Source organism: Dyadobacter sp. CY343 (assembly GCF_021390335.1).
GTDB lineage: Bacteria > Bacteroidota > Bacteroidia > Cytophagales > Spirosomataceae > Dyadobacter.
In genome coordinates this window covers 519,045-1,336,896 of record NZ_JAJUXK010000004.1, presented here as the reverse complement: position 1 = coordinate 1,336,896, position 817,852 = coordinate 519,045, and the positions used below count along the sequence as shown (strand labels likewise).

Genomic DNA, 817,852 nt, shown 5'->3' with positions numbered 1-817,852 from the left:
AACCTGGTATAATAGAAAAAGGCTCCACTCGGCCTTAGGATATGTTTCACCAAAAGAGTTTGAGGAGCTTTTACACAAACAAAAAATTGCGGCTTAATATCTTGTCCGCTTTATTGTTGCAATTCCAAAACCTTCTTCAGTGAGAATAAAAAATTATAAGCCAAGGTTGAAGTATATTTTTGTTATTATTGCCAACATGTGACGCATACTTCCATGACCTTATCCATCTCTTTAACCGCAGAAGATGAATGATTGCCTGTGATTGTCAGACGGAAGATTGTTCATAAAGCTTGTTAATGTCTTATTGCCAATTTGAAGCCTGTGAATGTTTATTTTTGAGAGCCTTCACACTTATAAATGGTTAAAAAAAGAAACTTTTAGCTAGATAGTGTAATTGCACACTGGGTATTATTTGAAAATTATATGTTAACCTACAATGAACAGAGAGGATAAGGCAAAACTACTAGATATGATCCTAGGCAGGATCAATGGAATGTCGGTTGGTTATAGTCGTGATATATATTTTATGGTTGCTAGGGACTTCAGGGATGCCCAACAAAGTATTTCTTCTTCAAAATTTATAGGGTTAAGTTTTGCTTACTTTTCTTTTTTGATTGAGGAGTTGGGGGGGCAAGGATTGATTAGCTTGTCGCCAGTCAATGGCCCTAATCTTCACTTTGAGGACGAAGTGCCTGACTTGCAGGAGTATACTGTTCACGTGACTACTAGGGGTGTTAGTTTTTTAGGAATTGAAGGTGGTTTTAAATCGCGCTACGAGGCCGAGATCAGACAAGAGAGAAAGGAAAAAAGAAAGGAATTGTGGCTTATTGTTAACTCCATTGCTGTTGTAATCACAGCCTTGTTACCGCTCTTGTATGACATTTGGAAGGATGTAGATGACAAAAGAGATGTTATAAAGCATGAAATGACGTCTGCTGATCTGGAAAAATTGAAAATTGTACTTGACAAACTATACTTAGATAGTACAAAATCCCAGATCCCCTCATTGTCGATCAGCACAGGAAAAAAATAAACTATCCAAAATAAGAGTACGGCTAATGTTAGTCTGAGGTACCTCCAACCAAGAAAGCTGAGTGATTTAATGTTGATCACTTACAGATAGTATAGCTAGAAAATGTGACAGGAGAAATACATAAACTCTAGCATTGTTGATTGAAGCTTCTTATCTCAACAGAAAAAATCATCAATGATCCTTGCGGCCCTCTTAAACTCGTATTTTTTAAGAAGCGTTATTAAATCTTCTCGATCGTAGCTAACACCCAATACACTAGATTGAAGTTTACCACTTCCAATATGCTTCAAAAATTCGCGTCCATCCTTCCAAAATGTTCCTGATGTCAGAAATGCAGCCCTAATGTTGTAGTCGAATAGAGAGTTTTTCTTGAAATATTTCTGAGCAAGGGGTACCGATCCTCGGAAAAAATATCCAAGAGTGTCCTTCGTCTCATGGTCGCCGACTGGAATCGCAGCCGATGCCGAATAGCCCTTTAATTCTATTAGGACGATTTCAACAGGATTTGAAGCTTTAATAATGTAGTCGAATTCACGCGTTTTGCCGTCTACTGTTAATTTCTTGTTTGGTTCAATGATGGAGTTTGGATACAATGTTTTTAGGAGTGGAAATAATAGCGCCTCAAATAAAAGCCCCTTCAAAGTTCTGAGACTATCTTCTTGTCCAGAATCTTTGATAATTGATAGCAAATTCTCAACGGTTTTATCAACATTTTCCATCAATTGAACATTTTTCACTTTTTTGAGAGTTTTTAGAACTTGATAAATTTTAGTCCCGAAAATCGATCCAATGTCATATGATATGAAGCCGAGTTTTCTGATCCTACCTTGTACTGCCTCAGAACATTCACTGTATATAATGACTGGCATTACCTTCCTTGTGCCTTGTTTGGTTGAATTAAGTACGATTTGGATTCTATTGTAAAAGCCATCTAAATATGCTTCAAGGTATTCGCTGGAAAGGACAACATCTAGCACAACAAGTGTTTGCTTTTCCTTACTATCTGCCTTTGATCCAACAATTGGATTAATACCAGTAGCCCTGGTGAAACTCGTAGCGTCCCAAACGAGATTATTCAACTTGGCGCCAATTGACGGTGAATTTCGATTTCTATATGGACTCTGGGTGGTAGTTATCATATTGCACTTTGCAAGCCATCGCAAAATATCTGGCAGCATGCTGCTGTCGATATACATCTTTGAGCGGTGGTCAGTAATAAGGGCGCTCTCATGATCATCGGTATGTTGATTACCTTCCTTAAGATAAAGTAGATATTTTACTTCATCGACTGTTCTGATATAGATAATGTCAAGCTTCCTTAACAGATTAGTTATATCATCCAAATTTGAAACCTTTGTTGTGCTCGGCTCGAGGGGCGAGGCAGTTATTTTCAAGGCTTCATAGTATGATATAATCCCATTGTTTTCATCTAATGCTTTCAATAACCGGAATATTGGAGGCCTATTATCCTTACAAATACTTTTTACCTTTTCGACATCCAGGTCTTTATCTGCTAGTAAATAGATGAATTGCCCCTTCCCGAATGTAAAGGGATCAGAAGATTTTATGAGCTTTGAATTTGATGCTCTGCTAATTACTTTACGTGCATTGTCGGGCGTTATGTTGAATTGACTTGTTAAAAGATCTTTTAAGACGCTGCCAGATTCACATAGTCTTTCAGCAAGTATGGACACTAAAAATTTATTATATGCGTCAGAAACTAACGATGTCACACTGCCCTTAATAACTTTATTCTTCACAGTATAAATGGCGGAAAATTTTTTTTTAAAATGATTTTTCTTTTTGGTATAATGGTCTGGTTATTAAGCAATTATAGTTATGGCTCGCTACGTTTTAAATTCTGGTTGGATGTCACAAAAAACAGCGAGATATGAAATGATTAAGAACTTTCAGTTGTCTTAACTATTACTAGAATTTTATCGTGACTTAATGGATACTTAATCTAATATCATATATTTCCTTGAAATATTAATGAACCGCCTCCCCTGATAGCACTATGTATCTCAAGATTTTTAAAATTAGACGTTTTCGGGCCATTAAGAACCTAGAAATCACATTCAACCAGGGATTAAATGTGATTATTGGGGAAAACAGCTCAGGCAAAACAGCGATTATTGACGCATTAAGAATTTGTTTAGGCTATGGAAGCCAGTGGAGGCAAATCGGCGTCCGAAATGATGAAGATTTCTTTATAGATACGAACAATATTGACTGCGTTCCTGAGCCGATTGAGTTTGACCTACATTTTTGCATTCAAGATGATGAAGAACCTCATTTGTTTAATAGTATGCTCTGGCAAGATCCAGCGGATCCTACTAAACAGGAGTTACAAATGCATTTTCGGTATATTTTAGAACAAACACCGACGGGGGCAACCAAAATGCGGTGGAATGTTTGGGGTGGAGATTTACCTGGGCAGTTAATTAATCCAAACGAAGCCGAGCTCATATATTTCAACTACTTAGCACCATTAAGAAACGCAGAACAGGAATTGCGTCCTTATGCCAGAGACAATAAGATCACTTCTTTATTTAAAGATCTTACCAGTTATTCTGTGGTTGACGATCAAGGTAATAGTACAACACATTCATTGGATAGAGCTAAAAAGGACGCGTTAGCTTCACAAATAGAGCAGGTTACCCAGGATGTTGATTGGAAAAACTTGATAGCAACAGGTACGGCACGTGTAAATGAGCACCTTGAAAAGGCTGATATTCGATCTAAAAGCTCAAAAATCCATCTGCGGCTGCTAGAATATCGCTATGAAAATATCATAAAGGGTATAATTACCCGAAAGCCAGTGTTTGCGCCCAATTTGTTGCCCGTAGGACAAGAACATAAACAAAGATTCTTCGATGTAAGTCAAAATGGTCTGGGCGAGAATAATCTAATATTTGCTTCGGCTGTACTCGGTGACTTAAAAAATCGAAGAGCTGAAAAGAAGGAGCACTACTATTCACTGTTAATTGAGGAACCAGAAGCTCATCTCCATCCACAAAGACAAAACACGTTCTTCAATTATTTAAATGAATTGAAAGAGCATTCGCTTCAAGTTTTTATGACTTCTCATTCGCCAACTTTGACAGCAAAATCGGACCTTGACCATTTGATTGTCATACAAAAGAATGAGTTCTTAGTACCTTTTACCGTTAAAAACTCGGATTTGACAGATGAGAATAAGCGGCATCTGCGAAAATTTTTAGATGTTACGAAATCACAATTATTTTTTTCAAGTGGCACTATTCTCGTGGAGGGCATCTCCGAGGCGCTACTGTTACCGGTTTTGGCTGAGATCATTGATATGAAGTACAATCTTGATAAGAGCGGGATAGAGATTGTTAATATTAGTGGCATCGCGTTTGAGCCCTTTGCAAGATTGTATAATTCGCCCGATCCGCTTAGGCGCCTGCCATCTAGATGTTCCATTTTAACTGATGACGATCGCGGCAACCTAGCAGCAACTCACTTCATTAGTGAAGCAGAAGGCATCAACAAGGAGGTTGCCAATAAGATTTATTCTCATCTAATTGTTGACGGAGTAGTCGATAGCAGTAATCGGATAATTGCCGGTGCGTATAACTTTGATCATGCTGCACTGAATCATTATTCTGCTTATGTCAATCATATCATTGACAATAGAAGAAGTGCTATCTCCGGCAGAGCGAGTAACGCAACAGGATTACGTAGAGGCAATTTAAAGGTGGAACTGGCGGCTTACACGTTTGAATATGAGTTAATGATTGCAAGCGAACTTAATTATCGATTGATGATGTGGATTTATAGGAAGATGCATCCACGAACAACCTTTCTTAGCATTGCGGAATTACTCTCATCCAGAGCTCTGGACTTTGTGGCAAAGTTGGACGCGAATAAGGACAAATCTGTGTTTGCCGAACATTTAAGCCAGGCTTTGGTTGGAAAGGTTTTGAGGAGAAGATTCGTAGTTCCTGACTATATTACTCGATCGATTACTTGGGTTGTTGATGGAAACTAACACTTTTACTTTCGTGATTTCCGAACAGCAGAAGGCAATTGTCGAGTATGATGCCGGGTGTGTTGTTGCACGAGCTTGTCCGGGAAGCGGTAAGACTTTTTCAGTTGCAGCCAGAATAGCACGACTTCTGAGGGAAAAGGACTTTTCAAAATTTGGGATAGCGGCGATGTCTTTTACGAACGTTGCTGGCGAAGAAATATCTCACAAGCTAAGTCGATCATTTGGCATTCACACTCCGTTGGGTTTTCCTCACTTCATCGGCACGATTGATAGTTTCATAAATACTTATGTGTTCTTGCCTTTCGGGCACCTTATTATGGGTTGCAATAGCCGTCCACAACTTGTTGGGCAACCACATAGATCATGGACTAAGGGAAAAGGTGACAAAAAGTTTGTCCGAGTCAAAGGTCAGCAAAAATGTGTATCGGCAAATCCTGATTGTTATTTCGATTGCACTTCATTTGACATTAACGATCTGCTTTATCCCATCGTAGCTGCTCAGGAAATACATTTTTCTTTGAAGCCTGATAAATATTACAACGCAAATGGTAGAGTCAATAAGAGGGTCCAGGACGTAATCGATTCCAAGTTTAAGAATTATCGAATGGGGTATGCGAACCAAGCGGATGCGAATTACATCTCAATGAAGGTCTTAGCAAAATATCCTTTGATTGCCAGAGCGATAGCAAATAAATTTCAATACTTTATAATTGATGAAGCGCAGGATACAGACGCTATTCAAATGCGAATAATCGAAATCTTAAATGTAGCTGGCGCAAAAAATATTATGCTAATAGGTGATCGAGATCAGGCAATTTATGAATGGAATAATGCAGATCCGTCCTTATTCGACAGCAAGTATGCACAATGGAATAAGATCGAACTCACTGAAAATTGGCGAAGTTCTCAACGAATTTGCGATTTCACACTGCCACTGTCTTCCTTTCCCCGTGTGCGCGCCGCACGAGACGAAGTTAGCAATTTTGATTACCAGCCAGTTGTCAAGGGTTATGTAAAGAATGATACTGCTTCCATGATTCCCATTCTTCAAGAATTTTTCGCTACATGCGAGCAAAATATAGTGCCAGTGAATTTATCCAATGTAGCAGTGCTATTCCGGGGGAAAACAATGCGGAAGTACTTGGGATCGAACTTAACAGGTATTGAATTTGGAATCGTTCCCTGGCTAAAAAATCAGTATCACGTAAGAGACATTTTATTCGGGAAAGTTCTTTTTGAGCGTGGAGATGCCAGAAAGGGATATCAATTGGTAGAAAAGGGGTACTATGATGCGGCGTTTAAGCTCAGCGATCCACATTATCACTGCAGCGCCACATTAGTCCAAAAGTATGTTGATGAGAAGGGATTTATGGTCCAGCGGACAGAAGTGACTGCATTCCTCAAATTATTGCCTTCAACAAAGGGGCAGAGAATTGGCTCATGGATCCAGGAAGTTAACCTAAGAATCACAGCAACAAGCTTAAAATTCCGTCTCGCAATCGATCACAAACACCGAAACTTATTAGTTAGCGAGATATTCTCGAGAGAAGCCGACGATCTGGACAAGCTGCCATTTTATAATGGAACAGTACATTCGGTTAAAGGCAGGACATTCGAGGCAGTTTTGCTGATGCTCGATAAAAAGGCTGGAACACATTCTAACTACATTAGTATTCTTCGTAATGGCCCAAGGGTCGGAGAGGAGGAAGAGTTAAGAACAGTTTACGTTGGGCTGACTAGGCCAACCAAAATTCTGATGCTGGCCGTGCCAAAGGAGGATGTTGGCCAATGGATTGTGAAACTTAGTTAAGATATTTTATTGTCGCGGAATGATGTTCCAAAGGTTAAACTACTTGATACTAGATAACGATATAACAAACTAGGAAAATCAGATGTTTTTATTATAGAGCGCGATATGTTTCGTGACAAGCTAATAATATTGGCTAGCTGAAATACTAAAGCTTCTGCCTTGACAGGGCTTCTAGTACATTCGTAATGGAGCAAGCCATATCCCTGTTGAGATGACGCTTGCTCCACAGAGTCTATCACATCCCCTTTAACCGCTCCCGCAACCCCTTCATATCCTCACTAATCTTCACATCCAAAATCTTAGCATAAATCATAGTCTGCTTCAAAGACCGATGCCCTAGCATTTTGGAAACCGTCTCAATCGGCACCTTATTACTCAGCGTCACCGTAGTAGCAAACGTATGCCGGGCAATATGAAAAGTCAGCGTCTTCGAGATCCCGCACAGGGTAGCAATCTCCTTCAAGTAAGCATTCATCTTCTGATTACTCAGAACCGGCAGCACGACACCCGCGGCACAGCACTGCGGATGATCCTTATACTTCTCAACAATTTCCAGCGCCGTATCCAGCAACGGAATGCGTGTAGGCGCATCCGTTTTCTGGCGGGTTGTATCAATCCACGGCTCCCCGTCCATGCCGACAACAATATCCGTAGGCTTCAACTGCTTCACATCTACATAGGCAAGTCCCGTGTAGCAGCAGAATAGAAAGATATCCCGCACCTGGCTGATCCTTTCCACTTCGAATACTTTTTCAGTGAGTCTTTTTAATTCTTCCCTCGACAATGGATGCTTCACAACTTCCTTCTTTGTCAGCTTGAAGCCCTGAAACGGATCCTTCTTCAACCACTTGTTATTAACACAGATCAGCACCACCTTTTTTAGATTGCTCATGTACTTGATCGCCGAGTTATGATTGCAGCCTCTTGCGCTACGGAGCCAAAAGTTGAATTCAGTAATGAACTCATAATTCAGGTCTTTGATCGCCATGTCATCCTTCTTGTATTTCCACTTGATGAAGGAGGCAGTATGTTCCTTGGCGGTTTTATAACGTTTCAAAGTGAGCGGTGCGAACTCTTGCCCTATGAGTGCTTCCATTTGCTCATTGTGGTGCTGGAAGACTTCCAGAATGGTGCGGGTTTCATTGCTCTTTCCGAGCAAAATGTTTTTCAACCCTTCCGCAGAAATTTCTTTGTCATCCTCGGTAAGAATTTTCTTGGCCTGGTAAACTTTGGCAGTGAGCATGTCCAAGTACGCATTAAGCGTCTTGGCATCTTCCTTATTTCCGGCAGGCCGTCCGACAGATGAATTCCATCTTTCGGTATTCCATAACTTCTTAGTAGATAGCTCGGCGACCTTTCCGTCGACCGTAATTCGCAAATAAATGTAGCGAACAGTTCCTTTTTGATTCTTGGCGGGCTTTAAATAGAAAAGCAGGCCGAATGTTTTCTCCAACATAACACAAGCGTTTAAAAGTGGTTAAATATCGAATTACCACGCTTGCCAATCAAGATGTTTACGGCGTAAACATCTTGTCTATCAATTTGTTATGCCGTTTCCAGTGAGTCTTTTTCTCAAAGTGAGTGAACTACACGAAAGACTCACTGGAAACATGGGAATTTTTGCATTTTTTGATATAATCTGAAAAACAAAAATGCCCGCAAATCATTGATTTACAGGCATTTTGTTTGACTTTGAACTTATTTCAAGGGAGGGAGACGGGTCTCGAACCCGCGACCTCTAGAACCACAATCTAGCGCTCTAACCGACTGAGCTACAACCTCCGTTTAACTAGTCTCGATTCAGGGAAATATTGATACTAACCCCGTTTCAAGGACACAAAAGTAGCAAAAGGTTTACAGCTTGCAAGAATTTTTATCTAAAAATTTCGCGGCTATAAACCTTTTGACATTAGTCAAATATTAGCTCGCAGAAGTGTAAAGTGCGTCAGCAGCTTTCCAATCCACTACATTCCAATATGCGTCGATGTAGTCAGGACGCTTGTTTTGGTATTTCAGGTAGTATGCGTGCTCCCAAACGTCCAGACCGATAATCGGTGTTCCTTTGGTTTCAGCAATGTCCATCAATGGGTTATCCTGGTTTGGAGTCGATGTGATCGCAACGCCGTCGCCCGATTTGATCAACCAAGCCCAGCCTGAACCGAAACGGCCTGTTGCTGCTTTTTTGAACTCGTCTTTAAATGCTGCGAACGAACCGAATTTAGCTGTGATCGCTTCACCTAATTTACCGGTTGGCTCACCGCCGCCGCTTGCAGAAAGTGATTTCCAGAAAAACGCGTGGTTCCAGTGACCGCCGCCATTGTTGCGTACCGGTGCTGGTGCCTTGCTGATATTCGCGATAATTTCTTCTATGCTTTTGCCTTCCAGTTCAGTGCCTGCTACCGCTGCATTCAAATTGGTAACATAAGCCTGGTGGTGACGATCGTGGTGAATTTCCATGGTCAATGCATCGAAATGTGGTTCCAATGCATTATTTGCGTAAGGTAAGGGATCAAGTGTAAAAGCCATTTTCAGTGTAGTTTAATGATTAATATATTAATGTGGCACTAGAAGGCTAACAGCAGATGAACGCTTTATGTTCTGAGTTGTCTAAAAAATTTGAGCAGTAGCTCCTGAGATTCGTCTGCCAAAATCCCATTTACCAGTTGTGTTTTGGGGTGTAAAACGGGTTTGCCGAGCTTCGTAAATCCGCGTTTTTCATCTTTTGCGCCAATAACCACCCGCTTCATTTGTGTCCAGTACAATGCGCCTGCGCACATCACACAAGGTTCCAAAGTCACGTACAGTGTGCAGTCGGTTAAGTACTTAGAACCGAGGTTGTCGGCAGCGGCCGTTATCGCGATCATCTCTGCGTGAGCAGTTACATCATTCAGTCGCTCGGTCTGATTATATCCTTTTCCGATAACGCGTTCGCCGATCACGACTATTGCACCAACAGGTATCTCTCCTTCATCATAAGCCTGCTCCGCCAGCCTGAGCGCTTCTGCCATGAAATAATTGTCCAGTATATCAGCTTGTATATTCATTTGACTAAAATTGCTGATTACAAAAAAGGGACATTCATCTCGAAATGAATGCCCCTTTTTTTAAAAACTTTTATAAAACTATGGTTTCATCACACGTTGAACGGTGCTCAGATTGCCATTTTGAATGCGGATCAGATACAAACCGGAAGGGTAGTTGCTGAAATCCACTTCGGTTGTTTTTTGCTGTATAGATTTCACTCCGATCGATCTTCCGTTCAAGTCGATCACTTCAACACTTGCCTGTTTTGGTTTGATATTGCCGGTTACTTCCAAAGTACAAACCGACTGTACAAGTGTAGGATAAACTTTCACCCAATCCGCAGGCTGCTGAGGCTCAACACCCAAAATCGGATCAACCTGAACCCTCGCAGAACCCGCTCCTCTGCCGGTACCGCAAGTATTGGTCACCTTTGAAATCGTGTAAGTAACCGTAGCAAGAGGCGCGATCTGGAATGTGTACGGACTAACCGAAGCCGTGATCAGCGTATCTTTTGTACCATTGCTCAGGGTGAAAGTCCACGGCGCTTTTCCAGTTGTTTCAACTTTTAGCGTCGCTTTTTCGCCTACAAGGATCGTTTGCGCCCCTGATAATGTAGCAACTGGCAACGGACTCGCAGAAATAGTGATGGAGCTTACACTTCCTTTTACCAGAAACTCAGGATTGTCGCCCGAGCTGATCACGCGCAGATAGTAGTTACCACCTTTGGTTGTGTCCGGGAAAGTGGCAGTTATTGAATTTCTCGTTGCAACAGAAGGGATCGTGAAGAACTTGCTATCCTGGTTCTCAGTGGCGATCTGTACCTTGAAAGTATTTTCAGCCGGGAAATCGCCGGACTGCTGGAATGGAACCACAAAACTTTTGCCAGCGCAAGCTTCTGCCGTCGACGGATTGCCTGAATTGATCGTCGGGATCTTTACGGTTACCAGCGCTTGTCCGCCCGGAATACCTTTTCCACAAGCGTTCGAAACTTCTGTTAATAAGTAGGAAGTGGTTGTGCTTGGTTTCACAGGCACCTGGTGGTTGGCCTGATCGGTTGTATCCGTTGTTCCATCCGATAAGATATAAATCCACGGCCCATCACCTGTAAACTTTATATTAATATTGGCGGTCTCTCCCAGATCAATAGTTGAGTTACCCGAGATAGATGCAGAGGGAAGTGATTTGATATGAATTTTGATCTCTTCTTTCGGGCTCTCACAGCCATTTACAGTGCCGGTCTGAGTTACATAAAACGAGTAATCCTGCACCTTATCAGTGAACGGCGTGTAAGGGAATCCCTGCCATTCCGTGGTATTCGCGTCGCGGTACCATTTCAATATTGTTCCTGTTGCATCAAGTATCGGAGCCTTTTCGCCCTGGCAATATTCCAGGTAGTTTGTCGTAGCCGGTGTTGGAGTGGTATTGATTTTTACGTCAATTTTTGCACGGTCACCCAGGCAGCCTTCCAAAGTCTGACCAACATAGTAGGAGGTAGTACCGCCCTCGGCTGTGGATGGGGTAGGAGGGGTATCGCTCGAAGTTCCGCCGCTTGCGTCTGTCCCAAACCAGTTGAGCGTAGCTTTCGCCATTGGTGTCGCTTCCAACGGTGTAGCAGGCAAAAACTGGCAATATTCGATCAATGGTTTTTCAATACCTGGCAAAGTCGGAAGTGGCTTAATGCGAACTTTTTGAACAACTCTTGTCGCGCTTTCGCAATTCTTACCGCTCAACTGAGTCACGTAAAAAGTCTTTTCACCAGGCGTATTCAACTTGGCAGTAGGAGTGGTTGTGGTAGCGGTTCCGCCGGTTGCGACAGTATACCATTGCAGTGTATTTCCGTCTGCTGCTTTTGTTGGGAAAGTATACGTTTTATCCTCACGATCCTGGCAAAATACATCGGACAATGTCGGTAAAGCTGCCGGAGTAGGATTCACGACAACATCTTTCTTGGCACGCGGACTTTCACAAGACAATGTACCGTAGGTATTGGATTGTGTTAAATAATAGGAAGTCGTTCCCGCGGCAGTAGTGGTTGGGGTTGGTCCGGCAGCAAGCGGATTTCCTCCTGTCGCTACTGTATACCACTTATAAACTCCGCCAGTCGGCGTAAGTGCCACCGCTTTTTCGCCTACACAGTAATTCGTGGCAGTTACTGTTGGAGCTACGGGGGTATCTTTAATAACTACGTCAATCTTCGCACGCGGCCCTTCGCAGCGGCCAGCTGTTGTTTGGCTTACGTAATAGCTGGTTGTGCCCGTGGTTGTAGTCAAAGGAACTGGCGCAGACGCCAACGCAGTACCGCCTGTCGCAGCGGTGTACCAGGTAAGATTCGTTCCGGTGGCTGTTAATGCAGTTGCAGTAGAATTTTGGCAGAGATTAAGCACTGCTACAACCGTGGGCGCAAGTGAGAAACTTTTAACAGTTACCACGATTTCAACCCGCTCACTTTCACACTTTGCATTCGGCGCTTTTTGACTTACAAAATAGCTAAATGTGCCAGCCACATTTGTTTTTGGAACTGGTGCGGTAGTAGAACTAGTTCCGCCAGATTGAGCTGTATACCAGAGAATGGTATTTCCAGTTGCACCTTTTGCAGTAAGTGCAGTTGGTGATTCGTTTAAGCAATAATTAACATCAGCAACAGTTGGTGCGCCAGGTGGAACGCAGGCAGAAACGGTAACAACAATTTCCGCTCTGGCGCTTTCGCAGCCATTCACTGTTCTTGAAACGTAATAATTTGTTGTGCCGGCAGCTAGTGTCGAAGGAGTAGGAGCAGTTGTAACACCTGTTCCGCCAGTTGCGACGGTATACCAAAGCAGACCGGTTGTCGGAGTAGCAGCAAGCTGAGTTGCCTTGTCGCCGATTGTATAATTAAAGCTTTCTTCTGTCGGTTTAGGAGCGTCAGGGGGTGTACAAGCAGTAATAGTTACAACAATTTCAGCCCGCTCGCTTTCGCAGCCGCTTGCATTCGTTTGTGAAACGAAATAGCTCGTTTTTCCGATTGTTTTCGTGGAAGGTTTTGGTGCACCGGACAAAGGAGAGCCGCCGGTTTTTGCAGCGTACCATTTCAGGCCGGTACCGGTCGCAGTCAATGCTTTTTCATCATCGCCAACTTGCTGATTTACATTAGCGACAACCGGTGCATCAGGCGGTGCACATGCAGAAACTGTAACTACAATCTCAGCCCGCTCGCTTTCGCATTTGTCGACTGTCTGAGATACAAAATAGCTTGTTGTGCTTACTTTATCAGTAGCAGTTTTTGGAGCGGCAGGCAATGGTGATCCGCCCGTTTTGGTAGTATACCATTTAAGTCCACTACCTTTTGCTGTTAGGACTTTTTCGTCATCACCAACCTGCTGATTTACATTTGCAACGGTTGGGGCGGCAGGTGCCACACATGCAATAACAGTCACCACAATCTCAGCCCGCTCACTTTCGCAGGTACCAACGGTTTGAGAAACAAAATAGCTTTTCTTGCCAGGGGTTTCTGTATCTGGTACCGGCTTGGTAGCAGTACCATTTCCACCTGTTGAAGCAGCATACCAAAGCATACCGGTTCCAGTTGCAGTAAGAGTTGCCGGTTCGAACTGGCCAATAATAACTTCGGCAGTGACAACAGGTGCATCCGGTATTGCATTCACTTTTAATGCAGCACTTTCAGTTCCTTCGGTTTTGATCACCGCAGCAAGTATCGAAACTACCCTGATTTTATAAGCAGCCCCCGGCGCGGTGGCAGCAGGGATAGTAGCAGTGATCGGGCTGGTAGCTGAGGAGCCCACTACGGTCGGGGCGGCCCCGAAATCTCCGGCGTCATCCGAAAGCTGGGCCTGATATGTCGTAAGTGCTGGTATTGTGCCTGTTGCAGTGAATGGAACTTCGACCTCGCCGCCCTGGCAAACGGTGTTCGGAGCCAGTACTCCGGTGGTGATGGTTGTCTGTCCGAAAGAAGTTGCCGCGTAGAAAAATGCAGCGAGGAATGTGATTAAAGCACTGTTTCGGGTAAATGGTTTTTTCATGTATTGGTCTGAATATCTTTCCGCTAACCTATTGTCTGGTAAAGTTAGAGATATTTTTCAAATACACTTAAACCACATTAAGGAAGCTGACTTTTCCTTTCTTGCAATGAACTGTACACAACATCCTGTATTCTTTTACGGGTCCGGTGCGTAGTAATTCCCGTATTTTCAGCGTCCGGATTGACCCTGTTGGAGAGAAAAACGAAAAGCAGATCTTCCTCCGGATCCACCCAAACCATCGTGCCGGTGAAGCCGGTGTGGCCAAACGAATTGACCGACGCCTGTGCAGATACGTACGAACTGTTTCCGTCAAGCGGAGCCTTGTCCCAGCCCAGCCCGCGGTGATGCGATTCGTCGTAAATCCTTGAAAAGAATGGAACGGTCGCCTGCTCGAAATACCGTTTTCCGGCGTAATTACCTTTCCATAAATTCATCTGGAACAAAACAGCAAGGTCTCTTGCAGTACCAAATAATCCCGCGTGACCGGCCACGCCACCCACAATTGCGGCCATTTGATCGTGAACTGTACCTTGCAAAAGCTGGCCTCTAAACCTGTAATCCTGTTCCGTAGGCGCAATCTGTTTTTCAGGAAAGCGGCTCAGCGGATTGAAACCCAAGTAAGTCAGCCCCAGCGGCTCGTAAATATTGGCGGAAACGAATACATCCAGCGTTTGTCCCGTTATTCTCTCCACAATTTTTTGTAGTGTTAAAAAGCCAAGGTCGCTGTACAGATAACCGTAGCTGCCCGATCGCTGGCGGCTGTTGTTCATCGGCGACTGGATCACCCATTTCCACACAGAATCGCGCAATGCAGGTTTTGCATACAGCTTCGGCGCCACACGCAGGTAATAGGTAGTATCAGATTTTGAACTGTAATAGTCGGGTAACAAGCCTCCACCACTCGTTTTGGTGCGGTCCCAGAGCGGCGGGTAAAACGATACCATTCCCGAACGGTGCATCAGTAAGTCTCTAACCGTGAAGTTCTGCTTGTTTGTGCCTGTGAGTTCGGGCAGATAGGTAGCGGCTTTTGCGTCAAGGTCGATTTGTTTGCGATCGTAAAGCAGCATGATCGCCTGTAAAGTCGCCGATACTTTTGTTATTGAGGCCAAGTCATAAATCGTCTCCGAAGTGACCCGCTCCGGCGTGCGGTAATTAAGCCCGCCGAATTGTTTGTCATAAACGATCTTTCCTTTCCTCGCTACCAATACCTCGCAACCCGGGAATACGCGGTCATTCAATGCAGCGGTCGCAATTTCATCAATGCGTTTGAGCGAAGCAGCATCCATACCCACACTTTCGGGTGTCCCAAATGCAATCCGGTTGATAGTGGTCGTACTTACCCCGGTGCCCGATTTGAATGATAACACAGATACTGGAAGTTGCCCCTGCGAGCCCAAAGCACCGAAAATGATCTGCGGCACGATCTCCTGCTGGTCTGTCCCATCCTGATTGGCGCAGATCAATACATCCGTTTCAGGGAAATAACCAATACTGTAAGGTGTCCCGAAAAGGCAGAGGATCACCTTTTTATTCTGTTGTTTCAACTGACTCACAAAGTCTGTCATCCCTTTCGTAACCCCGTAATTCCTGGCTGGATTGGAAGATATTCCATGAATATCGACAATCACCGTATTATATGGATTGAGGTAATTCAGCATCTCGGCGATCTGCTCCTGCGACGACGGACCTTCGTAAAAAGAGTACAAGCGCATTGGTTTATAGACTGAAAGCATTTTTTGAAACGAAACATTACTTCCCTCGCCAATGCTCACAGACGCCATATTGTTATCCATCACCGAGCCGATCGGAATTAGGTTATTGTCGTTTTTAACAACAGTAACAGAAGCTTCACACAATGCGCGGTACAGTTCCTTGCTGCTTTCCTTGTTCAGGTCCGCGTATAAGTTGTTGGTATCAACCGGCTTATATTCATTCAAGCCCGACCAGTACTTCGCCTGCAACACGCGTTTTACTTTATCATCAATAATTTTTTCACTGATAATTTTCTGGTCGATTGCATTCTTGATCTTCGCAACGGTCTCAGCAATATTTTCAGGATAAAGCAGGATATCGTTTCCGGCAACCAATGCTTTCAGATTTACATCCGCGGGTTTCCCCGTTTTTGACACACCCTTCATGTTCATCGCGTCGGTAAATACCAGTCCGCGGAACCCAAGTTCTTTTCTCAAAAGCTGCGTTACTACCTTTTCGGAAAGCGAACTTGCCTGCTGAGAGTTATTGTCCAGTGCGGGAATATTCAGGTGGCCGCTCAAAACGCCCATCAAACTATCGGCGATCATGGCGCGGTAGGGGTAGAGATCCGTTTCCTGAAGTTGTTCGATGGAGTGGTTCAGTACGGGCAATGTAAAATGCGAGTCTGCGTCGGTATCCCCGTGGCCCGGGAAATGCTTGGCGGTCGCAATCACCTTATTGTGTTGCAGCCCCTTCATATAAGCAATCGCTTTTCTGGTCACATTATCACGGTCCTCGCCGAAAGAGCGGATTCCTATAACGGGGTTTGCAGGGTTGTTATTAATATCCGAAACAGGCGCAAAATTGATATGAATACCCATTCTCCGGCATTGTTTCGCAATATCACGGCCCATGAGGTAAATCAGCTCGTCGTTTTGAATAGAGCCCAATACCATTTGTTTGGGGAAAGAAATTGTACTGTCAAGCCGCATCCCCAATCCCCATTCTCCGTCAATACCTATAAAAAGCGGGATGTTCGAATGTGACTGGTACCGGTTGGTAAGCGACGCCTGGGCCACGGGGCCGCCCTGGAAAAAGATCAGGCCGCCAATATGATAGTCGTTGACCAGCTTGTCAATATAGCTGTAATGTGATTCGTCGCGGTTGGAATAGGTAGCAACCATCAGCAGCTGACCAATTTTCTGGTCAATGCTCAGTGTATTCAGGGTGCTGTCGACCCATTGATTTTCGGGAAGTACCAGAACAGGATCGGCTTTCCGTTTGGGAGCTTTTGCCTTCTCCTTTGCGGCAGCCTTGTTCGCGGGCAGAATAGCTGGTTTTGACGTACCCATGAATTTCCAGGCAACGGAAACCATTGTACTCAAAACTACAAGCAGAATAATGCTTAACGCTACACGAAATCGGCTAAAAAACCATTTCTTCATATTCGGAATCACTGACTTTAACGAGGGAATGTTAGGTTGTGCTGCTTCGAAATATTCATCTCGGATTTTTCGATAGTTACAATAATAACAAAAATTAATCTCATTAAATGCAACAGAAGTTCTGTTTTAATGCAATTCTAATAATTGCCTTTCCGATAATAGTTTTAACAACTATCCCCTGATCGTCAGCCTATTGCGTAAGGATCCGGAACGTTTCTTCCAAAGATCTGCCCGATTGCCGTAAGTCTTCCAGCGAGCTGTCATTTACGACTTTGCCTTTGTTGATGATGATCACCCTGTCGCACAATGCTTCCACTTCCTGCATAATATGCGTGGAAAAAAGTACAGTTTTATCTTGTCCGGCTGTGCGGATCACTTCTCTTATTTCCTGCAACTGATTAGGGTCGAGGCCGGTAGTGGGTTCGTCGAGAATAAGTACCTGCGGGTCGTGCAGAAAAGACTGGGCAAGTCCCACGCGCTGCCGGTAACCTTTGGAAAGCTGCCCGATTTTTTTGCGTTTTTCGGGTCCGAGCCCGCACATCTCGATCACTTCTTCCACCCGGGCATTCAAAGAGGCGCCACTCATTCCGTACAATTTCCCTGAAAACATAAGAAACTCAGTCACATACATATCCAGGTAAAGCGGATTGTGTTCGGGCAGGTAGCCGATGGACCTTCTCGCGGGCATTGGCTGACTGACTACGTCAAAATCAGAAACCCGCGCAGCTCCATCAGTCGGCTTCAGATAGCCCGTCAAAATCTTCATTGTCGTAGACTTCCCCGCCCCGTTCGGCCCCAGAAAACCGACGATCTCCCCCTTCTTCAAAGAAAAAGAAATCCCATCAATCGCCCGCTGGGAACCGTATAGTTTGGTAAGGTTGGTTGCTTCGATCATTTTAATGAGTGAATGAGTGAATTAGTGAATGAGTGAATGGGCCGCCGTGGATTGGGGAATGATTGAATGACTGAATGATTGAATATTTAGTTTTTCTCCCTTCCTCCTTTCCTCCTTCCTCCCCTTCCTTATACTTTCAAAAACAACTTATTCCGAAATAACAAGTACATAAATGCCCATTGAACTGCTATGAATGCGATTACTTCTCCAACTGCTTCTACCGAATGCGGGAAGTAGCTTAGTATCCCGCCGAAAAGTGCATTGGCTGTGTAGCCGAATGAAATGAAGCTCCCTACCATGTAGATCACGATTGAATTCATCCCTATTACTACGAAAAATAATGTCCATTTGCGATAGTTCAAAACATCGACCAGCCAATAGAACAATGCAAGCAGCAATACACTGAACCCGCCAGCACAAAGCACAAACGAGCTCGTCCATAAATTCTTATTGATCGGGAAGAAGAAGTCCCACACCAAACATACCAGCAAACTGATAATGCCGGCGAAAACGAGATAAGTCACTTTGTTGTTTTTTGAAATTACTTCCTCGCTCGTCCGCAAAAGTTCGCCCGCAAATATTCCCATTAACCCGGTCGCTATTGCCGGAATGGTAGAGACCAAACCTTCGGGATCGTGGATCGTGAGGTGAAGGCGGCCGGGGATGAGCATTCTGTCGAAGAAGCTGGCGGGATTACATTCCATTGTTAGCATACCTGCGCCACAGCCTGGGACAGGATAAAAAGTCATGAACAGGTAATAGCCTATTAACAAGCCGCCAAACCAGATCCAGCGTGTTTTTTTATTAGAATATAAATAAATGATCTGGGCAAACATACCTGCGAGCCCTATTCGTGCGAGCACACTCGGGTAGCGCATATTGTGCCACTCGGTCTGGAATATACCGTTGTTGTAAATGATTCCAAGGAATACCAGCAGCAAACCCCGCTGAACCACTTTTCTGAGGAGTTCGGTTTGCGGTACCCCTTTTTCAAGGCGACTTCCAAGCGAAAAAGGAGTGGAAACGCCCGCCATAAACAGGAATGTAGGGAAAATGAGGTCGTAGGCGCGGAAACCGTTCCAGTCTGGATGTGTGAATTGGTGTGCGAGTACGATTGCCCAGGACCAGCCGGTCACTTTTGCCAGCACGTGAAAAATCTCTTCGCCACCTGAAATCCAAAACATATCAAAGCCACGCAATGTGTCCAGGGACAATAACCTTTGCGGAGGAGTACTTTCTTTCATTTGATTAAAATAGGGAAGGGAAATAAAATTTGGTCAAAGGGAGACAAGTTGAAATAAAACTAATAAGGTTTACTGTAAAGATGTTAAATAATACCACCAATACCCGCGTTATATGCATCGATATTTAATCTACCCAATTTAATATGAAAAAAGTAACGTTGTTTTTCCTGTTTGCAGTGACTTTGTGGATCTCAGGTTCTGTCACTTCGGTCAATGCCCAGCGCGCCGAAAGGAGGGACAGTTTCGATACCGAAGAGGCAGCCACTAATCCCAAACTTAATAACCGCAGGCTTGAAAAGAACATGGACCGGTTCGCTACGGAGCTGGAACTAAGCAAACGTCAGCAGAAACAACTGAAAAAAATTGACCGCAGATACGCCCGTTTTGAAAGAAAGCTGGAAAGGAAAGACGGTACCAAGCGCCGCGACCGGAGAATGCTGGCCGAACAAAAACGTGCTGAAATCATCGAGATCCTGACGCCGGAACAGCAGCAGCAACTGCAAGCATTATCGAAAAAAGGCAGATTCAGTTTAGATCAGTTTTTCGGCAAATAGGAAATATCAGTGATTTAACCCTCTCAGCCACGCCTCAATCGTCGGGCCCGTCATATTAAACAGAATGCCGGGCAATATTCCAAGTAATACAGTAAGGATCGCGAGGGGAATAAGCAAGGTTTTTTCGCGAACTGTAAGATCGGTCAATACCGACGAATCGCCGTTTTTATACCAGAAAGAACCGAAAAACATGCGCTGGTAAGTCCAGAGGAAATAGGCTGCTGCCAGGACGATTCCGAGTGTTGATAATGCAGGAATCCACGCAGGAAGTGCGTCGGACTGAAAAGCGCCCATCAGCGTGAAAATTTCACCCACAAACCCTGAAAATCCGGGCAGACCCAGCGAAGCAAAAAAAGCGATTCCGGTAATGATCGTGTACTGCGGCATCACGCTGATCAGCCCGCGGTAATGGTCGATATTACGATCGTGCGTACGATCGTAAACTACGCCGGCAAGTAAAAATAGCATTGCCGAAAGTATCCCGTGGCTGACCATTTGATAAATAGCTCCGTTTAAACCCTCCGCCGTGAATGCGGCTATCCCGAGCAGCACAAATCCCATGTGCGAGACAGAAGAATAGGCGATCATTTTTTTCAGGTCCGTCTGTCCGAGTGCATTAAATCCACCGTAAACGATCGAGATCATACCCAGAATCGCAAGTGGAATGGCGCTATGCTGCGCTTCGAGCGGGAAAAAACCGTCGACGATCCGGATAAAACCGTAACCTCCGATTTTTAACAAAATACCGGCAAGTACTACCGAAATAGGAGTAGGCGCCTCAACGTGCGCATCGGGCAGCCAGGTATGAACCGGGAAAACGGGCAATTTGACCGCAAAACCAATAAACAGAAACCAGAAAGCAAGTAAGCGCAGCGGAATATCCCCGACAAAATATTGCGAAGCCAAATGCAATAGTGAGCCCGGCAGATAGTTGCCCGGATCGGCCAGGTATTGAAAACGGAATGTGTGCACGATCTGCTCCGGAGCGATTTTCCCATCGATCAACCACTGCTGGATTTGCGGGATCAGGTCAGGATGAATAGCGTCTTCCATTCCCATAATTCCTACAACTCTGGCTGTTTCGAGCGGATCTATAACGGACAAATAAAGCCCGATCATGACGATCAGGATCAGCAGGGAGCCGAAAAATGTGTAGATAAAGAATTTCAATGCAGCATATTCCCTCCTTGGGCCGCCCCAGAGACCGATCAGGAAATACATGGGCAGAAGCATAAATTCGAAAAACAAATAGAAAAGGAAGAAATCCTGCGCCAGAAAACAACCGATCACGCTGCCCGTAAGCAAAAGGTACAGCGAAAAATAAGCGCGGGTTTTCTGCGAGATTTCCCAGGAACTTACCACACCAGCTAGTAACACGATCACCGCGAGTAATACCAATGGAAAACTGATCCCATCGACTGCAAGCGCATAATCGATAGAAACAATACCCAGCGAGCCGATCGGTAATGTGATCCAATCGGTAGTTTCAGCCATTTGGTGGGCGAAGTCCTGATTATCGAAATTCAGGAATAGAAAAACGGCGAGTAACGCTTCGATAAGGAGGGTAACGAGCGCAACGATCCTGAAATGGCCGGCCTGTTTGGAAGGCCACAAAGCCACCGCAGCCGCGCCCAGCATCGGTATTGCAATCAGTAAGGAAAGTATATGATCAATCATCAAATGTTGTTTTAGAATGGCATTTGCCTAAATCAGGCAAAGAATAGCCAGAGTACCAGTAAAAAAACGCCCGTTATCGTGACAAGGTAATAGGACTGGATCTTTCCATTTTGCAGACCGCGTGCGGCATTTCCGGCAGAACGAATTGTGTAGACAGTCAGATTCACGCCGCCATCGACCACATTTCGGTCGACCCAGCTGATAACGTGAGCAGTGACAACACTGCCTTTTGCAACGAATTCGACCAAAGAATCAATCGCGCGGGCTTCCAGTTTTTTGAAATATCCGGCTATCGCCGCAAATGGTACAATGAAGTAGCGGTCCTGCGAGTAATCCCGAAGCCAGTTGATATTTATTTTTTCCAAAAAATTTACTTTCGTTTCTGCCGATCCGATGCCAAATGGATTTGGGCCGCTGATCTGACGGTAAGCCAGGAAAATGAACAGGATAGTAGTTCCGGTTGCGAGAATTGGTACCCAGAAAAGGTGAGCAGATTCTGTCGGATCGAGGAAATGTAGAAACCAGCCGGACGCATTGAACGGATTAAAGGAAAACCAGATAAACAGCGAAAGTGCAGCAAGCAGTACCATAGGAATCCACATGGTAGCAGGGGATTCGTGCGGGTGCACAGACTGCGTTCCCGAATATCTTTTCTCACCAAAAAACACCAGCCAAACCTGACGCGTCATATAATAGGCAGTAAGTCCGGCTGAAAACACGACTATTAGCAGGAAGATATAGGCAAGCGGCCCCACTTCTTCGGCCCAAAGAAAACCTTCGGTAATGATCGCATCTTTGGACAAAAATCCTGAAAAGAAAGGCAGCCCGGCCAATGCAGCCGCGCAGATTGAAAAGCAAAGAAAAGTAATAGGAAGGCTTTTTTTTAAACCACCCATTGAGCGCATATTCTGCGGGTCGAATGCAGTATTCTCTTCCGAAGGAGTTACTGCGTGAATGACCGAGCCGGCAGAAAGGAAAAGCCCGGCTTTGAAAAACGCGTGGGTCGCAAGGTGGAACATAGCAGTTTGCCAGCTTCCGAAACCGACAGCTACGACCATCAAACCCAGCTGTGACATGGTACTGTAAGCCAGCACCCGTTTAATATCCCATTCATTGATCGCTTTTACAGCACCGGTCAGCATGGTGATTGTACCTATTGCCAGGATCACCAGTCTCGCTTCAAAAGTTAGCATAAACGAAATGCGAGCTAGCAGAAAAATACCTGCCGCTACCATTGTAGCTGCGTGAATTAACGCGGAAACCGGGGTAGGGCCTTCCATCGCGTCGGGGAGCCAGCCTGATAATGGAAACTGGGCTGATTTTCCCATACAACCTCCAAACAGACACAGCCCGATGGCGGTGACAAGGCCCGGCGAGAGTTCCCAGAGCTTGCCCGGGATCACTTCAAAATCGGTAGAGCCAGTATAGTAAAACAACATTAAAATGCCCGTCAGGAAAGCTGCATCGCCGATCCTGTTCAGTACAAATGCCTTTTGCGCAGCCCAGACAGTCCTTTTTTTGAAATACCAGAAACCGATGAGCAAGTAGGAGGAAAGCCCAACAAGCTCCCAGAACATGTACATCACCAGCAAGCTGCCGGCGACTACAATGCCGACCATCGAGAATAAGAACAGTTGCAGAAACGCGTAATAGCGATGCACGTTCTTGTCGCCGTGCATGTAAGAAACGGAGTATATCTGGACCAGTGCGGCTACAAAGTGCACGATGGCGAGCATAATGCACGTGAGGCGGTCGAACCGGAAAGATAGCTCGATCACTTTGTTACCGATGACGAGCCAGTTGAATTTAACGATGTGTAAAGTGGCGGGATCGGCGTACCAGAAGCTGATGAGCAAACCGGATATTGTGGCTGCGGTGCCGAGGTAGCCCGCTGCGGTGTTCAAACTTTTACCTCCAAGCCACAAGAAAAAGAATGTCAGAAACGGTATTCCCAGCAACAGGGCGGCCGGCAAAAAATACGCAGAATCTGGCATAAGGCTTGAATTCGTTTGATTTCGGCAAATATCCTGAATTCGTGACCGAATTCAAACAGTGCTAGATTTCTTTCTCGATATCTTCAATTTTACCGGGACCGTGGATCGCTTCAAGCACTTCTTTCAGGTCGTAAGTAGAGCGATTGTAGGAATTACCGAGCACAATAATGACCGCCTCGTCGTCCGGACAAACCCATAACATGGTGTTATAACCTTTCCACCACCCGCCGTGATAAATGAAGCGGGGCGAATTGTCTTTATTGATGTGCATCCGAAATCCATACCCATAATTACGGATACCTGCGCGCTCGAAACTGCGGGGTTTGAATGCTTCGTCGAGTAATTTTTTGTCAAGAAGCAGGCCTTTAGTCAGCCCGTTGTAAAATCGATAAATATCGCCTGTGGTGGAATACAAGCCTTTGTCGCCGACTACATCATCGTAATAATCCTTTTCAAGCCTGCGCCCGAACTGGTGTCCGACGGTCCTGTCTTTGACAGCCGCAGAGGATGTGTCAGTTACCAAAAAGGTATTCAGCATACCCAGCGGCGCGAAAATCTGATCATTGAGGTATTTGCCGAACGTATCTCCGGTCACTTTTTCGACGATCGCTGCGAGTACGCAGTAGTTGGTATTGCAGTAATTAAACGATCTTCCCGGTTTGTTATAAGGTGTCGGAGTCGGTACTACTTTGGCGTACCAGTCCATAATATCCAGATTATCAGGATATTTCTTGCCGTGACGAATGCTGTCGGTAAATGAGTAAATGTAATTTGGCAGTCCGCTCCGGTGGCTCAGAAGCATATCTACTTTGACACCGTGATAGGGGAAATCGGGGAAAAAACGCTGAACCGAATCGTCGAGAGTTACGCGGCCTTCCTGGATCAGTTTCAGCATAGCAATAGCCGTAAAAGGCTTTGAAAGCGAAGCCAGCTGAAAACGTGACGAGCTCGTTAGAGTATCCTTTTCTTTAATATGGGCAAAACCGAAAGAGTTCTCATACAGGATCTCACCTTTTTGCACGATCAACACATTACCATTGAAGCCAGCGCGTTTTTTACGCCTGAAAATGTCTTCGATCTTGGCGATCTTGGCCGCTGTCGCTGCATTCGGAGACCTAATAGCAACCGGATCGAGGCTCGCCATTACTTTGGCGCGCACAGCCACTTCCTCAGTTTCCGATTTGTTTTTTCTAACTAATCCCCAGGAAACCAGCAGAACTACCACAACAGCTAGGGCTGTCCACCACACTTTTGGCTGCACTTTTCTCAACATAGGCTTGGGGCCTTTTAATTTTTCGGAACGTAGATTATGAAACGATGGTCGACCGCCATCTTTTATGCTTATTATACACAAATTAAGCATAGATTATTTTAGCGAACTAGTATTTTAACATGTTCTTTCCCAATATTTCTTGGGGAAGTCAGGATATATATTCCGGGTTGAAGCGCGTGTATTGGCAACAAAATCACGGAGTTGGCGCCGTTTTTTATACATTTAAAAGCGATTGCCTGACCCTCGGAGGAGGTCAATGAAAGCACTTTCGGATTTATATTTTTACCAGAGATTATAATTTTTTCGGGAGAGGCGGGATTGGGCTCCACTTGCAGGCCGCGCCCGGTTTCCAGGGTAGTAATATCGATTGTTTTTGAAAAGGAATAGGATTGGTCCTGATCGACAAGCCGCAAACGGTAATAACCCGCTCCTGACAGCGGCAGGTTGTCGGCGAAATGGTAATCCTTCCGGCTGCTGGTTTCCCCGGCCGCATCGACTGAACCAATTTCTTCAAAATTCACGAGATCCGAACTTCGTTCGACCAGAAACTCGGCGGTGTTCTTCTCCCAGGCCGTTTCCCAAAGCAACCTGACCGCTCGCTCACCCACTTCGCCCTTGAAATAAGTCAGTTCCAGCGGCAAGACAATCGGCAGCACAATTCCGTTGATCGTAATTTCATCAAACCACAAAACCCCGTGAATACTCGGGGCATTATGTGCGTAAATGCGAATGGAAAAAGTGTTTTCGGAAAGATTGGCGAAGTGAACGGGTATACTGTAAGAATTGAAAACGTTGGAATTGGTGATGTTTGTAGCACTAATATCAGTATTGAAACCGTCCATTGATGATCGCAGGCGGATCATATCCGGGCCGGTAGGCGACCTTCGGAGGCGAAATGAAATGGACGAAATGTTATACTTAAAAGAGTTGGCAGCGAATGTAAATTCCATGTACCTGCTTTTGGAAGACGCCAGCGACCACGGACGGATAATATAGCCAGCCCCGATCGACCCGCCCGGACTGTAAACCGTCGGCAATGTGAAATCATTGGTACCGCCCGCCAGAACAGCATTCGTGGGCGTAAAGTTAGCATCGCTGGACACTCCTGCCTGGGTATAATCCATGGTCCACTTAACCTGAAAAGGCTGAGCAATGCATTTAAAACTAAAAAAGACAAGAAGAAGACCGACCCAAGGGATCCGCATTAAACTTTCCATGTGCGTGTACGATTAAGTGAGATTTACACTATTTACTTTACTTAGACGGTAAAGCACTGGAAAGGTAACGGTGGTAGGAAGGTTGTTTTTTTGAGAGGTATTAAAACACAAAATCCCGGCGACTGGCCGGGATTTGGAACTTAAAATTCTGCGCTTTTCGGATACCTCGGGAAAGGTATTACATCGCGGATATTGCTCATACCGGTTACAAACAGAACGAGACGCTCGAAGCCGAGACCGAAGCCTGAGTGCGGCGCGGTTCCAAATTTCCGCGTTTCGAGGTACCACCATAGGTTTTGCGGGTCGATACCTACTTCATGCACGCGGCCGAGCAGCTTTTCATAGTTTTCTTCCCGCTGACTTCCACCGATAATTTCGCCGATCCCTGGGAAAAGTACATCCATCGCGCGTACTGTCTTTCCATCCTCATCGAGCTTCATATAAAATGACTTGATCTCTTTCGGATAGTTGGTCAGAATTACCGGTTTTTTGAAATGCTTTTCGACCAAATAACGCTCATGCTCGCTGGAAAGGTCGATTCCCCAGCCCACGGGATATTGGAATTTTTTTTCCTTATGTGGTTTTGATTTGAGTAAAATCTCAATCGCTTCCGTATAGGTCAGCCGCTCGAATGGATTGTCGACCACAAAGCTCAGTTTTTCAAGAAGCGGAATAGAGCGCTCGTTTTGCGGCTTGTTCTTATCTTCTTCTGCGAGGCGGTTTTGAAGGAAATTCAAATCATCCTTGCAGTTTTCCAGCGCGGATGCAATTACGGTTTTGACAAAATCTTCCGCCGCATCCATATTGTCTTCCAGCTCGAAAAACGCCATTTCTGGCTCGATCATCCAGAATTCGGCCAGGTGGCGAGTAGTATTGGAGTTTTCAGCGCGGAAAGTAGGGCCGAAAGTATATATCTTGGACAATGCCATCGCACCAAGCTCGCCTTCCAGCTGCCCCGAAACGGTCAGGTTCGCCTCTCTTCCGAAGAAATCTTCTTTAAAGTTAATAGCACCCTCCTCAGTTCTTGGGATTTTGTTTAAATCCAGCGTAGTAACCCGGAACATTTCGCCGGCACCTTCCGCGTCAGAAGCCGTGATTACGGGGGTGTGCAGATAGAAAAATCCTCTGTCGTTGAAATACTGATGCACAGCGAAAGCCAGTGCGTGGCGGATACGCAAAATGGCGCCGAAAGTATTGGTGCGGGGGCGCAAATGTGCGATTTCGCGAAGGAATTCGAGTGAATGCTTTTTTGGTTGAAGCGGATAAACGTCAGGATCAGCAGCTCCATAAACCTCGATCGACTCGACTTTCACCTCAACGGCCTGACCCGATCCCTGTGATTCAACGAGTTGACCAGTGATTTTCAAACATGCTCCGGTAGTGACAATCTGGATCAGTTCGTCGGGGAACTGGCCCGGCTGTGCAACCGCCTGTATATTGTGGATTGTTGAGCCGTCATTTAAAGCAATGAATATCGCGTTTTTACTTTCTCTTTTAGTCCGAACCCAGCCTTTTAGTGTAACGGGTTGATTTTCAGGAGTAGCCTGTAATATTTCCTTGATTTGCAGCGGTCCCATTTTTGCAATCGTTGTTTTGGTAAAAACTATGAATTTTGGCGCAAATATAGGATCAATCTGACTCCTAACGATTTTAGAAAGCAATATTTAAAATATCGAAGCGGCTCGATAATTCTCAGCAGCAGGTTATAGGGTAAACCAGGTCGGCTGGTAACCTACATTCCTAAATGGTAAGATATCCGCAATCTTATCAGGCGGATTCTATAAATTGCTTAACAAATTGAAACCCCAGGGTGTATGACAAATACTACTCCCAACATTAAGATCCACGAAGGCCGGAATTTGAACGCTTCCGCGAGATGCTGGGAATCAAGCAGGATTTTCTTGCGTTCGAGCTCGGCGAAGACTGGAACCAGCAAAAGATCTCTTTGCTTGAACAAAGAGAAAAGATCGATTCTGATATTTTAGAACAAGTTTCGGCGATTCTTAAAATCCCTGCTGAGGCGATTCGGAATTTTGATGAACAACAAGCTGTGAATATTATCTCAAACACTTTCGATAGAGTTGAAAACTCCTTCAACTTTGGCACCTTCAATCTACATCCGATGGAAAAGATTATTCAACTCATGAAGAGAAGATTGCGCTTTATGAGCGGATGTTGAAAGAGAAGGATGAGATGATGGGGCGGTTGGAGAGAGTGATTGGGGGGAGGTGAGGTTGTCTTCTCTAAGTCCATATTTGTATTACTTTTGCACTCATTATACACATACCACCTGCCACAGCTATGGAAAGATTTAGAACTGAGAAAGCACTTCAAGCTCTTGTGCACTTTGGCAATCTAGGAGGCGGCAGCCTGAACAAAATGAAAGCGCTGAAACTGATCTGGCTCTCCGATCGATATCATTTAAGGCAATATGGCCGAACAATCACAGGAGACCAATATTTTGCCATGAAAAATGGCCCAGTAGCTTCCTGCACATTTGATTTATTGAAAGGCTCCGGCATCTCCTTTGACAGAGGAGAAACGCAAAACATAGCTAAGTATTTAACATCCAGCCAATATGACTACTCAGTTCACGCGGAGCCGGACATGGATGTTTTTTCTGAAACAGATATAGAGGTATTGGATCTGATTTGGGAAAAGTACAAGCACTATGACCATTTCGCTTTGTCAGAGCTCTCTCATAACTTTCCCGAATGGATCCGCTACAAAGCAAATTTTGAAATCGCTGAAAAAGGCAGGTATGAAATCATCATGGATGATTTCTTCGTGAATGTGAGCGATAAGATTGGCTTGTTCAACGACAGTGAAGAATTCCTAAATGAATCCAGAGAAATCTTCCTGGAATACTCCGCTTAATTGGCCCGATGGAAGTTAGTTTTGAGGCCTTCTATCAGGTACTTAAGGAAAAAAGCATCCTTTATTTTTCGCTTAACTATCAAGGCAATCCCGATCCGCACTATTATGTATTGCTTGATAAAGGCACAGAAATCCTATTGTTTTCGGTATGCACTTCCAAGCTTGATACAATACTAAATTTTGTCAAAAAGCGTAACCTCGATTATGATACAATTGTCTTTATCGAAAGTGAGCCGGATAATCCTTTTAGCAAGAATACTTACATTAATTGCAATAGCCCTGTTTCAATTCCGTATGATGAGTTTAAAAAGATGTTTGAGGAAGGGAAAGTAAAGTATAAGGATCAATTGGACGATGAGCATTTTGACCAAATTATTAATGGGATTTTGAAAAGTCGATTGGTGGAACGGAGGATCAAGAAACTTTTTTTGTAAATGGAAAATCCCTCGTCAGTACTGTAAAGGTATGAGAGAAGGAGGAAATGATGAGGTGATTGGAGGTATGGAAATAGTAATGGAATCCAAAAAAAATTGGATTTCATAATGATTCAAGAGCTAAACGTTCTTTTAATTTATGCCAAATCACTCAGGCATCAAAAAATTTGGCGTGCCATTAGTTTGGATAACATAGTCGAAATAAACACTGTCCCATGTTAGCGGGTGAGTAGCAGCGTCGATATGCCTTAGTTTAATGGCAGCATAAAATCCACTTTTATTTTGATATATAGCAACATGACCTGAATAAAAAAGCCTCGTCTTTGATGATGTATCATATCTTGACGCATCAGAGATTTTACTAATTTCAGTCTTTTGTTTTATCTGCGAGAGTGAATATATACTTGGTCCATTAGAGGTCATATGAATGGCACCTGTTCCCGCTCTTGTAAAGTGGCATTCAAACATTAGCTCACCTACTCCAATAGCATAAAAGCCGTCATTGTTAGAATAATCAAACTCTATTGATCCCGAGGTCGCCGGAGATATATATTTTTCACTTCTAGGTAGAAATTTTTGCACTGTAAAAATAGGAATGTTCTTAAACGGATTTTTTCCAACTGGTCGAGCTGGATAAACGGGCTCATCCAATAAGTCTCTAAGCAATGTTTCATAGTTGCTTTCATACAATCGCTCCTCTTCAAAACTAAGGTAAAGCCTATTAGCAAGAACAACAGGCATTTTCTGTATCCCACAATTGTTTCTGATTATGGGAATAACCCATGAACTGTTTTGGTCGCTCATCATTGCCGCAGATATTATGTTTTTCTCATATCCGACGCCGCCTAGACTGTTGTCTGCCTTTGCAACATAATTTTCCGAACAAATGCAAATCACCCTGTTAGCTTTTGTTAGCCCCTGCTCCATGAAAATCGCCAAATTTGAACCTAGTCGTAAATTTATCTGGTCGATAAGAACGTTGACTCCGTTGTCGCGTAAACGTACTGCTAGCCTCAAAACCCATGCCTTATGTTCATTGTCATCATGAGAATACGAGATGAATACAGTCGGAATAAATTCGGTCACTGGTTCAAGATCATTGTTCATGATTTCTTAAAGTTTTCAACAGTTTAAGCTTTTCCTTACTAACCCTGATCATTACGAATATCTACTGCCGATGTCACAATAGCAGCTTGCGATCAAAGATTTTAAATACCTCTCATCCGGAGTATGTCCTGTCTGAAAATACGAAGGTGCAACAAAAAAGCGCCAATCTTGCGAAAGGCGCCTTAGTTGTGGTCACGTAGGGATTCGAACCCCAAACCTCCTGATCCGTAGTCAGGTGCTCTATCCAATTGAGCTACGCAACCAATTCCCGAACGGGACTGCAAAGATAGGAAACTGGCTGTTTTTAACAAATACTGAATTGCAAAAATTTGTTTCGAAAATCTATTTCCCCTGAAAGTCAGGCTTTCTCTTTTGTAAAAAAGCCGAAATACCTTCGCGAGCATCGTGGCTTTCATACAAAATCTGCTGATTTACCCTTTCCAGTTCCTGCATTCTAGCCAGATCGGAGTGCGAAGATTCGTTCAAAACCTTTTTCATTGCTCCGATTGCAAGGGTAGGAGCGGCCAGATAGTAGGAAGCCAGTTTGTTAACTTCTGAATCGAGTTCTTCCGCGGGTACAGCTTTGTTGATCAGGCCGATCTGTTCGGCTTCTTTTGCGAAAATTTTGCGGCCCGTCGACGCCAGTTCGAATGTTCTCGCCATTCCAATCAAGCGCGGCAAAAAGTAAGTAGCGCCCGCGTCGGGCATCAAGCCTATTTGTACAAAAAGTAAACTCAGATAGGCTTCCTCAGTGGCCACAATGATATCACAAGCCAATGCAAGCGAACATCCGGCGCCGACAGCCAATCCATTTAACCGGCAAATAACTGGTTTCGGAAGTTCGCGAATGCTTCGGATCATTGGCTCATAATACGCTTTGAGCATTTGCTCGGCGCTTTCGCCACCTTCCAGCGTTTGCTTTAAATCTGCGCCGGAGCAGAAAGCTTTGTCGCCCTCGCCGGTGATGATCAATACGCGGATCTGATCGTCGCCGGCAGCTTCGGCAATCGCTGCGGTGATTTCCTGCATCAGCGCGGCGCTCAGTGCGTGATATACCTGCGGCCGGTTCAGTGTGATTTTTGCAATTCCGTTTGTCCTGCTAAAAAGAATGTTCTCGTACATAGGAATGCGTTTTTGTCCGACAATATAACCTCAGAAGTAAAAGTAAATAGTCATACTACTCACAAGCACGCCGCAAACAAAGCCGACGAAAATCTGTGCCAGACTGTGTGCATTCAGTTGCAAGCGGGCGCTCAGCAGCAATCCGGCTATCAGTATGGCGATAATTAGCGGGTATAGCAATGCATATTCTTCAAACCGCATCATCAAGCCGGAAAGTATTGCTATCATCCCACCGATTCCCGTCGCATGCGCGCTGATTTTCCAGAAAAAACTGACAGCGGTTACAATTACGAGGGACAATGTGACACTGGCCAGGATCACGGAAATTTGCGGGGCCATTTGCGCTATCGGTTGAAGTTGCCAGCCAAATAGGTAAGTCGCCAGCCCGTAAATGAAGACCGTCGCCAGATAGGGAACTCGCCGCTCGGAAACATCATCAATATAGAGATTTTTGATCATCCCCATTTTCATAAAATAGTAAGTTACAACGGCGGGTGCGATGAAGGTATTCAGGAACAAAAGCGTCAACAAACTGCCCAACGCCGGAAGCTCAAATGCACTTACGCCGACAAGATCGGGAGAGAGCAGGAACAGCAATGCGAATAGGTAGGTAGTGAGGATCAGTGGGTGAAAAAGTACTGATAATATGATGGCCAGTCGATTGTTCAAAACGCGAAGCTTGGATCAGAGTGAAACGGTAAAATTAACCTGAAAACCAGATTGTACAAAAACCAGCCCAGCACGGGTTGTAGTATTTTAAATTGTAACCTAATATTACTTATTTTGTCTGATAAGAATAACCTTCCGCACCAGCCTGTTATGAGATTTTGCCTGCTGATTTTTCTGACTATCCTGGTAGCAAATATCTGTGCGTTCGCGCAAACTTCTCCGTCCAGCTATTTTACCCTTACACCAAACTCAGCTTGCTCGGTTAGTACCTATTTTGAGGCTATGTACACCGGAAGCCTGCTACCACAAAAAGGGTTTACTTCCGAGAGAGATCTTGGGAGTATGTATGTGGCTGTGAGTGATGATTTTATATTCGAATGGGAATGGGTTGACGGAATGATGGTTGCGGGTTCGGGTCTTGGGCCGTTTAAAGTATATTGGCTGTCGACCGGGGTTAAAACAGTTATTCTCACGATCACGAATGTGAAGCTGCCGGAGAATAAGATTGTGATCAAGAAAACGGTGACGATCGCACAGGCGGAAGTTACGGCCAGATGGGAACATGCGACTTGTACCAATGATAAAGGTAAAATTACGGTCGTCGGGGAAGGTGGTACTGCGCCTTACCTGTATTCGATCGATTCCGTTCATTTTCAGACTGATTCGGTTTTTATAGTCGCGCCAGGTTATCATCAGCTTGCTGTAAAAGAGTCAGGAGGTTGTATATCAACGGTTAAGCCGCTGCGGATCGATCCCGTGGATGAGGTTATATTGAATATTCCTGATGATAATGTGACGATCTGCGCCGGGCAAGGGATTAAGTTGGCCACTACCAGTAATGCCATTTCTCATACCTGGTCGCCGGCTGCTGGCCTTGATGATCTCACGGCAAAAGAACCTTTCGCGACCCCATCGCAAACCACTACGTATACCGTTACGGGGACATTGGATTGTAAAACGGTGCAGCGGACAGTCACTGTTGAAGTGATTCCCGGCATCACTGTGAATGTGACCGGAGATACGCGGGTCGACCCAAATACACCCGTTCAGCTGAATGCATTTGTGTCTGAACAGGGTTTAGGAAATATCAGCTATGCCTGGAAGCCGGAAGTCGGGTTAAATAATGCCGCAATTCCTGACCCGATCGCCTCGATTAACCAAGAGACGACTTATCAGGTTACGGCTACGTCGGCTGAGGGCTGCACTGCCTCGGCGAGTACCATACTTTCGCTCAAAAAAGCATCGGCGATATTTATGCCTGGAATATTCTCTCCAAACGGCGACGGAAAGAATGAGACTTTCAGCCCGCAGAATGGGGAAGATATTACTTTCAATAAGTTCATCATTTACAGCCGCTCTGGCGAGGTAGTGTACTTTTCTGATAAAAAAGATTGTACATGGGACGGCAGTTACCGCGGTCAGCAAGCCGGTAGCGGTGACTATTTTTACAAAATTGAAGGGGTTACCAGCAAAGGTGTGGCTGTTTCGAAAGAAGGGTCGGTGCTGCTCGTGAGGTGATGGTTTTGGGATTATCGATTTAAGAAATACTCTTTAAAAGCAGCCATTTCCGAGCGTTCAGTTTCGAGATATTTATCAAATATTTTGTCTCCTACCTGTTCTCTGAGAGCAGAAATACCTACGTCGATCAGCCTCAAACCCGTTTCGGTTAGCAGGATATTATCGTAATATAAGCCGCCGATCCCGGAAGGGCGTCTGAGATCCCGGTGAACAAACCCATTTTGATGTAACTGCGTAAGTTCGTCTTCAAATACATCGAGCCACAATTCTCTGGTACCTACTTCATACGCGCGAAAATCAATGGGTTTCAGCCGCTCCATCACGAGCATTTCTGCTTGAAATTCTTCATGATAATCTAGTCGCAAAAATTTGACAATGAGATCATTAACCTGATTCGCGTATTTCATTTTCTCCGCCTCAGAGCCGATATCGGAACGTGTATCGTCCATGAAAAGCTTGGCGACCTCCGTTTCAGAAAGCGCGATAACGAGGTTATTGGCACCGGAAGAAAGTCGATTCGGGTATTTCATTTGTGTCATATTGGTTGCTTGGGCAATTTAATAAAGTCTGACTATCTAACTTAAAATCATCAATTTCTTCTTCAATATCCCCCGGCATGAAAATTTAAACTTTTCTCAAAACTTCATCACAAATGGCAAAGGCTAAGAAAAAGAAAGGCCCGAAAAAGTCGGCTAATACTAAAAAGAACAAGCTGGGTGTAAAAAATTCGCTTGTCAATAATATTAACGCCAAGAAAAAGAAAGGTACTTCCAAGCCCAAGAGCAAAAAGACGGTTAGTAAAAAGTCTTATTCAGCTATGAAAAATAATTGGGGTAAAAAGAAGAAGAAAAGCGGGAGAAAGAAAAAGAAAAAATAAGCTAGAATACCACGTTAATCGCGTTGCCTTTTATAAAAGCGAAGAGATTTTCGGATGCTAGTTGCATTAACCTTTTTCGCGCTTCGAAAGTTGCCCAGGCAATGTGAGGTGTAATCACGCAGTTCGGTGCAGATAAGAGTGGGTTGTCCGCTTTTGGAGGCTCCGCAGAAAGTACATCCAGCCCAGCGCCCGCGATTACGCCGTTTCTTAATGCTTCTGCCAGATCCGCTTCGTGAATGAGCGGGCCGCGACCTGTGTTAAGCACGATCGCTGTCGATTTCATTTTTGCCAGATTATCCTTATTGATGATCTCTTTTGTCTCGTCAGTGAGCGGACAGTGCAGACTGACTACGTCACTTTGCCTGAAAATTTGGTCCAGCGTAACCATTTCAATGCCCTCAACCGGTTTTGGATGTTTCCGGTAGGCGATCACTTTCATTCCAAATGCAATTGCGATCTGCGCAACCTGCGAACCAATATCTCCCAGCCCGATCAGCCCGATCGTTTTGCCCGCCAGCTCGGTAAGCGGCGATTTCCAGTAACAGAAATCGGCCGAAGCCGCCCATCCTCCCGCGAATACGCTCTGACTATGCATTTCGGCACGATTCACCAGAGACAGCAGCAATGCAAAAGTTTGCTGCGCTACGGAAGCCGAGCTGTAAGCCCGCACATTTGTGACGATAATACCCCGTTTTTTCGCTGCTTCAATATCTACGTTATTAAAACCAGTGGCAGTCACACCAATATATTTCAGCTCCGGAAGCTGGTCCAGAATAGCTTCCGACAATACCACTTTGTTCACAAAAACTACTTCTGCCCCGGCTGCCCGTTCCACAATTTCCTCCGGCTTCGACCGGTCATAAATTTCAACTTCACCCAGCATTTTAATAGGCGCCCAGTCCAGATCTCCCGGGTTCAAAGTATATCCGTCAAGAATTACGATCTTCATTATTCAGGGTTTTTTGTATTAAAACACGCTTGCCTTGTAAGCCAATTTTGAAATTACATAACTTCTATTTTGAAATTACATAGAATCAATTTTGAAATTGCATAAAAAAATCCGCTCTGGCGATGTGCCGGAGCGGATTTTATGGTTTCGGTAATTTCCTAGTTCTTCGGATCTGTGCTTACTTTTCCGGCGCCGGCTCCCTGCATTTGCATTGGGTTTGGCGCTTTCCTGGTTTGCTGCTTGAAGATCTGGAAGCGGGTTGGTTTCGCTACACGTGGAAAGGAATTGTTTTCTGTGTCGATATCAGCGATCTGCTGGTAAGGATCCAGTTCCCACTGTACTACTTTCTTTTTGGTTGAGATAACTTTGTTGATCTGCTGGTCGTTGAAGCGCCAGATCTCCGCCGGAAATACAGCCACAGAGTCGGTACCATCTTCAAAACCCATTTTAACGATCACCGGCATCGGAAGTCCGCCTTTGTTTTTAATGGATAAGGTGTAAAAATTCGTGTTTTCACGGATCAGCTCGCGCTCGGTTTCCGAAAGTGAAGACAGGTACTGCTCGTATTTCTGCTTATCTGCCTCCGTTACCTTAAATGGATCGTAGCGGTTGTAGAAATCCGCCATTGTGGAATCCTGCGCCACTACCGTTTCGCCCTTCGTTTTGGCATCCTGGATTTTGCTCATGGTATTCAGCCTCTCCGCCGCAGCTTTGCGTGCGAGTTCCTTCTCAATATCCGGATTCTGGGTATCGATATTAAACCAATCCACACTTAACAGATCCTGGTCCACAGCTTCTGTACCATAAAACCAGCCTTTCCAGAACCAGTCAAGATCCACCCCCGATGCATCTTCCATCGTCCGGAAGAAATCTGCCGGAGTTGGGCTTTTGAAGCGCCAGCGGTTTGCATATTCTTTGAATGCATGGTCAAAAAGCTCGCGGCCCATCACAGTTTCGCGCAGGATATTCAAGGCAGTCGCAGGTTTCGCATACGCATTTGGTCCCAAGCCGATCACGTTCTCAGCCGAAGCCATAATTGGTGTCAATACCGATTTGTCGGAAGACATATAATCGGTGATCTGGTTGGGTTCGCCGCGACGGGTAGGGAAGTTGTAATCCCATTCTTTTTCGGCAAGATATTGGCAGAAAGTGTTTAAACCTTCGTCCATCCACGCCCATTGCCGCTCGTCGGAGTTGACGATCATCGGGAAAAAGTTGTGACCTACTTCGTGAATAATTACGCCGATCATTCCGTATTTAACTGCCTCACTGTAAGTGCCATCTTCCTCTGGGCGGCCTCCATTGAAGCTGATCATCGGATATTCCATTCCGCCACCAGCTACGCCGTGACAGGAAATTGCAACGGGATAAGGATATTCAAACGTGCGGTCGCCGTACGATTTCAAAGTATGCGCCACTGCGCGGGTCGAATATTGTTCCCACAGCGGGTTACCTTCTTTTGGGTAAATAGACATGCACCAGATCTTGCGGCCGCTTTTGTAAACGTCGGTTTGCATCGCATCCCAGATAAATTTCCGGCTGCTTGCAAATGCAAAGTCACGCACATTATCCGCTTTGTAAATCCACGTTTTCTTACCCGGGTTCTTGTTTTCACGCTTTTCAGCTTTGATAGCTTCATCCTGCGTCACGATCAGAACCGGCGTTTTTGAAGTTTCCGCTTTTTTCAGGCGCTGCTTTTGCGTGGCAGTTAAAACCTGGGCGTAGTTCTGGCATTCACCGCTGGCTGCTACCACGTGATCAGCGGGCACAGTGATAGCCACTTTGTAATTTCCAAAGATCAATGCAAATTCTCCCTGACCTAAAAACTGCTTGTGGTTCCAGCCATTTACATCGTCATAAGGTGCAAGGCGGGGAAACCAGTGTGCGATAAAGTAGTTTGCGTTTCCGTCTTTCGGAAAAAATTCATAGCCGCTGCGGCCGTAGTATTCCGTGATATTGTAATTCCAGTCTACCCCGAAAACAATGCTTGTACCTGGTTTCATGGCCGCGGGCAGGTCAATGCGCATCATCGTACCGTTGATCTTGTAGGGAAGAGGCTTGCCGGCTTTGTCTTTCACGGCTGTGATATTGTAGCCATATTCGGTTTTAGGATCGAGCGAGGAGCCTCTGCCGTTATTCAGGTTGGCAAGCTGCGCGGTTGTCATTCCTTTGTCGCTGATCGCGCCGGTCCGGGACATAGCGCCGATCCCGTCTTTTTTGAAAAGGTTCTGGTCAAGCTGCATCCAGATGTATTTCAGATCATCGGGAGAGTTATTGAAAAAAGTGATCGTTTCTGATCCGATAATGCGGCGGTTTTCGTCGTCAAGTTCTGCTTTAATGTCGTAATCAGCGCGCTGCTGCCAGTATTCACGGCCGGGAGCGCCGGAAGCGGCCCGCGTGGAATTGGGAGTAGGCAGCATCGGGCCCAGTTGTTCAAACCGGTCGTTGTACTGATAGGTCGCCGAAGGCGGAAGCTGCTGGGCGAAGGTTGCGACCGACACCAGCAATAGAAATAAAGGGAGTAGCAGGTTTTTCATTTGGTTATTCAGTAATATAGTAATTGGTGCTAGTCAGCGGAGCCGCCGGTAATGCTTTGAAAAAGTTCGTTGTTTAAAATTAGGGAAAAAGCCATTCCGACAATAATGCCCGACAAAATATGGATCCAGCTCAGTCGCTGCACGCGCAGGATCTCGATAAGCAAGAAGGCGATTGAGAGGATAATGAATACGATAATAAGCTGGCCAAGTTCCAAACCCACATTGAAACCTAACAAAGGATTAAATATCCCGGCCTCTTTCCCAAGCAATGCGCGCAGGTAGTTCGAAAAGCCCAGTCCGTGGATCAGACCAAAGAAAAGCGCCAGTCCGTACCTGAGCATCGTATTATCATCCCTTTTAGCATAAGAACCTTTTGGTACTGTATAAAAGAAATTGAGACAAGCCGTAATTACGATCGTGATTGGTATCAGCAGCTCGATCCAGTCGGGATCTATGCTGACCAGGCCCAGTGTAGCAAGTGCCAAAGTGATCGAATGCCCGATCGTGAATGCAGTAACCAGTACAATTACCTTTTTCCAGTCAATCAGGGTATATATTGTACAAAGCGCCATGATAAATAAAATATGGTCATAGCCATTGGAATCGGTGATGTGTTCAAAACCTAATTGTAGGTACGCCTGAAACTCGGACATTAAGCTGGGATTAGATGAAAAATTCCGACAAAGTAATTGTCAAGACAAAGTAAATGAATTCGAATATATTGCATTCACAGGACGAAACCAATTTATCAATCTGAAAGAGCAGGTTTAAGGCAATGTTTGGGAGCTAATCAGGTAGGTTAGCCAAATATAGTGATCATTATCACCGAGTTACGGTTTTTGAGTGTTAACAATTAGATAACATTAGAGAAATCTGGGAGTAATGTAGCCAACCTAGTTTTGTGCCGGAAATTATTCTGACACAACATGAAATCAAGATTTTTATCATTCATCCTCCTGCTTATCAGCACGTCTGCTGCATTCGCGCAGACAGGTTCCATCAAAGGAACGATCGTTGATGCCCAATCCAAAGAACCGGTAATCGGTGCAAGTGTAGTACTTAAAGGCAGTACCCCGCCAGTCGGCGCTTCGTCCGACATCGAAGGTAAATTTGATCTGCCTGGTATTCCAACCGGAAAACAAACTGTGATCGTCACTTACGTTTCTTACAAGGCGAAAGAAATCGAAGTTACAGTTTACCCAAATCAGACCGTTTTAATCAACACTACATTAGAAGAAGATGTAGCCAACCTGACGGAAGTAAAGATCGTAGGCCAGCGCCAGACTTTTACAGACGTTTCGGTCATCACCGAGATCAAGCAGGCAGAACAGATCGCGGTCGGTATCTCAGCCCAGCAGATCCAGCGCTCGCAGGACAGGGACGCTTCACAGGTAATCCGCCGCGTTCCGGGGGTTTCTATTCAGGATGACAGATTTGTCATTATCCGCGGTTTGAACGAGCGTTACAATACTGTAATGCTCAATGACGCGATCACGCCTTCGACAGAAGTGGATGTAAAATCCTTCTCATTTGACCTGATACCGAGCACAGCGATCGACAGAATGCTGATATTCAAATCGGGCGCACCTGAGCTTCCGGGTGAGTTTGCAGGTGGGGTTATTAAAATTTACACCAAAACAATCCCTGACGCGAACGGTTTTACTGTAGCTATCTCTCCGGGTTTCAGGGCCGGTACCACTTTCAGTAATGTACTCGATTATCGCGGATCTTCGATGGACTGGCTGGGCTTCGGCGCAGGCGACCGCAAGCTTCCTTCTACATTTCCAACTGCGAGACAAACCAATGCAAGCCAGCCTACGGAAGCGACGTTCAATGCATTCCGTAATCTGCCTAAGTTCGTTGATACGTATACAAAAACCGTGACGCCGGATTTGCGCGTGTCGCTGGGATATAACAATAGCATGGATCTGGGAAGGCTGCGTTTGACGACCTTTAACAACCTGAGCTATACCAGTGCCAATCAGGTAACACCTACCAATCAGTTCCGTTACCTCGCATTCAACAACAGTACACAGGATTCTCAGATCGAGACGAGCTATAATGATCAGTTTTATGGTCACAATGTGCGATTGGGCGTAATGTCCAACTGGGGATTGATCTTTAACCCGCAGCACAAAATTGAATTCAGGAACCTTTTCAACCAGCTGAGCAGCAAGGAAACTACGTTTCGCCAGGGTTACAGCCTTGATAATGATCGCGATGTACAGAATTATGCATTCCGGTACGAATCTAAAAGCATTTATACGGGTCAGCTGAGCGGAACGCACGAAATGTCGGAAGCTACTACTTTGAAATGGACGGGTGCATTTGGATATACCAACCGCGACGAGCCTGATTTCAGACGTTTTGTAACGAGCCGGAACATTGGAACAAATGATCCGTTTACTGTGGAAGTAGTACCGGGCAGCAATGCAAGTTTGACCCGCGGCGCGCGCTTTTACTCTTCTTTGAAAGAACTAGCATCTTCGTTCCGCGTTGACGGCGAGCACCGTATCGAGCGCAACGGATATGAAGGAGAAGAAAAAATGCAGATCAAGCTTCGTGCGGGCTTGTTTGGAGAATATAAAGACAGAGATTTTGCAGCACGCTGGTTTAACGTAAACAATCCTGGCGGAGTACCCGAGGAAATCCTCACATTGCCGGCAGCACAATTGTTCAGTGATGAAAATATAGCTGCGAACAGGCTGCATTACGGAGAGAGAACGAATACGGATGATCAGTATGCGGCTCAAAACACACTTCTGGCTGCTTATATTGGCTCTTACATTCCTTTTACGCCCAGGTTCAATGGTTCGTTTGGTGTGCGTGCAGAACATAACCGCCAGCAATTGCAAAGCCGCCAGCGTGGTGGAGGCGATCGCGTGGATGTGAACAACCCTATTCTGCGGTTCCTGCCTTCGGTTAACCTTGCTTACAATTTCACCGAAAAATCATTGCTGCGCGTCGCTTATACCATGTCGCTTAACCGGCCTGAGTTCCGCGAGCTGGCACCTTTCACCTATTATGACTTTGCTTTCGACGTGTCAAGGGTTGGTAATGAGAACCTGAAAACACCTAGCATTCAGAATGTGGATTTGCGGTACGAATTCTATCCGAATGAAGGTGAAGTGATCTCGGTTGCAGGTTTTTACAAACACTTCAAAAACCCGATCGAAACCAGGGTCCGGTACGCAGGATCGGGGGTAACTTTCTCGGTTGATAATGCCGAAGAAGCTTATGCAATCGGTGGGGAAGTGGAAGTAAGAAAATCTCTAAAAAACCTCACTACCTCTTCACTCGTTGATAATCTGACACTCGTATTGAATGCGTCGGTGATCAAAAGTGATGTACTGACCGGCTTTGCGGGCCAGGAAGAAAACCGCCAGTTGCAGGGACAATCTCCTTATCTGATCAATACAGGTCTTTATTATAATGATGTGAACAGAGGCTGGCAGGTCAACCTGCTTTATAATGTGGTGGGAAAAAGGATTTTCCTGGTGGGCGACAAGGAAGTGCAGCCTACCGTTTATGAACTTCCCCGCAACGTACTCGACTTCAATATCATCAAAGCACTTGGGCCCCACCTCGAATTCAAAGCGGGTATCCAGGATATTCTTAATCAAAAATTCAGGTTGGTACAAGACAGTAACCTGGATGGAAAGATCACTGGCGTAGACGAATCTTACCAGTCTTTCCGCCGCGGATCTTACACCACAGTAGGTATTTCTTACAAATTCTAATCACCAAGCAACAAGTTTAAGTCAATCCAAATCAATCATTTTTATGAAAAAGTTCAGTAAATTATTTAACCTCCTCATGGCAGCGTTGTTGCTCACAGGATTTGCAGCCTGCAAGGACGACAACACAGAGCCGGAACCAGAAGAGCCGGTAGCGACTGAAATGGTGACCGTAAAAGGAAGCATCGCGGCCAACACAACATGGACAGCTGACAAGCAATATCTGATCACAGGATTTGTATATGTGGAAGATGGTGCAACACTTACTATTCAGCCAGGAACGATCATTAAAGGTGATAAAGATTCAAAAGGAGCACTTTTCGTTAAAAGAGGAGCGAAGATCATGGCGGTTGGAACTGCAACGCAGCCTATCGTTTTTACTTCCAATGAAGCAGCTGGTTCAAGAAGAGCCGGTGACTGGGGAGGTTTGGTAATCCTTGGAAAAGCACCTGTGAACAAGACTCCTGCCGTAATTGAAGGCGAAGGAAGAACTGAATACGGTGGTACTGAGGCTGCTGACAACTCTGGCGAGCTGAAATATGTGCGCATCGAATTCGCTGGTATTGCTTACGCTACGGATCAGGAAATCAACAGCCTTACAATGGGTGGTGTTGGTTCAGGAACCAAGATCGAATATGTACAATGCTCTTTCGGAGGCGATGATGCATTTGAATGGTTCGGTGGAACTGTGAATGCAAAACACCTTGTCTCTTTCCGTGGCCTTGATGATGATTTTGATACAGACAACGGTTTCAGCGGATTGGTACAATATGGTTTGATCATCCGTGATCCAGCGGTTGCTGACCAGGCTGGTGACTCTAACGGATTTGAATCTGATAACGATGGTGACGGAACAAACAAAACGCCGCAAACTGCTGCGAAATTTGCCAACATCACGGTAGCAATGGGCGACGGAACTCCGAACGGAAAATTCGCGTCAGCAGCCAGAATTCGTCGTAACTCGTCTATCTCGATTTACAACAGCGTATTTACAGGTGCATGGCCACGTTCAGGTGTTCGTATCGAAGCGCCTTCTTTGCCAAACTTTACAAACGGTACTTTGAAACTGGAAGGTGTTCACGTGGCTTTGTCAGGAACACAAGCGCAAGGCGCGATCGAAGGAATTACTGCTGCGCAATTTGCTGCGGGTGCTAAAAACAGTGTTGCAACTGTTGCAAGCCTGTTATTCCCAGCTGGTTTCAATTCGATTTCTGCAAAGCCAGCGGTATTGCCACAAGCAACTTCTCCACTTTTGACTGGCGGTACTACATTGCCAGCAGGATTTGAAGCAACTACTTACGCTGGTGCATTCAGCACAACAGACTGGACTGCGGGCTGGGCTAATTTTGATCCCCAGAACACAGATTACTCTTTGAAAAAATAATAGTTCTTATATAATTGGTGTCAGAATTTAAAAAGGCCGGAAACGTATGTCTCCGGTCTTTTTTGTTGTATCAAAATGCCGTTTTACTCCACAATACCCTGTCCTTTTTCCGCAGTGAAATTGTCCAGATCGTGTACAAATCCATTGATCACGGCATATTTTACTTTGCCTCCTTTTTTGAGAATGAAGGTTGCAGTATTACCCAGCCCAGGTACGCCCGAAGGTGCGGGTTGGCCGCTTCTTAATATATGTAGTGGGGTTGTGGTAAAATAAAGTCCAAGTGCACGCGTGTTGGCATCGGCTGCAAGCCTTACATACGTGTAGCCTTCTCTCAGGAGGTTTAATGCATTGAGCTTACTGATCTCGCTCACATTCTTGTAGGTAGTAGGGTAAACTTTTCCTTTTTCAATAGTATACCCTTGCGCATCAATCTCCTGACTTCCGTACTGCGGGTGCAGGTCGCCGAAATCTTCTATTTTACTGTAATAAAAGAACTTCGTCGCGTTGGAGTAGCTTACTTCATTCCGATTAATTCCAAGGTCGGTTGTAAAAGATTTTCCCGCTTGCCTTACCGTCGCATTCCTTACTACCAGATCATAAACCCAGCGACCGTTTTCGGGTATGTCGTAATAATCGTCACGTTTTTCTTTCGTCAGCGAGTTGTCGGCAATCTTGCCTAATGCAGACAGTATCGCCATAAAATTGAGCTGCCGGATATATTGCTTTTCCGGATCGCCTACATAGCCTCCCGATTCGATCAGTACCAGTGTAGTTCCCCATTTTTGAACATTATCTCCAAACCCGCGCGGCTCGTGATCGTCGGAATACCTTGCTACCTGGCCGGGAATGTACTTTTGCAGTATCTTATTCATACCCACAATGAGCTGCATGGAACGCTGGCGCACGTCGTTGATCGACAGCTCGTAATCATAAGAAGTCGCCAGAAATGAGATAGTCGCCACTTTTGGGCTCCTGCCCGCCGAGTAGCGCGGACTCTGGTCGTGGAGATTGAAACCGTAGTCTGGTTTTAGTTTATCCACCAAACCTTTCAGTATTACCGCCTCGGGCGTTTGTCGGGCTGCGGCGTCGCGGTTCATATCAATGCCCTGCATTGTGCGGCGCTGGTAGCGTTCTGCGCCGTCCGGATTGAGCATTGGGACGAAGTATAACGTGGTTTTTTCTAATAATTCCTTGCGAAAGCTGTCGAAGCCGTCGTTTTTGCCTTCCAGGAAGTTGAACATGTCAAAACTGGCCATGGTTGCGGTCGGCTCGTCGCCGTGCATTTGCGTCCAGAGCAGCACTTTTTTCTTGCCGGTACCTACTTTCAGCATCTGGATTGTACGTCCTTCGAAGGATTCACCCACCTTTTCAATGGTGTACATCGGGTTGCCCAGCCGCTTGGAAATCAATGGAAGAATGTCCTTTTGCTTGAAGCGCCTTTGTGTGAGTGTGGCTTCCTTAAATGTGGAATGTGCTTTAAAAAGCTTCTGCGCCAGCTCGTCGGACTGCGCCATGGATTGAGAAGTAACCAATGTGATCAGGAAAAAGAAAAGACGTGAAAAGAATAGTTTCATGATGGTAAAAGGCCATTTTGCAGATGCAATGTACAAGAAATCTCTAAGCAAATTTTAATGCAATTTTTACTTGACGGCTGCCGGTGTTCACTTTTTTTGCTTACATTTGTGGTATGATAATCGCTGAAACATATCATCATTTTCATCATAGCCGTCAGGCTTTCGGTCGTCTTGGGTGATATGTTTTTGCAAGTAGTGTTGTAATAAGGTTGAATACATAGTATCCCCCAGAAGCCCGATTTTTTAATCGGGCTTTTTTTGTTCTTTTCTCAATATCGAAACCGGATGAAAACCGTAATCATCAAATACAATGCAGGAAATGTGCAGTCGGTCATGTACGCGCTCGACAGGCTGGGCGCTGGGTACCTGTACACCGACGACGTAGCCGAGATCACTTCTGCCGATAAGGTCATTTTTCCCGGCGTGGGCGAAGCGAGCACGACCATGAGCTACCTGCGCAAAACGGGTCTTGACAAAATTATCCCTGAATTGAAACAGCCGGTATTCGGGACCTGCGTGGGCATGCAGCTGATGTGCCGGCATTCGGAAGAGAACAATACGGATTGTATGGGGATATTCGATGTGGACGTAAAACGGTTTCCGGCCGACTCGGGCATGAAAGTGCCGCACATGGGCTGGAACAATATAATTGACTACAAAACCCCGCTTACTGATAACATTCCGCAAAGTGCATTTATGTATTTCGTACATAGTTATGCGGCTCCCGTTTGCGAATATACTGTCGCCACCTGTGATTACGCATTCCCGTTCAGTGCGATGCTGCACCGGGATAATTTCTACGCGGCGCAATTTCACTGTGAGATCAGCGGCGACGCGGGCCAGCAGATCATTGAGAACTTTTTGAACTTGAAATCCTAAATACCCGACCATAAATGATCGAAATAATACCCGCTATTGATCTGATCGAAGGAAAATGCGTGCGCCTTACACAAGGCGATTACGGACAAAAGAAAATATATAATGAGCATCCGCTGGAAGTAGCCATGCAGTTCGAAGACGCAGGTCTGAAAAGGCTGCATTTGGTAGACCTGGATGGAGCAAAAGCCAGGAAGGTCGTCAACTGGAAGGTACTGGAAAGCATTGCTTCAAAAACCTCGCTGCATATTGATTTCGGCGGCGGCGTTCAGTCAGACGATGATCTGCGCGTGGTATTTGAAAGTGGCGCCAAGCAGGTTACCGGTGGTAGTATTGCGGTTAAAAATCCGGAGTTATTTACCCACTGGCTGCAAACTTACGGCGGCGACAAGATTATCCTCGGAGCTGACGCGAAAAACGAAAAGATCGCTGTGAGCGGCTGGGAAGAGGGTACGACATTATGGGTTTATGATTTTGTAGAAGAATATGTGGAAAAAGGCGTGAAATATACGATCAGTACCGACGTGGCGAAAGACGGTTTGCTGCAAGGACCTTCATTTGATCTTTATAAAAATCTTCAGGATAAATGTCCCGACCTGAATATCATAGCCAGCGGCGGGATTAGCGGAATTGGGGATGTGGAGAAATTAGCGGAAATGAACATTTGCGGTGTGATTATCGGAAAAGCCATTTATGAAAACAGGATCAGCTTACCCGAACTAATGCGTTTTTCATCCTGATATTATGCTGACAAAAAGAATAATTCCCTGTCTGGACGTAAAAGACGGGCGCACTGTAAAAGGGGTTAATTTCGTGAACCTGCGCGATGCAGGCGATGCAGTGGAGCTCGGCGCACTTTACGCAGCGCAGGGAGCGGACGAGCTTGTTTATCTCGATATCACCGCCACGATCGACGGCCGCTCGACATTTATCGAATTGGTAAAACGGGTAGCGCAGACTATCAATATCCCTTTTACTGTCGGCGGCGGGATTTCCTCGGTGGCGGATGTTTCGGCATTGCTGCACGCGGGAGCCGACAAGGTTTCTATAAATTCAGCAGCTGTCCGCAACCCGGATTTGATCAATGAGCTAGCTCTTGAATTTGGCAGTCAATGCATTGTAGTGGCTATTGATACGCGTTATATAGATACGGAGCACGGGAAAGAGCACATTGTGCACACGCACGGGGGCCGCAAGCCTACCAAACTACGCACGATTCCCTGGGCCAAAGAAGTGGAGGATCGGGGCGCCGGCGAGTTGTTGCTGACGTCGATGGACACCGACGGTACCAAGAACGGTTTCGCGCTCGAACTGACGGCGACAATCTCCGATAACGGTAATATACCCGTGATCGCCTCAGGTGGAGCGGGTAGTATGTCACATTTTTATGATGTTTTCACAACAGGAAAAGCTGATGCAGGTTTGGCGGCAAGCATTTTTCACTTTAGGGAAATCGATATTCCCGACTTGAAGGATTATTTGAGCGACAAACAACTTCCTATCAGACTGACCAGATAAATAATACAAGATGAGCGACACTTTTTCTACAATTGATTTTGCAAAATCGGCCGACGGGCTGGTACCGGCAGTTATCCAGGATTTTCACACTGACAAAGTGCTGATGCTCGGTTACATGAATTCCGAAGCTTTGGAAAAGACCAGGCTGGAAGGAACAGTTACGTTTTTCAGCCGGAGCAAGCAGCGGCTTTGGACGAAGGGTGAAACCTCGGGTAATTTCCTTTTTATTAACGAAATCATTGCCGATTGTGATGGTGACACTTTGCTGATAAAGGCCACTCCGGCCGGTCCAACATGCCACACAGGGGCTGATACCTGTTTTGGGGAAAAAAATAGTCAGGATGCCCGAATCGGGGAGGCTTTTTTTCTCAATTATCTTCAGAAAAAAGTAATCAGGGAAAGAAAATTAAACCCGACCGAGGAATCGTATACAAGCAGCCTTTTTAAAAGGGGAATCAACAAGATCGCGCAGAAAGTAGGCGAGGAAGCGGTCGAGGTTGTGATCGAAGCGAAGGATAATGATACTGAGCTTTTCAAGAACGAAGTGTCCGATTTGCTGTTCCATCTTTTGGTGCTTTTGGAAGAAAAAAACATTGACTTAGATGAGGTAATTGACGTACTTCGTAGCCGTCACCAATAAACACATCGTGCATGAAATTACTCCTACGACTTGTAATCAGTACTTTGGCTGTACTGGTAGGTGCTCATTTAATTCCCGGAGTTTCAGTCGAAAGTTTTACGACTGCAATCATTGTGGCCATCGTGCTGGGAATCCTGAATACATTTTTAAAACCGGTCCTGCAAATTCTTGCACTCCCCATTACGATTCTTACGCTGGGACTGTTCTATTTTGTCGTTAACGTATTTATCATTTACCTGGCTAGCTTTCTGGTAGATGGATTTTATATCAGTAACTTCTTTTCGGCTCTGCTCTTCGGTCTGGTCGTTTCTGTTGTTTCTGCTTTACTTGGTATGTTTTTGGACTAGTGTACGCGAGACCCGGAAAAAAGGGTTGGAAACGGATACACATGACTTGATAACTACCTGATTATGCTTAGCCAAATAGAGGAAATCAAAGACACGCTTTTTAAATATTTCGAGACTCGGATCGATTTATTTAAGATTGAGACCAGGGACAAGATTGAGCGCGCTGTTGTCATGGCGATTTACGGGGCCCTGGTGTTATGTATAGCGCTCACAGTACTGATATTAGTAGTTATACTACTCGGAACCTTCCTGAATAAATGGTTGGACAGCGATTACCTGGGATACCTGATCCTGCTTGGTGTATTTGTTATCAAGCTGATAATCTGGATCGTATGGAAAGAAAAGTTTATCCAGATGATACGCTCAGTGATCGTTCGTTTTATGAAGGATAAAGAGGAATAAAGCTTTGCTGGTCTATTTTAAGAAATAAATTAGCCCGAATTACTATTTTTGGATTCCTTTTGAATTCTTAGGGCACCATTAAACAGAAATGAAATGAGTACTCCAATAGATTCGTCGGTAAAAATTACCAAGCCTTTTTCGTCTGATACAGACAGAGATAAGCAGGACCTGCTACTAGATGCTGATATTTATCGTGACAAGCTAGAGAACCAGTGGACTGATCTGAAAACAGACGCTACTGCCTACGGAAAACAGGCTTTGATAATAGGAGGTGTAGTTGCCACTACATTTGTAGTAATGAATGCATTCCTTCCTAAAACGAAAAAGGACAAGCAGCGGGAAGAAGCTAAGAAAAGGGAGGAGGAGGCGGAGGAAAATCAGCTGCACCTGGTGACTAACAAGAAGCTTGACAAGGTGAAAAAAGAGTCGCAGGTTGCAGCGGCTGTTCAAAGCCTGGCCTGGACGTTAGCCGTGGGCTGGGCCCGCAAAAAGCTTAAGCATTTAATTGAAGACGAACGAAAAACTGAATGAAAACAGCGAATCATCAAATCGCAGACCTCCTTTTGAAGCGTAAAATAGAAAAAAGGAAATCGTTTGCCGTTCTCTTAGATCCAGATAAAGTAAATCTCTCCACTTTTCCGAAATTCCTAGAATATGCGGCTGGTTATGGCGTTGACTTCTTTTTTGTAGGAGGAAGCCTCATTACTAATTACGCGATTGATAAATTAATAGCTGCAATTCACGAGCATACTGATATTCCTGCCATTCTTTTTCCAGGAAGCAGTCTCCATATTGATCCCTCAGCGGACGCAATTCTTTTATTATCCTTAATCTCCGGCCGGAATGCGGAGCTGTTGATCGGACAGCACGTCATTGCGGCTCCTTTGCTTAAGCGCAGCGGCATTGAGGTACTACCAACCGGCTATATGCTGGTAGAAAGCGGGAAACTGACTACGGTATCTTATATCAGTGCCACCACGCCACTTCCACGTGACAAACCCGGTATCGTTGCATGCACTGCACTGGCAGGCGAATACCTCGGCCTGAAACACATGTTCCTGGATGCAGGCAGCGGAGCTCAGTTCCCGGTTCCCGGCGAAATTATCGCCGCAGTTCGGCAAGCTGTGGACACGCCTATTATTGTCGGTGGCGGAATCAATTCCTTTGAGAAAGCTGATATCGCGTTGAGTGCCGGCGCAGATGTGATAGTAGTTGGAAATGGAATTGAACAAAACCCAGAATTACTTCCGGAAATCGCCCAATGCGTAAACAGCTACAACCGGAAACTGCAAAGTGTGTGATAGATTCGCGAGAAATTCTTGGATTTAATCAAGGGATTTAAGTTTTTTCTAAGGAAATTTTAAGTTCTTGGAAAAATACAATCTCAAAATTTAGGAATATTGCTTTCAATCATATTACATTTGTATCGAACCTTAATTACACCCAAGAAATGAAAAAATTCTTTGCATTTGCGTTTGTTGCCGGGATGGTAGCTTTCGCTTCTTGTACTAGCAAACCAGCTGACGAATCTGCTGACACAACTGCTGTAACTGTTGAAACTCCTATGGTTGATACTACTGCTGTTGACACAATGGTAACTGATTCTGCTTCTGCTGATTCTATCAAGTAATCAGACGTACAAGTCGAAAACATTGGAAAAGCTCTATGAAAATAGGGCTTTTCTTTTTTTATTTAAGGGATGAAAAATATCTCCTTTGGCCTGCATGTTCCTTCGGCAGCCAGCGCCTATTGTGCAGCGCTTTTTAACAATCACAACTTTGCATTTTCATTGTCCCGCCCCCGCCGGACGCGCCTGGGTGACTTTACGGTAAAGCCCGGATTAATCCCAAAAATTACGGTCAACGCCAACCTGAATCCCTACAATTTCCTCGTTACTTACCTGCACGAAGTAGCACATTGTGTGGTTCACTATAAATATAGAAGGACATTAAGAAAACGTGTCGCGCCGCACGGTGCCGAATGGAAATATGAATTTGGCGTGCTTTTACAGCCGGTACTAAATGAAAATGTTTTTCCGGAGGACATTCTTGTACATTTAATTCGTTATTCCCATAATCCTTCTGCTTCGACCGGAGGCGATCAGTTGCTCTTTAATGCGCTCAGGCAATATGATGATCAGGCAATAAGCTCTGGCAGAGTTGCATTGGTTCAGCTGCATGAAGGTTCAAACTTCGTTTTTCAGAACAGGACTTTTACCCGCGGGATTTTGAGAAGAACCCGCATATTATGTACAGACAAGGCTTCAAAACGCCTTTATACAATACCTGCCCATGCATTGGTGGAAGCGTGCTGACTTTTTCAGACATTTATTGCTCCCTGTTTTAATCTATCTGGGCACTTCTTCCTTTTACCAACTTCCTGCACAATCTGTACTCGCTACCGGTGATTGGTTCAAGATCGCTGTTACGCAAACAGGTGTTCATAAAATTGACCATGCATTCCTGCGTGAGATGGGCGTAAATGTGTCGGGCCTTGACCCAACTACCTTACGAATCTTCGGTACCGGGGGGCAAATGTTGCCTCAATCCAATTCAGCGAAAACAAATGGCGAATTGCTCGAAAACGCTATTCTCGTCCAGGGCGAAGGCGATGGAAAATTCGATACAGGCGACGCGATCTACTTTTTCGCAGAATCACCACACGTAATCCTTTACGATACTGCCAAAGCGCAACTTTATCATCAACTCAACTACTACTCCGATACAAGCTACTATTATCTGTCTTTTGGTCAAAAAGCGGGGCTCAGGATTAAGAACGCAGAACAAACTGCGACTGCGGGGAGAGTAGTTACGCAATTTGACGATTACTGGTACCACGAACTGGAAGCCAGCAATTTGCTTAAATCAGGCCGGGAATGGTGGGGTGAATATTTGGCAAATACGGAATTTCAAATCGGAGCAGAAATTCCGAATGTAGTACCTGGTTCCCCGCTTATATTCCGGGGCTCTGCGATTGGCGCTGCCCAGGTTCCCACCCGTTTTTCCTGGCAATTAAATGGTGAAAATTTAGGTGAAACTTCAATTGGAACTGTGGGTTCGGGGACTTACGATGTGAAAGCATTAAGATCAGACTTCACGGCAATTACCACAGCTCCCGCCGCGCCGCCTGCTACTTTCAGGGCTGGTGTACTTCATAATAAAGGCGGGCAAAATTCGGCACAGGGATATCTCAATTTTCTTTCACTACAATTTAAAAGAGAGCTGCGCTTTTTTGATAAACAGCAGATATACTATTTTATAAATCAACCCTCCGAAATTGTTACTTATCGGTTTCCTGAGGCGGCTGGCAGCTGGCTTTGGGATGTAAGCAACGCTGCAGAGCCCCGGTCGATCGTGAATCAGGGAAACTCGGGTAGCTTTTCGTTTAATAGGCAAGTTCCTGAGAAACAGGTCAGATATGTGGGATTTAAAACCGATCAGGCATTTATTCCGGCAAATTGGCAGCCTGTTCAAAGCCAGGATATCATATCGCTGGAAACACCTGAACTCCTGATCGTGACACCCGCAACCTGGGAATCGGAAGCAAAGCGGCTTGCTGCTTTTCGATCGGGAAAAAATGGGGTGAAAACAACAGTGGTCACTACGCAGCAGATATATAATGAATTTGGCTCAGGAAAACCGGATGTGAGTGCTATTAGAAACTACGTGAGGCATTTATACCAAAAAACACCTGGAAAACTTAAGTACCTGCTGCTGTTCGGTGATGCGACATTTGACTATCGAAATTTGGCCAAAAATCAGTCGCAGGCACAAAGAAACAACTGGGTGCCTGTGTACGAGAGCCGGGAATCTTTGAATCCGGTATATACCTATTCGTCAGACGATTATTTTGGTTTTTTGGAGCCAAATGAAGGTGAATGGACAGAATCTTCGGCAGGAGATCACACGCTGGATATTGGAATAGGACGGTTGCCAGCCAAGACGATTGGTGAGGCTAAAACGATTGTAAACAAGCTAATCCGCTACGAAACGCTGCGATCGGAAGGTAGCTGGAAGAATAAAGTACAGTTTATTGCCGATGACGGCGACGGGAATATTCATCAGCGCCACGCCGGCCAGCTGGCCGGTCTGATCCAGGGCGAGCTTTTTCCAGAGCGCATATTTATTGACGAATATCCGCAGGTCACAACAAACGAAGGTCAGAAGTCGCCGGCGGTCAATGCGAAAATCAGGAAAGGTATTGACGACGGTACGCTGATCATCAACTATACCGGGCACGGCGGGGTGGGCGGTTGGGCGGAAGAGCAGGTGCTTACATTAGCCGATATGCTGAGCGCTCGCGGGATGGATAATCTGCCTTTGCTTTTTACTGCTACCTGTGACTTCGGGAGATACGATGATCCCGGCGCTGTGTCGGGTGCGGAAACAATGGTATTAAGTCCAAAAGGCGCTGCGATAGGTGCAATAAGTACGACCAGACCTGTTTTTTCAAGTACCAATTTTACATTGAGCAAAGCATTTTACGAGGCGCTCATACAAAAAGGGGAGAAGAGATTGATGGGAGACTATTTCAGGGAAACCAAAAATAAGGCGCTCGTCGGTAGTCTAAACCGTAATTTTACATTGCTGGGCGATCCTTCGATGCGGCTCGCGATGGGCAGGAAATCAATCCGCTGGTCACCGGTTCCCGACACATTGCGGGCTTTACAAAAAGTAATATTGAAGGGAGAAATCCTTAATATCGGGTCTAATGAAGCGGACAGGAGCTTTCAGGGAAAAGCAAGGATCACCATCTATGATAAACCGGTTCAATTCGAAACGCTCGGCAGTGAAGCAGCGTCGGAAAAGTATTCGGAGTTTCGCAGCAAGTTGTTCGACGGCAGCGTATCGGTAAAAGATGGCAGGTTTACCTGCGAGTTTATTGTTCCAAAAGACATTGATTACAGAACAGGTTTGGGCAGGGCCAGCATTTATGCAGCCAGTGCGGATAGCTCGGCCGATGCGTCGGGGCAACTTTCGCTTTTTGTAGGTGGAAGTGCGCCGGTTTCGACCGATAAAACGCCTCCGCAAGTGGCTGGGTACATGAATAACGAATTATTTCGGGACGGGGACAATGTGGGTACATCTCCCGTATTTTTTGCAAAGGTAAGCGACGAAAGTGGTATCAGCGTTTCCAGTGCAGGAATAGGGCATCACATCTCGCTTATTGTTAATGATACGCTTACTATTTTATTGAACGATTACTTCACTGCGGACCTCGATAATTACAAATCTGGCACGATCAGGTTTCCGATGAATAATTTGCCTGCCGGTAAATATAATGTTCGGTTAAAAGTATGGGATACGTATACTAACTTTTCCGAAATAGCGTTCGGATTTCAAGTGGTTGAACCCGGGGGTATCAAACTCAATACCCTGAAAGTATTTCCTAATCCGTTTGAAACAGATCTTTCATTTGAACTTAATCATAGTCGCGCAAATGAGGACATAGAATTAATCTTGAATATTTTACTTAGTAACGGAAAACGTTTGGGGACTTTCAAGTGGCAATATTATAACAGTGAAGCAACCATTTTGCAGACACTTGATTCCGGGCAGCTGAGCAACCGAATTCCTACCAATCTCCCGCTTGTTTATCAGTTGTTGATACGATCATTAAAAGATAGTACCTTCGACCAAAAGTCGGGTAGTATAATACGCTCCCGATAATGTAATAAAACTTAGCAGTTTTTTAGTAATAACTATCTTTCATTGTATTTTTGACCCTTTAAAAGAAGCTGATACAAAGCACTTCCTATCGCAAATCCAATTTCTATGAAACTTTTTTTTGGTACTTTTTCCCTTTTATCCATTCTCACACTAGGCTCAGTTTCTGCACAACTTGACTCAGCCAGAGTTCCCGCTTCACCACTAACTTTTTTAACATTTGCACCTGACGCAAGAAGTGCCGCGATGGGAGAAGCCGGAGTAGCACTAAGTCCCGATGCAAATTCGACTTACTGGAATGCTGCAAAGCTTCCTTACAATACCAAAGATTTTGGAATTTCTGCTTCTTACACGCCCTGGCTGAGGAATTTGGTAGATGATATGTGGCTGGGATATCTGTCAGCTTACAAAAAATTAGGGGATAACCAGGCTGTGGCTTTGTCTGTCAACTATTTCAACAACGGCGAACTTGATCTTCGTGACGCGGTAGGTACACAAATGGGATACTTCAATTCAAGGGAGCTGGCGATTAACGGTACCTATTCACGTCAGTTGGGTAGAAACTTTTCAATGGGTTTGACTTTGAAATATATTTCCTCTAACCTGGCTGGTGTCGCTGTGATCAACGGAGCGTCAATCAGCCCCGCACGTTCGGCGGCGGGTGATATCAGTGCTTATTATAGAAAGCAAATTAAGAATGAAGATAGCGGCAGCGATCTTACTTGGTCTTTGGGAGCTGTACTTTCTAATCTGGGAGGTAAGATTAATTACGGCGCAGGGACTGATACTGAGAACTTTATTCCCACCAACCTTCGGGTAGGTGCAGGATTGTCCTTCACCGGCGACGGAAGGAACAGGTTCAACTTCATAGTTGACGCCTACAAATTGATGGTACCAACACCAGACGGAACAGACTACAATGCAAGACCATTACTGAAAGGTGTATTTGGCTCATTCTCTGATGCGCCAGACGGATTCAAGGAAGAAATGCAGGAAATTGCAATTTCGGCAGGAGCTGAATACTGGTACAACGATATCTTCGCTTTAAGAGCTGGTTACCATGGCGAAAACAAATATAAAAATGGAAACAAGTTCTTTACTGCCGGTGCAGGTCTGCGCTTTATGGACAGATATGCAGTTGATTTCGCTTACCTTTTCCCGGTAACTCAGGGAAGCCCGTTAGCAAATACACTTCGTATTACCCTTTCTCTGGCACTGAATAAGGCAGAGAGACTGGACGTAAACGACACCGAGAACTAAGAGTTATTATATTTAATTATTTCGAAACGAATGGCGTTATTGCAACGTCATTCGTTTTTTTATTTCATCCCGCTGCAATGCATCTCGATCGCTCCATCGCCCCAGATTTCAAATTAATCAGTTCAATTAACCTACCGGAAGCTCAGACGCACACGCTTGGAAATGGTATTCTTCTGCGTGTGATCAATATCGGAGAGCAACCTGTAATTCGCATTGAATGTATTTTCGAAGCTGGAAATTGGTATGAGAAGCAAATCGGAGCATCGTATTTCGCTATTAAAATGCTTTCCGAAGGTACGAGCCGGCTCAATTCGGGTGAGATAAGTGAGGCTTTCGATCGCCTGGGCGCATTCACAGAAATGATGCATACGTCTGATCGTATAGGAATCGTCGTCTATTGCCTTTCCAGGTTTTTGCCGGAAGTGTTGCCGCTCGTCAGCCAGCTGATTCAGCAAGCCACGATCCCGGAAAAAGAACTCGAAGAACTCAGGAATATTACCCTGCAGAATCTGAAAGTCAACAAGGAAAAGAACGCTTATCTGGCCACTACTGAATTCCGGGCGCGCCTTTTCGGCACCGAGCATCCGTACGGACAAAGTCAGGATGAAGATAATATCGAGCAGCTTTCACTAGACGCGATCCGCCAGCATTATAATGAGTTTATCAAAAATGGAAGGTTTACAGTAGTATTAGCCGGCCAGGTTGAGGAGGCCGATATTACGCTGATCAATGATACACTGGGTAAAAGCCAGATCGGACCGCACCAGGCCAAGCCTGCATTCATTGTGAAGTCTGCCTACCAGGGACAGGAAGCGGTGATTGAGAAACCCGAAGCTGTGCAGTCATCGATCCGAATGGGTAGGGTATTGTTTAACCGGCATCATGAAGATTACTTCAAAATGCTGGTTACAAACGAAATCCTGGGAGGCTATTTTGGTTCGAGGCTGATGAAGAATATCCGTGAGGAAAAAGGACTTACCTATGGGATTTCCTCTCACGTTGCCACATTGCGCAATGCAGGTTACTTCATGATCGGAACAGACGTGAAGAAGGAATTTACCGAACTCACTATTGAAGAAATAAAGAAAGAGATCACAAAGCTCCAAACAGAACGTATTGGGGAAGAGGAACTTACTACTGTGAAGAATTTCATGGCAGGAGAATTTGCAGGTTCCCTGAATACTGCGTTTGAAGTAGCTGATCGTCAGAAAGTATTACTTCTGGACAGTTTGCCCGCAGACTTTTTTAACCATTATATTGATAAGATACAAGCTGTTACCAGCGACGATGTGCTGGCGATGGCCAATCTGTATTTGAAGCCGGAGGATATGATCGTTGTGATTGCGGGCGGAAAATAAGCGGCTCACTTGTCCAATGCCTCTTTGTAGGCTTTCAGGCAACGCTCCCGCGCCATTTTATGGTCAACCATTGGTTCAGGATATGCGTCAGTCCCGATCTCAGGTACCCAGCGTTTAATATATTCACCTTTCGGGTCAAATTTATCTGCCTGCGCGGTTGGATTAAATATCCTAAAATAAGGCGCCGCATCCGTACCCGAGCCGACCGCCCATTGCCAGCCGCCGTTATTGGCAGCGAGGTCGTAGTCTAACAGTTTCTTAGCAAAATATTCCTCGCCCAGTCGCCAGTTAATAAGTAAGTGCTTGGCCAAAAAACTCGCTGTGACCATTCTGACGCGGTTATGCATAAACCCGATCGTATTCAGCTGGCGCATTCCCGCGTCAACTAGCGGGTATCCTGTTTTTCCTTCGCACCATTTCTTAAATTCCTCATTATCGTAGCGCCATTTAATATCGTCGTAAGCACTTTTAAATGCTTTTCCTCGCCCGACATCGGGGAAGTTGGACAGGATCTGCTGATAGAATTCTCGCCATATCAGCTCATTCAAATAAACATTACTGTGTTCACTGGCTTTCCGTACCAGCTGCCGAATGCTGACAGTCCCGAAACGCAAATGAATACCAATGCGGCTTGTTGCGTCCATCCCCGGAAAATCGCGCGCTTTGGCATATTCCTCCAATAAAGTTTCACTTACTTCATGCGAAGGAAAATCGTAATCCGAAGTTTCGAAGCCCATCTCCTCTATGGATGGAATTGCGGTGCCGCTCCATTTCAGCAGATTTTTAAAGTATCTTTTGGTAGGATAGGAAGAGAGGTAAAAATCGTTGGCCTTCTCCCTCCACGCACGGCTGTAAGGTGTGAATACCGTGTAAGACGAACCTTTACCTGAAAGTATTTCCTGTTTTTCAAAAATAACCTGGTCTTTACACGTTTTGAAAACAGTACCTTTTTGTTTTATAATATTGAATACTTCCCTGTCCCGCTCGGTGGCGTAAGGTTCATAATCGGTATTGGTGTACACCTCGGCAATATCGTACTGGTCGCTGAGCCGCTTCCATACTTCCAAAGGAAATCCATATTCGACTAATATGTCGGCGTCGTTCTCACGCAGCTCTTTACGTATTCTCTCGATCGCCTGATATATAAAGGTTATGCGCGGATCCTGTTTGTTGTTGAGATCGTCGAGGATATTTTTGTCAAAAATAAACAGCGGTACAACCGGGTGATCAGATTTCAATGCGTAATAAAGCCCCGCGTTGTCGTGTAGCCGCAAATCGCGTCGAAGCCAGAATATCGTTATTTTCTCTTTTTTAGGCAGGCTCATGAAATCTGAAAAATGTAATCAATGGGCTGGATTATGAATAAACATGAAGTAACTATATTTACCCGGCAAAGCCACCGGAAATCTATGCTAAAAAATCCGGCCAATACATTAATTATAAACCTGTATACCCAACATGAAATTACAATTGACAATGCTTTTCAGCCTGCTCTGGCTCTCGGTATCCGCACAAAAGCCGGCGGATAAAGAAGAATGGAAGCAACTTTTTAACGGAAAGAATCTCGATGGATGGGATATTAAAATTCGGGGTTATGATTTAAATGATAACTACAAAAACACTTTCCGCGTTGAGGACGGGAAAATGGTGGTACGCTATGATCAATACGACGATTTCAAACAAAAATATGGTCACATCTTTTACAAAGGCGATTTTTCCTATTACCGGATAGCAGTGGAATATCGTTTTGTGGGCGGGCAGGCGCCAAAAGGCGAAGGTTGGGCGTGGCGCAATAGCGGGATAATGGTACACGGACAGCCCGCGGCTACTATGGGAAAAGATCAAGATTTTCCAGCGTCAATAGAAGTTCAATTACTCGGTGGAAACGACAAAGTGCGTACTACCTGTAACTTGTGTACGCCGGGAACCAATGTAGTAATGAACGGAAAGCTGATCACGCAGCATTGCATCAATTCTACATCAAAAACCTACAATGGTGATCAGTGGGTAAAAGCCGAGGTACTCGTTCTGGGCGATTCATTGATTCAGCATTTCATCAATGGCGAAAAAGTGCTGGAATATAACAAGCCGCAGCTGGGAGGAGGAAATGTGAGTGGAAATGATCCTTCGCTAATGATTGAAGGCAAATTGCTCGACCACGGTTCCATATCGCTTCAAAGTGAGAGTCACCCGGTAGAATTCAGAAAAGTAGAAGTGCTGGAACTCGCCGGTTGCATGGACCCGAAAGCGACCAATTACAAATCGTATTATGTGAAGGCGGAAAATGGGAAGTGTAGTTATGGGAAGAAGAAGTAGGTAGCTTTTTGGCTGGTGGCTTTTAGTAGTTAGCTTTTAGCAGTTAGCAGTTAGCAGTTAGCAGTTAGCAGTTAGCAGTTAGCTAAAAGCTAAAAGCTAACTGCTAACACCTAACTACAACCTCACAATTTCAGCGCCGATCGCGTTCAGCCTTGTATCGATATGTTGATATCCGCGGTCGATCTGCTCGATGTTGTCAATAATACTTATACCTTTTGCCGACATCGCAGCGATCAACAATGCTACTCCGGCGCGAATATCCGGTGAAGTCATTCTGATTCCTCTTAATTGCGTTTCACGATTGTGGCCGATCACAGTGGCTCTGTGCGGGTCGCAAAGAATGATCTGAGCGCCCATTTCAATGAGTTTATCCACAAAGAATAGGCGGCTTTCGAACATTTTCTGGTGAATCAATACCGTTCCCTGCGCTTGCGTGGCGGTTACCAATATAATACTCAGCAAATCGGGTGTAAAACCTGGCCAGGGAGCGTCAGCGACGGATAATGTGGATCCGTCGAGGTAATTTTCTATACGGTAATTTTCCTGTGCAGGAATAAAAATATCATCGCCGCGAAACTCCATTTGAATACCCAAACGCTGAAAAACGTCGGGGATAATGCCCAATTGAGGGATCTGGCAATTTTTAATAGCGATCTCCGATTTCGTCATCGCAGCCAAACCGATAAAACTGCCAATTTCGATCATATCCGGCAGCATGGTATGTTCCGTTCCTTTCAGTTCGGTCACTCCTTCCACGACCAGTAAATTCGAGGCGATACCCGAAATTTTCGCGCCCATTCTGTTCAGCATTTTACAAAGTTGCTGCAAATAGGGTTCACAGGCCGCATTGTAGATCGTAGTGGTACCTTCCGCCATTACTGCGGCCATTAGTACGTTGGCAGTTCCGGTTACAGACGCTTCATCCAAAAGCATATAAGTACCTTTCAAATTAGCCGCATCGACTTTATAAAATCCGCCGTCTTCTTCATCGTAGCTGAATTGCGCGCCCAGCTTTTCAAACCCTAAAAAGTGAGTATCCAACCTTCTGCGGCCAATTTTATCCCCACCCGGACGTGGAATACGACCTTTCCTGAAACGTGCGAGCATTGGGCCCAGGAGCATCACCGAGCCGCGAAGTGCGGCAGCTTTCTGGCGAAATGAATCTGATTCCAGATAGTCGAGATTGATATCATCCGCCTCAAACCGGATCGAGCTTTCGCTCAGCCGTGTACATTTTACGCCCAGGTCGCCCAGTAGGTTGATCAGCTGATTTACGTCCCGGATATTCGGGATGTTATGAATAGTAACAGGTTCTTTGGTGAGCAGTACGGCACAAATTATTTGAAGCGCTTCGTTCTTGGCGCCCTGAGGTACAATCTCTCCCTTGAGACGTCTGTCTCCGGTTATTTTAAATGAAGCCATGATTGGTATTGGCAGTTGAAGAATACATAATAATCCGGAAATCAGATTCCGGATTTCTTGCGGTTATTACGGTTGTTGTTACCGTTGCGGCCGGAGAATTTACTTGGTCGGTTACGATTTGGGTTATTGCCCTGGTTGTTACCTCCCTGTCTCTCAGGATTGTGGTTGGCTTGTGCTTTAAAGCTGCCGCCCTGATGATTGCCGCGATTTCTTTCCTGGCCGCCTCCATTGTTATTGCGGTCTTTTGGTGCGGCATCCACCGGACCATTTTGCCTGATATATTCAATTTCCTCCACCAGCGAACCTTTGCTCAGCTGTTCGAGTTGGCCCAGCAATACACTGTCTTCGGGATTATCTTTATTCCATGCGTTAAAAAATGAGCGCATTAGTCTGAAAATATACGAGACGAATGCCAGCTTATCTTCTTTGTTTTCAGTTTGAATGGCTTTTTCAAGCAGCAGTTCTATATTTTTTCCGTAGTGACGGTACGTGAGGTTTTGCTGATTATAGCCCACTTTGAGCGGCTTTTTGCCAAGCGCTTCTGCGGAAGGTGGCGGAAATGGGCTGTCTACGTCAAGTTCAAAACCGGAAATAATGTACAGATCGTCCCACAACTTGTTGGTGTAATCCTGATTATCCCGCATGTTCGGGTGTATCTGCCGCATTAATTCGATCAGGATGTGCGCGTATAGATTGCGTTTTGCCTTATCCTCCATCTTAACGATGTGGTCGGCAAGCTTTTGTACGTTACTACCGTATTCTTTCAAGACAATGAATCATTTATGTAAAGGACAAAAATAAGAAGTTTTTGGCGAAAGAAATCTTTATGGAAACCATAATAATCGTCCACTCTCCCAGCCAGCTGCCTCCGGCGAAAATGGAAGTGGCGGCCCGGATAAAGAAATTTTGTAAATGTAGATTCCGGCGGGCAGCTTTTCCGGCAGCCAAATTAGTTCGTTCAGTCCCACATGCGGCTTTGAAAGAATGGAATGCACTGTTTTGCCCGCGACGTCAGATACGGTAAGTTCCAAATGTGCAGGGGCAGCTGCACCTTCCACTACTATACGAAAACTGAATGCGTGGAAAGAAGGGTTTGGAAATACTGCAAAAGAATTAATGCGGGTTTGGTTGCTAATTGAAAAATAAATCTGGTAGTCAGGCGCATAAATGCCCTGCTCATCCCGCGCGCGGACTGTCAGCATATATTTTCCGGGTATTAAATCTTCCGGCAAATTCATTTCGAGGTAAAAGTGGGAGTTCCCTTCATTGTACAACCGGGCGGTTTTCAGGAATAACCGGCGCTCAACGCACCCAGGGCAAACGGGTTTGAGCCAGATGACAAATCCGGCAGTATCTGTGCGCATATTTCCTGCATCGGCATCAAAAAGCTGGATTTTCACCAAAGCCCCCGGATTAATTACTTCACCGGCAGTGAGCTGGCGACCGGCAATATGTACGATCAGCAGGGGCGGGACCTGATCTGGGAAAGAGGTATTTGCAATTTTGCTGTATTGAATAATCAGCCGATTATTAGACTCATTTTCCTCCGAAGCCAGACTATCTTCGTCAACAGTAAATTCAAACAGATCTTGCTCTGAAAAGGAAGGTTTGGCTGGAAGGTAGCATTGAAAAGTATCAGCAATAGCCACTGCGGCAAAGTTGATAGTGCGGTTGTAAATCAACTTATTCTCACTATTTAACCTTCTGATAGATAATGTGTTTGGCTGATTTAAATGTCTGCCATTATTTTTAATTACGACATTTACAAGCAAGCTGTCCGCTGCTTTTGCCGGGCGGGTAATTGTTACAGAAGAAGAATCCAGTGCATAATCAGGCAGCCGGGCGGGAAATATGCGGATCGCCGGGTCGCCGTGCAGCGTCATTTGCTGTATGGTAGTACTATTATAAATATCCGGCGCACGATCCATATTTCGCTTAATCGCTTCTTGTTGAATTGCGCCAAATGGCAGACTCGTAAACGCGGAATCAGCCAGCACTTCGTAAAAAATGTCCGTATACTTTTTCAAAGCCGAGGATACTCCGTTGAAAGTATGCGCTAGGAAAAGCACAGCTCCCTTACCCCGCGAGAATAGCCAGTCGCTACTGAGTGTTTTGTCCGAATAAAAGATACTTCCCGCCGCGCAACCATTGATGATCACCGCCGGATAAGTTGGGTGATTGTTGTAATTGTTCTTGTCGTCACTCGCATAGCCAATATCAATATCCGTCACATCAGGCGCCGAATGTCCGAAAAGCGTGACCAGCGCCGCACCCTCGTTCACTGACTTGTAGAGTGGAATATGCTCCACCGGATCATCGGATTCCTTAGAGATAGTCTGAACCTTCGCGCCGAGCGTGGAGCCTGCCAGTTTCTGTTCAAAACCTTTGACATAATCCTTGAAAACAGTCAACTCCTGCCGCGACCGGCCTCCGCTCAAATGAATGATATTTTTTCTCCATTCAGCGGAAACAGGCTGCGCTTCGAGCGACTTTACCTTGTGCAAATAATCCCAAACCTGCCGCGAATGCACGGCGCTGATTCTGCCAACAGGGACTGTTAAGCCTGGAAAGGAGGATTTTGCATTCATTGCGAGCGCCACATCAGAGCCGGGCCAGCCTGCATTTGGGACCATATCAATCTGAGCCGCATTACCAAGCTTCCGGGCTTTTTGCGGGTCAATGGATTTACCTATTAACAGCACAAACTTCAACTTACCTTTCAAACGAAGCCACGCGATGAGATTTTTGATACCCTGCGGTCCGCGCTGACCATAATTGAATTGATCGAAAACGCTATTTATATGCAGGATCGCAGGCTTGAAACCACCGCCTTTTGTAGAAGCCCGGTATTCGGCATATGCATTTACAGGATCCTTACCTTGAACAGGAATGCGCATTAATAGGTGGGTAATGATCAGGTAATCCGCGTTATTCAAGTCGATATTTTGAAAATCAACTCTTGAAATGATCGGAGCAGAAAAGTATTTCCTGACACCAATCACATTGCTTGCCACATTAACCTCGATCAGGTCATTTTGAGTAAAGAGCTGTTTGATCTGGTCAGGATTCGTCCAATCGTAAAACGTAGCATGCTCAGCTCCGGCGCATTTCCAGCTTCTTTTTTTTGTATTAACATAAAATAGCCTTTGGTCTTCTCCGGCTTCCAAGCGGCTATTTTGCAGGTAATTGAGCTTTACATAAGAAACAGAAATGTGACCGCCTGCACCCACCGGCACGATCGAGATCCTGAGCGTTTTGTCCTGATCCAGATCCGATCGCGCTATCGACGAATTCACTTTGTGCGGACTGTAATTTTCAAATTTTACGTCCGATAGTTTCTTTGGCTGTTTATTGTTTTGGTTTAGATAAATTTTGAACAAATGCTGCCCGCTTGTCCAGCCAGCCAGCATTATTTCCAGCTCGATTTCGGGATCATTTGTTAGATTCTCAACAGAGACTGAAATCTTGTGCGTTACGTGCTCTTTGATCTCCGGTCCCGTCCAGCCTTCGCCGAAATCGTAGTCTGATAATGCAGTACCATCAAAATGAGTTCCTTCCGGATAAAACCGACCCGGTAAGTAGTGAGAATGATATAGTTGGAGCGTTTCTGCACGGTGAAATGCAATAGTATCGCTTGTAATCCTGGCCTGTGATTTTGCAATTCTGCTACCCGCAGTTCCGTCCGTTTTCCAGGTTAAAAAGTAAGTAGTAGTGTCCGAATAGAGGCTATAATAGCTGTGCGGCATTGCCTCCGACGATATATAAAGCGAAGTATCCCGCTTACCATCGTTCTTCTGTCCGAAAAAGCGGATATAGCCATTTTCAACCAGTGGGGCAGTTTCCGGACCTGAAACTTCAATCGCTATTTCTTTTCCATCCCGGAAAACCTGATACGCATTTGCCGGAATATCCTGCACCGGAAGTCCGGCGCTTTGCATCTGCTGTGCGGTGATCTGGTAAAATCCCGTTACTGCGATCGGGATCCTGAAATACTGTTGCTGATAGTTAATCCATTCATTTCCAAACAGTCGCTGCGCTTGCAGCGGGAAACAGGAGCACAATAACAGCAGGATAGTGTGTACGCATTTATGCATTGAATTACGGAAAACGAGCTGTTAGTCAGCCATTTTCCGTTCGTATACATTCATCGAAAAGGAGTACTTATGTTTATCGTCGATCCCGTGATAGTCGGACGTGACTAGCTCCCATTCGTTTTGATTGATTACCGGAAAATAAGCATCTCCTTCCAACTCAGCGTGAACAATCGTCAGATATAGCTTCTGGACAAGCGGGAGCATCTGCTCAAAAACAGCAGCTCCTCCCAATACAAATACTTCCGTTTCGCCAGAAAGTAACGCCAATGCACCAGGAATATCTTTGACATACGCAACATCCGACTTTTCCTCACTCGCCGCTCTGGAAGAAAGCACCACGTTCCGATAGGAAGAATGCAATGCATCCGGCGCTTCAAAACTCGTTCTGCCCATTAAAAAGGGCTTTCCGTCGGTAATCTTTTTGAAATTTTTCCACTCGTCAGGCAAATGCCAGGGCAGGTGGTTTTGATTACCGATCACCCGGTTTTCACTCATTGCAGCAATGATATACAGTTGCGGCTGCCGATTGCTTTCGTTTGCTGAGGTGGGTTTGTTTTCCATGATCATGTTTTTTTACCGGTTATCAAATAAAATAACCATTCCTCACAGTCAGCCAATCTTTTTAACATGGTACCTTGCATCGCAAAGTACCTGTGTATACCTTTGTTCTGTTAGAAACAGATATTCTAATCTATTAGCCATGAACTTATTCATTTAATTAACACATGAAACCTCATGAATATTGAAAATGCCCAAGTGCAGATGCGGAAGGGAATTTTGGAATTCTGCATTCTGCACATCATATCGCGGGGCGAAGTGTATGCCTCCGATATGCTGGATGAACTAACGTCTGCTCACATCATGGTGGTTGAAGGCACACTATACCCTCTTTTAACCCGATTGAAAAACTCAGGCTGGCTGGACTACAAATGGGTGGAATCTTCCTCAGGCCCACCAAGGAAATATTACGTGTTGACGGATGAGGGGAAGGTATTTCTGGAAGCTATGCAAGCCACGTGGTTCGAACTGGCCGCATCGGTGCAAACCGTGATCAAGAGAACAGAAGATCTGAGTAAAGCAGATCCCGGCAATCTTCCTGACCCTAACTGACCATTTAGAGACATTCGATTATTTCAATCATGAAAAAGACAATCAGCATAAATATAGGTGGTATCATTTTCCATATAGAGGAAGACGGGTACGAGAAATTGAAGAGCTACCTGGCTTCCATCCAAAAATATTTCTCTTCGTTTGCGGACAGTAAAGAAATCGTTTCGGATATCGAAGGCCGTATCGCCGAGAGGTTTACCAATAAACAAAAAACTGAAAATAAGCAGGTTATCTCGCTTACGGATGTAGAGGAGCTGATCGCCGCAATGGGAACGGTCGCCGATTTTGAGGCCATCGAGCAGGCAGAAGATATTCTGGCCGATCCGCTTGAAACAGCTACGGCGACGCAGACAAATATCCCGAAAGTGGAGGTGCCTCCATTTGTTCCTCCTAAAACAGAACCTGAAAAACCGGCCGGCCCTAAAAAGCTTTACCGGGACCTTCGCCGCAAATTGCTCGGCGGGGTTGCAGCTGGTCTGGCGCATTATTTCACCGTTGATCCGATCTGGGTCAGACTTGCATTTCTGTTCGCGGTAGTTGGTCTGCCGGCCGGTTCGGGGATGATGAACCTGAATATGGAAGATGAATTCGGGCCGTTTTCGGGCTTTATGGTGCTGGTTTATATTGCAATGTGGGTCGCTTTCCCCGGAAATTCGACATTGGAAGAGGATACCAAGATCAAGAAATTCTTTCGTGATCCGGACAGAAAAGTAGTTGGTGGGGTAGCTGCCGGGGTAGCTTCTTATTTTGGGGTCGATTTAGGTGTTGTAAGATTTCTCTGGGTGCTTTCCATTCTGTTCTTCGGTACCGGGATCATCATCTATATCGTACTGTGGGTAATTTCTCCGGTAGCCAATACGCTGACTGAAAAAATGGAAATGCAGGGCGAGCCTATTACGCTTTCCAATATCGAGTCGAATATCAAACAGGGTTTGAATTTTGATGAAAAAACCGGTGAGGAGCATATTCTGACAAAAGTCCTACTGTTTCCTTTCCGCGCTATCGCTTTGGTGATCACAGCTTTGGGGAAGTTATTAAAGGGCTTAGGTCCGATTATCCGGATCCTGATCGGCGCATTGCTGATCGCCATGTCCGTAATGGGTTTGCTGACATTGGTGATAGGAGGCGGCGTGGCGCTGGGACTTACTAATATCGAACATTTTGACGATCTGCCGATTCCTTTTCTGATATTCAAAGAGTTACCTGAAATATTGATCTTGTCCGGGATCCTGGTAGCTGCTATTCCGCTGGTAACTTTTCTGATACTTGGGCTGACTTTGCTGTCGAACAAAAAGATCGTGACCGGAACCGTTTGGCTTACTATGCTTGGACTGTGGATCGTAGGGATCATCGGCAGCACGATCGGTGGCGTTTCTTACCAGCGCAATTTCGCAAAACGTGGCGAGGTGGTACAGTCTGCTTTTTACCCGATACCTGCGGGTACAATAACCCTCGATTATAATTACACGCACGACGAAGAAAACGTAGACGTAGATGTAAGGCTGGCAGGATTGAATGCGACAGATAGTATTGAGATCATAAAAACGCTGCACGCCCGGGGCAGAACACGCGAAGATGCGGAGCACAATGCAGAAATGCTGGTTTACAATGTGGAAATTAAAGATTCTGTATTTCTTTTTACCGAAGGACCAACTCTCGCAAATAACGGCCGCTTCCGTGACCAGCGAATCGACCTGACGCTGAATCTGCCTTATAATAAGCCTTTCATCATGACCCACGATTTTTACTATTCTTTAAATCAATGGGAGCCGGGAATGCAAATCATGGAACGGTATGAGCTAAATAACAATGAGGTGAAATGGGATAACCTGATCTGGGAAATGCGCCGCGATTCCGGCATGATCTGTACCAATATGCCCGCCAAATTCCTCAAAAGCGAAGAAGATAATAATGAAGACGCTGACTATTCTTTTGAAAACGATTACAGCACTGATCTTGAACTGGGAGAAAGAGGTACTTATATAAAACAGTTTCCGGTTAGTGATTTTAACAAAATCGATATCGGGGGAGCATATGCTATCGTGGTACGCCAGGGTGCAGAGTTCAATGTAACCGCCGATGCGCAAGACCAGGGTGATATCGATGATCTGAAAATTTTTGTAGAAGGCAATACATTAAAAGTAAAGCGTACCGCAGAATTCAACCTTTTCAGCAACGACTGGAAAAGAATAGGGTTGGTGATCACGATGCCGACCATTGAAGCTGTGAATTTGTCGGGAGCGAATAAAACGCTGGTATCCGGTTTCAAAGGCTTGCCTAAATTGACTGTTGATATTTCCGGTGCGTCAAAATCGGAGGTGAATGTGGAAGCCGACCAGCTGACAGTAGGAGTGAGCGGTGCTTCAAAAGTTACATTGAGAGGTTCAGCCAAGACCGCCTCGCTTGACGCCCACGGCGCCTGCAAGGTAACTGCCACAGAGATGGCGATTCAGACTGCCGATGTTGACGCTTCGGGCGCTTCGAAAGTCGACCTGGGGCGGATCCCTAACCTGGAACGTCGTGCAAGCGGGGCTAGTAAAATTAATGTTGAGCAGTAAATGATACGCGTGCAACTTTAAGTAAAAAGCAATCATCTTTTGGCAAACCAATTAATTTGAACTTATGAAAAAGGCATTCATTTTCCATATCGCCGCCGTCCTGCTGGTCGCTATGACAATTTCGGCCCAGGCACAGGAATCCAAAAAGTTCTCTGTATCGAATTTCAACAGGCTGTCGATGGGCAGCGCATTTAAAGTGGAGGTGAAGCAGGGAAGTACTTTTGATGTAACAGCAACCGGCCGCAGCGAAGATCTGAATGACCTGGAAGCGCGCGTTTCGGGAGGTGAACTGAAACTGTATTACAGGGGAAATGGCTGGTCCAAAAACCGCAAAACTGTGAAGGTAAGCATTACAATGCCGAACCTGCAAGGGATCGACTTCTCTGGCGCAAGTACCGCGAATGTTGCTGGTTTCTCAGGTGTAAAAACCATGGAAATTGAAGTGAGCGGCGCATCAAAAGTGAATATGGACCTGAAAGCGACGAAGGTAACAATGGAACTATCGGGCGCGTCTTCGCTGGTACTGAACGGAAGCTGCGATACGCTGGACGGAGAAGTTTCAGGAGCCTCTTCTTTTAAAGGAAGTGATTTTCAAACCAAAGAGGTTAATATAGACGCATCGGGCGCAAGCAGTGCGGCTGTTTACGCGAGCAATGCAGTACATGCAGAAGCTTCCGGCGCCAGCAGCGTGCGCTACTCCGGCGGTGCGAAAGACATTCATTCCAGCACATCGGGCGCAAGTTCCGTGAAGCGGGGCAACTAGGATTTTCAATTCACCATGATAAAAGGAAGGAGCCGGCACTGTCCGGCTTTTTTGTTGTGCCCCCAACCGACAAGTCAACTTATTTAGGCAAGAGTAATATATTTGGCACTATTATAAATCGGTGGAATAAAGCTTTGTTGAGATATTACCAATTTACCTCGGGGATGAGAAGCAACGCTATTAAACTGGCCCACATTATTGCAGCCGCACTTTTCCTGATCTTATCTAATCCCTGCATCGACGCGAATGCGCAGGGCAGGTCGAAGTTCGGGAACCGATATGTAAACCCATTTGGGAATCTAAGCATTACGGCAGGAGCGGGCGTTGCCTATTACATGGGCGACTTGCAGGATGGTGTCAATATGAAGCATCTGGGACTCGGTCCATCGATTTCGGTGGGCGCATTATACCGGCTCACAGAGCATTTCAGCGCACGCGGGGAGCTACGATTTTACAAGGTTTCCGCAGATCAGCAGTATTCAAAAAATTTCCAGAATAACCTCTCTTTTAAAACATTCAATCCGGATATCAATCTGGGTATCAAAGCAGACCTGTTCTCTTTCAATCGCCGGGCTCCTGTTAATCCTTATCTGATCGGCGGAATTGGTTTTACTTTATTGAATCCAAAAGCGGAAATCGACGGAGTCTGGCACAAGCTGGCCCCATTGACGACCGAGGGTGTTAAGTATAACAGGCTCCCGCTCGTTTTTACCGCAGGAATCGGCGTATCTTTCAAAACTACTGATCGGTTAAGCCTGGGGGTGGAGCTCTGCAATAACTTTATGAATTCAGATTACCTGGACGATGTGAGCACCGTATATCCTAATCCTGATCAGCTGTCGAGCGACCTCGCGCGCCGACTTTCTGACCGGGCCCCGGAAATAGGGGAGCCGGCGCGGCAGCCGGGATTCAGCCGGGGAAGTGCCAAAAGCAAGGACAGCTATTTGTTTTTACAAGTGCGCGCCGCCTATTTGATCGGAAACCGCACGGAGGCGAAGGAGCGGAAGAAGACGCGCTGTCCCAAATTTTAGATTTATCCAAAACAACATGTTGGAACCAAAGCACCCGCACCAATCGGAAGTGACCATGACCGAAATGGTCCTTCCCAACGATACCAATACTTTAAACAATCTGATGGGCGGGAGACTGCTGCATTGGATGGATATCTGTGCGGCAATTTCGGCTCAGAAGCATTCAAATCGCATTGTAGTGACTGCTTCTGTTGATAACGTTTCCTTCACCGAGCCGATCCGGCTGGGCAATATCGTGACCATGCGCGCGAAAGTCACCCGGGCATTCAGTTCGTCGATGGAAGTGTTTCTGGAAGTGTGGGCTGAGGATATTCCCGCTGGTGAGCGCGTCAGTACGAATCGCGCCTTTTATACTTTCGTGGCTGTGGACCAGAACGGCCGGCCTATTGAAGTACCGGCGCTGGAACCGGAAACTGACGAGGAAAAAGACTTGCACCTGAGCGCACTCCGCCGCCGCCAGCTCCGTCTGGTACTGGCCGGCAGGCTCAACGCCGCCGATGCGACCGAGCTTAAAGCGCTTTTTCAGGTTAGTTAAAGCTGTTGCGTGCCATTATTTGGTAATTTCGCAGCATCAACTCTTTATTACTTATGGCAAAAGAAATTATATTCTCAGATAAAGCACCGGCTCCGATCGGTCCGTACAGCCAGGCTGTAAAAGTGAATGGTACCCTGTATGTTTCTGGACAAATTGCTGCTGAACTGGCGCAATCCGGCGATATCAAGGCAGAAACCGGTGTAGTAATGCAAAACATCGGGCACATTCTGGGCGCTGCAAAAATGGGCTTTCAGCACGTAGTAAAAGCGAGCATATTCTTGAAAGATATGAATGATTTTGCCGCTGTAAACGAGATCTACGGCAGTTTTTTCACCCAAAACCCACCAGCCCGCGAAACCATACAAGTAGCCAAATTGCCAAAAGACGTGAACGTGGAAATTTCGGTGGTTGCGGTGGAGGGATAGCGTTAGTTGCGTGTAGTTAACGTAAGGCACTTGTTGTCATTTATGGTCAAGGGTAGTCATTTATTGTTAGTAACCATTAAGAACAACAAGCGACCATAAGTGATGACAAATGACAATGGATGTCATTCATGGTCTAGGGTAGTCATTTATTGTTAGTAACCATTAAGAATAACAAAGACCATAAGTGATAACAAATGACAATGGATGTCATTCATGGTCAAGGGTAGTCATTTATTGTTAGTAACCATTAAGAACAACAAATGACCATAAATGACAACAAATGACAACGAATGTCCCAGAATAAAGTCAAAAATCTTAGAATTGAATAAATGAACAATCAACCCGTTCGAGTGCGATTTGCCCCTAGCCCTACTGGTCCGCTGCATGCGGGCGGAGTGCGAACTGCTTTGTATAACTATCTTTTTGCCAGGCAGCAGGGAGGGCAGATGTTGCTCCGTATTGAAGATACTGATCAGAACCGCTTTGTGCCCGGCGCCGAGGCTTACATATTGGAGGCGCTTTCTTGGCTGGGAATAGAAATAGACGAAGGCCCGCAGCAGGGCGGCCCGCACGCTCCTTACAAGCAATCTGAAAGAAAAGATATTTACCGCGAATATGCTGAAAGGCTGGTTCTGGAAGGGAAAGCTTATTATGCATTCGATACCCCCGAACAGCTGGACGAAATGCGTAAGCGGCTCGAAGCGGCGAAGGTAGCAGCGGCACAATACAATGCGATTACCCGCATGGAAATGACCAATTCGCTGACTTTGCCTCTTGGTGAAACTAAAACCAGAATCGAAAGCGGAGATCCTTATGTGATCCGCATGAAGATCAGTCCAAAGGAGGAGATCAGGTTCAATGACATGATCCGTGGCTGGGTAGTGGTGCATTCATCGCAGATTGATGATAAGGTATTGCTGAAATCGGACGGAATGCCGACTTACCATTTGGCCAATATCGTCGACGACCATTTAATGGGCATTACTCACGTGATCCGGGGAGAAGAATGGCTTCCTTCGGCTCCGTTGCACGTTTTATTATACCGTTACCTGGGCTGGGAAAGCACAATGCCGCAGTTCGCGCATTTACCTCTTTTGCTGAAACCCGACGGAAACGGAAAGCTTTCGAAACGCGATGCAGACTTGGGCGGTTTCCCGATATTCCCGCTGGAATGGACGGATCCTAATACAGGTGACAAGGCGAAAGGTTTCCGTGAAGAAGGCTATTTGCCCGAAGCTACTGCCAACTTTCTTGCATTGTTAGGCTGGAATGCGGGTACCGAGCAGGAAATGTTCAGTATGGAAGAACTGATCAGGCTATTCAGTCTGGAAAGGGTGCACAAGGCGGGGGCGCGGTTTGATATTCAGAAAGCGAACTGGTTCAATCAGCAGTATCTCAAACTACTGAGTGAAGAGTCGATCATATCCGAATTACGAGCGCTCTATCTTGCCAAAGGTCTGGCTGTTTCGGATAGTCAGCTTACCCAGATCGTACATTTGTTGAAAGATCGCGTGCATTTTGTGCGGGAGATTGTGAGCGAGTCGCTCTTTTTATTTATAGCTCCTGAAACGTACGATCAGGAAGTTGCTTTGAAAAAATGGAATGAAGAAGCTGTACAGGCGATTTCAGGATTGAGGGATGCATTAGCAGATTATTCGGGAGAATTTACTGCTCACGAGATCAAAGAACTGATCGCTGCAACGCTGGAAACGATGGGCGTGAAAATGGGTAAGGTAATGCAGGCACTGCGCCTGGCTATTACCGGCGCAGGAGCTGGCCCGGACCTGATGATCATCATGGAAATCTTAGGTAAAAATGAAGTTGTAAAACGCCTGGACGATGCTTTGAACCGTTTGTCAGCGCAAATCAGGCTGGCATAGAAGTTATATCACCGTACAATCAATTTGTATTGATAGCGGGTTATTAGGTATTATTTTCGTAAAAATTGAAATCCAGATTACGCGAGTATCTGTTGCTTTTTAAACAAAATGGCTAAAAAGAAACAAAACGATCCTTCCAAACCGGTCCCGGAAAAACCGAGGGTGCACAAAGACCTCGATGGTTTTGATATTCAGATCAATTCCTTCGGTGAGATTACCACAAGCTTTGACATGGACAAGATTAACGAGTTCCTGAACAAGAATGTGGATGATAAAAAGCTGCGCGACCGGGAGGATATTCCGGGAAGAAAAACGCGTAAGACGAAGAAGAAAACTTCCGAAGAGGAGGAAGAAGAGGAGTAGGGGATTTTAATATTTGACTGAAATTTACCAGATAACCTTTACGAAAAATGATCTCACACGAAATCGACTACAAAATCATTGGCGACGATATCCAGGTCGTTGAAATTGAGCTTGACCCGAATGAAACCGTGATCGCGGAAGCCGGCGCCATGCTTTTTATGGAAGACGGTATCCAGTTTGAAACCAAAATGGGCGACGGTTCTGAGGCTAACCAAAGCATTATGGGCAAGATATTCCAGGCAGGTACGCGCTTGATCACGGGTGAATCGCTGTTTATGACGCATTTTACTAACCGCGGAGTTGGGAAGAAGAAAGTCGCATTCGCAGCGCCTTACCCGGGTACTGTAATGCCGATTGACCTTTCCAAAATTTACAGCAATGAGCTGATCGTGCAGAAAGACGGATTTTTGTGCGCGGCAATGGGTACAAGTATGAAAATCCATTTCAACCAGCGTTTCGGATCGGGCTTATTTGGCGGGGAAGGATTTATTTTGCAAAAGATCAAAGGCGACGGAATGGCATTCGTGCACGCGGGCGGCGTAGTAATGGAGCGCCAGCTGAACAATGAAACATTGCGTGTAGATACCGGCTGCGTAGTTGCATTTGAGCAGTCGCTCAGCTTTGACATTCAACGTTCGGGCGGCTTGAAATCGATGGTATTTGGCGGCGAAGGAATGTTTCTTGCTACGCTCAGAGGAACCGGCCGATGCTGGATCCAGTCGATGCCGATCTCAAAACTGATCCAAAGACTTTCCGCAGCAGGACCGAATGCAAGAAAAGAAAGCGGTTCGGTGATCGGAGGTTTGGGAAATTTATTTGAATAGAGTTAGCTAGCTATAAAGCATATACAAAGGCAGGGATTAGGTTCTCTGCCTTTTTTCATTTCACCAATACCCTCCTCGAAACTACCCCGCGTTCAGAAGTAACTTTCAAAATATAGCTTCCTGCGGGCAGCATATGAATTGGTTTAATGGTGATCAGACCAATCACTTCCCGGTCTGAACAGTTGATTGGATGCTCGCGGCCGGCCATGTCGAACAATGCGTAATCTGCTTTGTTGCCAGTTGCTTTCAGGTAGAATTCACCTCCACTTACAGGGTTTGGGAAAATTGTGAAATCAGGCGGGCCGCCGTTTCGGAAGTAAGTAATAATCCTCGAAAACGCTTCGCTCCCGTTTTGATAAGACAGTTTCAGGCGGTAAAAATTAGCCTCGGAATTCGGATCAATGTCGCGATATCCGAAGACCTGCGATTGATTTGGTGACACGTCAAAAGTTTGCAGATCGCTGTAAGTGATCCCGTCCGGGGTTTTTTGTAATACCACCTGCCGGAGCTGCGGATCAACCGCAAGCAGCCAGGAAACGTAAATAGCGTTCCCGGTTGGGCGGACTGACAGTTTGTTTACAAAATCAACCTGCGAATAGCTGTTATCCACATAAAAAGAATCGGAAACACTGCCGGGCAGAGTTGGGCTTGTACCGGTTAATCGAATGCGGTAATAGCCGTTTCCCAGTTCGCGCGGCAGACTTATCTGTATTGGATTTGCATTATTTGTTGCCAAAGTATCTACAAAATTTCCTGCATTGTCGAGCAGCTCGGCCTGGATATTCTGGTTGGAAACAGCATTTCCATCGATTGTATACGGAATTGAGAATGCAGCACCGGGAAATGCGAGTGCCGGGACTACGCCGGTATGAATGCTGTATTTCGGAAGAATAGGAGCTAGCTTTTCGACAAGGGAATCGGCCAGACTACGGTTCCAGGCTTCGGCAGCGAGCGTGAGGCCAGCTACACCGCCAGGCAGACTTTCAAAATGTCCCGACACTGGTCTCGGAATCTGAATTGTATCCAGATAGGGCCCTTTGAATGCATTAAACCCGGCAATTTCAGTCAATCTGTTTTGAGCATTCAGTACTGGTAAATATGGGTTTGGAAGCAGGTTACTGACCGAGTTTCTTGCCAGAACCCAGGAAACATTGTACCCTGCATTAATGCGGCTGTTTGCGATCAAAGTGCGGATGTGATTGAAATAATTTGTTTCGTTAAAACCCAGCTGCGCGTCGTTCTCTCCATGTGAAAAAAGCACCGCTCTTACGCCGGTTGAAGCAGTGAGATATTTGAGTGTGTTCACGATATTGCTGTAAGGCTGGCGATTCGGCCAGAATTTCCCTACATACAGATTGTAAGCATCTTTTCCCGTCGCCGCGTCGCGGTAATTCTCGGAATTCGCGGCTGCCCAGGCGGTGTTGAAAAACAATACCGGGCAATTCCACCGGGCAGAGAGCCTGTCGCCCAGCTCGCCCCAATACCAGGAAGTTTCACCGTTCGGAAAAACGAAATTTTCTTTTCGCAATACCTCAAATGTCGGTGCGGGCAAAGGCTGGTTCGGCGCTACCGTGATGTTTTCGCGGTTGAGTATTTTATTGGTTTTATTAAAAGAGATTACATCAGAGGAAGCATCTTTCGCTCCCAGGCCCGGCAGGCCCATCGCATTGGAATTGCCGGCTACCATAAATACCTCTCCCACGCCGACACGCGCAATAACTGTGGAATCTGTAAATCCCTCCTCCGTTGTTCCGATCAATTTGAGCTGGTACCAGCCGCTTTCAGCCTGAAACGTAAAGCTCACAAATCCCTGCGCGATATGATCGGGCGTTGCATTCATTTCCCTCCCTGAATGTAAATTACCTTCAATAGGAGTTAGTACTGCTTTAATATTGGAATAAGGAAAATAGGAATAAGCAGTAACCGGGATATTGGCAAAACCTGCTGTGTCGCGCTGCATTACCTGGTTATTTACCGGCGAGAAAATGCTTAACTGAGCATAGGAAGCATTAAATGCAAAGAGAAATAAAAGCCAGACAGTAAACTTCCAATTTTTCATACAATAAACATCTTCCCCCAAATCCCTATAACGCTTGAATTTAGCGTAAAATTGATCGTGCCAATATAACTTAAAAACAAAAAGAGCCGGCCCCATAAATGGACCGGCTCCTGTATTGAAATGCTAAACTTAATAACCCGGGTTCTGAGGTGTCAGGTTAGGGTTGTTTCTCAATTCCGGAATTGGAATAGGGAACAATAGATGTTTTTCCAGCAACGGAGCACCACCGCTTACATTCAGGTTACGGTGACCTACGAAGTTATCAAAGCCTCCGGTCGTTTCGTTGAACACTTTACGCAGACGAACCATGTCAAACCATGTAATTCCTTCGTATGCGAATTCGTGCCAGCGCTCACGCCACACAGCTTCCGCAAATGTTGCTTTGGTGAAAGTTCCCATTGCAGGAGTCGTCAGTTTCGCACGGTCTCTGATCGCTTTGAGAGCTGCATAAGCTTCTGCATTCGGTCCGCCAACTTCGTTCTGCGCTTCTGCATAGATCAAAAGCACTTCTGCATAACGGATCAGGTTCACATTCAGGTTGTTAAGCCTGGTTGGTGTAATACCAGGGCCACCCAATGCAGCAATGTTGAAATACTTGAACACATAAGGCTGACCAAGCTCAAATTTAGCACCTGTACCATTTTCATAGTAAGACGTGTAGAACCAACCCTCCTGATCTTTGGCACGAAGATCGCCTTTTTCGTAAGAATTGTAGAAAGAAAGCGTAGGTACCGTACTTCCCGTTCCGCTAGGACCTGCATAGGTTACCGCTTTGAAGTTCGGGAAATAGTCATTCAACGGGAAAGGTTCCACTACTGTGTTATACTGGATCTGGAAAATGTGTTCCAGCCTGTTTTTCAGGTTTTCCTGGTGCAGTTCTCTGTAAGTCGGGAACAGGTTCAGGGTGGAAGGATTCGCTTTGGAGTAAGTAATTACTTCCAGCGCTTTATCCGCAGCCAGCTTGTAGTGAGAAGCACCTTTGCTCAATGGGAACCCTGCCATAGTAAGGTATACCTTCGACAAAAGTGACTTAACCGCTATTTTAGAAGCACGTCCGTTTGTATTGAAATCAGCAAATCCGGCAGCTTCGGCAGCAGTTAGATCTTCCACGATCAGGTTGTAGATTTCCTCCTGAGGTGTTCTGGTAGGATTAAAATCTTCTGAGCTGGCAGTCTGAGGCAGTGTGATCAAAGGTGCATCGCCCCAAAGTCTTACCACATAGAAATATGCCCAGGCACGCAAGAACCTCGCTTCACCGATCAAACGCGTTTTCTGAGCTTCGTTAGCAGCAGGGAACTGGATTCCCGGAATCTTTTCAATAGCCAGGTTCGCATTCGCGATCACGCGGTACAATCCGTTCCAGAAGTTCGCAATGTGACCTGTATTGCCATCGTGGATCAATGCATACAAGTTGTTCAGATCTGAGTTCTGACCAGTTTCTGTTGTAGCTGTACCCGTTACAGCTTCCAGCATTTGCCAGTTAGCAGAGAAAATACCAGCACCCTGTCCGTAGAAACGCATCTCAGCATAAGTAGCCGCAACAGCCGCTTCTGCGTGATCAGGAATGGTGTAAAATGTATCCGGTTGAAGGTTCGACGGGTCTTGCTCGTCCAGGAAGTCGGAGCAGCTTGTCGGGCCCAGCAGGATTGCCCCGCAAAGCAGGAGCTTGGAAATGTTTTTATTATATAGTTTCATACTGAATTTCATTTTTGATAATCCTGATAATCTGGTTGTTAGAATGTTACCTGAATACCTCCCATGTAAGTGGTCGGTCTTGGATAGCTGTGCCAGATCATCCCTTGCGAGAATACGTTGTCTGCGTCTCCACCACGGATCGGCGTTTGTTCCGGATCGCCGTGAGGATATTTGCTAAGTATGAAGAAGTTTTGAGCAGATACATAAAGTCTCAGTTTGCTCATTTTCAACTTGCTTGTAAGTTCAGACGGGAAGTTATAACCAAGCAACAGGTTACGTCCGCGCAGGAACGAGCCGTCGAAGATCCAGCGGGTATCTACGTTTGTCACGTAACCAGCTTTTGTATCACGGATCTGGGCTACCATCGTGTTCTGGTTTTCCGGAGTCCATGCATCTAGTACAGTTGCGTAGCTGTTAGCAAGTGCTTGACGGTCTTCGCTTGCGTGCAGGTTCATGTCCATCAGGTCATTTCCGTACGAGAATTGAAGGTCAAGTGTCATATCGAAGTTTCCGAAACGCAGGGAGTTAGAAAGTGTTCCCCATCCTTTTGGACTACCGTTTCCGATAATCGCGCGGTCAGCATCGGTGATCTTGTAATCTCCGTTCAAATCTTTGTACTTCACGTCACCCGGCAGCATTTGCAGGTTACCACGGTAGCTGGTGAATTTAGCAGCTTCGTCTCTCTCCTGTTCGCTCCATGTACCAAGACGGGTAAGTCCCCAGAATGCACCAACAGGCTCTCCGATACGCAGGATGCTGGTTTGGTTGGTGATAGAAGGACCGCCCACTCCGAAGATATCTGCCGGTGTAGCCAGCGACAACACTTTGTTTCTGTTGAATGAGATATTGAAGTTGGTATTCCAGGAGAAATTAGCTCTCTCGAAGTTAACCGTGTTCAAAGCAAACTCGAAACCTTTGTTTTCCATAGAACCGATGTTCTTCCTGATCACAGCATAACCGCTTGTACGTGGAACGGGTGCATCCAGAAGCATGTCGGTTGTTTTACGATAGTAGTAGTCAGCTTCGAAAGAGATTCTGCCTTTCAGGAAACTGATTTCAAGACCACCGTCGGTTTGTGCAGTTTTTTCCCATCTCAAATCATTGTTTGCCAGCCTGTTGATACCGGTTCCACCGATACGGGTGTCGCCATAAACAGTTGCATAGTTAGATCTCAGCAAAGGAAGTGACGAGTAAGGAGGAATCTCCGAGTTACCTGTCAAACCATAGCTGGTACGAAGTTTCAAGCTTGAAATCAGCGTGTTACCTTTCAGGAATTCTTCGTCAGATACTTTCCATGCGAATGCAGCAGATGGGAAGAATGCAAACTTGTGGTTATCCCCGAATTTGGAAGAACCATCCGCACGGCCTGTTACTGTGAAAAGATATTTTTCAAGCAACGTATAGTTAGCACGCCCGAAGTACGAGTTAAACGCAAAACGGGAAGCTCCTGAAAGGTACGGGTTAGAAGATGGAAGAACTGCACCTGCGCCTAGGTTATCGAAACCAAAGTAATCGGTTGCGAAGTTCTGCGAACCAATAGCGGTTGTTGAGATATTGGTTTCCTGCCATGAAATACCTCCAAGCAGATTAATGGAGTGGATTCCAAACGTTTTGTTGTAGGTAAGCAAATTTTCCCACGACCAGAAAATCTCTTTTCTGTTCTCTTTTCTTGCTGTTCCCAATTCATTAGGCGTCAATGTACGCGTCTGAGACTGGTTTACTTCCTGGCCGATGATATTAACACCCAATACAGAGCGGAATTCAAGACCTTTTGCAAGTGTAACGTTTCCGTAAAGGCTACCTAACGTAGTTTGCGTATTCAGGTTGTACCTACGTCCGTTCAAACGGTGAACCGAGCTGAATGCACCTTCCGCACCAGGATAATCGCGGTTGTTAGCGAATGTTCCGTCAGGGTATTTAACAGGAAGGAAAGGAAAATCCTCCACCATCTGGCGTGGAACCGCATCGTTAATGTCTACAAGGTTTTCAGCCTGGTTGTTATAGCTCAGGGTACCACCAATGCGAAGCCATTTTTTTACCTGATCATCAAGGCTGAAACGGGTTGAATAACGTTTCAGGTAAGATGTTTTGATCAAACCCTGGTCATCACGGTAGTTAAGTGACAGCGAGTAGGTAGTTCTTTCATTACCGCCGCTGAAACCCAGCTGATGGTTTTGAGAAACACGGTGTTGTGTTGATTCTTCAAACCAGTCAGTGTCATAGTTTGGAGAAAATGTTCCGTCTGCATTCTTTGTGAAAACGTCCGGGTGAGCAGTAGCCAGCTGTGCGCGGCGCACAAGCGGATCGTGGGTTTTGTATTTACCTGCATCCCAACCAGCTTTGTCAAATTTCTCCATGTTTTTGTATGCAAGGTCTTCCACAGCCATGTATTCTTTGGCATTCAGAACCTTCGCTCTTTTTGGTCCGGCTGTTGGTACGCTCAGGTCAAGACCGTAGCTGATTACGCCTTCGCCGGATTTACCTCTTCTGGTGGTGATCATGATCACACCATTCGCGCCTCTTGCTCCGTAAATCGCAGTAGAAGATGCATCTTTCAAAACCTCAACAGATACGATATCGTTAGGGTTAATAAAGTCGATCGCCTGGCTCTGCTGATTTTGGTTACCCTGCGGCAACATCACTCCATCCACCACATATAATGGGTTATTGGAAGAGTTAATAGAGCTAAAACCGCGGATACGTACGTTGGAGCGACCGCCCGGGCGACCCGAGTTTACGTTCACCTGTACACCCGAGATCTTACCTTGCAGCGCCTGGTTCAATGAAGGTGCTGGTCTTTCTCTCAATTGTTCTTCTTTTACAGAACCTACTGATCCTGTCAAATCCGACTTTTTAGCAGTACCATAACCGATTACGACAACTTCGCTCAATGCTTTTGAGTCGGATTCCATCGCAAGGTCGATTGTAGTGCGGTTGCCTATCTCAACTTCCTGACCCACGTATCCGACAAAGCTGAAAACCAGTGTGCCGCCGTTATCAGGCACCTGAAGAGTATAATTACCGGTTCCATCGCTGGTAGTACCTGTGCTGGTACCTTTTATTACCACGTTTACGCCCGGAAGACCTTCGCCATTTTCTTTATCAGTAATTTTTCCTTTGATCGTCTTATCAATCCGGATCACGGTTGACGCGCTCGCGTCGGCTGCTACCCCTGCAAAGGCAACTACGGAACACGAAAGCGCCGGCAGAAGTACTAGTGAATTTCGGAAACCCCGCATACGGAGCATCCATTGATTAGTATCGGTATTTTTCATTTAAAGGTTAGTTAAACGTTTCTCATAAGTGATTGGTCGTAGTTTGCATTATTCTTTAATCATAGTTGACTGGTTAGGTTGAAGTTTACGGTGAGATTATAATTATATCAAATATTTAATTTATTACATTTTTTTTCGGGAAAGGTTTTCGTGGTTCTTCATTTAATCTGTTTAGATCTTCTTGACTGCCGCGTTCAAATATGTTATTGTGATACGGGCATTGGTACTCAATTTTTACCGAAGGTGATGAACGATGGGGATATTAAAAATCTTCCGCTTGATCGTCCTGTGAAATTGTGGTGCCAGTAGGGTATTTTTATAAAGTCTTAAAAATGCGTTGCAATATTATAATATTTAGCAATAAACTTCCTAGAAAACGGGCTTTTAAAACATAAATATTTGTGCAAACGTTTGCATAATTTTAGCTTAAAACTTTTGTAACTATGCTTGAATTCAATAAGTTATGTAACCTCTAACTACTAAAAAGGCCACTTCGCTTGTATTAAGCAAAGTGGCCTTTTGATTTATTTTAAGTCAGTTTCTGCTAAAAAAGTATTAATCCCGAAATGCAGAATCAGCAGGATATTTTTTACACAAGGTCTACGGTCCGGCCCGTCCGTACCGATTCGTCACAGGCAAAAGCAATCTGCAGACTTCTTACAGCGTCTTCCAGATGGTCTGTCAGATCCAGGTTTTCCGTGATCGCTTTCAGGAAATAACGCTGCTCGCGGTTGCAAAGCTCCTGGTGATCCGGCTCGTCTTCCAGGTTGATCCAGGTATCTTCTCTTGCAAATTCATCCTTATCATTCAGCTCGGCATGGTGAATGCGGATCGATTCGGTTTTGGTATGCGCTTCCACCGAAGACGATTTCCCACTTCCACCCGCGTCTTTGGCAACGATTGAAGCAGATCCTTTCGGCCCGATCACATCTTTTACAAAGAATGCAGTTTCACTGATCATCGGTCCCCAGCCAGCTTCGTACCAGCCTACCGAACCATCTTCAAACCAGATCTGTAGCTGGCCATAGTTGTAGTTTCCGGCAGGAATATCTTCCGTCATTCTCGCCCCGATCGCATTCACGCGAAGCGGCGTCGAGCGCGTCATCTGGCACATTACATCTATATAATGTACGCCGCAATCCACGATCGGGCTCAGGCTTTTCATCAGGTTACGATGGACGCCCCACATATAGCCGTGGCTCTGCTGGTTCAGGTTCATACGCATTACCAGCGGTTTGCCCAGGTTTTGCGCTTCTGCGACAAAGCGTTCCCACGACGGGTGAACGCGGAGAATATAACCTACTACTACTTTTTTGCCGGCAGCCTTCGCAGCTTCCACAACCCGCTTAGCACCTTCTACGCTATCTGCAAGTGGTTTTTCAATAAATACGTGCGCGCCGGCATTCAAAGCCTTGATCGCAAAATCTTCGTGGGTATCAGGGTAAGTGGAGATACAAACAGCGTCCGGTTTTGTTTCCGCAAGTGCTGCATCATAATCGCTGAACAGGCTGTAACCGCCGCCCAGTTTTTCATTTAATACTTCTTTGCTTTTTCCGGTTGAAACAATACCGCAGATCTCGAATCCGTCCAGCAGCTGATAAGCAAATGCATGCGAGGCGCCCATATTACCGCAACCGACAACGAGTACGCGGATAGAGCTCTTGTTTTCAAAAGATGACATAGTAAATGATAATGTTAAGTCTTCGGGTAAGAAGGAATATAGAAATAGTACATCAGGTCAACAACGTATACCTGCTTTCTGTGCCAAAAATAAGTATTAAAATCTGTTTTCGCCCGAGCTCGGTTCGGAATGCAGGAAAATCCCGAGTAGGTGTTGGATTAATTATAAATGCAGCGTCTGTTGATATTCTAAGTTAAAATTGGTAAATAATTGATTAAAAGATGCGAAAGCCGGGTCGTGGCATTCCTTTACCTTTGAAATAAATTCATCCTTCGAATTTCAACCTGATTAACGATATGAACAAAGAATCCTGGTATGGCATTTTTCCTGCGCTGGTAACTCCATTCAAAGCAGATGACACAATTGATTTCGAACTTTTTGGTAAAAACCTGGAAGCTCAGGTAGAAGCGGGCATACACGGAGTGATCGTGTCGGGCTCGCTGGGTGAAGCCAGCACGCTGACCAGAGCAGAGAAAATGGAACTGGTGAAATATGCCAAGAAAGTAGCTCCGGACGGAATGCCGATCGTGCTTTGTATTGCGGAACAGTCAACAGCAGAAGCAGTTAGCTTTGCCAAAGAAGCAGAAACGGTAGGTGCAGACGGATTGATGGTATTGCCTCCGATGCGGTATAAGGCAGATGATGACGAAACTGTTGCCTACTTCACGACAATTGCGCAGAGTACGAGCTTGCCGATGATGGTTTATAACAATCCGGTGGACTACAAGATCGAAGTAACGCTTGCGATGTTCGAAGAACTGGCCAAAGTACCTAATATAGTTGCGATCAAAGAATCGACCAGGGATGTTAGCAATGTTACGCGTCTGTTCAACCGTTTCGGCGACCGTTTCCGCATTTTCTGTGGCGTGGATACGCTGATCATGGAAGAGGTTATGCTTGGTGCTGACGGCGTTGTGGGTGGATTGGTTGATGCGTTTCCAAAAGAAACCGTAGCGATTTTTAATCTGGTAAAAGCAGGATATTATAAGGAAGCACTGGCGATCTACCGCTGGTACCTGCCACTTTTGGAACTGGATATTCATCCAAAACTGGTACAAAATATTAAACTCGCTGCCGAAAGAGCCGGTATCGGGTCGGAATATGTGCGCGCTCCGCGTCTGGCATTGAAAGGTGCCGAGAGAGAAAGGGTACTTGCAATCATCGATAAAGCCATCGAAACGCAACCTGTATTGCCGGATTACCTAAACCTGACTACAGAGTCGTATTTGGCGTAGTCGGGATGTTAGGGGTTGCATGTTCATCGATGTTAGGTGGCTCCTCTGGAGCCTGATATCTAACTTGAAACGGGTTTCTAGAAACAAAAAGCTCCTCCGGAGCGACTTGACAACGTGTATTGTTCAACCGGCCGCAGCGCGGCCCCCTGTTTCTAGAATGTACAGTATTTATAGTAAATTGAGACTCCGGAGGAGTCACCTGATGCACAATGTCCCGCATCATTAACATGAAATTATGAGCATATTTAAGGAGAAATTAGAAAGCACTTTGCAAAATGCCCACGAAGCTTTTGTCACCATAAATACATCTTCAATTCAAAGCCGCGTCGCTTTGATGCGGACCATCGCCGATGAGATCGAAGCCCTGGGGCCGGAGCTGATCGACACTGCCCGCGCAGAATCCAACCTGCCCGAAGCCCGGCTTACCGGTGAAAAGGGGCGGACCATTTTTCAATGGAGAAGCTATGCGGATGCAGTTGAAAAAGGGTACAGTTTCGACGCAAGTATTGATACAGCCAATCCCGACAGAACGCCGCCGAAACCGGATATCCGCAAAACCAATGTTGCATTGGGCCCGGTGGCCGTTTTTGGCGCAAGCAATTTTCCTTTTGCATTCTCAACCGCCGGCGGAGATACTGCCAGCGCGATCGCGGCAGGCTGCCCGGTCGTAGTGAAAGCGCATCCCGGACATCCAAAAACGTCTCAACTCATGGCCGACGCGATCAGTCGGGGTGTGGAGAAAAGCGGATTTCCAAAGGGTACATTCTCGCACATTTTCTGTGAAACCAATGAAGAAGCCCAGGCGCTGGTAAGTCACCCGGTGATCAAAGCAGTTGGTTTTACAGGTTCAAATCGCGCTGGATTAGCTTTGGTGGATATTGCCAGTAAGCGACCTGAGCCTATTCCGGTTTTCGCAGAAATGGGCAGTATCAATCCGGTTTTTCTTTTACCAGAAAAAATAGAAACAGCCGCTGCTGAGCTGGCTAAGCAATATGCAGGCTCGCTGACACTTGGCGTGGGACAGTTTTGTACCAATCCCGGGCTGGTAATAGGCGTGGAAAGTTCCGCTTTGGAGGAATTTGAAAATGCATTAAATGAAGAAATAGCAAAAGCACTGCCCGCGCCCATGCTGAATGCAGGTATTGCAAAAGGCTACCAGACCAATCGCGAAAAGGTGATCGGTTTGTCGGGTGTGACGGTACTTTCAGTAGCCACTGCTGAGGCCGCAGAAGGACAAGGTGCTGCTACGGTTGCTACCGTTTCCGGGGTTGATTTTCTGATCAATGAAGATTTACAGACTGAGGTTTTCGGTCCGTTTGCATTGATTGTAAAATGCAAATCTGCTGATGAAATGTTCGCAGTAACTGAAAAGTTGCACGGACAATTAACCGCTACGCTACTAGCTACGGCGGGAGATCTGGGAGCAAATGCCGAGTTGGTGGCATTGATCCAGAACAAATGCGGAAGGATCATTTTCAATAACTTCCCGACCGGCGTGGAAGTGTGCAAATCCATGCACCACGGCGGACCATTCCCGTCTTCCAGCAATAGTCAATACACCTCAGTAGGCTCCGACGCAATCAAACGCTTCACCCGTCCGCTCAGTTTTCAGAACTGGCCCGACGAATTTTTACCGGAAGAACTAAAAAACGCGAACCCGCTGGGAATTTGGAGATCGGTAAATAATGAAGTGGTTAATGGAGCTGTTGGTGATTAGCTGTTAGCCTTTAGCTATTAGCTTTTGGGAGGATGGAGGAAGGGAGGAAAGGGAGGATGGTTTTTTTGCGGTGATAGCCGATTTTTCAGGACAATATATAATTGCTAATAGCCAACAGCTAATAGCTAAAAGCAAGCTACAACCAATGCGTAAGACTTTTTTCTGTATCGATGCCCACACTTGCGGGAACCCGGTTCGGGTGGTCGCTGGGGGCGGACCTTTGCTGAATGGGAACAGCATGATGGAGCGCAGGCTTCATTTTTTGAAGGAATTTGACTGGATCCGGAAGGGACTGATGTTTGAGCCGCGCGGTCATGACATGATGAGCGGGAGCATTCTGTACCCGCCGGTTGATCCTGCTAATGACATTGGCGTACTCTATATCGAGACGAGCGGCTGCCTGCCCATGTGCGGTCATGGCACAATCGGGACAGTGACTATCGCAATCCAGGAAGGTTTGGTAACCCCCAAAGTGCCAGGCAAACTTCGTCTGGAAACGCCAGCCGGATTGGTTTTGGTTGAATACAAGCAGGAAGGCAAGCGGGTAACTTCTGTCAAACTAGTCAATATCAAATCGTTTTTAGCAGCTGAGAATCTCACCGTCGAATGCCCTGACCTGGGTACTTTGACCATTGATGTTTCCTATGGAGGTAATTTCTACGGAATTATCGATCCGCAGGAAAATTTCAAAGGTTTGGAAAACTACACCGCCGATCAACTGATCAGCTGGTCGCGTGTTTTGCGCAAGCGACTGAACGAGCAGTACAAGTTTGTTCACCCGGAAAATGAGCATATCAACGGTCTGAGCCACATATTGTGGGCAGGTGCAGTGATTGATGCGACATCAACTGCCAGAAACGCCGTTTTTTACGGAGACAAAGCAATCGACCGCTCGCCCTGCGGCACAGGTACCTCCGCCAGAATGGCCCAGTGGCACGCGCAAGGCAAACTCAAAAAGGGTGACAAATTCATTCACGAAAGCATCATCGGCTCCAAATTTACAGGTACCGTCGAGGACGAAGTGACAATAGGAGACAAGCCCGCCATTATCCCAGGCATAGAAGGCTGGGCCGTAGTAACAGGCTACAATAACATTTTCATCGACGACGAGGAAGACCCGTACGCGTATGGGTTTCAGGTTATTTGAGGAGCTGTTAGCTTTTGGCCGTTAGCTGTTAGCTATTTGTCTCGGGTTCAGTTAAACAAATTATTAATTTATAAACCAAAAGCTAAGAGCTAATCGCTAACAGCTAATAGCAAATGACAACAACCAAAGGAACCGTCACCATCATTGGCGGGGGAATTATGGGGTTGGCTTCGGCTTACTATTTGCTGAAAAGCGGATGGAAAGTGACGGTGCTCGACAAAGGCGATCTGAGCGATAATTGCTCGCAAGGAAATGCGGGGATGATCGTTCCCAGCCACTTTATTCCGCTTGCTGCGCCCGGAATGGTGGCGAAGGGGATTAAATGGATGTTCGACAGCCGCAGCCCTTTTTACGTAAAGCCTTCCCTGGATTTTTCACTGATATCCTGGGGATTGAAATTTATGAAAGCCGCCTCTCCGGCCAATGTAGAACGTGCCGCGCCTTTTTTGAGAGATTATCACTTGCTCAGCAAACAGTTGTATGAGGATATTGCCAATGAAGAAGGACTAAATTTTGGTCTGGAAAAGAAGGGTATTCTCATGCTTTATAAATCTGCAAAAGCGGGGGAGGAAGAAATCCATGTAGGAAAAGACGCACAGAAGCTGGGACTGGACGTGGAAATGCTCTCCAAAGAGCAGGTGCAGGCCATTGAACCTGATATCAAACTGGACGTAGCCGGGGCGGTACATTACCATTGCGACGCGCATTTGTACCCGACTGCATTGTTTAACCAGCTATTAAAGAATATCAAGGAAAAAGGCGCTACCGTCGTAACCAATGCAGAAGTGACTGGTTACGAGATCTCAAGCGGTGAGGTGAAATCAGTCAATACGACACAGGGCAAATACGAAAGTGACTTGGTGATCATGACCGGCGGTACCTGGCTGCCTCAGCTTGCCAAGCTGGCCGGACTTTCTATCCCGGTGATGCCGGGCAAGGGATATTCCTTCATGGAGCCTAATACCGATCACCCGATCGTCCATCCTGCCTTATTGATAGAAGCACGCGTGGCGGTGACGCCGATGAATGGAAAAGTTCGTTTTGGCGGCACCATGGAACTAGCAGCGGTAAATGACAAGATCAATATGAACCGGGTAGAGGGGATCGTGAATGCAATCCCGCAATATTACCCCGAACTGAATGTGGCTATTCCAGCCAAAGAAAATATCTGGTATGGTTTCCGCCCGTGCTCGCCCGATGGTCTGCCTTATCTGGGTTATAGCAAGAAATTGAAAAACCTGATCGTTGCAGGGGGGCACGGCATGATGGGTATCAGCCTGGGTCCGGCAACCGGGAAAGTGGTGGCGGAATTAGCAGATCGCACCGCTACGGCCATTGACATCAAACTTTACGATCCGGAGCGATATAATTGAGCGCCGGGCCGCCGGGCGGTTGACGGGTAAGGAGCATTGTGCACTTCGCTTCGACTGCGCTCAGCGTGACAAGGGGACGTTACTGTCAGGCTGAGCGTAGTCGAAGTCAGTGCACGTCGCTTCGGCTGCGCTCAGCGTGACAGAGCTCTATACCAGGATAGCGCCTTGTCAAGCTGAGCGAAGTCGAAGCTAGGCACCCACGAAGCATTACAGCTTACACAAATTCCTAACCTTAACCCATCACTCCCATTGAGAAAGCGCTCCTACTGCCTTCTTTTTAATCTGGCGTTTGCCTGCATTGTCAGCAACAAATCTTTTTCCCAAAATTCCAAATTCAATCTCTACGAACAAACCAGCGAAACTGCCGGGCTGGTAATGCATTATAATGAAGATATTCAGGCAGTTCGCTCGTTTTATTCTCCTATGCTGGTTCGCGGACGTGGCTTTGCGGCGCCTTCATTTGTGCTTAACTCCCCCGAGCAGCGGAAGCGGTTGATAGAAGTGGATAAAAGTTACCTTGAAAAGCTGGCTGCGGTTGATTTCGACGCAATGAGCATTTATGGCAAAGTGGATTATATTTTAATGAAAAGAAATATAGACGATCACTTGCTGAGCCTTTCGCAGGAAGAAAAAGAATATGACCAGATCACAAAATACATTCCGTTTGCTGAGAAAATTTACACGCTCGAAAAGCAGCGCCGCCGCGGAAATACTTTGGATGCGCAGAAAGTAGCAGCAGATTTGAATGATGTTTTGAAAGAATTAAAAGCTTCTTCGGAATCAATTAAAAAGGTAGAAGACATAGATATGCCGCTTGCCAACCGCGCTGAAGAAGCTGTAAAAGGTTTGGATGAACGCTTGAAAGGTGTATATGAATTTTACAACGGTTACGATCCGAAGTTTACCTGGTGGGTGCCGAAGACTTACGAGGCACTCGACAGCGCGCTGACAGCCTATGCCAAAGTTTTGAAAGGAAAAGGTAAAATCAACACCACACAAAAAGAAGACAAAAGCGGGATCAAAGGCGTGCCGATCGGTCGTGACGAGCTGATCCGGCAGTTGCGGGTGGAAATGATCAGTTACACGCCTGACGAGTTGATCGAGCTGGCCAACAAGGAATTTGCGTGGTGCGACAAGGAATTGCTGAAAGCTTCGCAGGAAATGGGTTTCGGGAATGAATGGAAAAAGGCGCAGGAGAAGGTGAAAAACAGCTTCGTGCCGGAAGGCGAGCAGCCGGCACTGATCATGAAGCTTTATAATGATGCGAAGGATTTTATCACTAAAAATAACCTTTACGAATATCCCGAAATAGCCGACGAAACGTGGGGAATGCAAATGATGTCGCCCGAGCGGCAGTTGATCAATCCGTTCTTTCTGGGCGGCAGGGATATTATCATTTCTTATCCGACCAATACCATGAACCACGAGGATAAGTTGATGAGTATGAGGGGGAACAATCCGTATTTCTCGCGCGCGACAGTTTACCACGAACTCGTTCCGGGGCACCATTTACAACACTATATGCGCAGCCGCTACAAGCCTTATCGCCGAGAATTCGGTACGCCGTTCTGGACCGAGGGCTGGTCGCTGTACTGGGAGCTGCTGCTGTACGACAAAGGTTTTGCCAAAACCCCTGAAGAGGGGATCGGGATGCTTTTCTGGCGGATGCACCGTTGCGCACGCATTATCTTCTCGCTGAATTATCATTTGGGTAAATGGACGCCACAGGAATGTATTGATTTTCTGGTAGATAGGGTAGGACACGAGCGAGCAAATGCGGAAGGGGAAGTGCGCCGCTCTTTTCAGGGAAATTACAGTCCGCTGTACCAGGTGGCATATCTGATCGGTGGTTTGCAGATTCTGAGCCTTAAAAACGAGCTTGTCGACAGTGGTAAAATGAGCTACCAGCAGTTCCACGACGCGATCATGAAGGAGAATAATATGCCGATCGAAATGGTCCGGGCGACGCTGACCAATCAGGCATTGAAGCGCGATTTCAAAACACAGTGGAAGTTTTATAGTTTCAAATAATATTGTAGCTTACATTCTTCAAAAGTCCGTAAAAACCTAACCTGTTATGTCGTTGGAAAGTACAGCCGAATCTGCTGAGGAAAAAAAGTCATTTAAACCATCGCTCGGTCTGATGGACGCGACCATGCTCGTCGCCGGAAGTATGATCGGGTCGGGTATCTTCATTGTGAGTGCGGACATTACCCGGAATACCGGCAGCGTGGGATGGCTGATGTTCGTGTGGCTGATCACAGGCTTTATGACACTCACCGCCGCATTAAGTTACGGTGAACTGAGCGCGATGTTCCCCAAAGCGGGCGGGCAATATGTTTATCTCAAAGAAGCATATAACTCGCTGATCGGCTTTCTGTACGGTTGGAGCTTTTTTACAGTGATCCAAACTGCTACGATCGCTGCTGTGGCAGTGGCTTTTGCCAAATTCACGGCTTATTTGCTGCCGATGTTCAGCGAAGATCTGGTAGCGGTCGACCTGGGTTTTATCAAAATTTCCCCGGCCCAACTGCTCTCGCTGGTGCTTATTGTTTTACTGACGTTTATTAATACACGTGGTGTAAATGGCGGGAAAATTATCCAGACCACATTCACATTAACCAAACTGCTGAGTTTACTCGGACTGATCGTTTTCGGATTGCTTTTCATGAAACCGGAGATCTGGGCGGCAAACTGGGATTCTGCAACGATGTGGGACCTGCACAAACTGAATATTGACGGCAGTATCGAATCCTACACCACCATAGCCGCATTCGGTGCGATCGCGGCATCGATGGTTGGTTCTATTTTTAGTAGTGATTCGTGGAATAATGTAACTTTCATCGCGGGTGAAATTAAAAATCCCCAGCGAAATATCGGGCTTAGTCTTGCATTGGGTACCATTATCGTAACAGTCATTTACCTGATGACCAACGTAATGTACACGGGCGTACTGTCTTTGCAGGATATTGCTTCTTCTGATAAAGACCGCGTCGCGGTGACAGCTTCTAATGTGATCTTTGGAAATGCGGGGACGATGATTATCGCGATTATGATCATGATTTCGACTTTTGGTTGCAACAACGGTCTGATCATGTCGGGCGCACGGGTGTATTATTCGATGGCGAAAGACGGTATGTTTTTCAAGAAAGTGGGGACTTTGAACAAAAATTCGGTGCCAGAATTCGGACTCTGGATTCAATGTGTGATCGCCTGTTTGTGGAGTTTGAGTGGGAAATACGGGAATTTGCTGGATATGATCTCCTTTGTAGTAGTCGTATTCTATATGCTCACCATTGTCGGAATATTTATATTAAGAAAGAAAATGCCTGACGTTCCCCGTCCGTACAAAGCTTTTGGCTATCCATTCCTGCCTATTATCTACATTATCATGGGTGTTGCATTCTGCGTATTACTGATCATCTATAAACCTGAATACACCTGGCCGGGACTGATCATTGTCTTGCTGGGAATTCCGGTGTATTATTTTATTGGTAAGAAGAATATAGACGATGCGAATAATTTAGGCGAAGCTTCGTGAAATCAGTTCCGTGATAGCCAAGATTAGCAGAAGTAAAACGCTTAGGTAACTGTCGTCCAATCCTCCAACTGAATACCGGTAATTCTTTTAAAATGACTTGTATTGTTTGTGACCATAATTAGTTGATGAGTCACGGATGTGACGCCAATTAGCAAGTCAAAATCATCTAGCGGAATTCCTGCTTTTTGAAGACGCGCTTTCTCTTTTGCATAAAGATCTAGTGAATGAAAGATGGGGAGAATTCTTACTCCAGTTAGAAACTGTTCCAAAACCTCCCTGTTCTTTTCAGGTCTTTCACTTTTCTCTATTCCAAATTTCAGCTCCGCAAGCGTTATCTCAGAAATGTAGCAATGCTCCTCTGTTAATTCGTCGAACTTTGCTTCGAGACTGAACTTGCCTTTCATATAGTAGATGGCAATGTTCGTATCAATGAGATACTTGTTCAAAACGATTCAATTTCCCTGGTGGAAACTCTGCTGCTCTTGATTTCTTCGATGATTTTGTCAGCACTTTTCTTGGAATCAAATGCACCAAAAGCTTTTTTGAATGCGGTTTTTTTGTCCACAATATTCTGTTTTGCAGAGGCGCTCAATTTTGAAATAAGGTCGAGTTTTTCTTCAAGACTCAGATTATCCAGAAGTCCGATGTAGCCATTTACCAGTGTGCTGTTCATATCTTATGTTTTATTTTTTACTTAAATTTAGCTAAATGTATTGAATTTTAGTTGTTTAAGATACATGCGATTTCACCGCAGCGCCTCCACTTCTGCCAATTCCTTCGGTAAATGCTTACCCAAAATCCTGTTGCCAGTTTCAGTAATCAGGACATTATCCTCAATGCGAATTCCGGTAAAATCCCGTAGCATTTCGAGCTTGTTGTAATCCACAAAATCCGCCAGTTTGTTCTCGGCTTTCCAGCGGTCTATCAGGGTTGGGATCAGGTAGAGGCCGGGTTCTACGGTTACCACAAAGCCGGGTTCCAGCGCGCGGCCTAGGCGGAGGGATTTCCAGCCGAATGTGGTTCCTTTCACCAAGTCTTCGGTATAACCTACATATTGTTCACCGAGGTTTTCCATATCATGTACATCCAGCCCGATCATGTGGCCGAGCCCGCATTGGAAGAACAACGTATGTACATCATTTTCGACTGCTTCTTCCGGGTCACCTTTGACTACACCCAGCAATTTCAGTCCTTCCAGCAATTTAGTCGCCGCAAGTTTGTGTACATCTTTAAACAAAATACCAGGCTTGCAAGCTTCAATAGCCGCATTTTGCGCATTCAGCACGATCTGGTACATATCCCTTTGCAAAGGAGAAAATTGTTTTCCCATCGGAATTGTTCGGGTAAGGTCGCCGCAGTAGCGCATTGCGGTTTCGGCACCCGCGTCGCACAAGCCCATTTGTCCCTCCTGCATCACCAGATCACGCGTGTGTGTGTGCAGGATCTCGCCATTTACGGTCAGTATAATAGGATAAGAAATGTCGCCGCCCGCACCTATTGCGATACTTTGCAGCTTTCCGGCTACTTCTTTTTCCGTCATACCCGGGCGCGCATTCTGCATAAAATCCAGGTGCATATCCACAGAGGTATCCACCGCCTTCTCCATTTCAGCGATTTCCTCGGCCGTTTTATAGTTACGCATGGAAACGATCGCCTTGATCAAAGTCACCGAAGCTTTTTGCGAAGCCTCAGCAGGTGATACCTGCAACCATTCCTGCAATTTCAAAGTATGTTCAGCCCGGTAGGGTGGCAGGAAATGTATCTGCTGCTTTTTATCTAAAATCCCTCTTAAAAAACCGCTAATCGCCGAAAGTGGCTTAACCAGAGAAATTCCAACCTTCGCAGCTTTATCCACCAGCGCCTCCTTCGGCCCCGTCCAAACGATATCGTCGATCGTCAGCTCGTTTCCGAATATAATTTCCTGGTCCTTGTCAATATCGATCACCGCGTGAATGGAAGGAATATCCAATCCGAAATAATACAAAAAAGAGCTGTCCTGGCGGAATGGGTACACATTATCGCGGTAGTTCATGCCCGAATCTTCATTGCCGAGAAAGAGGATCAGCCCGCTGCCGACTTTCGTTTTCAGTTGTGCGCGTCTTTGAATATAGGTTTCTTTGGAGAACATGGCTTGTGGTGTTTAATGCAATCGCACTCTGACAATGCGTTTTTTGCAAATTAAAGTTTCTGGCTAAATGAAAAAAATCTTGCTCTTAAACATCAACTGTCTTCGAGCAAGATTAAAACTACTAACCTAATCAGAATGTATTATCAGTAACCCGGATTTTGTTTCAGGTTGGTATTTTTGTCCAACTCGCTTTGCGGTATCGGGAACAAAGCGCGTTGTGTAGCCTGCGGACGGTGGTTAAACCATTTTTTTGTACCAAAAACACCAAACCGGATCATATCCTGGCGACGGTGCGCCTCCGCGGCAAACTCCCATCCAAGCTCATCAAAAAAGCGGCCGAATTTCACATCTTCGCCGCCCTGGCGCTCGATAATGCTTCCGTCAACAGCCTGGTAACCATAGTTATATTTGCTACCCTTTGCCAGATCCGCGCCGGTAACCGTCGCTTTGGCCGGGTTATTTTTGAATGCGCGTTTACGTACTTCCGTCACTATCGCCGCAGCTTCTTCGGCTTTTCCAGTCCGTAAAAGAGCCTCCGCTTTGATCATCAGCACATCAGCATAGCGCAGAAATGGGAAATCGTTGTCCATACTGCCGGTCACATTTGGTTTGATTTTGTATTTCCCAATGCGATAACCGTCCGAAGAAGCCGTTTTTTCCATGGTCGGAACCGCTTTGCCGTAAGTGATCACCACGGCTCCGGTAGTCGCGTTTTTCTGCGGACCCATGATCCAGGTATCTGCCAGGCGGCTGTCGTCAGCGTCATAAGTGTCGATAAATTGTGGCACGGCGCAGTTTCCGCCCCACGGACCGGCATTCATCGGATAAACCGTGCGGCTCAGCGGGTCGAGCGTTTTCATGTGGATTATGTTTCCTACGCCGTAAATCTCATCGTAAGGAATAGCAAAAATGATCTCTTTGGAATTGAAATTGGTCCAGGTGAAAATGTCCGAATAATTGGCATCCAGCACATATTTGCCGCTTTTGATCACCTCATCTGCCTGCGTGATCGCCTGCGCCCATTGCGGCGTGCCGGTGTATATTTCCGCATTAAGATAAATTTTGGCAAGCAAAGCCTTCGCGCCCCACCTGTTAAGCTGACCATAAGTAGTAGCCGCATTCTCGCTCAGGCTCGGGATTGCATCATTCAATTCTTTGATAATGAAGTCATAAACTTCCTTCCGCGTGCTCTGCTTCGGCAGACTGATATCTTTGAAATCAGTGACAATGGGCACGTTTCCGTGGTTATCCATCAGCAGGTAATATGCCAGCGCGCGCACTGCTTTCAATTCGGCAATCGTATTTTCCTTTCCGGCAGTAATCGGTATCTCGCCGCTTTCTATCTGAGAAATAACCCTGTTCGCGGTAGTAATGCTGCTGAAAGAGCTGAACCAGGTATTGGCCGGCTGGTCCTGCAACGAGGTCCAGGTGTGGTAATGCATTCGTTTATAGGTACCTGCATCATCCCAGCCATTTGGGCGGGAGGGCGTGATAATGGCATCGGCCGCTTCTTCCTGCAAATCAAAATAGCCTTGCCAGCCGGCCATCAGGCTTCTTAACGAAGAGTAAACGGGGGCTACGATCGCTGGCAGATCCTTCTCAGTAGGCTGGTAGCTGCTCGCAAGTACCTCAGAATAAACCTGTTCTTTAAGATCAGTGCAGGAGTACAGGGTCGCTGCACTCAGTACCGATGTCAGTAATATATATTTGGCGTTCCTGTTTTTCATCTTGTAAAAAGTTTGTTGTGGATCAGAATGTTACACTAAGTCCGGCAGTGAATGTGCGGGTTGTAGGATATTTGTCGCGTTGATCGCTTCCGGGGAAAAAGCCGGTCATCGTCATGCCTTCCGGATCCACGCCGGTGTAACCCGTAATAGTGGCCAGATTAAGTCCCGAAACAAAAACGCGCGCATTTTTCATACCTTTTATCAGGTTCTGAGGCAGCGTATAACCCAATGTCACATTGTCGATTTTCCAGTAATTCCCGTTTTCAATGTAGTGCGAAACGTATACAAGGTCGTTGTTCAGCACTTTTCCGTCGATCGGATCGTAAGCGGTATTCAGCATATTATATGCCTTGTTTTTCGGGTTGTTATAAAACATACTTTGAAAATTCAGAACATCATATCCGAATGCGCCGCGCATATTCAATGCAAGGTCGAAGCTCTTGAACCGCACCGAATTGTTCCAGCCTACATTGTGCTTTGGAATACCATTTCCATAGTATTGGCGGTCTTCGGGTTTAGCCTCGGCAACCGGAATGACCTCGCCATCTTTGTTCTCTACCAGCCAGCCGCCTTTTTCGTCTACACCTACACTTTTCCACACAAAAAACCGTCCGATAGGTTCGCCGACTTTAACTCGGTGCGTACTGATCTGGATCGGCTCGCCCGTGTATCCTGCATCGAAAAAGTCATTGGAAGCCTGGAATTGGTCGTTTGAAAGACTTACCAGCTTGTTTCGGTTGGTAGAATATGTAAATCCTGAGTTCCACTGCAAGTTGGCTGTCTGTATCGGAACCAGGTTCAGAAGGACTTCAAGACCTTCATTCTTCATGGTACCTGCATTGATAAACATCGAGCCGGTCAGGTACGGTGGTACAGGCACAGGGAAATCGTAAAGCAGGTCTTTCACTTTTCTGCTATACACATCAATAGAGCCGCTGATGCGATTTTTTACAAAACCAAAATCAACCCCTGCATTCACCTCCTCCTTCTTCTCCCAACGCAGGTTTGGGTTGAAGTTACGCGCGGGAACAAAGCCTGGCACCCATTTTCCACCAATGAATGCACCTTGGTCGCGGCTGAAATTATAGCTGATCTGGGACAGATAAGGCGAGTTCGCGATCGTACCCGTGACACCCACACCGGCGCGTAGCTTGATCTCGGAAACGCCCGTCAGACCTTCCATAAACCGTTCCTTGCTGATCCGCCAGCCCACAGAAGCCGCTGGGAATGTACCCCATTGGTTATTGATCCCAAACCGCGAAGAACCCTCGCGGCGCACACTCGCCATAAACAGGTATTTTTCATCCAAACTGTAAGTTAACCGGCCAAAGAAGCCAGCCAGCTGCCATTTGTTTTTAGTACTTCCCATTGCAGCCTGGCCTTTTTGCAAAGCACCGCCCGCGCCGAGGTTGTTCCAGTCGTAAGCGTCGGTTGGGAAATCCCAGTTGCTCGCGCTGAAAGATTCGTAAGTTGCATCCTGCCAGCTGTATCCGCCAAGCAATGTAAAACGGTGTTTGCCGAAAGATTTGGCATAATTACCAGTGAATTCCAGCAGGTTTTCATTGTTTGCGTAAGTGCTGCGATATGCTGTACTATTCTGGTTGCTCAATCGCGTTGCAGTATGGTTGAATGTCGTCGAGCCCCCTTCCAGGTTGCTGTTTTGCACATTGGAAACCAATAATTTAAAGTTCAGGTCCTCGATAGGCGCATAGTCCAGACTTCCGCTCATTCGCATTTCCTTAAACTTGGCATCGTAGTTTGACTCGTTAATGAGGGAAACGGGGTTTTCATAGAAATAACCATCACGCTCCTGCCACGCGCCTGTTTCCGTTCTCACGCGATCTGTCGGGTTACGGATTATTGCCTGGCGGTAAATGTACCCGTAAGCTGCATCATTGTCGACAGGACTTACCGCGCCGTTCGTGCTGGTAATGCGGTTGATAATCTGAATGTTTGTTTTCAGTTTATTGTCAAACATCGCGTGGTTCAGGTCGGCGCGGCCTGTAAACCTGTTTTGTCCCGATCTCAAAAAGATTCCTTCCCAGTTTCGGTAATTCACAGATCCTGTAAAGTTGGTGGTACTGTTTCCGCCAAAAAATGTCAGGTTATGGTTGTGGCTGACAGGCTTTTGCATAATCTCGTCGAGCCAGTCTGTGTTTCCTCCGTAATCGGTGTAGTCAATGCCTTCACTGATTTTTCTGCGGTAATCGTCGCCGGTAAACAGTTCGGGTCTGCGCGCGATCGTCTGAATATTTACATAATTGGAATACTCCACAGTCGCCCGCGAGGTGCCCCGGTTTTTTCGTGTCGTGATCAAAATTACCCCGCCGGTAGCGCGCGTTCCGTAAATCGCAGCTGCCGATCCATCTTTCAAAACGTCCACAGACTCAATATCTTCAGGCGCAACCGTATTCAATCCCCCCGGAATACCGTCGATCAAAACGAGCGGGTCAGAGTTTCCATTGATCGAGTTAATACCCCTCAAATTGATCTGTGTGTTGGAAGAAGGCGAGCCGCTGGGCGTGGTAATACGCAAACCCGCTACTTTTCCCTGCACCAGCTGCGCCGCGTCTCGAACTGTTCCTTTGATAAAATCCTCCCTTTTAATACTCGCAACCGAACTCGTCACATCACCTTTTTTCTGAGTTCCGTAACCGATTACTACCACTTCGGAAAGCTGTTTCTGGTCGGGCGCCATTTCAATGGTCAGCGCGCTCATGCTGCCTACCACCACTTCCTGACTGATATAGCCGATATAACTCAAAATCAAAGTCGCTTCATCGGGTACGGTCAGTTTGAATTTTCCTTCAGTATCCGTCGCAGTTCCTATTGAATTATTTCCTTTTACGATAATCGTCACACCCGGCAGCGGGTTTTTATCCTCGGTGGATACGATCGTGCCCGAAATCTCGCGCTCGGCAGCGAGCAGCTGACCGGATAATAGGCATACCAGTGCGAGACCTAAAAGCAGCCGGCGCGGTATTTCCTGGATTAAATTAGATAGTAGTCTATTCATGTTTTCTGAGTTAGTTGGTGGTAGAATTTTAGGGAAGATCTTCTTTTTCATAGGCTATGGTTTTGACATACGCACGGTGCAGAATCAATAATAATCAAAGGAAAGAATTTGAACGAAGTATTATATACGTCAATCATTAAGTGCAGGCGACCTGTCACCCTGAGTGCAGGCGACTTGTCACCCTGAGCGCAGCCGAAGGGGACAAGTCGCTACTGCGTTACCGCCAGCCTATTCCGTCTCGGTGGCTCCACTTCAAGCAACTTCTTGACAAAAAAATCGCGTTTCTTACGTCTTCCGTAATTTCCACCGTCGCTGTGGCCCATTCCTGGAATTGTCAGCAATTCAAAATCCTTGTTTGCTTTGATCAATGCGTCCGCAACCCGGTAGGTCGATTCCGGCGGGACGTTGGTATCCGCCTCTCCGACGATCAGGAGCAGATCTCCCTGTAATTTAGCAGCATTGGTCACGTTCGATTGTTCGTCGTAATGCTTGCCTACCGGATAGCCCATCCACTGTTCGTTCCACCACTGTTTGTCCACGCGATTGTCATGGCAGCCGCAGGCGGAAACTGCTGCGTCGTAAAACCCGGGATGAAATAGGAGTGCGCCCAGTGAGTTTTGCCCGCCGGCGGAGGTGCCGTAAACGCCCACTTTGGTAGAGTCGATGTAGGGATACTTAGCCGCCAGCGACTTCATCCACGCAATGCGATCGGGAAAACCAGCATCGGCCAGATTTTTCCAGCACACATCGTGAAATGCTTTCGAACGGTTCGCAGTGCCCATTCCATCCATTTGAACTACGATAAAACCCAGCTCGGCCATACTCTGCATTTCACCGTAGTGCCTGAATGCTTTGGGAACAAACGAATCCTGCGGACCGGCGTAGATATTCTCGATAATAGGGTACTTTTTGTTCGGGTCAAACTGGCTTGGGCGGTACACGATGCCCCAGATATCCGTTATCCCGTCGCGCCCTTTTGCCGTAAAAATCTCAGGTAGTTTGAAACCCAGCGATAAGTATTTTGAAATATCAGCCTCTTCCAATTGCATGATCAGCGACGCGTCAGCAGTCTTGCGTAGCTCCATTACCGGCGGGCTGGTCATCGTGGAATAGGTATCAATATAGTAGCTGCGGTCGGGTGAAAATGCGAGTAAATGGTTCGCTTTCGCGTGATCAGTCAATTTTACCAAACCTGTTCCATCAAACTTAATCCGGTAATAATGAATGTGGTACGGATCTTCATCGCGGTTCATTCCATTGGCCCTGAACCAAACCTCGCGCTTTTGTGTGTCGATACTATCAATATCCCGCACCACCCAGTCGCCTTTCGTAATCTGATTTTTGATCTTGCCTGACTTTTCATCCACGAGGTACAAATGTCGCCAGCCATCTTTTTCCGAAGACCAGATAATTTCGTGCTGCCTGGGCAGGTAATGCGTGTAAATAAGGTTTTGGTAAATGAAAGTGGTGGTCTTTTCGTCAATGATATTTTTCGTATCACCGTTCCCGGCATTGACCTCGATCACCCGGAAACGCTGGTGGCCGCGGTCTACTTTTTCGTATGTAAAATACTGCGGATCACCTTCGCGCCACCGAATCACCGGCGCATTGAAGAAGTCTATTTTTTCAGACTTAACTTTTACCAGCTCCTTGGTTTTTACGTTGACCAAAAACATTTCGTAGCTCGTAAATTCATCGCCCGGCTGTGCATAACCCCTCGTTTTTACTTCGCCGCGTGTTGTATTCGGAAGCGAGGAAAGAATGTAGCTTACCTCTCTTTCTTCCTGTTTATCAATGCGATAGCAAACGATATACTGTCCATCCGGCGACCAGCTCAACTCGCCGAAAGGGCGAAGCGGGTTGCCTTCGTGCGTCAGCTGTTTTGCGTCTTTTCCGACAGGAGAACCCAGGTAAATGTTGCCGTTCCTGACAAACGCTTTCTGCTTTTTATCGGGAGAAATACTATCCGCCCGAAACGGCCGCCACCGGCTCGCTTGCCTTGTCCAGCCTGTTCCTTTTGGTTCTTCAATAGCGGGCTTTTCAATCTTTCTGGCGGTATTGTCTTTGGTATTGTAAGCATACCATTTGCTGTCGGTTTGCATGTAAATCGTACTTTTCGCACTGTCAAACCGTAAGCCCTGCAACATTAATCTAGGGGCTGAAAACGTCGAATCTGCTACTTGCGACAGTGCTTTGGCTACTTTTTCATTGTCAAATGCCTTTGCTTTTTTACCCTTTACCGGATCGATAAATATGTATTCTGTCAGACTGTCTTGAAGGATATTTTTGTACCAGAATGATTTGCCGTCCGCCTGCCACCCGGCCTGGATGCTGGCTTTGAGCACAGTGCCTTTTGTGACAGAATCCATCAATTCCATGCGCTTGTAAGCATTCGAAATTTCCTCTTTGGAAGGTTGATAGGCAGGTAGTTGGGCAAGTGTAATATGCGACAGCAACGACAGTGCCCCCCACATTCTGATCCTTCTTATATCTATTGTAAAGGCTCGCATTAACAGCATTTTGTAAAGTTCAGGAAAGTGTAGACAATAGGAGATCTGTCTGCCAAAGTGGGGCAGGATCAGGATTGAAAAATCTCAAAACTCGAAATACTCTAATTGTCTATATGTAAAATTAGACCTAACCCCGAAGATAAACTTGGTAGAAATTAGCGGCTTTTTTACCGATATTAACTTAAATCAGCTCGAGCTTTGGTATTCGGAGCAATTTGGAGGATTTTATTTGGTGCTTTACGGGATGTGGAAAATTAAAGGGAAGTAAAATAAGAAGAGCAAGCTGCATATATGCGGCTTGCTCGTTTTATAAGATCAGCTAAGTTCACTTACTCCTCATAAAATCCGGAAGACCTACCCGCCGAATAAACTCATTATCCCTGTCAAACTTTTCTCTGAACAGGTCAAGATGCGCATACTTGCCATCCAATGAAGGATCTAATGTCCAACCCTTTGGAAGTGCCTTCTCTTTGCTATGTGCTTTTATTTTCATGATAATCAAATTTACGATTTTCTTTTAACTAGAAAAAGGTCATAGTCTGTGCCCCTGACGAATTTTTGCCAGTCGTCGTTAAGGTAGCCCCAGAGGTTAAAATCTTTCTCGATAGCTTCAAGATTGTTGCTAATGCCGATACGATAGAGGCGCGTTCTCGCCCTCGTACTTCCGGACGCAAGTACAAAAGCGTCAGGATAGTTGTCTGTAAATGTGTAGAGTGTTGAAGTAACTGTGCGAAGGACTTTCTCGCTGTCGCCATTATTTGTAACATTCAAATCACTCTCGCTGCCTGTGACCGGGTCAGCATCTCCAAATCCCAGGTTATAGTAGCCACCTCTTGAATATTCCTGATAACGAACAATTTTTCGGATTGCCCCATTTGGTCCAATACTTCTGAATTCATAAGTCAAAAAATTGTCGAAGATCGTGACGGGATATACATTATCGAGCATTATTGATGCGAAATTGTGCAAAAGAAAAACGCCAGCGTTTGCTGACGTCAGAAAGTATTTTGCAAAGTTAGTCTTCGTTTCGGGAGAGAAGTGATGGTGGTTTTGTTGCTGGATAAATGTGGTTACCGGCAGATAAATGATTTACCCCAACCGCTCCAAGAACTCCCGTTGATACTCTCTCGGTGATAACCCGATTGTCTTCTTAAAAACCCTATTAAAATTAGTCACATTGTCAAATCCAGTCTGATAGCTCACATCCGAAAACCCGTCAAACTTGCCGGAAACGATGATTTTGCAGGCTTCGTTGATGCGGACTTCGTTGAGGAAGCTGACGAAAGTTTTGTCGGTGTGTTTTTTGAAATAACGGCAAAAAGCCTGCGGAGTAAGGTTAGCGATTTCTGAAATTTCGGCCAGGGAAATGTGGCTTTTGTAGTGACCTACGAGATACTGGAATATTTTGTCCATTCTGATCCCCTCTACTTCCGAAATCCGGTGCTCGCTGTTGCTCGTGGCCAGCGGTTTTAATTCTTTGGTGGTCGAGAAATGGTGTAAAAGCGAAATGAATGCAGCCACGCGCTGACTTTCCTTGTGCTGCATTACTTCCTTAATCGTGGCTTTGATCATCTCATTATCACTTTCCCGAAGCTGAAATCCATTGTGCAAGCCACTGACAAACTTGCGTATCCCTGTCATTTCGGGCAGACTTAATATATTTTGTGAAAGGTGGATCGGGTCGAAAAAGATCGAAACGGAATGCACCTGTTTCGGCTCAGCGGCATTGAAGTACGATTCGTCGCTCTTGAAAATGTGGGATTGATTGGCACCAATAATATACACTTCCCCCGACTCAAAACGCTGCATATAATTGCCCGCAATCAAAATCCCCGATCCTTCCACGACCCACTCGATCTGCACTTCACGGTGGCGGTGGAGGTGGTTGTAATAATGCGGTAAAATGTTATCCTGCACCACAATGGTACTTTCTTTCGGGACCGGTATGGTGAATTGGACGACTTTCATGGTGGCTGAGAATGCGATTCTTTAAGTCTTTTAATCAAAAAATCCGTCAGCTTGATATTAGCATGACGGATTTTTTGACTTGTAATCAATTGCTATCAGAGACTTTTTTCGTCTTTAACAACTTTCATGACTCCCTTCATTAACCGCCAGTGGCCCGGGAATGTACAAACGAATGGATAGTCGCCTACTTCGTTTGGAACCTGGAATTTCAGACGGTAAGTCTGTCCCGGGTTAACAAGCGGAGTTGCCGCAAGTACCTGCGGGATATTCGGTACATAGTTTTTCTCTGCACCATCCTTTGCCGTGATCATTTTATCAGCCGCGGTTCCGATGATTTCCAATGATTTTGGCTTTCCAATTACCACATTATGCTGCATTGCATCCGGGTTTTCAAATACCAGCTCCACTGTTTTACCGGCAACTGCTTTGAACTCAGTCAATGTAAATTTCATCTCCTCGCGGATCGCCTTGATCTGTACAATCTGTACATTCGGGTCGGTCGTGGTTTCTTCCTTGATTCCATAAGATTCCAGGAACGGAGTCAGTTTGCTGCTCAGATCGTCCGTAACCTCAGATTTCAGAGAAGCCAACATTTTCTTGCTCTCGTCATTTGCAGTCTCTTTGCGTTTCGGGTTCCAGGAGCCTAGTACCCCTTTGAAAACCGCATTGCGACCTTGTGGATCCAGTGTTTGGGCTGTTTTCAACAAATCCAAAACTTCATTTCCACTCGCATAAGAAGTATAACCACGCGTCGCGCGTTCCAATGCAAAGTCCGACAAACGGTCCAGTCTACGTACCTCGAAGCTTTTGCTCATGGTATTGTTCTTGTTCTCGTCTTTTTCCAGAACCACATTGTCCACGTCGACAGTAGCTGTGATCGTTACCTTGCCAGCTTCGTCAGAAGTAAATCCAAAACCCGAGCGCCAAGGACCATTATTTCCTTCGGTCAGTTTCACAGTTTCACCCGGAGCTATGCCATTTGTCAGCTGGCGGCTCACGTAGTTACTATTGAGTGAGCGGCTTCTTACACCTACATTCACAACCGGTACCAACTCTTTAGGAACTGCCACGCTGCCTTGGTTTGTAATTTCAATCACTACCCGCGCATATTCACGAACATAAGGCTTGCCTGGTTCGATTGTGATATTTGTGATCGCCAGTTCAGCCGAACCTTGTATCGTAACTTTGCTTGCGCCGTGGTTATCGTGGTTCATTGTTGAATGATCCATCGGCTTGGCAGCTTCTGCCTTTTGAGCAGTGGCAGTTGCAGAGCCAGCTTTTCCTGCGCGTTGTGCCAGGTATTTTTTACGCAATGCACCGTCGTGTGAGTTCAGTACTGCCGCAAATGCATCTGGCATCCAGCGATCGTCGGCTTGTGCGTAAGTATCAAGCAATGTCAATACCGCAGTTTCCACTTCTGGTGTCAAAGGAATATCTGCAAAACGAAGCAATGAATTCATGGCAACCAATGCATCTTTATCATGCAAAGCGTCTGCCGCTAGTAAAGTTTGGGCAGTAGCAGGCGTCGAAGGCAGAACCTGGGCAGCCGTTTTGCGCACATCCGCAGCAGGGTGTTTCAATGCTTCATTCACCGCCGCCAAAACCTGCGGATCTTCAATTGCGTTCAACCCGTGCAAAGTCCACAATGCGTGGATAGCAGCTGTATTTAAGCCAATTTCGTCCACTGATTTGTCTTTAACCAGCTCCACCAATTTGCCCACAACATCTTTGTTATTGCGTTCAACCAGCAAACGTTGCGCGTGTCGGCGCCAGAGCATATTGGTGTTTTTTAAAGTAGCAACCAGTTCGTCAGGACGGGATTTGCTTAGGGAGATCGGCGTATATTTCGGCGCATTTTTCCATGCAATTCTATACAAACGACCGTGGGTAAAATCGCGCAAATCAGTCTCGTAAGCATTTCCTTTACCGTTTTCTGATCCTTTCGGAGTTGGGTTATGCTGGATAATGTAGCTGTACCAATCGGCTACCCAAACAGCTCCGTCGGGCCCAACTTCTGCAAAAACCGGAGATACCCATTCATCCGCGCCAGCCAGCAAATTGAAGCCCAATTGATCTTCAAAATCGGTACCTTTTTTAGCCATGAAATTCTGGTGCAAAATGTGTCCCGTAGGTTCGGAAACGAATGCAACTTTGTTCCAATACTGTTTCGGATAAGCGCGGGCTGTGTAAAAATTATGTCCCGCAGCAGCTGTGAATCCGCCAAATACATCTACCTGACGCACTTTCGGTGTGATCGGCTGCATGTCTTTATGCGTATCCGTGCTTCGGCCACCATTGTCTACTTTACTTTCACCGAAATAACGGTTCGGGATTGCTGAGTACCAGCCGTGGGAATTGTTCGCAGTTGAACCAAACAGGTCGCCGCTCTCATTGAAACCCAATCCCCAGGTATTGTTAGAAGTTTTGGTCACGATTTCCATGTCAGAACCATCGGGTTTGAACCGGAAAAGTGCTTGTCCGAAATTCAGTGAATCGCTTTGTCCTACTTTGCCTTTAAATCCTGAATAACCAACTGAACCGTAAACCCAGTTATCAAAACCGTAATGCAGGTTGGAAGGTCCCGCGTGGGTATCTCCTGTTCCAAAACCTGAGAAAAGGATTTTCTTCACGTCCGCTTTGTCATCGCCATCGGTATCCTGCAAAAACAACATGTGCGGAGCCTGCGAAACTACCAGACCACCGTTTGCGAATGCAAGTCCGGTCGGGATACTCAGATCATCGGAAAACTTCGTGAATTTGTCTGCTTTACCGTCTTTGTTCGTATCCTCGCAAATCAGGATATAGTCACTCCCGCCGGTATCTTTTCTTTCGTTAGGATAATCTTTGGTGATCAAAACAAACAACCTGCCACGCTCGTCCCACGTCATCGCGATCGGGTGCATTACGTCAGGTTCGTGCGCAAAAACGTCCAATGTAAAGTCAACAGGAATCTGAATGTGCTTCACCGATTCTTCCGGCGAAAGTGGCAGCTGCTGCATTTGCGGACCAGGGCGCTGCTCATAGTTTGGCAACTTGGCTTCGCGGTATTCAAAAGGTTTTGGTGCCAATGCAGCCAATGCTTTTCTTGCATCATCATTTACCGCCCACAGAATCCCTTTTTCAATCAAATCCTGAAAACCAGGAACTGCCCAAGTACGCTCGTCGTGACCGTAAGCCGTGTAAAAAATCCGGCCTTTCCCGTGCGTTCTCACCCAGGTATAAGGTTCTTTCTGAACGCCAGGCTTGTCTTTTTCCTGATCTTTTTGAATGGTACGTTCTGTCAAAACGATGTTGTCAGGCTGCAACTGGTTGTGCAGATAAGTTTCATCAATCGTTTTAAAAGGCTTCACACCTGCAATCGCAGGGTGCTCAGGATTTGTCCAAACCGGCTGAATGGTGTCAAAAGTGTGGCGCCAGAACTGTCCGCCGATCAGCTTTACAACTTCCGGATTGTTGCGGAAACAGTAGGAAGCGCAGTGAATAGGGATAAATCCTTTTCCACTCGCTACATAATCCAGCAACGCTTTTGCCTGCTGCGGCGCGATCGAATCGTGGTTCGCATACAGCATGAGCGCGTCATATTTGTTGAGCGTCTCGGCATTCAGGTCGTTCAGATTGTCCGTATAAGTGAAGTTGAAACCTTTCGGTCCCAATGCCGCCATGATCTGCGGCACGCGTTCGGCAGGCTTGTGGTGCCCGTTGTCGCCCAGGAACAAGATTTCCAGACGCCGCGCCTTGGAAGCCTCGCCTTTGGAAGACGCACTTTTAACCGACGCGTTCTGCGAAGAAGGCTGAGAGGCACAGCCCAGCAGGACTATACCAAGGAAAAAGGATAACGCTTTGGTTTTCATTTGGTTATTGTTGTCTAAATTTTCTTTTTCCTTTTTAAAGGATGCTATTGTTTCTGTGCGCTGCAACTTTTTGTCAGCCTGAGCGCAGTCGAAGGCATTGTGCACGATGCCTTCGACTGCGCTCAGGCTGACAAGCTCCGTGTCGAAGGGCAATGCACGACGCTATTTTTATACACTTTTAAAATCCGGCAACTGAATCAACGCGCCGCCTTGCAATGCTGATTCGTGGGCTAAAATTCCCACGCTCGTCCAGTTGGCCGATTGCCATGCATTCGGGAAAGGATCGCGGTCTTCGATCAATGCGCTGATGAATTCGTGCGCCAAATGCGGGTGTGAGCCACCGTGGCCGCCGCCTTGTACAAAAGACAAATGCGCGTTTTCATCCAGGTTATAAACTCCCTTGCCTGTGAAATGCTGGATTTCCTCTGGCAGGTAATGTGCATAATCCGGGGTCGGCACTTTCTCGGCAATTTCGTGTTCCGGCTTTTTCGCAGTGTGGATCACGGGATCTTCGCCTTCGATCAGCGGCCATTCGAATGATTTTTTGCTTCCGTAAACCTCAAAACTCTCGCGATACTGGCGCGCCACGTCAAACAACGAACGATATACATAAGCTGATAAATCGCTGTCCTTAAATTTAATATGCGCCGATTCAACTGCAAAAGGTGAGTTGTGGATCTTCGCCAAATCTTCACTGATCGTTCCGGAACCGAAGCACGAAACGTACTCAGCTTCCAGTTTCAACAAACCCGCAACCGGGCCCACGCAGTGTGTTGCGTAATGCATCGGAGGCAGCCCTGGCCAGTAGTCAGGCCAGCCTTCCATATCCTGCTGGTGACTTGCTTTCAGGAATTGAACTTTACCAAGCTCGCCTTTCTCATATAATTCTTTCACAAACAGAAATTCACGTGCGTAAACCACCGTTTCCATCATCATATACTTCTTGCCAGACTCTTTCGTCGCTTTCACGATCTCGATGCAATCTTCCACGCTTGTTGCCATCGGAACGGTACATGCAACGTGTTTTCCGGCACGAAGTGCTTTCAAAGTCTGCTCTGCGTGGTTCGGGATCGGTGAGTTAATGTGTACCGCGTCTACATTCGGGTCGGCGAGCAGGTCGTCGTAGCTTGTGTAGCGGACATCGATTCCATATTGGTCACCAACTGCATTTAATTTAGATTCTGTACGTTGACAAATCGCGTACATATTTGCATTGGGATGTTGCTGATAAATAGGGATAAATTCGGCTCCAAAGCCCAGCCCGACGATTGCAACATTAATTTTCTGAGACATACTAAATGAGAAATTGGTTAATTGTTCAGTTTTATCGGTATTCAAAATAAAGATCAGTTACGCATTGCCTCTCAAATGGAAGCGGGTAAGTGTGTGATTTACAATAAAATGAAGGGATGTTCGACAATACAATTTTAAAGTAAAATAATGCTAAAAACTTTACGTCTTTTGATTAGTACTGACTGTATTTTGACTACTATTCGGTTGAAATAAAATATTAGAGCAAAAATTGGTGTAAAATGAATGAGGATATGATGGAGTTAAATACTAAAATCAGGGCGGCTGTACCCGAAGATGCCAATGCAGTGGCCCCGCTACTGATACTTGCAATGGGCCACATTGCAGGAATATTTGCCAGATCAGAAAACCATTCTGACGCAATTCCATTCTTCCGGCACTTTTTTGAAACCAACCAGAACCAATATAGCTACGAAAATACGCTCGTTTTCGAAGATGAAAATGGAGTTATCGGGGCAGTTACCGGCTACGATGGCGCGCTTTTACACCAACTCAGAAAACCTGTCCTCGACCTGATCCGTGAAACGCAACCAGATTTCAATCCCTCTGACGAAACCGGACCAGGCGAATATTACATTGATTGCGTGAATGTGCATCCGGCGCACCAGGGAAAAGGTATTGGTAAAAAGCTGATCAAAGCTTTTTGTGAAAAAGCGGCTTCGCTGGGATATCAAAGAGTGGGGTTGATTGTCGATCAGGTAAATCCGGCAGCAAAGCGATTGTATGAAAATCTAGGTTTTAAAATTGTCGGAGAAAAAAATTTCCTGGGACACCAATACCATCACATGGTTCTGGAAGTAGCTTCTAAGTGACAGTTTTTTACCTAAATTGCTTCTTTAAAATATTTTAAAAACTCCAACCTATATCCATACCCAATGTTGCAAAGGAGAACCTTTATAAAAGCAGGTGCTTTGGCTGTCGCCGGCGCTTATATCCCGAAATGGTCTTTTGCCAAGAATGCAGTCGCAGATTTTCCGGTGGTCAGGATAGCGGCTGATAAACGCAGTTTTACCAGTCCGGCCGTGGAAGCTACGATCACACGCATGAAAAAAGTGATCAAAGACCCCGAGCTCGCGTGGCTTTTTGAAAACTGTTTTCCGAACACGATCGACACGACGGTACATTTTAAAACAGAAAACGGCAAGCCGGACACATTCGTGATCACGGGCGATATCGACGCGATGTGGCTGCGTGACAGCACGGCGCAGGTTTGGCCTTATCTGGCTCTTTTGAAAGAGGATAATAAACTGAAAGATATGGTAGCCGGACTGATCAACCGGCAGACCAAATGCATTATCATCGATCCTTACGCGAATGCATTTTACGATCGTCCGAAAGAAAGTGAATGGACGAAAGACCATACCGAAATGAAGCCGATGCTCCACGAACGCAAGTGGGAGCTCGATTCGCTTTGCTACACGATCCGCCTGGCTTATAATTACTGGAAAGTAACAGGAGACACCACGCCGTTTGACGCGGATTGGATAAAAGCGGCCGGCCTGATCCTTAAAACCTGCAAAGAGCAGCAACGTAAAGACGGGCCGGGGCCTTACAAATTTGGCCGGACAACGGCCTGGTCAACGGATACCGTTCCGGGTAATGGTTATGGAAATCCGATCAAGCCCAATGGATTGATCGCAAGTACTTTCCGGCCTTCCGACGACGCGGCTATGTATCCGTTTTTTGTTCCTTCCAATTTCTTCGCCGTCGTTTCTTTCCGTGAAATCGCGGAAATTCTGGAAAAACTGGGCGGCTCAAATGCAAAGCTGGCCGCTGATTTCAAAGCATTGGCAACCGAAGTGGAGACTGCATTGAAGAAGTTCGCAATATACCCGCACCCGGAATTCGGCAAGATCTACGCATTCGAAGTTGACGGATTTGGTAACTACTTATTAATGGACGACGCCGGTATCCCTGGGTTGATCAGTATGCCTTACCTGGGCGCAATGTCGGTGAAAGATCCTGTTTATATTAATACCAGAAAGTTCGTTCTGAGCGATTCCAATCCCTATTTCTTCAAAGGGAAAGCGGGGGAGGGGCTAGGCAGTCCGCATACTTTGGTGAACCAGATCTGGCCCATGGGCATCATCGCCCGCGCGATTACTTCCACCGACGAAAAAGAAATCGAAGCCCAGTTAAAACTGCTGAAAACCACGCATAATAACACCGGCTTCATGCACGAATCTTTCGACAAAGACGACGCTGCGAAGTTTACGCGGAAGTGGTTTGCCTGGGTTAATACGTTGTTTGGGGAGTTGATTTTGAAGTTGGAAAAGGAGCGGCCGCATTTGTTGGGGAAGGTTTATTGAGGCTCTTCGGCTGCGCTCAGCGTGACAAATTTTTTGATAGTCAAATACTTACCATTTTGTCAGCCTGAGCGCACCGGGCCGCCGGGCGGTCGAAGGCACGTGCACGATGCGTTGTGCCTGCACTTCGACTGCGCTCAGTGTGACAAGCGGGAGGCATTTGCATAATGCCTACACTTCGACTGCGCTCAGTGTGACAAGCTCACCTGCAAATGGTTTATAACAACCTTCCGCTAATTCCTTTCTTGTTTTCTGATTGATCGTTTGAAGCTTGGGATAATCACCAAACTTTTGTTCAAATGACTATCAGGAATATAATAACTCTTTTTCTTTTTGCTCCAAGCTTCTGCTTTGCTCAGAAAGATTATGTTCGTATTTCAGGCAAGATTGAAAATCGGAATAGCGATACTTTGATGATTTTCTCAAATGTCAAAGTTCTCAAGACAATCCTTGTCGACAAAAATGGAAGCTTTTCAGATACGCTTAACGTGCAGGAGGGACTCTACGCCTTATCTGACAATGTTGAAATGACTACCGTTTTTCTGAAAAATGGACGTGATTTTCAAATGAATGTTGATGCAAAGAAGTTCGATGAAACGCTTCACTATGAAGGCATTGGCGGAAAGGAGAACAACTATCTGGCAAAACATCTTTTATTAGACGAGCAGTTCGATGAAAAAACTGAAATGTTGGAAGATGAATCGGGGTTTGCGGCTCTTTTGAAAACCAAAGAAGGTGAACAAATGCAGGAACTGACAAACGGCGGATTTGATCCTGATTTTGTGAAAGCCGAGAAGGAAATGCTAATGCGTAATGCCCAAGGAGCCAAAGCTAGTTTCGCAAAGAAAGTAGCAATTAAGCGACTGAAAAATTCTCAATCTCCTCTGTTCTCTTATGAAAATGTAGATGGTGGCGTAACAAAGCTGGAAGATTTTAAAGGTAAGTTCGTCTTTATCGACATTTGGGCGACTTGGTGTGCGCCTTGCATTGCGGAGATTCCACATTTGAAGAAGGCAGAAGAAAGATATAAAGAGAAGCAGATCGTGTTTTTGAGTCTCTCTGTTGATTATCAGAAGAATAAGGATAAATGGAAGAAATTCATAGCCGACAAGAACCTAACAGGTGTGCAAGTACTGGCCGATCAGGCTTGGCAATCTCAGTTCATAAAGGACTATGCAGTCACCTCTATCCCAAGATTTATTATCATTGATCCGGAAGGGAAGGTTGTAGATGCTGATGCAGCCCGTCCATCTTCTCCGAACTTCATTGAAAATTTGGATAAACTACTAAACTAGAAAAGTGTAAACAAAACGAGGATCGAAACTAAAATCGATCCTCGTTTTGTTTATCGGCTCAGGCAATGAAGCTTTTTGACTTAAAAGTTGCTCTTTCCAATTTAGCAATCGGCGTAGTAACCCGCAATTAATTCACAATATGTACCCGCATTTCAGGGGTAACCCGCACAAGGTTTTCGCTGAATAGAAAACTCTCTACCATTGTGTTCAATGATTCGATCATTTCGCTGCCACTGTCTGTTTGAAAAAATTCTTTGACGATCTGATGTTGTCTCAACAATGCATTTTTCTGACCGTTAAAATCAGTTTTTGTACCGGTAGCTTCTTGGGATTTTGATTCTGGCAGTGTGTTCATAGCTTTGTTTTAGGTTTAATTGTGACTTGTTTGAACTTAGCCCGGAGGTTTAGTATGCAGCTTTCTCCGGGCTATTTTTTGCAGTTGGCTTGGTGGGAAATATCCACACCTGTTAGGTAAATTTTTTTATTTCAACTTATAGGTGATAATAGTCTTCTCATTAATGTCTCCAAAGTCGGATAATACCTCTTTCATGCGTTTTTGCGAAATTCCTTTTTTAAATGTGAAGTCGCGCCATGCATTTCGGTATTTACCTTCCTTTGTTTCTGCTGGAAGCGTCGGATAGATGTTTTTAAGCCACCACTCAAACGTCTCCTCAACAGAGGAAAATGTTTGCATGAACAAATATAGTAATTGGTGGGTAAATCCCACATAATCTTAAAGCTAAAAAATTATCTAACTATGCGCTTCGACGCACCAGAAACGCTCCTTGCCTTGGACCTTTGCGCCTTTGGCTGAGTATCTTCTTCGGCTCGCATTATATCCTCAACTGACTCAAACTGAATAACCGGCGCCTTTCCAACCAATAAAGCCAGCTCGACAAGCTTAGAAATTGTGAAATTGAAATTCCCATTTAGAATCTGCGAGATATAGGATGGCGACACTTTCAGTTTTTCAGCTACTTGCCTTTGTGTGAGATTATTTTCCTCCATATAAGTATTCAGCAGATTGAATACCTCTATCTGTATGTTGGTAAGCCAGTAGGAAGGGCTGTTAAGCAAATCTTTTCTCGTAACCATAGAATTAGTATTTACTGGTTGAAACCGTATAAGTGAATCTCCTGAGCAAGTCGCGCCAGGTATTTTAAGTCCGTCTTCTGATTGCTTTTTTTACCAGCTAGAATTATCACCTTTCCAGTCTTTTCAATTTTAATCAGATAATATCTCAAACCAGCGCTTTTCGCTTCATAAATCCGATGTGGCATATTTGGCAAATTCAATACGCGATACAGAGTTTTAGGTAATGTTGAAAGGTTGCAGGCGGCATTGATGATCGAATAAATCTTACCAATATCCTTTCCGAATGTCCCTTCTTGCAAAATCAGCTTTTCGAATTCTTCGATCTGGTATTGATTATCAATACCAAGTTTGTAAAGAGCAATTCGTGTACTACCAACTGCTGCCGATCGTTTTATACTAAACCTGGACATAAAGTTAAGTTATAACTTAATAATATCCGAACAGTCCGGACATTTATTCCAGTAAAGGTTAATGGATTAGCTCAGCCGTACTCTGCATCCTTGGAAGCAATTATTCAAGGGTGGTTTTTACAGAATAAACGGTATCACGCTGGATATTCGCAAACAAAAACCGGAAAAATATGGAACCTGATTCCATATTTTTCTAACTCATACCACCACCCGCCGCCTCACCAACCCATCTTCATTCTCCTCCGCCACCTTCATTCCGCGCACCTTCTTCTTCCCCTTCACCTTCTTCCCAAGCCAGATAATCACCCCTGTAACAGGCAGGCTCGCGGCAATAAGCGCAACTACAAATGCGATGATCTTAGTGGGTAAACCCCAGATGTTGCCAGTGTGGATCGGGTAAACCAGCCTGCGTGCTTTCATGCCGCGGGATTCGTTTTCGTAGAGTCGCTTTGAAACGAGGTTTCCATTATTTTTATCGAAATAAAGAAAGCTTACAATGTTACTTACAGCGGCGTTGTCGTCGACTTTTGAAACTGTGATAGACAAGCTGTCTGTCTTAGGCATTGTAAAAAGAATTCGGCCCGGGTTGGGTAACTGACTGTTGGTTTCGGCTAATATCTTTTCAAGCAAATAATCGTTTTCTGCTCCATTCAGCGAGATATTGGCGGGCGCTTCGCGAATTACCTGCGGCTTTCCGTCGAATGCGAGGTAGATTAGATTGTTCACCCATTTGTAACTCCAAACCAGCCCCGTCGCTGCAATCAGGAAAATGAAGGGGAGTACGTAAAAGCCAAAAACTGCGTGCAGGTCCCAGTTCAGCCGCTTGAACTTCGCGTCCCATTTAATGCGAAAACGCTGCTTCTGGTTCTTTCTGTTTGGCCACCAAAGTACGAGTCCGGTAATCATAATCACTAGAAACATGACGCAGGAAATGCCTGTGATCACTTTGCCGGTATCTTCCAGACAAAGGTACCGGTGCAGCCGGAGTACTACACCAAAAAACGCTTCGTGTTCGTCTCGAACAGCTGTTATCCGACCGGTAAAAGGATCGATTGCAGCCGATAATCCTTCTTTTTCCTTCGTTTTGAGATTGAAAATAATTGTCCGCTCATGATCCGGCTCGATGGTGATGCGCTGGATTTTGTTCTTCGGGAATTTGTAGGCGATAATGCTTTTTAGATGATCCAGAGGTAACCTTCTCTCGCCTGCATTCGCCTTTACCACATGAAAGTCGGGGTAAAGAACCGGTTCCAGCTCATCCTCAAAAACGAGAATGCAGCCTGTCAGAGCCACTACAAAAACCACAAGGCCGGAGATAATCCCCAGCCATAAATGCAGTTGCGACGCAATTTTCTTGAAAGCTTTTTTCACGCTTTTGGTTCAGATAAGTAGCTTACATTAAAAGGTATATGCAATAGTCGCCAGGAAATTACGTGGCGAGCCCGGGAACAACCGGAGGTAATCGTAGCCGCCCACCCAATACGTTTTGTTGGTTACATTGTTGAGATTAACCTGGAACTGAAATTTGTCGATTTTGTAATAAATCGCAGCATTCAAAAGCGTGTAAGCAGGTACAGTCTGCGCATTGTTGATCGACAAATTACGCTCGCCCACATAGTTGCTGCCCAAGCCAAGCCCCAGTCCATTGAGACCGGCATTTACAAAAGTATATTTCGTCCAGATACTGCCCTGATTTTTAGGCGCATTCGGTTTTTGCAAATTCACCACTGCCTGATCAGCCGCCCGCGAACCAGCGTCGGTAATCTTGGCATCATTGTAACTGTAAGCAACGATGATATTCCAGTTTGGCAAAATATTCCCCGTCACGTCAAATTCAACTCCTTTTGCCTTTTCCTCGCCAATCTGCGTTTGAAGGTTTGGGTTTTCAGCGGCATTCGCCGAATAAAGCGTATTGGTTTGCACGATCTGGTAAAAGGATGCATTCGCAGTCAAGCGACCATCGAGCCACTCGGTTTTCAAACCGGCTTCGGCCAGACTGCTACGGATCGGGTCAAAAGGTCCGCCGGAAAGCGGATCACTTTGTACCACCGCATCCTGCGGGTTATAACCTTTGGTATAAGTACCGTAAATGTTCACATTGTTGGTCAACGTATACACAGCCCCGATGCGCGGCAAAAGTGCGTGCTGGGTTACATTGGTTTCGTCGTTTTTGGTATAGTTCTTCTTGTCAATGTAAGTATCGTAGCGCAGTCCCAGCAGAATCTGCAACCTGTTGATCTTCAATTGTTCCTGCAAATACAAACCGTGCAGCTGGTACATTACCGGCGTGGTAGATGCATTAGTGACCACATTATAAGTGTACTTGGTAGGATCTTCCAGATTGTTGTTTTGGAGTGTCAGATCATAGTGTGAAATGTTGGGCTTCGGAATGCTGCGGGTAACCCCATTCTCAGTATAGTTATAAAAGACAAACCGCTCTGGCTGTTTTGCATTGTAAGCCGCCGCGCCACCCGCTTTCAGCAAATATCCATTTGCAGTCTGCTGTCCTGACCCTTTTGGGGTAGAAGATTGGATGTAATCGTAACCCGCAACCAGCTTGTGCTCAGCGATTCCGGTATAGAAGTTATGGTTAAAAAACAGCGAAACATTGTCCATAAACGACTTCGTCTTACGTACAAATACCTGGCGCGCAACCAGATTTTCGATTGCATTACCAGCTGAATCCACCGCATTCACATTACTGCTCCGGTGTTCGAGCAGATCTTCCGTGTAGCCTGTACGCAGGTAGGCAACGTTAAAGGAAGTATTTTGGGTAAACTGGTGGTTCAGAGAAGTTGTGATCAGGTAAGTTTCCTCATTCAGATAATCATTGACCGCATTGAGCGAAGTTTTAATCGAGCTCGAATACAGGTCATTTCCCTTCACCGACTGTCCGCGATCCAGCCGGCTGTTAGACCGGTTGTACACCATATCGAAATTAATCCGCGTCTTCTCAGTAGGCAGGAAAGAAACCGACGGAGCTACGATGATATTTTTGTCAAATTGCAGGTTCCGAAAGTTCTGTGCATTGTTATAACCGACATTGAGCCTATAAAGCAAAGTCTTTTTCTCATTCATCGGACCCGTAAAATCCGCCAGCATTCTTAACGTATTAAAGCTACCGGTGGTAAATGAAAGTGACTTCTGCGGTGTATCAAGTGGCTTTTTAGTCACCCTATTGATGGTGCCGCCGGGAGAGGTATTCCCGTACAGAGCCGAAGCTGCACCTTTGATTACTTCCACTCTTTCCAGGTAGTTCACGGGAGGTTGTTTCCAAAAACCTGAAAAAGTTCTCAGTCCATTTACGAGCTGGGTAGTACTTCCTCCATTCATCCGGAAACCCCTGATTGTAAGGTCGTCATAAAACGTAAACTGATTTACCCCACTCATATTCTTCACCGCGTCGCCCATTAGAAAAGTGCCCTGATCCCGCATTACTTCCTTGGTAATGTAGCTGATCGCCTGCGGCACTTCCTTGATCGGAGTACCTGTTTTACTGCCGATAAAAGAGAGATCATTTTTGTAAGTAGTCTCCTTGTTACCTAATATTTCAACAGTTTGAAGTTCTTGAGCAGCTTCTGAAATATTCAGTTCAAGACTAATTGTTTCGCCGGATTTTACTGAAACGGTGTGGTCTATTCGTTTGTAGCCAACTCCTGTTCCAACTAGCTGATATGTGCCCGCAGGCAGCTCATTAAATTCGAATTCGCCGGTAGAAGTGGTGACAGTGCCTTTGCCGGTACCTTTTAAAATGATATTAATGTACTCAGCAGGCACGCCCGCGGCCGTTTTGATCTGACCTTTTATGGTACCAGTCTGCGCTTTCGCGACGAAGCCGGTCAATATAATGAAGAATAGTAAAGAAGGTATTCGCATAGTTGAGGTTAAATGAGATACTTAAATCGAGGATAAAAGTATACTTATTTAGACTAATACGAAATAATGAAACAGCAGATTTGGTTAAATATGTGTTTGGCCAGAGAAATTTGTTTAATAAATTCTAATTTTTCTGATCAAACACATATTGCAATCGCTACATATTGGCCTTTATAAAAGAAAGCCCGTCGCGCATGAGCTGTTCTTCGGAATCGAACATTTTGCGCCAGATATTGGCTACCGGCAATTTTGGACTGAATGCTTCAATGCTCAGCCACCCGTCGTAATTAATGTCTTTGATCGATTTGAAAACACCCTCCCAATCCACATTCCCTTTCCCGGGGGTAGAGCGGTCGTTTTCGGATAATTGTATAAATGAAATGCGGTTACCTGCTTTCCTGATCGTGTCGCCAATGTTCTTCTCTTCAATATTGGCGTGGAAAGTATCGAACATAATCGTGCAGTTCGGGTGGTTTACTTCATTCACAAACCGGATCAGCTCATCGCCGCAGCTGGTGAGGTACATTTCAAAACGGTTCAGGTATTCCAGTCCCAATGTAATATCAAGTGATTCGGCATAGTCAGCCACTTCGCGAATTCCTTCAATGCCCCACTGCCACTCTTCCTGCGTAGCGGGCTGACCGGTAAAAACGCCCAATGCAGAGTGGTAAGGCCCCATTAACTTGGTGGCGCCCAGTACCAGGGAGCAATCGAGTACACTTTTCAAATGGTCAATCGTGTGCCGCCGCATGGCAGGATCGGCGCTGATCAGGTTTTCGGACGGGCCGCAAATGGTATCCGTTTCACATGCAAGACCGAGTGAATCCAGCTTTTTACGGAAGCTAAACCAGTGTTCAGGATTGGTATTAAAAATGGGAACTTCAACGCCGTCAAAACCAATTTCTTTGATCAGTTCCAGGGTTGGAAAAAGGCTTTCATCAATTTGATTTCCCCAAAGGAGAAGGTTCATGCTAAATTTCATCAAAATTCCATTTTGCGGTAATGTATACGACAATCTTACGATAAACCAGCCCCGAACCTGTTCCGTGATTTGACGAGTTTTGGTCGGTTATTGATATATCCGGTGGTAAAATAGGAATAATGATGAGAAGCGCGCATAAAAAAAGCAACCTTAGTTTGACCAAGATTGCTTTCTGCTCTTAAAATATCGCTGTTATTGTGCTCTTGCGAAGATCAGTGCACTATTGTTATCGTAATACAAAACCAGCTTGTTTGGTTTCAAATCATACATATTCACACTTGGTAATGCATTCACGAACAAATTTCCCCACGAAGTTTCAGTCCGTTCTGTGCCTCCTCCGCCAAGTTGAATCGTATTTTGCTGCGCGGTTTCGTAAAATCCTGTCAGGTAATTGGTCGATGAAGTTCCTTCCAGTTCGCCTTTTTCTTTAAAGTTGAGACTTACTTCAAACGCGCCTTTTTGTAGCGCTGGTTTCTTGATCGTATCGTTTTCCTGCACAATACTTTCCAGCTGCCACTTGCCGGTCAATTCCATATTACTATTGATTGTGGTCGTTTTTCCACAACTGGTTAAGAGAGAAACGGACAGTACGAATACTGCCAATTGTAGCGCTTTTTTCATAGAGGTAACGAATCTTCAAAATTGTTATTAAGGGACATATTCACGGTGAAATCAGTTGGAAACTTTCGTTTCGGCTACCAGAGTATGAAAAAATTATGCCAGCCACGCGGGTCCAGACTTACTGATATTTAACGTAAATATGAGCGAGTTCTTTTACCATTTACTAAATGAAATGAATTGAGTAAAAATGAGAACTAATCATATTTTGATATTAATTTCGCTTATACTTTAATATTGATGTAAAAATTAAGGCATAGCATTGAAGGCACCAATCCATAAAAACATCGAAAGTCAGGTTCATACCGTCACTGTGCAGGAGTTAAAAGCGCCGCATTTTGATCCGAACTGGCATTTCCACCCGCATTACCAGCTCTTCACGGTACTGGAAGGAACAGGCAAGCGATTGATCGGCGATTCCATTCAAACTTTCGGTCCCGGCGACACCGTTTTCCTCGGTCCCGACGTGCCGCACCTCTGGCGCAGCGACCCTGCGTACTTCGAAACAGGCTCCGATTTGATCACGCACGGTGTGGTACTATACTTCCAGGAAGATTTTTTGGGAAAAGATTTTTTAGAAAAACCCGAAATGCTCGGTCTGCGACAATTATTACTGGATTCAAAAAGAGGGATCGAATACAAAGGCGCACTCCGCGATCACATCCGCGAAGAACTTCTGACGCAAACTAACACAGAAGGTTTCAAAAGCATTTTAAAGCTACTGACCCTGCTCGACAAGCTCGCACACGAACCAGGCGGCTCGCCGATTTCGAGTTACGGATACGTCAATACCTACAAAGTTTCGGAAACGGAGCGAATGCAGAAAGTACACGATTACGTATTGCAGCACTTTTTCCAGGAGATCAGGCTCGGCGACGTAGCGTCGCTTGCCGGTATGACGGAGGCTGCATTTTGCCGGTATTTCAAAGCGCGCGCCAACAAAACTTTCATCGATTTCGTCAATGAAATTCGCATCGGCCACGCCTGTAAATTGCTCTTAGAAGACAAATGGACCATCGCCCAAATCGCCTACGACAGCGGCTTCGACTCCTTATCCAATTTTAATAGAAATTTCAAAAAATACATCGGGCATACGCCGCGGGAGTATAAAGGGAATTACTGAGTCAAATGATCAGCAGAGCCGCAGATGATGGTTGTCGATTTTAATATTAAAAAAGACCTCAGCCTGCATTGCTTTAAACACCCTAACCAGCGTCTCGAGAGTGGCGCTATTAGCACTGCTTTCCAGTTTGGATATCTGGGCTTTTTGGACCCCCACCAACTCTCCAAGCTGGGCTTGCGTCAACTTTCGCTCCTTCCTGACCTCTTTTATCATCCGACCCATTAATTCCATTTTTAATTCATACTCGAACTGATCGCGCTCGGGCGTTCCGCTTTCTCCTATGTATTTGTCCTTGATTTCTTCCAGCGTATAAGTCTTTAATTTCTTTGTCATAACATCGTCAATCGTCTAGTTGAGCAAAGTATTGTTTTCTGATTGTAAGTGCTCTTTTTATCTCTTTCCCCGGAACCTTATCGACTTTCTTTACAAATCCGTGAGTCGCTACTACCAGCGTTTTTTGTTTGTTGGTCTTATCCCAAAAGGCCAGCAGTCTGATTTGCTGCCCCTGATATCTTGTCCGGAATTCCCAGATTTCATCAGTCAGTTTTTTTAGCAGTCTGGGATCATTTGTACTCTGGGCAAGCGAGATGTTGAAAACAATTTTCGCAGCAGCTTCCCTGGTTAGTGTAGCCAGAAATTCTTCCGCATCTTCCAGCAGTAGTATTTGAAAACTTTTCAATAAATAGTGTGTTAAAAGAAACGGACTAAGTTTCCAAATTTAGAAACTTAACCCGTCCAAAACCAGTATTTCTATTTCCGGCTTTCGCTAATTATCCATCGGTATCAAACAGGCTCCCCAAAACGGAAAGCCTGCAAAAAAAAATCCAAAATCCATTCTCCCTTCCTCCATCCTCCCTACGCGGGCCGCCCTTTCCTCCAAACTTCAACCCTTCACATAATTCGTCCCAAAAGGCGCCCGTTGCGGTCTCGAAAGCATCGCATTCGCCTCCTTATCACCAATAAATTGCTCCTTTTTCGGATCCCATTTCAGTTTGCGCTGCAACTTCATCGCAGTATGCGCGAGGAGGCAGGCGGAGCAAGAGCGGTGGGCGATTTCAGCGTGACTGATCGTTTGCTTGCCACTTTGAATGCTCTCGATCCAGTTCTGGTGCTGCTCCGGACTTTCGTATAAATGGATTTCATTTGCCTGAATTACAGAACCCAGGATTTTAGGATCACTGGCGTAAAAAGCCTTGTTTTCTTTGGCGGCAGCCGCCGCACCCGGGTCTGAGGCTGTAACCCCAACATTCCCGCGGGAAACGAATATCCAGCCTTCGGTACCTTCGAATTTCACCCCGTTTGGATTAGTACCTCCAATTTCCATTTCAACGCCATTGGCATATTTGGCATTTACCATAAAATCGCCGTGCACATCCCACAAACCCGATCCCTGCGCCGGGAAAGTAGCTTTTCCTTCGACTTCGATTGGTCCAGTCAATTCGGTATCCATTCCCCAATGGGCAATATCGAGGTGGTGAGAGCCCCAGCCGGTGATCATACCCGCGCCAAATTGCTCCAAACGCAGCCAGCCCGGCCGGTCGTTAATATCCGTTTGTGAATGCACGCGGTCGAGGGTGTAAAAAACCTCCGGCGTCGAGCCGAGCCACATGTTGTAGTTCAGATTTGCCGGTACCTCCATTTTGGCAGTACTTCCACCGGAAGGATCACCTGGCAAACCAACATATACTTTCTTCAATTTTCCAATGCGCCCATTGCGGACCAGCTCGCAAGTGCGCTTAAATTGCGGCCACGGAGAAATCGATCGCTGCTGACTTCCCAGCTGAAAGATCACGCCCTTTTTCTTGATCATATCTGCCATTTGCCGGCCTTCCTTGATCGTGAGGGAAGTTGGTTTTTGCATGTAAATGTGCTTCCCGGCCACAGCCGCCTCCATCGCAGGCTGCGCGTGCCAGTGGTCGGGCGTACTGATAATTACCGCGTCAATATCCTTTCTGGCGAGCAATTCGTGGTAATCGTCATAGGTTTTTACTTCGAGATAATTCTCCTTACCTGTCCGCTCCGCGTATTTTTTCTCGATCCAAACTTTCCCTTTTGCAAGGCGATTTTTATCCAGATCTGCCACTGCGATCACGTGCGCAGCTTCATTTTTGATCACTTCCGGCAAATCGTGCGAAGAGCCGATCCGGCCAAAACCGATCTGTCCGATGTTGATCTTATTGCTCGGCGCACTTTTACCAAAAACACTTGAAGGAACAATGGTCGGGAACATGGAAGCGGCGATAATGCCCGCTGTACCTTTTGCAGTCGTTTTTAGAAATGATCGCCTGTCTTGGTTGCTTTCTGAATGCTTGTCTTTCATTGCCTTTCAAGGTTAGGATGAATGTTTTTATATTATTTCCTGCGCACTTCATCTTGCGGACTGGTTGCGTAAGCTTTACTGTAATTCCTAGGTTTCTGCGGCCCAATCGCCCATTCAATCGCGCCAAGAAGGTGTTTTCTCAAATCTTCCTTTTCATAGTCTGTTTTTTCGTGACCAATGGAAGTATAAAATGCGCGGCCGCCATCGTACTCATGCCACCACACCGAAGGGAAGACGGTACCAAACGTGTCCAGCGCCTTTCCGGCGGGTTTTTGAATGGTAGTATGGTCATTGACAGCCAGTACGTTCAGGTTGACAGCCATTTCTTTGACGAAATAGAACTCATCTTTTTCCCGGTTCCAGGTCGCAGGTAGGTGCGCCAGCGATGGATTTTTAGGATCAAGGATTTTTACTGAAAAACTCTGTCCCGGCTCGTGCCAGAAGAAGGTACCGCCGAGCATATCTTTAAACCACCGCCATTTCCGCTCTGTACCCGAAGCCGAGTGAATCCCCAGAAAATTTCCGCCTGCCTGAATGTACCGCATCAGTGCAACACGCTGTGCGTCAGTATCGAATACATCATTATTGGTATTTGAAAAAATCAATAAATCGTACTGTTTAAGGTTATCCTCCGTGAACTTGGAAGCATCAGAAGAAGAATCAACCGCAAATCCATTCTGCTTCCCCAGCGCCTGAATTGCCGCCACCGAAGCTGCGATGTTATCATGCACATAACCCTTTCCATTGCGGGTATAAACCAACACTTTGACTTTATTCCATTTGATTTTCTGGGCGAAAGTTTCAAATAAAAAGCTGGTTAAGCAGATCATGCAGACAGCCAGCGAAAGTGCTTTTAGGTAGTTTCTTTGTTTCATTTTAATGGGTTTGGGTTGTCAATTTTTATCATAGGATGAAGTCTGATTAAGAAAGCTCTTTGGGATCGTCAGATCTAAAAAGCACTTTTGAGTTAGACTTGGTTACGATCTTTTTTCCTGTTTTCGCTTCAATCTCTTTTCTCGTATTTCCTGCAATGCTACCTCCGTCATTTGCCACAATTCTGTTTTCTTCAAAGGTTACAGGTTGTTTTTCCTGAGAAATTTCTTTCGTTGTTGCTTCTGCTAACATGTTCAGAACAAGTTCAAGATTGGACATATGATCCCTCAGGTTTTCTTTTTTGAGGTTCTTAAATTCTTTGTACTCACGAACCGTTTTCTCGCTCCAGGCTTTGGTGATAATATCTGTTAAAATCGCGAATTCCTTCCCGGCTTTCACGCCGCGGTTTTCCCATTCATCTGTTAGCTCTTTCCTGACTTCAATGCTTTTCAAGCGCTGATTAATCCATTCTTTGCTATATCCTTTTTGTAAATAGGTCTTCATTGCCCTGTCAATCGTCAGTTCAGGATTTTCATTTTCATCGATCCTTTCACTCCCAATTTTCGCCAGCCAGAGTTTAAAAGGTTCAGCTTTTGGAGAGGGTATAGATTGAATCAAACGCAGCATCTGTTCTGTGTCAGCAACGTCAGTCACCCTCATCTTGCCATCAGGTGCTCGCATTTTCAAACCGTTACAATTTGTAACGGTTTCATTTCCCTCTGCGGCTAATCTCTTTTTAAGAACTCTCCAATATACCTGTGGATTAGCGCTTTCGGATAAAACCGCGACAATATCAACAATTGCAAAAAACCATTTTTCCTGCTCTTCGTCCCAGTGACTACGAATTTGTTGTTGGTTAAAAACATTGATTTTGCTCTGCATAGTAGTGTATAGTTTTAATTGATTGTTAATTTCTGCTTAGTCTAAAACCCAATCGAATTCCCGCCATCAACCGGCAGTGAAACCCCGGTAATAAACTTCGCCGCCTCCGAGGCCAGGAACACCGCTGCCCAGCCGATATCGTCGGGTTTTCCCCAGGTTCCCATTGGCGTGCGGCCCATTGCTTTGTCGCGGCGGGAAGGGTCGCCGTTCATGGCGGTGAGCATCATTGGCGTTTCAATAAACCCGGGCGCGATTGCATTGACGCGCACATTGTAAGGTGAGAATTCGGTTGTCAACGCCTTCACCATTCCTCCGATTGCTGATTTGGATGCAGTGTAAGCTACTACCCGGTCGATTCCGTATAATGCAGCCATTGAAGTGATCATGATAATAGATCCCCTTTTCCGCTCGATCATTCTTTTTCCGCACTCGCGGGTTACCGAAAATACCGCGTGGAGGTTGGTTTGTATAATACGGTCAAAATCTTCATCGGTCACTTCCACCGCGTGCTTTTTCATATTAATACCTGCATTATTGATCAGGATATCAATCTCGCCGACATTCGTTTCGATATCCTCAATCAATGCCGGGATCGATTTCAGATCGGTAATGTCATTGACAAAATAGGAAGCATTTTTCGCACCGAGCTTTTCGACTGCCTCTTGTAAAACAGACTCTCTACGACCGGTTAATATCACTTTCGCTCCCGCAGAAATCATGCATTGCGCGATGTAAAACCCTATTCCGCTGCCTCCGCCCGTGATCAGGGCACGCTTTCCTTCCAGCGAAAATATCGCCTGTGCCGTTTTTAATGCTAATTCTTCTGGCATATACAAGCCTTTGTAAATATGGATTATTGTTAAAACTGTGGGATCGACCGTAAAATACTCATTTCCAGTCCACGTAATTCTGCCAACGCCTTCAACCGGCCGATCGCAGAGTAGCCGGGATAGGTTCTTTTATTGAGATCATCCAGCATTTGAAATCCGTGATCGGGGCGCATTGGGAGCTGATTATCAGTGTATTGTTGTTCTTTTCGCCTTTTCTCTTCTTCCACCAACGCTTTTACCACTTCATACATATCCACATCACCTTCCAAATGTGGTGCTTCGTGAAAGTTCAATGGATTATCACTGTCGCGTTTTGTAGTTCTCAGATGCACAAAATGAATGCGGTCGCCAAATTTTCTGACCATTTCCGGCAGGTTATTATCAGCACGAACGCCCAGCGAGCCCGTGCAAAATGTAATTCCATTAGCCCGCACATCGCAGGATTGTAGGAGTTGCGCAAGATCGGATTCGGTACTTACTACGCGGGGAAGTCCGAGCAGTGATTTCGGCGGATCGTCGGGGTGAATGCAAAGGTTAATGCCCAATTCCTGCGCAAGCGGCGCAATTTGACCAATAAAATAGTATAGATTTTCTCGTAACTCTTTGTCTCCGATTTCCGCGTACGCATTTAGCAGACTTTGAAATTGAGTGAGTTCAAAAGCCTCTTCCGACCCAGGCAAGCCCAGTAAAACGGTATTCGTCAATGCACCGATTTCCTCCTGCGACATTGCATTCAGCCTAGCCAGCGCCGATTGTTGTACTTCTGGTTCGTAATCTTCGAAAGCACCTGGCCTTTGCAAAATATACAAATCAAAAAGTGCGAAATCCTCCCAAACAAAGCGCAACGTTTTCTGGCCGTCCGGCAAGGTATAATCAAGCTTTGTGCGCGACCAGTCTAAAACTGGCATGAAGTTGTAGCAAACCGTTTTGATCCCGCAAGCCGCCAGATTTCGAAGTGACTCCTTATAATTATGGATATAATGCTCCCGCGAAGGAAGTCCTTTTTTAATATCCTCATGAACTGGCAGACTTTCCACTACAATCCAGTTGAGCGGAGTAAACTGCTCATTTCCAGCCTCGATCAGCCTTTTCCTCTCTTCAATTGCCTCAATAGACCAAATTTCGCCAACCGGAATCTGGTGCAATGCACTTACTACCCCGCTGCATCCAGCCTGCCGGATATCCATCAAAGACACCGGATCATTCGGCCCAAACCAGCGCATTGTTTGAATCATTTTTTGAATGGGTTTTGGGGTGAATAAATGTGCTGACTTGCCCAACGCCGAAGCCAGAAAACACATTTGCAATGTTCCTAACAGACGCGAATCCTTACAATATTCCCTTACAAAATAGAAAAAGCCGATGAGTACAGTCAGCGGCTTTTTAGATATAAATGAAAAGTGTTTGATCAATGCATTTCCAAAACAAACACCTGCCGGCTCCCGACACCCGTATTCAAATCCTCAACCAACCTATTAAAAGCCAGCACCTTCCCATCATGCGACCAGACCAGGTTAGCAGGAGTATGTTCCGAAGGCTTTGTCAATACTTGAATACGCTCAGCAAAATCTGCATTACCCACTTTGCAGCTCACAATGCTTCCTTTCCAAACATAAGTAACTGCTTCGCCGCCAGGATGCCAGCGCAGGTTTCCGGTTACGTCCGAATCGTGAAAGGTAAGTTGCTGAGGTGCTCCGCCGAGTGGCGAAATGGTGAAAATCTGGTTGATTCCACTTTTGTCTTTTGCTATAAATGCAAGCTGCGAGCCGTCTGGTGACGATCTGACAATTCCGCTGCAACCTGGAAATGGTGAATTAGCGGTGAATGTGAGTCGCTTTTGAACGGTACCTGCTGGTGGCATTGGAAAATCATTATCTGTACCTTCCAACGGGCCAAACTCTCCCGGCTTTGTAATATCATCGGGAATATCAACCACGAAAACTTCCGGTACCTCATTCCCTTCATTATCGACTACGGTACCCAGGAAAGCTCTTGCTATTTGGCAATTACCGTCAGGTTTCTGATACCCGTTTTTGCCAATCCAGCTATCGTTTGCTGCGTGACTGATCTCGTCGCTTCCGGGGATAGGGTTTGGTACCACGCTCACTACCAGCACACTAAACCATCTGCCGGAAATATTCTCAGCATTTTCATTGACAGGTACCGGACTGATGTTCTTCGATACACCAATAGTGCGCAAGTTGCGCTTTGTACCGGTAATATCTTCAAGCGTTTGCAGAATTGCATCATTATAAGTAAATCCAATCCATTGTCCGTCGCCGCTCCATTCGTGCCGGTGGGTGCCGCCACGTAATGCGCCTGGTGTAAATGGTGGATTAATATTCCGGGCATCTATAAAAATTGGCTTTCCAGGTTCACTATCACGGACAATTACGCCTGTTCGCCGCCATTGCTGATACGGGTTTTCAGGCGTGCAGCCGGGCAATCCGTGAATAAAAACAACCGCATCCTCCACCGGGCTGTAACTTACCGCACCAGCCCCGGGTCCCCAGCTTCCGTTGTTTTTTATTTGGTAAACTGTCTTGATTTCTCCCGTTTCAATGCAAACTTTCTCGATCCTCGCCGATTCCGGAATGCCACCTTCGTCGGTTCGGGTATCATACACCAGCCATTTTCCATCTGGTGAAAAGTTATCATTGTTGTCCAGATCGTGGTGGTAACTCAGATCGTGCGTAAGCTGCTTTTCTTCCAAAACTTTAAACATAACGCTACTTTTGAGGAGCACTGATTACACCTAAATATCTTCCCAACCAATAGGGTAGCAGCCAGATATCACCCGCACTGTGCTCAGAAGCGCCATTTCCGCCATTTCTATCCAAGCTAAACATATTCGCATTGTGCCGCTGAATGGGACGCTCGTCTGGTGGTAGCACTTCTTTGGTGGTTTGCTTCCGGAAATTGGGCTCCAACATTTCAATATCCTTACGGTGACTGTTCTTGATTACCCAGTCAATCATATCAAGCGGATGTTCCCGTAAATACCAGGCCGCCTCGTTCAGGTCAAATTCCTTTGTGCCTGTCAAAGCTGTAAAAATATTCCACGCTCCTTCTTTTTCCGGCCGCTCGGCTTCCCAGTGATCAAGGATCGATTCTCTGTATTTGGCTTTCAAAGTATCATTAAATGCATATCTGTACAAACCCCAATACCCTACAAAATACATTTCATCATCAGAGTGGTTCCAGCCGTCGGACATATGTTTGGCGTGCTCATCCGCATCCGCAGGCGCTTTTCCGATCTCGTTCATCGAACGCATCATATTTTCGAGGTAACCATATTTCGTCATCAGCTCGAATGCTTTTGCTTTGTATTTTTCCTTTTTGGTAAAATAATAAGCTGTCTGCAGCATTGAAACGATATTCGACGAATTCAGTTTTCGGTCACCTACATTGGTTGGAAACGAGTTGACATATTCCGGGTTCCACTTGCCCCACATCGTCGGCTTACCATCAAAATCGATGAGGTACATATTGTTTTTAACAATGTGCGACATGACAGTATCGATCAGCATTACCGCCTGTTTTTTTATCGCAGCATCGTCGATCAGTTCCGCCGCCGCGCCGAATGCAAATATGTGGCCGATCACTTCGTCGCTGCTGGTAGTCGATTTCCAGTCCCATTCCTTTTCAGGTGAATGCTGCCACCTTTCCTGATCGTGCAGCTCCTTACTATGGCCAGAGCGTTCAAACGACCGCGCAGGGAAACCTGGGACAGGGTTAACCGTGTACAACCTTTCCATCGCGTCCATCGATTCCCGGCAATTCTGCAATGCCTCCGGATCTTTGGTAACCGCATACCTGAATATCTCACCGCCCAGATACATTGAAGTCCAAAGCCCGTCATTGTCCGAGTCCTCCATATGCCCGGTCGCGAGGTTACCGCGTTCCATTCCTACCAGCGTGGCATTGAAACCGTTTCGGATATGCCGTTTTCTTACCTGTTCACCAAAAAACGCAGCCTTTTCTTCCAGTGTCATCATTTTAAAATGAATCTGGCCTAAGCCTTTGGTAGTCAAGATTAGTACTGAGTTTTTCGGCCCCGGTTCAATGTCTTTAACGATATTTCCCGGCAGCCAGCGCTCACCGAAATAGTAATCATATTTACCGTCTTCCCGGAGCGCAAATGCCCCCGCATCAGACCCAAACCACAATTTTCCATTGATCTCTTTTACAGTATTAATCTTGGTAGCAGGCAGCTTTTTCATAATTGTACCTGCCTGTTTTCCTGTTTTTATATCGAAAGAAAGATAACCATCGCTGGTGCCGACTACCAAATTACTTTCTTTATTTGCCAGCGTAAAACAGGTGAAATTTGCTCCTTCCAGCGCTTTCGTCAACTTTTTATCAGCAACTGTAAAGGAGTACATTGATTTTTTACCCAAAATCCAGAACACGTTTTTTGTAGGCTGGTAAGTAATGTCGATCGCATTATCGTCTGGCAGCTTGCCGCTCCATAATGTTTTCGAATCTTTGATCAATTGAAGCGACGGACCGTCGGAAACCAGGAAAGTAAAATCACTTCCGCCAGCAAAAGTCTTTGCCGCCGGCAATGTATGTTTCGAGAACAAAGTCCCGGCCCAGGCATTGCTGAGTACCACCGACTGCGCGAGGTACACAAACTGATTATCGTAAGACAGCAGCGCGCTGATCTTTTTATCCTTCATGAACCGGTAACTATTATTCGGTTTTACAGCGCCCGGATGCAAAAATTGACCGTCCTGAATATGCTGCAAGCCTTCTTTTGCTAAAATTTCAATATTACCATTGCGATCAGCTGCTACCTGAAGTAAGTGGCTTTTGGTGGTGTCAGCGTAGTATTTGACACTGTAATCCTGCAAAAAAGGTTTGTCCTGATAAACGGATTGCGCCTGGCTCCCGAAGTGCGGTAGCAGGGTAACAAGAGCAAGTGCCAGGAGTTGGGTAAAGGTAGGTCGTTGCATTAAAATGGAATTTAAGGTAAGCGTGCCGGGTCAACGACAACATATTTAACAGACTTTTTTCCTTTTTCGGGATGGTGCGAATACGTCATGTGCAGCATTCCATCCGGCGTTTGTATCAGGGAAGGGTAGGAGTAGCCGCCCCGTTTGGTTTCGTCTTTTTCTATCCAGCCACGTTTCCACGATTTGCCTTCGTCGGGAGAAATTCTCAGGGTAAGTTCATAACGTCCATGATCAATATCATTGCCCAGAAATGCCCAGCGGCCGTCTTTCATTACAATAAGCTCGACGCTTGCTGTGTTGGGAATATCTGTTTTTTCTGTTGCCTTCCAGCTTTCACCTTTATCGGTACTCTCGCTAATATGCACCCGCGTAGGCTCGTCGCCGCTGTCGCGCATGAATGCAAGCAGATTACCATTTTTCTTTTTAATAATCGCCGGCTGGATCGGGCCTCTTCCAACAATAGGCAACCCCGGCCGCCAGGTAGCACCGTCGTCTTGGGATATGGCAGTGATTGAAAAGTTGAAACCGTCGGAGTAGAGGGGGAGGATAATTTTTCCGTCCTCCAAAATCAAAGGCTTGATTCTGGTCATCCAGCCAATGCTCCGTTTTGGTGCATCTTTGGCGGCTGCGATGATCATTTCATCATATGTCGGCGCATATCCGGCCCAGCCTGCGGTCAGTCGCGGCAGGTTTTTGAAGTTCTTCTCCACTTCCTCCGCGAAACGATTATCGGGTTTTAGCAAAATATTATCCTGCCATTCCCAAACCGGCGCGCCCGCATTTGAAAAGTTGGTCGACGTTTTAAACCGCAAAATTGATTGCTCCCAAAGATTCGCCTGCACCGCGATCCATACCAGAAATAATTTGCCTTTTGCATTCAGGAAAAGAACCGGGTTGCAATCCGGAATATTCGGGGTGTCGGCCATTAAAAAAGGCTCACTCCATTTGCTTTCGCCCTTTTTCAACCTCGCGCCCATGATCCGCACATCGTCGGCAGTGCGTTCGCCGCTGCCCTGGAACCACGTTACCAGGAAATCGCCGTTGGGCAGATTCACAATGCTGCTTCCGTGAACATGCTTTTCCTGGTGCGGGAAAACAAGCATTTGTTTGGTTACCGCGCTTTCCTGCGCTATTAAGGATACGCTGAATACGAGTGCAGCGACTAGTGTTAAAACAACTTTTTTCATCAGATTATCATTTTGAAATCATTCCCAGATACCGGCTCATCCAATAAGGAAGCAGCCAAAATACCGGCTCACGCTCTACCTGCGGGTTTCCGCCCGCCGCTGTCCAAGGATTTTTATCCCAGCGAACGGTCAATCTTATACTCGGCGGCTGCAATACATCCACTTGCTCGTCTTCCAGCACCGGGGTGCGGACAATGCGGATATCTTCTCTCTTTCGGTGGTCAATCGGCCAGTCTACCAGGTCCAGCGGCGTGTCTTTCAGGAAATCGACTGAGTTTTTTAGTTCAGATCTTTGGTGCAGACAGTAATTATAAATGAAGTTGATCAGCGGATTATGATCCTCTTTCCGGTGCGTGAACCATTCTTCCAAATGCGCTTTATAAAATTTCAGCCGCTCAGGATCCTGCTCGCATTGGATAAAAATAGGGTAGAGATAGGCCTGCAAAACGACATCGAAATAGATGAACCAAGCTGGATTCTGGCTGGTTACCTGTGCCATATTGTCGAGGTAATGCTCCTTTTCGATCAGCCTGAGGTATTCTTGCTGATACTTCTCCTCGCCCGTCATAAAATGCGCCAACTTGATAAATGCGAGTATTTCCATCGAATTCTGGTTCCGATCCGGCAGCCACTCGGGGTCACGGTTCAGCTGGTCGGGCGACCATACCGACCAGCGGGTATGAGTCCCGTCCACATCCACAAGATTCAGATTATTGCGCATTAAATGGTCTACAATTTTCCCAACATGCGCGGCAATGATTTTCTTCTCGGCTTCATCGGCCACGAGCGTGTAATAAAAATAGTAGCCAAACATGTGACCACACATTTCGTCGCTGCTGGTATCGCCTTTCCAGCGCCATTTTCCATCTTTTGACAAATGCCAGCGTACTTCAACAGGTTTAAATCGAGGCTCTTTTACGAGTTCATCGGCCTTTTCCCATGCCGTGAACACACGGTTTTCATCGTGCATTTGTTTCCAGTCCGCGGGAATGATCGTTCGGGCGAAAAAACCGTCGGTACCGGTTACTTCCTGCAATAATTTCAGAAAGCCGAATGCCTTTTTTGCATTCAATTTCGCTTCCGGAAGCTTGGTTGCCGCGTACCGGAAACTTTCCATCGCGAGGTAATTTCCGGTATATTCTCCGTCGTTATCATCGTCTTCCGGCTCCCAGGAAGTAGTGTCGCCGGGGATTTTCAAATGCGCCTGACCGGCGATCCATGGTGCACGGATGTGCCTTTTCATGAGTTCCTGGTAAAAGAAATCACTCTTGGAAGCCAGCGTCATTTCTCTTTTCCTAATAATACTCACACCTTTCGGAGTCGCGATCCATGCGTTTCCTTGTTGGTCAAAGGCAATATCATTCACCTGATCATCGAGCAGCCATCTTCTTGAAAATAGCAGTGATTTTGTGCTGTCAGGCCGAAATCGCACTACACCCGATTGCGTGCCGACCCACATGGAGCTGTCGGGAGAAAGCCTGAGTGCGGTAACGTAGCTCGAAGGTATTCCATTCTTTACCCCAATTTCTCTCTCCTTAGAAGTCGCATTACGAACCGTAACCCCACCCAGGCCGCCTACCCATAATTTCTGGTCAGTATTGAATGCCAAACCTTTCGCATAGCCACTGATCAATGCGTCAGTTTGATAGTAATGCTGCGTTTTAGTTTCCGTCCAGTGATAAAGTCCTACATCCGTTGCGATCCAGAGTCCACTATTTCCGTCACTAATTACGTCGCGGATGGATTTGGCAGTATTACTTTTGACCTCCCGAAAACCCTGGCCTTTATTGATCCAAAATGCTTTGGGACCCAATGCATAAACCGTGTTTTTGACGGCCAGAAGCGTAGATACTGGACCTTTGAGTCCGTTAACTTTTTCAGGATTGTTATTTGAAAATTTATAAAGCCCATTCCAGTTACCTAGCCAGATTGTGCCCATTTCATCTTGTGCAACTGAATAAGCCGGACCGTCATTTTCACCGGATATTACTTTCGTCCAGACAGATTGACCACTGTTTCTTTTGAATATCCCACCAGCGGTTGCAGCCCACGCATTATCTTCTTTATCAATAAAAATGCGCCTTACTTCGTTGGATTCGGCATTTTTCCCTATCAGTGAAGCTTCGTGGTATTCCTGCCAAAAGGGTTTATCCTGGTAAAACGCCGCTTCTGTTTTTTCAGACTTTTCACGGGAGCAAGCGACTATCAGAATAAAAAAGAGCGCCGCTACTAATCCGGGAGACCGTTTTCTCAGCGTAGCGATCATGCTTCCGCATAATTTACACTTTCCTGAAAGAGCAGGCTGACCAGTTTCTTGTATTGAGAAAAATCAGGAATAAGCAACTGTGCGCCGGCTTTTACAAGTCGCGGGCGTTTTGCAGGATTATGTCCGAACCGCTGCACTTCGTTGCTTGTGATACCTACCGCAATACCACCCGCGCGCCGGCCTTCCCTGATCTCGTCGGGACCGTCGCCGAAAACCGCCAGCTCGTTTCCGCGAAGCCCGTTTTCCCGGATAATCTGCTCAATGATCATTTTCTTGGAAAACTTGGTGTAATCCTTCAATGCACCATAAATGCCGCCGTCGAACAAATGTGCATAACCCAGCATTTCTGCCTCGTTTCTCACATCGTCCACGTCAGTACCGCTGGCCAGGTACATTCTCACGCCCCTTGCTTTCAGTGCGTGAAGAAATGCCACCGCACCTTTCATGGTAAAATCTTCCGGCCCGAGTTCTCTTTTGGTCAGCCTGTCCATTCGTTTGCTGACCATTTCCATTAATGCATTATTATACAGCTCTTTATATTGAAATTTGTCCAGGATTTCCTCCTCCGGCACAAAACCGGAATCGCGCACGAGATCAACCAAACCCTCCATTTGATAAATAGTCTGGATCCCCGTGGTTTTGTGGATAAACGACTTTACTTCCAGCTCCACCAGATGAAAGGTCTCGGCACTGACGTGATCATGTTGGTCACCTAAAATAGCTTTCATCATCACGGGCTCCATGATATCTTCCCAGCCCTGCCGCAGCGAGCTGATCGTTCCGTCGTGGTCAAAAACGGCGTGACGAATGTGGCCGAACTGTTCTGATATAGCAGGAACGCATAATTCGAAATCGGTATCTTGTAAATACACCGCATTGCGCTCATTTTCAGCCAGCTCCGCATTGTATATATAGTCCGGTTCGCGGCTCATCTGCAAAATTTCTGCCGGGCTGGCGGTGCCGGTTGTGTATAATTTTTGAACTGTAACCGCGGCTGCGAAGTTGGCAAATCTGGCTGCTTCTGCTGGTGGTACACCGGCAGCGACGCAAAGTGTGATCGCGCTGATCGCAGTATCGCCCGCCCCGACTGTATCCAGCTTGTTCTTCAATTGAAGCCCCGGTACCTCACTGTAACCATTTTTATCAAAAGCGATGATCCCACGCTCTCCGCAGGTTACGAAAACGGGTTTTTGGGATTGGGTAAAAATCTGCTTACCGTATTTGATGATATCCCTGGTAGTAATATTTTCTTCCGGAGCCATTTGCATTCCCGCCAGTGAAGCGATCTCGCGATCGTTGGCTTTCAGCAGAGTATTATTAAACCGATCATTGAAATGCCGGGAGTCGAGCATGACGATCTTGTGGCTGTATTTGTCAAAAAGCTGATTCGCCGCTGCGATGAAAGATTCGTTGTTAATGCTGCCGGTCACCTGCTGGTTAAATATCAAAGCGTCGCATTCAATCAATGAATTTTCCAGCGCGGCTAACAGAAGCTGGTCTGTATCGGTGCTCCTGTTGTTGAAAACCCCGAAATCAATGCGCGGCTCCTCCGCTCCGTTGACGATCCTTTTAAGGTAACAGTAAGTCGTAAAATTTTTTTCCTGGATAAAAAGGCTGGAAGTATCCGCTCCGAGTTGCATTAGTTGGGCGCTCAATTCCCGTCCCTGCATATCGTTCCCTACAGTTCCGATCACTTTAATGCTCGCCGGATTGAGTGCCGCGAGATTGGCAACCACATTCCCGGCACCGCCCGGGGTGTAGTAATGTGTCGAAACTGCTTCTGTCCACAAACCCGTTTCAATAGACACTTCCGACCCTTTCGGGTCCATTACCCAATAGGCGTCGAGGCAGAAATCGCCGTAGACGGCAATCTTCACATCTGTGATTTTCTGCAGAATGATTGAGATACTGTTCTCGTCCATGAAAATGATCTGAGGTTAAGAATATTTGGTGTGCCCTTTCGGTAATATACTCGGCAAAAGTTGCGGCGGGCTATCTGTCTGCGCCGCATTTATGCGGAGTGTTAAAAAATTATTAAGAATTTTTTGTGACCAGACTACTGAATCTGCGTCTAAAGGAGGAGTGGGATTCTGAATGGAAAACAAGAAATGAGTGCTTTCGTGAAGAGAATGCTAAGCATTTATAATGAAACTGTTAATAAAAACACGTTTGCGCAAAATGAAGATATTTTTACGCACTTTGCGATTTATATATTGAAAGGAGCATGTAGTTTTATCAAACAATTGTAAGGCACCACTCAAAACAAAAAATCGCGGAAGGATTGACGGGCAGAATAATCGGCTGTATCTGCGATAATTAAAGCAATAATATTTTTTACAAGAGATTCCGATTTACCCTTTTTTCTATTACGTTAAACCTGATCAACCGTGGCCTGTCCTGACGAAAACACCCTGCAAAAAGTAACCGAAGGAGATGAAGCAGCTTTTGCCGAGCTGTATAACTACTATAAATCTCCCGCGCTGCGATTCACCACATCGCTTTTGAAAGACGAGGAAGAGGCGGAAAATATGGTCCAGGACGTATTCATCAAAATTTGGGTGAAGCGGGCGCATATCAAGCCTGACTATAATTTCAATTCTTACCTGTTCACCTGCCTGCGCAATATGGCGTTTGACTATTTCAAGAAAATAGAAAAAAGTGAACTGCTGCGGAAAAACTATATAGAGATGGTGAAAGTGGCCGGAGAAGAGGAAAAGGAGGAGAGCGAGAGAAGGCTAAACCTGGTCCAGGCAGCGGTAGACTCACTTTCTATCAAAAGGAAGCAGATTTTAAAGCTTAATATTGAAGAAGGGAAATCCTATCAGGAGATCGCAGAATTTTTAAGGATTTCTAAAAACACAGTCAAAAACCAGCTCGTGAAAGCGAAGCAGATACTGCGGGACAAAGTAGATTTCGCGGCAGTCTGAACAGATATTTATTCCTAAATCCAATAAAAAACCAGAAGCCGCCAAGCCTCTGGTTTTTTTGTAATTAGGGTAAATTCTTATTTCAATGCTTCCAATTTCACAAGATTAATATCTTTCAGCGCTTCTTTGAGCTGTTCCACTGAGATGTTGTTGCCTTCGACGTTTACTACATAGCGATCAGCGACAAGCACATTGATCTCACCCGCTTTGATCGTGCTGTTATATTTCTCAAATGCCTTGTATCCGTCCAGCTGGGTCGTTTTTTCGTAGCCGTCGGCCGTTTCTTTATCTATTTCAGCCATCGACCACGTCGCCAGCGCCATTGTGGACACACCTGCAATCCCGCCGGTATCTACAATTTCAATGACAATCGATTCATCTTTATCGCCTTTGTATCTCGCCTGGGCTGTGGAAACCGTGAAGCCCATCGCGCCAGACTTTTCCCCCGTCGCTTCTATGCGTTTCAGCCCGATCAGTTCCTCAGGCATCAGTTCTTTTAATTTCCTGAAATCAATCGGATCGACAGTCTCCCGCTTGCCCATTTCCTTCGCTTTGTCGGCGAATGCCTGCAATGCATCGGTCGGGCTTTCTGCTTCCTCCGCCTGATTATCTTTTTTACCGCAACTGGTAAAAAGTAATGTAAGGGAGAAAGCCAGCGATAGAATAGACGAAGTTTTCATCGGCTGGAAGTGGTTTGCACTATGTTTCGTTGCAGCGGGTCCCTTCTCGATTGAACGATAAAATAGATCCCGAGCAAAACAGCTGGTATACTTAGTATCTGCCCCATATTCAGCGCATAGTTTGCTTCGAAAGCTTCCTGATTTTCTTTCAAAAACTCATACAAAAAGCGCAGTGTGAATACCCAAACCAGAAAAACGCCAACCATCAATCCCCGTGGCGTGGCAGCTTTGTACCTGTTCCAGATCGCGAAAAGCACAAAAACCAATATAAAGCAGGAGATCGATTCGTATAATTGTGCCGGGTGGCGGGGTATCTGACGGAATTCTGTATTGTTTAAGAAGACAAAACCCCAGGGAACATCAGTTGGCCGGCCTACAATTTCCGAATTCATGAGGTTACCAAAACGGATAAATGCGCCGCCCAATGCAACGGTGATAATAATGCGGTCGATCACATAAAGAAACGTCTGACCTGTGCCCTTTCGGGAACGCGCGTACAGCCATAACCCGATCAGCACACCAATCGCTGCACCGTGGCTCGCCAATCCGGAGTAAGGCGGAATAAGAACTTCGAGCGGATTTTTGAAAAGCGTTTCTGGCTCGTAAAATAGAAAATGCCCAATCCGCGCACCGATCACGATCGATAAAACCATGGTAAGGGTCAATGCATCGATATCATCAAGCGAGCGGCCTTCTTTTTTGAATATATGAATGACGATCTGCTGGCCAACCAGAAACCCGAGTGCGAAAAGCAAACCGTACCAGCGTACAGGAAAGGGCCCAATGCCAAAAAATTCGGGTATGGTAAATATTTCGGGACTGGCATCCCACAGAATGTACGAAATCATGCGAAAGGGTTGTTATTTGTCAAATATACTATTTTGAGACAACAAGATAAATGAAATTTTTACTCATAGGACTGGTGCGGATTTACCAGGGTGTGCTGTCGCCATACCTGCCTAATTCGTGCCGTTACACGCCGACCTGCTCTCAATATATGATCGAAGCGATTCAGAAATATGGGCCTTTTAAAGGCACCTGGCTAGGTCTGAAACGGTTTTCAAGGTGTCATCCCTGGGGCGGTCACGGGCATGATCCCGTTCCCTGAATCAACCGATCGCCACTTTTCTAAGTATAGAATCAATAATAGTCATCGTGCGGACACCGTCGGCCTCGGCCTCATAATTGAGCAGGATCCGGTGGTTCATAATATCGGGCGCGAGCTCTTTGATATCTTCGGGCAAAACGTAATCCCGGCCTTCCAGATAAGCCAGCGCTTTGGCCGCGCGGTTAAGGTAGATAGTTGCGCGGGGAGAAACTCCAAACTGAATATAACGCGCTTCGTCCCGCAAGCCATAATCCAGCGGGCGGCGGGTAGCGAATACAAGTTCGATAATGTACCGTTCGAGGGTATCAGAAATATTTACTTTGTTCACATTATCGCGGATCGCAAAAATGTCTTCTTTGTTCAATATCGGCCGGATCTGGTACTCGTAATTGATATCTGACATCCGCCGCATTACTTCCAGTTCCTTCGCTTTATCCAGATAATCGACGTATACTTTCATCATAAACCGGTCGATCTGCGCTTCCGGAAGTGGATACGTACCTTCTTGTTCCACAGGGTTTTGGGTGGCAAGTACTACGAATGGGCGGTCGAGCAGATAGGTTTCGTCACCGATCGTCACCTGCTTTTCCTGCATTGCTTCCAGCAGTGCCGACTGCACTTTTGCAGGCGAGCGGTTCACTTCATCGGCCAGGATCAGATTTGAAAAGATAGGTCCTTTTTTAACCTCATAATCACCGATTTTCGGTTTATAGATCATCGTACCGATCAAATCGGCGGGCAGCAGGTCGGGGGTGAACTGAATGCGTTTGAAATCGAGGTGAAGTACTTTGGCCATTACATTGATAGTCAATGTTTTGGCTAATCCCGGCACGCCTTCCAGCAAAATATGGCCGCCGGTGAACAGACCTATTAGCAGCCGGTTCAGGAGTTTATCCTGTCCCACCACTACCTTGCCCATTTCATCGAGCACTTCCTTAATTTTTTCTATATACATTTAGTAGTGTCGTTTTAGGCAGGTCTCAGCCCCAGATCGCTCTCACAAACCGGTCTTTTCCGTTGATATCTCTCAGGATCTCAACATTGCGGTAATTTCTTTCCTCAAACACTTTCTTAGTTTCGGATCCAAAGTGCTCGTTGATCTCCACGTAGCATTTCCCATTTGATTTCAGGTAATGGGTTCCAAAATCGGCGATAGCCTTGTAAAAAAGGAGCGGATCGCTGTCTTCTACAAAAAGTGCCTCGTGGGGCTCAAAACGCAATACATTGGGGCGCATATGCTCCTGCTCGGAGTAAGTCACGTAAGGCGGGTTACTTACCAGGCAGTCAAACTGAGGGATACTTCCCGGCAAAGGCAGGGTCATATTCAGCATATCCTGCTTCGCAAAAGTTACGTCTGCGATCAGCTGGCGGGCATTTTCCTGGGCTACTTTCAATGCCTCGTCGGAAACGTCCCAGGCATGTACGGATACGTGCGGCAGAAAACGGGCGAGTACAATAGCAATACAGCCGCTGCCCGTGCCAATATCCAGGATCGTGATATCCTTGTCTGGCTCAGCGTAATCTCTGGTGACCATTCTTACCAGTTCCTCCGTTTCAGGACGGGGGATCAGTACCGAAGAAGAAACGCGGAATTCAAGCCCGCAAAACTCCGTGGAACCGATGATATGCTGAACAGGCTCGTTATTGTTAAGCCGGGATATGATATTGTCCCAATCGGGCTGGGCCGCATTGTCCGCGATCGGGCGGTCGACCAGCACATCGATGTTGCGAAGCCGCATGTAATGTTCAAGCAACATGAATGTTATTGCCTGCGATTCTTTTTCGGGATATACCGTTATTTTTTTGACAATATATAAATATAGCTGGCGTGCCGAAGTCATTTCCAATGGTTTTTAAAGCAATGTCGGAAAGTTAGCAAATTATGGCAACTCCCGAAAACTGTGTTTACAAGGACGTTTGTATTTTTGCCCGATGGAGACTGATATTCAATGGATGGGTAGGGCCTTACAGCTTGCAGAATATGGCAGGGGAAATGTAAGTCCTAATCCGATGGTTGGCTGTGTGATCGTACATAATGAAACGATCATCGGCGAAGGCTGGCACCGGCATTACGGCGGGCCGCATGCAGAAGTGTGGGCGGTGGAAGATGCAAAGCACAAGGGAAATGCAGCTCTTTTGTCGGAAGCTACCGCCTATGTGACGCTCGAACCCTGCTCGCATATCGGAAAAACGCCTCCCTGCGCAGATCTGCTGATCCGCCACAAATTGAAACGCGTCGTAATCTGTAACCCGGACCCTAATCCTCTGGTATCCGGCCGGGGAATACAAAAGCTGGCCGATGCCGGTATTGAGGTTATCACACAGGTTTTAAATGAAGAAGGTCTTGTGCTGAACAAGCGGTTTTTCAATGCTATGACGCGGCAGCGGCCTTATGTAATCCTTAAATGGGCAGAAACGGCTGATGGTTTTATAGGCTATTCAGACGGTCCGCCGGTAGCGATCAGCGGCGCACTTTCCAATATGCGCGTTCACAAATGGAGAACGGAAGAGGATGCAATACTGGTGGGTTTTAAAACTGCGCTTGCCGACAACCCGCAATTGAATGTCAGGCATTGGGCGGGACGAGATCCGGTGAGGATCGTGCTGGATCGTTATTTACAGCTGCCCGAAACGCTCAACCTGTTCGATAACTCCCAGGCGACGATCGTTGTTAATTTTTTAGAAGAAACAAAATCTCCTGCCGAACCGGAGCGATATTCGGACACGAAAGCAGTGAGCTACTTAAAGATTTCTTCGGGTGAAAATGAAATAGGGGACATGCTGGAACAACTATGGAAGCGCAAGATACATTCCGTTTTTGTCGAAGGCGGCACTACCGTGATCAATGCATTTTTGCAATCGGGACTCTGGGACGAGATCAGAAGATGCCAGGCGAAAATAACAATCGGAAAAGGAACGATCGCCCCCGTGCCGAAAGGGACTTTAACCTACTCTGAAAAGATCGAAAACGACCTTTGGACCTACTATTCAAATAGCTAAACGCTCCACAGATTCTCCTCGTTCGTCCAGATTTCCCAGGCTTTTTCTGCCTGCAACTGTAACATTTTCAATCCGTTCTGAATTGCCGCGCCTCTTTCTGCACTGTTTTTCAGAAACAATGTTTCCGCCGGATTATAAACCAGATCGTACATAAAGTGCCGTCTTGTGACCCATTGATAATTCAGGTCCGGACATTCCTCTGTATTTGGAAAAGTACCGAGCGGCGTTGTGTTGATAATAAGCAAATGCTGGCTCACGATCTCTTCCGTCAGTTCTTCGTAAAGCAGTGACTCGCTGCTTTTTTGCCGGGAAACGAGCTGGAATTCTACGTGCAGATCGCGCAGCGCAACCACTACCGCCTTGGCCGCCCCGCCATTTCCCAACACCAGCGCCTTTAAATTGCTGCAAGATTCTCCCCGCTTGTCGACCCACTCTACCAGCGACTGTCTGAAACCGTAGTAGTCTGTATTAAAGCCTTTTGTACTGCCGTCGGCATATATTTTGATCGTATTCACTGCGCCGATCCGCTCGGCTGATGCGTCGTCTAGATCGTCCAGATAAGCGATCACATCCCGCTTGTGCGGAATCGTCACATTCAGTCCTCGCAAGTCCGTTTTTTTTGCCAGCAGTTTCGGAAGGTCTTCGAGTGATTTCATTTCAAATAATTCGTAACTGCTCTCCTTGATCTTTTCGCGCACGAACTTATCTGTGAAATATCTTTTCGAAAACGAGTGGGTAAGTGGGTAACCGATTAAACCGTATAAATCCATATTTGCTGCCGGCAGGCACTAATGTGAGGCCGCTAAGTTAGCCGAGCGTTCAGGCAATTGCAAAAATTTAATGTGACCAAATGCACAATCCGCCGTATAGTATGTAGACACCAGGATCACGTAACTCAGTTCTGCGTAGAAGCAGTTGCAGGATACCCTAATTAGGTTGCAAAATTTAAACCGAATTTATTTGTAAAGCTTTGCCAAATGCGGTAGAATTACCTTATATTTTTTATTTGAATTGTTATGAAATGGCCCCAACTCTACCTTGCAATTGCTATTATTTTCTCGGTTTCCGTACATGGATTTTCCCAGGGAAAGCGGGATTATAGCCTTTTACTGAAAAGCGGATCCTTCACACCCGCTAATAATATACGGAGTTCAGGTGCAATAACCCTTCGCAAAGCTGCTCCTGCGGGTTACCAGAAGTCATTTGTGATCATTCAATTTGAAAATATCCCTACCGCACAAGAGCGGGAGCAGCTCCGCGCTGAGGGAATCGAGCTCCTGGAATATATTCCCAATTTTGCCTATACAGCTACAATTTCAGCGTCGGGGAATACAAATGCATTGGCCAGGACAAAAGCGCGGGCGATTATTGAGCTTACGCCGGAACAGAAAATGGAGGCCGCACTTGTCAATGGGAATATCCCGGCTTATGCAATCAAAACGCCCGGAACCGTCGATGTGTGGATCAGTTATCCGAAGTCTTTTTCATTGGAAGAAATAAAAACAGGTCTGAAAAACAATTCGTTTGAGGTGCTTTCAGATCAGTTCAATGCCTACCAGATCCTTGAATTGCGCGTTCCGATTACCCGGATCAAAGAGCTGGCAGGGCTTCCATTTGTGCAATATGTGCAGTCAAAACCGCAGGAGGACAAGGGATTAAATAATAAAACCTACACCAATGCGAAGGCAAACGTGCTCGCTTCCACATTGGCAGGCGGCCGCGGACTGACGGGAAAAGGGGTTACGGTGGGAATAGGCGACGAGTCAAATCCTTTGCAGCATATTGATTTCAACAGCCGGATCATTAACCGTAACCCGACGGAAGCAGGAGCACACGGCGTGCACGTAATGGGAACGATGGCCGGGGCGGGACTTATGAACGAGCGGTATGCCGGTTTTGCACCAAAATCGACGATCGTGGTCCAGAGCTATTCAAATATTCTGGCCTATTCACCGCAATATTTCAAGGATTTCGGGATGACGATCACCAACAATTCTTACGGCGGCGACGTGAATACCTGCGCTACCTTCGGGACTTACGATCTGTACTCTTATATCATTGATAAACAAGCGTTTGACCTACCTTACCTGCAACACGTTTTCGCGGCCGGTAACAGTGGGTTAACCAATTGCAGTCCGATGCCTGCGGGTTTTGGGAACGTGCTGAGCGGGTATCAAACCTCCAAGAATACAATCAGCGTGGGCTATACTTCGGAAGTGGGCCTGATCGCCAATGGTTCGAGCCGCGGGCCGGTGCGCGATGGGCGCATTAAGCCGGAACTTGTGGCGCAGGGCAGTGCGGTAATGTCCACTATTCCTGTGAATCTTTACGGAAATGGAAATGGAAGTAGTATGTCGTCGCCGGCTGTGGCGGGCGGGCTGGCATTGCTGACCGAGCGTTACAAGCAGCTTTTTAATAATCAAAACCCTAAAAATGCCTTACTGAAAGCGCTGGTAACAAACGGCGCGATTGATAAGGGAAATGAGGGACCGGATTACCGGTACGGTTTCGGCTGGCTGAATTTGCTGCGATCACTCAAAATGCTGGAATCGGGAAGCTTTAAAAATGATTCGCTGGAACATAATACGACCAAAGATTTTAACATTCAGATACCTGCGAATACGGCGCAATTGAAGGTAATGCTGTACTGGAACGATCCTGCGGCAGCTGTACTTTCCACCCAAAACCTCGTGCACGATCTGGATCTGAAAGTGATTAAAGAAGGAAAAACAACTTTGCCAAGACTGCTGGACCCGACTCCTTCGGGCGTAAACCAGGTGGCTACCACGGGCGTTGACAATACCAACAACATTGAGCAGGTAACGATCAGTGACCCGACGGAAGGTACTTATACAATTTCGGTAAAAGGGACCTCAGTTGCTCAGAATCCGCGTCAGGAGTATTTTGTGGTTTACGATATCATCCCAAATTCCCTCACTTTGACTTACCCGGTCGGCAACGAAAGTTTGAAGGACGGGGATGCTGTTTATGTGCATTGGGATGCTTTTGGAAATACTACAAGCACTTTTACGGTTCAATATAGTGTCAATAACGGAGGCGCGTGGACTACGATAGGTAACAACCTTGCGGCGCCGACCCGGCAATTGCTGTGGACAATCCCCGCAGGTACCCGCACAGATCAGGCCAAAGTGCGGGTGATCCAGAACAGTACCGGCGCTGAGAGTGTGAGTGAGGCATTTACGATATTGGGAATCCCAACTGTGACGCTCGCCAATCTGCAATGCGAGGGATATATCGCCCTCGGCTGGACAGCTGTAACGGGCGCGACAGACTACGAGGTGATGATCCTGAAAGGCAGTGAAATGGTTTCGGCCGCTACTACCACTGCCACCAATTATACATTCAGCGGGATGATCAAAGATTCTACGCATGTGGTAACGGTACGCGCGCGGATGAACGGGCATGCAGGCAGGCGCGCAGTAGCTATTTCGCGCAGACCCGATTCGGGCAGTTGTGCGGGCGCTATTTCAGATAATGACCTTAAAATTGAATCCATTCTCACTCCGACCGGTTCGGGCAGGCACAATACGTCTTCGCAACTAAGTAATCAGCTTTTTGTAAAGATCAGGATCAAAAATCTGGACGATGTCGATTCCAATGCACCATTTGAAGTAGGCTACGAACTGAACGGAACACAGATCCCGCTCGAAACGATCACGCCATTTATCGAAAAAGGAAAAACCTACGACCATACTTTCTCAGCAGGAGCAGACCTTTCGGCAGCTGGTGATTACACGTTCAGGGTATATATCCATAGCGCGGCCGACCAGGTTTCGGCGAATGATACTTTGATCAAAACATTCCGGCAACTTCCCAACGAGCCGCTCGTTTTGCCTTTTTTAGACAATATGGAAAACCTTCCGGTGCAGACGATCGTGGCGAATCAGGCTGGTTTGGCAGGCGACGGGAGGTATGATTTCTCTTCGAATACCGATGCAGGCCGGATCAGGACTTTTGTGAATTCGGGATTTGCGCATTCTGGTCAGCGCGCACTGACGCTCGATGCGAGCAAGTATTATGCAGCAGGAAATACGAATTACCTCGATGGTACATTCAATTTATCGGGATATGATATTGAAGATCAGGATGTAAGATTGAATTTTAGCTATAAAAATCATGGACAGAAAGTCAATCCTAATAACAAAGTCTGGATTCGCGGCAACGATACCGACACCTGGATTGAAGCTTATGACCTGTTTGCAAACCAGAAACTGGCGCAGGATGGCTACAAAACTTCACCGGGAATAGAGGTAAGTAACCTGCTCGCGGCAAATGGTAAGAATTTATCGTCCAGCTTTCAGGTCAGGTTCGGGCAATGGGGGAAATCAATTACGGCAGATTATGTCAGTGGCGCGGGTTATTCTTTTGACGATATTGAAATATATACGGTCGAGGACGATATTCAGGTGCTTGCTATGGTAGCACCTGTTGCGGAAAGCTGCGGGCTGGGAAATGCAGAACAGATCACGGTCAAACTGCGGAACAGTTCAGCGAAGAATTTAGTGAATGTGCCTGTTTTTTATCAGTTAAATAATGGAGTGACTAAATCAGATATAGTCCCCGCCATTGCCAGGCGTTCAACCATTGACTTCACATTTGCTGAAAAAGCCGACTTGTCTGCGCTGGGAAGTCAGATTGTGAAGGTTTGGTCGGCATTCCAAACGGACAGTTACCAGGAAAACGATACGACCGTATTGTCATTTTACAATGCGCCGCTGATCACTTCTTTCCCTTATCTAGAAAAATTTGAAGCAGGCGACGGATATTGGAGCGCGAAAGGAATTAATAGTTCGTGGGAACACGGAACACCGATTTCGGCGGTGGTGAGTAAAGCTGCGAGCGGCAGCAAGATCTGGAAAACTAACCTGGCAGGCGGCCACAATGACAAGGAAGAATCGTATCTGTACTCGCCCTGTTTCCAGGTTGCGGGACTTGCGGCGCCTATGCTCAGTTTCAGTGTTATCCTGGATTTTGAAGTGTGCGATCCGAACCCCTGCGATTATGTATATCTGGAATATTCAGGAAACGGAGGCGCTTGGACGCGGCTGGGCGGACAGGGCGAAGGCACGAACTGGTACAATAAAAGCTACTCTGGAAAAGGCGCTTGGAGCATTCAGGACTATATCCGCTGGCACGTGGCCTCCATCCCATTGCCGACCGGTTTCGAAGATCTTAAAATCAGGTTTGTGATGATTTCGGACGGATTCACGCACCGGGAAGGTATTGCGCTCGATGATATTCATATTTTCGACAAAGCAGGCAACATTTATGATGAAGCCACAATGGCATCGCCGGTCTCAAAGAATTTGACGGCAGGAAATGACTGGATTCATTTTACCCAAAACGGAAAACTGGTTGCCTCTCTGAACGCGAACGGACAAGATCTGGGCAATACCGAAGTGCAGACTTTTATCCATTCCGGCGCGGTCAGAAACGGCAACTTGCAATACTACCTCAACCGAAATTTTACAATTAAACCAGCCAATACTAGTCTTTCTGACTCTGTGGCTGTGCGACTGTATTTTCTGGAAACGGAAATAGAATCGCTGATTGCGGCAACCGGCTGTAACTCCTGTGGAAAACCTGCCAATGCGTATGAGCTGGGAATCTCGAAGTTCAGGGGACCCGATAAAGCGAAAGAAGATGGGAACCTGGCTAACAGTACTGAAGGCGGCTGGTCGTTTCATCCTTCCTGGGAGCTGGCGATCGTTCCTTATGATAAGGGTTATTATGTGGAGATGAAAATGAAAGCATTTTCCGAATTCTGGCTGTCGAAAACCTTTATTGGAAATTCGTCTGCATTGCCGGTGGATCTGATCCGATTTGATGCGCGTAAAAAGTCGGGTATTGAAGGTGGTAATGATGTGATATTGGAATGGGAAACTGCGGCGGAGGAGAATTTTGAACGTTTTGATATTGAGCTGGCAATCGGCGATGTGGCTTATCGGACCGGTGTTTTTGAAAAGATCGGGGAAGTGTCGGGTGCTGGCCGGCTGGTTTCTGGCCGCAAATATGCATTTCTGGATCAGGATCCTATTAAAGCGGGCGCGCGCTATTACCGCCTGAAAATGGTAGATACCGACAGTACTTTCGCTTATTCCCGCGTGAGGCCCGTAGTATTTGATGAAAAAATGGAATGGACAACTTTTCCTAATCCGTCAACGGGCATATTTAATGTCAGCTATCAGGCCGAAGCGGGCCAGTTGATCGTGCTGAACGTTTATGATCTCAATGGCAAACTGGTTCGGCAATCGAATGTGAAGGCGACCGGCTTGTTTCAGAAGGGAAAAATAGATTTGTCCTCCGACGCGATTCCGGAGGGGTTATATGTGCTGGAAGTCGTAAATGGGGATAGTAAGCAGGTATTTAAGCTACTGAAAAAATAAAGTTTCTTTATTCCCGGAGGTATCCGTTACTTTTTTAAAAGGCTACGTCTAAATGAATCAAACCGCGGGATCAAACGAACGTACATTTGGTGTTACGACTGAAATCTGCATTCAACTATCATGAACAAAATTCTATTTTTCTTTTTGCTGTTAATGATTCCCGATCTCTACGCACAAAACAGGGGCAGAGCCGGTAATGCGGTGATCCTCGATACCGATATTGGTCCTGATTATGATGATGTGGGCGCGATGGCTGTTATGCACGCGCTTGCCGACAGAGGGGAACTGAGACCGATCGCAGTAATTGCTTCCAATAAAAATGAGCTGGTAGTGCCGGTTATCAGTATCCTCAATACCTATTTTGGCCGCCCGGAACTGCCGACAGGCGCGCCAAAAGGTCAAGGCGCAGATTTCGGGGCTCAGCAGAAATGGCCTGAAATGCTGGTTGAGAAATATAAACCTGCTATTACCAAAACTTCCGACGCGCCCGATGCAGTGGGAACTTATCGCAAAATCCTGGCCAAAGAAGCCGACCAGAGCGTGACAATTGTAACGATCGGTTTTCTGACGAATCTCGCCGATCTCCTGGACTCAAAACCTGATAAGATATCTCCGCTCGACGGGCCTGCATTGGTGAGAAAAAAGGTAAAGCAGCTGGTTTCAATGGCGGGTAAATTTCCGGAGGGCAGAGAATATAATGTATACGCGGATTCGGTATCCTCCGCCAAAGTGTTCACCGAGTGGCCGACTGAGATATTGTTCAGTGGGTTTGAGATCGGTGAAAAAGTGAAAACAGGGCTGAGGCTTGTTGCAAATGACCAGCTTAATAGTCCGGTGAAAGAAGTTTACGCGATGGCAATGCCTATGAATAAGGAGGACGAGGCCGGCCGCATGAGCTGGGACCAGACAGCTGTGTTAGTAGCCGCGCGCGGGGTTCAGCCTTATTTTGGATTGAAAAGGGGAAGAATTACAATTGAAGGCGGAAACAATAAGTGGCAGGACGATCCGATGGGGCCGCACGCTTATTTGACCCCTAATATGCCTGTGGAACAGTTGGTGGCGGTTATTGAGGGGTTGATGATGTGGCAAGGAAAGAAGTAGCGCACGTTTTCAAAGTTTAATAAAAATTCGTTTGCGATAAAGAAGGTACGCGGGGATAAAATTAACGCAGACAAAAAATACTGCATACAGCATGCTCGCAAAGTTGGATCCGAATCCTGCACCAGTTAACATATTGACCGAAATCGCATTCAAAGTCTGGCCGGCGACAGGAAACTGGTAGAACAGCAGCGCCAGTATATCGGCAAGTACATAGGCGGCAATTGCATTGGCACCGAAGATCAGGCCAGGCGCAATGGCCGCTTTTTTGTTTTTAATATCAATCCTAAAATACAATGCGCCCAGCAGCATAGAGGCAAAACCGGAGGTAACCAATACGAATGAGCTGGTCCAGAGGTTTTCATTCACAGGAAAAATCAATCCCCAGAAATAGCCCGCAGCCGCACTTAGCAAGCCTGCCGACATTAGGTGATTACTTTTTTCGTTCGGAGTAATATTCCCTAATAACAGCCGGCCAGCCAGCATTCCTGAAATGCCGGATACAATGGAGGGGAATGTGCTGAGAATACCTTCGGGATCCCAGTTGCCCTGCCACATTTTGCCGGGCAGATATTGCTGATCGACCCAGGCAGCAAGGTTTTTGCCGGGTTCCAGCATTACTTTTCCGAAGCCGGGAGTTGGAATGAGCGTCATAGCCAGCCAGTATCCGATCAGGATCAGCGCGCCGAGAATAGCCTGCTGTTTTGCATTTGTATTTAAAAAAAGGATCGCGCATACCAGAAAAACGATCGCGATCCGGTGCAGCGTGCCGGTGTACCTCAAGTCAGACAAATCGAAATCCGGGAGCATATTCAGGAACATTCCCACAGCGAATATCTTGATAGAACGGAGAATGATCTTTTTATATAGTTCTGTTTTGGAACCGTTTTCCAGGCGTTTTTTCGAATAAGCCAATGCAATCGAAACGCCTACTATAAATAGAAATAGGGGTGCAATGAGGTCAGTGAAGGTTAACCCATTCCATTTTGTGTGGCTGAGGGTCGGGAATTTGTGCGTTTCGCTGCCTGGGAAGTTGACCATGATCATAGCGGCGATCGTAAACCCGCGCAATGTATCCAGTGAGAGTAGCCTGGAAGAAGTACCCGTTTGATTATTCATCAAATGACATTTTAAAGGATATTACACAGTTCGCTGAGGGAAAGGCTATCCCGGTTTCAATAAAATGATTTCCGTTGCTGGTAAATCGCCCGGACTAGTATATTTTGCCGGATATTAAGTATTATAATCACGCAATCCGTCACCCCAATTACCGACTACGTTTCACTGACATCAAAACAAATCCGCGTTTAAAACCTATGAAGAAAATATTCCAATATCAGCTTTTTGTAATGATCGTAGTGCTGCTGGCGAGCTGCGGTAAGTCGGGCGAAATCAGCAAGGAACAGGCTGAGAAAATCGGCGTTTCCTGGAAGCTGGTTAGCAATTTTATAGAGCCTGACGGAAGTTTTGAGGCGAAGTTCACGATTAGAAATGGTAGTGACATTACATTGGACGCGACAAACTGGAAGCTGTTTTTCAATATGTCGCCGCGCCCTATTCAATCTAACAAAACCCCACAGCCTGCTACTGTTGAGCACATTAATGGCGATTGGTACCGGATGGTGGCTGGTAAGGATTTCAAGCTAAGCTCCGGTGACTCTGTGACGGTAACCTATATAGGTACGGAGGGTGTGATCAAGGAAACCGACGCGCCGCTGGGACTGTATTTTGTTTTTTACGATAATGAAGGAAAGGAAAAAGATATTGTCCAGGTGGCTGATTATACGATCGAGCCTTTTACCGAGAAAGAACAGATTCTGAGAGGAAAAAGGGACCTATTGCCAGTGCCGACTGCTGCGACGAGGTACGAACACAATCTCGCGTTTACAACGCTAGGCGCAGATCAGCTTCTGAAAGTGATCCCTAGTCCGGTGAAGGTCACTTCTTCTGCCGGCACATTGACGTTGAGCGGCGAAACGCAGGTATTTTACCAGGATGGACTGGAAAATGAGGCTAAATTTCTAATTGGAAAACTAAAAGCACTTACCGGAACCGATTTGCCTATTCAGGCTGGTTTGCCGAAAAACACCAGTGCATCCGCTCCTGTGATCGTATTGAAAACGGGTGCAGTTAATGTGAATGGTATTTCAAAAGAAGCGTATAAACTTGGTGTCGATGCAGCTGGGGTGACGATTACAGGCAGCGACCCGGCCGGGGTATTTTATGCAGTGCAAAGCTTGCTGCAGCTGGCGCCGGTGGAGTCTTATCAGAAAGTGCAGCCTTCCGTTGTATTGGGATATGTTCAGATTGAAGATGCGCCGCGCTTCCATTTCAGAAGTATGCATCTGGATGTGGGCCGTAATTTTCAAACCAAAGAAACGGTGAAGCGCGTGCTCGACCTGCTCGCTTCTTATAAGGTTAACCACTTCCTTTTTTACACAGCCGAAGACGAAGGCTGGCGCGTGGAAATTGACGGACTTCCTGAGCTGACCGAGGTAGGTGCCCAGCGGCAGCATACTTCCGGCATGAACGCTCCTGCGATTCATCCCGCGTACGGATCGGGACCAAAAGCGTATGATAAAGACAAGTTTGGCAGCGGCTTTTATACCAAAGCCGATTTTGTGGAAATACTCAAATATGCCAAAGAGCGTCACATCAAGGTGATTCCGGAAGTTAATTTCCCGGGACACGCAATGGCGGCTATAAAATCAATGGAAGCCAGGTACGAGCGTTTGATGAAGGAAGGCAAGGAAAAAGAAGCAAATGAATATCGCCTCATTGATCCGGCTGACAAATCAGTTTACCTGTCGGCGCAGGCTTACAAGAACAATGTAGTGGATATTTCACGTGAGTCGACTTATCATTTTTACGAAAAAGTGGTGGACGAATTTGCGAAAATGTACAAGCAGGCGGGTTTGACAATGGATATCTTCCACACCGGTGGTGACGAGGTGGCCGAGGGTGTCTGGACCAAGTCCCCGAATGTGGCCAAGCTGATGCAGGAGCATCCTGAGATAAAGGAATACCGCAATTTGCAAACCTATTTCTTCCGGCAACTACTGCCAAGATTAGAAAAGCGAAACCTGAAAGTACACGGTTGGGAAGAGGTAGCATTGACCAAAACTGCGCAGGGTGCATATCTCGCAAATCCTGAATTCGTAGGTCGCCCGGTTGTACCTTATATCTGGAATAATGTGTATGATGTTGATCTGGGTAATCGTATGGCGAATGCGGGATATCAGGTGGTACTTTGCAATGTAACCAACTTCTATTTTGACATGTCGTACAGCAACGATCCGAAAGATCCGGGTTTGTATTGGGGAGGGTTTGTGGATACCTGGGACAACTGGGCGTTTGCGCCTTTCAATATGTTCAAGACGACGGAGGTGAATGCGATGGGCAAACCAATGAAGGAGGAATTTGTCGGAAAGGAAGCATTGAAACCGGCTGCGAGAAAAAATGTATTGGGCATAGAAGCACAGCTTTGGTGTGAAACGGTGAAAGGCCGCGATGTGATGGAATTTCAGATACTGCCGAAACTCCTGGGCTTTTCGGAAAGTGCGTGGGCTGCCGAGCGGAAGTGGGAATTCGTGGACGATGATGCGGCAAGAAAGAAAATGATGCTGGAAGGCTGGAATGTGTTTGCCAATACTATCGCGCAAAAAGCATTACCGAAATGGAGCTATATCAATGGCGGCTATAATTATCGCGTCCCGATGCCCGGCGCCATCGTTGAAAACGGCCTGCTGAAGGCCAACGTGGAGCTCCCGGGGCTGATGATCCGGTACACGACCGACGGTTCGGAACCTACTGCCAAGTCGCCTCTTTACGAAGCGCCGGCAAAAGTTTCGGGTACGGTCAAGCTTAAAAGTTTTGACGTCGCCGGGAAATCGAGCCGCACTGCGGTGGCAGTGGCAAGGTAGTATCTGAAACAGTGCGGCTTCTCTGCACAAAACCACGTAAATCCTCCCATGCAAAGAAACAGTTTTATCGTCGTACTGATCCTGCTCATTTTTTTTGTCATTTCGTTCCTTACCAATATCCTGGGTCCTATTATTCCTGATATTGTCAAGAGTTTCGACCTCAGCCTCGGCCTCGCCGGATTTTTGCCCTTTGCATTCTTTGTCGCTTATGGCGTAATGTCCATTCCAGCGGGGTTAATGGTGGAAAAATATGGTGAAAAACGCATTCTGATCGCTGCTTTCGTACTTGCATTTCTGGGTGCACAGCTTTTTGCTTTGGTACCCGGATTCTCAATTGCATTGCTTTCGCTTTTCCTTATCGGAATTGGCATGGCGATGCTGCAGGTGGTGATCAATCCATTACTTCGGGTTGCGGGCGGGGAAGAGAAATTTGCTTTTTTCTCGGTATTGGCGCAGTTATTTTTCGGTGCAGCCTCCTTTTTGAGCCCGCTTTTATATTCTTATTTAGTGGTAAACGTACACTCGGGATCGTCTGGATTTTTGATCGAAACATTAAATAGCCTCGTTCCTGAAAATCTGAAATGGGTTTCGCTCTATTGGGTATTTGCGGTGATTGCGCTTTTGATGGTTTTAGTTATTGCTCTGGTTCGATTTCCCAAAGTGGAGCTCAGAGAAGATGAACGTATGGATGTAGGGAACTCATTTGGAGAACTTTCTCGTAACCGCACTGTCTGGCTTTTCTTCCTGGGGATATTCGCCTACGTTGGTACCGAGCAGGGGATAGCGAACTGGATCTCGCAGTTTTTGCAAACTTATCACGGTGTAGATCCCGCCACCACGGGGGCCAGCGTCATTTCCTATTTCTGGGGCTTGCTCACGATCGGCTGCTTTCTGGGATTAGCCCTTCTTAAATTGATGGACAGCCGGAAAGTACTTGCGTTTTTCACTTGTGGCGCTATCGTGGCATTGCTTACTGCATTGTTCGGGTCAAAGGAACTTGCATTGCTGGGTTTCCCGCTGGCCGGCTTTTTCGCCTCTGTGATGTATTCCGTTATTTTCTCGCTCGCATTGAATTCGGTGCCCAAGCATCACGGTACGTTTTCCGGGATTCTATGTGCGGGGATTTCAGGGGGCGCAGTAGTGCCGCTGATCGTGGGCGGGCTGGGTGAACTGGTGGGGCTGCGGCTGGCGATGGTGTTTTTGTTGATCCCCCTAGGCTACATTTTTAGTATATCAATCTGGGCAAAACCTCTTGTCAACAATGAGACAGTTACCAGCGTGAAAGAACTGTTTAAATTGTCATAAAAAACGGTCATCACCGCCCCGTATGTACAAAATTATCCTGCTCCTCGATTTTGCCGAAGAATATAGCAAGACGCTGATGAAGGGTATTAACGCCTATTCAAAAGAGTTCGGACCGTGGATATTTTGCAGAATGCCGCTTTTCCACCGTGAAACGGTCGGGATCGACGGAATTTTGCAATGGGCGCTTGAATGGGGCGCAGACGGTATTATAGGTCAGCTTTATAATAAGGAAATTGACAAAATACTGAAAGCAGGGATTCCTGTGATCGCGCAGGATTTTAAAGAGCGGTTTACTGAAATACCCAATATCACGGGCGACTACCATGAAGCAGGAAAGCTTGGGGCCGATTACTTTTTGAAAAAGGGCTTTACAAATTTCGCTTTTTATGGCTTCAATGATATTGTCTGGTCGCGCGAACGAGCGGAGGGTTTTGAAGAAAGATTAAAGTCGAAAGGGCATCAGGTGCATTATTTTGAGCATAAAAAAGCCAGGTCTACTGAGCTTTGGTACTATAAACCCAGCTCGCTGAGCCGCTGGCTGAAAGGCCTTCCCAAGCCGATCGGACTGATGAGCTGTGACGATAACCAGGGCCAGCATATTACCGAAGCTTGCCGGCACGTAGGGATCCGCATTCCCGAAGAAGTGGCAGTATTGGGTGTTGATAACGATGAGATGATCTGCGACTTATCTGATCCGCCGCTATCCAGTATTGCGCTCGATGTGGAAAAAGGGGGATACGATGCCGCAAAGCTGCTCGATCACATGATCAAACACGGTACCGGAGCGTATTACGACATCATAGTAAAACCCATGCAGGTAATCACCCGGCACTCGACAGATATTTATGCTACCAATGATGATCACATTGCTTCGTCCCTCAAATACATTCACCAGAATATCGAGAAAAACCTGCACGTGGATGAGGTAGTGAAGCAGGTACCTCTGTCTCGCCGGGCCCTGGAAAAGCGTTTTCTTGAAATAACCGGCTACCCTATTTATAAATATATCTTCAATCTGCGCATTGAAAAATTCACCCAGAAGTTGCTGGATACGGATATGTCGGTGTTCGAGATTGCATTGGATATGGGTCTGAACGACAGCAAAAATATAGCCCGCCAATTTAGGCAGGCTAAGGGTTGTAGTCCAAGCGCTTATCGGAACAAATATCTTGCAGGAAAATGAGTTTTAGAGTTTATGAGTTTTAGAGTTTATGAGTTCAGAGTTTATGAGTAAGTCAGACTTATGAACTCCAGACTTATAAACTCATAGACTCTAGACTCATAAACTCTAAAAACCATCACCAGATCATGATTTTCGCTGAATCGGCGAGGGCCATTTTAGTACCCGGCGTACAGCCGAATGCAGCCTGGAATTCCTTCAAATGAGGAAGCGGCCCGTTGATCCTGTCTTTTGCAGGCGCGTGCGGGTCAGTTTGAATCTGGTTTCTTAATGCTTCGTTGGTCGTGTTCATGTGCCAAACCTGTGCCCAGCCCAGGAAGAAGCGTTGTTTCCAGTTGAAACCGTCAATAGGAGCAGGCTCTTTTTTACCTTCCAGCGACTTTTGCAGCGCATAATAGGCCAATGTCAGTCCACCCAGATCCGCCACATTCTCACCGATAGTCAAGGCACCATTGATATTGAAGCCCGGCAATGCTTCGATGCCGTTGAAATATTCGATGTACTTTTTGGTTAGCTTATCAAAGTTCGCCCGATCCGAAGCTGTCCACCAGTTTTTCAAGTTACCCTCATCGTCAAATTGTGAACCCTGATCATCGAAACCGTGTGTAAATTCGTGGCCGATCACTGCGATGATGCCGCCGTAATTGATCGCATCGTCTGCATTGCGGTTGTAAAATGGCGGCTGCAATATACCTGCCGGGAAAACCACTTCATTGTTCAGCGGGTTGTAATACGCATTCACCGTCTGCGGCGTCATTCCCCATTCTTTCTTATCCACTTCTTTACCAATCTTCTCAACAGCTTCTTTATGTCCGTAAAGGGAAGCAGAAATTACGTTTTCAAATAGCTTATCAGGTGCAATCTCAATGCTGGAATAGTCCTTCCATTTATCAGGATACCCGATTTTGTAGGTAAATGCTTTCAGCTTCTTGTGCGCTTTTGCTTTGGTGGAGTCGCCCATCCAGGTAAGTTTATCAATGCGCTCGCCGTACACAGTTCGTACGTTCTCGATCATTTCAGCTACTTTTTTCTTGTCTTCTTCCGGAAAGTATTTTTTCGAGAAAAGTTTACCAAGCGGCATTCCAAGCAGTCCGTCGGTTGAGCGGATCGCGCGTTCTGTACGTGCTCTTTGCTGTTTTGTTCCTCTCATTACTGTGCTGAAAAAGCGAAAATCTTCCTGATCGAAGCTTTTCGGAAGGTAGCCCGCAAAACGTGAGAGCAGCTGCCATTTTGTATAAAGCTTCAAGGTAGCAAGTGGCGTAGCTTTCAGCAATGCATTCAGGTTTTGCAGATACGCTTTGTTCTGGACGATCAAAGTGTCGGTCTTGATATCCTGCTTGTCTGCAAAAGTTTTGGTATCGAAATCCGGCAGTAGTTTTCCGAAATCCTCAAAACTCATTTTGTTGTAAGTTTTATTTGGATCACGCAGCTCGACATTGCTGAGTTGGTGTTTAGCCAGTTTGGTTTCAAAATCGAGGATAGTTTTTCCAGGCGCAGCGTCGGTGAATGCAGCCAGTGAAAACATCTTGTCCACGTGTGAAACAAATTCTTTCCTTACATTAACCGTGCTGGAATCTGTGCGCTCGTAATAGCTTTTTTCTCCCAGGCTCAATCCGCCCTGACCCTGGTAAAGCACATTGATCTTGCTGTTTTTCAAATCACCTTCTACACCAAAACCGAATGTACCAGTGACACCGATTTTTTGCAGTTCACCCGCCAGTGCTGCCAGTTCTTTCAGGGAACTTACTGCATTGATTTTATCAAGATAGGGCTTTAATGGGGCCAGGCCGCGTTTTTCAATGGTAGCCGTATCCAGAAACGACTGGTAATAATCCGCGATCTGCTGTTCTTCCGTTCCTTTTTTGCGGTCTTTCAATGCGGCGATCTCTGCGATGATGCTTTTCAGCCGAACTTCTTTATTCTCTTTATCAAGCACATTGAATGCGCCCCAGCGGCTTTCGGTGCCTGGGATCGGATTGTTCTTTTTCCAGCCTCCATTTGCGTAGCTGTCGAAATCTTCACAGGCTTTTGCTGTTGAATCGAGCGAGCTGATATCGAATCCCGGCACTTTTGTGGTGTCGGTTTCTTCCTTTTCTTTCTTGCAACCCGCCAGGCTGACCACCAGGGCCAGTATTGCAACACGGAACACGGCTGATTTCATGTGATGTATTTGTTTTGAAGTATTGAAATGACATTAAGAAATACCGCCCATCCAGCCTTTGATCGGCTTCCAGAATACGAGTAGTACCAGTCCAAAAATGGTAGTTATAATCGCTACCTGATTGAACAGTGCGGGCATTTGAAGGATATTTTTTTCATCAAAGCCACCTGCAAAGATACCGGCGATCAGGTTACCTAGCGAAGCGCCCACAAACCAGATCCCCATTAACTGGCTTACGTAACGTTTTGGGGCCAGTTTGGTATAGGAACTTAATCCAACCGGGCTCACGCAAAGCTCTCCGATTGTGTGCAGAAAGTAAGTGAAAGTGAGGAAAAGTGGTGATGCGAGGTCTCCCGTCACAGCGATTTTGGAAGCAGCAACCATCACGAAAAAGCTAAGACCGAGAAGGATCAACCCCATCGCAAATTTGACCGGAATAGATGGATTGCGGTTTCTGGATGATAGTGAAATCCAGAGGCTCGCTAATACTGGGGCGAAAATAAGTACGAATGTGGGCTGAAAGTTTTGGAACCAGCTTGATGGAACTTCCCAGCCACCTATGATACGGTCCGTATGACGTTCTGCGAAAATCTGTAACGAAGTACCCGCCTGCTCATAACCTGCCCAGAATAAGGCAATCGCAAGAAATAAGATGATCAGTACGCCCACACGGTATTTCTCCACACGTGTAAGCCCGCCGGCGACAAGAATAAAGAGAAAGTAGGCGGCAGAAATGGATACGATAATCACACCTGCACCCTGCGCAAGACCCTGAGCTGTGGTCATATCGATCGTACCTGATGTTTGCAGTACGATCAGGAATACGACCAGCAATGCGATTAATCCGTAACCGATCATTTTGTTGCTGCCCGATTGTGAACCCGCATTTACCTCGCTCACTTCCTTAGCAGGCGGTACGTCACCAAGCCCCTTCAGATAGGTAGCGCTGCCGATGCGGAAAACGATCAGGCCCAATAGCATCCCGATCGCCGCAGCACCAAAGCCCATATGCCAGTTCACTTTTTCACCCAGATAACCCACGATCGCAATGCCGAGGAATGAACCCAGGTTAATACCCATATAGAAAATGGAAAATGCCGCATCGCGACGTGCCCCGCCTTCCGGATAAAGTTCGCCCACGATGGAGCTGATATTAGGTTTAAGAAGTCCGGTACCGACCGCGACGGTGGTTAGTCCAAGAAAGAATATTACCGATCCCGCCGGAATCGCCAGGATAATGTGACCGAGCATAATGATGATCCCACCGTACCAGATTGCTTTTTTTTGCCCCAGAATATTATCTGCCAGCCAGCCGCCGGGGAGCGTGAGCAGGTACACCGAAGCTGTATAGAGACCGTAGACCGCAGTTGCCTCGGCTGCACTCATTCCCATTCCTCCTCTTACATTATCAAGTAAAAAAAGCAGGAGGATAGCGCGCATACCATAGTAACTAAACCGCTCCCACATTTCTGCAAAAAATAATACATACAGGCCTCTGGGGTGTTTCTGGGAAATTGTTGCTGACATACGGGGGGACTTTTTATTTGGCTTTTTGGGTTATTGCCGATTGATTTTTCGGTGCAAGATAGGAATTATGGATAAATATAGAAACGCATAAAAAAGCGGCAACCGGAATGAATCCAGCTGCCGCGAACAAACACTGTGGTTTACTAAATTATTTTACTGAAAAAGAACCTTCTCCTACTGAAAAACCTTCGGAATACAGTTCAATTGTATATTTTCCTGACGGAAACGGTGCGTCCCGGTCGTAAAGGATACTTACATCCTGGTTGTTATTGGAATATAATACATCCTTACTTACCGTGTAACCTTGTTCCTGTCCATTGTACTCAAATACCCCTGAGCCTGTTTTGGTATCAGAAATAGTGGCACCACTTGGGTCGATGATCCGCAGATAAATTGTTTTGTTGTCGTTTTGGGTTAGAGGATTTTTTTCCAACATAAAATCTACCCGCACTTTATCGATCCGTTTCGCTTTCACATTTTCACCTTCCCGAATTTTGCCTTTGGAAGATACTGCATACACTTTCACGTTTCTGGCGCGCAATGCAGCCGCCATCGTAACCTTGGATTCGAGCTCGGTATTTTTAGCCGAAACCGTCGAGAGGGAGTCGCTAACAGCTTGTTTTACAGTTTCAAGCTGCGTTTTCTCCTGTACCAGCGTTTCGTTCTGGCTGATCAGTTGCTGGTTTTCTTCGCGGAGCTGGGCGATTTCTTCATCCTTTTTATTCAGGAATGTCTCATATTCCTTGATCTTGCGGCCCATATTGGCAGTTCCTTTACGGAGTGCGATACGGTCGTTTTCAAGTGAGGCTTTTACTTTTTGCAGTTCTTCAATATCGCCACCCAGTCCCTGTACTTCCTGAATGCGGGCATCGAGTTGTTTGGAAATAGAGTCGAGCTTAATTTCTGAGGTAGCCAGTTCATTTACCCGCGCCTGCAGGTCGGAAGATTGCTGGGTGGAGAGCGTTCTTTCATTATAATAGAGGTAGCCAAATACAGCAGCCAGGATTGTCATCAGGATTAATCCGACGAGCATACCGGTGTTACTTTTACGTTCCATGAGTAGTTGTTTAGGTTAATTGATATATTTTATGAGATATATTCAAAAACCATGCCATCACTATACGTAAATAGCCTAGTAGTCGCCGCCAGCGCCGCCGCCTCCGAAGCTACCTCCTCCAAAACCTCCGAAGCCGCCGCCACTTCCGCCACCGAAGCCTCCACCCCAGTTACCAGAAGAGCTTCCGCTGCCTGAATGCGTCGTGTAAGGAAAGAAGAGTGGAGGGATACCCATTCCGCCGATACCTCCACCGCCTCTGCCTCCGCGGTTGTTTTTATTCCGGAACATAACGATCATAATCACGATGAAAATGATTACCAGGATCAGGATCGGAGAGAAGGATTGCTCGTCGCTGCTTTGCTGCTTGTCGGCTTTGTACTCACCGGTCGCATATTTGAAAATCGTATCCACACCTTCATCCAAACCTTCGTAAAACTGGTTTTGTTTGAAGCGCGGCGTGATTACCTGTGAAATAATCCGCTTTGCGATTGCGTCGGGTATTGCGCCTTCGAGGCCGTAGCCGGTACTTATGAATATCTTCCGGTCGGTGGGTGCCCAGAGTAGTACGATCCCGTTATTCTTGCCTTTTTGCCCTACGCCCCATTCGCGGCCAAGCTTGATCGCATAGTCGGCAATAGGGTAGTCGCCTGTCGTAGGGACGATTACAATCACGATCTGAGAAGAAGTGGAATCGTTATACGCTACCAGCTTTTGTTCAAGACGCGCTTTCTGATCTGCGCTCAACTGGCTCGCGAAATCGTTGACGAGTTTGGGCGGGTTTGGTTTGGCAGGAATATCTTGTGCCCAGATGCTGCATATTGAAATGATCAGCATAATGGGTATTAATAGGATTTTCTTCATGAGCTCAATGTCCAAACGATATATCGTCCGGAAGTTCGTTGATGTCGTCGGAATGGTAGGGGAAGTGTGATTTCAGCTGAAGTCCGGCCTCGTCAATACCTCTGCATAAGCCTTCCAGGTATTCTCCCTTCGAGAAGTGACTTCTCAGGTGATCTTTTGTCGTTTGCCAAAAGTCGGCACCGACTTTTTCGTCAATTCCTTTATCTCCTAAAACTGCAAACTTGCGGTCTTCGTAAGCCAGGTAAAATAAGACGCCGTTGCGCTGCGCTGTCTGATGCAGGTTGAGTTTAAAGAAAACCTCTTTCGCTCTCTCCATTACATCCGGCGAAGGACATTTCTTTTCAATATGAACCTTCACTTCACCCGAAGTCTGTTTTTCAGCTTTCTGAATCGACTGAATGATAAGCTGTTGCTGTTCTTCTGTAAAAAAAAGGGGTTCGGCTTCCATGGGCAGGCTGTTAGGTCGGTGGAGTACAAACAAAAACAGGGTGTTTTCAAAGAATATATCTTTCCGAAAACACCCTGTAATCTTATTAGAATTGTACCGAAGGCGCTTTCTCAGACCCGGCGGTCGCTGTGAAATAGCCTTTTTGAGCAAAGCCAAATACGCCGGCAAAAAGGTTAGTAGGGAATGTCCGTACTTCCTGGTTATAGTCTTTCACGACCGTATTGAAATCATTTCTTGCTACACCAATCCGGTTTTCCGTTCCTTCCAGCTGCGCTTGCAATTCAAGAAAGTTCTGATTTGCTTTCAGCTGAGGGTATTGCTCAACCGAAACAAGTAATCTGGAAAGTGATCCGCTCAACTGATCCTGTGCAGCCTGAAATTTGGAAATATTCTCAGGTGTCAACTGATCTGCATTAATAGTGGTTTGAGTTGCTTTGCTACGTGCCTCGATTACGGCAGTCAGTGTACTTTTTTCAAATTCCGCCGCTCCTTTTACAGTGCTGACCAGATTGGGGATCAGGTCCGCGCGACGCTGGTACTGGCTCTCTACTTTCGCCCAGGATTCTTTCACTACTTCGTCTTTACCCACAAGCCCGTTATATTTTCCACAGCCGACGAATCCGAGAATCAGAACCACGACGATAACTCCAATTAGTCCTTTTGACATTTTAGTATTCGGTTAATGTTAATGAAAGTTCAAAGTTGGCCAAAGCTAACAAAATAAGCAGCAAATACTACATAACCGGTTTTTGCTCCACATTGGCAGATAATAGGCCTGATAATGGGTTTCCAAATAATCAGGCCAGCGAATCAAATATCAATCCTGGCCCACACCCGCAACTTTGTTCCACTTGCTCCAGCTCACAGACGGTTCATAGTCCTTTAAGTTGCTTTCAAAATACATCGCGCCCCAGGTCCAGTTGATATTTAATGTATTGGCTAAATATTCAGCAGCAATCCATCGCTCCGCTGAAAACAGGTTTCCCTGGCTTTTTAATTTCCGCATTAAATCATTTACTTGTGCATCGTCCGTTTGAGAGTCTGTCCATTTTCTGAATGTGACAAGATCATCGTCCCAGCGTTTTGCAAAATGATGCTTTACGCCACTGGGTTTGAATATACGCGGTCCATAACGAAGCAGCGTCCAATGAAAATAGTCTCTTTCCAAAAGATCCTGCGTCAAACTTTGCTTTTTAGCTGAGTCGCTTTTTGCGGCAACTGCTTTATACACATATTTTGGAGAGAGGCAGCCCATTGAAAGCCAGCGCGAAATCCCCGAATCGATCAATGCATGAAAGTCTATCGGATCGGCTTCGGATGCCAGGTATCGAGAAAGTGACCGGATAGCCTCTTCCTCGCAAATCGGTTTAATAGTTTCAGGCTCTTGCCCGGTTCCGACTTCTTCAATCTCAATTCCCAGTTCAGCCAGTGTCGGCATCCGGCCCATTTCGAGATCAGCAGGTAGGTTGATCTGAGCAGGTTCAGGAAGTATACTTTCGATGTCAAGACTACTTTGCATTGTCTTTGAGAAAGCTTCAAAAGAGCCGGGGAGCTTGGAAATAGGGAAGGGCAGTTCGGTTGCGTGGACCAATGTATCCATCCAGAAAAGCTTAATATCTATATTTCCGGTTTTCAGATTTTTGCTGAGGGAAGATTCAATGCGCGTTTCCTCCGGCGCTATCTCCTTACTACAATATACATATCCTGCATGGTGGTCTTCCGCCAATTGCGCGACGATCTTTTCGGGTTCGCCTGTTCGTATTAAAAGATCACCGCCCTTTTTCCTGATATTTTCCCTGAGATCAGTTACGCAATCTATGAGCTGCTGAGCTCTCAATGCGCCGGTCCGCCGGAATCCAAGTCTGGTTTTTTCATATTGCCTGGGATCAAAAACAAATACCGGAATAATTTCATCTGAGGAGTTGCAGGCAGAAAGTAGCGCTTCATTATCAAGTAATCGAAGATCGTTTCTGAACCAATAAACAATGCGGTCAGCCATTTAATAAACTGAATATTTTAAAATGATATTAAAAGAAGAATAGTGCAAAGATAGAAACGCTTAAAACAAAAATCCCGCTCCGGAGCAATCTTGTCCGGAGCGGGATTTCTAAGTTTTTGTATACTAGTAACTCAAAATTGTAAATTCGGTGCGACGGTTTCGCTGATGCTCTTCCTCTGTTTTTGCATTTGGAACAACCAATTCACGTTCTCCATAGCCTTTCGCAACCATGCGATCGGCGTCGATTCCTTTTGAATTCAGGTAAGTAACCGCGGATTCCGCACGATTTTGCGACAAGGTCATATTGTAAGCATCGGTAGCACGCGCATCGGTATGCGAGCTCAGCTCGATATTCATACTAGGATTGTCTTTTAATATCTGAACCAACTTATCAAGCTCGATGGCAGCATCTGGTCTGATATTGTACTTGTTCAAATCGTAATAGATATTCTCAAGAACGAATGTTTTGTTCAACTCAAGTTTATCCAATTTGATAGTCACATTGAATGTCGTATCGGTTAGTTCCTTTGTCAGGAATATCGGAGGAATAGTACGCCCGTTCATGGAAAATGGCTCCCGCTTACTGATATAACCTTTTCGCTCTACAAGCAAGGTATAAGATTTTCCTTCCTCAACAGGCTGCTTTCCAAACTTACCTTCCGAATTACTAGGTAATTGAGCAATCTGCGTATCGGAAGTGTCGGGCAGAATATGAACGATTGCAGAATCCAGCGGCACATTTTGTCCGTTTGCAATCACATTACCGCCCAGGAAATACCTTACTACTTTTGGCTTTCCATTCACATAGTTTGGGTTATTCGGGTTAAGCGGATCATTTGGGTCATTGTTTTTAGCAATGGTGGTACTATCCGGCTCTTCGGGTCCGCTGAAATAATAAATGTCATCGTCCCCTTTTCCACCTTCGCGATTGGATGCAAAAAAGCCTTTATTCAGATCCTGGTAAAATACGAGCCCGAAATCATCTTGTGGACTATTAAACGGCAGCCCCATATTTTCAATGGTAATTACTCCCTGTATTCTTGTGGCTGAAAATAAGTCCAGTTTTCCAAGTCCCGGGTGTCCGTCGGAAGCGAAGTACAATTTCCCGCCTTCGGCAACATACGGAAACATATCGTCGCCGGCAGTATTGATATCGCGTCCCATATTTACAGGCTTGCTGAACCTGCCCGACGCGTCCATATTAGTTCGGTAAATGTCAATTCCGCCCGCACCTCCCGGCCGGTTAGAGGCGAAGTACAAAGTTTTTCCATCTCTCGAAAAAGCAGGCGAACCGTCCCAGGCAAGAGAATCGTTTATTGGTAAAATAGCGGGTACTGTCCATTTCCCATCAATATTACGGCTCATGTAAAGGTCTACATCGACGGCACTATTCTTCTTCCCATTGTTACCACGTGCAAAAACAAGCGTTTTCCCATCGGGAGAAAATGCCGGCGAAGCTTCATTTGCATCTTCCGCGAATATGTCCTGGCTAAGCAAGACAGGGTTTCCCTGAATATCAGCCGGATCCTGCGTGATCGCTACTTTGTATAGGCCCAGCATCGCCTGACCATTATTTTTGTATATCTTCTCTTTCTTTGAGGAAGAAAAAACCAATTCGTTGCCTAGAATTGTCGGCGAGAATTCAGAACCGGCTGAATTAAGAGGGATACTCTTTGCCTCAACGGGCATTTTTTCGGTTTTAAGCCTGTCAGCAATCCTGAGGATCTCTACTTCCCGCAATGCACGTTCCTGTAAAGCCTGTGAGCTGGCAGTGTCTTTGGCAAATGCTGCAAATTCGGCAGAGGCTTCGTTATATTGTCCAGCAGTTTTTAGCGCATAAGCATATTGAAATCGCGCATCGGCACTTGCAATACCGCCGTCAAGTGCTTGTTTGTAATAGGGGATAGCCTCTTTGAAACGATTGGAGAGGCGGTAGGATTCAGCAATCAGATAATTAGTCTGCACCGGTTCGTAGTTCTCGGCAGCCGCTTTCTGGAAACCTTTGATCGCGAGGTCGTATTCTCCGTTAGCGAACTTCTTCTGTCCATCCTTGTAAGCCTGCATCGCCGAATTGCAGCCGGATAAATAGGTACATATAATTACGAGGGTAAAAAAACTCCGCAAAAGTTTCATAGTTTAAAGTATAAAATCTAACGATTCGACGCGCACTTTGGGTTTCTGAAAAACAATACTAATAAAGAACGTTTGGAAATAAAATTCTGGATACAAGAGGATAAGATTTTTATAGCAAGGCTCTATTTACTCATAATCACTGAGATCGGCCAGCAATTTTGTAAAGCTTCGTGAAAAAACATTTAGTAACACTTTGTTAATCAGTTGTGGAATATTACTTTTGCAGTCCGATTTTTCGGGAAAAGTGTTTCCATAACAATGGATCAGACAAGTAATCTGATCAAAATCAATTTGTTAAATGCCAACTATTTCACAATTAGTCCGTAAAGGTAGAGAGACCATTACATGGAAATCAAAGTCACCGGCTTTGGATTCTTGCCCTCAGCGTAGGGGTGTGTGCACCAGGGTGTACACTACAACGCCAAAAAAACCGAACTCAGCACTTCGTAAAGTAGCACGTGTTCGTCTTTCCAACAACAAAGAGGTGAATGCCTACATCCCAGGAGAAGGCCACAACCTGCAAGAGCACTCGATCGTATTGATCCGTGGTGGTCGTGTTAAAGATTTACCAGGTGTTCGTTACCACATTATCCGTGGTGCACTGGATACAGCTGGTGTTAACGGACGTAAACAACGTCGTTCTAAATATGGTGCTAAGCGTCCAAAACCAGGACAAGTTGCGGCAGCGCCAACAAAAGGTAAAAAGAAATAAAAAGTAACTCTCTCTGCTTTTATTAAATAATTAAGTTGATAAAAGGGAAGTAATCCGGGAGTAATCCAGGGTGAATAAGTTGCAAAACGAAACCTCGTGTAAAAACATTAAGACAAAATGAGAAAGTCGAAACCTAAGAAAAGATATATCCTTCCTGATCCGAAGTTCAGGGACGTTCAGGTTACCAAATTCGTTAACAACCTGATGTATGAAGGGAAAAAAAGCATTGCTTTTACCATTTTCTACGATGCATTGGAGTTAGTTGAGAAAAAAACAAGCGAAAGCGGGTTGGAAACCTGGAAAAAAGCATTGAACAATGTTACTCCTTCTGTGGAAGTTAAAAGCCGCCGCGTTGGGGGTGCTACCTTCCAGGTTCCAACCGAAGTTCGTCCGGAGCGTAAGCAATCTCTTGGCATGAAATGGTTGATCAATTATTCACGTAAGCGTGGAGAAAAAACGATGGTTGACCGTCTTGCTGGTGAAATCATCGCTGCTGCAAAAGGTGAAGGAGCTGCTGTTAAGAAAAAAGACGATACGCACCGTATGGCAGATGCGAACAAAGCATTCTCGCACTTCCGGTTCTAATCCGTTTCATTACATAGCATCAAGCCGGGTCTTTAACGAGATCCGGCTTTTTGTTTATTATGGGTAGCTTGGGTTATCAATTGCCGCGATATTTAGCTGGCTGTAAGGTGAGGCGCTGTACTTCTAAATGTTTTTTCGGAAAATTACTTCTACTCAATTGTTTTTATAATCAACAATTTATACTTTTGCGCTCTGAATTTTTAAAAGTAATGGCTTCTGCCGTCTCCTTATAAGTTCAAGTTCTTCGAATTGAATTGCACATCGAATAATATAACACATCACCATCAGTCATGGCACGTGATCTAAGATTAACAAGAAACATTGGTATTGCTGCGCACATTGATGCGGGTAAAACAACCACAACGGAGCGTATTCTCTATTACGCAGGGGTTAGCCACAAAATTGGAGAAGTACATGATGGTGCTGCTACAATGGACTGGATGGAGCAGGAGCAGGAGCGTGGTATCACTATTACATCAGCTGCTACAACAGTTGACTGGAATTACCGTGGAGAAAAATATCATATAAACATTATCGATACACCGGGACACGTTGACTTCACAGTTGAAGTAAACCGTTCTCTTCGTGTATTGGATGGTCTTGTATTCCTTTTCAGTGCAGTTGACGGTGTTGAGCCTCAGTCTGAGACGAACTGGCGCTTGGCTAATAACTATAATGTTGCTCGTATTGGTTTCGTAAATAAGATGGACCGTTCAGGTGCAGACTTCTTGAAAGTTTGTGCGCAGGTAAAGGAAATGTTGGGCAGCTACGCTGTTCCTCTTCAATTGCCGATCGGTGCAGAAGATACTTTCCGTGGTGTGGTTGACCTTGTTAACTTCCGCGGTATCGAATGGAATGAAGAAGATAAAGGAATGACTTTCAAAGAAGTTCCGATTCCAGAGGATATGCTTGAAGAAGCAACTGAGTGGAGAGAAAAGTTGCTTGAAGCTGTCGCAGAATTCGACGATACTTTGATGGAAAAATACTTCGAAGATCCTAATTCAATCTCAGAAGACGAAATTCTTGCAGCTTTGCGCGCAGCAACGATCAGCATGAAAATCGTTCCTATGGTTTGTGGTTCGTCGTTCAAAAATAAAGGTGTTCAAACGATGCTTGATTACGTGATGGCTATCTTGCCTTCACCACAAGATCGCGAAAGCATCATCGGAACTGATCCTCGCACTGGAAATGAGATTTCTCGCCAGCCAACGGATGCAGATCCTTTCTGCGCATTAGCGTTTAAAATTGCAACTGACCCTTATGTAGGACGTCTTTGCTTTATCCGCTCTTACTCAGGATATCTTGATTCAGGTTCTTATGTTTTGAACAACCGTTCAGGAAACAAAGAGCGTATTTCTCGTATCTTCCAAATGCACGCTAACAAGCAGAATCAAATTGATCGTCTTGAGGCAGGTGATATTGGCGCAGTTGTAGGTTTCAAGGATATTAAAACAGGAGATACATTATCGGATGAAAAGAACCCAATCGTTCTTGAATCAATGGTGTTCCCTGAGCCGGTAATTGGTTACGCAATTGAACCTAAGAAAGCTGCTGATAGCGACAACTTCTCAAAAGCTATTACCAAGTTGATCGAGGAAGATCCTACGTTGCAAGTTGAAAGCAACGAAGAAACAGGTCAAACGATCATCAAAGGAATGGGTGAACTTCACCTTGAAATTATCATCGACCGTATGCGCCGTGAATTCAAAGTGGAAGTAAACCAAGGAGCTCCACAGGTTGCTTACAAAGAGATTCTGACTAAGAATTACGAGCACCGTGAAGTTTACAAGAAACAAACAGGTGGTCGTGGTAAGTTTGCCGATATCGTATTTGAAATCGGACCACGCGATGATAACGAAGAGGGGCAAGAGCCAAAAACCGGTTTGCAGTTTGTTAACCAGATTGTTGGTGGTACTATTCCTCGTGAATTTATCGCTCCGATCCAGAAAGGATTCGAAGCTTCGATGTCAAATGGTGCACTTGCAGGATATCCTTTGGATTCTATGAAAGTGCGTATTTTCCACGGATCTTTCCACGATGTCGATTCAGATGCACTGTCATTTGAACTTGCAGCAAAAATTGGTTTCAAAGAAGCTGCTCGTCATGCAGGTTCAAAATTGATGGAGCCGATTATGCATGTCGAAGTGCTTACGCCTGATGAATACACTGGACCAATCACTGGTGACCTTAACCGTCGCCGTGGTGTTATGCGCGGAATGGATTCACGTAATGGCGCACAAGTTATCAAATGTGATGTGCCTTTGTCTGAGCTATTCGGTTATGTAACTGATCTTCGTACAATGTCATCGGGCCGTGCTACCGCATCTTTGACATTCGCTTACTACGAGATTGTTCCTAATAACATTGCAGAAACGGTAATCGAGAAAGCAAAAGGGTTAGTTAAAGCATAAAATGATAATTGGTTACCGGAGTAATTCGGTAACCAATCTATATAAGATATAAATCAGTGAAGTAAATGGTTCTTTCGCTGATGGATTGCCAGAGTTACTCTGATCAAGTTTTCTGAACCGGAAATTAACAAGCAAGATGAATCAAAAAATTCGTATCAAACTTCGGTCATTTGACCACAACTTGGTTGATAAGTCAGCTGAGAAAATTGTGAAGGCAGTAAAGGCGACAGGCGCAATTGTTAGTGGCCCTATTCCTTTGCCGACTAAGACTGAAAAATTTACGGTTCTGCGTTCTCCGCACGTGAATAAGAAATCGAGAGAGCAATTTCAGCTTTGTACCTACAAACGCCTTGTTGATATCTTCTCAACAAGCGCTAAAACTGTTGATGCGTTGATGAAGCTTGAATTGCCAAGCGGTGTTGATGTGGAGATTAAAGTATAGTGACAATGGTTTATTGAGTTAAGCCAAGACATAAATTGGATGAAGGTCCGGTTCCCGGAAACCACATCTGAGCTCAGAAATACTAACAAGAAGCATATATTAATATGTTATTGCGGGGGTTTTCAAAATTGAGGTCAGATGTTTATTCATCTGGCCTTTTTTGCTGATAATCAGCGAGAAATATTTTAGAACTGCATTGGATGCTAATTTTTGATTTCCTACCTTTGCAGTCCGTTTTAAAGAATAAGGGTATTACCTGCTAATTTTAATTTCGAAACATGTCTGGTTTAATTGGTAAGAAAATCGGGATGACCAGTTTGTACAATGCTGACGGGCAGGCTCTGGCATGTACGGTGATCCAAGCTGGTCCTTGTGTTGTTACACAAGTTAGGTCCGAAGAAAAGGATGGTTATAAAGCCATTCAGTTAGGTTTTGGTGAGAAAAAAGAAAAAAATTCTACCCAACCTATGATTGGCCACTTCAAAAAAGCCAACACAACTCCCAAACAAAAAGTGGTTGAGTTCAAGGAATTTGAAGTGGAGCATGAACTTGGAACTTCATTGTCCGTTACGGATATCTTTGAAGAAGGCGAGTTTGTTGACGTTGTTGGTTCTGCTAAGGGCCGCGGTTTCCAGGGTGTTGTTAAGCGCCATGGTTTTGCCGGGGTAGGAGGTCAGACTCACGGTCAGCATAACAGAGCGCGTCACCCAGGTTCGATTGGTGCCTGTTCATTCCCATCACGCGTATTTAAAGGCATTCGTATGGGTGGACGCATGGGTAACAATCGTGTAAAAATTCAGAATTTGCGTATTCTGAAAGTGATACCTGAGCAAAACATTCTTGTAGTGAGTGGCTCAGTACCGGGTTCAAAGAATTCATTTCTAATCATTGAGAAATAGTACAATGGAACTGTCCGTATTAAATATAAAAGGAGAAGATACCGGCAAGAAGGTAAGTGTGTCTGAAGAGATCTTCGGCATTGAACCTAATACGCACGCTATCTATCTCGACGTGAAATTGTATTTGGCTAATCAACGTCAGGGTACACATAAGTCAAAAGAGCGTGCTGAGATTAATCACTCAACTCGTAAGATCAAACGTCAAAAAGGTACAGGTGGAGCTCGTGCTGGTAGCATAAAATCTCCTGTTTTTGTAGGTGGTGGACGTATTTTCGGTCCAAGACCTCGTGACTATGGTTTTAAAATTAATAAGAAAGTCAAAGTATTGGCTCGTATATCAGCTTTGTCTGTTAAAGCTAAATCCGATGCGATCTCCGTTATTGAAGCATTCACATTTGACGCTCCGAAAACTAAGTCGTATTTGAATGTTTTAAATTCACTATCATTAGTGAACACAAAAACATTATTGATTCTACCGGCTATCGACGGCAATGTTTATTTGTCGAGCCGTAACATTCCGAAAGCGAGAGTTACAACGGTTGATTCAATCAATACTTATGACCTCATGTATGCAGACCGTCTTTTAATAAGTGAATCTGCTCTGTCTATTTTGGAAACCCAATTGAACAAATAACAATGAGTGTACTGAAACGTCCGATTATAACTGAAAAGGTAACGGCTCAGGGTGGTCAAGGAAAATACGCTTTTGAAGTTGCTCTTACCGCTAATAAGGTAGAGATCAAAAAAGCTATTGAGAAACTGTTCGGGGTTACCGTAGAAAGCGTTCACACCATGCGCAGCATTGGTAAAAGTAAGTCCCGCACATCGGGAGGGAAATTTGTAAGTGGAAAAACGTCGACTATCAAGAAAGCTATCATAACGGTGGCTGAGGGTGAAATCATCGATATTTACGGTGAGGCATAAGCTAAGTTGATCGACTTAAATCTTTGACGAGTAATAGCAAATGGCAGTTAAAAAATTAAAACCGACAAGTGCTGGTCAGCGTTTCCGCTCGGCTCCTACATTTGAGGAGATAACCACAGCGAAACCTGAAAAGAGTCTTCTGGAACCCATCAAGAGAACAGGTGGTCGTAATAGCCAGGGACACATGACCATGCGATATATTGGTGGTGGTCACAAAAGAAAGTATCGTGTAATCGATTTCAAAAGAAATAGGTTCGATGCGCCGGCCACCGTTCTGACTATAGAATACGATCCAAACCGTTCAGCGCGCATTGCTCTTGTGCAGTTTGAAGATCAGGAAAAGAGATATATTATTGCTCCTAACGGATTAAAAGTAGGACAGGTAATTGTTTCCGGTAATGCAGTTGCTCCGGAGGTTGGGAATGCCCTTCCATTGAGCGCAATGCCGATTGGTACGATTGTTCACAATATCGAACTTACTCCTGGAAAAGGTGGCCAGTTTGCTAGGAGTGCAGGTGCTTATGCTCAGCTGGTAGCGAGAGAAGGCAAATACGCCGTTCTCAAAATGCCTTCTGGCGAGATGAGAATGATCCTTTCTACCTGTATTGCAACGGTTGGTACGGTTTCTAATGCAAGTCACATGAATGTGGCTTTGGGTAAGGCAGGTCGTAGAAGATGGTTGGGACGTCGTCCACGTGTAAGAGGTGTAGCGATGAACCCAGTTGATCACCCAATGGGTGGTGGTGAGGGCCGTTCATCGGGAGGTCAGCCTCGGTCTAGAAATGGACAGTTTGCGAAAGGTCTTAAGACTCGTGATCGCAACAAGCACTCTGAGAAATTGATTATCAGCCGTCGTAAAAAATAATAGTATAATATGGCACGCTCATTAAAAAAAGGACCATACATCGACTTCCGTCTTGAGAACAAGGTTCAGGTAATGAACAATTCATCACGCAAGTCAGTAATTAAGACCTGGTCACGACGCTCAATGATATCTCCTGATTTTATCGGGCATACATTCGCAGTCCATAACGGGAATAAGTTTATCCCGGTATACGTAACTGAAAATATGGTTGGTCATAAACTCGGTGAATTTTCTCCAACGAGAAACTTCCGTGGCCATACTGCAAAAAAAGATAAAGGAAGAAAATAAATAGTCTACGGTAGCTGGTTCTAATAGGAACGAGCCGATATCTGAAAGAACATGGAAGCAAGAGCTATATTAAAAGACGTGCCTACTTCTCCTCGCAAGATGAGATTAGTAGCCGACATGATTCGCGGACAAAAGGTTAGCAAAGCGTTGGCACTATTGAAGTTTCAACCGAGAGCATCTTCTCCGATTTTGCACAAAGTTCTATTGTCAGCTGTTGCTAACTGGCAGCAACTGAATGAGGGAGCAAAATTAGAGGACGCGGATCTTATTGTAAAAACCGTATTTATCGACGGTGGACGTATGTTGAAACGTTTGCGTCCCGCACCTCAGGGAAGGGCGCACCGTATTCGCAAACGGTCTAATCACATCACAATTGTGATTGATGATGCATCAGTAACAGCTGAGGCGCAGGAACAGGCAGTAATAACTGAATCATAAGTAAAACGATCTATATCGAATGGGACAAAAGGTTAATCCTATAGGTCTGAGACTAGGAATTGTTAGAGGGTGGGAGTCAAGCTGGTATGGAGGAAAGGACTTCTCTGACAAATTGGTGGAGGACGAAAAAATCCGTAACTACATTAAGGCTCGTATCCCAAAAGGTTCGATTTCAAAAGTAGTTATAGAGCGTACTTTGAAGCGCATTACATTGACCATTCATACCGCCCGTCCGGGAATCGTGATTGGAAAAGGTGGTAGCGAAGTTGATAAAATCAAAGAAGAGCTTAAGAAAATTACAGGCAAGGATGTTCAAATCAACATCTATGAAATTAAACGTCCTGAAATCGATGCAAAATTAGTGGGCGAGGCAATCGCTCAACAGTTGCAGGCTCGTATCTCGTATCGTAGAGCAATGAAGCAATCTATAGCTTCTGCAATGCGTGTAGGAACTCAGGGAATTAAGATTCGTCTTGCAGGTCGTCTGGGTGGTGCTGAAATGGCACGTACGGAAGAATACAAAGAAGGAAGAATTCCTCTGCATACTTTGAGAGCTGATATTGATTATGCAATTTCCGAAGCTCAGACTATCTACGGAAAAATCGGTATTAAGGTTTGGATCTTCAAAGGCGAGTTGTACGGCAAGCGTGATTTGACTCCGAGTGCAGCAACTGCAGCGTCTGACAGAGCTGATAGAAGTGCATCTTCGGGAAATGATCGTGGCGGTAATGACAGAGGCGGAAGAGGTGACAGAAGAGGTGGTCGCGGTGATGGTGCTCCTCGCGGTGAAGGCGGTGGCGGCGGAAGCGAAGCAGATCGTCGCAAACGCAGTAGCGGCAACAATAAGAATAAGAAGAAGTAATCAGACATTTTCCGGTTTTACCGGGTCAAATAGATTAGAATCATGTTACAGCCGAAAAGAACGAAATTTCGCAAGCAACAGAAAGGAAAAGGTTCATACAACGGTTTGGCTACACGTGGACATGAAATCGCTTTCGGCTCGTTCGCCATTAAGGCGCTCGAACCAGGTTGGTTGACAGCACGCCAAATTGAAGCAGCCCGTATCTCAGTAACACGTGCTATGAAACGCGAAGGCCAAGTTTGGATCCGTGTTTTCCCGGACAAACCAATTACTAAGAAGCCTGCTGAGGTTCGTATGGGTAAAGGAAAGGGTGCTCCTGAATATTGGGTAGCTCCTGTTAAGCCCGGAACGATCATTTTCGAAGCGACTGGTGTTGCACTGGATACCGCAAATGAAGCATTGCGTTTGGCTGCACAAAAGTTGCCAATTAAAACCAAGTTCGTGGTGCGTCGGGATTACCAGGAATAGGATTGACCCGAATGTATTAAGAACGCTAATTATTTAAAGCAATGACTAGTAAAGAAATAAAGGATCTTTCGCAAGATCAGCTTAAAGAGCAGATCGCCCAAGAGAGAGAGCGCTTACTGCGGTTGAAATTTGCTCATGCTATTTCTCCGATCGAGAACCCTTTGCGTATTCGCGCCTCACGTAAGGAAATTGCAAGACTCTTAACAGAGCTGTCGGCTAAATCTAACCAACAGTAAATCAGTTTAGAAATTATGGAGGCAACAGAAAGAAATTTACGCAAAGAAAGAGTTGGTAAAGTAGTGAGTAACAAAATGGAGAAATCCTGTGTGATCACTGTTGAACGTAAAGTGAAGCATGCCAAGTACGGTAAGTTTATGACTAAAACTACCAAGCTGATGGTGCATGACGAGACAAATCAGGTTGGTATTGGTGATACAATCCGAGTGATGGAAACTCGCCCGCTTAGCAAGAATAAACGTTGGAGATTAGTAGAAATCCTTGAAAGAGCGAAGTAATCATGGTACAGCAAGAATCAAGACTGTCAGTAGCAGATAACAGTGGTGCAAAAGAAGTACTCGTAATCCGTGTGCTAGGCGGAACTGGAAAACGTTATGCCTCGGTTGGCGATAAAATCGTCGTAACGGTAAAGTCCGCTCTGTCTTCGAGCAATATGAAAAAGGGAACGGTATCTAAAGCCGTGGTTGTACGCACTAAAAAGGAAGTACGACGTAAAGATGGTACCTACATCAGGTTTGAAGATAATGCGGCTGTTTTATTAAATAACAATGACGAACCTCGTGGTAGTCGTATTTTCGGACCTGTTGCAAGAGAATTGCGCGAGAAGCAGTTTATGAAAATCGTATCCCTGGCTCCGGAAGTGTTGTAAGAAATCAAGCACAAGTATTTCTTTAAATTGTAATTGAGAATACCAATGGAAAGTAAAAATAAAAAAGCTCCAGCTAAGCTGCATATTCGCAAAGGCGATACAGTAAAGGTTATTTCTGGAAATGCCAAAGGCGAATCCGGCGTAATAACGAAGGTGCTTGTTGAAAAATCGAGAGCTACTGTGGAGGGCGTGAACATGATCACTAAGCATGTTAAACCAAATGCCCAGAACCCACAAGGAAGCATCGAGAAACTTGAGGGGGCGATTCATATCAGTAACCTGATGGTTGTAGATCCAAAAACTGGTGAAGCAACAAGAACTGGACGTAAGGCTAACGATAAAGGTAAGCTTCAGCGGTTTTCGAAGAAAACAGGAGATCTTTTATAGTCCTGTATACGAACTGATTTATCATTTTAGGAGTGGGTCGGCAATCCACGTAACAAAATTTAGAAAATGGCACAACCAAGATTAAAAGAGAAATACCTGAGCGAAGTTGTTTCGCAATTGAAAGATAAGTTTCAATACAAGTCAGTAATGCAGGTTCCCCGTTTGACCAAGATTGTCATTAACAAGGGAATCGGAGCTGCTGTGGCTGACAAGAAATTGGTCGATACAGGAGTTGAAGAATTAGGTTTGATTACAGGTCAAAAAGCGATTGCTACAATTTCGAAAAAAGCTGTATCGAACTTTAAGCTTCGTGAGAACATGCCGATTGGAGCCAAAGTTACTTTGCGCGGAGATCGCATGTACGAATTTTTGGACCGCCTAACCGCTATTGCAATGCCTCGTGTAAGAGATTTCAAGGGCATTAGTGATAAAGGTTTTGATGGACGTGGAAATTATACATTTGGTGTAAAAGAGCAAATCATATTTCCGGAGATCAGTATTGAGAAAGTTAATAAAATCACCGGAATGGATATTACATTCGTTACTTCTACCAACTCGGACGAAGAAAGTTACGAGCTGTTAAAAGCACTGGGAATGCCTTTCACCAACGCGAATAAATAAGAAATTACTATAAGATTATTTACCGACAATGGCAAAAGAATCAGTTAAAGCAAGAGAGAGAAAAAGACAAGAATTGGTTGCTAAATATGCTGATAAGCGTAAAAAGTTGAAAGCTGCCGAGGATTGGGTGGGTCTTGATAAGCTGCCACGCAATTCATCTCCTGTTCGTCTTCATAATCGATGCAAGATCACGGGCAGACCTCGTGGGTACATGCGTAAATTTGGGATTTCGAGAGTTCTTTTCCGGGATATGGCCTCTGATGGAAAAATTCCGGGAGTTACTAAATCAAGTTGGTAAGAATACTTTCAATTCTGATTTCAATTACTTAACTTTGCACTCCCGTTTAAAAAGGGGTGTTTAAACTTGGCATAAAAATGTTAACGGATCCCATAGCAGACTATCTGACGAGACTCAGAAACGCTATCAAAGCGAAGCACCGGGTTGTTGAGATACCTGCATCCAACATAAAAAAAGAAATTACGAAAGTACTTTTTGATAAAGGGTATATTCAAAGCTATAAGTTTGACGAAGTAGGTCCGCAAGGCACTATTAAGATTGCATTGAAATACAATCCTGTCACTAAGCAATCTGCAATTGTAAAATTGGAGAGGGTTAGCAAGCCTGGACTTCGTAAATATTCTGGTTCATCTACTCTACCGCGTGTATTGGGTGGATTAGGAACTGTAATAATTTCGACATCTAAGGGTGTAATGACTGACAAAGAGGCTAAGACCTTGAATGTTGGTGGTGAGGTATTGTGTTTCGTGTATTAATATTTTAAAGATATTCAGGAATGTCACGGATAGGAAATAAAGTTATTGTTTTACCAGCCGGTATTTCAATTACCGTTGGCGAGGATAACGTCGTGTTGGTAAAGGGACCAAAAGGTACACTATCGCAAACGGTCGATACTGATATTACTGTTGAGGTTGAAGGCAACGAACTGAAAGTTTCACGTCCAACTGAGCAGAAACGTCATAAAGCGCTTCATGGCTTGTACCGATCTTTGATCAACAACATGGTTATTGGCGTTGGTGAAGGATACAAAAAGGAGTTGGAAATAATTGGAGTAGGTTATAAGGCCAGTGCTTCTAATAATGTGCTTGAATTACAACTTGGTTATTCGCATAATATCTTTATGGCAATTCCAAGTGAGATCAAACTAACGACAACGTCGGAGAAAGGTCAGAATCCTAAGGTCATACTTGAAGGAATTGACAAGGAGCTGATTGGTTCAGTTGCGGCGAAGATTAAGTCATTGCGTAAAGTCGAACCTTATAAAGGTAAGGGTATACGTTTTGTGGGTGAAATTGTACGTCGTAAAGCCGGTAAGTCTGCTTCTAAGAAGTAATTCGTTGCCACTAAATAGGGTATAAACAAAGTTAGAAAATATTAAAATGGCTAACGCAAAAGCAGACAGAAGACAGCGCCTTAAACTGCACATTCGCAAGAGGGTGAAAGGTAGCGTAGAGCGTCCAAGATTATCAGTTTTTCGCTCTAATACTAGCATTTATGCTCAGATTATAGACGATATAAATGGAGTTACTTTGGCCAGTGCATCATCTGTTGATCTGGGTGGCAGAAAAGAAAATTCCAATGTTGAAGTTGCGCAGCAGGTAGGCAAGAAGATTGCTGAAAAGGCGCAGGAGGCAGGTATTCAAGCGGTAGTTTTCGATCGTAATGGGTATTTGTACCACGGAAAAGTAAAAGCATTGGCCGAAGGAGCCCGTGAGGGTGGCCTGAAATTCTAAGTATAACAAAGACTATGTCTATAAATACAAGACCTTCGAAGGTTAACGAATCTGATTTGAAAGAGCGCGTAGTTGCCATCAATCGGGTAGCAAAAGTAGTAAAAGGCGGTCGTCGTTTCAGTTTTTCTGCAATTGTCGTTGTAGGAGATGGTAACGGAGCTGTTGGATACGGGTTAGGAAAAGCAAATGAAGTGACCGATGCTATTGCAAAGGGAATAGATGATGCTAAGAAAAATCTCATCCAGGTACCAATGCTTAAGCACACAGTTCCTCACGCGATGGAAGGTAAGTTTAGCGGAGGCTTTGTACTTATTAAGCCAGCTGCTCCTGGAACGGGCGTTCTTGCGGGCGGCCCCATGCGGGCGGTTCTTGAGAGTGCAGGTATTAAAGATGTACTTGCGAAGTCTAAAGGATCTTCAAATCCTCACAATGTAATTAAAGCTACAATTGACGCTCTTTTGAAAATGCGTGCTCCTCATCAAGTGGCTTTTCAGCGCGGCGTAAAGTTAGAGAAAGTATTCAACGGATAATCCTGGGGGATTTCCTTATCTGAGAGTTGTCATGTCGAAAGTACGTATTACACAAGTTAAGAGCACGATTGATCGTCCGGAGCGCCAAAAGCTTACTATTAAAGCCTTGGGACTTGGAAAAATGAACCGGTCAGTTGAAAAGGAAAATAGCGATGCGATTGCGGGTATGATCCGCAAAGTAAGCCATTTAGTTAAAGTCGAAGAAATTTAATATACTAAAAGTATGAATCTTAGTTCATTAAAGCCGGCTACTGGCTCCGTTAAAGTTGGAAAGCGGGTTGGACGTGGTCAGGGCTCTGGTAAAGGAGGAACTGCTGCACGTGGACATAAAGGAGCTCAGTCGCGCTCAGGTTATAGCCGTAAAGTTGGATTTGAAGGTGGTCAAATGCCGCTTCAAAGACGCTTGCCAAAATTTGGATTTAATAATATAAACCGAGTTGAATATAAGGCTCTTAACTTGGACGCAATCCAAGCACTTGCAGAGAAAATTGGTGTGAATGTAATTACCCCGCAAGTAATTAGTGAGCATGGTTTAAGTGCTAAAAAGGATCTTATTAAAGTTCTCAATAGAGGCGAAATTTCAAGTGCGTTAGAGATTCATGCGCATGGGTTTTCTTCCACAGCAACTGAGGCGATTGAGAAGGCTGGTGGCAAAGCGGTTAAGTTGTAATTACGCTGTTCTTTTAGTTAAGCATTTGAATAGCTAATGTAGACCCATAAAATGAAAAGATTTTTAGAGACTATTAAGCATATATTTTCAATCGAGGAGTTGAGAACACGTATTCTCAACACTCTTTTGTTTATAACCATATTCCGTCTGGGGTCTTACGTTGCTTTGCCAGGTGTTGAACCTGATCAGATGAATGTGTCGACTCAGGGTCTATTGGGTCTTTTAGATACTTTCTTAGGTGGAGCTTTTAGTAAGGCTTCCATTTTTGCATTAGGTATCATGCCTTACATTTCTGCATCCATTGCGATACAGCTTTTGACTATGGCTTTGCCATATTTTCAGAAAATGCAGAAGGAAGGAGAGTCAGGTCGTAAGAAGCTGAATCAAATTACTAGGGTATTGACGATTGTTGTTACACTGGTACAGGGAACTGCGTATTTGAATACAACCGTTCCTGATGAAGCTCTACTTGTTAGCAGAAGCCTTTTCTCCATCTCATCGGTTTTCGTTCTTACAGCCGGAACGATGTTTTGTATGTGGCTTGGAGAGAGAATCACTGATAAGGGAATTGGTAATGGAATTTCGATGCTAATCATGATTGGTATTGTGTCAAGATTTCCAGGCGCTATTTATAAGGAGTTTGTTTCCCGTGGAAGTGGCCAAATACTATTATTCGTCCTTGAGATTGTAGCGCTTTATTTCGTAATTATGGGTGCAGTGATGCTTACCCAGGCTGTACGAAGAATCCCTATTCAATATGCAAAACAGGTAGTTGGGAATCGTGTTATGGGTGGTCAACGTCAGTATCTGCCATTGAAGCTGAACGCTGCGGGTGTGATGCCGATTATTTTTGCCCAGGCCTTGATGTTCATTCCTTCATTGGGCGCTTCCTATTTCGCTGAGAAAAGCGATTTTGCAAGCGAGGTGGCTACCATCTTCGCTAATTACACAACCTGGCAGTACAATCTGCTTTTTGCAGTGTTGATCATAGTATTTACATTTTTCTACACTGCTATATCGGTTAATCCTCAACAGATTGCGGATGATATGAAAAGGGGTGGTGGATTTATTCCCGGAGTTAAACCTGGGCAGCAAACGTCTGAATACATTAGCTCGATTCTTGATAGAATTACATTTCCAGGATCGTTGATGTTGGCCGTTGTTGCGACATTACCTGCTTTTGCTAGTTTATTGGGTGTTTCCACAGATTTCGCGCATTTTTTTGGTGGGACGTCTCTATTGATTATGGTTGGTGTTGTTTTGGACACGTTGCAACAAGTTGAAAGTTACCTTTTGATGCGCCGATATGAAGGGTTAATGAAATCAGGAAGAGTAAAAGGTAGAACTGAGAGCGTCGCTATCTGAGGAAGATGATTTATCTGAAGACGGAAGAGGAAATAGAGTTAATAAAAGAAAGTGCACAGGTTCTAGGCAAGGCTCATGCAGAAGTTGCTACTTGGGTTAAACCCGGAGTGGCAACAAAAAAACTAGATACTGTTGCGGAAGAATATATCAGAGAATTTGGAGGAGTACCTTCTTTTAAAGGCTTTAATAATTTCCCTGCCTCTCTTTGTATATCAGTTAACGAAGTAGTTGTTCATGGTTCTCCCGGAAACTACATATTAAAAGAGGGGGATATTATCTCGATCGACTGTGGGGTTAAATTGAAAGGGTACCATAGTGATAGTGCTTATACATATCCTGTTGGCGAGGTTTCCAAAGAAGTAATGGATCTGCTAACTGCTACGAAAAAGTCTCTTTACAAAGGTATTGATCAAGCAGTTGACGGGTTGAGAATGGGGGACGTTGGTTACGCGATCCAAAGTTATGTTGAGGAAAGAGGATATTCAGTAGTGCGTGAGTTAGTTGGACATGGTGTTGGAAGAGAGCTTCACGAAAGTCCGGAAGTGCCTAATTATGGTAAACGCGGAAAGGGAGTGAAGTTGCGTGAAGGAATGGTAATAGCGATCGAACCCATGATCAATCTTGGTACCAAAGCAGTAATGCAGGAGCGGGATGGATGGACAATCAGAACAACTGACCGTAAGTTTTCTGCGCATTTCGAACATACAGTTGTAGTGAGAAAAGGGAAAGCTGAGATTCTGACAACATTCGATTATATAGAAAAAGTGACGGCCAATACCAGCCTAATGGTGGAAGTAAAGTAATTAACGCTACGAATGGCAAAACAGGCATCAATTGAACAAGATGGAGTAATTCTCGAAGCATTATCAAATGCAATGTTTCGGGTAATATTAGAAAACAAGCATGAAGTTATAGCGCATATTTCAGGAAAGATGAGAATGCACTATATAAAAATATTACCGGGCGACCGTGTAAAATTAGAAATGTCTCCTTACGACTTATCTAAGGCTAGAATTACCTACAGGTACAAATAAGGAGTCGATCACCTCAAATTAACACTTAAGTATACTCAGATGAAGGTCAAAGCATCAGTTAAAAAGCGCAGTGAGGACTGCAAAGTTATACGCCGTAAGGGGAAGGTATATGTAATTAATAAGAAGAACCCACGGTATAAACAAAGACAAGGTTAATCATATGGCACGTATTTCAGGAGTTGATATTCCCGACCGTAAAAGAGGCGAAATTTCGTTAACTTATATTTTCGGAATCGGTCGCAGTTCTGCTAAGAAGATACTCGACAAGGCGGGAGTTGATTTGAATAAAAAAGTTCTTGACTGGACAGACGACGAATCGGGTGCGATTCGTGCGGTTATTGCCGGAGAATACAAAGTGGAGGGTGCACTGAAGTCGGAAGTTCAATTGAGCATTAAGCGCTTGATGGATATTGCTTGTTACAGAGGCCTTCGTCATCGTAAGGGGTTGCCGTTGCGCGGACAGAGAACTAAAAATAACTCTCGTACTCGTAAGGGTAAGCGCAAGACAATCGCTAACAAGAAAAAGGCTACTAAATAAACAATGAGCAGTGGTTAGTCCACACTTATTCCTCGAGCAATGGCACAAAATAAAAGAAAAGATAAAGCAAAAAAGAGAGTGGTTGTTGTTGAATCTGTTGGTCAGGTTCACATCAAGGCATCTTTCAATAATATAATTATCTCTATTACCAATAATATTGGCCAGGTTATTTCCTGGGGTTCTGCTGGTAAGATGGGATTCCGCGGATCGAAGAAAAACACTCCGTATGCTGCGCAAACAGCTGCTCAGAGTGCAGCGCAAGTCGCGTTTGATCTGGGAATGCGTAAGGCTGAGGTTTTCGTTAAAGGACCAGGATCTGGCCGTGAGTCTGCAATTCGTACGATTCAGAATGCTGGAATTGAGGTGATGACCATTCGTGATATCACTCCATTACCACACAACGGCTGCCGTCCCCCAAAACGCCGTAGAGTATAGTACAATATCATCCATTCGTAATTTGGACACTGGGGTTACGGAATGGTTTTAATTAATTATAATAAATAAAATAGGTTTTAATGGCACGTTATACAGGTCCCAAATCGAAGATTGCAAGACGTTATGGAGAACCCATTATGGGTCCAAGCAAAGCGCTTGCAAAGAAAAATTACCCTCCCGGCATGCACGGAAAGGGTCGCCGCTCCAAAAAATCGGAGTACGCGCTACAGTTGATGGAGAAACAAAAAGTGAAATTCATTTACGGTATTCTTGAAAGACAATTCCGTAACCTTTTTGAAAAAGCTTCGGTGAAGGAAGGTATCACTGGTGAAAATCTTCTGAAATATTGTGAAGCTCGTCTTGACAACACTGTTTACCGTCTTGGAATTGCTCCTACAAGGAGAGCTGCAAGGCAATTAGTCTCGCACAAACACATTCTTGTGGATGGTGAGATCGTAAATATCCCTTCTTACTCTCTTCGTCCAGGACAAGTAGTTACCGTTCGCGAAAAATCTAAGTCACTTGAATCTGTTACAGAAAGCTTGGCAGGTCATAGTTCCAGAGGATTTAACTGGCTGGAGTGGGATGGTCAGCAACTATCAGGCAAATTTGTTACGTTCCCTGAACGTGAGCAGATTCCGGAAAACATCAACGAGCAGCTTATCGTTGAGTTGTATTCTAAATAATAATCTTCATAATTCTGGTACTTTCCCGGCAACGGGAAAGTACTTTTTAGCCGTTAACGGCAATTTGCGATCGCAAAGGTAACGGTAGCGTGATCAACTATCATTTACTACTATAAAAGGACCAAAGACTATGTCAATATTAGCTTTCCAAATGCCTGATAAGGTCGTCATGGAAAAAGCAGATGACTTTCACGGGTTGTTTGAGTTTAAGCCTTTAGAGAAAGGATACGGCGTAACAATTGGTAATGCGTTACGTAGAATACTTCTTTCTTCTTTGGAGGGTTACGCCATTACGAGTGTGAAGTTTCCTGGCGTGCTTCACGAATTTTCTTCTATCGAGGGTATTGTTGAGGATGTTACTGAAATCATCCTGAACCTGAAAATGGTTCGATTTAAAAAAGTTTCTGATTTAAGTGAAAGCAGGATAGTTGTAAGTCTTAAAAATGTTTCTGCAATAACAGCTGGCGACATTGGTAAATTTACAAATGCATTTGAAGTTCTGAATCCAGACCAGATCATTTGTCATATTGATGATCAGAAGGAATTCGAAATGGAGCTTTTGCTAGATAAAGGTAGAGGTTATGTTCCAGCTGACGAACCTCGTGCAAATGAGTTGCCATTTGGATATATCGCAGTAGATTCTATCTACACACCTATTAAGAATGTAAAATACAGCGTTGAAAATACGCGTGTTGAGCAACGGACTGACTACGAACGTCTCTTGATCGATATCCAAACTGACGGATCTATACATCCAGAGGATGCCCTGAAAGGAGCAGCCAATATCTTGATTCAGCACTTTATGCTATTCTCAGATCAGACAATGACCTTTGAGAAACAAAAGGCAGAAGAGGATAATCAGGTAGATGAAGAAATGTTACGTATGAGAAAGCTTTTGAAAACTTCTCTATCGGAACTGGATCTTTCTGTACGTGCATATAACTGTCTGAAATCAGCTGATGTTAAATCACTTGGTGATTTGGTAAGGTTGGAAATCTCGGACATGATGAAATTCCGCAATTTTGGTAAGAAATCCCTGACAGAGTTGGAGCAGCTTGTAGCTGACAAACAACTTACTTTTGGAATGGATGTAGCCAAATATCGCTTAGACGAGGATTGACAATTATTCCATCATAAGTATGTATTCTGTAGCGCGCCAGTCGCAGCTCGAAGCAACTAAACAACAAAACAATGAGACACGGTAAGAAAGGTAATCACTTAGGAAGAACAGCATCTCACCGCAAGGCGATGCTATCGAACATGGCTTCCTCATTGATTCTCCACAAAAGAATTGAGACAACCCTCGCTAAGGCAAAAGAACTTCGTACATACGTTGAGCCTTTGCTAACCCGCGCAAAAGAAGATACTACTCACAACAGGAGAATTGTATTCTCTTACTTGAACGACAAAGAATCTACAAAAGAGCTTTTCGGAACAGTATCCGATAAAATCGCGTCTCGCCCAGGTGGTTACACACGTATTATCAAGCTTGGTAACAGACTTGGTGATGCTGCTGAAACTGCACTGATCGAGTTGGTTGATTTCAACGATGCATTACTACTTGCAAATGCTGACAAGCCAGCAAAAACTCGTCGTAGCAGAAGAGGTGGTAACAAGAAAGGTACAGACGACGCTGTTGAAACAACAGTTGCTGCTGCGCCTGTTAAGAAAGAAGATCATCCAATAGTTGAAGAATCTGAGCCAGCTGTTGATGAAACTCCTAAGGATGAAGAGTCATCTGAAAACACTGACAAAGCGTAATTGGAGACCAATTGAAATATACAAAGGGTTAAACGTTTTCGTTTAACCCTTTTTTATGCGCGAAAAACTGTATTTTTGCACCGATTTTGGCGAGTAGCAATTGTCGTCTGTTGAAAGAAAAATCGATAAACCATATATGAATCAGAAAAAGGAAGCTCTGTTGTTGCTTGAAGACGGAACAGCATACAAAGGTCTAGCTCTAGGAATGCGTGGAACGACCGGTGGCGAAATTTGCTTTAACACCGGCATGACGGGCTATCAGGAGATTTATACTGATCCGTCATATTATGGACAAATTATAGTCAACACCAATTCTCATATTGGTAATTATGGAGTGCAACTGGATGATGAGGAGGAATCCGGGTCTGTAAAGATTCGGGGGATGGTCTGCAACACGTTTTCAGCTATTTATTCAAGAGATACTGCGGATTTTTCTTTGCAGGAATACTTCGAAAGGTCTCAAATTGTCGGTATCAGTAATGTAGATACCAGGCATTTGGTAAGACATGTTAGAGAAAAGGGTGTGATGAATGCGATTATTTCTTCGGAGATCCTGGACGAGGCGCTGCTGATGGAAGAATTGAAAAAAATACCATCTATGGATGGGCTCGAACTTTCGTCGGAAGTGACAACTACCGAGCCTTATTTCGTAGGTGATGAAGCGGGAAGCCAGTGGAGAATCGCAGTAATGGACTACGGAATCAAAAAGAGTATTCTTTCCAACCTTACTTCCCGCGGCTGTTATTGCAAAGTTTTCCCTGCAAAAACTCCTTTTGAAGAAGTAATGGAATGGCAGCCAGATGGATTCTTTATTTCCAACGGACCTGGCGATCCGTCTGCAATGCTTTATGCAGTGGAAAGTGTGAATCAAATGATCAAGAGCAGCAAACCGCTGTTTGGAATATGCCTTGGCCACCAGTTGCTCGCATTATCCAGCGGTATCAATACTTATAAAATGCATCACGGGCACCGAGGTCTTAACCACCCGGTGAAAAACCTTGTTACTGGTTTATGCGAAATAACATCACAAAACCACGGTTTTGCTGTGAATCCCGGCGAAATAGAAGATCATCCGGATATTGAGATTACGCACGTGAATTTGAACGATAATACGATTGAAGGGATCAGACGGAAAGATTACCCTGCCTTTTCGGTACAATATCACCCGGAAGCTTCTCCTGGGCCGCATGATTCCCGTTACCTTTTTGACGAATTCATCAAGCTATTGAAAGCTAACTAAATAAAAACCTCCGCTTCCGGTATAACACCTAAAAGCGGAGGTTTTACTTTCAATGCCTACAAGTTGGAATCCAGCAATTTCCTGAAATCTGATTCAGCTAATAGTCCATTTTTTCGGCTGATCAGCTGGCCGTTTTTATACAGCAGGAATGTCGGTACTTCTTCGACTTTAAGCTCTTTGGCGAGTGCCTTATTCTGATCATAATCAATAGTTTCAATTTTCACTTGACCTTTGTATTCAGAAGTGAGCTTCTTTATTGTCGGCAACATCGTTTGGCAAGGCGCACACCAGGGAGCGAAAAAATCAACCAATACCACTTTTTCAGAACTTACTAAATCCTGGAATTTAGTTTTCGACATTCCTTTATTAGTATTGCTTTCCGACGAACCTTCCGTTTTCTTGCCTGCCGAAGTCCACTTGATATAGCCGCCTTTCATATCGTAAACCTCTGCAAAGCCACTTTCGGCTAACGTTTTTGCAGCAGCACCACTTCTTCCACCCGAAAGACAATACACATAAACTGGTCTATTCTTATCCAGCTTGTTTACCTGCTGCCGGAAATCTGCATCCTTGTAATTCAGATTTTTGGAATTCGCTAAATGTCCTTCTCGGTACTCTTCCGGCGTACGCACATCAAGCAATTGGATTTCTTTATTTGTTAAAATTTTACGCTCGAATTCGTCCGGGCTCAATACTGTCTGCGCGGAGGCAGTTGTAATTGCGGTCCCGATCAGCAGTGTGAATGCACTTAGTAATTTCATAAAAATGGGTTGTATGAATGCATTGTAAATTTAGCCTAAAGTAAATTGGCGTTTATGGATGACGATTTTTTTGTGTTATTTTGTAGGCGTTAACATATTCAATAATAATCAAAAAATAAGCTGCAAATGAGTACGATTCAGTCAGTACATGCAAGACAAATTCTGGATTCAAGAGGAAACCCAACCGTAGAAGTTGATATTCGTACCGAGAATGGCTATCTAGGACGTGCTGCTGTTCCTTCCGGCGCTTCAACTGGAAAACACGAGGCAGTTGAACTTCGCGACGATGACAAGAGCGTTTACGTTGGAAAAGGAGTTTTGCAGGCAGTTGAAAATGTAAACGATATCATTTTCCCGGAATTGATCGGTTGCTCAGTATTTGAGCAAAACCTTATAGATAAGATCATGCTGGAACTCGACGGCACTCCTAACAAGAGCAAGTTGGGTGCTAATGCAATCCTTGGCGTTTCTCTTGCTGCTGCAAAAGCTGCTGCACAGGAAGCAAATCTGCCACTTTATCGCTATATCGGTGGTACCAATGCAAATACATTGCCGGTGCCAATGATGAATATCCTGAACGGAGGAAGTCACGCTGATAACTCTATCGATTTCCAGGAATTTATGATCATGCCTGCCAAAGCAGATACTTTCTCGCAGGCGTTGCGCATGGGCGTTGAGGTTTTCCATACACTTAAAACCGTATTGAAAAGCAAAGGATATTCGACCAACGTAGGTGACGAAGGTGGATTTGCACCGAATATCAAGTCGAATGAAGAGGCGATCGAAATCGTAATCCAGGCTATCGAAAAGGCAGGTTACAAGCCAGGTGAAGAGATTTTTATTGCAATGGATGCTGCTGTTTCTGAATTCTACGAAGATGGTTTCTATCACTTCAAAAAATCAGATGGTCGTAAGTTGACTTCTCCTGAAATGGCTGACTACTGGACTCAGTGGGTTGCTAAATACCCAATTATCTCTATTGAAGATGGAATGGATGAAGATGACTGGGCAGGATGGAAAACTTTGACCGACTCTGTTGGCAGCAAATGCCAGCTTGTTGGGGATGATCTTTTTGTGACGAATGTAACCCGCCTGCAACAAGGAATCGAATCGAACATTGCAAATGCAGTTTTGGTAAAAGTAAACCAGATCGGTTCTCTGACAGAAACTATCGATACTGTAAACCTTGCCAAACGTAACAGCTACAAAAGCATTATGTCTCACAGATCAGGTGAAACGGAAGATTCAACGATCGCTGACCTTGCTGTTGCATTGAATACTGGTCAGATCAAAACCGGCTCAGCTTCACGCTCTGACCGTATGGCGAAATACAACCAGCTGCTTCGCATCGAAGAAGAGCTTGGAGAAAGCGCTTATTTCCCAGGATTGAAATTCTGATTAACCGAGACCGGAGCCTAGCGCTCCGGTTCTCATTTTCGGGTAGTGCTGATGAAAAGTAATTCATTCTGGTCTTTCCAAACCTTAAAAAATTTCTACGTCGCTACGCTGGTGGCGTGGCTGATTTGGGTATTGTTTCTGGATAACAACAATGCGCGTATCGTCTTTTCCAACCGGATGAAGATGAAGGAGCTGGAAGGAGAGAAAGCGAAGCTATTGGACAAAATCGCAAAGGTCACTGAGGAAAGAAACGAGGTTTTCGGGAATCCGAAAATGGTTGAAAAGTGGGCCCGCGAGAAATTTCTCATGCGGAAGCCAAATGAACAGGTTTTCGTGATCGTTGATGAAAACAATCAGCCGATAGAAAGTAAAAAAGAAGAGTGAGCCGAGGTTCACTGGATAACAATTTAATATTAACCACATTGAGCAGGAAAGTAATTCTAATCATCATGGACGGTTGGGGAATCGCAAAAGCAAGCGAGGAAAACCGTTCAGCCATTGTCGCTGCAAATACTCCGTTTTACGATTCTATTCTTCAAAAATATCCGCATAGCAGATTGCAGGCAAGTGGCCTGGCAGTTGGCTTGCCCGAAGGGCAAATGGGGAATTCCGAAGTAGGTCATACTAATCTCGGAGCAGGTAGAGTTGTTTACCAAGATCTTGTAAAGATTAATCTAGCTGTCTCGGAAGGTACCTTGGCCCAGGAAAAAGCATTAACAGATGCCCTGGACTATGCAAAAGTGAACAATAAAAAGCTGCATTTCATCGGTCTGGTATCCGACGGTGGGGTACATTCACATATTGAGCATTTGAAAGGTTTGTGTGCAATTGCTGCAAATCGTGGTCTTGAAAAGGTCTTCGTACATGCATTTACAGACGGAAGAGATTGTGATCCGAAAAGCGGATTAGGGTTTCTGACTAATCTTAAAGATTCCATGAGCAAAACTACTGGCAGGCTCGCAAGTGTTACCGGCCGCTATTATGCAATGGACCGTGATAAAAGGTGGGAGCGTGTGAAGCTGGCCTATGACGCGATGGTGCATGGTGAAGGAAATCACGTTCCTGAAATGGAAGTTTTGAAGGCTGTTCAATCTTCGTACGAAGAAGGAGTAACCGATGAATTTATCATGCCGATAATTGCCACAGACGCACTCGGCAATCCGGTTGCAGTGATCGAGGATGGCGATGTGGTGTTATGTTTCAATTTCCGGACAGACCGCGGAAGAGAAATCACGGAAGTTCTGACACAGCAGGATTTCCATGAACAGAACATGCACAAGCTGAATCTGAGATATGTTACAATGACAAATTATGACGATACTTACCAGGGAGTAGATGTTATTTTTGATAAAGATAATCTGAACAATACACTGGGAGAAGTACTGGAAGCCGCAGGCAAAAAGCAGATCCGCATTGCTGAAACCGAAAAGTATCCGCACGTGACGTTCTTTTTCTCAGGGGGAAGAGAGAAACCTTTTGAAGGTGAAAGCCGCCTGCTTTGCCCGTCCCCGAAAGTAGCTACCTACGATCTGCAACCTGAAATGTCCGCTTTTGGTATTCGTGATGCGATCGTTCCCGAGCTGGAAAAAGGTGATGTGGATTTCGTTTGTCTAAATTTTGCAAATCCTGATATGGTAGGACATACCGGCGTTTTCGAGGCAGCTGTAAAAGCTTGCGAGACGGTGGATCAATGCGTTCAGGCAGTCGTAACAACCGGTTTAAACCACGGATATTCTTCCATTATCATTGCTGACCATGGTAATTCTGACTATATGTCAAATGATGACGGCTCGCCGAATACTGCGCATTCATTGAATCTGGTACCTTGTATATTAGTTGATAATACTTATCAACTGCCGCTCAAAGACGGGAAACTAGCTGATATTGCTCCTACGATTTTGGCTTTAATGGACATTCCAAAGCCAGAGGAAATGACGGGAGTCAGCATTCTTTAAACTTAACAACCACAAATCTTGTTGACCACAGAGAGCCAAAACAGCTCTCTGTTTTTTTAAATATGCGTTGCTCTATTATTAGGATTTCCTTCATCCATTACATGTTCGCTATTTTAGCGAGCCTCATTTTTGTCAGCTGCGATGAGCGCAAGGCAGACGAGAAAAATGAAAAAGCTTATTACGATTTGCGGAGCTTTGTAGAAAATCAGATTGTATATCTGAAAGAAAAAAAGCCACTCGTAACAAAAAAGGCTAAGCTGGACGGAGAGGAGCAAACCATCCAATCTACCGGAATTGATTGGGAGAAGGAGCTTGGTCTGTTTCTTCAAGCTGATATCAACAAGCCATCGTATGCGCAGAGCTACAATGTGACGAGACAGGATTCGGCTACATTTGAGTATCGGCTGAAAGACAATGCTGATCTGCCGGTACGCTATCTTAAAATAGTGACAGACACATTAGTGAAGTCGCCGGTATTGGTTAAGGCAATTATTAAGTCTGAAAATAGAATTTATCAGTCAGAAAAGAACATAGAATTTTCTTGTTCCTTTAAAGACAATCTCCCTCAGATTTCATCCTATTCAGTGACCGGCTATCAAAAGCTCATCTTCATGGAGCCAAAGCACTTCACTATCTCATCAAAAATAGGACAATAGCGGGTTTTCCTCAGCCTTCTCTCTGTACGCTTACACCATAATTTGGGTAAACATTACCCAATTTGCTAGTCAACAATGCAGTATAGCGTGCATAAGTCAACTTATTTCGTGTCGAGAATTTTCCTCGAAAAAATCTTCAAATAAAGACATTTTGGCTTTTTTTCTGGTATTATTCCTAGAAATTGAATCTGCTGGTTGCTAGACTATATACCTGTTTTTACAATTTCGGCATAGAATTGGTTGAATACCTTGCGAAACCATGTAGACCCGGGACTTAACCTGTCACATGTAAACTAAATCACAAATAAATTTAATATTCAATGCAACAAGAACAGAAAAATAAGCAAAGCATAGCTTGGGCGATGGTAGTTGTCCTTGGGCTAGCAACAGCCATGTTTGGCTACTTGTTTACAACTCAGAAACAAGAGTTGACACAACAGGAATCAATGGTAGTCGAAAAAGCAAGGGAGTTGGCTGTGACCAAAACTAAACTGGATTCGATATCCACAGTTCTTGATTCAAAAATTGCAGAAGTAGAAAAATTGGGCGGTGATATTACAGAGCTGACCAAAATGAAAGAGAAACTGGAAGCAGATAAATTGGCTTTCAGCAAAAGCAAAAGAGTTGAAACTAACAAGTACCTGGGCAAAATCAAGGAATATGAAAAATTCCTGGTTGAGAAAGACGAAATGATCGCTCAGTTGAAAGCTGAAAACGAGCATTTGGTAGCATCTAACGACTCTTTGAGCACGCACGTTGGTACATTGACCAGCGAACGTGAAAGACTTGTTCAGCGCCAGACTGAACTGACTGACTCAGTGGTAACGTTTACTGCTGCTAACAGAGAACTAAGTGATAAAGTAAGCAAGGCTGCCGCATTGAGAGCTCAGAACCTGAAAATCCTTACTGTGAATTCAAGAGGTAAGGTGAAAGACAAAGAAGAATACAAAGGCAAAAAAGTTGACAAGCTGAAACTGGTTTTCAACCTGCCTGAAAACGAGCTTACTGCTCAGGAATCAAAAGACATTTATGTAAGAGTTCTGGATCCTCAGGGAGCTGTTATCGCAGACGATGCGACTGGCTCAGGAGAGTTTGAAGTTGACGGAGCGCCATCGAAATTCACAGCACGTGAATCGGTAGCATACCAAAACAACAACCAGAAAGTTGAATTGCTTTATGACAACGCTTCTCAGTTCCGTCCAGGAAAATATAACGTTGAGTTATACGCTGAGGGTTACAAAATAGGTGGTGGAAATTTCACTATCAAATAAGAATACAACTTCACACCATGCATAGCTATGGAAGCGGCCGATATTTTATCGGCCGCTTTTTTATGATTCAAATTCAAGATTTTCCTATCCGTTCTGCTTTTTGATCACATCAATAAAATGATCGAGTACCTGTCCGTTTTCGGGAGAGGGATACGCCATTTTCATATCTTTAAGTTCAGCTGCAATAATCTTCGATACGCAAAGTCGCATATTCTTTTTATCGTCAGCCGGCACTACATACCAGGGCGCTTTCTCAGACGCTGTTTCATTAATACAATCATTGTAAGCGTCCATATATTCATCCCATTTCGCGCGAACCTCCACATCCTGCTCATCAAATTTCCAGTTCTTTGACGGGTCCTCAATTCGCTCGATCAATCGCTCAGCCTGCTCTTCCTTTGATACATTCAGGAAAAATTTGATTACCCGGATACCATTTCGGTAGAGGTATTTTTCAAGATGACGAATGTCAGAATACCGGTGTTTCCAAACTTTATCAAGATCTTCTGTCAGTTCAAGAGGCAGCCTTTGTGACTTAGTCAAAATATCAGGCTCAACCTTCACAATGAGTACTTCTTCGTAGTAGCTGCGATTGAAAATTGTGATTGTGCCGCGCTGAGGAAGTACCTGGTTGGTGCGCCACAGGAAATCATGGCTTAGTTCGGTTTCGGTAGGTCTCTTGAAGGAATGAATCTTAATGCCCACCGGATTTACGCCCGAAAGAACATGTTTGATCGTCCCGTCCTTGCCCGCCGCGTCCATTGCCTGGAATATGACCAGCAACCCGTATCGATTGTGTGCGTACATCATACTTTGCAGTTCGTCCAGCTCTTTCGCCTGCTCCTGTTGCATTAGTTCGTAATCTTCCTTACTGTCGTAAATGTCTTTAAACCGGGTCTTAGCCTTTTTGATATCAAATTTTTTGGAACCGTCGACACGATAATCTGCCGGATTGAATTCTTGCATAATGCATAATTGTTAAAGTTGGGAATCAATAGGGTTGGTCTTCAAAAAGTCGACCAGCTTCGCAAATGCCCGCGCCCGGTGACTCAGTTTTGACTTTTCCTCTAATGTCATTTCGGCAAATGTTCTGTCAAAATCATCAGGAACAAAAACAGGATCGTAACCAAAACCATTTGTTCCTCTTTTCTCTGCTATGATTTTCCCCTCTACTATCCCTTCAAATTGATGAAATTCCCCATTCAAAACCAACGTGATCACGGTAACGAAACGCGCGCTCTTATCGGGAAGTGAGGAAAGCTTTTGAAGCAGGAGATTGATATTGTCGTCGGGGTTGCGCTGGGCGCCCGCATATCTAGCAGATTTTACACCAGGCTCGCCATTTAATGCAGTTACTTCCAAGCCCGTATCGTCGGCGAAACAGTCTATTTGGAAATTCTCGTATACATAAGCCGCCTTCCCACGCGAGTTTTCGGAAATGGTATCGTAAGGTTCCGGAATGTCGACATCACAGCCAATGTCGGCCAGCGTGACGAGCTCAAACTGGTCGCCGAGCAGCGCCTGTATTTCGGTGAGCTTGTTTAAATTATTGGTAGCGAAGCAAAGTTTCATAAAATGCGTAAATGAATGCCAGCGCATTTTACACAAAAAAACGGCCACTCTTGTGAAGCGGCCGTTCAATATATTCATTCTGATTATCTCGCCGGAGGTGTTACCGGAGGGCCCGCTGGTGCAGGTTGCCCTTTTGAGAAATCGATCAGCTCCATTTCAAATTGCAATACCGAGTTGCCTGGGATCGGCCCGTAAGCTTCCGGACCGTAAGCAAGGCCCGAAGGAATGATCAAAAGTCCTTTTTCGCCTTTTTTCATCAACATAATACCTTCTTCCCAACCTGGAATCACCATTCCCTGACCTACCTGCAGATCAAGTGGTTTTCCCTGATTTTTAGAACTGTCAAATTCTTTTCCGTCCAGGAATTTACCTGTATAATGTACTTTCACAGCATCTCCGGAAACCGGGCTGGCTCCTGAGCCTTCCACCTGAGGCACGTATACAAGTCCCGAAGCAGTTTTTCTTGCTTTTGCAGCCAGGTTATTTTTAGCCAGGAAATTGTCGATCACTTTTGCGTCAATACCTTTTTGTTTTGAGCCTGCTTCTGATTGTTGTTTCTGGAATTCCTCAGAAGTCAAAACGCTCAATACCTTCACTGTAAAACTGATTTCCGATCCTTTTTTGATCATTGGAGGCATTGGCTGCATCATTTTCGCAAACAATGTATCTGCATTGATCATGAATTTCGCGCTGTCGCCGGTTGCCAGCATCGCAAGACCTTCTTCAAAACTTCCTTTGAAAGGAGGAGCCTGTAATACCATTTTCACCGGGTTGCCTTCTTTGTAAGTATCCCGAAGCGTTGAATCAGTACCATTTTTCAAAACCAGATGGAAAGACATAATATCTCCCAGCTTCGCTTTTCTCGCATCATCTTCGTGGTCGAAGATCTGATATTTAAGGCCGCTATCAGTAACCTGCGTCCGGTACTTGTTGCAAGAAGCTGCCAGAATAGTTATGCCCATCGCATAACCGATTGTTTTAAGATTCATTGGATTGTTAATTATGAGATACTTGTAAATTTTGTTATATCAATTGTAAGTTTAGTCAACGCTTAAAAGAGCTTGTTCGTATAAGGGAAGAATGCTTAAAAAATAGTCAACCGTTTCATTCACTGACTGTTCTGATCTTCCTCCGCTCGCATTCTTATGTCCGCCACCATTGAAATGCGCACTGGCCAGATCTCTTACAGAAAACGATCCGACAGATCTGAACGAGATTTTTATCTCACCTTTCCGCTCGATGAACATTGCCGACATCACTACATTTTCAACCTGCAAGCCGTAGTTGACAATACCTTCCGTTTCGCCTGTGCTCGAATTGAATTTTTGCAGCTCGGCCTCGGTAAGTACCATATATGCGGTTCTGTATTTTGCATTCACCACCAGTTTTTGAGAAAGCACATACCCAAGGAATTGAAGCCTGGAAAGGGGTGCATTGTCGTAAATCAGCCTGTGAACCCGGCTTGAATCAAATCCAGTGAGCATTAAATCAGCGACTGCGAGGTGAACATCAGCCGTCACATTGCCATGTCGGAAAGAGCCGGTATCAGTCATAATACCAGCGTAGAGGTATTCGGCCATAGGAATATCGAAGATCTGCCTAACCGGCGCATCAGCTTCCAGCTCTTTGATCAATGCATAAACCAGCTGAGCGGTCGCGGCAGCGTTGGTGTCCCAGATCATCCATTTGGCGAAATGCTCCGGTTCTAGATGGTGGTCGATCATTAATTTAGGGGCAGGCGCATCCTGGACCACTTTGCCAAGATCTTTTAGGCGTGATAATGCAGAAAAATCCAGACAGCAGATTAATGTAGCTTCCTGAATTTTTTGCTTGCATTTGGCTTGATCTGTGGCCTTTTCATAAACAAGTACACCTTCCGGGCCAATCATCCATTTGAGATTCGCCGTATAGTCAGTCGGGCTGATTACAGTTACATCGTGGCCTTTTTTTACCAAATAATTTGCCCACCCGAGCGAAGATCCCAAAGCGTCGGCGTCGGGATCACGGTGCATCGTAATGATGATTTTTTGGGGGAGAGATAAAAAAGAGCTTAACTCTTTAACGGTTTGATTCACAGGTATTTGTTTCGAAAAGAGGAATTCTACGAGCCTTCCAAGCCCACAAAATTAACAAAACTGTTGGTATTTGCTTAATCCTGCCTCCGAAAGGCGAAGTATCCTTGGCGTTTTAACCTTTCGCAGGCATAGTTGCCGAACTATCAAGGATATAAATTGAAAAACAGTAGTTTTGCACGAAATTAATTTAGCCTTTAAGTATGCCAACGAATAGAACATTCACAATGATTAAGCCGGATGCCGTAAAGGACGGTCACTCGGGAGCAATTATCAAAATGATTGAGGAGGCGGGATTTCGTATTGTAGCCTTGAAAAAAACACATCTTACCGCAGCGCGCGCGGGCGAGTTTTATGCGGTACACGCAGAACGTCCGTTTTATAATGATCTCTGCAACTACATGTCGTCAGGCGCTATCGTTCCGATGATCCTTGAAAAGGAAAATGCCGTAGCAGATTTCCGTACTTTGATCGGCGCTACCAACCCGGCTAATGCAGATGAGGGTACGATCAGGAAACTGTTCGCCAAATCAGTGGAAGCGAATGCGATCCACGGTTCAGATTCTGACGAGAATGCAGGGATCGAAGGAAATTTCTTCTTTGCCCAAACCGAGCAGTATTAAAAACATAAGACCACAAAAAAGCCCGGCAAATTAGTTTGCCGGGCTTTTTTGTGCACATACTGCCAATTATTTGATGATAACCAGCACACTGTCGATCACGTGGATCACGCCATTGTCCGCATTTACATTTGGGATCACTACATCCGATTTATTCACTGCTACAATGCTGTCTGTTTTTGTAACGACAAGATTTGCCTTGTTGAGCGCAGGATGGTTTCCAAGTTTTAGTTCAGCGGCTTCTGTTCTGTTTTTGATAATATGGTTTTGAAGGAAATACTTCACTGAATCGTCGGGGATCACGGAAGAACTGAAAATATTCGCTCTGCCGAAAGCATTGTTGTCAGGAGCGAACAGGGTAATGTTGTCAGTTCGCAGCGCATCGGTCATTCTCGCGCGTACCATAATATCTTTCAATATACTGAACTGACCGTTTTCAAGAATTACGTCAGCTATTGTTTTAGGTTTAACCCGATCTTCACTATTCTCTTTACATGATATTACGGTTGCGGAAAATAGAGTCGCAATCAAAAAAAATGTCGCCCAACGCCCTACAAAACGGTTTTTTTTCATAGCTTTCCAAATAGTTATTTTTTGTAAAACTAATGGAAAATGTATTTTAACTGCATTTTGCCGCCAATTTTTTAATCCTAATCCCCAAACCAAAATGTTAAAAACAAGACAACTGCTTCTCATTTGCTGCGCCATTCTGTTCGTGAATTCCGCGTTTCTGGCGACCCGTGAAAACGGTGACCCGCAGGTAAAAAAGCCTGTTAAGCTATTTAATGGAAAAGATTTAAGCGGCTGGAAAATCAATGGTACAGAGAAATGGTACGTTGAAAAAGGAGAGCTGATCTGCGAAAGCGGCCCCGACAAGCAATATGGTTACCTGACCACCGACAAGTTTTACAAGAATTTCGATCTGTCCCTGCAATTCAAGCAGGAGGCAAACGGCAACAGCGGCGTATTTTTCCGCTCGACCGTTGATGGTACCAAAGTATCCGGCTGGCAGGTTGAAGTTGCTCCGCCAAACCACGATACAGGCGGTATCTACGAATCATACGGCCGCAACTGGCTTGTTCAGATCCCGGAGGAAAAAGAAGGATTTCTGAAAATGGGCGAATGGAACACTTTGCGCATTAAGGCAGTAGGCGACAAAGTACAAACCTGGCTGAACGGTAATGCAATGGTCGATTTCGACGACGCGAAGATCGGTGCGGCAAACGGTTCGATCGCATTGCAGATCCACGACGGCGGCGGCATTAAAGTTCGCTGGAAGAATATTATGCTGGAAGAGCTGTAAGCACTTCTCATTTACTACGATCTCTGACGTATTCATCCGGCTGAAAACGGTGGTTCGTCGGAAATCGATTACTGAAAGGCTTCATGGAAGATAGATTTGTGTCAATAACACGATCTGTCAGCCATGAAGCTTTTTTACTTTTCACTTTTGTGTATCTCCACTTTTGCGCAGGCGCAGCATGTGGTCAAAGGCAGGGTTACCGATCATAAAGGCGCCGGGCTGCCAGGTGCCAACGTCTTTTTGAAAGGTACTTATGATGGTACCACCACAGATGCCGGCGGCGCATTCAGTTTTACAACTTCCGAAAAGGATACCGCCACGCTTGCCGCTACTTATGTCGGGTTTGAGCTTTTTGAGAAAAAAATAAAACTTACATCAAACGCTGCTGACCTTCAAATCAAACTAACTGAGCTGGCCAACGAGTTGAATACGGTGGTTATTACAGCCGGCGCATTCGAGGCTTCGGACGAAAAGAGAATGGCGATGCTGAAACCGCTGGACATTGTTACCACCGCAGGAGCCGCCGCCGATATTACCGGCGCTATGCAGTTTTTGCCCGGCGCGCAAAGGGTAGGGGAGCAGGAGGGGCTTTTTGTAAGAGGCGGGTCGGGACAGGAAACGAAGATCGTTATCGACGGAATGATCGTCCAGAACCCGTTTTTCAGCTCGCTACCGGACGTGCAGCAGCGGGGTAGGTTTAACCCTTTTATGTTCAAAGGGACTTCGTTCAGTACGGGCGGCTATTCCGCGCAATATGGGCAGGCGCTTTCTTCCGTCTTGCTGCTCAATACTACCGACAAAGCCAGTAACAATGGTCTGGGTATCAGTCTTAACCTGGCGAATGCGGGGTTGAATTACGATCATGCTACTAAAAATCAGTCCGTTTCGGCGGTGGCTTACTACGGAAATCTTCGGCCGCTTTTTAAGTTGGTCAAACAAAATGTAGACTGGCTGCACGAGCCTGAGTTTAAAGGTTCTTCTCTTACCTATCGCTTGAAGCCTACCAAAAATGGAGTATTGAAAGTGTACGGAATGTATTCTGACAGTCATTTGAGCATGAATTCCAAAGATCCTTCCAGCGAATCGGGCAGCGTGAACCTTAATCTTAAAAACCGGAACGCGTTCGCAACGAGCACTTATACCGATTCGTGGAAAGACGGATTGTGGACGCTGAATTCTGGTTTTTCTTATAGCCGGAATAAAGACGATATGCGTTTTGATGGTGTAAATTTTGATCGTTTCGACGAGCGCATGCAGGCCAGACTGGTTTTGAGTCGGTTATTTTCCGGCAACAATACTTTACTCTTTGGCGCGGAGGCGCATGCTATTCATCTCAAAAATGGAGTAGATGGTGAATTATTCAGTTTAAAAGACAGATATGGAGCTGCATTTATCGAATCTGAAATATATGTGACGAGGCAACTGGCTGGCCGCATTGGAATACGGAGCGAATATAGTTCGGTGATTGGGAGGTTTAATCTGGCGCCCCGGCTTTCTTTTGCATATAAAACAGGAAAGTACAGTCAGGTCTCACTTGCGGCCGGGCAATTTTACCAAAACCCCGATTACCGATATTTATACACCAACAAATCACTGGCTTACGAGCGCGCCGACCACCTGATTCTGAACTTTCAGATCATTAAAAACCAGCGGACCTTTCGGGTTGAGACGTTTTATAAGAACTACGCACAGCTTGTGCGGGAGTTTACCGGCCAGCGTTTCGATGCCGATCCCTACCGTTTTCCCTGGGGCGCGACCAATAATGGAGGGAAAGGTTATGCAAGAGGTTTCGACTTTTTCTGGCGCGATCAGAAATCGGTTAAAAACTTCGATTACTGGATTACTTACAGCTTTGTAGATTCCGAGCGGCTGTTCCAGCAATTTGAACAGGCAGCGACCCCGACATTTATCTCCAATCACAATATCAGCCTGATCACCAAAAAGTGGTTTGAAAAAATCAAAACGAACCTGAGCGCTACTTATGCATTCACAAGCGGCCGCCCCTATTATAATCCCAACAGCGAAATATTCCTTGGCGACAAAACACCGGCTGTCCACAATGTGAGCATTCAGGCCAGTAAGCTGCAAAGCATTAAAGGTAACCTGGTGATATTCTACGCGACTGTTGATAATGTATTGAATACCAAAAACATATTCACGTATCGATACACACCCGACGGTAAAACGAGATATGCAGTCGGACCGCAGAGTTACCGGAGCTTTTTTGTAGGAATGCAGATCATGCTTTCGAAAAAGGCCAAAGTGGACAAAGATGATTTTTAAAAAGTATTTCTATAAACTCAATTTAAAAAGTATGAAAAGACTATTGACGACCGTAATCGCATTCAGCTGCTCAGTTTGCATGCTTTTTGCGCAAAATGAAAAGTATACTGCGGCGATGACCGAGAATATCCAGGCTTTCAATAACCTGGACCGGGCGAAACCTGATGTGAAAGCGCTTGTTGATATTTCCAATAAGTTTGAAAGAATAGCGGCTGCTGAACCAAAAGAGTGGCTTCCAAAATATCATGCGGCTTTTTGCAATGTAATGCTCGGTTTTGCGGGAGCTACCCTGACTGAAAAAGATCAGTATCTCGATAAAGCAAATGTCTTATTGAAAGATGCGGAGGGTATTTTGGGAAAGCCGAATGACGAATTGCTGGTGTTGAGGGCTTATCAGGCGCAAATCCACCTGGCAGCCGATCCGATGAACCGCTGGGAAAACGATGGTGCCAGGTTTGCTGAGCATCTGGCGGCAGCGAAAGCATTGAATGCAGACAACCCGAGGATATATTACCTGGAAGGAAGCAGCGCATTCTTTACGCCCGAGGAGTTTGGCGGCGGGAAAAAGGCAGCCAAACCTTTTCTTGAAAAAGCAAAACAAAAATTTGAGACTTTCAAACCCGAATCCGGTATTCACCCTGACTGGGGCAAAATGGAAACCGACTGGATGCTTTCACAAACTAACTGAGCTGACTGACGCAAGATGAATGACCGTGAAGTGAAACCATTACAAATGCAGGCTTCCTCGCTCGACGGGAGGGATTTTAGTAATATGAACCTGGAAAACGCCGATTTCAGCTTTTCCAGCTTAAAGGATACAAACTTCGACGGTGCCAATCTGCGGAATGCGAGACTGCGTTTTTCGTCGCTCGACCGGACAACTTTTCGGAATTCTGACCTGACGAATGCAGACCTTAGTTTCAGCAGTCTCTCGGATGTGGACCTGACGGGCGCGAAAGTGGAAGGCGCCAATTTTAGTTATACTTCCAATGAACGGTCATTTCGCTGGCAGGATGTGAGTTTGATCGGTATAGTGCAAAATCAGGGCTGGATCGGGACGCTGGTAGCGGTTCTGCTCGGCGCGCTGCTGCTGTACGGCGTGAATGCGATCGTTTATTTTACTGCCGAGATTTTTTATACCAATGAACCGATCAGAGTCAGTTTGTATCAGTTTCTGGTATTGAATGGCGTTCTTTCGGGCATTTTGACGATCCTGCTCACGCAGGGGCTGGTTCAGATGATGGATGTTTTTCTTAAAAAGCTTTGGCTGAAACATCTGATCCTGACCATCGCGATTGTCATCGCAAACAACCTTTTTGGGATCCTTTTCTTTTCGTATTTCGGCACTGATATCCTGCTGGAATACGGTAGCCGGTACCCGGAAGAAGCTGCACAAAATGCGCCCTGGTACTGGTATATGTGGGGGCCGATTTTGGTGGCCAATGCATTTTATTATCTGAGAAGGGAAGGCCAGCAGCTTTCACGCAAGATATCAGACCAGGAATACCAGTTACTGAATCTTGAAAAACTAAAAACGAGGGCAGAGCTCGACGCATTGCAGGCGCGCATTAATCCCCATTTTCTGTATAACTCCCTGAATAGCATTGCCAGCCTCGTACACGAGGATCCAGACAAAGCAGAGGAAATGACGTTACTGCTTTCGAAATTATTCAGATACACGACCGGCCGGAAAACGAACGATTATTTCGATACTATTGAGAATGAGCTGGAAATGGTGGAAACGTACTTGCAGGTTGAGAAAGTGCGGTTTGGAGACAGATTGAGGTTTAGTGTTGAAGTAATGGACGATGGTTTGCGACAATTGCAGGTGCCAAAATTTATCTTGCAGCCAATTGTCGAAAACGCGATCAAACATGGTATTTCGCGCATGGCCGAGGAAGGGAATATTGTGGTAAGGATTTACGAGGAAGATTCCTGGCTGCACCTTTGTGTGCACGACAATGGTCCGGCGTTTCCCGAAACGATGGGTGCCGGCTACGGGATCAGGAGTATTCAGGATAAGTTAAAGCTGCTTTACGGCGATGACGCCAGACTGGAACTACACAATGAACCCAGGAAAACCGTCAACATTGCGATCCAGAAATCAGTAATAGGTCAACATCAAAATTTCAGTTATGCAGTTCCCGCTTAAAACGATATTAATAGACGACGAACCACTTGCATTGAGCCGGTTGAGAAGATTGCTCGAAAAGCATTCGGAAGTCTTTTCAATTGTTTCCGAAGCAAAAAACGGAGCGGAAGGTCTGATCGAAATTAATAAGCATTGCCCGGACGTCATTTTTCTGGATATTGAAATGCCCCTTCTGAATGGTTTTGAAATGCTTTCAAAGCTTACCAGAATGCCGCTGGTGGTTTTTTCGACAGCTTACGATCAATATGCGATCCGGGCTTTTGAAGAAAATTCCGTCGATTACCTCTTAAAACCGGTTGAAAATGACCGGCTGCTGAAAACAATTGAGAAGATCCGGAATCTGGCTAATGCGGGCGCCAGCAGTGTAGGCACTGTAAATCCCTATTCGGAAAACCTGCTGCGCTTGCTGGAAGAAATGAAACCTAAAAAGGAGATTTTCTCACTGTCTGTCAAATCAGGCGACAAAATCCTGCTCATACCGATGACAGATATCACGCATTTTGAAGCAGAGGAGAAATATGTATTCCTGAATACCCTCGACGGACAAAAATACCTGCTGAATTACACCTTAACTTCGCTCGAAGAAAAGCTCCCTAAACATTATCTGCGTATCAGCAGGGGAGGTATTGTCAACTCCCATCACATTAAGGAGATCCAGAAACATTTCAATGGAAAGTATGTGATCGTACTGCGTGACCGCAAGGCTTCACAGGTTACAAGCGGCAGTACTTATGCTGATACTATACGTCATCTTCTTGATAATTAACTGGCTGGTCTTCACGCCGGGATTAAGAATTATTCATTTTGTAGAGGCAATACTTATTCCTAAATTGCGCCCCTGTTTACAATCCCGATATAATTTTAAGAATGTAATCTCCTGTTCACCAGTAGGTTTGTTGTAATGCAGTTTATTATCAAATAAGATTTTTTTCTGAATTTCGGCACAAAAACGTCTTGCTCAGCGTACAGGTAATTGATTAAGTGATTCCTGAAAAGCCGAGGAGGTTGATTTTTTCGCCCTAATTGATAAGATCCTTTGATATTGTTCATTTGTTTTGTTAAAAAGGTTAAAGGGAGTCAGGAGTAATGAAGGAGCTCATTGATGCGGGCAATCTGCCGAAGCACATCGCCGTTATCATGGACGGTAACGGAAGGTGGGCTCAAAACCAGGGCGCAGCCCGGGTTTTTGGCCATCGCAATGCAATTAAGGCAGTTAGGGAAGTGACGGAAGGTTGTGCTGAACTAGGTGTGTCGTGTTTGACACTCTATGCATTCTCTACCGAAAACTGGGCCCGGCCTGAGTTTGAAGTCAGGGCTTTGATGGAATTGCTGGTTCAGTCTATCGGAAACGAGCTTCCTACCATGCAAAAGAATAACGTCAAACTGGACACGATCGGAGATACGGAAAGCCTGCCAAGAAGTTGCCAGCGGCAGCTTGCACAAGCAATTGAAGCCACGCGTGACAATACCGGCCTCAATCTGATCCTGGCTTTGGGATACAGCGGCAAATGGGACATTACCCAGGCAACCAGAAAAATCGCAGAGGATATTCGAAACGGCGTTTTGACTCCCGGTGAAATCAGCGAAGAGCTACTTTCGTCTAAACTGGCTACTGGCAACAGACCGGAAGTGGACCTGATGCTGCGCACCGGCGGTGATCATCGGATCAGCAATTTCCTTTTGTGGCAACTGGCGTACTCTGAGTTGTATTTTTATGAAGATCTTTTTTGGCCTGATTTCCGTCGGGAGCATTTATATGAGGCGATTCTCTCCTATCAGAACAGGGAAAGAAGATTTGGAAAAACAGGCGAACAAATTAAAGCGAATAGTGCTAAGTAGAACAATATGAACCTTCTTACCAATTTGAATAAATCACTAGCACATCTGAAAGGTCTTACTGCATTACTGCTGATATGCTCTTGCGTATCCGTGAATGCACAGCGGATCGGTATCGGTGCCAACAAGCCCGCCGCTCCTGCTGCAAGTGTGATGGACCCAGCTAATCCAAAGGAATATACGATTGCCGAAGTGACCGTTTCAGGTACCCAGTTTCTGGATCCTAATTCCATGATCTCCATTTCCGGATTGAAGCCAGGAGACAAGATCCGGCTGCCGGGACCAGCTATTCCTTCCTCTATCAAGAGAATGATGGATTTTGGTACGCTGGATGATGTGGAAATCCTTTACACTAAGATTGAAGCCGATAAAGTTTGGCTGAATATTCACATTAAAGAGCGTCCGCGTCTTTATAAAGTATCTTTTTCCGGAATTCGTAAGGGAGAAAAAGAAACATTGAACGATAAGGTGAAGCTGATCAAAGGCCGCGTAATTACGCCTACCGTTATTAAGAACACGCAGCTGGTTATCAAGAAGTATTACATGGATAAAGGTTTTTACTACACCAAAGTGAAGGTGTTGCAAATTCCCGATTCCACGCGCGGGCAGGCTACTTTGAATTTTACGATCGATAAAGGCAAAAAAGTTAAGATCGAGAAAATAGATATTGAAGGAAATACAGCTATCAGTGACAAAACATTGAAGCGGAAAATGAAGGGCACCAAGCAAAAAAGAATTGGCAGGCTCTTCAATCCATCTAAATACATTCCTAAAAAATACGACGAAGACAAGGAAAAACTGATCGCGTACTATCGTAAAAATGGTTACCGCGATGCTACGATCCAATTTGATACGATCAAAAATGGTGAAGAAACCATTAGTATCGATATGAAGATCGATGAAGGTACTAAGTACTTCTATCGCGATATCACCTGGTCGGGAAACTACCTGTATACTTCCAAATACCTGGGCGAGCGCCTTGGGATCAAGAAAGGGGATGTGTACAATCCTGAGGAGCTTGACAAAAAGATAAACGGAATACCCGGGCAGGACGTGAGTTCTATCTATATGGACGACGGTTACCTGTATTTCCGTATCGAGCCTACTGAAAGAGCAGTTGAAGGCGATTCGATCGATGTGGAATTGCGGATGTTTGAAGGAAAGCAGGCGACGATCAACAGGATCTTGTTGAATGGTAATACCAAAACAAGCGACCGTGTTGTATTGAGAGAGCTTTTCACCTTGCCGGGACAGAAATTCAGCAAAACAGAAATTATCAATACCCAGCGCCAGTTGTCGCAAATGGGTTATTTTGATCCTGAAAAAATCCAGATCAATCCAATTCCAAATCAGCAGGATGGTACTGTGGATATTGAATATACGGTAGAAGAAAAACCATCTGACCAGATCGAATTGTCTGGGGGCTGGGGCGGTTATATTGGTTTTGTAGGAACGTTGGGGTTGGTTTTCAATAACTTTTCCATCAAAAATATCCCGAACCGCGAAACCTGGCGGCCACTTCCTTCCGGAGATGGTCAGAAGCTGTCACTTCGTTTTCAGGCAAATGGTAAGCAATATCAGACGTATTCGATGTCTTTCAGCGAACCGTGGCTGGGTGGTAAAAAGCCGATCAACTTCGGTGTATCGATCCAACGTACCGTTTATCGTCTTACAGATTTGAATTCAATGTATGGTATCGGTGGACTGAACGGAGGTTCAAGAACGATCAATTACCGCGGCGGATATTACAACAACGGGATCACATTCTCGCTCGGCCGCCGCTTGAAAGAGCCGGACCGCAACCTGGTCATGACCCACTCGCTGTCTTACCAGCGGTACCGCCTGGATGATCTTGATATTTTCGGGATAGGTTACACCAATGGTAATTCGAACAACATTTCTTTTAACACTACGATTTCAAGAAATACATTAAGTGATTTTCAATTTCCAAGAAGCGGAAGTAACATTTCTTTGAGTGCAACTGTAACTCCGCCTTACTCGGCTTTCAGGCAAAAAGAGTTTTCTGACAAAACAGATACTTACCGCTGGGTTGAATATCACAAATGGATGTTCGATGCAAGCTATTACGCGACCATCGCAGGTAAATTGGTATTGAGTACCCGCGCTCACATGGGTTTCCTGGGTAACTATGATAAAACTGACAATTACAGCCCATTTGGACGGTTTATCGTCGGTGGTTCAGGATTGGCGGGACAAGGAACGTTCTCACTTGCAGATCAGGATATTATCGGTCTTCGTGGTTATGAGGATCAAAAAGTCGGTCCTATTACTCAAAATGGCCGCCCGGCATCTGGTGGCGGGGTTGTTTACAACAAATATGTAATGGAATTGCGGTATCCGGTTTCACTTAATCCACAGGCTACGATCTTTATTCTTGGCTTTGCAGAAGGTGGTAACAACTGGGGTACCTATAAAGAGTTTAACCCATTCGATCTGAAAAGGTCGGCGGGTGTGGGTGCGAGGATATTTATGCCGGCATTCGGACTTTTAGGTATTGACTGGGGTTATGGATTTGACAAAATTCAGGGCAGCGACAAACGAAGCGGGGCGCAGTTCCATTTTACTATCGGACAGCAGATCAGATAATATTGTTAAAATAGTTTCGTTAAGAAGTTTGCAAATTATTAGCGGCTTGGCATGAAGAAGTTTTTTATTTTACTAGTTTTGTCAATTCTATGGCAGTCAGAGACTAGCGCTCAGAAGATTGGGTATACTGACATGGAGTTCATTACAAGTAAGATGCCCGAGTACCTGGCAGCGCAGACAGAGATGAAAAAGTTCTCCGAAAAGTGGGCTAAGGAAATTCAGGACAAGTTCGGTGAAATAGATCGCATGCAGCGGGCTTACATGGCGGAGGAAATCTTACTGACGGAAGAATTAAAAAGAAAACGTCAGAGCGAGATCAAAGAAAAGGAGCTGGAAGCGGGCGAATACAATAGTAAGATTTTCGGAATGGACGGTTTGATGTTCCAGAAGAAGAAAGAGCTTATGAAACCTGTACTTGAAAAAGTGCAGCGCGCCGTTACCAAAGTCTGCAGCCAGCGTCGGCTTGATTTTATGTTTGACAAATCCAGCGACATTGGAATGCTTTACACAAATCCCAAACACGATTATTCGGATTACGTGATGGAGGAACTGGGTATAGATCCGAAAGCGAACAAAGCATTGGATAACGGAAAAGCTGAACAACCGGTGAATGTACCGGCTAATACCTCACCCAAACAAAAAAGTACAACTAGTAAACTTAAATAAGTAACAAAGCAATGAAACAAAAATTGATGGCTTTTTTGGTCGTAATGACCATCATCACCACCCCTCTCCTGGCTCAAACTACAACTCCGGCAAGCGGACTTACAAAAATAGGCTACACCAATGTGGATTATATAATCGCCAAGCTTCCTGAAAGCAAAGTGATGCAGAATCAGCTTGAAGTGACGAAGGCGCAGTTGGATAAGGCATTGGGCGAAACGTACAAAGAGGCACAAGACAAGTATGAGGCATACCAGAAGAATGGTGCTAACATGACAGATGTGATTCGTGCGGACAAGGAGAAAGAGTTGCAAAACCTGCAAACGCGTATCCAGGAAATGCAGAACAACGCACAAACTTCTCTGCAAACGAAACAGCAGCAGCTTTTGGAGCCTATCCTAACCAAGGTGAACAATGCGATTCAGGAAGTTGGTAAAGAAAGTGGCTTTCTGTATATCCTTAACATGGACGCAGGGGCAAATTCAACGCCGATTATCCTTTTTGCTGCTTCTGAGGAAAATAATGCTACGCCGATGATCCTTAGAAAATTGGGTGTAGATCCTGACAAAGTGGACGCGGCACCGGCATCAACAACAGCGCCCGCTAAGCCAGCAACAACTGCACCGGCTACAACACCAAAGAAAAAATAATAAGTCATATTTGAACTTTAAAAACCGGAGAGCAGTCTTTAAAATGGCTGTTCTCCGGTTTTTGTGTATATGGAAGCAAGTGAGGCGGTACCTTACTTGCTTTTATTTTGTGTTCCCTTGTTAGTAGCTATATTTAAAAAATGCAATTGGTAAATCCGCCAGGTGGAATCTGATTTGGTATTTCAATTTTATATCGATAGACAGGGCTTTCTATACGGGATTTACTAGTTTTGCGTTTTGACTCAGTGCTCTTCTAAACAAAGAATTAATTATATTTTTGTCGATATGCTCATAAAAGATATTCATAAAATACTGATACTTCTGGCGGCTGTTTTATTCGGATCGGGCGCACAAGGGCAGGAAAATATGAAGACGAACTCAAACGGCCCGCTACAACTTGTATTTCCTTCTGAATCAGAATGGAACGTTTTGTATGAAGGAAAAGAAATCAATTTCCATTTGCAGGTGAAAGGAGGGAAGGGAGATTCGATCAGATATAATGCGGTTAGCGGACTTACAAAGGATATGAAATTCGATTCGCTTGGACATTTCGTCTGGACTCCCGGGTTTGAAATTGCTGACAGGATCAATACAACAAAGTCTTTCCCGGTCGTATTTGAAGCGCAAAGTGTGACAGGGGAAAGTGCTTCCCGCGAGGTGGTATTTAAAGTAAATCACGTCAACAGACCGCCGCAGATCGACGAGCTGCATCCTTTCTACGTACAATATAAAACCCAGAATGTTTACAAGATAGATATGGGCGCAGTGCGCGATCAGGATGCTGACCCGATTGTATTCGTGCCTATATTGGACCAAATGCCAGAGGGGATGAAATTAAGCGCCGCCGGTGAGATTACGTGGGAACCCTCGATGACTCAGTTTACCACACTAAAAAAGGGCGCCCGGTACATGGAGTTTTATGTAGAGGATCAGCCGTCCAAAGCAAGGACTAAGGGGCGCCTTAAACTGGATGTTACCCAGATGGACCTTGCACCCGACTTTACAATTATCCCCCAGAATTCGATCGTCAGAAGTGCGGAGAACAACCGGATCAACCTGCGGTTTACACTATCAGATCCGAATGGGGAGGATGATATTAATACATTCAATTTCGTTTCGGAAAATAAGAGAGTTCCTTCGGAGGCATTGGTAAAAAATACACCGACTAGCTATGAATTTATCTGGGAGCCTGGTTACGATTTTGTGAAAGACCCTTACGATACGCTGGCCTTCAATATTACCTTCTATGTAATGGACAAGGCGCAGAACAAGAAGGAGAGGACTGTGCGGTTCGTGATTAAAAATACGGTTGACGAAAGCTTGCGCGATACGTATGCTTTTAATTTATACCGGGGTGCACTTGCGAATGCTTGGAGCTTGCTGGAACAAATGACGGAGAAAGAAGTTGAATTGAAGAAAGCATATTCGAGGGCGAAGAAGGGAAAACGAGGTCGCTCACTTTTGAATGCGTCTCTCGGCGCGACGACTGGATTAGCTCCTGTAATCGCGAAAACTGACGCAAATACCCGAGGTTATATTACAACGATCGGTGGTACCACAGTTGCTACCGTGGGTACGCTGGAAGCAACGGAAGTTATAGGTAAGTCGGTAAATGGGCTGCTTGATCGCTTCAACTACGTGATGCAGAAGAAGAATGAGCTGCAAAATAAGGGAGACGTTTTTGCGCGTGAATATGGACAGAAGTCTGCACGTCGCCACCCGGATTTCATACGCAGGCTTGATGAATTTAAGGCACTGATGAACCTGAGCGGATTGGTAGCTTTGGAGCTGGACGCGAGGTGGGAAAATAAGAAGGATGCGACTGACAACGCATTAAGGAAAACTTTTAAGGATTATGTTCCCTATACGAAAGACGAAAATTAGAAATAAAAAAAGAGAGCTAGATGCTCTCTTTTTTGTTGCTATCGTCTTCTTCCAATTGTCGGTTTTGGATCGTGGGAGTTTCCGATTCTGCATTCGAATCGGGGATTTCTGCTGTCAGCTCAGTTTCTTTCGCTATGTCTTCTGTTTGTCTCTCTTCCTCTTCCGGGCCGTGAGAGTGGAAACTTCCCTGGAAAATGAGAATGCTGCAAACGCCTATAAATATGCAGGAATCGGCAATATTGAAAATGGGCGTTGAATAGTACTGGCCTCCCCAGACAGGTACCCATTCAGGTATAAATCCTTCCCAGAAGTCCACGAATATCATATCGATCACTTGACCGTGAAACCAGGGAGTGGGTGATCCGTAAGGAGCATTTTCCAGAAAAACGCCATAGAATGTGCTGTCGATTACATTTCCAACCGCACCAGCAAGGATCAGAGATAATGCCCAGAGTAAGCCTTTGGAAGCACCTGCTCGCGCAAGGTGGATCATATAACCGCCGATCGCGACCATTGCGACCAGACGAAACAAAGTCAGAAACAGCTTTCCGTATTCGTGACCCAGCTGCATACCGAATGCCATTCCGGGGTTCAGAACATAATGCAGCTTAAACCAATTACCTATCAGTGCAATTTGACCCGAAAACCCCGGCTCCATATACTTGTGCACCAGCAATTTCGACGTCTGATCAACCAGTATGAGCAGAAAACTTAAAAGCAAAAAAGGGATCGGATTTCTGGATTGGTTCATTCGTTTTTGAAAAACTATTGAAAATTTAAGAACGCGAAAGTAATAAGTTACTTATAAAGAACCGATTCCTCTTCTTTTCAATTCACTTTTAACCAGCAAATACTCTCTGCTGCTTTGCCCGGCGATGGAAGTATTTTCCTCTGCACGACGGATCAAATAAGGCAATACAGCATCGATTGGCCCATAAGGAACGTACTTCGCCACATTGTAGCCGGCTTTTGAAAGATTAAACGAAATATTATCGCTCATCCCAAGCAGTTGCGCAAACCAGATCCGGTTGTCGTTTTTCTCAATGCCCAATTTCTTCATCTTCGCTGCACAGTACTGCGAGCTGTATTCATTGTGTGTACCTAGGCAGATCGCGATGTATTCAATATGTTCGAGGCAAAAATCAATTGCTAAATTATAATCTTCATCGGTAGCCTGCTTTGAAGCGTGAATAGGATTGAAGTACTCATTTTCTCTTGCCCGCAACCTTTCTTTTTCCATGTAAGCACCTCGTACCAGTTTTCCTCCTAGCAAATACCCTTTTTGCCGGGCGGTCAAGTAAGCCGATTTTAACGCTTCCAGGGTTTCGTGCCGGTATAGCTGATAGGTATTGTACACGATCGCTTTCTCGCGGTTGAATTTCTGCATCATCTGATAAGTAAGATCATCGATGATACCCTGAATCCAGCTTTCCTCCGCATCGACGAAAATCCGGACATTCATTTCATGTGCCCGTGAGCAAAGATTTTGCAGGCGCTGCTGGACTTTGACGTAAGCAGCTTCTTCCTGGTCGGTCAGGGGATCTTTCCGCTGGATTTTTTCCAAAAGATCAGCAGAGGCGATTCCTGTAACTTTAAATACCGAGAACGGAATGGTTTTGGACCCTGCGGCCTTTTCGATGGTTTTCAGGATCTCCGCAGCAGTTGCATCGAAACTAGATTCGTCATCTTCACCTTCGACAGAATAGTCCAGGATTGTGCCGATGCGGGAATTACCCAGCTCGGCGATCGTCTGATTGCATTCGCTAATTGTCTCACCACCACAGAATTGTTCAAAAATGGTAACCCGGATGAGATTTTTTATAGGTAAGTTTAGTTTTAGTGCAAGCTTTATAAAAAAAGTGCCTAAATTTACCACTCGAGCCTGATTCATGAGGCTGAATAGCCAGTATGTTTTCCGAAGTTTAGCGTCAGATTTAGAAGCGAAAGCGACGGAGGTATCTTCAAAAAATACAGGTATTTGGTTTGTTGGAGAGGATTCTGCCATTTGAAGTGCACTTTTTCCCGGGTGAAGATTTATTAATCACGAGAGAAGTTAGTGTTCATTAAGAAGTTATTTGACTTTTATGGCATCAAATGTACGTCAATCCCGGAAATACGCATAAGCTGCCGGGTCAAAATATTGCAATTATCTAATTTATTAAGGACAAGTTTTTGAATATGAATGCTTCTTTAGATATCCTTCCCCTAAGTAGTTGGATCAATACCAACGGGAAACCTTTGGTAATCGCCGGGCCTTGCAGTGCAGAGACGGAGGAACAAATGTTAGAAACCGCAAACCAGATCAAAGAAGAAGGTTTTGCGCATGTTATCCGTGCCGGTATCTGGAAACCAAGGACTCGTCCGGGAAGTTTTGAAGGTATGGGAGAAGCAGCTCTGCCTTGGTTGCAGGCTGTAAAAAAGGAAACAGGAATGCCGGTTGCTGTTGAGGTAGCAAACCCTCAGCACATCGAACTGGCATTGAAGTATGGTGTTGATATCCTCTGGGTAGGCGCTCGTACTACTGTGAACCCGTTCAATGTTCAGGAATTGGCTGATGCACTGAAAGGTGTGGACGTACCTGTTCTTGTAAAGAATCCGGTTAACCCTGATCTGCAACTTTGGATCGGCGCTTTAGAGCGTTTGAACCAGGCGGGTGTGAAGAAACTAGGAGCGATCCACAGAGGTTTCTCTAATGCGCAGGAAACCAAATTCCGCAATTCACCCATGTGGAATATCGCAATCGAATTAAAAACACTTTTTCCTGAATTGCCGGTAATCGGTGATCCAAGCCACATGGCGGGAAAACGTGCTTATTTATATGAGCTGTCACAACGCGCGCTCGACTTGCATTACGACGGATTGATCATCGAATCACACCGTGACCCTGATAAAGCTTGGTCTGATGCTTCGCAGCAATTGACTCCGGCGGCTCTTGGCCAGATGTTGCACGACCTGCACGTTCGTAAAGAATCTTACGGAAGCGATTACGCATCACAACTGGAAATTATCCGTGGAAAAATTGACCACCTGGATCGTGAAATGCTGGAAACATTGGCACAACGTATGGCTTTGGTTGAGAAATTGGCCGAGTACAAACGTGATAATAGTGTAGCTGCTTACCAGGTTGACCGTTTCCGTGAAGTATTGGAAACGCGTGCTGGCTGGGGAAAAAGCATGAATCTGTATCCAAATCTGGTAGACGAGTTGTTCAAGCTTGTTCACATGGAATCTATCCGTAAGCAAACTGAGGTGATGAACCAAGTAAGTGCTTAATAGCGATACTAGTATATATTTTCAAAGGCTGTCCATTTGGGCAGCCTTTGTTGTTTTAAAGTATCAAAGGTTTTTAGCTAGCAATACCTTCTTTATTTCCTTCGCCCAAATCTCATAAGCTTTCGCATTCAAATGCGTCTTATCCACTGCGAATTCTGCTTTAAGTCCCGTCGAATCACAAATCTGCGGGTTAATATCAATGTAGGTGATATTATTTTTAATGCAGTATTCTACCAAAAATCGGTTCAGCGACTCCACTTCTCCCTTACTCACCGGATCATTCCGTTCGAACATAGTGAGTGTCACTACCGGGATAATCCCGTTCTTTTGAAGAGTTGCTAACAGTAATGTGAAATTTGCCTGTATCTTTTCCTGAGAAACCCCAACCGTAATATCATTGATCCCGCCTTCCAGAAAGCATATCTGAGGTTTCAAATCGACGACATGCGTTTGGATCAGCTGGACAAAATGATAGGTGCATAAACCCGGCAACCCATTATTTAGGACATCGGTGCGGCCGAGTAACTCTACCCATTTGCCTTGTGCAGTGATGGAATTACCGTACATAACAATTTGCGGGTTTCCTTTCATGGATACAAATCTTTGAAAGATCTTATCTCGGTAAATGAATGCGAATGCGAGTATGAATGTAATCAGAAGCACATTGAGCACCAGCGAAGCAGTGAATAGTCTTCTGTTATTCATAATAAATCACAACATATAAGCTTTGTCCCCCAAATTGAAGCACCGCCTGCACCGTGCTTCATAATGCTCGGTCTCGCCCAACAAGACGCGCTCGTTCGACGGAGAAATGCGGTAGGAGTGGGATGCAACTTCGCCACAAACCATGCAGATCGCATGCACTTTGGTCACGTATTCAGCAATTGCCATTAATTGGGGCATGCAGCCGAAAGGTTTTCCCATGTAATCCATATCAAGGCCGGCAACAATAACCCGCTTCCCGGAATTGGCCAGCCCGTCGCATACTTCCACAATCTTCTCATCAAAAAACTGTGCTTCATCCAAGCCGACAACTTCACAATCTTCGGCCAATTGCGTTATTTGAAGCGCCATTTCGACAGGTATCGAGCGTATTGAATTATCATTATGAGAAACAATGTTCTCGTCGTGGTAACGTTTATCCAGAGCTGGTTTGAAGATTTGTATCCTTTGCCGGGCGATCTTGGCGCGGTTCAGTCTTCGGATCAATTCTTCTGTCTTGCCGGAAAACATCGAGCCGCAGATGACTTCGATCCAACCGGTTCTGGGGCTTTGATTTTCTCTTTTATGAGATGGTTCTACAAACATCTTTTGGTGTCGGATTGACCTGCGTGCACGTCAATTTTGATTATATTTACAAAGCAAACATATTTTTTTAAAACACGATCGTTCTCAAAAGCTCATATTCCTTATGCCGGATAATTTGAATTCAAATGCACTCAACCAATATGCCGCCAGATTCACCACAACAGTCCTGAACGAGGTGTACAAGTCGCAGGATACGATTAACGGCGCAACTTTATTGAAACTGACGCCGGTAAGGCAAGTGAACCTCGGGATTTTAAACCGGTTATTTGAAGCCTGGAAAAGCAATGCAGAATCCTTTCGAAGCCCGTATTTTGATTTTTCAAATGAAGAAGTAAAGCGTGCGCTGGAAGATTTTATGAATACAGCTTCGCAGCATATCTCGGTGAAACGGACAGATCTGGAACCACTGCTTTCGGAATCGGTAAAAGAATCACTCAGATTGTTGCTGACTCCCGCGGCTTATTTTGAAGAGAAAGTGAGAGCTGCACCGGAGGCTGAATTTACCCAGGAAAGAGCAGAGCAAATATTAAAATACACCCATATTCACAGGGGAATTGCGGAAGCAATGCTAGGCAGGCTGAACGACAGTGGTTCGAATTCTGTGTACCAGACGCAGGCTGTGAGCTGGCTTTATGAATTGAAAGATCACAGCGACCTGGTCGATGATGTGGACCAGCACCTGGCCCAGTTTACCGAAGTTTTCCCGATCAACATTGGCGAGATCAGAATCCAGGAGCCGGTAAAACCGCTGGTATCTGCTAAAAATGAATCAAAATCCTTTTTCGATTCTGCATTTAATGAATTGGAAACTGTCGCATCGAAGTCTCCGCCGAGAGCTGAGCCGGTTTCGGTGGTTTTAGGTGATATTGTGGCCAAATCAAATACCGTTGAAGGCGACTCGTTAAACAATCGTTTTAAAGTAGATATTCCGACGCCTAGTGAGGACAAATCCTATGGAAGTGTTCCTTTCAAAGTAGAAAATATAGCAAACTCGATTCCTCTGGGACAGCGTTTTATGTTTGTTAACCAGCTTTTTAACAAAAACAGCGAGCATTTCGACAAGGCGATTTACGAGCTCGATGCAGTGAAAAGTTTTGAAGAAGCTGAAAACCTGATCTGGCACCGGTATGCATCCAAATATGCATGGGACGTAAACGGCGAAGCGGTAACTGCACTACTTGCGATTGTGAAGAGAAAATTCGCCTGATAAATTCAGCTATTCTAGTTAAAATTCTTCCGGCTCTTAAAGTCGGGAGCATTTATTTTTGTACCAATTGCAAAAACATACTTTGGGCTAGCTTCAATGCATCCATATTCAGTTGATCCGGTTCCGACATTTCTCCTGCAAATGCAACCAATTGTTCTGTCGGCATATTCCCTACAAGATCATCCTGCGCCATCGGGCAGCCACCGTAACCCAGCAATGCACCATCAAATCGGCGGCAGCCAGCGTGGTAGGCAGCCTCAATCTTGCTTCTCCATTCATCAGGAATCGTATGAAAATGCGCCCCGAATTCAAGGTGCGGATAAGCTGGGATGAGCTCTGAGAATAAGGAACTGATATCGTCCGTTTTCGCCATTCCCACCGTATCTGAAAGTGAAAAGATCTTGATACCCAGCTTTGCCAGCCTTTCCACCCATTCCATCACGATCCCGGCCTCCCAGGCATCACCATAAGGATTCCCGAAGCCCATCGAAATATAGATAACTACCTCTTTACCACGATTAGCAGCAATTTCTGCAATACCCTTTACACGCTCAACAGAAGCTTCGATCGATGCATTGGTATTGCGCAGCTGGAAAGTTTCTGAAATGGAAAAAGGGTAGCCCAGGTAAGTGATCTGTTCAAAACCGGAAGCTTCCAAAGCGCCGCGCTCGTTTGCAACAATAGCAAGCAGTTTCGTCTTAGAACCCGAAAGATCCAGCTGATCAAGTAATAATGCAGTATCACTCACCTGCGGCATCGCTTTCGCCGAAACAAAACTTCCAAAATCAATCGTATCAAACCCAACTTTCAGCAGCTCATTAATATAAGCCGCCTTCCGCACCGTTGGAATAAACGGATGAAATCCTTGCCAGGCATCACGGGGGCATTCGGTTATGTTCAATGATTGAATGATTGAATGATTGAATGATTGAATGATTGAATGATTGAATAGGCGGAGGTAGGAAGAATGAAGAATGAGGAATGAAAGAATAACCCTTCCTACCTTCCTCCCTTCCTCCCTCCTCCCTTTCTCCCTCCTCCCTTTCCTCCCTCCTCCCTTTCCTCCCTATCTTAAAATAGGTGCGAGATCGGCTTCGTTTTCTTGGAGCCAGGCGGTGATTTCTTCTACTATTTGTTTAATGCCGATTTCTGGCTTCCAGCCTGTTAATGCGGTTACCTTGGTGTTGTCGGTAACATACAAACGTATATCGGCTGTCCGGTTTTCTGGTACTACCTTGATCGGGATCGTTTTTCCGGTTACTTCCTGACAGATTTTGGTCAGTTCCTGCAAGGATGCGCTGCTTTGTAATCCGCCGCCTGCATTCAGGATTTCGCCATTAACCTTATCGAGATTGTGTAGTTGCCAATCGATCAATCTGTACAGATCTGCCACGTGCAGCATATCCCGGATCTGCTTGCCGGTACCTCCGTAGCCGAAATAGCCCAGTTGCTGCTCAAAATAATGTTTCGCGATCCACAAAACCATTACACCCTGATCCACCTTACCCATTTGCCAGGGACCAGTGATCACGCCACAGCGATTGATAACCGTTTTCAGATTATAAAATTCATTGTATTCCTGAATGATCAGCTCAGAGGCGAGCTTCGTAGTACCGTATAATGAGCGAGCTCCATTTAACGGAAAATCTTCTGAGATACCTTTGGAAGAAACGCCCGGAACGGGTTGGTCGTCAGACAATGCAAATCTGGTTTCCTCTTCCAAGAAGTTCAGCGTTTCGATGGTTTTGATCGGATATACGCGGCTGGTAGACAGGAATATAAAGCCAGCTTTGTGCTTCAATGCATAATTAAGACAATTGACAGTTCCTACCAGATTGGTATTGATCAGATAGTCGGGTGTGCCGTCGAGCCCAGCCAGTACCGAGGGTTCTGCCGAAGCTTCAATGACCGTGTCAACCGCAGGTATTGAATCGAAATCTTCTTTATTTCTGATATCACCGTGAACAAACTCGACACCGTGCTTTTTGAGGCGGCTCAGATTCAGCTCGGAACCCCGGCGTTTTAAGTTATCGAGTGCAAAGACCTGATAGTCAGGGTAATCTGCTTTTAAAGAAATGGCCAGTGCCGACCCAACAAAACCTGCTCCCCCGGTGATTAAAATTTTCATAAAGTTTTTTTGAAGTGATCTGAATGTGTGGAATTCCAGTAAAGCCAAAGTTAGGACATTCCCGAAAAACGGGTGACGAACATTTTGATTTTTATCATTAAATCTTGCTTTTCGTAAATGAGAAGGTTACGATAAATAAATACATTAACTATGAAGTAAGTAACTTACGATCACTTCTTTAATACTTAGCCCCGGGATAGCAACAAATCAATAGGTTTTCGTAGTATTGCTCTAAAAAATATTGTGCATGTCGCATTTTACCTTTGTATTTTTTCTAGTCATTGGCGCTACCAGTATATCCTTTGGTCAGGATATTCAGGCCAATTCAACCGCAGCTCTACCGGAGGCTCAGCCTGTTTCCTTATACAAGCAAGCAACTGCCTTTTCTCAAAATCTCTACAACGGGCGGCAATACTATCTGTATGATGCAAGAAACGACGAGCATCAGTTTTTTGACGACAGAAAATGGCGCAAAGGAGTTGTCAGGTACGACGAACAGCAATTTGACAGCATTCCGATGATCTATGATATTTTTCGGGACGAGTTGGTTATCAAGCACTTTAATGGAGATCACCTGCTTTTGCAATCGGAAAAAGTAGATTTCTTTATGCTCGGCGATCACAATTTCGTCCGAATGGAGGCCGGCAATGATATTAATCCGCAAATGCGGACAGGCTTCTATGATATTATCTACGACGGCCAGTCGCGCACGATTGCGAGGAGAGCAAAACAGCGGCAGGAGAAAATCGTTGACAAACGCGTGATTGCGCTTTATCCTCAGAAAAGTTATTTCTACGTATTCAAGGATGGGAAATACCACGCAACGCAAACAAAAAAAGCTGTACTCAATCTTTTTCCCGAACACAAAAAAGAGTTGCGCAAGGCATTGAGGGACGGAAAGCTCAGTTTCAGGAAGCAAAAGGACGCGGCGATAGCGAAGATGGTTTCCACTCACGACGAATTAGCCAAACCATGAAAATACTTTTACCCCTGCTTATTTCTATCAGTTTTCTGTTTGCCTCCAACCCGGTAAAAGGGCAGGGTACAACTGAAAAGAAAATTACCGTCAAGCTGGATTCCGCCAGATTCGACGAATTTGTGAAGCAAGTGGAAGCCCAGACGGGTTACTATCTTTACTACGACGCCAGCCGTTTTGACAGCCTTACCCTTGATCTGAACGTTCAGAACCTGACGATACGCGAGGTACTGGATCAGGTTTTCAAAGGTTCTGAATTCGAATATGCGATTGACGCGCAGAAACGGATTTTCATTACATCAGGCCAGAGAATTATTACCCAGCTTACACCGGGCCTTTTTGATCCTGACAAAGCGAGTGACAATGATTCGATTACCTACGTGGGGCCGGGAGACGATGCCAAAGAGAAATTGCTGTCAACTGCCGAGAGCAAGATCCACGAAATTGGAGTCCGAAAGCACAGGATCACGCCGGGCAATTCCACAATAACAGGGTATGTCCGGAATGCTGTCACTGGTGAGCCGGTCATCGGCGCCGCGGTTTTTATTGCCTCACCGAATATTGGCGTTACTACCGACGCGCTCGGTTTTTATTCCCTTACACTTCCCCGCGGAAAGCAGATACTCAGGATCAGAAGTACCGGAATGCGGGAAACCCAGCGCCAGATCGTACTCTATTCGGATGGAAAGCTGGACGTGGAAATGCGCGAAAGCGTTATTGCATTGAAGGAGGTTTCGGTCAAAGCCGGAATGGATAAAAATGTGGTTGGTACCCAAATGGGAACGGTCAAGCTGACTATTAAAAACCTGAAACAGGTGCCCACCGTTTTTGGCGAAACCGATTTGCTAAGAACCATTCTGACGATCCCTGGGATTAAATCAGTGGGAGAAAATAGTACGGGTTTAAATGTTCGCGGAGGTTCGACGGACCAGAACCTGATCCAATACAACGATGCGGTTATCTACAATCCTTCCCACCTTTTCGGCTTTTTCTCTGCATTCAATCCCGATGTATTAAAGGATGTGGAGTTATATAAAAGTACGATTCCTTCCAAATTTGGCGGCAGGCTATCCTCTGTACTGGATATTAATAGCCGCGACGGAAATAAGAAAAAGTTTGTTGCTTCCGGCGGGATCGGTCTGGTAACCGGCAGGCTGACACTGGAAGGTCCATTGGTTAAGGATAAAACTTCCTTCCTGCTTGGTGGCCGCTCGACGTACTCGAACTGGGTGATCAAAGCGCTGGATAATGAAAATTATAACAAAAGCTCAGCCTCATTTTACGATGTCAATCTGAATATCAGCCACGAGATCAATGAGAAAAACAGCTTGTTCCTGACCGGATATACCAGCGACGACCGGTTCAAACTGTACGGCGATACCTTATACAATTACCAGAACCAGCTCGCTTCGTTGAAGTGGAAACATACTTTCAATACCAGGCTATACGGTGTACTCACAGCTTCTCACAGCAAATATCAATATGCAATGGAAGCCGAAGGTTTGCCGCTCAATGCATTTGACCTCAAATTCAATATCAACCAATCCAATTTCAAGGCGGATTTCAGCTATAACCTCAACCCGAAACACACGCTTGAATTTGGGCTGAGCAGTATTTATTACAAGCTCAATCCAGGTTCCTTTCAGCCTAGGGGCAGCCAGTCACTGATCGTTCCTGACGAATTACAGGCTGAGCAAGCGGTGGAAAGCGCGATTTACCTGGAAGACAAATATGAAGTGAGCCCCAGGTTATCGGTCTCGGCGGGAATACGGTATTCATTGTTTCAATATCTGGGTCCGAGGAGCGTAAATACTTATGTACCAGGATTGCCGATCGACTACATTTATCAAAACGGTGTTCAGGAATATAAGTCGGGCAAGAATATCAAGACCTACGGCGGCCCGGAATTTCGCGCCTCGGTCCGGTACAGCGTTTTCGACAATCTTTCACTTAAATTCAGCTACAATACTTTACGCCAGTATATTCACTTGCTGACCAATACAATGACCGTTTCGCCAACGGACATCTGGAAGCTGAGCGACCCTTATATCAAACCTCAGATCGGGGATCAGCTGTCGCTGGGACTGTATCGTAATTTCAGAGGTAATAAAATTGAGGTTTCACTGGAAGGTTATTATAAAAACATTCAGAATTTCCTGGACTATAAAGGCGGCGATTCGCTGATCATGAACCACAATATTGAGGCTGCGGTATTGAATACAAAAGCGAAAGCCTACGGAGTGGAATTTATGATCAAGAAAATGACCGGAAAGCTAAACGGTTGGCTGGGATATACTTACGCAAGAACTTTGTTGCGGGCGATCGACCGGGAGTCTCCTGATGCGCCAAACGACGGTAACTTTTACCCGAGCAACTACGATAAGCCCCACGATTTTACATTGATTTCCAACTATCGGTTGTCACACCGGTTCAGCGTTTCATTCAACTTTACTTATAGTACAGGCAGGCCGTACACGCCACCGATCGGAAAGTACCTTATTGATGGCGCGCAGCGGGTATATTACGCAGATCGAAACCAGTTCAGGATCCCGGATTACTACCGGACAGATCTGGCGATGAATATTGAAGGAAACCATAAGATCAGGAAGCTGGCGCACAGTTCGTGGACGCTGGCAGTTTATAATCTTTTTGGAAGAAAAAATCCTACGTCAGTTTATTTCCAGACTGTCGGCGGGAGGGTAAATGGTTACCAGCTCTCTATTTTCGGACAGCCGATCCCTACTATTACCTACAATTTCAGATTTTAAAACAGAAAACAGTAGTATGAGATATTTCCTGATCAAGCTTAGTTTTTTTGCTTTGCTGCTTTTTCTGGACAGTTGTATTGAACCATTTTCTCCTCCGGAAATAAATTCTGTGGAAAACCACCTTGTGGTGGACGGTTTTTTAAATGTCGGTCAGGATACGACCCGGATCTCGTTGAGGAGAACCCAGAATGTGAACGAAACCGCAGCTTCTTATGGTGAGATTATGGCGTCGCTGGCGGTGGAGTCCGAGGGCGGCGAGACCTACAATTTTACAGAAGTCGGCGGCGGCTCTTACGTTTTGCCTCCCCAAGCATACAATCCTGCGGCCAAATATCGGTTGCGGGTCAAAACTGTAGACGGAAAAGAATATTTGTCTGAATATGTAGATGTTACTGCGACGCCGCCGATAGACAGTGTGGCCAATCGGTATGATCAGGGGCAGAATGCGATGGTATTTTACGTTAATACCCACGATCCGAATAACAATACCCATTTTTACAGATGGAAATTCGAGGAAACATGGGAATACCGGTCCGCCTACTATTCTTATCTCGAAGTAGTTGACAAGAAGATCATTCCAAGGAAAGACGATATCAACCGATGCTGGAGCACAGCGCAGTCGGGCAGTATATTGCTGGGCAGTACGATCAAGCTAACCAGCGACGTGATCAAAGATCTCCCGCTATTCAGAGTACCCGTTTCAACCAACAAACTTTACATTAAATACAGCGTTCTGGTGCGGCAATATGCATTGTCCCGCCCCGCGTTCGAATATTGGACCAGCTTGGCGAAAACGACTCAGGGTACCGGTAGCCTTTTTGACCCGCAGCCTTCGCAGGTGACCGGAAATTTTCAGAATGTAAAAGATCCGAAAGAGCTTGTTTTCGGCTATTTCAGTGCGTCTACTGAGCAAGTAAAGCGGCTGACGATCGCGCCCAACCTGGGTAATTATCCCAGCTGTATGCCGCCCGATACTTTTGATATTACTTGTAGACCGGCGAGCGATAGACAATGCGCGCTGGAAACTACCGCGTTGCTGATGTCCTACGGAGGCGAGCTCGCCGAGTACATTTTAGGTGCGCCTGCCAGTTGCATAGACTGCCGGACACAGGGCGGGACAACGAGAAGACCGCCGTTTTGGTGAAATGATCATTTTAAGATATAAATGAAAACAAAAATCTTTACCTATATCTGTCTGCTGCTTGCTGCCCCGCTGATCGTGGCTGCGCAGGACGATGCGATGGTAACTTCCATGAAGCAGCGCTTCGGACTTTACAGCGAAAGGGCCGTGCAGGAAAAGATGTACCTGCACCTGGACAGACCTTTTTATCTGGTTGGAGAAACGCTTTGGTTCAAAGCTTATCTGCTGGATGGCGCCACGCACCGGTTTCTGGACCTGAGCAAAGTCGGGTATCTGGAAGTGCTTGATATTGAGAATAACCCGGTAGTTCAAACGAAATTTTCAATGAATACGGGCCAGGGAAATGGTTCGGTACAGCTGCCCGCCACAATCGTGAGCGGCAAGTACAAAGTGCGCTGCTACACCAACTGGATGAAGAATTTCGGCATTGACCAGTTTTTTGAAAGTGATATTACGGTCGTGAATCCCTTTATCCGATTTGAGCCCGACCGGCTTGTGAAGGATAATCTGCGGTATGATTTTCAGTTGTTCCCGGAAGGTGGAAGGCTGGTAAAGGGTATCGAGAGTAAAATTGCTTTTAGGGCCGTGGCCGAGGATGGAAAAGGAATACGGTTTAACGGTGCTATTGTGAATGCACAAAATGATACTATTCAGAAGTTTGCGCCCGGGTTGAATGGAATAGGGACTTTTACATTTACCCCGAAAGAAGGCGAAACTTACAAAGCATTCGTGACCGATTCCAAAGGTGCCAGATCAGAATATCCTTTTCCGGCTGTGGAAGAAGGAGGCTATGTGATGCAGGTGAAGGATTCGACAGATACCTGGCTGAAAGTAACCGTTCTTGCGCGGCTGAATACCGACGAACCCACTTACGTATACATGCTTAGTCACACGAGGCAGAATAATCCGGTCATTGAGAAAAAGCCTATTGTGAGAAACCGGGCTGTGTTTTTACTTGATAAAAGCAAATTGGGAGAAGGAATTTCACACATTACCATATTTAATGAAAAGGTTAAACCGGTCACCGAGCGGCTGTACTTCAAGCGCCCGAAAGCTAATTTGAATATAGACGCACAACTCGCGAAAACCTTTATCACGCGGGAAAAAGTGACGCTGAACCTGACTTCCTCTGTCGCTGCTGCTGCCGATCAAATGTCGAAACTTTCGGTTGCGATATATCTGGACGACTCCATTAAAGGTGATCCGCAACAGAATATCAATACTTACCTCTGGCTCACTTCCGACTTAAAAGGTACAGTCGAATCTCCTGAATATTATTTCAGCAATACAACAAAAGAGGCTGATCAGCAACTGGATAACCTGATGCTCACGCACGGCTGGCGCAGATTGCAGTGGGATAATGTGTTTGGAAACCAGCCGCCCAAGTATACCAATATACCCGAGCACGACGGCCATTTTATTACCGGAAAGATCGTCGATAGGGAAACGGGTAATCCTGCGAAAGGTAAGGATGCATTTCTGGCTGCACTGGACGTTCCGGCACTTTTATACGGGGCGCAGAGTGATCAGGAAGGGAAAGTGACTTTCGAAGTACGAAGGTTTATCGGTCCCAAAGAAATTACGGTCCAGACGAACCTGGGAATGGATTCGACCTACAAAATTGAAATAGCCAGTCCATTCTCGAAGCAATATTCACAAAACCCACTGCCGGCTTTCTTTTTCGACAAAACGCTGGAAAACCAACTGCTGACGCGTACGATCAATATGCAGACAGCCAACTCTTACCTGCCCAGGGTTTACAATCAGAAAAAAGCAAAACTTGCCGATTCGCTCGCTTTTTTTGGAATGCCCGACGAAAAATACTTTCTCGACGATTTCACCCGCTTTCCTACTATGGAAGAGGTTTTAAGGGAATATGTAAAAGGGGTACTGGTGCGGAGAAGGCAGAAGGAATTTCATTTCCGGATCATCGACAAGTTGTTGCCCAATACGTTTTACACTACTGATCCGTTGATGCTTGTCGATGGAATTCCCGTGTTCGATGCCGACAATATCATGGAATTCGATCCGCTGAAAATCAAGAAGATAGAGGTTTTGAACGCACGGTACTTCCTGGGTCCGATGACTTTTACAGGCGTTGTCAGCTTTTCTACTTATGGCAATGATCTTGCGGGCTTCGAGCTGGATCCGAGAGTGCTGGTTGTTCCTTACGAAGGCGTACAGGCGCAACGTGAATTTTATGCACCCAAATACGACGGCGGCAATGCAAACAGCCGCATTCCCGATTTCAGGAACCTGCTCTTATGGGCACCGAACGTCGTAACCGACAAAACCGGAAAGGCTTCTGTGGAGTTCTACACTTCGGACCAAACAGGCAAGTACCAGGTTGTTATTCAGGGTATTACTTCCTCCGGAGTCGCGGGCAGCAAGCAGTTTTCTTTCCAAGTTGGCAAACGAAATTTTTAACAACTGCTCCCTTTATCAAATATAAAACTCGGAGGTGTGTTTGATCTCTTTCAATACGAAAGTTGAGTTGAGCACGCCTATATTGTCGATTTTTGAGAGTTTATATTTAACAAAATCATGGTATTCATCGAGGCTTGCGACATTGATTTTTAGCAAAAAATCAACCTGACCTGCCATATGGTAGCATTCCTGCACCTCGTCCAGATTCTGAATCTCCTGCTCAAATTTTTCAATAAACGCTTCATTGTGGTACCGCATTGATACCTGGCAGATCGTCGTAACCTGGCGGTTGATCAGCTTTTTATCAAGTATAGCCACGTACTGTTTAATAAACCCCATACTTTCCAGTCGCCTGATCCTTTCATAAACCGGCGAGATCGTCAGATTCAGCATTGTCGCTATTTCCTTCGTCGTCTTTTTTGCATCTTTTTGCAGGATGCGGAGTATTTTGGTATCAATTTTATCCAACTGTTCCATGGTGCAATAATATTTGCTGCGCGAAGCCTCTTGATAGTTTCTGTAAAGTAATATTTTAGGTAAATATCGGATTGTGCAGGAATATTTACTGCGTAATGCCTCATTTATTGAGAATATGTTTCTTAAATAAGAAATTGCAAGTGATAAATGCTTTAAAATGTGATCTCTATGAAGTCGGAAAATATCCTCGTAATCGGCGCAAATGGTCAAATTGGTTCTGTACTGGTCGAATACCTGCGCGAGATCTATGGCGTAGGTCACGTAGTTGCTTCGGACATTCGGCAGCCGGAAATTGAAACGGGCATTTTTGAACAGCTAGACGCTACGAATGCGCAGGCGCTTGCCGGTCTTGTCAAGAAATATAAGGTTACGCAGATCTATCACCTCGCCGCGATTCTGTCGGCAAAAGGAGAGCAGGAACCGCTGAAAACGTGGGATATTAATATGCAAACCTACTTCAATGTACTCGAAGTAGCCCGCGAAAATCAGGTTGAAAAGATATTCTACCCCAGCTCTATCGCCGTTTTCGGAGAGCAGGTGGATACGAAAGCCGAACAATGGTCTTACCTTGATCCTTCGACCGTTTACGGGATCAGTAAAGTGGCGGGTGAGAACTGGTCGAATTATTACTTTAAAAGATACGGAATGGATATTCGCTCGCTGCGTTATCCCGGCATTATCGGATATCAGTCGATGCCCGGCGGCGGTACTACCGATTATGCAGTCGATATTTATCACAAAGCAGTAAAAGGAGAAGTATTTGAATGCTTTTTGAAAGCCGATACAACATTGCCGATGATCTATATTACGGATGCAATGGACGCGACGGTGCGGTTAATGGAAGCTCCGAAAGAAAAAATTGCGGTTCGGACGAGCTATAATCTGGCAGGTATCAGCTTTTCACCAGAGGAAATTGCCGGAAGTATCAAACAAATCATTCCTGATTTTGAGATTACTTATAAGCCCGATTTCCGTCAGCAAATCGCAGATTCGTGGCCGCAACTGATAGACGACGCAAACGCCAGGAAAGACTGGGGCTGGCGGCCGACCTATAACATCGAAAAAATGACTCAGGAAATGATTAAGGAGCTAACCAAAAAGTACGAGACAATTAGATCCCGGTAAAAGATCAGCCACCTCACCGGGTCAGTCATTCAGTCATTCACTCTTTCACTCATTGAATATGTACGGAAACATTCAGGCAGAACTCGAAAAAGAACTCGACGCGATCAAAGAAGCGGGGTTATATAAAAAGGAAAGAATCATTACAACACCGCAGTCGGCGAAAATCGCAACGTCTGACGGAAAGGATGTTCTTAATTTTTGCGCCAATAATTACCTCGGTCTCTCTTCGCACCCGGAAGTGATCAAGGCTGGCATTGAAGCGATTAATACGCATGGATTTGGAATGTCTTCGGTACGCTTCATTTGCGGAACGCAGGATATTCATAAAGAACTTGAAAGGAAAACGGCCGAGTTCCTGGGTACCGAAGATTGCATTCTTTATGCAGCTGCATTCGATGCGAACGGGGGGCTTTTTGAGCCTTTGTTGAATGAACAGGACGCGATCATTTCCGACGAACTGAACCACGCGTCGCTGATCGACGGGATCAGGTTGTGCAAGGCGAAACGCTTTCGTTACAAGCACAACGATATGGCGGATCTCGAAAAGCAATTGAAAGACGCGACAGGAAGCCGGAGAATTCTGGTCGTAACTGACGGTGTGTTTTCAATGGACGGAACCATCGCGCAACTGGACAAAATATGTGACCTGGCCGAACAATATCAGGCAATGGTCATGATCGACGAATGTCACGCGAGCGGGTTCATGGGGAAAACCGGCCGCGGCTCGCACGAGTTCAGGAACGTAATGGGGCGGATCGACATCATCACAGGTACTTACGGAAAAGCGCTGGGCGGTGCGTCGGGGGGATTTACTGCCGCGAAAAAAGAGATCGTTGAGATCCTGCGCCAGCGTTCGAGACCTTATTTGTTCTCAAATACATTGGCTCCGTCTATCGTCGGCGCGTCCATTAAGGTATTAGACCTGCTTTCTTCTTCAACGGAACTTCGGGATAAGCTGGAACGAAACACAGCCTATTTCAGAAAAGAAATGACAGAAGCCGGATTTGATATTCTTCCCGGAGAGCACCCGATTGTGCCGATCATGCTCTATGAAGCAAAACTTGCACAGGAATTTGCAGCGAAGTTACTAGACGAAGGTATTTACGTAATAGGCTTCTTCTATCCCGTAGTACCACAAGGAAAAGCCAGGATCAGAGTACAAATCTCCGCCGGCCACGAGCACGAGCACCTGGAAAAAGCGGTAGCCGCGTTTACGAAGGTCGGTAAGGAGCTGGGGGTTATTTAGAAGGGGAGGAAGGGGAATAAAGGGAGGAAGGAGGAAGGGAGGAAGGAGGAAGGGAGGAAGGAGGAAAGGGAGGAAGGAGGAAAGTAGTATGATAGGAAGGTAGGAAGGAGAAACGAAGATATTTTTTTCTCCCTCCTAATTTTTACTTCCTCCCTTCCTCCCTTCCTCCATCCTCCCTTCCCTCCCTTATTCCATCAACGAAGCTTCCACGTGCAATGATTGCAAAGTGGCGTTGCCGTATTGGGTAACCATGGCTACGTCTGCGGCGTCTCTTCCGTGGGCTATTTCAATGCGGTAACCCTCGGTTTTTTCCTGTACGGCGTCGAAAGTATACCAATCTCCTCCGATATAAACATCAAACCAGGCGTGTAAGTCCATGACTTTCAGCCTGTCCAGGTAACCGACCGTCATGCGGGCCGGGATACACAGATTCCGGCAAAGCGCAATTGCGAGGTGGGTAAAGTCCCGGCAAACGCCAATCCTGTTTCTTGCAAGATCCAGCGCGGTAGTACTTGCGTCGGTTACGCCATATTGATAGGTAATATTCTTATGTATCCACGTCCGGATCGCTTCAACCTGTGCATAACCCGGAACCATATTGCCCGCAATTTCCATCGCAAGCATATTGATCTCGTGCAAATCTGACTGGCAATAGCGGCTCGGCAGAATATAATGCATCACTTCATCGGGCAAATCTCCAACGAGCACATAAGCCGGCGGCGGACTTGGGATAGCCTTGGTAGCATTCACCTGCGCCTGCACCTCGGTCGTGATCACCACCCTGCCTACCGGGAGGATCGTGCGCTGACAAGGATTTCCATAAATATCGATGTATTCTGAAAATGGTACCTGCGGCTCAATATTAAAGCCTTCCTGCATTATAGATTGTCCTTCCTGGCGACGAGGACGTAACATCGTAGTTACCGTAGTGGGAGCATACACGTCATACGTGAATATGCTTCTTCCCTTCATTTTCATGTGGAATCGATTTATGTTTAGTAAATATAGCGATAGGCAATTACTTAAAAATTACGTGCCATTTATCTTATCAATAAACCGCTATACGTTCTGAATTAAAACATATTAATACGCGTTTCCTGACTGGAATGCTATTTTCGGCATTCACAGGAATTTGTAGCATTTAAATATTTAATCTATGGCAGTAACTAAATGGATCGTAGACCCTGTACATTCTGAGGTTCAGTTCAAAATCAAGCATCTGGTCATTTCCTCGATCACGGGTTCCTTTAATAACTTTGAAGGCGGTGCTACCTCTGATATGAGCAATTTTGAAGATGCTGAAATTCACTTTTCACTGGATGTGAGCAGTATTGATACCAATATCGAAGCCCGTGACGCGCATTTGAGGTCGGCTGACTTTTTCGACGCAGAGCAATATCCCCACATTACTTTTCAGTCCAATTATTTCCATAAGGTAAAAGGCGACAATTATAAACTCTCCGGTTTGCTGACTTTGAAAGGCATTACGAAACCAATCGAGCTTGACGCTGAATATGGAGGTTCCGAGCGGGATGCGGAGGGAAAATTAAGAGTAGGGTTTGAGGTAGAAGGCAGACTCAGCCGGCAGGAATTTGGGCTTAACTATATGCAGCTCACCGATTCGGGCGGGCTGGTGATTGGTGAAGATGTAAAACTGATCGCCAATATCCAGCTTGTGAAACAGGTTTAATCCGCAAAATGCTCCATGAGGTTTTTAAGAATTCTGCTCCGGATAATTGGTTCGATCGTATTGTTTTTGGTGTTGATACTCGCCGTGCTCGTCACGACGATGGACAAAACGCCGTACAAAGAAATGCCCTATTACGCGGAATGGAAGCGCGTTGTCAATCAGGTTGAGCCAGTTGTCGAAGATTCATCCGGCCAGCTTCGGGCGGGTTGGGCGAAGGTCAACATTACCCCTTCCTCACCGACGCCAACTGCGGGATATGGTAACCGGAAAGGCAAATTATACACTGCTATTCACGATTCTGTTTATGTGAGGGCAATGGTAGTGGACAATGGAAAGTCGCTGGCCGCTATTGTTTCGGCAGATCTGCTGATCATTCCTCCAACCGTTGTAAAAGTGCTGCAATCGCGATTGACAGAAAAGGAAGTCCCGTTTGATCAGATATTCTTCGGGGCTACACATACGCATAATAGTGTAGGCGGCTGGGGTACCGGCGTTTCTTCGTTGTTTTTTTCGGGTAAATATGATCCCAAAATGGTCGATCGCCTGGCCGATGCATTTTACACAGCTATTAAAGAAGCAAAAGGCAGACTTGAACCGGTTGAACTCACTTACCTGGAATCAATAGACACATTGGATATTCGAAACCGGCTGGTAGGGGAGGAAGGAGAGGTTGACCCTGAAATACGGTCGGCGGCGTTTGTAACTAAAAAGGGCGAAAAGGCTATTCTTAGCTCGTTTGGAGCACATTCTACTGTTTTGGGTTCAAGAAACATTGTGCTTTCCCGCGACTATCCGGGTGCATTGGTAGACTCTCTTGAAAAAGGACGCTACAATTTTGCGATGTACATGGCAGGTGCAGTGGGTAGTATGGGCCCTATTGAAAGCGGTACCGACGATTTTGACGAAATAAAAAACCAAGCATTCGGTGTGCAGAATGCGATCCTCTCGCCGACTACATTGAAAGAACCTTCAAGCCAAAACACAATACGTTCCCTTACATTGCCGCTTCCACTGCGCGACCCCAGTCCGAGGCTGACCATGAATCTGGTAATGCGTTCGTGGGCATTTAAAAAGGCTTTTGGTGAATATCCGATTTTTGTAAAAGCATTGCGTATCGGGAATATATTAATGGTAGGAATGCCCTGCGATTTCTCGGGCGAGCTCGTGGCCGGACTGGACGCTTATGCTAAAACGAAAGGACTTAACCTGATGGTTACCAGCTTCAACGGCGGATATATTGGTTACATTACCCACGATAAATACTTTGACCGGGATTTGTATGAGACTAAAACGATGAACTGGTACGGCCCGTACAACGGCGCTTATTTCCAGGAGGTGATTAAAGATATTATTGATAAAATGTCCTAAACTGCTCGATGATGAAACTATTTGCATTTCTGATTTTTGGAATAATGAGTATACAGGCAATCGCGCAGGCTCCGGTAAAAGTCGCCGTCGCCGGGTTGACGCACGGGCACGTGGGCTGGATATTTAACAGGTCTGAGAAAAAGGATATTGAGCTGGTAGGTATTTACGAGACCAATCCTGCGCTGGTCAGTGAATTTGCATCCAGATACAAGCTCGACAAAAAGCTTTTCTATACCGACCTCAACAAGATGCTCGACGAGACCAAGCCGCAGGCGGTTTCTGCATTTGGGGCGATCAGTGAGCATATTATGGTCGTACGCGCCTGTGCGCCGAGGAAAATTCATGTGATGGTGGAAAAGCCGCTCGCGACAACATTTGCAGACGCCAAGGAAATACAAAAGCTGGCCGGGCAAAATGGGATCCAGGTATTGACCAACTTCGAAACTTCGTGGTATGCGAGCAATCAATATGTGAAAGATCTGGTGGAAGAAGGAAAGCTGGGAAATATTCGGAAAGTAATGGTCAACGACGGGCATCAGGGGCCGAAGGAAATCGGGGTAAGTAAAGAGTTTCTCGAAATCCTGACTGATCCTGCTAAAAACGGCGCCGGCGCGCTGGTGGATTTTGGCTGTTATGGAGCCAATTTAATGACGTGGCTTTTGAAAGGCGAGCGCCCGATTTCGATTACAGCGGTGACGCATCAAAATAAGCCGGAGATCTATAAGGAAGTGGACGATGAAGCTTCCATTATTCTGCAATATCCTAAATCCCAATGCATTATCCAGGGTTCCTGGAACTGGTCTTTCGCGCGGAAGGATATGGAAGTGTATGGAAACAAAGGTTACGCAGTCGCCGTAGACCCGACGGTGGTGCGCCAGCGGTTGCAGGAAAAGACGCCGGAAGAAACGATCAAACTCGATCCCCGCCCGGCTCCGTTTACAGATCCATTTTCAGTATTGGCGGATGTAGTGACGGGGAAATTGAAATTGGAACAAAACGATATGTACGGTTTGCCGGTGAATGTAACCGTGGTCGAAATCCTCGAAATAGCGAAGGAATCGGCAAAAACTGGCAAAACGATTTTTCTGAAAAAATAAAGATATAGCATGGAGCCACGCTCGGTAAAGTATTCTCAAAGTACACTAACGGAATTAATGATACCCGCCTACGCCAACTTTGGGGGGAAAATACATGGCGGGATATTGCTTTCGCTGATCGATAAAGTTGCTTACACCTGCGCGTCGCGGCACGCAGGGGCTTATTGCGTGACAGTTTCAGTTGATGGAGTTGATTTTTTGCAACCGGTTGAAGTGGGTGATCTCGTATCGCTGCACGCGTCGGTGAATTATGTGGGGAGGACTTCGCTGGTAATCGGAATTCGGGTGATCGCTGAAAACGTGCGTAACCGGACCCAGCGACATACCAATACTTCTTATGTGACGATGGTGGCAAAAGGCGACGACGACAAACCGACGGTGGTTCCTGAACTGCTGCTAGAAAACGAAGACGATGCGCGGCGCTTTCTGGAAGCGATCAAAAGGCGGGAGCTCCGCGAAAAATATAAGGATGCATTTGATAATGCAATAACCCGGTTAGATGTGCAGCATAATCTGGGACAGCTAACCGGGCACCGTTGTGTGGTAGGTTGGAAGCGTAAGAAGGATTAAAAGCCAAAAAAGCCGCCCGTTTTCTTCGTTCTGGAACGGGTGGTTTTACCAAATAGCATTCCGAAAACGCCTCTCACAACTTCTCTTCCGATTTGTTTTGCCAAAGGAGAATTGAGCGCCTCCGAGATCATGCCTTTTTCTTCCTTCCCTTTTTTTACTTCCTGAACCTCTTCTTTTACCTGGGCTTCCACTTTTGCGTGTTCCTCCATTCGGCGGGTCAGCATTTCATAGGCGCTTTCGGGGTCAATAGGGTCCTTATATTTCTGATATAATGTCGATTGCTGCACGTGCTGGTCATATTCCGCCTGCACCATCGGTCCCATAATAGAGGTAGGAGGGAGCAAATGCGTGGCAGCTACCTCGGTTGGGATCCCTTTATCATTCAATACGGTAATCAGCGCCTGGCCAATTCCCAGCGTAGTAAGTACCTGGTCGATCTTGTAGAAATCAGACTTTGGATACGTTTTAACAGTTTGCTTCAAACCATCTGCATCCTGCGGTGTAAATGCCCGCAAAACGTGCTGGACGCGGTTTCCAAGTTGAGAAAGTACCGAAACCGGAACATCCTGCGCCATTTGGGTACAAAAGAAAACGCCGACTCCCTTGGAACGAATCAGCCTGATCACCTGCTCAATCTGATCCAGAAACGCTTTTGGCGCGTCTTTGAATAGCAAATGCGCTTCGTCGAGGAAGAAAACGAGTTTCGGTTTGTCCAGATCGCCGGCTTCCGGCAATTTTTGGTAAAGCTCGGCGAGGAGGCTCAGCATAAAAGTGGAGAACAATGCAGGCTTATCCTGCACGTCGGAGATATTCAGCAGACTGATAATGCCCTGTCCGTCAACGCGATCGATCAGATCATTGATATCAAAAGAGCGTTCACCGAATATACTTCCTACTCCCTGTTGTTCGAGCGCAACGATCTTTCTCAATATAGTCCCCGCCGTAGAACTTGAAATACTGCCATAATCGCCTTTAATCTCCGCCGCGCCCGGGCCTTCCGATAGATAATTGAGGACTTTCTTTAGATCATTCAGATCAACCATTGGTAAATCCTTATCATCCGCATATTTGAACAAAATCGCTAAAACGCCAGACTGCGTATCGTTCAGTTCAAAAATCTTGGAAAGTAGAATAGGACCGAATTCGAGGATCGTCGCGCGCATTTGCGAGCCTTTTTGTCCGCTCAGGGAATAGAGCTCAACGGGGTAACCTTTTGGTGAAAACACATTTCCCAGGATCTGAGAGCGTTCTTCCAGCGCTGCATTCGTTTTTCCAGGCTGCGCAATTCCTGACAGGTCGCCTTTTATATCAGACATAAAAACAGGAACACCAGCCGCAGAAAGTTGTTCGGCGAAGACCTGTAACGTACGCGTTTTCCCTGAACCGGTAGCGCCTGCAACCAGCCCGTGGCGGTTCATCATTCGCAGCGGAAGACTTACCTTTGCCTCGCTTATGATTTCACCGTCCAGAATAGCGGATCCCAGATGAATTACAGGTTTGTCAGTCTTGTAGGATTTCTGTATTGCGGCAACAAACTCTTCTTTTTTAGACACTGGGATCTCCGGTTTTAGGTTATGAGATGATATTTCACAAAATTTAAATGTTTCGCCAATAATCCAAGTATGCGGACCTATTTTTCGCAAATGATAATCTTTTGAGATATAGTATTACTTTTCGTATACTATTGCTTTTGCAAAATATTATTAGGTATTTTGGTTGAACTGCTTAACAAATATTCTGATTATTCATTTTAGAGATAATACTTGCCGTTTATGCTTAGCCGAGTTGCGAATTCAATTTACTGGATGAACCGTTATATGGAACGGGTTGAAAATTACGCCCGTTTTGTTGGAGTTAACTTTAATCTTGCCTTGGATTTGCCGCCCGATGTGGACGAACAATGGGAGCCGCTGCTGATCGCGACCGCAGATCATTACCTTTTTTACAAATATTACGACAAGCCTACCAAAGAGGACGTAATTCACTTTCTGACATTTGACAAGCGCAATCCAAACTCGATCATCAGCTGTTTGTACGAGGCCCGGGAGAATGCGCGGACGATCCGGGAGACGATTTCGAAGGAAATGTGGGAGAGTATCAATACATTTTACCTTTCGATTCGTGCCACTTCGCCGGATAAATTCCGGAATATGGACCACATGCAGGCCTATTTTACGGATATCCGGCAGAGCTGCCAGCTCTTTCACGGGGTTGTGGACACTTCGATCACGCGGAACGAAGCGTGGCATTTCGGTAGATTGGGCCGTCATATTGAGCGTGGTGATAAGTGTTCGCGGTTTTTGGATGTAAAATATTTTACATTGCAGCAGGACTCCGGGACATCAGGTTCTACGCTTGATCTGATGCTTTGGACCGCTGTTTTGAAGTCCGTGAGCGCCTATAATATGTACCGGCAAACGCACCGGGCGCTTACTTCCATGAATATCGTGGCTTTCCTGATTCTGGATAAACTTTTCCCGAGATCCATTGCATATTGCGTGCGCCAGGCTGAACTTTCCTTGTATGCGATCGGCGGTTCTATCCCCGAGCGAGGGCACAATAATCCGGCCGAAAGAGCATTGAGCAAGATCCGTAGCGAGCTGGAATTCACCGACGTGGAGGAAATTTTCAAGACGGGCCTGCACGACTATCTCGATACCTTCCAAACCAAGAACAACGAAGTCGATACTGCGATTTTCAATATGTATTTCGGGCTGGAAAATGGCCAGTCGCAAAGTCAGTCACAGAGCCAGTCGATGGGCCAGACGTCGGGTCAATTCCGGACTCAGTGGATGAATTGAGCCCAAAGGATTCCTGAATATGCTTCCTGCCTCCCGGCTGAAAATTCATTTCGACCGAAAAGACCCTTACAGCGTGCCGAAAGGTAGATGAGCGTATTAGTTGTAGAAAAAGCTAAGTCCTGAGAGGGAAATTTAGTATTTTTGCACCAAACAAAAGAGATACACCAGAACGTGACGTTAATTAAATCTATCTCCGGAATCAGAGGTATTGTGGGTGGAAAGTCCGGGGAAGCACTGACTCCGATCGATGTGGTAAAGTTTGCAGCTGCATACGGAACATGGTTGAGGCGCTCGAATCCACAGAATTCAAAAGTGATTATAGGCAGAGATGCAAGGCTTTCCGGTGAAATGGTCAGCCGGCTCGTTGCTGGTACTTTACAGGGTGTTGGTCTCAATGTGATCGACCTTGGTCTTTCCACAACTCCTACTGTTGAAATAGCCGTAACTGCCGAAGGTGCAGGCGGTGGGGTGATCCTTACTGCAAGCCACAATCCGATCCAGTGGAATGCGTTGAAGCTGCTGAACCACCTGGGCGAGTTCATCTCAGAGGCTGACGGTGAGGAAGTTCTGAGAATAGCTGATCAGGAAGATTTCGTTTTTGTAGATGTAAAGAAACTGGGCAGTTATACTGCAGACGATTCTTATCTTCAAAAACATATTGATCACGTACTTTCTCTCGCGCTTGTTGACAAGGAAGTGATTGCGAATGCTAATTTCAAAATCGTTGTCGACGCGGTTAACTCCACCGGCGGGATTGTGGTACCAATGCTTTTGGAAGCACTTGGTGTTGATCCAAAAAACATCAAAAAACTCAATTGCGAACCGACAGGTAACTTTGCCCACAACCCCGAGCCACTCCCTGAGCATCTTCGGGAAATAAGCAAGGAGCTTGATAACGGATCTTACAACCTGGGTATCGTAGTGGATCCGGACGTGGATCGGCTTGCATTGATTTGTGAGGACGGAACTCCGTTTGGTGAGGAATATACACTGGTTGCAGTGGCTGATTTTGTCCTGAAAAACACACCCGGCAATACAGTTTCCAACTTATCTTCAACTGCTGCATTGCGTGATGTAACTGTAAAAGCAGGCGCTTCTTACTTCGCATCTGCGGTGGGAGAAGTGAATGTGGTGAATATGATGAAAGCCAATAATGCAGTGATCGGCGGAGAAGGAAATGGCGGGGTTATTTATCCTGAAAGCCACTACGGTCGCGATGCATTGGTTGGTATCGCATTGTTTCTCACGCATTTAGCCAAGTTTGGGAAAACAGCTTCTGTGATGCGGAGATCTTATCCGAACTATTACATTTCAAAAAACAAAATAGAGCTGACGGCAGATATTGATGTCGACAATATATTAAGTCGCATTCAAAGCCGGTATTCAAAACAGCCTCTCAATACAACCGACGGTGTAAGGATCGAATTCAACAAAGAATGGGTTCATTTAAGAAAATCCAATACCGAGCCGATCATCCGGATTTATTCAGAATCCGAAACGCATACTACTGCTATGAATCTGGCAAATAAGATCATTTCCGACATTAAGGAAATTATCTCAGAGCCTAAAAACTGATTCAGGAATAGCAATTAAAAGTACGAATATGAAAGCATACCTGGACAACGCCGCTACCACACAACTTGATCCGGAAGTTTTGGAAGTAATGCTTCCTTTAATGACCGAACAATTCGGAAATCCATCTTCCATTCATGCCTACGGACGCGCTGTCCGCTCGGCGATAGAGCGCGCCAGGAAAAGTATAGCAGGTATCCTGAATGCAGCTCCGGCCGAGATTTTCTTCACATCAGGAGGTACCGAAGCTGACAATACGGCGATCCGCGGAAGCATCGAAACGCTGGGATTGAAGCATGCGATCACGTCACGCATCGAGCACCACGCCGTTTTACATACATTGGAACACCTGCAAAAAACGGGTGTGATCAAGCTGAGTTATGTAAATCTCAATGAAAAGGGAGAGGTAGATCTGGAACATCTTGAAAACCTGTTGGCCACCAATAGCCGCTCGCTGGTTTCATTAATGCACGGAAATAACGAGATCGGGAATTTGCTCGATCTGGAAGTTGCAGGGGATATTTGTCAAAAGTACGACGCTGTTTTTCACAGTGATACGGTTCAAACAATGGGCCATTTCCCGCACGATCTGCAAAAGCTGAAAACCAATTTTATCGTCGGCGCGGCGCATAAGTTCAATGGTCCGAAAGGAGTTGGGTTCTTATATGTGCGCCCGGGCATTAAAATCGCACCTTTTGTGCACGGCGGCGCGCAGGAGCGTAATATGCGCGGCGGTACTGAAAACATCTACGGAATTGTAGGCCTGGCAAAAGCGCTGGAAATCGCTTACCGGGATATGAACGCGCACAGAACGCATATTGAAGGTTTGAAATCGAGAATGATCGAAAGCCTGAGAAGCAAGATCGACGGCGTTACGTTCAATGGCAATTCTGCTGATCTGGGAAACAGTCTTTACACGGTATTAAGTGTGTGTTTGCCGCCTTCGGATATGAGTGATATGCTCTTGTTTAACCTTGATATTGCTGGAATCGCAGTTTCTGGTGGCAGTGCGTGTTCAAGCGGGACGGAAATCGGTTCTCACGTGCTGAATGAACTTAAAATCGACGCTGACCGGGCCAATGTCCGCTTTTCTTTCGGGAAATATAATACAGAAGCAGAGATCGACTACGCAGTAAATACACTCGCCGATCTCTATAAAAAAGAACCTGTTACGCTCTGATCTCCGCAGGTTTTGGCCTACCGGTAATCAGATCTTCGAGGGTCTCAATCCAGATATCGCTGTCGTTGAGACTCTCTACAAGCTGCCAGTGCTGGCCGCCTTCCTTCTCAAATAGTTCTTTATATTCTTCGCCAACTTCAATCGTTGTTTCAAGGCAATCTGCCACGAACGAAGGCGAGAATGCGAGTACATTCTTAACTCCCTTTTTGGTCAGTTCTGGGATCACTTCATCCGTATAAGGCTTGATCCAAGGTGTTTTCCCTAATCTCGACTGGAAGCAAGTAGTATATGTTCCTTCCTGTAAATCAAGTGCTTTTACCAATAATCTGGTAGTTTCAAAACACTGGGCGCGGTAGCAATGCTGGTTGCGGTGATCAAGCTGGTTGCAGCAGGCACCAAACTGGCAGAAACTTCCTGTAACATCGCCTTTCGTGATCTGGCGCTCGGGTAAGCCGTGGTAGCTGAATACGAAATGATCATATTTACGCTGGGCCATGTATTTCTTTGCCAGATCCGCAAAACCCTGGATGAACTTGGGATGATCCAGGAAGCGGTTTACAAACCGGATTTCGGGTAAAACTTCCCAATCCTGCACCACGCGCATTACTTCTTTGTATACAGAACCTGTTGAAGCTGAGGCATATTGCGGGAAGAACGGCACTACAATGATCTCCGAAAAGCATTCTTTGCGCAATTCTTTTAATGCACCTTCAATACTTGGGCTTTGATAACGCATCGCAAGTTCAACCACATATTCGTCGCCCAGCGCCTTTTGTAATTTTTCTTTTACCGAATAGCCGTAAATTTTAAGGGGAGATCCGTCGGGCCGCCAGAGCTCTTTGTACACTTTGGCCGACTTAGGTGCCCGAAAAGGCGCGATGATCAGATTGATCAAGAACCAGCGATTCAGATAAGGGATATCAATGACCCTTTCGTCCATCAAAAACTCACGCAGATACTTGCGTACATCGGGCACCGACGGACTATCGGGAGTTCCGAGGTTCACGATCAGAACGCCGGTCTTTTTAATTGATTTTTCGGTTGTTGAAGTAGCGGGCTGCGCCAGGGTATCAGTATTCATTATTGGTATTGGGTCAAAATCCGGATGTACTACTTAACAACTGTTTCCGGAGTTTTAAAAGTTCGCCTTAATACATTTCAAATTACAATCCAAGCAGGATCTCTTTCAATGCTGCCTGCGCTGACCATTCACGGTTGGCAGCCTGCTCGATCACAAGCGACCGCGGGCCGTCGAGCACTTCGTCGGCTACTTTCATATTCCGGCGGAGCGGCAGACAATGCATAAACTTACCATTATCCGTGAGCGCCATTTTGGTTTCATTGATCATCCACGAAGGATCGTCAGTAAGTACCTGTCCGTAAGTTTCGTACGACGACCAGTTTTTTCCATAAACGAAATCTGCGCCTTCCAACGCTTTGTTCTGGTCATAAATCACCTGGCCTTTTCCTACAAATTCCGGCGCCAGATCGTAACCTTCCGGGTGGGTAATCACCAGCTCCACGTCCATCGGGTTCATCCATTCACAGAACGAATTGGCCACGGCCTGCGGCAATGCCTTGAAATGCGGCAACCAGGTCAACACAACTTTTGGCCGCTGTTTTATCTTAAATTCCTCTATTGTAATACAGTCCGCGAGTGATTGTAAAGGGTGGCGCGTCGCCGATTCGAGGTTCACGATAGGTACTTCGGCATATTTTTGAAACTGCCTGAAAACGATCTCAGCATAATCCTTTTCCCTATCTTGTAGCCCGGCAAAAGAGCGGATACCGATCACATCACAATAGCTACCGATCACAGCCGCCGCTTCCTTCACGTGCTCCGCTTTGTCGCCATTCATGATCACGCCTTCCTCCATTTCCAGTCCCCAGCCGTCCTGCCCTACATTCATGGTGATCACATTCATGCCGAGATTTTGTGCAGCTTTCTGCGTACTAATCCTTGTCCTAAGGCTTGAATTAAAGAATAACAACCCTATTGTTTTGTTTTTACCTAATTCAATATCTCCAAAAGGATTACGCTTTGCAGCAATTCCGCTGCTAATCAGTTGATTGAGATCGGTGACGTCGTTAATGGAAAGGAAGTGGTTCATTCAGTTTAGTATTCAGGCAGATTTAAGTTTGTGCGGCCGGGGCCAACTTTATGGTGAATTTACGTCAAATGCTCGCGACAGCTACTTCTTTTTTCAGAGCTTCCAGAAACATATCTGCTTCTTCTTTGCGCAATGCAAGGGAAGGCAGTAGTCTGATCGTATTGGCACCGGCAACTCCGGTAAACATTTTGTGTTCAAAAAGCAGCTTGTTGCGCAGGTCTTTTACAGGAAAATCATATTCGATTCCGATCATCAAACCACGTCCTCTCAACTCTTTATAACCACCTACTTCTTCAATCCCTTTCATCAGGTAATCGCCGATATCGGCAGCATTATCTAACAGGTTTTCATCTTTCATTACATCCAACACAGCTATTCCGGCTGCACACGCCATGTGATTTCCACCAAATGTGGTTCCCAGCAAACCATAGCTCGCCTTGAATTTTGGTGAGATCAGCACGCCGCCGATCGGGAACCCATTTCCCATTCCTTTTGCCATTGTCATCAGGTCCGGGTGAATGCCGCTGAACTGGTGTGAAAAGAACTTGCCGGTGCGACCGTAACCGCATTGTACACTATCCAAAATGAGCACAGCGCCCGTTTCGTCGCATCTTTTGCGAAGTGCCTGAAGAAACGCATCGCTGCTCACCTGAATTCCACCCACACCCTGAATTCCCTCCACGATCACGGCACAAACCTCGTCGGTAATACCGTTTTCAAGTGCTTCAATGTCGTTAAATGGCAGGAATGTAACGTGTTCCTTATAATTTACCGGCGCAACGATCGACGGATTGTCTGTCGCCGCGACGGCTCCCGCAGTACGTCCGTGAAATGCTTTTGTAAAAGCCACGACTTTGGAACGGCCGGTGTGAAAGGATGCCAGTTTCAATGCATTTTCATTAGCTTCCGCACCGGAGTTGACGAGGAATAATTTGTAGTCGGGATATCCTGAAAGTTCGCCCAATTTTTCTGCCAGTTCTTCCTGCAAAGAAATCTTCACAGAATTGGAGTAAAAGTTAATAGCGTGAAGCTGTTTGCTGAGCATATCCACATAATACGGGTGGCAGTGCCCAATAGAAATCACCGCGTGTCCGCCGTAAAGATCGAGGTATTTTGTGCCATTTGTATCCCACAAATAGCTCCCCTCAGCCTTTACAGGCTCTATATCGTATAGGGGATATACATCAAATAAATTTGACATTTTTATATTGATATTTAAGAAGCAAGTTCCAGATTTTGGATTCTTTGGAAATGCCCAAGATTTAGTGTTTTAACTGGCAAATGAAATGTGATTGCAGACGCTGCAATGAATATGTCCCGAAATTCCATCATCAGATTCCGCCTTCGCAGATCATGATATATTTCAGCTGCATTTATTGAAACTTCCTCCGTAAATGGAAGTACAGGAATTCCATCAAGAAGAATGTGAATATCATTTTTCTTCTCCTGGCCTGTCGCTCCCATCATCAATTCGTACACGGTGACGGCGGAAACAAATAAAGCAGCATCATTTGGCAGTGACTTCAATACGGTTTTGGATTTATCTGGTTTCCGAAGAAATTCTATAAATATGCCAGTATCAATTACCATTCCGGGATTTTCCAATTATTAATGTTTTTTGAGCCCTCTTCCAAAACTGCAATATCACTTTCGCTCCAAGTTGAAACGCTTTCAATTTTTTCCTTCCATTTCACAAGATCGCCTTCGGACTTCCGTGCTTTTTGCTGGATCAAAAGTGTGTCGGCATAGGCAAGTAATTGCCTTCTCTGCGGTTCACTCAGTTGTTGAAATGTTTCAAGCAGATCTTCCATAACCTATCAAAGTAATAGTGATCAAATTATTATCAAAAATACGGCACTACATTAAAAATACGGCACTACATCAAAAAGCCGGTGCTTTCAGCCTCAAACCTGCGTCTTCGGGTAACCTGAATGCGATATTCATATTCTGTACTGCCTGTCCCGATGCGCCTTTGGTAAGGTTGTCGATAATGCTCGAAATCAGCAGTTGTCCGTCATGCACTTCCAGGTGCAGCAGACATTTGTTGGTATTTATGACTTGTTTCAAATCTATCGGCACATCGCTGACGTGTGTGAATGGATGAGATTCGTAAAAGCTTTTGTAAATGCTTTTCGCTTCTTCCAGAGTTCCTTCGAAAGGTGTATATACATTCGCCATAATCCCCCTGGTAACGTCTCCCCGGTAGGGAACAAAGTTCACTGCTTTGTCAAAACCAGTCTGCAATTTGCCCAGGCTCATTTTTATTTCGGTCAAATGCTGGTGCGTGAATGCTTTATAGATGGAGAGATTGTTATTTCTCCAACTAAAATGTGTCGTCGCACTCAAAGCCTGCCCAGCTCCTGTACTGCCGGTAACGGCACTAACGTGAATATCGTCTTTAATCAAACCAGCATTAGCAAGCGGCAGAATAGCCAGTTCAATGCTTGTCGCGAAACAGCCGGGATTTGCGACTTTGTTCGCACCTATTATCGCGCCTCTTTGAAGTTCCGGTAAACCATAAACAAATCCTTCTGTCTCGTCACGAAAGTCGGTACTCAGATCGATCACTTTTACTGTTTCCGGAAGAGAGTGCGCTGCCAGGAATTTCTTCGATTCGCCGTGACCGGAGCAAAGAAAAATGGCATTCAGTCCCGGTTGATTTAACAATTCCTGCGTATCGTCTCCGGAAAATACCAGGTCGGTATCGCCAAGTAAATCCGTGTGCGTAGCATGCACCGGCTTTCCGGCCTGACTTTTACTATGTGCGAAAGCGATAGTTACACTTGGATGGTTGATCAGAATTCTTATCAGTTCCCCGCCCGTGTAACCCGCCGCTCCTATTATTCCGACGTTTACTGAGTTTATAAGTTCTGAGTTTATGAGTTTATGAGTGTTTTGATTCATGATATTGTATTTCTCGATGCTCTTACCGTTTTGATTAAAGAGATCAGCATAGCCTTAATTTCTTTCAAGTCGTTGTTCCTCTCATCAAAGGTTTGAGAAGTTATGTATTCCAAGTCTTTTGATAAGAGTATATAGTATTCAGTTTCGTGCAATGATCCGAGCGAAATCTGAAAATAGTTGGCAATATCGGGCGTCTTAATCTTACCGCAGCCCTCAGCCAAATTTGCAGCAACAGAAACTCCTGATCTTCTTATTTGTGAGACGAGTCCGAAGGTTTCAGTTTTAGGAAATCCATCAGTGATTTTGTATATATCCAAAACCAAACGATGCGCCTTTTGCCAAACTTTAAGATCCTGATAGTTCTGCATATATATCACTCACAAACTTTAAACTAAGAACTCATAAACTCTTAACTCATAAACTTTAAAACTACTCCGCCGACTCACTAACCTTCTGATAAATCATCACCTGGTTCGAAGCTACTTTTGAAAATCCGCGTACATCGTCGCCGGTCCAGGCATTGTTCATTTCCCCGTAGCTGCCGAATTTTGATGACATCAGATCAAATGGAGATTCAATACCTTCTACATGAAAACGGTATGGAGCCAGGTAAACATGCACTTTGCCGGTTACGTGTGTTTGGGTATCGGCCAAGAAAGTTTCGATATTCCGCATTACGGGTTCAACAAACTGTCCTTTGTGCAACAGGCTTCCGTACCAGTTCGAAAGTTGCTCTTTCCAGTAAAGCTGCTGCTCGCTCAGCACGTGTTTTTCCAAAGTATGGTGGGCTTTGATAATGATCAATGGTGCAGCGGCTTCAAAACCAACGCGGCCTTTGATTCCTATAATTGTATCACCCACGTGGATATCTCTGCCAATACCAAAAGGCTGCGCGATCGCTGCCAGCTTTTGAATTGCTGCTACTGAATTTTCAAAGCTTTCTCCCGCAACTCCTTTCAACTCACCTTCAACAAATTCAAGTGTAATTCTTTCAGGTTCTGTCTTGGAAATCTGCGTCGGCCAGGCCGATTCCGGCAAGTATTGTTCAGAGGTCAAGGTCTCTTTACCGCCTACGGAAGTTCCCCACAGCCCTTTATTAATGCTATATGCAGCTTTTGCCCACTCGCGGCCAACTCCTTTTTTAGTTAGGTATTCAATTTCAGCCTCGCGGGACAGTTTCAGGTCGCGGATCGGCGTGATGATTTCTGCTTCCGGAATGATAATTCGGAATGCCATATCAAAGCGAACCTGGTCATTTCCTGCGCCGGTACTTCCATGTGCAATTGCGCTGGCACCGATTTCCTTGGCATATTCAGCCACTGCTACCGCCTGAAAAACGCGTTCCGCACTCACTGAAAGCGGGTAAGTGTTGTTTTTAAGGATGTTTCCGAAAATGAGATACTTAATGCAATCATTGTAATATTCACTCGTCTTTGAAATTGTCGCGTGCTTTTTCACACCCAGCGAATAGGCATTTGCCTCAATGGTTTTGAGTTCTTCATCTGAAAATCCGCCTGTATCCACCAAGACTGAATGGACTTCATAACCTTTGTCTTCGGCTAAATATTTTACGCAAAAAGAGGTATCTAATCCTCCACTGAATGCTAGTACTACTTTTGGCTGTGACATTATATTGAACTTGTTCTGACTGGATTCTTAAATAGAAGGTACAAAGTAAACAAAAAAATACCTCGCTTCGGGCTTGTGACGGCGGCCGGGCGAGGTATTTAAGAGATATATAAAATCTGTAAATGAATGCCGTACACTAATGTACAAGCAATGCCCCGGCGTTTTTCTTTTTAGCGCGTTCTTCCCTTCGCAACAAAATGCGTTGCTTAATGCGCATCCAGCGCTCGTAAAGACCAGATTCTTTCAGGAAATCCCAGGAGTGTTTTTCTTCAACCACATTGCCGGCTTTCACCGCAACGGGCTCTTTTTCGACAGGATCGTACATCATTCCGGTACACAGACAGTGTTTTCTGCCGGTACGCGTCAGTACATCATAGTTAACGCAACTCGCGCAACCTTTCCAGAATGCATCATCGGCAGGTAATTCGCTGAATGTAACTGGTTCATAACCCAGGTCCGAATTGATCTTCATCACCGGCAAACTGGTCGTAATACCGATTATTTTCGCGTCAGGATATTTTTTGCGGGATAATTCAAATGCTTTTTGCTTGATCGCTTTCGCCATTCCGCTGTTACGAAAATCAGGATGTACGATCAATCCTGAGTTGGCCACGAACTTTCCGTGCTCCCAGGTTTCTATATAACAAAAACCAACCCATTCGCCTGTATCGGTAGTCGCGATGATCGCCTTACCCTCCACCATTTTTTCCATGATGTACACCGGAGAACGTTTGGCTATACCGGTACCACGCTTTTTGGCGCTTTCCTCCATTTCTGCACAAATAGTTTCGGCAAAACTGAGGTGATTTTCATTGGCAGCCTGTACTATAAACTTACTGCCCACTACTTCGGTATTTTTCATTGATGGCGATTCTGACAAAAATTCGAAACAATAATTAATATACCCAGATTAAAAACGATGGGACGTTTTGAACTATAAGAAAAAAAATGGGGGGTATAAAAGATTTACCACGTAGGTAAAATAGAATTATGCGGTCCGGGGGGACCTGAATCGAAAAGGCGTAGTATGAAGAACAGTATATGTGCCGTTGCTATTCATTTGACTGTCAATGGAGTCTAATAGGGTGCAAATTTTGAAAAAAAAATTATCACTCCAAAGAAACAGAAGATATATTTTTATGGTTCGGTTTCGATAAAAGTTTTATCTCAAACACACTTAAACCCACCTCATGTCAGCTTTAAATCCGGATGATATTCTAAACGGTTATATCAATGGAATATTTCCTATGGCCGAGCCGGACGGAACAATTTACTGGTATTCTCCCAATCCCAGGGCTATTATCCCATTTGAAAACTATAAACCTTCCAAGTCGCTCCGGCCGGTTTTAAACAGAAATCATTTTGAAATTCGTGTAAATACGGATTTTGAGGGTGTAATGAGAGGTTGTTCCGGCCCCCGGGCAAAGGAAAGCGGCACGTGGATTTCGGAAGATATTATTGCCAGCTACACAGAATTGCATAGATATGGATATGCCCACAGCGTGGAAGCTTACCGGGAAAATCAGCTTGTGGGCGGACTTTACGGGGTTTCGATCAATGGCGTATTTTTTGGCGAATCCATGTTTACCATCGAGAGCAATGCATCCAAGGTGGCTTTCCATTATTTAATCCAGATATTGAAACTAAATGGCTTTGCATTGCTGGATACACAGTTTATCAATGATAACGTACTTCGTTACGGGGCTATTGAAATTCCGCGGGACGAATACCTGAACCTTCTCAGCAATGCTTTAAAAGTGAAGGTACGATTTGACGGAACTCCCTTTGTCGGCATCGTATAGCAAAGTAAATGCGCCATTTCATTGGAAATGATTTAATTTTAGCTCAAAATCTACTACCAGGCATTGCTTCGCCCAAGTGAATGCTGCTTTTTGAATCCAGAAGTGTCGAAACCCATTCTTGTCATCAAATTTGGAACCGCGTCGATTACGCTGCCTTCGGGAGAGCCGGACAATGGTAAAATCTCAGAAATAGCCAGGCAGGTTTCCGAAATCCACGCTCGGTACCGCATAATCATCGTTTCCTCCGGCGCAGTAGGAGCAGGGAAAGCTTATATCCGGAACTATAAAGGAACGATGACGCAGCGGAAGGCGGCCGCCTCGGTTGGTAACCCGCTGCTGGTGGGTTTGTATGCCAGCTATTTTGCGCCCAAACATATATTTATAGCGCAAAGTCTCTGTGAAAGACAGCATTTTGCAAACCGTGACAAGTTCCTGCAACTCAAAGAAACGTTCGAAGAACTCTGGGAAAACGATATTATCCCAATTGTAAATGAAAATGACGTGGTCAGCGACCGGGAGCTCAAATTTTCCGATAACGACGAACTGGCTACGTTACTGGCAGTTGGTTTCGGTGCCGAATCGCTGATGTTCTGCACTTCCGTGGGTGGGTTACTAGATGAAGAGGGGCAGATATTGCGAAACGTATCGAATGTGAACGAGGTTTTTAAATTTGTTAAAACAGACAAATCGTTCCTGGGATTAGGCGGAATGGCCTCCAAGCTGACTTTTGCAAAACTGGCCGCGCGTATGGCGATCAGGGTGGTTATTTTTGGAATGAATGCAAAGAATGAATTGCTGCGGGCTTTGAATGGAGACGCTGGAACTTTAATCACACCTGGAAAAAGCACACTTTCAGCACGGAACAGGTGGCTTGGAAGCGGAGGACTTGTTTCGGGACGGTTGCAGATCGATGAAGGTGCATCGAAAGCACTTTCGAAAAGGAAAAGTCTGCTGGCTGTGGGGGTAACCGAAGTTACAGGTGATTTTGAGTCTGGCGAAATCATTGAAATATACTCGGCGGCCGAAGAAATGATCGCCGTGGCGCGCGCCAGAGAAACCTCTACCGCGATTCGCCAGAACCTGAAAACAATGAATTTTGAAGTGGCTCACGCTAACGATATCGTATTGCTCTAATGGACTCGATTTTACCTTTATTACAAGAAACTCAGAAAGCAGCGACGCAAATCCGTAACCTGGAAGATGCGCGCAAATCTGAAATGCTGGAAGATCTGGCGGCGAGAGTACTTGAAAATAATGCCCGGATCATCGCTGAAAATAAGAAGGATCTGGATGTAATGGACGATGCGGATCCTAAGAAGGACCGGCTTTTGCTCAACGAAAAACGCATTCAGGGACTTGCACAAAGTCTTCGTGATGTGGCAGCATTGCCAGATCCGGCTGGGGATGTGTTGTTGGAGCGGACGATCGAGCAGGGGCTTTCTTTGCAAAAAATCGCAGTTCCGCTTGGTGTTGTGGGTGTGATATATGAATCGCGGCCGAATGTGACACTGGACGTAGCGGCGCTGTGTTTGCGTTCGGGAAATGCCTGCGTGCTGAAAGGGGGCAAGGAAGCCCACTATTCTAATGCATTTCTGGTAGGACTGATACATGAAAGTCTGGCCGAATTTGGCATACCGACGGCGGCTGTAATGTTGCTGCCAACGGACAGGAAGTTTGTGAGCGAATTGCTGACTGCTACCAAGTACGTCGATATTATTATCCCCAGAGGCTCAGAAGGTCTGATTAAGTTCGTTCGTGAAAATTCGTTGGTACCTACTATAGAAACCGGCGCGGGAGTTTGTCACACTTATGTGGATAAAACAGGTGATCTTGAAAAAGCGGCTGCAATTGTAGTAAATGCGAAGGTATCGCGGCCGTCGGTTTGCAATTCGCTGGATACGATTCTGGTGGACCAGGAAGTTGCAAAAGAATTTTTACCCAAACTAAAAGAAGAATTCATCCAATGGAATGTCGAAGTTTTCGCTGATGAAATTTCTTATCCCATTTTTGCTGAAGTAGGGTACCCATTACTGCAACATGCGACCCAGGAGGATTTCGGAAGGGAATTTCTCGACTATAAATGTTCGGTAAAAGTGGTAAATGGACTTAATGAAGCACTGGAGCATATCCGAGAACATTCATCCAGGCACTCAGAAGCTATAATTTCGAAAGATGAAGCTGCGATCAATCGGTTTTTAAATGAAGTGGACGCGGCTGCGGTTTACGCAAATGCATCGACCCGCTTTACTGACGGTGGCGTATTTGCTTTGGGAGCAGAAATAGGTATATCTACACAAAAATTACACGCCCGAGGCCCATTTGCATTGGAAAAGCTGGTGACAGAAAAATGGATCGTGAAAGGGGACGGACAAGTAAGATGGTAAATTCAGTGGAACAAATACAAGTGCTGAGCAGCGAAGCGATCGAATTGCTGAAAAGCCTGATCGAAACGCCCTCATTTAGTAAAGAAGAGACGAATACTGCGCAGCTCCTGGAAGATTTTTTTAACAAAAAGAACATTCCATTTGAGCGCCTGAAAAATAATATCTGGGCCAAAAACCTACATTTCGATGAAGCAAAGCCTACTATTCTTCTGAATTCGCATCACGATACTGTCAAGCCAAACAAGTCGTGGACGCTTGATCCGTTTAAGGCGATTGAGGAAGACGGAAAGCTTTTTGGATTGGGAAGTAATGATGCCGGCGGTTGCCTGGTTTCCCTCATCGCGACCTTCTGCTACTTCTATGATCGGCAGGATTTGAAATACAATATTATTATTGCGACAACTGCCGAGGAGGAAATTTCAGGGAAAGAAGGGCTGGAAATTGTGGCTCCTCTACTTCCCGATATTGCATTCGCAATCGTAGGCGAACCAACGGAAATGCATTTGGCGGTGGCCGAAAAAGGGCTGCTAGTACTCGTTTGTACAGCAAAAGGAAAGTCGGGGCACGCGGCGAGAGAGGAGGGTGATAATGCAATTTACAGGGCGCTGAAAGATATTGAATGGATTAGCGGGTATCAGTTTCCGAAAGTATCGCCTTCACTGGGGCCTATTAAAATGTCGGTGACCATTATCAATGCGGGAACGCAGCATAATGTCGTGCCGGATAGTTGTGTGTTTACGGTCGATGTGCGGGTTACCGATCAATATACTTTGGAAGAAATTATCACTGAAATCCAGCAGAACATTCAGTCTGAGGTAGTCCCAAGATCGATCAGGCTGCGTCCGTCGAGTATTCCGGTTGATCATCCTATTGTATTGGAAGGTTTGAAACTGGGACGCAACACTTACGGTTCCCCTACAACTTCGGACCAGGCATTACTCGATTGTCCCTCGCTTAAAATGGGCCCCGGGCATTCCGCAAGGTCACACAGCGCCGACGAATTTATCTACCTGCACGAAATTGAAGAGGGCATTACGCAATACATTCAAATGCTGGAAGGCGTTGTGAGCCGATAATTTGCTATCATTGCCAGGTGAAAATAACCAGCTCGGCAATGCAATTCTACTCCAAAGAAGATATTCAGGCTTTCGATACTGTCCGGTTTATGTATATTCAAACTACATTGACCGGACATATTTTTACCATTACCCTGAACCGGCCTGAAAAGCGGAACGCATTCACGCCGACGATGGCCGAGGAGATCATTTATGCGATCGCTTATGCGCACTATAATTCGGAAGTCAGATGTGTGATCGTCCAGGCGGCCGGCCCAGTTTTCTGTGCCGGTGCCGATCTCAATGCCTTTCACGACAGCTCCGCAGATAAACAAAACGAAACACTACCGAAAATACGAGAAGAAGCCCGACTGGGAGATGCATTTGATGCATTACTAAAACCCAGTATTGCAAAAGTGGAAGGTCCGGTATTAGCCGGTGGTTTCCTGATTATCTGCGGCTGCAATCTCGTGATCAGTACTCCGAATGCCAATTTCAGTTTGCCGGAAGTAAAAAGGGGCATCTGGCCCATGCAGGTGATGGCGTCGCTGTCTAAGGTAGCATCTGACAGAAAAGCGCTGGAAATGGCGATTACCGGGCGCAGCTATTCTGCAAGAGAAGTGCTGGACGTCGGATTGGTCACATCAATCGTGGAGGATATTAATTTTGAGGTAAATGCGCTGGCTGATATGATTTGTAGAAACGCGCCGCTGGCAATTACAGCGGGAATATCCGCATTTCAGCAAATAAGAAACCTTCCTGAAAAAGAGCGGCATACATTTCTGAAAGCTCAATTAGACCATTTACTTCAAAGCGAAGACGCAAAAGAAGGCGTACTGGCTTTCAAAGAAAAGAGAAATCCCGCCTGGAAAAACAAATAGCTAGGACTACAAACCCAACAGCCAATAGCTAAAAGCTGACAGCTCCCTCTTAATTCACAGGCACAATCTCAATTTCCTCTCCGTAACGGTTGTGAAACTTGAAATCTACTACCCCCAGAGAGCTATCCTTGATAAGCTTGACCCAGGTTTTATAGTGGAAGAACCATTTCATCTGCTCAGACATCAAGCCTTTTGTAAAATAGGAATGCAGGAACGGATGCAGCGAAATCGTAATGCCCCGCTCGTTTTGTTTGGTGAGAATGTAATCCAGATTGTTCGCGATTACATCTGAAACCAGGATACTGGCCTGGATCGTACCGGTACCGCCGCAGGTTGGGCAGGTTTCCCTGGTTACGATATTCATTTCCGGCCGCACACGCTGACGTGTAATTTGCAGCAAGCCGAATTTTGAAAGTGGCAAAATGGTATATTTCGACCGGTCTCCTTTCATTTCGTCGCGCATCACATCAAAAAGCGTCCTTTTATTTTCCGCTTTTTTCATGTCGATGAAATCGACGACGATAATGCCGCCCATATCGCGAAGTCGCAATTGGCGGGCTATTTCCTTCGCTGCTTCCAGGTTGACGCTCAATGCAGTCGCTTCCTGATCCTCTTCGGAGTTGGATTTGTTACCGCTATTGACGTCGATTACGTGAAGTGCCTCGGTGTGCTCGATGATGAGGTAGCCTCCGTTCGGAAGACTTACAGATCTGCCAAAGAGTGACTTGATCTGCTTTTCAAGACCAAATTGTTCAAAAAGCTTATTCTTGCCGTTGTGAAGCTTGAGTATGTTCTCTTTATCCGGCGCGATATTGTGAATGTAGGCTTTAATATCCTCGTAAACTTCCTTGGAATCAACCGTGATGCTGTCAAAAGATTCGTTCAGCATGTCACGGATAATAGAGGAAGCACGGTTCATTTCGCCGATAATCCGATCGCGGGGTTTGGCGTCGCGCAGTGCTTTGATACCATTTTCCCATTTGTCAAGACAATCTTGTAAATCCCTGTTAAGTTCGTCAACATCTTTGCCTGTTGCTACTGTCCGGATAATAACACCGAAGTTGGCGGGCTTAATAGACGACATCAGACGTTGCAGACGATTTCTCTCCTGCTTGTCAGTGATCTTTTTAGATAAATTGACTGAATTAGAAAACGGGACCAGAACGATATACCTACCTGCTATTGAAATGTCGCAGGACAGGCGCGGGCCTTTTGTAGAAATAGGCTCCTTAACGATCTGAACAAGGATGGGCTGATTTTTGGAAAGTACCTTATCAATTTTACCAAGTTTCTCAATTTCAGGCTCCATCTTGAAATTATTGAGCTTGCCTGAATTCGCTTTCTTGGAAATAACTTCCTTGGTGAGCTTATTAAGAGAATTAATATTAGGACCCAGATCAAGATAATGCAGGAACGCATCCTTTTCAAAACCGACATCTACAAAAGCGGCATTGAGGCCTGCTACCAGTTTTCTGACAGTACCGAGGTAAATATCCCCAACGGTAAAGCTTTGATCCGGTGTTTCGACGTGGTATTCTAAAAGACGTTTATCCTGCAAAAGGGCTATACGTTCTCCCTTTTGAGTAGAATTGATTAGTAATTCGTTACTCAATGTTCAACCAACCAAGTGGCTATATAATGTTGATACTTAACCGCCCGCTTATTTTGAATATAAAAATGAAATAAGGGGTATTGCAAATGTAGCGAAGAAAGTATGACCGGGTCTTATAAAAACCCGGTCATATTATTTATTTCTTCTTATGTCTGTTCTTTCTAAGTCTTTTCTTTCTCTTATGAGTTGAAATCTTATGTCTCTTTCTTTTCTTTCCGCAAGGCATAATTATGTCGTTTATGAATAAAAATTAATTCCTTTAATCAGTTGTCTGTCAATTGTTCAGGCGGGTTTCCAGTTCGCCGATAGCTTGCTGGATCACCGGATCTTTCTCCTCTTTCTTTACTTCTGCCAGTACTTTACGAGCCTGCTCCTTGTCGCCCAGCTCCACCAGTGTAAGACCAAGATAAAACTTCGCCTTGGTGTTGGCCGGGTTATTGGTCAGGATCTGCCTGAACCTGTCAGAGGCCTTCGAGTATTGATTTGATCTCATTGACAGGATCCCCAAATTGAACAGTGCGAGTTCGTTGGTAGGATCTGTGTCTATCACTTCCCTTAACATGAGAATACCCGCCATCGGGTTCTCGGTGTTGACGTAGGTCATAGCCATATTGGCTTTTGCTGCCAACAGGCCGGGGTTCAGTTTCAGCGCTTTTTCGTAGTATTCGCGGGTTTTAGCGCCGAGGTTTTTTGCTTTCTCATCGTTAACTGCAAATCCATACGCCTCGTAATACCGGTCACCCGTGCGGAGTATATTTTCAACAGTCGGAGAAAGTATTGCAACCTTTTCAGCGTAAAATCCGGCGCTGTCAAATTTTTGAAGCTCGGCGAATTTGTTCGAAAGCTCAATTCCAGCCGAAGCCTTGTCTTCCGCATTTGCCTGATTGAAGCCGCTTCTCAGCCGATCGATCGTTTTCAATTGATCGGGTGTCAAAGCGGCTCCATCGTGCTTGGTAGCAGCTTCTGGTGCAGCTTCGGTAGAGGCTGCGGCAGGTTGACTACGCTCCTGATCCACTTCCTTACCCTTTGTATTAACAACTACCTTGGGTAAGCTGAATAGCGTTCCAACAAGTGCAACTGCAAGTACGCAAGAAAGAAGAATGGACTTTTTCATAAATTATAACCCGAAGTGGCAGGCAAATTACTTCTCAGCAACCGCCTTAAGTTTGTCACTTTCCTTAACCTGTTCAACAAATACCTTGGCAGGTTTGAAGCTAGGTACAAAGTGCTCGTCAATAATCATTGAAGTTCCCTTCGAGATATTGCGGGCAACTTTACGCGCACGTTTTTTATTAATAAAACTACCAAACCCTCTAACATAAAGGTTCTCGCCCTCAGAAAGGGAATCCTTTACCACGGTGAAAAACGATTCCAGCGTTTGCTGAACGTCGCCTTTGTCAACACCTGTTTTTTCAGAAATCTGTGCGATTACGTCTGCCTTAGTCACTTTGATTGTTTACTTTAAGTGGATATTATTTCATTTATTTACTTACTCCTCTGAATTTTGGGAACACAAAGGTACGGTAATTTTAACAGAATTTAAAAGGATGGCGTTTTCATTTTTTTTCTAATTGATTAAATAACAGTGTTTAATGACGAAAATATATTGATACCAGATACAGAGCTGATCGCAGAGTTTAACAAAAAATTAAAATTCTGGTATATAAAAAATCATAGAAAGCTTCTTTGGCGGGAGACCACCGATCCATACAAAATCTGGCTGTCAGAAATCATATTACAACAGACCCGCGTTGCGCAGGGAACTCCCTATTACGAGAAATTTTTGCTGAATTATCCCACCGTTTTTGATCTAGCTGCGGCCGACGAACGTGACGTACTTCGCCTCTGGCAGGGCTTGGGTTATTATTCCAGGGCCCGGAATATGCATTATACTGCCCGACAGGTTGTGAATGAATACGGCGGCAAGTTTCCCGAAACAGCGGCAGGACTTTCAAAGTTGAAAGGCCTGGGAAATTATACGGCGGCTGCGATCGCGTCATTTTCATTCGGAGAAGCTGTCGCTGCTATCGACGGGAATGTGTACCGGGTAATGTCGCGGATTTTTGGTATTCAGTCAGATATGCTGAGTAATCACGGTAAAAAGGAGTTTGCGTTGTTGGCTGCGCAGCTGGTACCCTCCGATGATCCCGCTACCTATAATCAAGCGATGATCGAATTTGGCGCATTACAGTGTGTGCCGGTTTCACCCGCCTGTCATATTTGTCCTTTTACAGATATGTGTTTTGCTTTTGCCCACAATATGCAGAACCAGCTGCCTGTGAAGGTGAAAAAGTTGAAGGTGAAGCAAAGGTTCTTTAATTATATAGTAGTCGAATTAAACGGTCAGCTGGCGATGAAAGAGCGACCGTCGAAAGATATCTGGCAGGGATTGTATGATTTTTATTTGCTGGAATCCCCTGCTCCTATTGAAGATCCCGACGATCTGCAAAGCTTAATTTCTTCGGCCGATTTGCTGCAACGCGGCATACTGAAAATGACTTCCAAAATTTATACACATATATTAACCCACCAACGATTGCACGTCAGTTTCTGGTGGCTGGAAATTTCGGAAACCAACACAATAGATTTGCCCGCAGGGTTGACTTTTTACACAAAGGAACAGATCGAATCGCTTCCTAAGCCGATTTTGATCGATACCTTTTTAAAAGAAGAGAAATACCTGTAACGCTTAAAACTGAAAGCTATGGCAAGTTTTAATTTAAATTCCACTCAGGTTGAGGATTATCACCGCGACGGTTATGTCGTAGTGAAGGGCCTCTTTTCCGAAGAAGAAATAGCCAAACTGTATAATACAGCGCTGGAAAATTCGGTCATGCAAAAGAATGCAATGGATCTGAATGATCAGTCCGGGAAGAAGACAAAGCTTTCGCTGTGGTTTACTCCGGGAGATGACGTTTTTGGTTATTTAATACGAAGCGAGAGAATGGTCAATTCCGTGTGGCAGTTGCTGGGCGAGGAAAGTCAGGTTTGCCATTTCCATACCAAGCTCATGCAAAAAGAGCCGAAAGTAGGAGGCGCGTGGGAGTGGCACCAGGATTACGGGTATTGGTATAAAAATCAATTCATTTTTCCGGACCAGCTAATGAGCGTGATGATCGCATTAACACCGGCAAACAAAGAAAATGGCTGTTTGCAGGTTATTAAAGGTTCACACAAAATGGGCCGCGTCAATCACGGTTTTGCCGGCGAGCAGGTTGGGGCCGATATGGAAATGGTTAACCACGCTTTGAAAACGATGGAGCTGGTATACTGCGAAATCGAGCCGGGCGATGCCTTGTTTTTTCATAGTAACCTCTTGCACAGGTCGGAAGCTAATTTGTCCGATCACCCGCGCTGGTCGCTCATTTCGTGCTACAACTCACAATCGAATATAGCCTACGCCGAAACATCCACATCCTGGAAAATTCCAGTCTCCATAGTCCCAGACCGCGCCCTGCTGGAATGGGAAGCCAATTCATTCGGCAATGCCGATTTTCTCAAAAAAGAAGACGACCCGGCTTTGAAAACAACGGGTTGGGAGTCGGAGGTGAAAACGGGAATTTAGAAAATTGTCATTGATAGTCACGGGTTGTCATTTGTGGTCATTTATTGTCAAATGTCCTTTTTACAATCAATGACTAAAAATGACTAGTTATGACAATTAATGACCAATGTTATGCAAAAAATAGCAATGCTAGGCTCCGGCTTTATTGGGCGGTTTTATGCTGAATCTATTCACGGACAGCGCGGCCGCGACAGGGTTGTGGCCATTTACGCGCGGCGGGAAGAAAGCGCGAAGAAGTTTGCTGCCGATTACGGTTGCGACTTCTGGTCTTCCAATATGGAGGAAGTGATCGCACATCCTGATGTGAATATGGTATGTATTGCACTGCCGAATAATATCCATGAGCAGGCGGTAATGCTTTGCGCCAAACATAAAAAGGCGGTTGTTTCCACTAAACCCTTGGGCAGAAATGGCGAAGAAGCTTTGCGCATGATGAAAGCTGTGGAAGATGCAGGCATTTTTGCAGGTTACCTGGAAGATCTTTGCTATACCCCAAAATTCCTGAAATCGCTGGAAAGTGTGAAAAACGGTTCGCTGGGCCGCATTATATGGGCGAAGTCGCGCGAGGCGCATCCGGGGCCGCATAGTGAGTGGTTTTGGGATATCGAGCAGGCTGGCGGCGGTTGTATCCTGGATTTGGGCTGTCACTGCATTGAGATTTCGCGGAACTTCATCGGAAAGGATATCCGGCCGGTGGAAGTAATGTGCTGGGCAGATACGCAGGTGAAACCGATCGATGCGGAAGACCATGCAATTGCATTGGTCAAATATGAAAACGGCGCGATCGGGCAGTTTGAGGTAAGCTGGACTTTCCGCGGCGGAATGGATCTGCGCGACGAAGTAATGGGAACTGAAGGCACGATTTGGATCAATAATTTTCTGCGAACAGGTTTTGAAATGTTCACAACCGGCCAGAACTCCGAGGGTTCAGGAGAAGAATATGTTGCTGAAAAGGCCGAAAGCAATACGGGCTGGCTGTTTCCGGTAGGCGACGAAGTGAATGATCTGGGCTATAACCACATGTTTACGGATATGTTCAACTCTGCCGAAAAAGGTACCGAGCCGGCTGAGACTTTTTATGATGGATATGTCGTGAATGCAGTGATCGACGCGGCTTATAAATCGGCCAAAACCAAATTGTGGGAGAAAGTAGAACTGCCTGTATGGCGGGGGAAAGAAGGAGTTACGAAGCCTTCCAACTACGTTTCCTACGATGAAGATTACTACTTAATCAAAAAAGAAGTAACCCACGACGGGCGTAATAAATTGATTTTGAAAGATAAGATCAGCGGCAGGATAACTGAGCAGGACATTTAGCGGCGCATTTGTTTTTATATTTTTATCTTTAAATCATCATTCAATCCACAACTAAGAATCATGGCAGGAAGTGTTAATAAAGTAATTTTGATTGGTAACCTGGGCAGTGACCCGGAGGTTCGTTACCTGGAAAGCGGCTCGGCAGTTGCGAAATTCAATATCGCTACTACTGAAAGCTATACCAATAAAAGCGGCGAGCGCGTGGACAATACCGAGTGGCACCGCATCGAACTTTGGGAAGGACTTGCCAAAGTAGCGGAGAAATATCTCAAAAAAGGAAATCAGGTTTATATCGAAGGGCGCATTCGTACCGACAGCTGGACGGACAAAGAAGGCCAGCAGCGTACGGGCGTTACTATTCGCGCAAATAGTATGACGTTACTGGGCGGACCATCGGGCTCCACACCGGGCTCAGCTCCCGGCGGAGAAAGCGGCGGAGGATATCAGCAGCAAAATCAGCAGCCAAGAGCCGCACAGGCGCCACGCTCCTCTGATCCGATCCCGCCGTCGCTGGCATCGGGCAGTAACGACGACGACGATCTGCCATTTTGATTTATTGGGGATTAAATCGTTGGTTCAGCAGAGATAGTGTAATTATTGGGCTGGAAGTACCTTTTTCGAACCATAATAGCTACATTTATCTTATTGAAATTTAAATCAACAATTTACTATATTCCGTGAAGGAGACCGCAGACAGTGACGACCCGCTTGCCCGAACGCGTACGGGGATTTCAATTCCCCAAAAATGTACGCAATCCGTTCTGGCAGGGGCATTTGTACCCGTTGATTTCTTAGCTCCCTACGATTTAATCCTCGTAATTTTTCTATTCCTCTTCTCATTATCCCTTTCCGGAATCCGCGCCGCTTATGCCGCTGCCGGCGCAATGGAAAACCCCTGGGACCGAAAACCCGATGAGGAAAATCAACTTCCAACCCGCATTCAGCAAACCGCATTATCGCTTGTTCAGCGCGCAATCACACTTTTTGCGTTGTTACTGGCCGTCCGGCTTGTCTGGTTTTTTTTGGAAAACCCACAGAACGAGAACTTCCGCTGGCTGGGATTGGCCCTGCTTGCTTTCTGGATCTGGGTTGATGCGATCGTGCGCTATAACGCAGCCCGGCGTGCAAATGAAATCATTCCCCGCATTTCGGGATTGACCCGGTTTTTGATCAAAATCTGTCAGCCGCTCACCCAGCCCGTTTTAAAAATGGGTTACTTCTTCGGCATATTCACGCCGGAAGGCGCACAGATCACGACAGAAATGCTGGAAGCGAAAGCGGAAAGCGAAGAAGAAACCGACCTGCTCCGCGGCCTGGCTAATTTCAGGCAGACGATCGCAAGAAAAGCAATGCAGGCCCGCTTGCATATCACCGCCTTCGATATTGACCTTGATTTCCACGAGTTAATGGACAAGATCAATAAGTCGGGCTACTCGCGGGTTCCTATATTCCGCGACGATCTGGATCATGTGGAAGGTATTCTGAATGTAAAAGACCTGCTGCCGCATATCCATCTTGATGAACATTTCAACTGGCAAAAGTTAATTCGCCCGGTTTACTTTATCCCTGAAAGCAAGCGACTGGACGATCTAATGAAGGATTTTCAAAGCCGGCGCGTGCATATGGCGATCGTGGTGGACGAATATGGCGGTACCAGCGGGCTGATTACGCTCGAAGATATTATCGAGGAAATTTTCGGGGATATTAACGACGAATATGATGAAGACGACGAGGTTAACTACACCCAGGTAGATGAAAATACCTACGTGTTCGAAGCCAAGGTGCTGATCAATGACCTTTGCAGATTACTTGGTCTGGAAAGTGATTATTTTGAGGAAGTTAGAGGCCATAGTGAATCACTGGCCGGTTTGTTGCTTGAATTGTTTTCAAGGTTACCGAGAACCGGCGAAGTAGCCACCCACAGAAAAGTGACCTTTAAAGTTCAGTCCGCGGACAAGAAGCGGATTAAGAAAGTGAGGGTATTGGTTGGCTAAAAAGCCTTTTACTCCTCAGCTGGCAGGTTTTTAGGAGAAGCTTTGGAAAAATACCTGATCTGATACAATTCCTGATTTTTACCGGAAAGATAGGGAGCCTGCGCTTTTTTAAGCACCAGGCTCCTTTCATTTAAATTCAATATCTGATAACCATTGATCACTTTTCCTGTTGAATCAAGGTAAACAAGCGAATCTTTTGAGATCAGTTTATAGGCGGATTTTCTGTATTCGCCTTTACGCCGCTCAAACAAAGATCCGTCCCTTCTATATTCAAAATAGGACCAATGCGCATCTTTGGTATCATTGGTAAAACTGAATCCATTTACATAATTAGAAATGGAATCAGTTCTCCATAAGCCCACAATAGCCTCTTCGTGCGACGAGCAACCGCTCAATATCCATGAGAACGCAAGAATGGTAAGTGACTTCTTCAATATCTGGGTTGACTTATTTGATCAAAAATATCAATAATTACTATTCTGGATCAATGTACCATTACTCAAATCCACCTCGCGTTGCGGAAGCGGGAAATAGTAATGCTTTGGTTTGACGAAGTTGCGCGCCGGCTTGCTAGGTCCGCGATCGACCTTGTAATGTGCCGAAATATCGATCAGACCTGCTTTGTCCCAGCGCATCAGATCCTGGTGGCGCTCGTTTTCGCCCGCAAGTTCCACGCGCCTTTCGTGCATGATGTTCTTCATCGTCGCATTCGTAACTGCCGCCAAACCAGCACGTTTTCTGACTGCATTCAACTCTGCATCGCCATTTGCACCGGACCGGATCTTCGCTTCGGCGGCCAGAAGGTATACATCGGCAGTTCTCAAAAACGGCGCATTCAGACTTTGGCTCATATCCCCGTTTTCAGCGAACTGCGTGTACTTTTTGAATGCATAACCAGTTACGCGGGTCATATTTTTTGCGAAAATCTCTTCGCCCTGCGCATTGCGGTCAACCTTATCGCCCGGACTGAAAATAGAAGAGGACTTGCGCGTATCGCCGGTTTCAAATTCTTTCACCAGATCCTCAATAGGCTCATGAAATCCCCAGCCGCCGAAAGCCTGCGGCGTGTGGTAAAAAGTAGGAGAGTTGTCTGTCGTCCAGCCGGTTTCGTATTGCAGCGAGAACAGGATCTCAGGATTATTTTCGGTAGCCAGCTCGAAATTCTGGTTAAATCCGGTCGCCAGTTTGTAGGCGGCATTGGAAGTTACCTTCGTGCTCGCTTCGATCGCTTTCGCCCATTGTTCTTCGTAAACGTATAATTTGGCCAAAAAACCATTTGCTGAACCTTGTGTTACCCTGCCCGCCTCCGTTGCCGCGTGCGACACGGGAAGTAACGAAGCTGCTTTCAAAAAGTCCGATTCAGCTTGTGCGCGCACTTCTGCCAGTGTGGATTTCGGTTTGTTGAAATTCAATGCCAGTGCATCTTCTTCGAGCAAAATAGGTACTTCGCCGTAAATCAGCGAAAGTCTCCAATACACAAAGCCACGTAGGAAATAGGCTTCACCCAGGCTGCGGTTTTTCAAAGTTTCGTCCATTTCAACCTTCGGCGCATTGATCAAAACCGCATTGGCCCGCGAGATAACTTCGTATTTCGTTTTCCAGGTAGCCAGAATATGCGAATTGGAAGCGTCGAAAGTGAACATTTCGAGCGAAGTTTCATCCGAGTGATCGCCGGCGCGGTTCATATCGTCCGAGCAATTGTCGAAGGTATATTCGGTGTGCGCAAAACCGTCTTCATCGAGCAACGGCGCATAAACTGCATTCACGGCAGCGATCACATCGTCGCCATTCCGCCAGTATTGCTGGGAGGTAACCTGTCCGTAAGGCGTGGTTTCAAGCAGATCGTCGCAGCTTGTGAGCATGGCGAGCGCGATGTATGCAGATAGTATTGTTATTTTTTTCATTGTTCTGAAAGTCTTGGGTGTAAATCTGAACTTGGGATTTTAGAAACTCAGCGTAGCTCCGATTGTCCACGTGCGGGCTTGCGGGTATTGCGCATAATCCACATTCAGCTGGTTGTAAGATCCGTTGCCAACGTTCCCTACGTAGCCCAGTTCAGGGTTAAGTCCCGAATATTTGGTGAAAGTCAGAATATTCTGACCGGTTACATAAATCCTCGCCTGTGACATTTTCAATTTGCCGATCGCATCTTTTGGAATTGTGTATCCCAGCGTCAGGTTTTTCAATCGCAGGTAATCTCCTTTTTCAACAAAAAGATCAGAAGGACGGAAATTACGGTTTGCATTGTCAATGCTCACGCGCGGTACCGTATTGCCGGTTCCTGCTCCATGCCACCGCTCATTTGCTTCCGCATATAAATTGAAAGAATAGCTGGCGTCGAGTCCCTGCATTCTGTCTGCATTGAAAATCTTGGATCCACCAACACCAACAAAAAACAGGTTCAGGTCAAATCCTTTCCAATTGGCGCCTGCCGAGAATCCGTAATTGACCTTCGGTTGCGGGCTTCCGATAATCGTCCGGTCATCGTCGTCCACAATCCCGTTTCCATTCAGATCCTGGAACCTGACATCACCCGGCTTGATCAGCCCGTCGGTGCGTCGCGAATCGTTTGCGATATTCGCATCGGAATCGATTTCTCCCTGACTCTGGTAAATCCCATCGGTTTTATAACCATAAAAAGTACCGTAAGGCTGGCCTTCATAAGTTCTTACGATTTCCTGCTGGCCGCGACCGTAAAGCTGCGTCGCCAGGAAACCTCCCGGAGTAGCAAGTCTTGTGATCTTATTTTGGATAAAAGTGGCATTGCCGCTCAGATTGAACGTAACAGCACCCACTGTGTGCCGGTACGAAGCTTCCAGTTCCAGTCCTTTATTTTGCAGCTGACCAATATTCTGGTCCGGGATTGTAGCTGACCCGATCGTGCCTATTGAAGGCGGCGCGAGCAACATATCCTTGGTGTTCTTGATAAAATAATTAGCTGAGAAAAACAGGCTGTTTTTAAAAAGCTCCATTTCCAATCCAAAATTGCTCATTTCGGCAGTTTCCCAGCCAATATGAAGGTTAGCTAACCGACTTTGTGCCGCACCGGAAACCTGATTCTGAACACCTCCGTTACCAAATGCATAACGGTACGTAGAGTTGATCAGAGCGAGATATTGGAGGGAGGCTACATTCTGGTTACCCAGCCTGCCCCAACCGCCGGTCAGCTTGAAGTTGCCAAACATCGGCAATGCATTTTTGAAAAAATCTTCTTCTGAAATTCGCCAGCCTGCCGAGAATGCCGGGAAGTAGCCCCATTGATTTCCGGGAGCAAATTTGGAAGAACCGTCGCTGCGGACTGTTGCAGTAAGTAAATACCGGTCTTTGAACGAATAATTCACCCTCCCGAAAAAGGAAGCAAGTGCGTCGTAGCTCCTGCCGCCGTTTCCGCCATTAGCCAGCGGTACCGCCACAATCGTTCCGGCATACTGCATGTATCGCAGCGAAGGATCTTCACTTGGAAAATCGCGTCCCCACTGATTCGAGAAAATATCATTGAATGTCTGCGAAGTATAGCCGCCGGTCAAGCCAAGAGAATGTTGGCCAAAACGCTTATCATACGAAAGAAAATATTCCTGCAAAAACGACCAGTTTTTATCATTTCCTACACTTAGCTGATTATAAGAATTGGTTCTGAACTGATCGTTGATCTTCACATCAAAAGTGTGGCTTTGTGAGAAAGTAGCGTCGGTAGCCAGGTTTGCACGCAGTTTCAAACCATCTGCTATTTCAATCTCACCAAAAACACTACCTAAAAAACGGTTACGCGCATTGTCTTTATCCTGCGTATCTACCGTGAAAACCGGGTTGTTAATATCTCCGAATGCACCCAAGCCCTGCGTAGAACCGTACGAACCGTTTGCATTTCTGACCGGCAAGCCCGGATGGAAACGGATTGCGCTCCAAAGCAGACCTGTTTGAGAAGATTGCGTGTCGGGGCCGGTATTATGTGTATTTGTAAACTGAAAATTCTGTCCGATCTTGATCCTCGAACCTATTTTATGATCCGAATTAATGCGGAATGTAAGTCGCTTGTAGCTTGATTTTCCAATGATCCCGGTTTCTTTATAGTATCCTCCCGAAATTGAAAATGTCGAATACTTGCTTCCGCCACGGATCGACGCGTCGTAATTCTGGGTAGAACCCTGCTGCAAAATCTCATCCTGCCAGTTGGTAAGCTGGTTTTGGTATTGTGTATCTGTCCATATTTCCGGAACAGACAGGCCGTCGTTGGTGTAAGCTTCCTGTTTTAAAACTGCCAGTTCGCGGGCAGTGAGCACGTCAAGCGTTTTAATGCGGTTGGAGACCCCGGCGTACCCATTCAATGTGACCGAAAGCGGGTTATCAAACTTGCCCCTCTTAGTAGTGACAATGATCACCCCGTTTGCCGCGCGCGTTCCATAAATAGCAGAAGCCGACGCATCTTTAAGAATTTCAATCGATTCGATATCATTCGGGTTCACGTCATTCATGGTCCCGGAAGGAATTCCGTCAATAACAACAAGCGGCGAGGAGTTGTTGACCGTACCAAAACCCCGGATCTGAATAGAGCCGGCATCGCCCGGTGCGCCACCATTTCTGACAACATTCACACCGGCTGCTCTTCCCTGCAAAGCCTGCTGCGCGCCGCCGGAGGGAAGGTTTTGAAAATCAGCGCCTTTCACAGACGAAACTGCGCCGGTAATATCCTTTTTTTCCTGCGTACCGTAGCCCACAACGACCACTTCCTTCAATGCACTCACATCGGGAGCCAGAGATATATTGATAATATCCTTGTCCACAGCAATTTCCTGACTTACGTAACCGATGAACGAAAATTTTAAAGTCGCGTTCTGATCCGGCACCGTGATGCGGTAGTCGCCGTTTTCGTTGGTAGAAGTTCCTTGCTGCGTTCCAACCAGCAGGATATTTACGCCCGGCAGTCCGTCGCCTTTTTCGTCGGTTACTTTTCCGGTGATATTTCGGTCAGCCGCATTGGATCGAATTCCACTATCGCCGATAGCAGTTTTTAAAACGGGCTTTTTTCGAAGTAATATCCTCGAAGTGCCCACCACCTCGTAGGAAACATTGAGCGGCGTAAGAAGCTGATCAAGTACCTTACTAAGAGGTCCTTTGAGTTCTTTAACGGTAACATTCTGCACTTTCTGAATGCTCGATGTACTATATACGAACTTCACGTCGGCCTGCTTTTCGATCATTTGCAGGATTTTTTTGATTTCAAGAGACTCCGTTTTCAGGAAAATCTCCTTGTTAAGCAGTTCCTGACCGTAAATAGCATGCGCGAACGATATGCCGCAGCACAATACGGAGATCAGCAGTTGTTTCGCCGTGATTTTCATGGCGCTGTAAACAACCCGGTTGAGGGGTATTTTTTTATACATAGTTATTAGAGGTTTATCTTTTTTATTCATTAATACATCCGGCTCCCTGAACAAACAGCGCGGTACCCCGGCTTTCATAGGAAATATTAGCCGACTTACAGATCAGGTCAAGTTGCTGGAATAGGGTCAATCCATTTAAATCACCGGTAAAAAGGCAGGTATCTGCAGTGTCGTTTTCGAGTACAATATCAATTCCGTAAGATTTTTCCAGTGAAGCGAATACACTTTTGACAGGTACTTCCGAGAATGTAAAACCATGTTCTGTTTCGCCCGCAGGAATGAGCAGCGAGGGATTTTCAACGATTGAGAATTCCATTTTCCTTGATTTTTTATCAAAAACGATCTTTTGGTTCGGCGTGAGTATTACCCCGTTTTTGGTCTTGGACCTCGATTCGTTTCCTTCATAAACCGAAACCCGCCCGGTTTTCACCCGAACTTCCACTGAGGTCGACTTGTCGTAAGATTTTATATTAAAGCTTGTCCCTAAAACCTTAGTAACCAGGTCGCCGGAGTACACGATAAACGGTTTAGCGGTATTTCTTTTGATCTCAAAAAACGCCTCTCCGTGAAGGTAAACCTGTCTGTTTTTCTCACCGAAATGCCCAGGAAAGCTCAGGCTGCTATTTTTTTTCAGCGTAACAATACTTCCGTCTTCCAGCGTCACGTTCTGCGGTTTGTCGGAAGTATTCCTGAATTCCATCAAGCCTTTGCCTGAGATCAGATCTGCATTGGCTACTATTTCTGCCGGGTCATTTTGAACAAAAACCCACACACCGATCGCAATTAAAACCGAAGCCGCGGCCGCCAGCCAGGGTATTGATCTTAAAATAAGCGGCTTACCGAATGTAGTCCTGAATAGTTTTGTCTGAATGCGCTTTCCGATAACCTCTTTTTCATTTTCAAAAACAGCCGAATCTTCCATTGGATTGTTTTGGAAATATTCCAAAACAAAATCTTCCTCCTCCTGCGTGTGCTGGTCGGAAAGATATTTGTTGAGGGTCTGCTGAAAATCGTATTGGTTCATGGCTTGTTGAAATACTTAATTATCGCTTTGGTAGATCGACAGATTGTCTTTCAAAATTTTGAGGGATCGGGTAATATGGTATTCCACAGCTTTTTCCGAAATGTGAAGTTCTTTGGCAATGCTCTTAACTGATTGATTTTCAAAGCGGCTAAGCTGAAAAACACGGCTGGTTTTCTCCGGAAGTTTTCTCATCGCCTTGTCGATCGCCTCCGAAAGATCATTGAACTCGATGTTTTCTTCCGTGGAAGATATTTCCTGCATTTTGTTGAGCAGCACATATTCCTGATACCTCCGCCACGTAATTTTTGACTTTACATGATTGGTAATCAGGTACTTCATCGAAATGACGAGGTAGGAACTGAGATGCTTTATATTGCTTTCCGCGCGCCTGTTCCATAGACTTTCAAACAGGTCGTGAACCAGTTCTTCGGCTTCTTCCTTCGAGGCTGTCTGGTGGTAGGCAATGCAAAACAACTTATACCAATACCGGTTATAGACTTCCTCGAAAGCGCGTTTGCTGCTTTCAGAAAGCTGAATAACCAGTTGCTCATCAGTAAATATTGGCTTCATCAAATGCCAGTAGAAAATGGAATACAAAGGTATAGTCAAACAACAGCTGAATACCCCTAAACCGTTTTACCATTATTTTAATAATTTTTAAAAACGACTTGTTTTCACCTTTTTTTGGTCGACTCCTAACTTATAGCTAATTTTGCCCGGCAAATAACAATCGTTTATTTGCTATGAGCACAGACCCATTCAAAGTCCTCTTCGAGGCCCTCACTTACGACGACGTTCTTCTAATACCAGGTTATTCAGAAATTCTTCCTCGCAATACAACAACAAAAACCAAGCTTACACGTAACATCGAACTGAACATTCCATTGGTTTCAGCGGCGATGGACACGGTTACCGAATTTGATCTGGCCATTGCGATGGCCCAGGAAGGCGGCATTGGAATAATCCATAAAAACATGAGCCTGGAAGCGCAGGCTGAGCAAGTAAGAAAGGTAAAACGGTCTGAAAGCGGCATGATCCTTGATCCGATCACGCTGAACGATACAGCTACCCTCGGCGATGCGCATCAGATCATGCGTGAGTTCAAAATCGGCGGTATTCCCGTGATTGACAAAGATCACAAGCTGATCGGTATCCTCACCAACCGCGATTTGCGTTTTGAAAGAGAGATGTCAAAGCCGGTTACGGAGATCATGACCAAGGATAAGCTGATCACAGCCTCCGACGGTTTATCACTCGACGACGCAGAGAAGATCTTGCAGGAATACAAAATCGAAAAGCTTCCTATCGTAGATTCAGCATATCGTTTGACAGGTTTGATTACCTACAAAGATATCCTGAAACGCAAATCCCACCCGAATGCATGCAAGGACGAATACGGCCGCCTGCGTGTAGGCGCGGCAGTTGGCGTTACAGCTGATCTTTTGAAAAGAGTAGAAGCATTGGTGAAAGCTGGCGTGGACGTGATCAGTCTGGACACGGCGCACGGTCACTCGCTGGGCGTGATTGAAGCTCTCAAGTCAGTAAAAGCACAATTCCCGAAACTGGATGTAATCGCAGGCAACGTAGCCACCGGCGAAGGTGCAAAAGCATTGGCGGACGCAGGTGCGGATGCAGTGAAAGTGGGCGTGGGACCAGGAAGTATCTGTACTACCCGCATTATCGCAGGTATCGGAGTTCCTCAGCTTACGGCAGTAATGTGGGCAGCGGAAGCATTGAAAGGCACAGATGTTCCGGTGATCGCCGATGGCGGTATCCGTTTCTCAGGCGATATGACCAAAGCCTTGGCCGGCGGCGCAAGCACCATTATGATCGGCTCGATGCTGGCAGGTAGCGACGAAGCTCCCGGCGAAATCGTGATTTACGAAGGCCGGAAATTTAAAGCTTATCGTGGAATGGGATCAGTTGAGGCAATGGAGGACGGTTCGAAAGACCGGTATTTCCAGGATGCAGAAGATGATGTCAAAAAGCTGGTTCCGGAAGGTATTGTTGGTCGGGTACCTTTTAAAGGTAAAGTTTCAGAGATCGTTTACCAGATGGTTGGTGGTTTGAAAGCAGGTATGGGCTACTGTGGCGCTGGCGACATTGCCGACCTGCAAAAAGCGCAATTCGTGAAAATCACTTCTGCCGGTGTCAAAGAAAGCCACCCGCACGATATCATGATTCAGAAGGAAGCACCGAATTATTCGAGGAGTTAATTGGCTATTGGCTGTTGGCTATTGGCTGTTAGCTATTGGCCGTTAGCTGTTAGTTTTTAGCATAACAAAAAATGCCTTGCACATTGCAAGGCATTTTTTGTAAAAATATTTTACCAACAGCCAACAGCCAACAGCTAACAGCTAATAGCCAACACCTCCCTACACCACCGTCGGTTTCGCAAACTTGCTTTTAAAATATCCGAAAACCATCGGCAGAATTGACAATCCAATAATTCCGAAAATTACGAGTTCGAAGTTCTTTTTCACGATTTCCATATTCCCGAAGAAGAAACCAAGTAACGTAAGTGCAGGAACCCACAGAAGTGCCCCTGCGATGCAGTAAATGATATATTTGGAATAATTCATACTGCCCGCGCCGGCTACGAAAGGTGCTACCGTGCGAACGATCGGAATGAAACGCGCCATAATTACCGTGCTTCCTCCGTGTTTTTCATAGAATGCTTCCGTTTTTTCAAGATATTCTCTTTTCAAGAATAATATCCTCTCTCTTTTTTTGATCTCTCCGCCCAGTTTTTTTCCTACGAAATAATTGAGGTTATCTCCCAATAATGCGGCAATGATCAGAAGAATGATGATCAGCCAGACATTCAGTCCGGTGGTTTCATTGGCGGCTATTGCACCTGCTGCAAACAAAAGTGAGTCTCCCGGTAGCAGCGGCATGATTACCAGACCGGTTTCGGTGAAAACGATCAGAAACAGGATCAGGTAGGTAAGCGTACCGTACTCCTGTACAATGTCAAAAAGATGCTTGTCGAGGTGGAGAAAAATGTCAATAAACTGCCTTAGGAATTCCATAGCTAATATTAGGTGAGTGATAATGCGTTATTACGATTTCGAATCGATCTTCCATTTCTGCTTGGTTTTAGCATTAAGGAAGTGGTTGAATGTATCGCCACGCAGACCGAGGCGGATCGTTTCAAGAGGAATAAGCTCAGTAGGGGCGATATTTCCAAGATTTACATTGGCACCGAGCAGTTTCACAAACCAAACCTGCTGTGATTTCTGGGGTGCTTCCCAAAGCATATCTTCGAATGCAATTTCAGTCAAAATTTCTTCCACCAGTCCCTGGCGCACTTCCCCGCTCGCACGGAACAAACCTACGTTACCCGATTCGCGCGCCTCACCGATCACTTTCCAGGCTCCTGCCTGCAATTCAGATTTGATCAGCTGGATCCACTTATAGGGAGGAATGATTTTATTTTCATCCTTAGAACCCACCTCAGACAAAACGGTCACCTGCTGGGCAAGTGTCCTGATATATTCGCATTTAACGTCCTGGTTCATTTCGATAGAACCGTCGGAGACTTCTGCGTGTTTGAGGTCGTATTTGTCGAGCAGCTTGCGGTAATCGTCAAATTGGTTTCTTACAACAAATGCTTCGAAGAGGGTACCACCGAAATAAACCGGTATGTTGGCATTCTTATAAACCGCAAGTTTCTCGTTGAGATTCGGGCTGACATAAGAGGTAGCCCAGCCCAGCTTTACGATATCAATATAATCGGATGAAATCGATAACATATCCTCTGTCTCTCTGATACTGAGCCCTTTATCCATCACCATGGTGATTCCCTTCTGGCGGGGTTTCTGGGAGCGATCAGGAACCTGCGATAACGTAAAATTCATATATGAGTATGCTTTTATCTCTGGCAAAAACTGCGGTAAAGGTAGCAATAACCTTCAAAACATAGCAATTAAATCCACAATAATGACTGTGATTCCTAGATATTTCTACGATAATTACTATTTTTCGTCTTACGTTTCCAATGTCTATTTTATCAAATTTTTGCCATGAGTGAGTCGACAAAACCGGGGATTGACGGAGAAAACCAGCGTCTCGCTTTTTTACAAGCGCACATTGGAAAGCCAATGAATGAAAGCAAATCGCCGGTCGGGCGGTGGCTCAAGGGGAAGTTGACCGGTGTGCGGGAAGGCAGTATGGAAGTCGAATTTACGGTGCGCGAAGAAATGACAAATCCAATGGGCAGCTTGCACGGCGGTATTGCCGCTACCATTCTCGACGAAGTAGTAGGAACGATGGTGTACGCATTGGGACGGGAATTCGCATGCGTTTCAGTCAACCTGAACTGTGATTTTCTGCATTCCGCCAAGATCGGGGACGTAATTACTGCCAAATCCTGGGTCGTCAGATCGGGCAAGAATATCATTCACGTCGAAGGTAAGATAGTTGATCTGGAAGGCAAGATCATCGCCAAATGTACCAGCAATATGATCCAGACCAACTTCCGGATCCCTTTTTGATCACAAATAACCCTGCGCTTGAATATTGAACAATTCGGCATATTTGCCGTTCTGCGCGATCAGCTCGCCGTGGGAGCCGAATTCGATCAGTTTTCCTTTTTCCAAAAACAAAATTCGGTCGGCCATTCTCACGGTTGAAAACCGGTGGGAAATGAGCACGGCCATTTTTCCCTCGATCAGGTTAGTAAATCTTTTGAAAACCTCGTGTTCTGCGCGAGCATCCAGCGCAGAAGTAGGTTCATCCAAAACGATGATCTGGGCATCGCGCATGTAAGCCCGCGCGAGTGCGATCTTTTGCCACTGACCTCCTGAAAGTTCGGTACCATCTTTGAAACGTTTTCCCAAAACCTGCTCGTAATGGTTAGGTAGCCTGTCGATGAGCTCGTGCGCCATACTTTTATTCGCAGCACTTTCAATCGCATTTTTATCGTCAATATTCGCAATATCGCCGACTGCGATATTATCCGAAACGGTCATTTCGTACCGGATGTAATCCTGAAAAATGATACCAATATTGGCCCGCAGATCGGCCAGCTGGTAATCCTGTAAATCCACGCCATCGATCAGAATGCGGCCTTCTGTGGGTTTGTAAAGTGAGGCAAGCAGCTTGACCAAAGTCGTTTTACCGGCCCCATTTTCACCTACTAATGCCAGTTTTTCGCCAGGTTTGATAGAAAAAGACAGGTTACGCAATGCCCAGAAATCGTTGTCAGGATATTTGAAACCCACATTTTCAAAGGTTATACCCTTTCTGATCGGGTGAGGGATCGCATAACCGTTTTCGTTGGCAAGTATGGTAGGTTGTATTTCAAAAAAATCAAATAGGTCCTGTAAATACAATGCATTCTCGGCTATACTGGAAAACCGGCTCATGATATTTTGGAGCATCGCGTGCATTCTTTGGAACGAACCGGAAAGGAAGGTCATCGTACCGATCGTGATCATACCGCTGAGCGTTTGTGCCAACACAAAAACGTAGGCGCCATAGTAAGCCAAGGTGCCGATTGCCGCCAGCAAATATCCCCAGCCGGCGCGCGCGACCGCTATCTTCCTATTTGCATGAAAGTATTTGTCCGAAAGAGATTTGAATTGACTGGCGAGGTAATTTTCCAGACCAAAAACCTTCACTTCTTTCGCAGTTTCGGCGCTTGAACCCAGGTACCGCAAATAATCCAGCTCACGCCGCTCGGGCGTCCAGCTTCTGGTAAGTGAATAGGTTTTTTCATTGAAATGCGTTTCGCCGATAAAGGAGGGGATTACTGCGACGATCAGAATCAATATCAGCCACGGATTGAAAATCACCAATCCTGCTCCCAGTGATAATAATGTGAGCATATCCTGCATTTGGGCGAGCGTTTGTGAGAGCAGCACGGTTCTACCGGAGGTTTGCCGCCGAGCGCGTTCCAGTTTATCATAGAATACCGGATTTTCAAATTGATACAAATCCAGTCTGGCGGCGTGATGCACCAGGTCGACGGACGTTTTGTTGGCAACTAGGTCACCCAGCAAGCTATCAAAAAGGTTAATGCAGCGGTTCAGCAAGTCGGAAATGATTGTCAAAGCCAATTCAGCACCTACCAGCAGCCACAAGTATTGGTGCGAGCTGCCGCGGTGATCGATCAGAAAAACCACCTGATCAATGATCTCTTTTCCTATATACAGGATCAGCAACGGAAGTGCGGATTTCACAAGCCGGAACGAAATGTTACCGATCGTGAGCAGCTTATCAGTTTGCCAGACGAGCCGGAAAAATCGGGGCAGGTTTTGTAGCGCGGAGAAACGCTTTTTGAAAGATTGGTTGTTTGCGGTAGTCGGATTATCGGGACGGGGCCCGCGGGGTTTGCTCAAAGATGCAGTTTTTGGTTAACGTTTGGATTAACATTTTAATAATGAAAAAGTTCGCCGGTTAAACTGCATTCAAAGGCTGAGTAATCCACTCCGAAATAGGCCAGTGAAAAATGCATTCCCTATCTTTGTTTTATGGAAAAACACTTTGAATTGCTTCCAAAAGAGCGTCAGGACCAGCTGATGGCATTTGATCGTTTGCTGACTATTATGGACGAACTGCGGGAAAAATGTCCCTGGGACCGGAAGCAAACGATGGAAAGTCTGCGGCATTTGACGATTGAGGAAACTTACGAGTTATCCGACGCGATCATTGAAAACGATTTGCCGGAGATCAGAAAAGAGTTGGGCGATATCATGCTGCATTTGGTTTTTTATGCAAAAATCGGATCGGAACCCGATCCTGATAAAGCCTATCAGTTTGATATTCAAGATGTATTGAATGGAGTTTGTGATAAACTCATTTCTCGCCACCCGCATATTTATGGAGATACTGTGGCAGATACAGAAGAGGCTGTCAAGCAGAATTGGGAGAAATTGAAATTGAAGGAAGGAAATAAATCGGTATTGTCGGGCGTGCCGGCTTCGTTACCTGCATTGGTTAAAGCAATGCGCATCCAGGAAAAAGCGAGGGGTGCAGGTTTCGATTGGGACGAAAAGCAGCAGGTTTGGGAAAAAGTGCAGGAAGAGCTGGAAGAGTTCAAGCAGAATTTTGATATAGAAACAGGAAATGCAATTGACCAGAAGGAGGCGGAAGGAGAGTTTGGCGACCTTTTATTCTCACTCGTAAACTATTCCAGATTCGTCGATATTAACCCTGAAACTGCATTAGAAAGAACGAACAAAAAATTCATTCGCCGCTTTCAATATCTCGAAGAAGCGTCAAAGGCTGACGGAAAATCATTGTCAGATATGACGCTATCGGAAATGGATGCATACTGGAACAAAGCCAAAGAATTGGGAGTGTGACCTGCAAATAAATACTCCTTTTTGGGGTATTGCGTGACAGTTTTTTCGTGAAGATATTGCGGGCGTAATCTTGTCACAATTTCAACAGCACGCACGACTATGTTTATCGAACAAAGAATTGATCAATTGGAGAATATATGTGTTGAACACGGAAAGCAGATTGATATGATAGCAACAGGACTGGCATCGCTGACAACACTGGTACATACTGGATTTGCAAGTGTCCATAAAGAATTGACCGTGATCAATGATCGACTCGACGATCACGCTATCAGATTTGACAATCTCGAAGCAAAACTGGAGGTAAGGTTCGAAAAGCTGGAAGACAAGTTCGACCGGCTGGTAATTCGCATTGACCGCGTAGAGGTAAGGCTGGACAAACTCGAAACTCGAATGGATCAGAAATTCGAGGAAATGGATCAAAAATTTGCTGAAATAGATAAGAAATTCGAGAAAGTCAATCAGCGCTTTGATGAAATGGATCAGCGATTTGACAAAATGGATCAGCGGTTTGACAAAATGGATCAGCGGTTTAACAAAATGGATCAGCGATTTGACAAAATGGATCAGCGATTCGATGAGATGACTCAGCAATTTAAGGAGCTGGTTACGCTGATAAAAAGTAGATAAATAATAATGTCATCACACCATATTGTAAGAGAAAAGCAGGAGCCAGCGCTGATTATTGCCAACGGAGAAGCTTGCAGTGAAGAGCTGCTCGGGCAGTTGCTCGAATGGAGTCCTTTCATTGTCGTGCTCGATAATGCAATTTACCGTGTACTGGAACTGGGCATTAAAGTTGATGTCTGGTTGGGCGATTTTGACGATCCGCACGATTTCGACGCGATACTTGCCCGCCAGCAACCCTTGGAAATTGTAAACACGCCAGATACCGAAAAGACTGACCTTGAAAAAGGAGTTGATTTTTTAATAGAAAGAGGATTTCCGGCTGCCAATATCGTGTGGGCAACTGGGCGCCGCGCCGATCATGCAGTGACCAATATCACCAATCTCGTTCGCTATAAGGACAAGATCCGGCTCGTGATGTTCGATGATTATTCTAAAATATTCCCGCTTACCGGGACTTTCGAAAAATGGTATGCTGCCGGTACGCCCATTTCGCTTATTCCAATTGGAGTTGTGGAAGGCATTGAAACTTCCGGATTGAAATATAATTTAAAAAACGAAACCCTGACCTTAGGTCACCGCACGGGCAACAGTAATGAAGCTGAGACGGATGGAATGGTCAGGATTTCTGCAAAAACCGGGGATATGCTGATTATGGAATGCTGGGACTAATTATGAAGTCTTGCTTTCCCTCGCTTCTACGTAAAAATTAGGATCGACGGTCAGTCTCTTTTCTGACTTCACCTTGATCGTTTTCCACTCGCTAGTAGGGTAAATAAATTCCTCTTTCCCTGCCCCGATCTGCACTCTGACCGGCATTTCAAAACCCGCTACCACATTCGTCCAGCGATATTGCAGTCCTTTTCCTCCGAAACTATATTCAAGAACCGGAATGCGCGTGTCGCGAAGGTATTGGTCGAAAACTTTGGTCAAATCCTTGCCGGACTCTTTACTCACATACGCTTCAATTTGCGATCCGTCGACTGTCTGGTGGTAAAACGTTTTATTCAACCCCCGCAAAATCTGCCTCCACTTTTCGTCATCATTCACAACCTGGCGGATCGTATGCAGCATATTCCCGCCTTTGTAATACATATCTTTCGAGCCTTCTTGGTTCACACCATAAATCCCCACAATCGGTGCTTTATTTTCAATCAGTTTGCGGGTGCCGATCACATACTCAGAACCCGCTTTTTTACCAAAATAATACTCAGTATACAAGTTTTCAGAATAGTTGGTAAAACTCTCATGCACCCACATATCAGCCACATCTTTGTAGGTGATATTATTCGCAAACCACTCGTGACCGCTTTCGTGAATGATAATAAAGTCCCATTTCAAGCCCCAGCCCGTATTGGAAAGATCGCGGCCGCGGTAACCCATTTTATACTCATTCCCATAAGTCACCGAACTCTGATGCTCCATGCCGAGATAGGGTACTTCCACCAGTTTGTAACCATCTTCATAAAAAGGGTAGGGGCCAAACCAATGCTCAAATGCTTTCAGCATCATCGGAACCTGCTTAAAATGTTCTTTCGCTTTATCCAGGTTTTTAGGCAATACATAATAGCTAACCGGCAAATCGCCTTTTTCACCCTTGTAAGTTTCGTCCCAGCTTACATAATTCGCTACGTTCATATTCACTCCGTAGTTATTGATAGGGTTTTTTACTACCCAATTGAAAGTGCGCGTATTATCGCCGTTTTCAACCACAGAAAGCAGCTTTCCGTTAGAAATGTCAGTCATTTTCTGAGGTACCGTTATGCTGATCTGCATACTGTCGGGCTCGTCGTACATGTGGTCTTTGCACGGCCACCATACACTTGAACCCAAACCCTGGCACGAAGTCGAAATGATCGTATTGCCCTGGCCATCAGGTATCCATTGTACGCCCCCATCCCAGGGTGGATTTTTGGCAAGCCTCGGTTTACCAGAATAAAATACCTCGATACTTTCTGCTTTTCCAGTTTCCTGTTTCTTTTTCAGGTCGATAAAAAATGCATTACCGTCACGCTTGAATTCGAGCGATTCGCCATCCTGGATCACTTTACTAATCAACAGCGGTTGTTGCAAATCCACTTGGATACGCTGATTTGGCTGCAATACCTTGTAAATGATCGTGGTACTGCCGCTCAAAGTACTGTCCTGCGCATTGGGCTTTACCTTCAAATGATAGTAAGTAAGGTCCCACCACGCGCGTTCGGGTGTAATGGAGCCGCGGAGGGTATCGGCGCGGGTGAATTTGTGTTCCTGGGCAAAACCGGAAACCGAAATAGCCGATAGTATCGCGCAAAAAACGGATTGGCGTAAATTCATTCGTGTGTTTTGATAATTCGATTACTTATTAAGGACTTCCATATCGTTCAGCTCCGGCCCACCGCCGCGATTGGCCGAGCCAGCTGCGATAAATATCTTTTTGTTTAGAGACACAGCCTGCGTTCCATGCCGGCCCTGGTGCAGCGAAGGCATTTTCTCCCACTTATTAGTTTGAGGGTCAAATGCTTCTACTTCATTGTGCGCCTCCACATGCGCGTCACTTTCGCCGCCAATCACCAGAATTTTATTGTTGTAAACGACAGTCGTATTTCCCGCGCGCAAGGTTGGCAAGTTGTTTTCGGCAGGTAGCGTAGTCCATTTACTAGTTTTAAAGTCAAAAACGTCCACTTCCTTGATCACCGTATTCAATACCTGATTAATGCGCGCTGTTGAAAGCCGGCCGCCTGCTACATATAATTTGTTGTTTAAAACGGCTACTTGCACGTGATCTCTCGGTCGCGGCGCGTCGGGAAGTGTTTTCCAGGTTTCAGTTGCCGGGTCAAATTCATCGAACCAAGTCACCTGTCCGTCCCAGTGCCCATCCTGAATGCCGCAGACGAGGTAAATTTTATCATTCATCACAAATGCACCGGCTGCGCCTCTTCTCCGGTTTTCAGGAATAGAAGCGCCTTTTCGCCACTCGTTTTTAATCGGATTGAATATATAAATGTCGGGGATTGGTACTTCGTGCGGGTAGCTGCCGGTAAAAGCGCCCAGCACATAAATTTCGTTTTTGTAAGTGACCGCCTGAAAATGGCTCATTTCAAGCGGTGTTTGCGCCAGACTTGTCCATGAGTCTTTCTTGAAATCATATTCGTCGACCGCTTTCAAGCCGCGGCCGCCCAGAAGGTACAGCTTACCATTAGCGGTAGCCATCGCATTTTCATGTCTCTTTTGAGGAAGGTTTTCAGGCTCGGACACCTGCCACATCTGCGCCGGGGCAGTCAGGGAAAGCAGGTTGAAAAGCAGGATCGGGAATATTGATTTGTAGTATCTATTCATGATTTTAACGTTTAAATGAGCCGGTAGGGCACTATTTGAGCGTGCCATTTCAAGAAAACACTATCAAGGTACAATTATATTTTATAAAACCGAAAGACCAGCTGCTGGCTGGTCTTTCGGTTAATTTAGGTCAAAAAGTGGTCAATTTTTATGGCTTGTTTCCAGCGCCGGACTTTCAAATCCAAGCTTTTTCAGCCCAGTCTGAACATCCGGATCTTTCATAAATAACTTCCAGAGCAAACCCGTGCGATAGTTCTCGATCATCACAATGATCGGCCCCTGGTCAATAGCCAGATGCGACTTCGCGTACCAGTTCTGGGACTCATTGAATGCATCTACAAATCCATATTTACTCCAAATCTTGTCACCCAGATCGTCATAAAAGTGGCGTAATGCTTTCATGGATTCTTTAGGTGTATACGGGAATGAAGAAAGCGCCGCGGTGGGGGTTATCGTACCAAAATCGTTGGTAGGGGAATGTGCATTGTAACCGTTGTAAGTATCACTGGCAGTCAGTCCCCAGCTATTTTCTCCATATCCTTTGAATTTCCCGGGGTTTGCCACGCAGTGTTTATAGTTGATCAGGGTATGATTTACATTTTGCTCCCAATAATCTGCGTACTGGTCTTTCAGGTTTCGCGGGTCAAGTCCTACAAATGAATAGTGAGCAAAGAAAAGCGGGCCGCCAAAGTCAAAACCAAGCGGCAGTTTGACTCCGTGGAATTCTCTTCCATTTTTGAAATGGTCACTTTGTGCCCAGCATTTGTGATAAACCTGCGGAGCGATCGGGTAGCGCGGAGAAGATGCTGCCAGAATATAGGTGATCAGCGTTTCGTTGTAGCCCCGCAGCTCAAAATTCATTGCCCACCCGTGATTCGGACTCCAGTGCCAGTACAGCTGATTCGGATTTCCCTGCGTATACCAGTCCCACTCCGCCTCGTTCCAGATCCATTGAATGCGGTTTCTTAAATCTCTTTCCAGGTCATTATCCCTATCAAAGTACTGTCTTGCGGCTAATAGCCCCTGGAAAAGAAATGACGATTCAACCAGATCGCCGCCATCGTCTTTTCTGCCAAATGGGATCGTTTTACCCGTTGCTCCATTCAGCCAGTGCGGGAAAATACCGTGGTAGTGGTCCGCTTTGGAAAGAAATTTAACCATCTTCAATAGACGCGCCGCAACGGAATCCCGGGGCTGCCACTTTCTTTCAGCGGCAACGATCATCGCCATAATCCCAAAGCCAGTCCCGCCGGTGGTAACTACCTCATCGCCATAATCAAAAGCGATATTGCTCCGCTCGCGTGACATACCACTTACCGGGTGCCCAAATTCCCAGAAATAGCGGAAAGTTTGCTTTTGCACCAGTTCCAGCAATGCAGTATCGGAAAGGTTTTTGGGTCGGTCAGCTGCGTTGAAAGTCGCTGGCTTAGTAGTGGTTGCTTTCTTCTTTTGTGCCTGGCTATCCAATTTTGCAAATAGCAGTAGTATTCCCAGAATGTAATAGAAGGAAATTTTCATGATTGAGTTTTTAGGTAACACTTAATTGAGGTTCGGACTGGAAAATCCGAGCTTTTTCAAACCGGTCTTCACTTCCGGGGCGCTCATAAAAAGCTTCCACGGCAGCCCGCTGCGATGATTTTCGATCATAATCACGATCGGTCCCTGGTCGATCGCGAGGTAAGAATCTGCAAACCAAAGCTCATCGAGCGAAAATGCATCGTGAAATCCGTATGCTCCCCATAGTTTATCGCCGAGCTTGTAATAGAAGAATTTTAGCGCCTTCATGGATTCAGCCGGCGTGTAAGGAAATGCAGACAAAGCCGCTGTCGGCGCAATCACACCTTTGTCGTTTGTAGGAGAATTGGCATTATAACCGTCAGGAATATCGCTCGCCGTCAGTCCCCAGCATTGGTCACTATAACCTTCAAATCCCTGCGGATTGGCGATGCAGTAGTTATAGTTAATTAATGTATGATTTTTGTTTTGGGTAAAATAATCAGCGTACTGATCTGTAAGTCCCGTGGGATTCAATCCTAAAAAAGAGTAATGCGAGAAAAACAACGGACCTCCGTAAGCTTCACCGAGTGGCAGGTTAACGCCGTGATAGCTATTTCCATTTTTCAAATCGCCCGATCTTGCCCAGCCATTATCGTAAACTGCCTTTGAAATACCGTGAGTTGGCGATGAAGCCGCAAGCGCATAAGTGATCAGGCATTCATTCCAGCCGCGGATCTGGTGGTTCATTTCCCAGCCAAAATTCGGGCTCCAATGCCAGTAGAGCACATTTTCATTGTCTTTTTGAAACCAATCCCATTCAACACCCTCCCAGATTGCATTGATATCAGCTCGTAGGTCCATTTCAGCCGGGGTATTTGCACTGAAATATTGCCTGGCAGTAAGTAGGCCCTGCACCAAAAAGGCAGTTTCCACCAGATCAGCCCCATTATCCTTTTCACTGAACGGGACAACTGCACCGGTAGCACCATTTAACCAATGCGGAAATGCGCCATGAAACTTCTGCGTATTGTTTTTCAGAAATCCGGCGATCTTCTGCATTCTTTCCAAGCCCTGAGCACGCGTAATGAATTTTCTTTCTACCGCGATCGGAATCGTCATAATGCCAAATCCACTGCCGCCAGAGGTCACTATATCGCCGGAAGTATTACGCTCCCGCGCTAGTCCGCTCACCGGATGCGCAAATTCCCAGAAGTATTTGAAAGTTTGTTGCTGAACCAGGGTAAGCAGCGCTTCGTCAGATATAACCGGAAACTTGTTTGTCGTGGTATCCACCTTCGCCGGGGCGGCTGGTTTAGGGTTACTTTCCGTTTTACAGGAAACCCCAAACCAAACCATTAACCCGAAAAGAAAAAAATCTCTAAAACGCATTACAATATTCACTCATTCACTCATTCACTAATTCAATAATTCAGTCATTCAATCATTCAATCATTGCCCTCAGTACCCCGGATTCTGAACCAGAATACCTCCGCTTAGCTCGATCTCATTCTGAGGTATCGGCCAAACTTCATTTTTGTTAGGTTTCCAGCCTTTTGGGCCAAAAATCTGTGCAGCTCTTCCCTGGCGGATCACATCGAAATAGCGATCGTTTTCCATGGCAAGCTCCACGTGTCTTTCATGCCAGATCGCATTCCGCAAAGCTGCTTTGTTGGTAGTAGTAATCTTTGGAAGCACATTTTTCAAAGTACCTCTTGCGCGGGCACGCACCATTTCAAGCGAAGCAAGCGCCTGCGTTGTATTCCCTAGTTCGTTAGCTGCTTCTGCATTCATCAGTAAAACGTCTGCATAACGGATCACCCTGATATTCTGCTGGACTCCCTCGTTAAAACCAGACACGAACATACTGAATGGAACATACGATTTTTGATTATACATGGGGTTATCGCCAATTTTGGGGATCACGTCACCGGAAGGTGTAGTTTCGCCGCGGAAGATAATGGTCGCATCTCTTCTCGGGTCTCCGGTTTCAAAGGAATCAGCCAATGCTTCGGTAGGTACATTAAAACCCCAGCCACCTCCAACTACACCTCTTACTCCTTGAACCTGAGAGTACTGCGAGTTTGACGCGTCTTTATTTGCGGTGAACAGCTCATTCTGGATTTCGAAAATAGATTCGACAGAGTTCTCATTTGGAACCCGGAATAACGCATCATATTGAGGAAACAGCGAATACTGTCCAGACGTCATTACTGCGTTGGTCAGATCAAAAACCTGCTGCCACTTAGCCTGGTACATTGCCACTTTTGCATGGAGCGACTGTGCCGCTCCCTTCGTTGCGCGACCTACATCAGCTGCGCCATAATTGACTGGCAGCGTAGCAGCTGCATCCGTCAAGTCCTGTTCAATCGCCGCATAAACTTCCGCCTTTGGCGTGCGCGGCAAGTTGTATTCGGTCGCATCTTTCGGAATAGCCAATCGAAGAGGTACATCGCCAAACGCTCTTACAAGGCGGAAATACGAATAAGCGCGGATGAATTTCGCCTCCGCGATATAGCGCGCTTTGAGCGTTTCATCCATGCTGATCGCAGGAATGTTTGTAATTACCTGGTTGGCATAATTGATATTCTGGTATTGACCTTGCCAGAAACCACCCAGCTGCGCGTCATTGGAACTGACAACAAACCTGTCATAATCATTAAAAAACGTCGCGTCAGAGGCAGTTGAGCCTTTTTCAGCGTCATCAGAGCCAATATTCTCAATCGCGATCGCGGCGAATGCGGTATTGTTCCAGCCCCGAAGGTTAGCGTACATTGCATTCACAGCCTTGGTTGCGTCACCTTCATTTTGCCAAAAAACTGCTCCTGCCTGTTTTCCCTGCGGATCAGTGTCCAGGAAGCTTTCGTCACAAGCCGAAGGGATGATCAGCATACCGGCCAAGCCAAGATATAAGCTGGTTTTCCTGAGATGGTTTTTAAAATCTATATAATTCATGTTGATTCTGATGTTAGAAAGTAACATTGATACCGAAGTTATAAGTAGCCGAAAGCGGATAAACATTCGCGTCAATACCTGCCTGTGTAGGCTTGTTTTCATTTGCTCTCACTTCCGGCGATAAGCCTTTGTATTTGAAGAAGTTTAAAGCGTTTTGCGCATTTGCATACAACCTTAGTTTCCTGATTTTTAGCTTTTCATTGAAAGCTTGCGGGAAAGTATAACCCAGCTGGGCATTCCTAACCCGGAAATAGCTGCCGCTTTGAACAAAGAATGTATTCGGGAAATAGTTGGAGCCTCCACCAATGTTTGCAGAAGGGTAAGTATTCGAAGTTCCTTCTCCGTGCCAGCGGTTATCGAAATAATCTTTCGTGAAGTTCTCATTACCATATCTCCATCCCAGATTTGCATTGTAAACATCAACTCCCGATACTCCCTGGAAATCGAGCATTAAGTCAAATGCCTTGTAGTTCCAGTTGGTATTGATACCGTAAGTGAATTTCGGGTTTGGATTTCCGATCACCTGCCTGTCAAGCCCTGATATTGCACCATCAGGTACGCCCGCTGTTCCGCTGATATCGCGGTAGCGGAAGTCGCCTGGCTTTGCAGTTGGCTGTGCCGAGGCAGCGATCTCATCCTGATTCTGGAAAATGCCATCTACAATGTATCCGTAAAAAGAACCGATCGGATCGCCTACTCTGGTGCGGGTAGCCAATGCACCGCCAGTAAGTCCGACTCCGCCATCATAAATCGGATTGGCTCCGGAGGTTACAGCAAGTACCTTGTTATTATTGATCCCGCCGTTGAAGCCAATGCTGTAAGTAAGGTCTTTGCCGATTTCGTCTCTCCAGCTCAATGCAAATTCAAAACCTTTGTTCTCGAAAGTAGCCTGGTTGCCCACGATCCGGCCCGACTCTGTTCCGATTGAAGTAAGTACAGGAATGTCGAAAATAGCGCGTTCCGTTTTCTTGATATAATAATCCAGCTCAACAGTCAATCTCGATTTAAGGAAAGCAGCTTCCAAACCTAAGTCAGTACCAACTCCGCGTTCCCAAAAGGTAGTAGGAGGAATAATGGTGTTGATGCTCGCTCCCGTATTCAGCTGTCCGCCGAAAAAGGCTGCCAGATTACCGCCAGCGGCAACCGTGAGTGTCGACAAATTAGACGGGACAGATGCATTTCCTATTTTACCCCAGCTTCCTCTTACTTTCAGATTATCAAAGAAATTCTGGTTCTTCATAAAAGCCTCATTGCTGATCACCCAGCCAGCTCCTACCGAAGGGAAATAGCCCCAGGCATTTCCGCCCTGGAAGAATTTGGAAGAACCATCGGCGCGAAGAGATGCATTAAGTAAATAGCGGTCGCCGAAAGAGTAGTTAACGCGACCAAAGTAAGAAGCATAAGTCCCCAGATCACCTTCATCCACTACATTTCGTCCCTCTGTATTACCGAGCGCCAGGTATAAATCGCCCTCGCTGGTGTAAGGTACATTCAATGCAGAAGCAGTTAGCTTGTAAGATTGGTCACGTTGGGCAGACTGGCCCAAAAGTGCTGTGAAGTTATGCTGTCCAAATTCTTTGGTATAAGTCAAGGTATTCTCAAAAATCCAGTAGCGACTTTGCGGACGCGTGAAGCTCAACTGGCTGGTGTTATTGCGTTGCTTCAAAGTGGCAATGTATTCAGGATTGTAGAAGCGCGTTTCGTCCTGCGAGTACCTTCCACCCAAACTGGTTTTGAAAGTAAGCCCGTCGAAAATTGAAAGTTCGGCGTATGCATTACCTGTTAGCAGCGTTCTTTTGGTGTTTTGATTGAAATAATCAATGGTAACCTGTGGGTTAAAATTGTTAGCGTCACCCAGGTTAAAATCGTTTGGATCTCCGTAAGTACCGTCTGCATTGTAAACAGGAACAACTGGCCCAGCTGCATACAATTGGCGGAAAATGCCGCCCGCTTCGTCTTTCGATTTGCTGAAAGAACCAGTGGCAGTATACCCAACTTTCAGGCTTTTCAGAACCTGGAAATCATTTTGCAGACGTGCTGTGTAACGTTTGAAGTTATTTTTCTGAACAACTCCGTCCTGATCCAAATAGCCCAGTGAGAAGTTGAAAGTGGATTTTTCACCGCCGCCGCTGATCGAAAGCTGGTGGTTGGTCACTTTCGCAGTGCGTAGTATCTGATCATACCAGTCGGTACCTTCTCCGAACTGGTTCGGGTCGAGAATGTTTTCTTTCCCGTTGATATTGCTCAGCTCGTTCACCATGGTAGCGTACTCTTTGGCATTCGCCATTTTTACCTGGTTAGTCACTTTCTGGAAGCCTACAAATCCATTGTAATCCACTACCGCTTTGCCCGATTTTCCTTTTTTGGTGGTGATCAAAACAACACCATTTGCAGCGCGCACCCCGTAAATAGACTGGCTGGAAGCATCTTTCAAAATGTTCATGCTTTCAATATCACCTGAATTCAAAAAGCTGATATCGTCAAACCAAACACCATCAACCACATAAAGCGGATTTGCACTACCATAGGCGGTACCTACACCACGGATACGTATTTGCGGCGCCTCGCCTGGTTTACCCGAGTTGTTGATCTGAACACCGGCTACTTTTCCCTGCAAGCCGCTCACTGCATTCATGGAAGGCTGTTTGGAAATATCCTCACCTTTGATCTGCACCACTGAGCCAGTCACATCAAGCTTGCGCTGGGTACCATAACCCACCACAACCACTTCATTCAAAGCGCGGGCATCCTCCTGCAAACCTGCATTAATAACCGTTTGGGTGCCCACCGGAATTTCCTGGGCCACCATACCGATCATCGAGAATACAAGAACAGATTGCCCGGAAGGGACTTTGATCGCATAATTTCCTTCGGCATCGGTCGGGACACCGTTTGTAGTCCCTTTTATCAGAACACTGGCTCCCGGCAATGGTGAGCCGTCTGTCGCAGATGTCACTTTCCCTGTTACATCAATTTCCTGCGCATAGGATAGTGTTCCAAATGCCAGAAACAAGAGCATGTACAGAAGCCGTACGGTAGTTTTCATTTGGTATCAATTAGTTGATTGAACTATTAAAAGAATTAATTGTCTTCAAATTTAAATCCTAAGAATAGCGGAAATCAAAAAATGGACTACATCACCATTACATCACTGAGAATAATGCAAGGAAATTAGACAGCTAATGCGGTTTTGATACGGATTAGTACAATGGGTCAAACGTCCATCATGAACTCAACGAGATTGGCATCCATACCTAACCCCAGTTTTTTCCGGAGCCGGTAGCGCTTTATTTCTACACCCCGGACAGAAATCCCCAGCACTGGTGCCATTTCTTTGGTGGATAAATTCATGCGCAGGCAGGCTGCAAGTCTGAGTTCGGAAGGGGAAATGGTCGGAGAAATTTGTCTTAACCTTTTGAAGAATTGCTCGTGGACTTCATCGAAATTTTGCTCGAATAAAAGCCAGTCATCTTTGCCGGCGACATTGCGTTCAATACTATGCAGAAGTTTCTGGTAATGGATATTCGGAAGTTGTTGTCCGAGCTCTGCTTTCACCTGTTTCAGTTCACTGCTGATCTCTTCTAATATCTCGTTTTTCCTGACCACATTGATCGCCACGTTGCTCAGCTGCTGACTTTTGCTCTGGATCTCACTTTGCAACTTTTCATTTTGAATCTGCATAATCTGCCTTTCGCTGGACAGCCGCTGTTGCCGCAGTTTCTCTTCCTGCTCTGCAATGAGCCTCTTGCGATGTCTGGCCAGCCTTTTTTCCTGATAAAAAATGAGGCCGATCAGGGCGACTGCGATCAGGAAAGCAAAGAGTATACGGGCAAAGATGGTTTCCCGCCAACGGGGCTGCACACTGAATTGGTAAGAGGTAACCAGGTCATTCAGGCTGCTGCGCACCTCAAATACGTAATCGGCAGATTCCAGATTGGTAAATTCAACAAAACTCTGGTCCGTCCATTCCGACCATTGGTCGGTTAGCCCGCGCAGCCGGTACCGGTATTGCACGCTGCGGCCATATTCGGGCAACGCATAATTGATCCGCAATGCGCGGACTTCGGCAGGTAATGCAGGATTTCCCGAAATGCGGAACGTTTCCGCGAGATTTCTCAGATTGGATACTTTTCTGACGATAGGTGCCGAGTCGATTGCGCCTGCGTCTATATTGGAGGAACGATCGTAAAGTGCGTAACCATTGTCAAGGCAAAAGAAGTAGTGATTATTTGTGAGCGGAATGATCGTTTCGGTATTCCTGATCAGCTTTAACGACAGCTGTTTCGGGCTTTGCCCCGAGGAATATAGCGTTACCCGGTTCATAAATACCTTAAACCAGTCGTCGCCAATACCTGTGCGGACCTTGAAAGGCTCGTCTTCCGGGGTAAAATCGATACTGTTTTTGAGCGACTGGGCGGGGCCGGGTTCCAGGAATTTATTTCCCGAACGGATATGTATCTTGTTTTTCCATTTGAATATTTCCACTGAAAATTCGCTCGGAATATGATCTGGCGACTTAAATTCTTTCCAGGCCACGGCCGAATCCAGCCGTGGCGTGAGCTCTGCTGAAAAAAGTCCTTTATAAGCGTGCGCAAGCCAGAAAAGCCCGTTTTCATCGCGAACGATCTGCCGGATAGGCGTCGGCGGCACGCCGCGGACACGATGTGCATAAGTCCACAGTCCATCCTTATTTTTTTTATAAGCGTGCAAACCGTTGTAGGCGCCTTGCAAAAGCAAAGTGTCATTTCCGCTTGCAATTGGAAGCATTACCCAACCGCCAGTGATATTCGAGATCTTACGTGCACCTTGTTCGTCAATCCTGTAAGTAGCATCGTTGTGCCCGCAGAGGAGCTGGTCGTTAAAAACTTTCAGCATCCAGGTCTGTCCTTCCAGCCCAGGTACTGCCCGGAACGGTTCAGAAGAGGGCCATTTTTTAACAAAAACACCTTTATTGGAGCCGACATACAGTCGTCCGTGCCAGAGCGCCGCTGCGTAAGTCGAGCCAAGCGGGTTATCATTGGTCTGATAAGAGATAATCGGCGAGGACATTTCAGCCAGACTGATTCCCTGGTCCATTCCGATCCAGAGTTTCTTGCGGTTATCCTCGGCAAGCGCGATCACCGTGTTGTTTTGAAGGCCTGTTTCTTTGTTAAACTGATATTTGAAATCGCCGTTTTTCGAGATAATATATGCGCCATTCTGAATGGTACCGATCGCGATGCTGCTGTCGCGGGAGAGGATGATAGCTTTGTTAATAATATTCTTTTTGAGCTCCCCGGCCAAGGGAATGCTCCACGGGTGAAGCCCGCCGTTTTCCCAGATAAGCAATCCGTTTTTGGTGGTAGTAATTAAAATCCTCCCGCGTGAAAGTGGCAGTAGGGAAGTTACAATGGTGGAAGAAAGTGCGTCTGTGCCTGGCAAACTCACAAATTTCTCTCCTTTCAATTCGTATAGCCCGCGGTCGATCACGTGGATTAGAAGCCTGTTGTGGACATATCTCAGGAACATGAAATTTCCTTCCGCTTCCATTTCAATCAGATTTTTTCCGTCGTACCGGTAAATTTTGGCAAAAGACTGAAAGTAGATATAGTCTGGTGTTTTCAATATGTGCCAGATCTCTTCGGTCTTCAAACTTTTGAAATTGGCGCTTTTGCTCAGTGAATTATATTTAAGCTGCCCGTCTGCTTCTTTTCGCCAGTAGCCGAATTCAGCAAAACCGCCTACATAAATTCGCTGTTCTTTGGCTGATCCGTCGCATAATACTGCCCGCACGATCTGTCCGTCGGGCAATGGGTACAGCTTCCAGGATGCACCGTCATATTCCATCAGCCCGTCGGAATTGGCCGCATAAATGACTCCGTCGGAGCTTTGGCTGATTGCCCAGTTCTGGTTATGCGCCTTATATTCGGAGGAAAAAAAGTTGATAAGCGGAGGTGTTTCCTGGGCGAATGCCGGGAAGAAAAATAACAAGAATGCAAGTATAGCCCCACCAGAACCTGCCTTATGATTTAGGTTACGGATAGAAAAAGAATAGCGTGCGTAACGGTTTGAAGCCGTGCTTGACATCATTTTAATAAACTTTAAATATCGTTTCAAGTCTTAGCTGAAAGCTGAATGCGCTATTCGCCAGTGAAAACAATAACACTTTTAAATGAAAAAAGTACTCTCTTTAATTTTGCTAAGTTCGTCTATTTCATGGGCGCAGGTTAAACCGTCAAATGATAACACACGGTCGGATCTCCGCTACAATCTTAACGAATCGGGTTCACATTATGTAAAGGCAACTTTTACAAACCAGGCCTGGTTCCGGTTCAACGAAAACAACCCCGGAACTACTGTCACCGGCGACCCGAAGACCAACACTTTTGACATCGGATTGCGCAGGACGCGTCTGCAATTATTTGGCCAGATCACCGACCGTATATTCTTTTATACCCAATTCGGGATGAACAACTTCAACAAGGTCAGCGCATTTCCTGCTTACAATACAACCGGCACGCCCAGTAACAGAAAAGTGGCTGCTTTTTTTCATGATGCATTGGGTGAATATGAAGTCCAGCGCAAAGGCACCAACTTTATCCGTTTCGGTGGTGGCCTGACGATCATGAACGGTCTGTCGCGTTTTTCACAACCCAGCATCGGCTCCATCATGACACTCGATGTGCCCGTTTTTGCGCAGGCGACCGTCGATCAAACCGATCAGTTTTCGAGAAAACTGGCAGTTTACAGCCGCGGCCAGATCGGGAAAATCAACTATCGCGTGGCATTAGCCGATCCTTTTCCTTTGGAAACGAGCGGTGCTGTTCCTCCGGCGATCAATCAGAATGCAGCATTTTCACAACGAAAAAATCATAAGCAGTTCGATGCATTGCTGGTTTATAACATTTTTGACACGGAGGATAATACCACGCCCGGCTACATGACCGGTACCTATCTCGGAAAGCGCAAGGTGTTCAATATAGAAGCCGGGATTATTACTCAAAAGAATGCGACCTGGCGAAGGGAAGCGACCGATACACTTTACAGCAATATGAATCTCTGGTCGGTGGCCGCTTACCTGGATATGCCGCTCAATGCACAAACGGGAAGTGCTGTTTCTGCTTATCTGGGCTATTTCGGCACTGATTACGGGAAGGGTTATCTGCGTTACAATGGAATTATGAATCCTGCTACCGGTACTACCCAGCCAATTGCAGGGGTAGGAGGTACGCACGGAAATGCATACCCGATGTTTGGGACAGGCAGTGTGATCTATTCTCAGGCCGGCTATAAATTTAAAGACGGATTACTCGGTAGTCAAGGTACATTAATGCCTTACGCTTCCTTGCAATGTGCAGATTACGAGCGCCTTCGTGACGGAATGAATGTGTACAATGTGGGTGTAAACTGGCTGATTAAAGGTCACACCGGTAAAATGTCGCTGAACTACGAAAACCGGCCGGTGTACCGCAATAGCAGCAATGCAAATGAGCTGGAAGCGAATGGAAGGCGCGGCGCGTTTACTTTGCAGTACCAGATTTCGATATAGTATTTGTAAAAACAGGGAGCCGGTTTGTCAGCAGACCGGCTCCTTGGTTTTTGCTAGAAATTAAAATTTAATCTCGCAAAAACATACCGGCCATTTACCCCCATTTGCTGCACGCGGCGAGAGTACACAAAACGGCCCAGACTCACATTTCCGGAATGTAAGTGTTTGTCCTGATACACATCAAATACATTATTTGAGCCCAGCGAAATGTTAATTCCCTTGGTTAGATTGTAATTCACTGCAATATCAGTGACGATTTTCGCACCGAAAGTCTGGTCTAACGTTTCCTTTTGTCCGGTTAAAGTATTGACCGGCCAGGTATCCGGCTTGGTCGGATCGATAGTCGGATCCCAATAGGTTACCTCGCCAAAACGCACTGCACGGAGCATCACGCCCAGTTTTCCCACATTGTAATTAATAGTAAGGCTCTGTTTGTTTTTCGGGCTCGCGATCTCGAAGCGGCTCATATCTTCCCGGTTGAAATACGTATTCACCTGATTGGTTTTTACCAAAATATCGGAAGCATGGATAATCGGCTTTCCGCTCGCGTCTTTCTTTACCTTATTCTGAATGAATGTACCTGCCAAAACGGCCCGCAAAGATTGAGTTCCGCCGAATTTGGTATTGTAGGATAGCACAGCCTCGATACCTCTTGACCGCGTGTCTACCGCATTCGAGAAGAAATTGGCAGTAGTTGCATTTGCGGCGGTGAGTTGTGCTTTTAATGTCGCATTACCGCCGTCGTTGAAATTATTTGTCAAAACGATCCTATTGTCGATATCGATCTGGTACGCGTCGACAGTCAGTTCAAATGCATTGGCCAGCTGGATCGTAGTCCCGACTGTAAAGCTCTGCGAAGTTTCCTGTTTCAGCTTAGGTATCCCCAGGATTTCTGCTGGCCGGCTGTCGTTTGTGAAAGTTCCGCTTTCCTGTGCGACCTGCTGGCCGTTTTGGGTTACAAAAAGGGTATTGGTTTTGGCATAATACCGCTGCTGCAAAGAAGGTGCACGGAAACCACTGCTGGCGGAGGCGCGCAATGCAATCCCGTCGGTAAACTTGTAGCGCGATGCAAGCTTGTAATTGAGGGTATTTCCAAAATCGGAATAATTCTCGAAACGCAGCGCGCCGCTCACGACCCACGCTTTGGTAATGTCCTGCTCCAGATCAAGATAGCCTGCGATGCTGTTGCGGGAATGCGAACCCGCATTTTGAGGGAAGAATCCTGAAAATACTTGCGCGCCTGCGGCTACTCCGGCTGCCACATCGTAGTTTTTATAAGAAGCTTCTTCGCCGGCTGTAATTGTATACTTTTCGGTACGCTGCTCGGCGCCGATCGCAACATTTAAACCTTCCAAAACCTCGAACTTGCGACCCAGATCCGCGTTAATCGTGTTTTGGGAAAAGCCATTTCCACCTGCATTAAACTTCGTCCGAATGCTCGTCCCGGTATTGACTTGCGTATAATTGATGGAATTTGAGATATTATAATCAAAATCATTTTTGCCGAAAGTATTGCTGAGATCAAACTTCCATTGACCCAACTTTCCCCTTAGTCCTCCCGCCGCAGAAATATCAGTGACGTCGCTATTGATTTCAGGTAAAAAGCCATTCGGGTACATCGCAAAAACAGTAGGGCGCACTATGGCAGGTACTGAGTTGGGATACCGATAAAATCCGGCTGCATTTCCTTTCTTATTATTATAACCTCCAAATGCATAGAGTTCGATATTGTTAGACAAAGGAATACTCGCATTCAGCACAACCCCGCCGCCATTTACTTTGGAGTTTCCAATACGCATATCAAAGTCATTTCGGGTTAACCCTTTCTCGCCAAGTAGCTGATCATCGACCACTTTTCCGTCGACCGCCGGGAAAATCTGTCCGGTGTAAGTGCCTGTCCGGTTAGTAGCTTCCCGGTTGACGTATTCGCCGGTTATATTCAAGAAACCTTTCTGGCCGATTTTCAAGCCATAATTCAGTCCGATTTGTGCGGTACCCCCGTCGGAAATATTAATGGATTCATCCTTTCCGTAATTGATCACATAATCTTTATCATAACTCGTCACATTCTGCCCGTAAGAAACATTTCCGCTTAATCCTGTCCTCGATTTCAGAATGATATTGATCACGCCGGCGATCGCGTCGGAACCGTATTGGGCGGCCGCACCGTCACGAAGGATCTCGATTTTGTCAACAGCCGTGGCGGGGATCGCATTTAAATCGGTACCTACTGTTCCGCGGTTGACAGTACCATTTACATTGACGAGTGAAGATTGGTGCCTTCTTTTTCCATTTACCAAAACCAAAACCTGATCCGGCCCGAGTCCACGCAACTGGGCGGGGTCAATATGGTCGGAACCGTCGGAAATAGTCTGCCTTGAAGATTGGAATGAGGGAGCGACGTAGGTCAGGATCTGGTTGATATCCACTTGTCCGACGTTATTTGTGATTTGTGAAACCGGAATAATATCCACCGGCACAGGCGAGTCGATGCGGGAGCGGCCACCGCTCCGAGATCCTGTTACCACGATCTCGCTAAGTAGTTCTGATGATTCACTCAGCGTGATGTTGAGCACAGGCGACCGTCCAGAGGTCACCTCGATCGGGACGATTTTCGGTGTGTAGCCGATAAATGAAATCACGAGCTTATAAGAACCGTCGGCTGCGTCGAGCGAAAAGCTTCCATCGGAATCGGTGACCGTACCCATGTTCGTTCCCTGTATGAGAAGCGAAACGCCGGGTAATCCTGTGCTATTCTTTTCCTCAAAAACCGTCCCTTTAATGGCCTGCGAAAACGCAGAGGAAGAGGCAACGAAAGCGAGTAGTGCAAGTAGTGCTGTTTTCATGCGAAAGTGTGTTTAATGTAAGAAAATGAGATGAAAGTGTAATTTTATGTATAAACCTTTATATTATTCGAATTAATTTATCGAGAAGGAATGTTTTGAAAAAACAAAAAGACAGAAAAAAGCCGGCTCGCTAGGACGGGCCGGCTGGTATGCTAAATCAAGTATTTTTATAAACTCAAAGCACCATTCATTGAGCGAACGGCTTCTGCTGACTTTTCAAAGGCTGCTTTTTCTGCATCGCTCAAACGGAGGTTGATGATTTTCTCCCAACCGCTTCTGCCCAATACGACAGGTACACCCATACAAATGTCTTTCTGGCCATATTCACCATTGAGGTAAACACTGCAAGGCACAATGCGTTTCTGGTTGCGAACTATACTTTCAACCAACATCATCGTAGCCGCTCCCGGCGCATACCAGGCCGAAGTTCCAATCAGTTTAGTTAAAGTTGCACCGCCCACCATCGTGTCGGCCGCCACTTTTTCGAGTTGTTCAGCCGACAGAAAACGGCTTACCGGGATACCATTGTACGTCGCCAGGCGGGTAAGTGGGATCATGGTCGTGTCGCCGTGGCCACCGATCACCATTCCGTGGATATCAAGCGGGGAAACGTCCATTGTCATTGCCAGATAGGTTTTGAAACGTGCGCTATCCAGCGCGCCGCCCATTCCGATCAGTCTTTTCTTTGGAATACCCGACTCTTTCAATGCGAGATAGGTCATGGTGTCCATTGGATTGGAAACCACGATGATGATTGCTTTGGGCGAATATTTAAGGATATTTTCAGTAACTCCTTTTACGATTCCAGCATTGATGCCGATCAATTCTTCCCTGGTCATACCCGGCTTACGAGGCAGGCCGGACGTGATCACCACTACATCCGATCCCTTTGTTTTTTCGTAATCGTTTGTAGAGCCGATCGGTTTGGTATTAAACCCGAGTAAAGCTGCTGTTTGATAGATATCCAGGGACTTACCTTCACTCACGCCTTCCTTGATATCGAGCAGTACGACCTCTTCTGCCAGTTCACGACGAATAATATTATCGGCAGTAGTTGCACCGACGGCGCCTGCACCTACAACAGTGATCTTCATAGGGAAATATGGTTAATTGAATAGAAACTAATGCTTTTTAAATTTTCTCCTAAAAGTAGAACACATAATTTGTTAATACCAAGGGGAATGGGATTTTTTGGCAGATAAAGTAAGCGGGGTGATCCAAAATGCAATTTTTTACGTATTTTGATAGTTATATTGCCACAACGAACCACTTTTTTCTGCTTAATATAACGAATGACCAACCCATGATTTCACGTATTTTACAGTCGATTTTCTTTAAAAGTGCAACAGGAAAAGCCGGGCGTTATGCTAAAAATTCCGGCCGTTTATTTCAACTGGCTAAGGAAGTAGTAGGCAAGTTGCAGCGGGTAGGAGTAAAGGGAAATTTGTCCGAATTCCAACACAGTGTGCAGTTGCTGATCAGGATGGTCAGGGCGTATGCTTCGGGACAGTACCGCCACCTTCCCTGGAAAAGTTTGCTTTCGGTCGTCGCGGTACTGATCTATTTTGTCTCGCCGCTTGATCTTATACCCGATTTTTTACCTTTTGTTGGTGTCACTGACGACATTGCTTTAGTGGTTTGGCTGATGAAAACTTTGAGTGACGATATCAGCAAATTCGGGGCTTGGGAAAAGCAGGAAAAAACGATTAACATAGGATAAAACAGAACCTTTTAGTAGTTTCTGTAGAAAAGAATTTTTATTTTTGTAAACATTATAAAAGAAACAGATATGGAATCAGCAACCGTTTTGGCATTTATGGGATTAGGTGGACAGGAAATATTTTTCGTTGCCTTGTTCGTTCTACTCTTCTTCGGTGCGAAGAAAATTCCTGAATTGATGCGCGGTTTGGGGCAGGGTATCAATGAATTCAAAAACGCTTCAAAAGACGTTAAGGAGAATATTGAAAAAAGTATGGAAGACCCCAAATAACGCTTCCATCATATCGAAGGTATAACCAGAGCCTTTAAGCTAATCCCTTAATGGCTCTGATTATTTATTTACAACCCCACAAATAATTTACATTGAAAGAGTATCTGACGCTAGCCGAGATTCAGGAAGATTTGCGTGAAGACGGTTTGACGTGCGTCAAGTTAGTGGAGCATTATTTACAGAAAATAGAGTCCAATTCCCACCTGAATGCTTTCGTCGAAGTGTACGCGGACGAGGCAAGATCAACAGCCGCCGTTGTAGATGCCAAACTGGCTAACGGAACCGCTGGCAGACTGGCAGGAATGGTAATAGGGATCAAGGATGTCCTTTCTCATAAAGGTCATGGTTTGCAAGCCGCAAGTCAGATTCTCGACTCTTATCAGGCGCCATTTACAGCAACCGCTGTGCAAAGGCTCATCGATGAAGACGCAATTATAATAGGTCGTCAAAACTGTGATGAGTTTGCAATGGGTTCTTCCAATGAAAATTCATCTTTCGGTCCGGTATTGAATGCGGCTGATAATTCCAAAGTCCCCGGCGGATCTTCGGGTGGCTCAGCAGTTGCGGTTCAGGCTGGATTGTGCCACGCTTCGTTGGGAAGCGATACCGGCGGATCTGTCCGTCAGCCAGCAGCATTTTGCGGCGTGGTGGGAGTTAAACCTTCGTATGGAAGAATATCGCGATACGGATTAATCGCCTATGCATCTTCATTCGATTGCATCGGCCCGATCACAAAAAGCGTTTCAGATGCAGCATTGTTACTGGAAATTATGTCCGGCGACGATGATTATGATAGTACAGTTTCTACAAAAGAAGTGCCTGCCTATTCAGCATCTTTGAACTGGGAAGGGAAAGCGAGAATCGGGTATATTCAGGATACGCTTGAAAATGAGGCTATTTCTGTTGATATTCGCCAGCGGACACAAGATGTTCTCGATCGCCTGCGGGCGGAGGGGCATGAAGTTGTGCCGGTGGAAATTCCGCTGCTTGATTCTCTTTTACCAACTTATTATATCCTGACCACCGCTGAGGCAAGTTCTAACTTGTCAAGGTTCGACGGGGTTAGATATGGTCACAGGAGCGCAGAATCGACGGATTTGGAAAGCATGTACAAAAAAACGCGTACAGAAGCTTTCGGGCCGGAAGTGAGGAGAAGGATTTTGCTGGGTACTTTTGTATTGAGCGCAAATTACTACGACGCATACTATACCAAGGCACAACGCGTTAGAAGATTGGTGCGGGAGGAAACGAACAGGTTTTTTGAGCAGTTCGATTTCTTTATTTCCCCGGTCACTCCTACAACAGCTTTTACAATAGGTGAGAAAACAGAAGATCCGTTACAAATGTATCTTGCTGACGTTTTCACTGTGCAGGCGAATGTGGTAGGGAATCCGGCAATTGCCGTTCCAAATGGCTTCGATCAACAGGGAATGCCAATTGGAATTCAAATAATGGCTCCTTATTTTGGTGAGGAAAAAATGCTGGCTTTTGCCGACTACCTGACCAGGCTAAATCAAAAGGTTGCCGAGAAATACAGTGCGAATCAGGAAGTTTAAATTTTTTTAAACCCTTACCTGAGGAGCAGAGACAGTATTTTACCAAATGTTGTAAGAAAATAATCGTGCCAGAATAAGAGGCGGTTACCCGAAATTATTCTGATGAGCGAATTTTTGTGATTATATAATAGAATGTATTAAAGATTATTCCGATTCATCAGGAAAACAGGTAATAGCCATTGAAACCGTGAATTGATTAACCTTCAAAAAACATTTAATTAATGAGGCTTTCTAAAAAAGTATTGTGGCTCGGAGCCATGTGTGCAGGATTCTGGAACACGCCTTCTACGGCTGAAATTCCACAGGAGAAATTAACATTCGAGCCAGATACACTTAAGACAGAAACCGCGGCGGAAGCAACGCTTTTGCCCTACCTGCCGGAAGTGGAGGAAATCGGACCCAATCCATCGGTTCCTCAGGAGTTGCTTAAAAAACGTTTTGCCAAGCTGGAAAAGTCAATTCCGCTTACTTATCATAAGTCTTCCCACGAGTTCGTAGAGTATTTTATCTATCGAAAGGCTGAGTTTACGCAGACCATGATGGAGAAAATGCCTTTGTATTTTCCCATGTTTGAGAAAGCACTCGCGAAACACGGACTTCCTACCGAACTGAAATATCTTTCCATGATCGAGTCGGGCTTAAATCCGACCGTGATTTCCCACGCAAGAGCGGGTGGTTTGTGGCAGTTTATGCCGGCTACCGGTCGTGAGTTTGGGTTATATCAGGATAAATATATCGATGAGCGCTTTGAACCTGTAAAAGCTACCGAGGCCGCTTGTCTATACCTTAAACAACTATATCGCATATTTGGAGATTGGGAGCTTGCATTAGCTTCCTATAATACCGGCCCGGGAAATGTAAAGCGCGCAATGCGCCGGTCGAGAGGTACCACTTTCTGGACTATTTATAATGTACTGCCAAGAGAAACAAGGTCTTACGTGCCGCAATATGTAGCGATGAACTACATGATGAACTACGGCAACGATCACGGCATTTTCCCTAAGAACACCGAGTTCCAGATCCCAAATGATACGATACATGTAAACGGCTATCTTGATCTGGTGGCGCTTTGCGAGCAGAGCAATATGAGCTTCGAGGAACTCAAAAAGCTTAATCCGCAAATCACTAAAACCTCACTGCCTCAGCAAACGCGCGATTTCGTTCTGAAAGTGCCGAGTGTACAATATACCTACTTCCTCAGCAACAGGGACTCTATCATGGTTGCCTGCACAGGCGGAAAAGTTCTGGATGGTACCCTGCTTGCAAAAGCGGATAGTAACAGAACCGATTCACTGGGAGTTAATAAAACTTTCCCGTATGCACTGGTAAGCAACGATACTTCTTCGGATGAGGAGGAAGAAGCGGAACCAGAACCAGAACAGACTGTGTCGAGGAACAAAACCCGGAAAACCACACATACCGTTCGTCGCGGAGAAACTTTGTCTACTATCTCCCGCAAATACCGAGTGAGCGTGGCTGATCTAAGAAAATGGAACCACATCCGCAGATCTGCGATCGGCAGAGGGCAGCGCCTGGTGGTTTACAAAACCATGAAGGAAACCGCTCCCGCAGCAAAAGTCGCAGTTGCTACTTACCGTGCGGAAGAGCAGGCTGCAAATCCGGCACGGCATACCAGAAAGCGTTACCATACAGTTCAAAGAGGCGATACGCTCTGGATCATATCTCAGCGTTACGGACTGGAAATCGGCCAGCTTAAAAAACGTAACAATATTCGCGGAAACTCCATTAAGCCTGGTCAAAAACTGATCATTTCGACCTAAAAATCAACACTACCAAGTACACATACTATTTCTATGATTGCCTACGTTAACGGAACTGTAGTTTACAAAGATCCAGCATATGCTATTATTGATGTGAATGGATTAGGCTACGAGGTTCGAATATCCTTACAAACCTATACCTCACTTCCCGATCTGGGCGAACGTTGCAAACTTGTGACGTTTTTGAGTATACGGGAGGATGCGCACCTTTTATACGGGTTTTGGGGAAGTGATGAAAAAAAGCTGTTTCTTGATTTAATTACGATCTCAGGAATAGGGCCTTCGACAGCCCTGGTAATGCTTTCGTCCCTTTCATCGTCCGAAATCCGGCAAGGTATCATAGATGAAGATCTCCGATTGATCCAATCTATCAAGGGAATAGGATCTAAAACTGCTCAACGCGTAATTCTGGAATTAAAAGATAAGATACGCAAGGAAGAGCTGGTAACAACAGGTCCGAAATCATCAGACACGTCTTCCGGAACTTTAAGAAGTGAGGCACTCGCAGCATTGGTTACTTTAGGAATACCGAAGGCAACCGCCGAGAAAAGTGTCGACACGATCATGAAGAGGGAAGGGTCTGAAATTACTGTTGAAAACTTGATAAAACTGGCGCTTCGATAATAGGAACCGCAATGCTATTTGGTAAAAAATTTTACGCTGGTAAAATCGTTTTGATGGATTTGTTTATAGGTATAACCTTCTCTAAATAAGTATATTACCTTGTCATCAACGATTTACTCTCTTTTATTCAAAATACTTAGTATCTCAGCTGCAGGCGCCTTAATGGCTAACTTGTCGGTTGACAGGGACGAGCCATATTCGCAGCCAGAGCAGGAATGGACCGTCGAGGCAGATACGATTCCTGAAGATACCAGCAGGCGGGCATTGGACCGGTCGGGAAGCCAGCTGATCATGCGCTGGAAAGACTTCTATTCGAACCGCGTTGCCGAGCCAAGACCGCGGTCGCCGTTCTACCTGCGCGACCCGGGCAATATCTCTACCAATATTACTCTCGATAGTACAGGGAAAATAGCCGTAACCGAAAAGGTTAAAACACCGGCTGGCGACCTCAATTTCCGTGCGCCGGAGCGAATGGATCTCGATGCTTATGACAAGATCCAGGAAGACCGTGCATTCAAAAGTCTGTTACGCGAATATGCGGGCAGACAGGATGGAAACAGCGCGATGGGCGCGCGCGGACTCTTACCCAAACTGGATATCCCGCCTGCACTTTCCAAGTTACTGGGCGACGATTTTATCAACTTCAAACCAACCGGTTTCGTTTCGCTCGATCTGGGGTTAATGCACCAGTTTTTGGACAATCCCGCTATTCCGATCCGTCAGCGACGTAATACGCAATTTATTTTCAACGAACAGATCAGTATCAATTTTGATGCAAAACTGGGTGATCAGCTGGGTTTTCAAACGAATTTTGATACAAAGGCAAACTTCAATTTCGAGAATGCGATCAAGCTGAACTATAAAAATCCGGAGGAAAGCTTTATCCGGAAAATAGAAGCGGGAAATATCAACTGGGCGATCAACAGCCAGCTCATTCCGGGTGTTCAGAATCTTTTCGGTTTGAAAACGGATTTCCAGTTTGGCAGGCTGAGTGCGACTTTCGTGGCTTCGCAGCAAAAATCAAGCAAGGAAAGAATCGTATTGCGCGGCGGTGCCCAGAATCGGGATTTCGAGTTGCGTGCCGATACTTATGATGAAAACCGTAACTTTTTCCTTTCTCAGTATTTCAGGAATATTTACGAAAGTTCACTGCGAAACACACCGACGATCACTTCCGGCGTCACTGTAACCCGGATTGAGGTGTATGTGACCAACCGTACCACCACCACGGAATCACTCAGAAATGTGGTCGGTTTTGCCGATCTGGGCGAACCTGCTCCCTACAAATCTGCAAATCCGAGCTTACAGCCGATCCGCTCCACTTCGCCAGCCGATAATGCGGCAAATGGTCTTTATAATACATTAAAAACCAATGCAGGATTCAGGCAGGTAGATAATACCAACAGCTCGATCACTTCACTTGGACTGGAAAAAACGATCGATTATGAGTTGCTGCGCGGCGCAAAACGGCTAACCGCTGACCGTGATTATACTTTTCATCCCCAACTCGGATATATATCCCTAACAAATGCACTCAGAAACGACGAAGTGCTGGCCGTTTCCTATGAATATACCCTCAATGGACGTTCCTTCAAAGTAGGGGAGCTGACCGAGGATTATCAGGCGAGGAGGGACAATGAAGTGATTGCACTAAAACTCTTGAAATCATCGACTATCCGGAACAATACCAAGCTTCCGATGTGGGACCTGATGATGAAAAACGTCTATTCACTGGGAACGAGCCAGATCGACAAGCAGGGATTTCAGTTGCGGGTTATTTATAAAGATGACCAGACTGGGATAGATAACCCTAATTTACAGGAAAGCAGCATTGCCAATGTGCCTCTGATCCGGCTTTCAGGACTTGACAGGTTGAACCCGGTTAACGATCTGCAACCCGACGGAAATTTTGACTTTGTGGAAGGTATTACGGTGGACAGCAAGTCGGGTCGCATTATTTTCCCGGTGCTGGAACCGTTTGGTACCAACCTTTCGCGCAAGTTTGGTGCGGGCGAAGATGCATTCAGGAACAAATATGTTTTCAACGAACTGTACCGCACGACGATGATCGATGCGCAGCAGGTTACGGAACGCAACAAATTCTTTATAAAGGGTTCATATCAGTCGAGTGGTGGCGCTGAGGTGCAGCTGCCTTTTGGTGTGCTTGAAACTTCCGTTACTGTAACTTCGGGTGGTGTTCCGCTTTCTCCGGGCTCCGATTACATTGTGGAAGCTCAGATAGGTCGCGTCAGGCTGATCAATAGCAGTGTACTGAATTCGGGCAGGGAGATTGTGATTGAATATGAAAGACCGGATATGTTCCAGAATCAGGTTCGTTCACTGCTGGGTACCCGACTGGATTATGTAGTGAACCGGGATATGAGTATTGGTTTGACAGCGATCAAATACCGCGAGCGGCCAGCGGGCTTTTTGTCGCGGGTCTCGATCGGGAACGAGCCGGTTAACAATACAATGCTTGGTTTCGATATCAAATTCCGCAAAGATGTTCCCTTCCTGACTAAGCTGCTGGATGCATTGCCTTTGATCCAGACCAAGGAAATGTCGACCATTCAGTTTAAAGGGGAGTTTGCTAAATTATTGCCGGGTGTTTCAAAGGATGTGAATAACCGTTCGCTGGTCGATGATTTTGAGGCCGCGAGAACGATTTACGACCTTGCCCGCCAGCCTCAGAAATGGCGGCTTGCGTCGGTACCCGCCAAATTCAGGCAGGGACTGGACGGGAAAACGCTGAATTACGGATATAAGCGGGCTAAAATCTCAGCTTATACAGTAGATAATATTTTCGGTGGCGACCAGGGACTTGGTGGAGGATACCAGCCGCCGGCCAACATCACCGAAGAAGACAGAGCCAATTTTTACGAAAGGTTATTCCTCCCAAGAGAGATATTCCCAAACCGCGCGATCGCCGGGTTGGTAACTTACCCGCAGCAGGTGCTGGATATTGCCTATTACCCCAGCGAAAGGGGAATGTATAACTACAATACCGATCTGGCGACGGACGGTCGGTTGAAAACGCCGCGCCAGAATTTTGGTGCAATCAGCCGGGCGATTACTTCTGACAATGATTTTGATAACGCGAATATTGAAAGCATTGAGTTCTGGATGTTGGATCCGTTTATAAACGATCCTGTGAAAGGTGCTGTGCGCGATGGTTTTGAGGGTAGACCCAATACAACAGGTGGAAAACTGGTTTTCAATCTGGGTGATATTTCGGAAGACGTAATTCCTGACGAGCGATACAATTTTGAGAACGGGCTGCCGATCGTTCCGAAGCAGGTAGGAGTGAATGTAGATTCAACTGCCTGGGGCTATGCTACCAAATCACAATATCTGATCAATGCATTCAGCAACGAAGATGGTGCGCGAGAGAAGCAGGATGTTGGTTTGGATGGTTTGACAAACCAGGAAGAACAGGCTTTTTTCAAACAATACATTGATCGTCTGCCTGCCAACCTTTCCGCAGCTGCGCGGCAGCAAATTATAGCTGACCCTTCTGGCGATGACTTCAAGTTTTTCCTCGGCGCCGAACAGGATAGCGCCGATCTGAAAATCCTTCAACGCTACAAAAATTACCTGGGGATGGAGAATAACTCTCCTGAAAGCGTGGGCAGAACCGCTGACGTGACACCAGCTTCTACCAACGTTCCGGACGGCGAGGATATGAATGTTGACAACACGATCAACGACAACGAATCTTTTTACGAATATGAAATCGACCTCAAACCCAATCAGCTCGCAGTTGGTAAGGGTTATGTGGTTGATAAAACGGAAACCGAGGATGGTCAGAACTGGTATCTGTTCCGGGTTCCGATTAAAGAGTTTTCTGGGATCGTCGGTAATATGAGCGGTTTCAAATCGATTCGTTTTATGCGGATGTACCTGACTGACTTCCAGCAGCCTGTTGTATTGCGTTTTGCACAGCTGCAAATGGTTGGTCAGCAATACCGGAAATATACTTCTAACCTGGACGCACCAGGTTTACAGGAAGTGCCGGAACCTTACGACGCGAAATTTACGGTAGGAACTGTGAGTATTGAAGAGAATAGCAACCGCTCTGCCGGTGCTGATAAATATCAATATGCCATTCCGCCGGGCTGGAAACGCGACCAGGACAATACCCAGCGGCCTCCGCTTTTGCTGAACGAACAATCGATGAGCTTGTGCGTGACGGACTTGCGCGACGGCGATTCCAGGGCTGTTTTCAAAAATGTAAATCTCGATCTGTTGTTTCGCAAAAGGCTCCGAATGTATGTACACATGCAAAACGAGCAGAACGAGAGCGGGATGGTCGGTACTTTTATGCGGATCGGGACCGATTTGACACAAAACTATTATGAAATTGACCTGTCGGGATTACAGGCAACGCCGCCTTCGGCTTCGCAACCGCAAGAGATATGGCCGGAAGGAAATGAATTAAACATTGCGCTGGCGGATCTAGTAGAAGCAAAAGCGCAGCGGAATCGTCAGATTGATAAAAATCTGAGTGTACCTTATACAATTTTGACTGCCGACGGAAGGTATCGTTTATCAGTAGTAGGCAATCCCGACCTGAGCTCGGTGCGGGTTATGATGATCGGAATGCGAAATCCGAAGTCTAGCGACGAGCGCCCAAAATCGTTCTGTTTGTGGGTAGATGAAATGCACGTGGAAGGTTTCGACGACAGGGGAGGTGTAGCCGCGATCGCACAGCTCGATGCCAAGCTGGCTGATTTCGCTACTCTGACTGCTTCCGGCCGGGTTGAAACTTTCGGTTTCGGAACTGTACAGCAAAGGATCGGCGAGCGTTCCCGGAACCTGACGCAGGAATATGGATTTTCTTCCAATATTGCTTTGGATAAATTGCTGCCTGCAAACTGGGGTTTCAGTATCCCGCTGTTTTTAAGTTATGACAGGCGGAATGTAAAACCACACTTTAATCCACTCGACCCGGATACACCTCTGAATACCTCTCTCGGGAATTTACAGACCGATGAAGAACGCGACGGGTATCGGCGCATGGTGGAAGAAAATGCAGTGAGGCGGGGTATTAACTTCTCCAATGTCAGGAAAATTAAAACGAAACCTGGCGCCAGGAATCATTTTTATGATTTTGAGAATTTCTCATTCACCTATGCTTTCAGCGACGACCAGCGGCGCAACGTACTCACTCAGGAATATAACCAGCGGATGTACAAAGGCGGTATTTCCTATGTGTACAGCAGCCAGCCGAAGGCGATAGAGCCGTTTAAAAAGTGGACAGCGACCAACAGGTGGGCGGAGTTTATCAAGGATTTCAACCTGACACTTCTTCCTAATATGGTACAGTTGCGTACCGACGTGGACAGGCGTTTCCTCAAAACACAATTGCGCAATGCAGATCTGACAACCGAAGGAATACAGCCGCTATTTGAAAAGTATTTCTGGTTTAACAGATATTACGATTTCGGCTGGAACCTGACCCGGAATGCGACCCTTACTTACCGCTCGTCAGCAAGCTCGATCATTGACGAACCGATGGGAGATATTAATACAGCTGCGAAGAAGGATTCACTTTGGTCTAACTTCAAAAAGCTGGGCAGGATCAAGAATTTTGATCAGGCGATTGACTTTACTTACCGTTTGCCGCTGGATAAAATCCCGCTGACAGACTGGATGAGCGCGGATTATAAACATTCGGTAGCGTATCAATATCAGGCAAATGCATTAGGGTTGAGAGATACCACGGGTCTTCCTTTTGGTGATATTATCCGAAACAGTCGTGAAAGGGGCGTAACGGGTAAAGTGGATTTTGTGCTGCTTTACAACAAACTTCGCTATCTTAAATTTGCAAATACACCTTCGGCCGGTAGAAAGAATTTTGCGCGCAGCCCGGGTGATATCGAGGATATCGATATGCGGACAACCGATGTTCTTAAAAACCTGACCCGCGTTTTGATGACAGTAAGGGGTATTAATGTAAGTTATAGTGTCCTGGAAACAACTGCTTTGCCTGGCTATCTGCGAGCACCGCAATATGTTGGTATTGATAATACAAATGCACCAGGACTACCTTTCGTACTGGGCCAGCAGGACAGGAATTTTCAGAAAAAAGCGGCGGAAAAAGGCTGGATCACAACGAGCCAGCAGCAGAATATGCCTTTCCAGCAAACTATTGCAAAGAATTTCTCGGCTAACACCACACTTGAACCTTTCAAGGATTTCAGGCTGATCATTGAAGCGCGGCTTACGCGCCAGGACGCTTATCAGGAATTCTACCGCCCCGATTCGAGCGGCGCATTCGCTTCCCAGAGTCCATTGCGTAATGGGCAGTTCAGTATGTCGTTCATGTCTTTCCGGACTGCATTCGCGAAAATGAGAAGGGATAACTCATCGCCGGTATTTGACAAATTCCGGGCGTACCGCGCCATTATCCGTGACAGGCTGAACCAGGAAAATAACAGCGGCGGTGAATACAATGAAACTTCGCAGGATGTACTGATTTCCTCATTCTTTGCAGCTTATACCGGCAAGGATCCGAATACGGTGCGGACGAATCCATTCCTGAAATTCCCGATGCCAAACTGGGATTTCAGCTATAATGGATTGTCTCAATTGCCTTCCTTCAAAAGACTGTTCAGCTCGTTTACATTGCGGCATAAGTACATGTCCAATTACAGTGTGGGTAACTTCACTTCTTCGCTGGACTATGAGGCACTTTATGTAAACCTGGCGGTAACGGGCTACCCATTATCGTCGCGATTAAATGACCTAGGGCAATATGTACCTGTTTTCGCGATGAGCACGATCACGATGTCAGAGAAGTTCCAGCCGCTGGTGGGTGTAGAATTCAGGACGCAAAGCCGCATTACGGCAAGGATGGAATATAACCGCGACAGAACAATCGCATTGAACCTTTCGAATTCACAGGTTGCGGAGTTGTTCAATCAGGATGTGACCGTTAATATTGGTTTTACCAAAAACAATGTACCGCTGCCGTTTAAGATCAATGGGGTGAAAAGGAAGCTGAAAAATGATATGACGATGCAGCTCGGTCTTACTTTCCGGGATACACGTTCTATCCAGCGCAAGTTTGACGGTGAGAATATCCCGATTGCGGGCAATATCAACTTCCAGCTACGCCCGACTGTCAACTATATGGTAAATAACCGGTTGAGTCTGCAATTTTACTTCGACCGTACATTCAACGACCCGCTTGTTTCAAACTCATTTTACCGGGCCAGCACTTCGGGTGGCGTGCAGTTGAAGTTCAATTTGGCTGAATAAATTTTTGATTTGGAAAATACACGCCACATCATGTAATTTGCGGCACAAAGTCATTCAAAACTTACCTATTTAATCATGAATTTCCCGTCAGAACTTAAGTATACAGAGGATCACGAATGGATTCTAATAGAAGGCGATACGGCAACAATTGGGATCACGGAACATGCGCAGAATGAATTGGGTGATATCGTATACGTGGACATCAACACAGTAGGGGATGCACTTGAAAAAGGGGAGGTTTTTGGCTCTGTTGAAGCGGTAAAAACGGTCTCGGATTTGTTTATACCCGTTGCAGGTACTGTACTTGAAGTGAACGAAGAACTGGACGGAGAACCTGAGCTGGTTAATACTGACCCTTACGGCCGCGGCTGGATGGTGAAAATAAGCTTGTCGGGTCCCGCTGATGGAGAGGGGTTACTTTCCGCAGAAGACTACCAGAAATTTATAGGTGCCTGATAACAGGTTTAAGCTCCATTCAGGAGCTTTTTTTTTGAAACCGGATTAGCAAAATGACGTCCGGCTACCAGATTACGAATATGAAATTGTTGATCAAATCAGTCCGTATTGTTGATAAAAAATCACCTGAAAATGGTCAGGTGAGAGATATATTGATCGAGGACGAGAGAATTAGGGAGATAGGAGAGAACCTTTCTCCAAATGACATTGAGGTAAAAGACCTGAGCGGGCTCTGCGTTTCTGCCGGCTGGGTAGATATGCGGGTTGGGTCACGCGATCCTGGTTTCGAGCATAAGGAAGACCTTTACTCAGTAAGCGCAGCTGCGGCCCATGGTGGCTTTACGGAAATTGTGCTTTTGCCTAATACCAATCCTGTTGTCCACAGCAAGGATACATTAAATTATATCAGACAATCGGCTGCGGGCGGAGTGGTAACGCTACACCCGGCGGCGGCGGTCACGAAAAAAGCGGAAGGCGTTGATTTTACCGAAATGATCGACCTGCACCACGCAGGAGCAATCGCATTTACGGACGGCGAACACGCGGTGCAGAGTGCGGATCTTTTACTAAAAACGATCCTGTACCTGCGCCCACTAAACGCATTGCTGATGAACCGACCGGAAGAGGCACAGCTGTCGCTTTACGGACAAATGCACGAAGGTATTACAAGTACCCTCACCGGGATGAAGGGAATACCGTCGCTGGCAGAAGAAATGATGCTGACGCGCGACCTGAAATTGCTGGAATATGCATTGGAAAAAAGCACGTATGACACTTCCGATCCTGTACTTCACATTTCGTTACTTTCTACCGCGGTAGGCGTGGAGATTGTGCGGGAGGCGAAGCAAAAAGGACTGCCGATTTCCTGCGACGTCGCAGTGCATCAGCTGGTGTTTGAAGATTCGGACCTCATCAATTTTGACACTAATCTAAAAGTAAATCCGCCATTCCGCTCCCAGGCGGACCAGGAAGCTTTGCGGCAGGGACTGGCTGACGGTACGATCGACGCGATCGTTTCTGACCACAACCCGCAGGATGAAGAAAGTAAAAACCTGGAATTCGATCACGCGGATTTCGGTATCACGGGACTGGAAACGGTATTTTCACTCGCGGTAATGCACAGTGGCTTGTCTCTGGATACCATTGTAGAGAAGATCACAACTGCGCCGCGGGCTATATTAAGACTGCCGGAAATCAGCATTGAGCAGGGCGCAATAGCCAATCTGACTTTCTTCGATCTTGAAGCAGATTGGACATTTGAAAAGAGCTACTCCAAATCAAAGAATACGCCGTTTTTGGGACAGCAGCTGAAAGGAAAAGTGAGAGGAGTAATCAACAACGGAAAACAGGAGTGGTACGCATGAAATCGATTTTAGCATATTTTGATAAACCTCTTTTAAAAGTCTCACTGGTTTTCGGGCTGGTGACGGGGATATTGGTTTTTATATTCTTCCTGGGCTTGTATATGATCGGCATTGTGCCGCTGGGAAATAACAAGGTGATGGATTTCGGTATCCACATTATCATGATCGCCGGTGCGTGCTGGTATTTCAGGAAAAAGGTGGGAAACGGGTTTTTACACCTCTGGGAAGCATTGACGATCGGGTATGTCGTGAATACGATCGGCGCATTGATCTCGGGCTGGCTGATCTACTTTTTTGTAACCTATGTCGATCCGGCTGTCTTTACCGATTACATCGCGGAAATGAAATCGCTGATGATGGAAGGGAAGGCGGAACTGGTCAAGAATATCGGTGAGGCGGAATTTATGAAAATGTATAATGGGGTAGGGAGCATGCAAACCTCTGAGATTATCATGGACGAGGTAAGCAAGAAAACGGTAATGGGCATTATCCCGATCCTGATCATTTCCCTCATTTTCAGAAAGCAGGATTACGGTGTATTTCATAATAATAAATCTTAAATTTATTGACTTACCTGAAACGATAAAACGCTATCTAAATGGAAGAACAAACCTCTACTGCCCGTGTTGCCTTGAAGTATGGTGTACTTGGTTCGGTCGTAATAATGGTCTATACAACGATCATCAATGTTTCGGGGCTGTCGCAGAACAAGCTTTTGTCTTCGCTTTCCTTTGTGTTGATGATCGTGGCTATTGTATTGGCTATGAAGAACTTCCGGGAGCAGAATAAGGGTTTCATGAGTTATGGGGAAGGGCTGGCTGTCGGCTCGCTGGCTTCGGCGATCATGGGGCTGCTCAGTTCTGCGTTCACGATGTTCTATATCCAGTTTATCGACAATACTTTATTGACCCAGGGAATGGACCAGGTGCGGGAAGATATGGAACGCAGAGGGATGGATGATTCTCAAATTGATCAGGCGATGGAGCTTTCCCAAAAATTTATGTCGCCCGGCGTCGTTTTTATTATGGGCGTGCTGGGATACCTGTTGACCGGCTTTATCATTTCACTGATCGTAGCTGCGGTTATTCGCCGCGAAAAGCCTGTTTTTGAGTGATTTGTCAATTGTTGAGTTTCTAAAAATTACATTGTGTTTGCAATCTTCCGGAAAGAAATTGGCAGCTTTTTTAACTCGCTGATCGCCTATATGGTGATGGTCGTATTTCTGACCGCGATCGGGCTGATCGTCTGGGTTTTCCCGGATTCCAATATCCTTGACTACGGTTATGCAGATATGGGCTCATTCTTTCGTTTGGCCCCCTACGTGCTTATATTTCTGATCCCGGCGATTACCATGCGTTCACTCGCGGAAGAGACCCGGACAGGGACACTGGAACTGCTGCTTACCAAGCCGATTACCAATATTGATCTGGTACTGGGTAAGTTTTTTGCAAACTGGAGCCTGGTGTTGCTTACCCTGCTGCCGACCCTGATCTACTATTACAGCATTTACCAGCTTGGTAACCCCGTCGGGAATATCGACTCAGCTGCGGTTGCCGGCTCTTACATTGGTCTGCTCCTGTTCAGCGGGGCTGTTGTATCCATGGGATTATTCGCTTCCTCCCTGAACGAAAACCAGATCGTTGCATTTATTCTGGGTGTTTTCTTTGCCTTTATATGGTACGTCGGCTTCGGCGCGCTGTCACAATTACTGGGTACCGGAGCTGGCTCGCAGCTGCTTCTCTGGATCGCGCTCGACGAGCAGTATATCTCTCTCGGCAAAGGGCTGGTGGATTCAAGGAATATCGTTTACCTGCTGAGCCTCATCGCCTTTTTCCTGATTTTGACCCTTTTGAAAGTCGAAAAGCTCAGAAAATGAACACTTTGCAATTCAGGTAGATAGATTTGATCTAATACAGTGTGTTTGGTCGTATATGCATTAAAACACACTAATGATGGTAGCCTTCTATATCAGACCGGATTTGCCTTTGATTCAAAGGAACTTAGGAAATACAAGAGAGCGGAACAGAGGGGCAATAATTTACGCACCTGCTGACTGGTTCTTGGGAAATTTCGCTAGATTGCCAGTACGAAATTTACAATTAACTGTTAAGCGACTCTTGGCGACAAGCAAGGTAAAATACTCGGAAGAGGAACTCGTGCTGGCTCTCAAAAGGAATGAGCGGGTGGCATTTGATTTCCTGTACGACCATTACTCAGGAGCTTTGTTTAATATCATTTCAAAAACGTTGAGGGACGAGGAGAAAGCCGCAGATGTGTTGCAGGAATCTTTTTTGAAAATCTGGAAAAATATAGCTTCATATAATCCGGAAAAAGGAAGATTGTTTACCTGGATCATGAATATTGCGCGGAACGGCGCAATTGATGCGGTGAGAGTGGAAGGAAGAAAACCAATAATGGGTGATATAGACGACATGGCGGTCCGGAATGAGAAGGACTCGTACGAAGATTTGCAGACGACCAGCTCGGATATGAAAGCGATCATTGATATGCTTCGCCCCGAACGGAAGATTTTGATTGATATGGCTTATTTCCAGGGTTATACGCACGAAGAGATCTCCGAAGAGTTAAGCATACCGTTGGGTACCGTGAAATCCAGGATCCGCACGGCGTTACAAGAGTTAAAACAATACTTTGCAGTATGAACATCCAAGCATACATAGAGTCCGGCATATTGGAAGAATATGTATTGGGCACTGTCTCTCCTCAGGAAAAACAGGAGGTTGAGTGTATGTCTCATATTTACCCGGAGATTAAGGAAGAGTTGCTGAGAACTGAGAATGCTTTGGAAGAATATGCATTAAAACATCAGACTCCTCCTCCGGCTTCATTGAAAGAATCGATTTTCGCAAGATTGGAATTTGATTCTGAGATTGAAACAAATCATGAAACGAATAGCGCGCAAGCAGCTGGCACTCAGGAAGAAATAAGATTAAACGATGGTGTTGAACACGTTAAGCCGGGCAACACAGATAACGGAAAGGTAATCGCCGACGTTTTTGAGCGGCCGGTGGTAGAAACCCGTGAGGTAACCCCGATCTGGGCGAAAATCGCAGTCGCTGCTGCTATATTGCTGGCAGTTTTTGCAGGCTGGTCGGCTATGCAGATGAGCGAATACAGGCGGGGCAACGAACAGCTCGCTGCTGAGCTAGGTAGCTTGAAAGGCGAGGTTGCAGGAATGAAAAGCAGCCTTGCGTATAGTGAGGCACTTGCAGGAATGTACCGCGACCCAAGTTATAAAGTGGTAAAACTAGCCGGAATGCCGAAATCGCCCGAAAGCGCAGTAGCTGCATTCTGGAACCAGCAAACGAATGAGGTAATGCTCGACGTACAAAACCTTCCGGCACCTCCGGCAGGCAAGCAATACCAGCTTTGGACGATTGTGGATAACAAGCCGGTGGATGTAGGAGTACTGGATAATGAATTTTCAGGTAAAGTTTTGAGAATGAAAAACACCAAACCCGGCGCAGTAGCATTCGCGATTACATTGGAAAAAGAAGGTGGGGTGCCAAGTCCTACCATGGAGGAGATGTATGTAATGGGAAAGGTGAGTTGAGAAGAACTATTTAAATATGAAGCGTAGAAATTTTCTAGCAAACATCGCCGTTACAGGCGCATTAATCAATACCACAACAGAAGGTCCGGCTGCAAAGTCCGGGCCTTTTTTGCGTGAAGACAAATCCAAAGAAACCCTCAAAGCCGACCTGGTAATCGCTGGCGGCGGCTTGGGCGGCTGTGCAGCTGCATTGGCTGCATTGCGAAATGGACTTACAGTAATCCTCACCGAAGAAACCGACTGGATCGGCGGGCAGATATCACAGCAAGGTGTGCCGCCCGACGAGCATCAATGGATTGAAACGCACGGCGCTCCGAAGGCTTACCGTGATTTTCGTAATGCAATCCGTGAGTATTATATCAAAAATTACCCGCTTACCGACGAAGCCAAAAGCCGCAAGCACCTCAATCCCGGCGATGGCGCAGTTTCGCGCATTTGCTGCGAGCCGAAGGTGGCAGTAGCTATATTGAGCGATCTGTTTGCACCTTACCTGAGCACCGGAAAACTGACTTTACTCACCGAGCACAAGGCTGTTTCCGCCAAAGTACAGGGTAACCGCGTGACTTCGCTGGAAGTGAAAAGTAGTCGCTCTGGTAAGCATTTAACATTGACTGCTCCCTATTTCGTGGACGCTACCGAGTTGGGTGACTTGCTGCCGATGACCGGCACGGAGTTTGTCACCGGTACCGAATCCAAAGCTGAAACCAATGAGCTGCACGCTCCTGAAAAAGGCAATCCCGACAATGTGCAGGCATTCACGATGTGCTTTGCGATAGATTACCAGCCGGGTGAAAACCACGTGATCGAAAAACCTGCTGAATATGATTTTTGGAAAAACCATGTTCCGAAGATGAACAAATCGTGGTCGGGCAGGCTGCTTGACTTGTCGTATTCCAATCCCAAAACCCTGGAACCGAAAACGCTCGGCTTTCATCCAGAGGGCATTAAAACAGGGGATGCGCTGAACCTTTGGCTGTACCGGCGCATTATCAGCCGCCAGAACTTTGTGCCCGAAACTTACGCAGGCGACATTACGATTGTCAACTGGCCGCAAAACGATTATATGCTCGGCAACCTCATTGGCGCCAGCGAAAAGGATTTCAAAAAGCACGTCGACCGGGCCAAACAGCTCAGCCTATCGCTCCTCTACTGGCTGCAAACCGAAGCCCCACGCCCCGACGGCGGCAAAGGCTGGCCAGGAATCCGCCTGCGGAGAGACATCATGGGCACCGAAGACGGCCTCGCCAAATACCCCTACGTCCGCGAATCCCGCCGCATCAAAGCCGTTTTCACCATCAAAGAAGAACACGTAGGAGCCGCAAACCGCGAAGTGGCTGCGGAACGTGGCGCAACCGGCGCCATAGCAAATGGCGCCCCAGGCCCCAAAGACAAAGCCGCCGAATTCCACGACAGCGTAGGAGTAGGCTATTACCACATAGACCTCCACCCCAGCAGCTCCGGCGACAATTACATCGATTTCGCATCGCTACCATTCCAAATTCCCCTAGGCGCGCTCATCCCCATACGCATAGAAAACCTGCTTCCGGCGAACAAGAACATTGGCACCACGCACATCACAAATGGCTGCTACCGCCTGCATCCGGTGGAATGGAGTATTGGGGAGGCTGTGGGGTTGTTGGTAAAGTTTGCTACTGGGGAGAAGGTTAGTCCGCGGGTTGTGCGGGAGAATGCTGAATTGTTAAAAGGGTTTCAGGGGTTTTTAGTGGGGGAAGGGGTTGAGTTGGGGTGGAAGTAACTGAGGCAATATGCAGCTCACTTTAACAAGCCAAGTTTCGGTTGAATTAACTTCTGCGTTGTTGTCATACTTAACTGATTTTAAGGTTAGTGAATTTACTAACTGTCAGATTAAGTCTCAGCTAATACACGTGACTATCAGCTTTTAACAGCCTGGTGCAGATCCCGGTATTTTTTGATCAGGTTGTGTGATTCAAGTAGTTCCGCTTTCTGGTTGGCGATGATCTGTCTGATGTTCACAGGTAGGTCGGCGTCGGTGGCCAATGCATCGTCATAAGCTTCCTGCGCCGCATCTTCACCATATTCGCAGCTTTCCAGTACGGAAGTTCTGTCGTGGCCGGTAAAAGTTGCTTTAATATCCATCCAAACCCTGTATATCTTGCCTGAATTCGTAGTGCCCGTCTCAATTTCACCGCCGAGGTTACGTATTTCCACACTTAGCTCATTGATATTCTGGCGGCTCTCATTCGACATTTTTTGAAATATACCTTTCAGATCGAGGTCAATATCCTCTACTTCATTGATCGCTCTTGCGTATCCTTCAATTCTATCATTATTAATTTTAATCAGGTCGTTAAGAACCTCAACAAGATTTTCATTGGTTTCCATAACTTATGTTTTTTAGTGTTGATAAATTTTTGTTTTGACTTTCGACCCACCTAAAAATGCTGTGCCATTTCAAGCTAAGCGCATTAAAATTTTGTTTGGAAAAGCATTAAAGGACTTCTTGCCGGCGAGTCAGTTGAGCGCTTTCGGGTTACCAAGCAGCATTTTTACCCGCTGCTCGGAGGTTGAAAACTGTTTTAGTTCCTCCACTTCCTTGTCTGCATATTTCCTGATCTTGTCTTGCTCGTAAGCCCGGAAAATCGCAGGGTGCACGTAATATTTTTTGCATACTGCCCTGGTATTTCCCAAATGGGCTGCCACCACATCCAGGCAGGTATTCAGTGTGCGCGTAAGCTGGCGTTGCGACGGTGCCTTTTCCTGGGTGCTCAGGTATTCGAAGGCAGTAACAGTTCCCATCCAGGTCCTGAAATCTTTGGCGGAAAAATGAGAGCCGGTATGTTCCCGGATGTAATCGTTCACCTGCGCCGCAGACAGCGCACATTTGCCGCCGGCTTCGTTAGTATACTGAAAAAGCCTTTTTCCGGGCATTTCCTTATATAGTTTCACCAGCCGCGCAAGCTGCGTATCCCGCAAGGTAATATCCTGTTTTACACCCTTTTTACCCTTGAATACAAACCGGATCCTGCTGCCGGTAACTGTTGCGCATTTCGAGTCAAGGGTGGTAATGCCCGAAGATCCATGCTTTAATTTATATCGCTGATTCCCGACCCGGATACAGGTTTTGTCCATCAGTTTTACAACCAAGGCGATCGACTTATTTAAGTCAAAATCGCGTTTTCTCAGATCGTGCTCCACCTGTTCCCGCAGCTTTGGCAAAGCTTCCGAAAAGGTTAATAACCGAAAGTATTTGGCCTGATTGCGGATCAGGTTCCATTGCGGATGGTACCGGTATTGCTTTCTGCCCGCGTCGTCGGTTCCGGTCGCCTGCAAATGTGCGTCCGGGTCGCTGCTGATCCAGACATCCTTCCAGGCAGGCGGAAGTACAAGCGATCTGATACGTTTGATCACTTCCTTGTCTTTTACCCGGTTCCCTTGTTGATCTGTATAGTAAAAGCGCGGAGACTTCCCTTTCCTCAGGTATCCCGGCGCGAAACCAGACTTGATATAATTGAGTCCCACGGCCGCGGCTGTCAGCGCCGGATCCTTCCTTAGCTTCTTAAATTGCCTGGCTGATATTTCAGGTACTTGTGTGAGCGTCCCGATTGCGACTGGTTGCATTTCATTTCCGTTAAATTTCGGTTGTTATTACCAAATTAGTACCAGTTGAAAAAGGGAAGCCTCGATGCGAGAAAATGCCACTGACGAATGCATTCAGCGGGTAGGCAATAAACAAAAATCCTCAGCCCGAATCTTTTCAGATTGACCTGAGGAAGTATATACTCAGTTTTAAAAATTAGCGCAGCTTGATCAGACAGGGAAGTAAACCTTAAATACCGAACCTTTGTCAGGCTCAGAAGAGGCGGTCAGGAAACCCTTGTGGTTTTCCATAATCTTCTTGCAGATAGCGAGCCCGATTCCGCTTCCGGGATATTTATGGGCAGGATGCAGTCTCTGGAAAACGTCGAATATCCTTTCCTTATATTCTTCGCTGAAACCAATGCCGTTATCTGCAAAAGAGATCCGGCAATATTTTGCATTTCCCACCGATTTTTCGTGACTGATATCTTCTCCGCTCACTTCGTCGACGGTAATATTGATCTCAGGCTGAATATCCGGGGCGGTAAATTTGATACCGTTGCTGATCAGGTTAATGAACAGCTGACGAACCTGGAAAGGAATCACAGCCAGCTCGGGAAGCTTGTCGGCATGAACTACTGCTTTTTTCTCTTCGATAACAGTACTCAGTTCCTGTAATACTTCCGACAATATATTGTTCAGGTTCACTTTTTCGTACACCTTTTCCATATTTCCGGTCTTGGAATAGGAGAGGATATCTTCGATCAGCAACTGCATTTTTTCGGCAGCAAACCGCATCCGTTCCACAGAATCCTTTACCTGGGCAGACAGATCGGGATCTTCGCGGTCGAGGACTTTGGAAGCGAATATCTGGATCTTGCGAAGCGGCTCTTTCAAATCGTGGGTGCTGATCCAGTTAAGGTTGGCCAGTTCTTTATTAGCACTTTTCAGCTCTTCGTTCAGTATCCTGTTTTTATCTTCCTGTGTGCGGATCAGACGAAGATTGACGTGTTTTTGCAAAGAAAAAGAGAAGTTTGCGGCTGCATTAATCTCCGATTTGCGCCAGGCTTCGCTCAGATCTTTTACCTCTTCCGCCCACAGATCGAAAGACTTACGCGGAGAAAGTCTGTCCCCTGCTTCATTGGGCAGTATAGCCTTGTACGGATTGCCCGCCCATTTGATCGTCTCAATTTTTTCACTGCGCAGCCACAATATGCCAGCGTGCGAACCGGATGGAATTGCATGATAGATAATCCCTGCCGCGTATCTGGAAAGTGATTTTCCTTCCGGATAAATGCTGAGCAAATGGTCAGTGTGAATGCCGTGAGAATTGTAATTCGCTGCCAGGTGTTCCAACAACGGGATCAGCTCCTCGTCGGCTGGTACCTGCCCGTTTTTATAGAGCTTCCCATTGTAATAAATCACTACGCCGGTCGCATTGGCCATTTTCAAAACCGATGGAGCCTGGTGAAAAGCTTCGATGAAATCTTCGTGATCGTGCAGTAAAGTCAGGGATTCGCTGAGCGCCTTATCCACTTCCTGAGTTACCTCAAATTCTTCCGCCACTTCTCTTACAGCGATCTGCGAGGTCAGGAAATGGCCTTGAAGTAAAGCTGAAAGTCGGGTATAATGCGGGAGTATTTTAGGCGAATAATGGTGGCAGGCGATCAGTCCCCACAATTTCTGATTTTGTAAAAGGGAAATGGTAAGCGTTGCAGCCACTCCCATATTCACCAGATATTCAATGTGGATCGGCGAAACACTTCTTAGTATAGAAAGGCTCAGATCGAGCGATTTGTTGCTTTTTTCGGCCGCATCGTCAAGTGTCAGCAGCGGCACCGGCTTGTAGTTCACGTCCGCGATCATCCGCAGCGGGTTGCGGATATACAGCTCGCGAGCCTGTACCGGAATATCTGTATGCGGGTATTTCTGGCCTTCAAAAGATACCACGTCTTTATTCCGGCTTTCTGCAATCACTTCCCCGTTATAGTTTGCGTCGAATTTGTAAACCATAACCCGGTCGTAACCGGTGATTTCACGTGTTTCATTCACGATCTCCTGACAAAGCTCTTTCATATAGGTCGCTTTTTCCATAATGGAAACAAACTTCCTGGTCTGGTTATACAGGTTTGGGAGATTTAAAGTCCCGTCGGGGAAAGGCTCGAATTCAAGTATAATCGTCTCTCCGCTCTGATGTACCGTTGTGTTGTACAATTCCTCTTTCATGGAGAACACATACGGTTTTGCGGTGTCAATAACGGCCGCACTAACGTATTCAACAAATCCGCTGGCCTCTTCTTCCGTAAAGATTTCGGCCAGGGTTTTTCCCAAAATGACTTCCGGGGTAAGACCAATATAATCAGCTGAGTTTTCGCTGCTGAATTCGATCTTCGAGTTGTTTTTATTTATGCCGAGGAGGAAACCGTGTGGCTGTATGCTGCCAGGAATGTGGATAGGTTCGCTTTCACAGTTCGTCAGGTTAACAATATCCCGGTTTACAATATTCTTAATGTTCATTTCGACACGTTCATTTCGGCTAACTATTTCTGCCGCTTAGCCAATTATCAATAACTGTAAATGTTTGTTTGGCACTCTCAATAATGCCGGGCTGGTCATTACTGTTATCTGCAAATTGGGTAAACACGGAAATGAAGGATTTCCATAAAATCCCGGTTTGGGTACCGTAGCCCCAAAAATACGCTGCGCCGGTCTCCGGCGTCAAGCCCAGCTTTTCGTGAATATGCTTAAATATAATCTTGCCGCCCAATGTGGAACCTTCCAGTACATACATAATGCCCATTGCTTCTGATATACCGTTAAATTCGAATTGGTGCAGGGGCAATGCAGCTATATCCTGTGCTGGCAGGCCGGTAGCTTCCAGATCTTTTATAATCAAATGTGATTTGTGTCTCTCGCCCAAATCCGGCACAATATCCGTCAGGAGAGGGAAGATCTGTTTTTCACAAGCAAGTATAACACCGTAGATTTTGGACAGATACAACTGATAGTTGGCAAGGGTCACATCCGGATCAAGTAATGCTCTTGATATTGGATTATCTTCTAAATTCTGGTGGCTTTCGGCCGTTACGTTTCTAAGCGTTTTAATAAAAGAATCCTGATCTTTTACAGAAACAGTTACTTCATTCATAAGAATGCATTTTCAAACCTGACAAAGTTAATTGGTAATCAAAAATTGTTCCATGGGAGCAGCTTCGTCTTTGATCAGACTTTGGAAGAGGCACTTATGAAGTACATTAACAAGCCCCGAAAAGCTGGTTGGTTTCTGGATATACAGGTTCGCGCCGCCTTTATATGCGGATTCCCACAGATATTGCGCGACGGAAGTGGAAAGAATAACAATAGGTGTTTTTTCAAATCCCGGGGTCGCCCTGATCTCTTCCAGACATTCCAGCCCATTTTTTACCGGCATATTCATGTCCAGGAAAATGAGGTCCGGATTAATGCTGTCTTTGACGATCGTGTCCATCAGCTCCATGCCATTTGCCGCCGTGAATAATTGCGATTCAAATGAAACCTGTTCCAGTGCTTCGCGAAACAAAAAGGTATCATCATCATCATCGTCAGCGAGCAGGATACGAAAATGTTTATCGTGTTTCATTCTTATTTGCGGGTGGGGCCGCTCTGCTTGTAGGTTATTTTGAACAGATAGTAGGTTGAAGGCTTATCCTGCCAGCGAATGGCCGAAAGGTAAAATTAATATTTCTTTCTCCAAATGTATGCTTCAAGCCTCTTTTTCCTTATTTATCATTGGCATGCTTTTTGGAAATACACCATCAGCATCACAAAAAAATTAAAATGATTATGAAAAAGATAACAATAGGTTCGCTGGCACTTGCCGCTATGATGGCATTTTCTGCGTGTAATAGCAATAAAACAGAAGATACCAAGGACGTTGCAGAAGAACAAAATGAGCAGAAACTGGACGACACCACGCTGGAAGATGATTCAGAATTTGCAGTGGCAGCAGCCGACGGTGGCATGATGGAAGTGAAGCTGGGCGAGCTGGCTAAAACTGCCGCGGTGAATGCTGAGGTGAAGAAATTCGGTGAACAAATGGTGACCGACCACGGCAAAGCAAACGACGAGCTGAAAGCTTTGGCGCAGCAAAAAAACATCACATTGCCTATGGCATTGAGCGATGACAAACAAAAGAAATATGATGATCTGGCAGCGAAAAAAGGCGCTGACTTCGATAAAGCGTATATTTCTTTTATGGTAGATGATCACAAAGAAGATATCAGCGAGTTTGAAGAAGCGGCCAAAGATGCGAAAGATCCTGATGTAAAATCATGGGCGGCAGGTAAAGTCCCTGCATTGAAACACCATCTTGAAATGGCGCAAAAAATCAAAGACGCTCAGAAATAAGCTTATTTATAGCAAAGCAGTCAGCCGGGTCCGTAAAGGATCCGGCTTTTTTTATTTAAAAATCACTTATTTAACAGGAAGTAATATTGAATACTAATTTTGGTACATCCGAACCCCTACTAAATCGAGGAAACGTTTGATAAATACTTTTTAATAACCTTATTTTGTCTATCTATTTAATAGAGTATTATGTTTTCGACCTATCCCAACCATTTCTTGCTGCCTTTCAGGTACTTATTGATTGCTTTTCTCGCGTTTGCCGGCTTACAGGCCGCAGCTCAAACCAGCTCGAAGCCGAATATCATCTTCATTTTCTCCGACGACCACGCCTATCAGGCGATCAGTGCGTACGGAAATAAGCTCGTTCAAACCCCAAATATTGACCGCATTGCCAAAGAAGGCGCGCTGCTCACTAACAATATTGTAACAAATTCCATCTGCGGACCGAGCCGAGCCACTTTGCTGACTGGTAAATACAGCCACATGAATGGATATAAGCGTAATGATAATACGCGTTTCAATACCAACCAGACGCTGCTTTCGGAGACTTTAAGAAAAAGCGGATACCAGACCGCCTGGATCGGGAAAATGCATTTGAATAGCCTACCGGCAGGATTTGACTACTGGAACGTGTTGCCCGGGCAGGGGAGCTACTATAATCCCGACTTCATTGGCCAGCCGAATGATACCACCAAATACACCGGCTATGTGTCCAATGTGATCACGCAGCTCTCGACCGAGTGGCTTGATAAACGGGATAATTCGAAACCGTTTTTCCTGATCGTTGGGCATAAAGCTACCCACCGCGAGTGGCTTCCCGACTTGCAGGACCTGGGTGCTTACGATAAAATTGATTTTCCTGTCCCCGCCAATTTTTACGATGAATATAAAGGAAGAGCAGCTGCATTGAACCAGGATATGTCCATTGAAAAGACGATGCGCCTTAAACAGGATCTGAAAATAGATGTGGATTATGAAAAAGACTGGACTTACAAACGTTTTAATCCAGAACAAAAAAAGGTATTCAAGGCATATTACGACAAGATCACGAAGGAGTTTCATGAAAAAAAATTGACGGGAAAAGCACTGACCGAGTGGAAATACCAGCGTTACCTGAAAGATTATTACGCAGTGGCCAAGTCGCTCGACAGGAATATCGGTACCCTGCTGGACTATCTGGATAAAAGTGGTTTGGCTAAAAATACAGTAGTTATTTACGCATCCGACCAGGGTTTCTATCTGGGCGAGCACGGCTGGTTTGACAAGCGCTTTATTTACGAAGAATCGCTGAAAACGCCTTTTGTGATTCGGTACCCGGGTGTGATCAAGCCGGGAACGAGAACGGAAGACATGACAATGAATATAGACTGGGCGCCTACGGTGCTTCATATCGCTGGTGCGAAAATACCGGCAGATATGCAGGGGAAATCCTTCCTGCCCCTGTTGAAGGAAACGCGCACAGCGCAGGTACCGTGGCGGAAAGAAGCCTATTATCACTATTATGAATTTCCGGAGCCGCACCATGTTTATCCACACTTCGGGCTGCGCACGAGCCGCTATAAGCTGGCCTATTTTTACGGAGGAGCCGATTCCTGGGAGCTTTTCGACTTGCAAAAGGATCCTACCGAAGTCAACAATATATATGGTACCAAGGGAGCAGAAGCGATTTCAGCAGATTTGAAGGCAAAACTGAAAGTGCTGATGAATGAATACAAGGATGAAGAAGCGCTGAAAATCCTGGCTTCGGCCAAAAAATAATTTAACATGGAGCGAAACCGATATGACGCGATTGTAGTTGGCGCCGGCCCGAATGGGCTGGCTGCGGGTATTACTTTACAGCGTCAGGGCCTTTCGGTTCTGATCGTGGAGGGGAAAGACTCGGTCGGAGGCGGAATGCGGTCGGCGGAGCTGACACTGCCCGGGTATCTCCACGACGTTTGCTCGGCGATCCACCCGATGGCATTGATGTCTCCGTTTTTTAAGAGTGTTCCTTTGCAGGATTTCGGAGTGGAATTTATCCAGCCAACTTACGCAGCAGCGCACGCATTCGACGACGGATCGGCTGCATTATTGCACCAGTCACTCGAAAAAACCGCCCGCGGTCTGGGTACGGACGAGCAGGCTTATCTTGACTTTATGGGCCCGCTTCTGGAAGATATGCCCAGGCTTTTACCAGGTTTGCTGGGGCCTTTTACTTTTCCCGAACATCCTGTTGCATTGGCTAAGTTTGGATTAAAAGCATTGCCTCCTGCTACCTGGTCTGTGAATCGGTTCAAAACCAAAGAGGCGCGGGGATTGTGGGCGGGAATGGCGGCGCACTCGATTCAACCGCTTGAAAATGTGGCTACTTCGGCATTTGGTATTATGCTGGCTGCCGCTGCGCATTTACACGGCTGGCCGGTCCCGAAGGGGGGAAGTCAGTCGCTCGCCAATGCGCTTTCCGATTATTTTATTTCGCTCGGTGGAGAAATACGAACAGGGTTTCTGGTCAATAATTTAAAAGAGCTTCCTCCATCAAAAGTGATATTAATGGATGTGACGCCAAAGCAGCTCGCCCGCATTGCGGCAGACGAACTGAGCACCTCCTACCGCGGTCGCCTCAACAACTATCGTTACGGATCCGGCGTTTTCAAAGTGGACTGGGCATTAGACGGGCAGATACCGTTTACTTCCGAGGTTTGCAAAGGAGCAGGGACGGTACATTTGGGTAATACATTTGAGGATATTGCGCGATACGAAGGCGGCATTTCGAAAAATATTGAGTCTGACAAACCGTTCATTCTGCTGGCTAAGCAAAGTGCGTTCGACCCTACGCGCGCTCCGGAAGGCAAGCACACCGCCTGGGCTTATTGCCACATCCCAAACGGCTCTACCCGCGATATGACCGCAGCTATTGAAAATCAGATTGAGCTGGTTGCGCCCGGTTTTAAAGATTTGATTAAAGAAAAACACGTAATGGGGCCGTCACAGATCGAAGCTTACAATCCAAATTACATTGGGGGCGATATCAATGGCGGCGTACAGGATATATTTCAGCTGTATTCGCGACCGGTACTGAGCGTCTCACCGTACCGCACTTCGGCTTCCAACATATATATATGTTCGTCCTCTACACCTCCGGGCGGCGGTGTACACGGCATGTGCGGCTACCACGCTGCTCGTCAGGCTTTGAAGGATATTTTCAAGATACAGATACCGTTTTAGTGATTAGTTTTTGGTTAAATATGAGATTTTTAAAAAGTGAACTTCCGGTAAAATATGCATTGACAGCGGCTCTGGCAGTATTTGCACTGGGTTGTGGAAACAAGCAAACTGCGGAAGAGCGAAAAGCGGACAGCCTGGCCATGTGCATTTCAGAGGGAATCCCTTCACGGGCGGCGGCTATTGCAAATGCAGTACAGATCACGGCTGGCGCGGGCGATACTGCCGGAATGGTGTGGATCGGCGGCGGAAAGTTTCTGATGGGCGCCGATGAATTTCCCGACTCCCGCCCGATGCATGAAGTGACCGTCGACGGTTTTTATATGGATGCGCATGAAGTTACCAATGCAGAATATGCCGCATTTGTGAAGGCTACCAATTACAAAACCGTAGCCGAGCGCCCGTTGAATCCCGCAGATTATCCGGGCGTGCCAGCCGACAAACTCGTTCCCGGCTCGGCCGTTTTTACACCTACCGCCTCGAAAGTAAGTCTGGACAATCCGCTCCAATGGTGGAATTACGTGCCCGGAGCAAGCTGGGCACATCCAGAAGGGCCGCAAAGCTCGATCAAGGGGCGGGAGAATTTTCCGGTTACCCACGTTTCCTACGAAGATGCGGCCGCTTATGCAAAATGGGCCGGAAAACGCCTGCCAACCGAAGCGGAATGGGAATATGCGGCGCAGGGCGGAAAAGGGAATCATACCTATTACTGGGGCGACGAGCTGAAACCCGGCAACAAGTGGGTAGCCAATATTTACCAGGGAAGTTTTCCAGATAAAAACACGCAGGAGGATGGATTCTTGGCCGCGGCGCCCGTGCAGACTTTTCCGGCAAATGGTTACGGTTTATTCGATATGGACGGAAATGTGTGGGAATGGTGTGAAGATCTTTACCGCCCGGACTATTACCAAACCAGCGCGAAAGTCAACCCAAAAGGCCCGAATGATAGTTTCGATCCTGACGAGCCGGGCGCGGTGAAACGTGTACAGCGGGGTGGCTCGTTCCTGTGCAGCGACGATTATTGCATTCGTTACAAAGCCGGCAGCCGGGGAAAAGGCGAGGTAACCAGCGGCAGCAATAACCTGGGTTTCCGTTGTGTGATGAATAAAAAATTGTAGGAATAAATACGATCCAAATGCACTTCATGAATATACCTGGCCTGGCAAGCTCAGGACCGCAACATTGGCAAACGATCTGGGAACAGCAGTATCCGGCACTTTTTAGTCGGGTAATGCAGGAAAACTGGGACTGGCCGGTGAAAACAGACTGGGTCGCGCAGCTGCAAAAGCAGATCCGCGAACTGACCGGGCCGACGATTCTGGTAGCGCACAGCCTTGGCTGCATTACCGTTGCGCATTGGGCCCAGGAGCATTCTTCTGACAAAATCAAGGGCGCATTATTAGTAGCGCCTGCCGATGCCGATTTATCCAAAAGGTTGAATTTCGTAGTCGGTTTCACACCGATCCCAACGGTTAAGCTGCGTTTCCCGAGCATTGTGGTCGCCAGCACGAATGATATGTACGCGACGATTGCGCGCTCGCAGCATTTCGCGGACAGCTGGGGCAGTGAATTTATTAATTTGGGTAAAAAAGGGCATATCAATGCAGTTTCTGGGTTGGGCGACTGGGCGGAAGGGAAGGAAATATTGCAACAGCTGGCGGGACAACGTATATTACTGTCCCACGCAACCGGACAGGAAAAGTTACCGTAACGGAATTGCAGGTAAGCCCTGCGTATTTTCACTATATCTTTTTATATTACAAAAAAATCTTTCTACACTTAAACCGATGGAGCAATGAAAAAAATGTTTCTTTTTGCAATGGCTGGCTTGATGTTCAACGTAGCAGCGATTGCCGACGGGCCTGGCAAAACGAAGGCCGCAGACAAAACTTTGAAAGTGGACACTAAAAGCAGCAGCGTGACCTGGGGCGCTAAAAAAGTAACCGGCACGCACGCAGGTACCGTACCGCTGGAAAGTGGCAGCCTGATCGTAGACGGCGACAAACTGAAAGGCGGTAATTTTGTAGCAGACCTGAAAAATCTGGTCGTAACGGACATTACCGATAAAGAAATGAACGGTAAGCTGACAGGTCACTTGAAAAGCGATGATTTTTTCTCAGTTGAAAAACATCCGCAGGCGAAACTTGTGATCTCTTCTGTTACTCCAAAAGGCGGTAATAACTACGATGTAGCCGGAAAGCTGACGATCAAAGGCATTACAGAGGAAGTGAAATTTCCTGCAACTGTAAAAACGGACGCGCAGAAAGTAACTGCGAATGCGAAAGTGAAGATCGACCGCACCAAGTATGATATCAAATTCCGCTCGTCCAACTTCTTCGAAAACCTCGGAGATAAGGCGATCGACAACGATTTTACATTGGACGTGAATCTGGTTGCAAACAAATAATCTTAGTTTTTCTTTGAAATAGAAAATCCGGTTTGAATATTTCAGACCGGATTTTTAACATTTATACCTATGAAAAAATCGATTACCGGACTATTTCTATGCGTACTGCTGTTTGTCGGACAGGCTTTTGCGCAAACTGAAAACAAACTGCCGGACTGGACTTTTGGCGGATTTAAACGCCCGGCTGGCGTAAATCCGGTCATTTCCCCCGACAGTACCTCCACATTTTTCTGTCCGATGAACAAAAAGCAGATCGACTGGGAATCGAATGATACATTCAACCCGGCGGCGACGATCAAAGACGGAAAGATCGTGGTGCTGTACCGGGCTGAGGACAAAGCTGGAAAAGCAATTGGAAAACGGACTTCTCGGATCGGATATGCAGAAAGTGAAGACGGTATCAGTTTCAAACGAAAAAAAGAACCGGTACTGTTTCCGGGCGAGGACAGCCAGAAAGCGGTAGAATGGCCAGGCGGCTGTGAAGATCCCCGCGTGGCAGTGACCGAGGATGGTTTGTACGTGATATTTTACACACAATGGAACCAGGATAAGGCGCGGATCGGCGTCGCTACTTCCCGTGATCTCCTGAAATGGGAGAAACACGGGCCGGTATTCAAGAAAGCCTTCAATGGAAAATTTAATGAGATCTGGACCAAATCTGGCTCGATCGTGACGAAGCTGGTGGGCGACAAGCAGGTAATTGCAAAGATTAATGGAAAATACTGGCTGTACTTTGGTGAAGCTAATGTGAATGTCGCTACTTCGACGGACCTGATCAACTGGGAGCCGGTGGTGGACAGCAATCAGAATCTGGTCAACCTGATCTCGCCGCGGAAAGGATTTTTTGACAGTAACCTGACGGAATGCGGCCCGCCGGCGATTTTGACAGATAAAGGTATTGTCTTGTTATATAATGGAAAAAATGACAAAGGCGAAGACGGCGACAAGCAATTTACACCCAACAGCTACTGCGCGGGCCAGGTATTATTTGATAAAAACGATCCTTCAAAAGTGTTGGCCAGATTGGACAAACCATTTTTCCGCCCCATGGAACCGTTTGAAAAAAGCGGCCAGTATATAGCAGGGACCGTTTTCATTGAAGGAATGGTGTACCACAAGAAAAAATGGCTGCTCTATTACGGTTGTGCAGATTCGAGAGTGGGCGTTGCTATTTACGATCCTGCCGTTAAGACACCCGGCGATCCGCTACCCTGAAATTTTAAGTAACCGTTCTGTTACAAAAGTATATTAGTTATTATTATTAACCTTCGATCTATCGGACACTTGTTGGCGTACATAAAGGAAATCAACCAAACTAGATTTTTTATTATGAAAATGTCAACAAAGTTTACAGGCTTACTGGTAGCAGCACTATTTACCACTGTCAGCGCTTTTGCACAAAAAGAAAAAACTGTGATGGTGGGTGGAGCAGAAATGTATCCTTCTAAAAACATCATTGAAAATGCAGTGAACTCGAAAGATCATACTACGCTTGTAGCAGCTGTAAAAGCGGCCGATCTGGTAGAAACACTTTCAGCAACAGGACCATTTACAGTATTTGCTCCGGTAAATGCTGCATTCGAAGCACTGCCTGCTGGTACGGTTGAAAATCTTTTGAAACCGGAAAACAAAGCGACACTTACCTCGGTACTTACGTACCACGTAGTTCCGGGTGTAGTGGATTCCAAGTCTGTTATGAAAATGATCAAAGACGGTGGCGGCAAGGCAATGGCCAAAACTGCACAAGGCGCTGAACTGACTTTCTCAATGAAAGGAAAAGATGTAATTGTGACGGACACGAAGGGCAATATGGCGAAAGTTACTACCGCTGACGTATTTCAGTCAAATGGTGTGATCCACGTGATCGACAAAGTATTAATGCCTTGATTAAGTTGTGAAGTTGGTTGTGTGAGTGGTTGTTGAGACGACGGGAGGACTTAGGTCTTCCCGTTTTTTTGTGCCCTTTCGGTCCGCTTGTATTCGTGTAAGCAGGTCAGTACAGGATAGTCGCATAGATAATTTTAGGAATTTTTGGATATAATTTTCTGCTTTTTTAAGAGTATTAACTTTTGAAAAAACCCTCTTGTAAGGGAAACAGCGATTACAGAAGTCACTAAACCTATAAAGCTCATTCAAATGAATTTCAGATTTATCAAAGTCGGCTTCATGCTGGCTGCTCTGCTGACGATCGCAAGCCAGGCTACTACAATAGCTCAAAAAAAGGAAAAAGGATTCGTCTCCATTTTTGACGGAAAATCCCTGAAAGGCTGGGAATATGATGCAAAGTACTGGCGTGTGGAAAATGGAAGTCTTGTAGGTGAAATTACCCCTGAAACCCTTTTAAAGAACAATTCCTTCATCGTGTGGCAAGGCGGCCAACCAGCGGATTTTGAATTCAAAGGTTCGTTTAAAATCCAGCCAAGTGGTAATTCGGGCATTCAGTACCGGAGCGAAAAAGTGGAGGATGTCCCGAATGCGCTAAGAGGTTATCAGGCAGATATTGACGGAAAAAATACATATACCGGTCAGAATTACGAAGAGCGCCGCCGCACGACACTGGCCTACCGTGGACAAAAAACGGTGATCAACGAATACACAGGTGATAAAACGCCCGAAGGTGTTCGCGGCAACATCAAAGCCAATGCCTGGAAAGGCTTCGAAGTAACCGGCTCACTCGGCTCTTCCGATTCCCTCAAAACATTGATTAAAACCGACGACTGGAATACATTTCACCTGGTGGTCAAAGGCAACCGTTTGCAACATTATATCAACGGTGTGCTGATGAGCGAGGTGACTGACAATGATACCTACAATGGTCGCAAAAAGGGCTATCTGGGTATGCAGGTGCACGTAGGTCCGCCGATGAAGGTTGAGTTCAAGGATTTGAGGATTAAGCAGTAGCTATTAGCCGTTAGCTTTTAGCTTTTGGGAGGAAGGAGGAAAGGGAGGAAAGGAGGAAGTGAATCTATTTTAGGCGTATAATTGATAGCTAACAGCTATATCTCAAATCAAGCATAAAGTTAAAAGCTAACAGTCAATAGCTAACAGCCAACAGCCAACAGCTAACAGCTAACAGCTAATCGCTAACAGCCCAAAGCAAATTACCAATGAACAAAATAGGATTTAATGTACTTGCCTGGACGGCTGCGGTTTCGGATGATCTGTTTCCGGTTATTGATAGATTAAAGGGTATTGGCTATGATGGCGTAGAGTTTTATCTCGGGCCGCAGGAAATTGCGGGTTACCAGCGAATGGGAGATTACACCCGTGATCTGGGGCTTGAAACTACGGCTGTGATGACTTTGGGAGCGGACGAAAATCCGGTCAGCGAATCCGTTGAAATCCGGCAGAAAGCACTGGATAAGATCAAACTGGCTGTTGACCGCGCGCACGCATTGAATTCCAGGATCATTTGCGGACCTTTTCACTCGGCGCATACGGTATTCGTAAACCGGCCCGCCGAAGATCAGGAATATGCACTGGCCGGCGAGGTATTAAATGCAGCTGCCGAATATGCTGCGCAAGCCAATATCACTTTCGCATTGGAAGCATTGAATCGCTTCGAATGCTACCTGTGCAATACAATGGAGCAGCTTCACAAGCTCGTGAAAGCCGCAAACCACCCGAATGTGCGGGCGATGTTCGATACGCACCATTCCAATATTGAAGAAAAAAATTACGGTACTGCGCTGCAAACGATCGCGCCGGTACTGGCGCACGTGCATATCAGCGAAAACGACCGCGGCACGCCTGGCAGCGGCCAGGTTTTGTGGGACGATGCATTTGCCGGATTAGCCGCAATCAATTACCAGGGCTGGCTTACGATAGAAGCTTTTTCAAGAAACGATCCGGGATTTGCGAATGCAATCGGGGTTTGGAGAGAATTTAATGAGCCCTGGGATATTGCGGAAAACGGCTACCAATTTATTCGGGAAATGAGTTTAAAGCACGGGTTGGCTACTAGCTATTAGGTGTTAGGCATTAGCTTTTCTTAATATTCTGACATGCTTGTAATTCAATTCGACCCCAAAACTAACAGCTAATAGCTAAAAGCTAAAAGCCCAACCACAAACTATGCTAAAATACATCCTGCTATTCTTACTACTGACCTCTCCCATTTTTGGGCAGGACGAAGCTGGAAAATACAAGGTCGTATATAAAGGGGAGAAAGGTCCGGGTGTGGGAAAAAATATCGTTTTTATCGCTACTGACCATGAATACCGCGGGGAAGAATCGCTTCCTGCATTTGCGCGTATCCTCGCGAAACGGTATGGTTTTACCTGCACGGTGATATGGGCGCTGGATGAAGCAGGAAATATCCTGCCCGGCGGTTCAAATGTGAAAGGATTGGAGGTTTTAGATAAGGCTGATCTGCTGGTCATGTTCATGCGCTTTGCTCATTTTGAGGATAAAGAAATGCAGCATATTGATAACTATATTAAACGCGGCGGCCCGATCGTGGCCTTTCGGACTTCTACACACGCATTTGAAATCAAAAATGATCCTAAGTGGGAGCATTATAGTTGGGATTACAACGGTGCCAAAACCGACTGGAAAGACGGTTTTGGCGAGGTAGTACTGGGCGAAACGTGGGTTTCGCATTATGGTACCAATCACAAGCAATCTTCGAAGATCATCATTGAAAAAGCACAGGCTTCGCATCCCATTATGACCGGCGTGAAAGATATGTGGGTACAATCGGGCGGCTACACGGCTGAGCCGAAGGGTATGGTACTCGCGCGCGGCCAGGTTTTGAACGGAATGACCGCAACTTCTGCGCCTGATCCTTCCAAAGAACTTTTGCCGGTGGCCTGGGTGAAGGAATATCAGGTTCCGGGAGGAATGAAGGGGAGATCTTTCACCACTACTCACGGCGCTTCCGAGGACATACTAAACGATGGTTTCCGTAGAATGGCGATCAATGCGATGTTCTGGGGACTGGGAATGGAAAAGGCGATCAATGCTAAAAATGATATCGCATTTGCCGGACCTTACAAGCCTACTACTTTCAATTTCAGTGGCTACAAAGCGAATGTCAAACCGGCCGACCTGGCTGGCTTCGAGTCGCTGATCATGCCGGGTGAGATCGTGAAGAAGAAGAAGAAATAAGTTATAGTTTTTGATCAACAATATTCAAAAATAATGTCAGTACAACTTCCATTTCGCTTTGGCTCTGAGGTATATACCTGGTTTATGAGTGGCAGCGGCAAAACGCATGAAGGCCGGCTTGGGCACATGATCGAGGTAATTGCAAAAGCGGGTTTCAGTGGTATTCAACCCATATTTACCTGGATGGGCGAGCTTATCGATCCGGATCTTTTGGAAGCAAAACTGAAAGAACAGGGAATTGAGCTGGCTGCATTGGCATTGGCATTAGAGTGGAACAGCACCGAAGAAACCGAGCACGAGCGCGAAGTTGCCGACCACGCGATCCGTGTATTGCAGCGTTTTCCAGGCGCTATTTTAAATACCGTACAAATCCCGACTGGCAGGCATAATCTCGCTGAGCGTCAGGCTAGTCTTGTTAATATCGTCAATACTGTTTCCCGCAGAGCGGCGGACAAAGGGGTGCCTTGCAGCTTTCACCCGAACTCCCCGCATACCTCGATTATCCGCACAGAAGAAGATTACAAAACCGTGCTGGAATCGCTGGATATTTCAGTAACCGGCTGGACGCCCGATGTGGGCCACATTATCAACGGCGGCATGGACCCGCTCGCGAAAATGAAAGAATACCAGTCGCTGATCAATCACGTGCATTATAAGGATTGGGACGGCGCGCCGGAATTTGCTTTAATGGGCAATGGTAAAGTAGACCTTTCGGGAGTTACGCAATGGCTGAAAGATATCAACTACAAAGGCTGGATCATTTGTGAAGATGAAGGCGCGGAAGCGCTGGAAGATCCCGATTATGTGACATTGCACGACGGAAGGTGGATACAGGAGACGCTAGTGCCGGGGTTGAGGTGAGAAATGGCTGTTAGCTGTTAGCTATCAGCTGTTAGCAATTGGCTTTTTCCAAACCTGTTTTACCTAAATAGTACCTAAAAGCTAACGGCTAAAAGCCAATAGCCATTAGCTAAAAGTATATCACAAAAAATGCCCACTATCAAAACCAACGGAATTAATTTCTATTACGAAGAACGAGGTTCCGGCGAGCCGCTTCTGCTGATTATGGGCATCACTGCGCCGGGATCGGTGTGGAATGTGCATGTGGCGGACTGGAAGCATCATTTCAGGTGTATTATCGGAGATAACAGGGGTGTTGGGTTGAGTGATAAACCGGCAGGACCCTATTCTTCCGAGCAAATGGCAGATGATTATGCGGGGCTGCTGGATTCACTGGGGTTGGAAAATGTGCATGTAATAGGCTGCTCCATGGGCAGTACCATCGCACAGCAGATGGCGATAAGGCATCCTCAAAAAGTAAAATCGCTCGTATTAATGTGTCCCTGGGCACGTTGCGACAATTATGCGAAGGGATTGTTCCAGCATATTATGAATGCCAAAGCGCGGTTCAGGCCGGAGGAATTTAGTCTGTACATTCAATTGCTGATCTTCTCGAAATCGTCGTGGGACAATGCTGAAAAGCACGCAGATCTGGCGCAGGGCCGACAGCAGGATGCATTTGGTGCATTCCCGCAGCCGCTTCACGGATTGGAAGGTCAGGCTGCCGCTTGTATCAATCACAATGCATTGCCGCATTTAAACCAAATAAACAAACCGACGCTGGTGATAGGAGGTAAGGAAGACATTTTTACCCCGGTTTGGATGGCGGAAGAAGTGGCCGACGGTATTCCGGGAGCTGAGCTTTTTTTATATGAAAAACTAGGGCATGCATTTCATTTCGAGAGTACGGAGGATTTTAACATTAGGGTAAGAAGCTGGTTGAAAAAGGTATTTTAAGTTACAGTCGTAAAATTACATTTTGTCACCCTGAGCGCAGTCGAAGGGAGGTGCATAGTGGCTCCTCGCATGCCCTTCGACTGCGCTCAGGGTGACAAAGAGAAGGCGGTTAGGGTGAAAAAGAGAAGGTGGCCAGGGTGACAAAGATTTGCTAAGAGCGACAAGTGGGAGGTGAGAAAAGCTTTTGAAAAAGGTTAAATAGCGGGCTTCGATCGCTTTTAAAATTATAAAAAATAGCAAAACAGTAACAATGGAAAGTGCCGATTCAATAAACAAAGATTGGACTAACAAAGTATCCAATCACTTGCAGGTCGGCGGGATCGAAACTTCCGTACTTGACAATGGAGCCGGAAGAGGTACCCGGATCGCCTGGCTGAATACCGGCGCAGGTTTACGGTACAAGATCGTGCTGGATCGCGCGATGGATATTGCGGAAGCTTTTTACAATCAGCATAGTCTGGCGTGGCTGAGTCACGGCGGCATTACTTACCCGCAACCTTTTTCGGATAAAGGAATTGACTGGCTCCGCACTTTCGGAGGCGGCTTGCTCACTACCTGCGGGCTTTCGCACGCCGGCGGGCCGGAGTCTGACGAACATGGCGACCGCGGTTTGCACGGACTGATCGGCAATTCACCCGCAGAGATTGTTTCCATCAAGCAGCCCGACCTGCGGAAAGGCGATCTGGAAATGAGCATTACAGGCATTATCCGCGAAACCAAGCCATTTGGACCCAATTTCGAACTGAGAAGAACAATATCAGCCACATTAGGCAAGCCAGAAATCCGCATTAAAGATGAAGTGACAAACCGCGCCAACACACCTGCGCCGCACATGTTGCTATACCATTTCAACTTCGGCTGGCCGCTGGCCGACGAAGGGACGGACATTCTCTGGAATGGAAAGTGGCACCCGCGTCACGGGGAGGAAAATGCGAAGATATTTAAGGAAGGTAATGCATTCAAAAAATGCCCCGCGCCGCTGGAAGATCATTTGGGTAGCGGCGAAGAAGTGGTACTGGTAGATGTGGAAGCTGATATTTTCGGAGATAGCATTTGCGGATTATATAATGAAAAGCTAGGCCTGGCTGTCTCACTGAAATGGAAAAAAGAACAGTTACCGTGGATGGCGAACTGGCAGCATTGGGGCAAAGGTGAATACGTTACCGGCCTGGAACCAAGTACGCACCCGCTTTCCGGACAGGCAAAAGCGCGGGAAGACGGGACTCTGATTTTTATCGGGCCTGAAGAGACAAAAACATACGAACTAGAACTGAACGTGCTGACGGAGAAAGAAGCGATAGACGAGTTCGTCCTGCAAGTGAATATATCGTAAAAAAGCGCTCTGCGCTATAATATCTGTAAAGAGCAGAACGCTGTAATATCTGAGGCGCATAGCGCTGTGATATCTGTACCTAAAACCAACTTTTTAATACAATACAATGGGACTTTCAAGTATAGCTGCAAAGGCATTAGAGCAGGGAAAAGGAATAGTGCGTCTGGCCCCGACGTGGGTGCCGCGCTCGTTTTGCGTTCCCGGCCGCAGGATCAAATTACACCCGGATGATTATTATGTATTGGGTGGAGAAAGAGGAGGAATCGACGAACGATGGCTGTCTTCCACTACTCCGGCTGAAAACGGGCCGCTGACGGGTGAAAATGAAGGTTTGAGCCAAATTGTTTTTGAAGATGAGTCAGGAGTCCAGAAAGTGACATTGCGGGACGCAGTAGATGAACTGAAAGGTGAAATTTTAGGTGACAGACTTTGGGATCAATACAAAAGCTGGCCGATGTACTCCAAGTTTTTCGACAACATGGGCCCGCTTCCGCACCATATTCACCACAGAGATGAGCACGCTGCGATGGTGGGCCAAAATGGAAAGCCGGAAGCCTACTATTTCCCACCTCAACTCAACAACCACGGCGGCGATTTCCCATATACATTCATCGGTATTGCGCCCGGTACGACCAAAGAGCAGATCAAGGAGTGTCTGATGAACTTTACCAAGGGCGACAACAAGATCACCAACTACTCTCAGGCATTTCGTCTGGAACCCGGGACAGGGTGGGATGTGCCTCCGGGGATGCTACATGCGCCGGGCAGCTTATGTACTTATGAGCCTCAAAAAGCTTCGGATATTTTTGCTATGTATCAATCTCTTGTCAACGAGGCGGTTATTCCGGAAGAATTGCTTTGGAAGGGTACTCCGAAAGATAGAATTGGAGACTATGACCTGTTGATGGAGGTGATCGATTGGGATTTGAATGTAAATCCAAATTTGATGGAAAAGCACTTCATGCGTCCAAAACCTGTTAAAGACGTCGCTGAGATGGAGCAGGAAGGATATTCTGAAAACTGGATTTGCTACAAAAACGAAGCTTATAGTGCCAAGGAGTTAACCGTGTTACCCGGACGGACTGTAACTATTACGGATGCTGCTGCATACGGAATGATCGTGATGCAAGGACACGGCAAATTCGGCGAGTGGGATATCGAAACGCCTGCATTGATCCGCTATGGACAATTGACGAATGATGAGTTTTTTGTAAGCGAGAAAGCGGCAACAGAAGGTGTTGTGATTAGTAACCCATCCAAAACCGACCCGATCGTGATATTGAAGCACTTCGGTCCGGGAAACCCGGATCTGGTATTGTAAAAACCCCAGCGGGGTTCCCTGTTTCTAGGAAAACAATACATGATAATGCAAGACTCCTGAGGAGTCGCCTGATAAAGGAGGCACCTCAGGAGCCCGCAACTGGCGGTGTCCAATTGCCATAAACAGGATGCTCCTCAGGAGCATGAACTTTTTAAACAAATAATTCTTAAACCATGCCTGAAAATAATTATCCCAAACTCCACAATGCCACCTGGCCTGGGATTGTTGGAAAAGGTTCTGATTCTGAACCTATTATTTCATTTGATACCATGCTGGAACATACCGCTGCCGCTGAGGTAGACGGTATTAAATTCGATGGTATTGATATTGGCCTTTTCGATCCGCACGTGGGTATTTATATGAATACCGAGGACGGACCAGCGCGGCTTGCTGCCAAACTGAATGCACTTGGACTGGAAGTAGGCAGTCTGGTTGCGAATGTATGGGCCGGCTCAGCGATGGGTACCCAGGAGGCGCGCGATGAATTTGTTAATCAGGTGCGCATAGCTTGTGAATTCGGTAAAAAACTGCGTGACCTGGGCGTTCGCAAAGGCGGCGTGATCCGCGTGGATTCTGCTTGCTCGCCGGAAGCTTGGGCTGCTGATCCTGCCGGAAACACTAAACAAATTGCTGAAACCTGGCGCAAAGCCTGCGATATAGCTGCTGATTTTGGTGAAAAACTGGCTGCGGAAGGTGAGATCTGCTGGGGTGGAATGCACAGCTGGAAAACCATGCTGGAAACATTGAAAGCTGTTGACCGTCCGAATATGGGATTCCAGGCCGATATGTCACATACTTTCTTGTATTTGTTGGGTTATAACGCATCCGAAGATCGTATCCTGCCGGAAGATTTCAAATGGGGAGACCGCGCTGCACAGGAAGAGGGTTTGAAAAAAATGACCGCGGCACTTCGTCCGTATACCTTCGATTTCCACGTGGCGCAAAACGATGGAACTGTGCATGGAACAGGTTCTCATGATAAAACCGGCCGCCACTGTCTGGCTACGGACCCAAATGGCAAGCTGGACATCGTTCGCGATGCAGGTTTCTGGATGCGGGATGAAAATGGCGAAGTAACCAAAGCATTCCGTCATATCTGCTGGGACGGTTGTATGTTCCCGAACGAAGTAATGACCAATCAGCAAACATGGAATGATATCCTAGCTGCATTGATCAACGTGAGAAAAGCGCACGGCTGGTACCAGGAGGATTAATCCTTATCGCAGCATTGTGCTTTCCTTTCATTTCATTTCCGTCGACTGAAGTCGACGGCTATTGATTTTGGAATATCAAAAATCAATAGCGACGGACTCGAAACAACAAAAAAATCACTTGCCGCCGGCTTCAGCCGACGGAATAAGATAGATAAAATCATGGCTAAAAAAGAGATAAGAGTAGCATTGATTGGAAGCGGGCTGATGGGGCGTACGCATTCCAATGGATATAAAAGGATTGGGGATTTTTTCCCTGAACTTGAATACCGCCCTGTTTTACAAGCGGTTTGTTCGCGCAACGAAGAAAAAGTAAAAGCCTTTGCCGAACAGTGGGGCTACGCTTCTTACGAAACCGATTGGAGAAGGATCATCGAGCGTGACGATATTGACGCGGTTGATATCTGTACACCCAACGATACCCACGCAGAGATCGCATTGGCTGCTGCCGCTGCTGGTAAAATGATCCTTTGTGAAAAACCACTTGCAAGAACATTGGACGAGGCCAAGCAAATGGTGGAGGCTATTGAAAAAGCGGGGGTGAAAAACACAGTTTGGTACAATTATCGCCGGGTACCGGCGGTTACTTTGGCCAAACAAATCGTTGATTCCGGTAAGCTGGGGCGTATTTTCCATTACCGCGCCAACTTCCTGCAAGACTGGACAATCAGTCCGGACGTGCCGCAGGGAGGCGCCGCGACGTGGCGTTTGGATCTGGATGCAGCTGGTTCCGGTGTAACGGGCGACTTGCTTGCGCATTGTATTGACACTGCAATGTGGATAAATGGTGGTATCAAAGACGTATCTGCGGTTACTGAAACTTTCATCAAAGAACGTGTGCATTCGGGTAGCGGCGAAGTACAAAAAGTAGGAATCGACGACGCCTGTATTTTCCATTGCCATTTTGAAAATGGTTCGCTAGGTCTTTTCGAATCAACACGTTACGCGCGTGGCCACAAGGCACTTTATACATTTGAGATCAACGGGGAGCACGCCTCTATCCGCTGGGATCTGCATGATCTGAACCGTTTGGAATACTTCGATCACAGCGACGAATCGATCGTGCGCGGTTGGAGATCGATACTGGTTACGGACAGCGACCAGCCTTATATGAAGCGTTGGTGGATCCCGGGAACGAGCATTGGATACGAGCATTCGTTCATTCACCAGGCTGCCGATTTCTTCGAAAGTCTGCAAACCGGCGAACCTTGCTCGCCTACTTTCAAGGACGCTTATGAAACACAGAAAGTGTGCGAAGCGGTACTTGACTCGGCGGCTTCCAAGTCATGGAAGGATACCGGCGTGGAATGGGAAGGTTAACTCCGTTTTTTGACCAAAAATAAAAAGGGCTTTAACCACTTGCTGAGTATTCAGGTTGGGGTTAAAGCCTTTCTTTAAATAGCTTATGCCGGAATATATTCTTACTGTCAATCAACTTTCCAAATCATTTTCGGGGATTAAAGCGCTGGAAAATGTCAGCTTTAATCTACGGAAAGGGGAAGTGCATGCATTGATGGGAGAAAATGGTGCGGGTAAGTCTACATTCATGAAGATCCTGATCGGCCTGCTCGCGCCGGATTCTGGTGAGATCATTTTTGAGGGTAAAAATCTGCACGATAGCAATGTCGGCGATACGCTCAAAAACGGTATTTCTATGATTCATCAGGAAATCCTGATCGTACCCGAGCTGACAGTTGCGCAGAATATCTTTTTGGGAAGAGAAAAATCAGTATCAGGGAAAAAAGGCCTATTCGCAGGCTGGCTCGATGATTCAGGTATTAACGAGAAATCAGAGCAGATCCTGAAACAGCTGGGCGTTGATATTTCTCCCAGAACTAAAATGAAATACCTGAGTGTCGCGCAAATGCAGATGGTGGAGATTGCGAAGGCGATTTCCAATGACGCGAAGGTGATTATCATGGACGAGCCAACCTCTGCGATTTCGGATAAGGAGGTGGAAATGCTATTCAAAATGATCCGCGACCTGAAAGCCAAAGGTGTGAGTATCATCTATATATCCCATAAAATGGACGAGATTTTCCAGATTTCGGATACGATCACCGTTTTGCGGGATGGTAAATATATTGGAACAAAAAGCGCTGACGAGCTTGATCAGAATGCGCTGATTTCGATGATGGTAGGGCGGGAAATAGGGCAGATGTTTCCGGAAGGGAGCAAGGATATCAAAGAAGAAATCCTGTCGGTTGAAAATCTTGGGAAAAAGGGAAAGTTCTCCAATATCAGCTTTGCGGTTCACGCGGGTGAAATCGTTGGGTTTTCTGGCTTAATGGGCGCAGGAAGAACGGAGATCGCACGGGCGATTTTTGGTTTGGATCAATTGGATGAGGGAATGATCCGGATATCGGGTAAAACCGTGCAGATCAATTCTCCATTAAAAGCATTAAAAAATGGCATCGGCTATGTGAGCGAGGATAGGAAGGGGCTGGGGTTTATTCCGAAAATGTCGGTCAGAGATAATGTAACGTTATCGAGCATGAAACGCCACCGGAAAGGCATTTTTATCAATACAAAAAGTGAAGAAACTGCTACTGCCCAAATGATTGCTGACTTGCGAATCAAAACCTCAGGCATGGACCAGAAAGTGACGAATCTCAGCGGGGGAAATCAGCAGAAAGTCGTGATAGGAAAAGTGCTACTGGCTGTTCCACAACTGATTATACTGGACGAGCCGACTAGGGGAGTGGATGTAGGGGCCAAATTTGAAATATATAAATTGATCAGAAACCTAGCTGAAAACGGCATGGCGATCATCCTGATTTCTTCGGAACTGCCCGAAATACTGGGTATGTGCGACCGGATTATTATCTTGTCAAAGGGCAAACAAACTGCAACGCTATCGAGGCAGGAAGCGACGCAGGAGCTGATTATGAAGTATGCGGTGGCGTAGTCGGCTGCTGGCCTTTAGCTGTTAGCTTTTTGGTAATTTCTGGCTTTGGCTATTAAACATTGATAGAAATACAATTTTAACTATAATCTTACAGACAGCAATGTCGAAAGCAGCGCCCAACAGCTAATAGCTAACAGCTAAAAGCTAAAAGCTAACAGCGATTAGCCTCCCAACTTGCCAAAACATGAACTCCTATTCCAATTTCCGTCTGACAAATATTGGCCGCTACGGCATTTTTCTGGCTTTCCTTTTGCTGTGCATTGTGCTGGCTTTCAGCACACCACGATTTTTTACGGTTTCCAATTTACTGATTATCGGCACCCAGGTTTCGATCAATGCGCTGCTGGCATTCGGAGTTACATTCGTGATTATTACCGGCGGAATCGATCTTTCTTTGGGCTCGATGGTAGCGGTGACGGGCGTGGTTGCTGCCACTTTTGCGCATCCAGATACTTATCCATTGGCAGTTCCTTTGCTTGCTGGAATCGGCAGCGGTCTGCTGTTTGGCGCATTTAATGGGTTGGTGATTACCAAAAGCAAAGTGCCGCCCTTTATTGTTACGCTGGGAACGATGACGATTGGCCGGGGACTGGCTTTGATTATTAGTAAAGGCAGACCGATTTCCAATTTATCAGATACATTCAATTTCATTGGCGGGGGAAATATTTTCGGTATTCCGTTTCCTATCATTATCTTAATTCTTGCATTTATCGTCTGCGCGGTGATTTTAAATAAGACTGTTTTGGGAAGATATATGTATGCGGTCGGTGGAAATGAACCTGCCGCGAGGGCGTCGGGTATTCGTGTTGGGAATGTAAAGATGTGGGTTTATACAATTTGCGGGATACTTTCGGCAATGGGTGGGATATTGCTTACATCGAGAATCACAACCGGCCAACCCAATGCGGGCGCTGGCTTTGAGCTGGACGCAATTGCGGCGGCGATTATCGGCGGTACAAGTACTTCCGGAGGCACGGGAACTATGACAGGCACATTGATCGGTGCATTGTTGATCGGCGTGATCAGCAATAGTCTGGATTTGTTGAATGTAACTTCTTATTATCAGCAGGTGGTGATGGGGGTTATTATTATCGGAGCGGTGGTTTTGGATGGTTTTGGGAAGAAGGATTGATTTAAGGGAGGAAGGGGGAAAGGGAGGATGGAGGAAGGTTTTTTATTTTTTAGATATAATATTTGGCTGGCGTAATTTGATAGCTCTATGAAACTTAATGCAATTTTTGCTTCACTTGTCGCTGCGGCGCTTTTGGTGGGGTGTGGTCAATCTCAGGATGGGAAGTCGGGTGAATCTTCGGGCGAGCAGCTGGTGATCGGCGCGACTATGCTGAGTATGCAGAATGAATTTATTGTGAATGTGAGTGATGAAATGGAGGCGAAGGCGAAGGAACTGGGCGTGGAACTGATCACGGTCGATGCGGAACGTTCTGCATTGAAGCAGGTGGAGCAGGTGGAAAGCTTTATTGCTCAGGGAGTTGATGCAATTATTATGAATCCATGTGAAGTAGAAGCCAGCTCGCCGGCAGTCAAACTGGCGATGGCGGCGAATATTCCTATTATTAATGTAAACTCCGAAACTTCTGCAAAACCTACTGCATTCGTCGGTTCGGATGATACTGAATCTGCCCGGATTGCGATGCGGTATCTGGTTGATAAGTTGGGTGGAAAAGGAAATATTCTGATGATGCACGGCTTCATGGGGCAGGCGGCGCAGTTGAAAAGAGATAATGGCGCGAAGGAAATTCTAAAAGCAAATCCGGGTTTGAAATTGCTAGCTGAGCAAACCGGCGAATGGGATCGGGCAAAAGGAATGTCTTTAACTGAAAACTGGATCCAATCCTACGGCTCAAAGATTAATGCCATTTTCGCTCACAATGACGAAATGGGAATGGGCGCTGTAAAAGCATTGGAAGCAGCCGGATTAAAAAACAAAGTGATCGTAGTAAGCGTCGATGCAATTCCCGACGCATTACAAGCCGTGAAAAAAGGCACATTGGACGCCACGGTATTCCAGAACGCAAAAGAGCAAGGCAGCAAGGCGATTGAAACAGCTGTGAAAGCCGCGAAGAAGGAGGCTTTTGATAAGGAAGTATTGATTCCTTTTCAGCTGGTGACGAAGGAGAATGTGGGGGAGTTTTTGAAGTAGTATTTTAATTTAGCTCACTAAATAATAATGCACACACTTGAATTTGACCGATATGGTCATTTAATGCCTTATGAATTAATCGAGACAGACATTCAGACTTTTGAGCAGTATTTTTTGTCTAGTCAGGAGCGATTAAAAATCTATGCTGAATTTAAACAACTGATACAGCAATTAAAATTAGAGGCGCTGACTGAGATTTGGATTGATGGATCCTTCATAACATTGAAACCAAACCCTCAGGATATGGATGTGGTTATATTCATAGAAGCAGCTGATTATGAGCGCCAAGAGATTTTGTTGTCAACGCTTAGGCAGAGATCGAAGAGCCTGGATATCTATTTCGTAAAATCATATCCACCGGAGCACCCGAAATATTTTTTAACTAACTTTGATAAGATCGATTGGCAATCCTTTTTCGGGAGAAACCGGCAAAATTTGAAAAAGGGAATAATTAAACTTTCAATGTCATGAAACCTTTTGAGGAGATTCAGGAAGAAATTCAGCTGACTTTGGAAAAAATAGCGAGGACTAATGCTGCTATTGCAAGACATGAATCGCAGGAAGGTGTTGATAATCTGGCTATTCAACAATATAGAGATTTCAAAAAACAGCTGACAGAGCAATTGCTTGAACTATTGGAGCAAATGGATATCCGATTCGACGTTGCCGCATAAGTTTTGATATGACAAAGTAAAACATAAGGCAATCCCGCCTTTTCATAGCGTCCGTAACAGGGCGCTTTTTGTTTATTAAACCAATCAATCAACGAATGAACAATTTCAATATCAACCGCCGCAGCTTTTTGCATGGTGCGACTGCGGCGCTGGCGCTTTCCAGTTTTGGGGCAAGAGGAATGGACCTGATCAATCCCGCAAAGACTTTGCGCGTGGGACTGATCGGTACAGGCTGGTACGGGAAAAGTGATTTGTTCAGGTTGATACAGGTGGCGCCGGTAGAAGTGCTTGCGCTTTGTGATGTGGATAAAAACCAGCTGAATGAAGCTGGCAAGTTGGTAAGTCAGCGGCAGAAATCGAAGAAGGTGCCGAAGCTGTACGGCGATTACCAGAAAATGCTGGCGGAAAATGAAATGGATATTGTCCTGATCGGTACGCCCGACCATTGGCATGCATTGCAAATGATCGACGCCGTGAAAGCCGGAGCGCACGTTTATGTGCAAAAGCCGATCAGTGTGGACGTTCTCGAAGGCGAAGCGATGGTGGCCGCTGCGCGCAAATATAAAAAAGTGGTACAGGTAGGAACGCAGCGAAAAAGCACCCCCCATTTAATTGACGCAAAGAAAAATATCGTAGACGCCGGGTTACTTGGTAAAATTTCCCACGTGGAAATGTGCTGTTACTTTCATATGCGCAACAATGGAAATCCGCCGGTGGAGGCCGTTCCCGCGTTTCTGGACTATGAAAAATGGACCGGCCCCGCGCCCCTCAGACCATACGATGGAATACCTCACGTTCGCTGGTGGCGGACATTTATGGAATATGGAAATGGGATTACCGGAGATATGTGCGTGCATATGTTTGATACAGTCCGCTGGATGCTGAAACTCGGCTGGCCGAAAAAGATCAGTTCTACAGGAGGTATTTATGTTCAAAAAGAAGGTAAGTCCAATATCTCTGATACACAGTCAGCTATTTTTGAATACGATGAACTGAATTGTGTGTGGCAGCACCGCACCTGGGGCACGCCAAACAATCCCGATTACCCGTGGTCATTTACTTTATATGGTGAAAAAGGCACGCTTTGGGCGAGTACCATGGCTTACGATTTCATTCCACAAGGTAAAGGCGAGAAGATCCATAAGGATGTGGTTTACGAAAAAGAAAAGTATCCCGAAGATTTGAAAGAGGACAAAATTGAATTGAATGCTGCACCTGCTACCCGACTGCACATGCTCGATTTCCTGAGTGCGATCGATCAGAGTAGCAAGCCGGTGGCGGATATTGAAGAAGGTCACATTTCCACGGCAAGTTGCATTCTAGCAAATCTGTCAATGAAAACCGGCAGGTCGCTTGTTTATGATCCTGTAAAACGCGAAATTGTTGGTGATCGAGAAGCGACCGCATTATTGGCCCGCGAGTATCGTTCCCCCTACATTCATCCCGACTATAAAACCGTTTAGTTTGATTTAAAAGCTTGTGGTCCCCGAATACTCCAGTGCATCGCGTCCGGCAAAACCCGGGCGCTTTTTTGTTGCTAGAATGAAATTTATAAAGCGACATAACAATTTGATAAAAAAGGAGTTTATACATTGTTTTCCGACCATTTTAAACCTTTTACCCTCGGAAACTGTCAGATATATTGTTAAACTAAACGTTCAATCAAAAGATGAAAAACATAGTGAAGTTGATGAAATCCGCCGGTGTGGCGGTAGTGGCGGGAGTGCTGATCATGGCTTGCAGCCAGGCGCTTCAGGTAAGTTACGATTACGATTCGTCGGTCAATTTAAAGCAATTCAAAACCTTCAAAGTAGAGGCGGAGCACAATATGGAAAGCGACCCTTTGCTAGGCAGCGAACTGAACAGAAGAAGGCTCGGTGACGCAGTAAAAGAAGTAATGGAAGCGAAAGGTTACAAATACGACCAGCAAAGTCCCGAGCTGATCGTTCGTTTCATGACAGATGTAAAGGACCGTCAGCAGGTACGTTCGAATAATATGTACTCGCCTTATATGTGGTGGTACGGTGGCGGCAACAACATTTCGACCTACAACTATCAGGAAAGCCGTTTTATCCTGAATATCTATCAGAAAAACAGCGACAAAATGATCTGGCAAGGCTGGGCATCCGGAAAAGTAAAAGCCCCTACCAAAAAAGAAGATCGCGAAACCATGGTAAAAAACACCATGACCGATATTCTGAGAACTTTCCCGCAGGCAACGCTGGATACTTACAGCAGGAAGTAATTCAGGTTAAATTTTAAACAAGAATAGCCGCTCATTTGGGCGGCTATTCTTGTTTAAATGGGCTAATGAAACGATAAGTTTGAAAGGTACTTCACTGCTTTTAATGTAAATCATTCAAGATTGCATCTCTTTATTTTGTCACCCTGAGCGAAGTCGAAGGAACATGCACGATGCGTCCTGCACGTCCCTTCGACTTCGCTCAGGGTGACACAGTGTTGCTCAGGGTCACAAAAATCCTTACAAACTCTCCCCATTCCGATACTCCTCCGATGCCTTTTTCACAATCTGATCGCCGGCATGCAGGTCGCCGAAGACTTCTACAAGCGTATCTACCACAATCCCCCTTTTTACTGGTACCCATTCCGCTTTTTTGTTTTTATCCCGAATTACAAAAACCTGCTCGCTCGAATTTACGACCGAAGTGACGGGGACAAACAGGGTATTGGACGATCTTTCCGTATTCAGCAAAACCTGTGCATACATGCCGGCTTTGAGCTCATTTGATTTATTGTTGAAGTCAAATTCTGTGATCATAGAGCGGTTTTCTTCTGATAATGTTCTTGAACTTCTAGCATAAATTGCTTTGTACTTTTTCTCTGGACTGGCCGAAACTGTGAAATTTACTTCGCCTTTCGAAGGAACTGCGCCCGACAAGTTTTCAGGAATAGCCAGTGTGAGACGCAGTTTCGTATTGTCTTCCAGCATGAACAGAGGCTTTGCCGCACTTTCACCCGGCCCAACCAATGCACCTGGGCTGATATTCCGCTCGGTCACGATCCCGTCGAATGGGGCTGTGACGGTCAGGTATCTGGCCAGCTCTGCTTTTGTTTCCATAAACGATTTCGCAGCTTGTACGTTTCCTTTGGCTACTGCGGTGGCCGAGCTGTCGGTTAATACCCTTGCTTTCGCAATGTCCAGTTCATTGAGCGATACTGCGCCTTCGGTTTTATTGGTTCTTACCAATCTGCTGTAAGTCAATGCGCTGGTTCGAAATTTGGTGGTGACTTCGTGCAGGTTTGCCTCCGCGGCGATCACCTGCGCTTTGGCCTGACTGAGCTCAGCGAGTATTTCCGGCGCTTCGAGAACAGCCAGTATCTGCCCTTTTTTCACCATCGTTCCCCGGTCTGCATTCACTGTTTTTACAAAACCTTTCACTTTCGGGTAAATGCTCACTTTGTTCCATGCTTTCAGCTCACCCGGCAATGCGATTTGTTTGGCGGGTTTCAGGCTTTGCACCTGGGCGAGTTCCACCGCGGCGGGCTGCTCGGTTTTTTGCGCGTGTTTTTCACTGGTTTCAGCCTCGGAACTGCATGCACTCATTCCAATCGTAACCGTCAGAATGATAAGAAGAGATTTCAGGGTATTCATGGAAATGGATGTTTGAAGTTTTTTACGGAAAAAATTACTCTCGGGATCCTCAGGATCAAGGGAAACAGAAAGAACGGAAGCTTTGCGCTGCACCATCGTGAAAACGGCCGGCAGAATTAACAGCGAAGCCAGCGTCGAGGCGATCAAGCCTCCGATCACAGCCTGTCCCAGCGGCGCGATCTGGTCACCGCCCTCGCCCATGCCCGACGCCATCGGAACCATTCCCGCGATCATCGCGATACTCGTCATCAGAATCGGTCGGATCCGGGAGCCGGCTGCGAGTACGACTGCCTGACGCGCATCCTGCAATTTCAAACGCAGGTTCTCCGCATTGGTCACCATCAAAATCGCATTCGCAACCGATACTCCGACCGACATGATCAGTCCCATGTAGGATTGCAGGTTCAGTGTCGCGCCGGTGAGCAACAGCAGCCCTATTGAACCCACTACTACCGCAGGAATTGTTGATAATACCACCAGCGAAAGTTTGAAAGACTGGTAAGTCGCCGCCAGTAAAAGGAACATGATTACCACCGCGATCAGCAGACCAGTTTGCAAGCTGGTAAGTGTTTCCGAAAGCAGATCTGACTGCCCCTTTAATTCCACCAAAACACCCCGCGGCGGCTCGCCTGCATTCTTGATCGCCTTCTTAACGGCCGTAGAAGCCGCGCCAAGGTCTTTTTTATGAATGTTCGCAGTGACGGTTACTAACCTGTTTGGACCGGCGCGATCGTATTCTCCAGGGGCCGTTTTTTCGGAAAATGTAGCTACGTCGGCCAGCAGCGGGTTACTTACTCCGGTTTTCAAGGGTATTGTTCCAATATCTTCCACAGAACTCATCTGGTACTCCGGAATCTGAACCTGAACCTGATATGCCAGTCCTTTTGAATCATCGAGCCAAAGGTTTTTATCTGTAAAACGGCTGGAAGAAGTTGCGGCCACCATTGATCTGGCCACTTGTGTGGAGGTAATACCAAGCTGTCCGGCGCGCTCGCGGTCGATTTTCACATCCAGGATAGGGTATTCCAGCGGCTGCGCGATCTGGACATCGCGGAGGAATGCGATCTGCTGCATTTCTTTCTGAATTTTCTTGGCAAATCTCCCTGCTTCTTCCACATCTTTTGCGGCTACACTCACTTCAATAGGCGTCGAAGCGCCCTGACTCATGATCTTGTCAACCAGCTCAATAGGCTCGAAGGATATTGCCAGATTAGGTATTTCTTTCCCAATCCTGGACCGCAGCTTTTCTTTTAATGCATCCATTTGAACCGGAAAATCTTCATGCAAAGAAACCTGCAATACCGCCTCGTGCGGGCCGCTGTTGAATACGAAAATGTTGGAAGTACCATAACTTGATGGCACTGTTCCGACGTATGCCGAGGATATTTCCACATGTTCCTGGCCCACTTCCGATTTGATCAGGTTCAATACTTTCAATGTAGCCTGTTCAGTACGTTCTACCCGGGTACCATCCGGCACGCGGAGGCGCATCTGGAACTGGTGGCTATTTGCTTTTGGTAAAATATCGGTTCCGATCAGCAGGAAACCGCCTACGATCAGCAATACTGTTCCGATCAGATAAACGGGCACGACGAGTTTTCCGCGGTTCATGATTCCAGACAAAAAGCCCAGATATCTCAACTTGAATTTCTCAAAACCAGTAGGAGGCAGGGAAGGGTGCGCACCTTCCTCGATTACATCTGTTACTTCCTGGTTATCCAATGCCAAAGTGGGCGCTTCGTGATGTGGATGGTCTTTCAAAAGCCAGTTTGCCAATACGGGTACCAATGTTTGCGACAATAAAAAAGAAGCGATCATCGCAAAACCTACCGCCAGCGAAAGGGGCAAAAACATCGATCTTGGAATACCACTCATGACAAACGAAGGCGCGAAAACGGCCAGAATAGCCAGCAGGATCAAAAACTCCGGAAATGCGATTTCCTTACAAGCATCCCAGATCGCCTGTTCCTTGGGTTTACCCATTTCCTGGTGCTGGTGAATATTCTCAATCGTCACCGTCGCCTGATCGACCAATACACCAATAGCCAGTGCTAACCCGCTTAAAGTCATGATATTAATCGTTTGTCCAAACAAATTCATCAATATCACTGCGGACAAAATCGATATTGGGATCGTCACCACCACGATGATCACACTCCGCCAGTCACGCAGGAAAAGCAGTACCATTAACCCGGTGAGCAATGCACCTAGGATACCTTCCGTGATCAAGCTTTTGAGCGAATTGGTCACATACACCGACTGGTCAAATTCATAAGATATTTTCACATCTTCCGGCACTGCATTTCGTAGTTGCGGCAATGCGGCGCGGATATTGTTCACTACATCCAATGTAGAAGCATCCGATTTTTTAACCACCGGAATATAAACCGCGCGGCGGCCATTGATCAATGCATAGCTCACAGTCACGTCAGCGCCGTCTTCCACAGTTCCCACGTCGCGAATAAAAACCGTTGGGCCGGCGCCCACGCGGATCGGGATATTGAGGAAATCTTCGGGTTTTTTGATCAGGGAATTGACCGGCGTCATCAAAGTGCGGTCGCCCATTCTGATGTTACCTGCCGGGGAAGGCTGGTTATTGGTAATAATAGATTTAATGATCTCTTCGGGCGTCATATGGTAGCTCCTAATCCGCTCCGGGTCGACGCGGATCACGATAGTGCGCTGGTTACCACCAAATGGCGGCGGGCTGGAAACACCTTCGATCCGGCTGAACATTGGACGCACGCGCGACGAAGCAAAATCCTGGATCTCATTTAACGAACGGGAAGAACTTTCGAACACCATTTGCCCGATCGGCACAGAACTCGCATCGAAGCGCACGACCTGTGGCGGCACGGTACCCTCGGGCATATACGCCTTTGCCCGAGATACATTGTTGGCAACCTCGGCCGCAGCCTGCGCCATATCTGTTCCGGGATAAAAAGAAAGTTTGATCAGCGACAATCCCTGAATCGTTTTTACATCCACATCCCGAATTCCCGACACGTACAGAAAGTGGTCCTGGTAACGCGTGGCAATAAAACCATCCATTTGATCGGGCGCCATACCTCCGTAAGGCTGTACCACGTAAATAGTAGGCAGATCCAGATTTGGAAATGTCGACCGGAATGCTGCGGATCGACAGCACGGAAAAGAACAGAATTCCTATTACGACCACGACAATGGAAATCGGCTGCCGGAGTGCGGTTCGAATGAGTTGATACATATTTTGTACTGTTTATTTGATGGTCTTTTTTTTGGGAGTAGAGTTACTTAATTTGTCAGCTTGTTTTTTACCCCTTCCTCTGCCTCCCTATTTTTTGTCACCCTCTTCTGTGTTACCCTCTTTTTTTGTTACTCTCTTTTTTTGTCACCCTGAGCGGAGTCGAAGGGCATGTACGATGCTTCTGTGCATGCCCCTTCGACTGCGCTCAGGGTGACAGAGTCAGTTAGCTCAGGCCGACAGAAGTGATGTAGCTCAGCGTTACAAAGTCAGGTTCGCTACTTATCAATCTGATCAAGAAAAACCCCTAAGTCCCCCGCCGCCGCGGCTTTCATGAGCAGCGAGCGCCATACATTTCCGTTGGTGACGAATTTGTCGACTTCGGCGCGGTTCAATGCATTGACACTCTGGGCCAATGTAAAAAGGTCGGTTAGTCCGCTCTGGTACCTCGCTTCCGCCTGATTAAAGGCACGTTGCGCCGCATTCAGCTGTACAGGTGTAAGCCGCGCCTGCTCCATGGAAAGTTGCAATTGTATCTCTGCCTCGCGCGCCTGGCGGTCGAGCTGTAATTTTTGGGTTTGGTAAATTTCCTTGAAACGCTCGACCTGGAATTGCTCGCTCTTGTAGTCATTTCTGACCCGGGCAATACTGGTAAGGTTCCAGCGGGTGGAAATCCCGAACAAATAGTTGTAAACCTGATAGTTAACACCGCTCGAAAAGCTGGTGTGATAGGAATCGTCTTTATTAGAAATACCCGATCCCCGCGCCCAACCCGCGCCGGTTAAGGATATAGACGGTAAAAATGATCTTTTTATAGCCAAACTTCTCGCCGCTGATGCGTCGAGCTGGGCCTGTGAAAACCGCAGTGCAGGGTTTTTGAGAAATGCGTCGGCTGCGCCGCTGGCAACAGGTAATTTGGAATAAAATCCCATACTGTCGACCTGAATACTATCACGCAATCCGCCCGTCAGTTCGGATAACCGAAGCCGCTGCGACTTTTCCGAACGCTGACTTTCGAGTAAGGTCAGCCGCGCTTTTGCAAATTCTGCTGCCGCGAGTGAACTATCGACGCCCGGTCGCATTCCCGAACTCACTGCCGCGTCGGTAACGTTTTTGAAAACAGTAGCCCGTTGCAGGTTCTGCCGCTGGGCTTCCACCAGTTTTTGATTAATTAGAAGAACCAGATAAGCATCGATCAATCTCACCTGATGCTGGAATAGCTCGTTCTCATAATCTGCCTGCGTGCGGCTCAGATCGGCTTTTGCAGATTTTACTTCTGCTTTTACTTTTCCAAAATTGAAAACCCGCCAGTCGACCAATGCGGTCGTGAAGCTGCCGAAAGTTCCAGTATATATATTTTCCGGCCGGATACCGCCGGAGGGAGAAATGGCGCTGCCTTCGTTAGGCAAAAATGCGCCCGCGACACTGTTGTCAGTTGCGAAAGTGTATTGATGCTGCACGATCAATGCGGGCATATATCCCGTTTTAACAGCTTTTACGCGGCTCTCGGCACTGCGGATCTGAGCCTGTTTTGATCTCAGAAAAGGAAAATTTTGTTTACTTTCTTCTAAAAGATCCTGCAACTGCACTTGCTGGGCATTTGCATTTACGAATACAAAAAGAAGCACGGCTGCCAGCTTCCAGGCGTTTTTGAATGTGGGAGCGGGTTTTTGGCCAGGCGGGAATTGTTTAAAACGGAGTCGATACATAAGATGCGGGCTATTCCGGTAAATTATTTTTGGTCAAAACTATTGGCCAATTCTGGAAACATTTGGGAAAAGCACCGGCAGCAAGCTCCTGTGCGATAAATTATTATCTTCCTAAATGTTTCCAGATTCGGAAGCTATTTTTGACGCACACGAATTCACTGACATGAAAGTATTAGTAGTCGAAGACGAAAAGGGGCTGGCGGAAAGCATTGTCGATTATCTGTCGAAGGAAGGTTTCGTTTGCGAAGTAGCGAATACGTTCTGGCAGGCCGACGAAAAGATCAGCCTGTACCAATACGATTGCACAATCGTCGACCTGACGCTGCCCGACGGCGACGGTTTTAATATCGTTCAAACCCTAAAAAAAATAGCCGCTGCAACCGGTATCATCATTATTTCAGCGCGTAATACCCTGGAAGACAAGATCAAAGGGCTGGAAATCGGCTCGGACGATTATATGACCAAACCATTTCATTTGTCGGAATTGAACGCGCGCGTGAAATCGCTGATCCGCCGGAGGAATTTCGGAGGCAATAATGATATGGTATGGAAGGAAATTCGCGTTCAGCTGCCTTCGAGAAAGGTTTTTATTGACGAAAAAGACACGGTGCTGTCTCGAAAAGAATACGATCTGCTGCTGTATTTTTTGTCAAATATCGATGTCGCGTTGACTAAAGAAGCGATCGCTGAGCATTTGTGGGGCGATCACATGGATTCTTCCGATTCGCTCGATATGGTTTATTCTCACATTAAAAACCTGCGCCGCAAGATCTTGGAAAAGGGTGGAAAAGACTACATTCAATCCATTTACGGCATAGGCTACAAATTCACCGCGCCTTGAAACTACTTGAAAAAACCAGCCGCATCTACCTGCTCGCCTCGCTGGTTATTTACGTGGCCGTAGGTATTGCATTTTACTGGATCACCACATTTATGATCTACGATGAGGTGGAAAGCCGCCTGATGGTTGAAAAGCGTGATTTTGAGAGTTACCTCCAAACCAACAATACGTGGACCAACAACTCCTATTTTGTCGAAAATAAAATTGAAGTAGTGCCTGTCTTCGGAGAATTTGAAAACGAAGCGACTTTCACCGACACGCTGATCTACAACCGGTACGAGGAGAGTATGGACCCTTTCCGGCAGCTTACTTTCTACACGATGATCGGGGGCTCGCCTTACCGCGTCGCAATCCGGAAATCCATTGTGGAATCCTACAAACTGATCGAGGCGATTTCTGCGGCTATGATCACTTTTCTGGCGCTTTTGATGGTCGGTATGTTCTTTTTTCAAAGAAATTTATCGGGGAAATTGTGGCGGCCATTTTATGGTTCACTCGCCCGGATCAAGGATTTTGACTGGACAAGGAACAACAAACTGGAATTTGAAAGCAGTGAAATTTCAGAGTTTAATGAACTGAATGAAGTGATGGTCAAAATGGCCTCCAAAATGCAGCACGATTATAAGAGTCTGCGGGAGTTCACCGAAAATGCTTCCCACGAGATACAAACGCCACTAGCACTAATCAATGCCCGGGTGGAGCAATTCATCCAATCGCAGGATCTGAGCGAAAACCAAACGCACTGGATAGAGGAAATCTACCACGCCGCCCGCAGAATGTCGCGGCTCAACCAGGGGCTTTTATTATTGGCTAAAATTGAAAATCAGCAGTTTACAGAACAGGAATCGATTGATCTGGCTGCATTGATTATAGCTAGGCTGAAAGATTTTGAAGATATTATCACGCACAAAAATATCACCATTCACACCGAAACGAAGGGCAGTTTTGTGAAAAAAATGTCTCCGGCGCTGGCTGAGATCATGGTTACGAACCTGGTCAGTAATGCGATCAAGCACAATTATACCGACGGGAAACTGACTATTTTAACAGGAAATAATTTCTTCGTGCTCAGCAACACCGGGCACGAATTGAAAGCTGATCCTGAGCGGCTGTTCGAAAGATTCAAGAAAGAATCGGCGCAGGCTGAATCGGTAGGTTTGGGGCTGGCGATCGTAAAGCAGATCTGCGATAATTATGAGCTGCATATCGACTACCGGAATGTCGATTCGCTGCATAGTATCAGGGTTTTTGCATAAAAATGGCGCGGAGAATATCTCCGCGCCAACTCTTACTTTGCTTTCTGCAATTCTGCGGCGAGCGTTTTGTTATCCGGAAACTCTTGCGGGATCCAGCGGTTTACGATCTTTCCACCTGAATCCGCGACCAGGAAAGGGTATCTGATATCGATCGCATATTTCTCTTTCAAAACCTCAATATTCTCGTCCGAGGCCCACAAATGCTTCACATTCGGGCGCTCCTTCACATATTGTTTCCATGTCGAAAGGGGAATGCCGGGCGAGACTAACACGTACACAAACTGCACGTTAGCACCGAATTTATCCTCCAAAGCCTTCATACCCGGCTCGTGCTGACCAATGCTAAATGAAAACACCATGCAAACCGGCTTGCCCTGCAAAGAAGCGACGGTAACCGCACTGCTATCTGGCGCCAGCAGCGTAACATCCGCAAGCGCGGCGCCCGGCTGCAAGCTTTCTTTTGTCTGGATCAGTTTGGTAATATATTCGGTATTGGGAGATTGCGGAAAGGTCGTTTTGAAATCTTCCAGCAGCGATTTTGCAGTTTCAACAGTCGGTATCGCCGTGGCTGCGTAGTTGAGCCAGTAAGTGAGCAGATATTCTTTTTGCTTCGGATATTCGGCCAGTTGCGTCTTGCTGAATGCATAAACGTCTTTCAAAGCCTCCGGGCTAATCTCGTAACGCGTTTCCGAAGCGAGCGGGAATTTTCTGGTAGATGGAATTAATGCCCAGTTGCGGAGCTCGTCACGGTAAGCCTGGCTTAGCAATGCATCGTCGGGCATAATCTTGAAATCGGCCAATGTAGCGTCTTCGAGTTCTTTCTTTTGGGCATCGTCGAGCTTGGTAACCCTATTCCGGCGCATAATTCTTTCTTGTATCAATCTACGCGTCAAAGCAGGCTCAGTGGCGGTAGTAGCGAGTACATAAGCTTCAAATGCAGGTACGGACGGATTAGCGGTTTTGAACTTTTCATAAGCTTCCAGGCGCACTTTTTTTAGACTGTCGCTTTGTGCCAAAACGCTTTTATTGTCGATCTGAGACGGCTTATAGCCAAAAACTGGCAGGTATTGGTATTGGTTTTCGAGAAAATAATTTTTCAGGAAAGTCTGGTAATTCGCATTCTTGCCGTTAAAAGTAATATCGTTGTTTTCAGCAAAATTGATGGTAAGATCGTCGCCCGGCTGCATAAACAGCATCCAGGTTTTGTTAAGCCCGTTGCCGCTGTATTGCAGGCGCATCATTTGCGGCTTATTAAGCTGGATAACCGCTTTTTCACTGGCTTTTTCAGCAAAATTAATGGCCATAACCGGTTCCAGTTCAGCATCTGCCAGCCCGATGCCCAGATTGGGGTGGAAGTGAACATTCTCGCTGATCAGCGTGACATTGACCGGCCCCTGCTTGGAAATCGAAAGTGTGATTGTGGCAGTGTTCTGCGCAAATGTGTAGCAACTGAATAGTGTGAGTATCAGTACAGTAATTTTTCTCATATTTTGGTTTGGTAACAGTTTTTTCTGATTAGGATTGTGTAAAAACTGTGCCAATATACGTAAAGACGCTGCCGTATTTGTTCCTAAAAGAGAAGCGCGCGCGATTGATTTTGATTCTGCAAGAATAAATACTTTCTAAGCCCTAAATTAGCCGGGCATATTCCTAAATTCTGATGAACCCAGTATCCCAATTTCAGTTTAATATCCTTCGCAGGGACTTTGAAGGCGAGCTTTATTTTGATAATTCTACATTACATAAGGCCCAGAAGTCCATTTACGCCACAGATGCATCCGTTTACCAGGAGCTGCCGGTAGCAGTTGCGCTGCCCCGCAATGTGCCGGATATCAAGTCATTAATTGCATTTGCCCAAACTAATAAGGTAACACTTATTCCAAGAGCTGCCGGAACTTCGCTGGCGGGGCAGGTGGTGGGAAAAGGCGTGGTAGTGGATATTTCAAAGCATTTTAACAAAATACTGGAAGTTAATAAAGAGGAGAAATGGGTGCGCGTGCAGCCGGGCGTGATCCGCGACGATCTTAATAAACACCTGGCGCCATACGGATTGCTGTTCGGCCCCGAAACTTCCACGGCCAGCCGGGCGATGATCGGTGGAATGATCGGTAACAACTCCTGCGGGCTGCATTCCATTACCTGGGGCGATACGAGGGGGAATTTGCTGGAAGTAACAGCACTGCTTTCCGACGGACAAGAAGTGAATTTTTCCAACCATTCCATTACGGATTATACAAAAAGGATCACAAGCAAGCAGCTGAAAAGTGAGCGGGAAAAGGCTATTTCTGCTGGTATGTTCGGGCTAATATCTAATCCCGTCGATCAGGAATTGATCAAAAAGCAGTTTCCAAAATCCACTGTAACCCGCCGTAATTCTGGCTATGCGCTCGATGCGCTGGTACGGCATTTCGAAGACGGTCATATCAATCTCTGCAACCTGATTGCGGGTTCGGAGGGTACTTTGTGCTTTGTTACCGAGGCTAAGCTGGCATTGGTGGAGGTGCCGCCAGCTTCTGTCGGGGTTATTTGTGTGCATACCAATTCTGTTGCAGAGGCTTTGCACGCCAACCAGGTTGCGATGCAGCTCAATCCAAAAGCTTCCGAGCTGGTGGATAAGTACATCATGGATTTTACCAAAGACCACACCATTTATTCGCAGAACCGTTTTTTCATGCAGGGCGACCCGGCTGCATTATTATTAGTTGAATTTTGGGGGAATACGAATGAAGAGGTTGAGGCGCAAGCCCGTGCGCTGACAACTGAATTAATCGCAAAAGGGCTGGGTTATGCGTATCCTTTATTGTTTGGAAATGACGCAGCGGCTGCCTGGGATATAAGAAAAGCAGGTTTGGGTTTGATCCGCAATCTGCCTGGCGACACGCAGCCTGTGAACCTGATCGAGGATTGCGCGGTGGCGGTGGAAGATCTTCCTGCCTATATTGAAGAAGTGGAATCGCTCTTGCGCTCACACAATCTGCACGCTTCCTATTATGCCCACGCCGGGGCTGGCGAGCTGCACGTGGAGCCGATGATCAATCTCAAAACTTCCGAGGGAAAAGCACTTTTCAGACAGGTTTTGGCAGATACAGCCGTTTTGGTCAAAAAATATAACGGCGCACTCTCCGGCGAGCACGGCGACGGGCGGCTGCGGGGAGAGTTTATTCCATTTATGATGGGTGAGGAAGTGTATGAAATGTTCCGGCAGGTGAAGCGAATCTGGGACCCAGACGGGATATTTAATGCCAATAAAATCGTAGATACCCCGCCGATGAACGAATTCCTGCGTTACGAGCAGGATAAACCACAGCCGGAAATCAAGACAACTTTTGATTTTAGCAGACAGGAAGGAATATTGCGCCTCGCTGAAAAGTGCAGTGGATCAGGCGATTGCCGCAAAACGGAACTGACGGGAGGTACGATGTGCCCCAGCTATATGGCGACCCGCCGCGAAAGGGATACTACCCGCGCCCGCGCCAATATCCTGCGGCAGTATTTTACACCTTCCAACAAAAAAGAGAAGATTGAGGCTAACCAGGAAATGGTGAAAGAAGTGCTTGATCTTTGCCTCTCGTGCAAAGGCTGCAAATCCGAATGTCCGTCGAGTGTGGATATTGGGAAAATGAAGGCGGAGTTTACGCAGCAATACTATGAAACGCACGGTATCCCGATGCGCAGCAAGCTGATCGCGAATTTTTCCAAACAGATGAAACTGGCTTCCATTGCTCCCTGGGCATTTAATGGCGTTTTTGGCCAGCCTGCATTGCGGAAGGTAGCAAACAAAATGGTCGGTTTTCACCCGGAACGGTCGATGCCGGTACTCGCTTCGCAGACTTTATCAAGCTGGTGGCAAAAGCGTAAAATGTTGAATACCACTAATCCGAAAGTTGGCAAAGTGTACTTGTTCTGTGATGAATTTACCAATTATAATGATGTTGAAATAGGCAAAAAGGCAGTGGAGCTACTGGAAGCGTTGGGTTATGAGGTTATTTTTCCAAAACATACAGAATCGGGCCGCTCTTATTTGTCCAAAGGTTTTGTAAAAGAAGCGCAGAAACTGGCGATTGAAAATGTCAATTTATTAAAAGATAAAATCACCTACGAAACGCCGCTGATCGGTATTGAGCCTTCCGCAATTCTTTCTTTCAGGGACGAATATATTGACCTGGTGCCTGAAAATCAGCGCGCCGATGCGGAAAGGATTTCTGAGAATGCATTGCTTTTTGAAGAATTTATAGCCAGGGAAATTGACTCAAAACGTATTACCAAGACCGTTTTTACACAAAAAAAGCAGCTCATCAAGCTGCACGGGCATTGTCACCAAAAAGCATTATCGACTTTATCTGCTTCCAAAAAAATGCTGTCGCTTCCCGAAAATTACCAAACGCAGCTGATACCGTCGGGCTGCTGCGGAATGGCGGGATCGTTTGGTTACGAAGAGGAGCATTATGACGTTTCTATGCAGATCGGCGAGTTGGTATTATTCCCAACTGTCCGCCAGCAGCCGGAAGATGTGATTATAGCCGCATCAGGAACCAGCTGCCGGCATCAGATCAAAGATGGTACGGGACGTAAAGCGAAACATCCCGTAGAGATCTTGTGGGAAGCATTGATCAGGTGACCTACTTCGTGCCTCTCACATGCTCCATCATTGTATCCGAGCGCATTCTGCCCGCAGTATCCGAAGCCGCTGAATCTGCCACCGGAACACTTTGAGAAGGAGTATCGGATTCCTGGAAATTTTCGTCGTGATTGAAAAATCCTCCCCAGAATGCAATTATCATCAATACCACGCCGACCCCAAGAATCCATTTCCAGACATTCTTGGTGTTTTTGGTAGCTCTTGCTTCTTTATCTGTTTCCTTATTATCCATGGTTCACTGATTTAGTTTGAAAGAATAACTACCATTTTTATACCAACCGCAAAATCAGCCCTGAGCGGCCGTTTATATAACATTGTGTTGATAAAATTACCCCAAACCAAGTAGGTGAAATAAAATGTAATAAAACCGGTAAGTTTGATGTTAGCATAGTTGGAATTTAGTCTCAACAGCGTTTTCTATTACATTAAGCCATATTTCATGAAGATTTCTCTCAACCTCCGCGCACTGCTCGTTTTGTGTTTTACACTGTTTTGCTTGCAGGGCTTCGCTCAAAATACCAGAAGTTTTCTCTCGGTGACAGCCGGTTATAGTTTGCCCGTGGGCGAGCTCGCGCGTGAAAAACTCGACGACCCATTTGCGGGCCTAACCGGCTCGGGCTATTTCGGCCAGGCCAATTACGACTTCCGCCTTTCACGCGGTTTCGGTTTGCGCGCCTCGGGGAGTATGAACCTCAATACTACCATGTCGCAGCCGATTGTGGATAAAGCGAATTCTTATGCACAGGTTTTAGGCGAAACTTTCCTGTGGGATGCCAAAGTGTCTAAATGGAAGCTGAATGCATTGATGATCGGGCCTGCATTCTATATTAATATGGGCCGCGCGCAATTCGAGGTGCACGGGCAGGTAGGGAAAGTGTGGGCCGATTCTCCTTCGGTTAATTTGATCGGATTAGCGGAATCGGGCGGCGAGCCGATCACTGTGGACCTCAGACCCGCTTCTACTTCGGCAATAGGATTGGCCGGCGGCGCGAGTTTACGTTTACCGATTGTCGGAAATCTGTTCTTTCAATTGAGCGGCGACGTGATCGGAGCGGAAGCTGAGATTAAGGACGTGACGATCAGGGCGATACGGGGTAATTTCAATTTTGAGGAATCGGTGAGTGAAAAACGTTTTATAGGCGTCGTAAATGTAGGAGCGGGGTTAGGTATCGCATTCTAGGTTTTTGATATTTAATAAGAGACCGGCCGGGCGCTACAATGCCCTGCCGGTTTTTTTGTTTACACTACATGAAAACCCTGTAAATACTGTCGCAAAGAGGGGCTGGCGTCATTTCGTATGCGATTTGAAGTAAGCGGCGTTTGAATTGTTATATTTGCGTCCTGTTCAAAAACGGCTTTTCTGGCTGAAAATCAAAGTGTATTCGAATATTGCATTCAATGAAGGTTCTTAAATTTGGCGGTACTTCTGTCGGTTCTGTTGACAGTATCAAAACAGTAATTAATATCCTCGAAGAAAACCTGGCCAAAGGCGAGCGTTTTGCGGTCGTGTTTTCTGCAATGGGCGGAGTGACGAACCGTCTCATCGAGATCGGAAAAATGGCAGCTTCGGGAAATGCTGACTACATCGAATTCCTGAAAGGAGTCGAGGAAAGGCACTTTGCAATTGTCAGGGGATTAATTCCTGTTAAAAGTCAGAGCAGCACATTTGCCGCGGTAAGGGGCCTTTTTAATGAGCTCGAAGATATATTAAGGGGTGTTTCCTGGATTAAAGAGCTTTCAGAGCGGACTTTGGATCTAATTATGAGTTTTGGGGAAAGGTTATCTACGATGGTGATCACCGAAATTCTGAAAAGCAAAGGAATAGCTGCCGAGTTCTGTGACGCCCGCCAGATTATCCATACCAACGCAACGTATGGAATGGGTGACGTTAATTTTGAAATAACCAATAAACAGATACTCGAATATTTTGCCAAAAACGCTGCTTTACAATGCGTTACAGGTTTTATTGCCTCTACTGCCGAAGGTGTGACAACTACGTTGGGAAGAGGAGGATCTGACTATACTGCGTCGATTCTTGGCGCGGCGCTGGATGCGGAAGCGATTGAGATCTGGACGGATGTGGATGGAATGATGACCGCCGATCCGCGCAAGGTAACCAATGCGTTTACGATACCTTCGATCTCCTATGCAGAAGCGATGGAATTGTCGCATTTTGGTGCGAAGGTCATTTATCCACCAAGTTTGCAGCCTGCATTTGCCAAGAATATCACGTTGAAAGTACTGAATACCTTCAATACTTCATTTGAAGGCACTTATGTACAAAAGGCGGCGAACGGTAAGGAATATGCGATCACGGGGATTTCGTCTATCGATGAAATTGCATTGGTGAATATCCAGGGTAGCGGGATGATCGGTGTGGCGGGGATTTCGGGGCGTCTATTTACTGCGCTTTCCAACAATGCGATCAGCGTAATCCTGATTTCGCAAGCTTCTTCCGAGCATTCGATCTGTTTTTCCATTGATCCGAAAAATGCGCAAAAGGCTAGTGAGGTATTGGAAAGGGAATTTGCGACTGAGATCAGCCTCGGGCATATTGACAGCATTTCCATTGAGAAAAATCTGTCCATTATCGCGATAGTGGGTGAGGGGATGAAAAAGAGCACGGGGGTGTCGGGTAAGCTGTTTTCGGTATTGGGTAAAAACGGTATCAATGTAGTGGCGACCGCGCAGGGTTCTTCGGAGCTGAATATATCGGTAGTTATTGCAAAAGGCGATTTGTCGAAGGCACTCAATGCGATTCACGGCGTGTTTTTCCAATCAGAAACGCGCTCGCTCAATTTGTTTATAGTGGGAATGGGGCTGATCGGCAGTACGCTGATCGAGCAGATCCGTAACCAGACCAAGTATTTAAGAGAAGAAAAGCTGCTGAACCTGAACATCGCCGGTTTATCCAATACTAAAAAAATGCTATTGGAACCCGACGGTATCAAGCCGGAAAACTGGCGAGACCGGGTGATGGACGAAGGCGTAAAAACGAGCCTGCCGGCATTTGTGCAGCGAATGATAGAGCTCAACCTACCAAACAGCGTTTTTGTAGATTGTACTTCGGATAAGGATATTGTTCAATATTACCAGATTTTGCTCGACGCAAGTATTTCGGTGGTAACTCCAAATAAGGTAGCGAATTCCGGTTCCTATTCTGAATACGTTTCGCTGCAAAGAACTGCGCTGCAACGCGGGGTTAAGTTCCTGTACGAGACTAATGTAGGCGCTGGTTTGCCTATTATCAATACAATCCAGGGTTTAATGGCGAGTGGCGATAAATTTCTTAAAATCGAAGCGATCCTGTCGGGTACTTTATCTTATATATTTAACAATTTCAATTCGGAAAATCGCTTTGTCGATGTGGTGAAAGAGGCGAAAGCCAAAGGTTTCACCGAGCCTGATCCGCGCGACGATTTGAGCGGGGCGGATGTAGGTAGGAAGATATTGATCCTGGCGCGTGAAGTAGGGGTACCGCTGGAACCGGAAGAAATCAGAATATCCCAGATATTGCCCGGCAATTGTCTAAATGCGCCTACGGTCGATGCTTTCTTTAAAGAACTTGAAATTTCAAACAACTACTTTGCCGAGAACCAGGCCAGTGCGGAAGCAAATGGAGAAAAGCTTCGCTACATCGCGACGCTTGAAAACGGGAAAGCCAGCATTGAACTGAAAACGGTCGACTCGTCGCATCCGTTTTACAACTTATCCGGCAGCGACAATATCGTCTCATTCACCACAGAACGTTACAAAGACCGCCCGCTGGTGATCAAAGGCCCCGGCGCAGGCGCAGAAGTAACCGCTTCCGGCGTATTTGCCGACATTATGAGTATCAGTAGCTATTTGGGGTAAAAGGTTAAATTGAGAAAACAATCATCTAAAGTGAATTTTGTAAAAGCTTTTGCCCCGGCTACGGTTGCTAATGTGGCTTGCGGGTTTGATATATTTGGGTTTGCGGTTAAAGAGCCGGGCGATACCGTGGAGTTGCGCCGTCGTGACGAGCCGGGCATTGTGATCACGGATATTACCGGCGATGAAGGCAGATTACCGAGAAATGCAGAGAAGAATTCTGTGACCGGCGTAATGCTGTATTTGCTTAAACATCTTGGCATAACCGACTTTGGCTGCGAGGTAGTATTGCATAAAAATATGCCGCTGGGTAGCGGAATGGGTTCCAGCGCAGCCAGCGCAGTAGCCGGCGTCGTGGCGATCAATGAGATGCTGGGTAACCCGCTGACAAGACAGGAGTTGCTTCCTTTTGCAATGGAAGGGGAGAGAATTGCTTCCGGCTCAGCACACGCGGACAATGTTGGACCGTCGCTTCTGGGCGGTTTTGTGGTGATCAGGAGTTATAATCCACTGGATATTTTTACAATTCCCGTTCCCGACGATCTCTACTGCACATTGGTACATCCTGATATTGAGATCAATACGAAAGACGCCCGTTTCATTTTAAGAAATGAGGTTTCCCTCAAAAACACGATCGCCCAAATGGGAAATGTCGCCGGGCTGGTAGCTGGTTTGATGCAGGCCGATTACGACCTGATCAGCCGCTCGATGGTAGATGTAATTATTGAACCGGTGCGTTCTATTTTAATACCAGAATTTAAAGAAGTGAAACAGGCCGCTATTGAAAATGGGGCGCTGGGTTGCAGTATTTCGGGTTCCGGACCTTCCATATTCGCATTGAGCAGAGGAATTGAAAATGCGGAAAAGGCAGGTGAGGCGATGAAAAACAGGTTCGCAGAGGCTGGAATAGCGGCTGCGCTGCATGTTTCCTCCATTAATAAGGGAGGCGCAGTGATCCTTTCGGAGTAAGCTTATTTCTCGATTCAAATGAACTTTCTAGAAGGTTTGAGTTGTTTAAAAAGGTAGTTACAAAATTCAAAAATCATGGTTACTGTAAGCGATACCGCCAAAAACAAAATTGTTGAACTCCGTAATGCGGATGGATTTGCCAATGATTACCAGATCAGAGTTGGTGTTTTGGGAGGTGGCTGTTCCGGTCTGACTTACAATCTGGAATTCAACTCAGACTCCAAACCAACTGATATGATTTTCGAAGATAAAGGAGTGAAAATCATCGTTGATAAGAAAAGTTTACTTTACCTGGCCGGCACTACGCTCGATTTTTCGGACGGTCTGAATGGTAAAGGTTTTCAATTTGTGAATCCAAATGCGACCCGCACATGCGGATGCGGAGAAAGCTTCGCAGTATAAATATTAAAATATTTTATTTGTCAAAACGCGCTCTGAAATCGGGGCGCGTTTTTTTTATCGTCTTGAATGGCCTTATTTTGCCCGCAACTTTTATACACCACAGTACAGTTTTATCCAATTTAAATGAAACCAACTCTTTTGATTCTTGCTGCCGGAATAGGTAGCCGATACGGTGGCATCAAGCAGCTAGACCAGTTTGGGCCGAACGGAGAAACGATTATCGATTACTCATTATATGATGCGATTAGGAGCGGCTTTGGAAAGGTCGTTTTCATCGTTCGCCAAGAAATTAAGGACAATGCAGAAGCTATTTTTGCGCCAAAACTGAAAGGTAAGATCGATTTTGACTTTGCGATCCAGGGAATACAATCCTACGTGCCGGAAGACTTGGGCACCGTGGAAAGAACCAAACCCTGGGGAACCGGCCACGCTACTTTGTGCGCCTGGTCGCAAACTGATACACCTTTTGCAGTGATTAATGCGGACGATTTTTACGGTCGCGACGCATTTGAAACGATGGCGCAGTTTCTCCAAACCGACACCGACGATTCGCAGCATGCGATGATCGGGTACGAGTTGAAAAGGACATTATCAGAAAACGGAACAGTATCCCGCGGAATCTGCATTGAAAGAGCAGACCATAATCTGGAATCGGTTGTAGAGAGGACCAAGATCTTCGAGGAAAATGGAAAAATTTACTTTGAGGAAGAAGGATTGAAAACCGAATTAGCGCCAGAAACGCCAGTTTCTATGAATTTCTGGGGTTTCAAACCAACTATGTTCCCGCTAACCAAAGAGTTTTTCGAAACTTATGCGAGAGAAAATATCAATACTCCAAAAGCTGAGTTTTACATCCCGACCGTTATGACGAAACTTATCGAGAATGGTCTCGGCAACTGCCGTGTGTTCCGCAGCTCTTCCGACTGGTTTGGAGTAACTTATCCGGATGATAAGCCCAATGTACAGGCGTCGCTGGCAGCGCTGCACGAGAGCGGGGAATATCCGGAAAAATTGTGGTAGCTCAAGGAACCGGTTTCCGTTGACTGAAGTCAACGGAAATTGATTTGTTTTTTCGAATTTGTAAGAAGTGTCTTTTTTAGAATAAAGCATCCCTGCAAGCTGGCACAAATGAAATCCCGAATAGCAACTGAAGGAACCGGTTTCCGTCGACTGAAGTCGACGGAAATTGATTTCGTTTTTTCAGATTTAGAGCAAAGTTATCTAGAATAAAGCATCCCTGAAAGCTGGCACAAATGAAATCCCGAATAGCAATTAAAATCAATTTCCGTTGACTTCAGTCAACGGAAAAAGGTTATTTAGAATAAAGCGTCCCTGGAAGCTGGCACAAATGAAATCCTGAATAGCAACTGAAGAAGCCCGTTTCCGTCGAATGAAGTCGGCGGAAATTGATTTCGCTTTGTTAGATTTGGATCGAGGTATCTAGAATAATATGTCTCTTGAAGCCGGCACAAATCAAATCCCGAATAGCAATTAAAATCAATTTCCGTTGACTTCAGTCAACGGAAACCGGTTATTTAGAATAAAGCGTCCCTGGAAGCTGGCACAAATGAAATCCTGAATAGCAACTGAAGAAACCCGTTTCCGTCGACTGAAGTCGGCGGAAATTGATTTCGTTTTTTCAGATTAGAGCAAAGTTATCTAGAATAAAGCGTCCCTGGAAGCCGGCACAAATCAAATCCCGAATCGCATCTAAAATCAATTTCCGTTGACTTCAGTCAACGGAAAAAGCTTATTTCTGGACCAGCGCCTCCAGCATTTTTTCTGCTAGAAACGTGTTTCCTGCATCGGTTAAATGTACTCTGTCAGTTGTTAGGATACCTTTTTCTTTATTTTCAGGGTTGTTCCGAATGAGGTAGTCTGCGAAATGTTTGCGCAGGTCGCAGAGTTGCAGGCCGTTTCTGGAAGCTATTTCACGGATCAGTTTGGAATATTGGTTCAAATCTCCGTCCTGCTGGTTTGAATTATCACTTCTTTCACCAATAACAGTCGGCGTGCAAACGATCACGCGGATGTTCTGCGCTTTCATTTTCTTGATCAGCGCCTCGTAAAACTTCACATATTTATCAGGATCAGTGCCAGTTCCCGACGACGCTTTATGCCAAACGTCGTTGATTCCTACATAAATAAATACCACATCCGGCTTTTTCGAAAGTACATCATCTTCGAGCCTGAGATAAAGATCGTATACCTTATTTCCGCCAATTCCGGCTCCGATGAGCTCATATTGATTGCTTTGATTTTTGGCTTTCAGCATTTCGCCCATTTGGGTGATGTACCCTGTCGGATTTACGCCAGCTTGCGTGATCGAATCGCCGAAGAAAATGACTTTGAGAGGTTTGTCCTGCCGCATGGCGATCATTGGCAAAACGAAAACTGCAATCTGTAACAATTTAAAAAATAGCTTCATAGGAATGTAAAAGGGATTTTAAGGGGAAAAGACGAATTAGTCGCAAAGTTACTTTCTGGCAAAAAATGCTTTTTAAATCAACTGAGCCACAAAATTTCGGGAGATTGAAGGGAAAGGCATAACGTAAATTTTTTACCTGTAAGCGCCTTTTCTTCCATTCCAAAAGGAAGCTCTATCAGTCGTATCTTGTTGTCAATCCATGCATTCGCAAGAATACAATCGGCGGTCTTGGTGTAATTAATGATCTCACCATGAATGTAAAGATCCTTTTCTGGCTGACTGTTATTCAGGTAGACTTGCGCTGGCGGGCCGAATTGCGTTAACTTCCCATTTTCCATAATCCCAACCTGATCAGCGAGACGGAAGATTTCGCTGGTCTCGTGCGTGACGATGATCGCCGTGAATTGGTAAAGCTTGTGAAATTTCAATATAAACTCCTGCAACTGGTAACGCATCTCGGGATCTACGGCCGAAAAAGGCTCGTCGAGCAATAGCAGCTCCGGCTTCCGGACCAGAGCCCGCGCCAATGCAACCCGCTGCTGCTGCCCGCCGGAAATCTGACTTGGTTTTCTGTCGGCTAAATTTTCCAGTCTGGTAGCTTCCAAAAGTTCCTCCACAATTGTTTTGTCTCCACCTTTTGGCAGTGCGAAAGTTAAATTTTCAGCAACCGACATATTTGGAAATAAAGCGTAATCCTGGAAAACAAAACCGATATTCCGCTGCTGTGGCGGTGATTTGTATTGATTTTGAGTATCCAGCCAGAGCGCGTTTCCTATTGCAATTTTGCCCTCTTCAGGCATCAGTAACCCCGCAATCTGCTTTAATAGCGTTGTCTTCCCAGCTCCGGAAGGTCCGGTCAATGCCATAATTGCTGCTTTCTCGAGAGAGAATGACACTTCCATCGGTAATGTACCCTGGGCGGTGTGGAGCGTATGCCGGATCGCAATGTTAAGCTGACTGTCGGACACGGAGCAGGCGGTTGTTGATTGAATAGACGAGCAATAAAATCACGAAAGTGATTGCAAATAAAATTAACGCATATTGATTTGCCACGCCGTAATTCAGCGCTTCCACTTCATTATAGATCGCGACAGAAGCTACTTTTGTAACACCCGGAATATTTCCTCCGATCATCAAAACCACCCCAAATTCGCCCACAGTATGCGCAAAAGTGAGTACAAAAGCCGTGAGAATGGCGGGTTTGCAATTGGGTAACAGCACTTTGAAAAATGTCTGCATTTCAGTTTTTCCCAAAGTATAGGAAGCTTCCCGCAACGAAGCGGGTAACGATTGCAGCCCGGCGCGGATCGGGTAGACCATAAATGGCAGGCTATATAAAATGGAAGCGATAACGAGCCCGGGAAATGAAAAAACCAGCCGCAGCCCCAGCACTTTTTCGATCCAAGCCCCAAACCAGTAGGAGGGACTGAATGCCAGCAAAAGATAGAATCCGATCACAGACGGGGGCAAAACCAGCGGCAAGCCGATTACCGCCTCTACCACGCCGCGCCCTTTGAACTTTCCGAATGCAAGCCAATAGGCAACCGGCAATGCCAGCACAAGCAAAATAGCCGATGTGATGGTCGCGAGCCGGAAAGTGAGCCAGATTGGCTGGTAGTCCATTTTAAATGATTGAATTTTGAATGACTGAATGATTGAATGAGCCGTTGTGGAACGGGGATGATTGCTGCTATTTATAGCCGTATTTCTTTAAAATGGCTTTGCCTTTTTCGGAAAATAGAAAATCGTAGAATTTTTGGCTGGACTCTTTTTTGGGGGAATCGTCGCTATGTTTTAATAAAATCGCAGCTTGTTCTATTGGTTGGTATAAGATTGAATCTACCACTATATAATACCCCTTATTCCTCATTTCTGGCGAGAGTACTATTGATAAGGCATTAAACCCGACTTCTGCCGAGCCCGACATAATATACTGTGCGGTTTGCGCGGTACTTTCGCCGTACACCAGTTTGGGTTCGGTTTGATCGTATAGTTTTTGTGATTTTAGTACATCTATTGCTGCAACTCCGTAAGGCGCCGTTTTAGGATTGGGTACTGCTATTTTCCTGATTTTTTCAGTAGATAATAATGCAGTATTCAGTTTTGCCTGCGGGATGTTTTTTGACCATAACACCAAAGAACCTAACGCATAAACTCTCGGTTTTTCGTCTGAGCCGCCATTTTTAAAAATTTCGTCCGGGTATTTAGTATCCGCTGAAACGAATACATCGAAAGGCGCGCCCTCACGAATTTGGGTAGTGAGATTGCCCGACGAGCCGACTACGATCTCGATCTGCTTTCCCGTTTCTTTCTCAAATTCAACCTTGATCTCCTTCATTACATACTGCACGTTAGCAGCGGTGGCCACGATTATTTTTTCCGACGGTTTGGAACAGCCCGCCAGAATCAGCGCAATCAATGGAATCAGGTACCGAAAGTTCATCTTGCAATTTAAAGGTTTTTGTTTGGCATACACACGCCGGAAATCCGCCTGATCGGGAAAATATCGTAAATTGCGCGCCGTTTCGACCAGGCTGGTCGATCCTTTAACCGCTGGCCGCCAAGTGCTCAAAGCGAAATTCAGTACATAATGATCATAGAAACCGCCCGGCGTACAAAGCAAACTTCTGAATACTATTTTTCAGTGAAGCTTGCCGAAGTGCGCAAACTCATCGCCGAAGGGCGTGATGTTATCAATCTGGGAATTGGTAATCCCGACATGATGCCGTCGGAAGCGACGCTTGAAGCGTTGTCGTCAGCCATATTGAAACCGAATGCGCATGGTTATCAGTCTTATACAGGTACCCCCGCTTTTCGCAATGCGATTGCCGACTTTTATGATCACAATTACAAAGTTAAACTCGACCCTAACTCGGAAATACTGCCTTTAATCGGTTCCAAAGAGGGTATTACACATATTAGTCTCACCTTCCTCGATCCCGGCGACGAAGTGCTGGTGCCGGAGCTCGGGTATCCTGCCTATCGTGCCGTTAGTCAAATGGTTGGTGCTGTTGTGAAAGAGTATCCGTTGCAGGAAGAAAATGGCTGGCAGCCCGATTGGAATGCAATGGAAAGTCTGGTGAGCGACAAAACAAAGATCATGTGGCTCAACTATCCGCACATGCCGACGGGTGCACCCGCCACTTTGGAGCTGTTTGAAAATGCAGTAGCTTTTGCCAAAAAATACCAGATACTGCTTTGTCACGACAATCCTTACAGTCTGATCCTGAACAAAAGGCAGCCGATCAGTTTGCTGTCTGTCGAGGGAGCGAAGGAAGTAGCGATGGAGTTGAATTCGATGAGTAAGTCGCATAACATGGCAGGCTGGCGAATGGGCTGGCTGGCGGCGGCGAAGCCTTATATTAATGCAGTGCTGACAATCAAAAGCAATGTTGATTCAGGGATGTTCTGGGCAATGCAGGAAGCGGCGGTAGCGGCTTTATACAATTCTGATGAATGGCACGCAGAAAGGAATGCGGTTTACCAGGGCCGTTTGGAAGCTTCTGAAGCACTTTTGAATGCGCTCGGTTGTACCTGGGACCCAAAGCAGGAAGGAATGTTCCTGTGGGGAAAACTACCGGATTCGGTTGAATCTGCTGAAAAGCTGGTGAATGAAGCGCTCTTGGAAAAGCACGTTTTTATTGCGCCCGGTTTCATATTCGGGCCGAAAGGTCAGCGCTATATCCGGTTGTCGCTTTGTTTGCCGAAAGAGCGGATCTGGGAGGCCGTGGAAAGAATTAAAAGCTAAGTCAATGATATCAATATGGTAGTTAGTATTATCGGGATTGGCTTGTTGGGCGGCTCATTTGCCCTGGCTTTGCGTGAAAAATATCCTAATGTAAGGTTTGTCGGAGTAGATAACTCCGGTGTAAATCAGAAGATCGCACTTGCGAAAGGTATTGTCGACGAGATAGTTAGTCTGGAAGAAGCTTTACAAATAGCAGAGTTGAATGTGCTTGCCACACCCGTGGACGCCATTTGTAAACTGCTTCCTCCCATGCTCGATCTTTTACCCGAGGGCCGCACGATAATGGATCTGGGCTCAACCAAAGAACTGATTTGCCAGCTCGCTGACACGCATCCTAAAAGAGCTCAGTTCGTGGCGGTTCACCCAATGGCCGGAACGGAAGATTCAGGTCCGGGCGCTGCATTCAAGGAGCTTTTGCCGCATAAAAACGTGATCATTTGCGATAAAGAAAAGAGTAATCCTGAGTCGTTGGGGCTGGTAGAAACGTTTTTGCGAGATGCCGGCATGAAGATCCACTACATGAAACCGGTCGAGCACGATCTGCATTTGGCCTACGTTTCCCATTTGAGCCACATCAGTTCTTTTGCACTTGGCCTGACGGTTTTGGACAAAGAAGCAGATGAGAAAGCGATATTCGATATGGCGAGTACCGGTTTTTCTTCGACTGTGAGGCTGGCCAAAAGCTCGCCGCAAATGTGGGCACCTATCTTTGACCAAAACAAAAATAATGTCTCCAAAGCGTTAGGCGACTATATTGAATTATTGAAGCGGTTCAAAGAAGCAATTGATAACAAAGATCTCGATACCAGTCTCAATTTCATGAGTCGCGCCAACGATATCGGCCGGATACTGGCGGGTATTGAGAAAAAATAAAAAATTCGATGCTTTGTAAGCGTCACTAAATCAGCTGTTTAGTGGCTCTTTTTTCATTTTTAGGAACCATTAGTGTCAACCTGCCTGTTAACCCTCTACCTGTTAAACTACCAGTTGAAATCAATTTTTTCCAACAAAACGACAAGAAATGACGAAGGCTCATGCGGTTTTTGTGGCGGTGATCATTGCGCTTAGTATTTCCTTAGGTATCCAGCAGATCAATCCGTTCACAGACACTTCTTCTCCAAGAAAAATCAGTGTCGCAGATTCAGATTCAATAGCCCGCCCGGAATGGGTTTCTTTGTATGATTCTTTAAACTTAAAAGAACAGGGGCTTTCGGAATCAGCATTTTACTGTGCTTGGTTTGGTTTCCAAAAAATGGACCTGCAAAATCAGATACTCGCTATTGCCGATTTTACCCAGTCTTCCCGCAATAAGAGGTTGTATGTGATTGATCTTTTGAAGAAAAAAGTGCTATTCAACACGTACGTCGCACACGGTAGGAACTCTGGTCAGGAGTTCGCAGAGAAGTTTTCTAATGATAATTCTTCCTATCAATCCAGCTTAGGTTTTTATAAGACACTTGGTACTTATCAGGGCAAGCACGGTTTGTCTTTAAGGCTCGAAGGTGTGGAAAAAGGCATAAACGACCGCGCTTTGGAAAGGGCGATCGTTATGCATGGTGCTGATTATGTAAGCGAATCTTTTATTAAGAATACCGGCCGATTGGGACGAAGCCTCGGTTGTCCGGCTGTTTCTGTGGAGGATTCTAAAAAAATCATCGACTTACTATATGGCGGCGCAGGTCTGTTTATATATTCTGCCAACCAAAAATATCTTCAGGCGTCGCCTTTGCTGGCCGGTTTGTCTTTGGACAACGTCAAACGCGCCTTAGGTGATCCTCTCTTATATATATCGGGAAAATAAAGCAAGTCTCCTTTTTCATTACAATCCGCTCCCAGATATAACAGGAATACAGGAATCCTGACTTGCAGCTTGTGCCATTTCGGAGGAGTTGAAACTGTATCCGGTTCAGTCATAAAATCATCTCCCAGCAATTCAGTACCAGCCATATAATTAGCCAACTCAGTGGGGCGCTGCACACGCACGCAACCGTGACTTCTCCACCTTTGATTGCTAGCGAAAAGATACCTGGCATTGGTGTCATGCAAATAAATCGCCAATGGATTTTTGATCTCAACTTTCAATAGACCCAGCGAATTATCTTCTCCGGTTTCCTGTCTGAAACGATAGGGGAACTTCTTTTCCTTCATTTCCTCCCAGTCAATATCTTCCGGGTTCACAACCTGACCGCTGTTATCGATCACCTCAATCCTGTTTCTTGATAAATATTCAGGATCACTGGCGGCTTTTGGCAGAATTTCCTTGATCGCAATGCTTTTTGGCACATTCCAGTATGGGTGCGTTACAATACTTGTCGCGTAAGTGTCGATAGTTGGCGTCGGTGTATCCGCTTTTCCGACTACGGTGCGCATGGTCAGAACATTTTTCCCGGCAGAATCCATCGCTGTTAAGTAAGCCCCGCGGATGTTGACCATGACAAAACGAGGCGCATTTTTAGTTTGTCTGTGAATCCACCGGTACGCATTCATGGACTCAGCCACGTAGGCAGCGCTGTCATATTTGCTCTCTTTCAGTAACCGGGCATAGTTGACTTTCAGGTTATTATAAACTGGAAAAACAGGTTCCAGCTTTTCCATTACTTTCTCAATAGCCTTACCTTCCACCAATTCTTCTGCGGCTGCACGTAGCATAACTGTATCTACTTCAATTTTTTTCTGGGTAAATCTGATCGCAGGTTTATGCCCAAAACCAATCTCTTCCAGCAGCGCATATACCGGCGCTACCCTGTCTTTCGCTGAGAACTTCTCCGGGTCTACCCCAACTTTCTTGGAGAATTCCAGGAGCTTATCGTAATTTTTTTCTGTGATTGCTTCGGCCAGTTCGGCGCTTGTCATTTCCTTCGGATTTTTCCGGCAGGATTGCAGGATAGCAAGCGTAAAAAGAACGAGGAGTGGGATGTACCTGGAACGACCAAGACCTGAGAACATTTGCATTGTATTGCGGGTTGATATTTGTTGATATGCAATACAATTGTTGTGCTAATGCTTTTGGTTTAACGTAATGATATTAATACGCTGATTGTTAATGCCATACCAAATCGCAAATTTTTACAATAATCTAAAACTGGGGAATTTAATTGCCAGTTCAATGATTCAAAAATCCCCTTTTTTGAAGATTAGCTTGCTCTTGCTTATTGCTCGGTATACCGGATTAATGCAAAAAGTATTTTGATTGCTAAGTACGCCTTTGCACTTCATGACGGAGTAAGTATTGCCAGCTGAAAGACAGAGCTGCAAAAAGTGTTAGATATAATGCGAGTTGGTAAATGATACCAACATTAGAAGTGTAAAAAGCGACTATCAAAATAAATACCTGCGCTGTCCATGCGATCACATCAGTCTGCCACCTCGTAAAGCCTGCGCTTTGCAGGCGAAGGGAAAAATGGTCAGGACTTCCTTTCCACCAGGCGAGTCCCTTTTGAATGCGAACTACAGTCAAAAATGCAAGTTCAAAAAGCATAACTCCCGGAACAAGCAGGAAACTCCCAAATTCTGCAAGTGTGGGACTATGTTCGAAGCGAAGCAGTGTTATAGCTGCCAGCACGAATCCAAGCATGTGAGAACCAGCATCACCCAAAAATATGCTGGCTCTTGGCGAGTTGAAGATCAAAAAACCCAATATACTTCCGGAAATAAGTAATGCGAAGCCAGCCTGTTCCTGGTTAGTAATAGCCAGGAACATAAATGTGATCAAACATAAACCGCCTACCAGGCCATCGCATACATCGGTCAGGTTAGCCGCATTTACCAGTACCAAGATCCAGAATGCAGAAAGCAGAAAATCGATGGCAGCTATATTCGTAAATGCTGCTTTTACACCGAAAGCCACACTAGCAAATGCAAGTATTAGTTGAATGGCGAATTTCTTTCGAGCGCTATACACGTTCAGATCATCAAATATGCCCAGTATCAAAAATCCGGCGGCGCCTAATGCAGCTCCGGCTTCCGGAAAGGAGAGCAATTCAAAGTAGTATATTATGGCAAGCGAAGTTACTCCGCCCAGGAAGATGCCAAGTCCGCCGAGGTAGGCAACCGGCTTTACATGTTGCGGAACAATGGGATTAGGCTTGTTGACAATGTTATTTTTTAATGCAAAAGTGCGGACAAGCCACGTAAATAATGTGCCCGCAACAAGTGAGACGCCGAATATCAGTGGCCAGTTCATCCGCGTAGTTTTTTGCCGATTTCGAATCCATCCTCAATATTTCTTGACATGGAAGAATATTCCCAGCTGCCGTATCTGCCGCCAGACGTAATATCAAATTGCGCAAGATATTCGTGGCAATGATCTATGATCTGGCGTGTTTCAGGAGTAAATACGACATATGCAGGATCTGCAAGCCATTTGTGAATCCCAATAATCTCGTGGTCGTCTGAAACGAAACCAGCCTTTTTGATAGCTTTAATCGCTTTTTCCTGAATCGGCTCTTCCAGTGCAGATGGATCATCGGCGCTCAACGGGATTTCTACCAACAGTCCCCAACCTTCTTCAGGCGCATTGTTGGTGTCAAATTCAGTCATGAATACCAATCTGGTAAACGGCGCTTCGGAGTCAGTGAAATAGCGCCAGCAGCCAGGATTTACAGGTCTGGCACCTTTAATTGAAAGGGCAATGGAAAGCACTTTGACCCATTTCAGCTTTTTCACGTCTCTCAGTAAATGATCGGGTACTCCTTCGCATAAATGCATTAAAGCCGGCAATGGAATAGTAGACAGACAATGGCGATCATACCCGTATTCATTCACCTGCCCATTCCGGGCGTATGAAACAGTTCTCTTTCGTGGGTTAACGTGGACGATCTCCGAACTCAAATTCAGCTTTTTTACTTTCCTGCTAAAACCTTGTGAAAGGATTTCCATACCTCGTAACGGTGCGTTGATCTCAGGCCGCGGGTAAAATGCATTCGTATTATAAGTTTCCCGCAGGACATTTGGCTCAACTAAGCCGCGGAGGATTTCATCGAAGGAAGGTCGGTGCAAGTTCCATAGCTGACCATTTGTGGAAATCTCATCCAGCGGAAGTTTCCAAAGCTTTTCATTGTATGGATAGTAAAAAAGATCGCACATGGTTTTTCCAAACGCATTCGTCAGGTATTCGCCATAAGACATTCCTGAAAAATCCTTTTGCTGGTAAAATGCGTGTGAAAAGTCTTTAACGCAATTAATTTTCGCTTCTGTCGACAAACTGCCTAGATTGAGCTGAAAAGGATAACGAACTACACCAGCAGCTGTCTCGATCCATGCCACAGGGGGACATTCCGCGAGTAGCGGACCAACGATTTCATTTACCTTTTTTAGAATGTCCGGTTTGTTGCAGTGGAAAATGTGCAGCACATGGTCAAACCAATATCCGTCGTTGAAACAGTGAGATTTTACCAATCCTCCCGGCCTTTCTGATCTTTCAAAAACCGTCGCACTTTCACCCAGTTCACTCGCAGCGGCCAGACCAGTAATGCCTGCCCCAAGAAGTACAACTTCGTTGTGATTATCAATCATGAAGCAATGCTTTTAACGTCAAGGAAGGTTTTAATAACATCATCAATGATCGGCCAGTTGATATCACCGATGAGGGTTTTTGAATAAGAAATATCAGGGAGCCTGTTTTGTACATCTTTTTGCCCGGGAAATACGGTTTTGAAAGGCACGTATTCAATTACAGACGATGAGCCGACGGCATTGATTATTTTCAGTGCCAGCAAATTTATGCTAACCGTCTGGTCGGAACCGAGATTGACAATGTTATGGCCTGGCCGCCATGCCATCTTTGTCGACAACAATTGTATTAAGGATTGTACAAATGTAGTCACATCACTAAAACAACGCGATTGATTCCCATCTCCAAATACGCGCAGTGGCATACCTGCCATTGCCGCTCCAATAAACGTAGGAACAACCATTCCATAAGTACCCACCTGCCCTACTCCGATGACATTGAAAGGTCGAAGGATAAGCACCTGCCTGCCAGAAGCTGAGGCCGCAATACCCAGTTCTTCCATATGGCGCTTGCCGCAAGCATAACCCAGTATGCCTCCATCGTAATCTAGTAGGCTATTTTCTGCAATTTCTGCATCTTCCCGCATCCTTGTGCCCGTGTCCGAAAGTCCATATACGGACGACGAAGAACACAGAACGACAGGAGTGTCGCCAGTGTATCTCAGGACGTTTTCGGTACCCTTGATCGCAGTCTTGTAAGTAAGTATTGGATCTTGTTTGGCAAGTTTCATTCCGACAATGCTGGCCAGATGAACTACGAGGTCAAATTTTCCCAGATTTCGCATCTCAGCTTCGTCCAGAATGCTTGCTTGATTAAAAGACAAATCCGGATGGACGGGAAGATTTTCTAATAGACCGGTTGAAAGGTTATCCAGAACCTGAACTTTGAATCCGATTTTTAAAAAAGCCGGCACCAGGTGGCTCCCGATAAAGCCAGCACCGCCGGTAACAAGTACACTGGGCCGTTTACCCGAGCGTAATACTGATAGATTCATAAGGGAATGCGATCATGTGAATAGTGCATTTTGGGCATTAAAATAACTAATATTCGAAAGCAAATAGTAACTTAAATGTACTTGTAGAATTTTTACATTAGAATGGCTTTGAAAACGATTTTGGTCGCCTGCGGCCCGCCTCGCTCGGTTGTAGCATTTAGGGGAGATTTATTAAGGGAAATGGTTAAAGATCATCGCGTCGTGCTAGTTTCTCCTGTTATAAGCGATGGGGAAATCCGCGATGATCTGCAGTCAATCGGTGTTACGGTTTTTGAAAGCAATTTGAAGCCGAATAACATATCAATCCTTGAAGATCTGGCTTATTGTATGTTTCTGTTTAAAGTAATCGGCAGGGAAAAGCCTTCATTGTTTTTTGGGTATACCATCAAGCCGGTCATTTTCGGGAGTATGATCGCTTTCCTTTCGGGAATTAAGGAAATCTGTTCAATGCTGACAGGACTTGGATACAATTTTGTCGAAGGTGAAAATGTTGAAAAAGGACATAAAAAGGTTGTGCACTTTTTACTTAAAAATGCTTTGAAATGCAATAGAAATGTGATTTTTCATAATCCGGATGATCGGGACCTGCTTGTAAAAATGGGGTTGGTACCAGCTGAAAAAACGAAGGTTGTAAACGGGTCGGGCGTAAATTTATCCAGGTATCCATTTAAGCAAGTAAACCTGTCCAGCATTACATTTTTGATGGTAGGGAGGCTGATCAAATCGAAGGGAGTTAAAGAGTACTATGATGCAGTGAAAATAATCCGCAGACACTACCCCGAAGTTAAGTTTTATCTGGCTGGTGAGTTTGAAGAGCAGAACATCGATCGCATTGATGCTGACCTGCTCGATAATCTTCTAAAAGGAGAGGTAGTAACTTACCTGGGTTTTAGAAAGGATATTCCGTCGCTAATTGAAAAAAGTTCGGTCGTGGTGCTTCCCTCGTACCGTGAAGGCACGCCAAGAGCACTGCTTGAAGCGTTATCAATCGGACGTGCAGTGGTTACCACCGACACGGCCGGATGCAGAGAAGTTGTCAACCCTGATCCCCGTTATTCAAATGGATTTCTAGTACCCCCAGGCGATTCGACAATATTGGCTCAATGCATGAAGGAACTGATTTTAAATCCAGATCAAATTGTAGAACTCGGTTTAAACGGGCGGAGATATGCCGAGGAAAAGTTTGACGTCAGCAAGGTGAATAGGGAAATGCTGAAAAACCTGGGGTTATAAAATCTTGAAGCCATCCGTTTAATGAACTAGCTCAACTTTTATAACGCAAAAAAGCCAGGCTTAAAACCTGGCTTTCGTGACCGCGACGGGAATCGAGTCGACCGCGACCCCGGCCCATATCTAGATTTTAGTTGGAGTCGCATTCGACAAACTCCTATCGGGCGCCGCGCGTCGGGCGCCGCGCGCTATATCCGTTGAGCTACGCAGTTGAGCAAACAGAATTAGCTTCAACTTTTATAACGCAAAAAAGCCAGGCTTAATGCCTGGCTTTCGTGACCGCGACGGGAATCGAGTCGAACGCGCCCCCGGCCCATATCTAGAGTTTAGTTGGAGTCGCATTCGACAAACTCCTATCGGGCGCCGCGCGCTATATCCGTTGAACTACGCAATTGTTACAACAAAAAGCCAGGCTTAAAACCTGGCTCAGTGACCGCGACGGGAATCGAACGGCACCGGCCGCCCGGCCATATCTAGAGTTTAGGTTGAAGTCGCATTCGACAACTCCTATTCTAATCTTCAAACATCATTCAACGCAAAAAAGCCAGGTTAAAACCTGGCTTCCGTGACCGCGACGGGAATCGAACGGCACCGGCCGCCCGGCCATATCTAGAGTTTAGTTGGAGTCCCATTCGACAACTCCTATTCTAATCTTCAAACATCATTCAACGCAAAAAAGCCAGGCTTAAACCTGGCTTCCGTGACCGCGACGGGAATCGAACCCATATCTAGAGTTTAGGAAACTCCTATTCTATCCGTTGAACTACGCAGTCTCTTACTTTTCCAATTGTGACCGCGAAGGGAATCGAGTTGTTCGCAACCCCGGCCCATATCTAGAGTTTAGGCTGGGGTCGCATCCGACAACTCCTATCGGGCGCCGCGCGCTCTATCCGTTGAACTACGCAGTCAATTTGGGCTGCAAAACTCGGAAAAAATCGTTTGAATTACAAAGATTATTCCTCTGTTTGAATCGCAGTGTAGCCCAGATCCAGCCAGTTCGGATAAATGGAGAAATGTCTTTCCTTAACAAGAGCGAACAATGTATTCCTCAATTCCTCAATATTCTCCTTCTTTTCAGCAGAAATAAATACAACGTGTTCAGCTTTATCGGCAATGTAGCTTTTCTTGAGTTGTTCAAGTGGCGTTTCTTGGAGCATGATGCCGTCCTGCGTCTCCTCCTCTTCCTCTCCATCTGCATGAGAAAAAGGTTTATAAAGGTCTATCTTGTTGAAAACCAATATGACAGGCTTATTCGCAGCGCCTATTTCTTCCAGCGTTTTGTTCACAACATCCAGATGTTCCTCAAAAGAAGGGTGTGAAATATCAACCACGTGCATCAGAATATCGGCTTCCCTCACCTCATCCAGCGTCGATTTAAAAGACTCGATCAGCGTAGTAGGGAGCTTCCTGATAAACCCAACAGTATCCGTTAAAAGGAATGGAATGTTTTCCATATTTACCTTCCGGACAGTCGAATCAACGGTCGCAAAAAGTTTGTTTTCTGCAAATACGTCTGCTTTCGACAAGCCGCGCATTAAAGTCGATTTGCCAACATTGGTATAGCCCACGATCGCTACACGCACCAATCTGTCGCGCTCTTTTCTGCGTGTTACGCTCTGCCGATCCACTTTTTCCAGCTTCTCTTTCAGGAATGCGATCCGGTCTTTTACGATCCTTCTATCCGTTTCCAATTCCGTTTCACCAGGTCCGCGCATACCTACACCAGCACCTGACTGGCGGCTTAAGTGCGTCCACAAACGGGTAAGCCTGGGGTACATATATTGATATTGCGCGAGCTCTACCTGCAACTTGGATTGTGCAGTCTGAGCACGCATTGCGAAGATCGACAGGATCAGTAGGCTTCTGTCAATCACCTTGATATCAGTGAATTCGGCTTCCAGATTTCGAACCTGCGACGGCGTAAGATCATCATCATAAATGACCATATCCACCGGAGTCGCTTTGATAAACGTATGTATTTCTTCCAGTTTCCCTTTCCCTGTGTAGGTGCGGATATCCGGACGTTCCAGGTTTTGGGTAAATTGTGCAATCGTTTCTATTCCCAGGGTCGTTGCCAGAAATGCAAGCTCTTCCAGGTATTCCTTTGTTTTGTCAGCCGATTGTTTTTGGGTACTAACCGCCACTAAAACAGCCTTTTCGGGCTGAACTGCAGTGGAGTATAATTTATTTTTATCGATCATGTAATGCTTTTTTGTTTCTTAATAATTGTGTCTGCAATGTAGCAACTTGCAGCGTCTGTATGCGGAGAAGGTAGATTTTCAACGGCAAGTCGGCTTCAAAAGTTCATAAAACTTTATGCCTGAGTAACATTAATTGACTGAACGGCTTTCATTTTGTTTGATTTTGCGAAAAACACTTTTGTATATTTGCGCAAATCCCAAAAGCCGATGCTGCTCTTCAACCTCGGACTACAAGCTTAGTCCACCGACCTTCCGGTCATTTTTCCAGTTTTATTTTTGTGATCTGCACGGGTCGCATTCTTCATTTTATACATTTCAATTTTTCCAAAAATGAAAAAGTGGTTTCAACTACTTCGTCAGGCTATTCGTGGCTCCGAAGAAAGTTTTACCGAGGGGAGCATCAACCGCGCCATTTTTCTATTATCTGTGCCCATGATCCTGGAAATGGTCATGGAGTCGCTTTTTGCCGTTGTTGATATTTTTTTCGTTTCAAAGGTCAGTACTGAGGCTGTCGCGACCGTCGGCCTCACCGAATCTGTGATTACACTTGTATATTCGGTTGCGATAGGGTTAAGTACTGCTGCTACGGCCACTATTTCGCGCCGTATCGGAGAGGGAAATCCCGCGCAGGCTAAACGTGCTATTGGTCAGGTTATCCTTATTTCGCTATCTATCTCGCTGGTTATTGCAGCTGTAGGAACCTGGTTCGCAGGCGATATTCTGCGTGCGATGGGCGCTGACGAAAAGGTAATTGCGACGGGTACCAATTTTGCGCGTATACAGTTTCTGAGTAGCCCGGTAGTGGTGTTGCTCTATTCGTTGAGTGGTGCATTGAGAGGGGCCGGGTCCGCTGCTACGGCAATGCGATCGCTGATCGTCGCGAATGTTTTCAATATGATCCTGGGACCGATATTGATATTCGGCGTCGGGCCTTTTCCTGAGCTGGGCGTTACAGGCGCAGCAATCGCAACTGCAACCGGCCGCTCGATAGGTGTCGCCTACCAGCTTTTTTCTTTGACCAAAGTGAACAAAATGTTGTCACTAACCTGGGCGGATCTTGCTCCGAATAAAGAAATGATTGCCACGATCATCAAAGTAGCGACAGGCGGCACCGTGCAGTTTCTGATCGGCTCGGCCAGCTGGATCTTCCTGACGCGTATTCTGTCCGAATTTGGAAGCGACGTGGTGGCTGGGTATACCATTTCTATCCGCGTAATTATGTTCACATTGCTGCCGGCCTGGGGACTGGCAAATGCAGCTGCTACATTAGTTGGCCAAAATCTGGGAGCGCAAAAGCCTGAGCGGGCAGAGGCTTCGGTCTGGAAATGCGCTTTTTACAATCTGGTGTTCTTGCTCGGACTTTCGGTATTTATGTTTGCCGGCGCAGAAATGATCGTGAGTTTATTTAGTACTAATGCAAAAGTGGTCGAAACCGGGAAAACGGCATTGCGTGTACTTTGTCTGGGTTATGGATTTTATGCCTACGGAATGGTCGTGATCCAATCGCTGAATGGAGCGGGAGATACTAAAACGCCGACTATACTCAACCTGATCTGCTTCTGGGCGATCGAAATACCGGTTGCGTATGTGCTGGCCGTTATGCTAGATATGGGGCCAATAGGCGTTTTTGCGTCGGTCCCGATCGCAGAATCGGTACTTGCTTTGCTCGGCATCTGGCGTTTCAGAATGGGCGGGTGGAAGGTTGTGAAGGTATAAAGCGAACCAAACGCGCAGTTCCTTTGGTTAAACAAACAGTAAAAAACGAATTACTTTCCGCATGAAAATAGAACAGATATATACCGGTTGCCTTGCTCAGGGTGCTTATTTTATTGTTTCAAATGGCGAAGCCGCGGTCATAGACCCGCTCCGCGAAGTAGAACCTTATATTCGCAAGGCCGCGCTAACAGGCGCGACGATCAAGTATGTATTTGAGACGCATTTTCATGCGGATTTCGTTTCCGGTCATTTGGATCTTTCTGAAAAAACGGGCGCTCCCATTATCTACGGACCGGGCGCAAAAACGGGCTTTAAAGCGCATATTGCTAGTGATGGAGAAGAATTTCAGCTGGGGGAAATCACGATCCAGGTATTGCATACGCCGGGCCACACGCTGGAATCGGCTTGTTATCTGCTTTTGGATAAAAACCGTAAACCTGTCGCATTGTTCAGCGGGGACACCCTTTTTATCGGCGATGTGGGCCGACCAGATCTGGCTCAAAAAGGAGAACTGACGATGGATGATCTTGCCAGAATGCTTTTCGATAGTCTGCGGAACAAGGTAATGCAGCTGCCCGACGATGTAATTATTTACCCGGCGCACGGCGCGGGATCGGCTTGTGGAAAACACATGAGTAAGGAAACGTCCGACACGCTGGGTAATCAAAAACGCTTCAATTACGCATTGCGGGCGGATATGACGAAGGAAGAATTTGTCAAAGAAGTAACAGCCGGCCTGACCGAGCCGCCGCAATATTTTCCCAAGAATGTGAAAATGAACCGTGACGGTTACGAAAGTATCGACGATGTGCTCGAACGCGGCGATCAGGCTTTGTCGGCCGAAGCATTTGAAGCAAAAGCCAACAATACCGGCGCGTTGATCATCGATACCAGAAAAGCGACCGATTTTGCGAAAGGTTTTATTCCAAATTCGATCAATATAGGTATCGACGGAAGTTTTGCACCCTGGGTAGGTGCGCTGGTGCCGGATTTGAAGCAGACTTTGCTGATCATCACCGAGCCAGGCAAGGAAGAAGAAGTGATTACCAGGCTGGCCAGGGTTGGTTACGATCACACTATTGGCTATTTGAATGGCGGTTTCCAAACCTGGGAAGCTTCCGGGAAGGAAGTGGATTCCATCAAATCAATTTCCGCAAACGAGTTTGAAGCTGATTTTGAAAAAGGCGGGCTGGAAATAATTGATGTGCGAAAACCTGACGAATTTGCCTCGGGGCACATTGAAGGAGCTAAAAACCTGCCGCTCGATTATATTAACGACCTGATGGAAGAATTTCCAAAAGACAAAAACCTCTATATTCACTGTGCCGGCGGCTACCGCTCCATGGTCGCCGCATCGATCCTGAAATCAAGAGGAATCGAAGGGGTTATCAACATAGAAGGCGGTTTCGGAGCAGTATCGAAGACAAAAGTGCCGGTTTTGGAAGGGGATTAAGAATGTAGGTGAATGTTTGTAAATTAGGAAAATAAAGACAGGAACTATGGAAAAGCTGCTTGTTGAGCTCACACATGAAAAAGCATTGCAACTGCTCTTGGATCTGGAAGCAATGAGCGTAATTCGAATACACCAGCATGAGGAAAAGGTAGCTTCCAGCTTATCGTCGAAATACAGGGGCACATTGAGTAGGGAAGAGGGGCAAGATCTGAGCAGGCATATCTCTCAAATCCGAAATGAATGGAGCAGTATCTGATTGATTCAAATGCAGTTTCGCATTATCTGTCAGGACTTCTTCCTGATGACGGAATGGTATTCTTAGATGGTGTAATTAACCAGATTCCAATTATTTCTGTGATCACTCAGATCGAATTGCTTTCCTGGAAAACTGCCTCTAGTAGGCTGGTTGGGGATTTTGTCAACGATTCTCAGGTTTTGACAATTACACCTGAGGTCGTTAAAATTTGTGTCAAAATTCGCAGAGAAAGGAGAGTCAAAACGCCCGACGCCATTATTGCCGCTACTGCAATTGCTAATAATCTGACTCTGATCACCGATAATGAAAAGGACTTTGTTAATATCCCGAATTTGAAGGTGATCAATCCAAAAAATATCAATTCCAACCCCGGCCTCTAAAAAGAATCATACGCAAACAATATGAACGAACTACTGGAAGCATTTCGCCAGCCTTGGCCGTGGTATGTGGCGGGGCCTTTGATTGGGTTGACGGTGCCAATTTTGCTGCTTTTTGGAAATAAATCTTTCGGGATATCTTCTTCGCTGCGACATATTTGCGCGGCCGTTATTCCGGCAAATATTTCCTTTTTCAAATACAACTGGCGTAAGGAATCGTGGAACCTGTTCTTTGTCGCAGGAATTGCATTGGGAGGGTTTTTGACCACTTATCTGCTCGGAAATCCGGATCAGATAGTCGTTTCGGAACATACACAAACTACGCTAGCTTCCTTTGGGATCACAGATTTCTCAGGATTAATGCCTGCGGAAATATTTGGTACAGCTCAAATCTTTTCACTTAAAGGATTGATATTTCTTGTAGCTGGCGGTTTCCTGGTGGGTTTTGGGACAAGATATGCAGGAGGCTGCACGTCAGGCCACGCGATTATGGGGCTGTCGAACTTACAGTGGCCTTCGCTCGTAGCGACGGTCAGTTTCATGGCGGGCGGCTTTCTTTGTACCCACCTTATATTGCCTTTTCTGTTACAACTAGTCAGATAACCGACATGGAAAATCAAAACAAAGCATTAAAGGAAAACCGCGCCGGGCAGGATATCTCTTTCGTAGAGGAAGCAGAAGGCACCAACATGCAGCAGTCGCCCGAATCTTTTGGCAGCAATCTAAAATACCTGATCGTGGGAGCGTTATTCGGGATCGTATTCGTGAAGGCTGAAATTATCTCCTGGTTTCGCATTCAGGAAATGTTCCGGCTCGATTCGTTCCACATGTACGGCGTCATCGGCTCGGCGGTAGTCGTAGGTTTGATATCCGTTTTGCTGATCAAGAGATTCAATATCAAAACCATGTCAGGCGAAACGGTTTATATCAAAGACAAGATTTTTCAGAAAGGGCAGGTTTACGGAGGCTTACTATTCGGGATCGGCTGGGCAATTACCGGAGCTTGTCCCGGGCCGCTATTTGCACAGATAGGCAGCGGTTATCTCGCTGTTATCGTCACATTACTCAGCGCAATCGCCGGTACCTGGACTTACGGTTTCCTCCGCCCCAGGCTGCCGCATTGATTATTTACGCACAGCCACCAGATACAGCTGCTCGTCGCCCAAAACAAATGGATCGGCTTCCAGATTTCCAAAAGTACCTACCACTTTCAAACCAACTGATTCCAGCATTGCCGATATTTCAGCAAGTGTATAAATGTACTGGTAAACGGTATGCGTCACCTTTTCGCTGCCTGAAATAAAAGTCTGCTGGGCTTCAATGCAACCTTCTTCGGGCCGGTATTCATTTTCTGCAAGATAGTAAATGTCATCGCCTACCGGCATCCAGTTTCGAGCCTGGAAATTAGGCAAAATGCTCTCAGCAAGGTTCTCGGTATGCAAAGCAACGTGGCCGCCGGGTTTGACACTACCGGCAATTTTGGTAAAAAACCGGAGCATATCTGCGCGCGGGAAGAAGCTCAGGCTATTGCCCAAACAATAAGCCGCATCAAAATTGACCTGCCCAAAATCAGTTTCCAGCACATCGCCGCACAATACCTCAACAGGCAATTTTCGCTTGGTTTTCGCTTTTGAAAGCTCGTCGCAATACTCTGCTGAAATATCAACGCAAGTCATTTTGCATCCCGCCTCCGCCAGTGGCAGCGCGTGCCGACCGTAGCCCGACAGGATATCAAGTACCTGGTTACCTTTTTTCAGTTCAAGTACATCCCGCAGGAAGTCAACTTCGAAATCTGTGTATTCTTCGTCCTGGTGAAGTTTCCAGGCGACTTGGGGCAAACCTTTAAAATAACTGTGATACCAGGCCACTGCGATGTTTTTGAATTTTGGCAAAACTAATAAAATGCAGCCCGGAAATGCAGTTACGTATGATAATCCTACATTTTCATCAAACCCGGCGTAAGTCGCAGATAAACCTGTCCGGACATGGGATTTTTACCGTAAGCATTCCTGAAAAGCGCATTGTTGTCATTTACATTGTGGTAACTGATCTGTCCGCCAGCCTGAACCAGCGTATTAGAAAAAGAGAAAAGCTGCCTGTTAATGCCCAGCGTAAATGCCGAAATAGACGCATTCGACGAGTATTCCGGAATATCGCTTCCCACTTCCAGAAGGTCATTAAAGCTCTTTTCCACGTTTTCAAACCGGCCGTAAATTGCCCATTTATTGAGTTGCAGGTTCGTTTCAGCGAGATACGAATTGCCGCTGTGGCTACCCGAATTCTGTCCCCAAAGCAGCGTCGAAGATATCCATTTGTTCTCGCCTCCAAGACTGGCGCTATGTTGCAGCGAGGCGGTTGTGCGCGTCACATCATCGTGCGCATGCAGCGGCTCAGGACTTTTGATAAATGCCCGGCTCACCTGAAAAGCGAAGTTTTTCGTAGGATTAAAAAGCAGCCGGTAACTGTAAGAATCAAAACGCGGTTTGTCGAAATCGAAACGGTTTTCATCGGGCTCGCGGCCTGTGAATGACGACCCTTCCAGCTTGAACCACAAGTAACGCACGCCCGCCGTCACCACACCAAACGTAATATGCGTCGCGTCCTGCCAATGGTGGCCCAAAACCGCGTCAGGGTTGTTGAATGCAGACATTCTGTGCATAAATGCAGTCGGGCCGAGTGCCGGCTCTCCTGGGTAACCTGCGTAAATGGTTAAGTCCATTTTTTCATTGATCCGCTGCGTGTAACCCACCGAAAGTTCGGAAATCAGGTCGTGCGGGTGTTGCCGGTCTACGAGCGGCACGTTTTTCCAGCTTTCGCCCGATTGAAAAAGGAGCGGGTAACCTGCGCCGCCGTCGAAAAGCCTGTCCACCGAAACCATCGCCCGCAGGTTCAGCAGGCCGTTTTTCCCGATCTGCCGCTGTGCCATTCCCATTACCCAGTTTGGCGCACTGAATTTTGCGTCGTTTCCCTTTTTATTTTTATTGTTAAAATTCTGAGAGGTATATCTGAGAAAAATGCTTCCGTGCAGCATGTAATTCCACTTATCGCCGTGTTTCATATACGCATACATCGGCGTCGCGTCGGGCTGCCAGCCGGTACCCGATCCATTTCGCGTCATCGGCAGACTGAGTGAAGAACTGTGGGTCATTTGATGCTGCATGCCGCTATGGTCCATTTTGCTATGGTCCATTGTTTCATGATCTGCCTTCTTTTCGTGCATTTCATGATTTACAGTGTCTTTCGCAGGCTGCTGATGGTGTTCGTGCTGCGCAAAAACGGGCGCAGAGATCATTCCCAGGCCAAGAATGGCCAGGTTGCTTAGTTTGTTGAATTTCATAATGAAGTGTTTTTAAGGTTTAATGCGGCGCGGCAGTTTTCCGGCAGCAGCTTGGCAGCTTATCGTGCGCTTTCTGATTCGCCAGTTGCGTATCTGCGTCGTAACCGGTATTGATTATCGTCGCTTTAATAGCCTCCGGCGTGGTTTTACCCGGATTGTATTTGACCGTAATTACTTTATTATCAAGGTTTAAGTTAGATTCTTTTACACCTTTTGAAAGTCCGAGATTACGTTCAAGGCGGGCTTTACACATTTCGCAGATCGCCGAAGTTTTGATCTTTACCTCCTTGTCTTTATCAGAGGTAAATGCTGTATTTAAGCCTAGAAAAAGGATTGTTATAAGTGAAAAAATCGTCGTTTTCATAAATTCTAGTCGTTTTATTGATACTTAATGCTGGTGTTTAATTGAATCCACGCCATAAAACGCCATTCCCTGCATTTCCATTTTACAAACCGGACACTTACCAGCTTCCGGGTAGGTTTTATCCCCCTCACATTTCATCGGACAGCTATAAATCGCAAAGTCAGCTGGTTTGATTTCCGTAGTTTGTTCCTTTGCTTCCTCTTTTTTTTCAGAGTTTGCGGAACAGCCGAGGATTAGAAAAAGGCTTGCGGCTAAAAGTGCTTTTGTCATCATATTGAAGGTTTTATCAATTAAATACTTACACCAACTTATCTCAAATGTCACGCGATTTGATCTAGCGTTTTGCGCGTCATCGCACCTTTCTTGAATTCTCCCGGCGTCATTCCGGTCACTTTTTTGAATTGATTACTCAAATGCGCGGTACTGCTGTAAGAAAGCCGCCACGCCATTTCGCTTAATGTCAGTTCGTTGTAAGACAGCCATTCTTTCAGTTTTTCAACCTTTTGAGCGATAATATAATGTTCAATGGTCTGCCCGGTTTCAGAAGAAAACAATGTGCTGAGATAGGAATATTCATAACCGATCTTCTCGGACAGAAAATCCGAAAAATTCATCTGCGCCGGTTTCTGACCTTTCAGATTTTGAATCTCTTCAATGATCAAAGTCTTGATATGCTCCACCAGTGCCAGTTTGCGATCATCCAGAAGTTCAAAACCGTTGGCTTCCAATACTGACTTTACCTCCTTCAATTTCTCCGAATCAATATCCCCGCCAGTCTCAACTTCCCCAAGCCCAACCGAAGTCAGTTCAAGCCCAAGCCCCATCAGCTCCTCCCGAACAACCCGCTTACACCGGTCACAAACCATATTTTTAATAAATAGCTTCATAAAGTTGATCTATGTTAAACCTCTTCCTCCCTACGCGGGCCGCCCTTTCCTCCCTCCTCCCTTCCTCCCTTCCTCCCTTTCCTCCCCTTATCTAACAATCTTATAACGCAGTCCCGCGTAAATCATTCGCCCTACTACCGGTCCCCACGCCATTCCTGCGTCAAATTGTTGTCCAAAAGGCTGATCTGCGCCCATAATAGGGTTTTTCTGTCTGAAATTCGCTAAATTTTCTCCGCCCAGATAAATATCCCATTTCGGAAAAGTCCGCGTAATCTGCGCATTCAGGTTATAAAATGACGGCGCCATTGTTGAATTCAGGTTACCGGGAATGTGGTGGTCAGGTAGGCTTCCCATGTACGGTAGCCGCTTTTTTCCATTCCATTGAACCGTAAAATCAAACTTCCATTTATCGTAAGGCAAAGCATAACCCGCATTAAATAGCACCCGGTCGCGGCTCACCATCATTTTCGGCAGCAGTACAGTTTGGTCGTAAATGTCGCGCACCGTTTGTTTTACATCAAATAACCGGTAAGCCAGTTTTAGCTCAAAACGCTTGACGGGTATCACATTCACTTCGGCTTGAAAACTGTTCGCGAAAGCTTTTCCTTCGAGATTGTAAAAACGGATATAACGCGGATCCTCAAAATCGGCAACGAGCTGGTTTTCAAAGTCAGTCCTGTAATAATCCACGATCAGACTTCCATTCATATTGCCCAATGTAAACTCCTGCGTGACACTAGCGCCGTAATTCCACGTTTTTTCCGGCCGGATATTTTCCCTGAAAACCACATCCCGCGCACTTACAAGGTTACCGTAATATTCAGCGAGCGGATTTGAAACGCGGAAACCTTTTCCTGCGGAAGCCCGCAGCGTAGTTTGATCAGTGAGGCTATATTTCAAATGCACCCGCGGCGTCCATTGCGTGCCGTAGAGATTATGGAAATCGGCGCGGCCGCCGGCTACAAACACAAACTTATTGAGGTGATTGTAGGTATATTCAAAAAAAGCGCCGGGTACCGACTCATTTCTGGCCAAAGTCAGGGTGCGATAACGCTCGTTATAATTATCAAGCAAATAGCTCAACCCCGTTTTATAAGAATGATTTGTATTGCCAATGATGGATTGATAGATCAGGTTTGCGTAAAACGTTTTTTGCTTTCCGTCATAGTTATTTACTCCAAAATAAGACTTGGAATCATGAACCGCCGCATTCACGATCAGGCCCAAACCTTTGTAAGGTTGCTCAGGAAAAAGACGCGCTATCTTAGAAAAAAACTCGTAACGATTGATTTTTGCTCCAAAACCATAAGTCTGATCGCTACCCCGCATTTCCCGCTCGAAATCCTTCTGCCCGCCCATTCTGTCTTCCACCAAGGCTTTTACACCAAACTGCGCCATCCATTTTTCATCCTGGTATTTCCAGCGGTTCACCACATTTACCTGACTATAAAGCGGCAGGTCCAGGAAGTTGTCACCGTTCTTGTCGATCCTGTTTTGCAGCGTACTTCCGTGAGTCAGTAAGCCGGTGCTCCATTTTTTATTGATTTGATGCGCCAGGTTCAGGTTCAGCTCGGCGCGGCCGAAATTATTAATATAGGTGTTGAGATAAAGCTTTTCCTGCGTGTCCGGTTTCTGCAACTCCACATTAATCTGCCCCGTCATGGATTCGTAACCATTCACCACAGAACCCGCGCCTTTGCCGATATCAATAGACTGGATCCAGGTTCCGGGAATAAAATTGAGCCCAAAAGTGGAGCCCAGGCCGCGCAGAGAAGGTATATTCTCAACATTGGTCTGAATATAGGTACCGCTCAATCCCAGCATCTGGATCTGCTTCGAGCCGGTCACCGCGTCGCTATATGAAACGGACACGGATGCATTGGTTTCGAAACTTTCAGACAGGTTACAGCAAGCCGCTTTGGCGAGCGCGCGGGTTGTGATTATTTCGGTTTGATGGGGCGAAAGTCTGTCGATACTGCCCGAGCCGCTGCGTACGGTAACCTCGTCGAGTGTCTGGTCACTTCGTAAAACAACTTGTAATTCACTGTCAGCTCCCACTTTTACGGTATCATTTCTAAAACCAACAAAGCTGATTACGAGCAAGTTAGATTGCGCTGATCGCGGAATGCTAAAAAGTCCGGCAGTATCAGTGACAGTAGCCTGTGTGGTTCCTGCCCAATATACATTCGCGCCGGAAATCGGGCTCAGCTTCGTGGAATTGGCCACCTGCTCATTGACCGAGCCGGTAATGCGCTGGGCAGAGAGGGAAATGGAAATCAGGCAGAGTAGTCCCGCCAAATAGGTTTTCATTTCAAATAGATTCGATTGATAAATAAATTAACCAGCAAGTCGACTGACTTGCATTCAACTAGTTCATTATCAATTGTATCAGATCAGAAATGACTGGATAAAAATGAGCATTCTTTTCCCGTGAAGCCGGGAAGAGAAGGATGATAACTCGGAGAAATCGGGCGCGGACGGAAGTATCCACTGTGCCCGAAGGAATAAATAGGAAGTGTTGAACCAGACAATATCCGCCGGCCACGCTTTGATCACTTTGGCAGCGGAATGCGAAGCGGCGGTTACTATATCAAGCTTCTCAAATGTGTGGCTTTCCTTGCAGCAAGCCGCTTTTTTAAAGAATGTACCTTTGCTTTCAGTTTGAGCCTTTCTCTTCGCACAGCACGATCCTACCTTTTTTTCTGAATCAGCTTTCTTAGTCGCCAATAACTGCACCGATTTCCCGCGCATCATGCACTGATGCTCCACCAAGGCAAATCCGGTACTGCTAAACAGTATCAGAAATGCCATCAGGGCGGTGATCGATCGGTGCAATTTGCTTTTCATAGTTGCTTTTCAGCGCGTTATTTCGGTTGCAGGTTATTTAATTTGAGCATAACCTGTTCAAATATATTAATTATCAGGCTATTTCCTGGGCAGAGTAACCAGCCTTTTTGATCAGTTGTTCAATTTCAGCGGCAGATTGTGTGGTCTCTACGGTCAGGATCCTGTCGGCATTTTCCAGGTTGACAGCCCATTTTTCAACGTTTTCATCGCCATTTAGAAACGGAGTAACAGTTGCTATGCATCCTCCGCATTTAATATTTGTCTTGAATTTGAGTGTTTCCATTTGTCAATAGCAGCCAGGCTGCAAGTGTTTTATTTAAAATTTCCTTTTGCAAATATCGGCAATAGGGCCCCGCCAGTCATTACAGAATTATGTCGGGGTATTACAGAGTTTTTGTGTGTTTAGTTGAAAAATCTCACAAACGAGCACTTTTCAGCCGCAAACTATTCATCACCACGGATACCGAGCTGAGCGCCATCGCGCCTCCTGCGAGCATTGGATCGAGCAGGAAACCATTGATCGGGTACAGAATTCCGGCAGCGATCGGAATGCCGATTACATTGTAAATGAATGCCCAGAATAGGTTCTGACGGATCGTGGCGACCGTTTTTCGGGATAGTTTTAGTGCTTTTGGTAAAATCATCAGATCCGAAGTAATAAGCGTCATTTTGGCCACGTCCATCGCAATGTCCGAACCTTTACCCATCGCAATACTAACGTCGGCCTGGGCCAGCGCCTGCGAATCGTTGATGCCGTCGCCTACCATTGCTACTACTTTTCCTTTTGATTGCAATTCGCTGATGAACTGCATTTTATCGGCTGGCTTCACTTCGGCCCGGTACGATTCAATACCCGTTTGCTTTGCGACAGCCGCAGCAGTTTGCAGATTGTCGCCGGTGAGCATATACACTTCAATACCCTGTTTTTTGAGTTGCGCAACTGCCTCAGAGGAAGTAGGTTTAAGGGCGTCAGCAATAGAAACTAGCGCCACGATCTGCTGGTCAGCGGCAATTGCAATAACTGTTTTGGCCTGCTCGGACAAATTTCTTACCTCGCGAACCAGCTCGTCACTTACATCGACATTTTCTGATTTCAGGAAATTGAGGGTGCCGATCAGATATTCCACATTGTCAACCGCCCCACGTATCCCGCTGCCTGTCACAGAAGCAAATCCGCTAACATTCGCATTGGAAGGCGCATTGATATAGTGCACGATCGCGGCAGCCAGCGGGTGCTCGGAGCGGGATTCCAAAGCTCTTACAGCGGCCAGATGCTTTTGCTGATCAGTTTTTTCAACCTTCCAGATCCAATCCGTGACTTCCGGGCGGCCTTGGGTTAGGGTACCAGTTTTGTCGAGAACGATCGCATTTACGCGAAACGCTTTTTCCAGACTTTCGGCATCACGGATCAGGATATTATTCTCCGCACCTTTTCCCACACCCACCATCATCGCAGTAGGCGTCGCGAGGCCCAGTGCGCACGGACAGGCTATTACCAGCACAGATACCGCCGTCATTATTCCGTGTGTCAATGCATTATCGCCGCCTGCGAAAATCCATACGATCAATGTTAAAATGGCGATTCCGATCACGACGGGTACAAAAATGCCGGCGATCTTGTCTACCAGTTTTTGAACCGGCGCCTTGCTTCCCTGCGCTTCTTGTACGGTTTTAATAATCTGCGCCAATACAGTCTGTTTGCCCACTTTTTCAGCTTTGAATGTAAAGCTGCCGTTCTGGTTGATCGTACCTGCGAAAACCTGGCTGCCCGCGCTTTTCTCAGCCGCGAGCGGCTCGCCCGTCATCAGACTTTCATCTACAAACGAACTTCCCGAAAGCACTTTCCCGTCTACCGGAATTTTCTCGCCGGAGCGAATGACAATCTCGTCTCCTGCCAGTACTTCCTTTACATTGATCTCATTCTCAGCACCATCGCGGATCACGTGCACGGTTTTAGGTTGCAGTCCGATCAACTTTTTCAGTGCGTCGGAAGTTTTCGTTTTAGCCCTTTCTTCCATCAATTTACCCAAAAGAATAAAAAAGATGATCACCGCCGCCGCCTCGAAATATACATGCGGATGCAGCCCGCGCTCGTGCCAGAATTGTGGATAAAAGGTATTAAAAGTGCTGAAAAGGAATGCTACACCTGTACTAAGTGCCACCAGCGTGTCCATATTCGCTTTCCGGTGGCTCGCCTGTTTCCATGCATTCACAAAAAAGTCGCGGCCGAAGAAAAATAGTACCGGAAGCGTGAGCGCAAGCATCACGTAATTCGCGAACCGCATTTCCATGAAGAACATACCCAATATCACCACGGGAACAGTCAATACCCCGGCCCAGATAGTTTTTGTTTTTAAAGCTGCGTAATGGGCGTGCTGGATTTTTTCCTGCTCGGCAACCGCGTCGTCTTCATCGTCTTCAATAATCAGCCCGTAGCCTATTCCCTGCAATACCTCGTCCATTTGCTGCAAAGTGACAGCCCCGGGATCGTAGCTCACAGTTACCGATTGATTGGCATAATTCACGCCCGCATTTTCAATCCCGGCTGTGCTTTTCAGCATACTTTCCACGCTCACCGCACAAGCCGCGCACGACATGCCGGTTACCGGGAGCGTTATTTTATGTAGTTCTGTTGTTGTTTCCATCGCCTTGTAATTTCTTTCACAAAGGTAACTTCGCCGGCCCCGGCAGGGTTACACAATTTTGGCTGTGCATTACAACTTTATATTAACACAAACACATTAAAAAAGGGTTTGTGTTCGCTTTTGGCTGCATTGACGATTCATTTAAATCCACAATGATGAAAAAACTGATCCTTCCGTTCCTATTGGCCACGGCTTCGCTGATGCTGGTTTCATTTCAGGACAAGACGATCCCTTTTTATATTGGTACGCAGGATAGAGGCGCTAATTCATCGATCACACTGTGTGAGCTCAATTTGTCGACGGGCCAGATTACCTTTATTGACACATTTAATAACTCTGTCGGGCCGGGGTATGTGGCTATTTCACCGAATAAGAAATTTCTTTATGCCGCTGGCGGAAATAATAAAATCGACGCTTACGCGATAGGAGGCGACAAAAAGCTTACTTATTTGAACAGTCAGTCGTCGGAAGGCGCGAACCCGTGTCACGTGGCGGTGCATCCTTCTGGCAAAATGGTACTGGCCGCCAACTACACGGGCGGCAGCTTTTCTGCCTATCCGGCAACCGCTGATGGGAAGCTTAGCGCGCCCATTTATACCGAACAATATACCGGCACAGGGCCGAATGAGAAGCGTCAGGAAAAAGCACACGCGCATTTCGCCACAGCAAGTCCGGACGGAAAGTTTGTATATGTGACGGACCTGGGAAGTGACAAAGTGATGAATTATGCAGTTGACAGTAAGGCTAATAAGTTAATCCCAAACCCTGCGCAGCCATTTTTCCCAGGCAAGCCAGGCGCTGGTCCAAGGCACCTCATCATTCATCCTTCCGGTAAGTCACTTTTCCTTTTGAATGAACTGGAAGCGTCACTTACTGCATGCACAATTGACAAAAATGGAGTGATTACCGCTGGCAAAACTTATCCGACTATCCCAGCCGATTTCTCCGGCGCTAATACCAGCGCAGCTATTCATTTGCACCCGAATGGAAAGTTCGTTTACGTTTCCAACCGCGGGCATAACTCGATTACGGGATTTGCGATCAAGGCAAATGGGGATCTGGAAATGGTCGATCAGCAGACAAAATCAATCGCGACACCCCGGGATTTCAATATAGATCCCTCAGGTAAGATCATGATCGTCGCCAATCAATCGACTGATAATCTGGTCGTTTACGATATTGACCTGGCGACAGGCAAGTTTACATTCAAGTATGAAAGCATTGCTGTTAAGTCGCCGATCTGTGTGGCTTTCCTGTAAACTTTACAGTTTTCTGGCCATTTTATTCTGGTAGTAATTCATAAAATCTTCCAGCTGCTCCACAGGCATTTTGCGGGCGATGATCTTTTTGTTTTTATCCAGAATATAAATCATCGGAGTAGTCACCACATCGAATTTGCGATTAAAATCTATGGTTTTCAACGCGTCGAATCCGTTCGTAAGCTCTTCCAGGTGGTAAGTTTTGATAAACGATTTCCACTCGGCCAGGTCGTGCTCGGTGGAAACCGCCACTACCTTAATTCCGTTTGCTTTATTCTTGTCGTAAAAATCCTTCAATTTCGGGGAAGCTTCCTTGCAGTGGCCGCAAGTGGGTGCGTAAAAGAACAAAACGGTATAATTTGCCTGGATCGCCTGCACGCTGACTTTCTTTCCGGCTGGGTCGGTAAGGCTTAATGCAGGGAAAGTTTTCCCAACCAACAGCACTTTCAATGTATTCACCTTCTCGGCTATACGTTTCTTGGAATCTTCGGAAATACCCATGTCGCCGGAGAGGTAATATTTTTCGGCCAAATGCACCCAAACAGCCTCAGTACCTACTGTTTTAGGATTTTCATATTGATTCGCAATGTAAAAAACCACCCAGGCTTTCGCGTCCTTGTTTGCGGAGGCTTTTTTGATCATCAGATCGGCGTCGCGGATCAGTGAATCGGGGGTTTGTACGACGAGGTTTTTGAAGTAACGATCGAGGCGCGGTTCCAGGAATGGCGTATTGACAATCCTTGCGTCCGCAAAGTCGAATGCATCCCAGTAATGTGATTTGTAGTAGTTGAATACCCAGATCGAGTCGGGCTTACCGTTCGCTAATTTTGGCGCCGTTGGTACATCGGGGTCGATTGACATTTTCAGCAATTGCGAAGTAAAAGCTTCTGGATTGTCAGTCAGCACTTTCTGACGGTAGGCTGTAAAACTTTCCTGTATCTCGCGGATCTTAACCTTGGACTCGGGAGTGCCGGTTTTACCCAAAGCTTCAATTTCCTTCGCGCCTTTTTTCAGTTCTTTCTGGTAGTTATAAAAAAGCTCATTTTCCTTTGAGCCGGTAATTTTCATGTTCCCGATCATATCGACCGTGTCCGTTTCTATCGCAAAACTGGTCTCTTTCCCCGAATAGATCACTTCGATCAGTCGTTTGTTGCCCGGGAACAGGATCACGTACAAGCCGCCGGGAAGATTTTGCGGACCTTCAAAAACGATCTTACCATTCGCGTCGGCTTTGGCTGTGTCTTTTGGTACAAACTGGTTTGGAGCGCGGTTGTAATGCCCGATAATAAAGGACGAATCCTTCACGCCTTTGATCGTCGCTTCAAGCCGATACCCTTGCCCGAATGCATTTAAAGATAGTATTGAGACTAAAAACAGGGACAGGAAGTAAGTTCGGAAAGACGCGCTCATCAGATGGAAGTTTGCTTATCAGTGTTTATTTTGATTATTTCAAATCACGGCTGCAACAAAATTAGTTTCAAAACGACAACTTCTACCAGGTTCTTATTCAAATGTTTTTTTTTCTGTCAAAAGCAATAGACTTCCTGGTAATGCCGCTGAGCATTATCCTGTTATTCCTGGTTTACGGATTTTTTGCTAAAAACAACAAGCGGAAAAAGTGGGCGATCGGGCTGGCCCTTATTTCACTTTACCTTACATCCAATAGTTATCTGGTCATCAAAGCACTCAACGCATGGGAGCCGAAAGTGACTTCCATGCAGCAGATTCAAGGTACTTACGACGTCGGTGTGCTGCTTTCCGGCGGACTGATCGCGGGCAGCAAACCCTATTCGGATCTGGTTTCAATCGGCGACAACGGTGACCGCGTTTTGCAGACTTTCAGGCTGTACAAGGCGGGAAAGATCAAGAAAATATTGATCACCGGCGCTAGCCTGGAATATCAGATGAAGCTGCGAAAAGGCGAAACACGTGAGGCTGCGGCGCTGATGGTCCAGTGGGGAGTTCCTGCTTCGGATATCATGTTTGAGGAGAAAGCCAGGAATACGCGCGAAAATGCGAAGTACTCGGCTGCTATCCTCAAACAAAAATTTCCATCCGGCAGATATATGCTGATCACATCGGCCTTCCACATGCGCAGGGCGCGGGGCTGTTTTGAAAAAGCAGGGATCAAGGTAGATATCTTTCCCGCTGATTACCACGGAGGTTACAACGATATCAGTTTCAATACCCTCGTAATCCCCGACGCAAATGCTTTTGCCGATTTTAGTATATTATGGCATGAACTGGTCGGCTACATTGTGTATAAGATCGCCGGGTACAGCTGAAAATCCAGTGCGTTTTAAACGCTCAGGATCTTCACCATTCTCAATAAATCCTCATTAATAGGCTTTGGAAGACGGATTGTGTCTTCAAACGGGGTATAAACAAGGTCGTTGTTGACAATACCCGCCATTACATTTTTCTGTCCGGCGATCAGACCTTCCACTGCACCCAGCCCGAGGCGGCTTGCTAGGATACGGTCGTACGCAGAAGGCTGGCCTCCGCGCTGGGTATGTCCCAATGTAGTTACACGGATATCCGCATTTTCATCTACCTGCGCCTTGATCTTCTCGGCTACTTCCTGTGCACTTCCCTCTTCGTCACCTTCGGCAACTACAATAATGGAAGATGATTTCGAGCGGCTCCATCCCTGTTTCAAAGTTTCAACCACTTCTGAGATCGGGGTTAGCACTTCCGGCACCATCACCAGTTCAGCGCCGCCGGCAATACCTGATTGTACTGCGATATAGCCCGAGTCGCGGCCCATTACTTCAATAAAGAATATACGGTCGTGCGAGCTGGCGGTATCACGGATCCGGTCGATCGCGTCAAGCGCAGTGTTCACGGCAGTATCGAATCCGATCGTGTAATCTGTTCCGTAAAGGTCATTATCGATCGTTCCGGGTGCACCAACTGTCGGGATTCCGTATTCATTTCCAAAAATCATGGCGCCGGTGAAAGTACCGTTTCCGCCAATCGCCACCAGACCTTCGATCCCATGCGCCTGCAAGTTCTCGTACGCTTTTTTGCGTCCTTCCGGTGTCATAAATTCTTTACTTCTTGCCGACTTGAGGATAGTACCTCCCCGCTGAACTATATTGCTTACCGAGTGTGATTCCATTTTATACAAATCACCGGCAATCATTCCGTTATATCCTTTTCTGATTCCAAAGACTTCAATCCCATGGTAGACAGCGCCGCGGACAACTGCCCTGATACAGGCGTTCATACCAGGTGCATCTCCTCCTGAGGTAAATACTCCAATTCTTTTCATTTAATGTCGGGTTACTTCTATTCTTTTAAATGTGTCGTGTCTTTTCAACCATAAAAGGCACAATTTCCGCAAATTTATCCGGTATTTCCTTAAAATATATAACCAAATTCTTAATTCTGTTAAAATTTTGCCGGAACAAGATTCTCGTTTTGCACCCTAAACATATATCAATACTTATATATTTGCGCCTGTTAATAGAAATATAATATTCACTTTCAGCCTGCCTTCTGAAACGTCACTGTTTGAAAAGTGATATTTTTGATGGTGCGGTGAAATTCGCTCTGCAAATTCCAAAACCAAGCCCCGGCTTACTTATTATCGAAATGAAAAATCTGATTTCCTGGCAAAAAAGCTGGCCCCACCTGATTGCTGTCATTGGCTTCATCCTGCTGTCGATCATGTACGTTTCTCCCGTTTTGCAAGGCAAGAAAATGGTTGCCGGAGATGATATTCAGGCCAAGGCAGCTGCAAGAGAAGTGCTCGATTATCATAAGCAAACAAAAGAATGGTCGTCTTGGACGAATGGGATGTTCGCCGGAATGCCCGCCTACCTCGTCGCGACGGATTATCCTACCAGTATTTCAACGAAAATAGGCCAGGGTGTGAACAAGATCCTGCCTGCTCCGGCCAATTACCTGCTGATCGGCATGGTGAGTGCGTATGTACTCTTTCTCGTGCTCGGTGCCGGCGGCTGGCTGGCTGCACTAGGCGGGGTTGCCTTTGCGTTCTCGACTTTCAATGTGATCAACCTCGAAGCCGGTCACATTTCGCAGGTAATCGCCATTATGTACGCACCGGGCGTGATTGCGGGTGTTATAGTCGCATTCCGGAAAAACTGGCTGGCAGGCGCGGCATTGACCGCACTTTTTCTATCCCTGGAATTATATGCCAATCACGTGCAGATTACCTATTATCTGGGCATCGGAATAGTGATTCTGGTAATTATTGAAAGTGTTTCTTTTATGAAAAGAGGCGCGGTAAAAGAGCTGGTCCCTATTCTTGGCGGGCTCGCACTGGCGGCGGTTCTGGCAGTGGGAACGCACACTACCAGACTATGGAATGCGTATGATTACACTAAGGAAACGATTCGCGGGAAGTCGGAACTGACTAGCAAAGACCCTTCCAAGAGTCCCGAAAAAGGCAGCGGGCTGGACAAAACCTATGCATTTGCATACAGTTACGGCTTCGGTGAGCTGCTCACACTTGTTATCCCGAATGCCTACGGAGGCGCCGGTTACGGGCCGCTTTCTACAAATTCTGAAACTTACAGAACGCTTACTACCAGAGTAGATCCGGGCAATGCGCAAAGTATTATCCAGCAAATGCCGCTCTACTGGGGAGAACAGCCTATTATGGGCGGGCCCAACTATGTGGGAGCGATCGTTTTCTTCCTTTTTGTACTGGGTATTTTTATTGTTAAAAGTCCGCTTAAATCGTGGGTCGTGAGCGTTGTGTTGCTGTATATTGTCTGGGCTTTGGGAAAAAGCTTTGCCGCGGTCAACTACCTGTTCTTTGATTATTTTCCGATGTTCAATAAGTTCCGTGCGATGACGATGGCCGTGTCGCTGGCGCAGCTGCTGATGGTTATGCTGGGAATTCTTGCACTGATCACCATTATACAGCGAAAAATCACCTGGAAAGAATTTCAAAAACCATTCTTAATATCCCTCGGTATCACAGGCGGACTAATGCTGATCATGGCGGTTATGCCTACGCTGTTTTTCAGCTTCCAGGCCGCCGGCGATTCGATGACCTACGAGCAGTTTGCGCAGCAAACCCAGGATAAAGCGTTTGCGCAACAGCTGATTAATTCGATCGTGCAGGATAGGGTAGGTTTGATGAAAAGCGATGCATTCAGAAGTTTGGTATTCGTGTTGCTCGCGGCAGGCCTGATCTGGTTGTGGATGATTGAAAAAGTGAAGCCGGTCGTCCTTTATGTAACCTTATTTACATTGATGATCTTTGATCTTTTTGGTGTGGATAAAAGGTATCTCAACAATGAGGATTTTGTGTCGAATTACGTGGCGCAGGGAAATATTGCACCTTCGCCAGCTGACGAACAAATATTGCGAGATCCCGATCCTAACTATAAAGTATATGATCTCACGGCCCGTCAGGGCGCATTCAACAGCGCCGAGGCTTCTAATTTCCATAAGTCGCTGGGCGGCTATCATGGTGCGAAACTGCGGCGGTACCAGGAGCTTTTCGAGCGGCAGATTGCGACGGAAAGGCCGAATTTCGGCATGGTTAATATGTTGAATACCAAGTATTTTATCAGCGCAGACCAGCAGGGAAATAAAGTTGCACAGACCAATCCGGAAGCGCTTGGGCACGCGTGGTTTGTGAACAGTTATAAAATCGTCCCCAATGCCGATGCAGAAATGGCCGCACTCGATTCGCTGAAACCACGCACAGAGGCAGTACTCGATCAGAAATTCGCATCTAAACTGCAAGGTCTGAACATCCAGCCGGATTCTGCGGCGGCAATTAGTCTGATCAGCTATAAACCGAATGAGCTGATTTACGAAAGCAATGCAAAAGGTGAGGGGCTGGCAGTTTTCTCAGAGATATATTACAATGTGCGCGACGAATGGAAAGTGACGATCGACGATAAACCCGCGGACTTGCTGCGGGCCAATTATGTGCTGCGCGCATTGCGGGTACCCGCTGGGAAGCACACGATCAAGTTTAGGTTTGAGCCTGTTTCAGTAGATGTAGGTCATAAAATCGATCTGGTCAGCTCACTGTTATTATTAGGATTGATCGCAGGCGCTGTATTTGTGGCAGTTAAAAACAAAAAAGTATGAAAAGGCTGCTGCTGATTTTGCTGGTAGTATTCGCCTTTGCAGGCTGTAAGAAACCCGAAGTTGATACCGATCTTTTGCTGGTAGCTTACCCCAATCCTGCTACGGTCCAAATCTCGGTATACCTGAAAAACGACCAGCGGCAAGCCTGCATTATCCGTATTTTCGACCCGAATGCAAAGCAGATCGCCGAGCTGAAAGTGGATGCGGGCATCCCGACAGACGGTATCAAATTCGATCTGGAAGGGCAGGATAGAGGTACTTATCAGGTTGTAGTGGAAATTGGGGGTACTATATTGATCGAAAAATTTTATAAAGTATGAAGTGGGTATCCGCAGTTATTTGTGCTTTGTTCCTGACATCCGGGTTTGATTCTCTTTCTCAAACCAAATCGACAACATGGTACGCGACCGCCAATGGTAATTTTTACATGCCAGTCGGCAACCGGTCAAAAGGTATTTACCCAATCGTGGGTTACGATAAAAAAACTTCTCCCAAAATACTGCTTGGCGGCGTCGGGTTCGGTGCCGCAATGCTGAAGCCGCTGAGCAAAGATTTCAGCTTCAAGGCACAAACTAATTTTTCCAAACATACTTACTGGGAAGAGGAACTGATGATGAGAGATTACGTCGCCTCTTCCATCGGATATTTTCAATCCGGTTCTTCCGATTATGGACTTGGCTTGGCAGCTATGATCCATTATTTTCCCGTTGAATCCTTTTCAATAGGAGCGGGGATCAGTGCACAGGCAACTGTTATTTCGTTTTCAAGAACACCGGGCATGTATCTGGGCGCGGAAATTGATCCGGGATTTGTAGTGAATCGCTACTATAAGGCAGTAGTACCGATGGTTCCGGTCGAGCTTTCTTACAAGGTCAACAGGTTGCTGTTCAATGTGCGTTATGAAGCCGGATTTACGAACAGGATCAAAGGTGAACTCGCCAGATACAAGACAGATAAGTTTAGTCTTCTGACATTTGAACTTGGGTTTTTGATCAAGTAATGCGCTTTCAAAAGGTTAATTTCTTTAAAAATCTATTAAAAAATGACAGACAGGAAATATCCGATTGGTCCGTTTGCTCCTCAGGAAAGCTACACTGGAGAAGAGTTGACCGAGTTGATTGCTACTATTGAATCCGCTCCTTCGGCCTATCGCGAGCTGGCTGCAAGCTTTTCAGAGGAGGATCTCACTAAGACTTACCGGGAAGGCAGCTGGACTGTTCAGCAGCTTATTCACCACGTGGCAGATATTCATTTGGTACACTTTTTCAGAATGAAAAAAGCCTTGACCGAACCGGATTATAAAGAGGTTACATTGATCAATATGGACGGTTGGGTCAAAACGCCGGAAGCTAATTTTTACCCTGTCAAAGATTCGCTGGCTGCTTTTGAAAGTATTGGAAACCGGTATGTGTACCTCGCCAAAAACCTTACTCCCGAGCAATTGGACATCGCGTATTTTCATCCTGTCCGTCAAATCTGGATCAGTCAGAAAAATGCATTGGCAATGTCGGCCTGGCACGTTAAGCATCATTTTGCACATATCGAGCTCGCGCTTGGGATTCTTGAATAGCGACAAGGGCACGGTTTTCGATGTTGTTTTTGTATGAAAATTCTCCTTACCGGCGCGACGGGTTACATTGGAAAACGGCTGCTCCCTGTATTGCTTGAAAATGGGCACGAAGTAGTATGTTGTGTCCGCGATAAGAACCGGTTTCCCACGGGCGGCATCTACGCGCAGCCCGGCATTTCTCTCTACGAAGTTGATTTTCTGAATGATAAAGTGGCTGAAAAGCTACCGGCTGGGATCGACGCTGCCTATTATCTCATTCACTCCATGAGTGCTGATTCAGGGGATTTTGAGAAAATGGAAGCAGTTTCGGCCAGGAATTTTATGAATCTCATCACTGATTCAGGCATTAAGCAGATCATTTATCTGGGCGGGATCACCAATAGTAAGGAGCTTTCTAAACATTTATCTTCCCGAAAAAAAGTGGAGGAAATTCTCGGTGGCAGTGCTATTCCACTCACGGCCGTAAAGGCGGGAATTATTGTAGGATCGGGCAGCGCGTCTTTTGAAATAATCCGGGACCTGGTTGAAAAACTGCCCGTGATGGTCACTCCTAAATGGCTTACTACCAAGAGTAAACCTATTGCTATCCGTAATATCCTGGAATTCCTTTCCGGTGTTTTGTTAAATGAAAAAACATTTGGCCGTTCTTTCGACGTCGGTGGCCCGGAAGTGCTGACTTACAGGCAAATGCTGTTGCAATTTGCAGAAGTACGCGGATTGAAACGCTACATTTTAACATTGCCGGTGATGACGCCCAAGCTGTCTTCGTACTGGCTCTACTTTGTCACTTCGACCTCTTTCAAACTGGCCGCCAATCTGGTCAATAGCATGAAAGTAGACGTTGTTCCGGAGAATAACGAGCTGGAACTTATGCTTGGCATTAAACCAATATCGTATAAGGATGCCGTTTCGCTGGCTTTTCAAAAGATCGAACAGAACAATGTAGTTTCCAGCTGGACGGATTCATTTGTTTCGAGTTATTCGAACACCTACATGATCGAACATATCCGCATCCCGAAAGCAGGCTGCTTTACAGACAGGCGCCAGAAAGAAATCACAGAAGATGTGGATCAGGTTGTTGAAAATATCTGGTCGATCGGTGGCCGGCGTGGGTGGTACTATGGAAACTGGATGTGGAAGCTGCGCGGATTTATGGATAAAATGGTCGGCGGAGTGGGTTTGCGCCGCGGCAGAACCAATGCACATTCCATTTATAGCGGAGATACCCTCGACTTCTGGCGGGTACTGGCGGCGGATAAGCCCAACAAAAGATTGCTGCTTTATGCGGAAATGAAATTGCCTGGTGAGGCCTGGTTGGAATTCAAAATAGTGAGCAAAGACTCCAAAAACTATCTGATGCAAACCGCCACATTTCGGCCGAAGGGGCTATTAGGCAGGTTATATTGGTACTCTGTGCTGCCTTTCCACTTTTTTGTGTTTGAAGGTATGGTCAAAAATGTGATCGGGTATCGGGAAGAGGTTGTTTGACAGCGGGTGTTACCAGATCAAAATGTAGTTTGAGCTTCTTCCGCCAGCTTCATCTTTATTCAGAATTCCTTTGTTTATCAGATCCTGGATATCTCTCCCAGCGGTGTCCTGTGAGGTTTTTGTAATTTTCGCCCACTTCGAAGTTGTCAGTTTTCCATAGAAATCATCCTGCATTTTCCTGATCATCATTTGTTGTCTCGCATTCAAAGTCACGTCTGCATTTTTGTCCCAAAAAGCTGCGCGTTGTAATACCACACCTAACATTTCGAGGGTGTTAATCAACGAATCCTTCAAGCATTGTAGGTACCATTTCAGCCAATCTGTTATGTCGAGGTCATCTTTTTGAGTCTTTTCAAGCACCTCGTAATACTCATTTCGTCGCTTCCTTATCTGTGAAGACATACTATAATAGCGTTGCGCACTTCCTTCTGCACGTGCCAGTTGCATATCCGCTATTGCCCTCGCAATCCTGCCGTTCCCATCGTCGAAGGGGTGGATAGTTATAAACCATAAATGCGCAATTCCGGATTTAAGCACAGGGTCAATAAGCTGATTACTATTAAACCAGTTTAGAAAAGTATCCATTTCTTCTTCCAGGCGAGCTGCGTCAGGTGCCTCAAAATGCACCGTTTCGCGCCCAATTGCTCCCGAAACTACCTGCATCGGGCCTTTTCCGCTGTCGCGCCATTTGCCGGTTGCAATGGTAAACATGCCGCTTCTGCCCGAAGGAAATAGGGACGAATGCCAGGCAAATAGCCGATCAGCGGTCAGTACTTCAATAAAGTTTTGTGTTGCGTCCAGCGTCATCTCCACTACACCTTCCACATTCCGGTCGGAAGGTACCAGGCCCGCAATTTCCAATCCCAGCCGGCGTGCAATGGAGGATCGCACCTGGTCAGAATCTAAATGTTCCCCCTCGATCTCGGTCGATTTAAGAATGTCTTCTGTAAGCGTTTCGAGAGTGGCTTGTGTTCGGGTCAAAAAGCCAAGTGATTGCATTCTTCCGGCAACTGTACCCTGCAGAAAACGGACTTCCCCAAGGATTGGTGAAATGCTCGATTCCTCCCAGGTGAATTCCGGCCAACCGGTTTTCTGATGAATATACAATGCCATAATCCGTGCTTTGCGGTGAATATAATCGTTATTCTCCGCAAAAATGCGGAGAATAACCTACTTAATCTCCGCATCTTCGTCAAAACCGATAAAAACATGGATCCAGATTGACCTGCCTAGTCTGATAATAATGGGTTGCAGCAGGAATAGAATAACTGTCAGTGCCACGAAAAACCAGTTCATGTCCATCTTGAAATACCCTAAAAACAAAATGGAAAGCAGCGTCATGATGAAAATGACGATCGGGAAGCTAGTCCATAACGCGCCAATATAAAAGCCAGGTTCGATCTTGAAATCCTGGCCGCAGGCTGCGCAGTGATCGGGCATATCCAGACTACCTTTCAAACTATAAGGATTTCGTTTTATAAAAAGATTTCCTTGACGGCAGCGCGGACATTTGAAGGTGATAATGCTGGCTAACTTCATGTTACTTACGGACAGGCTTCAAGCCGAGCATCGGTCTGGTCCCGATGGAAGCCGGTTGTTTCGGGAACGTCAGTAGGCTGGTAATCTCTTGCGGTTCTATATATTGACGATAGCCGGAAATGTATCTCTCAATGATAAATGCCTCTTCCCGCTCAAATGAAACCGATCCGGCTCCGATAGATGCTGACATATCATACAGCTTTTTGTGCCAGATCGCCGCGCCGAGGTTACCATCGAAATGGTAGTGATTTTCAAATCCATGATCGAATTTAAAGTGAATCGGCTTTCCCGCATTCGCGATCAGGCTCTCCGGCGTACCCGTTAATGTGATCGGAATGTAAGTTTTCTTCTCATAAATAAATCCGCCGTAGTTATTTTTAATATGTTCCCGCATATTGCGTGGCGCGTCGCCGACCAGCAATGCATCCACCAGCAAAATGAGTTTCGCTGCATTGAATTGTTCGGGGTTTTCGATAAGTGGGAGTGTTGAAATGCGTATCATCGGCGGAAAAGTTACTGAGTTGCAAAGTTAACTAACAATTGTACCGCGTTTACGGCATGATAATTTTCGATTGGAGCAAAAAATATACAAAATTCAAAAAAATCAATGACAGTAAAAACGTACAGGTTTATCGGCCTTCTGGGCGATGGACGAGAAAATTTCAGCGATAAAGAACTGGATCAGGAACAACCAACCGAGCCGGTAGTGATCGACGCATTCGGCTTTTCGGATGTGTACAGGTATTCAGGATATGTGTTTTTGAATGAAGAATGGTATAAGAAATACGATAAAAATTCCCACGCCGATACTTCGAAAATTGACAGTTTGCTCGTTAATCTGGTGAAATATGCCGTGAAAGATTCGAAGTCGGAAAATTTGGCGAAAGTGGAGGCTTACCTGCAATCTCCGCCGGAGACCGTGGAGCAGGCGATTGAGGTTTGGAAAGGGTTTTGGGATCCGGCGTTGAAGCGGATATAGCGTTTTTTGCACGTCCCCGGACTGAAGTCCGGGGTAATTGATTTTTGCCTTCGCTTCGCTGGGCTCTGACTGGTGTTATCACCAACAAAAAGCTAATACAAAACTCGCAAATCAATCGTTACCGCGGCCGCGGTTGGGGAACAGATATTTGGTGACTGCCAGGAAGAATGCGGCTACGTTGATCGTGGTGGTGGTGATCAATGCAATGGTAACCTCGTTCGAAAGTGTGAAATCAAGGTTGAAGTTGGATTGCTTGAACTGGATCGTTTTGAAGCCAACCATCAAGATTATTACAAATATCCCGAACAGCCACAGCGCGACCATCCAGAAAATGAGTTTGGCGTATTTCTTCCGCTCCTGCGTGTCCTGCCGGTAGCTTTCCAGTTCAGCTTTGTTTTTTTCCTCGGCGTAGCCCGCGGTACTTCTTGGGTCACGCGTTGCAAAGACTTGACTGTCAGTCGTAATCTGATCTGGGATATCAGACTGACTGTTGATCACGTCGGCTACATTCTGGACGATATTGGGTGATGGCATCGGTGGTGCAGGCTGGCTTTATGGCAAAATTTTACTCAAATTTCGGGTTAGGCTTCCTGGGTAGAGATATTGAAAGATTCTTTGAAATACTGCTTGGTCAGGTCCGGGTTGATCGGCGTGTTAAGTGCCCGTTTGGCAGCCACGTCCCAGGGCGAGCCCGGTAAATGCGTCCAGTTCGCGAGCTTGATACCGTCTACACTTTTGGCAATATTCCAGACATCCAGTAAAATCGATTGCGTATTGGCGTCAAGATTGAGGTCGCCCGAGGGTTGCGGCGCGGTAATTGGCTTGTCGGCCCAGCCTTTGAAAGTGTTATAAACCGAAGGAATAACGGGCCCATATCTCCAAGCCTGAATATCATCGGCCAGCAGCGGTTTTTCTGTGAGCGCCAAATGCATTCCATTGGCCAGATAAAGCACTTTCTGCAATTTCATGTTCGTGAGCGGCACGTCGTCTACAATGCCGAGATTCACGAAATAAGAAGCTACCTTAATTGCATCGTACATATCAATAATCTTAGTTTGTGAGAAGGAATTAGAATAAAAAGCAACAAAAATGTCCTGAATATAACGAAATATCTTTGAAAAATAGTTTCGTAATAAGGCTTATTGCGCTTGTAAATAGCTTTCGGTACAGAGATTTTTTTTGTGGTAAATAAAATTTAGGTCGTATCATTATACGCAGATTAAGTTAGTTTCATTTTACTTAGAGTAGCATGCAGGAAGACATTCTTTTGCAGATCAGCAATAAATTAAAGGAGGTAAGGAAAAATAAAGGAGTTACTCTTCAGGAAATTGCCGACGATGCCGGAGTGACCAAAAGTCTGGTTTCTCAAATTGAAAATAGCCGCACCATTCCCTCGCTTCCCGTCATGCTCGGGCTCATCAAAGCATTGGACATCGATCTCAATGTATTTTTCAACGATATTATTTCCAAAACACCAGGCGAAAATGTGCTGATCCGCAGAAAAGAGGACTACCAGCCATTTACAAAAGAGAATGCGAAAGGTTTTTTTTACCAGCGGATATTCAGCAAGCAATTCAAGGATAATCACATTGATGTGGTTCTTTTACGGCTCGAAAAAGATGCCAAGCGGCCGATGGTGAAGACCAATGCATTCGAATTTAAATACGTGTTGCAGGGCTCCGTTGAATACACGGTCGGAAAAAATAAGTATGTGCTCAATCAGGGCGATTCCATGTTTTTCGACGCGAACGAATTGCATAACCCCAAATGCATCGACGGCGACGAAGTATTGCTGCTCGTTATCTACTTTTTCCACGATCCTGTGTAGTCTTTCTTTACACTCCGCACTTACTTCTTCGAAAGTTAAATATAAATTAACATTCGCTTAATTTGTTTTTACGTCATTCCTTCTAGTTTTGTGAAATCAGTTCGTGTTAGCGAGCTTAGTTTACGGGTTAAGTATTACTTTACTATTGCCCATCCTAAATCAGATTTTTCACCAATTATTGAGAATTGAAAATGATAGAGTTAGTTGTTTTTGATATGGCCGGAACGACGGTTAAAGACAGGAATTTCGTCGGTATTGCCTTTCAAACTGCCATGCAATCGCAAGGTTATGATGTGGCTGTTGAAACCATTAATCCCTTAATGGGCTACGAAAAGCCGCTGGCTATCAGGATGATGCTGGAAACGCATGAAGCTGAAAAGTCAAAAATAACAGATGAATTGGTGAGCAGCATTCACAAGCGGTTTGTGGATGAAATGATCCATTTTTATAGCACCACCCAGGAAATAGCGCCGCTCCCAAACGTGGAAGAAACATTCGAAACGCTTCGCGCGGAGGGCATTAAAATCGCTCTCAATACTGGTTTTTCAAGAGATATAGCGAATGTGATCGTCGAGCGGCTGGGCTGGGCAGATAAAATAGATATGCTGGTTGCCAGCGACGAGGTGCCGCACGGTCGTCCGTTCCCGGATATGATCAATAAAATGATCGCCGAACTGCAAATCACTTCTCCCGCGAATGTCGCCAAAGTGGGTGATACCGAGGTAGATATCAATGAAGGAATCAATGCAGGCTGCAAATATGTCATCGGGATTACGACGGGGGCATTCACGCGGGAAGCATTGCAGCCACATAATCCTACTCATATTATCGACGATATCGCAGCTGTTGTGAATATCGTTTCTCCCAGTCACAGTTTGGTGTAGTCTGTTGTAAATCAGTTAGTTTTATTCAAATGAACAAATCTGCGATTGTAATCGGAGCGGGCATTGTCGGGCTGGCTACTGCCCGCGCACTGGCTGTGAGGGGCTATCAGGTAACAGTGATCGAAAGGTCTTCCAAAGCAGTGGGCGCTTCGATCCGTAATTTCGGAATGGTGTGGCCGATCGGGCAGCCGGAAGGAAAACTTTACGAACGCGCATTGCACGCCAAAAGCATCTGGAAAGAGGTACTGGCTGGCGCAAAATGCTGGTCGCAGGAAGCGGGCAGCCTGCATATGGCGTATCATAATGATGAAAAAGAAGTAATACAGCAATTCGTGGAAGTGAGCGGATACCGTCCTGTCAGTTTTCTGAATGCAGCCGAAACGCTTGAAAAATCGCCGGCTGTAAATGGAAACGGTCTGCTCGGTTCTTTGTATTCAGAAGACGAAATGATCGTGGATCCGAGAGAGGCGATCGCCGCAATACCGGGTTACCTCGAAGCGACTTTTGGCATTACATTTATCTGGAACACGGCGATTTCGGAGATCAATTTTCCGCAAGCAGTATCAGGAACGAAAAGCTGGTCGGCGGATGAGATATATGTTTGCAGCGGGCAGGATTTTGAGACTTTATATCCCGAACATTTCAGCGCGGCGCCGCTTACCAAATGCAAGCTGCAAATGCTGCGACTGGAAGCCCAGCCTGAAAACTGGCGGATCGGACCGGCCTTGTGCGGCGGGTTGTCGCTGATCCATTACCACGGTTTCAAAGCCGCCGCCTCGCTGCCCGGATTGAAAGCGCGTTACGAAAGTGAATATGCCGAACATTTGAAATGGGGTATTCACGTCATGGCGTCGCAAAATGGTCTGGGAGAGATCACAGTGGGCGATTCGCACGAATATGCACTCACGTTCGATCCTTTCGACAGGGAATTTATCAATACCATGATCCTCGATTACCTCGCCACTTTCGCGCGGTTCAAGTCGCCAAAAGTATTTCAGACCTGGCACGGGATCTATCCCAAACTGACAAATGGAAAAACTGAGATCGTGATCAGGCCCGAAAGCGGAGTTACTATTATAAACGGGCTCGGCGGCAATGGAATGACACTTTCTTTCGGTTTGTGCGACGAAGTGATAGGAGGTACCTACGCACCTATTGACTAAATATAGCATTTACTATTCCTAAATCCTTTCCTATGAATCCAATCCGGGTTTTGGTCGCTCTTACCATCTGCTCAATTGCATTGACTTCCTTTCAAACATCAAAAGAAGGTCCCGCCGGGATCGAACATGTGATCGTGATCGGTGTCGACGGACTCAGTCCTGAAGGTATTAAAAAAGCTAAAACGCCATTTATCCAGAAAATGATCGCGGGCGGAAGTGTGAAATGGAATGTGCGCACGGTACTTACCTCGGCGAGCAGCCAGAACTGGGCATCGATGATCATGGGCGCCGGGCCGGAACAACACGGCATCATTAACAACGACTGGGAAATGGACGATCACACTTTGCCCGCAATTGTGAACGAAGCCGACGGTCGCTTTCCAACGATTTTCAGTGTGCTGCACAAGGCGCGGCCCGATGCGGAAATTGGTGTGGTTTATCACTGGGATGGATTCGGGAGGTTATATCAAAAGAATGCAGTCAATTACGACAAACGATTCTCCACGGAAGATTCCACTGCTGCCGATTTTATCCAATATATTAAAACTAAAAAACCGGCACTCGGTTTCATTCATCTGGACCACGTAGATCACGCGGGGCACCACGGCGGGCATGGTTCGGCCGAGTATTATCAATCTGTTTCCAAGGCTGATTCGCTGGTAGGGCAGATATTGAAGGGAATTGAAGACGCGGGGATCATGGATAAGACGCTCGTGATCCTCTGGGCAGATCATGGCGGCATTGGTTACGGACACGGCGGTGCCACGCCTCAGGAAGCTGAGATAGCAGGTGTTTTTTATGGGAAGAGTGTAAAAAAAGGATACGAAATCGCACAGCAGGTTTATACATACGACCTGGCTTCCACGATCGCATTTGCACTCGGAATCGAGCAGCCTTATGCCTGGATCGGGCGGCCGGTAAAGCCTGCCTTCGAAGGTTTGAATGAGCCTGAGAATCTCTGGCTGGGCGAAAAAGCAGTTCAAATACCAGTCATTTTCCCGGACAGAAATCTCTACGCACAAGCCGGCGGACTTTATATTGATAAAAAACCTTCGGTGAAAATAGAAACCAAGGCGAATAATGGCGTGACGCGTTACACCACCGATGGGACCGAGCCTGATCAGTCTTCTCCGGTTTACGAAAAGGAATTTACAGTCGACAAAACGACCGTAGTCAAGGCGAGGAGCTTTGATGAAAAAGGAAATCCGAGCCAGCGCGCCACTGCTTATTTCAGGGTATTGAATTCGGGTAGCGGCAATGGACTGACAGCCACTTTTTTCACAGGAAAAGAATTGAAGAAACTGCCTGATTTTACCAAAACACAAAAAGAAACCAGCTGGACCTCGCCCGAATTCAATATGGAAAAGGAGCGGATCAGTAAGTTATTGAAAGCTGGTAATGAGAGTTTTGCATTGCGATTCGAGGGTTTTATACAAATTGACAAACCGGGCAAATATACCTTCTACACCCAGTCTGACGATGGCAGCAAGCTGTTTATCAATGGAAAAGAAGTGGTGGACAATGATGGGAACCACGGCGTGAAAGAGGAATCCGGTTCTGTGGAATTGAAGGCAGGCAAACACCCGATTAGGGTCGAATACTATAATAATGGAGGCGGGTTTTGGCTCGATGCATTTTACAAAGGTCCCGGGCTGACCAAGCAGCTGATACCTGCGGACAAGCTTTTTATTAAATAAGGAAAATCAAAAAACACTTCCTGACAGCTCACAAAATGGCAGAAGCGCACAACCGAACAGAAGGAGATATTAACCTATCGTCCGCCCGGCGCGAGTGGTATGCATTGATCAGTGACCCGGAAACGGTTTCCTATCTTCACGAAGATGAAACGCACTTTCTGCACCAGTCGCTGTCAACACCCTGCCTGGATGTGCTTGCTTCCTGTGACGGTATTTATCTCACTGATATTCAGGGTAAAACTTACATGGATTTTCATGGTAACAATGTGCATCAGCTAGGTTACCGCAATCCTTATATTGTCGAAAAACTGAAAGAGCAGCTGGATATTCTGCCTTTTTCCCCAAGAAGGTATACCAATGTGCCCGCTATTGAGCTGGCCAAAAAGCTGGGTAGTCTGATGCCGGGCGACCTGAACCGCGTGCTCTTTGCGCCGGGCGGCACTTCGGCGATCAGTATGGCATTGAAGCTGGCGCGAGTTGTGACGGGGAAGCACAAGGTTATTTCGCTTTGGGACTCATTCCACGGCGCTTCACTGGATGCGATCTCGGCTGGCGGAGAACTGGATTTCAGGAAAGATATGGGACCGTTAATGCCCGGTGTTGAGCGAATTCCGCCACCTATGACCTACCGCGGGCCTTTTTCAGCAGCCGGAAACGGCGACCTGCCTTATGCGGATTATCTGGAATATGTGATTGAAAAAGAAGGTGATATTGGTGCATTTCTGATCGAAACAATCCGGAATACCGACGTACAGATCCCGTCGCAGGAATACTGGCAAAAGGTGCGGCACATTTGCACGAAACACAACGTTTTGCTCATCCTCGACGAGATCCCGATCGCATTCGGGCGTACGGGCAAAATGTTCGCATTTGAGCATTATGACTTGGAGCCGGATATTGTTTGCCTCGGAAAAGGACTCGGCGGCGGTATCATGCCAATGGCGGCGATCGTGGCGAGAGACAGTTACAATATCGCTCAAAACATTTCCCTGGGCCATTTTACGCACGAAAAAAGTCCGCTCGGCTCCGTAGCTGCGCTCGCGATGTTTGAATACATGGAGCAGAACCAGATCCTTGAAAAAGTAATGCAGGACGAGGAATTTGTGCGGGAAGAATTGAATGGACTTAAAGCAAAGTTTCCGTTGATCGGCGATGTGCGCGGGATAGGGTTATTGTGGGGAATTGAATTGGTTACCAACCGTGAAACTAAGGAAAAAGCAGTGAAGCAGGCAGAGATCGTGATGTACGAATGTCTGAAAAACGGACTGAGTTTCAAGGTCTCCCAGGGAAATGTGATCCAGCTTTCGCCACCGCTCATTATCACGCGCGGGCAATTGAAAGAAGCTTTGGCAATACTTGAAAATGCATTGAAAACCGCGTCGGGCGCAGTCTGACAAAAATGAGGGAATATGCGACTGAAAGAATTACTTGCCCGCTCAAATGCATTGTTTATTCTGTGGGCTATTATCGCCTCTTTTGGAGCTTATTTCTGCATGTACGCATTCAGGAAGCCGTTTAGCGCAGGTTTATATGAAGGCTTGCAGTTGGGCGATATCAGCTATAAAGCGGTTCTGATCATTGCGCAGGTCGCCGGTTATACGCTCTCAAAATTCATGGGGATCCGGGTTATTTCAGAGTTAAAACCAGGTACCCGGATCGCATTTGTGATCAGTCTTGTCGTAATAGCCGAGCTGGCGCTGCTGGGTTTTGGTCTGGTACCACATCCTTACAATTTCCTTTTCCTTTTCTTGAACGGACTCCCGCTGGGGATGGTTTGGGGCGTTATTTTTAGTTTTCTCGAAGGTCGGCGGTTTACGGAAATGCTATCTATCGGGCTTAATATCAGCGTGATAGTCGCCTCCGGTATTTTAAAAACTACCTATCTTGAAATCCACCTTTCATTTCCTGCAATATCCGAATTCTGGATGCCGGCACTGATGGGCGGAATATTTCTTCCTTTCTTTCTGCTGTTTGTCTGGATGTTAACCTTCATTCCTGCGCCCACCAAGGAAGATATCAGGTTACGCGCAGAAAGGCCGCCGATGACGCAGGCTGATAAAAAGGAGGTGATGAAACAATTCGGCTTTCCGGTATTCTGCCTCGTTATTTTTTACGGGACGATCGTCGTAATGCGCGATTTCAGGGACAATTTTATGATTGAGATCTGGAATGAAATCGATGCGCACTGGGTAAGCAGCGTATTGACCCAAACCGAAATGATCACCGGCTTTATCGTGCTGATCATTATCGGCTCGCTCGCATTCGTCACAGATAACCGGAAGGGTTTTAGGATCACAAATTTTATTTTGCTGTCGGGAATCCTGCTGATCGGCGGCGCGACTTTCTTATTTGAACAAAAACTGATCAGCGGCTTTTCCTGGATGCTTTTCCTGGGAATGGGCTTGCTGCTCAACTATACCCTGCTCCAAACGGTACTTTTCGACCGAATGATCGCACTGTACCGCATCCGCGCAAATGCCGGGTATTTCGTTTATATCTGCGAAAGTATGGGTTATATGGGCAGCGTTGGATTGCTGTTATATAAGGAGTTTTTTCTGAAAGAGCTCAGCTGGTCCCACGTGCTGATGCAGTTTTCTTACCTCCTGTTCGGAGCTGGGTTTTTGCTGCTGCTGCTGAGCAATATTTACCTGGCAAAACGGGCGGGCAGACAATCGCCCAAAAATGGCTCTCCCCTTGCTGTAATTTAAACCGGGCCCAAAAAAAGGGAAGCTAGCGAATAGCTTATTCAATACTGGCGAATGTTACTACTTGTACTGACTGATTGAGTTACTCAGTTTTGCATTTGATCAGAATATAATCAAGATCTCCTTTCGCTGAAAAAGCGGCTATTTGGGTGTATTTTTCATAATTATCCCAGCGCTTGATCTCGTCTTCATCCAGTTTGGGTTCAATGTTTTCTTTCAGATTAAGCAATCCCAGGATCACGCGATTTTCAAACTCGTAGTCCGACAGATCTTTCAGAACAATGCGGTCTGCAATCTCATTGATAAAAATGATCTCGATCTTACCTTCCCGGTAAATGCGTTTTGGGCATTTCTCACACCCGGCTTTTGCGTCGCTGAAATAGCTGTCGAGCTTGCCCGGCCCGAGTATCGCTTCTACCTCCTGCTCATTTCTGAACGCAACCTGTCCCAGGTCCAGCGCTACGGTCACTGTGGCATTTTCATCGTGTTCATCCAGGACGAAAAACTTGACAAAAACAGCAAGAAGGATGATAATAAAAACAATGAATTTCCAATTTGCCCATTTGCGCTTCACCGTACTTTGTTCCATGAGGATGGTCTGATTTTTTAATTGAAGATATTTAATCAGGTAAACAACGAATATCATGCCAGCTTCTTTGAATCAGATTGTCCCTACGCCGCAGTCGAACTACGACCAGCTTTCCATTACGGAGGCGACGGGAATTCAAAAAAAGCTGCGCGGATTTTTGAACCTTGATCCGTTGGAAAAGCAGATCAGGACGATTGCAGGTGCGGATATTTCATTGTCACTCGGCAGTGATACTGTTTATGCAGGGATGATTATCCTCAGCTATCCGGATTTGCAGCCCGTTGCCTATTCACTCATCAAAAGCACCACGGCTTTTCCCTATGTGCCGGGGTATCTTGCATTCCGCGAAATTCCGGCGCTGTTGCAGGCTTACGAACAAATTCCTGATAAACCCGATGTTGTGATGTTTGATGGAAACGGCTTTCTGCACGCCCGGAGAATGGGTATTGCTTCCCACTTTGGGGTTTTAACAGATACTGTCACAATGGGCTGTGCGAAGAAAAAGCTTGCTGGCATTTACCAGGAACCGGGCGAAAGTCGGGGCGCGTATACGCCGGTGATAGACAAAGGGGAGCAGATCGGTTTTGCACTCAGAAGTAAAGAAAAAGTAAAGCCGGTGTTCATTTCGCCGGGGCACAATATGAGCTTTGAGGATAGTATGAATATCACATTGAAGTGCCTTAATAAACACCGACTTCCCGAACCAACCCGAAAGGCCCACGAATATGTGAACCTTTTCAGGAATGGGGAATTAGAGGAAGGTTACCACGAGATCAAAGAGTTGCCGCTATTCTAACCGCCCTGCCGCCTTGACCTCCAAAGAGCTACTTCAAAACCTTATCGATCTCGTTTAGCAGGTAATTTTTCGGGTCAGAATCGTATTCCCAGAACATAACGCCGGCCAACTTGTTGTCGAGTACATATTGACATTTGTCCCGAATCGATTGCTCGTCTTCATAGCTCAGTATCTGGCCCGTTTTTGCATTGAGCAGATAAGGTACCTTCGCGACATCGTCACGCATTGCTTTGAAGCCTTTTTGATCTACCAGACTATCTTTTACATAAGTATAACCCTTGTAATACTCCTGATTGGTCTGTTTTTGTCCCAAACCATTTTCCAGTTTCGCGACCGTAAACATCCGGCTGTAAAACGGCAGACCAACCACCAGTTTATTCATCGGTACGCCCGCCGCGTGGAATGCTTTTACAGCCTTATCAACCGAATGTGCAGCTTTGTATTTGTCGCTCTGGTACAAACTTGCGTGATGCACCACGGTATCTCCCTGAAAAAGATCGTAGGTCATTAAGTTTACAAAGTCCAGATATTCAGCAGCTTTGCCCATTTCTGTTGTATTCAAAAACGGAACGAAGCCGGCGGTTGCGGTAGTGAGGAGCTTATCTTTTCCTGATTCTTTTTCTAAAACATCCAGTTCTTTGCGGATCGCTTCGAACATCAATGTATAATTTTGTTTGTCCTCTGGCCTGTAAACGTTTCCTTCTTCACCCGGAATTGCAGGGTATTCCCAGTCAATATCCACACCGTCGAGTTTGTATTTTCTGATAATATCCACCGAGCTGGCTGCGAATTTTTTCCGGGCTTCTGCCGTGAGCACTGCGTCTGAAAAATTCTCACTCCACGCCCAGCCGCCGATCGAGATCAGGATTTGGAGGTCAGGATTTTTTTCCTTGAGTAAATTGAGCTTGCGGAAATTGGTAGAATCGGTTTTTTCATTTGTCAAGAATGCTTTACCGTCTTTTACATCTACAAATGCGTAATTGATATGCGTCAGCTTATTGGCTTGTATATTCTCAGTATCGAGCAGCCCGTGGAAGCCGCCCACATACCCGATCACGACCGGCCGGGATTTGGTCTCAGTCTGAGAACCTTCATTTTTTTGTTCTGATTTACAGGAGGAGGCAAAAAGCAGCGAACCGGATAATAAAAGCAGTGCGCCGGAAATCTGTCTGACAGATTGGAGAGTAACCATCGGATTGGGGTTGAGTGAAGCATTAAAATAAATATTACTTCAACTCAACTCCTAATAAAATCGGCATTGCACCGCGGTTTAATCCGCTTCGTGCATGTTTTCCAGCTTTTGAAGCGCTTTCTTAATGTCAATACCTTTACCCAGCACACCTTTGAACAGATCGCCTTTTTCCTCCACCCGCTGCAAAATATTTTTGATTGTAAAATCGCTGGTTTTCAGGCCGCTTTTGACCTCTTTCCATTCCAGCGGGGTCGACACAGTGGCGCCGGGTTTTGGTCTTATGCTGTACGCGCAGGCAAGCGTCTGCCCGATCCTGTTTTGGAGATAATCGACGTAAATGTGGTTTTTCTTTCTTTTGGCCAGAGACCTTTCCAAGGTTGTAATGCCGGGCAGCATTTCGGTGACCATACTAGCCATGATTTCGGCAAAATCGCGTGCTTCGTCGTAGTTGTATTTTTTATTGAAAGGAATATAAACATGCAATCCCCGAGACCCGCTTGTCTTGCAAAAACCTTCATAGCCGATCTTATCCAGTATTTCCTTAATCGCCAGCGCTACCTCGATTACCTCTTCAAAAGTGTTTTTAGGAGAAGGATCAATATCCATGACGATGTAATCTGGGTATTCCAGCTTATTGACGGTCGAGTTCCAGGGATTCATTTCAATGCAGCCCAGATTGGCCACATACAGCAAACTTTCCACATCATTACAAACGAGGTAGTTTACCATTTTATCCGTGGATTCAGCATGTATCTCCACCGTTTTCACCCAGTCGGGCGCTGAATCTCCTGCGTCTTTTTGAAAAAAGCCGGGCTCCGTAATCCCGTTGGGCTGTCGCCGCAGGGAGAGTGCGCGGTTTTTGAGATAAGGTAAAATATACGGTGCGATCTTACTGTAATATTCCAGCAGATCCCCCTTCGTGATCTTTTCGTCGGGCCAGTATATTTTGTCGAGGTTGGTAAGTTCCGCTTGCTTTTTCATATCAGGAAGCTTTTCGTTTCGGTGCGCTCAAACTTTCTTTCAGCTGCGCCATCAAATCCTTGCTCTTCGAATGTACGATTTTCATTTTCGGCGTAGCAGGTTTCTTGCCTTTCGCCTTGGCCATGATCAGTTTCAGCAGGTTTTCATTGTAGGTATCCTTGTATCTCGAAATGTCGAAATCGGTGGTCAGCTGCTCGATGAGCTGCACCGCCATATTCATTTCGGCAGGTTTTACTTTAATATCCGGGATATTCAGTTCCTCGGAATCTCGGATCTCCTCGGCGAAACGAATTTTATTGAGTATCAGCAAATCCCCTGCGGGCTTGATTAATACCAGGCTTTCGCGGTTGCGGAGAACGTAAGTTCCAAGCCCGGCTTTCCCTGTCTTTTTCAATGCATCGCGCAGCAATGCGTAAGGTTTCGCGCCAGATTTTTCGGGTTGCAGGTAATAGGGGGTTTCATAGTAAATGCTGTCAATATCCTTTTCGTTGACGAACTCGGCGATCTCGATGATTTTGCTTTTTTCGGGGCTAGCCTTTTCAAAATCCTTATCGTCCAGGATCACATAATCGTCTTCTACCTTGTAGCCTTTCACGATATTTTCCCACTGGACTTCCTTGCCGGTATTTGCATTCACGCGGTGGAATTTGATATTGGCGTGGTCTTTTTTATCCAGCATATCAAGGTCCAGCTCGCTGCCCTGCGTTGCACTGAAAAGTTTGACGGGGATACTAACAAGGCCAAATCCAATGGCTCCTGACCAAATAGCTCTCATAATTGTTGCTCGGCTGATTTCAATAGCCAATGCATTCAAAATCCGTGCCTTCGGCGAAAAGGCGTCGCCGCATGTTCGTTGGTGACAACACCAACAATGGCGGTAGAGTTGGTAAATTACCAACTATGAAAAGCGAACTGTACCCTGGATTCCAATCCGCGGACAACACAAACGCTCCTTCCACCGACCACATTTTTACACAGCAAGCCAGCATAATCTCACTTTTTCAGAGAAAAGTATAAATTTTTTTTCGTTTTGTAACCTGTTTGAATTCAGTTAATTACTTATCCAAGAATGATTGAATCACTACTGCCGGACTCAACATTTGGGTTCTGCATACCTCACTTGCCGGGAATCTGGCACATCTTTTTAATAAAGCTTTTCGAAAACAATTTCACAGCAGATATTCCACTCGAAAATCAATATCAAATATGGTAGCTTCATTAGGTAACAACGCAATCAATACTTTAAAGCCAGGCGCAGTACTTACGGTAACAGGTGCCATTAATGAAACAGATGCTCAGAAAGAAATTGCAGATTTCCTGCAATCAAGTAACAGAACTGATTTGGGATATTTCCCTATTTCGAAAGACTACTTTTTGCTGTATATGAAATCGGGGGGTACTGTAAGTGGAATTGCATAAAGTTTAATTTTTCGTTAGTAAGAGACATGGTACAGTCAGGTACATTTCAATTGTTGGGGCAAAAGCTCATTAATATTATTATCCATAGAGACGACGTAGTGAAGATAGCACCGATTAAAAAAGGGCAGGGAACCGTCATTCATCTGAAAAACAAAGTTCCTTACGTCGTAAGTGAAAGCGAAAGGGAAGTTTACGAAAAGCTTAACTGGATCGCAGCATAACATTATCTATTGTCATGGAAATAAAAGAGAGGCTTCGGGAAACCGGTGCCTCTTATTTTTTGTACCAATAAGCGCAATGCACCGAACCTGCTCGGGTATATGCATGTTACAGTTTCGCTACACCACAAAGTTCAAATGCCAAAAAAGACATATTTCTTCCTGATTTTAATCCTGGGAAGTCTCACCGCACTCGGTCCGTTTTCGATCGATATGTACCTGCCGGGCTTTCCAGCAATTGCCAAAGACCTTAATACCACAGCCGCAAAAGTATCACTTTCACTTTCCGGATATTTCGTCGGAATATCGCTGGGGCAGCTGCTTTACGGACCTTTGCTCGATCGTTTCGGGCGTAAAAAACCGCTTTTCATTGGTTTGGTTGTGTATATTCTTGCATCAATCGGCTGCGCATTTACAACGAGCATCGATGGCCTGATCGTGTTTCGGATCATTCAGGCAATAGGCAGCTGCGCGGCCGCGGTAGCCTCTGTCGCTATGGTACGCGATCTGTTTCCGGTTAGTGAGAATGCGAAGGTATTTTCTCTTTTGCTGCTCGTCGTGGGTGTTTCGCCAATGATCGCGCCTACGGTTGGCGGGTATGTGACAGCTATGTTCGGCTGGCACGCGGTGTTTTTTATATTGACAGGAATGGGTATCGCTATTTTGCTAGCCACGATTTTGTGGCTTCCCGACAGCTATAAGCCTGATAAATCCATGTCGCTGAAACCGAAGCCGATTATCATGAATTTCCTGGCTGTAATTCGCGAGCCCCAGTTTTATACCTATTCTATCACCGGCGCTGTCGCTTTTGCGGGGTTGTTTGCCTATGTGGCCGGTTCGCCTATCGTTTTTATGGAAGTTTTTCACACGGATGAAAAAGTATACGGGTGGATCTTTGCATTTCTTTCCGTCGGATTTATCGGTTCCAGCCAGCTGAATACGTTTTTTCTGCGGCGGTTTAGTAGTGAGCAGGTGGTAAATGCTGCATTGATCTGTCAGGTAATTATCGGAATTGCATTCCTGATCGCCGCGCTGAGCGGGTTACTAACACTTACCTTCACACTCGTTTTTCTGTTTTTCTTCCTTTGCTGCGTAGGTTACACTTTCCCGAATGCAGCAGCACTTTCGCTGGCTCCTTTCTCGAAGAATGCCGGCAGCGCCTCCGCATTAATGGGCGCATTTCAAATGGGAATGGGCACTTTGATTTCTGTCGCGATCAGTATGTTTGAGGTACCTTCGCTGATTCCGATGGTTGCCGCGATGGCATTCTCAGCATCGGCCGCATTGCTGATCCTGGTGATCGGCAGAAGGTTTATTACTACCAAAGTGGAAGTAAGTGCGGGTGCTGATGGCGGGGTAATGCATTGAAGAGTTGGGGAGAAGGGAGGAAGGGAAGATGGAGGAAGGGGAGGAGGTTCTGGTAAGATTATGAAAATTATGAGTGAATATTTTAGGAAACTTCTTGATTTACTGAAAGTTGAGCGTGAGGAGGATAGGCAGGCTTATATCCGGATGACGGAAATGGCGTCTGTGTCTGAGCGCCGGGCTAATGGATTGGCCTGGTACCCTATTGCGATACGTGGAAATGAAATGAGCCGGGGCGACTACCTGACTGTGGAAGTAGAGCGCACAACCCACCAGGATCTGCCGCATCAATTACGGTTTGGAATGCCTGCCGTTTTGTTCAGTAACCACGAACCGAAGAAGGACCGGGTGGAAGGAGTTATCTCACACCAAAGCGGTAACAGACTCAAAATCACATTAAAAACCGACGAGCTACCCGATTGGTCGCGCGACGGAAAGCTGGGGATTGATCTGTTGTTTGACGACAATAGCTACGACGAAATGCAGAATGCATTGAAAACGGCGTCGGCGCGTGCGGAAAGTGAGAAGGATTCGCATTTAATAAGCGTTTTGACCGGCGAAAAATCTCCTTCTTTTGATGATACACTTCTGAAAATTGATATACCTAAATTAAACCCCTCACAAAACGAGGCTGTCAATAAAATTCTGTCAGCCAATGAATTGGCGATTGTGCACGGTCCGCCGGGAACCGGGAAAACGACTACTTTGGTGCAGGCTGTTAAAGCAATGCTGCTGAAAGATCGCAAACAGATCCTGGTCGTCGCGCCGAGCAATACTGCTGTGGACCTGCTGAGTGAAAAATTGAGTGAAGAGGGGCTGGAAGTGTTGCGTGTGGGAAATCCCGTGCGCGTTTCGGAGCGGCTGCTTTCGCTTACATTAGATAGTAAAATGGCAGCGCATAGTCGGATCAAAGATATTAAGGCGCTGAAAAAGCAGGCGGGCGAGTACAAAAATATGGCGCATAAATATAAGCGGCAGTTTGGAAAAGCCGAGCGCGAGCAGCGGAAAGCACTTTTTGACGAAGCCCATAAAATCATGAAAGAAGTCGCGAGCATCGAGCAATATGTGACCGACGATCTTTTGGCTAAAACACAGGTAGTAACCGCCACGCTGGTCGGGGCGAACCACTATACGGTCAGAAGTTTGAATTACCATACCGTTGTAATAGATGAAGCCGGGCAGGCGCTGGAACCGGCCTGCTGGATCCCGATATTGAAAGCGGAGAAGCTGGTGCTGGCTGGCGACCATTTGCAACTGTCGCCCACGATCAAATCGGCCGAGGCGGCCCGGAACGGACTGAGTACGACCTTGCTCGAAAAATCAGTAGCAGCACATCCGGAAGCAGTAGTGTTACTGGAAGAGCAATACCGTATGAACGAGGCAATTATGGGTTTTTCTTCCAAAGTTTTTTACCAAAATAAACTAAAAGCGCACACATCGGTAGCGACGAGCACACTATTCCCTGGCGATTCTCCGCTGGCATTTATCGATACCGCCGGTTGCGGTTTTGATGAAAAATTGCAGGGTACCAGTTCTACAAATCCCGAGGAAGCCGCATTTTTGTTCAAACATTTGTCGCAGCTCGTAAATGAGCTGACAGAAGCAAATAAAAAGCCGCTTGATATTTCCCAATTCCCTTCAATCGCCATTATTTCGCCTTACAAAGAGCAGATCAATATCCTGAAAGAGCAGCTGTTGCACGCGCCTGCGCTGAAAGATTATCTCTCTAAAATCGCTGTGAATACGATCGACAGTTTCCAGGGGCAGGAGCGGGATGTGGTGTATATCAGCATGACGCGCAGTAATCCCGAGGCAGAGATCGGATTTTTGTCAGATATCAGGAGGATGAATGTGGCTATGACGCGGGCGCGGAAGAAACTTGTCGTGATCGGGGATAGCGCCACTTTGTCTTCGTTGCCGTTCTATACAGATTTCATCGCCTATGCTGAGGAACTTGGCGCTTACCAGAGTGCGTGGGAATTTGCAGATATTTAGCAAATACACAAATACTATTTTTTTTCCAATGCAACCGGATTAGATTTAAGCGCATCTGTCTTTTCAAAGCGCTTACTCACTACCGGCTGCATTTATGCTCAAAAACTACTTCACTGCGTTACTCCTTGTATTCCTGACTGCCAATCTGGCTTTTACTCAAACAGCCGCCCCCGCAACCGGAATAAAAGGGATTATCAAGAACAAAAACGGCGATCCGCTTCCATTCGCCGGAATTCTCGTAAAAGGGACCAATATCAGCACGATTTCCAATGAAGAAGGCCGCTACCAGCTCGACCTCAAGCCGGGCTATTATGAGGTGATCTTCCAATATCTGGGATTCAAAACGGGCATGAAACCTTTTACGGTCGAGAGCGGAATGCAGACTTTTGACCTTACGATGGAAGAACAGGCGCTGAATCTGGGAGAAGTGAGGATTGGTAGTAAAGGTGAAGATCCGGCGTACACGATCATGCGGCGCGCAATTGCAAAAAGCCGCTACCACTTGTTGCAGGTGGATAGTTATACAGCCAAAGCCTATTCCAAATCGTCGATCGTGATCACCGATCTGCCAATGGAATTTCTGTATAAAAAGGAATTAAAGGAGATTGAAAATGAGACGAATTTTAAAAAGGGCGTCCCGATATTGAATGAAAGCGTTTCGATGGTGACGTTCAAGCAGCCGAATACCTACAAACAAAAAGTGATCGCTTCCAGAAATAGTCAGGACAAGGAATTTGCCAATCCGAATGCCTATTTGCTCGCGAGTTTTTACCAGCCGGAAGTTGTAAAAGCAGTGTCTCCGCTCTCGCCGCGCGCTTTTGCCTATTATAAGTTCGAATATCTCGGTGCTTTCAGGGAGAATGGAATTGAGGTGAATAAGATCAAAGTGACGCCGCGCTCGTGGGGAGAAGGGGTTTACCGGGGCACGATCCAGATCATCGAGAACGAATGGAGCATTTATAGCCTCGATCTGCAAACTGTAAATACCGGTTTTACGATTGATATCAAACAGGTTTATAGTCCGGTGCAGGACGTCTGGATGCCTGTTAATCAGCAATTTCACATTCGGGGAGGAATTTATGGGTTGAAGGGAAAAGCCGATTTTGTGATCTCGCAGTCTTTCAGCAATGTAAAAATCAACCCGACTTTCAGACCGGATATTGTGGTAGTGGATGGTAAAAAGGAAAAGGACGAGGCTAAGAAAGTGAAGTTGAGCAACCGGGAGATCAAATCGCAGAAACTGGAAGAAGTGGTGAGCAAGCAAAAGGAATTTTCGGCCAAAAATCTCCGGAAATTAATGAAGGAATACGAAAAGCAGGATCTGAAAGAGAAGGAGGAAAAGGGGGAGGATATTGATCTCAATTTCACCAGAAATGATTCTACCGAGGTCGATTCCATGGCCGGCAAACGTACCATGACATTCTGGGATTCAATCCGGACCGTGCCGCTCACTTCGGCGGAAGTGAAAAGTTACACGCGCCTGGATAGCATCATCGTGGTGAAGTCTGGGACAGACGAACAGAAAGATAGTCTGAAAACCGCGCATGCAGACACTACTAAAAGCAAGCGGAAAAGCGGAGGCGGGTCAGGATTTCTTGACGATATTATCCAGGGTACCAGTTTTGGTTTGGGTAAAAAAAGTCCTTGGAGGCTGGATTATGTAAGTCCGTTGCTGGGTGCGCAGATCAATACAGTGGAAGGGCTCGCTTTGAATGGGGGTGGGTTTAAGCTGCGGTACCGGGGCGGCGATCCGAAGAAGAATATGGAAGGTGTACAGATCGGGCAGAATGGTAATGTAAAACGTCTCTCTTCGCGTGCCGGGCAGCAATTGTCTTTCAATGCATTGACGCGCTATTCGTTTGCGCGGCAAAAACTAATGGTATTCGGTGGGATTGATTACAGCAGGAAACGTACCATTCTCAGCCTCTCAGGTGGCCAGACTGTCTCGCAATTCAACAGTGAGCATCCTATGCATCCGCTGCTGAACACTTTTACGACCCTGTTTTTGGAAAGAAATTTTGTAAAAATCTACGAAAAGGATTTCGTCCGCCTGGACTTTAAAACCGACAGGGAAAACGAACACTTCGAGCTGAAAGCGAATATAGAATTTGCAAACCGCCGTCCGCTGCAAAATGTGCGGGATATGAATCCGTATAGCTGGATTGACTGGAACAAGCGCACCTTTACCTCCAATATTCCTTTTAACGAAGAAAATACCGACGAAAGCGGCACGAATTCTCTTGAAATGGATGCGCATCAGGCGGTAACAGTAGGTATTTCAGCCGCCTACAAACCGTGGCAGAAATACAGGATTAAAGGAGGGAAAACCACTTTTTATGATGACGATTCTCCGATTTTATCCATTAACTACCGGAAAGGAATCAGCGATGTTTTTGGAAGCGATGTCAATTATGATTTTGTCCAGATTGGCATTCAGCACGGTTTCGAAACTGGCGTGAGAAGTAAGCTAAGCTACAAGCTGGGTGTTGGTAAGTTCCTGAATGATAAGTCAGTCCGTTTTCCGGATTATCAGCATTTCGCCGGAAACCGCTTCTTTTTCCAGTTTGGCGATCCGGTGAGCACATTCCGGATGCTCGACTATTACAGATATTCCACTGCTACGCAGTTTGCGGAGGCGCATGTTTTGAGCGAGTTTCGCAAGTTTCTTTTGACGCAGGTTTCTTGGTTTCGGGTTATGGGGATTAAGGAGAATTTCTTTTTGCATTACCTTGCCACACCTTCTTCGGATAATTATACGGAGCTGGGTTATGGTCTGGACGTAGGTATCCGCTTCCCGTTCCGCATTGAAGTGGCCAACAGTTTTGAGGGTTTCAAATACAAAAACACCGTTTTCCGGATCGGGACTACGATGAATATCAATCTGGGGCGGAATTAGTCCGCCGCCAGCGCCTCAAACAGTATCTCCGCGGGATGCAATGCTTTTCTGCCGGTTCCGTCGTGGATCTGGTGGCGGCAGCTCGTTCCCGGGGCGGCGATAATTACTTCTTCGGGCTGCTGACGAACAGCCGGGAAAAGCACGAGCTCGCCAATCTGCATGGAAATATCGTAATGCTCTTTTTCGTACCCGAATGAGCCCGCCATTCCGCAGCAGCCGGAGGGAATCAGTTGAACCGTGTAGTTTTCAGGAAGTGAAAGCATCTTTTTTGTAGGTATCATACTGGAAATCGCCTTTTGCTGGCAATGTCCGTGCAGCTTGATCAACCGCTTTTCCTTGGTAAACTGATCTTTAGAAATATTTTTTAACTCAATTTCGCGGGAAATGAATTCGTCAAACTGCAATGCATTTTGCGCCAGCTTTTTGGCATCTTCCAGCATTTCGATGCTGACCAGGTCAGGGTACTCATCGCGGAAAGTCAATATGGCCGAAGGCTCAATGCCTATCAGCGGCGTGTCGTAAGATATGAGGTCTCGCAGCAGGCGGATATTTTCCTCTGCAATTTTTTTAGCGTCCTTTAATAGTCCTTTCGAAAGCTGTGGCCTGCCCGATGGTCCGTGATTTGGTATAACCACTTCGTAGCCAAGTTTTTCCAAAACCAAGATGGTTTTTTTGCCAATTTCAACATCATTATAATTGGTGAACTCGTCACAGAAAAGGTAGACCTTTTTGCCAGTCGCACTATTCACTTTTTTTCGTTTTTCATACCACTTTTTAAGGGTAGTGTTATGCAAAAGCGGCATTGAACGCTCGGGGTGGAAGCCAACTATCTGATTTGCTAATTTGCGCAGCGGCTTATTTTTAAAGACCAAATTATAAGCCCAGGGCACATAACTTGCCAGTCCCGTCATTTTAGAAAAATTACCTACCAGCCACGACCGTAACGGAACTCCATGTACGTCGTGATATTGCTGTAAAAACTCCATTTTCAGCTTTGCAACATCCACATTGGAAGGGCACTCGCCTTTGCAGCCCTTGCAAGCAAGGCACAGATCATAAACCTCCTTAATCTCTTCATTGTCAAAGCGGTTTTCCTTTGGCGACCGGGTGAGCATTTCGCGAAGGATATTGGCTCTTGCACGCGTGGTATCCTTTTCATTCCGCGTCGCCATGAAGCTGGGACACATGGTACCGCCGCTCAACTGCGTTTTACGGCAGTCACCCGAACCGTTGCATTGCTCGGCGTGCTGCAAAATATCCTGGTCGTGAAAGCGGAAATAGGTCTTGAACTCCGGCGTTTTCTGGTCAGCTTCGTAACGCAAAAACGTGTCCATCGGCGCAGTATCGACGATTTTTCCCGGATTAAATATATTGTTGGGGTCCCACGCTTTTTTGATATCCTTGAAAAGCTGGTAGTTGTGCTGCCCCACCATTTTAGGAATAAACTCGCCCCGCAAACGGCCGTCGCCGTGCTCGCCGGAAAGGGATCCGTCGTATCTTTTTACCAGGTCCGCAATTTCTTCCGCGATCATCCTGAATTGGCGGTGTCCTTCGCTGGTTTTCAGATTGATAATAGGACGCAAATGCAATTCTCCCGAGCCAGCATGCGCATAGTGCACAGCCGACATTCCATGCTTTTTAAGTATTTCATTAAAGTCGCGGATATATTCCGGCTGGTCATAAACGTCGATCGCGGTATCTTCAATGACTGCAACCGCCTTCTCGTCGCCGGGAATGTTCGCCAGCAAGCCGAGTCCTGCTTTACGCAACGTCCATATTTTTTTAGTATCATCTCCAAAAAGCAAAGGATAGTGAAACCCGATACCTGCTTCGCGGAGCTCCTGCTCCATCGCTGCGGCCAGTTGCTCCACTTCCTCCTTGGTTTCCCGGGAAAGGTCAACTACCAGGATCGCGGGGAAATTACCGTCAGGTTTATTTTTTACAAAAAATGCATTTTTCTTCTGTTCTGCATTGGTAGCAGCACATTCGAGCACGTAATCATCGATCAGCTCTACCGCGTGCGGACCATATTTGAGCGTCAAAATAGTTGCTCTCAGCGCCTCGTCAATAGTGAAACAATGCACGCACACAAGCCCCTGCGTCTTCGGCGGAAGCGGAACGAGGTTTAACTTAATCTCGGTTAAAAAACACAATGTACCTTCCGAACCTGCGATCAGACTGCACATATTAAACTCCTTAGCAGGCTCATTCTCAGCTAGTCCCGCCTTGTAGGGTTCCATGTTGAGCAGCATATCCAATGCATAGCCCGTATTTCGCCGCTCTACCGAAGGCTTTGGAAAGTTCTTTCTGATCTCCGCTTGATTTTCAGCGGAAGCAAGGATTTCATTGGTTTTAAGATATATTTTATCAAGAAGTTTTGCGCTTCCATTTTTACGGGCGGCATCATGCAGCATTGCATTAAAATCGGCTGTCGGGATACTGGAAAAAACGGCGTCCGAACCGTCTGCCAGGATCGCCTTTACTTCCAAGGTATGTTCGCGTGTACTTCCATAAACGATCGAATTGGAGCCGCAGGAGTTATTTCCGACCATTCCGGCGATCATCGCGCGGTTAGCGGTCGAGGTTTCCGGACCAAAATAAAGTCCGTAAGGTTTGAGCGCCATATTCAGTTCATCGCGTACGACGCCTGGTTCAACACGTACCCATCTTTCCTCTGCATTGATCTCGATGATTTTAGTAAAATTCCGCGAAACGTCCACGACGATCCCATTTCCTACCACCTGCCCGGCCAGTGAAGTCCCGGCTGTCCTCGGGATCAGCGAAATCCGGTTGGCCGTCGCAAACGCGATCAAAGCCTTTATATCCCCGATAGTTTTCGGGATCGCAACCGCCAGCGGCATTTCACGGTAAGCCGAAGCGTCGGTGGCGTAAAGCGTACGCATGGTATTATCGTAATGCAATTCGCCTTCGAGGGTCTTTGAAAAGGAATTTAGCTGGTCGGTGGATACGGAAGAAACCGGTGTCATAAAAGCATTTGGACTAAAAAAGGAATGCAAAGTTACGCACTAGCCACTAGGATTTCCAGCATTTCTTTGAATGATTAACAGGCGGTTGGTCCCCTGGAAACGACCGTTGGTTTGCGCATTTGCCGCGTTCGTTAATTAATCAGATTTTAATTGCATGTAACCGTATCGCTGCATTGCATTATCCGAATGATTTTTATTATTTTGTGTGAGTTGTAATGAAAATCTCTAACTATTTATACGAATAATCAGATAAACAAGCAGTTGTATTTTAAGTGTTTAGCCGGTTACATTTTGTGATAAGTATTTAGAGTGCCTCAGAAGACCACAGATACCAAATTAATTATCTAACCTATGATGAATTTATCCTTTCAAGAATCTTATTATCAAGATGTTCTAGGGAGAAGCAACCGACTTTTCAGAACAGGCGCGCTCAAAGTGGGCATTTCTACGCTGATCGTTTTGCTTTTATCTGTTGTAAACATTGCTTACGCTCAGGATGTGGAGGTTACCGGCAAGGTAATTGACGGCAAAGGCAGCGGATTGCCGGGCGTTTCGATCACAGTAAAAGGTACCACAAAGGGTGCTAACTCGGATATGGACGGAAATTATTCCATCTCCGCCCCCTCAAATTCGACGCTCGTTTTCAGCTTCATCGGTTTTACATCCAAGGAAGTTGAGATTGGCAACCAATCTAAAATCGATGTAACATTAAGTGACGACGTAAAGGCACTGGAAGAAGTGGTGGTTGTGGGATATGGTACTGCAAGAAGAAAGGACGTGACGGGAACAGTTACTTCCGTGAGTTCGAAAGACTTCAATGCAGGAATTAACCCAAACCCGTTACAGGCGATCCAGGGTCGTGTGGCTGGTTTAACGATTACCCAACCAAACGGTGACCCAAACACAAGCCCGACTGTGCGGCTTCGTGGTTACACTTCGCTCGCCGGTGGTAGTGATCCTTTATATGTAGTGGATGGAATTATCGGTGTGCCGATCAGCACCATTTCTCCTACTGATATCGAATCAATGGACGTATTAAAAGATGCATCTGCTTCTGCGATCTACGGTTCACGTGCTGCGAATGGTGTTATCATTATTACAACCAAACGTGGAAAATCGGGTCGCGCAACAGTGTCATTCAATAACTATGTGGGTGTGGATGTGATCTCGAATAACCTGAAATTACTTGATGGTCCTGGTTATGTTTCTGAGGTACAGCGCATTAAAGGTGATTCCTCACTATTAGATAGCCAGCGTTTTCCACGCGATGCTAGTGGCGGCTTTCATAATACCGACTGGTGGGATGAAATTTCACGCAGCGGTTTCACAAACAGCCACGACCTTGCGGTTTCCGGTGGTTCGCCTACATTCTCTTACCGGGGCTCTGTAAACTATACAAAACGTCAGGGTATCATTAAAAATACGGGATTTGATCGTTTGACGGGCCGTATTAATCTTGATCAGAAAGCGCTTGACAACAGGTTGAACATTCAGTACAGCTTGTCTTATACCAATACAAATTCTGATCTGACTGACGGAGGTATCCTGGCAAACGCCACTTTGTTCCTTCCTACGCTTCCTGTACGGAATGCAGATGGTTCCCACTACGAGATCCCAGGTGCATTTGACCTGAACAACCCGGTTGCAATGTTGGAAAACGAAGTGTTCGGGCGTCAGAAAAATACATTGGTTGGAGCAGTCAATCTGAAATACGAAGTTTTAAGCGGATTGATCCTTGGCGTGAACGGCGCTCTTAAAAACGATCAGGAAGTAACAAGCCGGGCACGAGATAGGTCTGTGAAAGCTTTTCAGATTACAAACGGAGAGGCTTCTAGGAACCTGGGTCAGGAAAACGACAAGCTTCTGGAACTGACAGCTACTTATTTAAAAGGTTTTGGTGATAAAGGAAGCAACTTTTCACTTCTTGGCGGTTATTCCTACCAGAATATTGTTAGAGATGGATTCGGCGCGAATAACACACAGTTTGTTGCAACTGGATTGGGTTATGATAACCTTGGACTAGGATCCGGATCATTAATTCTTCCAAAAACAGGGTATGTAAGTTCATACAGAAACCAAACTTCTCTGGCATCTTTCTTCGGTAGAGGTACTTTAAATTTTAACGACAAATACAACCTGACAGCGACACTTCGCTACGACGGAAGTTCGAAATTCGGAGCAAACAACAAATGGGGGCTTTTCCCGTCGGTTGCGGCAGGTTGGACAATTTCTGACGAATCTTTCTTCCCGAAATCAGAAGCATTCAATTATTTGAAACTGCGTGCGAGCTGGGGTAAAACCGGAAACTCGGAAGGATTGGTACCCTATCAATCACTTCAGTTATACGGACCAACTACATCTTATTATGACGGTAGTATCAACAACTTCCTTCCTGGATACGCGATCACACAGAATACAAACCCTAACCTGAAATGGGAAGTTGTTTCTCAAACAAACTTAGGTCTTGACTTCCAGTTCGTAAACGGTCGCTTCTCAGGATCGGTTGATGTTTTTGACAAGAGAACCAATGATATGCTTTACAAATATTCGGTTCCTGCGGATGGTGTAAAATACTTCACCAACTTCATCTGGGCTAACGTAGGAGAGATGAGCAACAAAGGTATCGAGCTTTCGTTTGGAGGAAATGTTGTTGAGACTGATAATTTCACATGGACCAGCCGTTTGACAGGATCTTATATTAAGAACTCGATTATCAATCTGAAAAGTGATGATTTTGATTCAGGTATCATTCGGTTTAATGCATTCGGAGGCCGCGGTCTTTCCAACGTATATGCTTCCATCCTTACACCCGGACTTCCACTTGGCTCGTTCAACAACGTAGGTCACTTTGTTGGGTTTGACGATAAAGGACAGATGTTGCTGGAACAAGCAGAGGGTGCAACACCGGTGACAGACCCTGCGAAGGCTAAGTTAGGATTTAAAGATAACCCGCAGCCTTACGTAACCGGCGCGTGGATTAACAGCGTAGCTTACAAGAAGTTTGACCTTAGCTTTCAGCTGAGAGGAGTATTTGGAAACAGTATTCTAAACAACCTGCGCTCTAACCTTTCTATCCCTGGATCTATCCTGGAAACCAATATGTTGGAAAGTGTAAGAGAACTTCCTGGTAACTTCAGTACTAATGCTTTGTCTGATTACTGGCTCGAAAAGGCGACTTATATTAGGCTCGACAACTGGCAGGTTGGTTATAACGTAACCTTGGAAAGCAAATACCTGAGCAACGCACGCATTTACCTGGGTGGAAATAACCTGTTTATCATTACAAAATACCGTGGGGTAGATCCTGAGCTTGAAGTGAAGGGAGATTTTAACAATGATATCTCAGCTCCGAACAGCTTGGGTCTGGATGCAACCGGTATTTATCCTAAGACACGTACATTCCAGTTGGGAGTTAACCTGACATTCTGATATGACCGAGTAGGGTTGTGCTAACAAGTCAGCCGATTCGTCCAAACTTAAAATGAAAATTCAAATGAAACTCAAAGTAAAACATATATTACTTGGCTCCGCATTACTTCTGAGCGGCCAGGCATGTACTGATCTCACTGAAACACCCTTTGACGTAATTCCGACGGATCAATTTGGTTCTACGCCACAGCAACAGGCGGCACTACTTGGGCCACTTTATAGTTCGCTGGGTGATTATTTCGGAAGGTATGCAGAATTTAATACGGTTACTGACGAGCAGGTAATCCCTACCCGAGGTGGTGACTGGAAGGATAGTGACGCCTGGAAACGTTTGAAGCAACATTCGTGGACACCACTTGGTGACGATGATAAATTTAATGGTATGTGGACTTGGTGCTATAATGCCATTACCTCGATCAATCAACAGTTGAATAATCCGGAAATTACGGACGTTGCTACGAAGTCGGAACTGCGTGCGTTGCGTGCGTTTTACCACTATATATTACTTGATCACTTCCGTAATGTTATTATCGCCGACAAACTTGGCGGTGACGGTCCTACCCAGAAAACAGGAGCGGAAGTATTTGCCTGGATTGAGAAGGAACTGAAAGAAGTTTATCCAAACCTGAGCGAAACTACGGGTGGCGCTTATTACGGTCGCTTTAATAAGTACGTGGCAGATATGACCCTGGCTAAACTGTATATTAATGCAGAAGTATATACAGGTACACCGAAGTGGGCAGAAGCAAAGGCGGAATGTGATATTATCATCAACTCCGGGAAATACGCTTTGTCAGCTGACTTTTTCAGCAACTTCTCGACGCAAAACCAGTCTTCAAAAGAGAATATCCTGGCGGTTCCTTACGATGCATCAAAGAGAGGAGGGTTTAATATGAATATGCGTACGCTCCACTATCTGAGCCAGTTGACTTACAATACGCCGCAGGCACCATGGAACGGATACTGTACTGCGACAGAGTTTTACAACTCATTCAAGGAAGGGGATAATCGCAAGAATATGTGGATCGTTGGACAGCAGTTTTCGTCAGACGGTAAGCCGCTTACAGACGACGGAAAACCATTCATTTTTACTCCTGAAATTCCAGCTTTCGAAATGGCAGCCGGACCTGTTGCAAGACTTGCAGGTGCGCGAAGCCAGAAATATGAGATCCAACGAAACGGAGCAAGTAATGATCAGGATAACGACTTTGTAATTTTCCGTTTGGGTGACGCTTATCTGTTGCGTGCAGAAGCTAATCTTCGTCTTGGAAAAACTGCTGATGCGATCAAAGATGTGAATATTATCCGCGAAAGAGCTGGTACTACGCCGGTTACGACGCTTACACTGGACGGATTGCTCGCAGAAAGAGGCTTTGAAATGGCCTGGGAATACACCCGTCGTCAGGATCTGATCCGCTTTGGACAGTTCAACAAAGCGTGGCAGTTTAAAACCGCTTCGCCTGTATTCAGGAATATCTTTCCGATTCCTTTGTCACAATTGCAGCTTAACCCAAATCTGAAACAGAACCCGGGTTACTGATTTTCTTTAATTATAATCATCTTTGACAGGAGCAAGCTTATTTCCAAGCTGCTCCTGTTTTAATTTACATAATGTGATAGTTTCTTCGTCAGAAGCAACAATGATTTTTTACCTCCGATGATCAAGATCAGTAAGGGACTTTCGGTTTGTGCGCTAGGTGTTATAATTTTTTCAGGGTGTTCAAAAAATGAAAAAAAGAATACACTTTTTCAGGAAATGTCTTCCTCAGAAACGGGTATTGCTTTTGAAAATACGATCACAAACAGCGAGGAATTTAATATTTTCAATTACCGTAATTTCTACAATGGCGGAGGAGTTGCGATCGGCGATATTAATAATGATAACCTACCCGATGTATATCTGATAGCCAATCAGGGCGACAATAAGCTTTTCCTAAACAAGGGAAACTTTCAGTTTGAAGATATTACAGCCAAAGCAGGTGTGGCCGGAACAAAATCGTGGAGTACGGGAGCGACTTTTGCCGATGTGAACGGAGACGGGCTGCTCGACTTGTACGTTTGTAATGCAGGTCGATCCGAGGAACGCGCCAATGAGCTTTTTATCAATAAAGGCGACGGTACATTTACTGACCAGGCGAAGGAATACGGACTCGCCGACGGCGGATATTCAACGCACGCCGCATTTTTCGATTTCGATAAGGACGGCGATCTGGATATGTTCCTGCTCAATAATAGCTTCACGCCCGTGGGTCGGCTGGCTTATGCCAATATCCGCAACCAGCGCGATAAAGAGGGCGGCCACAAGCTATTCAGGAATGACGGCAAAAGTTTTACAGATATCAGTGAGGCTGCGGGTATTTACGGTAGTCTGATCGGCTTCGGGCTGGGAATTACGATCGGAGATGTGAACGATGATAACTGGCTCGATCTGTACATTTCCAACGATTTTTACGAGCACGATTACCTTTACATCAATAATCACGACGGGACATTCACAGAATCAATACAGTCGGCGATGGAGCATACTAGCCTGTCTTCAATGGGAGCCGATATTGCGGATATCAACAACGACGGGAAGCTGGATATATATGTGACCGATATGCTGCCCGGTATTGACCGGCGGCTGAAACTGACCTCTACTTACGAAGGTTACGACCTTTTCGAGCTTAAAGTGTCACGTGATTTTCATCACCAATACATGCAAAATACATTGCAGCTCAACCAGTCAGGCGGGCCCGACGGGAAAACGTGGTTCAGTGAAATTGCCAGATTTACGGGTACCCACGCCACCGATTGGAGCTGGGGTGCATTGATTTTTGATATGGATGCGGACGGGCAGAAGGATATCTTTGTGGCAAACGGCATTAACAAAGATCTGACTAATCAGGATTTTGTCGCGTTCCTGGCCGACCCTTCGAATATTGCAGAAGTGAGCCGGACAAGGAAGTTTGACTATAAGATGTTCCTTGATAAAATGCCATCCGAGCCGCTCGCCAACTATGCTTTTCGAAATAATGGCAACCTGTCCTTTGCAAACCATTCGGAAGATTGGGGACTCAATACACCCTCATTTTCAAATGGAGCGGCTTATGGAGATCTGGACAATGACGGCGACCTCGACCTGATCGTGAATAATGTGAACAGTCAGCTTTTTGTATATAAAAACCGGTCAAATGAACGGAAGGATTTTCATTATGTGAAATTCAAACTAAATGGCGACCAGGGAAATGTGAATGCGATAGGGGCGAAAATATATGTGCACCAATCGGACAAAACGCAGATGCTGCAACAAATGCCAAATCGCGGTTTTGAGTCTTCTGTCGATCTGCGGCTCGTTTTCGGATTGGGTAGTAATTCTGCTATTGACTCAGTCAGAGTAGTTTGGCCAAATGATAAAGAGCAGATTATCAAAAAGATATCGGCCGACTCTACCTACACATTAAACCAAACAGACGCATCTGAGCCGTGGAGGATACGTAGTGAAAAAGGCTTGGAAAGCTTTGAAGAGTTGACAGCCGGCGGAATTGATTTCACGCATAAAGAGGCGGAATATGTGGATTACAATCAGAATCCGCTGGTGAAACAAATGTATTCGCGGCTCGGGCCTGGACTGGCGACTGGTGACGTGGATAAAGACGGGCTTGACGACGTTTTTATCGGCGGAGCGTCGGGGCAGGGAGGCAGGCTTTACCGCCAAAAATCTAACGGTACTTTTGCTGAAGTAACACCCGATATCTTGAAAAATGAAGCCGAAATGGAGGTTTCTGATGCGGCCTTTTTCGACGCCAATCAGGACGGGAATATGGATTTGCTGATCGTGTCGGGCAGTAACGAGTTTAAAGATGACGATGATATATTGCAGCCAAAGTTGTTTCTGGGCGATGGGAAAGGCGGTTTTTCGAAAAGTAACGGTTTGCCAGGCTTAAAAATTAATGCATCCTGCATTGCAGTGGCGGATTATGATAGGGATGGTGACCAGGATATTTTTATCGGGTCGAGATTGAAGTCGGGGCAATATGGTATCGATCCGCCAAGCTATTTGCTGACCAACGATGGGACCGGAAATTTCAAGAATTACACCAAAAGATATATTTCGCAAGTTGAGCAGCTGGGGATGATAACAGACGCAATTTGGGCCGACCTCGACGGAGACACTTACCCAGAACTCATTGCGGTAGGCGACTGGATGCCGGTTACTGTTTTTAAAAATAACCGGGGAAAGCTTGATCTGGGCAAACAGGAATTTAAAAATGAAGCGGGTAACCCGGTTAAAACAAACGGCTGGTGGAATACTGTCGCAGTGGCTGACGTGGACGGCGACCGCGATCTGGATATTATCGGCGGGAATTTGGGGTTGAATTCCCGGTTGAAAGCCAATCAGGAAAAGCCGGTTGAAATGTATGTAAAGGATTTTGACAACAATGGCATTACCAAGCAGATCATCACTTGTCCTGATGAGACGGGCGAGCTATTTCCGATGGTAATGAAACCCGATCTGCTGCGGGCAATGCCTTCCTTGAAGAAGAAATTTGTGAAGTTTGAGCAGTATGCGGACAAGAAAATCGAAGATGTGATTGATAAAAAAGATCTGGAAACGGCGGTGAAGAAAGAGGTTTTTATGCCTGAATCTGCAATTTTTATTAATAACAATAAGGGAACAGCATTCACTTTCAAACCTTTGCCTCCACTGGCGCAATTATCTCCCGTCCACGCAATCATCCCGACGGATTATGACAAAAACGGAACCCTAGACCTAATCATTGCGGGGAATTACTACAACGTTTTACCCGAGATCGGCAGGTATGATGCGCTCAAAGGGCTGATATTGAGTAATAGTAAAGGGGATTTTAAGGCGGTAATGCCTTCGGAAACGGGTTTGTGGACGGAAAATCAGGTACGGCAAATGCGCCAGTTAAGCCAGGGCCAAATCGTGGTTGGAAACAACAATAGTAAAATTCAGGTATTCAGGCCGGTAAGCGGGAAAAAGGTAACTTCTCGTCCGGGATTAGCATCGAAATGAAGAAAATAGCATTGATAGTTTTCGCGGCAAGTGTGTTTTTTCAGGCGTGCAAGTCGGATAAAAAGGAAGTGGAAAAGCCCATGTTTGCGGTGAAAGATTCTGCCGCGACGGGCGTTGCATTTACCAATACCGTGGTGGGTAATGAAAAAGTAAACCTGATGGACTACCTCTATTTTTATAATGGTGGCGGAGTTGCGACAGGCGATATTAACAACGACGGACTTGCCGACGTATACTTTGTGTCGAACCAGGGAAAAAACAAGTTGTACCTCAATAGAGGCAATTTTAAGTTTGAGGACATTTCCGAAAAAGCGGGTGTGGAAGGTTTTTCTGACTGGCAGACCGGGGTTACCATGGCGGATATAAACGGCGACGGACTACTGGATATTTACGTTTCTGCCGTCGGGAATTTCAGAGGAATGGAAGGAGCTAATGAGCTCTATATCAATAACGGAGATCTTACATTCACAGAGAAAGCCGCGGAATACGGGCTGGATTTTACAGGATTTTCCACCCAGGCTGTGTTCTTTGATTACGACAAGGACGGAGATCTCGATTGTTACCTCTTGAACCACGCCGTGCACACGTCGCGCAGTTATGATCGCGTAAGTACCAGGCATTTACGCAATAATGAAGCTGGCGATTATCTATATGAAAGTAAGGTCAGCAATACAAAGGTTACTCCTGAAAGGGCCGTGAAATTTGAGGATGTAAGTGAGAAAGCAGGAATATATGGCGCTGCAATGGGGTACGGTTTGGGAATTGGAATAGCGGACCTGAACAACGACGGCTGGGACGATATTTATGTTTCCAACGATTTTCACGAAGACGATTATTGCTACATCAACAACGGAAATGGCACTTTTACCAATAAAAGCAGCGAAATGTTCCGCTACACGAGCAGGTATTCGATGGGGAATGATATTGCCGATGTGAATAACGATGGGTATCCCGATATCATGACGCTCGATATGTACCCGGAGGATGAGGCAATTGAGAAATCGTCGATAGGGGAAGATGCATTGGACATTTATCTATACAAACTTTCATTTGGTTATATGCCGCAGCTGAGTCGCAACTGTTTGCAAATTAATCAGTTTGGTAAAAAATTTATCGAAGTTGGTGCGATGGCGGGATTGGCTGCAACAGATTGGAGCTGGTCGCCGCTGCTGGCTGATTATGATAATGACGGGATCAAAGATCTTTTTGTAAGCAACGGAATCGCCCACCGGCCCAACAACCTGGATTATGCCAAATATGCGGCAGATGATTCGCTGCGTTACGCGTCTGAAACTTCAATGGAGCTGGACAAAAAGGCGCTGGAAATGATGCCTGAAGGCAAAGTGCATAACTACATTTATAAAGGCTCCACCGGGCCGGTTTTTGAAGATAAGTCGGCCAGCTGGGGTTTTGAAACGCCTTCGCTGTCGAATGGAGCGGCTTATGCGGATCTGGATAACGACGGCGACCTGGATCTTGTGATCAATAACCTGAACGAACCTTCGGTATTTTACCAGAATCAATCCAATACGGTTTCAGGAAATGGGTACCTCCGTTTCAAGCTGGAAGGGTATCCTCAGAATACTTCTGCAATAGGCGCGAAGGCGGTTTTGAAACAAAAAGGCAGCATTCAGATGCAGCAGCTTTCGAACACGCGGGGCTTCGAGTCTTCGAGTGAGCCGATTTTGCATTTTGGTATTGGAAAAGAGACGGTTATCGATTCAGTGATTATAGTTTGGCCCGATCAGCGCGAGCAGATTTTGACCCGGGTTAAAACCAACCAGCTGCTTAAAATCAAATACGAACCGGCAAGTTCTACATTGAAAAATAACCAGCAGCTTGTTGAACCGGCGCCCGCAACGCTTTTTACAAATGTGACAGATCAGTTTAAAATACCTTACAAACATGCTGAAAACCTGTATTTTGATTTTTATCGCGAAAGCTTAATGCCATTTATGGTTTCTACCGAAGGACCGAAAATAGCGGTTGCTGACGTGAATGGAGATGGGCTGGAAGATATGTTTGTGGGCGGAGGCAAATGGCAAGCGGGCGAATTGTACCTGCAAACAAAAGCCGGCGCATTTGCTTTGAGCAGGCAGGCGGATTTTCGGGCAGATTCTACGTTTGAGGATATTGAAGCGGTGTTTTTTGATGCAGATAAGGATGGTTTTCAGGATCTGTACGTAGTGTCGGGCGGAAATGAATTTTACGGGAATATGCCCCAGCAGAACGATAGGCTGTATTTCAACGACGGAAAAGGGAATTTTAAAAGAAATGTAAAAGCATTACCTCAGATGCTTGTCAATAAATCGTGCGTAAAGCCTTTTGATATTGATAATGATGGAGATCTGGATCTGTTTGTCGGCGGGAGAGTAGTAGGATTCAATTATGGAAAGGCTGCGAATTCCTATATATTGATCAACGAAGGGAAAGGGAATTTCTCTGATCAAACCAAAAATCTTGCTCAGGAACTGTTGCAGATCGGCATGGTTACCGACGCGCTTTGGGCGGATATCGACGGTGATAAAGTAGCCGATCTGGTAGTGGCAGGCGACTGGATGCCGGTAACTATATTTTTGAATAAAAAAGGGCGACTGAAAAAAGCGGATCAATACAAGGTTCCTGCCGGCTTCTGGCAATGCATTCAAGCTGCCGATTTTGATCAGGACGGTGATATTGACCTTGTTGCAGGTAATATTGGCAGCAATACAAAATTCCGAAAACGTGCTGATTCTCGTTTGAAAATGTGGGTAAAGGATTTTGACAACAACCAGGGCCTCGAACAGGTAGTCGCGTATAGTGTGGATAGAAAATGGTATCCTATTGCATTCAAAGACGAGCTCGGAAAGCGCATTCCTTCGATTATCAACAAGCGTTTTACAGATTATAAAACCTTCGCTGGCAAGACGATAGATGAAATTTTCAAGCCGGAAGAACTGCGCGACGCGCGGTTGCTGGAAGTGGAGAAATTTGAATCGGTTTATATTGAAAACAAAGGCGGAAGTTTTGCTATTCACGATCTGCCTTCTGCTGCCCAGGTTTCTAAAATGTTTGCATTTGCGGTCGCTGATATCAATAAAGATGGTAAGCCTGATCTGCTCGGCGGCGGTAATTACCTGGGCGTGAGTACCTATCAGGGCCGGTACGATTCTAGTTACGGGCTGGTGTTATTGAATGAAGGAAAAGGGAAGTTCAAGTCCGTATCTGCGGTTGGAAGTGGTTTTCTGCTCGACGGAGAAGTGCGGGATATTAAGCCGATTACTAAAAACGGCGAAATTTTTTGGCTTGTTGCGCGTAATAATATGCCGGTTTCAATATTTCAGCCCGTCAGATAGACCATGAAAAAGTTACGCTCCATATTGTTTTTGCTGAGTGTAATTTTTAGTTCTTGCGATGATGACTACGCGCCGATCGGTGTGGAACAGAAAGTAGATATTCCGCACGCGATTGTTTCTGTGGAGCAAAACAGATCTGCGTCGCAGGCTGATATAATCTTAAAAATCCCCCAAACTGAAACTGAGACATTTCAGCTGGAAATGTCCAATAGTAAGGGTGCAAAAATCCTCCTGGTCTCAGGTACAAATGAGGTAACGGGTAAATTTGTTCTACGGAATTTCACTTCTACCGGACTGGTTGCCGGAGAAACGTACAAACTGCAACTTACCTACACCGATTCGCAGGGAAATCCTATTGTCACTTCGAGAAGTTTTGTTTCCAAAGCGGCTGCGAACTGGAAGCGGCTGCCACATATTCCGGTTGCCAGCGGCGATTTTACAGGAGCCGCCGTACTTTCTCCACTCTACAATTCTCAGCTGGCCGTATTTCGTTACCAGGATGCTGAAAATTGGAATATCCTGAAATTTATAAACGGTCAATGGGAAAGTTCTGAAACTCAGAAACCGACGCCCCGGCATAATGCAATCGCATTTCCACTTAGTCAGGTGGGCGGTCGGGAGTTGATATTCATGGGTTTCGGTTACATCGACGATGATAAGTTGCCTGGCAAGAAAGCATATCTGAATGATTTTTGGTGGACTATGAGCTTCTATTATATCGGTCAGCATTCAGGTGTTGTTTTTCCCCTTTACGAAGGAATAGACAGGGATGTGAAGTTTTTTCTGACTTTTGACAAAGCCTATTTATTAAAGGAAAATAGCAATGGAAGTATGTGGTCGCTGGATATTAGTTGGGACCAGAAAATATGCGCGCCGCTTCCTGAAAAAACGGGCAAAATCGCAGCGTTTACTATTGGAGATATTGGTTACGTGGTCAACCAGTTGCCTGGTACCGCACCACATCTTTACGCCTATTCACCTGAGAAAAACACGTGGGTCCGCAAGGCAGATTTCCCCGGAAAAATGCGCGATCTGGGAGTTGGTTTTTCGGCAAAAGGAAAAGGTTATTTTGGCTTAGGCATTGATAATGAGGGAAATGGGTTGCGTGACCTGTGGGAATATAATGCCGAAAAGAATACCTGGGTTATGCATTCCGAATACCCGGGGCAGGGAAACAGATTGCTTGTTTCGTTTTCGGCTGGGAATAAGGCTTACCTGGGCTGGGGATACGAGTCGCGTCAACTTGATGGAACTGCCGCGAAACAAATAGTAGGGTGCACTGATTTTTGGGAATTTAATCCATAAATGAAACTTAGACTTTTACTCCTGCTTTTACTGGCGGTTATTTCCGGTTGTGTGGATGAAGTACAGCTTCCTGCACGATCGGTAGCGTCGCGGCTTGTGGTAGAGGGACTTGTTACCAACGAAAAGCCGCCCTATACAGTTAAATTGACATTCACCGGGCAATATAACTCATTGATTTACGGACAAAACGAAATTCCTGTCACTGGCGCGACTGTCAGTATCACGGAAATTGGCGGCCGGACTGTAACACTTTCGCAAGACGCACTTACACCTGCTTATTATTGGATGTATGACTCTACGTTTGTTGGTCAGTCGGGCAAAAGCTACCAGCTGAAAATCATATTACCCGGCGGAGAAACCTACATTTCAGAGCCCGAACTCCTCAATCCGGTTTCGGAGATTGATCGCATTTATGCCGAGTACCGGCCGCGGGCCGATGCCGAAGTTTACACACCGGATCACTATCAGATTTTGTTGGATACCAAAGATCCTGCCTCGGCGGGAAATTACTATCGCTGGTCGGGTTACGGTTATGTGCCGCGGCTGTCGACGGGCGAGCCTATTGGTTTTGGATTTTGCTGTAAATGGTGCTGGGTGCCGGTTTATGGTTCGAGAAGTGAAGTGCTTTCGGACGTACTTGTGAATGGAAATAACATCAGCAGGCGGCCGATCATGCTATCGCCGGTTTACTATGTGGGCAGGCATTATATTGAAGTCCGGCAATATTCGCTCACGAAATCAGCTTATCAGTTTTGGGTCAAATTCGAAGAACAGCGCAAGCGTACCGGCTCGCTATTCGATCCGCTGCCTGCTTCTATTGAAGGGAATGTACACCGCGAGGACGACGCGAATGTATTGGCGCTGGGCTATTTCGGATCGTCGGGGGTGAGCACGCGCAGGCTGACCATACCCGGTGATACCTTGAATGCAGCGAGAATTGAGATTAAATACGGGGATGTTTTTGTGGAAGACGGCAACTGCCAGCTTATTTATAATCAAGGGCAACTTAATCCTCCGGCCAACTGGTGATGGAACGCGGCTGCCACATATTAACCCAAACCGTAACCAGGAGACTGGCGTTTTCAGCGATTTTGCTGCTCATGCCATTTCTTTCATTTGCACAAAATTGGGTTTTGAATGGAAAAGTGGCGGACTTAACATTCGGTACTCCCATCCCAAATGCGTCAGTGATTTCCCGCGCATCCAAAGCCAATGCAATTTCAGATAGTACGGGTAATTTCACGATTACCTTAAAGGCTGGCGAACAGCTAATCACCATATCTTCCGTCGGTTATTTTCCCAAAAATCTAAACATTACCTATAAAGAGATTCTGGCGGGCGTGGATGTAAAGCTTGCGCCTGAAACGAGAGAGTTAAAAGAACTGATCGTGAAAGAAAAAGCGCCGGACGAAAATGTGCGGTCGAGCCAGATGAGCGTCGCGCGGCTTGATATTAAAAACCTTAAAAATATCCCTGTCGTGTTCGGGGAAGTAGATATTATCAAAGCGCTCACCTTGCAGCCGGGCGTGAGTACGGTCGGGGAGGGTACCTCGGGTTTTAATGTACGTGGCGGCCGGACGGACCAGAATCTCGTACTTCTCGACGGCGCGCCTTTGTTTAATACCTCGCATTTGCTTGGTTTCCTGAGTAATGTAAATGCCGACGCGATCCGTGATGTGACTTTATACAAAGGCGATATTCCGGCGGCTTACGGCGGTCGGCTTTCGTCTTTATTGGAGATCAATACGCGCTCGGGGAACAAGGAGCGGGTGAATGTTGCTGCCGGCGTGGGATTGATGACGGCAGGTATAACAGCCGACGGTCCGCTTACGAAAAACAAACGACTGACTTTTCTGGCAGGCGGCCGCGTCGCATATCCTAATTTGCTGATCAAACGTTTTCCCGAACCCACTAATCAGAACAAAGCCTTCTTCTTTGATCTTAATGCAAGATTATCTTACGAAATTTCAGAAAACAGTGTGCTGTCAGCGACGGGTTATTATAGTCACGATTCATTCAAATTTCCGGAAGATACTTTGTACGGATGGAAATCTACGGCGGCTACATTGAATTGGAACAAGCAGATTAACAAGTCGTTATCATTTCAAGCTGGCGCTAATTTGAGCTACTACACATTTAATCTGGAAGGTATTTCTCCCACCAATGAATACCTTTTTCAATCGGGTATCCGGCAGTATAACGGACATCTGCGCGTGCTTTGGACACCTTCGCTCGCGCACAAGCTGGATGCCGGGCTGGACTTTACACATTACCAGTTAGCACCAGGCAACCTTTCTCCCAGGAAACAATCGAATATCACGGATATCGACCTCGAAAAGGAACAGGCAATAGAGCAGGCTGCGTACGTTTCTGACGAATGGAGCCCGTTGTCGTGGATTTCTGTGAGCGCGGGTCTTCGTTATGTTTATTTCAAAAATTCAGGTCCGGGTACTGTTTATGAATATCAAAACGGCGTTCCGCGCACGGAAGAATCTATTGTGGACACGCTGACTTATGGAAAAGGGAAATCCATTTCAAACTTCGGCGGCTTGGAACCGAGACTTTCTGTGCGGATTAATACAGGGAAGACAAGCTCGCTGAAAATGAGCTATACTAAAACCAGGCAATACCTGCATTTAATCTCCAATACCACGGCCATTTCGCCAGTTGACTTTTGGAAGTTGGCCGATGATTTCGTGCCGCCGCAAAGTGCCGAACAACTCGCGCTGGGATATTTTCGGAATTTCAATGATAACACATTTGAAACGTCCGTGGAGATTTACCGAAAGCGGCTCAGTAACCTGGTTGAATATAAAAATGGCGCTACCTTATTATTGAATCCTGCGCTGGAAACGGACCTGGTACCGGCGGTGGGGAAGGCTTACGGGATTGAGTTCAGTATTCAAAAATCAAAAGGTATATTGACCGGGCTGGTATCCTACACGTACAGCCGGACTTTCGCGCGGGTGCAGTCTGGGTTTGCAAGTGAGCAGATCAACAAGGGAGATTGGTTTCCCGCGACGGTCGATCGCCCCAATTCGGTCAGCATTTCAACCCAATGGAAATGGAAGAGGGGGTGGACTTTCGGGACTAACTTTGTGTACATGACGGGCCGCCCCATCACTTTCCCCGACGGTACTTACCGGCTTAATGATGTCGTAGTGCAGGATTATTCGCAGCGCAACCTCGATCGCGTGCCCGATTATCACCGAATGGATGTTTCATTCACGAAAGATACCCGCGTCGCTACCGACCAGCGACGCTATTCGCTCTGGTCATTCTCGCTCTATAATCTTTACGCCAGAAAAAACCCCTATTCAATCTACTTCAAACAATCCGGAACACGGCTGGTGAGTTACAGGCTCTCCGTTTTTGGGACAATTATTCCTTCTATTAACTGGAAATATCACTTTTGACTACATACTCTCCGTTCTGCCGCCATCAACTGGCAAATTAACGCCATTGATACTCCCGGCGGCGGGGCTGCACAGGAATGCAACTGCGGCGGCGGTTTCTTCGGCTTTCGCAAATCTCCGGGTCGGGATACTCGCTGCCATTTCGCGGGCAACTTCTTTGGGTGACTGATTCTGCGCCTCGGCACGCATTTCCAGCACAGAATATAGGCGGGCCGTTTCGGTATACCCGGGCAATACATTATTTACCGTAATCCCGAACTGTGCGATTTCAAGCGACAAAGTTTTAGCCCAGCTTGCCACCGCGCCACGGATCGTATTCGAAACGCCAAGCCCGATAATAGGTTGTTTGACAGAAGTACTGATGATATTCACAATGCGCCCGTACCCTTCTTTTTTCATCGAAGGCAAAACAGATTGGACTAAAAACTGATTGTTGATCACGTGCATCTGAAAGGTTTTCAGAAACTGATCAGTCTCTGCTTCTGCGATCGGGCCGCCCGAGGGACCGCCGGTATTATTCACCAGAATATGTACATCCGGGCAAAGACGAAGGTAGTTTTCGATTGCTTCTTTCACCTGTTCATGGTCAGAAAAATCGGCCACTACGTAACGGTGCAACTGCCCGGCCGAATCATCTAGGGTTTCTACAACCTCTCTCAGCTTCTCTTCATTCCGCGCAACGAGCGTCACATTTGCGCCGAGTAATGCAAGCTCAATGCCCGAGGCCAGACCAATACCCTGCGTGGCTCCGCACACAATCGCCGTTTTTCCTTTGAGATCCAGGTTCATATTATTTCAAATTTTAAGGTCATATTAGTTTAAATAACCGCTTCGATTTTAGCAGTTCTGACTTCTAACTTCGCACATTTTTAGGCTATCTTTGCGGTTTATTTTCAGTCAAGAGAATCTTACAGTTAACATTTTACAATGTCTAAAAAAATTCAATCCGCACTTATTTCTGTGTATTATAAGGACGGACTAGAACCTTTGGTTCGCCTCTTGCACACCAATGGTGTAAAATTATACTCAACCGGAGGCACGCAGACTTTCATCGAAAATCTGAATATCCCTGTTACCGCAGCCGAAGAACTGACAGGTTATCCTTCCATTTTCGGGGGCCGGGTAAAAACACTGCACCCTGCAATCATGGGCGGCATTTTGTATCGTCGCGACGACGAAGGTGACGTAGCGCAGGCGGCGCAATACAACATTCCTGCGATCGATATGGTGATCGTGGACTTGTATCCGTTTGAAGAAACGGTTGCCTCAGGAGCAAGTGAGGAGGATATTATTGAAAAAATAGATATTGGTGGTATTTCGCTGATCAGAGCGACAGCCAAGAACTTCAAAGACACCTTGATAGTCTCTTCCCGCGAACAATATGCGGAAGTAGTCGAGCTGCTTACTGCCAAAGCGGGCACTACTGACCTGGAAGACCGCCGCTACTATGCAGGTCAGGCATTTGGTGTTTCCTCGCATTACGACGGAGCGATCAATCGTTTTTTCACCGCTGACAAAACAATTACAGATAAGGCACTTTTTGACTTTACTTCACTGCAATCGCAAACTTTGCGCTACGGCGAAAACCCACATCAGAATGCAACCTATTACGGTGATCTGGAAGGTATTTTTGAGAAATTGCACGGTAAAGAGCTTTCTTATAACAACCTCGTCGATGTGGACGCGTGTGTGAACCTGATCGACGAATTTCAGGACGCGCAACCAACATTTGCGATCATTAAACATACCAATGCGTGCGGAATTGCCACTGCGGCCACAGCCAAAGCAGCTTACGATAATGCATTGGCCTGTGACCCGGTTTCTGCATTTGGAGGAGTGGTGATCACGAATGCGAAAGTTGACCTCGCGACGGCGGAGGAGCTGAACAAGCTTTTCATGGAAATCCTGATCGCGCCGGAATACGAAGAAGAAGCGCTGCAACTTTTGAAATCTAAGAAAAACCGGATTTTACTAAAAAGAAATACAGTTGAGCTGCCGCAGATCATGTTCAAGACGATCCTGAACGGGGTTTTGGTACAGGATAAAGATCTGTCGACCGAAGTAGCTTCCCAATATACCACTGTCACCGAAAAGGCACCGACCGAGCAGGAGCTGACTGCGATGGAGTTTGCATTGAAAGTTTGCAAGCATACCAAGTCTAACACGATCGTTTTGGCCAAAGAAAACCAACTTCTGGCGAGCGGTACCGGACAGACTTCCCGCGTGGATGCATTGCGTCAGGCAATTGAAAAAGCGAATGCGTTTGGTTTTGATCTGAATGGCGCGGTAATGGCGTCGGATGCATTTTTCCCGTTCGCGGATTGTGTTGAAATCGCGCATAAAGCTGGAATTACGGCGGTAGTACAGCCAGGAGGCTCTATTCGAGACAAAGATTCGGTAGCTTATTGCGATGCCAACGGACTTTCAATGGTCACAACCGGCATTCGTCACTTCAAGCATTGATTTTAATGCCACGAATACGCGAGTATGTCAGGATTAAATTCGTGATTTATTCGTGTATTTGTGGCATATTCAGTTAAAGCATTTCCTTTGAAAGATAATCGGTTACCGGCGCGCGCATTACGGACTGTTAAAGTGATCATAGCGCTGCTATTCGTGTTGCCGGCCAGCCTTTTCTTTCTCTACCCACAGATATTCTACTGCGAACTGATCGGGCTTTCCGGGTTCCATGAAAACGGTTTGGTTTATTTCAGTCCCGAAATCAGTCCCGCTTCCTACAAAAAGCTGGGCGCCGCTATTAAAAAATCAGAAGCGAGGGTCGACTCTTTTTATTCAGGCAAAAAATCCTCTCCAAGAATTATCATTTGCAGTAACCTGCAACAATACCAGCGCTATTGCAGCAGTACCGAAGGAGCGGGCTGCAGTGTGGGCACGCCGTGGGGCAACAGCTATGTGATCCTGAATGCACAAGGCGCAAATATGGACGTTATCGCGCATGAAATGAGTCACATCGAGCTGCTTAAAAGAGTAGGTTGGTGGAAAGTGACCAGCGATATTCCGCAGTGGTTTAACGAAGGCGTGGCATTAATGCTTGACAAACGTTTCGTCAATAATCCTGATCCAGCACTTAAATACCTCGATTATATGGACGAATGGATGTATTATACAGGAGGAGGCCAGGAGATTCTCGAACTGGAAGAGATTACTACGATCAAGGAGTTTTTTAACGGCGGACAGAAAAAAGTAATGCTGGCTTACATGTCGGCGGGAATGGAAGTAGCTTACTGGCAAACGCTTTCGGGGGGGGACGGAATGCAGAAATTCATAGAAAATCTCAGCGCGGGAAAATCATTTGAAGAAGCTTATCTGAATGCAGAAGATGAAAAGTTGAGAAGGTATTTCAGGAGGTTGCCGCCAAACCCGCTCCGGTTGCAGGTTTCTGAGAAAAAATCAGACTAAGGCTTCGTAGTAAAAAGCTTGTCGCTATATTTATATATCGGACTTTAAATACAGTTAAGCCCACTTTCGGGCAATTCCCTCTTGTACTATTTTCGGAAAATAATGTACCTTTCGATTTAAACTGACAAACCTCATTATTCATCACTTTTATACTTTGCAATGCAAGAATTACAATCCCTTGATTACATCGTTTTTTTCTTCTATTTCATACTTGTCTCCGGTTATGGTTATTGGATTTACCAGCGAAAAAGGTCCGGTGTAGAATCGACCAAAGATTTCTTCCTTGCAGAAGGTTCGTTAACGTGGTGGGCGATCGGAGCTTCGCTTATCGCTTCCAATATTTCAGCAGAACAATTTATCGGAATGTCCGGAAACGGATTTTCAATGGGGCTCGGTATTTCGACCTACGAATGGATGGCAGCAGCAACTTTGATTATAGTCGCTGTTTTTTTTATGCCTATTTATTTAAAGAACAAGATTTACACGATGCCACAATTCCTGAGCTCCCGCTACAATCCGACCGTGAGTTTGATCATGGCGGTATTCTGGCTGGCGCTGTATATTCTGGTCAATCTGACTTCGATTCTGTACCTGGGCGCATTGGCGGTTTCAGGTATTTCAGGGCTTGATTTTCAGTTCTGTATGATCGCGTTGGCGGCTTTTGCGATCATTATTACGATCGGAGGAATGAAAGTGATCGGTTATACCGATGTAATTCAGGTGTTCTTTCTGGTGATCGGCGGTCTGGCTACTACCTACCTGGCGGTTAATCTGGTATCTGCAACGGATGGAATGGAGGGGATTACGGCCGGTTTTAAGCTGATGCGTGAAAACCACGATGATCATTTTCATATGATCTTTCCCAAAAGCAGCCCGTTTTATATGCAGCTTCCTGGCTTAACGGTGTTGCTGGGTGGTATGTGGATCGTGAACCTGAACTACTGGGGATGTAATCAATATATTACGCAACGTGCATTGGGGGCGGATTTGAAGACGGCCAGAAACGGTATTCTTTTTGCCGCGTTCTTAAAGTTATTAATGCCGGTTATCGTGGTGTTGCCAGGTATCGCTGCTTATGCATTGTACAGCAAAGGAATGTTCCAGAAAGAAATGCTGGGCGATGATGGTGTGATTAACCCGGATATGGCTTACCCTGTACTGCTGAATCTTTTACCTGCTGGTTTAAAAGGACTTTCATTTGCCGCATTAACCGCAGCAGTTGTTGCTTCTCTTGCCGGAAAAGCAAATAGTATCTCGACCATTTTTACACTCGATATATTCAAAAATTATATTGGTAAAGATGCAAGTGAAAAAACACTGGTAAGGATCGGCCGTATTGTGGTTGTGGTTTCTATGATCCTGGCTATCGTCGTTTCTCCTTATATGGGAATTGATAAAAAAGGTGGTTTCCAGTTTATTCAGGAAATGACAGGTTTGTTATCACCGGGTATTTTCGCCTCGTTTATTATGGGCTTCTTCTGGAAACGGACGAACTCGGCAGGCGCATTATTCGCGATCGTGGGTGGATTCCTGATTGCATTGGCGATGCATAACAACTTTTTCCCATTCGCAGACTGGACCCAGGTTCCATTCCTGGATCGCATGGGAATCGTGTTCCTGATCTGTGTGGTGGTAATGGTTATTCTTGGATTGGTATTGCCGGATGAGAAAAAAGGACTGGCAATTGATTCCTCGATGTTCATTCCGCACCGCAGCTTTATCATCGGTGCCGTGATCGTAATCGGGATGATAACTTTCCTTTACGCTTATTTCTGGTAGCAGATAGCATTATAAAAAAACCTGCCTGGAAATATCCAGGCAGGTTTTTTTATTTAAGAACAAAAATTAAGCTTCTTGCTCTTCGATAATCGTGATCTTCTGGATCTTGTCTCCCTGACGCAGCAGGTCAACAGTATCAACACCTTCAACCACTTTTCCGAAACAAGTGTGATTACCGTCAAGGTGCGCAGTATTATTGCGGCTGTGACAGATAAAGAACTGAGAACCACCTGTATCACGTCCCGCGTGTGCCATTGAAAGTACACCGCGATCGTGGTATTGGTTACCGCCAGAAAGCTCGCATTTAATTTTGTAACCAGGACCTCCACGGCCAGTTCCGGTAGGATCGCCGCCCTGAACCATAAAGTCAGGAATCACACGGTGAAAAATCAATCCATCATAAAAGCCTTTTTTAGAAAGGTCAACAAAGTTTTTCACTGTTCCCGGCGCGTCTGCATCGTAAAACTCGATGAGCATAGTGCCCTTATCAGTGATCATTTCCGCTTTTGTCATGTTCAGAAGAATATTAGATTTTAAAAATTAAGCTGGGTGGCCAGCCTTTTAATTGGGGTACTGGTGCTATAAAACACAAAGAAAAGGAGAATGAGTCCTTTTCTTTGCATTATCATAAATAAAAGATATTACTCAGGAATCCGTGGCAACTTTCGCCAGATCCAGTTCCGCTTTTTTCTGTTCGGATTTAAAGTCAGTCAGGCGCGTGAGCACCTCTCCCGAGCCCCATTCCTTACTTCTTTCCGGATTGGAGAACCACTCTTTTACAGCCAGTATCTTATAAATGTACTTGGCAGTTTCCGAGTTCAGACGTAGCTTGAAGAAATCGTCTTTGTTTTGGGAATCCATTCTGTTCTGAATGTGTGTCGGCCCCGCATTGTAGGCAGCAGCTACAAGAGTCCACGAGCCCAATTGGCGGTGCAATTCGCGCAGGTATTTGCCGGCAGCATGCGTGGATTTCACGAGGTGCTTGCGGTCGTCCCTGTTTTCATTTACTACCAGACCAAGATATTTTGCTGTGGAAGGCATAAACTGCCAGTATCCTCCGGCGCCTTTGTGTGAAGTAACTTCGTTACTCATTGCGCTCTCGATGAGCGGGAGGTATTGAAAATCGGCTGGTACTCCGTACTTTTTAAGAATAGGCTCAATAACGCGCATTCTTTTTTGGGTCTTTGTCATCAGCTTACGAAAGGTAGGATTATCGTAATTTCTGATCATGTTCTGGTATCGCTCAGCAATCCGAAGCTCCGATAACGGGATAGCTTCTCCACAAAAGTCAATAGCAAGAAGATCTGAATCAATGATTGTTGTTTCTTTCAGCTCCTTCTTTTCCACTTCCACCTCGCTCACAGGATCTGTCCCCATTAATGCGATTGAGAAAGCCATAAAGATAAGTTTAATCATTCATTTTGTATTTCGTGAAACATATTACTAGGCTGTAAGCCGGGGTGCAAAGATAACGGAATTGAATTTAAAATATTTCAATACTGGGTAAAAAACTGATTTTCAATAGGTTAATCATTTTAATATAGCACAAAACAAAGGGAGCTGCATTTTGCAGTAACCTTCGTTGTCAATCAATTTGCTTGTCAATCTTCAAACTCCTGAAATTTTAGTCGGCTAATACAGGTGATCGCCAAACGTAAAATTCTATGCCAGATATGATTTTAGTAAGGGGTGAAAATTTGGATGTGCCATTTTTGAGCTGATATTCAACTATTTAGCAGAATAATTGTCTGTATAGAATTAGTACTAAAATGTTATAAAGTTCAGTTTTTGAAGATTTTGTACACAAACTGCCCATCAGAAAGCTTTTACAGGGCCTAATATTTTAACTTGCATTTCTTCATTCTAACGATATGGTTACAGTAAACGAGGCGAAGCATTTAATCGTTACCCAGGCGGCGATTTTGCCAACGGAAACGCGCAAACTGGGCGATTCTGTGGGGTATGTGCTCGCTGAAAATCTCAATGCGCCCTTATCCCTGCCGGCATTCCGGCAGTCTTCCATGGATGGTTACGCGATCCTGCATTCGGACATCGCTGCTTTCGGTACCGGACTGACGTTGAAGGGTGAATCCAAAGCCGGCCAAACGGACCTGGAAATCCTCGATTCTGGTTTTGCAATGCGCATTTTTACCGGCGCCCCTGTACCCGACGGGGCCACTGCGGTGGTGATGCAGGAGCATACCCGCATTGAAAACGGGAAGGTTTTTATTGATGAGTTTCCGGTGCCTGAGGGTAAGAATGTGCGACGGATCGGCCAGCAGATTATGGCCGGGACTGTTGCATTAACTGCCGGAACCTACCTTTCGCCCGGCGGTATTGCGTTTTTACAGGGATTGGGGATTACTGATATTCAGGTATACAGAAAACCGAAAATCGGCCTCCTGGTCACAGGAGACGAACTCTTGAAGCCGGGAGAAGTGGTGGTCCCGGGTAAGATCTTTGAATCTAACTCCGGAATGCTAGCGGCGGCTTTGAAGCAGGAGGGGATCGGGGAGGTAGAAATAAGCTACGCTGCCGATGATCTCCACGCGACCATTGAGGCGCTTGGAAAACTTGTGGAAAAAAACGACATAGTGCTGGCTTCCGGCGGAATTTCGGTTGGCGATTATGATTTTGTAGGCGAAGCAATGCATTCGGTAGGTGCGGAAACGGTTTTTTACAAGGTCAGACAGAAACCCGGCAAGCCGCTGCTGTTTGCAAAAAAAAGCGAAAAGTTATTTTTCGCCTTGCCCGGGAATCCTGCATCCTCTCTCGTGTGTTACTATGAATACGTGCTGCCGGCGATCCGTAAAATGACAGGTAGGACGGATTTATTTTTGAAAGCATTGCAGCTGCCGATTAAATATGGCTATGCATTCGACGGCGAGCGGGACGAGTTTTTGAAAGCTTCCATAGCAGACGATCATGTAATTCCGCTCGACGGACAGGAATCGTTTTCCATTCGCTCATTTGCATTAGCCGATGCGATTATTTATCTGCCTGTGAGTCAGAACAAAGTTGCGGCAGGGGATTTGGTAGAGGTGCATTTGCTGCCTTTTTAAGATATTCAGATTAGATATCGAACCGAAAATATATGGGTTTGCACGTGCAGTATTACGGAATGTTGGCGGAGGTAACCGGGCAGGCGGAGGAAAACTGGCTGGAAGACGGTCGGCTTACGGTAGGTGATTTTCGCAGGCTGGTTACAGATAAGTATCCTGAGCTTCTTGGGAAAAAATTCAAAATTGCAGTGAACCGGCGGATATCCGAAGATAGCTCGCCCATTGATCCACAATCAGAAATAGCACTTCTTCCACCGTTTGCGGGAGGATAACAGCAGGTATGGAAAAAGAACACAAGCCCAGGAAAGTATTTGTCGAAGGGCCGATCAGTCCCGATTTTATAGCGAAATCAATCGCAAGTCATCAATCCAAAACAAACATAGGCGCACACGCGATCTTCCTCGGACAGATCCGCGCCGATGAAAAGGAGGGCGGCGTGGTTTCAGGAATTGAATATACCGCCTACGAAGAAATGGCAAACGACGTTTTCCACGAAATCCGCGAAGCTGCTTTTGCCAGATTCGAACTCACTTGTCTGCATATTTACCACAGCCTGGGCCTCGTTCCAACCGGAGAAATCAGTTTGTTCGTATTCGTTTCGTCCCCACACCGCCGCGCCGCGTTCGAAGCGTCGGAATTTATAGTAGAGGAAATCAAAAACAACGCCCCGATTTTTGGAAAAGAGTTGGTGGGAGAAGGAGGGGATTTTAGGTGGAAGGAGAATAGGTAGAAGGGAGGAAGGGAGGAAAGGAGGAAGGAGGAAAGGGAGAAAGGAGGAAGGGAGGAAAGGACGGCCGGCGAAGGGAGGAAAGGGGAATTTTGCTGTCACCCTGAGCGCAGCCGAAGGGCAATCATTCAAAATTAAACAATGGTCGATATTACGCATAAGGCTAGTACACTTCGGATTGCGACTGCCCAGGCGGTTGTTCAGGTGAGTAAGGTGGAAACGATCGAGGCGATTACTAACCGGACTGTTCCGAAAGGTGATGTATTTGAAATGGCAAAAGCGGCTGGTTTTCTGGCTGTTAAAAAAACGCCCGACCTGCTTCCGGATTGTCATCCGATCCCGATTGAATATACTGCGGTCAGCTATCGCATTGAAGGTTTGGAAATTGTCATCGAGCTGATCGTCAAAACGATATACAAAACGGGCGTGGAAGTGGAGGCAATGCACGGTGCGTCAGTGGTCGCATTGACGATGTACGATATGCTCAAACCGATCGATAAAGGAGTGGAGATTAAGAATATCAGGTTACTCGAAAAAAAGGGTGGGAAAAGCGATCGTAAAGCCGCTCCTGGTGATTTGAAAATTGCAGTACTGGTTTGTTCAGACAGTATTTCAAATGGAAATGGGGAAGACAAATCCGGTAAAAAGATCATCGAAAAACTGGAAGCCTTCCATCTTTCAGTTGCAGATTATGTAGTAGTACCCGACGACAAGATCACAATCCAGCAGCAGATATTGCAGTGGACGAACACGGGTTATCAAATGATCCTCATTACGGGCGGAACCGGTTTGTCACGCAGGGATGTTACACCGGAGGCAGTGGCGGAACTGATCGATCGCGAAATACCCGGAATTGCAGAGGCAGCGCGTAGTTATGGTCAAGATCGAATTCCTACTGCCATGCTCTCCCGATCAGTCGCCGGTTTTTCAGGAGATACGCTGGTTTTGACGATGCCGGGAAGTACCGGTGGTGTTACAGAATATATCGATGCGCTGTTTCCGCATATTTTGCATGTTTTCAGCGTATTAGAAGGCGCTAAGCATTGATTTTTTTAATATAAAATCCTAAATGTCACAACCTATTATAGATACTTTCGGGCGCAAGCATACTTATCTGCGGATTTCGCTGACGGATAAGTGTAACCTGAGATGTACCTATTGCATGCCGCAGGAAGATATGCAGTTTATGCCTTCCAAATGGTTGATGCAGGCAGACGAGATTCGCACATTAGCGGAGATTTTTGTAGAAATGGGTGTGGAAAAGATCCGGCTGACAGGCGGGGAGCCGCTGATCAGGAAAGACGCGCACCGGATTATTACAGAGCTGGGCCAGTTACCTGCCTCGCTTACTCTCACAACCAATGCAGTTTTCATTGATCAGTTCATTCCTGTCTTGAAAGAGTCGGGCGTTAAGTCGCTGAATGTGAGTTTAGATACTTTGCGCGAAGACCGGTTTAAGGCAATTACAAAACGCGAGCATTTTGGAAAAACGCTTGGCCATATCCGGCTGCTTTTGGCGCAGGGTTTTGTGGTAAAGATCAATATGGTGGTGATGCGCGGGATTAATGATGATGAGGTCAATGATTTTGTCAGGTTAACGATTGACGAACCCCATCTCCACGTCCGCTTCATCGAATTTATGCCTTTTAAAGGTAATCAATGGGATATGTCAAAAATCGTGTCGCACGCGGATCTGTTGACGCAGATCAGTACCGAATTTGATTTTGACGCAATACAACCTGAACAAAATGACACCGCCCGTCGCTACCACGTGAACGGAGCCGGTGGGACTTTCGGCGTGATCAGTACCGTTACCCAACCCTTCTGCGAAGGCTGCAATCGCATTCGCCTTACTGCCGATGGTAAGCTGAAAAACTGCCTTTTTGATACGACCGAGGCGGATTTACTCACGCCGCTGCGTCAGGGCAAAGATGTGCGCGAATTGATCCACCAGCATTTCTATAAAAAGCATTTCGCCCACGGCGGGCACGCCGGCTTTTCCGAGCAGCAGGCCAAGTCTGAATATGAGACCAACCGCGAGATGATCGCGATCGGCGGCTAACCATTCAACACGTTTTTTTTCCGTTCAAGTAACCCGTGCAACAATGCGCGGGGGGCGATACTCATTGGGGAAACTCGATGATCTCTCAATTACCAAACCTTCGGAAAGCCATGAAAAATGTGATGAAAACAATCGCCGCGCTGACATTCAGCGTTTGCCTTCTTAACCAACAAGCATTCGCCATTGACCCAGTTGAAGTCAAAGCGGAATGCAAGAATAACACGTGTGAAAGATTTAAGATAGGCATGTACCGTGTCCGCAACACGGAAACGATGAACCTGCTTCTTGAAAAAGAAAGAGGCGAACGCTTATCGATTAGAATAATGGATTTCAAAGGCAAAGTTCTGCACGAAGAATTAGTGAGCAGGTGGGCGACCAAGTTTGGCAAAAAACTGAATTTCGCAGCAATGGAAGATGGAAACTATACGGTGGAAGTTTCCAATGATCATGAAAAAATAGTTAAGAATATCTTTCTTTCAACCGACGAAGTACGCGAAGTGAGCCGGTTGATGATGAGTGCAAATTAAGGTTCGGATTGGCGCGTTACGGAATCTTGCCGCAGGACTTCCGTAACGTCCTTTCATTAAATCAGCTCTTCCGCTTCTTCAAATTTCCGTGGTAGCAATTGTCCCCAGAGCAGGTGGTAAAGCAATTTTACCCACACCAAAATACAAGGCACCGCTTTCCCCACATACGGTTTCATCCATTCATTTCTGATAAATTTTGGGAACAGATCGGTGGGCGAGAGGATGGTGAAAATCAGGGTAAGTATCAATAAAATGTAATTTACACGCGACGGAACCTGGGCATAATACCAGAGCGCGACGCCGGTCACCGCAATGATAAATGTGGGCGACTCCGCGCGGTGGTTGAATATCACCACCCAAATCAGCACGGACGCCAGCATTAATATCCGGAAAGTGAAATTGGCGTAAGCTTTTATCCTTAATAAGGGAATGCAAAACAACAGCGCACCGGCTACACTCACATAAGTTTTATTCATTTCAAGACCAAACCACGTTCTCAACCAGCCGATTACGGAGATTCCGTCAGAGATCGAGTGGTCGTTGGAAAGCAGATTTCCCCAGCTTTTATACAAAAATAAAAACTGCTCCCAGTCAACTGCTACCAATGGAAAAATCGTAAAAATGACAACCCAGAAAGCGGTGGTGTAAGTCAACTTCAACTTATCAGGATACAATAAATATAGCGCCAGCCCGACTATCCCGAACAGTTTAATATAGATCGTCGATACCAGGCAAAACGACGCCAGCCAATAGCTTCTTCTTTCGAGTGCGCCGAAAGTGAATAGGAGTAATCCGGCGATCAATGCATTACTCTGTTCATTCTGAGTGGCTGTGAGCATTTCTACCACCATAAAAACGAGTATCAATCCTTTCGTCCGAACATCAAATTTTGGGAGATAATAGACGGAATAGAGCAGCACGACCACATTGAGGATGTTCCAGAGCGAAAGTCCGAGCACGTCGGGCATCAGTCCGAAAATGCCAAAAAGGATCGCGAAGGTCGGGCTGTATTTAAACAGATCACCCTGTTCGTCGAGGTATTCAATATACAGGTCTTTTCCTTCCAGAAAGTGAAAAAAGGACTGCTTGAAAATGATGTAGTTATTATAAGCTGTGTAATGCCTCCCGCCCTCTACAAACGTTTTCAATGGCGAAAAGTAAGATTGCAGGCTCGCGAAAATGGCGATCGCGAGGAACAAAAACAGCAGGTACTTCTGATTGGATAAAAAACGGTTCAGTGCGGTCATTTCAAATATACTACTTCATATAACCCATCGCTTTCAGCCAGCCTTCCAGTGCGGCGGGCCAGTTGGCAAGAGAACCTTTTCCTTCGGTGCGCATGCCGTAACCGTGGCCGCCTTTCGGGTAAAGGTGCATTTCGGCAGGAATTTTTTTGTTTTTTAATGCAAGATAATATTGAATACTGTTTTCGACGGGCACGCCGGTATCGTCCATCGCGTGCACCAGGAATGCGGGCGGGGTTTGGTCACTTACCTGCATTTCGTTACTGTAATACTTGATCAATTCTTCCGATTTTTCTGAACCCAGCAAATTGTCGCGCGAGCCGCCGTGGGAAATGGTCGGCTGGAAAGAAATCACCGGATAAAGCAGAATAGAAAAATCAGGTTTTGCGTCGGGAGTAGCTTTCGGGCCCATATTATGGTGAGTGGAAAGCGTCGCCGCCAAATGCCCGCCAGCTGAAAAGCCCATTACACCGATTTTATTTTTGCCGATATTCCATTTGCCTGCGCCTTCGCGGACCAGTTTCATCGCCTGCATCGCGTCCATTAATGGTACTTCATGCTGGTGTTCCATCGCTTTTGCATTGGGCAAACGGTATTTTAATACAAATGCTGAAATACCGCGGTCGTTGAACCATTTGGCAAAATCACTTCCCTCGTGGGAAGCCGCCAGGATACCATAACCGCCTCCGGGACAAATCACAACAGCCGCGCCGGTCGCTTTTTCTTTCGGTGCAATATAGGCAGTCATTGTAGGAACCGTAACGCCGCTGATCCGGAGAATGCCACTCGCGTCTGTCTCTGATTTTTCCTGAATATCACTGGATTTAAAATTGGGGACTTTGCCTTCCGGCCAGAGATTGATCGTTTCGTTTTGTGCCATGGATTGATAAGAAAGTGCGCACAGGCTCAGGACGGCAATACTATGGAATATTTTTTTCATATGAGGTTTTTATATCTGTTAAAGGTCAGGGTTTTGCGGGGTTGATCATAATATGTGCCCGGTGCGTGCCCGGGTCCATGATCCAGGGCATTCCAGGAACGTCCGGTTTGAGCGGCAGCCCGGAGCTTTCGGCCGTCGCAAATGGAATATACACGACGTAGCGTAAGTAGCCGTTTTTAAGCGTGCCGGCAGCCTCATCGTAATTATCTTTCGTGCCTGAAAGCACAAATAATGTCGAAGATTGTTTCGGCATTTTCAGTGTACCGTCTTTTGCTTCTTTTTCTCTTATATCAAAAATCGCCTTCGCATTCTTGCCTTCTTTCGTCAGCACGCGGCCGCGTTCCATGAATGGTTCAAGATCGGCGTGGTAGCAGGAAACGCCAATGTCGTCCTTTTTCGGATCGTCGGCAATGCACACGTAATCATTTGTACCATCCCGCAATACCTTGAACGTTCCGTCAGCCGAATAGCCGTAGACCTTCGCGCCGGCCTGTTTTTCCGACGGAGCAGCGAGTACCGCCGTCTTAATCTGAATATCAGGTGAAAGGATTTTCTGAGCAGCCGCCGGAAGTGCCAGTGCGACAGCTATTAAGGAAAAAAAAGTCTTGTTCATGATAGTAAATGACAGGTGGATTGGCTCTTATTACTTTAAAAATAGCAATCTTTAATTTAAGAATAGCACAATTCGGTCCTGCTTTCCCGACCTATATTATTTCACCTCATGAACTTCAAAAAATCACTGATACTATTTCCGGCAGGCTGCCTGTTGGCTGGCCTGCTGGTCGCTACTTACCAGCGTACCAATCCAAGTACTTCACAAAGTGCCGCGCTCGACAGTCTTTATAAGGATCTGACCGAAGAGCAAAAAAGGTCTCCTAAATATGCAGTAGCGGGACTTTCCGTGACAAACGGACTCGAAGCTTCCCTGTTCGCATCGGAGCCTACTATTACGAATCCGACTAATATCGACGTAGATCACCTGGGCCGTGTGTGGGTGTGTGAAGCTTATAATTATCGCCCAGCGATAAACGGGAATCCTACCAATAATGAAGGCGACCGGATTGTGGTGCTGGAAGATACCGACGGTGACGGAAAGTCCGATAAGACCAATGTTTTTTATCAGGGAAAAGAAATCAATGCGCCGCTTGGAATTTGGGTGATGGGCAACAAGGTAATTGTTTCTCAAAGTCCGTACGTGTGGCTTTTTACGGATGAAGACGGTGATTTAAAGGCAGATAAGAAAGAAGTGATATTCGAAGGACTGGGTGGCGAGCAGCACGATCACGGCATGCACGCATTCGTTTTTGGGCCTGATGGAAAGTTGTATTTCAATTTTGGAAATGAAGGCGGCCAGTTGCTTGACGGGAAAGGCAAGCCGGTTGTTGACAAAAATGGTCAGGAAATTGATTTCAAAAAGCTGAAACAGGGAATGGTTTTCCGCTGCGATCCTGATTTCAAGAATATCGAGGTTTTGGGAAATAATTTCAGGAATAACTATGAAGTGGCTGTGGATAGTTATGGTACCATGTGGCAGTCAGATAATGACGACGACGGGAACAAAGGTGTGCGGATCAATTATGTAATGCAATATGGCAATTACGGCTACACCGATGAGGTAACCGGCGCAGGCTGGCGGGCTAACCGGACCAATATGGAAGATTCCATTCCGCAGCGCCACTGGCATCTAAACGATCCGGGTGTGGTCCCGAATTTGTTGCAAACCGGCTCGGGTTCACCCACAGGTATGGTGGTTTACGAGGGTAAGTTACTTCCAAAGGAATTTTATGGTCAAATGATCCACTGCGAGCCGGGACATAATGTTTTGCGTTCCTATCCGGTTGAAAAATCGGGCGCAGGCTATACAGCTAAGATCGTCAATATCGTCGATGGAAAGAGAGACCAGTGGTTCAGGCCGAGTGACGTTTGCGTCGCTCCCGATGGTTCGCTGATCGTTTCGGACTGGTACGATCCGGGCGTAGGTGGTCACCAGGCTGGCGATCAGAAAAGGGGAAGAATTTATAGAGTTGCGCCTGCAAATGCACCTTACCGGTTCAAAAAGGCAGATTACTCAACTACTGCCGGCGCGGTGGAAGCATTGCAAAGCCCTAACTTATCGGTGCGTTATCAGGCGTGGAATACATTAAATGTAATGGGCGAGAAAGCAGCTCCGGCTTTGGAAAAGCTATTTAAGGACAAAAATACAGATTACAGAATGCGGGCCCGGGCGCTCTGGGTTTTGAGTAAATGGCCTTCATCAGCCGAAAAGAACATTGATCTGGCTGTAAAAGACACGAATCCTGACATGCGCATCGCCGGGCTGCGCGCTGCGAGCGAGGCAAAAGGGCTGGACGTTTTGGCTTATATTAAATTATTGGTAAAAGATGCTGAGCCGCAGGTCCGTCGGGAGTGCGCATTAATATTGCATCACAACAAATCCGCTGGTTCTCCCGCATTGTGGGCGGAACTGGCGCAGCAATATGACGGAAAAGACCGCTGGTATCTTGAAGCACTCGGTATTGGTGCTGATAATCAGTGGGATTCGTTTTTTAGCGCCTGGGCAGCAAAAGCGGGCAGTAACCCTATTGCCACGCAAGCGGGAAAGGATATTGTATGGCGGTCGAGAGGAAAAGAATCTTTATCATTGTTAGCCTCGCTTGCGGGTGACTCCAAAGCAGACCTGAAAAGCAGGTTGCGCTATTTCCGTGCATTTGACTTTAATCCCGCAGCCAATGAGAAATCACTAGCACTGCTTCAAATCATGAAAGGCTCCGGTAAGGATCAGGACAAAGTGAATGAACTCGCATTGAGGCATTTGGATCCGGGTTTTGTAAAACAAAATGCAGAAGCGATGGCGTCGCTCCAAAAACTACTGGATAGCAATTACGGAACACCCGCATATTTGGAACTGGTAGCGAAATACGAGCTGAAATCCGAAAACCAGCGTCTGCTTGATCTGGCAATCAAAGAAACTTCCAGCCGCACGGGTCCGGCAGCCGCAGCCCAGCTGATGAAGCAGGGCGGGGGAGAATTGGTTTGGAAGACGATCAAAGGAAGCGATATCGCGAAAAGCGAAGCGATCCTGGCTGCTCTCAGATCGGCCGGAAGTAAAGAGTCACTGGATATATTGAGAGAGGTAGCCACCACAGAAAGTTACCCGATCGCGCAGCGCACGGTGGCGGCAAGGTCGCTTGGCGGCACGATGAGCGGCGAGGATCAGGTTTTGGTTTTGCTCAAAGAAGGAAAATTGACTGGTGATGTGAAGGTCGCTGCCGTGAAGGGACTGAGCGGCGCGTGGCGGAAAGCGGTTAAAACAGAAGCCGCTAAATACCTGGAAGGCAGCGTAACCACAGCGCGCCGCCATCCTGAAATGAAGGAGCTGATCGGTATGAAAGGCGACGCGGCAACAGGCAAGCAGGTATTCGGTACCTATTGTGCAGTATGTCACCAGGTGAATGGGGAGGGAATGGATTTTGGCCCGAAACTGTCGGAAATTGGCAGTAAATTGCCAAAAGAAGCGCAATACGCCGCTATTTTTGAACCAAGTGCTGGTATTGGTTTTGGTTACGAAGGTTTCGAGGTTACATTCAAAGATGGTTCGGTGATAACCGGCATTGTAGCCAGCAAAACAGAAACCGACCTGATATTGAAATTTCCGGGAGGCTCGACGCAGGAATATAAAATGTCGAAAGTAAAATCAATGAAGCAGCTCAAAGAATCCATGATGCCGGCTGGCTTGCAGGACGCAATGACCACAGACGAGCTGGTCGGGTTGGTTGATTATCTGAGTGGTTTGAAGAAGAAATAAAATAGAACATGGAGCAACACTATCAATTGCTCCATGTTTTTTTATAGAGGGGTTTATCCCTTGTAGGGTACTGCCTTAATAAGCCTGAGACCATTTAACTGACTGATATTAAGAATATTCTCCTTCGGAATAATTTGTCGATTGATCCAATTATTGATCACCATCGTGTTTTTAAGCCCAAATCTTCGGCAATATTCTTTCATAGTGACCCACTCACTCAGCGGGTATTTACGACCGTCAATCTCGATATTGATATTCGCATCTTCATATTCTGCTATCAGCTCAGCTGCTTTTTGGCGCGACTCTTTTGCTTTCAGCATCATTTCATCGCCTTTGGAAATCATCACTTTCCTTATTTCGGAACGTTCACTTTCCGTCGCTTTTGGAAAATAGTCGAGACATTCTTTGCTCGCCGATTCGTAATCTTCCAGGCTGCGTGCTTCACTTAATCTCTTAATAAGGTCTTTCATTGAGTAAATTTTTAGGTTGCTAGATCGCTTTCAATATTTCCTTCAACTTTTCGATCACACTATCAATTTCATTGATCTCATCCAGAATCCGGTCTCTTATCGCATCTGTCAATACTCCGGTCGCTTTGTAATTATGCAAAGTGATCTTCAATGCACCTCTTCTGATCAGATGTTCCGCTATAAGCTGCTTGATCTTTTCTTTCACAATATTGATAGACGTGGAAGATCCAAAGATACATTGTTTTGTGATATAACAAATTGGCTTTTGTTGTTAAGGCGCTTGCAGTTTTTTGACTTAGTGCTGATAACCCCTAAATCCCCAAAAGGGGACTTGTGGCTTTTTATTGTTTTACGGAATTTCGAGACATTATTTCGGATCAGCGTTCTCCCCTTCAGGGGCCGGGGGAACATGCAGAATGCCTTCGAGCGAATTATTTGGAATATCTAATTATGCTCATTCCCATCAACTTTAAATCTTCTCTTCATTATTCAGGAAACAAGCTGTATTTTTAAACGGTTTTTGTGTAGTTCGCGTCATCAAATTTGTTTTGAAACAATTTAATATTAAAAGTTTTGCCCTCTTCCTTGCGGCAGCTTCTTTCCTTCCTCAGGTCCAAGGTTTTTCCCAGGTTACCGATACATTAGTTACTGAGCCAGTGGTTGTTATCGACCCGGATAGCGCTTATGCAGCGCTTTCTGAGCCGGAAAAGCGTTTTTCACGGAATGCAGTCGCTGGTATCAAAGTGGCCGACGGACTCGAAGCGACATTGTTTGCTTCCGAGCCGAATGTGATTAATCCGATCAATATCGATGTGGATCACCGTGGCAGGGTTTGGGTTTGTGAAGCTTATAATTATCGCCCGGCCGTCAACGGAAAATCCGAACTGGGAATGGGCGACCGCATCCTGATCCTGGAAGATAAGGATGGAGACGGAAAAGCCGATGTTACCAAGGTTTTTTATCAGGGACCGGAGATCAATGCGCCGCTCGGGATCTGGGTAATGGGCAATAAAGCGATCGTTTCTCAAAGTCCGTACGTGTGGCTTTTTACAGATACAAACGGCGACGATAAGGCTGATACCAAGGAAATTCTCTTCAAAGGAATAGGCGGCGTGCAAAGTGACGCAGGGGTACACGCATTCGTTTTCGGGCCCGATGGAAAATTTTACTTCAACTTCGGAAATGCCGGAAGACAGCTGGTAGACGGTCAGGATAGGCCTTTGCTGGATAAATATGAGAGACCGATCGATTTCAGGCAATTCAAACAAGGTGTAGTTTTTCGCTGCGAGCAGGACTTTACCAAAGTTGAAATTATGGCTGAAAATTTCCGAAATGGTTTTGAAGTAGCCGTCGACAGCTACGGAACCATGTGGCAGTCGGACCAGGAAGAGCCGGGTAACGGAAGTGACCGGATTTCTTATGTGATGGAAAATGGGAATTTCGGATATATTGACGAAATGACCGGCGCAAGCTGGCGACTTAACAGGACCAATCTTGAAGACGAAATACCGCGGAGGCACTGGCACCAGAACGACCCGGGCGTAGTGCCAGATCTGTTGCAAACGGGTTCAGGGTTTCCGATGGGGATGACCATTTACGAAGGTGAGCTGCTTCCCCGGCGCTACTGGGACCAGATATTACTCGCCGACGCAGGTCAGCGCTACGTAAATGCATTTCCCGTCGAAGTTGACGGAGCGGGCTACAAATCGACTGGAATCCTGCCGATCGTGGAAGGTACCCGCGACAAATGGTTCCGGCCTACGGATGTTTGCGTTGCACCCGACGGTTCGCTCATTATTTCCGATTGGTACGATCCTGTGATCGGCTCGAATCAAATGAAAGACAAAAGCCGCGGGCGGATATTCCGCGTGGCGCCTCCGGGAGTACCTTATACTATTCCGGTTTTCGACCTTACTAACCCGGAGGAAGCGGTGAAAGCATTGCAAAGCCCCAACTTGTCGATGCGCTATCTGGCCTGGAATGCCTGTGTAAAACACGGCTGGAACGCAGAACCATTTTTGGAAGAGCTTTTTAACAGATACAATGCAAACCCGAAACTGCGCGCCCGGGCATTGTGGGTACTTAACCGCATTGAGGGTTTCAATTACCGCGCACTGGATATTGGCTTCCGGCATTTAAATCCAAACATCCGCATTACGGCGTTACGCGCTGTGCGTCAGCGCAATAGCGACCCCACTGAATATATCAAAAGACTTACCGCCGATCCCGATCCGCAGGTGCGGCGCGAATGTGCACTTGCGATCAACCATAACCACACTTATGAAGCACTGGATGTGTGGCTGCAATTGGCAAAACAATACAAAGGAAATGACCGCTGGACTGTAGAGGCACTGAGTATCGGTGCATTCGATCAGTGGGAGCGGATTTTTCCGGCCTGGCTGGAAAGACAAAAAGGGAAACCCACTGCCACTGACGCAGGCAAAGATATTATCTGGCTTGCCCGGACCCGGCAGGCGATCCCGTATTTGACAGAGGCCGCTGCCGATACTTCTGTTGATTTCAAAAGCAGGTTAAGGTATTTCCGTGCATTCGATTTCTTCCGCGCTGGTTACGAAAAGTCACAGGCGCTGCTGAATGTGCTCTCAGTTCCCGCAAGCGATCGGATTGAGGTAAGTAAGCTGGCACTGCTGCATTTGGATAAATCATTTGTAAAAAATTCACAGCAGGGATTGTCCGCGTTGAACAAATTGCTCGACGAAACTTATGGTACCGAGCATTACATTGACCTGATGACGCGCTACGAGCTGGAATCTGAAAATGACCGGCTGCTTAAAATGGCGCTGGACAAATCGGACGAAGTGCTCGGGAGGGACGCTGGCGCATTATTGCTGGAACAAGCGGGGATTTCTTACGTAACCCAAAAGCTGGCCGGCATGAACGAAGCGAAGAAAATCGCTTTGCTGGCTTCTATTCAAACAGTAGGAAGTAGTGAGTCTGTTTATCTGCTGCGCTCTGCTGCTGTCAATCCGGACGAATCCGTAGCTGTTCGCAAGAATGCTGCTAAGTTCCTGGGGGCGAGCTGGCCAGGCGAAGAAACGGTTGTGAAGCTACTCCTGGACGACCGGCTTGCGGGCGAAGTAAAAGAAGGTGCATTGGACGGTGTGAGAAACGCATTCAGGGAAGATATCAAGGCTCAGCTAGCTCCCTATTTTCCTAAACCGGCAGTGCAGGAAGCCGAAGCCGCTCCGCAAAAGCCAGCTTCCAGAAAGGAACGCCGGAAAAGGAGAAGGTCTTAGTAAAAGTGCATTTGTAAAATAATAGAAGTGCTTTTGAGGTAAATCAGTGCATTTCGTTTCTTTACAATTCAAACATAACTCAAGAAAAAACATGCTTCGTAGAAATTTTGTAAAATCTACATTAGGTCTGGCGGGTGCAGCAGTAGCAGCTGATAATGCTTTTGCTGGCCAGCCAGCCCCGACCGCCAAGAATCAGTTCAAGCTCAAATACGCACCCCATTTCGGAATGTTCCAAAATAAAGCCGGAAAAGGTGTTATCGATCAGCTTAAATTTATGGCTGATAACGGTTTCATGGCGCTTGAAGATAATGGTATGATGGGCCGCCCGGTGCAGGAGCAGGAAGCGATCGCGAAAGAAATGACGCGTTTGGGCATGCAAATGGGTGTTTTTGTGGTAGATAAAGGTGGAAACGGAGCCAATACACTTGCTGCCGGCAAGCAGGAATACATTGATATTTTTCTCAATGGCTGTAAAAAAGCGGTCGAAGTGGCCAAGCGGGTGAATGCAAAATGGATGACCGTCGTGCCTGGTGATTTTGAAAGAAACCTGCCGATAGGCGTTCAGACCGGCCACGTGATCGACGCACTACGCCGCGGCGCCGAGATCCTGGAACCACACGGGTTAGTCATGGTTTTGGAGCCGCTTAGCGATTCACCTAACCTTTTCCTGCGTACTTCCGAGCAGACTTATGAAATATGCCGCGGGGTAAATAGTAAATCGTGCAAGATCCTGTATGATATCTATCACATGCAGAAGAACGAAGGCCGCCTGATCTACAATATCGACAAAACTTGGAGCGAAATTGATTACTTCCAGATCGGTGACGAGCCGGGAAGGAAAGAGCCGACTACCGGTGAGATCAATTACAAAAACATATTCAAATACATTTACGACCGCAGCAAAAAGGAAAATAAATCCTTTATCATGGGTATGGAGCACGGGAATTCACAAACAGGAGCCGAAGGCGAAGACGCGCTGATCAAGGCGTATGTGGAGAGTGATGCATTTAAGGTTTAGCTGTTGGCTGTTGGCTATTGGCTGTTAGCTATTGGCTGTTAGCTATTAGCTATTGGTTTGAGAAAAAATTTATAGAAAACAAAAAAACCGGAGTAGATCACCTACCTCCGGTTTTTTTACGCTAACAGCTAACAGCTAACAGCTAACAGCTAACAGCTAACAGCTAACAGCTAACAGCTAACAGCTAAAACCCAACTAGCTGCAAACAACCACTGAATTTTCAGCTAATTCGTCTACACCTGCTGGTACGTATTTGTCTGCTTCCCAGTCATTTTCCCATTTCTCGCCATCCAAAATATAGCGGAACTGGTGTTCCCCTGCGGCTAGTTCTACAATGCCTTTGAACGATCCGTCTTTTTGTTTTTTAAGTACAACCGCCTCAGGATTCCAATTGTTAAATTCGCCAACAACGGCTACTGTCTTCGCGTCCGCAGCAGCTTCCGCAGGAACGGTAAATGTTACTTTGTAAACAGACTTGCTCTTTACAAATTGTTTTGCTAATGCCATAATCAGGTAGTGTTAAATAATCGATGGCACAAATATACAATCAAAAATTATTCAAATCAATGAATATCAATACTATATACGTTTTTGGTCTTCGAAAAATTATAAACGGTCATTTTCGTTCACTTTTTTAGAAGCCAGATTTTCAGCGTTTTACCTCAACGTATATCGCATACCCAGAAATACCCGACGCCCCTGATTAGGAGCATAAACGTAAGACGGATCGAAGGTCAATCGGTACGGATTTTCCGGTGTGGCGATCACTTGGCCGCTATCGTCGAACTTCACATTTTTATCAAAAGGATCATTCGACCGGGCAATGGAATTGGCTGGGGGAGTGAAGTTGAGCAGGTTTTTTACACCGCCGTAAATTTCCAGACCGTTGTCAAACTTCTTGGTCGCCTGGATATTTTGCAGTGACCAGATCGGTGAAACGCGCGCGCGCGGATCCTCTTCGCTCAACACCGGCAGCCGCATCGGTCCGTACATATTGCCCGTGTAGTCGAGCGAGATTCCCGCTTTTTGAATCTCATAATTGACTGACCAGACACCCGTGAATCTTTCCGTCAGCACCGGCCGGAAACGTACGCCATTTTCTTTCTGGAAATTGTCCATTAAAGTACCTCCGGCAATTATTTTCAGCGGAAAAGGGAAGTTAAAATCCAAATTCAGGCTAACTCCTTTCGAAACTGCGTAACCATCGAGGTTATCGTAAATGATCTGATTGGGATCGGTGTCGTAATCCGGCAGGATCCGGTTGGTGAAATGGGTATAGAAAACAGAAGCGTCGAAGCCGATAAATGAGCTCCCGGTGACAATCTTTTTCACGAAATTTATATTTGCATTCCAGCTTTGCTCCGGGTTAAGTGCCTCTTTCACAATTACCTGCCGGGAGCCGGTTAATGCTGCGTGGTCTTCGGTGAACAGATTTACAATCCGGAAGCCGCGACCCACATTCAGGCGAACAACATCCGTTTGGTTAAACTTGAATTTGTAAGCGGCACGGGGCGTGAAAATGCTTCCGTGCCGGCTATTGAAGTCATATCTCGCGCCAAGCAATAGCGAATGCGGCCCCGAACGGATCTCATCCTGCACAAAAAAACCAGGCAGATAAATCTTGTCAGCGTGGTCATTTCCATCGAGATAACGTGTTGCCGGAGTATTGTCGTTATAAAAGGTGTATCTGAAAGGGGTACCAATCAACAGATTATGCTTCCCGATTTCCTTGTCCCAAAGCAACTGGGCAAATGCAATTTTCTGGTCCGCGAGAAACGGCACATTCCCATAAACTGAATTCTGATGATGCGAGCTGAATGAATATTGCAGGGTGATCTTTTCCTCGATAGGCAGCTGATAATTTCCGAGTACTTCAAATCTGGAAGTATAAATGCTTTCTCCGTAAACTTCGTCTCCGCCGCGGAAAGCCTTATTCCAGTTCATTTGCCCGCCCCAGCGATCTTCGTAATAGTACCGCGCGGCAATATTCGCCTGCTTGTTATTTTTTAAGTTAAATGACCATTTGTTGAAAATCGAAATGCGTTTTTGCAAGGTAAGGTCCGTGAATCCGTCACCGTTACGGTCGAGCGGATTTTGGTAATTGAAATAATTCACCCCGATCAGCGAGCTCACATTTTTTCCTGCAGTGAGCTTCATACCAAGGTCCAGATTGTAATCGAGCCAGCTGGTGCTGAATGCATCCGCCGAAAAAACAGGCGCTTTCGAAGGATTTTTGGTGATGATATTGATCAATCCGCCCACAGCCTCTGATCCGTAAAGCGTTGAGGCCGGGCCTTTTACAAGCTCAACTCTTTCGATTAAGCTATTGGGGATACCCGAAAGTCCGTAAACCGTGGAAAGTCCGCTCACCATGGGCATTCCGTCGATGAGCACCATCGTGTACGGACCTTCCAGGCCATTCATGTGAATATCGCCGGTATTACAAACGTTACAATTCAGCTGCGGGCGCACGCCGTTTACGTAGCTTAATCCTTCAAAAATGCTCGGTACCGGGTTTTTATAAAGGAATTTGGCAGTGATAATATCCACCGGCACGGGGCTGTCGAGCTTTGAGACTTCCTTCATCGTTCCCGAGATCACAACCTCGTCTAATGCATTGGCACCCGATTTCATGACGAAATTCTTTACCAGATCCTGTTTAACGGAAACGTTTTTCTCGGTAATCGTGGGCATTGAAATATAGCTGACCCTGATCGTATACGTTCCGCTCGGGATATCTGAAATGCGATAATTGCCCAAAGTATCTGCCGTGGTACCGATTTTAAGTTGGTCAATATAAACCGACGCGCCGAATGCACTTTCAGGCTGGCCTTCCAGTGAAATGTTTCCCGAAAGCACAAATTGCGCCTGAGAAGCCGAGGTTAAGATGCACAGAATGAATAGTATGTATAGCTTCATAAGTGTTCAAAACTATTATTTAATTTACTCTGAAATATAATTTAGGTAAATCTAAAAATATAACTTGGCAAATAAAAATATGACTCCATGGCGACACGAAATTATTTATGAAACTATCTCGGCGGTTTCTGCGGTTAGGTGAAAAGAGTTATTTTGGCCGTGAATGCGGCCAGGGATTATTTATTCACACAATAATAAATGTATGTTGAAGAAATTCTTGAAACCGATTAAACTGCCCGCTTCGGCGGATTTTGGTATTCTGATCCTGCGGGTCGGTATATCCTGTTTAATGCTCACACACGGATATGCAAAGCTTTCCGGTTACCTCGGAGGCGACAGTTCTTTCGCGGATCCGATCGGTATCGGGGAAGAATTATCCAAGGTTCTGACCATTCTCGCAGAATTCGGCTGCTCTATTCTGCTGATTTTGGGATTGTTTACAAGAGCCGCATTGATCCCGCTCATTATTACGATGATCGTTGTCGTATTCATCGTGCACGGACCCGATCCATTTGCCGAAAAAGAACACGCAATTTCATTTCTGATCACTTACCTGACCCTTTTCTTCACCGGGCCCGGAAAGTACTCGATCGATAATAAGTTATATAGATAAAAAAAACCCGCTTCTGATCTGGAAGCGGGTTTTTTTCTATTGTGACCATTGGGTCGGCTGCCTGTCCCAGCGGTGGGTTTTCAGTTTTTCAGCTATTTCGGGGGAAAGTGCGTTTCCGTCGCTTACGGCTACATTTGATCTTACGTGCGGTAATTTCCGCATGCCGGGAATCGTAGTATGTACGTCCGGATTATTAAGGATGAAACGCAATGCGAGTTCCGGCATCGTCATACCAGCCGGAATATCGGCTTTCAATGCTTCTGCGTGATCTACGCTGGAATTCAGGTTTTCTGGAACGAAATAAGTGGATCTCCAATCGTCGGCCGGGAAAACTGTTTCCTTTGTTAAAGTACCCGTGAGTGTGCCTTCGTCGAAAGGAACGCGCGCGATCACGGCAATATCGTTTTCGCGGCAAAGCGGGAAAAGGTTGTCTTCCGGCGCCTGGTCGAAAATATTATATATCACCTGTACCGAATCTATCAGCCCGGTTTTCAACGTTTCCAATGCATTATCCGGCTCCCAACGGTTGATACTGATTCCCCAGGCGCCTACTTTACCTTCCCGGGTCAGTTTCTGGATCGCCTCTTTCCATTCATCTTCCTGCGCCCAGTTATCTTCCCAAACGTGAAATTGTAACAGGTCGATCTGTTCGGTACCCAGGTTTTGCAGGCTTTTCTCTGTGTATTCAATAATATAATCCGCAGGAAAAACATCAGCGAGCTTAAACTCCGGCTTCGAAGGCCAGGTGCGGTTTTTCGGCGGGATTTTCGTGGCGGCGTATATTTTTTTGTCAGGATATCTTTTTATAAGGTCTCCCAGAATGCGCTCGCTCAATCCTTCTCCGTATCCCCAGGCAGTATCAAAAAAGTTTACGCCCGATTCTACGGCCAGATTCAATGAATCATCGGTCTCTTTGCGGTCGGAGCCGGTCCAGCCTGCGAGCCCCCACATACCATATCCAATTTCACTGACTTGCCAGTTTGTGCGTCCAAAACGACGGTATTGCATTGTGTTTTTGTTTAGTGTTCCGGGTTTAAAGGAAAGCATAGAACCTTTTTAATGCAATAGAAATACATTTGTATTGTTTTAATTTAAATCCGGCGCTGGCCGGAATACAAACCAATCTGTTCGGGGAAAGAGGATTCATGACAAAAATGTTTTTGATGACAGTTAAAAGAGTGGCTGGGCTGCTGTTGATCGTCAGTATTTCAGCCTTTATTAATGAAAGTGAATCTTCCACACCACTAGCCGACTATTGCGCCGCATTCAATCAGGTACAGCTTGATATCCGCGACGGCGCTATTTCACCCGATTCTGCCCGGAATGCTTTCAGTGAAATCATGCGGAATATCCGAAAAATAGTAAAGCCCGACACCTGCCGCGGCATCGACTCCGCCTATTTCGTTTATCCGGTCGAATCCTATTTGCCCAGGGAATCCGTCGGTTCGAGAGGAAGAGGATTTCGGCCAAATGGTTTTGATCTATTTGATCGGGAAGTAGCCGGCAGCCACCCTGCACATGATCTTTTTGTAAGAGATAAAGACCAGGATAACCTCGATGACAGAACGTGGAAGCCTATTAACGTCCTTTCATTTTCATCAGGAATAGTATTGGCCACCGAAACCGGCTGGAAATACGACAGCGAACTCCGCGGCGGAAACTGGATCTGGGTTTACGATCCCTGCCTTGACGGGTTGTTTTACTACGCACACAATAATATCGTGGAAGTGCAACCCGGGCAAAGCATAAAAGCGGGCGATAAAATTGCCGAAATGGGACGCAGCGGCTATAATGCTTATAAGAAACGCTCGCCTACGCATGTGCATTTAATGTACCTGCAACTGGATAGTTTAGGTATGCCCGAGCCTTATGATACCTATGAGTGGTTGTTGCAGGCTGTGGTAAAAAGCGATCCCGAGATGTAATTGGGATTTCGGCGGATTATCAATAAATTGTAGCTCACTCAGTTACTATTTCCTAACCCAAATTTATGAATAATCGCCGTTCCTTTTTCAGAAAGAGCGCTGCCCTCGGCATGGGCGCGTTCGGTATTGACAGCCTTTTTAACCAACTCCACGCAGAGCATTTCAGCAACGCGGAAAAATACTGGAAAGCCGACAGTAACGACAATGAAGATTACTGGTCCGTGATTCAGGACGCTTACACAGCCAGCAAGAGTGAAATTATCATTTTAAATAACGGCGGCGTTTCGCCTTCGCCGCTGGCGGTGCAGGAAGCTTTGGAGAAATACAACAGAGCAGCCGCGCAAGGCCCTTCCTATTATATGTGGCGGATTATGGATAAAGGCCGCGAACCTCTCCGCCAGCGCCTCGCCAAGCTCGCAGGTTGCGACGCCGAAGAAATTGCGATCAACAGAAATGCGACCGAGGCTTTAAATACCGTCATTTTCGGACTTCCGCTGCAAAAAGGGGACGAAATAATAGGCACGATCCAGGATTATCCGAATATGATCCAGGCGTGGAAACAGCGTCAAATGCGCGACGGGCTGGTTTACAAACAATTATCTTTTGATTTCCCCATTGAAAACGACGAGCAGATCGTAAAAGCATTTGCCGACGCAGTTACGCCCAATACCAAAATCATTCACGTAACCCACATTATCAACTGGGTAGGGCAGATTATGCCGGTGAAAAAGATCTGTCAAATGGCGCACAGCAAAGGGATCGAAGTTGTCGTCGACGGCGCCCATACTTTTGGTTTACTTGATTACAAAATCCCTGATCTCGACTGCGACTACTTTGGTACGAGCCTCCACAAGTTCCTGAGCGCGCCGGTGGGTAGCGGGATGATGTGGATAAAAAAGGATAAGATCGAGAAAATATGGCCGCTGCTTTGTAATAGTCAGCCCAAAAGTGCCGATATCCGGAAATTTGAAACATTAGGCACCAGAAGCTTTCCAATCGAGCAGGCGATCGGGGAGGCGATCAATTTTCAGGAAGGGATCGGGTCGAAACGTAAACAGGAGCGGGTTCATTTTCTCAAAAAATACTGGGCAGAAAAAGCCGCGCAGATTCCCGGTGTGAAGATCCATACTTCGTTGAAACCAGAATTTTCCTGCGCGATCGCCGGAGTGAGCGTAGACGGAATGAAGCCGGAAGAAGTGGACGCGAAGCTCATGAAGGATCACAAGATTCACACAGTAGGTATTAACTGGGAAAATATACATTGTGTAAGGGTAACCCCGCACGTTTATACCAAACTCACGGATTTAGACAAGCTGGTGAGTGCATTGGAAAAAATTGCCAAGAAAGCGTAGCGGCGGCACTATTTTTACTTACTAAGGCATGATCTTTCAAAGGGTTATGCCTTAATTTTTGTGAAAGCACTTGAAAACCGCTGGTAAAGCAATTGTGCAATTTTATCCTGTATTACGTACCATTTGAAAGATTATAGCAGATTACCGCTGCCAAAAAGTGTATTTTTAGATATTGTCAGCATTAAAAACCCAATAGTATGACACAAATAAGAAAAGGTTCTTTTATTAAAAGCGTGAAGGATATCAGTATCGGTGGCGCACTGGCTATTGCATTGCTCTCGGGCATTTCGCTGGGCAGCTGCTCTTCCAATGAGGAGGATGAAGCGGCTTACAGCTACGAGGAGACCACTTTTACAAAAGGAATCCGCTCGCATATTAAAGAAGTAAAACCCGGTGAATTCAAGATCATCAGCGAAGATAATGTACCGCCCGACAGCTCCGGCGCAGTAGTGACATACCTCGACGGGCATTCGGACAACCTGAGCCCAGAGGCTGCAAAAGCGTTGATCGACGAGGAAATCCGTACAAACCAATCTTCCGTCGGTCACCACAGCGGCTTGTCGACGATGCTGCTTTACGGCGGAATGGGCTATTTGCTGGGCAGGAACAACAATAACGGGTATATCAACAATTACCGCAATTCCGGCGGAGCCAACGCAAGCGGAGTTTACAGTAACCCGGCAGCTTACCAGAAATCACAGAATACTTTCAGGCAGGTTGACGCTTCGCGTACCACGCGCACAGTGAATACCCGCCCAAGCGGAGGCAGAAAAGGATTTTTTGGACGCTCATCATCGAGAAGCGGAGGCTAAACGAAATTTGAAATGGTAGAAACTAGAACATTGGTAGACGGTCCTGAACGTGCGCTTCAAAATGCCGGCTGGGACTGGATGTTGGGGACAGATACTGTCCCGTATGTTGTTAACGACGTAGTGATAATCAGGGAAGAGCTGGCGAATCAATATTATGACGCTGCCAATACCTTATATGATATGCTGGTCGAAGCCGGCCAGTATGTATTTGATAATAAAATTTACAAGGATCTCGGAATACCTGAGAACCTCATCGAGCTGATCGAGCTTTCCTGGGAAGACGACCGGCATATTCATTTATACGGGCGTTTTGACCTGGCCGGTGGATTTGATAATGATCAGATCAAGCTGATCGAGTTCAATGCCGATACTGCTACCTGCATTCCCGAAACTTCCGTGGTACAGTGGGCGCATTTGCGCATGAACGGGCTCGACGAAGCGAAGCAATTCAATACCCTTTATGAAACGCTTGTTGGTCAGTTTCAATACCTGAAAGATGCGAACCCGGACCTGACACCTTCGATTCTTTTCTCTACCATGCGGGATTTTCCCGAGGACGAGACGAATGTAGCAGTACTGGCCGCCGCGGCAAGTGAGGCAGGTTTTGATACCGAATTTGCTTATATCGACGATGTGGAGTTTTCGAACGGTGACGGCATTTTCTTTCAGGATACGACGACGGGGGAATTTGTCCGCTTCGATTTCTGGTTCAAACTCGTTCCCTGGGAATACATCGGTACGGACGAGCCCGAACTGGCCGGAATGCTGACCCAAATTGTCAGAAACCGGAAAGCAGTCATTCTGAATCCGGCGTATACACTGTTGTTCCAATCCAAATACATTTTAAAAGTTTTGTGGGATTTGTATCCTTACCATCCTCTTTTACTGCAAACGGAACGTTATGCGCTGCCGCACAAGCAGTCGGTGAGCAAAGTTTTATTTGGACGTGAAGGTGCCAATGTTTCCATCCTGGAAAAAGGAGGCGCTGTATTGGAGCAGGTCGAAGGTGAATATGGCAAGCAGGCGAAGATCTATCAGGAGTACTTTCCGTTTCCGGCTGATGCAGAGGGGAAAAGTTATCAGGCAGGTGTATTTTACGTTGGGGAAGCTTGTGCGCTGGGTTTGCGGCGCGGGGGGAATATCCTGGACAATACCGCGCAGTTTATCGGTCACGTAGTTGAGTAGCCCGGTTTCTATCGCTTGTTAGTCAGTTTGTTGTAAATACTGTAACCCTCAATATCCTCATAATCGACCGCAGGCTAACATATTCGACCGTTGGCTAAACTTTATGAAGAAAAATAAGTTCGTGATGTAATGTTTGCAAATATTCTTAAACGTAGCCGTTATGATACACGAAAAAATTTTTCATCTAAAAAGTGGCAGGGAAGTTAAAGTAGTCGTCAAAGGCTATTTCCTGAATGACAATCCGCAGGTTAGTACTGACTATGAAGTTTTTATAAAAGACCCCAAAGAGACATTCTTCCGGACACCGATCGGTGCAAATCATCCTCAATATTGGAAAATGCGACGGTCGACACCGCAGCAGGCGAAGGTACTGTTACTTGAATACAGCGGAATATCGCAGAGGCAGGTTAGTCAGGCAATTGCGGAATTCAACAAGATTGCAACCTTTCCTCCCGCACAGATTGGGCTGCATTATGAAAATGAGCTTGTGTAGGAGAGATACAAAACATATATGTAAACCGGCATCTACACGCGTAGTGCCGGTTTTTTTATTACTGACTATTCCTTTCGAGCTCAATAAAATCCTGGCGCGCGGGTGTGAAACAATCTATTACCCTGCACTGCGTATGTGCAACTGCCGAATGTGGCGCATTGGAAGGTATATAGGCGGTCATTCCGCTGGTCAGCAGCATTTTTTCGCCGTCAATCTCAAATTCGAGTTCACCTTCCAACACGTGGCACCATTGTTCGTGAAAATGGCTGTGTTCCGGCAGTACCGTGCCGCCGTCAATCGTAAAGTGGCCGAAAGTCTGCTGTTCGGAATGAGCCAGCGTACCATAAATCCCGTCCCAGATTTTTATAATTTTCTTCGAATTGAAATCAACAAATGGCATATACGAGGTATTATATCAAGAATCTAAAATATTGACAGTAAAAATAGCCGCAAAAGCATAAAATCCATCGAAAGCTTTTTATACATTTGCACAATCAGAAATTTCAATATTTAAACATTGCGCAGGATTTTATCCATACTGCTCTTTGGGCTCTTGCTCTACAATATGATCGGCTATTCAATAGTCTATCTGTCGGAGGGAAGCTATAAGATCAGTGGCGCCAACAAAGACCTGATCGAGCAATCGACTGGCTCCGCGGGTATTGTGATTAAAATCCCGGTAAGTGTTCCTTACCAGACCGACTGGAGTGCGCCGGAAGCGGTGGAAGGTCAAATTCAGCACGAAGGCCATTTTTACCAAATGAAGAGCCAGCAACTGCTCAATGATACGATGTACGTGCATTGTGAGCTTGACCAGCATGCGCGCGATAGGTTCAGTGATCTGGTTTCTAAGATCAATGATCAGGTTACCGGCCAGTCGGCGGATGATCAAAAAAGTCAGCATTCCAATTTATTAAAGAACTTCCTGAAAGAGTATATGGGCCAGGACAGAAAGCACGTGTTTTATGTGCTCGAATGGACGCCAGCCCGGGAATTAGGTGCTTCAAACCTACCGGCTTTTATCTCTGAAAGCCACTTTTCAATACCATCTCCGCCGCCTGATCAGGCTTAGTAAATTTTTTATTCTTTCCGTAAAAGTCTTAATGTGATCATGATACACTGATCATCTGACTATTTGTCTGTTTCTGTACGGAAGGAAGAATTATCCATTTACTAAACTGTTCTTTCCTCAAATGGCACATATTACCCTGCCCGACGAATCGCTTCCGGGTATTGTTGGACTTTTTAATTTCCGGCCCGAAACCGCCGAACCTTTGCAATTACTCGCAGAAACCCTGCTCCGGGGCGATTCTCCACTCACCAGCGGTGAGCGCGAACTGATCGCCGCCTACGTTTCGCATTTGAACAACTGCCATTTCTGTCACACTTCGCACGCTTCGGCCGCGATGGCGCATTTGGATTGCGACCTCAGTTTGATCGACGATATCAAGAACGGATTTCAGCAAATTGAGATCTCCCCAAAACTACGGGCGCTCCTGAATATCGCCGCCAAGGTGCAGAAAAGCGGCCGGGAAGTGCACGCGGAGGATATTGCTGCCGCAAAAGCAGAAGGAGCGGCAGACAAGGAAATCCACGATACGGTTTTGATCGCTGCGGCATTTTGCATGTTCAACAGATATGTGGACGGACTGGGTACCTGGGCACCGAAAGAACACGAAGCTTACCGCGAGATGGGGCAACGTATGGCCTTCACAGGTTACGTCAGATTTTCGGTTCCTCAGGACTAAAACAGCGATATCGATATGCCACATATTCCACTACCTGGCCATTTGCCGGGTATTACCGGTCTGCTCGAATACAGCAAGGATACCGCGCACCCGATCCGGGTACTGACCCAGTTTTTATTGAGGGGAAAAAACAGCCTGACCGAGGGCGAGCGCGAGCTGATCGCGACCGTCGTTTCGCATTACAACGAATGCAAATTCTGTACGGCGGCGCACACTGCAATCGCGGATGTGCTGCTGGGTGAAACCGAAACCTGCGAGCTGGTTAAAAAGGATATTGACACAGCACCGATAAGCGAAAAAATGAAAGCACTGCTGAAAATCGCCGTAATGGTGCAGGTGAGCGGGCGAGCTGTTACCCCGGAAGCTATAACCGTCGCGAAAAAATCCGGTGCGACGGATATCGAGATCCACGATACGGTATTGATCGCCGCCCTGTTTTGCCTATACAACCGCTATGTGGACGGAATGGCAACTGTCGCTCCTGCCGATCCCCAGTTTTACCTCGGGCTCGGACAACGTTTAAAAGAATATGGTTACAACCGTTTGCCCAATGGTTATGATCATTTGAAAAACTAAAAATCAACCTTCCTGCTATCAAAAAACGCTCTATGAAAAAACATTTACTCCTGTTATCCCTGCTTTTGTGCATTGCTTGCTTACAAGTGACGCGGGCGCAATCGACTAAAATTCAGGGGCATATTTATGATAATGAATCTCAAAAGCCGGTTTCGGGAGCTTCCGTTTCGGTGAAGGGAAAAAATACCGGCGCGGTCTCGAATGCTGACGGTTTGTTTGAACTGAATACCTCACTTCCGGCCACACTCGTGATCTCACTAGTGGGATATGCGCGGCAGGAAGCAGTAGTGGCAAGTGCCGAAAACCTGCGTTTCGACCTGGTACCGGCTATTGGAGAACTGAACCAGGTAGTGGTAACCGCGTCGAGAGTAGAAGAAAGCATACTCCGCTCGCCGGTGAGCATTGAAAAAATGGATGCACGCGCCATTCAGCAAACGCCTTCTGCCAATTTTTACGACGGTTTGATCAATATGAAATCGCTCGATATGGTTACCAGCAGTCTTACTTACAAGCAGATCAACACAAGAGGTTTCAATACAACGGGCAATAGCCGGTTTTTGCAACTGGTCGACGGGGTTGATAACCAGCCTTCGGGGTTGGGTTTTGCGATGGGAAATCTGTTTGGGCCGCACGATATCGATGTGGAAAGTGCCGAGCTGATTCCCGGGGCAGCATCTGCATTATACGGTCCGATCGCATTTAACGGGATGCTGAATACACGCACAAAAAATGCATTTGAATACCAGGGACTGAGCGCGCAGACTAAGTTTGGCATCAACCATATTAACGACGGCACCGACCTGGGGGCGAAGCCGATGTACGATGTGGCAGTGCGCTATGCAAAAGCTTTCAACAACAAGTTCGCATTCAAGGTCAATGCTTCTTATTTGAAGGGAACTGACTGGTATGCAAACAATTACACAGATATTGACCCTAATACACTTCCTGCCAACCGCGGGCCGAATAATCCGGGTAAAAATCAGCTTAACATTTACGGAGACGAAGTAGCACAAACGCTGCCGGAAATAGGAAGAGTGTCGCGTACAGGCTATGAGGAAAAGGATCTGGCTACTTACGGAGTTTACAGTCTGAAACTGAATGCGGCATTGCATTACCGCATTACCGACAAGCTGGAAGTGATTTACCAGGGAAATTTCAATCAGGGAACGGCGCAGTACACAGGCAGTAACCGGTTTGTGATCAACGATTTCAAGTTTATCCAACACAAACTGGAACTGAAAGGAAGCAACTTTTATGTGCGTGGCTACTCCAATCAGGAGATTTCGACGAACTCTTACAATACCCGCGCGCTGGGCCAGCACATTAACCGTACCTGGGTGAAAGATTTGAACGGGGCGACAGTTACGCCGGACAAAGCCGATGCGACCTGGTTTGAGAGATATGCAGCAGCTTACAATGGCGCAGTAACCGGAGTTACTACAAAGGACCATAATGCCGCACGTTCCTTCGCAGACGAAGGTAGGATATTGCCGGGTTCAGAAGCATTTAATTCTTCCAAAGACCTTCTGATCAAAACTAGGGGGCTTTCGGGAGCGGGGATATTGAGCGAATGCAGCCTGCGCCACGTGGAAGGAATGTACGATTTCAGCTCTGCCTTGAAGGTTTTTAACTTGCAGGTAGGAGGTAATTACCGCAAATATTACCTCGATACAGGCGGGACACTTTTTGACGATAAAGATAAAAACCTGACTAATGAAGAGTACGGCGTATTCGCACAGGCTTCCAAATCGCTGTGGAAAGAGCGTTTGAAGTTCACGCTTTCAGGTCGTTATGATAAAAATGAAAACTTCGACGGGCGATTTACTCCCCGCGCATCCGCCGTTTTTTCTCCAACAGAAAACCACCATTTCCGCGCATCCTATCAAACCGGATTTCGTAACCCGACTGTCTCGGATCAGTTCATTAAGCTGAATGTAGGTCCGATCATCATTTTGGGCGGCGCGCCGGTGAATTCGCAGGGATTGAATGCTTATGAAAATTCGGTGACCATCGCTTCTTTCGGCGCATTTGCGGGTGCTTTCGGTGCAGATATGGCGAAGGGAACTCCTTTCCCTCAGGCAGTTGCGAACAATAAAGACAAGTTGGTTAAGTCTAATGTGCCTTATATCAAATCGGAAAAAGTAAAGAGCTATGAAATTGGCTATAAAGGCTTGATTAGTAAGAAGTTGTTGTTTGATGTAAATTATTATTACAGCCAGTACACCGACTTTATGATCAATACCGTGGTCGCCCGGGCCAAATCAGATATTCTATTAGCGGATGGATCGGTCAACCCTGCTGCTGCCGCCGAGTTACTGGGAGCCGACAGGCAACTGTTCCAGCTGTATACCAATGCAGCTGATCAGGTTTCCATTCAAGGCGTCAGCGCAGGTGTTACCTATTCTTTACCCCGCAACTTCAAGCTGAGCGGCAATGCGACGTGGATCGATTTCAATATCGGCGATGCGGACAAAAACAATATTCCCGCATTCAATACGCCGGAGTGGAAGTCAAATGTGATTTTCGGGAACCCCAGACTGACAGACAAGCTGGGATTCAATATCGCTTGGCACTGGCAAACAGCATTTGAATGGTACGGAACATTCACCGAAAATAACCCCGGCAAGGTACAAGCTTATAACCTGCTCGACGCGCAGGTGAGTTACCGCATTCCTTCGCTGAAAACGACGGTTAAAGTGGGCGGCTCCAATATCACCAACAAGTATATCGTGCAGGCTTACGGTTCGCCGGCAGTCGGCGGGTTATATTATGTGAGTTTGAATTTCGACCAGTTATTCAGATAAGATCAGCTATGCAGACTTTGGAAATAACAAATATCGAATCGAAAAGTGTGGCGGGAAAGTGGCTAGCATTTGGCTTGTGCTTTGTGACCTACACGCTCAGCGGCACCGTTTCGACTCTAATGTCGGTGTACCTGCCCGTCGCTATTCGCGAATTGAATGGCGGCGCGGTGAGTGAGGCGCAGCTGGGCGAGATCGGCGCTTATATTAATGCGTTGTACCTGTACGGCTGGATGTGCGGCGGGCTGCTTTTCGGGATGATAAGCGATCGCATAGGTCGGGTGAAGTCGCTCACGCTGGTTACTGCACTTTACGGGATTTTTACGTGTCTGGTGACGATCGTTCCAAACTGGCACACATTGCTGGCTTTTCGTTTTATGACGGGAATGGGTGTGGGCGGCGTTCTGCTGATCTCAACTGTTTATATTTCAGAGATTTGGGAAGAAAAAACGAGGGCGGTCATGCTGGGGATTCTGGCAGTTTGCTTTCCGATCGGCATTGTAACGACGGGCAGCATCAACCTCCTTTTCTCCGATTGGCGCAGCGCATTCGGCATCGGTATTATACCCGTTATTACCGCCTTACTCATTTATCTGCTCGCGCCGGAATCGGCCAAATGGCGGAATCTGAATGTATCTGACAAAAAATCACCCACATTATTTACGGGTGAAAATCGCGCGAACCTGATCTCCGGCTCGCTGATTTTCGGCTCGGTACTGATCGGACTTTGGGGGATATTCTCGTGGCTTCCCACCTGGGTGCAGACTTTGCTCGCAAGCGGCCAGGACGGACAAAAAGAACGCGGTTTAATTATGATCCTGCTTGGTTCGGGCGGAATCATAGGGGGACTTTTCTCAGGCGTATTGCTCAATCGTTTTGGGAAAAAAAGAACATTGACCGGCGTCTTTGCAAGCTGTCTGATCATTTGCTGTATCCTGTTTTTGACGAATACCCAATTTTCAGCGATCATCTACCTCGAAACTGCGATGCTCGCCTTTTGCTTCGGGATCAGCCAGGGTGCGTTGTCGAGTTACATTCCTGAGCTTTTTCCGGTTTCGATCCGGGGTACAGCTACGGGTTTTTGTTTCAATGTCGGCCGGTTTTTTACAGCCACTGCGGTGTTTTTTATCGGCTCGCTGGTCAGCGTCCTCGGCGGTTTAGGGAATGCGCTGCTGGTTTTTACATTGCCATTTGTGATCGCGCTGGTGGTAACCGCGCGCAGCAGGTGATTCTAGTTTTGAATATCATAGGTTAATATATTAAGCAAACGGGTTTGCCACCTGGCGAACCCGTTTCTTTGTTTTTTTTTGTAATCCTCTCGTTTTCAAATTAATATATAAATGAAGAAGATATTTTACATAGGCGTAACCGGCATTCTCCTTTACGAAATCGCGAAAGTGTATTTCATTATGCCTATGCCCGGCAGTCAGCAAATGAACAGCATTGATGCCGCCTATTTCCTGCACACCTGGCGCTGGGCTTTCAGGATCGTATTCTGGGGGATGATATTGGTCGGGTCAGTTTCTGTTTTCAGGAGTAAAACAAAATGGCTGCCCGGCTTGCTGCTGCTTCTAATAGCCGGAATAACTTACGCTACCAACTACGAAATGGCGGCTGATACGATGTTCTATCAACCCCAGACGGTATTGATGCAGCATGCAGCTGCTAATAAAATCGACCCGGAAAGGCTCGTGATCGGCGCGGAAGTGAACGGGGAAGCGAAAGCATATCCGATTCAGTTTATAGGTTACCACCACCAGGTGCGAGACACGCTGGGCGGGAAGCCCATTATGGTCACTTATTGCACGGTTTGTCGCACGGGAAGAGTTTTTGAGCCGGTTGTAGACGGAAAAGTAGAGAGCTTCAGGCTCGTCGGGATGGATCATTTTAATGCAATGTTTGAAGATGAAACTACCGGCAGCTGGTGGCGGCAAGCGAACGGAGAAGCGATTACCGGCCCTTCAAAAGGGAAAATTTTACCTGAACTCGCTATTACGCAAACCTCACTCCGACAGTGGCTTAAACTGCATCCGCAAAGCAAGATCATGCAACCGGACCCCATCTACCAGGCCAAATACGATTCGATGAGCCGCTATGAATCCGGGAAAAATAAGTCGCTGCTGACGCGGGCGGACTCACTGCCGTGGAAAGAAAAATCGTGGGTGGTGGGTGTACAATCGAAAGACGGAAGCAAGGCATTTGACTGGCGCAGGCTTGGGAAAGAAAAGGTAATTAACGATCAGGTAGGCTCAGTGCCGGTTTTTGTGGTGATCGCAGGGGATAAAAAGAGCTTTTTCGCTTTCGAAAGACCAGATATGCGGGATCGCTATTCGATCAGGAACGATACCATTTTTGGTAAAAACGGGAGCTACGATCTGCTGGGAAAAAGGCTCGACGGTTTAGGGCAGAATCTGTCGCGGATCAATGCATACCAGGAATACTGGCACAGCTGGCGCACATTTCACCCGGAAACCAAACAGTATTAGGCGGTTAAGTGAATGAGTATCCTGAATAAAATCGGAATGAAATACATTTTTTACACCCTTTCTCTTTTTATAACAAGTTTCAGTGCTTTTGGTCAAAATGAAAAGAAGGAAAAGAGCGACATTGATAAAGTGCTTGACCTGAACGAAGTGACCATTGAGCAGCGCAAGAACATCATCCACACAGAGCGGCTTCCCGATGTTCACAATACCTATATAATGGCCGGTAAAAAGAGCGAAGTTGTTCAGCTGGAAGGAGTTAATGGAAATATCGCTGAAAAAACGGGCAGGCATATTTTTGCCAAGATCCCCGGCGTATTCGTGTACGACATGGACGGAAGCGGAAATCAGATTAATATCTCGACCCGCGGCCTCGATCCGCATCGTTCGTGGGAATACAATATTCGCCAAAACGGCGTGATCACCAATTCGGATATGTACGGTTACCCGGCGAGTCATTACAGTCCGGCGATGGAATCGATCCAGCGCGTGGAGCTGGTTCGGGGTACTGCTTCGCTGCAATTCGGGGCGCAGTTTGGGGGGATGATCAATTATGTTACAAAAGGTCCTGACACGACGCGTGCATTTGCATTTGAAACCATCAATTCGGCGGGTTCTTTTGGACTTTTTAGCTCTTATAATGCAATCAGTGGAAAGGTGGGGAAGCTCACTTACCAGGCTTATTATCAAACGCGGCATTCGAATGGATATCGTAAAAATGCGAGATCTGACGCGCAGTCGCAGTTTCTGAGTTTATCTTATGAGGTAACCCCTTCCTTGCGCATCAAAGCCGAACTGGGTCGCTCGAAATACATTTACCAGATTCCCGGCCCACTTACCGACGCCATGTTCGAGGCCGACCCCAGGCAGTCGACGCGCTCGCGGAATTATTTCAATCCTGATATTTACGTCCCTTCCATTGTGATAGATTGGAAAATCAGCCCCGCAACTCAGCTTAAATTCACCAATTCGGGCGTTTATGGCGCGCGAAACAGTGTGATGTTCGATGCATTTGCCAATGTGCCCGACACGATCAGCGCGGTTACCAAATCTTACCGCGCGCGGCAGGTGGATATCGATAACTTCAAAAGTTTTACTTCTGAATTACGTCTTTTGCATCAATATCAGTTTGCAGGCATGACCAGTGTCGTGTCCGGCGGCGTGCAATATATGCACAACAAGCTCCGCAGAAGGCAGCAGGGAAAAGGAACAACCGGCAGTAATTTTGACCTCACACTTACCCACCCCACTTTCGGTCGCGACCTGTACATGAATACCGACAATATCGCCCTATTCATTGAAAATATGATCTTACTGACGCCACAGTGGTCCATTTCGCCCGGTTTCAGGATAGAGAGCGGCGCTACGGATATGACGGGAAAAATCAGTTATTACGATCCCGGAAGTCTTCCCAATACTATTAAGCACAAGTTTCCATTGTTCGGGATCAGCTCGCAATACAAGATCAGCGGCACCAGTCGGGCGTATGCAGGATTTTCGCAGGCTTACCGGCCAGTCGTTTTTAAGGACATTATTCCGGCGTCGGTGCTGGAACGGGTGGACAAAAACTTGCAAGATAGTTACGGGTATAATCTGGAAGCCGGCGTGAGCGGGAATGTGAAGGATGTTTTCAAATATGATATCAGCTTGTTCCAGGTGATGGTTCATCACAGAATGGGAACTGTTTCTATGCGTGACGAGGCTAGTAATGCATATTTATTGCGTACCACTACCGGCGACAGTCGCACACGCGGCGTGGAAGCTTATTTGGAATATACAGCAATTCAGACTGGTGAAACTTTGCCGACCGAGCTTTCCATTTTCACTTCCACATCTTATTTTGACGCGAAGTACATGAAAGGAAATGCAGTTGTTAATAATGAGAATACCAGCGTGGCCGGCAATAGGGTAGAGGGAGTTCCCACCTGGATTTCGCGAAATGGTATTCAGTTTCAATACAAAAAACTAGCCTCTACACTTCAATACAGTTACGTAAGCTCCAATTTCGCCAATCCGCTCAATACCATTGAACCCTCCGCAAACGGAACGATCGGGAAAGTGCCGGGTTACGGCTTACTCGACTTCAATGCCACATTGCGACTGGGAACTGCCTACACTTTACGAATGGGGATCAACAATATCACCAACAAACAGTACTATACGAAGAGGCCGACAATGTACCCGGGGGCCGGGATCTGGACTTCCGATGGCCGTAGTTTTCAGTTTTCTGTTGGAATAAAGATTTAAATCTACCAAACCAGATATCTCAGATAAACCTGTCCATTCAGCGTTTTGACAGGAAACTGCGAAGACTTTGAGATATTAGACAAAGGTAAAATGACGTTCAATCCTGCTTGAAAACGGCCTGGAGTAAGTGCAATCCCTGCTTTCAATGTGAATAGGTAGGGATTGATGTAAGGCGATATTTCAGTTGATTTTTTCAGGGTTGTCAATTGCCCGTCCAGGAGTTTTCCCTGCCAGTTTTGCGTTTGCGGCCTGAAAAGTGCTGAGGTTAAAATGGTGTAAGATGCACCGGCATTTAAAGCAAAGAAGCGGGTGACGTGATATTGATATTGCGCACTGAAATTCATTCCTACTGCCTTGATGAACAGTGCGTTAGTATATGTTTTTATAGAGTCGGTATTGAGGGAATCTGCAATTTGCCGCACCAGTTTATTTCCTCCGAAATAGGATTGGTATGGCAAAAAACTAAATGTAATGCTGCTTTTTGAAAAGTTGGTCGTTGCAAAAATACCAGGTATCAGAAGCCGCGCGACGCGTGGGATACTATCAGCGCCGGTCGCGATATAAGCTGTGGATTTCAGAGAAGAATTCAGCGTCCATTCCAGGCCCAGATGAAAGGATCTGTTCGTTTCACTCTTTTCGCTTACTGGTTGTTTTGCAAAATTCTGGGTTACTATCCTTCTGCCCAGATCAGTGTTAATACCTCGAAAATGTACATTTAAAGGTTTTAGGCTGCGAATGTTAAATCGTTTCTCTGGATTAGGTGACGGAGCTGTTTCCAAACTTTGTGAATCTCGCCTGAATCCACCGGCTGCATTTTCTTTTCCGACAGCCGGGATTGGCGGCGTTTGTGGTGAGTTTTCTGTCCTCTGCCTTTTCGATTTCGAGTTTTTCACTCGCGAACTGTTGTTGCTGAGCTTTCCTTCCGATTCCCTACCGGCTGCGGTTTTGGATCCTGCCACAGGCTTTTCGTATTCGCTTTCTGGTATTGGATTTTCCGGGTTCTGGTTAAGTATGGGTTCTTTTTGTTCGGGGTTGTTGGGTATTGTATTGTTTTGTTCTTGTTGTTCGGGTTTTTTCGGTATTGTATTGTTTTCTTCGATTTGTTCCGGTACTGCTTTTGGTATTGGTTCGTCGTGATTTTTAATTTGTTCTGACTGCGTCAATACGGGTGCTGGTTTTGAAGTTGAAGCAGGGGAGTCCGACAGCTGATAAATGACAACAGCAGTAGCTGATACCAGCGACAATGAGGTCAATATCAAACCTTTAATTTTAACCAAACCTGAAAACCACTGTCCGGCGTCTCCGTTAACCGGCGTTCCGCCTGCGGCTGCGCCCAGCATATCACTCATTCCCGCCCACGCGTCATCGGCCGGCACTTCCGGTTCGGGAAGCGGGTCGCGGAAAAATTTGCCGATATGTTTTTCTTTCTTTTTCACACCTTAAAGTGATTTTTCAAAAATAGTCCTGAGCCTCACCCGACTTTCGCTCAAATGCCATTTAACAGTACCTTCACTGATACGAAGTGCCTCCGCAATTTCTTTGACCGAAAATCCATCCAGGTAAAACAACCCGCAAATTCGTCTTGTCGCGACGGGGAGTTGCAATAAGTAAATATGAATATCACCGGCTGCCAGCTGCTCAAAAAGATTTTCGCCCGATTCGAAACCCATATAATCCGCGATTTCTTCATACTCGAAACGCTGCGTTTTGCGGTCTCTCAGCAGCGTCAATGCCGCATTTCTGACAGTTGTATACGTCCAGTTAAAAAATTCGCCTTTCGCAGGTTCGTATTGATCGATGTTTTGAAATACCCTTAACATCCCATTATTGATCGCGGTGAGAATGTCGTGTTTTTCCTCAAAGAAATTCCTGCAAAGCGCAAAAAGGACAGGATAAAACTGGCGGTACAATTTTTCCTGACTTTTGCGGTCCCTGCGACGGCAACCAGCCAATATTTCTGTTAGGTTCTCCAAGCTGAGGGGTTAGAGTGGGCTGGCAACATTACATCGCCAGCCTTGAATCTGTATGCAAATCGACTATATGGATTTGGTGGTGAATATCACGCCGCTTTCGTAGGGCCAGTCAAATTCATATTTGTTACCAGTTTTCACAAAGGAGCCATAGTATGTTTGATTGTTGAACACAATCTGAAATTTTCCTTTGATTTTTTCGGCGACCGGATTGACGAGATATAATGTGCCTTTGGGTTTATTTTCTCCTTTCTCACACATCAGGTCTGTCGCCACCCGCGCGAAATCAATGTCAAAATAAGGGTTTCCGAAATTATCCCTGCGCCTTGCCGCCGCAACCAGCTTATTATTCTCGCAATTGTAGGTCCCATCGGTAACTGCATTCAATACCAGTATATTAGCAGAATCCGGAGACACGCTTGGAGTTATCCGCATGATCTCATCTTTCCTGAAAACCTGTTCGCCGGAGGGAATGGTATTTACTTCATCAGTCACCCAGACATCAATAAAAGCCGTATCCAGGCTCATACTATCGATGGCGTAAACACGGTAATTTCCGGCTTTTTGAAAGTGTATAATACTTTTAACCCCAAAATTGATCACCGTCTGAGCCGGTATTACCCGCCACATCACAAATTCACTTTTGGGATCTGTCAATGTGAAATTGATCCCTTCTTTTTGCTTGATGCCGGTTGTTTTGTCTGCAATAATTCTACCCGTAATTGAATCTGCATCGACACCTGTCCGGGCATTGGACTGAGCGGGAAGTACTTCATCCATTTTATTTCTCTCGCAGGCAACCAGCTGGAAGAAAACCAACACAATGCATAATAAAATTAACTTTTCGGTCTTCATGACTTTCAGATTTAATGTTGAACAAGAAAGTGATCAGTGGCGCCCTGTCAATAAAATAAACTGCATAAGAGTACCCCAAGGTTGGGTAGAGGTTGGAAATTATTTTTTCCAGCTAATCAGCTCCACGAACCGTAAAATAATTGGTTTGCTGCGCCGGCTTTTTTGTCCGGCTTTTATAATATATTTAGAGCTACACTCTTCCTTGTCTGCAATGCAGAAATGCTGCATTGGAATTTTAAAAGCACACTATGCTATTCAACAGTTTTGAATTTGCCCTGCTCGTTATCGCCTCTCTGGCTGTATATTATCTTCCGATAGCCAGAAAAATTCAGGTTCATCTGCTGATCATCGCAAGCCTGGTGTTTTACGGATATTCAAATCCCAAGCTCCTTGCATTGTTTCTTTCCTCAGTTGTGATCAATGTGACGACGAGTTATCTGGTCGTATATGCAAGAGCGGATCGCCAGAAATTGTATGCTATCATTGGCGTCGTGGTCAATTTGTTGATACTGATCTTCTTTAAATACGGGTCTCTCGTTGGCGGACTTTTATTCGACGTTAATCACGGAGCAGGCGCTTTTCTGGCCAATATTCCGCTGCCGATCGGTATTTCATTTTTTACATTTGAAGGGATCAGTCTCGTTGTGGATGCTTACAAAGGCAGGGATATTCCTCAGTACAGAAGTCTGGTGGCGCGCTCCATCACAAAGCACGCGTTGAACACCACGTTTTTCGTCGCATTCTTCCCTCACCTGATCGCCGGGCCGATCCTGAAAGCGCACGATTTTATCCCGCAGATCAGCGAAAAGCTGTTGAGTCGCATTGATTGGGAATACTGTTACAGAAAGCTGGTAACGGGTTATTTTCTAAAAATGGTTATTGCGGACCAGATCAGTCAGCACACTTTCTGGATTAGATATCCTTTCTTCGAAGCGCATTCTTCGCTGGTATTGATCACACTACTATTCGGGTTCTCTATGCAAATTTTCGCGGATTTTGCCGGGTATTCGTTGATTGCACAGGGGATAGCAGGTTTATTTGGTTACAAACTGATGGAAAATTTCAATTTTCCATATATATCCACTTCCTTCTCTGAATTCTGGCGTCGCTGGCACATTTCACTTTCATCGTTCCTGAAGGAATATCTCTATATCCCGCTAGGCGGAAACCGGAAGGGGGAATTTCGAACCTACTTCAATTTGTTCATTACGATGGTGCTGGGCGGCTTGTGGCATGGTGCGGCGTGGAGTTATGCTGTTTGGGGTACTTTTCACGGACTCGCTCTGGTAGCAGAACGCTTGTTTATACAAGCAACGTTTAAAGATAGGAAAGCCGGGATCGTGAGAAAATTGATTGGGGGCTGTATCGTTTTCTTACTGGTAACATTAGCTTGGTTGCTATTCAAGCTGACGGATATTCAGCATGTATATAAATATCTGGTTGCTATCGTAAATAATCAAAGCAAGGACACTTCATTTAAGATCATCGTTTATATCCTCATTTACTCAATACCGGTAGTCGTATATCACGGGATCTATTTGATTAAATCACATTACAGTAAAGCACACAGATTTAGCTGGGCAGAGCCGCTTGCGTTGGCAATCATGCTTTTTATGATAGTCACAAATACAGGAATCGGCGGGGATTTCATCTACTTCCAGTTTTAATCAAAGCTATTCAAGCACACATTTTACATCATGATCAAATATTCCCTGCTCACTTTTTTGCTCTTGTTTATCGGGTATGAAATAATTGTCCGGTCAACCGATATTTACTGGACGATCGGCCAGAACCAGTGGCAGTCCAATATCATGCGGGCAAACACCCTGATCTACGACGGCGGCCGGTACGACAATATAATGGTAGGCTCTTCGATCTCCAGCAAGCTAAGTGCTAAGATTTCCAGAGACAGCCTTCCGGAAAGCTTCTACAATCTTTCCTTCGACGGCCAGTCGTCATTTGATGGCCTGCGCATTCTGGAAAATCTCAATTACAAGCCAAAGCGACTTTTCATAGAAATGAATATCATTTCAAGAGAAGAAGATAAAAGTTTTACCGGCGCATTGTTTTCGCCCGTTTTATTTCCTGCAAAGAAATATCTCAAATCCCTGCGTGAAAATTACCAGCCGGTGGAAGTGATTGCGAGAATGAAAAACCGTCGCAAAATGCACCCGGATAGTCTGGCAAAAGAGCCGGTAGCAAAATTTGTACGTGACGAATCAACTTTCCAGCATTTTCTCAAAGTGCGCGCGCAGGATAATAAACAATTACTGACGGCTGAAAAGGTCCGGACGCAAATTGGCAGGTTGAAGGAAATCGTCTCCCGTTTTCAGCAAAAAGGGGTACAGGTCATTTTTTTCGAAGTACCGGTTGATCCCCTTGTTTGTGACCTGCCACTTCCTGTGCAAATAAGGAGTGCGCTCGAAGAAAAATTTGAACCGATGGGTTGCAAATTTATCAGAATACCGGATTGCGGCGGGTATTACACTTCCGACGTTACGCACCTTGAGCGTGGCAGTGTGTACAGATATCTGCGCTATTTCAGAAATGAGCTGGACAGGCAGCACATCTGAAAAAGTATTGTCCGGGATGATTTATGCTGGCACTATTTTGATATCTGCTATTGGAAAATCAACAAACTGAGATCATGGCAGAAAAAACATTGAAGGACGTCGCGGAGATCATGAAGGATCTCGATATATGCATGCTTACTACCACCACTTCCAACGGAATGCTTGCCTCCCGGCCAATGAGTAATAACGGGCAGGTGGAATACGACGGGAATTCCCATTTTTTTACATGGGAAAATTCGAGAATGGTGAGTGACATAGAAATGGATAACGGCGTAAATCTCAGTTTCCAGGGCATAAAAGACATTTTCATTTCCATAACCGGAAAAGCAGAAGTAACCCGAAGCCGCGAAAAAATGGAAGAACATTGGGTGGAAGAACTCAACGCCTGGTTTGAAGACGGACTTGATACACCAGGTATTGCGATGATCACCGTCGAAGCGAAACAAATCAAGTATTGGCAGGGCGAAGAAGAAGGCGAGGTTAAGTTTTAAATAATTCAGTAAATAAGACGAAGCGGTGGTTTTTCTTTATATATGAAAAACCACCGCTTTATGTTTAGATCGATCCGTTTCCTGCCTGTGCTGCTAGTCGCATTAACCAGCGTGCGCGCCCAGAACTACGACGAATCCAAAGTCCCTTCTTACACATTGCCCGAAGTCCTCAGGACAGTTTCAGGTAAAGAGATCAAGAACAAAAATCAGTGGGAAAAGGCCAGAAGGCCCGAAATTCTCGCGCTTTTTGAAAACAATATATACGGACAAATGCCGCGTACAGTCGATAGTATCAGGCATTCTGTTGTAACGGAAGACGGGCAGGCGATGTCTGGAAATGCGACTTTAAAGGAGGTCGCTATTGATGTATTCAGGAATAAAAAGTCGGTCCGGATCAATTTGACGCTGTTTATCCCTAATAAAAAAAGCGGCCCCGTTCCGGTATTCCTTTTGATCAACAATCGCCCAAAAAGTAATACAGACCCTACCAGACAGAAGAAAAGTGAATTCTGGCCTGCCGAAATGGTGATTGACAGCGGTTACGCCGTTGCCGCATTCCACGTAAGCGACCTGGCTCCCGATGACAAGGATAATTATGTGAATGGCGTGCTTCAAATGTATCCGGAGCAACTTTCGGCCGATAATGGCATGAAAGCAATAGGCGCCTGGGCCTGGGGCGCGAGCCGGGTTATGGACTATTTTGAAAAAGACCGTGCTATTAATGCCAGAAAAGTAATCGTAGTCGGGCATTCGCGAGGTGGGAAAGCGTCACTTTGGGCGGCTTCGCAAGATCAGCGGTTTGCGGCTTGTGTCACTAATTGTTCAGGCAATACGGGGGCTGCGCTGGCCCGCAGGCAATTTGGCGAGCGGATTACCAAGATCAACACAACGTTCCCCCACTGGTTTAGCAACAATTACAAAAAATTCAACGATAAGGAAAATGAGCTTCCCGTCGACCAGCACATGCTCATCGCATTGATCGCGCCGCGGCCAGTGTACGCTACCAATGCTTCCAAAGACCTTTGGGCCGATCCGACGGGTACTTATCTGGCATTGAAGCATGCCGAGAAGGTGTATGGTTTGTATGGTAAAAAGTCTGGCTTGCCCGCAACTCCTCCGGGGATCAACCAGTCGCTTCCGAAAGCGCCGATGGGATATCATAACCGGGAAGGCGAACACGATATGACCAATTTTGACTGGGGCAATTTTATTGTTTTTGCAAAAAGCTTCTGACAGTATCAATAGTAGGCAAACTCCATCTTGCGGCTTTCGAGGCATCGCAGGCACAGAAATTTAGCTTGCTACTGCATCATTAACAGCTATGACCATGGATCAGGAAAAAAACCTATTATCAGACTCCGGAAAAGTCGGTTTATACGCGATCGCGGCACTGGGGTTGTTCACAGCCGCCAGGAAAATTTACCGGAATATCACCAGGTACGATTTCGACAATAAAGTGGTGATCATTACCGGCGGGGCGAGGGGTTTGGGATTGATACTCGCGCGCCAGCTGGCCGACAAGGGAGCTAATCTGGTGATCTGTTCCAGAGACTCGGAGCAGCTGGATCAGGCGGAGCAGGAGCTCACTGCAAGCGGAGCGAAGATACTGGCACTCGCAGCCGACGTAAGTGTGCCTCAGGATGCGCAACGGATCGTGGAAGCAACTATAGGAGCATTTGGTAAAATAGATGTATTGATCAATAATGCAGGTGTGATGGTGGTGGGGCCGCAGGACGCGATGGAAATCAATGATTACAAAGAGGCGATGGACGTGAACCTCTGGGGCGCGTTATATATGATCAAAGCCGCGCTGCCGCATTTGAAACAGGCTGAGGGAAGGATCGCCAATATTTGCTCCATAGGAGGGAAGATCTCCGTACCGCATTTGCTGCCTTATAGTGTGAGTAAATTTGCGATGGTGGGGCTCTCAGAGGGGCTGCACGCAGAACTGAAAAAAGATAATGTACTGGTTACCACAGTTATTCCTAACTTGATGCAAACAGGTAGTCCGAGAAATGTATCGGTAAAAGGCGACCATGAAGCGGAATATGCCTGGTTCAAAACGATGGCTTCGTCACCGTTGTTCTCGCAAAAAGCTGAAAAGTCTGCCGGTCAGATCATTGAAGCTATTGAACATGGGGAAAATGAAATCATCCTTACATTATCTGCAAAACTGGTAGTTGCGTTACAAGGCGCAAATCCCGGCCTGGTATCAGCACTTTCGGCCGCCGCAAATAACTTCATGCCTAAAATGACGCCCGACGGATTCACAACCAAAAGTGGTTATGAATCAGAATCTGAGGTTTCCCAATCAGACATTAATTACCGCACAGAAGTGGCTTCTGTTGCCAACAATGAGATTTAACTATCAATGATATGAGAAATGAAAAGTTGCCCGAGGACCAGTCACTGGTTCTTTTTACGGATATCAACGGGATCGCCAGAGAAGGTGTTTACAAAAAGGGATCAAAAGCTTTTGTAGAGGCGCTCGGCGATGAAGGTCCAGAGGATACCGGGAATATTTACCCGGAAGAAGATATTGTTTCCTGGGAATACCTTGAAAAAAAGGATAAGCCCAATTCTGATATCATGGTGATCCTCTAACTACCGTAATACTGCGTCGCCATTTGAAGAAAATTGCTTCGTGGAAACACTCGTAGTGGCTGGCTGGTAATGCTGTCTGTAAAACTGCTTTTTGAAATCTTTATAGGCAGTGACCGCACCGATACTTTTCATAAACCGGATATAGTACCAGGCCAGATCGATCTGGTGCGGCTTGAAGCCGCTTCTTGCGCTCCGTGGGTACAAATGGTGGTTATTATGCCACTCGCCGGCCACTATACCGGGCCAGATCTGGTTGATAGAATTATCTTTTTTGTAAAAATCAACCCCTTCAACCTGCACCTTTTCGCCCTTTCCGTGCCCTTCGTAGTTGAACGTGCGAACACCAACTGCCCAAAAACCGGCTGCCCCGAATATCGTGCAGGCCAATGCGTGTCCGCCTATCAGAAAGCACACGCCGTACCAGAATACCCAGTTGATCAGGGTAGAAACAATCGCGGTCCGCGGGTGAACGTAGGAGCCCCATTTCAGATATTGTGCATAAGTATTGCCTTTCACACCCGTGTGGCTCATCAACCGACGAACCTTGTTGTATTCGGCCTCGGTCAGGTCTTTCGAAATCGGCTGGTGATTCACGTCGGCCAGGAAGCAGTAAAGGAAACCCGCCTGAGCGTTATAAGGATCTCCCGGCTGATCGGACTTGGCGTGGTGGACGTGGTGAGAAATCGCATAAATCTCCTCCGGTACCATAGTAACTGTCAGGTTTTTGGTAAAAAAGCGCCAAAATGAGTTACGAAAAGTATAAGCAGCGTGGGTACAATACCTGTGATGCCAGATCGTCCCGTGCGTTCCCATGATGATCATGCTGTACACAAATGCAACTGCGAGTAATGGCCAGGAAAAATATTTGAATAGAAACAGCGCCAGGAAAGGGATCATGATCAGGACTTTCATCCAGCCCATAAAAGGCAGCCAGTTTTTTCGGTCGGCAAACACATTAAGACGGGTAAAAAATTCCCTAAGAATCTCTCCGCTGCTTGGCTTTATCAAGTTGCCATTATTGTCTTTCCATCCGTAGGAGGGTGTTTGAAGTACAATATCTAAAAATTGGGCACCTCCTGTTTTTGTCATTCTCCTGGGTAAATACTTGTGTGATAGTTGCTTTTAAATTTTCCGGAAGAGCTGATCAACCGTATAATAATTTGTAAAAGGTAGTGATTTTCGAGGTAATAGCAATTGAGATTTCAATGATTTCACGCATGTGATCGAAGAGCTCAAGGCGATTTCTTAGGCCGGATATCCAGGTTGTGAAAGACAAATACCCTTAACACATTATTGCTGTTGAAATGATTGCCGGAAGGAAGCTGCTGGAACTGGTTCATGTAACCGACCTGCATATTCAAGCTTTTGGTGAACTGGTAGCCAAGACCGACGAAAAGGCGGTTTTGATCAAATATATTGTAAGTAATCTGCTTGCCTGCATTTATATGGACTTCATCGTTGAATGCAAAGAACAGCGTATTAGGCTCGATGAAATCCCTGTTCAGCGGCACCATTAAGTTGAGCAAATACCGGAAACGGAAGTTGAAATTGTAGCCGTCTTGCAGCTTGTCGTTGGCAATTTTCCGGTTAAACCGTTCTTCTATCCGTATCCATTGCTGAGTTTGCAGTCTCTTTTGCCGGCTTGTCCAAAGTACATGTTGCCAAAGCCTGTTTTCCGGACGCACAGTATGCAAGCCAGGCGCGGGATAGCTTCTCGCGTAAGCGTAACCGGCTGTAAACCGGAGATGGTCATTGGCGTAATAGGTAATCCCCGGCCGGATGATCTGTGTAGACCAGCGTTCCAGGAAATCAGTTCTTCTCGCATGCAAATCCAGCCAGATACCCCATTTATCTGTGATCCTGGTCTGGTTGAAATAGCCCAGCCACACGCTGCTGTGTTTGTTGACCTGTTTCTGGCCAAGTGAAGGAATTGAGAAAAGGACAAGCAGGAGTAAAGTGAGTTTCTTCATAAAAGCAGGCTCTTAATAGGCGATAGACTGTTTTCTTCCGTCACGTTGTTTGCTATTGAAATGCAATTCTAGCGCGCGTAGCAACAAAATGATAGAACGAAAATGACGGATTTGTACAGGGATTACTTTTTGAGCAAATTTTTCCTGAATTCTGATGGATTTACGCCTGTATGCGCTTTGAATATCCGGTTGAAGTGGCTCTGATCTGAAAAACCGGTTAAATATGCAATTTCAGATAAGGTATGATCAGGGTTGGCGAGCAAATCTACCGCTTTTTCAATGCGCAACTTCCGGATATATTCACCAAAGGAAAGGTTACTGAAATACTTGGAAAACTCACGGGATACATAAGAAGGATGGATTTGCAAGCCTTCTGAGATTTCTTTCAGGCTCAGACTCAGGTTGGTGTCGATTTGATCCTGTATAATTTCTTTAAGCTCTTTGGCCCATTTCGGTGTTTTGAGGTTCTCAGTTTTCTGTTTGTCCAGATAAGTATTGAAAACATCGAGCAGCAGCTTTTCTGTGGGGCTTTGCGTGTGCTTTTGCTTTTGCAGATGTGCAGCCCAGCTGTAAAGCGCATCGTAAATCAGCATTCCTTTTTCAAGCAACTCCTGATCGTCGGTAATGTTATAGGCAAGGCCGGCCGAAATCGCCCAAAGTCCCGACGACTGCGCAGCAAGTGAATGGTTGTCCGTATCCGCGCCGCGTATGATCACCGCCATATCTTTTAATGCCGGATCTTCAATTTCATATCGTTCCAGAAAAAAATCGAATGTGCACCGGTCTTCGTAATGTGTGAATTCCGTGTCGGGGATGTCAAAAGGTGTGGCTTCGAGCTCCGCTGCCCTGACTTTAACCTGATCAAATGGGACGAAAAATATTTGAGCATCGGGATCAATGAACCTTTTGATCAGCCAGGGGCAGGCGATCCGGTCAATCTTTGGGAGTTCACGCGTAATCCAGTTCATTTTATCACTAATCCTGTAAGCAGTGTTTTAACCGATAATGTAAGGTTGCTTTGCAATGTAAAGTCATTAATTCAAACTTCGATATTCATTGGGAGTGACGCCGGTCTTTTGTTTAAATAACCGTGTAAAGTGTTGCTGGTATTTAAATCCCAACTCATACGCGATCTCGCCTAATGAGGTATTAGCCTCAAAAATTTTCACTTTCGCTTCGTCGATCAACCTGGATTGAATAAAGTCCAAAGCCGTGTTTCCCGTTTCTTTTTTAATGAGATCGCCAAAATAATTCGGGGATAAATGGAGACTTTCTGCACAGTAAGCTACGCTTGGCAGACCTAGTGTTTGTGCTTTTCCTGACCTGAAATAATCATTCAGCAGTTCCTCAAAACGTCCCAGAATATCTTTATTTACATTGACCCGGGTAATGAATTGCCGGTCGTAAAACCGCATGCAGTAATTGAGAAACAATTCAATATTAGAAACAATTAGCGTCTTGCTGTGTTTGTCAATGTTCTGGTCTATTTCAACTTTTATTTTCTCGAAAGAATCAATAATTGTCTCCCTTTCTTTTTTGGACAAATGAAGTGCTTCACTCACCTCATACGAAAAAAAAGTATACTCTTTGATCATTTTTCCCAGGTGTGTGCCCGCGATCAGGTCGGGGTGGAAAATGAGCGCGTATCCTGACGGTTTCGTGGCAATTCCTTTACTATCAATGCCATAAACCTGCCCGGGCGCTACAAAAACCAATGTACCGTCTTCATAATCGTAAGGCTGGCAACCATAGGTCATATCGCCGCATTTGATGTTTTTCAGGAACACGGCATATACGCCCATATAGCGCCTGAAATGCTGCACAGAGGGTATTTCATTAAAATTAATCACACTTACCAGCGGGTGCAGTGTGTCGGCTCCGATCCAATTATTGTACTGCTTTACCGAGTCTATCCTTTCTACTTTTTCCATATTCCTGAGAATTAGGTTCCAAATATAGTGATGCGATGACCGGTATATTCTTATGGCAGGTTGAATCCGTAAAAGTGGTTAATAAAACAGTGATCTGTATAAAAATGGAAACTGCCCTGGATCGACCTTTGCTATACAGTTCATGGACAAATCAGTTGATTATGAGAAATATACTTGGCCTGTTGCTTTTTAGCACAACAATAAGCCCCGCACAAACGATGATGGTACGGATCTCCGAAATCGAAATCCTGCCGGAATATCTCACCGAATATAATGCGATTCTGAAAGAGGAAGCAGCTGCTTCTGTCGAAAAAGAGAAAGGTGTGGTGGCCATTTTTCCAATGAGCATCAAGCAAGAGCCCACCCAGATCAGGATCGTGGAGATATATGCCGACAGCTCTGCGTATCGGGCGCATTTAAAGACCCCGCATTTCCAGCATTATAAAACAACCACCCTGAAAATGGTGAAAGCGTTGAAGCTCATAGATATGGATGCGCTTGACCCAAAAACCATGTCGGCAATATTTAAGAAACAGCAATAGGAGATGAAGATGAACTATCAACAAACAGAAGCAGACATTTTCGAACGGATGAGGGCTGGCGGGCCGATCAGGAAAGACGATCCTGAATACGGAAAGTTTAGCGAAATGGTTTCGCGAACTATCAGGCTTTGTGTTGAGATGAATGCGGAGGCGAAAAGTCCGGACGATGTGCGCAGTAGGCTGGGGGAGATAACAGGTACCGAGATAGACCGTTCTACCACGATATTCCCTCCGTTTTACACCAACTTCGGTCGGTCGATCCGCCTGGGTAAAAATGTGTTTATAAACCATGCCTGCTCATTTCTGGATATTGGCGGGATCACCATTGAAGATCATGTGCAGATCGGGCCGCGGGTGAACCTTACCTCTGAAACTCATCCGCTTGATCCCGCAGATCGGAAAACCCTGTTACTGGGCCCGATTATTGTTAAAAGAAATGCCTGGATCGGCGCAGGCGCTACGATCCTTCCAGGAGTTACGATTGGAGAGAATGCAGTGGTCGCCGCTGGCGCGGTAGTAAGCCGGGATGTACCTCCAAATACTGTTGTCGCAGGAATTCCGGCCAAAGTTGTGAAGCAAATTCAGTAAGCAGGAATTCCCTGTTGTTAAAAATATATCACCATGGACAAAAATAAATCTAACAAAAAGCCTGAAAAGGAAGATCATCAGGAGTCCAGGCGGGACTTTTTGAAAGCATCTTCTATTCTGACCGCCATTGCCGTCGCGCCTGCCACAGTTGCCAAAGCGGCGGAATATAATCTGGGAGAAAAAATCAGCGCGGCATTTGAAACCACTCCGGTGAACCTGACGATCAATGGGGTGAAAAAGCAGCTCCCCGTTGAGCCGCGCTCCACGCTTCTGGACGTATTGCGTGAGCAGCTCGATCTGACCGGCACTAAAAAAGGATGTGATTACGGTCAATGCGGCGCGTGCACCGTGCATGTAAATGGGCAGCGTGTGCTGTCGTGCCTGAGCCTTGCGGTGATGCAGGAAGGTAAAGAAGTCACTACTATTGAGGGGCTTGCAAAAGGCGACGAGCTGCATCCGATGCAAAAAGCTTTTATCAAACATGACGGTTTCCAGTGTGGTTACTGTACGCCGGGCCAGATTATGTCAGGAATCGCCTGTATTAATGAAGGACATGCAAACAGCAAAGAGGATATAAAGGAATTCATGAGCGGTAACATCTGCCGCTGCGGGGCATATCCCAACATTGTGAAGGCGATTCAGGAAGTTAAAAACGGGGGGCAAAAATCATGATACAGTTTCAATACGAACGCGCATCGACGGCGAAAGCCGCAGTAAATGCCCTGACCAATAATGCCAATGCAAAGATCATTGCGGGAGGTACGAACCTGGTCGATCTGATGAAGCGGAATGTAATGGCTCCAACTAAACTGGTAGACATCAATGCACTTCCGCTCAGGGAAATCCGGCAACAGGACGGCAAGATCAGCATTGGCGCAATGGCGCTTAACAGCCAGGTGGCCGATGATAAACTGATCATTGAAAAACATCCGCTGCTTTCGCAGGCGTTGAATGCAGGCGCTTCGGCGCAGATCAGAAATATGGCAAGTGTGGGAGGTAATATGATGCAGCGAACACGTTGCCACTATTTTTACGATACTGCATTGCCTTGTAACAAACGTGAGCCAGGTTCCGGCTGCGGCGCTATGGAAGGTATGAACCGGATGCACGCTGTTTTCGGAACGAGCGAAAAATGCATTGCCGTGCACCCGAGTGACATGTGCATTGCGCTGGTTGCATTGGATGCTACGGTGTTGGTAACGGGCCCGAAAGGAGACAGGCGCATTCCGTTTGAAGAATTGCACCGGCTACCGGGCAATCAGCCTGAAAAAGACAACAACCTGCAAAAAGATGAGCTGATAATTTCCGTTGAAATCCCGGATAATTCATTCAGTAAGAACAGTCATTATATGAAGATCCGAGACCGGGCTTCCTATGCATTTGCATTGGTATCGGTTGCGGCGGCTTTGAATATCGAGGGAAAGGTGATTAAGGAGGCGAGGCTGGCTATGGGCGGTGTGGCGCACAAGCCGTGGCGCTTGAAGGAAGCTGAAAAAGCACTGGTTGGAAAACCAGCTACTGAGGAGACTTTCCGGCAGGCAGCCGAGATAGCTATGCAAGGTGCGAAGGCTTACAAGCACAATGCATTTAAGTTAAAGCTAGGGCCGAATGTAATTGTAGAAGCGCTGAAAAATGCAGCTGGCCTGGTATAGTCCCTAACCTGAACGACAAGAAATCATGAACGAAGCATTTTTCGATAAAAAAGAATATAAGCCACTCGATCGGGTGGACGGACGGTTGAAAGTGACGGGAGCGGCCAAATACTCCGCTGAATATCCGTTGCCGAATATGGCTTTCGCCGTCCTGGTCGGCAGCCGGATCGCCAAAGGGACTATCAAAAGTATTGATTCCAAGGCAGCCGAGCGCGCGCCGGGCGTACTGGCGGTGATTTCTCATTTGAATGCGATTAAAGTGCCGGGTTACCAGCCGAAAGGCGAACACCCTTCCGAACCGTCTACAAATGGCCAGCCGCTACGGGTATTTTTCGACAATAAAATCGTCTCTAACGATCAGCCGATCGTGGCCGTGGTTGCCACCAGTCTTGAAAAGGCGCAGTATGGTGCCTCGCTGGTTAAAATCCAGTATATCAAAGAGCAGCATAAGACAGATTTGGAAGCAAATGCCGGTGATGCAAAGCTGGCCGCTGCCGCGAAAAAGAACCCGAAATCCCCGACGGCAGATTATGACCGTGGGCAGAAGGATGCATTTGAAAGCGCCCCGGTAAAGTTTGAAGCGGAATATGTACTGCCGACCGAAGTGCACAACCCGATGGAGTTGCAGTCGATCATTGCACATTGGGAAGCGGATAATAAGCTGACGGTTTATGACAAAGTTCAGGGTACCAAAATGACCCAGAAAAACTTTGCCAAAGAATGGGATATCCCGGAGGAGAATGTAAAGTGCATTGCGACTTTTGTGGGAGGCGCATTCGGGAACGGACTGCATAACTGGCCGCACGAGACAGCCGCAATTATCGCTGCCAAACAGGTTAAACGGCCTGTGAAGCTGGTTTTGACCCGCGAGCAGATGTTTACCATGGTAGGATACCGTCCGCGAACCTGGCAAAAAATACAGGTAGGGGCGACTAGGGACGGGAAACTGGTCGCTATTAACCACCAATCGATCGGACAGACTTCGAGCTATGAAGAATTTACCGAATCGACCCTGATGCAGACCAGGATGATGTACGCGTCGCCAAGTGTAAGTACGCGTTACCGCATTCTGCCGCTCAATGTGGCTACACCTATCTGGATGCGCGGGCCGGGGGAAGCGACCGGGGCTTTTGCACTGGAATCAGCCATGGACGAAGTGGCGCACGCCATTGGAATGGACCCGATCGATTTCAGGCTAGCTAATTACACTGAATCTGATCCGGACAAAAATATGCCGTGGTCGACCAAATACATGCGGGAATGTTATGAAGAAGGTAAAAAACGCATTGGCTGGAAAAACCGCAAGCTGAAACCCGGTGAAGTGCGTGACGGAGAATGGCTTGTAGGTTATGGAATGGGAACCGGCACGTTCGGCGCAAACCGGGGCCCGGCCACGGTACATGCAGAGCTTGACAAGGAAGGTAACCTAGTGATGCATTGTGCGATCACCGATATTGGCCCGGGAACTGGAACAGCGATGGTGCAGATCGCGTCAAACACAACCGGAATCTCTACTGACAAAATAACCTTTCACCTAGGTAGCTCCGAGTTTCCGAATGCCGGCTTGCAGGGAGGTTCGTCAACCGTGAATAGCGTGGGGCCTGCGGTATTGGCGGCTTGCAATGCATTGAAAGAGCAGCTAATTACTATGGCTGCAGCGAAGGGGAATTCCGCTTTTACTTCCGCGAAGCCCGATGATTTAATGTTTAATAAAAGTGAATTACAGCTTGGCGGGAAGTCTGCGAAAACAACACTTGCCGATTTATTCAAACAAAATAACCTTGAAAAGATAGAAACCACCAACGAATCCAAACCCGACGAAAACCGGAATAAATATTCGATGAACGCTTTTTCCATGCACTTTGCGATGGTTCATGTGCATCCTTTCACCGGTCAGGTCCGGGTCAAAAAAATCGTTTGCTGCGCGGATGCAGGAACGATCGTCAGCCCGAAAACGGCGGAAAGCCAGATGATAGGCGGAGCAACGGGCGGAATCGGTATGGCTTTGACCGAAGATGCGGTGATGGACCATCGATTCGGTCGGTATGTGACGAAGGATTTGGGCGATTATCACGTCCCGGTTCACGCAGATGTTCCCGATATTGATGTCTACTTTGTAAACAAACCCGATCTGCTGGCTGATCCGGTGGGTAGTAAAGGGCTTGGTGAGATCGCCATCATCGGGGTAGCTCCCGCGATTGCAAACGCAGTATTTAATGCCACCGGGAAACGGGTGCGTGAACTGCCGATCACACCGGATAAGCTTATTTAATTTCCATCATATAATGACGAATCAAGTAAATGAAACAGACAGCACAAATACTTAGGATAAGATTCATACTGGCCCTGGTTGTGACCTTGCTGGTATCCGTAGAAGGTTTTTCACAAAAAAATAGTAAGGTTGATGAGAACACCCAAAAAGCTATTTTTCCAAAAGGTAAACAGGGACCTGCCGAAAATTTTACGGGAAAGGCGTTTAACTATGGGCTGCTGGACAACGATTCAACCTACAATACGGTAATCGGGAATGTGCTTTTCGAGCCAGGTGCACGCTCGAATTGGCATAAACACCCGGCTGGCCAGATCCTGATCATTACGGCCGGAGAAGGGTATCATCAGGTAAAAGGAAAGCCGATCGAGAAAATGCAGAAAGGCGATGTAGTGAAATGTCCGCCTAATGTGGAGCACTGGCATGGAGCGACCCCGGACAGTAGCTTGCATCAGATGTATATTATCCCCAATACCGGAAAAGGGATCGTGGAATGGCTGCAACCTGTTACTGATAAAGAATACAGTGCATTTAAATAAGGTACTTACTCAGGGTATCTTCTCTGCAGGTGATACAAATTTAACTGTCCCATTGTTTCAAGATTGAGCGGCTTGGGGTTGTAACCCCTGACAAACGGGCTGGCAGCGGCTTTCTGGATATCGCCCTGATCTATCGAAGAAGAGAGAATATAGATTTTGAACCGCTGACGGATTTTTTCATCCAGGCTCTCGAATGCTTCCAGAAATTCCCAACCGCTCATAGTAGGCATATTTACATCCAGAAAGAGCACATATTCACCTTTTTCAATGCTTTCCCCAAGGATTTGAACCGTTTCAAGTGCTTTTTCGGGATTGTAAAAAGCTTGATCTCTGCGTCAGGAGCAAATTTGAGGATGATATGATTGCATACAAGGTTATTCAGTGGATCATCGTCTACAACTATAAATCGGTTGTGTGGTGTCATCAGGCGGGTTATTAGGCTTCTACAAATTAAATTCAATCAAAAACTCGGTCCCTTTATTTACTTCACTAAAAACTGATATTGATCCTCCAAGCATTTCTACCTGGGTTTTGACCATGAAAAGGCCCATACCTTTGCCTTCTACATGGTTATGAAAGCGCTTATAGAGCCCAAAAAGATGTTCCCGTTTCTTAACCAGGTCTATTCCTAGTCCATTGTCTTTGAAGGACAAAGTGAGCCTACCGTCCGATACCCTGCTACTGATTTGAATGGATGGAGCCAGCCCGGCCTGATGATATTTAATGCTGTTGCTGATCAGGTTATGAAATATGCTGTACAGATATGTTTTAAGCGTAAATAATTCGCATACCCGCTGAAAATAAGTCACAATCCGTACCTTTTCTTTGTGCATTACATTTGGTATACTGTCCTGAATGCTGTTAACCAAATCCTGAAAATTGACTGTTTCACTCTTTTCTCCAATTTCTTTCTTAATCTGCAGAATGGAATTTAAGTCCGTAATTACTACATCCAGCCTTTTTACATTGTCAAGAATTCCATTTAAAAAGTCTCTTTTCAACTCCGATGGATAATTTTCATCACTTAACAAACCTGAGAGTCCGATGATATTGGCAACCGGTGCGCGCAGGTTGTGTGAGACCATATACGAGAATTGTTCAAGCCCTTTGTTTGAAAGAGCAAGTTCGTTCGCGTATTGATGGAGGCTGTTATTGAGTTCATTGAACTGTGGGTCTTCCCATCCATCCATAAGTCAATGAATATAATATTGAGGGAACTAAGAAACTGATATAGTGAAAGGTAGACCTAATTAATGGATAGTCAACCTGAATTAATTCGGTATCAGTAGGGAAGTAGTTTATATTGATGTGTGATTACGAGGCTGAATAAACGCTTCATATTACGGCATGGCGGGAGTAGTCAGATAATATTCATCAATCTGGTTCCAGGAGTAGCTGTAAATGATGCCTCCCACTTCCTGGACAAAATCTCCGGTTTCGCTGTCGGTATACCCAACGCGCCAGTTGGTAGTGTTTTTGATCCTGAATTTCAATGTGGAATTTGGCGGCGGGAGATCTTTTTTTGCTAATATTTTGATTTTCATACCCGAAGGTAGCCTTAATAGGCACAGCCTATGCTATTCAAGCGCATCCATTATACACTACGAATGCTATGACGATCTCAGAAACCATCGCTAGTTTCAAAACCGCGTTGGCGTTACAGCATCAAGATAAATTTGAACACCTGACACCGCAAATGCCGGCCCTATATGAAGGATGGATGTCTAAGGTTGATCGGAGCCTGAGTTTTGGACTTTACCGGTTAAAAATGATGGAGTTCTTGGACGAGATTACACACTTAGTTTGTTCTCTAAGTAAACTGAAAATAGTACCTTGTAAAGAATCACCCATCCACAAGAAATATGTTTACAGCGGAACCGCACCATATCATTGCAATAGGCGCTTCGGCTGGTGGCCTTGATGAGCTTAATACATTTTTCGATCATACCCCGTCTGACGGTGTCTCTTATGTCATTGTCCAGCACCTATCGGCTGAATTCCAAAGCCACCTGGTAGCGCTGCTTTCCCGCCACAGCAAGCTTGTCGTGCAGCAAGCGGAAAATGGGATGGAAATTCGGGGGAACCAGGTCTATACGATCCCGAATGATAAGGTTATGACTGTCCGTGACCATAGTTTGTATTTAACCGATAAGCATGGTGAGCGCAGTCCCCATATGACAATCAATACTTTCTTTCAATCCCTGGCAGAAGATTATGGGGCAAAAGCGATCGCGGTCGTGCTCTCGGGCCTTGGCTCAGATGGTACTAACGGGATCAAAGCCATTAAAAAGGCGGGCGGACTGGTGATCGCCAGGGAACCGGAGGGAACAGAATTCCACAGCATGCCGGCAAATGCAATAGCCACCGGAATGGTGGATTATATCCTGGAACCCGAAGCGATGCCTGCCGTCATTGAGGACTACGTGAAGCGGGAGTTGGACCTGTTGACAACAAGCATTGATGACGAAGGGCATATAGGTGAAATCATCGCGCTGATTGGTCAGCAGCTACCACTTGATTTTTCTGATTACAAACAATCCACCATTTTAAGAAGGATAAAAAGAAGGGCAGCCTCCAATGGTTTTGGTGAGCTGCAAGGCTATATTAACTTTCTCAAGGCCAATCCTGGTGAGATTGAAATTCTGGCGAAGGATTTCCTGATCAGTGTAACCGCGTTTTTCCGAGATACAGAATCCTTTGAGTTTGTAGAATCCCAGGTCTTACCCGCTATTATTGCCGATCTGACACCCCAGCAGGAAATAAGGTTGTGGGTTACCGGGTGCGCCACTGGTGAAGAAGCTTATTCGATGGCTATGCTTATCAGTGAGCAATTGGGGGACAGGGTCAATGATCATGTTGTCAAGATCTTTGCAACCGATATTGATGGAGCTGCACTGTCCCATGCAGGTAAAGGCGTATATAAAACCAGCGTGCTGGCTGGCCTGTCACAACAGCGCTTAAAGCGGTTTTTTCTCAAAGATGGTGATGACTACAAGGTCAGGCCAGAGCTGCGCAAGATGGTTATTTTCGCCCAGCATGACCTGGTCAAAAACCCGCCATATTGCAACATGCACTTTATTAGCTGCCGCAATGTGCTGATCTACATGACACCGGCACTTCAAAAGAAAATCTACCAGCTGCTCCTTTTCGGGCTCGGGCCGCAAGGTTACCTTTTTTTGGGTTCAAGCGAAAACCCACTGCCTATCATGGCCAGCCTGAAAGTGATCAGCAAAAGATTCAAAGTCTATAAAAACCAGGGGACTCACCACCCGGCAAGGTTTGAATCCTATTCGCTGCCTGATTTCCCTTTTAAACAGCTGGCAGGCACGCCCCACCCTAAAGAGCAAGCCTACAAGCTACCCGACCGGACCTTGGGTGATGCGATCAGCGAAACATTGATGAAGGATTTGGGCCAGCTGGTGGTCTGTATTGACCCCAATGAAAAGATTGTCAAGTTCTATGGGGACACGACAAAGTTCCTGCTTCAAAAAATCATGACCACCGAGTTTACCGAGCTGCTTCCCGGCCCGCTCGCAGTAGCTTACAAAACGGTTGTCAGCCAGGTTTTACAGAGCAGCCAGATGTCCTCGGTTACCGGGATCAATATCAAACAAGGCGAAGATAATGTCATTGTTACCTTAACGGTAAGCCCTATGGTTTACAAAGGTCGCGCCAATGGTTTTCTGGTCGTGCGGATCCATGAAGAAAATTCTGGTGGAATGCTGGCAGCCGGCGGGCAGGTCTTCAACGAGGAAATCTATTTTGACCACTACACACAAAGCCTTGAACAGGAAGTGAAAGACCTGAAAGAAAAGCTGATAGCCTCCAATGAAAAGCTGTACGCACAGGAAGAGAACATGCAGTCCTTTAATGAGGAGCTGCTTTCTGCCAATGAAGAAATGCAAAGTACCAGTGAAGAAATGCAGTCGATCAATGAAGAGCTACATACGATCAACTCCGAGTATCAGCTCAAAAACAAAGAGCTTTTAGCGCTCAACGACGATCTGAACAATTATTTCAGGAGCAATGTCAACGGGCAGCTCTTTTTGGATGATCAGCTGCGGTTGATCAAATACTCGCCAGGCGCAGTTAAACTGATTAACCTGCTTGATAGTGATATCGGCAGGCCCCTGGCCAATATCTCTACAAACTTCATGGTCGAGACCATTATCGAAGATATCCATGCTGTATTGTCGGGTGATGCCTTGATCACTAAACAAATCCAGACCAAGGATGGCAAATGGTTCCAGGTGATGACGATGCCTTATATTAAACAAGTCGAGAAAAAGACGTCGGGGGTCATTATTACCTTTAACGATATCACCGACCTGAAAATGATCCAGCAACAGCTTGATAAAAAGAATGAAGCCCTGACGCGGATCAATGCAGACCTGGACAATTTTGTACATACAGCATCCCACGATTTGCTGGGGCCGTTAAGTAACATCGAAGGGAGCATTTCCCTGATCAGCTCCATTGATACCAGTGACCCTGAAATTAAAGAAGTCCTGCCCATCATCAACGGCTCGGTAAAGAAATTCCGCGCTTTGATCAGTGAGATCGCCGTGGTTGCCAAAATTGAAAACAATGCATTGGAAACAGAGGCTGTCGATGTCGATGAGCTGCTGGATAATATTGATTGGAGCCTGGATGAGCGGATCAAATCCAGCGGGGCAAAAATAAAAAGGGACGTGCAGGTGACGCAAGTCGTATTTTCTAAAAAGAACCTGCGCAGCATCCTATATAATCTGATTGCAAACGGTATCAAATACCACTCAGAGCGGCCGCCGGTAATTATGGTCCGGATTGCCGCAGAAGCAAACCAAACCGTGATCTCCGTTGAAGACAATGGAATGGGAATACAGAGGCACCATCTGGATACCATTTTTGAGAAATATACCAGACTGCATACAGGCGGCGAAGGCTATGGGATTGGTCTTTACCTGGCCAATAAAATAGTCAATGCTGCTGGTGGCAGGATCACTGTGGAAAGTGAGCCAGGTGTAGGTAGTAAGTTTACGATATACCTTAATAATTAAGACGGGACAGCCATCCCATTTTCTCTGATTTCTCAATCAGTCGATCAGAAGGCACATGGTGACAATCAGGCTCTTCTCTTTTATGTATGGATATGTTTGCCGATCCATTTATGGGATTGTTTAACCAACAGGCTAAAATGAATATAAAAAATACCAACCCCCAACAATGCAAAGGCCGTCCAGATCATCGATCTGTCTTCACTAAATAGTGGGCTGTACATATTGATTACCGAAAATAAAATCCCTGTTACTGCCCAACCCAGAAGCCAGGGCCAGTCAGACAGCCGCTTCTTTTTTGCCTGGAAGGCGCGGCCAACCAGTAAGGCACTCCTGACCAGTAGCCAACATCCAGCAAACAAGGGCAGCGAAATGGCTGCTAGGATCGGATTGGTGACAAATACAGCTCCCAATAGCACATCAAATATTGCCCCTGCCAAAAACCAAACCCAGCCCGTAAACCATTTCCGGTTGTCAATGGTAAAGAAAAGTTCAAAGATGCCGCTGATGATCAGAGTCGCAGCAAAGAACAAACTTAGCTCGTCGTAAGTCAGTGACGGATTTGTTGCAACATAGAGTCCGAATGCAGTTAAGCATGCCCCCGAGAGCATAAAGATCCACCAGTAGTGGAGTTGTATGGCAAACCGAACGCCTGCTTTTGAGCTTGCTGAAAAATCGGTGGTAACAGGTATTTTTTTCATGATTGAATTTACCTAGCTGTTAAACCGCCGTCTATCACCAATTCTGCTCCTGTTGTATATGAGGATTCGTCGCTGGCAAGGTATAGTGCCCCGTAGGCGATTTCCATGACATTACCAATGCGGCCGAGCGGACACATATTTCGCAAAAGCTCGTCAGAAGATTCTAAATTGACCATAAACTCGGTCATAGGAGTAAGCACGCCGCCCGGATGGATCGAGTTGACGCGTATATTATATTTGGCCAACTCGACTGCCTGGTCTTTTGTCAATAATCGCTGAGCGCCTTTTGACGCCGAATAGGCAGGCCCATTACCGCCCACAATTCCTGCAATCGAGGAAATATTGACTACCGAGCCGCCGCCCGCAGACTTCATTGAAGGGATACAAAGCTTAGTTCCAACAAAACAACTGGTTAAATTAATGCCTAGAACTTTGTCCCAATCATTGAGAGCCGTAGTTTCAGTCAGGGCCCCTGGTGGATAAACTCCTGCATTATTAATCAGAATATCAATTCGACCATACAGGTTGGTAGCCTTCTCAATGACTTTCTGCCAGTCACTTTCAGATGCTACATCGTGTTTTTGCCATTCGATAGCAGCTCCCTCTTTTTGAGTGGCCGATACCCAAGCTTTTAATTTGTCTTCCTGAATATCTGTTGCCAGCACTTTCGCTCCTTCCTGGGCGAATAGGCGGGCAATTGCTTCACCCATTCCTCCTGCGGCGCCGGTTACGATGGCTACTTTGTTATCAAGTCTGTTCATAGTATTTCAATTTTGTGCAAGTAACTACTATGAATTCTATGGAAAGATGATCAAGGTCACCTTTTTGAATGAACCTGGACACCGGCCATGCAGCAGAAAGCGCCCATTTTGCAATACAATATAAAACCAGTCAAGCTCAACTTTTGAATGGGGAAAGCGCTGTCGTATTCGAGGGGCGATAGTAGCGTAATCAACTTTTAATGAACTCGTTAGTAAACCATGTCAAATTCCTTTCAAGAAGTACGCATACAGCAATTGGCAGAAAATCTTAAAACCGATATCCTAACCGGACTTTCAAACCAGGAGGCCAGGTTACGGAACGAGCGTTTGGGTCTCAACGAACTCAGCCGGGAGAAACCCGAGAGCGTCTGGTCGATACTTCTAAGACAGATTAACAGCTTGATTGTATGGATATTGGCAGCGGCAGCGATCGTTTCATTTATGCTGGGAGATACGGTGGAAGGCTTTGCGGTTCTGGCCGTTATTCTGATCAATGCCGCGACGGGATTTATACTGGAATATAACGCGCGAGAATCCATGGAAGCACTTCGCAAACTGGATACTACACCCGCCCGGGTCCTTCGGGACGGGCAAATCATGGAGATACACTCTGAAAACGTCACAGAAGGCGATATACTGGTGCTTGAAGCCGGGGATATAGTCCCGGCAGATGCCAATATAGTTCAGGCTAACCAACTTGAAGTGGATGAATCTACCTTAACGGGAGAATCGGTCCCATCGGCAAAACGCATTGAAACCTCGGATGCCGATGCGCCTCTGGGTGACCAGCACAACCGGTTGTTTAAAGGAACTGCCGTTACCAACGGAAATGCCAGGGCCATTGTTACCGGCATTGGCCAGGCTACCGAATTGGGCAAGATTGCGACGATGGTGCAGCAGGCAAAACGCACAGCGACACCACTTGAAGCCAAGCTCGATTCGCTGGCCAAAGTGCTTATCTGGATCACGGTCGGATTGGCGATGCTGTTTTTGGTAGTGGGTTTGGTTCGCGGCCAGGAAACCAAGCAGCTCATTGAGACCGCAGTTGCACTTGCTATCGCGGCCATACCGGAAGGCATGTCGGTGGTGGCCACCGTTGCACTGGCCTACGGGATGCTGAGGCTGGCCGAAAAGAAAGTGATCGTAAAGCGCCTTTCAGCAGTGGAAACACTGGGAGGGACCAATGTGATTTTTACAGATAAAACCGGAACGCTGACACAAAATAAGATCGAGGTGCACCAACTGCATTTCCCGGCGGGTGATTTGTGGGTAACCTTGCACCCTGATAAAGATGGGAAAGATGCCATGGAGCTGACCGGAGCAGATTTGACGCTTGCCGGTTCCCAGGAATTTGCTTTACTGGCCAAAGTAGGGGCACTGGCTAACAATGCCCAGCTGACTTCCTGGCAATCGGACCGTAAGCAGATCGGTGATCCGGTGGAAATTGCGCTGTTGCGTTTTGCTCAGGACTCAGGCATGGATTTGGAAGATCTTGGCCAAAAATACGTCAGAAAGGCGGAGGAGGCGTTTAGCTCCGACACGCGTATCATGGCAACACTGCATGAGTCAGCAGGAATATATTATGTTTCCGTAAAAGGAGCGGTGGAGGAAGTATCAGAACTTTGCCATTGGCAGAATGAGCATGAAAGAAAGCAAGAGCTTGAAATCTCCGAGCGTATGGCAGCTGACGGTCTGCGCACGCTTGCATTTGCATACAGTGAATCAGAGCAGAAACCCGATGATGATTTTACAAAGCAGGAAAAGCTTACATATCTTGGCCTGATTGGTTTTATGGATCCGCCGCGAAAAGAAGTAACACCGGCGCTGCAAGCCTGCCGTAATGCTGGTATCAGGGTCATTATGGTTACCGGAGATCATCCCGCGACCTCATTGAATATTGCAAAACAAGTCAATCTGGTCGGGGCTGACGAGCAGCTGGTTTTAACCGGAAAAGACCTTATGTCTTTTGATTTTTCATCTGAAACCGATCAGCAAAAAATGCTGAAGTGCCAGGTCTTTGCGCGCGTGAATCCGGCCCAGAAACTGGATATGATCGATTTTTACCAAAAGCGGGGCGACATTGTCGGTATGACAGGAGATGGTGTAAATGACGCTCCGGCTTTAAAGAAATCAGACATTGGTATTGCAATGGGCCTGCGGGGTACAGCTGTGGCTGCCGAGGCTGCGGATATGATCCTGAAAGATGATTCTTTCAGTTCCATTGTACGAGCGATCGGGCAGGGACGGGTTATTTTCGAAAACATCAGAAAGTTTATTGTTTTCCTGCTCTCCTGTAACATGAGCGAGATTTTCGTGGTCACTTTTGCAGGCTTTCTTAACGTGGGCAATCCATTGCTGCCATTACAAATCCTTTTTATTAACATCATCACCGATGTATTTCCTGCGCTGGCGTTGGGTGTTGGAAAGGAGAATGATAAATTGATGCATTCTCCACCCAGAGATCCCAAAAAGCAGGTCCTTGAAATGAGAGATTGGAGCAGGATCGTGTACTATGCGCTGGTGATAACCTTCTGTATTTTAGGTGTTTTTTGGTATGGAACAAGTCAGCTCGGGCTGAGCTACAAGGAAGGGAGCACAGTTACATTTTATGCACTGTCGTTGGCACAATTGCTGCATGTATTCAACCTGTACTCAGGCAAAGGCGGGTTTTTTCACAATGAAATTACGCGTAACAAATTCGTATGGCAGGCGCAGGCATTGTGCATTCTCATTCTTTTAGCCACTTATTTCGTTCCGTTTTTAAGACAGACACTTTCGCTGCAGACACTGAGTATGCAATCTTTTGAATTGATACTAGCAGCTGGCATACTCCCGCTTTTAATCATTCAGTTTATCAAAGTTTTATCATCGCAAAAAGTGCACTGAATCAGAACTATACAAGCCAAGAATCCAATTTCTGTGCCAGCTTTACCCATCTACCATTTCAGCTAAAACTACTTCATGAAGCTAATCCTATTGCTTTTTTTACCGTCGATTGTGATTGGGCAAGGGTCTGGCTTCCGACAACTTAGCACCAACAGCGGACTTTCCCAAAACCACGTTGGGTCTATTTTAATGGACAAAAAGGGTTTTATGTGGTTTGGCAGCGATGATGGGCTGAACATGTACGATGGATATACATTCAAGCACTATAAGCATGATAAGGCGGATAGCAACAGCATTGATGACAGCTACATTCAGGATATTCTCGAAGATAGAAAAGGAGACTTATGGATTGCCACATCGATCGGGCTCAACCGGTTTGATAGGGCCAAAGCAAGCTTCATACATTATTTTAATTCCGTCAACAAGCGAAGTATCAACGACATATTTCAGGATAGTAAAGCCAGAATGTGGCTGGGCACAAACAATGGATTGCTATTATTCGATCCCGAAAAAGGCACTTCAAGGATATTCTTACGGGTTGATAAAGACAAAAACAGATACAAGCCGCCTGCCAATATTTCCAGGATCATAGAAGACGCCAGAGGGGCACTGTGGATAGGTACCGAGCAGGGATTGTACCGGTTTGATCCTCAAACTTTCAAGTATACAGCTTATATCAAAGGGAACAATGATAAAAGTCTTCAATCTAGTTGGATTAAGGCTTTGTACAAAGATCCGGCTGGTAATATCTGGATCGGAACGCATGGTGGAGGCCTGTCGCTTTACAAGCCTGAAACCAATTCTTTTCGTACTTTCCTGCATAATCCCTCGGATTCTCTGAGTATATCCCATAACGACATTCTATCCATTACCCAGAACCGAGACGGCAGGCTTTGGATCGGCACCGAAAATGGAGGGATCAGCATTTTTAACAAATCCACTGGCAACTTCACAACGATCCGGCATATTGATGAGGACAACACGTCCATCAGCGATAACTCAGTTTATTGCATCTATCAGGACCGGATTAACAATCTATGGATCGGAACTTATGCAGGCGGGGTCAATTTTCTTCCCCGTTTTGGCAAGAAATTCACTTCGTACCAAAAAAACAGTTACAGTAAGAATAGCCTGAGCAACAATTTAGTACTCGCTATATGTGGCGATGCGGATGCTGACAAGATCTGGATTGGGACCGATGGGGGAGGGCTAAATGTATTTGACAGAAAAACCAGAAAGTTTACGTCCTACCGGCACAGCGCGACCGATAGCAACTCGCCCAGCAATGATTATGTAATATCCATTACCAATATATCAAAAGATGTGCTTGGCTTGGCATATCATATGGGTGGATTTGATTTTTTCAATATCCGTACGGGACAATATGAGCATCACATGCCGATTCCGAATGATTCTTTAAGCCTTTCTACCGCGGATGTAAACAACATTTTCAAGGATCGAAATGGCGGAATCTGGCTGGGCACGTGGAAGGGCGGCCTGGAATTTTATGATGTAAACACTGGCAAGATAAAGCACTATCAACATAATCCGTCAGATAGCACAAGCATTAGCGGAGATATTGTCACCAAGGTTTTTCAAGATCGGGCCGGGAAAATCTGGGTGGGTACATTCGAAGGGTTAAACCTGTTTGATCCGGTTAAAGGAACGTTCACAAGGTTTCAGACAGACGTAAAAGACCGAAACTCCATTTCCCATAACAAGATCCAGACCATTCAGCAAACCAGTGACGGAATCTTATGGATCGGAACATTAGGGGGCGGCCTCAATCGTTTCGACCCGGTGAAAAGAACCTTCACTTCTTACACCGAAAAGCACGGGCTGTCCAGTAATGTGATCTACGGGATCCTGGAAGATAGAAAGGGCCACTTATGGCTTAGTACCAACAACGGGATCTGCGAATTTGACCCCAAAATAAAAACATTCCGCAATTTCGGCAGAGCGGACGGATTGTTGGGTAATGAGTTCAAAAGCAATTCTTTTTTCAAAACTGCAGACGGGGAAATGTTCTTTGGAGGTGTGAGAGGATTTACAACATTCTTCCCCGACAGGCTGGTTGATAACACCTATATCCCGCCGGTTTTCCTGACCGATTTTCTGCTTTTTAACAAGCAAGCTCCCATTGCTCCAAACTCGCCGCTCACCTCACATATTACGGAGGCGAAAGAGATTTACCTGAGCTATAAACATTCGGTTATATCATTTGAATTCGCGGCCCTGAACTATACCATGCCCGAAAAGAACCAATATGCCTATCAGTTGAAAGGCTTTGACGCTGACTGGATTTATAGCGGAACCACCAGGAAAGCGACCTATACAAATCTGGACCCGGGGGACTACGTTTTTCAGGTAAAGGCGGCCAATAATGATGGAATTTGGAATAATGAAGGCGTGCAGGTAAACATTCACATTGCGCCACCTTTCTGGCAGACGCTCTGGTTCCGGATGCTGGCAGTTGCGCTGGGGCTTGGATTAGTTTATTTTATATACTGGTTGCGCATGCGGGTAGTAAGTGAGCAAAAGAGGTTGCTGGTCCGGCAGGTTCAAGAAAGGACCAAGGAGATCATCCAACAAAAACAGGAGCTACTAGACCTGAACGACAAATTACAAACACAGAACAAGCAGGAACAACTGGCAAGGCAAGAAGCCGAAAAAGCAAATATGGCCAAAAGTGTGTTCCTGGCTACCATGAGCCACGAAATCCGCACCCCGATGAATGGTGTTATAGGCATGGCGATGCTGCTTTCTCAAACAGAGCAGACCGTGGAGCAAGCAGAATACACCGAGACAATCATCAATAGCGGTGACAGTTTACTAACGGTTATCAACGACATTCTTGACTTTTCGAAGATAGAGTCTGGCAATATGGAGCTGGAAATGATCAGTTTTGACCTGAGAGAGTGCATAGAAGGCGTATTGGACCTGTTTTCTACCAAAGCAGCCGCTATTGGCTTAGATCTGGTTTATGAAATTGACCTGCAGGTGCCAGACCAGATTATCGGAGACAGCCAAAGATTAAGGCAGATACTGCTCAACCTGGTTGGAAACGCAATCAAGTTTACACAGCAGGGAGAGATTTTTTTAAGTGTAATGCTTCCAAAAACATTGAATAATCAGGATATCGAGCTCCGTTTTGAGATCCAGGACACCGGGATTGGCATTCCCGAGGACAAGCTCCACAAGCTGTTCGTAGCTTTTTCGCAAGTGGATTCTTCGCATACCAGAAAGTACGGCGGTACCGGGCTAGGTTTAATCATCAGCAAACGGCTTGTGAATTTGATGGGCGGAGAGATCGGAGTAGAAAGCGCTGTCAACAAAGGCACTCGTTTTTATTTTACAATTATTGCAAAAGCCAGTAGCGAGGTAACCAAACAGAATGTGCTTTTAAACCCAGCAGAAAATGAGGGGAAATCCGTTTTGCTGGTAGATGATAACAAGACCAATCTGCGCATTTTACAGTTGCAAATGGAGCAGTGGAAACTTGTTCCCAGCTTAGCTTCATCAGCTTTCCAGGCCTTGGAAATCCTTGAAAGCGGATCTGTATTCGACCTTGTTATTACCGATCAGCAAATGCCGGAAATGGACGGAATCGAGCTTGCTTCGATTATCAAGGGAAAGTACCCCTCACTCCCTGTAATCCTACTTAGCTCCGTGGGGGATGATTCGGGCAGGAACCGCAAGGATTTGTTTGCAGCAGTGTTAACCAAGCCGGTGCGGCACAATGATCTGGGCAGGATGATCCAGATGGAGCTCAGGCCACAACGTGAAATAGTCGCGCCGGGCAATGAACGCCTGCCATCCGACCTTTCCTCGGATTTTGCAGCGCTTTATCCATTGCACGTCCTTATGGCCGAAGACAATCTGATTAATGAAAAATTGTTTACCAATATCTTAAAAAAACTGGGTTATGACCCGTTGATTAGCAGGGATGGTCTGCAGGCATTTAATATGGTAATGGCTGATCGCTTTGACGTTGTATTTATGGATGTTCAAATGCCCGAACTGGACGGCCTTGAAGCGACACGCAGCATTCGGACGAAGGCCCCGAATCAGCCTTTCATCGTTGCTATGACAGCAAACGCCATGCGCGAAGACCAGGAAGCGTGTATTCAGGCAGGCATGGATCATTATATATCCAAACCCCTGAGACTGGAAGAGATCAAGGACGCTTTAAAGAAAGCATACGCTCATAGGCTTCAAGTTGTCTTGTCTGCGCAAGGTTTATCAACCGGATAATATCAGATTCGAACCGATAAGCCAATTGCCTCCATAAAACTATTGCACCTTTAGTTGCAACCAAAAGAAAAAGCACCTAGCGGACTTCGCTAAGTGCTTGATTTATAGTGGGCCCACCTGGAATCGAACCAGGCACCTACTGATTATGAGTCAGTTGCTCTAACCGAATGAGCTATAGGCCCCTTATCTCAATGCTTGTCAGTTGCTCTAACCGACCGGGCAAACGCTTTGTGAGCTATAGGCCCCTTATCTTGATGCTGGTCAGTTGCTCTAACCGATCGGACAAACGCTTTGTGAGCTATAGGCCCGCGTGATTGGAGTGCAAAATTAGCGAAAGCATGCAATTCTCCAAACGATATTGGCAAGAATAACTTCTTTCCTCCGTTGCTTCTTTTATTACTTTTGAAAAAAAATTGCTTTGAATAAAAGAAAGATAATCAACGACCCGGTCTATGGGTTTATAACGATTTCATCAGACCTGCTTTACGATCTGGTCGACCATCCTTTTTTGCAGCGGCTCCGGAGAATCAAGCAACTGGGTCTTGCCGATATTGTGTACCCGGGCGCATTGCATACGCGTTTTCACCATGCACTGGGCGCTATGCATTTGATGAGCCAGGCGCTCAGGGCTTTGCAGGAAAAAGGACACCTGATCTGGGAACCCGAGCTGGAAGCGGCACAGGCTGCTATTTTGCTCCACGATCTCGGTCACGGACCATTTTCGCACGTACTGGAAAGCGTGATGCTGCCGGGCGTGGAGCACGAGTCGATCACGCTGGCAATGATGAAAGAGCTAAACCGGCAAATGAACGGGCGACTGGATATTGCTATTCAAATGTTTGAAGGGACATACCCGCGGAAGTTCTTTCACCAGATGATTTCCAGCCAGCTCGATATGGACAGGATGGATTACCTCAACCGTGACAGTTTTTATACAGGTGTTATCGAAGGTTCCATTGGTGCCGACAGGCTGATTAAAATGCTGGATATCAGTCACGATCAGCTGGTAATAGAGGAAAAAGGACTATTAAGTATTGAGAATTTCCTGCACGCGAGACGATTAATGTACTGGCAGGTTTATTTACATAAAACCTTGTTGAGCGCCCAGGCAATGCTCACGCAGATCCTGTTCCGGGCGCGGGAATTGGTACAGAGCGGTGAAAAATTATTTGCTACCCCCGATTTTGAGCGATTTCTACATAATGAATTCAAGCTGGAAGACTTTGATACGCTTCCTGATCTGATGGAGGCTTTCAACGGTTTGGATGATAATGACGTATGGGCTTCTGTAAAAGGGTGGAAAACACACCAAGATCCCGTTCTATCCGTTTTATGCAGAAAATTATTAAACCGGGACTTGTTTAAAATCCAGTTTTACAAGGAACGTCCCGGTAACGAAGTGCTGGAACCGTTAAGAAAACAGTTGAGAAGCGCCGGCGTGAAGGAGGAAGAATTACATTTTTTTCTGATCGAAGGCGAAACGGCCAACTTGTCTTACGCGAAAGAACAGGACCCGATCCGCGTGAAAATGAAGAACGGAGTTTTGCTTGATATTGCAGATGCATCGGATATTCCGACCATCGAAGCGCTCACTAAGATTGTACGCAAGTACTATGTATGTTGGGCTAAAAATGTATCTTTGCGTGGTTAGTAAGGATCATATCAAGAAGAACCCGTCTTAATAATTTGCGCAACTTACTCGAAATACATTACCCGAAATTAGCCGAAAAATATGAAATTTACTGTCAGCGAGATTGCCCAAATGCTTGATGGAACCATTGTTGGAGATGAAAAAATTACAATAGATTCGGCTGCTAAAATTGAAGAAGGGCGTCCGGGGTGCATCTCTTTTTTAGCCAACAGTAAATACGAACCTTACGTTTATTCCACACTATCTTCCGCGGTTATAGTCAATAAGGATTTTACTCCCAAAAAGGAGGTTTCCACTACATTAATATATGTGGAAAATGCTTACACCGCCTTCACAATTCTTCTTGAAGAATATCAAAAACGCCTTTCCCAGAATAAATCAGGTGTTGAGCAGCCTTGTTTTATCGGTGACAACAGCCAGGTCGGCTCGGATGTTTACCGGGGGGCATTCTCTTATATCGGTAAAAATTGCATGATCGGCGACGGGGTGAAAATTTATCCTAATACTTATCTCGGGGATAATGTTACCATCGGGAATAGTACGATTATTCACCCGGGTGCCAGAATTTATAACAATACGATTATCGGTAAAAACTGCGTAATCCTGGCTAATGCAGTCATTGGTGGCGCCGGTTTCGGGTTTGCTCCACAAGCGGATGGTACTTACAAATCAATTCCCCAATTGGGCAATGTCATTATTGAAGACGACGTGAATATCGGCTCCAATACTACGATTGACTGCGCCACAATGGGATCGACGATCATCAGACAGGGAGTTAAAATAGATAATCTGGTCCAGATCGCGCATAATGTCGAGATTGGAAAAAATACCGTTATTGCAGCCCAGTCCGGCGTATCAGGGTCGACGACAGTGGGAGAGCAATGTGTGATTGCGGGGCAGGTTGGTGTAGTTGGTCATATTACCATTGCAAACAATACCAAGATAGGCGCACAAAGTGGATTGGGGAAATCCGTGAAAAAGGAAGGATTGTCTTTCTCCGGGTCTCCGGCACGTGATTTGAACGAACATTTAAGGTCCATGGCGCTGGTAAGAAGGCTGCCGGAAATGGAAGAGCGGCTGAAAGATCTTGAAAGGAAACAGGAAACGTCTGATTTTCAGTAGTAAAATCACTAAAGATACCCAACAAGCCTTTATGCAGAAAAGGAATTAATAATGAACGAAAAACAACAAACCATTTCCAGATCAGTATCCGTAACTGGAGTGGGTTTACATACAGGTGTAATTGCGACGATGACCTTCGTCCCCGCAGCAGCTAACCACGGATACAAGTTCCAGCGCATCGATTTACCGGATCAGCCTATTGTAGATGCCGATGTTGACAATGTGGTAGATCTCTCCCGGGGAACCACTATTGAGCAAAACGGAGCCCGTATCCATACAGTGGAGCACACGCTCGCTGCATTGGTGGGGTTACAGATTGACAACGTACTGATCCAGCTTGACGGCCCTGAGCCTCCGATTATGGACGGCAGCTCGATCAAGTTTGTAGATGCGCTGCTAGATGCGGGAATTGAAGAACAAAACGCGTATCGCAATTATTTCGAAGTACCGGAATACGTCCATTACATTAATAAAGAAAACGATACCGAGCTGGCTGCATTGCCGCTTTCGGATTATAGGTTGACGGTGATGGTTGATTACAATTCGACTGTGATCAGCAGCCAGCATGCTTCTTTGAATGATATTACTTTATTTAAAGACGATATCGCAGAATGTCGCACGTTTGTGTTTTTGCACGAGCTCGAAGCGTTGTACCGTCAGAACCTGATCAAAGGCGGCGACCTGACCAATGCGATTGTGATAGTGGACCGCGAAGTCCAGGACGGCGAGCTCGATCATTTGTCACAGCTTTTGAACAAGCCAAAAGTGAGTGTTAACAAATCGAAAGGGATACTGAACAATGTAGATCTGCATTATCCCAACGAAATGGCCCGGCACAAACTGCTGGATCTGATCGGCGACCTTGCTTTGGTTGGCCGGCCTATTAAGGCACAGATCCTCGCGGCGCGTCCCGGACATGCAGCGAACGTGGCACTTGCCAAAAAGATCAAGAAACTGATCAAATCGGGCAAAGGAGATATTCCACAATACGACCCGAATAAAGCACCGGTTTTTGATATTAACCAGATCGGTAACCTGCTGGCGCACAGATATCCTTTCCAGATGATCGACAAGATCATTGCATTGGACGAAAACAGTGTGGTAGGTGTGAAAAATGTGACAATCAACGAGCAATTTTTTCTGGGCCACTTTCCAGGAAACCCGGTAATGCCGGGCGTTTTACAGCTGGAAGCAATGGCGCAAACGGGCGGGATCCTTGTATTGACTAGTGTTCCCGACCCTGATAATTACTGGCCTTATCTGATAGGCATTGATGCCTGCCGCTTCCGCCGTAATGTTTTTCCCGGAGATACCGTTATTTTTAAATGTGAGTTTACTTCTCCGATGAAAAGAGGTATCGTAAAAATGAGTGGCCGTGGATATGTCGCGGGCCAACTGGTATGTGAAGCTGATATGATAGCAAGCCTGGTAAAGAAAAAATGACACCAACCACCTTAGCATATATTCATTCTGACGCGAAAGTCGCTCAAAATGTCGAGATCGAACCTTTTGCCATGATCCACTCAGATGTTGAGATTGGTGAAGGGACTTGGATCGGCTCACACGCTGTAATCAACTCTGGCGCCAGGATCGGTAAAAATTGCCGTATTTACCCGGGCGCGGTGATCTCCGCAACGCCACAGGACCTGAAATACAACAACGAATACACACTTACCGTAATTGGTGACAATACCACAATCAGGGAATATGCGACGATCAGCCGCGGTACGGAAGAACACTGGAAAACCGTAGTTGGGTCCGATTGTCTGATTATGGCCTACGCGCACATCGCCCACGATTGCCGGATTGGAAACAATTGTATCGTTGGGAATAATGTACAAATGGCGGGTCACGTACACGTTGGCGACTGGGCTATTGTAAGTGCATTAAGTGCTGTTCATCAGTTTGTTAAAATAGGCATTCACTCATTTGTGTCGGGCGCATCGCTGGTTCGCAAGGATGTGCCTCCATTTACGAAGGCAGCACGCGAGCCTATTTCTTATGCGGGTATAAACTCGGTAGGTCTTCGCCGCAGAGGGTATAGCAATGACAAGATTGTCGAGATCCAGAATATTTACCGCTACATATTTATGCGCGGGTTCAACAATGCGGAGGCTTTGCAAAAAATAGAATTGGAACTTCCACCATCAAACGAGCGCGACGAGATTATCAACTTTGTCCGGAATTCAGAAAGAGGTATTATGAAAAGTCCTTTTCAGACCAACGGAGCGAGCGAAACAGAAGCTTAAATTTCCACACCTGATATTGAGAAGAGCGCCGAAGAGGCGCTTTTTTTATGCCCTGACCGTAACAATATCTCCTTCACGAAGCTTACCCAGCGAAGTAGCGACCAGATTTTGGCCAAAAAGGATCTTGTTGTTGATCTTCCGGTAGCCAGCCAGCGTTTTGAGTGGCTCAGGGCCCTTTTCGGAAGTTTCAGGGTCGATGGTTGTAAGTACGCAGCGGGCGCACGGTTTTACGATGTCAAAGCTTGCAGCGCCAATATCGATCTGTTTCCAGGTATCTTCTTCAAAAGGCGCGGTTCCGGAGATTACAAAGTTTGGCCGGAAGCGCCTCATTGTGATCTTGTTATCAAGACGGGAGTTGAGATCTTCCAGCGAGGCTTCTGAAATGATCAGGCAAGGATATCCGTCTGCAAAGCTCACGATCTCGCCGTTTTTTGCATATTTGGGATCGGCCTTCCGTTCTGTACTTTCCGGCATTTTTACTAACTGAACTGAAAGTCCGAGGCGGGCACTTAACCAGGAATCTGCTTCTTCGGAAACCGTAAGGGCCTCCACCACATCGTCCCAAATAGTTACTTCCCGCTTTTGTGCGGTTACCGGTTCAAATGGTACTGTTAATATATCCTCAGGTTCATCCCGGTGCCAGATTTGAAGGGTATCTGCATGCAGCGCCACTTCTATCAGCGCCATAACTGGTAAGAATCGCTGGGTAACAAACTTGTTATTTTCGTCGATCAACATCCAGCGGCGGTCATATTGCAAACCTCTTTCTTCCATTTGCGCTTCGCTGAGCCTGATTCCGCCCAGTGATTTTATTGGATAAATCCAGATTTCGGAGAGTTGCATAAATATTGATCAGTACTGATTGTTATTGGTTCAAAAATCCATTCTTGCCAGCGGACTGACGGTCTGGTCACAGAAATCACTTTCCAAATATTTGTAATGCGCAGCAATAGCGATCATCGCTGCATTGTCGGTGCAGTATTCAAATGCGGGAATGTACACGTTCCATTTCAAGGTTTGCCCAAGTTCAAGTAAAGATTTACGCAAACCAGAATTGGCAGAAACACCACCGGCTATCGCAATTTCTTTGATCCCCGTTTCCCTGGCTGCTTTTTTGATTTTTTTTAGCAAAATATTAACCAGTGTAAACTGAATGCTGGCGCAGATATCCGGCAGATTTTCGCTAACGAATGCTGGATTCTCACGAACCTGTTTTTGCAGGAAGTACATAAACGAGGTTTTAATACCACTGAATGAAAAATCAAGTCCAGGCATTTCAGGAAGCGGGAATGCATACGCGTCGGGATTCCCCTCAGCAGCGTATTTATCAATTAGCGGGCCTCCGGGGTAGGGCAGGTCGAGCAGTTTGGCAGTTTTATCAAAAGCTTCTCCAACCGCGTCATCACGCGTTTCGCCGATGATTTCCATTTCGAGCGGCGAGGATACTTTGACGATTTGCGTATGCCCGCCACTTACGGTAAGGCACAAAAATGGGAAAGCTGGTTTGGGATCATCTATGAAATGCGCGAGCACGTGTGCCTGCATGTGGTTGACCTCGATAAGCGGAATGCCAAGCCCCAGCGCCATTGATTTGGCGAAGGAAGTACCCACCAGCAGCGCGCCCAATAAGCCTGGCCCGCGTGTAAAAGCAATAGCATCCAGGCCTTTTTTTGTTACTTTTGCATCATTCAGTGCTTTATCTACCACTGGTAGAATATGTTGCTGGTGCGCGCGCGAAGCCAATTCAGGCACTACTCCACCGTAAAGGGTGTGAATGAGCTGCGTAGCAACAACATTGGAGCGGATTTCCCCGTTAGTGATTACGGCTGCGGAGGTTTCGTCACACGAAGATTCGATGGCGAGGATATTCATAAACTATTGAATTATTCACAAAATTAAGCATTAACAACAAGATAAGCAGTATCGCCTGCGAAGCTGTCATATATGTTTAAATTCCTCAGGGCGTTCGGCAATGGTTTGATTGTGGTGATGATCTTCGCGCTGCTTGCGCTCGGTATCATGACCATTGCGCTCCAACTCCCCTCCGTGCAGACCTGGGCTGTGCAGACTGCCGCCGACAGGGTTTCAGAAAAGCTTGGCTATCCCATTACTATTCAGAAAGTTAATATCAAGTGGTTTGACGTAGTGTCGCTGGAAGGAGTTTCTGTAAAGGACACCAGCGATCAGGATATGATCGATGTCGGTCGCATTGACGTCAATCTTGATCTTGATTATATCATTAATAATTCTTCCAAAGAGATCTACCTGGATGAGGTAAATGTATTCCAGCCCAAAGTTCGGCTTGCGATCGTTCCTGAATCGGGTTACCTGAATATTGACGGCTTTATTGAGCGGATCAATGAGCTCACTGCGCCGAAAGTCCGCCGGCCGGCAAATGCACCTGAAAACAACATTCCTTTCATCATAGGCAGGTCGAAAGTGATCGACGGAACGTTCACTTACGACGATCCGCGCCAGCCCAGATACAAGGGCAAGCGCGTATTTGATTACTCACACTTCAAACTCAATCACCTTTACGGCGACCTGAAAAACTTTCTGGTGCAGGGAGATACCATTTCTTTTGTCGCCAAAAATATGAAAACGATCGATGTGCAAACCGGCCTGCAAATGCACGATCTGGATACGCGTTTTTTGTTTTGCCAAAAGAAAATGGAGCTGAAAGAACTGGACGCGCGCATTGGTAATTCCCGGTTGAAAGACGAGGTCATATTCTTCTACAACCGTTCGGGTGAGCTGGGAGATTTTAACCATAAGGTGAGGATGAAGGGGCATTTGGTCGGCAGCCACGTAGATTCGCGTGATCTCGGGCTGTTTTCAAGTTATGTCGATGCGCTGAATGAAACGTGGCAGATCTCGGGGGATTTTAATGGGAAGGTCGATGATTTTGTAGTGACAAATACGGATCTCCGGTTTGGGAATGGAAGCCGGCTGGCGGGAAGTCTGGGTTTTAAGGGCTTGCCTACGATCGAAGGTGTTCAGATGGATATCAAGCTTTCCGCTTCGAAGATTGAGCCGGCAGACATTGTTCAGTATTACCCCGAGTGGGATATGCATGCTACGCTGCAAAAATTCGGGTCGACGCTGCTGGACGGAAGTTTTAAAGGAACTCTGGAAGATTTTACGGTAGCTGCCAATGCATCTTCCGAGATGGGTGAAATAGCGGGCGACCTCGTTTTTCATATTGCCGATGCCCAATCAACTACCTATTCAGGGGAGGTAAAGACGCGCCGTTTCGAATTGGGTAAGTTACTGGATCAGGAAGAAACGTGGCAACAGCTTGATTTTGAGGGTAAAGTTTTTGGGAAAGGACTGGAATTGCAGTTCGCTTCTACGGATATGAATGCGCTGGTAGGCAGGGTAGGTTTTCGCAATTATGATTATAAGAATATCCGATTAAAGGGAAATCTTCAAAATCAGTATTTCAATGGCCTTGTAAGTACGAAAGATACCAACCTCGTGTTAAACCTGGAAGGCGAATTCGATCTCTCGAAGGCGCAAAATTCTTTTGATGTTCAGGGAGTTATTGAAAAAGCAAATCTGTCAGCACTTGGTTTTACAGCTGATCCGATCACATTGCGGACGCAGCTTAATGTAAATGTTTCCGGAAATACGGTAGATGAGCTGACTGGCGAAGCTAAGTTGTTGAATACCTATATGTTAATGACAAATCAGGATCGGAATCTTGTCATTGATACGCTCACTTTTTCATCACGGAAGAACGATCAGAACCGGATTTTGAAACTGGAAAGCGAGTTTCTTTCCGCCAAGGCACAGGGAGATTTTATGCCTACGCAATCGTGGAAAGATCTGGTGCGCTTAATGGATGAATATAAGCTTTACTTTTTTGAAACCGAAGCAAACCGGACGCAGTATTATGCGAGAAAGCCTGTTCAGTCGGTTCAGGACCGCTATCAGATCGAATATGATATTGAAACCAGAAACCTCTCCCGATTTCTCGCATTCCTGAACCCGGATATTTATGTATCTCCCGGAGCACGCGCCGAAGGTATTTTCAGAATGGATAATACAGCAATTCTAACCCTCAATGCAGCTTCTGACACGCTACGATATGGTACAAACCAGTTTGTAAACTCAGAACTGGACGTTACTACCTCCAAATTTGTAAACAATGCAGAGGTACTCGCTTCCATCCTGGTCACTTCCGGCCAGCAGCAAATGAGCGTACTGGTCCCGACCGAAAAGCTTGAAATGGAAGGAACCTGGGACGAAGATCATATTGATTTCAATGGTGCAGTACATCAGGTAAAAAGTACGAATAAGGCTAATCTGGCCGGGGAGATCCGCTTTCTGGCAGCGGGTTTTGATATTAGTTTCAAAGATTCTAAACTGAGCCTGCTGGATGAAGAATGGGCTGTGCCTTCGCAAAGCCTGATATCCATCGCGGGAAGAGAGGTTTCTTTGTCTAATGTTGGGTTGGTGAGCGGGAAACAGCGCATTTTCGTCAGTGGCACAGCTTCGGAAAATCCGGAAAAGAGTATGTTGCTGGATATTAAGAACTTTCGTTTGAATAGTCTGAACGAAGTCTTAACTACAAAACTGGCAGGTATTATGGACGGTTCTGCCAGGATCAAAGATGTTTACAATAGTGTGATCCTGGATGCAAGTTTCAATGTGGAAAGTCTGGGTTACTCGCAATACGAATTCGGTAATTTGTCGGGTACCGGGGACTGGGACCAGATTACCAGCGAACTGCAAATCGATGCGCAACTCAGCAAAAATGCGCGGCGGGTATTCAACCTGATCGGCTCCTACCGGCCAAAACTGGATGAGAATACGCTTAACCTGAAAGCGATCTTTAATCACATCGATTTCAAAGCGCTCGAACCGTTTGCCGAGGGACTGGTATCTGATATTGGCGGCAGCGCTCAGGGGACTGTGACCATTAAAGGCAAGGTCGATGCGCCGGTACTGGAAGGCTCGCTGATGGTGGAGCAGGGACGGATGAAATTTGACTATTTACAGTCTGTATTCCAGTTTAATGACAAGATCAATTTTACAGAAAGTGAAATTACCGTGAATAATATCACAGTGACCGACGGCGACGGTAATACAGCTTCTGTTCGCGGCGGGGTGTTTCACGATAGCTTTAAATATTTCTCGCTGGGCTTCAACGCCGATCTGCGGAATTTTAAAATCTTGAATACGAACGCAAAAGACAACAGCATTTTTTACGGCACAGCTTATGTAACCGGCCCCGTCGCGGTTTTTGGACCTATTAATAACCTGAATATCGAGGCGAACGTAAGCAGTAACAAAGGCACGAAGATCTATATTCCGCTCGATGGGGCAACCGAGGTTGCGACGCAGGATTATATTCAGTTTGTAAGTAAGTTACCGGCCGCAGACAGTTCAGCTACCAGCAGTTCCGATTCGCTGAGCCGCAGCCAGGTCGCGGGTGGTATTAAGATGGACTTCAATTTCAATCTCACACCTGATGCGACCTGCGAGATCATTTTCGACAGGCAAACGGGCGACATTTTAAGGGGGAATGGATCCGGCAGACTGAGCCTGAACATTGATACCCAGGGAGATTTTACAATGGCGGGCACGTACGAGATCGAGCGTGGCGAATACAATTTCACATTGCAGAATGTGATCAATAAGAAATTCAGTATTAAGCCGGGCAGCCGCATTGTGTGGTCCGGCGATCCTTATGGGGCGATTCTGGATGTGAAAGCGGGTTATACGCAGCTCGTTTCTCTTGCGGGCGTTTTGCCGAATACCAGCACTTTAACCACCACCAATGATGCACTTTCGAGGCGATATCCGGTGGAAGTGACGATCGGTTTGTCGGAAAGATTGATGTCGCCTCTGATCCGGTATGATCTCAAAATACTGGATAACCCGTCTTTAAATACCTATCGCGGGCAGCTTGAAGCATTTCAGAACAAACTGAAATCCGACGAGCAGGAATTGAGCCGGCAGGTCAGTAGTTTGCTCGTAGTAAATCAGCTTTTGCCGGAAACCAGCCTTGCGACGGTTGGCAGCCAGAATTTCCTGGGCAGCAGTATCAGCGAGCTCGTTTCGAACCAGATCAGCCGGTGGGCTTCGGGGATTAATGAGAACCTGGAAGTAGGTGTTTCGGGTTTGTCGCTGGACCAGAATGCATTGAATAACCTGCAATTGCGCTTTTCTTACCGTTTTTTGAATGACCGGTTCAGGGTTACGCGAGACGGGCGTTTTACTTCCGGAGCACAAAATCAAACGGGCGCTACCGCGTACGATGCGGTTAGTTTATTGGGGGAATGGACGCTGGAATATTGGCTGAACAGCCGGGGATCGGTGAGAGTGAAAGCTTATAACCGGAATGTCCAGAATCCGCTTTCGCTTAATAATACGGTGACGACGGGCGGGGTAAGTATGCAATTTACACGCAGCTTCAACCGATTCAATCCGATAACAAAACCTTCGGTAACCATTCCATACGTGATTCCGGCGGATTCTTCGCGCCAGGATACTACTGCCAAAAAGATGATTTCGGAGAAGAGTTCTTCGCGTTAATGCCTCATTCTCCCCGGTACCTTACTGCCAGCCCGCTCAGAATATATCCCTCTTTTTTAACACTTGTATAATACTTGTAGGTCACATTGATCAGTGCATCGGCGCCTATTTTCTGTGCTTTGATAACCAGTCTTGCCGTGAGCAGCTCTTTCGTTTTGGCGTCGTTTCCGCGGTACATCATTCTCCGGTCCTGCGTCTGGCGGTCGGTGAGCGTATCTTCGCTGGTTATTTCCACCACACCTATTTCTGAGTAGGGCCGCTCCACCGGCTGGTTTTCATACAATACTTCAATCGGATATTTGGTATTTGAGGAAATAGGGATACCACTTGAACAGCCGTTTAAAACTGCGGCAGAAATAGCAAGTAAAAGGAAACTGAGGATTTTATTGAACGTCATTATTCTTTAAACTGATTTTAAAACATATACTCATAAAGGTTTGCAAAATGTTGCAAATGCCTGCTCGTACCATTTATCCAAAACCCATTGTTTCGCGATATATTCTGAAGTATTTTCAAGCATTGTAAATCTAATCCAATTCATTCTGATATGGTCATGAATTCTAAAAGAAAGATGGTCAGTGTGATGCTGGCTGCACTATTGGCGGTTCCGGCGCTCGCACAAACGCTGCCGAAGGGGGTTACCAAGGTCACTTCGGTGGAGGGTATCACCGAATACAACCTGGAAAACGGCCTGAAAGTGCTGATGTTTCCCGATCCTTCCAAGGCGACGATCACGGTGAACGTTACGTATCTGGTAGGCTCCCGGCACGAGGGTTATGGTGAAACGGGAATGGCGCATTTACTGGAACACCTTGTATTTAAAGGTTCTCCCAAGCACCCCAATATCCCCCAGGAACTGACCGAGCACGGCGCCCGCCCCAACGGTACGACCTGGTACGACCGCACCAACTATTTTGAGACTTTTTCAGCCAGCGAAGAAAACCTGAAATGGGCGCTGGACCTGGAATCCGACAGAATGGTGAATTCTTTTATAGCGAAAAAAGACCTTGACAGTGAATTTAGTGTAGTCAGGAATGAATTTGAATCGGGAGAAAACAGTCCTTTTGATGTGTTGATGGAGCGTGTGATCTCCGGGGCTTACCTGTGGCACAACTATGGGAAATCTACAATCGGAAACCGTTCAGACATTGAGCGCGTGCCGATAGAAAATTTACAGGCATTTTATAAAAAATATTACCAGCCCGACAACGCAGTGGTAACTGTGGCAGGTAAGGTAGATGAAGCGAAGACGATTGCGATGGTCAATGAGTATTTTGGTAAAATACCTAAACCAACGCGCGTACTGCCAAAATCCTACACGGCGGAGCCTATTCAGGACGGTGAGCGGTTTGTGGAGCTGAAACGTACCGGCGACGTGCAGTTTTTGATGGCGCTTTACCATATTATGCCCGGCTCACATGCAGATTATCCTGCGATGGAAGTACTTACGGAGCTGCTCACCACCGAGCCGAACGGAAGATTGTACAAAAACCTGGTTGAAAGCAAAAAGGCTTCTTCCCAGTTTGGTTACAGCTTCCAGCTCTACGATCCGGGTTTCGTGCTTTTCGGGGCGGAAATATTGAAGGAAAAATCTCTGGACGAAGCAAAACAGGCATTGGTTGCAACACTCGATTCTGCTGCGATCCTGAAACCTTCCGCCGAGGATGTAGAGCGCGCCAAAACGACTATTCTGAAAAACTGGGACCTGGAATTTAGGAATTCAGAGCGGGTAGGATTGAGTATCAGCGAATCGATTGCGACGGGTGACTGGCGGCTGGCTTTTATTTTCCGGGACAATATCCGGAAGGTAACTCCCGAAGATGTTTTTAAAGTAGGTCAGCATTATTTCAAACCTTCAAACCGGACGCTGGGAACATTTATGCCCGACGCGAAACCGGTGAGAGCTGAAATTCCTGAGGCACCTAATGTGCAGGAATTGGTGAAAAATTACAAAGGAGAGGCCGTAGTAGCGGAGGGAGAGGCATTTGATCCTTCGCCAGCGAATGTAGAAACGAGGACTGCGAGAACCGAAAAGGCGAATACGATTGAAACTGCGTTTTTACCCAAGACAACAAGGGGAAATGTAGTTGCTGCCCGCATTACGCTGCGTTACGGAGACGAAAAAAGCCTGATGAACAAAGCAGCGATCTCGGATCTGACCGGCTCTATGCTTGATAAAGGTACCAAAACGAAAACACGCCAGCAGATCAAAGACGAATTCGACAAGCTGAAAGCGAGAGTTAGTTTCTTCGGTGCAAATAATCAGGCTGGTGCGAACATTGAAACCACAAAAGAAAACCTGCCGGCTGTTTTGAAACTGGTAGCGGAAGTTTTGAAAACACCTGCATTCGATGAAAATGAATTTGAAAAACTGAAACAGGAAGAACTGGCGGGTATTGAATCCCAGCGCAGCGAGCCGCAGATGATTGCATTCAATCAATACCGGAGGATCACGAATCCTTACCCGAAAAGCGACATTCGCTATGTAGGTACTTTTGATGAAGATGTGGAGAGCATTAAATCGACTACAATCGACCAGATCAAGGCATTTCATAAAGATTTTTACGGTGCGAATAATGCATCGGCAACGATCGTGGGTGATTTTGACAAAGCGGCCGCGGAGAAGATCATTAATGCGGAGTTTGGTAACTGGAAAAGCGCGAAACCGTTTACGCGCATCGCCTCTCCTTACCAGGTTGTAAAAGCAGAAAACAAAGCATTGGAAACACCCGATAAGGCGAATGCAATGTTTGTAGCCGGAATGGGAATGCCTTTGCAGGATACGGATCCGGATTATCCCGCGCTAATCATGGGTAACTATATGCTGGGCGGCGGCTTTCTCAACTCCCGGCTTGCAACGCGGATCAGGCAAAAAGACGGACTGAGCTACGGCGTCGGTTCGCAATTCTCTGCGAGCTCGCTGGACAAGAGCGGTACTTTCATGTCGTATGCGATTTATGCACCCGAAAACGCTCAAAAACTCGAAGCTGCTTTCAAGGAAGAGATCGAGAAAGCTTTGAAAGACGGTTTTACAGCGGAGGAATTGAAGGCCGCAAAGTCGGGTTATCTGCAGTCGCGTCAGGTGGCGAGGTCGCAGGATGCGTCGCTGGCCAATACGCTGACCAACAATTTGTACCTGAACCGGACGATGCAGTGGGACGCTGATTTTGAGAAAAAAATCGCCGAACTGACGCCGGAGCAGATCAAGTCGGCATTTAACAAGCATATTGACTATAATAAGCTTGTGATCATCAAGGCTGGTGATTTTGAAAAGTCGAAAAAAGGAGCGCCTGCCACAGGTGCGCCGGCCCAGCTGGGAGGAAGTGAGAAAAAATAGAATGTTGTAAAAAACTGATCAGAAAAGCCGGTTGCAAATTGCGCCGGTTTTTCTGCTTTACAAGGCTTACATTTCTAACTTTGCCAAATCTTCTTAAAACTCTCAGTACCGAAAGGAATTGCTCATGAAATGTATTCAGTCCGTCGTTCTCGCGCTTTTATTTGCGGGGATATCCAATATGCCGGCGCATAGCCAGGCCAAAACAAAAACTCCTGCACCGTCCGCGAAACTTGCCCGCCCGAAGCTCGTTGTGGGTATTATGGTGGACCAGATGCGCTACGATTATTTGTACCGCTATTATGATAAATACAAGGAAGGCGGTTTGAAAAGGCTGATGAACGATGGTTTCAACTGTCGCAATAACCACTACCAATATGCGCTGACCGTCACTGCGGCGGGGCACTCGGCTGTGTACACAGGTTCGCTGCCGGCGATCAACGGGATTATCGGAAATGAATGGTATGATAAGGCTCTGAAAAAGGGAGTGTATTGTACCGAAGACAATACAGTAGCTACGGTTGGGAGCAGTAATGTTACCGTTGGAAAAATGTCGCCGCGCAATTTGCTCGTGAGCACAGTAACCGACCAGCTGCGGATCGCGACCAATTTCCGCTCCAAAACGATCGGTGTCGCTATTAAAGACCGGGCGTCGATATTACCGGCTGGTCACGCAGCGAGTGGTGCCTATTGGTTTGATTCAAAAACAGGGAATTTCGTGACAAGTACCTATTATATGGAATCGCTTCCAAAGTGGGTAACTGATTATAACAACCTCAAAAAGCCTGCCGAATATGCTGGAAAAGGCTGGACTACCATGTTCCCGATTGACCAATATACACAAAGCAGCAAAGATGATGCGATTTGGGAAGGTAAGCTTAGTACCAATGATAAAACCGTGTTTCCCCACGATCTGGTGGGCAACGCGGGTGATGCATTCGGCCCGGTGATCACTTCGCCCTGGGGAAATACATTGACCAAGGAAATGGCGATAGCGGCGATTAAAGGGGAGAATCTTGGAAAAGGAGCAGATACTGATTTTCTGGCTGTCAGCTTTTCTTCCCCTGATCGCATTGGTCACACTTTTGGTCCAAATTCAGTGGAGCAGGAGGATAATTACATTAAAATGGATCAGGAGTTTGCCGATTTCTTCCAATTCCTTGACAGCTGGGCTGGAAAGGGGAATTATACCGTTTTCCTGACGGCAGACCACGGAGCCGCCGATGTTCCAGGTTTTTGGCAGGATCACAAATTGCCCGCCGGAACGATGACCGGGACTATTCTAACCCGCGCAATTGTAAAATCCCTGAATGATGCATTCGGCGAGGCAGAGTACATATCGGGATTTGAGAATTATCAGATCTATTTTGATAACAAGGTGATGAAAGAGAAAAAGGTCACAGTTGCGGATGCTTTTCCGGTGATTCGAGAAGCTGTGCTGGCCGTGCACGGAGTGGCGGACGTGATCAACCTGACTGATATTGGAAGAGCTCCCTTGAATACGTATCAACTGGAATTATACAAAAACAATATTAATGCAAGAAGGAGCGGGGACTTGCAGCTGATCATGCAGCCAGGCTGGTTTGCCTCCACTTTCGCCACCGGCACCGACCACGGTACACCCTATAATTACGATACGCATGTACCATTTTTGCTTTATGGTTGGGGTGTAAATAAGGGCGAAACGCTGCGCAGGACCACTATTGCCGATATTGCACCTACGATCGCGGCATTGCTGCACATTCTGCCGCCAAGCGGAAACGTGGGTAACCCGGTTGAGGAAGCTTTAAAAAAGTAGAATAGCATTGAAGAAGTTCTTTTGAATACCATTTTAATCTAAATCCTTTAAGAGTGAAAAAAATTATCCTGTGCCTGCTGGTAGCCTTTGCGGCGAATGCGCAAACTGCGAAGAAAGCGGTAACTAAACCAAGTACCATCGCCCGCCCCAAATTGGTTGTTGGGATTGTAGTGGATCAAATGCGCTACGATTACCTGTACCGGTATTATGATTCCTATACCGAAGGTGGATTCAAGCGAATGTTGAATGAGGGTTTTAATTGCAGAAATAATCACTACCCCTACGCGCTGACTGTTACCGCTGCGGGTCACGCTTCGGTGTATACCGGCTCAGTGCCTGCGATCAATGGTGTCGTCGGCAATGAATGGTATGATCCTATTGCAAAACAGGAGGTTTATTGTGTAGAAGATAGTACTGTCAAAACGGTTGGCAGCGCCACTGGCAGTGTTGGGAAAATGTCCCCTAAAAATCTTTTAACCAGTACTATTACCGACCAATTGCGCATTGCAACCAACTTCCGCTCGAAAACGGTTGGTGTTGCGATTAAAGACAGAGGGTCGATATTGCCTGCCGGGCACACGGCGAATGCGGCTTACTGGTTTGACTCTAAAACAGGTAACTGGGTGAGCAGTACCTTTTATATGGATGATCTGCCGCAGTGGGCAAAGGATTACAATGCGAAGAAAATGCCTTCTGAATACCTGAAAAAAGGGTGGGACCTGCTATTATCTGCTGATAGTTACGGACAAAGTTCTCCGGACGATGTAGCCTGGGAAGGTAAGTTGCCCGGCTCCCAAAAACCTGTTTTTCCTTACGATCTGGCGGGTTTGGCCGGGGACGCATTTGGCGTGGTAACCGATACGCCGTGGGGCAATACGATCACCAAAGAGATGGCGATTGAGGCTGTTAAGGGTGAAAAACTTGGAAAAGGCGCCGAAACGGATTTTCTGGCGATCAGTTTTTCTTCTCCTGACAAGATCGGGCACAGGGTAGGGCCCAATTCAGTTGAGCAGCAGGATGATTACCTCCGCCTCGACCGCGAGCTGGCCGATCTGTTCAATTTCCTGGACGGATATGTGGGCAAAGGCCAGTATACCGTATTTCTGACAGCCGATCACGGCGTTGTGGATGTACCCGGTTTTGCGGCCGAGCATAAGTTACCATCAGGATTAGTGGACAGGAAAGTGCTGACAAAGACCGTAACGGAGGCTTTAAATGAAGCTTTTGGAAAAGAAAAATACATTGTAAGTACAGCTAACAACCAGTTGTACCTGGATCATAAATTGTTAAAAACTAAAAAGCTGACAGTTGCTTCTGTAGCGCAGGTTGTGCGGGAAGCTGCATTGACCGTTCCCGGGATCGCCGATGTGATCGACCTGACGGATATGGGCAAAGCGCCGCTGAATACGTACCAGCTAGAACTGTATAAGAATAATGTGAATGCAAAGCGCAGCGGGGATATTCAGATACTGGCACTGCCGGGCTGGTTTTATGGGACATTCACCGGTACCTCTCACGGAACACCGTACAATTACGACACGCAGGTTCCATTCGTACTTTTTGGCTGGGGTGTAAATAAAGGGGAGACGCTAAAACGCACCTATGTTTCGGACATCGCGCCTACGATCGCTGCATTGCTGCATATTCTGCCTGGTAGCGGGAATGTAGGAAATGCGGTTGAGGAGGCTTTGAAGAAGTGAGTTGGCTGTTGTTTAGCTGTTAGCGTTTAGCTGTTAGCCTTTAGCGAAAACTAATAGCTAATAGCTAACGGCTAACAGCTAATAGCTAACAGCTCACGATTCTTCAACAATCAAAACAATACCCTCTGTCTTTTTGATTACTACCTTACTTCCGGCCGGAATGGAACTGTGGTTATTAGCCAGCGCCTTCCATTCTGCGCCGCGGTAGTAAATTTTTCCTTCTCCGTCGTTGGGTATATCCTTGATCACCATCGCTGTTTCTCCCACAAACTCCGTATAACCCGAGTTGCCGGTACGATCAAGCAATTTTCGGGCGTGTTTGCGGAGTACCAACAACGAAACCAGCGAGATTGCTGAGAATGCGAGGATCTGACTTTCGGTGGTGGGCAATATGCCTATCACGGTTAGTAACGAAGTCAGCAAAGCTCCGATCGCAAAGAATACGAATACCAGTAAAACACTTACCAGTTCCGCCAGGAGCATAATCAGTCCGACGATAAGCCATATTTGTGGCAACGATAAGTCCATACTATTTTTTCGGTTCTGATGATTTAACAACAGTCAGCGCGGTGGCGATCAGGGAACTGATATCTCCTAAATTAGCCGGCAATATCAGCGTATTTCCTGCTTTGGCCAGTTTGCCAAACTGCTCCACGTAATTGTCAGCAACCTTCAACTGAACAGCTTCGAGACCGCCCGGCGTATTAATAGCATTTGCCACAAGCCTGATACTTTCAGCAGTAGCCTCGGCTACCGACCGAAGTGCGGCAGCTTCTCCTTCCGCTTCATTAATCTGCCGTAATCGCAAACCTTCCGATTCTAAAACTGCTTTCTGTTTCTGGCCTTCCGCCACATTCACCGCAGCCTGCTTTTCACCATCCGATTGCAGGATCACAGCCCTCCGCTCACGTTCCGCCTGCATTTGTTTTTCCATGGCGTTCAAAACGCTTTGTGGCGGCGTAATATTTTTGATCTCATATCTTAAAACTTTTACACCCCAGCCAATAGCAGCTTCGTCGATGGATTCTACAACCGCCCGGTTGATCGTCATACGTTCTTCAAATGTTTTGTCCAGATCCAGTTTTCCTATTTCGCTCCGCATGGTGGTCTGCGCCAGCTGGATCACTGCAAAAGAGTGATCTGCAATACCGTAAGCCGCTTTTTTAGGATCAATCACCTGAATAAAAATGACACCGTCCATCCGTACCTGCACATTGTCCCTTGTGATACAGATCTGCTCCGGAATGTCTATTGCGGTTTCCTTTAACGTGTATTTGTACGCGATCCGGTCGAAGAAAGGGATAATGAAATTGATTCCCGGCTGAAGTACTGCATCAAATTTGCCCAATCGTTCAAGTATATAGGCGGTCTGTTGCGGGACTACCTTGACGGTCATCAGGACCGTTAAAACCACGAGCACCAGCAATACAATCAGAGAAGTCGTCATAACACGTCAGATTAGGTTCAATGCGAAAATAGCCATTCCGGGATAGGGTTGCAACGGTTCTTGTATCAATGCCCGAGAAAGTTGCCTGCCGGTTACCTGAGAGGATGGGTGGTTTCAGGTTGTTAATCTTTTAATATTTCTTTTGATATTACCATTTTCTGAATTTCACTGGTTCCTTCACCTATTGTGCAAAGCTTGCTGTCGCGGTAGAATTTCTCCGCCGGATAATCCTTTACATATCCATAGCCGCCAAATATCTGTACCGCTTCATTAGCAACCCGAACCGCCGTTTCGGAAGCATGGTATTTAGCGACAGCACTCGGTAGCGTCACTTTTTGCCCTGCATCTTTTAAATCACCCGCGTGAAATGTAAGTAAAGTAGAAGCCTGAATATCCGTATACATATCCGCGAGCTTGAATGCAATAGCTTGAAAATCAGATATTGACTTGCCAAATTGTTTTCGCTCTTTTGAATAGGCCAGCGCAGCTTCGTAGGCGCCCAATGCAGTTCCGATTGATAATGCGGCGATTGATATTCTCCCTCCGTCGAGCACTTTCAGGGATTGTATAAATCCATCACCAATCTCACCGAGTCTTTGACTGTCAGGAATGTGACAATCTTCAAAGATCAGTTCCACCGTCTCGGAGGCACGCATTCCTAGCTTATCTTCCTTGCGGCCAGCCGTGAAGCCTTTCGTGCCTTTTTCAATAATGAATGCGGTGGCACCATGTTTGTCGCCGGGCTCGCCCGTTCTTGTGATCAGCACAGTAACGTCGCCCGTTTTTCCGTTGGTAATGAAATTTTTAGAACCGTTAATAATCCATCCGTCGCCGCTTCTCACTGCTGTTGTACGCATATTGCCGGCATCCGAGCCGGTATTTGGTTCGGTTAATCCCCACGCACCCACAAACTCACCGGTTGCCAGTTTCGGTAAGTAGGTTTGTTTTTGAGTTTCATTGCCAAACATGCAAATGTGATTGGTACACAACGAGTTGTGCGCAGCCATAGACAGCCCGACTGACGGATCTACCTTTGACAATGCGATGATTGCGGTAACATACTCTTTGTAGCCAAGTGCCGAGCCGCCATATTCCTCCGGCACCAGCATTCCCATTAAACCCAAATCACCTAATTGGTTGAAGATTTCCCGTGGGAAAAATTGCTGTTCGTCCCACACCCTGATGTTGGGCCGGATCTGTGTGGCCGCGAAGTCGCGTACGGTTTCCTGGATGAGCTTGCAGGTCTCTTCTCTTTGCGCGTGTGTTAACTCTGAATCTCTGGTCTCCATATTGTTGATGATTATCTTTGAATTAATCAATGATAATGAGAATTAGATAAATACGCTAGCCATATACGAACAAATCGGCGCCCGTTCGGTGAACATTCATTGAAAAAAATTACTTTTGCAACCGGTTGCGTTGTTCGTACTTGAATAAATCCAATCCAGCACTTAATTAGAATTACTCACGGTATAGGTTATATAACAATTATCACATTTTATGAAAATCGCAGTTGTAGGAACAGGTTATGTTGGTTTGGTTACAGGTACTTGCTTCGCCGAAACAGGCAACCAGGTTACATGTGTCGACATTGATGTCAGGAAAGTTGAGATGTTGCAGAGAGGGGAGATCCCGATCTACGAGCCGGGATTGGATGTGCTTTTCGATCGTAACGTTGCGGAAGGTCGTTTGATTTTTACTACTGACCTTGTTGAAGGGATCAAAGGAGCTGAGGTTATTTTCCTAGCATTACCAACTCCTCCGGGCGAAGACGGTTCTGCCGACCTTAAATATATATTGAAAGTAGCCGACGATCTGGGTCCTATTCTGGAACAATATGCGGTGATCGTTGATAAAAGTACTGTTCCTGTGGGAACAGCTGAGAAAGTAAGCGCGGCGATCGCTAAAAATGCGAAAATTGATTTCGACGTTGTATCCAATCCTGAATTTTTGAGAGAAGGTGTGGCGGTTGAAGATTTCATGAAGCCTGATCGTGTTGTGGTTGGAACTACTTCCAGCAAGGCTAAAAAAGTAATGGAGAAATTGTACGCTCCTCTGGTAAGACAGGGTAATCCGGTTATTTTCATGGACGAACGTTCAGCTGAAATGACCAAATATGCGGCCAACTCTTTCCTTGCCATGAAAATTACCTTCATGAATGAGATCGCTAACCTTTGCGAAAAAGTAGGCGCGAATGTAGATGATATCCGTCGTGGTATTGGTACCGACAGCCGCATCGGCAAGCGTTTCCTTTTTGCAGGTATCGGTTACGGCGGAAGCTGCTTCCCGAAAGATGTTCAGGCTTTGGCCAAGACTTCCAAAGACTATAACTACGACTTCCGCATCCTACAATCAGTAATGGATGTAAATGATGATCAGAAGAAGAAATTGCTTCCGATGATCGAAGAATATTTCGGCGGAGACCTGAAAGGTAAAACGATCGCTGTGTGGGGATTGGCTTTCAAACCTTATACCGACGATATCCGCGAAGCACCTGCATTGGAGAATATCGAAGCATTCCTAGCAGCTGGCGCAAATGTGACTGTTTACGATCCGGAGGCGATGAACAACGTGAAAGCGATATTGGGCGACAAGGTTACGTTCTGCCACACACCTTATGCGGCACTGGATGATGCGGATGCACTGGCTATCTTCACGGAATGGCCGCAGTTCCGTACACCTGAATTTGAGAAAATGGGTAAGTTGCTTAAAAATCGGGTAATTTTTGACGGAAGAAATCTTTACGAATTGGATCAGATCCGTGAAATGGGTTACACCTATTACAGCATCGGTCGCGAGAAAGTGGTACCGGCCTGATCAACAATTGTTTAAATCAAACTTAGCTCATTCTTAATGAAACGTGTATTAATTACCGGGGCCGCAGGTTTTCTAGGCTCACATCTTTGCGAACGGTTTTTGAAGGAAGGAATGTATGTGATCGGAATGGATAACCTGATTACAGGCGATATGCGCAATATCGAACATCTGATGCCGAACCCTAATTTTGAGTTCAATCATCACGATGTTACCAAATACGTGCATATTCCCGGCGAGCTGGACTATATCATGCACTTTGCATCTCCCGCCAGCCCGATCGACTACCTTAAAATCCCGATCCAGACGCTGAAAGTTGGAGCTATGGGAACGCACAACCTGCTTGGGCTAGCCCGTGTGAAAAAAGCGCGGTTCATTATTGCCTCTACTTCGGAAGTTTACGGTGACCCGCTAGTACATCCGCAAACGGAAGATTACTGGGGCCACGTGAATCCGATCGGCCCGCGCGGTTGCTACGACGAAGCGAAGCGCTACCAGGAAGCAATTACAATGGCATATCACCGCTACCATGATCTGGAAACGCGGATTGTAAGGATATTTAATACCTATGGACCAAGAATGCGCCTCAATGACGGACGCGTACTTCCGGCATTCATCGGCCAGGCTCTGCGCGGCGAGGATATCACCGTTTTTGGTGACGGATCTCAAACCCGGTCTTTCTGTTATGTGGATGATCTGGTTGAAGGTATTTATCGTCTGTTGATGAGCGACTACTCGCTTCCAGTCAACATTGGTAACCCTGGTGAGATCACGATCGGTCAGTTTGCGGAAGAAATTATCAAACTGACAGGTACCAATCAAAAAGTGGTTTACAAACCGCTTCCGCAGGATGATCCGAAACAACGCCAGCCAGACATTACCAAAGCGAGAGAAATATTAGGCTGGGAGCCGAAAGTTTCACGCGAGGAAGGTTTACGCATTACTTACGACTACTTCCGCAGTCTGCCAAACGAAAGGCTTTACGAAGAAGCTAATCACAGAGGATTTGAAGGATTCAGCGCTGAGAAATAGCCAGCAATCAGAATTTAGCTTGATATAAAAAAACATCCCGGGATTCAGAGCCCGGGATGTTTTTTGGTTTTAAGCTTGAAAAAAGACTTATTTCACTGTCACAATGCGCTCTACTTTTTCTTCTGATAGTTGGAAAGTTTTTGATTGAACGTCTTTTCCGCTGATAACGTCCAGTTTGTATTGACCAGCTTCCATGCTATCCAGATTCAGGGTGCGACCGAATTTTTGTTGATTTTTACCAACTGTTTCGCGGTATACGACATCTCCGTTTTCATTTTTAAGCAATAAAACTGTGTTGCAGTCAGCATTGCTCTTGTCTACCAAAACGTTGATCTTACCTGCTTTGGTTGGATAAATACCTGTTCCCAGGGCTGTTTTTTTAGTTTCTTTGTCTTCTGCGTTTGCAGTGAAACCAGCTGCTACGAATGCGAATGCTAATGCGAAAATTTTGAATGAAGTTTTCATGGCTATTTATGTTTATGGCTGTTGTTTTTGGTTTGATTTTCTTTTTTGTCCCTGAGGACATAACAAAGGTGCGGCTAAACCGGGTACTATGTATAACAAAGTACAGGAGTGGGGATTTTAGGTAAATGAATGGTTGATATCTTTCATGAGTAATTGAGTGGTTAAATGATGCGGACTTATTTTTGATCTAATGATGTCTGTGCGAGCTGAAAGTTGCACGTCTGTTTGTTAATAACTGTTAAAAAAAATGGCCGTCCGCGATGCAGACAGCCATTTATTGGTAAGACAATTATTTGCCGGAACTATTCTTTCTCGATAAAGTCCATGTCTTTTGTGAATGTTTCCTCCAAATAATACAAGGCTAATAAGGCTACCGCAGAAGTAGCAACGCCGATTACCAGCGCACTTTGGATTACGCCCAGATCAGGTTTGAAGCTGACGAACAATGCCGCCAACGGAATTGTGGCGCCGCGTACAAAGTTCGGTACCGTAGTCGCGACGGTTGCGCGTAGGTTGGTCCCGAAAAGCTCGGCTGCGATGGTGATAAACAAAGTCCAGTATCCATTGCAGAAGCCAAGTAGCCCGCAGAGCAGGTAAAATGAGAAAAGATCTGTCATCGGGATCAACAGATACCCTACTACCATCGCCAGTGAAAGGAGAATAAAAAGCCGGATCACCTTCTTTCTGCTTTTTAGATACTGACTTAATAACCCACTCACAATATCCCCGCCTACTTGTCCCGAAAATGCGATCATTACCGCTTTTCCTGCATTTATCCCTATAATACCTTTTGCTGCGCCGAATTCTGGGGAAAAAGTGATCAGGATCCCGACCACAAACCAGATCGGCAGCCCAACCAGGATCGCCATCATATATTTGCCGAATCGCTTTCCGTTGGTCAGGATCATCATAATATTACCCCGGTCCACCGCCTTTTCCTTCACGTGCTTGAACATCCCGGACTCAAATACATTGAACCGCAGCACCAGCAGTAACAAGCCCATTCCACCGCCCACGAAATAGGAGATCCGCCAGGCGAACATATCTGCGACAAAATAGGCGAGAATAGCCCCCATTACGCCAAGTGTCGCGACCAGCGTAGTTCCATAGCCGCGTATTTCCTTGGGCAGCACCTCTGTTACCAACGTAATACCGGCCCCAAGCTCGCCCGCAAGACCCACGCCAGCAATAAAGCGAAGGATTGCATATTGGTCGAGCGAGGTGACGAAACCATTACCGATATTGGCGAGGGAATACATGATAATTGAACCAAAAAGTACCGAAAGGCGGCCTTTTTTATCTGCAATAACTCCCCACAAAACGCCACCGATCAGCATACCGGCCATTTGATAATTGAGCAGGGTAATTCCTTCGGTAAGTAACTGATCATCGGGCACATTCAAGGCTTTCAAACTCGGAACGCGCACTACGCTAAATAAAAACAGGTCGTACATATCGACCAGGTAACCCAGCGCCGCCACGATAACCGGCACTTGCATTAGCTGCGAAAAAAGAGAAGGACGGGAAGTAGGAAGTTCGGACATTTTGGGAGCTTTTAGCTATTAGCAGTTAGCCTTTAGCTATTGTGAATAATTATCAAAGACAATACTTAAAAGCTAATAGCTAACAGCTAATAGCCCAATCACAATCTATCAATCAGCATCCCTCCGTCCACACCGATCACCTGGCCGGTGGAGTAGGGGAAATCGCCCCGGGTTAAGGAGGCTACCGCTTTACCTACGTCGTCGGGGGTGCCCCAGCGGGGCTGTAATGCAATGCCGCTCTGGAACAGGTTATCGTATTTTTCCTGGACTTTGAATGTCATATCTGTCGATATAATGCCTGGCCGGATTTCGAAAACGGGGATATTAAATTCGGCCATTCTCACGGCAAAAAGCAGATTTGTCATCGCCAGTCCCGCCTTCGAAACGCAGTATTCTCCACGATTCACAGAAGCGACCGTCGCTGAAATGGACGTTACAAAAATGATCGTCGCTTCGAAAGCGTGGTTAGTCTGCTTGGTATGCGCCATTCTTCTTGCAATAGCCTGCGTGAAGAAAAACGGTCCCTGCAAGTTGGTCGTCATTACTTCCTCATAATTCTCAATGGTAGTTTCAAGAATGTCAAGCCGCACGCGCGGAGCGATTCCCGCGTTATTAACCAGAATATTGATCTCCCCAAGAACAGAATATGCTTTTTCAATAATTTCCTCACGGTCAGCGGCTGAGGCAATACTTCCCTGGCAGTAAACTACTTCAGCGCCAATGCTTCTCAGTTCGTCCAACGCTTCGGTAACGCTATCTTCATCGCGTACGCCGTTGATCGCCAGGTTATACCCTTCTTTGGCCAATGCTTTTGCAATACCAAAACCAATTCCGCGGCTTCCTCCCGTAATCAGAGCGGTCTTTTTCATAGTTCCTCAATATCAACCCAGGCGCGTTTTGCCCAGCTTTCCAAACCTTTTTCCGCCAATTGTACGCCTCTTGCACCTGCTTTCAGATCCCAGGGGAATGGGGTATCCTTTACAATATGTTTCAAGAAAAGCTCCCACTGTGCCTTGAATGCATTATCAAATAATTCTTGCTCAGGTACTTTAGACCAGCCGTCAAAAAATGGAATTGGTTGTGCGATATCCGGGTTCCAGACTGGCTTTGGCGTGTTTCCGTAATGCTGAATATGGCAATCGCGCAAGCCGGCCACTGCCGAACCGTGCGTTCCGTCGACCTGTAATGTCAAAAGGTCGTCGCGGCGCACGCGTACTGTCCATGAGGAGTTGAATTGCGCGATCACGTCGCCTTCCAGCTCGAAAGTCGCGTAGCAGGCATCGTCGGCTGTTGCTTTGTATGGGTTACCATTTTCGTCGATACGCTCCGGAATATGTGTGGCACCAAGGCAGGAAACTGATTTGACTTTTCCAAAAAGGTTATCCAGTACATATCGCCAGTGGCAGAGCATATCTACGATAATACCGCCGTCATCTTCCTTACGATAATTCCACGAAGGCCGCTGGGCAGGGATACTGTGCCCTTCGAAAACCCAGTAGCCGAATTCGCCGCGCACGGAAAGGATCTTTCCGAAAAATCCGTTTTCCATTAAACGCTTTAATTTCAGCATTCCCGGCAGCCAGAGTTTATCTTGGACCACACCGTTTTTTAAACCAGCAGCTGTCGCCAGTTCATACAGCTCCAATGCTTCCTCGGTAGTAGTACCGGTCGGTTTTTCACAATAAATATGCTTTCCTGCCAAAATCGCTTTCTTCACCGCAGCAGCGCGGCGGCCTGTAACCTGAGCGTCGAAATAAATGTGATAATTGGGGTCGGATAATATTGAATCCAGGTCGGTGGTGTACTTCTGTACGCCCGATTGCTTGCAAAGTGCCTGCAATTTGGATTCGTTCCTGCCCACCAGAATAGGGTCCGGCATGATCACTTCGTCCGCCGAAATCTTTACACCACCTTGTTCTCTTATTGCTTTGATCGAGCGCAGTAAATGCTGGTTCGTTCCCATGCGGCCGGTTACGCCGTTCATGATAATGCCGATGTTATGTGTAGTCATTGTAGTAAGCTTTTGGCTGTTAGCTATTAGCAGTTAGTCTTTTATACTGTTTTCAAAAATGCATTTGTGATCTCTTTCAGGAAAATGTTCTGGTCTTTGGCCCAGTGGATATTTGAAAATATTTCTACTTCACAAAATCCATTGAATCCTGTCGCTTCCACCCAGCTTCTGATCTTTTTCAGGTCAATGCAGCCTTCGCCCATCAAGCCGCGGTCGTTGAGGAGATCGATGGTATTCACTTTCCAGTCGCAGACGTGATAGGCTAGTAAGTTGCCATTTGCGCCGCATCTTGCAATTTCTCTTTCTAGATCTCCGTCCCACCACAAGTGGTAAACGTCCACGGCAACTCCGACGAAAGGTGATTTGAAGTACTCCGCCAGATCATTCGCCTGCGCCAGGGTATTAATCGCCGAGCGGTCGGCGGCATACATGGGATGCAGCGGCTCGATGGCCAGTTTTACATTCAGTTTTTCGGCAAGCGGCAATATCGCCTGAATACCTTCTTTGATCTGCTCCCGCGACTTTTCGAGGGACTGATCGGGCGAGGCTCCGCAAACAAGTACGATCATCGGCGCGCCCAAAGCTGCGGCTTCTTCAAGCAGTTTTTTATTATGATCGATCGCCTGCGCTCTGCCTGCGCTGCTCGCATGCGGAAAAAAACCGCCGCGCACGTAGGAAACGATTTCAAGTCCGGCAGCCCGGATCAGCTCTCCGGCATGTCGAGGACCGATCCGTTCTATTGAACTCTGCCAGACGCTTATTCCTTTGACCCCAGCCGCCGCATACTTCTCCACCGCCTCCGAAAGTTCCCAGGGCTTCGTAGTAATAGAATGAATGCAGCAGCGGTCGAGTGTTATGTTTTCCAATTTTGAATATCCTTTGATTTGTTAAGCACGGTAAGAATCCGAGTCATTTGTTGTCACGTGTGGTCACTAATGGTCATTTATTGTTCAACAATATTTACAATTAATGACAATCAATGACGATTAATGACAACCAATGACCTAACCCACCAGTCCACTCATTTCACTGCTCCCAGATAACTATAATAAGGCAACCCTTCATTAATCCGGTGGAGATAAAGCGCAACTTCTCTAGCGTGGTAATCTCCCCACATGCTCGATTCGCCGCAGGGTATTTTCTGACCTGCGGGTACATTATCCCAGCCATTTGGGCGGTGGTAGATCGAATGCAAAATGAGTCCCTGGTGAGTTGGATCGGTAGATAAATAGGGCTCGGCGAAAAGCGAATCGACTGCGGTTAAGCCCGCCTGCCAGTATTTTTTACCTTCTTCCTGCTGACCTTTTGCTTCCAGGTATTTACCCAGTCTCAACAAACCTTGCGCACCGATTGCAGCGGCTGAGCTGTCGATTGGCTCGAAGTCATTGTAAGGATCAGAGGTACGGGTTGTGTAATCGCCGAGTTTGTGGATTTGCGGCGCGCCGGTATCCCAGTAAGGTATTCCGTCGGCTGCTGTATTTTCAATGTAAAAGTCGCAGGTAGCTTTGGCGGCCTTTAAATATATCTTTTCAATTTCCTCCCGGCCGCCCAGTGGAGCAAGTTCTTCATTTTTAAAGCTGGAAAGCGATTCCAGTTGCTCTGCGAAACCGACCATTGCCCAGGCTAGTCCGCGTGTCCAGGTTGTGAAGCCTGAAAACCCTTGCTGGGAGTTGGGGCAGCGGTAATTGCCGTCATTGGTATTAAAAACGCTTTCGTGCGCCGTGCGTCCCCACAGATCGTAGCTGTCGCGGCCTTCGCCGTAGTAGACTGAATAGCTGGCAGTAGCGATAGAATGCAAGGTGCCTCGTTCGAGCAGGCTGGTTTTGATATCATTTTCCCCCATTAAGCTGTGCCCCATTAAATGCGAAACCATCAATGCACGAACCGAGCGGATCGTATCAACAAATAAAGAATGCGGTCCGTTAAAAGAGTGGATATAACCCTGGCCATTTTTAGTGTTGGTCCAGCGCTTTGCCTGCACAGCTCCCGATATTTTTAAAGCAATTTCATAAAAGTTGCGCTCCCAGCCACTTTCCGCAATGCGACCTTCATTCATCAACCTCAAAAGATTGCCATAAGTACTTACATTGTTGAAACCGTGATCATGAACCCCAAAGTGGCCTACGTGTGAGGCCATATAATTGACGGTATTCTTTTTGGCAGATTCCAAATAAGTAGTATCGCCGGTTGCATCAAACTGCAAAACTTCCGCGCCATATTGAAACCCCTGCGTCCATTCTGTCCAGCCCCTGAGCGTGTATTTTCCATTGACGGTAAATACGGGCGTGCCTTTCGAGTTGTCGTATTCCTTGTTGATGAGGTCGATTTTCTCGGCGGAAAGCTGCCAGAGTTTTTCGATTTTTGGTTGAAGCGCCGCGGCGGTAAGGTCGTTCCTAATCTGCATAATATCCGGATAGTATTATTTAGTATTTTAAATATAGGATAATACAAAGATATAATGGCCAAAAAGTCAGATCAAGGTACAAATCGGCTAATGGATGGTACTTTTCCGTACTTGATCCCGGTATTCGTTTGGGGTAAGTCCGGTTTTCTTTTTAAATATCCGGCTGAAATAGGAAGGGTCGTCGAGGTGAATATGGTAGGCTATTTCCTTGCTGCTCAAACTGGTAAAGACCAACAAGCGTTTTGCTTCGAGCAGCAGTTTGTCAAGAATATATTCCTGCGAAGGGGTACCAAGGTATTTTTTGGTGATTTTACTTAAATAGTCGGGAGATACTGCCAGCGCATTTGCATATTGCTGTACCTCATGCATTTGCCGGAAATTCTTTTCCACTAACTCCTGGAACCTGCCCACGAGTTCAGGAAGTGTCTGTGTTCCTGCGTCTTCCGGCTGCACATTGCGCTGACTCAACAATGCGCATTTTTGTAAAAACACACCTAAATATTTCCCAATCAATGCCTGATCCGCGTCTTCGTTCAAGTGGTCGGAAACCATATTTTCCAGGATATTATGGAAATAGCGTTTCTCGGTGTCAGATAGTGTAATAATAGGTTGTCGACGCGCTGGCTGGAAAAAAGGCAGCTGCGAAAGCGGTTGACCAACGGGATTATAAAACGTGTAAAAATCTTCGGAAAATGCGACGATGAAGCCTTGGAAAGAACTGGAAAAAGTAAGCAAATGCACCTGTCCGGGCGTCAGAAAATGTACATCCGCTCCCTGGACTGTGTAAGAGTGAAAATCGATCTCATGAAAACCCTGACCTTCTTCCACAAAAAGAATCTCATAATAAGTGTGGCGGTGCGGGGTGTCGGTAGGCAGGGGAGTAATGGGCAGCGGGATTGCGGCCTCGCGGTTGATCTCAATGCTGTTTTTAAATCGGAATATCTTTAATGCAGGAACCTGACTGGGTGTTTTCGGCAGTGAATGAATAGGTATTGCGTCTGACACTGGAATCATGAGCTGCGTTTTTTCAATTTCGACAGTTTCTTGAAAAGCCAGAAAAACAGCAAACCTACCAGCGCAATTGCAATAATCGGGAGGAAAATAGCGAGTCCTGAAATAGTGAAGGACGCGACATTCTCTGCGGTCGAGACAACCGGATTTCCTAGCCCGGCAGTCGTTTTGGAAGATAATAACCGCAATGCGCCGGTCCCGAGCTGGACAATGCCTGCCGTGCCGCCGCCGATGATCAGTCCGAGGCCCCAATGGATCACCGGGCTGTCGATCTCGATGACGGACGTAGTTAGGAGAGTGCCCGCGATCACCGCCGCCGGGGTTGCAATTGTATCAAGCAGATTGTCGACGAAAGGAATGTAATAACCGCCTATTTCGAGGATAGTGGCGCTCAGAAGCGCAAAAAAAGCTGGCCAGGTTGTGAGCCAGGCGAACTGCTCTCCCGGTGTGATCCAACCGTTCATAGCCGCGATATTGGCGAGGAGCATTGGCATAAATACCCTGAAACCGCAGCTCGCGCTGAGGCCGATCCCCAGACAAATACTTAGAAACAGCTCCATTCAGTTTGTGATGATACGATGCAGGTATTCAGAAAGATACACCCGGCAGGGCAGTTTTTTCAAATCGTTGGTGACATTTTTTAGTTTTACTTTGTTGACCAAGAACACCAGTCAAGAACCAATCCAAACCAATACCAGGTGAATCAGGAAACCAAAAGCGGCCAGATATTCGATCTACCTACATTAAGACGTTTATATACTTTCGTTCGTCCCTATGAAAAGCAGTTTTATCTGCTGATCGGAATTATTTTATTGAATGCCCTCCTTGCGCCGCTTACTCCGGTTTTAATAAAATATACAATTGATACTCCGATTGCTACCGGCGACTACAAGCAGCTGACTATCATGCTGATCGTAATGGTGATCGTGACGATTTTTCAGGGTATTGCTCAATTCTGGAATACCTATATGTCGGGCTGGCTGGGGCAATACATTATCCGGGATATTCGCGTAGAGCTTTACCAGAAGATCATCGGTTTGCGGTTGAAATTTTTCGACAATACACCGATAGGGCGACTGGTAACCCGCACGATTTCAGACGTGGAAACACTTTCGAATGTATTCAGCGACGGCATGGCGGCTATTGCGGGAGATATTTTGCAACTGATCCTGATCATCGCGGTCATGTTTTATATGGACTGGAAATTGTCTCTGATCAGCTTGTCGATGATTCCGCTGATGCTGATCTGTACCTACATTTTTAAGGAAAAAATCAAAGACTCATTCAATGAAGTGCGGGCGGCTGTTTCTAATCTGAACTCGTTTGTTCAGGAGCATTTGACGGGAATGGGCATTGTGCAGATTTTCAGCAGTGAGGATATTGAGTATAAAAAATTTCGGGAGATCAATAAAGTGCACCGCAATGCGAACATCCGGTCAATCTTGTATTACTCTATCTATTTCCCGGTTGCCGATGTGATCGCTGCTGCAGGTACCGGTTTGGTAGTGTGGTACGGATCAAAGCAGATACTTGAAAGTGAGGTGACGTTTGGTACGGTAACTGCATTTGTGATGTTTATCAACCTCTTCTTCCGCCCGATCCGCCAGCTTGCCGACCGTTTTAATACGCTGCAAATGGGGATCGTGAGCACAGACCGTATTTTGAAAGTACTCGACAGCGAAGAATATACCTCCAACGAGGGCACTTATGATCCGCCGCTGATCAAAGGTAATGTCGACTTTAAAAACGTCTGGTTCGCCTATAATCACGAGGAGTATGTATTAAAGGATATCAATTTCAGTGTAAAGGAAGGTGAAACGATCGCACTTGTGGGAGCGACTGGCGCCGGTAAGTCTTCCATTATCAATCTGCTGACCCGGTTTTACGATATAAACAAAGGCAATATCTATGTAGATGGGGTAGAAGTGCACGAGTTCGAATTGAATGCACTTCGCCGGCATATCGGGATTGTGTTACAGGATGTTTTCCTCTTTTCGGATACGATTGAAAACAATATCCGCCTGGGAGATTCTTCCATTACACATGAAAAGATAGTGGAAGCGGCTAAGCTGGTTGGCGTGCACGATTTCATTGAAAGACTGCCCGGTGGCTACACTTATAATGTAATGGAGCGCGGCGCGACGCTTTCTGTTGGCCAGCGTCAGCTTATCTCTTTCGTGCGGGCAATGGTTCACGAACCTAAGATCATCGTTTTGGATGAAGCGACGAGCTCGGTAGATAGCGAGACGGAAGAGCTGATCCAGCACGCGATCGAAACACTCATGAAAGGCCGGACTGCGATCGTTATCGCGCACAGGTTATCGACGATCCAAGAAGCCGACAAGATCATTGTCGTTGACAAAGGGCAGATCGTCGAGGAAGGAAACCACGAGCAGTTGCTTGAAAAAGAAGGTTTCTACGCCAATCTTTATCGAATGCAGTATAAAGAAGTTCACAAGATTGGTACCATTTAGCTAGTTGTTGGTGACAACACCAACAAGGGTCTGTCAGCCTGAGCGCAGTCGAAGGCACGTGCCTTCGGCTGCGCTCAGGCTGACAGATGCGCTCAGGCTGACAAGCATGCTAACCCCTTAATTCCTCCGCCCGGTATCCAGCGGAATCGGCGGCGGCCCGATCAGGAATTCGTCTTCGGCGCTTCTTCCGGCCGGGGTACTATCACCTTCAATACCCAGTGAATCGCTCATGCTCGGCAGGTAAAGTGTCGGGCAGTTGTAGTTTTTCTCGATCTTGAAACTCGGTTTTGGAAATGGTCCCGTTTCGTAAGCCAGCGACTTATCCCTGTATATTTTTTCCAGAAAACTACCCACAATAGGTAGCGCCGTTTTTGCGCCTTCTCCCAGATTCGTTGTCCGAAAGTGAATGCTTCTGTCGTCGCCGCCTACCCAGGCTCCCACAACGAGGTCGCGCGTGATGCACATAAACCAGCCGTCAGAGTTGTTGGAGGTTGTACCCGTTTTTCCGCCCAGTTCGTTCCTGTTTTTGGTCACATCAAATTTCCAGCGGATACTGCCCGAAGTTCCCCCCGGCTCTTCCACACCTGCTTTCAGCATTTGTGTCATCAGAAATGCAGTTTCCGGGCGTATTGCCTGGCGGTGCTCTGCCTGGAATTCCTCTATTACCTTACCGTTACTGTCTTCAATTTTTGTCACCAGGATCGGCTTTGTATAAGTACCATTGTTCACAAATACGCTGTAAGCTGCGACCATATCATAAAGGGACACATCAAAAGGTCCCAAACCGATTGAAGGAAGTCCTTTCAGCGGCGTAGTGATACCCATTTTCTTGGCATAACGCGCCACATTATCAGCTCCGATCTGGTCGGTCAGCTCGGCGGTAACCGAGTTTATTGACTGTGCGAGCGCCCTGCGCAGCGTCATGCTTGCATAAGTGTAGGTGCCGGTTGCATTGCGCGGCCGCCATTCTTTCTGCTCACCGTCCTCCATATATATTTTTTCAAACGGCTTGTCGACGATCTCGTCGCAGGGAGACATATTGAATGTAGAATCGTCGATCGCCGCGGTGTATACGAACGATTTAAAGGTCGAGCCGGGCTGCCTCTTTCCTTGCTTTACCGCATCGTATTTGAAGTAGTTGTAATCCAAACCACCTACCCACGCTTTGATCTGGCCACTTTGCGGGTTCATCGCCATCATTCCGGCACGCAGGATCCGTTTGTAGTAATCCAAAGAATCCATCGAACTCCAGTACTTTTTCATCTCGCCGCTATTCTTCCAGTCGTAGACGGTCATCGTGTCTTTCTTATTCAAATAATATGTGATGCTGTCCGGGTTGTTCGGGAATTTCGCTGCGAGCGATCTGTATTTGCTGGTGCGTTTTACTACGGTTGGTAAAAAGTCGGTAATCTCTTTTCCCTGCTCGTCAACCCATGGATTCTGGTTGCGCCAGTGTTCTTCAAAAACGCGCTGCAACTGCTTCATTTTCTGCGTCATCGCTTCCTCAGCAGCTTCCTGCATGCGCGAATCGATGGTGGTGTATATTTTCAGGCCGTCGGTATAAAGATCATATCCCTGCTCGTCGCCCCATTTTTTTACAAAATCCACTACTGCATTCTTGAAATAATTGGCATTTCCGTCGTAGGGAGTTTCAAATTTGGTTTTCAGCTCAATGGGCAATGCGCTGAGCGAATCGGCTTCCTTGGGGCTGAGATAACCATATTTCTGCATTTGCCCGATCACCACATTCCGGCGTTCCTGCGAGCGTTTGATATTCCGAATCGGGTTATAAGTCGTTGTCGCCTTCTGCAAACCAACCAAAACCGCCGCCTCCTGTACATTGAGACTATCCGGCGACTTACTGAAATAGGATTGCGCCGCTGTGTTGATCCCGTAAGTATTATTTCCGTAGTCGACGGTATTGAAATACATCGTCAGGATCTCTTCTTTCGTGAAGTTCCTTTCCAGCTTAATGGCAGTCAGCCACTCTTTTGTTTTATAAATTAATATACTGAATCCCGGAATATAGCTCAGCAAGCCGCGCGCGCCCGATCTTCTGGTTTTAAATAGCTTTTTAGCTAGCTGTTGCGTAATGGTACTACCGCCTCCACGGTCCGTAGCGCCCGTTGCAATGCCAATCGCCACGCTGGCCATTGCTTTGTAATCAATACCCGAATGTTTGTAAAAACGAACGTCCTCTGTCGCGATCAATGCATTCACGAGGTTTGGCGAGATCATTTTAGAGGTGACCGGCGTGCGGTTTTCAGTATAAAACTTGCCGATCATCACACCGTCGGAAGTATATATCTCAGAAGACTGGGCTACTTTGGGATTTTGAAGGTCTTCTACGCTGGGCATGCTGCCCATAAGGTACAGGAAATTGGTTTCGACAGAAAAGATATAAAGTGCAAGTGCTACGAACCCATAAGCGAATGTTTTCCAGATGATCATCACCGGGCGGTAGAAAGGCGATTTTGTATCCACATTTCTTTCCCACCAATCGTTTAGCGATCTCTTCTTGTCCCGGTAAGATTGGAATAATCTGTCAGCGCGTTTTTTACCTGTAAAAAGCGATGTAAGCTTGTATGCAATACGGTTGATGAGGGAGGCAATGAATCTGAATACTGCCCTTATTTTATTAAAAAACGATCGGATAACTTGCATCAAACGTTATGGTTCGTAAGAATTCAAAGATAAGAAAAGCCGGACATTTCTGACTGAGTCCGGCTTTTGAGGTTAATGTTATTCGGCTTTATCAAATTTCAATGCGGCGCCATTCATGCAATACCGGAGTCCGGTTGGTTTTGGGCCGTCACTGAAAACGTGTCCCAAATGTCCGCCGCAAGTTCTGCAAACAACTTCCGTCCGGACCATTCCGTGTGTTTTGTCCACGATCTCTTCTACATTTTCCTTTGCAATAGGCTGAAAGAAACTTGGCCAACCTGAACCTGATTCATATTTGGTCTCAGAGCTGAACAACGGCGTTCCGCAAGCTGCGCAAACATAGGTCCCTTTTTCTTTATTGTCATTATAAGGGTGTGAGAATGGCCGCTCAGTTCCTTTTTCAAAAAGAACAAAACACTGCTGGCCTGTCAGTTCCTGTTGCCACTCTTCTTTTGTCTTTTGTATCTCTCTCATTTTTACTTAAAGTTTTGAAGATATGTCTGGTACCGGAAAAATTGTACCGTATCCAACTAATAACGCAGTGGCACTATTTATCGTTTAGTAAAGATGCGCCGCAACCACGAATCTTCCCGGGGCCAGCATTGATTGGGCGATTCCGGCGATCTTCTGAACAAGCCAGCCGAGAGACCGAAATACAGGTTAAATGCTTTCGGGTTGCCAATATTCAAAAGTCCCGTAAGATGGTCGGTACCGATCCAAAGCGGCCCTGCGCGTCCTACAAGCCCGATTGCGGGCGATCTGTACCTGTTCATGAGCGAAACCGGGACCGACAATTCGTACCATTTATGCTCAATCCTGGGTGTTACACCAATATACGATTCAGCTTTCATCCCGAATGCACCCTGGGAGATCAGATTTTGAACCCAGAGTCCGCTCACGTAGATTTTTTCCTTTACATGATAATCCACACTTGCCTGAAATGCCATCGGTAATCCCGACTTAAAATTAGGAGCAATAGGTGCGCCGCCGTCGAGCGACGAGTTGATCGCATTGAAAAGCCCCTCCGATCCTTCCAGCTTCTGGAACGAATCGTAGCGAAACTCCTTATTGACAGTACGCGTTTCCTGCTGCAAAATGTAGGAAGGATTTTTGAAATGTACGCGCCCGATATCGGTCAGCGAAACTGCTACGCGGTACAGATATTTGTTTTTGGAAGCATCCCTTTTCCGCTCGCCTTTCTCGGTATAAGTGTATTTATTGATGTTGGGCCGGTATTCGTAAACAGCCCCAATATCAAATCCCCAGCCGCTGCCAGGAGGCGCGCCGCCCAGAAGCCAGGCAGGCGAAGGCTTGATATTCTGAAAACCTTCGTCACGTGTAATCGCGTATTTGACATTGGCTTCCTGTACATTGATAAACTGGCGGCGATTTTCATAAGCCTGGTCCGGCTGCAAATCGTAGCTTGAACTTTCTACGATCGCGTGCGCATTATACAGTCCGATCAGCCTTTTAACCGTAAAACCAACCTTGATAAATTCGGTCTCATTATCGAGGGCGATTCCTCCGAAAGTCAGGGCTATTTCCCCTAATCCATTGAAATGCAGCTGCCCTGACTGGTTCTGAAAAGTCTGACCCTGTAATTCTTCCAGCTGCGCCGTTTTGCTGATCAGTCGCGCCATTGGTTCGGTAAGCTGCGAAGCATTCAGGATATAACGTGCCCGCGTAGCAATTCCGATCCCGGCCCTTCCTTTCAATATATTGAACATAATTGACGGAAGCCGGGTATCTCCTCCTGCATTTATGTATTTGGAATTACCATTCAACCTTTCTGTCAAATAGGCGCGCGGGAAGCGTAAAACGCCTCTTTCGGTTCTGTATTGATCGTCGACCGTATTGGTGATCAAGCTCAGAAAGGAAAATGGAGCTGCGTATTTGACGTGATTGTTGCCGGTATAAAACTGGGAACCGACAAAATTTACGTAAACCGAATACCGGCTGTCAGCCACGAAGGCCGGGTTATGGTAGAGTGCCTGAGTACCCGCAAAGTTTCCCATGGCAACGCCCGGCATATGCTGAGTCAGGCCTTTGCAGGCCGCTCCCAGTACAATGATGAACGTGAGTAATAAACTTTTGGGCATAGTCACTAGAAAACGTTGAATAAAGGAATTTTATATTAGTGTACAAAGAAAAGCTGAACTGCACGGAGTTGCAACGAATGTTTTTAGGAATAAGTGATTTATTGTTCCCGGGAAGCGGCATGATTTTAGTGAACTCTGAAATCCTGCCTTAGGAGTAGCGTATAAGATAATACTAAGATAAAATAGGTAGTGTTCAATAATTCGAAAACTGCCAGCATACAATAAGTGCTTTACCGGCGGCCCAACGTCAGATTGGACGCACGCTCGATCTTTTGATCGTTTTGTTAATTGAAACATTGACCATATATTGTTTTGATAAACTCGGGTATAGACTTATTCAAATTTTGTATTGTATGAATTTTTCATTTTCAAATTATCAAAGCGAAAATTTCTTTGACGAAATGTTTTCACCAGAGGGACAGATCCGTCCCGGCTATGAACATTTGAAAAGCAAATTCGAAAATCTGACACATGATGACCTCACGAACAGGCAGCTTGCTACCGAGCGTGCACTGCTTTCGATGGGGATCACATTTAATGTATATTCTGAGGGAGAGGGAACGGAGCGGATCATGCCGATCGATATTATCCCGCGTGTGCTGTCCAATGCAGAGTGGGAGTGGCTTGAAAAAGGGCTGAAACAGCGCATCAAGGCATTGAATATGTTTATTGACGATGTTTACAATGAACAGAATATCCTCAACGACGGAGTTGTTCCACGCGAGCTGATCGAATCGAGCAAATGCTTTTTGAAACCTTGTCTCGGCCTGAAACCACCCAAAGGAATCTGGTGCCACATTACCGGAACTGACCTGATCAAAGGCGACGATGGTACTTTTATGGTTTTGGAAGATAACCTGCGCTGTCCTTCCGGGGTTTCGTATATGCTTGAAAACAGGGAGTTGTCAAAACAGATTTTTCCTGATGTATTGGCAAGAACAGGTGTTCGACCGGTATCTGATTATCCTACCCGGTTGCTGCAAATGCTGCAACACCTCGCCGATCGCCCCAACCCAACTGTGGCTGTACTTACGCCGGGGATATATAATTCCGCCTATTTCGAACATTCATACCTCGCCCAACAAATGGGTGTGGAGCTCGTGGATGCGCGGGATCTGGTTGTTTCTGACGGTTATGTGAAAATGCGGACTACCAACGGTTTGCAGATCGTGGACGTAATCTATCGTCGTATAGACGATACTTTTATGGATCCGGAGGCATTCAATCCAGACTCACTGATCGGTATTCCGGGGATATTTGAAGTGTATAAAAAAGGAAGGGTAGCGCTCGCCAATGCTCCGGGAACGGGCGTGGCTGACGATAAAGTAGTGTATGCTTATGTTCCACGGATCATCAAATACTACCTGAACGAAGAGGCGATCATCCCGAACGTGCAGACTTACATTTGCGGCGAAGAAGAAGATTTCAATTATGTGATCGAAAATATCGCGCAATTGGTTGTAAAAGAAGCCAACGAAGCAGGAGGCTACGGAATGCTGATCGGCCCGAAAGCGACGGAAGAGGAGCACGAGCTTTTCAGACAAAAAATTCGTGATAATCCCCGGAATTATATCGCGCAGCCCACTATTTCGTTGTCGCGCGTTCCGTGTATGATCGAGGGGCATGCAGAAGGAAGGCACGTGGATCTGCGGCCTTACATCCTGTATGGAGATGATATCAGTGTCATTCCAGGTGGATTAACGAGAGTTGCGTTGCGTAAAGGGTCTCTGGTTGTAAACTCGTCACAAGGTGGCGGGGGCAAGGATACCTGGGTTTTGTATTGACTTATCATGAGCAGTTACTGGCAGGCTGTTTGTGATGAGGGTTAATGAAAATTTCATTGACATCGATTTACTAAATATGCCTAAATAAATAGAATTCAGTAACTTAAATGCTAAAAAACGATGCAACGCGAGGTCACCGGTTGGTTTAGTCCGGCGCTTAACGAACACATGAATATTGCAGTTTACGGACACTACGGATTTGCGCTTTTGCTGATTCCTACCGCCGCTTCCGACTATCTGGAATATGAACAAAACGGATTAATTGAGAGTATCCGACCTTTTATTGATGCAGGGAAAGTAAAAGTTTACTGCATCAACAGTATTAATTCGGAAAGCTGGCTGAATCCATATATGAGCGGATATGAGAAGGCTGTGAGGCACCAGCTGTTTAATGATTATGTAATTAAAGAGGTAATACCCTTTATTAAGGAAAGTACAAGCCCAAATAACGAAATCATTGCAGGCGGTGCTTCTTTTGGTGCAATGCACGCAGCAAACCTATTTTTCAAGCACCCGGATTATATCAACGGCATCATCGCGATGAGCGGCTGTTATGACCTGAGCGTTTACACGGACGGATATTATGATGATAATGTGTATTTCAACTCGCCGGTGCACTATTTGCCGCAATTAAAAGCAGAGTGGCATTTGTCTATGTACAGGGATAGTCGCCACATTCATTTTGTGACAGGCTCAGGTGCCTATGAAGTGCCGGATTACTCGAAGCATATTTCTGCGATCCTGGCCTCTAAAAATGTTCCGCACGAACTGGATATCTGGGGCAACGATATGCCGCACGAATGGTGGGTTTGGAGAAAAATGCTTCCACATTACCTGGAAACAAGATTTTGATTTATGAAAAAGGGGCAGTGTTTGGCTGCCCCTTTTTTTATTAAGCTCCTTCGAATTGCCGCAGGAAGCGTACATCATTTTCTGTAAATAACCGGAGATCATTGATCCCGTACCGCAGCATCGTAATCCGCTCGATGCCCATTCCGAATGCAAATCCGGTATATTCTTCACTATCGATCCCGCAATTTTCAAGCACATTTGGATCAACCATACCCGAACCTGCGATCTCTACCCAGCCACTGTATTTGCATACATTGCAGCCTTTTCCTTTACATATAAAACACGTTACGTCAATTTCCGCACTCGGCTCTGTAAACGGAAAGTAAGAGGGGCGTAACCGGATCTTGGAATCTTTGCCAAACATTTCCTTGGCGAAGTGGTACAAAGTGTCTTTAAGATCCTTAAAACTCACATTTTTATCAACATACAAACCTTCCACCTGGTGAAAAACGCAGTGCGCGCGCGCTGAAATCGCCTCGTTCCGGAAGACCCTTCCCGGCATAATGGAGCGGATCGGTGGCTTTTGTTTTTCCATTAACCGCACCTGAACGTTCGAGGTGTGCGTCCGCAGCAGCACATCGTCCTTTACTTCACCTTCACTTTTCGATATAAAGAAAGTATCCTGCATTTCGCGCGCAGGGTGGTTATCGGCAAAATTCAATGCGCTGAAATTGTACCAGTCCTTTTCAATTTCCGGTCCGTAGGAAACGTTAAAGCCCATTCGCTCGAAAATCTCAATGATCCTGCGCCGCACAATAGTCAGCGGATGCAGGCTGCCTTGCAAATGGGGAGCAACCGGCAGCGTAAGGTCAATAAGCATTTCCGGATTTGCCGTTTCTGTATTTTCAAGCGTCGCAGAAAATTCCTGAAAACGATTCTGCGCCAGGTTTTTAAGTGTATTCAATTCCTGGCCAACTGCGCGGCGATCCTCCTGGGGAATATTTTTAAGTCCGTCAAAAAGCTCGGTTACCGCACCTTTTTTACTGATATATTTCAACCTGAATGCTTCCAGCTGCTCTTTGCTGGTTACTGAGGCCGCCTCAATTTCGGATACTAATTCCTTTACCTTTTCGGTAATCATAACGCATTGATTATTGGTGGTAACGATACTCAAAATTGCCACTCCGAGCTGAGCAGGGCGACAAAATGCATTCAAAGATAATCAAAGTTAGGAGGTGCATTAAATGGTGACGATAGCTACGTACCGTTTTTAGTCAATTTTTTCCTGCAAGCGACGTTTTTTGGACTACGTAAAATTACGCATTTTGCTAAGGTCGGTTACGCTTTCTGCTTTTTGAATAAAACGTAAATAATTGATATTGAGACTATTATATTTTCATACGTACTTTTACGTATTTTATTTGAGGTGCACTATTGACTAATTTTGAATCAACCAATCAAACATATTAGTCATACGTTCCCATGAAAAATTACACACCATTTACCCGCACCAACTTGGTTGAAAGGACTTACAGCGACAGCCGTTCTTCAATTTCAGTACAATCAATGGGCCGCACCATCTATTTGACTCCCGACGTAATCACTTTCCTGGAAGGTGAAGGAAACTATACATTTATATATACGAACACCGGAAAGAAGTATCTGGTATCCAAAACTTTAAAGTCGTTGGCTGAGCTGCTCAATCCAAATTTCATGCGCGTTCACAAATCATATTTAGTGAATGCCGATTACATCGTTGAAAGAATGGAAGATGACAGAATGCTGAAATTATCCTGTGGTAAAGAAGTAGCGGTTTCGAGAAGAAAGATCAAAGAGGTTTCCGGATTTCTGGATCACACTTCGCTCCAAATCAGCGCATAGATCTTGTGAATTAAATTAGTGGGTTATTCATAAAAACAGCAGCCATCGCTTGATCGAAGGCTGCTCGTTTTGTTTAAGGGCAATGAGTGAATGAGTGAATGAGTAAATTAGTGAATTAGTGAATGAGTGAATGAGTGAATGACTTAATATTCACTCATTCACTCATTCAAAATTAAAACAACTTGATCCCCAGCGTCACCTGCCAGGAACTGATCTTCTGCTTCACATCGCCACTGGTATTTGCGCCGCTCGTTTCGAATGAAGCTATATTGGTAAAGGAACCTTCCTTTCTTACGTCCAGACTAAAACTCCCCAGATCAAGGCCGGCGCCCAGTTGGTAACCGAATGTTGCCTGAGATAAAGAATTGTTGAGATCTGATGTGTAGTATTTAAAAGCATCCCTCAATTTCTGATTATCGCCGATACGGAACGAAGTTACCGGCCCAGCCAAAATCCGGAAAGGTCCGCCTTTCAGACCAATCAGTAAAGGCACATCGATATTGCTGTATTTAATATTAACTGTTTTAGTAACCGGCTGTTCCTTGCCCATTTCGATAATATCAAAGGAGCCGCCTTTTGTAGAAACCAACACTTCCGGCTGGATAAAAAGCGTGCGGCCAAACCTTGCATAAACCCCACCTACTGCACCTGTTTTTGTATTAAAGCTTTGTTTTAAATTGTCTTTCACCTCCTGGCCGTTATATCCCAGATAGGGATTGCCGGCATCGTCGTAACGCGTCGTAAAAACATCTCCCATGGTTAAGCGCGAAAGGTTTACGCCTCCTTTGATCCCAAATGCAAACCCTTTTTTCTGTGCCTGTGCCGACCCGACCGCTGCAATGCATAACAAACAAATACAAGCTACTTTTGTCAGTGTGTTCATGGATAATATCATTATTTAAGTAAAACCGGATAATAACGCCAAAAAATAAAAAACTATACCTTACCTATATTTTTTTTGATTTTGTGGTAGAAACATCCAAATATTCAGGTAAAAGTCTGCATTATTCGTTAATCAGCATATAATTATAAATTAGATTATTCTATTATGGCCAAAGCCAAGACTGCCTACTTCTGTCAAGAATGCGGGTATAATTCACCCAAATGGGTCGGAAGATGTCCATCCTGCGGAGAATGGAATACTTTCGTTCAGGAGGTAATTGAAAAGGAAGATCCAAAAACCGCCGTTGCCTGGAAGTCTGTCAACCTGGCCAGCCGACCGCGAGCAATTGCCGAGATCGAATACCAGAATGAGCCAAGGATCACAACTTCTGACCACGAGCTGAACCGGGTACTCGGAGGCGGGATTGTGCAAGGTTCATTGGTGTTGATTGGCGGCGAGCCCGGTATCGGCAAATCCACGCTGATGCTGCAAATCGCGTTGACACTTGCTAATAAAAAAGTGCTGTACGTTTCCGGCGAAGAGTCGGACCAGCAGATCAAAATGCGAGCTGAACGGATGTCGGTCAAAAGCGAAAACTGCTTTATTCTCACCGAAACACACACTCAAAACATCTTCCGCCAGATCGACGACTTCAAGCCGGATGTTTTGATCATCGATTCGATACAAACAATGCAGTCAACCTTCATCGAGTCCGGGGCCGGCAGCGTTTCGCAGGTGCGCGAATGCACGGCTGAATTCATGAAGTATGCCAAAGAAATGGGCGTTCCGGTGTTCCTGATCGGGCATATTACCAAAGATGGTTCCATTGCCGGGCCCAAAGTCCTGGAACATATGGTCGATACAGTCTTGCAATTCGAAGGCGACCGGCACAATACTTACCGTATTTTACGTACTGCGAAAAACCGCTTCGGCAGCACTTCTGAGCTCGGTATTTACGAAATGCACGGATCGGGACTCCGGCAGGTCAGTAACCCTTCAGAGATCCTGATCTCCCAGCGCGACGAACCCGTCAGCGGCATCGCAATCGGTTCGATGATGGAAGGTAACCGGCCACTTTTGATTGAAATTCAGTCACTTGTAAGCGTTGCAACCTATGGAACGCCGCAGCGAAGCAGCACCGGCTACGACGCCAAACGATTGCAAATGTTACTCGCCGTGCTCGAAAAAAGGGGAGGTTTCAGATTAGGCACACAGGATGTATTCCTGAATGTAGCGGGCGGTTTAAAAGTGGAGGATCCTGCTATCGACCTCGCCGTAGTCGCTTCTCTGGTTTCGTCTTATGAAGATAAATACATTCCGCCTTCGATCAGTTTTGCTGCGGAAGTAGGGTTAGGAGGCGAAGTCAGGGCCGTAAATCGCATTGAAAACCGCATTTCCGAAGCTGAAAAGCTGGGTTTTAAAAAAATCTATATTTCGAAATACAATAGCAAAGGTCTGGATCTGAAAAGAAACAGCATTGAAATTATTCCGGTAGCCCATTTGGACCAGCTTTTCATGTCGCTTTTCCTGAACTAGGATTAATATTTTGCGTAAAAGCTTTTGAGTTTGCTGGTCAATCTTTCGTAAATCGGTTTACTGAATTCCACAAAAAGTTGCTGAGGGTCAGGAGGTAATAGCTCCTGACTCTTCGATTTCCGGAGTTGAGCCGGGGTTAAGGCACGTTCGTCGCCGTTGAAAGTAGCCCATTCGCACATCCAGTTATATTCCCCGTTAAACTTCTCCCGGTTGACTACCTGTTTGGTATTAAAATCGGTAATCTGCATATCCAGCAATCCGCCAGAAAGTACCGTCTTCCGTATCTGTGTAAATTTTGCAGTCACTTTTCCATATATCGGCACCTTCGTTCGGCCTACCGTTTTTTCGCCTACTTTGACCGTATCCTTGCTCGTAAAAGTCTCCGTATTCTTTTCGATCATCGTCTGGCCCACCACGAAATCGTCGAACTGAAGTGTGATCACGTGATCAGGCTTCAGGTCAATATCGGCGGCTTCTTCCGGCAAGTAGAAGCGGACGAATTTGTTAAGCCGCTTGTTCGTTTGGAGGTATTCATTCACTCGATCCTGGAAATACTCATTGCTAAGCTGGTACCGCTTCGAAGTCACAAGTACCTGTTCCACCACCACCTTGAACGATGCCAGTTCATAAGCTACTTCCAATTTCTTTTTGTTGTCGTTAAACTCCGGAAGCAGTTCGTCTACTTTCTCAAAATGCGCGTAGGCGAGCCTGGCATTTTCGCGATCGCCTGTTTTCAAATAGTTGGTGCCTTCTTTATATCGCACACTCGCTGCATTATGCCTGGCCAGCTTTTCGTCATTTGTAAAATCAACAGGAGTGACCACACTGACACAAGCAGCACAGGAGCTGATTTCGCGGTAAAGTCTGTTGAGTTTGACGTATGTTTCCAGCTGAGGTTCCCAGTGAAATATATCTTCCGATGTTTTGTGTACTTCAATCACTTTTCGGTGCTGATCGACGGCCAGCGGATACGCTTGCCTGAGTGCTTCGAGGGAAGCGCCGTGCGAAGGATTACTTTTTATTTTATCAACCGCCCGCAATACCGATTCATCGAACTCACCTTTTTTGAGCGATTTTTCAGCTGATTTACAATTGATAAGTAAGAAAATAGAGAGTAAAGTAAGCGTGAGATAGCTGAGGGTAGATCGTTTTTTCATAGAGATAGCGGAACCGAAGAGAGGAATTTGCTATCAAATTACTTAAAAAATCACCTCATTTTGGAGTGTTTCACTAAATACGCCATTAGAATAGGGTCGAAGCCTTTTGCAATATCCGCCTCAATGAAATCGATCTTGTACTGGCCGCATTTCAGTTTGAGTTTTGTGTAAAAATCGCTGACAAATTCTTTATAAGACGCTCTGACCTGATCGGGCTGTACCTTCACTTTTTCACCCGTTTCAAGATCAATAAATTCATAAGGCCGGTTTTCGAAAGCAAAATCTTCCTCCGTCTTCTTGTCGGTTACGTGGAAGAGCAAAACTTCGTGGAGGTTATGGCGCAAATGTTGAAGTGCAGAGAAGATCTTGTCCGCATCTTCCAGATTATCAAACATATCACTGAAAATAACGACTAGTGAACGTTTGTGAATTTTCTCGGCAATCTGGTGCAGGATCTCAGAAACCGACGTTTTTTGAAGCGGGCGCTTCGCTGACAGCTGGTTTTCCAGTTCCAGCATGATCTTATGAACATGGGAAGGCGTGGATTTTACGGCTGTCTGGATTTCTATTCCTTCTGAAAATGTGCAGAGACTTACCGCATCCTTTTGTCTTTGAAGCAAATAGGTAAGACTGGCAGCAGCCATTACGCTGAAAGTCATTTTGCCATAACTTTCTTCCGGGTAATACATGGAAGAAGAAGTGTCTAGCAAGATATGGCAGCGGAGATTGGTTTCTTCTTCATACCGTTTGACGTAAAGCCGATCGGTCTTCCCGAATACTTTCCAATCTATATTCCGGGTAGATTCTCCCGTATTGTAAAGCTGATGTTCTGCAAATTCGACTGAAAAGCCGTGAAAAGGGGACTTGTGTAATCCGGTAATAAATCCTTCAACAAGCTGTTTAGCGAGGAATTCGAGGTTCCCGAATTCTCTGACTTTGGCTAAATCAAGCTGCCGGTTGCTCATTGAAAAAGTCAGATTTATTGTTTACCGCGCATTGCGATCACTTTTCCGGATTTTGGGTCAATATGTTCGTAGGATTCAAGTAAGACCATTCCTTCCATTCCTACAACCCTTACAGATACATTGGCGACACCCTGAGCAACTATTCCTAATAATCTTGCTGCTTCCTTACTGAGGTCGACAATCCTGTTCTTTGCAAATGGGCCTCTGTCGTTAACTCTGACAATTACTTTCTCATCATTATTCAAATTCGTTACTTCTAGCATTGTATTCAGTGGGTAACTTCTGTGGGCGGCGAGCAGCTGACTGCTTTTGTGCACTTCTCCAAATGAAGTCTTTTTTCCATTGAACCGGCTTGCGTAATAGGAAGCATTTCCGGTTTCCGTTTTGCCAAGTTTAACCTGGGCAATTGTTTCAGGCGCTGCTGCTGCGAAAGCTAACAAGATGAGAATCAGAGTCCGACGATAAGTCATATCTCAGGATTTAAGTGGAACATAATAAGGAAAACAATCCCTATTTGATACGCTTTGCCGGATTATTCGTGGGAATTGAATACCCCGGAATTTCAAAAGTAATATAAAAAACGAAGAACCGAACAAAAACTATGGTGAAAGTGCAAACGAAATATAAAATAGTATAAATCTCAGCCGGGACGCTGCTAATATGTTTACGTTTTTTTGTTCGCAGCAATAAACTTTATATTTTAGCGTTTGAAAACCTATTTAAAACTAAACATAGTGGAAGACAGAGAGCAAATCTACTCCAAAAGGGTTAGGGCAGGAAAACGGACTTACTTCTTCGATGTTCGCTCTACGCGATCTAACGATTATTATCTCACCATTACAGAGAGCCGCCGCCATCCTCAGGGAGACGGATTTACGTACGAAAAGCATAAGATGTTTTTGTATAAAGAGGACTTTGATAAGTTTGTAGATGCCTTGAAGGAAGCCGTAGATCACGTGAAAACAGAGCTGATGCCGGAAGTTGACTTCTCTCAGTTTGAAGCCAAGGCCGACGAGGTTGACGCAGTAGTAGGGGAGTCGGATCTTAAGTGGGACTAAAATTTTTACTTTAATATAAAAAGCCTTCGCAATCAATTACGAAGGCTTTTGGTTTTTGTACTCGCTAAATGGTAATTTTGCAAAAAAATTTAATTTAGCAGTCAGGAGTTCTTTGCTTTACAATAAGAAGAGTGCCTGCTATTCACTGCATACTTCTAATCTATGAGTCTTCAATGCGGGATCGTTGGGTTGCCAAATGTTGGGAAATCCACTCTCTTTAATGCCATTTCTACCGGAAAAGCCGAAGCTGCCAATTATCCATTCTGTACTATCGAACCCAATGTGGGCGTCGTGACCGTACCCGACGAGCGCCTGGAAATTCTGACTAGCCTTGTCAAGCCTCAGAAAGTGATCCCTACAATTATCGAGTTTGTGGACATAGCCGGCCTTGTGAAAGGTGCGAGCCAGGGCGCAGGCTTGGGGAACAAATTTTTGGCCAATATCCGTGAAGTCGACGCTATCGTGCACGTTGTTCGCTGCTTTCAGGACGAGAACGTGGTGCACGTGGAAGGTCGTGTGGATCCTGTTTTCGATAAAGAAATCATCGACGCCGAACTTCAGTTGAAAGATTTGGAATCGGTTGACAAGAAAATACAACGTACAGAGAAAGGCGCGCGTGCCGGTGATGCCAAAGCAAAGGCAGAATTGGAATGGTTGAAAAAATACAAATCGACCCTCGAAGCCGGAAATAATGCAAGAAGCCTGGAAATTGACGACGAGACCAAAGAGGCTGTGATCGGCGACCTCCAATTGCTGACTGCCAAGCCAGTATTGTACGTGGCCAATGTAGATGAAGGTTCAATGCTGACAGGTAACGAATATTCTGAGAAATTGAGGGAAACAGTTGAAAAGGAGGGTGCGGAAGTAATTATTCTTTGTGCAGCTATTGAATCTCAGATCTCTGAAATCGAGGATCCGGAGGAGCACGAGATGTTTTTGAGCGAATATGGTTTGAAAGAATCGGGTTTAAGTAAACTGATCAAAGCTTCCTATTCACTGTTGAATCTGATCACCTACTTTACTGCCGGCGTGAAAGAAGTACGTGCCTGGACGATCGAGAAGGGTTGGAGAGCACCCCAGGCTGCGGGCGTAATTCACAGTGATTTCGAAAAGGGCTTTATTCGTGCAGAAGTTATCAAAATTGCTGATTATGAGCAATATAAAACTGAGGCTGGGGTGAAGGAAGTTGGCAAAATGGCTGTTGAAGGAAAAGAATATGTAGTTGCCGACGGAGATATTATGCATTTCCGATTCAATGTCTAAAACCGAATTTTGTTTTAAATAGAAGCTAAAAAAAATGCCCCCAAAAAGTGAAACACTGATTGGGGGCATTTTCTATTACAAAGCGATTGGAACTAGACTTCCATGATCTCCTTTTCCTTCGCAGAATAAATTTGCTCCACTTTGGCAACAAATCCGTCGGTCAACTTCTGAACGCGGTCTTCGCTTACTTTTATTAGATCTTCCGCAACTCCTTCCTTAGTCAGCTTTCTAAGTGAATTATTAGCGTCCTGGCGGATATTACGGATATTGATCTTCGCTGTTTCGATTTCGTTTTTAGCTCTTTTTGCCAATTCTTTCCTGCGTTCCTCATTCAGGGGCGGCACAGATATCCGGATCATTTCCCCATCGTTTGAGGGCGAGAAACCAAGGTTTCCATTGCGTATCGCTTTTTCAATCTCATTGATGATTTTTTTCTCAAAAGGCTTGATCGCAATCGTCCTCGCATCAGGTGTGTTGATAGTAGCCACATTTTGCAAAGGAGTCATTGAACCGTAGTATTCGATTTGGAGACCTTCGAGCATTTGCGGAGACGCTTTTCCGGCCCGGATTTTACCTAACTCAATGATAAGGTGTTTGATAGCGCCTTCCATAGTTTCTTTGGCGTCTTCCAGATATAATTCTATTTCTTCCATTGTTGTATAAATATGCTATTCTCCTAGTTCGATATAAGTGTTCCGACATTCTCTCCCATCACCAGATCGTACAGATTTCCTGGCTTGTTCATATCAAAAACGATAATAGGGAGATTATTTTCTTTGCAAAGCGTGAATGCTGTCAAATCCATGATTTTCAGGTTTTTAGACAGCGCCTCGTCGAATGTGAGCCTGGAATATTTGGTAGCAGTAAAGTCTTTTTCAGGATCAGCTGTGTAAACGCCGTCAACCCGGGTACCTTTCAAAACAACTTCTGACTCGGATTCAATAGCGCGCAAACCGGCTGTGGTATCTGTTGTAAAATAGGGATTCCCGGTTCCTGCTCCGAAAATGACAACCCGCCCCTTTTCAAGGTGACGAATCGCGCGGCGACGGATCAAAGGTTCGCAAACCTGCTCCATTTTGATCGCCGACATCAATCTCGTTTGAATACCATGTTTTTCGAGTGAACTTTGGATAGCCATTCCATTGATCACGGTAGCCAGCATGCCCATATGGTCTCCCTGTACCCTGTCAATCCCGGACTTTTCTACCGACGCGCCGCGGAAAATATTTCCTCCCCCAATTACGATCGCAATCTGAACTCCGACATCAGCAATCCTTTTAATTTCGTTTGCGTAATTGTCCAGAATGTTAAAATCGATCACCTGGGCCTTATCGCCACCATTAAGGGCTTCACCGCTTAATTTAAGTAATAAACGTTTGTATTTTGGTTCGGGCATGATTATGATATCGGTGTTTTTGCCCGTAAAAATAAGCGGACAGAGTCCAGATTACCAAGCTATTTATTGAAACTCCATTAATACCTGGTTTTTTTCAACAATTTCACCCGGAGCTATTTTAAGTGACTTCACAATGCCATTTCCGGCAGACTTGATTACGTTTTCCATTTTCATCGCAACCAGTACCAGCAGAATATCTCCCTTACTGACCTGGTCTCCCTCCGCAACTGCTATGGATTGTATAAGCCCCGGCATAGGCGCTTTAATATGATTTACCTTTTTTGAATCGCTGTTTTGAAGTCCCATTCCTTCGAGTAACAGGTCTAAATTGTCTTTGGCGGTAGTAAAATATTCTGTTCCGTTGATGAGCAGGTGAAAAGACTTTTCCGCGCGCTCACGATTCAGGATTTCAATATTATAAGATTTGTTTTTCCAGATCAGGTGGTACTGGTTCTCGCTGATCTGCACAATATCTCCGTCAAAAAGCGTTTCGCCGATCAGCCAGCCTTCTGGTGTACTACTAATTTCTAACGTCCTGGTCTCGTCGGTCGCCGGGAAATTGTCAGTTACTGCATCGGTGGCAACCGTGATTTTCAGCATAGGATCTCGCTGTAATTGTTGGCTATTTCTTTCAGGATATAATCCAGTTCGTCAAATGTCATCGCTTCCACCAATCTCATCCGATACGGTTTAAAATGTTCCATACCCTTGAAATAGTTGGTATAATGCCTGCGCATTTCAAATACACCTGCTACCGGCCCTTTCCAGCGTATAGAAAATTCAACGTGTCTCCGGCACACATCCACGCGCTGCTCCATTGTAGGCGGAGCGAGTTTTTCGCCGGTTTTCATAAAGTGTTTTATTTCATTGAAAATCCACGGATTCCCGATCGTCGCCCGGCCGATCATAATGCCATCCACGCCAAACCGGTTTCTGTATTCCACCGCTTTTTCGGGTGTATCCACATCGCCGTTACCGAATATCGGAATGGTAATACGGGGATTTTCCTTGATTTTGGCAATCAATGACCAGTCTGCCTCGCCTTTGTACATCTGAACACGCGTGCGACCGTGGACTGATAATGCTTTAATACCAATATCCTGCAAACGCTCGGCCACTTCCTGGACATTCTTCGTATTCTCGTCCCAACCCAGCCTTGTTTTGACTGTTACAGGCAAATGCGTCGACTTGATCACCGCCTCTGTCATTTTCACCATTTTCGGCACATCCTGCAATAAAGCGGCTCCTGCGCCGCGGCAGGCTACATTCTTCACTGGGCAGCCATAATTAATGTCGATCAGGTCGGGGTTTACTCGGGAAGCGATTTCGGCGCAAGAACCCATCGTTTCCACGTCGCTCCCGAAAAGCTGAATGCCCACCGGGCGCTCGTATTCGAATATGTCCAGCTTTTGCACGCTTTTTGCTGCATCGCGGATCAGCCCTTCGGACGATACAAATTCGGTGTACATCAGATCGGCCCCATTTTCCTTACACACCGCCCTGAACGGAGGATCGCTTACATCTTCCATCGGAGCGAGGAGCAGGGGGAAATCGCTCAGTTCTATATTTCCAATCTTAACCATTTCTGTTGAAAAGTGTTTAAAACGGCTGTTTTAAGTAGCGTTTTTGAAGCTCTTGTTTGTTAAGCGCTTATTTTTAAATTGATAATAAACTGTAAATTTACACCAATTATGCAAAATAGTAATCAGGATCTGGTGGTTTCCCGACCGCCCACAGCGTGGGGCAGTTTATTGGTTTTGACCGGGTTTGTGCTCATTGGAATGGCAGTAGGGAATATCCTGGCAGTAGCAGTTCTCGCGCTACTTTTTTCTTCCCACCAGGAAAGTGTCACTGTAATTCTCAATCACCTCATCACTAATCCTGCACAGGTACCCAACGGCTGGAATGCATTAATGATCTTGCAGGGTACCGTCCATTTCTTTTCCTATCTGCTGCCTTCACTGCTTTTCTGGCTTTATATTGAAAGGAAACCGGTGAGCGACATCAGCCCTACCAAGAATCCGCCTGCTATCATCTGGGCACTGGCGTTTATGCTCGTCCTCGTTTTCATTCCTGTCAATAGCTTATTCATTGATTTAAATGCTTCCATGAAGCTGCCCGACGCATTATCCGGACTCGAACGCTGGATGCGGCATAAGGAAGATCAGCTTTCGGTGATGACCGAATTTATCACGAATTACAAGAGTTTCAGTCAGCTTCTGATCGCATTATTTGTAGTGACACTGCTGCCCGCACTGGGCGAGGAGGCTCTGTTTCGCGGGGTGCTGCAAACCAAGATACAACGGCTGACCGGCAACGGACACCTGGCGATCTGGGTTTCGGCCGCGATTTTCAGTGCGATACATTTTCAGTTCTACGGATTCCTGCCAAGAATGCTGCTTGGCGCTTTGTTCGGCTACTTATTTTACTGGACCGGTAATTTCTGGGTTGCAGTATTAGCGCATTTCGTAAATAATGGATTCGTGCTGGTAATGATGTACTTACGCAACCTAGGTATCATTAAAATCGATATTGAAGAAACAAAATCAATGCCGATTTTGCTGATTGCGCTTTCATTCTTCATGTCAATGGCGATATTGCGGTTTATCAGGCAGGTAAATGCGAGCGGGCAGGGGACAGTGCAGCGTTAACAGAACTTTAAAATTTAAATGAATATGGAGGAGAATTGGGTAAAAGCATATCAAAGCGACCAAATGATCAGGGCTGAGATAGCGCGTGAGATATTAGAGCAAAATGGGATTCCGGCGGTGATTGTCAACAAAAAGGATAGCAGTTATCCTATCTTCGGTATGTGTGAAGTGCACGTGCCTGTCAGCGACTTACCTACGGCTCAAACGATACTAATGAATGAAGACTCGATTAAGCAAACTGAGTAATTTACAGCAAAGAACCATCACGGCGCTGGCTGGCGTATTTGTAATTATCGGTTGCATTCTCTACAATGAACTAACCTTTCTACTGCTTTTCTGCACGATCAGTTCGCTTACCCAGCTTGAATTTTACAAGCTCCTGGGGCTCGACGGAAATCAGCCGCTTACATATTATGGTACCTTCTGTGGCACAGTTATGATGTTACTTGCGTATCTGATAGAGCAGGACATTGTTCCGTTTGAAAACTACTTCATTATCAGCCCCTTGTTGTCGATGATTTTCTTTATCAAGCTCTATAAAAAGAATGATCTGAAACCGTTTACCAATATTGGTTTCACCTTTCTGGGGATCATCTACGTGGCGCTGCCTTTTGCATTGATCATCGTAATGGCGATGCGTGGCGGGCGGTACAATTATGAGATCGTGCTGGGGAGTCTTCTGATACTCTGGGCCTCGGATATTGGTGGCTATTTTGCAGGAACAAATTTCGGAAAAAGGAAGCTTTTTGAGCGGATTTCGCCTAAAAAGTCTTGGGAAGGAGCCGTTGGAAGTGCCATTTTTGCAGCCTTTATCGCATTTGCATTGGGGCATTATTTCCGTACCTTCGAACCTTGGAAATGGTATTGCATTGGCGCTATTATCGTAGTTGTAGGTACTTACGGGGATCTGGTGGAGTCACTTTTTAAGCGCAGCATTGCTATCAAAGATTCCGGCAGCAGCATTCCCGGTCACGGTGGTTTTTTGGACCGTTTCGATGGCCTGCTGCTTTCCGCTCCATTTATTGTCACGTTTTTAAAGTTATTTTCCTGACTGCTCCGCCTTTATATCAGCAGCAGGCAATCCTCCCGAGCGCGGGTCGTTCTTTAATAAGGAACAGTTTTTTTTTACACACTTCAAGCGAAAAGGTCTATCAGCATTTAAAAAATGAAACTTTGAAGGCCAGAGTAATTATCATAATGGTCTTTTTAAGTATAATCTTGAACGAATGAAACGTAGTTTTTTGATATTGTTTTTGGTGATCGCGGGGCTGCTGGCTGGTCAGGAAGTATTTGCGCAGGGAGAACATAAAGCGATCACATTCTCGGGGATGGTTGTAGGTGGAAAGCAAACCGAGATCCTGCCGGGCGCGACGATCTTTATTGTCAACGCCGGTCGTGGTACCTTATCAAGAAGCGACGGATCTTTTACTATCAAGGTTTTCCCGGGTGACAGTATCGTTTTTGGGTATGTTGGTTTTAAAAATCAATATCATATTGTTCCAAGAAATTACAATTCAGACATATACTCGGCTATTGTAGCATTACGCGAAGATGTGGTAACGCTCTCTGGGGTAACTATTTATCCTTATTCTACCGAAGAAGAATTCAAGAAAGCATTCCTGGAATTGAAATTGCCCGATCAGGCAGATCGCGACGCTTTGGCGAGAAGTACGGATCCGGATTACATTAACAGAATGGCCGCGCAGGTTCCCAACAATGCGCAGACGAATTACCGGTATTCCATGGACCAGCTCATGTTTGGCCGCGAATCGGCAGCGGGAAAAGGCTTCGCCACCACATTTCCGTTCTTAAATCCATTTGCCTGGGCCAACTTTATTAAGTCTGTCAAGAAAGGTGATTTGAAACAAAAAGACTGGCGCAAAGAGCTGAATGCAGCGCCGCGCGAGAATATTCAGAAAGAAGATTTCATCCCCTCATCTGAGAGAGAAAACCCAAAGAAAAACGCCGCAGACTGATCACGCGGGTTGAGGAATAAATTTCTTTAAATCCATACGGGTACCGTCAAACACTGCATAATGTTGTTGGGTGACCCATTCTCCCAGATTAATATATCTTGAATCAATAGCCACCTGCATATCAAGCGTCAGGTGCCGATGTCCGAATATGTAGTAGTGATGCGGGTTTCGGGAATGTACTTCTCTGCAATATTGAAAAAGCCATTCATTATCTGCTCCTAAAAAGCGCTCTTCACCCTTGTTGACATTTGCCGCGCGGCTGCTTTTTGACCACGCTGTGGCAATCCAGATCCCAAAGTCGGGGTGCGTCCAGCGGAATATCAGCTGGAAAAACGGACTCTCGAATATGCGCTTCAAAAACTTGTAAGTGGTATCCCCAGGCCCAAGTCCATCGCCGTGGCCGACGAGCGTTTTAGTAGTTCCCTTTGCTGTAATGAAGTTGAAACTGACTGGATTACGGTAAATAGCCGCACCAAGTTCTTCCGTCAGGTAACCCGACATCCACATATCGTGGTTACCCGTAAAAATGATCAGCTCAATACCTTTATCGGATAATTCGGCGAGCTTGCCGAGCAATCTGACGAACCCTTTCGGAACTACGGTTTTGTATTCAAACCAGAAATCAAATATATCACCGACCAAAAAAATGGTTTGCGCATCGGCTTCAATGTATTCCAGCCACTTGACGATCAGCTTCTCCCGCTCGCGGCTGCTGGTAGCCGACGGAACTCCCAAATGATAATCCGAAGAAAAATAAATGCGCTTCCCGGGTTGTAAAGTAATACTCCTTGTCTCGAACTGATAATTCATGTGGATCTTTCAAATGGGACGCAAGTTACGATCTTCGCAGGAAATGACCATTCAAATACCTACCCTGAACCTCATCACCGCTAACTCAATTAATATTCAGCCAGTTAGTCAATTGTGTATATTTAATATGGTAATAATTCCATAAACGCACATTCAATATGAGGAGCATCAGCAGCATTTTTATTCTGACATTGATATCGATCGTGTCATTTGCACAGATCAGGATCAGCGATCCCACAAGGGTAGTGGAGCGGCAGGCCGAGAACCGCGCTAACAGGAAGGTCGACCAGGCTGTCGACAAAGGGTTTGATTCTCTCGAAGAAGGGATTGGGAATATGTTTAAGAAAAAGAAGAAGGAAGAAGGATCGAAAGCGGGCGGAGAGGAGAAGGGGGAGAATGGAGGGAAGGGAGGAAGGGAGGAAGGGGCTGCGACTGCTGAGCCGGCCGGGGGTGAGCATGCGAAAGTGGCTGTGGCTACAGACGAGTCTGAGAAAGGTTCTTTGAAATCGTATAGCAAATTTGATTTTATTCCGGGCGACAAGGTTGTGGCGGTTGAGGATTTTTCGCAGGATGCGGTGGGCGATTTTCCTGCGAAGTGGAACACGAATTCTTCGGGAGAAGTGGTTACGATCGAGGGTACTGAAGGAAAATGGCTGCTGCTTGGGCCGGAGGGTGTTTTTTATCCCGAATTCGTTAACGCATTGCCAGAGAATTTTACACTTGAATTTATGCTGGCGTCGACCTCCGATTTCAGCTTTTACTCGGGTTACCTGCGTGCGATCATAGCAGAAGTGGCCGATCCTGCCAAAAACTTTACGCACTGGAAATCTTTTGACGGTGATAAAAAGAATGGAATAGAACTCGGCTTGCATCCGAAAAACGCAGGCGGGCAGCAGGGGCTGGCTTTCTTTAATGTATTTGGTGCTGATCCGGCGGGTTCTTTGATGAAAAACGAGAAGAGCATTCCTGCATTTCACGTGCAGGACCATAACCCGGTGAAGATTTCAATATGGCGGCAGAAAACCCGGCTTCGTTTGTATGTCGACGATTTCAAGGTTTGGGACTTGCCGAGGGCATTTAACCAGGACACGAAATATAATTTTATCGGATTCTCAAATGCGGGTTACCACCAGGAAGCAGACAAATATTTCGTTTCCAACATGCGGATCGCGGTAGGTGCGCCCGATACGCGCAGCAAGCTGATCACAGAAGGGAAATTTTCGACCACCGGGATTTTGTTCGATGTGAATTCAGCCAATATCAAACCGGAATCGTACGGCGTACTGAAAGATATTGCGACTGTTTTAACTGAAAACGGAACAGTGAAGGTGAAGATCATCGGGCATACCGACTCCGATGGTGACGAAGGCAGTAATCTTGCATTATCCAAAAAGCGTGCTGCATCTGTCAGGGAAGCATTATCAAAGGACTTCGGGGTCGATGCGGCAAGGTTGGAAACCGACGGGAAAGGAGAAGCGGAGCCTGCATCGCCCAATGCGACGTCCGAAGGTAAAGCGAACAACAGGCGGGTCGAGTTTATTAAAATGTAAATGCGGGCCTGGCTTTTTGTGAAGTCTCTTTTTTACTTTGCGCTTCTAAACAGATTTGTGATGAAAAGGAACTTCCTGATTTTAATGATAACAGGCTTTGTTGCCGCAGCCTGCTTCCCCGCTTTTGCGCAAGCACCCAAAAAAATTCCGGCCGACAAGCAAAGAGCATTACAATGGAAGCCGGAAAAGGGGCAATACTATTTCAGTCATTCCCTGGTTTTTGACTACCAGAATAAGGCCGACAATACCTCAGGCAAAATGAAGATTTACCTCGATCCCGTTTCCGGCGCAATGTGTTTCAGGAAAGAAAGCAGTTTTGGTGAGCGTGGAAAAGGATTTGATTTCGTGATCGCGTTTCCGGACGGAAAATACATCTTCTGCGGCGCCGATGATGCAGGTAAGAAAATGCGGATCGTGGAAATGGTGAAGGAAGTAAAACCCAATGCGGAAACAAAGGCGGAGCAACAGGAAAATTTCACGACCTACTGCATTCCAACCGGTAATAAGAGAGTAGATTTTGGACTGGAAAGCCTGGAATATGATCTCACCTACGCCACTTCGGACACAAAGGATAAGATCTGGCTCACAAAAACACCTTTCAGTTCTTACACAGTTTATGGTATCGAGTTTGTCGAAAGCGCGGTCAGCTTGCCGGTTTCATTCGACTACCTGCATTTGCTGACTTCCGACCTTTTAGTGACCGAGATCAATTCAAAAGACCTGATATTGAAATTGACAAGCCTTGAAAAAGATCCTTTTCTTGCTAATACCAAAGGTTTTCCCGAAGTAAAGGTTGCTGATTAGGCACAAAAAAAGTCCGGTTTTGATGTGAAATATCAAAACCGGACCGGCTATTTTAAGATTCGCTTTCAGCCAGTGCCTGCTCCGCCTTTACTTCCGAAAGCGGCCGCATATTTGCCGGAATTTCCTGCTCCTTATCTTCTTCCGCAGTGTAAGGGAATACGTCCAAAATAGGTGTAAGGTTAATATCCGTAGTTTCGTAAGGGATTAAGAAGTTTTTCATGCTTTCATTAATGCGGTCGAGCGCCTGCTGGATTCCATCGGCATTCACGAGCATATAGTTCACGATTTTCTTCTCCTTGCCGCTTTTCTCATCCACTGAAAAATAGATCACTTTCGCTTTAAACCACTGTTCCCCTTCCTCATAGGCAAACAGGTCGGCAAGCCGCATGCGCGTAATGCTTGTCACGCTGAAATCGCTCGCGCCCGTCACAACCTGCTGATATAACCTGGCTTCTGATTCTGTGTAAGATACAGCGTCAACGAGATATACTTCATTGATCGTTTTCAAGCTTCCCGCCTCGTCTTCTTTTTGATACCTGATTTTTCCTAAATACCAGCTTGCCATAAATTATTTCGGATTGAATTAATAAAGTCTGCAAATGTAGACGCTTGCTTCAACGGCGCAAAAAAATATAGTTGGAAAGTAATAATCCCCAAACGCAGTATGCGTTCTGATACCTACTGTTTAACTTGCAAAAAAATTTTATAATGAGAAAGAACCTATCTATTGGTTTAGTCGTGCTGGTTGCGGGCCTTTTATCGGCCTGCGGTGTTGGAAAACAGGTTTCTGAGGCGAAGACTTTCGGGGAATGCAAATACGATATCAAGTCTGTCGACAGTGTCTACCTTGCCGGAATTAATGTTAGGGAATTTAAAGATCTCCGCAGTTTCAGCGATTTCGATCTTGCCAAACATCCTGGCCTTGCATTGGCATTGCTGAGAAAAAACGTGCCGCTCGATCTGCGGGTTAATCTTGATATTACCAATCCTACAAAGAAACGCGCCGCTATTAACCAGCTGGAATACAAAGTCTTGCTTACCAATAACGAGATATTCAACGGATACCTGAGCCAGCTGATCGAAGTAATGCCCGGCACCGGCAGCACCCGCGTTCCTATAAAGCTGAATGCCAATGCATACCAGTTACTTACCAACGATCAAACGCGCGATAGTTTTGTGAATATGATCCTTTCGCTGACAGGAAAGGCGGATGCAAAACCGACGAAATTTACAGTGAAAGTGAAGCCTACGCTGGATATTGCAGGTAAGCAGATCGACTATCCCGGCTATATTACCTTCGAAAAAGAGATTACCAGCCAGATGATCACCGGCATTCAGAACCGGTAAGCGGATTACGTCAATTAAATATGTGTTTTGAAGCTATTTTTAGATAATCCTCATTTATCAGCCTATTTCGGACTTGTTGCTGTCCTGTTTATATCATTTGGCGCTTCATTTCTTGTTCCGAAATTTTCAGTAGCCAGGAAGTGGCTCGGGATAAGTCTGATTTTTGTTCCGGTCATCTATTTCTTCCTGATCCTCGACGCGCACCTAGTCAATATTCCGTTTACCGACGATTTCAATCTGCTGGAAACGGTCTACAATTTTCAGCACGCGCCCGATTTCACCAGCAAGATCAAGGTACTTTTTGAACAGGTTAACCAGCATCGTTTTGCGTTCGAGCGCATTGTGATGCTGGTTATGGTTTTTTTTACAGGAACCGTAAATATCAAGGCGCAGATCCTGATCGGCAATCTTGCCTTATTGGGAATGGCATATCTGCTATTTAAATCGCTGAAAAAGGAGAAACTTTCCTTCTACTATTTTATCCCGGTCCCGTACCTACTTTTCAGTTTGATTTACTGGGAAAATGCCTATTGGGGAATTGCAGCCTTGCAAAATACCCCGCTGATACTCTTCGCTTTTCTTACAGCTTATGCGGTAGGTAAGGGGGATAACAGGGGGTATTTTCTGGGAATTGCAGCTGCATTACTGACAACCTTCACCAGTGGAAGCGGCTTACTGGCGTGGATTATCGGCTTCGTAATCCTGGTGTTTCAAAAGAGATTTAAGCTGGCAGGCGGTTGGATATTTGCGGCTGTTTTGGTGATATTATTTTATTTCCTGTTTGATTACCAGATAGTTCCTGCAACCGGAGAAAAGGTCTGGACACATCCTTTGTTCAACTTTATATTCGTATTGGGCTTTTGGGGAAATGGTTTATATCTGGATATACGCCACCCGCTCGTCTCACAATTCCATCCTGACCTGATCCTGTGCGTGCTTGTTGGAGGATTGATCTTCCTGCTGTTCCTCGGCTGGTTCCTACGCATTCTGACCCGCAGAATTACGGTTTGGAGCGACTGGTTTTTGTGGGGCGCGATGATGTTTTCGATGGGTACCGGCGCGATGTTCGTGATCAGCCGGCCACTGAACAATTACTTTATGTTTGGCGGAAATGTGTTCTCGCGGAGGTATATGATCTTCGGGGTTGCATTGCTGGCGACCGTTTATATCTGTCTTATTATTTTGGTTAAAAATTGGCAGATATGGCGGAAATGGATCGCAGGACTGGTTGGCGCTGGCTTTGTGCTACTCAATTTCGTAAGCTACTATTTATCGATTGTGCAGGTTCGGAAAATGCACGATGATCTCGTGATCGACAGTTACCATTGGAAAAACTATAATACGTTTCTCACAGCAGGCGATCTGTTTGGCGATATCCCTTTCTGGAACCACCCGACCAGAATGAGAAACATGGTCAATGCATTGGAATCGCAAGGCTTGACCGATTTTTATCAGTTCAATACCATTCCGGTGCAGCAGGAACTTCTTGCTGAAACTAATACGGGGCGCAGGTTTAGCGGTGATTTTAATGCTACTTTCCACTATCGGAATACAGACAATAATATCCCGACGAGATATTACAGGTTTACAGTAGATCCGGCGGCGGGCTCGGTTGCACCTTCCTATTTTGTGTTCAGTTCGGATACATTAAATCTGGTTCTGCCAGCAGTGCCCGTGCCAAACAAGTTTGACGATTTCCTGAAAACCGGCTCCTATTATGGAGATAGTTATCAATATGCGCTTTTTAACTTAAAGCTTCCGAAAGGTGAGTTCAAGGTTTATATTTTGACGAAAGCAGAGGAAGACTGGAAATCGGAGTTTACCGGAAAGTCGATCGTTATTAAATAGATACTATTAATCCCTCTCATGCAGATACTTACCTACAATCTAAACGGAATCAGGGCCGCCCTCAAAAACGGACTGATCAGTTGGCTGACCACTACACAAGCCGACATTTTGTGTTTTCAGGAAGTAAAAGCTACGCCCGATGTGGTAGACCTTTCGGGTTTCGAAGCCTTGGGCTACGAGCTCATTGGCTGGCATTCGGCGGAGAAGAAGGGGTACAGCGGAGTTGCCATATTCTCGAAGATAAAGCCTGATTTCGTCCAGGCAGGATGCTCCATTCCGGCATACGATCGGGAGGGAAGGGTATTGAGAGCTGATTTTGGGGATATTACCATATTGAACTGTTATTTTCCTTCGGGTACCAGCGGCGAGATCAGGCAGTCTGTAAAAATGACTTTTCTGGACGATTTCTTTGCCTGGGCCAATGAACTGCGCAAAGAGCGTCCCAACCTGATCATCTGCGGCGATTATAACATTGCACATACCGAGATTGATATTCACGATCCTGTTCGGAATAAAAAATCGTCGGGCTTTTTGCCTGAGGAGCGTGCCTGGATGACGAATTGGTTTGCCAACGGATTTACTGACGCATTTCGCTTTAAAAATCCTGGCTTACGGGAATATTCCTGGTGGACATACCGCGCCGGCGCCAGAGCGAATAACAAGGGCTGGCGTATCGATTACATTTCCGTCGCTGACACGATCCAGGACCGCATTGTTGCGAGCCGGCAATACAATGATGCTGTCCATTCGGACCATTGTCCGGTGTGGTTGGAAATTCAATAGTGCACTTCGTCCTTTCATCAGCGATAACAAATTCATCCCTGCGGCTTTTTTCGTATTTTTGATCAGAGCAGCTTTTACTCAAAACGTTATGGAACTGCAACTGCCTATGACACTGAAAATGGGGAATCTGATGAGTGAGGAGACATTCTTTCAGTTCTGTCAAATGAATGACACACTACAGCTCGAAAGAGATGCACAAGGAAATGTTATTGTTATGTCTCCAACAGGATCTTTTACAGGAAATTTGAATTCTCGTATTCTCGTATCTTTATTCATGTGGAATGAACAAACTGCTACTGGCGAGGTGTTTGACTCCTCAACAGGTTTCACCCTGCCAAATGGCGCTGTTCGATCGCCGGATGTGTCCTTGGTTCGGAAGGAGCGCTGGGATAGTTTGTCAGCTAAGCAGCAGGAAAAGTTCGCGCCCGTTTGCCCCGACTTCGTAATTGAAATTCGTTCACGATCTGACGGCTTACGATATCTCATTGACAAAATGGACGAATATATTGCAAACGGTACACAGCTGGCCTGGCTGATAGACCGGTTTGATAAGAAGGTTTACATTTACAGAGCCGACAGAACAATCGTGCTGCATGAAAGTATCCGCATCAAACTCTCCGGCGAATCGGTTCTGCCGGGTTTTGAGCTGGATCTGGCAGCCGTTTTGAAGTAACTCATGCAGCGACTAAACGATTCTCTTTTGTTTCAATACTACCTCATTTACAAGCCTTTCGGAATGCTCTCCCAATTTACACGGGAAGGCGACCATGCAACACTGGCTGATCTTGATTTCACTTTTGCCAAAGATATTTATCCGGTCGGCCGGCTGGATGCAGATAGTGAAGGCCTGCTGTTGCTTACCAATGATAATTATCTCAAAACAAAATTACTGGAACCCCGGAACAAGCACACCAGAACGTACTTTGTGCAGGTGGAAGGACAGGTTTGGGAAGAAGCCTGCGAGCAGCTTTCCGCAGGCGTGGATATCAGTATTAATGGTAAATCATACCGCACGCTTCCTGCAAAAGCACATTTGATAGCGGAGCCGGTGTTGCCGGAAAGAAATCCGCCGATCCGGTTTCGTCAGAACATCCCCACTTCCTGGCTCTCACTGACACTTCGGGAAGGCAAGAACAGGCAGGTACGCAGAATGACTGCGGCAGTGGGCTTTCCTACGCTGCGGTTAGTCCGTTGGTCCATCGGAAAATTTTCTTTGGCTGATAAAAACGGAAATTTTCCTAACAATGGGGACGTATGGGAAGTTATGCCTTCGGAGGTCGGACGTTTCTACGAATGAACATTTCGGATGGTTACAAAACACTGCGTGCAGACTTGGCAAACCGGATAGAAGGCTTAATTTTGTAGATACCTGTTCTTAAAATAAGGCTGATAATTGGCAAAGGCAAATAAAGAAACCCCGCTTAACAAACAATACAATCAGATCAAAGCGAAGTATCCGGGCGCATTGCTGCTATTCCGGGTCGGTGATTTTTATGAAACTTTTGGGGAAGACGCGATCAGAGCATCGAAAATTCTCGGTATTGTACTCACCCGCCGGAATAATGGCGGCTCGCACGAAGAACTCGCAGGTTTTCCACATCATTCCCTAGACAACTATTTACCCAAACTCGTCCGCGCAGGCGAGCGCGTCGCTATTTGCGATCAGCTTGAAGATCCCGCCACGGCAAAAGGTATTGTGAAAAGAGGCGTAACCGAGCTGGTAACGCCCGGCGTTTCTTACAACGACAATGTACTGGATACCCGCCGAAACAATTACCTCGCAGCTGTTCACATAGGCGGCGAAGACCTTTACGGGATTGCATTCCTTGACATTTCGACCGGGGAGTTCATGACTTCCCAGGGCAATGCAGCTTATATTGATAAGATGTTGCAAGGGTTTTCTCCCTCAGAAGTTCTCTTTTGCAAAAAACATAAGCAGGAATTTGGTCAGCTTTTTGGCGGTAAGTATCACACTTATCAGCTGGAAGACTGGTGTTTTGGCTACGATTACGGTTACGAGCAGCTGATCACGCATTTTCAAACCACAACCCTGAAAGGATACGGTATTGAAGCATTGCAGCTGGGTATTGTCGCTGCTGGTGTGATCCTGCATTATCTCAAAGAGACAGAACACAGGGAAATAGCGCATATTGGCCGCATTACGCGGCTCGAAGAGGAAAAATACGTCTGGCTCGACCGTTTTACGGTACGGAATCTGGAACTGATTTATGCCCAGCAGGAAGGTGGCGTTCCTCTGATCCAGATATTAGACCAGACAGTTACGCCAATGGGAGCCAGGTTGTTACGCAGGTGGATGGTACTCCCTTTAAAAGATAAACTTCCGATTGAAGAACGGTTAAATATCGTCGGGCATTTCCTGAATAACCGGACTATACACGAAACAGTTGTAGGTTGTTTGAAAGTGATCGGTGATCTGGAAAGACTAATTTCGAAAGTGGCGGTAAGAAGGATCAACCCGAAAGAATTGGTTCAGCTGAAAAGGTCACTTACGCAGATCGGTCCGATTAAGGAAAGTTTGCACAAGCTGCTCGAAAAGGAACGTAAGAAATTACAGAAAGATACGGATACTGAGCAAGCACTTTCACCTGCATTGGAAGTATTGCTCAAATACGCCGATCAGCTGGATACTTGCAAAGAGCTGGTTGATAAGATCGAAAATGAGCTGAGAGAAGACGCGCCGATCTTGTCTAACCAGGGTAGGATGATTAAAAAAGGCGTGGATGCCGAGCTTGACGAACTGCATGCAATATCTTACGAAGGCAAAGACTATCTCCTCCAATTACAGAATCGCGAGATCGAAAGAACGGGGATAACCTCACTTAAAATTGCTTATAACAAGGTATTCGGCTATTATCTGGAAGTTACCCACGTACACCAGAACAAGGTGCCGGCGGAATGGATCAGGAAGCAAACGCTGGTTAATGCGGAACGTTACATTACCCCCGAATTAAAGGAGTACGAGGAAAAAATTATCAATGCGGAAGACAGTATCTCTTCCATTGAATCCAGACTTTTCAATGAGATCGTGCTCGCTGCTACTCAGCACGTTGAGATCATTCAAAAAAATGCAGCGATCATTTCGTCGCTTGATGTGCTCAGTTCCTTTGCAACCGTCGCGGCTAAAAATAACTATGTAAAACCGGTAATTACAGAAGGTAATGTCCTGGATATCAAGCAAGGCCGGCATCCTGTCATTGAGCAGCAGCTTCCGGTAGGAGAAAGCTACGTGCCCAATGATGTGTACCTGGACGATGCTTCTCAGCAGATCATTATTATCACCGGCCCGAATATGGCGGGTAAGTCTGCATTGCTGCGGCAAACGGCCCTGATCGTTTTGATGGCGCAAATGGGATGTTATGTGCCCGCGAAAGCAGCCTCGATCGGTTTGGTGGACAAGATTTTCACAAGGGTAGGGGCGAGCGACAACCTGAGCCGGGGAGAAAGTACGTTTATGGTCGAAATGACCGAAACGGCGAGCATCCTCAACAACCTGAGCGACCGCAGCCTGATCCTGATGGATGAAATCGGCCGCGGGACCAGTACTTATGATGGTGTTTCGATTGCCTGGGCGATTACAGAATATCTGCACAGCCAGAAGGAATGTCGGCCGAAGACCTTGTTCGCCACCCATTATCATGAACTGAATCAGCTTTCAGAGGATTTTCCAAGAATCAAGAATTTCAATGTGGCTGTGAAGGAAGTGGATAACAAAGTTATTTTCCTTCGTAAACTCAAGCCGGGCGGCAGTGCCCACAGTTTTGGTATTCACGTCGCGCAGATCGCCGGCATGCCGCAGCCTATTGTCTTGAGAGCGAGCGAGATTATGCAGCATCTTGAAAAAGAGCATATGACGCAGGAACACAGTAAGAAGATCAAGGAAATACCGAAAAACAATTTTCAGCTCAGCATTTTTGAACCGGCTGACCCGAAAATGGAAGAGCTGAAAGAAAAACTTTCCCTGATAGACGTGAACACACTATCGCCTATTGAGGCGCTTTTGAAGTTGAACGAACTTCAAAAGCTCATTAAAAAATAATCCACTTTATATCTACCAAAAACTCCTACTTCCTTTTATGTTATGAAAAATTCAACGCGGTTTCAGTTGATGGCCATGATGTTCCTCCTCTACTTTATATGGGGATCATGGTATGGGCAAATGAGTAAATATATGTTCACTGCCCTCAATGCGACCGGAGGCCAGGTGGGAAATGCGTATGCCGCCTTTTCTATTGCGCAGATTATCGCCCCGTTTTTCGTAGGTATGATCGCCGACCGGTACTTTGCGGCGCAAAAGGTGCTGGGCGTTTTAAGTATCGCCGGTGCAATCCTGCTCTATGTGCTTTCCGGCATTACCAGCGCCGACAATTTCTTTGGGATTATCCTGCTTTACTGTATCTCTTTCGCGCCGATGATGTCACTTACTACTTCCATCGCGATGCAGCAGGTAACCAATTCTGAAAAAGATTTTCCTGCAATCCGCGTAATGGGAACGGTGTCCTGGATTGTTGTTACCAACATCATCGGTTTTTATGGCTTCGGCGACAGCGCAATGATCTTCAAAATTTCGATGGTAGCATCTGCGATTCTGGGTATCTATTCATTCTTCCTGCCCGATACCCCACCGAAACCAAGTGTGAAGAGCTCTTTCTCGGATATTATGGGTCTGGATGCATTCAAGCTCTTTAAAGACAGATCTTTCGCGATCTTCTTTATCTCTTCACTGCTTATTTGTATCCCGCTTTCCTTCTATTACGCAATGGCCAACCCGTCGCTGACCGACTCGGGAATGACTAATGTGGAAAACAAGATGTCGCTGGGACAGGCTTCTGAGGTGGTATTTATGCTCTTAATACCTTTAGCTTTCAGTCGATTGGGTGTAAAATGGATGTTGATCGTCGGTTTGATCGCATGGATCATCCGCTTTGTAGGATTTGGTTATGGAGATGCAAATAGCGAATGGTTACTATATCTCGCAATCATCCTGCACGGTGTTTGCTACGATTTCTTCTTCGTTACCGGACAAATTTATACCGACAGCAAGGCGGGAGAAAAATATCGTTCTTCTGCTCAGGGATTGATCTCTATTGCCACTTATGGTATCGGAATGGGGATCGGCTCGTGGCTGGCAGGACTTGTTGCCGACATGTACACTGTGAATGGCGTGAAAGACTGGACCAGCATCTGGATGGTTCCGGCGGGAATCGCAGCCGTAGTACTGGTACTTTTCGTTTTGTTCTTTAAGGATAATAAAATAAAAGCAACTGCCTGATCGTCAGTCTTTAACATATAGTGCATTAAAAAACCCTGGAAGCAATTCCAGGGTTTTTGTTTATTTCGGATTAAGAATTATTACCATCTGTCATCGTCGTCGCGGTTACCAAACTGTCTTTTGCTGCCGCCGCCGCCTTTCTTGTTGAATTCGTTTCCTCTGCCATATCGGCTGTCTGTCTTGGATTTGTTACCCTGACCCTGACCGCCGCGATCTCCAAAAGGTCTGTCATTTCCACCGCCTGGTTTACGATCCTGGCTGCGGTACCTGTCACCACCTGCGCCGGAGTTACCCCCTCCGAAGCCACCTCCGCCAAAACCGCTTCCACCTCCACCAATTCCACTTCCCGAGCCGCTTCTGGCGGGACCTCCTGTTGTATCAGCGCTTCTGTTTTCAGTATCGTTGGGCCGCGGGCGATTGAAACCTTCTCTTCCCGAATCTGTGCGCTGAAAAGAGCCAGGTCCGCTTCCGCCGGGCGCGCCAGGTCTCTGCTCTCTTTTCTGCGATTCGTTCACAACCAATGGTCTGCCGTACATATCCGCACCATTTAGCGAGCTGATCGCCAGTCTTGCTTCGCTCTCATCGGGCATTTCTACAAACCCGAAACCTTTGCTTTGACGAGTAATTTTGTCAATTACAATTTTCGCGGAGCTCACAGTACCGTACTTCTCGAAAGCTTCACGCAGTTCGCTTTCTTTTAACTTAAAAGAAAGACTCCCAACAAAAATGTCCATGAAACGCCTGTTTATTAATTTTTAGGTTATAAATATATTTACTTAAGCTGGTAAGCGACTACATTGTTTTTCATGAAAGTAGGCACGTACACAATTTTCTTAGCGGCATCGTATCCGATATCCGCCGAATTCGTCTTGTCCGCAGTAGTGTCCAAAAGCTTCTCTGTGGTGCCGTCGGATTTTACGTAATAAACAACTCCGGCCCAGCAGGAAACGAGATATTCACCTTTTTTAACTTCCTCGATACCATCTGTACTTTTGTCCATTCCCTCCGCTAAAACAGTCACTTCCTTAGAAGGACTGAGCTTTTTGAGAATTCCGCTGTCCGCGATTAAAAGATCCGTGCCGACAGCCAGCAATCCGTTTGGCCCTGTCAGATTTTCAACGTAAGTCGATACCTGCCCACCCTTGATTAAATGTACCTTTTTTGTTTGAGAATCAGATACGTATATGCTGCCTTTTGAGTCAATTGTAATATCATTCAAAAATTTGGAGCCTTCAACAGGATGTTTTTTGAGAATTTTACCGGTTTTGATATTGATCTCCACTACATCTGTAACATCTGCAACAAATAGTTTCGACCCATAGATGCCCATTCCTTTCGGCGCGCTGAGGCCGGTTACCCAGTCCGCTGCGATAATTTTTCCGTCCAGCCCAACTTTCGCAATCCCGCCTTTTTCATCCTTTTCTCCCGCTTTACCGTCGATCAGCGCCACATAAAGCAACTTATCTTGCTTACTGAAAAGGACAGATTCCGGAATTGGTAACGTTGCCTCCGAAGACCATATCTGAGTAAGCGAATGCTGAGCTTCAGACGTAAATGACAGACAACCTGCCATCAGGGCGGTAAGTAAAATGTGTTTGGTTTTCATAAAGTTATCAAAGCGGGATATAGGTAATCGGTTGTATATTCTGATCACTCTATCAAAGCTAAATAAAAATGCCCATACTGATTAGTCTGGGCATTTTTTAAATTTTCTTTAAAAATTAAAATCGCGTATTTCGGTTCCTATTTGCGTTTCTTCCCTTTTTTCTTTTCAGAAACAACTGGTTCGGTTTGCACTTTCGTCAGGTTGTTGATCCGGATATTCCTGAATTTCAGTTCCGAACCGTGACCCAGGAAACCCAAATGCCCCGAAGTTCTGGCTAAACCTGGATGTTCGCGGTGATCTGGTGTTCCGTTCTTACTCGCTTCTGCCAGATCTCCGTCCAGGATCACAGTTCCGTTCAACGTGACCCGGATCTTCGAGCCCTGCACGCGTACTTCCTGGTAGTTCCATTCACCCATTGGTTTCAGAAATCCTCTTTTTGCGGGAATAATACCATAAGCTGATCCGTGATACTGGTATTCTTTCAGGTCTTTATAAATGTCCGCGTCATTGTCAAGGATCTGAATTTCAGTGCCTTCGTAGGCAGCGTCGCCCTGCATCGGTGTTCTGATTCCCAGGCCGTTATTTGCGCCGGGCGTAAGCTGAAACTCGAAACGGAAATCGAAATCACTGTATTCATCTTTTGTATACAAATTTCCCTTTCCTCCTTTTTTCGGGTCAACCACCAGCTCGCCGCCGTCGATGAAATAGTCGGTTTTATTACCAACCCATTCAAATAGATTGGTACCGTCGAAAAGCACTTTGAAACCTTCTTTTTTCTCTTGTTCAGGAAGCGCAAATTCCTGGCGCGGCAATTCCCGCACGTAGATATCGCGGTAGTTGATCTGATTTCCGTGTGCCTGTAATTCAAGCTGCTCGGAAGCGAATATCGGCAGGTTTTTGTCCCAGTAATTTTCCAGAACAACATTATCAACCACATTCTCTCCATTCAGATCCACCGAAACGCGGTCGCCGATCATGGTAATATGGAACGTATTCCATTCGCCAATCGCATTATCAGCCAACTTGGAAGGCTTGCTTGGGTTTTTCTGATTGTTGTACAAACCACCGGAGCCTACCTGCGCACCTACATCCACCCGCGAAGTATCCCAGATCTGTACCTGCGGCGTGCCTCTCAGGTAAATTCCTGCATCGCCGTCTTTCTGGATTTTCCAATCCACATACATTTCAAAATCACCGTAAGATTTAACCGTAGCCAAGTTGTCGCCGTGGCCAGAGAATATCAGCTCTCCGTCCTTCGCGTACCAGTCTTTCTTCATCGCTTCGTCTGCTTTCGCCTGTTTCAATTTCAATGAATCCGCGCTCATTTTGCTGCGCGCGATCGGATTTTCTACCAAGCCTTTCCAGCCTGTCAAATCTTTTCCATTGAATAGGGAAACAAATCCTTCGCCAGCCGGCATATCGGCCAAATGGCGGGTAATGGCCTGCTGCTGGTATTCGCTGTCTTTGCCTTTCAGCAGCGACGAAGCTTTCGTAAGCAGTTCACGCACCTCGGTACCGTAGAAATTTTTGTTAGCTAATGCGATCGTCGCGACGGTTTGGGCGGCAGCCAACTGGGTTGCGGGCTGATCCAGGTATTTTCCTGCAAAAAGCATCGCATTGAAAGTCCTGAATTTAGCCAGCTCCTTCAATATCATTTCCTTCTGCGCGTCCGTTTTCGCCAATCCCATTGCTTCACGCAGCATGATTACTTTCAATGCAGGCGTTTTTGTAGATTTCCCCGCAACCGAAACGTAACCTGACAAAGCCGCATCAAATTCTCCTGCCTCCGTCGTCTTTTTAGCAATCGTCAAAAGCTCCTTCGCCGCGCTCGCATCGGACCAGGAGGATAGTGAGCTGATCGCCGTTTTTTTGGTAGCAGCGTCTCCTTTTTCATAAGAAGAAACCACGGAACCCAGTGCTTTTTTACCTCCTATCGTCGCAAGTATAGGCAGGTAGTTGCTTTGTTTTTCCGCCGAAGCCGCCTGCATCTGTTTAAGGATCAGGTCGGTTTGTGCATTCGTTTCTCCCGAGCTTTTCACAACCGCGCTGATTGCATTCTGCACTGCGGCAATATCCTCCGGCGCAGTTTGTGAGTTTAGCAATGTAAATAACTGCGGCAGATCGTTGGCAGTAGCCATCGATTTAAGCGAGCTAAATGCTGATTTCCGCACCGCCGGATCCGTACTTTTAAGCTGGGCCGAGACTACCGGAAGCTTATTGCTCGCTGCACGCGCCGCCAGTACATCAATCAATGCAGCCTTCGCAGGAGCAGGCAAAGTAGGTATTGCTTTCGCGATCTGGTCGGTTAATGCAGCTCCTTTTATAGTCAGAAGGCTATTTTTTACTGTTTCAATTTCTTCCAGACTGCCGGTCTTTGTAACATTGATCAGACTAGCAATGCTGCTTTCCTGGCCGATTTTACCCGCAGCCCATATTGCTGCTTTCTTAACCTGCGTATCTTTTGCAGTCAGCGATTTCAATATCGCGGGAAGTGCGTCCTGCGAACCGGCGTGGCCGAGCATTGTGATGATCTCCGCCTGAACTTCCGGCGTCGATTTTTTCATCGCAGCCAGCCACGGAGCTGTTCCATTCGCCATCAGGTATTTTTGAGCGAGCTTCAATGCAGCAGCACGATATTCCGGGTTTGTGCTTTGCAATGCACTTACCAGCGCAGGTACGGATTCTCTTTTCTTTATATCCGAATAGATTTTTAATGCAGCCGATTTTGTCGCTACCTGCTTCGGGTCGGGCGTATTTTTTACGATTTCCCATGCACCTTTCTCAGCCAATGCAGCACTTCCGGTATTGGCAAGATTAGCAAGATATTTCAGGTAAACAGCGGTCGCATCAGTGCGATCGTAACCGTACAAAGTTTTTTGCGCAGCCAGCATTAATAATTGCTCCGAAGAGGGCGCTGCGATTTCCGACAATGCATACAAACTGACCTTGCGTAAAAGCAGGTCTTCACTCGTCGCCGTTTTCTCGATCTGTGGCGCAGCTTCTTTGTACTTACAATCGCCAAGTGCCTCGATAATTGCGATTTGCGCAGCACTTTTTGCATTGCCCAAAGCCTGGTATAACGCAGCTCCGGCCGCATTAGAGCCATTTCTCGCCAATGCCCTCGCCGCCGGTCCCGATAAACGTTCGTCGCTCAGGTACGTTTTCAGGGTATTAACAGACTCGTCTTTCCCAACTGTTTGTAATTGGTAGATCAGGAAGTTCTTGCTGTCAGGATCAGTGACTTTTCCCAAAGCCCCGCTGTAAGCTTCCGAAGCTGCAACTCTTGCAGTTTCCTTGCCCGCTTGCGATGCATAATAGGTAAACCCGCCAAGTGCATACTGGATTTTGGTATTATCACCTTTTCCAAGGGGCGTGAGCATCGTGGCGATCTGAACGAGCGCGGGCTTACCCAGCTGTTCGAGTTCGGCCATATTCTTTTTCAGTCCGGCCTCGTTCTGGGCCGGCAGTTTGGAGAACAAACCTTCGATCTTGGTAGTAAGCGAAGCGTCTGTTTGTGCGAAAACCGGCGAAATGAGCAGGTACGCAGCTATAATGGGGTAAAATATTTTTTTCATCAAGTGGTTTCAGGATTTCGGTAAAACGCTGTTGTCAGATAGTCCAGGGGCCGCGCATAGGTTGGTTGATCAGGCGGTTGGCGCCTTCATCGTCTACGAACTCCTGTTTTTCAGGGTCGAATTTCAGAGAGCGGCCCAGTCTCAATGCGGCCAGTCCCATGTTCACGATCGTGCAGGAACGGTGACCGTTTTCTTCATTCAGCGCAAACTTTTTCCGGTTTTTAACAGCATCTACAAAATCCGTCACCTGCGGCTCGGGATCAGGGAAAGCGGCCAGTTTCTTTTCCAGATCAGGAATATCAGATTTGAAATTCGGGTACAACTTTCCTTTCGGGCCTTCGATATAGGCTACTTTTTCGTCTTTCGCTTCTCCGTCCAAAACGATCTGGCAACCGTCTGCATAGGTATAAGTAATGCGTCTCCACGTGCCCACCGCCTCGGTATGCTGTTGCGGCGCGTCCACTTCCACGCTCACCGGACTGGTATCGTCTTTACCCAAAAAGTATTGAACAGGATCCAGGTAATGCTGGCCCATATCGCCCAGTCCGCCGCCATCATAATCCCAGTAGCCGCGGAAAGTCTGGTGCACGCGGTGCTCGCTATACGGTTTGTAAGGCGCAGGTCCGAGCCACATTTCATAGTCCAGGTCGGCTGGTACCGGCTGAGGTGCATTGTTTGTTTTTCCTACCCAATAAAATTTCCAGTCAAAACCGGTATGCTTGCTCACGGTCACTTTTAGTGGCCACCCAAGTAATCCACTCTGAACGAGCTTCTTAATTGGTTTAACCGGCGTTCTCATACCGTAAAAGTTGTCTTCAAAACGAAACCAGGTATTTAATCTAAAAACCCTTCCGTGCTGCTGCACTGCTTCGATGAGACGCTTTCCTTCACCGATCGTGCGCGTCATCGGTTTTTCACACCACACATCTTTTCCGGCGCGGGCTGCGTCGGCGGCGATGATCCCGTGCCAGTGTGGCGGGGTAGCCACGTGCACAATGTCCACTTCCGGAAGCTGGATCAGTTCGCGGTAATCCGAAAAAGTTTTCACGCCCTTGTCGACCATATTTACGGCCGTAGCAAGATGCTTTTTATCCACATCGCAAAGCGCAACTACTTTGGTTCCTGCGTAGGGGATGTGGCCGCGGCCCATGGAGCCGGTACCGACGATCGCCTTAGTGAGCTGGTCACTCGGAGCGAGGAAGCCTTTGCCGAGCACGTGGCGGGGAACGATCGAAAACGTTGCCAGCGTGGCAATAGAGCCTTTGATAAAGTTCCTTCTGGATGCAGAAGTACTTTTCTGTTCTTTCATTGATTAAGATGATTTAGGAATATAAATGTAATAGCCTTCAATTTAGGTCAATATTCATAACAGACCAAAACTGCTTCGCGCTTTATGGGAATACCACTAGTATTTAACGGAATCTGAAAAGATCGGTACTTACAACGGAATATTTCCATGCTTTTTCCGGGGCAATACCGCCACTTTGTTTTCGAGCATTTCAAAGGCTGCGATCAGTTTTTGACGGGTTTGTTCCGGATAAATTACTTCGTCAATATAGCCTCTGTTGGCTGCCAGATAAGGGTTTGCGAATTTTTCAGTGTATTCGGCGACCTTTTCCTGCAACTTTTCCTGCGGGTTTTCAGCCTGGGCAATATCGCGTTTGAAGATAATTTCCGCCGCGCCGCTGGCTCCCATTACCGCAATCTCCGCACTCGGCCAGGCGTAGTTCATGTCAGCGCCGATATGCTTGGAGTTCATCACATCGTACGCGCCGCCGTACGCTTTTCGGGTGATCACTGTAATGCGCGGCACGGTCGCTTCGCAGAATGCATAAAGCAGTTTCGCGCCGTTGGTAATGATCGCGTTCCATTCCTGATCGGTGCCGGGCAGGAAACCAGGTACATCTTCGAGAACCAATAGGGGGATATTAAAACTATCACAAAACCGAACAAACCGTGCCGCTTTCTGACTCGCGTGAATGTCGAGTACGCCTGCAAGTACAGCCGGCTGGTTCGCCACAATACCAATACTTCTCCCCGCAAGTCTAGCAAAACCGACTACAATATTCTCTGCAAAATGCGTGTGAACTTCATGGAAACTGCCTTCGTCCGTGAGTTCCGTGATCACCTCGCGCATTTCGTAAGGCTGGTTGGAGCTGGGCGGGATAATGGTATTCAATGCTGGTCGCAGCTCGTTTGTCGGGGAGTAAGGTACTCTCGGCGCTTCATCTTCGCAGTTCTGAGGAATATAGCTGAGTAATTTCTTGATCGAAAGAAGGCATTCGACTTCATTAGGAGCTACAAAATGCGTTACCCCGGATTTGGATGCGTGCGTCATCGCGCCACCCAGTTCTTCGGAAGTTACTTCTTCGTGCGTGACGGTTTTGACGACATTCGGCCCGGTTACAAACATGTAACTCGTATTTTCCACCATCAAAATAAAATCTGTGATAGCAGGAGAATATACTGCCCCGCCGGCGCAGGGACCCATTACAGCCGAGATTTGCGGGATTACCCCGGAAGCAAGGGTGTTTTTATAAAAAATATCAGCATAACCCGCCAGTGAAAGCACGCCTTCCTGAATGCGCGCCCCGCCCGAATCATTCAATCCGATAATAGGAGCGCCATTTTTCATGGCAAGATCCATCAGTTTGCAGATCTTCTCGGCGTGCGTTTCTGAAAGTGAGCCACCGAAAACGGTGAAATCCTGCGCGAAAACGTAGATAAGGCGATTATTAACTTTCCCGTAACCCGTAACTACGCCGTCGCCCAGATAATGCTCTTTATCCAGCCCGAAATCACTGCTGCGGTGCGTGACGAACCTGCCTATTTCTTCAAAAGTACCTTCGTCAACCAATACTGAAATCCGCTCGCGGGCTGTCAATTTTCCCTTTTTATGCTGCGCCTCAATCCTTTTTTCACCACCTCCGAGCTCAGCCTCAGCATTTTTTTTATCTAAAAATTCTTTTTTGGAGATGGAAGCGGATTCGGATTTCATGTAATACAGGCGATATGGTTACATTTGTTTTCAACGGATTATAAATATAGCGGCATTTTACTGATTCGGGAAATATCGATACTTATGAGGGTGTTCGGGCGGCGGGCTCACCTGTTGGCATTCATACTGGCTATGCTGACCAATGCTGCATTTGCCCAGCAGACAGGCGGAAAAAGCAAGCTCGACTTCCTCGTTTTACCAACGCAGGCGAAAAGCACAGCGCTGGGTACCCACCATTTGACAGCCTCTGGCAACGATCCTGCACTATTTCTTCAAAATCCGTCTTTACTGGATTCCACCAAAACCGATAATGCGTCCGTAAACCTGATGCCTTATCTGGCAGATACCAAATTCCTGAATCTGGCGTACGCGGGAAAAGCAGGCAAGCAACCGGGCGTCTGGGCAGTCGGGCTGCAATATCTCAATTACGGTACCATGCAGGAAACCGACGACATTGGGAATGTGATCGGCGAATTCCGGGCGGCCGATTACGGGTTATCTGCCGGATACGGGCATTCTTTGGGCGCGTTTACTGTCGGAGGAAGTATAAAGTTTGTAGGCGCTTCTGTGGAAGCTTACCAGACTTACGGACTTGCATTCGACTGGGGAGCAATTTTTAAACATCCGAGGGAGGACTTTTCGGTTGGGTTTGTGGTAAAAAATATGGGGTTTTTGAAACAGAATTTTAATGGTGCCACTACTCCCGTTTTGCCGCTGGATATTCGTGCCGGAATTACTTTTAAGCCTGAATATATGCCAGTTAGAGTGACAGTGACTGCACATCACCTTAACAGGTTTGACATGGTTTACAATGATCCCGCCTTATTTTTTACCTACGATATCAATGGAAACAGGCTGCCCAGAAAGGTAGGAATTGCAGAAAAGCTCGGCCGGCATTTGTCGCTCGGGGCGGAGGCGCTGATTCATAATAATTTCCGGCTGCTGCTAGGTTATGATCATTTGCGCAGACAGGAACTGCGGCTTTCCGATCGCGGCGCATTGGCGGGCTTTTCATCGGGAATGTGGCTGAGGATCAAGCGGTTCGAGGTGAGTTACGGTCGCGCGCAATATGTGTCCGGTTTCGGTAGCAGCTCACTTTCCATTGTGATGAATTTGAAAAAAGGTTTCGTCAAAGAACCTTACTGAACAACTATTCCCTTTTCCAGTTTCAGGAAATGCGTGACACAGGAAGGGATTTCCTGGGGGTAATGCGAGACGTAGATCAGCGTTCTGTCAGAAGTATCGCAAATCGCATTCACTACTGATTTGAAGTATTCAATTGCTTCACTATCAAGTCCCTGGCAAGGTTCGTCGAGGATGAGCAGCGGCGGATTTTTCACCAATGCCCGCGCCAGCAGTACCATTCTCTGCTGCCCTTTTGAAAGCTGCGAAAAATCTTTTTCAATCAGTTGACCAACGTGCAGTAACTCTGCAACCTGGTGAACACGCTGGATCTGAGATTCTGAGAGTTTCTTGAAAAATACACCAGTCGCATCAAAAAAGCCCGAAGCTATTGTCTTGAAGACAGTTGTATTTCTAGGAAAGTACAGGTGCAGTTCCGGCGATACGTGTCCTATCTTTTGCTTGATATCCCAGATCGACGCACCGGTTCCGCCCCTTTTTTTATCAAACAAATCAAAATCATTGGCAAAACGCTGTGGATTATCAGCGGTAATGATACTGAGCAACGTCGATTTTCCCGAACCATTTGCGCCAGACAATGCCCATTTGTCACCTTTCGAGACTTTCCAGTTTACATTGTCTAAAATTACCTCACTCCCGTACTTGACTTTGATATTGCGCAGGTCAAATGCATTGGCAAAATCAGTGAACTCAGGCAAACCGAAATCTGTCAGTTTAACCGGGTCAGGCTGCTTATTTTTGATTCGCTCAGCAGCAGCCCGAAAATCCGCCACTTTCGTTTTCTTTACAATTTTCCCCTCATTCATTTCCAAAACATGCGTTATACATGCAGGAATCTCAGTTGCAGTTGTAGCCATAATAATGCTGATACCCTCCTGTGAAAGCTGGCTGAGCGCATTTCGCAACACTTCTCTCGAATGTACGTCCAGCCCGCTGAATGCATTATCGAGCATTAGTAACCTCGGTTTTTTCAATAAGGATTTTGCAAGAAGCATTCTCCGCGTTTCACCATTTGAAAGTGTAACAAACGGATGGTCAAGCAAATGCGTTAGCGAAAGCAATTCGGAGACTTTGGCTAGTTCTTCCTGGGTTACCTTCGAAGGCTTCAATTCCACTGACTTATCATCGACCGTTCCGACCGGTTTAAGCTGATCTGTCAGGACTGCGCGAAGGGTAGGGGCGCGCTCCGCTTCGTAGGCATGGAACCGCTGCTGGTAATATTGTGCACCTGCATTAACGATCCGATTGAAGGAATAATCATTGGACGCGAGCTCGACCGTTTCACGTAACGGCGCATTCCAGGAATACGCGATCTTTCCGGAAAGTACCGGCCATTTACCAGCAATTACATCTAGCAATACAGTCTTGCCAGCTCCATTGGGCCCGATTATCGCCCAGTTTTCCCCTGTTTCAATATCCCAGTCAATACCTGAGAGAACCTGAATATCATATTTGCGGGCGGAAACATTTTGAAGAGAAACGACTGGCATGAACTACTGAGCACTTGGATGAATGCGCAATATTAAAACTTTGAATGTAATTGGAAACAAAAAAGCATCCCGGATGAGGATGCTTTTTTGCGGTTTATAGTCTGCTTATAAATATCAGTGTTGTAGTTCTAGGTTAAATTCTTTCAGCATGGAAGCTGTAAAAGCGGAAAGGTCGTCGGTTGTGCGGCTGGTTACCAGCCCGTTATTTGTTACTACTTCTTGGTCAATCCAGATCGCCCCTGCATTTTCCAGATCATGCCGGATCGCGGCGTAGGAAGTGAGTGTTCTTCCGAGCACCGCATCTGCGTCGATCAGCAGCTGCGGACCGTGACAAATTGCGGCTACCGGCTTACCACTTGCGAAAAACGACTTGACAAATTCGATTGCTTTTGGCTGCATTCTCAATGCATCCAGTCCCATTACGCCGCCAGGAATCAGCAGAGCGTCATAATATTCCGGACGCGCCATTTGCAAGGGCACATTGACCCTGTGCTTCTCTCCCCAGTCCAGATGATTCCAGCCACGCACATGATCCTTATTTGGGGAAATCAGGTGGGTGGTAGCACCCATACGATCTAGGACTTTTCTGGGGCAGGTCATTTCGACTTGCTCAAATCCATCTGCAACCAGAATTGCAACTTTAAATGAATTAAGCGATTGTAACATAGAAATGGGTGTGGAATAAAGGTTTAGATAATTCAGGTATTTATTTGCACAAAAATTATGCCAATTTCTAATAATGTTATTAAGCGCATTTTTCAAACGTTTGCGTAGCTGCAAATCTACATATGTGGATTGCTGACGTTACCACACCAAATTGGCTCGAAACAAGAAAAGCAGCCCGAAAGCTGCTTTTCCATTTATAACTATTTTAAGAATTATATCTCCACACTGCCAACATTCTCAAATATCAGATCTCCGTGAGAATTCAATTCCATCATAATCACTGAATCTTTGGCAACCTGCCCACTCAGGATTCCTTTTGAAAGCTCATTCAGGATACGTCTCTGCATCACTCTTTTCAAAGGTCGCGCACCGAATGCCGGGTCAAACCCGTCTTCCCCGAGCTTGGTCAGCGCCTCGTCGGTTGCGTCCAGCGTAATACCCTGTTCTTGCAGCATTTTCTGGATTCCTTTGAATTGGATGTCCACGATTTTGCGGATATTTTTCATAGTCAGCGGCTCAAACAGCACGATCTCGTCGATCCGGTTCAGGAACTCGGGTCTTACCGAAGCTTTCAATAGATCCAGTACCGCGGTCTTGGCTTCTTCCACGATCAAGGTATGGTTCCAGCCTTCATCTTCTGCGAACTTTTCCTGGATAATATGGCTGCCGATATTGGAGGTCATAATAATGATCGTGTTCTTGAAATTCGCGACCCGGCCTTTGTTGTCGGTCAGCCTACCTTCGTCAAGTACCTGCAATAATATATTCCAAACGTCGGGGTGGCCTTTCTCGATCTCGTCCAGCAATATCACACTGTACGGTTTTCTCCTTACCGCCTCGGTCAGCTGTCCGCCTTCGTCGTAGCCCACATATCCCGGAGGCGCACCTACCAGCCTGCTTACAGAATGGCGTTCCTGATATTCGCTCATGTCAATGCGGACCATCGCGTTTTCGTCATTGAACAGATATTCAGCCAGAGTTTTAGCTAATTCCGTCTTTCCGACACCGGTCGGGCCAAGGAAAAGGAAGCTTCCGATCGGACGTTTTGCATCCTGCAAACCTGCCCGGCTACGCCTCACCGCATCAGAAACCACCTCAATAGCTTCCGCCTGGCCAGCTACCCGTTGATGCAGGTGCTCTTCCAGTTGCAGCAGTTTCTCACGGTCGCTTTGCAGCATTTTGCTCACAGGTATACCCGTCCATTTGGCCACCACTTCGGCAATATCTTCCGGCGTGATCTCCTCCTGCATCAGGCTCTGAGCGTTTTCGGAGTTCTGTAATGTTTCCAGTTGCCGCTGCACTTCGGGAATCCGGCCGTAGCGGATCTCGGCTACCTTACCAAAGTCGCCGGAACGTTCAGCCTGCTCGGCTTCCAGCCGCAGCTGTTCGCTTTGTTCTTTCAGTGTCCTTACCTCGTTTACTTTGCCTTTTTCATTCTCCCACTGCGCTTTCAGGGTATTCCGTTCTTCGCTGAGATCGGCGATTTCTTTGTTCAGGACAGTTTCCTTATCCTTATTATTTTCTCTCCGGATCGCCTCACGCTCAATTTCCAGTTGCATAATGCGGCGGTTCAGTTCGTCGAGTTCTTCGGGCACGCTATCCATTTCCAGTCTCAGCTTGGAAGCCGCCTCGTCCATCAGGTCAATCGCCTTATCGGGCAGGAAGCGGTCGCTGATGTATCTGTTAGACAATTCCACTGCCGCAATCACAGCATCATCCTGGATCCGCACACCGTGGTGCAGTTCGTATTTTTCCTTAATGCCTCGAAGAATACTGATCGCGTCCGGAATGTTCGGTTCGTCGACCATCACCGCCTGGAACCTGCGTTCCAGCGCTTTGTCTTTCTCCATATACTTTTGATATTCCTTCAAAGTAGTGGCACCTATCGCGTGAAGTTCACCTCTCGCCAAGGCTGGTTTCAGCAGGTTAGCCGCATCCATTGCGCTTTCTCCGCCACCACCGGCACCGATAAGTGTATGAATTTCATCGATAAAAAGTACGATCTCACCTTCCGAATCGGTCACTTCTTTGATGACCGCTTTCAGTCGTTCTTCAAATTCACCCTTATATTTGGCACCTGCGATCAGCAACCCCATATCCAGGGATACGATCGTTTTGGATTTCAAGTTTTCGGGCACGTCGCCTTGCACGATACGCTGCGCCAGACCTTCCACGATCGCCGTTTTACCAACACCCGGTTCTCCCAGGAGGATCGGATTATTTTTAGTGCGGCGACTTAATATCTGCAACACCCGCCTGATCTCTTCGTCGCGACCAATCACGGGATCGATCTTGCCGGCTTTTGCCAACTCATTCAAATTCTTGCTATATCGTTCGAGCGAGCGATATTTAGCTTCTGCATTTTGATCTTTCACGGGATTATTTTTTCCTCTAAGTTCTTTGATTGCATTGATCAACTTTTTTTCTTCAAATCCCAGCTCCCTCAAAAGGATCGCTGTGGAATCTTTTCCGGCCAAGATACCAAGCAAAAGCAACTCAATACTGACAAACTCGTCACCGAATTCTTTCAGATAGTTTTGCGCTTTGCCGCTGGCGGCCGCCATATCGTTGCCCAGATAGGGCTGTCCCCCGCTAACTCTTGGATAACCGTCCAATATCTTTTGGAGCCGGGTATTGAGGATATCCGGTGAGATATTCAGTTTATTCAACAGGAAGAGCGAGGTATTTGGGTCCTCCTCCAAAATCGATTTAAGTACGTGGCCAGTTTCAATCGCTTGCTGCTGATTGCCCTGGACCATTTGCGCAGCGTGTTGTATAATTTCCTGCGCCTTGATGGTATATTGGTTAAAGTTCATGGCGTTGATTTTGTTTTCGATTCACTTACTAACTCATGAAAAAGTATGTGCCCGAGATCAAAACCGGAAATTTTGGCATTATTGTGCTTAGTATCTAAGGATTCAGGACAAAATGTCGCTTGTGGGAGCTTATGGGTTATTAAAGTGAAGCTTGGCTAAGTTGCCTTAAAAAATAAAAAGCCGCCCGTATAGAAACGAGCAGCTTTTTCAAGGTGTCAGAATTGTTTGATCAAATATCCATTTGAGTTTTCAAAAGGTCTTCCAAGGTTTCCCTTCGGCGGACGAGCCTGGCATTCCCGTTGTCAACGAGCACCTCGGCTGGCCGAAGTCTTGCATTGTAATTCGAGCTCATCGTGAATCCGTAGGCGCCTGCATTCAGAAATGCAAGCACATCGCCCTGGCGCACTTCGGGCAGCTCGCGGTCGGTTGCGAATGTATCCGTTTCACAGATATAACCTACCACATTGTATGTTTTGAGCGGGCCGCCGGGATTGGAAATGTTGAGGATATGGTGGTAAGAACCGTACATCATCGGGCGGATCAGGTGGTTAAGTCCCGAATCGACGTGAACAAAATTGCGCGCCGGATCTTCCTTTACTACCGTCGTTTTTACAAGCAGAAAACCGGATTCGCTCACCAGAAATTTGCCGGGTTCAAACCATAGTTGCAGTTTCCTTCCATATTCATTACAAAACGTGTTGAAGCGCTCGGATATATTCTTTCCTAATAATTCCATATCAGTAACATGGTCACCGGGCAGGTAGGAAACTTTGAATCCGCCTCCTAAATCAATGATTTCGAGATCAGGAAAACGTTTTGCGGCTTCAAAAAGAATATCGGCCACTTTCAAAAAAGGCTCTGCGTCTTTAATATCCGAGCCCGTGTGCTGGTGCAGACCAACTATTTTAATATCGTATTTCTTCACCACTTCCAGTACTTCGTCGAGCATCAGAACCGAAATTCCAAACTTGGAATCTGCGTGGGCGGTCATGATTTTTGCATTTCCACCTGCCGCCACATTCGGTTTGATCCTGATCAGGCAGGGTTTCGTGTTCCCATAAGTCTGGCCAAACCATTCGAGAAGCGGAATGCTATCCACATTCACGATCGCGCCGGCGTCTACTGCCGAGCGAACTTCTTCAAACGGAACGCCGCTGGGAGTGAATGTGATTTGACTGGCATTGTAGCCGGCGATCATTCCCATTTCCAGTTCACCCGGAGAAACGACATCGAGTTCAACACCTATCTCGCGCATCAGTCTCAGGATTGCCAGGTTGGTATTGGCTTTACAGGCGTATTTAATTTTCATATCAATACCGGCAAAAGCCTGTTTCAACTCGCCGGCTTTGCGTCGGATCGTGACGCCGTCGTAGGCGTAAAGCGGGCTTCCGTAAGTTTCTAAAAGTGCTGCTGGGTCGATTTGGTGGGTCGAAAAGGGAGTTGGTTCTGCGGACGACATTATATAAGTGATACTTTGTTTTTGACTAAAAAATAAAAACTGCTATTTGCAGTACAGATCGAGGTAAGTCGCCATTTCCTGCTGGATTTTGAACGCTTCCTGCCGCGCTTTTTGCGAGAAGTCGATTCCATTTCCTGCATAAATAATACTTCTCGACGCGTTGACGAGCAAGCCGCAATGACTGTTCATTCCAAATCTGGAAACTTCTTCCAGATCTCCACCCTGTGCACCCACACCTGGTACAAGCAGAAAGTGATCGGGGACAATTGTTCTGATTTTTTCGAACTCGGGAGCCTGCGTCGCGCCTACCACGTACATCATTCGATCGGCGCCCGCCCATTCCTGGGAAATTTTAAGTACCTGTTCGTACAAGCTACTATCCTCTACTTGCAGTCGCTGGAAATCGGAACTACCTATGTTAGAGGTTAATGCAAGCAGTATTACCCATTTATTTTCATATTCCAGAAAAGGAATTACCGAATCGCTGCCCATATATGGAGCTACGGTTACCGAATCGAAATTCAGTCCGGAAGAGGTTGGGTCAAAGAATGTGCGTGCGTATAGCCCGGAAGTATTGCCGATATCGCCGCGTTTAGCATCGGCAATCGTGAAATGCGTGGCAGGAATATATTCAAGTGTTTTCTGTAAACTTTCCCATCCTTTTGCGCCCATCGCCTCGTAAAACGCAATGTTCGGTTTATAGGAAACACAATAGTCGGCAGTGGCGTCGATAATCTGTTTGTTGAATTCAAAAACAGGGTCAGCCTCCTGCAATAAATGCGAAGGAATTTTACGAATGTCAGTATCGAGTCCTACACAGAGGTAGGTTTTCTTTGCTGAGATTTGCGTGAAAAGCTCTTGATAAGTCATGATTTGGGAAATATTGCGCTGAAATTACAACGTCTAACAATAGATTCATAAATTTGCCTGACAATACATCGCATCCATAATTTATAAGAAGATCACGTTCATGCATATTCGAGAAACATCCATATCAGGTTTAGTTGAAATTTTTCCGCGCGTTTTCGAAGATGACCGCGGGGTGTTTTTCGAATCTTTCAACAAGCAGGTATTTGAAAGTCTGGGCTTGCCAACCAATTTCGTTCAGGACAATCAGTCGTTTTCGAAAAAAGGGGTTGTGAGAGGATTGCATTTTCAGAATGCGCCTTTTGCGCAGGGCAAGCTTGTGAGAGTAATTTCTGGTGTGGTACTGGATGTGGCTGTGGATATCCGCCCGGATTCACCAACTTTCGGTCAGCATGAAATTTTCGAGCTTCGCGGCGACAAGAACAACTTTGCGTATGTTCCCGAGGGATTTGCACACGGTTTCGTAGCGTTAGAGGATAGTATTTTCAGCTACAAATGCACAAACGTGTACAGCAAAGAATCTGAATCGGGTATTTTGTGGAATGATCCTGACCTGAATATCGACTGGGGGATTTCTAATCCGTTAGTATCTGAAAAAGATCTTATTCTGCCTACTTTTAAATCTTTGTTCGCAGACGCCCGGATCAAAGCCTAACGCTTATTTTTCAAAAAGCTCTTCCAGTGCCTTGGAAGCAATCTTTTTTGCAGAACCCGGATTTTGACCGGTGATCAGCCTTTCGTCCATTTCAATGAATTCCATGAATGGGATCATTGTTTTGGTGAAATGTGCGCCGCGTTCTTTCAGTTTATCTTCCAGGTAAAAAGGAACTTCGCTTACAAAGCTCATCAGTGTTTCCTCCATATTGGAGTAGCCGGTGAGATATTTGTCCTGTATCAGGTAAGAACCATCAGAAAGTTTAACGTTCATCAATCCCGATACGCCGTGACTGACTGCGGAAACCATTCCGTTGCGTTCGTAAATGCTTTTTGTGATTTGAATCAATTCCTGGTTTTCAGGCAAATCCCACATTGCTCCGTGCCCGCCGGCAAAATAAATCAGACGGTAGTCAGCGGGATGTATTTGGGAAGGAGTTAGCGAATGTTCAAGCTTGTTTCGGAAAACCGGGTCTTCCCAGTAGCGGGCATTGCATTCATCTTTGAAATCAAGGCTGCGTTCGTCAACCGGAACGTTTCCACCTTTTGGACTGACAAAGTCCAAAATAATCCGTCGTTTCGCCATTACATCGTAGAAATGCGTCAGCTCACTTAACCATACCCCGGTTTTAGTTGTTTTGGTCGGATAGGCTTCGTGGTTGGTGCAAACGATTAATACTTTCATACAATGCAGTCGAATGTTACTGCACGAAAGATAAATAAAATCCGGGGAATGTTCCTGGCTTAATGGAGCCGGTAACTTAATTCAGGTCAGGACAGCAACTGATTTTTATATGCAAACGAAACTGCGGCCGCAGTGCTTTTCGTGCCGGTTTTTTCGAGTACGCGGAGCCGGTGTCCTTCCACGGTTCTGACACTAATAAATAGCTTATCGCCAATTTCCTGCGTGGAAAGTCCGTCACATATTAGTTGCAGTACTTCCTTCTCTCTGGTAGATAAGGCTACATTGCACGCATTGGGGAAGAAAGGGTGCTTATTTACATGGCGGTTGACCATTTTTCTGTGCATTGCCTTCGACACAAAATCGTTATAATAAAATCCTTCCTCATCTACTCTGCGTATCGCCTTTTCGACTTCGTCGGGACTGGTGTCTTTCAGCAAATAGCCCTGCACGCCTTTTTCAAGCATATGTATAACGAACCGGTCTTCATTGTACATGGAAACGACAATGACTTTGATATTAGGAAACCTTTCAAATGCGGCTTCTGTCGCCTGCACTCCGTCCATTACGGGCATTTGTAGGTCCATGAATACGATATCTGGTGTATTTGCGGGAAGCCTGTCCAACAGCTCCTGACCATTGGCTGCTTCCAGTACAAATTCAAAATCAGGTATACCGCTCAGCATGGATATAAAACCCTTTCTGAACAGCTCGTGATCATCAGCAATTCCTAATTTGAGTGTTTTCATGGCTATTTAAGCATTGACTTTTTCTCTCCGGAAGGGGTGCAATGGTTCCGGTTTATTTTCGGACATCGGCATTACCGGAATGCGCGCGCAGGCACTGGAGCCAGTTCCTTTCGCTGGCTTCTCATACTGCACGGTTCCGTTCACGATAGCCAGCCGACTTTCAATTCCAAGTAAGCCAAGACCAGCGAGATTATTTTCTTTAATTTTTTCGGGATCGAAACCAATTCCATTATCCGTGACACGCAGCCCGATCATTTCATTCTCTATTTCAAGGGAAATCTCAATACTCGAACAGCTTGCATGTTTAATCGCATTATTCACCAGTTCCTGCATAATACGGTACAATGTGAGTTCAAGCTTTTGTCCTTGTCTGGGAAATTCAACCGTATTGGAATGAAACGAAATAACAAGATTATTATCCTCTTCCAGTTTATCAATAAATTCCTCAATTGCTTCCAGTAATCCAAACCTTTCCAGCGTAGTAGGCACAAGGTCTCTGGTAATCCTTCTCACATGCAAAATGGTTTCTTCCACCAGGGACTGAGACTTTTTCATGATCTGTTCCTGTTTCTCGTTTTCCGATGCATTCACCAGTTTACTTAACTGATTCAAACTAAGCTTAGTAAGCGAAAGCATGGTGCCAATATCGTCGTGGAGGTCTTGTGCTATCCGCCTCCGCTCTGTCTCTTCTGAGTTAAGTGCTGTATCAAGAAGCAGGCGGTTATAATTTTTTTCAATATCGTTAATCTTTTTCTCTTCTTCGAATCTCCTTTTCTGATAATACATAACGAACGAGATCACAAAAAATGCCATCATCAGCATCGCGATCAATGCTATCAATAATGCTAGTTTGAGCTCCTCGTTATTTTGCATATCGTTCGTCAGGAAACTGGGCTATTCCAATGCTGAAAAGAATAATACTTACACTTTCAAACATATAAGGTACGTAAGTCAAAAAGCCAATTTCCAGCCATTCCTCCCATTTGGAAGAATAATGAAATACCGGCGCAATAAACAGAAAGCTCGAATAGTAAATCAGTAAACCGGAACACACCCAAAAAAATGGATAGGTCAGCAGATTCGGGATTTTTAGTGCGCGTATTGTATTGTAAAAATAGAGCAAAACCCAGAACAACATTAAGAGACTTTCAACAGTCGTCGAATACAGCACCATTTTGTGGTTATGCAGGTCTGCAAGCGACGGATTCGTGTGTAGTGTGTCCCATATTGAAAAAAGTATGAAAACAGGAATCGATGCCAGTATCCAGTTCTTGAACCGTCTCGTCTCCAATTTTTGATAAAAAATCAGACTGGACAAAACGTACCTGACCGGGACATTGAAATTATATAGTACAACTGTATTTCTCTTGTGTGAAGCCCAGTCGAACATAATGAAATCAATGACGAACTTAACCATCAGGTAAATTCCCAGGATTAAAAAAGCATTGTCCCGATAGGCTTTTCGCTGCCATATCAGCAGCAGGGGCAATAGAGTTAAAAAAACCGGAATACTTGCAAGAGGTTGCCTCTTAAAATAAGAGAAGTAAATCTCTAGCATTGAATAGTGATTAAAAAATCAACAATGACGAGGGCAGACAGGACCACCTACCATAGCCTCTTTTTCTGCTGCCATATCCTTCATACCCCCCAGCCGCGCAGTTTTGGTAAGATCGTTGCCGCGCGCGTCGACTGGGACGATGACCAGTCTTGGAGTCGGCTTTATTTCGTTGCGCCTGCTCGCTACAAACTTCTCATCTATCGAATTATCCTCTTCATCTCTCACCCCGTAATACACCCTGAAACCAACACAACTCTCTTCATAAAGACTTATCAGGTCTTTAAATGTATGTAGTCCGAAGAATTCAGCTTTCACAAAATTATCGCCTCTCCCTAAAATGTCACGCTCACGGTCCAGGTGCGGATTAATAATTTCAAGTGCTTGTTCCGCGGAAATAAGTTGTCCTTCTCTACCGGTAAACTTTTTGGCATCCATAATTAATAACAGGTTTTTAAGGTGTTTCGACTTTTGTAAATGTAACCAGGGTATCTATCTGGATCAAGCAAAGGTATTCGAATTGATTTAACGGTTTGTGTGGTTAACCTACTCTTAATCAGGCTATAATTCGTCTGTTGTAACTAATAATCACGTAATATTACTTGATAGATTGCGCATAATTACGAACAATTTGTGTAACACTACCTGAACTAAAATCGGGGATTTTCACTCTAAAATTGGCTGTGTTGCAGATATACATTTGTAAGGCATTAGGGAAGCTTTGCAGATTCTTCATAGTCAGGATTAAAAGGGTTAGGTTAATACTCGAAAGCCGCGAAGGTCTCCTTCGCGGCTTTTTTTGTTTATTTGAAATTGAAACCAAAACAAAAAAATGAAACCGACTGTAACGATTGAATATTGTCCAAAATGCGGCTGGCTTTTGAGAGCTGCCTGGATGGCGCAGGAGTTGCTGACTACTTTCGCAGAAGATCTGCATGCTGTTCAACTTGTACCTTCGGAAGTAGCTGGAAGATATACAGTTATGCTTGATGAACTGCTGGTTTGGGACAGAAAAAGGGAAGGTCACTTTCCTGAGCCTAAGGAGCTGAAACAGAAGATCAGAGATCTTATTGCTCCTGATCGCGGACTGGGTCACAATGATAGGTAATGTCGCTATGAATCAGGACAAAATGTCTTACTGGGGAGTGGCTGCCTGCAATTATGGCTTGGTTATACTTGAAGAACTGAAATCAGAAAAATAGAATATTCAGTTTCGCAAATTAAGTTAACATATTCTTTTTCAACTTCTTATGTACTAGCTTTCCCTTGGTACCTGCAATTTATTAACAGAAAAATAATCTTTGGCACGTAGTTTTTCGTTAATGGTTAAAAACTTGTGAACCTAAAACGCGATAGCTATGGAAAGCAAACCTAAAATACCACAGGAAATGTTGATGAACATCGATTTTATCAACACGATCAATGGTGGAATGAGCGAGCCGGCCATAAAGCTTGATAAGGGATCAGAGGGGTTTGAAGTCGTTGTGAAAATTCCAGGCATCGAAGTTGAAGACCTTCAATTAGAGGTCGTAAAGGGTAAGAGAAATACAAATAACTTGAAGCTTTTTCACTTGTTACCTATATTTTCACAGGATAACCTTCCCGAAGAAGAGCAATGGAAGACCGTTCGTTTTATCAATACATTTGTCATCCCGGAAGGAGTGGATATTGAACATATATCGGCGAAATACGATGATTCGCTTCGCCACCTGGTCCTGTTTCTGCCGTATGGAAATGAGCAGGGCGATTATCACCGGAAGGTCGATATCGAACGTTGGTAAAGTCGAGAATTGGATCTTATAGTGTCACCCAGCAGTAACAACTGCTGGGTTTTTTTGTGGAAAACGGTACCATTATACGAGCCGCTTTGCTGAACAAATAGCCCATTAAGCCGAAATAGTACGACTTTTCCATCTAAATAGCGCGGAATTGTATCTAGCCAATAGTTTATATTAACATACGGTAAACATTCGGGAAAACATAAAAAATTGGGGTTCGATATTCTTATCTTAGCATAGATGTTCAATAACTTACCCTCTTAAACTCAACGCTATGAAAAAATCAAACATCTTCGCCTATATCGAGCTGACGAAATTGGTGGAAGAGCTCAACGTGTCGGCAGAGTCGGGACAACTTAAACAAAAGCTTAAATCTCAGTCTGCTTATTTTAACATCATTGAACCCCGTTATTTTTCTGAAAATCTGATTGGCGAATGGGAAGGAATCCTATCTACGCTTAAACAAAAGGGTGTCAAAACCAATGATGACGGTCAGGTAATTTCGAACGCGGTAAGCAATACGATCGATCAGCTGACCGACAGAGAATGTCAGGCGCTGGTTAGCAAAATCCAGACAGTATACAGTCAGGTCAAGCAAGAATTTCAGTGATTCAGAATAACAGCGCCGGGCGCCGAACTGTCGGCGCTGTTATTCAGGTATCTTAGTTAACAGTACCTCCATTCCACACATCGCTTCCCGGTTGTACAAATGCCAGGCTGCCATCGCGGTCTTCGGCCATCAATATCATTCCGTGGCTTTCCATACCCATCATTTTGCGGGGAGCAAGATTTGATAGATACAGTACTTTTTTGCCTATTATCTCCTCTGCCTTAAAATGTTCGGCGATCCCGCTCAGAACGGTTCTTTGTTCTATTCCAATATCAACCAGAAGTTTCAATAGCTTTTTGCTTTTCGGCACATTTTCAGCTTCCACGATCGTCGCGATCCGAATATCCATTTTGGAGAAATCATCATATTGAATCTCGGCCTTCACCGGAGCGACCGTTTTGCTTTCCAGCTCATTCTGCCGTTTAGCATCATGTAATTTCTGGATCTGTTTTTCAATTGTACTGTCTTCCATTTTCTCAAAAAGTAAAGAAGCTTCATTAATAGATTGCCCGGCTGCCAGCAGATCAGCCCTTCCCGCATCCTGCCATAACCCACCATCAAACCCAAGCTGTTCTCTTATTTTTTGCGAAGTGAATGGAAGAACCGGTTCCGAAACGATTGCCAGCGTAGCCGAGATTTGCAATGCGATATTCATGATCGTATTCACCCGCTCCGGATCCGTTTTGATCGCGTGCCACGGCTGGGTATCTGCAAGGTACTTATTTCCAAGCCGCGCCAGGTCGATCATAAAAGTCAGCGCTTCCCTAAACCTGTAATGCTCAATAGAATCTCCGATCCTGCCTGGAAATGCAGCCAGGTCTTTCAATACCGCCAGATCTATTTCCTGTAAATCCGCAGTCGCCGGCACTTTGCCGTCGCAGAATTTGTGCGTAAGTATAAGTGCCCGGTTGATGAAATTTCCGTAAATACCAACCAGTTCACTATTATTTCTGGTCTGAAAATCCTTCCACGTAAATTCGCTATCCTTGGTCTCCGGCGCATTGGCAGTGAGCACGTAACGAAGCACATCCTGCTTGCCCGGCATCTCTTCCAGATATTCGTGCAGCCAGACTGCCCAGTTGCGCGAGGTCGATATTTTGTCGCCTTCCAGATTCATGAATTCGTTCGCAGGCACATTATCAGGAAGAATGTAATCTCCCTCCGCCATCAACATTGCCGGGAAAATAATGCAATGGAAAACGATATTGTCTTTACCGATAAAGTGAACCAGCTTCGTTTCACCTTCTTCCAGGTTTTCACCTGGTTGCCACCACTTTTTCCAGCCTTCGTCGGAGCCATTTTGTTGGGTAAGCCAGTCTTTTGTAGCCGAAATATATCCGATAGGCGCTTCAAACCAAACGTACAGCACTTTTCCTTCTGTATTCTCTACCGGAACCTGAATACCCCAGTCGAGGTCACGGGTCATTGCGCGGGGTTTTAATCCATCCTTTAACCAGGATTGGCATTGTCCCAATACATTGGTTTTCCACTCCGGGTGACTGTTTATATATTGTTCTATCTGCGGTTGAAGGGTATCTAGGGGCAAGTACCAGTTTTTAGTTGCTTTCAAAACGGGCTTTGCGCCGGAAAGCATCGAGCGCGGGTCTTTCAGTTCGAGCGGGCTGAGTGTTGAGCCGCAGCGTTCGCACTGATCTCCATAAGCATTTGGATTCGCGCAAACCGGGCAGGTTCCAACAATATATCGGTCAGCAAGAAATTGTTCAGCTGTTTCGTCGAAATACTGCTCGGTGGTTTCTTCTACAAAAACCTTCTTTTCGTATAAATCCCTGAAAATCTCCTGAGAGGTATCGTGGTGGATCTTTTTGCTGGTACGGGAATAAATATCGAACGAAATGCCGAGCTCTTTAAATGCGGCGTCAATTTGGGCGTAATACTTGTCTACTACCTGCTGCGGGGTCAAACCTTCTTTTTTCGCCCGGATCGTGATCGGTACTCCATGTTCGTCTGTGCCGCTGATAAATGCTACGTCTTTTCCGTTGGCGCGTAAGTAGCGAACGTATATATCTGCCGGTATGTAGCAACCCGCCAAATGTCCGATATGAATAGGGCCATTTGCATAAATAAGGGCTGCGGTAACGGTATATCTTTTTGGATTTGAAACTGGCATTATTAAAGTATTTGGATTAGACCAATGTGTTGGTTTCCGGAGTCCGGCGATCTGTTTTAGTCCGCTAAATTAGCCAAAAAAGCTTGCAGAAAGGTGTTGCGCGCAGCAAGCTTTCAAATATTAAGAAGGAAGAAATAATTTTATATAATTGCAGAATATTAACTATACACTCACCCTTCATGACAGAACGATACCACACCCGCCAGCAACTGGCTGCCGACCTCGGGATTTCCGCCCGAACTCTTTCGAGGAAAATCAAACTACTTAGTATCAGCGTGCCGCGAGGTCTCATCGCACCAAAACTATATCAGCAATTGCTCGAAAAGCTGAGGACTTAGCGCTACTGTCCAACTTTGTCCAGTTTTGTCCAATCTTGTCCAATAATGGGTATTGCGGATTGATATTAATTATCAGATGTTTGCATCGCTGCGCAGCTCAATCCTATTTGTTTAACTAAAACAAAAATAGAAATGCTGAAATTCAGAATTATTTTTCTTTCAATGCTACTTATTTGTAGTTACCCGCTCTGGGCGCTGAAGCCTTGTAAAATGCAAGATACCGTTGTTACAGGAGGAGTTACAGGGAAGTCCTTTCTAGAATGGACTACAAATTCAGGGGGTTGTTGCGCACCTAGTGTTGGGTCGGCAATTAGAGTCCAAAATTTTTATGCTAACGGAAATTTAATAGCCTCATTTGTTGACTACATCCCTATTTCTCAGGCCCAGTCGGAATATGGTTGTGATCAAATGTAGTTTCTTACCCTAAAATAATAATTATGAAAACATTATTAACAATTGTGACATGCATAATGATCGTCTCTTGTTCTGGAACAGGCGATGAACTCACGAAAACCGGTGATCTAAGCTCAAATGCAAATGCGAGATTTTCAGGTGATTCTCATATCAGCTACCCAACGCTGAAATCGAAACTAGTTGAAGAAGCGCAGGCTGAGCTTAAAGCAACCGGTGATGATTCTAAATTAGTTGCCCTGGATGAATTGGGACACTTGAAGTTGGCCGACAGTCTATATGCTACGGATTTTCAAAAAATTGAATTAACTGCAAATGAGGATGGTATTCCCTTGATCAATCGATACAATGCGTTAATAACTTCTTATAGCCACAATCCGTACCAGCAAGCGCATATACAAAGTGCATTGTCGAGAAGGATCCTTGTAAATCTTGGATTAGTTGGTTCGGACTATTTTCCGACAATAGCATATTTCACTGACCAGTTGCTGGACTCCCATATGGGCGAATATCAGTTGATCTTAAAGTGTTTGGAAAAATTGAAAGGGAACGTTCCGGTTGATCAGATATCGCAAATGAGCACGAAGCTTCGTCATCAAATAGAAAATAGCCGGACAAATGAAATTGAGCTTGCGAAGGGTATTCAGGCAATGATCATCGAACGGGAAAAGCAGCTGGCAGATAATCCTTCTCAGAAGAAGGGCCGCTTAATGCTTAGTTCGTTAAAAGAAATTGATTTGGGCTTGCGGCAGCGGACCCTTGAACAGTGCAGCGACAGATTAAGCAGGATATAAATTTCCCCATTGTAACTTTTATCCCTTCCCAATTCAGGAGGGATTTTTTGTGTTGTAAGTATTCAATACCGACCTTCGGATCTCTATACTTATGGTTCAAATATGAAAGTTCTTATTACCGGCGCGACGGGCCTTGTTGGCAGTGCAGTAGCGAAACGCTTTTTGACTGATAATCATGAGGTTTTGGCGCTCGTACGTCCAAATGCTGACAGAAGCCTGCTGAAAGACCTGGATTCCAAGATGAAATTCATAGAAGGCGATATTCTCGATCTGGGTTCGCTGGAAGATGCGCTGATTGATATCGATTGCGTAATTCATACTGCCGCGGTAGTGTCTTTTGTCCCCGCAGACCAGGATATGATGTATAAGGTCAATGTGGAAGGAACGGCGAATGTGGTGAATGTGTGTCTTAAATATCAAACCAAAAAGCTCTGTTTCGTCAGCAGCATCGCCGCAATAGGGCGGCCTGATCCACGCAAGGCGGAAGCAGATAAAGAAGTCGTCCTCGATGAAAACCACCGCTGGGAAAATTCACCCGAAAATTCTGAATATGCCAAAACAAAACACCTGGCCGAGCTGGAAGTCTGGCGAGGTATTGCCGAAGGCCTGAATGCGGTGATCGTTAACCCCACGCTGATCCTGGGCGAAGGCGACTGGAACAAGAGTAGTACGCAGATTTTCAGGTATGTATATAAAGAAAAGCCATTCTATACCGAAGGTTTAGCCAACTACGTCGATGTGCAGGATGTGGCCGAAATCATATTCCGTTTGACACAATCAGATATATCCGGAGAAAGATTTTTGCTGAATGCGGGGAGCATTTCTTACAAAAATCTGTTCCATATGATCGCAGACAATATGCACAAAAAGCGACCGTCGCTGAAAGTCGGAGCGGGGCTGGCCGGGGTGATCTGGCGGGTCGAGGCGGTGAGGACGTTCCTCCTGGGAACGAAGCCTTTGATCACCAAAGAAACCGCCCGATCGGCTGCGAGAAAGGTGACATATAACAACGAAAAGATTAAAAAAGCGCTGCATTTTGAGTTCCAACCTATTGAGAAAACCGTGAAAAGGGTTAGTGAAAGTTTGGTCGGCAAGATTTGAAATGCGGTGAATATTTTTATATCTTTCTTTTATTAAGTGGTGCGCAAGCCCTCAATTCTAATCTAGCGGTCCGTATGATGGAGAAAAATTTCGGGGAAAGAAAAGATTATATGAAGGAAACCTTGCTCAGGTTTGAAAGAATGTTGAAGAATAGTGAGCCGGTTTTTTTTGATTTAGATACGTACGAAAAAGTTACCGTACATTATATAGAAAAGGGGGATTGGGAAAAAGCGTTTAAAGCTTGCGAGCTGGGATTATCAGATTACCCCCATTCCCTTGACCTGCTGCTCCACATGGTTCAGCTGCATTCAAATAGGGGAGAGCACGAAATGGCCCAGGAAATACTGGAAAGGGCATCCTTGTTTCATCCGGGAGATATTGAGATTTCGTTCATGCAGATCGCGATCTCCAATATGATGGGGGAATATGAAGAAGCGCTGGAATTACTGGAAAACCTTTTGCAACGCGTCGACGATAAAGACGAGATCTATTTCCAGATGGGGCAAACCTATCAGAATTGGGGAAAATATGACGATGCGATTAAATACTACAAAAGATCACTCAGAAATAACCTTAATAACGAAAGTGCGCTTTATGAATTAGCGCATTGTCTTGATCTGGTTGGTCAGCTGGAAAGTCACCTCGATTATTACAACGAGCTGGTTGACCGCGACCCGTTTTCGCAGCACGCCTGGTATAACCTCGGTATCGCATTCAGCAAGCTCGAACGGTATGAAGACGCTGTAAAAGCGTACGAATATGCGACGCTGGTCAAGGATGATTTCGCCTCAGCATTTTTCCAGTTGGGTAATTCATATATGAACTTGGAAAAGTTTGAGGATGCGAAGGAACAATACCTGAAAGCGATTGAATTAGAAGGTGAACAACCTGAAACCTGCTGCTGCCTGGGTACCTGCTATGAGAAACTTGGGGAATATGAAGTAGCGATCAAATACTATCGGCAGACGGTCAAGCTGGATAATCAGTGGGATGACGGCTGGTATGGACTGGGTATTTGTTTCAGTGAATTGGGACGTTGGTACGAGGCAGTCGGTTTTTTAAGAAAAGCGATTCAGATCACCGAACTGAATCCTGATTACTGGCTTGCACTAGCGGAAACTGAATTTAAAGTAGGTAACGTAGTTTCTGCATTTGAGGCATTTGAAAAAGCGGCTGAGATCGAGCCTTCGAATCCGGATGTGTGGCTGAAATGGTCGCACGTGCTATTTGAGCAGGGAAATTATGCCAGGGCCTGCGATTTACTGCAAGCGGCGATCGACGAAATGCCCGAGGAAGCTGATCTTTACTATCGCATGACTGTATACCAGATCCACGGCGGGCAATATCGGGAAGCACTGGTTAACCTGGAAATCGGTCTTACGCTCGATTACGACGGACATATCCAGTTATTCGAATTTTTTCCGGATCTGGAAAAGCAGAAAGCACTTTTCAGGATTATCGAACAATACCGGGGGAAATAGCTACTGCGCTATTTTCTTATATAAATCGGAAAGCTGACTGGCTATTGTTCTAGCGTCGAATTGCTCAATATGGGCCTTTCCAGCTTTGGTTAAACTATTTCTTAATGCGTGGTCAGTCAGCAAACGATTCAGTTGCTGGCTGACCTCTTCTGTTTTCAGCGGATTTGCGTACAAACCGCCTCCGCCGCCAGCTTCTTCCAGACAGGATCCTTTTGCCGACAATACGGGCGTTCCGCTGTGCAAAGCTTCGAGGATAGGTATTCCAAAACCTTCATACACAGAGATATAAGCAAATACTTCTGCCTGCTGATAAAGTGCGGGCAAGTGCTCGGAAGGAACATTGTGCAGGATTTTTACCCGATCCTGCAATTTATATCTGGCAATCGTCTCATTGATTTTAGTCAAATAGGCAGTTGGCTTTCCGATCAATACCAAGGTGAAATCTCTGTGACTAATACCTGCAAAAGCTTCTACGAGCCTGTGCTGATTTTTTCGCTCTTCCAATGTACCTACGCATAAAATGTAAGGTTGATCGATATTGTAAATTTGGAGAATATCTTCTTTTTGAGTTTGTGTTAAAATGTCTTTAAAACTCGGACTACAATCCTGGTATATTACCTCAATCTTTTGACTTTCAACCTGATATAGATCTACCAAATCGCGTTTCGTCTGTTCACTCACTGCAATTATCTTATCTGCCCGCTCGCATGCTGACCGAAATTTGTGCCGATAAATAAACCGGTCGGCCGGCTTGAATAGGTGGGGGAGTTTTTCGAAAATCAGATCGTGAATAGTAACTACCGAACTGATATTCCTTTGCGCCAGCCCGAGTGGAATTTCATTACTTAATCCGTGGAAAATCTGAATTCCATCCCTGCCTAACTGGCTGGAAATGTTGGCATAACGCCAGTAAGAAGAAAGCTTTTTATCAAGCCACGATTGAGGAAGACGGATATCCTCAGGCGGGAAATCTGGAAAGAGCTTTTGGCTGTTTTTGGGTGTGTAGGCTAAATATTCATTTTGACTTTCATAACGAATCAGCGCTTCCAGGACGAACCTGCTGTAATTTCCAAGACCAGTTTTATTAGCAAACGCCCGCTTGGCGTCAAATCCGATACGCATAAATGTCGATGCAAGGGTTTCCGGGCAAAAGTCCGTAATTTTGTGGATACCGCCGAAAATTATTGGCGTGTATTTTGTGTTATCAAGGAATGAAGAGAAATAACGTTCGCAAGCGGGGAAACCCGAAAACATCCTCCCTTTCACTTACAGAAGAATATCAAACACATACGCTTGCCAATGGGATCCGGATTGCGCACAAGCAGGTTCCCTACACGCAGATAGCGCATTGCGGCATTATGCTGGATATTGGCAGCCGCGATGAGTTGACTTCCCAGCAGGGATTGGCGCATTTCTGGGAGCATATGGCTTTCAAAGGCACTGAAAAGCGCAGCTCCTTTCACATTATCAATCGTTTGGAAAATGTAGGCGGCGAGCTTAATGCTTATACCACCAAAGAGAAAATCTGTTTTCACGCGTCTGTTCTGGATGATCATTTTGAAAAGGCACTGGAGCTTTTGACGGATATTACATTTAATTCTGTTTTTCCTGATAAGCAAATAGAGCGCGAGCGGAATGTAATTCTGGAAGAAATGTCCATGTATGTCGATTCGCCTGAGGACGCGATCCAGGATGATTTCGACCAGTTGGTGTTCCCGGACCATGCATTGGGAAACAATATCCTGGGTATCGCGGAAACGGTGAATTCGTTTACCCGTGAAGACCTGTTTAAATTTATCCAGGATAATATAGATACCGAACGAATTGTAGTTTCCTCGGTGAGCCGGCTGCCATTTTCAAAAGTTGTGAAAGTGGCTGAAAAGTACCTGGGAAGTATTCCTTTTAAAAAAACCACCAGAATACGCCAGGCGCCGCTTGCGTACGTACCGGTTCAGCAGCAGAAAGAACGCTCCATTTCGCAAGCACAATGCGCAATGGGCCAACCTGCTTATGCATTGCTGGATGATCGGAGATTGCCGTTTTTTATGCTGGTCAACTTGCTGGGAGGGCCTGGGATGAATTCAAGATTCAACTTATCTCTCCGTGAAAAATACGGTTTCGTTTATTCAATTGAAGGAAATTATACACCGTACCTCGACACCGGTTTTATGGGGATTTTCTTTGGCACCGAACAAAAGCAGCTTAACAAAAGCATTTCACTGATACATAAGGAGCTGAAACGCGTGCGGGAAGTGCCTCTTTCCGTGCTGCAACTTCACCAGACGAAGGTGCAGTTAATGGGACAGCTTGCGATGTCGGAAGAAAGTAATATGAGTTTTATGCTGATGATGGCGAAGAGCCTGCTCGATACGGGCCGGGTAGATTCACTTCCGGAAATCTTTTCCGAAATAGAGCAGATCACCTCGGCGCAGTTGCAGGACATTGCCCAGGAAATGTTCAATGAGCAGAATTTCAGCTACCTGACTTTTTTACCTGAATAAAAATCAGTTTTTGATATAGTATCAAAGCCGTCGGATCCGACGGCTTTTTTATTTATACTAATGCAGGTTCTTTGGTTTCTACCCGGTAAAATAACGTAGATCCATTTTCCGGCCTCAGGATCGTTTTAGCTGCCTGGTGAAGATCATCCGCAGTCAGATCACGGATAATATCTGCATCCTGGTTCGCCCAATCCACATTCCCTGCATTAGCTGCAAATGCCAGGTTCATTGCGCGGTTCAGCAATTCCACCTCGGAGAATGCAAGCGACGCTTCCGACTGGTTTTTTACTTTGGTAACCTCTTCGTCGGTTGCGCCGGTTTCCATTATTTCCCGCAAAACTTCATTCACCGCCTGATCCGCCTCTTCCAGACTGATACCCGGATTCAGGTTTCCTTTTATTAATAATAAACCCGGGTCAAGAGAGGAAGTGACGCTGGCGTTAATGCTATTGAATATTGCTCTTTCTTTCAGTAATTTCTGATAAAGTCTGGACGATTTCCCTCTTCCCAGAACGTCGCTCAGCAGATCGGCGGCGTAAAAACCTTCTTCGTACCGGCCCGGCATGTGAAATACTTTGATCAGCGAATTGAGCGGAACTGCGGCCGAAGTTTCCAGATATTTCGCCTCGGTTTGAACAGGCTCTTTCGGGATATTGCGTACATAAGGTTGACCAGCAGGAATATTGCCAAACCATTTTTCCGCCAGCTTTTGTACTTCTTCAAATGTAACAGCGCCGGCCACAACCAGGATCGCATTGTTTGGTCTGTAAAAACGGAAAAAGAAATCCTTCACATCGTCCATCGTTGCGCGTTCGATGTGCTCAATATCCTTCCCGATCGTAGCCCAGCGGTAGGGATGTTCTTTGTAAGCGAGCGGCCTTAATTTAAGCCACATATCTCCATAAGGCTGATTAAGATAACGTTGCTTGAATTCCTCTATTACCACTTTCCGCTGCACTTCCAGCACATTAGGATCAAAAGAAAGGCTCAGCATCCGGTCAGATTCCAGCCAAAATGCAGTCTCAACATTATCAGCCGGCAGCGTAATGTAGTAGTTAGTAATATCGGGCGAAGTAAATGCATTGTTCTCTCCACCCACATTCTGCACGGGAATATCGTAGTTTGGAATATGTTGGGATCCGCCAAACATTAAGTGCTCAAAAAGGTGCGCAAAGCCGGTCCGCTCCTCGTCTTCGTCCCTCGATCCAACATTGTAAAGGATATTCACAGCCGCCATCGGAGTCGAAAAGTCCTCATGCACAAATACTTTCAGGCCGTTTTCCAGCGTAAACTGCTTATAGCGAATCATAATAGTCGATCTAACGAAATTTTTACCAAAACTTGAAGGCTTATTTAACCGGGGACAGAAACCCATCACCGTAAAATAGGGTTATAAACAAAGCTAATGTTCAGTTGGGATACCACCAAACCGTTTGGGTTAATAGTCTTTATCATGCAGTATATCTTACGTTTCCTGATTGCAATTCTTTGTTTCTGTTGTCCAAATCAATCCAATGCCCAGCTTCTGAATGATCCCGCCTCCCTGAAAAATGTGCAGGCAAGTCTCGACAAGATCTATAATTACGAATTTGAGGAAGCAAAAACCACCATTAATCTCGTTGAAAAAAAATATCCGAATCACCCTGTCTCTCACCTGCTGGAATCATTCATCCTGTTCTGGAAATTCATGCCGATCAAGGATCACCCGGCTCAGTTGAAGGAATATATGGCCAGGCTGAACCAGTGTCTGGATGCGATCAATAAGAAGTACGGGAAGAATAGTCTTGACCCGGAGGCCGTGTTTTATACAATGGTCACGCGCGGGTATCTGGCTATGTTGTACAACTATAAAGGCGAAATGATGAATGCCGCCGGAGAAGGGAAAAAAGCTTATAATTCGTTTGTGGAGGGGCTCAAACTGATCCATAAGAACCCCGAATTCTATTTTACTTCGGGGATGTATAACTATTATGTAGAAGTGTATCCCGAAGAACACCCGATCGTGAAACCGCTTTTGATTTTTTTTAAAAGTGGCGATAAAGCGCTGGGCTTGAAGCAAATGGATATTGCTACAAAACAAGGTACGATCACGCGGGCAGAGGCGAATTTTTACATTTCTCACGTGTATCTCAAATATGAGTCGCGGCCGGACAAGGCGGTTGGTTATATGAACAGGCTGGTAGATCTGTATCCGAGAAATCCGATATTCCAGATGAAGAACGCCGAGGCGCTGTTATTGGCCGGTCGGTTTGAACCTGCCCGCAAGGAAGTAGCTGACCTCAGGAAGATCAGTACCGGTTTTTACCCCGCTGCCTGGCGCACTTTTCAGGGTATCCTGGAAGAAAAAGCCGACAAGGACGATGCAGCTGCACAAAGAGAGTATTTGCTCGCACTCAAAACCCCGCACGACGCACAATACACAAAGGAATATCACGCGCTCGCTTATGCCGGACTGGCGAGAATAGCGGCGCGCGCAGGTAATAAGTCAAAAGCCAAAGAGTACTACAAAAAGTGTCTGGACAAGGCGGAATACCTTTCTGTGATCAAGGAAGCGAAGGGTTTCAGATAGGGTTATTTTGGGAAAAGACTTTTATCAAGCCCTGGGATAATTTTCAGGGCATTTTTGTAATACAGCTTTTTCAGCACTTCATCAGACAAGCCCATTCCGTACATGCGCCAGAACGCGTGGTATTTTTTATGATAGGGGAAATATTCATCCTCCGTTTCCAAAACTCGGAAATAGGTGGCGTATTCGGCGGGTATCCAGCTGTCTTTTCCGAATAATACGCGATCCTGATATTTCTCAAAAAACTTCTTCGCAGTACGCGGCTGGCGGCCCAGTTCTGCGATTACTGCTCCTATTTCCACATACATATTCGGGAAAACGACCATCAGGCTGTCCAGCTTTTTGAGATTGTTGGGATACCAGCCCATGTGCGCATTGATGAATGTAGTCTTCGGATTTTTGCGGAAAATATGGTGTTGCTCCGCGATCAGCGAGTCGAAAGGTACAGGGTCGCTGGCGCCGCGCCTTCTTCCAGGGTGCGTTTTCAGTTCCAGCCAGCGTTCGTTGTAACGGTCCATCGGGTCCCAGAAAGAGGGTACGTCGGCGGTGTGGATCAGTACCGGAATACCCAGCTCGCCGCATTTCTGCCAAACCGGCTGCAACCTCGCATCGCTCACGGCAACACGATTTCCTTTATCATCCTTAATGCCGCTGAAACCTAAGCTTTTATAAATTTTCAAGCCTTTCGCGCCCATTTTAACGTCGTCCTCCAATTGCTTCACAGCTTTTGCACTCCAGTCCGATTCGCCGAAACCTTTGAATTGTAGGTTAGTAAATACAGCAATGCGTTTGGGCTCATTCTTCGCCACGTTTTCCAGTGAACCTTTGAGCGTGGCGGTACCTTCACTCCATTCCTGGCTCCATCCTCTGCCGCTCAGATTGACCATTATCCCCATATTCAGCTCGTCCATTTGCTTCACAAGTGCTTTTAAATCCTGCGTTGGCATTTGGTACTGGTGATTATGTACGTCGATAAAAGGGAACTTTGCTCTTTTGATCGGGTGCTCCTCTACTTTCAGCGTGGAAATAGGATCATATTCTTCGAATCCGAGCGGCTGTGTAACCTGCGATGGTTCCTGCGCTTTGCAGCTGAAAATGATCCCGGTAAGTAGGATAAGGGCAATCGTAAATTTTTTCATCAGGAAATAGTAAGTCGGAGTTCGTTTTTTAAGGAGTAAATGTGCCTGGTATATAAATTAATGCAACGCAATGCCCGGCAATACCTTCCTCCCGACCCACAAAACCAATGTGCTCGGAAGTAGTGGCTTTAATAGAAATGTCTTCTTCTGAAATCCCGATCACACCCGCCAGGCAAGTTTTCATAGCAGGGATATGAGGGTTGAGTTTAGGGTTTTGCAAAACAACGGTAACGTCTATATTACCGACTTCAAACCCTTTTTTTCGGATCATTTCAAGCACTTTTGACAGTAGTACTTTGCTATCGACACCCTTCCATTGCGGGTCTTTGTCTGAAAAATGATAGCCGATATTACGCATATTCGCTGCGCCGAGCAACGCGTCGCAGATCACGTGGCAAACAATATCGGCGTCGGAATGTCCCTTTGCACCGTGAGTATGTGGAATCTGAATGCCGCCAAGCCAGAAAGGCCTGCCTTCTTCCAGTTGATGAACGTCGTAGCCCTGGCCTACGCGGAATGGGAACATATTTTAGGATTAATGCAGATTAACTATAAGGAATATTATCGGAGTTTCAGGATTTCTATATCTTCTTCCATTCGCTCGAATCTGGTATCGATGCCGTCGAAGCGATTCATAATCGCCTCGAAAAAATGCGCCATCATATCTTTCGTAACCATATTAGTCTCTATTGTTTCAAGCCTGATCTCGATTTTATCTAGTCTGACTTCAACCTTATCAAGCCTGTCTTCGATCTTATCAAGCCTGACTTCGATCTTATCAAGCCTGATTTCAACCTTATCCAGCCTGACTTCAATCTTGTCCAGCCTGACTTCGATCTGTTCAATTCTGATAATAAGTTCAGCAATGGTGGCTTCAATGCTGTCAAGCCTGGCTTCAATGCTATCGAGCCTCCTGTCAATTTTATCGATCCTGCCCTCGAGGTCATCGAGCCTGCTGATAACAATCGCAAGTGTAGCTTCGATATCATCCAACCTGCCTTTGATCAGCTCAATATCGAGCGAGTTCTTTCTTACAACTCTGATGAGGTCAAGCAGGGTTTCCCGCAGTTTATTGTGTCCCGCTTCCAGCCTGTCCATCCGGATCAGGATGTCAGCGATTAATTCTTCCAGGTTACTAATTCTGTCTCTGTCCTTCATGTGTAATGTGCTTCAAACAAATATAATAAATCTTTAGAAGCTTAGACGGAGAGAGCATGGATCGGTAACGGGGTGCAGGTAACTTTATTTTTTATAAAAAGACTTGCCTATTATTTCAAAGAGATCTGATCGGTACAAAATGCAAAAAGCTGGAAATTTTGTTTCCAGCCCCTTTTTATGAATGTTAATTTTACTTGACCTGCTCGATTTGCTGCGCTTTCAGTCTCTGCAATTCCTCCTGCTGGCTTACTGATTTGAAATAGTAATACAAACCCGCTATCAGGAAAATTTTAGAAAGAACAAACACGGCAATAAAAGCCGGGCGCCAGAACTTGTGCACTTTCATGTGCGTATCGTTGACCTCTACATCAAGATATTGGCGGCTCGTATGCTCATTTGTAAACTCATGCTTTTCCTTTTTGTCCCGGGTACTGCGCAGTCTTACAACCTCTCTCACAGCCTCCGGCGGATTCACAGATTCTCTCTCAAAGTATGTATTAATCCCAGCTTCCAGTACCACTGTATATTCTTCAAGTACCGGATCTGCCGACACCATTTCTCTGACCTTCTCGTGTTCTTCTTTATCTGTCAGTCCAAGCAAGTGGGCTTCCAATATTCCGCTTTCTATAAATTCCTGTGTTTTCAATGTGTGTCGTGTTATGCGTTGCCGTTTGGTTTAAAAAAGTCGTGAAAGCTGCGAAGAACCTCCGACTTACTGATATTCAGCTTTCCAGCCACTTCTTCGGGTGTAAATCCCTGCCGAAAAGCGAGGTCGAAAATGATCTGTGGGGTTGGCGTGCCTGCCGGCCGGAGATTGTCTTCTTCAAGCGGTGTTAATGCAGTTAATTTTCGCTTCGCCTCCACCGCCTTCGCTCTTGCCAGCTTGATAATGCAGGCGGCATAAGAAAACGGATAGCTGTTGCATGATTGCAATAATGGCGAAGAAAAAACGCTCACCAAAACTTCCTGGGCTAAATGCGGCTGCGGGATAATTTGCAGAATAATACCATAAGCCATTGCACCGTACTGGTCGTAAACTTCAACAGAGCTGAGGTTTCTGTCCTGTTTCAGAACAGGTTGCGGCCCGGATGCATTACTTATCCTTTCTAGTTCATTCATACATTACTATTAATTAATCAAAAATAGTCAATTGATACGATAAAGGGGGTATTAGTCGAAATAGTGGGTATGATTTGTGTAGTAATTGAGAGATACACTAAGGTAAATTTAATAGAATAACCTTATAATTTACCATTTGAAATAAAAAACTTGAAGGGTACTTTACAACTGCGCGCCAACACTATTTGCTGCATTTACGCCTGGCGTAAAAGGCATTCGTTATATACCTTTGCGACATGACAAATCAGATAGCAGTGATTTTTGATATGGACGGCGTAATCTGCCACACCAATCCGTATCATTCCAAAGCATTCCAGGAATTCTTTTCAAAACGTAATTTAAGTCCGACCGAAGCCGATTTCGCGGCGCATATGTACGGAAAGAGCAATAGCTATATTCTCAGCCATTTTCTCGAAAGGGTTATTGAAGGGGAGGAATTGCTGCAAATGGAGGACGAAAAGGAAAGCCTGTTCCGGCAATTATATGAACCGTTTGTTGAGCCAATCGCAGGTTTTTCGCCTTTCATAGAAAATCTGAAAAACAACAACGTTCTGCTCGGCGTAGCTACTTCTGCACCGCTGGCCAATCTGGAACTCATACTTGGGAAAGTTTCCATGCAGCAACATCTTGGTTCGGTGCTGGCGAGTGAAAATGTGAAAAAGCACAAGCCGGATCCGGAAGTTTATCTTTCCTCGGCTGCCAATCTGGGCGTTTCACCGAATCAATGCGTGGTTTTTGAAGATTCGTTTTCAGGCGTGTCGGCTGCACTGAATGCAGGAATGCGTGTAGTAGGTGTGCTAAGCTCGCATACGATTGAAGAGCTGCCGCCTTGCAACTTTTATATTGAAGATTATCGAGAAATGTCCTTCGAGAAAGTGCGCGCGCTTTTTGACTAAAATAATCAGATACCCTGGAAAGGTCGCATTGCCTTGACGAAGCGGCCTTTGAAGTAGTTTGAAAACAGATTATCTTCTCTCACGCCGCGCGAAGTAGAGGCGTGGATAAATATGATCTCTTGCGAGCTGCGCACATCCGTCACAATCCCGGCGTGGGATACATATCCTTCCTTGCCCGCTTCCGGGACAAAAAACAGCCAGTCGCCGGCTTTGATATCTTTCAGCTGGCCCACTTCCTGCCCGAATTCCGATTGCTGCCACGAAATGCGTGGTACTTTCATGCCTACTTCCGAGTATACCGAGCAAATAAGCCCCGAGCAGTCAATACCATTTTTATCGTTGCCTCCCGAGCGGTAAGGCGTGCCGGTATAAGTGCGCGCAACCTGCACAACCTGCGGAATATCAGATGTATTTCTTGGATTTGAATAGCTTGGTCTGGTCGTGGGAGCCGGTCTTCTGACAGGCGGTTTAGCAGAAGGTTTTTTTGAAATCAGTGTTCTTCTGCTGCTTTTCGAAGTAGCGGTATTGCCCGGCGTTTTGCGCAGGGTATCGCAGGAAAAAAACAGAAAAGAGGCTAGTAATGAGAAGGTAAGAAAAGTGGAAAAGGTAATTTGCTTCTTCATGCGCAAGCTTTGAATTGAAACAGTGTTTGATCAAAAATACTAAGAAAATAATCGTTTGAACAGCGAAAAAGCAGGCTGTTTTACAAAAGGGCATGTATTTAAAGAACTGAATACCGGCTGAAAAATTGTAGTAAATATTATGTGACTGGCTGCATTGTGGTTAGTTTTGTTATTGATACTCGTCCCCGTTTTAACCGTATTTAGCTCCAATGAAAATTATTTGTGTCGGAAGAAATTATGCAGACCATATTGCGGAACTGAACAATGAGAAACCTGATGCGCCCGTCATTTTTTTGAAACCGGAAACGGCGCAACTCCGCATAGGAGAGCCTTTTTTCTATCCGAGTTTTTCAAAAGATGTGCATCACGAGGTGGAGCTGGTTGTGAAGATCAACCGGGTAGGCAAAAATATAGAAGAACGTTTTGCTCATAAATATTACGACGAGATCGGGATTGGTATTGATTTCACTGCAAGAGATCTTCAATCAGAGCTTAAAAGCAAAGGATTACCCTGGGAGCTCGCAAAAGCATTCAACGGATCAGCGCCGGTTTCGGAATTCGTGCCGGTGGGTGATTTCGCTGATATTCAGGATATTAATTTCAGTCTGGAAATAAATGGAGAGACGAAGCAGCAGGGAAATTCCTCGATGATGCTGTACCGGATCAACTACCTGATCTCGTTCGTTTCCAAATATTTTACACTCAAAAAAGGTGACCTGATCTTCACCGGAACACCAAAAGGCGTTTCCGCTGTACAGATAGGGGACAAGCTCACTGCATTTATCGAAGGCAAGAAGATGCTGGAATTGTTCGTTAGATAAACCGTGTTCTTTCAGTACCGGTCATTCACTACCGCAATCATACTTTCTTTCATGCTTCATTGTTCCCGGATATTTGTCCGCACCTGCTTTTTTGTCTTGGGATTCATAAGTGTTGGTCAATTTTCCTTTGCCCAGAAACAATCTTACCCCAAAAATTACTACCAGTTTCCGATTCGTCCGGGCCTTTCTAATTCGCTTGCCGGCGGACTGGGGGATTTGCGGAGCAATCACTTTCACGCCGGTCTCGACATTCGTACCGAGCAGCGCGAAGGTTTACCTGTTTATGCGGCTGCCGAGGGATATGTATATAAAGTAGGTGTGCAGCGGAGCGGTTATGGAAATGTGATCTACCTGCGCCACCCAAACGGCCAAACTACGGTTTACGGGCATTTACTGAAATTCGAAGAGCCGCTCGCGAGCTATGTCCGGGAAGAACAATATAAAAAGCAGACCTTTGAAATAGATTTGCTCCCCGAAGAGGGAAGATTTGCCGTAAAAAAAGGCGAGGTGATTGCGCTTTCCGGAAATACCGGCGGCTCGGCTGGTCCGCATTTGCATTTCGAGATAAGGGATTCCAAGAACAATTATCTTAACCCGCTCTATTTCGGTTTTCAAGAGATCAAAGATGTAACGCCTCCGAAGTTTGTCAATCTGGCTATCCGGCCGCTGGATATCAATGGGCGTGTGAATGGGCAGTTTGACCGGAAAGTATATGCGCCGATCAAGTTGCCTGACGGATCTTACCGGTTGAAGGAGCCGGTTACAGCTACCGGTATGATTGGTTTTGACCTGGTAGCGCACGATCAGATGACGGGAACCGGATTTCGGTACGGTTTGCAATGCATTGAAATCAAAATGGACGGGCAGGAAGTATTTTCCTATAACATTGAGATTTTCCCCAGCACTTCCACCAGGGACTATAATAACCTGATCGACTACGAAACCGAGCAGGCGACAGGGCAGCGTTTTTTGAAATGCTATGTACCCGACGGAAATAATTTCAATCTCTTCAAAACCAATGCATACCAGGGAAAACTTAATATTGCGGATACACTGGATCACGAGGTAAGTATTAGAATATCAGATTCATACGAGAATTCTTCTCAACTCCATTTTACCCTAAAAGGCGAAGCAAGAAATCAGCCGCTGCCCGTTTATGATATGGAAATGAGCCCGGAATGGGTGCAGACGGATGTTCAGGAAAATACATTAGTAGTAAAAGCGAAATATTACCGCAGCTCGCTTCCGCTGGTTACCTATTTTGTGGCTGGAAAAGAAGTGAAAAGCAAGCCGGACCTGTACGCAAACGAAACGGCAGTATTTCTTACAGATTTGAGAGAGTACCGGCCTGATTCTGTGCAGGTTGGTAACAAAACTGTTAAAACCTATCTACGGAGTCGGATATTCCCCGCGGCTCCTGCCCGATTTGAAGGGGAAAAATGGGCTATTGATTTTAAGAATACCAGTCTTTTTGACACGCTATTCCTGACTGGCCAGCGAAATTTCAATGCATTGACGATCAATAACCGCGGCACGGCGCTGAACGATTACATTACTGTGTCATTTGAACCAGAAAAGGCCCCGGAGAATAAAGATAAAGCCAGTATTTACCGGTATGTAGGCGGATATTACAGATTTCTGGGAGGTACCTGGGAGGAGGATAGGATTAAGTTTGATACCAGAGAGCTGGGCACATTCGTAGTGATGGCCGATACCATGCCGCCGAAAGTAAAGCTGATTGAGCATAGCAAAGCGCGTATTCGCGGCTATATCAGCGATGCTACCTCGGGAATAGCCCACTTCAAGGCATTTGTGAATGGCGAGTGGGTTTTGCTCAATTATGATTACAAAAAAGCATATATCTGGTCAGAAAAACTGGATAGAGAAAAGCCTTTTGAGGGCGAGCTGACCGTGGAAGTGACGGACAGGGCAGGAAATAGTACTATCTTGCGAACAGAAATTGCCGAACCGGTTGTTGTTAAAAAGAAGGCAAGAAAACGTAAAAAATAGTATATGGGACTTGAAGTGGGACAACCCGCGCCGGCATTTTCAGCCAAAGACCAGGATGGTAAGGAAGTAAAACTTTCAGATTTTAAAGGAAAAAAACTGATTCTGTACTTTTATCCTAAAGACAACACACCAACGTGCACAACGCAGGCTTGTAATCTCCGCGATAACTATAAATTGCTCCTGAAAAAGGGTTATAAAGTGCTGGGAGTGAGCAATGATGATGAGAAGTCGCATTTGAAATTTATTAAAAAATACGACCTGCCCTTTCCGTTACTGGCTGATACGGATCACAAAATGGTGGAGGATTATCAGGTTTGGGCTGAAAAAAATACGTTTGGTCGCACCTATATGGGGGTTTTGCGTACAACCTTCGTCATTAATGAAGAGGGGATAATTGAAGAGATCATTCAAAAGGTGGAATCCAAAAATCACTCAGGTCAAATTCTTGGTAATACTGATTAATAATAAGTCATTTTACCAAATCTAATAAACAGACATTTGTCGGGCTAAGTTGCTCACGTTGAGCCGCGGCCGGATCTAGTACAGTCCAATAGAAAATAGATAAAAATGGAAATTGAACAATTAGAGAAAGTAGCTTCACAAGTTCGCAGGGACATTGTACGCATGGTACATGGCTGTCAGTCCGGTCACCCGGGCGGTTCCCTTGGCTGTACTGAATTATTTGTGGCCCTTTATTTCGAGCGCCTCAAATTGAAGGAAGAAGGCGGTAAGCCTGTTTTCGATATGAATGGAACGGATGAAGATCTTTTCTTCCTTTCAAACGGTCACATTTCTCCGGTATGGTACAGTACGCTTGCGCGTCGCGGCTATTTCCCGGTTGAAGAACTTGCAACTTTCCGTAAGTTGGACTCAAGATTGCAGGGCCACCCGACTACCCACGAGCATTTGGAAGGTATCCGCATTGCGTCGGGTTCACTTGGACAAGGACTTTCAGTGGCACTCGGCGCTGCAATGGCGAAGAAGCTGAATAATGATAAAGGTATTGTTTACGTCCTGATGGGCGATGGCGAGCAGCAGGAAGGCCAGGTTTGGGAAGCGGTTACATTCGCGCCCCACCACGAAGTTGATAACCTGATCGCATTCATTGACCTCAACGGACAGCAGATCGACGGCCCGACGGTGAAAGTAATGAACAACCGTGATCTTGGTAAAAAATATGAAGCTTTCGGCTGGGAAGTGATATCGATTGAAGAAGGTAATGACATGGCGGCAGTACTGAAAGGCCTTTACGAAGCGAAAAGCCGCCTCGGACACGGCAGACCGATCCTGGTGTTATTGCATACCGGAATGGGCTACGGCGTAGATTTCATGATGGGCAGTCACAAATGGCACGGTGTAGCACCAAACGACGAGCAACTTGCCGCAGCTTTGGGCCAGCTGGAAGAAAGCCTGGGTGATTATTGATCTCAAAAAGGGTGCAATAGTCTGTTAATGTCATTATTTATTCAAAAGAAATTTCACAAATGAAAAAATACACCTTCACCGAGAAGAAAGATACCCGCTCGGGATTTGGAGCAGGCATGCATGAACTGGGACAGCAAAACCCGAATGTAGTAGCACTTTGCGCTGACCTCGTAGGTTCACTGAAATTAGAGCCTTTTATTAAAGAAAACCCCGACCGCTTTATTCAATGCGGTATTTCGGAAGCGAATATGATCGGTCTTTCCGCAGGTTTGACCATTGGTGGTAAAATTCCTTTTGCTACTACTTTTGCCAATTTTGCAACAGGTCGTGTTTATGACCAGATCCGCCAGAGTGTAGCATATTCTAACAAAAATGTGAAAATATGTGCTTCCCACGCGGGATTAACATTAGGCGAAGACGGCGCGACGCACCAGATCCTGGAAGATTTGGGAATGATGAAAATGTTGCCTGGAATGACCGTTATCAATCCTTGCGATTATAACCAGACCAAAGCTGCTACCATCGCGATCGCTGATTACGAAGGTCCGGTTTATCTTCGTTTCGGCCGCCCGGTAATTCCGGTATTTACCGATGCAGATCAAAAATTCGAGATCGGTAAGGCGTGGATGGTGAATGAAGGAACTGACGTCAGCATTTTCGCGACAGGCCACATGGTTTGGGAAGCGATTCAAGCTGGCGAAATGCTGGAAGCGGAAGGTATCAATGCAGAAATCATTAATATCCACACGATTAAGCCGCTGGATGAAGAGGCTATATTGAAATCTGTTGAAAAAACGGGTTGCGTAGTTTCTGCCGAGGAGCATAACCGCATTGGTGGACTGGGCGACAGTATTGCGCAGGTTTTGGTTAAACATAAACTCGCGCCGCAGGAATATGTAGCTGTTGACGATAGCTTCGGAGAAAGCGGTACGCCGGCTCAGCTTCTTGAAAAATATGGTTTGACAGCAAAACATATTGTGGAAGCCGCGAAACGCGCGATCGCAAGAAAATAAGTCGGGGTACGTCGTTTTTGTGACGTTTTGCTCCGAAATGAAAGGCCCGGCAGGATTGTAAAACATTGGTTTTGCTCCTGCCGGGCTCAATTTTTGTTTGACCTGACCAAAAAATAAATTATTATTGACTGATGTTGATTTTCACTTAGGTGGATAAATGAATGCTTGCCACAGTAAGGAATTAGCTATCAGGTTAGTACCGATTAAATGTCTGACGAAGAATTATTAGCCCTTTTTGCAAATCCCGAAACGCGTCGAAACGCTTTCAATCTCATGGTACGAAAGTATCAGCAAAAGGTATATTGGCTGGTGCGGAAAATGGTGATCGACCACGACGATGCGAACGATGTGACCCAGGATGTTTTTATCAAAGCCTGGACCGCATTGGAGAACTTCCGCGGCGATTCGAAATTATACACCTGGCTGTACCGCATTGCGAGTAACGAAGCAATTAATTTCCTGAACAAGAAGCGCCGGAAATTCTTCGTGCCTATTTATGATGTCGAAAACGAGCTGAGTGAAAAACTGGAAGCGGATCCGCAGCTGAGCGGTGACGTGATCCAGCTTAAACTACAAAAAGCGATACTGAAACTCCCCGAAAAACAGAGGCTGGTTTTCAACCTTAAATACTTTGAAGAACTGCCTTATGAAGAGATTTCCGAGATAACCGGGACTTCGGTCGGCGCGTTGAAAGCCTCGTATCACTGGGCTTCCAAAAAAATTGAAGATTATTTAAATAGTACTGATTAAACTATTTGAAGTGGGGGTGGTCAAACTTCTGATAAATAAAAAATATTAATAATTATGGACAAGGGACGTATACGGCTGGAAGATCTTCGCAAAGAAGTTCCTTTTTCTGTGCCCGAAAATTACTTTGAACAACTTCCTCAGATCATTCAGTCGAAGATTCAGACCGAGCCTGCGCGTAAACCGGTGATCAGCTGGTCGTGGCAGCGGGTGTCGGGAATGGTGGCCGCAATGGCGCTGGTTCTGATGCTGGTATGGGTTACTGTTCCGGAAAGACAAGGATCCCTTGGACAGGAACCTTTGAGCGGAATCAGTAATGCAACGATCATCAATTACCTGGAAGATGAAAATATCAGTTATTACGATTTGAGCGAGCACAAAGTGGTTCAGAAGGCTTTTGAAACAGATTCTACCGTATTGTATTATCTCGATGGCCTTGATGACGATATTTTGCGCCAGCAGATCCAGGAAAGTATTTCCGGACAGGAAACCATTTGACCCTAACAGCATAAAGAAATGAAGCATACAACCATAACCCACCTACATCGCAACCTGCTTTTTGCATTCGTTATGATCCTAGCAGGTTTGTCGACAGCGAACGCGCAGCGACGCTCAGAAGAAGAGATCAAGCGGATTCAGGATGCCAAAATTGCGATCATTACAAACAGGCTAAGTCTTACCCCCGAGCAGTCGACTGGTTTCTGGCCGGTTTATAATGAGTTTTCTCAAAAGAGAAGGGAAATTCACCGTGCGCAGAGAAAGATCGTGAATGATAAAAAAGCGGAGGGCAAAACAGACGACCAGGCGCTCAATAACCTGAAAGAAGTGCAGGATCTGAGGCAAAAGGAGCTGGATCTTGAAAAGGAATATCAGAACAAGTTTCTGAAAGTGATCTCAGCCGCGCAAGTTATTGAGTTATACAAAGCAGAAAAAACGTTTAACGATATGCTGCTTCAACGACTTAAACAGAAGAACTAATAACCTGAAATATCGACTTACTAGAATTATTTTCCCCCGGCTGAGTTATCTGCCGGGGGATTTTTTTAGTGACCGCCTACAACTTCTACGTCGTTGATCCCTCTTGTTTCCACAGTAATGTTGCGCAACGGAGCTGAATGCTTCTTGAAATCCTGAATAATTTCAAGTACATCATAATCGATATTGATCGATTTGCTGCCGTCGATAATTACCGTAGCTCCATCAGGAAGATTTTCGAGCGTTGCGTTGATACTGCCTTTGTTCAGGAAAGTAACTTCCTCCGACAATTGGAGCGTAATTACCTCACCTTCACGATGCTGCTCTTTGATATAATGGTAGGAATGCTGATAGTTCTTTCTGAGAATGAAATAGATAGCCACTACCATACCCACTGCTATTCCCTTTAATAAGTCGGTGCTGAGAATCGCGATGATCGTCACGACGAAAGGAATAAACTGTTCTTTACCCAAAGCATACATTCCCTTGTACAAAGAGAATTTGGAAAGTTTGTAACCTACTAATAAAAGGATAGCCGCCAGAGAGGCGAGCGGAATGTAATTCAGCAGCGCCGGAATCAATACGGCCGACAGAAGTAGTATAGATCCGTGAATGATCGTAGACATTCTGGTACGCCCGCCGGAGTCGATATTGGCCGAGCTGCGGACAATTACCTGGGTTATCGGCAAGCCGCCAATCAGACCCGATGTCATATTTCCGATTCCCTGCGCAATAAGCTCGCGATTCGTAGGTGTACTACGTTTGAAAGGATCGAGTTTATCGGTTGCTTCCACAGACAGCAATGTTTCCAAGCTAGCCACGATGGCGAGTGTCACAGCTATTGTGTACACTTCCACATTCTGAAACGCCGAGAAATCCGGTGTTTTGAAGAAACCAAAAAATTCACCTGCACTGCTGGCCACGGGTAACTGAACCATATGTTCTCCGGTTAAGACCAGCTCAGGAGCGAATGCTGCGTAACCGAGATTTAGCAGAATACCTGCCGCTACTACAAACAATGCACCGGGGATGAAGCGGAACAGCTGGATCCTTTTCATGAAAGGCCTGTCAAACAGAATCAGAAGACCCAGTGAAACGGCTGAAATGATGATCGCGCCGCTACTGCTGTACCTGACCGCATTCCAGAGTTCGGTAAACGTATTCTGACCGTCTTTCTGAGCAAAAGCTTCGTCGCCCATAAAGTCAGCATCATAGCCGAAAGCATGCGGTATCTCTTTTAAAATCAATGTGATACCAATTGCAGCCAGCATTCCTTTAATAACTGACGAAGGAAAATAATAACCGATAATACCCGCTTTGAGCAAACCTGCGATTACCTGGATCGCACCTGCCAGTACTACGGCAAGCAAAAATGCTTCAAAACTCCCAAGGGTTTCCAGGGCATTCAATACAATCACGACGAGCCCGGCCGCTGGTCCGGCAACTCCCAGTGAAGATTTACTGATTGATCCAACCACGATCCCGCCAACCACACCTGCTATAATTCCTGAAAAAAGCAGGTCGGACCTGCCGGTAGAAGCCAGCGCAATACCCAAACAGAGGGGCAGGGCCACGAGGTAAACCACGAGCCCCGAGGGGAAATCGTATTTGAGATTGGAGAACGGACTATTCTTATTCAATGACATACGATTGATTCGAAAGGAAATGAGTTATTTATTTATAGGCAGCTTACCCAATCTGAAGTTTATCCAAACGATATACGTCTTCAAAATCATTGGTAGTACCGTCAGCTGTCACGTCGAGATCCTGGAGAATACCTGTATGGATATCATATACAAGTCCATGCACCTGAAGAGCCTTACCGTTTGCCCACGCATTCTGTACGATGCTGGTTTTGGCAAGATCGCGAACCTGCTCGATCACATTAAGCTCAACGAGCCTGTCACTGCGGAGATTCATATCAGAAATAGCATTCAATTCTTCCTGGTGGAATCTGTAAACATCTTTAATATGACGCAACCAGTTGTCAATCAGCCCGACTTGCTTGTTACCCATTGCTGTAAGCACACCTCCACAACCATAATGGCCGCACACGATAATGTGTATTACACCGAGCACATTCACTGAATAATCGAGTACGCTGAGCATGCTCATATCCGTATGGATTACCATATTGGCAATATTCCGGTGCACAAAAATGTCTCCCGGCTGGGTGCCGGTCAATGCATTTGCCGGAACGCGGCTATCGGAACAACCGATCCACAAAAATTTGGGGCTTTGGCCTTTTGCCAGGGTGTTAAAAAATTCCGGGTTCTCCTGGGTAATATCGTCGACCCATTTCTTATTATTTTCAAAAAGCTGCTGATATGACTTAACCATGATTTCTCAATTATTGATTTAATAAAGCAATAGGAATATGCCTGGTATGTGACGACGGTAAAACCATCTTCATACAGGAAATACTAAAATTTGAGAGAAATCAGGCCAGCTCGGGTGGGGGAGAGAGGAGATTGTAAAAAATCTCGTTCCGAAAACTGGTGGAGTAAAGAAAGGAGGCCTTGAGTGGAATGGATAGGCAAAATTTGTCGAAATGGACAATATGATCCGGGAAGACCTGATCGTCGCTTACTTTTTCCGCTTCCGTTTTTTCATTATCGCATGTACCGGTATCGCAAACCACAGATGCCTTTGCTTTGGCCAGCAAGTAACTTGCCACATCTGTAGCTTTGCAGATGAGGAAGGCCGTGAGCAATATGAGGCAGAGCTTTCTGAGCAAGGTATTGCGGAGTTTGTAAAACGATTAAGGAACAGCTGACGGTGCTAAAACGTTCTGGCGGGCTATAAATTATAAGCAGCCTGCCATTTTGGAAAGTTCAGCCATCACCGGACACAAAAAAAGGGCGTTATAAACAGCCCTTTTACTTATTGGTTTTCCAGTTCTTTTCATTGTTCTCAAGCCAACGTCCTACCAGGAACGCAGAGCCTAAAAGAACAATGTAGAAAACGATCATTATGATTGTCATTTGCATAAAATATCCGTTTAGCGCTTCTTTTGAATCGAACAAAAGTAACTAAAAAAAGCAAACTGGAAGATTAATCGGTCAAAAAATTACAGTACTCCTTTGGTCGACGGCATGAAATCCAGCGCTTTCAAATCTCTCCTAACCGCCATTTTGATCGCTTTTGCAAACGCTTTAAAAATCGATTCGATCTTGTGGTGTTCGTTTTCCCCTTCCACTTTGATATTCAGATTTGAAAGTGAAGTGTCGGAGAACGATTTGAAGAAATGGAAGAACATTTCAGTTGGCATTTCTCCTATTTTTTCGCGCTTGAACTCCGCATCCCAAACAATCCACGGGCGACCGGAAAAATCAATGGCGACCTGCGCCAGGGCTTCGTCCATCGGCAATAGAAATCCGTAGCGGTTAATGCCTCTTTTGTCGCCGATCGCCTGCCGGTAAGCTTCACCGAGCGCAAGCGCAGTATCTTCAATGGTATGGTGTTCGTCAATGTGCAGGTCTCCCTCGACGCGGATCGTGAGGTCGGCGCCGGAATGCCTGGCGAGCTGATCTAGCATATGGTCGAAAAAGCCGAGGCCGGTATGGATCTCAGATCTGCCGCTTCCGTCGAGGTTAAGGTCGATCCTGATCTGTGTTTCTTTTGTATTGCGTTCCACGGACGCTTTCCGGGAAGGCAGTTTAATGTGCTCATAAATGCTGTCCCAATCTTTACTTACGAGTGTAGTGCATTGGTTCATGTCAGCGGAAACATTCGTTTCAGGCAGCACATCGGCATAGAGAATCGCTTTTGCACCCAAATTCACCGCTAGTTGAATATCTGTGAGCCGGTCTCCGATAACGAAACTGTTGGCCAGGTCATATTCATCAGAAAGGTAAGCAGTGAGCATACCGGTACCGGGTTTGCGGGTAGGCAGGTTATCTTCCGGAAAACTCCTGTCGATCAAGATTTCGGAGAAATGAATGTTCTCGCCTTCCAACGTCCGCAGCATTTTATTATGAGCCGGCCAGAATGTATCCTCCGGAAATGAATTTGTCCCCAAACCGTCCTGATTTGTGACCATTACCAGTTCATAATCAGTCTCTTCTGCGATTTTTCGCAGGTTTGAGATTGCTTTTGGTAGAAATTCGAGCTTTTCCAGAGAATCGACCTGAAAGTCGGTGGTAGGTTCTACAATAATTGTCCCGTCGCGGTCGATAAACAGTACTTTTTTCATTTAATATTTTTTAGGAAGATAGCCGACACATTCAGTCAGCGGGATTTTGCTGGCTGCAAAGTTCGCAAACTATGTGAAATTGAAAAGTGATTGGCAGGATTGTAGCCAAGAATCGCATATCCACTCTGCGCAAGAAGTCTTAACTTTGGGTTTTCAAACTGTATATAAGAAGATGTTTACTGGAATTGTTGAGGCAATAGGCGAAGTTGCTAATGTAGAGGAACAGGGTACTAACAAGACTTTTACGTTCCTTTCTTCGCTGGCGAAAGACTTTAAAATTGATCAGAGCATCAATCACAACGGTGTTTGTCTGACGGTAGTAGCAGTGGAAGGTGAATCTTACAAGGTAACCGCGATCGAGGAAACCCTTTCCAAAACCAACCTGGGCGCATTAACACCCGGGAGCAAAGTGAATCTGGAAAGGTGTATGCCGGCCAATGGAAGGTTTGACGGACATATTGTGCAGGGACACGTAGATCAAACCGGAATTTGTACCAATGTGGAAGAACGGGACGGAAGCTGGCTTTTTGATTTCGAGTATGATGCAGGAACAGGAAATATTACGGTCGAGAAAGGATCAATATGCATTAACGGAGTGAGTCTGACTGTTTTTAACTCAGGAGAAAATACTTTCCGGGTTGCTATAATACCCTATACCTATTCCTTCACAAATTTCCATTCGCTGCGGGCGGGCGATTCGGTGAATCTCGAATTTGATATTTTAGGGAAGTATATCAAAAGAATTCTGGGCGCTAATGCAGTTTAACATATTGGCTTCTTAGATTATTACGTTTATTTTTACCCGTATATACCAGTTTAGTGCATTCAAAATATTCATGGCCAAAATAAGTACGCAGTCCAAAAAGGACCTTTTCATACATATTGGAATTATCGTTTCGCTTCTTTTGGTAATCTTTCTGGGATTCTTTTTTGTTTATCTGCCCTTCACAACCAATCACGGCGAGGCTATTACTGTGCCGGATCTGAAAAAGAAGAGTGTAGCTGATCTCGAAGAGTTTCTGGATACCAAGGATCTGCGCTACGAAGTTGACTGCACATTTGTCGCCAATATTCCTCCGCTCACGATTATAGCACAATATCCGCCTCCGGGAGCGAAGGTGAAAGAGGGAAGGAAAATTTATGTGACGGTTGTATCCAATACCGCGCCGCTGATCAAAATGCCGAAGCTGACGGATATGACGCACCGGAGTGCGCAAATGCTGCTAAAAAGTGTAGGGCTGGAAGAAGGAAATATCTCCTATGTGCCTGATATGGCGCAGAATGCGGTACTGCGCCAGTTATATAATGGAAAAGAAATATTGCCCGGCCAGCCTATTACAAAGGGTTCAAAAATTGACCTGGAATTAGGAGAAGGTTTGGGTACCGCGCAATTTGAGGCTCCTTCCGTGATCGGAATGCCGCTCGACGAAGCCAAGATCGCGATTATCGGATCGGGTTTGAAGGTGGGGCAGCAAATGGAACTGCCAGCTGAGGAAGGGCAGGCGCCGGGATCAATTGTACGGCAAAATCCGGATGCTGGAAGCAATGTTAGAATAGGGGATGTTATCGATCTTTGGGTAACACCGCAGTCTTTGGAACCAACTGAGAATGGAACTATCCAACCCGAACCTTAAAAGCACATTTAATATCAGCAAGTATTTTATCTATATCGGAATGTTGCTGGTATTGCATTGCCGGGTTGCCCATGCGCAGCTTAGGCTCGTGCCGCTGGGTGAGGGAGATTACGAAGAAGAGGTTTCAGAAAACCGCACTTTAAGGACGGAGGTACTTTCGCTTCCTTTTTTTGATGATTTTTCTACTACAAGAACTGCCGCTCCGGACACGCGCTACTGGCTTGCAGGAAGTGGGGTGTACATTAATAACTCCCTCGCAACTTCGCAGCCATCGCGCAATATCGCCACATTCGACGGGCTGAATGCGCGCGGGGTTCCTTACAATCTCGTCAATCCGCTCGGTCAGGACTTTACAGATACACTCACTTCACAGCCCATTAACCTCGCAGGAAGAAGTGCGGCTGATTCTATTTATCTTAGCTTTTACTGGTCAGCGAAAGGACTGGGAGAATTACCTGATTCCAGCGATTACCTAAGTCTTGAGTTGTTAAATCGAAACAATGAGTGGACAACTATCTGGACTCAAAACGGGTTTGAGGCAGACACGTTATTCAGTCAGGAGTTTATTAAGATTTCAGACGCACTCTATTTGCACGGTGCGTTTCAATTCAGGTTCAGATCCTATGGACGTGGCTCGGGTCCGTTTGATACCTGGCATTTGGACTATGTGTATATCAATACAAAACGTTCAGTCCGCCAGCCTTACATTTTTGATGTAGCAACCAGAAAACCGGTTTCTCAGCTTTTGAAAACATACACAGCAATGCCACTAAGGCAGTATCTGGTCAAACCTGCGGCGGTTATCTCGGATTCGGTGAGTACAGATATTGTTAATCATTTCAATAACTTTAATATCCTCACCAGCACATTTACACTAACCGATGAGCGCACCGGAAAAGAATTGCAGCGAAACGTGCAGCGATCAATCTATGTAGAATCCCTAAAATCAAAGGCGCTGCAAGTGAAGCTCAATGCTCCTGTAATACCCACTGGGATAGATAGTATTAGTCTGGTGAGCCGCTTTTTTCTAACCACCACCGATTCGATTCCAAACCTTGGTTTGAAAAACAACGACACGATTGTTTCAAGAACTACCCTGAAAGATTACTTCGCATTCGACGACGGAAGTGCTGAATATGGTGTTCAGGTTAATCAAAAGTTAGGTAGGGTAGCAGTGCGCTATATCCTTTCCAAGCCCGATACGATTGGCGGTGTCCGACTTGCTATTGTTCCTTTCAACAAGGATATTGCAGGTCAAAGTTTTAACATTCAGATTCTTAGCAATAAAAATGGAAAGCCTGATCAGATGCTCGGACAGCGGTCAGTTGCTGTTTCGTACACCAATAGACGCGACGGTTTTGTAGATTATAAACTGGCAGTTCCGGTTGCAATAGCAGATACTTTTTACGTCGGCTGGAATCAGATCAATGAACAGCCGGTTACAGTGGGTTTTGATAGGAGTTCCAAGCTTGGGAAGAATCAGATATTTTATAACCTGGGTACGGAATGGGTACAGGAAAGATCTTTGAACGGAAGCATTATGATCCGTCCATATCTTGGCGAAAAAGCGCAAGGTGTGATCACTGGAAATGAGGAGTTGGCAACCGATCAAGTATTTTTTCCCAATCCAAATCGCGGTTCGCTGAACTGGAAGGCTGAAAATCTGAAACAAATTGATATATTTTCGAAAGAAGGGCGGCTTTTAAAAAGCGCGTTCCCGGATAACAGTGAAAAGTCTGTTGATATCTCCCATCTTCCTGACGGAATATATGTGATCAAAGCCTCTGACGGGAAACGATCGTTTGCACAAAAATTGTTAATCTTTAAATAGCTTACAGAAAACTACCTGACAATGGATATTACAGTTGAAGAATTAAAGAAAAGATTGGATGACGGGGAAGACCTGCATTTCTATGATGTTCGCGAAGAGCATGAATATGAGGAAGATAACCTTGGTGCTACCCTGATTCCACTCGGTGAATTGCCGGACCGTTTGGAAGAACTGGAACCACTGAAAAATGAGGAGATCATTATTCATTGCCGCTCCGGCGCCAGAAGTGGCAAAGCTGCCAAATTTCTTGAATCACAAGGTTTCACGAATACCCGCAATGTAGTTGGAGGTATCCTGGCATTCCGCGAGCTGGAAGACTAAAGTAAAAGCCCATTTTCTACGAGAATGGGCTTTTTGTTTTTAAATAGCTAGTTGGGTTTTAATGAAGTGAAGTATCTGATCATAATCTTCTACATCAAACCATTCAAAATTTCCCTGGTGCCGGAACCACGTTAGCTGCCTTTTTGCGTATCTTCTTGAATTCTGTTTTAAAACCCGGATCATTTCCTCTTCATCATAATTTCCGTCCAGGTACTCAAAAACTTCCTTGTAACCCACCGTTTGCAACGCCTGGTGCGATTTGAACTCCCTTAGCCCTTGTACTTCTTCCACCAGCCCATCATTCAGCATATTGTCTATTCTGGTGTCAATCCGTTGATATAGTTCTGCACGGTCACGATTTACGGCAATACAAACCGGATTGAAGTCCCGCTCCTTTTTATTTTCCAGTCTATATTGACTGATCGGTTTACCCATAGTTTTGTAAACTTCGAGCGCCCTGAGAACACGCTGCGGATTAGAAGTTTCGCTTGATTGAAAAAAAACCGGATCCACCCTTTCGAGCTCCTTTCTCAATATCTCCAAACCTTCATTTTGGAGTCTTTCTGTTAAAAATTCCCGCAGGCCAGGCGCGGGAGTAGGTAATTCGTCGAGACCTTCGAGTAGTGCCTTAATGTAAAATCCGGAGCCGCCGGTCAGTATTACGTAGTCGAGCGTTTCAAAGAGTGAATCCAGCAGCGAAAGGCAGTCCCGTTCAAAATCGCCGGCGCTGTAAGTTTGGGTTATTGAATGTGAATTAATGAAATGATGCGGCGCTTCGCTCAACTCCTGGGCAGATGGTTTTGCAGTACCGATATTGAGTTCCCTGAAAAACTGGCGGGAGTCGGCGGATATTATTTCTGTCTTTAAGTCTTTTGCTAATTCAATTGAAAGTGCGGTTTTGCCCACTGCGGTCGGACCGGCAATTACGACGAGTTTTTTCTTTTTACTATTTGGCATTTCCAAAAAGGAATAATGGTTTTTTTTATATAATTTATGCGTTAAACGACTCTACAGGCATCATTTCTGAGACTCTGTGCGTATATCTAATCACATTTCTATTTCAGTTCACAATTTAAACGTTGACAAATTATGTTAAAAAAATTATTACTATTTGCCTGGATAGGATCAGTCGTTCTATTTACGAGCAGCTGCGAGGGTCCTGAGGGGCCGCAGGGTGAGGTTGGTCCGCAGGGAGTAGCAGGTCCAGCGGGACCAGCAGGTCCGGCTGGGCAGGATGGTCAGGGCGGTGGCGGTGGCGCAGGCTCTATCATCGCTTTCATGGGCGAAATAGAAACCGATACAGCAGGCAATGTAGTAGTTGGTGATACAGCATTCTTTTCAGATTTCACGGATGAGGAGGTAGCAAGCGTAGAAAAGGGTGCATTTCAAGTTTATATCAAGGATGATGGTGGCTACTTCCCAATCCCCGGTACGGTGTTATTTGAAGACGAGGCTATCAGTTACAGTTATTATTATGTAGTTGAAGGCAATGGACTCTATTTCCCGATCTTCCGTACCTCAAATGCAAAGGTGAGACAACGTACTTTCGAGGAAATCCGGGTATTGGTTATGCCTGCGCTAAATCTTGGTAAGGAGAATGCTAAAATAAATTGGAAGAACTACGACGAAGCTGTTAAGGCATTAGGGCTTTCGGAGTCGGATGTAAAAGTGATCCGCAAGTAATAGCTGGAAAGTTCGAGATAATTAGATCTATTTCCGGTATTGTAAGTAACTATAAAAAATCCCCGCTGGAATGCCAGCGGGGATTTTTTATAGTTACTTCTAAATTCTGAGTTGTTAATATTCCCAAAGACCATGTTCAAGCTCCATCAGCTCTTGTTCGTAGTTAAGAGACTTGATCAAAGCTTCTTTCTGACCATCGTAAATGTCTAAAAACGCCTCATCGCTAGCATTTGAAAACTTGGTGATCCTTCCGTAAAACAGGCGAAGATCGAACGCGTCAGCCAGATTTTTGTTCTGTGCAGTATTATGCGTGTTGTACCAGATATACTTTTTAGGATCGCTTCTGAAAAGCCTCTCAACATCTTTGTATTTGAACGAAGCAACCGGAATTTCTAGGCCAGTCGATGTTTGTTCAGAGGGAAGGATGATAGTCAGAGACTGGATGTCATTGTAAAGACGTGATCTCTTTTTGTCAAAAGTCCAATCTTCCTTGATCTCGATGATGCTCAACTGATTTGGAAAATACTCCTCCTCAATTCCGCCTACTTCACCAAAAGTAGAGTCGATCTTCGGTTGTTCAACGATAGGAGCTTCCTCTGTTTTGGCTACCTGCGTATCCTTTGCACCCTTTTTTGTGGTCTTTTTCTTAGGCGGCCCCCAGCCGTCATCTTCTACGACCTCCTCCTTTTTAGGGTCTTTTTTTGCTGTATTACCCCAGCCGTCATCCGCAGTCTGAGTTTGCTTGGCAGCATCCGGCTTTGGTTTTCCACCCCATCCGTCATCTGTCTTAACTGGTTCACCAAAACCGGCAGCTATCTCCTCCTCCGACAAACCAGCGGTCTGATTCGGAATCACCATGCGTTTATGCAGCTCAGCGCCACCGATCTTAGTTGCGCAAGAATCATTTGTATATGCATCGATAAGACCTGCTTTCGCAGCATCCAGCAGATAGCGTGTAATCTCGTTATTTTTAGAGAACATGGAAATGTTCTGCTTTTCTTTAAGATCCACCCTTCTCCACAGCGTTCTTTTCATCATCACATCGCCATCTGCGATAGGTCGGGACGAGAAAGAATTAGCAGTTGAATCTTCCTTTTCCTGTGCAAATGCAACACCAGTTCCAATGGACAGGGATAGTATAGACCATGCAATCGTTTTTCCATTCATTCTTCTCATATCATGCAAGAGGTTGTATTGTCCAAAAAACGACAAAAAGTGATTATTAGTATAGTGTAACTGTCCTGTTTTGAGTACCCATTTCCACTTCGTTTATAGCGCCTTTAAAATTCTGACGCTCAACCTTCAAGATTGTAATAACGTAGCGATCTCCTGGCTGTGCCTGCTGGGCTAGGGAAGATATTGATCCACCACCACCTCGCAATGTTACACCATTTATACGACGGGTTCCGCGGGCAAGGGATACCTCAACTTCTGAAACCCTGAACTTAGCATCTTCCGGCGAAAAGTTCTTGAAGCTTTCGTCAGGTATTGCTACAACTTGAATACTTCTTGTTCCACTTGCAGGAGCACCACGTCTTTCGTCAAAAGCAGCGCCATTAACACGCACTTCCAAAGATGGCTTTGGCACTTTATTAACCCTGAAAGGCTCTGATCCTAAAACGTTGCCGCCGTTGCTGACAGTAATGTTCAACTGCGCTCTGCTAGGTACGATTGTGAATTTCCCTTTCTGTCCACTCTGTATAATTTCTCCTCCATCCGTTGAGAAGCTAGGAGCCCAAAGTGCGCCCAATGCCGGGCTTTGGATACTCAGTTTATTTGCACAACCCAGATAAAGTGGAGGCAATGTTCCTGTTTCAATCTGGTAAGTTGGCTTCACGACGAAATATTCCTGATTCATCGTGTAAGTAGTATCTCTGCCTGATGGAGTCGGGATCGTGATCCGCGCCTGCAATTCTCTTTTTACAATTCCTTCTGCATTATAACCTCCGCCTTGTGCAGTGAATTCTATCAGACCAATACCGTTCTCAACTTTCACCGGAGAGCCGTTAAGACTCATTCTAGGCGTGATACCACTTGCAGAAGCTGCGATAAACATCTGGCCTTTAAACTTGGTACCAGCTACAACAGTCTTAGCATCTGCACTGACCATCGCAAGTACTCTGTCAAACTTAACATCAGCCGCACCTACTTTGCTTGCCAGATAGTTAAGCACTTCGCCTTCCATCCGGCGAATATCAGTTTGCTTCTGACTCAAAACTGCTAATGCAGCTGCAACAGGAGTCGATTCAAAGTTTAATTCGGCAAAATCCTTGTTTCTCTGCTCCCTGTTACCCTTTACACTTGGATCTTCTCTGCCGTCCATAGCCAGCATCTGAAATTTATTCGGAGATAGCTGATTCATCTGTGCAGTGTAACCATTCAGGCGTTGCTGCAAGCCGTAAGCCTTTCCTTTTTTGCCTGTGGCAATCATTAACTGACCAACTTTAGATTCTTCCTGAGGGTTTTTAATTCCACCTTCCTCATTCAAACCGCTGCCGGCTTCATTAATAATCTGTTGTTTCAAAGTGTTGATTTCATTTGTAATATCGGCAGTAACCTTGCGAACTTCTTCGGCTTGTTTAATTACCGCAACGTCAGCTGACCGGTTTCCCGCTTTTTCAACAGCTGCTTTGATTTTAAGTACAGTTTCCTGGTTTATTTTATTAGCTGCTCCGGAGGATAGTTCCAAAGAATTGTTCAGAAGAATGAATTTTTCTATGATGGCTGAACTAACCTGCAATGCGAGCATTGCAGTAAGTACCAGGTACATCATGCCAATCATCTTTTGACGGGGTGTTTCTTTTCCACCTGCCATATTGTTCAGTAATCAGTTATCAGTGATTGAATAATTTGATGATAACAAACAATTAATAATTCGCTCAGAGGATTTACTATCGCTTGTTAGGGACTAATTAGGCATTTCCGCCACGCATTGCTGTGAGCATATTGCCATAAATGCCATTCAGGGACGAAATGTTCGTCGTCAGTTTTGACATTTCATTTTTAAACACTTGTGATTCTTTGGTAGCGTCAGCCATATTTTCCATAGCTGCTGTCAGATTACCATAAAATGCATTCATCGCTTTCAAATGCTTGGTAGTATCCTGCAATTCAAGTTCATAAACTGCATTCAATGCGCCCATGTTCTTAGTGATTTGCTGAAACTGGTCACGGTAGGATTGTGCATCTTTGGTAGCATCTGCCATCGAAGACATTGCATTGATAGCAACGCCATAAGATTTGTTCATGTCGCTGATCGCAGTTGAAGCACTTTTCACATTTCTTGCGTAATCATTAGTAGCAACAGTTGCATCGGTAAGATCAGTTATTTTGCCAACTGTGTCAGACAGGTTTCTGAATCCTTTACCAAGACTATCGAAAACGTCAGGAGAAAGCTTCGCGTTGTCAAGCATGTTGTCAAGCTTCGCTGTAATGTTGCTGCTTTGTGTTGAACCGCGGGTAATTGCGGGTCCGTTGTAATCGTCTGCAAGCTCAGGATAAACGCGGGTCCAGTCCGGATCTCTGTCACTCGATTGAGTTAAGGTTTGAAGCGCATAAAGTAAAAATATGATTACCTCTGTTCCAAGACCTGCTGTAAGCATCTCGCTACCTCCATCCCAGTGTTGAATTTTAAATAATGCCCCCATAATTACAACGGCAGCACCTGCACTATATATTGTTGGTACTAGTTTATCCCAAAAAAAATTAGGTCCGCTATTCTTAGCCATACGAATTGAAATCGGTTACAGTGAAAAATTTGATATTAATAAAGTGTTATTTGATTTTGAAGAGATCGTAAAAAAGAAGCAGAGTATCGAAACGCTGCTTCTTTTTATCTGGAATTTCATACTAGCGACGACGGGCACGGGCACCTCCTCGGTCGTTTACATTATCCATTACACAGCGGAAGCCAATAAATGCGCGGCGCTCAGTTTCATATTCGAATGTCCTGGTGCCTGTTTGCAGGTAGTAAGCAATATCTTTCCATGAACCACCCTTAACAACCTTACGAGGCTCGTCAGGATTATCATATTCCGGGTTCATATCCCAAACGATAGCAGTTGCGTTGTCAGTATAAGCGTCCGAAGTCCATTCCGCTACGTTTCCAGCCATATTGTAGAGTCCGAAATCATTTGGATTGTATGCATTAGCAGGACCGGTGTAAGGATAACCATCAGCGTCATAATTTCCGCGCTGCGGTTTGAAGTTTGCAAGGAAACATCCTTTTGCATTCATAGTATAAGGATTTCCCCAGGGATACTTAGCAACCGCACGTCCACCGCGAGCAGCCCATTCCCATTCAGCTTCTGATGGAAGACGGAAACCGGTCGAGTTGAACTGACCTTCTTTATTTTGAAAATCGTGCAAGAGATTGGTTCTCCATTTTGAAAAGTACTGAGCTCCCAGCCAGCTTACGCCAACAACAGGATAAGTATCAAAACCAGGATGCTGATAATAGTATTCAACAAACGGATCTCCATTTGAGTAAGCGAAGTCTTTCTTCCAAACCGTTGTATCAGGATAATACTTGGTCATAATCTCTTCTTCTCCAAGTACGGAAACGGAATCAACCAGAAGTGCATTCACGAACTGGCGGTATTCGTTGTTAGTGATCTCAGTATCATCCATATAGAACGAACTGATCGTTACCCGCCTATTCATATTGTTCATTGATGAGGCAATGTCTTCGTCTGCCTGGCCCATTATAAAAGAGCCGGATGGAATAACCACCATACCCGCCGGCGTAGTTTGTTTAAAGCCTTTTCTGGCTGTTGCTGTAATTTCTCCGTTTGAGATACCGCTTTCTTCTTGTCCGCCCTTGCCAAACTTACTTTTGATAAATCCGCAACTCTGCATGAGCATAAGAGCGGCTATCAAAAGCAGACTTTTGACTCCATCCCGATAGAACACTTTCACATTCATAGTGGTTTTGTAAAATTTGAGTATAAACTGTAGCCTAAAAACGCCGGCTAATGCTATAAAGTATAATTGAAAAAACAAAAAACTAATCTAAAAAAGGCACTGTTCAGCCGGGCAGGAAACTCTAAATTGTGCCCGGAAGCTGCTGAATTCAGTTAATTATCGACTTAACGTATTGAAAATGCGAATTGGTATGCAGGTCGACGATTTTACAAATATAAATTAAAGTTTCACAAACTGCTTGTGCCGAGCAAACTACCATTTAGGAAAATACCAAGTTTAATCCGGCTCATGTTGATTTATTGCTAGCCTGTAATTGAATATTACAAACTTTTCCGGTTTGAGCGATCAAAAGCGGAAGCGAGGCGTGCGGATGATCGTCTTCTTTCCGAATTTCGGAGAAGGTAATGCGTAGGATAACATAACTTCAAATGAAGACGCGGCCTTGGCGCGATCGCCACCGATCACCAGATCGTAGGCTCCTGAAAGGCGCAGCGACTGGTCTTGCAATAAATAGATCCCGCCCATTAATATGAAGTAAGAATCCTGTTGTCTGTAAGTACCGCCCACCCAGTAGCGCTTATTATAGGTTACCGTCGCGCCACCTTCAACAGACAAAGTGCTGATATCAGATTTTACCAAAACAATTGGTTGAATATCCAGTAAATAGCCCAGTTCAAGGTTTACGCCCGCATTGAAATAAATTGTTTGTGGCAATGGATTCGTACCCTGATCTGAACCTAGTTGGTATTTCGGTTTCAGCAAATGGTTCAGGGATATACCCGCATAAAAAGCATCACTTTCATATCGCACACCTACTGCCAGGTCAGGATTGATTTCTGAGATAACACCGGTTTGAATCAAAGGATCGTCCGGATCACGGGCGCGTAACTTTCCGTAGTCGATAGCCTGGCGAAATAAACCTGCACTTGCACCTACCTGCAAGTTACCCCCGGCAACGGGAATATGATACGCTGCGGAAAGTTTAAAATCCTGATCAGTTCTTGGGCCACTCTTGTCATTCAATGCATAGAAACCAATCCCGAAATTTTTGATTGGCATACTAAAAGAGAACAACTGCGTAGAAAGTGCACCGCCGGTATCGTCCAAGTTCGTGCCCTGATAGCCAGCGTACTGAGTCCGGTGCGTAAGCTGAAATTTCGTAAGTCCGTCAGCGCCAGCAGCTGCTGGATTGAGGTAAAGCTGATTTAAAGAGAATAAGCTAAACTGAGCATCTTTCTGGCCGACAGCAGCAAGGGGAATTAAAAATATTAGTGCAAGTAACCGGACATTTTTATTACTCCTTATAGTAAACTTCAAAGTCATACTTTTGGGTTTGTTTAGAGAACTTACCGAAGGTTTTCAGTTTAATTCATAACGCATATTGCTTAAAAAAATTGATATAAACACAAAAAAGCCCTGGAAATTTTCCAGGGCTTTTTCGGCCGAAAAACCTGTCATATCTTGTTGGCTTGCCGGATATATAGGTCGAGCGCGCCGGTCATGGAAGGCGCATTTGGTAGCGGTGCCTGAATGTCCAGAAACAGTCCGGCATCTTCTACTGCTTTAGCGGTGGTCGGACCAAATGCTGCTATCCGCGTATCTTTCTGTTTGAAGTCCGGGAAGTTCTCAAATAAAGACTTAATCCCTGACGGACTAAAAAACGCGATAATATCGTAGTATACGTCTTCCAGATCAGACAGGTCAGATGGAACGGTCTGATACATAGTCGCTTCGGTGAAGCTGAATTCTTCGGTGTCCGCAAATTCGGGAATATCGTTTTTCCTTACATCCGAACATGGGTACAAAAACTTCTCTTTTTTATGCTTGCGCATTAATTCGATCAGTTCCGTTGCCGTTTTTGTGCCCGTAAAAATCTTTCTTTTCCGGATCACTATATATTTCTGAAGGTAGTTGGCGGTTTGCTCGGAGATACAAAAGTATTTCATCGTCGCAGGAACCTCAATTCTTCCCTCAGTGCAAATCCGAAAGAAATGATCTATCGCATTTCTGCTCGTAAAAATGACGGCAGAATAATCTAGGATGTTGATTTTCTGTTTACGAAACTCTTTGTACGAAACGCCGTCGATCTGGATAAATGGCCTGAAATCAACTTTGATATTATACTTTTTAGCCAATTCGTAATAAGGTGAATTTTCGTCGGCGGGTCGGGATTGGCTTACTAGCAGGCTGGTAACCTTTTTGAGCCTTTCCTGATCAAAATTGATTGTCTCACTCATGTAAAATCCTCATTAGTTTAGTCCAAACTCATCATTATTAGTTATAGGGCAAATTTCATACTAACGATGAGCGGGATTATTTCAATGACGCAAAGGTAAGAAAATAAATAGAGATTAATCAACGCGCCGGGGGGCTTAGTAACCACGTATAGCGCAACGAAACGGGCAAAATAGAAGAACAGGAAGGGGAGGAGAATGTAGGGCCGCATATCCCCAATCCAGGTTGCTCGATTGAAACTCACAGTAAATACAATCAAAAACAATGCTCCGTAAAACATATACGAGGATTGTATTATTTTGATGAATATGGTATCAACCTGTTTGTCGAGATTGAGCATATTACCCGCAAGCAGCATGAATATATACTTGACGTAAGTGAGTATGAAGAATATCGTGCTAAGTATCAAAAAGTCCCCCAGAATAAGCAAAGTGTTCGGTTTCTCTGATAGTATGTTGTTTACTGAAAACAAGTTAAGCCTGTTGCTCGACAGAAACACAAGTACAAAGCCCATCCACATTGCAGTAATGAGCGCAAAGAAAATTATTGTATTACTGTAAGGTTTGTTGATTTTGGAAACCTGGTCCCGCGGGTCGCTGTTGAAAAACTCGATAGGATTTATCAAACGGAGAAACGACAACGGATTAAGGTTAAAGATCCAGGCATTTAATATCAGGATCAATACCAAAGCGATCACAGCGAAGTTACCGAACGGGGTAAACGAAATGGGTTTGATGTTGATGAAATTGGGCCGGGATGTGTTGAGCCCGATCGCCTCATTTGTTTTTTTTTTGTTGCACAATAGGGCAATTTTATCAGCAACACCCTCGCTGCCGTAAATCGTGACGAGCAGTTCGTCTTTTTTATAAATTTTGAAAAGACTGTCAATACTGAGTTCCTGCCACGAATTTCCCTCAATGCGGTTTTGCAGCGCACCTTCTACAAAAAGATAGCTTTCTGTATCGGATGTGAGTAATAGAAAGTACCTCCTGTTTTTGACCAGATCAATATATAAACTCGCTGATCTGGTTCCTTCGTTTACGCCCGGAGAAAATGGGACGTAATTCTTATACTGATCGCTGTAAACCAGCCAGTCATTTTCGTAATTATAAACGGGAAAGAAACGCTCGGGAGGTGTAATTTTTGGCGCGCTCGTGGAAAAAGTGCCCAGGAACAGTAACGCTGTGAAGAAAGCCCAAAAGAATGGTGTGAATATGGACCTCATAAGAATAAAAGGGCGGAGTTTCCTCAGCCCTCTTAAAAAATATATCGTAAGTAAGTATTATTTCTTTCCAAGGGCAAGTAACATCGTTTCGCCGATCAATGCTGGCGACTCAGCTACAAAAATCCCTGATTCCTTCATAATTCTGATCTTAGCCTCAGCTGTATCATCAGCTCCACCGATAATTGCACCGGCGTGGCCCATTCTGCGCCCTTTTGGAGCAGTTTGACCTGCGATGAAACCTACAACAGGTTTTTTGTTACCAGTTGATTTGATATAGTTAGCTGCATCAGCTTCCATGCTTCCGCCAATTTCACCGATCATTACGATCGCCTCAGTTTCAGGATCGTTCATCAAAAGCTCAACCGCTTCTTTAGTAGTAGTACCAATAATAGGGTCACCGCCGATACCAATCGCAGTAGTTTGTCCCAATCCTGCGCGGGTTAGCTGATCAACTGCTTCATAAGTCAAAGTACCTGATTTAGAGACCAGTCCGACAGTTCCTTTTTTGAAGATAAAGCCTGGCATAATACCCACTTTGCATTCCTCAGCAGTAATAACGCCAGGGCAGTTAGGTCCGATCAAGCGGCAATTTTTGTTTTTGATATATTCTTTTGCCTGCATCATATCCTTGGTCGGGATACCTTCGGTGATACAAACGATTACGCCGATACCAGCATCAGCAGATTCCATGATTGCGTCAGCGGCGAATGCCGGTGGAACGAAAATGATAGCCACGTCAGCTCCGGTAGAACGAACAGCCTGATCGACGGTATTGAATACAGGTCTTTCCAAATGAGAAAGTCCGCCTTTACCAGGAGTAACTCCACCTACGACATTGGTACCATATTCTATCATCTGCTGGGCGTGAAAAGACCCTTCCGAACCGGTAAATCCCTGAACTATAATCTTAGAATTTTTATTAACTAAAACGCTCATGTTGGTAAATCAGTTTTTTTGGTAAAAGTAGAACGAAAAGCACGAAGTAGCAAAATGTAACCAGAATTTGTAAATTGCTTTTTTCGATTATATGACGCGTGTTTATGGATATACTTAGCAGTCCTCATATATTTTCTAACCTCGTTTTAAGCTTCACCAGTCTGTTCATTTTTTTCAGGTATTTCAAAAGCCAGCCGCCCGTCACAAGGTGGCTTTGGGGGATATTCCTTTTCAGTATATCCTTCGTTGCGCTCACTGATTTACTGGTATTTGCAGGAGTTGAGAGTTTGGAAAACGTACATGAAATAGTAATCGCCGGAGAAATGACACTCGGCGCACTTTGCCTCGTCTCCGGCGCCTGGTGCCTCATTATGCGGTACGAGGGCGGAAACTTTCTATTGACCTCAACCATCGCGCTGGGAATCCTGCTTTTTTATTGCATTACCTGGTTTCGCGTCGAATATGTGGGACTCATCATCAAATCCCTGTGCATTCTGGTCACCTTGCTGATTTCGTGCGTGGGTTTGGCCAACAGACAAAAAAGTGCCTTGTGGGCTGTTTTTTCAATGATGTTACTAGCCTTATCGACAAAGTCAGGCAATTTGCCGATCCCGATGGACCCGGTCGATATTAACCATTATATGATGGTACTTTCGGTGATATGCGTGGGTAGGGCAGTGCGCGATCAGTACAAAATACTCTTCTGAATGATTGTTTATCAAACAAATGTTAATGGATTGTATTTTTAAAAACTCGTGTAGTAAATTGCGGAGGTTAAATTTAATTAAACAAGTACACTAATACTCAGAATATGAAAACGACTAAGTATGGCGTAATGCTTCTTGCCGCAGTTTTGGCTTTTGGAGCAGTTACTACGAGCCCTGTTCAAGCAAAAGTTCCTGCCGGCACAGAGGTGAACGATGCTAAGCAAGTTAAAACGATCGTCATTAAAGGAAGTGACGCAATGCAGTTTGACCTGAAAGAAATCAAAGTTAAAGCCGGACAGAAAGTGAAGTTGACCCTGACACACTCAGGTAAACTTGCGAAAGCGGCAATGGGCCATAACTGGGTATTGTTGAAGCCAGGCGTTGACGTTGCTACATTCGGTTCAAAAGCAGCTGCTGCCAGAGAAACTGAGTACATTCCTGCATCTGAGAAACCAAGCGTAATTGCACATACCAAATTAGTTGGTGGCGGAGAAAGCGATACTGTCGAATTCACAGCTCCTGCAAAAGGTACTTACACTTACATTTGCAGCTTCCCAGGGCATTATGCACTGATGAAAGGCAGCTTTATTGTAGAATAAGTTTAAGCATAAAAGATATAATGCAAAAAGGCGCTGGATTCAGCGCCTTTTTGCATTATCGGGGTATCAAATAAGGCTGTCAGATCTGTGCAAGCTGTTTTTCGATCAGCTCAATAATTTCAGGCCTGTCCCATTTCGAAGCGCCTATTTCCTGCGCTAATATCTTTCCGTTATAAATGATATAAGTACGCGGAATTGCATTGCCGTCAAGAGCTGGCGGATAAGGTCCAGCATATTGGAAAAAGGGCAGGTTATATCCCTTGCGCGCAATAAACGGGTTGACAGTTTCGGCATCTTCGTCCGAGATAATATAAAAAGCTACTTTTTCGTGATCCTTGTATTTGTCGTAAAGTTTCTGGATACCAGGCATTTCCATATTGCACGGGCCGCACCAGGTTGCCCATACATTCACAAATATCAGCTTATCCTGAGCCATCGATACCTGATTGCCTTTCAGATCGTTCAGTGCGGATAGGTAAACGGACGTATCTTCTTCCAGCTGCGGCATCTCACCTTCACTTGCTATCTGCGGAGAATCGCCGGGTTTTAGAAAAGCGAAATAAACAGCTAACGCAGCTACGATAATCAGCCCTGCGAGAAGTAGTTTCTTGAAGCTTCCGGTCATAAAATGGTTTGGTAAAATGAAAAATGTCCAGTTCGTGGGAAACATAAATGTAGGGATATTCTAAGAAACCGGTCTAAGAAAGCGCTGGAAAATAAGGGTATTTGTTTTTTTGATGCAGAGAAGGAATTTGAATACTTTTATAGAATAATAGAAAAATTTCTGATTTGAGGAAACGGTTTACATTCATGAAAGTCTTAGTATCTGCCATTGCGTTTTTAGTTGCGCTTACCCTCTCATTTCCCACCCTTGCCCAGCGATCAGCAGCCGAATTTTTCGAAGAAGGAAATACAAAGGCCGGGACGGGAGATTTCAACGGTGCTTTGCAAGCGTATTCTTCGGTAATAGCAATGAGCCCCGAACATGCCCCCAGCTACTTCAACAGGGGATTGGCAAAAGCAAACCTCAAAGACCACCGCGGCGCTATTCTTGATTACGACCGCGCCATTGAGCTTAATCCCAAAGAATCACTGTATTACCAAAGCAGGGGAGTAAGCAAAAGTTTGCAGGATGATTTCCGTGCCGCGATCGAAGACTATACAAAGGCAATCGAGATCAATCCCGAAGAACCAAAAACCTATTATAACCGAGGTGTGAGCTATGCAAAACTCAAAAATCACCGCAATGCACTGACCGATCTCGACCGCGCCTTATCTCTCAATCCCGACGAATTGGCCGCGCTTTACGCCAGAGGAAATTGTAAGCAGGATTTGCAGGAATACGCAGGCAGCCTGGCCGATTTTACAAGGGTGATCGAGTTAAGTCCAAAAAGAACAGGAGCTTACGCCGGTCGCGGACTTGCTAAGCTGCAATTAGGTGATTACCAGGGTGCCAGTGCGGACTTTACACGCGCAATCGAACTCAGTCCGAATGACAGCGAGCTTTACGCAAACCGGGGTTTTGCTAAAAATAAACTGGAAGATTTTACGGGAGCGATCATCGACTTCGACAAAACAATACAACTCAGCCCGGACAATTTCCTGGCATATTATGGGAGAGGGTTTTCCAAAGGAAGACTAAACGATCAGCGTGGGGCGATAGCTGATCTGACAAAATCAATCGAACTAAAAAATCCTTACGTAGGTGATCCTAAGAAGATTGTTTATGCTGGAAAAATTAACAAAGAAAAACTTGACGAGCTGCGTGATCAGGTTCAGCAGCCTGTTAAAATAGATAATCTGACCAACGAGCGTGCAGAAGCGTACTATATCAGAGGGATGAACAAAGCGAAAGTGGGGGACACAAAAAGCGCATTGCAGGATATGACAACTGCTGTTGAATTGAACCCGACCTATTCAAGTGCTTACTTTTCCCGCGCCCTGATCCGTTCCGCGAGCGGCGACCAGATGGGAGCAGTACTGGATTTCAGTAGCTCAATCAAACTACGGTCCGATTATCCCGAAGCCTATTACCTCCGTGGAATTTTAAAAAATAGCCTCGGTCAGGTAAACGAAGGTTGCATGGACCTAAGCAAAGCCGGCGAGCTAGGTTATCAGCAGGCTTACAAGGTAATTGCGTCGTTTTGTAATTAGGGAGGAAGGGAGGAAGGAGGATGGAGGAACGGAGGAAGGAAAGAATTTTTGTATTGTCCCTTTTTCTCCCTTTCCTCCATCCTCCCTTCCTCCGTCCTCCCTCTAAGCCTTCTTAAGATTAGCAGCGACCTTCTCCCAGTTCACCACATCCCAGAACGCCTTAATGTAATCTGGTCTTTTGTTTTGATAGTGCAGGTAGTAAGCGTGTTCCCACACGTCGAGTGCCAGGATTGGTGTTCCTTTGATGTCGGATACGTCCATTAATGGGTTATCCTGGTTTGGTGTTGAGCCGATGGAAAGTTTCCCGCCGTTTGCAACCAGCCACGCCCAGCCTGAGCCGAATCTTGTGGTTGCCGCTTTTGCGAATTCTTCCTTCATTTTATCCAGAGAGCCAAACTGCCCGTTGATCGCGTCAGCCACCGCGCCTGTCGGTCCTGCGGCTTTTTTAGGTCCCATTACTTCCCAGAAGAAAGTGTGGTTCCAGTGTCCGCCACCATTGTTACGGATCGCAGCCGGCGCTTTGCCTGCCGACTTAAGAATATCTTCCAGTGACTTTTTCTCGTATTCAGTTCCTTTCACTGCGTCGTTCAAATTTTTCACATACGCCGCATGGTGCTTCCCATAATGGATTTCCATCGTCATTTTATCAATACTCGGTTCCAATGCGCCGAAATCGTAAGGAAGTGGCGCCTGCTTGAATGGTGCGGTTTCCGCAAGTATTGTATTTGGACTACCTGCAAATGTCTGGTTAGCAAATGCTCCCGCAGCGATCGTGCCGCCTGCGAGTGTCCGCAAAAAATCTGTTCTATTCATAACGATACAATTGAAATTGTTATTAAATCAATCATAAGCCACCCGACTTATGATACTCCGGCCCAGCGTAATTTCATCGGCATATTCGAGATCGCCGCCGATGGGCACGCCGCGCGCAATGGTACTCATTTTAACGCCTGTTGATTTTAGCTTTTTTTGTAAATAAAAGGCAGTAGTATCGCCTTCCATCGTCGGACTTAGTGCAAGAATAATTTCCTGCACACCTTCCTCTTCCGCTGGCTTTTCCACCCTGTCTACCAGCGAGTCTATATTCAGATCAGAAGGCCCGATGCCTTCGAGCGGCGAAATAATGCCGCCGAGTACGTGGTAAAGTCCTTTATATTGATTGGTAGATTCTATCGCCAAAACGTCCCTGGTGTCGACCACCACGCAAATCGTAGTTCGATCGCGCTTCGTGTTTGCACAGATATTGCAGTACATTTCATCCGCAATATTGTGGCATTTCACGCAGTAAGTAGTTTTGGTACGCATATTCACAATCGCATCCGAGAGCGACCGGGTTTGCTCTTCTTCTCTCTTAAGCAAATGTAATGCCAGCCTCAGCGCAGTTTTCTTGCCAATTCCGGGAAGTCGGGAGATTTCATTTACAGCATCCTCTATCAGGCGCGAGGGATAATTCATGAGAATTTGAGGGACGGTTGATGAACGGGATAATCTTGAAACAATACCCCGGGAAGAAAAAGAAGCGTGCCTGTCGCGGCAATCAATGAATTTCGGCTGAAATTCCCCTCCGGCAGATTTCGTTACGCATTCCTGTAAGCTCGTCAAAAGCCCCTTCCTTAACCGAGCATTTTCCTTTATAGTGAATGATGATCGTACATTGTTCGGCCTGCTCGCTTGTGTGCCCGCATACCTCTACCAATGTATCTATTACCCAGTCGAAAGTGTTCACATCGTCATTATAAATAATAAGCTTTTTAATGTCGGTGACAACCGTTTCTTCCAGAATTTCTACGTCTGTTTCCGTCATCGCTTGCATAACAACCAAATTTCTGTTTGATTAGCAAATCTAATTAAAAACGCAGATTATTAGAAGTACTGCGGCTTTTAATACAACACCCCACTAATCCAAATCTCCCCTTTTGATGAATCCCTATATTTCGCTGGTTATCCTGATTGTCTATTTCGGAATGCTGATTACAGTGTCGATCTACACTTCCAGGGGGGCGGATACCAATACTTTTTTTACCGCAAATCGCCAGTCGCCCTGGTACCTGGTGGCTTTCGGGATGATCGGGACTTCGCTTTCGGGGGTAACGTTCGTTTCAGTTCCCGGGGCTGTCGCTAATATTCAGTTTTCCTATTTTCAGGTAGTTATCGGCTATATTCTGGGCTATCTGGTGATTGGTACCGTGTTAATGCCGCTTTATTACCGGCTCAATCTGATCTCCATCTATTCTTATCTCGAACAGCGTTTTGGTTTCTGGTCTTATAAAACAGGCTCCGGATTTTTTCTTCTGTCGCGCACAATTGGCTCAGCAGTAAGGTTATATGTAGCTGCGCAAGTTTTGCAGCTGGCACTTTTCAAGCCGCTTGGAGTTCCCTTTGAAGTTGCGGTAGCGATCACCATTTTCCTGATCTGGATCTATACTTTTAAAGGTGGGGTGAAAACGATCATCGTCACAGACACACTTCAAACCTTTTTCCTGATCACAGCTGTAATTCTAACAATTGTTTTAGTTTCCAAAGAATTGAATCTCAAAGGAATAGGCGATATATGGACTGCGGTGGATACCAGTAAGTATTCCCGCATTTTTTATTGGGATATCAATGATCCGAAGAACTTCTTCAAACAGTTTTTTGCCGGCGTATTTATAGCTATTGTCATGACCGGGCTTGACCAGGACCTAATGCAGAAGAACCTTACCTGCAAGAATATAGGCGAGGCGCAGAAGAATATGTTCTGGTTTACAGTGGTTTTGGTAATCGTGAATTTCCTGTTCCTCTCGCTCGGTGCCCTGCTTTACGTATATGCAGAAGCGCAGGGTATTCCGGCTACTGCGAGAACGGACGATTTTTACCCGATGCTGGCTTTAAACCATCTTGGCCTGGTTGTCGGGATTACATTCCTGCTTGGAATCACGGCCGCCACTTACGCCAGCTCCGATTCCGCGCTCACTGCATTGACTACCGCTTTTTGCATTGATTTTATGGAAATTGAAAAGAGACCGGAGGAGAAAAGGTCTACGATCAAATTTTGGGTCCACATCATGTTTTCAGTGATATTCTATCTGGTGATTTTGATTTTTAACCGCCTCAACAATAAGGAAGTGATCACCGCAGTCTTCGATCTGGCAGGCTATACCTATGGGCCGCTGCTCGGACTTTTTGCCTTCGGAGCATTCCTGAAAACACCAGTGAAAGATCGCTGGGTACCACTAGTCTGCATTCTCGCGCCGATATTGACTTATATCATCAATGATCACTCGGCAGAATGGTTCAACGGCTACAAGTTCGGTTTTGAAAGGCTGATTATCAACGGGCTCATTACGTTCACTGGTCTTTGGTTGCTGCGCGATTCCAAACGAGGCACTCCTGAACTTTACACTTCGGTTAAATAATAACTTCTGCTAAATAATACTAATAGGCTAGGGAGCTTTTATCGGTTACAAATCCTCTCGTTTTCTTGATTATCTTCAAATTAATATTAACTTTATGATAGTAATTTGATGGAGCGCGTGATTTGATGGATGTCACATTGAAAAGATTGGGTTGAGTCATTTTTAACAATCTAAACTTTTAAATCATGAAAACGCTGTCATTCATTTTGTCAGGATTAATGTTGTGCATCTCCTGCACCGACAAAGCCAAAGAAGAGGAAGCTGCCCGCGAAGCCAATCAGGAAAAGGATAAGAAAGCAATCACCGAAGTAATCGAAAACGAAACAAAATCTTTTTTTGCAAGAGACTACGACGCATGGAAGTCAAACTACGCGCAAACGGACTATGCCTTTCAGGCGTGGAGTAATGACGATGGTACCTTCGACTCAAACGTGGGTTGGGATGATATCAATAAGCAGATAGGCAAGTACATTTCCGACAATCCCGAGCCAGTTTCGAGTCACCCGCTTGTGGAGAGAAAGAATATGAAATTCAAATTTTTCGATGATGATGTGGCTTACCTGACCTGGGATCAGTTCAATAGCGACAAACAGGAAAAGAACTTTCACCACAGCAAAGAGGTAAGGCTGGTTGAAAAGATCGACGGACAATGGAAAATTGTCTGCGTATCTGCCTTCTGGGATTACAAACACCCGATACCTGCAAGCCGGCTTCCAATGATCAAGAAGATTGCCAACGAAAGCCGCGGCAAAAATAAAATCTAGGTTTGTTGTAACCTTTCGAAACGTTCGGTTTTAAATTAAATGTTCGGTACCGAACATCCGTGAGGCCGCTGGCAGATGGCGGTTGATTTACAGAAATTAATTTTAATATGCTGTAAAACAACGATTTACAAGGCAGTAATTTCGGGCTGAGGGTTGAAATTTTTAAAAGTGGCACGTGCTTTTTTAGTATGAGGTCAACCATGCAGATGTATGGTACCAACTTTAAATAGCTATTAGCCATGAAAATTTCAATCGTCTCAAACCTGTTCTGCGCCATTGCGCTCACTTTGTCACTTGCATCATTTACAACTGACAAGAAGAAAAATCTCGAAGAAAAAGAAGCGAATGCAGTAGCTTTCGACGCTGGCCTTTACAGAATTTCGGATACTAATAAGGTTAGACTATCTGTAAACAAAAGCCCGAATGACAGGATCAAGGTAGTTGTGAAAGACAAGGTGGGAAATGTATATTACTCGGAAGTATTCGAGGACAGCAACTCAAAATACCGCAGAGTATTCAACCTCGACGAAATGCAGGACGGGACTTACTATTTTGAAATGCATAACAAAAGCAAAAAACTGATCAAAGAAGTGCAGATAGAAAGTAGCAGCGAAAAGACGATCTCATTGCTGTAATGTAAATCTTTGCAGAACGAAAAAATCCTGACTTACTCAGCCAGGATTTTTTCGTTTATAATAACTCCTTTTCAGGATCCCAGAAGTATTCTTTCCAATTCTGGATCTTATGGTTTTTGATGGTAGCTCCCTCGCATTCGAGCCTTTCCTGCATGGTTGTAGGCGTTTCAAAAAGTGCCCTGGCGCTAAGTTCGCCCTGGCTGTTCACCACCCGATGTGCCGGAATATCCTGGTGGGTGTAGCTGCTGCCCATTGCCCAGCCTACGATCCTGGCGCCTCTGTTATTGCCTAGATATTTGGCAATCGCACCATAGGAGGTAGCGCGGCCGGCAGGAATCTGACGAACTACGTCATATACATCGTTGAAGAATGCATTATCCTTTTTCATTCGCCCTTGCGTCCTGACGTTCGTCGATTTCGCGGCTCAGCTCACCATACCATTCAGGTCCATAAGCACGGATCAGCGGCTCTTTCAAAAATTGATAAACCGGTACACCCAGTTGCTTACCCAAGTCACAGGCCGGGCTGCATATTGACCAGCGGTCATAGTTAAGCGCGTGAAATTCGTCGTATTTGGTTACTCTGATCGGATATAAGTGGCAGGAAATCGGCTTTTTATACCCAATTTTTCCGTCAAGATATGCGGCCTCGATTCCGCATTTTAAAATGCCTCTTTGGTCATAAATTGCATAAGCACATTCGCGGCCGTCAATAATAGGAGTGACGAAATCGCCGTCGAAGTCTTTGGTGGAAGTACCTTGTTCTGCGATAGCTTTTTTGCCTTCTTCCGAAAGATAGGGTTCTACCATCGGATAAATTTCATCCAGGATTGCTACTTCTGCATCATCCAGTGGAGCACCCGAATCTCCTTCAACACAACAAGCTCCTTTGCATTTTTCAAGATCGCAAACAAAGAGCTGGTCTTCGATATCATCACTGATACAGGTGTGATCAATTAAAATCATATTTCCTACTGCTGAGGTATTTTAAGCTTCTGTCCGACCATAACACTGTTTCCGGACATATTGTTTAATTTCTTAATGTCTTCAATATTGGTGCGGTAAGTTTGCGCGATTCTGAAAAGCGTTTCTCCCGCCGCAACAGTATGCGTCCGAGCGCCCCTGTTAATGCTCTGGTTTACCCGCTCGTCAGTCGACGGGTTACCTGCTTCCCGCTTTACTTTCAGGCGCTGCCCCGACTTCAATCTGTCAGAATTACCGAGGTTATTCAATTCCAGCAGCTCTTTCACCGAAAGACCATATGCTTTTGAAATGCTGTAAAACGTTTGGCCGCCCTCAACAATATGAAATTCACTTTCAGGATTTACCGAACGTCTTGTTTGCTCTTTGACCTCCTCGGGAGTCCGGAAAGTTTCGGCTGGTGCCGTGCGGGTTACTTCAATTTTTTCAGGAGCTGATTTTTCGGGAGTAGTTTTAGCCGCAACTGTCTCACTAACAGCCGCATTTTCCTGACCTGCTTTGCTGACAATCAATTTTTGTCCGGTCGAAAGGCGTGTCTGGCTGCTTCTGTTGTTCAATTCCAGAAGTTCTCTCAATGATAAATTGTATTTACTGGCTATTCCAAAATAGGTATCGCCTGACACAACTGTATGTGTTTGAGCACTTGTACTCACTTCGGAAGATGAAGTGCCGGCAGCTCGTTCCCTTGCAGCTCTTTCTTCGGCAGCCGCCCGTTGGCGCGCATATACCGAGGTTGAAGGAGCAGTACTGCGGGTTTCATTTGGTGTGATCACTTTCGAAGGCGAACCTGGCTTTGCGACCGGCCGCTCTTCTTCAACTGATTTAAAGGAAGTATCCTCGGTGTCTTGCGTAATGATCACAACCCGCTCGTCATTTTCCTGCATAGCTGGCTTTTTAGCAGCATCAGCTGATCCACCGACAGCGGCGGAAGGTACGGCTGCGCTTACCGAAGGTACAGGAATGGAGGCGGCTGGCTCGGATGTTGCGGTTTCAGCAGGAGCAGCTGTTTCTGTTTTTTCAACCAATACCGGCGTGTATTTTTTTCGCCCTGATGGTTTATCAGGAATTGTATTAGCAGCAGTAACCGGCGTTTTCTCCGTAACCACAGCAACCACTGAATCCTTTTGCACGGGAGGAGTAGCTTGCGGCGGAGCGATAATTTCGATCGGCTGTTTCTTTGGACGTTTTTTGGTCAGGAACAATACCTGCCCCGTTTCAATAGGATAATTGCGGCTGGTCGTGCGGTTGTATTTCAAAAGATTTACCAAACGCAAACCATATTGCTGTGATACGCTGTGCCAGGTATCGCCGGGCCGCGCTGTGTGGAATGGGGTGGATGCTTTTTTGTGCTTGCGGGCCAGATAATAGACTTTTCCGGGGATAAGCTGCATTTCAGCCTGCATATCATTGTACCGCATAAATTTCGGTGCCCTCATTCCTCCTGCCTTTGCAAGTGTTTTTGGCTTGGAGCCTGGCGTAGCCTCTATACCTTTTAGCCCGTTGATCTCATACAATGCAGGACTTTGTGAAGGCGGCGATGTTCTTTTCAGTACAGGATAGCCGGTATCTTCATATACAGACGCCACCGCAGTTTGTTGTGGAGGCAAAGATAGCTTTTCACGAACAGCCGCTACCTGAGCGGTAGGAACGGGGATAGTCAGGAGATACTCCCGATCTGACGGTATCTTGCCATCGGCCAGCCACCTGTTGTAATTTTTTAATTCCATTGCAGGAATACCCAGTGAGCTCGCTACTTCGTCCAGCGTTTTGCCTTTACCGAAATCCGACTCCATTAATACATACGCACCGGCAGATTTGTAGCGCTCAATACCCGCTTCCAATGCAATTTTGTGCGCAAAGAAGCGGAGCATATACCGGTCTGTTTTAGACGTTAGCGTCACTTCCCGGGCATAAGCCCAGCTTGCAGGGATAATCTTTTTGACACCACCCGCACCTTGGTAATAGGAGTAAAGTGTTGTGACCCAGTTATTGAACTGCTGGTTATTTTTTTTTAGGTACCACGCCGCTGCGTGCGTCGAGGCGCTGATATTCTTTCTTTCGTCGATCGTATCATCCACTCTCAGATTCAATTCACGTGCGGTTTCTGGCTTAAACTGCCAGTAACCCACTGCATTTGAAGTAGATATAACATCCGGGCGGAATGAGCTTTCCTGAACTGCCAGATATTTGAAGTCAATAGGTACCTCTTCATCCATCAATATCCCTTCCACAATAGGGAAGTGGAGAATTGCCCGATCCATTTTTTCTTCCCAAAATTTCTTATTGCTCATCAGGCTCTTAACATCCTCTTCGATCAGGTTTTGTGCATTTCTGTCAAACTTGACGGTTATACCACCAAATGAAACGCTGGCTGGGATTTCGGGGGTCTGCGCAAAAGCTGCGTTTGTTACAGTCAGTGACAGAAGCAATGCGCCTGTTAAGTACTTGATGTTATTAATGAAAGTTCTGGCCATAAATGTTTGGTACTTGGCTTACTGGTGTGCTTAAATTTTCTGAAGTATCATTAAACCGTCCCTGATTGGGAGCAGAATATTGGAAACCCGGCTGTCTTCGTGGACCATTTTGTTAAAGTCCAGTAACGCCTGGGTGTCTTTGTCTATTTTAATACCGGGCTGAACAACCTTTCCGCTCCACAGTACATTGTCGGCTATAATGAAACCGCCGCTCCTGACCTTTTCAAGACAAAGCTCAAAATAAGAAGAATAATTAATTTTATCCGCATCGATGAATACCAGGTCAAAAGTATCGTGAAGCCCCGGAAGTATGTCCAGGGCATTCCCGATTATATATTCGATCGAAGCTGAAAAAGAAGTGATTTCGAAAAATTTACGGGTAAAAGTTTCGAGCTCCTCATTGATGTCAATGGTGGTGATCTTGCCGCCGGGTTGCAATCCTTCGCAGAGACACAGCGCCGAGTAACCCGTGTAAGTTCCGATTTCCAGGATCCGGTCAGGCCTGATCATTTTAGAAATCATGGATAAAAACCGGCCCTGTAAATGTCCCGAGAGCATGCGAGGATTGAGAATGTTGGCGTGGGTCTCCCGATTCAAAGACCTCAGCAATTCACTCTCATTTTCCGTATGCCGCACGGAATACTCCTCTATTTCCTCTGCCAAAAACTTCATTTATTTATCCGGACAAATGCAAAATTCAGCGTTTTCAGCCGTTTGCAACAATGCGTTCAAGATAGGTACCATACCCGCTTTTAACGAGCGGCTTGGCTATTTCGCGTAACTGGTCTGCATTAATAAAGCCCATTCTGTAAGCGATCTCCTCAATGCAACCCACCTTTAAGCCCTGGCGTTCTTCGATAACCTGCACAAACTGACCAGCTTGCATCAGAGATTGGAATGTGCCGGTATCTAGCCACGCAGTTCCTCTGTTCAATACGCCAACCTTCAATTTGCCGCGTTCCAGGTACACCCGGTTTACGTCTGTGATTTCCAGTTCTCCGCGTGGTGATGGCGGTATCGTTTTCGCGATCTCGACTACATCATTATCATAGAAATATAGTCCCGGTACCGCGTAGTTTGACTTCGGTGTTTCCGGTTTTTCTTCGATTGACAATACATTATTTGATTTGTCAAATTCCACAACACCGTAGCGTTCAGGATCATGTACCTGATAAGCGAATATGACGCCGCCGTCGGGATCGTTGTTGGATTGAAGAAGCTGAGAAAGCCCTGAGCCGTAAAAAATGTTATCACCTAAAATCAGAGCAACCTTTTCTTTGCCTATAAACTCTTCACCAATGATAAATGCCTGTGCAAGTCCGTCCGGGCTTGGCTGTACTGCGTAAGTGAATTCGCATCCGAGCCTGCTTCCGTCACCCAGCAACTTTTCAAAATGGGGCAGATCGTGAGGAGTTGAAATGATCAGAATCTCCCGAATTCCCGCTAGCATTAAGATGGAAAGCGGATAATAGATCATCGGCTTGTCGTAAACGGGCATAAGCTGCTTACTAACCGCCAATGTTAATGGGTGCAATCTGGTTCCGGATCCGCCGGCCAATATAATGCCTTTCATAAGTTTGTTTTCGTTGTGAAACGTTGAAGTATCTTTTTGGGCGAGTAACCCGTGTTCAGAAACTACCTGTCCGAATACATTTCGGTATAGTATTTCTGGTAAGAACCTGAGGTTACGTTATCCAGCCATTCTTCATTTTGAAGATACCAGTCTACCGTTCTTTCCAGACCTTCTGCAAATTGAAGGGAAGGTTTCCAGCCCAGTTCGTTCGAAAGTTTTGTGGCATCGATCGCATAGCGCAGATCGTGGCCTGCACGGTCGGTTACGTATGTGATCTGCTTTTCGGTTTCACCTTTTTCGCGGCCGAGTTTTTCGTCCATGATGGAGCAAAGCAGCAATACCAGGTCGATGTTCTTCCACTCGTTGTGGCCGCCGATATTGTAGGTTTCGCCATTTACGCCGTCATGGAAAATCACGTCGATTGCTCTTGCGTGGTCTTCAACAAAAAGCCAGTCCCTGATATTTTCACCTTTTCCGTAAACAGGAAGTGGTTTTTTCTGAATGATATTGTGGATCATCAGCGGAATCAGCTTCTCCGGGAAATGGTTTGGGCCGTAGTTATTGGAGCAATTTGAAATTACAACAGGGAGCTTGTAAGTATTATGGTAAGCCCGCACAAAGTGGTCCGAAGAAGCTTTGGAAGCCGAATAAGGTGAACGCGGGTCGTAGCTGGTTGTTTCTGTGAAAAATGTACCCGGATCGTGCAGTTCGCCGTAAACTTCATCCGTTGATACGTGGTAAAAACGGTGGCTCGCCAGATCATCTTTCCAAGCTTTTTTAGCAGAGTTTAATAAATTAACAGTACCTACCACATTCGTCATCACAAACGACATCGGGTCTGAGATCGACCGGTCGACGTGGCTTTCGGCTGCAAGGTGAACTACGCCGTGGAAATCATTTTCGCTGAAAAGTTTTTCAATAAAATCAGCGTCAACAATATCTCCTTTTACAAAAGTATAATTGGGCGCATTTTCAATATCCCGCAGGTTTTCAAGATTGCCTGCGTAAGTCAGCGCATCGAGGTTGAATATATGATAGTCAGGATGGGAGGTTACGAAGCGGCGTACAACGTGAGAGCCGATAAAACCGGCGCCGCCTGTGATTAAGATCTTTTTCATTTATTGAGCTGTTATTTTTAATTGCCACTTCCAGGCATCGCGAAGTGCTTCGGCCATGGTTTTTTCGGCACGCCACTTCATTACATTATTGACTTTATCTGATTGTGCGTAAATCTTCTCCACATCTCCCTCGCGGCGCGGCCCGATCGAATAATTGAGCTTCACACCATTTACCTGCTCGAAGGTGTTGATCAGTTGCAGTACCGTGTAGCCTTCACCAGTTCCCACATTGAAAACATCGTAATAATCAGGTCCGCTTTCCGATTCGAGCAGTTCTAATGCTTTTACGTGCGCTTTGGCCAGGTCTACTACGTGAATGAAGTCTCGGATGCAGGTTCCGTCCGGTGTATCGTAGTCGCTCCCGAATACAGTCAGCGACTTGCGCAGGCCAGCGGCTGTTTGCGTAATATAAGGTACCAGATTGCTCGGAACACCATTTGGCAGTTCGCCGATCAATGCGCTTTCGTGGGCGCCGATCGGATTGAAGTAACGAAGGGATATTGCTTTTACGCCGGGCTTGGCATAGATATAGTCACGGATAATATCTTCACCAATCGCCTTTGTGTTTCCGTAAGGTGAATTGGCGGGCTTTCTTGGGGTTTGTTCGGTTACCGGAATTGCGTCAGGTTGACCGTAAACGGTGCAGGAAGAGGAGAATACGAAATTAGGTACATTAAATTCCGTCATCGCCCGCAATAGGACCATCAGGGAAATGAGGTTGTTTTCGTAATAATTAAGCGGTTTCTCTACCGATTCACCTACTGCTTTATAGGCTGCGAAATGAATCACACCGTCGAATTTCTCTTTTGCAAAAAGCTCCCGTACTTTCTCGGAATCGTTGCAGTCCATTTCATAGAAAGGGAAATCCTTGCCGGTGATCTGCTTGATCCCGTCGAGAACGCCGAGGTTCGAATTGTACAGATTATCTATAATAACGGGCTCAAACCCTGCTTTGTCCAACTCGACAACAGTGTGAGAGCCTATGAACCCAGCTCCCCCGGTAACAAGAATTTTCATGCCCAAAATCTAGTTTTTTAAAAAATATCGTGAAATGAATGTCTTTCCAAATCCCTTAAATTTTACAACAAAAAGGTATTTCGGGTATGATAACTATTAAAACTGACTTTAAGGAGGCGCAATTTTTTCCCGGGCAAAAGTAGAAAATTTGACTTCTATAAAAAAAAAATGTTTTTATTTATCCGTTGGTAGTTAAATGCAGATTTGAGGAAAATGAACAAGAGAGAAATCAAAGCACTGATATCCTTACTTGATGATGAAGATCATGAAGTGAGTCAGCACGTTGAGGGTAAAATTCTGTCATTGGGGGGGAATGTAATACCTTTTTTGGAGAATGAATGGGAGGAAAGTTTCAATCCCATTGTGCAGCGGAAAATTGAAGAACTGATCCACGAGCTTCAATTAAGCATTATGATTGAGCGTTTGCAGGCCTGGAAAAACGGCGGCGCACTCGATCTGCTGGAAGGATTATGGATCATCGCCACATACCATTATCCCGATCTATCCATTGAAAAGCTGAAAGCGTCGATTGAGCAGCTTTACTATGATATATGGATCCAGTTTCAGGAGGAAATGAATGCGGTGGATCAGATCAAACGGATCAACAGTCTGTTTTTTGGAACGATGAATTTTGCGGCGAATACCAAAAATTTCCATTCGCCTTCCAATTCGATGATCAATGTTGTGCTCGAAAGCCGGAGAGGTAACCCGATCACACTTTGCGTGATCTACCTGCTCGTTGCCCGGAAGCTGGGTCTGCCGGTTTATGGAGTTAATCTGCCCAACCTTTTTGTATTGACCTACAAAAACGACAATACGCAGTTCTATATTAATGTATTCAACAGAGGTATTATTTTCTCGAAAACTGATATCGACCATTACATCGCACAGTTGAATATCAAGTCGAAAGAGATATTTTACCAGCCCTGCACCAACCTTGAAATCGTGCAGCGCGTACTGCGTAATCTGATATTATCGTACGAAAAAACGAGCGAGCAGGATAAGATCCGGGAAATTGAGAAAATCCTGAAATCGACGCTCGACGAGATGGACGACAACTAAGTCAGAGGGCAATCGCGAGACAATGTCCGTCGAACCATCTCACGTGAATCCTTGAATCCAGGATCAGGTCTTCGTCGGTCAGCTTTCCGCTCACTATTTCGTTATCGACAGAAAAAGGATGAATGTAAATGGAATCCTTGAAGCTGATCTTTTTCTTCCCGTACATTTTATAAAGCGCTTCTTTGGCGCACCAGTAAATGCTCAGGTTGGGCAGCTTGTCGTTTGCGTGCTCAAATTCACTCGGGGACAGGTACTTGTTCGCAGTTCGTTGGAGTTTGGGATCACTCTTTTCCATATCAATCCCCACTGCCGCAAACGGATTGATCGCCACGGCCACATATTCGAAAGTGTGGGTAATGGAAATGTGCGAGTCGTTGTTAATCAGGAATGCTTTTCCGTGCTGGTCTTTGTGCAAACCGGCATAAGTAATACCAAACTGTTCGACCAGTACCTTGATCAGCATTCTGCTGGCCAGCCATTCGCGGATCTTTTGAGGGTGCGAAATGTTGCTCAGCTCCTCCGCGTTGAACCCGTTGCCCAGGGTCTCACGCAGCTCCGATTCCGTTTCGGTCAGTTTCCACAATAGCAGGGTGCAAGTTTCCCCGATCCTCTCGGAATGAACGAGCGGCATAGTTATTCTGTTTAATTCCTATTTTTGACTACTTAACGCTATCCGATTATCAGGATGAACATTCGCAAAGTAGATACTTTTTCCGGTCATCGGGATAGTGTATTTACAATTATTTCAGACCACACTTCTCACGGTTTCTACTCGTCCGGAGGCGATGGTTATGTTATTCAGTGGGATTTAAATAAGCCAGATCTTGGAAAACTGGTCGCCCGCGCCGGGGCTTCCGTATACGCGCTTGCGCTGAATCCGGCTGACCAGACGCTCTGGATCGGACAGAATTACGAGGGTATCCAGGTATTGGATACTGTAAATAATAAGGTAGAGAAAACGTCAAAAATAACGGCTGCGGCGATATTTGATATTCAGATATTTGGTGATAATGCATTGATCGCTCTTGGCGACGGTGTGATCGTCGTGATGGATCTTGTTACTTTTTCAATCCGCAAGCATCTTAAAGTTTCGGCTAAAAGTGTGCGGTCGATCGCGATTAATCCCGTGACAAATGAATTCGCGACAGGCGACAGTGATTCCAACGTTCATATTTTCGATCTGGATGGATTTACTTTAAAAAAGACAATTACTTCACATGCTAACTCCGTCTTTTCCGTTAAGTATTCACCGGACTTCAATCACCTATTCACAACTGGCCGCGACGCGCACCTGAAAATCTGGGATGTAAATGATGCATACGGGATCGTCGCCGACATCCCTGCGCACATGTATGCGATCAACGATATTGCATTCAGTCCCGACCGCCAATTATTTGCCACTTGCAGCATGGATAAGTCCGTAAAAGTCTGGGACGCTGCGACTTTCAAACTGAAAAAAATCATCGACCGGGCGCGTCATGCCGGGCATGGAACTTCGGTCAATAAACTCCTCTGGACAACCTTTGAAAACCAGTTAATATCATGCAGTGACGACCGTATGATTTCGGTCTGGGAAGTAGCAGAATAGCATACTTATAATATGGTATTATTGGTAAATACTTTGAAAAATGACGCATATATCTTTAACTTACACGACTGTTTTTATCTAAGTAACATACTTTGAACGCATCATGAAAATATCCGCGATAGAGATACGCAAGCATACTTTTGAGAAGATTTTCAGAGGTTACGACCCGGACGAAGTAGATGCTTTCCTGAACTCTTTGTCTCAGGAATGGGAGCGGTTTTCTAGCGAAAATAGTCTGCTGAAAATGCAGCTTGAATATGCTGAAAAGGAACTTAGTAAGCTAAAAGACATTGAATCCACGCTATTCCGCACACTTAAAGCTGCCGAGGATACCAGCAGGCTGATCGAAAAAGAAGCCAACGAACTCGCGGAAAAACGCATTGAAGAATCCAAGACAACGGCCAATGATCTGGTAACCGAAGCGGAGACAAGAACGAACCAGATTATCCAGGAAACAGAGGATAAATTACGCCAGTTTAAAGAGGATTTTGCGTCGGAAGTGAAGAGACAGGAACGCGATTTCAAGGCCATCGAAAATTTCAGGGACAACCTCATTGTACAGCTGAGTTCACTTGCCAATAATACGATTGATACTGTCGAACGTTTTGAGCAGAAGTACGATAAGGAATCGGTTCTGAACAAAATGGAACAGATCAAACAACATATCTCGGAGATTGAAATTCCTAAGAAACAGTCCTTCCCGATCGCGGCTAAACCGGTTGAGCTGGAAGTGGATCAGCAGGAAGACGAGGCGGATGCAGAAGTGAATGTAGTAATGCACGACGACAAGCCGGACGTGGTTTTTGAAGTGGCCAATGAAAGAGAAGTTTTTGTAGAAGAACCTGAGCCGGCAGCGGAGATTGAACTCGAAGAGGCTGAACTCATTCCGGAGGCCCAGTTTGAAGAAGAAGAACTGAGTGCGATTGAAGAACCGGAACCGGTAAGAGAAGAAATAGCCTATAACAGGCCAAGGGAAAGCGCAAGAAGTGCCGCTGACGAAGCGAATGAGGCGCTTGCTGAAATGCATAAATCCGCCGAGAAAGCGAGAGATAATGCTGCGAGGGACAATGCAAACCGGGAGAACGCGACCCGCGATAATGCACCAAGAGAGGCTGCGCCCGCTATTAACAGGCCACGGGAAACAAATCAGCCTAAGAAAACAGGCGGCGGTGGTTCATTCTTTGATCAAATCTAATCCACCTTGGGAACAATCAGCCTGGAAGGACTTGAATTTTTTGCTTACCACGGGTATTATCCCGAGGAACAGAGAATCGGCAACAAATACGCGTTAGATATTACGATTGCGACCGATTTCTTTAAAGCTGCGCAGGAAGATAAATTAAGTGAGACGGTTAATTACGAAACAATTTACCAGATCGCTTCGATCGTCATGAAAGAACCGGCAAAGCTGCTGGAACATATTGGTTTTAATGTCATTGAGAAAATTCGGGAGAAATACCCGCTGGTAGCTAATATCACTGTGCGGGTTTCCAAGTTCAATCCGCCGGTAGGAGGGGTTTGTACCAGGGCAGTGATTACAATGGAAGGCTGATTTGTCACCCTGAGCGCAGTCGAAGGGGCATGCAGCATGTCCCTTCGACTGCGCTCAGGGTGACAAAAAAAGAGTATAAATGCGAAACGCGGCCTTTGAGCCGCGTTTTGCATTTATATTAATATTCGTGCGGCAACGTCACGTTAATCCGCTCGTTCCACGGTAACCCGTGCTGGTTAAGCAAATCCATAAATGGATCCGGATTCAATTCTTCTACATTATAAACGCCCGGCTTCATCCATTCTTCGTTTGTCAACATTAACATCGCGCCGATCATGGCAGGAACGCCGGTGGTGTAACTTACAGCCTGCGCACGTACTTCGCGGTAACATTCAGCGTGGTCGCAGTTATTCCACACGTAATATGTTTTCTCTTCACCATCTTCGATTCCTTTGATCTGGCAGCCGATAGAAGTTTGTCCAGAATAATTTTCTCCCAAAGAATCAGGAGCAGGCAGTACTGCTTTCAAAAATTCAAGCGGCACAATGTCCATTCCCTGGAATTTGATCGGCTTGATGCTCGTCATACCTACATTTTCGAGCACGTTCAAATGGGTTATGTAAGCTTGTCCGAAAGTCATCCAGAAACGTGCGCGTTTCAGGGTAGGGAAGTTTTTTACCAAAGATTCCAATTCTTCGTGATAAAGCACATAGCTTTCTTTTGGTCCGATTCCGGGATATTCAATAGGCTTGTGAATAGACATTGCAGGAATTTCGATCCACTCGCCATTTTCCCAGTATCTGCCCGGCTGCGTGATCTCGCGGATGTTGATCTCGGGGTTGAAGTTGGTAGCAAATGCTTTTCCGTGATCTCCTGCATTACAGTCGATAATGTCCAGGTAATGCATTTCATCGAAATGATGCTTGTTGGCATAGGCAGTGAAAACCTGGGTCACACCCGGATCGAAACCGCAACCTAAAACTGCCATTAGTCCCGCTTCTTTGAAACGCTCCTGGTAAGCCCATTGCCAGCTGTATTCAAATTTGGCAACATCTTTCGGTTCATAATTGGCTGTATCCAAATAGTGCACGCCGGTTGCCAGACAAGCTTCCATGATCGTGAGATCCTGGTAGGGCAGCGCCACATTGATAAGGAGTTTCGGCTGGAAGCGTTTGATCAGAAGCACGGTTTCAGCGACGATATCAGCATCAACCTGCGCAGTTTGAATGGTTACGCCGTGCATTTCCTGAATTTCGGCAGCAATTTTATCGCATTTCGCTTTCGTGCGGCTGGCCAGTAAAATCTCAGTGAAAACCTGGCTGTTCATCGCACATTTGTGCGCCACTACACTACCTACACCTCCCGCACCAATTATTAGGACTTTGGACATTTCTATATTTTTAAATTTCCGGCAAAGATAAAATGACAGGGCAGTTTTTCAACTTATTTTGCATTGATCAGCTTCATTACTTTCCCGTCGCTGTAATTCAGAAAATACACTTCTCCATTTAAATCCTGCCCGAAAGAAGAGATCGAACCCTGATTTTCCAGAATAAGTGTGTTCCCCTTTTTCGTATCTCCCTCCATTTCAAGCGCCCAGATCTTGCCGCTTACGTAATCACCATAAATATATTTACCTGCCAGGCTCTCGATTGCTTTTCCTCGATACACATAACCGCCTGTAATAGAACGATCTCCATTGCCCTGCACATAATCATGAATAGGCTCGATCAGATTTTCTCCGGCGCAGTTGGAAGCAGGATTAAAGCATTCAGTACCCTCTTTGACCCGCCAGCCGTAGTTGCCGCCTTTGACGATAAGATCAATTTCCTCCCTCTCATTTTGCCCGACGTCGCCTGCAAAAAGTCTTGTATTTTCCATGTCAAAACTGATCCGCCAGGGATTTCTTAATCCGTAAGCATAAATTTCAGGAAGCGCATTCTGTGCATTTGAGACAAAGGGATTATCAGCCGGAATGCCATAATTGCCTTTCGTAGTGGCATTTACATCTACCCTCAATATTTTACCAAGAAGACTTTGGAGGTTTTGTGCATTGTTCTGCGGGTCGCCGCCGCTACCACCGTCTCCTGTCGCGATATAGAGAAATCCGTCTTTGCCAAATTGTATCGAGCCGCCATTGTGATTGCTGTAAGGCTGGTTAAAAGTAAATAGTACTACCTCACTGGCAGGATCAGCCTGGTTATTAGCAGGATTCGCTTTGTAACGTGCAATCACGGTCTTCAATGGATTGCCAGTCGTATAATTGACGAATACAAAACCGTTTGTTTTATAATCCGGATGAAAAGCCAGACCGAGCAAACCACGTTCACCGCCGGAAGTTACTTTGCTTGTGATATCCAGAAAAACGGGCGCGCTGGGTACATTAGAGGTATTGGGGAAAGTCCGGATCGTGCCTTCCTGTTCTATTACATAAAATCTCGTACTATCGCCGGGAGCCTGCACGAGCTCGACAGGAGAATCAAATTTGAGTGAAGGAAAAGCTTCGGCTGAGGTAATACCGTCAGCAGGTATTTCGGGCACTTCTGAAATATCAGTGTCTTTGGAAGAACACGCAAGAATGAGAAAAGCCAGCGAGAAGCCGTAGGTGAGGTGAAGTTTCATAGTTCGTGACGTTGAAGTTTGTTAAGTCAACGTCACGATGAATGTTTTCGTTTTTGAAATGACCTTTAAATCAAATGCTTCCAAATTACATCGTACACATCGATCGCCTCTATTCCACTTTTATCAAGCGGCGAATCGGTAATGCAGATAGGAAAGTATTCCTTTGGAACATTGATACTGCCGTGTGAGCCTTTTACCAATGTAGCGTCCAGCGGGATCACGTCCATCAAATATCTGAAACCCATTAATTTACGTGCCAGTTTATAGCCCGCCCGCAGCTTGATCAAAGGATTTTTGGGGTCCATAAACATTTCAACCGGATCGTAACCTGGCTTCCGATGAATATCCACCAAATGCGCATAATCAGGCGCTTTGGCATCGTCGAGCCAGTAATAGTAGGTAAACCAGCTGTCAGGCTTTGCTACCAATACCAGATCTCCGGCGCGCTCGTGGTCTATATGATATGCTTTTTGCTGTTCCCGATCCAGTACCAGATCAATGCCGGGCGTTTCTCTTAAAACCTTCGTAATCCGCTCTTTAACAGATTCATCATTAAAGTAAACGTGCGCAATCTGGTGATCGGCGGTTGCAAATGCTTTTGAAATTCCCGCATCCAGCAGCTCGTACCACCTTTCAGTCCGCACAGAAATTACACCTTCATTGCGTAAAATCCGGTTAATGTGAATCGGGTTACTGACCGGATTAATACCATATTCCGAGAGCAAAATAATTTTGGCATTTCTTGATTCGTAAAAGTTAACCAGCTCCTCCACCACAGTATCAATTTCACCCAGCTCTTTGCTGATCTTCGAAAAGTCAGGTCCGAACTTTTGCAGACAATAATCTAAATGAGGGAGGTATATTAACGTCAATGTAGGATTATGCTTCCGCTCGACCCACATCGAAGAATCGGCGATCCATTTGGTTGATTTGATATTTGCATTCGGTCCCCAAAAATTAAACAGTGGAAACTGCCCCAAATCCTTTTGCAGTTCGTCGCGCATTTCGGGCGGGTAGGCGTAACAATCCGGCGCTTTAACTCCGTCGGCGTGGTATTGCGGGCGCGGGGTTACTGAAAAGTCGGCCGTCGAATACATATTATACCACCAGAACATTTTGGCACAGGTAAAATTAGGATCGAGCTTTTTCGCCGCGTCCCAGATTTTGTCGCCTTTTACCAGCTTATTGGATTGCTTCCAGAATTTGATCTCCGAATCTTCCCGATCGTACCAGCCGTTTCCCACAATCCCGTTTTCAGCGGGCCACTTTCCGGTAATATAAGTACTCTGCGACGTAGTGGTAACTGCGGGTAAAACGGGCTTAATAGGGGTAAGCGCGCGTTTTTCAATGTATTTATCAAGAAATGGCGTATGTTCTCCGATCAGATTGGCGCTCAACCCGACTATATCTATTACTACTGTTTTATTCATAACTCAAAATTTTCTTCACCCATTCCAGCTCCCTTACGATAGATTCGCCGATCGGTTTCTGGATATCTTCCGGCAAAACGCCCCAGGTGTAGGTTTCAACTTCCATATAACTCGAAAACTGGTTTTCGCGGTGGATGTTGAGGGTTTTAATAATATCGGATTGCGTAGATTCCAGTACGCCGTAATTATTTATAAACAGCGGAACATGAAAATGCACGCGCCATTCCTGCTGGCTCTCATCCCAGGCTGCAAGTGCCTCTTTCAGGTCGGGATAATGATTTTTGGTATGATTTGCATTCCTCGCAACTACCTGGTGCAGATACACCGGCTCATCAAAAGTCTCGATCGCTTTCAGCATAATCCCCGGATCACTTTCAAAGTTGACCTTCAATGCAGAACTCACCTGAATGCGCCCAACTTTAATCCCAACCTTATTCAGCGAATCCAATATCTCCTGAGGATCCTCGTAACCCACAGCCGCGTGACAGATATCGTAGCAAAGCTGAATGTGTCTTAGAATAGCTTCGGTAGCTTGCTGGTCGCTATAACCATATTTGGCGCCCAGATATTCTTCGCCCCTGAGTATCAGCGTTTCTTTATACCATTGTATAAAATCACCCGTATTGTCGAGTATTCCGTCTGGTTCGGGTTCAATATCGAGGTGCAGATATTTGCCCGTTTCCTTTTCAATACTGATCAGTTTATCAAGCAGTTCCAGAATATGCGAGGTCGCTCTTTCGGTTGCTTTGTGCTTATCACCCTCGGTTTCCCACCAAAAACGGTAAGAGAGCGGGGGAGTCGAAACGCCTCCGTGCATGCCTTCGGGTAGTAATTCAGCCAGTATTTCAAATAGTCTGATGGTGTATTCCAGCCGGTCGATCGTGGTCCAGTCGGGCGCATGAACATCGTCTTTTACGACTACATTATGAAACCCGCCGTAAGGAAATCCGTTGATCACGAACACGTAGATATCGTTTTCAGCGAGCCAGCTTTTGAACTCTGCGAGCACTTCCGGCTTGCTCAACTCAATAGAAGCTTCGTTGGCAACGCGTAATCCCAGCCCAAAAGGTTGGTCAGGGGAAAGTTGTTGTTTGATAAAAGGCAGGTTCTCCCGTAGCGACTGAAAATGGTCGTTCCATTTTTCGCCCGGGTGGATATTGCTGCAATAGGTCAGGTGTCCGTAAGGGGTGATCATTATGCGTGGATTAGTTTAGAACCTTCCAGATAATCAACAGATTGTGCGATAATATCGGCGTCGAGCTCGTGTACTTCTACGCCTTTTCCTATTTTTTCCAAAAGCATAATTGTCAACCTTCCGCCTAGGTGTTCGCGAAACTCCTGCAATCCGTTACGCAGGTTGATTTTATCGTTTTCCGCTAGTTTGGGGTGGTATAAGTCAAAACCAAGCTTGGTCAAAACGTCGAGAATCCGGGTCAGATCAGCTTCGGGCAGCTTGCCGATCTTGGCAGCATACACACAATCCAATGCAATACCAATAGCAACTGCTTCTCCGTGGCGAACCTGAAAATCAGTCAGATACTCTAATTTATGCGCTGCCCAGTGACCAAAATCGAGCGGCCGTGAAGAGCCGAATTCGAATGGATCGCCGCCGGCAATATGGTCCGTATGCATTTCGGCGCAGCGGTGGATCAGGTAAGCCATCGCTTCTTCATCGCGGCCTGCAAGCGCATCAACATGCGACTCTATCCATTGAAAAAACGCAGTATCCTTGATCAATGCGACTTTAATAGCTTCGGCCAGTCCGCCGCGCCAGTCACGGTCGTCAAGCGTTCTTAAAAATGTCAGGTCATTAAAAACAGCCACGGGCGGCGCAAAAGTGCCGAGGAAGTTTTTCTTTCCTTTGAAATTGATACTGTTTTTAACACCAACCCCTGAATCATTTTGCGCTAAAACAGTAGTAGGAACGCGGATCAGCTTGATACCTCTGTGAGAAACTGCGGCAGCGTATCCTACCAAATCCAGCACAGCGCCGCCGCCGATCGCGATGATAAATGAATGCCGGTCGATACCGTGTACGTCAACGGCATTTACCAGACTTTCAAACAATGCAGGATCGTTCTTGCAAGCTTCACCGCCGGGTACTATAATGGTTTCGGAGGCAAGCTGAATCTGGGGGACGGACTCCGAAAAGTAAGTCCGAATATCGTTGGAAAGTGATGGATGAAAGTTTGCAAAACCTTCATCTACAATCACTAATGCTTTTTTCTGAAAGCCCTGCTCGGTATATTGATTGAAAAAATCTTTAAGTAACGTATTGGCAGGATCGAATAAATGCTGCGTAAAGAACACAGCGTAATTGTATTCTACTTTGAATTGCTGTTGTATGGTTTGCATCGAAAACGACATGGAATGCAGAATAGGGTTATTTTTAATACTAAGTTACAGCGAAAACCTTCGCCAGCAGCATTGACAATGGTAACAGGGCCAGTACCGCAAGTCCGAGTGGCAGTAATCCGAAGGCCACGCACCAGGAAGCATTCATTACGATCAGGGATATTACCCCGGCTTTTACCGCTTTCCCGATCAACGGTCCGATCGGGTTTTGCATTGCATTCCAAAGCGGCCGACCGATCAGCCAGGCATGCAGCAATACAAATGGAAGCGTAAATAATAAGGTTCCTTCCCGGCTAGAAATGGTGAGCTGCACCGCCAGCACGATTGTGTAAAGTAATGCAGCAATATATAAGGTGCGCTTTTTCCCGCCGTGCACTTCATCCTGACTGATCATCGTGATCGCAAAAATGTAAGCGATTGGCAGCAATGCGACCCACGCATATTTTTCAAAAGATTCGGGTAAAACGCTCATTCCCAAAATCAAATTACCACCGCGGCACATACCCATCACGAGAGGACCGAAAAATGCGTGGTGCTTGGCAATGCGATTATAAAGTATGGTGAGCATCGCAACAATGATCGCGATCATACCACTCTGAAAACTATATAATGCCGCTGCCAGAATACCCATAAATAGTAGCGAAATACCCAGCAAAGTTGCGGATCTCAAGGGGACTTTTCCACTCGGGATCGGTCTTTCGGGCCGCTCGACGCTATCGAGTTTTGCGTCAAAAACATCGTTCATCACCACGCCGCCGCCGTAAAGTCCGAGCGTGGAAATGACCAGCCAGGCTGGTGAGAAGTCGGAAAATGTAAATTGTGCGATCGCCAGGCCGGCCAGAATGTCGGCGATGGCTGTCACAAGATTGGCCGGGCGCGTTAGCTGAAGATAAGGTTTGATGGTGCTCACTTTAACGGATCACTAGGGAATCTTTAACTGGCTCAGGCTGCTGCCCGCCTCTCAGAATGCTGTTTCCATGAAATTTTGCGCTCTGGTCAATTTCATAACCTCCTTCAAAATCCGTCACGTCAATCTGCCCGCTTTTACCGAATGCATCGATCGCATTCTGGTAGGTCACCAGCCGGATCGTTTCGTCGGAAATACCTTTCATTTTCATCAATGCGGCCGTTTTAGGAATTGCCAGCGGATCAGAAATACCCCAGTCGGCAGCAGAATTGATCATAATGCGCTCAGGACCATATTGTTCCACCACTTTTACCATTCTTTCATTACCCATTTTTGTGAAAGGATAAATCGTAAATGCAGCCCAGAAACCTTTGTCGAGCACACTTTTTACAGTTTCTTCATTATTATGGTCCACGATCACCCACGAAGGGTCGATACCGTGTTCGATCGCGATCGCCATACTGCGTTCGGTACCTTTCTTTTTGTCCCGGTGCGGCGTGTGGATCTGAACCGGCAGTTTCGCCTCTTTCGCCAGTTCCAGTTGTAGTCTGTAATATTTCTCCTCAGCGGGCGTCTGGTCGTCAAAACCAATTTCACCTACGCCTACTACACCTTCTTTGTATATATATAGTGGTAAAATTTCCATTACCTGCTCGGCCAGCGGCTCATTATTGGCTTCGCGGGAATTCAATCCCATCGTGCAATAATGCTTGATGCCAAACTGCGAAGAGCGGAAACGCTCCCAGCCAACCAGACTGCTGTAATAATCCTTAAAACTCGACAATCCGGTACGCGGCTGACCCACCCAGAAAGCGGGCTCGATGAGGGCAACTATTCCTGCCTGGTGCATAGCCTGGTAGTCGTCGGTAGTCCGCGAAACCATGTGAATATGCGGATCAAAAAACCGCATTCCTTTGATCAGATCACGGTAATCGTTCCAGGCAATATCACGGTGCGCCGAGGCGGTTTCTTCACTTTCTTCAAAGTGGGAAGGATTTGGCGCGGATTCATTAGGGTTTAAGCACATAGTTTCAATGTTCAAGTTCGGCCCAGGTTAATGCACCTGATTTTACTGATTTTTCAAGATCTGTATATTTGGCCAAAAGGTAATTTGCATTAATAAGCGAAGATTCCGAGCAAGCCAGTGCGGCTGCTTTCTGGTCTTCGCGATTTTCGGAATTAAACAAATACTGCATATCGGCCAGGATCGTCGGCGTCATGTACCTGCTCACCAGCCGCCAAACCTGGGGCGGAACGCTTCTTCCAGCGGCCCAGCGTTCGTGCGCAAAATCGGATAATGTCACAGCCAGCTTTTCATTCATTCGATTTTGCAAGCCTTCTATTAAATGGATCGGCTTATCGTTAAAAATGGTCTTCAAAACCAGCTGGTTCCACGCCAGCTCGTTGAAGTGCTTTTCAGGATACGGATTATGAAATGCGATCGCGTCAAATACAAATCCCATATTGGAACGAACTGCGTCGGTAGCGCGGAAGAGCCACTGTTCGGGGTAGGAGAGGAGCGGCAGCGCAGAATAGAGCGCGACTAGCTCGTTCATTTCAGCAGTGTCAAAAAGGGTATCCACGTTTTTGACATATTCTTCCTTGTCGGAAGGATCTAGCTGGGTTACCAGCCAAACGCGGCTCAGGCGCACCAGCGACCAGTTTTCAACTGAAAATCCGGGCACTTCCGTATTCAGTTCCCACTTGTCTTCATCGGTGGTTTCTATTATTTTTTTGGACAAAAACCTGGGAGCGGCCACAAATGCGGTCATCAATTCAAGCGGAGCGGAAGTGCCTTTTTGCTCCAACCATTCTGATTCGGCATCGGAGGTATTCCGGCCGATAATTTCCCAAATCCTGTGTTTAATGGTGTCGGACATATATTGACTGTAATTCTGATCCGGCTATTGTTAACGCTGAATCAGTCAAATTTTTCTGGTTGTTTTACTATAATCTGAATTTCTCTTTATAAAGTTTCCCTAACAACCATTATAACGCTCTGTTGTTGCTGAAAAGCTCATTTTCCGGGTTTTTACATCCAATTTTAATCAAAAACTAATGTAGCGGTTTTGTTACCTTAAAAGTCGAACTCCCGGATATCTGAATCGTTGAGAAGTCGCTGGGTCAGTTCGTCGTGGTGCTTCTCGGGTCCCTGTAAAGTCCAGCTGCCGGTGATATTCTTTTCTGTCCGGCTCTGTTCGCCCCGCAGTATTTTCAGATCGTATTGCTGGAAAAGGTCCTCGTAAGTTTTCAGGGATTTTTGGTCAAATTGGCAAACCAGCCTGTAATTCCGAATCTGACTTCTTCTGCGGATAAACTTTTGAAGCGGCGCCAGCATCACAAGCGACATTCCCGAAATCACGAAACAAATCACGGTAATCTCATAAAACCCGGCCCCGATCCCCATTCCAATTGCGGCTGTAACCCACACGATCGCCGCGGTGGTAATGCCCACAACCCGGTTGTTTTCCCGAAATATAATCCCCGCCCCGATGAAGCCGATTCCGGTCACAATATTAGCCGCAATCCTGCCAGCATCTGCACTGATTTTAATGGATAGTATTGTAAAAAGCGTCGACCCGACCGCGATCAGGATCATAGTCCGCAGCCCCGCCGACTTGCTGCGGTACTCCCGCTCAGTACCAATAACCGCGCCGAGGAGGAAGGAAAGGAGGAGTTTAATAATGTCTTCCTGAAGAAGGTGCATGCAAAGAGTATTAGTGTCTTGGAAAAAAATAAAAGCCGGAAAGATGATAATCTCCCCGGCTTGCAAAATTATATAACTAACGGTCACGCGCTACCAGTTTTTCTCTCGACCCAGTGAATCAGTTTCTCAGCCTCTTCGATTCCAAGTTTCGCCAGCGCCGCGCTGCGTGCCCCATCGTATGCCATATCGAGGTGCAGTACCTGATACGCGGTCATAAACGAATTGAGCATCTTCTTGTCGGCCTGAGAAAGGTTTGACTTATACCAATCGACGTCCTTTCGGCCTTTCGTTTTCTTTCCAAAGACTTCGTCCAATACCAGTAAAATGCCCGCATAGGCTGTGTGTCCGGCCATTTTTACGTACTTGGAATCTTGGAAATAGCCATCTTCCTTGCGCGCTTTTTCACTCAAAATTTGTTTCGCATTCGCCAGATACCTTCTGGCTTCCTGAATAGAATCGGGTGTTGTTTCGACCATTAGTGTATGTTTGGTTTTTGTTCAAATATAGTAAAAGAGAAACGCTATTGATTCATTAGCGTCTCAATCTCCTCCGCTTCCAAAGGAATGTCAGCCATTAAATCAATATTGCCCGTTTCTGTGATCAGTATATTGTTTTCTAGGCGAATCCCCAAGCCTTCTTCGCGGATATAAATACCTGGCTCGCAGGTGAATACCATTCCTGGTTCGAAAGGTCGGTATTTGTTGCCTACGTCGTGGATATCCAGTCCGAGGAAGTGCGAGGTGCCGTGCGGGAAATACTTTTTATAAGCAGGCAAGTCGGGATCCTGATTTTCGATATCAGTTTTTGAAAGCAGCTTCAAGCCGATCAGCTCGCTTTCCATGATCTTTCCGACTTCCTTGTGATATTCATCCCAAATATTGCCAGTCACCAGCATATCTTTTGCAGCTTTAAAAACCCTCAGTACAGCATCATAAACGTCCCTCTGCCTCTTTGTAAACCGCCCGTTCACAGGGATACTTCTGCTCAGGTCAGCTCCGTAGTTGGCATATTCCGCGGCTACGTCGAGCAAAATAATGTCTCCATCTTTACACTGCTGGTCATTTTGAATGTAATGTAAAACACACGCATTGGCCCCGGAAGCAATAATCGGCTGGTAGGAAAAACCTTTGGAACGGTTGCGGACAAATTCATGGACCAGCTCGGCTTCGATTTCAAATTCATGCACGCCCGGTTTCACAAACTTCAATACCCGCTCAAATCCGGACTTGGTGATCTCGCAAGCTTTTTTGAGTAGCTCAATTTCGATAGGATGTTTGATCGCCCGTAGTTGGTGCATCAGCGGTGCCAGCCGCAAAAGGGTATGCACAGGGTACCGATCCTTAAAATCACGCACAAAACGACTTTCCCGGCTCTGTACCTGCGAATCGTTTCGGGTATGTTCGTTGGTGTTCAGATACACCTTTTCAGCTTCAAAAATGATGTTGCCGAAAATAAAGTCAAACTGGTGCGTCCAGTAAACGGATTGAATGCCGGTAACTTCCCGCGCCTGTTCCTTGGTCAGCTTTTCACCTTCCCAAACTGCGATCAGCTCATTTGTTTCGCGTACAAATAGTACTTCACGGAACTTTGGGTCCGGGTGATCGGGGAAAATGAGCAATATGGTTTCTTCCTGATCGGCGCCTGTCAAATAGAACAAATCCGAGTTTTGCTTAAAGCCCATCGTACCGTCCGCATTGGTCGGCATAATATCATTTGAATTCAGAATTACGAGCGATTTTGGCTTCAAAAGTGTGCTGAGCCTGCGTCTGTTGTCTATAAAAAGGGCCTTATCAATACGTGAATAGCGCATACCTGGTAATTTTTGTAACTGTAATTTAATTTGTAAAATTACGTTTATCTTGTTCTAAAATTGCAGATATCCGGGAAGCTGCATGTGTAAAACGTTGCTTTGTGCCCGATTGCAGATTTTGATATACCAAATTAAGGAAGTGCCTAACAAAATGAATGTATGAAAAGATTGCTATTGCTCACCCTACTCCTCATCCCGGCTGCGCTGCAAGCGGCTCCGAAATATTGGATTTATCTCAAAAACAAGGACTTAGCATCTTCCCCCGCCGTCTCCCTGCAAACTTTGGCAAGTCGCCAGCAACTCGGACTACCCATTTCAGACGAAACTGACCTGCCGATCAATATAGCATACGAGCAAGCTTTAAAAGCGCAGTCTGTTACGATCATTAATAAATCAAAATGGCTGAATGCAGTGTCTGCGAACCTGACGAGCGAGCAGGCGATGAAAGTGCGGGAACTCGATTTTGTACAGGAAGTTATACCGATTGATCCTGGATTTTACGTAGCCAAAACGCAGCCGATTGAGAAGGCACAAATGGCGCCGGTTATGTCTCAGGTGCAGGCCAGCTTGTTTTTGAAAGAAGGTATTACGGCCAAAGATGTAACAATAGGAGTGATCGACGCGGGCTTCTATGGAGCTGATTCTTCGCTGGCGCTTGCCAAGATTTTTTCTAATAAAAGGATTTTAGGAATCCGGGATTATGTAAAACCGGGCCGGGCAGGTGAGCTGCTGTTCAGTACGGCGGAGTCATTTTCAGATATGCACGGAACGGAAGTAATGGCAGCTATTGCCGGCGTTGATTTCCAGGATGAAATACAATACGGAATGGCGACCAATGCCAAGTTTTACCTCGCGCGCACCGATTATTCAATGCGCGAATACCGGGGCGAAGAAGATAACTGGATTGCGGCGATGGAATGGATGGACAGTCTGGGTGTGCGACTGATCAACACGTCGCTGGGTTATGCCAAAGGTTTTTCGGATCCGAAAGAGAATTATATTCCTTCCCAAATGGACGGAAAAACGAGCGCAATTACGCGGGCAGCGCAGATCGCTTCTGACAAAAAAGGTATTATGCTGATCGTTTCTGCGGGCAATGAAGGCGACGATAAAAGCTGGGGGATTGTTTCTGCTCCGGCCGATGCAAAAGGTGTATTGTCAGTAGGAGCCACGAATGGAAAGCTGTGGAACAGAATAGGATACAGCAGCGTAGGTCCTGAGTTTTTGTCTTATGTAAAACCAAATGTTTCCTGCTTCTCATTGTACGGTACTTCACTTTCTGCGCCGGTGATCACGGGTTTTGCGGCTTGTCTTTTGCAGGCTAATCCCAAACTTACCAACAAAGAGCTGATCTCACTGATTGAAAAGTCTTCGCATTTATATCCCTACGGAAATAATTTTATCGGCTACGGTGTACCGCAGGCTTCCCGCGCGCTGGCATTGGCCAAAGCACCATACCTGCCGGATAGTGGAAAATTAGTGAAGGCAAAAGGTCGGTCGATCGATATTGAAGTTGCCAGTACGGAGCCGGTAGTTGCTATTTACCGGAAAAAGAATGAAAAGGATGTGCTATCGCAGCAAGTTGCAAAGGTACAGAATGGTAAAATTTCGCTGAAACGTCAAAGCGGCGAGCATTTCACGACGATTGATCTCCAAAATAGTGTCATTGAAGTAGCATGGGATTAAGGTGACCTGCGAAGTCTTGCTTCTTCCAGGTCCAGTTCCCTTTCTTTATTTTTGATCAATTCATCTGCGCAGGCTCTTTCCCTGCGCAGTTTTGTTATCTCCCCACGCTTCACATCAATGATCTCTAAAAGCATCGTGCGGTACTTCCTGACCGTGCTTTTGGCGGAATCGCTATCTGTATGCAGAAATTTAGAATCTGCCATTTCGATGATCTTTTCATAACGTTCTTTTAATAGTCGGAATGGTTCGAAATCAGCTATTTCACCGTCGTAGTTGGACTTCATGTAGTCGAGGCTGACGGTCGCCAATCTTGAATTCATCATCGCATTCTGTTCCTCCATATTCTCCCCGTCGTCTTCGATTTTAAGCCATTTAATAATAAAAGGAAGACTTAAACCCTGCAAAACGAGCGTAAACAGGATTACTACAAATGTGATGAACAGGAACAGGTCGCGGTGCGGAAATGTACCGCCGTTGACTGTTAGAGGAACAGCCAATGCAGATGCAAGCGAAACTACCCCACGCATTCCACTCCAGGCTACAATGAACACAGGTTGCCAGCCGGGCCTTCTTTCTTTTTCTCGAATGGTTTTAAATAAAACCCTTGGAATATAGGTACTCGGGAATACCCAGATAATACGTATCAGGATGGTTACTACACTGATGATGACCGCATAAGAGATCACTTCGCTCACTGTGTATGCGCCAAGACCAAGCATTACTTCGGGTAGCTCTAACCCGATCATGATGAAAACAATACCATTTAAAAGGAATATTACTGTTTCCCAAACGTAGTTGGTTTGCATTCTCGACTGGTAGCTAAACAGCTCATGCGCCCGGAAGCTCAGGAACAATCCGCCACTTACCACAGCCAGTACGCCGGAATAATGGTAATGTTCGGCGGCGATGTACATCAGGTAAGGCGAAATGAATGTAAGCGCCGTATCGATGCTGGGTGTAGTTGGGAAAAAGCGGTGGACTACGTACAATACATGCGCAATTGCGAGTCCAATAAGGATACCCATAATTGCTACCAGCAGAAAATCCACGCCGGCTTTCCATAGTGTAAACTGGCCCGTGGCAACGGTGGCGAGCGCGACGCGGAAAACGATAAGCGAGGAAGCGTCGTTGACCAGACTTTCACCTTCCAAAATAGTAACCACGCGTTTTGGTACTTTCAAACCCTGCAACACAGAGGTAGCCGCAACTGCGTCGGGCGGGGAAATGATACCGCCTAATACAAATCCCATTGCGAGCGTAAACCCCGGGATTAATGCATGCGAAAGATAAGCGACCGCAGTAGCAGTGAAAACGACCAGACCGATAGAAAGCAGCGAAATAGGTCGCTTGGCTTCCCAGAAATCTTTCCACGACGTATTCCAGGCGGCACTGTATAAAAGGGGAGGCAGAAAGATCAGGAAAACCCAGTCAGGAGCGAGTTTCAAGACGGGCATTCCGGGAATGAAACTGATTAACAGACCGGCAATTACAAGAAATATCGGGTAAGAAACGCCAATTTTTTGGCTCACCATCGTGAGCATTGCAACTACAAAAAGAAGAGAAATTATAAGGAGTAAATTTTCCTGGACCATATTAAGATATAGAGATTCGGGCGTATAAAAGTATATAATAACGTTGATTTACATATTTAAACTTTTGTGTGTGGTCGAACACGCATTGTGAAATTTTGGTTTTACATTAGCAAAAAAATAACAGATTTGTTTATCTTTATTGCCTTGATATATGTTGAATCAGTGGCAGTATACTTAAAAAGTCTAAATTTTCGGTAATTCTATCACCTAATCCCTAATAACAATGAGTACTTCTCGAAGAGATGTCCTGAAAATGGCGAGCATGGCGCTGGCGGGTAGCACACTACCAACTATTGCCATTTTAAATCCTAACCGCGCGTTTGCGGGTGTGAATGCAGAAACGCTGAAAATTGGTTTGATCGGTTGTGGCGGACGTGGATCTGGCGCTGCAAATCAGGCATTGAAAGCTGATCCGAACGTAGTTCTTCACGCTGTTGGAGATATTTTTAAAGATAAAATGGATTCTTCACTTGCCAACCTGACCAAAATTCACGGTCCGAAAGTGAAGGTAGAAGAAGGCAACAAATTTATCGGATTTGATGCATATAAAAAGGTTTTGGAATCTGGTGTGGATGTAGTGCTTCTTGCAACTCCTCCTCATTTCCGTCCGGAGCATTTGACAGCGGCTATCAATGCAGGCAAGCACGTGTTCTGCGAAAAACCGGTGGCAGTAGACGCGCCGGGTGTTCGTAAAGTTCTTGACGCAGCAAAATTGGCGAAACAGAAAAATGTTTCGTTGATGTCAGGCTTCTGCTGGCGCTACCACGAGCCAAAGCGTGCGAGCTTTGGGAAAATCCTCGATGGCGCGGTAGGTGATATTTCTGCTATTTACAATACTTACGATACAGGTACATTATGGTCTTTTCCACGCGTACAAGGCTGGACAGACGCGGAATATGTATTGCGTAACTGGACTTACTATACCTGGCTTGCAGGTGACCATATTGTAGAACAGGCTGTGCACAGTATCGATATGATGTCTTGGGCCATGGGCGGGAAACTGCCGGTCTCTGCGGTAGGTACAGGCGGTCGCCAGGTGCGTACTGACTCTTTGTTCGGTAACATCTTCGACCACTTTTCAGTAGTTTACGATTATGACAATGGCGTGAAAGGGTTCCACCATTCAAGACAACAGGCTAACTGCGAAAACAGCTACCTCGTTGAAACGATCGGAACAAAAGGCCGTGCGATGGTAAACTGTGCACGTAACGTACACGAAATCACAGGAGCAAATCCGTGGAAATATGAAGGTGCACAGAACGATATGTATCAGACTGAGCATAATGAATTGTTCGCATCTATCAGAAGCGGCAAACTGATCAACGACGGCGAGTTTATGGCGCACAGCACATTGATCGCTATCATGGGAAGAATGGCTTCCTACACTGGCAAGCGTGTTACCTGGGACGAAGCGATGAACTCATCTGAAAAGCTGGGTCCTGACACTTACAGCTTTGATATGAAACCTCCGGTAGTTGAGGTAGCAAAACCAGGTATCACTGCATTCTCCTGATCTCCATGCAGCGTAGAGAATTTATAAAAAGTGCGGCCATAGCAACATCAGCTATGGCCGTTACTTCATCTGTGGTGTCCGGTGCGACATTGCAGACTGCACCTTTGGCCAAACCGATGATCAAGAAAAGCTTGAAATGGGGTATGGTTAAGGAAGATTTGTCGGTGATGGACAAATTCAAACTGCTGAAAGATCTTGGTTACGACGGCGTTGAGCTTGACTCCCCAGACGACAAGATCACGATGAAGGAGATCCTGGAAGCCCGCGATAAAACCGGACTGGAACTCCCGGGAACGGTGAACTCCATGCATTGGAAACTGCCCCTTTCAGATCCGGATCCGAAAAAGCGTGAGGAATGTGTAAAGTCGATTGAAAAGGCGTTGATCGATACCAAAGCAATGGGCGGTACCACGGTACTGGTCGTGCCGGGTGTTGTGAATGCAACTACCACTTATGCAGAAGCTTACGAACGCTCTCAAAAGGAAATCAGAAAGCTGCTTCCGGTAGCTGAAAAGACGGGCGTGAAAATCGCATTTGAAAATGTTTGGAACCAGTTCCTTATCAGTCCGCTCGAAGCTGCGCGCTTCGTGGACGAATTCAAGCACCCGATGGTAGGCTGGTATTTCGACGTGGGCAATGTGTTGCGTTACGGCTGGCCGGTTTCATGGATCGAGGCGCTCGACAAGCGCATATTGAAGCTCGATCTGAAAGAATTCAGTTTCAAGAAACAAAATGACCTCGGTCTCTGGAAAGGCTTCGACGTGGAATTCATGGAAGGCGACTGCAACTGGGCCGAAGTGAACAAAGCTTTGACCAAGATCGGTTACTCAGGCTGGGCCTCCGCAGAAGTTTCCGGCGGCGACCGCAAGCGTTTGCTGACGATCCGCGAGAAAATGGATGAAGTTTTCAAAGCTTGATTTACAGATATTACTAACAGCATATTAGCCCGGAATATTCCGGGCTTTTTTTGTTTGTTTCTGAATACAAAAGTTAAGGTTTGTAGTATAAAAAAGCGATGCAAAATCTTCATCTTGCATTCGTTAAGACCTTACCTCACACTATCATAAATGTATCCTGAATTTTTATCTCCCATCAAGGGCGTTTTGCCCATCAGCGATCAGGTTTTTACGCAATTTTCGCTTCGTTTAAAACCCTTGAAAGTTCAGAAAGGACAACTTTTGTTATCAGATGGAGAGATCTGTGATAAATTATGGTTTGTAAAAGCCGGACTTGTCAGAGGTTACCAATTGACCGACGATGGTTTCGGCAATTCTATCGAGTCGACGGAATGGTTTGCTAAGGAGCATGATTTCATCTATTCGGCTGATAGTTTCGTCAATCAGGTTTCGGCCCGCGAATGCATTGAGGCATTGGAATGCTGTACCCTCATTTATATTACCCGCACAGACCTGTATCAACTCTACGCCGACCACCCTGAGATCTGCTGCTTTGGCAGGATTATCGCCGAACGATCGTGGCTAGCGCACAAGGAACTGCTGCGTGATATGCGCCTGCTTTCCGCCTCACAAAAGCTGGAATCATTCCGGCAGCGTTCGAAAGACCTCTTCAACCGCGTCCCTCAAAAGCATATCGCCTCCTATCTCGGCATTTCTGAAAACTACGTCAGCAAGCTCCGGGCCAAGCGCTGATTTTCTGGGTTTTTGCAGGTTGAAAGCTGGGTTTTTGTAGGATATCGACTGATCAATTATTGGTTGATTTGCATTATTAACTTAATGCAAATTAATCCATGAAAAAGACACTTCTTCTAGCATTCCTAACCATCTGCTGGTTGGGAGCAGACGCTTTCAGTCAGCAAACGACGAAGCCGCCCGAAAAAGCAGTAGATGCGAAATTGCCGTTTAAATGGGATGTTACCCTCAAATTGTACCCTCTCATTGCCACTGGGCACATGGGAATCATGACCAGATATTCGCCTAACGAAAAAGGAGCATTCAGGCTGGCTTTTGAAAATATTGAATTTGGAAAGACAAAGTCGGTACAATACATCGTCGTTGTAGACGGCCCTCGCCTGGATACAGTTCGTGTTACGACTTCCAAATTTGGCTACGGCTACCAACGGATCGGTTATGAAATTCATTTCAATTCGGGCAGGCATCAATTGTACTGTGGGATGGATCTCGGTTTCGCATTTGCCTATGATCGATACAATCCGGCAGATGCACGCGGATCCAGAAGATATGATTTGTCTGCAAATCCACTCGTAGGATTAAAGTACAGGGTTCTCGATCGCCTTTCCCTTTCGGCAGAGTTGGCCGGCTCGTTAGCGTATCATCACCGGAGCCTTATCGCTCACAATAGAGACATTATTAACGAAAACATGATGTGGACGATTTCATTGGATAATTTTTACATGTTTAATATTTCATATCATTTTTAACAAATCATCTATCATGAGAACTTTATCACTTGGTAAAACTCTGCTTGTCAGCGGCTGTATTTTTCTTAATACTGCTGTCCTGGGACAAACCGTCCAGATGACATGTGATGCGAATGGCTGTAACAGCGCAATGCCCGGGCAAAATCTGCACCAGTATTCGGCAAATATTTTAGACTTCGAAGACTGTCAGGAGGGCAGTCATTGCAAGTTTAAGTGGGAAGTTACAAATGGGATTTTTAATAATAATAATTCCACAACCCTTATTGCAGACGGAGCTACGAAAGTTGACGTGAAGTGGAATAACGTGAATGGCAATGGAACAATTAAAGTAACAACTGACAAGCCAGCAAGTCAAGCAGATGGATGTAAGAATTGCCCAGTAGGTTTGACGGTGACAAAAACGATTCCCATAAAATACCTGGGAACACCGGGTAATATCAAAATCAATGGAGTCGCCTACACAGGAAGTTACCAGTTCAGCTGCGGTACTGCGCCAATTACGGTCTCCGTAACCCCAGCCACTAATGCCACAAATTATGCCTGGTCGTATCCGGCAGGCTGGGCAAAAAGCGGTAGCGGAGCTTCCATTACACTAACGCCTACCAAAAATACTGGCGGCACCATTAAAGTTGTTGCGTCCCGCGGCGATGTTTTGAATCTTGAAACATTCTCACAACTAGCTATTACCAGACCGCTTCCAACAAAACCTGTCATCAATTCGGGAGACATCCTCCTGTGCAATCCTAAAACAATTACCGCTTCTGCGACTAATGCCAGCTCCTATAATTGGGTAACCACCGGAGGGATCACTGCTAATTCCGGAAACACCAATACGGCGCAAATTACCGGGGTATCCAGTGGAACTGTGAAAGTATCAGCCACGTCTGCCGTATGCGGGGTTACTTCGGCTTTCAGTAATACAATCAATGTGAAACGCAGCGCCCCACTGGCGGCATCTTTGCTTGTCACCGAGAATGGCGGCGGCTCGCCGGATTTTATGTGCAATGGATCTGGCGTTTCGCTTCATGCGGAAACTGCCGAGCCTGGTACGAATTTCAGTTCCTGGGTGAGCAGCGATCCGGCTAATACGATTCTGAACTATAATGGCGGCTCGGCCTATTTCAATTCGTATGTAAACAGTTGCTATGGTGTGACTGTCGTTGCCAGCAACTGCTTTGGTTCTGTTCAGAAGGGGATTACGATTTGTGTTGATAATTGCGTTAAGGCGACGCCCACTCCCAGTATTCACCCTAATCCAGCCGACGATTACATTGATATTGCATTGGGTGAACGGAATACTGTTGAGATTCCTGAGCAGATCAAAATAATCAGCGAAGCAGGGTCAAGGGAGCTGAAATCTGTAAATGTAGTGACTGACGGAATGCTACGGCTCAATGTATCTGATCTGCCGCGCGGTGTGTACCAGATCGTGCTGATTTATAAAAATCTTGAATCAAAAAGTGTTCGTGTAGTATTGCAATAAAGAACTAAAAACATCTCGCAACTGACGTTCCTCCCTACTTCTTCACCTTATACCGTGTCCGCGCGTAGTGCCGGATCGTTGAGATTTTTAGTTGGCCGCCCTCGATCTTCACCAGCTTATATTCTTTGAATTCTCCTTTTTTATCCAGAAAACCAATAATGCAGGATTGCTCTTCCTTGCCTTTCTGGATCTCCACTTTTGGCTCAATGCCGAAGTTTGGTATCTTCAATGCATCTTCGGCTTCCAGTTCCTTGTATTTCATTTTGATCAGATAGTCGAAGGTAGACTTGGTTTCATACACTTCAACTGAAAACCGCCAGTCGTTTAAAGGATCCTTAACTTTCTCGCTGAAACTCGCTACCGGGCCGGTCTCCACTTCTTTTCTTTCCAGCGCAATCGTGTCATTTACAACTATGTTCGATTGATCGCCTGTACTATTTGCATCATTTTGCCCTTTGCATGCGAACAGTATTACCAGGACAAACAGGTAACAATATTTCATTTGAAAGTAAGGTTTGGTTTGAGATCAGTTCCAGCTTTGCAATATACTTTTGTTATTTGCATTAAATGCAATATTTTCCTTCCCGCATTGTAAACAAATCATGATCAATCCTGCTCCCTTTTTCCGATTCAGACTATGGCGTTGAACTATATTTTCGTAGGTTTTTTTGTCATCGCCTTTGTAATCGCTTTTCTAAAATTCGTGCTGACCGGGGATGTGCAGACATTCAAGGAGATAACCGAAGGAATGCTTAAAATGGCCGAAGTTGCGGTAATGGATATCGCATTGCCGCTGACGGGCGTCATGACATTCTTTCTCGGAATATTGAATGTGGGTGAAAAAGCGGGCATTATCAACCGGCTCGCCCGGATAATCGGTCCGTTTTTCAACAAGCTTTTCCCCGAAGTACCCAAAGATCACCCCGCGCACGGGCAGATGATCATGAATTTCTCCGCCAATTTTCTGGGTCTGGATAATGCAGCTACGCCGTTTGGTTTACGCGCGATGCAAAGTTTGCAGGACCTGAACCCCAGCAAGGATACCGCTTCCAATGCACAGATCATGTTTCTGGTTTTGCATACTTCGGGTTTACAGATCATCCCGCTGTCCATTATCGCGCAAAGGGCGATCCTGGGTGCCGAAAGTCCCTCCGATGTTTTTATTCCCTGTGTGGTAGGTACTTATATTACGACGGTGGTGGCGATGATCATTACCGCGAGCTGGCAGCGGATCAACCTTTTTAACAGGACTATTATGCTCTGGCTGGGCAGTATCACGGCACTTTTGGCGCTACTGCTCTGGTACCTCTCGGGATTGCCGAAAGAACAGATCGAAACCATTTCCATTTTTGTCGGTAATTCTGTGTTGCTGGCGGTGATAGCGGGTTTTTTAGGTATTGCATTGTATAAAAAGATCAATGTGTTCGAATCGTTTATCGACGGGGCGAAAGCTGGATTTACGACTACGGTTACTATTATTCCCTATCTCGTCGGGCTGCTCGTCGCGATCAGCGCATTCCGGGCCTGCGGGGCGATGGATTATCTGATCGATGGTTTGAAATACCTTTTTGCACTAACCGGCATGAACACTGATTTTACAGACGCATTGCCGGTCGCATTGATGAAACCGCTGAGCGGGAGCGGCGCGCGGGCTTTGATGATTGACGCGATGAAGGAATTTGGCCCTGATTCATTTGTCGGCAGACTGGTATGTATTTTCCAGGGCTCGGCCGATACGACGCTTTATATTGTAGCACTTTATTTCGGTTCAGTAGGGATCAAGAATACGAGATACGCCATCGTAGCCGGGCTGATTGCTGACTTTGTGGGGGTTCTCGCGGGAATCTGGCTTGGATACTTATTTTTTCACTGATTTTGCTTCATTTTCAGCATGACCCTTTTACCCCTGTTATGCAACCGTCCGTATAAAATGGATGGTTGTTTTTTAGCCTAAACACTAATATTGATCAACTAACTCTGGACGGCCCATGTTAAAATCGTTACTAAAATCCGCACTATCACTTCTTCTAATTTGTGCGATTGTTCCAGTAGAAGCCACTTTTGCGCAAAAGGATGTGAACCAACCGGCTAACACTTATTCGCTCGAAGATTGTATCCGCATTGCGCTGGAAACAAATCCGCAGATCAAGCAATCCGAGCTGACTGTTCAATCCAACAACAATATTTACCAGCAGTCCAAGTGGCAGCGGTGGCCGAGTATCAGCTTCAGTGCTGGCCAGGGATTTAGTTTCGGTAGAAATATTGACCCTTTTACCAACCAGTTCGTCCAGCAGAATATCAGCTCCAATAACTACCAGCTAGGTGGTCAGATCACGCTCTTCAACGGTTTTCAAATTAAGAATAATATCAAATTCAACGACGCCAATTACCAGGCAAGTGCGAAAGACCTTGATGCGGCCAGAAACGATATTATGCTTAATGTGGCGCTCTCGTATTTGCAGGTGATCACCAATCAGGAGCTGATCGACGTGGCGCAGTTGCAAGTGAATGCATCTCAATTGCAGGTTGATCGTACCGCCAAACTGGTTGCGGCGGGAACACTGGCAGAAAACAACCTGCTCGACCTGAAAGCGCAGCTCGCGAACGATGAGCTGACTTTGGTAAATGCGCAGAACAACCTGGAAACTGCCAAGCTGAACCTGAAACAATACATGAATATTTCCGGCAGCGAAGATATCAATGTGGTCAAAATAGAAGTGAAAGACCCTACATTGCAAGCTTACGACGCTACGATCCAGGAGATTTACGAAACCGCATTGAACAATCTTCCCCAGATGCGGGCAGCCAATATGCGCATTGAAGCGGCCAAAACGAATGTAGAACTGGCTCGCGGCGCAGGAATGCCTTCCCTCACATTAAGCGGCGGTGTTTACACCACGTTTTCGAGCGCGGCGCCCAAAGAGCGTTTCGTCTCCGACGGTTCCGGGGAGTCTATCACCGAGGTAGTGTCGCCGACAGATTACATTCTTTACAATGAAGAACAGTTGCCGATCGTCCAGAAAGTACGCACGCCAAACGGTTCGCTGCGGACTTTTGGTTACCTGGATCAGCTGAACTTCAACAGAAACTCGGCGCTCAACCTGAATTTGACAATACCCATTTTCTCCAATTTCAGGGTGAAATACAATATTGCAAATGCGAAGATCCAGCAGAAAACGTACGAATACCAGGCACAGCAGGTACAGCTTACGATCCGCAAAAATGTGGAACAGGCTTATATTGATATGACAAATGCGGCAAAAAGATATTCGGCGACTGCTAATCAGGTGCAGGCTTTGGCGGAAACTTTCAGGGTGTCGCAGGTACGTTTCGATGTGGGGGCGATCAATTCGGTAGAATTTAATATTGCCAAAGCGAATCTCGACCGGGCCAACGGAAATCTGGTTCAGACCAAATATGATTACGTTTTCAGGACCAAGATCCTCGATTTCTACATGAACCGCCCGCTTTCAGATTTTTGACAAAAACATTATCCTCTGTCTTATTTCAACAAACAATCATTAATTGTAACCCCAAATTTTATGGCACGTAAATCTTCGAAACGAATCTGGTGGATTACAGCAGGTCTTGTATTACTTCTCGTAGCCGGTTTGTTTGGAGCGAAACAGGCGGGCTACATAGGCAAGCCGAAAACCACGGAGGTTGAATATGCAACTGTGGGGAAAACGGATATTATCGAAAGGGTAACCGCTTCCGGGAAAGTACAGCCCGAGGTGGAGGTAAAGCTGAGCCCCGATGTATCCGGTGAAATTATCAGTCTGAATGTAGCTGAGGGAGATTCGGTTTCCAAAGGTCAGTTACTCTTGAAGATCCGTCCCGACAATTACGAATCACTGATGGCGCGCGCGCAGGCTTCGGTTAACTCGAGTAAAGCCAATTATGAGCAGACCAAGGCGATGGTAGCGCAGGCAGAAGCGAGACTGGTGCAGGCAAAAGCTAATTTTGACAGAAATAAAAAACTCTACAACGACAAAGTAATATCGGCGGCAGATTTCGAGCAATTCTCCTCGACTTACGGCGTAGCACAGCAGGAACTTGAGTCAGCCAAGGCGAACGTATCGGCGGCGCTCTATAATATTAAAAGTGCCGAGGCAGGTATGCGCGATGCAGCCGAAAACCTTCGTAAAACGAGCATATTTGCTCCTGTTAGCGGTATTATCTCTCTGTTGAATGTGGAAGCCGGCGAGCGCGTGGTGGGTACTTCGCAAATGGCCGGTACCGAAATGATGCGCATCGCCAACCTGGCCAATATGGAAGTGCGGGTGAATGTGAATGAAAATGATATTGTGCGGGTTTCACTCGGCGATACTGCTGAAATCGATGTGGACGCGTACAGCTCGTCCGGGCGCAAGTTCAAAGGTATCGTGAAGGAAATTGCAAATACAGCAGCCGGACTGGCTTCTTCCTCGGCTTCCGGTTCGTCGCTATCCAGCACTTCTGCGGATGCAGTGACAGAATTTGAAGTGAAGGTGAAGATATTGAATGAATCTTTCAGTGATTTGATGTCGTCGCGTTCGAAAAAATCCTATCCCTTCAAGCCTGGTATGACAGCTTCGGTTGATATTATCACCGACCGTAAGAACGGCGTTGTTTCGGTTCCGATCGCGGCTGTAACGACGCGCGGTAACACACCTCCTGCAGCCCAGCCGGAAGGTCCGCCGCAGGAGAATGCGGAGTCGGAAGAAGATGATAAAAAGCCTAAGAAGGAAGTTGCGATCAAAGAGGTTGTTTTCGTGGATGTTAACGGAAAGGCAGAGTCGAGAGAAGTGAAAACGGGTATCAGCGATTTTGAAAACATCGAGATTCTTTCCGGTCTGAAACCCGGCGACAAAATCATTTCCGGACCTTACATTGTCGTGTCTAAAAATCTAAATAATGGCGACCTCGTAGAAAAAAAGAAGGAAGAGGTGAAAAAAGACGAAAAAAAATCAAATGAAAACGCAAACTGATACGTTGTAAAAAAGTAATAAGTTCGATTTAGTTTAGGTTAAAAAGGAAAATCCTTGCGGCTTTGCTGCAAGGATTTTTTATGCCTAAACACTGAGGTTGTAAGTAAGCTATTAGCTGTCAGTTATTTAGCTTATTTTGCCATAAAGCACTTCCAGAGCTGCTGTAATTGCGTTCCGCGAACTCTCTCAAAAACAATAGCCTTAATTTTGCAGTTTCTGTCAAAAACTTCTCATTTTTGAAACCGGCCTGAATGTGATGATTCAGGTCAGATTGGTTTAGACATTTTCTGCATGAGTTTTTTAAATGGAACAAAAATCGCCGTAATAGGCGGCGGCAGCTGGGCAACTGCGCTGATCAAGATATTGTGCGAACAGAACAATGTGCAGATCCGCTGGTGGCTCCGCAATCAGAAAGATATTGAGCACATCCGCAAGTACCACCACAATCCGAGCTACCTCAGCGACGTGGTATTGCAGCCGAAAAAAATCAAAGTTTTTGAGAAAACGACCGATGCCGTAAAAGGAGCAGATTATGTGATCCTGGCTGTTCCGGCGGCATTTATAGAAGAAGCTTTGCAAGATCTTTCAGTCAAACATTTACAGGGAAAACGGATCGTATCTGCGATTAAGGGAATGATCCCTGGTCAGAATATCCTGATCACCGACTGGGCTTCCGAAAGATTTGGCATCGAACTAAAAGATACCTGTGTGATCGCCGGCCCCTGCCACGCGGAGGAAGTCGCGCTCGAAAAACAGTCCTACCTTTCCATCGCCTCCACCGAATGCCCCGCAGCGGAGGATTTTGCCAAATTAATGACCTGCCGCTACGTAGCCGCCAATCCGCTCGACGACCTGTACGGCGTCGAATATGCTGCGATCATGAAAAATATCATTGCGCTGGCCTGCGGTATCACGCACGGTTTGGGCTATGGTGATAATTTCCAGGCTGTACTTGTATCGAATGCGATGCAGGAAATCGGAAACCTCGTTACTGCGCTTGATAAACGCGAACGGAACCTCAGTTCTTCTGCCTACCTCGGTGATCTGCTCGTAACTGCCTATTCCCAATTTAGCCGGAACAGGTTGTTTGGCAATATGATCGGACGCGGATATAGTGTGAAGGCGGCGCAGCTGGAAATGAAAATGATCGCGGAGGGATATTATGCTACCAAAAGTATTTACGAGATCAACAAATTGTATCACGTCAACCTGCCGATAACCCACGCTGTTTACAGGATCCTGTACGAAGAGCAGGCGCCGGGAATGGTGATGGATGATTTGAAGAAAGTGTTGAAGTAATAGCCCGTTTCCTCTATTTGATGGTATTTTCCTGACATCGTATCCTTAAACTATAATATGCGTATTACAAAAAATCTCTTTGCCGGTCTGGCAGCGTCGCTTTTAGCCGGTACTATATTGCTCACTTCCTGCAACTCAAAAACATCGGAAACGGCGAAGGAAGAAGTGGCCGATTCACTGGCATCCAGTAAGGAATTCGTCTTCGGCGACGACCGCCCGTTCCCGCAATGTCACGCATCGACTTTGGTCCGCCTGGACGATGGCCAGTTCCTGATCGCGTGGTTTGGAGGTACAGAGGAGAAGAATCCGGATGTGGGTATCTGGTTGTCAAAAGGCAGGCCGGGCAAATGGAGTACGCCGGTGGAAGTTGCCAAGATTAGGGAAGATGCGCACTGGAATCCCGTTCTGCAAAAAACAGCGGACGGAAAAGTGATCCTGTATTTCAAAGTGGGCAAAGAGATCGCGCATTGGGAAACGTGGGTGAAAACATCTACCGACAATGGGAATACCTGGTCGGAAGCTTACGAGCTTGTAAAAGGGGATAAAGGTGGAAGAGGTCCGGTAAAAAATAAATTGATAGAACTTTCAAACGGCGACTGGCTGGCCGGTTCTTCGAATGAAATAAACCGGTGGGAGGTATTTGTGGACAGAAGTACGGACAAAGGTAAAACCTGGAAGGAAAGTCCCTATTTCAAGATCGATACGATGCAGATCAAAGGAAAAGGCGCCATTCAGCCAACACTTTGGGAATCTCAACCCGGCAATGTTCATATGCTCGTGCGTACAACCGGTGGCGTTATTGCACGCAGCGATTCAAAAGATTATGGCAAAACTTGGTCTGAGATCAAGAAAACCGATCTGCCGAACCCGAACAGCGGCATTGATCTTGCCAAACTCACAGACGGAACCTTGGTACTTGCCTATAATCCTGATAACGAAAACTGGGGCTCGCGCTCGCCGCTTTCGCTGATCATGTCTTATGATAACGGAAAGAACTGGACCGATAAACTGGATATTGCTACCGGCAAAAAGGAGGATGAATATTCTTACCCGGCGATTATCAGTTTCGGCGATTCGGTGGCGGTCACCTATACTTACAACCGTCAGAAGATCGCATTCTGGTCTGGTAGCAAAAAGGAAATTGTTGAGCTTGCCAAAAAGGGCAAAAACTAGTAGCCCATCAGTTCCAGATCGTAAGATTCGAACATTTCGACTTGCTTACCCATTTTTTTCTGGATGATCTTAAAATGGTGCACATCTTCGGGACAGATCAGCGAAATGGCCTGTCCCGAAGCTTCGGCCCTGCCTGTCCGTCCGATCCTGTGTACATAATCCTTGGGCGAGCGCGGCAGCTCAAAATTGATCACATAAGGCAGAAATTGAATGTCAATACCCCGTGCCACCAGATCGGTTGCCACCAATACCGTCAATTTTCCTGATTTAAACTTATTCAAAGCCTCGGTTCTCGCGCCCTGGCTTTTTTTACTGTGCATCGCCATTGCCTGAATGCCATTTTTGTTCAGCTTTTCAACCAGATTGTCAGCAGTCCGGGTAGCGGAAACAAATACCAGCACCTGCTGCATTTCCTGCGTTTTGATCAGGTACCGCAGCAAAGGCCCGCGGCGATCGGGGTCGACGAAATAGGCGGTTTGCCTGATCTGATCAATATGCTGTTCTTCTTCTTCGATCTCAATACGCACCGGATCTTTCAGCTGCGTTTTGTTGATCTGGTCAATTTCATCGCCCAGCGTCGCCGAAAAGAGAATGCTTTGGCGGCTTTTGGGTAAAAGAAAAAAGATATCCTTCATTTCCTCTGCAAAACCCAGGTTCAGCATTTTGTCCGCTTCGTCCAGAACCAGGATCTGTGTCTGGGATATATTCAGCGCCTTGTATGAAAGCAGATCCAGTAATCTTCCCGGCGTGGCTACCAATATCTCAACGCCTTGTAGACCAATCATTTGCGGATTAATAGAAACGCCCCCGTAAACCGCCATAGTTTTAACCTTGCGCGGTAATCTCTCTCCAAAAGTCTGAAAAACAACACCTACCTGAACCGCGAGCTCTCTTGTAGGTACCAGGATCAATGCTGAAATATGCCGGTTTGCGGCAGCTGGTTTATTTTGAAACAATTCCAGAATAGGCAAAACAAAACTGGCTGTCTTTCCCGAACCCGTTTTCGCAATGCCCAAAACATCATTTCCTTTCAATATAGCAGGAATTGCAGCCTCTTGAATAGGGTAAGGTTGAGTATAATTCTGTTCAGCAATGGTTTTTAGTAATGGTTCAGACAAGCCAAGAGATTCGAAAGACATAAGTTTTCAGCCGGTTAATCGGATTTTTTAGAAAGAGGGCAAAGATACCATTACCTGTAAACAAATTAGTCAAAACGTCTGGCCTTCGCCTGATACAGCACATTACGAACATTTTTCTCCTTATAATATGTCTTACAATCGCCGGGAGTTTTTACAGCAATTAGGATTTGGGGCCCTGCAACTGGGCGTATTGAGTGCAATACCCGCATCCTCCTGGGCGGCGGCGCCTTCTTACGGTCAGCTGGTGAGAAGTTCTCCGGAAACTCAGGGGATCTCCGCCAAAGGAATACTTGATTTTGTAAATGCGGTGGAAGCCGAAAAATTGAACCTGCACAGTTTAATGGTATTACGGCAGGGAAAAGTGGTGGCCGAAGGGTGGTGGGCACCTTACAATCCCGAGTTGCGGCACACACTTTATTCGCTGAGTAAAAGCTTCACATCCACCGCGATCGGACTGGCTGTGGCGGAGGGAAAATTGAAAGTAGACGACAAGGTAGTATCCTTTTTTCCGGAAGATAAACCCGCTACGATCAGCGCCAATCTGGCTGCAATGCGGGTGAAAGATCTGCTCACGATGTCGACCGGGCACGATAAGGATACGACGGGATCGGTTCGCGGGGCCAATAGCAAGAACTGGGTCAAGTCATTTCTGGCGCTGCCGGTTGAGCACGAGCCGGGGACTTTTTTTGTGTATAACAGCGGCGCTACCTACATGCTTTCTGCGATTATTCAGAAACTCACGGGACAAACGCTTTTGGAATATCTGAAACCAAGATTGTTCGATCCGCTGGTGATCGAGGGAATGGACTGGGAAGTGGACCCGAATGGTATCAATACCGGAGGCTGGGGTTTGCGGGTTAAAACAGAGGATATTGCCAAGTTCGGCCAGTTATACCTTCAAAAGGGCGAGTGGAATGGAAAGCAGCTGATTCCCGCGGCTTGGGTCGAAGAGGCTACCCGCTCGCATATCGAATCCAAAGGTGGCTCACGGCCAAAGGAAGAAAATGACTGGCTGCAAGGTTACGGCTATCAGTTTTGGCGGTGCCGGAATGGCGCTTACCGCGGCGACGGAGCTTACGGGCAATATTGCATTGTGCTGCCGAAAGAAGATATGGTAGTCGCAATTACGAGCGAAACCGGCAATATGCAGGCGATCCTCGATCACGTATGGAACCACATATTGAAATCGGTCAAAAGCGCCGGCGTACCTTCCGATAAAGAGGAGGTGGCGCAGTTACAGAAAAAACTGACCACGCTCGCATTGCCGCTCACCGCCGGGAAGCCAGCTGCCGACCCGGCCGCAAAGCTGAAAGAGAAAAGTTTTAGTATTGCTGACAATAGCTTGAATATCAAAAAGGTATCCTTCGATTTTGACAAAGGCTGGTGCCTCTTCCGGTTGCAGGATGATAGAGGAGAACACCTGGTCGTAAACGGGCTGGGGAACTGGAAAGTAGGCTTGACAGATTTATCGACCATGCCGCTCAAATTAGTATTAACACCCGTACCCGGAGAAAAACTGACCAAAATCGCTTGTAATGGAGCCTGGATCGACGACAGCACATTTGAAATGACCTGGCGATTTATTGAAACGGCGCATTATGAAACAGTTCAATGCAAATTTGAAGGAGATAGTATACAGATCGAGTTTAAAAGAAGTTTGGCGATCTTAGGCAATACCAAAGACCAACGCCCGGTTCTGAAAGGAAAAGCAATAGCCTGAGTTGCTCGCATTTTTATATTTTAATCCAAAAAACAACCATTTTATGAAAAAGAACATTTTCCTGTCCCTGTTGCTGGTTATGATTGCCTTTGCGTCGCAAGCGCAGAAATTCAAAGGATTAGATAAAAGTCCGAGGGATATTGCCTACTTCCCGGATGGATTTGCCCACGACCGGAAAGACGGCGATAAGGCGCTTGTGAAAGTCTCATACAGCCGCCCGGCGCTAAAAGGCCGCGAGGTATTCGGTAAGCTGGAACCTTTTGGCAAAGTGTGGCGGGTAGGCGCGGATGAAGCAACCGAGATCAAATTCTATCAGGATGCCACATTCGGCGGTAAAAAAGTGAAAGCTGGTACCTATTCGCTGTTTGCCATTCCCAATGCAAAAGAGTGGACACTGATCCTGAGCTCGGACTTGGATTACTGGGGCGCTTATAAGTACAAGGAAGCGAACGATGTAGCGCGCGTAACTGTACCGGTAAAATCAGCTGAGGCGCCCATTGAAAACTTTTCCATTGTATTTGAAAAAACATCTGACACAGCAGCAAAGATGTTCCTCGGCTGGGACAAGACGGTCGTGGAAGTGCCTGTGACATTCTGATCCCCCAATGTTGGCATAGTTCTTTGTCGTTACCCCGCAATCAACAAAGCGAACAGGAACGATGGAAGATATAAATGATCAGATTCAGGCATTTTTCGAGGAGTATGAAAAGCGTTTTGAAGAAGGGCTGGCGGGACAAGTCGTGGCAGAAGATACAGCCAAAGTTTTCGCAGATTTTTTTGTGGAAGCCAGTCCGGTAGGTATTTCAGGTGGAAAAAATGACGCGCAGTTTCTCGAAGCAGTCCCGAAAGGTTACGAATTCTACCGGTCGATCGGGATTACTAAAATGGAGATCAGGCAGATCGATATTACGGAACTGAACGAGATGCATTACCTCGTCGATGTGCGGTGGGAATCCTTTTATGAAAAGGACGGTAGTGAAAATTCGATGGAGTTTAGTGTGATTTATTTTATACAAAACAGAAAAAATGAACTCAAAATCTTCGCATATATTACCGGCGATGAGCAGGCTGTGTTAAAGGAGAGAGGGTTAGTATAGCATAGTCGGTGGTTACTGGCATTATTATTGCAAAAGCAGGTTGAGGTCGAAAGACTTTGACCTGCTTTTTTGCTTTTAACCAAAACCAAATATGAACACCAACAAACTCGCCCTACTGTGCCTGCTTGCCGGATTTTCGGTAATCGGATGTAACAGCAAGGTAAGCGAAAAGGAAAAAGAGGAGGCCCAACAACAAGGCCCCGATTCCGTCGCAACTCAGACTGACAAACTCACTTTACCAGCTCCGTTTGCGACCGAATCGGCGGAAAACCGGCCCGAGGAAGCTGGCTGGCCGGAAGGGAAAATGCCCACCGCGCCCGCAGGGTTCACCGTAACCAAGTTTGCCGACAAGCTGGATAGCCCGAGGTGGACTTACGTTGCGCCGAACGGAGACATTTTTGTAGCCGAATCTGCGACCAAGAAAAGTGCCGACAGGATCACATTATTGCGTGACGTGAACAAGGATGGTAAGCCTGAAATGCGCGAAATTTTCATGGAGAAGCTGAATAAGCCCTTGGGAATGTTAGTGTTAAACAACTTTTTCTATGTCGCTAATACCGACGGACTATACAGATATCCATACAAACCGGGCGAAACCAAAATTACCAGCAAAGGCGAGAAGATCGTTGAACTGCCGGCTGGCGGGTATAATAACCACTGGACTAGGAATCTGCTTGCAAATGCAGATGGTTCCAAAATCTATATTTCAGTTGGTTCTGCCAGTAATGTGGCTGATCACGGGATGGAGGAGGAAAAACGACGAGCTAATATCCTGGAAGTAAATCCCGACGGAAGTGGCGAAAGGGTGTATGCAAGCGGACTTCGAAATCCGGTTGGAATGGATTGGGCTCCGGGTAGCAAAACACTGTGGACTGCGGTGAACGAGAGAGATAAACTGGGCGATGACCTCGTGCCTGACTACATTACAAGTGTGAAGGAAGGCGGGTTCTACGGCTGGCCTTACGCATATTTTGGTCAAAATGAAGATCCGAGAAGAAAAGGAGAGAATCCCGGGCTGGTAGCAAAAACGATCGTGCCGGACGTTCCGGTAGGGTCGCATACTGCTTCGCTGGGTTTGGCTTTTTATGATAAGACCAAGTTTCCGACGAAATACCAGAATGGTGCATTTGTAGGCCAGCACGGTTCGTGGAACAGGTCGGCGCTCTCGGGATACAAGGTAGTTTTTGTTCCGTTTAAAAATGGGAAACCTGCCGGTAAGCCTGAGGACTTTCTGACGGGTTTTGTCGAGAGTGCAAAGAAAGTATATGGTCGCCCGGTGGGTGTGACGGTGATGGACGACGGTTCTATGCTGGTAAACGATGATAGCGGCGGTACGATCTGGCGCGTGGCTGCCCAGTAAGCAGTTAATTATGGAAATAGAAAGTGGCCTGGTCGATTGATCAGGCCACTTTTTTTGTTCTTCTAAAATAAATAACTGCGAATATTTGCAAGAATATACCGACTGGTATATTTTTGCATTGTCAATACAAAACGAAATGAGCAAGGCAGAACGTACGCGACAATTTATCATCGAAAAAACGGCACCGATCTTCAATATGAAGGGGTATGCCGGCACTTCGTTAAATGATATGATCAGCGCGACGGGTCTTACAAAAGGCAGTATTTACGGGAATTTTGAGAATAAGGATGAAGTTGCACTGGCGGCATTTGAGCACAACCTGAAATGCATGTTTTCGGCAGTACGTGTGGAAATGGACAAAAAATCTACGGCCCGGGAAAAATTGCTTGTATACGTCGACATTTACGAAAACTTCCTGCATCACCCTTTCCCGGCAGGCGGCTGTCCGATTCTGAATACGTCCACCGAAGCCGACGATACCCACCCTATGTTGCGCGAAAAAGCATCTGACGCCATCACAAGCTGGAAAAACGCTATTTCAGGATTGATCAAAAAAGGGATTGTCGATAATGAGTTCAGCAGTCATATTGACCCGGAAGAAACTGCGATCTCGATCATTGCATTGATCGAGGGCGGAATAATGATCGGCAAAGTGACAGGTAAGCTGAATTACAGGAAAGCGATCATGAAGGCTGTGCAGAAAATGATTAACGATTTGGAATAAAAAATTTTGACCAGAAATATACCGATCGGTATATTAAGTGATTTTATAAAACCAATTTTAAAACAAAAATGAAAACAACAGGAAATACCATACTGATCACAGGCGGAAGTGCAGGGATCGGATTTGAGATCGCGAAAGCTTTCTCTGAACTTAATAACAAGGTAATTATCACAGGTCGAGACAGAGACCGGCTGGCCAATGCAGCGGCGAAACTCAAAAATGTGACAGGTATTGTCTCCGATGTCACCAACCCCGCAGATGTAGAGCAACTCGTATCCAGACTTCAAACCGAATTCCCACAGCTGAATGTGGTAATCAACAATGCCGGGAAAGCGGCTTATTATGACCTGGACGAAGGAAAAGATCCGGCGCAGATCGCCGAAGACGAAATGCTGACCAATTATTTGTCGATCATCCGCCTGAACAATGCGTTATTGCCGCAACTCAAAAAAGCCGGCGAAGCGGCGATCGTGAATGTTTCGAGTATCGCCGCATTGGTTCCGAACCATATTATCCCGACTTACGGCGCGAGCAAGGCGGCTTTGCATTCGTATACCCAGTCGCTGCGTATTTCGCTCGGCAAAACCAGCTCGGTGCAGGTATTTGAATTGGTTCCGCCGCTGGTTAACACGGATTTTTCTCAGGAAATAGGCGGTGCAAATGGTATTCCGGCCAAAGTGGTTGCTGACGAATTGGTAAACGCTTTTGAAACCAATACCCTCGAAGTGAGGGTAGGGCAGACCGCTCATTTGTTCGAGCTGTTTTTAAGTTCTCCGTCTGAGGCATTGAAAGCGATGAACCCGGGAGTGACTATATTCTGATCTGATCTGCCGGAAAGCGACATTTAGACACACCAAAAATGAGACAGAAAATCGCATTTGCACTGATCATGGGAATAATTACAACGGGTATAATTTCCTTCACTTTGATTTCTATAAATATTGGATTTGTTGCCAATTTTTTGGTGATTTGGCTGAAATCTTGGAGCATGGCCTACCTCGTGGTGATACCCGCGATACTGATCGTCGGTCCGCAGGTGCAGAAGCTGGTGGCGACTATGTTTAAAGATACAGTGACTGAGGAAGTTGACTAATTGCTTCCGGAGTCTGAGAAACCGTTAAAGATTTTTATGAAAAGAGTTGTTGTTACAGGAATGGGAGTCATTTCTCCCCTGGGGAATTCGGTCGACGAATTCTGGGAAAATATCGTGAATGGTAAAAGCGGTGCTGCGACCATTACTAAGAAGGACGTATCGAAGTTTAAGACGCAGTTCGGATGTGAAGTCAACGGCTTCAATCCGGAAGAATTTATCGACAAGAAAGAACTGAAAAAATACGATCTGCATACCCAATACGCGATTGCGGCTTCGGATATGGCGATCAAAGACGCCGGGTTGGATTTCGCAACCATGGACATTACCGACCGTTACGACGCCGGTGTGATCTGGGCGACGGGAAACGGTGGTATGGGCACTTTCGAAGATCAGCTGATGGAATTCCATGCCTCCGACGGCGTGCCCCGTTTCAGTCCTTTCTTTATCCCTAAGATGATCGTGGATATTGCAGCCGGTGTGATTTCGATCCGCCACAAACTGCACGGTCCCAACTATTGCACTGTGTCAGCCTGTGCGTCTTCAAATACTGCATTGATCGCAGCATTCGATACAATCAGAATGGGAAAGGCGAAAATAATGGTTGCAGGAGGCTCCGAGGCTGCTATTATCTATTCCGCACTGGGCGGTTTCGGTGCAGCACAGGCACTTTCCAAAAGAAACGACGATCCGGCAACAGCTTCCCGGCCATTTGATAAAACGCGTGACGGATTCGTGATGGGCGAAGGCGCAGGAGCACTGATCCTGGAAGATTATGACTTTGCAGTAGCAAGAGGAGCGAAAATCTACGCCGAAATTGTTGGTGGCGGAATGGCGGCCGATGCTTATCACCTTACCGGCACTCCTCCCGATGGAATGGGCGCAGCTTTGGGTATGAGAAAAGCGTTGAAAGAAGCGGGTATCACGCCTGACAAGATCGATTACGTGAATGCGCACGCCACTTCGACTGGCCTGGGCGATATGAGCGAGCTGAATGCGATCAAGTCCGTTTTCGGCGACCATACCGTGGCGATCAGCGCTACAAAATCGATGACCGGCCACTTACTCGGTGCTGCTGGTGCGATTGAAAGCATTGTCTGTGCACTGGCTGTCAAAAATGATATCATTCCGGGAACAATCAATACCCAAAACCTGGACGAAAACGTGCCCGAAGGATTGAATATCATTCTTGGAGACTCGGTGAACCAGACGATTAACTACGCGCTGAACAATACTTTCGGTTTCGGAGGTCACACCGCGACTTCTATTTTCAAGAAATATACCGAAGAGAATTAATCCGTTAATTCGGAAAGAACCTCAATTACCCCGTTTTCATCGTTGCTTTTGGCGATGAAACGGGCTATTTTTTTGATATCCGGGTGCGCATTCGCCATTGCGTAGGAATAATGTGCCTTTTCCAGCATTTCCAGGTCGTTCAGATAATCACCGAAAACCATCGTTTGCTCGGGCGTTACATTGAATTTTTCCTGTAAAACCTCCATCGCGCGGCCTTTGTTGGCCTTTTTATCTGAAATATCCAGCCAGATCGGCCCGGAAATTTTCACCTGTAAATCGTCTTCAAATCTTTTATAATGCGGATAACTGTTCACTTCTGAGCCAGCCAGGTCGCAGAGTGTGAATTTGAGGAATTTGTCATCTTTGATCGCAAGCAGATCTTCCACCACTTCATATCTCTCAAAATAGAGTTTTAAGTGGTTGATAAACTCAGGCTCGTCGCTTTCCACATATGCTTTCTTTTTTCCACAGATAATAGGGTAGGTATTCGGGATAGTCCTGCCGATCGTGATCAGTTCGCGCACAATATCCTGGTCAATGGGCTGAATATGAATTTCTTCATCCTGGAAAACCACATAACTGCCATTTTCGGCGGCGAAAATTACCTGGTCTTTAATCCGGTCAAGTGCTTTGGTGAGATTGAAATACTGGCGGCCGCTCGCTGCGACGAATACGATTCCGTGGTCTTTTATTTTCTGGAAAACGGGGTAAAAGGATTCGTGTACTTCGTGTTTTGAGTTCAAAAGCGTACCGTCCATGTCGGTAGCGATCAGCCTGATATCGGAAAAATTCATACTGTTTTTTTATAAATACTTACATTAATGAAGGCAAATGTACCTTCTTAGGTTCCAGCGAAACGCGTTTTTTAGTACAACCCGCAGAAAACGCCGGTCACTAAGTCTCCCAAATGCAGCCTGCAAATTTCGACCGAAGCGAAACCTGCACCGATCTTTTACTGTTGGTTGACTATCCAAGTGACTTCAATAGCATGAAATTTTCAAAATATTACCTCGCCGCATTCATTTCATTCATGATCTGGGGGTTTTTCAGTCTGGCACTCAAACCGCTATCTGCCTACGCTTCGCTCGATATTTTGTTTTACAGGGTATTTCTCTGCGCCGTGATCATGTCGGTGATCTGTCTGTTTTTCAGGAAGCGGGTTTTGAGGGAAAATGTGAAGTTGCTGAAAGCAATGCCCGCAAAGCAGCGGAATAAGGCCATTTTACTAACATTGTCCGGAGGTATCCTGCTCACTGCCAACTGGTTCTTCTTTATTTACGTGATGAACCACATCAGTATCAAAGCCGCGTCTTTCGCCTACCTGGTTTGCCCGATCATGACGACCGTAATCGCGTATTTTGTATTGCATGAAAAGCTCAGCAAGTGGCAGTGGACAGCGGTTGCAATAAGTGTTTTCAGTTGTATGTTGTTGTCTTTTAATAACATAGCCGATATTGCATACAGTATGATCGTAGCGGCTTCCTATGCATTCTACCTGGTAAGTCAGCGGAAGAATATGGGTTTGGATAAATTTCTGGTACTTACGGTGCAGATCCTCTTTTCTGCGTTGATCCTGCTACCGTTTTATCCGGTTTACAGTGAGGGAGTTCCTACTGAACTTTCCTTTTACGCATTGATTTTTGTGATCGCCCTGCTCTTCACGATCATCCCGCTTTATATGAATTTGTACGCATTGCAGGGAGTTACTTCGTCGACGATGGGGATATTGCTTTACATTAATCCGCTCATGAACTTCGCGATCGCGCTGTTTTACTTCCATGAACAAATCAACTCCATTCAAATTATCGGTTATTCGCTTATCCTGGTTTCCATCATCGTTTTTAACGAGCGGTTTATTTTCGGAAGACGGCGGGCTGCATTGATTTAAGGCTTTTCCAAGACCAGTGAATAGATAAACCGGTTGAAGTGAAATTCGAGAAATACCTGTCGGTAGCCAGCTTTTTTGAACAAACTAGCTGTATCCGGCAGGTTTTTTGCTTCTATTTTTAGAAAGATATTGAAAAAAGCGTACATCGATTTGAGAAGCCGGTTGCGCCAGTCTGCCGGTTTTTTGTTTTCCAGCCTGAAATCGGCGAACAGCCAGATTCCCTTCGAAACCAGCAGCTTATCAAGGATCCTGAATATCTGCGCAGCTCTTTCCTGACTAAAATTATCAAAAAGAAACGGGGTCAGGACCACATCGAATTCTTCTTCGGTATTGTAGTAATCAATAGGCATTAATAAAAAAGTAACCTTATTGTTGCCGCAGTCGCGCTTCCGGGACTTTTCGAGCATTTTCTCAGATATCTCCACGTACACGATCGTCAATCCGCCTGGCTGTAATTTGGCAATTTCTTCTAAAATTCGTCCGGTACCGCCGCCCACGATCAGCACGCGCGCCGGTGCATGAATGAAGCTGATCAGCGATTGTTGCGAACGCATTAATGCACCCTGAAAAATGATACCTCCCAGAAAATCGTAAAACCAGGCCACGCGGTCGTAGTTGTTTTTCATTGTTTCCTAGTAAATAGTGTCTGTAAAAAAACTTCCCAGGATACCGCAAATGGCTTTTACCAGAAGCAATCCGTCAATCACGATCAGATAAAAAAGTACGCTTTTAGGTTTTTGCAGGGTGAATGCGACGATCAGGTAAGAGACAAAAGGGATAAGATTGAAAATGACCGTGACCGGGCTGAAATCTGCGAAATAAGCCAGTGTCAGAAACGAAAGCAGGCCGACCGAAAGGAGCGGTACCAATACATAAAAGATCGTATTCCGAAGCCCCATCGCGACCGCAAAGGTTTTCAGCTGGATATTCGCATCGTCCTCATAATCTTTCATATCGAACATAATTGCGTTCGCAGACATGACCATCCAATTTTTAATAAATAACCAAAACATAAATGCCGGCTCATGAACGACAATCCCGCCGTCAATTTTTAGCATTGCAACCGGAAAAACATTCACAAAACCCGCCCAGACAAAGCCGATAACAAATGCTTTTAACCAGCCCGTATTCCTCAGGTTAAAAGAAATGACAGACTTGGGCAGCAGCCCGTAGTACAAAACTGCTGCGGCACATATCGCCAGCATCATCAGCCACCAATATAATGGCAGCGCGACAATTCCGGAGAAATCATTTATCGAAAACCACGTGGCAATTATCAGGCAGAGTGCGAAGAGGAAATACTGGCTATACCGGACAAACCGATGGTGGGTCCGGTACCATTCCGTGCGGGGGTTTGGGGAAGTTTCGAGGCCCGGCGGACTGGAATAGGCGATCGTATAATAAAATACCGTGGCGCTGAAAATCAGCAGGTAATAGGGAATTGAATTAAGCGGCAAGTGCAGCTGAGCCAGCGTTTCAATTGATAATGCAACCGCAAGTATCCCGACGAAGTAGTTTGCAAAAAAAATGAATGCGGGAAATTTCTTGAGCATTGCACGAAAATCAGTGGATTCTGGCCGGATAACAGAATTAGTATATCGATTTATAATTTTTCAAGACCATTATCAAAGCGTCGGCGGTATTTTATACATTAGTTTAAAGAAACGTTGTTTAATCCATTTATTCCATGAAAAAAGTTTCCCTGTTATTTACCCTGATATTTTGCTTTCAGCTATCAGTAAGTTTTGGTCAAAAAGATCCGGTTGTTGAAAATATCGTAAAAGAAGCTACTGAAAATTCACAGCTGGAAAAGCTGGCGCACGAGTTGATGGACGTGATCGGGCCGCGGCTGGTAGGTTCGCCGCAAATGCAGCAGGCGCACGAATGGGCGGTCGCCAAATACAAAGGCTGGAATATCATGGCAAAAAATGAAAAGTGGGGCGAGTGGCGCGGCTGGGAACGCGGCATTTCGCATATTGATATGGTAGCGCCCCGCGTGAAATCGCTGGAAGGAATGCAGCTCGCGTGGAGCCCAGGTACCGGCGGCAAAACGGTTACTGCGGATGTGATTATCCTGCCCGATCTGGCCGATTCAGTTGCATTTCAAAAATGGTTGCCTACTGCGAAAGGTAAGTTTGTGATGATCAGCATGAACCAGCCAACCGGCCGCCCGGATTACAACTGGGAGGAATTCGGTACAAAAGAATCAATCGAAAAAATGAAAAAAGACCGTGATGCGCAGACGGAAGCCTGGGCTAATCGTGTAAAAAAAACCGGCTATAATGGTCGCACTTTGCCTGTGGCGCTGGAAAAAGCAGGAGCTGCGGGTATTGTAATGAGCTATTGGTCAAAGGGTTTTGGGGCAAATAAGATATTTGGCGCTTACACTAAAAAGGTGCCTACTGTTGACATTTCGCTCGAAGATTACGGACTGCTGTATCGTTTGGCGGAATCAGGCCACACGCCAAAAATCAGCGTGCGCGCCGATGCAAAAGAAACCGGCGTGGCGCAGACTTTCAATACAATCGGCGAGATCAAAGGCACCGAGAAACCGAATGAATACGTGATATTGTCCGCTCACTTTGATTCGTGGGACGGCGGTACCGGCGCAACCGATAACGGAACGGGCACGATCGTGATGATGGAAGCAATGCGCATTCTGAAGAAAGTATATCCAAATCCAAAACGTACGATCCTGGTTGGACATTGGGGAAGTGAAGAGCAGGGTTTGAACGGTTCGCGTGCATTCGTAGAGGATCACCCGGAAATTGTGCAGAATATCCAGGCACTTTTCAATCAGGACAATGGAACTGGCCGCGTGGTAAGTTTGCAGGGACAAGGTTTTGTGAATGCATACGATTACCTCGGCCGCTGGCTTTCCAAGGTGCCTGAAAATATCAAGGCGCCGATCGATACAAGGTTTCCCGGCGCACCGGGCGGTGGCGGCTCCGACTTCGCTTCGTTCGTAGCAGCGGGCGCGCCGGCATTCTCACTAAGTTCGCTGGGCTGGTCTTATGGAACCTACACCTGGCACACCAACCGCGATACTTACGACAAGATCGTGTTTGACGATGTGCGCAGCAATGCGATCCTGGCTGCAATAATGGCGTATCAGGCGAGTGAAGATCCTGCGAAAACTTCCCGCGAGCGGATCGTAATGCCCCTGGATTCGAAAGGCGTACCAGGCACGTGGCCGGAGCAGAGAAAGCCAACGCGGAGAGGGGGAATGGACTAAGCTTCGGCTTCGCTCAGCTCGACAGGGCGCGTTGACCAGAGAATACCAACCTTTATAGGAAAATTAGATTAATTGTCAAGCTGAGCGTAGCCGAAGCTGTCCGGCGGCTTCGGCTTCGCTCAACTTGACAGGGCGCGTTGACCGGAGAACACCAACCTTTATAGGAAAATTAGATTAATTGTCAAGCTGAGGGGAGCCGAAGCTGCCCGGCGGCTTCGGCTTCGCTCAGCTTGACAGGTACAAAAACATAGGTTATGCAAATAGAACAGACATTCCACGCGACCGACGAGGTACTTATTATAAAGACGTTTGAACAGGGTTCCGAACCGGAGAACCAATCGATGTTCAAGGCTGAGAAGGGCGAAATGTGGTGGTTTTCTTCCAGACAACTTTGGGTAGGACTTGGAAAAGAGCCGAAAGTGCCGGCGATGATCAAATTGTTCCGCTCGCTTTTTTTTAAACGAAAAGATCGCTGGCCGGATCAGATCACCTTAGATGCGCGCGGGAAAAGCCCTGAGTGGGTCGAGAATGCGGTAAATGGGATTATGTTGGGTGGATATAATCTGCAACTCTACAAATCCGAGCCGAAGCCGCTGAGCAGTTTTTTCGAAAGTGGAACGTTACGTATCCTGACCGAGGAAGGCGCGGCAGTCGGCCCGGCGATTGCGCTGGGACAAAAAACGGCGGTGGTGCAAATGCGGATCATGGATCTGATGAATGCGCCTGGAAACTACAAAACGCCTGAAACGCTTGCGGAGTGGGCGAAAAAATCGGGTTCAGAAAACGGTTATCAGGTAACAGTTTTGGATAAATCAAAATTGGAAAAACTGGGAATGCACGCGCTGCTGGCTGTTAGCAAAGGCAGCGAAGCGCCGCCAGTGATGATCATCTCCGAATATACCCCTGAAAACTATACCCAAACCGTCGCGCTGGTAGGCAAGGGAGTTACATTCGATACAGGCGGGATTTCTATTAAGAGCTCGGCCAATATGCATTTGATGAAAAGTGATATGGGCGGCGCGGGGGCCGTTTTGGGAATAGTGGAACTGGCCGCTCAGCTGAAATTACCCGTGCGTATTATCGGAGTGATTCCGTCTACTGAAAATAGCGTGGATGGAGCGGCGATGAAACCGGGTGATGTAATCGGTTCGTATTCAGGCAAAACCATTGAAGTAATAGATACCGATGCAGAAGGCAGATTGATCCTGGCCGACGGTCTGAGCTATGCCGTGCGCAACTTTAACCCGGATATTATCATCGACCTCGCCACATTGACGGGCAGTGTGATCCAAACGCTGGGCTACGAGGCGGCGGGGCTTTTTACACCTAATGATCAGCTGGCGGCAGATATTGCCAGATCAGGAGATGCGACCGGCGAGCGTGTGTGGCGGCTGCCGGTTTGGGATGAATATAAGGAGGAGATCAATTCGGATATTGCCGATGTGAAAAACTACCACGGCAAGCCGCTGGCGGGCGCTATTGTCGCTGCCAAGTTCCTGGAAGTATTCACCGATTCGCACCAGGCTTGGGCACATCTGGACATTGCAGGTACTGCTTTTGGTGACACCGAATTTGCGCCGGGCCGTGCCGGTACTGCCTACGGGATCCGATTGTTGAGGCAATTTTTGTCGACTTTACCAATCCGCGAATAGGATCTGCGGAGCGATATTTTAGCCAAAATTACCTGAAATTTAATCCTGGCTTTACTTGCTCAATTGCTTCTTTTTGCTAGATTTACCAATACTACTTTCTACCAAAAAAAGTTTTTTATGGCCAGGACGCTTACATTTCTTTGCATATCAACCTATTTCAAAGGCAACGATTTTCTCAAAGCCTGTAAGGAAGCCGGTAACAAAGTATTTCTGATTACGGCCAAAAAGCTTGAAAACAAACCGTGGGTCAGAGAGGCGGTAGATGAGTTTTTTTACATCGAAGAAGGCGAGGACGGGACTTATAATATGTCCGAGATCATCACTGGTCTGGCTTACGTAATGAGGACCCGGATGATCGACCGGGTAGTCGCGCTGGACGATTTCGACGTGGAAAAAGCGGCGCATATTCGCGAATATTTCAGGATACCCGGCATGGGGCAAACTACCGGCCGTTATTTCCGGGACAAGCTTGCGATGCGCACCAAAGCTGCCGAATCGGGGATATTAGTGCCCGGGTTTTCTTCCCTTTTCAATGACGATGATATTAACCGGTTTATCGAGAAATATCCGGGACCATGGATGATCAAACCGCGTTCTGAGGCTTCTGCGACGGGGATTAAGAAACTCGAAACAGCCGATCAGCTCTGGGAAACGATCCACGAGCTGGGCGATAAAAGGCATTCCTATCTGGTTGAGCAATTCAAACCAGGCGACGTTTACCATGTAGATTCGATCTCCTACAATGGGAGGGTTATATTCTCCTGGAACAGCAAATACCTCGCGCCGCCTTTCGAGGTAGCGCACGGCGGCGGCATTTTTCGCTCGGTTACCGTTACGTTTGATTCTTCCGAAGAACACGCTTTGGAAACGCTGGCTATTGATCTTTTGAAAGCTTTCGGTTTAAAACACAGTGCGTCGCATACTGAGGTAATCCGCTGCCACGACGACGGTAAATACTACTTTCTGGAAACTTCCTCACGGGTTGGCGGGGCGAATTTATCGGAAATGGTCGAAGCATCTTCCGGTATCAATCTTTGGAAAGAATGGGCCAAAATGGAGACTGCGGAGGCAAAAGGAGACAATTACAAGTTGCCGCCCGTTCGAAAGGAATATTCCGGCATCATTATCTCGCTGGCCCGCCAGGAATGGCCGAATATGTCCGTTTTCGATGACCCTGAAATTGTGTGGCGAATGGAAGAGCCTTACCACGTCGGGCTGGTGGTCCGCTCCAAGTCACAGACCCGCGTACTGGAACTGCTGGACAAATACGCCGCAATCATCCAAAAAAAATACCACGCATCGGCCCCCGCTCCGAATCGGCCTTCGCATTAAAAAACTAAAATTCTACTTGACTCTAACCTTAGGTCATACCTTATGTTTGTGATGTCAATCATTCAAACAGGTAAGATGATCCTTTATTCAGTCAAAAAACTCGCCCGGCTTGCTGGTGTCAGTGTGCGCACGCTGCATTTGTACGATCGGATGGGACTTTTGAAGCCTTCTGTGCGTACCGAGGCCAGGTACAGGATGTATGGAGAGAAAGAGCTTCTGCGGTTGCAGCAGATCCTGTTTTATAAAGAACTGGATTTTGCATTGCAGGAGATTCTGCAAATTCTTAATGATCCTGATTTCGACTTACTTCAAGCGCTTGAAAGTCACAAATCTGCATTGAAGGTCAGGGAAGAGCGGATCGCTAATTTGCTTGTTACGGTTGAAAAAACAATCGTTAATTTAAAAAATGGAGCTATGATGAATCACGAAGAGTTATATGCAGGCTTGCCCCGCGAGAAGGCGGAAGCTTACCGAAAAGAAGCCGCAGAAAAATGGGGTCCTGAGGTTGTTGAAAATGCGGAAAAAGAACTCGGTAAATTAAGTAAGGCTGAAATTGCCGACTTAATGGAAGAATCCAGGCAGCTAACAGAGCGACTTGCGGCATTAAGTCATGAAAATCCCCAGGGTAAACTGGTACAAACCGAAATCGCGAAACATTACGCGATAATAAGGCGTTTTTGGGGATCAACCAGATTAGCCGATCGGCAAGCCGAAGCTTATGCGGGTCTGGGGCAGCTTTATGTAGACGACCAACGCTACACGCTGATTGACGGGCAGCCAAATCCTGAATTTGCAGTATTTATGCGGGATGCAATGCGCTATTTCGCCGAGCAAAATCTGAACTAGCATAACTAATTACGGCATATCCAGTGCATTTATATGCATTGGATATGCCGTAATTAAAAATACGTTTACGGAAGCCGAAACGCCTGCCTGCCCAGCAGCAGCCAATCTCCTTTTACTTTTTGCCAAATCAAAAGAACGCCGAGACTGATCGGCGCGGGTTCTTTGCCTTTGTTGTGTGTTTCGCCTTTCAATTTGTGCCGCACCATGGCTACATCTCCTGATACAGAGACGGTTTGTTCGCTAAGGTCGATTTTTGTGAAGTTGGATTCGCCGCTGGTGAGCGCAAGTAAGAAAGCCTTTTTGTCTTCCATTAAACCGTTAGAGTGGCCGTAGGATAGGGCCGGGGAAGTGAGTTTTGTCAGATCTTCTTCTTTGGCATCCAGCAATGCAACCCGCAGTCTTTCAACCTGCGACGCAATGTTTTCTTCATCCGAGGATTGAGCGGAGACCGAAAGGTTGATCAGCAGCAAACAAGCAAATAGTAAAAGTGACTTTTTCATGGCATTAATTTTTATCAGGCATACTCCATTTCCGCCAAGAACATTTTCAGCGTTTCCATGGCGCCGTTTTGTTTTATTGAATGTAAATGTCCGACAATTCCTGTGATAAGCGACTCTGCCTTGCTCAGGTCTTTGCCCCAGATAGAAGCGTCTTTCAGTATCATCCTTACCATATCTTCGAGAGACGACATTTGCCATTTTTGATGGAAAAAAGCCGCTTTTTCATCCCGGATCAAATAATATTCGCCATTTGCCAAGCCAAAATACTGATCTCCGTCCCGGCGCGCGGGCTTCATATAATAGATGTAAGCCGCATAACCAAAGGTGGCATATTCCGGAAAACTTGCTTCCTGTTTTTCGTAGTTCAGAAAAGTTGGAGCTACCCGCGCGTGGATTTTTGCTGAATAATTCTGTGTGATATTCAGCCATTTATGCTGGATGTAGGGATTTTTAAAACGCTCCAATACTTGCCGGCTGAAATTCGCCGCCATTTCTTGGGGCACAGGATAGGGGATTGCAGGCGCAATTTCGGTGCGCATCAGGTTTGCAATGAATGTAGAGAAATCCGCATCTGACATCGCTTCAACGACCGTACTAAACCCGCACAAATGCGCCAGCCCGCTTCCTAATGTATGCGCGCCATTGAGTAAACGCAGTTTTAGCTCCCTGTACAGTTCAATATCCGGCTCGATCAACAAACCTTCATCAATCCCGTAAAAAGGAATTTTCTTGCGAATATTTTCATCCCCTTCAATCGCCCAAAGGTGGTAATGCTCGGCGGTGATAAGCAGCTCGTCTTTGTAACCCAGCTCTTCTTCCAGCTTTTTATGCAAACTTTCCTCCGGCTTTCCTGGTACTATTCTGTCTACCAGTGAATTGCAAAAATCATTGTGTTGTTCGATCCAGTCGATAAATGCCGGTTCCAGTCCGTTCCGGTGGGCCAGTTCGAGTACGATCGATTCCAGTTTTTTTCCATTGTCCGTGATCAGCTCGGTCGGGATAATCACCACGCCGGCCTCCGTACTTCCCGAAAATGCGACATAACGCGCATATAAAAACGCCAGCAGCTTGCCCGGAAAAGATACCGGCGGCCACTGGTAAATATCGTCCTGAACGAGTTGAATGCCCGTTTCAGTAGTATTTGAGATCACGATACCAATTGCAGGATTGCGCGCCAGATCGAGCACAAGCGACCATTGTGATTTGGCATAAATAACGCGGCTGATCGCGGACGAAATGATATTTTCCTCTTCCACATTCCCGTTCACAATCCCACGAGTGCAAAGTGTGTAAAGATTATTTTGTCGGTCAAATGCTTTTAAATCGCCTTTGTCGGTGGATTTGACCACGACGATCCGGCCATTAAAAACGCCTTCCCTGTTGGCTTTATCTATAAAAAAATCAGCAAGCCCGCGCAGAAAAGCGCCGGTGCCAAATTGAAGTACTTTTTCGGGCAGTTGAAAAACCGAATCCTGCGGAACCGTCACGCCAGGGTGATTTTTGAGCTGCCGCAACTTCTCGCGAAAAAGATAGTTCATGGTATTTGCATTGTTGCGCCGGAACGGATGCAGTGTCTTTGGTCCGCCTGGTTGAGAAAATTGATTTGTCTTTTTCGGGGTAAGGGCTAAATTTAACGTCTGTTCTACTATGACTGCACCTGAACGAGTTTAGACCGAATAATTAGAAATATCAAATACTGAATTGTCTTTTTTTGTGCAATCGTTATCGGGAACGTTGCCAGTTGACAGGATAAATCCTGAACTTACCCTCTATTTATAATTCAATAGTGATTTTACTTGAAACGGATCGGAAATTTGATTTCTCCGGTCTATTCTTAAGTTGGAATAAACCAATTTTCTTTTGGAAGCAATTACAATCAAGGATATTGCAAAAGCGCTGAATTTGTCCACTTCAACCGTTTCGCGCGCGCTGCGTAACAGTTATGAGATCAATCCGGAGACCAAGAAGCTGGTCATGGAATATGCGGAGCGAATGAACTACCGGCCCAATCCGATCGCGTTGAGTTTGAAGGATAGCAAGAGTAAATCGATCGGCGTAATCATTCCGGAAATCGCAAACCATTTTTTTTCACAACTCATAAATGGTATTGAATCCATTGCGTATAATCTTGGCTATCATGTAGTTATATTTCAAAGTCACGATTCTTACGAGCGGGAAGTTGCCAATACCAATTACCTGGTTTCAAGAAAAGTGGACGGTTTGCTCGTTTCACTGGCAAGTTTGACCACCGATCTTTTTCACTTTCAGGATCTGATGGAAAGAGGGTTACCGATCGTCTTTCTGGATCGGGTACCCAAGGAAATTGAAACGCATAAAGTGGTAGCCGATAATTTTGCCGGAGCTTACGAGGCGACGAAGCATTTGATCCACTCGGGCCGAAAACGCATTGCGCATTTAACCAGCCCGATTTATTTGTCAAATACGACCGAGCGTTTGGCTGGATACAAGCAGGCTTTGGAGGATCATCAACTTCCTTTTGATGAATCTTATGTAAAATATTGCCACTACGGCGGCAAGATCGTGAGTGAAAATGAGGCGGCTATTCAGGAAATGCTAAGCCTGCCCGAGCCGCCAGATGCTATTTTTACAGCAAGCGATAAGCTCACTACGGGCTGTATGGCGGTTTTACAACAAAAAAAGATCAGGATTCCCGATGAAATTGCGATCGTAGGTTTCACCAATATTGGTGTTGCAGACCTGCTGAATCCACCGCTGACGGCCGTTGTCCAGCCTGCGATGGATATGGGGCAGCAGGCAGTGGAACTGCTGATCCGGCTGATCGAACATCCGCAGAAAAACGCCGAATTCGAAATCCGCTCTCTTAAAACTTCGCTGATTATCCGTCAGTCTTCCGGGCATTCGTAAATTCGCTTTTTGTATCAATCAAAAAGAATATGATCAGTCTACCTGTCGGCGACGCCCTGTTTAATTACCGCGTTGCGGGAGTTGCCGTTTTGAATGGAAAGTTACTTTTGCACAAAACTCCCTCTGACAAATTTTGGAGCCTGCCGGGCGGAAGAGCGGAGATTTTCGAATTTTCAAATGATACCCTCGCGCGCGAAATGCAAGAGGAAACCGGACTGGAAGTTGCAGTCGGCGAGCTGATCTGGATTTCTGAGAATTTCTTTGTTTACAATGGAAAAAAATACCACGAGCTCGGGTTTTATTACCTGATGGAAATTCATGGCCTGACCGATCAATCCGATTTCGTCGGTGCGGAGGGGCAGGACGAGCTGCTATTCAAGTGGATTGATGTGGAAGAGCTGGAATCCAATCGCATTTATCCGGAATTTGTGGCAGAGGAACTTTCAAAATCACCACTCGAACGTAGGCATTTCACCTCCGGTTTTATTGATTTGGACAAATAAAGTCTAGATTACCAGCCGAAACTTCACTCCAAAATACGATACGATGCATTTCACTTCCGGGCTGAAATCCAAACTGCCCCATATAGGTACGACGATTTTTACCAGAATGTCCAAGCTCGCCGAGGAGCACCGCGCGCTGAACCTGTCGCAGGGTTTCCCCGAGTTCGACTGCTCACCCGATTTACAGCGATTAGTTGATAAATATATCAGGTCGGGGAAAAACCAATATGCGCCGATGGCGGGCGTAATGCCTCTGCGTGAGGCTATTGCTAAGAAAGCGCTTGAGTTGACCGGCAGGGAATATCATCCTGAAACAGAAATTACGATCACCAGCGGCGCTACCGAAGCTTTGTATGTGGCGATCACGACGGTCGTCAATCCCGGCGATGAGGTGATCGTTTTTGAACCTGCGTATGATAGTTACGTTCCCGCGATCGAGCTGAGTGGCGGAATTCCGGTATTCGTCACGCTGGATCCGCAATATGATTCAATTGACTGGCAGATGGTAGCGTCTAAAATCACTGAGAAAACGGTCGCAATATTGGTCAATACGCCGCACAATCCTACTGGTAATGTATTCACAGCGAGCGATATACAAAGCTTGGCGGGCCTGGCCGAGGCGCACAACTTGTACGTGATTAGCGACGAGGTTTACGAGCATATTATTTTCGACGACCGTGCCCACGTTTCTGCGGCTTCAATTCCTTCCCTTGCTTCGCGTACTTTTTTATGTGGTTCTTTTGGTAAAACATTTCACACTACCGGCTGGAAATTAGGCTATTGCCTGGCACCAGCTGCATTAACGGCGGAATTTCGTAAAATCCACCAGTTTTTGGTTTTCAGTGTGGTAACTCCATTTCAGTTTGCAGTGGCAGAATACCTTTCGGAACCTGAGCATTATTTAAGGTTATCCGATTTTTACCAACAGAAAAGAGACCTGTTTTTGAAAGCTGTTGAAGGTATTGGATTTATAACAAAACCTTCGGAAGGTACCTTTTTTCAAAATCTCTCTTATCAGAATTTATCTGATGAAAACGACGTAGCTCTTGCCGAGCGGTTGACAAGGGGGTTCAAAGTAGCGTCTATCCCAGTATCTGCATTTTACAGTCAAACGGTTGACTACAAGACGCTAAGGTTCTGTTTTGCGAAAAATGATGATACGCTGTTGAAGGGAGCTGAATATTTGCAGGGAGTGATTTGGTAGTCACGAAAAAAGTCGTACATTGGTGTGACAATATTCGGATTATGAGAAAGATATCTTATGATAAGCTCGATGAAGGTACGCCGCTGCGAATTGCGGCCGAGCCGGAAGTACTGTACCTGGCGCACCGGACCAGGCAAGGGTTTTCGATTAGTCAGTTTCAGAAACTCGCTGAAAAGCTGCCATTTACCCAGCTCGAATGGGCGGATATTTTACATATCAGTGACAGGACATTGCAGCGATATATGAAGGACAGCAAGCCTTTTGAAGGCTTGTATGCTGAGCATCTTTACCAGCTCGAAAATATGGCCAATCTTGGTTTACAGATATTCCCTTCTCCAAAAGTATTGGAAGAATGGCTTCGGAAGCCCCGCCTGGTACTGGGAGAAATGCAGGATTTTAGCACACTAAAATCCTTCTGGGGCGTGAAGCTAATCGCTAATGAACTGGGAAGGATCGAACACGGGGTTTATATATGATCGTGTACCGGCTGGCAGCGAAACAGTATATTAACGATCTCACAGGCACCGGCGCGAAGCTTTTCGGCGGCAGGTGGAATCCGGTCGGAAAGGCTTGTATTTACACCAGTGCGCACATTTCACTCGCTTTGCTGGAAAAATTTGTCCATGCCAATCACCAGGAAAATATGCAGCGGATCGCATTGCTGCGCCTCGAACTACCGGACAACAGTGACCTTATTTTTCATGCCGACGAAAAATTGCTGAAAGAATCCTGGCCAGACGACGTTTCCTATTCGCAATGGATCGGAGAGCAGGTTTTGAGCGACGCGTCGGTGATAGGGTTCTCAGTTCCTTCTGCAATTGTCCCCTCAGAAAGGAACTACATTTTGAACCCGCTGGCGAAAGATTTTAATAGGGTCAAAACAATGGCGATTACGGATTTCACAGCAGACTTCCGTTTGCTTTCCAAGCTGCTTCCCTGATTGTTACTTCTTGAATAATAATGCTTTAATAGGCTGTATTTTGGTGATGATCAGTGTAGGTATCAGCAAGATTAAGGCTGATATTACTACCGTAGCAATATTGACTGCAAGAAAAATGGGCCAGTCGAAAACGATGGGCACGGTGTCCATGTAATAATTTACAGGATCGAGCGAGATCAGTTTGAATTGATATTGCAGCCAGCAAAGTAGTAAGCCGGTAATATTTCCAATGATCAATCCCAGTCTCACCATATACAATCCCACACTGAAAAATACCCTGCGGATCTGACCATTCGGGCTTCCCAATGTTTTCAAAAGCCCGATCAAAGGTGTCCGTTCCATGATCATGACCAGCAAAATGGAGATCATATTGAAGCAGGCGACGAACAATATCAGTGTAAGAAAAACGGCTGTATTCCGGTCTAAGAGTATCAGCCAGTCGAAGATCTGCGGATAAGTGCTGGTTACTTTTTGCAGGAATATCCCCGGCGGAAGTATCGTTCTGAGCTGATTCGCAACCCGGTCGAGGTCGCGGAAATCTTTTAAATAGATCTCATAAGTACCTACCGAATCTTTTCCCCAACCATTGAGCCGCTGCACCAGACCCAGGTCGCCGATGATCAGGTTGTTATCAAACTCCTCCATTTGGGTATCGTAAATGCCGCATATCGTCAGCTTGCGTGGTCGGGGCGGATTTTGCAAAGAGTACATAATCACATCGTCGCCAATTTTCAAACGGAGCTCGGCGGCAATTTTCCGGCTGATCAGAATTTCCGAAGAGTAACCGTATTTGATAGAAGACGAGTCGGTGTGACCGATCAGCTTTCCTTCTTTCAGGCTGCTTTTAAACGTTTGCCAGTCATAATCTTTACCTACACCTTTCAAAATCACCCCTTTAATTTCCTCCGGCGTTTTCAATATCCCCGACTTATGCGCGACAGTCTGCCACCGTTTGATTTCCGGAATTTGCGGTAATGCAATCGAAACAGGATTTGGAACGGACATCGGGCCTTCCTCGTACGAATTGCCCTGCGAATAGGAGGTTATATTAATGTGCGCACCAAAAAGAAAGATCTTCTCCTGAATGGTTTGTTTGAAACCGAGCAGCACGGCGAAGGCGATGATCCCTACGGAAATCCCGATCGCGATACTGGCGACGCCAATCCTGGAAACTGTTGCAGAAAACGACCCTGCTTCGTTGTGACGGATGCGTTTGGCGATGAAGGAGGGGAATTGCAAGAGGAATCTGTTGGTTAATTTATATGTTGACAAAAATAAGGGAAAAACTTTACCGGTACGAAAAGGCAAATTTTATTAAGTTGCCGGCATGTAGTTTTTAGGGAGAGTCAAAAACGTCCTTCAACAGAATAAGTCTTCATGCCACTAATCAAAGTAGCTTCCGGAACAGTTAACCAAACGCCGATGGCGTGGGAATCCAATACGCGCAACATCATCGGGGCGATTCGCGAAGGCCGGAAACAGCAGGTGAGCCTGCTTTGTCTGCCCGAATTGTGTATCACCGGCTACAATTGCGACGATTATTTTTTCGCGCCCGATCTGATGGTTCAGGCCGAAAAATGCCTGCTGGAAATTGTGCAGGAAACCTCGGGAATGATCGTGGCCGTGGGACTTCCGCTAAGACACAATAACAGTATTTATAATGCGGCCTGTTTGATCTCGAATAAGCAGATCGCCGGTTTTTATTGCAAGCAAAATCTGGCAAATAACGGTATACACTATGAAGCGCGCTGGTTTCGTCCCTGGCAGCCAGGCCATATTGAAAGCATTGAGATAAACCAGATGTTCTACCCGATCGGAGACGTGATCTTCGACCTCAGTACCGGCCCGATCCAAGGCGGTTCGAACGGGGTGAAAGTTGCATTTGAGATTTGTGAAGATGGCTGGGTATCCAACCGGCCTGCCCGCAGGCATTATGAGCGCGGCGTTGATATTATACTAAATCCAAGCGCCAGCCACTTCGCATTCCATAAATTTATGACGCGTGAAAAGCTGGTAGTAGACGCTTCCAGGACGTTTTCTTGCAGCTATATTTATACAAACCTACTGGGTAACGAAGCCGGCCGCGCGATTTATGACGGCGACGCGATGATCGCTTCCAACGGGGAGCTACTCGCTTCGAGCCAGCGTTTCAGCTACGAAGATTTCCTGATCACGACGGCAGTAATTGATACCGATTACACGAAATTAAGTCAGGTACAGAGCAAGATCACGGTGGCAATCAAGGATAAAACCTGGCGTGTTCCGGCGCGTTACGATTTTCCGGATATTGAGCCTGTATTACCGCAGGTGCCTGAAATTGAGCCTTTTGAAAAAGGAGGCGCATTAAAGGAAGAGGAATTTGCGCGTGCAGTTTGTCTGGCTCTTTTTGATTACCTGAGAAAAAGCCGCTCGAACGGTTTCACGATCTCACTTTCGGGAGGTGCTGATTCCTGCGCCTGTACTGCACTTTGCGGGTTGATGATCCGGCTGGCCGATGAAAGTATTGGTATGGACAGGTTAAAGGAAAAGCTGTCTTACATCAAAGAGATACAATCGGCCGAGACGGAAGAAGATTTGGCAAAAGCATTGATCCATAACATTTACCAGGGAACAGAAAACAGTTCTTCTGACACGCTGGAATCGGCTCAATCGCTGGCAGAATCCATTGGTTCTACTTTCTATAATATCAATATCAATGGACTGGTAGAAACTTATAAGGGGCTGATCGAAGAACAGATAGGTCGGAAGCTTACCTGGGAGCAGGATGATATCGCACTGCAAAATATCCAGGCGCGGGTCCGTGCCCCGGGTGTCTGGTTACTTACTAATTTATCAAATCACCTGTTACTTTCCACATCCAATCGCTCGGAAGCTGCGGTAGGGTACGCGACCATGGATGGAGACACGGCGGGGAGCATTAGTCCGCTGGCAGGTATTGATAAATTTTATCTGCGGCAATGGTTGCGTTGGCTCGAAACGGCCGGCTGTGAAGTAAAAGGCAAGCATATTAAAATTGAAGGCCTGAAAAAAGTAAATAGCCTGCAACCGACTGCCGAATTGCGCCCACTCGCCCAGACACAAACCGACGAGGCCGATTTAATGCCTTATGAATTTTTGAATGAGCTGGAAAGGCTGGCGATCCGGGACAAAAAATCTCCGCTGGAATCGTACAGAAATCTGCATGTGCGTTACAAAGGCTTGTATGCCGATGAGCAAATACTTGCCTGGACTGAGCGGTTTTTCAAGTTATGGAGCCGGAACCAGTGGAAGCGCGAACGTTACGCACCTTCTTTCCATCTTGATGATCTGAACCTTGATCCAAGATCGTGGTGCCGGTTCCCGATACTTTCGGGCGGTTTTGAGCGGGAACTGGAAGAACTGAGGGCGTATTTTGAAGGTAACCCGGTGCAGAACGGAAGAAAGCGTATTGGATTCTAATTGCAAAAACGAATACCGGCCTGAAAGCCCAGCCATTGGTAAACCTGCTGGGCCGGCCCGGCATTCGTTCCCAGCCAAATCGGCTGTATTCCCTTTTTGTCTGTTGTTTTCAAGACATTTGGGGTCGCGGAGGTGAGCAAGCTTACAGCAGGGCCGGCGAAAAGTGCAAATTTGTTAGCCAGCTTTTTTTCAATAGACACTGATAGTCTAAATACGCCGGTATCAATCTCTTCTATCTTCTGATCTTTAAAAAACACGACGCTGCCTGTCAGATCCGCATTTGCGGCCCAGCCTTTACCAAGCGACTGAGCTGTTCCGAAGCCATAACCCAAACTTCCCAGCGGCTTGTCTGCTGCTGTTCCATTGAAGCTCAACGTGAAAATGTTATAAAACCGGCTGACACCCGTTTTGAATGCAGTACTAAAATAGCTGAACTCGTCCGTCGCAAATTCGTAGCGCCTGTAACCGTTGCGGCGCACGTAACTGAATAGACCGAAAGGCACCGTCGCCGAGGAGTCAGCGTAATTGACAATCCCGATCTGGTGGCCCGAGCGCACTGTATTGGCATAATTGTAACTCAACGACAGTTGGTAACCTCTCAAAGTCCCGACCACCACATTGCCCACACCCGCCAGCTGAAAACCAGCAAAATTCCCGCCTGTGTAGTTAATCACATTTGTACCCTGAAATCCATGAAAATTACCGAGTGTCAGGTTGAGGAAATTGGCATATTGAAAACCGCTTACATTTCTGCCGACGATATTACTGATACCCGCCAGCTGAAACCCCTTTACATTTCCCCGGACCACATTGAAAAAACTGCCGATCTCCAACTTGTTGACTCCCAGAGAATAACCAGCAATAAAGTTGATGGAATAATCATTTACGATATTCCCGCTTAGCTCGTGGTTAGTGCCCAGAAACGGTAAAACCGACGCCTGAAAAGGTCGGTACAGTGTGTCGGCAATATTTCGTGTGTGCACAGCCTGCTTGGCGGAGGCGAATGCATTCACGAAGCTGTTCTGGACTTTTTGGTATGTTTTTACAAATCGCTCATATTCCCTTCCGATCACGCGATCTTCGGCGTCGTGGACTGGTAATGTATCTGGAATAACCTCATTTTGAGTAACCTGCGTTTTGGGAATCGCTATTTTATGATGCAGCGAATCCTCGCGTACGCTGATGAATGTCTGGGATTTGGGTGAAATGGGCCGGAGCGTGTCCGGGTTTAGCTTGATTTGCAGATAAGTATCCTGCTTGCTGGTAATGGAAATACTCTTGCCCACATATTCCTCTTTCCTGACTTCCAGCCGGATCACGCCGGGAGAAGCGGGCAACCGGATTTTGTAATAACCATATTGATTACTGACCGCGGAGGCGAGTGTGACCGACTCGTAGATACTCGCATTGGCCAGTTTATTGCCCGTGCGATTGTCTATAATATAGCCGTTCAGATTAAATTCCTCCGGCTCTTTCGGCTTCTCGGGCTCATCGTTTTTTTGCAGGATAATATATTTCCGGCGCTCTTTGAATGTTACTTTATTTTTGAAAAGCGCGTTCAAAATGTCCCTTATGCGCTCGCCGGAAGCATTTATGCTAACCCGCGATTTGATGTCGATCATATCCGGGCTGTACGAAAAGCTGAAATTGCCCAGCTCGGCGATCTGCTGCAAAGTTTCGTCCAGGGGCTGATTATTGACCCGGATCGAAATGCGTTTTTCCAAAAGATCCTGCGCGGAAACTGAATTACTAAAAGTCAGCGTAAATAGCAGCAAAATGATTGGTAAGGAATATATCCTGCTCGTCAGTAGCTGAATATGATATTTACTGACAACCATCTCCATCCAGCCAATATACTTTTCCTTCTTTTCTAAGATCGAGATTCAGCGTTTCGGCGATTACTGCCAGCGTCGCATCAAGTGGTTCCTTTTCGAACTTGATCGTCAACCTGCATTGCGCGATCTGCTGGTTGGTAAGCCTCACATCCACGTGGTAACCGTCCCGGATCGTGGCTATTACTTCGTTCAGGTTGGTCGCCGTGAAATCAAATACCTGCGTGCGGTAGCCCATCACATTCATATTGGCCTGCAAGCTTTTGATCGTGTCCGACAAAACTTCTGCACTCTGGCCTTTCATCAGTTCTACCTTTTTGGAAGCATTACTTACCAGCACTTTTCCAGTAGCTACATCTACCCGCACCGGCGCTTTCTCGTAAGCTTTTACATTAAACGACGTGCCTAAAACGCGGATTTCAGTACCATTTGCATTGATTACAAAAGGATGTTCCTTATCCGGCGTCACATCAAAAAACGCTTCACCTTGCAGGGAAACTGTCCGCAGGTCGCCCTTGAAATCCTCGGGATAAGTGATTGCAGAGTTGTAGTTCAAAAAAACTTTGGTACCGTCGGGCAAAAGCTGCTCTTTGGTATTATTGGTAGTCGCGACGGTGAGTGGGGCGGATTGTTTTTGATTAATATAAAACCACCCGAATGCCATTACCAGCAGCGCCACCACTGCCGCCGCCCAGATCGTTACGGGGAATTTTTTGCTTGCAGGTCTTTGGTCAAAATCAATGCGGCGCGGCTCCCGGGATACAGGCGGAACTGTCGCTGCGCTTGCCTCCATTTTCTTTTTTACCTTATTCCAGGCCAGATCCGTATTCACTTCTTTCCTTTGCGGAATAGAAGCCGAATGCATCCAAATGAAGCGATAGGCGGCAAGTTCCTGCTCGTTTTCAAGGGATATTGCCCGCCAGTTGTCGACGATATTTCTTTCTTCCTCCGTTGCGGTTTCTGCCAAGTAACGTGCCAGCAGCTCTTCCGATATATTTTCGTGAAACTGGCTCATGACAAAGACGCGATTAACTGTTCAACAAATAAATAAACCGGCCAAAGCATGGAAGGCAGATAATCCGCCAGTTCAAGGCGTAAAATTTTAAGTGCTTTCCCTATCTGATTTTCAACGGTTTTAATAGAAATCCCTAACTGATCTGCGATTTCCTGGTATTTCAATTCTTCGAAGCGACTCATCCTGAATGCTTTCTGGCATTGTTCGGGAAGGGTACTTACTGCTTTTTCAATCCGCTCTTCCAACTCATTCGCATGGATTACTTCGGTAACAGAATCGTAGGATCCGCTTGAAAAATACAGGGTATGTTCCCGGTGTACTTCGCGCACAGAAGCGTGTTTGAAACGGTTAAGACAGTGATTATGGACCGCCCGGTACAAGTAAGATTTGAGGGACAGCGTGATTTCAAGATCTTCCCTTTTCTCCCAGATCGTCAGGAAAACGGTTTGCACAACCTCTTCTGCTTCCTCATCATCTTTGAGCAGCGAGGCGGCATAATTACAAAGCCGGGGGTAATACAGACGAAAAGTCTTTTCGAAGGCCTCTTCATCGCCCCGCCTGATCGCAGCAACAATATCTGGGTCGGAAGGTTGCACAGATTTCTGTTTTTGATTTTCGGTCAAAAATAGAAAATCTCTTTCGATTAGCGGCTGAGGATATGTTTGAGCGGTCGAAGTCAAGCTTAAATTCCTTTTTTCTACGACAATCTACGCCGCCGTTACCCCTATTTAGAGAAAAAATATTCTTGAATAGGGGGATTGCAGGGAGCAGTTGTCTTTTGTAAAAAGGGGCATTAACCTGCTCTCAAGCAATTATTCCACATCCATATTTACTATTTGTTAGCCATGAAAAAAGTTATTTCCTCAGTTCTGTTCTCATTTGTTTGTCTGCAATCCTGCGTTTACGTCGAGTCCGATGACAACATTCCGCCGCGTGGAACGCATACGGAAACGTATGATCTCAAAAATTTCGATGAGCTGGAAATGGGTGACGCGTTCCAGGTAAAGGTCGTTTCCGGGCCTGGATTCTCGGTTTCTGCCACAGGTGAAATGAATGATCTGGATGATCTTGACATTTTCGTTCATGACGGAAAGCTGGTAGCCCGCTACGATGGCTGGCGTAATAATCGCAAGCGTATGGATATTGAAATCGTCATGCCGGATGTTGAGGAAGTAAATTTCTCCGGTGCAGTGAATGCAAAACTGCTCGGTTTTGAAAACCTGCCTTCCCTGAATATCGAACTTTCGGGCGCGTCACGCTGCGAATTTGACGGATCAGCCAGGGAAATGGACTTTGAACTTGCCGGCGCGTCGCGGCTCAAACTCTTCGGACGCAGCAAATTTCTGGACGGGGATATATCCGGAGCTTCACAATTGCATGCATTTGACCTGCCGGTAGAAGAGTCGGAACTTAACGTGTCGGGCGCGAGCCAGGCGGAGGTAAGTGTTTCAAAATTGCTAAAAGTGGATGCGAGCGGCGCCAGTGCTGTGCGCTACAAGGGCAACCCGGCGATTGATAAAAAACTATCCGGCGGCAGTACGCTCAGGGCTGAGTAAGCTACTTGATCATGCCATATCTGGCCCTTGCCTGGCTTTTCGACATACCATCAAAATGCCACCATTCGGTCGTATTCGCACGAAATCCGGCCTGAACCATTACTTTTCTGAGAAGCTGACGATTTTCAATCTGTTTGATCGTCAGCTTTCCTTTTTGCAGCATTTCCTGCTCTGATCGTGGGTAAGCCAGCGGCCCGAAAAAGTCGAATTTAGTGCCCATATCCAATGGTTTCCCGTTTTCGTCCGCGACTGTCAGGTCTACTGCGCAACCGAAATTGTGATTGGAACCGATCTTTGGGTCGGCCACGTACATGGTTTTTTTGCCTGCGGGAATTTTAAGATCATCTAATGCATCCCACAACGCATATTGAGCGGAATTAGGGCGGGCGGCGTCGTAAACAAGCAGCTTATAGGCTGGTTTCAATTTCGCCAACAGCGCATTTGCCTTCGCCAGCCGCTTTGCCATTTCGGGTTGGAGGTAAGCGCGGTCAAGGTCTGCGTAAATGTCTTTTTTGAGAAAATTATCGGTTGTAGAATATTTCAGCTCAACCAATATACCGGGATCAACATTGCGGATATTCACAAGTCCCTGCGCGATCATACTTTGCTCTGCTTTCGGAAGCTCCTGTTTCTGTGCAAAAACACTCGTTGAAAGCAGCAACAGCAATATAGTTTTGTTGATTGTATCAAACATAAAAAATGAATACCCTTGCGAAAAGCTGCAAAGATATTCATTTGTATGAACCCTCATTAATAGGGTTAAAATTGTGACGGGTACTAGTATCTGTTGATATTAATGCTCGTTAACCCGCCTTCAAAGTCGATAATGATCTTCTTTTCAGCGCTTTCATAACCTTGTGAGCGATACAAGCCGCTGCCGACTTTGTCCAGCCCGTCGATATTTTTTGCATTCAATGCGCCGTCAATCCGCAATTCACATCCGACTGATCTTGGGATATCAATGGTAACCGACGCTACGCCCGCCTCAATATCAATCTGCGAAGAAGCCAGCTTATCGCCCATTTTAATATCCATATCGGCTACTCCGGTACTTACTTTCAGCTTTTCAACTTTATAATCACTGAAATCGAAATCGCCTTTTCCAGCTCCGATGCCGAGGTCAATGCTCCATACCGGTTTGTCATTCAGCTGAATTTTAGCCTGGTTGGAAATCTCGCCATTCTTGATCTTGACATTTCCTTCTTCCATTTTCAAGTTAACGGTAGCAGATTTGTCGAGCCTGTTAACCGAAGTATTTGACAGGAAACCGACGATCGTACTTTTTGTGCTGGCCTCAAAAAGCTTGGTGGTATTGCCTTCCAGTTTGAAAGAGCCGGCGCCACCTTCGAGGTTGAAGTTTGCTTTTTGAATAAAATCCTCCATTTCATATTTGTAGCTGCCATTGATCGGTCGGCCGCTGCCCGATCTGTGCTCTCGCTCATAGTCAGCATCCTTTTCTTCATCTGACTTTTCACCATCGTGACCATTATCCCCGTCGTGATAACCCAGATCTTCGTCGTCATTATGATTGTCATTATCGTAATCATCCCAACCAAAATTCCAGTTGTTATTCCGGTTATCGAAAGCGCGATGCGTTCTGTTGACAATCCCTCCGAATACCGCCAGCGTGATCAGCAAAGCAACCAAGCCACCTACTGCCGAGCCGCGTTCCCGTCCACCTGCGAGTAGCAATGCACCTGCAAGTATCAGCAAGACAGGCCAGTAGGGAAGCACTTCATCCCAGTTAATGTTGACAAGATTCAGGTTTCGGAGCAGCCAGATCATCCCAAAAATGATCAGCACGCCACCCCACACCAGGCCTCTGTTGGTTTTCATAAATTAGATATTTGATCTGTTAGAAGAATCAGTATGCAGGAAATTGCGAAGCAGCAGCAAGCCACCGGTTGTGATCAGGATGATCGGCCAGAAGAAGCGTCCGAAATCGAATGCGGTCAGTTCTTCGACCAGGAATAGCGAGCCTGTAATGATCAGGATTACGCCCCAAAAAATGTTCTTAAAGTTCATGGCTAAAATATATTAAAGTGTTGATTTACTTAGATTTAACTTAAATATCTAGTTTACCTTGATCACCGGATTGTCGTCTTCGTCATCTTTTTTCGGACTTTCTGGATCTTCCGGGAAATTTGTTTCCGGCGTGGTGGTCACAGGTGTAAAAGGTGTGTAAGGCTGCGGATCAGGCTCAGGTGTGACCGGAGTTATCGGATCGGCCGGCGGAGGTGTGGTAGGGTACACCGTCGTATTGTTTTCCTGGTTTTTGTCACGCTGGCGCAGGATCAGAAATGCACCTATTGCTATGAAAACGATCGGCCAGAAATACCTTTTGAATTCGTACCAGATCGGAAAATCGTCCAGCAGCATCACCGCACCAAAAACGACCAGTACCCCGCCGAGGATCATCACAGTCTGATCCGAGCTCTTCTTGTCAAAAAACGGTTCCGACGGTTTGGAAGGATCTCCGTTTACCGGATAAACATCCACAGCAGGCCCTGTTGGCAATACAGCCCAGAGAATAATATACAGAATACCTGTCCAGCCAAAGCTTGGAGGAATAGGCAGCAGCAGCAGCACCACGAATAACACACGGACTATGACAACATCAATTTGAAGATATTGAGCAATTCCGGATGCTACTCCGCCAAAAACTGCCTGTTCGGGTATGCGATGCAATTTCTTTTCCATGATTAGTTCAGCGTTTATTTGTATTCAAAGGTAGTAGGTAATACAAGATACTGTAAACCGGAAAATTATTATCGGTAAAACGGCGTGTTAAGCGGATAATTTCGGTGAAAACGAAAAATTAGGGGAGTTATGCGGGGCTATTGTTCTTCTAATGCTTCCAAAATGTCCATCATACTTCCGAAATCCTTGTACCCGGGACGGATTTCTTCGCTGCCTCTCAATACAATGCCGATATTTTCGGGCAGATTGTTCAATGCGATGATGGCGCGATCGGTATCAAGTCCGAAGCCGACCAGAAGCGGATGTTCTTTGGCGAGAGAAGGTAGTGTTTGCAGCCAGTTCAGTGACAATTCGGCGTCCTGATCACTTTCTAAAAGGAAATGCGTCGCGGCGTCTTCGTACCGGTTCAGCAGCGACTGGATCTCGTCGGCTTCATATTGATCGACGCTGATGCGCAGAATGAGAGGCAATGCAAGTTCACTTTTCAGGTAGCCCAGCAATCCCGGGTCTTCCACCTGGACAGCGTGCACAGGGTATTGCTGCAATTGTAACAGAATAGCCTCCGCGCTGGATTGCGCCGTTTCAGCTACGAGGGTTACGCCAGCCAGCCAGGAACAGATATCCTCGAATTTCTTTGGAGAAATGTAATTTGGAGAATCTTCGTCGATAGAAAAACCCAGCATTTCCACCCCCATTCCCGCACAATAACGCGCGTCGGACAAGTTAGTAACATTGCTGATTTTGACTGTTCTGGTTAGCATTGGTATTAGTACTTATAAGTCAATTATTTGATTAAAATCTTTTCTTCTTGCAGCAGCCCTCTGAGGCTGATGTCAGCATCCAGGTTTGGCCAGTGAATGCCGGTTTCAGATACAGTATATTGGTCCAAATCCCAGTCTATTGCTTTTTTCAGATAAGGAAAAGAAGACAATGGCCTGGTTATAACTTTTGCATCACTTAGTATGAATAGCGCCAGATCAACGTCCCTGGCGAATCCGAAGTGCCGGATTTCCAGCCCTTTTTCTTGAATAAAACGATCCAGATCATCTGCAATTTCAACGACCTCTTCGTCATTCGCTCCGTTCAAAAAAGCTTGAAGCTCATCACTTATCGAAGGTATCATGCCAGGCTTGAATGATGTTTCCATAGTTACAGACGATTATGTCCAAGATGCTCCTTATTTCTTTCTTCTTGAATCCATGATTGTAAGAAATAATGATCGTTGGTACTAAAATTATCCTCGCATTACATGCTCCTTTTTCAACATGAATATGAATCGGTTCGTGCTCGTTCATATAGAAAAAGAACCGAAAACCATTAATGTATAGTACGGTCGGCATATCGAAATTAGCTAAAAAGTTGCAAAAACGAACATAGGCGAAGATCGGCCGCTTGCGCGACCAGTCTTCGCCCTGGATCATGTAATGAGGAATGTCGAGTCTGCTACTTATTTCGCTGAAAAGCGATATTTCGTTGTTGTTTCATAAGTATCTCCCGGGTTTAGGACAGTCGATGGAAACTGTGGCTGATTGGGTGAGTCAGGGTAATGCTCGGTTTCCAGGCAAAGTCCGAAACGTTTGGCAAAGGTTGCGTTTTTGCCTTTCAGGCTGCCATCCAAAAAGTTACCTGTGTAAAATTGAACCGCCGGCTCGGTCGTGAATACTTCCATAAAACGCCCGCTCTCAGGATCTTTCACCGTAGCAAAAAGCATTAAGCCAGGTTCTGTTCTTTTAAGAACCCAGCAATGGTCATAACCGCCGCCGTTCTTGATCTGCTCGTCATCAATTTTATTAATACCCGCATTGATTTTTGTAGGTTTCCTGAAATCAAATGGCGTTCCTTCCACAGCGCGCAGCTTGCCCGTAGGGATCAAATTCGCGTCGACCGGCACAATGCTGTCAGACATAATCGAAACTTCATGATCTAAAATGTCCCTTTTTAAGCCAGTCAGATTGAAGTAGGAGTGGTTGGTAAGGTTCACAACTGTGGCTTTGTCTGTGGTAGCATTGTAATTGATAGTCAATGCATTATCGTTATTAAGGGTGTAAGTCACTTTTACAGTCAAAGTACCAGGGTAACCTTCCTCCATATCTTTGCTGACATATTCCAGCTGCAATCCTACAACCGAATCTTCCTTCACCTCGGTCGCTTTCCAGATCACTTTATCAAAACCTTTGATACCGCCGTGCAATGCATTCGGGCCGTTGTTGATCGCCAGTTTATAATCCTGCCCGTTCAGCGTGAACTTACCCTTTGCAATCCGGTTACCGTATCGGCCTACCAGCGCACCAAAAAACGGGTGGCCGCTCACATAAGGTTGCAGCGAATCAAAGCCCAGCACCACATCCGTCCATTCTCCTTTTTTATCCGGCGCAGTCAGTTTGGTGATGATACCGCCGTAGTTGGTAATGTTGACGGTCATCCCGTTACTATTGGTGAGGGTGTAAAGGTCTGCTTTCTGTCCGTCGGGGAGTTCGCCGAATGCTTCTTTGGAAATTGTGCTGATCATTTTTTCTTCATTCTTGGTTTGAGAGCATCCGAAAATCGTGAGACCGATCAGAGCTGTGAGTACAAGTGGTAGTTTTTTCATAAATAAAGGTTAGCAGTTTGCGACAATTGTTTCACGCAGGTTTAGATCACAAAACTTCTCCAGTACCGTCGGTAATTTTCACCCGGTAACAGGGAAGGTCAATATCATATTCCTTTTTGTAAGCAAGTATCATTTCTTCTTCAAAGGCATCAACTCCATTTTTCTTTACCAAATTAATGGTACATCCGCCAAAACCGCCTCCCATCATGCGCGAACCCACTACGTCGGCGTTTTCTCTTGTTTTTAAAACAAGAAAATCCAGCTCGGGGCAGCTTACTTCATATTCATGTTGCAGACCATCGTGGGTTTCATACATTTTTGCTCCAAAAGCAGGCAAATTGCCCTGAACAAGCAGATCGCAGGCATCCAGTACACGTTGGATTTCTTCGGTAATGAATTTGCAGCGGCGGTAAACTACGTCGCCAAGTTCGTCTTTGTGGGCTTCAACCAGCTCGGGTGAAGCGTCGCGCAAACTTTGAATTGCAGGATCATATTTTTTTAATATCTCCACTCCCTGTTCACATTCCAGCCGCCGGGTATTGTATTCCGAGCTCGCCAGCGAATGTTTCACGCTCGTGTCGCAGAGTACGATCATATATTCATCCATCGGAAAAGGAAAATATTCCATATCCAGCGACCGGCAGTCGAGGCGCATCACCGATTCGCTCACGCCAAAAGCAGAAGCAAACTGGTCCATAATGCCGCATTGCACACCTACATATTCGTTTTCAGCCTTTTGTGACATTTTAACGATATCCAGCCGACCGAGACCAAGTCCGAAAATGTCATTTAAAGCAAATAACAAACAGCATTCCAAAGCAGCAGAAGAGGATAGTCCCGCTCCAACAGGTACATTTCCACCAAACGCAGCCTGAAATCCGGAGATCTCCAAGCCGCGTTTCTGAATCTGTTCCACGATCCCGAGCTGGTAATGTGGCCAGGAACTTTCCGGTTTGGAAAGATCGTCCAGCGAAAAGGAATAGGTTTCGTCAAGATCGGCCGCGTACAGCTTTACCTGATTGTCGTCCCGGGACGAGATTGCGAAATAAACCGCCTTATCGACACTGGCGGGCAACACAAAACCATTGTTATAATCCGTATGCTCGCCGATCAGGTTGATGCGCCCGGGAGAGCGGAATACCTGGAAATCGTGGTCGCTTCCAAATTTTTCAATGTATTTCTCTTTGATCGATGCTATTAAACTTGAATCCGTGGCTGCCATTTTTGTTTTGTAATTAATCAATAACCTTTCAACAGGTTCACTTCATTGGCCGGGCTGCTATTTGCTTCAACTGCCAAAATATTATTCAGGAACAAATCTACTTTGCCCATATGTTCGTTTCTGTGACCTCCGCCGGTATGCTGGGTCAATATTACATTGTCCAGTTTCCAGAGCGGGCTGTCTTCCGGCAGCGGTTCAATTTCGGTCACATCCAGGACCGCACCGTCCAGCTGTCCCGAACTCAGAACTTCCAGCAGCGCCTTTTCATCCGTCGTACTTCCTCTTCCCACACTCGCATAAACACTTCCTTTTTTCATTTTAGAAAAGAACTCAGCATTTACAAAATGAGTAGCTGTTCCAGGTAACGTATTGATAACCAGGTCAGCATTAGGCAGTGCGTCGAGCAATTCTTCACGGCTGTGTATATCGGCATCCGGTGAAGTGCGGGCCAGCATGTGCGTGGTGCATCCCAATCCTTTCAGAATCGCATTCACCGCCTGACCGATCGTTCCTGCGCCCAGTACGATCGTGTTTTGCATGTACAATAATTTCAGGTCGGTCCGCAGCTTGCTCCCTACCCATTCTGATTTTTGTTTTAATAAAGTCAATGTATCCAGCCCACGATAAAGTGCGAGTACGCCGCCTACGATACTTTCGGCACACGGGCGGGCAAACCAGTCGCCCATATTGGCTACTTTTACATTGTCGCGCAAAGGAATGGAAGCGTACTGATCAAAACCAGCCGAGTCCAGCTGCCAGAATTTTAGATTTTCCGGTGCATTATTGAACCAGTCTCCGGGCGGATTGCCGAGAATGTAATCGGCTTTGGCAAAGTAGGCACGTGCTTCTTCCTCGCTGGTGTCTTCTGTACGGTAATTGATAACGTGCTGCGACAAAGTTTCGGTAAGCTTGTCCCTTAATGCATTGTCCAGCATGGAGTGGCAATAAATGATCATTGTCTTTATAGAGTTTGAAAAAGCAAGGTAAAATGATTTCCCCGAATATGTCAGCAAAATGTCGCTCTAAATACGTGCCAAAATCTTCCTGGCCCTGGAAATGAACGCGGGACCTTCATAATCTATCCGCTCCCGGATCTCATATCTCAGCTCGTTTTTAAGCTCGGGATAAATCAGCGTAAGATTATACAGGATTGTGAGGCAAAAGGCCCGTATCGCAATGGCTGTCTGCGTGTTACGGACGTGTTTGAATACGGTATCGATCAGCTCGCCGTGGTATTCTTCGGGAACAATTACGTCTTCCAGGATCCGTGCGCTGTTCCTCAAAATGGCATCGTGCACGTCGTCGCGACCGAGTTGTTTTACCAAAATACCAATATAAGGTTTGATGAGCTCCGGCTCTTTTTGCGCGGCGAAAGTCAGACTGTGAGCTGCGCGCTGGGCGAGGCGGTAGTCTCCTGAAATGAAGCACTTGAGCAATTCTTCAAATGTTTCCTGCGACGAACAGGCGTGATCAGCAATGCGCATCGCAGCGATTCTCGATTGTTTTTCGTCAGCCAGCAGTTCGTTTTTGATACCCATTTTTCCGTCAAAAAAACAAATGCCCCGAAATGGTATCACGGAGCATTTGTATATAAAAAGAGAAAAAAACTACTTGTTGTCGCCTACCATTTCTTCTGGCTTCACCCAGGCATCGAACTCTTCCGGTGTGAGGTAACCCAGTGAAACGGCCGTTTCTTTCAGCGTAGAACCATTTTTGTGAGCAGTTTGCGCAATCTCAGCAGCTTTATAGTAACCAATCTTTGTATTCAATGCAGTCACCAGCATCAGCGAGTTGTTCACGTGCTTTTTGATATTCTCGTGCAGCGGCTCGATTCCCACTGCGCAATTATCATTGAATGAAACACAAACATCGCCGATCAACCTTGCCGAATGCAGGAAGTTGTAAGCCATCAGGGGTTTGAAAACGTTCAGTTCAAAATGTCCGTTTGAGCCGCCGATACCGATCGCCACATCATTTCCCATTACCTGCGCCGCCACCATTGTCATCGCCTCGCATTGCGTCGGATTCACTTTACCCGGCATGATAGAGCTTCCCGGTTCGTTGTCAGGAATGTGTATCTCGCCAATTCCCGAGCGCGGGCCCGAAGAAAGCATGCGAATATCATTTCCGATTTTCATCAGACTTACCGCCACCGTTTTCAGTGCCCCGTGCGCTTCCACAATCGCGTCGTGTGCCGCTAATGCTTCAAACTTATTTTCAGCCGTGATAAAAGGTAATCCTGTCAGGGAAGCAATATGTTTCGCGACATTTTCAGAATATCCTTCTGGTGTATTAATTCCGGTACCAACCGCAGTTCCGCCCAATGCGAGCTCAGAAAGGTGCGCGAGTGTATTGTAAATCGCGCGCAGACCGTGGTCGAGCTGGGAAGCATATCCCGAAAATTCCTGTCCCAAAGTCAGTGGCGTCGCATCCATAAAGTGGGTGCGGCCAATTTTTACAACATTCCTGAATGCCTCGGATTTTGCTTTCAATGTATCGCGCAGCTTGGTAATGCCCGGAATTGTAACATCTACCAGTATTTTATAAGCTGCAATGTGCATTGCAGTCGGGTAGGTATCGTTGGACGATTGCGACTTGTTTACATCATCATTCGGGTGCAAAAATTTCGTTTTATCAGCCAGGTCGCCTCCCTGCAATACGTGGCCGCGATAAGCAATCACCTCGTTACAGTTCATATTCGACTGCGTACCAGAGCCGGTTTGCCACACAACCAGCGGGAATTGATCATCAAGCTGCTCTGTCAATATCTCATCACAAACCTGTCCGATCAAATCACTTTTTGCCTGATCCAGAATGCCGGCTTCATAGTTAGTAATCGCGGCAGCTTTTTTCAGATACGCAAATGCCTTGATAATTTCTTTCGGCATTTTATTGATATCCTGCGCGATCGGGAAGTTCTGGATAGAGCGTTGCGTCTGGGCACCCCAGTACACATGAGCAGGAACCTGCACTTCGCCCATGGTATCTTTTTCTATACGGTATTCCATTTTATTTTGAGAAGTAATGAAAAATGAATTGTCGATTGAAAGGTAAAGTTAGGTTTGGAAGGCTAGTTTTTAGTGTTTTTTAAAGATAAATGTTCACCACTTTGAAAAGAATGTTTAGATTGGAATGCTTTAAAAATCAAGATTAGAACACTATGGTGCCCAAAATCAGCATTTATCCAGACTACAATACGATGAGCAGCGCCGCCGCCGACCGGGTGATCACGCTGCTTTCCAAAAAACCGAATGCCGTGATTTGCCTGCCTTCCGGGAGTACACCGCTGGGTATGTTTCGGGCGCTCGCCGCAGCAAATCAGAAAGGATTAGTTGATTTTTCTCAATGCGTTTATATTGGTCTGGATGAATGGATCGGAATGGGCGCCGACGACGATGGAAGCTGCCGCGATCTGCTGGACAGGGATTTTCTGAAACCGATCGGCTTTCGTGAAAACCAGATCGTTTTCTTCGACGGAAAGGCGATTGATCCGGAAGCGGAATGCGTGCGGGTCAACAAAATCGTGGAAAGCCTTGGCGGGCTGGACCTGATCGTACTTGGAATCGGCATGAATGGACATTTGGCATTGAACGAACCGGGCACTCCCTGGGATACCTACGCACACATTTCCGAGCTGGACCCGCTGACTGCGGAAGTAGGACAGAAATATTTCCAAAAGCCAACTACTTTAACAAAAGGAATCACAGTAGGAATCCGTCACATTCTCGAATCAAAAACAGCGATATTAATAGGCGCCGGAGCTGCCAAAGCGCCGGTAATTGCCCGCGCACTCGCATTCCCGGTCACTTCCGAGTTTCCCGCGACCGTTTTGCAAAATCATTTAAATGCAGAGTTTATATTGGATGCGGAGGCTGGGAAGGGGATTAATTTAAACGGATAATGTTTTAACTTTATAATTGTTACCAATCCATGACCGGAATCGAAGCTATGGAAAAAGAAAGAATTATGTTGGACGTTTCCGTTACGGATATCCAAAAGAATGCATTAATGACGATCCTGAAAGCATTAAATATAGATGTGAAGGAGCACGTGCTTTCAGAAGATGAGGAAGATATCGCACTGGGACTTGCAATGGAAGAAGGGAGAAGAGAAGGAATAGCCAGCTCAAAAGAAAAGCAGGAATTCGAATCTTACCTTTTTGGTAAATAGCATGAAATATGAATATGCCAGGTCATTTGTAAAAGATACGAAAAAGGCCCCGCAGGAGATAAGGTCACAGCTGCAAAGCCTGGTGGCACATGTGATGTCAAGCGAGCATATCTCGCAACTTGCGAATGTCAAGAAAATGAAGGGCTATTCTAATGCTTACCGAATCAGAATGGCCGATTACAGAATTGGTTTCTTACTGGAAGACGATGTCCTGATATTTACACGATTGTTGCATAGAAAAGAGATATACAGATATTTCCCCTGATCTTAAGGCTTCAAAAAATCACTTTTGAAGCCTTTTATTTTTTGATTAAAAAGATAAAATATCCCTTGCTTTAATCGATTATTCGCTTGCTTCACTTAAATCGGGGGCGTTTCTCAGGCGCTTGGATTTTCAATTTAAATTTGGGCTGTTCTTTGTGAACGCCCGTCAATCGGGGTAGTGGTTTTGCTTTTGGAACCCTCATCCAATAACAGCAAACTAAAAAGGAACCGTGTGCAAATCACGGGCAGTCGTGCTACTGTAAGTATCGGTTCAGAATAGCGGAACAGGTTTTTGCCCAGGTGTCCCATTGTTGTAAATGTCAGTCATTTTTTAATCAGGCAGATACGACGAGAAGGGCGGCAAAAACGATACAAGCCAGGAGACTTGCCGCTACTCTCAATGTCCATTCTCTCACGGTTGGAGGCTGGTCAGGCATTGATTTACCATGCATATTTTTGAACTACCCGGGTGCAGACTTTTCGTCGCCTCCCGGAATAGCTTCACGTATGTTACGTACTGATCTTGAATCAGGATGGGAGGGTGTTTTCAGAGGGTTTTTATTAACTCTTAAACACTAGTAACATGTTATCACACAATCTCGGCTACCCGCGTATCGGGAGCCAGCGCGAGCTGAAAAGAGCCAGCGAAAAGTTCTGGGCAGGTAAGATCGACCGGGACGAATTGCAAAAAGTTGCCCGCAAGATCCGTCACGAAAACTGGGCGATCCAGCAAGCGGCCGGAATAGGGCTGATCCCGTCCAATGATTTTTCGCTTTATGATCAGGTGCTGGACATTTCTCTGACAGTCGGCGCCATTCCTGAGCGTTACCACCAGCTGCTCGATGGTAAGTCTAATAAAGAGCTTGATCTCTACTTTGCGATGGCGCGCGGTTACCAGCGCGACGGGCACGATATCAAGGCTATGGAAATGACGAAATGGTTTGATACCAACTACCACTATCTCGTTCCTGAATTCACTAAAAATCAGCAGTTCAAACAGTATTCCGATAAGATATTACTTGAATTTGAGGATGCATTGCAAAAGGGTATTGTCACGAAGCCAGTGCTGCTGGGGCCGGTTACTTATCTTTTGTTGGGTAAAGAAAAGGAAGAGGGTTTTGATAAAATCGATCTGCTGGAAAAGCTGCTTCCGGTTTATATTTCTATTCTGACAGAACTTTATACCCGCGGCGCAACGTGGGTACAGCTCGACGAACCGGCGCTGGTCCTGGATTTGACCGGGAAGCAAAAGCTGGCATTCGAAACCGCTTATGCGGCGATCAGAAAATCGGTACCTAAACTAAAAATACTGGTTGCGACCTATTTCGGGGCATTGGAAGATAACCTCGAGACCGCTGCCGGCTTGCCCGTCGATGCGCTGCATATTGACCTCACCAGAGGCGCAGGCTCACTTCCTGCATTGTTAGAGTACGAAGCATTTGTCAATTCAACTCGAAAACTTTCACTCGGTGTCGTCGACGGCCGGAATATCTGGAAAAATGATTACCGCAAGTCGTTGGAATTCATTTCAGAGGCGGTGAATGTGCTTGGGGAAGATCGGTTAATGATCGCTCCGTCTTCCTCTTTACTACACAGTCCCTGCGATCTTGACCTGGAAACGGACGAGACGATATTGACAGTTGATATTAAAAACTGGATGTCATTTGCGAAACAGAAACTGGCGGAAGTAGTAGAAATAGCCCGACTAGCGAGTACTGAGTGGGTTTTGGATAAAGCTTTTATTGGGAACCAAGAGGCAATAGAAACCAGGAGAAACTCGCCGCTGATTCACAAACCACAGGTGAAGGACAGATTGACAAAAGTGCGTGAAGCCGATTTTAACCGTTTGAATAGTTTTGAAATAAGACAACAGATCCAGCTCGAAAAACTGAAACTGCCACTTTTTCCTTCAACTACAATCGGCTCATTTCCGCAAACCGACGAGGTACGTTTGCTGCGCGCGAACCTGAAAAAGAACCTGTTGACATTGGAAGAGTACGAAACCCGCATTCGCGAAGAAATTGTGAGCTCGCTGCGCTGGCAGGAGGAACTGGGTATTGATGTGCTGGTTCATGGGGAATTTGAGCGGAACGATATGGTGGAATATTTCGGAGAGAGTCTTTCCGGGTTCGTTTTTACACAAAATGGCTGGGTGCAGAGTTACGGAAGTCGCTGCGTGAAGCCGCCGGTGATTTACGGCGACGTGGAAAGGCCCACGCCTATGACGGTAAAATGGTCAGCTTTTGCGCAGTCGAATTCTCAGAAACTGGTAAAAGGAATGCTGACTGGCCCGGTTACGATTTTGCAATGGTCTTTCGTGCGCGACGATCAGCCCAGAAAAGATACCGCATTCCAGATCGGCCTCGCGATTCGCGACGAAGTAGTGGATCTCGAAAAAGCGGGTATCAAAGTGATCCAGATTGACGAGCCGGCGATCCGCGAGGGGCTTCCTTTGCGAAAAGCAAATTGGTCAGCATACCTGAAATGGGCGGTTGATGCATTCCGGCTGAGCGCAGCCGGAGTCGCCGATCAGACGCAGATCCACACGCACATGTGCTATTCGGAGTTCAATGATATTATTGATTCGATCGCCGCAATGGACGCGGATGTAATCACGATCGAAACTTCGCGCTCACAAATGGAACTGCTGGACGCTTTTGCAAACTTCAATTACCCTAACGAAATCGGTCCCGGCGTGTACGATATCCATTCGCCCCGCGTCCCAACCGTCGACGAAATGGTATTGCTTCTTGAAAAAGCATTAAAAGTAATCCCCGCCCGTAACCTATGGGTAAATCCCGACTGCGGACTTAAAACCAGAAAATGGCCGGAAACGGAAGCTGCATTGCGAAATATGATAGCAGCCGCTAACTTGCTGCGCGAATCTGTCACGGTAGCGTGACTTGGAAGTGAGATCCGGGGTGGTCATTTTTAGTTATTATCAATGACCATCCCTGGCTTACCTGCCAACTTCCGATCATAACTGACCCAAAACCAACCATTGAAATTTTGAACCTAGAAGAAAAAATCTCCGCCTCGGAAAGTCGTGTTTTCAAGACCGTTTTTCCTAATAATACCAACCATTACGATACCCTTTTCGGGGGTACGGCTTTGTCGATGATGGATGAAGTGGCTTTTATCACGGCTACCCGGTTTTCGCGGCTCCGTTGTGTGACCGTTTCTTCGGATCGCATTGATTTTACACACCCTATTCCTGCCGGGACGATCATTGAGCTGGTGGGCCGGGTGGAGACTGTTGGCAATACGAGTATGAAGGTGCGCGTCGATATTTTTGTTGAAAAAATGTATGAAGAAGGGCGCGAGAAAGCAGTTACGGGCATTTTTACATTCGTGGCACTGGATGAGGATCACAAGCCGGTAAAAATATTAAGCTGAATTTTTACCAATTAATCACGTTCTTTGGTGTGTTATAAATGGCACACATGCAGAAGCAGCAGGAGTATATTTCTCAACTTGATGGGTTAAGGGCGTTTGCGGTTGCCCTGGTAGTTTTGTTTCACTGGTTTCCCGAGGGAGAGGGCATTAATGTGATTGCAAATGGCCCCGTCGGCGTTACCTTATTCTTTGTTCTGAGTGGATTTCTGATCACCCGCATTCTCCTCGCCAACCGGAATCACCTCGCTACCCACGGATTGGGCGCTACTTACAAAAACTTCATGTTTCGTCGGATACTGCGCATTTTTCCGCTGTATTACCTGACCTTACTTGTTATCTGGTGCATTCAGTATATTGATTTTATTCCGCAGGTACCCAGTCGGTTGTATGATTATCCGCTGTATTATCTGCTCTATATTTCCAATTTTCTGATCGAAAAGCTGCACGACTGGTCCGACGTACTTTCGCCTTTTTGGTCGCTGGCGGTGGAGGAACAATTTTATATTATCTGGCCTTTTGTGGTGCTGATGGTGCCACAGCGATTTCTGAAAGGTACATTAATAGGAACCGTTGTCCTGGGTATTGCCTCGCGGGGAATATTGGGTATGATGGGTTACAGCGACGGGGTACTGATGCCAACCTGTTTGGATGCTTTCGGGCTTGGCGCTATCTGGGCTTATGTGAGCTACTATGATAAATCCGTTGAAAAATTCAGGAAATTACTTAGTATCCTGGCGCTGATAGGATTGGCAGTTTTCCTGTATATATGTTTTAATAATACCGATTCCTGGCTGAAAACGCTGTTTTTCCGGACTTCAATATCTTTATTCTGTCTGTATCTGGTGGCAGGTGCCAGTTACAAGAAGGGATTTCCTTCGATTTTCGGGAAGATATTGGACAATGGATTTATGCGGCATATTGGTCGTATCAGTTACGGACTGTATGTATATCATATGCTGGTACCGACGTTGGTAGTTCCTTTTATTATCAAATTCCTCCATCGTTTCCTGCATATAACCCTCACATTCTCAGAGAACTCCTTAAAAATGGTGAGCCTGGTCGTACTGATCCTTCTGGCTACGGTTTCATGGTATTTGTTCGAGAATCCATTTATCAAGCTGAAAAAATACTTTCAGCTGAACCGCGTGAAAGCCACGCCGACCAGTACGGTTATCTCAGAATAGGATTTAAACGATTGTGGTTAACTGATCTTTTTCCTCCGGCACGCCCGGTCATAAAGCAATTGCAGCATTCCATCTTTGAGGCCTACATCGGGAACGTGGATTACCTCAGCGCCAGCCCATTTCATCGCAGAAGTGTAAATATCTCCCGCAGGAACAATTACATCTGCCCGGTCCGGGTTTAGTTGCAGTTTGTTAATACGTTCATCGAGTGTGAATTGGGCGATGTAATCGCGCATTCTTAATATCTCGTCGAGGCTGGTTGAGCTTTCGGTTAGTTTGGAAGAAAGGTCGAACAGTTTATTAATGTTTCCACCTGTTCCCACCGCTTCAATTGGCAGGCTGTAATCTACATTCTGGTTGATCCACTCTTTGATCTTCTGCCAGGAATTCTTTGATTCTGTTCCTTCTAGTAACCTTACCGAGCCTAGTTTGAACGATTTTGCATTGATCTTGACGCGGTCTTTGTACAAATTCAGCTCCGTACTGCCGCCGCCTACGTCAATATGAAGATATTGTCCATCGCTCAACGATTTGACAACCACATTATTAACCAGCTCCGCTTCACGTTGTCCGTCAATAATCTGAATATGAATACCAGTGCGCTGTTCGATGCGGTCGCGCACTTCCAGACCATTATTGGCTTCACGCATGGCGGAAGTGGAGCAGGCCATGAGATCGTCTACTTCGTGAAGTTCCATTAGGAGCTGGTAGGCGAGCATGAGTTTCATCATGCGGTCCTCACTCATTTCAGAGATCCGGCCTTCTGTAAATACGTCGTGACCCAGCCGGAGCGGGAATCGGACATATTCTATCTTTTTGAAACGGGAAACACCGGCGTCATGCAATACCGAAGATATTTGCATGCGGGCACCATTTGATCCTATATCTATTGCAGCGAATTTCAAGGAAGCTAATAATAGGGGAGTAAATAAAAACCAAAAATAGGGTTTTCACGACACAAATGCAGGAATACCTTCTAAACTTGGCCGGTTATCACTTACATTTTTCCGCCTATCTGATATAATACCTTCAATTTTACGCCTGGTCCGGTGGAGGTACTAAGTGGGGTGAGGGGTGTGAAATAGGTGTAAAGATATCCCTCCGCTTGTACTACAATCGGATGCCAGGTTTTCTCAATTCCGACAGAAAAATTGACAGAACCCACAGTAGGTGTATTTGTTTTTTTGTCAAATTCTTTGCTAAAATGTTCCCGGTTCGGAGCGACGCAATCGAATGAAACTTTCTCTCGTGATTTGATGGTCACGCTGGTCCCGGCGCCGGCATAGTAAGCCCAGTTGTCTTTCATATTATTCCGGAATGCTACTGTGAGCGGGATTTGGACCAAAGTCGGATCGACCTTGATATTGTAAACGTCCAGTGCCAGCGGCACTTCGCCCGGGTGTGATCTTCGGAAATCTTTGCGGATCTTTTCTTTAAATACCTTATCTGTCAAAAACTCCATCGGCTTCACTTTCAGCCAGCTGATCCCGGCTGTGATCGAAAATCTCTTTCCTACCAGCACTTCTCCTACGACAGTTTTTGCAATACCATTACTTTCAAGTTGTACCCCGCCGCCGAAACGGTAAGGCGATTTGATATTGAATCTCGGGACCACATTTTCTGCTTTTGTCGTCTTTTCTACCTTCTTATCAGAAACCGTCGCCTTGGCTATCTGCGCATTATTGAACTGGGTGATTTTATAGATTTGTCTGTTAGAGAGTCTGCTAGCCAGGCTGTAAGTCATCTTTCTTGATATTACAGACCCATTATTTGAGATGAAAGAAGCATTGGCGGGAGGAGCCGCCAGATCCAGATTGATATTACTCAAAACCGGAGATTCGCCTGCTGCATTGCCAATCGTATTTTCCGAAATAGCAACGTTTTGATTTGCCCCCGTAATATGATCGTCAGGTGCATTTTTAACCCTATTTTCAAATGTCACTTCGCCGGAATAGGCGGGCAATGTTCTTCTGCTGAAAGCCAGGTAGCTGGCTCCGCCCGTTCTCTTGCGCGATTCTCCCGCATCGGATTTAGCCAAAACTGACTGATTCGCTTTCTTAGAGAATCGCTCTTTATTTGGGGTACTACCTACTTGGTATTCAGGGTTTTCCCCGGTAGCTGCCGGAGCCTGTACTAGGTACACCGTATCAGCTTTCGGAACCTGCAAAGGTTGTTGCCGGATCACTTCAATCTGGTTTTTGAGGTTCTTTACATCTGCAACCAGATTATTATTTTGCGAGAGCTGGTTGACATACAGAAACGCCATTACCACCGAAACCGAAGCTGCGGCCGCGTACCCGATCCATGAACTATGCTGCTGCCAGAACGTCGGCGGTGACTGCGCATGCATGAATTTCTGCATTTTCGCCCAGTCCGCTTCCTGAAAGTCGGGTTCAATACTCTCTAATTTCTGACGTATAGTATTCTCAAATTGACTAGTTTTCATTTCCTCTGAATGACTTTACCGCCCAATCGCTTGGAAACAGATGTGGGTAATATTGTTTGATTAAATGCTGTAACCGGGCTCTCGCACGCACATAATGAGAACGTACCGTCGCCTCGTTGATTTGCAGCAGGTCTGCGATCTCCCGGTGATTGTAGCCATCGACTACATATAGTAAAAACACGTTTTTGTAAACGGGTTTGATTTTCTGGATAATTGCGAGGATTTCGTCCGCGGTAATCTGCGAAATCACATCTTCTTCGAACTTGGGATAAGGTGCATCTTCCAGCGAAATCACATCTTCACTATGCTTTTTGTGCTTCCTGTAATAGCTGATGGCCGTATTCACCATAATCGTCCGCAACCACGCTTTGAAAGGATGGTTCGAATCGTATTTTTCCAGATTCTTGAAGACTTTTAAAAACCCTTCATTTAGAACTTCTTCCGCTTCCTCCGTGGTGGAAGTGTATCTCAGACAAATGCTTTTGGAATAGCCGAAGAACTGTTTGTAGAGGTAACGCTGCGCCTGGTTGTTACCGGCAATGCACGCAGCCACGACGGAGTCGAAGTCGTTCTCACTAAATGATATTTTTCTTCCAAATAGCAATGTAAGGGGGTCGAAATTGTCAGGATTTATCGCTTGAATACAATTACGCCGGCCTTCGACGATATGTTGCAGTGTCAGATTATTTTTTGCCAGAAAGCATTTCCAGGGCGGAAGAATTTTTGATCTCGCCCATTACAAACAAACTATGTGTACTGCCGATGTTTTCAAGAGATCCCAGTTTTTGCATTAAAAATTGCTGATACTGGGACATATCGTCGACCACGACTTTTAACAAAAAATCATAATCACCGGATATATTAAAGCATTCCATTACCTCGGGCATCGCGGTGACTGCCTTCACAAATTTTTCTCCCATATTCTTGGAATGCTCTTTTAAAGCGATATTGCAAAACGCCATGAGCTTTTTACCAACTTTTTCCCTGTCGACCAGCGCGACATATTTCCGGATCACACCTTCTTTTTCTAGTCTGCGCACGCGTTCGTAAACGGGCGTGTAGGATAAGTTTAACTTTTCCGACAATTCACGTGTTTTCAAAGTCGCATCCTGTTGCAGCAAATGCAGGATTTTGGCATCAGTTTCATCCAAATTATACATAGATAGAATATCTTAATTCAATTCAACAAGGGTTCGAATATAGATAAATAGTGTATCGAATAGGATATACGCAGACATTTAGTCTGATATTTTTCATTTTATTGAATAAAAAATCTATTGAGCTAAATTTGTAACTATCGAGGTCTCTCTTTTGGGCACCTATCACCAGAACTTAATAAACGCATATATAAAATGGTAGCAACTGACAAGGCGGAAATTCGCGAAATTCTGAAAAACCGTATTCTGGTATTGGACGGCGCTATGGGTACGATGATCCAGCGATATAAATTGGAGGATCACGATTACAGAGGCGACCGATTCGCGGACTGGCCTCAGGATGTGAAAGGAAACAACGATTTGCTTTCGCTAACCCGCCCGGATATTATCAAGGAAATTCACGCCGCTTATTTTGAAGCCGGTGCAGATATTGCCGAAACCAACACTTTCTCTGGAACCACGATCGCGATGGCGGATTATGGAATGGAAGAGCTGGTTTACGAACTGAACTACGAATCGGCCAGACTGGCCCGGGAAGTTGCAGATGAATTTACGGAAAGAGAGCCCGACAAACCAAGATTTGTAGCCGGTTCAATGGGGCCAACCAACCGTACCGCCTCACTTTCACCTGATGTAAACAACCCTGGTTACCGCGCGATCAGCTTTGATCAGTTGGTAACAGCATATTATGAGCAAATTAAGGGATTGACGGACGGAGGCTGCGACCTGCTTTTGGTAGAAACTATATTCGATACATTGAATGCAAAAGCTGCACTTTTCGCAATTGATCAATTCTTTGTAGATGCGAAAAATGGCAAAGTAGAGCGGCTGGATTCCTGGAAGAACATTCCCGGACAACCGCTTCCTGTAATGATTTCGGGAACGATCACAGATGCTTCGGGACGTACCTTATCTGGTCAGACGACAGAGGCGTTTTTGACTTCGGTTTCGCATTTGCCGCTCTTATCTGTGGGCTTGAACTGTGCTTTGGGAGCGGATTTAATGCGTCCTTATGTGCAGATTTTGGCCAAAGAATCTCCTTTTTACACGTCTGCGCACCCTAATGCGGGTTTACCTAATGAAATGGGCGAGTACGACGAGTCGCCGGAACAAATGGGGGAAGTAATCGACGGATTTTTGAAAGATAATCTGATCAATATCATCGGTGGCTGCTGCGGAACTACGCCGGAACATATCCGGGTAATCGCTGATCTTGCTAAAAAACATGCTCCGAGATTGCTTCCTGAGCCCGAGACGGTTATGAAACTGTCTGGTTTGGAGCCGGTTAAGATCACGGCGCTGACCAATTTTGTGAATATCGGGGAACGTTGTAATGTAACTGGTTCGAAGAAATTCGCCCGGCTGATCCGCGAAGGTAAATACGATGAAGCGCTGAGCATTGCCCGCGAGCAGGTTGAAAGCGGCGCGCAGGTGATCGACGTGAATTTGGATGAAGGGATGATTGATGGGGTGGAAGCGATGAAAACTTTCGTAAACCTGATCGTCTCCGAACCGGATATTTCAAAAGTGCCGCTGATGATCGATTCTTCCAAATGGGAAGTGATTGAATCTGGTTTGAAATGTGTGCAGGGCAAGTCGATTGTGAACTCTATTTCTTTAAAAGAAGGCGAAGAAAAATTCAAGGAATCGGCGAAAACCGTATTGCGCTATGGAGCTGCTGCGGTTGTAATGGCATTTGATGAGCAGGGGCAGGCTGATAACCTGGAACGCCGAATCGAAATCTGTTCAAGAGCTTATAAAATTCTGGTAGAAGAAGTTGGTTTCCCTGCCGAGGATATCATTTTTGACCCGAATATCCTGACCGTCGCGACGGGAATGGAAGAACATAATAATTACGCGGTCGACTTTATCAATGCAGTTCGCTGGATCAAGGAGAATTTGCCGCATGCAAAAGTATCCGGCGGAGTATCCAACGTATCATTCAGTTTCCGGGGAAATGAGCCCGTGCGCGAGGCGATCCACACTGCATTTTTATACCACGCGATCAGGGCGGGAATGGATATGGGAATCGTGAATGCTGCGCAAATAGGTATTTATGATGAGATCCCGAAGGACGTGCTGGAACTTGTTGAGGACGTATTGTTGAACCGTCGCCAGGATGCAACCGAGCGGCTGGTCAATTATGCGGAAACTGTTAAAGATAAAGGTAAATCGGCAAGCGGCCCCGACCTGAGCTGGCGACAACTGCCTGTAAAAGAGCGTATTTCCCACGCTTTGGTGAAAGGTATGGCGGATTATATTGATGAAGATATTGAAGAATGCCGGCACTTGTTCAGTCGCCCGTTGGAGGTCATTGAGGGACCTTTAATGGATGGAATGAGCATTGTGGGTGATCTTTTTGGAGAGGGCAAAATGTTTTTACCGCAGGTTGTGAAATCGGCCAGGGTAATGAAAAAAGCCGTGGCTTATCTGCAACCTTTTATCGAAGCTGAGAAATCTGGTGGTGGAAGTTCTGCGGGTAAGATATTGCTGGCCACTGTAAAGGGCGACGTGCATGATATTGGAAAAAATATCGTGGGTGTTGTGTTGGGCTGTAACAATTACGAGATTATCGATCTGGGTGTAATGGTACCTACTGACAAGATCCTGGCAGCCGCATTGGAGCATAATGTGGATATTATTGGTTTGTCTGGGCTGATCACCCCGTCGCTCGACGAGATGGTGGGCGTAGCCAAAGAAATGGAGCGCAGGAACCTGAAAACGCCACTTTTGATCGGTGGTGCTACCACTTCGCGCATTCACACTGCGGTTAAAATCGATCCGAATTATTCCGGTCCTGTCATTCACGTATTGGACGCTTCCCGCTCGGTGCCGGTGGCTGGGAAGCTGATCCAGAGCGAAAGCAGCCAGGCAGGAGTTTTGGCGGATATTAAAGCAGAATATGCGAAACTACGCGAAGATCATGCGAAACGCGGCGGAGAAAAAGCGCATATCAGTATTGAAAAAGCACGTGAAAATAAGGCGAAAATTGACTGGAAAAATTTCGTAGCCACCAAGCCTCAGTTTCTGGGAACGAGGGTTTACGACGATTACGACCTGGCCGATATTGCCAAATACATTGACTGGACTCCATTTTTCCAGACCTGGCAGCTGCACGGAAAATATCCCAAGATATTTGAAGACAAAGTAGTTGGCTCGGAAGCTATGAAGCTTTTTGAGGACGCAGCTGTTCTTTTGGGTGAGATTATTCGGGATAAAACGTTAAAAGCAAAAGCAGTAGTAGGTTTTTGGCCTGCCAATTCTATTCAGGATGATATTGTACTGCATCATTTTGAAGAGGAAACCCGCGAAGTGCCTTGCGAGCGTCACGGTTCTCACAACCATATTGAATACAAGATCAGCCAGCACGGGCAGGAAAATATGAATTCGGGCGAACTGGTAGCTGATACAGCCGTGGTTCTGCACCATTTGCGTCAGCAAAGTCAGAAAGCTTCCAATCTGGCCAATTATTGCCTGTCAGATTTCATCGCGCCACTTGAATCTGGTCACACGGATTATCTTGGAGGATTTGCAGTCACTGCCGGTGTCGGTATTGAGGCGCTTGTTAACAAGTTTGAGAAAGACCAGGATGATTATAACAGCATCATGGTCAAAGCATTAGCGGATCGGCTTGTGGAAGCGCTTGCTGAATTAATGCATGAAAAAGTGCGGAAGGAACTGTGGGGTTATGATAAAAGTGAAACCTTATCAAACGAAGAGCTGATCAAGGAAGCGTATAAGGGTATCCGTCCCGCTCCGGGCTATCCGGCTTGCCCGGATCACACTGAGAAAAGGGCGTTATTCGACTTGCTGGATGCGGAAAGCATTGGTATCGAGTTAACTGAGAGTTTTGCGATGTATCCTGCCAGCAGCGTAAGTGGCTGGTATTTCTCTCACCCCGACAGCCGGTATTTTCCTGTTGGAAAGATATTCAAGGACCAGGTTGAAGATTATGCGCGGAGAAAAGATATGTCCCTGGAAGACACCGAGAAGTGGTTGTCACCGATCCTGGGCTATTAGAAGATTAGTTTTGTAACCGTTTGCAAGGGAAGTGAATTTATTCACTTCCCTTTTTTATTTGGCGTATGTATACTTTTTGGTGTAAAAAGGCGTATATAAGTGAGATAGCGGGCAATAATCAGGTATTTATACTCTATTTTCTCAGTATATTCAATAAGATATTTGTATTAAGGATTTAAGTAGTAAATAGTTTATTAGCCATGAAAAAAAATATCGCAGTCTTCATCCTCCTCATCATTTTAGCATCATCATTTAAATACAGAACCAAAGCGAAGGAGAGCAGCCAGCCTTTTTTGCCGGATCGTATCCGGAATATGGTACCCTTGAAGCAGGAAGCTGCACCTTCTTTTGACGAAACTATTACACTATTGCAGCAGGCAAATCTTCAAATGGCCAATGGAGATCCTCAGTTATTCAAATCCATGTGGCTGCAATCGGAGGAGGTTACGATCTTCGGAGGCGATAATAATACAGCGCTGAAAGGCTGGAAAGAGATAGAAGCCAGTCTGGGTGCTATGAAAGAGCCTATTACGAAAGTGGATACGTATTCCTTCGAGAAAATAGCCAGCGATCAGGGTGAGCAGCAGGCTTATCTTTTGCAAAAAGAACACTACAAACTGGCGAATGGAGAAACGCGGGATTTACAGGTAACCGTCGTTTTTCGGAAAGAAAACGAAGCCTGGAAAATCGTTCACCGCCACGCTGACAGCGTCGAAGTACTTGCACAATCAGACAAAAACTCTAAATAATTGAGCTGATTCCTGATATTTCAAACCTCATGTTACATACTGGTATTTTGTTGTTATTTTGCACCTTTTGGTAAAAAGTGACGACTAAATATTTATGGAAAGATTTACAGGACTGCTCGGTATTTTGCTGATCCTCGGTATTGCCTTTGCAATGTCAAATAACAGAAAAGCAATTAATTACCGTACTGTCGGAGTGGGCCTGGGTCTTCAATTCGGACTGGCTGTTTTTATTCTTCGTACAGATATAGGTCAGGCTATTTTTCAGTGGTTGGGTGAAAAAGTGCAGAAACTGCTTTCCTTCTCAGATAAGGGTGCCGAGTTTGTTTTCAGCTCCCTGGTCAGGCCCGACCTGATGCAACGCGCTTTCGGCCCGGGCAACGATTTCGTTTTCTTCTTCAAGATTATCCCCACGATCATTTTCGTGGCCGTATTGGTCAATATGCTGTACCACCTGGGTATCATGCAGCGTGTCGTTTCATTTATTGCAAAAGGTGTTTATTGGTTAATGGGCGTGAGTGGGGTAGAGGCGCTTTCCAATGTGGCCAGCACATTCGTCGGACAAGTGGAGGCGCAGATCATGATCAAGCCTTACCTGAAAAATATGACCAATTCGGAGTTGATGGCGTCGATGACGGGTAGTTTTGCCTGTATTGCCGGTGGTGTGATGGCGGTGTATATTTCATTGGGGGTGCCTGCTCCCTATCTGATCGCTGCCAGCTTAATGGCGGCACCCGGCGCATTGGTTATTTCCAAAATCGTTTTCCCGGAAACTGTTCATTCTGATTCGAGGGGCGCAGTAAAATTAGAAAGACAAAAAACGCACGCCAACTTGTTGGACGCAATTGCAGGGGGCGCGAGCGAAGGCTTAAAAGTAGGATTCAATGTAATCGCCATGCTGATCGGCTTTATCGCACTAGTCGCTCTGCTCGATTATCTGCTTGGTTATATCGGCGGCTTATTCTCATTTCCGCAACTCAGTTTTAATTTTCTTCTTGGAAAAGTATTCTCTGTTTTCGCCTGGGCAATGGGCGTTCCGGGCAAGGATATTGAAACAGCAGGCTCGCTGATGGGTACGAAAATGGTGATCAACGAATTTGTGGCCTACCTGGATCTGGTGAAGGTAAAGGATACGCTCGATCATAAAACGGTCGTAATCACGAGCTTCGCACTTTGCGGTTTCGCGAATTTTAGTTCAATCGCTATTCAGGTTGGTGGAATCGGAGAACTGGCGCCAACACGCCGCGCCGATCTGGCCAGACTGGGTTTCAAGGCGCTGATCTGCGGAACCCTGGCTTCCTACATGTCCGCAACATTGGCAGGCTTACTGCTTTGACCTTCTTACCACGCAAAGTATAATTGGCATGAATATTTCTGGATTCCGGTAAATGAGTAGTCATTAACCGGCAGAAAGTCACATTCATGAAACAAATCAAATTTTACTTTTCCCTTGTCAAAGAGAGCTTTAACGAGTTTATGAACGACAATGGGTTAAAGTTGAGTGCAGCTCTTTCCTATTATACGATATTTTCCCTCGCACCAATGCTGCTGGTCATCATCTCGGTGTTTAGTATATTTTTTGGCCGGGATGCAATCCAGGGTGAGCTTTTTGGCCAGATCAAAGGTCTTGTCGGAGCGAGTGCAGCGGCGCAATTGCAGGAGATCCTGAAAAACGCCGAGCTGTCCAACAAATCCGGACTTGCTGCTGGGATAGGAATTGGCACCTTGCTGATTGGTGCAACGGGGGTTTTTGCTGAGATGCAAGATTCCATCAATTTTATCTGGTCCATTAAATCGAAACCGAAAAAAGGGTGGCTGCAATATCTTAAAAACAGGCTGATATCATTTTCGATGATACTTACCCTGGGTTTTTTACTGGTAGTGTCGCTGGGCGCGAGTGCGGTGGTGGATCTAATGAGCAGCCGGCTTGAACGCTATTTTTCGGAGGCTTCTGTGGTTTTATTCTATATTATAAATCTCGCATTGGTACTAGTAGTGATCACTTCCCTGTTCACTGTAATTTTCAAAGTGTTGCCTGACGGTAAGCTCCGGTGGAAAGAATGTATGGTAGGGGCAGGTTTTACGGCAATTTTGTTTCTGATAGGGAAGTTCGTAATCAGCTTTTATCTCGGCCAATCCGACCTCGGCGCGGCTTATGGTACTTCGGCGTCGATCGTGATTTTACTGACCTGGATCTATTATTCTTCGATCATTCTTTATTTCGGGGCCGAGTTTACCAAGGTATATGCGAAGCAGGACGGAATAGGTATTGCTCCCAATGAACACGCGGTACTGATCGTGCGCCAGGAGCTTGATGAACACACGGGGAAGGTAGTCAGTTGATCTAACCCCATAAAAAATCCCTTCTGAAACCGATCAGAAGGGATTTTTTATATCATAACTTATTTAGCGCTTATTTGATCACGAGCTCGAAAGGCATTCTTGCCTGGGTTCCGCCCATATTCATCAGCTTTTTGTACATCTTCACGTAAGGAGCCAATTCACCAAGATTTTTAGCCGTCACCTTCTCTTCTTCATCGCCCATCATCTTCTCAAAAAATTCATCAAAAGGCTTTTTCTTTTCAGGATAGTAACGCACCCGATAATCGCCTTCTTTCAGTTTCGCGGCTTTTGCAGCTAGTTTGACTGCATCGTCAACTCCGCCTAAAACATCGACAAGCCCGTTTTCCTTCGCTTCAACGCCCGACCAAACCCGGCCCTGCGCAAGGCTTTTCAGTTTTTCAAGCGACATTTTTCTGCCTTCCGCCGCTTTCCTGGTGAAGGTTTCGTAGCCTTCATTTACGCTTCTCTGGATCATTGATTTTTCAAACTCGGTCATTTCGCGCGTCGCTGTCGGCCAGTCGGCGTGTGGACTTGTACCCACACCGTCGAATGTAATACCCAGCTTGTTGTTCATGAAATCGGTTACATTGAAAACGAGTCCGAAAATCCCGATAGAGCCAGTAATCGTGTTGGGTTGTGCAACGATCGTATCGCAGCCCATTGCAAGGTAATAGCCTCCTGAGGCGGCTACGTCGGACATTGATGCGATAACGGGCTTCTTTTTCGCGGTCAGTTTAATCTCCCTCCACATGACGTCCGAAGCCAATGCACTTCCGCCCGGGGAATTAATGCGGATCACAACAGCTTTGATCTTATCGTTTTCCCTTATTTCTTTCAGTTCTTTCACAAATTTCTCGGAACCAATACTTTCGTCGCCGCCTTTGCCGGAGGTAATTTCACCTTCGGCCACCAATACACCTATCCGTTTGTTAAAGTCACCTTCGTCTCCTTTTGAAGGACCTTTTAAGTATTTGTTTACCCCAACAAAAGAGATATCCTTTTTCTCCTCCACTTTCAGCTCTTTCTTGATATAAGAATCAAGTTCATCCTGGTAACCCAGATTGGTGATGAATTTATATTGTAATGCTGATTTTGGATTTTCAATCGCCAGGGAGTCGGCCAGATTTTTCAACTGTTCAACCGAAATGCCACGGGAGGCAGAGATGTTTTTCAGGAAATTATCATTGATCGCGGTGATAAGTTCGATCGACTGCTTTTTGCTCGCCTCGCTCATATCCTGGCGGGAAAACATTTCAATGGCGCTTTTAAATTCTCCTACCCTGAAAACCAGCGGTTTAATTTCGAGTTTGTCAAATGTTCCCTTGAAGAAACTATATTCGGCGGACAATCCGTTCCATTCAATTCCGCCCACCGGGTTAAGGTATATTTTATCTGAAACCGATGCCAGATAGTAGCCTTTTTCCGAGTAAGATTCGCCGTAAGTGACGATAAATTTCTTTGATTTCTTAAATTCATTCAGCTGCTTTCTGATCTCTTCCAGAGTAGCCCAGCCAGCCTGTGGATTTTCTGTTTTAAGATAGATACCCTTGATCTTGTCGTCAGACTGCGCACTTTTTAAAGCCGCGATAATGTCTTTCAAGCCCACTACATCTTCGTTACCGCTGAACATCCCGCCGAAATCAGAAAAAGGATTTTCCACGCCTACTTCTGCAATAGGCTGATTCAGATCGAGTTTGAGGACAGATTTTTCGTTGATCGTCACTTCATCATCAGAAGAGAACATCGAACCAATTCCAACTAAAATGAAGAAAGAGAGGAAGAGAAACAAGATGATGCCGACGAAAGTAGCGAGCACATATTTGAGGAATTGCAACATTTTATATTAACGATATAAAGTTTTCTTTTAAAGCTACGTAATGAACAAAATTACGGATTAAATGTCCCGCATTCCCGGAGAAATATTGTCAAATGGTGAATCGCGCCTTTAAATGGTTTAGAAATACTACATTTTTTAGCGGCGGGCTTCACGTTTAAGATTGGCGGATTCTGTATTTTTGAAAAAAAACGGTGTAATGAAAAAAATGCTCATTCTGGTGCGGCATGCGACCGCGGAAGACCAAAGTTTCAGGGTCAAAGATTTTGACAGAAATCTTAACAATAGGGGTCTTGCGGAATCAGAGGTGATGGGCAAATGGCTAGCCGAAGCAAATGTGAAGCCGGATATTTTCATTTCCAGCCCGGCTGCCCGCGCTTTCAAAACGGCAGAAATTTTTGCGAAACAGCTCGGGGTAAATACGGCGTCTATTAATTTCAAACCAGAGATTTACGACGGCGGGCCGAGAGCATATTTAAGCGCGATCAATTCGGTTTCCGAGGATTTTTCAAGCCTTATTCTGTTTGGCCATAATCCTGATATCACATATTTTGCCGAATATCTTTCCGGTGGGAATATTGGATCAATGAAAAAAGGCGGCGTGGCATTTATTGAATTTGACAATCAGAAATGGGAAGAAATATCTGCTAAAACGGGAAATCTGGTGCTTTACAAAACGCCGAAGCAGGTAGGAGGAGTAGAATAAAATGGAAAAACCAAATAAGAACAAGCGCATATTCGTCATCGTTTTCATTCTTTTCGTGTCGCTGTTTGCATACATATCTTACGATATGTCGAGCCGCACGACGGCGCCCTGGAACAAGCCGAAACAGCTCAACCGCGCATTGCCCGGCGCCTCGCCCGATTCAGATTCTCTGAAACTGGATTCGCTGCTTAAAGAAGTAGAATAGCGTTTTTCAGGCGCGTGGGTGAAATTCGGTGATGATCTGTTTGAGATAGTCCCTGTCCAAATGGGTATAAATCTCTGTCGTGGTGATCGACTCGTGACCCAGCATTTCCTGAACTGCCCGCAAACTAGCGCCGCCCTCAATTAAATGCGTCGCAAAGGAATGCCTGAACGTGTGCGGGCTGACGGTTTTATTGATCCCCGCCTTTTCTGCAATATCCTTGATCATAATGAAGATCATCACGCGCGATAATTGTCCGCCGCGTCGATTCAGGAAAACAATATCCTCGCTATCCTTCGCTGGCGCAATTTCTCTCCGTACGTGATCGAGATACAGCTGCGTGTATTTAATCGCTTCCTTCCCGATCGGAACCAACCTTACTTTATCCCCTTTCCCTAAAATTCTCAAAAAGCCAATATCGAAGTAGCAGTGGGTTAATAATAAGCCCGTTAGCTCTGAAACGCGAAGCCCCGAGCTGTATAATACTTCAATGATCGCCCGGTTCCGCGTTCCTTCGGGAGTTGAATGGTCAATCGCTCCGAGCATCGATTCTATTTCTTCGTACGAAAGTACGTCAGGCAGTTTTCTGGGCAGGCGGGGCGATTCGAGCAGTTCTGTCGGATCTTCTGAAATTTCATTTTCCAGCAGTAAATATTTAAAAAAAGCCTTGATACCCGAAAGCATGCGCGCCTGGGAATGCGCGGCGAGTCCCAGTTCGGCCAGGTATCTCAGAAATGCAGTCAGGTGAACTTCTTCAATGCGGGCCGGCGGCAGGTCGATTTTGGCAAGTGTCAGAAACTCTTCCAGCTTCTCCACATCGCGCACGTAAGCATCGACGGAATTGCCGGATAGTGAGCGTTCGAGGCGCAGATAGTTTTTAAAATGTTTAATGTAGCTTTGCCACATAGCAAGGAAGAAAATAAAATCTGCACGAATCAATGAAAAAGATATTGATCCTGAATGGTCCTAATTTAAATCTTTTGGGCAAGCGCGAGCCAACTGTTTATGGTAACCAGTCATTTGAGGATTACTTCGAAACTTTGAAAAACGCCTTTTCTGATACAGAGCTCCACTATTTTCAGTCCAATCACGAAGGCGCATTAATCGATAAAATTCATGAGGTCGGTTTTACATTCGATGGTATTATTATCAACGCCGGCGGACTAACCCACACTTCCATTGCCCTGGCTGACGCACTTTCTGCGGTCACCACGCCAGCCGTGGAAGTTCACATTTCAAACATCCACGCCCGCGAATCTTTCCGCCACCACAGTTACCTGACTTCGCGCTGCAAGGGAATGATCTGCGGACTGGGGTTGAAGGGTTATGAACTTGCGGTTAGGTATTTTAATGATTGAATGATTGAATGACTGAATGATTGAATGATTGAATGTATTTTTATTCAATCATTCAGTCATTCAATCATTCAAAATTACCTAAACACCGCATTCGCAAACAGTATCTTCCCTTGATACAGCATTGCCCTGAACACGGGATCGTCCATCATGTAAATGACCTCGCCGCGGCCCATTTCCTGGGTGCCGAGAATGAGGGTGTTCTTTAACTTTCCAGCCATTTTATTTCCTACAAAACCGGCTTTGTAGCTTGTTTCCGTCAGGTATCCTACATTCCAGCCGTCTCTCAGGTATTCCCGCTCGTAGGCGTCCCTAACCAGCGTGACGTATTCCTTACTACAACCAAATGAAAGCGGGTGTGTTTCGTCCATGGTAAGCTGAAACATGCTGCCGGGAGAAGAATCACTCGCGTCTTCACGTTCCTGGTCGCCATATTTTTTAAAGAAGTCGGCATCCTTCTTTTTCTCTGAATACTTTTTGGTCAGGTTAAAGTCGGGTTTATTTAAGAATGCGTCCGTCGCGCTTTCCATCGCGATCAGTTTACCGCCGGCTTTAATCCAATTCTGCAATGCTTCCAGCTGCTTTTCCCCGATTATATCTCCATATTTCCCGTCCGGCAATATCAGTACGTCGATTTCACTCCACGGCAATGAAAGCAATTTAGTAGCATTTACGATCGTAACCGGATATTTGATTTGCTGCTCGAAATAGTGCCAGACAGCCCCGAAAGATGTAGGAGAAATGCCCTCGCCGCTCACTGCAACCACTTTGGGGGCATTAATCGAAGGAACGTGATCATCGCCAAAATCTGCACCGGAAGTGACCATACCCGTTTTTACAGGAGTAAGTTTCACAAAATGTTTGTCTGCGATCGCAGTTACCTGCTTATCAAAATCGGCCCGCTCGTTTCCTTTTTTGGTGATGACAAGCGTGCCGGAATTGAAAGAAATTTTGTCTATTTCGAAAGGGATATTTGAAGTTTTAACTAAGAAGCCATTTTTCAAAAGCTCAGATAAAAACACGGCGTCTTCCACTTCCGACCAGCGGGCTATATAAGCATACACAGGATAATTCGGAACTGTATTTTGAATCGTTTCAGCCTTGTAAGTTGAAGGTATCAGCTTCTCTTTCAGTCCGTAAGCTTTTAAACCGAAAATGTAAGATAGGCCCCAGCTTGTGACATCGTAAGTCACCGAATCTTCCAGGACAGGTTTTGGTTCAAACAGGATCCGTAACAAATTAGATTTTGGCTGATAGGCGCTGATCACCAAATCGCTGCTTTCGATCTTGATCGATTCCTCTGTGGCGCCAGTCATTTCCGTGCCTTTCGCATTGATCGCTTTTCCGGCAGTGCCGTACACAATTCCCTGCTTATCAAGCCAGCTGCCGAAAGACCTGATCCGCTCTTCCTGGCCTTTTGTTTTGATCACATAGGTATTGAAGTTCCCTGCCGGGGCCTTGGCTGCATTATCGTGAAATCTGATGAATTCGGATACAATCTTCTCTTTTTGAGATAGAACAGCCTCTAATGTGGCCAAACTGGTCGCGTAATGGTGCGAAATGCGGCTTTTGAGGGTAAGTGTGTCATGTTCGTCTTTGCGCTCGATTCCAAGCCCCGCACGACCGCCCCCTCCTTGTTCATAAGTGACACCTACAGCTCCGTTTACCGTCGGCCAGGTGTCGCCGTAGCTTGGGTAAAAGAGGTCGTAATTATATTTGGTGAAATACGCCCAGTTGTTTTTATCAAAATATTTTCTGCAGTACTCACCAATAATATCGTTGAACTGGCGCTGCCAGGCGGTAATATCCTTGTGAAATGGCTTGGCCGCGGGAGGGAAGTAGTAACTTCTCGAACTTCCCATCTCATGGAAATCGGCATGGAAATGCGGCATCCACTGGTTGTACAGGACAATTCGCTCCTGGGTTTCTTTTTGTGTTTGCCACGCCCAATCACGGTTCAGGTCAAACAAATAGTGGTTGAACCTGCCGCCTGGCCAGGGCTCATCGTGCTCCAGTGCAAACGGCGTCACATCGGGAACTGCGTTTTGCACTCTATTATACCACTGCGTATATCGCTCATATCCGTCCGGATTGATGCAGGGATCGATCATGATCACCATATTTTTCAGGAAATCTTGTGTGAGCGTATTTTGCTTGTTGAGTAGCTCATACAAAACCTGCATACTCGTGTTGGCCGAAACGGACTCATTTCCATGAACATTATAGCTCAGCCAAACGATCGGAGGCACGCTCGCATCTGGTTTACCCTCCATCAGACCGATGCTCTTCAGGTGATTCTGCCGAATGGATTCCAGCTTGCCCATATTTTCAGGAGAAGAAATGAATGCGATCATCAAAGACCGGCCTTCATTGCTAGAACCATATTGGACCAGCTTCACACGATCCTGATTCTGGGATTGGAGCAAGCTGAAATATTGTAGTATCTGACTATGAAAGGCAAACTTGGAGCCGAGAGGAAATCCTAAGTGTTGTTCGGGCGTTGTGTTTTGAGCAAAAATGGGATTCAGCGAAAGGAGTAGCAGGAAAAAGCGGATAATTTTTAGCATAAGCAGTAAATAAGTGAAGAATGCTCAACCCAAATTTAGAAAGTTACCCGAATTTAATATCACCGAGAGCGGGGTTAAAAATATTTTCAGCTTGAAGCGTCTGAGAATGAATGGATAATAAAATAGTTGAATTTTATTTCGCTTGCATAGTTGCAATTTCAAAATCGACCGTGCATCTTTGCACCACGTTTTCGGAAAAGGGAAGCGCAATAGTGAAAGAAAGTGTGAAATAACGCGCGAAGTAGGAGACCAGTCGGCCCATTCGTCTAGCGGTTAGGACACGACCCTTTCACGGTTGAAACAGGGGTTCGATTCCCCTATGGGTCACAAACCGTGCAAAAAGGCACTTTCAATCATTTTTTAATTTACAGTATTTGGAAAGTCTGCTTAGAAAAGCAGACTTTTTTGTTTTCCCAGCCTTGTAGAACTAGATCACAGTTTTACTAACAGTTACAAAACCTTGCTAACACCTTTTCTTCCTTGAGTAGAACTCACCTAAATATTCAAGGAATGCTAAATTTTAAGAGAAAAATGAATGTAAGTGTAAATTTCTTTCTGAGGGGGAAGGAGGGAGCGAAAGCTGAAAAACGCTGCGCAATCTATGCTGTGATAGAACTGAACGGGAAAAAAAGCATTCCGTTTTCTACGAAATTAAAAGTTCCGGCCAAATATTGGTTGACGGCTGGAAGCAGAAGGGAGGGTATAAAACCTTCTTCATTCGAGCATCCGGTTAGTAGCAGCTTTTCAATGGCTGCTAAGTTTAATGAAGACCTTATCAATCTGAGAAAGTTTGCTCATGAAGCGTGTGGCATTTTGACTGCAATGGACATTCCAGTTTCTGCTGACGCAATTAAAGGATTAATTACCAATCCGAGACCCTTGAGACCGGACTTGAAATTCATCGAAGTAGTGGATGAACTTCGAGATACATTGACGCAAAAAAAACGTAAGGGCTCAACGATGGCAAACTACCGAACCAGGCGCAATAACATTCAGGAATTTCTCTTAAAAAAAGGTTACGTAAAATTGACCGTTAGTTCCTTCAAGTATCAGCATTTTGAGGAATTCCAGCTTTGGATGTTTGATCAGAAAAACGATGTGGGACAATCCCGGTTCGGTCGAAATACGATTAATAAGCACCTGACTCTTCTAAATCAGACGCTGAAATATGCTGTGAATAAAGAATACATAAGATTCAGTCCAATTGGAGCAATGGGTCTGGAATACGATCCGGCTAAACCGCCGCAGTACTTATTGGCTGATGCGCGGAAAAGAATTTTCGATTGTGATCTTGAATCGTTGGAGAAGGAACGGGATGTTGCCGTTTTCCTAATGAATACAGGCCTGTCATATACAGATTATCTCAGCTTACGCAGTGAACACTTATATAGGCTGCCATCGGGTGAATGGTTTATTAAAAAAAGCCGGGAGAAATCTGACATTTTTTCAATTATACCGCTTCTTGGTGAGGCGCAAGCTATTATAAGCAAGTACAACGGAGTCGAGAGTTTACCAAAACTGGACATGTCAGACTTCAATAAAACGCTAAAAGTGCTGGGCGAAATTTGCAGAGCGCCATTTTCGCTAAGTACCTCTGTTTTTCGCGAGACTTTCAGCAGTATGATGGAAAATGAGTATATGATCCCGGAGCGGCCATTGATGTTTATGATGGGTCATTCAAATCCACGACAGTTAAGAAATTACAGTTCAGTAATGCCATCAAGAATGCTTCATGAGCTTAATAAGAGCAAAGTTTCGATCCCTTTCAATATCGAAGCATTCAACGAAATTGTAAAGGCATCATAAAAAGTGCCCGGGATAACTCCCGGGCGCTTTTTTAGTAGTTCCATGTCAGACATTCTGTCTTTTTTCTATTTTCTTTCCTACGACCGTCGACGGCCAGTGTCTTTACAATATCGCTGGATTTCCAACCAAACTCCTTTCTAAATTCCTTAAGCAGCTCTTCTGGGTAGCTACTTAGTAGGAATTTACCTTGCATCGTGGCACATGCTTCAAGCAGCCTTCGGAAGTCATCCAGCGAGTAGCCGGAGTAATGCCCCTGATCGGCAGAAACGTAAGGCGGGTCCAGGTAGAAAAATGCATCAGGTGCGTCATAGGCCTTGATGACCTTCAACACGTCATAGTTTTCAATGGTAACTTTTTTCAATCGCTGCTGGTAGGCATCAGTAAACCGGTTTTTTTTGTTGTGCAGGCGGTACGGGCATTTGCCTTTTCTGTCATAACCGAAGCCGCCACCGATCGTACTGCCAAAGCTCATGTTAGTTTGTACCCAAACTGACCAGGCACACGTAATTGGATCGGTGACGTCTGCGGCTTGTGAATCATAGAAGTCATCAGAGCTTTTGTGTTGCGCGCGGGAATGAAAGGTTTCGTCTACCCGCTTTTCGATCTCCTCAAAATCATATTTTAAAACTTTGTAAAATGTGATCAGGCGATTGTTAGTGTCGTTTACCACTTCTGCTTGGCTTGGCTGCTTGGCAAAAAACACCGCACCACCCCCAAAAAATGGCTCGATATACGTGTGGTGCTCTGGGATCAGTGGAAGGATGTGGCGCAGCATATTCTGCTTACCTCCGTAATAAGTGATTGGAGTTTTTAACTTAGTCTCTTGTTTCATGGCTAATAAATTTTAACCACAAAAAGAGCAGCATTAAGATGTCATTAAAAGGACGAAAAACCGTCAAAAAAATGACATCTTTGTTCTATTGCGGCACCAGCAATTAAAAAACGACCTAAAAAATGATCAAAAATTTCGAATCTGGCATCGCGCTTGGGAGAAAGCATCATGCCAAAATCGCTGCAATGAGTGATAGGTGGAAACGCAGAAATGTTCCTTCTTTCATCAGGGAATCTCTTTTTGTTCCATACTACATTACAGAGTCGGAAGAATTTTTCGAGCTGTATGTAATTCAAAAACCCATCGATGCCAGCGAGAAAGTACACTTTTCACAATTCGCGAGGTCGAGTCTCAATGAAGAAGAATGTCCCCAAATTCCTTATAGCGAGAAATGAGGCTGCTAAGCCAGGAGTAACTTATATCGTTCATACACAGGAGCCTGCATTCGTCGGGGAAATTGTAAGATTTTCAAGCCTCACAGAACGCAGGCTCTATCAGGAAGAAAACCAAGCCAAGGAAATTATCCAAGTCACTCCGACAACGTTACTTGTCGTTCAAAACTATCTTGAATCGGGTGACAAAACGAAACGACGCGAATTTCTTGATAAACAGGTTGTGCACTGGATAGTTGCTAACTATATAAATTTTGATGCTTTCGGCAAGGAGAATGAATAAACTATATAGGAAGCGTGAAAATCCTGATTAGGCAATGCTTGGGTGAGAGATGGAATAACAGGTAAATCTTATAACTCATTGAACTTTTATACCTGTTAAAAAATCAGATCAACTTCATTTGTGCCTTTTAATATATATCAGTTCATACCCTCCAACTCAGATGAGGAAACTATACCAGGCTCATAAATTTCGCGAACGTCAAAGGATCAGGAGGAAAAAGTATGAAAGAAAGATCTTAAACCGACAGGCTCGGTTGCTAAGTGTTGCCAAATTGCCTATCAAAATGGCTAAGGTTAAAGATACTGAGGCTATCTTAGGCAGATTTTCTATAAAAGTAATACCTCCTAGGGATCTCAGAACGCTTGAAAATACGGAGGAATGTCTGAATTTTTTCAGGGATATGAGAGACCCTCGGAACAGAGTGGAAAGTCCAACAACAAACTACGTAAGCATGGATCTTTCCGATATAGTTACAATAGATTATGCCACAATAAGTATCTTAACAGCTATCAGCGACGACTTAAAAGCAAATGGGGTAATACTTAGTGGCAATTTTCCGAAGGATCAGGCGTGCAAAAATTTCATAGCTGAATCTGGTTTTTTGAGCCATATGTATTTTGGGAATAAGAAAGGTGAAAAAGCAAAGCACTCTGATCTCATCTTCTTCGAAAAAGGTAGCGGAAAGCTATCCGAACGGGATAGTATAAAGATCGGAGAACTTATCAAGGGAGCTGTTGAATATCTAACAGGTAAAAAAAAGCATCATCAACAATTACGCACGGTTATTTTAGAAATCTGCGGCAATGCTATTGAACATGCGTCCACTAAAGATAGACAATGGTTACTAGGTGTTAAATTAGAGAATGAGAAGGTTCAATTTACGATAGCCGATGTTGGCAAAGGTATCTTAGATACGCTGCATCGCAAGTACACTAAGATATTAGGAGATTTGTTCAATTCGAGGTCCGATCACGAAGTTTTGGCAAGGGCTTTCGTGCAAAAATATGGCTCTAGCACAAAAGAAGTAAACAGGAATAAGGGCTTGCCAGCGATAAAGGAGGCTTCAGAGAACGGAACAATTGTGAACCTTGTTGCGATAACAAACAACGTAGTACTCAATTTCGGTAATCCTGCGTTATCAAGGACTTTGTCAAAAGGCGCACCTCGATTTAGAGGAACATTTTACCAGTGGGAAATTAATAAAGACTGTATATCATGATTGTAATGGAAACAATGACCATCAGTATCAAAAATGACTTTAGCGAATATCCGGGTCTTCGTCATTGCTCAATTAGCGATAAGTCAGGGGAGGAATTTTATCACCAAATATTGAACAGGGAATTTGCCAATGTTTTTGAGAGTGGTGGTAAGCTAACAGTCGATTTAGACGATACGAGTGGATTCGCATCATCTTTCTTGGATGAGGCTTTCGGAAACTTAGTATTTGATTTTACGTTAGGTGAAGTTCAGAAGCGCATTGAGATTATCTCTGAGGATGAACCAGTTTGGAAGAGTATGCTTCAAGACAAAACGTTCCCACAGTGGGAAGAGCGACGCAGGAAAAACGATAGACCGAGTGTAACGCAGATTCATCCCTCATGGTTTAGGCTTGTGGACGGTAAATTAGTGAGTAGAGTATGGGAAGTGTGTTAGGCTTTTGCCTTTCTAGTTTATCTACGGATAACTGGATTGACATAACTGCATTACTCATTAATTCAATCCTTGCTGGATGGGTCATACTTGTTGTCCAAAAGAACTTGGCGAACAAACGGGTATTAAAAGATCACTTCATTGGAGAGATAAAGGATATCCAGAATGAAATTAAAGATTTTTTTAAGCTTGTACATTCGAATAAGCTGCCGGAGGCAACAGTGCTCTCATGGTTTAAGACTTTGAATATTAGGATTGATGACACCATGTTGGAAGTCAACAAGAAATATAAAATTGACAAGACTACTCTTTCACCTTTTCAGGTTGAGCTCCGCAACATAACAACGGACAGTCCAGAATATATAAGTGCATTTAGGAGTGGTAATGAAATAACCTTTTCACAAGCTACTAAAAACGCTTTCTACAAATTTCAACAGGATAATATGAAACTATTTAACATGTTGATTATCAGCATAAACAATAAGTAAGATTTAGTATTTTTAAAAGTTGCACCTTTTTTTGGCCGATTTTCAAGCTAACTGCCTGAAAATCGGCTAATTCTTTTTTGAAAAAGAAAAAAAAGTCTTAAAAATCGCGAGATGTTGCCCGCCCTTTCGCATTTTGGCAATTTCCATTTTTCGGATTTTCGAATATCTGAAAGCCCCCTCGGGGTGGTCAGACCTGAGGGGGTGGGGTAGCATACCCGGGGGGTAGGGGGTCAGATGAAATCGAGGTCGAACCCTCCATCCGAGCTGGTCACGGCCATGCCGCCCGTCGCAAGTTTCCATGCGAGGTAGTAGTCGACCGTATCACTTAGGTGGGTGGCGTACTGTTGGTCTTCATCCTTCTTGTTCTCACTCTTCTTGTCCTTCTGATAGTTGCCAGTCATAGGCGCACGCTGCATGGATACTGTGACGCTCTTGGCATCGTAGGGATGGAAGCGCACGTGCAGGCCATCCTCCCTGGTCTCAGCAAGAATATCTTTCATCATTAAATAAATCTCATCCTTGAAAGGGTTGTAGGTAAGCGGGGATAGGAACACTACCCAGCCCGCCTGCTCAAATACCTGGGCGAACTCATCGAACAGCGTGATCCATGTACCATCATTATTCTTCTTGCTACCTGAGCTGGCGTTCAGACCATTCCTATCCCCTGTTATATACAGGGTTTTGTTCGGATGATCGGCCAGCCTGATCAGCAGCTCACCCGCAAGGGTTTGGCTCATATCCTTGTCCGGGTCCGGGTCGGTTACGAAGCAGCTCATTATACAGCGTTGCTCCTTATCATAGTCTTGCCAAACCGAGCAGCTGGTGAAGTGGGCGTTGAAATCTATGGAAGCGGCGATCGGCATCGAAGGGTTATAAAATACATCCTGATCCACATCACTGTGCCTTTCGTCGAGCGCAGCATAAAACGACTTGGGCATTTTGGAAAGCCGTTTTCCATCAACTTCAACACCAAATTCCAATGGCGTGAGCTTTTTGCGCAAGTTGTCAATGTAGTTGCTCGGCAAAAAAATCGCATTGTCGCGGGTTGTTATCTGGGTGAACAGGTACCGGTCCGGCTCTTCACGCATTAAATCCTCGATATCAAACATCCAGTCACCTTGCCCGTAAGGCGGTGAGCTGAAAATCATGATCATCCAGTGTAAAGGCGATTGAAATTTTGACTTATTCGCCCTGATCCGGCCTTCGAGAATTTTCAACCATTCGCGTTTGAACAAAAGAGCTTCATCCATGAAAGCAAAATCATCGTTCCGGCCGCGGTGGATGTCGGCGAACATCTTGTACGCGCAGACCTCCATCACCCAGCCATTGGGAAATGAAATGCAGTTTTCCCAGTTCTCCGGTTCCTGATATGGCTTGTCCCAATCTTCTGGCGGCTTTCTTCCAAAGACGTAATCTCCTGTGCCGGTTTTGAAATTGTACTGCCTCAATCCAAATGAATCCGACCAGGTGGATTTTATACCCGGAAAAATTGATCTGGTAAATTGCGTGACGGTCGCACAAGCAAATTGACCTTTTGCCCTTGGAAGTTCTTCTTTGGAAAGAATCATAGCAAGTGCCATTGCGAAGGTTTTTCCGGATCCGATACCGCCAATAAGAGAGGCGGTCTTCGTTCCGTCCGCTGTCAACCCGTAAAAAATGGTTTCAATAAAATCGGCCTGCTTGTCGTTTACCTCGACTTCCTGAATTAAATCACTCGCTGAGCTCATAATTTGCCTGTTCGTCTATCTGATCAGATGTTACCTTTCCATCCTGAATGATGGTTTTGCGCTTAATAATAATTTTGGTCGGCTTCTTCTTCTCGTCGCCTCCGATTTTCGACGTATCGTAAGCTCCGTCGATGACAGCAGCTTCCTTCATTAACCGCGTGTACTCCTTGGCCAGCAGGGATATTTCTTTTGCATTGCTGGTGTCCATTTGCAACGCGGCGACCCGTAGTTCCAAATCAGCACTGGATAAGTCCTCCAACTCGGGCATTTTGGTAAGGGCAAGTATTTTCGCCATAATCAGCAGCCCGGCTTTCCTGAACATTTCAGCATACATATATTTGATACCGTCGCGGTTCCGGAGCTGGCGCAGATCTGCGAAAATTTGGTATGCCATAGCTAGAAGCTCCCGCGCGCGCCGGTCTTGAACTTGGAGCCTTGGGTCAGTCTTCGACAGTTTGATCACGTCGACGTCGGAAAAACCGTCGCGGAGCCATCCCCGGACGATGTCAATTTTCTCGAAAGTATCTTCCTGCTGGGTAGTCAGTGCTTTCCCATCGAGTAGGTGCTGCTCGTAGATACTCATCTCTTCATACACCTTTTCCAGATATTTGTTATTTTGACGCATAGTGAAGGTTTACGATGCTTTGTTTCAGTTCCAGCTTCAATGCTTCCATTTTAGCCAGGTCTTCTTTCCACTTTTCGATTTTCTTATGTTCCGGATTATCCGTCACCTTTTTCGAATACTTGCTAATGTTGCTGTTCAGACGCGCGAGTTCGACGCGCAGCTGCGCAAGTTCGGGCGAACCCGGTAAGGCTGTGAATATGTCCTGCGTTGGTTGGGCATCGGGCAGTTTGCCGGTTTCTTTGAAATACTCGATATCCCTGACGGCTCGGGTCCACTCATGACGCTTCTCCATAATTTGGTTGACAACCGATCGCCTACCGTCAATATCGTCGTCGCGGTACTCGTGCAGGGTATTAGACAAAAGAGCAGCTTCCATGTGCAGCCGGTTGGCCTGCGCGTGAAGCTGCTCTTTTATTAAAGATTGGGCAGTCGGGTCTAGCTCAGCGGCTGGTCGTCCAATTCCGTTTTTTTTTGTTCGTTTTCCGGTTCCGATATCGACTCGCTGTTTTCAGCGGTAGGATCCACATCGGATTTCTCAGCAGCAGATCCTGCTGGTTCTGCATTAGCTTCCGGAGCGCCAGTCGCATCGCCACTTTCGTTGGTTCCTTCCGGAACGTCAGATTTTGGCAATTCCCCAGAAACCTGTTCAATTTTTCCGACTTGCATTTTTTGCAAGTTTTCAGAAATAACTGAAACGATATCAAGCTGTTTTTGAGTCGTTACCTGCGATTCTGCAAATGCTTTTTGCATAGCCAGGGTGCTATATGTGATAACCACTTTCGGAGTGCGTATTGCTAAATCGTATGCTTCAAGTGCCTGCTGATAAATGGCTTCGTTCGTATCGGAAGGGTTTGAGTCGTAGCGCATTTTCGCAAGTTGAAGCGATGCTTTAAGTCTTTTTGGTTCCACGTTAAAGTAGGTTGAACGTTAATAATGCTGGTGTAACCAGGTTAAACAGTCGGTGAAGAAGCAGCTCTTACAAGCTTTTTATCTTCTGCCGACTTCTCATCCACTTTCACGCGTGGATCACCATTTCCGGCAAGGATAGCCAAGTCGTCCTGGTTCATATCTTTCAGGAACTTAGTGTTGCCATTTACGAAAGAATGGCCTTCTGCCTTATCGGCAAGGGAATATGTTTGTTTGCTCACTGTTGTAAAATTTTGGAATGAAAAAATAGGAGGCAGCTTGCGCCACCTCCGTTTGACTATGCGCCGCCTTCTGGCGCTTCAACGCCGACAAGTGGCTCAGTTTCGAAGGTTACAGTTGCATCCAACGGGAAAACGGGAACCATCATACCGTCTTGCTTAGCTGAGAAGGTTGCTTCTTTGCGGGCAGTTCCTTTCTCAGGCAGTACACCTTTCATTTCAAACATTAATGGAATGTACTTCTGTCCAAGCATATACAGCTTGTCATCGTTGCCTTGCACGATCACCACGACTGGCGTTTCATACATAAGAGCTGCGAACTTTACGATAATGTCATTGTAGCCCAGAAGCTTGAATTCCATTGATTGCGTAAAGCCTGCCCCGATCTTCATTTCGGTGTCAAACTTGGTCGAATCATACCATGCTTCAACCTCAATGAATTTTTTACCTGCAACCATCGGGATGGCACCAGAGAATTTACCGAGAGTTTTCGCAAGCTCGTAAGTCAAAAATTCAGTGAGAAGGTCTTCTGCCAAACCAATGTAAAGCCGCTTAGCTCCACCGATTGTCAGGGTCTGGCATTGGCGCTTAATGCCGATCAATCCGGTGCAGCTGGCAACGCCATTTGCATCGAAAAGCGATACACCAGCAGCCTTTTGTGCTGCAAAGTTGATGGTGCTGGCCGCAGCAATAGCAGCAAATGGATTGCCGGTTGCCGCGAAGGCTGCAAGGCCTGAGCCGATAACCCCACCGGCAATAAGGGTTTGTTTTAAGTTCTTCATTTTAAAAGGAAAAATGGAAGTGAATGATTTAATGAAAACCCGCCCGGACTGGCCGGACGGGTAGGAGGGAGGGTTTACTGTGGTCAGTTCTGATCGTTCATGAAAGCCCAATCCGGAGAAGCATAGTCGAAACCAAGGCTTGCACGGATGCTCAGCTTGTAGGACTTCACATCTTTCACAATTGACAGGCGGTATTTGCCTGGATCATCATTGCATACGAAAAGCATGTTTTTCTGTGGTGCAATCGAGATGTGGCTTTTTCCAACCAATCCCGGATCGACAGCAAACTTCATGTTGGAATAGTCATCCAATACATCCGGGCGGTCAGCCGGTCCTACGTGCGTAGGGAACAATGCGCGGCGGTTCTTCCGATAATTGTCGTAAGCTTGACGGCTCAGGTAAACGTTCAAATCTTCCAAAAGCATGTTCGGAGAAGCAGATGCAACCAGGTCAGCTACACCGTTTACCTGTGCGTATGCATTGGCAGCCGTGATAACTTCACCGTCAAAAACGTGGTTCGTAGCAATATCGCCACCAACTGCCCTGCCGGCAATAAACATGGTAATAAAACCGTCTGCCAACGATCCTGCACCAGCACCAGCCGCATTATAAACGCCATTCCAAGCCGTTTTCAAACGTACAAATTCGAAGTGCTTGGCAATGATGTGGTTTAGGAAAAATAGCTCAAACGGGTTGTCGTTAACCTCGTTCAATGTGCGTCCGGGAGCTTTAATCCAGCCAATGTAGCTTTGATAAACCTCCTTGATCTGGGAAAGTGTGATCTCCAAATCGATGTCACCCTCTTTAAATGACGCGAAACGGCTTTTCACTTCAAGTGCCGCTTTGGGGTTGAAGTCGTCGCTTGCCGGCGCCCATGCGTCTTTTACTTCAAGGCGAACAAGTGCTGCCCTTTCGCGCGTTTTGACCACTTTAAAGTTGGTTCCGAGTGACTCGGCACCAGCAACGATTGAATTCATAATGATTGCACCATCACCGTCGATGGAAGTCATTAAATCTTCGTGGAAATTCTCAAAATTGATAATCTGCATAACAGTATTTGGAAAAGGTTGATAACTGAGTTAAGTGGGTTACGCTTGCGCTTTCTGCCAAACGGCGATCGCATTTTCGTTGTATACTGCTTTGCCCGAAGCGCCGCGGCTGTTGGCATCCTGACCAGCGTTTTGCTCGCCTTTTTTGGCTGCTTCGTCGTAATGGCCTTTGTACTTGTCGCGCTCTGTGGTGACAGTTGCAAGAGAGGCGGTCATCGTTGTTACTTCGACACTTGCAGTGGAAAGAGAAGCTTCCAGCTCGGTGATCCGGGTAGCAGCGGTTGCCAATTCCGTAGAAATGCGGGCATTTTCAGTGTTGGCGGTTTCCAGCTTTTCATTCAGCTCGGAGACGTCAGCCGAAAATTCATTGTGCTCTTCGGTAGATAGTTTCTCGGAAATAGCCTTTTCAGACCTTCCGAAAAAACCAGCTATGAGGGCAGCGACGGTTGTTTGTTTGCTCATTGGATATAGAATTACAGTTTACGTGCAAGTTTGATGGCATCGGCCAAGCTGCCGGTGCGGTCTACTAAGCCATGCGATTGCGCTTTGGCTTTCCCGTACATTTTGCCGGTGAATATTTCTTCGCTGGTGAGCTTACCCGCGCGGCCGCGCTTGACATAACCTTTGAAGGTTGTCATCGCCTGATCAAGGCTTAGCTGGATTTCGTCGACCAGGTCATCGCTCAATTTTTCAACGCCGTTGATCCGGGCTTTATCGACCGAGTCAGAAGCGCGGAAAATAGTCACCTTCAAACCGGCTTTTTCCAGCGCTGCGGTTTGGTCGATGTGAACCATCAGCACACCAATAGAGCCGATTTCAGATGAAATCGAATTTTCCATGACGATCTGGTCAGCCTGGCTCATGGCGAAAACGCCTGCGCTGGCCACCATGCCGTTCACATATCCAACTGACGGTTTTGGAAACTTTTTGATGGCGTCGGCAAGCATTTCGACCGAATCGACGGTGCCGCCCGGGGTATTGCCTTTTATGACGATCGCTTTCACCGCGGGTTCAGTCGCAGCTTCGTTGATGACGTCGGTCAAAAACTCGTTACCCATTCCGCAGTAACCGTAACGGCTCATAGTCCCTTCAAGCGGGATCACGGCAACGTCGCCACCGCCGATCCTGAGATAATCATCCAGGTAGGCGCGGGCGCGGCTCCAATTACCATCCTTGTCCCGGGCTGAGATTCCGGCATCAATGTGGGCAGCTTTAAAATGTGGCGGAATTGGATCGAAACCTGCTGCAAGCCGGGGAAGGATAATTCCTTCCATGCGGCTTGCAAAGGGTTCATGAATGAGCCATAGTCCTGAAAAAGTTAATGCGTTCACACTGTCGTACTGATTAGTTGGGGTCTTAGCAGTTACGAAATAGAAACTTTATTTAACAGTTAAGAAGGACTTAAATCTTGTCAAGGCAGCTGTGATTTGATACCAGTCGCCCAGACGGTCTCAACCCAATCAGAGGTATTGGAATCCAATAGCTTTCGGTACTCTCTTGTGCCGGTGCCGATCTGTGGATACGTCACGATTGTGCCGGCCATGTAGGTGCCATAGGCGCTATTAAGCGCGGATTTGGTTGGGATAGTTGCTGATCCGCTGGTCACGGCCATAGATTCCCGCCCTGGCTCAGCCACTTTCCAGGACTTCCAGGTACTGGTAGACGCGAGGGATCTGGTATACATCACGCCAGCATTGGGAGCGAAAACCTGCTGTCCACGAACGGCAGAAGGGAAAGCCGTAGTCATTTGTGCCGCCGTTCGTGGTGTAGTAATCGATTCATCAATCAGCGGCCGGTCAGTACCGGTAAGCGAATAGAAGATATCAGTGGTACCATACACCCAAATCGAAAGAATTGTCCTGTCGCCTGGGCCTATAAAAGTATTGCCTATTGCAGCCGCGCCAGAAACTATGATCCGCTTCGGTGTAGCCGACGCGTTGCGCAGGTAAACAGTAGCAAAGCGGCCGTTGGTGGCATTTGCCAGTGAAAAGGTTAAAGATGTCAAGCTGTCAGCGGTAATGTCAGCCAATTCATGCTTGATATAATACTGTAGGTCAATTAAAAGCGAGCTACTGCTAATTGTAGCACCACTCAGAGAAACGGCCTGCGTGGTTGTAGTCCTGGATAAACTCGTGCTGCTATACGAGGTGTTTTGATACAAAAAAGGAAGTTCAGCCCCTTCGGTGTTATCAACGAAGGAAGCGCCGCTGATCGCTTTGTGAAAAGTGCTATTGAAGATTTTAACGTCGGTCACCCCGACGCCGTACGTTCGAACTACCGAAAAGGGGGTGGTGCTGGTATTGTCAAAGCTGGTGCCAAAAATCCGGATATCATTACTTACACCTTCGATAAAGAGCGCGTGCCGGTCTGCGCCCCTGATCGAACCGCCTACAAAGTTAACCTTAGCGCAACTGCGTAGAACCACGTACTTTGCTGTGTAAAACGTGTTGTTGTGGAATGATATATTTTCACAGTTCCAGAAATTTATAAAGTCCTTGTCCTCATGCTGATTGATATTGTTCAGGATCTGGATATTATACATCCTGCGACTTCCCGTAAAGGAAAACGAGCCGCCCGATTTAGGATTCGAAAAGGTATTGCCGCGAACCGTTACGTTTGAACACCCAATATTTTCTATTCCTGCATACCCGTAGGCTTCAAAAATGTTGTTTTCAATTATCGCACCCGTACCAACCCCAGATATTGAAATGGCCATACCAGAGTTAATTACCCCGGTATTCTTAAAAATGCAGTCGCGTATCGTGACATTATTGTACCTGCTTAAAACAGTACCGTCTTCGTGGTTCTGAAATTCAATTCCCATCCTGCCGATGTTTTCAAACCGGCACTTGTTGAACGTAAATCCATCTGTGGTTTTATCGCTCTCGTTTATGATTTTCACCGCATTCACTGCGACATAAGGGATTGTGAATGAACAGTTATTGAAAGTGATATTACGAAGCCTGTTATTATTGGAGTAAACCACACCTAACGAAACAGTGCTGCCCGTATTCCTGTAACTGGATAGCTGCAAATTGTTAAAAGTGACGTTTGATATATCTTGAAGCCTGAAAACAGCGTACTGGTTATTCGTGAAAATTTCGGCCCCGTCTTCGCCTTCTATGATCAGATTAGAGCCTGTAACTGAAATTGTACTGGTAACCCGGTATTTTCCCCAGGGAATAAAGATCTTCGCCTTACTTCTCATTGCCTTCACGAAAGCCTGAGTGTCGTCCGTCAAGCTATCACCCTTCGCGCCGAACCATTTGATGTTGATAGCGCCTTCGTACTGTCGTTCATAACGCTTGTTGCCAAACCTAAGCACTAAAACGCCATCATCTTCGGAAGTTAAATTGCCGGGATTGTACCGGAATACGCCAGATACGCCTGCATCTGAAATGCTGATGGTTTGTGCTGCGTCCGCTTTGCCTTGCCTGACCTGGGCGCAAGTCAGTGATGGTGTCATTTTGCTACTGTATCCCACGAGATCAAGCAATGTCTGCCGCATCCGCTCAGCGCTTATCTCCTTCCGGTTGTTGGTGGTGATCGTTGAAAGAATCTTCTCTCGGACGGCTTCTTCATTGACCTGTGCCCGGACAAATGGACTTGCAAGGGAAATAATCGAAAAAAGGGCGAGAGCGCGCAGTAAGGAGGTTTTCATTAAAATCATCTATTAAGTTGTAGTTATCAGGAAAAACTAAAATCGAACGAGCTGTCGAAATCACCCTCTGGAAAAAGCAATTCAGGATCAATAGTTGGCACCCACCGGATCGGCTGCCAGTCGACTACGGTTATCGAAAAGGCATGAGAATGAGAATTTGTTATTTGTCTGCCCCAGCTGATCCTGCACCCGTTTTCGACTTTACCGGCCAGGTAGCATAGACCGGTTGTATCACGTGTCAAAACAATAAAGCGGCATTTGGCATTTCTATAAATCCAGTTAACCAGTTCAGTTGCCGGTCCCTTAACTGGGACCGAGATGCTGGTGCCATAGGATACCCCGTCAGCACTTTCAGAGCTGGCCTCAGTGAGCGTTGCGGTTTTGGGTGCAAGGCGAAACTTTGTAATGACAGTGTCCGCCTTAATTTCAATAGAGTTGATAGTCTCCTGCAATCCATTTCCGAAGGTGTCGGACTGAAAGGAGATGTCATCTGTTCTAATCAGAAACAAATGGGTTAGAAACCCGGCATTAAAAGCGGATTGACTTATTTCGCCCAGTTTTTGGATAGTGCCTAACATGCCCGAAAATTAGGCCGAAAAAGACCCTCTTAAAAGGACGGAAAAACGCGCTTTTTGAAGGCTGATAAAGAAAAAAAACCGCGTCAGTTTGATCTAATCGCGGTTTTTTTATGAAAATGGGATGGACTTCTTACGCGTCAGGTGGACTTCTTTCGCATTTAGTGGACTTCTTGCTCAAAAAGTGGACTTCTTACGCGTAACTTTTTGCCATTTTTCTGTTGGTTTTCATCACGTAGTCGCGGTAAACCTTGCGAAGTGTTTGCCAATCCACATCAATGTCCTTTTCGATTCCCCGTCGCTTTAAAAATGAGGTGATCAGCGGTCCATAATCCGCGCCGGTCAGCTCTTGCGCTCCGCGTACTTCATAGATCAAACTGCGCCGGAACATTTCATCCATATAATGCACAAGAAGCGGCAACTTATCGATAGGCACCTCGAAGCTTTGGATATGGGTATAGTAGCGGATTGAAAGGCTACCAGCAGCGGTGGCTTTGCCCGTTAGCTGGGTGTAGGGGATTGGGCGGGAAATCAGGTGGAGCAGCTTGCCCAATTCACTGTTCTTGTCGACGTGTATTTCGTCGACACCGTTCTTTCTGACATAACCAGAATACTCGAACAAAAAGAATTTCTTCACGTGCGCCGGAAGCGTGATAACAATTTTCTTGACCATTTTTGAGAGAGGCGGATTTTGTTATAAAAATAGCGAAAAATGACAAATAATTCTATATGAGCTAAAATCGTTATGCAGCGCTTAAATTGCTTATAGCGCCTATCAGGGCATCAAATTTGCCTTGCGTGTTAGAAGCGTTCACAGCTCCTTCTACATTCCGGACCGCACCGGCAACTCCGTCGACGGATTGTTTCACCTCGCCAACGGCAGACGACACCCGGATCAGGTTTATATTGGTCTGCTTGGCTTCTGTTAGAATATCCTGAATGGCTTTCAGCTGCTCTTTTCCTTGACGCTGGGCTTCTTCATGCGCAGCCTGGGCGCTGGCCGTATCACCGGTCACACCGCTGCCGCCGCCGTCAAGCCCATCGAAGGATGAGCCGTCGAAAGATGGCATGTCGCCCATTGCTGCGTCGGCTTCTGCCTGGGCTTTTGCAGCTTCCGCTTCGGCATCCTTGGCGGCCTGCTCCGCCTTGCGTTTTTTAGAACCAAAAAGGTACATCCCGCGCTCAAAATACGGACTTTCGAACATGCCACCGTTCTTGAAGGCCATCGGTGTGGCAGGGTGCTTCATTACGGGTGTACTTGCCAGACCAGGAGTCCGGGCATTACTGAACATTTTTTGAATGATCGGCCAATTGGCCTCTGTTTGCTTGGCGCTGATAATCGCTTCATCTCCCTCCATTTCACCCACTTCACGGCCAGAGAAGCGGTCGACCAATGCGATCCCGCCGTCGCCGTAGGAGCTTCCATGTTTGCCCCCTCGGGCAATGAAACCGCCTTGCTCGAAAGAAGGTTCAGGCTGGTTCTTAATCTTGGCAATCTGCACGCCTGTTACCACAGCAGCAGTAGCCGCTAAAATGATGTTAAGCGGGAAAAAGTTGGCCAGCGCCTTTAATACCGCAAGCGCGCCGGTGATCAATGCCGTCGCGATATCAGCCTTCTTCTGGGCTGCAAAAGCCTTTTTCTTTTCAGCCATTTCCGTTGCCCGAGCCTTGCGGTTTTCAGCGGCGATGGTTTCTTCCAGATCTTCCTTGAAAGTGGCCTTTTGCTCGGCTTCTTCAGAGGCCATCAGGATCTGCTTTTCACTGGCCTGAGTGGCTTCGGCCAAAGCAGCTTCGGTAATCTCGGTGTTGAATTGGGAGAGCTCGTCGATGGTCTGCATCTTCGATTGCGCTTCTTCTTCTGCCAGCCGGATTTTCTCCTCACTTTCATTTTTGGCCAGCCGTATTTTTTCTTCAATCGCCTGCTTTTCGTCTTCGGTTTTGGCCATATTGGCCAGCCGCTGCAAGTCTTTGATCTTTTCTTCTTCAGCATTTTTCATTTGCAGCAGCTGCTCTGAATAATACCGTTTCAACGCGTCGCGCTTCTCTTCTTCGCTGGTGGTTTCGCTAGTCAGTATACGCTGGAGTTCTGTGAGCCGGTCGGTTTCTGCCGATTTGAGCTGCGTCACATAGTTTGAACTGGCAGTGATCAACGCGTCTGTCACTGCAAGCTCATTGGTCAAAATGGCTACTTTTTCATCGCGCTCCCGGTTGGCTTCGGCGATCGCTTTCTCGGCTTTCTTCTGAGCCAGGTCGTTCAAAAAGTTGACGGCAGCGATAGCAGCTTGACCGGCAGCTTCGTAATTGGCGGTGTCGGCCGCTAGCTTTTCCTGCCATGCTGCCTTGTGGCCTTGAACCATTTTTTGTGCGCCGGCAACGAATGCATTGATATCACCTTCCAGCAGGGAAGCAAACATGCTGCTGTAAGCACGCACGTTCTCGGCCTTTTTATCGTGCAGGTCTTTGTCTATCTGCTTTTTATCTTCGGCCGCTTGCTTATCAGCGGTGATCGATTCCTGATGGTAGCGATTTTCAACAGCCAGGATTGCGGCTGCACGCTGGTCTTTGTCTGTGATGTCGGCATTGATCCGCGCCTTCTCGGCGGCTTCTTCCTGGGCAAGTTTTTCATGCAGGAAACGGAGTTCCAGATCAAGCCGTTCTTTGGCGATATCGGCCAGCTTTTTGGCATTCCCTTTTGCCGCAAGTTCGCGGAAATCAAGTACAGCAAGCTCAGCCTGCCGCTCGGTTTCTGTGATGAAGCGGGTATTTTCGATCCGTTTCTCATCGGCTTCCTGCTGGGCTTTCAGTTCTTTTGCCCGGAATTCGTCTTTTGCTTTTGATATCTCATCGTCGGCGTTGCGGTTGATCATGACCCGCGCAGCTTCCTTCTGCTGCTCGTCAACCTTCATCGCTTCGACCGATGCTATGCGCTTGCGACGCAGTTCATTAATCTTTGCTTCTTCTGCGCCCAGCGTGTTTTTAGAGACGGTTGCATTGTGCTCGCTTTCCATCTGCGCCATCAATTCGAGCACTTTGGCGCGGTCGTTTTTCACCTGCTCATCGTACTTGGCTTCCGCGTCCGCATACGATTTCATTTCCTTTTCCTTCTCCTTTACCCGCTTGGCGGCTTCCTTCTTTTGCTCGTTGGTCAGGCCTTCCTGATACTTTTTGCCCTGCTCTTTACCAGCGAATTCAGCAGCTGCACCAGCAGCAGGATTTGACCACATCGCTTTAATTTCGCTACCTGTTTGGACGACGGAAGCTTTCATTGATCCCATCGCGGCAGTGCCATACGTTTTGGCGTTGTCCCAGAGTTTTTTTGCGCCTTCAAAGTTCCCTTCGGTTAATGCCCTTGTAGCTTCCCCCAAAGTAAAAATTGCCCGTCCCGCATTCATAAAGGTGTCTACAATGCCCACTGCCAAACCTTTGACAACCAACAGCACGCTACCGATGGCTTTGCCGACAAACCCGAGCACGGGAATGGTTGCGCCCAAAAGATCGAGGATTGCTATAAAAACAGGCTTTAACCCGTCCCCTAGCGTTACAAGCATACTATCGAAGCTGTCGCCCAGGTTGCTGGTTTTGCCCGTGAGCGTCGTCATCATTTCTGCATTCTGGCCTACTACCCCGGGCATAGCACCAAGTGCGGTAATCGCACCATAAATGGCTTCCTCTGTATTTTTAACAGCCACCGTTTTGCCTTTGAACATCAGTTCAACAGAGTCGCCTTCCTTTTTGGCCTTGATACCGAATTCCTTTAAACGTTCAAATTCACCGGTCTGGGCATCAAGTACTGCTTCGACCAACTGGTCGAAGGTTTTGCCTTGGCTGGCGGCAAGGTCGGTGAGCTTGACCATTTCGGCCTGACTTGGCCTTAATCCACGGTTGACCATCTTGACATAGCCATCGGTAAGCTCGTCGACGGAAAAGGCGGTTTCAGAAGCAAGTTTTTTGATTGCCTCCATGCTTTGCTTTGCGAGCTTTGGATCGCCCAAGGCGGTCGCAAGAACCTTCTCGTACTTCTCAAATTTGGCGGTCGTATCAAAAACGGCCTTTCCCATATTGTAAAGCCACTGGACAATCTGCAAAGCCAAAATGGCCTGAAAGGCAGTACCCACGGATTTTACGCCGGAAGTGATGCGGCTCCAAAGCGTTGGCTTGGCAAGGTTTTCGCCTTCCAGCCTGAGCGCCTTCGCGGTGGCGTTTGCCTTTTTAAGTTCGCCTTCAACTTCACCCAGCCGCTTTGCGTTCTTGACGTAATCTGCCGATGCGCGGTCGGCATTTTTCATTTCCTTAGCCAGGTCTTTGGCTGCAAGTTCGAGCTGCCGGATCGTCATTTTTGAGACGTCCATCACTTTGAGCTCTTTGGAGAGCTTGGCAGCTTGCTCCTGGGCTTCCTTCATTTCATTCTTATACTTTTTCCACTCCTCAGAGCCTTTGCCGCCAGATTTCTCAATCTCGGTGATGGTCTGTTTGAGGTCTTTTGCTTTTTTGTTGGTATCGTCAAGGGTTTTTTGAAGCTGCGCGGCTTCCCCCTGGAATTCGAGTTTAATTACGTCTCCTATCATTTGTCAGCGTGTTTTCGGGCTAGCTTGGTTGTGCGGCCGTTCCAGGCACTCTGGATGCGGGAAGCGTTGATATTTTCGGTCGGCAGGTTGATTGTCGTCTCAAAACCGAAGGTTTCGCGAAAGGCCTGGGCAGCATACACGTTGGCAGCTGCCCGCATATCCTCATAGAATTGCGGGATTAAAAACAGGCGCAATTGGTCATTGTAAATACCCCGGTACCCGCGGCGAATGTTTGGGGTAGCGCGCAGGTAATACTGGATGCCTTTGGCGATCCGCTCAATACTTTCGACCTCGGTCGGACGGGAATTGCCTTTGTAGCCAGGCACGTAAGCAAACCGCTGAATGCCTTGTCGCTCTACCCAATCCATCAGCGGACGGATCGGCGGCACTGACCCATAGTTCAGCACCTTCATATCCTTGATCCGTAGCAGCTCCGAAAAATCAGCGTGTGCGCTGATCCAGCCCTTGCCTTTGGTTACAGTGCCAGCCCGGATGCTGTCTATCAACGCACCGGTATCTTCCACGCCTTCACGTGCAACAGCATCTTTCAATGCTCGCTCGACGCGAAGCATGAAGTCATTCAGGAATTTTTGAAGGATTGGGCTATCTTCGAAATCAGTCACTAGCTAACGAGGGTTTTTTACGTTAGCTAAGTTGCCAGCCTATTTCAAGAGGGGAAAGGACAATTTTGATTAAAGTATAATAACTTGATGGGTTATTAGGTAAGCAAACAAAACCAGTGATATGAATCTCACAATTATTCAAGACAATGACATTCTTCGAGCCCAATCAGAAATATATCTTCCTGACTTTGTTCTTCTAACTGGTGAGAATGGTTCAGGGAAAACGCAACTTCTAAATGCATTGCATGGAATGGAGTTGGCAACAATAACAAGTGATGATGGACAAGCTCTTACCCATGTTCACCACGCGGGGCAAGGCTTTGCTGTCGAGCTTAACGATTCGGCCTACAGGGAAGCATTGGATGAGATAAAACAGAGATGGGACAAAGTTATGCCAATAATGATATTGATTGAAGCATATTTGTTTAAGGATTCACTGACAAGTGAAGATGTGGAAGGTCTCAATACACGTTATCACCGATTACTTTACAGGGAGCCGGAGAATGGAGGACGCTATTCTAGAACTTATGTTAGCTATCAAGAGGCAGTGCAAGCCTTTAACCTCTGTAAAACGTCCTTGAAGCATGCCGTTGAATTCACGGAAACTGATTTTTTCATATTTGCCCCTCTTTCAACCTACCACCTTTTCTATTGGTCGATACCGCTTGTATTTAAGCAATTTGCTTTAAAGAAAAAGCACTACCCGTCTTTGGTGGATGATGTTGAAGCACCATGGGATCTGTTCAATCGGATCTCTAGTCGATCTGGTTTTTCTTACAAGATTGTTTATCAACCTAGTGAAGATCATGAGCCTCCTAGCGCTGTGAAATTTGTTCATGAAAAAGGATTCTCCGTTGACATCACAAAGCTTTCATCTGGTGAACGGTCATTGCTTTCCCTTGTTTTGACATTGTATAATACAGGAGCAAGCGTCCAGCCACCTGAACTACTTCTACTTGATGAACCAGACGCCTATCTCCATCCATCTCTGGCCGATAAATTTTTGACAGCACTTTACGATGTCCTTGTCAAAGAAAAATCTATCAAAGTGATCATGACGACTCATTCACCAAGTACTGTCGCATTGGCCCCACCGGAATCAGGTATTTTCATAATGCATAAGGATGTTGGATATCCTGTGGAATGTGGGCGAAATGAAGCGATTAGGGCACTAACAAAAGGCCTAACAACCCTAAATGTTTCAATAGAAAACAGAAAGCAAGTTTTCACAGAAGCGGAAACTGATCAATATTTTTACGAGAAACTTTTTGAAAAGCTAGTCGTAAAAGACGAGTTGAAGTCCGATCAGCTTTTACTTTTTGTGTCGGTAGGGGGAACCGATAATTCGATATCTACAACAAAGGCGATAGAGGATGCAGGATGTGCTAAAGTAAAAACCTTAACAAAACAATTATATAATGATGGCAACGGGAACCGTCAAATATTCGGAATAATTGATTGGGATACGAGAAACAATGGAAGTGATAGAATTCTAGTTTTCGCAAACAAAACTAGGTATTGTCTCGAAAACTTTGTTTATGATCCTTTGTTCATTGCCTGCTTCGCGTTAACTGATGGAAAAGAAAAACATAACTATGGCCTTGAGGCTGCCGAAGATATATTTGACATTCATAGATTCGACTCTCCAAGGTTACAATCGATTATAGATACAATAACAATGAAGGTGTTTTCTAATATGATTTGGTCAGATGATTCAATTAAGAGCACCGATCTTTCTAGTGTATCTTTGCTAAATGGCAAACAGGTATACTTACCAGTGTGGTATCTTAAAAATCCCGGACACAAAATTGAGGCCGCATGCCGAGCCGCTTTCAATCCATTAGGGGCTGAAAGAAAAACTGCTGTATTTATAGCTAAATATGTGATTCCGAACTACCAGTTTTTACCAATAGATGTTAAAAATACATTTGAAATGTTGCAGGGTAAGAGTACGTTAGTTTAATAGTTAAACGCCGCCAATTAATAGCGCTGTCGCCACCCCCCGGATCGGTACCCCAACGTTCAATTGAGCGATAATGTAATCGACTCCGTTGATGTGGTATTTGGCAGAGAAATCAAGCTTTGCGATATCGGTTTCGGTGATTGTGAAATCCTTTCTCAGATAAAATGAGCGCTTCCGGAGCGCGATCGTTTCTTTCCAGCTTGTCGTGGCCAGCGACGCTGGAAAGAGCGATATACCTTCCAGCGTTGGAAGTGCCCGAGGGTACAGATCGACTACGCCATGCCAAAAAAGTAAACGCGGGCCCCACGGTTTTGCATCCTGTGCAAATTGGCTGGTTTGCCCTTCCTGCTTGCAAACGGCAAGCCCGGTGAGCGGATCGATCAGCATGGTTGAAAACCGAAAATCCAGCGTCGCGATCCCGTTCCGGGTCCCTTGCACTTCTTCGGAAAGATAATCAGCCAACTCTGCCGGCTTGTCCTTTGCCATCGCATCATTTCCGTCCACGACCATTCTCAGCTGCAAGCGGGTGTTGTTTTCGGGCGTCTTGGGTTCACCATAGGTAGCTTTTTCCGACCAATCGAACTTTGTCACCGATTGAAGCGAATCTTCCCAAAAATCAATTCTAAGCGTTTTCTCTACGCTGTTAAAATCAAATTTCAGGTTTGCGATTTTGCGAAGCTCCATAATAAATTGCACCACCGAAAACGCTGGAAGGTGGTTTTTAACCACGATATCTTCGGTCTCAACTTCCCGCAGGTTGGCAAGGATCAGCTTGCTCCACACTGGATGGGTGAGAAAGCTGCCGATGATTTTTGTGCCGGTGACCTGGGCAATCCGCTTCAATATCCAGTTAGCGAAAAACTGCGGAACGACAGGACTGTCGATGTAGGATCCGCTAGCTTCCGGATCCGTCTGCAAAAAGTCATTGATCCTGCCGCCGTACGATATCGCACCGCCGTTTGCGCCGTAAAAGCTTTCATTTACAATCGTTGGAAAGCAGCAGATTTTAGCAATCCCATCGGTTGCCAACTCGTCGACCATCTCCGGAAGCACCGGTGCCGTTAGTGGTAAGGTACCGAAATCGATCTGCTGCAAGGAAACATTCTGGAATTTGCCAAAAAACAGGCCAAGCTTATCAGTAAATGCACCTTTGTATCCGGTGTCGAACGATGCCTCGGTAAGCAGATAAAAGCCTTCCTTAATCAGCTCACCGTTTTCAAAATGCGCATAATGCATTTCAGGAAGGTAAGAGCCAGCCTGCGGTTCTTCCCAATAATTAAAGACTGCGCGGTTTGTCCGCACTGCCGGGAAAATAGGAATGTCTGCCTGTGATGACGGTATTTGATCATAGAGCAGGTGTGGGTTCAAAAGCTGGTAGGCGATACTTTGTCTGGCAGGTACATAGACCTCAAAGCCATTTAGTCTGATCATAAATTAGTGACTTCAAAGGTGAGCGGCTCGTCGCTGCTATTGACGACAACATTGTCAAAGGCGTAATAGCCGGCCTTATTGACGATAATTTCCCTGTTTTTGCTTGGGATGGTGATTTTGCATTTCCTGATCTGAGGGTTAGAATATTCCACTTGTACAATGAAATTGTAGGTTCCGGGATTATAGGAATTATCCGAAATCCTTGTTTCTGGTGGATTTTGTCCAATCGTATTTGAAATAAGCTCAACTGCCGAAATTCGAAGATCCACAACGGGTCCTGCATCCGAGCTGCCCACTACAACATTGCCCACGCCCATCGGGATTTTATGAAGGATAGCAAAGTGAACAGGAACATTGTTGAGCGTACAAGTTCCATTACTTTGAGCATAAGCCTGGGTGTCCAAACTGTCAAAGCGGGCTTCGGCCAAAGCATCAGCATCGCCTGCGTTTTCTCCTCCATAGGCCCCGGCTGGTACTGCTATTGTTGCTTGTCCGCCAACATAGCCGGGTGTGCAATTTGACCTTTTGAAACTACCCAATCGGGAAATGGCCTTGTTTGGGAATGGCGTACTGCCAACTATGATGGTGCTATCCCAGATCGGCTCAATGTAATCCGGATCGCCCTGGGAGTTGCTTTTGACCGTATAAGGCTTAAACAAGCTGTTGTCGTCGGCATAAACCTTTTCCAGCTTTTCGAACGCCAAATATCCCGTTCTCTTGCCGAAAGAGTCAAGCACCTGCCGGACAGACAAGCCGCGCCAGCTGGTCTCCCTTTCAGCAGCGCGCTCAGCAGCAGGTAAATCTGAATAATTTTCTACCGTGTCAAGTATCCGGAAGCTGAAAGTCCGGGCAATCAGGTCCTGATTGTCAGCCTGGTCAACAAGGTTACTTGTTATCAGCTGCAATGGCCGGTGCCCCTTATCGGTGATCAGGTACATTTCATCGCTCAAAAGCAACTCGTCCAGATATTTCAAATAGGAGATTGCGTCCCGCTTGAAATAGCCTGTGCTGATTTGGAATTCGTACTCACCTTGAATGGTGATGATTTTTAATTCTGAAAAGTCCACCGGTGCATCGGCTGGCCGCTCAATCTCTGCGGCACTTTGTGCCACTTTGAGCATGCGCTGCATCTGACCGGTAAGTCTGAGTGTATCCCATCCGCCCAAAGAATTTACAAAGAGGATACTTCGGTCGAACACTTCATTGATGTGATCCATCAGAAAACTGCGAACCTCGCTGACCCGCTCATTGTCTTCATTGCTCAGCCAAACGTCGTATTGAATGCACTCGGCGGGAATGCCAAGTATATCAATCCCGACCGGACAGCAGATCACTGAGTAAAGAGGCGGATTAGCCATTGTTTTGACAGTAATCGCTTCTGAGCTTTGGCCTGATTCCAAGTAGTACTGAACCCGCAAATGTAGCTCGGTAGGCTTGGGTGTAAAATTCACCAGAAAATACAGGTATTCTTCCTGGCCGGTATCAACGCGCTTATTATTGGGCTGCCAGGTCAAGAATTGCCGCTTACCGGTCTGCCACTTTTTCCAAAAGTTTTCTCCGTAAGCGAAAAAGTCTTCATTGCTCAGGCCGGCCTTAATGGCATACATCTTAGGGAGCGGGTTTATTGTCTCAACCGCAGGTTCGCCCCCTTTAACCATTTCGGTTAGCTGGAAAGCCATCGTTTGAGAAAGCGAAACAGAGAGGTGATCCTGCTTTTGTTTGGGCTTTGTGTAAGAAAGCAGTCCGTCTATTTTCCCATTGCGGCCTGAATTATACCGGAACTCGGCGCCGGCAAATACTTGTATGCCCGATTGGTTATCGACTGGCCGTTCGCGCCCTTCGGAGGTGTGAAGCTCCTCGAAATTGTCTGAGAATGGAAATTCCGGAATGCTTAATCCCAAATAATATTTCAGTCCGACCCGGCTGGTTAGCGCGGTGTCGGCCGCTTCAATAATATGGGTGAGCTTGTTCCGACTGAATTTGAGCGGTAGGTAAGATAGGTCAGATGCAGTTGCGTCGATCATAGAAAGTTTCCTTTCTACGAATTTTGCCCGCCTTCAAGCCTGAGAAAAGGACGGTTTTACCTTTTGGTTTTGACCATCTGATCATACACCGACATTCTGACCAGTCCGGTTTTTATCCAGGCGGTCCAGTAGCGGAACCGCAGGTTGATCAGATCACTGAAAAGGAAGCGGACAAATACGATCGGCGATAGAAGTGTCCAGACTATCCAAAAGCCAACAGCACGCGGGTTGAGAAGGTTAACAAAAAATTTCATTTGCAGGGAGTCCAAGTTTCATTTTTACTTCATAGCCATAGGCTGCATCCGCACCTAAATATACGACTGGCTCTACCGATATCGAATTGAAGTCCAGATAGTTTCTATACTCACGCGCATCATGTTGCAATTTTTCGATAATCGCGCTCAGGATCGTTTCTGCTTTGTCAAAAGCAGCGTCCTGCTCATCTCGGTCGTCCAGCCCTGCCTTACACCAGGCATAAAATTGAGTATTGAAATTGACCACCAACAGATGGTTCTCAATCAGCTGGGTTGTGTATTTGGGGCGAAAGACGAAAATTCCGGGGTAAACGTCCTCAGAACGGCTGTCTGCCATCATTCTATCAAGTCCGTTGGCATCGCTCATTTCCACATACATCACACCGTTAGCCGCCTTCTGGGCTTCCAAGATAGGGGATAGGTATGGCCAGAATTTTGTTTTGGTAGGGTTCATATTAATTTTGATTGGCCTGCTTGTGGCGTTCAATTTCTGCTTTAACATCCTTGTGATGCTCTTCGAGAAACTGGAAGACCTCGTGCACGTTCGCCTTTTTGGTGTGTGACATGTTGCCAAAGATTGACTTCTCGGAGAGCAGGTGCTGATTTTTGATCATGCTTTGCCCCGGGAATTCGTCCGGAACTGGCGGTGTGCCATCGTTTTCGAACAGGTCGAAATAAGAAAAGAAGTTTTTGACCGATCCAAGAAAATAAACCAGCACCAACACCTTCTGCTCGAAGTAAGCATATTCGATCTGCTTGGATCGGAGCTGGGCGATATGCTCGTTGTAGTCTTCGCGGTCATCACCATTCCACGAAGGATCGTTTTTAAAATCGCCAGCGCGCTTCGGCCGGCACAAAGTAGCCACCAGCATATTGAGCCGCTCTTCCCCTTCGATCAGCTGCTTTATAAATGCCTGCGCATGAATGTAAGCGTCGGTCAACTCGCCAAAGCTCATGCTGCGGAAACCGTCATTAAAAAGTAGCCAGTCTTTGCCATCCACCTCGAAGCTTTCAAACGGTGCGATCGTCAGATCACTTTTCCACATCCATGAAAGCACCCTGAGCAGGTCTGCCAGAGCTGTCGAGCTGGCATCCATGTTTCTGGCGGTGGAAGATCTGCCAAAGAATTGGTTCATGAGCCGGTTCCACTTTTTCTGCTCGAAACCCAGCACAACACGAAGGATGTTGTGGTAAGCAATCCTGCTTTCGGAAGCAACAAAAACATTGCGCAGCAGCTCAGGCAGCTTCTTTTTGTCTACTTCCGTCCAATTCTCTGGTAGGTCAAATTCCTGACCGTTGATGCTGATTTTGATCATTGATCGTATTTCTGTTCGATTGTCCAATAAACTTTTTCACCCTTGGCCAGCACCGACGCAACCAGCGATTGCAGTTTGTCGGTTGCTACTCGGCTATTGCCAACTATGTAGTCCCCACTTTCGGTGCCGTACTTTTCACCAGGTATCAGGCATCCTTCGGTGTGAAGGTGGGTATTGCCAGAATGCGCCCGTATTCCAGCGAAGCCAGGAACGCCGATCAGGATGATCATCTGACGCTTGAACCGGTTTGAATAGGTGATGGCCACCTCATAGCGCCCGACAGGAATGGCGGTACGTGCCGGTACTTTTATGCGACTGATTTCTTCAAGCGGGGTGGTCTCAAACAAGTCGCGGTCGACATCTTCCAGAATGTACTGATACGGCTTTCCATCGACGACCAGCGTGGAAAGTGTTGTGTTCTTACCCTTCTTACGCCTGGTCGATTTGATTTCCATCAGCTGATTTTTTAGAGGGTATGAAGTCTTTTAATTTATCCCACGCCAAAAGGAAAATGGTCTTTTTTCCCATGTCGTAGTAGTTTTCCTGTACCGACCAGAACTCGGTGGCCATGATGCTGATCAGCGCTGCGTATTCAAAAGCATGGAAAATGGTCACTTCCACACCGCCGATCTGGACATGCGCCAAGCCGTGCAAGCTGGAAAGCACGCAGATGTAGTACATCAGCTTGGAAAAGGTTTTGTCTTTAAAAACCTTGGCCGTTGCCGGTCCATGTTTGAGCGGATCCTGATTGTGCAAATACTTCTGACGCTGGATACCAGCATAAGCATCGTAAGCGATCATCAGCACCAGAAAGACCAGGTACCGGAAATCGGCAAAAACGTACATCTCGACAAATTCGAGAAGCCATGCACCCAGACCGGCAACCAGTGCCCAGATGGTCATAGTAAAAAAGTGTTCACTAATGAAGGTGAAGTGATTGATCATTGCTGTCATGCAGCTTTCGAGGTAGGTTTTCATATTAGTAGGGAGGGGTAAGTTTGCCAGCCGCAAACCCGAAAACGAATGCAAGAGCGACCCTTTTGCGCCTGGCTTTGCGCTCGGCGGCAAGTAGCAGTTCGTAGTGCTCCTTTTGCACCCGAAGCTGCAAGCGGAGCAGATTGTTTTCGGCCTTGGAAGCAAGTGACTGCTTGTTAAGGAATTCATTTGTTTTTGAGAGGGTATGGTGGATCGGTTTAAGCAGCTCGTAATTGATCAGGCTATCCAGCAGGGCATCTTCATAGCCCTGCTGCAACTTTTCTTCTGATCCTTGCGCGGTAGCTTTCGCGCAGGCTAGCCCGGTCAGTGCTATCCAGACGGTCAACAGAATCTTTTTTTGCATACAGGGTATTCGTTTTCAGGGTATAGAATGCCGCCGAGTCTTCAAATTGCTCGATTTTCGCTTGGACGATACGAAGAGAGTCATTGATTTGGATATATGCAGGGACGGGTTTTTCGCTATGTGTGAAGGTCTTCCAGTACAATAGGCTGTTTGCGATCACAATTGTGACCAGAAGCACAACCTGTGCGATCTGGCCAATTTGCTTTACTATTTTCATAGCTTTTTGATAATCGTCTGCCTGCCGTAAGCCCTGCCCATGTTGAACTCCACACCGTTGTAGCGCACGGTCACATTGTCTTCGTACAGGTGAGCAGAAAGGAAACCATTGTAGTAAACCAGCACAGCTCCTTCTTTGCCTTCACCGACAATACAAATACCCTTCTTTTGATCGAAGGCATCCTTAACCACGAACAGGTTATAGTTCGGTACCCCGGAGCCATTCAGATGAAAGCCAGCGGATCCGGGTTTTGCAATGAATTCGCCGCGGCTGGACCGGTAAGAGATAAAGGATTTTTTCGTACTTCTGTCCCGTATGTCCCAGGCTACTTCAACGCCAGCTGCCATCGCGTCAATCGCCGACGCATAAAGCGTGTGCTTCAAGCCGTCGCCACTATTCTCGGGAACGCCGTTCCTTCCAAAATCGCCGTCATTAAGTCTGACGAAATCTTTCTGACCTTTCTTTCTGAACCCGATGTATTGATCCGACCACCAATTGATTTTTGTCGAATCGCTTCCGAAGTCCGTGCCGGGAGCATCCCACATGGCCATCCCGGAAGTAATGAATGTCGACCAAAAGCCGCCAGTGAAAGCTTCTTCCCACGCCATCACGGGCGCGGTATTCATTTTAGTTAAAATATCGCCGTCCTTATATGGGATAATGTCGCCTGAGTTTCTTTGCTCAATCCCGACTTTATTTCCCTGATCGTTCGCTACAAAGCTTTCGATCATTGGCGTACTAAAAATGGTCAGGTTTCGCTCGCGATCTTTGCCGTCATAGGTTTTCGTGGCCAGCTTTACACGCTCGTTCAGGGCAATGAATTCGTAAGGCAGATTGTATATCCGGTTCCAGAAATAATATTTTGCGTTCAGGTTTCGAACGTCAATGCTGCCTTCTGTAAAATACCTATGATCCTCAGAAGTCCATCCGTGAATGCTGTGCCCTTTGTAGAGTTTGCTGGTCAGTGACTCTTCGTAAGTTTTGCGGTCACTGTAAAGCAATCCCTGATCGATTGCACCGTAGTAGTCATCGCCACCATACCCGCCAAAAACCCCGGTTTCTTTAACATCAATGTTCGGATACTTAGACCTGATGTCATCGAGGTTTCCCCGGGCAAAATGATAAGAAACTTGGTAGCCAGGAAGCGTGAATTTGCCATCATACTTGCCCTGCCCGTTTTCAACCAGCTCCTCTGATTGATAAGATAACGGGCTTGATCCCATCATGTATGACGACCATTTGCCGATTGAGTAGGCTTCGTCTGCTGTTAAAACCCGATCCTGCTCAACCTTATGAGTTTTGAAAGTCATCGCCTGAGTAGCCATGTACTCGCTGGACATTCCTTCGAAAAGCTTCGCGTCTGGAATTATGCCGACTCTTTTGTAAGCGTCCTGCTTATCGCCCTTGTTAACACCAGCCGTTGCGATCCATTTGTTGTAAGGTCGCCAGTCGATCGCTGGCATTTGTTTTGGGAAATTGAGCACGCGGGAAACGACTAACCATTTAGGTTCTGTTCCTTGCCCTACTTTCTCATCCGAGTGGATGGAAAGTAAGACCTGTGACATTTGACCGTTGATGGTATTTACCCCACGCTCGCCGTAAGCTGTCAGGTATTTCTTGAAAGTTTCGTAGTTGGGAAACCTGTCAGGATTTAAAACAAACTGCTTAATGGTAATCGCACCATCCCGTAAAGGGATGTTTTGCAGCTTTTCGTAGGTTCCATCGGCTTTCTCAAACCAGCCGTAGCCAGTCATGTAAAAAACGTTCTGACCTCTGAGCTTTGCTATAGGGCCGGAATTGTCCAGCTCTTCGGTGGCATCTGAAATGGTGCCATCGGCATTGAAATTTATTAGGAGTTCCGGGGTTTTGTTGAAAGTATAATTTCTTCCCGCTGCCCTGGCCGAGTAAGCACCAAGTGTTTTGCTTGTGCCGTTTGTTGGGGCAGGAGGGATCACTACCCCGCCGCCGACATCGCTTTTAATTGGGAAATCCCTTCGGTCGTCGTCGCTTTTGCAAGAATAGCCACGAATAATCAGCGTGTAGCCGCTGGTATTTATCGCGCCGGTTTGATTTGGATACGGAATGGAGACAATAGAACTCTTTGGAGCGATTAGGCCGGTAGATATTTTGGAGCCGCCATTTTTCCAGACCTCGAATTGCAGCGTGTCGACCCCGTCACCGTGAAATTGCAGCGTAGCCCCTGACAATGTGATGTCACGAATATCCCGGATATCCGGTCCTACTGGGCAAACAGGTTTATTAACGGGCGGCTTTACTACCGGAGGTGTGACAACGCCTGCTTTATAAAGACTGTCGGCATGTGCTTTGGAACGAAGCTCGGATGCCTTGATCTGGCTGTTGATATATTCCTTTGTGGGAATTTCAACGGTCACAGTCTGAGCAAACCCGGCAATGGGGACAATGGCTACGAGTAGCCTGAGCAAGAGGTTTTTCATTTGATTACAGGATTACGTGGGATTTATAGGTAAAATCTTCCTGTTCTTCCACGGGTGCGGCAAGAACGGCGGTGTAGTACTGCTGGAATTGGTTCGGGCTGGAAGCGGTATCCATGAAGGTGCGGAGCCTTCCAAGATAGAGCTGGGCGTCCTGCCAAAGTTGCTGGCGCTGCGCATTGCGGACTTCGGCGCCGGCAGCTGATTCATTGGTGATCCCGTCCCACTTACGCACATCCCGAAGCCCGTTTTCATCCACCTTGATGGGCAGATAAGGATAAGCCTCGTGAAGGGTCAGGTAAGCAAGCGGTTCACGTATTTTCTCGACAAGCAACAGCTCGGCAGGTGAGAGTTTTTCATTCGGGCTTTTCCATTTGGCTTTCAGTGCATCAAAAACTGCCGGTGTTATCAAGTCACGGATATAAAGCTGCTCGCCGCGATGAATGAACCGTTCCAACTTGGCAAAGAGCCTGCGGTTTTTACCAACTAAGGCCACGTAGTCGCTCAGCTCGTCGGCAGAGCGAATGAAAAATGTGTTTCTGCGTTTGAATGCTTCTGATTCCGTCCAGACATCTGGTTTAATTTCTTCCAGCAGCTCCCAGAAAAATTCCCAATGCATATCGACCATCGTCATATTTGCATCGCGGGTATCAGCGTATTCCCATTTTGCGATTGCAACGGTTTGGGCTGGGCTTGATTTCATTAAGCCCATATCGCCCACACGCATCTTTAACTGCGGCAATGCTAAATCATACGCTGCCCAGGCCACACAACCTTCACTGACATTTCGCAACTCGCCGAGCAGCTCTTTTTCAAGATCGTCGAAGCTGTCGAATTCTTTCTCGTTGAGAAAATCGTACAACTCAACGCCAACGGCCTTGCGGAATTCGCGCTCTGCAACTTTTATAAAAGGCTCGACGGTGCCGAATTTGAGACTGGTCTGGATACCGCCGAGATGTTCTTTAAATTCTTCTGCTCCTACTATCATTATTGTCCTTGGTTTACGACGGCCTGTGAGCCGGTTGGGTTTACATCCAGAGTGGTGATCTGCACTTCTTTAAATCCTGCCTGTACATCTTTGTAGCCCATCATCCGAAGCGCGGTATTAATGTCTTTGAGTACGTGTAGGCGGTGGATTGGTGTGCGGAAATGCTGCTGATAATCGGCCATTACCCTGATCTGGCTTCCGGAGTCGTTGCCTGATCCCGGGTTTACACCCGCCAGCGTGGGCAGTAGCCCGACCGAGTTGGCGATCGATTGGTTGGCGTTTTTGAAAACCTTATCGTAGGCATCGTCCGACATTTCATTTTTCAGCGGTACCACATCGACGTTGTCGAGTGCCTTGCCATCCGAACCGCGCATGTACTTGATCAGCATGGTCTTGTTGACATTTTTCTGACCAGCCAGCCAGCCCGACAGGTTGTCGGAAAACTTGCTCCAACGCTTCTTTACTTCGCCGGATTCCACGTTTCGGTTGCCATCCTTATCGAAGTAGTCCCCCGGCATACGGATCAGGTACTTGATATTGTAACCATTCAGGATACCATTCTTGTGGAAAGCGGTGATCAGGTTGGCCAGCTCGATCGCCTCTTGTGCGCACCACCACGATGGGAATGCATAGAATGGCTGGCCGGGAATCTTGTTTTTCGAGTGGGAGATCGTGACGGTTTGCAGTTTGTTGAAGTCGCGATTGTTACGGTCAAAGGCTTTGATTTTTTCTGTCTGGCCTTTGGCGAAATAGCTGGATTCGCCGAAATATGGGTTTACATGGAACAGCTCCCCGTGCTCTGGCTTGGCAATACGCGTTTTGAAACTATCGACTACTGAGAGGGTGAACCAGTCTTCGAGCGGGTCGTACTTCCATTTGGTAAAGATGTTCGCATTGTCAACCCGCTGGCCGATCGCCGAAACCGCATAGTCCTGCAAGTCCGTCGCCCAACTCCAATCGTCAAGCCTGGCATCTTCGTATGGCACGAGCTGCGATTTGCCGTCGATCGTTTCCTTCTTGAAGAAACCTACACCGGAAGCGTAGATCATATCCCTGAGCGATTCTAGCAGCGATTGCACAATCGTATTGTTCTGAATCAGCTTGCGCATGACATTGGGCTGATTGTCACCAACACCCCAGCGGACGTGGTCGAATGCATCATATTGTGACCAGGTGCTACCGCCGAAACTAGCGTCGCGGGATCCGGTAAGTTGAAGGACGGAAGCATTCTGCCCGCCTTCATTGAGCATGAAAAGGTTGTTGGAAATCTGGGTTACCATTTATGTTCTCCGTTGGTATGGTCTACTGTCATGCCGTCGACTTCGACGAGCAGGTCGATTTTAATTCTGAAATGCTTGTCTAGTTCGCTGGTAGCGTCGTGGTTTTTGAAAAGGAACTCGTGGTTGGTGTTGATGTTCCCGCGGAACTTTCTAGCGCCTGGCAGGTGCTGGAAGCTTTTGCTCACGCGCTTTTTGAAGCCGATCGTTCCATCAAGCTTGGTGTACTTGATCGAGTGCACGGAAGGCTTGCCGGCAGCATCGTCACTCCTGATGCTGGCCATCGCCACCTTGCGCTTGATTGTTTGTTTTGTTGCCACTGCTTACCGAGGATTTGATAAGCGAAGTTGGTGTTGGATAGCAATGGAAGAAAGGACGGAAATCTGTTTTAAGTAAAGTATAATAAATGGTTACTTTTGAACCAGTCACAATAAACTATGAAGGCATCATGGCAAAAAGTCAGAAAGAGGAGGGCATTGAAGAACCAATCCTGGTTAAGAAAATGACTTGTGGCATTATTATGCCAATTGCGGGCAATCAGGACTACAGTACTGAGCATTGGAAAGATGTACTGTCAATTATTTCAGAGGCGATACATGCTACCGAAATTTTCGAACCGAAATTAGTGAGTGAAGATGTTGCTATCGGCTTGATTCACGAACGGATAGTAAGCAACATTTACAATAATGAAATCGTCGTGTGTGACGTGAGTTCGAAAAATCCTAATGTGATGTTCGAACTTGGAATGAGGCTTGCGTTTGACAAACCAACAATCATAGTGAAAGACAGCGACACTGGCTACTCATTTGATACTGGGCCAGTAGAGCATTTGAACTATCCTAGAACACTTCGATTTGCGGATATTGTGAATTTCAAGCTCACTCTTGCTGCCAAGATTACTGCGACCTATAACAAATCGCAAGACGAGGCTGATTTTTCTCCATTCCTAAAAAGTTTCGGAAAGACAATAAAGCCTGCTAAAATTACTGAAACTGAAATAACACAAGGGGATTATATAGTGTCTGAATTGGGTCGTATCTCTAAGGAGATTAGGTTGATGAGACGCGAAGGATATTTGAGACAGGAGGGTGTATCTCAACTAGATACTACGTCAGAAATTAACAATACAAACTTAATGAATTTTGTGAAAGGGAGATTTCTTGACATAATCAAGAGGTATCCAGGTCGAAGTACAACGGAACTAGTACCTCTACTCACGGACGAATTACAGCAATCAGGATTCAACTTGCCAGAAAAGGAAGTTCTTTATCTTGTAAAAAAGCTGCTTTCAGGAGATGAGGTGATACGTTGATTGTTCAAATCAACTCCGGTCAATGAGTTTGAAATGCTTGAAAAAGGCGAAGCTTACCTCGATGATTAAGCTATTGGGTGCTTATTCGCGTATCAATCTCTTCTTTAAACCTAGCCACTTCATTGACTCTCTTGAGGATGTAGCCAGACAAGTCAAAGATCCTATAAGGAAAATTATCAGTATACAGATTTTGGAGTTCATGGACATGCTCAATGCCTAAAATACGCGAACGCTCACTCAGGATATCGTATATTTCTTGCTCCTCATAGAGTACTTTACCTGACGCAGCATCAGTTACCTTAAAGTTTTGAAAGCCGTGACCCGAGAGGATTGTTATCCCATCAGAAAATAAATGACGGTTTTCCGGATCGCGTCGAAAGCCTAAATTCTCGGGATAAAGTATCAGAGCGCCAAAAGGGCCACCGGGCGCAGATGGCTTTACAAATGCAGTGGATCCGTTCGAGAGATTTTTAACTTCTATAAGCGAGGGATAATCTTCATGTTCCAAGGCAAGGATTTGCCCTGGTATAATGATACCGGTACCCTTATAGCTCCCATTTATCGCAATCAGGTTTCCCACCCGAAGTTGGCTGTATTTAGTGTATCCAATTAAAATTGGATCAATAGCCGGGTCATTTAAAGAATATGCCATTTAGAAGAGTGAAATTTGGGTCGAATATGCACCAGGTAATCCGTCTTCTGCGAGTTCTGGGTATGTCACAGGATACGGATCTTCTCCGGACAGCTGAAACTTCTGGTTAATTGAGAACGCCTCCATATGGTCTTCCGGAAATTGAAAACTGGCCAGCTCTGTCATTCGCTCAGGAGTAACAGTTGTCATCATCCATTCCCACGCTAATTTGTCCGGTAGAATCGTTGGCATTCGTTTCTTCGAATTATGGATTAAGGCGGCCATCGGGTTAGCGTCGGTAGTTATCATGGATAAGGTATCCATTGTCTCGCCGGTATCCTGATCTGTCCAGGTGTTCCAAATACCAGCCATGTAAAAATACTCTCGACCTTTGACTTTGATTGCGAAAGGATACTTGTCAGGCGTTTTTAATGGTTCCCCAGTCTTTTTATTGATTCGATATTTATGATGCCATTCATAATATTGATTTGAGATGATCAGGCAACGGCTGGAAAGCGCGGCATCTTTGAAAATCTTAGGTTTGTTAGTTTTTGGATTGATCCATAGTAATTCCTCTCCCCTAGCATTCTCAGTGTCATAGCCGGTTTGAAATGTTCCATCTTCCTTCTTATAGCCATTTTCAAACTTTTTGACCATTTCCATATTCTTCAATCCTTTTGGAATGAAGCCCCATCGCATCGTGGTAACATCGAAATCCGTCCGGTCGTCATTCGGCTTTAAGACTGCCATTGGCGGAGACTCGGGTCCGAGAACTGTTGGTCGTTTTAGTTCCGCCATGCCAGCAATCGACTTTTCTAGCTCCATCAAAGTGATATATTCAGCTTTGGTTACCTTTTGCCCGTTATAATAGCACATAGTCTATTGATTTTTGAAGTACTCAACTATTTTCGCTCCGATTGGAATTGCCTCTTGCTGCCTCCCTTCCGGTATTGACATCCAAACTTTCTTACCGTCAAACACCTTAGATCTGCTGATCATCAAATTTTTGCGACCATCCGGAAATGCTATTTCAAAAACCTTCCGATCGACCATGGTATGGATCTTGATCTTCAAGAGCATATCACCATATTCGAGTTCAAATTCATCTGGCAAGAAAAGCATAATGTAAAAAGTTTATACCTAAAGTATCAATTATTGAATCCCTTTCCTGAACTCCTGGGGATTTTTAATCACTTGAACTTCTGCAATATTGGTTGGATGGTATATCCCCTGATAAAAGTGCAGGATGTGTTCGGTCTCTCCCTCGCCAGGTTTGTAGGTTTTCAAAACGTTCTGTTGTCCCCTACGCAGCGGTATGATGTCAGTAATGATATATAGTCCGGTAGGCACTACGAAGATCTCCTCTTCAATCGTTGGTATCTGATGATCAATGAAACGCTTCATTATGCCTTTGTCGAGCGGAACTTTAAAAAACTCAAACCCTCCTTCTATGACAGCACTGATATGTTTTTTTATAAAGTCAACCTTTTCGCTTTTTCGGTGTTCCTCCCCAATTGTTACCTGGCGCAAAATCATACGCTTTGAGTATGGATTCTCCCCAGACAAGAGTCGGGCAGGAAATGTCGCGCACTCAACAAGTGTGTCCGCCTTCAAATAGACTACATCGGTAATCCTTAAATATCCCCTCTCATTCGATTCCCAGTGTGCCATCTCACCTCATCCATTTAACGCAGGTGTCAATCTCCCACTTATCAGTGTACTTAAATCTAACTACATAAGCCGCACCGTCGATTGCAGATAGGTAGCTGGGCCCATAATAACTGCCTTCCTTAGACGGAATTTGATTTAAATAATCAAGTGCCCCTGAAAGGAGCAGTTGCTGGATGTCAAAATTTTTCATTGTTGATGATATTTAAGGTACCTAATTATTGATACCAAAAATATCGAATTGGCTTGCTGCAACAAAGCAAACGCAATGAATAATTATTCTAAGCCATGGCCAGCACCGCACTAAATAGCGATGGTCGACAGTTTGGAGGTGAGCCGCTGGATCATCGCTTTCTGTTCCAGCGGTGCCAGATCTGCAAATTTGTTTTGCCAGCGGTTGAGCTTTCTTGTGATTCGTTCCCTTTCCCGGTAGTCATCGCCCAGGTACTGGTAATCGTGAAGCTCGGTTGGCTCGGGATAATTCATCCACAGCTGCTCGATGGCTTTGCCACCCCGTGTCTGGCTTTCGAATTCAATGAACCTCCAATTGTCCCTGCCGAGAAAGTATTCATAGTAGATATCGTTTGGATAAGTACTGATTGCGATTTTGGCACTCGGATAGGAGTGAAGTGTCCGAAGCAAGTCAAGATGCTCGTCATCGGATAGCTCGTATTTGTATCTGGTGCCAGAGCTTCGGGTATGGATCGGGTAGGGCGGGTCAACGTAAATGAATGTGTCCTGTTGGTCAGCAAGACGTGCACGTCCGTCTTCCAGGAAATCAAAAGCGCAACCGTGATAGCAGTGTTTCCCTGATCGGCTTTCGAATTCCAATGCTCTAAAAGCCTCCTTTAAATCCGAAATCTCTTCCAGTCTAAAAAAGCCGCCTGAGTACATTTCGAACGGTGTTCTGTCTTTTTCTAGAATAAGGGTATACCGAGCTTCTCTTTTATGTCGGAAAATCCCGGCCATCCCGCCGAACAGCTCGATGTAAACCCTGTGCGGCGGGATTTGATTGATAATAGTTTGGTAAGTGCCTGATCCGGACTTACCGCCGAAGTAGGTGGTGTTCATTTGTTGGCAAGCAAGATGCGGGAGAAAGAGATTATTGAATTGGCTATGTAGTACAGCACTGCAATTGTTGCTGCAATAAGTGCAGATACTACAAGGCTGATCAGGCAGGCTGCGATCAGCCAGGTTCCGAGAAATTTAGCTAATAGTGCCATTTTGTTTGTATAGGTTTTCGTTGTTCAAATGATTAAAATAGAGTTGTAGGAGCGTGAATGCTTCGATTAACCGATCAGCCGAAGTCTGACTCCAGTAGTAGGTTTTATTTGCCTCTCTGTCCTGAAAGTCTTTTGCCTGCGTCGGAACTCCAAGCATCTCCTTTCCAATGAATATGGTTGCCCCGCTACTGTCGACATGGATGTGTACCTCGAAGTACCGGACACTATTAATCGCTGTGCAGTAGGTTATCTGTGATGCCGGGTTCTTTTCGAGCGCCAATAGCATGCAAGCTTTTATTTGGACGAAGTAGAAATCAAATATTTCATCCATCCTTGATTGTAATAACTGCATGTTGAAGCCGTGGGAAAAGAGATCTTGTATCTCTGTAAGCTCTTTTATTGCTCCCTCAATGGTGGTGATCCTTTTTTGGTATTTCATATCAGTGTTTTTGGGAAAATTGGAACTCTATTTTGTGCGTTCAGCTCGTAATCGACCTTTCCTAAAATCGACTGGATCGCATCGCCGTTGTCCTCTTGCTGCCAGCGGAACCAAAGTATCCTAGCAACTGAAAGCGGGATTGTGTAAATACCGACGCGGCTTTTTCCGAGCTTGAAAACCTTACCCCTGACGAGCGTGTCGAAACGTTGGAAGTATTCGGCTATAATGATCACCTCGTTTTTTGCCCTCGGGTCGGCGGCTAATTGTAGGAGCCGGAACATATACTGGCGCATCGCTTCTGCCTCGTAGTGGGCGAGCTTTAATTTGACAGGGAATAGCATTTTGAAGTGCTGATTTGGGTTTGGAACTGATCTTTGGTAATAGGTGAGATTTGCACCCGCAGGAAATAGTGGACGCGGTCGTTTTTGCTATGCCGTTCTTTCTCGGCCATTGCCATCCGACAGAGTCTGTTCAGGCGCCGTTTGGTGAAAACATTCTCACTGACTGACAGGAATACGGATTCGGCTGAAAAATGCCATTTTGGGAGCTTTGTTTTTTTGCTCATCTTTGCTGCGCGTTTTAGGTTTTATTATTAGCCGGTTGCAGGGTCCAAGCTGCAACCGGCCTTTTTTATAGGTAGGTTTCAAGCATCACAGGCATCATCAGAATGATCAACTCCTGTGCAAGTGTATTGTCGGGGTAGATGAGCATAGCCCTGTTTGGTTCACTTAATTCAATCCGTGCGGTGTTGCTATCCAGCTTCGAGAGAATATTATTGAGCAGCCGCCCATTGAAACCAATGAGGATTTCAAAATCCCCTTCGTAAGAAATCTCCTGAACGGAATCATTACCGTAGTCCAGATCCTCACTTTTGATAGTCAGCCGGCCGTTTGAAAATGTATGCTTGGTCGCAAGTGTTGTGGCATTTGCAAATATCGCTGCCCTGCGGAGCGCAGTTGACCATTGCGCTATATCGATTACCCCTTTAAGTGGCTGGTTTTTCGGCAACACACCCTCGTAAGCGACAAACCTTTCATCAATAAGCTGGCTTATAATGGTGAGATGTTCGTTGCTGATCTGCACGTTTTTATCAGAGACTTCGAGCGTAATATTTTCCTGATCCTCCGATAAGCTTTCAAGTATCAGCTTGGCAAAGGAAGCTGTAATGGTGAATGGCTTTGCGTCCATCTGAAAGCCTGTGCTGTACAAAGTGAGGCTGTGCCCGTCTGTGCTGACAAAATCTCCTTTTTCAGTCTGAATATGGATGCCCATCATTGCGGGGCGCAGCGTATCCACGGAAACTGTTGCAAGGCATCTTGTTATAGCCTCTTTCAGCTGTTTCACCGGCATGGTCAACTGGCTTCCGGAGAAAGCTTTGCGCTTTGGAAATTCCTCCCAAGGTTCAGTTGAAAGCTTAAATTTCTTTCCGTCGACGTTGATTTGTACAGAGCATACCTTCTCGATTCGTGTGTGGATAATGGAAACCGGGACATCTGGAAGGGTTTTGAGCAGCTCGACCGTTTTCTTGTGAGGGAGAAGAAAAGTGCCGGTTTCTCCAATGATGTTATATTCCACCGTGCTAGTGATGGACTCCTTCAAATTATCACCTGTGAAATGGATCTTGCCAGTGGTAAGGCTAACAAAAACATTTTCAAGTGCTCCAACTATCAGATTTGTGCTCATAGTTCTGCCCACAGATAGTAGTTCTCGCAATAAGGTTCTGGAATTCAATTCAATGGTGAGCACTTCGGTGTGCACGTCAGTAACTTTTTTCATTGGTGAGATTGTTAAAGTTGAATGGATAATTGGTCTGGATCAGGGCTTGTTTTGGCTTCCTCAATCGCTGAAATCAAATGTGATTGCTGCTCTCTGAGTATTTTTTCCATTGCATGGATTTCAGTAGGGATCTCCCAAGCCAGTTGACCTTTAAAAAAGTGAGAGAGTACCCTGTTTAGCGCCAGTGCGTCGTGGAGTTTTCCTTGTATCTGTGCCATTTTCTTTGTCGAATTGTTTTGCCCATTTGTCGAGCATCTTACTGCTGACCGTTGTCAAGCTCTGCGCAACGGGTCCAATCACTTCCAGCTGCTTGATGTGCAACGCAGCGCCGCCACGTTTGCCGTATTCAATCTCAGCTGTCAGCCTGATGGGCGTTCCCCTGGTGAGCGTGCCGTACTTGAATTTCAGGTTGCGGTAGTAGCAGCTGATTGATTTGGGCGGTTTGTTGCCCAGGTGCGGCAGCAGCTCACTGTGGGTAGGGATTGTGAAAGTGATCAGGCGCTCTTCATCTTTCAAGCGCCATTTGCCGGGATAGGCCACGGTGGTTTCAAGTGTGATGGTGATGGTTTCCATTGCGCGAATGCTTAAAGTGTTTAAAATGGCAGATCGTCGTCGTCTCCTCCGTTGGTAAGGAATGCCGCGGGTGCTGTTGCAGGGATTGCTGCTTGTCTGGCGGGTGCTGGCGCGGTTCGCGGCGGGCTGCCAAGGTTGACCGGCTTGCTTTGGAAATATGCCTTGACCATTTCGTAAGCCTTGTCAGCTTTTACGTTCTCTGTTGGTAGGAGTGTGCCACCGAAGTTGAAAACGGGCACCGTGTATTGCTTGTTTTCACCGTAAATTTTTTCCTCGAAATTCTTCACTTCGATCCATTCATCCTGCCACCGATTGCCATACTTCTCTATCGCTCCAAAATTGACCATCTGGCCACCTTTGAGCTTTATATTGATCAGCATTCCCTTCTCAGTCATAGCATAAATGGACTTCGCAAACTTCCCTCCGTATCGGTTTACTTCATCCTTGATATCCGCGTAAAGCCCGGTTGCTAAGTGACTTCCGTCCCGATAGTTTACCCGAAAATGCTCCTTTCTGGTATCCTGAACCTCGTTCGCATAAATGCCTTGCTGGCGGTCTTCGTCAAATCCGACGATCGTATTCATAAATTTCAGGGCAAGGAAACGGAACGGTAGGGGAAATGGTTTGACCTCCTTTGAATCCGATGCGTAGTAGCAGAATGAGTTTTGTCTACTGTCCCATTCCAGGTAGAACTGGCTTGGATTTGGCATGCGTCCGATTGATTCTTCGTGTCTTGACATGGTTTTTTTGCGTTTTGGATTGATTATTCTTTTCTGAAATTCGGGATCATTGAGCCGATGGATTGCGGCATGCCTCCCCGTATAGGCATTGTTTCAGGTTCGGCGACGGTTTGGATGCGGCCAAACAGCGTGTGTAAGTGGTTTTCGGAGTGGTACATCAGGTTGTCGTAGATGTCGACTTTTACCAGCTTACCCATTGCCAGATTGGTTACTATGAAATCATTGCGGTGAACGTATTTAAAGCCGTAGAACTGCCTGAAATCGACCCTGCCGGGGCTGTTGCCTGCTTGCCTTGGATGCGATCTTTCTACTGAGAGGAAGCTGAAATCATTAAATCCGCAGGTATGGGTATAAGCTTCAAATAATCCCCATCCGTATTTTGATTCCACCATTTGAAGGGCTTCGTTGATCTCCGGCCAGTTGGGCATATACAGCAGCAGGTCATCATCCTTGTTGTGGGGTCTAAGCCATTTTACGAATTCGTAAAGCTCCTCGTGTTTCCAGCAAAGCGCCAGCAGCTGTTTCCATTGTGCCCGCAGGTTCTTATCCAAGCCCTCTGGGAATGTTTCCCTTTCAATCCCGTAGTCGTAGCTGTACCAAGTCTCGGTCTTTTTCTGATAGCCATTTGGCTCTGGCAACCAGGTAAGCTTGAACTTGAAAAGGCTGCGGTTTGGATCGGGTGGAAGCGCCCGGCCTTTGGTGCGTTTTGGTTGAATGGGAGGCATTTTTGAAATTTTGAAAAATTGTTTTAATCGGATAATAACTAATGAAAAGCTTTCAATAGCTCAATAGCTTAATCGTTCAATTGAAACTCAATAGATACCTCAATTGAAATCTCTATTGAAACATTTTCGCCTTTTTTGCACATAGTTCGCCCAGCCCAAACAGTGTGTTTTTGTGGGTAACGGTTTACTATATATGTCCTTACTCCGCTGCTTCGTTTTTCGAAGATTTTGAGGAGTAAAAAGGCTTATTCGGACAGCAAGTCTAGCAGCGCTATTCCACGCTCACTTTCGATCTTGCTTTTTGTCCATCCTATGCTGAAAATGACTTCTGCGTCAGTCATTGGGCGCACCTTCTCCATTAGGGCATCCCAATATTGCCACCTGCGGGTGTCCTTTTCAAGGACAGTAATTACCCTGTCGGCGAATTTGTCGGCCGCATCCATTATGAATCAGAGAAATGCTTTTGTATATGTCCCATGATCTGCATGGGATAGATGCTGCGCTCCGCATCCATTTCCACTATCTGCTCGGCATCATGTAACAGCGCCCTGTATTCTGCACACGGTGAAACTAGTGTGTTTGTGATTTTTTGCATGTAGGCCAGTGTCTCAATGTATGGCCTTTCCATACCGTCTGAGGTTTGCTCCTGGCGAAACCGGTAGTAGATTGATATGGATTCATTAATGTGAAGCCAATCAAATTGCCATTCCCCGGGTTTCATAAGAATGGCCCCCCTTGCCGTCTGCTTTTGGAGCTTAACCATATAGTACGGATCAGCAGGAGGGAAAATGCAGCGATTATCAGTCCAGTGAAAAAGCTGTGGTTTGTGGCGATGAAATCCGAGATGGCTTCACCTGTGATAACGATTGTTAACACGATAAGCAGGGCGGTTTTAGGTTTCATAGAACGGGCTGGTTAATTTCTGGCAGCTTAAACAATGGCTCGGCAGCAGGAATGTATTTGCATACTATCTCCTTTAAAATCAGTGGTATGCGGATTAATTCAGCATCATCAACCTTCATCCAATGAGCCAGTCTTTGATATGTTTGACCTCTATCTTCTAACTCTTCACGAATAGCTGATCTTACAGACATCCGTTGAAGGTTATAAAGCTTTTTAAGTGAATTTGGCTGTACTGGATTTCCGCCGTTCATACCGTTTATGTCTGATTTGTGGATGTTTTTTTGATAAAAAGTCAAATTGTTTTTACTATTGTGTGTGATTTGTATAACAATATTAACACAAAACAGAATACACTTGCAACAAATACGGATGAAATTATTTTATATGTTGCCGATTTAAATTGTAATTACTTGAAAAGCAAAATGATATGTATGAAAAATAATTTGTTAGTTGTTGTTATGATCTCGGCAGTTTTCGTTTTCACTTCTTGTAATGATAGTAGTAAGGGTGATTCCGACTACGGGAAGGTGATAGCTGTTGACAGTGTTGCCAACAAAAGCAAAAATGAGGTTGATAACTTGTTGGGGGCAAGTGACGATCAAAAGCCTTGGACAGATAAGGAATCTGGCTGCAAATCCTGTCCAGTTGCTTTTTATAAAAATGGTGTGGTTGAAGTGATCTACATAAAAGGTAAAGCAGATAGAATCACTGTCAATAAGGTTAAGTATCCCTTCGAGCAATCGATAATATTAGGAGCGATCGGCTTGAAAGAAACGGATCCTTCCTTTAAAAACAGTAATGTGATGAGATGGAGCAATATTCCGGGATTTAAGGAAATATCGGCATTCAATGCAAATGATCAAATTGATTACATTCTTATAAAAACAAACACTAATTAGGAAATGGAAAATAATGTGAGTGAGCGAATCGCAAGTGTTATTAAGACACTAAACATGTCGAACAATGCATTTGCCAAATCTATTAATAAGAGTTCCTCAGCCGTAAATTTTATGGTGGAAGGTCGGAGCAAACCAAGCTTTGATGTGTTAGAGGCCATTTTAGAAAAGTATCCACAGATAAGTCCTGCTTGGCTTGTCACGGGAGAAGGAGATATGTCAAAGGAAAGCTCGACCTCTAAAGTTGTCAATGATTCCTATCTCCAAGACTATTTGCAAAAGTTGGAAGAGCAATTTAAGCGAGTGATGAATCAGTTGGAGACCAAAGATCGGCAGATCGAAAAGCTGATGGATCTGTTGGGAAAGCTTGATCTGAGTGAAAATTTGCCCTGTCTGGTTTTGAATTCTTTATTTGTTGAAAAGAGAGCTTAACTAACAGTTTCACTCACAGATGGAAATCCAGAGTTTCCAAATGGCTGTAAATTAATGCATTATATGATTGTCCTTTGTTCCCCTATGGGTCACAAACCGTGCAAAAAGGCACTTTCAATCATTACAAAAACCGTCCTGTCTCAGGGCGGTTTTTTTGTTTGTATTCTCTCCAAAGTCGCTTCGCGTTCCTTTAAAGCTGTCAAATAATTTCGATAATAAAATTAGATAACTTGCTTTAAATCAAGTGCAAAATAAGCTCCCGCTACCAACTCGGTCGGGCAAGTTAGGCTTCAAAATCTCTTCAAAAAAAGCTCTTTTTCAGACTATATTTACCTTTTAAAAAGTGTACAATACCAATAAATAAGGATTTGCTGCCGCATTCCCTGGTTTTTTCCTATTTCCAAACTTGGCTTGTCTCAAACGTGTAAAAACGTTTACAGGACAATTTTATTCTATCCATGAAAGAAATATTTATATAGGTTTGTAGTATATTTGATTCACGTGATAGAATAAATTGACGAATAACCATAAACCAATGCACATTTTAATGCTCACTAATTTTTACTATCTATGAATTTTCTACTAAAACTTGTATTCGCAGCGGGGCTCGTCAGTCCGGTTGTGGCGGCTTCGAATGATGAAAGTAGAGTTTCGCCTTTGGGCACCGAAAATGTAATCAGGAATCCTTACGCAGCGGCCAACGAGCCATTTACAATTGCAACGGACTCCACGAAAAGAGTGGCAGCGACTAATGCAGCTGCGGTAATGTGTGGCGGAGTGAAGTGGACACACGGAGAATTCTTGGGACGAACAAATGACGGCCGGCCAGTTTATACCCATGTAGTTGAAAATCGGGTTTACCTGAACTGGGACGGTACAATAGCCAATAATGTTGATATTATTTACAATCTACAAGGCACTAGGTTTCCGCATAATTCCACGAATGAACCTATTATTAAGGGTTGTCTTAACATGCCCGATCCAAGCACCGCGGCGGTTAATCTTTTGGGACGTTCGGGGGATAAAATCACATGTAACGGACATGTGATGGACAATGGAGATTTGCTCGGCGTTTTTGTTGATAACGGCGCATCGACTTTTCAATACACCAAGTACGTGGACGGAAAATTGTACGTGATGATCAAACAAGGCATTAACGATGAGCGTACAACGAATTATAATTATAGCCTGATGCCGGAGACCATTGAAAAGAGGCATGGCAGCTATATGGATCCAAAATGGGATGGTAAATTCACTTTGCAAATGTTGAATAGCTGTTACTGGCCTGGCAATTCCAAAACCGGTACAATCGTTTCTGATAATACTTGCGATTCGGGGCCGACGGTTTCAGGGATCACCAATATCTCACAAACTGCATTACGCTTTACATTTACAGGCAACAATATCGGTCGGGTAAAATGGCGCATCGAATCAGGAGATACGGAAGTGCGCTCAGGTACTACCGGCGATTTGAACGGAGGGAAAACAGTTAATATCAATTTCAATTCACTTAGCCCGGGCAATTATTCGCTGGAAGTTGAAGGCGAAAGCTGCTCTTCCGGCATTTCTCGCCGCGATTTCACGATTGGTGGGCCTGTTACTCCGGACTGCGACTCGGGACCTGCTTTATCCGATATTTCAGAGATCAGCCAGACCGGATTACGTTTTGCATTTACCGGTAATGGAATTAGTACCGTAAAATGGAGAATTGAGACGGGCGATACAGAATTGCGTTCTGGTACTACCGGAGATCTGGGCGGAGGCAAAGCTGCTAATCTTAACTTTAATTCTCTTAACCCAGGAAATTATTCACTTGAAATTGAGGGTAATAGCTGTAAGTCTTCCATTTCCAGAAGAGATTTTAGAATCAATGAGCCTGTTGTAACAGATCCAAATTGTGACTCAGGGCCGGCATTGTCTGGTATATCAAATATCACGCAAACTGCATTACGTTTCGCATTTACCGGCAACGGAATTAGTACTGTGAAATGGAGGATTGAAACAGGTGATACCGAATTGCGTTCAGGCACTACCGGCGATCTGAACGGCAGCAAAGCTGCTAACATTAATTTCAACTCGCTCAACCCAGGAAATTATTCGCTTGAAATCGAGGGTAACAGCTGCAAATCGTCCATTTCCAGAAGAGACTTCACGATCAACGAACCGGTTGTGACTATTCCTGACTGCCAGAATGGACCTTCGGTCTCCTCACTTAGCAGCATTACACCGCAAAGCCTTACTGTAAACTTTGGTGGCGATAACCTGCGGACTTTCTCATGGCGAATTTTACAAGGCTCTTATGCAGTAGCTACCGGCGAGACAGGAAAGTTGGGTGGTAATTCTGCTCCGTTGACATTTAATTATCTGAAAAACGGAACCTATACTTTTGAAATGAAGGCTTTGGATTGTAAGGCACCAGCTGTTGCAACCCGGAGTTTCAGTGTTTCGGCCACAGATACGCGGACATCTTGTACAAAGGGCCCGACTATCCAGTCATTGATCAGTACCAGTGATTCCAAAGTGGAATTCCTTTTTGACGGGGAAGACGTTTACGCGATCGACTGGAAAATCATGAACGACCAGAATAGGGCAGTTCGTCAAAATCGACTAGCTCCTCAAAATAATCACCCGGTAGCTGAATATAGCAAATTGCCGAATGGTGTTTATACCATGCAGATTCAAGGTGGCTTGTGCAAATCAACTACTAGTGCTGAGCGTTTCAGCGTTGGTGTGCCACTTCCGATCTACATTTCAAATTTCAAAGGTGATGTTGTTGAAAAAGGTGTAGAGCTTTCGTGGGAAGTGGTAGCGGAGCAGGATGGAAAAGAATTTGAAGTACTTCGTTACGATGATAAATTGAAAAATGAGGAAGTGCTTGGAACAGTATCCCTTACGGATCAGCGCACAGGCTGGTATAAGTTTGTGGATGAAAGTCCATTGCTTGGGATTAATTATTACCAGTTGAAGCAAATTGATGCGGACGGTACATTCACCAAAAGCAAAATCATCTCTGTGAATCCGGGTATTATCCTGGGTACTGTGGTAGCACCAAACCCTGCACAGGATTATGTTGATATCCAGTTCTCTTCGCGTTCAGCGGGCAACACGGAGGTTTTGATCTACAATGCAGCCGGTGTTGCAGTAGGTTCATCGCCGATCAAGATTTCAGAAGGTAAAAACGTGCATCGTGTTAACGTGAAACGTTTGGTAAACGGAAGCTACTTTATGAAAATCCAACATGCGGGTGAGCTTTCGAGCTTGCGTTTTACCAAGATGGATTAATCTTCAAGATTTAGATATTGAAAGAGCCGCTCAGCAATGGGCGGCTCTTTTTTGTTTGTCTGATAGCAAAACAATTTAAATCTCAGCTCCGTCAATTCCTGCAATTTTCTCCAAAGCCAGTGTCACTGTTTCAATGCGATCGACGTGCCCGCGTTTTGGATCGGAATATGCTTGCCCGACAGACCGCATATATGCCTCACCGTCGCGGGTATTAAAAAACGGATCGTGCTTTGCAAGCTTGTCGCGCCAGTTGTTCCCCACGATTTTTTTGGCCGCTGCAAACCTCAAAAGTAACCGTTGCTTAATCGAACCGCCCGCGCGCTGAACTGAACTTGTTTCCATGTGCATAATGTGTAATTTGCGTTATACAGGTTTTGTTGAGCAAATATCGGAAGAAAATTTTACTCAACAAATCTATTTGGAGAAAATTTTATTCGATATGTTTTCTGAACGATTAAAAGAGCTGATTGACCATTTTAAGATTTCAATAACAGCTTTTGAATCTAAAATAGGTGTTTCCAAAGGTGCGATTGCCAAGCCTATACGAAATAGAAAGTCGATAGGCGTTGAAGTGTTGGAGAAAATATTATTCGAGTATCCTGATTTGAATTTGGAATGGTTAGTTGCCGGAACTGGCACTATGATGAAGGGCGGCCAAATGCAGAATTCTGAAAGTTCAGTATCTGACAATCACATTACAATTAGCAAAGACGAATTTATCGAATTGCAGCGCAAAGCTTTGAGGCAGGAGGATAGGATTAGGGAATTAGAGCGGATTGTAGCTGAGAAGAAATAGATATTTGGAAAAAGGTCGCAAATTTGCGACCTTTGTTTTTTACTCACACACTATATTTTATGAATGCTAAGCAGCTAATCAAATTGCTGGAAGAAAACGGTTGGCAGGAAGTCAGATGCAAAGGAAGTCACAAGATTTTCAAACATCCGGAAATTCCTGCGACGATTCCAGTTGCATGCCATGGGAGTAAAGATATTCCTATTGGGACACTCAACAAGATCCTGAAAATGTCGGGCTTAAAATAAGAACCGTTATGAAACTATCAATTATAATAGAGAAGGGAGACAATGAGCTTTGGGGGCGCATAGAAAATGTTCCGGATTATCTTCCTGTTACAAGCGGAAAAACGCTGGACGAGGTTACTGATAACCTGAAAGAGCTGCTGGAAGATTTCATTATTGAGGATGGAAAAGCGCATGATCAGTGGCGCTCTATTGGTATTGAAGATATTGAATTTGATTATGTGTATGATCTGAGCGCCTTTTTCGAAATCTTCGATGATGTAAAGGTTGGAGCAATAGCCAAGCGGGCTGGTATAAATCCGTCACTTGTAAGGCACTATGTTGCTGGAACAAAATATCCATCAGCAGTCCAGGCGAAGAAGATAGAAGACGCTATTCACGAACTTGGCGAAAAGTTGCGGGAAGTGGTTCTTGCCTAAATTTTCAAGGTATATCCTACTCAGGCTGCAAAGCCTTTTCATTCTCATCAACAAAAGAACTATCCAACCATATTACAATCAGCAAAGACGGAATTTATTGAGTTGCAGCGCAAAGCTTTGAGGCAAGAGGATGGGATCAGGGAGTTGGAAAAACTGGCTGAGGACTTGGGTAAGAGATAAATTAGACTAACGGGCGTAGATGTGAACTTCTGCTAGTTGCTGAGCAACTTTCCTGATAGCACTTTCTATTTTTTCGGCTTGCTTGGCAGAAGCTTGCTTTTGGCCATTTGCATATTGCCTTACTAAACTTCCGTTCAATCCCGACAACTCAGCAATCTTCGTAACCTTCAAAAAGTTGAATTGTTCGAAAAAAGCTGTCAGGTCATATTCGATCTTGAATTCATATGTAGTCGGATCCAGCGCATGAAAATCCAATAGTAGCTGTTGCATACTTCCTTCAAGCTCTTCAATCGAATTAGCTTCTTCAACAATTAGGTTATCTTCATATTCAACGCGCCCCCACAAAGTGCCTTCTCCTCCTTCTACTATTAATTTAACAGTGGGCTTGGTGCTATTTTTCTTTAAATTCATGTTCATGCGTCTTTCCTTGTTAGTGCGAAGTGATCTTGTCAAAGTCCGGCTTGTTTTAAAATAGAATGTAGAGTTCCCGGTTTTAAATCTCCGCTATGCATTGGAACAGTAACCTTTCCTGCTTTAAATGGATGGATCATTTGAAGGTGACTTCCGCTTTGGCATTTTTTTACCCAGCCATCGTGTTTTAACAATTTAAGCACTTCTCTGGAAGTCATTCTTCCTTTTGTATAGTGATGTGTATAGATCCAAAAGTAACAATTATGTTACTTTATTGCAATAGTGTGATATTGTTTTTTGTCAGCTGCCCAGGCAAAGAAAATAGAAGACGCTATCCACAATCTCGGTGAGAAGTTACGGGAAGTTGTACTTGCCTAAATTTTCAAGGTATATCCTACTCCGGCTGCAAAGCCTTTTCCTTCCACCATTCCTCCCAAACCTGCTCGCCATCCAAATCGACTTTCTGGCCGATCAGCGGGGTTGCGAGTGGCATATTCTGCTTTTTAGCTTCAATGGAAGCTCTTTGGATCGGCTCGTTCCAGTCGTGGAGGGCGAGGGAGAACTTAGCCCAATGAACGGGCATTAGTTTCTTAGCGTGAAGCTCTTTTGCGGCGGTTACCATTTCTTCCGGCATCATGTGAATGTATTTCCAGGCTTCATTATACTGGCCGCATTCCAGCAATACCAGATCAAATTCGCCGAACTTCTCGCCGATCTTTTTGAAGTGCTGATCGTAACCCGAATCGCCGCCGATGAATATCTTTTTATTCGGCGTTTGCAAAACCATCGAAACCCAAAGTGCTTTATTTCTTGCAAATTCCCTGCCCGAGAAGTGACGGCCGGGTGTAATATGTACCTGAAATCCGGCTCCTAAGTCAACCGTTTCGTTCCAGTCTTTTTCAATCACTTTCGACGGCTCGTAGCCCCAGTATTCGAAATGCTCACCGGTTCCCAAGCCGGTGATAACCTGCTTCACTTTTGGTTTTAATTCTAAAATCGTTTTGTAATCGAGGTGATCGTAATGATCGTGGGAAATGAGCAGGTAGTCGATCGCGGGAAAGTCCGCAACTGTATACACGTCGGTTCCTTTGAAACTCGGTGTCGTGAAGCTGATAGGGGAGGCGCTGCCGCTCAGTACCGGATCTACCAAGAATGTTTTGCCGTCGATCTGCATAAAATACGATGAGTGGCCAAACCAAACCAGCACGTTTTCCTTTGGATCAAGTTTGAGCAAATCGGTCTTTTGTGAAGGAATAAGTGCTCCCGGAATATTGAATTTGCTCTTCCCAAAGAAGAATTTAGTGAGCACTTTCAAATAACTAGAACCTTCGGTCAGGGCCGGGGTATTGCTTTGATTTTGAAATTCACCATCGTGATAATTCGGTGATTGTTTGATCCTTTCGAGCCGCGCGCCGGTCGGTTTTCTTCCAAATTGAGGTTGCTGCATAAATACTAAAACACCACCGACCAGTAAGGCCAGTATTACCAGAAATATCATGAATATTTTTTTAAGTCGTTTCATTTGTTTGGAAAACCAGTACTCTGATTTTGTACCGCAAAATAGACAAAAAGCTACCTGCGCTAACTGATTGGGGATAAGTGGCAAATCTAGGCCATTTACTAGATTACAATCCAGATGAGCTATCAAAATAATAATCACCGCTTCCAAATTTGCATTCTAATACAAGTCGGATACAATTTATTTCTTCCTTATTTTTGATCAGAAACGCTATTCTAGATTTGATCAATGATGAAAATATTTGTGTTCTGCTTCTGTCTGCTTATTTCAGTCATTTCTTTCGCTCAAAATGTTGCTGTGCAAGACACTGGCTTTGTGCGAAGCAACTATAAAAAGACAGAGCAATATATTACAATGCGCGACGGTGTGAAGCTTTTCACGGCAATATATACGCCAATAGATTCGTCTCAGACCTACCCGATTTTAATGCAGCGCACACCCTACTCGATCAGACCGTACGGTGAAAATAGTTACCGGCGGAGTTTGGGGCCGAACGCGAATCTGATGCGGGAAAAATACATTTTCGTTTATCAGGATGCGCGGGGGAGGTATAAGAGTGAAGGTACTTTCCGGGAAATGACGCCGGCGATCCCAAATAAAAAGAGCAAAAAGGATGTGGACGAGTCGAGCGATACTCATGATACGATCGAGTGGCTTTTGAAACACACCAAAAATAATGGGAAGGTCGGCCAGTCGGGTATTTCATTTCCGGGCTATTATTCGTCCGCTGCATTGCCCGACGCACATCCTGCTCTCGTGGCAGTTTCGCCGCAAGCGCCTATGTCAGACGAATTTATTGGCGACGATTGCTACCATAATGGCGCATTTTTCCTGATGGATAACTTCGGTTTTTACAGCGGGTTCGATGGGCCAAAAAGTGCTGACGGGCAGAACTACCAAAGTCATTTCCAGGCAAGTTACAGCGACGCATATCAGTATTTCCTCGATTTTGGCCCCCTGAAAAAATCCAATACAGCACCTTATTTCGCGGACCCGAATAGTATCTGGCGGCAAACAACTGCACACCCGGTTTACGACGAATTCTGGCAATCCAGGAATATCAAAAACCATTTGAAAAACATAAAACCGGCCGTTTTGGTAGTAGGAGGGTGGTTTGATGCGGAGGATCTGTACGGTGCACTGAAAACCTACGCGGCGATCGAAAAACAGTCTCCCGGCAATAATAACAGGCTGGTAATGGGCCCGTGGACGCACGGGGGCTGGGCGGCGCCGGAATGGAAAGGATTTGCGCAATACCAGTTTGGCGGCGACGTGAATAAGTATTATCAGGACGAGATCGAGACAAAATTTTTCAATTTTTATCTGAAAGGAAAAGGCAGTTTTGACCAGGCGGAGGTTACCGTCTTTGAAACCGGGACTAATAAGTGGAAAAACTATGACGTCTGGCCTCCGAAAAACAGCCAGGCAACTGCCTATTATCTGGATACAAAAGGGAAATTATCACCTGCAAAGCCGGCTGCGGCAAAGAGTGCGACTGAATATGAAAGCGATCCTACGAAACCGGTTCCGTATACCAATGTGATCAGCGGTCGCAGGAACAATGAATATATGGCGGAGGATCAGCGTTTTGCGTCCCGCCGACCGGACGTGCTAAGTTTTCAAACCGATTCTTTGGCCGAAGATCTGACATTAACCGGCGAGATAGTGGCGAATCTGATGGTTTCTATGACGGGCTCGGATGCGGATTTCATTGTCAAGGTAATCGACGTCTGGCCAGCAAACTCCACTGTTCCTGCGGCCAAGGAAGGCGAGCGGGCGTTGCAAATGGGCGGGTATCAACAAATGGTGCGGGCTGAGGTTTTGAGAGGAAAGTTCAGAAACAGTTTTTCAAAACCGGAGCCTTTCACCAAAGATAAAGTGGAAAAAGTAACAGTAAAGCTCAACGAAGTTGCACATACATTTAAGAAAGGCCACCGCGTAATGGTGCAGATCCAGAGTAGCTGGTTCCCACTGGTAGATCGCAATCCACAAAAATTCATCAACATTTTTGAGGCAAATGAAGCTGATTTCCAAAAATCGAAAATCACAATTCACCACGATGCAGCGAATAGCAGCCACATTATCCTGCCGGTAATGCGTTAACAAGTCATTTTGAATGCTGGATTTATGAGAAAGCTTTGCCGGGAAATATTGGTCAGCCTGATATTGCTATCGATTGCATTTTTAGCCGAGGCGCAAACTTCGAAATTTAAGGTGCTGGCGATGGCCGAGCCTGGCGGGCATCATATTGCTTATTCCAAAAGGGCGAAGATCTGGCTGGATTCGCTCGCCGCAAAAAGTAATTTTACGGTGGACTATATTGATCATACTGACCCAATCAATGCTGTTTATCTCAATCAATATCAGCTCATTATACAGCTAGACTACGTTCCGTACGGTTGGAAGCCCGAGGCGGTAGCTGCGTTCGAACACTACATTAAAGAGGGAAAAGGGGGCTGGATCGGTTTTCATCACGCCACCTTGTTGGGGGAATTTGACGGATATAAAATCTGGCCGTGGTTCTCGGATTTTATGGGCGGTATTCGCTACAAAAATTACATCGCCGATTTTGCGGCTGCGACAGTGAAAATTGAGCAGCCCAAACATCCGGTCATGCAAGGAGTTCCTGCTTCGTTTTTGGTTGAAAAAGAGGAATGGTACACTTACGACAAAAGTCCGAGACCAAATGTGGAGGTGCTCGCGAGCGTGGATGAATCTACTTATTCGCCCGATTCAAAGATCAAAATGGGCGATCACCCGGTAGTTTGGTCGAATCCGAGCATGAAAGCGCGGAATGTATACATTTTCATGGGACACTCGCCGATTCTGTTTGAAAATGAAGCTTATAAAACGCTTTTCCGGAATGCAATCTTCTGGGCTGCCAAGCGGTAATTTTGTACAAAATTCCCTATTATATTAATTGATTCCTTTGCGCTTTTTGTAATCCTGGTAACGCTGGTTATATTCTTTCAGATCGGCCTCTTTGAAGCTTTTTTCATAACGTTCCGGTAAGTTCAGGCGCTCCTGCATTTGTAGGGTATTCGAAAGTTCGACGAGGGTATTGGTGCCTTTCTGGTCTTTTTTTAGGTCAAAAGCGTCGTACAAATCTCCGCTGACGGTGTAAGCTTTAAATGAAAGCTTGTCCTTTTCAATATGAATTACCTGGTAGAGCTGTGTATTGGAAGCCGCCCTGTCCATCCAGTCCTGCAAACCAATATCGTACATTTTGGGACCACTCACCGAAACGACATAAATGGGACCGTCGGGCTTTTTGCGACTTTGTCCGACCGGCATATTAATGCCACGGCCGTAAGTATGATCGTGGCCTTGTAACACAATATCTACCTTGTATTTTTTATACAGCGGCTCCATTTTCTCCCGCCACTCATCGTTGTCCCGACCTTTTTTAGTAGAATAAATCGGGTGGTGATGTACAACTACGGTCCAGCGGTTCGGGTTTTCATTAACCGTATTTTCAAACCATTCAGCTTGTTCGTTCAGTTGTTTTTTGCCGATTGTAGCTTCTTCTGAGTTCAGGAAAATAAATCGAGTTCCTTGATAATCAATGTGATAAGTTGTTTCCTGCAACCCTTCCGGGCCATTTTCGGGCAATGCAAATTGCGGGCGCCAATGTTTTGATACCTTCTCTTTCAAACCGTCGCGGTAATATTCGTGATTACCGGGCACAGCCAGATTCGGCACCATTCCATTGATCCAGCCGCCCGCTTCAAACCATTCGCCCCATTCATAATCGTTGTTGGACCTATTGATCAGGTCGCCCGCGTGGATCATAAAATTCGCTTTCGGCAATGTCGAATAAGCCCCGCGAACTGCCCGAGACCACAAGCTTCTCACATCATTTTGCGCATCTCCGAAGTACAGAAAAGAAATAGGTGCCTCTTTGTCGGAAGCTGTCGTAAAATGAAACCATTCACTCCAATTTTTTCCATCCCCAACCCGGTATACATATTGCGTAGCAGGTTTTAGATCAGTGAAGTCGACTTCGTGGTACAGCGCGGTATGTTCGTCAAAAACAGCTTTTTGCATATTAGCTTTGACCATTTTTGCCTTGTTGGTAAAATCAGGCGACGGATCGGCTTCGTGAATAGCCGCAACCGCTTCTTTGATCGTAGTATCAGTCCGCCAGTTGACTGCCTGCGAAGTCGCAGGATTTCCTTTAAAACCTAGAATAACGCGGTCGGGGAATGCGGTTGGGAGGTATGTTTTGTTTTGCGCAAAAGTCGCTGATAATGAAAGAAGAACGAGATATAGGCTAGTCAAAAGGCGGAATAGATGCATAAGAATCGATAGTTTCACTACAATTATACCGGTTTCGCAAGCGATAAGGCTAGTCGTAATTTCGATTTTACAAATACATCACATTAAAGTCTGTCAAATAGTAAGCGAGCCGGGAAGCATTAAAAGAAACGGGAGCGCTTTTTCAAAGTCCAGTTGATCGTAAAAGATGCCTAGTCGGTTCAGATTTTTGTAATACTGCGCTACGTGCTGATAATAGTGTTTCTCAGACTGCACGAACCAGGCAGTATCTCCCAATTTTTCAGCCAAAAACCATTTTTCCAATAATCGTCCCGCTCTTCCATTGGCGTCGTTAAATGGATGAATGCAAACGAATTGGAGGTGAATGCAGGATGCATAGTAAAATGCTTCTTTAATAGACAGATCCATTTTTATCAGTTGCTCAATATCAATCCATAGTTTTCGCATTTCAGAATCAACAATTTGAACAGGAGCAGCTTCAAACTGGATATTACCCGTATTGTGTTCCAGTACCAGCATTTCATTCCGCCGGTAAACCCCGCGCCACTTTTCCGGTAGCAAATGTTGGGAAATGATTGTATGCGCTTTCAGGAAATTCTCGGACGTCAGTTTGTTTTCATGCGCAAATAAATAGGCTCTAAACAGATCATTCGGCTTTTCCGTAAGTTCCGGCAGATATTCAATGTGCTGAATCTTGTGTTTGATGTAGCTGTCAACTTCCATCGGTTCTCCCTCAATTTTGGAAGACGAAATGACTGCTACGGAGGTATAAAAAGTAAAGCTGTTTGGAGACAGCGCGGCTTTCTGAATTTCGTCAAATGCAGCTTTCAAATCAAAATTGATCTGGCTGAGGTAATTTTCGAAAAACGTTTCCCGCAGGATTTCCATGGTACCAGTTTGACTTTACTATCTAAAAAAGGAACAATAATAGGGATTTCCTGTTCTTTCCAATGGTTACCGTAACTTTGTATTAAAAGATAATCCTCGTTTTGCAACAGAAAACACTCTTCATCACCCCGCCTTTTACACAGCTCAATACACCTTATCCGGCTACGGCTTATTTGAAGGGGTTTTTGAATACGCTGGGGCGGAAATCGTATCAGGCGGATCTGGGCATTGATGTGATCCTGGAATTGTTTTCTGCCAAAGGTTTAGCCAAACTTTTTGCGCA

At 45.9% G+C, this 817,852-nt stretch carries 727 protein-coding genes, 5 tRNA genes, 2 pseudogenes and 1 riboswitch (1 of these 735 running past the window's edge); of the genes and pseudogenes, 383 read left to right on the top strand and 351 right to left on the bottom strand.

The features are described 5' to 3' along the window. Positions 1 to 436 precede the first annotated feature (436 nt). Positions 437 to 1,033 (top strand): hypothetical protein, encoded by a 597-nt coding sequence (locus LZG94_RS17685; RefSeq protein WP_233793107.1) that lies wholly within the window; start codon positions 437 to 439, stop codon positions 1,031 to 1,033. A 155-nt stretch (positions 1,034 to 1,188) separates the two neighbouring features. Here LZG94_RS17685 and LZG94_RS17680 read toward each other — a convergent pair whose 3' ends face one another. Next, positions 1,189 to 2,793 (bottom strand): hypothetical protein, encoded by a 1,605-nt coding sequence (locus LZG94_RS17680; protein WP_233793106.1) that lies wholly within the window; start codon positions 2,791 to 2,793, stop codon positions 1,189 to 1,191. 257 nt (positions 2,794 to 3,050) lie between these two features. On the opposite strand from LZG94_RS17680, the gene LZG94_RS17675 reads away from it, so the two are divergent. Continuing rightward, positions 3,051 to 5,048 carry an ATP-dependent endonuclease gene (locus tag LZG94_RS17675; RefSeq protein ID WP_233793105.1) on the top strand — a complete coding sequence of 666 codons (1,998 nt, stop codon included), beginning with the start codon at positions 3,051 to 3,053 and terminating at the stop codon, positions 5,046 to 5,048. Then, a complete protein-coding gene (locus LZG94_RS17670) occupies positions 5,038 to 6,858 on the top strand; it encodes a UvrD-helicase domain-containing protein (protein ID WP_233793104.1) in 1,821 nt (606 codons plus the stop codon). The genes LZG94_RS17675 and LZG94_RS17670 overlap by 11 nt, the downstream gene beginning before the upstream one ends. 235 nt (positions 6,859 to 7,093) lie before the next feature. Here the strand turns inward: LZG94_RS17670 and LZG94_RS17665 are convergent, their stop codons facing one another. The 8 genes from LZG94_RS17665 to LZG94_RS17630 form a co-directional block, all read right to left on the bottom strand. Then, entirely contained in the window at positions 7,094 to 8,314 is a 1,221-nt protein-coding gene (locus LZG94_RS17665) for a site-specific integrase (protein WP_233793103.1), read from the bottom strand. Positions 8,315 to 8,565: 251 nt separating this feature from the next. Further along, positions 8,566 to 8,641, bottom strand: a tRNA-His gene (locus LZG94_RS17660). A 137-nt stretch (positions 8,642 to 8,778) separates the two neighbouring features. After that, complete coding sequence (locus tag LZG94_RS17655) at positions 8,779 to 9,384, bottom strand: superoxide dismutase (protein ID WP_215234844.1); 606 nt, start codon at positions 9,382 to 9,384, stop codon at positions 8,779 to 8,781. 65 nt (positions 9,385 to 9,449) lie between these two features. After that, the gene (locus tag LZG94_RS17650; RefSeq protein WP_233793102.1) at positions 9,450 to 9,902 is read right to left on the bottom strand and encodes a nucleoside deaminase; all 453 of its coding nucleotides are present in this window, start codon (positions 9,900 to 9,902) and stop codon (positions 9,450 to 9,452) included. Between the two features lie 78 nt (positions 9,903 to 9,980). Next, complete coding sequence (locus LZG94_RS17645) at positions 9,981 to 13,898, bottom strand: T9SS type A sorting domain-containing protein (protein ID WP_233793101.1); 3,918 nt, start codon at positions 13,896 to 13,898, stop codon at positions 9,981 to 9,983. Between the two features lie 77 nt (positions 13,899 to 13,975). Further along, on the bottom strand, positions 13,976 to 17,035 hold the full coding sequence (locus tag LZG94_RS17640; RefSeq protein WP_233793100.1) for a glycoside hydrolase family 3 N-terminal domain-containing protein: 3,060 nt from the start codon (positions 17,033 to 17,035) through the stop codon (positions 13,976 to 13,978). Positions 17,036 to 17,225: 190 nt separating this feature from the next. Then, on the bottom strand, positions 17,226 to 17,930 hold the full coding sequence (locus LZG94_RS17635) for an ATP-binding cassette domain-containing protein (RefSeq protein ID WP_233793099.1): 705 nt from the start codon (positions 17,928 to 17,930) through the stop codon (positions 17,226 to 17,228). A gap of 128 nt (positions 17,931 to 18,058) precedes the next feature. Continuing rightward, the gene (locus LZG94_RS17630; protein ID WP_233793098.1) at positions 18,059 to 19,174 is read right to left on the bottom strand and encodes an acyltransferase family protein; all 1,116 of its coding nucleotides are present in this window, start codon (positions 19,172 to 19,174) and stop codon (positions 18,059 to 18,061) included. Positions 19,175 to 19,317: 143 nt separating this feature from the next. On the opposite strand from LZG94_RS17630, the gene LZG94_RS17625 reads away from it, so the two are divergent. Beyond that, positions 19,318 to 19,728, top strand: a complete 411-nt coding sequence (locus LZG94_RS17625) for a hypothetical protein (protein ID WP_233793097.1) — start codon at positions 19,318 to 19,320, stop codon at positions 19,726 to 19,728. A 6-nt stretch (positions 19,729 to 19,734) separates the two neighbouring features. Here the strand turns inward: LZG94_RS17625 and LZG94_RS17620 are convergent, their stop codons facing one another. From LZG94_RS17620 to asnS, 5 genes are all read right to left on the bottom strand, one after another. Continuing rightward, entirely contained in the window at positions 19,735 to 21,405 is a 1,671-nt protein-coding gene (locus LZG94_RS17620) for a NuoM family protein (protein WP_233793096.1), read from the bottom strand. A gap of 32 nt (positions 21,406 to 21,437) precedes the next feature. Next, the gene (gene nuoL, locus LZG94_RS17615) at positions 21,438 to 23,399 is read right to left on the bottom strand and encodes an NADH-quinone oxidoreductase subunit L (protein ID WP_233793095.1); all 1,962 of its coding nucleotides are present in this window, start codon (positions 23,397 to 23,399) and stop codon (positions 21,438 to 21,440) included. Between the two features lie 61 nt (positions 23,400 to 23,460). Beyond that, positions 23,461 to 24,672 (bottom strand): serine hydrolase, encoded by a 1,212-nt coding sequence (locus tag LZG94_RS17610; protein ID WP_233793094.1) that lies wholly within the window; start codon positions 24,670 to 24,672, stop codon positions 23,461 to 23,463. Positions 24,673 to 24,770: 98 nt separating this feature from the next. Further along, the gene (locus tag LZG94_RS17605; protein WP_233793093.1) at positions 24,771 to 25,889 is read right to left on the bottom strand and encodes a hypothetical protein; all 1,119 of its coding nucleotides are present in this window, start codon (positions 25,887 to 25,889) and stop codon (positions 24,771 to 24,773) included. A gap of 140 nt (positions 25,890 to 26,029) precedes the next feature. Further along, a complete protein-coding gene (asnS, locus tag LZG94_RS17600; RefSeq protein ID WP_233793092.1) occupies positions 26,030 to 27,466 on the bottom strand; it encodes an asparagine--tRNA ligase in 1,437 nt (478 codons plus the stop codon). Between the two features lie 237 nt (positions 27,467 to 27,703). Here asnS and LZG94_RS17595 point away from each other — a divergent pair. The 3 genes and pseudogenes from LZG94_RS17595 (at position 27,704) to LZG94_RS17585 (ending at position 29,200) form a co-directional block, all read left to right on the top strand. Next, a pseudogene (locus tag LZG94_RS17595) lies at positions 27,704 to 28,121 on the top strand (XRE family transcriptional regulator). Between the two features lie 69 nt (positions 28,122 to 28,190). Further along, on the top strand, positions 28,191 to 28,766 hold the full coding sequence (locus tag LZG94_RS17590) for a Panacea domain-containing protein (protein WP_233793091.1): 576 nt from the start codon (positions 28,191 to 28,193) through the stop codon (positions 28,764 to 28,766). A gap of 8 nt (positions 28,767 to 28,774) precedes the next feature. Then, positions 28,775 to 29,200, top strand: a complete 426-nt coding sequence (locus LZG94_RS17585; RefSeq protein ID WP_233793090.1) for a hypothetical protein — start codon at positions 28,775 to 28,777, stop codon at positions 29,198 to 29,200. A gap of 147 nt (positions 29,201 to 29,347) precedes the next feature. Here the strand turns inward: LZG94_RS17585 and LZG94_RS17580 are convergent, their stop codons facing one another. The 4 genes from LZG94_RS17580 to LZG94_RS17565 all read right to left on the bottom strand — a co-directional run bounded on the left by LZG94_RS17580 (position 29,348) and on the right by LZG94_RS17565 (position 32,098). Further along, the gene (locus LZG94_RS17580) at positions 29,348 to 30,307 is read right to left on the bottom strand and encodes a toll/interleukin-1 receptor domain-containing protein (protein WP_233793089.1); all 960 of its coding nucleotides are present in this window, start codon (positions 30,305 to 30,307) and stop codon (positions 29,348 to 29,350) included. 189 nt (positions 30,308 to 30,496) lie between these two features. Next, a tRNA-Arg gene (locus tag LZG94_RS17575) sits at positions 30,497 to 30,570 on the bottom strand. A 79-nt stretch (positions 30,571 to 30,649) separates the two neighbouring features. Beyond that, complete coding sequence (locus LZG94_RS17570; RefSeq protein ID WP_233793088.1) at positions 30,650 to 31,429, bottom strand: enoyl-CoA hydratase/isomerase family protein; 780 nt, start codon at positions 31,427 to 31,429, stop codon at positions 30,650 to 30,652. Between the two features lie 30 nt (positions 31,430 to 31,459). Then, positions 31,460 to 32,098 (bottom strand): hypothetical protein, encoded by a 639-nt coding sequence (locus tag LZG94_RS17565; RefSeq protein WP_233793087.1) that lies wholly within the window; start codon positions 32,096 to 32,098, stop codon positions 31,460 to 31,462. A 114-nt stretch (positions 32,099 to 32,212) separates the two neighbouring features. Here LZG94_RS17565 and LZG94_RS17560 point away from each other — a divergent pair, with 114 nt between their 5' ends. Further along, positions 32,213 to 33,616: a gliding motility-associated C-terminal domain-containing protein gene (locus tag LZG94_RS17560; protein WP_233793086.1), complete on the top strand. Its 1,404-nt coding sequence runs from the start codon at positions 32,213 to 32,215 to the stop codon at positions 33,614 to 33,616. Positions 33,617 to 33,627: 11 nt separating this feature from the next. On the opposite strand, the gene LZG94_RS17555 is transcribed toward LZG94_RS17560, so the two are convergent. Continuing rightward, positions 33,628 to 34,146, bottom strand: a complete 519-nt coding sequence (locus LZG94_RS17555; RefSeq protein WP_233793085.1) for a hypothetical protein — start codon at positions 34,144 to 34,146, stop codon at positions 33,628 to 33,630. A 122-nt stretch (positions 34,147 to 34,268) separates the two neighbouring features. Here LZG94_RS17555 and LZG94_RS17550 point away from each other — a divergent pair, with 122 nt between their 5' ends. After that, positions 34,269 to 34,493 (top strand): hypothetical protein, encoded by a 225-nt coding sequence (locus LZG94_RS17550; RefSeq protein ID WP_233793084.1) that lies wholly within the window; start codon positions 34,269 to 34,271, stop codon positions 34,491 to 34,493. Position 34,494: 1 nt separating this feature from the next. Here the strand turns inward: LZG94_RS17550 and LZG94_RS17545 are convergent, their stop codons facing one another. From LZG94_RS17545 to LZG94_RS17535, 3 genes are all read right to left on the bottom strand, one after another. Beyond that, entirely contained in the window at positions 34,495 to 35,442 is a 948-nt protein-coding gene (locus tag LZG94_RS17545; protein WP_233793083.1) for a D-2-hydroxyacid dehydrogenase, read from the bottom strand. Between the two features lie 158 nt (positions 35,443 to 35,600). Then, positions 35,601 to 37,979: a M1 family metallopeptidase gene (locus LZG94_RS17540; RefSeq protein WP_233793082.1), complete on the bottom strand. Its 2,379-nt coding sequence runs from the start codon at positions 37,977 to 37,979 to the stop codon at positions 35,601 to 35,603. A 29-nt stretch (positions 37,980 to 38,008) separates the two neighbouring features. Continuing rightward, positions 38,009 to 38,632, bottom strand: a complete 624-nt coding sequence (locus LZG94_RS17535) for a HupE/UreJ family protein (protein WP_233793081.1) — start codon at positions 38,630 to 38,632, stop codon at positions 38,009 to 38,011. Between the two features lie 273 nt (positions 38,633 to 38,905). On the opposite strand from LZG94_RS17535, the gene LZG94_RS17530 reads away from it, so the two are divergent. Next, positions 38,906 to 41,719: a TonB-dependent receptor gene (locus LZG94_RS17530; RefSeq protein ID WP_233793080.1), complete on the top strand. Its 2,814-nt coding sequence runs from the start codon at positions 38,906 to 38,908 to the stop codon at positions 41,717 to 41,719. Between the two features lie 43 nt (positions 41,720 to 41,762). Further along, positions 41,763 to 43,100, top strand: coding sequence for a T9SS C-terminal target domain-containing protein (locus LZG94_RS17525; RefSeq protein ID WP_233793079.1), 1,338 nt, complete (start codon positions 41,763 to 41,765; stop codon positions 43,098 to 43,100). Between the two features lie 83 nt (positions 43,101 to 43,183). Here the strand turns inward: LZG94_RS17525 and LZG94_RS17520 are convergent, their stop codons facing one another. Next, the gene (locus LZG94_RS17520; RefSeq protein WP_233793078.1) at positions 43,184 to 44,674 is read right to left on the bottom strand and encodes a M14 family zinc carboxypeptidase; all 1,491 of its coding nucleotides are present in this window, start codon (positions 44,672 to 44,674) and stop codon (positions 43,184 to 43,186) included. Between the two features lie 285 nt (positions 44,675 to 44,959). Here LZG94_RS17520 and hisH point away from each other — a divergent pair, with 285 nt between their 5' ends. The 13 genes from hisH to LZG94_RS17455 all read left to right on the top strand — a co-directional run bounded on the left by hisH (position 44,960) and on the right by LZG94_RS17455 (position 56,741). Next, the gene (gene hisH / locus LZG94_RS17515) at positions 44,960 to 45,553 is read left to right on the top strand and encodes an imidazole glycerol phosphate synthase subunit HisH (RefSeq protein WP_233793077.1); all 594 of its coding nucleotides are present in this window, start codon (positions 44,960 to 44,962) and stop codon (positions 45,551 to 45,553) included. 14 nt (positions 45,554 to 45,567) lie between these two features. Then, positions 45,568 to 46,290, top strand: coding sequence for a 1-(5-phosphoribosyl)-5-[(5-phosphoribosylamino)methylideneamino]imidazole-4-carboxamide isomerase (gene hisA, locus LZG94_RS17510; RefSeq protein WP_233793076.1), 723 nt, complete (start codon positions 45,568 to 45,570; stop codon positions 46,288 to 46,290). 4 nt (positions 46,291 to 46,294) lie between these two features. Next, positions 46,295 to 47,068, top strand: a complete 774-nt coding sequence (gene hisF / locus LZG94_RS17505; RefSeq protein ID WP_233793075.1) for an imidazole glycerol phosphate synthase subunit HisF — start codon at positions 46,295 to 46,297, stop codon at positions 47,066 to 47,068. 10 nt (positions 47,069 to 47,078) lie between these two features. After that, positions 47,079 to 47,708, top strand: coding sequence for a bifunctional phosphoribosyl-AMP cyclohydrolase/phosphoribosyl-ATP diphosphatase HisIE (gene hisIE / locus LZG94_RS17500; RefSeq protein ID WP_215234815.1), 630 nt, complete (start codon positions 47,079 to 47,081; stop codon positions 47,706 to 47,708). Positions 47,709 to 47,719: 11 nt separating this feature from the next. Beyond that, positions 47,720 to 48,055 (top strand): phage holin family protein, encoded by a 336-nt coding sequence (locus LZG94_RS17495; RefSeq protein WP_215234814.1) that lies wholly within the window; start codon positions 47,720 to 47,722, stop codon positions 48,053 to 48,055. A 63-nt stretch (positions 48,056 to 48,118) separates the two neighbouring features. Further along, positions 48,119 to 48,457, top strand: coding sequence for a phage holin family protein (locus LZG94_RS17490; protein WP_215234813.1), 339 nt, complete (start codon positions 48,119 to 48,121; stop codon positions 48,455 to 48,457). Between the two features lie 93 nt (positions 48,458 to 48,550). Continuing rightward, positions 48,551 to 48,988 carry a hypothetical protein gene (locus tag LZG94_RS17485; protein ID WP_233793074.1) on the top strand — a complete coding sequence of 146 codons (438 nt, stop codon included), beginning with the start codon at positions 48,551 to 48,553 and terminating at the stop codon, positions 48,986 to 48,988. Then, a complete protein-coding gene (locus tag LZG94_RS17480) occupies positions 48,985 to 49,758 on the top strand; it encodes a geranylgeranylglyceryl/heptaprenylglyceryl phosphate synthase (protein WP_233793073.1) in 774 nt (257 codons plus the stop codon). The genes LZG94_RS17485 and LZG94_RS17480 overlap by 4 nt, the downstream gene beginning before the upstream one ends. 149 nt (positions 49,759 to 49,907) lie before the next feature. After that, positions 49,908 to 50,087: a hypothetical protein gene (locus tag LZG94_RS17475; protein ID WP_215234810.1), complete on the top strand. Its 180-nt coding sequence runs from the start codon at positions 49,908 to 49,910 to the stop codon at positions 50,085 to 50,087. 69 nt (positions 50,088 to 50,156) lie between these two features. Next, on the top strand, positions 50,157 to 50,771 hold the full coding sequence (locus LZG94_RS17470; protein ID WP_233793072.1) for a hypothetical protein: 615 nt from the start codon (positions 50,157 to 50,159) through the stop codon (positions 50,769 to 50,771). Continuing rightward, the gene (gene porU, locus LZG94_RS17465) at positions 50,749 to 54,126 is read left to right on the top strand and encodes a type IX secretion system sortase PorU (protein WP_233793071.1); all 3,378 of its coding nucleotides are present in this window, start codon (positions 50,749 to 50,751) and stop codon (positions 54,124 to 54,126) included. The genes LZG94_RS17470 and porU overlap by 23 nt, the downstream gene beginning before the upstream one ends. Positions 54,127 to 54,231: 105 nt before the next feature. Next, complete coding sequence (gene porV, locus LZG94_RS17460; protein ID WP_215234808.1) at positions 54,232 to 55,383, top strand: type IX secretion system outer membrane channel protein PorV; 1,152 nt, start codon at positions 54,232 to 54,234, stop codon at positions 55,381 to 55,383. 77 nt (positions 55,384 to 55,460) lie between these two features. Further along, entirely contained in the window at positions 55,461 to 56,741 is a 1,281-nt protein-coding gene (locus LZG94_RS17455; RefSeq protein ID WP_233793070.1) for a pitrilysin family protein, read from the top strand. A gap of 5 nt (positions 56,742 to 56,746) precedes the next feature. Here LZG94_RS17455 and LZG94_RS17450 read toward each other — a convergent pair whose 3' ends face one another. Beyond that, complete coding sequence (locus LZG94_RS17450) at positions 56,747 to 58,066, bottom strand: deoxyribodipyrimidine photo-lyase (protein WP_233793069.1); 1,320 nt, start codon at positions 58,064 to 58,066, stop codon at positions 56,747 to 56,749. A 133-nt stretch (positions 58,067 to 58,199) separates the two neighbouring features. Here LZG94_RS17450 and LZG94_RS17445 point away from each other — a divergent pair, with 133 nt between their 5' ends. Beyond that, on the top strand, positions 58,200 to 59,057 hold the full coding sequence (locus LZG94_RS17445; protein ID WP_233793068.1) for a DUF1080 domain-containing protein: 858 nt from the start codon (positions 58,200 to 58,202) through the stop codon (positions 59,055 to 59,057). A 114-nt stretch (positions 59,058 to 59,171) separates the two neighbouring features. Here LZG94_RS17445 and murA read toward each other — a convergent pair whose 3' ends face one another. The 4 genes from murA to LZG94_RS17425 are packed head-to-tail and all read right to left on the bottom strand — an operon-like array spanning position 59,172 to position 65,134. Further along, positions 59,172 to 60,479: a UDP-N-acetylglucosamine 1-carboxyvinyltransferase gene (gene murA / locus LZG94_RS17440; RefSeq protein WP_233793067.1), complete on the bottom strand. Its 1,308-nt coding sequence runs from the start codon at positions 60,477 to 60,479 to the stop codon at positions 59,172 to 59,174. Positions 60,480 to 60,520: 41 nt separating this feature from the next. After that, the gene (locus LZG94_RS17435) at positions 60,521 to 61,246 is read right to left on the bottom strand and encodes a DUF4290 domain-containing protein (protein ID WP_233793066.1); all 726 of its coding nucleotides are present in this window, start codon (positions 61,244 to 61,246) and stop codon (positions 60,521 to 60,523) included. 57 nt (positions 61,247 to 61,303) lie between these two features. Beyond that, the gene (locus LZG94_RS17430) at positions 61,304 to 64,573 is read right to left on the bottom strand and encodes a C25 family cysteine peptidase (protein ID WP_233793065.1); all 3,270 of its coding nucleotides are present in this window, start codon (positions 64,571 to 64,573) and stop codon (positions 61,304 to 61,306) included. Between the two features lie 21 nt (positions 64,574 to 64,594). Beyond that, complete coding sequence (locus LZG94_RS17425; protein ID WP_233793064.1) at positions 64,595 to 65,134, bottom strand: dihydrofolate reductase; 540 nt, start codon at positions 65,132 to 65,134, stop codon at positions 64,595 to 64,597. A gap of 174 nt (positions 65,135 to 65,308) precedes the next feature. On the opposite strand from LZG94_RS17425, the gene LZG94_RS17420 reads away from it, so the two are divergent. From LZG94_RS17420 to LZG94_RS17380, 9 genes are all read left to right on the top strand, one after another. Further along, positions 65,309 to 65,683, top strand: a complete 375-nt coding sequence (locus tag LZG94_RS17420; protein ID WP_215234801.1) for a PadR family transcriptional regulator — start codon at positions 65,309 to 65,311, stop codon at positions 65,681 to 65,683. A gap of 29 nt (positions 65,684 to 65,712) precedes the next feature. Continuing rightward, positions 65,713 to 68,241, top strand: coding sequence for a PspC domain-containing protein (locus tag LZG94_RS17415; protein ID WP_233793063.1), 2,529 nt, complete (start codon positions 65,713 to 65,715; stop codon positions 68,239 to 68,241). Positions 68,242 to 68,305: 64 nt separating this feature from the next. Beyond that, a complete protein-coding gene (locus LZG94_RS17410) occupies positions 68,306 to 69,004 on the top strand; it encodes a head GIN domain-containing protein (protein ID WP_233793062.1) in 699 nt (232 codons plus the stop codon). A 164-nt stretch (positions 69,005 to 69,168) separates the two neighbouring features. Next, entirely contained in the window at positions 69,169 to 70,035 is an 867-nt protein-coding gene (locus tag LZG94_RS17405; protein WP_233793061.1) for an outer membrane beta-barrel protein, read from the top strand. A gap of 16 nt (positions 70,036 to 70,051) precedes the next feature. Continuing rightward, the gene (locus LZG94_RS17400; protein WP_233793060.1) at positions 70,052 to 70,570 is read left to right on the top strand and encodes an acyl-CoA thioesterase; all 519 of its coding nucleotides are present in this window, start codon (positions 70,052 to 70,054) and stop codon (positions 70,568 to 70,570) included. A gap of 53 nt (positions 70,571 to 70,623) precedes the next feature. Continuing rightward, the gene (locus tag LZG94_RS17395; RefSeq protein WP_215234796.1) at positions 70,624 to 70,995 is read left to right on the top strand and encodes a Rid family detoxifying hydrolase; all 372 of its coding nucleotides are present in this window, start codon (positions 70,624 to 70,626) and stop codon (positions 70,993 to 70,995) included. Positions 70,996 to 71,324: 329 nt separating this feature from the next. Further along, complete coding sequence (gene gltX / locus LZG94_RS17390; protein WP_233793059.1) at positions 71,325 to 72,875, top strand: glutamate--tRNA ligase; 1,551 nt, start codon at positions 71,325 to 71,327, stop codon at positions 72,873 to 72,875. Between the two features lie 108 nt (positions 72,876 to 72,983). After that, on the top strand, positions 72,984 to 73,238 hold the full coding sequence (locus tag LZG94_RS17385; protein ID WP_215234794.1) for a hypothetical protein: 255 nt from the start codon (positions 72,984 to 72,986) through the stop codon (positions 73,236 to 73,238). Positions 73,239 to 73,285: 47 nt separating this feature from the next. Further along, on the top strand, positions 73,286 to 74,062 hold the full coding sequence (locus LZG94_RS17380; protein ID WP_215234793.1) for a TIGR00266 family protein: 777 nt from the start codon (positions 73,286 to 73,288) through the stop codon (positions 74,060 to 74,062). Positions 74,063 to 74,117: 55 nt separating this feature from the next. Here LZG94_RS17380 and LZG94_RS17375 read toward each other — a convergent pair whose 3' ends face one another. The 4 genes from LZG94_RS17375 to LZG94_RS17360 form a co-directional block, all read right to left on the bottom strand. Continuing rightward, positions 74,118 to 76,121 carry a T9SS type A sorting domain-containing protein gene (locus tag LZG94_RS17375; RefSeq protein WP_233793058.1) on the bottom strand — a complete coding sequence of 668 codons (2,004 nt, stop codon included), beginning with the start codon at positions 76,119 to 76,121 and terminating at the stop codon, positions 74,118 to 74,120. A 129-nt stretch (positions 76,122 to 76,250) separates the two neighbouring features. Beyond that, a complete protein-coding gene (locus LZG94_RS17370; protein WP_409013307.1) occupies positions 76,251 to 77,816 on the bottom strand; it encodes a RagB/SusD family nutrient uptake outer membrane protein in 1,566 nt (521 codons plus the stop codon). Positions 77,817 to 77,854: 38 nt separating this feature from the next. Then, on the bottom strand, positions 77,855 to 81,091 hold the full coding sequence (locus LZG94_RS17365) for a TonB-dependent receptor (RefSeq protein ID WP_233793056.1): 3,237 nt from the start codon (positions 81,089 to 81,091) through the stop codon (positions 77,855 to 77,857). Positions 81,092 to 81,680: 589 nt separating this feature from the next. Beyond that, positions 81,681 to 82,772: a Gfo/Idh/MocA family protein gene (locus LZG94_RS17360; protein ID WP_233793055.1), complete on the bottom strand. Its 1,092-nt coding sequence runs from the start codon at positions 82,770 to 82,772 to the stop codon at positions 81,681 to 81,683. 296 nt (positions 82,773 to 83,068) lie between these two features. Between LZG94_RS17360 and LZG94_RS17355 the strand changes: the two genes are divergently transcribed. The 6 genes from LZG94_RS17355 (at position 83,069) to LZG94_RS17330 (ending at position 91,785) form a co-directional block, all read left to right on the top strand. Further along, a complete protein-coding gene (locus tag LZG94_RS17355) occupies positions 83,069 to 84,007 on the top strand; it encodes a dihydrodipicolinate synthase family protein (protein WP_233793054.1) in 939 nt (312 codons plus the stop codon). A 235-nt stretch (positions 84,008 to 84,242) separates the two neighbouring features. Continuing rightward, a complete protein-coding gene (locus tag LZG94_RS17350) occupies positions 84,243 to 85,724 on the top strand; it encodes an aldehyde dehydrogenase (NADP(+)) (protein WP_233793053.1) in 1,482 nt (493 codons plus the stop codon). A 145-nt stretch (positions 85,725 to 85,869) separates the two neighbouring features. Continuing rightward, positions 85,870 to 86,871 carry a 4-hydroxyproline epimerase gene (locus tag LZG94_RS17345; protein ID WP_233793052.1) on the top strand — a complete coding sequence of 334 codons (1,002 nt, stop codon included), beginning with the start codon at positions 85,870 to 85,872 and terminating at the stop codon, positions 86,869 to 86,871. Positions 86,872 to 86,984: 113 nt separating this feature from the next. Continuing rightward, positions 86,985 to 88,244, top strand: coding sequence for an FAD-binding oxidoreductase (locus LZG94_RS17340; protein WP_233793051.1), 1,260 nt, complete (start codon positions 86,985 to 86,987; stop codon positions 88,242 to 88,244). Positions 88,245 to 88,493: 249 nt separating this feature from the next. Next, entirely contained in the window at positions 88,494 to 90,275 is a 1,782-nt protein-coding gene (locus LZG94_RS17335) for a DUF885 family protein (protein WP_233793050.1), read from the top strand. A 46-nt stretch (positions 90,276 to 90,321) separates the two neighbouring features. Further along, a complete protein-coding gene (locus LZG94_RS17330; protein WP_233793049.1) occupies positions 90,322 to 91,785 on the top strand; it encodes an APC family permease in 1,464 nt (487 codons plus the stop codon). Between the two features lie 41 nt (positions 91,786 to 91,826). Here LZG94_RS17330 and LZG94_RS17325 read toward each other — a convergent pair whose 3' ends face one another. The 10 genes from LZG94_RS17325 to LZG94_RS17280 all read right to left on the bottom strand — a co-directional run bounded on the left by LZG94_RS17325 (position 91,827) and on the right by LZG94_RS17280 (position 108,278). After that, positions 91,827 to 92,231 (bottom strand): type II toxin-antitoxin system VapC family toxin, encoded by a 405-nt coding sequence (locus tag LZG94_RS17325; protein ID WP_255700656.1) that lies wholly within the window; start codon positions 92,229 to 92,231, stop codon positions 91,827 to 91,829. After that, the gene (locus tag LZG94_RS17320) at positions 92,228 to 92,458 is read right to left on the bottom strand and encodes a hypothetical protein (RefSeq protein ID WP_233793047.1); all 231 of its coding nucleotides are present in this window, start codon (positions 92,456 to 92,458) and stop codon (positions 92,228 to 92,230) included. The genes LZG94_RS17325 and LZG94_RS17320 overlap by 4 nt, the downstream gene beginning before the upstream one ends. A gap of 72 nt (positions 92,459 to 92,530) precedes the next feature. After that, on the bottom strand, positions 92,531 to 93,913 hold the full coding sequence (locus tag LZG94_RS17315; RefSeq protein WP_233793046.1) for an aminopeptidase P family protein: 1,383 nt from the start codon (positions 93,911 to 93,913) through the stop codon (positions 92,531 to 92,533). Positions 93,914 to 94,056: 143 nt separating this feature from the next. Beyond that, a complete protein-coding gene (locus LZG94_RS17310; protein WP_233793045.1) occupies positions 94,057 to 95,640 on the bottom strand; it encodes a RagB/SusD family nutrient uptake outer membrane protein in 1,584 nt (527 codons plus the stop codon). Between the two features lie 22 nt (positions 95,641 to 95,662). After that, positions 95,663 to 98,656 carry a SusC/RagA family TonB-linked outer membrane protein gene (locus LZG94_RS17305; RefSeq protein ID WP_233793044.1) on the bottom strand — a complete coding sequence of 998 codons (2,994 nt, stop codon included), beginning with the start codon at positions 98,654 to 98,656 and terminating at the stop codon, positions 95,663 to 95,665. Between the two features lie 209 nt (positions 98,657 to 98,865). Continuing rightward, entirely contained in the window at positions 98,866 to 101,166 is a 2,301-nt protein-coding gene (locus LZG94_RS17300) for a S9 family peptidase (protein ID WP_233793043.1), read from the bottom strand. Positions 101,167 to 101,670: 504 nt separating this feature from the next. Then, a complete protein-coding gene (locus tag LZG94_RS17295; RefSeq protein ID WP_233793042.1) occupies positions 101,671 to 102,114 on the bottom strand; it encodes a DUF6934 family protein in 444 nt (147 codons plus the stop codon). Positions 102,115 to 102,255: 141 nt separating this feature from the next. After that, positions 102,256 to 103,134 (bottom strand): AraC family transcriptional regulator, encoded by an 879-nt coding sequence (locus tag LZG94_RS17290; protein WP_233793041.1) that lies wholly within the window; start codon positions 103,132 to 103,134, stop codon positions 102,256 to 102,258. Positions 103,135 to 103,229: 95 nt separating this feature from the next. Then, positions 103,230 to 106,985 (bottom strand): PVC-type heme-binding CxxCH protein, encoded by a 3,756-nt coding sequence (locus LZG94_RS17285; protein WP_233793135.1) that lies wholly within the window; start codon positions 106,983 to 106,985, stop codon positions 103,230 to 103,232. 168 nt (positions 106,986 to 107,153) lie between these two features. After that, positions 107,154 to 108,278, bottom strand: a complete 1,125-nt coding sequence (locus tag LZG94_RS17280; protein WP_233793040.1) for a Gfo/Idh/MocA family protein — start codon at positions 108,276 to 108,278, stop codon at positions 107,154 to 107,156. A gap of 251 nt (positions 108,279 to 108,529) precedes the next feature. On the opposite strand from LZG94_RS17280, the gene LZG94_RS17275 reads away from it, so the two are divergent. The 3 genes from LZG94_RS17275 to LZG94_RS17265 all read left to right on the top strand — a co-directional run bounded on the left by LZG94_RS17275 (position 108,530) and on the right by LZG94_RS17265 (position 111,897). Next, positions 108,530 to 109,108, top strand: coding sequence for a GNAT family N-acetyltransferase (locus LZG94_RS17275; protein ID WP_233793039.1), 579 nt, complete (start codon positions 108,530 to 108,532; stop codon positions 109,106 to 109,108). A 63-nt stretch (positions 109,109 to 109,171) separates the two neighbouring features. Then, on the top strand, positions 109,172 to 110,605 hold the full coding sequence (locus tag LZG94_RS17270) for a glycoside hydrolase family 125 protein (protein ID WP_233793038.1): 1,434 nt from the start codon (positions 109,172 to 109,174) through the stop codon (positions 110,603 to 110,605). A gap of 296 nt (positions 110,606 to 110,901) precedes the next feature. Continuing rightward, positions 110,902 to 111,897: a TlpA disulfide reductase family protein gene (locus LZG94_RS17265; RefSeq protein WP_233793037.1), complete on the top strand. Its 996-nt coding sequence runs from the start codon at positions 110,902 to 110,904 to the stop codon at positions 111,895 to 111,897. A 127-nt stretch (positions 111,898 to 112,024) separates the two neighbouring features. On the opposite strand, the gene LZG94_RS17260 is transcribed toward LZG94_RS17265, so the two are convergent. From LZG94_RS17260 to LZG94_RS17225, 8 genes are all read right to left on the bottom strand, one after another. Further along, complete coding sequence (locus tag LZG94_RS17260) at positions 112,025 to 112,252, bottom strand: hypothetical protein (RefSeq protein WP_233793036.1); 228 nt, start codon at positions 112,250 to 112,252, stop codon at positions 112,025 to 112,027. Positions 112,253 to 112,378: 126 nt separating this feature from the next. Beyond that, on the bottom strand, positions 112,379 to 112,591 hold the full coding sequence (locus tag LZG94_RS17255) for a hypothetical protein (protein ID WP_149640470.1): 213 nt from the start codon (positions 112,589 to 112,591) through the stop codon (positions 112,379 to 112,381). Between the two features lie 53 nt (positions 112,592 to 112,644). Beyond that, a complete protein-coding gene (locus LZG94_RS17250) occupies positions 112,645 to 112,992 on the bottom strand; it encodes a helix-turn-helix domain-containing protein (RefSeq protein ID WP_233793035.1) in 348 nt (115 codons plus the stop codon). A gap of 11 nt (positions 112,993 to 113,003) precedes the next feature. Continuing rightward, positions 113,004 to 113,402 carry a hypothetical protein gene (locus LZG94_RS17245; protein WP_233793034.1) on the bottom strand — a complete coding sequence of 133 codons (399 nt, stop codon included), beginning with the start codon at positions 113,400 to 113,402 and terminating at the stop codon, positions 113,004 to 113,006. A gap of 198 nt (positions 113,403 to 113,600) precedes the next feature. Beyond that, a complete protein-coding gene (locus tag LZG94_RS17240; protein WP_233793032.1) occupies positions 113,601 to 114,773 on the bottom strand; it encodes a PepSY domain-containing protein in 1,173 nt (390 codons plus the stop codon). A gap of 27 nt (positions 114,774 to 114,800) precedes the next feature. Further along, positions 114,801 to 117,278: a TonB-dependent receptor gene (locus tag LZG94_RS17235; RefSeq protein WP_233793031.1), complete on the bottom strand. Its 2,478-nt coding sequence runs from the start codon at positions 117,276 to 117,278 to the stop codon at positions 114,801 to 114,803. 157 nt (positions 117,279 to 117,435) lie between these two features. After that, entirely contained in the window at positions 117,436 to 118,260 is an 825-nt protein-coding gene (locus tag LZG94_RS17230; RefSeq protein ID WP_233793029.1) for a sugar phosphate isomerase/epimerase, read from the bottom strand. Between the two features lie 192 nt (positions 118,261 to 118,452). Beyond that, positions 118,453 to 118,881, bottom strand: a complete 429-nt coding sequence (locus tag LZG94_RS17225) for an META domain-containing protein (RefSeq protein ID WP_233793028.1) — start codon at positions 118,879 to 118,881, stop codon at positions 118,453 to 118,455. A gap of 259 nt (positions 118,882 to 119,140) precedes the next feature. Here LZG94_RS17225 and LZG94_RS17220 point away from each other — a divergent pair, with 259 nt between their 5' ends. Next, positions 119,141 to 120,001: an AraC family transcriptional regulator gene (locus LZG94_RS17220; RefSeq protein WP_233793027.1), complete on the top strand. Its 861-nt coding sequence runs from the start codon at positions 119,141 to 119,143 to the stop codon at positions 119,999 to 120,001. 9 nt (positions 120,002 to 120,010) lie between these two features. Here LZG94_RS17220 and LZG94_RS17215 read toward each other — a convergent pair whose 3' ends face one another. The 12 genes from LZG94_RS17215 to LZG94_RS17160 all read right to left on the bottom strand — a co-directional run bounded on the left by LZG94_RS17215 (position 120,011) and on the right by LZG94_RS17160 (position 135,239). Then, positions 120,011 to 120,334, bottom strand: a complete 324-nt coding sequence (locus tag LZG94_RS17215) for a helix-turn-helix domain-containing protein (protein WP_215234249.1) — start codon at positions 120,332 to 120,334, stop codon at positions 120,011 to 120,013. A gap of 7 nt (positions 120,335 to 120,341) precedes the next feature. Further along, positions 120,342 to 120,680, bottom strand: a complete 339-nt coding sequence (locus LZG94_RS17210) for a type II toxin-antitoxin system RelE/ParE family toxin (protein ID WP_233793025.1) — start codon at positions 120,678 to 120,680, stop codon at positions 120,342 to 120,344. 204 nt (positions 120,681 to 120,884) lie between these two features. After that, positions 120,885 to 122,321 carry a Gfo/Idh/MocA family protein gene (locus tag LZG94_RS17205; protein ID WP_233793024.1) on the bottom strand — a complete coding sequence of 479 codons (1,437 nt, stop codon included), beginning with the start codon at positions 122,319 to 122,321 and terminating at the stop codon, positions 120,885 to 120,887. A 32-nt stretch (positions 122,322 to 122,353) separates the two neighbouring features. Beyond that, positions 122,354 to 123,196 carry a ThuA domain-containing protein gene (locus LZG94_RS17200; protein ID WP_233793023.1) on the bottom strand — a complete coding sequence of 281 codons (843 nt, stop codon included), beginning with the start codon at positions 123,194 to 123,196 and terminating at the stop codon, positions 122,354 to 122,356. A 46-nt stretch (positions 123,197 to 123,242) separates the two neighbouring features. Continuing rightward, positions 123,243 to 124,076, bottom strand: coding sequence for a Bro-N domain-containing protein (locus LZG94_RS17195; RefSeq protein WP_233793021.1), 834 nt, complete (start codon positions 124,074 to 124,076; stop codon positions 123,243 to 123,245). A 41-nt stretch (positions 124,077 to 124,117) separates the two neighbouring features. After that, positions 124,118 to 124,906 (bottom strand): SDR family NAD(P)-dependent oxidoreductase, encoded by a 789-nt coding sequence (locus LZG94_RS17190; RefSeq protein WP_233793020.1) that lies wholly within the window; start codon positions 124,904 to 124,906, stop codon positions 124,118 to 124,120. Between the two features lie 29 nt (positions 124,907 to 124,935). Next, positions 124,936 to 126,141, bottom strand: coding sequence for a mannonate dehydratase (gene uxuA / locus LZG94_RS17185; protein ID WP_233793019.1), 1,206 nt, complete (start codon positions 126,139 to 126,141; stop codon positions 124,936 to 124,938). Positions 126,142 to 126,314: 173 nt separating this feature from the next. Next, positions 126,315 to 127,631, bottom strand: coding sequence for a DUF3748 domain-containing protein (locus tag LZG94_RS17180; RefSeq protein WP_233793018.1), 1,317 nt, complete (start codon positions 127,629 to 127,631; stop codon positions 126,315 to 126,317). Positions 127,632 to 127,635: 4 nt separating this feature from the next. Continuing rightward, positions 127,636 to 129,864: a hypothetical protein gene (locus LZG94_RS17175; RefSeq protein WP_233793017.1), complete on the bottom strand. Its 2,229-nt coding sequence runs from the start codon at positions 129,862 to 129,864 to the stop codon at positions 127,636 to 127,638. A gap of 11 nt (positions 129,865 to 129,875) precedes the next feature. Then, positions 129,876 to 131,051 (bottom strand): exo-alpha-sialidase, encoded by a 1,176-nt coding sequence (locus LZG94_RS17170; protein WP_233793016.1) that lies wholly within the window; start codon positions 131,049 to 131,051, stop codon positions 129,876 to 129,878. Positions 131,052 to 131,058: 7 nt separating this feature from the next. After that, positions 131,059 to 133,317: a regulator gene (locus tag LZG94_RS17165; RefSeq protein WP_233793015.1), complete on the bottom strand. Its 2,259-nt coding sequence runs from the start codon at positions 133,315 to 133,317 to the stop codon at positions 131,059 to 131,061. Then, positions 133,314 to 135,239: a PfkB family carbohydrate kinase gene (locus LZG94_RS17160; RefSeq protein WP_233793014.1), complete on the bottom strand. Its 1,926-nt coding sequence runs from the start codon at positions 135,237 to 135,239 to the stop codon at positions 133,314 to 133,316. Before LZG94_RS17160 ends, LZG94_RS17165 begins: the two co-directional genes overlap by 4 nt. A gap of 465 nt (positions 135,240 to 135,704) precedes the next feature. Here LZG94_RS17160 and LZG94_RS17155 point away from each other — a divergent pair, with 465 nt between their 5' ends. Further along, entirely contained in the window at positions 135,705 to 136,244 is a 540-nt protein-coding gene (locus LZG94_RS17155; protein ID WP_215234237.1) for an RNA polymerase sigma factor, read from the top strand. A 77-nt stretch (positions 136,245 to 136,321) separates the two neighbouring features. On the opposite strand, the gene LZG94_RS17150 is transcribed toward LZG94_RS17155, so the two are convergent. Next, the gene (locus LZG94_RS17150; protein ID WP_233793013.1) at positions 136,322 to 136,924 is read right to left on the bottom strand and encodes a hypothetical protein; all 603 of its coding nucleotides are present in this window, start codon (positions 136,922 to 136,924) and stop codon (positions 136,322 to 136,324) included. Beyond that, on the bottom strand, positions 136,921 to 137,772 hold the full coding sequence (gene lgt, locus LZG94_RS17145; RefSeq protein ID WP_233793012.1) for a prolipoprotein diacylglyceryl transferase: 852 nt from the start codon (positions 137,770 to 137,772) through the stop codon (positions 136,921 to 136,923). The genes LZG94_RS17150 and lgt overlap by 4 nt, the downstream gene beginning before the upstream one ends. Before the next feature lie 50 nt (positions 137,773 to 137,822). Here lgt and yidD point away from each other — a divergent pair, with 50 nt between their 5' ends. Next, positions 137,823 to 138,032, top strand: a complete 210-nt coding sequence (yidD, locus tag LZG94_RS17140) for a membrane protein insertion efficiency factor YidD (RefSeq protein ID WP_149640489.1) — start codon at positions 137,823 to 137,825, stop codon at positions 138,030 to 138,032. A 1-nt stretch (position 138,033) separates the two neighbouring features. Here the strand turns inward: yidD and LZG94_RS17135 are convergent, their stop codons facing one another. Next, on the bottom strand, positions 138,034 to 138,987 hold the full coding sequence (locus LZG94_RS17135; RefSeq protein ID WP_215234234.1) for a MoxR family ATPase: 954 nt from the start codon (positions 138,985 to 138,987) through the stop codon (positions 138,034 to 138,036). 25 nt (positions 138,988 to 139,012) lie between these two features. Further along, positions 139,013 to 139,873, bottom strand: a complete 861-nt coding sequence (prmC, locus tag LZG94_RS17130) for a peptide chain release factor N(5)-glutamine methyltransferase (protein WP_233793011.1) — start codon at positions 139,871 to 139,873, stop codon at positions 139,013 to 139,015. Between the two features lie 91 nt (positions 139,874 to 139,964). Between prmC and ribD the strand changes: the two genes are divergently transcribed. After that, positions 139,965 to 141,032, top strand: coding sequence for a bifunctional diaminohydroxyphosphoribosylaminopyrimidine deaminase/5-amino-6-(5-phosphoribosylamino)uracil reductase RibD (ribD, locus tag LZG94_RS17125; protein WP_233793010.1), 1,068 nt, complete (start codon positions 139,965 to 139,967; stop codon positions 141,030 to 141,032). Here the strand turns inward: ribD and LZG94_RS17120 are convergent. Continuing rightward, positions 141,029 to 141,802, bottom strand: coding sequence for a shikimate dehydrogenase (locus tag LZG94_RS17120; protein WP_233793009.1), 774 nt, complete (start codon positions 141,800 to 141,802; stop codon positions 141,029 to 141,031). The two genes, ribD and LZG94_RS17120, sit on opposite strands and share 4 nt — an antisense overlap. A gap of 246 nt (positions 141,803 to 142,048) precedes the next feature. Between LZG94_RS17120 and LZG94_RS17115 the strand changes: the two genes are divergently transcribed. Together LZG94_RS17115 and LZG94_RS17110 are read left to right on the top strand one after the other, a co-directional pair. Next, positions 142,049 to 147,439, top strand: coding sequence for a S8 family serine peptidase (locus tag LZG94_RS17115; protein ID WP_233793008.1), 5,391 nt, complete (start codon positions 142,049 to 142,051; stop codon positions 147,437 to 147,439). A gap of 120 nt (positions 147,440 to 147,559) precedes the next feature. Beyond that, the gene (locus tag LZG94_RS17110) at positions 147,560 to 148,540 is read left to right on the top strand and encodes a nucleoside hydrolase (protein WP_233793007.1); all 981 of its coding nucleotides are present in this window, start codon (positions 147,560 to 147,562) and stop codon (positions 148,538 to 148,540) included. 9 nt (positions 148,541 to 148,549) lie between these two features. Here LZG94_RS17110 and LZG94_RS17105 read toward each other — a convergent pair whose 3' ends face one another. Then, entirely contained in the window at positions 148,550 to 149,656 is a 1,107-nt protein-coding gene (locus LZG94_RS17105; RefSeq protein WP_233793006.1) for an acyltransferase family protein, read from the bottom strand. 197 nt (positions 149,657 to 149,853) lie between these two features. Between LZG94_RS17105 and LZG94_RS17100 the strand changes: the two genes are divergently transcribed. Genes LZG94_RS17100 through LZG94_RS17090 form a run of 3 tightly spaced genes read left to right on the top strand, consistent with a single transcriptional unit; the run spans position 149,854 to position 154,948 of the window. Continuing rightward, positions 149,854 to 152,460, top strand: coding sequence for a family 20 glycosylhydrolase (locus tag LZG94_RS17100; RefSeq protein WP_233793005.1), 2,607 nt, complete (start codon positions 149,854 to 149,856; stop codon positions 152,458 to 152,460). Positions 152,461 to 152,508: 48 nt separating this feature from the next. Next, on the top strand, positions 152,509 to 153,765 hold the full coding sequence (locus LZG94_RS17095; protein WP_233793004.1) for an MFS transporter: 1,257 nt from the start codon (positions 152,509 to 152,511) through the stop codon (positions 153,763 to 153,765). Positions 153,766 to 153,787: 22 nt separating this feature from the next. Then, positions 153,788 to 154,948, top strand: a complete 1,161-nt coding sequence (locus LZG94_RS17090) for a DNA-binding transcriptional regulator (protein ID WP_233793003.1) — start codon at positions 153,788 to 153,790, stop codon at positions 154,946 to 154,948. A gap of 115 nt (positions 154,949 to 155,063) precedes the next feature. Here the strand turns inward: LZG94_RS17090 and LZG94_RS17085 are convergent, their stop codons facing one another. The 8 genes from LZG94_RS17085 to LZG94_RS17050 all read right to left on the bottom strand — a co-directional run bounded on the left by LZG94_RS17085 (position 155,064) and on the right by LZG94_RS17050 (position 165,062). Continuing rightward, positions 155,064 to 157,106: a M13 family metallopeptidase gene (locus tag LZG94_RS17085; protein WP_233793002.1), complete on the bottom strand. Its 2,043-nt coding sequence runs from the start codon at positions 157,104 to 157,106 to the stop codon at positions 155,064 to 155,066. A gap of 33 nt (positions 157,107 to 157,139) precedes the next feature. Continuing rightward, a complete protein-coding gene (locus LZG94_RS17080; protein WP_233793001.1) occupies positions 157,140 to 158,633 on the bottom strand; it encodes a peptide MFS transporter in 1,494 nt (497 codons plus the stop codon). 148 nt (positions 158,634 to 158,781) lie between these two features. Further along, complete coding sequence (locus LZG94_RS17075) at positions 158,782 to 159,690, bottom strand: hypothetical protein (RefSeq protein ID WP_233793000.1); 909 nt, start codon at positions 159,688 to 159,690, stop codon at positions 158,782 to 158,784. Between the two features lie 75 nt (positions 159,691 to 159,765). Beyond that, complete coding sequence (locus LZG94_RS17070) at positions 159,766 to 160,551, bottom strand: YgcG family protein (protein WP_233792999.1); 786 nt, start codon at positions 160,549 to 160,551, stop codon at positions 159,766 to 159,768. Positions 160,552 to 160,555: 4 nt separating this feature from the next. Next, positions 160,556 to 160,999, bottom strand: coding sequence for a TPM domain-containing protein (locus LZG94_RS17065; RefSeq protein WP_233792998.1), 444 nt, complete (start codon positions 160,997 to 160,999; stop codon positions 160,556 to 160,558). A gap of 85 nt (positions 161,000 to 161,084) precedes the next feature. Beyond that, a complete protein-coding gene (locus LZG94_RS17060; protein ID WP_215234214.1) occupies positions 161,085 to 161,666 on the bottom strand; it encodes a LemA family protein in 582 nt (193 codons plus the stop codon). 150 nt (positions 161,667 to 161,816) lie between these two features. Next, on the bottom strand, positions 161,817 to 162,998 hold the full coding sequence (locus tag LZG94_RS17055; RefSeq protein WP_233792997.1) for a deoxyribodipyrimidine photo-lyase: 1,182 nt from the start codon (positions 162,996 to 162,998) through the stop codon (positions 161,817 to 161,819). Between the two features lie 123 nt (positions 162,999 to 163,121). Beyond that, positions 163,122 to 165,062 (bottom strand): OmpA family protein, encoded by a 1,941-nt coding sequence (locus LZG94_RS17050; protein ID WP_233793134.1) that lies wholly within the window; start codon positions 165,060 to 165,062, stop codon positions 163,122 to 163,124. A gap of 367 nt (positions 165,063 to 165,429) precedes the next feature. Here LZG94_RS17050 and rpsL point away from each other — a divergent pair, with 367 nt between their 5' ends. From rpsL to carA, 34 genes are all read left to right on the top strand, one after another. Further along, on the top strand, positions 165,430 to 165,843 hold the full coding sequence (gene rpsL / locus LZG94_RS17045; RefSeq protein ID WP_026631225.1) for a 30S ribosomal protein S12: 414 nt from the start codon (positions 165,430 to 165,432) through the stop codon (positions 165,841 to 165,843). A gap of 117 nt (positions 165,844 to 165,960) precedes the next feature. Further along, positions 165,961 to 166,428: a 30S ribosomal protein S7 gene (gene rpsG / locus LZG94_RS17040; protein ID WP_131961012.1), complete on the top strand. Its 468-nt coding sequence runs from the start codon at positions 165,961 to 165,963 to the stop codon at positions 166,426 to 166,428. Between the two features lie 290 nt (positions 166,429 to 166,718). Further along, on the top strand, positions 166,719 to 168,839 hold the full coding sequence (gene fusA, locus LZG94_RS17035; RefSeq protein WP_233792996.1) for an elongation factor G: 2,121 nt from the start codon (positions 166,719 to 166,721) through the stop codon (positions 168,837 to 168,839). A 136-nt stretch (positions 168,840 to 168,975) separates the two neighbouring features. Next, complete coding sequence (gene rpsJ / locus LZG94_RS17030; protein WP_026631228.1) at positions 168,976 to 169,281, top strand: 30S ribosomal protein S10; 306 nt, start codon at positions 168,976 to 168,978, stop codon at positions 169,279 to 169,281. A 278-nt stretch (positions 169,282 to 169,559) separates the two neighbouring features. Further along, complete coding sequence (gene rplC, locus LZG94_RS17025; RefSeq protein WP_215234211.1) at positions 169,560 to 170,180, top strand: 50S ribosomal protein L3; 621 nt, start codon at positions 169,560 to 169,562, stop codon at positions 170,178 to 170,180. A 4-nt stretch (positions 170,181 to 170,184) separates the two neighbouring features. Beyond that, positions 170,185 to 170,814: a 50S ribosomal protein L4 gene (gene rplD / locus LZG94_RS17020; protein ID WP_233792995.1), complete on the top strand. Its 630-nt coding sequence runs from the start codon at positions 170,185 to 170,187 to the stop codon at positions 170,812 to 170,814. 2 nt (positions 170,815 to 170,816) lie between these two features. Further along, positions 170,817 to 171,104 (top strand): 50S ribosomal protein L23, encoded by a 288-nt coding sequence (rplW, locus tag LZG94_RS17015; RefSeq protein ID WP_138365927.1) that lies wholly within the window; start codon positions 170,817 to 170,819, stop codon positions 171,102 to 171,104. 40 nt (positions 171,105 to 171,144) lie between these two features. Beyond that, positions 171,145 to 171,969: a 50S ribosomal protein L2 gene (gene rplB / locus LZG94_RS17010; protein WP_215234209.1), complete on the top strand. Its 825-nt coding sequence runs from the start codon at positions 171,145 to 171,147 to the stop codon at positions 171,967 to 171,969. A gap of 9 nt (positions 171,970 to 171,978) precedes the next feature. Continuing rightward, positions 171,979 to 172,257, top strand: coding sequence for a 30S ribosomal protein S19 (rpsS, locus tag LZG94_RS17005; protein WP_031528749.1), 279 nt, complete (start codon positions 171,979 to 171,981; stop codon positions 172,255 to 172,257). A 51-nt stretch (positions 172,258 to 172,308) separates the two neighbouring features. Then, complete coding sequence (gene rplV, locus LZG94_RS17000) at positions 172,309 to 172,695, top strand: 50S ribosomal protein L22 (protein ID WP_215234208.1); 387 nt, start codon at positions 172,309 to 172,311, stop codon at positions 172,693 to 172,695. A gap of 19 nt (positions 172,696 to 172,714) precedes the next feature. Further along, positions 172,715 to 173,557, top strand: a complete 843-nt coding sequence (gene rpsC / locus LZG94_RS16995) for a 30S ribosomal protein S3 (RefSeq protein WP_233792994.1) — start codon at positions 172,715 to 172,717, stop codon at positions 173,555 to 173,557. A gap of 42 nt (positions 173,558 to 173,599) precedes the next feature. Continuing rightward, positions 173,600 to 174,025 carry a 50S ribosomal protein L16 gene (rplP, locus tag LZG94_RS16990; RefSeq protein ID WP_138480884.1) on the top strand — a complete coding sequence of 142 codons (426 nt, stop codon included), beginning with the start codon at positions 173,600 to 173,602 and terminating at the stop codon, positions 174,023 to 174,025. A 41-nt stretch (positions 174,026 to 174,066) separates the two neighbouring features. Further along, positions 174,067 to 174,261, top strand: coding sequence for a 50S ribosomal protein L29 (gene rpmC / locus LZG94_RS16985; protein ID WP_031528745.1), 195 nt, complete (start codon positions 174,067 to 174,069; stop codon positions 174,259 to 174,261). 15 nt (positions 174,262 to 174,276) lie between these two features. Then, positions 174,277 to 174,540, top strand: coding sequence for a 30S ribosomal protein S17 (gene rpsQ / locus LZG94_RS16980; protein WP_082217005.1), 264 nt, complete (start codon positions 174,277 to 174,279; stop codon positions 174,538 to 174,540). A gap of 2 nt (positions 174,541 to 174,542) precedes the next feature. Further along, positions 174,543 to 174,911, top strand: a complete 369-nt coding sequence (rplN, locus tag LZG94_RS16975; protein WP_015813798.1) for a 50S ribosomal protein L14 — start codon at positions 174,543 to 174,545, stop codon at positions 174,909 to 174,911. 45 nt (positions 174,912 to 174,956) lie between these two features. Next, entirely contained in the window at positions 174,957 to 175,298 is a 342-nt protein-coding gene (rplX, locus tag LZG94_RS16970; protein WP_233792993.1) for a 50S ribosomal protein L24, read from the top strand. Positions 175,299 to 175,364: 66 nt separating this feature from the next. Continuing rightward, positions 175,365 to 175,919, top strand: a complete 555-nt coding sequence (rplE, locus tag LZG94_RS16965; RefSeq protein ID WP_215234205.1) for a 50S ribosomal protein L5 — start codon at positions 175,365 to 175,367, stop codon at positions 175,917 to 175,919. Positions 175,920 to 175,947: 28 nt separating this feature from the next. Further along, complete coding sequence (rpsN, locus tag LZG94_RS16960) at positions 175,948 to 176,217, top strand: 30S ribosomal protein S14 (protein ID WP_138365937.1); 270 nt, start codon at positions 175,948 to 175,950, stop codon at positions 176,215 to 176,217. A 77-nt stretch (positions 176,218 to 176,294) separates the two neighbouring features. After that, on the top strand, positions 176,295 to 176,693 hold the full coding sequence (gene rpsH, locus LZG94_RS16955) for a 30S ribosomal protein S8 (RefSeq protein ID WP_031528740.1): 399 nt from the start codon (positions 176,295 to 176,297) through the stop codon (positions 176,691 to 176,693). Positions 176,694 to 176,713: 20 nt separating this feature from the next. Next, the gene (rplF, locus tag LZG94_RS16950) at positions 176,714 to 177,271 is read left to right on the top strand and encodes a 50S ribosomal protein L6 (protein WP_215234204.1); all 558 of its coding nucleotides are present in this window, start codon (positions 176,714 to 176,716) and stop codon (positions 177,269 to 177,271) included. 46 nt (positions 177,272 to 177,317) lie between these two features. After that, entirely contained in the window at positions 177,318 to 177,671 is a 354-nt protein-coding gene (gene rplR, locus LZG94_RS16945) for a 50S ribosomal protein L18 (RefSeq protein WP_215234203.1), read from the top strand. A 14-nt stretch (positions 177,672 to 177,685) separates the two neighbouring features. Beyond that, a complete protein-coding gene (gene rpsE, locus LZG94_RS16940; protein ID WP_233792992.1) occupies positions 177,686 to 178,201 on the top strand; it encodes a 30S ribosomal protein S5 in 516 nt (171 codons plus the stop codon). A gap of 31 nt (positions 178,202 to 178,232) precedes the next feature. Then, positions 178,233 to 178,412 (top strand): 50S ribosomal protein L30, encoded by a 180-nt coding sequence (gene rpmD / locus LZG94_RS16935; protein WP_233792991.1) that lies wholly within the window; start codon positions 178,233 to 178,235, stop codon positions 178,410 to 178,412. Between the two features lie 12 nt (positions 178,413 to 178,424). Further along, positions 178,425 to 178,871, top strand: coding sequence for a 50S ribosomal protein L15 (gene rplO / locus LZG94_RS16930; RefSeq protein ID WP_233792990.1), 447 nt, complete (start codon positions 178,425 to 178,427; stop codon positions 178,869 to 178,871). 51 nt (positions 178,872 to 178,922) lie between these two features. Continuing rightward, positions 178,923 to 180,236 (top strand): preprotein translocase subunit SecY, encoded by a 1,314-nt coding sequence (secY, locus tag LZG94_RS16925; RefSeq protein WP_233792989.1) that lies wholly within the window; start codon positions 178,923 to 178,925, stop codon positions 180,234 to 180,236. Positions 180,237 to 180,241: 5 nt separating this feature from the next. Further along, on the top strand, positions 180,242 to 181,039 hold the full coding sequence (gene map / locus LZG94_RS16920; RefSeq protein ID WP_233792988.1) for a type I methionyl aminopeptidase: 798 nt from the start codon (positions 180,242 to 180,244) through the stop codon (positions 181,037 to 181,039). Positions 181,040 to 181,051: 12 nt separating this feature from the next. Then, positions 181,052 to 181,270 (top strand): translation initiation factor IF-1, encoded by a 219-nt coding sequence (gene infA, locus LZG94_RS16915; protein WP_026631247.1) that lies wholly within the window; start codon positions 181,052 to 181,054, stop codon positions 181,268 to 181,270. Positions 181,271 to 181,309: 39 nt separating this feature from the next. Beyond that, positions 181,310 to 181,426 (top strand): type B 50S ribosomal protein L36, encoded by a 117-nt coding sequence (ykgO, locus tag LZG94_RS16910; RefSeq protein WP_015813811.1) that lies wholly within the window; start codon positions 181,310 to 181,312, stop codon positions 181,424 to 181,426. A gap of 4 nt (positions 181,427 to 181,430) precedes the next feature. Next, a complete protein-coding gene (gene rpsM, locus LZG94_RS16905) occupies positions 181,431 to 181,808 on the top strand; it encodes a 30S ribosomal protein S13 (protein WP_215234198.1) in 378 nt (125 codons plus the stop codon). Positions 181,809 to 181,847: 39 nt separating this feature from the next. Beyond that, a complete protein-coding gene (gene rpsK / locus LZG94_RS16900) occupies positions 181,848 to 182,243 on the top strand; it encodes a 30S ribosomal protein S11 (protein ID WP_233792987.1) in 396 nt (131 codons plus the stop codon). Positions 182,244 to 182,323: 80 nt separating this feature from the next. Then, on the top strand, positions 182,324 to 182,929 hold the full coding sequence (gene rpsD / locus LZG94_RS16895; protein WP_215234197.1) for a 30S ribosomal protein S4: 606 nt from the start codon (positions 182,324 to 182,326) through the stop codon (positions 182,927 to 182,929). Positions 182,930 to 183,059: 130 nt separating this feature from the next. Then, positions 183,060 to 184,049, top strand: coding sequence for a DNA-directed RNA polymerase subunit alpha (locus tag LZG94_RS16890; RefSeq protein WP_215234196.1), 990 nt, complete (start codon positions 183,060 to 183,062; stop codon positions 184,047 to 184,049). A gap of 71 nt (positions 184,050 to 184,120) precedes the next feature. After that, positions 184,121 to 184,690: a 50S ribosomal protein L17 gene (gene rplQ / locus LZG94_RS16885; RefSeq protein WP_233792986.1), complete on the top strand. Its 570-nt coding sequence runs from the start codon at positions 184,121 to 184,123 to the stop codon at positions 184,688 to 184,690. A 136-nt stretch (positions 184,691 to 184,826) separates the two neighbouring features. Continuing rightward, on the top strand, positions 184,827 to 185,930 hold the full coding sequence (gene carA, locus LZG94_RS16880; protein WP_233792985.1) for a glutamine-hydrolyzing carbamoyl-phosphate synthase small subunit: 1,104 nt from the start codon (positions 184,827 to 184,829) through the stop codon (positions 185,928 to 185,930). Positions 185,931 to 185,986: 56 nt separating this feature from the next. Here the strand turns inward: carA and LZG94_RS16875 are convergent, their stop codons facing one another. Next, positions 185,987 to 186,691 (bottom strand): thioredoxin domain-containing protein, encoded by a 705-nt coding sequence (locus tag LZG94_RS16875; protein WP_233792984.1) that lies wholly within the window; start codon positions 186,689 to 186,691, stop codon positions 185,987 to 185,989. A gap of 126 nt (positions 186,692 to 186,817) precedes the next feature. On the opposite strand from LZG94_RS16875, the gene eno reads away from it, so the two are divergent. The 5 genes from eno (at position 186,818) to LZG94_RS16850 (ending at position 191,971) form a co-directional block, all read left to right on the top strand. Continuing rightward, entirely contained in the window at positions 186,818 to 188,089 is a 1,272-nt protein-coding gene (gene eno / locus LZG94_RS16870; protein WP_215234192.1) for a phosphopyruvate hydratase, read from the top strand. Between the two features lie 51 nt (positions 188,090 to 188,140). Beyond that, the gene (locus LZG94_RS16865; protein ID WP_233792983.1) at positions 188,141 to 188,473 is read left to right on the top strand and encodes a septum formation initiator family protein; all 333 of its coding nucleotides are present in this window, start codon (positions 188,141 to 188,143) and stop codon (positions 188,471 to 188,473) included. A 38-nt stretch (positions 188,474 to 188,511) separates the two neighbouring features. Continuing rightward, positions 188,512 to 190,044: a 2,3-bisphosphoglycerate-independent phosphoglycerate mutase gene (gene gpmI, locus LZG94_RS16860; RefSeq protein ID WP_233792982.1), complete on the top strand. Its 1,533-nt coding sequence runs from the start codon at positions 188,512 to 188,514 to the stop codon at positions 190,042 to 190,044. 101 nt (positions 190,045 to 190,145) lie between these two features. Continuing rightward, the gene (locus LZG94_RS16855; protein ID WP_233792981.1) at positions 190,146 to 190,700 is read left to right on the top strand and encodes a hypothetical protein; all 555 of its coding nucleotides are present in this window, start codon (positions 190,146 to 190,148) and stop codon (positions 190,698 to 190,700) included. A 320-nt stretch (positions 190,701 to 191,020) separates the two neighbouring features. After that, positions 191,021 to 191,971, top strand: a complete 951-nt coding sequence (locus LZG94_RS16850; RefSeq protein WP_215234188.1) for a hypothetical protein — start codon at positions 191,021 to 191,023, stop codon at positions 191,969 to 191,971. A gap of 84 nt (positions 191,972 to 192,055) precedes the next feature. On the opposite strand, the gene LZG94_RS16845 is transcribed toward LZG94_RS16850, so the two are convergent. From LZG94_RS16845 to LZG94_RS16830, 4 genes are all read right to left on the bottom strand, one after another. Beyond that, positions 192,056 to 192,937, bottom strand: coding sequence for a polyphosphate kinase 2 family protein (locus LZG94_RS16845; protein WP_233792980.1), 882 nt, complete (start codon positions 192,935 to 192,937; stop codon positions 192,056 to 192,058). Between the two features lie 12 nt (positions 192,938 to 192,949). Further along, the gene (locus tag LZG94_RS16840) at positions 192,950 to 193,543 is read right to left on the bottom strand and encodes a non-canonical purine NTP diphosphatase (protein ID WP_233792979.1); all 594 of its coding nucleotides are present in this window, start codon (positions 193,541 to 193,543) and stop codon (positions 192,950 to 192,952) included. An 83-nt stretch (positions 193,544 to 193,626) separates the two neighbouring features. Then, positions 193,627 to 194,532 (bottom strand): FKBP-type peptidyl-prolyl cis-trans isomerase, encoded by a 906-nt coding sequence (locus tag LZG94_RS16835; protein ID WP_215234185.1) that lies wholly within the window; start codon positions 194,530 to 194,532, stop codon positions 193,627 to 193,629. 51 nt (positions 194,533 to 194,583) lie between these two features. Beyond that, positions 194,584 to 195,618 (bottom strand): bifunctional oligoribonuclease/PAP phosphatase NrnA, encoded by a 1,035-nt coding sequence (locus LZG94_RS16830; RefSeq protein WP_233792978.1) that lies wholly within the window; start codon positions 195,616 to 195,618, stop codon positions 194,584 to 194,586. A gap of 200 nt (positions 195,619 to 195,818) precedes the next feature. On the opposite strand from LZG94_RS16830, the gene LZG94_RS16825 reads away from it, so the two are divergent. Beyond that, positions 195,819 to 196,238 carry a nucleoside-diphosphate kinase gene (locus LZG94_RS16825; protein ID WP_233792977.1) on the top strand — a complete coding sequence of 140 codons (420 nt, stop codon included), beginning with the start codon at positions 195,819 to 195,821 and terminating at the stop codon, positions 196,236 to 196,238. Between the two features lie 66 nt (positions 196,239 to 196,304). Here the strand turns inward: LZG94_RS16825 and LZG94_RS16820 are convergent, their stop codons facing one another. Next, entirely contained in the window at positions 196,305 to 196,808 is a 504-nt protein-coding gene (locus tag LZG94_RS16820) for a fasciclin domain-containing protein (protein WP_233792976.1), read from the bottom strand. Positions 196,809 to 196,902: 94 nt separating this feature from the next. Here LZG94_RS16820 and LZG94_RS16815 point away from each other — a divergent pair, with 94 nt between their 5' ends. The 10 genes from LZG94_RS16815 (at position 196,903) to LZG94_RS16770 (ending at position 209,613) form a co-directional block, all read left to right on the top strand. Then, entirely contained in the window at positions 196,903 to 197,538 is a 636-nt protein-coding gene (locus tag LZG94_RS16815; protein ID WP_215234181.1) for a DUF1080 domain-containing protein, read from the top strand. A 123-nt stretch (positions 197,539 to 197,661) separates the two neighbouring features. Beyond that, positions 197,662 to 199,821 carry a TonB-dependent receptor gene (locus LZG94_RS16810; RefSeq protein WP_233792975.1) on the top strand — a complete coding sequence of 720 codons (2,160 nt, stop codon included), beginning with the start codon at positions 197,662 to 197,664 and terminating at the stop codon, positions 199,819 to 199,821. Positions 199,822 to 199,852: 31 nt separating this feature from the next. Next, complete coding sequence (locus LZG94_RS16805; protein ID WP_233792974.1) at positions 199,853 to 200,509, top strand: hypothetical protein; 657 nt, start codon at positions 199,853 to 199,855, stop codon at positions 200,507 to 200,509. Positions 200,510 to 200,524: 15 nt separating this feature from the next. Beyond that, complete coding sequence (locus LZG94_RS16800) at positions 200,525 to 201,973, top strand: histidine kinase (RefSeq protein WP_233792973.1); 1,449 nt, start codon at positions 200,525 to 200,527, stop codon at positions 201,971 to 201,973. Then, on the top strand, positions 201,957 to 202,739 hold the full coding sequence (locus tag LZG94_RS16795; RefSeq protein ID WP_233792972.1) for a LytTR family DNA-binding domain-containing protein: 783 nt from the start codon (positions 201,957 to 201,959) through the stop codon (positions 202,737 to 202,739). Before LZG94_RS16800 ends, LZG94_RS16795 begins: the two co-directional genes overlap by 17 nt. A 320-nt stretch (positions 202,740 to 203,059) precedes the next feature. Further along, positions 203,060 to 203,812 (top strand): isoprenyl transferase, encoded by a 753-nt coding sequence (locus LZG94_RS16790; protein WP_215234176.1) that lies wholly within the window; start codon positions 203,060 to 203,062, stop codon positions 203,810 to 203,812. Positions 203,813 to 203,818: 6 nt separating this feature from the next. Next, positions 203,819 to 206,416 carry an outer membrane protein assembly factor BamA gene (gene bamA / locus LZG94_RS16785; RefSeq protein WP_233792971.1) on the top strand — a complete coding sequence of 866 codons (2,598 nt, stop codon included), beginning with the start codon at positions 203,819 to 203,821 and terminating at the stop codon, positions 206,414 to 206,416. A 51-nt stretch (positions 206,417 to 206,467) separates the two neighbouring features. Next, the gene (locus LZG94_RS16780; RefSeq protein ID WP_233792970.1) at positions 206,468 to 207,082 is read left to right on the top strand and encodes an OmpH family outer membrane protein; all 615 of its coding nucleotides are present in this window, start codon (positions 206,468 to 206,470) and stop codon (positions 207,080 to 207,082) included. Between the two features lie 11 nt (positions 207,083 to 207,093). Continuing rightward, positions 207,094 to 207,729 carry an OmpH family outer membrane protein gene (locus LZG94_RS16775; RefSeq protein WP_233792969.1) on the top strand — a complete coding sequence of 212 codons (636 nt, stop codon included), beginning with the start codon at positions 207,094 to 207,096 and terminating at the stop codon, positions 207,727 to 207,729. Positions 207,730 to 208,014: 285 nt separating this feature from the next. Next, complete coding sequence (locus LZG94_RS16770) at positions 208,015 to 209,613, top strand: hypothetical protein (protein ID WP_233792968.1); 1,599 nt, start codon at positions 208,015 to 208,017, stop codon at positions 209,611 to 209,613. 16 nt (positions 209,614 to 209,629) lie between these two features. Here LZG94_RS16770 and LZG94_RS16765 read toward each other — a convergent pair whose 3' ends face one another. Together LZG94_RS16765 and LZG94_RS16760 are read right to left on the bottom strand one after the other, a co-directional pair. Then, entirely contained in the window at positions 209,630 to 210,364 is a 735-nt protein-coding gene (locus tag LZG94_RS16765; RefSeq protein ID WP_233792967.1) for a lipoprotein signal peptidase, read from the bottom strand. A 51-nt stretch (positions 210,365 to 210,415) separates the two neighbouring features. Then, entirely contained in the window at positions 210,416 to 211,618 is a 1,203-nt protein-coding gene (locus tag LZG94_RS16760) for a proline dehydrogenase family protein (RefSeq protein WP_233792966.1), read from the bottom strand. A gap of 173 nt (positions 211,619 to 211,791) precedes the next feature. Between LZG94_RS16760 and LZG94_RS16755 the strand changes: the two genes are divergently transcribed. After that, positions 211,792 to 212,886 (top strand): chorismate mutase, encoded by a 1,095-nt coding sequence (locus tag LZG94_RS16755; RefSeq protein ID WP_215234170.1) that lies wholly within the window; start codon positions 211,792 to 211,794, stop codon positions 212,884 to 212,886. A 63-nt stretch (positions 212,887 to 212,949) separates the two neighbouring features. Here the strand turns inward: LZG94_RS16755 and LZG94_RS16750 are convergent, their stop codons facing one another. After that, positions 212,950 to 213,591, bottom strand: a complete 642-nt coding sequence (locus LZG94_RS16750; protein ID WP_233792965.1) for a GDSL-type esterase/lipase family protein — start codon at positions 213,589 to 213,591, stop codon at positions 212,950 to 212,952. A gap of 6 nt (positions 213,592 to 213,597) precedes the next feature. Further along, positions 213,598 to 214,194, bottom strand: coding sequence for a thymidine kinase (locus LZG94_RS16745; protein ID WP_233792964.1), 597 nt, complete (start codon positions 214,192 to 214,194; stop codon positions 213,598 to 213,600). A 103-nt stretch (positions 214,195 to 214,297) separates the two neighbouring features. Between LZG94_RS16745 and LZG94_RS16740 the strand changes: the two genes are divergently transcribed. Further along, positions 214,298 to 215,401 carry a hypothetical protein gene (locus LZG94_RS16740; protein WP_233792963.1) on the top strand — a complete coding sequence of 368 codons (1,104 nt, stop codon included), beginning with the start codon at positions 214,298 to 214,300 and terminating at the stop codon, positions 215,399 to 215,401. Between the two features lie 52 nt (positions 215,402 to 215,453). Here LZG94_RS16740 and LZG94_RS16735 read toward each other — a convergent pair whose 3' ends face one another. Further along, on the bottom strand, positions 215,454 to 216,302 hold the full coding sequence (locus tag LZG94_RS16735) for a hydroxymethylglutaryl-CoA lyase (RefSeq protein WP_233792962.1): 849 nt from the start codon (positions 216,300 to 216,302) through the stop codon (positions 215,454 to 215,456). A 165-nt stretch (positions 216,303 to 216,467) separates the two neighbouring features. Then, positions 216,468 to 217,529: an NAD-dependent epimerase/dehydratase family protein gene (locus LZG94_RS16730; RefSeq protein ID WP_233792961.1), complete on the bottom strand. Its 1,062-nt coding sequence runs from the start codon at positions 217,527 to 217,529 to the stop codon at positions 216,468 to 216,470. Positions 217,530 to 217,776: 247 nt separating this feature from the next. On the opposite strand from LZG94_RS16730, the gene LZG94_RS16725 reads away from it, so the two are divergent. The 4 genes from LZG94_RS16725 to LZG94_RS16710 are packed head-to-tail and all read left to right on the top strand — an operon-like array spanning position 217,777 to position 224,841. Continuing rightward, a complete protein-coding gene (locus LZG94_RS16725; RefSeq protein ID WP_233792960.1) occupies positions 217,777 to 218,505 on the top strand; it encodes a hypothetical protein in 729 nt (242 codons plus the stop codon). Then, positions 218,502 to 221,273, top strand: coding sequence for a TonB-dependent receptor (locus LZG94_RS16720; RefSeq protein WP_233792959.1), 2,772 nt, complete (start codon positions 218,502 to 218,504; stop codon positions 221,271 to 221,273). Before LZG94_RS16725 ends, LZG94_RS16720 begins: the two co-directional genes overlap by 4 nt. 16 nt (positions 221,274 to 221,289) lie before the next feature. Further along, positions 221,290 to 222,417: a DUF4249 domain-containing protein gene (locus tag LZG94_RS16715; RefSeq protein ID WP_215234162.1), complete on the top strand. Its 1,128-nt coding sequence runs from the start codon at positions 221,290 to 221,292 to the stop codon at positions 222,415 to 222,417. Positions 222,418 to 222,438: 21 nt separating this feature from the next. Further along, the gene (locus LZG94_RS16710; protein WP_233792958.1) at positions 222,439 to 224,841 is read left to right on the top strand and encodes a hypothetical protein; all 2,403 of its coding nucleotides are present in this window, start codon (positions 222,439 to 222,441) and stop codon (positions 224,839 to 224,841) included. Between the two features lie 15 nt (positions 224,842 to 224,856). Here the strand turns inward: LZG94_RS16710 and LZG94_RS16705 are convergent, their stop codons facing one another. Continuing rightward, on the bottom strand, positions 224,857 to 225,318 hold the full coding sequence (locus LZG94_RS16705; protein WP_215234160.1) for an Lrp/AsnC family transcriptional regulator: 462 nt from the start codon (positions 225,316 to 225,318) through the stop codon (positions 224,857 to 224,859). 168 nt (positions 225,319 to 225,486) lie between these two features. On the opposite strand from LZG94_RS16705, the gene LZG94_RS16700 reads away from it, so the two are divergent. Both LZG94_RS16700 and kbl read left to right on the top strand, forming a co-directional pair. Continuing rightward, on the top strand, positions 225,487 to 226,443 hold the full coding sequence (locus LZG94_RS16700) for an NAD-dependent epimerase/dehydratase family protein (RefSeq protein ID WP_233792957.1): 957 nt from the start codon (positions 225,487 to 225,489) through the stop codon (positions 226,441 to 226,443). Positions 226,444 to 226,501: 58 nt separating this feature from the next. Beyond that, on the top strand, positions 226,502 to 227,689 hold the full coding sequence (kbl, locus tag LZG94_RS16695; RefSeq protein ID WP_215234158.1) for a glycine C-acetyltransferase: 1,188 nt from the start codon (positions 226,502 to 226,504) through the stop codon (positions 227,687 to 227,689). A 186-nt stretch (positions 227,690 to 227,875) separates the two neighbouring features. Here kbl and LZG94_RS16690 read toward each other — a convergent pair whose 3' ends face one another. Beyond that, entirely contained in the window at positions 227,876 to 228,667 is a 792-nt protein-coding gene (locus tag LZG94_RS16690; RefSeq protein WP_215234157.1) for a transglutaminase family protein, read from the bottom strand. A gap of 178 nt (positions 228,668 to 228,845) precedes the next feature. On the opposite strand from LZG94_RS16690, the gene LZG94_RS16685 reads away from it, so the two are divergent. Genes LZG94_RS16685 through LZG94_RS16670 form a run of 4 tightly spaced genes read left to right on the top strand, consistent with a single transcriptional unit; the run spans position 228,846 to position 232,414 of the window. Continuing rightward, on the top strand, positions 228,846 to 229,379 hold the full coding sequence (locus LZG94_RS16685) for a YceI family protein (protein ID WP_215234156.1): 534 nt from the start codon (positions 228,846 to 228,848) through the stop codon (positions 229,377 to 229,379). Positions 229,380 to 229,394: 15 nt separating this feature from the next. Continuing rightward, positions 229,395 to 230,747 carry a neutral/alkaline non-lysosomal ceramidase N-terminal domain-containing protein gene (locus LZG94_RS16680; protein ID WP_233792956.1) on the top strand — a complete coding sequence of 451 codons (1,353 nt, stop codon included), beginning with the start codon at positions 229,395 to 229,397 and terminating at the stop codon, positions 230,745 to 230,747. Between the two features lie 44 nt (positions 230,748 to 230,791). Beyond that, a complete protein-coding gene (locus tag LZG94_RS16675; protein ID WP_233792955.1) occupies positions 230,792 to 231,844 on the top strand; it encodes a Gfo/Idh/MocA family protein in 1,053 nt (350 codons plus the stop codon). A gap of 9 nt (positions 231,845 to 231,853) precedes the next feature. Beyond that, entirely contained in the window at positions 231,854 to 232,414 is a 561-nt protein-coding gene (locus tag LZG94_RS16670) for an acyl-CoA thioesterase (protein WP_233792954.1), read from the top strand. Here the strand turns inward: LZG94_RS16670 and LZG94_RS16665 are convergent. Continuing rightward, entirely contained in the window at positions 232,411 to 233,967 is a 1,557-nt protein-coding gene (locus LZG94_RS16665; RefSeq protein ID WP_215234153.1) for a helicase HerA-like domain-containing protein, read from the bottom strand. The two genes, LZG94_RS16670 and LZG94_RS16665, sit on opposite strands and share 4 nt — an antisense overlap. Before the next feature lie 219 nt (positions 233,968 to 234,186). Here LZG94_RS16665 and LZG94_RS16660 point away from each other — a divergent pair, with 219 nt between their 5' ends. From LZG94_RS16660 to LZG94_RS16650, 3 genes are all read left to right on the top strand, one after another. Further along, positions 234,187 to 235,215, top strand: a complete 1,029-nt coding sequence (locus LZG94_RS16660; protein ID WP_215234152.1) for an alpha-E domain-containing protein — start codon at positions 234,187 to 234,189, stop codon at positions 235,213 to 235,215. A gap of 171 nt (positions 235,216 to 235,386) precedes the next feature. Continuing rightward, complete coding sequence (gene glmM / locus LZG94_RS16655) at positions 235,387 to 236,790, top strand: phosphoglucosamine mutase (RefSeq protein WP_215234151.1); 1,404 nt, start codon at positions 235,387 to 235,389, stop codon at positions 236,788 to 236,790. Between the two features lie 28 nt (positions 236,791 to 236,818). Then, positions 236,819 to 237,967, top strand: coding sequence for a cysteine desulfurase family protein (locus tag LZG94_RS16650; RefSeq protein WP_233792953.1), 1,149 nt, complete (start codon positions 236,819 to 236,821; stop codon positions 237,965 to 237,967). Here the strand turns inward: LZG94_RS16650 and hemH are convergent. From hemH to LZG94_RS16605, 9 genes are all read right to left on the bottom strand, one after another. Further along, positions 237,957 to 239,048 carry a ferrochelatase gene (hemH, locus tag LZG94_RS16645; protein WP_233792952.1) on the bottom strand — a complete coding sequence of 364 codons (1,092 nt, stop codon included), beginning with the start codon at positions 239,046 to 239,048 and terminating at the stop codon, positions 237,957 to 237,959. The genes LZG94_RS16650 and hemH overlap by 11 nt on opposite strands. Positions 239,049 to 239,130: 82 nt before the next feature. Continuing rightward, a complete protein-coding gene (locus LZG94_RS16640; RefSeq protein WP_233792951.1) occupies positions 239,131 to 240,078 on the bottom strand; it encodes an N-acetylornithine carbamoyltransferase in 948 nt (315 codons plus the stop codon). 64 nt (positions 240,079 to 240,142) lie between these two features. After that, positions 240,143 to 241,279, bottom strand: a complete 1,137-nt coding sequence (locus LZG94_RS16635) for an aspartate aminotransferase family protein (RefSeq protein WP_233792950.1) — start codon at positions 241,277 to 241,279, stop codon at positions 240,143 to 240,145. Between the two features lie 14 nt (positions 241,280 to 241,293). After that, positions 241,294 to 241,683, bottom strand: a complete 390-nt coding sequence (locus tag LZG94_RS16630; protein WP_233792949.1) for a type II toxin-antitoxin system VapC family toxin — start codon at positions 241,681 to 241,683, stop codon at positions 241,294 to 241,296. Then, positions 241,662 to 241,889: a hypothetical protein gene (locus LZG94_RS16625; RefSeq protein ID WP_233792948.1), complete on the bottom strand. Its 228-nt coding sequence runs from the start codon at positions 241,887 to 241,889 to the stop codon at positions 241,662 to 241,664. Before LZG94_RS16625 ends, LZG94_RS16630 begins: the two co-directional genes overlap by 22 nt. A gap of 70 nt (positions 241,890 to 241,959) precedes the next feature. Beyond that, positions 241,960 to 242,982 carry an N-acetyl-gamma-glutamyl-phosphate reductase gene (gene argC, locus LZG94_RS16620; RefSeq protein WP_233792947.1) on the bottom strand — a complete coding sequence of 341 codons (1,023 nt, stop codon included), beginning with the start codon at positions 242,980 to 242,982 and terminating at the stop codon, positions 241,960 to 241,962. Next, complete coding sequence (locus tag LZG94_RS16615; RefSeq protein WP_233792946.1) at positions 242,979 to 243,350, bottom strand: four helix bundle protein; 372 nt, start codon at positions 243,348 to 243,350, stop codon at positions 242,979 to 242,981. The genes argC and LZG94_RS16615 overlap by 4 nt, the downstream gene beginning before the upstream one ends. A 61-nt stretch (positions 243,351 to 243,411) precedes the next feature. Then, positions 243,412 to 244,611 carry an argininosuccinate synthase gene (locus tag LZG94_RS16610; protein WP_233792945.1) on the bottom strand — a complete coding sequence of 400 codons (1,200 nt, stop codon included), beginning with the start codon at positions 244,609 to 244,611 and terminating at the stop codon, positions 243,412 to 243,414. Between the two features lie 136 nt (positions 244,612 to 244,747). Further along, positions 244,748 to 245,473, bottom strand: a complete 726-nt coding sequence (locus LZG94_RS16605; protein WP_233792944.1) for a GNAT family N-acetyltransferase — start codon at positions 245,471 to 245,473, stop codon at positions 244,748 to 244,750. A gap of 328 nt (positions 245,474 to 245,801) precedes the next feature. On the opposite strand from LZG94_RS16605, the gene aat reads away from it, so the two are divergent. From aat to LZG94_RS16580, 5 genes are all read left to right on the top strand, one after another. Then, complete coding sequence (gene aat, locus LZG94_RS16600; RefSeq protein ID WP_233792943.1) at positions 245,802 to 246,413, top strand: leucyl/phenylalanyl-tRNA--protein transferase; 612 nt, start codon at positions 245,802 to 245,804, stop codon at positions 246,411 to 246,413. Between the two features lie 102 nt (positions 246,414 to 246,515). Further along, on the top strand, positions 246,516 to 247,547 hold the full coding sequence (gene proB / locus LZG94_RS16595; protein WP_233792942.1) for a glutamate 5-kinase: 1,032 nt from the start codon (positions 246,516 to 246,518) through the stop codon (positions 247,545 to 247,547). Then, the gene (locus LZG94_RS16590) at positions 247,547 to 248,797 is read left to right on the top strand and encodes a glutamate-5-semialdehyde dehydrogenase (protein WP_233792941.1); all 1,251 of its coding nucleotides are present in this window, start codon (positions 247,547 to 247,549) and stop codon (positions 248,795 to 248,797) included. Before proB ends, LZG94_RS16590 begins: the two co-directional genes overlap by 1 nt. After that, positions 248,791 to 249,873 carry a M20 family metallo-hydrolase gene (locus LZG94_RS16585; RefSeq protein WP_233793133.1) on the top strand — a complete coding sequence of 361 codons (1,083 nt, stop codon included), beginning with the start codon at positions 248,791 to 248,793 and terminating at the stop codon, positions 249,871 to 249,873. The genes LZG94_RS16590 and LZG94_RS16585 overlap by 7 nt, the downstream gene beginning before the upstream one ends. 38 nt (positions 249,874 to 249,911) lie before the next feature. Beyond that, positions 249,912 to 250,733 (top strand): enoyl-CoA hydratase/isomerase family protein, encoded by an 822-nt coding sequence (locus LZG94_RS16580; protein ID WP_233792940.1) that lies wholly within the window; start codon positions 249,912 to 249,914, stop codon positions 250,731 to 250,733. A 49-nt stretch (positions 250,734 to 250,782) separates the two neighbouring features. Here LZG94_RS16580 and LZG94_RS16575 read toward each other — a convergent pair whose 3' ends face one another. The 3 genes from LZG94_RS16575 to LZG94_RS16565 all read right to left on the bottom strand — a co-directional run bounded on the left by LZG94_RS16575 (position 250,783) and on the right by LZG94_RS16565 (position 253,792). Continuing rightward, positions 250,783 to 252,345, bottom strand: coding sequence for an Rne/Rng family ribonuclease (locus LZG94_RS16575; protein WP_215234135.1), 1,563 nt, complete (start codon positions 252,343 to 252,345; stop codon positions 250,783 to 250,785). Between the two features lie 274 nt (positions 252,346 to 252,619). Next, positions 252,620 to 253,459: a tetratricopeptide repeat protein gene (locus tag LZG94_RS16570; protein ID WP_233792939.1), complete on the bottom strand. Its 840-nt coding sequence runs from the start codon at positions 253,457 to 253,459 to the stop codon at positions 252,620 to 252,622. A gap of 27 nt (positions 253,460 to 253,486) precedes the next feature. Continuing rightward, positions 253,487 to 253,792 carry an HU family DNA-binding protein gene (locus LZG94_RS16565; RefSeq protein ID WP_026631310.1) on the bottom strand — a complete coding sequence of 102 codons (306 nt, stop codon included), beginning with the start codon at positions 253,790 to 253,792 and terminating at the stop codon, positions 253,487 to 253,489. A 138-nt stretch (positions 253,793 to 253,930) separates the two neighbouring features. On the opposite strand from LZG94_RS16565, the gene mutY reads away from it, so the two are divergent. From mutY to LZG94_RS26480, 5 genes are all read left to right on the top strand, one after another. Further along, positions 253,931 to 255,031, top strand: coding sequence for an A/G-specific adenine glycosylase (mutY, locus tag LZG94_RS16560; RefSeq protein WP_233792938.1), 1,101 nt, complete (start codon positions 253,931 to 253,933; stop codon positions 255,029 to 255,031). A gap of 18 nt (positions 255,032 to 255,049) precedes the next feature. Then, positions 255,050 to 255,910: a phytanoyl-CoA dioxygenase family protein gene (locus LZG94_RS16555; RefSeq protein WP_233792937.1), complete on the top strand. Its 861-nt coding sequence runs from the start codon at positions 255,050 to 255,052 to the stop codon at positions 255,908 to 255,910. Positions 255,911 to 256,021: 111 nt separating this feature from the next. Further along, positions 256,022 to 257,227 (top strand): Gfo/Idh/MocA family protein, encoded by a 1,206-nt coding sequence (locus tag LZG94_RS16550; RefSeq protein WP_233792936.1) that lies wholly within the window; start codon positions 256,022 to 256,024, stop codon positions 257,225 to 257,227. Between the two features lie 60 nt (positions 257,228 to 257,287). Continuing rightward, positions 257,288 to 257,779 (top strand): single-stranded DNA-binding protein, encoded by a 492-nt coding sequence (locus LZG94_RS16545; protein WP_233792935.1) that lies wholly within the window; start codon positions 257,288 to 257,290, stop codon positions 257,777 to 257,779. Between the two features lie 125 nt (positions 257,780 to 257,904). Next, a complete protein-coding gene (locus tag LZG94_RS26480) occupies positions 257,905 to 259,221 on the top strand; it encodes a transporter associated domain-containing protein (protein ID WP_233792934.1) in 1,317 nt (438 codons plus the stop codon). An 8-nt stretch (positions 259,222 to 259,229) separates the two neighbouring features. Here LZG94_RS26480 and LZG94_RS16535 read toward each other — a convergent pair whose 3' ends face one another. The 5 genes from LZG94_RS16535 to LZG94_RS16515 are packed head-to-tail and all read right to left on the bottom strand — an operon-like array spanning position 259,230 to position 266,196. Further along, entirely contained in the window at positions 259,230 to 259,655 is a 426-nt protein-coding gene (locus tag LZG94_RS16535) for a hypothetical protein (RefSeq protein WP_233792933.1), read from the bottom strand. 30 nt (positions 259,656 to 259,685) lie between these two features. Continuing rightward, on the bottom strand, positions 259,686 to 261,125 hold the full coding sequence (locus LZG94_RS16530; protein ID WP_233792932.1) for a RagB/SusD family nutrient uptake outer membrane protein: 1,440 nt from the start codon (positions 261,123 to 261,125) through the stop codon (positions 259,686 to 259,688). Positions 261,126 to 261,164: 39 nt separating this feature from the next. Then, positions 261,165 to 264,602 carry a TonB-dependent receptor gene (locus LZG94_RS16525; protein WP_233792931.1) on the bottom strand — a complete coding sequence of 1,146 codons (3,438 nt, stop codon included), beginning with the start codon at positions 264,600 to 264,602 and terminating at the stop codon, positions 261,165 to 261,167. 22 nt (positions 264,603 to 264,624) lie between these two features. Next, positions 264,625 to 265,626 (bottom strand): FecR family protein, encoded by a 1,002-nt coding sequence (locus tag LZG94_RS16520; protein WP_233792930.1) that lies wholly within the window; start codon positions 265,624 to 265,626, stop codon positions 264,625 to 264,627. 15 nt (positions 265,627 to 265,641) lie between these two features. Next, positions 265,642 to 266,196, bottom strand: a complete 555-nt coding sequence (locus LZG94_RS16515) for an RNA polymerase sigma factor (RefSeq protein ID WP_233792929.1) — start codon at positions 266,194 to 266,196, stop codon at positions 265,642 to 265,644. A 173-nt stretch (positions 266,197 to 266,369) separates the two neighbouring features. On the opposite strand from LZG94_RS16515, the gene guaB reads away from it, so the two are divergent. Then, positions 266,370 to 267,842, top strand: coding sequence for an IMP dehydrogenase (gene guaB / locus LZG94_RS16510; protein ID WP_233792928.1), 1,473 nt, complete (start codon positions 266,370 to 266,372; stop codon positions 267,840 to 267,842). A gap of 159 nt (positions 267,843 to 268,001) precedes the next feature. Here the strand turns inward: guaB and LZG94_RS16505 are convergent, their stop codons facing one another. After that, complete coding sequence (locus LZG94_RS16505; protein ID WP_233792927.1) at positions 268,002 to 268,658, bottom strand: DedA family protein; 657 nt, start codon at positions 268,656 to 268,658, stop codon at positions 268,002 to 268,004. A gap of 30 nt (positions 268,659 to 268,688) precedes the next feature. Further along, entirely contained in the window at positions 268,689 to 269,486 is a 798-nt protein-coding gene (locus tag LZG94_RS16500) for a phosphosulfolactate synthase (RefSeq protein WP_215234122.1), read from the bottom strand. Between the two features lie 165 nt (positions 269,487 to 269,651). Between LZG94_RS16500 and LZG94_RS16495 the strand changes: the two genes are divergently transcribed. Continuing rightward, positions 269,652 to 270,122 carry a PaaI family thioesterase gene (locus tag LZG94_RS16495; protein ID WP_233792926.1) on the top strand — a complete coding sequence of 157 codons (471 nt, stop codon included), beginning with the start codon at positions 269,652 to 269,654 and terminating at the stop codon, positions 270,120 to 270,122. Here LZG94_RS16495 and LZG94_RS16490 read toward each other — a convergent pair whose 3' ends face one another. Further along, positions 270,123 to 271,970, bottom strand: coding sequence for an ABC transporter ATP-binding protein (locus LZG94_RS16490; protein WP_233792925.1), 1,848 nt, complete (start codon positions 271,968 to 271,970; stop codon positions 270,123 to 270,125). Positions 271,971 to 272,102: 132 nt separating this feature from the next. Between LZG94_RS16490 and mazG the strand changes: the two genes are divergently transcribed. The 3 genes from mazG to LZG94_RS16475 all read left to right on the top strand — a co-directional run bounded on the left by mazG (position 272,103) and on the right by LZG94_RS16475 (position 274,235). Next, a complete protein-coding gene (gene mazG / locus LZG94_RS16485) occupies positions 272,103 to 272,936 on the top strand; it encodes a nucleoside triphosphate pyrophosphohydrolase (protein WP_233792924.1) in 834 nt (277 codons plus the stop codon). A gap of 99 nt (positions 272,937 to 273,035) precedes the next feature. After that, a complete protein-coding gene (locus LZG94_RS16480; protein ID WP_233792923.1) occupies positions 273,036 to 273,566 on the top strand; it encodes a hypothetical protein in 531 nt (176 codons plus the stop codon). Between the two features lie 6 nt (positions 273,567 to 273,572). After that, positions 273,573 to 274,235, top strand: coding sequence for a thiamine diphosphokinase (locus LZG94_RS16475; RefSeq protein ID WP_233792922.1), 663 nt, complete (start codon positions 273,573 to 273,575; stop codon positions 274,233 to 274,235). Here the strand turns inward: LZG94_RS16475 and LZG94_RS16470 are convergent, their stop codons facing one another. The 7 genes from LZG94_RS16470 to LZG94_RS16440 form a co-directional block, all read right to left on the bottom strand. Then, entirely contained in the window at positions 274,236 to 275,879 is a 1,644-nt protein-coding gene (locus tag LZG94_RS16470; protein ID WP_233792921.1) for a M1 family metallopeptidase, read from the bottom strand. A 21-nt stretch (positions 275,880 to 275,900) separates the two neighbouring features. Continuing rightward, on the bottom strand, positions 275,901 to 276,881 hold the full coding sequence (locus tag LZG94_RS16465; protein WP_233792920.1) for a kelch repeat-containing protein: 981 nt from the start codon (positions 276,879 to 276,881) through the stop codon (positions 275,901 to 275,903). A gap of 141 nt (positions 276,882 to 277,022) precedes the next feature. Further along, complete coding sequence (locus LZG94_RS16460; RefSeq protein ID WP_233792919.1) at positions 277,023 to 278,399, bottom strand: glucoamylase family protein; 1,377 nt, start codon at positions 278,397 to 278,399, stop codon at positions 277,023 to 277,025. Positions 278,400 to 278,420: 21 nt separating this feature from the next. Continuing rightward, a complete protein-coding gene (locus tag LZG94_RS16455; protein WP_310589873.1) occupies positions 278,421 to 279,767 on the bottom strand; it encodes a glucoamylase family protein in 1,347 nt (448 codons plus the stop codon). 69 nt (positions 279,768 to 279,836) lie between these two features. Then, positions 279,837 to 281,330 carry a RagB/SusD family nutrient uptake outer membrane protein gene (locus tag LZG94_RS16450; RefSeq protein WP_233792918.1) on the bottom strand — a complete coding sequence of 498 codons (1,494 nt, stop codon included), beginning with the start codon at positions 281,328 to 281,330 and terminating at the stop codon, positions 279,837 to 279,839. 13 nt (positions 281,331 to 281,343) lie between these two features. After that, positions 281,344 to 284,376: a TonB-dependent receptor gene (locus tag LZG94_RS16445; RefSeq protein WP_233792917.1), complete on the bottom strand. Its 3,033-nt coding sequence runs from the start codon at positions 284,374 to 284,376 to the stop codon at positions 281,344 to 281,346. Between the two features lie 167 nt (positions 284,377 to 284,543). After that, positions 284,544 to 287,399, bottom strand: a complete 2,856-nt coding sequence (locus LZG94_RS16440; RefSeq protein WP_233792916.1) for a two-component regulator propeller domain-containing protein — start codon at positions 287,397 to 287,399, stop codon at positions 284,544 to 284,546. An 82-nt stretch (positions 287,400 to 287,481) separates the two neighbouring features. Between LZG94_RS16440 and LZG94_RS16435 the strand changes: the two genes are divergently transcribed. Next, on the top strand, positions 287,482 to 288,858 hold the full coding sequence (locus LZG94_RS16435) for a hypothetical protein (RefSeq protein WP_233792915.1): 1,377 nt from the start codon (positions 287,482 to 287,484) through the stop codon (positions 288,856 to 288,858). A 53-nt stretch (positions 288,859 to 288,911) separates the two neighbouring features. Here LZG94_RS16435 and LZG94_RS16430 read toward each other — a convergent pair whose 3' ends face one another. Together LZG94_RS16430 and mdh are read right to left on the bottom strand one after the other, a co-directional pair. Further along, positions 288,912 to 291,704: a TonB-dependent receptor gene (locus tag LZG94_RS16430; RefSeq protein WP_233792914.1), complete on the bottom strand. Its 2,793-nt coding sequence runs from the start codon at positions 291,702 to 291,704 to the stop codon at positions 288,912 to 288,914. Positions 291,705 to 291,871: 167 nt separating this feature from the next. Further along, positions 291,872 to 292,798, bottom strand: coding sequence for a malate dehydrogenase (mdh, locus tag LZG94_RS16425; protein WP_233792913.1), 927 nt, complete (start codon positions 292,796 to 292,798; stop codon positions 291,872 to 291,874). A 209-nt stretch (positions 292,799 to 293,007) separates the two neighbouring features. On the opposite strand from mdh, the gene LZG94_RS16420 reads away from it, so the two are divergent. From LZG94_RS16420 to LZG94_RS16355, 14 genes are all read left to right on the top strand, one after another. Then, positions 293,008 to 293,424, top strand: coding sequence for a YkvA family protein (locus LZG94_RS16420; protein ID WP_233792912.1), 417 nt, complete (start codon positions 293,008 to 293,010; stop codon positions 293,422 to 293,424). 69 nt (positions 293,425 to 293,493) lie between these two features. Then, positions 293,494 to 293,694, top strand: coding sequence for a twin-arginine translocase TatA/TatE family subunit (locus tag LZG94_RS16415; RefSeq protein WP_215234106.1), 201 nt, complete (start codon positions 293,494 to 293,496; stop codon positions 293,692 to 293,694). Positions 293,695 to 293,786: 92 nt separating this feature from the next. Beyond that, the gene (gene gatA / locus LZG94_RS16410; RefSeq protein WP_233792911.1) at positions 293,787 to 295,250 is read left to right on the top strand and encodes an Asp-tRNA(Asn)/Glu-tRNA(Gln) amidotransferase subunit GatA; all 1,464 of its coding nucleotides are present in this window, start codon (positions 293,787 to 293,789) and stop codon (positions 295,248 to 295,250) included. 221 nt (positions 295,251 to 295,471) lie between these two features. Next, a complete protein-coding gene (locus tag LZG94_RS16405; RefSeq protein ID WP_233792910.1) occupies positions 295,472 to 297,031 on the top strand; it encodes a lytic transglycosylase domain-containing protein in 1,560 nt (519 codons plus the stop codon). A 33-nt stretch (positions 297,032 to 297,064) separates the two neighbouring features. After that, a complete protein-coding gene (ruvA, locus tag LZG94_RS16400; protein ID WP_215234105.1) occupies positions 297,065 to 297,655 on the top strand; it encodes a Holliday junction branch migration protein RuvA in 591 nt (196 codons plus the stop codon). Between the two features lie 162 nt (positions 297,656 to 297,817). Then, on the top strand, positions 297,818 to 304,918 hold the full coding sequence (gene sprA, locus LZG94_RS16395; RefSeq protein ID WP_233792909.1) for a cell surface protein SprA: 7,101 nt from the start codon (positions 297,818 to 297,820) through the stop codon (positions 304,916 to 304,918). A gap of 75 nt (positions 304,919 to 304,993) precedes the next feature. Beyond that, positions 304,994 to 305,374, top strand: coding sequence for a glycine cleavage system protein GcvH (gcvH, locus tag LZG94_RS16390; protein WP_215234103.1), 381 nt, complete (start codon positions 304,994 to 304,996; stop codon positions 305,372 to 305,374). A gap of 80 nt (positions 305,375 to 305,454) precedes the next feature. Beyond that, the gene (locus LZG94_RS16385; protein WP_233793132.1) at positions 305,455 to 306,738 is read left to right on the top strand and encodes a dihydroorotase family protein; all 1,284 of its coding nucleotides are present in this window, start codon (positions 305,455 to 305,457) and stop codon (positions 306,736 to 306,738) included. Beyond that, positions 306,735 to 307,298 (top strand): DUF4199 domain-containing protein, encoded by a 564-nt coding sequence (locus LZG94_RS16380; protein WP_233792908.1) that lies wholly within the window; start codon positions 306,735 to 306,737, stop codon positions 307,296 to 307,298. The genes LZG94_RS16385 and LZG94_RS16380 overlap by 4 nt, the downstream gene beginning before the upstream one ends. Before the next feature lie 38 nt (positions 307,299 to 307,336). Further along, a complete protein-coding gene (locus LZG94_RS16375) occupies positions 307,337 to 307,852 on the top strand; it encodes a DUF4199 domain-containing protein (RefSeq protein WP_215234100.1) in 516 nt (171 codons plus the stop codon). A gap of 33 nt (positions 307,853 to 307,885) precedes the next feature. Further along, positions 307,886 to 308,614, top strand: coding sequence for a gliding motility-associated ABC transporter permease subunit GldF (gldF, locus tag LZG94_RS16370; RefSeq protein WP_233792907.1), 729 nt, complete (start codon positions 307,886 to 307,888; stop codon positions 308,612 to 308,614). 241 nt (positions 308,615 to 308,855) lie between these two features. Further along, a complete protein-coding gene (locus LZG94_RS16365) occupies positions 308,856 to 309,401 on the top strand; it encodes an RNA polymerase sigma factor (RefSeq protein ID WP_229254664.1) in 546 nt (181 codons plus the stop codon). Continuing rightward, a complete protein-coding gene (locus tag LZG94_RS16360) occupies positions 309,398 to 310,312 on the top strand; it encodes an anti-sigma factor domain-containing protein (RefSeq protein WP_233792906.1) in 915 nt (304 codons plus the stop codon). The genes LZG94_RS16365 and LZG94_RS16360 overlap by 4 nt, the downstream gene beginning before the upstream one ends. Positions 310,313 to 310,328: 16 nt before the next feature. Next, a complete protein-coding gene (locus LZG94_RS16355; protein ID WP_233792905.1) occupies positions 310,329 to 312,068 on the top strand; it encodes an FAD-dependent oxidoreductase in 1,740 nt (579 codons plus the stop codon). A 137-nt stretch (positions 312,069 to 312,205) separates the two neighbouring features. On the opposite strand, the gene LZG94_RS16350 is transcribed toward LZG94_RS16355, so the two are convergent. The 5 genes from LZG94_RS16350 to LZG94_RS16330 form a co-directional block, all read right to left on the bottom strand. After that, positions 312,206 to 312,676, bottom strand: coding sequence for a PA2169 family four-helix-bundle protein (locus LZG94_RS16350; protein ID WP_233792904.1), 471 nt, complete (start codon positions 312,674 to 312,676; stop codon positions 312,206 to 312,208). A 129-nt stretch (positions 312,677 to 312,805) separates the two neighbouring features. Further along, positions 312,806 to 313,912, bottom strand: coding sequence for a DNA topoisomerase IB (locus tag LZG94_RS16345; protein ID WP_233792903.1), 1,107 nt, complete (start codon positions 313,910 to 313,912; stop codon positions 312,806 to 312,808). Between the two features lie 189 nt (positions 313,913 to 314,101). Then, a complete protein-coding gene (locus tag LZG94_RS16340; RefSeq protein WP_233792902.1) occupies positions 314,102 to 316,387 on the bottom strand; it encodes an ATP-binding protein in 2,286 nt (761 codons plus the stop codon). 19 nt (positions 316,388 to 316,406) lie between these two features. After that, on the bottom strand, positions 316,407 to 317,018 hold the full coding sequence (locus tag LZG94_RS16335) for a biliverdin-producing heme oxygenase (RefSeq protein ID WP_233792901.1): 612 nt from the start codon (positions 317,016 to 317,018) through the stop codon (positions 316,407 to 316,409). Between the two features lie 27 nt (positions 317,019 to 317,045). Further along, positions 317,046 to 317,489 carry a response regulator gene (locus LZG94_RS16330; protein WP_233792900.1) on the bottom strand — a complete coding sequence of 148 codons (444 nt, stop codon included), beginning with the start codon at positions 317,487 to 317,489 and terminating at the stop codon, positions 317,046 to 317,048. A 203-nt stretch (positions 317,490 to 317,692) separates the two neighbouring features. Here LZG94_RS16330 and LZG94_RS16325 point away from each other — a divergent pair, with 203 nt between their 5' ends. The 24 genes from LZG94_RS16325 to LZG94_RS16210 all read left to right on the top strand — a co-directional run bounded on the left by LZG94_RS16325 (position 317,693) and on the right by LZG94_RS16210 (position 342,623). Further along, on the top strand, positions 317,693 to 318,256 hold the full coding sequence (locus tag LZG94_RS16325) for a DUF4142 domain-containing protein (protein ID WP_215234388.1): 564 nt from the start codon (positions 317,693 to 317,695) through the stop codon (positions 318,254 to 318,256). Between the two features lie 189 nt (positions 318,257 to 318,445). Beyond that, positions 318,446 to 320,014 (top strand): sulfatase, encoded by a 1,569-nt coding sequence (locus LZG94_RS16320; protein ID WP_233792899.1) that lies wholly within the window; start codon positions 318,446 to 318,448, stop codon positions 320,012 to 320,014. Between the two features lie 6 nt (positions 320,015 to 320,020). Beyond that, positions 320,021 to 321,460 (top strand): NAD(P)/FAD-dependent oxidoreductase, encoded by a 1,440-nt coding sequence (locus LZG94_RS16315; protein ID WP_233792898.1) that lies wholly within the window; start codon positions 320,021 to 320,023, stop codon positions 321,458 to 321,460. Between the two features lie 20 nt (positions 321,461 to 321,480). After that, positions 321,481 to 322,575 carry a formylglycine-generating enzyme family protein gene (locus tag LZG94_RS16310; protein ID WP_233792897.1) on the top strand — a complete coding sequence of 365 codons (1,095 nt, stop codon included), beginning with the start codon at positions 321,481 to 321,483 and terminating at the stop codon, positions 322,573 to 322,575. Between the two features lie 26 nt (positions 322,576 to 322,601). Next, the gene (locus LZG94_RS16305) at positions 322,602 to 323,168 is read left to right on the top strand and encodes an alpha/beta hydrolase (protein WP_233792896.1); all 567 of its coding nucleotides are present in this window, start codon (positions 322,602 to 322,604) and stop codon (positions 323,166 to 323,168) included. Between the two features lie 84 nt (positions 323,169 to 323,252). Continuing rightward, complete coding sequence (locus LZG94_RS16300) at positions 323,253 to 323,864, top strand: YceI family protein (RefSeq protein ID WP_233792895.1); 612 nt, start codon at positions 323,253 to 323,255, stop codon at positions 323,862 to 323,864. A gap of 69 nt (positions 323,865 to 323,933) precedes the next feature. Next, on the top strand, positions 323,934 to 325,079 hold the full coding sequence (locus tag LZG94_RS16295; protein WP_233792894.1) for a glycoside hydrolase family 130 protein: 1,146 nt from the start codon (positions 323,934 to 323,936) through the stop codon (positions 325,077 to 325,079). Positions 325,080 to 325,193: 114 nt separating this feature from the next. Beyond that, complete coding sequence (locus LZG94_RS16290; RefSeq protein WP_233792893.1) at positions 325,194 to 325,751, top strand: fasciclin domain-containing protein; 558 nt, start codon at positions 325,194 to 325,196, stop codon at positions 325,749 to 325,751. A gap of 249 nt (positions 325,752 to 326,000) precedes the next feature. Beyond that, complete coding sequence (locus tag LZG94_RS16285; RefSeq protein ID WP_409013304.1) at positions 326,001 to 326,765, top strand: DUF1080 domain-containing protein; 765 nt, start codon at positions 326,001 to 326,003, stop codon at positions 326,763 to 326,765. A 206-nt stretch (positions 326,766 to 326,971) separates the two neighbouring features. Beyond that, entirely contained in the window at positions 326,972 to 327,835 is an 864-nt protein-coding gene (locus LZG94_RS16280; protein ID WP_233792892.1) for a sugar phosphate isomerase/epimerase, read from the top strand. 103 nt (positions 327,836 to 327,938) lie between these two features. Then, on the top strand, positions 327,939 to 328,973 hold the full coding sequence (locus LZG94_RS16275) for a ThuA domain-containing protein (RefSeq protein WP_233792891.1): 1,035 nt from the start codon (positions 327,939 to 327,941) through the stop codon (positions 328,971 to 328,973). A gap of 33 nt (positions 328,974 to 329,006) precedes the next feature. Beyond that, the gene (locus LZG94_RS16270) at positions 329,007 to 329,834 is read left to right on the top strand and encodes a sugar phosphate isomerase/epimerase (RefSeq protein ID WP_233792890.1); all 828 of its coding nucleotides are present in this window, start codon (positions 329,007 to 329,009) and stop codon (positions 329,832 to 329,834) included. A gap of 129 nt (positions 329,835 to 329,963) precedes the next feature. After that, positions 329,964 to 330,770: an alpha/beta fold hydrolase gene (locus tag LZG94_RS16265; RefSeq protein ID WP_233792889.1), complete on the top strand. Its 807-nt coding sequence runs from the start codon at positions 329,964 to 329,966 to the stop codon at positions 330,768 to 330,770. 250 nt (positions 330,771 to 331,020) lie between these two features. Continuing rightward, positions 331,021 to 332,103, top strand: a complete 1,083-nt coding sequence (locus LZG94_RS16260; protein WP_233792888.1) for an aldose 1-epimerase family protein — start codon at positions 331,021 to 331,023, stop codon at positions 332,101 to 332,103. Positions 332,104 to 332,209: 106 nt separating this feature from the next. Then, positions 332,210 to 333,424 (top strand): class I mannose-6-phosphate isomerase, encoded by a 1,215-nt coding sequence (locus LZG94_RS16255; protein ID WP_233792887.1) that lies wholly within the window; start codon positions 332,210 to 332,212, stop codon positions 333,422 to 333,424. A gap of 173 nt (positions 333,425 to 333,597) precedes the next feature. Further along, on the top strand, positions 333,598 to 334,638 hold the full coding sequence (locus LZG94_RS16250; protein ID WP_233792886.1) for a sugar phosphate isomerase/epimerase: 1,041 nt from the start codon (positions 333,598 to 333,600) through the stop codon (positions 334,636 to 334,638). A gap of 156 nt (positions 334,639 to 334,794) precedes the next feature. Then, positions 334,795 to 335,955, top strand: a complete 1,161-nt coding sequence (locus tag LZG94_RS16245; RefSeq protein WP_233793130.1) for a Gfo/Idh/MocA family protein — start codon at positions 334,795 to 334,797, stop codon at positions 335,953 to 335,955. 85 nt (positions 335,956 to 336,040) lie between these two features. After that, positions 336,041 to 337,543 (top strand): sugar ABC transporter ATP-binding protein, encoded by a 1,503-nt coding sequence (locus LZG94_RS16240; RefSeq protein ID WP_233792885.1) that lies wholly within the window; start codon positions 336,041 to 336,043, stop codon positions 337,541 to 337,543. A gap of 184 nt (positions 337,544 to 337,727) precedes the next feature. Continuing rightward, complete coding sequence (locus LZG94_RS16235) at positions 337,728 to 338,675, top strand: ABC transporter permease (RefSeq protein ID WP_233792884.1); 948 nt, start codon at positions 337,728 to 337,730, stop codon at positions 338,673 to 338,675. An 87-nt stretch (positions 338,676 to 338,762) separates the two neighbouring features. After that, entirely contained in the window at positions 338,763 to 339,704 is a 942-nt protein-coding gene (locus LZG94_RS16230) for a sugar ABC transporter substrate-binding protein (RefSeq protein WP_233792883.1), read from the top strand. A gap of 27 nt (positions 339,705 to 339,731) precedes the next feature. Next, positions 339,732 to 340,175: a DUF6932 family protein gene (locus tag LZG94_RS16225; RefSeq protein ID WP_233792882.1), complete on the top strand. Its 444-nt coding sequence runs from the start codon at positions 339,732 to 339,734 to the stop codon at positions 340,173 to 340,175. Continuing rightward, complete coding sequence (locus LZG94_RS16220; protein ID WP_233792881.1) at positions 340,172 to 340,378, top strand: hypothetical protein; 207 nt, start codon at positions 340,172 to 340,174, stop codon at positions 340,376 to 340,378. Before LZG94_RS16225 ends, LZG94_RS16220 begins: the two co-directional genes overlap by 4 nt. Positions 340,379 to 340,473: 95 nt before the next feature. Further along, positions 340,474 to 341,841, top strand: coding sequence for a Gfo/Idh/MocA family protein (locus LZG94_RS16215; RefSeq protein WP_233792880.1), 1,368 nt, complete (start codon positions 340,474 to 340,476; stop codon positions 341,839 to 341,841). A 206-nt stretch (positions 341,842 to 342,047) separates the two neighbouring features. Continuing rightward, the gene (locus tag LZG94_RS16210; RefSeq protein ID WP_233792879.1) at positions 342,048 to 342,623 is read left to right on the top strand and encodes a DUF4136 domain-containing protein; all 576 of its coding nucleotides are present in this window, start codon (positions 342,048 to 342,050) and stop codon (positions 342,621 to 342,623) included. A gap of 237 nt (positions 342,624 to 342,860) precedes the next feature. Here the strand turns inward: LZG94_RS16210 and LZG94_RS16205 are convergent, their stop codons facing one another. The 3 genes and pseudogenes from LZG94_RS16205 to LZG94_RS16195 all read right to left on the bottom strand — a co-directional run bounded on the left by LZG94_RS16205 (position 342,861) and on the right by LZG94_RS16195 (position 348,923). Then, the gene (locus tag LZG94_RS16205) at positions 342,861 to 343,943 is read right to left on the bottom strand and encodes an efflux RND transporter periplasmic adaptor subunit (protein ID WP_233793129.1); all 1,083 of its coding nucleotides are present in this window, start codon (positions 343,941 to 343,943) and stop codon (positions 342,861 to 342,863) included. 60 nt (positions 343,944 to 344,003) lie between these two features. Continuing rightward, a pseudogene (locus LZG94_RS16200) lies at positions 344,004 to 347,217 on the bottom strand (efflux RND transporter permease subunit); the annotation flags it as partial. Positions 347,218 to 347,492: 275 nt separating this feature from the next. Then, on the bottom strand, positions 347,493 to 348,923 hold the full coding sequence (locus tag LZG94_RS16195) for a TolC family protein (RefSeq protein ID WP_233792878.1): 1,431 nt from the start codon (positions 348,921 to 348,923) through the stop codon (positions 347,493 to 347,495). Between the two features lie 163 nt (positions 348,924 to 349,086). Between LZG94_RS16195 and LZG94_RS16190 the strand changes: the two genes are divergently transcribed. Further along, positions 349,087 to 349,764: a response regulator transcription factor gene (locus LZG94_RS16190; RefSeq protein ID WP_233793128.1), complete on the top strand. Its 678-nt coding sequence runs from the start codon at positions 349,087 to 349,089 to the stop codon at positions 349,762 to 349,764. After that, positions 349,761 to 351,020 carry a HAMP domain-containing sensor histidine kinase gene (locus LZG94_RS16185; protein WP_233792877.1) on the top strand — a complete coding sequence of 420 codons (1,260 nt, stop codon included), beginning with the start codon at positions 349,761 to 349,763 and terminating at the stop codon, positions 351,018 to 351,020. The genes LZG94_RS16190 and LZG94_RS16185 overlap by 4 nt, the downstream gene beginning before the upstream one ends. A gap of 32 nt (positions 351,021 to 351,052) precedes the next feature. Here the strand turns inward: LZG94_RS16185 and LZG94_RS16180 are convergent, their stop codons facing one another. Continuing rightward, positions 351,053 to 352,507: a peroxiredoxin gene (locus tag LZG94_RS16180; RefSeq protein ID WP_233792876.1), complete on the bottom strand. Its 1,455-nt coding sequence runs from the start codon at positions 352,505 to 352,507 to the stop codon at positions 351,053 to 351,055. A 173-nt stretch (positions 352,508 to 352,680) separates the two neighbouring features. Between LZG94_RS16180 and LZG94_RS16175 the strand changes: the two genes are divergently transcribed. Beyond that, a complete protein-coding gene (locus LZG94_RS16175) occupies positions 352,681 to 355,638 on the top strand; it encodes an FAD-binding and (Fe-S)-binding domain-containing protein (protein ID WP_233792875.1) in 2,958 nt (985 codons plus the stop codon). A gap of 1 nt (position 355,639) precedes the next feature. Here LZG94_RS16175 and LZG94_RS16170 read toward each other — a convergent pair whose 3' ends face one another. Further along, on the bottom strand, positions 355,640 to 355,891 hold the full coding sequence (locus LZG94_RS16170; RefSeq protein ID WP_233792874.1) for a YrdB family protein: 252 nt from the start codon (positions 355,889 to 355,891) through the stop codon (positions 355,640 to 355,642). 207 nt (positions 355,892 to 356,098) lie between these two features. Here LZG94_RS16170 and LZG94_RS16165 point away from each other — a divergent pair, with 207 nt between their 5' ends. From LZG94_RS16165 to LZG94_RS16145, 5 genes are all read left to right on the top strand, one after another. Then, positions 356,099 to 356,839 carry a hypothetical protein gene (locus LZG94_RS16165; protein ID WP_233792873.1) on the top strand — a complete coding sequence of 247 codons (741 nt, stop codon included), beginning with the start codon at positions 356,099 to 356,101 and terminating at the stop codon, positions 356,837 to 356,839. Positions 356,840 to 357,057: 218 nt separating this feature from the next. Continuing rightward, positions 357,058 to 359,514, top strand: a complete 2,457-nt coding sequence (thrA, locus tag LZG94_RS16160; RefSeq protein WP_233792872.1) for a bifunctional aspartate kinase/homoserine dehydrogenase I — start codon at positions 357,058 to 357,060, stop codon at positions 359,512 to 359,514. 30 nt (positions 359,515 to 359,544) lie between these two features. Further along, a complete protein-coding gene (locus LZG94_RS16155) occupies positions 359,545 to 360,480 on the top strand; it encodes a homoserine kinase (RefSeq protein ID WP_233792871.1) in 936 nt (311 codons plus the stop codon). Positions 360,481 to 360,555: 75 nt separating this feature from the next. After that, entirely contained in the window at positions 360,556 to 360,882 is a 327-nt protein-coding gene (locus tag LZG94_RS16150; RefSeq protein ID WP_233792870.1) for an iron-sulfur cluster assembly accessory protein, read from the top strand. Between the two features lie 123 nt (positions 360,883 to 361,005). Beyond that, entirely contained in the window at positions 361,006 to 361,902 is an 897-nt protein-coding gene (locus LZG94_RS16145; RefSeq protein ID WP_233792869.1) for a sugar phosphate nucleotidyltransferase, read from the top strand. A 730-nt stretch (positions 361,903 to 362,632) separates the two neighbouring features. Here the strand turns inward: LZG94_RS16145 and LZG94_RS16140 are convergent. The 4 genes from LZG94_RS16140 to modA all read right to left on the bottom strand — a co-directional run bounded on the left by LZG94_RS16140 (position 362,633) and on the right by modA (position 365,753). Further along, positions 362,633 to 363,310 carry an SGNH/GDSL hydrolase family protein gene (locus LZG94_RS16140; protein ID WP_233792868.1) on the bottom strand — a complete coding sequence of 226 codons (678 nt, stop codon included), beginning with the start codon at positions 363,308 to 363,310 and terminating at the stop codon, positions 362,633 to 362,635. A gap of 77 nt (positions 363,311 to 363,387) precedes the next feature. Next, complete coding sequence (locus tag LZG94_RS16135; RefSeq protein WP_233792867.1) at positions 363,388 to 364,278, bottom strand: ABC transporter ATP-binding protein; 891 nt, start codon at positions 364,276 to 364,278, stop codon at positions 363,388 to 363,390. Continuing rightward, a complete protein-coding gene (gene modB, locus LZG94_RS16130) occupies positions 364,259 to 364,933 on the bottom strand; it encodes a molybdate ABC transporter permease subunit (protein ID WP_215234428.1) in 675 nt (224 codons plus the stop codon). The genes LZG94_RS16135 and modB overlap by 20 nt, the downstream gene beginning before the upstream one ends. A gap of 67 nt (positions 364,934 to 365,000) precedes the next feature. After that, complete coding sequence (gene modA, locus LZG94_RS16125) at positions 365,001 to 365,753, bottom strand: molybdate ABC transporter substrate-binding protein (protein WP_233792866.1); 753 nt, start codon at positions 365,751 to 365,753, stop codon at positions 365,001 to 365,003. A gap of 147 nt (positions 365,754 to 365,900) precedes the next feature. Between modA and LZG94_RS16120 the strand changes: the two genes are divergently transcribed. From LZG94_RS16120 to LZG94_RS16110, 3 genes are all read left to right on the top strand, one after another. Continuing rightward, positions 365,901 to 367,058 carry a pyridoxal phosphate-dependent aminotransferase gene (locus LZG94_RS16120; RefSeq protein ID WP_233792865.1) on the top strand — a complete coding sequence of 386 codons (1,158 nt, stop codon included), beginning with the start codon at positions 365,901 to 365,903 and terminating at the stop codon, positions 367,056 to 367,058. 15 nt (positions 367,059 to 367,073) lie between these two features. Further along, entirely contained in the window at positions 367,074 to 367,931 is an 858-nt protein-coding gene (locus tag LZG94_RS16115) for a prephenate dehydrogenase (protein WP_233792864.1), read from the top strand. Positions 367,932 to 368,079: 148 nt separating this feature from the next. Further along, entirely contained in the window at positions 368,080 to 368,859 is a 780-nt protein-coding gene (locus LZG94_RS16110; protein ID WP_233792863.1) for a murein L,D-transpeptidase catalytic domain family protein, read from the top strand. On the opposite strand, the gene LZG94_RS16105 is transcribed toward LZG94_RS16110, so the two are convergent. The 4 genes from LZG94_RS16105 to LZG94_RS16090 all read right to left on the bottom strand — a co-directional run bounded on the left by LZG94_RS16105 (position 368,772) and on the right by LZG94_RS16090 (position 373,564). Further along, on the bottom strand, positions 368,772 to 370,010 hold the full coding sequence (locus LZG94_RS16105; protein WP_233792862.1) for a L,D-transpeptidase family protein: 1,239 nt from the start codon (positions 370,008 to 370,010) through the stop codon (positions 368,772 to 368,774). The genes LZG94_RS16110 and LZG94_RS16105 overlap by 88 nt on opposite strands. A gap of 241 nt (positions 370,011 to 370,251) precedes the next feature. Then, positions 370,252 to 371,241, bottom strand: a complete 990-nt coding sequence (locus LZG94_RS16100) for an MraY family glycosyltransferase (RefSeq protein ID WP_233792861.1) — start codon at positions 371,239 to 371,241, stop codon at positions 370,252 to 370,254. Further along, positions 371,238 to 372,572: an NAD(P)/FAD-dependent oxidoreductase gene (locus LZG94_RS16095; protein ID WP_233792860.1), complete on the bottom strand. Its 1,335-nt coding sequence runs from the start codon at positions 372,570 to 372,572 to the stop codon at positions 371,238 to 371,240. Before LZG94_RS16095 ends, LZG94_RS16100 begins: the two co-directional genes overlap by 4 nt. Next, positions 372,569 to 373,564: an NAD(P)-dependent oxidoreductase gene (locus LZG94_RS16090; protein ID WP_233792859.1), complete on the bottom strand. Its 996-nt coding sequence runs from the start codon at positions 373,562 to 373,564 to the stop codon at positions 372,569 to 372,571. Before LZG94_RS16090 ends, LZG94_RS16095 begins: the two co-directional genes overlap by 4 nt. Before the next feature lie 102 nt (positions 373,565 to 373,666). Between LZG94_RS16090 and LZG94_RS16085 the strand changes: the two genes are divergently transcribed. Then, complete coding sequence (locus tag LZG94_RS16085) at positions 373,667 to 374,797, top strand: glycosyltransferase family 4 protein (RefSeq protein WP_233792858.1); 1,131 nt, start codon at positions 373,667 to 373,669, stop codon at positions 374,795 to 374,797. A gap of 698 nt (positions 374,798 to 375,495) precedes the next feature. Here LZG94_RS16085 and LZG94_RS16080 read toward each other — a convergent pair. After that, positions 375,496 to 375,567 (bottom strand) — tRNA-Arg (locus tag LZG94_RS16080). A gap of 180 nt (positions 375,568 to 375,747) precedes the next feature. Next, a complete protein-coding gene (hflX, locus tag LZG94_RS16075) occupies positions 375,748 to 376,995 on the bottom strand; it encodes a GTPase HflX (RefSeq protein WP_233792857.1) in 1,248 nt (415 codons plus the stop codon). 330 nt (positions 376,996 to 377,325) lie between these two features. On the opposite strand from hflX, the gene LZG94_RS16070 reads away from it, so the two are divergent. From LZG94_RS16070 to LZG94_RS16045, 6 genes are all read left to right on the top strand, one after another. Continuing rightward, positions 377,326 to 378,711, top strand: coding sequence for an MATE family efflux transporter (locus LZG94_RS16070; protein ID WP_233792856.1), 1,386 nt, complete (start codon positions 377,326 to 377,328; stop codon positions 378,709 to 378,711). A 61-nt stretch (positions 378,712 to 378,772) separates the two neighbouring features. Then, entirely contained in the window at positions 378,773 to 380,164 is a 1,392-nt protein-coding gene (locus tag LZG94_RS16065) for a rhodanese-like domain-containing protein (protein WP_233792855.1), read from the top strand. A 46-nt stretch (positions 380,165 to 380,210) separates the two neighbouring features. Continuing rightward, positions 380,211 to 380,420: a hypothetical protein gene (locus LZG94_RS16060; protein WP_233792854.1), complete on the top strand. Its 210-nt coding sequence runs from the start codon at positions 380,211 to 380,213 to the stop codon at positions 380,418 to 380,420. Continuing rightward, the gene (locus tag LZG94_RS16055) at positions 380,405 to 380,800 is read left to right on the top strand and encodes a type II toxin-antitoxin system VapC family toxin (protein ID WP_233792853.1); all 396 of its coding nucleotides are present in this window, start codon (positions 380,405 to 380,407) and stop codon (positions 380,798 to 380,800) included. Before LZG94_RS16060 ends, LZG94_RS16055 begins: the two co-directional genes overlap by 16 nt. A 21-nt stretch (positions 380,801 to 380,821) precedes the next feature. After that, the gene (locus LZG94_RS16050; RefSeq protein ID WP_233792852.1) at positions 380,822 to 381,400 is read left to right on the top strand and encodes a YeeE/YedE family protein; all 579 of its coding nucleotides are present in this window, start codon (positions 380,822 to 380,824) and stop codon (positions 381,398 to 381,400) included. Between the two features lie 86 nt (positions 381,401 to 381,486). After that, positions 381,487 to 381,921, top strand: coding sequence for a YeeE/YedE family protein (locus LZG94_RS16045; RefSeq protein WP_233793127.1), 435 nt, complete (start codon positions 381,487 to 381,489; stop codon positions 381,919 to 381,921). On the opposite strand, the gene LZG94_RS16040 is transcribed toward LZG94_RS16045, so the two are convergent. The 9 genes from LZG94_RS16040 to LZG94_RS16000 form a co-directional block, all read right to left on the bottom strand. Then, positions 381,922 to 382,665: a class I SAM-dependent methyltransferase gene (locus tag LZG94_RS16040; RefSeq protein ID WP_233792851.1), complete on the bottom strand. Its 744-nt coding sequence runs from the start codon at positions 382,663 to 382,665 to the stop codon at positions 381,922 to 381,924. It abuts the gene before it with no gap. A gap of 68 nt (positions 382,666 to 382,733) precedes the next feature. Continuing rightward, positions 382,734 to 384,134, bottom strand: coding sequence for a hypothetical protein (locus LZG94_RS16035; RefSeq protein ID WP_233792850.1), 1,401 nt, complete (start codon positions 384,132 to 384,134; stop codon positions 382,734 to 382,736). A gap of 19 nt (positions 384,135 to 384,153) precedes the next feature. Further along, positions 384,154 to 384,498 (bottom strand): heavy-metal-associated domain-containing protein, encoded by a 345-nt coding sequence (locus LZG94_RS16030; RefSeq protein WP_233792849.1) that lies wholly within the window; start codon positions 384,496 to 384,498, stop codon positions 384,154 to 384,156. Between the two features lie 24 nt (positions 384,499 to 384,522). Then, positions 384,523 to 384,822: a heavy metal-binding domain-containing protein gene (locus LZG94_RS16025; protein ID WP_233792848.1), complete on the bottom strand. Its 300-nt coding sequence runs from the start codon at positions 384,820 to 384,822 to the stop codon at positions 384,523 to 384,525. After that, the gene (locus tag LZG94_RS16020; RefSeq protein WP_233792847.1) at positions 384,819 to 385,385 is read right to left on the bottom strand and encodes an AraC family transcriptional regulator; all 567 of its coding nucleotides are present in this window, start codon (positions 385,383 to 385,385) and stop codon (positions 384,819 to 384,821) included. Before LZG94_RS16020 ends, LZG94_RS16025 begins: the two co-directional genes overlap by 4 nt. Positions 385,386 to 385,472: 87 nt before the next feature. Beyond that, positions 385,473 to 387,695 carry a TonB-dependent receptor domain-containing protein gene (locus tag LZG94_RS16015; protein ID WP_233792846.1) on the bottom strand — a complete coding sequence of 741 codons (2,223 nt, stop codon included), beginning with the start codon at positions 387,693 to 387,695 and terminating at the stop codon, positions 385,473 to 385,475. Positions 387,696 to 387,773: 78 nt separating this feature from the next. Further along, positions 387,774 to 388,232 (bottom strand): hypothetical protein, encoded by a 459-nt coding sequence (locus LZG94_RS16010; protein ID WP_233792845.1) that lies wholly within the window; start codon positions 388,230 to 388,232, stop codon positions 387,774 to 387,776. Positions 388,233 to 388,305: 73 nt separating this feature from the next. Then, entirely contained in the window at positions 388,306 to 388,515 is a 210-nt protein-coding gene (locus tag LZG94_RS16005) for a heavy-metal-associated domain-containing protein (protein WP_233792844.1), read from the bottom strand. 133 nt (positions 388,516 to 388,648) lie between these two features. Next, positions 388,649 to 390,877: a cation-translocating P-type ATPase gene (locus LZG94_RS16000; protein WP_233792843.1), complete on the bottom strand. Its 2,229-nt coding sequence runs from the start codon at positions 390,875 to 390,877 to the stop codon at positions 388,649 to 388,651. 152 nt (positions 390,878 to 391,029) lie between these two features. On the opposite strand from LZG94_RS16000, the gene LZG94_RS15995 reads away from it, so the two are divergent. Next, positions 391,030 to 392,136, top strand: coding sequence for a lactonase family protein (locus LZG94_RS15995; RefSeq protein ID WP_233792842.1), 1,107 nt, complete (start codon positions 391,030 to 391,032; stop codon positions 392,134 to 392,136). Between the two features lie 3 nt (positions 392,137 to 392,139). On the opposite strand, the gene LZG94_RS15990 is transcribed toward LZG94_RS15995, so the two are convergent. Beyond that, the gene (locus LZG94_RS15990) at positions 392,140 to 393,546 is read right to left on the bottom strand and encodes a TlpA family protein disulfide reductase (protein ID WP_233792841.1); all 1,407 of its coding nucleotides are present in this window, start codon (positions 393,544 to 393,546) and stop codon (positions 392,140 to 392,142) included. A gap of 101 nt (positions 393,547 to 393,647) precedes the next feature. On the opposite strand from LZG94_RS15990, the gene LZG94_RS15985 reads away from it, so the two are divergent. After that, a complete protein-coding gene (locus LZG94_RS15985) occupies positions 393,648 to 394,421 on the top strand; it encodes a YdcF family protein (RefSeq protein WP_215234452.1) in 774 nt (257 codons plus the stop codon). Positions 394,422 to 394,435: 14 nt separating this feature from the next. Here the strand turns inward: LZG94_RS15985 and pfkA are convergent, their stop codons facing one another. Further along, positions 394,436 to 395,410 carry a 6-phosphofructokinase gene (pfkA, locus tag LZG94_RS15980; protein ID WP_215234453.1) on the bottom strand — a complete coding sequence of 325 codons (975 nt, stop codon included), beginning with the start codon at positions 395,408 to 395,410 and terminating at the stop codon, positions 394,436 to 394,438. Positions 395,411 to 395,733: 323 nt separating this feature from the next. Between pfkA and LZG94_RS15975 the strand changes: the two genes are divergently transcribed. The 5 genes from LZG94_RS15975 to LZG94_RS15955 are packed head-to-tail and all read left to right on the top strand — an operon-like array spanning position 395,734 to position 401,275. After that, entirely contained in the window at positions 395,734 to 398,217 is a 2,484-nt protein-coding gene (locus tag LZG94_RS15975) for a YfhO family protein (protein WP_233792840.1), read from the top strand. Then, positions 398,214 to 398,537 carry a T9SS type A sorting domain-containing protein gene (locus LZG94_RS15970; protein WP_233792839.1) on the top strand — a complete coding sequence of 108 codons (324 nt, stop codon included), beginning with the start codon at positions 398,214 to 398,216 and terminating at the stop codon, positions 398,535 to 398,537. The genes LZG94_RS15975 and LZG94_RS15970 overlap by 4 nt, the downstream gene beginning before the upstream one ends. After that, positions 398,534 to 399,217, top strand: a complete 684-nt coding sequence (locus LZG94_RS15965) for a hypothetical protein (protein ID WP_233792838.1) — start codon at positions 398,534 to 398,536, stop codon at positions 399,215 to 399,217. The genes LZG94_RS15970 and LZG94_RS15965 overlap by 4 nt, the downstream gene beginning before the upstream one ends. 42 nt (positions 399,218 to 399,259) lie before the next feature. Beyond that, entirely contained in the window at positions 399,260 to 399,787 is a 528-nt protein-coding gene (locus tag LZG94_RS15960; RefSeq protein ID WP_233792837.1) for a DinB family protein, read from the top strand. A 33-nt stretch (positions 399,788 to 399,820) separates the two neighbouring features. Then, a complete protein-coding gene (locus tag LZG94_RS15955) occupies positions 399,821 to 401,275 on the top strand; it encodes an SDR family oxidoreductase (RefSeq protein WP_233792836.1) in 1,455 nt (484 codons plus the stop codon). 9 nt (positions 401,276 to 401,284) lie between these two features. Here LZG94_RS15955 and LZG94_RS15950 read toward each other — a convergent pair whose 3' ends face one another. From LZG94_RS15950 to LZG94_RS15940, 3 genes are all read right to left on the bottom strand, one after another. Beyond that, positions 401,285 to 402,388 (bottom strand): Fic family protein, encoded by a 1,104-nt coding sequence (locus LZG94_RS15950; RefSeq protein WP_233792835.1) that lies wholly within the window; start codon positions 402,386 to 402,388, stop codon positions 401,285 to 401,287. A gap of 57 nt (positions 402,389 to 402,445) precedes the next feature. Then, positions 402,446 to 402,733: a DUF983 domain-containing protein gene (locus tag LZG94_RS15945; protein ID WP_233792834.1), complete on the bottom strand. Its 288-nt coding sequence runs from the start codon at positions 402,731 to 402,733 to the stop codon at positions 402,446 to 402,448. Between the two features lie 82 nt (positions 402,734 to 402,815). Continuing rightward, positions 402,816 to 403,316 (bottom strand): hypothetical protein, encoded by a 501-nt coding sequence (locus LZG94_RS15940; protein ID WP_233792833.1) that lies wholly within the window; start codon positions 403,314 to 403,316, stop codon positions 402,816 to 402,818. A 105-nt stretch (positions 403,317 to 403,421) separates the two neighbouring features. Here LZG94_RS15940 and LZG94_RS15935 point away from each other — a divergent pair, with 105 nt between their 5' ends. Then, on the top strand, positions 403,422 to 403,793 hold the full coding sequence (locus LZG94_RS15935) for a hypothetical protein (protein WP_215234463.1): 372 nt from the start codon (positions 403,422 to 403,424) through the stop codon (positions 403,791 to 403,793). A gap of 111 nt (positions 403,794 to 403,904) precedes the next feature. On the opposite strand, the gene LZG94_RS15930 is transcribed toward LZG94_RS15935, so the two are convergent. Next, complete coding sequence (locus tag LZG94_RS15930; RefSeq protein WP_215234464.1) at positions 403,905 to 404,327, bottom strand: hypothetical protein; 423 nt, start codon at positions 404,325 to 404,327, stop codon at positions 403,905 to 403,907. 47 nt (positions 404,328 to 404,374) lie between these two features. Beyond that, entirely contained in the window at positions 404,375 to 404,833 is a 459-nt protein-coding gene (locus LZG94_RS15925) for a Panacea domain-containing protein (RefSeq protein WP_215234465.1), read from the bottom strand. 209 nt (positions 404,834 to 405,042) lie between these two features. Here LZG94_RS15925 and LZG94_RS15920 point away from each other — a divergent pair, with 209 nt between their 5' ends. The 6 genes from LZG94_RS15920 (at position 405,043) to LZG94_RS15895 (ending at position 412,073) form a co-directional block, all read left to right on the top strand. Beyond that, entirely contained in the window at positions 405,043 to 405,621 is a 579-nt protein-coding gene (locus LZG94_RS15920) for a helix-turn-helix domain-containing protein (RefSeq protein ID WP_215234466.1), read from the top strand. Between the two features lie 191 nt (positions 405,622 to 405,812). Further along, on the top strand, positions 405,813 to 406,505 hold the full coding sequence (locus LZG94_RS15915) for an HAD-IA family hydrolase (protein ID WP_233792832.1): 693 nt from the start codon (positions 405,813 to 405,815) through the stop codon (positions 406,503 to 406,505). 29 nt (positions 406,506 to 406,534) lie between these two features. Then, on the top strand, positions 406,535 to 407,668 hold the full coding sequence (locus tag LZG94_RS15910; RefSeq protein ID WP_233792831.1) for a TIGR03364 family FAD-dependent oxidoreductase: 1,134 nt from the start codon (positions 406,535 to 406,537) through the stop codon (positions 407,666 to 407,668). A gap of 32 nt (positions 407,669 to 407,700) precedes the next feature. Then, a complete protein-coding gene (locus LZG94_RS15905; RefSeq protein WP_233792830.1) occupies positions 407,701 to 409,365 on the top strand; it encodes an alkaline phosphatase family protein in 1,665 nt (554 codons plus the stop codon). A gap of 35 nt (positions 409,366 to 409,400) precedes the next feature. Continuing rightward, positions 409,401 to 410,759, top strand: a complete 1,359-nt coding sequence (locus LZG94_RS15900) for an aspartate aminotransferase family protein (protein WP_233792829.1) — start codon at positions 409,401 to 409,403, stop codon at positions 410,757 to 410,759. A gap of 15 nt (positions 410,760 to 410,774) precedes the next feature. Then, positions 410,775 to 412,073: a DUF5690 family protein gene (locus LZG94_RS15895; RefSeq protein ID WP_233792828.1), complete on the top strand. Its 1,299-nt coding sequence runs from the start codon at positions 410,775 to 410,777 to the stop codon at positions 412,071 to 412,073. Between the two features lie 79 nt (positions 412,074 to 412,152). On the opposite strand, the gene LZG94_RS15890 is transcribed toward LZG94_RS15895, so the two are convergent. Further along, a complete protein-coding gene (locus LZG94_RS15890) occupies positions 412,153 to 412,659 on the bottom strand; it encodes a hypothetical protein (RefSeq protein WP_233792827.1) in 507 nt (168 codons plus the stop codon). A gap of 55 nt (positions 412,660 to 412,714) precedes the next feature. Between LZG94_RS15890 and nfi the strand changes: the two genes are divergently transcribed. After that, the gene (gene nfi / locus LZG94_RS15885) at positions 412,715 to 413,455 is read left to right on the top strand and encodes a deoxyribonuclease V (RefSeq protein ID WP_233792826.1); all 741 of its coding nucleotides are present in this window, start codon (positions 412,715 to 412,717) and stop codon (positions 413,453 to 413,455) included. A 28-nt stretch (positions 413,456 to 413,483) separates the two neighbouring features. On the opposite strand, the gene LZG94_RS15880 is transcribed toward nfi, so the two are convergent. The 3 genes from LZG94_RS15880 to LZG94_RS15870 form a co-directional block, all read right to left on the bottom strand. After that, on the bottom strand, positions 413,484 to 414,647 hold the full coding sequence (locus LZG94_RS15880; RefSeq protein WP_233792825.1) for a glycoside hydrolase family 18 protein: 1,164 nt from the start codon (positions 414,645 to 414,647) through the stop codon (positions 413,484 to 413,486). A 78-nt stretch (positions 414,648 to 414,725) separates the two neighbouring features. Further along, positions 414,726 to 415,628, bottom strand: coding sequence for a non-homologous end-joining DNA ligase (ligD, locus tag LZG94_RS15875; RefSeq protein ID WP_233792824.1), 903 nt, complete (start codon positions 415,626 to 415,628; stop codon positions 414,726 to 414,728). Between the two features lies 1 nt (position 415,629). Then, the gene (locus LZG94_RS15870) at positions 415,630 to 416,403 is read right to left on the bottom strand and encodes a Ku protein (protein WP_215234476.1); all 774 of its coding nucleotides are present in this window, start codon (positions 416,401 to 416,403) and stop codon (positions 415,630 to 415,632) included. A gap of 431 nt (positions 416,404 to 416,834) precedes the next feature. Between LZG94_RS15870 and LZG94_RS15865 the strand changes: the two genes are divergently transcribed. The 5 genes from LZG94_RS15865 (at position 416,835) to LZG94_RS15845 (ending at position 423,521) form a co-directional block, all read left to right on the top strand. Further along, positions 416,835 to 417,047, top strand: coding sequence for a hypothetical protein (locus LZG94_RS15865; protein ID WP_215234479.1), 213 nt, complete (start codon positions 416,835 to 416,837; stop codon positions 417,045 to 417,047). A 26-nt stretch (positions 417,048 to 417,073) separates the two neighbouring features. After that, positions 417,074 to 417,268, top strand: coding sequence for a hypothetical protein (locus tag LZG94_RS15860; protein WP_215234480.1), 195 nt, complete (start codon positions 417,074 to 417,076; stop codon positions 417,266 to 417,268). Between the two features lie 135 nt (positions 417,269 to 417,403). Further along, positions 417,404 to 418,633, top strand: a complete 1,230-nt coding sequence (locus LZG94_RS15855; protein ID WP_233792823.1) for a multidrug effflux MFS transporter — start codon at positions 417,404 to 417,406, stop codon at positions 418,631 to 418,633. A gap of 69 nt (positions 418,634 to 418,702) precedes the next feature. Further along, entirely contained in the window at positions 418,703 to 420,625 is a 1,923-nt protein-coding gene (locus LZG94_RS15850) for an AAA domain-containing protein (RefSeq protein WP_233792822.1), read from the top strand. A 94-nt stretch (positions 420,626 to 420,719) separates the two neighbouring features. Further along, positions 420,720 to 423,521 (top strand): DUF5686 and carboxypeptidase regulatory-like domain-containing protein, encoded by a 2,802-nt coding sequence (locus tag LZG94_RS15845; protein WP_233792821.1) that lies wholly within the window; start codon positions 420,720 to 420,722, stop codon positions 423,519 to 423,521. On the opposite strand, the gene LZG94_RS15840 is transcribed toward LZG94_RS15845, so the two are convergent. Continuing rightward, the gene (locus tag LZG94_RS15840) at positions 423,518 to 426,508 is read right to left on the bottom strand and encodes an FAD-binding and (Fe-S)-binding domain-containing protein (protein WP_233792820.1); all 2,991 of its coding nucleotides are present in this window, start codon (positions 426,506 to 426,508) and stop codon (positions 423,518 to 423,520) included. The two genes, LZG94_RS15845 and LZG94_RS15840, sit on opposite strands and share 4 nt — an antisense overlap. 351 nt (positions 426,509 to 426,859) lie before the next feature. Here LZG94_RS15840 and LZG94_RS15835 point away from each other — a divergent pair, with 351 nt between their 5' ends. From LZG94_RS15835 to LZG94_RS15805, 7 genes are all read left to right on the top strand, one after another. Next, a complete protein-coding gene (locus LZG94_RS15835; protein ID WP_233792819.1) occupies positions 426,860 to 429,937 on the top strand; it encodes a TonB-dependent receptor in 3,078 nt (1,025 codons plus the stop codon). A 64-nt stretch (positions 429,938 to 430,001) separates the two neighbouring features. Further along, on the top strand, positions 430,002 to 431,477 hold the full coding sequence (locus LZG94_RS15830; RefSeq protein ID WP_233792818.1) for a RagB/SusD family nutrient uptake outer membrane protein: 1,476 nt from the start codon (positions 430,002 to 430,004) through the stop codon (positions 431,475 to 431,477). A gap of 216 nt (positions 431,478 to 431,693) precedes the next feature. Next, a complete protein-coding gene (locus LZG94_RS15825; RefSeq protein ID WP_233792817.1) occupies positions 431,694 to 434,957 on the top strand; it encodes a VCBS repeat-containing protein in 3,264 nt (1,087 codons plus the stop codon). Further along, on the top strand, positions 434,954 to 438,292 hold the full coding sequence (locus LZG94_RS15820; protein ID WP_233792816.1) for a VCBS repeat-containing protein: 3,339 nt from the start codon (positions 434,954 to 434,956) through the stop codon (positions 438,290 to 438,292). The genes LZG94_RS15825 and LZG94_RS15820 overlap by 4 nt, the downstream gene beginning before the upstream one ends. Before the next feature lie 3 nt (positions 438,293 to 438,295). After that, on the top strand, positions 438,296 to 439,597 hold the full coding sequence (locus tag LZG94_RS15815) for a hypothetical protein (protein WP_233792815.1): 1,302 nt from the start codon (positions 438,296 to 438,298) through the stop codon (positions 439,595 to 439,597). Then, positions 439,598 to 440,626, top strand: a complete 1,029-nt coding sequence (locus tag LZG94_RS15810; protein ID WP_233792814.1) for a DUF4249 domain-containing protein — start codon at positions 439,598 to 439,600, stop codon at positions 440,624 to 440,626. After that, positions 440,626 to 443,013 (top strand): carboxypeptidase-like regulatory domain-containing protein, encoded by a 2,388-nt coding sequence (locus LZG94_RS15805; RefSeq protein ID WP_233792813.1) that lies wholly within the window; start codon positions 440,626 to 440,628, stop codon positions 443,011 to 443,013. The genes LZG94_RS15810 and LZG94_RS15805 overlap by 1 nt, the downstream gene beginning before the upstream one ends. On the opposite strand, the gene LZG94_RS15800 is transcribed toward LZG94_RS15805, so the two are convergent. Beyond that, complete coding sequence (locus tag LZG94_RS15800; RefSeq protein WP_233792812.1) at positions 443,014 to 443,802, bottom strand: SDR family oxidoreductase; 789 nt, start codon at positions 443,800 to 443,802, stop codon at positions 443,014 to 443,016. Between the two features lie 138 nt (positions 443,803 to 443,940). Here LZG94_RS15800 and purH point away from each other — a divergent pair, with 138 nt between their 5' ends. From purH to LZG94_RS15785, 3 genes are all read left to right on the top strand, one after another. Continuing rightward, entirely contained in the window at positions 443,941 to 445,476 is a 1,536-nt protein-coding gene (purH, locus tag LZG94_RS15795) for a bifunctional phosphoribosylaminoimidazolecarboxamide formyltransferase/IMP cyclohydrolase (RefSeq protein ID WP_233792811.1), read from the top strand. Positions 445,477 to 445,536: 60 nt separating this feature from the next. Then, positions 445,537 to 446,433 (top strand): hypothetical protein, encoded by an 897-nt coding sequence (locus LZG94_RS15790; RefSeq protein WP_233792810.1) that lies wholly within the window; start codon positions 445,537 to 445,539, stop codon positions 446,431 to 446,433. 159 nt (positions 446,434 to 446,592) lie between these two features. Further along, positions 446,593 to 448,212 (top strand): sodium:solute symporter family transporter, encoded by a 1,620-nt coding sequence (locus tag LZG94_RS15785; protein ID WP_233792809.1) that lies wholly within the window; start codon positions 446,593 to 446,595, stop codon positions 448,210 to 448,212. A gap of 66 nt (positions 448,213 to 448,278) precedes the next feature. On the opposite strand, the gene LZG94_RS15780 is transcribed toward LZG94_RS15785, so the two are convergent. Together LZG94_RS15780 and LZG94_RS15775 are read right to left on the bottom strand one after the other, a co-directional pair. Then, a complete protein-coding gene (locus LZG94_RS15780) occupies positions 448,279 to 448,725 on the bottom strand; it encodes a peptidylprolyl isomerase (protein WP_215234495.1) in 447 nt (148 codons plus the stop codon). A gap of 132 nt (positions 448,726 to 448,857) precedes the next feature. Beyond that, complete coding sequence (locus LZG94_RS15775; RefSeq protein WP_233792808.1) at positions 448,858 to 449,610, bottom strand: lytic transglycosylase domain-containing protein; 753 nt, start codon at positions 449,608 to 449,610, stop codon at positions 448,858 to 448,860. 473 nt (positions 449,611 to 450,083) lie between these two features. Between LZG94_RS15775 and glp the strand changes: the two genes are divergently transcribed. The 6 genes from glp (at position 450,084) to LZG94_RS15745 (ending at position 454,590) form a co-directional block, all read left to right on the top strand. Next, on the top strand, positions 450,084 to 451,274 hold the full coding sequence (gene glp, locus LZG94_RS15770; protein WP_233792807.1) for a gephyrin-like molybdotransferase Glp: 1,191 nt from the start codon (positions 450,084 to 450,086) through the stop codon (positions 451,272 to 451,274). 32 nt (positions 451,275 to 451,306) lie between these two features. Then, positions 451,307 to 451,546, top strand: coding sequence for a MoaD/ThiS family protein (locus LZG94_RS15765; RefSeq protein WP_233792806.1), 240 nt, complete (start codon positions 451,307 to 451,309; stop codon positions 451,544 to 451,546). Positions 451,547 to 451,554: 8 nt separating this feature from the next. Beyond that, a complete protein-coding gene (locus LZG94_RS15760; protein ID WP_233792805.1) occupies positions 451,555 to 452,004 on the top strand; it encodes a molybdenum cofactor biosynthesis protein MoaE in 450 nt (149 codons plus the stop codon). 138 nt (positions 452,005 to 452,142) lie between these two features. Beyond that, positions 452,143 to 453,048 carry a bifunctional molybdenum cofactor biosynthesis protein MoaC/MoaB gene (gene moaCB / locus LZG94_RS15755; RefSeq protein ID WP_233792804.1) on the top strand — a complete coding sequence of 302 codons (906 nt, stop codon included), beginning with the start codon at positions 452,143 to 452,145 and terminating at the stop codon, positions 453,046 to 453,048. A gap of 22 nt (positions 453,049 to 453,070) precedes the next feature. Beyond that, the gene (moaA, locus tag LZG94_RS15750; protein ID WP_233792803.1) at positions 453,071 to 454,063 is read left to right on the top strand and encodes a GTP 3',8-cyclase MoaA; all 993 of its coding nucleotides are present in this window, start codon (positions 453,071 to 453,073) and stop codon (positions 454,061 to 454,063) included. Between the two features lie 110 nt (positions 454,064 to 454,173). Then, positions 454,174 to 454,590: a hypothetical protein gene (locus LZG94_RS15745; RefSeq protein WP_233792802.1), complete on the top strand. Its 417-nt coding sequence runs from the start codon at positions 454,174 to 454,176 to the stop codon at positions 454,588 to 454,590. A gap of 56 nt (positions 454,591 to 454,646) precedes the next feature. Here LZG94_RS15745 and LZG94_RS15740 read toward each other — a convergent pair whose 3' ends face one another. From LZG94_RS15740 to LZG94_RS15730, 3 genes are read right to left on the bottom strand one after another with little or no spacing between them, the layout of a single operon-like run. Then, on the bottom strand, positions 454,647 to 455,837 hold the full coding sequence (locus LZG94_RS15740) for a glycosyltransferase family 87 protein (RefSeq protein WP_233792801.1): 1,191 nt from the start codon (positions 455,835 to 455,837) through the stop codon (positions 454,647 to 454,649). A gap of 10 nt (positions 455,838 to 455,847) precedes the next feature. Beyond that, entirely contained in the window at positions 455,848 to 456,774 is a 927-nt protein-coding gene (locus LZG94_RS15735; protein WP_233792800.1) for an alpha/beta hydrolase, read from the bottom strand. Between the two features lie 25 nt (positions 456,775 to 456,799). Continuing rightward, on the bottom strand, positions 456,800 to 457,387 hold the full coding sequence (locus tag LZG94_RS15730) for a hypothetical protein (protein WP_233792799.1): 588 nt from the start codon (positions 457,385 to 457,387) through the stop codon (positions 456,800 to 456,802). A 108-nt stretch (positions 457,388 to 457,495) separates the two neighbouring features. On the opposite strand from LZG94_RS15730, the gene LZG94_RS15725 reads away from it, so the two are divergent. Next, entirely contained in the window at positions 457,496 to 460,579 is a 3,084-nt protein-coding gene (locus tag LZG94_RS15725) for a PVC-type heme-binding CxxCH protein (protein ID WP_233792798.1), read from the top strand. 53 nt (positions 460,580 to 460,632) lie between these two features. On the opposite strand, the gene LZG94_RS15720 is transcribed toward LZG94_RS15725, so the two are convergent. Together LZG94_RS15720 and LZG94_RS15715 are read right to left on the bottom strand one after the other, a co-directional pair. Further along, positions 460,633 to 461,049: a hypothetical protein gene (locus LZG94_RS15720; RefSeq protein WP_233792797.1), complete on the bottom strand. Its 417-nt coding sequence runs from the start codon at positions 461,047 to 461,049 to the stop codon at positions 460,633 to 460,635. A 19-nt stretch (positions 461,050 to 461,068) separates the two neighbouring features. Then, positions 461,069 to 461,254 (bottom strand): hypothetical protein, encoded by a 186-nt coding sequence (locus tag LZG94_RS15715; protein ID WP_233792796.1) that lies wholly within the window; start codon positions 461,252 to 461,254, stop codon positions 461,069 to 461,071. 343 nt (positions 461,255 to 461,597) lie between these two features. On the opposite strand from LZG94_RS15715, the gene LZG94_RS15710 reads away from it, so the two are divergent. Then, positions 461,598 to 464,306 carry a PVC-type heme-binding CxxCH protein gene (locus tag LZG94_RS15710; protein ID WP_233792795.1) on the top strand — a complete coding sequence of 903 codons (2,709 nt, stop codon included), beginning with the start codon at positions 461,598 to 461,600 and terminating at the stop codon, positions 464,304 to 464,306. Positions 464,307 to 464,397: 91 nt separating this feature from the next. Next, positions 464,398 to 465,324, top strand: a complete 927-nt coding sequence (locus LZG94_RS15705; RefSeq protein ID WP_233792794.1) for a hydroxypyruvate isomerase family protein — start codon at positions 464,398 to 464,400, stop codon at positions 465,322 to 465,324. Between the two features lie 195 nt (positions 465,325 to 465,519). On the opposite strand, the gene LZG94_RS15700 is transcribed toward LZG94_RS15705, so the two are convergent. Further along, positions 465,520 to 465,831, bottom strand: coding sequence for an isoamylase early set domain-containing protein (locus LZG94_RS15700; RefSeq protein ID WP_215234508.1), 312 nt, complete (start codon positions 465,829 to 465,831; stop codon positions 465,520 to 465,522). A 150-nt stretch (positions 465,832 to 465,981) separates the two neighbouring features. Then, on the bottom strand, positions 465,982 to 468,243 hold the full coding sequence (locus LZG94_RS15695) for a TonB-dependent receptor (protein ID WP_233792793.1): 2,262 nt from the start codon (positions 468,241 to 468,243) through the stop codon (positions 465,982 to 465,984). A 202-nt stretch (positions 468,244 to 468,445) separates the two neighbouring features. On the opposite strand from LZG94_RS15695, the gene LZG94_RS15690 reads away from it, so the two are divergent. After that, positions 468,446 to 468,856: a DoxX family protein gene (locus LZG94_RS15690; RefSeq protein WP_233792792.1), complete on the top strand. Its 411-nt coding sequence runs from the start codon at positions 468,446 to 468,448 to the stop codon at positions 468,854 to 468,856. Positions 468,857 to 468,892: 36 nt separating this feature from the next. Here the strand turns inward: LZG94_RS15690 and LZG94_RS15685 are convergent, their stop codons facing one another. Next, entirely contained in the window at positions 468,893 to 469,864 is a 972-nt protein-coding gene (locus LZG94_RS15685) for an aldo/keto reductase (protein ID WP_233792791.1), read from the bottom strand. A gap of 155 nt (positions 469,865 to 470,019) precedes the next feature. On the opposite strand from LZG94_RS15685, the gene LZG94_RS15680 reads away from it, so the two are divergent. The 5 genes from LZG94_RS15680 (at position 470,020) to LZG94_RS15660 (ending at position 474,623) form a co-directional block, all read left to right on the top strand. Beyond that, entirely contained in the window at positions 470,020 to 470,781 is a 762-nt protein-coding gene (locus tag LZG94_RS15680; RefSeq protein ID WP_215234512.1) for a M23 family metallopeptidase, read from the top strand. Between the two features lie 65 nt (positions 470,782 to 470,846). Continuing rightward, a complete protein-coding gene (locus LZG94_RS15675) occupies positions 470,847 to 472,133 on the top strand; it encodes an aminotransferase class V-fold PLP-dependent enzyme (RefSeq protein ID WP_233792790.1) in 1,287 nt (428 codons plus the stop codon). A 197-nt stretch (positions 472,134 to 472,330) separates the two neighbouring features. After that, positions 472,331 to 472,945 carry a hypothetical protein gene (locus LZG94_RS15670; RefSeq protein WP_215234514.1) on the top strand — a complete coding sequence of 205 codons (615 nt, stop codon included), beginning with the start codon at positions 472,331 to 472,333 and terminating at the stop codon, positions 472,943 to 472,945. 12 nt (positions 472,946 to 472,957) lie between these two features. Then, entirely contained in the window at positions 472,958 to 474,130 is a 1,173-nt protein-coding gene (locus LZG94_RS15665) for a glutathionylspermidine synthase family protein (RefSeq protein ID WP_233792789.1), read from the top strand. Positions 474,131 to 474,290: 160 nt separating this feature from the next. Beyond that, a complete protein-coding gene (locus LZG94_RS15660) occupies positions 474,291 to 474,623 on the top strand; it encodes a hypothetical protein (protein WP_215234516.1) in 333 nt (110 codons plus the stop codon). Between the two features lie 58 nt (positions 474,624 to 474,681). Here LZG94_RS15660 and LZG94_RS15655 read toward each other — a convergent pair whose 3' ends face one another. Further along, positions 474,682 to 475,023, bottom strand: coding sequence for a cupin domain-containing protein (locus LZG94_RS15655; RefSeq protein WP_233792788.1), 342 nt, complete (start codon positions 475,021 to 475,023; stop codon positions 474,682 to 474,684). 117 nt (positions 475,024 to 475,140) lie between these two features. On the opposite strand from LZG94_RS15655, the gene LZG94_RS15650 reads away from it, so the two are divergent. The 7 genes from LZG94_RS15650 (at position 475,141) to LZG94_RS15620 (ending at position 484,478) form a co-directional block, all read left to right on the top strand. Continuing rightward, the gene (locus tag LZG94_RS15650; RefSeq protein ID WP_233792787.1) at positions 475,141 to 475,695 is read left to right on the top strand and encodes a hypothetical protein; all 555 of its coding nucleotides are present in this window, start codon (positions 475,141 to 475,143) and stop codon (positions 475,693 to 475,695) included. 121 nt (positions 475,696 to 475,816) lie between these two features. Next, on the top strand, positions 475,817 to 476,371 hold the full coding sequence (locus LZG94_RS15645; protein ID WP_233792786.1) for a carboxymuconolactone decarboxylase family protein: 555 nt from the start codon (positions 475,817 to 475,819) through the stop codon (positions 476,369 to 476,371). A 15-nt stretch (positions 476,372 to 476,386) separates the two neighbouring features. Further along, on the top strand, positions 476,387 to 476,947 hold the full coding sequence (locus tag LZG94_RS15640; RefSeq protein ID WP_233792785.1) for a carboxymuconolactone decarboxylase family protein: 561 nt from the start codon (positions 476,387 to 476,389) through the stop codon (positions 476,945 to 476,947). A gap of 32 nt (positions 476,948 to 476,979) precedes the next feature. Next, a complete protein-coding gene (locus LZG94_RS15635) occupies positions 476,980 to 479,751 on the top strand; it encodes a TonB-dependent receptor (protein WP_233792784.1) in 2,772 nt (923 codons plus the stop codon). An 8-nt stretch (positions 479,752 to 479,759) separates the two neighbouring features. Further along, on the top strand, positions 479,760 to 480,977 hold the full coding sequence (locus LZG94_RS15630; protein WP_233792783.1) for an MFS transporter: 1,218 nt from the start codon (positions 479,760 to 479,762) through the stop codon (positions 480,975 to 480,977). Between the two features lie 111 nt (positions 480,978 to 481,088). Further along, positions 481,089 to 482,234: a DUF3179 domain-containing (seleno)protein gene (locus LZG94_RS15625; RefSeq protein ID WP_233792782.1), complete on the top strand. Its 1,146-nt coding sequence runs from the start codon at positions 481,089 to 481,091 to the stop codon at positions 482,232 to 482,234. A gap of 36 nt (positions 482,235 to 482,270) precedes the next feature. Beyond that, positions 482,271 to 484,478 carry a TonB-dependent receptor domain-containing protein gene (locus LZG94_RS15620; RefSeq protein ID WP_233792781.1) on the top strand — a complete coding sequence of 736 codons (2,208 nt, stop codon included), beginning with the start codon at positions 482,271 to 482,273 and terminating at the stop codon, positions 484,476 to 484,478. A gap of 2 nt (positions 484,479 to 484,480) precedes the next feature. Here LZG94_RS15620 and LZG94_RS15615 read toward each other — a convergent pair whose 3' ends face one another. The 3 genes from LZG94_RS15615 to LZG94_RS15605 form a co-directional block, all read right to left on the bottom strand. Then, entirely contained in the window at positions 484,481 to 485,914 is a 1,434-nt protein-coding gene (locus LZG94_RS15615) for a hypothetical protein (RefSeq protein ID WP_233792780.1), read from the bottom strand. A gap of 3 nt (positions 485,915 to 485,917) precedes the next feature. Next, on the bottom strand, positions 485,918 to 486,451 hold the full coding sequence (locus LZG94_RS15610; RefSeq protein ID WP_233792779.1) for an RNA polymerase sigma factor: 534 nt from the start codon (positions 486,449 to 486,451) through the stop codon (positions 485,918 to 485,920). 63 nt (positions 486,452 to 486,514) lie between these two features. Further along, a complete protein-coding gene (locus LZG94_RS15605; protein WP_233792778.1) occupies positions 486,515 to 487,303 on the bottom strand; it encodes a hypothetical protein in 789 nt (262 codons plus the stop codon). Between the two features lie 248 nt (positions 487,304 to 487,551). On the opposite strand from LZG94_RS15605, the gene LZG94_RS15600 reads away from it, so the two are divergent. The 6 genes from LZG94_RS15600 (at position 487,552) to LZG94_RS15575 (ending at position 492,971) form a co-directional block, all read left to right on the top strand. Further along, positions 487,552 to 488,970, top strand: coding sequence for an MBOAT family protein (locus LZG94_RS15600; protein WP_233792777.1), 1,419 nt, complete (start codon positions 487,552 to 487,554; stop codon positions 488,968 to 488,970). A 30-nt stretch (positions 488,971 to 489,000) separates the two neighbouring features. Further along, complete coding sequence (locus LZG94_RS15595; protein ID WP_233792776.1) at positions 489,001 to 489,876, top strand: hypothetical protein; 876 nt, start codon at positions 489,001 to 489,003, stop codon at positions 489,874 to 489,876. Between the two features lie 74 nt (positions 489,877 to 489,950). After that, positions 489,951 to 490,367 carry a pyridoxamine 5'-phosphate oxidase family protein gene (locus LZG94_RS15590; protein ID WP_233792775.1) on the top strand — a complete coding sequence of 139 codons (417 nt, stop codon included), beginning with the start codon at positions 489,951 to 489,953 and terminating at the stop codon, positions 490,365 to 490,367. Positions 490,368 to 490,427: 60 nt separating this feature from the next. Continuing rightward, positions 490,428 to 491,600 carry an alpha/beta hydrolase gene (locus LZG94_RS15585; RefSeq protein ID WP_233792774.1) on the top strand — a complete coding sequence of 391 codons (1,173 nt, stop codon included), beginning with the start codon at positions 490,428 to 490,430 and terminating at the stop codon, positions 491,598 to 491,600. Between the two features lie 94 nt (positions 491,601 to 491,694). Further along, a complete protein-coding gene (locus tag LZG94_RS15580; RefSeq protein WP_233792773.1) occupies positions 491,695 to 492,732 on the top strand; it encodes an SDR family oxidoreductase in 1,038 nt (345 codons plus the stop codon). A gap of 11 nt (positions 492,733 to 492,743) precedes the next feature. After that, on the top strand, positions 492,744 to 492,971 hold the full coding sequence (locus LZG94_RS15575; protein WP_215234533.1) for a hypothetical protein: 228 nt from the start codon (positions 492,744 to 492,746) through the stop codon (positions 492,969 to 492,971). Here the strand turns inward: LZG94_RS15575 and LZG94_RS15570 are convergent, their stop codons facing one another. The 4 genes from LZG94_RS15570 to LZG94_RS15555 all read right to left on the bottom strand — a co-directional run bounded on the left by LZG94_RS15570 (position 492,972) and on the right by LZG94_RS15555 (position 496,872). Then, positions 492,972 to 494,060, bottom strand: a complete 1,089-nt coding sequence (locus LZG94_RS15570) for a fatty acid desaturase (RefSeq protein ID WP_233792772.1) — start codon at positions 494,058 to 494,060, stop codon at positions 492,972 to 492,974. A gap of 143 nt (positions 494,061 to 494,203) precedes the next feature. Next, positions 494,204 to 494,941 carry a DUF2490 domain-containing protein gene (locus LZG94_RS15565; protein WP_233792771.1) on the bottom strand — a complete coding sequence of 246 codons (738 nt, stop codon included), beginning with the start codon at positions 494,939 to 494,941 and terminating at the stop codon, positions 494,204 to 494,206. Positions 494,942 to 495,063: 122 nt separating this feature from the next. After that, on the bottom strand, positions 495,064 to 495,909 hold the full coding sequence (locus LZG94_RS15560; protein ID WP_233792770.1) for a chromate resistance protein ChrB domain-containing protein: 846 nt from the start codon (positions 495,907 to 495,909) through the stop codon (positions 495,064 to 495,066). Between the two features lie 66 nt (positions 495,910 to 495,975). Next, a complete protein-coding gene (locus LZG94_RS15555; RefSeq protein WP_233792769.1) occupies positions 495,976 to 496,872 on the bottom strand; it encodes an AraC family transcriptional regulator in 897 nt (298 codons plus the stop codon). A 161-nt stretch (positions 496,873 to 497,033) separates the two neighbouring features. Between LZG94_RS15555 and LZG94_RS15550 the strand changes: the two genes are divergently transcribed. Genes LZG94_RS15550 through LZG94_RS15525 form a run of 6 tightly spaced genes read left to right on the top strand, consistent with a single transcriptional unit; the run spans position 497,034 to position 502,462 of the window. Next, positions 497,034 to 497,414: a putative quinol monooxygenase gene (locus LZG94_RS15550; RefSeq protein WP_233792768.1), complete on the top strand. Its 381-nt coding sequence runs from the start codon at positions 497,034 to 497,036 to the stop codon at positions 497,412 to 497,414. A 9-nt stretch (positions 497,415 to 497,423) separates the two neighbouring features. Then, on the top strand, positions 497,424 to 498,002 hold the full coding sequence (locus LZG94_RS15545) for a DapH/DapD/GlmU-related protein (protein WP_233792767.1): 579 nt from the start codon (positions 497,424 to 497,426) through the stop codon (positions 498,000 to 498,002). A 33-nt stretch (positions 498,003 to 498,035) separates the two neighbouring features. Then, on the top strand, positions 498,036 to 498,674 hold the full coding sequence (locus LZG94_RS15540) for a (2Fe-2S)-binding protein (RefSeq protein WP_233792766.1): 639 nt from the start codon (positions 498,036 to 498,038) through the stop codon (positions 498,672 to 498,674). Continuing rightward, a complete protein-coding gene (locus tag LZG94_RS15535) occupies positions 498,671 to 499,654 on the top strand; it encodes a xanthine dehydrogenase family protein subunit M (protein ID WP_233792765.1) in 984 nt (327 codons plus the stop codon). Before LZG94_RS15540 ends, LZG94_RS15535 begins: the two co-directional genes overlap by 4 nt. 25 nt (positions 499,655 to 499,679) lie before the next feature. After that, the gene (locus LZG94_RS15530) at positions 499,680 to 501,926 is read left to right on the top strand and encodes a xanthine dehydrogenase family protein molybdopterin-binding subunit (protein WP_233792764.1); all 2,247 of its coding nucleotides are present in this window, start codon (positions 499,680 to 499,682) and stop codon (positions 501,924 to 501,926) included. A 29-nt stretch (positions 501,927 to 501,955) separates the two neighbouring features. Further along, on the top strand, positions 501,956 to 502,462 hold the full coding sequence (locus LZG94_RS15525) for a cupin domain-containing protein (RefSeq protein WP_233792763.1): 507 nt from the start codon (positions 501,956 to 501,958) through the stop codon (positions 502,460 to 502,462). A 5-nt stretch (positions 502,463 to 502,467) separates the two neighbouring features. Here LZG94_RS15525 and LZG94_RS15520 read toward each other — a convergent pair whose 3' ends face one another. From LZG94_RS15520 to LZG94_RS15505, 4 genes are all read right to left on the bottom strand, one after another. Then, positions 502,468 to 502,683 (bottom strand): hypothetical protein, encoded by a 216-nt coding sequence (locus LZG94_RS15520; protein WP_233792762.1) that lies wholly within the window; start codon positions 502,681 to 502,683, stop codon positions 502,468 to 502,470. Positions 502,684 to 502,694: 11 nt separating this feature from the next. Then, on the bottom strand, positions 502,695 to 502,886 hold the full coding sequence (locus tag LZG94_RS15515) for a hypothetical protein (protein WP_233792761.1): 192 nt from the start codon (positions 502,884 to 502,886) through the stop codon (positions 502,695 to 502,697). 19 nt (positions 502,887 to 502,905) lie between these two features. Then, on the bottom strand, positions 502,906 to 503,652 hold the full coding sequence (locus tag LZG94_RS15510) for an ATP-binding protein (protein ID WP_233792760.1): 747 nt from the start codon (positions 503,650 to 503,652) through the stop codon (positions 502,906 to 502,908). A 150-nt stretch (positions 503,653 to 503,802) separates the two neighbouring features. After that, positions 503,803 to 504,006, bottom strand: coding sequence for a hypothetical protein (locus LZG94_RS15505; RefSeq protein WP_233792759.1), 204 nt, complete (start codon positions 504,004 to 504,006; stop codon positions 503,803 to 503,805). A 318-nt stretch (positions 504,007 to 504,324) separates the two neighbouring features. Here LZG94_RS15505 and LZG94_RS15500 point away from each other — a divergent pair, with 318 nt between their 5' ends. Beyond that, positions 504,325 to 507,501, top strand: a complete 3,177-nt coding sequence (locus LZG94_RS15500) for a chemotaxis protein CheB (protein ID WP_233792758.1) — start codon at positions 504,325 to 504,327, stop codon at positions 507,499 to 507,501. Positions 507,502 to 507,581: 80 nt separating this feature from the next. On the opposite strand, the gene LZG94_RS15495 is transcribed toward LZG94_RS15500, so the two are convergent. Then, entirely contained in the window at positions 507,582 to 508,199 is a 618-nt protein-coding gene (locus tag LZG94_RS15495; protein WP_233792757.1) for an HdeD family acid-resistance protein, read from the bottom strand. A gap of 8 nt (positions 508,200 to 508,207) precedes the next feature. Beyond that, complete coding sequence (locus LZG94_RS15490; protein ID WP_233792756.1) at positions 508,208 to 508,960, bottom strand: SDR family NAD(P)-dependent oxidoreductase; 753 nt, start codon at positions 508,958 to 508,960, stop codon at positions 508,208 to 508,210. 219 nt (positions 508,961 to 509,179) lie between these two features. Between LZG94_RS15490 and LZG94_RS15485 the strand changes: the two genes are divergently transcribed. Both LZG94_RS15485 and LZG94_RS15480 read left to right on the top strand, forming a co-directional pair. Continuing rightward, entirely contained in the window at positions 509,180 to 511,846 is a 2,667-nt protein-coding gene (locus tag LZG94_RS15485; protein ID WP_233792755.1) for a cation-transporting P-type ATPase, read from the top strand. A 75-nt stretch (positions 511,847 to 511,921) separates the two neighbouring features. Continuing rightward, complete coding sequence (locus LZG94_RS15480) at positions 511,922 to 516,100, top strand: hybrid sensor histidine kinase/response regulator (RefSeq protein WP_233792754.1); 4,179 nt, start codon at positions 511,922 to 511,924, stop codon at positions 516,098 to 516,100. A 108-nt stretch (positions 516,101 to 516,208) separates the two neighbouring features. Here the strand turns inward: LZG94_RS15480 and LZG94_RS15475 are convergent. Further along, positions 516,209 to 516,282: transfer RNA gene (locus tag LZG94_RS15475), tRNA-Ile, on the bottom strand. A gap of 236 nt (positions 516,283 to 516,518) precedes the next feature. Here LZG94_RS15475 and LZG94_RS15470 point away from each other — a divergent pair. The 4 genes from LZG94_RS15470 (at position 516,519) to lpxA (ending at position 521,122) form a co-directional block, all read left to right on the top strand. Beyond that, entirely contained in the window at positions 516,519 to 517,751 is a 1,233-nt protein-coding gene (locus LZG94_RS15470) for an HD domain-containing protein (protein WP_233792753.1), read from the top strand. A gap of 81 nt (positions 517,752 to 517,832) precedes the next feature. Beyond that, the gene (gene lpxD, locus LZG94_RS15465; protein WP_233792752.1) at positions 517,833 to 518,873 is read left to right on the top strand and encodes a UDP-3-O-(3-hydroxymyristoyl)glucosamine N-acyltransferase; all 1,041 of its coding nucleotides are present in this window, start codon (positions 517,833 to 517,835) and stop codon (positions 518,871 to 518,873) included. Positions 518,874 to 518,924: 51 nt separating this feature from the next. Beyond that, positions 518,925 to 520,316, top strand: a complete 1,392-nt coding sequence (locus tag LZG94_RS15460; protein ID WP_233792751.1) for a bifunctional UDP-3-O-[3-hydroxymyristoyl] N-acetylglucosamine deacetylase/3-hydroxyacyl-ACP dehydratase — start codon at positions 518,925 to 518,927, stop codon at positions 520,314 to 520,316. Continuing rightward, a complete protein-coding gene (lpxA, locus tag LZG94_RS15455; protein WP_233792750.1) occupies positions 520,313 to 521,122 on the top strand; it encodes an acyl-ACP--UDP-N-acetylglucosamine O-acyltransferase in 810 nt (269 codons plus the stop codon). The genes LZG94_RS15460 and lpxA overlap by 4 nt, the downstream gene beginning before the upstream one ends. 45 nt (positions 521,123 to 521,167) lie before the next feature. Here the strand turns inward: lpxA and LZG94_RS15450 are convergent, their stop codons facing one another. Next, positions 521,168 to 521,965, bottom strand: coding sequence for an MOSC domain-containing protein (locus tag LZG94_RS15450; RefSeq protein ID WP_233792749.1), 798 nt, complete (start codon positions 521,963 to 521,965; stop codon positions 521,168 to 521,170). Between the two features lie 30 nt (positions 521,966 to 521,995). Next, positions 521,996 to 522,994 (bottom strand): tRNA (adenosine(37)-N6)-threonylcarbamoyltransferase complex transferase subunit TsaD, encoded by a 999-nt coding sequence (gene tsaD / locus LZG94_RS15445; protein WP_233792748.1) that lies wholly within the window; start codon positions 522,992 to 522,994, stop codon positions 521,996 to 521,998. A gap of 72 nt (positions 522,995 to 523,066) precedes the next feature. On the opposite strand from tsaD, the gene LZG94_RS15440 reads away from it, so the two are divergent. Then, positions 523,067 to 527,665, top strand: a complete 4,599-nt coding sequence (locus LZG94_RS15440; RefSeq protein WP_233792747.1) for a translocation/assembly module TamB domain-containing protein — start codon at positions 523,067 to 523,069, stop codon at positions 527,663 to 527,665. A 4-nt stretch (positions 527,666 to 527,669) separates the two neighbouring features. Here LZG94_RS15440 and LZG94_RS15435 read toward each other — a convergent pair whose 3' ends face one another. Further along, positions 527,670 to 528,062, bottom strand: coding sequence for a hypothetical protein (locus LZG94_RS15435; protein WP_233792746.1), 393 nt, complete (start codon positions 528,060 to 528,062; stop codon positions 527,670 to 527,672). Between the two features lie 156 nt (positions 528,063 to 528,218). On the opposite strand from LZG94_RS15435, the gene LZG94_RS15430 reads away from it, so the two are divergent. The 3 genes from LZG94_RS15430 (at position 528,219) to pafA (LZG94_RS15420) (ending at position 534,497) form a co-directional block, all read left to right on the top strand. Further along, positions 528,219 to 531,002 (top strand): M16 family metallopeptidase, encoded by a 2,784-nt coding sequence (locus LZG94_RS15430; RefSeq protein WP_409013297.1) that lies wholly within the window; start codon positions 528,219 to 528,221, stop codon positions 531,000 to 531,002. 124 nt (positions 531,003 to 531,126) lie between these two features. Beyond that, entirely contained in the window at positions 531,127 to 532,797 is a 1,671-nt protein-coding gene (pafA, locus tag LZG94_RS15425) for an alkaline phosphatase PafA (RefSeq protein WP_233792744.1), read from the top strand. 53 nt (positions 532,798 to 532,850) lie between these two features. Beyond that, positions 532,851 to 534,497, top strand: coding sequence for an alkaline phosphatase PafA (gene pafA, locus LZG94_RS15420; RefSeq protein ID WP_310589870.1), 1,647 nt, complete (start codon positions 532,851 to 532,853; stop codon positions 534,495 to 534,497). Between the two features lie 93 nt (positions 534,498 to 534,590). On the opposite strand, the gene LZG94_RS15415 is transcribed toward pafA (LZG94_RS15420), so the two are convergent. The 3 genes from LZG94_RS15415 to LZG94_RS15405 form a co-directional block, all read right to left on the bottom strand. Further along, positions 534,591 to 535,025, bottom strand: a complete 435-nt coding sequence (locus LZG94_RS15415; RefSeq protein WP_215234563.1) for an NfeD family protein — start codon at positions 535,023 to 535,025, stop codon at positions 534,591 to 534,593. A gap of 1 nt (position 535,026) precedes the next feature. Beyond that, positions 535,027 to 535,944 (bottom strand): SPFH domain-containing protein, encoded by a 918-nt coding sequence (locus LZG94_RS15410; protein WP_233792743.1) that lies wholly within the window; start codon positions 535,942 to 535,944, stop codon positions 535,027 to 535,029. Positions 535,945 to 536,066: 122 nt separating this feature from the next. Beyond that, the gene (locus LZG94_RS15405) at positions 536,067 to 537,233 is read right to left on the bottom strand and encodes an acyl-CoA dehydrogenase family protein (RefSeq protein ID WP_233792742.1); all 1,167 of its coding nucleotides are present in this window, start codon (positions 537,231 to 537,233) and stop codon (positions 536,067 to 536,069) included. A gap of 211 nt (positions 537,234 to 537,444) precedes the next feature. Here LZG94_RS15405 and LZG94_RS15400 point away from each other — a divergent pair, with 211 nt between their 5' ends. Both LZG94_RS15400 and LZG94_RS15395 read left to right on the top strand, forming a co-directional pair. Beyond that, positions 537,445 to 538,761 carry a UDP-glucose/GDP-mannose dehydrogenase family protein gene (locus tag LZG94_RS15400; RefSeq protein ID WP_233792741.1) on the top strand — a complete coding sequence of 439 codons (1,317 nt, stop codon included), beginning with the start codon at positions 537,445 to 537,447 and terminating at the stop codon, positions 538,759 to 538,761. A gap of 36 nt (positions 538,762 to 538,797) precedes the next feature. Then, a complete protein-coding gene (locus tag LZG94_RS15395) occupies positions 538,798 to 539,790 on the top strand; it encodes a UDP-glucuronic acid decarboxylase family protein (protein ID WP_233792740.1) in 993 nt (330 codons plus the stop codon). 87 nt (positions 539,791 to 539,877) lie between these two features. Here LZG94_RS15395 and LZG94_RS15390 read toward each other — a convergent pair whose 3' ends face one another. The 8 genes from LZG94_RS15390 to LZG94_RS15355 all read right to left on the bottom strand — a co-directional run bounded on the left by LZG94_RS15390 (position 539,878) and on the right by LZG94_RS15355 (position 547,785). Next, on the bottom strand, positions 539,878 to 540,255 hold the full coding sequence (locus LZG94_RS15390) for a hypothetical protein (protein ID WP_233792739.1): 378 nt from the start codon (positions 540,253 to 540,255) through the stop codon (positions 539,878 to 539,880). A 302-nt stretch (positions 540,256 to 540,557) separates the two neighbouring features. Beyond that, complete coding sequence (locus LZG94_RS15385) at positions 540,558 to 541,799, bottom strand: MFS transporter (RefSeq protein ID WP_233792738.1); 1,242 nt, start codon at positions 541,797 to 541,799, stop codon at positions 540,558 to 540,560. A gap of 98 nt (positions 541,800 to 541,897) precedes the next feature. Then, a complete protein-coding gene (locus tag LZG94_RS15380; RefSeq protein ID WP_233792737.1) occupies positions 541,898 to 542,668 on the bottom strand; it encodes a 3-ketoacyl-ACP reductase in 771 nt (256 codons plus the stop codon). Continuing rightward, positions 542,665 to 543,810, bottom strand: a complete 1,146-nt coding sequence (locus LZG94_RS15375; protein ID WP_233792736.1) for a Gfo/Idh/MocA family protein — start codon at positions 543,808 to 543,810, stop codon at positions 542,665 to 542,667. The genes LZG94_RS15380 and LZG94_RS15375 overlap by 4 nt, the downstream gene beginning before the upstream one ends. Positions 543,811 to 543,851: 41 nt before the next feature. Further along, positions 543,852 to 544,676: a sugar phosphate isomerase/epimerase gene (locus tag LZG94_RS15370; protein WP_233792735.1), complete on the bottom strand. Its 825-nt coding sequence runs from the start codon at positions 544,674 to 544,676 to the stop codon at positions 543,852 to 543,854. 155 nt (positions 544,677 to 544,831) lie between these two features. Further along, positions 544,832 to 546,214, bottom strand: a complete 1,383-nt coding sequence (locus LZG94_RS15365; RefSeq protein ID WP_233792734.1) for a glycosyl hydrolase — start codon at positions 546,212 to 546,214, stop codon at positions 544,832 to 544,834. A gap of 87 nt (positions 546,215 to 546,301) precedes the next feature. Further along, the gene (locus LZG94_RS15360) at positions 546,302 to 547,228 is read right to left on the bottom strand and encodes an AraC family transcriptional regulator (RefSeq protein ID WP_233792733.1); all 927 of its coding nucleotides are present in this window, start codon (positions 547,226 to 547,228) and stop codon (positions 546,302 to 546,304) included. After that, on the bottom strand, positions 547,225 to 547,785 hold the full coding sequence (locus tag LZG94_RS15355; RefSeq protein WP_233792732.1) for a DUF4126 domain-containing protein: 561 nt from the start codon (positions 547,783 to 547,785) through the stop codon (positions 547,225 to 547,227). The genes LZG94_RS15360 and LZG94_RS15355 overlap by 4 nt, the downstream gene beginning before the upstream one ends. 138 nt (positions 547,786 to 547,923) lie before the next feature. Between LZG94_RS15355 and LZG94_RS15350 the strand changes: the two genes are divergently transcribed. Then, the gene (locus LZG94_RS15350) at positions 547,924 to 549,699 is read left to right on the top strand and encodes an ABC transporter ATP-binding protein (RefSeq protein ID WP_233792731.1); all 1,776 of its coding nucleotides are present in this window, start codon (positions 547,924 to 547,926) and stop codon (positions 549,697 to 549,699) included. Positions 549,700 to 549,816: 117 nt separating this feature from the next. Here the strand turns inward: LZG94_RS15350 and LZG94_RS15345 are convergent, their stop codons facing one another. The 3 genes from LZG94_RS15345 to LZG94_RS15335 all read right to left on the bottom strand — a co-directional run bounded on the left by LZG94_RS15345 (position 549,817) and on the right by LZG94_RS15335 (position 554,462). Next, positions 549,817 to 552,363, bottom strand: a complete 2,547-nt coding sequence (locus LZG94_RS15345; RefSeq protein ID WP_233792730.1) for a penicillin-binding protein 1A — start codon at positions 552,361 to 552,363, stop codon at positions 549,817 to 549,819. A gap of 78 nt (positions 552,364 to 552,441) precedes the next feature. After that, complete coding sequence (gene msrB, locus LZG94_RS15340; RefSeq protein ID WP_215234577.1) at positions 552,442 to 552,837, bottom strand: peptide-methionine (R)-S-oxide reductase MsrB; 396 nt, start codon at positions 552,835 to 552,837, stop codon at positions 552,442 to 552,444. 77 nt (positions 552,838 to 552,914) lie between these two features. Next, positions 552,915 to 554,462 carry a DUF5723 family protein gene (locus LZG94_RS15335; RefSeq protein WP_233792729.1) on the bottom strand — a complete coding sequence of 516 codons (1,548 nt, stop codon included), beginning with the start codon at positions 554,460 to 554,462 and terminating at the stop codon, positions 552,915 to 552,917. A gap of 353 nt (positions 554,463 to 554,815) precedes the next feature. On the opposite strand from LZG94_RS15335, the gene LZG94_RS15330 reads away from it, so the two are divergent. After that, positions 554,816 to 556,246: a circularly permuted type 2 ATP-grasp protein gene (locus tag LZG94_RS15330; protein WP_233792728.1), complete on the top strand. Its 1,431-nt coding sequence runs from the start codon at positions 554,816 to 554,818 to the stop codon at positions 556,244 to 556,246. Between the two features lie 120 nt (positions 556,247 to 556,366). Continuing rightward, positions 556,367 to 557,098 (top strand): esterase family protein, encoded by a 732-nt coding sequence (locus LZG94_RS15325; RefSeq protein ID WP_233792727.1) that lies wholly within the window; start codon positions 556,367 to 556,369, stop codon positions 557,096 to 557,098. A 40-nt stretch (positions 557,099 to 557,138) separates the two neighbouring features. Here LZG94_RS15325 and pheS read toward each other — a convergent pair whose 3' ends face one another. Beyond that, on the bottom strand, positions 557,139 to 558,179 hold the full coding sequence (pheS, locus tag LZG94_RS15320; RefSeq protein WP_233792726.1) for a phenylalanine--tRNA ligase subunit alpha: 1,041 nt from the start codon (positions 558,177 to 558,179) through the stop codon (positions 557,139 to 557,141). Positions 558,180 to 558,520: 341 nt separating this feature from the next. On the opposite strand from pheS, the gene LZG94_RS15315 reads away from it, so the two are divergent. Then, positions 558,521 to 558,919 (top strand): LytTR family DNA-binding domain-containing protein, encoded by a 399-nt coding sequence (locus LZG94_RS15315; protein ID WP_233792725.1) that lies wholly within the window; start codon positions 558,521 to 558,523, stop codon positions 558,917 to 558,919. Between the two features lie 172 nt (positions 558,920 to 559,091). Here LZG94_RS15315 and LZG94_RS15310 read toward each other — a convergent pair whose 3' ends face one another. Continuing rightward, positions 559,092 to 559,802, bottom strand: a complete 711-nt coding sequence (locus LZG94_RS15310; protein ID WP_233792724.1) for a porin family protein — start codon at positions 559,800 to 559,802, stop codon at positions 559,092 to 559,094. 165 nt (positions 559,803 to 559,967) lie between these two features. Here LZG94_RS15310 and radA point away from each other — a divergent pair, with 165 nt between their 5' ends. Then, positions 559,968 to 561,338 (top strand): DNA repair protein RadA, encoded by a 1,371-nt coding sequence (radA, locus tag LZG94_RS15305; protein WP_233792723.1) that lies wholly within the window; start codon positions 559,968 to 559,970, stop codon positions 561,336 to 561,338. A 2-nt stretch (positions 561,339 to 561,340) separates the two neighbouring features. On the opposite strand, the gene LZG94_RS15300 is transcribed toward radA, so the two are convergent. Genes LZG94_RS15300 through LZG94_RS15290 form a run of 3 tightly spaced genes read right to left on the bottom strand, consistent with a single transcriptional unit; the run spans position 561,341 to position 563,930 of the window. Then, positions 561,341 to 562,495, bottom strand: a complete 1,155-nt coding sequence (locus LZG94_RS15300; RefSeq protein WP_233792722.1) for a hypothetical protein — start codon at positions 562,493 to 562,495, stop codon at positions 561,341 to 561,343. Positions 562,496 to 562,545: 50 nt separating this feature from the next. Continuing rightward, entirely contained in the window at positions 562,546 to 563,460 is a 915-nt protein-coding gene (locus LZG94_RS15295; protein ID WP_233792721.1) for a DUF58 domain-containing protein, read from the bottom strand. Between the two features lie 14 nt (positions 563,461 to 563,474). Next, a complete protein-coding gene (locus tag LZG94_RS15290; protein ID WP_233792720.1) occupies positions 563,475 to 563,930 on the bottom strand; it encodes a septal ring lytic transglycosylase RlpA family protein in 456 nt (151 codons plus the stop codon). 237 nt (positions 563,931 to 564,167) lie between these two features. Here LZG94_RS15290 and LZG94_RS15285 point away from each other — a divergent pair, with 237 nt between their 5' ends. Both LZG94_RS15285 and ychF read left to right on the top strand, forming a co-directional pair. Further along, positions 564,168 to 564,518: a DUF3276 family protein gene (locus LZG94_RS15285; protein ID WP_255700652.1), complete on the top strand. Its 351-nt coding sequence runs from the start codon at positions 564,168 to 564,170 to the stop codon at positions 564,516 to 564,518. Positions 564,519 to 564,680: 162 nt separating this feature from the next. Further along, a complete protein-coding gene (ychF, locus tag LZG94_RS15280) occupies positions 564,681 to 565,781 on the top strand; it encodes a redox-regulated ATPase YchF (RefSeq protein ID WP_233792718.1) in 1,101 nt (366 codons plus the stop codon). Between the two features lie 92 nt (positions 565,782 to 565,873). On the opposite strand, the gene frr is transcribed toward ychF, so the two are convergent. The 4 genes from frr to dusB form a co-directional block, all read right to left on the bottom strand. Then, entirely contained in the window at positions 565,874 to 566,434 is a 561-nt protein-coding gene (gene frr, locus LZG94_RS15275; RefSeq protein ID WP_233792717.1) for a ribosome recycling factor, read from the bottom strand. Between the two features lie 23 nt (positions 566,435 to 566,457). Then, positions 566,458 to 567,177, bottom strand: a complete 720-nt coding sequence (gene pyrH, locus LZG94_RS15270; protein WP_233792716.1) for a UMP kinase — start codon at positions 567,175 to 567,177, stop codon at positions 566,458 to 566,460. A 63-nt stretch (positions 567,178 to 567,240) separates the two neighbouring features. Beyond that, positions 567,241 to 567,777: an acetyl-CoA carboxylase biotin carboxyl carrier protein subunit gene (locus tag LZG94_RS15265; protein ID WP_233792715.1), complete on the bottom strand. Its 537-nt coding sequence runs from the start codon at positions 567,775 to 567,777 to the stop codon at positions 567,241 to 567,243. Next, entirely contained in the window at positions 567,771 to 568,760 is a 990-nt protein-coding gene (gene dusB / locus LZG94_RS15260; RefSeq protein ID WP_233792714.1) for a tRNA dihydrouridine synthase DusB, read from the bottom strand. Before dusB ends, LZG94_RS15265 begins: the two co-directional genes overlap by 7 nt. A 108-nt stretch (positions 568,761 to 568,868) precedes the next feature. On the opposite strand from dusB, the gene LZG94_RS15255 reads away from it, so the two are divergent. From LZG94_RS15255 to LZG94_RS15240, 4 genes are all read left to right on the top strand, one after another. Next, positions 568,869 to 569,828 carry a CPBP family intramembrane glutamic endopeptidase gene (locus LZG94_RS15255; protein ID WP_233792713.1) on the top strand — a complete coding sequence of 320 codons (960 nt, stop codon included), beginning with the start codon at positions 568,869 to 568,871 and terminating at the stop codon, positions 569,826 to 569,828. Positions 569,829 to 569,852: 24 nt separating this feature from the next. Beyond that, complete coding sequence (locus LZG94_RS15250) at positions 569,853 to 570,074, top strand: DUF2007 domain-containing protein (RefSeq protein WP_233792712.1); 222 nt, start codon at positions 569,853 to 569,855, stop codon at positions 570,072 to 570,074. Continuing rightward, positions 570,046 to 570,879: a phosphatidate cytidylyltransferase gene (locus LZG94_RS15245; RefSeq protein ID WP_233792711.1), complete on the top strand. Its 834-nt coding sequence runs from the start codon at positions 570,046 to 570,048 to the stop codon at positions 570,877 to 570,879. The genes LZG94_RS15250 and LZG94_RS15245 overlap by 29 nt, the downstream gene beginning before the upstream one ends. A gap of 175 nt (positions 570,880 to 571,054) precedes the next feature. Next, positions 571,055 to 571,804 carry a carboxypeptidase-like regulatory domain-containing protein gene (locus tag LZG94_RS15240; RefSeq protein ID WP_233792710.1) on the top strand — a complete coding sequence of 250 codons (750 nt, stop codon included), beginning with the start codon at positions 571,055 to 571,057 and terminating at the stop codon, positions 571,802 to 571,804. Here LZG94_RS15240 and LZG94_RS15235 read toward each other — a convergent pair whose 3' ends face one another. Continuing rightward, positions 571,805 to 572,614 carry a UDP-2,3-diacylglucosamine diphosphatase gene (locus tag LZG94_RS15235; protein WP_233792709.1) on the bottom strand — a complete coding sequence of 270 codons (810 nt, stop codon included), beginning with the start codon at positions 572,612 to 572,614 and terminating at the stop codon, positions 571,805 to 571,807. It abuts the gene before it with no gap. Positions 572,615 to 572,772: 158 nt separating this feature from the next. Between LZG94_RS15235 and LZG94_RS15230 the strand changes: the two genes are divergently transcribed. Then, on the top strand, positions 572,773 to 574,164 hold the full coding sequence (locus LZG94_RS15230) for an OmpA family protein (RefSeq protein ID WP_233792708.1): 1,392 nt from the start codon (positions 572,773 to 572,775) through the stop codon (positions 574,162 to 574,164). Between the two features lie 60 nt (positions 574,165 to 574,224). Then, the gene (locus tag LZG94_RS15225) at positions 574,225 to 574,968 is read left to right on the top strand and encodes a hypothetical protein (RefSeq protein WP_233792707.1); all 744 of its coding nucleotides are present in this window, start codon (positions 574,225 to 574,227) and stop codon (positions 574,966 to 574,968) included. A gap of 52 nt (positions 574,969 to 575,020) precedes the next feature. Here LZG94_RS15225 and LZG94_RS15220 read toward each other — a convergent pair whose 3' ends face one another. Continuing rightward, on the bottom strand, positions 575,021 to 575,533 hold the full coding sequence (locus LZG94_RS15220; protein ID WP_215234599.1) for a DUF4494 domain-containing protein: 513 nt from the start codon (positions 575,531 to 575,533) through the stop codon (positions 575,021 to 575,023). 143 nt (positions 575,534 to 575,676) lie between these two features. Between LZG94_RS15220 and LZG94_RS15215 the strand changes: the two genes are divergently transcribed. From LZG94_RS15215 to LZG94_RS15185, 7 genes are all read left to right on the top strand, one after another. Then, entirely contained in the window at positions 575,677 to 576,315 is a 639-nt protein-coding gene (locus LZG94_RS15215; RefSeq protein WP_233792706.1) for a hypothetical protein, read from the top strand. Positions 576,316 to 576,342: 27 nt separating this feature from the next. Further along, the gene (locus LZG94_RS15210) at positions 576,343 to 578,163 is read left to right on the top strand and encodes a hypothetical protein (protein ID WP_233792705.1); all 1,821 of its coding nucleotides are present in this window, start codon (positions 576,343 to 576,345) and stop codon (positions 578,161 to 578,163) included. Between the two features lie 18 nt (positions 578,164 to 578,181). Beyond that, positions 578,182 to 578,946, top strand: a complete 765-nt coding sequence (locus LZG94_RS15205) for an exodeoxyribonuclease III (RefSeq protein ID WP_233792704.1) — start codon at positions 578,182 to 578,184, stop codon at positions 578,944 to 578,946. Between the two features lie 88 nt (positions 578,947 to 579,034). After that, positions 579,035 to 579,619, top strand: a complete 585-nt coding sequence (locus LZG94_RS15200) for a Uma2 family endonuclease (RefSeq protein WP_233792703.1) — start codon at positions 579,035 to 579,037, stop codon at positions 579,617 to 579,619. 3 nt (positions 579,620 to 579,622) lie between these two features. Next, positions 579,623 to 580,243, top strand: a complete 621-nt coding sequence (locus LZG94_RS15195; protein ID WP_233792702.1) for a pseudouridine synthase — start codon at positions 579,623 to 579,625, stop codon at positions 580,241 to 580,243. 96 nt (positions 580,244 to 580,339) lie between these two features. After that, positions 580,340 to 583,003 carry a DNA mismatch repair protein MutS gene (mutS, locus tag LZG94_RS15190; RefSeq protein WP_233792701.1) on the top strand — a complete coding sequence of 888 codons (2,664 nt, stop codon included), beginning with the start codon at positions 580,340 to 580,342 and terminating at the stop codon, positions 583,001 to 583,003. A 42-nt stretch (positions 583,004 to 583,045) separates the two neighbouring features. After that, a complete protein-coding gene (locus LZG94_RS15185) occupies positions 583,046 to 584,236 on the top strand; it encodes an MFS transporter (RefSeq protein ID WP_215234606.1) in 1,191 nt (396 codons plus the stop codon). An 80-nt stretch (positions 584,237 to 584,316) separates the two neighbouring features. On the opposite strand, the gene LZG94_RS15180 is transcribed toward LZG94_RS15185, so the two are convergent. From LZG94_RS15180 to LZG94_RS15160, 5 genes are all read right to left on the bottom strand, one after another. After that, the gene (locus LZG94_RS15180; protein WP_233792700.1) at positions 584,317 to 584,970 is read right to left on the bottom strand and encodes an RNA-binding protein; all 654 of its coding nucleotides are present in this window, start codon (positions 584,968 to 584,970) and stop codon (positions 584,317 to 584,319) included. Between the two features lie 38 nt (positions 584,971 to 585,008). Beyond that, positions 585,009 to 585,842 (bottom strand): ATP/GTP-binding protein, encoded by an 834-nt coding sequence (locus LZG94_RS15175; protein ID WP_233792699.1) that lies wholly within the window; start codon positions 585,840 to 585,842, stop codon positions 585,009 to 585,011. 137 nt (positions 585,843 to 585,979) lie between these two features. Then, complete coding sequence (locus LZG94_RS15170) at positions 585,980 to 589,417, bottom strand: DUF1080 domain-containing protein (RefSeq protein ID WP_233792698.1); 3,438 nt, start codon at positions 589,415 to 589,417, stop codon at positions 585,980 to 585,982. Between the two features lie 34 nt (positions 589,418 to 589,451). Beyond that, positions 589,452 to 590,726, bottom strand: coding sequence for a Gfo/Idh/MocA family oxidoreductase (locus LZG94_RS15165; protein ID WP_233792697.1), 1,275 nt, complete (start codon positions 590,724 to 590,726; stop codon positions 589,452 to 589,454). Positions 590,727 to 590,855: 129 nt separating this feature from the next. Beyond that, a complete protein-coding gene (locus tag LZG94_RS15160) occupies positions 590,856 to 592,415 on the bottom strand; it encodes an acyl-CoA carboxylase subunit beta (RefSeq protein WP_233792696.1) in 1,560 nt (519 codons plus the stop codon). A 114-nt stretch (positions 592,416 to 592,529) separates the two neighbouring features. On the opposite strand from LZG94_RS15160, the gene porQ reads away from it, so the two are divergent. Then, positions 592,530 to 593,561, top strand: a complete 1,032-nt coding sequence (porQ, locus tag LZG94_RS15155) for a type IX secretion system protein PorQ (protein ID WP_233792695.1) — start codon at positions 592,530 to 592,532, stop codon at positions 593,559 to 593,561. On the opposite strand, the gene LZG94_RS15150 is transcribed toward porQ, so the two are convergent. The 5 genes from LZG94_RS15150 to pyrF all read right to left on the bottom strand — a co-directional run bounded on the left by LZG94_RS15150 (position 593,555) and on the right by pyrF (position 600,859). Further along, on the bottom strand, positions 593,555 to 595,048 hold the full coding sequence (locus LZG94_RS15150; RefSeq protein WP_233792694.1) for an ATP-binding cassette domain-containing protein: 1,494 nt from the start codon (positions 595,046 to 595,048) through the stop codon (positions 593,555 to 593,557). The two genes, porQ and LZG94_RS15150, sit on opposite strands and share 7 nt — an antisense overlap. Before the next feature lie 114 nt (positions 595,049 to 595,162). Then, positions 595,163 to 595,714 carry a type 1 glutamine amidotransferase domain-containing protein gene (locus LZG94_RS15145; protein ID WP_233792693.1) on the bottom strand — a complete coding sequence of 184 codons (552 nt, stop codon included), beginning with the start codon at positions 595,712 to 595,714 and terminating at the stop codon, positions 595,163 to 595,165. Between the two features lie 212 nt (positions 595,715 to 595,926). Beyond that, on the bottom strand, positions 595,927 to 598,530 hold the full coding sequence (gene clpB, locus LZG94_RS15140; protein WP_233792692.1) for an ATP-dependent chaperone ClpB: 2,604 nt from the start codon (positions 598,528 to 598,530) through the stop codon (positions 595,927 to 595,929). 229 nt (positions 598,531 to 598,759) lie between these two features. Next, complete coding sequence (lysA, locus tag LZG94_RS15135) at positions 598,760 to 599,989, bottom strand: diaminopimelate decarboxylase (RefSeq protein WP_233792691.1); 1,230 nt, start codon at positions 599,987 to 599,989, stop codon at positions 598,760 to 598,762. Positions 599,990 to 600,031: 42 nt separating this feature from the next. Beyond that, positions 600,032 to 600,859, bottom strand: a complete 828-nt coding sequence (gene pyrF, locus LZG94_RS15130; RefSeq protein WP_233792690.1) for an orotidine-5'-phosphate decarboxylase — start codon at positions 600,857 to 600,859, stop codon at positions 600,032 to 600,034. A 100-nt stretch (positions 600,860 to 600,959) separates the two neighbouring features. Between pyrF and rfbC the strand changes: the two genes are divergently transcribed. After that, positions 600,960 to 601,511, top strand: coding sequence for a dTDP-4-dehydrorhamnose 3,5-epimerase (rfbC, locus tag LZG94_RS15125; protein WP_233792689.1), 552 nt, complete (start codon positions 600,960 to 600,962; stop codon positions 601,509 to 601,511). Between the two features lie 3 nt (positions 601,512 to 601,514). On the opposite strand, the gene LZG94_RS15120 is transcribed toward rfbC, so the two are convergent. From LZG94_RS15120 to LZG94_RS15100, 5 genes are all read right to left on the bottom strand, one after another. Further along, a complete protein-coding gene (locus LZG94_RS15120; RefSeq protein ID WP_233792688.1) occupies positions 601,515 to 602,195 on the bottom strand; it encodes a type 1 glutamine amidotransferase domain-containing protein in 681 nt (226 codons plus the stop codon). A gap of 86 nt (positions 602,196 to 602,281) precedes the next feature. Next, positions 602,282 to 602,941 carry a response regulator transcription factor gene (locus LZG94_RS15115; RefSeq protein ID WP_215234620.1) on the bottom strand — a complete coding sequence of 220 codons (660 nt, stop codon included), beginning with the start codon at positions 602,939 to 602,941 and terminating at the stop codon, positions 602,282 to 602,284. A gap of 6 nt (positions 602,942 to 602,947) precedes the next feature. Continuing rightward, entirely contained in the window at positions 602,948 to 603,814 is an 867-nt protein-coding gene (locus LZG94_RS15110) for a sensor histidine kinase (RefSeq protein WP_229254703.1), read from the bottom strand. Continuing rightward, positions 603,804 to 604,499, bottom strand: coding sequence for a hypothetical protein (locus LZG94_RS15105; RefSeq protein WP_233792687.1), 696 nt, complete (start codon positions 604,497 to 604,499; stop codon positions 603,804 to 603,806). The genes LZG94_RS15110 and LZG94_RS15105 overlap by 11 nt, the downstream gene beginning before the upstream one ends. 18 nt (positions 604,500 to 604,517) lie before the next feature. Further along, positions 604,518 to 604,934, bottom strand: coding sequence for a hypothetical protein (locus LZG94_RS15100; protein WP_215234622.1), 417 nt, complete (start codon positions 604,932 to 604,934; stop codon positions 604,518 to 604,520). Positions 604,935 to 605,328: 394 nt separating this feature from the next. Between LZG94_RS15100 and LZG94_RS15095 the strand changes: the two genes are divergently transcribed. From LZG94_RS15095 to LZG94_RS15085, 3 genes are all read left to right on the top strand, one after another. Then, on the top strand, positions 605,329 to 605,604 hold the full coding sequence (locus tag LZG94_RS15095; protein WP_233792686.1) for a SelT/SelW/SelH family protein: 276 nt from the start codon (positions 605,329 to 605,331) through the stop codon (positions 605,602 to 605,604). 250 nt (positions 605,605 to 605,854) lie between these two features. Then, positions 605,855 to 606,277, top strand: coding sequence for an Hsp20/alpha crystallin family protein (locus LZG94_RS15090; protein ID WP_215234624.1), 423 nt, complete (start codon positions 605,855 to 605,857; stop codon positions 606,275 to 606,277). Positions 606,278 to 606,548: 271 nt separating this feature from the next. Further along, positions 606,549 to 606,884, top strand: coding sequence for a hypothetical protein (locus LZG94_RS15085; protein WP_215234625.1), 336 nt, complete (start codon positions 606,549 to 606,551; stop codon positions 606,882 to 606,884). Between the two features lie 52 nt (positions 606,885 to 606,936). Here LZG94_RS15085 and metG read toward each other — a convergent pair whose 3' ends face one another. After that, on the bottom strand, positions 606,937 to 609,012 hold the full coding sequence (metG, locus tag LZG94_RS15080; protein ID WP_233792685.1) for a methionine--tRNA ligase: 2,076 nt from the start codon (positions 609,010 to 609,012) through the stop codon (positions 606,937 to 606,939). A gap of 775 nt (positions 609,013 to 609,787) precedes the next feature. Here metG and LZG94_RS15075 point away from each other — a divergent pair. The 3 genes from LZG94_RS15075 to LZG94_RS15065 all read left to right on the top strand — a co-directional run bounded on the left by LZG94_RS15075 (position 609,788) and on the right by LZG94_RS15065 (position 613,137). After that, positions 609,788 to 610,555, top strand: a complete 768-nt coding sequence (locus LZG94_RS15075) for a hypothetical protein (RefSeq protein ID WP_233792684.1) — start codon at positions 609,788 to 609,790, stop codon at positions 610,553 to 610,555. A gap of 102 nt (positions 610,556 to 610,657) precedes the next feature. Next, positions 610,658 to 611,656: an SDR family NAD(P)-dependent oxidoreductase gene (locus tag LZG94_RS15070; RefSeq protein WP_233792683.1), complete on the top strand. Its 999-nt coding sequence runs from the start codon at positions 610,658 to 610,660 to the stop codon at positions 611,654 to 611,656. Between the two features lie 74 nt (positions 611,657 to 611,730). Next, entirely contained in the window at positions 611,731 to 613,137 is a 1,407-nt protein-coding gene (locus tag LZG94_RS15065) for a tetratricopeptide repeat protein (RefSeq protein ID WP_233792682.1), read from the top strand. Here LZG94_RS15065 and LZG94_RS15060 read toward each other — a convergent pair whose 3' ends face one another. Beyond that, positions 613,138 to 614,259, bottom strand: a complete 1,122-nt coding sequence (locus LZG94_RS15060; RefSeq protein ID WP_233792681.1) for a glycosyltransferase family 1 protein — start codon at positions 614,257 to 614,259, stop codon at positions 613,138 to 613,140. Positions 614,260 to 614,348: 89 nt separating this feature from the next. Between LZG94_RS15060 and LZG94_RS15055 the strand changes: the two genes are divergently transcribed. Further along, the gene (locus LZG94_RS15055) at positions 614,349 to 615,638 is read left to right on the top strand and encodes a pitrilysin family protein (RefSeq protein ID WP_233792680.1); all 1,290 of its coding nucleotides are present in this window, start codon (positions 614,349 to 614,351) and stop codon (positions 615,636 to 615,638) included. Between the two features lie 52 nt (positions 615,639 to 615,690). Here the strand turns inward: LZG94_RS15055 and LZG94_RS15050 are convergent, their stop codons facing one another. Continuing rightward, a complete protein-coding gene (locus tag LZG94_RS15050; protein ID WP_233792679.1) occupies positions 615,691 to 616,947 on the bottom strand; it encodes a pitrilysin family protein in 1,257 nt (418 codons plus the stop codon). 144 nt (positions 616,948 to 617,091) lie between these two features. On the opposite strand from LZG94_RS15050, the gene LZG94_RS15045 reads away from it, so the two are divergent. Further along, positions 617,092 to 618,207, top strand: coding sequence for a lipopolysaccharide assembly protein LapB (locus LZG94_RS15045; RefSeq protein WP_233792678.1), 1,116 nt, complete (start codon positions 617,092 to 617,094; stop codon positions 618,205 to 618,207). A 2-nt stretch (positions 618,208 to 618,209) separates the two neighbouring features. Here LZG94_RS15045 and LZG94_RS15040 read toward each other — a convergent pair whose 3' ends face one another. The 5 genes from LZG94_RS15040 to LZG94_RS15020 form a co-directional block, all read right to left on the bottom strand. Then, complete coding sequence (locus LZG94_RS15040; protein WP_233792677.1) at positions 618,210 to 619,343, bottom strand: amidohydrolase family protein; 1,134 nt, start codon at positions 619,341 to 619,343, stop codon at positions 618,210 to 618,212. Positions 619,344 to 619,371: 28 nt separating this feature from the next. Further along, on the bottom strand, positions 619,372 to 619,869 hold the full coding sequence (ispF, locus tag LZG94_RS15035) for a 2-C-methyl-D-erythritol 2,4-cyclodiphosphate synthase (RefSeq protein WP_233792676.1): 498 nt from the start codon (positions 619,867 to 619,869) through the stop codon (positions 619,372 to 619,374). Between the two features lie 35 nt (positions 619,870 to 619,904). Then, positions 619,905 to 620,501 (bottom strand): hypothetical protein, encoded by a 597-nt coding sequence (locus LZG94_RS15030; RefSeq protein ID WP_233792675.1) that lies wholly within the window; start codon positions 620,499 to 620,501, stop codon positions 619,905 to 619,907. A gap of 190 nt (positions 620,502 to 620,691) precedes the next feature. After that, complete coding sequence (locus LZG94_RS15025) at positions 620,692 to 621,147, bottom strand: hypothetical protein (RefSeq protein ID WP_233792674.1); 456 nt, start codon at positions 621,145 to 621,147, stop codon at positions 620,692 to 620,694. Positions 621,148 to 621,158: 11 nt separating this feature from the next. Then, the gene (locus LZG94_RS15020) at positions 621,159 to 621,620 is read right to left on the bottom strand and encodes a hypothetical protein (protein WP_215234639.1); all 462 of its coding nucleotides are present in this window, start codon (positions 621,618 to 621,620) and stop codon (positions 621,159 to 621,161) included. 236 nt (positions 621,621 to 621,856) lie between these two features. On the opposite strand from LZG94_RS15020, the gene LZG94_RS15015 reads away from it, so the two are divergent. Then, the gene (locus LZG94_RS15015) at positions 621,857 to 622,516 is read left to right on the top strand and encodes an HAD family phosphatase (protein ID WP_233792673.1); all 660 of its coding nucleotides are present in this window, start codon (positions 621,857 to 621,859) and stop codon (positions 622,514 to 622,516) included. A gap of 5 nt (positions 622,517 to 622,521) precedes the next feature. On the opposite strand, the gene LZG94_RS15010 is transcribed toward LZG94_RS15015, so the two are convergent. Next, entirely contained in the window at positions 622,522 to 623,139 is a 618-nt protein-coding gene (locus LZG94_RS15010; RefSeq protein WP_233792672.1) for a C40 family peptidase, read from the bottom strand. A gap of 209 nt (positions 623,140 to 623,348) precedes the next feature. On the opposite strand from LZG94_RS15010, the gene LZG94_RS15005 reads away from it, so the two are divergent. The 8 genes from LZG94_RS15005 to LZG94_RS14970 all read left to right on the top strand — a co-directional run bounded on the left by LZG94_RS15005 (position 623,349) and on the right by LZG94_RS14970 (position 630,133). Then, the gene (locus LZG94_RS15005) at positions 623,349 to 623,960 is read left to right on the top strand and encodes a fumarylacetoacetate hydrolase family protein (RefSeq protein ID WP_233792671.1); all 612 of its coding nucleotides are present in this window, start codon (positions 623,349 to 623,351) and stop codon (positions 623,958 to 623,960) included. 96 nt (positions 623,961 to 624,056) lie between these two features. After that, on the top strand, positions 624,057 to 625,970 hold the full coding sequence (locus LZG94_RS15000) for a M23 family metallopeptidase (protein WP_233792670.1): 1,914 nt from the start codon (positions 624,057 to 624,059) through the stop codon (positions 625,968 to 625,970). Positions 625,971 to 625,973: 3 nt separating this feature from the next. Next, on the top strand, positions 625,974 to 626,432 hold the full coding sequence (gene bcp / locus LZG94_RS14995; protein WP_233792669.1) for a thioredoxin-dependent thiol peroxidase: 459 nt from the start codon (positions 625,974 to 625,976) through the stop codon (positions 626,430 to 626,432). A 105-nt stretch (positions 626,433 to 626,537) separates the two neighbouring features. Then, positions 626,538 to 627,395, top strand: coding sequence for a transketolase (locus tag LZG94_RS14990; protein ID WP_233792668.1), 858 nt, complete (start codon positions 626,538 to 626,540; stop codon positions 627,393 to 627,395). Between the two features lie 59 nt (positions 627,396 to 627,454). Continuing rightward, positions 627,455 to 628,408, top strand: coding sequence for a transketolase family protein (locus LZG94_RS14985; protein ID WP_215234646.1), 954 nt, complete (start codon positions 627,455 to 627,457; stop codon positions 628,406 to 628,408). 207 nt (positions 628,409 to 628,615) lie between these two features. Continuing rightward, entirely contained in the window at positions 628,616 to 629,158 is a 543-nt protein-coding gene (locus LZG94_RS14980) for an RNA polymerase sigma factor (RefSeq protein WP_215234647.1), read from the top strand. Positions 629,159 to 629,212: 54 nt separating this feature from the next. Continuing rightward, positions 629,213 to 629,653 carry a hypothetical protein gene (locus tag LZG94_RS14975; RefSeq protein ID WP_233792667.1) on the top strand — a complete coding sequence of 147 codons (441 nt, stop codon included), beginning with the start codon at positions 629,213 to 629,215 and terminating at the stop codon, positions 629,651 to 629,653. Positions 629,654 to 629,671: 18 nt separating this feature from the next. Further along, positions 629,672 to 630,133: a hypothetical protein gene (locus tag LZG94_RS14970; protein WP_233792666.1), complete on the top strand. Its 462-nt coding sequence runs from the start codon at positions 629,672 to 629,674 to the stop codon at positions 630,131 to 630,133. 65 nt (positions 630,134 to 630,198) lie between these two features. Here the strand turns inward: LZG94_RS14970 and LZG94_RS14965 are convergent, their stop codons facing one another. Both LZG94_RS14965 and can read right to left on the bottom strand, forming a co-directional pair. Beyond that, entirely contained in the window at positions 630,199 to 631,776 is a 1,578-nt protein-coding gene (locus LZG94_RS14965) for a SulP family inorganic anion transporter (RefSeq protein WP_233792665.1), read from the bottom strand. Positions 631,777 to 631,819: 43 nt separating this feature from the next. Continuing rightward, positions 631,820 to 632,470 carry a carbonate dehydratase gene (gene can / locus LZG94_RS14960; RefSeq protein WP_233792664.1) on the bottom strand — a complete coding sequence of 217 codons (651 nt, stop codon included), beginning with the start codon at positions 632,468 to 632,470 and terminating at the stop codon, positions 631,820 to 631,822. A gap of 211 nt (positions 632,471 to 632,681) precedes the next feature. Here can and LZG94_RS14955 point away from each other — a divergent pair, with 211 nt between their 5' ends. Continuing rightward, a complete protein-coding gene (locus LZG94_RS14955) occupies positions 632,682 to 632,906 on the top strand; it encodes a hypothetical protein (protein ID WP_233792663.1) in 225 nt (74 codons plus the stop codon). Between the two features lie 294 nt (positions 632,907 to 633,200). Here LZG94_RS14955 and hisB read toward each other — a convergent pair whose 3' ends face one another. Next, positions 633,201 to 634,325, bottom strand: coding sequence for a bifunctional histidinol-phosphatase/imidazoleglycerol-phosphate dehydratase HisB (hisB, locus tag LZG94_RS14950; protein WP_233792662.1), 1,125 nt, complete (start codon positions 634,323 to 634,325; stop codon positions 633,201 to 633,203). A 172-nt stretch (positions 634,326 to 634,497) separates the two neighbouring features. Between hisB and LZG94_RS14945 the strand changes: the two genes are divergently transcribed. The 4 genes from LZG94_RS14945 to LZG94_RS14930 all read left to right on the top strand — a co-directional run bounded on the left by LZG94_RS14945 (position 634,498) and on the right by LZG94_RS14930 (position 638,111). Beyond that, entirely contained in the window at positions 634,498 to 635,091 is a 594-nt protein-coding gene (locus tag LZG94_RS14945; RefSeq protein ID WP_233792661.1) for a riboflavin synthase, read from the top strand. A gap of 70 nt (positions 635,092 to 635,161) precedes the next feature. Then, the gene (locus tag LZG94_RS14940; RefSeq protein ID WP_215234654.1) at positions 635,162 to 635,959 is read left to right on the top strand and encodes a PASTA domain-containing protein; all 798 of its coding nucleotides are present in this window, start codon (positions 635,162 to 635,164) and stop codon (positions 635,957 to 635,959) included. Beyond that, a complete protein-coding gene (locus tag LZG94_RS14935) occupies positions 635,934 to 637,790 on the top strand; it encodes a T9SS type A sorting domain-containing protein (protein WP_233792660.1) in 1,857 nt (618 codons plus the stop codon). The genes LZG94_RS14940 and LZG94_RS14935 overlap by 26 nt, the downstream gene beginning before the upstream one ends. Positions 637,791 to 637,811: 21 nt before the next feature. Beyond that, the gene (locus tag LZG94_RS14930; RefSeq protein ID WP_215234656.1) at positions 637,812 to 638,111 is read left to right on the top strand and encodes a rhodanese-like domain-containing protein; all 300 of its coding nucleotides are present in this window, start codon (positions 637,812 to 637,814) and stop codon (positions 638,109 to 638,111) included. Positions 638,112 to 638,150: 39 nt separating this feature from the next. On the opposite strand, the gene miaA is transcribed toward LZG94_RS14930, so the two are convergent. Next, the gene (miaA, locus tag LZG94_RS14925) at positions 638,151 to 639,068 is read right to left on the bottom strand and encodes a tRNA (adenosine(37)-N6)-dimethylallyltransferase MiaA (protein WP_233792659.1); all 918 of its coding nucleotides are present in this window, start codon (positions 639,066 to 639,068) and stop codon (positions 638,151 to 638,153) included. 132 nt (positions 639,069 to 639,200) lie between these two features. Here miaA and LZG94_RS14920 point away from each other — a divergent pair, with 132 nt between their 5' ends. Continuing rightward, positions 639,201 to 639,794, top strand: a complete 594-nt coding sequence (locus LZG94_RS14920) for a hypothetical protein (RefSeq protein ID WP_233792658.1) — start codon at positions 639,201 to 639,203, stop codon at positions 639,792 to 639,794. A gap of 114 nt (positions 639,795 to 639,908) precedes the next feature. Here the strand turns inward: LZG94_RS14920 and gldN are convergent, their stop codons facing one another. The 8 genes from gldN to sucD form a co-directional block, all read right to left on the bottom strand. After that, a complete protein-coding gene (gldN, locus tag LZG94_RS14915; RefSeq protein ID WP_233793125.1) occupies positions 639,909 to 640,961 on the bottom strand; it encodes a gliding motility protein GldN in 1,053 nt (350 codons plus the stop codon). 55 nt (positions 640,962 to 641,016) lie between these two features. Beyond that, positions 641,017 to 642,609: a gliding motility protein GldM gene (gene gldM, locus LZG94_RS14910; RefSeq protein WP_215234659.1), complete on the bottom strand. Its 1,593-nt coding sequence runs from the start codon at positions 642,607 to 642,609 to the stop codon at positions 641,017 to 641,019. 97 nt (positions 642,610 to 642,706) lie between these two features. Next, complete coding sequence (gldL, locus tag LZG94_RS14905) at positions 642,707 to 643,522, bottom strand: gliding motility protein GldL (RefSeq protein ID WP_233792657.1); 816 nt, start codon at positions 643,520 to 643,522, stop codon at positions 642,707 to 642,709. Between the two features lie 121 nt (positions 643,523 to 643,643). Further along, entirely contained in the window at positions 643,644 to 644,717 is a 1,074-nt protein-coding gene (locus LZG94_RS14900) for an SUMF1/EgtB/PvdO family nonheme iron enzyme (protein WP_215234661.1), read from the bottom strand. 345 nt (positions 644,718 to 645,062) lie between these two features. Continuing rightward, positions 645,063 to 646,040, bottom strand: coding sequence for a type IX secretion system membrane protein PorP/SprF (locus tag LZG94_RS14895; RefSeq protein ID WP_233792656.1), 978 nt, complete (start codon positions 646,038 to 646,040; stop codon positions 645,063 to 645,065). Between the two features lie 131 nt (positions 646,041 to 646,171). Then, on the bottom strand, positions 646,172 to 646,954 hold the full coding sequence (locus tag LZG94_RS14890; protein ID WP_215234663.1) for a uroporphyrinogen-III synthase: 783 nt from the start codon (positions 646,952 to 646,954) through the stop codon (positions 646,172 to 646,174). Positions 646,955 to 646,995: 41 nt separating this feature from the next. Further along, positions 646,996 to 648,177 carry a DUF4271 domain-containing protein gene (locus LZG94_RS14885; protein WP_233792655.1) on the bottom strand — a complete coding sequence of 394 codons (1,182 nt, stop codon included), beginning with the start codon at positions 648,175 to 648,177 and terminating at the stop codon, positions 646,996 to 646,998. Between the two features lie 57 nt (positions 648,178 to 648,234). Beyond that, the gene (gene sucD, locus LZG94_RS14880; RefSeq protein ID WP_233792654.1) at positions 648,235 to 649,113 is read right to left on the bottom strand and encodes a succinate--CoA ligase subunit alpha; all 879 of its coding nucleotides are present in this window, start codon (positions 649,111 to 649,113) and stop codon (positions 648,235 to 648,237) included. 104 nt (positions 649,114 to 649,217) lie between these two features. On the opposite strand from sucD, the gene LZG94_RS14875 reads away from it, so the two are divergent. After that, on the top strand, positions 649,218 to 649,820 hold the full coding sequence (locus tag LZG94_RS14875; protein WP_215234665.1) for a hypothetical protein: 603 nt from the start codon (positions 649,218 to 649,220) through the stop codon (positions 649,818 to 649,820). A 104-nt stretch (positions 649,821 to 649,924) separates the two neighbouring features. Beyond that, entirely contained in the window at positions 649,925 to 650,419 is a 495-nt protein-coding gene (gene azu, locus LZG94_RS14870) for an azurin (protein WP_233792653.1), read from the top strand. Positions 650,420 to 650,498: 79 nt separating this feature from the next. On the opposite strand, the gene LZG94_RS14865 is transcribed toward azu, so the two are convergent. Next, a complete protein-coding gene (locus tag LZG94_RS14865) occupies positions 650,499 to 651,044 on the bottom strand; it encodes a TlpA disulfide reductase family protein (protein ID WP_233792652.1) in 546 nt (181 codons plus the stop codon). A gap of 185 nt (positions 651,045 to 651,229) precedes the next feature. On the opposite strand from LZG94_RS14865, the gene LZG94_RS14860 reads away from it, so the two are divergent. Next, entirely contained in the window at positions 651,230 to 652,573 is a 1,344-nt protein-coding gene (locus tag LZG94_RS14860; RefSeq protein ID WP_233792651.1) for a tetratricopeptide repeat protein, read from the top strand. Between the two features lie 102 nt (positions 652,574 to 652,675). On the opposite strand, the gene LZG94_RS14855 is transcribed toward LZG94_RS14860, so the two are convergent. The 3 genes from LZG94_RS14855 to LZG94_RS14845 form a co-directional block, all read right to left on the bottom strand. Further along, positions 652,676 to 653,386: a superoxide dismutase gene (locus tag LZG94_RS14855; RefSeq protein ID WP_233792650.1), complete on the bottom strand. Its 711-nt coding sequence runs from the start codon at positions 653,384 to 653,386 to the stop codon at positions 652,676 to 652,678. Positions 653,387 to 653,413: 27 nt separating this feature from the next. Continuing rightward, the gene (gene recR, locus LZG94_RS14850; protein WP_233792649.1) at positions 653,414 to 654,028 is read right to left on the bottom strand and encodes a recombination mediator RecR; all 615 of its coding nucleotides are present in this window, start codon (positions 654,026 to 654,028) and stop codon (positions 653,414 to 653,416) included. An 82-nt stretch (positions 654,029 to 654,110) separates the two neighbouring features. Then, positions 654,111 to 654,386, bottom strand: coding sequence for an ATP-dependent Clp protease adaptor ClpS (locus LZG94_RS14845; RefSeq protein ID WP_215234671.1), 276 nt, complete (start codon positions 654,384 to 654,386; stop codon positions 654,111 to 654,113). 106 nt (positions 654,387 to 654,492) lie between these two features. On the opposite strand from LZG94_RS14845, the gene LZG94_RS14840 reads away from it, so the two are divergent. The 3 genes from LZG94_RS14840 to LZG94_RS14830 all read left to right on the top strand — a co-directional run bounded on the left by LZG94_RS14840 (position 654,493) and on the right by LZG94_RS14830 (position 657,367). Further along, complete coding sequence (locus LZG94_RS14840; protein ID WP_233792648.1) at positions 654,493 to 655,968, top strand: sodium:solute symporter; 1,476 nt, start codon at positions 654,493 to 654,495, stop codon at positions 655,966 to 655,968. A gap of 185 nt (positions 655,969 to 656,153) precedes the next feature. Beyond that, positions 656,154 to 656,732 (top strand): hypothetical protein, encoded by a 579-nt coding sequence (locus LZG94_RS14835; RefSeq protein ID WP_233792647.1) that lies wholly within the window; start codon positions 656,154 to 656,156, stop codon positions 656,730 to 656,732. A 239-nt stretch (positions 656,733 to 656,971) separates the two neighbouring features. Then, complete coding sequence (locus tag LZG94_RS14830; protein ID WP_215234673.1) at positions 656,972 to 657,367, top strand: hypothetical protein; 396 nt, start codon at positions 656,972 to 656,974, stop codon at positions 657,365 to 657,367. 55 nt (positions 657,368 to 657,422) lie between these two features. Here the strand turns inward: LZG94_RS14830 and LZG94_RS14825 are convergent, their stop codons facing one another. The 7 genes from LZG94_RS14825 to galE form a co-directional block, all read right to left on the bottom strand. Then, positions 657,423 to 657,755 (bottom strand): MGMT family protein, encoded by a 333-nt coding sequence (locus LZG94_RS14825; protein ID WP_233792646.1) that lies wholly within the window; start codon positions 657,753 to 657,755, stop codon positions 657,423 to 657,425. Further along, positions 657,742 to 658,332, bottom strand: a complete 591-nt coding sequence (locus tag LZG94_RS14820; protein ID WP_233792645.1) for a DUF3109 family protein — start codon at positions 658,330 to 658,332, stop codon at positions 657,742 to 657,744. The genes LZG94_RS14825 and LZG94_RS14820 overlap by 14 nt, the downstream gene beginning before the upstream one ends. Positions 658,333 to 658,337: 5 nt before the next feature. Further along, positions 658,338 to 660,821, bottom strand: coding sequence for a LysM peptidoglycan-binding domain-containing protein (locus LZG94_RS14815; protein ID WP_233792644.1), 2,484 nt, complete (start codon positions 660,819 to 660,821; stop codon positions 658,338 to 658,340). A 30-nt stretch (positions 660,822 to 660,851) separates the two neighbouring features. Then, the gene (locus tag LZG94_RS14810) at positions 660,852 to 661,493 is read right to left on the bottom strand and encodes an O-methyltransferase (RefSeq protein WP_233792643.1); all 642 of its coding nucleotides are present in this window, start codon (positions 661,491 to 661,493) and stop codon (positions 660,852 to 660,854) included. 34 nt (positions 661,494 to 661,527) lie between these two features. Further along, positions 661,528 to 662,394: a glucose-1-phosphate thymidylyltransferase RfbA gene (rfbA, locus tag LZG94_RS14805; protein ID WP_233792642.1), complete on the bottom strand. Its 867-nt coding sequence runs from the start codon at positions 662,392 to 662,394 to the stop codon at positions 661,528 to 661,530. A gap of 62 nt (positions 662,395 to 662,456) precedes the next feature. Beyond that, complete coding sequence (rfbB, locus tag LZG94_RS14800) at positions 662,457 to 663,512, bottom strand: dTDP-glucose 4,6-dehydratase (protein ID WP_233792641.1); 1,056 nt, start codon at positions 663,510 to 663,512, stop codon at positions 662,457 to 662,459. Next, positions 663,513 to 664,529, bottom strand: a complete 1,017-nt coding sequence (galE, locus tag LZG94_RS14795) for a UDP-glucose 4-epimerase GalE (protein ID WP_233792640.1) — start codon at positions 664,527 to 664,529, stop codon at positions 663,513 to 663,515. It abuts the gene before it with no gap. Positions 664,530 to 664,742: 213 nt separating this feature from the next. On the opposite strand from galE, the gene LZG94_RS14790 reads away from it, so the two are divergent. Beyond that, positions 664,743 to 665,591 carry a transglutaminase-like domain-containing protein gene (locus LZG94_RS14790; protein ID WP_233792639.1) on the top strand — a complete coding sequence of 283 codons (849 nt, stop codon included), beginning with the start codon at positions 664,743 to 664,745 and terminating at the stop codon, positions 665,589 to 665,591. 1 nt (position 665,592) lies between these two features. On the opposite strand, the gene LZG94_RS14785 is transcribed toward LZG94_RS14790, so the two are convergent. Next, positions 665,593 to 666,222: a 4'-phosphopantetheinyl transferase superfamily protein gene (locus LZG94_RS14785; RefSeq protein ID WP_233792638.1), complete on the bottom strand. Its 630-nt coding sequence runs from the start codon at positions 666,220 to 666,222 to the stop codon at positions 665,593 to 665,595. A 54-nt stretch (positions 666,223 to 666,276) separates the two neighbouring features. Here LZG94_RS14785 and LZG94_RS14780 point away from each other — a divergent pair, with 54 nt between their 5' ends. From LZG94_RS14780 to folB, 3 genes are all read left to right on the top strand, one after another. Then, positions 666,277 to 667,179, top strand: a complete 903-nt coding sequence (locus LZG94_RS14780; protein ID WP_233792637.1) for a WD40 repeat domain-containing protein — start codon at positions 666,277 to 666,279, stop codon at positions 667,177 to 667,179. A gap of 103 nt (positions 667,180 to 667,282) precedes the next feature. Next, on the top strand, positions 667,283 to 668,374 hold the full coding sequence (locus tag LZG94_RS14775) for a DivIVA domain-containing protein (protein WP_233792636.1): 1,092 nt from the start codon (positions 667,283 to 667,285) through the stop codon (positions 668,372 to 668,374). 6 nt (positions 668,375 to 668,380) lie between these two features. Continuing rightward, entirely contained in the window at positions 668,381 to 668,731 is a 351-nt protein-coding gene (gene folB / locus LZG94_RS14770) for a dihydroneopterin aldolase (protein WP_233792635.1), read from the top strand. A 118-nt stretch (positions 668,732 to 668,849) separates the two neighbouring features. Here the strand turns inward: folB and LZG94_RS14765 are convergent, their stop codons facing one another. The 11 genes from LZG94_RS14765 to LZG94_RS14715 form a co-directional block, all read right to left on the bottom strand. Next, complete coding sequence (locus LZG94_RS14765; protein WP_255700674.1) at positions 668,850 to 670,100, bottom strand: saccharopine dehydrogenase family protein; 1,251 nt, start codon at positions 670,098 to 670,100, stop codon at positions 668,850 to 668,852. 14 nt (positions 670,101 to 670,114) lie between these two features. After that, positions 670,115 to 671,293 carry a sorbosone dehydrogenase family protein gene (locus LZG94_RS14760; RefSeq protein WP_233792633.1) on the bottom strand — a complete coding sequence of 393 codons (1,179 nt, stop codon included), beginning with the start codon at positions 671,291 to 671,293 and terminating at the stop codon, positions 670,115 to 670,117. A 65-nt stretch (positions 671,294 to 671,358) separates the two neighbouring features. Continuing rightward, positions 671,359 to 672,723, bottom strand: coding sequence for an alkaline phosphatase family protein (locus tag LZG94_RS14755; protein WP_233792632.1), 1,365 nt, complete (start codon positions 672,721 to 672,723; stop codon positions 671,359 to 671,361). Then, positions 672,716 to 673,918, bottom strand: a complete 1,203-nt coding sequence (gene eboE / locus LZG94_RS14750; RefSeq protein WP_233792631.1) for a metabolite traffic protein EboE — start codon at positions 673,916 to 673,918, stop codon at positions 672,716 to 672,718. Before eboE ends, LZG94_RS14755 begins: the two co-directional genes overlap by 8 nt. Beyond that, positions 673,918 to 675,078 carry a 3-dehydroquinate synthase gene (locus LZG94_RS14745; RefSeq protein WP_233792630.1) on the bottom strand — a complete coding sequence of 387 codons (1,161 nt, stop codon included), beginning with the start codon at positions 675,076 to 675,078 and terminating at the stop codon, positions 673,918 to 673,920. Before LZG94_RS14745 ends, eboE begins: the two co-directional genes overlap by 1 nt. A 40-nt stretch (positions 675,079 to 675,118) precedes the next feature. Further along, positions 675,119 to 675,988, bottom strand: a complete 870-nt coding sequence (eboC, locus tag LZG94_RS14740) for a UbiA-like protein EboC (protein WP_233792629.1) — start codon at positions 675,986 to 675,988, stop codon at positions 675,119 to 675,121. Position 675,989: 1 nt separating this feature from the next. Next, a complete protein-coding gene (locus LZG94_RS14735; RefSeq protein WP_233792628.1) occupies positions 675,990 to 677,012 on the bottom strand; it encodes a TatD family hydrolase in 1,023 nt (340 codons plus the stop codon). A 4-nt stretch (positions 677,013 to 677,016) separates the two neighbouring features. Then, positions 677,017 to 677,865, bottom strand: coding sequence for an EboA domain-containing protein (locus tag LZG94_RS14730; protein WP_233792627.1), 849 nt, complete (start codon positions 677,863 to 677,865; stop codon positions 677,017 to 677,019). Between the two features lie 197 nt (positions 677,866 to 678,062). Next, on the bottom strand, positions 678,063 to 678,692 hold the full coding sequence (locus LZG94_RS14725; protein ID WP_233792626.1) for an MgtC/SapB family protein: 630 nt from the start codon (positions 678,690 to 678,692) through the stop codon (positions 678,063 to 678,065). A gap of 83 nt (positions 678,693 to 678,775) precedes the next feature. Then, positions 678,776 to 679,168: a DUF5618 family protein gene (locus LZG94_RS14720; RefSeq protein ID WP_233792625.1), complete on the bottom strand. Its 393-nt coding sequence runs from the start codon at positions 679,166 to 679,168 to the stop codon at positions 678,776 to 678,778. 44 nt (positions 679,169 to 679,212) lie between these two features. Then, on the bottom strand, positions 679,213 to 680,502 hold the full coding sequence (locus LZG94_RS14715; RefSeq protein WP_233792624.1) for an aminopeptidase P family protein: 1,290 nt from the start codon (positions 680,500 to 680,502) through the stop codon (positions 679,213 to 679,215). Between the two features lie 159 nt (positions 680,503 to 680,661). Between LZG94_RS14715 and LZG94_RS14710 the strand changes: the two genes are divergently transcribed. Then, positions 680,662 to 682,188 (top strand): S8 family serine peptidase, encoded by a 1,527-nt coding sequence (locus LZG94_RS14710; RefSeq protein ID WP_233792623.1) that lies wholly within the window; start codon positions 680,662 to 680,664, stop codon positions 682,186 to 682,188. On the opposite strand, the gene LZG94_RS14705 is transcribed toward LZG94_RS14710, so the two are convergent. Continuing rightward, positions 682,185 to 683,780, bottom strand: coding sequence for a Na+/H+ antiporter (locus tag LZG94_RS14705; RefSeq protein WP_233792622.1), 1,596 nt, complete (start codon positions 683,778 to 683,780; stop codon positions 682,185 to 682,187). The genes LZG94_RS14710 and LZG94_RS14705 overlap by 4 nt on opposite strands. Positions 683,781 to 684,033: 253 nt before the next feature. On the opposite strand from LZG94_RS14705, the gene LZG94_RS14700 reads away from it, so the two are divergent. The 5 genes from LZG94_RS14700 to LZG94_RS14680 all read left to right on the top strand — a co-directional run bounded on the left by LZG94_RS14700 (position 684,034) and on the right by LZG94_RS14680 (position 689,174). Continuing rightward, entirely contained in the window at positions 684,034 to 685,293 is a 1,260-nt protein-coding gene (locus LZG94_RS14700) for a Gfo/Idh/MocA family protein (protein WP_215234784.1), read from the top strand. A 53-nt stretch (positions 685,294 to 685,346) separates the two neighbouring features. Further along, entirely contained in the window at positions 685,347 to 686,210 is an 864-nt protein-coding gene (locus tag LZG94_RS14695; RefSeq protein ID WP_229254707.1) for a sugar phosphate isomerase/epimerase, read from the top strand. Between the two features lie 150 nt (positions 686,211 to 686,360). Next, on the top strand, positions 686,361 to 686,942 hold the full coding sequence (locus LZG94_RS14690) for a Crp/Fnr family transcriptional regulator (RefSeq protein ID WP_233792621.1): 582 nt from the start codon (positions 686,361 to 686,363) through the stop codon (positions 686,940 to 686,942). A 98-nt stretch (positions 686,943 to 687,040) separates the two neighbouring features. After that, complete coding sequence (locus LZG94_RS14685; RefSeq protein WP_233792620.1) at positions 687,041 to 687,691, top strand: hypothetical protein; 651 nt, start codon at positions 687,041 to 687,043, stop codon at positions 687,689 to 687,691. A gap of 13 nt (positions 687,692 to 687,704) precedes the next feature. Continuing rightward, positions 687,705 to 689,174, top strand: a complete 1,470-nt coding sequence (locus tag LZG94_RS14680) for a T9SS type A sorting domain-containing protein (RefSeq protein WP_233792619.1) — start codon at positions 687,705 to 687,707, stop codon at positions 689,172 to 689,174. Between the two features lie 34 nt (positions 689,175 to 689,208). Here the strand turns inward: LZG94_RS14680 and LZG94_RS14675 are convergent, their stop codons facing one another. Further along, entirely contained in the window at positions 689,209 to 689,676 is a 468-nt protein-coding gene (locus LZG94_RS14675) for a hypothetical protein (protein WP_233792618.1), read from the bottom strand. Positions 689,677 to 689,811: 135 nt separating this feature from the next. Between LZG94_RS14675 and LZG94_RS14670 the strand changes: the two genes are divergently transcribed. From LZG94_RS14670 to LZG94_RS14650, 5 genes are all read left to right on the top strand, one after another. After that, entirely contained in the window at positions 689,812 to 691,047 is a 1,236-nt protein-coding gene (locus LZG94_RS14670; protein ID WP_215234705.1) for a nucleoside recognition domain-containing protein, read from the top strand. Positions 691,048 to 691,162: 115 nt separating this feature from the next. Further along, a complete protein-coding gene (locus LZG94_RS14665; RefSeq protein ID WP_233792617.1) occupies positions 691,163 to 692,656 on the top strand; it encodes a TolC family protein in 1,494 nt (497 codons plus the stop codon). A 60-nt stretch (positions 692,657 to 692,716) separates the two neighbouring features. Continuing rightward, positions 692,717 to 694,144: an efflux RND transporter periplasmic adaptor subunit gene (locus tag LZG94_RS14660; RefSeq protein WP_233792616.1), complete on the top strand. Its 1,428-nt coding sequence runs from the start codon at positions 692,717 to 692,719 to the stop codon at positions 694,142 to 694,144. A 291-nt stretch (positions 694,145 to 694,435) separates the two neighbouring features. Continuing rightward, entirely contained in the window at positions 694,436 to 695,443 is a 1,008-nt protein-coding gene (locus LZG94_RS14655) for an NAD(P)H-dependent glycerol-3-phosphate dehydrogenase (RefSeq protein ID WP_233792615.1), read from the top strand. Between the two features lie 57 nt (positions 695,444 to 695,500). Then, positions 695,501 to 696,616, top strand: coding sequence for an exo-alpha-sialidase (locus tag LZG94_RS14650; RefSeq protein WP_233792614.1), 1,116 nt, complete (start codon positions 695,501 to 695,503; stop codon positions 696,614 to 696,616). On the opposite strand, the gene LZG94_RS14645 is transcribed toward LZG94_RS14650, so the two are convergent. After that, positions 696,613 to 697,755, bottom strand: coding sequence for a DEAD/DEAH box helicase (locus LZG94_RS14645; protein ID WP_233792613.1), 1,143 nt, complete (start codon positions 697,753 to 697,755; stop codon positions 696,613 to 696,615). The two genes, LZG94_RS14650 and LZG94_RS14645, sit on opposite strands and share 4 nt — an antisense overlap. 127 nt (positions 697,756 to 697,882) lie before the next feature. On the opposite strand from LZG94_RS14645, the gene LZG94_RS14640 reads away from it, so the two are divergent. From LZG94_RS14640 to fabF, 8 genes are all read left to right on the top strand, one after another. Continuing rightward, a complete protein-coding gene (locus LZG94_RS14640) occupies positions 697,883 to 699,475 on the top strand; it encodes a serine hydrolase (RefSeq protein WP_233792612.1) in 1,593 nt (530 codons plus the stop codon). A 43-nt stretch (positions 699,476 to 699,518) separates the two neighbouring features. Continuing rightward, positions 699,519 to 700,073 carry a DUF2911 domain-containing protein gene (locus LZG94_RS14635; protein WP_233792611.1) on the top strand — a complete coding sequence of 185 codons (555 nt, stop codon included), beginning with the start codon at positions 699,519 to 699,521 and terminating at the stop codon, positions 700,071 to 700,073. Between the two features lie 61 nt (positions 700,074 to 700,134). After that, complete coding sequence (locus tag LZG94_RS14630) at positions 700,135 to 700,572, top strand: hypothetical protein (protein WP_233792610.1); 438 nt, start codon at positions 700,135 to 700,137, stop codon at positions 700,570 to 700,572. 91 nt (positions 700,573 to 700,663) lie between these two features. Further along, positions 700,664 to 701,932 carry a sorbosone dehydrogenase family protein gene (locus LZG94_RS14625; RefSeq protein ID WP_233792609.1) on the top strand — a complete coding sequence of 423 codons (1,269 nt, stop codon included), beginning with the start codon at positions 700,664 to 700,666 and terminating at the stop codon, positions 701,930 to 701,932. A 136-nt stretch (positions 701,933 to 702,068) separates the two neighbouring features. Next, positions 702,069 to 702,656, top strand: a complete 588-nt coding sequence (locus LZG94_RS14620) for a TetR/AcrR family transcriptional regulator (protein ID WP_233792608.1) — start codon at positions 702,069 to 702,071, stop codon at positions 702,654 to 702,656. Between the two features lie 68 nt (positions 702,657 to 702,724). After that, the gene (locus LZG94_RS14615) at positions 702,725 to 703,477 is read left to right on the top strand and encodes an SDR family oxidoreductase (protein WP_233792607.1); all 753 of its coding nucleotides are present in this window, start codon (positions 702,725 to 702,727) and stop codon (positions 703,475 to 703,477) included. Positions 703,478 to 703,515: 38 nt separating this feature from the next. After that, positions 703,516 to 703,749: a DUF2798 domain-containing protein gene (locus LZG94_RS14610; RefSeq protein ID WP_233792606.1), complete on the top strand. Its 234-nt coding sequence runs from the start codon at positions 703,516 to 703,518 to the stop codon at positions 703,747 to 703,749. Between the two features lie 36 nt (positions 703,750 to 703,785). Continuing rightward, positions 703,786 to 705,042, top strand: coding sequence for a beta-ketoacyl-ACP synthase II (gene fabF / locus LZG94_RS14605; RefSeq protein WP_233792605.1), 1,257 nt, complete (start codon positions 703,786 to 703,788; stop codon positions 705,040 to 705,042). Here the strand turns inward: fabF and LZG94_RS14600 are convergent. Beyond that, positions 705,039 to 705,836: an HAD family hydrolase gene (locus LZG94_RS14600; protein ID WP_233792604.1), complete on the bottom strand. Its 798-nt coding sequence runs from the start codon at positions 705,834 to 705,836 to the stop codon at positions 705,039 to 705,041. The two genes, fabF and LZG94_RS14600, sit on opposite strands and share 4 nt — an antisense overlap. A 194-nt stretch (positions 705,837 to 706,030) precedes the next feature. Between LZG94_RS14600 and LZG94_RS14595 the strand changes: the two genes are divergently transcribed. Then, positions 706,031 to 706,930, top strand: coding sequence for an EamA family transporter (locus tag LZG94_RS14595; protein ID WP_233792603.1), 900 nt, complete (start codon positions 706,031 to 706,033; stop codon positions 706,928 to 706,930). Here LZG94_RS14595 and LZG94_RS14590 read toward each other — a convergent pair. Both LZG94_RS14590 and LZG94_RS14585 read right to left on the bottom strand, forming a co-directional pair. Further along, positions 706,927 to 707,556 (bottom strand): class I SAM-dependent methyltransferase, encoded by a 630-nt coding sequence (locus LZG94_RS14590; RefSeq protein ID WP_233792602.1) that lies wholly within the window; start codon positions 707,554 to 707,556, stop codon positions 706,927 to 706,929. The two genes, LZG94_RS14595 and LZG94_RS14590, sit on opposite strands and share 4 nt — an antisense overlap. Positions 707,557 to 707,562: 6 nt before the next feature. Continuing rightward, positions 707,563 to 708,483, bottom strand: a complete 921-nt coding sequence (locus LZG94_RS14585) for a UbiA family prenyltransferase (protein ID WP_233792601.1) — start codon at positions 708,481 to 708,483, stop codon at positions 707,563 to 707,565. 134 nt (positions 708,484 to 708,617) lie between these two features. On the opposite strand from LZG94_RS14585, the gene LZG94_RS14580 reads away from it, so the two are divergent. The 4 genes from LZG94_RS14580 (at position 708,618) to LZG94_RS14565 (ending at position 713,995) form a co-directional block, all read left to right on the top strand. Then, the gene (locus LZG94_RS14580; RefSeq protein ID WP_233792600.1) at positions 708,618 to 710,165 is read left to right on the top strand and encodes a M20/M25/M40 family metallo-hydrolase; all 1,548 of its coding nucleotides are present in this window, start codon (positions 708,618 to 708,620) and stop codon (positions 710,163 to 710,165) included. A gap of 254 nt (positions 710,166 to 710,419) precedes the next feature. After that, entirely contained in the window at positions 710,420 to 711,817 is a 1,398-nt protein-coding gene (locus tag LZG94_RS14575) for a M17 family metallopeptidase (protein WP_233792599.1), read from the top strand. 117 nt (positions 711,818 to 711,934) lie between these two features. Then, entirely contained in the window at positions 711,935 to 713,149 is a 1,215-nt protein-coding gene (locus tag LZG94_RS14570; RefSeq protein WP_233792598.1) for an acetyl-CoA carboxylase biotin carboxylase subunit family protein, read from the top strand. Positions 713,150 to 713,224: 75 nt separating this feature from the next. Continuing rightward, the gene (locus LZG94_RS14565) at positions 713,225 to 713,995 is read left to right on the top strand and encodes a MerR family transcriptional regulator (protein ID WP_233792597.1); all 771 of its coding nucleotides are present in this window, start codon (positions 713,225 to 713,227) and stop codon (positions 713,993 to 713,995) included. 65 nt (positions 713,996 to 714,060) lie between these two features. Here the strand turns inward: LZG94_RS14565 and LZG94_RS14560 are convergent, their stop codons facing one another. Both LZG94_RS14560 and LZG94_RS14555 read right to left on the bottom strand, forming a co-directional pair. Further along, on the bottom strand, positions 714,061 to 714,495 hold the full coding sequence (locus LZG94_RS14560; protein WP_233792596.1) for a nuclear transport factor 2 family protein: 435 nt from the start codon (positions 714,493 to 714,495) through the stop codon (positions 714,061 to 714,063). A gap of 14 nt (positions 714,496 to 714,509) precedes the next feature. Further along, a complete protein-coding gene (locus tag LZG94_RS14555; RefSeq protein ID WP_233792595.1) occupies positions 714,510 to 716,033 on the bottom strand; it encodes a tagaturonate reductase in 1,524 nt (507 codons plus the stop codon). A gap of 322 nt (positions 716,034 to 716,355) precedes the next feature. Between LZG94_RS14555 and LZG94_RS14550 the strand changes: the two genes are divergently transcribed. From LZG94_RS14550 to LZG94_RS14530, 5 genes are read left to right on the top strand one after another with little or no spacing between them, the layout of a single operon-like run. Further along, entirely contained in the window at positions 716,356 to 717,381 is a 1,026-nt protein-coding gene (locus LZG94_RS14550; RefSeq protein WP_233792594.1) for a LacI family DNA-binding transcriptional regulator, read from the top strand. A 29-nt stretch (positions 717,382 to 717,410) separates the two neighbouring features. Then, positions 717,411 to 717,884, top strand: coding sequence for an NUDIX hydrolase (locus LZG94_RS14545; protein ID WP_233792593.1), 474 nt, complete (start codon positions 717,411 to 717,413; stop codon positions 717,882 to 717,884). Positions 717,885 to 717,927: 43 nt separating this feature from the next. After that, entirely contained in the window at positions 717,928 to 719,088 is a 1,161-nt protein-coding gene (locus tag LZG94_RS14540) for a methionine aminotransferase (RefSeq protein WP_233792592.1), read from the top strand. A 41-nt stretch (positions 719,089 to 719,129) separates the two neighbouring features. Then, positions 719,130 to 719,564, top strand: coding sequence for an antitoxin Xre-like helix-turn-helix domain-containing protein (locus tag LZG94_RS14535; protein WP_233792591.1), 435 nt, complete (start codon positions 719,130 to 719,132; stop codon positions 719,562 to 719,564). Continuing rightward, positions 719,561 to 720,028 (top strand): RES family NAD+ phosphorylase, encoded by a 468-nt coding sequence (locus LZG94_RS14530; RefSeq protein ID WP_233792590.1) that lies wholly within the window; start codon positions 719,561 to 719,563, stop codon positions 720,026 to 720,028. Before LZG94_RS14535 ends, LZG94_RS14530 begins: the two co-directional genes overlap by 4 nt. A 3-nt stretch (positions 720,029 to 720,031) precedes the next feature. Here the strand turns inward: LZG94_RS14530 and LZG94_RS14525 are convergent, their stop codons facing one another. Then, entirely contained in the window at positions 720,032 to 721,267 is a 1,236-nt protein-coding gene (locus LZG94_RS14525) for an FtsX-like permease family protein (protein ID WP_233792589.1), read from the bottom strand. A gap of 138 nt (positions 721,268 to 721,405) precedes the next feature. Here LZG94_RS14525 and nadE point away from each other — a divergent pair, with 138 nt between their 5' ends. Continuing rightward, entirely contained in the window at positions 721,406 to 723,466 is a 2,061-nt protein-coding gene (nadE, locus tag LZG94_RS14520) for an NAD(+) synthase (protein ID WP_233792588.1), read from the top strand. Here the strand turns inward: nadE and LZG94_RS14515 are convergent. From LZG94_RS14515 to LZG94_RS14505, 3 genes are read right to left on the bottom strand one after another with little or no spacing between them, the layout of a single operon-like run. Further along, a complete protein-coding gene (locus tag LZG94_RS14515) occupies positions 723,463 to 725,310 on the bottom strand; it encodes a carboxypeptidase-like regulatory domain-containing protein (RefSeq protein ID WP_233792587.1) in 1,848 nt (615 codons plus the stop codon). The genes nadE and LZG94_RS14515 overlap by 4 nt on opposite strands. Further along, positions 725,291 to 726,313, bottom strand: a complete 1,023-nt coding sequence (locus tag LZG94_RS14510; protein ID WP_233792586.1) for a FecR family protein — start codon at positions 726,311 to 726,313, stop codon at positions 725,291 to 725,293. The genes LZG94_RS14515 and LZG94_RS14510 overlap by 20 nt, the downstream gene beginning before the upstream one ends. Then, on the bottom strand, positions 726,310 to 726,909 hold the full coding sequence (locus LZG94_RS14505) for an RNA polymerase sigma-70 factor (protein ID WP_233792585.1): 600 nt from the start codon (positions 726,907 to 726,909) through the stop codon (positions 726,310 to 726,312). Before LZG94_RS14505 ends, LZG94_RS14510 begins: the two co-directional genes overlap by 4 nt. 249 nt (positions 726,910 to 727,158) lie before the next feature. Between LZG94_RS14505 and LZG94_RS14500 the strand changes: the two genes are divergently transcribed. Further along, positions 727,159 to 727,869 carry a head GIN domain-containing protein gene (locus tag LZG94_RS14500; protein ID WP_233792584.1) on the top strand — a complete coding sequence of 237 codons (711 nt, stop codon included), beginning with the start codon at positions 727,159 to 727,161 and terminating at the stop codon, positions 727,867 to 727,869. Position 727,870: 1 nt separating this feature from the next. Here LZG94_RS14500 and LZG94_RS14495 read toward each other — a convergent pair whose 3' ends face one another. From LZG94_RS14495 to fumC, 12 genes are all read right to left on the bottom strand, one after another. Beyond that, entirely contained in the window at positions 727,871 to 728,563 is a 693-nt protein-coding gene (locus LZG94_RS14495) for a M15 family metallopeptidase (protein WP_233792583.1), read from the bottom strand. An 83-nt stretch (positions 728,564 to 728,646) separates the two neighbouring features. After that, complete coding sequence (locus LZG94_RS14490) at positions 728,647 to 729,705, bottom strand: LiaF transmembrane domain-containing protein (protein WP_233792582.1); 1,059 nt, start codon at positions 729,703 to 729,705, stop codon at positions 728,647 to 728,649. Positions 729,706 to 729,708: 3 nt separating this feature from the next. After that, complete coding sequence (locus tag LZG94_RS14485) at positions 729,709 to 729,894, bottom strand: LiaI-LiaF-like domain-containing protein (RefSeq protein ID WP_215234737.1); 186 nt, start codon at positions 729,892 to 729,894, stop codon at positions 729,709 to 729,711. A 48-nt stretch (positions 729,895 to 729,942) separates the two neighbouring features. Continuing rightward, positions 729,943 to 730,569, bottom strand: coding sequence for a PspC domain-containing protein (locus LZG94_RS14480; protein WP_233792581.1), 627 nt, complete (start codon positions 730,567 to 730,569; stop codon positions 729,943 to 729,945). Between the two features lie 137 nt (positions 730,570 to 730,706). Then, a complete protein-coding gene (locus LZG94_RS14475) occupies positions 730,707 to 731,330 on the bottom strand; it encodes a hypothetical protein (RefSeq protein ID WP_233792580.1) in 624 nt (207 codons plus the stop codon). A gap of 23 nt (positions 731,331 to 731,353) precedes the next feature. Continuing rightward, positions 731,354 to 731,716 carry a DUF2442 domain-containing protein gene (locus LZG94_RS14470; RefSeq protein ID WP_233792579.1) on the bottom strand — a complete coding sequence of 121 codons (363 nt, stop codon included), beginning with the start codon at positions 731,714 to 731,716 and terminating at the stop codon, positions 731,354 to 731,356. Beyond that, positions 731,673 to 731,864 carry a DUF4160 domain-containing protein gene (locus LZG94_RS14465; protein ID WP_233793124.1) on the bottom strand — a complete coding sequence of 64 codons (192 nt, stop codon included), beginning with the start codon at positions 731,862 to 731,864 and terminating at the stop codon, positions 731,673 to 731,675. Before LZG94_RS14465 ends, LZG94_RS14470 begins: the two co-directional genes overlap by 44 nt. A 152-nt stretch (positions 731,865 to 732,016) precedes the next feature. Then, positions 732,017 to 733,159, bottom strand: a complete 1,143-nt coding sequence (locus LZG94_RS14460; RefSeq protein WP_233792578.1) for an aldose epimerase family protein — start codon at positions 733,157 to 733,159, stop codon at positions 732,017 to 732,019. Positions 733,160 to 733,205: 46 nt separating this feature from the next. Then, the gene (gene galK, locus LZG94_RS14455) at positions 733,206 to 734,381 is read right to left on the bottom strand and encodes a galactokinase (protein WP_233792577.1); all 1,176 of its coding nucleotides are present in this window, start codon (positions 734,379 to 734,381) and stop codon (positions 733,206 to 733,208) included. A 17-nt stretch (positions 734,382 to 734,398) separates the two neighbouring features. Continuing rightward, positions 734,399 to 735,337 (bottom strand): D-2-hydroxyacid dehydrogenase, encoded by a 939-nt coding sequence (locus LZG94_RS14450; protein ID WP_233792576.1) that lies wholly within the window; start codon positions 735,335 to 735,337, stop codon positions 734,399 to 734,401. 66 nt (positions 735,338 to 735,403) lie between these two features. Beyond that, positions 735,404 to 735,958: a hypothetical protein gene (locus LZG94_RS14445; protein ID WP_233792575.1), complete on the bottom strand. Its 555-nt coding sequence runs from the start codon at positions 735,956 to 735,958 to the stop codon at positions 735,404 to 735,406. 30 nt (positions 735,959 to 735,988) lie between these two features. Continuing rightward, a complete protein-coding gene (gene fumC / locus LZG94_RS14440; RefSeq protein ID WP_215234745.1) occupies positions 735,989 to 737,389 on the bottom strand; it encodes a class II fumarate hydratase in 1,401 nt (466 codons plus the stop codon). 152 nt (positions 737,390 to 737,541) lie between these two features. Between fumC and LZG94_RS14435 the strand changes: the two genes are divergently transcribed. The 6 genes from LZG94_RS14435 (at position 737,542) to LZG94_RS14410 (ending at position 743,395) form a co-directional block, all read left to right on the top strand. After that, positions 737,542 to 738,282: a 6-phosphogluconolactonase gene (locus LZG94_RS14435; protein ID WP_233792574.1), complete on the top strand. Its 741-nt coding sequence runs from the start codon at positions 737,542 to 737,544 to the stop codon at positions 738,280 to 738,282. 47 nt (positions 738,283 to 738,329) lie between these two features. Continuing rightward, positions 738,330 to 738,551 carry a hypothetical protein gene (locus LZG94_RS14430; RefSeq protein WP_233792573.1) on the top strand — a complete coding sequence of 74 codons (222 nt, stop codon included), beginning with the start codon at positions 738,330 to 738,332 and terminating at the stop codon, positions 738,549 to 738,551. 1 nt (position 738,552) lies between these two features. Further along, positions 738,553 to 738,816, top strand: coding sequence for a type II toxin-antitoxin system RelE/ParE family toxin (locus LZG94_RS14425; RefSeq protein ID WP_233792572.1), 264 nt, complete (start codon positions 738,553 to 738,555; stop codon positions 738,814 to 738,816). A 161-nt stretch (positions 738,817 to 738,977) separates the two neighbouring features. After that, positions 738,978 to 739,223, top strand: a riboswitch (cobalamin riboswitch). 175 nt (positions 739,224 to 739,398) lie between these two features. Then, entirely contained in the window at positions 739,399 to 741,717 is a 2,319-nt protein-coding gene (gene metE / locus LZG94_RS14420; RefSeq protein ID WP_233792571.1) for a 5-methyltetrahydropteroyltriglutamate--homocysteine S-methyltransferase, read from the top strand. Positions 741,718 to 741,824: 107 nt separating this feature from the next. Continuing rightward, complete coding sequence (locus LZG94_RS14415; protein ID WP_215234749.1) at positions 741,825 to 742,211, top strand: acyl-CoA thioesterase; 387 nt, start codon at positions 741,825 to 741,827, stop codon at positions 742,209 to 742,211. A 38-nt stretch (positions 742,212 to 742,249) separates the two neighbouring features. After that, complete coding sequence (locus LZG94_RS14410; RefSeq protein ID WP_233792570.1) at positions 742,250 to 743,395, top strand: acyltransferase; 1,146 nt, start codon at positions 742,250 to 742,252, stop codon at positions 743,393 to 743,395. Positions 743,396 to 743,412: 17 nt separating this feature from the next. Here LZG94_RS14410 and LZG94_RS14405 read toward each other — a convergent pair whose 3' ends face one another. The 4 genes from LZG94_RS14405 to LZG94_RS14390 form a co-directional block, all read right to left on the bottom strand. Next, positions 743,413 to 744,300, bottom strand: a complete 888-nt coding sequence (locus tag LZG94_RS14405) for a Ppx/GppA phosphatase family protein (RefSeq protein WP_233792569.1) — start codon at positions 744,298 to 744,300, stop codon at positions 743,413 to 743,415. Between the two features lie 92 nt (positions 744,301 to 744,392). Beyond that, on the bottom strand, positions 744,393 to 745,841 hold the full coding sequence (locus tag LZG94_RS14400; RefSeq protein ID WP_233792568.1) for a hypothetical protein: 1,449 nt from the start codon (positions 745,839 to 745,841) through the stop codon (positions 744,393 to 744,395). Further along, positions 745,831 to 746,445, bottom strand: a complete 615-nt coding sequence (locus LZG94_RS14395) for an RNA polymerase sigma factor (RefSeq protein ID WP_233792567.1) — start codon at positions 746,443 to 746,445, stop codon at positions 745,831 to 745,833. Before LZG94_RS14395 ends, LZG94_RS14400 begins: the two co-directional genes overlap by 11 nt. A 79-nt stretch (positions 746,446 to 746,524) precedes the next feature. Continuing rightward, positions 746,525 to 747,001, bottom strand: coding sequence for an Lrp/AsnC family transcriptional regulator (locus LZG94_RS14390; RefSeq protein ID WP_215234753.1), 477 nt, complete (start codon positions 746,999 to 747,001; stop codon positions 746,525 to 746,527). Between the two features lie 192 nt (positions 747,002 to 747,193). Between LZG94_RS14390 and metH the strand changes: the two genes are divergently transcribed. The 4 genes from metH (at position 747,194) to LZG94_RS14370 (ending at position 754,107) form a co-directional block, all read left to right on the top strand. Continuing rightward, positions 747,194 to 751,018, top strand: a complete 3,825-nt coding sequence (metH, locus tag LZG94_RS14385) for a methionine synthase (protein WP_233792566.1) — start codon at positions 747,194 to 747,196, stop codon at positions 751,016 to 751,018. Between the two features lie 200 nt (positions 751,019 to 751,218). Next, positions 751,219 to 751,767, top strand: coding sequence for a nuclear transport factor 2 family protein (locus LZG94_RS14380; RefSeq protein WP_233792565.1), 549 nt, complete (start codon positions 751,219 to 751,221; stop codon positions 751,765 to 751,767). A gap of 94 nt (positions 751,768 to 751,861) precedes the next feature. Beyond that, complete coding sequence (locus LZG94_RS14375) at positions 751,862 to 753,100, top strand: NupC/NupG family nucleoside CNT transporter (protein ID WP_215234756.1); 1,239 nt, start codon at positions 751,862 to 751,864, stop codon at positions 753,098 to 753,100. Between the two features lie 86 nt (positions 753,101 to 753,186). Then, entirely contained in the window at positions 753,187 to 754,107 is a 921-nt protein-coding gene (locus LZG94_RS14370) for a YihY/virulence factor BrkB family protein (protein ID WP_215234757.1), read from the top strand. A 70-nt stretch (positions 754,108 to 754,177) separates the two neighbouring features. On the opposite strand, the gene sppA is transcribed toward LZG94_RS14370, so the two are convergent. Beyond that, positions 754,178 to 755,944 carry a signal peptide peptidase SppA gene (gene sppA / locus LZG94_RS14365; RefSeq protein WP_233792564.1) on the bottom strand — a complete coding sequence of 589 codons (1,767 nt, stop codon included), beginning with the start codon at positions 755,942 to 755,944 and terminating at the stop codon, positions 754,178 to 754,180. A gap of 196 nt (positions 755,945 to 756,140) precedes the next feature. On the opposite strand from sppA, the gene LZG94_RS14360 reads away from it, so the two are divergent. Together LZG94_RS14360 and LZG94_RS14355 are read left to right on the top strand one after the other, a co-directional pair. Further along, complete coding sequence (locus LZG94_RS14360; RefSeq protein WP_233792563.1) at positions 756,141 to 756,647, top strand: histidine phosphatase family protein; 507 nt, start codon at positions 756,141 to 756,143, stop codon at positions 756,645 to 756,647. 1 nt (position 756,648) lies between these two features. Then, positions 756,649 to 756,852: a hypothetical protein gene (locus LZG94_RS14355; protein WP_233792562.1), complete on the top strand. Its 204-nt coding sequence runs from the start codon at positions 756,649 to 756,651 to the stop codon at positions 756,850 to 756,852. Between the two features lie 6 nt (positions 756,853 to 756,858). Here LZG94_RS14355 and xerD read toward each other — a convergent pair whose 3' ends face one another. Then, entirely contained in the window at positions 756,859 to 757,755 is an 897-nt protein-coding gene (gene xerD, locus LZG94_RS14350) for a site-specific tyrosine recombinase XerD (protein ID WP_233792561.1), read from the bottom strand. A gap of 32 nt (positions 757,756 to 757,787) precedes the next feature. Between xerD and aroQ the strand changes: the two genes are divergently transcribed. Next, the gene (aroQ, locus tag LZG94_RS14345; protein WP_233792560.1) at positions 757,788 to 758,207 is read left to right on the top strand and encodes a type II 3-dehydroquinate dehydratase; all 420 of its coding nucleotides are present in this window, start codon (positions 757,788 to 757,790) and stop codon (positions 758,205 to 758,207) included. A gap of 74 nt (positions 758,208 to 758,281) precedes the next feature. On the opposite strand, the gene LZG94_RS14340 is transcribed toward aroQ, so the two are convergent. Further along, positions 758,282 to 760,771, bottom strand: a complete 2,490-nt coding sequence (locus LZG94_RS14340) for a M14 family zinc carboxypeptidase (protein WP_233792559.1) — start codon at positions 760,769 to 760,771, stop codon at positions 758,282 to 758,284. A gap of 255 nt (positions 760,772 to 761,026) precedes the next feature. Here LZG94_RS14340 and LZG94_RS14335 point away from each other — a divergent pair. Beyond that, positions 761,027 to 761,098, top strand: a tRNA-Glu gene (locus LZG94_RS14335). 183 nt (positions 761,099 to 761,281) lie between these two features. After that, positions 761,282 to 762,577 (top strand): phage integrase SAM-like domain-containing protein, encoded by a 1,296-nt coding sequence (locus tag LZG94_RS14330; RefSeq protein ID WP_233792558.1) that lies wholly within the window; start codon positions 761,282 to 761,284, stop codon positions 762,575 to 762,577. 31 nt (positions 762,578 to 762,608) lie between these two features. Here LZG94_RS14330 and LZG94_RS14325 read toward each other — a convergent pair whose 3' ends face one another. Beyond that, positions 762,609 to 763,409, bottom strand: coding sequence for a DNA adenine methylase (locus tag LZG94_RS14325; protein ID WP_233792557.1), 801 nt, complete (start codon positions 763,407 to 763,409; stop codon positions 762,609 to 762,611). Between the two features lie 122 nt (positions 763,410 to 763,531). Between LZG94_RS14325 and LZG94_RS14320 the strand changes: the two genes are divergently transcribed. The 5 genes from LZG94_RS14320 (at position 763,532) to LZG94_RS14300 (ending at position 766,222) form a co-directional block, all read left to right on the top strand. Further along, a complete protein-coding gene (locus tag LZG94_RS14320) occupies positions 763,532 to 763,804 on the top strand; it encodes a hypothetical protein (RefSeq protein WP_233792556.1) in 273 nt (90 codons plus the stop codon). After that, the gene (locus LZG94_RS14315) at positions 763,764 to 764,084 is read left to right on the top strand and encodes a hypothetical protein (protein ID WP_233792555.1); all 321 of its coding nucleotides are present in this window, start codon (positions 763,764 to 763,766) and stop codon (positions 764,082 to 764,084) included. Before LZG94_RS14320 ends, LZG94_RS14315 begins: the two co-directional genes overlap by 41 nt. 283 nt (positions 764,085 to 764,367) lie before the next feature. Then, positions 764,368 to 765,303 (top strand): ATP-binding protein, encoded by a 936-nt coding sequence (locus tag LZG94_RS14310; RefSeq protein WP_233792554.1) that lies wholly within the window; start codon positions 764,368 to 764,370, stop codon positions 765,301 to 765,303. 5 nt (positions 765,304 to 765,308) lie between these two features. Next, positions 765,309 to 765,737 carry an STAS-like domain-containing protein gene (locus tag LZG94_RS14305; RefSeq protein WP_233792553.1) on the top strand — a complete coding sequence of 143 codons (429 nt, stop codon included), beginning with the start codon at positions 765,309 to 765,311 and terminating at the stop codon, positions 765,735 to 765,737. Further along, positions 765,722 to 766,222, top strand: a complete 501-nt coding sequence (locus LZG94_RS14300; RefSeq protein ID WP_233792552.1) for a hypothetical protein — start codon at positions 765,722 to 765,724, stop codon at positions 766,220 to 766,222. Before LZG94_RS14305 ends, LZG94_RS14300 begins: the two co-directional genes overlap by 16 nt. 230 nt (positions 766,223 to 766,452) lie before the next feature. Here the strand turns inward: LZG94_RS14300 and LZG94_RS14295 are convergent, their stop codons facing one another. From LZG94_RS14295 to LZG94_RS14230, 14 genes are all read right to left on the bottom strand, one after another. Further along, complete coding sequence (locus LZG94_RS14295; protein ID WP_233792551.1) at positions 766,453 to 767,949, bottom strand: terminase large subunit domain-containing protein; 1,497 nt, start codon at positions 767,947 to 767,949, stop codon at positions 766,453 to 766,455. Further along, on the bottom strand, positions 767,933 to 768,574 hold the full coding sequence (locus tag LZG94_RS14290; protein ID WP_233792550.1) for a hypothetical protein: 642 nt from the start codon (positions 768,572 to 768,574) through the stop codon (positions 767,933 to 767,935). Before LZG94_RS14290 ends, LZG94_RS14295 begins: the two co-directional genes overlap by 17 nt. Continuing rightward, the gene (locus tag LZG94_RS14285; RefSeq protein ID WP_233792549.1) at positions 768,561 to 768,950 is read right to left on the bottom strand and encodes a hypothetical protein; all 390 of its coding nucleotides are present in this window, start codon (positions 768,948 to 768,950) and stop codon (positions 768,561 to 768,563) included. Before LZG94_RS14285 ends, LZG94_RS14290 begins: the two co-directional genes overlap by 14 nt. A 59-nt stretch (positions 768,951 to 769,009) precedes the next feature. Then, positions 769,010 to 769,483 (bottom strand): hypothetical protein, encoded by a 474-nt coding sequence (locus LZG94_RS14280; RefSeq protein ID WP_233792548.1) that lies wholly within the window; start codon positions 769,481 to 769,483, stop codon positions 769,010 to 769,012. A gap of 41 nt (positions 769,484 to 769,524) precedes the next feature. Further along, positions 769,525 to 769,722 (bottom strand): hypothetical protein, encoded by a 198-nt coding sequence (locus LZG94_RS14275; RefSeq protein ID WP_233792547.1) that lies wholly within the window; start codon positions 769,720 to 769,722, stop codon positions 769,525 to 769,527. A 56-nt stretch (positions 769,723 to 769,778) separates the two neighbouring features. Further along, positions 769,779 to 770,501 (bottom strand): hypothetical protein, encoded by a 723-nt coding sequence (locus LZG94_RS14270; RefSeq protein ID WP_233792546.1) that lies wholly within the window; start codon positions 770,499 to 770,501, stop codon positions 769,779 to 769,781. 83 nt (positions 770,502 to 770,584) lie between these two features. Next, complete coding sequence (locus tag LZG94_RS14265) at positions 770,585 to 771,550, bottom strand: hypothetical protein (protein WP_233792545.1); 966 nt, start codon at positions 771,548 to 771,550, stop codon at positions 770,585 to 770,587. A gap of 39 nt (positions 771,551 to 771,589) precedes the next feature. Beyond that, positions 771,590 to 772,012: a hypothetical protein gene (locus tag LZG94_RS14260; RefSeq protein WP_233792544.1), complete on the bottom strand. Its 423-nt coding sequence runs from the start codon at positions 772,010 to 772,012 to the stop codon at positions 771,590 to 771,592. Between the two features lie 11 nt (positions 772,013 to 772,023). Continuing rightward, positions 772,024 to 772,881, bottom strand: a complete 858-nt coding sequence (locus tag LZG94_RS26475; protein ID WP_233792543.1) for a S49 family peptidase — start codon at positions 772,879 to 772,881, stop codon at positions 772,024 to 772,026. A gap of 80 nt (positions 772,882 to 772,961) precedes the next feature. Next, positions 772,962 to 775,211, bottom strand: coding sequence for a glycosyl hydrolase family 28-related protein (locus LZG94_RS14250; protein WP_233792542.1), 2,250 nt, complete (start codon positions 775,209 to 775,211; stop codon positions 772,962 to 772,964). Between the two features lie 26 nt (positions 775,212 to 775,237). Next, entirely contained in the window at positions 775,238 to 775,789 is a 552-nt protein-coding gene (locus LZG94_RS14245; protein WP_233792541.1) for a hypothetical protein, read from the bottom strand. Positions 775,790 to 775,979: 190 nt separating this feature from the next. Beyond that, positions 775,980 to 776,459, bottom strand: coding sequence for a hypothetical protein (locus LZG94_RS14240; protein WP_233792540.1), 480 nt, complete (start codon positions 776,457 to 776,459; stop codon positions 775,980 to 775,982). A 70-nt stretch (positions 776,460 to 776,529) separates the two neighbouring features. After that, positions 776,530 to 780,351, bottom strand: coding sequence for a hypothetical protein (locus tag LZG94_RS14235; protein WP_233792539.1), 3,822 nt, complete (start codon positions 780,349 to 780,351; stop codon positions 776,530 to 776,532). Then, complete coding sequence (locus tag LZG94_RS14230; protein WP_233792538.1) at positions 780,348 to 780,974, bottom strand: hypothetical protein; 627 nt, start codon at positions 780,972 to 780,974, stop codon at positions 780,348 to 780,350. The genes LZG94_RS14235 and LZG94_RS14230 overlap by 4 nt, the downstream gene beginning before the upstream one ends. A 121-nt stretch (positions 780,975 to 781,095) precedes the next feature. Between LZG94_RS14230 and LZG94_RS14225 the strand changes: the two genes are divergently transcribed. Further along, positions 781,096 to 782,937 carry an ATP-binding protein gene (locus LZG94_RS14225; protein WP_233792537.1) on the top strand — a complete coding sequence of 614 codons (1,842 nt, stop codon included), beginning with the start codon at positions 781,096 to 781,098 and terminating at the stop codon, positions 782,935 to 782,937. 3 nt (positions 782,938 to 782,940) lie between these two features. On the opposite strand, the gene LZG94_RS14220 is transcribed toward LZG94_RS14225, so the two are convergent. From LZG94_RS14220 to LZG94_RS14165, 12 genes are all read right to left on the bottom strand, one after another. Further along, the gene (locus LZG94_RS14220; protein WP_233792536.1) at positions 782,941 to 784,368 is read right to left on the bottom strand and encodes a hypothetical protein; all 1,428 of its coding nucleotides are present in this window, start codon (positions 784,366 to 784,368) and stop codon (positions 782,941 to 782,943) included. Next, entirely contained in the window at positions 784,365 to 786,392 is a 2,028-nt protein-coding gene (locus LZG94_RS14215; protein ID WP_233792535.1) for a DUF5977 domain-containing protein, read from the bottom strand. Before LZG94_RS14215 ends, LZG94_RS14220 begins: the two co-directional genes overlap by 4 nt. Before the next feature lie 56 nt (positions 786,393 to 786,448). Continuing rightward, the gene (locus LZG94_RS14210) at positions 786,449 to 786,646 is read right to left on the bottom strand and encodes a hypothetical protein (protein ID WP_233792534.1); all 198 of its coding nucleotides are present in this window, start codon (positions 786,644 to 786,646) and stop codon (positions 786,449 to 786,451) included. After that, positions 786,630 to 787,100 carry a hypothetical protein gene (locus LZG94_RS14205; protein WP_233792533.1) on the bottom strand — a complete coding sequence of 157 codons (471 nt, stop codon included), beginning with the start codon at positions 787,098 to 787,100 and terminating at the stop codon, positions 786,630 to 786,632. The genes LZG94_RS14210 and LZG94_RS14205 overlap by 17 nt, the downstream gene beginning before the upstream one ends. A 1-nt stretch (position 787,101) precedes the next feature. Then, positions 787,102 to 787,962: a hypothetical protein gene (locus tag LZG94_RS14200; RefSeq protein ID WP_233792532.1), complete on the bottom strand. Its 861-nt coding sequence runs from the start codon at positions 787,960 to 787,962 to the stop codon at positions 787,102 to 787,104. Next, complete coding sequence (locus LZG94_RS14195) at positions 787,959 to 788,417, bottom strand: DUF5675 family protein (protein WP_233792531.1); 459 nt, start codon at positions 788,415 to 788,417, stop codon at positions 787,959 to 787,961. Before LZG94_RS14195 ends, LZG94_RS14200 begins: the two co-directional genes overlap by 4 nt. Then, complete coding sequence (locus LZG94_RS14190; RefSeq protein ID WP_233792530.1) at positions 788,392 to 788,940, bottom strand: hypothetical protein; 549 nt, start codon at positions 788,938 to 788,940, stop codon at positions 788,392 to 788,394. Before LZG94_RS14190 ends, LZG94_RS14195 begins: the two co-directional genes overlap by 26 nt. Before the next feature lies 1 nt (position 788,941). Continuing rightward, the gene (locus tag LZG94_RS14185) at positions 788,942 to 789,301 is read right to left on the bottom strand and encodes a hypothetical protein (protein ID WP_233792529.1); all 360 of its coding nucleotides are present in this window, start codon (positions 789,299 to 789,301) and stop codon (positions 788,942 to 788,944) included. A gap of 213 nt (positions 789,302 to 789,514) precedes the next feature. Further along, on the bottom strand, positions 789,515 to 791,974 hold the full coding sequence (locus LZG94_RS14180) for a hypothetical protein (protein WP_233792528.1): 2,460 nt from the start codon (positions 791,972 to 791,974) through the stop codon (positions 789,515 to 789,517). A 4-nt stretch (positions 791,975 to 791,978) separates the two neighbouring features. Further along, positions 791,979 to 792,959, bottom strand: coding sequence for a DUF6712 family protein (locus LZG94_RS14175; RefSeq protein WP_233792527.1), 981 nt, complete (start codon positions 792,957 to 792,959; stop codon positions 791,979 to 791,981). Then, positions 792,959 to 794,239 carry a hypothetical protein gene (locus LZG94_RS14170; RefSeq protein ID WP_233792526.1) on the bottom strand — a complete coding sequence of 427 codons (1,281 nt, stop codon included), beginning with the start codon at positions 794,237 to 794,239 and terminating at the stop codon, positions 792,959 to 792,961. The genes LZG94_RS14175 and LZG94_RS14170 overlap by 1 nt, the downstream gene beginning before the upstream one ends. Beyond that, positions 794,233 to 794,556 (bottom strand): hypothetical protein, encoded by a 324-nt coding sequence (locus LZG94_RS14165; RefSeq protein WP_233792525.1) that lies wholly within the window; start codon positions 794,554 to 794,556, stop codon positions 794,233 to 794,235. The genes LZG94_RS14170 and LZG94_RS14165 overlap by 7 nt, the downstream gene beginning before the upstream one ends. 128 nt (positions 794,557 to 794,684) lie before the next feature. Between LZG94_RS14165 and LZG94_RS14160 the strand changes: the two genes are divergently transcribed. Next, the gene (locus LZG94_RS14160; protein ID WP_233792524.1) at positions 794,685 to 795,548 is read left to right on the top strand and encodes a hypothetical protein; all 864 of its coding nucleotides are present in this window, start codon (positions 794,685 to 794,687) and stop codon (positions 795,546 to 795,548) included. Between the two features lie 70 nt (positions 795,549 to 795,618). On the opposite strand, the gene LZG94_RS14155 is transcribed toward LZG94_RS14160, so the two are convergent. The 13 genes from LZG94_RS14155 to LZG94_RS14095 form a co-directional block, all read right to left on the bottom strand. Next, complete coding sequence (locus LZG94_RS14155; RefSeq protein WP_233792523.1) at positions 795,619 to 796,200, bottom strand: hypothetical protein; 582 nt, start codon at positions 796,198 to 796,200, stop codon at positions 795,619 to 795,621. Beyond that, a complete protein-coding gene (locus LZG94_RS14150; RefSeq protein ID WP_233792522.1) occupies positions 796,201 to 797,055 on the bottom strand; it encodes an SOS response-associated peptidase in 855 nt (284 codons plus the stop codon). It abuts the gene before it with no gap. 3 nt (positions 797,056 to 797,058) lie between these two features. Next, positions 797,059 to 797,301 (bottom strand): hypothetical protein, encoded by a 243-nt coding sequence (locus LZG94_RS14145; RefSeq protein ID WP_233792521.1) that lies wholly within the window; start codon positions 797,299 to 797,301, stop codon positions 797,059 to 797,061. 30 nt (positions 797,302 to 797,331) lie between these two features. Further along, complete coding sequence (locus LZG94_RS14140; protein WP_233792520.1) at positions 797,332 to 797,850, bottom strand: hypothetical protein; 519 nt, start codon at positions 797,848 to 797,850, stop codon at positions 797,332 to 797,334. 300 nt (positions 797,851 to 798,150) lie between these two features. Beyond that, a complete protein-coding gene (locus LZG94_RS14135; RefSeq protein ID WP_233792519.1) occupies positions 798,151 to 798,918 on the bottom strand; it encodes a hypothetical protein in 768 nt (255 codons plus the stop codon). A gap of 135 nt (positions 798,919 to 799,053) precedes the next feature. Then, complete coding sequence (locus tag LZG94_RS14130) at positions 799,054 to 799,509, bottom strand: hypothetical protein (RefSeq protein WP_233792518.1); 456 nt, start codon at positions 799,507 to 799,509, stop codon at positions 799,054 to 799,056. Next, positions 799,506 to 799,850, bottom strand: coding sequence for a hypothetical protein (locus LZG94_RS14125; protein WP_233792517.1), 345 nt, complete (start codon positions 799,848 to 799,850; stop codon positions 799,506 to 799,508). The genes LZG94_RS14130 and LZG94_RS14125 overlap by 4 nt, the downstream gene beginning before the upstream one ends. Positions 799,851 to 800,139: 289 nt before the next feature. After that, positions 800,140 to 801,285, bottom strand: a complete 1,146-nt coding sequence (dnaN, locus tag LZG94_RS14120; RefSeq protein ID WP_233792516.1) for a DNA polymerase III subunit beta — start codon at positions 801,283 to 801,285, stop codon at positions 800,140 to 800,142. A 150-nt stretch (positions 801,286 to 801,435) separates the two neighbouring features. Beyond that, positions 801,436 to 801,858, bottom strand: a complete 423-nt coding sequence (locus LZG94_RS14115; RefSeq protein WP_233792515.1) for a hypothetical protein — start codon at positions 801,856 to 801,858, stop codon at positions 801,436 to 801,438. Between the two features lie 20 nt (positions 801,859 to 801,878). Beyond that, positions 801,879 to 802,598 (bottom strand): hypothetical protein, encoded by a 720-nt coding sequence (locus LZG94_RS14110; protein ID WP_233792514.1) that lies wholly within the window; start codon positions 802,596 to 802,598, stop codon positions 801,879 to 801,881. A gap of 23 nt (positions 802,599 to 802,621) precedes the next feature. Next, positions 802,622 to 803,323, bottom strand: a complete 702-nt coding sequence (locus tag LZG94_RS14105) for a hypothetical protein (RefSeq protein ID WP_233792513.1) — start codon at positions 803,321 to 803,323, stop codon at positions 802,622 to 802,624. Positions 803,324 to 803,765: 442 nt separating this feature from the next. After that, positions 803,766 to 804,086 carry a hypothetical protein gene (locus LZG94_RS14100; protein WP_233792512.1) on the bottom strand — a complete coding sequence of 107 codons (321 nt, stop codon included), beginning with the start codon at positions 804,084 to 804,086 and terminating at the stop codon, positions 803,766 to 803,768. Positions 804,087 to 804,222: 136 nt separating this feature from the next. After that, positions 804,223 to 804,477 carry a hypothetical protein gene (locus LZG94_RS14095; RefSeq protein ID WP_233792511.1) on the bottom strand — a complete coding sequence of 85 codons (255 nt, stop codon included), beginning with the start codon at positions 804,475 to 804,477 and terminating at the stop codon, positions 804,223 to 804,225. A gap of 180 nt (positions 804,478 to 804,657) precedes the next feature. On the opposite strand from LZG94_RS14095, the gene LZG94_RS14090 reads away from it, so the two are divergent. The 3 genes from LZG94_RS14090 to LZG94_RS14080 all read left to right on the top strand — a co-directional run bounded on the left by LZG94_RS14090 (position 804,658) and on the right by LZG94_RS14080 (position 808,836). Further along, entirely contained in the window at positions 804,658 to 805,125 is a 468-nt protein-coding gene (locus tag LZG94_RS14090) for a hypothetical protein (RefSeq protein ID WP_233792510.1), read from the top strand. Positions 805,126 to 805,128: 3 nt separating this feature from the next. Then, positions 805,129 to 805,554, top strand: coding sequence for a helix-turn-helix domain-containing protein (locus LZG94_RS14085; RefSeq protein ID WP_233792509.1), 426 nt, complete (start codon positions 805,129 to 805,131; stop codon positions 805,552 to 805,554). A 570-nt stretch (positions 805,555 to 806,124) separates the two neighbouring features. Next, positions 806,125 to 808,836 carry a T9SS type A sorting domain-containing protein gene (locus LZG94_RS14080; protein WP_233792508.1) on the top strand — a complete coding sequence of 904 codons (2,712 nt, stop codon included), beginning with the start codon at positions 806,125 to 806,127 and terminating at the stop codon, positions 808,834 to 808,836. A gap of 75 nt (positions 808,837 to 808,911) precedes the next feature. On the opposite strand, the gene LZG94_RS14075 is transcribed toward LZG94_RS14080, so the two are convergent. Then, positions 808,912 to 809,178 (bottom strand): hypothetical protein, encoded by a 267-nt coding sequence (locus LZG94_RS14075; protein ID WP_233792507.1) that lies wholly within the window; start codon positions 809,176 to 809,178, stop codon positions 808,912 to 808,914. Positions 809,179 to 809,194: 16 nt separating this feature from the next. Here LZG94_RS14075 and LZG94_RS14070 point away from each other — a divergent pair, with 16 nt between their 5' ends. The 3 genes from LZG94_RS14070 to LZG94_RS14060 are packed head-to-tail and all read left to right on the top strand — an operon-like array spanning position 809,195 to position 810,293. Continuing rightward, positions 809,195 to 809,632: a helix-turn-helix domain-containing protein gene (locus tag LZG94_RS14070; RefSeq protein ID WP_233792506.1), complete on the top strand. Its 438-nt coding sequence runs from the start codon at positions 809,195 to 809,197 to the stop codon at positions 809,630 to 809,632. A gap of 59 nt (positions 809,633 to 809,691) precedes the next feature. After that, positions 809,692 to 809,877 carry a type II toxin-antitoxin system HicA family toxin gene (locus tag LZG94_RS14065; RefSeq protein ID WP_233792505.1) on the top strand — a complete coding sequence of 62 codons (186 nt, stop codon included), beginning with the start codon at positions 809,692 to 809,694 and terminating at the stop codon, positions 809,875 to 809,877. A gap of 8 nt (positions 809,878 to 809,885) precedes the next feature. Beyond that, positions 809,886 to 810,293: a hypothetical protein gene (locus tag LZG94_RS14060; protein WP_233792504.1), complete on the top strand. Its 408-nt coding sequence runs from the start codon at positions 809,886 to 809,888 to the stop codon at positions 810,291 to 810,293. A gap of 186 nt (positions 810,294 to 810,479) precedes the next feature. Here the strand turns inward: LZG94_RS14060 and LZG94_RS14055 are convergent, their stop codons facing one another. The 3 genes from LZG94_RS14055 to LZG94_RS14045 all read right to left on the bottom strand — a co-directional run bounded on the left by LZG94_RS14055 (position 810,480) and on the right by LZG94_RS14045 (position 812,406). Next, positions 810,480 to 810,890 carry a hypothetical protein gene (locus tag LZG94_RS14055; RefSeq protein WP_233792503.1) on the bottom strand — a complete coding sequence of 137 codons (411 nt, stop codon included), beginning with the start codon at positions 810,888 to 810,890 and terminating at the stop codon, positions 810,480 to 810,482. Positions 810,891 to 810,922: 32 nt separating this feature from the next. Further along, positions 810,923 to 811,102 (bottom strand): type II toxin-antitoxin system HicA family toxin, encoded by a 180-nt coding sequence (locus tag LZG94_RS14050; RefSeq protein ID WP_233792502.1) that lies wholly within the window; start codon positions 811,100 to 811,102, stop codon positions 810,923 to 810,925. Positions 811,103 to 811,278: 176 nt separating this feature from the next. Beyond that, entirely contained in the window at positions 811,279 to 812,406 is a 1,128-nt protein-coding gene (locus LZG94_RS14045) for an MBL fold metallo-hydrolase (protein ID WP_233792501.1), read from the bottom strand. A gap of 228 nt (positions 812,407 to 812,634) precedes the next feature. Here LZG94_RS14045 and LZG94_RS14040 point away from each other — a divergent pair, with 228 nt between their 5' ends. Further along, the gene (locus tag LZG94_RS14040; protein ID WP_409013310.1) at positions 812,635 to 814,506 is read left to right on the top strand and encodes a CocE/NonD family hydrolase; all 1,872 of its coding nucleotides are present in this window, start codon (positions 812,635 to 812,637) and stop codon (positions 814,504 to 814,506) included. Between the two features lie 24 nt (positions 814,507 to 814,530). Then, positions 814,531 to 815,295, top strand: a complete 765-nt coding sequence (locus LZG94_RS14035; RefSeq protein WP_233792499.1) for a ThuA domain-containing protein — start codon at positions 814,531 to 814,533, stop codon at positions 815,293 to 815,295. A gap of 24 nt (positions 815,296 to 815,319) precedes the next feature. Here the strand turns inward: LZG94_RS14035 and LZG94_RS14030 are convergent, their stop codons facing one another. After that, a complete protein-coding gene (locus LZG94_RS14030) occupies positions 815,320 to 816,702 on the bottom strand; it encodes a metallophosphoesterase family protein (protein ID WP_233792498.1) in 1,383 nt (460 codons plus the stop codon). Positions 816,703 to 816,795: 93 nt separating this feature from the next. After that, complete coding sequence (locus LZG94_RS14025; protein WP_233792497.1) at positions 816,796 to 817,569, bottom strand: Fic family protein; 774 nt, start codon at positions 817,567 to 817,569, stop codon at positions 816,796 to 816,798. 101 nt (positions 817,570 to 817,670) lie between these two features. On the opposite strand from LZG94_RS14025, the gene LZG94_RS14020 reads away from it, so the two are divergent. Next, positions 817,671 to 817,852: the 5' end (the start) of a radical SAM protein gene (locus LZG94_RS14020; RefSeq protein WP_233792496.1), read on the top strand. The gene runs 2,017 nt beyond the window's last position; only the first 182 of its 2,199 coding nucleotides appear in the window; the start codon lies at positions 817,671 to 817,673; its stop codon lies off the right edge, out of view.

What these genes read in the sequence shown, in the direction of transcription:
- LZG94_RS17685 (WP_233793107.1), top strand. Translation starts at nt 437, where the DNA reads ATGAACAGAGAGGATAAGGCAAAACTACTAGATATGATCCTAGGCAGG.
- LZG94_RS17675 (WP_233793105.1), top strand. Translation starts at nt 3,051, where the DNA reads ATGTATCTCAAGATTTTTAAAATTAGACGTTTTCGGGCCATTAAGAAC.
- LZG94_RS17670 (WP_233793104.1), top strand. Translation starts at nt 5,038, where the DNA reads ATGGAAACTAACACTTTTACTTTCGTGATTTCCGAACAGCAGAAGGCA.
- LZG94_RS17665 (WP_233793103.1), bottom strand. Translation starts at nt 8,314, where the DNA reads ATGTTGGAGAAAACATTCGGCCTGCTTTTCTATTTAAAGCCCGCCAAG.
- LZG94_RS17655 (WP_215234844.1), bottom strand. Translation starts at nt 9,384, where the DNA reads ATGGCTTTTACACTTGATCCCTTACCTTACGCAAATAATGCATTGGAA.
- LZG94_RS17650 (WP_233793102.1), bottom strand. Translation starts at nt 9,902, where the DNA reads ATGAATATACAAGCTGATATACTGGACAATTATTTCATGGCAGAAGCG.
- LZG94_RS17645 (WP_233793101.1), bottom strand. Translation starts at nt 13,898, where the DNA reads ATGAAAAAACCATTTACCCGAAACAGTGCTTTAATCACATTCCTCGCT.
- LZG94_RS17640 (WP_233793100.1), bottom strand. Translation starts at nt 17,035, where the DNA reads ATGAAGAAATGGTTTTTTAGCCGATTTCGTGTAGCGTTAAGCATTATT.
- LZG94_RS17635 (WP_233793099.1), bottom strand. Translation starts at nt 17,930, where the DNA reads ATGATCGAAGCAACCAACCTTACCAAACTATACGGTTCCCAGCGGGCG.
- LZG94_RS17630 (WP_233793098.1), bottom strand. Translation starts at nt 19,174, where the DNA reads ATGAAAGAAAGTACTCCTCCGCAAAGGTTATTGTCCCTGGACACATTG.
- LZG94_RS17625 (WP_233793097.1), top strand. Translation starts at nt 19,318, where the DNA reads ATGAAAAAAGTAACGTTGTTTTTCCTGTTTGCAGTGACTTTGTGGATC.
- LZG94_RS17620 (WP_233793096.1), bottom strand. Translation starts at nt 21,405, where the DNA reads ATGATTGATCATATACTTTCCTTACTGATTGCAATACCGATGCTGGGC.
- nuoL (WP_233793095.1), bottom strand. Translation starts at nt 23,399, where the DNA reads ATGCCAGATTCTGCGTATTTTTTGCCGGCCGCCCTGTTGCTGGGAATA.
- LZG94_RS17610 (WP_233793094.1), bottom strand. Translation starts at nt 24,672, where the DNA reads ATGTTGAGAAAAGTGCAGCCAAAAGTGTGGTGGACAGCCCTAGCTGTT.
- LZG94_RS17605 (WP_233793093.1), bottom strand. Translation starts at nt 25,889, where the DNA reads ATGGAAAGTTTAATGCGGATCCCTTGGGTCGGTCTTCTTCTTGTCTTT.
- asnS (WP_233793092.1), bottom strand. Translation starts at nt 27,466, where the DNA reads ATGGGACCGCTGCAAATCAAGGAAATATTACAGGCTACTCCTGAAAAT.
- LZG94_RS17590 (WP_233793091.1), top strand. Translation starts at nt 28,191, where the DNA reads ATGGAAAGATTTAGAACTGAGAAAGCACTTCAAGCTCTTGTGCACTTT.
- LZG94_RS17585 (WP_233793090.1), top strand. Translation starts at nt 28,775, where the DNA reads ATGGAAGTTAGTTTTGAGGCCTTCTATCAGGTACTTAAGGAAAAAAGC.
- LZG94_RS17580 (WP_233793089.1), bottom strand. Translation starts at nt 30,307, where the DNA reads ATGAACAATGATCTTGAACCAGTGACCGAATTTATTCCGACTGTATTC.
- LZG94_RS17570 (WP_233793088.1), bottom strand. Translation starts at nt 31,429, where the DNA reads ATGTACGAGAACATTCTTTTTAGCAGGACAAACGGAATTGCAAAAATC.
- LZG94_RS17555 (WP_233793085.1), bottom strand. Translation starts at nt 34,146, where the DNA reads ATGAAATACCCGAATCGACTTTCTTCCGGTGCCAATAACCTCGTTATC.
- LZG94_RS17550 (WP_233793084.1), top strand. Translation starts at nt 34,269, where the DNA reads ATGGCAAAGGCTAAGAAAAAGAAAGGCCCGAAAAAGTCGGCTAATACT.
- LZG94_RS17545 (WP_233793083.1), bottom strand. Translation starts at nt 35,442, where the DNA reads ATGAAGATCGTAATTCTTGACGGATATACTTTGAACCCGGGAGATCTG.
- LZG94_RS17540 (WP_233793082.1), bottom strand. Translation starts at nt 37,979, where the DNA reads ATGAAAAACCTGCTACTCCCTTTATTTCTATTGCTGGTGTCGGTCGCA.
- LZG94_RS17535 (WP_233793081.1), bottom strand. Translation starts at nt 38,632, where the DNA reads ATGTCCGAGTTTCAGGCGTACCTACAATTAGGTTTTGAACACATCACC.
- LZG94_RS17530 (WP_233793080.1), top strand. Translation starts at nt 38,906, where the DNA reads ATGAAATCAAGATTTTTATCATTCATCCTCCTGCTTATCAGCACGTCT.
- LZG94_RS17525 (WP_233793079.1), top strand. Translation starts at nt 41,763, where the DNA reads ATGAAAAAGTTCAGTAAATTATTTAACCTCCTCATGGCAGCGTTGTTG.
- LZG94_RS17520 (WP_233793078.1), bottom strand. Translation starts at nt 44,674, where the DNA reads ATGAAACTATTCTTTTCACGTCTTTTCTTTTTCCTGATCACATTGGTT.
- hisH (WP_233793077.1), top strand. Translation starts at nt 44,960, where the DNA reads ATGAAAACCGTAATCATCAAATACAATGCAGGAAATGTGCAGTCGGTC.
- hisA (WP_233793076.1), top strand. Translation starts at nt 45,568, where the DNA reads ATGATCGAAATAATACCCGCTATTGATCTGATCGAAGGAAAATGCGTG.
- hisF (WP_233793075.1), top strand. Translation starts at nt 46,295, where the DNA reads ATGCTGACAAAAAGAATAATTCCCTGTCTGGACGTAAAAGACGGGCGC.
- hisIE (WP_215234815.1), top strand. Translation starts at nt 47,079, where the DNA reads ATGAGCGACACTTTTTCTACAATTGATTTTGCAAAATCGGCCGACGGG.
- LZG94_RS17495 (WP_215234814.1), top strand. Translation starts at nt 47,720, where the DNA reads ATGAAATTACTCCTACGACTTGTAATCAGTACTTTGGCTGTACTGGTA.
- LZG94_RS17490 (WP_215234813.1), top strand. Translation starts at nt 48,119, where the DNA reads ATGCTTAGCCAAATAGAGGAAATCAAAGACACGCTTTTTAAATATTTC.
- LZG94_RS17485 (WP_233793074.1), top strand. Translation starts at nt 48,551, where the DNA reads ATGAGTACTCCAATAGATTCGTCGGTAAAAATTACCAAGCCTTTTTCG.
- LZG94_RS17480 (WP_233793073.1), top strand. Translation starts at nt 48,985, where the DNA reads ATGAAAACAGCGAATCATCAAATCGCAGACCTCCTTTTGAAGCGTAAA.
- LZG94_RS17475 (WP_215234810.1), top strand. Translation starts at nt 49,908, where the DNA reads ATGAAAAAATTCTTTGCATTTGCGTTTGTTGCCGGGATGGTAGCTTTC.
- LZG94_RS17470 (WP_233793072.1), top strand. Translation starts at nt 50,157, where the DNA reads ATGAAAAATATCTCCTTTGGCCTGCATGTTCCTTCGGCAGCCAGCGCC.
- porU (WP_233793071.1), top strand. Translation starts at nt 50,749, where the DNA reads ATGCATTGGTGGAAGCGTGCTGACTTTTTCAGACATTTATTGCTCCCT.
- porV (WP_215234808.1), top strand. Translation starts at nt 54,232, where the DNA reads ATGAAACTTTTTTTTGGTACTTTTTCCCTTTTATCCATTCTCACACTA.
- LZG94_RS17455 (WP_233793070.1), top strand. Translation starts at nt 55,461, where the DNA reads ATGCATCTCGATCGCTCCATCGCCCCAGATTTCAAATTAATCAGTTCA.
- LZG94_RS17450 (WP_233793069.1), bottom strand. Translation starts at nt 58,066, where the DNA reads ATGAGCCTGCCTAAAAAAGAGAAAATAACGATATTCTGGCTTCGACGC.
- LZG94_RS17445 (WP_233793068.1), top strand. Translation starts at nt 58,200, where the DNA reads ATGAAATTACAATTGACAATGCTTTTCAGCCTGCTCTGGCTCTCGGTA.
- murA (WP_233793067.1), bottom strand. Translation starts at nt 60,479, where the DNA reads ATGGCTTCATTTAAAATAACCGGAGACAGACGTCTCAAGGGAGAGATT.
- LZG94_RS17430 (WP_233793065.1), bottom strand. Translation starts at nt 64,573, where the DNA reads ATGCATAAATGCGTACACACTATCCTGCTGTTATTGTGCTCCTGTTTC.
- LZG94_RS17425 (WP_233793064.1), bottom strand. Translation starts at nt 65,134, where the DNA reads ATGGAAAACAAACCCACCTCAGCAAACGAAAGCAATCGGCAGCCGCAA.
- LZG94_RS17420 (WP_215234801.1), top strand. Translation starts at nt 65,309, where the DNA reads ATGAATATTGAAAATGCCCAAGTGCAGATGCGGAAGGGAATTTTGGAA.
- LZG94_RS17415 (WP_233793063.1), top strand. Translation starts at nt 65,713, where the DNA reads ATGAAAAAGACAATCAGCATAAATATAGGTGGTATCATTTTCCATATA.
- LZG94_RS17410 (WP_233793062.1), top strand. Translation starts at nt 68,306, where the DNA reads ATGAAAAAGGCATTCATTTTCCATATCGCCGCCGTCCTGCTGGTCGCT.
- LZG94_RS17405 (WP_233793061.1), top strand. Translation starts at nt 69,169, where the DNA reads ATGAGAAGCAACGCTATTAAACTGGCCCACATTATTGCAGCCGCACTT.
- LZG94_RS17400 (WP_233793060.1), top strand. Translation starts at nt 70,052, where the DNA reads ATGTTGGAACCAAAGCACCCGCACCAATCGGAAGTGACCATGACCGAA.
- LZG94_RS17395 (WP_215234796.1), top strand. Translation starts at nt 70,624, where the DNA reads ATGGCAAAAGAAATTATATTCTCAGATAAAGCACCGGCTCCGATCGGT.
- gltX (WP_233793059.1), top strand. Translation starts at nt 71,325, where the DNA reads ATGAACAATCAACCCGTTCGAGTGCGATTTGCCCCTAGCCCTACTGGT.
- LZG94_RS17385 (WP_215234794.1), top strand. Translation starts at nt 72,984, where the DNA reads ATGGCTAAAAAGAAACAAAACGATCCTTCCAAACCGGTCCCGGAAAAA.
- LZG94_RS17380 (WP_215234793.1), top strand. Translation starts at nt 73,286, where the DNA reads ATGATCTCACACGAAATCGACTACAAAATCATTGGCGACGATATCCAG.
- LZG94_RS17375 (WP_233793058.1), bottom strand. Translation starts at nt 76,121, where the DNA reads ATGAAAAATTGGAAGTTTACTGTCTGGCTTTTATTTCTCTTTGCATTT.
- LZG94_RS17370 (WP_409013307.1), bottom strand. Translation starts at nt 77,816, where the DNA reads ATGAAACTATATAATAAAAACATTTCCAAGCTCCTGCTTTGCGGGGCA.
- LZG94_RS17365 (WP_233793056.1), bottom strand. Translation starts at nt 81,091, where the DNA reads ATGAAAAATACCGATACTAATCAATGGATGCTCCGTATGCGGGGTTTC.
- LZG94_RS17360 (WP_233793055.1), bottom strand. Translation starts at nt 82,772, where the DNA reads ATGTCATCTTTTGAAAACAAGAGCTCTATCCGCGTACTCGTTGTCGGT.
- LZG94_RS17355 (WP_233793054.1), top strand. Translation starts at nt 83,069, where the DNA reads ATGAACAAAGAATCCTGGTATGGCATTTTTCCTGCGCTGGTAACTCCA.
- LZG94_RS17350 (WP_233793053.1), top strand. Translation starts at nt 84,243, where the DNA reads ATGAGCATATTTAAGGAGAAATTAGAAAGCACTTTGCAAAATGCCCAC.
- LZG94_RS17345 (WP_233793052.1), top strand. Translation starts at nt 85,870, where the DNA reads ATGCGTAAGACTTTTTTCTGTATCGATGCCCACACTTGCGGGAACCCG.
- LZG94_RS17340 (WP_233793051.1), top strand. Translation starts at nt 86,985, where the DNA reads ATGACAACAACCAAAGGAACCGTCACCATCATTGGCGGGGGAATTATG.
- LZG94_RS17330 (WP_233793049.1), top strand. Translation starts at nt 90,322, where the DNA reads ATGTCGTTGGAAAGTACAGCCGAATCTGCTGAGGAAAAAAAGTCATTT.
- LZG94_RS17320 (WP_233793047.1), bottom strand. Translation starts at nt 92,458, where the DNA reads ATGAACAGCACACTGGTAAATGGCTACATCGGACTTCTGGATAATCTG.
- LZG94_RS17315 (WP_233793046.1), bottom strand. Translation starts at nt 93,913, where the DNA reads ATGTTCTCCAAAGAAACCTATATTCAAAGACGCGCACAACTGAAAACG.
- LZG94_RS17310 (WP_233793045.1), bottom strand. Translation starts at nt 95,640, where the DNA reads ATGAAAAACAGGAACGCCAAATATATATTACTGACATCGGTACTGAGT.
- LZG94_RS17305 (WP_233793044.1), bottom strand. Translation starts at nt 98,656, where the DNA reads ATGAATAGACTACTATCTAATTTAATCCAGGAAATACCGCGCCGGCTG.
- LZG94_RS17300 (WP_233793043.1), bottom strand. Translation starts at nt 101,166, where the DNA reads ATGCGAGCCTTTACAATAGATATAAGAAGGATCAGAATGTGGGGGGCA.
- LZG94_RS17295 (WP_233793042.1), bottom strand. Translation starts at nt 102,114, where the DNA reads ATGCTCGATAATGTATATCCCGTCACGATCTTCGACAATTTTTTGACT.
- LZG94_RS17290 (WP_233793041.1), bottom strand. Translation starts at nt 103,134, where the DNA reads ATGAAAGTCGTCCAATTCACCATACCGGTCCCGAAAGAAAGTACCATT.
- LZG94_RS17285 (WP_233793135.1), bottom strand. Translation starts at nt 106,985, where the DNA reads ATGAAAACCAAAGCGTTATCCTTTTTCCTTGGTATAGTCCTGCTGGGC.
- LZG94_RS17280 (WP_233793040.1), bottom strand. Translation starts at nt 108,278, where the DNA reads ATGTCTCAGAAAATTAATGTTGCAATCGTCGGGCTGGGCTTTGGAGCC.
- LZG94_RS17275 (WP_233793039.1), top strand. Translation starts at nt 108,530, where the DNA reads ATGATGGAGTTAAATACTAAAATCAGGGCGGCTGTACCCGAAGATGCC.
- LZG94_RS17270 (WP_233793038.1), top strand. Translation starts at nt 109,172, where the DNA reads ATGTTGCAAAGGAGAACCTTTATAAAAGCAGGTGCTTTGGCTGTCGCC.
- LZG94_RS17265 (WP_233793037.1), top strand. Translation starts at nt 110,902, where the DNA reads ATGACTATCAGGAATATAATAACTCTTTTTCTTTTTGCTCCAAGCTTC.
- LZG94_RS17260 (WP_233793036.1), bottom strand. Translation starts at nt 112,252, where the DNA reads ATGAACACACTGCCAGAATCAAAATCCCAAGAAGCTACCGGTACAAAA.
- LZG94_RS17255 (WP_149640470.1), bottom strand. Translation starts at nt 112,591, where the DNA reads ATGCAAACATTTTCCTCTGTTGAGGAGACGTTTGAGTGGTGGCTTAAA.
- LZG94_RS17250 (WP_233793035.1), bottom strand. Translation starts at nt 112,992, where the DNA reads ATGGTTACGAGAAAAGATTTGCTTAACAGCCCTTCCTACTGGCTTACC.
- LZG94_RS17245 (WP_233793034.1), bottom strand. Translation starts at nt 113,402, where the DNA reads ATGTCCAGGTTTAGTATAAAACGATCGGCAGCAGTTGGTAGTACACGA.
- LZG94_RS17235 (WP_233793031.1), bottom strand. Translation starts at nt 117,278, where the DNA reads ATGCGAATACCTTCTTTACTATTCTTCATTATATTGACCGGCTTCGTC.
- LZG94_RS17230 (WP_233793029.1), bottom strand. Translation starts at nt 118,260, where the DNA reads ATGAAATTTAGCATGAACCTTCTCCTTTGGGGAAATCAAATTGATGAA.
- LZG94_RS17225 (WP_233793028.1), bottom strand. Translation starts at nt 118,881, where the DNA reads ATGAAAAAAGCGCTACAATTGGCAGTATTCGTACTGTCCGTTTCTCTC.
- LZG94_RS17215 (WP_215234249.1), bottom strand. Translation starts at nt 120,334, where the DNA reads ATGACAAAGAAATTAAAGACTTATACGCTGGAAGAAATCAAGGACAAA.
- LZG94_RS17205 (WP_233793024.1), bottom strand. Translation starts at nt 122,321, where the DNA reads ATGAAAGACAAGCATTCAGAAAGCAACCAAGACAGGCGATCATTTCTA.
- LZG94_RS17200 (WP_233793023.1), bottom strand. Translation starts at nt 123,196, where the DNA reads ATGAAACAAAGAAACTACCTAAAAGCACTTTCGCTGGCTGTCTGCATG.
- LZG94_RS17195 (WP_233793021.1), bottom strand. Translation starts at nt 124,076, where the DNA reads ATGCAGAGCAAAATCAATGTTTTTAACCAACAACAAATTCGTAGTCAC.
- LZG94_RS17190 (WP_233793020.1), bottom strand. Translation starts at nt 124,906, where the DNA reads ATGCCAGAAGAATTAGCATTAAAAACGGCACAGGCGATATTTTCGCTG.
- uxuA (WP_233793019.1), bottom strand. Translation starts at nt 126,141, where the DNA reads ATGATTCAAACAATGCGCTGGTTTGGGCCGAATGATCCGGTGTCTTTG.
- LZG94_RS17180 (WP_233793018.1), bottom strand. Translation starts at nt 127,631, where the DNA reads ATGTTTAAAGTTTTGGAAGAAAAGCAGCTTACGCACGATCTGAGTTAC.
- LZG94_RS17175 (WP_233793017.1), bottom strand. Translation starts at nt 129,864, where the DNA reads ATGCAACGACCTACCTTTACCCAACTCCTGGCACTTGCTCTTGTTACC.
- LZG94_RS17170 (WP_233793016.1), bottom strand. Translation starts at nt 131,051, where the DNA reads ATGAAAAAAGTTGTTTTAACACTAGTCGCTGCACTCGTATTCAGCGTA.
- LZG94_RS17165 (WP_233793015.1), bottom strand. Translation starts at nt 133,317, where the DNA reads ATGATCGCTACGCTGAGAAAACGGTCTCCCGGATTAGTAGCGGCGCTC.
- LZG94_RS17160 (WP_233793014.1), bottom strand. Translation starts at nt 135,239, where the DNA reads ATGGACGAGAACAGTATCTCAATCATTCTGCAGAAAATCACAGATGTG.
- LZG94_RS17150 (WP_233793013.1), bottom strand. Translation starts at nt 136,924, where the DNA reads ATGAAAACTTCGTCTATTCTATCGCTGGCTTTCTCCCTTACATTACTT.
- lgt (WP_233793012.1), bottom strand. Translation starts at nt 137,772, where the DNA reads ATGATTTCGTACATTCTGTGGGATGCCAGTCCCGAAATATTTACCATA.
- yidD (WP_149640489.1), top strand. Translation starts at nt 137,823, where the DNA reads ATGAAATTTTTACTCATAGGACTGGTGCGGATTTACCAGGGTGTGCTG.
- LZG94_RS17135 (WP_215234234.1), bottom strand. Translation starts at nt 138,987, where the DNA reads ATGTATATAGAAAAAATTAAGGAAGTGCTCGATGAAATGGGCAAGGTA.
- prmC (WP_233793011.1), bottom strand. Translation starts at nt 139,873, where the DNA reads ATGACTTCGGCACGCCAGCTATATTTATATATTGTCAAAAAAATAACG.
- ribD (WP_233793010.1), top strand. Translation starts at nt 139,965, where the DNA reads ATGGAGACTGATATTCAATGGATGGGTAGGGCCTTACAGCTTGCAGAA.
- LZG94_RS17120 (WP_233793009.1), bottom strand. Translation starts at nt 141,802, where the DNA reads ATGGATTTATACGGTTTAATCGGTTACCCACTTACCCACTCGTTTTCG.
- LZG94_RS17115 (WP_233793008.1), top strand. Translation starts at nt 142,049, where the DNA reads ATGAAATGGCCCCAACTCTACCTTGCAATTGCTATTATTTTCTCGGTT.
- LZG94_RS17110 (WP_233793007.1), top strand. Translation starts at nt 147,560, where the DNA reads ATGAACAAAATTCTATTTTTCTTTTTGCTGTTAATGATTCCCGATCTC.
- LZG94_RS17105 (WP_233793006.1), bottom strand. Translation starts at nt 149,656, where the DNA reads ATGAATAATCAAACGGGTACTTCTTCCAGGCTACTCTCACTGGATACA.
- LZG94_RS17100 (WP_233793005.1), top strand. Translation starts at nt 149,854, where the DNA reads ATGAAGAAAATATTCCAATATCAGCTTTTTGTAATGATCGTAGTGCTG.
- LZG94_RS17095 (WP_233793004.1), top strand. Translation starts at nt 152,509, where the DNA reads ATGCAAAGAAACAGTTTTATCGTCGTACTGATCCTGCTCATTTTTTTT.
- LZG94_RS17090 (WP_233793003.1), top strand. Translation starts at nt 153,788, where the DNA reads ATGTACAAAATTATCCTGCTCCTCGATTTTGCCGAAGAATATAGCAAG.
- LZG94_RS17085 (WP_233793002.1), bottom strand. Translation starts at nt 157,106, where the DNA reads ATGAAATCAGCCGTGTTCCGTGTTGCAATACTGGCCCTGGTGGTCAGC.
- LZG94_RS17080 (WP_233793001.1), bottom strand. Translation starts at nt 158,633, where the DNA reads ATGTCAGCAACAATTTCCCAGAAACACCCCAGAGGCCTGTATGTATTA.
- LZG94_RS17075 (WP_233793000.1), bottom strand. Translation starts at nt 159,690, where the DNA reads ATGGAACGTAAAAGTAACACCGGTATGCTCGTCGGATTAATCCTGATG.
- LZG94_RS17070 (WP_233792999.1), bottom strand. Translation starts at nt 160,551, where the DNA reads ATGAAGAAAATCCTATTAATACCCATTATGCTGATCATTTCAATATGC.
- LZG94_RS17065 (WP_233792998.1), bottom strand. Translation starts at nt 160,999, where the DNA reads ATGGAAGCCGAACCCCTTTTTTTTACAGAAGAACAGCAACAGCTTATC.
- LZG94_RS17060 (WP_215234214.1), bottom strand. Translation starts at nt 161,666, where the DNA reads ATGTCAAAAGGACTAATTGGAGTTATCGTCGTGGTTCTGATTCTCGGA.
- LZG94_RS17055 (WP_233792997.1), bottom strand. Translation starts at nt 162,998, where the DNA reads ATGGCTGACCGCATTGTTTATTGGTTCAGAAACGATCTTCGATTACTT.
- LZG94_RS17050 (WP_233793134.1), bottom strand. Translation starts at nt 165,062, where the DNA reads ATGCAGGCTTACAAGGATGGACAGAAGAAGTTCGCTAACGGAGAATAC.
- rpsL (WP_026631225.1), top strand. Translation starts at nt 165,430, where the DNA reads ATGCCAACTATTTCACAATTAGTCCGTAAAGGTAGAGAGACCATTACA.
- rpsG (WP_131961012.1), top strand. Translation starts at nt 165,961, where the DNA reads ATGAGAAAGTCGAAACCTAAGAAAAGATATATCCTTCCTGATCCGAAG.
- fusA (WP_233792996.1), top strand. Translation starts at nt 166,719, where the DNA reads ATGGCACGTGATCTAAGATTAACAAGAAACATTGGTATTGCTGCGCAC.
- rpsJ (WP_026631228.1), top strand. Translation starts at nt 168,976, where the DNA reads ATGAATCAAAAAATTCGTATCAAACTTCGGTCATTTGACCACAACTTG.
- rplC (WP_215234211.1), top strand. Translation starts at nt 169,560, where the DNA reads ATGTCTGGTTTAATTGGTAAGAAAATCGGGATGACCAGTTTGTACAAT.
- rplD (WP_233792995.1), top strand. Translation starts at nt 170,185, where the DNA reads ATGGAACTGTCCGTATTAAATATAAAAGGAGAAGATACCGGCAAGAAG.
- rplW (WP_138365927.1), top strand. Translation starts at nt 170,817, where the DNA reads ATGAGTGTACTGAAACGTCCGATTATAACTGAAAAGGTAACGGCTCAG.
- rplB (WP_215234209.1), top strand. Translation starts at nt 171,145, where the DNA reads ATGGCAGTTAAAAAATTAAAACCGACAAGTGCTGGTCAGCGTTTCCGC.
- rpsS (WP_031528749.1), top strand. Translation starts at nt 171,979, where the DNA reads ATGGCACGCTCATTAAAAAAAGGACCATACATCGACTTCCGTCTTGAG.
- rplV (WP_215234208.1), top strand. Translation starts at nt 172,309, where the DNA reads ATGGAAGCAAGAGCTATATTAAAAGACGTGCCTACTTCTCCTCGCAAG.
- rpsC (WP_233792994.1), top strand. Translation starts at nt 172,715, where the DNA reads ATGGGACAAAAGGTTAATCCTATAGGTCTGAGACTAGGAATTGTTAGA.
- rplP (WP_138480884.1), top strand. Translation starts at nt 173,600, where the DNA reads ATGTTACAGCCGAAAAGAACGAAATTTCGCAAGCAACAGAAAGGAAAA.
- rpmC (WP_031528745.1), top strand. Translation starts at nt 174,067, where the DNA reads ATGACTAGTAAAGAAATAAAGGATCTTTCGCAAGATCAGCTTAAAGAG.
- rpsQ (WP_082217005.1), top strand. Translation starts at nt 174,277, where the DNA reads ATGGAGGCAACAGAAAGAAATTTACGCAAAGAAAGAGTTGGTAAAGTA.
- rplN (WP_015813798.1), top strand. Translation starts at nt 174,543, where the DNA reads ATGGTACAGCAAGAATCAAGACTGTCAGTAGCAGATAACAGTGGTGCA.
- rplX (WP_233792993.1), top strand. Translation starts at nt 174,957, where the DNA reads ATGGAAAGTAAAAATAAAAAAGCTCCAGCTAAGCTGCATATTCGCAAA.
- rplE (WP_215234205.1), top strand. Translation starts at nt 175,365, where the DNA reads ATGGCACAACCAAGATTAAAAGAGAAATACCTGAGCGAAGTTGTTTCG.
- rpsN (WP_138365937.1), top strand. Translation starts at nt 175,948, where the DNA reads ATGGCAAAAGAATCAGTTAAAGCAAGAGAGAGAAAAAGACAAGAATTG.
- rpsH (WP_031528740.1), top strand. Translation starts at nt 176,295, where the DNA reads ATGTTAACGGATCCCATAGCAGACTATCTGACGAGACTCAGAAACGCT.
- rplF (WP_215234204.1), top strand. Translation starts at nt 176,714, where the DNA reads ATGTCACGGATAGGAAATAAAGTTATTGTTTTACCAGCCGGTATTTCA.
- rplR (WP_215234203.1), top strand. Translation starts at nt 177,318, where the DNA reads ATGGCTAACGCAAAAGCAGACAGAAGACAGCGCCTTAAACTGCACATT.
- rpsE (WP_233792992.1), top strand. Translation starts at nt 177,686, where the DNA reads ATGTCTATAAATACAAGACCTTCGAAGGTTAACGAATCTGATTTGAAA.
- rpmD (WP_233792991.1), top strand. Translation starts at nt 178,233, where the DNA reads ATGTCGAAAGTACGTATTACACAAGTTAAGAGCACGATTGATCGTCCG.
- rplO (WP_233792990.1), top strand. Translation starts at nt 178,425, where the DNA reads ATGAATCTTAGTTCATTAAAGCCGGCTACTGGCTCCGTTAAAGTTGGA.
- secY (WP_233792989.1), top strand. Translation starts at nt 178,923, where the DNA reads ATGAAAAGATTTTTAGAGACTATTAAGCATATATTTTCAATCGAGGAG.
- map (WP_233792988.1), top strand. Translation starts at nt 180,242, where the DNA reads ATGATTTATCTGAAGACGGAAGAGGAAATAGAGTTAATAAAAGAAAGT.
- infA (WP_026631247.1), top strand. Translation starts at nt 181,052, where the DNA reads ATGGCAAAACAGGCATCAATTGAACAAGATGGAGTAATTCTCGAAGCA.
- ykgO (WP_015813811.1), top strand. Translation starts at nt 181,310, where the DNA reads ATGAAGGTCAAAGCATCAGTTAAAAAGCGCAGTGAGGACTGCAAAGTT.
- rpsM (WP_215234198.1), top strand. Translation starts at nt 181,431, where the DNA reads ATGGCACGTATTTCAGGAGTTGATATTCCCGACCGTAAAAGAGGCGAA.
- rpsK (WP_233792987.1), top strand. Translation starts at nt 181,848, where the DNA reads ATGGCACAAAATAAAAGAAAAGATAAAGCAAAAAAGAGAGTGGTTGTT.
- rpsD (WP_215234197.1), top strand. Translation starts at nt 182,324, where the DNA reads ATGGCACGTTATACAGGTCCCAAATCGAAGATTGCAAGACGTTATGGA.
- LZG94_RS16890 (WP_215234196.1), top strand. Translation starts at nt 183,060, where the DNA reads ATGTCAATATTAGCTTTCCAAATGCCTGATAAGGTCGTCATGGAAAAA.
- rplQ (WP_233792986.1), top strand. Translation starts at nt 184,121, where the DNA reads ATGAGACACGGTAAGAAAGGTAATCACTTAGGAAGAACAGCATCTCAC.
- carA (WP_233792985.1), top strand. Translation starts at nt 184,827, where the DNA reads ATGAATCAGAAAAAGGAAGCTCTGTTGTTGCTTGAAGACGGAACAGCA.
- LZG94_RS16875 (WP_233792984.1), bottom strand. Translation starts at nt 186,691, where the DNA reads ATGAAATTACTAAGTGCATTCACACTGCTGATCGGGACCGCAATTACA.
- eno (WP_215234192.1), top strand. Translation starts at nt 186,818, where the DNA reads ATGAGTACGATTCAGTCAGTACATGCAAGACAAATTCTGGATTCAAGA.
- LZG94_RS16865 (WP_233792983.1), top strand. Translation starts at nt 188,141, where the DNA reads ATGAAAAGTAATTCATTCTGGTCTTTCCAAACCTTAAAAAATTTCTAC.
- LZG94_RS16855 (WP_233792981.1), top strand. Translation starts at nt 190,146, where the DNA reads ATGTTCGCTATTTTAGCGAGCCTCATTTTTGTCAGCTGCGATGAGCGC.
- LZG94_RS16850 (WP_215234188.1), top strand. Translation starts at nt 191,021, where the DNA reads ATGCAACAAGAACAGAAAAATAAGCAAAGCATAGCTTGGGCGATGGTA.
- LZG94_RS16845 (WP_233792980.1), bottom strand. Translation starts at nt 192,937, where the DNA reads ATGCAAGAATTCAATCCGGCAGATTATCGTGTCGACGGTTCCAAAAAA.
- LZG94_RS16840 (WP_233792979.1), bottom strand. Translation starts at nt 193,543, where the DNA reads ATGAAACTTTGCTTCGCTACCAATAATTTAAACAAGCTCACCGAAATA.
- LZG94_RS16835 (WP_215234185.1), bottom strand. Translation starts at nt 194,532, where the DNA reads ATGAATCTTAAAACAATCGGTTATGCGATGGGCATAACTATTCTGGCA.
- LZG94_RS16825 (WP_233792977.1), top strand. Translation starts at nt 195,819, where the DNA reads ATGCCAACGAATAGAACATTCACAATGATTAAGCCGGATGCCGTAAAG.
- LZG94_RS16820 (WP_233792976.1), bottom strand. Translation starts at nt 196,808, where the DNA reads ATGAAAAAAAACCGTTTTGTAGGGCGTTGGGCGACATTTTTTTTGATT.
- LZG94_RS16815 (WP_215234181.1), top strand. Translation starts at nt 196,903, where the DNA reads ATGTTAAAAACAAGACAACTGCTTCTCATTTGCTGCGCCATTCTGTTC.
- LZG94_RS16810 (WP_233792975.1), top strand. Translation starts at nt 197,662, where the DNA reads ATGAAGCTTTTTTACTTTTCACTTTTGTGTATCTCCACTTTTGCGCAG.
- LZG94_RS16805 (WP_233792974.1), top strand. Translation starts at nt 199,853, where the DNA reads ATGAAAAGACTATTGACGACCGTAATCGCATTCAGCTGCTCAGTTTGC.
- LZG94_RS16800 (WP_233792973.1), top strand. Translation starts at nt 200,525, where the DNA reads ATGAATGACCGTGAAGTGAAACCATTACAAATGCAGGCTTCCTCGCTC.
- LZG94_RS16795 (WP_233792972.1), top strand. Translation starts at nt 201,957, where the DNA reads ATGCAGTTCCCGCTTAAAACGATATTAATAGACGACGAACCACTTGCA.
- LZG94_RS16790 (WP_215234176.1), top strand. Translation starts at nt 203,060, where the DNA reads ATGAAGGAGCTCATTGATGCGGGCAATCTGCCGAAGCACATCGCCGTT.
- bamA (WP_233792971.1), top strand. Translation starts at nt 203,819, where the DNA reads ATGAACCTTCTTACCAATTTGAATAAATCACTAGCACATCTGAAAGGT.
- LZG94_RS16780 (WP_233792970.1), top strand. Translation starts at nt 206,468, where the DNA reads ATGAAGAAGTTTTTTATTTTACTAGTTTTGTCAATTCTATGGCAGTCA.
- LZG94_RS16775 (WP_233792969.1), top strand. Translation starts at nt 207,094, where the DNA reads ATGAAACAAAAATTGATGGCTTTTTTGGTCGTAATGACCATCATCACC.
- LZG94_RS16770 (WP_233792968.1), top strand. Translation starts at nt 208,015, where the DNA reads ATGCTCATAAAAGATATTCATAAAATACTGATACTTCTGGCGGCTGTT.
- LZG94_RS16765 (WP_233792967.1), bottom strand. Translation starts at nt 210,364, where the DNA reads ATGAACCAATCCAGAAATCCGATCCCTTTTTTGCTTTTAAGTTTTCTG.
- LZG94_RS16760 (WP_233792966.1), bottom strand. Translation starts at nt 211,618, where the DNA reads ATGGCAGAATCCTCTCCAACAAACCAAATACCTGTATTTTTTGAAGAT.
- LZG94_RS16755 (WP_215234170.1), top strand. Translation starts at nt 211,792, where the DNA reads ATGAATGCTTCTTTAGATATCCTTCCCCTAAGTAGTTGGATCAATACC.
- LZG94_RS16750 (WP_233792965.1), bottom strand. Translation starts at nt 213,591, where the DNA reads ATGAATAACAGAAGACTATTCACTGCTTCGCTGGTGCTCAATGTGCTT.
- LZG94_RS16745 (WP_233792964.1), bottom strand. Translation starts at nt 214,194, where the DNA reads ATGTTTGTAGAACCATCTCATAAAAGAGAAAATCAAAGCCCCAGAACC.
- LZG94_RS16740 (WP_233792963.1), top strand. Translation starts at nt 214,298, where the DNA reads ATGCCGGATAATTTGAATTCAAATGCACTCAACCAATATGCCGCCAGA.
- LZG94_RS16730 (WP_233792961.1), bottom strand. Translation starts at nt 217,529, where the DNA reads ATGAAAATTTTAATCACCGGGGGAGCAGGTTTTGTTGGGTCGGCACTG.
- LZG94_RS16725 (WP_233792960.1), top strand. Translation starts at nt 217,777, where the DNA reads ATGTCGCATTTTACCTTTGTATTTTTTCTAGTCATTGGCGCTACCAGT.
- LZG94_RS16720 (WP_233792959.1), top strand. Translation starts at nt 218,502, where the DNA reads ATGAAAATACTTTTACCCCTGCTTATTTCTATCAGTTTTCTGTTTGCC.
- LZG94_RS16715 (WP_215234162.1), top strand. Translation starts at nt 221,290, where the DNA reads ATGAGATATTTCCTGATCAAGCTTAGTTTTTTTGCTTTGCTGCTTTTT.
- LZG94_RS16710 (WP_233792958.1), top strand. Translation starts at nt 222,439, where the DNA reads ATGAAAACAAAAATCTTTACCTATATCTGTCTGCTGCTTGCTGCCCCG.
- LZG94_RS16705 (WP_215234160.1), bottom strand. Translation starts at nt 225,318, where the DNA reads ATGGAACAGTTGGATAAAATTGATACCAAAATACTCCGCATCCTGCAA.
- LZG94_RS16700 (WP_233792957.1), top strand. Translation starts at nt 225,487, where the DNA reads ATGAAGTCGGAAAATATCCTCGTAATCGGCGCAAATGGTCAAATTGGT.
- kbl (WP_215234158.1), top strand. Translation starts at nt 226,502, where the DNA reads ATGTACGGAAACATTCAGGCAGAACTCGAAAAAGAACTCGACGCGATC.
- LZG94_RS16690 (WP_215234157.1), bottom strand. Translation starts at nt 228,667, where the DNA reads ATGAAAATGAAGGGAAGAAGCATATTCACGTATGACGTGTATGCTCCC.
- LZG94_RS16685 (WP_215234156.1), top strand. Translation starts at nt 228,846, where the DNA reads ATGGCAGTAACTAAATGGATCGTAGACCCTGTACATTCTGAGGTTCAG.
- LZG94_RS16680 (WP_233792956.1), top strand. Translation starts at nt 229,395, where the DNA reads ATGAGGTTTTTAAGAATTCTGCTCCGGATAATTGGTTCGATCGTATTG.
- LZG94_RS16675 (WP_233792955.1), top strand. Translation starts at nt 230,792, where the DNA reads ATGAGTATACAGGCAATCGCGCAGGCTCCGGTAAAAGTCGCCGTCGCC.
- LZG94_RS16670 (WP_233792954.1), top strand. Translation starts at nt 231,854, where the DNA reads ATGGAGCCACGCTCGGTAAAGTATTCTCAAAGTACACTAACGGAATTA.
- LZG94_RS16660 (WP_215234152.1), top strand. Translation starts at nt 234,187, where the DNA reads ATGCTTAGCCGAGTTGCGAATTCAATTTACTGGATGAACCGTTATATG.
- LZG94_RS16650 (WP_233792953.1), top strand. Translation starts at nt 236,819, where the DNA reads ATGAAAGCATACCTGGACAACGCCGCTACCACACAACTTGATCCGGAA.
- hemH (WP_233792952.1), bottom strand. Translation starts at nt 239,048, where the DNA reads ATGAATACTGATACCCTGGCGCAGCCCGCTACTTCAACAACCGAAAAA.
- LZG94_RS16640 (WP_233792951.1), bottom strand. Translation starts at nt 240,078, where the DNA reads ATGAACCACTTCCTTTCCATTAACGACGTCACCGATCTCAATCAACTG.
- LZG94_RS16635 (WP_233792950.1), bottom strand. Translation starts at nt 241,279, where the DNA reads ATGTCAAATTTATTTGATGTATATCCCCTATACGATATAGAGCCTGTA.
- LZG94_RS16625 (WP_233792948.1), bottom strand. Translation starts at nt 241,889, where the DNA reads ATGGAAGATCTGCTTGAAACATTTCAACAACTGAGTGAACCGCAGAGA.
- argC (WP_233792947.1), bottom strand. Translation starts at nt 242,982, where the DNA reads ATGAATCAAAACACTCATAAACTCATAAACTCAGAACTTATAAACTCA.
- LZG94_RS16615 (WP_233792946.1), bottom strand. Translation starts at nt 243,350, where the DNA reads ATGCAGAACTATCAGGATCTTAAAGTTTGGCAAAAGGCGCATCGTTTG.
- LZG94_RS16610 (WP_233792945.1), bottom strand. Translation starts at nt 244,611, where the DNA reads ATGTCACAGCCAAAAGTAGTACTAGCATTCAGTGGAGGATTAGATACC.
- LZG94_RS16605 (WP_233792944.1), bottom strand. Translation starts at nt 245,473, where the DNA reads ATGAAAAATACCGAAGTAGTGGGCAGTAAGTTTATAGTACAGGCTGCC.
- aat (WP_233792943.1), top strand. Translation starts at nt 245,802, where the DNA reads ATGTCAGCTTTAAATCCGGATGATATTCTAAACGGTTATATCAATGGA.
- LZG94_RS16590 (WP_233792941.1), top strand. Translation starts at nt 247,547, where the DNA reads ATGGACTCGATTTTACCTTTATTACAAGAAACTCAGAAAGCAGCGACG.
- LZG94_RS16585 (WP_233793133.1), top strand. Translation starts at nt 248,791, where the DNA reads ATGGTAAATTCAGTGGAACAAATACAAGTGCTGAGCAGCGAAGCGATC.
- LZG94_RS16580 (WP_233792940.1), top strand. Translation starts at nt 249,912, where the DNA reads ATGCAATTCTACTCCAAAGAAGATATTCAGGCTTTCGATACTGTCCGG.
- LZG94_RS16570 (WP_233792939.1), bottom strand. Translation starts at nt 253,459, where the DNA reads ATGAAAAAGTCCATTCTTCTTTCTTGCGTACTTGCAGTTGCACTTGTT.
- LZG94_RS16555 (WP_233792937.1), top strand. Translation starts at nt 255,050, where the DNA reads ATGGCAAGTTTTAATTTAAATTCCACTCAGGTTGAGGATTATCACCGC.
- LZG94_RS16550 (WP_233792936.1), top strand. Translation starts at nt 256,022, where the DNA reads ATGCAAAAAATAGCAATGCTAGGCTCCGGCTTTATTGGGCGGTTTTAT.
- LZG94_RS16545 (WP_233792935.1), top strand. Translation starts at nt 257,288, where the DNA reads ATGGCAGGAAGTGTTAATAAAGTAATTTTGATTGGTAACCTGGGCAGT.
- LZG94_RS16530 (WP_233792932.1), bottom strand. Translation starts at nt 261,125, where the DNA reads ATGAAAAAAATAACAATACTATCTGCATACATCGCGCTCGCCATGCTC.
- LZG94_RS16525 (WP_233792931.1), bottom strand. Translation starts at nt 264,602, where the DNA reads ATGTATAAAAAAATACCCCTCAACCGGGTTGTTTACAGCGCCATGAAA.
- LZG94_RS16520 (WP_233792930.1), bottom strand. Translation starts at nt 265,626, where the DNA reads ATGAACCAATACGATTTTCAGCAGACCCTCAACAAATATCTTTCCGAC.
- LZG94_RS16515 (WP_233792929.1), bottom strand. Translation starts at nt 266,196, where the DNA reads ATGAAGCCAATATTTACTGATGAGCAACTGGTTATTCAGCTTTCTGAA.
- guaB (WP_233792928.1), top strand. Translation starts at nt 266,370, where the DNA reads ATGAGCACAGACCCATTCAAAGTCCTCTTCGAGGCCCTCACTTACGAC.
- LZG94_RS16505 (WP_233792927.1), bottom strand. Translation starts at nt 268,658, where the DNA reads ATGGAATTCCTAAGGCAGTTTATTGACATTTTTCTCCACCTCGACAAG.
- LZG94_RS16500 (WP_215234122.1), bottom strand. Translation starts at nt 269,486, where the DNA reads ATGAATTTTACGTTATCGCAGGTTCCTGATCGCTCCCAGAAACCCCGC.
- LZG94_RS16495 (WP_233792926.1), top strand. Translation starts at nt 269,652, where the DNA reads ATGAGTGAGTCGACAAAACCGGGGATTGACGGAGAAAACCAGCGTCTC.
- mazG (WP_233792924.1), top strand. Translation starts at nt 272,103, where the DNA reads ATGGAAAAACACTTTGAATTGCTTCCAAAAGAGCGTCAGGACCAGCTG.
- LZG94_RS16480 (WP_233792923.1), top strand. Translation starts at nt 273,036, where the DNA reads ATGTTTATCGAACAAAGAATTGATCAATTGGAGAATATATGTGTTGAA.
- LZG94_RS16475 (WP_233792922.1), top strand. Translation starts at nt 273,573, where the DNA reads ATGTCATCACACCATATTGTAAGAGAAAAGCAGGAGCCAGCGCTGATT.
- LZG94_RS16470 (WP_233792921.1), bottom strand. Translation starts at nt 275,879, where the DNA reads ATGAATTTACGCCAATCCGTTTTTTGCGCGATACTATCGGCTATTTCG.
- LZG94_RS16465 (WP_233792920.1), bottom strand. Translation starts at nt 276,881, where the DNA reads ATGAATAGATACTACAAATCAATATTCCCGATCCTGCTTTTCAACCTG.
- LZG94_RS16460 (WP_233792919.1), bottom strand. Translation starts at nt 278,399, where the DNA reads ATGAAAATTTCCTTCTATTACATTCTGGGAATACTACTGCTATTTGCA.
- LZG94_RS16455 (WP_310589873.1), bottom strand. Translation starts at nt 279,767, where the DNA reads ATGCGTTTTAGAGATTTTTTTCTTTTCGGGTTAATGGTTTGGTTTGGG.
- LZG94_RS16450 (WP_233792918.1), bottom strand. Translation starts at nt 281,330, where the DNA reads ATGAATTATATAGATTTTAAAAACCATCTCAGGAAAACCAGCTTATAT.
- LZG94_RS16445 (WP_233792917.1), bottom strand. Translation starts at nt 284,376, where the DNA reads ATGAAAACTACCGTACGGCTTCTGTACATGCTCTTGTTTCTGGCATTT.
- LZG94_RS16440 (WP_233792916.1), bottom strand. Translation starts at nt 287,399, where the DNA reads ATGATGTCAAGCACGGCTTCAAACCGTTACGCACGCTATTCTTTTTCT.
- LZG94_RS16435 (WP_233792915.1), top strand. Translation starts at nt 287,482, where the DNA reads ATGAAAAAAGTACTCTCTTTAATTTTGCTAAGTTCGTCTATTTCATGG.
- LZG94_RS16430 (WP_233792914.1), bottom strand. Translation starts at nt 291,704, where the DNA reads ATGAAAACAGCACTACTTGCACTACTCGCTTTCGTTGCCTCTTCCTCT.
- mdh (WP_233792913.1), bottom strand. Translation starts at nt 292,798, where the DNA reads ATGAAGATCACTGTTGTAGGTGCAGGCGCCGTCGGTGCAACTACTGCC.
- LZG94_RS16420 (WP_233792912.1), top strand. Translation starts at nt 293,008, where the DNA reads ATGATTTCACGTATTTTACAGTCGATTTTCTTTAAAAGTGCAACAGGA.
- LZG94_RS16415 (WP_215234106.1), top strand. Translation starts at nt 293,494, where the DNA reads ATGGAATCAGCAACCGTTTTGGCATTTATGGGATTAGGTGGACAGGAA.
- LZG94_RS16405 (WP_233792910.1), top strand. Translation starts at nt 295,472, where the DNA reads ATGAGGCTTTCTAAAAAAGTATTGTGGCTCGGAGCCATGTGTGCAGGA.
- ruvA (WP_215234105.1), top strand. Translation starts at nt 297,065, where the DNA reads ATGATTGCCTACGTTAACGGAACTGTAGTTTACAAAGATCCAGCATAT.
- sprA (WP_233792909.1), top strand. Translation starts at nt 297,818, where the DNA reads ATGGCTAACTTGTCGGTTGACAGGGACGAGCCATATTCGCAGCCAGAG.
- gcvH (WP_215234103.1), top strand. Translation starts at nt 304,994, where the DNA reads ATGAATTTCCCGTCAGAACTTAAGTATACAGAGGATCACGAATGGATT.
- LZG94_RS16385 (WP_233793132.1), top strand. Translation starts at nt 305,455, where the DNA reads ATGAAATTGTTGATCAAATCAGTCCGTATTGTTGATAAAAAATCACCT.
- LZG94_RS16380 (WP_233792908.1), top strand. Translation starts at nt 306,735, where the DNA reads ATGAAATCGATTTTAGCATATTTTGATAAACCTCTTTTAAAAGTCTCA.
- LZG94_RS16375 (WP_215234100.1), top strand. Translation starts at nt 307,337, where the DNA reads ATGGAAGAACAAACCTCTACTGCCCGTGTTGCCTTGAAGTATGGTGTA.
- LZG94_RS16360 (WP_233792906.1), top strand. Translation starts at nt 309,398, where the DNA reads ATGAACATCCAAGCATACATAGAGTCCGGCATATTGGAAGAATATGTA.
- LZG94_RS16355 (WP_233792905.1), top strand. Translation starts at nt 310,329, where the DNA reads ATGAAGCGTAGAAATTTTCTAGCAAACATCGCCGTTACAGGCGCATTA.
- LZG94_RS16350 (WP_233792904.1), bottom strand. Translation starts at nt 312,676, where the DNA reads ATGGAAACCAATGAAAATCTTGTTGAGGTTCTTAACGACCTGATTAAA.
- LZG94_RS16345 (WP_233792903.1), bottom strand. Translation starts at nt 313,912, where the DNA reads ATGCAACCAGTCGCAATCGGGACGCTCACACAAGTACCTGAAATATCA.
- LZG94_RS16340 (WP_233792902.1), bottom strand. Translation starts at nt 316,387, where the DNA reads ATGAACATTAAGAATATTGTAAACCGGGATATTGTTAACCTGACGAAC.
- LZG94_RS16335 (WP_233792901.1), bottom strand. Translation starts at nt 317,018, where the DNA reads ATGAATGAAGTAACTGTTTCTGTAAAAGATCAGGATTCTTTTATTAAA.
- LZG94_RS16330 (WP_233792900.1), bottom strand. Translation starts at nt 317,489, where the DNA reads ATGAAACACGATAAACATTTTCGTATCCTGCTCGCTGACGATGATGAT.
- LZG94_RS16325 (WP_215234388.1), top strand. Translation starts at nt 317,693, where the DNA reads ATGAAAAAGATAACAATAGGTTCGCTGGCACTTGCCGCTATGATGGCA.
- LZG94_RS16320 (WP_233792899.1), top strand. Translation starts at nt 318,446, where the DNA reads ATGTTTTCGACCTATCCCAACCATTTCTTGCTGCCTTTCAGGTACTTA.
- LZG94_RS16315 (WP_233792898.1), top strand. Translation starts at nt 320,021, where the DNA reads ATGGAGCGAAACCGATATGACGCGATTGTAGTTGGCGCCGGCCCGAAT.
- LZG94_RS16310 (WP_233792897.1), top strand. Translation starts at nt 321,481, where the DNA reads ATGAGATTTTTAAAAAGTGAACTTCCGGTAAAATATGCATTGACAGCG.
- LZG94_RS16305 (WP_233792896.1), top strand. Translation starts at nt 322,602, where the DNA reads ATGAATATACCTGGCCTGGCAAGCTCAGGACCGCAACATTGGCAAACG.
- LZG94_RS16300 (WP_233792895.1), top strand. Translation starts at nt 323,253, where the DNA reads ATGAAAAAAATGTTTCTTTTTGCAATGGCTGGCTTGATGTTCAACGTA.
- LZG94_RS16295 (WP_233792894.1), top strand. Translation starts at nt 323,934, where the DNA reads ATGAAAAAATCGATTACCGGACTATTTCTATGCGTACTGCTGTTTGTC.
- LZG94_RS16290 (WP_233792893.1), top strand. Translation starts at nt 325,194, where the DNA reads ATGAAAATGTCAACAAAGTTTACAGGCTTACTGGTAGCAGCACTATTT.
- LZG94_RS16285 (WP_409013304.1), top strand. Translation starts at nt 326,001, where the DNA reads ATGAATTTCAGATTTATCAAAGTCGGCTTCATGCTGGCTGCTCTGCTG.
- LZG94_RS16280 (WP_233792892.1), top strand. Translation starts at nt 326,972, where the DNA reads ATGAACAAAATAGGATTTAATGTACTTGCCTGGACGGCTGCGGTTTCG.
- LZG94_RS16275 (WP_233792891.1), top strand. Translation starts at nt 327,939, where the DNA reads ATGCTAAAATACATCCTGCTATTCTTACTACTGACCTCTCCCATTTTT.
- LZG94_RS16270 (WP_233792890.1), top strand. Translation starts at nt 329,007, where the DNA reads ATGTCAGTACAACTTCCATTTCGCTTTGGCTCTGAGGTATATACCTGG.
- LZG94_RS16265 (WP_233792889.1), top strand. Translation starts at nt 329,964, where the DNA reads ATGCCCACTATCAAAACCAACGGAATTAATTTCTATTACGAAGAACGA.
- LZG94_RS16260 (WP_233792888.1), top strand. Translation starts at nt 331,021, where the DNA reads ATGGAAAGTGCCGATTCAATAAACAAAGATTGGACTAACAAAGTATCC.
- LZG94_RS16255 (WP_233792887.1), top strand. Translation starts at nt 332,210, where the DNA reads ATGGGACTTTCAAGTATAGCTGCAAAGGCATTAGAGCAGGGAAAAGGA.
- LZG94_RS16250 (WP_233792886.1), top strand. Translation starts at nt 333,598, where the DNA reads ATGCCTGAAAATAATTATCCCAAACTCCACAATGCCACCTGGCCTGGG.
- LZG94_RS16240 (WP_233792885.1), top strand. Translation starts at nt 336,041, where the DNA reads ATGCCGGAATATATTCTTACTGTCAATCAACTTTCCAAATCATTTTCG.
- LZG94_RS16235 (WP_233792884.1), top strand. Translation starts at nt 337,728, where the DNA reads ATGAACTCCTATTCCAATTTCCGTCTGACAAATATTGGCCGCTACGGC.
- LZG94_RS16230 (WP_233792883.1), top strand. Translation starts at nt 338,763, where the DNA reads ATGAAACTTAATGCAATTTTTGCTTCACTTGTCGCTGCGGCGCTTTTG.
- LZG94_RS16225 (WP_233792882.1), top strand. Translation starts at nt 339,732, where the DNA reads ATGCACACACTTGAATTTGACCGATATGGTCATTTAATGCCTTATGAA.
- LZG94_RS16220 (WP_233792881.1), top strand. Translation starts at nt 340,172, where the DNA reads ATGAAACCTTTTGAGGAGATTCAGGAAGAAATTCAGCTGACTTTGGAA.
- LZG94_RS16215 (WP_233792880.1), top strand. Translation starts at nt 340,474, where the DNA reads ATGAACAATTTCAATATCAACCGCCGCAGCTTTTTGCATGGTGCGACT.
- LZG94_RS16210 (WP_233792879.1), top strand. Translation starts at nt 342,048, where the DNA reads ATGAAAAACATAGTGAAGTTGATGAAATCCGCCGGTGTGGCGGTAGTG.
- LZG94_RS16205 (WP_233793129.1), bottom strand. Translation starts at nt 343,943, where the DNA reads ATGAGTGCATGCAGTTCCGAGGCTGAAACCAGTGAAAAACACGCGCAA.
- LZG94_RS16195 (WP_233792878.1), bottom strand. Translation starts at nt 348,923, where the DNA reads ATGTATCGACTCCGTTTTAAACAATTCCCGCCTGGCCAAAAACCCGCT.
- LZG94_RS16190 (WP_233793128.1), top strand. Translation starts at nt 349,087, where the DNA reads ATGAAAGTATTAGTAGTCGAAGACGAAAAGGGGCTGGCGGAAAGCATT.
- LZG94_RS16180 (WP_233792876.1), bottom strand. Translation starts at nt 352,507, where the DNA reads ATGAGAAAAATTACTGTACTGATACTCACACTATTCAGTTGCTACACA.
- LZG94_RS16175 (WP_233792875.1), top strand. Translation starts at nt 352,681, where the DNA reads ATGAACCCAGTATCCCAATTTCAGTTTAATATCCTTCGCAGGGACTTT.
- LZG94_RS16170 (WP_233792874.1), bottom strand. Translation starts at nt 355,891, where the DNA reads ATGGATAATAAGGAAACAGATAAAGAAGCAAGAGCTACCAAAAACACC.
- LZG94_RS16165 (WP_233792873.1), top strand. Translation starts at nt 356,099, where the DNA reads ATGAAGATTTCTCTCAACCTCCGCGCACTGCTCGTTTTGTGTTTTACA.
- thrA (WP_233792872.1), top strand. Translation starts at nt 357,058, where the DNA reads ATGAAGGTTCTTAAATTTGGCGGTACTTCTGTCGGTTCTGTTGACAGT.
- LZG94_RS16150 (WP_233792870.1), top strand. Translation starts at nt 360,556, where the DNA reads ATGGTTACTGTAAGCGATACCGCCAAAAACAAAATTGTTGAACTCCGT.
- LZG94_RS16145 (WP_233792869.1), top strand. Translation starts at nt 361,006, where the DNA reads ATGAAACCAACTCTTTTGATTCTTGCTGCCGGAATAGGTAGCCGATAC.
- LZG94_RS16140 (WP_233792868.1), bottom strand. Translation starts at nt 363,310, where the DNA reads ATGAAGCTATTTTTTAAATTGTTACAGATTGCAGTTTTCGTTTTGCCA.
- modB (WP_215234428.1), bottom strand. Translation starts at nt 364,933, where the DNA reads ATGGACTACCAGCCAATCTGGCTCACTTTCCGGCTCGCGACCATCACA.
- modA (WP_233792866.1), bottom strand. Translation starts at nt 365,753, where the DNA reads ATGAACTTTCGGTACCTGATTCCATTGATTGCGCTGATTCTGGCGGGC.
- LZG94_RS16120 (WP_233792865.1), top strand. Translation starts at nt 365,901, where the DNA reads ATGATCATAGAAACCGCCCGGCGTACAAAGCAAACTTCTGAATACTAT.
- LZG94_RS16115 (WP_233792864.1), top strand. Translation starts at nt 367,074, where the DNA reads ATGGTAGTTAGTATTATCGGGATTGGCTTGTTGGGCGGCTCATTTGCC.
- LZG94_RS16110 (WP_233792863.1), top strand. Translation starts at nt 368,080, where the DNA reads ATGACGAAGGCTCATGCGGTTTTTGTGGCGGTGATCATTGCGCTTAGT.
- LZG94_RS16105 (WP_233792862.1), bottom strand. Translation starts at nt 370,010, where the DNA reads ATGCAAATGTTCTCAGGTCTTGGTCGTTCCAGGTACATCCCACTCCTC.
- LZG94_RS16100 (WP_233792861.1), bottom strand. Translation starts at nt 371,241, where the DNA reads ATGAACTGGCCACTGATATTCGGCGTCTCACTTGTTGCGGGCACATTA.
- LZG94_RS16095 (WP_233792860.1), bottom strand. Translation starts at nt 372,572, where the DNA reads ATGATTGATAATCACAACGAAGTTGTACTTCTTGGGGCAGGCATTACT.
- LZG94_RS16090 (WP_233792859.1), bottom strand. Translation starts at nt 373,564, where the DNA reads ATGAATCTATCAGTATTACGCTCGGGTAAACGGCCCAGTGTACTTGTT.
- LZG94_RS16085 (WP_233792858.1), top strand. Translation starts at nt 373,667, where the DNA reads ATGGCTTTGAAAACGATTTTGGTCGCCTGCGGCCCGCCTCGCTCGGTT.
- hflX (WP_233792857.1), bottom strand. Translation starts at nt 376,995, where the DNA reads ATGATCGATAAAAATAAATTATACTCCACTGCAGTTCAGCCCGAAAAG.
- LZG94_RS16070 (WP_233792856.1), top strand. Translation starts at nt 377,326, where the DNA reads ATGAAAAAGTGGTTTCAACTACTTCGTCAGGCTATTCGTGGCTCCGAA.
- LZG94_RS16065 (WP_233792855.1), top strand. Translation starts at nt 378,773, where the DNA reads ATGAAAATAGAACAGATATATACCGGTTGCCTTGCTCAGGGTGCTTAT.
- LZG94_RS16060 (WP_233792854.1), top strand. Translation starts at nt 380,211, where the DNA reads ATGGAAAAGCTGCTTGTTGAGCTCACACATGAAAAAGCATTGCAACTG.
- LZG94_RS16055 (WP_233792853.1), top strand. Translation starts at nt 380,405, where the DNA reads ATGGAGCAGTATCTGATTGATTCAAATGCAGTTTCGCATTATCTGTCA.
- LZG94_RS16050 (WP_233792852.1), top strand. Translation starts at nt 380,822, where the DNA reads ATGAACGAACTACTGGAAGCATTTCGCCAGCCTTGGCCGTGGTATGTG.
- LZG94_RS16045 (WP_233793127.1), top strand. Translation starts at nt 381,487, where the DNA reads ATGCAGCAGTCGCCCGAATCTTTTGGCAGCAATCTAAAATACCTGATC.
- LZG94_RS16035 (WP_233792850.1), bottom strand. Translation starts at nt 384,134, where the DNA reads ATGAAATTCAACAAACTAAGCAACCTGGCCATTCTTGGCCTGGGAATG.
- LZG94_RS16030 (WP_233792849.1), bottom strand. Translation starts at nt 384,498, where the DNA reads ATGAAAACGACGATTTTTTCACTTATAACAATCCTTTTTCTAGGCTTA.
- LZG94_RS16020 (WP_233792847.1), bottom strand. Translation starts at nt 385,385, where the DNA reads ATGAAGCTATTTATTAAAAATATGGTTTGTGACCGGTGTAAGCGGGTT.
- LZG94_RS16015 (WP_233792846.1), bottom strand. Translation starts at nt 387,695, where the DNA reads ATGAAAACCTATTTGGCGGGACTACTCTGCCTGATTTCCATTTCCCTC.
- LZG94_RS16010 (WP_233792845.1), bottom strand. Translation starts at nt 388,232, where the DNA reads ATGAAAAGCAAATTGCACCGATCGATCACCGCCCTGATGGCATTTCTG.
- LZG94_RS16005 (WP_233792844.1), bottom strand. Translation starts at nt 388,515, where the DNA reads ATGGAAACACTCAAATTCAAGACAAATATTAAATGCGGAGGATGCATA.
- LZG94_RS16000 (WP_233792843.1), bottom strand. Translation starts at nt 390,877, where the DNA reads ATGGAAACAACAACAGAACTACATAAAATAACGCTCCCGGTAACCGGC.
- LZG94_RS15995 (WP_233792842.1), top strand. Translation starts at nt 391,030, where the DNA reads ATGATGAAAAAACTGATCCTTCCGTTCCTATTGGCCACGGCTTCGCTG.
- LZG94_RS15990 (WP_233792841.1), bottom strand. Translation starts at nt 393,546, where the DNA reads ATGAGCGCGTCTTTCCGAACTTACTTCCTGTCCCTGTTTTTAGTCTCA.
- LZG94_RS15985 (WP_215234452.1), top strand. Translation starts at nt 393,648, where the DNA reads ATGTTTTTTTTTCTGTCAAAAGCAATAGACTTCCTGGTAATGCCGCTG.
- pfkA (WP_215234453.1), bottom strand. Translation starts at nt 395,410, where the DNA reads ATGAAAAGAATTGGAGTATTTACCTCAGGAGGAGATGCACCTGGTATG.
- LZG94_RS15975 (WP_233792840.1), top strand. Translation starts at nt 395,734, where the DNA reads ATGAAAAATCTGATTTCCTGGCAAAAAAGCTGGCCCCACCTGATTGCT.
- LZG94_RS15970 (WP_233792839.1), top strand. Translation starts at nt 398,214, where the DNA reads ATGAAAAGGCTGCTGCTGATTTTGCTGGTAGTATTCGCCTTTGCAGGC.
- LZG94_RS15965 (WP_233792838.1), top strand. Translation starts at nt 398,534, where the DNA reads ATGAAGTGGGTATCCGCAGTTATTTGTGCTTTGTTCCTGACATCCGGG.
- LZG94_RS15960 (WP_233792837.1), top strand. Translation starts at nt 399,260, where the DNA reads ATGACAGACAGGAAATATCCGATTGGTCCGTTTGCTCCTCAGGAAAGC.
- LZG94_RS15955 (WP_233792836.1), top strand. Translation starts at nt 399,821, where the DNA reads ATGAAAATTCTCCTTACCGGCGCGACGGGTTACATTGGAAAACGGCTG.
- LZG94_RS15950 (WP_233792835.1), bottom strand. Translation starts at nt 402,388, where the DNA reads ATGGCATTGTATATTCATCAGAAAACCGGTTGGCCGGAATTCACCTGG.
- LZG94_RS15940 (WP_233792833.1), bottom strand. Translation starts at nt 403,316, where the DNA reads ATGATACGCATTTCAACACTCCCACTTATCGAAAACCCCGAACAATTC.
- LZG94_RS15935 (WP_215234463.1), top strand. Translation starts at nt 403,422, where the DNA reads ATGACAGTAAAAACGTACAGGTTTATCGGCCTTCTGGGCGATGGACGA.
- LZG94_RS15930 (WP_215234464.1), bottom strand. Translation starts at nt 404,327, where the DNA reads ATGCCATCACCCAATATCGTCCAGAATGTAGCCGACGTGATCAACAGT.
- LZG94_RS15925 (WP_215234465.1), bottom strand. Translation starts at nt 404,833, where the DNA reads ATGTACGATGCAATTAAGGTAGCTTCTTATTTCGTGAATCTCGGCATT.
- LZG94_RS15920 (WP_215234466.1), top strand. Translation starts at nt 405,043, where the DNA reads ATGCAGGAAGACATTCTTTTGCAGATCAGCAATAAATTAAAGGAGGTA.
- LZG94_RS15915 (WP_233792832.1), top strand. Translation starts at nt 405,813, where the DNA reads ATGATAGAGTTAGTTGTTTTTGATATGGCCGGAACGACGGTTAAAGAC.
- LZG94_RS15910 (WP_233792831.1), top strand. Translation starts at nt 406,535, where the DNA reads ATGAACAAATCTGCGATTGTAATCGGAGCGGGCATTGTCGGGCTGGCT.
- LZG94_RS15905 (WP_233792830.1), top strand. Translation starts at nt 407,701, where the DNA reads ATGAATCCAATCCGGGTTTTGGTCGCTCTTACCATCTGCTCAATTGCA.
- LZG94_RS15900 (WP_233792829.1), top strand. Translation starts at nt 409,401, where the DNA reads ATGGCAGAAGCGCACAACCGAACAGAAGGAGATATTAACCTATCGTCC.
- LZG94_RS15895 (WP_233792828.1), top strand. Translation starts at nt 410,775, where the DNA reads ATGCGACTGAAAGAATTACTTGCCCGCTCAAATGCATTGTTTATTCTG.
- LZG94_RS15890 (WP_233792827.1), bottom strand. Translation starts at nt 412,659, where the DNA reads ATGGAACAAAGTACGGTGAAGCGCAAATGGGCAAATTGGAAATTCATT.
- nfi (WP_233792826.1), top strand. Translation starts at nt 412,715, where the DNA reads ATGCCAGCTTCTTTGAATCAGATTGTCCCTACGCCGCAGTCGAACTAC.
- LZG94_RS15880 (WP_233792825.1), bottom strand. Translation starts at nt 414,647, where the DNA reads ATGGTTACTCTCCAATCTGTCAGACAGATTTCCGGCGCACTGCTTTTA.
- ligD (WP_233792824.1), bottom strand. Translation starts at nt 415,628, where the DNA reads ATGAAAAAGCAAGCGGAACTTACCAACCTCGACAAAATATACTGGCCC.
- LZG94_RS15870 (WP_215234476.1), bottom strand. Translation starts at nt 416,403, where the DNA reads ATGAGAGCTATTTGGTCAGGAGCCATTGGATTTGGCCTTGTTAGTATC.
- LZG94_RS15865 (WP_215234479.1), top strand. Translation starts at nt 416,835, where the DNA reads ATGGTAGCTTCATTAGGTAACAACGCAATCAATACTTTAAAGCCAGGC.
- LZG94_RS15860 (WP_215234480.1), top strand. Translation starts at nt 417,074, where the DNA reads ATGGTACAGTCAGGTACATTTCAATTGTTGGGGCAAAAGCTCATTAAT.
- LZG94_RS15855 (WP_233792823.1), top strand. Translation starts at nt 417,404, where the DNA reads ATGCCAAAAAAGACATATTTCTTCCTGATTTTAATCCTGGGAAGTCTC.
- LZG94_RS15850 (WP_233792822.1), top strand. Translation starts at nt 418,703, where the DNA reads ATGAGTGAATATTTTAGGAAACTTCTTGATTTACTGAAAGTTGAGCGT.
- LZG94_RS15845 (WP_233792821.1), top strand. Translation starts at nt 420,720, where the DNA reads ATGCTCAAAAACTACTTCACTGCGTTACTCCTTGTATTCCTGACTGCC.
- LZG94_RS15840 (WP_233792820.1), bottom strand. Translation starts at nt 426,508, where the DNA reads ATGACACCGGTTTCTTCCGTATCCACCGACCAGCTAAATTCCTTTTCA.
- LZG94_RS15835 (WP_233792819.1), top strand. Translation starts at nt 426,860, where the DNA reads ATGATGAATTTATCCTTTCAAGAATCTTATTATCAAGATGTTCTAGGG.
- LZG94_RS15830 (WP_233792818.1), top strand. Translation starts at nt 430,002, where the DNA reads ATGAAACTCAAAGTAAAACATATATTACTTGGCTCCGCATTACTTCTG.
- LZG94_RS15825 (WP_233792817.1), top strand. Translation starts at nt 431,694, where the DNA reads ATGTCTTCCTCAGAAACGGGTATTGCTTTTGAAAATACGATCACAAAC.
- LZG94_RS15820 (WP_233792816.1), top strand. Translation starts at nt 434,954, where the DNA reads ATGAAGAAAATAGCATTGATAGTTTTCGCGGCAAGTGTGTTTTTTCAG.
- LZG94_RS15815 (WP_233792815.1), top strand. Translation starts at nt 438,296, where the DNA reads ATGAAAAAGTTACGCTCCATATTGTTTTTGCTGAGTGTAATTTTTAGT.
- LZG94_RS15810 (WP_233792814.1), top strand. Translation starts at nt 439,598, where the DNA reads ATGAAACTTAGACTTTTACTCCTGCTTTTACTGGCGGTTATTTCCGGT.
- LZG94_RS15805 (WP_233792813.1), top strand. Translation starts at nt 440,626, where the DNA reads ATGGAACGCGGCTGCCACATATTAACCCAAACCGTAACCAGGAGACTG.
- LZG94_RS15800 (WP_233792812.1), bottom strand. Translation starts at nt 443,802, where the DNA reads ATGAACCTGGATCTCAAAGGAAAAACGGCGATTGTGTGCGGAGCCACG.
- purH (WP_233792811.1), top strand. Translation starts at nt 443,941, where the DNA reads ATGTCTAAAAAAATTCAATCCGCACTTATTTCTGTGTATTATAAGGAC.
- LZG94_RS15785 (WP_233792809.1), top strand. Translation starts at nt 446,593, where the DNA reads ATGCAAGAATTACAATCCCTTGATTACATCGTTTTTTTCTTCTATTTC.
- LZG94_RS15780 (WP_215234495.1), bottom strand. Translation starts at nt 448,725, where the DNA reads ATGACAAAAGCGGAAATGATCACTGATAAGGGCACTATGCTCATCGAG.
- LZG94_RS15775 (WP_233792808.1), bottom strand. Translation starts at nt 449,610, where the DNA reads ATGGCTTTCTCAATCGCATTAATGGGGACAGATCCTGTGAGCGAGGTG.
- glp (WP_233792807.1), top strand. Translation starts at nt 450,084, where the DNA reads ATGGTTACAGTAAACGAGGCGAAGCATTTAATCGTTACCCAGGCGGCG.
- LZG94_RS15765 (WP_233792806.1), top strand. Translation starts at nt 451,307, where the DNA reads ATGGGTTTGCACGTGCAGTATTACGGAATGTTGGCGGAGGTAACCGGG.
- LZG94_RS15760 (WP_233792805.1), top strand. Translation starts at nt 451,555, where the DNA reads ATGGAAAAAGAACACAAGCCCAGGAAAGTATTTGTCGAAGGGCCGATC.
- moaCB (WP_233792804.1), top strand. Translation starts at nt 452,143, where the DNA reads ATGGTCGATATTACGCATAAGGCTAGTACACTTCGGATTGCGACTGCC.
- moaA (WP_233792803.1), top strand. Translation starts at nt 453,071, where the DNA reads ATGTCACAACCTATTATAGATACTTTCGGGCGCAAGCATACTTATCTG.
- LZG94_RS15745 (WP_233792802.1), top strand. Translation starts at nt 454,174, where the DNA reads ATGAAAAATGTGATGAAAACAATCGCCGCGCTGACATTCAGCGTTTGC.
- LZG94_RS15740 (WP_233792801.1), bottom strand. Translation starts at nt 455,837, where the DNA reads ATGACCGCACTGAACCGTTTTTTATCCAATCAGAAGTACCTGCTGTTT.
- LZG94_RS15735 (WP_233792800.1), bottom strand. Translation starts at nt 456,774, where the DNA reads ATGAAAAAAATATTCCATAGTATTGCCGTCCTGAGCCTGTGCGCACTT.
- LZG94_RS15730 (WP_233792799.1), bottom strand. Translation starts at nt 457,387, where the DNA reads ATGAACAAGACTTTTTTTTCCTTAATAGCTGTCGCACTGGCACTTCCG.
- LZG94_RS15725 (WP_233792798.1), top strand. Translation starts at nt 457,496, where the DNA reads ATGAACTTCAAAAAATCACTGATACTATTTCCGGCAGGCTGCCTGTTG.
- LZG94_RS15720 (WP_233792797.1), bottom strand. Translation starts at nt 461,049, where the DNA reads ATGAAAGACCTTATTAAGAGATTAAGTGAAGCACGCAGCCTGGAAGAT.
- LZG94_RS15705 (WP_233792794.1), top strand. Translation starts at nt 464,398, where the DNA reads ATGCTTCGTAGAAATTTTGTAAAATCTACATTAGGTCTGGCGGGTGCA.
- LZG94_RS15700 (WP_215234508.1), bottom strand. Translation starts at nt 465,831, where the DNA reads ATGGCATTAGCAAAACAATTTGTAAAGAGCAAGTCTGTTTACAAAGTA.
- LZG94_RS15695 (WP_233792793.1), bottom strand. Translation starts at nt 468,243, where the DNA reads ATGAAGCTATACATACTATTCATTCTGTGCATCTTAACCTCGGCTTCT.
- LZG94_RS15690 (WP_233792792.1), top strand. Translation starts at nt 468,446, where the DNA reads ATGTTGAAGAAATTCTTGAAACCGATTAAACTGCCCGCTTCGGCGGAT.
- LZG94_RS15685 (WP_233792791.1), bottom strand. Translation starts at nt 469,864, where the DNA reads ATGCAATACCGTCGTTTTGGACGCACAAACTGGCAAGTCAGTGAAATT.
- LZG94_RS15680 (WP_215234512.1), top strand. Translation starts at nt 470,020, where the DNA reads ATGACAGTTAAAAGAGTGGCTGGGCTGCTGTTGATCGTCAGTATTTCA.
- LZG94_RS15675 (WP_233792790.1), top strand. Translation starts at nt 470,847, where the DNA reads ATGAATAATCGCCGTTCCTTTTTCAGAAAGAGCGCTGCCCTCGGCATG.
- LZG94_RS15670 (WP_215234514.1), top strand. Translation starts at nt 472,331, where the DNA reads ATGACACAAATAAGAAAAGGTTCTTTTATTAAAAGCGTGAAGGATATC.
- LZG94_RS15665 (WP_233792789.1), top strand. Translation starts at nt 472,958, where the DNA reads ATGGTAGAAACTAGAACATTGGTAGACGGTCCTGAACGTGCGCTTCAA.
- LZG94_RS15660 (WP_215234516.1), top strand. Translation starts at nt 474,291, where the DNA reads ATGATACACGAAAAAATTTTTCATCTAAAAAGTGGCAGGGAAGTTAAA.
- LZG94_RS15655 (WP_233792788.1), bottom strand. Translation starts at nt 475,023, where the DNA reads ATGCCATTTGTTGATTTCAATTCGAAGAAAATTATAAAAATCTGGGAC.
- LZG94_RS15645 (WP_233792786.1), top strand. Translation starts at nt 475,817, where the DNA reads ATGGCACATATTACCCTGCCCGACGAATCGCTTCCGGGTATTGTTGGA.
- LZG94_RS15640 (WP_233792785.1), top strand. Translation starts at nt 476,387, where the DNA reads ATGCCACATATTCCACTACCTGGCCATTTGCCGGGTATTACCGGTCTG.
- LZG94_RS15635 (WP_233792784.1), top strand. Translation starts at nt 476,980, where the DNA reads ATGAAAAAACATTTACTCCTGTTATCCCTGCTTTTGTGCATTGCTTGC.
- LZG94_RS15630 (WP_233792783.1), top strand. Translation starts at nt 479,760, where the DNA reads ATGCAGACTTTGGAAATAACAAATATCGAATCGAAAAGTGTGGCGGGA.
- LZG94_RS15625 (WP_233792782.1), top strand. Translation starts at nt 481,089, where the DNA reads ATGAAGAAGATATTTTACATAGGCGTAACCGGCATTCTCCTTTACGAA.
- LZG94_RS15620 (WP_233792781.1), top strand. Translation starts at nt 482,271, where the DNA reads ATGAAATACATTTTTTACACCCTTTCTCTTTTTATAACAAGTTTCAGT.
- LZG94_RS15605 (WP_233792778.1), bottom strand. Translation starts at nt 487,303, where the DNA reads ATGAAGACCGAAAAGTTAATTTTATTATGCATTGTGTTGGTTTTCTTC.
- LZG94_RS15600 (WP_233792777.1), top strand. Translation starts at nt 487,552, where the DNA reads ATGCTATTCAACAGTTTTGAATTTGCCCTGCTCGTTATCGCCTCTCTG.
- LZG94_RS15595 (WP_233792776.1), top strand. Translation starts at nt 489,001, where the DNA reads ATGATCAAATATTCCCTGCTCACTTTTTTGCTCTTGTTTATCGGGTAT.
- LZG94_RS15590 (WP_233792775.1), top strand. Translation starts at nt 489,951, where the DNA reads ATGGCAGAAAAAACATTGAAGGACGTCGCGGAGATCATGAAGGATCTC.
- LZG94_RS15585 (WP_233792774.1), top strand. Translation starts at nt 490,428, where the DNA reads ATGTTTAGATCGATCCGTTTCCTGCCTGTGCTGCTAGTCGCATTAACC.
- LZG94_RS15580 (WP_233792773.1), top strand. Translation starts at nt 491,695, where the DNA reads ATGGATCAGGAAAAAAACCTATTATCAGACTCCGGAAAAGTCGGTTTA.
- LZG94_RS15575 (WP_215234533.1), top strand. Translation starts at nt 492,744, where the DNA reads ATGAGAAATGAAAAGTTGCCCGAGGACCAGTCACTGGTTCTTTTTACG.
- LZG94_RS15570 (WP_233792772.1), bottom strand. Translation starts at nt 494,060, where the DNA reads ATGACAAAAACAGGAGGTGCCCAATTTTTAGATATTGTACTTCAAACA.
- LZG94_RS15565 (WP_233792771.1), bottom strand. Translation starts at nt 494,941, where the DNA reads ATGAAGAAACTCACTTTACTCCTGCTTGTCCTTTTCTCAATTCCTTCA.
- LZG94_RS15560 (WP_233792770.1), bottom strand. Translation starts at nt 495,909, where the DNA reads ATGAACTGGATTACGCGTGAACTCCCAAAGATTGACCGGATCGCCTGC.
- LZG94_RS15555 (WP_233792769.1), bottom strand. Translation starts at nt 496,872, where the DNA reads ATGGAAAAAGTAGAAAGGATAGACTCGGTAAAGCAGTACAATAATTGG.
- LZG94_RS15550 (WP_233792768.1), top strand. Translation starts at nt 497,034, where the DNA reads ATGAGAAATATACTTGGCCTGTTGCTTTTTAGCACAACAATAAGCCCC.
- LZG94_RS15545 (WP_233792767.1), top strand. Translation starts at nt 497,424, where the DNA reads ATGAACTATCAACAAACAGAAGCAGACATTTTCGAACGGATGAGGGCT.
- LZG94_RS15540 (WP_233792766.1), top strand. Translation starts at nt 498,036, where the DNA reads ATGGACAAAAATAAATCTAACAAAAAGCCTGAAAAGGAAGATCATCAG.
- LZG94_RS15535 (WP_233792765.1), top strand. Translation starts at nt 498,671, where the DNA reads ATGATACAGTTTCAATACGAACGCGCATCGACGGCGAAAGCCGCAGTA.
- LZG94_RS15530 (WP_233792764.1), top strand. Translation starts at nt 499,680, where the DNA reads ATGAACGAAGCATTTTTCGATAAAAAAGAATATAAGCCACTCGATCGG.
- LZG94_RS15525 (WP_233792763.1), top strand. Translation starts at nt 501,956, where the DNA reads ATGAAACAGACAGCACAAATACTTAGGATAAGATTCATACTGGCCCTG.
- LZG94_RS15520 (WP_233792762.1), bottom strand. Translation starts at nt 502,683, where the DNA reads ATGAGCGGTTGGGAATTTCTGGAAGCATTCGAGAGCCTGGATGAAAAA.
- LZG94_RS15515 (WP_233792761.1), bottom strand. Translation starts at nt 502,886, where the DNA reads ATGACACCACACAACCGATTTATAGTTGTAGACGATGATCCACTGAAT.
- LZG94_RS15510 (WP_233792760.1), bottom strand. Translation starts at nt 503,652, where the DNA reads ATGGATGGATGGGAAGACCCACAGTTCAATGAACTCAATAACAGCCTC.
- LZG94_RS15505 (WP_233792759.1), bottom strand. Translation starts at nt 504,006, where the DNA reads ATGAAAATCAAAATATTAGCAAAAAAAGATCTCCCGCCGCCAAATTCC.
- LZG94_RS15500 (WP_233792758.1), top strand. Translation starts at nt 504,325, where the DNA reads ATGTTTACAGCGGAACCGCACCATATCATTGCAATAGGCGCTTCGGCT.
- LZG94_RS15495 (WP_233792757.1), bottom strand. Translation starts at nt 508,199, where the DNA reads ATGAAAAAAATACCTGTTACCACCGATTTTTCAGCAAGCTCAAAAGCA.
- LZG94_RS15490 (WP_233792756.1), bottom strand. Translation starts at nt 508,960, where the DNA reads ATGAACAGACTTGATAACAAAGTAGCCATCGTAACCGGCGCCGCAGGA.
- LZG94_RS15485 (WP_233792755.1), top strand. Translation starts at nt 509,180, where the DNA reads ATGTCAAATTCCTTTCAAGAAGTACGCATACAGCAATTGGCAGAAAAT.
- LZG94_RS15480 (WP_233792754.1), top strand. Translation starts at nt 511,922, where the DNA reads ATGAAGCTAATCCTATTGCTTTTTTTACCGTCGATTGTGATTGGGCAA.
- lpxD (WP_233792752.1), top strand. Translation starts at nt 517,833, where the DNA reads ATGAAATTTACTGTCAGCGAGATTGCCCAAATGCTTGATGGAACCATT.
- LZG94_RS15460 (WP_233792751.1), top strand. Translation starts at nt 518,925, where the DNA reads ATGAACGAAAAACAACAAACCATTTCCAGATCAGTATCCGTAACTGGA.
- lpxA (WP_233792750.1), top strand. Translation starts at nt 520,313, where the DNA reads ATGACACCAACCACCTTAGCATATATTCATTCTGACGCGAAAGTCGCT.
- LZG94_RS15450 (WP_233792749.1), bottom strand. Translation starts at nt 521,965, where the DNA reads ATGCAACTCTCCGAAATCTGGATTTATCCAATAAAATCACTGGGCGGA.
- tsaD (WP_233792748.1), bottom strand. Translation starts at nt 522,994, where the DNA reads ATGAATATCCTCGCCATCGAATCTTCGTGTGACGAAACCTCCGCAGCC.
- LZG94_RS15440 (WP_233792747.1), top strand. Translation starts at nt 523,067, where the DNA reads ATGTTTAAATTCCTCAGGGCGTTCGGCAATGGTTTGATTGTGGTGATG.
- LZG94_RS15435 (WP_233792746.1), bottom strand. Translation starts at nt 528,062, where the DNA reads ATGACGTTCAATAAAATCCTCAGTTTCCTTTTACTTGCTATTTCTGCC.
- LZG94_RS15430 (WP_409013297.1), top strand. Translation starts at nt 528,219, where the DNA reads ATGAATTCTAAAAGAAAGATGGTCAGTGTGATGCTGGCTGCACTATTG.
- pafA (WP_233792744.1), top strand. Translation starts at nt 531,127, where the DNA reads ATGAAATGTATTCAGTCCGTCGTTCTCGCGCTTTTATTTGCGGGGATA.
- LZG94_RS15415 (WP_215234563.1), bottom strand. Translation starts at nt 535,025, where the DNA reads ATGGACTTATCGTTGCCACAAATATGGCTTATCGTCGGACTGATTATG.
- LZG94_RS15410 (WP_233792743.1), bottom strand. Translation starts at nt 535,944, where the DNA reads ATGACGACTTCTCTGATTGTATTGCTGGTGCTCGTGGTTTTAACGGTC.
- LZG94_RS15405 (WP_233792742.1), bottom strand. Translation starts at nt 537,233, where the DNA reads ATGGAGACCAGAGATTCAGAGTTAACACACGCGCAAAGAGAAGAGACC.
- LZG94_RS15400 (WP_233792741.1), top strand. Translation starts at nt 537,445, where the DNA reads ATGAAAATCGCAGTTGTAGGAACAGGTTATGTTGGTTTGGTTACAGGT.
- LZG94_RS15395 (WP_233792740.1), top strand. Translation starts at nt 538,798, where the DNA reads ATGAAACGTGTATTAATTACCGGGGCCGCAGGTTTTCTAGGCTCACAT.
- LZG94_RS15390 (WP_233792739.1), bottom strand. Translation starts at nt 540,255, where the DNA reads ATGAAAACTTCATTCAAAATTTTCGCATTAGCATTCGCATTCGTAGCA.
- LZG94_RS15385 (WP_233792738.1), bottom strand. Translation starts at nt 541,799, where the DNA reads ATGTCCGAACTTCCTACTTCCCGTCCTTCTCTTTTTTCGCAGCTAATG.
- LZG94_RS15380 (WP_233792737.1), bottom strand. Translation starts at nt 542,668, where the DNA reads ATGAAAAAGACCGCTCTGATTACGGGAGGAAGCCGCGGAATTGGTTTT.
- LZG94_RS15375 (WP_233792736.1), bottom strand. Translation starts at nt 543,810, where the DNA reads ATGACTACACATAACATCGGCATTATCATGAACGGCGTAACCGGCCGC.
- LZG94_RS15365 (WP_233792734.1), bottom strand. Translation starts at nt 546,214, where the DNA reads ATGCAGATTAGGAACGACCTTACCGCCGCGGCGCTTCAACCAAAAATC.
- LZG94_RS15360 (WP_233792733.1), bottom strand. Translation starts at nt 547,228, where the DNA reads ATGATTCCAGTGTCAGACGCAATACCTATTCATTCACTGCCGAAAACA.
- LZG94_RS15355 (WP_233792732.1), bottom strand. Translation starts at nt 547,785, where the DNA reads ATGGAGCTGTTTCTAAGTATTTGTCTGGGGATCGGCCTCAGCGCGAGC.
- LZG94_RS15345 (WP_233792730.1), bottom strand. Translation starts at nt 552,363, where the DNA reads ATGCAAGTTATCCGATCGTTTTTTAATAAAATAAGGGCAGTATTCAGA.
- msrB (WP_215234577.1), bottom strand. Translation starts at nt 552,837, where the DNA reads ATGAGAGAGATACAAAAGACAAAAGAAGAGTGGCAACAGGAACTGACA.
- LZG94_RS15335 (WP_233792729.1), bottom strand. Translation starts at nt 554,462, where the DNA reads ATGCCCAAAAGTTTATTACTCACGTTCATCATTGTACTGGGAGCGGCC.
- LZG94_RS15330 (WP_233792728.1), top strand. Translation starts at nt 554,816, where the DNA reads ATGAATTTTTCATTTTCAAATTATCAAAGCGAAAATTTCTTTGACGAA.
- LZG94_RS15325 (WP_233792727.1), top strand. Translation starts at nt 556,367, where the DNA reads ATGCAACGCGAGGTCACCGGTTGGTTTAGTCCGGCGCTTAACGAACAC.
- pheS (WP_233792726.1), bottom strand. Translation starts at nt 558,179, where the DNA reads ATGATTACCGAAAAGGTAAAGGAATTAGTATCCGAAATTGAGGCGGCC.
- LZG94_RS15315 (WP_233792725.1), top strand. Translation starts at nt 558,521, where the DNA reads ATGAAAAATTACACACCATTTACCCGCACCAACTTGGTTGAAAGGACT.
- LZG94_RS15310 (WP_233792724.1), bottom strand. Translation starts at nt 559,802, where the DNA reads ATGAACACACTGACAAAAGTAGCTTGTATTTGTTTGTTATGCATTGCA.
- radA (WP_233792723.1), top strand. Translation starts at nt 559,968, where the DNA reads ATGGCCAAAGCCAAGACTGCCTACTTCTGTCAAGAATGCGGGTATAAT.
- LZG94_RS15300 (WP_233792722.1), bottom strand. Translation starts at nt 562,495, where the DNA reads ATGAAAAAACGATCTACCCTCAGCTATCTCACGCTTACTTTACTCTCT.
- LZG94_RS15295 (WP_233792721.1), bottom strand. Translation starts at nt 563,460, where the DNA reads ATGAGCAACCGGCAGCTTGATTTAGCCAAAGTCAGAGAATTCGGGAAC.
- LZG94_RS15290 (WP_233792720.1), bottom strand. Translation starts at nt 563,930, where the DNA reads ATGACTTATCGTCGGACTCTGATTCTCATCTTGTTAGCTTTCGCAGCA.
- ychF (WP_233792718.1), top strand. Translation starts at nt 564,681, where the DNA reads ATGAGTCTTCAATGCGGGATCGTTGGGTTGCCAAATGTTGGGAAATCC.
- frr (WP_233792717.1), bottom strand. Translation starts at nt 566,434, where the DNA reads ATGGAAGAAATAGAATTATATCTGGAAGACGCCAAAGAAACTATGGAA.
- pyrH (WP_233792716.1), bottom strand. Translation starts at nt 567,177, where the DNA reads ATGCCCGAACCAAAATACAAACGTTTATTACTTAAATTAAGCGGTGAA.
- LZG94_RS15265 (WP_233792715.1), bottom strand. Translation starts at nt 567,777, where the DNA reads ATGCTGAAAATCACGGTTGCCACCGATGCAGTAACTGACAATTTCCCG.
- dusB (WP_233792714.1), bottom strand. Translation starts at nt 568,760, where the DNA reads ATGGTTAAGATTGGAAATATAGAACTGAGCGATTTCCCCCTGCTCCTC.
- LZG94_RS15255 (WP_233792713.1), top strand. Translation starts at nt 568,869, where the DNA reads ATGCAAAATAGTAATCAGGATCTGGTGGTTTCCCGACCGCCCACAGCG.
- LZG94_RS15250 (WP_233792712.1), top strand. Translation starts at nt 569,853, where the DNA reads ATGGAGGAGAATTGGGTAAAAGCATATCAAAGCGACCAAATGATCAGG.
- LZG94_RS15245 (WP_233792711.1), top strand. Translation starts at nt 570,046, where the DNA reads ATGAAGACTCGATTAAGCAAACTGAGTAATTTACAGCAAAGAACCATC.
- LZG94_RS15240 (WP_233792710.1), top strand. Translation starts at nt 571,055, where the DNA reads ATGAAACGTAGTTTTTTGATATTGTTTTTGGTGATCGCGGGGCTGCTG.
- LZG94_RS15235 (WP_233792709.1), bottom strand. Translation starts at nt 572,614, where the DNA reads ATGAATTATCAGTTCGAGACAAGGAGTATTACTTTACAACCCGGGAAG.
- LZG94_RS15230 (WP_233792708.1), top strand. Translation starts at nt 572,773, where the DNA reads ATGAGGAGCATCAGCAGCATTTTTATTCTGACATTGATATCGATCGTG.
- LZG94_RS15225 (WP_233792707.1), top strand. Translation starts at nt 574,225, where the DNA reads ATGAAAAGGAACTTCCTGATTTTAATGATAACAGGCTTTGTTGCCGCA.
- LZG94_RS15220 (WP_215234599.1), bottom strand. Translation starts at nt 575,533, where the DNA reads ATGGCAAGCTGGTATTTAGGAAAAATCAGGTATCAAAAAGAAGACGAG.
- LZG94_RS15215 (WP_233792706.1), top strand. Translation starts at nt 575,677, where the DNA reads ATGAGAAAGAACCTATCTATTGGTTTAGTCGTGCTGGTTGCGGGCCTT.
- LZG94_RS15205 (WP_233792704.1), top strand. Translation starts at nt 578,182, where the DNA reads ATGCAGATACTTACCTACAATCTAAACGGAATCAGGGCCGCCCTCAAA.
- LZG94_RS15200 (WP_233792703.1), top strand. Translation starts at nt 579,035, where the DNA reads ATGGAACTGCAACTGCCTATGACACTGAAAATGGGGAATCTGATGAGT.
- LZG94_RS15195 (WP_233792702.1), top strand. Translation starts at nt 579,623, where the DNA reads ATGCAGCGACTAAACGATTCTCTTTTGTTTCAATACTACCTCATTTAC.
- LZG94_RS15185 (WP_215234606.1), top strand. Translation starts at nt 583,046, where the DNA reads ATGAAAAATTCAACGCGGTTTCAGTTGATGGCCATGATGTTCCTCCTC.
- LZG94_RS15180 (WP_233792700.1), bottom strand. Translation starts at nt 584,970, where the DNA reads ATGGACATTTTTGTTGGGAGTCTTTCTTTTAAGTTAAAAGAAAGCGAA.
- LZG94_RS15175 (WP_233792699.1), bottom strand. Translation starts at nt 585,842, where the DNA reads ATGAAAACCAAACACATTTTACTTACCGCCCTGATGGCAGGTTGTCTG.
- LZG94_RS15170 (WP_233792698.1), bottom strand. Translation starts at nt 589,417, where the DNA reads ATGAAAAAAATATTTTACCCCATTATAGCTGCGTACCTGCTCATTTCG.
- LZG94_RS15165 (WP_233792697.1), bottom strand. Translation starts at nt 590,726, where the DNA reads ATGAAAGAACAGAAAAGTACTTCTGCATCCAGAAGGAACTTTATCAAA.
- LZG94_RS15160 (WP_233792696.1), bottom strand. Translation starts at nt 592,415, where the DNA reads ATGAAATCCGAATCCGCTTCCATCTCCAAAAAAGAATTTTTAGATAAA.
- LZG94_RS15150 (WP_233792694.1), bottom strand. Translation starts at nt 595,048, where the DNA reads ATGCCAGTCGTTTCTCTTCAAAATGTTTCCGCCCGCAAATATGATATT.
- LZG94_RS15145 (WP_233792693.1), bottom strand. Translation starts at nt 595,714, where the DNA reads ATGTTACAATCGCTTAATTCATTTAAAGTTGCAATTCTGGTTGCAGAT.
- clpB (WP_233792692.1), bottom strand. Translation starts at nt 598,530, where the DNA reads ATGAACTTTAACCAATATACCATCAAGGCGCAGGAAATTATACAACAC.
- lysA (WP_233792691.1), bottom strand. Translation starts at nt 599,989, where the DNA reads ATGTCGTCCGCAGAACCAACTCCCTTTTCGACCCACCAAATCGACCCA.
- pyrF (WP_233792690.1), bottom strand. Translation starts at nt 600,859, where the DNA reads ATGACTTATCAAGAGCTTTTCACGCAAATCTCAGCAAAGAAAACCTAC.
- rfbC (WP_233792689.1), top strand. Translation starts at nt 600,960, where the DNA reads ATGCATATTCGAGAAACATCCATATCAGGTTTAGTTGAAATTTTTCCG.
- LZG94_RS15120 (WP_233792688.1), bottom strand. Translation starts at nt 602,195, where the DNA reads ATGAAAGTATTAATCGTTTGCACCAACCACGAAGCCTATCCGACCAAA.
- LZG94_RS15115 (WP_215234620.1), bottom strand. Translation starts at nt 602,941, where the DNA reads ATGAAAACACTCAAATTAGGAATTGCTGATGATCACGAGCTGTTCAGA.
- LZG94_RS15110 (WP_229254703.1), bottom strand. Translation starts at nt 603,814, where the DNA reads ATGCAAAATAACGAGGAGCTCAAACTAGCATTATTGATAGCATTGATC.
- LZG94_RS15105 (WP_233792687.1), bottom strand. Translation starts at nt 604,499, where the DNA reads ATGCTAGAGATTTACTTCTCTTATTTTAAGAGGCAACCTCTTGCAAGT.
- LZG94_RS15100 (WP_215234622.1), bottom strand. Translation starts at nt 604,934, where the DNA reads ATGGATGCCAAAAAGTTTACCGGTAGAGAAGGACAACTTATTTCCGCG.
- LZG94_RS15095 (WP_233792686.1), top strand. Translation starts at nt 605,329, where the DNA reads ATGAAACCGACTGTAACGATTGAATATTGTCCAAAATGCGGCTGGCTT.
- LZG94_RS15090 (WP_215234624.1), top strand. Translation starts at nt 605,855, where the DNA reads ATGGAAAGCAAACCTAAAATACCACAGGAAATGTTGATGAACATCGAT.
- LZG94_RS15085 (WP_215234625.1), top strand. Translation starts at nt 606,549, where the DNA reads ATGAAAAAATCAAACATCTTCGCCTATATCGAGCTGACGAAATTGGTG.
- metG (WP_233792685.1), bottom strand. Translation starts at nt 609,012, where the DNA reads ATGCCAGTTTCAAATCCAAAAAGATATACCGTTACCGCAGCCCTTATT.
- LZG94_RS15075 (WP_233792684.1), top strand. Translation starts at nt 609,788, where the DNA reads ATGAAAACATTATTAACAATTGTGACATGCATAATGATCGTCTCTTGT.
- LZG94_RS15070 (WP_233792683.1), top strand. Translation starts at nt 610,658, where the DNA reads ATGAAAGTTCTTATTACCGGCGCGACGGGCCTTGTTGGCAGTGCAGTA.
- LZG94_RS15065 (WP_233792682.1), top strand. Translation starts at nt 611,731, where the DNA reads ATGATGGAGAAAAATTTCGGGGAAAGAAAAGATTATATGAAGGAAACC.
- LZG94_RS15060 (WP_233792681.1), bottom strand. Translation starts at nt 614,259, where the DNA reads ATGCGTATCGGATTTGACGCCAAGCGGGCGTTTGCTAATAAAACTGGT.
- LZG94_RS15055 (WP_233792680.1), top strand. Translation starts at nt 614,349, where the DNA reads ATGAAGAGAAATAACGTTCGCAAGCGGGGAAACCCGAAAACATCCTCC.
- LZG94_RS15050 (WP_233792679.1), bottom strand. Translation starts at nt 616,947, where the DNA reads ATGATTCGCTATAAGCAGTTTACGCTGGAAAACGGCCTGAAAGTATTT.
- LZG94_RS15045 (WP_233792678.1), top strand. Translation starts at nt 617,092, where the DNA reads ATGCAGTATATCTTACGTTTCCTGATTGCAATTCTTTGTTTCTGTTGT.
- LZG94_RS15040 (WP_233792677.1), bottom strand. Translation starts at nt 619,343, where the DNA reads ATGAAAAAATTTACGATTGCCCTTATCCTACTTACCGGGATCATTTTC.
- ispF (WP_233792676.1), bottom strand. Translation starts at nt 619,869, where the DNA reads ATGTTCCCATTCCGCGTAGGCCAGGGCTACGACGTTCATCAACTGGAA.
- LZG94_RS15030 (WP_233792675.1), bottom strand. Translation starts at nt 620,501, where the DNA reads ATGAAGGACAGAGACAGAATTAGTAACCTGGAAGAATTAATCGCTGAC.
- LZG94_RS15020 (WP_215234639.1), bottom strand. Translation starts at nt 621,620, where the DNA reads ATGAATGAACTAGAAAGGATAAGTAATGCATCCGGGCCGCAACCTGTT.
- LZG94_RS15015 (WP_233792673.1), top strand. Translation starts at nt 621,857, where the DNA reads ATGACAAATCAGATAGCAGTGATTTTTGATATGGACGGCGTAATCTGC.
- LZG94_RS15010 (WP_233792672.1), bottom strand. Translation starts at nt 623,139, where the DNA reads ATGAAGAAGCAAATTACCTTTTCCACTTTTCTTACCTTCTCATTACTA.
- LZG94_RS15005 (WP_233792671.1), top strand. Translation starts at nt 623,349, where the DNA reads ATGAAAATTATTTGTGTCGGAAGAAATTATGCAGACCATATTGCGGAA.
- bcp (WP_233792669.1), top strand. Translation starts at nt 625,974, where the DNA reads ATGGGACTTGAAGTGGGACAACCCGCGCCGGCATTTTCAGCCAAAGAC.
- LZG94_RS14990 (WP_233792668.1), top strand. Translation starts at nt 626,538, where the DNA reads ATGGAAATTGAACAATTAGAGAAAGTAGCTTCACAAGTTCGCAGGGAC.
- LZG94_RS14985 (WP_215234646.1), top strand. Translation starts at nt 627,455, where the DNA reads ATGAAAAAATACACCTTCACCGAGAAGAAAGATACCCGCTCGGGATTT.
- LZG94_RS14980 (WP_215234647.1), top strand. Translation starts at nt 628,616, where the DNA reads ATGTCTGACGAAGAATTATTAGCCCTTTTTGCAAATCCCGAAACGCGT.
- LZG94_RS14975 (WP_233792667.1), top strand. Translation starts at nt 629,213, where the DNA reads ATGGACAAGGGACGTATACGGCTGGAAGATCTTCGCAAAGAAGTTCCT.
- LZG94_RS14970 (WP_233792666.1), top strand. Translation starts at nt 629,672, where the DNA reads ATGAAGCATACAACCATAACCCACCTACATCGCAACCTGCTTTTTGCA.
- LZG94_RS14965 (WP_233792665.1), bottom strand. Translation starts at nt 631,776, where the DNA reads ATGTCATTGAATAAGAATAGTCCGTTCTCCAATCTCAAATACGATTTC.
- can (WP_233792664.1), bottom strand. Translation starts at nt 632,470, where the DNA reads ATGGTTAAGTCATATCAGCAGCTTTTTGAAAATAATAAGAAATGGGTC.
- LZG94_RS14955 (WP_233792663.1), top strand. Translation starts at nt 632,682, where the DNA reads ATGGACAATATGATCCGGGAAGACCTGATCGTCGCTTACTTTTTCCGC.
- hisB (WP_233792662.1), bottom strand. Translation starts at nt 634,325, where the DNA reads ATGAAAAAAGTACTGTTTATCGACCGCGACGGGACAATTATTGTAGAA.
- LZG94_RS14945 (WP_233792661.1), top strand. Translation starts at nt 634,498, where the DNA reads ATGTTTACTGGAATTGTTGAGGCAATAGGCGAAGTTGCTAATGTAGAG.
- LZG94_RS14940 (WP_215234654.1), top strand. Translation starts at nt 635,162, where the DNA reads ATGGCCAAAATAAGTACGCAGTCCAAAAAGGACCTTTTCATACATATT.
- LZG94_RS14935 (WP_233792660.1), top strand. Translation starts at nt 635,934, where the DNA reads ATGGAACTATCCAACCCGAACCTTAAAAGCACATTTAATATCAGCAAG.
- LZG94_RS14930 (WP_215234656.1), top strand. Translation starts at nt 637,812, where the DNA reads ATGGATATTACAGTTGAAGAATTAAAGAAAAGATTGGATGACGGGGAA.
- miaA (WP_233792659.1), bottom strand. Translation starts at nt 639,068, where the DNA reads ATGCCAAATAGTAAAAAGAAAAAACTCGTCGTAATTGCCGGTCCGACC.
- LZG94_RS14920 (WP_233792658.1), top strand. Translation starts at nt 639,201, where the DNA reads ATGTTAAAAAAATTATTACTATTTGCCTGGATAGGATCAGTCGTTCTA.
- gldN (WP_233793125.1), bottom strand. Translation starts at nt 640,961, where the DNA reads ATGAATGGAAAAACGATTGCATGGTCTATACTATCCCTGTCCATTGGA.
- gldM (WP_215234659.1), bottom strand. Translation starts at nt 642,609, where the DNA reads ATGGCAGGTGGAAAAGAAACACCCCGTCAAAAGATGATTGGCATGATG.
- gldL (WP_233792657.1), bottom strand. Translation starts at nt 643,522, where the DNA reads ATGGCTAAGAATAGCGGACCTAATTTTTTTTGGGATAAACTAGTACCA.
- LZG94_RS14900 (WP_215234661.1), bottom strand. Translation starts at nt 644,717, where the DNA reads ATGAATGTGAAAGTGTTCTATCGGGATGGAGTCAAAAGTCTGCTTTTG.
- LZG94_RS14895 (WP_233792656.1), bottom strand. Translation starts at nt 646,040, where the DNA reads ATGACTTTGAAGTTTACTATAAGGAGTAATAAAAATGTCCGGTTACTT.
- LZG94_RS14890 (WP_215234663.1), bottom strand. Translation starts at nt 646,954, where the DNA reads ATGAGTGAGACAATCAATTTTGATCAGGAAAGGCTCAAAAAGGTTACC.
- LZG94_RS14885 (WP_233792655.1), bottom strand. Translation starts at nt 648,177, where the DNA reads ATGAGGTCCATATTCACACCATTCTTTTGGGCTTTCTTCACAGCGTTA.
- sucD (WP_233792654.1), bottom strand. Translation starts at nt 649,113, where the DNA reads ATGAGCGTTTTAGTTAATAAAAATTCTAAGATTATAGTTCAGGGATTT.
- LZG94_RS14875 (WP_215234665.1), top strand. Translation starts at nt 649,218, where the DNA reads ATGGATATACTTAGCAGTCCTCATATATTTTCTAACCTCGTTTTAAGC.
- azu (WP_233792653.1), top strand. Translation starts at nt 649,925, where the DNA reads ATGAAAACGACTAAGTATGGCGTAATGCTTCTTGCCGCAGTTTTGGCT.
- LZG94_RS14865 (WP_233792652.1), bottom strand. Translation starts at nt 651,044, where the DNA reads ATGACCGGAAGCTTCAAGAAACTACTTCTCGCAGGGCTGATTATCGTA.
- LZG94_RS14860 (WP_233792651.1), top strand. Translation starts at nt 651,230, where the DNA reads ATGAAAGTCTTAGTATCTGCCATTGCGTTTTTAGTTGCGCTTACCCTC.
- LZG94_RS14855 (WP_233792650.1), bottom strand. Translation starts at nt 653,386, where the DNA reads ATGAATAGAACAGATTTTTTGCGGACACTCGCAGGCGGCACGATCGCT.
- recR (WP_233792649.1), bottom strand. Translation starts at nt 654,028, where the DNA reads ATGAATTATCCCTCGCGCCTGATAGAGGATGCTGTAAATGAAATCTCC.
- LZG94_RS14845 (WP_215234671.1), bottom strand. Translation starts at nt 654,386, where the DNA reads ATGCAAGCGATGACGGAAACAGACGTAGAAATTCTGGAAGAAACGGTT.
- LZG94_RS14840 (WP_233792648.1), top strand. Translation starts at nt 654,493, where the DNA reads ATGAATCCCTATATTTCGCTGGTTATCCTGATTGTCTATTTCGGAATG.
- LZG94_RS14835 (WP_233792647.1), top strand. Translation starts at nt 656,154, where the DNA reads ATGAAAACGCTGTCATTCATTTTGTCAGGATTAATGTTGTGCATCTCC.
- LZG94_RS14830 (WP_215234673.1), top strand. Translation starts at nt 656,972, where the DNA reads ATGAAAATTTCAATCGTCTCAAACCTGTTCTGCGCCATTGCGCTCACT.
- LZG94_RS14825 (WP_233792646.1), bottom strand. Translation starts at nt 657,755, where the DNA reads ATGAAAAAGGATAATGCATTCTTCAACGATGTATATGACGTAGTTCGT.
- LZG94_RS14820 (WP_233792645.1), bottom strand. Translation starts at nt 658,332, where the DNA reads ATGATTTTAATTGATCACACCTGTATCAGTGATGATATCGAAGACCAG.
- LZG94_RS14815 (WP_233792644.1), bottom strand. Translation starts at nt 660,821, where the DNA reads ATGGCCAGAACTTTCATTAATAACATCAAGTACTTAACAGGCGCATTG.
- LZG94_RS14810 (WP_233792643.1), bottom strand. Translation starts at nt 661,493, where the DNA reads ATGAAGTTTTTGGCAGAGGAAATAGAGGAGTATTCCGTGCGGCATACG.
- rfbA (WP_233792642.1), bottom strand. Translation starts at nt 662,394, where the DNA reads ATGAAAGGCATTATATTGGCCGGCGGATCCGGAACCAGATTGCACCCA.
- rfbB (WP_233792641.1), bottom strand. Translation starts at nt 663,512, where the DNA reads ATGAAAAAGATCTTAATCACAGGCGGCGCCGGTTTTATCGGCTCTCAC.
- galE (WP_233792640.1), bottom strand. Translation starts at nt 664,529, where the DNA reads ATGAAAATTCTTGTTACCGGGGGAGCTGGGTTCATAGGCTCTCACACT.
- LZG94_RS14790 (WP_233792639.1), top strand. Translation starts at nt 664,743, where the DNA reads ATGAACAAGAGAGAAATCAAAGCACTGATATCCTTACTTGATGATGAA.
- LZG94_RS14785 (WP_233792638.1), bottom strand. Translation starts at nt 666,222, where the DNA reads ATGCCGCTCGTTCATTCCGAGAGGATCGGGGAAACTTGCACCCTGCTA.
- LZG94_RS14780 (WP_233792637.1), top strand. Translation starts at nt 666,277, where the DNA reads ATGAACATTCGCAAAGTAGATACTTTTTCCGGTCATCGGGATAGTGTA.
- LZG94_RS14775 (WP_233792636.1), top strand. Translation starts at nt 667,283, where the DNA reads ATGAAAATATCCGCGATAGAGATACGCAAGCATACTTTTGAGAAGATT.
- LZG94_RS14760 (WP_233792633.1), bottom strand. Translation starts at nt 671,293, where the DNA reads ATGAAACTTCACCTCACCTACGGCTTCTCGCTGGCTTTTCTCATTCTT.
- LZG94_RS14755 (WP_233792632.1), bottom strand. Translation starts at nt 672,723, where the DNA reads ATGAATAAAACAGTAGTAATAGATATAGTCGGGTTGAGCGCCAATCTG.
- eboE (WP_233792631.1), bottom strand. Translation starts at nt 673,918, where the DNA reads ATGATCACCCCTTACGGACACCTGACCTATTGCAGCAATATCCACCCG.
- LZG94_RS14745 (WP_233792630.1), bottom strand. Translation starts at nt 675,078, where the DNA reads ATGCAAACCATACAACAGCAATTCAAAGTAGAATACAATTACGCTGTG.
- LZG94_RS14735 (WP_233792628.1), bottom strand. Translation starts at nt 677,012, where the DNA reads ATGTGCTTAAACCCTAATGAATCCGCGCCAAATCCTTCCCACTTTGAA.
- LZG94_RS14730 (WP_233792627.1), bottom strand. Translation starts at nt 677,865, where the DNA reads ATGTCCGACACCATTAAACACAGGATTTGGGAAATTATCGGCCGGAAT.
- LZG94_RS14725 (WP_233792626.1), bottom strand. Translation starts at nt 678,692, where the DNA reads ATGCACCTTCTTCAGGAAGACATTATTAAACTCCTCCTTTCCTTCCTC.
- LZG94_RS14720 (WP_233792625.1), bottom strand. Translation starts at nt 679,168, where the DNA reads ATGGTCGAAACAACACCCGATTCTATTCAGGAAGCCAGAAGGTATCTG.
- LZG94_RS14715 (WP_233792624.1), bottom strand. Translation starts at nt 680,502, where the DNA reads ATGCGCTATTCACGTATTGATAAGGCCCTTTTTATAGACAACAGACGC.
- LZG94_RS14710 (WP_233792623.1), top strand. Translation starts at nt 680,662, where the DNA reads ATGAAAAGATTGCTATTGCTCACCCTACTCCTCATCCCGGCTGCGCTG.
- LZG94_RS14705 (WP_233792622.1), bottom strand. Translation starts at nt 683,780, where the DNA reads ATGGTCCAGGAAAATTTACTCCTTATAATTTCTCTTCTTTTTGTAGTT.
- LZG94_RS14700 (WP_215234784.1), top strand. Translation starts at nt 684,034, where the DNA reads ATGGCGAGCATGGCGCTGGCGGGTAGCACACTACCAACTATTGCCATT.
- LZG94_RS14695 (WP_229254707.1), top strand. Translation starts at nt 685,347, where the DNA reads ATGGCCGTTACTTCATCTGTGGTGTCCGGTGCGACATTGCAGACTGCA.
- LZG94_RS14690 (WP_233792621.1), top strand. Translation starts at nt 686,361, where the DNA reads ATGTATCCTGAATTTTTATCTCCCATCAAGGGCGTTTTGCCCATCAGC.
- LZG94_RS14685 (WP_233792620.1), top strand. Translation starts at nt 687,041, where the DNA reads ATGAAAAAGACACTTCTTCTAGCATTCCTAACCATCTGCTGGTTGGGA.
- LZG94_RS14680 (WP_233792619.1), top strand. Translation starts at nt 687,705, where the DNA reads ATGAGAACTTTATCACTTGGTAAAACTCTGCTTGTCAGCGGCTGTATT.
- LZG94_RS14675 (WP_233792618.1), bottom strand. Translation starts at nt 689,676, where the DNA reads ATGAAATATTGTTACCTGTTTGTCCTGGTAATACTGTTCGCATGCAAA.
- LZG94_RS14670 (WP_215234705.1), top strand. Translation starts at nt 689,812, where the DNA reads ATGGCGTTGAACTATATTTTCGTAGGTTTTTTTGTCATCGCCTTTGTA.
- LZG94_RS14665 (WP_233792617.1), top strand. Translation starts at nt 691,163, where the DNA reads ATGTTAAAATCGTTACTAAAATCCGCACTATCACTTCTTCTAATTTGT.
- LZG94_RS14660 (WP_233792616.1), top strand. Translation starts at nt 692,717, where the DNA reads ATGGCACGTAAATCTTCGAAACGAATCTGGTGGATTACAGCAGGTCTT.
- LZG94_RS14655 (WP_233792615.1), top strand. Translation starts at nt 694,436, where the DNA reads ATGAGTTTTTTAAATGGAACAAAAATCGCCGTAATAGGCGGCGGCAGC.
- LZG94_RS14650 (WP_233792614.1), top strand. Translation starts at nt 695,501, where the DNA reads ATGCGTATTACAAAAAATCTCTTTGCCGGTCTGGCAGCGTCGCTTTTA.
- LZG94_RS14645 (WP_233792613.1), bottom strand. Translation starts at nt 697,755, where the DNA reads ATGTCTTTCGAATCTCTTGGCTTGTCTGAACCATTACTAAAAACCATT.
- LZG94_RS14640 (WP_233792612.1), top strand. Translation starts at nt 697,883, where the DNA reads ATGTCTTACAATCGCCGGGAGTTTTTACAGCAATTAGGATTTGGGGCC.
- LZG94_RS14635 (WP_233792611.1), top strand. Translation starts at nt 699,519, where the DNA reads ATGAAAAAGAACATTTTCCTGTCCCTGTTGCTGGTTATGATTGCCTTT.
- LZG94_RS14630 (WP_233792610.1), top strand. Translation starts at nt 700,135, where the DNA reads ATGGAAGATATAAATGATCAGATTCAGGCATTTTTCGAGGAGTATGAA.
- LZG94_RS14625 (WP_233792609.1), top strand. Translation starts at nt 700,664, where the DNA reads ATGAACACCAACAAACTCGCCCTACTGTGCCTGCTTGCCGGATTTTCG.
- LZG94_RS14620 (WP_233792608.1), top strand. Translation starts at nt 702,069, where the DNA reads ATGAGCAAGGCAGAACGTACGCGACAATTTATCATCGAAAAAACGGCA.
- LZG94_RS14615 (WP_233792607.1), top strand. Translation starts at nt 702,725, where the DNA reads ATGAAAACAACAGGAAATACCATACTGATCACAGGCGGAAGTGCAGGG.
- LZG94_RS14610 (WP_233792606.1), top strand. Translation starts at nt 703,516, where the DNA reads ATGAGACAGAAAATCGCATTTGCACTGATCATGGGAATAATTACAACG.
- fabF (WP_233792605.1), top strand. Translation starts at nt 703,786, where the DNA reads ATGAAAAGAGTTGTTGTTACAGGAATGGGAGTCATTTCTCCCCTGGGG.
- LZG94_RS14600 (WP_233792604.1), bottom strand. Translation starts at nt 705,836, where the DNA reads ATGAATTTTTCCGATATCAGGCTGATCGCTACCGACATGGACGGTACG.
- LZG94_RS14595 (WP_233792603.1), top strand. Translation starts at nt 706,031, where the DNA reads ATGAAATTTTCAAAATATTACCTCGCCGCATTCATTTCATTCATGATC.
- LZG94_RS14590 (WP_233792602.1), bottom strand. Translation starts at nt 707,556, where the DNA reads ATGAAAAACAACTACGACCGCGTGGCCTGGTTTTACGATTTTCTGGGA.
- LZG94_RS14585 (WP_233792601.1), bottom strand. Translation starts at nt 708,483, where the DNA reads ATGCTCAAGAAATTTCCCGCATTCATTTTTTTTGCAAACTACTTCGTC.
- LZG94_RS14580 (WP_233792600.1), top strand. Translation starts at nt 708,618, where the DNA reads ATGAAAAAAGTTTCCCTGTTATTTACCCTGATATTTTGCTTTCAGCTA.
- LZG94_RS14575 (WP_233792599.1), top strand. Translation starts at nt 710,420, where the DNA reads ATGCAAATAGAACAGACATTCCACGCGACCGACGAGGTACTTATTATA.
- LZG94_RS14570 (WP_233792598.1), top strand. Translation starts at nt 711,935, where the DNA reads ATGGCCAGGACGCTTACATTTCTTTGCATATCAACCTATTTCAAAGGC.
- LZG94_RS14565 (WP_233792597.1), top strand. Translation starts at nt 713,225, where the DNA reads ATGATCCTTTATTCAGTCAAAAAACTCGCCCGGCTTGCTGGTGTCAGT.
- LZG94_RS14560 (WP_233792596.1), bottom strand. Translation starts at nt 714,495, where the DNA reads ATGAAAAAGTCACTTTTACTATTTGCTTGTTTGCTGCTGATCAACCTT.
- LZG94_RS14555 (WP_233792595.1), bottom strand. Translation starts at nt 716,033, where the DNA reads ATGAACTATCTTTTTCGCGAGAAGTTGCGGCAGCTCAAAAATCACCCT.
- LZG94_RS14545 (WP_233792593.1), top strand. Translation starts at nt 717,411, where the DNA reads ATGATCAGTCTACCTGTCGGCGACGCCCTGTTTAATTACCGCGTTGCG.
- LZG94_RS14540 (WP_233792592.1), top strand. Translation starts at nt 717,928, where the DNA reads ATGCATTTCACTTCCGGGCTGAAATCCAAACTGCCCCATATAGGTACG.
- LZG94_RS14535 (WP_233792591.1), top strand. Translation starts at nt 719,130, where the DNA reads ATGAGAAAGATATCTTATGATAAGCTCGATGAAGGTACGCCGCTGCGA.
- LZG94_RS14530 (WP_233792590.1), top strand. Translation starts at nt 719,561, where the DNA reads ATGATCGTGTACCGGCTGGCAGCGAAACAGTATATTAACGATCTCACA.
- nadE (WP_233792588.1), top strand. Translation starts at nt 721,406, where the DNA reads ATGCCACTAATCAAAGTAGCTTCCGGAACAGTTAACCAAACGCCGATG.
- LZG94_RS14515 (WP_233792587.1), bottom strand. Translation starts at nt 725,310, where the DNA reads ATGGAGATGGTTGTCAGTAAATATCATATTCAGCTACTGACGAGCAGG.
- LZG94_RS14510 (WP_233792586.1), bottom strand. Translation starts at nt 726,313, where the DNA reads ATGAGCCAGTTTCACGAAAATATATCGGAAGAGCTGCTGGCACGTTAC.
- LZG94_RS14500 (WP_233792584.1), top strand. Translation starts at nt 727,159, where the DNA reads ATGAAAAAAGTTATTTCCTCAGTTCTGTTCTCATTTGTTTGTCTGCAA.
- LZG94_RS14495 (WP_233792583.1), bottom strand. Translation starts at nt 728,563, where the DNA reads ATGTTTGATACAATCAACAAAACTATATTGCTGTTGCTGCTTTCAACG.
- LZG94_RS14490 (WP_233792582.1), bottom strand. Translation starts at nt 729,705, where the DNA reads ATGAAAACCAACAGAGGCCTGGTGTGGGGTGGCGTGCTGATCATTTTT.
- LZG94_RS14485 (WP_215234737.1), bottom strand. Translation starts at nt 729,894, where the DNA reads ATGAACTTTAAGAACATTTTTTGGGGCGTAATCCTGATCATTACAGGC.
- LZG94_RS14480 (WP_233792581.1), bottom strand. Translation starts at nt 730,569, where the DNA reads ATGGAAAAGAAATTGCATCGCATACCCGAACAGGCAGTTTTTGGCGGA.
- LZG94_RS14475 (WP_233792580.1), bottom strand. Translation starts at nt 731,330, where the DNA reads ATGCTAACCAGAACAGTCAAAATCAGCAATGTTACTAACTTGTCCGAC.
- LZG94_RS14470 (WP_233792579.1), bottom strand. Translation starts at nt 731,716, where the DNA reads ATGGAAACATCATTCAAGCCTGGCATGATACCTTCGATAAGTGATGAG.
- LZG94_RS14465 (WP_233793124.1), bottom strand. Translation starts at nt 731,864, where the DNA reads ATGAACGAGCACGAACCGATTCATATTCATGTTGAAAAAGGAGCATGT.
- LZG94_RS14460 (WP_233792578.1), bottom strand. Translation starts at nt 733,159, where the DNA reads ATGAAAAAACTACCACTTGTACTCACAGCTCTGATCGGTCTCACGATT.
- galK (WP_233792577.1), bottom strand. Translation starts at nt 734,381, where the DNA reads ATGGCAGCCACGGATTCAAGTTTAATAGCATCGATCAAAGAGAAATAC.
- LZG94_RS14450 (WP_233792576.1), bottom strand. Translation starts at nt 735,337, where the DNA reads ATGATCATTTATTGCCACTCCATGCTGGACAATGCATTAAGGGACAAG.
- fumC (WP_215234745.1), bottom strand. Translation starts at nt 737,389, where the DNA reads ATGGAATACCGTATAGAAAAAGATACCATGGGCGAAGTGCAGGTTCCT.
- LZG94_RS14435 (WP_233792574.1), top strand. Translation starts at nt 737,542, where the DNA reads ATGGTGCCCAAAATCAGCATTTATCCAGACTACAATACGATGAGCAGC.
- LZG94_RS14430 (WP_233792573.1), top strand. Translation starts at nt 738,330, where the DNA reads ATGGAAAAAGAAAGAATTATGTTGGACGTTTCCGTTACGGATATCCAA.
- LZG94_RS14425 (WP_233792572.1), top strand. Translation starts at nt 738,553, where the DNA reads ATGAAATATGAATATGCCAGGTCATTTGTAAAAGATACGAAAAAGGCC.
- metE (WP_233792571.1), top strand. Translation starts at nt 739,399, where the DNA reads ATGTTATCACACAATCTCGGCTACCCGCGTATCGGGAGCCAGCGCGAG.
- LZG94_RS14410 (WP_233792570.1), top strand. Translation starts at nt 742,250, where the DNA reads ATGGCACACATGCAGAAGCAGCAGGAGTATATTTCTCAACTTGATGGG.
- LZG94_RS14400 (WP_233792568.1), bottom strand. Translation starts at nt 745,841, where the DNA reads ATGAAAACTAGTCAATTTGAGAATACTATACGTCAGAAATTAGAGAGT.
- LZG94_RS14390 (WP_215234753.1), bottom strand. Translation starts at nt 747,001, where the DNA reads ATGTATAATTTGGATGAAACTGATGCCAAAATCCTGCATTTGCTGCAA.
- metH (WP_233792566.1), top strand. Translation starts at nt 747,194, where the DNA reads ATGGTAGCAACTGACAAGGCGGAAATTCGCGAAATTCTGAAAAACCGT.
- LZG94_RS14380 (WP_233792565.1), top strand. Translation starts at nt 751,219, where the DNA reads ATGAAAAAAAATATCGCAGTCTTCATCCTCCTCATCATTTTAGCATCA.
- LZG94_RS14375 (WP_215234756.1), top strand. Translation starts at nt 751,862, where the DNA reads ATGGAAAGATTTACAGGACTGCTCGGTATTTTGCTGATCCTCGGTATT.
- LZG94_RS14370 (WP_215234757.1), top strand. Translation starts at nt 753,187, where the DNA reads ATGAAACAAATCAAATTTTACTTTTCCCTTGTCAAAGAGAGCTTTAAC.
- sppA (WP_233792564.1), bottom strand. Translation starts at nt 755,944, where the DNA reads ATGTTGCAATTCCTCAAATATGTGCTCGCTACTTTCGTCGGCATCATC.
- LZG94_RS14360 (WP_233792563.1), top strand. Translation starts at nt 756,141, where the DNA reads ATGAAAAAAATGCTCATTCTGGTGCGGCATGCGACCGCGGAAGACCAA.
- LZG94_RS14355 (WP_233792562.1), top strand. Translation starts at nt 756,649, where the DNA reads ATGGAAAAACCAAATAAGAACAAGCGCATATTCGTCATCGTTTTCATT.
- xerD (WP_233792561.1), bottom strand. Translation starts at nt 757,755, where the DNA reads ATGTGGCAAAGCTACATTAAACATTTTAAAAACTATCTGCGCCTCGAA.
- aroQ (WP_233792560.1), top strand. Translation starts at nt 757,788, where the DNA reads ATGAAAAAGATATTGATCCTGAATGGTCCTAATTTAAATCTTTTGGGC.
- LZG94_RS14340 (WP_233792559.1), bottom strand. Translation starts at nt 760,771, where the DNA reads ATGCTAAAAATTATCCGCTTTTTCCTGCTACTCCTTTCGCTGAATCCC.
- LZG94_RS14330 (WP_233792558.1), top strand. Translation starts at nt 761,282, where the DNA reads ATGCTAAATTTTAAGAGAAAAATGAATGTAAGTGTAAATTTCTTTCTG.
- LZG94_RS14325 (WP_233792557.1), bottom strand. Translation starts at nt 763,409, where the DNA reads ATGAAACAAGAGACTAAGTTAAAAACTCCAATCACTTATTACGGAGGT.
- LZG94_RS14320 (WP_233792556.1), top strand. Translation starts at nt 763,532, where the DNA reads ATGATCAAAAATTTCGAATCTGGCATCGCGCTTGGGAGAAAGCATCAT.
- LZG94_RS14315 (WP_233792555.1), top strand. Translation starts at nt 763,764, where the DNA reads ATGAAGAAGAATGTCCCCAAATTCCTTATAGCGAGAAATGAGGCTGCT.
- LZG94_RS14310 (WP_233792554.1), top strand. Translation starts at nt 764,368, where the DNA reads ATGGCTAAGGTTAAAGATACTGAGGCTATCTTAGGCAGATTTTCTATA.
- LZG94_RS14305 (WP_233792553.1), top strand. Translation starts at nt 765,309, where the DNA reads ATGGAAACAATGACCATCAGTATCAAAAATGACTTTAGCGAATATCCG.
- LZG94_RS14300 (WP_233792552.1), top strand. Translation starts at nt 765,722, where the DNA reads ATGGGAAGTGTGTTAGGCTTTTGCCTTTCTAGTTTATCTACGGATAAC.
- LZG94_RS14295 (WP_233792551.1), bottom strand. Translation starts at nt 767,949, where the DNA reads ATGAGCTCAGCGAGTGATTTAATTCAGGAAGTCGAGGTAAACGACAAG.
- LZG94_RS14290 (WP_233792550.1), bottom strand. Translation starts at nt 768,574, where the DNA reads ATGCGTCAAAATAACAAATATCTGGAAAAGGTGTATGAAGAGATGAGT.
- LZG94_RS14285 (WP_233792549.1), bottom strand. Translation starts at nt 768,950, where the DNA reads ATGGAAGCTGCTCTTTTGTCTAATACCCTGCACGAGTACCGCGACGAC.
- LZG94_RS14270 (WP_233792546.1), bottom strand. Translation starts at nt 770,501, where the DNA reads ATGAAGAACTTAAAACAAACCCTTATTGCCGGTGGGGTTATCGGCTCA.
- LZG94_RS14265 (WP_233792545.1), bottom strand. Translation starts at nt 771,550, where the DNA reads ATGCAGATTATCAATTTTGAGAATTTCCACGAAGATTTAATGACTTCC.
- LZG94_RS14260 (WP_233792544.1), bottom strand. Translation starts at nt 772,012, where the DNA reads ATGAGCAAACAAACAACCGTCGCTGCCCTCATAGCTGGTTTTTTCGGA.
- LZG94_RS14250 (WP_233792542.1), bottom strand. Translation starts at nt 775,211, where the DNA reads ATGAAAACCTCCTTACTGCGCGCTCTCGCCCTTTTTTCGATTATTTCC.
- LZG94_RS14245 (WP_233792541.1), bottom strand. Translation starts at nt 775,789, where the DNA reads ATGTTAGGCACTATCCAAAAACTGGGCGAAATAAGTCAATCCGCTTTT.
- LZG94_RS14240 (WP_233792540.1), bottom strand. Translation starts at nt 776,459, where the DNA reads ATGGTCAAGAAAATTGTTATCACGCTTCCGGCGCACGTGAAGAAATTC.
- LZG94_RS14235 (WP_233792539.1), bottom strand. Translation starts at nt 780,351, where the DNA reads ATGATAGGAGACGTAATTAAACTCGAATTCCAGGGGGAAGCCGCGCAG.
- LZG94_RS14225 (WP_233792537.1), top strand. Translation starts at nt 781,096, where the DNA reads ATGAATCTCACAATTATTCAAGACAATGACATTCTTCGAGCCCAATCA.
- LZG94_RS14220 (WP_233792536.1), bottom strand. Translation starts at nt 784,368, where the DNA reads ATGATCAGACTAAATGGCTTTGAGGTCTATGTACCTGCCAGACAAAGT.
- LZG94_RS14215 (WP_233792535.1), bottom strand. Translation starts at nt 786,392, where the DNA reads ATGATCGACGCAACTGCATCTGACCTATCTTACCTACCGCTCAAATTC.
- LZG94_RS14210 (WP_233792534.1), bottom strand. Translation starts at nt 786,646, where the DNA reads ATGAAATTTTTTGTTAACCTTCTCAACCCGCGTGCTGTTGGCTTTTGG.
- LZG94_RS14205 (WP_233792533.1), bottom strand. Translation starts at nt 787,100, where the DNA reads ATGAACCCTACCAAAACAAAATTCTGGCCATACCTATCCCCTATCTTG.
- LZG94_RS14200 (WP_233792532.1), bottom strand. Translation starts at nt 787,962, where the DNA reads ATGATCAAAATCAGCATCAACGGTCAGGAATTTGACCTACCAGAGAAT.
- LZG94_RS14195 (WP_233792531.1), bottom strand. Translation starts at nt 788,417, where the DNA reads ATGGAAATCAAATCGACCAGGCGTAAGAAGGGTAAGAACACAACACTT.
- LZG94_RS14190 (WP_233792530.1), bottom strand. Translation starts at nt 788,940, where the DNA reads ATGAAAACCTACCTCGAAAGCTGCATGACAGCAATGATCAATCACTTC.
- LZG94_RS14185 (WP_233792529.1), bottom strand. Translation starts at nt 789,301, where the DNA reads ATGCAAAAAAAGATTCTGTTGACCGTCTGGATAGCACTGACCGGGCTA.
- LZG94_RS14180 (WP_233792528.1), bottom strand. Translation starts at nt 791,974, where the DNA reads ATGAAAAACCTCTTGCTCAGGCTACTCGTAGCCATTGTCCCCATTGCC.
- LZG94_RS14175 (WP_233792527.1), bottom strand. Translation starts at nt 792,959, where the DNA reads ATGATAGTAGGAGCAGAAGAATTTAAAGAACATCTCGGCGGTATCCAG.
- LZG94_RS14170 (WP_233792526.1), bottom strand. Translation starts at nt 794,239, where the DNA reads ATGGTAACCCAGATTTCCAACAACCTTTTCATGCTCAATGAAGGCGGG.
- LZG94_RS14160 (WP_233792524.1), top strand. Translation starts at nt 794,685, where the DNA reads ATGGCAAAAAGTCAGAAAGAGGAGGGCATTGAAGAACCAATCCTGGTT.
- LZG94_RS14155 (WP_233792523.1), bottom strand. Translation starts at nt 796,200, where the DNA reads ATGGCATATTCTTTAAATGACCCGGCTATTGATCCAATTTTAATTGGA.
- LZG94_RS14150 (WP_233792522.1), bottom strand. Translation starts at nt 797,055, where the DNA reads ATGTGCTATTATAACGGGCAAAAGGTAACCAAAGCTGAATATATCACT.
- LZG94_RS14145 (WP_233792521.1), bottom strand. Translation starts at nt 797,301, where the DNA reads ATGCTTTTCTTGCCAGATGAATTTGAACTCGAATATGGTGATATGCTC.
- LZG94_RS14140 (WP_233792520.1), bottom strand. Translation starts at nt 797,850, where the DNA reads ATGGCACACTGGGAATCGAATGAGAGGGGATATTTAAGGATTACCGAT.
- LZG94_RS14135 (WP_233792519.1), bottom strand. Translation starts at nt 798,918, where the DNA reads ATGAACACCACCTACTTCGGCGGTAAGTCCGGATCAGGCACTTACCAA.
- LZG94_RS14130 (WP_233792518.1), bottom strand. Translation starts at nt 799,509, where the DNA reads ATGAAATACCAAAAAAGGATCACCACCATTGAGGGAGCAATAAAAGAG.
- LZG94_RS14125 (WP_233792517.1), bottom strand. Translation starts at nt 799,850, where the DNA reads ATGCTATTCCCTGTCAAATTAAAGCTCGCCCACTACGAGGCAGAAGCG.
- dnaN (WP_233792516.1), bottom strand. Translation starts at nt 801,285, where the DNA reads ATGAAAAAAGTTACTGACGTGCACACCGAAGTGCTCACCATTGAATTG.
- LZG94_RS14115 (WP_233792515.1), bottom strand. Translation starts at nt 801,858, where the DNA reads ATGGAAACCATCACCATCACACTTGAAACCACCGTGGCCTATCCCGGC.
- LZG94_RS14110 (WP_233792514.1), bottom strand. Translation starts at nt 802,598, where the DNA reads ATGTCAAGACACGAAGAATCAATCGGACGCATGCCAAATCCAAGCCAG.
- LZG94_RS14105 (WP_233792513.1), bottom strand. Translation starts at nt 803,323, where the DNA reads ATGCCTCCCATTCAACCAAAACGCACCAAAGGCCGGGCGCTTCCACCC.
- LZG94_RS14100 (WP_233792512.1), bottom strand. Translation starts at nt 804,086, where the DNA reads ATGGTTAAGCTCCAAAAGCAGACGGCAAGGGGGGCCATTCTTATGAAA.
- LZG94_RS14095 (WP_233792511.1), bottom strand. Translation starts at nt 804,477, where the DNA reads ATGAACGGCGGAAATCCAGTACAGCCAAATTCACTTAAAAAGCTTTAT.
- LZG94_RS14090 (WP_233792510.1), top strand. Translation starts at nt 804,658, where the DNA reads ATGAAAAATAATTTGTTAGTTGTTGTTATGATCTCGGCAGTTTTCGTT.
- LZG94_RS14085 (WP_233792509.1), top strand. Translation starts at nt 805,129, where the DNA reads ATGGAAAATAATGTGAGTGAGCGAATCGCAAGTGTTATTAAGACACTA.
- LZG94_RS14080 (WP_233792508.1), top strand. Translation starts at nt 806,125, where the DNA reads ATGAATTTTCTACTAAAACTTGTATTCGCAGCGGGGCTCGTCAGTCCG.
- LZG94_RS14075 (WP_233792507.1), bottom strand. Translation starts at nt 809,178, where the DNA reads ATGGAAACAAGTTCAGTTCAGCGCGCGGGCGGTTCGATTAAGCAACGG.
- LZG94_RS14065 (WP_233792505.1), top strand. Translation starts at nt 809,692, where the DNA reads ATGAATGCTAAGCAGCTAATCAAATTGCTGGAAGAAAACGGTTGGCAG.
- LZG94_RS14060 (WP_233792504.1), top strand. Translation starts at nt 809,886, where the DNA reads ATGAAACTATCAATTATAATAGAGAAGGGAGACAATGAGCTTTGGGGG.
- LZG94_RS14055 (WP_233792503.1), bottom strand. Translation starts at nt 810,890, where the DNA reads ATGAACATGAATTTAAAGAAAAATAGCACCAAGCCCACTGTTAAATTA.
- LZG94_RS14050 (WP_233792502.1), bottom strand. Translation starts at nt 811,102, where the DNA reads ATGACTTCCAGAGAAGTGCTTAAATTGTTAAAACACGATGGCTGGGTA.
- LZG94_RS14045 (WP_233792501.1), bottom strand. Translation starts at nt 812,406, where the DNA reads ATGAAACGACTTAAAAAAATATTCATGATATTTCTGGTAATACTGGCC.
- LZG94_RS14040 (WP_409013310.1), top strand. Translation starts at nt 812,635, where the DNA reads ATGAAAATATTTGTGTTCTGCTTCTGTCTGCTTATTTCAGTCATTTCT.
- LZG94_RS14035 (WP_233792499.1), top strand. Translation starts at nt 814,531, where the DNA reads ATGAGAAAGCTTTGCCGGGAAATATTGGTCAGCCTGATATTGCTATCG.
- LZG94_RS14030 (WP_233792498.1), bottom strand. Translation starts at nt 816,702, where the DNA reads ATGCATCTATTCCGCCTTTTGACTAGCCTATATCTCGTTCTTCTTTCA.
- LZG94_RS14025 (WP_233792497.1), bottom strand. Translation starts at nt 817,569, where the DNA reads ATGGAAATCCTGCGGGAAACGTTTTTCGAAAATTACCTCAGCCAGATC.